Raw genomic sequence first — 922746 nt, 5'->3', positions numbered from 1 at the left:
TCAGTTGCTCGCGCTGGCCGCCTACTCGACGCTCGCGCGCTTCGTCGATATGCGCATGCTGATGGTATTCGGACTCGCGCTGTTTGGCATCGGCTGCTATCTGTACGTGCCGTTGACGAACCAATGGGGCTGGCAGCAGTTGCTGATTCCGCAAGCGTTGCGCGGAATTGGCCAGCAATTCTGTATTCCGCCGATCGTGACGATGGCGTTGGGTGCGTTGCCGCCGTCGCGGCTGCGCTCCGCGAGCGGGCTGTTCAATCTGATGCGCAATCTCGGCGGTGCGATCGGCATCGCGGTCAGCAGCACGATGTTGAACGACCGTCTGAACCTGCACTACGAACGGCTCGACGAACATCTGAATGCGGGCCGTCCGGTCGTCGAATCGATCTTGCAGAAGCAGGCCGAGTATCTGTCGGCCGTTGGTGGTGATGTCTTGAACGCCGCGAGTGCGGGGCTCGCCGAATTGCACGCGGCATTGATGCGCGAAGCGCTGGTGCTCGCATTCTCGGACGCCTTTTTGGCGGTTGCGCTGTGCTTCGTGGTCGGCTTGCTGAGCGTACTGTTTTCGCGCCCGTTCGGCAACACTGCGCCACCGCCCGATGCCCATTAGGAGACCAACATGAAACGAATCGTGATGAAGTTACTGGCGAGCGCGGCGTTCCTGACGCTCGCGGCCTGCGCGGTGCAACCCGCGACGCACGCAGATTTGCCGCATACGGTGCAGACGCTCGCGCCGGCCGCGTGGAGCGTCGACGCGCCGCAAGACAGCGTGAACACCGATGCCTGGTGGGCGCAATTCGGCGACCCAGTGATGCATCAACTGATCGAGTCGGTGTTGACCGGCAACCTCGACGTGCAGGCCGCGGCCGAACGCGTGAAGCAGGCGCAGGACCTGGTGACGCAGAATCGCGCGGCGCTGCTGCCGGAGCTGAATGCGAACGCGGGCGCGTCGACCGAGCGGCAGAACACGCCGCCGCCGCTCGGCTATGTGCGCCAGGCCGGCTTCGGCCTCGCCGCGAGCTGGACGCCGGACGTGTTCGGCGGCGAACGTCTCGCGGTGCTCGCGTCGCAGGCGCAGGTGTCGGGTAGCGTTGCGGCGCTGAACCAGTTGCGGCTCGCGCTCGCCGCGAACACGGCGGCTGCGTATATCGATCTACGCTGGGCGCAGGCGCAATTGCAGATCCTCGACGACAACGAGCAGATTCGCAGCCGCGCGCTGAAGCTCACGCAGGAGCGTCTGCATTACGGCCTGTCGACGCAGCTCGACGTCGCCCGCGCGCAGAATCAGTTGCAGGACTTGCAGGCGCAGATTCCGCGTATGCAATCGGCGGTGCAGCATCAACTGAGTCTGATCGCCGTGTATTCGGGGCGTACGCCGGAAAGCCTCGATACGCTGCTGCTTTCCAACGCGCGCGAGATTCCGGTGCCTGCGCAAAGCGCGCCGCAGGTGTTGCCGTCCGACGCGTTGCTGCATCGACCCGACGTGCGCACCGCCTATGCGCTCGTCGAACAGCGTGCGGCGGAAGTGGGGGTATCGAAGGCGCAGCGCTATCCGCAGTTCAAGATCAACCTGACGAATGGGCTGCTCGCATCGTCGTACCTTGGCTTGCCGACGCTGACCGACAATCTGTTCAGCGCTGCGTTGAATGCGACGAGCCCGATCTTCAACGCCGGGCGCATCACCGCGAACATCGACGCGAGCGAGAGCCGCATGCGCGAATCGCAGCTCGGCTTGCAACAGACGATGTTGCAGGCGCTGAAGGAAGTCGAGGACAATCGCAGCGATCTCGTCAGCGGCGTGGTGCAGGTGCAGCGCCTGGCCGGTGCGCTCGATGCGTCGAATCACGCGCTGCGTTTGTCGACCGAGCTGTATAAGGGCGGTGCGTCGAGCTTCCTCGATGTGCTCGACGCGCAGGAAGCGTATCTGCGCGACTCGGAGTCGCTCAACCAGGCCCGTCGCGAGCACGCGCTTTCGGCGATCGCGCTGTACCGGTCGCTGGGGGGCGGGTGGGAGCAGGGGGAAACGGTGGCGGCGCAGTGAAGACAGCGACATGAAAGCGTATAGGAGGGTTGAAGTCCGATCAAGCGTTTCGCAATCGTCACGAGTTGGTGCGTCGTGGGCGCCTGCTGGCAACGCTCCCCGGAACCGATCCTCCAATCTTTGCTACATTCCTGCACAAGCACCGAATACGCGGCACCATGAAGATGCGTCCGCCAGCGACGCGCATGATCGGCAAATCGAAATCTTTCAAGAGGCTCAAGATGCGAATTCTGGTAGTAGGAGCGGGCGCGGTAGGCGGTTATTTCGGCGGACGTCTGGCGGCGGCCGGGCGGGACGTGACCTTCCTCGTACGCGCCGGTCGCGCGGAAAAGCTACGGAGCGACGGCCTCGTCATCAACAGCCCGCGCGGCAATCTCCAGTTGCCCGACGTGAAGACGATACTGGCCGGTGTCGCCGCCGAGCCGTTCGACCTCGTGCTGCTGAGCTGCAAGGCCTACAGTCTCGACGACGCGATCGATTCGTTCACGCCGTTCGTCGGCGAAGACACGCTGATCCTACCGATGCTCAACGGCATGCGCCATATCGACGTGCTGACCGCGAGCTTCGGCAAGGAGCGCGTGCTCGGCGGTCAGTGCGTGATCGCCGCGACGCTCGATGCCGAGCAGCACATCGCGCATCTGAACGACATGCACGCGATCACGTTCGGCGAACTCGTGGGCGGCACCTCGGAGCGCACCGAGGCGATTGCCGATGCAATGTCCGGCGCGAACTTCGACGTCGCGGTCAGCGACAACATCCTGCTGCGCATGTGGGAAAAATGGGTGTTCCTCGCCACATTGGCCGCGAGTACGTGCTTGATGCGCGGTTCGGTCGGCGATATTCTGGCTGCGCCGGACGGCAAGCGCGTGATTGAGAATCTGCTCGGCGAATGCCGCGCGGCGGCCGAGCACAACGGCTTCACGATGGCCGCGGACTTCGACGTGCGCGCCACCCAGGTGCTGCTGACGCCGTCGCCTCTGACCGCGTCGATGCTGCGCGACGTCGAAAACCACTCGCACACCGAGGCGGATCATATCCTCGGCGACCTGATCTCGCGCGGCGGCGACGCGCAAAAGGGCGAACACGGCGTGTCGCTGCTGCGCATCGCCTATAGTCATCTGAAGACGTACGAAGCTCGCCAGACCCGCACTTCCTGACGGCTCGCCGCGGCCGACGCGAACGCGGATCGGGCCGATGGCGCGACGCACGCGAGCGCCGCCGCAACCTGACGATCGGAGGTCAAGCATGCCGGCTCCCACTGGATCGGTGCCCGCGCTCAGCGCCGCTTCCGCGACCGTGTTCTCGATCGGCATCGTGTTTCTCGGCTACTGGGGTATGTATGAGCCGACTGCCTGGCACAAGGCCGACGTCGTGGTCTTTGTGCTCGCGCTGGCCGGCTTCGCGTGCCTGGGCCTCGTGCCATGGATGGCGACGAGTCCCGTCGAGCCGGAGAACAGCGACTCACGCGTGCGTATCGCGCGGCATCTGTTTCTCTCGGGCGTGACCGCGATCTGGCTCGCGGTGGCGGTTTCCGTGATCTTCTGAAGCTCCGCGAAGACGCGCCGCCGCTTACTCCGGCATCTTCCTGAACGACACCGCAATGCGGTTCCAGCCGTTGATCGCAACGATCAGCAGCGTCAGGTCGCTGATTTCCTGATCGCTGAAATGCGGCTTCACCGCGTCCCATACCGTATCCGGCACGCGCGTTCGCGCGACCAGCGTCACCGCCTCCGTCGATTCGAGCGCCGCGCGTTCGCGCGTCGGGAGTCCGTGGCGGTAAGCTTACGTTCGCCACTGGTCGGTCGAATAACCATTTCGCCGTTATTTGAGGTAACCACCCGAATGGACATTCACATCGCGGTCGAAGGCAATCACGATCTGTCCGGACAGATTTATCGGCAGTTGCGCGCGGGCATTCTCGAAGGGCGCCTTGCCGGCGGCACGCGTCTACCGTCCACGCGCGATCTCGCGACGCAGCTCGGTGTGTCGCGCAAGACCACGCTCGACGTATTCGAGCGGCTGCTGTCAGAAGGTTATCTGAGCGCCCGCGCCGGTTCGGGCACCTTCGTCGCCGACGGACTCGAACGGTTGCCGGTTGAGCGTTCCGCCCACGCGCGCGCGGCGGCCCGCTCGCGCGAACGAGCCGCCGCGCAAGCGAAGGCCGCCGCGCGCGCGCAGCCGCTGTGGGAGCAGATGCCCGACAGTCTGCCGTTGCCGCGGCCGTCGGTGCCGTCGCCGCTCGACTTCATCGGCGGCGCGACCGACAAGACGCTGTTTTCCTTCGACGTCTGGCGCCGCTGCGTGAATCATGCGCTACGCGGCCAGGCGCGCAGCCCCGGCACCTATCGCGACGCCGCGGGGGAGCAGCAGCTGCGGCTCGCGATCTCGCGCTACCTCGCTTTCAACCGTGCGGTGTCGAGCAACTGGGAAGACGTGATCGTTACGCAGGGCGCGCAGCACGCGCTCGATCTGATGGCGCGCATCACGCTGCGGCCCGGTGAAATCGCGGCCATCGAAGACCCCGGCTACCCGCCCGCGCATGCATGCTTCAAGGTGACCGGCGCGCGCGTGGTGCCGGTACCGGTCGATCGCGAAGGCCTGATCGTCGGCAAGCTGCCGGACAAGGCACGGCTCGTCTACGTGACGCCTTCGCATCAGTTTCCGCTCGGTATGCCGATGAGCCTCGAGCGTCGCGTCGAACTGCTCGAATGGGCGCAAAAGCGCGGCGCGGTCATCATCGAGGACGACTACGACTGCGAGTACCGTTTCGAAGGCCGGCCGATGGAGCCGCTGAAGAGCCTCGATCGCGCCGGCCTCGTCGCCTACGTCGGCACGTTTTCGAAGACGATCTTCCCCGAGCTGCGCATCGGCTACCTGGTGCCGCCCGCGTCGTTGCACGGCCCGCTGCTGATGGCGCGGCAGATCGCCGATTGTCACGGCTGCACGCTGACGCAAGCGGCGCTCGCGTCGTTCATGCTCAATGGCGACTTCGCGCGCCATCTGCGGCGCATGCACAAGGCTTACGCGGCCCGCCGCGCGATGCTGCTCGAGCATCTGCAAGGCGGTCTCGCGCGCTGGTTCGAGCCGATCGTGCCGACCGCCGGCATCCATCTGGCGGCGCGGCTCAAGGGGCCGTTGGCGTCGCTCGGCGAAGAGGTGCTCGTTGCCGCCGCGCGTGAAGCGTCGATCGGCCTCTATGGACTCGCGCCATTTCACCATCGCGTGACACCGCAGCCTGGGTTGATCTTCGGCTATGGCAGCATCGCGGCCGAACATATCGACACGGCGCTGACGACGCTCGCCGGCATCCTGCAGCGCATCGCACGCTGAAACGGAGCTCGCCGCAAGCGAGGCGTAGGCATCGTCGAAACGTTGGGGGCGCGTTGCTTGACGCGTCAAACGAAGAAAATGCCCTGTTTCAAGGGGCGAAAACACCGGCTCGCCCCGACGCAACCGCCTCGAAACCACGGCCGAAACGAACTGTAACGAGCGTTACTCCTGCATGTTAAAGAGCTCGCCACGCACGTTTTAGCCGCTAAAACAGGTACTAAAACGTGTTGCACCGTCGGCGCCGCGCAAAAAACCTCATCGCAATACATAAAAGAGTCGCGCAAATCGCTTTAGCGCTTGTAGAATCCGGCGTTGAAGCGTGCACATACGGTGTGCGCTTCGAGCAATTCACTGACCACAACAGGTAGGAGAAACATGCCGACTTCCGCAAAAAAGGTGGCCAAGAAGGCTGCTGCCCCGGTACCGACCAAGAAGGTTGCTGCAAAGAAAGTTCCTGCGAAGAAAGCCGTCGCAGCCAAGAAGGTCGCCGTGAAGGCGTCTGGCGCACCGTCGCCGATCAAGGACACCTTCACGAAGGCCTCGTTGGCAGCTCACATCGCTGAACGCGCTGCAGTGGAACCGAAGACCGCCAAGGCCGTGCTGGCCGCGCTCGAAGACACGATCCTCGGCACGGTGCACAAGAAAGGTGCTGGCGAATTCACGCTGTCGGGTCTGCTGAAGATCGTCGTGCAGGCTGTGCCGGCGAAGAAGAAGCGCTTCGGCAAGGACCCGTTCACGGGTGAAGAGCGCTGGTTCCCGGCCAAGCCGGCCAGCGTGCGCATCAAGACACGCGCGCTGAAGAAGCTGAAGGACGCAGCGGCAGCCTGAACGCGTTGCTCGCACGACTCAGGCGTCGGCATAGCGCTGTTGTGTTTAACCATGCCTGACGTTTGAGTGCGTGAAAAAGCGCCTGCATGCAGGTGATCGAAGTCCCCGTGGATGAAGATTCACGGGGACTTTTTTTATGCGCTCGCTTCGTAGTGCGCGTCGAGTCCATTGGCGAAACGGCAAGCGCGGCTCTCATAGTGTGCTCCCTGATGGCGCACACGCACCTGACTGGCGCATCATGATCCACGACAGTACGATCAAGGCAATCCGACGCCCTGCGGATGCGCCGTTAGCGGGCACGTCAACGCGCTCTATCCCGACACATTCAATGGCATAACGCTTGCTTGATCGAAGGTCGAATACCGAATGCGCAGCGCATTCGCCTTCCATTTGACAACAAGACTGGGGCTGACATGCGATGCTATGACGAGATGCGCCATCACGCCGATGGCGTACGGCCGCATTACGTGCGCTTTGAGCGATGGTTGGACAGTCAGGGCGATGAAGCGATCGCACGCAAGCGCGCGGAAGCGGACCTGCTGTTCCGGCGCGTCGGCATCACGTTCGCAGTAAACGGCGACCTGTCAGGCACCGAGCGGCTGATTCCCTTCGATCTGATTCCGCGCATCATCCCGCGCGGCGAATGGCAGACGCTCGAAGCGGGTTTGCGACAGCGCGTGCAGGCTCTCAATCTGTTTATCCACGACGTCTATCACGATCGCAACATCGTGCGCGCGGGCATCGTGCCGGCCGACCAGGTCTATACCAACGCACAGTATCGTCCCGAGATGCAGGGCGTCGACGTGCCGCTCGGTGTTTACGCGCATATCGCGGGCGTCGACGTGGTGCGCGCCGGCGATGAAGGCGAATTCTACGTACTCGAAGACAATCTGCGTGTGCCGTCGGGCGTGTCGTACATGCTCGAAAACCGCAAGATGATGATGCGGCTCTTCCCCGAACTGTTCGTGCAGAACCGCATCGCGCCGGTCGCGCATTATCCCGACCTGCTGCTCGATACGCTGCGCTCGGTCGCGCCCGCGGGCGTCGACGATCCGGTCGTCGTCGTGCTGACGCCGGGCATGTACAACTCCGCGTATTTCGAGCATACGTTCCTCGCGCAGCAGATGGGCGTCGAGCTCGTCGAAGGCAAGGATCTGTTCGTCGACGACAACTACGTGTTCATGCGCACCACGCAAGGACCGAAGCGCGTCGACGTGATCTACCGGCGCGTCGACGACGATTTTCTCGATCCGCTTGCGTTTCGCCCCGACTCCGCGCTCGGCGTACCGGGTCTGCTCACCGCCTATCGCGCCGGCCGCGTCGCGCTCGCGAACGCGATGGGCACCGGCATCGCCGACGACAAATCGATCTACCCGTACGTGCCGGACATGATCGCGTTTTATCTTGGCGAAAAGCCGATTCTGAACAACGTACCGACCTATCAGTGCCGTAAGCCCGAGGATCTCGCCTATACGCTCGCGCATCTGCCGGAGCTGGTGGTCAAGGAAGTGCATGGCGCGGGCGGCTACGGGATGCTGGTCGGCCCCGCCTCGACAAAGGCCGAAGTCGAGGCCTTCCGCGAGCGGCTGATCGCGCGTCCGGCCGGTTATATCGCACAGCCCACGCTGGCGCTGTCCGCGTGTCCGACTTTCGTCGAATCGGGCATCGCGCCGCGCCATATCGACCTGCGGCCGTTCGTGCTGTCGGGCAAGACCACTACGATGGTGGCGGGCGGCCTCACGCGGGTCGCGTTGCAGGAGGGCTCGCTCGTCGTCAATTCATCGCAGGGTGGCGGGACGAAGGATACCTGGATGGTCGACTGACGCGGTTGCCGCCGCGCTTTTCGCCTCGCTCGCAACAGAGCAGAGCAGGGCGCGACACTCGCAACCTGATGCGCGCTGGCGCTCAACGGATAACCAGCGCGGACCTTTGTCGCTGACGAAGGCCTCGCGCGTTCAGATCACAGACATGGAACGTCGTCATGCTTAGCCGAACCGCCGATCACCTCTTCTGGATGGCCCGCTATATGGAGCGTGCGGAGAACACCGCCCGCATGCTCGACATCAACCTGAAGGCGCAACTGCTGCCGCAGACGGCCGAACAGGAGGCTCGCGCGCAGCGCTCGGTGCTGCGCATCTCCGAGCTCGAAAGCGCCTTCGCGCAGCGCTACGACGAACCGACGCGCGACCACATGCTCGACTTCATGGTCGCCGACGCAAGTAATCCGTCTAGCATCCATTCGTGCCTGCAGGCCGCGCGTGAAAACGCTCGCGCGGTGCGCGGCACGCTGACGACCGAGTGGTGGGAAACCATCAACGACACGTGGCTCGAATTCAACGAGCGGCTCGCGAGCGGGCAGGCCGCGAGCAATCCGGGCTCGTTGTTCGAGTGGGTCAAGTTCCGCTCGCATCTGTCGCGCGGCGTGACGATCGGCACCGCGCTGCAGGACGACGCGTTCTTCTTCACGCAGCTAGGCACGTATCTGGAGCGCGCCGACAACACCGCGCGGATTCTCGATGTGCGTTTCGCGAACGTCGAGCCGAATTCACGCGACGCGGCGCGTCAGCTCGAGGACTTCTATTACTGGACCTCGATCCTGAGTTCGGTGTCGGCGCTCGAGATCTACCGCAGGGTATATCGCGACGTCGTGACGCCCGCGCGCGTCGTCGAGCTGATGATCCTCAATCAGCAGATGCCGCGCTCGCTGCTCGCCTCGCTCGACGGCGTGTGCAGCAATCTCGCGATGCTGCGCACGTCGGGCTCGAACCAGTGCGAGCGCTTCGCCGGCAAGCTGCGCGCCGAGCTGTTGTATGCCGACATCCGGCAGATTTTCGAAAGCGGTCTGCATGCCTATCTGACGCAGTTCCTCGCTCGCGTGTTCGATCTGGGCAATCTGGTGGCGCGTACTTATCTGATGCTGCCAGTGGCCTGACGGAGTTTTCTCATGTACCTGACGATCCGCCACGACACCTCTTACCGCTACGAAGCGACGGTTCACTATTCGATCCAGCAGTTGCGCCTGACGCCCGCGAGCGGCGCCGGACAGACCGTGCGGCGCTGGAACATCGACGCGCCGGGCAAGCTCGACGCGACGCTCGACGCCTACGGCAACGTGCTGCACACGCTCGTCATGAACAAGCCGCACAACGAGATTCATCTGAGCGTGTCGGGCGAGGTGGACACGATGCCGCTCGTCGACGGCGTGCTGCGTGATCCGCCCGGCCCGATTCCGCTCGAGCATTTCACCTGCGCGACGCGTCTGACCGAAGCCGACGGCGCGATCCGCGAACTGGCGGAGTCGGTGGCGAATCTGGCGAGCCCGGCAAGCCTGCTCACGCTGTCCGAGCAGATCGTGCAGCGCGTTCAGTACCGGCCCGGCGTGACCGAGGTCACGAGCACGGCCGCCGAGGCGCTCGCGCTCGGCAACGGCGTGTGTCAGGACCATGCGCATCTGATGCTCGCGTGCTGCCGCGCGCGCGGCGTGCCGGCGCGCTACGTGAGCGGATATATCGAACCCGGCGACGTATCGCATGGCGCGAGTCACGCGTGGGTCGACGTATGGCTCGAAGACAAAGGGTGGATTTCGATCGACGTCACGCATGCCGGGTTTGCCAGCGAGATCTACTGCCGGCTCGCGGTCGCCCGTGACTATGAGGCCGCGGCACCGGTGCGCGGCCGACGCATCGGCGGACTCGAAGAGGAGCTTCACGTGGCGGTGGCGGTCAGCGCGCAGATGTCGCAGTAGCCGCATTGCAACGCCAACGCGCGCGACGTCATTTAACATTCCTGCCACGTGTTCGGAATCAGCTGCCAAAAGGCTGCAAAAAAGGGCCGTAAACACGGATTAAAGGCGCCTGTGCGCCGCATTACAATAGCCCCGTTCCTTTGCCTTCCGCGGATTCCTTATGACTTACTGCGTAGCGATGGCCGTCAACGACGGCCTCGTATTTTTGTCCGACACGCGTACCAATGCGGGCGTCGATCACATCAGTACCGCGCGCAAGATGTCGGTGTTCGAGCAACCCGGCGAACGCATGCTGGTGCTGCTCGGCGCCGGCAATCTGTCGATCACGCAAGCGGTGCTGCACGAGCTGTCCGAGCCCGCCGATGCCAGCGAGCCCACGCTGTGGAGCGTGCCGACCATGGCGGATGCCGCGCGCGTGGTTGGCAGCGCGGTGCGTCGCGTGCATGAGCGCGAGGCCGAGGCGCTGCAGAAGTTCGGTGTCGACTTCAATTGCAGCTTCATTCTCGGCGGCCAGATCGCGGGCAACCGGATGCGCCTTTTCATGATCTACGCGGCGGGCAATTTCATCGAGGCGTCGGCCGTGAATCCGTATTTCCAGATCGGCGAGGCGAAGTATGGCAAGCCGATCATCGATCGGGTGCTGACGCCGTCCACACCGCTCGACGAGGCCGCGAAGTCCGCGCTGATCTCGATGGACTCGACGCTGCGCTCGAACCTGTCAGTGGGCTTGCCGCTCGATCTGCTCGTGTACGAGAAGGATGCGCTGCGCGTCACGCGGTTCGTGTCGATCGATCGCGACAACGCGTACTTCGACATGCTTCACCGCACATGGGGCGAGCGTCTGCGCCAGGTGTTCGCCGAGATTCCCGATCCGGACTGGCAGCAGTCGCTGGATGCGCCGTCGCCGCAGTCGGAGCGGGCGCTGGTGCTATATCGCGCGCCGGTCGGCGCCGATGGCGTCGAGCATGAGCACGATGTGTCGCCCGCGCAGATTCTCGCGCAGGCCGACAAGGGCAAGGCGCAGCGGCGCTAGCTGCGTTGGGTTCGGCGCGCGCGTCAGGCTCGCTCGGGCCCGCACCAAAACCTCAGGACGAAAAAAAACCAGCCATCGGCATCGCCTCTGGCTGGTTTCTGGTCTCTGGCTACGCAGCGCGTCAGCTGCGTAGCCGGTCCGATTCGAAGTCCGATTAGAACTTGTGACGGATACCGAGGCTGACCATGACCTGGTTGTTGGTGCTCGACTGGTTGCCATACGAACCGATCGAAGCCGTAGCCGATACAAGGCCACCACCGGCGCCCGGCACACGCTGTTCGCCGCTTGCATGCTGCCATGCGCCGACCGCGTACAAGTCCGTGCGCTTCGAGAGCGAGTAATCCCCGCCCAGCGACACCTGGTTATACGTTGCGGACGCATCGCCGTGACCCTTCGTGTAGGCATAGCCAACACCCACCAGCGCTGCCGGCGTGAGCTGGTAGCCCAAATACGCGCGACCCACTTCGTACTTCTGCGTCGTCGCGAAGCCCGAGCTCGCGTCCGGCTTGTACTGTGCGTTGCTGTACGACAGGTTAGCCGTCCACGGGCCCGTCACGTACTGAACCGCTGCCGACGCGATGCCGATCGACTTCGCTGCAGCATAAGCCGCGTTGATGCCGGCGTTGGCCGGGAAGTTGGTGTCAAACGTGGCTCCCGGCGCTGCCGTACCAGCCCAGCCGTCATTAGCCGCACGCGTAACCGGCGAATTGGCATTGCTTGCGTGCAGGTAACCAGCAGCGATGCTGAACGGACCCGTTGCATACGTTGCCGCGCCCGACCACGTCTGGCCCGAACCCGTCGCGCCTGCGACGCCGCCCAGAGCGTACAGACCTTCGAACTGGAAGCCCGACCACACCGGCGACACGTACTTCATCGAGTTGATGACGCGGAAGCTGTTGTCGTTGTTGTCGACGTCACCCGGCGTAGCGAACGTGCTGCCGAAGTAGTTGTCGCCCGTCAGCGGCTGGATCATGTCGACCAGCGGGTCGTACTGACGACCGGCCGTAAACGTGCCCCAAGTGTCGCCCGTCAGACCGACGTACGCCTGACGACCGAACATCGAGCCACCTTGCTGCAGCTTGCCGGTGTTGATGTCAAAGCCGTTTTCCAACTGGAAAATCGCCTTCAGGCCGCCGCCGAGGTCTTCCGTGCCCTTCAGGCCGAAACGGTTGCCTTGCAGGTTGCCGCCAAACATTTGCACGAGGCTACCGCCGTGAGGGGTAGCGTTGTTCACGTACTGGATCGATTCATCGACCAGGCCATAGAGAGTCACGCTGCTTTGCGCGTGAGCCATGCCGGAAACGCCGAGAAGCGCCAGCGAGAGGGTAGACAGTGCGATTCGTTTCATCCATTTCTCCACGCAGATGATTGTTCGTTGTTGCGGAAAGCAGAATAGCTCAGTGGCTCGGTGGGGTAGAAACGAAAAAAAAGAGTGTCGCCAAAAACTGACAATCGATGCAAACCCTTGTATTTAAAGCTCTCAACGATTGTTTCCATTTGCGCAACATTTATTGGTCTGATGCGCATTATTGTTGATTTGTTGATAGTGGCTGGATGAATGATGCACTATGAGCGTCGATTTGCATGCTAAATGTAATCTAGTCGTCTACACGTCCACTCGTCTTTGTAGTGAAATCATAAAAGAGACGGCTGACGAGCGGACTAGACAGGCTGGACAGAAGGGGCGCGTTGTGTGTCCAAGCGCAATCGACTGGATTGACGGCGCAACACGTGCATCTATAAGGGTATGGACGGTAGCGTGGTGTGAAGCGCCCGCTTCAGCGCCGGTCGGCGCCACGGCGCGCCATGGCCGCGGCCGTGAGCCCCGCGGCGGCCGCGAGCAGCACCGAGGTCCACGGGTTGCGTCGCACGTAGCGGTCGGCGGCCGTCGCCTGGCGGCGCGCTTCGACGAGGGCGCACGCCGCGAAACGGGTGGCTTGCGCTTCGGCGTCGAGCACCTTGCGCGTAACGTCCACCGCGGTCTCATGCGCGGAGCGCCTTTGCGCCGCCGCGTTGATTCCCGCGGGCAGCAGCGGCGTAGCCGTTTGGCTGGCAACACCCACAGCAGCGGGAGCAGACGGCGCGACATTTGCCGCGACGGTCGATGCCGCCAGTACCGACGCGAGCTTCGCGCGGCTGCCCGGCGGCGACTCGCCCTGCATGCCCCAGCCGCCACGCGGATCGTGCAGCCGGCCGCGCGCCGCCGAGAACTCCGCGCCGAGCAGCAGCACCAGCGCCGAGAAGTACAGCCACATCAGCAGCACCGCGAGCGAGCCGGCCGCGCCGAACGCGCTGGCCATTCCCGCATGCGCGAGATAGAGCGCGAACAGCTTCTTGCCAGCCGTAAACAACACGGCCGCGACGATGCCGCCCACCACCGCATCGCGCCACAGCACCCGAGCGTCGGGCAGAAACTTGAGCAGTCCGGCGAACGCGAAGATCAGCACGAGCAGCCCGACGCCGAGCTGCAGCAGATTGCCGATTACGACATACGGCGAGTCGCCCCACAGCCAGTTGCCGATAAAGACGATCACCGTATCGAGCACCAGCGACACGATCAGCAGGAACGCGACGCCGAGCACGAGCCCGAACGAAATCAGTCGCACCCGCACCAGCGCGAGCCAGCTGGAAGTGCGCGGCCCGCTGTCCGGCCACACTATATTGAGCGCGCTGTTCAGCGACGAGAACGTCGCCGACGCGCCGATCGCCAGCAGCGAGAACGAGATGATCGTCGCGATGCCGCCTTTGGCACCCGCGTGATGCGCGTTCTCGACGATCGTCTGCACGCCGGCGGCGGCCTGGTCGCCGATCAGGCCGTTGATGTGGCCGAACAGCTCGCCGCGCGCGGCCGCCGGGCCGAAGAACCAGCCGGCCACCGCGATCACCATCACGAGCGTCGGCGCGAGCGAAAACGCCGCATAGAACGCGATGCTCGCCGCCATCTCAGGACAGCGGTTCTCCGCGAACTGCCGCAGTGCGCCCATCGCCCAATTGGCCTGATGACGCGCGGCCTGTTGGAGGTTCTCGCGAGAGAGCGTGTCGATGTCCATGATCGTGTCTGAATCGTAAGGGCGCCTTCAGGGTGTTTGCTTCATTGCATTTCGCAAACCTCGTGCCCGTCACTATACAAGTTATGCGGCGCGCTGCATGGCCTGCTTTCATGGCCTGTTTCGCGGCCTGTTTCGCGGCCTGTTTCGCGGCCGCCCGCGCGTACCGCTAGAATGCAGCGGGTTAATGTCACCTTTCCGCTCATCATGCATTCGCACGAACTCGTACAGCAACTGGACGTCATCGAGCGCGACCAGTGGAGCGCGCATCTGCCCGCGCACGTCATCGAACAATTGCCGGCGCGCGGGATCACGGTGTTCGCCGTCACCGACGACGCCTCCGACACCGCCGCATTCAGCGCTCGCTACGGCTTCGGTCTCGAAGACTGCGCGAACACGATCGTGATCCGCTACAGGAAAGAGGGTGGCGAGCACTATGCGGCGCTCGTGTCGCTCGGCTCGCGGCGGCTCGACATCAACGGCGCGGTGAAGGCCGCGCTCGGCGCACAGCGGCTGTCATTCGCGAAGCGCGAGGCGGCGGTCGAGCATAGCCAGATGGAGTTCGGCGGAATTACCGCGTTCGGTCTGCCGGCCGACTGGCGCATCCTCGTCGACGCCGCCGTGATGGAGCGTGCGCAGATCGTGATGGGCGCCGGCGTGCGCGCGGCCAAGCTGCTGATGTCGCCCGACGTGCTGCGGCAATGGCCGCGCTGCGAGGTGGTGGCGCTGACGCTGCCTGCGGACGGAAACCCGCAACCTTGAAGCCGCACTGAAGTTTTCTTCCGTCGCGCCGTTAATCCCGACTACGACATGAAACGTTTGCGGCGTCCGTTCGCGCGGACAGCCGCCGACCACGACAAGGGATACGGAAGATGGAACGGTTTCGCCTGAAAGTGCGGCTGTGGCTCGCGCTCGCGGTGATGTGCATGGGCATTCTGGCGATCGGCCTGTGGGGGGCGTTCAAGACACGAGACACGATGATCGCCGATCGCGAGGGCGAGCTGAAAAACGTGGTCAGCATCGCGTACAGCGTGCTCGATCGCTACAACGCGCTCGTCGCGGCCGGCACGATGCCCCTCGCCGACGCGCAGCGCGCCGCGATGGACGACCTGCGCGCAATGCGCTACGACGGTGCCGGCGGCTATCTCGTGCTCGAAGACAGCCAGGCGCACGTGCTGATGCATGCCACGCGCGCCGACCTCGTCGGCAAGGACATGACCAACGTCACCGATCCGGACGGCCGCCACGTGTTCAAGGAAGGTTCCGAGCAAACGCAGCGCGAAGGCGAGGCCTTCGTTCATCTGCAGTTCCCGAAGCCCGGCACCGACAAGCTTGCGCCGAAGATCAACTACATGCGGCTTTACAAGCCGTGGGACTGGACCATCGTCACCGGCGTCTTCACGGACGACATCGACGGCGTGTTCTACCGCACCCTCGTGCAATACGTGATCGCGGCGGTGGTGCTTTGCGCACTCGTGTCGCTGGTGATCGGCGTGATTTTGCGCAGCATTCTGCGTCAGCTTGGCGGCGAACCGGCGTACGCGCTGCAGATTGCATCGCGTATCGCGGACGGCGACCTCGACGTGGTCGTCGACGCGAAGGCCGGCGACAGTACGAGCCTGCTCGCCGCGATGAAACGGATGCAGCAGCGTCTCGCGCAGGCGATCGAACAGATTCGCGGCGGCGCGACGCTGATTTCGTCGGTATCGAACGAGATCGCCGCGGGCAATTCGGACCTGTCGCGCCGCACCGAGCAGCAGGCGGCCGCGCTCGGCGAGACCGCGTCGAGCATGGAGCAGATCACCGCGACCGTGCGTCAGAACGCCGACAACGCGAAGCAGGCGAGCCAGCTCGCGCACAACGCGTCGGAGACCGCGGCGCGAGGCGGCGCGGTGGTCGGTCAGGTGATTGACACGATGCGCGGGATTTCACAGTCGTCGCACCGGATCGGCGACATCATCGGCGTGATCGAAGGGATTGCGTTTCAAACCAATATTCTCGCGTTGAACGCGGCCGTTGAGGCGGCGCGCGCGGGCGAGGAAGGCCGCGGTTTCGCGGTGGTCGCGGGCGAAGTGCGCACGCTCGCACAACGCAGCGCGGCGGCCGCGAAGGAGATCAAGGCACTGATCGAGGAATCGGCCGCGCAGATCGCGGGCGGTTCGGAGCACGTCGGACGCGCGGGTGACACGATGCAGGAAGTCGTGCAGGCGGTACGTCGTGTCAACGACATCATGGGCGAGATCAGCGCGGCGTCGGCCGAGCAGACCTCGGGCATCGAGCAGGTCAACATCGCGGTCGCGAGCATGGATCGGACGACGCAACAGAATGCGGCGCTCGTCGAGGAAGCGAGCGCGGCGGCCGATGTGCTGAAGACGCAGACCGGGCAGTTGTCGGCGGCGATCGCGGTGTTCCGGTTGCCCGAGCAGCGCTAAGGCACCAGGCCGCGTTGTCGACGCGCGCGAGAATTCACCGCACGCGCGCTCGCAGCGCGGTGCGTGTCTCACGCCAAGCGGATCCCCGCGCGGCTCAACAATTGGCGGCTGCGCTCCGACAGATTCTTCATGCGCAATTCCTTGCCTGCCTTGCGATAGCGCTCGGCCAGACCCTGCAACGCGGCGAGCGCCGAATGATCGGCGAGCAGCAGGTGACTGCAATCGACGGTCACGCTCGCCGGGTCGCGCGCCGGATCGAACAGCTCGTGAAAGCGCGTCGTCGACGCGAAAAACAGCGTGCCGCGCGGCACATAGGTCTTATGGCCCGCTCGATCCTCGGCATGCGTGTGAATTTCGCGCGCGTGCTGCCACGCGAAGTTGAGCGCGGCGATCACGATGCCGCACATCACCGCGATCGCGAGATCGGCAAACACGGTGATGACCGTGACCGCGACGATCACGAGCGCGTCGTTGCGCGGCACCTTGCCGAGCACGCGCAGCGATCCCCACGCGAAGGTTCGCTGCGCGACCACGAACATCACGCCCACCAGCGCCGCGAGCGGAATTCGCTCGATCAGCGGCGACAGGAACAGGATGTACAGCAGGATCATCACGCCGCTGACGATTCCCGACAGCCGCGAGCGTCCCCCCGAATTCAGGTTGATCATGGTCTGGCCGATCATCGCGCAACCGTCACGACGGCCATCGAGCCCGCCGCGCCCGAAATCATGCCGGGACGTCCGCCAAATAGCGCGGTGACGGTGCAGATAAAGAATGCGCCGTACAGACCCAGCAACGGATTCAGATGGGCGACGAGCGCAAAGGCGATGCATTCGGGCACCAGCGCGAACGACGAGGTCAAGCCTGCGAGCACGTTGCTGCGAATGCCGGACAGCCAGGCGGGCCGACCGGAAGCGGGACTAGCGGTGTTCATGTTCTACGAGGTGGCGCGCGAGCGCAATGCTGAGGCTTGTATGGGCTGCGCTGAACTGGCGTGGCAACGCGCGGCTGCGCGAAGGATTGCGTCCGCTGGGCGCGGACGGTTGACGAAAGGCGTGAATTCTACCGTTGCGCGATGAACGGCGCAGGCGAAGCGGGCGGGAACGCTATGGCCCGAACGCGCGGCGCGGATCTGTCGTGCAATCGCGCGGCGCGCTCGCGCCACAAATCCGCAAGAGGGAAAGCTCCGTTCAGATACTCAGATAATCAGCCGCGACACCTTCGTGCCCTCGAGCGACACGCCGGCCATCAGGCCGCCGTTGGTCAGCACGAAAGCCTGCACCGGGCTCGTCGCGGTCGACGAATCGACCGCGCCGTTCGCGCCGACTTTCAGCACGGCGACGGTCGCATTCGCGCCGACTGCCCAGCCCTGGCTGTGCATGAATTCGTCGAGCGCTTCCTGCGTCATGAACAGAAACACGAGCGCCTTCGACTGCGCGCCGATCTGCAATCCGAACGAGCCCGCGACCGTGCTGTAGTAGCCGACCGTGCGGCCGCCGATACGCATCGCCCCTTCACCATACTGTCCGCCGACCCAGAAGCCGGCCGAGATCACCGATGGAAACACCAGTACGCCGCGCGCTTTCGCAACGAGCTCACGCGCACCGTCGACGTTTTCGTAGAGACGCGCGAGCGTCGAGTCGACGCCGGCGTTGATCGTGTCGCGCTTGCCGGCGTTGGCAGACAGCGATGCGTTCGAGGACGGCGAAGTCGTCGTGCAACCGGTGAGGCTCAGGCCTGCGACGGCCAATGCAGCGCTGCCGGTCATGATGAATTGTCGTCTGCGCATGACGGTTTTCCTTTGCGTTTCTCACGCGTGTTGTACGTTTTGGAGGAGTGCGGCGAGTCGCCTGCTTTGCTTTGTTCTCATTTGCACGCGGGAGGTTCCTTGCGCGGTCATCGCAGCCAGGCGGCGGCGTGCCGCGACGTTCGCATCGCGGACGTCCACCGCTCAAAAAGCAGGTAGCGTGCCCAAGGGCCGCGCCGCCTTGCGCGAGAGCGGCGCGGCCATTGCAGTTCGGGTTTTTGCGCCGCTTTCCGTCACGCGTCGTCGCTACGCCGTTGGGCGAATGTTCTGGTTATGGCGGAACAGGTTGCGCGGATCGTAGCGGTTCTTCACGGCGACGAGCCGCTCATAGTTGGGCCCATAGGCATCCGCGATACGGCCGCCTTCCTCCTGCGTCATGAAGTTGACGTACACGCTGCCTAGCGCAAAGGGGCGCGACGCGTCGAAAAAGTCGCGCGCCCATTTGACACAGCGCTCGTCGTCGCGCGCATCGTCCCAGCGGCCGTGCACGTTCATCGCGTATTGCGTGTCGCGACTTGGGTAAGCGGTCGCGTCGACCGCCACGCGCTGCGTTTGCGCGCCGATCAACCCGAAGAAAATTTCGCATTGCGCGGACGGCAGTGTGTCGATCGCGCGGATCAGCGCGTCGATCAGTCCATCGTCGATGGTGGCGAGGTTGTGCGACTTCCAGTAGTTGCGCGCGCCCGGCGTGAGCAGCGGATCGAAGGCCTGTTGCCACACTTCATAAGGCATCGGACCGAGATGTTCGCCGAGCGGCTTGCCGAAGCCGCGCACGGCTTCCACCGCGGCTGGGCCTTTTTCGACCGGCCCGTTGTAGCACATCGCGAGCACGAGCACGGGTTGGCCGTGCACGTCGGGCGGCAGGAACGGCAGCGGTGGCGCGAGCCGCGCAACGGCCCAGACGGCCAGCTCGTCGGGCATCGCGGGCGCGGCATCGCGGTATTTAATCAGCGCTTCCTTCGCGTCGGCGAGCGGCAACACGACGAGGCCGCCATACACGAGCGGGCCGACCTCATGCAGCGCGAACTCGAATAGCGTAACGACGCCGAAATTGCCGCCGCCGCCGCGAATCGCCCAGAACAGATCGTCGTGCGAAGTGGCGCTCAGGCGGCGCAATTCACCGTCCGCGGTGACGATGTCGGCCGCGACGAGGTTGTCGACCGTCATGCCGTAGCGGCGGCTCAACCAGCCGAAGCCGCCGCCGAGCGTCAGACCCGCGACGCCGGTCGTCGAGTTGATGCCGAGCGGCGTCGCGAGTCCGAATGCCTGCGCCTCGTGATCGAGATCGTGCAGCGTCGCGCCCGGTTCGACATAGGCGCGCCGCGCTTCCGGGTCGATGCGCACCGATTTCATCGTGGACAGATCGAGCACGAGGCCGTCGTCGCACACAGCGCTACCGCCGATGTTGTGGCCGCCGCCGCGAATTGCGAGCGGCAGGCCGTTGTCACGCGCGAAGGCGACGCCGCGGCGCACGTCGGCAACACCCGCGCAGCGCAGGATCATCGCGGGAGAACGGTCGATCATTGCGTTCCAGATGCTGCGCGCCGTGTCGAAGCCCGGCGTGTCGGGCAGCAGAAGCTGACCGCGAAGTCCGGATTTGAATTCGTCGACCGCGCTGCTGGAGATAGTAACCATGTTGTACCTCGTCGGAGAGGGGAAGGCGCTCGCAGAGCACTGCTCCGCAGACCAAACAAAAATGCGGGCGGTGAATGAAAGCGGATTGAGAGGTTCGGCTGCGTGCAGTAAACGGGGCGACGAGTCGAAGTCAAACAAAGGTTTACCCGCGTTCGTGGGCGATTCCGCGCGGTGGCTCGCGGGGACAGGCTTTGCGGCCAGGACAACGACGATACGCGGCGGTACCGCCGAAGATGGTGGGAATGCTCCGGGAAAAGCGTGCGCGCTGATGTGTTGGTTATCCGACGCGCTGGTGGTTGTGCCACGACACTTTGCATATGGGCGTGGCTCGTGATCGCGTGCGATCGAGGCAGACGTTCGACGACTGTGCGAGGTAGCGCACATCGCGACAGCGATTTTCGCGACGCACGCGCGTTGCCCGACGACGCGCAATGTTTCGCACGCGCGTTTCGGTGATTTTGATTGCGTTGTCTATTGGATTGCTCTCATTCGGTTTTCCTATTTTATTTTTATGTGCGAATGGCCACATGAATAAAACGAATGATGTGTAAATGGTCCGTATTTGTCAGATAAAACCAAAGGCTAATTTTCTTTTTTCTGATCAGATTGCATTGAGCGCGATAGTTTTTAACTTCCTGTCTGAGGAATGTGGAGTAGCGGATTTAGCGGGCGGATCGTCGTTTAACGCCGCCTGACGGGCCGTATCGGCAATATCGCATTGCGTGGTCTAGCGCACGGTCGAGCGATTGCGCTGCGAATAACTTCAACGTCCATCAAGCCTCGCTGTGCGGCTCTCACGATCTCGTGCGCGCACGGCCAGCCGATTCTCTCGAAGCACGTCAAATCGAACCGGGGATTTTCCGTGAGAGAAGTGTTTAGTGCGAACGCATTTTCAATTCGCATAAAGCGAATCTGCGCAAAGGCTTTGACTTTTCGTTTTTTTTGACGAGCGGAGATTCACTCGTTAATTGGACCGGTCTTTTTGGTGAAATAATTCGGAGAGTGAAATGAAAAAGCAAAACGGGGACGCGTGGATATTGGGATCGCGACGGGCGGCTTTGGCGGTCGCGGTCAGTCTTTATGCGGCGATGGCGGGTGCGCAGACGAATTCGGGGAGCACCGCTGCGCCGGCAACGAATCCCGGAGTGATGGTGCTCGCCGAGGCTAGCTTGCACGGCGGATGTCCGTCGGGCGGCGGGCCGGGCTGCACGTCGCAGGGTTTCGGGCAGGTCGGGGCGGGCGCCTTCGGCGTCGCGGCGGCGGGGCCCGGCCCGACATCGCCCACCGGCTCGCCGGCGGGCAACGGGACGTCCTCGACGGGTACGGGCGCGGGAAGCGGTGGCGGGAATAGCTCGGCTAATTCCGGCCCGGGCGGGGTGGGCTCGGGAAATACCGGCGGCAACAACGGCAATGGCGGTGCCGGCGACAACGGTAACGGCGGCGCGGGTAGCGGTGGTGGCGGGAATGGCTCGGGGAATGGCGGCACGGGCGGCGATGGTGGCGGTAACGGAGGCGGTGATAACGGCGGCGGTGATAACGGCGGGGACGGTGGTGGGGATGGTGGTCATGGTCATGGTCATGGTCATGGGCACGGTGGCGATGGTGACGGCGATGGCGGCCATGGACACGGCCACGGTGGTGATGGTGACGGCGATGGCGGCCATGGACATGGCCACGGTGGTGACGGTGACGGCGATGGCGGCCATGGACATGGCCACGGTGGTGACGGTGACGGCGATGGCGGCCATGGCCATGGCCACGGTGGTGACGGTGACGGCGATGGCGGTCACGGTCATGGTCACGCTGGCGATGGTGACGGCGATGGCGGTCATGGTCATGGGCACGCTGGCGACGGTGACGGCGATGGCGGCCATGGCCATGGGCACGGTGGCGATGGTGACGGCGATGGCGGTCATGGTCATGGGCACGGTGGCGACGGTGACGGCGATGGCGGCCATGGCCATGGGCACGGTGGCAACGGTGACGGCGATGGCGGTCACGGTCATGGGCACGGTGGCGACGGTGACGGCGATGGCGGTCACGGTCATGGGCACGGTGGCGACGGTGACGGCGATGGCGGTCACGGTCATGGTCACGCTGGCGATGGTGACGGCGATGGCGGCCATGGCCATGGGCACGGTGGCGACGGTGACGGCGATGGCGGCCATGGCCATGGGCACGGTGGCGACGGTGACGGCGATGGCGGTCACGGTCATGGGCACGGTGGAGATGGTGATGGCGGTCGTGGCCACGGTGACGGCGGCCGCGGCGATGGCGGCCACGGCGCCAGCGGTCACGGCGACGGCGGTCACGGCGACGGCGGTCACGGCGACGGCGGTCATGGCGACGGCGGCCACGGTGACGGCGGCCACGGCAGCAGCGGTGGCGAAGGCAAAGGCGGTTCCGGCAACGGTGGCCGTGGCGGTGAAGGCGGTGGCGGCCAGGGCAAAGGCGGTTCCGGCAACGGTGGCCATGGCGGTGAAGGCGGTGGCGGCCAGGGCAACGGCGGCTCCGGACACGGCGGCCATGGTGGTGAAGGCGGCGGCCAAGGTAACGGCGGTTCCGGCAACGGTGGCCATGGCGGTGAAGGCGGTGGCGGCCAGGGCAACGGTGGTTCCGGAAACGGCGGCCATGGCGGTGAAGGCGGTGGCGGCCAGGGCAACGGCGGCTCCGGACACGGCGGCCATGGTGGTGAAGGCGGCGGCCAGGGTAACGGCGGTTCCGGCAACGGTGGCCATGGCGGTGAAGGCGGTGGCGGCCAGGGCAACAGCAACTCCGGACACGGCGGCCATGGCGGTGAAGGTGGCGGCGGCCAGGGCAACGGCGGCTCCGGCAACGGAGGCCACGGCGGCCATGGCGGCAACGGTGGCGGCGAAGGCAACGGCGGCTCCGGCAACGGAGGCCACGGTGGCCGTGGCGGCAACGGCGGCAACGGCGGCAACGGCGGCAACGGCGGCGGTCAAGGCAGCGGCGGCCACGGTGGCGGCTACGGCGGCGGTGGCTCCGGCAATGGCGGCCACGGCGGCGGCAACCACTAACCAGTGGCAGGAGTCCTGCGAACCTTGCGGGGCTCCCAAGGGCGGAGGCCGGCGCCGCCCGGCCTCCACACCGACCGCGCTCGCGCGCCGCAGGGAGTTTGCAGCGAAAAAGCCAGCAAAAAACCCAGCCAGCGAACCGGCAAACCAACCGGCAAAAAAAACCAACCCAGGCAACAAAGTGGACGGCCCCCGTCGTCCACTCAACTCCTCAACTCGATCACTCTCTGCTGTACCACCAGAAAAACCCTCTCCCCCAGAACGCGCCCCGTCTCACGCGCGCCTCCGGTAAAACTACCGAACGCCGGCAGCACCCCCCGATCGATCCCAAAGCGAAAGCACGGCACGCGCACTGAATCGGTCCGCGTCGCGATCCGATAGATCGGATGCACGTGCCGTGCGAGCACATACGCGTGATCGACCCCATGCGGGTGATGGCACAGCGCCCACGCCCCGATATGCCACGGCTCGCGCACGGACTCGACATCCAACGTAAGCGGCAACGCACCGGCATGCCGATCGTGATTGCCCTCGACAAGCACCACGCGCCTCGACGCATGTCGCGCGCGCCACGCATGCAACGCATCGAGCGTGAGCGTCGACAGCGACTCGCGCGCATGCAGCAGATCGCCGAGAAACACCAGCGTCGCCGGCTCGAACTCGGTGATCAGACGATCGATCCGCAGCAGATTCTCCGCGGTCGAACCAGTCGGCACTCGAATGCCGCGCGCGCGAAACACCGCATCCTTGCCGAAATGCTCATCGGCGATAAAAAGCGCGCGCAGCGCCGGATCGAAACACGCGCGCAAGCTCGACAGCACGAGAGGTCGTCCGCCAACGTCGATCGCGAGCGAGGTCGGCTTCATCGTTGCGCCGCCCGTTCGAGCTCGGCCAGCACTCGCTCGACGCGATCGGCGAGCTTCTCGGTGCTGACTTTTTCGCGCAGGCGTCCGACGATCAACGGAAACGCGAACGGGGTCGGCTTCTTGGGCAGCGTGAGCACGACGCGGTTCGCGTTCATTCGTTCGAGCGCAATACGAATGCGCCGCACGTCGAGTTCCTGCAGCAGTACTTCGGTATCGGCCTGGCCCAGCAGCAGATTGCCGCGATCGTGCTGACGAAAGATCTCGTAGAAAAGCCCGCTCGATGCCTGCAATTGCCGCGCGCTTTTCTGCTGTCCCGGATGCGCCTGAAACACGAGTCCCGACACTCGCGCAATCTCGCGAAAACGTCGCAAGGAGAGTTCGGACGAATTGAGGCTCGCAAGAATGTCGTGATCGAGTTCGTCAGGTGAAAGCAGGCCATTCTCTAATTGCGCGGGCCAATCGAAAGCCTGCGCGCACAGCAATTCGAAACCGTAGTCGTTCATCGAAATCGAAAACGTGCCGGGCTTGTCGCGCGCGACTCGCCACGCGAGCAGAGCGCCAAGTCCGATATGCGCGGTGCGCCCCGCGAACGGATAGCAGAAGAAGTGATGACCCTCGCGCGATTTGAGCAGCTCGACGACGAGTACCCCCGGCTCGGGCAACGCCGACCACTTCTGCTGCAATTCAAGCAGCGGCCGCACCGCGCGCAATTCCGGTTCGTCGTAGATGCCGTCGGCGGCGCGCGCGAGCATCGTCAATGTGGCGTCGGCGAGCTCGGACGATAGCGGCATGCGGCTGCCGGCCCATTGCGGCATTGCGCCACGCGATGAGCTCGCGCGCCGCACCCACGCCGTCATGTCCTGAACGCGGATCAGTTCGAGCGCGCGGCCGCCGAACGTGAACACATCGCCGGGCCTGAGCCGCGAAATGAACGATTCCTCGATTGCACCAATGCGCCCGCCCGATAGATACGCAACGTTCAACGTGCCATTCGCGACGATCGTGCCGATGTTGTTGCGATGCCGGCGCGCGAGATCGTTGCGCCGGACGCGGTACAGACCGTCGCTATCGCGCGCGACGCGATGGTAGTCGGGATATGCGCGCAGCGTCGCGCCGCCGCCTTCGACGAAACCCAGCGTCCAGTCGAACTCCTGCTGGGTCAGATCACGATATGCATAGGTATGCAGAAGTTCATCGTACAGCTCGAGCGCGTCGAAGCCACCGCCGATCGCAACGGTGACGAGGTGCTGCACCAGCACGTCGAACGGCTTTTGCGGCGTATCGCGGCTTTCGATCTGCTGCTTGTCGACGGCTTCACGCGCGGCCGCCGCTTCGATCGATTCGAGCGCATGCGTCGGCCCGATCGTCACGCGAGACGGCAAACCGGGCGCATGTCCCGAGCGGCCCGCGCGCTGCATCAAGCGCGCGACGCCTTTTGGCGAGCCGATCTGGAACACGCGTTCCACCGGCAGAAAATCGACGCCGAGGTCGAGACTAGACGTACACACGACAACCTTTAGCAAGCTGTTCTTCAACCCACGTTCGACCCACTCGCGTACCTGCTGATCGAGCGAGCCGTGATGCAGCGCGATCACTCCGGCCCACTCGGGGCGCGCCTCGAGCAGCGCCTGGTACCACACCTCGCATTGCGAGCGCGTGTTCGTGAAGACGAGCGACGTGTGTGCTTCGTCGATCGCGCGCGCGACCGCATCGACCTGCCGCATGCCCATATGACCGCCCCACGGAAAGCGCTCGATCGTGTCGGGAATGATCGTGTCGACGATCAGTGCTTTCGGCAGCGCGCCGTGCACGCTGACGCGCGGCGTCGCGACCGGCGCGAGCAATACCTCGGTCGCGAACGACAGATTGCCGAGCGTCGCCGACAGCCCCCACACCTGCAAGCCGGGCCGCCAATGCGTGAGACGCGCGAGCGCGAGTTGGGTCTGCGTGCCGCGTTTGTTGCCGAGCAATTCATGCCATTCGTCGACGATCACGAGCCGAACCTGAGCCAGTACTTCGCGCGCATCGGCGCGCGTCAGGATCAACGTCAGACTCTCGGGCGTCGTGACGAGCGCGGACGGCATGCGCCGGTTCTGCCGCGCGCGTTCGGCGGCCGACGTATCGCCAGTGCGCAGACCGACGCTCCAGGGTACGGCGAGTTCGGTCGCGGAGCTTTGCAACGCGCGCGCGGTGTCGGCCGCGAGCGCGCGCATCGGCGTGATCCACAGTACCGTCAGCGGTTCGGGATGCTTGCGCGGCGTCGACGCTGCACTGGCGAACGCGGCGAGCGCGCCGAACCACACGGCCCAGGTCTTGCCGGCCCCGGTGCTTGCGTGCAACACGCCGCTCGTGCCGGCGGCGATGTTGCGCCACATTTCGCGCTGAAACTCGAACGGTTGCCAACGACGCGCGGCGAACCATGCGTCGAGCTTGTCGGCGAACGGGCGGCGCGCGTCGTCAGGTGAATACGAGGGGAACGGTAGCGGTTCGAACGCGGGTTCGCGCGCATCGAGCCGCGCCTGTTGCGCGCGGCTGCGTGGAATCCGGCGCGGCCTTGGCGCGCGAACGCGCTCGTCGGAGGGGGCTGGCGCTGCGGAGGGATCGCAAGCGGGGTCGTCGGAATGGGCCGGCTCGGTCATCGAAAGCGCTCTCAACAAGTGTGGCGGATTCGCTTGCCGGCGACTCGCGCCGGACGTTCAAGTGGACCGCGGGGTCGCGCGACGGTTCAGCGAGGTCCCTGATGGGCGCGCAACGACCCGCGGCATCGGGCAATATGTGGGAGCCTCGGCCGACACCCGATCCGTTACAATCAAACGGACTACCCCACTGGAGATTCGCTTTGAAATCACTCGTTGCTTTGCTGGCCGCAGCCGTTCTGTCCTCGACCGCGATGGCTGCCGCGCCGACCACGGAGAAGCTGCCGTCCGGCGTCATCGTCGAACATCTGACGCAAGGCACGGGCCCGCAACCGTCCGCGACCGACGTGGTAAAGGTCAACTATCGCGGCACGCTGCCCAACGGCACCGAATTCGATAGCTCGGCCAAGCATGGCGGGCCGGCCACGTTCCCGCTCAATCGCGTGATTCCGTGCTGGACGCAAGGCGTGCAGAAGATGAAAGTCGGCGGCAAGGCGCGACTCACGTGCCCGGCGGCGACCGCATACGGCGATCGCGGCGTCGGCCCGATTCCGCCGAATACCGATCTGACCTTCGAAGTCGAACTGGTCGACATCGTCAAATAGAGCACGCGAGCGGCGCTAAAGATGCACTGATACCCGAGCCTCGCTGCGCCAATCGCAGCGAGGCTTTTTTATGGGCGCCGAATGGCCCGCCAGGGGATTCACCATGAAACGTGACAACAGTAGCGTGCAGGTGGCCAGCATTGGTTTTACCGGCAAGAGCGCCCAGAAGTTCTTCGGTTTGTTGAAGGACGCCCATGTGCGCACGGTGCTCGACGTTCGCCTCAACAACACGTCGCAACTCGCGGGCTTTGCGAAAAAGCAGGATCTGCCTTACTTTCTCGACCAGTTGTGCAATGCGGCGTACGTGGAAATACCGGAGCTGGCTCCCGAACCGGACCTGCTCAAACGCTACCAGGGCAAGCAATTGAGCTGGGAGAACTTTCGGGAGGAATATTTCGACCTCATCGCGCGCCGCCGCGTGGAAAGTAATCTGGATATCGCGCTATTCGAATCGGGTTGCCTGCTTTGCAGTGAACATTTACCACATCATTGCCACCGGATGTTTGCGCTCGAGTATCTGAACCAGCACTGGAATGGTCGTCTTTCCGTTACACATTTGACCTGACCGCCGATCGGGCCAGGTTACGTTTTTCCGCCTCATTGGCCGGCGGCTTTCCGTCCCGGCAGGTTACATCTCGCCGGCCGCGCCCGCGTTTCCTTCAGTAGCCCGAATGGTTGCGTGGTGCGAAACGTGGAAAAGCGCGTCCAGTACGCATGTTTTTTCAATGCGTGTGCCGCTCGCTCGTCTACTATCTACTCACGCGCAGCTCCCTGTATTCGTCTCGCCCTATCGCCGGCCACGAACCGGCCGTGATTATGCGCGCCAGGAGCGCTTGCCATGAACATCGACTTTCATTACGGCGTGGTCTACATTGCCGCGCGCGTCGGCGGCATGACGGCCGGTGATGCGCAAACCATCGCGCATGCCTGCCAATATGTCGACGACGCAACGACGAGCGGAATACTGCGGTTCAAAGGCGGCGAGACATTCGAGCGATTCGCGACCGCGCACAAGTTATTCGATTACGTCAATACCGAGAACGACCAGAACCGGCTCGTGTGGACGCCGTTCCATTTTCTGCCGGCTGGCGAGGGTGAGAGTCTCGAGGAAAAGGCGGTTTGCCGGCCCGACAGTGAAGTTGCGCGCGAAGTCGTGCGGCGCGCGATCCGGCAGCGCGATTCGGAGACCGCGTTGCACCGGCTCGGCGTGACGCTTCATACCTATGTCGATACGTGGGCGCACCAGGGATTCGCGGGCATCGAAAGCCCGTGGAATCGCGTGCATCTTCTCGAGGCACAGGATTGCACGCGCAAAGGCTGGCTCGCGAGCCTCGAACTAGCGGTCGCGCATCTGATCGAGCATGTCGAGGAGGACGTTCTGACGATCGCGTTGCCGGTCGGCCACGGCGCCGCGTTGCATTATCCCGACCAGCCATGGGCGCGCTGGCATTACATCGACGGCCGCAATCACTTCATCTCACGACATAATTTGCCGGATTTCGTGCAGGCGGCGGACATGAGTTGTCGTGTCGTGCGAGCTTATCTGGCCGGACGCGAAGATTTCGAGAACCAGCCAGGCATGCCGGACGACGTTAAAGACGCACTGACCCGGCTGCTCGATACGAACCGCGAACCCAACGACAACCAGCGTCTGAGAACCGTTTGCGAATGGGTGAATGCAGGCCGTATTCCAGGTTTGAAAGAATCCGTGCCCGGCTATATCGCCAAAGGACAAGGTTCGTGGAAGTACCAGGCCACCGGTTTGTTGTGCGATGACGACACCGGGGACAGACCGGAGTGGACGACCGCCTTCGAGAAGAGCGACTACCGGCTCTTTCACGACGCGGTCAAACAGCACCGTTTCGTGACCACTCAGGAGATCTTGCCCGCGCGCGGATTACGCATTGCCTAAGTGATCGGAGCAGGGCGCGTCGCCGCGAACGGAGATTCGAAGATCATTGCCGCGTCGCTCGTGCGAACGTTTGCGGTGGCGCCCGTATTCTCCAGTCACTGCATTCGGGCTTGCTGATGCGGTGCAGCCTGAGTCGCCGCCTGCTGTTCTTCGGCGTGCTTTTTGGTCATATGCCGTCCGACGATACAGCCGCCGACCGCGCCGACCACCGCGTGATGTCCCGCGTAGTGCCCGGCGACGCCGCCCACTACCGCTCCTTTCAGGCAACCGGCCGCGTTCGCGGTGCCGGCCATTGCCAACGAGACTGCAATTGCCCCGAGGGCGGTCCGAATAAAACCAGCTTTCATTGCAAGTACCATCGTGTTTGAGTGGATCGGAATTAGGGTGGCCCGGCGTCCATTTCAATAGCCGCCGCGAGCATGGCGGCTGACAAAGGACTCTCTATTGGCCATACGTCCGCCGCTGGGCACGGATACGAAGTGTAAATGGACTTGGCCGGTACAGGAGCAACAGGTGCTGCAAGATCGGTAACGGCACGTTACCGGAGCCGGGGCGGTGTCTTTGCACGCGTCGTCAGTGGCGATTCGCGCATGCTTGAATCCGTTCGCTATAGCGGGCCACGAAAAAAGACCGTTTTCAGATAAAAAGTGGACTACTCTCCTTTGAATATCCAAAGGCCTGGCTATAGTAGAAGCGACTAATGCCAGAAAGCACGGCGGCGCCCCTTTCTGTCGCCGGTGCGGATGACGGGGAAACACAAATGACGCCATCGAATGCAGCGATCTATCAGACCAGGACTTGCACGCCGGAGTCGTTGCGCACCCTCGCGAGCTTTCTCGAATTGGCGCTCGACGAGGGAAAAAGCGTGGTCGTGATGCGGATCGGCAAGCAGGCGCGCAGCGTTTATGTCGGAAATCCATCCGGGGCATTGGAGGATTTAACGGATTCCGGCGTCGTCGACGCTTTCCAGGCAGATGAAATGCTGGTATTGACCCGCCTGGGCCTGAACCGGATAACGGCGGACGGTCAACACTACCGCTTCATACGGAGTGTGAGGTACATTGCCGATCGCCAGGTCGTCGTTTTTACACCGATCTGAGTGGTGGTGGAACCGAAATGAAAAAGAAGAATCAGGAGGCAAGGAAAAGGAAGAAAGCTTCGATGACCCGGTAGAAAACCTGAAAGCTTCGTTATTTGAACGCCACATCGGTGCTCGTATCGATGTATTGAAGCTCGGGATAGGTCAATACACTGCCTTTCTTCCGTCATTCATGGCATAGTTCGACGATTACCACATAAGGAGCAATCAAATGCCTTCGTTAGAGCAAATCCAAGCAAAGCTTAAGAAGCTCCAGGAGCAAGCTGACGTTCTCATTGCCAGAAAAGCACAAGCCGCGGTCGACCAGATTCGCGAATTGATGCTCAAGCACGGTCTCACGACTGCCGATATCGAAGCACAGGCGAAGGCACGACGTGCCGCGCGAGGTCTGGATGGCAATCCGGCGGGTCGCGGAAGACCTGCGGGCACGAGCAAAGCCGCCAGGTCGGCAACCCCGGCGAAGTATCGCGACCACAAAACCGGCGCGACCTGGACGGGGCACGGCCGCGCGCCTGGCTGGATCGCCGGCGTGAAGGACCGCACGGCGTTCCTGATCGACGCTGCGAGCGCAAGCAAGCCCGCGGCTGCTCCCGCCGCGAAGCGCGGCAAAGGGCAGCCGAAAGGCGCCCAGCCGCCGAAGTACCTGAATCGGAAAACCGGCGCGACCTGGAGCGGCCGCGGTCCGGCGCCGGCATGGCTCGCGGCCGTCAAGGACCGCAGCAAATTCCTGATCGATGGCGCGAGCATGGCTGCCGCTCCGAAAGCGGCGAAAACGGCGGCAAAGAGCAGCCAGGCGAAAGCGACCGCGAGTGCAGTAGGCAAGAAGACCGCGGCGAAAAAAGCAACGCGCAAGACGGCCGTGAAAAAGACCGCAGCCAGAAAGGCAATTCCGGCAAGCCGGAAAGCCGCGGTGAAGAAGACCGCCGGCCGCAAAAGCGTTGTGAAGGCGGCAAGAAAAGCACCGGCGCGCAAGGCTGCTGCAAAGAGTACGGCCGCACCCGTCGCGGCGGCTCCCCAAACGCCAGAGACGCAAGCAAGCGCGTAATAGCCGTGGAGTCGTGAAGTAGATGGTTAGCACTTTCGATGCACCCCGGCAGGAAGATCAGGTCTTCCTGCTGGACTCCGCTCCTCATCCGGCAGCCGATGCCGCCGAACCATTCATCGTCGCCAGCGAGCGCCGCGTGATCCTCACTTATCCGCTCGCGGAGTCGGACTTTGAACGGTTCGGGCCATTCGATCCCGACGACGATCCTTTTTGCGCGGTGCTGTTCGCCGACGCCATCTTTCACCGTCTCGGGCCGCCGGGCGATGACGATCTCGCCATTCATCCGCTCGCGGCCCAAGGTCTCGTCGGCTGCGCGGTGCATGAAGTCGTCAATTCGTCGTTGTGCGCCGAGATTGCCGCCGTGGCGACAGACTCCGTCGCCATTGCTCCCGAGGCACCGGCGCGGCGGCATTTCGTCATTACGTTTCAGGCATCGACGTTCGAATGCGTGGCGTCGGACTTTACGGTCATCGGCGTATTCGGCGCGGGCGAAATCGCAAGCCGCGAGGCGTTTGCATTGGTCAGATAAAGCGTTGGAACCAGAAAGCAAGGCGCGGTCCTGAGCCGGGCACGCGCCGTGCATGACGGGCTGATAGTGAAAGCCAGGCACGAGTGCGGCATTCCCCGTCGGATGCGGAACTCGTATGCCGTGACCCGCCGCCTGCCATCGAGGCCACGCATGCTGACCATTTCTATTACCGCGTTCGTCACGCTCGTGATCGTTCTCCTGATCGCCAATCTGTCGAGCGGCGAGAAGAAAATAGAACACAGAATCGAGCGGCTTTATAAGAGCGAAGATCCGCAATTCCTTCGTTCGATGGGTTTATTGCTCGGTCCACCCGTGGTGCCGGGTAATCGCTTCGAGATGCTGCTCAACGGCGACCAGATCTTTCCGTCGATGCTCGAGGGCATTCGGTCGGCGCGCGAAACCATCACATTTGAAACGTTCATTTACTGGTCTGGCGAGATCGGCGGACAGATTGCGCGTGCGCTTGCCGATAAGGCGCGCGAAGGTGTCGCCGTGCATGTACTGCTCGACTGGGTCGGTTCGTCGAAAATGGATCGGCATTCTCTGCAACTGCTGCGGGAGGCCGGCGCCGAAGTGGTCAAGTATCACAAGCCGCATTGGACCGGACTCGGTCGCATGAACGACCGTACGCACCGCAAACTATTGGTGATCGACGGCCGGATCGGTTTTACCGGCGGGGTCGGGATAGCGCCGGAGTGGACTGGCAATGCGCAGGACGAAAAGCATTGGCGCGATACGCATTTTCGCGTGACGGGTCCAGTGGTCGGCCATATGCAGGCCGTGTTCATGGACAACTGGATCAAGGCGACCAGCAGCGTATTGCACGGTACCGAGTATTTTCCGCACATCGATGCCGAGCCGAAAGGAGCGGGCCAGGGTCTCGCGCATATGTTCAGCAGTTCGCCGTCGGGCGGCAGTGACGACATGCAGTTGATGTATCTGATGGCCATCACCGCCGCCACGCGCAGTTTGCAGCTTGCGAGCGCGTACTTCGTGCCCGACAAGCTCACCATCAACGCGATCGTCGAAGCCGCGAAACGCGGCGTGAAAGTACAGATCGTCACGCCGGGCAAGCGCATCGACACGCACACGGTGCGCGAAGCGTCGCGTGCATGTTGGGGCGATCTACTGAAAGCGGGCGTCGAGATCTACGAGTACCAACCGACCATGTTCCATTGCAAGTTGCTGGTAGTCGACGAGTATATGGTGTCGGTCGGCTCGACGAACTTCGATAGCCGCTCGTTCAAGCTGAACGACGAAGCGAACCTGAACATCTACGACCGCGATTTCGCCACGCAGCAGACCGCCGCATTCGACGACGACATCGCGAAGTCGAAGCGCGTCACGCTCGAAGCATGGACGCGGCGTTCGTTCACCGAGAAGCTCGTCGAAAAATTCGTGCGGCTACTGGACACGCAGCTTTGAATGCCGGTGCGAACGAGACGAAGCGCCGACGGATCAGTCAACGGCGCTGCTCAGATACACTTCGACGTCGGGGCGCGCTGCTCGCTTGCCGTTGCGGCGCTCAACGGCAGCCACATTGACGAGGCGCGCCTTTGCGTGTTGATACGCATTGGCAAAGCCGCGCAGTTGTTGCGTGACCGGACGATCGTCGAGCCGGCGTCGTGTGAGCGCTTGCGCGATGCTGCGTTCGATCAGCGCCAACTGGCTGTCGATATAGTCGATGCACAGCTCGCGGCAGCGCGAGGATACCGCCGCGACGCAAAGCAGTGCGGGCACGAGCGAGATCGTCAGAAAACCGCCCGCGGGTATGCGTGCGAGCGCGGCGGGTGAATCGAACAGGTCGGCGCGCAATGCGTCGAACACGGCTTGCGTCCAGATCGCGCGCTCCTGTTCAAGCGCGCGACGCCGTCGCGCGAGCGCATCTTCAGCATGCGGATCGGCAAGGCGGCCCTCGTCGACCAGCAACGCCGCATCGTCGCGTTTGCCTTCCTGGATGCATGCGCTGCCGACATAGACGGCGCTGTCGCCGCGTTCCGCCAATACCAGGTGTTGCAGACTGTCCGGCAGGAGCGGGTCGAGCGGTACCACTTCGCACGTCAGCGGCTTGCCTTGCAGATGAATCGCGCAGCGCCCGTCGTCCGCCAGCGCAGGGCAGCGCGCGAGCGACGGATAGTCGAAGCCCTGCGCGACGATGCTGAAGGTGTCGCCCGCGCGATACAGCAGCGTATCGGCCAGCGCCTCGAACCTCGCGCAATCGGCTTCGTCGAGCACGGCTTCATGTCGGCCGACACGTAGCCGTTCGCCGGGCCGCCTGCGCGCCACGCGTCCAATTGCGATGCAGCCGATAAACCGGTTGGGATGGCGAAACAACTCCGCCAGCGACATCGACGGGGGACTGTTGCAGCATCGACCGCACGCGGAGCAGGAAAACGAAAACGTGTTCACCACGGCCGACGTACCGAGTCCTGATAACGCGTGAGGATGAAGTGCGCGACGTCGTTCGAATGATAGGCGGCGACCAGTTGCGCGACCCATGCGTTGTGGCGATCGCTGTCGCGCACGGTCAGCACGTTCGCATACGGCGAGCGCGCGTCTTCGAGACTGAGACCGTCGCGAGCGGAACGAAGACCTGAGCGCGCCGCTGCGTCGCTGTCGATCACCGCGAACGCGACGCTGTTCAACGTGTCGTACAGACGCACACGCGGTACCCGGCGAATCTTCAGATGGAGGCGGTTGCTCGTGATGTCGGCGAGCGTCGCGTGCAGGCCCGCGTTATCGCGGAACGTCAGCAGCGTTTCGTTTTGCAGAAGGATCAGCGCGCGTGCCGTGCCGGCGGGGTCGTCGGGAATCGCGATCGTCGCGCCGCGCTGCAATTGCACGAGGTTCGTCAGCTTGCGCGAGTACAGCGCGACCGGAAACGTGACGGTCGTGGCCACACCCGTCAGTGCGTAGCCATGCAGTTTGCGCTGTGCGTCGAGTGCGGATTCGTCTTCGAAGCTCGCGACGTCGATCTGTTTCGCGACGAGCGCTGCGTCGATCCGCGACGGCTGATCGAACACCACGACGTCGAGCGCGAGACCCTCGGTCGCGGCGACCCGGCGCACTTCGTTCATGATCTCGGCTTGCGGGCCCGAACTCACGCCGACTCTGATCGTCTGCGAGGCAGCGTGCGAGGGTGCAGGCAGTAAAGCAGGCAACACCGAGAGCGCAAGCGCGGCAATCGCATATCGCTTCATGACGCATTCCTCGACACCGTGCGAAAGCCGATATGCGAAGCCGGCAAATCGGCTTCCTGCTGCTCGCGCGACGCCGCGCGATATCTGACGCAGTAGTCGCGCGAGCACAGGAACGAGCCGCCTTTGATGACCATCGGCGTATCGTGGCGGCGGCTGATTGGCGCCACGGCGGCAGTATCGCCGTTCGTATGCGACTGGTGCGGACCGCTGTACACGTCCTTGGTCCACTCCCACGCATTGCCGATCATGTCGTAAAGCCTGAAGTCGTTCGCCGCATAGCAGCCGACCGGTGAAAGGCCGACATGGCCGTCCTCGCCGGTGTCGAGCACCGGAAACACGCCTTGCCAGTAGTTCGCGCTCGGCTTACCGTGCGCGTCGCGCGGCGCGGTGTCGAGGTCCGCGCCTTCATGGCCGGCTTTGCCCGCGTATTCCCATTCGGCTTCGGTCGGCAGATCGCGGCCGAGCCAGTGTGCGTACGCGAGCGCATCGGCCTGCGTGACCATCGTCACCGGTTGATTCATCCTGCCGTCGAGCATGCTGCCGGGGCCGGCCGGATGATTCCACGCGGCGCCTTTGACCCAACTCCACCACGCGAGATCGCGCGCGTTCATTTCTTCGCGCGTTGGCGTGTGAAACACGACCGCGCCGCCCTGACGCTCCGCATCGCTCACGTAGCCGGTCGCCCGCACGAACGCGGCGAACTGCGCGTTCGTGACGTCGGTCTGGTCGATCCAGAAACCGGCAACGTGCGTCTTGCCGTCGCCGGGGCGCTCGTCTTCGTAGCCGAGCTTGCTGCCGAACACGAAGTCGCCACCATGCAGATGCACCATGCCGGCTTGCGGGTCGTCGCGCCAGCGCGCGGGCAGGCCCGAGTAACGCTCGCATTGCTGTTCGGAGCCGAGCGCGGCGAGTGGACGCGAGCGGTTCAGGCTGTCGAATCCGCCGGACGGGCCACCGCCGAATACCGCCGCGCTCGCCGCACTGATGGAAGGCGCGGCAAACGCGGCGGCGAATGCGACCGCCGCGATCGCGGCGTATGCGCCATACAGCGCCACGTCGCCTTTGAGCTTGAATGAAAACGCCATCGTGTGCTCAGTAGTAGCCGCGCGGACGCAACGGCTCGACGCCGCCGACGCTGGTCATGTAGTCGTTCCACTGCTGCACGAGACTATCGATGATCGACTCGTTCTGCGCCGACACGTCCTGCGTTTCGCCGCGATCGGCGCTCATGTCGTACAACTGCCAGTGACCGTCGACGGGGCCGAGCGGCGGTTCGGTCCACAGGGCTTTCCAGCGGCCGTCGGCGCTGCGCAGATAACCGCGGCCATAGGCTTCGTCGCCGAACGACGCGCTATGCACCGGCGCCGTGCTCTGATCTTCGAGCTGCGGCAGCAGCGATTGTCCGGTGATCGGATACACATAGCGGTTGTTGTAGACCACCTTGCCCTTGTTCTGATCGACGCCGGTCAGCGTGTTGATCAGCGCGGGCGCGGGCGTGGTCGGCGGCGCGATGTGCGCGACCGCGAGGAACGTCGCGGTGTTGTCCGTCACGTGCGTGAATTCACGCAGCGTCGGCATCTGCGAAGTCTGGCCCGGCAGATGCACGATCAACGGTGTGGACACGCCGCCTTCGCCCGAATAACCCTTGGTCAAGCGGAACGGCGTCGCGCTGACTTCGGCCCAGCGCAAACCGTATTGCAGACGTTGCGCGTTCTGCTTGCCGCTGTCGGTGCCGAGTTGCGAGTAGGTCGGATCGGCCGCGTTCGCCGTGTCGGTAGCGGTCGGGTCCGCGCCGGAATCGATCGGCCAGCCCTCGGCGCCGTTATCCGACTGGAACATGATGAACGTGTTGTCGTATTCGCCGATGTCCTTCAGATGCTGGATCAGCAGGCCAATGTTGTGATCGAGGTTCTCGACCATGCCCGCGTAGATTTCCATGTATCGAGCCTGCGCTTTCTTCTCGGCCGGCGACAGGCTGTCCCACTTCTTGTTCACATAGCCGGGGCCGTAATCGGTGTAGCCCTGCGCGGCGCTGTGCACGGCGCTCACGTATTTCGCGCTCGCGGTGCCATTGTTCGCCGTGGCTGGGCTCGCGGCCAGCGTCTCCGGCGCGCCGCCGAACGGCACGAAGTCTTGCGGAATGATGCCGAGCGCTTTCTGCCGGGCGATACGCGCATCGCGGATCGCGTCATAACCGGCATCGTATTTGCCGACGTAGTTGTGAAGATAAGGATCGGGCACCTGCAGCGGCCAGTGCGGTGACGTATAGGCCGCGTACGCGAAGAACGGCTTGCCGTCGCCCTTGTTCGAATCGATGTAGGAGATCAGGCGCTGCGTGTAGAAGTCGGTCGAATAGAACACCGCCGGGCTGCCGCCCACGCCGCCCGGTTGTCCCGGCTGGCCGGGCTGCACGTACTTGCCGTCTTCGGTGTAGTTCTTCGAGTCGGCCAGTTCGTGCGCGAAGTGATTGGTCGCGGCGCCGCCGAGCAGCGCGTAGCTGTGCTCGAAGCCCCATTGGTCCGGCGTCTGTCCGCTGCCCGTCGCGCTGCCGACGATGCCCGAGCCGATGTGCCACTTGCCGGCCATGTACGTGTGATAGCCGCCGTCTTTCAGCAACTGCGCAACCGATAGCGCGCGATCGTTCAGATAGCCTTCGTATCCCGGCAGTCCTTTGCGCTCGTCGGTCGGCACGCCCATCGTGCCTTCGCCGACCAGATGGTGATCGGTGCCCGAGATCAGCATCGAACGCGTGATCGCACAGACGGTGCCCGTGTGGTGATTCGTCAGGATGCGGCCGCTTTGCACCAGCGCATCGAGATTGGGCGTGTTGATTTCGCCCCCGAACGCATGGATGTCGGAGTAGCCGAGGTCGTCGGCCATGATGTAGAGGATGTTCGGCCGCTTCTGCGCGACGACCGGCGTGGACGCGGGCGCGGCGCTCGACGCGGCGGACGCGCTCGGCAGGTTGTCTTCGCCGCACGAGGCGAGCGTGACGAGGCTCGCGACGGCGGCGCCGATCACGCCGAGACGCAAAGTAGGGCGAAAGTTGTTACGGCGAAATCGAAGTGTTGTCATTGTTATTGCGGACCGTCAGGTAGGGCCGCTGATGTTAGCAATGACGTCATAAAGGCCAAACGAACGATTTCTGCGTTGCTATCGATGTTTGTCGATATAGCAGGCAGTAGACGGCAGAGGCAAAGACATCGCCATCTACCGCGCTAATTGCCCGGATCGAGCACGGGCTTGTCCGGGTCCGCCTGGGTGCGGTAAGGCAACTGCGCGGCGTGAGGATCGGTGATCGTGTTGTCGATCACGCGCTCGACGTCCGCCGTTTTGGCGAGTTCGGTGAGGAAAATCTTCTTGTCGAAGCCCGGCGCGACGCAGCCTTCGACGTAGATAAAGCGGCGTTGCAGCGTGAGCCATAGCGTCGATTGCTCGCGCCAGTGCGTCGCGACGTTCAGATTCGCGAGACGCCGTTGCACGCTCTCGGCGATTTCCGCGTCGTACAGATACGCGTTCGGCAAACGGCAACGGCCTTCGATCCAGCAGCTATTGCCGCGTTCGATTCTGTAATGGCTATCGTCGAGCCATTCCTTTTCGGTTTCGAATGGGCCAAGCGGAGTTGGACAATCGGCGATCGCTTTGGATATATGCAGGAATGGATCGTGGCCGCGATTGACGCGCGCCGGTTCGCCATAAACGCGAGCCGTGGCCACGCAAATCATCAGACCGGCAAGACTCAGTTCGAACACGCGCTTCATGTCGTGGTCGCTCCAGGTGTGGACCGCTCATTATTGCGCGCCCGCGAACTTCAACGCTTGTTGCGCCGGTTCTCGACCGCGAACTTGATCAACTCGGCCTGTCCTTCGATATCGAGCTTGCGCTTCAGATTCAGCCGATGCGTCTCCACGGTTCGCACCGACAGATCGTTGCGCTGCGCGATCTGCTTGCTCGACAGTCCCTCGGCAAGCGCATCGAGAATGTCGCGCTCGCGCGGCGTCAAGCGTTCGACCGGCGATTGCGTCGCCGACGCCTGGATCAGTCGAGCACCGATCTCCGCGCTGAAGAACGTCTTGCCGTCGAGTACCGCGCCGATCGCCTGAATGATTTCGAGCGCCGGCGAATCCTTCAGAACGTAGCCGCTCGCGCCCGCGCGCACCGCCTGCGTCACGTATTCGAGGTTGTCGTGCATCGACAGCATCAGCACACGAATCGCCGGAAAGCCCTCGTGAAAGAGGCCCGCCAACGCAATGCCGTTCATGCCGCTTTTCATGCCGACATCCATCAGCGCCAGATGCGGCGCCTTTCGTTCGGCCAGCGCGAGCGCTTGCTGCGCGTCGCCCGCTTCGCCGACCACTTCGAAGTGACGCACTGCTTCGAGCCGTGCGCGCAGACCGTCGCGCACGAGCGGATGATCGTCGACGAGCAGCAGACGCGCGATGGCAGGAGAGGTCGTGTCGTTCATGATGAGAGTTCCTGCAGGGACGGCACCGTTGCATGCGTCGTGGGCAGCGGCACGCGCGCGGCGACGACGGTGTGCCCCGGCTGCGAGTTCAGCGACAGCGTGCCGCCGAGCGCTTCGAGCCGTTCGCGCATGTTGCGCAGGCCGACACCTTCACGTCCGCCGACGAATGCTTCGGTCACGTCGAAGCCGCGGCCGTTGTCGGAGATCGTCAGCGCGACCGCATCGCGCGAAACCTCGAGCGCAAGCGCCGCGCTCGACGCCTGCGCATGTCGCACGATGTTCGTCAGCCCTTCCTGGGCGATGCGAAACAGCACGGTGTTGACCGTGTCGGGCAACGTGGCGGCATGCGTATGCGCGATCTGCGTGAAGCCAATCGCGATGCCGGACTCGTCGCCGAGTTCGCGCGTCAGTTGTTCGAGGGCGGCCGCGACGCCGAGATCGTCGAGCATCGACGGACGCAGCGCATGAGAAATGCGCCGGACTTCGCGCAGCGTATCGCCGAGCCGCGTGAGTCCGGTCGACAGGGCGGCCTCGGCGGCGGGCACGCGTGCGTCGCCGCGTTCGAGCCGCGCGAGCGCCGATTCGAGCAGCAGCTTCACGGACACCATCATCTGGCTGATGCCGTCGTGCAATTCGCGCGACAGGCGCGCTCGCTCGTTTTCCTGCGACTCGACGACCTGCTGTGCGAGCCGCTTCAGCTTCGCGTCGGCGCTGCGATATTCAGTCACGTTCAGCACGAGTGCGCACAGCGCAATGACCGCGAGGCCGGCCACCGCGATCGCGTCGATCCACTTCATCGTGCGATCGATATTGGCCGCGGCCTCCGCGTCGATGTGCGCGAGCGCCGTGTCGACGTCGTCGAGATAGATGCCGGTGCCGAGCATCCAGCCCCAGCGTTCGAGCGGCACCACGTAGCCGAGTTTCGACTCCTCCTTGCCGGTCGACGGCCGATGCCACAGATAGCGCACATAGCCGCCGCCGCGCGCGGCCGCGGCGAGTAGCTGCTGGATCGTCGGCGTGCCCTGGCTATCGCGCAACGACCACAGATCCCGACCCACCAGGTCCGGCTCGCGCGGATGCATCAGCGTGCGGCCGTGCAGGTCGTACACGAAGAAGTAGCCGTCCTCGCCGAAATTCATCTTTTCGAGCACCGCGAGCGCACGCGTGCGCAGCAGCGCGTCGTCGCGTGCGTTGTCGCCGCCGGCTTCGTAGAGCGGCGCGATCGCGGTGGTCGCGAGTTCGACATAGTGCTTTAGCTCGATCTCCTTACTCGCCATGTACGCGGCCTGGGTGGCCGCGTGCTGCCGCTCGGCGAGTGCGGTCGCTTCGCGGCGCACGCCCGTCTCGATGCTGGCGATCGCCAGCAGAAAGGGCACGATCGCGAGCAGCACTATCTTTGCTTTGAGTTTCATCGTTGAAAAAAGCCAGTCAACGGGCTACGTAATATTACGTAGACGGCTTACGTAGTTGCGCGCTTGAAAGCAAGCGCGCGAAGGCGAATACTACATGCCCGTCGCATACCGCGCCGCGCGAGGCCTGGCGCTCGAGTGTGCGACGTTCCCCGATGTTCCGCCTGATCTCAGGCAACCGGGCATTTGCGCGTCGGGCCACGAGCCATCGCGCGCGCTGTCGATAATACTCAGGAGACGTTCGTGGAGACCTCCCCCTCGGCCGGCCGTTCATGGCTCTGGCTCATTTTGCTGATCCCTTATATCGCGCTGCTGTGGCTGCCGTTCTATAACGATACGCATCCGCCGCTCGCGGGCTTTCCGTTCTTCTACTGGTATCAGTTTCTGTGGGTGCCGTTGACCTCGCTGCTGATTTACATCGTGTATCGAGGTCTCAAATGAGCGATCTGAATCCTGTGAACCCGGTTGCGATGACGGTCTTCATCGCGTTCTTCGTGCTCGTCACGGTGATGGGCTTTTTCGCGGCGCGCTGGAAACGCGGCGATCTGACGCAACTGCACGAGTGGGGTCTCGGCGGACGGCAGTTCGGCACGGTCATTTCGTGGTTCCTCGTCGGCGGCGATTTCTATACCGCCTATACGGTGATCGCGGTGCCCGCGCTCGTTTATTCGGTGGGCGCGTATGGCTTCTTCGCGCTGCCGTACACGATCATCGTTTATCCGTTCGTGTTCGCAGTGATGCCGAAGCTGTGGAAGGTTGCGCACGCCAAGAACCACATCACCGCGGCCGACTACGTGCACGGCGAGTACGGCGGCAAGTGGTTCCCGGCGGCCATCGCGCTGACCGGCATCGTCGCGACGATGCCGTATATCGCGCTGCAGCTGGTGGGCATGCAGGTCGTGATCAAGGGGCTCGGCGTCAGCGGCGAATTGCCGTTGATCGTCGCGTTCGTGGTCCTCGCGCTCTATACGTATGCAAGCGGCCTGCGCGCGCCGGCGATGATCGCGTTCGTCAAGGACATCATGATCTATATCGTCGTGATCGCGGCGGTATGGCTGATTCCGGTGAAGCTCGGCGGCTATGGGCACGTGTTCGAACTGGCCGATGCGCACTTCCAGGCGAAGGGTGGCGCGACCGGTATCCTGCTGAAGCCGAATCAGTACACGGCGTTCGCATCGCTCGCGCTCGGCTCGGCGCTCGCCGCGTTCATGTATCCGCATACGATGACGGCGGTGCTGTCGTCGGCGTCGGCAAAGACGGTGCGCAAGAACGCGATCTTCCTGCCGGCCTACACGGTGCTGCTCGGCCTGATCGCGCTGCTCGGCTATATGGCGATCGCCGCTGGCGTGAACGTGAAGTCGGCAAGCGACGTGGTGCCGACCCTGTTCGGCATGCTGTTCCCGTCGTGGTTCGTCGGTTTCGCGGCCGCCGCGATTGCGATCAGCGCGCTGGTGCCGGCCGCGATCATGTCGATCGGCGCGGCGAATCTGTTCACGCGTAATCTGTGGCGCCCGCTGGTGTCGCCGAACATCTCGCCCAAGGCGGAGGCAGCCAATGCGAAGATCGTTTCGCTGGTCGTCAAGTTTGGGGCGCTGCTGTTCATCGTGTTCCTGCCGACGCAGTATGCGATCGATCTGCAATTGCTCGGCGGCGTGTGGATTCTGCAAATTTTCCCGGCCATCGTGTTCACGCTGTACACGCGCCGTCTGAACACGCCGGGTCTGTTCGTCGGCTGGCTCGTCGGTATCGTGCTCGGCACGGGCCTCGCGATTTCGCAAGGGCTCAAGCCGGTGTATGGCCTGCATTTCGGCCACGAGAACTATCCGCTGTATATCGGCCTGATCGCGCTCGTCGCGAATATCGTCGTGAGCTTCGCGGTGTCGGCAGTGTCGCCGCGACGGGCTGCCGTGACGGCCTGATCGACGGTTGTCCGGCTCGATGAAGAACGCCGCGGGGCTGTCGGCCCGCGGCGTTTTTTATTGCTTCGACGGCTGGTGGCTTGGTCGGAGGCGTGCCGTGAGGGTGGCTTTAGCGTGAGATGACGATAATTGCGTGATGAAGGCGGAGATTTCGAGCAGGCCTCAGACCATCCGGCTAAAACCGCTCGACTCGAAACGGCCGCGGATCGACCAGCGTCTGCTCGCCGGTCATCATCTCGGCGATCAGCCGCCCCGTCACCGGTCCGAGCGTCAGACCATGATGCGCATGGCCGAACGCGAACCACAGTCCCTGATGTTTCGTCGCGGGCCCGATGATCGGCATCATGTCCGGCGTGCACGGGCGGCGTCCCATCCACGGTTCGGCATCCAGACGTTCGCCGAGCGGAAACAGCGTGCGCGCGATCGGCTCGACCGTGTCGAGTTGCACCGGCGTCTTGGCTGCTTCTGGGCGCGCGATTTCGGCGCCCGTGGTCAAACGGATGCCGCGCGCCATCGGCGCGAGCACATAGCCGTGTTCGACGTCGAGAATCGGATGGTTGAGCCGCGCGCTCCGACGCGGCGCGTAGTGCATGTGATAGCCGCGCTTGACCGCGAGCGGCAGCCGATACCCGAGCCGCGTGCTCGCGCGATCCGACCACGGTCCGAGCGCGATCACCGCCGACTCGGCCGTGATCGCCCCGTCCCGCGTCTCGACCTGCCAGCCTTCACGCAGCGTATCGGCATCGCCGATGAAGAACCGTCCGCCGAGCGCTTCGAAGTACCGCGCGTATGCGGTGACGAGCGCGTTCGGATCGCTGACCGAATCGGATTGCGGATAGCGCAGCCCGCCTTGCAGACGCTTGTCGAGATCGGGTTCGAGCTGTTGCAGGCGCGGCGCGTCGAGCGTTTCGAACTCGACGCCGTACTCGCGATGCCACTGTTCGGCGAGGGTGGTTTCGGCGTCGCGCGCGGCGGCATGGCGAAACACCTTGATCCAGCCGATCGGCCGCAGCAGCGCGCTGGCGCCGGCGTCCGCGGCAAGCGCGCGATGTTCGCTGACACAATGCTCGATCAGCGTCGCGTACGACTTCGCGATTTCCGCGTGCCTCGCCGGATGTGAGTTGCGCCAGTAGCGCCACAGGAACGGCGCAACCTGTAGCATCGCGTCGGCGTGATAGCGCACGTCGGGCGACTGGTTGCGCGCGTAGCGCAGCAGGGTGCCGAGCCCGCGCGGAAACGCGTACGGATAGACGCCTTCGCGCTGGATCAGCCCGGCGTTGCCGAACGAGGTCTCGTTGCCTGGCTGCTTACGGTCGATCAGCGCAACCGCGCGGCCGCGTTTCTGCAGATGCACGGCGACGCACACCCCGACGATGCCGGCGCCGAGCACCACGGTATCGAATTTCATGCTCCCTGTCCGCCTTGCGTGTGTTCTGTGTGTTGTCGACGCTCCGCCGTGTTCCAGTGCGCAGCGAGGCGCCAGCTTTTATCTTATACAGGGATAGGTCCACTTCGCTATTGGCAAAAAAACCGCGCTCGGGAAAACGCCCGAATGCCAGGTTCGATCGGGCAAAACCGTGTCTTTCGACGCACGATCGAGCGGGTGACTTCGGACTCGCTGGCGTCAGCGTGTAAACTGCTGACTTTTTTGCGGCCGGTGGTATGTTGCAAGCCCCTCAGCGCAGCGCCTTCACTGGGCCTGCGCTCGTTCGCTTACTGGCCCGTCTCGCCGAGGCCGACGTCGCCGAATCGCGACAATCGCTGGCGGATCGGCTGAGCCAGTGGCTCGGCTGGACCGACGCGATCGCGTTGTCGTCGGCGCTGGATGGCAAGCCGCCGTCCGTCGCTGGCGGCGCGCGCGCGTTCGGCCGTGCGGAAGAGGAAGAGTGCACGCGCGTGCGCCGCTCGCTGGTGAGCGCAATCGCCAGCGATAGCGTGCTCGCCGGCTCACGGCGGCGTGGCCCGTCGCCGTCGTCCGCCCGGATGTCGGCGCCGCGCGTGGCGGTCGACACGCAGGCCGACTACGCGGTGTTCCGACAGCGCTATCTCGCGCTTCAGCAGTCGATGGAAACGGCGATCGGCACGTTGCGCGGCCGGCTGCGCGCGCTGCTGGCGACGCAGGCGCCGTCGCTCGCGCGGCTCGCGGTCGTCGATGCGGTGATGGAGCGTGCGCTCGGCGAGCGCGAGCGGAGTTTGCTCGGCGCGGTGCCCGGGTTGCTCGGCGGGCACTTCGAGCGCTTGCGCGAGGGTGAGAAGCGGAGGTTGGCGGAGGCGGAAGCAGCGGCCGAAGTTGCCGCCGATGCCGATCCCACGCGGCAGCAGTCGGCCGAAGTCGAAGCCGGCGCTGCAGCCACGCGACTCGCCAGGTCGACCGATGGCGGCAACGCTGCCGTGCCGCTCGCGTCCGAGGCGTGGCTCGACGTCTTCCGCAAGGACATGCAGAGCGTTTTGCTGGCCGAGCTGGAGGTTCGTTTTCAACCGGTCGAAGGGCTGCTCGCGGCTCTTCGCGCCTGCTAACTGGGACCCCATGTCCAGATATCGTATCGATCTCGTTGTATTTCTCGCGGGGCTCTCCGCGGCGTGCTGGATCGCCGTCGGTTATGCCGCTTCCAATCCGCTCGCGTTCGCCGTCACGCTGCTGATCGGCGTCTTCTACGTGCTAGGCGCGCTCGAATTGCGCCGCTATGGTCAGGCGACCGCCACGCTGACGGGCACGCTCGCCGCGTTGTCCGGACCACCGCCGAGCCTCGCCGCGTTTCTCGAAGCTGTCCATCCGAGTCTGCGCAATAGCGTGCGGCTGCGCGTCGAAGGCGAGCGCGTCGCGTTGCCGGGACCCGCGCTGACGCCGTATCTGGTCGGTCTGCTGGTGCTGCTCGGCATGCTCGGCACGCTGCTCGGCATGGTGATGACGCTGCGCGGCACCGGCCTTGCGCTGGAGAGCGCGAGCGACCTGCAGGCGATCCGCGCATCGCTGGCCGCGCCGGTCAAGGGGCTGGGCTTCGCGTTCGGCACGTCGATCGCGGGTGTCGCGACGTCCGCGATGCTCGGGCTGCTGTCCGCGCTGTCCCGCCGCGAGCGGCTCGAAGCGGCGCAACAGCTCGACGTGAAGATCGCGACGACTTTGCGCGTCTACTCGCAGAGCCATCAGCGCGAAGAAAGCTTCCGGCTGCTGCAACGCCAGGCCGAAGCGACGCCGCTACTGGTCGAACGTCTGCAGACGATGATGAGCGCGCTCGAACAGCAGAGCGCGGCGTCGAACGAGCGGCAGATCGCGAGCCTCGACGCGTTTTACGGCCGCACCGAAGCCGCCTATCTGCGTCTCGCCGGTGTGATCGAGCAGTCGCTGAAGGACAGCGTGGCCGGCAGCGCGCAGGCCGCCGGCAAGGCCCTGCAGCCGGTCGTCGAAGCGACGATGGCCGGCCTCTCGCGCGAAACCGCCGCGTTGCACGACGCGGTGACCCAGGCCGTGCAGCGCCAGCTCGACGGCATGTCGAGCGGCTTCGCGGCGACCAGTGCGAGCGTCGCCGAGATTTTCAACAGCGCGCTCGCCGGACATCGGCAGGCGAGCGACGAGTTGGCCGCGCAACAGCGCGCTTCGGTCGAACGCGTTGCCGAAGCGTTCGAACAGCGCTCGCTCGCGCTGCTCGACGGCGTGTCCGCGCGGCTCGAAGCGACGGCGAGCGGCATGTCGCAGGCCTGGGGCGACGCGTTGGCTCAGCAGCAAAGCGCGGGCGACAAACTCGCCGCCAACAACGAACAGGCGTTGGCGCGCGCCGCCGCGACGTTCGAGCAGCATGCCGCGGCGTTGCTGAGCGCGGTCGGTAGCTCGCATGCGAACTTGCAGACCGAACTGAGCGCGCGCGACGAGCAGCGTTTGGGGGCGTGGGCCGAGGCGCTCGACGCGATGGGTGCGAAGCTCAGCGAACAATGGCAGCAGAGGGGTGCGCAAGCCGCCAGCCATCAGCAGCAGATCTGCGACGCGCTTGCGCAAACGGCACGCGAAATCTCCATGCAGACGCAAACGCATGCCAGCGCGACGATCGCGGAAATCGATCGACTGGTTCAAGCCGCGGCTGAAGCACCGAAGGCGGCGACAAACCTGCAAGCCGAACTCGCCGCGCGCGACGAACAGCGCTTCGCCGCATGGACCGAATCGCTCGCCGCGATGACCGCAAAGCTCGACGAACAATGGCAGCAAACGGGTTCGCAAACCGCGACCCGTCAGCAGCAAATCTGCGACGCACTCGAGCAAACCGCGCGCGATATCTCCGCGCAGACGCAAACGCATGCCAGCGCGACGATCGCCGAAATCGAGCGCCTCGTGCAAGCGGCGTCGGAAGCGCCGAAGGTCGCTGCCGAAGTCGTCGCGGAGCTGCGCCAGAAGCTCTCCGACAGCATGGTCCGCGACACCGCGATGCTCGAAGAGCGCAGTAGTCTGCTCGCCACGCTGGAGACGCTGCTCGACGCAGTCAACCATGCGTCGACCGAGCAACGCACGGCCGTCGATGCCTTGGTCTCGACGTCGGCGGGTCTGCTCGAACGCGTCGGCAATCGCTTCACCGAACACCTCGAGCACGAGACCGGCAAGCTCGGCACGGTCGCCGCGCAGGTCACCGGCAGCGCGGTCGAAGTCGCGAGCCTCGGCGAAGCATTCGGCGCGGCCGTGCACACGTTCGGCGAAGCGAACGACAAGCTCGTCGCACATCTCGAACGCATCGAAGCAGCGCTCGGCAAATCGCTCGCGCGCAGCGACGAACAGCTCGCCTACTACGTCGCGCAGGCGCGTGACGTGGTCGACCTCAGCGTGATGTCGCAGAAGCAGATCGTCGAAGACCTGCAGTTGCTGGCCGCGCAGCGCGCGACCGCCGGAGCCGACGCGGTATGAGCGAGGACATCGACGGCGGCGTGGAAACCTCCGCGCCGATCTGGGCCGCGTTCGGCGATCTGATGTCGGTGCTGGTCGGCGCGTTCGTGCTGATTCTGGTCAGCGTGATCGGCGTGCAGCTCGAACTGTCGAGCAAGCTCGAGCAGGAGGTCAAGCAGCGCCAGGCCGAAACGCAGCGCCGCAAGACGCTCGAACAGGCACTCGCGGGACCGCTCGCGGCGGGCCGCGTGACGCTCGTCAATGGGCGCATCGGCATTAGCGGCAACGTGCTGTTCGCGCTGAACTCCGCCCAACTGCAGCCTGAGGGTCGCGCGCTGCTGACGAGTCTCGCCGGGCCGCTGTCCGCGTATCTGCACGCGAGCGATCAGATCCTGATGGTGAGCGGCTTCACCGACGATCAACGCCTGCGCGAAGGCAATCGACGCTTTGCGGATAACTGGGAGCTGTCGGCGCAGCGCGCGTTGACGGTCACGCGCACGCTGATCGACGAGGGCGTGCCGGCGTCGTCGGTGTTTGCGGCGGCGTTCGGCTCGGAGCAGCCGGTCAGTTCGAATGCCGACGAACCCGGCCGCGCGAAAAACCGCCGCGTTGAAATCGCGCCGGTGCCGCGGCCGTCGAGTGCGGCGGCAGCGGAGAAGTCCGGTGCTTGACGACGCGATCCACGCGACTCGCGCGAGGCTCGATGCATGGCGCGCGAGCGGCGCGGCTCGGCTCGATCCGGTGCGTTTTCATCTGCTCGACGCGCTTACGCGGCGCGCGGCACAGCACAGCGGCGAGCCGCGACGAGTGCTCGAGCAACGATTGGCAGGACTGCTGGCAGAATATACGGCCGAGGTCGAGCGTGCCGTTGCGGCCGAGAGCGCGTCGCAAGCCACGTCCGGTGAAGCCAACGCGGCCAACGACGCCACGCTCGCGGCGCTGATCGAACGCCTCGCCCGCCACCACGCGCGCGCCGATGCTCCGCACGCCGCCGCCTATCCCGATCTGCCCGCAGTCGACTACTTCCGCGAAGTCTGGTCCAAAGTCCGCACCGAAAAGCAGTTGCGCCAGTCGCTCGCGCAGGTGCCAGGCAACGCGGGACCGCTCAATTCGAGCAGCCTCGTACATCGCGCGCTGTCGTTGATGCGCGAGCTGTCGCCGGAATATCTGAAGCAATTTCTGTCGTATGTCGATACGCTGTCGTGGCTCGAGCAGATGAACGGCGGCGCACCGCTCGAGAAGGAAGCGCCGCGCGCCGCGACGACCGGCAAGGGCGCTCGCAAGAAGGCGCGCTGATGCGCTAACGGCGGTTGGAATTTGCGTGCGCCAAGCCGCCGAAGCGTTCAGTCGAAGTCGAACACATCGAAAATCGCGCGCTTCTTTTGATACCCGCGATGTTCGTCGCGACGCTCCTCGTAACGCTGCCGCTCGCTTTCCTGGGCACGCTCGCCGCGCCGCGAGCCGTCGCCGTCATCCTGCGCAATCAGCTTGTCCAGTTCGCCGCGATCGAGCCATACGCCTCGGCAGTCCGGACAGTAATCGATCTCGATCGAGCGGCGCTCGGTCATCAGCAGATCGGTCGTTTTGCAGACTGGGCATTTCATCACGGCATCACTCCTCGCTGCTTGCCAGACGTTTCGTTTTCGCGCGCCGCGCGAGCGTGTTCATCGCCTCGACGAACGCGGAAAACGCCATTGCCGCATAGATATACGCCTTCGGAACGTGCGAGCCGAAACCATCGGCGATCAGTGTCATGCCGATCACGAGCAGGAAGCTCAGCGCCAGCATCACGATGGTCGGATTGCGATCGATGAAGCGCGCGAGCGGCTGCGCCGCGAACAGCATCACCATGATCGACACGATCACCGCGACGAACATGATCGGCAGGTGCTCGGTCATGCCGACCGCGGTGATGATGCTGTCGACGGAAAACACGAGGTCGAGCAGGATGATCTGGCCGATCGCGGCCGCCACGGTCAACTGTACGGTCGAGCTGGTTTTCGCGGCGACTTCGTCATCGGGGATCATGTGCTGACGGATTTCGGTGGTCGCCTTCCACACGAGGAACAGGCCGCCGCCGACGAGGATCAGGTCGCGCCACGAAAAGCCATGATCGAACAGCGTGAACGCGACCGCGGTCAGCTTCGTGATCCACGCGATGGTGCCGAGCAGAAGCAGCCGCATCACCAGCGCGAGCAGCAGCCCGATGCGCTGCGTGCGCGCGCGTTGCGCTTCCGGCAAGCGGTTGCTGAGGATCGAAATGAAGATCAGGTTATCGATGCCGAGCACGATCTCCATCACGATCAACGTGACGAGCGCGGCCCACGCGGCGGGATCGGCAACGAGTGCGAACAGGGAGTCCATGAGGTGGCGGAATCGAGTGCGCCGCGAGCGGCGGAACAGCCATCATGGGCCTATTCGCGGTTCGAATGAACCAGTGATAACCTGAACGACGTTTCGGATTTTTCGAAGTATCGGATTAGCATGCTCAACTATCGTCACCTGTACTACTTCTGGCTCGTCGTGAAGGAGGGCGGCTTTGCGCGAGCGGCCGGGCGGCTCGACATGGCCGTGCAGACGATCAGCGCGCAGGTGCGCGAGCTCGAGAAAGCGCTTGGGCGCCAGCTGTTGAAGCCGGCCGGGCGCGGCGTCGCGATGACCGAGGCCGGCGAGCAGGCGTTCGATCGCGCGGAGCAGATCTTCCAGCTGGGCGAGGCGTTGCTCGACGAGATGCGCGAAGCGAGCGGCGCGGACTCGGTGCGGCTCGCGGTCGGGCTGTCGGATGGGATTTCGAAGCTCGCCGCGCATGCGTTGCTCGCGCCGGTGCTCGCCACGCCGTCGCTAAGGCTGCTGTGTCACGAGGGGGAGCCCGCGCAGCTGTTGTCGGAGCTTGCGCTGCATCGGCTCGATCTGGTGCTCGCCTGTCAGCCGGCGCCGCACGGCGCGGATCTGCGCGTGCTGAGCCAGCGCGTCGCGGGCTCGCCGGTCGACTGGTACGGGCCCGCGCAGGTCGTGCGCAAGTCGGCGCGCGACGGCTTTCCGCTCTGTCTCGCTGACCTGCCCGTGCTGCTGCCGACCCGTCACGGCGCGCTGCGCGCGCGGCTCGACCGATGGTTCGAGTCTCAGGGAATCAGGCCGCGCGTCGTCGGCGAATTCGAGGACAGCGCGTTGATGGCGGTATTCGCGGCGCGCGGGCTCGGCGTGTTTCCGCTCGCCGAGCTCGGCGCCGAAGAGCTCACGTTATCGAGGGGCTTGCGCTGGCTCGGCCGCGCGGACGGCGTGATCGAGGAGATTCACGCAATCCGCTCGCGACGCGGCCAGCATCATGCGCTCGCGTCGCAGGTGATCGCGGCGGCGCAGTCGTGAGGGCATCGCACTGTCGCGGCGCGCAGCATCAGAACGCGTGACGCATGCCCACCGTGACCGCGACCCGCGCATTCGTCGACGACGGCGGCAGCGTGTTGAGAATCGCGTGCGACAACACCGAATCGGCCGGCGGGCCCTGCGCGTACGAAAGGCCGAAGCCGTACGAGCGGTTGTTCGCGAAGTTGCCGGCCTTGTTGCCGAACGAGTTCATCGTCTCAAACGTGAGACCGTGGTAAAGCGAAACCGGGGCAAATACGCGCCCTTCTGTGGGAATTTGCGCACATCGCGTAGAGGCCGTGAGCGTCGTCAAGGGCGACGAGCCGCCCTGGCCGTTTCATCGACACATGGCATAGTGACTGAACCCATCATCACCGGAGGCCGGCATGCGTATCCAGACATCCTTTCTTTTCGACCTCGACGGCACGCTCGTCGACAGCGTCTATCAGCACGTGCTGGCGTGGAAAGAGGCGCTCGACAGCGAAGGTATCCCGCTGTCCGTCTGGCGTATCCATCGCAAGATCGGCATGAGCGGTGGGCTGTTCACGGACCAGTTGCTGCGTGAGACACACGGCGAGATCAGCGTCGAACGCGCCGAACGGCTGCGGCACGCGCATGCGGCCGCCTATCAGCGGATGCGCGCCCAGGTCTGTCCGCTGCCGGGCGCGCGCGAACTGCTCGACGCGCTGACACAGGCCGGCACGCCGTGGGCCGTCGCGACGAGCGGGCGGATGGAAACCGCCGCGCTGAATCTGGCGGCGCTCGGCGTCGATCCGGCAAAGGCGGTCGTCGTCACGCGCGACGACGTCAAATACGCGAAGCCCGATCCCGACCTGTTCCTCGCCGCGGCCGAGCGGCTCGGCGTGTCGATCGAGCACACGGTCGTGGTCGGCGACAGCATCTGGGACATGCTTGCAGCCCGCCGCTGCCGCTCGCTCGGTGTCGGCCTGCTGTCGGGTGGCTATGGCGCCGAGGAACTGGAGCGCGCGGGGGCGTTGCGCGTCTACGACGATCCGGCCGATCTGCTCGCGCACCTCGACGAGGTGGCGTCGCGGCCGTGAGCCCCGCGTCGCTCAGGGTTTGATGATCGGCGGCTCCGCGGCGGGCTGCGTCGGTCCCACCTTCGACGATTCGCGGACGAGCCGATCGGTCATCGCCGACGCAACCGGATTCGTGCCGCGGCCGCTACCCGCGCCAGCCCCCGGGGGATTGGCAGACTGCAACGGCACGGTGACGCCGGACGGCATCGGCAGCGACGGGTCGGGTTTCGCCGATTCCTTGACCAGTTGGTCCGTCAGCATCGCGGCGACCGGGTTGGCGCCATTCGGGTGCGCGTCGTCGCGCCGGCGCGCGTGGGTCTCGTCGATGCGCGGCCCGTACTGCGGCCTCGGTTGACCTTTTTGCTGTGCGTACGACTCCGACTTCGAGGGGGTGTGCGCGCCCGCGGCCGGATTGGCCGTGGGCGGCGCCGCGTTATCGATGCGGCCGCTCGCGGTCTGACTCGACTGGGGCGTGACGCTCGGCACGGGCGCGGCCGCTGTGGCGGGCAGGGACGGGGCGGGGACGGGCGCCGCAGCAGGTGCCTGAGCGGCTCCCGGAGTCGGAGTGGCCGACTCCATCTGCGGCAGCGCCGATTGCGGCGCGGGCGGGCTCACGGGTTGCGCAGGCCTCACGCTGGCGCCAGCGGCACGCGTCGCATCGGTCTGCGGTTCCGATTCCACCGCGCCGGTGACGCTGCGGGTCACCGCGCCGGTCACGGCCGGCGCCTGATCGTCCCTGGGGTACAGCAGATAACCGGCGACACCCGCATCGACCACGAGCAGCCCGACTATCATCATCTTGCCGGTATTCGTCATATCTAATCAACAACCATTAAGCAACTGCGATTGACTGATGATAAACGACCATTTCGACATCGACGCTTCTTGTCGGCATATTGCGGCGCGTCACGATGATTGATGTCCGAACGGACCTGGCACGAACGGCGCGCGCTTGCCGCTAAAGTCATTCGCCCGCACGACGGAAGCGGACATTTTTTCCGCGTGCCGCGATTTTCTTTTTCGACCAATTAGTCCCCCCGCAATTGCGCGGCCGGCGCCTGCAGGAATGCGATTTAAGTTGTGCCGCCAATGCGCGGAGCCTGTACTATACGAACCGTTGCAGACGACCGGCAGCCACGGTTCGATTATCCGGCGTGTGAAAGCGACTTGCAGCGACTGGCTCGCAGCGCACATGCCGGCAGGCCCGCGCCGGGCTGCGCCACCCGAGACGCGCGAACCGCGTCGATAGCGGCGCGAACAGCGACGGCAGGCGGTCACCGGTAGTAGCGACAAGAACCCATTGATCATGCGGACCCGCGGGCGAGGCATCGCCCGGCATTCCTTGGGCAGTCGCCTGGCGAAATGTCAGATCGACCGACCGGTCGGTCGGGGACCTTCGCGGCGGCGTGGGAAACACGTGAAGATATGAACAACTTTATTCGACCTCCCGTTTTTTATCCGTCCACAGTGGTTTTCGTCGACGACAACGACAGCTACCTCGACGCGCTCCGCCGTTTCTTTCCCGGGCACCTACACGAACCTGTTTTTCACGCGTCCGCAAGCGGCCCTCAACTATATCCGCCAGCACGCACGCGAGAATTCGCTCGAATTCGCGGCAGCGTCGGCGTGTCTGAGCGAACCGGGCGTCGAGCGCTTCGTCGAGACCTCGGCGGAGCGCGACATCGTCGCGCAGCCGTCGCGCTTCGAGGAAGTGGCGGCGGTCGTCGTCGACTACGACATGCCGGGCATCGGCGGCGTCGAGTTTCTGTCGTCGATCTCGCACCTGCGTTGCGCGAAGGTATTGCTTACCGGCGTCGCCGATGAAACCGTCGCGGTGAAGGCCTTCAACGCCGGCATCGTCGACCTGTACCTGCGCAAGACCGACGCGGATTCGGCCAATCGCCTCACGCATTTCCTGAAGGACGCCAAAAGCCGCCATTGCGCGGAGTCGGGCTGGCTCGCGCTCGGCGAAAACGGCATGACCTACTGCGATCCGCGCACGCGCAAGGTGATCGACGAAGTGGTGGCCGCTCAGGGCATCGTCGAGTATTACTGGCGGCCCGAGCAGAACGTGATCCTGATGTTCGACGCCGCAGGCAACCCGAGCGTGTTCGTCGCGTGGGCCGAGAACGACTGGATCTCCCAGGGCGAGATCGTCGCCGACGAGGGTGGCCCGTCCGACCTGCTGCGCCAGCTCGCCACGCGCGAGGTGATGCCGCTGTTCTGGCCGGACCTCGCGTATCGTTGCGGCATGAAGTTCCGGTCGCTGACGCCCCAAAGCATTCCTGGCTGGGACGACGCGTTCTTCGGCTGGACCCGCATAGAGCCGGCCGACGTCGGCCTCGATCTCGTCACGTTCGCGCAGTGGCGCAGCGACCGCAATCGCTGAGCCGCGATAACGCGTCGGGCGCGGCGGTGCATATCGCCGCGCTAATGGCGTGCGTTTTCGCGGAGAAATTCGCATACAGCCCTGTGCATGGCCTGCACGCCGGGGCTTGTTTCAAGCGCGCGCCAGCATCCATGCACGAGCCCCGTGCCGACCAGCAGCCGGGCATCTCCACCAGCTTCGCGAATCCGCTCGACGAACACGCGCGCGTCGTCGCGTAGGGGGTCGTGCTCGGCGCCGATGGCCAGCGTCGGCGGCAATTCGTCGAAGCGGGTTGCGGCGAGCGGGATCGTCCACGCGGGGCCGGGCGTTGGGTCGGCTTCCTCTCCTTTTCCCCAGTAAGCGTCGCGAAACTTATGCACGTCCGCGAGCGTCAGCATCGGCGCATCGGACTCGGTGTCGCGCGCGGGCAATTGCGGCTCGGTGCCGAGCATCGGATAGACGAGCGCGATGCCGCTCACCCCGCTCGCACCTTCGTCACGCAGGCGTAGCGCGACGCTTGCCGCGAGCGTGCCGCCGGCGCTATCGCCCGCGAGTTGCAATGCGGCGCGCTCTGGGAGGTCGAACGGCAGGCGGTGGTTCAACGCGGCACGCGTGATCTCGAGGCAGTCGTCGTGCGCGGCCGGCACGCGATGCTCAGGCGCGAGCCGGTAGTCGACCGCGATCACGTCGAGGCCGGTGTCGGCGGCGAGGCGCGCCGTCACCATCTGATGACTGTTCAGCGAGCCGAGCACGAAGCCGCCGCCATGAAAATACAGCACCGTGCCGCGGATCGTGCCGTGTTCGCTTGCCGTCGCTGGATGCCGGTAGAGCCGTAGCGGGATCGCATGGCCCGCGTCGGTGTGAAAGCTTGCGTCCCGTGTGGTGAGGTCGCTGGGCAGTGGCGGCGTCAACGTCGCGGCGTAGCGGTCATACAGCTCGCGCTGCTCGCGCGGCGTCATCGCCGCGTGATGCGACGGATAGAGCGCGCTCGCTCGTTCGATAAAGGCGGCGATTTCCGGCTCGAGCATGGTCACTCCGTTTGAGTAGTGTTTCCCGCTTGCGCTGCGCACGGCAAAGCGATCACACGTCCCGCGAAACGCGCCGGCGGCAATGCCGCATGGGCTTGCGCGAGTTCGTGTACGCGCGCTTTGACGTCCGGATCGAAAGCAACGCCGCGCGGTCCGCTGGTATCGACGTGCAGCAGCATCTGCTCGCCCGCGGCGACGGGGCCGGTGCGTTGGCTTTGCGTCGTGTCCAGCGCAAACATTTCGACGTACACGTGAATACGTTTCGCGTCGTAGCCGAGCACGCGCATGTCGACACGCACCTGCGTGCCTTGTTTGATTTCATGCAGATAGTTGAGATGCGCCTCGAGCGTGTAGATCGATCGATGCCGCTCTTTGCGCACCGCATCGGGCAGGCCGATCAGATCGATCAGCCCGTCGACCGCGAGACTGAAGATCAGCAGGTAGAACGCGTCGCGCATGTGGCCGTTGTAATCGACCCATTCGGCGCGCACGCTGTCGCGGTAAGAGGGCAGGGCAACGGGATGCGACATGAGCGTCTGCCTCCTCGATCGAATGCGATGGCTGCGGCGCGTCGTTGGGCGTTATCAGTGTAGTGCATCGCGTTGAGGCTGCGCCGGAACGTGGTGGCCTCGAATTGTGGCCGCTATAGCAACAGTGAATTCATGGTTCAGGGCTTACTACGTGGCTCGACCGGCTTCTAAACTGGCATAACCGCTGCGGATGGCCGATGGTCGCACCACGCTCCGCGGCAATCGCATGAAGCCATCTCGGGAGGTTGGAAATCATGAAGTCCATCAGGTCACTGATCGAAGCAGGGGCTATCGCCGCTCTCGTTGCCGCGCCGCTCGCGGCGTTTGCCCAGTCGAATCCGGCCGATCAGCCGCTCTCGCGCGCCCAGGTCCGCGCCGAACTGATTCAACTCGAAAAGGCCGGTTACGATCCGTCCAATGCGAACGTGATCGACTATCCGGCCAATATCCAGGCGGCCGAAGCAAAGGTCGCGGCGCAAAACCAGGCTGCGCAGAATAGCGGCTACGGTGCGCCGTCGAATGGCTCGTCGCAGCGCAGTGGCCGCACCGATTTCGCGCCGACTTCGTATTCCGTGCCGGTGGTGAATTACACGCGTTGATTGCAGCGTGTACAACTAACGTCACTTCCGAAGTGCAGCAACGCGACGCCGTCGAGTCTGACGAGCGGCGCGGTCGACAGCACGGGCTGAGGCTTCAGTTCACCGTTCGTCGTGAGCCCGACGGGCGCGGACACCGACCAGCAGCGCATCCTCGGTGCGGGCGCGACCTACGATTTCGGCTTCGTGAACCTGCTCGTCAGCGCCGAAAGGCGAGCGAGACGATGCCGCACGACACGAGCGCGATGCCGGGCGCGGCGAGCGGCTTCAGCACCTCGCCCGCGAACACGAGTGCGCCGACGGACACGAGCATCGGCGAAAGACCGCGCGCAATCGGATAGACCTGACCGAAATCGCCGCTTCTGTACGCGCGGATCAGCGCGAGCAGATAGCCCCATTCGAGCACTGCCGACGCAACGATATACGGCCACGCGGCCAGCGCCGGCAGCGGCAGCAACAACAAGGCCGGAATGGCGGAGTGGATGATCGAAGCGAAGGGACTTTGTGCGGTGGAAAGCGGCGGTATGAGGCGCCGAAGAAGTGTTGGCATCGCCCGGTGATCGAGATCACCCCCCTGCAGCACCGAGTGCAGGTGACGCGGAAAAAACGGGAGGAGCGGCAGTGCGCTTCGCCCGTGCTGTCCGTTTTGAATCCGGCCGCTCAGTGCCGCGCGCGACGCGCGCCATCCTCAGATCACCCGTTCACGCAGCCACGCCGAGCCGAGATCGATCACTGTCACGACGACGATCACCATGATCATCACCGCGGCCGTCTGCGCGTAGTTGAACGAGCGGATCGCTTCGTACAGCACGACGCCGATGCCGCCCGCGCCGACCATGCCGACCACCATCGCCGAGCGCACGTTCGACTCGAAGCGATACAGCGCGTACGAGATCCACAGCGGCAGCACTTGCGGCAGCACCGCATAGACGATTTCGTCGAGGCGCGTCGCGCCGGTTGCACGCACGCCTTCGGCCGGGCGCGGATCGATCGCCTCGACCGCTTCTGCGAACAGTTTGGCGAGCACGCCCGTCGTATGCACCCACAGCGCGAGCACGCCGGCGAACGGCCCGAGGCCGACCGCGACGATGAACAGCATCGCGAAGACCATTTCGTTGATCGCGCGGCATGCGTCCATCAGGCGGCGCATCGGCTGCACGACCCACTGCGGCGCGAGATTGTGCGCTGACATCAGGCCGAAAGGCACCGCGCAGACGAGGGAGAGCGCGGTACCCCAGATTGCGACCGCCAGCGTCACGTACATCTCGTGCACGTAACTGCGCCACTCGGTGAAGTCGGGCGGGAAGAAGTCCGCGGCGAACTGGCCCATGTTGGCCGAGTCGCCGAGCAGATCGAGCGGCCGCATGTCGGCGCCGTGCCACGCGCCGCCGAGTACCGCGAGCACCGCGATCCAGCCGAGCAACGACCACCAGTTGCGCTTGCCGGCACGATCTTTCGCTTGCGCCGCCCGCGCGGCGGCCGCTTCGCTCGCGCGCGCGGGCGACGTGGTCAGATCGGCGGAGTTCATTGCTTCGACTGTGCGTTGCTGAGCGCGCTCAGCTTCGCGTCGAGAGCGGCCAATTGCGTCTTGCGGTCGCTATCGGACAGATGTGCATCGTTCTCGATCTTCTGCTTCTGCTGGAACAGCACGATCTCGCGAATCGGCAGCAGTTGCCGATCCGACGATGCCTCGAAGCCGCTGTACTCGGTGATGCCGGCCATCACCGCTTTTTCGTGCAAATCGGTTTTCGCGTAGTTCAGGAAGAACTTGCGCAGCTTGTCCTTCGTCGCTTCCGGCAGATCCTTGCGCCACACGAGCGGGTCCGAAGGAATCAGCGGCGAGGTCCACAGCACGCGCACCTGCGCAAACTTGTCCGGATGCTCGCGCTTCAGCGTTTCCATCATCATGCTGTTGTTGGTCGCGATGTCGATCTTGTTGTTGACGACGGCCAGCAGATTCGCTTCGTGGCTCGACGGCAGCACGCTCTTGAACGACGTGTTGACCGGCGCGTTGTGCTTCGCGAACAGGTAGTAGCCAGGCACCAGCGTGCCCGACGTCGAGTTCGGATCGCCGAACCCGAGCGTCACGCTCTTCGTGTCCTTGAACACGTCGTCGAGCGTCTTGAAGCGGCTGTTCACGTTGGTGATCAGCAGCGAGTAGTAGCCGCTGTCGCCGTTCGCGTGCTGCGCTTTCGCGAATACTTCGCCACCCGAACGATCGACGGCTTCGATCGCCGACGCGTTGCCGAAATAGCCGACCTGCACCTTGTTGAAGCGCATGCCTTCGATGATGCCCGCGTAATCGGTCGCGAAGAATGCCTTCACGTTCAGGCCGGTCTGTTTCTTCATGTCATCGATCAGCGGTTCCCAGCGTTGCTTGAGCACCGCCGACGAATCGGTCGAGATGATCCCGAGGTTGATGTCCTCGGCGTGGGCCGCGGCGATGCAGGCGAAAGCGGCAGCGCCGGCCGCGAGCGTGATCAGGGAGCGCAGGAATTTCATCGGTTGAGATCCGGTTGAGTGGACGGAGAGAATCAAAAGCGCGCGACAGCGTGCGCGGTTCAGTTCGACGGCGCGGCGTTCAACGCGAACGCGTAGCGCGCGGCGGCGGTGTCGGGGGTGTCAGGCTCGTCGTGAGTTTCGTCTGCGTCGTGCGTCGCGTCGTCGAGCAGTTCGCGCGCATCGCCGCCGTAGAGTTTCTTTAGCAGCGCCGGTGTCAGCGCACTGGAAGGGCCGTCGTAGACCACCTTGCCGCGACGCAGCGCGACCGTGCGCGCGCAGTACTGCATCGCGATGTCGACCTGATGCAGCGACACCAGCACCGTGATCCGGTGCTCGACGTTCAGCGCTTGCAGCATGTCCATCACGCGGCGTGACGACTCGGGATCGAGCGAGGCAATCGGCTCGTCGGCGAGCACGATTTGCGCACGTTGCACGAGCGCCCGTGCGAGCGCGGCACGTTGCTGTTGACCGCCCGACAGGTTCGCGGCCCGTTCGCGCGCATATTCGCCGATCCCGACCTCGTGCAGCGCGGCCCGCGACAGCGCGCGTTCCGCGCGCGGGAAGCGGCCGGAGAGGCGCCGCCACCACGGCAGGCGCGCGAGCGCGCCGATCAGCACGTTGGTTTCGACCGACAGCCGGTTCACCAGATTGAACTGCTGGAACACGAAGCCGATGTCGCGGCGAATGCTGCGCACCTCGCGCACGATGTGGCCGTTCTGCTGGATCGGCCGGCCGAGAATCTCGATTCGCGACGGCTGCGCGTCCGACGCGGTAAAGCCCGCGATATGCCGCAGCAACGTCGATTTTCCCGAGCCGGACGCGCCGATCAGCGCGACCATTTCACCGGGCGCGACGCGCAGATCGATTTCGTCGAGCGCTTTGCGGCCGTTACCGAACGTCTTGCTCAAACGCTCGATTCGAATGGCTTCACGGATCGCTTCCATCTGTATTCCCTCTTGCATCCGGCCACTGCCGGCAGGTGTGGGCTCATTCTAGGAAGCGACTGTGACGGTTGAGTGAAGGCATCGCAACGTCTAGACGACTACATCTTTGTGCGTCGCGTTTTCCGCTGTGTCATGTGTCGTCGGGATGGCAAAACGAAGTCAGAGCGAAGTCAATGATTCGAACGGAAAGTGACATACGGATGACACGATTCGCCTGCACACGTGCGCGCTCGCGCGTGCTGACACACAGCCAGGCTATAGTGCGGGTTTTCCGGCCGTCCTTAATAATCCCGACACTCCGGTCATGCCGTCATGCCGACTCCTTTGAGCTTTCTTCCGGACAGTTTTGCCGAATATGAAGATCTCAAGTCGATACTCGACCAGGGCAGGGCGAGCTTCGAAATCCGCGCGGTCTGCGAGACCGAGGTACGCGGCCGGCGCTTTTCCATCTACACCGCGAGCATCGGTTCATCCGATCCGCTCGCGCCAGCCATTGGCTTTTTCGGGGGGATTCACGGGCTCGAGCGAATCGGCTCGCAACTCGTCCTCGACTATATGCGCGCGCTGCTCTCTCGGCTCGAATGGGACGAATTGCTGGTGCGGCAATTGCAGTCCATCCGGCTGATCTTTTTACCGATCGCGAATCCCGGCGGCATGTGGGCAGCGACGCGCGCGAATCCGCACGGCGTCGACCTGATGCGCAACGCACCGCAAGACGCCGACGCGCGCGTGCCACTGCTGGCGGGCGGCCAGCGCGTCGGCGCGTGGTTGCCCTGGTATCGCGGCCGCGCGGGCGAGCCGATGGAGGTCGAGGCGGCCGCGCTGCTGCATGTAGTCGAGACGCAGCTCGCCGCGCGGCCGCTGAGCATCGCGCTCGATTGCCATTCCGGCTACGGCTGGAGCGACAGCATCTGGTTTCCGTACGCCCGAACCCGCCGGCAAATGCCGCATCTGCCCGAAATGTACGTGTTGAAGAGCATGTTCGAACACGCGCATCCGCATCACGGCTACACGTTCGAGCCGCAAAGCCATCAGTATCTGGTGCACGGCGATCTGTGGGACTACGCGTATGACCGCACGCCGGCGCCGAACGTCTTTCTGCCGATGACGCTCGAACTCGGCTCGTGGCTGTGGATCAAGAAAAACCCGCGGCAGTTGTTTTCGCGGCAGGGCATGTTCAATCCGGTCATGGAGCATCGCACCGCGCGCGTGCTGCGGCGCCATGCGAACCTGTTCGACTTCCTCGCGCGCGCGGCGTTTTCGGCGCAGCGCTGGCTTCCGCAAGGCAACCGTCGCGAGCAGTTGCTGCAAAGCGCGCTCGATCATTGGTACAGGCCGAATCGCGTATGAGCACATGGATTCTGCTGCGCGGACTGACGCGGGAAACGCGGCATTGGGGGCGCTTGCCAGCGGCGTTGCGCGAAACCCTAGGTCAAATTTCGGGCGATCGCTTGCGCGATGCAACCCCAGCCGCTACGAGCACGACCGGCTTGCGTTTGCTGCTGCTCGATCTGCCTGGCAACGGTGAATACGTGCGGGGGCGCGCGCCCGCGAGCGTCGCGGACATGGTCGCATTCGTGCGGCAGGCAGCGCTCGAAACGGGTGTGCCGGGCCCCTACAACGTGCTCGCGATGTCGCTCGGCGGCATGGTCGCGACCCACTGGGCACAGCGTCATCCCGGCGAGATCGAACGGCTCGTGCTGATCAATACGAGCATGCGGCCATTCAGCCGCATGCACGAGCGGCTGCGGCCGTCGGCGTGGCTTGGTCTGCTCGGCGTCGCGGCGCATTGGAGCGATGCCGCCGATGCCGAGAGCGGCATCCATCGACTCACGTGCAATAACCTCCACACCTTGGGCGCGGATCTCACTGCCTGGACCGCGATTCGCCGCAGCGCGCCGGTGAGCCGCGCGAATGCGCTGCGGCAATTGTGGGCGGCCGCGTGCTTTAGCGCGGCGCCCGCCACGCCGGAGTGTGCACTGCTGATTCTGTCGTCGGAAGCCGATGGGCTCGTCAACCCGGTCTGTTCGGCGAAGCTCGCGGCGGCGTGGGGCGCGCCGCATCGCAAGCATCCGTGGGCCGGCCACGATCTACCTCATGACGATCCCGCGTGGACGGCCGCGCAGATTCGCGCGTGGCTCACCCAGCGCGCCGAGAATAGCGATACGGCCGCGCCGGCACCGGCGCCCGCAAAGCCCGCGCGTTGAGCCGCGCACGGCGTTGCCGCGCCGCAGCGATGCGAGCAGAGCCTCGCGATTCTTCGACGACCGGTCAGCGGGTATTACCTGACTGCGCGAAACGGCCGTATCGCGTACGGCAGGCGCATAATTCCAAGTCAGACGTTGCCTGCGAATCACGCGATACTCACCATTGCCGCCAGCCAGGGGAGTCGATCATGCAAGCAAAGAACGAAGAAGCCGTCACACACCTGCTGAACGATGTTGTCGAATTTGCGCGGGGGCGGTTGCCGGAGCCGACCTTCAATATCGTCGAGCCCTTCCTGCGGCATTACTACGATTTCGTCGACGCGGGCGATCTTCAAAGCCGCTCGATCGCCGATCTGTACGGCGCGGCGCTGGCCCACTGGCAGACCGCGCAGCGCTTCGTGCCGGGCGAGCAGCGGCTGCGCGTGTATAACCCGATCCTCGAACAGCATGGCTGGCATTCCGATCACACGGTGATCGAAATCGTCAACGACGACATGCCGTTCCTCGTCGATTCGGTCTCGATGTCGGTCAACCGGCATCGGCTCGCGCTGCATTCGGTCGTCCATCCGGTATTTCGGGTCTGGCGCGCGCCGGACGGCAGCATCGCGCGCGTGAGCCAAGGTGCCGAAGAAGCCGGCGATACGCGCTCGCATCTGACCTCGTGCATCCATTTCGAGGTCGATCGTTGTGGCGATGCCGCAAAACTCGACGCGATGCGCGACGACATCGCGCGCGTGCTCGGCGACGTGCGCGCGGCGGTCGAGGATTGGCCGAAGATCATCGAACGCGCGAAGCAGACCATTCAAGATATGAAGGTGCGCGAAACCGGTCCCGAGGGCGTCGAAGCGCGCGCGTTCGTCGAATGGATGGTCGCCGATCATTTCACGTTCCTCGGCCACCGTGATTACGAACTGGTGCAGCACGACGGCGGCTACGGTTTGCGGGCGGTCGCGGGCTCCGGTCTCGGCATTCTGCGCGATGCGCAGCAGCCGGGCGGCGCGGCGGAAGTCACGCCGTTGCCGCCGGCGGCCACGGAGATCATCTCCGGGTCGTTGCCGATCTTTCTGACTAAGGCCAATTCGCGCGCCACGGTGCACCGGCCCGGCTATCTCGACTATGTCGGCATCAAGCTGAGCGGCGCCGATGGCAAGGTGACGGGCGAGCGGCGCTTCATCGGCCTGTATACGTCGACCGCTTATTTCGTGTCGGCCGCGGAGATTCCGATCGTGAGGCGCAAATGCGCAAATATCGTCAGACGCGCCGCATTCCTGCCGAAAGGTCATCTGGCGAAATCGCTGGTGACGGTGCTCGAGACCTATCCGCGCGACGAATTGTTCCAGGCCGACGAGGACCAGCTGTACGACACCGCCCTCGGCGTGCTGCGTTTGCAGGAGCATCAGCGCACGCGGCTTTTCGTGCGGCGCGATCGCTTCGATCGCTTCGTATCGTGCCTCGTGTTCGTGTCGCGCGACAAGTACAACACCGATCTGCGGCAGCGTATCGCGAACCTGCTCGCCGACGCATTCAATGGTGAGAACGTCGAATTCACGCCGCTGCTGTCGGAGTCGACGCTCGCGCGAATTCATTTCGTCGTCCATGCCAAAGCGGGCGGCATGCCGAGCGTCGACACGCGCGAGCTCGAAGCGCGCCTCGTGCAGGTCGCGCGACGCTGGCAGGACGATCTGGCCGACGCATTGCTCGACGCGTACGGAGAAGAACAGGGCAACCGCTTGCTGCAGCACTACGCCGATTCGTTCCCGGCCGGCTATCGCGACGACTATCCGGCGCGCACGGCCGTGCGCGATATCGAACTGATCGAGCGCGTGCAGGGCAGCGAGCGGCTCGCGATGAACCTATACAGGCCGATCGAATCGGGACCGCGCGCGTTCCGTTTCAAGGTGTATCGCGCGGGGCTGCCGATCGCACTGTCGCGCAGCTTGCCGATGCTCGAACATCTGGGGGTGCGCGTCGACGAAGAGCGGCCTTATCTGATCGAGGCGCCCGGTGCGATGCCCGCTTGGATCCACGACTTCGGCCTCGAACTCGCGGACGATACCGAGTTTGACATCGAGCGGGTCAAGGATCTGTTCGAACAGGCATTCGAGCAGGTGTGGACCGGCACGATCGAAAGCGACGACTTCAACCGCCTCGTGCTGCGCGCGCAGCTCAATGCACGCGAGGTGACGATTCTGCGCGCTTACGCGAAGTACTTGCGACAGGTCGGTTCGACGTTCAGCGACGCGTATATCGAACGCGCGGTGACCGGCAATCCGGCGATTGCGCGCATGCTCGTCGACCTGTTCATCGCGCGCTTCGATCCGGCGCTCGGCGCGGTACGCGAGGCCCGCATCAACGCTTGTCTGGAGACGATCGACAGCGCGCTCGACCAGGTGCCTAATCTCGACGAAGACCGCATCCTGCGGCAGTTCCTCGGCGTGATCAAGGCGACCAAGCGCACCAACTACTACCGCCATGACGCTCTGGGCCAACCGAAGCCGTATCTGTCGTTCAAGTTCGATCCCGCCCAGGTGCCCGGCTTGCCCGAGCCGAAACCGATGTTCGAGATCTGGGTCTATTCGCCGCGCATCGAGGGCGTCCATCTGCGAGGCGGGCGCGTCGCGCGCGGCGGCCTGCGCTGGTCTGATCGGCGCGAGGATTTCCGCACGGAAGTGCTCGGCCTGATGAAGGCGCAGATGGTGAAGAACGTGGTGATCGTGCCGGTCGGCTCGAAGGGCGGCTTCGTCGTCAAGAATCCGCCGCCGCAGAGCGAGCGCGATGCGTGGATGCGCGAAGGCGTCGCGTGCTATCAGACCTTCCTGCGCGGCCTGCTCGACGTGACCGACAATCTGGCGAGCACCGACGTCGTGCCACCGCCTGACGTGGTGCGCCACGATCCCGACGACCCGTACCTGGTCGTCGCCGCCGACAAGGGCACGGCCACGTTTTCCGACTACGCTAATGCGATCTCGCAGGAATACGGTTTCTGGCTCGACGACGCGTTCGCGTCGGGCGGCTCGGTCGGCTATGACCACAAGAAGATGGGCATCACCGCGCGCGGCGCGTGGGAGTCGGTCAAGCGGCACTTTCGCGAAATCGGCGTCGACACGCAGAGCGAGGACTTCACGGTGGTCGGTGTCGGCGACATGTCGGGCGACGTGTTCGGCAACGGCATGCTGCTGTCGCCGCATATCAAGCTGCTCGCCGCGTTCGATCACCGCCATATCTTTCTTGATCCGAATCCCGATCCCGCGGCGAGCATGGCGGAGCGCGCGCGGCTCTTCATGCTCGACCGTTCGAGCTGGGCCGATTACGATCCGTCGGTGATCTCGGCCGGTGGCGGCGTGTTCCCGCGCAGCGCGAAGACGATTCCGCTGTCGACGGCGGTGCAGGCGGCGCTCGGGATCAGCGCGGCGGCGCTCTCGCCGGCCGAGCTGATGCGCGTGATTCTGCAGGCGCCGGTCGATCTGCTTTACAACGGTGGCATCGGCACCTATGCGAAGGCGAGCCGCGAGACCAATCAGCAGGCGGGCGATCGCGCGAACGACGCGATCCGCGTGAACGGCGCGGATCTGCGCTGCAAGGTCGTGGCCGAGGGCGGCAATCTCGGCTTGACGCAACTCGGGCGCATCGAGTTCGCGCAGCGCGGCGGCCGCATCAATACCGATGCGATCGATAATTCGGCCGGTGTCGATTGCTCGGATCACGAGGTCAACATCAAGATTCTGCTGGGCCTCGTCGTCGCCGACGGCGAGATGACGGAGAAGCAGCGCAATGCGTTGCTTGCCGAAATGACCGATGAAGTCGGCCTGCTCGTGCTGACGGACAACTACTATCAGACCCAGGCTTTGTCGATCGCGGGCCGTTTTGGCGTGGAGCTGCTCGATGCCGAAGCGCGCCTGATGCGCTATCTGGAGAAGGCGGGGCGGCTCAATCGCGTGATCGAGTTTCTGCCCACCGACGAGGACATCGCTGAGCGCGCGGCCGCGAAGCAGGGACTGACGACACCCGAGCGCGCGGTGCTGCTCGCGTACAGCAAGATGTGGCTCTATGACGCGCTGCTCGAATCGTCGATGCCGGAAGACCCGCTCGTCAGCGATATGTTGATCGAGTACTTTCCGAAACCTCTGCGGCAGCGTTTCCGCGAACCGATGCAGCGCCATCCGCTGCGCCGTGAAATCCTCGCGACGCATCTGACCAATGCGCTCGTGAATCGCGTCGGCTGCGAGTTCGTGCATCGGCTGATGGAGGAGACCGATGCACAGCCCGGCGACATCGTGCGCGCGTGCATCATGGCGCGCGACGTGTTCGATCTCGATCAGATCTGGCGCAGCATCGACGCGCTCGACAACCGCGTTCCCGACGACGTGCAGGCACGCATGTTCGCGGAGGTCGCGCGGCTCGTCGAACGTTCGGCGCTGTGGTTCCTGCGGCATCTGCAAACGGGCGCGGCCGGCGACGACGTGACCGGCCTGCTCGCGCGCTGTCGCGACGCCGCGCAGCGTCTCGCGCCACAATGGCCGGCGCTGTTGCCTGGCGCGGACCTCGAAGCGTTGTCGGAGCGGCAACGGGTGTTCGTCGATGCGGGTGTCGATAGCGATCTCGCGGTGCGTATCGCGAGCGGCGAGGTGTCGGCCGCTCTGCTCGATATCGCCGAAGTCGCGTCGACGTGCGGGCGCAATCTCGAACAGGTCGCGGGCGTCTACTTCGCGCTCGGCACGCTGCTGAATTACAGCTGGATCAGCGAGCGCGCCGCCTCGTTGCCGGCGCCGACGCATTGGGACATGCTCGCGCGCGCATCGGCGCTCGCCGAACTCGCGCGGCTCAAGCGCGCGCTGACCACGAGCGCATTGGCCGGCGCGACCGATGCGTCGACGCCCGATTCGCTGGTGCAAGCGTGGCGCGACAATCGCGCGGCACAGCTCGAGCGTTATACGCGTCTGCTGACCGATCTGCGCGCGACGGGCGGCGCGAGTCTTTCGGTGCTGCTGGTTGTCGTACGGGAGATGGCGGCGCTCGAGAGGGCGTGAGCCGCACGAACGGTGCAAAGGACGCCTGGGGAGCTGGCGGCACGACGGCACATCAGGTCCGATTCCTGCGAGCGGGTGTGTCGTTGTCATCCATAATATCGAGTACTTGCCGATCACTTCGCTCGTGCAATACCCAAAAATACCCAGCCCACTCACCGACCCCTGCCAGCAGATGAAAGAAGAATCGCCGAAAGCCATTTTCTACGCACTTGCCGCCAACCTCGGCATCGCCGTCTGCAAGTTCGCCGCGGCGGCGTTCACCGGCTCCGGATCGATGTTCGCCGAAGCGATTCACTCCACCGCCGACTGCGGCAATCAACTGCTGCTGCTATTCGGACTGCGCGCAGCGCGCAAGCCGGTGAGCCCTTTGCATCCGATGGGCAGCGGCCGCGAAATCAACTTCTATTCGCTGCTGGTTGCGTTGCTGCTGTTTTTTGTCGGCGGTGCGTTTTCGGTGTATGAGGGCGTACATCGACTGATTGCGCGCGAGCCGTTGCAATATGCGTTCGTCGCGTTGGCGGTGCTCGGTGTGTCGGTGGTGCTCGAATCGCTATCGTTGTGGGGCGCGGTCAAGGAGATTCGCAAGACGCATCCGGATAAAAATCTGTGGCACTGGTTTCGCGAGACGCGCGAATCGGATCTGCTGGTCGTGGCCGGCGAAGATATCGCCGCGCTATTCGGTCTTGCGATCGCCTTCGTCGCGGTGCTATCGACGATGGTGACCGGCAGCCCCGTGTATGACGCGCTCGGCTCGGTGGGGGTCGGTCTTCTGCTGATGACGATCGCGTGGCTCGTCGCGCGTGAAGTGAAGTCGATGCTCGTCGGCGAATCGGCGAGCCCGGAAGTGCGCAGCGCCATCGACGCGCATCTGCGCGCGCGTCCCGAGATTCGCGGCATCATCAACATGATCACGCTGCAGTGGGGGCGTCACGTGGTGGTGGCGGTGCAGGCGGAAATGATCGACTATGCGAGCGGCCGCGCGATGGTCGATGCGATCAACGTCATCGAGGCCGACCTGCAGGCCACGTTTCCTCAGGTGCGCTGGGTGTTCTTCGAACCGGATGTGCCGCGCAATTAAAGAAGACTTCTCCAATCGGGCATGAATCGGGTCCATGAAGCCCGCGGACGAGAGGAGGCGAGCGCAGGCGAAGCGACCTGCGCTGCGATCGCGGGTCATTCCGCCCGTCCCGACTGGATGCCAGTACGCTTCACAGCGTTTATTCGAACCCCGCCACCGCATGCGGCACATACAGTTCTTCGAGCCGGTGAACTTCTTCGTCACTGAGCTTCAACGAGAGCGCCGCAACCGCATCGTCGAGATGATGCAGTTTGGTAGCACCGACAATCGGCGCGGTAATCGGCTTCTTCTGCAGCACCCACGCTAGCGCAACCTGCGCGCGAGGCACGCCGCGCTCTTTCGCGATCTCGCTGACCCGCTCGACGATACGCCGATCCGCTTCCTGCGTGTGCGCGTACAGCGTGCGGCCGAATTCATCGGTTTCGGAGCGCGCGCTTTCGGTGTCCCAGTCGCGCGTCAAGCGTCCGCGGGCAAGCGGACTCCACGGAATCACGCCGATGCCTTCGCTTTCGCACAGCGGCAGCATTTCGCGCTCTTCCTCGCGGTACAGCAGATTCACGTAGTTCTGCATCGTCACGAAGCGCGTCCAGCCATTGCGCTCAGCCACCTGCAGCGCCTTGGCAAACTGCCATGCGTACATCGACGACGCGCCGAGATAGCGCGCCTTGCCGGCTTTCACGACATCGTGCAGCGCTTCCATCGTTTCTTCGATCGGCGTGCCGTAGTCCCAGCGATGGATCTGATACAGGTCGACATAGTCGGTACCGAGCCGCCGCAGGCTGTTATCGATCTGCGCCATGATCGCCTTGCGCGACAGCCCCGCGCCGTTCGGGCCCGGATGCATGCGGCTATTGACCTTGGTGGCGAGCACGATCTCATCGCGCTTCGCAAAGTCCTTCAGCGCACGGCCGACGATTTCCTCGCTGGTGCCGTCCGAATAGACGTTGGCCGTGTCGAAGAAGTTGATGCCGTGATCGAGCGCCTGCTTGATGAAGGGCCGCGCGGCTTCGTCGTCGAGCGACCAGGGGTGCGTGCCGCGCGAGGGTACGCCATAACTCATACAGCCGAGACAGAGACGCGATACATCGAGGCCGGTGCGGCCGAGTTTCACATAATCCATCGTGTTGCTCCTATAGTGAAGCGCACAAACCCGCTGCGAGGGAAGGACGTTCGATTATAGGGAAACGACGGCAAGCGCGTCGTCACGGGCCGCACCGCTTTCGATCGCTTCAATGCAAACGCGCCCGCAAAGCCACTTCGCGGGCGCATGACGGCGAGTGCCGTGAACGACAGCCAACGCTCAATGCTGTACCGGGCGATACGGTGTCCACACGGGCGTGTCGGTATTCCAGTTGTCGAGTTCCGATGGTGTCATGATGTGCTCCTTGATGAAGAGGCGCGCAGTTTTGCACCGCAAGCGCGCCGGGTTCTGAATCAACTTCTTCTAACTCGTTACTGGCCCTTCGCAACGCGCGTCACTTCGCCGTTCGTTCCTTCCTGCAACGCGATGCGCGCGGCTTGCGTCTGGCCGATCAGGCCTTTGTCCGGATACGAGGTGCGATTCAGTGAGGGCAGCGAGCCGTCGCGATACGCGGCGACCAGTTCGGTCTTGACCTCGGCGCGTGTCTTCGTGCTCGCGGTCGGCGCCGGTTGCGTGTCATACGTTCCCGCGCGGCCGATACCGCCGCCGCCTTGCGCAAATGCCGGAACGCTGACGAGCAGCGACAGAGCGAGGCCTGCCAACAGATTGCGTTTCATGATTCACTCCTGTCGATTCATTGGCAGCGCGATGGCGCTGCGACAGGGTGAAATGTAGACGTCGACGCGGTGTGGATAAATCGCGGTTTTGCGAAATGAATTGTCGCGATTCAGGAACAATCGCGAGCGAGCCTTCATCGGGGCCGTGCGATTGCACGGTTGCCGCGGCATTGGCGCCGCGGCTGGAATTCACTGTTTCACTTCCCGTACTTCATGCGACCCATTCGGTCATCACCGGCGTGTCGAGTGCCGGCGCGGACTCGCGCTGCTCGAACGTGCGCTTCGTGCAGGTGGCGTCGAGAGTGCCGCGTCCGCTCAGCAATGGGCAACGATCGAACAGCTCCGCGATCCAGTCTACGAAAACGCGGACTTTCGGCGACAGATGACGACTGTGCGGATAGACTGCCGAAATCGGCATCGGCAAGGGTTTCAAGTCCGGCAGTACTTCGACGAGCTGACCCGAGCCCAGATGCGGCAGCACCATGAAGCGCGCCGGCTGAATCAGGCCGAAGCCTTCGAGTCCGCAGGTCACGTAGGCATCCGCGTCGTTGACCGACACGATGCTTTTCATCTTCACTTCCACTTCGTTGCCGTTCACCAGGAACGCCCAGTCGAGCGTGCGTCCCGTGCGGCTCGAGAAGTAGTTGACGGCTTTGTGATTGTCGAGATCTTCGAGAGAAGCGGGCACGCCCGCGCGCTTGATGTAGTCGGGCGACGCGCAGGTCACGCCCTCGAACAGACCGATGCGGCGCGCGACCAGCGACGAATCCTGCAACGCGCCGACACGCACCACGCAATCCACACCTTCTTGCAGCAGATCGACGGGCCGGTCGGTCAGGCCCAGTTGCAGATCGATGTCCGGATAGCGCGTGTGGAATTCGCACAGCGACGGAATGACGAGCAGACGGCCAATCGAGCCCGGCATGTCGATGCGTAGCTTGCCGTGCGGCTTCTTATTGCCGCTCTGGAAACTCGCCTCGGTCTCTTCGACGTCCGCGAGGATGCGCACGCAGCGCTCGTAGTACGCGGCGCCATCGGGCGTCAGCGACAGACGGCGGGTGGTCCGGTGCATCAGCCGCGTGCCGAGAAACGCTTCGAGGTTCTGAATAATCGTAGTAACCGATGCGCGCGGCAGGTCGAGCGTTTCCGCTGCGCGGGTAAAGCTGTTGGTGTCGACGACGCGCGTGAACACTTGCATGGCCTGAAGCCGGTCCATTGCAAACCTCCAGAAGGGGCAGGTGCACAGGCGGGAATGGAGTCCGCGAAAACAATCACAACGGGATTGTTCAAAGGCACCGAATTGTGTTGCCGGATTATAGGCATTTATTTACGAGTCTGCCGAACCCACAATTCGCACCATTGAAGTTCTATGCGCATTTGCGCGGCTCGACATGGATGCATTCAAATCGCCGTACCCGCCTTTTTCCACCGGCGTTTCCGCCGAAGACACTGGCGCTGAGGCCAACGACCCGACACTTGAAGTCACCGACGTGGGAATCGATGGGTACGCTCAACCCATTACATTGCGCCTGTATCGGCTGACGAAAAAAACCGTATTGCCGGTACTGCTTTATTTTCACGGCGGCGGTTTTACGAAGGGTTCGATCGAGTGCGCGGACTTCGCCGCGCGGTATTTCGCAGAACACTTACCGGCGCTCGTGGTGTCGGTCGGCTATTCGCTCGCGCCGCGGTTTCCGTTTCCGGCCGCGCCGGAAGACGCGCATCGCGCGGCGCTGTGGGTGCAGACGCGGGCGCGGGCGTTTGGTGGCAATAGCAGAAAGATCGGCGTGGCGGGCCATGACTCGGGCGGCCAACTCGCCAATTGTCTCGCGTTCATCGCGCGCGATCGTGGCGACGTGCCGATCAGCGCGCAGGCGCTGTTCGGCCCGATGCTGGATCCGAGCCTGACGCGGCTCGGCGACGAGCAGCGGCTCGGTTCGGATATCACCGCGCGCGAGTGCGCCGCGTGTTATCGCGCGTATCTGCCGCAAGCGTCTCAGCGCATGCATCCGTATGCAGCGCCGCTCGAATCGTCGCGGCTCGCCGGCTTGCCGGCCACGCTGATCGCGACCGCGCAGAACGACGTGCTGCACGTCGAGGCCGAGAAGTATGCAAGCAATCTGATCGACGCGGGCGTGCAGACCCAGGTGGTGCGCTTTCCGAGCGTGTCGCACGCGGCGCTCGCCGATCATCCGCCCGCTTTGCAGGAAGCGGTGCGCTTTTTCCAGTGGCGCTTCGACGCGCGCGCTCATCGATAAACAGAAATTCAATCAACGATACCGGGAGCTACACATGACTATCCTTCCTCTTTCCCGCCGCCGCGTGGCGTTAGCCGCCGTGGTCGTCGTCGTTCTTGCCGGGCTTGGCACCTTCGGCGCAATTCGTGTCGATGCGAGCTCGCCGGCCGCACCCACCATCGTGCCGGAAGTGGACGTGGCGACCGTCGTGCAGAAGACGATCACCGACTGGCAGTCCTATTCGGGACGTCTCGAAGCCGTGCAGAAAGTGGACGTGCGTTCGCAGGTGCCGGGCACGATCGTGTCAGTCAACTTCAAGGACGGCGCGCTCGTGAAGCAGGGCGACACGCTGTTCGTGATCGATCCGCGTCCGTACGCGGCCGAAGTCGATCGCGCGGAAGCACAGCTCGCGGCCGCGCAGGCACGCACCGGCTACACGCAAAGCGACTGGGAACGGGCGCAACGGCTGATCGTCGACAACGCGATCGCCAAACGCGACTACGACGAGAAGCAGAACGCCGCGCGTGAGGCGAGCGCGAACCTGAAGGCCGCGCAAGCCGCGCTGGAAACCGCGCGCATCAATCTCGGCTACACGAAGATCGTCGCGCCGGTGTCGGGCCGCGTGTCGCGCGCGGAGATCACGGTCGGCAACGTGGTGTCGGCGGGCGCCAGTTCGGTGCCGCTGACGACGCTCGTGTCGGTGTCGCCGATCTACGCGTCGTTCGACGCGGACGAGCAGACCTACCTGCAATACCTGAGCCGCGCGAAGGACGGCGGCAAGGTGCCGGTCGAACTCGGTCTCGCCGATGAATCCGGCTACTCGCGCAGCGGCACGATCGAGTCGGTCGACAACCGGCTCGACACGTCGTCGGGCACGATCCGCGTGCGCGCGAAGTTCGACAACGCGGACGGCGCGCTGATTCCGGGCCTCTACGCGCGCGTCAAGGTGGGGGGCAGCGCACCGCATCCGGCGCTATTGATCGACGATGCCGCGGTCGGCACCGACCAGGACAAGAAGTTCGTGCTGGTCGTCGATCAGGGCAACCACGTCGTTTATCGCGGGATCACGACGGGTTCGATGCAAGGCAATCTGCGCGTCGTCAACGACGGCCTGAAGCCGGGCGATCGGATCGTCGTCAACGGCGTTCAGCGCGTGCGTCCAGGCGACATGGTGCGCGCGCACATGGTGCCGATGATGACCGACGACGACCCGAACAGCGCAGCGCTCGCGCAGTCGCGTGCCAAGGCCGAGGCCGGCGCGAAAGGCAATTCGTGAGCCGCATGCTCCAACGCGCATGCTCCAACGTTAAGAGCTTCCAATGAACATATCCAAATTCTTCATCGATCGCCCGATCTTCGCAGGCGTGCTATCGGTATTGATCCTGCTCGGGGGCATCATCTCGCTGTTCAAGCTGCCCATTTCCGAGTATCCGGAAGTGGTGCCGCCTTCGGTGGTGGTGCACGCGCAGTATCCGGGCGCGAATCCGAAGGTGATCGCCGAAGCGGTCGCCGCGCCGCTCGAAGAGCAGATCAATGGTGTCGAGAACATGTTGTACATGCAGTCGCAGGCGAATAGCGACGGCAATCTGACGCTGACCGTCACGTTCAAGCTCGGCACCAATCCCGACCTCGCGACGCAGCTCGTGCAGAACCGCGTCAATCAGGCGCTGCCGCGTCTGCCGGATGACGTGCAGCGGCTCGGCGTGACGACGATCAAGAGTTCGCCGACGCTGACGATGGTCGTGCACCTGATCTCGCCGAACGATCGCTACGACATGACGTATCTGCGCAATTACGCGCTGCTCAACGTGAAGGATCGGCTCGCGCGGATTCAGGGCGTCGGCGAAGTGCAGCTGTGGGGCTCGGGCGATTACGCAATGCGTATCTGGCTCGATCCGCAAAAAGTCGCGCAACGCGGTCTCACGGCGACCGAAGTCGTCAACGCGATCCGCGAGCAGAACATCCAGGTCGCGGCCGGTGTGATCGGTGCGTCGCCGTCGGTGCCGGGCACGCAATTGCAGTTGTCGGTGAATGCGCGCGGCCGTTTGAAGACCGAGCGCGAATTCGGCGACATCATCGTGAAGACCGCGCCCGACGGCGGCGTGACCTATCTGCGCGATATCGCCCGGATCGAGCTCGCGGCGTCGGAATATGGTCTGCGGTCGCTGCTCGACAATAAGCCCGCGGTTGCGCTTGCGATCAATCAGGCGCCGGGTGCGAACTCGCTCGCGATTTCAGAGCAGGTGCGCGCGGCGATGAAGGAACTCGCCGAAGACATGCCGGCCGGCGTCGAATACCGGATCGTCTACGACCCGACGCAGTTCGTGCGTTCGAGTATCGAGGCGGTGATCCATACGCTGCTCGAAGCGATCGCGTTGGTCGTGATCGTCGTGATTGTGTTCCTGCAGACGTGGCGCGCGTCGATCATTCCGTTGATCGCGGTGCCGGTGTCGATCGTCGGTACGTTCTCGCTGCTGCTTGCGTTCGGCTTTTCGATCAACGCGTTGTCGTTGTTCGGCATGGTGCTCGCGATCGGCATTGTCGTCGACGATGCGATCGTCGTGGTGGAGAACGTCGAGCGCAACATCGAAAGCGGGCTCAGTGCGCGCGATGCGACCTATAAGGCGATGCGCGAAGTGAGCGGGCCGATCATCGCGATCGCGCTGACGCTCGTCGCCGTGTTCGTGCCGCTCGCGTTCATGACGGGTCTCACGGGCCAGTTCTACAAGCAGTTCGCGATGACCATCGCGATCTCGACGGTGATCTCGGCGTTCAATTCGCTGACGCTGTCGCCGGCGTTGTCCGCGCTACTGCTGCGCAGCCACGGCGAGAAGGAAGACTGGCTGACGCGTGTGATGAACCGTGTGCTCGGCGGCTTCTTCAAGCGTTTCAACAAGGTTTTTCATCGTGGTTCCGAAGCGTACGGCCGTGGTGTCACCGGCGTGCTGCGTCGCAAGGGCGCGATGCTCGCGGTGTACGCAATCCTCATCGGTGCAACCGTATTGGTGGCGCGGGTCGTGCCGGGCGGCTTCGTGCCCGCGCAGGACAAGGAGTATTTGATCGCGTTCGCGCAGTTGCCGAATGGTGCGTCACTCGACCGCACGGAGAAGGTGATCCGCGATATGAGCGCGATCGCGCTGAAGCAGCCGGGCGTCGAAAGCGCGGTGGCCTTCCCTGGTTTGTCGGTGAATGGCTTCACGAATAGTTCGAGCGCGGGCATCGTGTTCGTCACGCTGAAGCCGTTCAAGGAGCGCGGCGACAAGAAGCTCTCGGCAGGCGCGATTGCCGGTGCGCTGAACCAGCAGTACGGCGCGATCAAGGACTCGTTCGTCGCGGTGTTCCCGCCGCCGCCGGTGCTCGGGCTCGGCACACTCGGCGGCTTCAAGATGCAGCTCGAAGATCACGGCGCGCTCGGTTACGCGGAACTCAACAAGGCTGCCGAAGCATTCGTGAAGCGCGCGGCGCAAACGCCCGAACTTGGGCCGACCTTCTCCAGCTATCAGATCAACGTGCCGCAGCTGAACGTCGATCTCGATCGCGTGAAGGCGAAGCAGCTCGGCGTGCCGGTCACGGACGTGTTCGACACGATGCAGATCTATCTGGGCTCGCTGTACGTGAACGACTTCAACCGCTTCGGTCGCGTGTATCAGGTGCGCGTGCAGGCGGATGCGCCTTTCCGTCAACGCGCCGACGACATCCTGCAACTGAAGACGCGCAACGCGGCGGGCGAGATGGTGCCGTTGTCGTCGCTCGTCACGGTGACGCCGACCTACGGACCGGAGATGGTGGTGCGCTACAACGGCTACACGGCGGCCGACATCAACGGCGGCCCGGCACCCGGCTTTTCGTCGGGACAGGCGCAGGCCGCGGCCGAACGCGTGGCCGCCGAGGTGCTGCCGCGCGGCGTGAAGCTCGAGTGGACCGACCTCACGTATCAGCAGATCCTCGCCGGCAATGCGGGCATGTGGGTGTTCCCGATCAGCGTGCTGCTCGTGTTCCTCGTGCTCGCCGCGCTGTACGAAAGCCTGACGCTGCCGCTCGCGGTGATCCTGATCGTGCCGATGAGCGTGCTTTCCGCGCTGACCGGCGTGTGGCTCACCGGTGGCGACAACAACATCTTCACGCAGATCGGTTTGATGGTACTGGTGGGCTTGTCCGCGAAGAACGCGATCCTGATCGTCGAGTTTGCGCGTGAGCTCGAACACGACGGACGCAGCCCGCTCCAGGCCGCGATCGAAGCGAGCCGTCTGCGTCTGCGGCCGATTCTGATGACGTCGATCGCCTTCATCATGGGCGTGGTGCCGCTGGTGTTGTCGAGCGGCGCGGGCTCGGAGATGCGTCACGCGATGGGCATCGCCGTGTTCTTCGGCATGCTCGGCGTCACGCTGTTCGGCCTGATGCTGACGCCTGTGTTCTATGTGGTGCTGCGTTCGCTCGCGGGCGGGACGATTCACGTCGCGCAGAAAGATTCGCCGCGCTATGGCGAGCCCGTTACGGACGCCTGAGGAGAAAACAACAATGAAACGCTTTGAATCTCGCTTTGTATCTTTGCGCGGATGGGGCCGCGCGGCCGCGAGCGGTTTGCTGATTGCCCTGCTGGCCTCTTGTTCGGTCGAGCCGACGTACAAGCGTCCCGACGTCGATACGCCGGCGGCGTTCAAGGAAGCGCCCGCGATGGCGACGTCGGCTGCGGCGGCGTCGGGCGTGGCGGCTGGTTCGGCCGCGTCGGCGCAAAACACCGGCACATGGAAGCCGGCCCAGCCCGCCGACGACGCCCTGCGTGGCGAATGGTGGAAGGTGTTCGGCGACCCGCAGCTCAACGCGCTCGAAGAGCGGGCCGCCGCCGCGAACCAGGACCTGAAGGCCGCAGCCGCGCGCGTGCAGCAGGCACGCGCGGTCACGCAGGCGGCGAAGTCCGACTGGTTCCCGAAGCTCGACGCGGGCTTCGGCCCGACCCGGGAGCGCGCGTCGGCGGCCTCGCAATTCCTGCCGGACAGCGCGGGCGGCACGACGGGCACGATCTGGCGCGCGCAGGTCGGCGCGTCGTATGAAGCGGATCTGTTCGGGCGGGTCAGCTCGAACGTGAACGCGTCGCGCTCGGACGAGCAGCAGAGCGAAGCGCTGTTTCGCTCGGTGCAGCTGTCGTTGCAGGCCGATGTCGCGCAGAACTACTTCCAGTTGCGCGAGCTCGACACCGACCAGGATCTGTATCGCCGCACCGTCGCGTTGCGCGAGGACACGCTGAAGCTGGTCGAGCGGCGCTTCAAGGAAGGCGATATCAGCGAGCTGGATCTGTCGCGCTCGCGGAACGAGCTCGCGAGCGCGCGTGCCGATGCGGTCGGCGTCGCGCGGCAACGGGCGGCCTCGGAGCATAGCCTCGCGATTCTGCTCGGCAAGCCGCCCGCGGATTTCTCGTTCGCGGAAGAACCGCTCGCGCCGGTGGCGGTGCGCGTGCCGCCGGGTTTGCCGTCGGCGCTGCTCGAACGCAGGCCGGACATCGCGGCAGCCGAACGCGCGATGCAGGCAGCGAATGCGCGCGTCGGGCTCGCGAAGTCGGCGTTCTTCCCGAAGCTCGACATCACGGGCGCGTTCGGCTTTGAATCGGCGACGCTCGGCGATCTGTTCATGTGGTCGAGCCGCGCGTTCATCCTCGGTCCGCTCGCGGGTACCGCGCTGACGGTGCCGATCTTCGACGGCGGCCGCCGCAAGGCCAATCTCGCGCAGGCCCGTTCGAAGTACGACGAGGACGTCGCGCAATATCGCCAGCAGGTGCTCGTGGCGTTCCGTGAAGTCGAGGACAATCTTGCCGATCTGCGCTTGCTCGACGACCAGATGCGCGAGCAGAACGACGCGGTCGATGCGTCGCAGCGCGCCGCGCATCTGTCGCGCACGCAGTACACGGAGGGCGCGGTCAGCTATCTCGACGTGATCGATGGCGAGCGGCAGGTGCTGCAGTCGCAATTGCAGGCGAGCCATCTGGCGGGCACGCAGGCGGTCGCGACCGTGAATCTGATTCGCGCGCTCGGTGGCGGTTGGGGCGATGTGACGGCGGGGGATACGGCGGTGGGGGCGGCGCCGGTGCCGGTTGGTGCTTCCGGCGGCGCGGCGGCTTCGCTGGCTGCGGCTTCCGGCTCTGCGGCCGGAGCCGCATCGGTTTTAGCGCAGCAGCAGGTGGCGAAGCGCTGAATTCCTAACCCTGTTGGCAAGCGCTTCATCGACCTCATCAACGACGCCGGGTCGCGCGCAAGCGCCCCCGGCGGTTTTCATGCAAATCGCTTTTCGCGCTTTCCTTGTGCAAATCGCTTCGTAGACCACGTGGGAGCGGCTCCGTATCGTCGTTCGATCCAGCCAACGACGACCTTAGGGCAAGCCAGTGACTTTCGCGCATGACGGCGTCGAGCAGATTCGCGAGCAGCGACACACGGATTCCGCGCTCGATCTCACCCCACTGCTCGCCGCATTGCGCGCGAAGCCTGCGCACGCTGATCTCGCAACAGGTGCTGACCAATCTGTTCGTCGGGATTGCGCAGGGCGCGCGCGCCGCCAGCGCGTTCGACGACGCGTGGCAGCGACGTGCATCGCTCGATGCCGGGAACCGTGCGCGGGTCGCGTTTGCGACCTCGGAAGCGAAGATCGTCGCATACCGGGCGGCGCTCGACATCGGCGAAAAACTGTTCGACGCCTGCGGCGCCCGTGCGTCTCATGCGCCACTCGCGCTCGATCGTTTCTGGCGCAACGCGCGAGTGCATACGCTGCACGATCCGCTCGACTACCGCGTGCATGACGTCGGCCGCTAGGCGCTCAGCGGGACATTGCCGGAGGGTTCTCTGTACACTTGAGGCGGCTCGCGACGCCCGCCCGAGGCGTCGTGTCGATTCCTCTCGAGAGATTTCCGGCTTGCTGTTCAAACTACCAACAACCGCCACAGCGCCGTTCTGTCCGTCCGAGGTACAGGGCTCGGTCGCCGTCTCCGCAGGCGCACCGTTCTGGAAGAAGATTCTGCAATTCGCGGGGCCCGGCCTGCTCGTATCGATCGGCTATATGGACCCGGGCAACTGGGCCACCGCGATCGAAGCCGGTTCGCGCTTCGGCTACAGTCTGCTGTTCGTCGTGCTGCTGTCGAGCCTCGCGGCGATGGCACTGCAATGTCTGAGCATGCGCCTCGGTATCGCGACCGGGCGCGATCTCGCGCAACTGTCGAGCGCTCGCTATTCGCCGGGCGTCGCGCGTGCGCAGTGGCTGCTCGCGGAGCTGTCGATCATCGCCTGCGATCTCGCCGAAGTGCTCGGCGGCGCGCTCGCGTTCCATCTGCTGTTCAACTGCTCGCTGACCACCGGCGTGTTGCTGACCGCGTTCGACACGCTGATCGTGCTCGGCCTGAAGGGCAAGAATTTTCGCGACCTCGAAGCGATCATGCTCGCGCTGATCGCGACGATCGGCGTCGGCTACATCATCGAGCTTGCGCTCGTGAGGCCGCATTGGCCGTCGGTCGCGCAGGGGCTGATTCCGTCGTGGCAGGCGTTGAGTTCGCGCGAGCCGATGTATCTCGCGATCGGCATTCTCGGCGCGACGGTGATGCCGCATAACCTGTATCTGCACTCGTCGATCGTGCAGACCCGCGCGGTGAAGCGCGATCCGGCCAGCATCCGCTCGGCGATCGGCATGTCACGGATCGACACGATCGCATCGCTCGTGATCGCGGCGCTGATCAACATGGCGATCCTGATTCTCGCGGCCGCCGCGTTTCACGCGACGGGCCACGACCAGGTCACGCAGATCGAGGACGCCTACCGGCTGCTAGCGCCGTTCGTCGGCACCGGCTTCGCCGCCTTCCTGTTCGCGATCACGCTGCTCGCGTCGGGACAAAGCTCGACGTTCACCGGCACGGTGGCGGGGCAGGTCATCATGGAAGGCTTCCTGAAAATGAAGATTCCGTGCTGGCAGCGGCGCTTCATCACGCGAGCGCTCGCGCTGATCCCGGCGCTGATCGGTGTGCGGATGCTCGGCAATGGCGCGGTTGGCCAACTGCTCGTCGCGAGTCAGGTCGTGCTGAGCCTGCAACTGCCGTTCGCGCTGTATCCACTGATCCGCATGACGAGCGACCGATCGCTGATGGGCGAATTCGCCAACACGCTGCCGACGCGCCTGCTCGTGTGGACGCTGTTTGTTGCGATCAGTGCGGCGAATCTGTGGCTCGTTGCCCAGACGGTGGGGCTGGCCGGTTGATCTGAACGACCGGTATTCGGCACGCCGGTTTGCCCGGCGCGAAGGCGAAAAAAATCCGCGCAGTTCAAATCACTGCGCGGAATCATGTGAGCTTCGGTTTGAATCGGGTCGAGCGCGTCTCGCGACGGCGAATCGATCGGTCAAGCGGCCTGCGCGACCTGCGCCGCATCGAGCGCTTCCCGGCGCGCGGCTGCTGCCTTCTTCGTCTTGCCGGCACGCGACGGCGGCTGGCAGGCGCCGCACACGACGTTGTGCTGCAGGTCGTGCTTGTGCGCGACGAACTTGCCGGTACAGCGGCAGCATCTGGTCAACTGCAGGATGTCGGCGTCGAAGAAACGCACGAGCGTCCACGCGCGCGTCAGATCGAGCACCGGCTCGGTTTCGCTGTGCTGACAGTGTTCGAGATACAGCCGATAGCCCTTGGTCAGCGCATCCAGATGCGAGCAGCGCGCTTCGTTCTTGAGGAACAGGTACGTGTTGTAGAACAGCGACGCGTGAATGTTCGCGAGCCACGTCATGTACCAGTCCGCCGAGAACGGCAGCATGCCCTTGGGCGGCGATACGCCCTTGACCTCGCGATACAGGCGGATCATACGGTCGCGCGACAGCGTCAGCTCGCTCTCGAGCACCTGCATGCGGGCGCCGAGCTCGATCAGCGCGATCGCGCGAAATACTTCCTGTGCATCTTCGGTCAGGCTTCGCTTGAGCATTGCAGTCACCTCGATCAGGCAAATTGCTCGGCGGGCTGGCCTGCAAGCAGGATCGCCGTGTGAGTCGGTGCAACTGCGGTGTGCTTCGTCGTTTGCGTCAACGCCGACAGCATCGCGTGGTCGTTGAAGCGGAAGAAGCACAAAAGCTGGTCGGAAGCGGCCAGCTTGACGATTTGCGCGAGCGACAGCCCGGCAAGCAAGTCAGCCAGTTCCGACGACAGTCCCAGCCGGAACATTCCGACCGGTTTGTCCTCGCGCAACATGCGTTGCGCGAGCATGATGTAAGACAAGTTGATCTCGCGGATTGAATCCAGCGTCTCGCTGCTACGGTCCATTTTGTCTGTTTCCGAAGCCCCGAATTACTATGTCGGCTTTGCGCCGTTATGTCTTTTCTGCCTCGCCGGCAACGTGGCCTCCGGCTACATGTTGCTACTTGCTACAGACAGCGAACATTTGATACAAGACGTTACATTTCGTAACAGCTCGGGACGAATTGTATGAAGGCTAAAACCAGAAATCAATCCCTTCTCAAAAAAATATCTCAAAAACTACATCATTTTTCGGTAAGTTTTTCACGCCATTGTAATGAATGATGCCAAGTGAATTTATAGCCTTTCGACACTGGCCTCTATTCCATGAAAACCCTTGCTGGATGGGCATCCTACGCGATCGGCCGAGACGTGCGTCCGCACCGCGCGGCAATCGGTAAATTTGTTTTGGATTAGAAAGGAACAGAAAGCGATGGAATGGACGGTAATAAATACTCGTGATGGGTGGCGTGTGAGGGGCGGATGGAGCCTGTAACCGGATGAAGCGTCCCCCGTTACAAACTACGCAAACGAGTGCCGGATCTGTAACGGCTCGATGAGGATGGGCAGCCGGTCTGGCGCACGCGTTCGACCCCGAGACCGAACAGGGGGCGCAGACGCGTACCGATCACGTTGCGGACGGAGGCTGCGAGAAGCCAGTGCCGTGCAGGCTGCCTGACACGATGTCGGTGCAATAGGACGACATTACAACGTTGACGACGCGCAGGAAATGGCCGCAAGGAGGCGTTGTCAACGATTCCCGGGGGCGCTGCGAGGAATCGCGCCATCAGATCCTCGTCATGGAACACCCCGTCAACGTTCAAGGCGCCGACTTCGCACCCATATTTGCGAAAGCCGAGCGATTCATACAGCCTGCGCGCCGCGTCGTTGCGGCTACCCACGGTTAGCTGCACCTGTCGCAAACCGTCGACGCGCGCCGCGCGTCAGCAACTCGCCGAGCAGCGCGCGCCCGACCCCACGACCAGCCGCTTCCTGTGCGACATACATGCCGACCACGTTCGCCTTGTGCCGCTCCTTGTGGGCTTTATTACGCAGCAGACCGACGACGCCGATCAGCGGAGCGTCGGCCGACGCATAGGCGCCAAGCAGAAACGTGCCTTCCGTCTCCGAGCCCTGCAGTGTCGCGTCATGCTGCCCGGCGCCTTTCGCCAGCGCTTCGTCGTGGCTTTGTCCGAACGAAGCGGGGTGCGCCTTCAGCCCGCGCAGACGAAGCTGGAAATAGGCGTCCCGGTCGGCGGGTCCGAGTTGGCGGATCAACAGGGTGTCGACGTTGACGGACATCTCACTTATTCGTGGTGAGTGGAGTGGAGGTACGCGAGCGGCTAGCCGCGCTGGTGTTCGGCAAATTCGCGCAGCGCCGACGCGGTTTGCCGATCCGCCGGAAAGAACGCCTCGATGGCGAGTTCCGACAGCGTAACGTCCACGGGCGTGCCGAACACCGTGGTGGTGCTGAAAAACGACAGCACGCCAAGCGGCGTACGCAGCCTCAATGGCACGGCGATCTGGTTGAGGACTGCATCGTCCAGCGTCGAGGCGTCTGCATCCGGCGGCGCGGGGTAGCCGGCCAGTTCGTCGCGCAGTGCGCTCAGCGTGCCGTCGCCGCTGACGTCGATCTGCCGTTGCAGGCGGGCCAGCACATGCTCGCGCCACGCATGCCAGTTGACGATCGACGCCGCAATGCCTTGCGGATGCAGACTCAGGCGCAATGCGTTGACCGGTGGCTTCAACAGTTCGGGACTCGCGCCGCTCAACAACGGCGCAATCGCATTGTTGGTTGCGACGATGGTCCAGTGCCGGTCGATCGCGAGGGCCGGGTAGGGCTCATGTCCTTTGAGCACCAGTTCGACGGCTTCGCGCGCGGCGGCGAGCTGCGGGTCGGAGAGGGGACGTTCGCGAAACAGCGGCGCGTAACCGGCCGCGACGAGCAGAGCATTGCGCGCGCGCAACGGCACGTCGAGGCGCTCGGCGAGATGCATGACCATTTCCCGGCTCGGTAGCGCGCGCCCCGATTCGACAAAGCTCAGATGGCGGGTCGAAATGTCAGCCTCCGTGGCGAGCAGCAACTGACTCATGCGCCGCCGCTGCCGCCATTCGCGGAGAAGTTCGCCGACCGCCCGAGTGCCGATAGGCGCGGATGATGGAGCCGCTTGTGCAATAGAGAGTGTGTTCATGCCACCGATCATAGTCAAAGCGTGCAAGCAATCGATTACCTGAGAGGTAATGCCCCGCCAATTTCAGTCAACGAGACGCGTGCCCGGCTCAGGCGGGAGCCAGGCGCAACGGCACGGCGGTGAATTTGACGCCGATCGCACTCGCCAGTTTGAGGACCGTGTCCATGCGTGGCTTGGAGCCGGGTGCGAGTGTCTTGTAGAGGCTTTCGCGGCCCAGGCCCGCTGCCGCGGCGATCTTCGTGATGCCGCGTGCCTTGGCGATATCCGCGATGGCGGCGAGCAGCAGATCGGAGTCGCCTTCGTCGAGGGCGGCGTTCAGATAGGCCGCGACCATTTCGTCGTTGTCGAGGTATTTCGATGCATCGAAGCGCGCCGTTTTGATCTTGCTCATGACCGTTCCTTTCTGATGGTTGTCCACATTGCTCCGGCATGCCTGATATCCGCCAGCTGCGTGGGCTTGTTACCCCCGCAGAGCAGCAGATACATCATGCGTTCCTCGCGCGCGTAGTAGACCCGGTAACCCGGCCCGCAATCGATGCGCATCTCGAACACGCCGTTTTCCAGCAACTTCGCGTCGCCGAAAAGCCCGCGTTCCGCGCGGCGGATCCGCACGAGAATTTGCGCCTTCGCCTTGAGGTCGGTGAGGCCGTGAAGCCAACGGTCGAACTCTTCGGTGCAGTTGATCGTGTACACGCGCGGTGTTTCGATCTGCGGACGATTGTATCTCCGGGGATACGGTCGTGCAAGCGAGAAAAGCGTCTCGATGAAGCGGTCCAAGCGGTCCTCCTGTTCATTGCATTGCCCGCCTCGCGATGTCGTCGGCGGGCTTCTATAAGTCACTTGAGGTTAGCGCTGCGAAGGTTTTTTGACGACTCGGCTGAATGGCCTTTTTGGCGAGAAAAACAGTGAAAAGCGCTGCGTGACAGCGAAGGCTGCTTCCGCTTGATTACCTCTCACGTAATCGACGCAATGCATGCGAGCAGTCAATCTTCATTCCGAGCCCGCCGCATGCGATGCGCATGCCGCGCGAAGTGCTCAGTCCTGTCAATCGAGGAGTTTGAGATGAATGCGCATACCGATTTGATCGACCGTTATTTCGATACCTGGAACGAGACCGATGGCGCGCGGCGTCGCGAGTTGATCGCGGCAACGTGGAGCGCCGATGCCGACTATCGCGACCCGCTGCTGGCGGGCGCGGGCCACGATGGCATCGACGCCATGATCCGCGCGGTGCATGAGCGTTTTCCGCATCACACGTTTCGCCGTACGACCGACGTCGACGGCTTCGCGAATCGCCTGCGCTTCTCGTGGGCACTGACGACCCCCGCGGGCGAGGCGATCGTGAAGGGCTCGGACTTCGGCGTGGTGGACGCGCATGGGCGTCTGCAAGCGGTCACTGGTTTTCTCGACGAAACCCCCGGCGCCGCCTGAGGCGTTTTTCACGGAGACGATCATGCACGAGCCCGCCGCTGCCAAGCCCGCACAAGTCCATCTCGCGTTGCTGCGCGCCGCGGCCGCGCTCGATGCGTTATCGAGCGCGATCGCCGGTTTCGCGCTGCTCGGCGGCGCGCGGGCGTTCATGTTCATCGCACTGCTCGGTTGGCGCGAGCCGGTGCTCGGCGGCGCGGGGCTCGTGCTGCTCGCTTTGGTCGGATGGCTGCGCTGGCAATGCGGTGCGAGCGCAGCGCCGCGAGACGTCCGGCGCGCTTGCTACAATCGATCGTCGTGCGGATGAAGCGTGACACGCGTCATCTTGCGCAAAGCTCACGACCTTACCCCCGCAGCATGTTCCCAATCGAACGACCTGGAGACCCCGTGCTGAAAAATCTGGACCCGCTACTGAACGCCGATATCCTGCACGCGCTGCGCTCGATGGGCCACGGCGACGAGCTCGTGATCTGCGACGCCAACTTCCCGGCCGACGCCGTCGCGCGCGATACCGTGCTCGGCAAGCCGCTGCGTCTCGACGGCGTCAGTTCGCCGCGCGCGATCCGCGCGGTGTTGTCGGTGCTGCCGCTCGACACCTTTATCGAGCATCCCGCGTCGCGCATGGAAGTGGTTGGCGAGCCCCAAACGATTCCCGCGGTGCAGCGCGAAGCGCAAGCCGAGGTCAACGCGGGCGAGGGGCGCGAGGTGCGCTTCGTGTCGATCGAGCGATTCGCGTTTTACGAGCGTGCGCGCCAGGCATACTGTGTGATCGCGACGGGCGAGGAGCGCGGCTATGGCTGCTTCGTATTCACGAAGGGCGTATTGCTCGCGCCGGACGCGCCACGCGCATAGTCGCTACCCCCTTTCTCGATTCATCACGACAAACCCATGAGCTTCCAGCTAGCCAGTCTCGATCATCTCGTTCTGAACGTCGCCGACGTCGAAGTGAGCGCGGCATGGTACGCGCGGATGCTCGGCATGCGACGCACCGAGTTCGCGTCGCGCACCGGCACGCGCGTGGCGATGAACTACGGCAATCAGAAGATCAACCTGCGTCCCGCGTCGGCCGATACCGTCGCCTGGTTCACGTCGCGCGAGGTGGTGCCGGGCACGGCGGACCTGTGCTTCGTGACCACCGCAAGCCCGGACGACGTCAAGGCGCACTGGCTCGCGCAAGGCGTCGCTATCGAGGCGGGGCCGGTGGAGCGCGACGGCGCGCGCGGCAAGATGACCTCGGTGTATTGCCGCGACCCGGACGGCAACCTGATCGAGGTCGCCACGTATCCGTCAGCGTGAGCGGGCTTGGAAATCGCGGCCATTGCTCATATGCTCAGGAGCGAGGCGGGGAACTGAGCCCTTGCATTCGGGTCTGCTGCTTATTCATTACAGGAGTCCCCCCATGTCGCGTCCCGTCGATTTCGGCATCATTTTCATCGCCCGTCTTGCGCTTTCCGTGCTGTTCCTGTGGAGCGGGGTGATGAAACTGCTGGGCTATGCGGGCTTCGTCGGCTACCTGCATTCGAAAGGCGTGCCGTTCGTGCAGATCGCCGCGCCGATCGCAACCGCGGTCGAGGTGCTCGGCGGCCTGCTGCTCGTGGTCGGCTTCAAGGTACGGCCGCTCGCGCTGGTCATGGCGGTGTATACGGTCGCGACGGCGGTGCTCGGCCACGACTTCTGGAATATCACCGACCCGGCGTTGCAGCACGACATGGTGATTCATTTCTGGAAGAACATCGGAATCGCGGGAGGTTTCCTGCTGCTGTTCGTCACCGGCGCGGGGCGTCTGAGCATCGACAATGCGCGCGCGCCGCGCGGCGGACTCGGCGGCCTGTAAAGCGGGCTGTAAAGCGTGAGCGCGCGCAGTCGGCGCGGCCCGCATCCTGCTACACAGCAGGATTTCCAATCCGCGCCAATCATGGGAGCAGATGATGATTCAGAACTTCGAGCAAATGATCGGCGGCAAGCTCACGCAACTGTGCGCGAGTCTCGGCGAAGGGCCCACGCCGCATCGTGTGATCATCAGCCTCGCCGAGTCGGCGAAGACGCTGGTGGTTCTGGATGCGTCCGGATTCATCGGCACGCTGAAGGCGGAGATCGAGGACCCGGAAAAGCTGGTCGCGGATGCGATCGCCAAGGCGCGCAACGAAGGCTTGATCGAGCGCGCAATCGATACCGGCACGATTCAGGAGGCGTCGCTGTAGGCGCCTGCATTACACACCGCTTACTTACTCGCGGCGCTCGCGCCGCGCGCAGACGATGCCGCCGCGTGCGGCTCCGGATGCACGAAACACGCGAGCACGAGACCCAGCACCAGCAGTCCCACCGAAATAGCCGTCGCCGCTTGCATCCCCGGCACGATCTGCGTCGCGGCCGCACCGCCCGCGAGCGCGCCGAAGGCCGCCACACCCACCGCGCCGCCGGCCTGGCGCGCCGTGTTCAATACCGCCGACGCCGTGCCCGCGCGTCGCGCTTCGGTCGATGCGAGCACCGCCGTGGTCATCGCCGGCACCGCGAGTCCCATGCCCGACGGAATCAGCAAAAACGGCAGCAGCAGGCCAATCAGCGGCGTCTCGGCGTCGACGAGATGCAGCAGGCCATAGCCGAGACCAGCCGTGATGGCGCCGAGGATCATCGGCACGCGCACTCCCAGGCGGCCGATCACCCAGCCGCTCGCGACGTTCGAGATCAGGAAGCCGCCCGTCAGCGGCAGGAACGCGAGGCCCGCCTGCAACGGCGTGTAGCCGCGCACGCGCTGCAGGTAAAGGCTCAGCACGAACACCATGCCGTAATACGTCAGATTCACGCAGATGCCGAACAGCACCGCTGCGCTGAACGTGCGCGTGCCGAACAGCGACAGCGGCAGCATCGGGCGCGCGACGCGCGCTTCGACGAACACGAACGCACCCGCCGCCAGCAGCGCCAGCACGAAGCCGCCGGCGACCAGCGGATGCGCGAGCCCGAGCGGCCGCCATTCGATCACCGCGGCGACGAACGCGGTTAGCGCGACGATCGCGAGACACTGGCCGCCGAGATCGATGCCGCGTGGCGTCGCGCCGGTGTTGCCGCGAGCGGCGGCCGGCACGGCGCGTTGCGAGGTTTGCGGACGCGGAATCCACAGCAGTGTCGCGAGCAGGCCGGCCGCGCAGATCGGTAGATTGACGAGAAAGATGCTGCGCCAGCCGAAGGCGGCGATCAGCAGACCGCCAGCCACCGGGCCGGCCGCGATCGAAATCGCGCCGGAGGCGGTCCACAGGCCGACCGCGCGTGCCCGCAGCTTCGGTTCGTGGCCGAACGACTGATTGAGCAGCGCGAGCGAATTCGGCAGCATCGCGGCCGCGCCGATACCTTGCACCGCGCGCGCGGCGATCAGCATCGGGGCGTCGAGCGCGAGCCCGCAGGCCAGCGACGCGAACGCGAACAGCACGATTCCGCACGCATACATGCGCCGCGCGCCAAAGCGGTCGCCGAGCGCGCCGGCCGACAGCATCAGCACCGCAAACGCGAGCGTGTATGCATCGACGACCCATTGCAGGCCCGCGACGTTCGCGTGCAGGTCCGCGCCGATTCGTGGCAACGCGATGTTGACGATGGTCACGTCGAGTTGCGTGACCACGAAGCCGACGCTGACGGTCGCGAGAACGCGACCGAGGGCGGGCGAAAAGGAGGGTGTGGATGAGTTCATGACTGCATCGTAAGCCCGATGCAGCGCGCCACGTTTCGGCGTGGCGTGAAGTATGGATGTCGCCTGAACGAGCGACGGCGCGTCGAAAACCGCGCCGTCGCGGAGTGTTCCGTCGACGCGCTAGATGCGGATCGACGAAGCGAGATCCGCCGGGTCAACGGCCCCGCGGCGCATCCTTGATGAACAGCGTGGTCAGCGCGCCCAGCACGCAGATCGCCGCGACGTACAGCGGCGCGGCCAGCGGGTTCGACTTCATCATCAGCGATACGGCGATCGGCGTCAGACCGCCGAACACCGCATACGCGACGTTGTACGAGAACGAGATGCCCGAGAAGCGCACCACTGGCGGGAATCCGCGGACCATCACGAGCGGAATCGCGCCGATCACGCCGACGAAAAGTCCGGCCAGTGCATACAGCGGCACGAGCAGGGAGGTATCGACGGCCAACTGGCGAAACATCACGTAGTACGTGATCGCAAGCGCAACGCCGCCGACGAAAATCGTGCGACCCGCGCCAATGCGTCCGGCGATCGAACCCGCCACCACGCAGCCGATCGTCAGGCACAGCGTCGCGACACAGTTCGCGAGCAGCGCAGTGGCCGGCTCGATATGGAATTGCTTTTGCAGCAGCGTCGGCGTCATCAGGATCACGACGACGATCGCCGCCGACAGCATCCAGGTGAGCAGCATCGACACGATCACCGCGCGGCCGTGATCGCGCAGTACGGCCTTCAGCGGCACTTCCGCGGCGATCGCCTTGCGTTGCTTCAGTTCGGCGAACACCGGCGTCTCGTGCAGCCAGCGGCGCAGATAGACCGAGAACATGCCGAACACGCCGCCGATGAGGAACGGAACACGCCACGCATATTCGGAAATATCGGCCGCCGTGAAATGGCGATTGACCGCCGACGCAATCAGCGAGCCGAGCAGAATGCCCGCCGTGAGGCCGGCCGTCAGCGTGCCGCACGCATAGCCGACGTGCCGCCCGGGCACATGCTCTGCGACGAACACCCATGCGCCCGGGACTTCGCCGCCGACCGCCGCGCCCTGCATCACGCGGAACAGCAACAGCAGCACCGGCGCGAGCACGCCGATGCTCGCGTAGGTGGGCATCAGGCCCATCAGCAGCGTCGGCACCGACATCAGCAGCACGCTCAGCGTGAACATACGCTTGCGGCCGAACAGGTCGCCGAAGTGCGCCATGATGATGCCGCCGAGCGGCCGCGCCAGATAACCAGCCGCGAAAATGCCGAAGGTCTGCACCTGACGCAGCCAGTCCGGCATCGCCGCCGGGAAGAACAGCTGGCCGATCGCCGGCGCGAAGAAAACGAAGATGATGAAGTCGTAGAACTCGAGCGCTCCGCCGAGCGCGGCGAGACCGAGTGTCTTGTAATCGCTGTGCCCAAGCGGGCGGGGGGTGACAGCCTGCGCTCCACCCAGATTTGTCGCTTGCATTGCCATGTCTTTTGATGAATTGTGAGCCACGCGGCGGGTGACGCGTGGACATACGGCGGTCGTCGGGCGAGAAGTGTGGCAGGCGCTGGGTAGAGCACGGGACACGGGCGCGCCGTCCGGATAGGGCGGGCGCGCTGACGACGGAGGCCGGCGCGGATTTTACAGGATGAAAGCGGAAGTCCTGCGGAAGCGCCCAGTTGGGCGAAGAAAGCGGCGGAAAATCGGAATGCTCCGAAGGGAGGGACCGGGGTGCGGCTCGGAGAATGGACTGCATGTCCTTGTCGAGAGCCCATCCCATGCGCGTTGCAGTTCTTCAGCGTGACCCGGTCATGCGTCAGTCCATTGAATCAAGTCTGGTAAGAGCCGGCCATTTCTGCGCGGCCTATGACGACGGCGTTGCGTTGTCGAGGTCGCTCGTGCGCTCCACGATGGATCTGCTGGTGCTCGACTGGCAGGATATGCGGCCCGCCGGCGCGGAGCTGTTGCGCTCGGTGCGCCGCGTGGCAGGCGAGCACGTGCCGATCATGTTCGTGTCGAACGACGGCTCGGAGGAAAGCATGGTGCGCGCGCTCGCCGGCGGTGCCGACGATTACCTCGCGTTGCCGCTGCGAGACGCCGAGTTTCGCGCGCGAGTCGCGGCGCTTCTGCGGCGCGCGTATCCGGAGCGTTTCAGCGCCGCGACCTGTTTCGAGATCGGCCCCTATTGCTTCGACACGATCCGCCGGGCGGTCACGCTGCGCGGCGAGCCGGTGCCGCTGTCGCCCACCCAGTACCGGATCGCGGCGCTGTTCTTTTCCAACGTCGATCGCGTGATGTCGCGCGACCATATCTTCGCGACGGTGTGGGGCCGCGAACTGCGCGAGTTCACGCGGACCATCGACAGTCACGTGTCACGGCTGCGTCTGCTGCTCGCGATCGAGCCGCACAATGGTTTCCGGCTGCAGCCGGTATACAGAAGCGGCTACCGGTTGCTGCGGCTTCACGACCCTGTGCTCAGGGAGTGAAGATTGGCAGTCGGCGCGCACGGCATGAGGTCGCCACGGCCAGGTATATGCTGAAATCCGCGTTGCAGCCGGTCACGCTCGCCAGCGGTGTTCATTCTCCTTACCTGTCCGTATCGGTTAGCCGGGTTACCGTGTTTGCACTGACGGTCGTCGACGCCGATACCGAATAGCGGGACGTTTCGCGCGCCGCGCGTGCGGCGGCTCGCGCATCGCGCCGCTATGCCGAAATCGTCTCAATCCGCGCGTACGCGCACCAAGACCCGCCAGCCCGCGATTCCTACCATGGGCGACATGAAAACCCTCAACATCATCGACTCGCACACCGGCGGTGAGCCCACCCGCCTCGTGGTGTCGGGTGGCCCGGATCTGGGCGGCGGCACGCTCGCGCAACGGCTCGAGGTTTTCCGCACCCGCTTCGACGACTGGCGGGCCGGCATCGTCACCGAACCGCGGGGCTCGGACGTGGTGGTCGGCGCATTGCTCTGCGAGCCCGACGATCCGACTTGCGCGGCCGGCGTGATCTTCTTCAACAACGTCGGCTATCTCGGCATGTGTGGGCACGGCACCATCGGGCTCGTCGTGTCGCTCGCGCACATGGGGCGGATCGGGCCGGGACGACACCGCATCGAAACGCCGGTCGGCATGGTCGAGGCGACGCTGAACGAAGACGGCGGCGTCGCGGTGCGCAACGTGCCCGCGTATCGCCACCACAAGGCGGTGCAGGTCGACGTGCCAGGCTATGGCGCGCTGACCGGCGACATCGGCTGGGGCGGCAACTGGTTTTTCCTCGTCGCCGAGCATGGGCACGCGCTCGAAGCCGCGAACATCGCGAGCCTGACGGCTTTCAGCTCGGCGATTCGCGACGCGCTGATCGCGCAGAACATCACCGGCGCGAGCGGCGCGCTGATCGACCATATCGAGCTGTTCGGACCGGGTTCGCGCGAGGGCCTCGACAGCCGCAGCTTCGTGCTGTGTCCCGGCAATGCGTACGACCGCTCGCCGTGTGGCACCGGCACGAGCGCGAAGGTCGCGTGTCTCGCGGCCGACGGCAAGCTCGCCGAAGGCGCGGTGTGGCGCCAGGAGAGCATCATCGGCAGCGTGTTCGAGGCGAGCTATCGCGCGGCGGGCGACGGCGTCCACGTGATTCCGACCATCACCGGTCACGCGCACATCATGGCCGAAGGGCGTCTGTGTTTCGACGAGCGCGATCCGTTCGCGTGGGGTATCCGGACCGCATGAGCCCGGACGCGCTGATCATCGGAGCGGGTATCGTCGGTGCCGCGTGCGCGGCGGAACTGGCCGCGCTCGGCATGCGCGTCGACGTACTCGATGCGCAGCGCATCGGCGGCGGCGCGACGGCGGCCGGCATGGGCCATATCGTCGTGATGAACGACTCGCCTGCCGAATTCGCGCTGAGCCGCTATTCGCGCGAGCTATGGCTCGAGCTCGCCCCGCAGCTGCGCGCGCGCGACGCGTTCGCGCGCTGCGGCACGCTGTGGGTCGCAGCCGACGACGACGAACGGCGAGCCGCCCGCGCAATGCAGGCGGCGTTTGGGAGCCATGGCGTCGCCGCGCAATTGCTGGACTCGGCCGAACTGCGCGCCTGCGAACCGGCGCTCGCACCATCGATGGCGGGTGGCTTGCGCATCGAGCACGACAGCATCGTCTATGCGCCGACCGCCGCCGAATGGCTGCTCACGCAGTCGCCGCATGCGGCGAATATCAGCGTGCGACTTGGAGCGCCGGTCGCGTCGCTCGGTGCAGGTGGCGTGACCCTGACGTGCGGCGAGTGCACCAGCGCGGCGCACGTGGTCGTCGCGAACGGCCTCGGGGCGGCGCAATTGTTGCCGTGGCTGCCGTTGCAGCCGAAGAAAGGCCATCTGCTGATCACCGACCGCTACCCGGGGCTGATCCGTCATCAACTGCTCGAACTTGGCTATATCAAGAGCGCGCATCACGCGACCGGCACGTCGGTCGCGTTCAACGTACAGCCGCGTCCGACCGGGCAACTGCTGATCGGCTCGTCGCGCCAGTTCGAAACAACCGATCCCGCCGTCGAGATGCCGGTGCTCGCCCAGATGCTGCAACGCGCCGCGCAGTATCTGCCGCGGTTGCCGGCGCTCAGCGGCATCCGCGCGTGGACGGGGTTTCGCGCGGCGTCGCCGGACGGCCTGCCGCTGATCGGACCGGCCGGCGAGTTCGCGCCCGACGTCGGCTCTGGCTCCGCATCCCGCCTATGGCTCGCGGTCGGCCACGAAGGGCTTGGCGTAACGACCTCGCTCGCGACCGCGAAACTACTCGCGGCGCAGATCGCGGGCCATGCCGCGCCGATTCCGTGCGAACCTTATCTACCGGTGCGTTTTGCAGAGCAGGTGGCCCATGACCGACACTGACACGGCCCGCATTCGTTTGACCGTCGACGGCCGCAGCATCGAAGTGAAACCCGGCACGACCATAGCCGCGGCGCTCGCGATCGCGGGTGTGCGCGGCTCGCGGCTGTCGGTCAAGGGCGAGCCGCGCGAAGCCTTGTGCGGGATGGGCGTGTGCCAGGAGTGCCGCGTGACGATCGACGGTCACGCGCACGCGCTTGCGTGCCAGACGCTATGCCGCGACGGCCAGCGCGTGCAGACACGAAACGGGACAGAACACGCATGACGCAGCACTTCGACATCGTGGTGATCGGCGGTGGTCCGGCCGGGCTCAATGCCGCGCGGGCGGCGGCGCAGGCGGGCGCGACGGTCGCGCAGATCGATGACAATCCGCGCGCCGGCGGCCAGGTCTGGCGCCAGGGGCCCGCCTATCCGCCGCAAGCAGCGTTGCATGCGTTGCTCGCGGCGTTGCAATCGCAGCAAAACTTCACCTACTGGCCATCGACGCGCGTGATCGCGCCGCTCGGCGCGCAAGGCTTGCTGCTCGAATCCGCCGAACACGGCGGCGTGTCGATCACCTATGACAGACTGATTCTTGCGACCGGCGCGCGCGAGCGTCTTCTGCCGTTTCCCGGCTGGACCTTGCCCGGCGTGACCGGCGCGGGCGCATTACAGGCGCTGATCAAAGGCGGCATGCCGGTGCGCGACGAACGGATCGTGATCGCCGGCAGCGGCCCGCTGCTGATGGCCGCGCTCGCCACTGCGCGAGAAGCCGGCGCGCGCGTGATCGCGGTGGTCGAGCAGGCATCGGCGGCCGAGGTCGCGCGTTTCGGCGTGTGGCTGCTGCGCGAGCCCGCGAAGCTGCGTCAGGCGATCAGCCTCACGCGCGGCTTTGCGGGACTGCGCTACTGGACCGGCAGCATCGTGAGCGAAGCCCGTGGCGCGCAGCGCGTGCAACAGGTGACGATCCGGCGCGGCGAACGCGAGGTGACGCTCGATTGCGACCGCGTCGCGTGCGGCTTCGGACTGTTGCCGAACGTCACGCTTGCCCAGGCGCTCGGCTGCGCGATCAACGACGCAGGCGAAATCGTCATCGACGACGGACAGCGCACCTCGCTCGAACGCGTTTATGCGGCGGGCGAGTGCACGGGCGTCGGCGGCGCTGAGCTCGCTGGCGCGGAAGGCGAGATCGCCGGTCTCGTGGCGAGCGGCGCGGCGAGCACGCAACGCGCCGCGCTGGCGGCGCTCGTCGCGCAACGCGCTCGCTGGCGGGGCTTTGGCGCGCGCGTCGCGGCGTCGTTCGCATTGGGCGAGGCCGCGCGCACGCCGCCCGCCGACGCGACGCTGTTGTGCCGTTGCGAGGACGTGAGCGTCGGCGAGGTGCGCCGCTGCGCCGACTGGCGTGACGCGAAACTGCAGACGCGCTGCGGTATGGGCCCTTGCCAGGGGCGCATCTGCGGCGCGGCCGCGTGCCTGTACTTCGGCTGGCCGGCCGCCGCGGCGCGTCCGCCGTTCAGTCCGGCGCAAATCGGCACGCTGATGAGCGCCGCCGAACCGCTGACTGCGGCGCCATGACGGCTCCGCGCTTACCCTCGGTAGATATTGGCGGGCGACGCGCGGCTCTATAATCGACCGCAATCAACCGCACGAGCAGGCTGGCCGGCCGCACCGGCGCAGCGATCCGCGAACGCAACCTAACGCAATCAACCAGGCACGCACCCACGGAACCGCACGATGAACACGCTGGCGCATCCGCTCGAAACCGACGATACGACGCTTTCCGGCATGCTGTCGCATTTCAGGTTGCTCGAGCCGGTATTCGATGCAATGCCGGACGTCGTGTTCTTCGTCAAGGACGCCGACGCGCGGTATGCGCTCGTCAACCGCACGCTCGCTTCGCGTTGCGGCTTCAAGGAAAAGGCTGCGCTGCTCGGCAAGACCGCGGAAGACGTGTTTCCGCGCCGCTTCGGGCGCATCTATACCGCGCAGGACAAGGCGATCGTCGGCGTCGGCAATCAGATGCTCGATCAGCTCGAACTGCATCTGTATCCGGGCCGTCAACCGGGCTGGTGCCTGACCTGCAAACAGCCGCTGCGCGATGCGACCGGCAAGGTGGTCGGCCTCGCCGGCATCTCCCGCGATCTGAAAGCCGACGAAAGCAGCCATCCGGCCTACAGCCGGCTTGCCGCGGTCGTGCAGTCGATCCAGGAGAATTACGTGCAGCCGCTGAACCTGAAGCAACTTGCGGCGATGGCGGACATGTCGGTCGCGCAACTGGAGCGGTACTTTCACAAGGTGTTTCATCTGACGCCGCGCCAGGTGCTCCTGAAAACGCGACTCGATGCGGCGACCGCGCTGCTGGTGTCGCACGACAAGGTTACCGACGTCGCCGCGCGTTGCGGCTACACCGATCACAGCGCGTTCACACGGCAATTCAAGGCGACCGTCGGCGTCACACCGACCGAATACCGGATGTTGCTGCACGGTACGCTGCGCGGCTGAACGGCGTCGCACGTGTCATGGCGGGTCGCGCGCATCGCTACTACGTGTACGTCGTCGCGCTCGACGACAAGGTGTGGAACGAGGCGCGCTTTCGTCGCGCGAATCCCGGTTACCGTTTCGACAAGCCGTGCGTGTACGTCGGCATGACGGGGCTCGACCCGGACTTGCGCTTCGATCGGCACAAGGCGGGCATTCAGGCGAATCGCTATGTGCGCGACTACGGCCTGCGTCTGATGCCTGAACTGTACGACGTGTTCAACCCGATGCCTTACCGCGGCGCGCAGGATATGGAAGTGGAATTGGCGATCGGGCTGCGCGAGGCGGGGTATGGGGTGTGGCAGGCTTGAAAGGCTTGATGCGGCCGAATTCCATTGTGACGATCGTGCTCAATGTGCTCGCCGCCATGCGATGACGCTTGCCGGCACTACCAATGCGATGGCGACGATATATCCCGAAACGATCAGCACAAAGTTGCCCCAGGCCTCGACATCGTAGGCGTCGGGCTCCCAATTGGGATATAGGCAACGCAGTAGCCATCGAACGGAACCGGCGAACCATAACGGTATCTGGAACGATAGTTGTTGCGTGCCCCATGCGAGTGCAGTGCCCAATGCGACCCATATCCCAAGTGCACTGATGCACCATCGAAGCAATCGGGCGTATCTCATCGCACTTCCACTCGCCCGTAAGCTCGCATGTTAGTTCCTGGTATTGGCAGCGTTGGCGAAGTCCGACGGATATAGCGCTGCAGCCGCTCAAAGCCAGCCAGATCTTTTACGGTAATGCAACCTTGGCTTAGATGCCTCGACCCTTCGGGATGAAGGCGGAATTGACCCCGCCGGATGCCTTGAATCATCGTCACGTCGCCGCCGTGAGGATTCCACAGCGTGAACCATTTGTGCCGATCACTACTTCCGAAGTGTTCACCGATAAAGTCCCTAGTCCCCCGATGCGTCCGCCGGATTGGCGGTCAATCAGGTAGTACGTGCCGGGAGGTATCGGGCCGACATCCACATCCGCGACATTGTCGGGATTGTCCCTGCCGGCTCTCTGACCCGAATAGGCCTCGACCGCGCCAAAGCCTGAACAGACGAATCGTGAAGTCTCTTTCCGATTGAGTTCGAAGGTACAGCTTACAGTCATTGGTTTTTGCTCCAGAATTCCCTGAGGTGGCGGAGCAATGACTATTGCGTGTACGTCGGTGCCAGACAATCGGAGCGTTCTTAAAGATGCCTCGCATGTCTACGAAACTGATGCGGAAGCGCGGCGGTCTGATCTATCGCCAAAAACGTAGGCCGCGCTCAATGGCTGTGCCTGAATAGAAAAAAGCCGCGTCAACGCAAAGCGTTGACGCGGCATCGGATGACCGGGTCGCGAGCCGATCTGCTTACTTCACCCCAAGCCCTCGCAACACCGCATTACCCTCGGACGTCAGACGGATATGCGGCGTGCCCGCATCGTTCGAAACGGTCTCGACGAGACCTGCTTCGTAAAGCTGCGGAATTTCGGGTTTTGCGGATGCATCGATCGGCGCGTGCAGCAGCAGCAGCAGCGTCGCGAGCTCGTGATGGCTCAACAGACGGCGCAGGATAGTAGGCCGTTTGGCCGGTGTTTCGTTGGTGTTCGGTTCGGGCTGGTTCATGGAGCGCACCTGGTACGGGGACATGTCCGGGGATCTTGCGGACGAAGTCTTAAACGATTCTTAAGACTCCATTGTCCTGTAACACCGTGACATGAACGTTGCAATGGATCAGATTCCGGCGCCTGCAACTTCGCCTTTATGCGCCACAAAGCCTTATGGCGCGCAGGTTTTGCTTGCCGATTCGATCCACAGGTTGCTTACATGACGCTTGCCCGCATAGAAACGGTAAGTTGTCGCGCCGTTGTCGCTGCGTACCTTGACGATGTTCGAGTCGCCGAAGTCGAGCATCTGACCCTGCGGGATCCCGGTCGACTTGAACGCGGCGTTGTGGTGGTTGGCTATCTGCGTCAGACAGGCGACCACGTCGTCGACGGAACGCTGTGTCGTCGTGTCCGTGATGGGTTCGCCGGAATCGGGGTCTTTCTGGAAATACGCGCAAGCGCTGAGCAGTAGCGAAAGGGACAGGACTGCAGCGAACTTCTTCATATCTCTCCTGGCGTTGATTCGGCGATTCGGCTGAGCAGGCGCCATTATATCGAGACGGCGAGCCTGTCCCGATCGGGGACACAGGTCGCGTGCCTGAAAAGACGAAATCCGTATCGACGCGGCGACTTCCAATGGCGAAGCCGCCGTCGTGCCTCCGGTGTCCGCCCGTTACTTGCGCCGCTGCGCCTGCGCCGCGAGCCGCACCGCCGCATTGGCCGCGCCGTAGCCGTCATAGCCGCCGCGCCGCTCGACGATCTCGAGGAAGAAGCGCTGGTCGAGTTGCTCCGTATAAGCGTGGAAAAACTCGCCGCCGCGTTCGTCGCGGTCGTACAGGATATTGTTGGCGCGCATCGCTTCGAGCAGCGTGTCGGACAGCGCGTAGCGGGCCGCGAGGTCGTCGTAGTAATTGCGCGGAATGCGCAGGATCGGCACGCCGTCGGCGACGAACTCGGGGATAGCGCTGAAGATGTCGCCGGTACTGAACGCGACGTGGTTCAGTCCGGAGCCGTGATACGTGTGCAGCGCCTCGGCCACCGCCGTATGGCGATCCACCGATGCATTCAGCGCGATCCGCACCGAGCCGTCGGGGCTGCGCAGCGCGCGGCTGCGCACGAGGCCGTACGGATCGGGAACGAGCACCCCCGGCTCGGCCAGGAAGCCAAACGCGGTGCGCAGAAACAGCACCCACGTATCGAGCGCACTCGCCGGCACCGACAGACACACGTGATCGATGCGCTCGAGCGGTCCCACCTCGGTCGGGCCGTTGACGTCGGTCAGCACGAAATCGGCCTCGAACAGCGTGGGCTGATCGGGCGTTTCGTCGACGAAATAGTTGAGACTGCCATCCGGCGCCTGCACGGCCGGCAGCACGCGCTCGTTCGGCCCGATCTGGCCGGAGAACGGCGCGTAGCCAAAGCCGGCCGCGCGCTCGAATGCGTGGCTCGCGTCATCGACACGAAACGCCGATGCGCACAGCGACAAACCATGCTGCTGAAAAAACGCGTTCGCGAACGAATCGGGCTCGGCGTTCAGCACGATCGAGGCCGCGCCGTGCTGATACAGCGTTACGTCCTTCGAGCGATGCTGGCCGGCCTGGCGAAAGCGCAGCTTGCCGAGCCAGTCGGCTAGCTGCGTGCGCGTGGTGTGATCGACCGCGAATTCGAGGAACTGATAGCCGACGTGCGCGGGCGCGGCGGGCGAGCGGTACAGGCCGCCTGTCGTTTTGCGCGGCTGCTGTTGCTCTTCGAGCAACGCGCGAGTTTGCTCTTCGAGGAACAACAACGAGCGATGGCCATCGGCGGCCGTGATCGTGGTGGGGGCGGCGCGAAAGCCGTCGTTGAAGATTTCCAGCGAAAGCGGGCCCTTGTAGCCAGCTTTGACGACCTGTGCGGTGAAGTTCGCGAGATCGAAGTCGCCCTGGCCGGGGAAGCAGCGGTAGTGGCGGCTCCATTCGAGCACGTCCATCGCAAGCTTCGGCGCGTCCGCGATCTGCACGAACGCGATGCGCTCGCCAGGAATGTCGGCGATCGCGTCGGGCGTGTCGTTCAGCGACAGCGTATGAAAGCTGTCGAGCACGAGCCCGAGATTCGGATGATTCACGGCGTCGACAAGCTTCCACGCGTGGCGATAGGTCTTTACGTGCCTGCCCCAGGCGAGCGCTTCGTAACCGGCGACCACGCCAGCCGCTTCGGCCGTGCGGGCGAGCGCGCCCAACTGGTCGATCATCAGCGAGTCGTCGCAGATCGTGTCCGGCGACACGTTGCTGCACACGAGGATGCGGTCCGTGCCTAGCTCGTGCATTACGTCGAACTTGCGCTTCGCGCGGTCGAGATTACGCTCGAGCCGTTCGGGACTGACGCCGTCGAAATCGCGAAACGGCTGGAACAGCATGATCTTCAGGCCGAGGTCGTCGGCGATGCGGCGCACGTCGGCGGGCGAGCCGTCGAAATACAGCAGGTCGTTCTCGAAGATTTCGACACCTTCGAAACCCGCCGCGCGGATCGCGCTCAGCTTCTCGACGAGGGTGCCGCTAATCGACACGGTGGCAATCGAACGTTGCATGAACGGCTCCTGCAAAAACGGACAAACGAGGGGGAAACTCAGAGAAAAACCGCGGCGGCGCGCCTGGCGGCGCGGCCTGCCGGGCTTGCTGCAATGCGCAAAAATGAGCTAGTTCGTTACGCACTGAAGCAAGACGCAGGCCAGAATACCCCACACTATCCGGGAGTTTCGATAGTCTATACAAACTAACTAGATGGTACAAATTCGTAGAAACCCCGAATGACGACGACGGCCGATGCGCGCACACTTCGCCATGCGTCGAAGAACCGCCGCGGGTGCCGCGGTTCGAGTCGCGCCTTATTTTGCGGGAGTCGTTGTCATGAGCTTTGCCTCCGTACTGGTCCTGAACGGACCGAACCTCAATCTGCTCGGCACGCGTGAGCCGGCCATCTATGGCGCGGAAACGCTCGACGACGTCGCGAAGCTGTGCCGCGACGCGGGCGAGCGCCTCGAGCTCGCGATCGACTTCTGCCAGTCGAACGCCGAGCATCAGCTGATCGACTGGCTGCACGCGGCGCGCACCAAGGTCGACGGCATCGTGATCAATCCGGCCGCTTACACACATACGTCGGTCGCGATCGCCGACGCATTGAGCGCGATCGAAAAGCCCGTCATCGAGGTGCATATCTCGAACGTGCATCGGCGCGAAGCGTTCCGGCATCACTCGTACGTGTCGGCGGTGGCGGACGCGATCATCGTCGGCTGCGGCACGCAGGGCTATGTGCTCGCGCTGGAACGGATGGCGACGATTCTTAAGAATAGGGCGGCGAAATGAACACTCAAGCGAACACTAGGGGAAATTCCCGGACCGACGCGCAGATCGCCGCGTTGGCCAATGCGCAGGCGAGCTTGCGGGCCACTCCCCACTCCTTTCTGGTCGGCCTGATCGGCTCGGGCATCAGCGGTTCGCTCACGCCCGCGATGCACGAGGAAGAGGGCAGCAAGCTCGGACTGCACTATGTCTATCGACGCATCGATCTCGATGCGCAGAAGCTCGACACCGCCGCGCTGCCGGAGCTGCTGACGGCGGCCGAACGGATGGGTTACAACGGCCTGAACATCACGTATCCGTGCAAGCAGGCGGTGATTCCGCTGCTCGACGAACTGTCCGACGACGCCCGCGCGCTCGGCGCGGTCAACACCGTGCTGTTCAAGGACGGCAAGCGCATCGGTCACAACACCGACTGGTCCGGCTTTGCGCGTGCGTTCCAGCGCGGCCTGCCGGACGTGTCGCTGGAACGCGTCGTGCAGCTTGGCGCCGGCGGCGCCGGCGCGGCGGTCGCGCACGCGGCGCTGAACATGGGCGCGCAGTCGCTGACGCTGTTCGACGTCGATGCCGCCCGCGCGCAGTCGCTCGCCGAGGAGTTGCTGGCGCGTTTCCCGAAAGCCAAGGTCAGCGCGGGCACGTCGCTCGAAGATTCGCTCTGCGCCGCGCAAGGCCTGATTCACGCTACGCCGACCGGTATGGCTAAAATGCCGGGCCTGCCGCTGCCGGCCGAATTGCTGCACCGCGACCTGTGGGTCGCCGACATCGTCTATTTCCCAATTCGCACCGCGCTGCTGCAGGCGGCCGAGGCGCTTGGCTGCCGCACGCTGAGTGGCGGCGGCATGGCGGTCTACCAGGCGGTCGACGCCATGCGTATTTTCACGGGCCTCGAGCCGGACGCCGAGCGCGTCTACACCCACTTTCAATCGTTGTTGCAACGCTAACCGGCCGCGTAGAGACCGGCACCCAAGCTGATCGAGGAGACAAGCACGACATGACGCAATCGTTCCAATCCAGCTCCGCGGGCTCGCCCGCGCAGAACAAGGCGGCGAGCCCCGCGCGCCGTTCGAAAGCCCGTTACAAGATCCTCGCGCTGCTCGCGGTCGGCACGATGATCAACTATCTCGACCGCACCGTGCTCGGCATCGCGGCACCGCAGCTGACGAAGGAACTCGGCATCAACGCCGCGCTGATGGGCCTGCTGTTCTCCGTGTTTTCGTGGAGCTACGTGGCCTCGCAGATTCCGGGCGGCCTGTTTCTCGACCGCTTCGGCAGCAAGCTCACATACTTCCTGTCGATGACGTTCTGGTCGCTCTGCACGCTCGCGCAAGGGCTCGTGGGGGGCATCGGCGGCCTGTTCGCCTTCCGTCTCGGCCTTGGCGTTTCGGAGGCGCCATGCTTTCCGACCAATAGCCGCGTGGTCGCCACGTGGTTTCCGCAAAGCGAGCGCGCGATGGCGACCGGCACCTACACGGTCGGCGAATATATCGGCCTCGCGTTTTTCAGTCCGTTCCTGTTCATGCTGATGGGCGCATTCGGCTGGCGCTCGCTGTTCCTCGTGGTCGGCGGCGTCGGTATCGCGTTTGGCGTGGTGTGGTGGCTGCTGTATCGCGAGCCGCGCGATCATCCGTCGGCGAATCAGGAAGAGCTCGACTATATCGAGGCGGGCGGCGGTCTCACGCAACGCAACAAGGATGTCGCGGGTGCGGCCGCGGGTACACCCGATGCGGCGGCATCGAAGAAGAGCGGCTTCCAATGGGGCACGATTGGCCAGCTGCTCAAGCATCGCCAGTTGACCGGCATCTGCCTCGGCCAGTTCGCGGGCAATTCGACGCTGGTGTTCTTCCTCACGTGGTTCCCGACGTATCTCGCCACCGAACGTCATATGGCCTGGCTGAAGATCGGCTTCTTCGCGATCATGCCGTTCATCGCGGCTTCGATCGGCGTGATGTTCGGCGGCGTGTTCTCCGACTGGCTGCTGCGCCGTGGCAAATCGCCGAACGTCGCGCGCAAGCTGCCGATCATCGCGGGTCTGCTGCTCGCGTCGACGATCATTCTCGCCAACTATGTCGAGAGCAACGTCGTGGTGATCGCGATTCTGTCGGTGGCGTTCTTCGCGCAGGGCATGGCCGCGCTCGGCTGGACGCTGGTGTCGGATATCGCGCCCGAGGGTCTGCTCGGCGTGACCGGCGGCATCTTCAACTTCGCCGCGAACCTGGCGGGGATCGTGACGCCGCTCGTGGTGGGCCTGATCGTCGCGGCGACCGGTTCGTTCGTGGGCGCGCTGGTGTTTATCGGTGTCATCGCGTTGATCGGCGCGCTGTCGTATATCTTCGTCGTCGGCGATATCAAGCGGATCGTGCTGGTGGATTGAGTCTTCCCCGGAGAGCCGTCGCGGTGCGGCGGCAACCACGTCGACTGCCGTCACCGGTTTGCCGGGGCAGTAAGCCGCTGAACGCGCTGCGTTTCTCGAAGCGATAAAAAACGGGATGTGGCTTTCACCACATCCCGTTTCCATTTCAGCCGGTCGCCGCGCAACCGGCGTCAATCGTCCTTCTTCACGAACCGCAAGATCGCATCGACGATCATCGCCCGATGCCGCGCCCGCAGCCGCGGATGCGACGGATCGCGCCCAAACGCGGTGCCGAACGTATGCCGGTTGCCCACGCGATGGAAACACAGCGAGCTGATCATCAGATGCAGATCGATCGGATCGATGTCGCTGCGGAACTGGCCCGCCGCGATGCCGCGCGCGAGCAGATCCTCGATCGTGTGAATCACGGTGACGTTGCGTCCTTTGAACGTCTTGACCTGCTCGACGTACTTCGCGCCGTGAATGTTTTCGATCGTCACGAGGCGCACGAAATCGCGCTGGCGGTCGTGGTAGTCGAACGTGAATTCGACCAGCGCGCGCATGCCTTCGACCGGATCGAGTTCGCTGATGTGCAGGTCCTGTTCGAGCGCGCGAATGTCTCCATACACCTTTTCCAGCACCGCCTGGTACAACCCTTCCTTGCTGCCGAAGTAGTAGTACAGCATGCGCTTGGTGGTGTTCGTGCGTTCCGCGATCGCGTCGACGCGGGCACCCGTCAGCCCCATCGCGGAGAACTCCTGGGTCGCGACGTCGAGGATGTTGCGCTTAGTCTGCTCGGGATCGTATTTGCGTGGGGCGTCCACACGCCGGGCGTCGGTACGTCGGACGTCGACACGCCTGGCGCCGGTACGTCGCGCGTCGGCGTGCGGCGTGCCAGACACGATGCCGTTGGTATCAGGCTCGGCGGCCTTGCTTCCCTTTTTCATTGTGGTTTCGAGCGGCAGTGACGGCGCATTCTAGCATGGCGAAATGGGCCTCTGGCGTGGGTCCCGGGCATCGAAGAAGGCATCTCGAAGGAGCTTGCGTGGCGCTTACGCGACCGGGCGCGTGGGCCGGCGGCGCGCGGCGAGTGCGTCGCGTGTTTGCATCGCGGTGTACGTGAGCTGCGCGGCCGCGAGACCGAGCGCGCCGTACGTGCGCGTGAGGCCGAAGGTCGCGAACGCATCGGGCACCGGCCGTTCACCGGAGATAGCCGCGGCCAGCAGTTCGCCAGACACCGTGGTCGGCGCCATGCCGTGTCCGCCGAAACCGACCGCGTACCAGACTCCGTCCGTGCTTTGGCCGATCTGCGGCATCTTGTGTCGCGCGTAGCTCATCAGGCCGCCCCATGCGTGCTCGATGCGCACGTCGCGCAGCTGCGGATAGACCTTCAGCAGGTCCTGTCGCAACAGACGCGCGATCGCCTCGGGCTCGCGGTCGCGCACGGAGATGCGGCCGCCCCACAGGATGCGCGTGTCGGGCAACGGGCGGTAGTAGTCGAACGCGAAGCGGGTGTCATAGATCGCGGCGCGTGTGGCGATTGCGTCGTGCAAGCGTTCGCCGAGCGGCTCCGTTGCCATCACGTAGGTGGCGATAGGCAGCACCGCGCGCTCGACGCGCGCGTACACGTTGCGTGCATAGCCGCCGCCCGCCATCACGACGTGACGCGCGTCGAGCGCACCTTGCGGCGTCTCGACGACGAAGCCCGCGCCGTCGCGCCGCAAGCTGACGACCGGCGAGTGCTCGTGTATCGTCACGCCCGCTTGCGCGGCCGCCGCGGCGACGCCGACAACGTACTTGAGCGGATGAAAATGGAACGCGTTGCGCTCGAACAGGCCGCCGTGATAGCGGCTCGTTTTCAGTTGCGCCGCGAGTTGGTTGGCAGCGATCGGTTCCCAGTCGACACCGAACGAATCGCGCATCAGACGCCGTTGCGCTTCGAGACGCGCAGGTTCGTCGAACCAGTTCGCGAGGATCACGCCGGCATCGGTCGCGTCGCAATCGATCCGATAGCGCGCAATTCGCTTGCGCATCAGCTCGACCGCGTCGGTGGTCAGCGCATAGAGTTCGCGCGCGCGAGTCGGCCCGAGCGTCTTCAGCAGGTCGGCGCAATCGAGGCTGTAGCCGCCGAACACGAAGCCGCCGTTGCGTCCCGATGCGCCGAAGCCGACCTGCTGCGCTTCGAGCACGACGACGTCTTCGACGCCGCGTTCGGCGAGTCCCAGCGCGGTGGAGAGTCCCGCAAGTCCGCCGCCGACGATGCAGACGTGCGCGCTGCGTCGGCCGTTGAGCGGCGCGCAGGCGGAGGAGCGGGTGACGGTGGCTTCGTAGAAACTTTGCATGGGGCGCGAGCTTGTGAACAGGCCCTAGGTTAGCGGCAATCGCGTGTGCCCGTCCAGCCCGCGTGAGCCCGCACCTCGACAGGCGCCCCGCCGCGCTTCGTTCTGCGTTATCGACCCCAGCGCAACACCAGCGGATCGAGCCGGCGTGCGATCTTCAACAGTCCTTCGCGCGTCGCCGGATGCATCTGCGGCAGCGGGTGACGCACCGCGTCCGAACCGATCACGCCGCCTTCTTTCATCAGCGCCTTGCACGATGCGAGGCCGCCCTGGCGATTCTCGTAGTTGATCAGCGGCAGCCACTGCTGATAGTGCGCGGCGGCGGCCTCGGTATCACCGGCCGCATAGGCATCGACGATCAGGCGGATGCCATCGGCATAACCGCCGCCCGTCATCGAGCCGGTCGCGCCCGCATCGAGGTCGGCCATCAGCGTGATCGCTTCCTCGCCGTCCCACGGACCGACGATCGCGTCGCCGCCCAGTTCGATCAGCTCGCGCAGCTTGTTCGCGGCCTGCGGCGTTTCGATCTTGAAGTACGACACGTTGTCGATCTCGCGCGCCATGCGAGCGAGGAACGGCGCGGACAACGGCGTGCCGCTGACCGGCGCGTCCTGGATCATGATCGGAATCTGGATGGCATCGGACACCGTACGATAGAACTCGTAGATGCCGCGCTCGCCGATGCGGATCGTCGCGCCGTGATACGGCGGCATGACCATCACCATCGCGGCGCCCGCGGCCTGCGCTGCGCGGCTGCGCTCCGCGCACTGGTACGAGCTGAAGTGCGTGGTCGTCACGATCACCGGCACGCGGCCCGCGACGTGTTCGAGCGCGAGATGCATCAGTGTGTTGCGCTCGTCGTCGGACAGCGCGAACTGCTCGGAGAAGTTCGCGAGAATGCACAGGCCGTTCGAGCCGGCGTCGATCATGAAATCGAGGCAGCGCTTCTGACCTTCGAGGTCGAGACGCCCGGCGTCGTCGAAGATCGTCGGCACGACGGGGAAGACGCCGCGCAGGGCGGGAGAGTGTGACGCTTGGCTCATGGCGATGTGGTCCGTACGGGGATGGAAGGATTGCGCTCGAACCCGCGAACGGGCGGCGCAACTGGATGAATGTCTCCTTCGGCGACTATACGGCGCTGGGCCTCGCGGGTATATTGAATTGTTTCCATATCGTGATCGCTTTTGCGACTCACCCGACCGATGAAAGACACGCTCAACGTCCTGCTGTCGAAGCTGCGCATGAAGCAGCTGCATCTGCTGATCGCGCTCGACGATCACAAATCGCTGCACAAAGCCGCCGGCGTGATGTCGATGACGCAATCGGCGGCGAGCAAGGCGCTGCAGGAGCTCGAATCGATGCTCGACGCGCCGCTTTTCGAGCGCTCGAAAAGCGGCATGATCCCGAACCAGCTCGGTCATTGCGTGATCCGATATGCGCGAGTCGTGACGTCGGACCTCACCGCGCTCTGCCAGGACGTCGCCGAAATTCGTTCGGGGCGTGGCGGGCGGCTCGCGCTCGGCGCGATCATGGGCGCGATTCCCGACTGCGTGGTGCCCGCGCTGAATCAATTGCATGCGGCGCAACCGGGTCTGTCGATCGAAGTGGTCGAGGACACCAGCGCACGAATGCTCGCGCAGCTCGACGACGGGCGGCTCGATCTGGTGGTCGGCCGAGCGGCGGTCGCGGCCGATCCGTCGAAGTATCAGTATCGTCCGCTCGGCGACGAGCCGTTGGCGGTGGTGGTTGGTTATCAGCATGCGCCGTTGCCGCGCCGCGAGATGATGTTGCGCGATCTCGCCGGGCATCGCTGGGTCATGTATCCGTCACACATGCCGCTGCATGCGCTGCTCGAACGCGAGATGGATCTCGCCGGCCTCGACATGCCCGACAATCCGATTTCGACGGCTTCCACGTTCGTGACGGTTGCACTGCTGCAAAGCAGCGCCGAACTCGTTTCGCTGCTGCCGAGCGCAATTGCTGGGCCGTTCGTGCGGCACAAGATGCTGCGCGTCCTGCCGGTCAGGCTCAAATCGCCATCGCAGACGTTCGGCATCGTCACGCGCAAGGGCGGCGTGCTGTCGCCGCCGGCGGAACGGTTTATCGCGCTGTTGCGTGCACAGACGAAAGCGCGAATTTAGGCGCGGCGCAATCAAATTGCTCAGCCGTCTGCCCGGTTGCCGGTAAGAATGCCAGCAAAAAAACGACTTTCTTTCGGCAAGGCCCGCCAGAAACGGCAAAACCGCCCGAAAAGGCGGTTTGTTATTCGTGTGAAAAGAGCTTCAATATCTCATGCCGGTTCGCGTTTTGTCATCCGGCGCCAGCAGGTGTTGTAGCCGCGACACTGTCGCATCAATCCGAACCGATGAGGGTTTCTCGTTCCGAGCTACACTGGTTTGAATGAACTGAGCCAGGCTCGACACCCTGGCCATCGCTCGGGGAGAGCAGCCATGAATCGGCCACCGCTTCGGTTTCCGCTTCGCGTGACCAGCACCGTGCCCGTGCGGGGTTGGCGTTGGCTCAAATGGGGGCTTGCCGCGTTTTTGCTGCTCGCGGTGGCGCTGATTGCGCGGCTCGTGCAGATCGAGATCGAGACCTCGCGACTGCAGGCGCGGTACCTTTCCGAGCTGACCCGCGACGTCGCTTTTTCGGTCGACGACGGTCCCAGTCATTCCCTCCGCTTTCCGCAAGCCGACAAGGGCCCGTACGACGCGCGCCTCGGCTACGCGCTGTTGCCGGCTATCCAGCAGCGACTGTTGCAACATGGCTTCGAAATCAGCTCGCAGGCGCGCGATTCAGAACGCATGCTTTCGCTAGCCGATGATGGCCTGTTCCTGCCTTACGACGAAAAAGACACGGCCGGCCTGCAATTGTTCGACGGCACCGGCGTGCCGCTATACAGCGCTCAGTTTCCCGGTCGCGTGTACGACAGCTTCGGCGCGATTCCGCTGCTCGTGGTGAACTCGCTGCTGTTCATCGAAGACCGCTATCTGCTCGATCCGGATCAGCCGAACCGCAATCCGGCGATCGACTGGGGGCGCTTCAGCCGCGCGCTCGTCGACCAGGGCGCGCGCATGTTCAATCGTCATCAGCAGACGCCCGGCGGCAGCACGCTCGCGACGCAGATCGAGAAATTCCGTCACTCGGCGGGGGGCCGCACCGCGACGCCGCCAGAAAAGCTGCGGCAAATCGCGTCGGCGTCGGTGCGCGCTTATCTGAACGGACCGCAAACGCTGCCCGCGCGCGAACAGATCGTGGTCCATTATCTGAACTCGGTGCCGCTTGCCGCGCAGCCCGGCGTCGGCGAAATCAATGGTATCGGCGATGGGCTCGCCGCCTGGTATGGGCGCGATTTCCGCGAGACCAACCGGCTGCTGAAGTCGCCGTCGACCGATGCAAATCTGCCCGACCAGGGTCTGGCGTTTCGCGAAGTGCTGTCGCTGATGATCGCGCAGCGCGCGCCGTCGTTTTTCCTGCAGCGCGGCTATCCCGAGCTCGAACGGCTGACCGACAGCTATCTGCGGCTGCTCGCGAGTGGCGGCGTGATCACTGCGCAGTTGCGCGACGCGGCGCTGGCGGCGCAAGTCGAACTGCATCGCGCGCCGCGCAGCACACCGGATCTCGGTTCGTTCGTGTCGCGCAAGGCCGTCACGTCGATGCGCTCGCATCTGCTCGCCGCGCTCGGCGTGCGTAGTTTCTATGAACTGGACCGCCTCGACGTGCAGGCGACAGGCACGCTGAACAATGACGTGCAACAAGCCGTTGCCGAGCGCCTCGCCGCCGCCGCGACGAAAGACGGCGCGAAGGCCGCGGGTCTCGTCGGCTACGAAATGTTGCGCGGGTCCGACGATCCGTCGCAGATCGCCTACAGCTTCACGCTGTTCGAGCGGCAAGGCGACGCGAACCTCGTGCGCGTGCAGACCGATAGCGTGAACCAGCCGTTCGACATCAATTCAGGCGCGCGCCTGAACCTCGGCTCGACCGCGAAACTGCGCACCGTCATCACGTATCTGCAGATCGTCACCGATTTGCACACACGGTACGCATCGCTGAGCAATGTCGAGCTGAAGGCGATCACGCCCGATCCGAACGATCGGCTGACGCGCTGGGCGATCGACTATCTGCTGCACACGCGCGACCATTCGCTGCAGCCTATGCTCGACGCCGCCGTCGAGCGTAAATACTCGGCGAGCCCGGGCGAAACGTTCTTTACGGGCGGCGGCGCGCAGACCTTCGCGAACTTCGAGTCCGACGACAACAGCCGCATCCTGACCGTGCATCGCGCGTTCCAGCATTCGGTGAACCTCGTGTTCGTGCGACTGATGCGCGATATCGTGCACTATGAAATGGTGCAGACCACCGGGCCGTCGTCGCAATGGCTCGGCGATCCGGCGACCCGCAAGATGTACCTGACACGTTTCGCCGATCAGGAAAGCCGCGTGTACATGAAGCGTTTCTACACGAAGTACCACGGCAAGACGCCTGATCAGCAGATCACGCTATTGCTGCTCGGGGTGCGCAAGTCGCCCCCGAAAGTGGCGACCGCGTTGCGCAGCGTCGCGCCGGATCAATCGAACGCGTGGTTCAACAGGATGATGTACGCGGCGCTGAAGAACACGCCGGCGGCTTCGATGCTCGACGATGAAGATCTCGCGAATCTGTACGACAAGTACGGCATCAACCGCTTCAACCTGAACGACCGCGGCTATATTTCGAGTGTGCATCCGCTCGAACTATGGACGCTGAACTACCTGCGCTCGCATCCGGATGCGACGCTTGCGCAGATCGAAGCCGCGAGCCAGGACGTGCGCCTGTCGACTTACTCGTGGCTCTTCAAGACGCGCTATCACGTGACCCAGGATCACCGCATCAAGCGCATGGTCGAGCTGCGCGCCTTCGACGCGATCGGCAAATCCTGGCAGGCGCTCGGCTATCCGTTCGCGTCGCTGACGCCGTCGTATGCGGCGGCGATCGGCGCGTCGGGCGATCGTCCGGCGGCGCTCGCGCAACTGATCGGCGTGATCGCGAACGGCGGCAACAAGGTGCCGACCGAAACGCTGACGCAAATCGACTTCGCGAAAGATACGCCGTACGAAACGCATTTCAGGCGCGCGGTGGTCGCGCCGCAGCAGCAGGTGTCGCCGGAGATTGCCGGGGAGGTGCGGATGCTGTTGCGCGACGTCGTGACGGGTGGCACCGCGAGGCGACTCGCGCAAGGCATGACGTTCCCGAACGGCGAAACGCTCGAAGTCTATGGCAAGACCGGCACCGGCGATCAGCGCTTGAACGTGTACGCGAAGGGCGCGCGGTTGATCGAGTCGCGCAAGGTGAATCGCAGCGCGACCTTCGTGTTCGCGCTCGGCGACCGCTTCTACGGCACGTTGACCGCGTGGGTGCACGAGCCGTATGCCGCGCGTTACGACTTCACGAGTGCGCTGGCGGTGCAGTTGCTGAAGTCGATGGCACCGGCGTTGCAGCCGTTGCTCGATAAGCCGGTTCAGAAAACCGTGACGGCGGCGCCGGCGGGATCGACGCCTGCTGCGACGAAAGTTGCCGCGCAGTGAATCGCTCACCGCTCGTCATAACCCGTCTCCGACGCCGCCGGCTTCAGGAACAGCTCATGCACCGGCGCGAAATGCGCATATAGCGGCAGAATCGCTCCGCCCATCGCGCGGGCATCGGCGCCGATCGCGCCTTCGAGCAATTGCGGCCGCACCATCCCTTCCCATTCGAAACGATCGAGCACGCGCTCGGTCCGGCGAATGATCTCGCGCAGCAGTAGCCGGTCGAATTCGCCGTCGATCACGACGGCTTCGAGATCGAGCAACGCGGCAGCATTGGTTAGCGCGTTCGCGATCGCCGGGCACGCGCTGTCGAGCCATCGCTCGGTATGCCGCCACAACTCGGGCGACAACGCGCGATGATCATGCGCCGCGGCCGCCGGCGCGCCCGCATCGCTGAACAGTCGTTCGAGCACGAAGCCCGATGCCGCGTGCAGCAACTGCCGCGCGGGTTTGCGTGCGCCGCCTTCGTGCAGCGGGATCGAACCGACCGCGCCCGCGTTGTCGTGCGGACCGCCATGCAGACGTCCGTCGATCACGAGACCCCCGCCGATGAACGTGCCGACGAACAGATACAGGAAGTTGTGAATGCCGCGGCCCTGGCCCATCACGAGTTCGGCCGCGCACGCGGCCGTGGTGTCTTTGGCGAACTCGACGGGCAGGCCGGTTATCGTCGCGATGCGCGCGCGCAGATCGATTTCGTTCCAGGCGTCGAGCGCGTCGGGCGGCGCGCCGAGAAAGTCGCGCCAGCCGCCGAGCCACAACGGCGCCGCGACACCGACGCCGACCACCTTGCCCGCCTTCACGCCGAGCGTCTGGTTCACGCGCGCGAGTTTGTTTTCGAGCGCGGGGAACAGCGCGCGCGGATCGGGATACGCATACTCGAATACGTCGCGGCATACGATGCGCCCGGCGAAGTCCATCGCGAGCACGTCGAGACTGCGGCGTCCGACCTTGATACCGATCGTGTACGCGCCGTCCGCGCACAACGCGATCGGCACCGACGGCTGGCCGATCTTGCCGCGCACGCGCGCGTGCTTTTCGAGCAGGCCGTCGGCGATCAACCGGTCGACGATCATCGACACCGTCTGCATCGAAAGACGCGTGAGGCGGCCGACCTCGGCCTTCGGCAGTGGTCCATGCAAGCGGATCGTTTGCAGCACGATGCGCTCGTTGAATTGCCGCATGCCGACCTGATTCGAACCGACCGTGCGTTTGACCGGCGAACGCCTGCTGGTGCTGGGGGTGTCCATTGTCGTGTACCGGCCTCGTGGCTCAGCGGATTGAGTGGCGCGTCATGCGATCGCCTTCACGTCGGCTGTCTTCGCGCCGGTCATGATCGCGACCGCTTCCGACATGTGCACATCCTTCGTATTGACGAGCGCCGCGCGCCGGCCGAGCCGCTGGATATGGATGCGGTCCGCGATCTCGAACACGTGCGGCATGTTGTGGCTGATCAGAATTACCGGCAGGCCACGCTCGCGCACGCGCCGGATCAGTTCGAGCACCATGTTGCCTTCCTTCACGCCGAGCGCGGCGGTGGGCTCGTCCAGAATCACCACGTGGCGCGCGAATGCCGCGCTGCGCGCAACGGCGACGCCCTGGCGCTGGCCGCCGGACAGCGTTTCGACCGCCTGGCGCATCGAGCGGATGCCGATTTGCAGATCCTTCATGGCCGCGGTCGCTTCCTCGAGCATGCGGCGCTTGTCGATCATCTTGAACAACGAGCCGCGCCAGCCGGGCTTCAGCAATTCGCGGGCGAGAAACAGGTTTTCGGCGATGCTCATCGCCGGCGCGACGGCGAGTTCCTGGTACACGGTCTCGATACCTTGTGCGCGCGCATCGAGCGGACTGCGGAACTTGACCGGTTTGCCGTCGAGCAGAATCTCGCCTTCGTCGGGCACCGTCGCGCCAGAGAGTGCCTTGATCAGCGACGATTTGCCCGCGCCGTTGTCGCCGATCACCGCGAGGATCTCGCCGGGCAGCACTTCGAAATCGCAACCGTCGAGCGCGGTCACGTTGCCGTAACGTTTGACGAGCCCGCGTGCCTGCAGAACCGGCATCGCAGCGGACGTGGAAGAGGAGGTGGAGGTCAACATGACAAGGCTCCTGTGCGGGATCAACGGCCGCGGTGCGAGAGTTTATCGGCGGCGACCGCGAGAATCACGAGGATGCCGGTGATCAATACCTGGTACACCGAGGAAACACCGATCAGCGTCAGGCCGTTACGGAATACGCCGACAATCAGCGCTCCAAGCAAGGTGCCGACGATCGAGCCGCGTCCACCGAACAGACTCGTGCCGCCGAGCACGACCGCGGTGATGCTGTCGAGGTTCTCGGTTTGCCCGGCCTGCGGATCGCCGACACCGGTGCGCGCTACCGACAGCAGCGCGGCGATGCCGTAGATCGCGCCGGCAAGCGTGTAGACGGACAGCAGAATCCGCTGTGACGACAGGCCCATCAGTCGCGCGGCCTCGGCGTTGTTGCCGAGCGCGTACAGATGCCGGCCGGGCACCGTGTCGCGCAGCACGAACCACGTGGCCAGATACATCAGCAGCGTCAGCACGGTGCCGTACGTGACTTCCGCCGGTCCGAGCCTGAACGTGCTGCCGAGGAACATGATCGCATCGGGCAGGTTCGACACGCTTTCCGCGTTCGAGTAGATCTGCGTGAGCGCAAATGCGATGTTCAGCGTACCCAGCGTGACGATGAACGCCGGCAACTTGATGCGCGTGATCAACAGACCGTTCAGTAAGCCGAACAAGGTGCTGGCGCCGATGCCGCACAGAATCGCGAGGATCGGCGGCACGCCGAGCACGACCGCGAACTTCGTCATGATGATCGAGCCGAAGGCCATTACCATGCCGCAGGACAGATCGATGCCACCGGTCAGCACGATCAGTGTCTGGCCGATCGCGATGACCGCGACGACCATCGTCTGTTGCAGGATCAGCGACAGGTTCTGGAACGATAGAAAGCGGGTGCTCTGCGAGATAAAGAATGCGCAGGCCAGCACCAGCGCGATCAGCGGTCCGATTTCGGACAGCGACGGCAGGTGCTCGGTGAAAGACGGGCGCGGCCGGCCGGCGGGCGCGGAAGGGGTCGACATGATGGCAGTCCTCGGTACATGAGCGTGACATGAAGGTCACGCTGCAAATCAATTGGCGGCCCGGTGCGACGCGCAACGGGCCGCTGTGCAATGCGCGTTACTTGTTGCCCCAGCAGTTGTCGAGGCCGAACTTCGTGTCTTTGCTGTCGATGCCGGACATCGGCTTGTCGGTGATCAGCGTGACGCCGGTGTCCTGATAACCGGACACCTTCTTGCCGGTTTTCGCGTAGTCGACGCCGGCGGTGACGCCGAGCGCGGCCATCTTCAGCGGATACTGCTGCGAGGTCGCCGCGATCGCGCCGGCCTTCACGTTGCGCACGCCTTCGCAACCGCCGTCGATCGACACGATCATCACGCCCTTGTCCTTGCCCGCCGCCTTCAGCGCGCGATACGCGCCGGCCGCGGCCGGTTCGTTGATCGTGTAGACCACGTTGATGTCGGGCGCTTTCTGCAGGCAGTTTTCCATCGCCGTCTGGCCTTTCGCCTGATCGCCGCGGGTGTCCTGGCTGCAAACGATCGACGCATCGCCTTCCTTGACGCCGAAGCCTTCGAGGAAGCCGTTGTGACGCAGCACGCCGACCGACACGCCCGGCGCGAGATCGAGCGTGGCGATCTTCGCGGGCTTGCCGTTCAGCGCGGCCTTCGCATATTTGCCGATCAGCACGCCGGCCTTGAAGTTGTCGGTGGCGAACAGGGCGTCGGTTGCGTCCTGCGGATCGGTCGGCGTATCGAGGGCGACGACCATCACACCGGCCGCGCGCGCCTTCTTGATGCTCGGCACGATCGCCTTGGTGTCGCTCGGCGTGATCAGGATTGCTTTCGCGCCCGCCGTCATCATGTTTTCGATCGCGGTGACCTGACTCGCGTTGTCGCCGTCGAACTTGCCGGCGGCCGTGATCAGTTTCGCGCCGTCTTTCGACGCGGCCGCGTCCGCGCCCTGGCGCATCTTGACGAAGAACGGGTTCGTATCGGTCTTCGTGATCAGGCCGATGACGGGCTGGTCGGCGGCCTGACTCGCGCTTGCGCACCACAGCGCCGCTGCCGCGGCGCACATCGACGCGATTGTCCTGGCGACAGGACGCCTGTGGAAATTCAGATTCATGAGACGCTCCTCCGGTTATTGGCAACGACGTATGGGACTGCAGATAGATCGAAACTGCGAAGCTGCGGGCTTGACGTTTGGCGATGACGCTTCGATGCAATGTGGTCCGAAGGAAATCGCCTAAATCACTTTGGTTGATTTAGTACAGCAGGCGCGCGACTGCTCGTCAAGGAAATGTGAACGCGGAAAATCGCCGCGCCGCGAACCGCGTGCAGGCTGAGAGCATTGTGTGGTAACGCTTTGGCGCTATGCTGCAGTGCGAAGCGGCGCTTCTCGGCTTGGGGAAAGTCCTGGCCCGTTTGAAAGCGGGTTGAAATGTCAACGATGGTTTTTCAACGCAATTCGCGGTGCGTAGCGCGCTTTTTCAGTGGGCGCTAAATGTTTGCGAGAGGTTGCGGCGGAACAGCGCTTGCTCGCGTCGACAGAATGCGAACCTTTCGGAGAGACCCATGCCTTCGCACTGGTGGCAGCGACGACTCGGCTCCCGCGCATCGCTGATCGCCGCCGCCCTCGTGATCGGCGTTCTGTACGCGGGCAGCACGATGGTCACGCCGCTTTATCCGCTCTATCAACGCCGGTTCGGCTTGTCCGATCTGACGATCACGCTCGTGTACGCGACCTACGTGATCGGCAATCTCGGCGCTTTGTTTCTATTCGGTCGCGTGTCCGACCAGGCCGGGCGCCGATCGGTCAGTCTGCTCGTGCTCGCAGCCGCGATCGCGAGCACGATGTGTTTTCTGTTCGCCACGCATGCGACGTGGCTTTTCGTCGCCCGGGCGGCGAGCGGCCTTGCAATCGGCGTCGGTGCCGCGACGGCGACCGCGTGGATCGCGGAATTGCACGCCGGCGCCGACAAGGCGCCCGCCAGCCGTCTCGCCGCGGCGGTCAATCTGGCTGGGCTCGGAGTGGGACCGCTGCTGACTGGTCTGCTCGCGGAATTCGCGCCCTGGCCATTGCGCACGGTGTTCGTCGTTTATCTGTTGACGCTTCTGGTCACCGCGGCGTTGGCGGCGCTCGCATGCGAAACGGTCCAGGCGCGCGTCCGGACGTTTGCACAGGTGTCGTTCGCGCCACGCATCGGCGTGCCCGCGCAATTGCGCGTGGCATTCGTCGTGCCTGCCGTCACCGCATTCGCGACCTTCGCGCTGCTCGGCTTTTTCGCGGCGCTGTTGCCCAATCTGATCGCGAACAGCATGCATCTGCACAGCCCCGCGCTGAGCGGGGCGCTCGTCGCCGAACTGTTCGCCGCGAGCACGATCACCGTGATGGTCACGTCGAAACTCGCCGCCCGCACCGCGATGCTCGCCGGACTGTGGCTGTTGCCGCCGAGTCTCGCGTTGCTGCTGTGGGCGCAGGTTGCCGCGTCGATCGTAGTGCTGAGTGCGGCGACGGCGCTGTGCGGCATCGCAGCCGCGCTCGGGTTTCGCGGCAGTTTGCAGGAGATCAACCGGATCGCGCCCGCGGACCAACGCGCCGAATTGCTATCGGCGTATCTGCTCTGCTGTTACACCGGCAACTCGTTGCCGGCGGTCGGCATAGCGCTGCTGTCGACCCGGGTCGGACATTTGTGGGCGAACGTCGCATTCGCGACGGTTTCCGCGGTATTGGCCTGCATTGCGTTGGCGGTCGGTGCGCGCCGGCCTCGTCACGCGAGTTGACGCGCGGCAAGCTGGCCGAGCCTGGTCCAACTGCTACGAACTGCAACGTTGCGGCGCGGCTGTAACCGCCACATCAACGCGAACGCGGTGCGGCCGTCGATGCGCGCACGACCAGTTTCGGCTCGGACGAAATCCGCATCGGCACGGGCGCCGGTATCTCCCGCTCGACGCGTCCCGGCTGTCCGTACGAAGTCTCGATCAGTTCGCGCAGCAGTTCCACTGCAAGTCCGGCGACCTCGACCGTCGGCACCGCCACCGTCGTCAGTGCGGGGCGCGATTCGCGCGCGAGCTGGATGTCGGTGATGCCGATCACGGACAGATCGTCCGGCACGCGCAGGCCGAGATCCGCGGCCGCGTGCATCGCGCCGAGCGCAGGCAAATCGTTGGTCGCGAAGATCGCGCTTAGTTGCGGATCGGCTTCAAGCAGCGCGCGGGCCGCCAGGTAGCCGCCGTGGATCGTATCGACCGCGTGCCGCACGCGATTTCTCGTCACACCGGCCGCGCACAACGCGTCGACGAAACCTTCGAAGCGCGCCGCGTGAATGCCCGACGCCTTGCTGCCGACGATCGCACCAAAGCGCCGATGCCCGAGCTCGAGCAGATGCTCGCCGGCCAGTCGGCCGGCCAGCCGGAAATCGACCGCGACGCACGGCAGCCCGGGCGGCTCGGTGGGCCGCTCCCACATGCACAGCACGACCGGCGTGCCGCGCGCTTCGGTCTTGTGCAGATCGGCGAAATCGAGGTTCGCGTTGGTCACGAGCACGCCTTCGGACAAGGTGCCGGCGATCTGGTCGAGATACGCGCGGCCGCTTAGCGGATCGTCGTTGGTATTGCAGATGATCACGAAGTGGCCGCTCGTACGCGCAGCGCGTTCGACCGCAAGCGCGAACTCCGGATAGAACGGATTCGCGATGCTCGACACCATCAGCGCGAGCGTCGGCGCACGGCCCTCGGCGAGCGCGCGCGCGGCGAGATGCGGGCGATAGCCGAGCGCCGCGACTGCCTCGAGCACACGTTGCCGGGTCGTTTCACCAACGCGGCCGCGATTGCGCAGCACGTTGGACACCGTCGCTGGTGTGACGCCGGCATGACGCGCGACTTCGCTGAGCGTGGGCATGATATGGTCAGTATTTGGGATGGCTGTCCGACATTTGCGTCGCGGCGCGAGGCGCGGCAACATCTGTCATCGAACCAACGTACAAAACGATATCGGAGACAGACCAACGATCGCCTTGCGATCGATTTTTCGGTCATGCTGATTAAGCGCTTAATCTCCGACTTCGCACCGATTAAATCACGGAGTCGATGCAATGGCGAGCATTTCGTTACGAGGAGTGCAGAAGGCGTATGGCGACGGTGCGCCGGTGATTCGCAACGTCGATCTGAACATCGGCGAAAACGAGTTCTGCGTGTTTCTCGGCCCGTCGGGTTGCGGCAAGTCAACGCTGTTGCGCATGATCGCCGGGCTCGAGGATTTGACCGACGGCGACCTGTCGATCGGCGGGAAGATCGTCAACGACGTGCCGGCCGCGCAGCGTGGCGTAGCGATGGTGTTCCAGAGCTATGCGCTGTTTCCGCACATGAGCGTGTTCGAGAACATGGCGTTCGGCCTGAAACTCGCGAAGACCCCGAAGGATGAAATCGAGCGCAAGGTGCGTGAAGCCGCGCGCATCCTGCAACTCGAGGCACTGCTCGAGCGCAAGCCGAAGGCGCTGTCGGGGGGGCAGCGGCAGCGCGTCGCGATCGGCCGCGCGATCGTTCGCGAGCCCGGCGTGTTTCTGTTCGACGAACCGCTGTCCAATCTCGATGCAACCTTGCGCGGACAAACGCGCGTCGAAATCGCGCGTCTGCATAAGCAGTTTGCGAAGGCGAGCGTGGTCTACGTGACGCACGATCAGATCGAAGCGATGACGCTCGCCGACAAGATCGTGCTGCTGCATTCGGGCAAGGACACCGAGCGTTACGGCAGCATCGCGCAAATCGGCGCGCCGCTCGAGCTGTATCACCGTCCGAAAAGCCGCTTCGTGGCCGGCTTTATCGGCTCGCCGCGAATGAATTTCCTGCCGGGCAAGGTGGCGTCACTCGATGCGCAGGGCGTGCTCGTCACGCTCGATCACACCGGCGAGAACGTGCGTGTGCCGGTCAGCAGCGCCGGACTGCAGCCAGCGCAGCCGGTCACACTCGGCGTGCGTCCCGAGCATCTCGAGTTCGTCGATGCATCGGCCACGACGAATGCGGGCGTGTCGCAAGACGGCGCGCTCGCGCGCACCGTATCGCTCGTCGAGCAGCTTGGCGAACACAGCTACGTGCACCTCGATCAACCCGGCGGCGCCGTTCTGATCGCCAAGGCGCCCGGCAACACGCGCCTCGCTCCAGGCGATCGCGCGAGCCTGCGGGTGCCGCACACGGCCTGTCATCTGTTTACCGAGGACGGTTTCGCGGCCGCGTCGCTCGAATCCGTCGAACACTACGCTTGAAAAACATTGGGGACATAGGGATGCGTCTTGGAGTCTGTTATTACCCGGAGCACTGGCCCGAGTCGATGTGGGACGACGACGCGCGCCGGATGAAAGCGCTCGGCATCGAGCAGGTGCGGATTGCGGAATTCGCCTGGAGCCGGATCGAGCCGACTCCCGGCGAATACGACTGGGGCTGGCTCGATCGCGCCGTCGACGTGCTCGGCGCGGCTGGCCTGAAGGTCGTCATGTGTACGCCGACCGCGACGCCGCCGAAGTGGCTGATCGATCGTCATCCCGAGATCCTGCCGGTCGGCACCGATGGACGTCCGCGCGCGTTCGGCTCGCGGCGTCATTACGACTTCTCGTCGCCCGCGTATTTCGAGGCTTCGCGTCGTATTTGCACGGCGGTGGCGGAGCGTTACGGCAAGCATCCGGCGGTCGCTTTCTGGCAGACCGATAACGAATTTGGCTGTCATTACACGGTGGTCAGCTATTCGCCGGCCGCGGTCGCGCGCTTTCGCGAGTGGCTGAAGGCGCGTTATCATACGATCCAGGCGTTGAACGAGACGTGGGGCACGGTGTTCTGGAGCATGGAGTACCGCGGCTTCGAAGAAATCGACGCGCCGGTCGGCAGCGTGACCGAGGCGCATCCTTCGCATCGTCTCGACTACCGGCGCTTCGCATCCGACGAAGTGGCGCGCTACAACCGCATGCAGGTCGAGATCATTCGCGCGCATTCGCCGGGGCGGCCGGTCGCGCACAACTTCATGCAGCTCTTCACCGAGTTCGATCACTACAAGGTCGCGGCCGATCTCGACGTCGCAACGTGGGACAGCTATCCGCTCGGCGCGCTAGAAGAGCAGTGGTTCGCGCCGGACATCAAGGCGCGCTGGTTGCGCACTGGTCATCCGGACTTCGCATCGTTCAATCACGACGTGTATCGCGGCATGTCGAAGCTGCCGTTCTGGGTGATGGAGCAGCAGCCGGGACCGGTGAACTGGGCGCAGTGGAATCCGGCGCCGCTGCCGGGCATGGTGCGGCTGTGGAGCTGGGAAGCGTTCGCCCACGGCGCGGGCTGCGTGTCGTATTTCCGCTGGCGTCAGGCGCCGTTCGCGCAGGAGCAGATGCATGCGGGCCTCAATACGCCCGACAACCGGCTCGACGTCGGCGGCAATGAAGCATCGCGGGTGGCGTCCGAAATTCACGCGGTGCTCGCCGCGAGTGCCGACGCGAATGCGTCGATCCGCTCGAAAGTCGCGCTCGTCTACGACTATGAAGCGAAGTGGTTGTTCGAGATTCATCCGCAGGGCGCGGACTTTCACTATCCGCGGTTCGCATTCGAGTACTACTCGGCTTTGCGCGCGCTTGGACTCGACGTCGATGTCGTGCCGGCCGATGCATCGTTCGATGGTTATAGCCTCGTCGTCGTACCGCCGCTGCCGGTCGTGCCCGACGATTTCGCCGAACGTCTCGCGCGCTCGGGCGCGCAGGTCGTGCTCGGTCCACGCACCGGATCGAAGACGCGCGAGCTGCGGATTCCGGCGAATCTGCCGCCTGGAGCATTGACGTCGGTGCTGCAGCTGCGCGTGTGGCGCGTGGAATCGATGCGGCCGAACGTGACCGAAGCGGTGGTGCTCGAACAGCAGGGCGGTGCCGCCGAGGGCTTCGCGCGACACTGGCGCGATTTCATCGACAGCGATGCATCGTCTTCATTCGACGTGCGCGCGCGTTTCGCGGACGGTCATCCCGCGTACGTGCGAAGCGGCGGGTTCCACTACCTCGCGAGCCTGTTCGACGACGCCTTGACCGTGCGCCTGTTCGCGCTGATCGCGCAGGAAGCGGGCCTCGAAACGCAGGCACTCGGCGAAAACGTGCGCATCAGCCGTCGCGGCGGACTGACGTATGTGTTCAACTATGGCGATCGCACCCACACGCTCGACGACATTTCCGACGACGCATTCGTGATCGGCTCCCGGGAGGTGGCGCCGCAAGGGGTAGCGGTCTACCGCTCGCAATAGAAGTCTGGCCTTGGCAATTCCACGCGGTCATTCGATATAGAAGCGACAACGACGTAAAAACCATGGAATGAAGGAGACAGTCAGGATGAAACTGAAACCACGCAAGATTCTGTTGGCGCTCGCGCTGGCCGCGGTTGCCGCGGGGACCTCGGTCGTCGGCACCGCGCAGGCGGGCACGCTCGCGCTGAACATCGCGTACAAGGGCGCGGGCCAGCGCGCGGTTTGGCAGCAGGTGGTCGACGAGTTCAAGAAGGCGCATCCCGGTGTCGACGTGAAGGTATCGTTCATCGATGAGGAAGCCTACAAGGTTCAGTTGCCGGGTTGGCTTTCAACTGTCGCGCCAGATATCGTCAACTGGCACGACGGCGAGCGTATGGCGTATTACGCGCAGCGTGGCCTGTTCGAGGATCTGACCGGCGACTGGCAGAAGAACGGCTGGAACGACATGTATGCGTCGACGAAGGAAGCATCGTCGTACAAGGGCAAGCAGTATGCCGCGCCGACCGTGTACTACTCGTGGGGGATGTTCTATCGCAAGGACCTGTTCGAGAAGGCCGGCATCAAGGGCGAGCCGAAAACGTGGAACGAGTTTCTCGACGCCGCGAAAAAGCTGAAGGCCGCCGGCATTGCGCCGATCGCGGTGGCGGGCCGCGATGCCTGGACGCTGGCCGGCTGGTTCGATTATCTCGATCTGCGCCTGAACGGCAATGCGTTTCACCAGAAGCTGATGGCCGGCGAAATTCCGTACACCGATCCGCGCGTGAAGAAGGTCTATACGACGTGGAAGCAACTGATCGACGACGGCTACTTCATCAACAATTCACTGTCCTACGATCTCGATGCGGTGCAGCCGTTCCTGTTCCAGGGCAAGGCTGCCATGATGCTGATGGGGACGTTCATTGCGGCGGGTTTCCCGGACAACGTGAAGCCGCAAATGGGGTACTTCCAGTTCCCGATCATCGACTCCAAGGTGCCGACCGCCGAGGACGGGCCGGTCGAATCGCTGCATATTCCGTCAAAAGCGAAGAACAAGTCCGATGCGCACACGTTCCTTGCGTTCGTCGAGACGCCAGAGATCGGTGCGCAACTCGCAAAGGGACTCGGCTCGTTGTCGGCGAACAGCAAATCGCCGGAACCTGAAGATCCGATTTCGAAGATCGGCTTCCAGATCCTGTCGAACACGAAGGGCGGCATTGCGCAGTTCTACGATCGCGACATGACGAAGGAAATGGCCGACGAAGGGATGAAGGGGATGCAGCAGTTCGTCTCCGATCCGTCGAAACTGGACGACATCCTCGCGCAGCTCGAGCAGACGCGTCAGCGTATCTACAAGAAGTGAGCGGCGGCGGCCGCAAGGCCGCTGTCCGATGCATCGGATTGGATCGGGAGGTTGATCGTGTCGCATTCCGTCAGCCGTCATAGCGTCGACGGTCCTGTTGAACCCGGCGGCCCGGGCTTGCCGGCGTCGAGCGGTGCGCTGAGCGGCGCGTCCGTCGCGTCGCGCCGGCGCGGCCCCACGCCGACCGCACGGCGGCAGCGGCGCGCCGCGTTCCTGTTTCTCGCGCCGGCCTGCTTCATGGTGGCCGTGTACGTGGTGTGGCCGATCCTCTCGACGATCCGTCTGAGCTTCTTCAACTGGGATGGGATGACCGAGCCGACCTTCATTGGCCTCGCGAACTATATCGAGCTGGTCCATACGCCCACGTTCTATACGGCGCTCAAGAACAACCTGATCTGGCTCGTGCTGTTTTTGCTCGCACCGCCGATGGGCCTCGCCGTCGCGCTGTATCTGAATCAGGCGGTGGCGGGCATCCGTATCGTCAAGTCGCTGTTTTTCGCGCCATTCGTGTTGTCGGGCGTCGTGGTCGGGCTGATCTTTTCATGGTTCTACGATCCGACCTTCGGCCTGCTCGCGATGATGCTCGGCCACGGCGTGCCGGTACTCGGCGATCCGCGCTATGCGACGTTCGGCATCGTGTTCGCGGCGCTGTGGCCGCAAACCGCGTACTGCATGATTCTTTATCTGACCGGCTTGACCACGTTGAACGCCGAGCAGATCGAAGCTGCGCGAATGGAAGGCGCGCAGGGCTGGTCGATGCTCTGGCATGTAATCCTGCCGCAGTTGCGGCCTACGACGTTTATGGCGATCGTCGTGACGATCATCGGCGCGCTGCGCAGCTTCGATCTGATTTCGGTAATGACGGGCGGCGGTCCGTTCGAAAGCTCGACGGTGCTCGCCTATTTCATGTACGACCAGGCGATCAAGTACTACCGAATCGGCTATTCGGCGGCGATCGCGGTGGTGCTATTCGGCATCATGCTCGTGTACATCGTCTATCACTTGCGGCGAATGCTGCGCGCCGAGCAATGAGGAGCCGCTGATGTTTCCGATTCCGATCGACAAATGGAAGCCGGCCACGCGCCGCGCATACAAACTGACGTTGCCGATTGCACTCGTGATCTGGCTGTTGCCGATGATCGCGGTGCTGGTCACGTCCGTGCGTTCGACCGAAGAACTGAGCGAGGGCAACTACTGGGGATGGCCGAAGCACTTCGCGATGTTCGATAACTATCGCGAGGCATTGACGACGTCGCCGATGCTGCATTACTTCTGGAATAGCGTGCTGATTACGGTTCCTTCCGTAGTGGGCTCGATCGCACTCGCGGCGATGGCGGGCTTTGCTCTGGCGATCTATCGCTTTCGCGGCAATTCGACGTTGTTCGCGACGTTCGTCGCGGGCAACTTCGTGCCGATTCAGGTGTTGATGATTCCGGTGCGGGATCTGTCGTTGCAACTCGGGCTGTTCAATACCGTGAGCGCGCTGATTCTGTTTCATGTGTCGTTCCAGACCGGCTTTTGCGCGCTGTTTCTGCGCAACTTCATCAAGCAGCTGCCATTCGAGCTGGTCGAGGCGGCGCGCATCGAAGGGGCGAACGAGTGGACCGTGTTCTTCAGGATCGTGCTGCCGCTGATTCGTCCCGCGCTCGCGGCGTTGGCGATCCTCGTGTTCACGTTCGTGTGGAACGACTATTTCTGGGCCTTGTGTCTGACGCAAGGCGATGACGCCGCGCCGATCACGGTCGGCGTGGCTGCGCTGAAAGGGCAGTGGACGACCGCGTGGAATCTGGTTTCGGCGGGATCGATTCTGGCGGCGCTGCCGTCGGTCATGATGTTCTTTGCGATGCAGAAGCATTTCGTCGCGGGCCTGACGTTTGGCGCGACGAAGGGGTGATGCTGTTCACGCGTGGCGCTGCCGCGTAGAGAAGGGTTGCCCGCGGAAGCGGGCTTTTTTTCGGCGTGGCGAACTGCTGCTCGCACGCTGACTTCTCGATCAACGCTTTTCAGCTGACGCCGGGTTGACCCGCTGCATAACGGTATTCAGCGCCGCGCGCGCACTATCGAGAGGCCGCTTGCCTTCGCCGACTTCGCTCGCGAGGTTCAACTTCTGCTACCGGTATGGCTGCTACCCGTATCAACCATCGAACGAGGCCTTCCTCCCTGAAAACAGGAAGGAAGGCGCTTGCCGCTATCAGGCCGGATCGGCGTACTTCAGCGTCCACGTCAGCGTGCGGCTGGCGCCGCCAGTCAACGCGAACGGGTTGGTCGTACAGGCGAAGTTGGAGTGCAACTGTCCAATCGGCGTGGTCGACAGCGGGTTCGTCGCACCGTTCACCGTATCGAACTGCGACAGCGCGCAACTATCGAAACCCATGGCGGCGTAGTTCGTGGCGGGGCTATTCGTGTAGCTGACCGAGTAGCCGTCGCTATTCGCCGTCGTGTTCTGGAAGTCCGCGAACGACGTGTAGTCCGTTTCCACCGCGAGATTGCCCGTCAACGTGCCCGAGCTCAGCGTATCGGTGCGGGTGATCGAGCCCTTGGCGAACGTCATCACGGTGTGCACCTGCAGATCGAGATCCGTCGTGTACAACGCGTTCTTGGCCGCTTGCCTGAACTTCGCGGTGTCGAACGTGACGACCACCTGACCATTGGTTTCCTGCAAGTTCAGATTTTTGTAGTACGTGACCGGGATATAGGTTTTGCCGTTGTACGTAACCTGCGGAATCATCAGCGCATAGCCGAGGTCAGTCGTGCCATACGCGAGATTGTCCGAGAACGGCGCCGGATAGTACGGCGTGTACGAGTTGTAGTCGGGCGCCTGGCTCAGGTTCAGGTTGATCACGCGCTTGCCGTCGCGCACCGTGATCAGCGCGGCGCTATACGGATGCGCGGTATCGCTCGGCTGGTTGTACCAGGTCAGCTTGTAGTGCGGGAACGCGTCGAGGTAAGACTGCATGTCGGTGTCGGACAGCGGCGCCTTGCCGTTGAAGCCGAGCTTGTCCCACCACGCGTTCACGTACATGTACTGATGCAGCAGGCTGAAGTTTTCGCCCATCACGCGCGGCTTGCCGCGATACGAGTCGGTGCCGCGGCCCTTGACCCACATGTTGACGGACGGCGTCGGCAGCGTCGGGTCGTACCAGAAGTTGCTGAAGCGCAGAGCCGACTTGTAGATGTACGTATAGGCGACCTTCGTTTCCTGATCGGTCAGGACGCCGGCATTGGCCGCCGCGGTCAGCACTTCCATGAATGCCGAGTCGCCGTATGGGCCGATCGAGCGGCCATAGTTGAAGCCTTGGCCATGGGTATTGAGCTGCGGAAGAATCAGGTCGACCGATTTGCGCAGATACGACTTCAGTTCCGGCGTCAGGTTCGCCTGATTGCCCATTTCCAGCGTGCGCTCGGTCACTTCGCCGATCAGCAGCGTGCTGTATCGGTCGTAGCGCGCCTGGTCGTAATAGGTCGTGTGGGTGTTCGCCGCTTCGTCGGAGAAGCCGCCCGTCGAATCGTTGCGGATGTGCTTCGTCAGCGTGTACAGCAGCGCGTCGCGCGCGTTCATCGTGGCCACGGTCGCGTCGGTGGACGACGAGAACGTCGGATTGCTCCAGCCGAGCTTCTGCCTCAGCCCCGCGATGCCATACGACACCGCGTAGTAGTTCTGCGCGGTATTGAGCGACGCGACGTCGATCGGCGTGCCGGCGGCGGGGCAGGTGTCGGTCTTGCCGCTCGCATCCGCGCCGAACATGTCGCAGAAGGTCAGGCGTGCCTGCAGCGTCTTCAGCATCGCGTCGCTGAACACTTCGTTGAGCATGCCGTGCGACTGCAAATTGTTGAGCGCGACGAGATAGTAGTACTCGCCCCAGGACGTATTCGCGTACGTGTAATTGGAGCCGGTCATCTGCGTCATCATCGCGGTCGTGATCTTCTGGTACGTCGCCAGATAATCGGCGTAGGCCGGATCGCCTTTCGTTTTCATGTCGATCAGGATCCACGACAAACCAAGCGCGAGCTTGCCGGGCAGGAATTTGTCGCCGGTGTTCGTATCGAGCACGTGGACCGGGCTGCCGTCGCCGAGATCCATCACCACCTGGGTGAAATCGGACGATTTTCTGATCAGATCGAACAGCGCTCGCATTTGCCCCATCATCGTGATCGGAACGCCCGCGCCGGTCGGCAAGCTGGTATCGGCCGCGCCGTAGACGATTCCGTGCAGCGAAATCGCGCCGTTTTTCGACGGATCGGGCGTGGGAGCCGGCGAGCTCGTGGACGGATTGCCGGCGGAAGAGGATGAAGCGTCATTCACACCGCCGCCGCAGGCGGTGAATAAAAGCGCGGTGGCAGCGCTGAGGGTAAAGGCAAGCGTGGTTTTCTTCGGGGAAAGCATTTCGTCTCCAGATTTTAATTGATTGAATGTCTGATTAATTTTTTCAATATTGGATGATTATTTTTTGTGGCTCCTTTTCAAGAATTGGTGATTTCAAATAATCTGGCGGTCCGCCAGAAATAACGCCTCATGATTAAAACATCAGTCATCATATAACATAGATTGATGAGCACAGAGGCGCCTTACGCCGAGGAATGAATCATCCTCGTTGCTAGTCTTGCGATGGGCCATTTTCCTTATGCTGCCTGGCTGTCTTCCCAATCAAACGTCGCTGTGTTGCAGCATGGCGATTCCGGGCGCCGCTGGATTGCGTTACATAAATATTCTGTAAGTCATAGGAGATCATATGTCAAGGCTGTTTGCAAGAGGTCTAAAACGCGACCAGACTGTGATCTCGTTACTTGGGGCGGGGAATGGTTCGATTTTTCTCTGATTGATCTGCCTTTCCAGGTTTCGATTTTGAGGCTGATTTTATGTGTGATCCACATTGATTATCGATTTGGTTAATTTTGTCAAAGTTGGTTAGGTTGACGAAGCATTCCTCGTCGTGGAGCCGACGCATTGCTTTCGCCTCCATGCCGACTTCCTTCGAAAGTGATTACACGGTGGCCGAATTCGTGCGCGTTGTGCGTTTCAAGTTAAACGTTTTCTTTGATCTGTCGAGACCAGAATCCATGCGAAAAATTGCTAGGAATACCAGGTATCAGATGCGCGTTCCGATCCGTCGTGGCCACCAATTCGCCCGCTCGCCGCCCATCGGATAAGATACGGCCCGCCATGCATTTTTTAGAACGGAAGGAGTGGTTTCAATGATCGAACCGAGCAACGTTTTCAAGGAAAATCTCGCCAGAATGCCGGCGATCGACGGCATCGCACGCATCGATCTGGTCAACGGTAGCGGTACCGTGGTCGCTAGCATCGAGAACAAACCTGGCAAGCAGGGCTCGCTCGCGGTGTACAACTACCTGCGCGGCGCGTTCGGCACGCTCGACGCGAAGGCGGCCGAACACGGCCTCGCGCTGTTTGCCGAGCATACGGCCGACGCGCGCAACCGTCCGGGCGCGCATCCGAACGTCGATCACCTGCTGGCGTTAGGATTGCCGCTGGCGGCGAGGCATTGCGCATCGATGTTGTTCCGGCAGCTTGAGGCCGCTCAGAGTCTTTTCCGCGCCGGCAAGGTAGACGTTTTCCTGCCGCTGCCGCGAATCCCAACGCCCCGGCGACGGGATTTGCGGCCCACCTGCGCTAATTGCTCCGTAAAAGCCCACGTTTTTTTCCCCGAAGCCCCCGGATTGGCTTCAGATTCGGCTTCTGTTCGGTGAATTGAAACGCGGGGCGGCGGCGCACACTGGGTTCGTCCCGTCGCGAATATCGCGCTTTTCCGTCAGGAGCCCCGGATGTCTTCCCGTCACAACAACCCCCCCCGGTTCGACGCCGACCTGCCGGAACTCACCACCTCGGAACGGGATCAGCCGACGCCGGGGCCGGACGAGCCCGCGATGCGCGAATTGCAACGCGGTTCCGAAGCCATCGTGCGTCTCGCCACGCAGGCACACGCGGCCGTCGCCCGAAGTGACGAAGCCGGCGCGCAAGCCGCGCGCCAATCGCTCGAAACGCAGCTGACGTTCACGACCGCCCTGATCGATGAGCTGCTGTTCGGTGCGCCCGAGCGGTCCACGCTGCATTGACAGCCGACGCGGCAGCATCACCGTACTATCCCGAAGTACCGGAAACTGACATGAGTGCTTTGACCGTCATTCTTTGCATCTGGGCCATGGTCGCGTTTTGCGCGGTCCTGTTCATCCGCGGCGCGAGTCCGCGCGTCGAACGTGAGGCGGAGCAGCCGCGTGCTCGTCCGTCGCGCTATTCGATCGCAGAGTAACGCGCACGACCAACGACGCGGAACCAACGGGGTAACATGAGGAGCGCCGGCGCCACTGCCGGCCGGCACCGACGATGTTCCCCACGGAGGTTCCCGTATGGACACACATTCGATTCTCGGCATGCTGCATGCCGAAGAGGCTTTGCTGGTCTCCATCGTGCGGTCGCTGCCCGACGATATCAAGCGCAGGATCGCCAACGACTTTCACGAGCAGGCGCAACTCGCCGAAAGCTCGCATCTGAATCCCACCACGAACCGCGAAACGAGCGACGCGTTCAAGGCCCATGTCCGACGGCTGTCGAACATGCTTGCTTCGTTGTCGTAACCCGGTCGACGTCCGCGCGGCCGAGTCGAATATTTCGGCTTGTTGTCTCGTCGGCGCAGCGCGATTGCGCCGTCATGCCCGTCGTGCCTCAGCGGCCAAAGTTCGAGCGCGCGCCCTCGCCGCATTGCAGGCTCATTTGGGGGCAGCTTAAGGCTGACTTAAGAAAGCAACCATAGGCTGCCCCGAGCCTCATGCAGCGTCTTACGCAGTGCCTGGAGACGCTGATTCAACGAAACCACCTCGCCATGCGTGCCTTTCGCGCATGCGATGGTCGACAGTCGTTCCTGACCATGCCTCTATCTGTAGCTCGTCTTCTGTCGGGGCGCGCCAGCAAAATCATTGTCGTATGCGCAATGAGCTCGGCGTGCGCCGCCTATCTCGTCACTCATGAACGCGCCGCGCGCAACGCCGACCCCGACGTCTCGCTCCTGAGCAAGGACTCGACGCAGGCCGTTGCCCGCGTGCCGATACCGGCGTCGGCACCCGCACCGGTCGTGCCCGCTGCGCAAGCTCCCGCGTACACCGTGAGGGAAGCGCCGGTCGAGCGTACATTCGCGGCCGCCGCGCAGAGCATCGGCGTCGATGCGGGCACCACAGCCATTCTGTCGCGCGCGTTTCACGACGAGCTCGATCTGTCGCGAGATCTGCAACCTGGCGACCGCGTGAGCGCCGTATTCGACACCGGTAGCGACAACAGCAAAGACGCATCGCGCGAACCGCTCGCGGTGCGCATCATGCGAGGCTCGACCGCGCATGACGTGTTCCTTCAGAAAAATCTTCACGGCCAACCGGTCTACTACTCGAAAGACGGCGTCAGCCTAGGACCTGCGTTCGAGCGCTATCCACTCGACTTCACGCGCGTTTCGTCAGCTTTCTCGTTGCGCCGCTTCGATCCGGTGCTGCATCGTTGGCAAAGTCATGACGGTGTCGACCTTGCCGCGCCGGCCGGCACGCCCGTGCGTGCCACCGCGCGCGGCGTAATCCGCTTTATCGGCCGTCAGACCGGTTATGGCAACGTGATCGTCATTCAGAACCCCGCACCGTTTTCTACGACGTTCGCGCATCTGTCGCACTTCGCGAAAGGACTGCGCTCCGGCAGCCGCGTCATGCGCGATCAGGTGATCGGCTATGTCGGCAAGACCGGTTGGGCAACCGGACCGCATCTGCATTTCGAGGTCCACGTGAACGATGTGCCGCAGGATCCGCTCAAGGTCGACCTGCCGCAGAAGAGGTCGCTTGCCGCCGATGAATTACGGCAGTTCGAGTCGCGTGTCGCGCAATTGACCGCGCTGCTGTAAGCCGCTTGCCGTCTCAACTTTGCGACACGCCGGTCCGCATGATTCAGGCGCGCTTTCATCGCATGACGTGTCGGCATGTTGACTGGTAAGGGTCGCAAACCTTGGTCCGTCAATGCGCGTTCGGGTATTCCCGCGCGCGTCGAACGACGTGTACGAGCCAGCACGGAGGCGTCGGGGCATCCCCGCGGCGTCTCATTTCCGATGCATCGCGTGCGATCAGGCCCGCTTCGAAGTGCCCCGGCAGGCATTTCTCCATACGTAGCAAGCCTTCATTCCAGCATGGCATAGCCATTGCAATGACGAATGCACAAGAACTACACATGTTGCAGCCGGGATTTCACGCAGTGAACAAATGCCGACGGCAGCAAAAGTCTTCGCGATTCGCGCTCGGGGAGCCTGGCGCAACTTGCGAGATGCGGCGGGGCCAATACCAAACGGATGTCGACAAACAACGACGACGCGAGCGGACGATACGGCTGCATCTAACGTCCGCTCGCGATCGTGACGGCGTGAAGCGATGACCCCGCCATTTTTTTTCCGTGCTTGCGGGTGAAGCCGAATTCGCGGCGGGCCCCCGCTAAAGGACGCTTGCGTGCGGGCCGGCGGGCTGCGAAGATCATGCTAACGACCGCCGCATCAGGGAATTCCATGTTAGCGTCGAGCCCGTTTCCCGCATTGCTGCACCACGCGAGCCTGTGGCTGCAAGCCTATGCGCTCGTGCTGGTCATGATGGGCGTCGGTGCGTTGCTCGAGCGTCGCTGGCCAGCCGCATTGCTGCAATCGCGCGCGGGGCAGCGTCTGAACATGGCGTATGCGGGCCTGTATCTGGCGTTGGCGGAAGCTACGAAGCCGCTGACGGCGGCCGCGAGCGTCGCGATCGTCAATGCACTCGGCGGCGGGATGGTGGTGCTGGTGTCGCGCGGGTGGGGCGCGCTCGCTTCGTTCGTGATCGTGCTGCTGACGATCGATTTCCTCGAATACGCGTTTCATCGCTTGCAGCACACATGGCCCATCCTGTGGAAGCTGCATTCGCTGCACCATAGCGCGGTGGATTTCAACGTGACGATCACGTTGCGGCATCATTGGATAGAAGTGCTGCTCAAGGGCTGCCTGCTTTATCCGCTCGTCGGCGTACTGTTCAAGGTCGAGCCGTGGATCGTCGGTGCGACCTCGATCGTGTTCATGTTCGGCAACTATTTCGCGCATCTGAATCTGCGCGTGGACCTTGGCCGCTACGTCACGTGGGTCAACAATCCGCAGTATCACCGGCTTCATCACTCGATTCGCGCCGAGCATTTCAATCACAACTTCACGCAGCTATTGCCGATGTGGGATCACGTGTTCGGCACGCGTTGGGTGCCCGCGAAACACGAGTGGCCCGCCACCGGTCTCGACGTTGGTACGCAGCCGAGCTCGCTGCTCGGCGCGTTCAGCTGGCCATTGGGTCAGCATGCGGCACGCGATGCGTTACCCGTTCGCAAGCCGCTTGCCGTGCTCGACAAGAAAGCGAAATAACGCTGGCTACGCGGGTTGCGCGGCGCGCACCGCCTTGCCGCCCAGCAGCGACACGATCAGCGTGGCCATCACGAGCACGCCCAGCGCCGCGCGCAGGCCGAGCACGCCGGCACCGAAACCAATCAGCGGCGGCCCGACCAGAAAGCCCGCATAGCCGAACGTGGCCGCCATCGACACGCCGATCGCCGGCGTCGCGCTCGAGCGACCCGCCGCGCTGAAAATCACCGGAACGATATTCGCGAGACCGATGCCGACCATCGCGAAGCCGACGCACGCGGTCAGCACCGTCGGCAAGCTCAGCACGAGCGCGAGTCCGGCGAGCGCGATCAGACCGCCGAGCGCGACGACCTTGCTCGAACCGAAGCGCCGCACCGATGCATCGCCGGCGATCCGGCAGGCCGCCATCGAAAACGCGAACGCGGAGTAGCCGATCGCGGCGACGCTCGCTTCCTGGTTCAACGTGGAGCGCAGGTACACCGCGCTCCAGTCGGCCACCGCGCCTTCGACGAGCATGCACATGAACGCGAGCAGCGCCAGTTTCATCACGCTGCTGTCGGGCCATGCGAAGCCGCTTGACGCGGCGGCCGCGCGCGGACCGATATCGCGCAACGCAAACGACGCGGCGAAAATGATCAGGGCCGCGATGAACAGATCGGGCGCGAACAGCCCGCCCACGACGCCGACGCCGCTTTTCTGCAACATCGCGCCGCTCGCCGCGCCAAGCAGGCCGCCCGCGCTCCACGCGGCATGAAACGACGACATGATCGGCGCGCGCCAGCGTGTTTCGATCGCGCTCGCATGTCCGTTCATCGACACGTCGAGCGCGCCGTTCGACGCGCCAAGCGCAAACAGCACCACACACAACGTCAGCATGCCCGGCGCGAGCGCGGGCAACGGCAGCGCGATCGCGAATGCCGCGCCGAGCAGCGCGGTCGCGCGGCCGCTGCCGAGGCGCGGCGCGAGCTGTCCCGCGAGCGGCATCGCAACGATGGCGCCGAGCGCGAAGCAGAACAGCGCGATGCCGAGCGAGGTGTCGCTGAGCGCCAGGCTTTCCTTGATGCGCGGCACCTCGACCGCCCATGCACCGATGCCGAAACCGTTGGCGAGAAAGACGGCGAGCGTCGCGATGCGTTCCCTGACGAGTGAGTTCATGGGCGTGCCGCCATCACGTTATCGCAGACGGCCTGGAGGCTCGCGACACGCGCGTCCGGCACGTCCGCTTCGACGAACAGATAATCGACGGCCGAAACAGGCGCTACCGCGAACGGCGCCGCTGTCATGAGCTTTTCCGAGGTCAGTGCGATGGCGATCTGGCTACTCGCTTTGACCATCGCGCGTTTCAGTTCGGCGTCCTCTGCGTCGAATACGGCGACGCCTTCGTCGGGGTCGAAGGCGCAGGCGCCGAGAAAACAGAGGTCCGCGCGGATCTGCTGGATCTGCAGCAGCGCGGTCGCGCCGAGCGAGCCCGCCGCGCCGCCGGCGATGCGGCCGCCGATCAGGATCACGTCGATACCCGGGCGGTTCAGCAGTCGCGCGCAGGCCTCGGGCGAATTCGTGACGACGGTCAGGCCGGCGTTGTCGGGCAGCGCCGACGCGATCGCGACGTTCGTCGTGCCCGCGTCGAGCAGCACGATCTGCTTCGGACGAACGATCGATACGGCCGCCGCGGCAAGGCGTGCCTTGCGATCGACGGCCTCATGCATGCGCAGCGCCGCGGGTTTGTCGGCGGGCGACATCAGTAGCGCACCGCCGTACACGCGCTTGCAGTGCCCCTGATCCGCGAGATCGCGCAGATGACGGCGCACGGTGTGCTCGGAGATCTGTAGCTCGGCGGCCAGTTCGGTCGCGAGCACGCGACCATGCGTGCGCAATCGCTCCAGAATCAGTGCTTCGCGCTGCTCGGGCAGTAGCCCGTTGATTGCATCTTCCCGGGTGCGCTGCATGGGTCTCGCCTCCGTTTCGGTGTGAATCGATCATAAGCGAGCAAAATATATCGTAAATGCTCGTGAGGCACAAGCGGTGCGCCCCGGCTCATCTTGATCTCACGCCACGCCGTGCGGTTCGGGTCTTGAGTCACGGCCGAAAACCAGCCGGTCGAGCAGCCACACCGCGACGAGCGTTGCGCCCATCAGCGGGAAAACGACGCCAAGAAGCGCTAGGCCGGTTTTCCAGCCACGCATCGGCGGCGCGGCGCGCTCGCGCGACGGCGCGCCGAGCGAGCGTTGCGGCCGACGTTTCCACCACATCACGAAGCCGGTCACAGCGAGCGCGCCAAGGCCGAGCGAAACGGCCGCGCACAGTATCTGATTCGCGACGCCGAAGTAGCGACCCATATGCAGCGAGGTGCCGTACGACACGGCCTTCGCGATCGCGCCGTAATCGCCGTAGCGAATGTCCTTCAGGATCGCGCCGCTGTATTGGTCGACGTACAGCGTGCGTTCGTCTTTGGGATTCGCGGGGAACCAGGAAAGCGTGTAGACGCCGGCTGCGGAGTTCGGCAGCACGATGCTGTAGCCGTCCGCGATACCGAGCGACGCGGCGAGCGCGACGATATGGCCGAGCGACAGAGGCTGCGCCGCGTCGGTGACCGCGGAAGAGGGCACGCTCGCGTTGCCCGCGGCCCACGGCGTCAGCGGCAACGGCAGGTCGTCCATGACCATGCCGGGCATCGAGTCCATGTCGGCGTGCGTGGCATGCGCGACCGTGGCGTTCGCGTGGTCCGGGTGGTCCGAGTGCGTTCCCGGCACGATGGAGCGCAACGGCAGACCGCCCCACGCGCCCGGCGGAGCGCCAAGCTTCGTCGCGGTCGCGAACGCCTTGAACTGCTTGCCCCACGAGCCGGTCCACGGCAGCCCCGTCAACACGAACGCAAGTGCGCCAAGCGCGAGCCAGATGCCGATCACCGCGTGAAGACTTTTCCATAGCGGACGTCCTTTCAGCGCCAGGCGCGGCAGCAGCACAGCGCGCGTGGTCGTTTTGCCGCGCGGCCACCATAGTGCGACGCCGGTGCCGATCATCACGAGCGTCCAGCATGCGGCCAGTTCCATCAGCAGTTCGCCGGGCTTGCCGAGCAGCAGCTTGCGATGAAGCATGCGATCCACCTGCATCAAGCGATGCTCGACGCTCAGCGTGCCCAGCACATCGCCGCTATACGGATTCAGATAGACGCTCTGCTGCGTGCCGTCCGCGAGACGAAATACGAATTCCGCGCTGCGTTGCGGATCGCGCGTGATCACGGCGGTCGTCGCGATCGAGCCGGGCGGCATCGCCGCGCGCGCTTTCGCGAGCAGCGCGTTGTCGGCCAGCCTCGGGACGGCTTGCGGTGCGACGACCAGTTGCTGTCGATAAAGCAGCGGCTCGATCTGCGGCTGAAAGCAATACAGCGTGCCGGTGATGGCGAGCACGAGTAGAAAAGGCATCACGAAGAGGCCCGCATAAAAATGCCAGCGCCACAGTGTTTTATAGCCTGGATGTGCGGGGCCGCTCGTTGCGGCAGCGGTTTGAGTCGTGGACATGAAATCCTCGTCGGGCAAATGGGGCGATGGTTCGTGTGCGACAAGCGGTTTGCCGCGTCTTGCGTCAGGCTTAGATATGCAGCTTCGCTTCGACATAAAACGTGCGGCCCGGATACGGGTGGTAGACGAAGTAGCGCGCGTCGAACAGGTTGTCGACGCCGATGCCGAGTTCGCTGAGCTTCGTCGGCTTGAACGTGAACTTCGCGTCGGCGACCGTGTAGGTGCTGGCGCCGCCGAACACGTTGGGGTTCGTGTCGGTATTCGTCAGCGTGTTGTACTGACGACCCGAGTAACGCGCGGCGAGCGTCAGCGCCGCGCGCGCGTCGAAGTGATACGTCGCGGCAAGATTCGCGCGCCACAGCGGAATGCGGTAGAAGTACTTGCCGACCGAGGCCGGATTCCGTGCGTTCTCGAGGATCTTCGACTGCGTGTACGCGACGCTCGCGAGCAGATCGAGCCCGCGCACGAACACGTCCTCGCCCGAATAGCTTGCTTCGACGCCGCGCGAGCGAACCTTGCCGATGTTCTGGAAGTTCGTCACGTTCGGAATCACGGTGGTGTCGGTCTGACTGAAGATCGTGTTCTTCACGTCGTCCTGAAACAGCGAGAAGCGGAACACGCCATTCCAATGCGCCCATTCGGCGCTCAGCTCTTTCGACAGATCGTCTTCGGGCTGCAAATATGGATTGTTGTTGACGATCGCGGAGCCATTGATTTGCCCCTGGAACAGTTCGCTCGCGGTCGGAAAGCGATACGCGCGAGCGATCGACGCGCGCAAAGTCAGCTCGTCGCTGACATCGAACGATAACGACGCCTTCGGCGAAAGGTGGCGCTGGCTGGCATCGCTGTACGCGATCGTCGTGCCGGGCAGCGACTGTGCGCCATCGTAGGCTTGCCAGTCTTCATAGCGCGCGCCATAGACGAGCTTCCAGCGCGGCAGAAAGCGCCACGCGTCCTGCGCATAAAGAGCTTGCGTCTGCGTCTTGCCGGTGAACGCGTTGGCGAACGAGGTCGCGTCGCCGTCGCGCCAGTCCTGCGTGTTGTAGGTCTGGTTGTCGACGAAGTAGTTGTCGTAGTGGTAGCCGACGCTCAGTGCGTGATTGGCCAGTCCTGGCTGGTTCGTCGCGGGCGTATAGGTGCCGCGCAGGTCCAGCGTCTTCCAGCCGGTGCCGTCGTTGAACAGCACGGTGCCGGGGCCATTGCCCGGGCCGCCGGCATTCGCGGTGCGTGCGACGCCATTGCCGATGTCGTAATACGAGGCGATCGCCTCGCCGTTCCAGCCGGTCGCGTTGCGCGTTTTCAGCGACACGCCGTAGAGCCAGTTCTCGCTGTGCCCGACACCCGGCGCGAACGCGGCCACCGGAATCGTGTAGTGGTAACCGTTGATCGATACGTTGCCGCTGTACACAGGGTTGCCGGCCGCGTCGCGCAGGAACGTCGATGTTTCGCTGTTGTACGTCTGGTGCCAGTAGCCGAGCGTGAAGCCGCCCTGCAGCGTCGGCGTGAAGTCGTACTGCATCTTCAGCTTGAACTGGTCCTGCACCGTGTGCTCGATGCCTTCGCCGTTCACACCGAGCACGGCCGTCGGCGCATTGGTCTGGTTGTTGTAGAAATAGGCGCCGGTGACGGGCGTGTCGCCGGCCTTGGCGGGCGTGGTCGATTGCGCGAGCGTTGCGAATTGCAGCGGCTGACTCGTGTTCTCGAGATGATTGACGCCGAGCAGGTACGAGAACTTGCCGATCCGATCGCCGATCGACGCGCTCGCTTCACTGCCGTTGAAGCTCTGGTTCACGCCGAACAGGCTGAAGTGCTGCGTGAATGCCTTCACGTCGGCGTTGGCCTCGAACTGCTTTGGCATGCGCGTGCTGATCAGCACGGTCGCGCCGAGCGAATTGCCCGGATACAGCGCGGAAAACGGCCCGTAGATTACGTCGACCTGCTGGATTTCGTCGGGATACACCATCGACCAGCGCGGCGGAAACGAATAGCTATTGCCAAGCAGGTTGCTCAGCAGCAAACCGTCCGCATAGACGAGGCCGCGCGCGCTCTGCGTATTGCTGGTGCCGCGCACCGCGATGATCGAATTCAGATCGCCGGTAAAGCGCTTGCGTACCGCCAGGTTCGGCATGTACTTGAGCACGTCCTCGGTGTTGACGACGTTCCAGTTCGCGAACTGATCGCGCGTCACGGTTTCGACGGAGGCGGGCAGGTTTGGGTCGACGGCGCGCGGTGCGGCGCTCGTGCTTGCGCTCGCATTGACGCTGACGGCAGGCAGCGTCGCGTCGGTGATTGCGTCGGCGGCCTGCGCGGGTGTTGCGACGAAAGCCGGCACGAAAGCCGGCACGAAGGCAGGCATGAGCGCGGGCCAAAGAACGGAACGACGAACCGCGCGATGAGCGGAAAAGACAGCGTCACGACGGACGCAAAAAGACAGCCTTCGCAGCGCGAAGTTGAACATGAGCGTTTCCTCGATGCATTGAACAGGCGATCGCAGGCCTCGTCGATGTGAGCGACGAATGCGCGATCAGAACCGGTAGCGATCAGGAAACGGCAGGTGGGGCGCGCGGACGTCCCGACGGGAAGGCGCCAAGCGGGGTGAAGCGGGTGGACAGCGTGGGCGGCGCGGTGCCGGACAGCGGCAGCGCGGCCGGCGGCTCGACGGCGGCGAGCGTCGGCATCGCGACGTGATGTTCGAGCAGATGACAGTAGCCGCAGGCGCCGAATGCATCGTCGTGGCTCAGATGCACGGGCGCGGGGCTGGTTTGAGCGACGACGCTCGCATCGCTCACGTTGCTTGCACCAGCCGGATGAAGCGCCGAACATAGCGCGGCAATCGGCTCGTGGGCGCGGCCCGATTCGAGCAACTGACTCATGAGCGGCGCGAACACGACGAGCCACATGGCGACGAGGCCAAGCCATGCGGTCAGGTGGTTGCGCGAGTGTCGAGTCATGATCGTCGAAGAAAAGACGGGCGCGATTCTAGCATCACCGCGCGATCCTTTCATTCGCAATGACGGGCATAACGGCGGATTAGACGGTGAAAAAGCGCTTATTTCGGGGCGCTGAGGCCGAGGCGAATCACTTATGCTGTGAAATCGCGCGAGGTGCGCGTATCGAATCAACAGCGCAACGGCGGCGCACCCGCTGCACGGCCCCGCCGCTGAACCATCGCCACGACACATGACACTCACGCAGACGCCTGCTTCTTCGATCGCCGACATCAACCAGCGAGCCGTGGCGCTATGTTCGGCCGGGCAGTTCGCCGACGCGTTGCCCCTCGTCGCGCCGCTGCTCGAAGATTCCGCCTTGCCGAACGATCAGCGGGCCGATGCGTTCAATATCGCCGGTGCGTGTTCGTTCGCGCTGGGTCAGTGGGCGGACGCGGAGAATCGTTGGCGCCAGTGCCTGTATCTGAAGCCCGATTACGCGGACGTCTACGCGAGTCTCGGCTCGCTATTCCGATCGCTCGGCCGCCTGTCGGCCGCGAAGTCGACGTATCGGCAACTGGTGTCGCTGCGCCCGCTCGACGCGAACGCGCATTATCAACTCGGCAACGTGCTTTACGGGCTCGGCTACCGCGCCGAAGCGGAGGCGGCATATCGGCAGGCGGTGACGCTTCAGCCCGACCACGCCGAAGCGCATTACAACCACGGCATCGTGCTGCGCGACCTGCGACGCCCGCAGGAAGCAGAAGTGGCTTATCGTCATGCGCTGCGCGGCTTGCGTGCCCATGCCGAATTGCACAACAACCTCGGCAGCGTGCTGATGGAGCTTGGGCGTCTCGCGGAAGCGGACGCCGCGTATCGCGAAGCGCTGACGCTGAAGCCGCAATATCCGGAGGCGCTCAATAATTTCGCCGGTGTGCTGAAGGCGACGCGGCGTCTCGCGGAAGCGGAGCTGGCTTGCCGGCTCGCGATCGCTATCCGGCCCGACTACGCGGAAGCACATCTCAATCTTGGCGCGGTGCTCGTCGACCTCGATCGGGTCAGCGAGGCCGAGGCGGCGTACCGCGAAGCGCTCGCGCATCGGGCGGACTACGCGGAGGCGCATTACAACCTCGGCGTGGCGCTGTTCAGGCAGGAACGTTATGAGGAAGCCGAGCAGGCTTACCGAGACGCGATTCGCTGCCAGCCAGGGCTTGCTCATGCGCACAACAATCTGGGTTGCGTGCTGCGCGTGCTCGAGCGTTTTTCGGAAGCGCTCGACGCGTTCCGGCAAGCGCTCGCGGTGTCGGCACAACTCGCCGAGGCGCACTCGAACATTGCCAACGCGCTGACGCAACTCGGGCGCTTTGCCGAGGCTGAAGGCGCGTATCGACAGGCGATTGCATTGAAACCCGACTATGGCGAGGCGCGTTTCAGCCTCGCCGTGTTGCTGCTCGGCTTCGGCCGCTTCGACGAGGGCTGGCCCCTCTATGAATGCCGCTATGAGCAGCCCCATTTCATTCATCGAAAGTCGCGGGCGATGCTCAGTTGTCCGCAATGGCTCGGCGAGCCGCTCGGGGGCAGGTCCGTGCTGCTGTGGCAGGAAGACGGCCTCGGCGACATGCTGCAATTCAGCCGCTACGTTCCGCTGCTGAAAGCGCTGGGGGCCGCGCATATCGCATTTGCATGTGCGCCGGCGTTGCATCGGCTGATCGGCGAGGTGGATGGCGTCGATGCGGTGCTCGACCACCATGGAGCGCTCGCGCGCGTTGCGACCTACGATTGCTGGACCAGTCTGCTGAGCGTGCCGTTGTATCTGCGCACGACGCTGGATACGATTCCGCGTCCCGCGCGACTGAGCGCGGATCCCGCGCTCATCGAACAATGGCGCCCCGCGCTCGACGCACTGCCGCCCGGCCACCGGGTCGGTCTGGTCTGGAAGGGCAACGCGAAGCATCATAACGACGCGAATCGCTCGATGCCGTCGCTCGCCACGCTCGCGCCGCTGTGGAGCGTGCCAGGCCTGAGCTTCGTGAGCTTGCAGAAGGGGCAGGGCGAGGACGAAGCGCGCAATGCGCCGGTCACGCGGCCGCTGCTCGATCTCGGCGCGCGCGTGACGGACTTCGCGGACAGCGCGGCGATCGTCGCGCAACTCGATCTGGTGATCTGCGTCGACACATCGATCGCGCATCTGGCGGCGTCGCTCGGCAAGCCGTGCTGGGTCATGCTGCCCGAAAGAGACGTCGATTGGCGCTGGATGCACGAGCGCGACGATTCGCCGTGGTATCCGCACACGCTGCGTCTGTTCCGGCGCGCGCCGGGCGAGGAGTGGGCGAGCTCGGTCGAGCGCGTGCGTCGAGCGATTCGGCGGCGCGCTATGACGCCTCTGTGAGCTGCATGTGATACAGGCCCCACGGCGACAATTCGAAGCGGTCCTTCAGTGGCTTGGCCGCGAGTTCGGGAATCTGATCGGCGTCGTAGATCGTCCATAACGGCCCCACGCCGCCGAGCGCCAGCGGCTTGCCGTCCATTTGTGTCGCGACGATGAAGTGAAACTCGCGCACCTTGTCGAGCGTCGTCAACACCGCGTAGCCATCGACCGCGTGCATGACGATTTGCGTGCTGCCCGCGTCGGGCGCGCCGACGTTTGCGAGCACGTCGGTGAGCAGCGGGCCGCTAAACGTATGCATGTGCGCATCGTATTCGATCGTCGGATGGATCGTCACGGTCTTCATGCGGGCGAGCCACGGCAGATCGACGCCGTACGCTTGCGAAAACTTCACCTGATGCTTCGCCAGCAGTTGATCGAGAGCCGGATTGAGCGCGCCGCGATTGCTGTGCCTGATCGCGCCGGAGATCGTCAGGACGACTGGAGACGGCCCGCATTCGGCGTGCTCACGCTTCGCGCCGAATGCGGGCGCGACCGCCGCGCCCAGTGCCGCGGCGCTGGTCAGGAACTGGCGTTTGTTCATTGCGTTTTCTCCGGGTGTCGTCGAGGAGCCGCGTGGTGAGGTGCGCGCTCTCCTATTGTCGGAGAATTGTCGCCGCAGGTGATACAGCGATGCTTCATTAACGCGTCATTCGCTATGCTATTTCCGCATGCGGTTCGTGCCGGAGCTGGCACGGTTCCTTGCGCGGCGGTCCAATGCGGTGCGCGTCTTCGCAGGTTTATGACGAAGTCCTTTTCCCATACCAATGGACGCACGAAGCAGGCGCAACACAAGAAGCCTCGCGTACATCGGGGAAATCACACTCGACATCAACTCTGTGTCTCCCCTAATCAATGGAAGCGCTCAGTTCGCGCCGATACTGACGGTGCGCGTCACATCGACGACCGACAGCCGGATCGCGTCGATCAATGCGCGCGCCGCCGGTGACGGCGTGCCCGCCGCGCGCATCGTCAGGCCGATCTCGCGTCGCGTGTTGTGCAGCGGCACATCGAGCACGACCAGTTGCCCGGACTGAATCTCGTGATGCAGCTGCTGCGCCGACAAGGCCGCCGCCATGTCGGTACCGAGCAGCAGGCCGCGAATCACCGCGAGGTCGGCGGTCTCGACGGTCGGCAGAGGAGGCTTCACCTTCATCCGCTTGAATTGCGTTTCGAACAGCGCACGCGCCGGCGCGTTGCTGCGCGGCAGAATCCACTGCGCGTCGCGCAGACCCATGATGGTCAGATCGTGCGCGTGAGTCAGCGGATGACCGCGGCGCACCAGCACCACCATGTCTTCCGACATCAGCCGCTCGTTTTTCAGGCCGCTCGTCGCGTCGTTGTCGCGCAGCGCGCCGAGAATGAAATCGATGTCGCCCGCGCGCAGACCGGCCACGAGCGTCTCGTATGCGCTTTCGTCGGTGACCACGCGCACGCCCGGATTCTCCGAGGTCATTCGCGCGATCGCCTTCGGCAGGATCAGCGTGCGCCCGAGCGGCAACGCGCCGACTGTCACCGAGCCCTGAATCTTGCCGTGCAATGCGGCGATATCGTCGGGGACGTGGCGCAGTTCGTTCAGCGCGCGACGTACGTGAAGCAGGAACGTCTCGCCCTCGGCCGTCAGCAGAATGCCGCGCGGGCTGCGGTGAAACAGACTCAGTCCCGAGCCGCTTTCGAGTACCCGGATCGCGGTACTCACCGCGGGCTGGCTGATGCCGAAGGTTTTTGCCGCGCTCGGCATATGCCGATGCCGCGCGAGCGCCGCGAATAGTTGCAACCGCCGCGTGTTGAGCAGGTACGCGGGCAATGCGCCTTCCGCGACGGGCCGGCGGCGCGTCTGTCGCGTGGTGCACCATCGGGCGAGTTCTTCGAGTTCAGCGAAGATCCGCTCGCAGCGATGCAGCACCGCGCGGCCGACCGGAGTGGGCAGCATGCCCGAAGGACCGCGATCGAACAGCGGTTCGCCGAGCGCCGACTCGAGCTCCTGCACGGAGCGCGTGACCGCCGACTGCGCGCGAAACAACGCGGCCGCCGCGCGCGTCGCGCTGCCCATATCGGCGACGAGCCGGAATGCGCGCAGTTGCGCGAGATTGAGCAGGTCCTTGCTGCTGACCGACAGCGGCGCTTTGGCGGTCGCCTGGCTGGTTGCGGCGGAAAGCGTGTCGTTGCTCATGCCGCGCCCGCGATCAGATGCAACGACGGCAGCGACAGATTCAGACTTTCCTTCGAGATATGCGTGTGCTCCTTCATCAAGGCATCGACGCGCGCGCCTTCGCCTTTTTTCAGCGCGTCGACGATCGCGTGATGCTGGCGATGCGCGTACATCAACATCATGAATTGACGCTCGCGCGCGGATTCGTCGAACGCGATCGTGAACGGCGACACGAACGGCACCTTGTCGTTCAGACTGAGCGCGGCCGTGACCGCCTGGTTCTGCGCCGCTTCTACGATCAGCGCGTGAAAGCGGCCGTTCATCTGCGCGTAGCGCACGTCGTCGCCTGGCTGCAGATGCTTTTGCTCGAAGATCGCGTCGCCTTCACGCAGGCAGTCGTCGAGCGCGGCGGCGAGCGCGGGGCTCACGCCGTTTTCGGCGACCGAGCGCGCGGCGAGTCCCTCGAGCACGCCGCGCACGTCGATCGCGTCGAGCACGTCGCGCACGCTGAAGCGGCGCACGACGTAACCGCGCGAGCCCGAACGATCGAGCAGGCCTTCCGACGACAGCACGCTCAACGCATAACGCAGCGGCGTGCGCGACACGCCGAGCCATTGCGCAAGCTGCGCTTCGACGAGCCGCTGCCCGGGCGACAGTTCGCCCGACAGAATCTTCTCGCGTAAGGTCTGCACAATCGCTTGCTGGGTGGTCTCGTTCATCGTTTCGTCGCTCGTCGGAAGCAGCGCAGTATAGCCACGCGTGCAGCACCGCTCCAAGCCCTGGAAGTGTGCGTTGCGAGTTGTTTTCCGGGCAATCTGTTTTATTTATCGCGTGACGAGATGCCAAGGCGTCGGGGAAGGCTTGCCTCACGGGCTTGGGATACCGAGGGAGCCCTGCGCGGCGTGGGTCGGGGTGCGCTTCATCCGCGCTCCGGGCGCGCAAATACCGGCTTTTAATCATCAACCCGGCGCTGTCTGAGGTATACCCGTACTTCCCCTGTCGCGGCACAATTTCTATCTTTGTATCCCAAGACGGTCGTGGTGACTAGCGCGGTAAACCTGGCGACCTATCCGATTGGCAGCAGCACGAAGTGACGGAAGAGAACGAATATGGCAAGAATCATTGGTGGTATCGGCACGTCCCATGTACCCACGATCGGGTTGGCGTACGACAAGGGCAAGCAGAACGAACCGGCATGGGCGCCGATGTTCAAGGGTTATGAACCGGTGGCGCAGTGGCTGGCCGAGCAGAAGCCCGACGTGATGGTGATGTTCTACAACGACCACGCGAACAGCTTCTTCTTCGACTGCTATCCCACGTTCGCGCTCGGCGTGTCGCCCAACCACGAATTCGCCGATGAAGGCGCCGGCAAGCGTCCGCTGCCCGACATCGCCGGGCATCCGGATCTCGCGATCCATATCGTCGAGCAACTGGTCGCCGACGAATTCGATCTGACCGTCTTCCAGGACCGCCCGCTCGATCACGGCGTCAGTTCGCCGCTGTCGCTGATGCTGGCGCATCAGGGCGGCTGGCCGCTGTCGCTGGTGCCGCTCGAAGTCAACGTGCTGCAGTATCCGCTGCCCACCGCGAATCGCTGCTACCGGCTCGGCCAGGCGCTGCGTCGCGCGATCGAATCGTTCGAGCAGGATCTGAAGGTCGTGGTGGTCGGCACGGGCGGGCTGTCGCACCAGGTGCATGGCGAACGCAGCGGCTTCAACAACACCGAATGGGACATGGAATTCCTCGACCTGATCGTCAGCGATCCGGAGCGTCTTGCCGCGATGAAGCACGTCGATTACGTGCGCCTCGGCGGCGCGGAAAGCGTCGAGACGATCATGTGGCTCGCGATGCGCGGCGCGCTGGGCCAGAAGGTCCGCGAGCTGCATCGCAACTACTACCTGGCGACCAGCACCGCGATGGCCGTGACGATCTACGAAGAAGAGGTGGCGTAATGAATCCGCAACTGGTTGGCGTCGAAGAACTGACCGGCACGTATCCGTTCGATATCCGCCAGAGCATGAAGGCGATGCGCCTGAACCGCTTTTTCTGGCAGATGCGCGAAGCGTCGGCGCGCGCGCTGTGGCTCGAAAACCGCACCGCCTCATACGATGCGGCCGGCCTGACGCCGGAAGAACGCACGCTGGTCGACAACACCGACTGGATCGGTCTGATCCGTTATGGAGTGTCTTTCTTCGTGCTCGAGAAGTTCGCGCGTGTGGTGAAGATCACCAATCTCGGCGTGTACGCGAGCATGCGCGGCGAAACGCTCGAAGCGTTTCTGAAAACTCGTCAGGTACCCGACGCCGTTTAAAGGCCGTAGTCCAAACCATCCGACTTACTTCGACCGTGATTATCGGCGGGTTCACGTCGCATATCTTCTTTACTGTGCCGTTGGCGTTGACCGTCAAGCGGTTGATGGAGAATCAGCGGTATTGACGAGGTTGTTCGGAAAAGAAAGCCGGGTTCGGTTGAGCCCGGTTTTTTTCATCTGGATGCTGCGTTGCAGCGATCGCGACTGCCACTTCGCTCTTGCTTAAGTTGCGAGCCGCAACTATATTGATTGCGCAACGCAACTGATATGTGAGCCCCATCGTGGACCTGATCGACGCCCCCGCCAAGCCCCGCGACACGACGATTCTCGAACTCCGCGAGTTTTCCCGCCGGCTGGTCCGCGAACTTGGTTTCATGCGCACGACCATCGCCGACAGCGATCTGGCGCCATCGGCCGTGCATGCGGTGATCGAGATCGGCATGTCGCCGGGCATCAGCGCGAAAGATCTGGCGACCATCCTGCGGCTCGACAAATCGAATACGAGCCGGCAGATCGCAAAGCTTGAAGCGAGCGGACTGGTCGAGCGCACGGTCTCTTTAGACGATGCCCGTTCCTCCGAGCTGTACCTGACGGCCGAAGGTCAGAAGTTGCGCAAAAAGATCGACCGGTTCGCGACCGATCGCGTGTCCGGCGCGCTGCGGCGCATGGTTCCCGCCGACCAGCAGGCGCTGGTCCGTTCTCTCGCGCTGTACGCGGACGCCCTCGCGCAAGGCGACGTCAGCAAGCTTGCCGCGACGGAAGCGGGGTCCGCGGGAATCGTGGAAGGCTACCAAGCCGGCTGCATCGGCGATATCGCGAGTCTGCACGGGCGCTATTACGCGCAACACTGGGGTTTCGGCGCCTTCTTCGAAAAGAAGGTCGCGACGGGGCTGGCGGAGTTCGCGGGCGCATTGCCGGCCGAAGGTAAAGGGCTTTGGCTATACGTCGAAAACGGCCGCACGCTCGCGTCTGTCGCGATCGACGGGGATAACGACACGGCTGTCGCTCATTTGCGTTGGTTCATCGTCGACGATTCCTTGCGCGGCTCCGGGATTGGACGGCAATTGCTGTCGCATGCCATGCGCTTCGTCGACGAGCGGTTCGACGAAACCTATCTATGGACGTTCAAGGGGCTCGACGCGGCGCGTCATCTGTACGAGTCATTCGGCTTTCGGCTAAGTGAAGAATCGGAAGGCACGCAATGGGGAACACGCGTGGTCGAGCAGCGTTTCAACCGGCTTTCCGCAAGGAAAGGCGATAACGGTACTGCGTGATCGGCGCAGCAGCGAACTCGACGCCGTCGGTCAGTGCGCGAGGACCGACGCCGCGATCCGGTCGGCCAATTCGCCGAGAACGCGGCTCAACGCGGCCGCCTGCGCGAGCGCATCGTGTCCATTGATCGCGGAGTCGAGCGTCACCTGCTGCCGCAGCGGCGCCTGATCCGAGTGCCCGGCCAGCAGCGTCCACTCCGCTTGCAGCGTCAGCGTGCCGCTCGGGTCGGCCGTGGCATTCAGCACGGTGACGACCAGCGTGCGCGTGCCGGGCGGCGCGGGTGCATCCGGAACGACGAACGATCCGGCGGGCAGCCGCATGAGCAAGTCCTGGGCAAGCGTTTTGCGCATCATCTGAGCGAGCGGTGCGCCCCACCGGTCGCTATCGTCGATCGTCAGCCGGTTCTGCGAAGCCAGCGTGACGACTTCGAGCCGATCGAGCACCGCGGGAATATGCACGGCGGTCAGTTGAATCGGTGGGATCGGCGCCGTGGCGGGCGGCGCGTCGGCGGGCATCGGGTTCAACGTCACATAGCGTGTCGGTATGCTGTGTCCGCATCCGGCGAGCGTCATCGCCGCGACGGTTACGACAAACGCCGCCGTCCTGACGCTCGTCGCGAGCGATGTCGCGACGGCGCGTCCGACGGGGAACGTGGACCTCGTCATCATTGAGCCTCCTGCTGCCTGCCATGGATCAGCGCCTCCGGATGGCGGTCGAGATAGTCGGCCAGTGCCCGAATCGAGCGTGCGGTGTCGGTCAGCTCCTGCATGGCGGCAGGCAGGTCGTTCTGGCTCGACGCGTCGCCGCCTAGCGTACGGTTCGCCGCGGCAACGGTGCGATCGGCCGCGTTCGCCGTCTCGCGCAATTGCGCGACGAGCGGACCGATCTGTGGCGAGACCTGCTGCAACGTGTGATCGATCTGCGCGACCGAGTGGTCGATGTGCGTCAGGCTGTCCTTGATCTGAGGCGAGGAACTGAGCGCGTTGATATGCGCGGCGATACTGCGGACCTGTTCGCCGGTTTGCCGGATCGGAAGATCGTCGATTTTCTGGATCACCTCGTTGGCCTTGGCCATCGTCGTGTCGAGATTCGCGGCGGCGACACTCGGAATGACGGGCATGCCGTCCTCGCTGGCGAGCGTCGCCACCGGCGCGCCTTGCACGAAGTCGAGGTTGATCTTGGCCGCGCCGACGACCGGCGGGTCTTGCGACAACCGCGCGCGCAACCCGGTGGCCACGAGGCGGGTGAGCATGCCGTCGACGAGCGGGCGCCAGTCCCCGTCGGCCGGTGGCGGCGCGCCGACGATGCCAAGCTGCGACGGGTTCAGCGCGATCTGCACCGGGGTGCTCAGCGCGCCCGTGCGTGCGTCGTAGTTCAGGCGCACGCTGGTGACGGTGCCCACGTCGAAACCGCGCAATTGCACATCGGCACCACTCTTCAGGTCGCCGACCGCACCGTCGAAGCGCACCAGATAGGTGACGACCGGGCCGTGCCCCGGCGCGAGCGCGGGGCGGCGATCGACTCCGTCGAAACGCGATGCCGGTTCGCCGGGCCCGGGCTCCATCACGATCTCGGGGCCGGACAGCACTCCCTTGAACGACGCTGGATCGTTGAGATCCACGTGTGCGCCGCGCAGGAAAAACCTGGTCTCGCTGCGCAGATACTTTTTTTCGGCGCGATCTATCTTGAGCTCGGCTTGCACGTGTTGGCCATCGGGCGCGAGCGTGATCTCCGAGACGGCGCCGACCTTCACGCCGCGCAGCGTGACGATCGTGTCGTCGGGCTTCATGCCGTACGCGTTGTCGAAGGTCACCGTGACCGTCTCGCCCTGATGCATCAACGCGCGAACGCCGAGCCATCCGGCCATCGCGAAGGCTGCGATCGGCACCGCCCAGATCCAGCCGGGCCACGCGCTGCGCCGCACCTGGGCCTGCGAACGACGGGGACGCGTGCCGCTCATCGCTTGCTCCGCGGGTGGACGTCCCACATCAGGCGCGGGTCGAATGCGCGCGAAGCGGCCATCGTCAGCAACACGACCAGCGCGAACGCGGTGGCGCCGATGGCGGGTCTGGCCGTGGCGATGCCGTCGAACTGGATCAGCGGCACGAACGCGGCGATCGTGAACACGTCGACGTACGACCATCGGCCGAGTTCGTCGATCAGGCGGTACAGATGCGCCTTGACCCGCAGATGCCGGCGCGAACGGCGCCGAACGGAGACGACGAACCATGCCATGCCGAGAATTTTCGCCACCGGAATGACGATGCTCGTACAGATGATCAGAATGCCGATCGGCCACAGGCCAGCGTGAAACAGCTGGTACACGCCGTCGATGATCCGGTGCGACTGGGGCCGCCCGAGTTGCATCGAAGTGGTCATCGGAAAGAAGTTGGCCGGAATCGTCAGAACGAGCGCGGCGAGCGACAGCGCAGCCGCGCGCACGACGGCGTCGGTTTTGCGGGCGCGCAACGTCAGTGCGCAGCGAGGGCAGGGGCGCCCCTCCTGCGACATCGGCACGACCAGATCGCAAACCGTGCAGGACAGCGGCGCTTCATGTTCCGGCAACTCGTTTTCCGCGGCGATCGCGCGCCACACGGTTCTCCGGTCGAGCGACGCGCGCGTGAGCATCGACAGCAGCGCCGCGGCGATGAAGCAGTAGCCGCCGGGGGCGATCGTGCCGGTCAGATTCTGCGTCACGCGCGCGTAACCGACGAAGCAGCCGACCAGATAGACATCGGGCATGGTCCAGATATCGAGCGAGGTGGTCCAGCGAAACAGCGCACCGATTCCTCTGGTACGCCGGCCGAGCCGCAGCGCGACGAGGACGATCACGAGGCCGCCAAAGCGGATGAATGGCAGCACGATACCGAAGGTGCCGAGCAGTACCGCGAGAATGAACCAGCCATCGTTCCACATCTCCACGATTCCCGACGACAGCAGTGATGAGCGCTCGACGCCGAGCATATGGACATACATCAGGGGCGCGAGGTTGGCCGGAAACAGCAATACGAAGGTCGCGCTCGCGCAGGCGAGCGCCGCGGTCTGGCTTCGGCCGCTACGCCGCTCGAGCGGAAAGTGACAGGCGCGGCAACGCACGTAGGTATGTGCGGTGAGCGGCGGGATGTCTTCGAGCGCGCCGCATTCGGGGCAGCCGATCGTCATGCGACGTTCTCCATCGGCTGTCCGTTTTCAGGCGGGCAGTGCGTTGCGAATGAGGTTTCGCCGATCATCACTCGACCCCTGGCGCCGTTTGGCGCGTGCATGTACGGCAGACGCGCTGGCGCGCCAGCTCTTGTCCTCCACCAGCATGGCGCGTTCCCGGCCGGCCTCGGCGCGCCGGGCCGCACGGACGAACGGCGGCCGCGGTGTGGCGTCAGTCGGGTGAGCGGTTCCGATCCGCTTCGCTTTGCGAGCCGGGCGGCGTGCCCGGTTTGGTGTCCGGCGCCGCTGACGGAGCGGCGTCGGCAATGATCAGCAACCTCGAAGACAGCGCGTCGGGATGGCCCGGCTTGAACCAGTTCATCTCGGGAATGCGTGAATCGGTCAGGTAGATCGTGCCGTCCGGCCCTTCCGCGAACGTATCCGGCCATCGCAGGCCGGGCTCGTGCAGCAACGTCGTCAATGTCGCGCCGTCCCATACCTTCACCGCATGTTCTTCGACCGCGGTAATCAGCAGGCGTCCCGTCCGGTCGATGTGCAGGCCGTCGGCGGGGCGATGCTCGAGCACTTTCTCGACTCGGTTGCCGACTTCATCGGTCGCGAGCGTGGTATCGCGAAGCGCTTCGGTGGGTACGCGGTAAAGCGTTTTGCCCTTCACCGCCTGCCAGTACAGATACAGTCCATCGCGAGTGAGCGCGATGCCGTCGGCCGCAAATTCGACGCCGCGTCCATCGGGACGCCGCAATGGTGCGCCGCCTGCATGGACCGTGACGCCCGGATCCGTTTGCGTCGACGGATGCCCGTCGAGCACGCGGCACGCTTGACCGGTGCCGAGATCGACCACCACGATCGCGCCGCGTGTTCCAGAGTCCGTGATGTAGGCGAAACGGCCGTCGGGACTGATGCGCACGTCGTTCAGATAGCTGCCCTGAGGCGCGATTTCGAGCGTGAACGCAATGCAGCCGGCGACGCTATCCGTCGCAAGATCGATGCGGACCAGTTTAGGGGCACCCGGCACGACGAACGCCTGGGCCGGCGCGCCGGGGTCGAGTACCCACAGGTTGTTTTGCGAATCGCACAGCATCGCCTGCACGCAGACCCAGCGATCCTGCGGGTTCAACTCGTCACGCCTGGCATTGCGCCAGCCGTTCCATCGATCGTCGGGATAAGGACGGACGTCGCCATCGGGCGTGAGTACGCCGACGGAGATCGGCGCGTCTTCTGTCCAGCGCGGGAAGTTGACGAAGATGCGTCCATCCGCGGCGACGGCGACGCCGGTCACCTGGTGTCCGAACGACGCAATCTCGCGCAGATGCGGCAGCGAGCCGTCGTCACCGGCGCTCGATGCAGGCGCGGCGGTCAGTGGAACCCGATCCGCGGCGGTTGGCGTGGCGGTGTCTTTCATGGGCTGTCTCCGGGACAGGATGGAAATGTCCGTCTTCAGTAAAGCGAATGCCGCGTGCAAAGATAAAGTGAATCGTAATCCGCGAATCTTTCGGAAGGTATTCAACGTGAATTGCGGACCGTCCTTTATGCGAATTGTTTGACTTTCGCGCGAGCGGAGAACGGTAGTGCGCGCAATAGGGAAAGCCGAGTTGTCGCGTGGCGCTTGATACGACATGGCGCGCTAAAAGGCCGCGTTGCTACTACGTCATTCAGGGCGAAAAGAATCGCTCCGCGGCGGCGTGCGGAGCCGCCGTACCAAACGGTCCATTTCGGCAACTCTGACTCTCAGGGTTTCTCCTGACTCGCCTTTGGACCCGCCGTGTCACTCGTGCGCTACACCGCTCATTTGCAAAGAAAAAATAATGCCGACGTCAAAGGAATGTGTTAAAAAATAACAATTGCACGCGCAGACAAATAGCCACACCTGCAAGTAAAAATTTCGGCTTTCAACACTCTTAATCGGCCGCGAGGTGGATCATGAGAACAAGGACGCTTTGGGGGCTCGGGGTGACGACGGTCGCTTCGGTGCTAACGCTGCAGTGTTATCCAGCGTGGGCCGACGGGCCCGAAGCGGCGTATGCGTCCGACGACGAGGTGCCGGCCGGCTCGCTCAGTCCGAACGAGTACAAGGTCAATGCGGACGGCATGAAAGAAGATCCGAATGCGAAGATGTCGGACGTGGCCCGCGCGTATCGCAATGGCTATATCAACCGCGGCAAGCAGGATCAGGCCGATTACCAGGCAATGATCGACTCGCACAATCACGGTCAGCGGCAACCCGCCAGGACCGACGTCGCGCGGGTCGACGTGCCGCCGCTGCCGCCGGGCGTTCCCGAAGACGATAACTCGAAGTACACGAGTATTCCGCCGCAGCCTCAGAAGCCGCGGCCGGTCCAATACGCGCAGCGTCAGGTGCCGCAACCGCCGCCGCAACAGCAATATCAGCAGGTGTACCAGCAGCCGCAATACGCGCCGCCGCCAATGCAATACCAGCAGGCGCCGGCCTACGCGCAGATGCAGCCGGTCTACGACAACCAGCCGGTATACGTGCGGCAGGACTATCCTCAGCCGCCCGTGCAGTACGTGCCGGTTTATCCGCAGGCGCAATACGATGAAATGCCGCAGGTCGTGGAAACGGTGGTTCAACCGGCCGCGCCTGTCGCTTATCAGGTTTATCGTCCGCCGGTCTATTGGGCGCAGCCGCGCGTGTATGCGTATCGCGCGCCGGTCTACAGCTATCGTATGTGGCGTTGAGGTATTGCGCGAGTCCTGGCGGCGTTGCGCAACAATGGAGCGCCGCGGCGAATACTCGCACGCATCGATTGATTGGTTGATAGAAAGTACTCAGCCCGGCGCATTCGTGTCGGGCTGAGTACTTTCTTTTATTCGTTTCGCGCTAGTGACCGCTGGCACCTCTCGTGCGCACATTCAAATGGTTATTCACCTGTCTGACTCCGCGCACCGATCTCGCGACACTGCTCGCGCGTTGCACCTGAGCGCGCTGCGGTACCCAACCGGTCAGCGTCACGATACCGCGGCGCGCCTGCACGTGAATCGACGTTGAATGCAGGTTCGGTGCGCGTGCGAGCGCGCGCCGCACGTCGCGCGCGAGCTCGCTATCGGGTCTGTTGCGAGCCGGCGATGCCGCGATGGATTGGCTTTGCGCGGAAGCATCGTTCGGCATGCCACCACTGGTTTGCGCATTCGCACAGGTCGCAGTGCCGATCGCAATCGCTGCCGCGGCAATGGCGCCAATAAGGGTGCTCGCGCTGTCTTTTCTCACAAGTCCTCCTGTACCACCTGATTGTCGCTCGCCGCGCGGCAGATCGACGTTGCGACTATTGCGGTTGCCCGTTGCCCAATAGCGCGTCCGTCGTGAGGACCGTGCAGTACTCGTGATCGAGATTGGCCAGTGACATCGCATGAATGTCGTCGGCGCTGCGCGGCGTTCCGTGCCAGTCGGTCCGTGCAAAAGTGAAACAGCCGTCGGCCACGAGATACGTATCGAAACCGAGGTTGCCGGCCATCCGCACCGTGGCCTCGACCGAGTTGTTGGTGATGACACCCGCCACGACCAGCGTCGTGTGGCCGGCGGCGCGCAGGCGGTCCTCGAGTCCCGTGCCGATGAACGCGTTATTCGTGCGTTTCGCAATCACCGGTTCGTCGGGCAACGGCACGTTCGACGCCTTGAATTCGTGTCCCGCCTGACCCGGCCGATAGTGCGACCCAGGCTCCGTCGAGTCGTGCCGCACATGCCACACCGGCCAGCCTCGGCTACGCCAATGCGCGAGCAAGCGGGTCACCTGCGTCTCGGCTGCGGGATTGTTGCGCTCGCCCCAGCTCGGATGATCGATCGCGCGTTGCAGATCGATCAACAACAATACGGCGCCGGCGGAAGGAGCGGGAGAGCGCATGGGTCGAATGAGTCTGTGTGGGTGTCGATATGATTCTGGCAGACTTTACCGTATTGCCGCCATCAATAGGCATGTATGATGGCGGGCTCGCGCCCGGCAGGGCGCCCTGCGCGGGCGGCTTGCGCGGATCGCGCGCCGTCTGCCGCGCCCACCGGGCCGCAACGCATCCCTTCAAGATGATCCAGAGGAAGACCGCCATGACGGCTGCAACGCAATTCGACCAGGTTTCTGTTGTCAAACGAGCCAACGTGTACTTCGACGGCAAGTGCGTGTCGCACACCGTGCTGTTCACCGACGGCACGCGCAAGACGCTCGGCGTGATCCTGCCCGGCACGCGGAACTTCGGCACCGACGCGCCGGAGCTGATGGAAGTGCAGGCGGGCAAATGCCGCATCCGTCTCGACGGCAGCGATGAGTGGAAGACCTATGGCGCGGGCGAATCGTTCTCGGTGCCTGGCAAGAGCCGCTTCGATATCGATGTGGTTGAAACGCTGGACTACGTTTGCAGCTATCTGTAAGCGGCTTTAAGGCGCGTGCAGTGGGATAAGAAAGACCTGCTGCAAGCAGCCGGGACGGCTTGGACAATGGACCCAGGCTATCTTGGCTCAGATGTGTTGAAGAGACAACACGCAAGCATTCGCGAGTGCATGCGTGAGCCAGGTGCTCAGAATGGGCCGTCCATTACGCTTCGCTTCGACGATGAACACCGCCGCCAGCACCACCGCGCCCAACAGAATCGTCGCGACCGCACGATCGACATAGCCGTGCATCAGCGTGAACAGCGCGATCGACGCCGCCGCGGCAACCCGCCACGACGAACGAAAGACGCCGTTGATGAGCCGAATGGGCAACCATTGCCCGACGATCGTCTCCAGGAACGGCATCAGAATGGTGATAAAGAACAGCTGAACCGGAATCGGTTTATCGGCGAGCGGGTTTTTATGCGGCGCCGGCGGGCCCCACAGCGCGTATTGAGCAAATATCAGCGCGACCTGCCCGAAAAACATGATTGCCGCGCCGCCGATTATCAGCCCCCATCGGGGCACCTCGTTCCAGCTTCTTTTCGTTAAAACCGTCAGCGCGTGCAAGATGGGCTCCGTTAGCAATTGGCCGGATCTTACGCTGTCTCTTTCGCCATGATCTCCTCGATCACCTGCACGAATTGCTCGACCGGCTGGCCGCCGGTCACCAGATAGCGGCGGTTGAAAATGATCGACGGCACCGATTGAATGCCCATTTCCTGATTGTTCTTTTCCGCTTCGCGCACTTCATCGGCATACGCGCCGCTCGTCAGCACGTCGCGCGCTTCGTCGGCGTCGAGTCCTACCGACCGGGCCGCTTCGACCAGCACGTCATGATTGCCCGGATTCTTGCCGTCGGCATGATACGCGCGCAATAGCGCGAGCTTCAGCGGTAACTGGTGGCCCTTCAGGCCGGCCCAATGCAGCAGGCGGTGCGCGTCGAACGTGTTGTAGGTGCGGGTGCGCGGTCCGAAATCGAAGCCGACGCTCGCGCCGCGTTCGCGGATCATCGCCTGCGTTTCGGCAATCTGCGCGGCCGTGCGGCCGTATTTCTTGCCGAGATACTCGACGATGTCTTCGCCGTCCGGTCCCATCTGCGGATTCAGTTCGAATGGATGCACGACGATGCGCGCGTCGATTTTGTCCTGAAGCCGCGCGAGCGCGAACTGCAGCGACGACAGGCCGATCGCGCACCACGGGCAGGCGATGTCGGAAACAAAATCGATGGTGAGCTGCTGTTTCATGGTTGTCCTGGCGGAATGAAGTGCGATGCGGCGGCGGCAAATGCGGCCGCAACGATACCGACAGCGTAGCGTGAATCGTGCGTCCGTGCAGTGCGGCTGAATTTGACCGCAAGACCCGGAGTGTTTTCCCGCCACCACACTCGTACACTAAGCTCATCGAGCTACCTACTTTGATGGCGCGGGCGACGAGCCCGCGCCGCCCACTCATCGACGATGAACGCAATCGCTCCCACCCAAACGATCGACCAACGCGCCGACGCACTCGACTGGCCGCGGATCGAGCACGATCTCGATCAGTACGGCTGCGCCGCCGTGCCGCAACTGTTGACGCCGCGCGAATGCGACGCGCTGAGCGCGCTCTATACACGCGACGCGCTTTATCGCAGCCGCGTCGTCATGGCGCGCCACGGCTTCGGTCGCGGCGAATACAAGTACTTTGCGTATCCGCTGCCGTCGCTCGTCGGCGGCTTGCGCGGTGCCCTTTATCCGCACCTCGTGCCGGTCGCGAACCGCTGGAACATGGCGATGGGCATCGACGTGCGCTATCCGCCGAAACATGCGGATTTCATTCGACGCTGCCATGACGCCGGCCAGGTGCGTCCGACGCCGCTGATCCTGCAATACGGCGAGGGCGATTTCAACTGCCTGCATCAGGATCTGTACGGCGAACACGTGTTCCCGCTGCAGGTTGCGGTACTGCTGTCGGAGCCGGGGCGCGACTTCACAGGCGGCGAGTTCGTGATGACCGAGCAGCGTCCGCGCATGCAGTCGCGTGCCGAAGTCGTGCCGCTCGCGAAGGGCGACGCGGTCGTGTTCACCGTGAACAGCCGGCCCGTGCAGGGTACGCGCGGGCCGTATCGCGTGAATCTGCGGCACGGCGTGAGCCGCCTGCGCTCGGGACATCGGCATACGGTCGGCATCATCTTTCATGATGCGCTGTGAGGACCGCCGTCGGCGCAATGGCGCAACACCGCGTGCCGTGAGACGATAACGACCACGATTCCAGCGATCTGCCGCCATTGTCGTAAGATCCGTCGCCTCGTCCCATGGAAAACCTGCTCAAGAAACTCGATCTGACTTCGCTGCGTCTGTTCGTCGCCGTTTGCCAGGAGCGCAATATCGCGCGCGCGGCGGAGCGCGAGTTCATCGCGTCGTCGGCGGTGAGCCGGCGCATCGCCGAGATCGAGGCGCTGATCGGCCTGCCGGTGATTCAGCGGCAGTCGCGCGGCATTACCGTGACGCCGGTCGGCGAGACCGTGCTGCGCTACGCGCTCGCGATCATCGGCAATATCGAGCGGATGAGCGCGGAGTTGTCGCGCTTTTCGACAGGCGTCAAAGGGCGCGTGAAGGTGGTCGCGAATCTGTCGTCGATCGTGCAGTTTCTGCCTGAAGACGTGGCCGCGTTCGGCCGCGCGTTCCCGGATGTATCGATCGAACTCGAAGAAGAAAACAGCGCGGACGTGCTGCGTATCGTCGACGAACACGGCGCGGACTTCGGCATCTGTAATCCGGTTGCTGGCAGCGAGGCGTTCGAGCAGGTGCCGTACCGGCAGGACCGGCTCGCGGTGCTCGTGCCGGGTGGGCATCGGCTCGCCAGCGCGGCGCGGGTGAACTTCGACGATCTGTTGCACGACAGCTTCGTCGGCTTGCGCAGCGAAAGCGCGCTCACGCGTTTGCTCACGCAGCAGGCGGCAAGCGCGGGGCGGCAGCTCGACGTGCGGATGCGCGTGAGCAGTCTCGATGCGCTGTGCCGGATGGTGCATGCGGGGCTCGGTATCGCGATCGTGCCCGAGCCGGTCGGCCTGCTCTACGTGAACACGCTCGACGTGCGGCTGCTGCCGCTTGCCGATGCCTGGGCGGAGCGTCATCTGATCATCATCTTCAAGGCGCGCGAGCAGTTGAGCGCGAGCGCGGCCGCGCTGGTGTCGTTCCTCGGCAACCCGCCTTAGACGATTCCACCACCCGCACTCCGCGCCGCGGCTCCGCCATCGAGCATTCGCGAAACGAGACGGCAGCGTTGCCGCACCGGCACTTCGGCATCCGCCTTGCGCGCCGTATAGTGAGCGCAAGGAGAATGCAGTGATGAGCGATACGATTCGTTTGGACGGCCGCGTGCTGTACCTGTCGCAAGACCCGGCCGTGATCGAGGCGCAACTGGCCGGCGAAAACTTCACTCGCGACACGGCGGGGCCGTTGCGCGACAACGTGTCGACGGACGAGATCACGCCCGTCACCGTAATGCTCACCTACGACGAGCGCCTCGGCCAGTACCCGTACGTCGGCTTCAAGGCCGGCGAGCGTCTGCCGATCGGCCGCAATGCGGTGAAGGACGGCGGCTTTCGCGTGACGGTGGCCGGCAAGCGCTACGGCAAGGGCTCGTCGCGCGAATCGAGCCCGCTCGCGGAGTTGTCCGCAGGTATTCGCCTGATCGTTGCCGAGAGCTTCGAGCGTATCTATCAGCAGAACTGCGACAACATCGGCATTCTGACCACGACCGATTTTTCCGTGCTCGATCGCCTGCTTGCAGGCGTTGCGGTGCCGATCGACGAATTCCTGAAAGGCCGCGACTCGCTCACGCAGCAGATCATCCGCAGCGGCGGGCTGCTCGCGTATAGCCGGTTCGCGGAGTGGCCAGCGCCGGGCGGCCGCGCGAGCGATGCCCCGAACGAGGCGCCGGGCGCCGAGCCGAAAACGCTGGTCGAGAAGATCATCGACCGTCATCTGCATCCGGGCACCGCGAGCGCGCAGCGCGGCGACGGCGTGTTCATCGCCGCCGACTGGCGCTTCAGCCACGACTATTTCACCGGCATGTGCGCGCATCTGATGCATCGGGCGTTCGGCAAGCCCGCGCCGCTGCATGCGCCGGATCACATCATCGCGTTCCAGGATCATCTGGTGCTCGCGCCGCAGAGCATCCCTCACGTGCGCGACGGTCTGTTGCCGGGCGTCGCGAATCTGATGGAAGGCCACACGTCGTTTTCGCGCGGCTACCCGGTGCGCTCGCACGGCGCGCTCGATGGTGTGCCCGGCTCCGAGGGCATCTGTCATGCGTTGATGGCCGAGCAATACGCGCTGCCGGGCCAGGTAGCATGCGGTACCGATTCGCACACGCCGCATTCGGGCGCGCTCGGCTGCCTCGCATTTGGCGCGGGCGCGACCGAAATCGCCAATAGCTGGGTCACGGGCTACGTGCGCTGCAAAGTGCCGGAGACGCTGCGCATCGAGATCGACGGCCAGTTGCGCGACGGCGTGAGCGCGAAGGACGTCGTGCTGCATCTGCTGCGGATGGAGGCGATTCGCTCGGGCGGCGCGATCGGCCTCGTGTTCGAATACGGCGGCGCGGCGGTGCGCGCGATGTCGATCGACGAACGTGCGACGCTGACCAACATGGTCGCAGAACTCGGCGGCTTTACCGGCATCGTCGAACCGGACGAGCGCACGGTCGCGTTCCTGAAGGAGCGGCGCGGCGTCGATTTCGTGCTGGAAGGCTGGATGAAAAGCGACGCGGACGCGACCTATCGCGACACGATCCATATCGATGCGAACGCGATCGAACCGATGCTCGCGCGTCCGGGCGACCCCGGCAATGGCGTGCCGGCGCCGCGGCTCGAACAGGACGTCGCGATCGATATCGCGTACGGCGGCTCGTGCACCGCGGGCAAGCGCGAGGACTTCGATTTCTATCACGAGGTGCTGCGCTGGGGCGTCGAGCACGGCCTACGGGTGCCCGAGCGCACGCGTTTGTATCTGCAATTCGGCACGATGGCGGTGCGCGCGTATTGCGAGGAGCAGGGCTATCTGTCGGTGTTCGAGCGCGCGGGCGTGACGCTCGTGATGCCTGGCTGCGGCTCGTGCGCAAACTGCGGACCGGGGCAATCGGCCAACCCGAACGACGTGACGATCAGCGCGATCAACCGCAATTTCCCCGGCCGTTCGGGACCAGGCGACGTCTGGCTCGCGAGCCCGTACACGGTCGCGGCGAGCGCGCTGGCCGGGAAAATCACCACGTTCGAACAATTGCAACGCGGGCACGGCTAGAATGCTGGCCGGACTCCGGTCGACCCATCGTGGCGCGTGCGACGCGCGACAAGACGCAAGGCCGGCATCGAACCGGCCGCGGTAAGCGATCAGCCCTGCCGTAAAAGCAGTCGCAACAGAAGGAGACAGACAACATGGCATTCCCCGATCCCGCGGGGTCCGTCGCGCGCAGCGGCGGTACCGTGGCGCATTCCACTGACGCGACCGGCAGCGCCGCCCGCAGCACGCCCGCGCAGGTGGCGGGCCACGCATCGCTCGACGCCGGCAGCATTTCGGCGCGCCTCGACCGCTTGCCCGCCACGCGCTCCGTCTGGAAGCTGGTGGTGCTGCTGAGCCTCGGCTTCTTCTTCGAACTCTACGACCTGCTGTACTCCGGCTATATCGCGCCGGGCCTCGTGAAAAGCGGCATGTTGACCGCGACCACGCATGGCCTGTTCGGCTCGACCGGCGTCGCGAGTTTCATCGCCGCGCTGTTTGGCGGCCTGTTTATCGGCACGATCGCGTGCGGTTTCCTCGCGGATCGCTTCGGGCGGCGCGCGGTGTTCACCTGGTCGCTGCTGTGGTACACCGCGGCGAACGTCGTGATGGCGTTTCAGGAGACCGCGACGGGCCTTAATTTCTGGCGCTTCGTCGCCGGTGTCGGCATCGGCGTCGAACTGGTGACGATCGGCACGTACATCTCCGAGCTGGTGCCGAAACAGATCCGCGGCCGCGCGTTCGCGTGCGAGCAGGCGGTCGGCTTCACGGCCGTGCCGGTGGTCGCGTTTCTATCGTTTCTGCTGGTGCCGCGCACGCTGTTCGGTCTGGACGGCTGGCGCTGGGTCGTGCTGATCGGCGCGCATGGCGCGCTATTCGTCTGGTGGATTCGCCGCGCGTTGCCGGAAAGCCCGCGTTGGCTCGCGCAGCAAGGACGTCTCGCCGAAGCCGACCGCGTGATGAACGCGCTCGAGGCGAAGGTACGTCACGAATATGGCCGCGAGTTGCCGCCGCCGGCGCCGCCGGTGACGATCCCACCGCGCGGCAGCTTCCGCGACATGTGGGTACCGCCGTACCGCAGCCGCACGCTGATGATGACGATCTTCAACGTCTTCCAGACGGTCGGCTTCTATGGCTTCGCGAACTGGGTGCCGACGCTGCTGATCAAGCAGGGCATCACGATCACGACGAGCCTGATGTATTCGAGCGTGATCGCATTGGCCGCGCCGCTCGGTCCGATCATCGGGCTGTTTATCGGCGATCGCTTCGAGCGCAAGACGGTGATCGTCGTGATGGCCGGCGTCAATATCGTGTGCGGGTTGTGGTTCAGTCAGGTATCGGGTGCGGTGCTTCTCGTGAGCCTCGGAGTGTGCCTGACGCTGGCCGGCAACACCATTTCGTACAGTTATCACGCGTACCAGGCCGAACTGTTTCCGACCAGCATCCGGGCGCGCGCGGTCGGCTTCGTCTACTCGTGGAGCCGCTTTTCCGCGATTTTCACGGCCTTTCTGATCGCGGCCGTGTTGCGCTACTTCGGCACGACCGGCGTGTTCGTGTTCATCGCGGGCGCGATGCTGATCGTGATGCTGGCGATTGGCTTGATGGGGCCGAAGACGAAAGGGCTCGAACTCGAGAAGATATCCGCATAGCGAAGGCCGGCTGTCGAGCCGGCCCGCCACCATGTGCCGCATTGGCTATGCCATCAATGGAATGCACGGTCAGAGCGCCGGCCTTCCTGCAAAGCGGGGTCCAGGACTGCTTCAGGTGCCCACAGGACGGATCGACAGCGCGTTCCTGACCGAAGTTACGCCAGGTACCCCTTTCGCCACCTCGGTTGCCCGGTCGCTTTGTGCCTGAAGCGGTACGCTGCCCTGCAGCGTGACAGCACCATCGCGGGCGCGAACTGTGATATTGGCCGTTGAGATGTTCCTGTCTTTCACCAGCGCATTTCGAACCTGACGCTGTAGCGCCCGGTTCGCTGCTTTCATTGACTTGTAATGCGATCGGGCTTCGGGCGTCGTGGTCGGGGCAGACGCAGGGGCGTTAGCGTTGCTCGCCTGCGCATAGGCGTGAATCGAACCCGAAATCAGAAGGGCGGTACCGACCAGTTTGACGGCGTGGATTGCTTTCATGCATCTTCTCCTGTCGTTGCAGATCGTTGGGGCTACAGATTCACGGATATCACACACACGCCCCCACAATATTTCTGAGGCCGATCAAATGGCACTATAGGACAATAAAGGGTTAGGTCAAGCAACAATGCAAATCCGGCCAATTGCGCGGACAACCGAAGAAATTAGAATACTTCAAATTATGATGGCTCTCTAATTCTGTTGATAGGGTTGCAAATCAAAACTAAGGATTAGTTTTTTTCCGCCTTTAATCACGGATTACCGGTGCCTGATTGACATTTTTAGCCATCCCCGATGTAGCGGCACAGTTACATTGCGCCGTCGATTTACGCCGGCCTGGAGAGCGCGGAGCATGCGATACGCGACCCCCGGCAACTCGCTCTGCCGCACCTTTGCTGTGCATAACACGCACTCCGATGAAGAGGCCGGGCCGCCGTCCATGGTGAAGTAGGCAATTCGTCCATGCTCGCAGCCGCGCGCTCGCCGCCCCGATCAGAACAACTGCTTCTGCCCCGACATCAGCGTCGTGAAATCGTCGCGTAGCAACGGCAGAATCGCGTCGGCAACCGGCTGCAATTGCCGCGTCAGATAGTGCTCGTAGTCGATCGCCGAGCGCAGCGTTTCGAGCGGCTCGGGGCCGGCCACCGTCATCACGTAGCTGATCCAGCCGCCATTCTGATATTGCAGCGGACGTCCCTGCTGGCGATTGAACTCATCGGCGACGCGTGCCGCGCGCACATGCGGTGGCACGTTGCGCTCGTAAGCGTCGATCGGTCTGCGCAACTGCTTGCGATAGACGAGCTGATCGTCGAGCCGGCCGGCGAGCGTATCGCGGACATAGTCGCGCACGTAATCCTGATACGGCTGCTGCTTGAAGATGCGCCGATACAGCTCCTGCTGAAACTGCTGCGCAAGCGGCGTCCAATCGGTGCGCACGGTTTCGAGCCCTTTGTAGACCACGTCCTCGCGACCGTCCGGCAATACCGTAAGTCCTGCGTAGCGTTTCTTGCTGCCTTCCTCGGCACCGCGCACCGTCGGCATGAAAAAGCGCCGATAGTGCCGCTCGAATTGCAGTTCCAACGCACTGTCGATACCGAAGCGCGCCTGCAGCTTCTGCCGCCACGCCGCGTTGATATGTTCGACGAGCGCGCGGCCGATGCGCGCGGCGTCTTCCTCGTCATGCGCGTGCCTGAGCCAGACGAAGGTCGAATCGGTGTCGCCGTAAATCACTTCGTAGCCTTGCGCCTCGATCAGCTCGCGTGTCGTGTGCATGATCTCGTGGCCGCGCATCGTGATCGACGACGCAAGCCGCGGATCGAAGAAGCGGCAGCCGGTCGAGCCTAGCACGCCATAGAACGCGTTCATGATGATCTTCAGCGCCTGCGACAGCGGCTTGTTGTGCTCGCGCTTGGCCGCTTCGCGTGCCTGCCACACCTGCGCGACGATCGACGGTAAGCAGTGACGCGTGCGTGAAAAGCGCGCGCCGAGAAAGCCTGGTACCGAGCTCGCGTCGTCGGGATGCAGCATGCCTTCGACCAGACCGAGCGGGTCGATCAGAAACGTGCGGATGATCGACGGATACAGGCTCTTGTAGTCGAGCACGAGCACCGAGTCGTAGAGCCCGGGCCGCGAATCCATCACGAAGCCGCCGGGGCTCGCGGCGCCGGCCACGTCGCCGAGATTCGGCGCGACATAGCCCTGCCGATGCATGCGCGGCATGTACAGATGCGTGAACGCCGCGACCGAGCCGCCGCTGCGATCGGCGGGCAGGCCGGTCACGGTCGCGCGTTCGAGCAGGAACGGCAGCAACTCGGTCTTCGCGAAGATACGCGTGACGAGTTCGCAGTCCTTCAGGTTGTAACGCGCGAGCGCGGGCTTGTCTTCGTCGAAGCGGCGCTGGATTTCGTCCATCCGCTGATACCGATTGTCGATCGCCTTGCCTTCGCCCAGCACCGAGCGCGACACGTATTCGAGGCTGAACGACGGGAAGCTCCACGTCGCCGAACGCAATGCCTCGATGCCGTCGATGACCCAACGACCCGCCACGCCCGCGAAAAAGTGATTGCGCGTGACGCCGTGTTCGCGCCACTCCATCACCGCACCGCCTCGTCCGATGCGCAGCGGCACGCGATACTGCTCGGCATGTTGTTGCAGTACCTTCAGATCGAACTGCACGAGGTTCCAGCCGATGATCGCATCGGGATCGTGCCGCTCCATCCACTCGATCAGCTTTTCGAGCAGCTGTGCGCGGGTTTCGCAGTATTCGAGCTTGAAGTCGATGGCGTCGATGGCGTTGCCGTCGTTGCCATTCGGCGGCCCAAGCATATACACCTGCCGCTCGCCGCAGCCTTCGAGCGCGATCGAATATAGCTCGGCATGCGCGCTCGTTTCGATGTCGAGCGACACGAGCTTCAACGGCGGACGATATTCGTTGGACGGTTTGAGTTCGCTGTCGAGCCAGGGGCCATCGAGCCCCGGACCATTCTGCTGCGGCACGCCGCTGAACCACACCGGCGCGGTGATGAAGCGCTCCATCATGTAGCGCTCGGGCGGCTGGATATCGGCTTCGTAGACATCGACACCGCCTTCTCTGAGGCGCTTCTCGAAGCCCTTCAATTGCCGGTATTGCGCACAGTAAAGCCCGCTGACCGGCCGATGCTGGAAGTCGCGCAATTCGAGCGAACGCAGATCGAGCGGCGCGTCGCGGCGCAGGATCGTTTCGGCGCGTTCGCGATGTTCGGCCGGAATGAAGGCGACGGACGGCTGAGGGCGCAGACGGATGTGGCGCGGCCCGCTGTCCGTGGCCAGCCAGAACTCGATTTCCGTGCCGGCGGGCGTGTCCCGCCAATGTCGGGTCAAAATGAAACCCTGCTCGAACTCAGTCAAACTTCCACCTTTAAAGCGGCGCAATCGCCTTGCGCGATTTTACCGCCGCAAGCAGGGACTGTTGAACGGGCAATGAAAAGGGCGCTTCGTACTGAAGCGCCCCAACCAGCACGGCTTCATCTCTTCAAAGCCGGTTCAGTTCGTTCCCGGTTCGCTCAAGCTTCGAGCGCCAGCGTCGCGAACGTGGCGAGCCAGTGCTCGCCCATGTAGTGCCCGGCCACATGCGGCAGCGCGCTGTGCAGATGACGCTCGGCCGCATCGAACAGCACGGTGCGACGCACGTCGCCGGCGGGCAGCGCACGCGCGAGCGCACGCTGGCACCACGCGCGGCTCAAATTGAGGCCGTCCAGATGCGCGATCTTGCCGTCGCTGCGATCGGTCACGGTGACGGGCTCGAACAGCGTCGCCGGTTTTTTCGCGCCGAGGTCCGGCAGGAAGCGTCCGAACCAGTCGGCGAACTGCGCCGACGGCAACACACGCCGCATCAACTCCGCTTCCATCAGCGACGGCGACAGGAACTCGTCGCCGGCCGGCTCCCACGCCTGACACGCTACGTCGTCCAGATACCAGCGCTCCGCGGTGCGGACGATCAGCGCCTCGAGCGATTCGCGCGAGGTTTGCCGCGCGAAATCGAGCGTCAGCGCGAGCGCGAACGCCATGTTGAAGTGAGTGCCGACGCGCAGCGGATAGGTTGCTTTCGGCAGGAACTCCTCGAAGCGCTCGACGAACGCCTCGGTGAGCGGCGCGAACGTCTTCGCACAGCGCGCGGCTTCCGAGATTTTCATCGACTGCAACTGCGCGCCGAGCGCGAGCAGCCACGCCCAGCCATACGGCCGCTCGAAGCCGCGGTTGTGCGGCAGGTCCAGATACGCTAGTTCGCCGGCGACGTTCGCCGCGGTGAAATGCTCGTCGACCACGGCGATGATGCGCGCGGCCTCGGGCAGATCTGGGAAGCGTTCGAGCAGATGCAGGATCAGCCAGTAACCGTGCACGCACGAATGCCAGTCGTAGCTGCCGTAGAAGATCGGATGCAAGGCGCGCGGACCCTGCACGTCCTGCGGTCCTTCGAGCGAGTGCGTGAGCTTGTTCGGGTATTCGCGCGTGAGATGGGCGAGCGCGACATTGGCGAATCTGGACGCGAATTCGCGGGTGAGCTGGGTGTTCATCGGCGGCTCCTCAGAAGCGGAATATGAACGCGTACAACAGTATGGTGTTGACGATCAGCAATAGTAAAGCGGTCGGCCATTGCGCCTGGATCACGCCGTTCTGGTCCTTCAGTTCGAGCAGCGCGGCGGGGACGATGTTGAAGTTCGCCGCCATCGGCGTCATCAGCGTGCCGCAGAAACCGGACAGCATGCCGATCGCGCCGAGAATCGCGGGGTTGCCGTTGAACTGATGCACGATCAGCGGCAGGCCGATGCCGGCCGTCATCACCGGAAACGCGGCGAACGCGTTGCCCATGATCATCGTGAAGATGGCCATGGCGAACGTGTAGGCCGCGACGACCGCGAACAGCGCGCCGAGCACGAGCGAAATCAGCGTGACGTTCTTCGTTTCGACGAAGGGCGCGTACTTGAGCGTCAGCGTACCGACCAACGTGATGAGAGCACGCGGCCGGTGGCGGCCGCATGCAAGCGCGAGATCAGATGCCGCGCCTGTTGCTTCGACCGTTGCGTTCGAGCAGCGCGATGACCGGCAGCGTGAGCCAGATCAGGCCCATATAGCGGTTATCCGCGAATGCCTTGCCGAACGCGCTGACGATCTCCCCCGTCTGCAAGCCGCCGGCTATCCCGGTCGCGACGCCCGCGATCGTCACCACCAGCAGCGCGTTGAAGCGCAATGCGAAGCCGAGCACCACGATCGGCACGCCAATCAAAACCCCCATCCGGCTCTCCTTGCTTCGTTTCCTCGACGCATGGCGACGGAATCTAACACGAGACTTTATTGATAAATAGTCGATAAAATCTACTTATCGGGTAAACGCCGAGAAAGTGGCAGCGTGTGCGGGAAACGATCGACCCGCGGTCATGCCCTCCGCCGTCAACTGCCGCAACTGCTCCAGCAGCTTGACCGCCGGGCTCGGCAGAATCCCCTGGCGCCGCCGGAACGCGGTCAACGTGCGCCGCCCGACTACGCCTGGGACGCCGAGCGTATCGAACACGCCGGCCTTGCTTTCGGTCACGTACATCGTCGACGCCATCCAGCTCAGAAAGACCGAACGCGCGACCAGGCTCTTCAGCGCCGTGACCGAGCGCGTTTCGACGACGACGTTCGGCAGTCCCAGCCCGCGCCCGGCAAACACGCTCTGCATGTGCTCGAACGGGCCGGTGCCGCGTGGCGGAATCGCCCAGCGTTCGCCCAGCGTGTCGGCGAGCGTGAGGTCAGGCTTGCGCCGCAGCGGATGATCGAGCGCGGCGACCACGTAGCTCGCGTCTTCCCAGCGGCAATCGGCGATCGCGGTGATCTCGTCGGTATCGGGCACGGCCATTCGTCAATGCGGTGCAATCGACGATGTACGCGCTGTGCGCATACGTCTATCCGACCAGCGTGCGGGCGACGGGCACCGCGTCGGCACTCGCGTTCGGCCGCGTCGGCGCGATTCTGAGCGCATTCGCCGGTGCCGCGGTGATCACGGCCGGTGGCGCATCGGGCTATCTGCTGATGCTCGGTATCGCAATGGTCATCGTACTGATCGCGCTGGCGGTGGTGCAGCGGCATATTCCGCGTCGAGGCGCCGCGAGCGCGCGCTGATCGACGCGACGTCTCTCGCGGTGCGTTCGTATCGCGAGGGACTTTTGCGCGCGATCTGATTTTCCCCTTTGCAAGAACCTGTTTCTCGCGCATCGCGGCGGTTTCCACTTGCCCAATGCACGAGCGACGCTATCAACCTTGCTGAATATAAACCGGCAACGCCACTGCATTCGCCGCCGGATCGCCGGCCGCATTGGTCGGCAAATACTGTGTCTGAAACGCGGTAAACATCGCGGCAAACCCATCGGCGCGCTGCACGATCACCGCGCCGTCCTGGAACGCGCCGTTTTCGTTGTAATGCGGGCCGCGCGGATTGCCCTGATTCATGTGAGTCTCGTGAAGACCGTCCTTCTTCGGCAGAAACAGAAAGCCGAACCCGTAGACCACGATGCCCGCGGTGGTCGGTGTCCAGAAATCGCGGTTGTGCAACTGGCCGCTGCCGTTGTCGTAGGGCAGACTTTGCGACGGCTTGCTTTCGTCGATGGTGAGGATTTCGTCGATGATGTCGTTGACGTCGGCGCGGTTGCCGTTTCGATCCTCGTAGGGGACCGGCCGCATGCGGTGAATGTCGAGCAGGCTGCTGTCCTGGAAGTAATCGAGCCGTGGAAAGCCGCTCGTGTAGAGGCCGAGGTTCAGGGGCTGCAGTTTCGCGGTGAGTGGATCGGCGAAGTTCAGATCGGCATAGAAGTACACGTCGTCGTTACCGCTTGCGCCCGGTTGCGTCGACGCCGAATTGACGACGATGTTGAATGGCGTGTTGTCGTTGCCAGTCACCGTGATCACATAGTGCGGACTGCCTATATACGAATCTTTGAAAGGCGCCGCGCGCAGTAGTTTTCCCTTGAACATGCAGTATTCGTTCATGACTGAATGACCTTCTCGAAGTTGACGAATGGAAAGCGACGTATCCAAGCATACGGTGCTACACGTCGATAAACAACCGCGCCCGCTGTCATACGCTTGCAATGTTTTTATCGCACCGCTATTGCGGTGTGCGAGCAATGATCATTACGCGTGGCGCTACGGGTTGGAGACGCGCAAGGACAAGGCGTGGCATTTCCTCGCGTCGGATGACGGCTGACGGCCAGGCGGCCGTCGAACAGATCAGCGAGCCGTATCGAACCCGGCCGCCCACCGAGCCCATTCGACCAGCGCTTCGGTCACATCGTCGGGCCGCTCCATCGTGCACATGTGACCGCTTCGTTCTATCACGCGAAGCTCCGAGCCACGAATCTGCGCGTGCATTTCCTCGTGACGCGCCAACGGACTCCATTTGTCATCGCGGCCGCAGACGATCATCGTCGGGCACGCGATGTCGCGAAGCAGGGCCGTTGCATCGGGACGATCGAGCAGCGCGCGGATCTGCGCCGCGAATTTGTCGGGCGTGCTTCGCTCGATCATGTCGAGTACCGCCTCGTAGACGGCGCAATCGTGGCGGTCGGCGTTGACCATGCCGGGCGCCCACTCGTTGCCCATGGCCCGCATGCCTTTCGTGCGCGCGAGCTCGAGCAGGCGGAGTCGCTGCGCGCGTTCGTTTTCGCCGGCCTCGCCAGCGGCGCGCGGGGTATAGCCGGTGTCGAGCAACGCGAGCCCGGCGACCCGTTCCGGTGCGCGCCGGAACACTTCGAGCGCGACCCGTCCTCCCATCGAATGACCCGCGACCAGCAGACGGTCTCCCGAAACCGACTCGAGCACGCGTTCGGCCATCGCGCCGAGCGAGTCGCGCATGCCGTAGTCGGGCACGAAGCAGGCGCCGATCGCGCCAAGCGCGCCGCGCTGATCGGCCCACACTGCGTCGTCGCAAAGCAGTCCAGGGAGCAAAGCGATCTGGTGGGTCATGGGTGGGTCCTGTGATGCGTTAGACGGATAAAGGACGGCACTCGATACGAGGCCATCGTCGAATGGTAACGGCGCACGCGGAAAACTCTGAACGAAACGCGCACACCGACCTGCGAGTCCTTTCCGGAACACTGCGCAAATGTCATGCCGCCGACGTCGATAACCGGCCATTCATAGCCATGGTTCGGCCGTTTCGGACACTTGTCAGTAATCAATCGCCCTATCGTGGACGCAATGCGTTCAGGCAGTCCGACGACAGCCAACTGTAATGCGAGCGACTCTCCATGTTCATGCAGGAACCCTAAGGTCTTACCGTTGTAACCAACGGTAAGGAGACGGCAAATGGCGACATTCCACCTGTCACAACGATGCAATAAGCTGTACCTACGACTTTCGATGTCAGCAGTTGCGGGAGCGGCCGCGCTCGCATTCGCTACGATGCCCACAGGGGTGTCTGCGGCAAGGGACGATCATGCGGCCCAGACCCTAACGCCAATCAAGCATGTGATCATCGTTGTCGGCGAAAACCGAACGTTCGACCACGTGTTCGGCACCTACCAACCCCCGCAAGGCCAATCAGTGTGGAATCTGCTGTCGCGGGGCATCGTCAATGCGGATGGTTCGCCGGGCCCGAACTTCAACAAGGCGCAGCAATACGAAGCGCAATTGGTTGGACCGGCAAAATTTGCGTTAGCCCCGCCGAACAAAACCCCGTACATGCCGCTGCCGGCCCCCAATACGGGCGGTGCGCCGACGGCGGCTAGCGACGCAAGTCCGCCACCTTTCGCGACTCACGATGCGGCCGTGCAGGCCGAAGGCACGGCACTCGAGGTGTCCGACATCGATCAGTTGCTGAGCGGCGCGACCGGACTGCCGAAGGATGTAAAGGATTCGCGGGTGGCCAACTACAACGCGTTGCCGAGCGGTCCATATCTGTTGCAGCCGCCACTCTACGATGCGTACATGGGCGGTCCGGTGCACCGCTTCTATCAGGCGTGGCAGCAAGCGGATTGTGCCGTCGCACATGCGAGCCGCGAGAATCCGAGCGGGTGCCTCGGCGATCTGTTCGCCTGGGTGGAAACCACCATCGGCGCGGGCAGCAACGGCAAGCCGCAACCGACACCCTTTACCGATCAGACCACCGGCGAAGGCTCGAATGCGCTTGGCTTCTACAACGTGAACAACGGCGACATGCCGTACTTCACGAAACTGGCCCAGCAATACGCGATGAGCGATAACTATCACCAACCGGTGATGGGCGGAACCGGGGCGAACAGCATCATGATCGGTGCGGCTGATGCGTACTACTACACCGACGGCAGCGGCAATGCGGCAACGCCGCCGTCGGATCAGATCGAGAACGCTGATCCGTTGGCCGGCACCAACAACTGGTACACCCAGGACGGTTACTCGGGGGGCAGCTATAGCAACTGTTCGGACCCGGGCCAGCCCGGCGTCGGCGCGATCCGCCAATACCTTGAATCGCTGCCCTACGATCCCAAGCCGAACTGCGCGCCGAAGCACTATTACCTGCTCAACAATTACAACCCGGGATATAACGGCGACGGCACGGTGCTCGACAGAACGAAGTCGCCGTTCACGATCCCCCCGTCACCCGTGCGCACCGTCGGGGACACGCTGCTTGATCGCAAGATCCCGTGGAAGTACTACGGGGAGGGCTGGAACAGCTTCATCAAGGATCCGTCGACAAGCGTCTACTGCAACATCTGCAATCCGTTCCTGTACGAGACGTCGATCATGACGAAAAAGCACGTCCGGGCCACACATCTTGCGGACTTGCCAGACCTGTACGCGGATATCCAGGCGGGCAATCTGCCAGCTGTGTCGTTCGTGAAGCCTGGCGGACTGCTCGATGGGCATCCGACATCGTCGAAGTTTGGGCTTTACGAGGCATTCGTGAGAAAACTGGTCGACGCGGTGAAGAGCGATCCGAAGCTATGGGCCACTACTGCGATCCTCATCACCACCGACGAGGGCGGCGGCTACTACGATTCCGGCTATGTGCAGCCCATCGACTACTTTGGTGACGGCTCGCGTATCCCGATGATCGCAGTGTCGAAGTATTCCGCTGGCGGGCGCATTTCGCACGGCTATGCGGATCACGCGTCGTTGGTCAAGTTCATCGAACGCAACTGGGGGCTGCCACCGATTACCGGACGTAGTCGTGACAACTTGCCGAACCCGGTCCAGCACAGCGATAACCCATACGTGCCGGTCAATGCGCCCGCGATCGGCGACCTGTTCGATCTTTTCGACTTCGACCGGGACTCCGACACGCACGGGCATCATGACGGGTCGCACCCGGACCATGATGCAGACAACGGCGGTAAGGGCTGGTGGCCTTTCTGACCATAACCTGGAACGCTCGCGCGACCGGTACAACGTAAAGTAGGACCGCCGCGCGTTCCGGCGGCGGTCACGGGGGGGCAGATGATTGGTGCGATCCTGCGGCCGACCGGCGATTTGAAGGCTGTGCGGGCACTCGAGGGCTGAGGGAAACTGAATCGCAACCACGCAGTGCTATCGGATGCCCATCTGCCGGGCGGTCGCATCGATCGCCGCTTCTGCCTTCGAGACGATTTCGTCGATTTCCGGCCGGCTGACCACGAGCGGCGGCGACAGCAACATCCGGTCGCCGCTCGCGCGCATGATCAGATTGCCGTTGAAGCAGAAGTCGCGGCACATCGTACCGACATCGCCGCCATTCGCGAAGCGCTTGCGCTCGAGCGGCTTCTCGGCGAGTTGCACGCCCGCCACGAGGCCCGCGCCGCTGATCTCGCCAACGATAGGATGACCGGCGAACGTCTCACGCAGTTTGTTCTGAAAGTACGGACCCGTATCCACTTTGACGCGCTCCACGATCCTCTCGTCGCGCAGCAGTTTCAGATTCGCAAGCGCGACGGCCGCCGCGACCGGATGCCCGGAGTAGGTGAGGCCATGATTGAAGTCACCGTTGTCGATCAGTGCGCGGGCGACGCGATCATGTAGACCGACGGCCCCCATCGGCACGTAACCGCTCGTCAGTCCCTTCGCGAGCGTGATCAGGTCCGGCTCGAAGCCGAAGTGCTGATGCGCGAACCATTCGCCGGTTCGGCCGAAGCCGCCGATCACTTCGTCCGCGACGAGCAGCACGTCGTACTTGCGGCAAATGCGCTCGATTTCGGGCCAATACGTCTCAGCCGGAAAAATCACGCCGCCCGCTCCCTGGAAAGGCTCACCGATAAATGCGGCGACATTGTCCGCACCGAGTTCGAGAATCTTCGCTTCGAGCTGCCGCGCGCGAGCCAGTGCGAATTCTTCCGCCGTCTGATCGCTTGCCGCTTCGCCGAAGAAATAGGGCTGATCGATATGTACGATGTTCTCGACCTTCGATGGCATCTGCTCATGCATATAAGCCATGCCGCCGAGCGTGCCACCCGCGATCGTCGACCCGTGATAAGCGTTTTCGCGCGCGATGACGAACTTCCTCGCGGGCTGTCGTTGTGTCGCCCAGTATTGATGGACGATGCGCAGCACGGTGTCGTTGCCTTCCGAGCCGCTGTTGCAGTAGAAGAAGTGATTGAATGGGGCGGGCGTCAGTTCGGCGAGCAGGGCAGACAGTTCAATCACGGGCGGATGCGTCGTCTTGAAGAACGTGTTGTAGTACGGCAGTTCCCGCATCTGCCGGAATGCGGCGTCGGCCAGTTCCTGGCGGCCGTAGCCGACGTTCACGCACCACAGTCCCGCCATGCCGTCGATGATCTTATTGCCCTCCGAGTCCCACAGGTACACGCCTTGCGCCTTGACGATCACGCGAGAACCCGCGCGATTGAGCGAGCCCATATCCGAGAACGGATGGATGTGATGCGCGGCATCGAGCGCGCGGTATTCGGCGGTGCTGCGCGATGTGGCTTGCGAGGTCGGCGCGTCTTTCGTGCCGCCATGCTGCGACGTTTCCTTTTCCGCATACATCACGTCTTCAGTCTTATAGCTCATACTGCCTCCGTCTTTTCAAGGTTCTCATTGAACGATTGGCCCACAGCACTCAAACGTGCAGCAGCAAGTGCCGGCGTTCCCACGAACTGATCACGCGGAAAAACGCTTCGTATTCGGTCTCTTTCAACGCGAGATACGCTCGGACGAACTGCTCGCCGAGTACTTCGGCAATCGGCTCGCACGCGCTCATCAACGTCAAGCCTTCTTCGAGATTGCGCGGTAATTGATAGGGCAGGGCATAGCCGTCGCTCGCCAGCGGTTCGGTTGCGGCGAGCCGCTGCGTGATGCCGAGATAGCCCGCCGCCAAGGTCGCGGCAATCGCCAGATACGGATTGCAATCGACACCCGGAATCCGGTTCTCGATGCGGCGCGCGACCGGCGCGGAATGCGGAACCCGGAAGCCGACCGTGCGATTGTCATAACCCCACGCGACATTGATCGGCGCGGCCATGAAACGCGACAGACGCCGGTACGAATTGATGTACGGCGCGAAGATCGGCATCAGCGCCGGCGTGTATTTCTGCAAGCCGGCGATATAGCCGGTGAACAGCGAGGTCGGCTCGCCGTCGGCGGCGGTGAACAGGTTGCGGCCGGTTTCCATATCGACGAGGCTTTGATGCATGTGCATCGCCGAGCCGGGTTCACCTTCCATCGGCTTCGCCATGAAAGTCGCGTACATCTTGTGACGCAACGCCGCTTCGCGCACGGTGCGCTTGAATAGAAACACACTGTCCGCGAGCTTGAGCGGATCGCCGTGCATGAAGTTGATTTCCATCTGCGCGGCGCCGACTTCGTGTATCAGCGTATCGACTTCGAGTTCCTGCACGTCGCAGTACTCGTAGATGTCTTCGAACAACGGGTCGAATTCGTTGACCGCTTCGATCGAATACGCCTGGCGTCCGGTTTCCGCGCGACCCGTACGTCCGACCGGCGGTTGCAACGGCAGATCGGGATCGCGGTTCATGTCGACCAGATAGAACTCGAGCTCCGGCGCGATCACCGGTTTCCAGCCGCGTGCCTTATATAGATCGAGCACGCGCCGCAGTACGCAGCGCGGCGAGATTTCGACCGGCGTGCCGTCGAAATGCACGCAATCGTGAATCACCTGCGCGGTCGGGTCGACTGCCCACGGAATCATCCGGATCGTGCTCGCGTCGGGTACGCACACCATGTCGGGATCGGTGACGCCGGTCAGCGAATCGCTTTGCGGATAGTCGCCGGTGACGGTCTGGATCATCACCGCCTGCGGCAGACGCATCGATTCGCCCGATCCGAACTTGCTGCGCGGAATGATCTTGCCGCGCGCGATGCCGGCCATGTCCGGAATAATTGCTTCGATTTCGGTGACATGATGCTTTTTCAGAAATTCGTCGATGTCATGCATGATTGTTCTCTCTGTTTTGGTCCGCGACCTGGGTCATGTGTGCAGGGTTTCGTGTATGCATGCGCTGGCGACACGCGTCGCCGAAGGCGCGAAATATCGCGGTCGATAACGAGTCGGCAGCATGTTTCCATTCCGCATGCCATTGCACGCCGAGCGCAAATGCGCGAGCGAGTCGTCCTTGTTCCCGCGATGGTCGTTCAGTCCGCCGACCACGTGCGACGGATGAGCGCGGAGCATCGTTCTATCGGCGGTGATTCCTGCTATTGGTTGGTTTCGCATAACGAATAGGCGTGTCGATCCCACGCCGCACACCACGTGAACGGCGTTAAATAGCGCGCGCGGCGAGGTGGGAAAACGCCAAGGCGAGTCGACGCCAAAGCGAATCCGCGCAATTACGCGCAGCGCTTACCAGATTAGAAGCGGTTCGATTGAATCCGTCGCGATGCGCGGTGATCAGTCAGTGCCGCGCGGACGCAAGCAGCCAGTTCGCGAAAACGCGTGCAAACGGAAGAATCGAGCAGCGAAAAGAGATGAAAGAGGAGAGGCGCTACGGCAGCAGCGAAGCGACTTCGTCTGTGCGCACCGCGATGAACGCGCGCGCGGAGAGGACGTTGCGGCGTCGAACGGAACGACGCGACAGGACTGTGATGACGGACAGAAAGCGGCGAAACGCAAGGCTGCCGTTGCTGCCGTCGGCGCTGGCGCCGTCAGCGCAAGTACAACGCGCCTGACTGCGATTCCAATTCACCAAAGGGCCTCGGACTCTCACAATGACACTCGACTGGCGTAGTTGAGGGTATTGAACGGCCTGTTTCGACTCCACAGCGGATATTGAAGAAACAGGACACGGGTTGATCGAGAAGAAACGGTACTAGACGGTAGTAGCTTAATTCGCCGCGCCGCCCACGCGATCTCCCAATAGCTAGGATATACGAGCTAAAAATGCCGTCAATTTATTTTTAGATTTTGGCAAAGCGGCATCGAGCGTGATGCCGCGTGTTTCGTCCACTATTCATTCACTCCGCGAGACGTGCGCGCACCGTGTATTCGCCTTCGTTGCCCTTGTCTTCGAGCATGTGTGCCACCGCCATATTGAAGTCGGTCGGCAGTGGCTCGACCGGATAGCCGCGCTTTTCCCACGCATCGAGACCGCCCTTCAGCGCGCGCACGTGATGAATGTTCTTCCGATGCAATTGCCTGACGATGCGCTTCGCGGTCGCTTCGTTGGGACACACGCAATAGACGACGATCGGCCGCTTCAGGTATTCCGGATGAATCGGATCGGGCGACTCGAGATCGAGCGGCCGCGCGCCGGCAATGCGGTGCGATTCCTTTTCGCGGACGGTGCCCGGGCGCGCGTCGAGAATCAGCGGCGGTTCGTTCGACTTCATCATCGCGTCGAGCTGATCGGGCGAAATGCGCGTATGCGCGAGCCAGCGACGAAACTGCAAGCGGCGCAGCCAGCGATACACCAGAACCGCCGCGAAGATCACCGCGAACGTATCGAAGATCGTGCCGCCGTTGTGTCGCACGAGCAGCATCATTTGCACGATCTGGTCGTGCAGGGCGCCGCCGCCGATCACCCAGACGCTGGCCCACAGCGTGGCACCGACCATGTCCCACCACAGAAACACGCCGACGCCGATAGCGGTCGTCCCAAGCAGCGGCGCGGAAATCAGGCCGAGACCGGGCAGGAACTTCGCGACGGTTAGAATCGGTGCGCCATAGCGCTCATAGGTATTGCGCGCGACGCGTACCGTGGTGTCCAGCGACAAAGAGAAGCGCACGAGGTAATTGAGCAGACGGCGGCCGTACGCGCGTCCGGTGAAAAACCACAGCGAGTCGGCGATCAGCGTCGCACCGACCGCCGCGCAGATCATGTTGACGTACGAGGCTTCTCCCACCGCGGCCATCGTTCCAGCGAGAATCAGCATCGGCGCGGCCGGAATCGGCATGCCGAGCTGCGTGACGAGCACGCTCATGAAGACGGCCCACACGCCGGCAGACGGTGGAATAGCGACCGGGAAATGCCACACAACCGCGCTCCTGATAAGCCAATAAAAGAAAGAAGAATCGTCCGCGCCGAGGCCGATACATGCCACAAACGACGCAAACGGCCGTGCGGGGGCACGCGCGCGCGTCGACGCGAAAGACGGATTTAAGCACAGGAGGCGAGTCGGCGTTGTGAAAGAACGCCGACGAAATCGCGCGCGACCGACGAATGGGCGCGGCGCACGCCGCGGCGCGGCCTGCATGCGCCGCGCGGCAAGTGGATCAAACCGGTTTGAGAAGCATGATTTGCCTCGCTTCAGGCGAGGCGGTCCGGGAAGAGGCCCGTTGCCTCACGCATCCTCGGACGGATCATAGGGCACCACCCGCTCATGCTCGTCCGCGTGATTGCGCGCGACGATCGCGCGCGCCGCGGCGTTCGCGTCGAGATTGAACGGCTGATGCGGCACGCCCGGCGGAATGAACAGGAAGTCGCCCGGCTCGGTGATGACCGACTCGCGCAAGCCCGGGCCGTAGCGCGTCTCGATCTTGCCTTCGAGCATATAGATCGCCGTCTCGTAGTCGGCGTGAAAGTGCGGCTCCGCATGGCCGCCAGGCGGGACCACGACCATGTACATCGACAGCCCGGTGCTGCCCGCGGTGCTCGCCGAAATGCCGACGAAATAGGGCAGCCGCTGCATCGTCGCCATTTCCCGTTCGGGCCGCACCTTGACCACCGGGGCCCGCGCGTCGTGCGTAACGTTTGACATGGTCGCTCCTTTCGTCGCCGCCGTGCCGGGCGGCTTCACGCATGCCGAACTGAAAGTCTAGACGATACGGGCGGCAATGTCGGACGTGATCGAGCGGACCTGGTGAAGCGCGGGCGACCGCGAAATCGCGTTGCTACAATGGTCGGCATACCCCGACAGAGATCACGGAGACAGCGCATGGCCACGCTTCAGCCCATCAGCCGCTACCCGGTCCCCGAACCGAGCGAGTGGCCCGAAGACATCAGTGCCCGCATTCTCGAAGTGCAGGAGAAAGCGGGTTTCGTGCCGAACGTGTTTCTGACGCTCGCGCATCGGCCCGACGAATTCCGCGCGTTCTTCGCTTATCACGATGCGTTGATGCTGAAAGAGGGCGGTCTAACGAAAGGCGAGCGGGAGATGATCGTGGTCGCGACGAGCGCGGTCAACGATTGTCTTTACTGCGTGATCGCCCACGGCGCGATTCTGCGCATCTACGAAAAAGCGCCGCTGCTCGCCGATCAGGTCGCGGTCAATCACCGCAAGGCCGACATCACGGACCGCCAGAAGGCGATGCTCGATTTCGCGCTGAAGGTGTGCCGCGCGTCGGGCACGGTCGACGAAGAAGACTTCCAGACACTGCGCGGCCACGGCTTCACCGATGAAGACATCTGGGACATCGCGGCAATCACCGCGTTTTTCGGGCTGTCGAACCGGATGGCCAACGTGATCTCGATGCGTCCGAACGACGAGTTCTATCTGATGGGGCGTGTGCCGAAAGCCACGGCGGATGCACCGAAAAAGTAGCCTCGACTGGAATCGCTTCAGCATCTCTATTGGCAATTCGCATCACGCCTGCGCGGGGCGAGATGAACGCCGCGCGGGCGTCATCACCACGGTGTCGTCGATCGGGAAATGCAGCAGTGCCGCGATCAATCCCGCCGCGACCGTCGCTACCCATAGCAGTGAATACGAGCCCGTCAGATCGAACACGAGGCCACCGAGCCACGCGCCGAGAAACGAGCCGATCTGATGGCTCAGAAAGCACACGCCGAACAGGCTGCCGAGGTGACGCGTGCCGAACACCTTGGCGACTAGCCCGCTCGTCAGCGGTACGGTGCCGAGCCACGTGAGGCCCATCACCGCCGCGAAAATCACCACGGACACCGCGCTTTTCGGCAGCGCGAAGAATGCGGCGATCGTCGCGCTGCGAATCAGATAAAGCCAGCCGAGCACATGATGTTGGCGGAACCGGCCGCCGAGCCAACCACATGCCCAACTGCCCGCCATGTTGAACAGGCCGATCAGCGCAAGCGCGGTGGCGCCCAGCCCGATCGGCATATGACACAGCGTCAGATACTCGGGCAGATGCGTCGCGATGAACGCGAGCTGAAAGCCGCAGGTGAAGAAGCCGAGCGTCAGCAAGCGGTAGCCGCGATGGCGCATCGCTTGTGACAGAACCTCGCGCAGCGGCGCCGCGGGCGCGTCCTCGAACCGCGCCTGAGCCGTTGCGTGGATCGGCGCACGCCGGTCGAGCACGATGCCGAGCGGCGCGATCAGCAGCATGGCGAAAGCGAGCACGAATAGCGATGTCGCGATGCCCGAATGCAGCCGGATGCCTTGTACGAGCGGCACCATCAGCACCTGTCCGGCGGAGCCGCCGGCGCTGACGAGCCCCATTGCGACGCTGCGCTTCTCCGGCGACGCAACGCGGCTGACCGCTGGCAACACCACGCCGAAGGTCGTGCAGCTCACGCCGATGCCGACCAGCAATCCCATGCCGGTCACCAGCAGCGCACCGCTCGAGGCGACCGCCGACAGCGCGAGGCCGGCCGCGAACGTCGAAGCGCCGAACGCGACCACCGGCGCCGAGCCATAGCGATCCGCGGCCGCGCCCGCGAACGGCTGCGCGAAGCCCCAAACGAGATTGTGCAGCGCGATCGCGAAAGCGATCAGCGTGACCGGCAGACCGCGGTCGAACGAGAACGGGCCGATGAACAGGCCGAAGGTCTGGCGGATGCCCATCGCGGCGCTCAGGATCAGCGCACCGGCGACGATCACGAGCGTCGTGGTGACGGTCGTCGCCGGAGCGAGGGCGGGGGCGGGTTGCTTGCTATGGGTCGTCGACATGGCGGCTCCTCCTTGGCCACCATCGTCGCAGCCCGCCGCGCAGCCGGCAAAGGAAAAGATTTCGACGTCAGGTGAGCGTGGCTCACCTATGCGTTGCTATGTCGTCGTCCGCCGCCGCGTCCGCATGCGCGTCGAAGGCCGCCGCCTCGTCGACGAGCCAACGTTTGAAATCGGCGAGCTCGGGCCGCCGGATCGCGCTGTCCGAATTCTCCGCGCTGACCAGCCAGTAGGCGGTGGTCGATGCGACGGTGGCCGCGCAAGCCTCGACCAGCGCGCCGCTCGACAGATCGCCGTCGACCAGCGGCTTGCGGCCGAGCGCGACGCCGAGGCCCATGCTGGCCGCCTCGAAGGCGAGCTGGATCGTGTCGACGTGCAAGCCGCCGCGTGTATCGATGCCGCCGGTGCCGGTCGCGTCGAGCCACGCCTGCCAGTCTTCACTCGCGGCGTTCACGTGAATCAGCGTCGCGCGTCGCAGGCTCGGGACACCGTGCTCGTCGCGCAGCGTTTCCAGATAAGCAGGGCTGCACACGGGCACGAAGCGCTCGCCGAACAGGCGCGTCCATGCCGTGCCGGCGACCGGCGCGCGACTCATGCGGATCGCAAAGTCGAAGCCGTCGACCGGAAAGCCGACCTGGCGACGCGACGTGTCCACGCTCACGACGACATGCGGCCAGCGCGCCCGAAAACCGGCGAGGCGCGGCAGCAGCCAGCGCGACGCGAAGGTCGGCGCGCAGCTGAGCGCGATAGGCCGATCCGCGCGATGATTGGGCAGACGTTGCGTGCCGATCGCGATCAGCGAAAACGCCTCGGAGACGTACGACAGATAATCCGCGCCAATCGCCGTTAGCGAGATGCCGCGCGGCTCGCGCACGAACAGTTCGACGCCGAGCGCTCCCTCGAGTCCGACGATGCCGTGACTGATCGCGCTCGGCGTGACGTTCAGCTCGGCGGCGGCGAGCTTGAAACTTTGATGCCTGCCGGCCGCTTCGAAAAAGCGAAGCGCGGGCAGGGGTGGCAGACGAAGCGGCATGTGCGTTCCCCAAGGCGAGCTTGCTGTTTGGCGCAAGCATACCTTGCGGCGACGCCTGGCGAGTGGGTGGTCAAACCGCCGGCAAAATCGCCGCAAAAAGCCGCCGCTGCAAAATCATGGCGAGGCCTGTCGATTTTCCGCGGGCTCGTTCGTCGTCCCTACAGGAAGGGCGGCAAAGCGACGATGCCCGCTCGTCTTCCGTCCGTTTTTCTGACGATTTCTCACAAGGAGATGACTGATGAACGACGCAAACACTTCGATGCATACGCTGAAACCGGCCCGCGAACTGGCCGACTTGCCCTCGCGCTTTCCGGGCGAGAGCCCCGAATATCGACGCGCGCGCAACGCGTTGCTCGCCGAGGAGATCGAGCTGCGCCGCCAGATCGAGCGTGTCGCCGCGCAGCGTCGCGCGCTGCCGGCGGGAGGCGTCGTGCCGGAGGATTACCGCTTCGACGGCGAAGCGGGCCCGGTCCCGCTATCGCAGATGTTCGGCGCGCACGACACGCTCGTGACCTACAACTGGATGTTCGGACCGCAACGCGCGCGGCCGTGCCCGATGTGCACGTCGCTACTGAGCGCGTGGGACGGCGAAATGCCCGATATCCTGCAGCGCGTCGCGTTCGCGGTGATCGGCCGCTCGCCGATCGACAGGCTCGTCGCGTTCAAGCAGGAGCGCGGCTGGCGGCATCTGCGGCTGTATTCGTCGGGCGGCAACACGTTCAATCGCGATTACGCGGCCGAAGATCCCGCCGGCGACGACCTTCCCGCGCTGAACGTATTCACGCGCACGGGCGGCGTCGTGCGGCACTTCTGGGCCGAGGAGATGGGGCCGTCGACGTCGGACCCCGGACAGGATCCGCGCGGCGCGCCCGATCTGATGCCGTTGTGGACGATCCTCGACATGACGCCGGGCGGCCGTGGCACCGACTGGTATCCGAAGCTGGCGTATTGAGCGGCGCTGCCATGGAGCGATCGAGCGCTACGAATGCGTCTCCGCCGCGTGGCTCTGCGCGAGCGCGGTCCACAGAAACGTGCCGACCGCGCTCGCCCGCATCGGCAGGCTGAACAGATAACCCTGCACCGCGCGCGCGCCGAGCGCCTTCACGACCTGGGCCTGCAACGGTGTTTCGAGTCCTTCGACCACGCATTCGAGCCCGAGGTTGCGGCATAGGTCGATCACGGATTTGATGATCTTCTTCGAGGCGCTATTGGTATCGACGTCGCTCACGAAGCTGCGGTCGATCTTGATCGCGTCGAATGGCAGCCGATGCACGTAGCTGAGGCTCGAATAGCCGGTGCCGAAATCGTCGAGCGACAGCCGGCAGCCGGCCTGCTTCAGCATCGTCATCGCGCTGTGCGCCTGCTCGAAATCGCGCGTCAATGCGGTTTCGGTCATTTCGAACGTCACCCGATGCGGCGACACGCCGCTTGCCGCGACGATGTCGATCAGGCGGCGCGCGCGCGCCGACGTCGAGATATCGATCGCGGACAGGTTGAACGACAGATACAGATCGGCGGGCCAGTGCGCGACCTCGGCGAGCGCCTGGCGCAGCAGCACGTCGGTGATGCCGAGGATCAGCTCGGTCCGCTCTGCAATCCGAATGAATTCCTCCGGCCTGACCATGCCGAGCCGCGCGTTGTGCCATCGACCGAGCGCTTCGAGGCCGATCGGCCGGCGCGTGAGCAGATCGTAGATCGGCTGGAACTCGAGGAACAGTTCCGCTTCGAGGTCCGCATGGCGCAGCTCCTGCGTGACGAGGCTTAGACGCCGCATCTGCGTTTCGTGTTCGGTCGAGAAAATTACCGGCATGCCGCGGCGGTTTTCCTTGCCGACATAGAGCGCGGCGTCGGCGCGTTCGAACACCTGCGCGACTGTCGAGCCCGCGTCGGGAAACGCGGCCCAGCCGATCGTGCCCGACAGCTCCGCGACATTGTCGGCGACTTGATAAGGCTGGCTGAGCGCATCGCAGATACGCTGCCCCAACTCGACCAGCGCTTCGTTCGACACCTTGTGGCGTACGAGCACGCCGAATTCATCGCCGCCCAGACGCGCGAACATCAGGCCCGTTTCGCCGATCAACACGAGCCGCGTGCCGACTTCCTGCAGCACGAGGTCGCCGCTCGCGTGACCGTAAATGTCGTTGACCTGCTTGAAGCCGTCCAGATCGATGAGGCCGACGTTGAAGCCGCCACCGGTTTCGAGCGCCTGCTCCGATATCGCGCTCAGCGCCGCGAAGAAACTGCGCCGGTTCGGCAGGCCGGTCAGACTGTCGATGCTGGCGAGCCGGTAGTTGTCGTCGCTGAGCCGTTGGGTGTTGTGCTGGCTTGCCTGCAGTTCGCGTTGCGCGTGCACCGCGTCTGCAAACGTGCGCCAGTAAAGCTGGATGACCACCGCGAGCGCGACGCCGACCAGCGCCATGTCGACGGCCATCGCGAAGAACACCGGCGAGCCGCTCGACACGAGGAAGCCGGAGAAACTCAGGATGACGATGCAAAGCAGCAGAAGCGCGGGCTTGCGCAGATGGATCAGGCAGAACATGCTGCCGACCAGCGTCGTCGCCATATAGAACGCGACCTGCGCCTGCTGGTAGGCGGTGCCGTACGGAAACAGCAGCACCGACCAGCCGCTGAACGCGACACCGAACACGCCGACGATCCATGTCACGCTGCGCAATTCGCGGGCCGCCTGAGCGTCCGTCATCTTATGGTTGCGTTTGCGCCACCAGCGCACGCAGCGAAACACACACAGCGCGCCGAGCGTGCCGGGCACATACATCGACAGCCAGGCCGGCGAGCTGTCCAGATGCGTCGCCGCCACCGCCGCCGTGTTGACGAGCAGGATGAAGTAGAGAAGCGGTACCTGGCGGCGGAACGCGTGCAACTGCGCACGCATCAGCTCCCGGTCGCCCTCGGCGACCGACAGTACCTTCTTCAATCTCGCAAGCCAGGCCATCGCCATCCCTTTAACGTTTGCGCGCTAAACGCAGCTGTTTATATCGGCGCGAGGCTGATTAACTTGAGCGCTCCAGGGGATAACGGAGCATCGCAGTCAAGGGCCTGTGAGCCCGGCTGCGCGCTTACGGATAGTCGGGCGGTAAGTACTACCTGGCGGCGCGTGTTGGCGGCGCTGGAACCAGACGTTTGTGCCGGATGCCGATCGCGAGACTCGAGCAGCAAAAGGCGGCCTTCGTGCATGCTCAAAGCGTGGGGCACGACAGGACCCGCTGCGGCCGCATGGCGGTGCCGGGCTGGCCGGCCGGCGCGGGCGTGCCACGCGGCGCGGCCGAGACGAGCCGGACCGCGTCGGCGCCAGCATTCGCGAGCACGTATTTTTCCGGGCTGTCATCCGGCTGCCAGTACGCGCGAAACACGTCGCCGTCGCTGAACACGAGCAGCTTGCCGTGCACGGTTTTTCCGCCGCCGACGAAGTCGACCGGTTCGCCGTCGCGTAGCGGAAAGCTCTGCGCGGTGCTGGAGTTCGTCGCACCGACGAGGGTCGCGCACGCGTTGTCGTCGGCCGCGGCCGCCGCCGACGACAACGCGGCGAGCAGCGCGAATGTTGCAAAGTGGCGAATTCTCACTTCTTTATGTCTTGCCGATCGTTAACTTGTGACATGTGTCGCAAATGGCGCGCCCGCGCATCGCGAAAGGGGCTATCGTCATCGGGAAGCCGGCGCGGGATCGCGTAACGCGACCTAAAGTACTGAAATTGCAACGGATTGTGATGCGCGGCGAACGGTCATAAGGCGGCGCACGCGCATAAGCTCGCGATTCTTATGGCAGTTTGGGGCGCAAAAACGTCAAACCGGCGCCTCCGCCTTGATACAAGCCTTACACCAAGGGTTTGCGCGAAGGTGCGCCTATGCGTTAGTGTGTCGGTCCCGGCGCCTCAGAGGGCGCCGGTTCCATGATTACCATACGGGAAGTGCTATGAACAAACAGGAACTGATTGATGCAGTCGCCGCAGCGACGGGCGAAAGCAAAGCGGCAACCGGCCAGACCATCGACGCGATCGTCGAGGCAGTGACCAAGGCCGTGGTGAGCGGCGATACGGTGCAACTGGTCGGTTTCGGTTCGTTCTCGACCGGCGCGCGCGCGGCACGTGTGGGGCGCAATCCGTCGACGGGCGAAGAGATCCAGATCGCCGCGGCCAAGACGGTGAAGTTCACCGCAGGCAAGGCGTTCAAGGAAGCCGTCAACGCGTCGTAAGCAACGCGCTTCACGCCGGAGCATTCGCGATGCGCGCCGCAGCCCCGCTGTGAGGCGCGCGTGAGTGATGCGTCGGGCGTGAGGATCACGCGCTGCCCAACCCGGCCAGGCGATTCGCCGGCAACTGGTGCGGCGCGTGTGTCTGGCTCCTTGAGCCAGGCGTTCGTGGGCTCGACCGGCTTCGATCGAGTCTAAAGCGGACCCGGCGCGGCCATCGCGATCGGGCGGTCCGTGCGTTGCCCTGTCAGCCCGCGCGACGCTTGCGGGTTGCCTCGGCGAGCGTGGCGAGCACCGGTTCGGTCTGCGCCCAGCTCACGCAGGCATCCGTGATCGACACGCCGTAACGCAACGGCACACCGGCCTTCAGATCCTGACGGCCTTCTTCCAGATGACTTTCGAGCATCACACCGATGATGCGGCGCTCGCGCTCCGACAGTTGCCGCGCGATATCGTCCGCGACCTCGATCTGCCGCAAGTGCGATTTGTTCGAGTTCGCATGCGAGCAGTCGATCATCACCTGCTCGCGCAGACCCGCTGAACTCAACGCTTCACAGGTCGCCTGCACCGACGCGCTGTCATAGTTCGGCCCTTTCTTGCCGCCGCGCAGGATCACGTGCGCGTCGTCGTTGCCGCGCGTTTCGAAGATCGCGGCCATGCCCATTTTCGTCATGCCCATGAACGCGTGGCTCGCGCCAGCCGCGACGATCGCGTCGGCGGCGATCTGCACGCCGCCGTCGGTGCCGTTCTTGAAGCCGATCGGGCAGCTCAGTCCCGACGCGAGCTGACGATGACTCTGGCTCTCGGTCGTGCGCGCGCCGATCGCACCCCACGCGATCAGATCGGCGATGTATTGCGGGCTCAACAGGTCGAGAAACTCGGTCGCGGTGGGCAGGCCCAGAGCGTTGATATCGAGCAGCAATTGCCGGGCGAGACGCAGGCCTTCGTTGATGCGGAAGCTGCCGTCCAGACGCGGATCGTTGATGTAGCCTTTCCAGCCCACCGTCGTGCGCGGTTTCTCGAAGTACACGCGCATCACGATCAGCAGATCGTCCCGGTAGTGATCGGCGGCGGCCTTCAGCTTGCGCGCGTATTCGATCGCCTGGTCGTGGTCGTGAATCGAACAGGGGCCGACGATCAGCACGAGCCGGTCGTCGCGGCTGTGCAGAATGTCGGCGATTTCGACGCGAGTCTTCTCGACCAGCGACTGCACCGCGGGCGGCACCGGCAGTTCGTCCTGCAGCAGCGCGGGGGAAATCAGCGGACGGACCGCTCCGATGCGCACGTCGTCGATGCGCGTGGTGTCCTGGGTGGCGTCGGCCGAGCCGACTTCCTGATCGTGCAGGGGATTGTCGAGGGCGCTCAAGATGTTCTCCGCAATCGGTTGATGAGGCGGGCGGCCTTGCCGCCTGATTATGCGAGCGCCGCCGCGATGAGGGCGTGCGGGCGCCGCGTGGGTTTGACGTGGGCCGTGCGGGTTGGGTTACTGCGTGCCTCGGGCGAGGTTTTGACGCAAGGTCTTGCGTCGGGCTTGACGCGAAGCCGACGCGACCGCGCACGGATGCGCTGGCGCGATTATGACACCCGCGCCGGCCTCATGGCGGGCGGACCGGCGGGCAGGCGGCGCAGCGGATTCAGAGCTTCCTGAGCAACGCCATCGCGGCGGCCGGATTGCGCTCCTTGAAGCCGCTGATCACATATAGATAGACGTCGCGCGTGGCGGCTTTCGCGGGCGGCTCCGCGCAGGTCTCGAGATCGTCGGGCGTGATGCCCGCGGCGAGCTGGCGCGCGCGTTCGGCCCATGCGTCGAGCGCTTTCGTCGAATAGCCTTTGGCTTGCTTTTCGCTCGTGCCCATGATGCGCGCGTAGACGAACGGCGCGGTGATGTCGGCGATCTGCGGATACTCGCTGTCGGCCGCGAGCACGACCGCGACCTTGTACTTGCGCGCCAGCGCGATGAATTCCGGTGTCCTGAACGACTCGTGACGAACCTCGACCGCGTGCCGCAGCTTCTGTCCTTCGATGCTCGCGGGCAGCAGCTTCAGAAAGGCCTCGAAATCGTCAGCGTCGAATTTTTTGGTCGGCGCGAACTGCCAGTTGATGGGCCCGAGCTTCTGCCTGAGCAGCAGCACGCCGCTTGCGAAGAATCGCTCGATCGTGTCGCCGGCTTCGGCCAGCACCTTGCGGTTGGTCGCGTAACGCGGCGCTTTCAGCGAGAACACGAAATCGTCGGGCGTTTCCTGATACCACTTCTCGTAGCTGGCCGGTTTCTGCAAACCATAGAACGTGCCGTTGATTTCGGGGGAATCTCGTAAGGCTTGCCAGATAAGGCTGGTATCGCAGAGCTAGCAGTGCGGCTACCCACTTGGCTACCCAGCTGCGTTCCAGCGCCGATTCCAGTCTCAACAGCCATACCGTACGTCGCTGCAGACTGCACCGGAGGCCGACAAAGATTGAGGGGAGAGGATTGAAATCGCTGGGATGGAGGTAGCGTCATCGGCCTTATGGAAAGCTTCGCATAAGGCCGACCATCAGCCAGCCAATGTGGTCGAGTGAACGACCGTTGTGCCTGGAAGCGGCCGCCAGAGCAGCGCTGGGTTGAACGATGGCAACGGGTCGGCTCATGCCTTTTGCATAGCTCGCACGCCCGAGACGATCGTCGCGCTCGTTCGTCGGGCGCTGGTCGGCCATGACCGGTCAGTCAAGTGTGTCTTGTGAATCGTCGACAATCGTGGCACACGCGCAAGGCAGGCGGAACCTGGAATCCGGAATCTCGGCAATCGCGGTTACTTCGATCATCAGATCAGGGTGATACAGCCGTTGAATTTGGACAGTCGTGGTAACGGGATACGGCGCGGCAAAAAACTCGGTTCGAATATCGCCGGTCCCCATGAACGCTTCGATGTCAGTTGCGTAGTGAACCAGCGAAATGATGTCCGACATGCAACCACCCATTGACCCAAGCAGGTCACGGATGTTTTCAAGCGCTTTACGCACTTGCGCCCGAATATCGCCGCGCCCAACGACATGTCCATGGACGTCAAGCGAAACCTGCCCTTTCAAATGGACGATCCGACCGTCGCCTTGAACAACAACCATCGAAAACGCTCCGAAGGGCGGCCATACGCCCGGAGGATTGAATGCAGCAATCATCGCGCACCTCACCATAGTCGTATCGCCGGATTATCGTTCCTCCTGGCCGGCAACGAACGATCTTAGTCCACCTTGAACGCTAAAAGCTGAAGTCCCTGTGCAGTTCGCATCAGGCGGGGTACGGCCAGCTTCGGTAATTCGAACGAGGTTTAGAATTAGCGTTGTTTGGGTTTCCACACCGACTCTGCGTAGTCACTGAAAGGCCTGCGATGACGAAAGAAATACAACGGATCAACATCGATGCTGGTTTTCCTGGGACCCGGCGTCAGATTACCGTGCATCGATATGGGACTCGCGGCGCTCGACCAAAGATCTATATTCAGGCTGGCTTACATGCCGAGGAGATTCCGGGCATGCTGACGATTGCACATTTAGCGAGGCGTCTTGACGATGCTGATTCGCGCGGAGAAATCCTTGGGGAAGTCGTGCTCGTTCCGTTCGTTAACCCCATCGGCGCGGCCACGTGGATTAATGGCGTACTTGTCGGCAGGAATGATCTTGGCGGAGAAGGCAACTTCAATCGGCACTGGCCTTCAGTCGGAAAGAGCGTCGCAGCGGAAGCACGGCACAGGCTTGGTGACGACGAAGCCGAAAACCTACAATTACTTCGTCGTATCCTTGAACGGCATGCGGACGACCTGCCCGATGAGAGCGAAGTTCAGAAGATAAAAAAAACGGCGTTCCAACTTGCCTTTGATGCTGATGTTGTCATCGACGTGCATTGCGATCGTGATGCAATCATTCACGCGTACACGTATAAATCGACTTGGCCGCATGTCGCTGATCTATGCGCGCAGACTGCATGCGAAGCGGTTTTTCTCGAAGATGGGTTAGAAAACGCAGGTACTTCGACCGACCTCTTCACGGGCACGTGGGAGATTGTTCGGAAAGAGCTGGGGCACCTATTTCCCATTCCGATTGGCTGCCATTCAGTGACATTGGAACTGCGCGGACAAGCTGATGTCTGCGACGAGTTCGCGTCTGCTGACGCGGACGCACTACTTAAATTCCTGCAACGTCGAGAAGTTGTCGCTGGTGATCCCGGACCGCTTCCCAAGCCACTATGCAAGCCCACAAGCCTGGACGCGACCGACCTCCTTATCGCGCCGCGTGGTGGGATTGTCACCTATAAGGTGCCGCTTGGCGCAAGAGTCTCGCGGGGTGAGGTGATCGCGGAAATCGTTGATCCGAGCGCAGACGACCCGCTCGGATCTGCCATCGCAGTTCGCACCAGAACGGACGGGATCGTAGCGACTCGGACGTTGATTCGATTCGTCCCGCGCGGAGAGGTCATTGGCAAAGTGGTGGGGGCAGTCCGGCTTAGGTCGGGACCATTGCTTGAACGTTAGGCTGCGCCGTGCTCCATGGCTATCGACCAAAGCCGCCTGAATGGCCGCTTCCGAGAAAAATCCTTGGCCGTTGTGGGTCGGGTTTCGACGGTCATATTACGAGCCTCAACGCATAAAAGGGAATTAGCACGTTCGGACAGGAACTGACGCCGGTGGGCGTCGCACATAATCGATCGCGCTGCCCGAAACCGCGTGTCGGCCGTTTGCATTCGACGTCTTGCCCGTCCATACTTTGTGAATGTCGCATTCTCGAGGCGGATGCAGATGAATCACGACCCCGTACATGACTCCTCGCGCCATCACGCACCTCACCACCCTCAGGCGCATGAAGGACATGAAGGCAGCGCACTGCCCGACATGGATCTGCGCGTGCGTGCGCTCGAATCGCTACTGATCGAGAAGGGCTATGTCGATCCGCAAGCGCTCGACGTGCTGATCGAAACCTACGAAACGAAAGTGGGTCCGCGCAACGGCGCTCGCGTCATCGCAAAGGCGTGGAGCGATCCGGACTTTCGACACTGGCTGCTCGACGATGCGACAGCCGCCATCGCGTCGCTTGGCTTCACGGGGCGCCAGGGCGAGCACATGGTCGCGCTGGAGAACACGCCGGGCGTACACAACATGGTCGTCTGCACGCTGTGCTCGTGCTACCCGTGGCCCGTGCTCGGCTTGCCACCCGTCTGGTACAAGTCGGCGCCGTACCGCTCGCGCGCGGTGATCGACCCGCGTGGCGTGCTGGAGGATTTTGGCGTAGCGTTGCCGGACGACATCGAGGTCCGCGTGTGGGATTCGACGGCCGAGGTACGCTATCTGGTGCTGCCAATGCGTCCGCTTGGCACCGACGCGCTGAACGGAGACGAACTCGCCGATCTTGTCACGCGCGACTCGATGATCGGCACAGGCTTACCGCTCCCTGCGCGCCAGGCGAAAGTGCGCAGCGGAGGCTCATCGTGAATGGCGCGCAGGATCTGGGCGGGATGCAGTCGTTCGGGCCGGTCGTGCCCGAGGCCGACGAACCCTACTTCCACGCCGACTGGGAGCGCCATGTGCTCGCGCTAACGATTGCGATGGGCGCGACGGGCACATGGAATGTCGACATGTCGCGCGCCGCGCGCGAGAGCCTGCCGCCGGCGCAGTATCTGTCGAGCAGCTATTACCAGATCTGGTTTGCCGGCTTGTGCAAGCTTCTGATCAACTCGCGCCTCGCCACGCCCGACGAGATCGACAGCGGCGTATCACAGCACCCCGCCGCGCCGGTGCCGCGCGTGCTGGCTCGCGATCAGGTCAACCCCACGCTGTTTAGCGGGAGCCCTGTGACGCGCACGCCGCCGCATCCGGCGCGTTTTGCCGTCGGCGACGAGGTACGTACGCGGCTGCTCAACCCGCAAACGCACACGCGCTTGCCGCGTTACTGCCGTGGTAAGCGCGGCCGGATCGTCGCAGTGCACGGCGCGCATGTGTTCCCTGATTCGAACGCGGTGGGACGCGGCGACGATCCGCAGTGGCTGTACACGGTGCGCTTCGATGCCGTCGAATTGTGGGGCCGCGATACGACGGCCGCTTCCGTGTGCGCCGATTGCTGGGAGCCGTATCTGGATGCGAGCGGAACGACATGAGCGTACCCTCATCGAGGAAGACTTTCATGACTGCGCCTCGCGTGTTGCTCGATGCACTGCCCGGCTTGCCGCGCGACGATGCCGGCCCGGTCTTCGCCGCGCCGTGGCAGGCGGCGGCCTTCGCGATGACGCTCTTGCTTCATGAGCGCGGCGTGTTCACCTGGGCCGAATGGGCGGCCCAACTCGCCGATGCTATCCGCGACGCGCAAGCGCAAGGCGATCCGGACCGCGGCGACACGTACTATGTTCACTGGCTGACCGCGCTCGAACGGATCGCGACCGCGAAGGGCTGCGTGACGCGCGATGGACTGGTGAAGCGGAAAAACGCATGGGACGTAGCGGCGCGCCGCACGCCCCACGGGCGGCCGATCGAACTCGACTGAGCGGCAGACGGCGTCCTGCGGCAATCGAAGTCGGCCCGCGTTGCCGTTACTGAACCTTCCCGTCGTGACGGGCTCGTTGTCAGGCGGGAGCCTTCGAGACGCAGCCACTCATCGTCGTGATGAGCCCGGCGAGGACTCTCGCCCGGACGACTGGCCGGTCGATATCGCTGATCGAATCGCCGTTTCAGTTGGCGAAGCTGCCGCAGCGGTCGCGTCAAGTCGAAGTGCGGCTAGGGGTCGACGGCTGCCCGATGCGGCCCGCCGGTGGTCGACCACGCTGCCCGTGCAACGGTCGGGCCGGGCTCGGCCAACAACGGCCGGTTGTGAAGGGCCGCTTCGGAGTAGCCTACACGGAACCCTAGAAGCCTCATCGGACACGAGCATGCGCCACTACAACGGACGTTGGGACGAAGATCGAGGTGACGAATTTGCCTAGTAGGGAGCTTCCGACTGGTACTTCGAGGTCGAGCCGAAGAAGACCGTAGTGCGGCAGATGGAGGTGTACCGCGGCAGTCGTTCTGCAGTACGAGCAACAGCATCTTGAGGTGATTCGGAGTTGTCACAGACAAGCCGTGCGATGCCGCGGGTTTCCAGTTGCCGAGATTGCGCGCAACGATTTCGAGAGAGCGTGGTCAACTCATGCTGCCGCGAATCGCCACCCGAGAGGGACCGCGCTTGGGGCCAACTGGCTTACGGGCTTCGACTTCCAAATCAAGGTGACCCCTCCTATCCGAAACGGGAAACGATTGATCGGGTTTGAGGGGCGCGCGAAGCGGCAACTATCAAAGCCTACTGCCCCGCAACACCCCTTAACGCCGGCGTCAACTTTCTGGCGCCGCGTTTCCACGCCGCGGTTGGAGCACCAAGTCGGCCGCTTCCTCAGCATCTTTGAGGAGCGTCTTGCGCGGCGTGCCTATCCGCGCACGCATGGTCAGGCCACGAGCAAAATCTGTGACTTGGATCGCGCGCACGGCTACCGGAAAGGCAGGCGGGATGTCTCCCGCACAGATCCCGTCCCGGAAACGGCGCTCCACCAGCGCCGCGCCGCCCGCGACCGTGCTCTGCAGAAACCGCTGAACCTCGGCGTCGTTCACAAGCGGGGCGACGCACACCAGAAGGCAGCCCCGGGCGGACCCTTTCTCGGTCGCACTTTCGACGGCGTACCTTAGAAAGCCCTCGATCGAGTCGCGAAGACTCTGTGGCGAGAGGAGTGCCTTCGCGGCTGATGCGCCCTTCCGTTCTGCGTACGCCCTAAGGACGCGCAAGAATATCGCCCGCTTGTCCCCAAAGACGGCATACAGGCTCGGCCGTCCCACACCCATCCCGGCGACGAGATCGTCAATCGTCACTCCGTCGTAGCCTTTCGACCAGAACACCTGAGTCGCCTTTTCCAGCGCCCCCGTCTCGTCGAAGCTGCGCGGTCGACCCCGCGGCCTAGCAGTATTTTGAATCATTTGGTTCAAAACTCATTGACAATGGCTATCGCATCAATATATAACCGAACAGTTCGAAATTAGCAAGCCGGCCCTGGCTTTGCGGGGCCTCACGACTCGACCTTCACCTTTCACCGCGGAGCCGCCCATGGAACATTCGATCGCTCTCGTCACCGGCGCCACTTCCGGGCTCGGGCATGCGGCAGCCCGCATTCTTGCAGGAGAAGGCTGGCGCGAGATCATCGTCACCGGGCGCAGCCTGGTTCGGGCCCAGCAAACGGCCGCTCAGCTCGCCGCTGAGACCAGAATACAGGTCTTCACGCCGCTGGAGCTGGAGCTGGACACGCCGTCCAGCGTTCAGTCCATCCTCGCCGAGCTCGTCAAGCGAGGTCGGCCGATTGATTTCCTACTGCTCAATGCCGGGATGGTCCCAGGTAATAAGCGCGTGCTCACTGCGACGGGCGTCGAGGCGGCTCAGGCCCCGCTGATCGGCCATCATCAACTGACTGTCGGGTTGCTCCGCGCCAACCTGCTGAGCCCCAACGCGCGGATCGTTATCGCCGGGGCGGAACCTGCCCGAGGGGGCGTACCCCTGTTCAGCTACACCGACGTGCCAGCCTTCGCGGCCAAACACCACCAGGGTGACCGAACCGCCGCTGTTGAAGCCCTGCTGCGCAACGGGCCGAACGTGAAGTACGTGCCCAACCGGGCGTATGCCGACGCGAAGCTCATCATCGCTTGGTGGGTCGCGGCGCTGGCTCGCCGGCTACCCTCCGGCATGGCCGTATACGCCGTCTCGCCCGGTAGCGCGCCCGACACCCAGGCGGTGCGAAACGCTAGCCCGGTCCTAAAGTGGCTGATGATTCCACTGGTGAAGCTCATCCCCGGCATGTCTCAGACGCCGGAGACCGCGGCCCGTCGGTACCTCCAGGCGTCGGAGTTCGGAACCGACGTCTCAGGGCAATTCTTCGCCTCGGCGCCCGGGAAGCTCACAGGCCCAATTGAGGCGCAGCTCCACCCACACCTCCACGATCGCGCCAGCCAGGAAGCCGCATGGCAGACCGTCGTCAAGATCTCCGGCGTCGACTTGTCTAACCCAGCATCCTTGAGCGCGGTGTCCTGAAGAAGCGCTGGTCGCGGCGAAATGGTCGCGGTGACCAGAATCAGCAGGCGATTGCGGAGCTACATGGTCATCCACAGGGTCCTACTGAATTTTGAAATAATTAGTTCAAAAGTCCTTGGCCGCGATGATCATGCCTATTTTTGTACAAAACAGTTCTAAATCAGCAAAGCGACCCAGACGTCGCAAGGAGAAAACGCATGGAACGGTACGAAGGTAAAAAGGTTGTAATCATCGGCGGCACGAGCGGCATGGGGCTCGCGACGGTGAAGATGCTCCTCGATGGGAGTGCGCGCGTTCTGGTGACGGGTCGCTCGCAGGCGGGTCTGGATTCGGCGCAGCAAGAGCTTGGGAAGGGCGCCATCGTGGTTTCGAGCGACGCGCGCTCATTGACGGAAATCAACGCCCTCGCCTCTCGGGTGAAGGCCGAGTTCGACACCTTCGACCTGCTCTTCGTCATCGCTGGATTCGCCCTCCGAGCGCCTCTCGAGAGCATGACCGAGGCTATCTACGACGAGATGTTCAACCTGAACGCCAAGGGCCCCTTTTTCGCGGTCCAGAAGCTCGCACCGCTGATCAATCGGGGAGGCTCAGTCGTCCTCACGACCTCGGTCGCCAACGTCAAGGGAATGCCCGGCGTCGCCGCATATGGAGCGGCCAAGGCTGCGCTGCGGTCATTCGCCCGGGTGCTCGCCGCTGAGCTTCTACCTCGGGAGATTCGCGTCAACGCGGTGTCGCCCGGTCCCATCGACACGCCGATCCTCGACAAGTCCTTCCCCGATAAAGACGCGGCCGCCCAGATTAGGGAGCAGATGAACGGCATCATTCCAATGAAGCGCTTCGGGACGTCGGAGGAAATCGCCAAGGCCGTCCTCTTCCTCGGGTTCGACGCGACCTTCACGAACGGCGCCGAACTGCCGGTTGACGGGGGGGCGTCGCAGCTTTGAACGCGGTACAGACCGCACGCGTTACCAGACGGGGGCTTCACGATGAATAGGTTGGCAGCCATCCGCTGCTCGACCGGATGAGCGTCCGCTTCCGGGCGCTCGGTGCGGCCAGGCCGATGGCAGCTTCGGGTCGGTAGTACGCATTCGCTGATAGTGAACACGACATTCGCGGTTGTGCAGATTCGAACGGCAGGAAGGCAACCTGAAGCTGCCCGATGAAGGGCGAGACCTGAACGTCGGCAATCGCCGACGACTTGTCGTCATGCCGAAAGCATTGACACCTTGGAAGCAGCCGCTAACCTCTCGTGAGTACCACAGGGTGTTGAGGGTTGCGAGGCGCCTGATAGATTGATATCCCTTTGTCCGGTCTAAGTTTCAGGCGCTTAGCGGTTGTTGTTTGAACGGCTGTGCGCCAGCTCGCCGACCAAGTATCAGAGGAATGCCTATAATGTCAGCCTTTGTTTTGGGCTGGAGCTTACTCCCAGTCCGACTAGCCACTCATTGATAGTGGCGCCGATGACCTCAGGATGATCCTCCTGCAAGTAGTGCATTCCAGCGCCAAGCTCAACTACTCTGCAGTCCTTAAGTTTCTTAGAAAAACTATCGGCGACGGTCGGCGAGACCAGAGAGCCTGGATTTGCAGTGAAAAGCAGCTTCGGATAAGACGACTGTGCTAGAGCACGATGTGCGTTCTCCAAGGTTAAGTACACATCCGCCGGTTCTCCAGCGATCGGCAGTTCATTCGGGAAACGCCAGGTTGGTCGACGCGACTCGGGAGTTGGAAATGGTGCTCTGTAAACCGACATTTCCTCATCCGTCAGTTTTCGTACGGTTGCAGCGGGAAGAACCTGCTCTACGAATGCATTTCCTTCAAGAATCATTTTTTCACCCACGCCAACCATCCTGAACTTCTGAAAGGTTTCGCGTGCATCCGCGTGAAAATCCTCCCAGGTAGGCATTGGCCAGGTGAACTCCATAAAAGCAAGCCCACGGATAAACTCCGACCTTCGGGCAGCCAGGTGAAATGCCAGTGCGGTTCCCCAGTCCTGCGCTATGACAAATGTTGACGAGATTCCAGCGTTATCGAGGAACGCATCCAGGTATCGAACATGATCGGCAAACCGATACGCAATGTCCGGTTTTCCCGATTGACCAAACCCGATGAGATCCGGCGCGATGCAGTGCGCCACGGGTGAGACCAGGGGAATGATGTTCCGCCATATGTACGACGACGTTGGGTTTCCGTGCAGAAAAAGCGCGACCGGTGCTTCGGGATTTCCCGCTTCCCGATAGGCCATGGTGGAACCCAGCACATTCACTCGCGGCAATACAACGTCAGAAAGGACGATCATTTCTGCTCCTTGAATATGGTTTGGAAAACGATGTTCTTGAAGCGATCGAGGGCGGCAGGGCCGCGTTCCACCTTCATGCGAAGAATTGCGCCTTCCCAGGAAGCCAGGAGAAATTCGGCGAGATCCACCGGATCGAACGTTGAATCGATTTCGCCGGCGGCTTGAGCCTCGGCGATGCACGAGGCAAATGGAGCACGCCATTCTTGGAATATCGCCTCGAGCCTTTCGCGCAAGAGCTCGCTTTGAGAGGCGGTCTCAAGACTGAAATCGCCGATCAGGCAACCGCGATTCCATTTGTCGTCTGCCAGCACGCGGCTGATGATGTCCAGATACCGCTTCAGTCGCTGCCGGGGAGTAAGTGACTTGTCGTTCAAAGCCTCTTTGACTAATCCCTTGGTGTGAGCAAAATAGCGGTCCAGCACTTCCTCCGCAAAAGCCTCCTTGGAGCGGAAGTGATTGGTGAAGGAGCCGTGCGGAGCACCTGCCGCTGCGCAGATATCGCGCACACTCGCCCCTTCGTATCCCGACCGAAGCATCACCTGGAGGCCGGCAGCGAGAATGTCTTCGCGAAATGATGGTTTGCTCATAATAGGAATACAGTCGTACGTATTCCCATACAATACAGTCGTGCGTATTCATGTGTCAAGTTCTAATTTAACCGCCCGGAGCCTGCCCATCGCATGTACCGTCGCCTGGATGGAGCCGCATTAATTTGACCGGCAGCTACGGGTGGCACGGCTAGGGGGGCTTCCGGCCGTAGCAGACGATAGATCGGCACGCCAAAGCCTTAGCAGTGGCAAGGATTCGTACAAATTGGCCGGATAAGCCGCACCTTCATCTCCAAGACGATTGGCTTATCGACGCCCGTTTGTCAGCCGTGGAACGGGCATTGCGAAATCCTGAGCTTCGTCTCAACCAGAGAGTCAGCCAGGGCTGAGGAGTGGCTTCCATTACGGGATCAAACGGCGGCTCGGCAACTCTTGAGCAGACATTCGCCAATGAATTGCGGAGGACCGTAGATGGCCGACTCCAGTCCACGATGCTCATTGCCCACGCTGCGCAGCAGGAAGATGGGTGGTGTTCTTCCAAGTAGACGAGCGCAACCTCTTGTGGCACCGGGGCTGACTCGATGGCCCCGGGCTCGCCGCACGTCACATCATTCCGCTGTTGCTGCCAGTACTGCCAGTGCCGGAAGAAGGTGCGGACGTCGCTGTAAGCGGATGGGCGAGACCCGCCGCGGACAGCAGCGAGACGGCGGCCTGATCGGGCATGCCATTGGCGTCGAGAGCCCCTGCTGCCGCTAGCGCGCTCAGGTCGCTGTCGACACCTATTTGGTCAACTGTAAAGGATGTTGTTAGAAACGCCGGTGCCGTCAGCGTGACCGCATAGCGCTGCTGTAGATTCGTGACGACTGCCGATTGCGCAGCCTGCACGTCGGCCTGGTTTGCCAGCACCTCCTGGAACTGTGAGTTGGTCGGGAAGCCCGCTATCAGACCGCTCTCGCTCGTGCCGAGTTGCGAAGCGATGTCGACAAACATCAGTTCGGTCTCTGGCGTCGTATTGAAGGTGCCGCCGGCCAATGCCACCGAATGCAGGCCAATGCCACCAGAGGTCACGGTGAGGATGCAGGGAGGCGTGGCATTGAACGTAATCGCGTAGTGTCCACCGCCGTCGGACAGGGTGGAGCCCGAGCCCTGCACACAACTGAAGCTGACCGTCGCGCTGGCGACCGCACTACCGGTGGCGGCCGTGCCGGATATAGCGACGGTTGGCGTCACGTTTCCGCCACCGCAACTGTCGAGGCCGATACAGGCGTTTCCGCCGCAAGCGGCGAGCGTTGCGAGGGAAGCCACGCAAATTGCAGCCAGCGCCGGACGAACGAAACACGCGTAGTGAGTGTTCATGGTTGCCTGCCGTTGATAGATCGGGATGGGGCAATCGGTTTCACGGAACGGACCAATGCTACGTACAATTTTAGCGCCCCATGCCTGGAGACCGTTCTACACGTCAATCACATTCGCCGGTGTTATCAACTGCTGAACGGTGGCTCGTCGGCTCGCCGACAGGCGAAGGTCGACCCAGCCGCCGGTCAACCAAGCGCTGCGTTAAGGCCGCTTTCGAAAGCGGCCATTGCAGCATTGTGGCTACCAACGGCTGACTTGGGTCGTGTACGGCAGTTCAGTTGCCCGGATTCTGCCACCTCCTTCCATTCGATAACCGCTGTGGTAGAAGGAGACTTCGCGAGAAGTCGATAATCGCCCGTCCGCTCATCCTCTGATCCTTTGCGAGGATCGACCCGTCTGATGTCCGGCGGCAGGAGCGGCGGCATAAGCCGCGCCATTGCCGCCGCGCGAGCCGGTAACAGGCAAATGGCGCAGAATAGAATTGCGCGCATCTTCGCGCACGCGAGAGGACGTGGCGCCCGACTTTGGACGTCAGAGCCTCCATGTTAGTGAGACAACCTTGCTGTAGTGAGACCATGAAGAGAGGAAAGACCAAACTCACCCGCCACGATGCTGAGCGCCTTTTCGAAGGCCTGCCCAGCGGGAACGTGAAAGTAAGCGGCCGGCCCGAGAACCCATTCGAAGCCGGGGCGTTCGACGTAGTCGAGCGCGTCGACAACGAAACCAAACTCTGGAAGGACAACCTCATTACTCTTCCGATGGCGATCGAGCTGCCTACTGGCTACGAGTCGGTGGCTCACGTACGCGAGGCGATGGCGAAAGCATGGCACGCGAAGTGGATAAGGGAAGGTAAAAACGAGGTTGTCACTGAGTTTCCTGAAGGTTGGACAGCCGTTCGCCCGGAAAGCGGACCCATAGAGTTGCGAGATCCCTCCGGCGTGGTCCGCGCCTTATACGGGTGGGCCGAGGACGCTGAGCTCAGGATTCTGCCGCGGTATCTGGTTGAGTCACAGACGAACAGTTCAAGCGGACTGGGCAGCCTGGTTGTCCGTGATCGCGTGAACGGTCAGGTTCTTGAAAGATCGTCAATATGGTCTGCCCAAACCGGTACCAACCATCCCGACTGGGCCAGACTGTCGGCGTGGCTCAACTTACACTATCCACAATATCGCGATCCGCTTCGGTACTGGGAAGATAGAGATGGCCGCGCAAATTCGGACAGTCGGATAAGTGGAACGCTCGGGGCCTGAGCCGGCGATAATGCCGACAAAGGAACCAGGAAGATGACGAAGAGAACCCGACGGACGCACTCAGCCGCGTTCAAAGCGAAAGTGGCGATGGCGGCGGTCAAGGGTGAGCGGACGCTAGCCGAACTGGCGCAGCAGTTCGATGTGCACCCGAACCAGATCACCGAATGGAAGCGGCAGTTGCAGGAACGTGCCGCCGACGTGTATGGCGCAGGCGGCACGGCGTCGAGCGAGCCGCAAGTCGATTTGAAGGAGCTACATGCGAAGATCGGCCAGCTCACGCTGGAGAACGATTTTTTAAGCGGCGCGCTCAACAAGGCGGGATTGCTGAGCGCAAAGCGATGATCGATCGTACACACGCATTGCCGGTCTCGCAGCAGGCGCGACTCGTTGGTATCGCAAGATCGAGCGTGTATTACCGGGCGCAACCGGTGAGCGAGGCAGACCTGTTGCTGATGCGCCGGATCGATGAACTGCACATGGAGTTTCCGTTTGCCGGAGCGCGGATGCTGGCGCGACTGCTGCGTCGCGAGGCACACGAGATTGGCCGCAGGCGCGTGCGCACGCTGATGAAGCGCATGGGTATCGAGGCGCTGTACTGCAAGCCGAACACGAGCCGACGCAATGCTCAGCACAAGATCTGGCCGTATCTGCTGCGGGGCATGACGATCAATCGGGCAAACCAGGTCTGGGCACTGGATACCAGTTATATCCCGATGGCGCGCGGCTTCGTGTATCTGACCGCCGTGGTGGACTGGGCCAGCAGGAAGGTACTGGCCCACCGCGTAGCGATCACGATGGAGGCGATGCACGCTGTCGAGGCGTTGGAAGAAGCGTTCGCAAAGTACGGGCAACCTGAGATCGTCAATACCGACCAGGGCAGCCAGTTCACCGCGACAGTGTTCACCGGGGCCGTGCTCGGCAGGGGCATCCGCCTGTCCATGGATGGCAAAGGCGCCTGGCGCGACAACGTGTTCGTCGAACGCGTGTGGCGCAGCGTGAAATATGAAGAGGTGTATCTGAAAGCCTATGAATCGGTCGGCCACGCCCGGCGCTCAATCGGCGACTACATCAATCTGTACAACCAGAGACGACCTCATTCGAGTCTGGAAGACCGCACGCCGGATGAGGCATACTTCGCGACGCTGCCTGCGATCAAATTGGCAGCATGACTGCCCCGGACGTTCCACTTAAAAATCTCAGAAGACTGTCCGAACGAGTGAGGCCATCTCTGATTCCGAGGAAAATCTCCAACACTGAGCTACTTTTTGGGGACTCTGTTCCCGCGTCTGCTGCACCCAGCGTGACGGGGGCGAAAGGAGGGCTCACGGCTTGATTGAGCTTCCGAGCTCGGCCACATTGTCGTGACTCGGCGTTGGCTTCGCGCGTATGCCATCGGCACCATGCCGAACTGGACACTAACGAAATCCGGCAATTGATTGTCAATCTGCTCCGAAAGGGCGCGATCCTGGACGTTAACCACAGATGCGCACGCGGTTCGGCTTACACCCGCTGCCTCATCCAGCATGCAATGCTCATGCGGTCGCGCGTGGCGGGCAGCACCTCGTGTTCAAACTCCGCCGAGAGAAACAAGAGCAGCGTTCCGGCGCGCGGAAAGACGTCGTGATAAGACTGATCGGCAAGGTATAGCCGCAGTGCGCCGCCCTCGGCGTCCTGCCACGCTTCGTTGAGGTAGAACACAGCGGAAATCACGCGGCTGTCGCTGTTACGCAGGCAGTCGAGGTGGCGTGCGTATCCGGCACCTGGCGGATATACCGCGTAGTGTGATTCGCTATCGACCAGACCGAGAAACAGGTCGCGGTTGAGCGCGTTCCGTAGCGCGTCGATGCGATCGGCGAACGCCTGCTGCCGCGTGCTCAGCGCGTCGGGTTGGAACCAGTGCGTGCTATCGCCGCGCAAAAGTGTGGCAGCGCGATTGGCCCCCACACGGGCTGGTGTCAGCAGCTGCGCGTCGTGCATGGCCATGCATTCGGTCGATAAGGCCTGCGTCTGGCTCTGTGACAAAAAGTTCGACACGACACACCAGCCGTCGACGGCGAGCGCGCGTGTCGCGATGTCGAATTCGCTGGATCGGGAATTCGACGCGACATCGATTGCCTCGTCCGGCGCGGCGTCGCCGATCAGGCAATCAACCAGCAATTCGATTTCCGCTTCAATCAGGGGATGTTCCAGAAATGCATCCGTTTTATTTGTTCTTCCGCTGGCGGCTCGATCGAGTACTCGCTCGGGTCTGCTGGTCAAAACCATCAAGCGTTGTCGGGGGCGCGTCGAACGCGGGCATTGACACACGCCGGACCCAAGAGGAAGAGCCGGGTCGAGGTGGTCGATCTGTTGGGACAACCGCGCAGTCTACACGAGTGGGACGAACTGACCGTTGATACTCGAGCGAACGCTTTGGCCGATGCTCATAGCGTGACAACGGCCATTGGAGCAACGTCGGAATCGTGTCGCGTGCTGCCGGTCGTAGTCATGCAAGGCCAAAGCGAATATGCCAATCGCATGAGGCGGCACCCGGCCAGTATCGGCCATTCGCCATCGGTGTCGCGATCGTTGACAATCTGTGAATCCAACGCGGCAGCAACAAAATTGCAACGGGTTACCGGGCGGATATAGGCTTAAGGAGGTGGTTGCTGAACGCACCCATTGCCAATGTTTTCGGTGTCAGTTTGACAGGTCGTATATTCGATCGGCCAACTTGAGACCGCTCGATAATCTCTTGTGTCCCGCGTCGTGCAACTTGCATATTGAAGGGCGGCCGGTTGATCCGGCATTGGAACAGACGCCAATCTTCGTTGCACCGACTCGTATGCTTTGACGGGATAGTAGGCCGAACTGCCCGTCAGTTTGCCGCTCTATGCGCAACTCGCAGCATTGTAGTTCGGCGAGCAGGCCCGACGGGGCTGCCACGGTGGCCAAGGTGGTGCGGTGCCCGATCATGTCGACTCTGTGTGACGACGTAAATCACGCGGGCCTGCATGAGAGAGGGATCGGCGAATCATCATCTGCTCGAAAGCGTCCACGATGCGTTGTACGTGACCGTTCTTGTGTTTCAGCGGACCGTCGTCGCGTTCGTAATGCACCAGCATCGTTGCATTGGCTTCGAAGACGAACACGCGGCCGTCCGGCAAGATCGTGAAGTCGATGCCGGCGTAATCGAGCGCGAGCCGTTGGCCGATGTTCGCGATGGCACGTAAAGCGCGGTCGCCGATCGCGCCACGCGGATCGGCGAGAAACCGGCGCTCTTCATCGAGCTTCCACGCCTGCGCCTCCATATCCGCCGAGAAGTAGTGGACCATCCAGTGTGGCGAGATCGCGAGATGATACGCGAACGGCTCGCCGTCGATAAAGATCATCCGGTACTTACGATAAAACCCATCCGCGTCGCGTGTATTGTGGAACGCGCTCAGGTAATGCGCGCCGTCCATTACGCGTAAATGAGCGTTAAGTGTGTCGGGGTCGTCGCAGCGCACTAGGCCATCGCCGCCATGCGAGGCGACCGGCCGCAACAACAGTGGAAACGTCAGCCCGTTATCGGCGACGCGGCGCGCGAGCGGTTCTTCGGCGCCAGTCGGTGCGATGCCGAGCACGCAATGCGCGCTTACCACGTCGGTCAGGCCACGCAGCAATTCGGGCAGCCAATGCCGCCGCGTGCGCGCCACTACGGCCGAGCGGTTGAGCACGGGCCGCGATGAGCGCGACTCGAACCGAGCGAGGCGCTTGGCAATCAGCTCCGCGATGTCCGGATCGCCGAGCGCGTTGAACACGATGTCGAATGGCGGAAGATTAGCGTCTTCTTCGTCGAGGGCGTGATCGATTGCGTATTTAATGCGGCAATTGACCGTACCGGGCAGCAACGCTGCGAACGGCACGTTGCCGGTGCCGCTGCCGCTACAAAGAATCAACACGCGGCGCGTCTCGCCGCCCGTCTGTTCGATGAACACGCGCTGAGACTTGTACGCGCGCTCGCGGCATGCCGCGGCCTCGTGTTCGTCGTCCTGTTCGGCGTGGATCGCCGCCAGGTTCAACCAAGCGACGGCGGTATCGGGATTGATATCGAGCACGAGACGATACCAATGCGCAGCGGCCTCGTAGTCGCCTTTCATGAAATAGCCGGTGGCGACGTCACACAGATTGCGCGTTTGTGCGACGGACGGTTGCGCGGCGAAAGCGTCGAGCATTCGAGCGGCGATCAGATTTGCGAGCGCGGCGAGTTCGTCGCCCGCCGTGCGACAGACGTCGGCCTGCCTACGGTAGAACTCTGGATTGAGCTCGCCCGGCGCGCGGGGTTCTTCGATGGACATGGGATCTCCGTCAGCTCAACACGGGCGCGGCCGGTGTCTGGATGTGCGCGGCGAGGGCGCGTTGCCGGCGCTGCACGGCCAGCACATCGGCGATGGCGTAGCCGGTCGCGAGGATCAGAATCATCTGCAACGCGAGGCCGGGGATGTTGAACGTGCCGCCGTGCAAGGCAGTGGGCATCGTCGGCAGCGATGCACACGGCGCGAAGAATGTGGCCAGAAGGTAGACCACCAGCGTCAAGCCGATTGAAAGCACGGACGGGTTAGGCATGACCTGTTCGAACACATAAACCAGCCATGCTACGAACCTACGGCTCGGCACGGCGTTCGCCGTGATGGCCGACGAATTGCTGTTTCTGTTTTCCATGGCGTGTCTCCTGCAATTGCATGTCGTTATGCAGCTTACGCTGGTGTGGACCATCGGCGCTGCATCGCGGGCACGCCACCGATCCCGAGCATTACAGGTAGGTTGCGTAACCACCACAACGCCGCGCGCGACGCAGCCAACAGAACGTTGGAAATTTTAATAGTCGAAGCGCTCATGCGCACCTAAACAATCAATGCAGATCGTTCCTCATGCTTCGGGGATGCTACTGGAGTCTCTACCTGGAATGGCTGCTTTTGGGCGAGCTGAAGGGCGGTTTGGGGTCGGCTACGGCCGCGGGTCGGGCAGCAGGCGGCAAGAACCCGTCATTCAGCATGAGGAAATACTCTAGGGCGTCCAGTTCAGGTCGGCGGATAACTGCCGTTCAGGAATGACCGGAAAACTTGCTATAGAGGCTGGCAGGCCAGACGGTCATGAGAGAATTCTTGCTCTTGCACTTGTCCTCATCGCCTCATGAAGATTCTCGAATACACAGGCCTCGACACCTCACGCGTCAAGGCCAGCTACGACAAGGTGTCCGCGGCCATCGCCCGCCACGACTTCCGGGCTGCCCAAGTCAAGAAGCTCGCCAATCTGAGTCACGGCAAGTTCTACCGGGCGAAGCTGGATGACGCCGACCGGCTGTTGTTCTCGCTGGTGCGCCACGGGGATGAAGTCTGCGCACTGATGCTGGAAGTGATCGCCAATCACGCCTACGATAAGTCACGTTTCCTGCGCGGCGCGGCGATTGACGAGAGCAAAATTCCAGACATCAGCGCTGATGACGCCATCAGGGAGGCGCAAGCTCTACGCTACCTTCATCCCGAGCGTACCGGCATTCACCTGCTCGACAAACCGATCTCGTTTGATGACACGCAGGAGACCATTTACCGACAGCCACCTCCCTTGGTTGTCGTCGGCAGCGCTGGCAGCGGCAAGACCGCACTGACGCTTGAAAAGCTCAAGCATGCCGAAGGTGAGGTCCTCTACGTCACTCACTCCGCCTTCCTGGCGCAGAGCGCCCGCGACCTTTATTACGCCAACGGTTTCGAGCATGGCGGTCAGGATGCCGTATTTCTGTCCTACCGGGAGTTTGTCGAGTCGATCCGCGTTCCGGCAGGACGCGAGGCTAGCTGGCGCGACTTTGCGGGCTGGTACTCGCGTATACGGCAGAACTTCAAGGATGTCGATGCCCACCAGGCTTTCGAGGAGATTCGCGGCGTGATTGCCGCCGGGTCGGGCGGTGTCCTGTCGCGCGACGAGTATCAAGCACTGGGGGTGCGTCAATCGATCTTTCCCGTAGAACGGCGCGACCAACTCTACAATCTGTTTGAGAAGTATCGCGCCTGGCTGGCCGAAGCAAAGCTTTACGACCTGAATCTGGTCGCCCAGGACTGGCAAGCGCTGGCTGCGCCGCGCTACGACTTCGTGGTTATTGACGAGGTGCAGGACATCACCACCGTGCAACTCGCGCTCGTGCTGAAAACCATGAAGAGGCCTGGCCATTTCATGCTCTGCGGGGATTCCAACCAGATTGTCCATCCCAATTTTTTTTCCTGGAGCCAAGTCAAGAGCCTGTTCTGGAAGGACCCGAAACTGGCCGAGCGGCAGGAATTACGCGTGCTAATGGCCAACTTTCGCAACGGCCTGGAGGCCACTCGCGTCGCCAATCAGTTGCTCAAGATCAAGCAGCGGCGCTTCGGCTCCATCGACCGGGAGAGCAACTTCCTGGTCCAGGCCGTCGGCGGCGAGACCGGCCAAGTGACGCTGATACCCGACAAGGACGCCACCAAGCGCGAACTGGACCAGAAGATTCGCCAATCCGCCCAGTTCGCCGTCCTGGTAATGCGCGATGAGGACAAGGCCGACGCCCGCAAACACTTTGCCACGCCGCTGTTGTTCTCGATCCACGAAGCCAAGGGTCTCGAATACGAGAACATCGTGCTCTACCGTTTCATCTCGGATCACCGGGGCGAGTTCAACGACATTGTCGAGGGCATCGCCAAGACCGATCTGGCGGTCGAGACACTGGATTACAAACGCGCTAAAGACAAGAGTGACAAGTCGCTCGAAGTCTATAAATTCTTCGTCAATGCCCTGTATGTAGCGCTGACGCGCGCCATCAAGAACATCTACATGATCGAGTCGGACACAGGGCATGATCTGTTCGGGTTGCTGGATCTGATCGTCGGCCAGACCAGGATCGAGGCCAGGCAATCCACGCTCGAAGACTGGCAGAAGGAAGCACGCAAACTTGAACTGCAGGGCAAGCAGGAGCAGGCGGAGGCCATCCGCCGCACCATCTTGAAGCAGGTCCCGGTGCCGTGGCCGGTGTTCGATGAGGCCAAAGTCAGGGAACTGCTGATCAAGGTCTTCCGCGAGCAGTCTCCGGGCAACAAGGGCAAGCAGCAACTTTTTGACTATGCCACCTGCTTCGATGAACCGCAGCTCGCCGAGTGGCTGGCAGTCGAGGCGAAATTCGAGCAGGCACGAACCTTTGATCAGCAGCGCGCGGTGTTCGCCCGCAAGAGCTACGTCCCTTTCTTCGCCAACCGCTTCAAGGACATCCTCAGGCAGTGTGACCAGCATGGCGTCGATCATCGTCTGCCAATGAACCAGACGCCGCTGATGGCCGCAGCTGCTGCAGGAAATGTGGCGCTGGTGGAAGCCCTGCTGGAGCGCGGTGCCGACCGCGATGCCGTCGATCACTATGGTCACAATGCCCTGCACTGGGCTTTGCGTCAGGCATTTGGCGATGCAACGTTCGCTGCTGGCCCGCTGGCGGCAATCTATGAATGCCTGGCTCCGCCCTGCATTGATGTCAGAGCGGGTGATCGCCTGGTCCGCATCGACCGGCATCTGTCTGAATACTTTCTGTTTCAGACCTTGTGGGTATTGTTCAAAGCCCGATTCAGCAAGATACGAGGCAATGCAGACAGCGCGTTCCAGACCCAAATCATCCTCGATGCCTGGCAACACTTACCCGCTAACATCGCGCGGCCGGAGCGCAACAAGCGCCAGCATCTTTCTGGCGTGCTGGCGAGGAACGAAATCGACAGAGACTATGCCTACAATAGATCCCTGTTTCTGCGCGTATCCACCGGGCGCTACCAGTTCAATCCCAAACTCGCTGTGCGTCGCCGCCAGGGCGAAGAAGAAAACTGGGTCCCGATCTACACGGCACTCAACCTCCCGTTGATTAGCGAGTTTGCCTACAACGACGGCTGGATCAGCACCTGGGACAATATCGACAAGCTTGTGGTCCTTGCCGGACTACCTGAACGAACCACACCCATCGCGGCTGAACGCTTCGCCGAGCGGCAAGCGGCCAAAATAAGGGAGCTGGACGAACGCAGAGCCAATCAACTTGCTGCCAAAGCACGCATTCGTGCAGCCGCCGAAGCCACCCAGAACACAGCGCCACGATGGGGAACAAAGGAAGCTAAACGGCTTGAAATCGAACGTGTGAAACAAGAAATCGAAAGACGAAAGAAGGGTTGACTTGCCGATATTTCTTTTGGGCGGCTTTCGGCTATCTCCGGCCGTTCGACCGCGCTCTGGGCCGGACATTCGAACGTCGGCTCGACCCAAGCAGCGGACCTTCGGCCGCCAATTGCGCTCGCCGCATCATGCGCGTTTGCGGCCTTTCGCGAGCGCAGCCAGTTGTCGTAAAAGTCCTTAATCCTGCTGTTGGCGACTCCAGCGCAACCATCGCCCGGGATTTTTCGGCGATCACTGCTTCACGTGCGTAAGCTCGTACGGTCGGCGCGGGCAGATCAAAGAGCACTGGCAAGGAGCCTCCTCTGCACCCGTATATCAGTCGCGATCGGCATGCGCCCCCAGCCAGCGCGGCAGTGAGTCGTCTATTTTAAATAGCTCACTATTTGACGGAGCAGCCTACGCTGCCCTTGCGCACAACTACACGGATCATTTCTACAACCGCTCCTTTGTTCTAAATTCTTGTTGCCCAGATCGTTTTGAAAGAGTCACGTCAAATCCGGCGCGACAAGTGCATCCTCAACAGCGGAAGGAGTTGGAAATGGCTTACAACGTCGATAACTGGGGCGTCATTGAAAACGGCGCCACGATCGGAGTCGGATTTCTGATCAATGGCGGGCAAAATTTTGGTTCGCAGTGGGCGGAAGGCGAGCCACAAGACGCCGGCAATACGCTTACAACGACTAACGCTCGAATCGGTTTTGGAGATGACGGCTTGTTTTCCTACGCATTCGATTTGCACTGCGACGGCCGCGGCTGCCGTTTCGGCCTTCACGGGGGCGGGCAAACCTGAGTGTACCCATACTCGCTCTTCCAACATTCACTTCTGAGCACGAGCGTTCAAGCCGTTGCCCAGATCACTATGAAAGGCAGGGAATATCATGACGCACAAGATGACGGTCGTCACAGACACAGCGGGTAAATTTCTTGGCGCGGTACGTTCCGGCACGGTCCAAGACGGGGAAAACACGCTCCATGTCCATGCATTGCCGCACCCAAACCACAAGCACCACGAGGTCGAAGTCGATGAAGAGATGATGCGCAAACCTTTTGAGGAGGTACGCCAGATCCTGCTTAGCAAGATCTGATAGTTTGTCGAAGAAGGCCGTTCGTCCAGAGCGTGGCGTGTTAGCGCGAAGGCGAAGGGTTATGGATTCGATCGGTTCTGCCGGGGCCAGGGCTCCCGTTCTGGCCTTTACGGAGGCATGCAACATGCCGCTCACGACGGCATCTCGCACGCACGGCATCTTGCCTTCCGGTCGACGCACGATCCAGCCGCAAAGCAGGAGGGCGGCAAGCGCGACCAGATACGCGGCGCCGACCTGGCTGGTTTGCAGTGCGTGCAGCACGGTCGGCAAGTAACGTCGTGTCGCAGGGACGCCGAATAGAGCACGGGAGCGTGGATGACCGAAGCCCCATTAAGCTGCCATTGAGATAACGTAGGTTTGTACGGCGGTATTGGGTCGGGATATGCCCTTCATACAGCCAGCCGCCGGCAAGGGATCGCGCGGAGTACGGTCCAATTGCCGACGTTCGGTGAAGGCACCAAGATTTTGCATCGCTTCCCAGGTTTACTGTGGCGGCACAGTGACTACACTTGGTAAGGCTCGCGGATATCAGGTGCGTGGCCTTCTCAATTCGTTGCGCACACTCCACGCCGTCCGAAAGAGCAGTTCGAGGAGGCTGCACACATGGTTTGTGCGGCGTGCTCGTGTCGTTGGTCCATGAAATAGGAGGAGACAATCATGCAAACCGTAATAAGGACATATTCCGGAAAGGGTGCAAAGGAGTTATTCGATCTACTGGAGAAAAGAGCGGCTGACGTCGAAGAACTGCTGCGTTCGGTCAAAGGCTTCGTCGGCTACACCCTCGCACGCAGCGGCGATGGTGGATTCTCGGTTACTGTCTGCCAGGACAAGGCCGGCATCGATGAAAGCGTGCAAAAGGCGAAGGACTGGATCGCGAAGAACGCTGGAAACACTGGCGCGGCCGCGCCGGAAATATCGGAGGGATCAGTCCTCATTCACCTGAAGTAACTTCGCCTCGCGACTGGCAGCGCGTGAGTTCAGCGGGCGGATTGCGAAGTACGCAAGCGGCCTCACCGGCTGCTTCTCGCGCACACTTCTTGCCGAGTTCATCCAGACCGGACCTTATACATTATCCGGAAGAGCCCACTGAGCGGATTGAGAATTCGGCGATCTCATGAGGTGCTGCGGATGGCTTGTGTTGACTTCGGCAGCGTTCTCCGCGAACAAGCAGCACCACGCCGCTGCCGGTTCAACGTACGGCAATCCGTTTTCCTTTTTGTCGAGCGGCGAGTCGCGGACAAGCCGCGCACGTGACTCACGTCGAACGTTGAACGGCTGGTCCGGAGAGGATTGACTGGCCGGAGTGGGTCCGATAACGGTCCCATAGCGACCAACGGTAACGATCGCGGTGTACCGATCAACAATTTCCCAAGACTCAGGGTAGCGCAACGCGAGGGCTATTCTGGACATCCTCCGGGGTAGCGCGATTTCGCCATGACGGCGTGCAAAGGCAGCGACCGGGCATGAAGCGCCATTCACCCGTCGCGTCGCTCGGACGGTCAGACGTCGGCTCCGCCCGCTAAACGGCAGTTCGATTGGCGAAGACGAATGTTGCTTCATCGGCCAACCCTGCCGTTCGCGCCCTTCCAGTAGGGGCAATGCACAGTGTCCGCTTCCGTGTATAGCGACCATATTCTGGTTTCCCGAAGACTCGTGTGCGCTAGGCCACCGACGCTAAGACGGGGAACTTGTGGATCCTATCTAACACGTTCAAGATTGTTGGCAGAGGATTCTCACGCTCCGATTCGGAACTCAGACGATTGACCGGTTCGACGTGAAGGTCAGGGAGAACCCCTATGAAAACACCGAGTCGTATCCGCACTTTTGGTCGCCGCACGCTGCTCAAGGGAGCCGCGGCCGCCGCCGCCGTGCAGTTCGTCCCTCCCTTCCTCATCAAAGCCCGCGGCGAGACCCCCCTGCGAATTGGTATGGTCGATCCCTTGACGGGCGTTTATGCTGCGGTCGCACAGAATGAAGTGACGGGCGCCAGGCTTGCCGTTGAGCAGATCAATGCCAAAGGCGGCATCCTTGGGCGACCCATCGAGCTTCTGGTGGAGGATTCGGCGAACGACGTCGGCACCGGTGTCCAAAAGGCACGCAAGCTGATTGACCGTGATCAGGTCACCTTTCTGATCGGCGACGTGAATTCCGGCATTGCCCAAGCGATCGCGCAGGTCAGCAATGAGAAGAAGGTGCTGCACATCGTGTCGGGAGGCCACACCGACACGATCACCGGCAGCGATTGCAAGTGGAACGTTTTCCGCGTCTGCAACACGACCAGCATGGAGGCCAACGCTGTCGCGGACCTCCTCTTCACCAAGTACGGAAAAAAGTGGCATTTCATTACACCGGACTACGCGTTCGGCCACACTTTGCAGAAGGCCGCGGTAGCGGATTTGCAGAAGCTCGGCGGCACGATGACCGGCAACGAGCTCACGCCGCTCGGAACGACCGATTTCTCCGCGTATCTGATCAAGGCGCGTGCTGCCAATCCAGACGTTCTGCTGGTGCTGCCGCAGGGCTCCGACATGGTCAACTGCCTGAAGCAGATTGCGCAGTTCGGCATCGGAAAGCAGATTCACATTGCCGGCCTGCAGCAGGAGCTCGAATCGCTCGAGGCGATGCCGCCGGAAGCGCGCGTCGGCTTCTGGATGTTCGAGTGGTACTGGAAGCAGCCGGGTGTCCCAGGCGTAGACAAGTTCGTTGCCGACATCCGCAAGATGAACGGGGGCAAGGTTCCCACCGCGCGTCACTGGTTCGGCTATACGTCGGTGCATACGCTCGCGGCCGTTGCCAACAAGGAAAAGACCCTCGATGCGAAAAAACTCGCCGAAGCGCTCGGCGGATTCGAGCTGGCGAACGACATCAAGCTGCAGCCGAACAAGTGTTACTACCGCAAGGGCGACCATCAGCTCATGACCTCGTCGTTCGTGGGTGAAGCACTGTCTCAGCCGGCTGGTGATCCTGAAGACCTGTTCCGTGTCGAGCGCGTGGTCGCCGGCGACAAGACCGCGCCACCCGAGGACGCGACGGGTTGCAAGCTGCAGTGGCCCGCCTGATACCGAAAACGGTGCGGGCGCGCTATTGCTGGCGTCGTTCCAATGACCATGACGATGACGCGCGTGCATGGAAAAACAGCGGCCCAGGCCGCCCGACGTAGTTTGTACACGGTGTGCGTCAGGATGTGAGCGGCCGATGACTCAACTACTCTTCTTCAACGTCACAAACGGGCTGATCATCGGCGCGTTTTACGTGCTGATGGCGCTTGGGTTATCGCTAATTCTGAATTTGAGCAACGTGATCAACTTTGCCCACGGAGGCTTCCTCGTCGTTGGCGGCTACATTGCATATACGATCACGCCGTACGTCGGCTTCTGGGGCGCGCTGCTGATCGCGCCGCTCTTCGCAGCCATCATCGGTCTGGTCCTTGAACGTACACTCATCCGGCGAGTCTATGGGCGCGATCCGCTTTACAGCCTGCTTCTGACGTTTGGACTGGCCTTCGTCTTCGAGGACGGCACCCGTTTCATCTGGGGCGCACAGGGCAAGCCGGTGACAATTCCAGCCGCGCTGGCTCAGCCCTTGAGCAATGAGTTCTTCTTCATCACGGGCTACCGCCTTTTCATGGTCGGCACCGTGAGTGTCACAGTCGCGGGACTCTTCATGCTCTTGCGGTACAGCCGGCTCGGCATCCGTATCCGCGCAGGCACCCTCGATCTCGAAACCGTCGCGGCGCTCGGCATCAACGTCGGCAGGCTGCGCTCGCTCAATTTCGCTGTCGGCATCTATCTCGCCGGTCTAAGCGGCGTGCTCGCCGCGGGTCAACTAGGGCTGGAGCCGACCATGGGAACGGGACTGCTGATGCCGAGTTTCATCGCTATCATCGTCGGCGGCGTCGGCAGCCTAACCGGCACGCTGCTTGGCGGTCTGCTGATCGGCATCGCTTCGGGCGCTACGGCGGTATTCCTTCCTGCAGCAAGTGAGGCGGTCATGTACGTGCTGATGGCCGTGGTATTGCTGATACGCCCGCGTGGCCTGCTCGGCGAAGAAGGCATGCTGACATGAGCGAACAGGCGCGACCTCGCCGCTTGCTAGCGGTGGCGGCGATCTGGACCGCGCTACTGCTCGCGCCGTATTGGATGACACCGCTCGGCGGCTATACCGCGCTCGGCACGCGCGTTCTCGTGCTCGGATTGGCCGCCATGTCGGTCAACTTCCTGCTCGGCTTCACGGGTGTGCTGTCGTTCGGTCACGCGGCGTATTTCGGGCTCGGCGCTTATGGCGCCGGCTTAGCTTTGAAATTCCTGGCGCCGAGCACGCCTCTCGCGCTGCTGTGCGGCACGCTGCTGGGCGGGATTGCGGGCACCCTGCTTGGCGCGCTCATCGCACGACGGCGCGGCGTCTATTTCGCGATGGTCACCATCGCCTTCGGGCAGGTCTTTTACTACATCGCCTTCCAATGGAGTTCCTTGACTGGCGGCGACGACGGGTTGCGCGGGTTTTCGCGCCAGCCGCTCAATCTCGGCATCGCCAGGGTCGACATCCTCTCGAACTCCAACGCGTTCTACTACTTCGTGCTGTTCTGTCTCGCGCTGGCGGTCGGCTTGATGGGCTTCATCCTGCGCTCCCCGTTCGGCCGCACGATGATCGCGATCCGCGAAAATGAGCGGCGCGCCCGCTTTCTCGGTATTCCCGTCGACCGCCATATCTGGATCGCCTTCACGCTGTCCTGCTTCTTCATGGGGTTCGCCGGTGCCCTCTACGCGCTGCTGAACAACTTCGCCGACCCGCGCGGGCTGCACTACAGCCAGTCCGGCGATTTCGTGATGATGGCGGTCATGGGCGGCATGCGCAGCGTATGGGGACCGCTGCTTGGCGCCGCGGTATTCGTCGTGCTGCAGGATTACCTGTCAAGCGTCACCGTCAATTGGATGTCGTTCGTCGGCATGCTGTTCGTCGGGATCGTGCTGTTCTTCCCACGCGGCTTGCTCGGCTTCGTTCGGCGCAAGGGCGAATCATGAGCGTTCTCGAGGTCAGAAGCGTCAGCAAGCGCTTCGGTAGTCTGGTCGCGGTGCGCGACGTATCGCTTGCCGTGGAGAGGGGCGAGTTGCGCGCCATTATCGGACCGAACGGCGCTGGCAAGACAACCTTTTTCAATCTCATCAGTGGCTTTTTCCCACCGACCCTTGGAACGATCGTATTCGACGGACGCGACATCACGGCGCTCCCAGCACATGGCCGAGTCGCTGCCGGCATCGCCCGCACGTTCCAGATAACAGAGATTTTTCCCGAACTCACCGTGTTCGAGAACGTGCGCGTCAGCACGGAAGTGACAGAGGGCTTTCGCCTACGGCCGTGGATCAGCCGGAACGAAAGGGCGAGGGTCCGCGCTAAAGTCGAAGAGACGCTCGAGCTAACAGGTCTTCGTGCCAAATCCGACCGTCTGGTCGGAGAGCTCTCGCATGGCGACCAGCGAGTCGCCGAGATCGCGATGGCGCTGGCACTGCGGCCGCGTCTGCTGTTGCTCGACGAGCCCACCGCCGGCATGGGCGACCAGGAGACCGGCGAGATTACGCAGCTCGTGCGCCGCCTGCATCGCAACAACAACTTCACCATCGTGCTGATCGAACACGACATGCGCATGGTCTTCGGTCTCGCCGATCGAGTCACGGTCCTCGATCAAGGCAGCCTCCTCGCCGAGGGCACACCCCAGGAGATCGCCTCCAACGAGGCCGTACAGGCCGCTTACCTGGGTAATACCGCATGAGTGCAGCGCTTACCGCACAAGGCCTCCATACCTACTACGGCAAAAGCCATGTCCTGCATGGTGTGAGCCTGGAGGTTGCGGAAGGTCGGATCACCGCATTGCTCGGCCGCAATGGAGCCGGCAAGACTACGACTTTGCGGACTCTCATGGGCTTGACACCGGCGCGTCAAGGGCGCGTGACGATCTTCGGCATGGATACCACGCGTTGGCCGACATTCCAGATCGCGGCGAGCGGCGTAGGCTATGTCCCTGAGGGGCGGAGAATCTTTGCCAATCTCAGTGTCGAGGAAAATCTGAAAGTGCCCTTTGAACGAGGCGGCCCTTGGACAATCGCGCGGATTTACGAACTGTTTCCGCGCCTGGCAGAGCGCAAGTTCAGCCGAGGGCGCCAGCTCTCCGGCGGCGAGCAGGAGATGCTGTCAATCGGTCGCGCGCTACTGCTCAATCCCCGGCTGCTCATTCTCGATGAGCCGTCGCAGGGCCTTGCCCCGCTGATGGTTCGGGACGTGTTTCGCGTTGTGTCGCAGATGCGCAACGAGGGGATTCCAGTCCTGCTTGTCGAGCAGAATGCGCGCATGAGTCTTGAGATTTCTGATTACGCTTATGTCCTGGACGATGGGGGCATCGTCTATTCAGGAAATTCACGCGAGCTCGCTACCGATGAAAGCCGTGTCCGAGCCCTAACCGGTGCGAGCGCGGAGCAATGAGCGCCTGCATAGCCGGCTTGCCGGTCTCCGCTGCACAGAGTCCGTGTCTGCTTCTTGGCAGACGCGACGCCTGCGGCCCGCGCGTGCGAAAGTGAGAGTCTACCGTCAGCGAGGATCTTCTAGCGGTGCTTCTTAGAGCGCGATGGACGGTCGCTTCGCCTATAGCAGCGAGTGACCGGCAAAGGTCGTGTCGCCCGATCGCGTCGCTCGAAACCGGTCATTGTGGAATCACCTCGGTTGTGAAGGAATGACCGGCGATTTTAGCCGACAAAGGACCGGCGTCCGAACGTGAACGAATGGCGGTTAGACTTTGATTGTGTTGAAAAAGTCGCCGCGTGGTTTTCTCAGTTCTCCTGCGCGAAAATCGACCTCTCAGATCGGCCTACAAACCGCTCGCGCGTGCCGGCCAAGGGTAAGAAGACCCCTGAAAACCTCGCGACAGAGACGGTCAACGACTTTTTCAACAGTATCCTTTGAGAACGGTCATAGGCATCGCGGAGACCCGAATGACGGCAACGGGTCGACGGACGCCCATGGCGCTCTGTTGATCTTAGTTTAAGAGCTGGTTGCGATGACGTAGGAAATGCGCTCGGTAGCTGTGTCGTTGCGATAACTTTTCTGACTCAACACACTCCTTATTCGACTAGACTCCATATCACGAAAGCGCGCCTCACTTTCTGCTCCGCTTGCGCGCCGGTAACGGACAGGCTTTCCGGACGCGTTGAAGGCCGCGGCGAGACCGAGTGGCTCGCGACGATCAACTGACCGATGCTGATCGCCCTTCTCGGATCGGCGGCGTTCCTGTCCGTCAGATGGCCAGGACCCTTGATGCGCCACTACGTCGCGCTGTGATATTTCCACATCGGCGCCGCAGCCATCTACGTCGTCAAGTTTCTGGCGGAGCCGCTGCTGGGAGGCAAGCCCGGATGAGCGTCACGCGTCCTCGCGGTACGTATTGCCTGAAGGCAGCCGCCCGCTGCGCGCCGCTGGTCGTTGCCGCTGGCTTCGCCGCGGCAACCCCATTACCAACGCCGCCGTGCGGGACACCGCCGGTGCCGGCCTACGCGTCGCTGGGCATGCAACCCGCGATGGCGATCGTGCGCGCCGAGGAGCTCGATACGGGCGTGTGGCGGCCGTCCTCGTGCACCGGATGGCCTGCCGCGTCCCGCTCACGGGTTGTCGTTGCGGTCGCGGGGCTGGTCCGCGTCGCCGACGGTCCCGAGACGCTGTTGGGACGTGCCGGGGCGGTCTCCGCCCTGCGCACCGTGCGCTACTGGTCCACGACCGACAAGAGGTGGCGTCCCTTGTTCCTGGATGCCGCAGCGCTGTCCGCCGAGGGCGGGGAGCGGCGCGGTGATTTCCGCCCGTCGGAACTGCAAGCCGGTCGAACCTTTTACTACTGGGTGGACGACAGCCGCTCCGGACCCTTGGTGTACCGGGTGCGGGTGCTGGAGCATACCCCGCACCGGGTGGCGCTGGCCGAGGAAAATGTGTCGCCGGTCCGAGCGTTGGGACTGACGCTGTTTCAGCCGGCTGCGCTGCAGACGGTGGTGTTCGCACAGCGCCAGACGAACGACGTATGGGGCCTGTACATTCTTGTGCGTATCGACAGGCAAGCCAGCAGTTTCATTGCGAGCGGGCACGAGGCTTCTACGGCGAACCGGGCGCTGGCACTGTACCGGCACTTGGCCGGCGTCCCGACCGACGCCGATCCACCGGCCGTGCGATGACTTGGGTCGTAAGGGCGTGATCTGACGCGGACAATGCCTTCGTCGATACCTCAATCTCCTGCCGCGCTTCGCGCGCGGACGCTTGCGGGCGTGTTGTACGGCCTCGCGTTTCGCAGTGTTGTTCGTCTTAATCGAAAACCGTCAGTGGGAATTCAATAATTCGATTTATGGGAACTGAGTTCCCCACGTCCGACTATGAGCCGGTTCGCGCCAAAGGGGGCGTATCGGCCGCTGTTCTGTTCGTGTGACAACACCCGGCCAGGAACTGTCATTCGCCGCTGCTGTTGACAAGACATTTAGACGTCGGTTCTGCAGCCGCCAGCGGCCATTGGCCACCGCAACACAACTGATCTTCTTGGTCCGCCTTCTTCGGGTTCGGTATGTCTACAGCCTTGGTTTGGACCTTCCCTTGTTTCCCTTGTGGTTACCGCGTTCTGAACAAGCGAGGTGGCACAAAAGTCCGATAAGAAGGCGCGAAGCGCTGAGATGTAGGCATGCACGCGCGAGGCCAACTGCTATTCTTCAGACGTCGCGACTCGCGCGTCTCCGGTCGGCTCTGCGGGTCGTTGGCCCCCTTTCCGCATGCATGCGGAAAGGGGGCTGTATGTCACGTCCAGAACAACCTCGGTCCGCGCGATGCGCACCCCATCGTCAACAGTCAAACCGACGCATCTGGCTCGCCATTGGCATTTCGCTGACTGGGCTGTCCCTGACACCCGTGGCGTTCGCGGCGGGCAGCCTTCCGCAGGGCGGCCGTTACGTCGCCGGCACGGGCACGATAGCGGGCGCGGGCAACAGCCTCGTGATCACCCAACCCGGTTCGACCCGCGGTGTGATCGACTGGAACAGCTTTTCGGTCGGCGGGAGCAACAGCGTTAGGTTCGACAATGGCACCGGCGCAACCTTGAACAGGGTCACCGGCGGCTCGCCCTCTGCCATCCTCGGCAGGCTCGGCGCAACCGGCAGCGTCTATATGATCAATCCGCAGGGCATCGTCGTCGGGCCATCGGGCGTGATTACCACCGGCGGACGTTTCGTCGCGTCGACGCTGGACATCTGCAACGACGCGTTCATACAGGGCAGCGGCTCGCTCACGCTGTCAGGCAACTCGAACGCAGCCGTGATCAATCTCGGCAAGATCAGTTCGGGCGGCGGCGATGTATTCCTGATTGCGCGACACGACGTCATCAACGCAGGCACCGTCGCAGCGCCCCACGGCCAGTTCCGCCGTGCCGTTGGGGGAGCAGGTACTGCTGCAGGACTCGGCCGGCAGCAGGCAGGTGTTTGTGCAGACAGGCAGTCAGGGCACGGTCGTCAACAAGGGGCGGATAACCGCCGCGCAGATCAGTCTGCAGGCTGCTGACGGCAACGTGTATGCGCTCGCAGGCAGCGGCACGCGCATCCGCGCGACGGGCACGGCGAGCCGCGACGGCCATGTGTGGCTGGTCGCCGACAGCGGCCGTGTCGAACAGTACGGCACGATCACCGCAAACAACGCGGACGGCAGCGGCGGAACCGTCGATACGCAAGCGGCACAACTCACTTTCGGCAGGCACGCAGCGGTTTACGCGGGGCAGTGGAATCTGTCGACGCCCGACTTCACGATCGACGACTCCGCCGCGCATACGTTGCAGCGCAGCCTGAACGCGGGCACCTCGGTGGACGTCGAGACGACGGGCGCCAACGGCGCGACGGGCGACCTGGGCGTCGCGTCGAGCCTGCGCTGGCACGGTCCCGCTTCGCTCACGCTTGCCGCATACCGCGATGTCTCCGTCGCGAACGGCACGACGATCGCGAACAGCGGTGCGGGCAATCTGACCTTGCGTGCCGACGCCTCCGGAATCGACAACAGCGGCAGTGTCGTCAACGGCGGCACGGTCGACTGGTCGAAGAGCACGGGCATCGTCAGCGCGCTCTACGATATGAACGGCAGTTTCAGCCCCGGCACGCTCGTCAGCAATGCGACCTGGCAAGCGCCGCTCTACAGCGGACTCGTCACGCAGATAACCGGCTATCAACTCGTCAATTCGGTCACGGACCTTCAGAACATCGGAAACAATCTTGCCGGCAATTACGCGATAGGCAAAGACCTCGACGCTGGCAATTCCGCGTTCCAGACGCTTGGTTTCGCTGCCGGCACGTCGTTCACGGGGCAGTTCGACGGTATGTGGCATACGATCTCCAACCTCTTGCCGCGCTTCGATGCGGTGTTTGGCGATATCGGTCCAAGCGGCGTCGTGCGCGACCTGAACGTCAACGCGAACGTCGGCCAGGTGTTTTTTTTCCTTGCTAACGGGACCGCGATACTGGCCATTCAGAATCACGGCGCCATTGCCAACGTGTTTACGTCCGGGGTCATTGCCTCAGAGAACCTTGGCAACGACTACGCCGGACTTGTCGCGACCAACTTCGGGTTGATCGCGCGCTCGGGCAGCAGCGCTACCGTCACGGCGGATAGTGCTGTCGGCGGGCTGGTTATCAGTAACGAAGGCACGATCACCGAGTCATATGCCACCGGCCCGGTCTCCGGATTTAGCTCGCACAGTTCAGCCGGAGGACTCGTTGGATCATTCGTTGGGAACACCGGCACGATCACACAGTCGTTTGCGTCCGGAAGGGTGTCCGCATTATCGGGGATAGCTGGCGGTATCTGCGCCACGTGCGGTGCTCTTGGGAGCGACGTTTACTGGAACGTCCAGACGACGGGACAACCGGCGAGCGGCGGCAATCTGCCGGCGGCGAACGGGCTCACTACCGCCCAGATGAGCGACCCGACAAGTTTTGCTGGGTGGAACTTCGGTCCCAACGGCGTGTGGGTGATGCTGCCCGGTGCCACCCACCCCGTTCTCGCCTGGCAGGTCGCCCCGCACTGAACCCAGGGTTCGTCTTGCGGAGCATCAATAGCACAGCCTCAGTCGCATAGTCGGATTGCGGGCACCACGGTCATTGGATGAGTCGGAAATGCGGGCAGTGGAAATTGCGTTCTCTCCGGAACTGGCCGGTTGACCCATCGTCTTCGACCGATTGATTGCTGCTCTAATTGAGGAGTTGTCAGGGGAAGTGGGCACGGACGAGATTGTGATAGCTTCACGGATCTCGCTCGACGGCGAAGTCATCCGAGATGACGCCTGTGTGCCTTGGCGTGATACGCACCGAGAACGCTTTTGTGTACGCGTATCGCATCGCCGATTACCGGTCGCCGGCAGCAACGCGCGGACGTCTCAAAGACTTCGAAAACGGTCGTTCATGGCGACCGTGCCCGAGGGACCGTTGAGGGTCGGCTACGGAAGTTCGACGCGGCGGTGCGGCCGACAATCACCGGAGGCCGCTCGATTTCCGGGATCGGCCAACTTCGGCCTGTGGCCCGTGCTTTCAGGCGGACATTCAAACGTCGCCTCCACGCAGGTAACGGACCTTCGCGCGGCGACCGTGTCCGTCGCGTCATCTGGAGGTTTGTTCGACGCCTGCCTTGCAGACGTGAAAGCGCGTCGCAAGAATCGCAACAAGTCGAAGATCCTGGCTCGAATTGACTATGTTTGCGCTGTCGTCAAGCGTCTGTGGAGATGCACGAACGTGCCCTATCGCGGTCTGGCGAAGAATCCAAACCGCGCGTTCGTGGCGCAGGCCTTGGCGGGCATCCATTTCTCGCGCGCGCAATTGATAACTCGCGCGCGCCGGTAACGGGTGAAAGATGGCTAAAGGCTCTCGCGCAAGGCCCGCTCGGACCAAAATCCAATGGGTGAAGCGCGGCTTCATGAATTCGCCGCATTCAAAGCGTTGACACACCGCAAATTCATCGGCTCGTTCAGCGTTGCCCTAATGTTCGCCAACGGGTTCACGAACGTCGCCTGACGAAGGTAGCAAAGCCCAATTACCTTCAGCGGCGCTCAACGCAATGCGCGCTGGTCAATTGACGCGAAAAACCTGCAGGCCGGCTTCGGCGGCTTGAGGCCCCTTCGTATGCACGACATATAACCGGTGCAGCGAAGGGATGTAAGCAGAGGTCTTGCCACCTAGGGTGTCGATATGCTGTTCGATCCGATAGTGGTCAGGGTCCGTTTGCTGCACAACGTCCAATCCGCCTGCGCCCGTGACATAGAGCCGATGATGATTTGCGTCGAAGTGCATGTCGTCGGATACGTCAACGATATTAAGCGACTGGACAACAGATCCGGAATCGGAGTCGAGCACGTAAAGCTTCCCCGGCGTCCTCGAACCAATGAACAGGCGCTTGTGCTCGCTGTCGAATGCCATCGCAGAGTTACGGCTCGGGCCGGGAACGGTCCAGACGCCAACTAACTTGCGTGCTTTGAGATCGATCACGCCGACTTGGTTTTTGTCTCGAAGATTTACAAAGAGGCGGCCCGAGGCATGATCAATGACCATCCCCTTCAACTGAGCGCCGGGCACGTGGATTTCTCCGAGAACCGCGCCATCCGAAAGCGAGAGCAGAGTGATATAGGCGTCGTCTTGATGGGACTGCACGCCTCCGTTTCCCACATAAAATATTCCGTTCTTCCAGTCAGCGACCCCGGAGTCGGGTTGGGGTTCAAGGGAGATCGTCTTCTCCACCTGGAAATTCGACATATCGACGATCTTAACATTTGCATCGCCAGCATCCGCGATGAACATAGTTTTGCCGTCGTTCGTCAGGAGGATTTTGTGCGGCGACTTTGCCACGGCTCGTTTGCTTGACAGATGCTCGCCGTCTGGCAGGCTGAACACCTCGATTGACCCGTACTGCTCTGCCGAAACGTACAACCGACGATGGGGCAAGTCGACAGCGAAATGATCAAAGTCTCCGCCCGTGACAGCCGGTAACGGTATCGTTTTTAACCAAGTCAACGGCGCCGGGCTCGCCGTCGCCATCAATGGAAAAATGATCAGGCAAGCCGAAAACAGACGGAGGAGAGTCGGGAGTACGTTCATGACGTTTTGATCATCCGAGCGACGAGCGCCTTGTTTGAGGAATCCGCATTATGAGCCACGCAGGTTAACGGGCGGCGACGCGATGATTACAGATCTGTCATTGCGATCGCGACAGGTGCTTGAGTTCGAACGTCCCGAGGGCTGTCATTCGCGAGATGCTGATTCTGTGACAGCCCTAACGGCGGCTTCGGCCGAGCAACCTCCGACCTGCACTAATGCGCGAACGGCCGTTGTACCTTGATACTGTTGAAAAAGTCGCTGACCGTCTCTGTCGCGAGGTTTTTAGGGGTCTTCTTACCCTTAGCCGGCACGCGCGAGCGGTTTGTAGGCCGATCTGAGAGGTCGATTTTCGCGCAGGAGAACTGAGAAAACCACGCGGCGACTTTTTCAACAGTATCCCTTGGAAGCCGCCGTCAAGGACACGCTGGGTCGAAGGGCCGAAGTGGGTCGGCTACGGAAGTTCGACGCGGCGGTGCGGCCGACGGTCACCGGAGGCCGCTCGATTTCCGGAATCGGCCCAGGTCCGGTCAGTCGGACTTCATGCGCGAATGACGGGTACTTAGACCGAACCGGCCGGTCGTGTGCACCGCTGCAGCGCGGCTTAAAGATCCTGGCCAGTAATCTCGATGCGCTCTCCACTCGATGGAGGTATTTTGCGTTCCGCAACGCCCACTAACTTTTGCTTTCCCAACTGAAACGCGAGCAGCAACTGCTTCTGGCTGTCGTCTGCCGCTCCGAGGTATTCGCAAACAACCTCCGGTCTGAGTTCGAAGGCGCAGTATCCCCACCCGAAGCCGTACGCGGAGAACCACAGCGCTGACCGGCTGTCGACGATTGGGGTTGTCAGTTTGATGTGTGGCGAATCCATGGCGTTCGCCCTCCAGACTGGTGGTTGCCGAACTGGATTGTCCCACAACGCGTCCTCGTGGCCGACCGCTAGGCGACCGCCGCACTGATGACAGGCGGCTTCGGCTGGTTGTCGAAGGTCTGCCCGGCGGGGTGGCATCTTCGGCTGCATACAGGTCTCACCTAAAGTGGGGCTTTGAATGGCGCATCAGGGTCGGCTACGGAAGTTCGACGCGGAGGTGCGGCCGACGATCACCGGAGGCCGCTCGATTTCCGGGATCGGGCAACTACGGTCGTTGGTCCGAGCTTCCAAACGGACATTCGAAGGTCTTCTCCGCCCCTGCCAACAGACGTTCGGATTCAAGACACCATCATTGCGTTTCCGGCCGAAGCAGGAACTCGCCCCCCGCATCCGCAGCCCGTGTCGAGCACCCGCTTTCACCGCGCGGGTGCTTCAGTAACAGCGTGTTTGACCCTCCCGAACTACGTCGCGATGGTCGTCCCTGATCTAGCAAACGACAGTTCAGATTGTCGCATCGCAAGCGTGGCCAAAAAGCGTTCGATAGACCATTCGACGGTTGCAGCCAAACGTATCTCTTGCCGATGATTTCTGCTGGTTACGCTTCGCAGGCAATCCGAACATGACATCAATGTAATGTGAGCGTCAGCGTGCATCAACCTTCGTTGTACAGAATGAAGCTTACTCACTCCCGTTTCCGACGAGATGGTGAGATCGGGGGCTTCAATCATCGCGCGTGAAGCTCCTCATACCCTAAATTCAGGAGGTGATTCACTATGAAGGCTCTTATCTATGCAGCGCTGGTTGCCGGCGTACTTGTCGCTCCCGCGGTCTCTTTTGCACAGGACGCTACCGCGCCGTTGTCACGTGCCGAAGTGCGCGCTGATCTAGTTCGGCTAGAACACGCCGGGTACCGGCCGGCCGCCAACGATGTGCACTACCCGGCAGATATCCAGGCGGCTGAGGCGCGGCTTCAAGCGCAGAACGTCACGATGTCGGGGAGCACAGGCGAAGGCGGAGTGTCGGATGGCTCCTCGCAGGCGGGTGCGCCAACGGCGACCGAAGGTACTCACTCGATCTACTTCGGTCACTGATGCTCGGATGTCCTGCGAGCAGCCCTCGCCAACCGCTGAGATGCGACGTTGATCCGCTGCTAGGCGGTCCGAACCATTGTTCGTGATCGCCAGGATCAGACATGGATGACCGGCTGCAGTCCAAGAGCCTGAAATCCCGTTTGACCGATCACTTGCCATCCCACATGTCTAACGAGCGGCCGCTACACCATTGGCAACTGACGTTGAGTTCGCGCCGGATCGAAGGGCTGCTCCGGGTCGAAAGTGTGAGTTTGCCGAAACTGAAAGCTGTCGTCCGCTGCACTACGCCACCGTCGTCGGCAAACCGCCGCATTGCTGACGCCGAACCCGGACCGGCCCAATGTCGGCAATGGCCGAGAAGCAGGCAGCGGTAGTTGCGCGCACAACGACTGAAGTTCGGACAGGGCGGACGCTCGTCGACCAGGATGGGTACGACGGGACACTGGTTTAGTCCGGCCATTCACCGAAGGCAACGGTGGAAGTTCGCTACCCACCTGGATGAATACATAACTCCGAACCGAAAGCGCTGTTTGGATTTACTCGAAGCAGCCATTGGAGGAAAAATTGGCTGCTGGACCGAAGTTGCTAATGCTGTGACGCGCCAGCTTGAGAGCGAACCCTTTGCGGGCTTCGCTCTTTTTCGTTGCGTGCACCTCGGGTTCTGCTCGCAATACGATCAACGCGTACGCATATCACTCAACCTTAGCCTGTCACAGGCGCTCGATGATGGCTTTTGCCGCGTCCGGGTTGCGTTCCTTGAAGCCGCTGATCACGTAGAGGTAAACATCGCGCGCGCTTTTTGCGGCTGCCTTGGCCTCGACGGGTTCGATATCTTCGGGAATGGTGCCTGCGGCAAGCTGGCGTGCGCGCTCGGCCCACGCATCGAGCGCCTTCTTCGAATAACCTTGGGCCTGCTTTTCGGACGTCCCCATGATGCGCGCATACACAAAGGGTGCGGTGAGACTGGCGATCTGAGGATAATGGCTATCGCCTGCGAGTACGATCGCCACGCCATATTTGCGCGCCAGCGCGACAAAGACTTCGTTGCGGAAACTCTCGTGTCGAACTTCGACGGCATGCCTTAGCGTGAGTCCGTCGAGCTTCCTGGGCAGCAACGCCAGAAACGCTTCGAAGTCGTCTGCGTCGAATTGCTTGGTTGTGGCGAACTGCCAGTTGATCGGACCGAGTTTTTGTTTCAGATGCACGAGGCCACTGCCGAAGAAGCGTTCGATACTGTCGCCGGCCTCGGCCAGCACACGCCGGTTGGTCGCGTAGCGCGGCGCCTTGAGTGCAAATACAAAATCGTCAGGCGTCTCGTCGCGCCACTTCATATAGCTCTCGGGTTTCTGCAAGCCATAGAAGGTCCCATTAATTTCGATGGTCGTCAGCTGGCGGCTCGCGTATTCGAGCTCGCGTTTTTGCGTCAGATCCGGCGGATAAAACACCCCGCGCCATGGGCCATAGGTCCAGCCTCCAACGCCAACCCGGATTCGCGGTTTCGTGCGTGTCGCCATATGCGGTTTTCCTCGTAGCTCCGGGTTGCCTCGGGGCGCTCAGGTGTCGATTCCAACTTAATAGCTGTACCGTGCGTCCATGCAGGCATGACCTGTGGGTCGTTATTACAACTGTCTCGCCAATGGTAGCGGACAACACCCACGCCTGTCTGCTAGTAGCAGCCTGCCCGATCATGCGTCGCTGGTAATGACGGGGGTGGGGAACATTGCGGAAAACGACCGCGAGCGTGAGGCCTGCCCGGAGCCGGGCGGGGAGGCAAAAGCCTGCAGGCATCGGTGCGGGAGCTGGAATGGCGCGATCGCGCAGTAAACGCGAGGAGAACTCTCGCGAGCGTCGTGAGTTCAATCCAGCCAAAGACACTAGATACTATGGAAGGGCCGCGGAAGTAAGCCTCCTGGAGTAAAACGAGGATTCCAACACCCGTTTTCCGAGAGGAGTACGCAAATGAATGCGCCTCGCACGGCCCTTCATGGGCAGGATACAACCATCACCGGATCGCTGTATGTCGCCTTCGAACTGGGTGACAGGAGCTGGAAGCTCTCGCTGGGCGATGGGGTGCGCTCGCCAAGCCGCTGCACAGTGGCCGCTGGCGATACGGCTGCAGTCTTCACGGCGATTTCAAAGGCCAAAGTGCGCTGTCATCTGGCCACCGATGCCCCGGTGCGCAGCTGTTATGAAGCCGGGCGTGACGGCTTCTGGCTGCACCGCTGCCTGGAAGCACATCAGATCACGAACCTCGTGGTGGATTCAGCCAGTATCGAAGTGAACCGGCGCAGACGTCGCGCCAAGACCGACCGTCTCGACAGCGACAAGCTGCTGTCGATGCTGATGCGCTACTACGGTGGTGAGCTCCGGGTTTGGGCGGTCGCACGTATCCCCACCCCCGAACAGGAAGATGCGCGGCGGGTACACCGTGAACTCGATCGCCTGCGGCAAGAGCGCACTTCCCATAGCAACCGCATCCGCTCGCTGCTGGTACTCCACAACCTGCGGCCCGAGCGAATCAGCGGCTGCGCGTGGGTGCACTGGTGGGCGCAGCACACCACACAGCTGTTGCCAGCCCTGCGCGCCGAGATCGAACGCGAATTCGAACGGCTGTTGCTCACTGCCAGGCAGATCAGGGCGCTCGAGGTACCGCAACAGCGCGAGGTGCGCAGCGGTGCGCAACCCGCGATCGCGCGGCTCGCGCGCCTTGCGGGTATCGGCACCGGCAGCGCCTGGGTCCTGATCAGGGAACTGTTCGGCTGGCGGCAGTTTCACAACCGCCGTGAAGTGACCGGCTGCCTGGGCCTGGCCCCGACGCCCTATGCCAGCGGTACGAGTGAAGTTGAGCAGGGCATCAGCAAGATCGGCAACAAGCGAGCCCGATGGCTGATGGTGGAACTGGCGTGGAGCTGGTTGCGCTTCCAGCGCAGCAGCGAGCTAAGCGACTGGTTCAACGAGCGCTTTGCAGGCGGCGGCAAGCGTATGCGACGCATCGGCATTGTGGCACTTGCCAGACGTCTGGCGGTCGCGCTATGGCGCTATCTGGAATTCGGCGAGATTCCCCTCGGGGCAACCCTCAAGCCCCCCGCGAAGAAGGCGACAGCGACCTGAGTACCAACGTCGAGCGGCAACAGCATTTGAAGGTTCGGCGCGCCCGGACAGTAAGAGGGTTACCTTCGCAGGTAACCGTAGTTCTAGATGGGGCGCGTCCATAATGGGGTGGTTCCAGCGCCTTGCGCATGCGGTATGTGGTGCCCGGTCTCGTGCCGGCACGGATAGAAGTTGGTCCGGTCAAGTGTCCGGACTTCAGACACCCCGACCTCACTACTGTTCTCGCTTGATATGGAGGATTGCAAAACATCTGATCGAGTAGGTTATCCACCACTGGCCGGCGTCGTGGTCGTAACAGGCGACCCGCCGGCCGGCCGTGGATAACCTGTCGCGCTCTCGAATGGGAGATAACTGACGGAAAAACGGATCGCGAAAGGGCTTGACTTCCATTGCCCCATAGAAATCTTACTGTGTCACAAAATATTTTGATGAAGAGCAGAACGGACATCGTCGGAGGCGTTGCGCGATGTAAGCCGCGAGACGCCAGCGCAAGCTGGCAATCGAATCAGCCACGTGCCGTTGGGCGCGCTGGGGAGCCTCGCGGCACGTAGTCGTCGGGTAGGGTAAAGAAGCTGCCGACGGCGAAGTTTTTTTTACCAGCGCCCTGAATCAGGCGCTGCGTAACCAGAAAGCCGTAGGCCGCGATGCAGAGCGACGCATGATGGTGGAACCCGCGCCAACTGCGCTCTTCGAAGTGGCCCAGGCCGAACTCCTGCTTCAGATCCTGGTAGTCGCGCTCGATGCGCCAACGCATCTTCGCGACATTCACCAGGCGTTGCAGGGACGTCACATTCGGAAGTGTTGAGAGCCAATATTTAGCCGGTTTAGGATCGCCCTGAGGCCATTCAATCAGCAGCCATTCCTCATCGCGCTGTGTGGAGCGCCAGTAATCACGGTGCGAGGCACGTACGCGTACGGCAGCAAACCGCGAACTCAAGGCGGCACGGGTTCCTTCGCGCCAATGATCACCTGGTAGCACTCGGCATCTAGACCGAGCGCGAGCGCTTTGACTGATACCGGCTCGTGCCCGGGCGCGCGGCGCAACAGTTTGCGTGGCCGCCCAGGCTGTCCTGTGGGCGGCTCGACACTCAGGGGTGCCGTGCCGGGAGCCCAGACGCGGGCGCTGGACTGAATACCCACTGCGTAAGCCAGTCCCAATTACGGCCAGATCTTGTGCCGCGCATTGCGTCGGCTCGTGTTCGGCTCGCAGTACAGCGCCTCGATACCCATGCGCTTCATCAGCGTGCGCGCGCGCCTGCGGCCAATCTCGTGTCCCTCGCGACGCAGCAGTCGCGCCAGCATCCGCGCTCCGGCAAACGGAAACTCCATGTGCAGTTCGTCGATCCGGCGCATCAGCAACTGGTCTGCGTTGCTCACCGGTTGCGCCCGGTAATACACGCTCGATCTTGCGATACCAACGAGTCGCGCCTGCTGCGAGACCGGCAATGCGTGTGTACGATCGATCATCGCTTTGCGCTCAGCAATCCCGCCTTGTTGAGCGCGCCGCTTAAAAAATCGTTCTCGAGCGTGAGCTGGCCGATCTTCGCATGTAGCTCCTTCAAATCGACTTGCGGCTCGCTCGACGCCGTGCCGCCTGCGCCAAACACGTCGGCGGCACGTTCCTGCAACTGCCGCTTCCATTCGGTGATCTGGTTCGGGTGCACATCGAACTGCTGCGCCAGTTCGGCTAGCGTCCGCTCGCCCTTGACCGCCGCCATCGCCACTTTCGCTTTGAACGCGGCTGAGTGCGTCCGTCGGGTTCTCTTCGTCATCTTCCTGGTTCCTTTGTCGGCATTATCGCCGGCTCAGGCCCCGAGCATTCCACTTATCCGACTGTCCGAATTTGCGCGCCCACCTCTAAGCACGTTGGAATGCACACCTGGAAAATAACGTATGCATCATTGCTTCTCATCCGATGCCGACCAATGGTTTATCGGCGCACGACAACAGCGCGACGTCGCCTGGCGCCGGTCGCGTGGTGCGATAATGGCGACCGTTGGATTGTCAGACGGAAAGAAGAGCTGCGCGAACGCCAACGACGCCGCAGTCGCACGGATGAAGAAGTCGTAATGCTCCAATGCCGGGCCAAGCCAGCCGCTGGGTGCGGCGATCTTCCACTGGCGCTGGTCGTGGGGCTTAACCAGGGTGTTCCGATTCATGCCTGTCTTATTATGAGAGTTGTCAAGGGAGCAGTTGACCGGTCGCTTCAGGCGATCGAGTTACTCGCACGTGAGGCGCGCTGGATGCGCATCTCCGATATCGCCGCCGAACTCGGGCTGGAGAAAGGCCCTGCCCATCGGGTGCTCGCGCAACTGTGCGAGCAGGGGTGGGCGGAGCAGGATGAACAGACGTCCCAGTACCGTCTGACCTTGAAGCTGTCCTTGCTCGGTCAGCGGTACCTGCATGGGCTCGGTCTGCCGGGTCTGGTGCAGCCGATCCTTGACGAAGTCGCCGCGCAGTGCCGCGAACTGGTCCGGCTGACGGTCGTCAACGAAGGAACCCTCGCGTGGCTGGCAGCGTCCCAGGGCGCGGCGCCGGGCCTCATGTATTCGCCGTCCATGCACAGCCCCATCGTCTTGCATGCCACATCGGTTGGCAAGGTGTGGCTGGCTGGAATGCCGAACGACCAGGCGATCGAATACGCCCTGCGTGGCGGACTTGGAAAAGCGTCCGCCGCCGGCGCATGGACGCCGAAGGCAATCACCAGCGTCGAGCAGTTGATTCCGGAGTTGGAGCGGACCAGGCAGCGTGGCTATGGCCTTGTCGTTGAAGAGGCCGAGCCGGGTGTCGTCGCACTGGCGGTGCCGGTGCGTTCGCTGCCTGACGGTGCGGTGGTGGGCACGATGAGCATTGCCGGGCCGGTCACACGGGTCAGCCGGAGCGTTACGAGTCCTTTTACGCGCTATTGCAGCAAGCGTCTGCCAAGCTGGGTGCCGTATGGCCGCGCCAGAGCGTCGGTGCGCATGTGGTTGAAGCGGCATGAACACACCGGGAGCACATCAGGCTATCGAGCGAATCGCCGCGTTGGATGAGCAGGCAGCACGCCTTCTCGTCGCGGCGCGCGGGCAAGGCACGCTCGCGGAGCGCCTTCCCGTCGAACTGAGACCCGTGAATCCGGACGAGGGTTTCGCGATCCAGCAACAGGTCGGCGATCAGCTCGGCCAGCAGGCTGGCGCGTGGAAATGTGCGCTGCCGCCGGCGGGCAAAATCATCGCCGCACCCATCTATGACGCCGTCATCCATCGAGGCGCCCAATGCCGCATTCGCGCGGTGCGTGGGCAGTCTTCTGTAAGAGCAGAGCCTGAACTCGCCTGTTTGCTGGATCGCGATCTGCCGCCACGGCGCGAAGCATACAGCGAAGCGGAGGTGCTCGAGGCTCTCGGGAATGTTCACCTCGCGCTCGAACTGCTGGGCAGTCGCTATGTGCATCCGGAGGCACTGACGTTTCCTGAATTGCTGGCAGACGGTCTGTTCAATGCCGGTCTTGTCATTGGGCCACGCGTTGAGTTGCGCGACGGCGCGACGGCGGCCGATCTCCCTGTCGAATTCACCGTCAGTGTGACTTGCGCCGGACACAAGGCGGTCAGTTTTGCTGGCCGCCACCCTGATCGCAGCGTGCTCGCGCCGATCGTGTGGCTCGCCAACTTTCTCCGCGTCCGCGGCCTTGGATTGCATGCCGGCCAGGCTGTGATCACGGGCTCCTACGCGGGCGTGCTCGAGTTGCCGATCGGCTGTGAGTTGCATATCGGCTTTGGTGATCTCGGCACATTGCCCATACTTTTTTCGTCTTGATAGGAGTATTCAAATGCGTCTCGTCCGTTTCGGCCAGCCTGGTCAGGAGCATCCCGGTGTCATCGATTCGAGCGGCGCGATCCGCGATCTGACCGGCGTCGTCGACGACATCGACGGAACGACCGTTTCGCCTGCGGCCCTTGCAAGGCTGGGCGAACTCGATCTGAATCGCCTGCCCGTCGTGGCAGCGGGCACGCGCCTTGGCGCGTGTATCGGCAATGTCCGTAACCTCGTGTGCATTGGTCTGAATTACACCGATCATGCCGCTGAAACCGATACGCCGATCCCGCGGGAACCTGTCGTGTTCAACAAGCATACGGGTTCGATCAGCGGCCCGAACGATCCGGTCATCTTGCCGGCAGACGCGCAAAAGCTGGATTGGGAGGTCGAACTGGGCGTGGTGATCGGCAAACCCGCCTGGCAGATCGATGAAGCCACCGCGCTTGATCATGTGGCGGGTTACTGCCTTGCCAATGACGTTTCCGAACGCACGTATCAGCTCGAACGCGAAGGTCAGTGGACCAAGGGCAAAAGCGGCTTCTCTTTTGCCCCGCTCGGCCCGTGGCTCCTCACGCGTGATGAAGTGCCCGACCCGCAGGTGCTCGACCTGTGGCTCGACGTCAACGGCACACGTCGTCAGACGGGCAACACACGCACGATGATCTTCAACGTCGCGCATATCGTGGCGTATCTCAGCCGCTTCATGCCGCTGATGGCTGGCGACGTCATCATTACCGGGACGCCTCCCGGTGTCGGCCTCGGTCAGAAGCCGCCCGTCTTTCTGAAAGCGGGCGACACCATGACCCTCGGCGGCAGCGGACTCGGCGAGCAGAGCCAGAAGGTCGTGCCGTACGCGGATCCGTTTGGCGTGGCATGGGGCCGCGGCGAATATCCGTTGGCACGATAGAACGATTCAATCTGTAAAAGGAGGAGATATGAGCCTTGCTGGAACGGGCGTCGTCGCGATCTGGCATGGCCTGCTGCCGGAAGCGAAGGATGAATTCTACGAGTGGCACAACCGCGAGCACATGCCGGAACGCGCCGGGATTCCGGGGTTCAGGCGCGGCCGGCGCTACATTGCGCTGGATGCGGGCCCCGAGTACTTCAATCTGTATGAAGCCGACACCGTGGAGGTGCTCGGCGCGCAGGACTACCTGCTTCGGCTCAATTCACCGACGCCATGGACGAAGCAGGTCGTCGCCTCGTTTCGCAGCGTGGCCCGCTCGATCTGCCATGTGGCGTATTCCGACGGTGTGGGGCAGGGCGCCAGTCTCGTGACGGTGCGCTTCGATGTGCCTTCGGCGGCGCGGGCCGATGTCGTGAAGGGATTGCGTCAGCAGGTCTTGCCGCCGCTCGCCGACCGGCCGGGCATCACGGGTGTGCACCTTTGTCTGGCCGACGAGGCCGTCAGCAAGGTAGAAACTGCCGAGAAGAAGGCGCGTTCGGAAGGCACCGAGGTGCCGACATGGATCGTGATGATCGAAGGATGCCGCGCCGACTATGTCCGCACAGCAGTGGACGCTTTCCTTGCCGGGCTCGCTGCTTTGCCCGGGGCCGCTGCAGTTGCGCCGGACGCCACGCTCTATCAACTGGAGTACACGCGCTGCAAGACGCCGTGGAGCGCTGGCTGAAACGTCGTTTGAACACGGCTGCACGGCACGTCACGCGACGTCGCGCAGCCGGCCCCGAAAATGTCGTCACGTTGAGAAACGAAGGAGTAGTTCCATGTCGTCCCCTGTTGCGGGCACGTCCGTCGCATCGACCGCGCTCAGGCCGGTTCGCGTCATTCGGCTCAATCCCGCTGACGATGTCGTCATCGCCCTCGATCAGCTTATGTCCGGCGCGGTGCTGGATGGGGAAGCGGTGACGGTCTCGGGATTGATCCCGCCCGGTCACAAAGTGGCGACACGCGACATCGACGAGGGTGAAGCGGTGCACCGCTATGGCCAGATCATCGGCTTCGCGAGTCAGCCGATCAGTGCGGGGCAGCACGTTCACACACATAATCTTGCGATGGGAGAATTTGCCCGTGACTACGCATTTAGTCAGAGCGTGCGTGCCAGCGTCCCTTCAACTGAGCCCGCGACATTCCAGGGCATTGTGCGCGAAGACGGCCGTGTGGCTACGCGCAATTACATCGGCATCCTCACCTCGGTGAATTGCTCGGCCACGGTCGCGCGAGCCATTTCCGACTATTTCCGCCGTGACATTCGTCCGCACGCGCTGGCCGCGTTTCCGAATGTCGACGGCGTCGTCGCACTCACCCATGGTTCCGGTTGCGCCATCGACTCGGAAGGCGACGGTCTCGCGATCCTGCAGCGCACGCTTGGCGGCTATGCATGCCATCCCAACTTCGCGAGCGTGCTGGTCATCGGCCTGGGCTGCGAAACGAATCAGATTTCGCGGCTGCTCGAAACCCAGGGGCTCAAAGAACACGACCGCTTGCGAACCTTAACGATTCAGGACACCGGTGGCACGACCCTGACAATTGCAAAGGGTATCGAACTGGTTCGGCAGATGTTGCCCTACGCTAATGACGTTAAGCGGGAAACGGTTTCGGCAAGTCATCTCACCATCGGCCTTCAATGTGGTGGGTCGGACGGATATTCGGGCGTCACGGCCAATCCCGTGCTGGGTGCAGCCGTCGATTTGCTGGTGCGGCAGGGCGGTACTGCGATTCTTTCGGAGACGCCGGAGATTTATGGTGCCGAGCACCTGTTGACCCGCCGCGCGGTAACGCCCGAAGTGGGACAGAAACTGGTCGATCGCATCCGGTGGTGGGAAGCGTACGCGCAGCGGCAAGGGGCGCAGATCAACAACAATCCGTCGGCGGGCAATAAGGTCGGCGGCTTGACGACCGTTCTCGAGAAATCGTTGGGCGGCATTGCAAAGGCAGGTTCGACGAATCTCGTCGAGGTGTACGAATACGCCCAGCCGGTTAAGGCGCGCGGCCTGGTGTTCATGGACACGCCTGGCTACGACCCGGTGTCGGCTACCGGCCAGGTTGCCGGCGGTGCGAACCTGATCTGCTTCACGACGGGACGCGGTTCGGCTTACGGCTGCGCTCCCTCGCCGTCGGTAAAGCTCGCGACAAACAGCGCACTCTGGCAACGTCAGTCCGACGACATGGACCTGAACTGCGGAGAAGTGCTGGAAGGGAGCGTAACGATCGAGCAACTTGGCGCAGTGCTGTTCCAACTGCTGCTCGACGTGGCCTCCGGGAAACGTTCCCGTAGCGAGCAGCACGGTTACGGACAAAACGAATTCGTCCCTTGGCAAATCAGCGCAATCATGTGAGCCGCCGGTGTCCGGCATAAGTAGAGCGCATGCACCGCACTGATGTTCAGCAATAACCCAGGTTGGAGAAAGATAGATGCCATTGAATGACCGATCCGCGCTGCCTGACGATCTGGAGCAGGCCGTGCTCGTGGGGGCGCATGGTGCCCGGCTATCGGCGACCCGCGTCCTGTCGCTGTTATTGGTGGCGAACTGGTGGATGTGTCGTCGGTCGCGCTGACGACCAGCACGTTGCTTGAGCAACCAGAAATCGGCCTTCGGCTGAAGGAGGGCGCTGCGAACCCGCCGAGGCTAGCGGCACTGGACCCCGTTCTTGCCAATTCCGCCTTCGATCGACGCGATCCGTCCACCCCTGGCTTATCGCACCATGTGACCTTCAGGCGGTCAAGGCGAGCGGTGTGACGTTCGTCGAAAGCCTGCTGGAGCGGGTGATCGAGGAGCGCTCGGGAGGCGACGCGAGCCAAGCCGACGAAGTGCGCGCGCGTGTCATGTCCGTGCTGGGCGATCGGCTCGCAAGCGTTCGCCCGGGGTCTGCGGAAGCCGAGGCGGTGCGCCACGTTGTTTGCACCCACCGCGGATCGCGGCGTGCCGGGGCAAGGATTCACGCATCAGATCGGCGATACGGTGACGATATCGAGCCCGCGATTCGGAGCGCTCGTCAACACGGTCAACTATTCGCATCGCATTGCGCCCTGGGAGTTTGGGGTCGGCGCACTGCTCGCGAGCATTCTTCGTCGGAATACCGGGAAGGCGGGGGCGTAGTCGCTTCATTGCCCATGGGTCCGCAGATATTCATTGGGTATCAGCGGACACGGTTCCGATTAAACGTGCAGTCTTATTTGAGAATTTAGTTATGCGAATCGAAGGAAAGATGTTGATAGGCCACGAGACTGTTCTCCGCACGAACGGTTCGATCCGTGCGATCCACGCGGCAACCGAGGAGGTGATCGAACCGCCGTTCGGGGGCGCGGCCGATGCCGACCTCGAATGCGCCTGCGCCCTGGCCTGGTCGGCATTCGACACCTACCGGGAGAGTTCGCTCCCGGCTAGAGCGGACTTTCTTGAGGCGATTGCGCAGAACATCCTTGATTTGGGGGATGGCCTGATCGAGCGCTGTGTCGCAGAAAGCGGTCTGCCGCGTGCGCGGGTCGAGAGCGAGCGCGGTCGCACAGTTGGTCAGCTAACGGGTAATGCCGGTGCAGGAAAGGGGCCTCAGTTCAAGACAAGCGCAACACGTAGTGAGGGACCTGGAGATTGGGCAACCTTCTATGAGCAGGATGTTGTCAAGGCCTTTCACGAACTGACTGGCGAATCATCGGTCGAGCCTCCTTCTGCGCCTTTGTGTGAAAGCGCGTAGCTGGGTCAAGGGCAGGCGAAGCCTGGCGCAGCGGACCCTTGACGCTGCGAAGGGGCGGCGATATGCTGGCGTATGTTGGCGAGCGCGAGTTATAGCGCTCGCCAACATAAAGCGCATTTTGCGCCTGCATATTTCAGCGGAGTTCCACTGCGGTCAGCAGTTGCTGCGATCCGGTCTAGGTCGCTGGTCTGAAGCCGGTCATCGCGCGCGTAAGACTCCAGCGTCTCACAACCTTCTCTCCGCTGGCACCCGGCCAGCCTCATCCTGTATGCGTGTTACGCTGGAATTTTTCCAGGAGCATGCCGCATCTATAAAATCGGCTACGTCGGTAACCAAGGTTGCCCACGGGCATGTTCACTTCAAACGGCCAATGCGCCGGGCTTCGGAACCGTGCATGATGGTGGTATTGCGATACCTTGCTGACTCAGGCTGATTTCAGCTGTGCGCCTTGGGGTATCACGCCATCCATCAGATAGCGCACAGCGCAACTGCGAGGCGCCGCGCCACCGCGACGATTGCAATGCGCCTCGCCCGGCAAATCGGTCCGTGACCTGCGTGCGCTGGTTGAACCACTGCGTCAGCGCACTGCTAGGCTGGTAGGGCAGCCAGGACAACGCCATCTTGATCAGCAGGGCGCGCACCCGTCGGTTGGCTTGCTTTGCTTGCTGATTCCCTGGACCAGCTGGCTCTCGCCGCTGTCGTAAGTTGCGGCACCAGCCCTACGCACGCGCCCGCCTGGCGCTGGTTGTGGAACTCCCGCCAGAACAGTTCGAGTGCGAGACGCGCTGAACGGCATGCTGGGTGTCGACCTGACGCAGATTCACGGGCTCGGGCCTTACGTGGCACTCAAGCTCATTGCCGAATGCGGCAACGAATGTCCCGCGGGCCGAGCGCGAAGCACTTCACGTCATGGCTATGCCTGGCGCCTGGCAACAAGATCTCAGGCGGCAAGATCCTGTCCTCGAAGACACGACTTGCGGCGTACAAGGTTCCGCGAATCGTCACGTTTGTTGACGACCTGCCAAAAACGGCATCCGGAAAGATCTTGCGACGTGCACTGCGCCAATAGCATGTGCGTGGCGTTCATAGAAGAGGCCTGTTTCCTTGATCGAGTGCGTTGCGTCGCATCGCACCCGACAGGACGGTGGCATAAGGACAAGGAAGGAGAAGTGGATGGCGAGTGGTGCGAAGTCGCTGCGCTTGATGGGCCAATGCGTACAGTCGGCCACAACCTGACGTTCAGGGAGTGGGAGTACCAGCCGTTTGAACGGGCCGCCCCCGAGTACCAGCCGTTCAGCACAACCATATGGACGTCTGCAGTTGGCCGAGATGGTGTGTGAAAACGCATTGATCGCCTAAACCGAATCAACGTACTGAGACCAGGTGACTCATGAAGCGATTCGTTGAAGGCGATGACCGCAAGCAGGTCGCACTGCTACCCGAATGCGTAGATGACTACATCGGGCAGGACAATCCTGTCAGGGTCATAGAGGCCTTCGTCGACGAATTGGACCCTGTGGACCTTGGTTTCAGCGGCACCACGCCGGCGATCACGGGCCGCCCGTCGTATCACCCAGGCGTGATGCTCAAGATCTACATATACGGGTATCTGAACCGGATACCGTCCAGCCGGCGTCTAGAGCGCGAATGCCAGCGCAAGGTCGAGCTGATGTGGCTGACAGGACGTCTGGCGCCAGACTTCAAGACGATCGTCGACTTTCGCCGCGACAACGGCCCCGCCATTCGCAACGTATGCCGTCGTTTCGTCGAACTATATCGCGGACTTAAGCTGCTATCCGGCGACATGGTGGCAATCGACGGCAGCAAGTTCAAGGCTGTGAACAGCCGTGACAGGAACTACACCGCAGGCAAGATCGACAAGCGTCATGAGCAGATCGAGGAAAGCGTGCAGCGATATCTCGACATGATTGAAACCGCAGACCGGACCGGTACGACAGGTTTTGATGTGAAGACCGTGCACCTGTACGAGAAGATCGCGCTGTTGCGCCAGCGGATGCGCCACTACGTGCAAGACCGTTTGGAGGGCAAGGTTCGCGACGCTGATGGTCGTGAGATTTCTGGGCCTCGGCAAGCGCCGTTCAAAGGAAGAAACAAACCGCATCGCGGTGATCGCAAATGGGTCAATGGCTGGTCGCCCGAACAGATTTCCAAACGGCTGTAGATCGACTTCCCGGATGACGAATCCATGCGTATATCTCACGAAGCCATTTACCAAGCGCTCTATATCCAGGGCCGCGGTGCTCTCAGGCGCGAGCTGCTCAGCTGTCTGCGCACGGGGCGGGCGTTGCGCGTACCGAGGGCCAGGGCACAAGCCAAGGCCTGGGCGTACGTTAGCGAGAATGTGATGATCTCTAGCCGGCCTGCAGAAGCGCAGGATCGTGCTGTGCCAGGCATTGGGAGGGTGACCTGATCATCGGCCTGAACCGATCTGCTATTGGGACGCTGGTGGAGGGATCAAGCCGTTTCACCATGCTCGTGCGCCTGCCTCGGAAGAAAGGCTATGGGTTGACTCCGCGGACGAAGAACGGCCCGGCGCTGGCTGGCTACGGAACTGTCACGATGGCCAATGCGCTCAAGAAGACCGTGACTGACATGCCTGCCCAGTTGTGGCAGTCATTGACTTGGGATCGTGGCAAGGAACTATCCGATCACGCCCGCTTCACCGTCGAGTCCGGGGTAAAGGTATTCTTCGCCGACCCGCACAGTCCATGGCAGCGTGGCACGAACGAGAACACGAACGGCCTTCTGCGACAATACTTTCCAAAGGGCACATACCTATCCCGTTGGAGCGCTCGAGAGATCCATGCCGTTGCCAATGCACTGAATACCAGGCCCCGGAAAACGCTTAATTGGAAGACTCCTGCCGAAGCCCTGGACGAATACCTAAAATCTGTTCAACAATCTCGCGTTGCGACGACCGGTTGAATCCGCCCCTTGAACATGCCTGATTCCCTTCCTTTCCGTCGAGTTTATACACGACCTCTTGGAAGGCGAAATTTCGGGGGAAGCTCAGGTTTCAACGCTGGCACTGCAGCGATGCAGGCATAACGAGCACCGAATAGCAGTACACAAGTTAAGGAAGGTCTGCAAAACCCGCATTTGAAGCGTTGCCTTTCACATTGAGCGCAGCCTCGGCGTTCAGATCTGTGTTGATGCGTAGATTGCAGGATTTTTCCGTGCGCCGGAGCGTTCCAGCCAGACATATGGCCGTCATTGGCCCGCTGTTTCAAGCTTTGCGCAAAGCTCTACGCGCCATCCATAAATTGCCCAAAGCAAACAGCGTAGTGATCTGGGCAGTGTTCTTCATCAAACCGCGATAGCGGGTCTTCATGTAACCGAACTGCCGCTTGAGGATACGAAACGGGTGTTCGACCTTGGCCCGAATACCCGCTTTCAGGCGTTCGATCTGATCGTAGATCGCGTCCAATGAATCACTCAGATCCAGTTTCCTGCGCTTTGCCGGTCGCATTGCAACATGCCATGGACCAGGCCCGAGTCGGCGTCCACGCCGATATGCATTTTCATCCCGAAGTACCAGTTGCCACCTTTCTGCGTGGATTGCATTTCCGGATCGCGCGTTTTGGAGTCGTTCTTTGTCGAACTGGGTGCGGCAATCAGGGTGGCGTCGACTGCCGACCCGGCCTTAAGCATCAGGCCTTGCGCCGTCAGGATTTCATTGACCAGCGCCAGCATTTGCATCGCCAGCCCGTGCGTTTCCAGCAGATGGCGGAACCAGAGAATTGTGCTTTCATCCGGCAAGCGGACCATCTCGCCGTCGAGACCCGCGAACTGGCGATAAAGCGGCACGTCATAGAGTGCCTCTTCCATAGCAGGGTCTGACAGACCGAACCATTGCTGCATGAAATGAATCTGTAGCATCGTTGCAATCGGGAACGGTGGCCGACCGGTCTTGCCTGTGGGATAGTGCGGCTCGATCAGCGCAATCAGCTTCAGCCAGGGCACGGACGCGTCGCATCTCATCGAGAAATTCCCGCTTGCGCGTGCGCTTCGTTGACAGATCCAGACCAAGACCAAGCTGCGTCATCACGTTGCTCCTCATCTAATTCGCTCTGTTTCCAGGATAGCTCAGCAGCAACGCAAAGCCAGGGCTTTTGCAGACTTTCCTTAACCAACTGGTTTTGCGACCGCTGACAGCTGATGACGTGAACGGCACAGTGGCCCAACGAAGAACCCGAAATGAATTGGCTCGTATATGAAGCCGCCGTCGTTCTGAGGTTCGTTGGGCGCGACTCTCATCGTGGCGCGGGGAGTGATCCCCTTCAAGACGCCGAATAGATTCAATCAAGCCAATCACAACATTAAAAGTCAGTGTTGCAAAAACGGGGAGGACCATAGATTCTTGTTCGACTTCACGAACTGCCGCACGAACTGGGCAGCGATGAGCCGCACGTCGCGGCCAACCCGCGCCAGGACGCGGGCCCAGTGATGCGCGCTGCAACAGGCCTCGATGACAACACGGCTCGCAGGCCGGTTGGCGAAGAACGGCACGAGCTGGGCGCGTTTGAGTACCTTGCCGTGAATCGCGCAAGACTCAGGCTCGACATAGTGAATCTGGAAAACGTGCTTGGCCAGATCTATGGCAATGGTCGTGGGTTCCATCAGGTTCTCCTTGACGGCAGGACTGCCGAACCTCCAATGTCTCACGCTCGGGGCGAGAGCCTGCTGCATCGGACGGCCCTGAAGGCAAGAGGCGACCATTCCGTCTAAAAAGCCGCAACCCTGACATTTCAATCTGGCCTCAACATTGAATGTTCTTCATGCCATATCCTATGGTCGTGTTCTGTGTAGGCTCAGTTGGACATCCAGTTCAGTGCGTCGGGGACGAATACGACGCGCACGACCACGACGACGACGCGGAGGCTGCGCTGACGACCCTCTGGAATTCAGGCGTTGGCCCCTTGGGCGCCTGAAACCGGCGATAGCCTATCCTGCCGTTACTGGTTTTTATGTCTTTAAGATCGCCGTTCGCGAATCCGGTGAGTGGGCCTGACCATGGTCGAGCGGATAGATGGACTACCGCTGCAAAACGCCGTGTCTGGACGCGCAGGAAAAACGCGTGGCCCGCGCTGGAAGATGAAACATGCGCAGTGAAATGAACAGGACGTCGCATGGACATCTCCGGCCGTTCGCGCGAGTAAGCTGATCCACTTGGAACACGAAAGCTAAACGCCGAGCGCAGCATGCAAAACCATTCCGGTCATGCTTCGCGCAAAAAGACAGCCGCTCCGATGCACGAGGGTGTCAATGCTCGCGCAGGTTAAACGAGTCTGCTCCCGTGTGGCAGCGCAGGAAAACCTTGTCTGCCGTGCAGGTTTCAGCAGGTCCTGCGATCACCTGACATAGTCTCGTGAGCCACGAATTTCAAAGACAGTCAGTCGCCAACGAACGGTGATTGATCGTACGCGATCCATTGACGACACCCCTCAGAGTAAGGGCGCGGTTCTCATGAGATGTGTTACAGGGCTCAGTCAGCGGAGATCGATGGGCATCTTCCAGGGCAAGAGCGCGTCGTAGTCGTCGACGGTCTGTGCCAGCGGGAGACGCTGTAATAGCCAGGTGAGATAGCGATACGGATCAATGCTGTTCGCCTTGCAGGTTTCGACCAGTGAGTAGAGATTGGCGCTCGCGTTTGCGCCATCGACGGTGTCAGCAAACAACCAGCCGCGGCGTCCCAGGCAGAACGGGCGAATGGAATTTTCGCAAGGGTTGTTCGATATGGGCCAGTTGCCGTCTTCAACGTAACGGATCAGCTTCGGCCACTGCCCGTGCAGATAGGTCAGCGCCTTGCCGAGCAGACTGTTGGGCACGACGCCAGGCGAGTGCTCAAGCATCAGCTTTTCGATAACATCGAGTACGCACGCGCTGTATCGTCGTCGCAATCGCTGTCGTCGCCCAGCCGTCCACGTCTGGCTTCGCGCTTCGGCCGCGAACAGTTTTCCGATCAGGCTGATGAAGCGTGTCGCGAGCAGATCGGGCGGGCGCGCTGCTTTGGGGACATTGTCTTCCGCCTTCACAAAGTACCGTCTTGCGTGCGTCCAGCATCCGAGGTGCACGAGCTGGTACTGTTCAGCGATGCCGTTGTAGGGTTCGTATCCATCGGTCATCAGGGCGGCACCTTTACGGACACCGGCAAACAGCCTGTCAGCCAGCCTGGCGCCACGACCTGGCGTATAGGTGAAGCAACGGATGGGGATGCCCGAACCGGTCATCTGCGCCCACAGATAGCTTTTCGTTTGCGGCTTTCGCCCTTGCTCCTTCAGGACCTGGAACGTCGTCTCGTCGCCGTAGATCAGTTCGGCATCGAGCAGCGCATCGCGCATCAGGTTGATGACGGGTTGCGTCGCAAGACCGACGCGGACCATGCTCGCGGCAATCGTGTTCGACGAGATGTCGCCGCCGAAGCGACGCAGCAGACCGGCCTGGCGATAGAGCGGCATGCCGAACTGGTACTTGCCGGTGGCGATCCACGCGAGCGCCGATTCACTCAGCAGCCCACGCGGGATGATACGGGGCGGTGCCGGCGTAACCTTGATGCCGAGATCGCAACATGGGCAGGCGTACTTGATACGCTGATGCTGGGTGACTCGCAACTGCTCGGGAATGACATTGAGCTGCTCACTGATCTCGACGCCGATCTCGACGAGCGCGTGTCCGTCGTGATCGCAGAAGCGCTCTGCCTCAGGGAGTTCGTGTCGCACGACATCACGCGGCAGATTGGGATCGAGAGGCTTGCGGTGGCCGCGCTTCTTGCGCTTGTGGGCCGCGACCTCGGTTCCGGGGGTATCTTCCTGCGCGGGAGTGGCGTTCGCGCCGAGCGCTTCGGCTTCGTTGAACAGGCCGAACTGGTCCGAGGCGCGCGCTTCGCTTTTCGCGCCAAACAGTTCGCGACGGTAAGCGCGCAGTCGTTCCTCGGCGAGATCGCGCTCAGCTGTCACGAGGCGCAGTGCGCTGCGAACCTCCTCATGATCGCGCTGAAGCGAACCATAGGCCTCTCGCATCGCGAGCAGTGCCTTGAGTTCGTCGGCGTCGATGATCACGTTGATCGGCATACCGCTTAGACCGGCACGCCGGTGACGTGTTCAGCTCACGCGTGCATAATTTCGACTGGGATGTCGCTGGACTGCGGCAATGTCGATGCCCTCGATAAGCCAGTGCAACTGCTCGACGCTCAGTGTCGCGACCCGGTTCGCGCTGTCAGGCCACACGAAGCGATCGTTTGCCTCGAGTCTCTTGAGCATGAGCCAGAAACCGTTGCCCTGCCAGCCCAGGATCTTGATGCGATCGCATCTCCGGTTGGTAAACACATAGAGCGAGGAATCCATCGGGTTCAAATGCATGGCCTGCTCCACGAGAATCGACAGGCTGTTCATGCCATACCGGAAGTCGACGGGTTCCCGATGCAGGTAGACCTTCAGGCCTTCGTCGAACCGGAACACGGCATCCTCCCCAGCATCTGGACCACGGTGGTCAGTTCGTCGATGCTCGCCTCGCCGAGATCAAACTCGACGCCGTTGGACAGTCGCACATGCAGTGCGAGCGTCAGCGATGGCGATGGCGATGGTGACGGCGGTGCGGTTGGCAGTGCTGGTGGTGCTGCAACGACAGGCACGAATGCCGTGGGCGAGGCGACAGGTGGGGAGCGTTTGCGCGAACCCGGGATGTCAATGGGCGCGCCATCAATCACCGCGAGCGCGCCCTCCAGTACGATTTCCTCCGGGGCATGCGGACGTTCCTGTTCGCCGGTAGCATCATCCTGCGATGCCGGCGAGATGCCTTTCTCGCGCTCCAGAAGGTACTTCGTGATCCACTTGCGTAGCAGGTTGGCGTTGATCCCGTGCTCCTGCGCCAGGCGGGCAACCGACACGCCAGAACGCAGCGCTTCCTCAACGAGCGCACGCTTGCCTTTATCGTCGTAACGACGGCGACCGTCGCTGCTGCGTCGAACTACTCTTAACTCTGGATCTTTGTCAGCCATAGGTGTCCACCTCCGGATAGGTGGACACCTATGCTCCTCGCTCCTGTCCCCAGCGGCTAGACGCCGAAAATGGATCGCTTACGATTGATCGTTAGATCGGAGGCGCGACGTCGCTGCACATCTTCGCGTGCAATTGAAGGCACTGCCGCTCGCGACGGAGCAAAAAAATTTCTGATTCCGGGCAATTCCGGTCCGCTCCTGGACGTTCCGATACCTCGAATTGGGTCTGTTTTCAGGGATTGACGACCGTTAATCTCCTCCGCAAGATGGCATGAAGGCAGTGTGTTGAGGCGGGTCATGCCGCTCGTGAAGAGCTTTACTCAAGCCCAATGGGACGCTGCGGCGCGCCGTCTCGACGCGCTGCCGGAAAAGCCTGCGCACGAGCATCGCGTCAATGTGTGCGATGCGGTGAAGTCGATGCAACCTCAAATCAGTGGCGCGAAAAGGAAAGGGTACACGCTCGAAGAGATCGTCCAGCAGCTGGCGCAGGAGGGCGTGGACATCAGTACCAGCACGTTGAGGTACGCGATTCAACGCGCGACGAAGGAAAGCAAGTCCGAGCCCGTGGGAAAGAAAATCACGACGACGACTCCGACGGTAGCATCGCCTCGCGCCAAGAAGCCCAATCAGACAAGGTCGTGGAGCGCGGACAGCGCAGAGAAGGAATCCAGGCAGGATGGGGGAAAGACAGTGACCACGCCGGGGTCAATGGTGATTCGGGATGCGTTCTCGTTCGAGATCACGCCCGATATCGAAAACCTGTAGAGGGCTCATATGGCAACGACTTATCCCATTTATCTGGTCGGTGGCAGCAAGGGCGGTGTTGGCAAGAGCTTTGTTTCACTCGCGCTGGCCGATTACCTGCAGCGGCACGACTTTCCTGTCGCCCTGGTTGAAACCGATACTTCCAATCCAGACGTGATGAAATCCGTCCAGGACGAGATGCATTGCATCGCCTATAGCCTGGACGAGGCAGACGGCTGGATCGGTCTTGTCAACTTCTGCGACGAACGCCGGGACGCCGCCGTCATCGTGAACACGGCGGCTCGCAGTCAGACGGGTGTCGCACGCTTCGGTGCGACACTCGCCAGTACGCTCGGCGAATTGCGGCGTCAGCTCGTCGTGCTGTGGGTGATCAACCGGCAGCGCGACAGCCTCGAGCTGCTGCACGCATTCAGTAAGACATTTCCCAATGCGGTGACGCACGTGGTGCGAAATGGCTATTTCGGCACGCCCGACAAGTTCGCGCTGTATCAGTTATCGCAGCTTCGCAAGACCATTGAGGCGAGAGGGCACTCACTCGATTTTCCAGATCTTGCGGATCGTGTGGCCGACGAACTTCGGAGTCGGCGGATGTCCATCCGCAAGGCGTCGGAAATGATGCACATAGGGGAGCGAGCGGAACTATTGCGTTGGCGGGCGTTGTGCGATGTCATGTTCGCGAAGGCGATCGGCGCCGACGGGACCGCCCATGAGCAGTAGACGATCGCAGCCGGTTGATCCGCTCATGCGCCTGTTTCATGAAATATCCGGCGATGTCCCGGACGAGGCTAGTCTGGCCCGTATGCGTCGAGTATCGAGCGTACTGAATCTGCAAGAGAACGACGCGCTATGGTCGATCATCGCGGTGCTCGAATACTATGCGCGCCTGTATGAGGGGATGCCGGAACGTATTCGGTGGGCGAGCGAGGGCAGTCTCGAAGCCGCGCGCCGAGAAGTCGGCGGCGCGACCGATGCTCTGATGCAACAACACCAGGATGCGCTTGAGCGGTGCAAGTCGACGATCCAACTCGCGGAAAAGCTGATACGGGAACATGAGGCGCGGTATCGGGCTGCGCTGGCGAATCTCAATGAGGCGGCGCTGACGGTTTTGACCGTGCGTATAGCAAATCGGGTCGCGCGCTCGGCAGGTAATCGGCTGATTGGCGCAGCTGCAATTTCGGGGCGCGAGCAGCGTGAGCGGCTGGATGATGCGATTGGCGCGTTCGGACAGGCAACTGATGCAACGGTGGTGCGGGTGGATGCGATGGCGACAGGGATGGAAAGGCGTTTTGCACGCTCGATGCGCCGTCTATTGCTGATGGGCGGAGCCGTGCTCTGCCTGATGTTACTGGTCGTGGACGGTTTAGTGGAAGGGGGGGCGGGTGGTCATACGGCGGGCGCGAATTGTCGCGCGGTGCAGTTGCGGCAGGCACACGGCGGCCCCTAGAGGGTGCTGCCGCCTGCTGTGCCGCGTCATCAGTACGAGGCGAAGCTTACGCGTCGCGAAGGGCAGCCTTGCGCCGTATTCACTATGGCGGCAGTCGGGAAGGGCCACGCCGGCTGTGCGCTGATTCCGCGTCGTCGTCGTTGCTGTCCCGCGAGTTTCCTGTGTCGCTTCCGGTAACGGAGTCGTCCTCATCCACGTCGTCGCGGACGGCCCACGAGGGTATGGTCGAAATCTCGCGAACGGTGAGGACTTCCGGGACCCGTGCGACTTTCGCGGGCCGCAGTTCGGCGGTGGCAGCGGCGTCGACCTGCTTCAGCAACGGGGGAGAATGGGCGGCGCGAGTGCGCCGCCCCACGGTCGGTTACACCTTCATCTGGCGCATGGCGTCCGCGAGCATCCAGAGGGCACGGTTCAGCTTCACGTTCTGATCGATGCCGGTGATGGGACGCGTGGACATGGCGCGCCCGCTGCGAGAGCGCCCGTGCAGGCCGCCTTTGGTGAGGTTTTCCTGAATGCGGTTGAAGACCGTCCACAGATCATCGCGGCGATCCTCGTAACGGCGCGGCGCGAGCAATTGGCTTTCGGTGATGGGGGCGGGTGCTTCGGCGTCGCTCGGGTCGTAGCGCAGCGCGAGCGCGGAGCGGGAGAACGCGTGCTGTTCGTCGCGGTCGAGCGTCACGGCGCGCATGCCTTCCTTCTGCTCGCGGATCAGGTCGAAGCCGTCGAGCACGTCGAACGCGCCATTGATCACGTTCTGAACGACGTTGCCTTTGTGCGGCACACGGATATCGGCGATGTTCTCGCCAGCCACCATGCCGTTTTGGCACACAAACCGGAACGTGCCTGCGAGCATCTGGTAACTGCTCGTGCCGTCGTGCGAGTTCAGCAGCACGATTTCGTCGGCTTCCTCGCCGGTGATCTGGTCGGCATGGCGCAGCCGGAGCATATGCTTGGTGAATTCGCGCTTGCCCTCATCGCGCACGCGGGTCTGGCAGATCATGAACGGCTGAAAGCCTTCGTTGCGTAGGCCGCGCAGCACGTCGATGGTGGGAATGTACGTGTAGCGTTCCGAACGGCTTTCGTGCTTGCCGTCCGCGAAGATGGTCGGGGCAACACGGCGAATCTGATCATCTGAAAGGGGCGAGTCAGCGCGCAGCATCGGGGAGCCGTAACGGAAAGAGGAAGCGAGTTGCATGGCAGTCTCCACAGTCAAGGTTGAGGACCTGAACCGGGCGAGGGGATGTGACTTGCCGTTGCGGCTGGACACCTCCCGGTGGAACTCGGGGTTGGCGTTGCTGCCGCCAGGGTCCCGGGTTCCCGCCCGTGCGACTGGAGGAGCCGATAGCGGGCAGGCGTCAAGGAAAAAGGCGAGGGAGGGGTGCGGGCGACACGGTCCCTCGCCCCTTGATGCCTGCCCGCTATCGGCTACGGTCGCGGGTCAAGGGCGGGAACCTGGGAGCCGGGTGCATGCCATGCCACGAGTTGACCGGGTGAGGGTGCCGCGCGGCAGGCGCGGCAGCGTGGCCGTGCCGGCCACGCCTGGCTAGGAGGGGACGGGGTTGTCTGCTGCGCCCCGGATGGACGCCTGGAACGGGTGAGGCGCGGCACTCTGCTCAACGCTCAGCGCGAAAACCCGGCCTCGCCGCATAAACGAATTTTGACTCCCGTTACGATCGGTACGGATCGCAGCGGTGTCAACGGCGGGTCACCCATGTCCAGCGGTCATTCGCTGACACCGGGCTGGCCGCAGCTCTTCGGCCAATGCAGACGCTCAGCTACCGACATTCATCGGGCGGCTGCATAGTGCTAACCGGCCGTTCGCCCGAGCCGGCTCCGGAGCGGCAACGCTCACATAGGCGAACGCGTACTCACGACCCGCTCCGGCCGCCGAAGATCGTGCCACCTTAATGGCAGCTTCCCGGGGCGGATTCAACCGGTTCGATGCAATAGTTCGATGGAACCGTTCAGCCGGCGTTTCGTAATCCAGTGTCTTCCTTGGACGCTCGTTCAGCCTTCGAGCCACGGCATTGAGTTTGGCCTGTGAGTAGACCGACAGGTCGATGCCTTTCGGGAAGTACTGTCTCAACAGGCCATTGGTGTTTTCATTCGAGCCCCGTTGCCAGGGGTGTTTCGGATCGCAGAAGTACACGGCAATGTCGGTGGCAATGGTGAACTGCTTGTGGTTCGCCATCTCTGATCCCCGATCCCAGGTAAGCGATTTATACAGTTCCTTCGGCAGCTTTCCGGCATGTCTGATGAGCGCATTGACTACTGTTTCGCTGTCCTTGCTGGCGATCTTCACCAGCATCACATAGCGCGTCTGACGCTCTACAAGCGTTGCAATCTGGCTACCGCCACTGCCACACAGGAGATCGCCTTCCCAGTGTCCCGGCACCGCACGGTCTTCCACGGTGGCGGGGCGTTCACGGATTGATACCGCCTCACGGATCCTGCCGTGATCGTCCGTTTTCTGGGTGTGATGGCGCGAGCGACGCATGGCCCGGGTGCGCCGTAGATGCTCCAGCAGTTCTTTCTTCAGTGCACCCCGTGCCTGAATGAAAAGACTGCGGTAGATGGTCTCGTGTGACACGTGGTAGTCCTCGTTGCCCCGCCAGGCTCGCTTGAGCCATCCAGCAATCTGCTGGGGCGACCACTGCAACTGGAGCTTGTCGGCCACGATATGGGCCAGCGTCCGGTGCTCGACCAGTTTGCAGACTTTCGGGCGCAGCGACCGATCCCATGCCAGCTGGTCGGCGTGGCTGGCCCGATAGCCGCCCTGCCCACTGTTGCGCTTGATCTCGCGACAGATCGTGGACGGTGATCGCGACAGTCGCCGGGCGACTGACTGAATCGAATCACCCGCGACGAGGCCTCGCGAAATCTCCTCGCGTTCGGCAAGCGTCAGCGCCAGCCTGGATCGCTGGCGGGGTGCAGGCTGGATTCCTCCAGTTTGCGCCAGAATTCCCTGTACTGACGAGTGATTGCGCTCAAATAGCTGGGCGATGTGCTGCAACGACTCGCCTTGACGCCAGCGTTCCCACATCAATGCCTTCTGGCTTTCGCTGTAATAGATCCGGCGCCTCTGTTTCATTTGCAACACTCCCGCCGCTCATGCGACGTTCATTGTGTTGCATCGACCGGTTGAATCCGCCGGATGCAGCGGACGTCCGCGCGCATGTAGTCGCCGGCAAGTTTTCGGATTGTGATCGTTAAGCATCACGTCCCACAAACACTGTCGAGTTACCGCGTTTGCGAACGCTACGTTTAAACGTCCGGCGCCGTAGAGTAGCTGTTCCGGTCAGACTGCGCGGGCCGCGCCGGCTTCGCCTCTCTTACGAGCTCGACTAACAGCAGCAAGAACCACGTATTGGCTCGAAGACAGGTTGTCGAACGGAAGGGCTCGCTTCGAGCGTTTCGGCAACGATGAACTGGAAAGAGTGAGCGCTCGCGTTCGCCGATTCGCCGAGAAAGAAGCAGGCCGCCGTCGGCGACGTCAACTTCGTCACGTTGTGCAGCGAGAATCCGCAGTCGGTCGGGCGGGCGCCCGTCTCGCATATGCCGTACCGCCTCAACGCAATGCCGCGCTCGAAGACCGCTCGAGCAGCCTGAATGCGTGCACACCACCGCCCGTACCATCGTTCGTGTACCCAGAACCAACGAACACCATGTCGCCAACCGGCGTGGCTCCGGAATCGACCGATCCAGGAGGCTTCATCGGGAAGCTCATCAGCAATGCGCCAGTTCGCGAGTCGTAGGCGTTCAACGCGGGGGGCTGCAAGAGTCCAACGGTGCCATTGAAGACGACGCCGTCAGCAAGTGCGGTTGGCGCGAAGCTCGGGTCCATGGACTGCTGCCAAAGAACACCGCCTCCACCTAGGTCAAGGGCGTGCATGGTCGGTTCCTGGATGAACGTATCGCGAGAATTCTGTCGATCGCAAAGCCCGGTCTGCATCTGCGTGTACACATTACCGTCACCAATACCCGTTGCGCTGAAGATTCGAGATTCGTCAATAGCTGCACCGCCATAGAAGCCCCCCGCGTTTCCGCCGAAGACGACGTTCCTCGCCCACACAAGCTTGCCACCGGGGTTACGCGTAAGACGCTCAAGCAGGTAATACGTCCCGTCCTTTTGGCCTACGCCCACGTACTCGCCTTGGTCGGTCTGAATAAGATTAGGCGAGGCGCCGAAGTCGAAGTCGCAGAATTTAGGATCGCTCACGCGAGGTCGAAATGCCCAAACGAGTTGCCCCGTACGGCTATCCAGGGCGATGACGGCCTCATGATATGGCGCGGTCGCAGCATTGTTGCAGTCGCCGGTTCCGAAGAAGACGAGGTGGCGATCAACGTCGATCGCCGCAGACGACCAAACGCTGCCACAGCCACGATTTCGCCCACGCGCGACATGTCCCTTCACCAATAGCGGCTGCCCGTTAGCGCCCAATATCGGGTCGACCTCAAAGCGCCACCGCATTGCGCCGGTCTCGCTATCGAATGCCGCGAAACCCCCGCGGTAGTGATTGGCGCCGGGCGTCCAGCCAACGAAGACCATGCCTTCGAAGACGGCAGGAGATGAGTAGATTTGCGACGGATCCTTGGCATCGGAGGCGCAAGCCGGCTCGTCCGGGTTACCACAAACGACACGCTTCCAGCGCAACGACCCGTCCTTCGCATTCAAACTATAGAGAGTCTTGCCAGCAGCAAAATAGACTTTGCCCGCGATCACGGCCGCGGACGAAGTGATCAGTCCACCTTGACTAAAAAAACGCGGGGGCGGTTGCTGCCCGGACGCGAGACATTGTGGCGGGACGGGTATCAGTGTGTTCTGGCAGTCCACCTGGAACTTCCAGCGCATCGCTCCGGAGTGCGCATCGAGCGCATAGAAGAAGCCGTCCCACGAGCCGATGTAGATCACGCCATCGACGACGGTAGGCGATGCAGTGATGGCGTCCCCAGTAGGGAAGGTCCATACCTCTCGAAGGTTTGCAACGTTCCTGGGATTGATACGGGAGCCCGGATTGCTGAAGGTGCGCTCCAGATTCCGGCCGTACATCGGCCAGTCGTCTTTACCTTCGCGTTCGCCATACGTAGTGGCCGGCACAATCAGAGCGAGAAGAACGGCAACTATCCAGATCCGCATGATTGTTCTCCCGATACAGTGAGGCTGAACGGCAATCGAATCGCTTCATGATTGTCCACGCTGATCGCACTGCCCATGAAGGTCACCCGCCCAATCGTGTAACCCAAGAAGTCGAATTCCCCTTCCGGCACCGTACAGATTTGTGTCTCTCCATCCTGGCACCTCTACGGGCACTTCGGCCTCGTTCGTCTACAGGGGCCTTGGTAGTGACCATGGGCACAAGTTCGTGGCTTCGTGTCGCGCTACTCGGTGCAGTTCTCATTTTGAACGCGGGATTTTCTCATGCCCAGAGCGTGTCGGCGCAATGCCCTGGACTCCCGCAGCCCCGATCGAGCGCGCCAGCTTACCAACAGAAATTGTAGGTCACGGCTGCGGTGCTGAAGGGAGATAGCTTCCGTTCAACCCTACATCTTGGCTGCCCAAGACGATCGCGACTGGTGCACCGCCCGGCCGTCTGTGGCGGAGATAGGTTCACCTTTCGTCAGTACTCGCCGCTCGGATTTTAAGTGTCAGCGCGCTTGGACGGTGACGTCGTCAGAACCGTTTTCGTCGCGCCTCGTCATCAGCGCAAAGGCGTCGGCACGCGGCTAATGCATATCCTCGAGGATTACGCCCGGGATTCCGGCATCAGATCTATGAAGGTCCCCTCCTCCGTCACCGCAAAGAGCTTCTATGCGCGGTTGGGCTTCCAGGCACTGGGCGAGCAGTTCCATAGTGATGAACGAACCATCATCAGGGAGCGAATTTTACCCACGAGTGATCGTTCGGGTGAGTGATGGAAGTAGCAATCGAGCACGGTGGTGCCAACGGCCTCTGTGGCCGAGAAGGCGACGCCTCCAAGCAACTTACGAATGGCCGGTGTGTCAGTGGAAGGGACGCTCAAACTCCCGCATGGGCCTCGGGCGAACGACCGCAGACGGCCGCCTGCTGCCCGACGCGCGGCCGTAGCCGACCCGCTTCTGACATTCAACGGGACGCCGCCCCGACGGCAGCTTTGAAAACTGGATTGGTCATTCGGTCGATCACGCCGGCGGTACCTCCCGCCAATGTGACAGTGCTATGAAAACTTCCACTATTGAATTTCCATCTGCCTTTGGGGCAGCAGCGGCCCATCTCCAATTGGCGGAACACCGTCAATGTCGGTTGCCGTGAGTACGCTGCTCGGCCCGGACTGTTTGACCAAGGCTGAACGCTTGCGGGAATTGGCAAACCGCTCACTAACGAACCGCACGGTGCGGGTAGTGCCAAAGGCGTTGACCACTGAATTGTGGTCAATCCAGCCCATCAAAACGCGACTTGGTCCAGCTCACTCTTTTCCCTGCACGAAATCGGGCGACGCATCCAATCCGCCTCCACCATGGCGGGCCGTTCGAAGCCATCAATGTGCCCAATCGCACACTAACGCCCGGTTTCGTCTTCGAGCTTTGCGCCCGGAGCACTACTTTTAACGCACGTCGATTGACTGACAAAACCGGTGCGGAACACGCAGGCCTGAACGGCCCGCTGATTCCACTGCGTCCGGACCGCATCCAGCCGCTACGACGGAAAACCATCCGGTCACGTGATGGCAGCCGTTGCACGTGGTGCAAATGGAGCTAAGTCATGAAGGGAATCCGTGCCGCATTCCTTGCCGCAGTCCTGATCGCCACGGTTGCATCGGAGTGTCATGGACAGTACACCACCGACTGGGTGGCGAACACTTTTGGAACCAACGCCATGCGCGTGGGTAACGTCGCGCGTTCCATGTGGGTAGCGCCCGAGGGCGTCATCTATACGGCTTCCATGTGGGACGAAAACGAAGGTGGTATCGCGATCTACCAGAACCGTCAAAGCGTGGGGTCCATAGGGGCTCACGGTGAGTTCCAGGGTGGCGCTCTTACTGGGAATAGCACCTACATTTTCGCAGCGCTACAGTTCAATAAGGCCTACGGCAGTGGGGTCGTCGGCCGCTACAACCGCGCAACCCATGCCCGTGCCCTGATGATCGCGGTCAGCGCGGACACGACCGAACGGCGGGCGGACGTGATCACCGGGCTCGCGACGTGGGGTCAATTTCTTTATGCGAGTGACTTCCCCGGAAACCGGGTCCGGATCTATACCACCGCGGGGACCTGGGTGCGAGACCTCGCCGTCACGGGTCCTGGTGCACTCGCTATCGATAGGCATGGCAACTTGTGGATTGCACAGGAGGCTGCTGGTACGTTGCTCCACCTAAACCCCACGGGTACGGTGCTGGGCACCGTCGATCTTGGCACTGCTGCGCGTCCGTCAGCGCTCTACTTCGACCCCACGAACCAGCACCTCATGATCGGTGACGAAGGGCCGGACATGAACGTCAAGTCCTACGACGTGTCGGCTGCGCCCGTCCTGACAGGAACGTTCGGAGTCACGGGAGGATATCTTGACACTACGACGGGAACGAAGGGCCAGGTGGGACCGAAACGGTTCACGCGCGTAACGGGCCTCGGTAGGGACGCCGCTGGCAACCTCTATGTACTGAATAACCCGTGGGGCGGGACCTGGGATCTCGGCCGGAATGGTGGCACGGACCTACACGTCTACGACTATGCAGGTAATTTCCGCTACGCGCTGCAGTCACTCAACTTCGAGGGGATCGCTGCGCCCGACCCGCTGACTGACGGCACGTACTTCTTCGGCGGAACCAACATCTACACTGGCACCGCTGGGGGAACCTTCGTAGCGAATACCGTCGACCCTCTTACCTACCCGTCCGATCCACGTATCAACATGAGCGATCCGGGCCGCGGTGAGCACTTCAGTCAACTCGCTGCGGTCGGTGCAAACCGGATCCTTGTCGCAGCCGGTCAGAATCCGGACTTCTTCTACTTCTTCCACTTCAACGCTGCGAATGGCTACATCGCCATACCGGACGCCACGATTCCGGGTCCTGCGTTCAATACGACAGCAAGGATCAGGAATGGGTTCTGCCTTGACAGCAAGGGCGACGTCTGGGCCGGTTTGGACAAGACGAACGCCATCTGGCACTACCGGCTGACCGGCTTTGATGCCGACGCCCAGCCAACATGGGGAGTAGGAACTCCAACTCCCATTCCGAGTACTATTGCACCACTGACGCGAATCATCTACCTGCCGGAAAGCGACACCATGATTCTCGCGCAAGGCATTGTTGGAAGTACGGACTGGACGGCGATCGGAACGAGGGTCGAGGTGTATCACGGCTGGCTCGCAGGCAACACCTCCGCTCCTAATCCGGTGATCAACATCAACAGCGCCAATCCCAAGTCGATCACGGCAGTGGGCAACTACCTCTTCGTTGGATACGTGCACACCGTACCCAACATCGACGCCTTCAATCTCAACTCAGGTAGCCTGGACACCACGTTGATCAACAGCAGCCCCGATACCGTGTACGTCGGCAATGACGTGGATTCGATGTACGGGCTTCGATCGTATCGTCGGTTGACCGGGGAGTACGTGATTACGAAGGATAACTACAACGGCTCCAGCATCATTGTTTATCGTTGGACTCCCTGATCGCCCGGGCTCGCCGCGCCTCCGCTGCCGGCGTCGGACTGGCTGTCGCGTTGTCTGATTCTTCCAGACATGGTCAGGTGACGGATAATTCCGAGCGGTAAAGGCCTTGTCGGCGGAAGGAGAGAAGCGTTGGTGCCGGCGAACCGTTCCGAAAACGATCAGCCCGGGTTGGTCTGTCGATGCAGATCGCGTTGCCTGTGATGCGACGCTGTTACTGACGCAGCGAATGTCCGGTGTCTGGTTGCGGAGCTGACGTTCGAGTGTCTGTCTGTGGACGAAGTCGAACGGCCGTTGATGGCCGGCAGTACGCGTTCATCCACCTCTCTGGAAAGCTGCCGTTGACGACTCCAACGTCAGCTCTGTAGAAGGTTCACGCAACTGGTGCTCTCGGCCAACTGCGGCCATTCGCCGACGCTCTCGGATGGACATTCGAACGTCGGCTACGCCCAGGTAGCGGCCGTTGAGATGCAGATCCGATACGCCACACCCTCGGCCAATGCCGACGTTGGAGGTTCGATCGTGCTCGGGCAACCGCGAGAGCTGCCGCCCAGGAAGCAAAGCGTGTATCGGCGCTATGACATTCCGCTTTCAGTTCCCTGGACACGTCTGAATCTTGGCCGGAAAGTACGACTCAACTTCCTAATATTGTCGTGTGATTCGCGAGGCATTCCGCTAGTGAATTACCGAGCCATGTCCGCGTTTCGGCGGCATTCATGCGCCGGCCGTCCCTTCTGCACGCCATCGGAGTCCAAATAAAACACATTTCAGGCGGGGCGGCGTCCACGGACCTCTTAATCGTCAAACAGGAGATGAAAAATGACCCGCAACTTCTGGAAACAGGCGGTGCTTGCAAGCGCCGCATTGCTGACCGTAAGTGGTACGGCGCATGCAGAAGATAGGTGTTCCAACGCGACGCTCAAAGGCCTCTATGGCTTTTCGCTTCGCGGCGAATTCATCGGCTTCTTCGAAGCAGACGGCACTCCACACCGAATCCCCAATCCCTCCCTCGTTGACGCAGTGTTTATCCAGAAGTTTGATGGCACTGGCGGCTTCACCCGGTCTGACTACGTGACTAGTGACGGGTCTAAACGGCCCGGATTGACAGACCCGACGACCGGATTTGATACGGGCGAAACTGGCACATATACCGTCTTCCCGAACTGCACGGGCGTGATGCATATTACGTTTCCTGCTCCCATCGCTTCCACCATCATTGACGTTAGATTCGTGCTGACCGAAGGGGGCCACCGACTTCACGGTGTTGTAAGCCATCAGGAAATTGCCGGCCCTTTCACTGCGTCGAATGGAATAACAACCTGCGGCCCGACGCCGGCGTGCAACATGCGGGCTCAGGAAAGCGTGGTTGGCGAGAAGTTCGACGTGGAAGGACGAGGTCGCTGAAGAGGCGTTGGCGACTACTGGATCACTCTGTTTTGAGAGCTAGAGCGAACTGTGGCGATAGCACGCTTGTAGGCCTCGAGGACGCGAAGCAAGGCTGGTAGAGACGACTTTGGGTCGGGGGGCATCTGTTCGATTCGCTCGAAAGCGGTCATTGCAGCATCGCCACTATCGCGGCGCGGTGAATGGCGGGTATGCCGACATGCCGTCGAACGGACGAGGAGAGTGGATGGCCGTAGTACCCGCTACAAGCGGCCTTTGACTGCGCGCGGGCCTAACCGTCAGTTGTGGGTCGACTGCTGCCCGCCCCGACGGGCCCGTTAGGTAAAAGCCATCGGCGGCGAACCAGGCCGCCGTCGGAAAAAGCTGCCGAAACATCCGGCATCTTGGCCAAATAGCTCGAGGTTATCTCCGGTTGCGGCTGAATTCGTCTGCTATACCTGAGCGACATGTGTAGCGGTGCGCAAGTTGCTTTTGCAGCCCGTAAATGTTGACACGACCCAAAAGCCGCCGCGCCGACCCGGCACACGAAGGCTTCCCCGATGACTCTCACTTCCCGCTACACCGAAATCCCCGATCTCGCCGACGATGCCCCCTCCCTGCGCGAGATTCGCCACCACATCCACCAGCATCCCGAACTCGCCTTCGAGGAACTGCGAACGGCCGCGCTCGTCGCGGAGAAGCTTGCCGAATGGGGCTGGCAGGTGACGCGCGACGTCGGCGAGACGGGCGTCGTCGGCACGCTGGAGGTCGGCGAGGGCACGCGCAGCATTGGCCTGCGCGCGGACATGGACGCGCTGCCGATCGTCGAGCAGACCGGCAAGCCCTACGCCAGTGCGACCTACGGCAAGATGCACGCATGCGGCCACGACGGTCACACGACGATGCTCCTCGGTGCCGCGCGCCATCTCGCGCGCATGCAGCGTTTCAGCGGCACGGTGCATCTGTACTTCCAGCCGGCGGAGGAGCGCAGCGTCCCGAGCGGCGCGCAGAAGATGATCGCTGACGGCCTCTTCACGCGCTTTCCGTGCGACGCCGTGTTCGGCGCGCACAACCATCCGGGCATGCCGCCGGGTACGTTCCTGTTCCGCAAGGGTGCGTTCACGGCCGCGGGCGACAAAGTGACGATTACGATCAAAGGCGTCGGCGGGCACGCGGCGCGGCCGCATCTGACGGTCGATCCGGTCGTGGTGGCGTCGAGCGTCGTGATGGCGCTGCAGACCATCGTCGCGCGCAACGTCGATCCGTCGCAGCCGGCGGTCGTCACAGTCGGCTCACTGCATGCTGGCACGGCGAACAACGTCATCTCGAATTCGGCGAAGCTGGAACTGAGTGTGCGCTCGTTCAGCGAGGAAGTGCGCGCGCTGCTCAAGCGCCGCATCGCCGAGTTGGTGCAGGCGCAGGCCGCGAGCTACGGCGCGACGGCGGTGGTGGCGTACGAGGAGGGCCATCCTGTCGTCGTGAACACTGACGCGGAGACGGAATTCGCCGCGCAGGTGGCGCGCGAACTCGTCGGGGAAGAAAACGTCGTCGCGAACGCGGACATCCTGATGGGCAGCGAAGACTTCGCGTTCATGCTACACGAGCGCCCGGGCTCGTTTCTGTGCATCGGCAACGGCGCAGGCGAGGACGGCTGCATGGTCCACAACCCGCACTACGACTTCAACGATGCCAACCTTCCGGTCGGCGCGGCGTACTGGGCGCGCCTCGTCGAAAGGTTTCTCGCGCAATAACTTTTATCAAATTTTCTGCGCATGACGCTCGTCACGTATGGCCGAAGCGGCGGTCAGGCCGGCAGCGAGAAGTTTTCGATCGCTTCGCGCAGCACGTCGACCTGAACCTTCAGCGAGTGGGCGGCCACCGCCGCTTCCTCGACGAGCGCGGCGTTCGGCTGCGTGACCGGGTCCATCTCGACCACCGCGCGGTTCACCCGCACCGGACGTGCAGATCTCCCGCATTCGCCTCTCGGACAAGACATCACGCCTTCGTTCACGGCTCGCAACAAGTACAAGCTTAGACGTCGCAGGGGCGGTAGCGGCTTTGTCAGGTTGATGGGAAGGCGGCGGTAGAACGAAGTGATGAAGAAGACAAAATCTCGTCCGTGAGTGACCATACCAAGCGACTGCTCGCCGTTGAGACAGGCCACTCGACCGCGCGTCTCGGGCGCAAAATGGGAGCTTGGAAAGCAACGGCTACAACGGTACGGCAACCGGTCAATGCAGTACCGCAGCAGACTTGTCCGTTCAATGGTTCGAACCGGAGGCGAAAGATGATCCCGAGCCGCAAAGCTGCCGCGCTGGTGTTACTCGCTGCATTGTCGCTGCGCATGTATGACGTACACGCGCAACACACTGACCAGCAAATCGCCGCCATCCTCATGGTTGCGAATCGAGCCGAAATCGAGGCGGGCAACCTCGCGCTAAGCCGAAGCCAGAGTAGAAGCATCCAGAATTTCGCTGGAAAAATGATCGCAGAACACAGGGACTTGTATCAATCAGCCGTCGAATTGACGCAGAGGCTGATGCTCTACCCCGAAAATAGTAGGATGAGCGAGGCGTTTCGGACCGAAGGGGATGACAACCTCGCCAGGTTGAAAGCGGTCGATGAGTACGCGTTCGACGGAGACTACCTCTATCAAGAGATCACATATCACCAGCAATTGGTTCATGCGGTGGACAACACGCTGATTCCCTCCGCGAAGAACGCGCAACTGAAGGCGCTGCTCGTCAGAGCGCGCGTGATTTTCATCTTGCATCTCGACTATGCGATTCGACTGCAATCGGCACGGGTCTGGTAATCCCCAGGGGATTCGGGTGAGCCAGCCTCGCTTGCGAGTGCACCTTCGCTGATGCCGACAATGCCGGCTTCGAGCTGATGTGCGACGCGCTCGATACTGCGCACGTCCCGATGCATTTCAGGCGGCGTCCGCCGATTAAGTAGCGCCCATATGCACACTTTTTGCGCAACCGACACCAACGAATTTCACTGCGGAGCAAGTCATGCCGGCCCGGGCGAAGGCATTCGTCGACTTTGCGACGGAATACATGGCAACGGTGCTCAACGCTCACAGCACGCAGTGACGAAGCGTCCCCTGGCTGCGGCGACGTGCAGATTCCGTCGGTGAGCGACCAAGGCGGCCGGTGCGCGCCCACGGGCGAATGGCCGTTGTAGCTAAGGAAGCGCCGCTAGAATCCTCGCGACTAACCGGCCTATATTGGGTCGCGTGCTGCCGATCGACGCTTTGCGAAGTTCAGGGCTCGCGTGCGAATTTCATGAGGCAGTGATCGGCCACGGCCAGTCGAGCGTGGTGACCGAAAAAGCGGCCACTCGGCGGTACTTCTGCCCACAATTACGATCCGCGTCCGACGATTTCGCACGAGGACGTGATGAAGAAGGCCGAAACACACGCATCGAGGCGATGCGCAAGGGCAAGCGTGCGAAGGCTTGAATGGAAGGTGCAGGCAGAAAATGACCTGTTTGATATCCTTGATTACATCGGTCAGGACAATCCCGATGCGGCGCTCGAACTGGTGCGGAAGATCCGCGCGAAGGCTGACGGCCTCCGCACGCGGCCCAGGCTGGACCGCGCCGGCCGGATGCACGGCACGCGCGAGATGATCGTGCATCGCAACTCGGGGTGCCCTCAAGAAACGGATTTTTTCGTACGCGTGCGACGTGAAGTCGCGCCAGTTATCGTCTCGGCCCGCAAGGGATAGTGAGACTCGTTGTTCCCTCAGCGATAGCCTACCGGGGCGAGCGTGGCTGGTAACGGCCGGGTTCGGAGCCCTCGGGACAATGAAGTCCTTCGCATGAGAAGAGCGTGCCGCGAGGTGCGCTCAATTGCTGCCAGCATCGGGCGGCAGGGACGCTAGGCTGGACAGGATGGTCAACGTAAGTGAACCGCCGCAACTTTCGTTAAATTTGACAAGCCCAAGATGCTGGCAGGCTTGGACCAAAAGGTATGTGACGGGTTGCTCGATACGTGCTGCGAGCAACAGGGACAGACAGTCACCGGAAGAAAGGCGGGACCTAAGCTGTTCGTGTAACTGGCGTGGAACACGGTAAGCCCGAATCTTCGCCCTCGTGGCAGGCGAACCGCAAGGAACGCTGACGGGGATGCGGGTAGAGGATGGTCGAGAAAGCGAATGCCGCCCTGTAATGGGGTGGATAGGGGTTGAGCTGCTAAGCGACATCACCCCACGCGAAAGCGCGCAGACTTCGACCGGGTCGTTCTTGACGAGATAGTTTGGTGAACCTTTACAGGAGGGAAATGCAAATGACGGCGTATGCAGCACGCGCTGGCGCGCCCTCCGGCGACGCGGGGCACTGGCATGCGATCGATTGGGCCGCGTGCTACCGGGAAGTCAGAAGGCTGCAAGCACGCATCGTCAAGGCGACGAAGGACGGCCGCTGGAACAAGGTGAAAGCCTTGCAATGGCTGCTGACCCACTCGTTCAGCGGCAAGGCACTTGCCGTCAAGCGGGTGACGGAAAACCGAGGCAGGAAAACGCCGGGAGTCGACAAGGTTACATGGTCTACCCCGGACGCCAAGTATCACGCCATCGAGACGCTGCATCGGCGTAGCTATCGGCCGTTGCCGTTGCGCAGAATTCTTATTCCAAAAAGCAATGGCAGGAAAAGAGCGCTCGGCATTCCATGTATGCGCGACAGAGCGATGCAAGCGCTTCATCTGCTTGCTCTGGAGCCTGTATCGGAAACGAATGCTGACCCAAATTCTTATGGGTTTCGTCCGGAAAGGTCCACAGCGGACGCGATCGAGCAGTGCTTCATTGCGCTGGCGACGAAGCGCGCTGCACAGTGGGTTCTAGAAGGCGACATTCAGGCCTGTTTCGATAAAATTTCTCACGACTGGATCATCGCTCACGTCCCAAGCGACAAAGTGATGCTCTCGAAGTGGTTGAAGGCAGGATACCTCGAAGATCGACAGTGGTTTCCAACCGAGGCGGGTACGCCACAAGGCGGTATCATCTCGCCCGCGATCGCGAATTGGACTTTGGATGGTTTGCAACGCCAACTGGCAATGACCTTTGGGCAGCCGCGCTGGATCGGTGGCAAACAGATCAGTTCAAAGATCAATTTCGTTCGATATGCAGACGACTTCATCGTTACTGGCCCCTCGAAAGAGGTTCTGGAAAACGAGGTTCGCCAAGAGATCGATCGTTTCTTGCGAGAGCGAGGGTTGCTTCTCTCGCCGGAAAAGACACGAATCACGCATATCTCGGAAGGGTTCGATTTCCTTGGGCAGAACGTTCGAAAATACAATGGCAAGCTGCTGATCAAGCCATCAAAGAAGAATGTTCAGGCGTTTCTGACGAAAATCCGCTCGATCATTAGAGAAAACCGGACGGCCAAACAACAGAATCTGATTGGCCTGCTGAACCCGGTGATCAAAGGGTGGGCGGACTATCATCGACACGCTGTTTCCAAGAGAGTCTTCGCACGCGTTGATTCAGAGATCTGGCGGGCGTTGTGGCAATGGTGTTGTCGCAGGCATCCCAACAAGGGGCGCCACTGGATCAAGCATCGGTACTTTCGATGCGTTGGGACACGGAACTGGACCTTTGCTGCTGAAACGGGAGCACGTTGGCCGGATGGCAAGCCGATCGTGACAACGCTTCGCTACGCGGTAGAGGTTCCAATCCGGCGGCACACGAAGATCAAAGCGGAGGCGAACCCCTTCGACCCGGCCTGGGAAGGCTACTTCGAAGAACGTCAGGGTTTCAAGATGCTGCACTCGCTCAGCGGCCGAAAGAAGCTGACTCGGCTTTGGCTCGCTCAACAGGGTATCTGTTGTGTTTGCGACCAACGCATCACCAAGGGCACGGGGTGGCACGTTCATCACATTGTCCGACGTGTTGACGGTGGGGGGTAACGCGTCACGAAATCTGATCATGGTTCACCCGAACTGCCACGCGCAAATTCACAGCTTCGAACTATCCGTGACGAAGCCGGCTCCATGTCAGGGGCTTTGAACGGCGTGAGCGGAGTGCGGCGAAAGTCGCACGCTCCGTTCTTGGGGGGCGGCGGCGCAGCGATGCGTTGCTGCTACCCGCCTAAGCGCCTACGCCAGGCGTTTCGAATGTGTTTGCGCGACCCGCACCCGCCACTCGCGAGCACTCATCAACGGTCCGGTTTCAGATATGTATGAGACGGCTGTCGGAGTAGTGACAGTCCCATGATTGTTTATACGGCAGCCGTCCCTATGGCCCGAGTACTAATTGAGCGGGAGGACCATCTATCTTGGGGTCGTCTCAGAAACGGAAAACAAAAGCACGCTAAGCCATTACCTGCCGTCCTCGGCGATAACGGCGACGGCTTGGCTCAGTAGCAGCTAAGTCTGCTTGCGTAGCTTCTCCATCGTGCAAATCCCTGCACTCCTCTGGAGAAGCATCATGTACCGCTACACCAAACTTTCCCTGCTGGCCATCGCCATTGCCACGACTGGCGCTGTCGCCTACGCCGCCAAAGGCGGCATGGAGATCGACGCCCTGGCGATCAGCAAAGCAAAGATTCCGCTCACCCAGGCTGTGACCGTTGCCGAACAGCACGCCAATGGCAAGGCGTCACGCGCCGAGTACGAGAACTCGAAACAAGGCTGGGTCTACGATGTGGAAGTCGTCAGCGGCGCCAAGGTCTTCGACGTTCGGGTCGATCCTGACAAGGGCACGGTCATCTCCTCTGCCGAGGACAAGGGGATCACGATGACGACCACGACAAGCAAGACTGACACCGCCAGTGTGGCCGGATCACGCGTGACGCGGCGGTCCGGCCCGGAGACCTCATGGAACATCTCAATCAAACACTCTTTCTATGGCTCAACGCGCCTGAACACCCGAATGCCCTCGTGTTGACGCTGACCACTTTCCTTGCGGAATGGCTTATCTGGATCATTCCTGCCCTGATCGGTATCGGCTGGTTGCGCGGCAACGAGGGGACTCGGAAAACGATGCTCATTGCCACGGCCTCGGGTCTGATGGGGTTGCTCATCAACCAACTCATCGGCTCGGCCTGGTCGCATCCCCGGCCTTTCATGATCGGGCTGGGTCATACGCTCATTCCGCACGTCGCTGATTCATCATTCCCGAGCGACCACCTGACGCTGTGGTGGTCGGTTGCCCTTAGCTTCTTGCTTCAGCAAAAGCTGCGGCGCGCAGGCGTCGCATTGGCCTTGTTGGGCGCACCCATCGCCTGGGCGCGCATATACCTGGGAGTTCACTTCCCGCTCGACATGCTCGGAGCCATCGCTGTCGCTGCGCTCAGTGCCTGGCTGACGTTGCGCGCCGCAGACTGGTACCTCGGGCCGAGCTACCAGCTTGCCTCTGGCATCCATCGCAGGCTTTTCGGCAGGCTGATCACGCTGGGATGGGTGCGCGACTGAACCTATGGCTCGGCTAAGTCAGCCTGGTCAGACTGATTACAAGACCTCACATCGGCAGGAGAACACCATGAACAAAATGCCCACGGCCAGCTTCACAGGCTGGCTCAACAAAGTCCCGGAAGTCGCGCTGTCGTTCTGGATCATCAAAATCATGTCCACCACGGTGGGCGAGACGGGAGCCGATTTCCTGGCGGTCAACGCAGGCTTGGGCCAAGGCGTGACACGCACGGTCATGGCCGCCTTGCTGGCGGCAGCCCTATTTATGCAGTTGCGCACCAGCCGCTACACCCCCTGGATTTACTGGCTGACGGTGGTGTTGGTCAGCGTGGTAGGCACCCAGATCACCGACTTGCTGACCGATGGCCTGGGCGTCAGCCTGTACATCAGCACCTCGGCGTTCGCCGTGGCGCTCGCCGCGATCTTCTTCGTCTGGTATCGAGTCGAGCGCACCTTGTCCATCCATGACATCGTGACGCGCAGTCGAGAGCTGTTCTATTGGGCTGCCATCCTCTGCACCTTCGCGCTGGGCACCGCTGCTGGCGACTTGGCGACCGAGGCATTGGGCCTAGGCTTTACGTGGGGCGCGGTGGCGTTCGGTGCGCTGATCGGCATTACCTACGCCGCCTGGCGCATGGGTGGCAATGCGGTACTGACCTTCTGGATCGGCTACATCTTGACTCGTCCGTTTGGGGCCGCGCTCGGCGATCTGCTGACGCAAGCCAAGACCTACGGTGGCCTTGGCATGGGTGCCATGTGGACCAGTGCCTTGTTCCTTTCGGTGATCGTCATGCTCGTGGCCGTCGCACAGATCGGCATGAACGGAAGCCGCTCTGCGCGAGCCGCCGAGTAACCCTCTTTCTACTCTCAAGGAGAAATCATGCCCACGCAGCACTCAATCGCTCGTCCTGTGGCCGCCGTGTTGGCAGCCGTGCTCCTGGCCCTGGCGGCCGGTTGTTCCAAGCCAGCCGATCAGAGCAGCGCGAGCACAGCACTTACCACACCGGCCCAGACTGCCTCGGCACCGCAGGGCAAAACCACCTCCAGACTGGGCGACCTGTCGGCGTTCCGCAGCATCGCCACGGATGTGGCCACCATTGTGGACAAGGGCGATCTGCCCGCAGCCAGGATCCGCATCAAGGACTTGGAAGTCTCGTGGGATTCGGCCGAGGCAGGTTTAAAACCACGGGCAGCCGAAGACTGGCATGTGCTCGACAAGGCCATCGACAAGGCGTTGGCCGCCCTGCGTGCCGACTTGCCGAACCAGGCGGATTGCAAGGCAGCCATGGCGCACCTGCTGAAAGCCTTCGACGCGCTGCAAGGCAAGGCCTGATTAGCGAGTGGTCCGTGTCTGTGAGTAGCGTCAGTTCGCCCAAGGCGGAAGCCTTCTACTGGCTGACGATCATGTTCTCCCAGACCTTGGGTACGGCGTTGGGTGACTGGACGGCTGACACGGCGGGCTTGGGTTACACAGGCGCGGCCATCGTGTTCGGCGGGCTGCTCGCCCTGGTCGTGGCAGCCTACTACTGGACCGGCGTGTCCCGCACTCTGCTGTTCTGGGCGGCGTTCATCCTGACCCGCCCGCTGGGTGCCGTGGTCGGTGATTTTCTGGACAAGCCGCTGAGCGCGGGCGGTCTGGCCTTAAGCCGCTACTCGGCATCGGCCGCGCTGCTCGCTTTCATGCTGACGGCTATCCTGCTGTTCAGGCAGCAGGCGGCCAGGACGGCACATTGAACAACGATTGAGAGGAGGGCGGATGCGGGTATTGCTGGTCGAAGACGATCCCATGATCGGTGAAGCCATTCAGGGCGCATTGAAGGATGTGTCATATGCGGCTGACTGGGTGAAGGACGGGCAGACGGCGCTCACGACACTGGGGTGCCAGCACTACGACCTGGTGCTGCTCGACCTGGGCCTGCCCGGCAAGGATGGGCTAGAGGTGCTGGCCAGCATCCGTGGCAAGGACAACCCGATTCCCCTGCTCATCATCACGGCGCGCGATGGCCTGGATGACCGCCTGCGCGGCCTGGACGGTGGGGCCGACGATTATGTGCTCAAGCCCTTTCAGATGGCGGAGCTGCTGGCCCGGATGCGCGCCGTCCTGCGGCGCAAAGGCGGCACCGCAGTGCCCGTTCTCAGCAACGGCGTGGTATCGCTCGATCCGGCCACGAAGGAAGCCAGCGTCAACGGTGGCCCCTCGGCGCAACTGTCCAACCGTGAGTTCTCGCTGCTGCAAGCCTTGCTAGTTCGGCCTGGGGCCATTCTCTCGCGCAGCGAGCTGGAGGATCGCATCTACGGCTGGGGGGAAGAGGTCGAAAGCAATGCCGTCGAGTTTCTGATCCATGCGCTGCGGCGCAAGCTCGGCAGCGAGATCATCAAGAACGTAAGGGGAGTCGGATGGATGGTCTCAAAAGGCGCTTGAACGAATCGGTTCGGATCAAGCTGTCGTTCACCCTGTCGCTGGCCATCCTCGTGGTGGCGATCGTGGCCGGCGTCTTCTCGTTCCTGTCGGCTTTTGACGAGGCCCACGAGCTACAGGATGATGCCCTGCGCCAGGTGGCGCAGCTCATGGATCGGCAGCGCCTCTCACCGGCCTCTCCAACCACAGATGCCCGTCTCAAGGATGGCGATGAAGAATCGCGCGTGATCGTCCAGCGCTTGGGCGAGGCCAGTTCCTTTCCGGCAGGCGTGGATGCGGGAGGAACACTACCGCTACCGGCCACACTGGCCGATGGGCTGCATACGCTGGAGGTTGGCGGCGAGACATTCCGCGTGCTCGTCAAGACAACGACTGCTGGCGAGCGCATTGCCGTGGCGCAGGAATCCGGCTTCCGCAATGAAATCGCCCGCGATGGGGCGCTTCGCACTGTGATGCCTTTCCTGATTCTCGTTCCGGTTCTGCTGCTGATCGTCGCCGACCTGGTGCGCAAGATGTTCCGCCCCATCGCCGCGCTCTCCAAGGAAATTGACCAGCGCGCCGAGCAGGAACTGCACCCCGTCGAAGACCGTCACCTTCCGGTCGAGGTGCGGCCGTTCGCCGTGGCGATCAATCGCCTGCTCGCCCGTGTCGGCCAGTCCATGGAGTCACAGCGCCGCTTTGTGGCGGATGCCGCGCACGAGCTGCGCTCGCCACTGACCGCCCTTTCGCTGCAAGCAGAACGACTGGCGGAAGCGGAAATGTCCGGCCTGGCGCGCGAACGATTGACGGTGTTGCGCCAAGGGATCGAGCGCGGCCGGAGCCTCCTGGATCAACTCCTGACCTTGGCCAAGGCGCAGTCGGCCGCCGACTCGCCGAAGTCGCCTGTATCCGTCCAGGGCATCTACCGCCGTGTGCTGGAAGACCTCATGCCGCTGGCCGAGGCCAAGCACATCGACATCGGTGTCGAAGGCATGCAAGACGCCGAAGTTTGGGTGAGCGAGCTGGACATGATCGCCGTGGTCAAGAACCTGGTTGATAACGCCATCCGCTACACGGCAGAGGGAGGGCGTGTCGATCTTTCGGTGGGTGTGTCGGACGGCAAGGCCGAGTTGCGCATCCAGGACAACGGACCAGGCATCCCGTTGACCGAACGGGAGCGGGTTTTTGACCCCTTCTACCGCACGCTGGGCAGCGAGCAGATCGGTTCTGGCCTGGGGCTGTCCATCGTCCAAACGATTGCCAATCGTATTGGTGCGGAAATTCGCCTCGACTTCTCTGACCTGGAGAAGCTAACCGGTCTGGACGTCACCGTCCTCTTTCCGACTGCCGCCACAGTCCATGCAGTTCAGAAGGAGTCAGATTAGGCTATACCTCAACTGGACGTCAGGCCAACCCTCGAAACACGTCAGACTAGAGTTGGTTTCGTACGCCCGGGGAAATCGGGGCGCTGCTGGGAACGGGCGCAGACACGATGGGAGACCGCGGCGGGCAGGAACCATATGGACCTGATCCGCCAACTTCCCTGAAAAACGATGCGTTTTAACTTCCCTTTGCTGCCCGCCGAATCCGGAATCCCCGATTCCCGGTGGTCCGATGCCGGCATGACAACCTTTCGCGCGAGTGAGCCGGGCTACCGGTCGAGCCCGGATGCGGTCCGGGTGCCGCTTCAGAAGATCGAGCCGCCGTTTCGCAATCCCGAAGTGATGCGCGACTGGCGCGGATTCGACCGGACGCGAATGGTCGATGTTCTGAGCGGGCTGGCAACCGGCGCCAAGATGCCGCCGGTTCCCTTCGTCGCCTTGCCATCGGCCGACTATCCCGCCGCACCCTTCGCCTATCGCGTGTGCGACGGCTTTCACCGGTTCTACGCGTCAGTGGCGGCAGCGTTCGCGATGGTGCGGCGCCGCGCGCTTGCAGCGGGCATCGGCACGGTGATCGGCAACCACACGTTCCGCGCGACCGGCATCACCGCCTATCTGAAAAACGGCGGTACGCTGGAAAACGCCGCGGCGATGGCCAACCATGCGTCGACGCACCACGCAACTCTACGACCGCCGCCGTGACGACATCAGTCTGGACGAGGTGGAGCGGATTCGCGTGTAATTACTTCGCATTACAGAGTAAATAGACTGTCTCTAACCGGCCAACTCCCGACGCTCACTTAGGCAATATCAGTGACCGCTATAGGGTAGATACTGTTGAAAAAGTCGCTGACCGTCTCTGTCGCGAGGTTTTCAGGGGTCTTCTTACCCTTGGCCGGCACGCGCGAGCGGTTTGTAGGCCGATCTGAGAGGTCGATTTTCGCGCAGGAAAACTGAGAAAGCGACGGGGCGACTTTTTCAACACCATCGGGTAGGCTACGGACATTCGTTACGCCGGGGGGCGGAATGTGCGATATCTTGCGATCCTCGCAGCATGCCCGAACGCCGTTATGCCCGTGTGCCTATGAACCTTGGGTAGCCGGAAGTTGCGGCGAAGTCTCTAGATTTTTCGCGCAGAAGCCAGCACGGCGGGCATCGGTACCCGAACCTCTCCGTCAACTCGATATTCCGCCGCGCTTTCGGACACTGCCTCTTCAATTAACGCCAACGCTTCCGGCGTTTGCGCCTTCAGGATTGCGGCCACGCGCACTCCACCGCGCATTAGGGCGTGAAATGGGGTTTCCGGCGCGCGAATACGCCAGATTTGGGCGACGTCCTCGACCTTCGGCTCAACGAAGCAGGCTTCGAGCAGTACGCGCTCGCATTCACGCCAGTCGCTGAAGCGAAAGAACGGGGGCGCCTGCGGAAGATCAACGTTTAGGTTGCCGTGTGCTGCTATCGCTTTAAGGACCATGTCGATTCCGGCGCACTTTTCCGGGCTGGCCCAGACGGTGAAAGCGATTCTTCCGCCCGGACGCAGTACGCGATATGCCTCCGAAAGCGCCTGTTCGGGATGGGGGAAATGGTGCCATCCGAAATTGCTGCCTACCGTGTCGAAGCTCTGGTCGGCGAACGGCAGCGCTTCAGCATTTCCGAAACGAAATGCGAGCGCGGGATAGAGTCTTCTTGCCTGCTCGACCATCGCGGCTGCGAAGTCGACGCCGACAACGTTCGCCCCTCGTGCCGCTGCCGCCGCAGCGAGATAACCGGGACCTGTCGCGACATCAAGCAGGTGCATGCCGGGCTGGAGATTGAGCGCATCAAGGAGTGCTTTAATCGATTGATCTGTTAAGGTCGCGTAATACGCGTGATATGGTTGGGCAAGCTTTTCCCAGCCTTGTCTTTCGAAAGCGCTGAATGCATCCTCTTCCATGTTAGTGTCTCCAAAGGTTGCCTGCCCAAAGTTCCCAACGGGTTTATCTCTGCGCCGCTAGAGTCCCCTGCGAAGGCATCAAACACCGGGTGTCGTATAGCGCCAGAAGCAGTGGAATCCTCGATAAAACGACGCGATCGCACATGCACAGTGCAGGGGGGGGCGCTGGTAGGACGTCGTCTATAGCACTTCGACGCCGGGCCTCAGCTTTTCATAGTGAAGCTGGTGCAAGTCAGCAATGTTGGGTCCCGAAGCGGCGACAACGAGAATCGCATCGGCCAGTGAAGCAAAGTCGGCCCGGAATTGCACCGTACTCTTGAGCATGAGAATGCGATATTCCGCCGGATCGGCACCGACATGCCGGAACATCGCCCGGTCGCCTGCCTGCTGCTTACGGGTGGACACCACGATCTCGACGGCGTCGGGGCCCCCGCATCGCACTCGGGCCATCGGCCCGAGGCTCATTCGACAGCCGCGATAAAACGGACCTGTACCGAGGAAGGAGCCGCTGCCCAACGCAAGGACTTCAAACGGTGCCTGCAAAGGCGGAGCACCTGTCGTGCTGTCCGCTGCCCCCAAGGGCGCATCAAGAACCGCGCCGACGCCAGCTTCCGTGGCCAACCGTACAAATTCAGCGTCGGTCAGCACACCAGCACAAACCCGTCTGGCGCCCCTTCGTACTAACTCACGCAAGATTTCAGTTGTATCGCCGTTGCCACCTCCGCCCGGATTGTCTTGCGAATCGGCAAGTATCACGGCGCCTGCAGCGGGGCGGCTAGCGTACTGCATTGCCAATTCGACTGCCTCTGCCGGCGTGTACAGGCGTCCGCAAAAACCGCTGCGCTTCTCTAGAACGGCTTCGTTCAACCGGTTGACGACGGCTTCGACCACCCTTTGATCGGATCCGTAAGCAAGGACACTCGGGCCGCTGTCATAGGTATCCGCGAGCGGAAGACCCGGCAAAAAATCGGCGGAGACCAGATCAACCGACTCCATGGTCGCACCGAGAGTGGACAGACTGCACATCGGTTCGGTCAAGGTGCTTTGCCATGGAACAGGGATCAGGAAAGGGAGTTGCCGATAGCCTTTGTACAGGTCAAGACCCGCAAGCAGTGGGGCCATCAGCTTCAGCGCCCGATGTCCCGTTTGCGCCATGTCGACGTGAGGGAAGGTGCGATAGGAAACGAGGCCGCTCGCAAGTTCGACCATAGCCGGCGAGACGTTCGCATGGAGATCCAACGCTGCGACAATCGGCAGTTTTGCCCCGACCAGCTCACGCAAGCGTCGGAGTAACTCGCCCTCTCCGTCGTCCACGTGCTCGGCCACCATAGAACCGTGAAGATCGAGGAAGAGACCATCAAGCGGCCCTGCATCGTGGATCAGGCGGCAAAGCATGAAGCAAATGGCTTCAAATGCGTCCTCGGTTACCATGCCGGACGGATTCGCCGACGCCCACAATAGCGGAACCAGTTCGTGAGACGATCGCGCCGCGGCGATAAATCCTTCGACGGCAAGGTTGGCGTTAGCTACCGCATCGAACATTTCGCGCCCGACGAGCAAACCCGGCCACGCATCAGCCTGAACAAACGTTCTGAACGTGGCCCGCGTGGAGGCAAATGTATTCGTCTCATGCAAGAAGCCAGCGATTGCTATCCTTGCCATGCGATTACCTTTCGGTGGGTAGGCGTCCGCCGTTGGTTAACTCAGCTGCCGCGCAGTCAGATATAAACGCTTCCTTGAATGCGGAGAAAAGGCCTCTGGAGGCGCCGGACATGTGTTCAGTAAAGTCGCCTTCCGCTGGTCAATCAAGCTAATTTGCGACGCATGAAGTAAGTGGCACACGTAGTGCTCACGATGTTAGGTGGAGCGAATCTATGTCCTGTAAAGGGCGGAGGTGTGAGGAGGTTGGGAGGTTGGAGCGGCGGGACATACCTCTTCGCTCTCCAGTGTCGTTGAATTCTCGTAGCGCCCGATCGGAAGACCCATACGCGACCGACTGTAGCAGCTGTCCGAGCGACCACTATTTCCTCATATCATCTGCCCAGAGGCAAGAGCGCTGACCCGTGAGATATACCTGCCATGAGTTAGTCGGCGCAGCGCCGACGCCCAAGGGGTCCACGTAGTACAGGATCGTGTTTGCGGTCGTGTACTGGCGGCCGAGCGCGAGTTCGCCGTATCGATCGTGGCCGAGCTTCACGTACGCCTGGCGGCCGAAGAGCTGTCCCTGCTGGTCAAGCTTGCCGCTTTTCGCCAGGAAGCCGTTTTCGAGCCTGAATCCCGCTTTCCAGCCACCCCCGAGATCCTCGTTGCCCAAAAGGCCAAACCGGCTGCCTGCCAGAAAGCCCTCATTGCCCTGCTGGAGCGACCAGGTGGAATCACCGGCCGGATTAGTGTGCGTCTGATAGCTCACCGCCTCATCAATTACCCCATACAGCGTCACAGCGGAATGCGCGTGCACACTGGCGCCCATGGTCAGCGAGATGGCGGTGCATTGCTTCATCATTTGTAGTGTTCTCCCTGATTACCTGTCTTTTGAACATCCTTACTTCTTGAAGTCCGGCCAGCCATCGGCAACAACCGGTCCCTTGATCCGCGCGAGGGGGAAGGACTCGTTTGATGCGATGTTGACGGTCGTCGTCGAGTCGACGAAGTGAAGTGCGCCACGCTCTCCGAGCACAGTGCCGGTCACCCCATCAGAGAGCAACGCAGATCCTTCGGGAAGTGCCAAAACCTGCTCGGGCACATTGATCTCGAGGAATTCAGCGAGACGCTCTTCCCGGCTCTCGCCGTTGTGTCCCACCGGCTTGCCGCTGATGAAGTGCGGATTGATCTGGAAAGGCACAAGTCCGAGCGCGCGCAGCGTAGGTGGCTGGACGATGGGCATGTCATTCGCGGTACGGATAGTCGGGCAAGCTACGTTGCTTCCCGCGCTCCATCCGATATACGGCGTGCCCGATTTCACCTTTTCCCTGATGACGTCGACGATGTCGGCGTCGTACATACGTTTAAGCAGCGCAAACGTATTTCCACCACCGACGGCAATCGCGTCGGCCTGCTCCACAGCCTTGCGTGGATCCGGACTGCGGTGGATCGCTTCGAGTTCGTAGCCGAGCTTTTCGAAAACAGGCTTGACGATCCCTTCGTAGGTATCGAAGCTGAACGTCACGCCCGCGTAGGGAACGAAGACGATCTTGCGTTTCTCGCGGCGCAGGACCGCGTGAATCTGTTCGGGAGCGTGTTCAAGGTAGCCAAGGTTGTCCTTGCGCGAGCTACTCATCAGCAAAATGCGTTGTGTCATGATTGCCTCGTCGGCTATAGCCGGTCAGTGCGTGATGGCTGCGCGAATCAGCGCGGCCGTTTCTGGTTGCTTGCGCATCCTTGGTCATTGGCGCAGTGCAATCATTCCGAGAAAGCAAAGTCCGGTCTTCGTCCATCATGGGACGCTCGCGGCGGCGTTCTGAGAGGCGGCTCAGGGTCGTGAAGAGCCCGCCGTGTCGCCCGTGAACAGACATCGGTCGGCGCGTGCGCCGTTGGCCAGATCTCGCTCCCTCAACGACGACCTTGCATTGTTTGGCCGGCTCCCTCCGCTGCGCGCTTGATGAAGGCCAAGCTGGGGGGCGCAAAGGGCGCGCCCGCGGCCAGCAGCTCTGGCAGGTCCGCATGCGTGGGCCTATGATGGCCCCATCCGCTACCGTGAGTGACTGCGCCCCATGAGCCGTTTCCTGATCGTCGTTGGCATACTGTGCATTCTTGCCGGCCTCGGATGGCACTGGCTCGCGCGCATCCCGTTCGGCCGACTGCCTGGCGACGTTCATATCGTCCACGACGGATTCAACTTCCACTTCCCGATCATCACGTGCATCGTGATTTCGGTCGTGGTATCCGCACTGTTGTGGTTCTTGCGGCGTTGAGAGCGGTGCGCGTCGGCGCACACAATGACGCCAATTGTGTAGGCGCGAAGCGGTCGGAAAGTGGATCGCGCGCTCAGTTGTTCGGAAATCTGCGACGCCAGCGCCGACGGCAAATTCCGGATCACCGATTCGGATTTTTTCGCTCCAGCAACTGGCTGAGACCTTTCCGCTTTCCTGGACGCACTATGTCCACCTGATGCGGCGTACGCGTTCGCCTTAAGAGCGTCGCTTTTACGAAGCCGAGGCGTTGCGTGGCGGTTGGAGCGTGGGTTAGCTGGACTGGCAGACTGGCAGATTGGCAGATTGGCAGATTGGCAGCCAAGGTTCCACACTCGCACGCTGATGTCCCAAAACAAGCGCGCGATGCTGGAGAGAGGTAGCATCGCGCAGCACGGCGATGCAGTCACGCCCGAAGAAGCGATCAAGGATCCGTACGTCCTCGAACTCCTCGAACGCCTCGACCTGAAAGACGAATATTCGGAGACGCGGCTCGAGGAAGCACTGATCCACCGGCTTGAGGACTTCCTGCTCGAGCTCGGTAGTATGGGCCGCCAGCGACGCCTGCGAATCGGTGACAGCTGGTTTCGCGTCGACCTGTTGTTTTTTTACCGGCGCTTGGGATGCCTCGTCATCATCGATCTCAAGCTCTGGTCTCATGGTCAGCGACCGCAGGAGGAATACATGGAGGACAAGGGACAATTCCAAATCCAGATCACCGTCGTGCCCGAATTGGCCGATTCGTTGCGGGCGCGTGGGCTGCAAGAGGGGTGCGATTTGCTCGATGCCGTCTTGCGTCAGCGCAACGCCTCGTTGAAGTGCCAGTTCGACGTATTCGCCGATTACGTCGAGGAGGCGGAGCATGCGGGTCGGGACCAGTATCCGCTGTATCAATGGACGAAGGATACGATCGGCAACCCCCAAGAAAAAGGCGAAGTACCTGAAGTCGCTTACGGTGTACGTGGGCGGCGAACAGGTCTACGACGAGGAAACAGCCGACTGGCTGCATGCAAAACTGTCGGCAGTCTCGCCCCTGCCCGCGAGCAAGTCACGAAGGTCTCGCGTCACGCAGGATCGCGGTTCAATAGTGTGGGAATTGACGTTGGGTGCGGTGCGCTCGTAAGGCCTTTCCCGGTGTGCCAGATCGACCGGGTGCCTCTGGTTGATCTACTAAGCAGGTGCGAACATGGCCGCTGTCCTTCTGACTGGCGCAAGCGGTTTTCTAGGTGGGCATTTGTTGCGTGAACTGCTTGCTGCGGGTCACGAGGTGCGGGCGCTTTCCCGTCGAATTGATTCCGACGCGATCATCGCCGAGCAAGGCGGTGTGCCAATTCGCGCCGAGTTAGCGGATCCCGCATCCCTGAATGTCGTGCTGGCCGGTTGCGAGGCGGTGTTTCATGCAGCGGCGGATACCAGCATGTGGAAGACGAGGGCAGCGACGCAGACGGCCACCAATGTGCAGGGGACCGAAAACCTGCTGAGAGCGGCCGAGGCGGCCGGTGTGCAGGCCTTTGTGCACACGTCTTCGGTCTCGGCGTACTCGCACCTCGCGCGCGAAACGCTCAATGAATCAGTGCCGCAGCGAGGGGCCGAGAGCTGGATCAATTACGAGCGCACCAAGTTCCTCGGCGAACAGGCCGTGCGGCGCTCCAGCGTGCCGTGGATTGTCTTTAACCCCTCCCACATCCTGGGTCCGGGCGACCGTCACAACTGGGCCCGTCTCATCTTGATGGTGGACCGCGAGGAGCTACCGGGCATACCACCGGGCAGTGGTTCTTTTGCCGATGTACGAGAGATCGCCAGGGCTCAGCTGTGTGCTTGGCAACGGCGGCGGTTTGGCGAAAGTTATTTGGTCGGTGGCGAGCATGCAAGCTACGTCGACCTCGTGCACCGCGTGGGCGCTGCATTGTGCAAGCGCACACCTGGCGATGCCACGCCGGCGTGGGCATTGATGGCATTCGCTCACCTCGCCGAAGCATCGTCGTGGCTCACTCGAAAGGAGCCTGACGTGACGCCCGAAAGTGCGACGCTGGTCTGCGGAACACTCCGCGTCGATTCGACGAAGGCCATGCGTGAGCTGAACTATGTTGAAACGCCGTTGGACAGCCTGCTTGCAGATACAGTTGCCTGGATGAGGAAAGAAGGCTTGGTCGGGCGCTGATTGCAATCGTCTCGTGGGGCAGCGATCGGCCCAGACTGTGTCAAAACGCGTGGCCACTGGGAATTGACGAAACCTGTTCCGGCGCATGTCGCGGCTTGTCGTTTGCGGCAATCTGAACGCAAACCACAACCGAACATATCGCAAAGGCTCAACAACCCCGTACGGGCATCACGCCCGCATCGCCTTCATAACCGCTTCTGAACCGAGTAGCTTGATCACTCGCTTCATGTTGTACGCCAGCACGTGCAAGCTCATCTCCGTACTCACCCGCTCGATGGTCCGTGTCAGGAAATGAGTGGCGCCCATCCATGCCTTGATCGTGCCGAACGGGTGCTCGACAGTCTGTCGCCGGATGCGCATCATCTCAGGCGCATGATCAAGTCGCGCCTGCATCTCATCGAGAACAGCCTCGTGCTCCCAGCGTGTCACGCGACGTTGAGGACCCGGCGTGCAATCCCCCTTTAGTGAGCATTGCTGGCAATTTGAACTCCAGTATTTACTGATCTTCAGACCGCGCTCAACAGTTGAGAATCGCCAGATGAGCCGCTGGCCCGCCGGGCACCGATATTCGTCCGTCTGTGCGTTGTAAATGAAGTCATCCTTGCCGAAGCGGCCATTAGCCGTTGCGCTCGATGTCACCGGTTTGGGAACGAGCACGCTTATTCCAGCCTCATGACATGCGAGTATCTCCTCGCTCTTGTAGTAGCCGCGATCCGCAACTGCGGTGAGCTTGTCGACGGCCATCTCATCACGCGCCAGCTTCGCCATCGACGTCAACTGATCACGATCAATGCCATCATTCGTAACGACGTGCGCGACGATCAGATGGTGCTTCGTGTCAACCGCCGTCTGGACGTTGTAGCCGACGACTCCCGTTCCTCGTGTCTTCATCGAACGGGCATCGGGATCCGTGAGCGACACCTGTCGGTCCGGTGCTTCGTTCAGCTTAACCTCGATTTCCTTGAGGCTTCGCATCTGTTCCTTCAAGGCCGCGATCTTGTCTTGCAGTCGCTCTGTTCTGGCCTTCGCGATTGCAGGCTCCTGACGATCGGCTGTGTCCATCGCCTCGAGATAGCGAGCGATACTTGACTCGATGTCGCGCATGCGTCGTTCGAGCTTGGCGCTTGTGAAGTTGCGATCACGATGGTTCACCGCCTTGAACTTGCTGCCGTCGATCGCAACGAACGCTTCAGCGAAAAGGTCCAGACGCTGGCATAGCATGACGAACTGACGACAGACGCTGCGGATTGCTTTGCCGTTGTCTTTACGGAACCGAGCAATGGTCTTGAAGTCCGGCGCCAAGCGGCCCGTGAGCCACATCAGTTCGACGTTGCGCTGAGCCTCGCGTTCAAGGCGACGGCTGGATTGAATACGGTTCAGGTAACCGTAGATGTAGATCTTGAGCATCACCTCCGGATGATACGAAGGCCGCCCTGTCAGCGCTGGCTCAACACCTTCAAACCCAAGCTTCTGAAGATCAAGCTCATCTACAAAAACATCGACTACACGCACGGGATTGGTGTCCGTCACGTAGTCGTCAAGTGCTTCAGGGAGGAGAAAGCTTTGTGTACGACTGTCGCCTTGAACGAACCGCTTCATCTCGCCCATCCTCCGCTATCGGATGAGCCATTTTAACCTGTCAAAATGGCGTTTTGACACAGTCTGGGCCAGAAGCTGTCATTGCGGCGTTCCTCGACAGGGACATTCCGACGTCGGCTCGATCAACGACAAGGGACGCTCGCGGGACGGCTTGTGGCAATCTTCGCCTCATCGTCGAGCAAGCTGGCTCACTCAACGGCTCTCTGACTGTCGGCATCGCCGAGCGACACGGTGATGGCGTATCCTTTACCAAATGCGGCGATGACAATAACACCGACATCGTGCGTAACCGGTGGGGGCGGGGCATCTTCGCGTCGCTACGCCGCCGCCAGACCTATCGCGCTTCGCCCTTCAAGGACAAGCGGGGCGTCGAACCCGGCGGAAAGGTTTGCGACAAACAGAATGAGCTACGCTGCAGGCTTTTTGCAGGCTACGACCATGGAGCGCTCATGGGTGTGTGCCCCAGAGAACCCCCCGAACCTCCAGAGAATCCGCCGCTGACCATTGACGCGTTTTCATCGCTTCGGTCGAGGACATCATAGCCGGACGACTTGCAGAGATCGCCGGCCGACTGAAAGCATTTATCCCAGCCCCGCGCGAGCCCACTGCAGTTAAGGGTGTAGGCCTTCCGGCCGTCAGAGGAATAACTCTCGTGCACGGTAGCGCACCCCGACATTGCGGCTACAACCGTTAGGAATATAAACGTACGTTTCATAGATGCGTCGTTCTTTGAATTCGTAGAGCAATTTCGTTGGGCTAGGGAGGATAATACGCAGTGATTTTTTTCAAGTCTTTTTCAGCTTCCCAGATCCGCACGTTGTCTAATTCATGGAAAAGAGGCGTCTTTTTCGCCCAATTCACTTGATGGCGTTCCGTCGCCGTAGTCGGGGCGCCTTGCGACCGACCTAATGCGCTAATGAACACCCAAGAGACGCCTCATGTGTAGTCAGCACGAAAGCAAGCTGCCTGCCGTAAGGCTAAGATCGGCCATGAAGCGCAATTGGTCCGCACCATAGCTGGGACATTCGAGAGTCGGCTCCGCTCAGCAAACGGCCATTCACCGCGCGACGACTTCGAACGGCTGCTACCGTGGCCCTCGCTGAATGCTTAAAACTCGACCCCAAACTGCCATTCAGCAAGCCTGGGGGATGCGATTGCGCGCTCCGGCGCCTCTTCAGATGCCGCAGCTCCGGTTTCGGCTTCGCGGCGCCAGGCGCGGTTCTCGGTGCGCAAACGGGAGGCGATCAGAGATCACGGCTCGTGATCTGTTCGCTAACTAGGGCAGACCGGCCAAAATCTTGTCGCCTTCCGACTCGGCGATTTCGACGACGTCCCTGCAACTAGCATCCATAAACGGGCACAGTGAGAAGCCGAATAAACCATGGGAGAAAGCAATGGCAAGCGTGCCACTCAATATTGACGATTCGGGCTGCAGCCTTGAAATCAGCGTCGACGAGACACCGGCGAGCTCATGTCGTGCCCGGGGTGCCCGGGCCGGTGGCAAACAAAATGAAGCAGCATTATTTTGCAGTGAGTTTCTCTCTGTCGACATCGATCAGATCGTCAGCGATCTAAATGAAAAAGGATATTACGCCTTCCCCTCGGCGATATCGCAAGACACGCTGAAAACCATCGAGCGCGACGCGACGCAATCGAGAATTGGGCTGAATGAAAACTCCATCAGCGGCGTCTACTCCGAGAAACAGTACTACCTGACCAATCTTCTCGCAGTTTCGAAGACCTTCTACAACTTTGCCACCTCGTCGTTCGTGTTCAAAATCTGCGAGCGATATCTGGGCAATGAATTCCGGTTGAAAGCGCTGCGTTACTATGAAACATATGGTGGACATCATATGCAGTGGCACACCGACAACAAGACGGACAAGGCATTCGCTCATATTCCGGGAATCATCTTTATTTTTATGTGTCGGACGTCGAGGATGGCGAATTTCAATATATCGAAGGCTCTCACCTTTGGTCGGGCGAAAAGGCATATAGCAACTATACCGACGAGTTCATCGAAGCGAACTACGAGTCCGCGATCAGAAGCTTCAAGATGCCAAGTGGCTCCTTGCTGATCTACAACACATACGGCATACACAGAGCGAGACCCGTGAACAACAAGACTTTCGTCAGGAAAAGCGTCTTCTTCCAGGTAGACAGCGAAATCGAAAGGTCCGAGCCGATTATCGTCAACACTGAATTCATGACCCGGTTGAATGACCAGATCTCGATGTTTTTGGGCTTTGGGAAAGCGTCCGACTATGAGGTCTTTCCAAAAACCACGCTGAACTCCTTGACCCTCGACAAGAAGATGATCCGCGTGATGACGAGGTATGTTTTGTATCGCCTCTCCCGCGGGGCTTTTTCCAGACTCCCGCAGTCTGTCCGACCCGCTGTCAGGCGGCTCATCAAAAGGTAATCGGTTGCGAGGCGGTTTGCGTGCTCTCTTTTATACTGCCTTAGGGAGTCCTTCTTGACCAAGCTTGTTGTCCATTGCCACGGATGACACGGGCGTTCAGGCGCGCGTCCTGATGTAGCCTGAGCACCGAGCCTTCGAAAAGGGCGTCGAAAAGAGCGTCGAAACAGCCGTCGGCGCTGCCAGCGCCGGAGGGCGCGATAGATGCGTGCGCAGTGGGTCTCCAAGCGTCTGCAGTGGTCCTTCGCGATGTGCAGTTCATTCCACTGGCAACGGGAGACGGCACCTTCAGGATGTAGTTGAACATCGCGTGCGCACTGAGGGTACGCGGTGGACCGCGTACGGCACGGGCCGACTACGCGCCTATTGTTTCGATTCGTCGGCGGCCGTTGCACCTCAAGAGCCGCCGATGGCCGCGGTGCGACCCCAACGGCGGTTGAGGGTCGAGAGTGTGAGTTCGCTGATGCGGAAAGCTGCCGTAGGGTTGCTCGATGACGTCACCGTCAGCGGTCCGCCACATTGCCGACGTAGAACACCAGCCGTGCCAATGTCTGCAATGGCCGAGTTCGGGGCATTCGGCGTCGTGCGGCGTATGCCTGTTGTATCTCGGAAGCCGTCATTGCGGCAGCGTTGATTTCGGTGGGAGGAGAGGAGCGCTAGCCCCTGATAGATTGGTATTCCTCTGTTTCGTCCAAGTGTCAGGTGCTTAACGGTTGTTGGAGCGGCAGTGAGCGTGCTTTTGCTTACGGGAAGCGCTGTTCGATCTTTGAATGATCGGCGAGGTTCGGCCGACCGCTTTGAAAAGAGTATGACTTGACGGTATCTCTCTGCGGGACATTTTGAGACGACCCACCTTGACGTTTTTGTAAATCTGGCGGCGTTGATCTGCCAGTGCGGCCCGATGAAGGCTGTCAAGTGCTGGGAGGAAATTTCGGTATCGCTGGCGGTATCGGCGCTAAATAGCCGGGCGAGAAAGCCGTCTCGACAAGGGTTCAACCGTCTGATTGACGATCGAGTGGGGCATGCCAAGAATGTGAGCATCAGATGACCGATGCTTGCGTTCCTTTGCTTTTCCAGACCCAGCAAGCATTTCACGCTCGCGCCGAAGTGATCGGCACGACGTTCGTTATGCCTCGCTCGCAACGCACTAGATAGTCGGACCACAACTGCAGCGCGACGCGCAGTTCCGGAACGTCTACGCGCACGTCGTAGATTCCTTCGATGCCCCGGCGTTTATGGTTCAATGCCAGTTCGCTAATCTCGTTTGACACTCCGAGGTTGCGCATGTGACCTTTCGCGGTGCTGCGGGTGTCGTGTGGCGTGAAGTAGCGCGTGTTGAACACGTGATCGTCTTGAAGCCCCGACAAGACGTCCCACAGGGTGGTCACGCCCATATGACTCCCCTCGCGCGTGTACATCCCTGGCAGCAGGTATTCCGAGTCCCCTGACATCTCCATCAACTCTTGAACCCATTCGGTCAGGGCCGGACTGAGAGGGATCAGCATTCCGTGGCGCGTCTTGACGTTTTCCGGTACGACCCACCACGTCCCTTTGTCGAGGTCAAAGTCGTCCTTTTTCGACTTAACCAACTCGGCGGTCCGGACGCACGTCCCGAGCAGGCAGCGAAACATCAAACCGTACCTTCGACCCGCTGCATGGTCTATCTTAGACAGGATGTTGTGCAGTTCCTCAGCTGTTAGCATCACGCGTTTTCTCGGAGGAGGCTTGGCTCCCTTGATGGCCTCTAGCGAAATGCCAGCACAGGGGTTCGCGTTGATGAGGCGTCTGCCGACCGCGTGATGAAAGAGGCGCGACACCGAGCACAGGATCTGTTCTGCCATCGACCAACTGCTGACACGTTCGATCATGAGCACGATATCCGCAGCAGTCACGACGGACACGGACAGGGGGCCAAGGGTGGGGCGGATCCTCTTCTTGAAGTGTCGCTTGCGAGCGCCGGCGCTCCCCTCGGCCAGCGAGGGCATGATCTTTTCTTGATAGTCGTCGATCAGCAGATTGACGGTCCAGTCCGCGGCAGCTCGCGCCTTCTTGATGCGCTTCTCGCGCGCCGGGTCGCCGCCGCCATCGATCTTGACCCGGTGCTGCCGGGCGAGCTTGCGTGCCGCGGCGAGGGACATGTCCGGGTAGTTGCCAAGCGTCAACTCGCGCCGGGTGTTGCCGCCGAGGCGGTAGCGAAGAATCCAACTCGCGGTCCCGGTCTTTGACAGCGTAAACGTGAGGCCGTCACCGTCCGATTTGGCAACCGGCTCACCTCTGCATATCCAGCCGCGGAGTTGGATATCGTCCAGAACGTGAAGCTGTTTGGGCATGTCGTAGCTCCTCTGGTGGACTTGCCCATTATAGCTACCCACACGTGTTCCAAGCCACCCAACTAGCTACCCGTTTCAAAGTGGACGTTATCGGCCAAAAATGAATGCTATAGGAAGGTAGCTAATTGAATATATTAGAAAATAATGACTGACCGGACGGTGGCGGATGCTGCCGGAAAACAATCCATATTAGTGCCGTTGATTTCGATCGACGTCAGCTGCCGGCTCGCATATTCGAGTTCGCGGCTTTGCGTCAGGTCTTCCGGATAAAACGGCCCGCGCCACGGCGCATAGGTCCAGCCGCCGATGCTGATGCGAATGCGTGCGGCGGACGTGGAACTGGACGACGTTTCGGTTGATTTTTTCGTTGGCGCTTTCCTTGCGGCTTTCGGTTTGTCGCCGCGTTCTTCGCCAGACTTCTCGCTTCGCTTGTTGCTTTCCTTCGCGCTTGTCGCTGCGAGCACTTGGGCTCTCCTTCGGGCTGCGGCGGGAAAGCTCGTAGATTAGCCGCTTTTCTCGCGGCGCGCGGCGCTGGCTTCGTCGAAACGACGGCTCGCTGCGGCCACTTCCACGCGAAAGCGCTGCAACGCGCCGAGCGCGAGGTCGGGCGGCGTCAGCGCGACCCACAGCACGTCGATCAGCTGATCGGCGGTGGCGTCGATATCGATCTGCCGGTTCGTCAGCGTCGCGTCCCACAGCACATGCTCCATCGGGCCGAACACCATCGAGCGCAACAGGCGCAGCGGCATGTCGGAGCGAATCTCGCCGCTTTGCTGGCCTTGCGCGAGCACGCGCATCAACGGCGCGGTGTAGCGGCGCTGCAGTTCGGTCAGCGCTTCGCTCAGTTCGTGATGCCGCGCGCGGCCTTCGGACAGCACGAGCGCGCACAGATCGGTGCCATTCACGAGCATCAGCCGCAGATGCATGCGCACGATGAACGCGAACTGCTGACGCACGTTGCCGTCGCGCGGCAGGCCCGCTTCGATCGCGTCGATGATCTCGTCGTACCAATCGCCGATGACACGAGCGCACAACTCGCGCTTGCCGCGAAAGTAGCTGAACACCGTCGCCTCGGAAACGCCCAGGCGCTGCGCGATTTCCGCGGTCGTCGCGCGTTCGTAGCCCTTTTCGGAGAACACGTCGCGCCCCGCCTGAAGAATCTCCTTCACGCGCTGCTGCGACTTGCGCCCGGCCGGCTGGCGACGCGAGACAGGTAATCCGGCCTTCTCGGCAACCGTCATATGAGTAAAATTCAGATTTTTGATGCGGATTGGGGCTCGAGCTGGCGTTTGAACGCTGCGTCTGTGCCCGATGAACGCGATCGTAGCACCGAATCGGCCGGCTGATGGGCGTTTGTAAATTTCTGAGTAACACTCAAAAATACCTATTGACGCTTACGTCAATCTGGCGTGAAATGCGCGTTGACATGCTTTCGCGTGCCGCTTCGCGTTCCACCAGCGGCCGCCCACGAACTCAGGAGACACCGCAATGCCCAATCTGCCCGGTTTGCAGTTCCCGCTCGGCGAAGAGATCGAAATGCTGCGCGACAGCATCGCGTCGTTCGCCGCCAAAGAAATCGCGCCGCGCGCCGGGGAAATCGATCGCACCGATCAGTTCCCGATGGACCTGTGGCGCAAGTTCGGCGACCTCGGCGTGCTCGGCATGACGGTTTCCGAAGAGTACGGCGGCGCGAACATGGGCTATACCGCGCACATGGTCGCGATGGAGGAAATTTCGCGTGCGTCGGCATCGGTTGGCCTGTCGTACGGCGCGCATTCGAACCTGTGCGTGAACCAGATTCATCGCAACGGCACCGACGCGCAGAAGCGCAGGTATCTGCCGAAGCTCGTGTCGGGCGAGCACGTCGGCGCGCTCGCGATGAGCGAGCCGAACGCGGGCTCGGACGTGGTCAGCATGAAGCTGCGCGCCCAGAAGAAGGGCGATCGTTACGTGCTGAACGGCACCAAGATGTGGATCACCAACGGCCCCGACTGCGACACCCTGGTCGTCTATGCAAAGACCGATCCCGAAGCGAATTCGCGCGGCATTACCGCGTTCATCGTCGAGAAGGGCATGAAGGGTTTCTCGGTCGCGCAGAAGCTCGACAAGCTCGGCATGCGCGGCTCACACACCGGCGAGCTGGTGTTCCAGGACGTCGAAGTGCCGGAGGAAAACATCCTTGGGGCATTGAACGGCGGCGTCAAAGTGCTGATGAGCGGTCTCGACTACGAACGCGCGGTGCTCGCGGGCGGCCCGACCGGCATCATGGTCGCGGTGATGGACGCGGTCGTGCCGTATATCCACGACCGCAAGCAGTTCGGCCAGTCGATAGGCGAATTCCAGCTGATCCAGGGCAAAGTCGCCGATCTGTACACGACACTGCAGGCATGCCGCGCGTATCTGTACGCGGTGGGCCGCCAACTCGACACGCTCGGCAACGACCATGTGCGCCAGGTCCGCAAGGACTGCGCGGGCGTGATTCTGTACACGGCCGAAAAGGCGACCTGGATGGCTGGCGAGGCGATCCAGATTCTCGGCGGCAATGGCTATATCAACGAGTATCCGGTCGGTCGTCTGTGGCGCGATGCGAAGCTCTATGAAATTGGCGCGGGCACGAGCGAGATTCGTCGCATGCTGATCGGCCGGGAGCTGTTTGCCGAAACGCTGTGATGCAAGCGCGCGTGAACCCCCTCAATACGCCGCACTTTGGAGAAGCGACGTCATGCCGATCATCGAATCGAAACTGAACCCACGCTCGGACGACTTTCGCGCGAACGCGGCGGCGCTCGAAGCGCTCGTCGCCGATCTGCGCGCGAAGATCGAGCAACTCGCGCAGGGCGGCGGCCAGGCCGCGCGCGACAAGCATACGAGCCGCGGCAAGCTGCTGCCGCGCGAGCGGATCGCGCAACTGCTCGATCCGGGCACGCCGTTTCTCGAACTGTCGCAACTCGCCGCGTACGGTATGTACAACGACGACGCGCCGGGCGCCGGCGTGATCACCGGCATCGGCCGCATCGCGGGACAGGAGTGCGTGATCGTCTGCAACGACGCGACCGTGAAGGGCGGCACCTACTATCCGGTCACCGTGAAGAAGCACGTGCGCGCGCAGGAAATCGCCAGCGAAAACCGCTTGCCGTGCGTGTACCTCGTCGACTCGGGTGGCGCGAATCTGCCGAATCAGGACGACGTATTTCCCGATCGCGATCACTTCGGCCGCATCTTCTACAACCAGGCGAATCTGTCGGCCGCGGGTATTCCGCAGATCGCGGTCGTGATGGGCTCGTGCACCGCGGGCGGCGCGTATGTGCCGGCGATGAGCGACGAGTCGATCATCGTCAAGAACCAGGGGACGATTTTTCTCGGCGGCCCACCGCTCGTCAAAGCCGCGACCGGCGAAGTGGTCAGCGCCGAAGATCTCGGCGGCGGCGACGTGCATACGCGTCTGTCGGGCGTCGTCGATCATCTTGCGCAGAACGACGCGCATGCGCTCGGGATCGCGCGCAGCATCGTCGGCCATCTGAACCGCGTGAAGCCGGCGCCGCTCGTATTGCAGGAGCCGAAGCCGCCGCGCTACGACACCCAGAGCATCTACGGCGTGATTCCGCTCGACACGCGCAAGCCGTTCGATATCCGCGAGGTGATCGCGCGTATCGTCGACGATTCCGCGTTCGACGAATTCAAGGCGCGCTACGGCACCACGCTCGTCACCGGTTTCGCGCATATCTGGGGGCACCCGGTCGGCATCGTCGCGAACAACGGCATTCTGTTTTCCGAGTCGGCGCTGAAGGGCACCCACTTCATCGAGCTGTGCTGCCAGCGCAAGATTCCGCTCGTGTTCCTGCAGAACATCACGGGCTTCATGGTCGGCCGCAAGTACGAAAACGAAGGCATTGCGAGGAACGGCGCGAAGATGGTCACCGCGGTCGCGACCGCGAAGGTGCCGAAGTTCACGGTGATCATCGGCGGCTCGTTCGGCGCGGGCAACTATGGCATGTGCGGCCGTGCGTATTCGCCGCGCTTCCTGTGGATGTGGCCGAACGCGCGCATCTCGGTGATGGGCGGCGAGCAGGCCGCGTCGGTGCTCGCCACCGTCAAGCGCGACGGCATCGAAGCGAAGGGCGGCAACTGGAGCGCAGAGGAAGAAGAGGCGTTCAAGCAGCCAATCCGCGAGCAATACGAGCATCAGGGCCATCCGTACTACGCGAGCGCGCGGTTGTGGGACGACGGCGTGATCGACCCCGCGCAAACTCGCGACGTGCTTGGGCTGGGTTTGTCGGCGGCGATGAACGCGCCGATCGAAGACACGCGTTTCGGCGTGTTCAGAATGTGATGGCCCGCGTCACCGCGATGCGACGACGCAAGGCAAAGGAGTGCTACGCATGCAATACGAAACGCTGACGGTCGAGATTGCCGGCCAGACCGCGACGGTCGCGCTCAATCGTCCGGACGTGCGCAACGCGTTCAACGAAACGATGGTCGCCGAGCTGACTGCCGCATTCACCGCGCTCGACACGCGCGACGACGTGCGAGCGGTCGTGCTCGCCGCGAACGGCAAGGCGTTCTGCGCGGGCGCCGACCTGAACTGGATGAAGAAAATGGCCGGCTACTCGGACGACGAGAACCGCGCCGATGCGATGCGGCTCGCCGTCATGCTGTCGGTGGTGTATCGCTGCAACAAGCCGGTGATCGCGCGCGTGAGCGGCGACGCATACGCGGGCGGCATGGGCCTGATTGCCGCGTGCGATATCGTCGTCGCGGTCGAAAGCGCACACTTCTGCCTGTCCGAGGCGCGGCTCGGGCTGATTCCCGCGACGATCGCGCCATACGTGATTCGTGCGCTCGGCGAGCAGGCGTCGCGGCGCTACTTCCTCACCGCCGAGGTGTTCGACTGCGCGACCGCGTTGCGGCTGGGATTCGTCAGCGAAGCGGTGAGCGCCGAGCAGCTCGGTGCAACGGTCGCGCAGCTCGCGCAGACGCTGTGCGCGAACGGCCCGCAAGCGGTGCGCGCCTGCAAGCGGCTCGTGCAGGACATCGCGGGCCGCGAGTTGAGCGACGCGCTGATCGAGGACACCGCCGTGCGGATTGCGAAAACGCGGGCCGGCGCAGAGGGCCGCGAAGGCGTGGCGTCGTTCCTCGAAAAGCGCACGCCGGGCTGGCGCAAGTGACATGCTCCGCTAACAACCATCGCCCCGTACCGCCCATTTCATCGAGACACTCATGTTCAACAAGATCCTGATCGCAAACCGGGGTGAAATTGCGTGCCGCGTCGCGGCGACCTGCAAGCGGCTCGGCATCGCGAGCGTGGCCGTCTATTCGGACGCCGACGCCAACGCGAAACATGTCGCCGCCTGCGACGAAGCGGTGCATATCGGCGGTTCGACGGCGGCGCAAAGCTATCTGCGCATCGAGCGGATCATCGAAGCCGCGCGCGCGACCGGCGCGCAGGCCGTGCATCCGGGCTACGGCTTTCTTTCGGAAAACGAAGACTTCGCGCATGCGTGCCAGGCGGCCGGCATCGTCTTTATCGGACCGCCGGTCGAAGCGATTGCCGCGATGGGCTCGAAGGCCGCCGCGAAAGCGCTGATGCACGCGGCCGCGGTGCCGCTCGTGCCCGGCTATCACGGCGACGACCAGGAGCCGCAGCTGTTGCAGCGCGAAGCGGACGCGATCGGCTATCCGGTGCTGCTGAAGGCGAGCGCGGGCGGCGGCGGCAAGGGCATGCGCGTGGTCGAGCGCAGCGCGGACTTCGCGGCCGCGCTGCTGTCGTGCAAGCGCGAGGCGGCGAGCAGCTTCGGCAACGATCGCGTGCTGATCGAGAAGTATCTGACCCGGCCGCGTCACGTCGAGGTCCAGGTGTTCGCCGATCGGCACGGCGGCGCCGTTTATCTGTTCGACCGCGACTGTTCGGTGCAGCGGCGTCATCAGAAAGTGCTCGAGGAAGCGCCCGCGCCGGGGCTCCCGGCCGAGGTCAAGCGCGCGATGGGCGAAGCGGCCGTGGCCGCCGCGCGCGCGGTCAACTACGTTGGCGCGGGTACGGTCGAGTTCATCATGACGCCGACCGGCGAGTTCTATTTCATGGAGATGAACACGCGGCTGCAGGTCGAGCATCCCGTCACCGAGATGGTGACGGGGCAGGACCTCGTCGAATGGCAATTGCGCGTTGCCGCGGGCGAGAGTTTGCCGCTCACCCAGCAGCAGTTGAAGCTCGACGGCCACGCGATCGAGGCGCGCATCTACGCAGAGCATCCGGCGCGCGGCTTCCTGCCGTCCACCGGTACGCTCAAGCATCTGCGCATGCCCGAAGGCGTCGAGTTCGCGATCGACGCGGCCGGGCTCGGCGAGCCGGGCCGCAAGGCGCCGGTGCGTATCGACAGCGGCGTGCGCGAGGGTGACACGATCACGCCGTTCTACGATCCGATGATCGCCAAGCTGATCGTGCACGGCGCGACGCGCGAGGAGGCATTGGCGCGCCTCGCGCGTGCGCTGCATGCCTGCGAGGTGGTCGGGCCGCACACGAACGTCGAGTTTCTGCGGCGCATCGTCGCGAGCGAGCCGTTCGCGAGCGGCGAGCTCGACACCGGTTTGATCGAGCGTCATCACGACGTGCTGTTCGCGCCGGCACAGAAGCCGTTCAAGGAAGCACTCGCGCTCGCGTGCGCCGCGTTGTTGACGCGCGAGGGCGGCACCGCGCACGGCGCGTCGCCGTGGGACGCGTTGTCGCACTGGCGGCTCAATAGCGGCTACACGCAAACGCTCGGCTGGCGCGTGATCGACGACGGCGCCAACGACGACAGCCCCGACGCGTTCAGGGTCGTTTTCGCGCGCAACGGGGACACGCAAGCGCTCGTGCAAACACTCGAACACGACGGCTTGCGCGAGGACTTCACATGGTCGGTCGGCGCGGGCGCCCATGAATTCCGCGCGACGATCGGCGATGCGCGCGTGACGGGGCGTGTATTCGTCGACGGCGACAGGTTCCACGTGTTCTGCCATGGCGAGACGCTCGCATTCGAATGGCAGAACCTGCTCGCGCATGCCGCGGATGCCGAGCACGGCGAAGGCCGTCTGACCGCGCCGATGCCGGGCAAAGTGATCGCGGTGCTGGTCGAACCAGGCGCGGTGGTCGAGAAGGGCGCGCCGCTGATCGTAATGGAAGCGATGAAGATGGAGCATACGATCGGCGCCCCGGCGGCGGGCACGGTCGCCGAGGTTCTGTATGCGGTCGGTGATCAGGTCGCCGACGGCGCGCAACTGCTGGTGCTGGAGGTGCAGCAGGCGGGTGAATAAGCGCGTCGAGTGGCAGATGAGCGAGTAGGTGAATCAAGCGAGCCGCGCGTAGCCCGCGGCGCGCGCTTCGCTTTCCAGCTCGCCGATGCGCGCGTAGTCGGTCAGCGGCAACGTCGAAAAACCCCTTAAACGCAGGCGTTTTGCGCGCTCGGGGCGGACGCTCAGCGCCTCGTTCAACGCGTCGCGCAACGCGGCGATCGTGGCCGGCGGCACATTGGCCGCGGCGATCAGCGGCAAGCCCGGCGAGGCGGCGGTCATGCCGATCGCGCGCACGCGCCCCGCGAGTTCCGGCAGCACGTCGCAAACGAAGGCGAAGGTCACGCAGTCGATCGCGGTGACGTCCGCGCGATTGTCCGCGACCGCGCGCAGCGAGCCGACATGCGAGCCCGTGCGCAGCACCGCGCCGAAGAACATGCCGGCGCGCGCGAGCGGCGCGACCGCGTGACGAAATGCGTTCATGCCGCTGTTCGAATCGTCCTGGTTGTAGGCGGCGCGTGCGCCGCGGCACGAGGCGAGTGAGTCGAAGCGCGCGTCGGCTCGCGTGACCAGTACGCTCGAGTAATGCGCGCCGTCGCAGCCGGGCGCATCGAAACAGGGTGTCGCGACCAATTGCACCTGCGCGTGCAGCCCCTGCATCAGCGGATAACCGCAGGTCTGGGAAATCAGCAGATTCGGGCGCCGCCAGAAGCCGTGCAGTTCCTCGTCCGGTTCGACGATGCGGCACGCGGGCTTGACCCGGCGCAGCACGTCGTCGAGCCACTCGCGCCATTCGAGGTCGAGCGCGGGTGTCACGTTGTACATCGGCAGGGCGGCGATCCAGCTCATGAAGGCGTCTCTCGCGCCTAATGTCTGACCAATTTGAATTCGTCGAGACCGAGCCGCACCGGCTCGCTCGGCGTGAACTGCCATCTCTGTGCGGCTACGGAGAGGATCTCGTCCTGCGCATCCTCGAACGCGACCAACAGGTCCTGCTTGCGGCGGCTCACGGCGCCACAGAACTCGACCAGCGCGTCGGCGCTAACTTCAAAAATCTGCGCACGATCGTCGCAGCACACGCGGAACGCGACCGTCTCGCATTCCGTCACACAGGGCCGGAACCCTTCATCGACATAGACCGACATGGCGAACTCCTTCGGACGCCTGAATCGACAGGATGACAAACCGCGCCTGCCAGGTATGTGGGAGAACCGGCATTGACGGCCAAATGCCCGGCGCCGCAGCAGGCGCGACGGTCCGGAAACTGGCGGAAAGTAAGCCAGAAACTGGCGGCGGACTCGTTCAAGTCCGAGCCAGGGCCGCGGCGTGAACCGTGGCCGGAGGGAGACGGCGGCGGTTCGACTCGCCATCGGCCTCGCCTGCTGGTGGGCCGCCTCGGGTCAGAATCGCGGCGGGCACTGCTCAGGAAACGCTTAAATCGGACGCTCCAATCCAGTGTCGAAATCGACGCGAGAGCCGCTCGCTCCGGTCTCGGACTGTGTTTGGATTTTCTCACCAACCTCGCGGTGCAGATCGGCGTAGGTATCCACTTTACGATTAGCGCGCGTTTTGTGCAGGCGATGCGTCCGGCGAGGCTGGCCGGGTTGCGTGAGCGCCCGGAATATTGAGCCGACGGATCAGCGGGCCCAATGTCGTCGCCTGAATCAGCAGGCTGAATACCACGACGAGATACGTGACGCCGATGAACATTTCGCGTCCGTGAAACTCCGGCAGCGACAGCGCGAGCGCAATCGAGATGCCGCCGCGCAGTCCGCCCCACGTCAGCACGACAGCCGAATGCGGACTGAGCCGCCGGAAGTTCTGCAGCGCGAGCAGCGGAATCGCGACGCTGACGCCGCGCGCGAACAGCACGACAGGAATCGCCGCGAGCCCGAGCCAAACGATCTCGACGCGCAGCGACAGTGCAATGATTTCGAGTCCGATCAGCCCGAACAGCACGAGATTGAGCAACTCGTCGAGCAGGTCCCAGAAGTTGAACAGATGCTCGCGCGTCTTCTCCGACATCGACGTCGACGCGCCGTGATTGCCGATCACGAGCCCCATGATTACGACCGCGAGAGGCGCTGACACGTGCAGCGCTTCGGCGAGACTATAGCCGCCGGTCGCGAGTGCGAGTGTGATCAGGATTTCGACTGGATAGCTGTCGATACCTCGCAGCAGCAGCGACCCGCCGAAGCCGAGCGCCGCGCCGAGCACGAGCGCTCCGGCGACTTCGCGCAGCAGATCGAATGCGATCGCGCCCGCGGAAAACTCGTTCGCGCCGGTCGCGAGTCCGACTAGCGTGACGAATGCGACGACGGCCGTGCCGTCGTTGAACAGCGATTCGCCGGTAATCTTGGTTTCGAGGCTTTCGGGCGCCGCCGCGCGCTTGAGCACGCTGAGTACCGCGATCGGATCGGTCGGCGAGATCAGCGCGCCGAACACGAGACACCAGGGCAGGCTCACCGGCTGGCCGAGCCATTGCGCCGCGTAGTAAAAGCCGAAGCCGACCACCGCGATCGAAATCAATACCCCGATCGTCGCGAGCATCAGCACCGCGCGCCGCTGCGTGCGCATCTTCGACAGATCGACGTGCAGCGCGCCGGCGAACAGCAGCAGACTTAGCAGGCCGTGAAACACGATGTCGGCAAAATCGATCTGCACGACGATCTTGCGCGCGGCGATCGCCATCGCCGGATAGTAGAACCCGAGCGCAGAAATGCCGACGCAGACGACGAGCCCGACCGCGGTGATGCCGAGCGTGTCGGGCAACCTGATGAATCGATAATTGAGGACGCCGAACAGCGCGACGATGGCGAACAGCGCACCGGCAATCTGGAAGATGCTCATCGTGCACGCTCCCCCGCTTGGCGGCGGCGCAAACGCGTGATCACGGTGGCACCGAGGTAACACGCGCGACAAGGCATAAAACAGGCAGGCAGAGAATGCCGACACAATTGCGATATTGAACCAGCGAGATGTTTCACCAGCAATTCCTTGTTCAGGCTCATTCAATCCGATAAGCGATCTGCGGTCTGTAATGACACGATCTTTGCCGCTGGCGATCGAGCGACGTACCGGGACGGACGCTTTATTCAAACGCAGCGGACGATGCGCTCAGACGCAGCGTGCTGTTTATTGGACCGCGAGCGGATGAAGGCGAACCGGGCGGAGCCAGGCTCGCCAGACGGGCGCCACGATGGGCAATGGCAGTGTTCGGACTACAGAAGCGCCGGACGAGTTCCGGTCTTTATTTTGGGATATAGCTTTTTATTTCGAGATGGTTCGCGGGGCTTGATTCGTCAAGGTTATTCGATCGAATCTGAATAAACGGTATGAATTTGTAATCCGAATTTGCCGGTCCGATGACTTCACATTGCATGGAGCCCTGTGATTCATTGTTCCAAAATCTGTAAAGCATATATTAAGCATGATTGACGCCGGAATTGGCAGGTCGAGAGCAGGGAAAGCCCTAACCGGGAATCGCCCAGGATATGACAATTTTTGACAAACTCGAATCGAGAATGATGCAGCATCGATACATGGCGAAATGCTGTTGTGTAGCAATGGGTGAAGACGGGGAAGAGCATGGAGCAAACCTATCGTTATCGGGGATTCGACATCGTGGTCAACGCGTTGCGCGCGACCGATATGTCCACCCGTGTCGGCAGTGCCACGGCGCGGCGCGCGTACGTGGCGAGCGTCACGTTGAAGACGCGGCTGATCGGCGGCGAGTGGTCGACCGCTTTCCGGGTAGCTTCGGTGCCCGGTCGTTCGTCGACCGATCTGCGGGAAGTGCTGGCGGCTGGATTCGCGGCCGCGACTCGGGTCGTCGACGACGTGGTGAGTGTGATGGGCGACGGGTTCGCGCGCAAGGCGGCCTGAGTTCCACACGGGGCGCTCGCTCGGCGCCGTGGTGCCACGCGGCAGGCGTGAGCGCGCACAGGGGTGCCCAAGCGGTCCCGGCATTTCAAAGCACTCGCGATCATTGACCGTCGACTACGGTTGTCGGTCGTGGCGAGCGTCGAAATAACCACGCGTATCCCTGCGGTGCGTGTGGGTCCCAGGCAGGGCGTGCTCGTCTCCTCAGCGTCCTGTTGTTTTAATCCCGCTCCCCTGTGCGGGATTTTGCTTAATCGTTATAGTCGAACGAGCATCTCGAAAATGTGATTCGGGGTTCACTTTTTATTTTTTATGCGCAAGCGACACAATGAAAAGTGCATGTTTAGCTCGCGATTTATGCCGGCTGTGTGAAATGCGGGTGAAAAAGCAAGCGGAACAAATAATGCTTATTCGAAACTCCTTTCTGTTTGCCGTTATTGTCTCCGTCGTGGGGACGACTCAGACCGATAGTCCCGATCCTCACGAACGGCCCGCGCGCATGAATGCGGCGGACGGCACACTGGCCACGTGATCGCTTGCTAACGGGGCAGCAAGGAAAAAAGCCTCGAACATGAGGCGTGATCGAGGCTGCCGAAGGACAGACTCAATGCCTGTCTGGGAAGGTCGATCGGACCCGTGATCGACCTTGCCCACTATAGCGAGTTACCCGCCGAGCAACTGTGAACAAATGTCGCAGTCGCATCGACCGGCGAATTCCCGAATAGATCTGAATCGTAGCGTCGGATTCGACTAGCATGCGGATAACGCTGATTACCCACGCCCCTGCATCCGGCGTCGTATATGCAGCCGCCCCGGCGGCTCGAAATACGTGCCGAAGCGCACGAGCCCGGCCTTCTTCAAATGACATGTCATTTCGAAGCTGACCAGCACGCCGGGGTCGTCGTCCTCGAGGATGTCGATGTCGATCGCGCGAATACGAGGTTCATATTTCAGCAGCGTCGCTTCCATCTGCTGCTTCAGCGCGTGCGCCGACGACGGCAATGCCTTGTAGATGTTCGTCATGTCCGGCAGACCGTAATCGGGCAGGTGCTTCAATGCGCCCGCGCGCGTGTTCAGAATGCGCTGCACGTTCTGCTGCACGCTCATGCATTCGAGCGTGCGGTCGTCGTATGCGTCGAGCGGCTCGCCGCCGATCTGGCCGAGCAGCATATCGTAGAGAGACGGTCCCGCCGGCATCGAGTGGCGCTCCGTTAGCCGTTCGCCGCATGTTCAGCCACGGCTTCTTCGCGATCGATGAAATCGATCGTCAGACTACCTTCGGGTGAACCGGTCAGCAGGATCCTGGCGGGCGCGATTCCATATGCCATGCGCGCGAGCAGTTCGCGCGACACCGTCGGCAGAATGCGCTGATTGACAAACGCATCGACGTTGCGCGCGCCCGATTCGCGCGCGAGACACAACGCGGCCATCGCATCGATCAGCGCTTCGTCGCAGCTCAGTTCGACGCCGTGCTGGCGGCGCAGACGCTGCGCGACGTTACCGAGCTTCAGGCGCACGATCGAGGCCAGCGCGCTCGCATCGAGAGGGCGGTACACGAGCGTCTGGAAGCGCGCGAGCAGCGCCGGTTGAAAGTGGCCGACGAGCTGCGGATGAATCGCGACGAGCAGTTCGTCGTGCGAGATCTCGGGGCTTTCCGCGGTCGTGTCATCGATTTGCGCGCTGCCGAGATTGGACGTCATCAGGATCACGCAATTGCGAAAGTCGATCTCGCGCCCCTCGCCGTCGCGCATCATGCCGCGATCGAACACCTGATAGAACATGTCGAGCACGTCCCGGTGCGCTTTTTCGACTTCGTCGAGCAGCACGACGCTGTACGGACGCTGCCGCACCGCCTCGGTCAGAATGCCGCCGCGTCCATAACCGATGTAGCCGGGCGGCGAGCCCTTCAGTTGCGAGACTGTGTGCGATTCCTGGTACTCGGACATATTGATCGTCGTGAGCGCGGCTTCACCGCCGAACAGCAGGTCGGCGAGCGCGAGCGCAGTTTCGGTCTTGCCGACGCCCGATGGTCCAGCAAGCAGAAACACGCCGAGCGGCGCGTGTTCATTCTTGAGCCCCGCCTTGGCGGTCCGCAGGCTTTCGGACAGGGCGGCGAGCGCGTCGTGCTGCGCGACGACGCGTGTCGCGAGCTGCGTTTCCAGCGTCAGCAGGTTTTGCAGTTCGTCTTCGACGAGGCTGCCAACCGGCACGCCGGTCCACTCGGCGACGACGCGTGCGATCGCCTGGGCGTCGACGTCGGCGAAGATCAACGGGGCCTTGCCTTGTGCTGTCGTTAGTGCTCGACGTGCTTGCGCGAAAGCGCTGGCATCGCGCGAGACGGCATCGCTGTCGCGTTGGCGGTGCAACGCTTGGACGAGTTCGAGCTCCTGTTCGTAACGTGTTTGCAGCGCCGCGAGTTCGGCCTTCGCGCTCGCGAGCGCGGCGTCCAGTGCGCCGCGGCGTGCTTCGCTATCGTCGATGCCGATGCGTTCGTCGTCTGCGAGCGCCGCGTGTTCGAGCTCCAGCGCGGCGACCGCGGCCCGCACGCGTTGCAACTCGGCCGGCGGTGCTTCGAGGCCCATGCGTACGCGCGCGGCGGCCGTGTCGATCAGATCGACGGCCTTGTCCGGCAGTTGCCGCGCCGGGATGTAGCGACGCGACAGCTTGACCGCGGCGACCAGCGCTACCTCGCGAATGTGTACATGGTGGTATCGGGCGTAGCGGCTTTTCAGGCCGCGTAGCATCAAGCAGGCTGCGTCGTCGTCGGGTTCTTCGACCTTGATCATCTGGAAGCGGCGTTCGAGTGCCGCGTCGCGCTCGAAGAATTCCTTGTATTCGGACCACGTGGTCGCCGCGATCGTGCGCAATTCGCCGCGCGCGAGCGCAGGCTTCAGCAGGTTCGCGGCGTCGGCGCCGCCCGCCGCGTTGCCGGCGCCGATCAGCGTGTGCGCTTCGTCGATGAACAGCAGGATCGGCACGGGCGAAGCCTGCACCTCGTCGATCACGGTCTTCAGGCGTTGCTCGAATTCGCCTTTCACGCCGACGCCCGCTTGCAGCAGGCCGAGATCGAGCGTGAGGATGCGCACGTCGCGGATTACGTTCGGCACGCTGCCTTCGGTGACGCGCAACGCGAGCCCTTCGACGAGCGCGGTCTTGCCGACACCTGGTTCGCCGACGAGGATCGGATTGTTCTTGCGACGGCGCGCGAGCACGTCGACCATCTGCTGGATCTCGCGCTCGCGCCCGAACACAGGATCGATGTCGCCGCGGCGCGCCTTGTCGGTCAGGTCGATCGCAAAGCGGGCGAGGGCGTCGGCGCTGGCAGGTGTGGTCTCTTTTGCGCGAGAAACGCCGTTCGCGGCCGCGGCGCTTGCCGCAGGTTGAGGCTGTTCAGATCGTTGTTCCTCGTCTTCGCTTTCGATTTCACTTTCGCACGACCGATGCGCCATTCGCGGCAGCAACCGTTCGATCTGCGCACTGCTGACGGCAAGCAGTGGCCACGCATTCTGGGCGCGCAGCATATGCGGCGCATCGACGATCGCCTGCAGCAAATTCCCCGAGCGGATTCGCGCCTCGTCGCTCTCCGAAGACGCGTGAAGCCATGCATCCCTAAGCAGTGCCGCCAGCTGCGGCGACAGGGCGGGCTTGCCGCGCAGATTGCGCGGCAGACGGTCGATTGCACCGAGCAGCGCATCCCACAGCGCGTCGATATCGATCGTGCAACGCCGCAGGATAGCGGGGATGTCGCCGTCGCCGGCTTCGATCAGCTTCAGCAACCAGTGCTCGACCGTGATCTCGTCAGCCAGCCGCGTCTGGCAAAGACTCGCGGCCGCTTCGAGCGCCTGCGCGCAGTGCGGGTTGAGTCGGCGCAGCAGATGAGTGGTGTCCCAAAGGGCGCTTCTTCGGTCGTCGCGCAAGGTCATGTCGGCAGTCCGGTCACGGAGGTAGGCGGCAAGTGCGCTGTGCACTCGCCGATGAAAAAGGACCAGCCCGCCACGCGGACCGGTAAAGACGCGTCGACGCGCGTCCCGAGACCGCCGGCACGCCGGTCTCGCGTAACACGCGGAAATCAGGAACGCTCGTTCCAGGTGTCCTTGTGGATGATGTTGCCGTCCTTGTACGACCACGTGATCGTCTCGTAGCGAAGCTCGACGTCTTCGAGGTGGTTGTGCTTCTCGTAGTCGGGGTTCTTGATGTCGAACATTTTCGGCTTGACCGCGACGATCTTCACGTTGTCCAGCTTCGTGTTGAAGTACTCCTTTTCCTTGCCGGCGTCGTCGATCTTGTACCACTTGATCTCGACCGACTTCAGCGTCTGACCGCTCGTGACAGCCTTGTACAGATACGGCGTCGACGCATCGGTTTCCTTCGTCAGCGTGATCGGTTTGTGTACGCGCGTGCCGGTCAGCTTGCCGGTGTTGCCGTCGGTCGGGATATGCACGCCGTGATCGAACGCGACGAGCTCGACGCTGCCTTCGCGGCCTTGCACCGTCACCGAACCCTTGATATCGGCGCCGCCGTCGTCCTTGAGCCACATGTAGGCTGGAATTGCCATACTTTCTACTCCTTGATTTTTCTACTGCTGCGACAACCGCCCGGAGCAGCCCCCGAGCGTCTGGATCCCGAAGCGCGATGCTTCGGGGGCGAAACACTGCGATTTTTTCGCCTATTGGTTTGAAGGAGCGTCCGGCACGAGCGTGATTTCGACGCGCCGGTTCTTCGCGCGCCCGTCGTCGGTAGCGTTGCTCGCGATCGGCCGCGTCTCGCCATAGCCCTGAATCGCAAACTGCGTCGCCGCGAGGCCCGACACGTCAATCAGCCAGTCGCGCACGGCTTGCGCGCGAGCCGTGGACAACTTCAGATTGCTCTGCGGATTGCCGACGTTATCGGTGTGCCCGGCGACCAGAATCCGCTTGTCTGGATTCGTCTTGATCATTTCGAGTGCACCGACCATCGCGCGCGTCGAGCCGGGCTTCAGCTGAGCGCGGCCGCTGTCGAATAGCGACATGCTGTCGAGCGTGACGACCGAGGGCGGCGGAGCAGGCGGCACGTACGACGCGATCGCGGTGTCCAGCGCCGGCAGCAGTTGCGCACCGCGATACATGCCGAGCGACAGTCGCAGCGGCACTCCGATGCGCGCGTAACGGTCGAGCTGATCGCGATCGGCGACGAGCGCTTGCAGCGCGTCGCGCTTGGCGTTGTCGTGCTCGGCCGGAATCATCGAATAGCGGCCGAGGTCGGTGCCGATGCGATCGAGCAGCGCTTCGTTGTTTCTCGCGGCGGACCACGACGCGACGGCGGCCGCGCAAGCGAGCAGCGCGAGCGCATGCGCGCAGGCAGTGCGGCGCGGCGACATCCAGTAGCGCCGCGGTGTTGCTTCGATCAGCGGTTGGGGTAGCGGCCACGGCAGCGGTGATGCGCCGACGGCGGCGCGGCTCACACAGGTTTGCATCTGCACGTCGCGTTCCCACGAATCGGCCGAACCGGTTGCTGAACCGCTTGCCGGACCGCAATCGATCCAACCCGCGCCGAACAACGCCCACGGCGCGGCGGGCTGCTGCGGGTCGGTCAACGTGCCGATCACGACCCGCTGCGTCCAGCCGACGAGCGACGCGAGCGCCGCCGCGCGCGCGGCACCCGTAGTAGGCGCGGTAGCTGTGGTACTGCCCGCGTCACCAGGCACGCGCTGAGGCTCGGCTTCGGCCGCGCGGACCACGAGTTCGAAACGCTCGGCATCGACGATTCGCGTCGCCGACGACACCCCGTACCACGCAGGCACCGACAGACCAGGCGGGCACGTCGTCATCCGCTGATAGACCGCGACATAGCCCGTTAGCCGCGTGCCGAGCGTGCGAGCGGCATCGGCGACGCAATCGCGCACGACGCGCAGCTTCTGCGTGAGCATGTCGGCCCCGACATGCAGCGCGGGCGCCACCGACAGGACGACGCCATCGGGCGTACGTCCGTCGCGCCACTGTCTGAGCGCGACCGCGAGTCGCGGCAACTCCTGCGGATGATCGACTCGCAACCAGATCGCGCCGTCGCCGACATGCGCGAAGCGCTCCTCGTCGTTGCGATCGAAGAGCGCCGGCAGACCGTCGCCGGTGACGAGCACGAGCGGCATGCGGGTGCGCAGCCTCGGCGTAATCCCGGCGGTCGAGGCGCCGAGCGCGGCCAAGATCTGCGCGCTCTGTTCGCCCGCGCGGGACAGCCAGAGCGTGCGCCATCCGACGAGTACGCCCACGAGCATGCCGACGACCGCCGTCAGCGCCCATGCGATGGCGCGTCCGCCCGGCAGCACGAACCAGATCGCCGCGAGCGCCAGCACGGCCGCGAACACGAGCATCGTGCGCAACGGGTAACCGAGTCCTTCGTACGCGCGGTCGGGCGTGCGCGTCGGCGTTGCGGACAGCATACGCAGATCGGACTTCACGGCTGCGTGAGCTTCGCGTGCACGAGTCGGGCTAGCTGGGTATCGAGCGCGGTCGACCAGACCAGCCAGACGATGGCGGCGACCACGCATGCGAGCCCTGCAATCGCCCACGGCGAGAGCCGGTAGAACCAGTCCGACAAGCGGCGGCCGGGGCGATCGGCGATGAAGGTGCGTGTGGGCGCTGGGCGAAGTTTTTCCAGCTGCGCATGCAGCGCTGTCGTCAACGCCGTGCGTTTCGCTTCGCCATCGCGCGCGAAACGGCCGATGAAGCCGAGGCTCAGAATCGCCGCGTAGCATTCGAGCAGCTCGATCTGCGGCGACGCTTCACGCATGCGCGCTTCGAGCCGTTCGAACACGCGCTCGCCCGCGTCGTGCAGGTTGAACAACTCGACTTGCAGCGGTTTCAGTTCCCACCCCGCGCGGCTTTCGGGCGGCAGATAGCGCAGCGCGACTTCGTCGAGCAGCCCGCATTGCGCGAGTAGCGCTTCGCGCCGTACGTCGTCGGGATAGCCGCGCCGCTCGAGTGCATTCGAGAAGTTGGCAATCAGCGAAGCGCAACGATTGCGGAAGTCGATTGCGTGACCCGCGTGGCCGCCGGGCGTAAGCGTCGTGACGAGCAGCGCGGTGTCGCGCAGCAGGTCGCGAATGCCTTCGCGCGTCGCACCCGGCGCGCTGTCGAGCAGCGCCGCTTCGTTGGGGCTTCGGGGCAGGGCGTTCATGAGCGCAGTACCGCGTAAAGTTCGAGCGATGCGTCGGGCACCGACGCCGGCAGATAGATCTGGCAGGCGCGCGCGGCGAGCATCTTCGCATGCGCGGCGTTCGCTGGATCGAGCGCGAAGTACTGGTTGTCGAGGCGCACCGGAATCGCGGCCGGCACGCGCGCTACCGCCTTGAGCGGGATGCCGAGCAGCGCCGAATTGATGATGTGCTCGACGTCGTCGGGCGCGCCGATCTTGCACAGGCGCGGGAACTGCTCTGCGAGCTCGAACGCCGGCATCGGCGCGTTGACCGACAGATACCAGTCGGCCGCGCTTTCGACGATGCGCTCGTCGAGGAACTGACCCGCCCACGTGGTCGCGCTCTTGCGCGTGAGGCCGATCGACACGACGCGCGACGGAATGATCGCGTCGAGCAGTTCGCGGATCGTGGCCTCGAGCTTCGCAAATACCTCGTCGGCGCGCGCGTGGTCGTAGGCGGGAATGTCGGTGAGTTGCACGCGCGTCGAGAACGTGATCAACGCGCTGACCAGTTGCGCGAGCGTCGTGTAGAGCTGCTCCGGCGAGCGGCGCGGATGGGCCGCGTAGAGCCGCAACTGCGGCCACGCCGCGTGAATGCAGTGCAAAAGCCAGAACAGCTGCACGTCGGCGACGCCATATTCGGCGACCTGTTCGAGCCGTTCGCTACGACGCGCGCCGAGCGCAACGCTCTTCGCCTGCAGGATATCGGCGAGGCGATTGATGCGCTCGACATGCAGTGGGTGGCTGCCGAGCGTCAGGCACGGCGGCACGAAACGGTGATCGACCTGGAACTGGCCGCTCGTGCTGCGCGTGAGCCGCGCGATGGCGCAGACCGTGTCGTCGGCATGCGATTCGAAATCGAACAGCAGACGCAGCGCGTGACGCTCGGACGCGATCTCGGTTTCGCTGCCGCCGTTCAGATCCACGACCTTGACGAATTCGCGATACGTGCGGCGTGGACGCGCAAGCGACGTTTCATCGAACCGGCAGTTGTCGCCGTTCGCATCGGGCAAGGCGAGCGCCGCGAACACGACGACGCTGTGCAGATCGGCGGGCACGCCTTGCGCCAGATCGCGCGCGGCGGGCAGAGCGTCGGTCAGCGTCGTGTCGACCGGCGTGCCGTCTGAAAAGCGCAGCTTGAGCCGTGCGAGCTTCAGACGGGCCGTTGCCAACGCCTCTTCGTCGATCTCGACGCCGAGCGTGCCCCACGGTTGCGCGAGCGCGGACGTGGCGAGCTGTTGCAGCGCGAAGCCGGCCCATCGTTCTTGCTGCTGAAAGTGCTGCTGCGTGAGGATGAGGCCCTCATGCCAGAGCGGTTTGTCGATCCGCATAGGTATTTTGGTCTGATGCTTGTTGCTGATTTAATCTGGATTGTCCGAGATTTCGGATTCTATATGTCGTATTCGCTGTTCGTATAGCCATATTTCGGCTGGCTTTTAAAATATGACAAAAATTAACTAATTCAAATTCGAGATGCAGGCTGGATTTATATTGGGAAGGCGAAATTTAATTTGAGATTGTGTCAAATAAATGCGTGATGAATTAACGAGCCATGACAAATGGTAAATCGTGTTGATTCCTCGTTTGCGGTTCTGCGGCGTGGTTGGCGGTGCGTGATCAACCTGTATGCGCCCTGTGGTCGGCGCAGCGACAAGAATCTGCAAAGACAGCGTTTAGTAACTATTGTTCACATTGTTGGATATTGAGCCGCAAACAATAAGCTTTTGACGTCACACGGAAAATCCCGTTTTAACACGCCTGCATTTAAATAAAGTGCACGAACCTGGGCCATGCAATGAGGTATCGTCGTCGCAATTCATTTTGCGAGTCGCGCATATCTCTTTAAGCACGCTCGCGGGCATGCGCGAATGGAGCCACCGCATCGCCGTGGGCGAGATCTGCGGGTTGTGTCGAATCTGATTACATGAGGAGTTTGAATGGACAGCTTTCAGCGCGAAATTCCGAAGAGCCGCGTCTCGATCACATTGGACCTTCACACGGGCGGCGCCCAGAAGAAGGTCGAGCTGCCTCTCAAGCTGCTGGTCGCCGGCGATTTCAGTGCGGGCCGCGAGCAGGCGGCACTGGCGGAGCGCAAGAAGGTCAACATCGACAAAAACAATTTCGACGCGGTGCTCGCCGACTACGCGCCCGACCTGAAGATCGCGGCCGAGAACACGCTCGCCGACGACGGTTCGGAGCTACCGGTCAAGCTCGCGTTTCGCTCGATGAAAGACTTCGAGCCCGAGCAGGTGGCGCGTCAGATTCCCGAGTTGCAGGCGCTATTGGCGATGCGCAATCTGCTGCGCGATCTGAAGTCCAATCTGCTCGACAACAGTACGTTCCGTCGCGAGTTCGAAAAGGTCCTGAAGGACCGGCGCCTTTCGGACAAACTGCGCGGCGAACTCGCGCAGATCGCGACGGCTGCGACCCAGCCGGAAGGCCATGCCTGAGCGGGAACGGGCGAAGCAAGCCGTCACCGCCTTGCGCAACCACATTGCTGCAAAAACGCAGACAGGAAGACAAATGGAACAGAACGAATCCCGTCAGGGCGCGACCGAGACCGTTGTGCTCGATGCCGCGCAGGACATGTCCTTCGCCGGCGACAGCGTCTATGCGTCGCTGTGCGACAAGATCAACCTGAAGCCCGTATCCGAGGCGCGCCCGCTCGAGGCCTTCCGCGATAACGACATGCTGTCCGAGGCGTCGGCCGACGAGCGCATCGCGCGTGGTATCGGCGCGTTTCTCGAGCTGGTCGCGCAATCGAGCCAGCCGGTCGAGCGTCTCGACAAGTCGCTGCTCGATTTTCATATCGGCCAGCTCGATCGACAGATCAGCCGCCAGCTCGACGCCGTGCTGCATACGCCCGAGTTTCAGGCGCTCGAGGGCCGCTGGCGTGGCCTGAAGATGGTGGTGTCGCGCACGGATTTTCGCAAGAACGCGCGCATCGAAGTGCTGGACGTGTCGAAGGATGCGCTGCAACGCGACTTCGAAGACACGCCGGAGCTGATCCAGAGCGGCCTGTATCGCCTCACGTATATCGAGGAGTACGACACGCCGGGCGGCCAGCCGATCAGCGCGTTGATCAGCGACTTCGAGTTCGCCAATTCGCCGCAGGACGTGGCACTGCTGCGCAACATCTCGAAGGTCGCGGCGGCTGCGCATATGCCGTTCATCGGCTCGGTCGGCGCGGCATTCTTCGGCAAGAAGTCGATGGAGGAAGTCGCGGCGATCCAGGATATCGGCAACTACTTCGATCGCGCCGAGTACATCAAGTGGAAGAGCTTCCGCGATACGGACGACGCGCGTTACGTCGGTCTGACGATGCCGCGCGTGATCGGCCGCCTGCCGTATGGCAAGGACACGACGCCGGTGCGCGCGTTCAATTACGAGGAAGCGGTGAAGGGCCCGGACCATGACCGGTACCTGTGGGTCAACGCGTCGTTCGCGTTCGCGGCCAACATGACGCGCAGCTTCGTGAACAACGGCTGGTGCGTGCAGATCCGCGGACCGCAGGCGGGTGGCAAGGTGGAAGACCTGCCGGTGCACCTGTACGACCTTGGCACCGGCGTGCAACCGAAGATCCCGACCGAAGTGCTGATTCCGGAAACGCGCGAATTCGAGTTCGCGAATCTCGGCTTCATTCCGCTGTCGTTCTACAAGAACCACGACTTCGCGTGCTTCTTCTCGGCGAATTCTGCACAGAAGCCGGCACTGTACGAGACCAAGGAAGCGACGGCCAATAGCCGTATCAACGCGCGGCTGCCGTACATCTTCCTGCTGTCGCGTATCGCGCACTACCTGAAGCTGATTCAGCGCGAAAACATTGGGACGACCAAGGATCGACGTCTGCTGGAGATCGAGCTCAACAACTGGATCAAGGGTCTCGTGACCGAGATGAAAGATCCGGGCGACGAGTTGCAGGCATCGCACCCGCTGCGTGAAGCGAAGGTGACCGTCGAAGACATCGAGGACAATCCGGGCTTCTTCCGCATCAAGCTTTTCATCATTCCGCACTTCCAGGTCGAGGGGATGGACATCGGGCTGTCGCTGGTGTCGCAAATGCCGAAGGCGAAGAGCTGATCAGGCGTTTTCTGATTGAGTCTTCGCACGAGCGGCCGAGGCAACGTTAGCAGTTGCCTCGGCAGCGCTGTGATATTGGCGTAGTGGAGAGGAATTCAATGTTGATGGCATTGCCGTTGCAGGCTTATGAATTGAAGCTGGCGCCGCACCCGGCGCCGTTCTCGATCCTGAAGTTCACGGGCGTCGATCGCATCAGTGAGCTGTATGGCTATGAGATCGAATTCACAAGCCCGGTAGCGGGAATTCCGATGGATCAGGTGCTCGGGCGCCCGGGGCGGTTCACGATCGAGCCGGGCGATCCGGATATCGACTATCTGCGCAAGATGTTTGGCGAGAACGCCGAGAAGTTCAGCACGAGACCGCCCGCGCATACGATTCACGGCATCGTGACGAAGTTCGACGAGTTCGAGACATCGGCCGATCAAACGCGCTACAGGGTCATGCTGGAGCCGGAACTCGCCGATTTCGATCGCGGCGTGACGAGCCGGCTGTTTCAGAAGCAATCGGTCGAGGAGATCATTACCGATACGTTGCGGCACTACGGATATCGTAGCGGAGTCGACTTCGTGTTCCAGTTGCGTGGGCAGTACAAGCGGCATGAGTACATCACGCAGTATCACGAGACGTCATTCAGGTTTATCCAGAGGCTCTGCGCGCAGGAGGGAATGTGGTTCCGGTGGGAGCAGAAGAAGGATCGCGCGATGATCGTGTTCGGCGACGATCTCGATGCGTACGCGCGTAAGCAGCGTAGGGTGCCGTACCGGCGTAATGCAGGAATGGAGGGTGCCGGATCGGAGGCGATCACGGCGCTCGAGAAAAGGACGCTGCGCGTTCCCGAGTCCGTGCGCCTGCACGACTATAACCATCGCCAGGCGGGAATTTCGTTGCTCGTGGAGGAGAACACCGCGCGCGACAACAGCACCACGAACGCGGTCGATTACCGCTGGGGCGAGCATTACGAAGCGCCCGACGAAGGTCTGCGTATTGCCCGGTTGCGGCATGAGGCGCATCTGGCCAGTCAGATTGCGTTTGTCGGCACGGGCAATCCGTTCTGGCTCGAGGCGGGCGAGGTCATGTCGATCGATCCGAATCCGGCCGATGCGAAGCACGGGATTTTCGTGACTTCAGTGAAGTCGCAGGGCGCGCGGGATCAGGCGTATCAGGTGACGTTCGAGGGGATACCGTCGGATCGTGTGTGGCGGACTTCGATGGAGTCGGTTCGGCGCCCTACCATCGATGGAATCTTGCCCGCGCGGGTCACGTCGCCGGGGAATTATAAGTACGCATATCTGACCGAGCAGGGCTGGTATGTGATCGTGCTGCCGTTCGATCTCGATAAGTGGAGTCCGGGCGGGACGAGCCGGCCGGTGCGGTTTGCGAAGCCGTATAGCGGGGATGATTATGGTCATCACTTTCCGCTGATCGACGGGGCGGAAGTGGCGATCGTGTTCACGGCCGGGGACCCGGATCGGCCTGTGATCATCGGGGCGATGCATGACAGCTTGCACCCGGATCTCGTTAATAACCTTAACAACACGCGCAATATCGTTCGCACCGCCGCTCGGAATGAGATGCGGATGGAGGATAAGGAAGGGGGTGAGCATGTCCATATCGCCACGCCGTTTCAGAGCAGTGAGCTCAATCTGGGGCATATGGTTGATGGGGAGAGGAAGGAGCGGGGGCGGGGGGCCGAGCTAAGGACGGATGGGTATCTGTCAGCCCGGGCGGCCAAAGGATTGTTGCTTAGTGCCGAGGCGCAGCCTGGTGCTGTGGGCGAGCAACTCGCGATGCCTAACGCCGACACAACACTTCAGCAAGCCGAGGAAATCCTGCGCTCGCTCAACGGTTCTGCGAGTGCCGCGCAGGCGTTGCTGGCCGAAGTCGATCAGCAACGTGTGCTCGTCGAGCAAAAGCTCGCGAAACTCCGGAATCCGGTGATCGTGGCGAGCGCACCTGAAGGCATTGGTGTCGCTAGTGGCGCGCACATGCAGTTGGCCGCGGGTAAGCAGATGTTCGTTACTGCTGGCGAAGGAATCGACATCGGCGTGCTCAAGCGGATCACGGCAGCGGCCGGCGAGGCAATTTCACTGTTTGCCGCGAAACTCGGAATCCGGATTTTCGCAGCCAAGGGCAAGGTGCAGGTTCAGGCCCAAGGGGACGCTCTGGAATTGATGGCGCTTACCAACGTCGCGGTTAGTTCGTCGACAGGCGAAGTAGTCATTACTGGGTCGAAAGGGATCACGCTGGGCGATGGAGCAGGTGCGTACGTAAAAATCGCAAACGGCAAGATCGTGATTGCGAGCTCAAGTGAGATACAGGTCAAGGGTGGGCTGGATGTCGATGGTCCGGCGAAGAGCAATTTTACGTTTCCAGGCTGGCCGGGTGCTCCCCTTAAAGATGTCAAGGGGAACGCGAACTTCGGCTTTTCAGAATAAGCATAGTCATGGCAACTACAACTCCTCCGTCAAATCCACCCATCACGCCCGTGAAGCTGCTTCAGTTTGCGTTTCCGTTCCGCAGGAAGGGCACCGGTGGGGCGCCGGCAGATTTCATTGACGAGCATGAATTCCACAAACTGTTGGGGCAGGAGCCATCGGGCGCCTATTCGGTCAGCGGCAAAGGCATGTGGCACGGCGGAATACACGTGACCGAGGCGGGCGCCGGCGCGTCACTGGATCTGAAAGGCGGAGTGCGCTGTATTGCGGACGGCGAAGTGGTGGCGTGGCGCCTCGATAGTACATACCCGGTAAGCGAGATTCCCGCGCAGAATGGCCAGCCTGCAATCAGTGCGCCATACAGCACAGGTTTTGCGCTGGTGCGTCATTCAATGGAGTTTCCCAAAGACAGGAAACTGACTTTTTACAGCCTGTACGCACACCTGCAGGACTTCTCGGACTACGAGAATGACACGCATCTGGCGAGGCCGAAGTACTGGGCGACGCGATTCGAGGTGACCGCCTGTGCGCAGGACCGTCCTGCAGGCGGGTCGGGTGGCCAGCCGGCGCCCGCCGGGCAGCAGGGACTGCGGGTCCGGGTATCCAGGCCGCATGGCGCGGTACTCTGCATCCTCCCTCAGGGGGCTCAGGTCAGCGTTGGAAGACGCGAGGACGGCTGGGGGCAGATCAGGGATGCGAGCGGCGTGTCGCCCTATCCGGGAATCGCAGGCGGTGTCGCGCATCCCGCGACAGACGGATGGATCTTTCTTGGGAAAGAGCATGGTGGTCCAGTCGTCAGGGAAGTAATGCCTGACTCCTCGCTGGACCGGGTGATCGTGTTGTCGACGCCCTCCGAAGTCGTCCCGATCAGGGCGGGTGAACTGATTGGCCATCTTGGGCGCTACGACTCGTTGTCCCGGCAGACTTCCGGAAACCGGATGGTGCACATCGAGGTCTTCTGCGACGACAGCATCAAGTCGTTCATCGACGAGGGGCGCACCTGGATCAGGCAGAACGGTGCAAAGGTCAACGCATGGAAGCGGTTGGCCCTTCCCGGTGAGCCGACGATCCAGCGGATCGACAGTGGGACCACGTTGTACACGAGACACAATGAGGAAGGGGCGGAAGCCGGACAGACCGGTGTAATCGAGGTCTTTCCGCTCGCGGCGCTTGCCAGGGGAAGCACAGATCGTCAGTACATCGAGACAGAGACAGGCGGCGATGGCGACAAGTGGCGTTGGTGGAAGATCGACAGCGCGGATGTTCGCCACCAGCCGATCGATGGCTGGGTACGGGAAGAGAATTTTGCGGGCGGGAGGGTGACGCGGGAGTTCGCGCAGAAGTGGGTGGACTTCCAGACGCTGGACGACGAGCACGATCCGACGCACACGATGTTTGCAACGACGAAGGGGTTTGTCGACTATGCGACGGGCGCGGACGTGCCGGATGCGGGTTCGCTGGGCAAGCTCAGTGCGCTCATGTCATCGATTTACCAGGCGCTGAATCTGGGCGGTGACCCTGCACAGGCAGCCGACGGATTACGCAATGCGGCGAACGACCCGTGGACGGCACTGCGGATGTCGAGGCTGATCATCCAGCACGAGAGCGAGTGGGCGAATCCGGACAAGTGGAAGCAGCTGATCGCGGCGATCGAGCAGCGCACGGGGCCGAAGGCTGAGCACGTCGAGGAGCAGAAACGGATCGGGAAGCTGGTCTGGTGGGATGCTGTCAAGGCCGGGCTTGCGGACTTTCCCGGGTCGAATGTGTTTCATATTCATCCGGTTGGGTTGGTGGGGAATTTCTATCGTGGAGGTTTTCAATTTACCTTGGCAATGCTGTTACGGCTTTTTCCGAGCGCAAGCAGGGAAGCTCTCCAGGAAGTCGCCGACGAACTTAATGCTCATCTTGAGGCTTACAAGCTCGATACGCCATTTAGAAGGACCCATTTTTTTGCCCAGGTGATGCAGGAAACCGGTTCTTCTCTCACTCGCGAAGAGGGGTTTGTCTGGAAAGCTAGCGCGTTGATAGGAAATTTCTCCTACTTTCGTCATCGTCCCGCTGAAGCGAACGCGCATGGCTACCGTCAGTTAAAGCCAATCAAGGCAGACGGGACAACTATGAGTCAAGCCGATTTTGAAGCCATCGCTAACGGCGCCTATGGAGGTCGTGCCGAATTGGGAAATGGCGAACACGATAGCGGGGATGGTTGGCGATACAGAGGACGCGGACTCAAACAGCTTACGGGACGGGCAAACTACCGGTCATTCACCCGATGGCATGCCGCCCTGCAAAAAGAATGGCCGCAGGAAGTTATAGACTTCGAAGCAAATCCAGATCTTCTCGTACAGCCGAAATATGCGGCGCGATCGGCAGCATATTTCTGGGTTGACCGCAACCTTGCGGTTGAGGCTGATAAAGGGTCCGGCGCCGCACAGGTCAATGCCATCACCGCAATTATTAACCTTCATACTGATAGCTACGCGTCGCGCGTTAATAATTTCAATGCGATCTACACAAGAGGGACTTTCAATTGAAGGCGAACTGCTATCTGAATTTTCTTGCAAAAGAGATTTTTGTTTATGGGGTAACCTTGTTTAGCGCGAATGCGGGGGCTGGCGAGGTTACGCTTTGTTATCCTCATGAGGAAGTATATTTCAGCTGCCCAACAAATGGTAAAATAATGTCAGTGTGCGCTGCAGGGAACATATCACCTGATAATGGATATGTTCAATACCGGTTTGGAAAAATCGGGCATGTCGAAATTGAATTTCCGGAGAAGCCATATCCTCCGGAAAAGTGGTTTTCAATAAGTGATATCCAGAGTGGAAATTTGAGTTTCACGCACCTGAAATTTAGCTCGGGACGGTACCACTATGTTCTGTATCAAGGATTTCCGAGCGGAATCTATGTTAAAAAGGACGGGAAAATAATATCCAATCATATCTGCGATGTTGGAGTGTACCAACCGATCAGTCCTCGCGCATTCAGAGGAATCAAAACAGCCGAACCGATTGATGGAATAGATAATTAATGAGGAGGTACGTTCCGGCAACCTCTGTGTGAGTGTTCATTCTGAGTCTGGGTCCAATTTTCTGCTCCGTTGCATCCAGCGCAATCGAGCAGATGAGCTATCGCATTTCATTTCTTGATGATGGAGTGAGCATAGAGTTCGGTGCAGAACCATCGCCACGATGGAGACGGAGTACGGGCATATCTGAAAGGTATTACAGATTCAGGAGTGTTTTGGTCGATCTGTACAATGAAGCGGACCGAGTCCCCGGAAAATCAAGGGCGTATTTGTGAGAGAAAAAACCGAAGAGGATTTTTATCATAGCGTCGTGGCTGCTGACAGTCCATCCATCGGAACTCAAAGGACGCCTCAGCCTATGTGTGTAATCTCTAAAAGGTTGCTCTTAGCTCTATTGGCAACTTGGGCGTCTATGGGGTTCGGCCAAAATACCACTGAAACCGAGATTCTGGCAGGTGATTGTAGCGATGCAAACGAATGCGTAGTTTTTCTGAACAATCAGGGCCCAGCACAGGACAAGCTGTGTGAGTCATCTGATTTTTAGGCTACCTGGATTCAAGGAACCGAAAAATACTTGATTCAGTGCAGAAGCGGAGACTCCGCTGAAGACAACATCGTGTGGCTCGTCAATTCCAAGACGGCGTTTTTTGCCAGGTTGAATTACGGGCGGTTCATAAAAAGAAGCACGCTTGAAAAAAACCAAATATGGAAATTCCTGATAAATTCCGTTCGCGCAACTTATGCAATCCGACAGACATGTCAAAACTTAGGGCCAGTGACTTCATCCTTCTCGACAAAATGCCCACCGATGAAGGCGACAACCCGTATTGCTACGCTCCCACCTATTTGACGCTTAAAGGCGAAAAACTTATTGTCGATACTGGTGGCAGCCCGGCAAAGCCCCGGGATTCTGATCATGCTGTACACAGGGTTTCGACTCGCGACCAGCGCCGTTTGAATCACGTGCTGGATGTGCTGCGTCAATGGCGTCCGCAATCATAGAGGAAGAGGAGCGACGATAGCCAATGAGTAGATACGTTTCAGCAATATTTGTGCGAATGTTCGTTCTGAGATTGGGACTAACCTTTTTCTGGTCCGGTTTATCTAACGCAGCCGGACAGGTGAGTTACCGAATTCCGTTTTTTAGTGATGGAACACGCATCGAGTTTAGTTCGAAGCAGAGCGAGGATGGAGACGGAGTCAGGGCATATTTAACAGGTATCAGAGAAGCAGGTAGTATTTTTGTTGATCTGTATGAAGCAGAGGGTGGAGTCACCCCGGAAATCAAGAGCGTATTTGTGACTGGCAAAAATCCGAACAAGCTTTTTATCATAGTGGCATGGGCTGCCGATAATCCATCCATCGGAGCCGGCGGAAGTGTTTATCAGGTGTTTGTCTACGACGAACGGATCGAACAAGGCGAGCTATTGCCGAAGTTGAAACAGGATACAGGACTGACAAACCGCTTTGGCGTTGGCTTCGACGGTACGCGCGATAGACAACCCTTAACATACATAAGAACGCATCAGCGGTAGAACGTCAGCTAGTTGAATGGGATTACAAATGATCTCATTGCACCGACCTCGGACTTACGGCCATTGGGAATTCCCATCCGGTGTCGGCGCTGGGGCACACGTGAAATCTGATATCCGAGACGAGTCTGGCGGAAATTTCATGCTCCTAATCTCGGTTGACGTCCTGTTTATGGAAGCGAAAGGAAATATGAATTTTGGGTTTTCAGAATAAGCATGGTCATGGCAACTACGACTCCTCCGTCAAATCCGCCCATCACGCCCGTGAAGCTGCTTCAGTTTGCGTTTCCGTTCCGCAGGAAGGGCACCGGTGGGGCGCCGGCAGATTTCATTGACGAGCATGAATTCCACAAACTGTTGGGGCAGGAGCCATCGGGCGCCTATTCGGTCAGCGGCAAAGGCATGTGGCACGGCGGAATACACGTGACCGAGGCGGGCGCCGGCGCGTCACTGGATCTGAAAGGCGGAGTGCGCTGTATTGCGGACGGCGAAGTGGTGGCGTGGCGCCTCGATCGTACATACCCGGTAAGCGAGATTCCCGCGCAGAATGGCCAGCCTGCAATCAGTGCGCCGTACAGCACAGGTTTTGCGCTGGTGCGTCATTCAATGGAGTTTCCCAAAGACAGGAAACTGACTTTTTACAGCCTGTACGCGCACCTGCAGGACTTCGCGGACTACGAGAATGACACGCATCTGGCGAGGCCGAAGTACTGGGCGACGCGATTCGAGGTGACCACCTGTGCGCAGGACCGTCCTGCAGCCGGGTCGGGTGGCCAGCCGGCGCCCGCCGGGCAGCAGGGACTGCGGGTCCGGGTATCCAGGCCGCATGGCGCGGTACTCTGCATCCTCCCTCAGGGGGCTCAGGTCAGCGTTGGGAAACGCGAGGACGGCTGGGGGCAGGTCAGGGATGCGAGCGGCGTGTCGCCCTATCCGGGAACCGCAGGCGGTGTCGCGCACCGCGCGACAGACGGATGGATCTTTCTTGGCGCAGAGCACGATGGTCCAGTTGTCAGGGAAGTAATGCCTGACTCCTCGCTGGACCGGGTGATCGTGTTGTCGACGCCCTCCGAAGTCGTCCCGATCAGGGCGGGTGAACTGATTGGCCATCTTGGGCGCTACGACTCGTTGTCCCGGCAGACTTCCGGAAACCGGATGGTGCACATCGAGGTCTTCTGCGACGACAGCATCAAGTCGTTCATCGACGAGGGGCGCACCTGGATCAGGCAGAACGGTGCAAAGGTCAACGCATGGAAGCAGTTGGCCCTTCCCGGTGAGCCGACGATCCAGCGGATCGACAGTGGGACCACGTTGTACACGAGACACAATGAGGAAGGGGCGGAAGCCGGACAGACCGGTGTAATCGAGGTCTTTCCGCTTGCGGCGCTTGCCAGGGGAAGCACAGATCGTCAGTACATCGAGACAGAGACAGGCGGCGATGGCGACAGGTGGCGTTGGTGGAAGATTGACAGCGCGGATGTTCGCCACCAGCCGATCGATGGCTGGGTACGGGAAGAGAATTTTGCGGGCGGGAGGGTGACGCGGGAGTTCGCGCAGAAGTGGGTGGACTTCCAGACGCTGGACGACGAGCACGATCCGACGCACACGATGTTCGCAACGACGAACGGGTTTGTCGACTATGCGATGGGCGCGGACGTGCCGGATGCGGGTTCGCTGGGCAAGCTCAGTGCGCTCATGTCATCGATTTACCAGGCGCTGAATCTGGGCGGTGACCCTGCACAGGCAGCCGACGGATTACGCAATGCGGCGAACGACCCGTGGACGGCACTGCGGATGTCGAGGCTGATCATCCAGCACGAGAGCGAGTGGGCGAATCCGGACAAGTGGAAGCAGTTGATTGCGGCGATCGAGCAGCGCACGGGGCCGAAGCCTGAGCACGTCGAGGAGCAGAAACGGATCGGGAAGCTGGTCTGGTGGGATGCTGTCAAGGCCGGGCTTGCGGACTTTCCTGCATCGAATGTGTTTCATATTCATCCGGTTGGGTTGGTGGGGAATTTTCTCCGTGCGCAGACTCCTTGTGAGTGTGGATGTTGTCTGCAAAACGTCTTTAAGGTGACCCGTTACGGCCACGCACCGCACACGCACTATGGGCCAGTGTTCTGGGGTGAAGTCCGCTTAGAGAAATCGAAAGTGTTAGCGGAAATGCGGGCGAACGGCACGGTATCGGAAAGTGAATACCGGATTATTGTTGCGATGTCAGAAAATGAAGGGAAAATCGATGCCGTCCAATCTTACGACAGCGAAATCGTAACTGCGGGAGCGATGCAGAAAACCGTCAACTCTCAAGGAAGGGGCGAGCTAGCAATGCAGGTTGCGGAATTCAAAGTAACAAACGAAGCTGACTATCACGACTTGTTTGAGACGTGTGGTTGGACCGTCGAAGGGACAGGTGAGTCAGCAACAATGTTCTATATGCATGCTGAATTAACACAAGGGAAGAAACTCACCGGTTCGCCTTTAAAGGAGATAATCCGGCAGGGATGCTCAGTTGATAATTTTGGAAAAACAGTAAAAAACATACCTCTGGCTGTCATTGCACATGCGATCACTTTCAAATCCTTTGAAACTAAGCAGTTGATGGATTTCATTGACAGATTAAGAGAGATCGTTTTGCCGAAAATACCAAGAGGTTACCAATACACAATAGCGGATTATTTCCAATCCGATCTTGGCCGAGCAGCCGCGTTGGACCAGAGTGTCAACCGACCGGGGTATGTCGGTAGAGATTTGGGAAGATCTCTCGATGTTATTCGGGCGAGGCATCCTGGACTCTCTCGAAATCCAAGGGAATGGGGGGTGGATCGATCGCGGTACGAACGAGAAATTGCCGATCATTATGGAAATAATCGTGAAATGTCCAATGATAATAATGGTTCAAGTTCGAATAATCGGCGATATAGCAATTTATTGAGCAAACTCGGGTGATTGGAGCTGACATGCGCATTTACACTAAAGTGGCATTGCTCATAGGATTTTCGATGACCATTCTTTTTTCTGCAAAATCTGACGCCGATGAATCAAAAATAAATTTCCAGAGGGGCTCGTCGCTGGTCTTTTCCTTGCCGCTGAGCAAATCGGAAGAAAAGATTTTTGGCTCCGGCTGGAAAGAGGCGATCTTTTCGGATTTATATGGAAAGCAGGTAGCACTCTTTCATATGGGGAATTTTGCTTCTGCAGGCGGATTGATTTTTGACAAGGACTATTCTCCAGCAATCTCTCCTTCAGGAAAATACGCTGTTTTGAGTGTTTTGAGAACTGGAATTGTAGATCCAGGGCCCAGCGGGAACGCCGAAGTATCCAGCAGGCAATATTGTCCGGTATTGGATACAACGTCGGGATGCATTGTCAGCATGCAGACAGGAGAACTATGTGGAGGGGATTGGGCGGGCAATACTGATGAGTGGACGGTGACTGGCAATAAGTACGACTCCACCTCGGCGATGCTTAAATATGAATTTAATCATGTGAATGACTTGTGGCACCAATACATGCAATCCGTAGCAATAATCCCCTCTAGCAAGATCAAGGATTTCGTCGAAGATAATTTGGGAATCGCGAATATGATGACGTGCGAGCCTCCATCCGTCGAAAACCGAGATGCATATTTATTGATGGCTGGTCAGTTAAGAAAAGAAGGAGACTTTGCTGATGCGAATTTTGTCGAAAAAAGGCTGAGTTCTGATAGTGGGAAAAAATCCACTTATGTAGCGATTTCAGTTGATACGTCCCGACTTTATGAAAATCCCGATCCAGCAAGCAAGACAAAAATGTATCTGATCAAAGGTGATCTTGTCCGGGTGATTGGCGGTCGGTGGGCAGATTGGGTTCAAATTGAATACAAACAGTCGAACGGAAAATTGTTGACCAAATGGATCGCTTGTTTTGATATCGCACTTTGCAAAAAATAAACATGTTCTTTGAGTGCGTGCGGCATATCGTGAAAAATATTCAGATCGAATTTGGATTGGCAATTATTTATTTTTACTCGGCGGCTGCATATGCGGAAGGTATGTGCAATGATAATGAAATGATTGTGTTCAACTGCCAATCGAATCGATCGACTGCGTCTCTATGTAAAGAGATGGGTGGTGACGCGCTAACCTATCGCCACGGAAAAATGAATAGAATTGATCTTGAAGTGTCAGCCGTGGGCTTGCGGAAGAAAGAAAAGTTTTACTTTAGTAGTATTCCTTACTCGGGTGGTGGTGAGGCGCACATAAGATTTTTCAATGGTGGCTATACGTATTTTTTGTATGACAAGACAGTGCGAGTGGACGAGGGTCCGGAATTTTCTTCTGGAATAGTCGTATACCGTCATGGCAGGAAAATAAGTCAAGAAACTTGTAATAATGATGCGTCGATTCAACACGCTGCATATAGTGAAATTAAGAAAGAGGAATATATGGATATTGGATCGAAATAATCTCGGGCTCGTGTTTTGTCAACGCGAACACTTCGGAAATGGGATCTAAATTATCCATAATGATGATCGAATCTGATTAGGAAGATGAATCGAATGAAAAAACTAGCATACGAAGGTGACAGCACGAGCCACGGGGGCAAGATCCTAACCGGCTCGAATCGGATCAAGGTCAACGGGCGCCGCGCGGCACGGGTCGGAGACCTCGTATCCTGTCCGATTCACGGCGACAACGCAATCGTGGAAGGAAGTAGCAGTTTCAAGGATGCCGGCACGCCACTTTCACGTGATGGAGACAAGACCCAGTGCGGGAGTGTCCTCATTGCCCTATCTGATGGCGCGACGGTTAGATAAACGAATGCCGATCGACTTCGCTCGTGTTCCGCCGCGGGTAGCGGTGCCTCCGCCTCCGCAACTATCAAAACTGGTTTGGACTGCGCTTCTAGGCGTCCTACTGTGTTTTGGTGCACCACTAACGATTTTTCTATGGCCGCGAGGCGGACCAACCAATCCGATCTGGTTTTGGTTCTGCGCCATCGGTTATCCGATCCTGGCGTGGGCGTTTTTGCTGTGCTGCCGTCTCGGATATCTATATGCGCGACGCAGCGAAGCGATAGCGATGAATCGGGTTAGCGACCGTGAGACCGGAAAATGTCACGCCCATGCCAGCGTGCCGCTCGCGTTGATAGGTCATGCGTGGCGTTTTTCTGCCAATCGCCACGAGAACGATGTACAAGGCATCGTCGATGGCAGCCTGAAGCTGCAGCCTCGGGCGAGCAGGGCCACGTCGAATACCGATGTTGATGCACGCTGGATAGAAATCCCGAATCGGCACTTCAATGCTGGAAACGAACTCACGGAATATCGTCGCCAACGCGTGGTCTGCAACTGGCTTCTGGCCCAGTTGATTGACGATCTGACGCCGCAACTCGCAGCTCTTCCTGCGCGGATGACGCTTTACGTTGAAGCAGTTTCGCATTGCGCCCTTGAGAGCATCGAAGTGTCGGCGAGACTGAAGAATCTAGTCGCCGGGAAGGTCCCGTCGGCGCAAGTGTTCTTGAAGCCTCCAGCCGGATCCTCCTCGTTGTTTAGTACGGACGCATGGTTCGACAGCATGAGGCCAGAGGTGGCTCATCTGCTGGTCGCAGTCCAATTGCGCAACGCCGTCAGCGAACGTCTAGAGGATGGTGTTGCAGAGGCGGGCGTCGCGTTACTGCTGGGGCACCAAAATCCTGCCCAGACGAAGGCGAAAGTTCCTGCTGTGCTCGTGCATCGTCCCGCACGCGGTCTGGCCAATGCGGTAGGCGAAACGGTGGAAAACGCCACGCGTTGGGGAAAAGTAGAGCGGACGAACATTGGGGCGGTCTGGCGTCACGGAGTTTCGTCGGAAATGGAGGCCGCAATCAGGTCGTCGCCCGAATTCGATCGACAAAGTTCCAGGGTCGACCTGAGAACCACCGTTGGGAATTGCGGAGAGGCGGGCGGCTGGCTCGCCACCGCACTCGCGGCTGAATTCGCCGCGCGAACCGGGAAACCACAACTCGTCCTTACGCAAGAAAACCGCGACGTGATCGCGCTCGTGTGCAGAAAACAAGCATGAATGAACACAAGTCTGAACCGGTAGCTCTTTTCATTGGCATCGGAATTTTCATCCTTTTCGTCGCGCTGGGTCTGGCCGTCTGGATAGAAGGGCGGGCGCGCGGATGGACGTATGAGACACGAATAATTATTGAATTGTGCCTTCTCTCGGGCATGCTCATTGCGCTAATGCTAGTAAAGCATTTTGAAGCCGTTCTGCTGTGGATCGCCTCGATGCGCGCGACGCGGTGGTTAGCTCTCTACGATTCGAAAAAAAAGCAAGCGCAAGGTGCCAGCGAAGGCGTACTAGTAACGAATGTTGCGGCCCCGCAGAAGCATGTTGCACTGCGTAATGCGCTCCGCGACCTCCACGGCCGCCGCTGGCGCTACCTCGACCGCTGGGTCCTGATAGCAGGCGACCTCCCTCTAGTAAAACGCCTCGCCCCAACCCTCGCCGAAACCGGCTACGCCATCACCGGCAGCACCGTCCTGCTCTACGCGACACAAACCAGCACGACCCTCGACACGACCTGGCTCACCCAAATCCGCCGCCTGCGCCGCCGCCGCCCGATCGACGCGATCGTCGCGGTAACGCGCAACCGCAGTTCAGGCAACGCGCCATTCGACGCCGCCGCATTAACCCAACGCCTCGCCCGCCACGCCCGCGCGCTGCACTGGTCCGCGCCTGCCTATCTGCTGAATGTGACCGATTTCAGCACGGAACCAAAAGGCGAGGACGAAGCCATCGGCTTCACATGGTCGAACGCGCGCGTGCACGCCAACCACATCGACGACTCGCTGCAAAACCTCACCCGCAATCTCGCCGATGCCGGCGTGCTGCGTATAGCCGAGGACTCGAACGATCGCTATCCCGCGGAGCTGTCGCAACACATCGAAAGGCTGTCCAGCGCATTGTCGGGAGTGGTCGCGCAGACGGCGCATTCGCGCTACTGGCGTCAGGCCGTCCACGGCCTGCTGTTCGCACCGCTGTTCAAGGAGCGCGAACTCGCTCCGCCCGCAGCCACGAGCAAAGATACCAACACGGACAACGCGGACGAAAACGCGCGAGACGATCACTTCACCCCCCAACACCGAACGATCCCCCAAGGGGACTTCCTTCGGGGCGTCTGGCAAACCATCGCCGACCACAGCCGCAAGCTCCACGGCCGCCGCGTCGGCTTCTCGCTATCCACCGCCGCCGCATGGACGAGCACCGCGGCCATCGCGCTATGGATCACCGGCACGATCTTCTCCGGCTTCACGAACCGCGCAACGATCCACACCGCCGGCGACACCCTAACGAAACTCGCGGGCATCCAGGACCCAACCAGATCGATGCAAACGCTCGACGCCCTAGACAAGCAGATCGACACACTCGAATCGCACCAGCGCGAGGGCGCCCCGCGTCTCACACGCTTCGGTCTGAACCGCGACGCGGCACTGCTCGACGCGCTATGGCCAAGGTATGAAAACGCCGCCGGCGGCGTCCTCGTCGGCCCGATCCGCGAGAAGCTCGAAGCCCGTCTGCATCAACTCGCGTCACTGACCGACGCCGAAATAGCAAGCGGCGGCAGCGGCCAGGTACAAGCCGCGTACGACACGCTGAAGACCTATCTGATGCTCGCCAAGCCCGAGCGCGCGGTCGCCGCCTTCCTCGCCCCGCAGCTCGCCGCGACGTCCGCGCCCCCGCGTCCCGCCAACTCGCCGCTACCGGCCGGCACATGGGACGACCTGCGCCAGCACACAATCGACTTCTTCGCGCATCACCTCGGCCAGCACGTATCGACAAGCGGTTCATCGCTCGCGATCGTCCCCGACAGCGGACTGATTTCAGCAACGCGTCAAACGATCATCGGTGTGCGCGGCATTCAGAACTCGACCGATGCGGTCTATCAGCAGATCCTCGGCGACGCCAAAGCCAAGTACCCGCCGATATCGCTCGCGACGCTGCTCGGCGACACGTCGAGCCGCGGCCTCTTCAACTCGACAGCGACGGTCCCCGGCGTCTTCACACGCGCCGCATGGGATGAGCGCATCGCGAAAGCGATCGACGACGCGAGCGAGCAGAGCAACGTCGCGGGCGACTGGGTGCTGTCGGACGTGAAGAGCAAAACCGAGCCGCCGTCGTCGCTAAAGTCCGCGCTGCGTCAACGCTATTTCGACGACTACGCGCGCGCGTGGGCGCTGTTCCTGAATAGCCTGCGCTGGCAATCGGCCCCGACGCTGTCCGCGACCGCCGATCAACTGACGCTGCTCGGTGACCCGCAGCGCTCGCCGCTTCTGATGCTGATGAACGCGGTCGTCTATCAAGCGGGCACGGGCGCCAGCACGCAATCGCTGTCCGACACGCTGATCAGCAAGGCGCAGCAACTGGTCGGCGCCGACGAGAAAGATCCGTCGAAGCAAACCCAGCCGCAGCTTGGGCCGCTCGCGGTCGCGTTCGGGCCGATTCTGCGTTTGACCGGCAGCGATGTCGCGTCCAGCGCCGCGCCGGCGAACGCGAAGGCCGTGGCGCGACTTACGTCGACTGGCGACCTGAGTCTCGCGCGCTATCTCGAACGCGTGAGCGCGATGCGTCTAAGAATCCAGCAGATGGTGTCGAGTGCGGACACCGATGCGATGTCGCGTGTCGCCGCGCAAGCGGTGCTGCAAGGCAAGACCTCGGACATCGCCGACAGCCGCGACTACGCGAGCCGCGTTGCCGCGAGTCTGGGCGAGCAGTGGGCCGGGTTCGGCGAGCTGTTGCGGGCGCCGCTCGATCAAACCTGGCAGGTGCTCGTGCAGCCGGCCGCGGCGAGCCTCAACGAGATCTGGTGCACGGCGATCGTCGCGGACTGGAACGGCGCGTTCGGCGGCCGCTATCCGTTCGCGGATTCCGACAACGACGCGTCGTTGCCCGAGATGGCGCGCTTCATGCGGCCCGACAACGGCGTAATCGCGCAGTTCGTGATCACGCAGCTGGCGGGTGTGGTCGAGCGGCAGGGCGATCGCTGGGTCGCCGCGCAGGGCGCAACCCACGGCGCGTTGACGCTCGATCCCGCGTTCCTCGACGGACTAAACAGAATGACGCGCGCATCGACGGTGTTGTTCCCATCGGGCGACGCGCACGTGCGCTACGAGTTGCGCGCGGTGCCGACGCCTGGCGTCACCGACATGCGCTTCGTGCTGTCGGGCCGCGAACTGCATTACTTCAATCAGAAGGAGGAGTGGACGCCTTTCCTGTGGCCCGGCGACTCGCTCGAAAACCTGTCGCATATCGAATGGCAGACCGAGCACGGCGGCCTGCGTTCTGCGCTCGACGCCCAGGGCCGCTTCGGCCTGATCCGGCTGCTCGAACGCGCGCAGGTGTCGCAGCAGGACGGCGCGCGTTACCTGTTGTCGTGGCAGCCCGATCAGAGCGAGGGCATTGCGCTGCGCGTGCAGCTGCGCGGTGAGGCGGGCTCAGGGCCGCTCGAAGTGCTCGCGCTGCGTCATTTCAAGCTGCCCGCGCGCATCTTCGTGACTGGTGCGGCAAAAGGCACACCGAAGCTATCCGGGGCCAATCCGCCGCCGTTGCCGCCGGCGGCGCTTGCCGCGGCGAAACGTGCCGCAGTATCGCTGCCCAAAGGTTCGCTGCCGGAGGTCGAATAAATGCTGTCGAGTTTGTTGAAGACGCTGTTCCCGTCGCGTGATGACGCACAACGCGTGCGCGCGCGTGTCGATGCGTGGAGCGCATGGCTGCAACCGCTGCCGGGCGAACAGGGCTGCGGTCGCGACCCGGGCTATGAAGACCTGTTCTTCGAGTTGCGCGAGGAAACGCAGAAGCTCTCCGGTATCGACGATGGTCTGATCGTCCGCTCGTGCGAGCAGTTGCTGAAGGAGACTGGCAAGGATCTGCGTCTGGCCGGTTACTACGCGTTCGCACGTCTGCGCATGGACGGCCCCGTCGGCTTCGCGGATGGTCTCGAACTCGCGGCATCGCTTGTCGAGCGTTTCGGCGAGAACGTACTGCCTGCACGCGCCGAAGCGAAGAAGGGCGCGCTCGACATGCTCGCCACCGCGCGCATCATCGAGCTGCTCGATAGTCGCGGCGAGTTCGCGCCGGCGGATCTCGAACGCGCGATCGCCGCGCTCGATCTGCTCGTCACGGCCACGGCCGCGTGGGCCGACGCGGCGCGGCCGAATCTCAGCGCGCTCGTCGCGCGCTTCGAGCGCAACGACGCGTCGGTGCCCGGTAGTGAGTCCGATACGGCAACGTCATCCGCGTCGGCCGGCGCAGCCTTTAGCAGTAGTCCAAACGTATCGATCGCATCGACGCGTGATCTGCTCGATCAGACCCGCTCGATGGCGCTGTGGCTTCGCGATCAGGAGAGCGGCTATCTACCGTCGGTGCGGCTGGTGCGCACCGTTCGCTGGGACACGCTGCACGAAGTGCCGCCCGCCGATGCGGCGTCGCGCACGCGTCTGATGCCACCGCGTGGCGAGCTGCGTCAGCAGATGAAGCGGCTCGTGCTGCAAAAGCAGTGGCATGAGCTGCTCGAACGCGTGGAGGGTACGTTCATGGAGGGTGTCAATCATCTGTGGTTCGATCTGCAGTATTTCCAGCACGTCGCGCTCGATCACGTCGGCGCGCCCTATGGCGGATGGCGCGAACAGTTGCGCGCGGATTTCGCGCTGTTTCTCGAACGCTTGCCCGGCGTCGAACGTCTCGCGTTCAACGACGGCACGCCGTTCGCCGATGACGCGACGCTCGAATGGATCGCGCGTCACGCGGTCGTGCGCAATCTCGACGCGGGCGAAAGCATCGCGCTGCTGCCGGTATCGGCCGGCAACGACGACGATGCGACCGGTGACTGGCCCGAGATCGAAGCGCAGGCGCGCGACCTCGCGGGGCAGCACGGTATCGAGGCCGCCTTCGCATGGCTCGAAACGTTGCCGGGTCTGCGCACCGATCGTCATCGCTACCTGCAACGTCTGGTGATGGCGCGCCTCGCCGATCACGCAGGTCGCGCGGACACGGCGCTCGCGCTACTCGCCGAACTTGACGCGAGCGCGCGCTCGCTCCCGCTCACCCGCTGGGAGCCCGCGCTCGTCTTCGAGGTCAAGCAGCAACTGCTGCGCGCACTGAAGGCGCTGAGCAGTCGTAAGGATGCCGATAAATCCGCGCTGGCACGCCGCATCGGCGAACTGCAAGCGGAGCTGACCGTACTGGACCCGGCGCGGGCGCTGACCCTCTGATAAACATACCTAAGCATGGAACACGACGACCCCATCCTGCGCTACTACGAAGCCGAAATGCGCTACCTGCGCGAGGCCGGCAAGGAATTCGCGAAGGCGCATCCCGACCGCGCGCGCATGCTGAATCTCGATCGCGTTGGCGATCGCGATCCCTACGTCGAGCGGCTTCACGAAGGTTTCGCGTTTCTGACCGGACGTCTTCAGCAAAAGCTCGACGACGAATTGCCGGAGCTGACCGAAGGCCTCGTGAGCCTGTTGTGGCCGCACTATCTGCGGATGATTCCGTCGCTGTCGATCGTCGAACTGTTGCCGCTCGCGGAGAAACTGCAGCGAACCGAGGTCGTGCCGGCCGGCGTGCCGGTGCGCTCGGCGCCGATCGCAGTGCCGAACGCGGCGGGTGTCGAGAGCACGCCGCCGAAGACCATGCAATGTCTGTACCGGACCACGCAGCCGGTCACGCTGCAGCCGCTGTCGATCACGCACGCGGGCCCGGCCGTGCGCCACGATGGCCGCTCGATCATCCGGCTCGGCTTCGAGCTCGATCAGTCCGCGCGCCGCAAGGAAACCGATCTGTCGCGGCTGCGGGTGTATCTGAGTGCCGATCTGCCGACCGCGTTCGCGATGCATGTCGCGCTCACGCGCGAGGTCGATGCAATCCACTGGCGCATTCCGGAAGTGCGCGACGGTGAAGCGCTACCGCTCGCCAACGTGGCGATCGAGCCCGCTGGCTTCTCGGCCGACGAGAGGTTGTGGCCGAAGGCCGACGCGGCGTTTTCCGGGTATCAGTTGCTGCTCGAATACTTCACGTTTCGCGAGAAATTCCTGTTCGTCGATCTGTGTGGACTCGACGTGACGAAGCTACCGGAGAAGTCGACGCGCTTCGATCTGGAGATCTTGCTGAAGCACGCGTATCCGTCCGATCAGCGTTTCAACGCGGAAAACCTGCGGCTTTTCTGCACGCCGGTGATCAACCTGTTCGAACTCGATGCCGAGCCGATCGAGATCGACCATCACGAAACGGAATACCGCGTGTTGCCGGCCGGCCATCAGGGCGAGCACGTCGAGACCTATTCGGTCGATGCAATCGACGCGTTCGATCACGACACCGCCGAGCGCTACGAGTACGTCCCGTTCGCGACGTTCCGGCATCGCGGCGGCATGCTGCGCCACGAGGCGCCGGAACGCTACTTCCATGCGCGCGTGCGGCCCGGTGTCGCGGGTCTGCATCAGACGTGGGTCGTGCTCGGCGGTCACGCGTGGGACACGATGGACACGCTGCCCGAGGAAAGCCTGTCGCTGCGCGTAACCGGCACGAACGGCATGCTGCCGCGCAAGGGCCTGCGCGAAGCCAGCATCGCCGAGCTGGCGGCCAGCACGCCGAACGTCGCGGGCGTGAACAATCTCGTCGCGCCGACCCTGCCGCTCTATCCGCCGACCGGCGACCGTTTCCAGTGGCGAGTGCTGTCGCACCTCGCGCCGAACTTCCTGTCGATGATGAACGCGGAAGTGCTGCGCGGCGCGCTCGCGCTCTACGACTGGACCAGCGACGGACTGAACCGCCGGCGCCTCGCGGGCATTCTGTGGGTGTCGCAGGAATTGCTCGAGGAGGTGTCGGGCGGCTCGGTCGAGCGTGGCGTGCACATCGAGGTGACACTCGATTCGCATGCGTTCGCGGGCGACGGCGACGTGATGTTGTTCGGCGAGTTGTTGCAACGCTTTTTCGCGCTGTACGCGGAGATCAATCTGTTTACGAAGCTGTCGATCGTCAGCCTACCGTCGCAGACCCGCACGGTCTGGCCGCGCAGCAAGGCGCAGCGGGCTCCGCTATGAGCGCGTACGCTAACGCTTGCGAAGCGCGCAACGATCCGCCCAATCTCGACCCGCTCGTCGCATCGCTCCTCGCGCGCGCGCCGCGGATGAACTTCATGCAGTTGTGCCGACTGCTCGAATTGCGGATGCCGCGGCAGCCGGGCTTCGGCACGCTCGATACACCGGCGCATGAACCAGTGCGCTTCCGGCCACGCGCGCGCACAGGCTTTCCGGTGGGCGAGATCGCCGCAGTCGAATTCGATGCTGATCCGGATTCCCTGGTCAATGCCGCGGCGCCGACCGTGCGCACGACGTTCATGGGTCTTTACGGCGTCGACGCGGCGATGCCGTCGCACATGATCGACGAGATCGTGATGCGCGAGGAAGGGCACGAAGCGGTCGAGGCCTTTCTCGATCAGTTCAATCATCGTTTCGTCACGCTGCTGTATCGGGCGTGGAAGAAGTACCGCTATCCGGAAAGCTTTCGCGCCGGCGGCAGCGATGCGCATTCGCGCAATCTGTTGTGCCTCGCCGGCTTTGGCTGGGGCGACAAGCCGCAACGCGCCGGCTTGTCCGATTCGCGGATGCTCGCGCTGCTCGGTCTGCTGATCCAGCGAACGCGCACACCTGAAGGGCTCGCGGGCGTGATCGCGCTCGCGGTGCCCGGCGCGGACGTGCGCGTCGATGAGTTCTTTCCCGCGCTCGCGCGCGCGGGCGAGCCGCAGCCGCTGACGTCGTCGGCCGCTCGTGCCGGTGCGGTGAACGAGGACGCGCCTCGCGGCCTCGGCGGCGGCTATGTGCTCGGCAAGCGGCTTGCGTATCGCAGTCGCGCGGTACGCGTGACGTTGCGGCCGGCCCATGCCACGCAGGCGCACGATCTGTTGCCGGGTGCGTGGCTGCATCGCGAGTTGATGGCGTTCGTGCAGTTGTATGTCGGGCTGAAGGCCGACGTGCATCTGCGGATGGCCATGTCGTCGCGCCTCGCGCCGCTGCCGTCGATCAACTCGCGTGGCCGGGTCGCTGACGGATCGGCCGGAGCCGCGCCGCGCCTCGGCTGGACGACCGTGCTGCCTGCCGTGAACGAACGCCTGATCGACGTCGCACTCGGGGTCTATCGGGCGCTTCCGAAGCCCGCCGCCAATCCGTACCTGACTCATGCCGCGTCATGAACGACGCGCCGAAAGGACCATTGATGAACCTTCGTTTTACCGTTTCCACCCTTGCGTCCGTCGCGCTGCTGTCGGCATGCGGCGCCTGGCAATCCGTATCGGACGCGTCGTCGAGCGCTTATCACGCGGTGTTTTTCAAGCAGATCAAGGTGCTCGACATCGATCTGTCCGCGCGCGAAGCGCTGAACCCCGACGATGCTGGTCGTGCGACATCGGTCGCGGTGCGCGTGTATCAGCTGAAGGACCGCAAGATGTTCGATGGGGCGTCGTACGAGGATCTGCTGAAGAACGACCGCACGGTGCTCGCGCAGGACTTGCAGGCGAGCATGGCATTGGTGCTGAATCCCGGTGCGTCGGCAAGCCTGTCGCAACCGATGCGGGCCGACACGAACTATGTGGCGGTCGTCGCGTTCTATCGCAATCCGGGTAGCGGGGATGGTTGGAAGTATGTGATCGAGAAGAAGAAGTTCGATGCGGACAAGCCGTTGAAGATCTCGTTGATGGATCAGTTTCTAGTGCCGGCGGGCAGTGCGGCCCACGATTAAGTGGGCCGCCGGCTCAATCCGTGCGACCGAGATAGCCCGGTAGCCCCAATGCAGAGTCGCTCCTGGCCAGCTTCAAGGCTTCCTTGAGCAAAGCTGTGAACTTCTCGTCGCTATCGGGCCGCGGCAACGTCGCGCGAAAGAAGTCGGCCCAGCGAAATTCTTCCAGCGGGACACTGGTTTTTTCATAGCCGCCGGCATCGCGGACCGCTGCCGCGAGGCTTCGGTATTCATCGTCCTTCATTTCCCACACGTGCTCCGCCAATTCGGCAAACGGCCGGCGCACGCCTTGCGCGTCATACGGAAAGGTCCATCGTTGGTTTTCCATGCTGAGCCAGAACGACGCCCACGTGTACGACGAAAGATCCCGCACCAGCACGACCGGAACCGAGCGCACGCCCACCTGCCACAGCGCCGCCGCCACATGGTGATGATCGATCGCGAACGGTATGCCGTTGGGTCCGCAGACGACCGGTATCGGCTTTTCGGCGATGGCCATCTCCAGGTCATGGCTGCTCAGAGACTGGTATTGGCGGGCTTTTTCGCGGACCTCCCGCGCGCCGTGGGTCATTTGTGTGGGATGGAGCTCTTCGATTTGCCGCGTGTCCATGTCGGTCTCCTTGTCTGGATGCGTTGACGCGGCTCCCGCAAATTTCATGCCCCCGGGCGAGGCGTCGCCCACTTTCCGCCAGACGTCTACGGCGCATCGTCCACGCACAGCACCGGATCGCTGACCAGACAATCCGCATCAGACGCGGCAGGTCCGCCGCCGCGCGTTTTCAACGACGTCTGCTGCGCGGCGATGCGCAATCCCTTGGGTAGCAACACCCACATGCGCAGCCGCTCTTTGGTGTGGCTCGCCTGGGTCTGCGCGGTTTGACCGAAGCCGTAGAAGTAGTCGGCTCTGACTGCGCCCTGAATCGCACCGCCCGAATCCTGCGCGAGCATCAGGCGATTGATCCCTCCGGGTGCCTGAGGGTCGTCACGCGTGGACACGAATACCGGCGCGCCGAGCGGCGTGGTGCGCGGATCGACGGCCACCGAGCGGCCCGCCGACAGCGGCACGCCCAACGCGCCCAGCGGACCGTTCGGTGAATCGGGGATCACACGAAAGAACACATAGCTCGGATCTGAAACCGCATACACGGGATGAGGTTTCGGCGGGTTCGACGCATGGGCATCGGTTCCGGCGCCAGTTGCATTACCGGCACCGTGTCCGCCAGCGGAGCCCGTGACCGCCGGCGTGACCGCGCCGGTGGTCGTTGGCGTGGTCGTCGCCAGGGTGAAACCGCGCAGCAACGGCGACGTGGGTTCGTCGTCGTCACCGTCGGCGGGCGCCGCGTTGCTTCCGTTGCTCGTAGCGGGCGCGCCGTCGTCGCTGATGTCGACCTCGATCTCCATGCCGCGCACGACGAGCTTGCGCGCGCCAGCCGTCGCGTTGCCGCTGTGCGCGAGCGGCGGCAGGAACGGCCGGCCGTTCTGTTCCGCATAGGCGAAGCGGCGAATCGAGCCGTCGCTCATGCGGACCTTGCCCGCGCCTTGCAGCTGCATCGAGTACAACATCACGGGGTCGTCGACATAGGCGAGGATCGGCGCCTTCAGTGCGCCGCGCTCGATCTCGGCGCGGGTGTAGTACGGCACGATGCGCCCGCCATCGAGCCGCAGTCGAATCTTCTTGTCGCGGATATCCGGCACGCTATCGCGCAGGTCCAGCGCGTAGACGCCTTTGAGGTCGCCACTCGTCGTATCGCTGAGCGGGATCACGTTACGTCCATCGATGCGAGCCGCGCTCACGTCACCTCGCGCGCGGTCCGGCAGGCGCCGCGCGTCGAGGTAGAGCATGTCGGCCGGCGTGCCATAGACCGGATAAAGGTAGGCGCCGCCGTACTGCTGGCTGCCATTGAGCAGCGGCTCGTAGTAGCCGGTCATCGTACCGTCGAGCGAGCGGTCGGGATTGCGGATCTGGTACGCGTTGAAATACGTTTCGAAGAATCGCCGGATCGCCGCGACGTCGCCTACGTCCACCGCTCGCGCGGCATTGCACGGTTCTGACCAGCCGCTGCGCGCGCCGAGCACGGTGCAACTGCGGCGAAACGCTTCCCATGACGCGGTGACGTCGTCCGTGTCCCACCCGGGCAGGTCGGCGAAAGCGATCGGCTCGTAGTAAGCGTGGCGCGTGGCGAAGCCGCCGCTCGACGCAGCCTTGGGACGCGAGTTATTGGAGCCGGTGGACGCGCCCGAGACCGTCGCGTGTGTCGTTACGGGAGCCGGCATCGGCCCAGGCATCGTCGGCGGTGCGAGTGGCGATGCTTGCGCCATCGGCGTCACCTGCTCGACCGGCGACGTCGCGGTATGGCTCGCGTCCCCCAGAATGACGCTGGTCGCGGGCGTGTTGCTCGCGCAAGCCGCGAGCGTGGCTGTCAGCGCAAGCAGGAGAAGCTCAGCCCGTTGCATGCGGCCTCCTTGCGGACCATCGCGAACGTCGCGCGCGCTAGCCTGGCGGCTTGACGGCATCGATGGTGAACGTGGCGGCGCCGAACGCGCCGGCGCAATCCGCCGTACCTGCCGGGCAACGCGGCTTGCCCGCGAACGGCGAGTAGCGCGGGCCGCGACGCGCGGCCGCTTGCTGCTGGGCATCAGCGGGGAATGACTGGAATGGCGCCGCGGACTTCAATCCACCGTCGGAAAAATCGCGCGGCGTCGTCGATACCAGCGTCAGAAAGTGGTTGGGACCGGGCGGGTTGCCCGCCAGCATCGGCCAGCTGGCGCGCGGCAACGACAGCGTCTGACCGGCGGCGATCCGGTTGTTGCGATCGAGTCCGTTCGGAAACAGCATCAGGTACTGACCGTCCGGATCGACCATGAACACATACACGTAGCCCGCGCGGTTGCTGTCGAGTTTGAACTGCAGATAATCCTTGCCGATCGTGGCGGACGTGCTGCGCGGTGTGGCGGTGATCTGAATCGATGGATCAGCCAGCGTCACGATTCGCTCGAGTTCGCTCGCGGGAGTGAAGGGCGCGAGGTTGTCGGCCTGTGCGGGTGGTGTGGCGGGCGCGGCAACCGTGGCGGGCGAGGCAGGAGCAACCGGGGCAACCGGGGCAACAGCAGCAACGGCTGCCGGGCTTTGAGCGGCATTGCCAGGCGTCGGCGCAGCCGTGTCGGCCGGCCTCGGCGAAGCCGTGTCGCGCGCATCCGTGCTTGCCGTGACAGCCGGGCTCGCGGCCGGTGGCGAACGCATGGCAAACCACGTACCGACCGCCACGAGCGCCACGACGCAAACGGCAGCTGCTGCGATCAAGCCCGTGCGTTTCTTTTGACTACCGCCTGGCGCAGGAACGGCCGCTGCGCCTGGCTCATTGCGCTTCGCCTCGACTGTCGCGGCCGTCGTTGTTCGCGGCGCACTGGTACCCGCTGTCTCGACGGAAGCGCGAGTCGTGGGTTCGATCGCCGCATCGGCGTCATCACGCGTATCGATGGCAATGCCCAGTTCGTCCGCCAGCGCCTGAACGCTTTGCGGGCGCTGGTCGGGGCGGACCGCGAGCGCATGGTCGATCGCGCGCAGGAACCGCTCGCTATAGCGGCCGGCCGCTGCCGTGGCGAGCGGCACATACGTGTCGCTCATCAGTCTGCCGACCGACGGCGGCGGTGTCTTGCCCTGAATCGCGAAATAGATGACCGCGGCGAGTGCGTACACATCGGTCCACGGCCCCTGTTTCAAGGCCGCCACTTCGGCATATTGCTCGACGGGCGCATAGCCGGGCTTCAGGATCACCGTCAAGGCCTGGGTCATGTCGCCGATCACGCGCCGCGCCGCGCCGAAGTCCAGCAGCACGGGGCGGCCGCTGCCCTTGAGCAGCATGATGTTGTCCGGCGCGATGTCGCGGTGATAGCACTGCGCCGCATGCAATACCGCCAGCGCTTCGAGCAGCGGCGCGAGCAGGGCGCGCAGCCATGCTTCATCGGGTGGGGCACTCATGCGGCGCAGGCCGTCGCGCAGCGTCACGCCCTCGTAGTACGGCATCACCATGTACGCGGTGCCGTTGGCCTCCCAGAACCGGTACACCTTGACGAGCGAATGATGATCGAAGCGGGCGAGCAGCCGAGCCTCGTTGATGAAGCTTTTCAGGCCGGCGCGAAAGGTGTCTTCATGACGTTCCGAGCGGACCGACACTTCGGCCGCGCCGACGCGCGAGGCCAGCGCAGCGGGAATGTATTCCTTCAGCGCGACGTGACGTCCTAGCTGGGTGTCGTAGGCGAGATAGACGATACCGAAGCCGCCTTCGCCAATCAGATCGACGATCTCGAACTCGCCGAGCCGTGTGCCGGCGGCCAGCGCATGTTGCGCGTTCGAACCGTGCGCGGCGGGGCGGGTGACGACTGTGCGATCGGCGTCCGCCGCTTCGGCGGGGTGCTGCTGGCCGTCCGGTCCGGACGCCCGTTGCACGATCACGGTTTTGTCGTCGGGGCTGCTCATCGGCTGTGGCTCCCTGGAGGGTACGACGGCAGAGCCCGGCACACGCGAGCGCCACCCTCACGCGCAGGCGCGTCCGTCTTTAAGACGAACGAGCGGGTCATTTTTTGAAATCACGCGGGCGCGCGGGCCTGAGCGGTGGTCCGCGTGCGGCCGCCGGTTTCAAAATCGGCCGGCCGGATTCGTCTATACGGTGTTAGTCAACCGCTGCGTGCAGCTTGCGGGTTGTACGCGCATTCCATCCCAGCCGCTTCCTTTTGCCTTCTTGCAGGAAGTTAAAGTGAACGAGCGCCAAGGCTTATCGAGCGGGATGGCACACCGCGTCGTGCGACGCGACTCGCGGCGCGCGGTCGTCGCATGGGCACACCGGATCGACGCCGCGTGGATTACGGGCGCGCTCGTCATGGGCTCGATGCTGCTGGGCGCGGCGGGCAATACGCTGGCCGCTGGCACGTCCGCCGCCGCGGCGCGGCCCGCGAGCGCCGTGGCCCTCGCGCCCGAGTCGTTCGGCTTTCGTCAGGCCGATGAACGCGAACGCGACGCCGAAACGATCAACACGTTGACGTCCGAGGGACGTCTGCTGCTGTCGCGAGACCGCGTCAAACTCCCTGCCTACGACTATTGCAGTATGTCCGTCGCGGCCGCCGAGCGCGGCGACTTCCGCGACAGCGTCGATGCCGCGGCGCGCGCCCTGGTGGTGGCGGGGCAGACCAACAATGCGGATCTGGCGGCCCTGTCCAAACGCGATCTCGCGATCGCCTACAGCTATGCCGGCGACCTCGACAACGCCGAACGCTACGCCCGCGATGCGCTCGCTTCGACGCCGAAGGCGCCCGAGCAGGTCTTTGCTCCGGCCAACAAGGTGCTCGGCGATGTCGCGTTGCGCCGGGGCAAGCCGCAGCAGGCGCTGGCCGCCTACGAAGACGCGCTGACGACCGCCTCGCCGCGTTACAAACCGCTGGTGCTGATGTCGATCATCAACGCGCAGCTCGCCGAGGGCGATACGCCTGGCGCGCGCCAAACCTTCGATGCGCTCGGCGCACCGGCCACTGCGGAACTCGCGCCCGCCTACCGGCGCATCGAAGGCAATCTGCTGCTGGCCGAAGGCAAGCCCGAGGATGCGAAACACGCGTTCGAAGCGCTGTTGAGCCAAAGCGGCAATTCCAGCGATGCCAACTACGACCGCCTGTGGGCCCACGAAGGAATCGGCCGCGCCGACCTCGCGCTCGGCGACAAGCCGCATGCGCGCGAAGCCTACCTGCTGGCCGTCGACGACTCCGAGAAAATCCGCACGCGGTTTCGCAGCGACGAGTTCAAGACGGCGCTGTTCGGCGACACGCAAACGGTATTCGAAGAGGCCATCGCGCTGACGGTCGAAGCCGGCGACTACGAGAGCGCCTGGAGTCTGTCCGAACGCAGCCGGGCGCGTGCGCTGCTCGACGTCGTGCGCAACCGCGTCGACGCCGGCGTCGACGACCGTCAATTGAACGGGCAGGTGCCGAGTCTTGCCGCGACGCGCGGCGCGCTCCGGCCCAACGAGGCGATCGTCGAATTTCACAGCCTGCCCAACGAGTTGATCGTCTGGGTGGTGCGCAACGATGGCCTGACCGGCCACACCTTGCCGATCGCGCGCGCGGACATGGATGCCGCAGTGACCGACCTGCGCAATGCGATCGTGCGCCGGCGACCGGCCGCGCTGACCTATGGCGACAAGCTCGATGCGTTGCTGATCGCGCCGCTCGGCTTTGCGCGCGAACGAGCGGCTCATCATCGTGCCGCACGGCGCGCTGCACTATCTGCCGTTTCAGGCGCTGCACGATGCCGACGGCTTTCTGATCGAACGCCATGCGATCGCACTCGAACCATCGGCGAGCGTCGCGGTACAACTCGCGCAACGCCAGCAGAAGATCGCGAGCGATCTGGTCGCGTTCGGCAATCCGACCATCACACCTGCCTATGCGCTGCCAGGGGCCGAGGCGGAAGTGCAGGGCATCGCGCCGCTGTTCGCGCGCAACGAGGTGTTTCTGCATAGCGACGCCACGCGCCTGAGCTTTCGCGACAACGCGCCCGCCGGACGCGTGTTGCACGTGGCGACGCACGCCCAGGCCGACACGATCGATCCGTTGCACTCGAGCATCCTGCTCGCGCCCGCGACGCAGCCGGCCGACGGCCCGGACTCGCTGCTGGCGAAAGACATCTACAACCTGAAGCTCAACAACGTCTCGCTCGTCACGCTGTCGGCCTGCGAGACGGGGCTTGGCCGGATCGCGCGCGGCGACGAAATTCTCGGCTTCACGCGGGCGTTCTTCTATGCCGGCGCCACCAGCCTGATCGTGTCGATGTGGCCGGTCGCGGACGAATCGAGCGCGCTGACGATGCGCACTTTCTACGCGCAACTCGCGCAGGGCCATGACGCGATCGACGCGATGCGCACCGCGCAACTGGCGGTTCTGCACACGCCGCGCTTCGCGCATCCGTTCTTCTGGGCGCCATTCGATCTGATGGGTGGCTGGCGTTTGACCATCGCGCGTCAGCAGCAGGGATGAACCCAACAGACCCTAGACCGATGAACAGACTCCGACTGATCGCCGCGACGGTGTTTTGCAGTAGTGCGCTCGCGTGGGGCCAGACGCTGCCGAACGCGGGCAGCATCCTGAACCAGACGGCGCCGCGCGAGACCCGGCCGGCGCCGCCGGGCGGCACTCAGGCGTTACCCGCCGTGCCGCCGCCGGCGGCGCCCGTGACGGCGCCCGGCCCGACCTTCCTGCTGAACAGCATCACGTTGAAGGGCAACGACACGATCGCCAGCGACGCGCTGCTTGCGCCCGTTCATGACAAGCTCGGCAAGCAAACCAGTTTCGCCGGGCTCGAAGAGATTGCCGCGCGCATCACGCAGATTTATCGCGATCACGGCTATCTGCTCGCCCAGGTGGTGATCCCGCCGCAGGACGTCACGTCCGGCAACGTCGAAATGAGCGTGCTCGAAGGGCGCGTCGGCCATGTGCGGCTCGACATCGCGGCCGGCACGCCGATCCGCGAAGACCTGTTGCGCGCGCGGGTCGCGCAGATTCCGTTGGGCAAGCCGCTGCAGCAGCACGAACTCGAACGGACCATGCTGCTGCTGTCCGATCTGCCGGGTATTCAGGTCTCCTCGGCAATCGAAGCGGGCGAGGAGCCGGGCACGGTCGATCTGACCGTCAACGTCGCGCCGGCCAAACGCTGGACCTTTGCGCTCGATGTCGACAACTTCGGGGCGGAGTCCAGCGGTACCTGGCGGCTCGGCGCGCTCGCGCGTCTGAACTCGCCGTTCATGATCGGCGACAACCTGGACCTGCGGCTGCTCGGCACCGAACGCGGCGACACCCTTTACGGGCGCGTCGGCTACGAAGCGCCGATCAATGCGCAAGGTACGCGTGTCGGGGTCGCGGTGTCGCGGCTCAACTATGCGCTCGGTCAGGAATTCGCGTCGCTCGACGCGCAGGGCGAGGCGACCGTGGTGGACTTCACGCTCACGCATCCGCTCGTGCGCACACGCAATCAGAGCCTGTTGGGGCGTGTCAATCTGGAGTATCGCGACCTGATCGACAACGTCGGCATCGTCGATCAACACAATCCCAGATCGCTGGTGGAGGGCAGTATCGGCCTGAGCTATGAAAGCCGCGACGCGCTGTTCGGCGGCGGCTTCAATAGCGCGGATGTCGAGCTGTTGATCGGCAGTCTGCATTTCCGCAACGCGCAAGCCGAGGCGCTCGATGCCTCGCCGCTCGGGCGCGACACGCAAGGCACCGAAGTGCGCGCCACTTTCTTCGCCAACCGCCTGAACGCGATCACGGAGCGGCTCAGCGTATTCGCCGGCGTGTCCGGCCAGTGGGCCGGAACCACGCTCGACAGTTCGTCGCGCTTCCTGCTCGGCGGCCCGCACGCGGTGCGCGCTTATTCGCCGTCCGAGGCACTGGTCGACGAGGGGTTCGTCGCCACCTTCGAAGGGCGCTTCGCGATCGATGCGCGGGCGACCGTGTTCACGTTCTTCGACTTCGGTACCGGTTGGTACAACGCCACGCCGCGTCCGGGCCAAGGGTCGAACGTGATCACGCGCAGTGGCGCAGGTCTCGGCGCATTCTGGGCCGCGCCGGGCGGCTTTTCGCTACAGGGCACGGTCGCATGGCGCACGACCCGGCCCGATACGACCGGCAACGACAGGCTGCCGCGCTTTTATGTGCAACTGACCAAGACGTTCTAGCTGGCAGCCAAGCGCAACGAAACGAGACGAAACGAAACGCAACGACAAGCAGCAGCAATCTGTGCCGAGGTGTGCGATGAACAAGCGATGCAATGTGCGACCGGGGCATGTGAGCACGATCGCCGGCGCGGTCGCCGCGTTGTTCGCGGCGTCGTATATGCCGCTCGTGCTCGCGAATCCGACCGGCGCCCAGGTGGTGGCCGGCACGGTCAGCATCAACTCGCCGGGCGCGGGACAGATGCACATCACGCAGGGCTCGTCCAATGCGATCGTCAACTGGAACGCGTTTTCGATCGGTAGCGGCGAAGCGGTCAGGATCTCACAGCCGTCGGCTTCCGCCGCGCTGCTCAACCGCGTGACGGGCAACGACCCCAGCTTGATCGCCGGACGCCTGCAGGCCAACGGCAAGGTGTTTCTCGTCAATCCGGCGGGGGTGATCTTTGCGCCGGGATCGTCGGTGAACGTGGGGTCCATGATCGCCTCGACACTCAATATCTCCAATGCCGATTTCCTTGCCGGCAACTTCCATTTCGTCGGCTCGTCCGCGGCGGCGCTCAGCAATGCGGGGTCGCTGACGGCGGCCGCGGGCGGCACCATCGCGTTGCTCGGCGGCACGGTCAGCAATAGCGGCACGGTCAGCGCAAAACTGGGCAGCGTCGCGCTGGGCGCGGGCAACGACATCACCGTCGACTTTGCCGGCGACGGTTTGACCACCCTGAAGATCAACCAGGGCGCGGCGCACGCGCTGATCGGCAATACCGGCACGCTGGCCGCCGACGGCGGCACCGTGGTGATGAGCGCACAGACGGCCGACGCGCTGGCGGGCACCGTCATCAACCAGCAAGGCATCGTGCGCGCGCAGAGCCTGAGCGAACACGACGGCCGCATTCTGCTCGACGGCGGCACGAACGGCGTGACACAGGTGGGCGGGACGCTCGACGCCAGTGGCGGCGCGGGGCAAACCGGCGGCAGGATCGACGTGACCGGCTACGACGTGGCGCTGCTGGCCGGAGCGTACGTCGATGCGAGCGGCGCCGCGGGCGGCGGAACCGTGCACTTCGGCGGCGGCCCGGCGGGTGCGGACCCCTCCGTTCGCAATGCCAATGCGATCTGGATGTCGCCGACCGCCAGCCTCCATGCGGATGCGCTCGTCGACGGCAATGGCGGCAACCTCGTGGCTTACAGCGAAACGGCCAGCCGCATTTACGGCACGTTGACCGCGAAGGGCGGGCCGCAGGGCGGTAACGGCGGCTTGATCGAAACGTCCGGCCACACGCTCGACACGACCGGCATGAGCGTCGACGCATCGGCGGCGAAGGGTCAGGGCGGCAGGTGGCTGCTCGATCCGTTCGAGGTCGACATCGTGACGCAGGTGCCGGATGTCACCGCGGCGCCGGTCCCGACGCAGACCGCAACCGATTCCAACACCATGACGTTCGGGCCGATCACGGGCAGCACGTTCATCCTGAACACGGCGCTTACCGGTCCGCTGAGCCTCGGCACGTCGGTGACAGTACTGACAGGGACCGATCCCAACTTCGGCGCGGGCGACATCGTCGTCGACGCGCCGCTCAACCTCACGACCGGCACGCTTCCCGCCACGCTGAAGCTGAGCGCGACGGGATCGGTGCTGGTCAACAACACCATCACGTCGAGCGCGGGGCCGCTCAGCCTCGTATTCGATGCGAACGTGGGCGGCACGAGTCCGCTCAGTCTGGTCTCGTTCCGGGGCGTCACGGTGAAGACCAACGGCGGCAGCGTGACGTTGGGAAGCGGTGGCGCGAGCCCGGTCCTGATCCAGAACTCGAACATCGACACCGCGGGCGGCGATCTGACGGTCACCGGTACGTTCCCGATCAATGGCGTGGCGATTGGCTATCTGATCACGTCGTCGTCGGGCATTTTCATCGACTCGTCGACCATTTCCACGGAGGGCGGCGTGTTCTCGCTGTCGGGTGTCGCGCTGGGCCCGAACGCCAATGGTGTGGCGATCAACGGCACCAGCTCGCTCTCGACGACGAGCGGCGCGCTTCGCATCACCGGCACGGCTACCGCCGGCGGCGGAGGCAACGACGGCGTGATCGCGCAAGGTGACAATACGATTCGAACCGGCAGCGGCGCGCTCACCATCAGCGGCGCCGGCAGTTCGAATATCGAGGATCAGGGCATCGGCGTCCTTCTATCCGGCACTTCAGCCAGCACGACGAGCGGGGCACTGAGCGTGAACGGCAGTTCTTCTGGCAGCAGCGCGATGGGCGTGTTCCTGACCGGCGGCGCCACGGTGGGCAAGGGTCCCGCGCTGCAGCCCGGGCTCAGCAGTTCGGGCGGCGCGATCACGGTCAACGGTAGCGTGGCGCAAAGCGCGCAAGGGGGCTTCGGCGTCGAGATTCAGAACACCACGATCTCCAACACGACCGGCTCGATCGGCGTGACGGGAAATGTCACTGGTACAGCCGCCGGCGGCACCTTCGCGGACGGCGTCTATTTCTATGGCACCACGTTGAGCACCGGCAGCGGCGACATTTCCGCCGCCGGCAGCGTGTCGTCGAACATGAACGTCAGCATCGGCCTCGACATGCATGGGTCGTCGGTCCAGTCGACGAGCGGCAACCTCAAGTTCACCGGACAAAGCGTGGGAGCCGCGGTCAACGGCGACTCGGTGATCGGGCTGATGTTCGAGAACACGCTATGCGTGGACTGCATCCAGACAGCCCCCGTATCGGTGACGACCGGCACGGGCACGGTGAGCCTGTTCGGCAGCGGCACCGGTCCGTTCGTGCAGGGTGTGCTGATCACCGACGGCACGACGATCACGTCGACCAACGGCGGGGCGATCGATATCCGCGGCGCGGTGAGCGGCCCGGCCGGCAGCAGTCCGAACCTGCAGAACGACTATGGCGTGCTGATCGCCAATGGCGCGATCAGCGCGACCGGGACGCGTACCACCACGATCGGCATTGCCGGTTCGACCACGACGTCCGATCCGGGCGTCGCGATCGGCCTTGCGGTGCCCGAGATCGAGCAGAGCGAGTTTGGGCTGATCAATCCGACCTCCATCGTCACCGGCGGCGGCGTGACGAGCGCGGTCGCCAATGCCACCGCCGACAACGTGACGATCTCGACGACGAATCCCGCTTCGATCGTGTTGCGCGCATTCAACGACGGCACGGCGAGCAGCCTCGCCATCACGCAGGCGACGCTGTCGTCGCCGGGCGGCGTGCTGTCGATCATGCCGGCGTCGGTGGACCCGTCGAGCTTCACGATCACCGCTCAGAACGCGACGCCGATCACGCTGCTCGGCACGGGCGGCGGTCTCAGCATCGACGCCCCGACTTTCTCGACCTTCGCGTCGATTCCCAGCATCGTGCTCGGGTCCAGCACGCAAACCGGGCGCATCACAGTGAACGGGCAGTGCGTATCGGGCGGCTCGACTTGCGTGCCGCCACGTCCGGGCTTCGCGAACAATCTCACGCTGTCCAACCCGGGCGCGGGCAGTCAAGGGATCGCGCTGACCTACGGCATCTCGACTCCGGGCCACACCTTGATGCTGCTGTCGGCCGGTCCCGTCACGGACCCTGGCGGCATCCAGGCCGCCGGGCTGATTCTCGCCGGCCCCGGTACCTTCACGCTGACCGATCCGCAAAACGACGTCGACGTGCTGGCGATGGCCAACGCGGGGAGCGTCGACTTCTCGAACTCGCATGGCTTCGTGATCGGCCCGCTGACGAGCCAGACGTTCGACTCCGCCGCGAGCCAGTTGAGCCCGATGAGCGTGACGAACTCTACGCTCACCGGCAGCCTCGTCGCGACCGCTACGACCGGCAATATCGGGCTGGGCGCGAGCACGCCGTCCGCGACGGCTCCGAATACGAATCTGAGCGCGGTCGGCTCGATCGATCTGGTGATGGAGAACGGCGTGTTCGTCGATGCGAACTCCGGCACACCTGGCGCCGGCAACGCATGGCGAGTCTGGGCCAGCACCTGGAACGGCGAGACACGCGGCAGCGTGCAGCCGAACACCGCGCAGCCCAATTTCTACGGCTGCCTGTTTGGCTCTGGCTGTAGTTGGGGCGGCACGGTGCCCACCACCGGCAATCATTTCGTCTATGTCGCACGGCCGACGGTCACGGTCAGCGCGGACGGCGCGACGCGCTACGTTGGGGCGCCGAACCCGGCGTTCACCTACGCGACGAGCGGCCTGATCAACGGCGATACCGCCGCGGGCACGTTGAGCGGCTCGGAGACGACCACGGCCACTCTGACTTCACCGGCGGCCGGCTATCCGATCGACCCCAATTTCACGTCCAGCGTGGGCTATATCGTCAACGAAGTGCCGGGCACGCTGACCGTGATTCCGTTTCAGAGCACGATCTCGAACCCGCAGGGCCCGATCCCCAATCCGGTCGCGCAAAGCGGTCTGCAGACGTTTTTCAGCAGCCAGGAGCAGACGTTCGTCTACGAAAACAATCTGCAGGGCACCAACATCTGCATCGGCTCGAACCAGCCGCTCTTCAGCACGACGCCGCCTGGCGAGAAACAGGACATCCTCGCGGTCGAATGGAAGCGGGTGCGTTCGCAGCCGAACCTGAACAGCTGCATGCTGACGAACGCCCAGCACGGCTGCGGTGACTTCTAGCGGGAGCCGGGCGAAGCGGGCGGGACGGGTGGCGCGGCGCCTTCGGGCGAATGCAGCGCGCGCAGTTGCGCGATGGCGGCCTCGGCGCTCGCGACGAACCGTTGCGAGAGCCGCCATGCTTCGACGACCTCCTGATGGACGGGCTGCTCCATCCCGAGGTGAATCCGGAAGAATCGTTCAGCGTGGATGGCCGGGTGGTAATGCTGGCGCACCCGCTTCGCGTCGATCAGCCGCCGGTTGCCGAACAGCCTGCTCAATGCCCACGAAAACGCGCCGTCTTCTCCGCCGACGCGACGAAAGAACGCGTCGAGCGGAAACCCGCCCAGCGCGCGATACACCGCCCGCCGGATCACGAGACTGCTCGGCACGGTGTTGCTGAGGATTGCGGCATATTTATCGAAATCGGGATGCTCGACGATCGCGCGCGGAAAGCCCGCATAGTCGACATCGAGCCGCACCGATGCCTCGCCCGGACAACGCTGCAGATAGCCACTCGCCGCGGCCAGCGCGCCGGGCAGATATTCGTCGTCGGCGTCGATGAATCCGAGCAGATCCTCGGTCGCGTGCATCGCGGCCCAGTTGCGCGCGGCGGCGACGCCGCCGTTCACGTGCATGCGCAGTACTTCCACGCGCGCGTCGAGGCGGCCGTAATGTTGCGCGACTTCGATCGAAGCATCGGTCGAGCCATCGTCGACGACGATGATTTGCGCCGCCTCCGGCTGGATCAGGCAGCTTTCCAGTGCGCGGCCAAGCGTTGCCGCCATCTGCAGACAGGGAATGATGATCGAGATCGGCATGATGCGAGCCCCGTTCCGATGCTGATCCGCTGCGTTACGCCTGTGCCGGGCCGGGCATCAATTGCGGCGCCTGGGCGTCGTCGCCGACCCACACCGCGAACGCCGTGAAGTTGTCGTGATTCGTGCTGGCGCTCGCGCGCACCTGTTGCGCGAGCGCGTCGAGCCAGGCGCCGGGTGTCGCCGCATGGGCCAGCGCGTCGGCGATGCCGGCGTCGTCGGCGTACTCCCACAGGCCGTCCGTGCAGATCAGGAAAGCGTCGCCGTCATGCAGCGGGAAAGTACCGTCGACGCCCGCAATGGATAGTGCGTCGCGCGTGCCCAGCGCCGCATACAGCACGTTGCGGCGCGGATGATGACGCATCTGTTCCTCGGCGAGCAGCCGCGCGTCGACCATCTGCTGAACCATGCTGTGGTCGCGCGTGCGCGCACAGATCTCGCCGTCGCGGAAACAGTAGAGGCGGGTGTCGCCGCAATGGGCCCACGCGGCCGTCGCGCATTCGCGGTCGATGGCGAGCACCACGGCCGTCGAGCGCATGTCTTTTTCATTGCCTTTGCCGCGCAACTGTTCTTCGACGATGTTCTCATTGGCATGCGTGAGCGCGCTGATCAGCCGGTCGCCCGTCGGCGGCAATTCGGCAACGGTCAGGTAGCGCAAATCCGCCAGCACCGAAGCGACGACGAGGCGCGAGGCGGTGTCGCCGCCGCCGTGTCCGCCGGCGCCGTCGGCGACGACGCAATAGTAGAGCCGTTCGCTCGACCAGTCGCCGAACGAATCTTCGTTGCGCGGGCGGTCGCCCCGGTCGGTCAGGCTTGCGGTGGCAAGTTGCACCGTTGACCTCTCATATGCTCGTGGTCTGTCGAGCTCATTCCTGCGCGTGCGACTGCGCGGACAGAATGCCCAGAACCAGCAGGATGACGATGCGATTGCCCGGCGAGATGTCGATGCCGAGGCTGTGCTCGATCCATTGGCCGATTTGCGTGCGGGCGAAGTCGGCGGGTATCGAGCCTTTTTTCAGCGTGACGCCAAGCTTGCGCGCCCGGTAGTGATACGACGCGATGCCGTAACGCGCGGCCACCTGCGACAGACCGCCTTTCTCGTTCGACAGCCAGCCGAGACTGCCGGCGAGCAGCATGCGGTCGGCGTCGTCGAGCGAAGCGATGAAATGCGACGCGGATTCGCGTACCTCGGCTTCGTGCAGACCGTATTGCAACAGGACCGAGCCGATCGGATCGGGATGAAAAGCCGTTTGCCGGTCGATTTCGAGCATCACGTCGCCTTCGTCGAGCGACACGTTGCGCTGGTGGCTCGCGCTGCGCAGACAATCGATCAGATAGCGGCGGAAATAGGCGCACACGGCATGGCTGGTCGAAGGCGCGCTGTGCAGCGGGAAAGTGGGCAATGCCGTCGGCGCGGTATCGAGGCGGAACACCTTGAGATAGAGGAACTGCGAGATCAGTTCTTCCTTGTCCTCGCCCAGCGCCTGCAATTCCGACGGATGGTAGCCGGTCAGCGCGCGGCGCACGATCGTATAGATCGACGCCATTTCGTCGTGGCTGAGGCAGGTGCGGCGTTGCCACAGGTCGGGCAGTGCGCTTTCTCCAGCGTGGTCGGCAATTGCAGCGCTTTGGATATCTGCCACTTTTCACCCCGAGGTGGTGAGCCCCGCTTCTTAAGGGCGGAGCCCGGCTGCTGACACTACCCATTTCGCCGCGTTTGTGGTGCGCCGGTTTTCTGTCCCCAATGAATCCGGCACTCGCTTTGCCGCCATATCGGGCAGATGCGCGTGCCAAACGCTGCAATACCGGCAATTCCGCCGTGCAACCGGCGCGTGATTGGAAAACAGACTTAGTCTATTGGCACGTTTTATTTATTACAAGGTAAAACTTAATATGTTATTCACCGCTTTGGCGACAGGTTCTATCGCTATCAGGACTAACCCTAAACGCAACGTAAGCGCTTACCGGCAGTCCGGGAAGGTCAAATTTTTTAAAAAATCCGAGCACCTGATTCGTTTACCCAAATGTCGGCCGATCCCGCCAATCGACCGTCCTGAAAGGGCGCGCTGGTGAGGTCGTAAGACGACCGTCCGGGCTTGTGATTGTAATGGTGCCAGAACGAAAGGGTTAAAACGTCTTAAGTGTTTATGGAGTTGAATGGTATTACATATACTGTTTCGCTTAATTAAACAAAATCCGTTTCGTTTCTATTGCTATCCGGCTTTGATTTTCCGGGCTGCGTGCTATTCTCATATCGGATTGCCGCCGAGAAAGGACAACGCTCGCTAAAAACATCGCAATAGCTGGCGAAGGCAATCTAATCAGAGTTAACACGTATTTCCGGGAACGCTGATTCCCGGCGGGCAAGGGCAACCCGTACCGGTCACTTACGGTGCGTCGAGACTACTCATCCGAGACCGATACCAGACATGGCCACGCTTCTCGCGGGCGAAATGCTTGCCGACCTATCAGCTGCCAGTCCATGCGGGGACGACCTCGAGTACGACCCTGACTTCCTTGCGCTCGAGCAGGTCGTCCACGGCAAGCCGGAGGTGCAGTTCGGCGAGACCATGGTCGCCGCCACGCCGCCTGACTGGAAAGTGGCCGAAGCGCTATCGCTCGATCTGCTCGCAAAAGGCCGCGACTTGCGCGTCGCGGTACACCTGGCGCGCGCGCTACTCAATCGCCGACGTTTCGCCGGCTTCGCCGAGGGCCTCGCGCTCGTCGAAGGCCTGCTCGAACAGCGCTGGGACCATGTCTATCCACAGCTCGATCCCGACGACGACAACGATCCGACCGCCCGCGTCAACGCGCTCGCCGCCCTCGTCGAACCGTCCGGCATGCTGGTGGACGTGCGCGACGCACCGCTCGCGTCGTCGCGCGCGCACGGGGGAGTCAGCTTGCGCGACATCGAATATGCGACCGGCGAAGTGCCGCCGCCCAAGGGCGTCGAGGCGGCGTCGCTGAGCTCGATCGACGCGGTGATCGCCGACGCCCAACAAGACGCCGCCGAAGCGCACACGGCCTTGCTCGCGGCCACGCATAGCGCGATGCGCATCGAGACGGTATTGACCGAGCGTGTCGGCGCGGCGCGTTCCATCGATCTGTCGCCGCTATCGAGGCTGTTGCGGCGTGCAGCCGACTTTCTCGGCGAGCGTCTCGATGTCCCGGACGGAGCGCCGCAAGCATCGCCGAACGGCGACGTGACCCTGGGCGAAAGCGTCGGCGCGGCGCCGGCACCCGTGCCGCTGTCCGGCGACATCACGGACCGTCAGGACGTGATCCGCATGATCGACAAGATCTGCGCGTACTACGAGCGTCACGAGCCCTCCAGCCCGTTGCCGCTGCTGCTGCTGCGCGCGCGCCGGCTGGTCGACAAGAACTTCATGGAAATTCTGCAGGACCTCGCGCCAGAAGGCGTGCGCCAGGCCAGGCAGGCCGGCGGTATCGAAAACGAGTAAGCAGTCAGGCGGGGATGGGCTTTTTCGCTTCTAGCAACGCCAGTCATGCGCCACGCTGCTCGCGGCCGTGCGGCGTCAACCAGGGGAATGGTCGTGGCCAAGGAAAGCAGCCAGAAATTCATCGCGCGCAATCGAGCGCCGCGAGTTCAGATCGAATATGACGTCGAAGTCTACGGGTCGGAGAAAAAGGTCAATCTGCCCTTCGTCATGGGCGTGCTGGCCGATCTCTCCGGTCAGCCGGCGGACCCGCTCGCGCCGGTGGCGGATCGAAAGTTTCTCGAGATCGACGTCGACAACTTCGACGAGCGTCTGAAGTCGATGAAACCGCGCGTCGCCGTGCAGGTGCCGAACGTGCTGACCGGTCAGGGCAACCTCGCGGTCGACATGACCTTCGAGAGCATGGACGACTTTTCGCCCGCGGCGGTCGCGCGCAAGGTGGACGCGTTGTCGAAGCTGCTGGAGGCGCGCGGCCAGTTGCAAAACCTGCTGACCTATATGGACGGCAAGACCGGCGCCGAGGAGCTGATCGCGAAACTGCTCAACGATCCTGCGTTGCTGCAGTCGTTGGCGTCCGCACCGAAGCCGCAGCAATGAGCGTGATCTACAGGGGAGTCTGACCATGGCTGAACCTAGCACCCAAGGGCAAGCGCAACCCGGCGAGGCGTCGCTTGAAACGAGCGATTTCGCGAATCTGCTGCAAAAGGAATTCAAGCCGAAGAGCGAGAAGGCGAAGGAAGCCGTCGAGACGGCGGTGCGCACGCTCGCCGAACAGGCGCTGCGCGATACGAACGTGATTTCGGGCGATGTGCTCGCGACGATCGAATCGCTGATCGCGCAGATCGACGAGAAGCTGACCGCCCAGATCAATCAGATCATCCACTCGGAGGAGTTCCAGAAAGTCGAGAGCGCGTGGCGCGGCTTGCACTACCTGGTCAACAACACCGAGACGGACGAGACGTTGAAGATCCGCGTGATGAACATATCGAAGGGCGATCTGTACAAGACGCTCAAGAAGTACAAGGGCACCGCGTGGGATCAAAGCCCGATCTTCAAGAAGCTCTACGAAGAGGAATACGGCCAGTTCGGCGGCGAGCCGTATGGCGCGCTGGTGGCCGATTATTACTTCGACAACGGCGGGCCCGACGTCGATCTGCTGACGCAGATATCCAGGATCTCGGCCGCCGCGCATGCGCCGTTCATCGCCGGCGCCGATCCCGCGGTGATGCTGATGGATTCATGGCAGGAGCTGGCCAATCCGCGCGACCTGACGAAAATCTTTCAGACGCCTGAGCATGCGGCGTGGCGCTCGCTGCGCGAATCCGAGGATGCGCGCTACGTCGGTCTCGCGATGCCGCGTTTTCTCGCGCGCGCGCCGTATGGCGCCAAGACCAATCCGGTCGAGGAATTCGATTTCGAGGAAGACACGGCCGGCGCGGACAGCGGCAAATACGCATGGGCCAATGCCGCCTATGCGATGGCGAGCAATATCAACCGCTCGTTCAAGATGTACGGCTGGTGTTCGCGGATTCGCGGCATCGAGTCGGGGGGCGCCGTCGAGAACCTGCCGGTGCACGCGTTCCCCACCGACGACGGCGGCATCGACATGAAGTGCCCGACCGAAATCGCCATTAGCGATCGCCGCGAAGCCGAACTCGCGAAGAACGGCTTCATGCCGCTCGTACACAAGAAGAACTCCGATTTCGCCGCCTTCATCGGTGCGCAGTCGCTGCACAAGCCCGCCGAGTTCGAAGACCCCGATGCCACCGCGAACGCGAACCTGGCCGCGCGTCTGCCCTACCTGTTCGCCTGCAGCCGCTTCGCTCACTACCTGAAGTGCATCGTGCGCGACAAGATCGGCAGTTTCAAGGAGAGGGACGACATGCAGCGCTGGCTGCAGAACTGGATCCTTCAGTACGTCGACGGCGATCCGGCGCACTCGACGGAAGAGTCCAAGGCACGACGCCCGCTCGCGGCCGCCGAGGTGGTCGTCGAGGAAGTCGAAGGCAATCCCGGTTATTACACGTCGAAGTTTTTCCTGCGTCCGCACTACCAGTTGGAAGGCCTGACCGTATCGCTACGGTTGGTTTCGAAGCTTCCGTCCGCCAAGGCGGCATGACGGAAATCCCCATTCAGTGACGAATTGCTTTGAGCGGAGAAGAAGATGGCCATCGACATGTTCATGAAGCTGGGCGATATCAAGGGCGAGTCTCAGGACAAGACCCACAAGGAAGAAATCGAAGTGCTCGCGTGGAGCTGGGGCATGAGCCAGAGCGGCACGATGCACATGGGCACGGGCGGCGGCGCCGGCAAGGTGTCGGTGCAGGACCTGTCATTTACCAAATACAGCGACAAGGCGAGTCCGCCGATCATGGCAGCCTGCACCAAAGGCACGCACATCGACACGGTGCTGCTGACGGTGCGCAAGGCAGGTGGCGACAATCCGCTCGAGTACTACAAGATCACGTTGAACGGCGTGCTGATCAGCTCGTATTCGACCGGCGGCTCGGGCGGCGAAGAACGCTTCACCGAGAACGTCACGCTCAACTTCGAAAAATTCCATGTCGAGTACCAGCCGCAAAACGCGAAGGGCGAGAAGGAAGGCGGGGTGGTCGAAGTGAAATGGAACATCCCCGCCAACGCGACTACCTGATCGGCTGACCGCAAAGGGCGACTGCACTGCGGCGGTCCTGCCGTCGCAGTGCGGCGGCGGGTGGGACGACTCGAGCCAGACCGGAGCGAACCGGCATGAACGCAGAAGAATGCTTGCGCGAAGGCGATCTGGACGGATGTCTGCGCGAATTGCAAAAACAGGTTCGCAAGGATCCGTCGAAAGCCGCCTATCGCGTGTTTCTCTTCCAGTTGCTCGCGGTGACGGGCGCCTGGGATCGCGCATTGACGCAACTGAACGTCGTCGGCGAACTCGACGCGGCCGCGTTGCCGATGGTGCAAACCTATCGTGAAGCGTTGCAATGTGAGGCGCTGCGCGAAGCGGTGTTCAAAGGCGAGCGCGCGCCGCTGATCTTCGGCGAGTCGACCGGCTGGCTTGCGTTGCTCCTCGAGGCATTGCGGCTCGACACCGCGGGCGATAGCGGCGCGGCGGCCGCCGCGCGCGCGCGGGCGCTCGACGAGGCGCCCGCCACCGCCGGCGCATTGAATGGCGAACCGTTCATGTGGCTCGCCGACGCCGACAACCGGCTCGGCCCGACACTCGAAGCCGTGCTGAACGGCCGCTATTACTGGATTCCTTTTTCGCGCATCAAACGGATCGAAATCGAGCCGCCGTCCGACCTGCGCGACCGCGTCTGGATGCCGGCCGTTTTCACGTGGGCCAACGACGGCCAGGCCGCCGGTCTGATTCCCGCCCGCTATCCTGGCACGCTCGCCGAGCCGAATCGAGCGTTGTGGCTCGCGCGCCTGACCGAATGGATCGGTGACGATCCCTTGCTCGCGCGGCCGGTGGGACAGCGTATGTTCGCCTCCGATGCGAACGACTACGCACTCTTCGACGTGCGCACCATCGAACTGACGAGCGGCGACGCGCCTCCCGAACAGGACGGCGCGGCCGCTCCGGATCATGGCTGAACTGACCGCGCGTGATCGCCTGCAACCGTCGCTGCTCGACCGGCTGACCGATCTCGAACCGGAGGCGAAGCAGGAAGCGCGCGAGCGGCGCGTTCTGTCGATGCGCGCGCTGCGCGAAAGTGTGCAGCGCGACCTCGGATGGCTGCTGAACGCGAATGGCCTCGCGTCGGTGCAGGATCTGAGCGGCTATCCGTATGTCGCGACATCCGTGATCAATTTCGGCCTGCCGGACATTGCCGGCAAGACCGCCTCAGGCATCGATCCGTCGCGGCTCGAGCGGCTCGTGCGCGATGCGATCTGGGCGTTCGAGCCGCGCATTCTGCGCGACACCGTGCGGGTCAGTTCGATGCAACTCGAAGAGACGACCGGGCGCCACAACACCGTGTCGTTTCTGGTGCAGGGCGATCTGTGGGCGCAGCCGTATCCGGAGCGGCTCTACTTCAGGACCGAACTCGACCTGGAAGTCGGCGAAATCCGCGTGATCGACCAGGGCGGGCCGCGCTGAAGCCATGAATCCAGACCTGATCAAATACTACAGCCAGGAACTGCAGCATCTTCGGGAGATGGGCGGCGAGTTCGCGCGCGAATTTCCGAAGGTCGCCGGGCGCCTCGGACTGGAAAACCTCGAATGCGCGGACCCCTACGTGGAGCGTCTGCTCGAGGGCTTCAGTTTCCTCGCGGCGCGTGTGCAACTGAAGATCGACGACGAGTTTCCGCGCTTCACCCAGCATCTCGCGGAGCTGGTGTACCCGCATTACCTCGCGCCCACGCCGTCGATGGCTGTGGTGCAGATCCAGCCGGACCTGACCAGCTCCAATCTCGCGGACGGCGTGCGGGTTCCACGCGGCAGTACGTTGCGCAGCGTGCTCGACAAGAACGGCTCGACGCGCTGCGAATACCGCAGCGCGCACGAACTGACGCTTTGGCCGCTCGAAATCACGGAAGCGCGGTTTTTTACGCACGCGGGCTCGCTCGGTGGCATCGACAGCGCGCTGCCGGCGAGCATGGCGGCGGGCGCCGCTATCAAGGCCGGCCTCAGGCTGCGCCTACGCGCCACCGCTGGTCTGAGAATCAACCAGCTGAAACTCGACCGGCTGACGCTGTATCTGCGCGGCACGGACGGGATGGCCACGCGTATCCACGAGCGTCTGCTCGGTTCGGTGAGCGGCGTCGTCGTGATGCCGGCCAAACGTCCGGCGTCCTGGCATGCGCAGTTGCCGGCGAGCGCGCTGCGGCCGCTCGGGTTTGCCGACGATGAAGCATTGCTGCCGGTCAGCCGGCAGTCGTTCCCGGGCTACCGGCTGTTGCAGGAGTATTTCGCGTTTCCGCAGCGCTTCATGTTTCTCGCCATCGACGGTTTGCACGCGGCGTTGCGGCGTTGCGCGGACACCGAAATCGAAGTCATCGTGTTGCTCAAACGCGGTGATCCGCTGCTCGAACAATCGCTCGATGCCAATAATTTCGCGCTGCATTGCACGCCCGCGATCAATCTCTTTCCGCGGCGTACCGATCGCATCGCGCTATCGGACGAACAGTTCGAATATCACGTGGTGGCCGATCGCACCCGGCCGATGGACTTCGAGATCTATCAGATCGAGAGTGCGACCGGCTATAGCGCGGGCGCCGGCGGCGAGCAGCGCTTCGAGCCGTTCTATCACGCGCGCGATCTCGGCGCGACCTATCGCGCCGGCGCGTACTACCAGGTGCGCCGCGAAAAACGTCTGCCGTCGGCGCGTCAGCATGAGCGCGGCCCGCGCACGAGCTACCTCGGCAGCGAGATGTTCATCGCGCTGGTGGACGCGAGCAATGCGCCGTTTCGCGCTGACCTGCGGCAACTCGGCTTGCAGGTGCTGTGCACGAATCGCGACCTGCCACTGACGATGCCGGTCGGCGTCGGCCCCGCCGATTTCACGCTCGATGTCGAAGCGCCGGTGCAGAGCGTGCGCTGCGTGAGCGGCCCGAGCCGGCCGCTGCCGTCGTATGCGCACGGGGCCGTGGCGTGGCGGCTGTTGAGTCACCTGTCGTTGAACTACTCGTCGCTGCTCGATAACGATGCACAGGAGGGCGCCCGCGCGCTGCGCGATCTGCTGAGTCTCTACTGTCCCGCCGACGAGATCGCGAGTCAGCGGCTGATCGAAGGCGTGCGCTCGATCGATTCGCGCTCGGTGACGCGACGCTTGCCAGGCGCGGGACCGATCGTATTCGGCCGCGGTCTCGAAGTGACGCTGACGCTCGACGAAGCCGCGTTCGAAGGCGCCGGCGCGTTTCTGCTCGGTGCCGTGCTCGCGCAATATTTCGCGCAATACGTATCGATCAACTCGTTCACCGAGACCGTCGTGAAGACGCTGTCGCGCGGCGAGATCATGCGCTGGCCAGCGAGGGTCGGACAATGCCGGACGCTCTGACACTGTTGCGCCGGCTCGAAGACGATGCGCGCCGCTTCGACTTCTTCCAGGTCGTGCGGCTGCTGGAGAACGCGTATGCGGACAAGCCGCGCGTCGGCGAGTCGATGCAGCCGCGCGACGATGCGATCCGTTTCGTGCAGGAGCCCGAACTGGTTTTCCATCCGACGACGCTCGGTGACTTCACCCCCGCCGGCGAGCATCACGCCGCGCGCCTCGCGGTCAAGTTCTTCGGCCTGCTCGGGCCGCACGGTCCGTTGCCCACCCATCTGACCGAGTACGCTCGCGACCGCGCCCGCAACGCGAACGATCCGACCTTCGCGCGCTTTCTCGATGTCTTTCACCACCGGATGGTGTCGCTGTTCTATCGCGCGTGGGCCAATGCGCAACCGGCCGTGAGTCTCGACCGTCCGGGGCGCGATCGCTTTTCCTTTTATGTCGGCAGCGTGTTCGGGCTGGGCGAGCCGACGCTGCGCGAGCGCGACGCGGTGCCCGATTTCGCCAAACTGCACTTCGCCGGATTGCTGGGCGGGCCGACCCGTCCGGCCGCCGGTTTGAAACTCGTGCTGGCGCGTTTTTTCAACCTGCCGGTCGACATCGAACAGTGGGTCGGCCATTGGATGACGCTGCCCGCGAATTCGTTGTTGCGCCTGGGCGCACCGGACGGTTCGGCCGCGCTCGGCGTGTCGACGCTGCTCGGCGCGCGCGTCTGGGATTGCCAGCATAAATTCCGCATCGTCATCGGACCGTTGAGCCGCGCTGATTACGAGCGCTTCCTGCCGGGCGGCGAGAGTCTGAAGCGCCTCATCGACTGGGTGCGCAATTACGCGCGCGACGGGCTCGATTGGGATCTCCGGCTGGTGCTGAAACAGGAGGACGTGCCACGCCTGAAGCTCGGGCGCCACACGCGGCTCGGTTACACCACCTGGACGCTCGGCCATCCGGCGCGCGGCGATCAGTGTCAGCTGGTGTTGCGGCCGACCGGTCCGGACGGCCGTTCACGGATTGCCGTGGCGGCCCGCGAGGCGTCCGCGGGGGCGCCGCCATCGACATCATCGAGGGAATAGAAAAATGGCCGAGATCAAACGGGCAGCGTTGTTCGGCAAGCTGAACAAGCTCGGATTCCGCGCAATCGAGAGCGCGAACGTGTTTTGCAAGTTGCGCGGCAATCCTTATATCGAACTGTCGCACTGGTTCCACCAGATCCTGCAACTGCAGGACTCCGACCTGCACCGCATCATCAAACACTACGGGCTCGAGCCTTCCGCGTTGGCGCGCGATCTGACCGAAGCGCTCGACCGTCTGCCGCGCGGTTCGGCTTCGGTGACCGACATCTCGTCGCAAGTCGAGGAGGCGGTCGAACGTGGCTGGGTGTTCGGCTCGCTGATGTTCGGCGAGTCGCAGGTGCGCACCGGCCATCTGGTGGTCGGCCTCTTGAAGACGCCGTCGCTGCGCAACGGGCTCTACGGCATCTCGCGTCAGTTCGAGCGCATCAAGCTCGATTCGCTCGTTGACGAATTTCACAGCCTGCTGCGCGAGTCGCCGGAAGCGGCGATGAGCGCGAGCGATGGTTTTCAGGCGGGCGGCGCGCAGCGCGAAGGCGGCGACGCGGACACCACGGGCGGCCCGGTGCCGGCCGCCGCGCTGGGCAAGCAGGAAGCGCTGCGGCGCTTCACCACCGATCTGACCGAACAGGCGCGCAACGGCAAGCTCGACCCGATCGTCGGGCGCGACGAGGAAATTCGCCAGGTGATCGACATCCTGATGCGCCGCCGCCAGAACAATCCGATCCTGACGGGCGAAGCGGGCGTCGGCAAAACCGCGGTGGTCGAAGGCTTCGCGCAGCGCATCGCGGCGGGCGACGTGCCGCCGTCGCTGCACGACGTGCAGTTGCGCACGCTCGACGTCGGTCTGTTGCAGGCGGGCGCGAGCATGAAGGGCGAGTTCGAGAACCGCTTGCGGCAGGTGATCGAGGAAGTGCAGGCGTCGGAAAAGCCGATCATCCTGTTCATCGACGAAGCGCACACGCTGGTCGGCGCGGGTGGGGCGGCCGGCACCGGCGACGCGGCGAATCTGCTGAAGCCGGCGCTCGCGCGCGGCACGCTGCGCACGGTGGCCGCGACCACGTGGGCCGAATACAAGAAGCACATCGAGAAGGACCCCGCACTGACGCGGCGCTTCCAGGTCGTGCAGGTCAGCGAGCCGGACGAGACCCGCGCGATCCTGATGATGCGCGGCGTCACCTCGACGATGGAGCAGCACCACAAGGTGCAGGTGCTCGACGAAGCGCTCGAAGCCGCGGTACGTCTTTCGCATCGCTACATTCCGGCGCGGCAGTTGCCGGACAAGGCGGTCAGCCTGCTCGACACCGCCTGTGCGCGCGTGGCGGTCAGCCAGCATGCGACGCCCGCATCGGTCGACGATTCGCGCAAGCGCATCGTCGCGCTCGAAACCGAGCTGGCGATCATCGGCCGAGAAAGCGCGGTGGGCGTCGACACGCGGGAGCGTGAAGCCGCCGCGGCGGAAAAGCTCGCCGCCGAACAGGCGCGTCTCGCCACGCTCGACACCCGCTGGCAGGCGGAGAAAGAACTGGTGACGCGGATTCTCGCGCTGCGCGCGCAACTGCGCGGCGAGACTGGCAAGGTGGAAGGCGCGGCGCAAGCCAGCCGCACGAACGAAGCGAACGAAGCGAACGAAGCTGCGAACGGAACGGTAAACGAAACAGCGGCCACCGGCGCGACTGACAACCCCGCCAGCGACACCGCGACGCGCGAAGCGCGGCTCGCCGAACTGCGCGAGTTGCAGGCGCAGCTCGCGCAGCATCAAGGCGAAGATCCTCTGATCCTGCCGACCGTCGACCAGCAGGCGGTCGCCTCCGTCGTGCAGGACTGGACCGGCATACCGGTGGGCCGGATGGTCCGCAACGAAATCGAAAACGTCCTGAAGCTCGCGGAGAACCTGAACCGGCGCATCATCGGCCAGGCTCATGCGACGGAGATGATCGCGCGGCGCATTCAGACTTCGCGCGCGGGTCTCGACAATCCGAACAAGCCGATCGGCGTGTTCATGCTCGCCGGCACCTCCGGAGTCGGCAAGACCGAGACCGCGCTGGCGCTCGCCGAGGTGCTGTATGGCGGCGAGCAGAACGTCATCACGATCAACATGAGCGAGTATCAGGAAGCGCATACGGTGTCGTCGCTGAAGGGCGCGCCGCCCGGCTACGTCGGCTACGGCGAAGGCGGCGTGCTGACCGAGGCGGTGCGCCGCCGTCCATACAGCGTGGTGCTGCTCGACGAGGTCGAGAAGGCGCATCCCGACGTCCACGAGCTGTTCTTCCAGGTGTTCGACAAGGGCTGGATGGAAGACGGCGAGGGCCGCGTGATCGACTTCAAGAACACGCTGATCCTGTTGACCACCAATGTCGGCACGGATCTGATCACGAGCCTGTGCAAGGACCCGGAGCTGATGCCGGAGCCGGAGGGTATTGCGAAAGCGCTGCGCGAGCCGTTGCTGAAGGTGTTTCCGCCGGCCTTGCTGGGGCGCGTCGTGGTCATTCCGTACTTTCCGCTGTCCGACGAGATGCTCGGCGCGATCATCCGGCTGCAGCTCGGCCGGATCGAGAAACGCATCCGCGTGTCGCACAAGATTCCGTTCAGCTACGACGACGACGTCGTGAAGCTGATCGGCAGTCGCTGCACCGAACTCGAAAGCGGCGGACGCATGATCGACGCGATCCTGACCAACACGCTGTTGCCGCGTATCAGCACCGAGTTTCTGACGCGCATGATGAACGGCCGCCCGGTCACGAAAGTGCAGATCGGCGCGCGCGACGGTGAATTTCTCTATACGTTCGATTGATCGAAAGGGGAGGATGCCTTCTTATGCCGCAACAAGTCAGCATGGCCGCGACGCTGCAATGTTCGTTCGGCGCGGCGCCTTCGACGCTCGTGGTCTTGCCCGTCAACCGGGTGATGGGCGAAGGGCCGCCCGCGGCCAACATCATGGATCACATTCCGCTCGTCAATATCATGCCGTTCGGCGTGTGCAGCTCGCCCGCCAATCCGACCGTCGCCGCCGCGACGGCGGCGGCGTTGGGCGTGCTGACGCCGATGCCGTGCATTCCGGCCACCATGACGCCGTGGACGCCGGGCGCGCCGACCGTGCTGCTCGGCAACCAGCCGTCGCTCGACAACGTGTCGACCTGCATGTGCAACTGGGGTGGCGTGGTCACGATCGTCAATCCGGCGACAGTCAAGACCATGATTCCGTGACATGACCACGCAAAACCCGAACCGACACGTCACCGTCAGTTGCGCGCCTGCCGGCGAGGATCTGCTGTTTCTGCATCTGAGCGGCACCGAGGAGTTGGGACGCCTGAGCGAATGGCGGCTCGATCTGCTTGGCAAGCGCAACGATGTGCAGGCCGGCGATCTGCTCGGGCATGACATCTCGATTGCACTGTCGTTGCCAGAGGACGGCGAGCGGCAATTCAACGGGATCGTCACGGCGTTCCGGATCGTCGCACCGGGCGACAACACCCGCAACCGCATGGCGCGCTATGAAGCGGTGGTGCGTCCGCGGCTGTGGCTGCTCACGCGCGCGGCGCACAGCCGCTTTTTCCATGAAAAGAGCGTGCTCGATATCGTGACCGGCGTGCTGCAGGACTACAACATCGACGTCAGCAATAAATGCCAGGCGACCTATCCGCCGCTGCAGCACTGCGCGCAATACCGGGAGACCGATTTCGCCTTCGTGAGCCGCCTGATGGAGCACGAGGGCATGTACTACTACTTCGAGCACAAAGGGGGCAAGCACACGCTGGTGTTGACCGATTCGAGCGACGTTCACGGACCGATCGAACACTATGCGTCGATTTCGTACGATGCGTGGTACGAGCCTTCGAACGAGAAGGAATGCGTGTATGCGTGGAGTTCGGGCGCGGAATTGCAGACCGGCAAGTACGAAGTCAACGACTACGATTTCGAAAAGCCCACGTTGAGCAATCAGCAAGGCCTGCTGTCGCGCGCGACGCGGCCGAAAGTGTACGATCCGCCGGTGTACGCGATGCAGGAACATCTGAGCGGCCACGCGCAGTCCAGCGATGGCGACCGCTATGCGAAGGTCGGTATCGAGATCCGTCAGGCGCGCAACGACAGCATTTCGGGCCGATCGAGCGCGCGCGGCATCTGGCCGGGCGGTCAGTTCAAGCTCGAGAATCACGCCTGCGATACGCAGAACCACGAGTATCTGGTGGTCAGCGCCGCGTACGAGATCAATTCGGATGTCTATGTGTCGACGGTGCGCCACGATCCTTCGCTGCCGCTCTTCGACTGCGCGTTCACCGCGTTGCGCAAGGAAAACCACTTCCGCTCTGAGCGGCTGACGCCGCAGCCGGTCGTGGCGGGCCCGCAGACCGCCATGGTGGTCGGCCCGGACGGCGAAGAAATCCTCACCGATAAATATGGCCGCATCAAGCTGCAGTTTCATTGGGAGCAGTTCGCTCCGCCGGCCGATGCCGACGCGCGCATGAAGCGGTGCTGGGTGCGCGTGTCGCAGAGTTGGGCCGGCAAACGCTGGGGCACGTTCTTCTTGCCGCGGATCGGTCAGGAGGTGGTCGTCGAGTTCGTCGAGGGCGATCCGAACCGGCCGCTCGTGACCGGTTGCGTCTACAACGCGAACACGATGCCGCCGTACGAACTGCCGGCCAATCAGATGTTCTCGACGCTGAAGAGCAATTCGACCAAGGGCGGCAGCGGTTTCAACGAAATGCGTTTCGACGACGACAAGGGCAGCGAGCAACTGTTCTTCCACGCCGAAAAGGACCACGAGACCTGGGTCAAGAACGACATGCTGAGTAACGTCGGCAACGACCGGCATCTGAAAGTGACCGGCAACGAGTTCGTGGCGATCACCGGCGCGCGCCACGACGCCGTGACGGGCGACCAGAACGCCCAGGTCGATGGCAACGCGTCGCTGAAGGTCGGGCAGAAGTTGCAGGAAAAGGTCGGCATGGACTATGCGATCGACGCCGGCATGAATATCCACATCAAGGCCGGAATGAACATCGTGATCGAAGCGGGTGCGAGCATTACGCTAAAGGCGGGCGGCGCCTTCGTGGTGGTCGGGCCGGTCAGCGTGGCGGTGTCGGGCACACCGATCCTGCTCAATTCGGGCGGCTCGGCGGGCTCCGGCAGCGGCTCGTCACCGACCGCGCCGAGCGCGCCCAAAGACGCCGACGACGGAACCAAAAAAATCAAATCGTGAGTGATGCACCTGACCGCTCGTGGGGAGCCAAGTGAACTATCCGATTCTTTCGCTGCGGGTTGCGCGATTCAACGACGAGACGCTGGCCGAGCCGATCGCGATCGCGTTCGGCCCCGCCGGAGGCACGATTGGCCGGGCCAACGACTGCACGCTGGTGCTGCCCGATCAACAACGCGCGATCTCGCGCGTTCACGCGCGCGTCGAGTTTCGCGGCGGCGACTATCTGCTGTGCGATCTGGGCAGCAATCCGAGCGTGCTGAATCAGCGCGCGTTGGGCGGCACGCGCGAGGCGCGGCTCGCGGACGGCGACCGTCTGCTGATCGGTCCGTATCTGCTCGAGGTGTCGATCGGCGAGCAGGCGGCCGGCGTGCGCGGTCTGACGGGCGGGCGTGATCCGCTGAGTGCCGCGCAGGTGCTCAGTGGACCGTTGCCGGCCGATTCGCAAGGCGACGCGTTGCAGATGGGCGCGCTCGATCCACTCGGGCAGCCGGGCTTCGGCGAACCGCAGCGGGTCTCGTCGGGTCCGGGCTTTGCGGGCTCGGAGAGCGATCATGTGTCGCCGGAGTTGCAGGCGTTCTCGGCGCCGCAAGCGTCCCGGCCCGATCCCGGCCGGCCTGCCACACCCACGGGGGGTATTCCGGCGGACTACGATCCGCTCGCGGAGGCGTTGGCGCAATGGGAAACGCCCGGGCAGCCGGGCAGCGGCTCGCCGGCCGCGCCGCATCCTTCGCACGAGTTGCCGGGGTGGCCCACTGCGCCCGCGCCGGCGGCCGCGCCTTTGGGCGGCCCGACCGGCTTGCCGCCGGGATTGCTCGATCCCGGCGCGGCAGGGTCGGCGGCGACACCGTTCGATGATCTGTTCGGGATACCGACGACGCCGTCGACGCAGTTTGCGCCATCGACCCCTTTGGCTCCCGTGGTGCCGGTGGTCGTGCCGGTGGTCGCGCCGCAAGCCGCCACCGCGCGGGTGGCTGTACCTGGCGCGGCGCCGGGGCCGTCGTCCGCTGCGCAGCCCGCTTTGGAGCCTGTGGCGCAGCAGCTTCAGCAGCTGGCTCCGTCCGCGGACCCGATCACGCCAGCGCCTGCCGCGCCAGCGCCGAGCGTCCAGCCGGCCCCGGTTCGGCACGCGGCCGCCGCCACTTCCGCGAGCCAGAACGCGGCCACCCTGCAGGCGCTGCTCGAAGGCCTTGGCCTCGATCCGTCGCGCGCGCCGAACCTGCCCGAAGCGGAGTTCGCGCGTCTGATCGGCACGATGCTGCGCGACGCGCTGCGCGGCACGATGGGCGTGCTGCGGGCGCGCTCGATGACCAAACGCGAAGCCCGTCTCGACACGACGATGATCGTCGCGCGCGACAACAATCCACTCAAGTTTTTCCCGGACGTCGACAGCGCGCTGGCGCAGATGCTGACTGGCCGCTCGGCCGGTTATCTGCCGCCCGACGAGGCGCTCAGGCGCGCCTTCGACGATATCGAGGCGCACGAACTCGCGGTGCTCGCCGGCATGCGCGCGGCGCTCGCGCACGTGCTCGGACGCTTCGATCCCGCTTCGATCGAAGCGCAGCTGAAAGACTCCGGCGCGCTCGAAAAAGTGCTGTCCAACCGCAAGGCGAAACTGTGGGATCTGTTCGTCGCATTGCAGGGCGCCGTCGCGCGCGAAGCCGACGACGACTTCCAGAAGCTCTTCGGTCAGGCGTTCAATGACGCCTACGAAGCGCAGATCGACGAACTGAGCGCGGCGCGCGCGCGTCAGCCGAAGCATCCCGCCGATCCCACCTAGAAACGTTTGAACGAGACAACATGTCCTGGAACAGCAAAGTCATCTGGTCGGAGGGTATGTTTCTGCAGCCCCAGCATTTGCAGCAGCACGACCGCTATCTGCAGCGGCAACTGGAGACGCGCGCGGCCGGCCTGCGTCCGTACAGTTGGGGCTTTACCGCGCTGGAGATCGACGAGTCGCTGCTCAAGCTCGGCAAGCTCGCGCTGCTGTCGTGCTCCGGCGTGATGCCGGATGGCACACCGTTCGATCTGCCCGCCGACGATGACTTGCCCGAGCCGCTCGAGATTCCCGAAGGCACCCGCAACATGCTGGTCCAACTGGCATTGCCGGTGCGCAGGCCGGGTGTCGCCGAAACCGGCAACGACGCCAGCGAGGAGAACTTCGCGCGACACCGTGTCGCCGAATTCGACGTCAGCGACAGCAACGATCCGAATGCCGGCGCGGCGTTGCTGCAGATCGGCAAACTGCGCGTGCGTCTCGCGCTCGCTCCCGAAGTGGCGAATGCCTACACCGCGCTCGGCGTCGCGCGCGTGCTCGAGCGTCTGCCCGACAATCGCGTCGTGCTCGAAAACGACTACAGCCCGCCGTGTCTCGACTATCGGGTGGCGCGCCGCCTCGCGGCGTTCGTCGACGACCTCGTGGGCCTTCTGCATCAACGCGGTGAAGCGCTGGCCGGACGCCTTGCACAGCCCGGCGTGACGGGTGTCGCGGAAGTGGCCGATTTCCTGTTGCTGCAGTTGATCAATCGCCACGAGCCGCTGGCCGCGCATCTCTCGACGATGACCGGTCTGCATCCCGAGGCGCTGTACCAGGTGGCGGTGCAGTTGGCCGGCGAGCTGGCGACCTTCAGCCAGGCGTCGAAGCGGCCGCCGGCGTATCCGGTGTATCGCCATGAGTGGTTGCGCGAAACCTTCGCACCGGTGATCGACGACATTCGCGCGTCGCTGAGCATGGTGATGGACCCGCACGCCGTGGCGATCCCGCTCGAAGAGCGCAAGTTCGGCTTGCGCGTGGCGATCGTGCCGGACAAGACGCTGTTTGCCGGCGCCACCTTCGTGCTCGCGGTGCGCGCGCAAATGCCGGCCGAGCACATCCTGACCGGCTTCGCGCCACAGGTGAAGATCGGCCCGATCGAACGCATTCGCGATCTCGTCAATCTGCAATTGCCGGGCGTCGGCCTGCGCGCGTTGCCCGTGGCGCCCCGGCAACTGCCGTTCCATGCGGGCTTTACCTACTTCGAACTCGATCGCGGCAACGAACTGTGGAAACAGTTCGCGAATTCCGCGGGCATGGCGTTGCACGTCGCCGGCGACTTTCCCGGACTGACGATGGAGTTCTGGGCAATTCGCCGCTGATGCATTGATTGAGGAAGTTCATCGTGAGTCCAGACGAACCGCGTGGCCCCGCCGACGATCCCGGCGCGACGATTCTGATTCCGACACCGGGCGGCGCGCGGGCGGCGTTCATGGCGGCCGCGGCAACGCCCGCGCCGATGCTGCCCGCCGGCGGCGGTCTGAATCCGCTGTTGCGCGCGGCCAACCCGCTGATCGAACTGGCGCTGCCGTTGCGGCAGTTGCCGACCCATCCGAATGTGGAAGACCTGCGCAACCAGCTGATGCAAATGGTGCGCAACTTCGAGACGCAAGGCCGCGCCAACGGCATCGACGACGAGAAGCTCGGCGCCTCGCGCTATTGCCTGTGCACGTTCCTCGACGAAGCGATCGCCAGCACGCCATGGGGGGCGGGCTTGTGGGGCAGCCGCAGCTTGCTGGTGACATTCCACAACGAGGCCTCGGGTGGCGAGCGCTTTTTCCTGATCCTGCAGCGTCTCGCGCAGAACCCCGCGGGCAATATCGACGTGCTCGAATTGATCTACGTGATTCTTGGCCTCGGTTTCGAAGGACGTTACCGTCTGATCGACGGTGGCCGCACGCAGCTCGACACGATCCGCGAACGCCTCGAACAGATGATTCGCGGCCAGCGCGGCGCGGCCGAACGCGATCTGTCGCTGCACTGGCTGCCGGTCAAGGTCGAACGCAAGCCGTTGCTGCAACTCGTGCCGTTGTGGGTGGCGGCGGCAATCGCCTGCCTCGTGCTGGTGATCGTCAATCTGGTGTTGAGCTTCAGGCTCAACGACATGTCCGACCGCGTGTTCGAAGCGCTGCACGCGATCCGGGTCGCGCCGGCTCCGGTGCTCGCGTCGAAGCTGGCGGCGGCGCCAAAACCTGCGCCGAAGCTATCGCAGTTCCTCGCGCCTGAAATTGCCCAAGGCCTCGTGCGTGTCTCGGAGTTGCCCGACCGGACCGTCGTCACGATCAATGGCGACGGCCTGTTCGGCTCGGGCAGCGCCGATCTCGCCGCGGGTTTCGTCCCGCTCATCCAGCGTATCGGCGACGCGTTGAAGGAAGTGCCGGGCAACGTGGTGGTCGCGGGTCACACGGACAGCCAGCGAGTCTTGTCCGCGCGCTTCCCGTCGAACTGGCATCTGTCGCAGGCGCGCGCCGAAGCGGTGCGCGACATGCTCGCGTCGCGGGCCGGCCACCCCGCCCGCTTCAGCGCCGAAGGGCGCGGCGACGCCGAGCCGATCGCACCGAACGACACCGCCGCGAATCGCGCGCGCAACCGCCGCGTCGATATCACGGTGCTGGCGCCGGGAGCGGCGTCGTGAAGGCCTTCGGGATGGGTCCGTCGCGGGTGGCACAGGGGAGCCGGGTATGAAAATCTTTGGCTGGCTCAGACGAGCCATCGTGCTGTCGTTGCTCGGCGTGCTCGCGCTGTCGCTGATCGTGTGGGTCGAGGGGCCGCTCGTCGCGTACGCGGGTCATGAGCCGCTCGAAAGCAACAGCAGCCGCTGGGCCGTGATCATAGTGTTGCTGCTGGTGTGGGCGGTGTACTGGAGCGTGCGCTGGATCGCGGTGCGTCTCGCCAACATCCAGTTCACTCGCGTGGTGGCAGAGGGACCGGCCGAGCCCGCACCCGGCAAGAAAGAATCCGAGGCCGACATCGCGGCGTTGAAGCAGCGTTTCGAAGCCGCCATGGCGACCTTGCGCAAGGCGCGGGTCAAGGGGCGCTTCGGTAGTCAGTACGTGTACCAGTTGCCGTGGTACATGTTCGTCGGCGCGCCCGGCACGGGCAAAACCACCGCGCTGTTGAACTCCGGGCTCAAGTTTCCGCTCGCCGAGCGTCTCGGCAAGCAGTCGATCGGCGGCGTGGGCGGCACGCGCAATTGCGACTGGTGGTTCACCGACGATGCGGTGCTGCTCGATACCGCGGGCCGCTTCACCACCCAGGATAGTTTCGCCGAAGCCGACCAGGCCGCGTGGGCCGGCTTCCTGCAACTGCTGCGCAAGTATCGGCCACGCCGACCGCTGAATGGCGTCATCGTGGCCTTGTCGACGCGCGACCTGCTGCAACTGTCCGACCCGCAACGCGCGCAGCAGGCGCAAGCCGTGCGCGAGCGTCTCAGGGAACTGTACGGCAAGCTCGGCATGCGTTTTCCGGTCTACGTGATCGTGACCAAATGCGATCTGCTCGCGGGTTTCGCGGAATTCTTCGACGACCTCCGCCGCGACGAGCGCGAACAGGTCTGGGGCATGACGTTCCCGTTCACCGAGCGAGGCTCACCAGACGACGCACTGGCCGCATTTCCCGCCGAATTCGACGCACTGGAAAAGCAGTTGCAAGCCCGCGTGCTGAACCGTATGCAGCGCGAGACCGATGTGCGCCGGCGTGCGCTCGTCTATGGATTTCCGCAGCAGTTCGCGGGTCTGCAAGCCGTACTGAAAAGCTTTCTCGACGAAACCTTCAGTACCTCGCGCTTCGAGGAGTCCGCGTTGCTGCGCGGCGTGTATTTCACGAGCGGCACCCAGGAAGGCCGGCCGATCGATCGCGTGATGAGCGCGGTCGCCTCGGCGCTCGGCTTCCAGCAACAGGTCGTGTTGCCCGATCCGGCGAGCGGGCGCGCTTACTTCATCACGCGGCTGCTGCGCGGCGTGATCTTCGAGGAAGCCGGACTCGCGGGCGTGAACCAGAAGCTGGAGCGGCGCCGCGCCTGGTTTCAGCGCGCCGCGCTGGCGGCGATCGGCATCGTCACGGTGCTGGCGCTGGTTCTGTTCTTCGTCAGCTATCAACGCAATCGCGCTTACGTCGCCGATGTTCGACAGCACGTTGCCGAGTTGCAGAAGCTCGCGCAGACCACCCAGCCGGGCGACAACCCGCTCGCGCTGCTGCCGCTGCTCAATGCCGCGCGCGACCTTCCCGGCGGTTACGCGGACCGCGACAGGAGCGTGCCGTGGCTGTCGCGCCTCGGCCTTTATCAGGGCGACAAGCTCGGCCTCGAAGCGCAGACCAGTTATCGGCGGCTGTTGCGTCAGACCCTGTTGCCTCTGGTCGTGAGCCGCATGGAAGAAGAATTGCGCCGCGGTGACGCGAACAATCCCGACTTCCAGTATGAGGTCTTGCGCGCATATCTGATGCTGGGCGATTCGCTGCACTTCGACGCCGACTCGGTGCGCTTGTGGGCCGATGTCGATTGGCGCCGCGGGCCGTTGCGCGATGCCAGCGACGATCAGCGCAACGATCTCGACGGCCATCTCGCCGCGCTGTTCCAGCCGGCGCGCTTCGATGCGTCGCTGCCGCTCGACAAGGATCTGATCGCGCAGGCGCGCGCGACGCTCGCCAAAATGCCGCTGACGCAGCGTCTGTTCAACCGCGTCAAACGCGATCTCGAACAGAGCAGACTGCCGGAGTTCAGCGTCGCCAACGCGGCGGGGCGCAATGCCGCGCTGGTGCTCGTGCGCAAGAGCGGCGCGCCGTTGACGCGCGGTGTTACAGGCGCGTACACGCGGGCCGGCTATCAGAAGTTCGGCCAGTTGCGCGACGCGGCGGTAATCGATATCGCGAAGGACGATTGGGTGCTCGGCCGTCAGGAATCGGTATTGACGCCGAACGGTATCGAGGATCTGAAGGCGGGCATCACCCGGCTTTACTACGACGAGTACATCCGCCAGTGGGACGCGTTGCTCAACGATATCGACGTGGTGCCGTTCGACGGCGTGCAGCAGGGGGCACGCGTGGCGAATGTGCTCGCGGCGCCCGACTCGCCGCTGCGCTCGCTGATGCTGGCCGCGGCGCAGGAAACCACGCTGGGCGGCACCAAAACAGGCGGTTCGCTGACGGAGCAGGGCGTTGCCGCTTTGACCAACAAGCTCGATGCGGCCAAAAAACGCCTCGAGAGCGCGCTCGGCAACCAGCCGGAAGACGCGGCACCGCCCGCGCCGGCCGAACTCAATCCGGTCGACGCGCATTTCCAGGCGCTGCATGAACTGGCCGGCAAACCCGGCGCACCGGGCCCGGCTCCGCTGGACGCGCAACTCGCCGCGCTGAAGGACGCCGCGACCTATCTGGAGGCCGCGGACTCGGCGCGCCGTCAGGGCTTGCCGCCGCCACCCGGCGATGCGTTGAACAAGCTCAAGCTGGTGGCCCAGGGGTCGTCGCCGCCGCTCGCGACGGTGGCCACCAGCGTCGCGAGCGGGGCGGGGTCGCTGATGGTGGGCGGCGAGCGGGCGCGCCTGAACGCGTTGTGGCAGGCGAACGTGGCGCAGCTGTGCCGGCAGGCGCTCGACGGTCGCTATCCTCTCGTGCGCGGCTCGACGCGCGACGTCGCGCCCGACGATTTCGGCAGGCTGCTGAGCCCAGGCGGCCTGATCGACGATTTCTTCCAGAAGAATCTGGCAACGATGGTCGACATGTCGGGACCGCAGTGGAAATGGCGCAGCGGCGTCGATACGCTCGGCATCCCGGTCGACGTGCTCGGCCAGTTCCAGCGCGCCGCGCAGATCCGCGACGCGTTCTTCCGGGCCGGCGGCCGAGACGTGTCGGTGCGCTTCACGGTGAAGCCGCTCACCATCGATCCATCGATTACCCAGTTCACGCTCGACATCGATGGGCAGCAAATGGTCGTCAAACCCGACACGCCGCAATCGATGGTGTTCCAGTGGCCGAGCGGCAAGGGCACCGGCCAGGCGCACGTCGAGTTCACGCCGGCGGGCAGCACACCGGCGGCGCGCGCCGACGGACCGTGGGCACTGCTGCATCTGATGGACGATGCGCGTCTGCAACCCACCGCGCAACCCGACCGCTTTCGCCTGAGCTTCGACTCGGATGGCCGGCGCGCGGAGTTCGAACTGGCAGCCAGCAGCATCGTGAATCCGTTTCGCCGTGCCATGCTCGAGCAGTTCCGCTGTCCGGATCGTCTATGAGCGGCGAGCTTGCGCAGGAGCCGACATCCGGGCCCGGCTTCTTCGGCAAGGTGCGCACGCATGGCGACTTCGTGGGACGGCGCTTGCCAGTCGAGTTCGTCACGCGTTGGGATGAGCGCTTGCAGGAAGGCATGTTGCTCTCGCGGCAGCGCTTTGGCGCGCAGTGGCTGGAACTGTATCTGAATGCCCCGGTGTGGTGTTTCGCGCTGGGCGCGGGTCTGTATGGCCCGAGCGCGTGGGCGGGCGTTCTGACGCCGGGCGTGGACCGTGTGGGGCGCTATTTTCCGTTCACGATCGCAGAGGCGATCGACGGCGCCGAACTCGCACGGCGACTGGCCGATGCGCAAGGATGGTATGACCGCTTGGTGGCGCTCGCATTGTCGACACTGACGCAGGAATTCGCCCTCGATGCTTTCGACGCGGCGTTGCGAGCCGAGAGCCTGTTCAAAGGGGATCGCGCATCGATGCCGTGGCGGCTCGCCATTCCTGATGCAGCCGACGGCGGATTCGCCGCCTTGCTCGAACAGACCGTCGCAATGGGACACGCGGTCTGGTGGAGCGACGGATCACCCGCCGTGCCGGCTTCGGCGAGAGTTTCCGCGGGCACGACGACCGGCTTGCAGTTCGCGAGTCTGCTCGACGTCGGCACGCAAGAGTGGGATTCGGTGATCGACGTGATTTCGAACCCGGGCGCACAGCAACGGCATCACTGACGTCGCCGCCGCGGGTAAGGGTAAGCGTTTCAAATTGACTTCCCATCATTCGTCTTTAAAGGATGAGGCTGTCATACGCCGGTTCCCGCCGGTGTTCGCCGACGGTCCGTAAAGGGGCGCTGGCGGCCTCACCGCAACTCCATTCTGCGGAGATCGCCGTATGTCACGCCTGACCCATCCGTCTTCCGCACGACGCATTCCAGGCGGCGTTCTGTCCGCGACGCTGTGCTTGCTCGCATTGCTGTGCACAGCCTCGCGCGCAGCCGAACCGGTCCTGAACGAGCAGGACATCAACGAGCAGTCGGTGACGCGCGCGCTCGAGCCCGACCAGTCGAGCGAGTCGGGCGAGAACGTCGTGACGCGCGGCTTCGTGCTGTCGAACAAGCCGCCGTCCGCCGCGCCGCGCCCCTCGCCCGCTAGAAAACCCGCCGCGCAAATCCTGATCACGTTCGCCACCAATTCGGCCATGCTCACCGACAGCGCGAAGGCCGCGCTCGACAAGGTCGCCGGTGCATTGCAGTCGGAGAAACTCGCGGCGTACCGGTTTCGCGTCGAAGGGCATGCCGATCCTCGCGGGTCGCCCGATGCCAACATGAAGCTCTCCGAAGACCGTGCGGCCGCGGTGGTCGAATATCTGACGCGGAAAGACGGTATCTCGGCGGAGCGGCTATCGTCGCTCGGCAAAGGTTCTTCCGATCCGTTGAACAAGCGCAATCCGACGGCGCCCGAGAACCGTCGGGTGACGATCGTCACGGTCACGGATTAGGCGCTTTCGAGGTTGCCACCGATGACACGTTATCGCGTGTATTGCGACGTGGCGACAGGTGTGGCGCTGCTGTTCGCGTGCGTCACCACGATCGCGGTCGCCGCGGGTCCGCAGGACTCGAACAACGCCGCCGACAGACCCGCGGCCGTCGACGACGACACCGGAGCGGTGCGCTTGCCGCTTGCCCGGCTCGCCGCCGCGTTGGCTCCCGACGCGCGCCTGCAACTGTTCTCCGTGACGGACCAACCCGGCCTCCATGTGATGCAGGCGGCCAGCCTCGAGCAACAGGGCGCGATGTTCACGCGCGTGGTGGCATTGCTCGAACGCCGCGATATGCCGCGCGACCGCGTGGTGTCGGCGGCGGCCATCGCGGCTCACGCGCGGCGCTTTGGCACCGACCCCGCCGGGCTGACGGCGGGCAACAACTTCAGCGCGGAGGAGTTGGCGCATTTTTTCGAACTCGCGCGCGAGCAGGACGTGATGCTGAACCAGGGCGAGCGCACGTTGCAGACGATTCTCGTGCGATGGCGTTTGATTCGCGAGGAGCAGGGGATCTGGAAAGCGACGAACGCACACGATTTTCTGATCACCATTCCCGGGTTGGGTCGCGCGCCAGGCGGCGAGACGATCGACGCCACGGTCAGGGCCGCGATCCTCAGTCACGAATTAGGCCATTGGCGGTACTTCTCGGACGGTGCCTACGCACACGCGTGCCGCGCTTTCTGGTGGCAGGTACTGAGCTTCGAGGAACGCGCGGAGTTGACCCGGCAACTGGAGAATCTCGGCTACGACCCGAGCGACCGGATCGTGATCGATGAGATGCAGGCCTATTTGCTGCATACGCCTGCGCGCTATATGCCGATCAGCGACACGCCGGGACCTGGCGGCGTCGATGTCGGCAAGGTGCGGCGGCGCTTGCAGGAGGCGGTCGCGAGAGCGGGCGGATAGCAAGGACGAAGCGAGCCGCGCGAACCGCGCGACACACGCTGTCGAGGTGACACATGACGGATTACGCAGAACTCAACCGCATTTTGCCGCGCCTGTCGCACGCACATGCGACCGCTGCGTTTAGCGACGAGGTGGCCCCGCTGCTGATCGCCCTGTGGGCTGATGATTATGTTCCGCGCGTGGCATCGTGCGAATTGCTCGAAACTTCCGTGGGCCAGTTTTCATATCTGTTCGATATGACGACCGAGCGCCTCATTGCAGCGTGGGGAATCAGTCAGGGAAAGAGTACGGTGCCGCGCAAGGAAATCGCGACGCGGATGCGCGGACATCCGCTCGCCAACGGCGGGACCTATCACCGGGGGCACGCCATTCCGCACACGCTCGGCGGTTCGACCGATATCAACCTCGTGCCGCAGCTGGGCAAGATCAATTCGGGGCCGTTCCAGGCGTTGGAACGACTGGCGGTCAGCCATGCGGGAGCGCTTTACTTCACCTACTGGCTGTACGGGCCGGGCAATAGTCAGGTGCCCGTTGGCGTGGAGCAGGGGCTTCTGATGCCGGGGGCGACTGCGTGCACGTTCAAGCTGGCGACGTTTGGGAATTGAGGCAAGCGCGGCGGTCCGCAAAAAACAACGCGATGCGCGTCTTTTTGAAAGCCGCGCGCCGCGATTGGGGAAATACGCCGTGTGTCGGCCTTCGTCGGTGAACCCCTCGACGAATCGGACCGTCTACGATAAACAGTACCGCAGACACCGACGTAACGGACCCCGATGATGCCATCCGCTCGCCGTTTCCTCGTCATGCTGGCGTCAGCCTTCCTGCGCGCACGCGCGGGCGGCGCGCTGGCGCTGTTTGCGTCGGCGGTGCCGCTCGTCCACGCGGACGTCGTCGTCTCGTTCGCCGAGAGTCCCGTGTCGGTGATTCGCGGCGCCTCGCTGTATCGGACGGGCGAGGGCGCCAGGCTGCGCGACGACGACATCATCGAAACCGACGCCGGCAAATCCGCGCAGCTCGAAGACGGTGCGGGGACGCTGATCGCGCTCGGGCCGCAAACGCAAATACTGCTCAAAACGCTGTCGGCGTCGCAAAACGCCGCGGTGGGACCGCTGCGAATCACGATGCTGAGCGGCTGGCTCAAGGTCGGCTGCAACGTGAGCGGAGGTGCGCAACCGCCGCTGTCGATCGAACTTCACGGCCTCGACATCAAACCTTCAGGCCATGGTCCGTGGTCGGTCGTCGCGATGACCACCGGCGAGCGCGCCGCAATCTTCGCGGAGTCCGGGGACGACGCGATCGTCGTCGTTCGCGCCCCTGGCCAGGCGCCCAGGCAAATCCTGCACGCGGGCCAGTACCTCGAGCGACTTGCCGACGGGCCCCTGCGCGCGCAAGCCCGGCCATCCGCGGAGTTCATCGGCACGATGCCGCCAGGCTTTCGGGACGCGCTGGTCGGGATGGCGGGACGGCTCGCGAGCAGGCACGAACTTGCCGCTCCACTTCGCGCCGTCGACTACGCCGACGTCTCCGACTGGCTCACGAGCAGCGTCAGCGAGCGTGCCACCTTCGTCAAACGCTTTGTGCCGCGCCTGAAGACAGCGGCCTTCCGCGCGCAGGTCGACGCCCATCTGGACGTTTTGCCGGAATGGCGGCCGATATTGCATCCGCCGCCGCCACGCCCGGCGAGCGAGCCAACCGAAAGGCCCGCGCAAGCGCCGCCGGCGGTGCGTCCCGAAGCGAGCGAGCCACACAAAAGGCCCGCGCAAGCGCCGCCGGCGGTGCGTCCCGAATCCGGCCCCAGCTGGCTATACCGGCACTAACCTACGCCGGACGACGCCGACGCGCATTGACGTACCATGCACCACCGGGCGTTGACGCCCTTGCACACCATTCGCGTGGAGCAGCCATGAACCTGTCGTTGACTCTGAAGTTCAATCTCGCCTTCCTCGTCGTGTTCGCCGCGGGATTCGCCGCGACGGGTTTCGTGGCCGACCGGGTGTTGCAGGAAAACGCGGTGCAGACGACCGTGCGCGACGCGAGCCTGATGATCGAAGCCGCTACCGCAGCGCAGAACTACACGTCCGAACAGGTGACGCCGCTGCTTGCCACGCAGATCAAATACGCGTTCGTCCCGCAGTCGATTCCCGCGTATTCCGCCGTCGAGAGCCTGCTCGCGATCCAGAAGAAGTTTCCGGGCTTCTCGTACAAGAGCGCGATGCTCGATCCGACCAACCCGCGCGACCGCGCCACGGACTGGGAGACCGATGTGATCCGGCGCCTGCATGACCACCCCGAATTGCCCGAACTGATTGGCGAACGCGCGACGCCGTCGGGCCCCAGCCTGTACATCGCGCGGCCCACCCGCATCGACTCGGCCGCGTGCCTCGAATGCCACAGCACGCCCAGCGCGGCGCCGCGCACGATGATCGACAAATACGGGCCGGCGAACGGCTTCAACTGGCCCCTGCATGAAACGATCGGCGCGCAGGTCGTGTCCGTGCCGATGTCGCTGCCGCTGGGACAGGCGCACAGCGTCTGGCGCACGTTCATGCTGTCGTTCGCCGCGGTGTTCGGATGCGTGCTGATCGCGCTGAACCTGATGGTGCATTTCCTCGTGACGAAGCGGCTCAAGGCATTGTCGCGCGCGGCCGACGAAGTCAGCCTCGGCAAGCTCGACACCGCATCGTTTTCGACGCGCGGCGGCGACGAAATCGCCTCGCTCGCGGTCTCGTTCAACCGCATGAAAACGAGTCTCGTCGAAGCGCTGCGGATGCTGGGGGCGTAAGCTGGCGTGATCGGCCAGGCGCCCCTCGACCGGAACCCGAATGAGCAACGAAGCAACGCCTACTCGCATTGGCAAGTACCGCATCGACCGCGTGCTGGGGACGGGCGCCATGGGCCTCGTCTATCTCGCGTTCGACCCGCACCTGGAAAGACCGGTGGCGCTGAAAACCGTGCGTCGCGAACTGCTCGCCGGCGAGGACACGAGTGGCGACATGCTGCTGCGTTTTCGCAACGAGGCACGCGCGGCCGGTCGGCTCGCGCATCCGAACATCGTCACGGTCCACGATTTCGGCGAAGACGGCGATACGGCTTATATCGTGATGGAGTACGTCGCCGGGCATGGCCTCGATACATTGCTGGTGCCGGGCCACGCGTTGCCGCTGTCGGACGCTTTCCACTGGCTCGCGCAACTGCTCGCCGCGCTCGCGTATGCGCATGAGGCCGGCGTCGTGCACCGCGATATCAAGCCCGCGAATCTGCTCGTCACGGCGGCAGGGCTTCTGAAGGTCGCCGATTTTGGCGTCGCGCGCATCGGCTCATCCGCCACCTCGTCCGGGTGGATGATCGGCACGCCGAGCTACATGTCGCCCGAGCAGTTCGAGGGCGAATCGGTCGATGCCCGCGCGGACCTGTTCTCGGCCGGCGTCGTGCTGTACCGGATGCTGACCGGCCGCCAGCCGTTCGTCGGCTCGCCGGCCACGATCAGGCAGAAGATCCTCAAAGATGCGCCGGCCCGGCCATCGGAAATCGTCTCCGCGTTGCCGCCGGCGCTCGACGCGATGGTCGCGAAAGCACTCGCGAGACGGCCGGACGACCGCTTCGGTTCGGCCGCGGAATGGCTCGCGAGCTTGAGGTTGTTGGCCGTCTCACCGGCGGCGGCCGACGATGACCGGACCATCGTGACGCCGTCCGCGTATTGGTCCGCGTCCGCTTCCTTGCCAGCGCATGCGACGGGCGTCGACCCCGCACCTGTGCCGGCGCCTTCGGCGCCGCCGAGTTGGCCGCCTGAGATGCTCGCGCGCATCGAACGCCAACTCGCGACCCAGATGGGCCCGCTCGCGAGCCTTCTGGTGCGACGCGCGGCCACCCAGACGAACGACCTGCCGACGCTCGGCGCGCAGCTAGCGGCGGCGTTGCCGGACACGGCGCGGCTCGAATTCGAGCAGGCCTTCGCGCGGCTGACGGCTGGCTTGCCCGATATGTCGATGATGACCTCGTCATCGCCGGGCTCACGCGTCGCGACGGCTGCCGCAAAGGTATCGGCTGTATCGCCCGCGAGCGCCGCGGGCACGTCACCAGACAGTGCGATCGATCAGGCCAGTATCGATGCCGTCGCCGTTAAACTGGCCGTCTATCTGGGCCCGATCGCGAAGATGATCGCCAGTCGCGAGGCGCGGCATGCCGCGAATTTCGACGAGTTCGTCCAGCGGGTCGAGGACTGCATCACCGACCCCGCGCAACGCCGTCGATTCCGGCAAGATGTCGATTCATCCAGTTAGCGCCTCGACCGGCCAACCTCTCCATGACCGGCTTCACTGCACGCAGGTAAACGAGTTCGCGCTGTTCACGTCGCCCGCGCCGTTATAGCTGGGCCACGCCGGATACTGGCATAGCGGCCGCGTGCGTCCCGGCACACCCTCCGTATCGGTGACCACCTGATGCGCCGGCGGTGTGCCGTGCTCGACCCAGTTCTCCAGCGTCGTCAGCGAGTCCCACGACGCATTGAACTCGGTGCCGACCGCGTGCTGCAGCCCCGGAATCTCATAGAAGCGCGCGAACGAGCCGACCGCGCCAAAGCCCATCGTCACCAGCATGCGCTGATAGTAGATCTCGGTTGCCCGCGTGCTGACGGTCTGATCGACGGTGCCGTGCGCCATCAGCAACTTGCCGCCGTGCCGCATGAAGGGCGTCAGGTTCGCATCACCGCATATCCGCACTTGCATTCGATTTGGTAGAAGTCTTTCATCGGCCTGTCGATGTGGTTCCGGTCGGCCAAAATCAACCAATCAATCATAGTCGCTAACTCACGCAACACGCGCCGAATCGTCATCGCGGGCACGCGAGAGCGTCGTACTCGCTCGACACTGCGAAGCCACGTAAATCGAATCGGGAATAACCACCGCATCCCCGCGGTCTTGCAGGTAAGACTTGACGGCAAATGGGTGATCAAATGAACATCGTCGATATGGTCCGCGCATCGGAACAGGTCGTCATCGAAGCCGCGTTTGCCCGACACGTGGCGCACGACACCGGCGGGACGTTCGCATGACGTTGCGGATACAAGCCGCGTTGCGCCGGATGCAACTCGGCTCCGGCGTGGTGTTGCTGGTCTATCTCTTTCTCCATCTGCTCAATCACGCACTCGGAATCTGGTCGCTCGAACTTGCCGGACGTGGTCTCGTTCTAGCGCTACGGCTCTGGCGCAGTGCGCCTGGAACGATCGCGTTGTATGGGGCGGCCGCGCTGCATTTCGCGCTGGCGATGCGAACCATCTATGCGCGCCGTCACTGGGCCTTGCCTGCGGTGGAGTGGGTGCGTCTGTGGGCAGGAATCAGCCTGCCGCTGCTGCTGATCCGTCATGCGGTGACGACCCGGCTCGCGTCCGCGCTGTATGGTTTCGAACCGGACTACGAGCGCGTCGTGATCCAGTTGCTAACGACAGGTACGCAAGGTTTGCAGCTTGCGCTGCTCGCGCCCGGATGGATACACGGATGCCTCGGACTATGGTTTCGCTTGCGTCACATGCCATGGGCGCTTCGCATGAAGCCTGTGCTGTTCACTTCGGTCATCGTGCTGCCATTGCTGTCCGCGGTGGGCTTTGTGCGGATGATGCGAACCGTCGAAGCGAAGCGGGCGATCCTCGCGGCTCCCGATCCAAAACTGATCGCGCATCAGCTTACGCTGAATGCCTGGCGTCACGATCTCGTGGCCTTATATCTGGCTCTGATCGTCGGCGCGTTCGTCGCGGGGCAATTGCGCAACGGGATCGAGCGGCGAAGATTGCGTGGGAGTTCTATTTAGGTGTTTGGAAGTATCCGGATTATCACAGTGCTCTTTGACGCGAAGCCCGGGAATATCCAACAAGAAATCTCCGTCTACCGGATGTGCATCGCGTAACGCTCACAATCTGACAAGACGGTTCGAAGTGAATGCAGATGCGCGAATACATCCCCATGTCAAAAGGAGTACATCATGAAATCCGGATCGTTGAATCAATACGCGGTTTCCCTGCTACTGAGCCTCGTGATCGTTGGTGTGATGTCGATGGCGAGCTCTGCAATCGTGGATGCACAAACTGTGTCGGAGCCCGAGCCTCATCAAGTCACGCGCGCGGAGGTCATGCACGAACTCGAAGAACTTGAAGCGGCGGGATACAACCCGTCGATGGGCGATGATGGTTCGTATCCTGCCGATCTACAGGCCGCGGAAGCGAAGGTGGCCGCGATGCATCGAACGGAAAGAGCCGCGGCGATGAACGCGGGACAGAGCGGGCAAACGCTGCGCACGCATTGAGGGAAAGGCTGGAACGTTGATCCACCTGCGGTGGCGCACTGCGCCATTGCAATAGGCAATGTTCATATTGCGTTCATTGCATTGCCAGCATGACGTCGGAATCGTATCTTCGTCTCCATATCACGGAGACACCTATGAAGATCGCATTCCTGGGGGCCGGCCTGAAGACGCAGAGCGACTATCGCTTCCTGCCCGGCATGTCGCTCGGCTGGACGTGGGATTTCCTGCTGCCGATCAAGGTCGACGATGTGCTTCACGTCAGGTTCCGCGTGGGCAATATGCGCGCGAGCAACAGCCGTCCGGATTGGGGCATCGTCGTGCTGCCGTCCGAGCTGATCAATCAGGACGGCCAGGTCGTCCAGCGCGGCGAACGTCGCCTGATGGTGCCGCGCCGTCCGGGAGCGAACTGATGCAAGCCCGTCCCCTCGAAGGTATTCGCGTCGTCGACTACAGCCACTTTCTCGCCGGTCCCTATGTGGGCCGCTGCCTCGCGGCGCTCGGCGCCGAAGTGATCAGTGTCTTCAGCAGCTCGGATTGCTGGGTGACGTCCTCGGAAGCACAAAGCAGCGCGCTCACCGCACCGTCGTCGCCCGTCACTGGCGTGAGCGTGGAGTTCCACCACCTGGTACGCCCCGACTGGCTCGCATTCTGGACCGGCGAGGACCGCACGGCGGCCGAGAAGGATTTGGCGGGCGCCGTTTCCGGCAAGAGCCCCGCGCCGGACAGTTGCTCCGGTGACTCCGCTTCCATCAACATCGCGCCATGCTCCGACGCCCGCAGCATTTTTCCGTCGGTAGCGAGCACCTTCAGGCAGTCGCGATTCGCGTGCAGAAGCCCGCTCGCCAGTGCGGTGGCGGCGCTTTGCCGCGCGTAATCCACGCCGAGTTTGCGACGAACGATCGCGAGACCGGCTGCGCCCGACACCATCGACAATGCGACACGTAGGGTAATCGCCGCTTCACCGGCCGCTTGATGCACAAGAGCACCGATGCCAACGCCGGCAACGACGGCAATGCAGAGACTCGACAACGGTATGGTCCTGCGTTGACCGTACCGCGACAGGAAACAGGAAAGAAACTGCTGGTTGCGGGCTGACCAGCCATTGGCATGTGCGTCGCTATCGACCCGGGACTCAATCGGATTGGTTTCTTTAGGGCACGAAGCCGCTTTGAGTCTCACGCTGTTCTCCGACTACCGGGTTGAGCGGCGGCTCGAACGCTGCGAGCCGCCTCACTTTTATTATTACGGTAGGAAGTCACAAATCTTTAATGCGGGGAAACGCGCGGGAACCGCGGTTCGCATGAGTTCGGGGGCGGATTGCGCGCCCATCAGCCTTGGTGGGGCTTGACCTGCGCGAACTGACGAATGCGCTCCGCAAGAGCGGGTATTCCCGAGTCGCGAGCCATGTAGTGAGCGACCTGCCGGGTGGCCAGATCGATGGTCACCTGATCGTCGGGGGTCTTCGTGTTGGGTCCGTCAACCGCGGGATGGTATTCGATACGCAGTTGCCTCGCGTTGGCGACGAGCCGCAAATAGCCGAAGTTGCGGTCGTCGTAGCTTTCAAGGACCACGGCATCCGTGTCTTTCGACGCAGCCTGGATCAGCTGCGGCGCGCGAAGGGGCGGCTGTCCGTTGGTGGTGAGTCGCTGCACGGCGTGACCGCCGTTCCCGCAAACGATGTAAGGGATGTGGGTGCCATCGGAACGGGTTCGCGTAAAGCGCTGATAGTTGTGCGCGTGTCCCGCGAGGTCGGCATGCGGCCAGATACCGACCTCATTGCAAACAGTATCGATCTGCTGTTGCATTTCGACGCTCCAGCCATGACGGCCGCGCGCCACATAGGGCGGATGGTGATGCGCGAAAAGCAGGGCGCCTCGATAGTTCTCTTTCTTCACCCGCAATAACGCCGCTTTCAGGAACTTCAGCTGGCTGTTGCCGATTTGGCGGTCCGCGATCACGCCTGGGTCCTCGAGCGTATTGCTGTACAACGCAATGATGCGCACGAACGGCGCCTCGAACGTGAAGAAAACGCCTGGCTGAATTTGCGCCGTCCGTGAAAGGTTGCCCGCATCGGGAGAGACCTGGAAGCAGTCGGAGCAGAAGTTCCTCAAAAACGCCTGCAGACTCTTCTCATGCTGCAACGGCGAAACCATTCCGTCGTGATTGCCGGCAGCGGCGAGAATCGGCGCATGATAGTTGCGGTACGGCTCATAGAACTGATCGTAGTAGTACTGCGCTTCGCCAAAGCTGTAGACGATGTCGCCCAGCAGGAAGTTGAATTGCGGCACTTCGGCGGGATCGGCTTCGTCGAAGTCGCTGACCATCTTGTCCGAAACTTCATTCTGGGTGGCCGGACCTTTCGTACTGCCGCAATCGCCGGTGGCGTGAAAGACGATCTGTCCGTTCGCGCTGATCGTATCGAGGAGCTTCTGGTTGTTGTCCACCACCTCCGCAAACGTCAGCCGGGGCTCGGTGCCGCCGCGCGGTGGCGGAAACGGCAGCGCCTTCAGCTTGTGCTCGCGGTTCAGTTCGTCGATGACCTTGTAGGCTGCGGCATCGGATGCGTGCCTGACCACGAAAGTTTGCGGGTCCGGCGTGGGTTGTGGCTGCGAGAAAACGGGCGCGGCGAGAATCCTGTCGCTGCGGTTGCCGCGTGCGGCTGACGATTCATCTGAACGCTTTTTCGGCATTTGCAATCCTCCTTGATGGGCGAACGGGAGCGGCCACGCTGTTGTCGGCAAACCGTCAGCATGTGACGGCGCCGTCGCTGGCCGGATGCACGGTTCAGACGAACCTGAAACGGGGAAGTTCAGATTCGCTTGCCGTTGCGCAACCCGTGCGGCCCGAATTGCGGGGCACCGCTGTTCCGTGCGAAAGCCGGGTTCGCGGTGGCACGCGTCTGTTATGACGGTACGAACACGCCCACAGCCGCCAGCGCCATCGCGAGCGTTGCGAGCCATCCTCCCCAGGCCAGCACGCCCTTGACGGCGAACTGTCCCATGACCCGCCGGCTTCGCGCCATCAGCATCATGATGACCATGATCGGCACCGCGGTAACGCCATTGATCACCGCGCTCCAGTACAGCGCGCGGATCGGGTCGAAATGCATGAAGGTGATGGCCACACCGCCCAGGATGGCCAGTGTGATCACCGCATAGAATTCACGCGCGAGTGTCAGATGCAACGCGAGACTGCTGCGCCAGCGAAAGCTGCCCGCGGCGGCGTAGGCGGCCGAACCGGCGAGGACCGGCAGCGCGAGCAGGCCGGTTCCGATGATGCCGAGCGCAAACAGGACGTAAGCGAAGCGCCCGGCAAACGGCTCGAGCGCGCGCGCGGCATCGGCCGAGGTTTTCACGTCGATGTGATGCAGATGCAGCGTGGCCGCCGCCGTCAACATGATGAAGAATGCGACGAAGTTGGACACCCCCATGCCAACCCACGTATCGAAACGGATCCTTCGCAACTGCGCGGGCGCCTGGTGCGGTACGCGGCGCAACGGCGCCTGTTCCGGTGCCGAGCGCATTTCTTCGACTTCCTGCGACGCCTGCCAGAAGAACAGGTACGGACTGATCGTCGTGCCCAGCACCGCGACGACCATGGTCAGATAGTCCGACGTCAGCGAGATGCGCGGCAACACAATGGCGCGCGCGACTTCACCCCAGGGGATCGGAACGATGAATGCGACCGCGACGTACGCGAGAAGCGAGAGGGCGGTCCACTTCAGAATGCGCGCATAACTGTCGTAGGGGACAAAAATCTGCAGAACGACGCAGAGCGTCCCGAGGCCGACGACATAAAGGTGCTGCGGACCTGGCAGCAGCAATCCGGCCGCGGCGCCCATCGCCGACAGATCGGCGGCGATGTTGATCACGTTTGCCACGACGAGCAGGGCGACCGCGCCGTACAGCAGCCATGCCGGATAATGCGCGCGTATGTTGGACGCGAGGCCCTTGCCGGTTACCCGGCCAATCTGCGCACTCACCAGTTGTATTGCGGTCATCAATGGATACGTGATCAGGATCACCCAAAGAAGGTTGAATCCGAACTGCGCACCGGCCTGCGAATAGGTGCCAATTCCTGACGGATCGTCGTCCGCGGCGCCCGTGATCAGGCCAGGGCCCAGGCGTCTGATCCAGGATCGCTCCACGGAATCGCGTACGGCGGATTCCGGCTCTATCAATTTTTCGTCGTTCATATATATGTCACCTCGCGGCAACATTTAGCAAGTCGCGGGCCCGGGCATTCGTGCCGACGTTGCGCGGCTTCGGGAGGCGGGCATTGGGAATCGGCTGCACATCATGGACGCGCTCGACGGGCGCACCGGCGAAGATGCGCAAGGCGCCTCCGCTGAAAGTGCGCGGAAATGCGGGTTTTTAAACGGGAGTAACGAACGTTGGGCCGTCCCAGCGGACACCGTCACGCATGGTGCGCAAGAGGCTTCGTCCGCAACTGGATCTCGTCGATCGCGTAAGGCAAGTCTTCGAGCACGATTGGCTTGGCGCGGCTCAGTCCAGTCGCGGCTTGAACGCATACTGCCCAATCTCGCCGCCGCGCGCGACCACCGCCGTGCTCTCGGGAATTTCCTCCCAAAAGCCCGGCAAGTCCGCGAGCGGCTCGGACAACACGAGGAACGCATTCTCGCCGGCCGTCTTGATGCGCTCGTCGTCGGGATACAACTCGCGCAGATGACGGAACGACGTGCTGTGAAACAGCGAGCGCGACTGTCCTTCGCTCGAATAGCGGGCCGCGATGATCTGCTCGCCGTCGGTCGCGCACACGGTCATGTTCAGCGGTTCATCCACGCCATGCCGGCGGCCGGTGGCTTCGACGAATCCGACCATCCGTTCGAGCGCGGTGACGGGCGCGAACTCCAGCCCGAAGGTCAGCGCGAGAAAAAACAGCACCTCGGAATCGGTCGAGCCTTCGATGGACGGGAACAGATCGGGGTCGATCTTCACCATCAGGTCGCGGCGCACCGCCGGATAGTTGCGCACCAGGCCGTTGTGCGCGAACAGCCAGCGGCCGTGGCGGAACGGATGACAGTTGGTTTCCTGCGACGGCGTGTCGGTCGCCGCGCGCACGTGCGCGACGAACAGCGGCGAGTGGATTGCCCGCGCGGCCTCGCGTAGATTGCGGTCGCTCCACGCGGGCTGGATGCAGCGGTAGCGAAACGGAATGTCAGTGGGATGTCCATACCAGCCGATCCCGAATCCGTCGCCATTGGTGGTGGTGGCGCCGAGCCGGGAATGCATGCTCTGATCGATCAGCGAATGCCGGGCGTTGAACAGCACGGTTTCGAGCTGAACGGGATTGCCGGTATAAGCGAGCCAGCGGCACATGATTGCTCTCCTGTCGGTTGCGCGTAACAACCCTACACCACCCGCGGGCGGCGATTGTAGGACCAAAGTCCGATTGAGGCAGACACCGTACCTGTCACTATGCCAGATGGCGTTTAGGTGCTTCCGTGCCGGGCATCGCTTTGAGCTTGCACCGGCCTGATCTGATAGAGGCAGGACGCGCATGAGCCACTTTCTGGACAGGTTACGTTACTTCAAGGCCCCCCGTCCCCAGTTCTCGGATGGTCATGGTGCTGTCACAGATGAAGACCGGCAATGGGAGGAAGCTTACCGCCAGCGCTGGCAGCACGACAAGATAGTTCGCTCCATGGGCATCGTCACCGGGATCGTCGGGCTTGCAGGGGGCTTGGCGGATTCCTGCGGCCGATCATCTTCGGCATCCTGCTGGATTTTTTCAGGGTGCGTTCCACCTGTTTTATGTTCCTGTACGGGATCGTCTGGGTTTCGCTGATCCTGATCTGCCTGTCGGAAGTGCGGCGCACACCGGTCGTGGGTTCCGTCGCTTAGCCGTGTTCGTGTTTACTCCGCGCGAGTGGTCGACTGCGCCGTTGCCGCTCGACGGACCGCCCCGCAAAAGACGAGGCGGCAAACGTGCAGCACTGAGATTCGCGCAGGCTGCAGGCTCTGCCAGCCAGCCTGCTTTTTTGCTGATGGAGGTGCCGATGAAACGCCGTGAACTGTTGGTTGCGCTGGCCGCAGGCGCGCTCGCCGAGGGTTCTACCGGCCTGGCGCAGGCAAGCCAGGCGAAATTCACCGGTCAGATCGATCTGCCCAAGCCCAACCTCAAAGGCACGATGTCCCTCGAAGAAGCCATCGAGAAGCGCAGGTCCGTGCGCAGATTCGCGCCAAAGCCGCTGCCGGTCGAGGCCATTGGCCAACTGCTGTGGGCCGGGCAGGGCATCACCAGCTCGGACGGCAAGCGCGCGGCTCCGGCGGCCGGCGCTTTGTACGCGCTCGAACTTTACGTGGTGACCCCCACGGAGGTGATGCACTATCTGCCTGATGGCCACCGGGCCGAGACGCGGGCGACCCACGACCTGCGCCCCGAGCTGAGAGCACTGGCGGTCAACCAGGCGTCCGTCGAGGCGGCCCCGGCCTTGCTCGTGGTGGCCGCCGACCCCAGTCGGCTGACCGCGAGGTATGGCGGGAGAGCGAATCTGTACGCCGATCTCGAGGTCGGGCACGCGACCCAGAACATGCTGCTCCAGGTCGTCTCGCTTGGGCTCGTCGCGGTGACCGTGGGCGCCGTCGACGGAGCTCCGGCGGCGCGCAGGCTCGGCCTGCCTCACGCCCAGACCGTCGTCTATCTGATCCCGGTAGGTTTTCCGGTCTAAGTCATTGCGTGAGGCAGTATGAGTTCGATCGACGTCGGCCTCCATGAGGCGATCCAGCGATATCTGGGGCAAGACGAGAAATACGAGCAGCGGGCGCGACTGGCCGAGGGTCCCGTTTTCCTTTCGGAAGCGTTCGATCTGGGGCCACCGCCGCCAGCCGGACAAAATAATCGGCGTAGGCGATGTGCTATTCGAGCTCCGCAAATTGCTGACCCGCGAACGAAAGGTGCTCGATACTTTCAAACAGGACCCGGACCTCACGTTCGATAAGCTGACGGCAATAGAAGACACCTACAAGGCACCGCCCGCTCCCTGACACGCGGGCTCGAGGACTGGGTCCTTCCCGGCGCGACGGCCTGCGCGGACATCAATGCACCGGCCAGCAGTGCGGCAAACACGAACTTCGAAGGAGCGGGTATCGTGTGTGCCATGTCAACTCCGCGTGGTGCCTATGAAGCCGATTCTCGTGCGCTCGACCCTGGTGGAATATTCGCAGCGTCGTGCTGTCCGTTTCGCGATGACGGTGATCGCGACGATCATGGCCGGATGCGTTTCCTCCTCACAGCTGACCGGTCATGTCACGCCTTCGCAAGCTTCCGATGCGAAGGCGCTCGACCTGGCGGTCGCCAATCCACAACGCAGTCAGACCGCCCGGGCGCGCGACGTCTATCGTCACCCGGCGCAGACGTTGCGCTTCTTCGATCTGAGTCCGACGCAAACCGTGCTGGAGATCGCGCCGGGCGGCGGGTGGTACACGGACATTCTGGCGCCCTATCTGCACGACGCGGGTCACCTGTACGAAGCGCAATATCTGAGCACGTCCGCGGACCTGGCCTCGGAAGACCGGTCAATCGATGCAGAGTATTTGCGTAAGCTCGCGGGCACCCCCGCAATCTACGGGAACGTCGTGGTCGGCACATTGCACGCGGGCCAGTTTTTCGGCTTCGATGCACACGAGCGGTTCGATCGCGTGCTTACTTTTCGCAACATTCACAACTGGATCAAGGATGGGCAGCTCGATGCCAATCTGCGTGCGTTCCATGACGCGCTGAAGCACGGGGGCGAACTTGGCGTGGAAGAACATCGCGCCCGGCCCGGCTCGACGGTACAGCAGATGATCGAAACCGGATATGTGACTGAAGCTTTCGTGATTGACCGGGCACAGGCGGCCGGCTTCGTGCTCGCGCAACGCAGCGAAATCAACGCGAACGCGCGAGATACGAAAGATTATCCGCAAGGCGTATGGTCGCTGCCGCCGGGCTACGCGGGCGGTGACGTCGACCGCTCGCGCTACGCCGCAATCGGTGAATCGGATCGCATGACGCTGAGATTCGTCAAGCCTTAGCGTGTTCTACGGGCGCCAGCCGCGAGCGGTAATCGGCCGACGCGTTGGGCTGCGCTCAGTTTGTTGCACGACCCGCAGTAGCGTATCGACACAGTCCAGCGCGTCTGACAGTCGCCCGAGCACGATCAGCGAGCGGGCCGCATCGAGACGACCGTGAAACATCGCGTCGCGCGGTCCGGCCCGTTCCACCATGTCGATGAGCTGCCTGATCTCGGCCTTGACCCGCGCGCAGTCGTCGGGCCAATAGCGGTCAATCCAGTTGCGTAGTGCGCGGATCAGCACCACGCAATCGTCGTACTCGCACTGCACGCTATCCATTGTCAACCTCATCGGTATCCCGCTCGGTGCCGCAAGCGGGATGCCGAATCTTCCCAGCCCAGTCTCATTGCCTCTTCGACATGCCAGTTCGACTTTTGCAGATTGCACGACTCCGAAGCTCGATCGTCCATCTGCGGCGCCCATTGGAGGAAAACCACCCCCTCTCGCCTGCATCTGTGAACGAAGCAAGCGGCGCGCCACGTGTCGCCGGCGCTGCACATCATTGCTAGAGCGGGGCGCGGCCATGTTCTCGCAGTGCGGGCTCGAAGAATATCCATCGTGCGGCTGGAAAACGCGCACGGTCCTCCCCGGAGGGAGGGCGGTGTCCATTCCATCTCGACCCTGAAGGGACCGTCCGCTCTCTCGATAGCGGACGGTCGCCGCCCACACAACGGCTCGGCTCGTTGATCCCGCGTACGAACCTACGATGTCGCATCGATGTGGCGTTCAACCCAAATAGTGTTCATGCGCTGGTTGCCTCACCCTGTCCATCGGCGGCCATATCCGCAGCAGCCTGAATTCGCTTTCCCATCTCGAATGCACGAATTTCGTAGCCAAGCTCCTGGTACAAATCGACCGCCTTTTCGTTGAACGCCCAAACGGCCAGCCTGACGTCGGTGGCACCGTGTTTCCGCACCCACTCTTCTGCGAGTTTCATCAGTGTGCTGCCGATTCCGCGTCCCCACAGTCGTTCGGAAACAGCGATCGAGCCGATGCGGCCAACGACCATCGGCTGCAATAACGAGCTTATCGGCTGCATCACCTGAACGGTGACAAAGCCGACCGCCTTGCTGCCAAGCTCGGCAAGAAACGTAGCCCGATCTTCTTCCTGAAGGCTGGAGAGCCAGTGCAGTTTGTCCCGATCCATCTCGGTTGTGGCATCCGCATAGATATCGGGGCGTGCCAAGTGGTGGATCGCGTTCAAGATTTGACCCAACTCGCAAATTTTCAAAATGTCGTCGATGGTTGCGCGGCGATAGCTTATCGAGTCGGTCATCTTCAGCTCTTGATGGTGGGGAAATAAAAAAAGGCGCCTTAAGCGCCTTGGTCGTTTGCACATGGAATGGACCGTGAGGTCGAATTCCTTGCTATGGACGTAACGACCCACGGCGCAACGGATAGCGACCGTGATGATGGTGGTGAGCCTTGCTCGGGACGTTACGAAGTTCCATGCTGTCAATATTGGCACAAAAACAATTTCTGCGTGAGCACATTATTTTTTTGAGTGGCGGCTGTGTCTAACCGGGCATATCGGCCAGCAACGCCCATCGCTCGTGGTCGCGCCATTCGCCATTTATGCGGAGATAGCGAGGAGAAAAACCTTCCTGTTTAAAACCCAACCGCCGCACAAGTGCGATCGACGCGATATTCCCCGCTTGAATATTTGCCTCCACCCGATGCAATCCAAGTTCGCTGAAAGCATAGATCACAGCTGCCCGTACCGCCTCCGTCATCAACCCCGCCCGGGCGAAGTTCGACATTCCGTAATACCCGAGATAGGCGCTGCGAAAAGCGCCCATTACTATTTCGTTAATGTTCACCACGCCGATAATTTGATTCGATGCCACTTCACGCGCAATGAGGCCGACGTTCGACCCGGTGAGACCACCCGAAAACCAGTTATCGAAGCCCGTTTGATCGGTAAAGGCTACGCTGAACAAGCCGCGAATTTGGCAGCTTGTCAGCAATTGAACGTCGTCAAGTCATGAAGCCGAGCTTGCGCAATTGCTTTTCGGCCCTCGCGGGGCCTTGTAGGCGGGCGCGTTGCCCGCCTTTCGCCCACTATGGGCGTACCGATGCCGTCAGTTGCCTGCGCGACAGATAGACGTTGGCCAGCGCGAGCGCGACGAACGCCCGGTTGGCGTTCTTTGCCAACCCGCATAGCGCACCTTCGTAAATCCCCACAGTCGTTTTACGACCGCGAAGACATGTTCGACTCGCGCCCGGATCTTCGACTTGTTGCGGTTCTTGCCCCGTTGCACTTCGTCGACTTCGCCGCCCGCACGGCGGGTGCGCTGATTGGTGAAGTCGCGCGCCCTGGGGGCCTTGCTGTGGATCAGCGCTTTCTGGCTCGCATAGGCGCTATCGCCGTAGACGCGCCGCTCGTTCCCGTGCAGCAATTGCGGTAGCGGGTGCTTGTCATGCACGTTGGCCGGCGTGAGCACTGCGCTGTGCGCCAAGCCGCTTTGGCTGTCCACACCGATGTGCAGCTTGGCGCCGAAATACCATTGGCGACCCTTGCGGGTCTGATGCATCTCGGGGTCGCGCGCCTTCTGCTCATTCTTCGTCGAGCTCGGCGCGCCGATGATCGTCGCGTCCACGATGGTGCCGCTTTTGAGCTTCATGCCGCTGGCCTGCAGCACCCGGCCGACTTCGGCAAACAATTGCTCGCCCAGTTTGTGCGTCTCCAGCAGGCGCCGGAATTTGAGCAGCGTCGTCGCGTCCGGTACGGCTTCACAACCCAGGTCAATTCCGGCAAAGCGACGCAGGCTGGCGCTGTCGTAGAGTGCCTCTTCGCAAGCGAAGTCGGCCAGATTGAACCAGTGTTGCACGAAGTGGATCCGCAGCATGCGCTCCAGACCAATTGGCGGGCGGCCATTGCCGCGCTTCGGATAATGTGGCTCGATCACCGCGCACAGCTGCGCCCATGGCACGATCGCATTCATCGTGTCGAGAAACTCGTCGCGCCGCGTGCGTTTGCGGTGCGTCTCGAAACCCGCTCCTTGATCGGCTGCCATCGCCAGCGTCTGCTGCTTCATCCTGTTTCGCCTTCCTCGTTCAATCCGGGTTATAACGCTTGAGGTGCCGGATCGGTGGACTTAATCAGCGTTGCCTAAAGGATGTGACCCAAGGCAGGTGATAGTCCTGACTTGCCAAGTTTGCGGCGATCAAATCGGCGGCGTCGGCACGGATCACTCGGCTTAGCTGAATGCCACTCATGATGCTCCATCGTATAGGCGTGTGCAGGGCTTGAATTGTCGCCGATCCAACAGAGATGGATCAATCTCGGGAGTTGGCCGAACAGGGTCCGACAGGTTTCTCAGTCGTCTAGCTCAATGCGATAACGAAGAGTTTCCGCGAATCCGTAGGCGGCGGTCTTTTTGAACCGGTCAATCAGGACACCACTGCATGCTGCGATCACCCGCTGTGAGGCTATATTTTCAGGATCAACCGTTAGTTCCACGTAGGGCAAGCCTTGCAGCCTCGCTTCGCCAAGCATCAAATTGAGCGCCTGCCTAGCGTAGCCGTTGCCTCGCTTCCACGGCACGACTGAGAAGCCGATATGTCCGAGCACATACGGCGGCAATTCGGCGGATCCAGCCTGCCAACGAAATCCGATCGCACCGCTAATATCGCCGTCCCAAATCCATCGGATGATGCTTGGCAGACGGGCAGCGGTCGAGCCATCGGGCAAAGGAATCGGGCCGCCTGATGCGGTCGGATCATCCAGCCCGTCGACGAATGCCTCCGCGTTCAACTCGATAGCATTCAACTGTTCGCGCGCAGCGACCTCCTTACGAACATTGTCAGGTGACCATCCCGCTTCAAGGGCCGAAACGTAGCTTGCCAGCAACGCAGTTGTAGGCCTCAAGAGTTCGATCTCAGTTGTCATTTTCTTCGCGTCAGGAGGAGTGATTGTCAACAGTTTAAGCGGCGCCGGCGAGTGTCTCAAATTGGCCGAACCCGGTCCGACGCCGAGACAGTCGAGGTAGCCGCCGTCGACGTTCTGTGTCCGGCAGAAGTCGACCCTGTATAAACATTCGCCTTCCGAGGCGAGCCGTCCGCTCACGGACAGGCAGCAGAAATGCCGGATTGCAAATAAAAAGTAACTTCTGAGTCTACTAACTCGAAGGAATCGCATAACTGGTTGAATTTGCAATGAAATAGTCCGCCTGATACGCCAGGCGGCATGCTTTGTTGCGCGCAGCAAAATTACGTCTTCGACTTTACGCGTTGCTCGTCCTATTGTGCATGCGGAGGCTTCGTCCACTCGTGGCGTGGTCTCGCAACCTTGCAACCAAAAATGGTCCCCGTTCCTGACCGAACATGCGGACCTATTCCGGAGACAACAATGAAAAGACAGCTTGGGTTCGCGTTAGCGCTTGGCGCGTCCGTTCTGCTCACCGCGTGCGGGGGAGGCTCGGAAGTCACCTCCACTTCTCCGACCATCAAGACTGCCATCTCGGTACCCAATTCAGCCACCCCGCCGTTCAGTTTCGACATCAGCTACGCCGATAGTGGCAAGTACTACCTTGCCGACCGCAACAACGCGGCGGTCGACGTGGTCGACACGAAGAGCAACACGCTCATCGCGCAGATCAAGGGCAGTGGCCCCACCGCCTTCACCGGCTTTAATGCGAACACCGATGTGGCCGGCCCTGATGGACTCGTCGGCATCCCCGGCACAAACATCCTCTATGCCGGCGATGTCAACTCGATCAAGGTCATAGACGTCGCCCAGCAGAAAGTCGTCAGCACCATCGCAGTCCCACCACTCAACACGGCCCCGCACCGCGTCGACGAAGGCTGCTACGACCCGGACGACAACCTGGTGATGTTTTCGAGTCCGGGGGAGACGCCCCCGATTGCGACTTTCATTTCGACGAAGACAAACTCGATCGTCGCGACGTATAGGTTCACGACGTCGTCCGGCCTCGAGGCATGCGTGTACGACTCGAAGTCGAAGAGCTTCATCGTCAACAACGACGGCACGCCCACCAATCCGGCAGGTGAGGTGAACGTGATTGCCGCGAATACGGTGGTCGCAGGCGCACCGGCGGTGAGCAAAGTATTCCCGCTTGGCGCATGCGGGCCAACAGGACTCGAACTCGGTCCGAACAACGACATGCTGGTGGGCTGCGATCCGGCCGCCGGGAAGCCGCTTATCACGTTGATCCTCGATCGGACGACGGGCGCCACGCTTGCGAGCATTCCATTCGGCGGAGTCGATCAGGTCGCGTACGACGCAGTGTCGAATCGCTATTTTCTCCCGGCTCGTCATGAGACCGCGACCGGCATCGCGGCCGCCTCCGGCTTCACGCCGATACTCGGCACAGTCGACGCGTCGACGCGCACACTCATCGACAAGCTGGCGGTCGGCAACGGTGTACATTCGGTCGCGGTGGATGGCGCCTCGGGTCAGGTGTACGTGCCCTTCCAGCCAGGGGTCGCGGCTTTCCCGAATGGCGGGATTCATGTCATCACTACGCATTGAGGACGTATGAACCGCTGCCGGCGTGGAGGTTGCTGCACGATCCTCGCCGGTAGCGCTCCTTGAAGCTTGGGGGCTTCAAGGAACGCGTTCGCGCTGCGCAAGAATGCATTGGGTTGTCTGCTCCTCGCCGACTGTGAAGGTCGAGACCGACCGCCGACCCATAAAGCGGCCCGTCAACGCGTCGAACGGCAACATCATTCGCCGACATCGTCTTGCTGCCACGAGCGGCTGTTATGGCCGATGACACGACGCCTGTAATCGGCGGGCGAAGATCCCCTGTCTGGATGAAGCTGATGCATGAGCGTCCGTCTGGGCGTGCAGGCGAACTGCTGGAGATGGCCCAGACTGTGTCAAAACGCACGTCGCTTCGGCGCACCGCAAAAAACGGCTTGTCAAAACGACCTATACCGGCCTCGCGGCACCTCGGGAGGGATAAAGCGACCCACTAAAACCTAGTGAATTTGAGTTTTGACGCACCCTCGGCCGCATGCTGACGGACGCATCGGGCGCATGTCGACCCGAAGGGGACTTTCCGGTTTCCCGAAAGCGGCCCTTCACAGCAAGGAAGCAGGGACGGTTGCCATTGCGGGACGTGTGCATAGACGCTACATCACTCATTTTGCCGATCCGAAATATCCTCCAGCGAACACTGCGCGACAGGCATCGCCCAACCGGTGGTCCCTCAGGCGCACAATCATTCTCGTAAGCCTTCCCGAACAGAACCTTCACACCATGTCGGCGCGATCGACCGACTGAGCGATAGAGTACAAGCCAGCAGGACCGCAACTGCTGTAAAAAGAGTCAATAAAACTTGTACGCCCCAGTATTCGGAGATTACCCCAGCGAGCGCCGAACCTAGGGGATACAAAGCAAAGGCTATTAATCGGCATAAACTGTTGACCCTTCCCTGAAGCTGCTCGGGCACGGACCTAACACGGTAAGCGAATTGCATAACGGCGTAGAGAGAATAGAACGCTTCGACTAGCCCATAAACTAAGCCAAGCTTCGGCAAATTTGTCGCTATGAACAACGCACCAAAGGCGATCGCATGGAGCCAGGCGGCCAGCACCACTCCTCGGCCAAAACCATGCAAACGCAACCAACGCATGCCGCAAATGGATCCGAGAACACTTCCGATACCTCCGCATGCGACCATCGTCCCAATCGACGTATCGCTGACGCCCAAACGTTGTCCCAGAGTGATTGCCAAAAGCGGCATTGCGGCGTTGATTAAATTCAAGCCCCCCAAGATGCATGCAAGCAAAAGAACTAGGCGGGCACCTGAAAGCCATCGAATTCCCTCCGCAATTTCCTCGGTCAAGGAACGGCGCGCATCCACACGCGAAACATTTAGTTTGGTCTTAAGTACTTTGAGGAGGATGAAGGAACAAAGGTAGCAGAAAGCGCCGGCGAAAAGCGCCCCGCTAATCCCAACAATTTGATAGACCAACGTCGCGGCCGCCGGCCCGAGAATCATCGCGGTACCGAAGCCAGCCTCGTTTGTGCTAGATGCCTGAGACAGCAGTTCGCGGGGCACTACGCTCGACAGGACTGCCGCTTCAGCGATATTGAAAAATACAAACAGGATGCCGTCTACTATGCAGACGAAGTAAATGTGCCACTGATTGACGACGCCGTAATATGCCATTAGGCCAAGGGCGAAAAAGCAGAGGTACCGCCCGGTCTGACACGCCATCATGATGTGTCTGCGGTTCCATCGATCGACTAGCGCCCCTAATGGCAGGCTCAAAAATAAGTAAGGCGCGGACCTCAAGACGCCCACCACCCCTGCGGCAGCCATCGATCCGGTGAATTTTAGGATCAACAGCGGAAAGACCACGTTCATACCCGCACCAACCAAGGTGGACGCCGATTGCGCCGAAAGCAAAAACACGTAATCGCGAATGCTCCAAAGCTTCATCGAGGACATCCTTGCCGACGGCTGGATTGAATATAGGGATGTATCAGATTCCTGGCGTACCGGTGAATGTCGCCTTCTGGCCGGTCCTCGGCTTATGCGGGCGGCATAAGGCATCCCTAGGCGGCGGTATGCTTCTTCCGGAAGCTGCTACGTGCGGACTACCAGCGTACTTCCCGTCGATCAAACCTACAGCTCGTTGTTCGCGAGTTACCTAGAGAGGGCGCAACCGTTGGCCGCAACGCGGCGAACCGCTGGTCGCACGATCAACTCGTGTACCGCAGCGAAGAATTCAAACCCTTTGTCATTTTCACGCGTCACTCGAAAGCCAAGTTTGCGATGGAAGGCGACAGATAATCGGTTGGTCTTGTAGACGTGACTCCTCAGATCGACAATCCCTCGGTCGATCGCCAGCGTGGCCACCTTCGCGAGCAGTTCGGCTATGACGGCATAGGTTCGGTACAAGGGATGTATAGCAAATGCGCCAACGAACCAGCACGCTCCCGACTCCGGGCGAAGCATCGCGTAAGCAACGAGTTTGCCGCCCCGCCGCACTGAGCACACTTCATTCACCTCCAACGACTTCCCCAACTGCACCCGGTGCTCGTCCAGGTCGAAGGTATCACCAGCCTGCTCGGTGTGTTCACGTAATGTAAGAGCGTCAAGCGCGAGAAGTTCGTCAACAGACGGCAACATGTCAGGAGATTAGGGCAAGAGAAAGAGATTGCGGAAGCGGACTTCGAATCAAAATTGTCGCCAATCCTCGACGGCTTACCGACCGACCGCTCCTTGCCGGCCCCTGAAAGTCAGGGGCGACAACAGGTTCGCTCGACGGTAATTGGGACCGACGCTTCCGGCGCGGCGGATAGCAAACGTTTCCACGTAGCGGCTAGAATTGGGCATGCTCTCACAGATACCCCGAAGCGGAAGCCCAAACGGAGGAGTCATCTGTTCGGCACGCAACTGCTCGCCGCGGTTACAGCTTTTGCCTTGCTGATGTGCGAAGTCCCGTTCGAAGCGCGCGGCTCGCAAGATGAGCACGTGTCCACGGTTATGGTGGGAGAGACGGTAATCGAAGGCAGTGGCGGCGCAATATCGACCGCTCGATTTATGTCCTGCCCCGTTCCCGCAGATTTGGGACTGGGGGTAACCTGCGACTGCACATCGATCTTGGCAGGGGTGAACAGCAGGAGCGCCCCAAGGAAGACAGTCAACGCGGCCGCGACAAGCACGGCGATCTGCGACAGAAACAACCACAAAGCCTTATTCTGATTTGCCGCGTGGACGGTTCGGTTCGCCTCTACCCACTCATCAGCCCATTTGCTATAGACCCTGTTGCGCTCCTGACGAAAGCTATCTGGGTCTGCCGCCAGGATCACTGGCGAGCACTCCGACAGGCATTGCTCGGCTGTCGGCGGAAGCTCCGTGGCTCGCGCAAACATCGCCCCGACCGCGAGCACAACACAAGTCAGTAGCACGATCATGAGGAGAAAAACCAACCACACAACGATACTATTCGTGCTGCCATCGACGTGCGAGGCTAATGCGAATACAGCCGCCAGAAAGACACCCGCGACTGCAGTAGTAGCCTGTGCTTTCCGGTCTATGGTTTCGTAGGTGGTGGACAGGCTCTTGTACTCTGTCTCAGCGGTCGAAATAAAGGATGTCGTAACCTCATGCTGCAGGTCGAAAAGGTTATCGGTCATTGTTTCCCCCTCGTCGTTGTTTTTGCGTGCAGCATTGTGGCCGCGTCGAAGCTCAGTCGCAACTTTGTCTGACAATGATTCGTGTCACTTGAGCGACAGCCCTCACTCCTCCAAAGGGTGCGGCGCGGCCGGATCTGGCCTCATAACGGAGGATTGCGCTTGAGCGCGTCCCCCCGGGAGCAGATTGCTACGTCTCGCCTGAGCAAGCGGCCTCATATGTCCGGTTCACGATTTGTAGCGATATTCTAAGGCGAATGCAATCGCGCAGGCAGCAGCCAGCACCGAAAGCCTAGATGAGGGTCGTGTCAGTCGTGGATACCCACGTGCTTGCAGGCTTATTGTTGACGATCTCGGTCCCCGAGTCGACCGGCTGCTTGTGGCCGGCTGTACTCATTGACAGAAGACGCCCGGAAGCGCTCCAAAGCGGCCCGCTATGCTTGAACGTCAAGAATGATCGACAATATTTGCTTTCATATCAGCTTGACCGGCCAGTCGACCGACGCTCGTAATGCCGCACCAGCTTACTGATCTCGGGATCGGGTGATCATTCCGTTGATCCGGGTGAAGAAAACGGCCAAGGTGAATGCCGCAGCAGCCAGTGCAGCCGTGCATTGAACAAGTGGCCGCGCCTCTGCGCTGTCGAACTCAATCCTCACCGGCGTCATGAGAACCCAAGCTATCGCTCTTCCCGATCAATTTTCTCGCGATGGCCTCCGCGCGCGTCATGTCATCGTCAGGCGCTGGTGCCGCGTTCGCACCTGGCTGCGCGGTGGCGCTGGTGCTTAACGCTCCGTCGCGTTGATGCGTATCGACCGACACTGTCATCGAGAGGCCGACTCGCAACGGATGCGCGGCGAGCTCCTCGGGGTACAGCGAAATGATGACGGGCACGCGCTGAACGACCTTGATCCAGTTGCCGGCCGCGTTCTGCGGTGGCAACATGGAAAAGGCGCTGCCCGTTCCCGGTGACAGTCCGCCAACCCGGCCGTGAAACACCACGCTCGATCCGTAGAGGTCGGCGACCGCGGAAACCGGCTGGCCGATACGCAGGTTGCGGACTTGTCCTTCCTTGAAGTTGGCCTCGATCCACAACTGCTTGACGGGCACGACCGTCATCAGCTGTGTACCGGCCGCAACCGGCTGGCCGATTTGCACCGAACGCAGGGCAACGGCGCCTTCGACCGGCGCAACGAGTGTCGTTCGCGCGTTTCGGACATACGCAAGCTCCACTTGTTGTACGGCTTGCATCACGGCCGGATCGTCTTCGATTCGGCCCGAGCCGCTCGCGGCGAGTCCGCTGGCAAGCTGACTGCGGGCCGATGCAAGATTGGCCCGCGCAACTTTCACCGCTTCCTGGGCCCGTGCATACTCTTCCGCGGAGACCACTTCCACCGTTGCGCCCGAGCGCGCTTTCAGGCTCTGTTCGGCGAGCGCGAGCTCGGCGGCGCGCGAGTCGACGGCAGCCCGGTACATGGCGTTGGAAAATCTGGCGCTGCGCGCCTGCCTCACCGCGCGGATCAACTGTGCCTCGGCCTCTTGCAGCGCAATGCGCGCCTCGGTGTCGTCGAGCCGGACAAGTGGTTGACCAGCCTTGACGTACTGCGTATTGCCGACCAGCACTTCGCGCGCCGTGCCTGCAATCCGCGCGGCGATTGGCACCACGTTGCCGCTGACATACGCATTGTCCGTTTCCTCGACGTAACGCCCAGAAACAAACCAGTGCACGCCCGCCGCAACCGCCGCCATCGACACGACGCCGAACAGCAGCGCGAGCCGCCGGTTCCGGCGGCTGACCTTCGTTGTGTCGCGCTCCGTCATCGGCACGCGTTCGCCAAGCAGATTTTCTGTACTCATGAGGCCTGGCTGGAGGAGGGAAGGGAAGAAAAGCGGCTATCGCGGCGGATATCGCTGATGTTTTCGCGCGACTCCTGATTCGCGTGGCTGGCCGGCGAAGCGGCCGAGGGGCTGCTTGCGGTCGCGTCGAACCCACCGCCGAGCGCCCGGATCAACGCGATATGAGCGTCGCGTCGTTGCCCGTTGAGTTCGAGAAGACGCAACTGATCATCGAGCCGCATGTCACGGAGCGTCAGCACGTCCGCCTGCTGGACGAGGCCACGGCGTTGCCGTTCGGTGGCTACTGTGAGCATCCTGTCGCGCGCCGCGACTATCTGTGCCTGTGCGTCGATGAGTGCGGTGACGTTGCGCAGTGTCGCGATGGAACGGGCGACCTCGGCCAGCGCGCCGTCAAGCGTCTTGTTGTACAGCGCGATCATTTCGTCGGCTTGCGCGTAGTCGCCATGCAGTTGCGAGCGCAGACGCGCGCGGTCGAAGACCGGCAACGAAACGGCAGGGCCCAACGCGAAGAAGAGCGACGCGCTCGAAAACAGCGAGCCGAGGCTGAGCGACGCCAAGCCGCCCGCCGCGGAAAGATTGATGTTCGGATAGAACGCCGCGCGCGTTGCCGCGATTTTTGCGGTCGCGGCCTGCACGCGCAACTTTGCGGCGACGACGTCCGGGCGCCGGCCGAGCAGGTCGAATGGCAGATTCGCGGGCACGGACATAGCAGCGGCGTCGGCGTTGGCAAGCGTCGGGCGCCGCAATGCGAGGCCGCGTTCCGGTCCCTCTCCAGTCAGGACGCCGATCTGCAATTGCGTTTGCGTGATCGCGTCGTCGGTCGTCTGCAATTGCATGCGCAGCGCGGCCTGATCGATACGTGCCTGCTGTGCGGCGTAGGTGCTGTCGATTCCCCTTGCCTCGCGCGTGCGCCGGATCTCATCGAGTTGGTCCGCTTGTTGCCGCTTCGCCGCAATCAGATCCCGCTTTGCGTATTCGTCGGCAAGACGGCCGTATAGCGTGACCATTGACGTGGTGATGATCAGGCGGGCCTGCTGTTCTTCGACATGCGCAGCGTCGCGTGCAGACACGAGCTCCTGGGTCACGGCGCGGTTCCTGCCCCACAGGTCCAGGTCGTAGTTCGCACCGGCGATAACGCTCGCGGGCGAGACCCACGGATCGCTGAAGAGATTGATGGGAACCGTGGTGCCCGCCACATTCACGTCCGCCGCGCCGTTGATGGCGGGCATGCGCGCTTTGTAGGCCGCGGCCGCGACGCCGCCCGTGAGTCCCGTGCCCGAAGCGAACTGGTCGAGTTGCGATTGCGCCTCGGCCAGACGCGCGCCGACGGCCTGGATGTCCGGATTGCCGGCGCACGCCTCGGCGATCAATGCATCGAGCTGCTTGTCGTGAAACGACTCGAACCATTGCGCTTGCGGCCATGCGCCGTTTGCGGTCTGCGCATCCTGCGCGGTCCGCGCGAGCGCCTCGGGGCCCGGCGAATGCATCGCAAGCGGATGGTAAGAGCTGTTGTCCGCGCAACCCGCGATTGCGCACAGCGCGCATAGCGAAGCGGTGGACACGAACGCCGTCCATAGGCGCTTTCGTGCGAAGCCAATGGGGCAAGAATCGGTCGTCATCGGTCAGCCGTGTCCGAGGCGCGCCGCAAGCCGCGGGCGCGCCGTTTCGAGCGGACCGAGCCGGCCGAGAAGGCCGTCGACGATCCCGCAACCGATACTGGATAGTTTCGCCAGCTTGCCGGACTCGAACAGCAGCACCTGGAAGACTTGCAGCAGCGTGATGAAATTGGGCACGAGCGCGACCGGCAGGGACGGGACATATTGAACGCACAGGTGCATGCCGTTACGCGCCATGTAATAGCGTCGAAAAGCCGGGTGATTCATCGACGTGATACGCACCGGGCCGAGACGATGTTGTCGTTTGTGGCCGATGCGATGTAACAGCGTGAGCCGCGGCTCGACATAGAACTGGACGCCGTGCAGCAGTGCGCGCAACGAATATTCGGTGTCGACGTGATCGATGAACAGCGCTTCCGCGAACGCACCGAGGCGCTCGTACGCGAGGCGCGAGACCACGCAACCGGAGGACAGCAAAAAGGAGCACGGCTGCAAGGATGCGTCCGCTTCGAACACCAGCGTGCGGATCGAAAAGCCGTTGCTAACCATCTGCGGCAGGAAGTGCCTGACATTCTCGTCGTAAATACGCGGTCCGATCGCGAAAGCTCGTGGGCCGAGCGCTTTGCATGACTCGAGCATCAACCGGAAGTAATCGGTGCTCACCTGCGAATCCTGATCCAATAGCGCGACGGCGCCGAGGCCGCGTTCGAACATCCGCGCAAGGCCCCGGTTATAAGCACCGGCAATGCCGCCACGATTCGCGTTGCAGAGATACTCCGCGCCGTGCGCGTTCAGCGCATCGGCCAACGCGCCAGAGGCCGCCGGCGAATTATCGACGACCAGCAACGGCGTGCCGTGCGCGCAGAGTTCCAGCAGATGAGTCAGGTGCTCGGAAGTTGGGCGGTACAACACCACCAGCGCACCGAGCAGCGGCACTGCGTAACCGGCGCTGGCCGCAGCGCCGGGAGAGGAGATCGTCTGGCTCATGATCGTCACCCTGTCAGGAGTATTAATGTCCGGCGCGCTGGGCCGATACGCCGCGCCAGGGTTTGGTGGCCCACATCAGCGCCGCGAGCGCGAGGCACACGAGGCTCGCCATGTAAAACAGGTCGTTGGTCGCCATCATGTACGCCTGCTGCTGAACGACATCGCGGATGGCCGCCAATCGGTTGGCGCCGAATCCGAGCGTTTGCAGCGACCGCGTGAAAAGGCCGGTGCCCTCGGATGCCTGCGTGACAGATTGCGCGAGTGTGCCGTAGTGATGTGCCGCGCGGTTGTCCCACCAGGTCACGCTGAGGGCGGTGCCGAGCGCGGCGGACAGCGTGCGCAGGAAGTTCGACAGGCCCGATGCGGCAGCGAGCTTCTCGTTGGGAATGCGCGACAGAATCGCTGCGCTCAGCGGAATGAAAAAGCAAGGCAGGCCGATACCTTGAATAAACGTTGGCGTGACGATTTGCCAGAAAGACATCGTCAGCGTGAAGTGCGCGTCCCATGCCAGCACCGCGAAAAACACGAGAAAGCCGAACGATGTCACGACGCGGGCATCGAACCGGTCCAGAAAAATCCCTATCAGCATGGAAAAGACGAGGGCGAGGATGCCGAGCGGCGCAACGGTCAGTCCGGCCTGAAACGCGGAGTAGCCCATCACGGTTTGCAGCCACAGCGGAAAGATGACGCCGATCACCGAAAAGCTCACCATCCCGAGACAAATGATCGCGACGCCGAAAGAGAAAGTGCGGTCGCGAAACAGGTCGAGGTCGATGACGGGAAAAGGTTCAGCCGACTCCCAGATCAACAGGCAAACCAGCGCGAGCGCGGCGATCAACGACAGCGCAACGATCAGCGGCGAGTCGAACCAGCCGTGGTCGCGCCCGAGGTCGAGCACCGCCTGTAGTGCGCCCACGCCGACGACGAGCAGCACGATACCCATCGTGTCGATCGGCGGCTGCTGGATATCCGGACGCTCGCGCGGCAACAGCGCGGCGCAGGCCGCGAAGGCGAACAGGCCGATCGGCAGATTGATGAAGAAGATCCACGGCCAGGAGAATTGATCGATGATCCAGCCACCGAGCACCGGACCGAAGATCGGCGCGAGCAGCACCGTCATTGCCCAGAGTGCAAGCGCGAGCACTCGCTTTTGCGGCGGAAACGAGCGCAACAGGATGGCCTGCGACAGCGGCACCATCGGACCTGAAAAGAGTCCCTGCATGGCGCGGCATAGAACGAGCAGTTCCAGGTTGCCGGCGATGCCGCATAGCAGCGACGTCAGCGTGAACAGCAGCACGGACCAGACGAAAAGACGCGCTTCACCGATCCTCTGCGACAGCCATCCCGTCAGCGGAATCGCGATAGCCGCCGCGACCGAATAGGAGCTGATGACCCACGTCGCCTGGGAATTCGACACGGCGAGGCTGCCGGCGATGGACGGCACGGCGACGTTCGTGACCGTCGAGTCGAGCACCTCGATGAAGGTGGCGAGCGAGAGCGCGAAGGTCAGCAACGCGAGCCACGCGCCGCGCAGTGGCGGCGCGGCGCGGCCGCCGACGTCCTGTATGACCATGCCTCTTGAAGTACTCATGTGGACGGTATTTCCCGAAGCCGTTCAGGCGACCGAACGGATGCTGAGGTCGCCGCGCTGATCTGCGCAGCGTTCGATATATCGCGCGGCCGCCTCGCACGCGTCGGGCGCTGCGTCGATGAGCCGTTTGGCGATCGTGCAACGGGCCGTCACGAGTTTGTCCGTGGTGACGCGCGCGAGTGCCGAGGCCTGAGCCTTGCCGCTTGCAGGACTGTCGATGCGAAGGCCGCAGCCGCTTTTCGCCACGCGCTGCGCATTGTCGAACTGGTCGTGCGCGAACGGGGTGACGATCTGTGGAATGCCAGCCGCGAATGCGAGCGCCGCTGTGCCGATGCCGCCGTGATGGACCATGGCTGCGCAGTGCGGCAAGAGCATTCGCAAGGGTACGAAGTCGCGCACCAGCACGTCGCGGCGCGCGAGCGCCCGCGCTGCGGCGGTGCCGGCGAGCACGATCGCGCGGGCACCCGTGCGGCGCACGGCTTCGTCGACGGCGCTCAAATAGGTCCGCTCGTCGATCCGCGAGGAGCCTGGCGTGAAGACGACCGGAGGTTCGCCCGAGGCGACGAAGGCGCGCAGTTCGTCGTCGAAGGCGTCGGGCGCTACATCGTTGAAGAGGGGAAAGCCCGCCATGAAATGATTGCGCGGCCAGTCGGGTTGAGCCGGGGCAAACCAGTCCGGGAACAGGCACAGCACGCCGTCGGGCGAGTGCAGCCACTCACCTAGTATGCGGCTCGCGGGCGCAAGCCCAAGGGTTTCCCGGACGTCGTTCAGAGCAGGTCCGCACGCCTTGTCGAGCACGCCTTTTTCGATCATTTCCATGCACTTTGCCCTGACGGGCAGTGGCAGCCACATCGGCACGGTCAGACGCTTGTGCGTGGGAGGAGCGCTCGCGGAAAGCAGCGTCGAAGGCGACACCTGGACCGAAACGTAGGGCGTGCCATGAACCTCTTGCATCAGACGCGCGGCGAACGCCCACAACGAGCCGACCAGTATGGTGTCGGGGGTCGCGATCGCGGCGAGCGCATCGAAGTGAGGGCGGATAGTCGGTGCGATGACGGCCCATAGCGTGCGAAACGAGGTCCGCGGATTCCACAGCGCCGGGCTTGCAATCGCCCGCGCATACTCGTCCCACGTACCGATCGGCACAAACGTGAAGCCGTGTTGTGCCGCGAGCGCGGCGAATTGCGGATGCGTGCAGAACACGATCCGATGTCCGCGTTCTGCCAGGGTTCGCGCAATGCCGATGAACGGATGAACGTCGCCTGCCGAGCCGATTGCAGTAATGACGATTTGTGCCATGGTTTGCTTGCGGCTCCTCAATAGAGCCACGGCACGAGCGCCCGTACCTCCTCGCGATAGGTACGGTATGGTGCACCGAAATACTCGGAGAGCCACTGTTCCTCGACGCGCACCTTGTACGCGAGCGAAGCGAAGATCAGTATGAAGCCGATCACGCCGCGCCATTGTTCGTTGACGAGCGCGGCGCCCGCAATCGCCAGCAGGCAACCTGAGTAGATCGGATGACGCACGAGCGCGTAAGGGCCGCTGCGTACGAGTTCGTGGTCGGCTTTCAGCGTGACCGACACGCTCCAGTTAGGGCCGAGATGGCGACGGCCCCACACTGAGAAAGCGAGACCGGCGACAACGATCGTGAGGCCGATCCATTGCTGTAAATCGAAATGAGCGCCCGCCGGACTCGAGATGGCGGCGCCGTCCGGCAACACAACCAGCGCACAGCCGATGATCAGCGGGATCGACTGAAGCGTGCGTGAAAGTCGATCCTCGCGTTTTAGGGTTTTCTTCACACCGGACGATGCTTTCATCCAGTAGGCGACCCAGACGGCCCATGGGCCGAGAACGGCAAGCGTGTGATAGATCGTCATTTTCCGCTCCCGAATTCGATGTTCAGTCCCGAGTGAGCAAACGTTTGCGCTTCTGCCGCGGGCGACAGCGCGTCGAGCCGTGAACGATCGAACTCCTGGTTGACGCCGAAGAAGCCGAGAATTTCTTCGCGCATCGTGGCGGCCTGCGCCCGTCCTTCGAGTTCAAGAAAATGCCCGGTGTTCGGTGCGGTCGCGAACTGCGCGTGACGGACATAGCGCGCCATGGTGCGAATGTCGTGCGCAGTGGTGTATTCATCGAGCTCGCCGTTGATGAACTTCACCCTGCAGCGGATGTTCGCCAATTGATCCAGATACGTTTCGGGCCTTAACGCCAGTATCTGCTCGACGTGAAAGGCGACCTGGCTTTGCTCTTCCTCCGGCAGGCTCGTCAGATAGCGGTAATTCAGGAGTTTCAGTATGCGCGGCAGATGTTTTCCCACGGTGTCGTTCAGCAGTTGCGCGGCTTGCAGATTCTCGCCCGTACTGAGCAGATGCCTCGCTTGCGTCACATAGGCGACCATCGCATCGTTGAGAAACGGTGAGAAGGAGCCGATTACCGCCCGCTCGATGGAAGCAGGCTGCCGCGCCAGCGCGAGCAATGATGCGAGTCCTCCCCATGACACGGAATACAGGAAGCGGGGCTCGAAGTGTTGAATCAGGTTCAGCAGGATTTCGACTTCGTCCTCTTTCGTCAGGAGGGAACCGGCCCGATTGTGCTGCTTTGATTGCCCCGCATAAGGCAGGTCGAAGCAAATGACGTTATATCGCTCGCCGAGATACTTGATTGTCTGTCCGAACGACGCCGTTGTCGCTAAAGCGCCATTCACCAGTATTACGGTTTTACGACCGACTTCAAAAATATGCGATTCGACTTGTACTTTGAGCGAGTTAGGTAAACGAAAGATAAGTTTCTCGACGGACATAGGGCCTCCTGCATTTAGAAATGCATGACGAATTGACGTTTAAATGTCGGCGACAATGCGACATACACGACAGGACACAGCCAGCTAAGCTGCTGAAATCAATCGTATTTCATGGTGGCTCGACGCAATGTCCGGCGAATCGATATTGTCTTAACAAATGTGAAAAATCAAGCGCGTTTTTTAATTTTTTATACAAGAAAATTGTGTAAAAAATACTGCTTCATGCTTAATGAATTATCATTCTTCTGGAGATCGCCGACAAGCGCCATTAGCATGGAAATTCACGGCATCAGAAAAGCAAAGTCGGCCGCAGCGCACGCATCGACGCCATTCACGAGGCGCGAATGTCTGGAAACCAACCCGTAGGCTTCTCATCAGCGCAAATGCCGGGATGACGGAAAACGCCGAAGATCACCTGACGCCCGGTTCGATTCAACGAATAACGGTTGCACTTCGATAGCGGCCGTCAAGCCGGTGCCGGACCAAGAGCCAGCGACCGGATGCGCGATCGGAGCCAATGAGAACAGACTCGAAGAAGATCTTCGATGAACAAAGCTGTATCTGGCCGAGTTAGGCCACGGGCTAGCCAGGCTGCGCGGTAATGGGCGTTCGCAAGGCGCGCGGCGCGGGAGAGGACTCTAGAAATCGTCGCGATGCGTTGTGGGTCCAACGTCAGGCATTAGATATCGGATCTGCCGACCATCAGGCTACGAATTTGCGAGCGCGGCGCCCTCGCCAAGACCTGAACCGGCCCGGTCCGGACTGGTAGCCCTATCGTAGGGCACCGGTGCCGCTGCAGAGCCGGGCCGGTGGCCGGACTGGAGGCTTTGCGGGCTGCTTCTGTTCCTTCCTGAATACTCTCAGGATTCGGTCTGCAACAACGGGAGCGGATTATTTTCCCCTGTCGCCGATTTTCGATTGCTACGGTATCGCTACGGCTTTCGCGCCGGCACGCTGCCGGGGGCGCCGCGATCGTCTGGCTGTGGCTGGGACCCTCTACGGTCTGCCCCACGGTCCTGACGCGCACTGTCGCCGCCCGAAGCGTTGCTCTTCTTCGGCGCGGCTTCTGACGCCATACGATTTAAGGTTTGCAACTGCAGCAGCTTTAAAAGCCTGTCGTTTGGCTCCGCCTTGCCCGTACCCGCCACGCAGCATGCGCATATCAAGCCAAACATCAGCGTCGATCTGGTGATGATGGTCATCAGCGTCTCCCTCCGCGCGGGGAATCATCTGGTGCGTTTCGCGTACGCTATCGGATCCCCAGCGCATGTTTGCGGGTGGCTTCGACAGCGCCCGCAGAACGATGCGAATCCACGAGGCTTCCAGGCCCGTTTCGACGGACAGGATCTTTCGGAACGCAACAATTTATGATATCGCGACAGCCTGACGCTCGCTGTCCGCGGTCCAGGCTCGAATCCCGGACAATCCCAGCGGGTATTGTCAAACTTGGACTGTGCCGGACGCCGTCGAGGGAAAGCATCGAAGGTTTGACCATTGTCCCCGCGGACGTGACGGACTTCACGGCGCTCAAGTCTGCTCTCGACGCAATCGCCTCATGCGATGCACTCGTGCACGCAGTTGGGTTCACGCGCACGGCGCCGCTCGGCGAACTGACCGAAGATGAGGGCGCCGCGATGTGGCGGATTCATGTCGATGCCGCCGCGTTTCTCGCCAATGCGTTGATGCCCAAAATGCCCGCCGGTGGCCGCATCGTGCTGATCGGCAGCCGGACCGCGAACGGCGCCGTCACGCGCAGTCAATACGCGGCCACCAAAGCGGCGCTGGTGGGCATGGCACGCTCCTGGGCCGCGGAACTCGCGCCGCGCGGAATTACGGCAAACGTGGTGGCGCCCGGGGCGACGGATACGCCGTTGCTCACCGACCCGATGCGCGCAGGAACGCCGCCGAAGATGCCACCAATTGGCCGCTTCGTTCAACCGTCGGAAGTGGCCGCATTGACCGGCGGATTCAACCGGTCGATGCAACACAATGAACGTCGCATGAGCGGCGTGGTTGCGCCGCGCCAGCGCGCCAAACCTGGCGACGCGGACTAGAACGCGTTCCCCCTGTCGGTGCTGAATGTCTAAAGTCGACCTGGAAGTGCAACTTTACGAACTTCAACAATTGAAGCGGCATGCGCCGCCCAGGGCGGCCGCGGCGATCCGCTTATGGCATCGACGATCACCTGCTTTTAACTGGCAATTCAACCGGCTGAATTCGCAACTCAACCCAGTCGCACGCGGGTAACTTTACCGTCCGCATCGTTGGGTGTGACCTTCTTGATGTCACTTCCGACCCAACGCTCTTCAGAAGATTTCAGATGCGATCGCATCGCCGCTTCTGCAGCAATAGGGTCTCCTGCTTGCAGTGCATGCAGGACTTTTTCGTGCTCCTCAACCGCAGCCATCCATGTGGCCGTATTTTCGACGAGTTCGCTAATCCTCGCCCCGATCGGATCGCGTCTCGCGTCAAACAGATCGGCCACATACCGGCTCAACACCGTATTGCCGGCCGTTTCCGCGATGATCAGGTGGAATTGCCGGTCCGGTTCCAGAGGAGATTTGCCGGCAGAGGCGAGGCGATGCATCGCATCCACGCTGCGCCGCAACCGGTCCAGAGAGCCGGCCGTAAGCCGCGTGCTGGCAAGCACGACGAGGTTGCCTTCGATTACGGCCCGGGCCTGCATGATTTCCGTCGGACTTTCGCCTAATACAGCCAGTGACCCTTCACTTTCGTTTGCGGTTTCGAGCACATAGACGCCCGAACCCATGCGGGTCTCGACGCTGCCGCCGATTTCCAGTGCGATCAACGCCTCGCGCAGAGACGGGCGCGAAACACCCAGTTGCTGCGACAACTCGCGCTCCGGCGGCAGTCTCGACCCCGGAGGGAAATCCCCTCCGTGGATGAGGCCGCGAATCTGGTCGGCGACCAATTGGTAAAGCCGCTTTGGCTCGGTCTGTTTCATTTTGCTGCCGCAAGGATAAATGGCCCGGGTCGTCTGTCGACCAGCGATCAAAGTCTACCACGCAAGCCTGACAAGGTTTTCGGCGCATTTCGCAGGAACAGTTCGGGTTTGCCCTTGGTAAGGCCAGAAGAAGTATATTGCAAATTGGCTTGACCAAAATAGCCGTTTATTCTTTAATCTGCATCAGATTGGCCTGACCGATGGCAGCGCCTCTACACAAAAGAAGGAGACACGTGTGACAGATCTGAGCACTGACCTGGCCCCGCGCGTGGTGGACGCCTTCGCGTCAAAGGAACCCCCGGAGCTATTGAAACTGAGCGGACTGGGCAAGCGGTTTCCCGGTGTCGTTGCACTGGAGGATGTGCACTTCCAATTGCGCCGCGGCGAAGTGCACGCAATTTGTGGCGAAAACGGCGCTGGCAAGTCAACCCTGATGAAAATCGTCAGCGGGCAATACCAGCCGGATGCCGGCACGATCGTTTTTCGCGGCATGGAAAGGCGGTTCGGGTCCTCACTCGAGGCACAGGAAGCAGGCATTGCGATCATTCACCAGGAACTGAATCTGGTGCCGCACCTGTCGATTGCGGAAAACATCTACCTGGCACGCGAGCCCAAACGCGGGCCGTTCATCGATCGCGCACGACTGAATGGGAACGCCCAGCGCGCGCTCGCCCGCATTGGATTGTCGTTGCCGCCCACGAGGCTGGTGGGGACGCTGTCGATCGCCCAGCAACAGATGGTCGAAATCGCCAAGGCGCTCTCGCTCGACGCCCAGGTGCTGATCATGGACGAACCCACTTCGTCGCTCACGGAATCCGAAACCATGCACCTGTTCCGGATCATCAAGGAGTTGCGCGAGAACGGGGTCGGCATTGTCTACATCTCTCATCGTCTCGACGAAATGAAGCAGATTGTCGACCGCGTGACGGTGCTGCGCGACGGGCACCACATTTCAACCGACGATTTCGCGGCGACCAGCATGGATGAGATCGTTGCGCGGATGGTCGGCCGGGCGCTGAACGATGCGTACCCGCCGCGCCGCTCGGTCCCGACGCAGGACGTGCTGCTGCGCGTCGACAATCTGTCGCGCGCACCGGCATTTGGGCCGGTTTCGTTCGAACTGAGGCGAGGCGAGATTCTCGGCTTCGCCGGTTTGATGGGCGCAGGCCGGACCGAAGTGGCACGGGCGATTTTCGGCGCTGACCAACCGGACGGCGGCGAGATTCATATCGGGAGCGAGCGCGTCTCGATCCGCTCGCCTATCGATGCGATTCGCCACGGTATCGCGTATCTGTCGGAAGACCGCAAGAGCGATGGTCTCGCGCTGAAGATGCCGGTCGCGACCAACATCACGCTGGCCAATATCGAGGCGGTGTCGGGGCGCGCCGGCTTCATCCGCTTCGCGGAAGAAGCGGCGATCGCGCGGCGTTACGTCGAAACGCTCGGCATCCGCACGCCGACGGTCCATCAACTCACGCGCAACCTGTCCGGCGGCAATCAGCAGAAGGTTGTCATCGGCAAATGGCTGTTTCGCGAATCGAAGATTCTGTTTTTCGACGAGCCCACGCGCGGCATCGATGTCGGCGCGAAATACGCGATCTACAAGCTGATGGACCAGCTCGCCGCGCAGGGCATCGGCGTTGTGCTGATCAGTTCGGAATTGCCTGAAATTCTCGGCATGTCCGATCGCGTCGCGGTATTCCACGAAGGCCGGATCGCCACGATCCTGGAGACGCGCCACACCAATCAGGAAGAAATCATGCACTTCGCATCGGGACGAAATCATGCTTGAAATAACATCCGAACAGACCACTACTGTCGACACCAGCGCGAAGCTCCGGCGTCGCGACCTGATTCAGAAATTTGCCGCGCTCGGCAGTCTGATCATGCTGGTGGCCGTCTTTTCATTGACCAGTTCCGCTTTCTTCTCGGTCGACAATGGCATGACAGTGGCCTTGCAGGTGACGTCGATTGCCTATCTCGGCGTGGCGGCAACCTGCGTGATCATTACGGGCGGAATCGACCTGTCCGTGGGTTCCGTACTCGCGCTGTCTGGTGTGGTCGCCGCGTTGCTCGTCAAGGCTGGCGTGCCGATTCCTCTCGGCATGCTCGGCGGCGTCGTGGTGGGCGGCCTGTGCGGATTCGTTAATGGCCTGTGCGTCACGCGTATGGGTCTGCCGCCTTTTATCGCCACGCTCGGCATGATGCTGGTCGCGCGTGGTCTCGCGCTTCAGATCACTGGCGCGCGCCCGGTTTCGGGACTCGGCGACGCGTTCGGCGAACTCGGAAATGGCGCGTTGTTCCGCATCTCGCATATCGGGGCAGACGGGTTCCCCGATACGGTATTTCCGGGGATCCCGTATCCCGTGATCATCATGGTCGTGCTGGCGGTCGCCGTGTCGATCATGCTGACGCGCACCTCGCTTGGCCGCCACATCTACGCAGTCGGATCGAATGCCGAAGCTGCGCGGCTCTCCGGCGTCAATGTCCGCCGCGTCACCTTGTTTACCTATGTGCTGTCTGGCGTGCTCGCCGGTCTGACGGGTTGTGTGCTGATGTCGCGCCTCGTCACGGCGCAACCAAACGAAGGCGTCATGTACGAGCTCGATGCGATCGCCAGCGCCGTGATTGGCGGGACGTCCCTGATGGGCGGTGTAGGCACGATCTCCGGTACGGCCATCGGTGCGTTTGTCATCGGCGTGCTGCGCAACGGCCTGAACATGAACGGCGTATCGAGTTTCATCCAGCAAATCATCATCGGACTGGTCATTCTCGGCACGGTCTGGATCGACCAGGTCAGAAACCGTCGATGAAGCACATCGAATGAAGCCATTCGAGAAGTCCAACAAAGCAGTGCAATCACCAACCCAAGGAGTGAGACATGAGGAAGACGTATCTGGCATTGGCCGCCGCACTTTTGACCGCAGTGACGGCGCACGCGAATGCGGCGGGCGGAGAGATCGCCGTGATCGTCAAGACGGCCAACTCGAATTTTTGGCAGAACGTGCAAAAGGGTGCAACGGAGGGCATGAAAGGGCTGAACGGCTACACGATGACGTTTCAGGGACCGGCGACCGAGTCAGCCGTGGCGGACGAGGTCAATATGGTCGAGAACGCGGTGAACCGGCATGTCGCGGCGATCGTGCTCGCGCCGTCCGATCCCGACGCGCTGGTCCCGGCAATGAAGAAGGCCTGGGAGGCAAAAATTCCGGTCGTCCTGATCGATTCGCTCGTGTCCGATTCCGGCAAGCAGTATTACCAGTCGTTTCTCTCGACCGATAACGTCAAGGCCGGTGAGTTGTGCGCGAAAGCGATGATCGACCGTGTCGGACAGACGGGGAAAGTCGCTGTGATGTCGTACGTCGCCGGCGCCGGTTCCGAGATTGGCCGCGTGGGCGGGTTCCGGCAGTATCTCGCGCAGCACTCGAAGCTGCAGATTGTCGGACCGTTCTACTCGCAGTCGCAGATGGCGACCGCGCTCAATCAGACGACCGACGTGCTGTCGGCCAATCCGGATCTGAAGGGCATCTTCGGTGCAAATGAACCGACTGCTGTGGGAATGGGGCGCGCGTTGGCGCAGTCCGGGAAAGCCGGCAAGGTCGTCGCGATCGGCTTTGACGGCAACCAGGACCTCCAGGGCTTCGTCAAGGACGGAACCATCCAGGCCATCGCTGTCCAGGGCTCGTATCAGATGGGCTACAAGGGTGTCAAAACGGCGGTGGATGTCATCGAACACAAGCCGGTTACGAAGCAACTGGATACCGGTGTCGTGATGGTCGAGAAGGACAACATCGATCAGCCCGCCGCGAAGAATGTCTTGTATTGAAGCGCGATGCGGACGACGCCAGACGGCGTTGTCCGCCCTTGAGCCCAGCGCTACTCAAGACGCGCTGTGAAGCGTTGAACATCCAGCAATGAATCCCTGGGAACGGTATTCCTGATGAAAGCAAGTGATCTGCGTGAGGTGTCGCGTGCCGGGGTGCAACTGAGCGCACTGGGTATGGGCTGTTCGCAACTTGGCGGCTTGTATCGCACGATGCCGCCGGAACAGGCGCGCGCGCTGATGGACGAAGCATGGTCGCTCGGTCTGCGCTATTTCGACACTGCGCCGTTCTACGGGTACACGCTTTCGGAACGCCGCGTGGGCAACGCGTTGTCAGCGCGGCCACGCGACGAGTTCGTGCTGAGTACGAAAGTCGGCAGGCTTCTTCGGCCGGATCCGACTGTTCAATGCGGCGACGACGGCTGGGCTGAGCCGCTTCCTTTCCGGCCGCACTACGACTACAGCTTCGACGGCGTCATGCGGTCTTTCGAAGACAGCCAGCAGCGTCTCGGTATTGCGCAGATCGATCTGCTGTATGTGCATGACATCGGTCGAATGACACATGGGGATGCAAACGTCGAATTCTGGAAACAGCTTACAGAAGGGGGCGGTTTCCGCGCGCTCGACACGCTGCGCAACGCGGGGGTGGTCAAAGCCATCGGCCTCGGCGTGAACGAGTGGCAGGTCGCGCATGAAGCCATGCAGGAATTACAGCTCGATGTGACGTTACTGGCGGGCCGCTATACCCTCCTCGAGCAGGATTGTCTCGCGCCGTTTCTCGACCATTGCGTACGGTATGGGAATTCGATCGTGGTCGGCGGTGTGTTCAATTCTGGCGTGCTGGCAGGTAACGGCAAGTTCAATTACGGGGACGCCCCCGCCGGTGTCGTGTCGCGCGTCAACCAACTGGCTGAGGTTTGCCGCGAATTCGAGGTTCCGCTACCCGCTGCGGCACTGCAGTTTCCGCTTGCGCATCCTGCGGTTGTGTCGTGCGTGGTGGGCGCGCGCAGTGTCGAACAACTCCAGCAGAACGTCGCGTGGTTTGAGCAGGCGCTGCCAGCCGGATTGTGGCAGGAGCTGAAGTCGGACGGTCTGATTGCGGACACCGCACCTGTGCCCGAGGTGGTCGAGTGAGCCTGCGTATCGACGCACATCACCATTTCTGGCACCTCACGGCGCGTGTGGGGCATTGGCCGCCTGCCAGCCTCGAAGCGATCTATCGAGACTTTGGGCCGGCCGATTTTGAACCGCTGCTTGAGCAATGCGGCATCGACGCAAGCGTGCTGGTCCAGTCCTTACCGGACAGCAAAGACACCGGATTCCTGCTCGAACTGGCGGAGCGTTACTGTTTTATTCGCGCAGTGGTGGGATGGGTCGACCTGAAATCACCGGAGGCGCCGCAACAGATCGATGCTTTGGCCCGCCACCCGAAGCTGAAAGCGCTGCGGCCGATGCTGCAGGATCTTGCCGACGACAACTGGATCGACGACCCCGCATTGCGACCGGCGATCACAGCGATGCTCGCGAATGACCTTGCATTTGATGCACTGGTCGTCCCGCGTCAACTCCCCGGTGTGGTCGCGTTCGCGAGGCGTTACCCCGGCCTTCGGATTGTTATAGATCATGCGGCCAAGCCACTGATCGCTGTCCGGCAACTGGAGCCGTGGCGAACCGACATGGCAGATCTGGCCAAACTCCAAAATGTACATTGCAAGCTGTCCGGCTTATGGACGGAAGCGCCGCCGGATACCGACATTGCCGCTTTCGAGCCCCCTACGTAGAAACGCTATTCCGACTGTTCGGCACGCATCGTCTTCTATGGGGAAGTGACTGGCCTGTCCAGCGGCTCGCGACACATTTCGGCGACTACGCCGGTTGGCTTGCCGCCTGTGAAGATTACTGTGACCGGTATGCGGGCGATGAGGACAAAGACGCTGTATTCGGCGGCAACGCTCATCGCTTCTACCGGCTCGAAGAATAGGGAGGGTGTAATGCAACGAATGGGAATGGTCATCGGTATCGATCCGCAGCACATCGACGAATACAAACGCTTGCATGCGCAGGTGTGGCCGACGGTGCTCGATCGCCTGAAACGCTCGAATGTCACCCGCTACTCGATTTTCCTGCGGGAGCCCGAGAACCTGTTGTTTGGTTACTGGGAATACGTCGGAACTGACTATGAAAGCGATATGGCCGAGATTGCGAGCGACCCGGAAACACAACGTTGGTGGAGCCTGTGCAGCCCGTGCCAGAAACCGTTGGTGAGTCGTGCGCCGTCGGAACACTGGGCACAGATGGAAGAGGTCTTTTACCTCGAATAGCGTTGTCTCGACACGGCACTCGTTTGACCTCGCCATGAAGAAACAAATTAACCGGGCTCGCATCGAAACCGCACTATGGCTTCGCGGGTTCTGTAGCTGAAAAAGGAAACCTCATGCTCACTATTATTTGTGAAACTCCCGGCGTACTACGCGTTGAGACGCGCTCACGGCCACCTCGCGATCGCAGCGAAGTGTTGCTACGCGTGCGACGCGTCGGCGTATGCGGCACCGACCTGCACATCTTTACCGGCAATCAGCCATTTCTCGCCTACCCACGCGTGATGGGACACGAACTGTCAGGGACGGTCGAAGAAGCCGACACGGATTCCGGCCTGGACGCCGGCGACCCGGTCTACGTGATGCCCTACCTGTCATGCGGTCAGTGCATTGCCTGCAGGAACGGAAAAACGAACTGCTGCGTGAACATTCAGGTATTGGGCGTGCATCGTGATGGCGCATTGACGGAGTATCTAAGTTTGCCGCGTCAGTTCGTTCACAAGGCTGAAGGAATCACGCTCGATCAGGCGGCAATGATCGAGTTTCTCGCCATTGGCGCGCACGCGGTTCGTCGCGCGGACGTTCAGGCGGGACAGCGCGTGCTGGTGGTCGGTGCAGGTCCGATCGGTATGGCCGCAATGATCTTTTCACGTCTGCGCGGGGCCACGGTGACGGCGCTCGATACACGGCTCGATCGTCTCAAATTCTGCGATGAGAAAATTGAAGTGGCGGCTACTGTGCAAATCGGTGATACCGACGTCGACGAGTTGGCGAAACTCACCGGCGGCGAATTCTTCGATGTGGTCTTCGATGCGACGGGTAATCCGGCTGCCATGGAGCGTGGCTTTGAGTTTATTGCGCACGGCGGGAAATACGTGTTGATTTCCGTGGTGAGAGACAAGATCACTTTCTCCGATCCGGAGTTCCACAAGCGCGAAGCCACCTTGATCGGAAGCCGCAATGCGACTGCGGAAGATTTCGAAACTGTGCTCAGGGCCATGCGTGCCGGTCAGGTGCCCGATGCGGCACTCAACACGCACCGGATGAAGCTTGCCGATGTTCCTGCCGAATTTTCGAAACTGCTCGAACCATCCGCAGGTGTAGTGAAAGCCATCATCGAATGCTGACTCTGACGCATATCGGATATTTGCCATGAGCCAGCCAATTCTCCAGTTCGGCACTAGCCGCTTTCTTCAGGCGCATGTCGACCTGTTTGTTTCGGAAGCCATGACGCGGGGTGCCGCGCTCGGTGGCATTACAGTCGTGCAGACCACCAGCAGCCAGTCCAGTCAGAAGCGTATTGCAGCGCTGGCAGAGGGCGGGCGATATCCGGTACGGGTTCGAGGTATGCGTCACGGAGTGCTGGTGGACGAGATGCTGAGTGGCAACGCGGTGCGCGCAGCATGGCACGCCGAGTCTCATTGGGCACAAGTGCGAGACGCCGTGGCAGAGCACGTCGAAGTGATTGTTTCCAATACGGGAGACAGGGGATTCCGGCTTGATGACCGAGATACCGCGACGCTCGTGAATCATCCGGAGCGCGTGCCACAGAGCTTTCCGGCAAAGCTGCTGGTGTTGCTTCATGCCCGTTGGGAACGAAACCCTGATGCGCCGCTCTCCCTTTTTCCATGCGAACTCGTGGTCAATAACGGCGATACGTTGCGCGAACTTGTTGTGACTCTCGCGGTAAAGTGGCGGCTGCCGGAGCCGTTCACTACCTACCTGCGAACGCATTGCATATGGGCCAATTCGCTCGTCGATCGCATCGTTTCGCAGGCGATTGAACCGGTGGGCGCCGTTGCCGAACCGTATGCGCTCTGGGCGATTGAGCAGCAGCCGGGGCTGGTTCTACCCTGCACTCATGAAAACATCGTTTTGACTGACGATCTGCAGCACTTCGAGCGCCTGAAGTTGTTCCTGCTCAATCTCGGTCACAGCTATCTGGCGGAGCGGTGGCTAGAGGACCGCAGACCGGTTGACGAGACCGTATGTCAGGCAATGAACGACCCGATACTACGCGCCAGCCTGGAAACTGTCTGGGCGGAAGATGTGCTCCCGACATTTGTGGTCCTCGGTCAGCGCGAGCAGGCTCTCGCCTATCTCGTCGAGTTACGCGACCGCCTACTCAATCCGTTTCTTGAGCACCGGATAGCGGACATCGCGCAGAATCACACAGAAAAATTGCAGCGGCGTTTTCTGCCGCTCGTGCAACTTGCCGACAAACTCGGCGTGAAGCCTGGACCGCTGCGAATACGAGCGATGCTGGAGCGCGTCGCATCGATTTAGCTAAGTCCCGAATACCTGCCATTGCGAAGCTTGGAAATGCCTTATGTGGCAGTCGTACGCACCAGCGCAATCCATTGCGTTCAATGCCGCCCGCGCTCTATGCGCGAGCGTTTGGCTCGCTGTCCGGCATCAGGTTCTATAGCCTGCAGGTCGACGGCGAGAAAGAGCTTGCGACGATGGCGTCCGACGGACTGGATGTTGTCGACTGCACGAAAGAGCTGAAGTCGTTCGACGAGTCGGCGGCGCTCGTCGGCAATCTCGATCTGGTCATTACCGTATGCACGTCGGTTGCTCATCTGTCGGGCGCGCTCGGTGTGCCGACACGGCTGCCGCTCGACGTCGACGCGCATTGGGTGTGGATGCTCGGGCGCGACGACAGTCCGTGGTATCCATCGATGCGGATTTACCGGCAGCGACAGTACGGCGACTGGTTGCCAGTGCTCGAACAGATCCGGGGCGATTTCATGACAATGACCTCAAGGGCAACACCACGGCGCGCTTTTTAAAACCGATTCCCAGCGCAAATTCGGAAATAATCGGACGCCCAATAAAAAGCAAACGTTTGACTGACCATATTTAACATTTTAAACGCTTAACTTTGCTCTGAAATAGCCGATATATAGATTGGAATTATTTGGGGCCACGCATTAAGTTCCGCTGTACAATAGCGCCGCTCATCCTGAACGCAAGGGTGTCTCATGAGTTACACGCTCGTACCGCAGCGGCGGGGCCCTCGGTTGCCTTGGCTGAAAAATAAGACCTGGGCGCGGCTCTCCTGAAGAGGTCTCTAAAGGGCGAGTGTATCAACGGCGCCTTCCTCACGATTTGGGAATTATTATGGCGGACGCAATGATGTAACGGAAATAATGGTTATCCTTATTCCTAAGTAAAAATTACAGCAGATTGCCCGACCAGTACGCGGTGCAGTCTGCAACAAACAATATGGCCAGTTCGACGGGGATGGCGTATGAGCGGTGCATCAGACATTTCGAATCTCTTCCAGATGTTGGGCGTGAGCCCGTCGCATTATCAAGAAATAGAAAGAATAGAGCAGGTGCAAGGTTCGCGTGGGCGTTGGTCCATGCAGACCACGTCGTCGCCAGGGGACACGACCCGGGACGACTCGGCTCGCGAGGCTGGAGCCGTTCCTCCCACCGATGTGACTGAAGTGGCCCCCGCCGCGCCGCCGCAGCTGATTGCGCCAGCCGTCCCCGCTGCCGTGTCCGGATCTCTTCCGGTATTGCAAGCCGCCCCCGAACAGCCGGTCCTTCAGTTCAATCCCGAACCTGTCACCGCTCCTCAACAACCGGACTCTCTAAGCGCCGTGTTTGCGCGCCTGCGGGAACGGAGTGAGCCTCAAGAAGGTGGTCCGCAACGCCAGACGTCATGAACTTCGTCACAGTCTGTTCCGTCAATGACGGCCTGGTTAAAACCACGGTGGCCGCGAACCTGCGCGTCGTGCCGAACCGGCGCACGCGCTAGAAGACCTTTCCATGGCACAGATCAAACGTAGGCTGAGCAAGACGGAGCAGCGGCGGCAAACGCGCAACACGGACCAGAGTGACGATGCCGGAAGTTGGGACGACAAACTTCTGGAAGCGGGGACATCGCTATGGGCGTCGAACTGGCTGCGGCTGGCAGTGACGCTATTGGCCGCGCTGTTGTTCACTTCTGCCATGACGGTCAATCTGGCCGTGTCAAAGCAATGGACGTTTGGCATCCTTTGCATGGTCGTCGCGGTTCTGCTGAACCGCGTTCGCGGCAGGATCATCACGGTGTCCATGGTGGCATTGTCGGTGTTTATGTCCTTGCGCTACCTGTACTGGCGCCTGACGCAGACGCTGTCCTTTACCACCTCGCTCGACATGACCTTTGGCTGCCTTCTGCTGCTGGCCGAAGGGTACGCGGTGCTCATGCTGTTGTGCAGCTACTTTCAGACGCTCTGGCCTCTGCATCGCCGGCCTGCGCGATTGCCGGCCGATAGCTCGGCATGGCCGACGGTGGATGTGTACATTCCCACGTTCAATGAGCCGCTGCAGGTCGTGCGGCAGTCGGTGCTGGCCGCCACGCTGCTCGACTGGCCGGCCGACAAGCTGCGCGTGTATGTGCTGGACGACGGCCGTCGTGACGAATTCCGGCAATTCTGCGAGCAGGCTGGCGTGGATTATCTGACCCGGCCGGACAACGCACATGCCAAAGCAGGCAATCTCAACGCGGCACTCTCCAGGACGAGCGGCGAGTACATCGCAGTGTTCGACTGCGATCACGTCACCACGCGCTCGTTCCTGCAGGTCTGCATGGGTTGGTTCCTGAAAGATCCGAAGATGGCCATGATGCAGACGCCGCACGTCTTCTACTCGCCCGATCCGTTCGAGCGCAACCTCGAAACCTTCCGCAAGGTGCCCAACGAGGGTGACCTGTTTTACGGCGTGCTGCAAAACGGCAACGACTTGTGGAATGCCGCTTTTTTCTGCGGTTCCTGCGCGGTGCTGCGGCGTTCGGCGCTGGAGGATGTAGGCGGGGTGGCGACGGAAAGTGTCACGGAAGATGCGCTCACCGCGCTCAAGATGAGCACGAGGGGCTACAACACGGCCTATCTCGCCATCCCTCAGGCAGCGGGTCTCGCCACCGAGAGTCTGGGGCGTCACGTCGGTCAGCGCATACGCTGGGCACGAGGCATGGCGGAAATATTCCGTCGCTTCAACCCGCTGTTGATCGCAGGGCTAACACTGCCTCAGCGTCTGTGTTACCTGAGCGCGATGATGCACTTTTTCTTCGGCTTGCCGCGCATCGTGTTTCTGATCACACCGATGGCGTATCTGTTCTTTGGCGCGCACGTCTTTCATGCTTCCGCGCTGATGGTGCTGGCCTATGTCGTGCCGCATCTCGTCATTTCGAGCGTCGGCGCCTCGCGCATTCAAGGGCGTTTCCGACATTCGTTCTGGAGCGAAGTCTACGAAACGGTACTGGCCTGGTACGTGATTCTGCCCGCGTTGCAAGCCGTACTCTTTCCAGGCAGCAAAGGCTTCAACGTGACGTCCAAAGGCGGGGTGATCCGTCAGTCCTTCCTGGACTGGGCGATGGCCCGGCCCTACATCGTTCTGCTGCTCATCAATCTGACCGGATTCATGGTGGGTGTCGCAGGTCTGATCCGCAGTCCGGGCTGGCCCGAAGCGACGAGCATTCTGTTCAACCTGATATGGGTAACCTACAACATCATGAACCTCAGCGCGGCCGCGGGCGTAGCGAGCGAATCGAGACAGTTGCGTCTCGCTCCGCGGGTCCAGATCGAACTGCCGGCCGCCGTGATTCACGCCGACGGAACTCGCATCGACTGTCAGACCAGCGACTATTCGCACGGTGGTCTGGGGCTGGTGCTGCCTGAGGGCGCACCGTTGCCGGAGCACGGCGATCGCATCACGGTAGCGGTGTTGCGCGACGACTACGAGGACGTATTCCCGGCCGAAGTGCAGGTGTGCCGCGGACGCACCATCGGCGTGAGTTTTCCGACCCTGACGATCGCTCAGGAGCGCGCCTGGATAGGGGCGACGTTTTCGCGCGCCGACAGCTGGATCGCCTCATGGGGCAGCTATCGTCCCGACAGGCCGCTGCGAAGCCTGTTTGAGGTGCTCGGCGTCGGCATGCGCGGCTTCGGGGAATTGTTCCGGCATCTGTTCCTGGGTGGGCGTGAGCACCTTGGCCGTTCGTCCGCGGACCCGGCAAGCGACTTGGGAACAAAGCAATCGTGAGTGTCGGCTACCTGTCGCTTTTGCGCTCCTTGACGAGCGCGCGCCGGTTGAGCGCGGTGTTGTGTTCGGTCCTGTTGCTCGGAGCGGGCGACGTGCTGGCCGCGACGGTGCCCGCTGCGTCGGCAGCGTCGTTCGCATCGCAGGCGTCTACGCCGGCGATGCCCGCGTCGGCTGTCCCGGTCGATGCCGTGCGGCAAAGCCCGCACCCGGAACTCAGCGCGGCGGCGCCGGCCGACGCGTATACCTACCGGATACCGCTGCTGCGGCAAAACGCGGAGCAGGGATTGACCTTGCTCGGCGAGGATGCCTATGCGGGCATGGAGTTCGGTTTGCGCCGCGACGAGCGCGTGGTCGGCGCGCGGCTCGTGCTGGACTACAGTTACTCGTCCACATTGCTGCCTACGCTCTCGCATCTCATGGTGTTGCTCAACAGCGTTGTGGGGGCGACCGTAGCGTTGCCCGAACCGGCGCCGCGGACGCCGGCGCATATCAGTGTGGATCTGCCGGTGTCGCTGCTGTCCGGCTTCAACCAGCTCACCCTCGAGTTGATCGCGCATAGCAAGGCGAGCGATCAGGGCAACAATCCGCTGAGTTCCGACCTGTGGCTGAGGCCCGGGCCGGACAGTGCGCTGGAACTGACCGTGGTTCCGGCGACCCTGTCCAGTGACCTGTCGCAACTGCCCGCGCCGTTCCTCGACGTGCGCGATGTGCGCAGGGTGGACCTGCCCGTCGTGCTGCCGCAAGCGCCTCGCGCGCAGCGCCTCGAATCGGCCGGTATCGTGACCTCGTGGCTGGGTGCGCAGGCGGGCTATCGCGGTGCACACTTCTCCGCGAGCCTGGGTGCGATACCCGCGCATGGACATGCGGTGGTGCTCGCGCTGCCGGGCGAGGTGCCGGGCTTGACCCTGCCTGCGGTGGAAGGGCCGATGCTGGCCATCGTGCCCAACCCCAATGACGCTAACGGCAAGCTGCTGCTGGTCATGGGCCGCAACGACGCGCAGATCCGCGAGGCCGCGACCGCGCTGGTGCTTGGCGCGAAGACGCTGTCGGGCTCTCGGGTCAAGATCGACGCCCCGGTTTCCGTTGTGCCGCGCAAGCCTTATGACGCACCCAACTGGCTGCCGGGTGACCGCCCGGTGCAGTTGGGCGAGATGCTATCGGCGGAGCGCTTGACGGTGCAGGGCTTTCGCCCTGGGGCGATCAATGTGGACCTGCGTCTGCCGCCGGGTCTGTTCGGTTTTGACAACAGCGGCGCGGTGCTGAACCTGCACTACCGTTATACGGCCCGTCCGGAGTCAACGCGCTCGGAGCTCGGTGTGCTGGCCGGCAACACGCCCCTGCAGACCTTGCCGCTGACAGGCGACGCGTCGGACGGTTATGCGGTGATGCGCGTTCCGACCTATCTGCTGCCGTCGTTGACGACGCTGCAATTCGACTATCGCTACGAGTCCGTGGCGCCGAAAGACCGCGTCGAGGATGTGCCCGGCGGCCCGCTCCTGAGCGCCATCGATCCGACTTCGACGATCGACATTTCCCAACTGCCGCGTTACGCAGCCATGCCGGATCTGCGCGCCTTCGCAGACGCAGGCTTTCCGTTCACGCGGATGGCCGATCTGTCCGAAACGGCGGTGATCCTGCCCGCACAGCCGGTCGCTGGCGACTATTCCGCTTACCTGACGCTGATGGGCAGCATGGGTCAAACCACGGGTTATCCGGTGCTGGGCGTGACGGTGGGCGATCCAGCGCAGGTTGACGTGCTGCGTCGCAAGGACCTGCTCGTGCTGGCGTCGGGCGATAACCAGCCCTTGCTCAAAGCATGGCGTGATGATCTGCCGCGCGGCTTCTTCGCTCCGGTTGCTTCATCGGACCGCTGGATCGCCGCGTGGTGGGAAAAGCTGACGGGTGGGCATGCGCAGGCTGAACGCGAGGCCGCCATCGCCGCACTGTATAGCAGCGACGACCATGACGGCATGTTGGCGGGACTCGAGTCGCCGCTGGCTCGCGGCCGCAGCGCGGTGGTCGTATCGGGCAATACGCCGGACGGTCTCGACGCTGTCGTGGACGTGCTGCAAGCCAACCGCTACCTCATCAGCAAGCGTCCGGACGACAAGATCAGCGGCAGCCTCGTGGTCGTGCATGACGGCACGCTCACCACGCTGAGCAACGATCAAAGCTATTTCAGCGGATCCTTGCCGCCTGGGCTCGCGCTCGAATGGTTCTTCGCGAGCCACATCCTGCTGCTGCTCGTGGCGACGCTCGCCAGCGTCGGGCTCATAGGTTTGCTCGGCGGCGTGTTTCTGCACCGGCGTGCCCTGAATCGATTAGACCTGGATATTCCCCAGACATCGCAACGTGAAGAAGGACGAAGAGGTTCTCATGTTTAGAAGACGGCCTGACATCTCGCGGGCACGCCTTGCGCGTTGCATGACTGCGCAACCCGTATGGCCGGCACTGTTGCTCGGTTGTGTGTTTGTCACATCGACGGTAACCCAGGCCGCGCAACCAGCGGCGGCTGCCGCCGCTGCGCGGCAGGACGCGTCGGCTTCGGCCGGCGGCGCGGCCAACCCGTCCGCGCGGCCGGCAACGGGAGATAGCAACGCGGCGCCGCTGCAGTCCGCGCCGGACGCCGGAGCCGCTACCGCGGCTTCTTCGACGGTGACCTATTCGCTGCAGCAACTCGGCGCGCAATACGCGCTCAACCTGCGCGGCGTCGACGGCAGCAATACGCTGCCGGTCGGCGTGCGCGACGATCGGGTCGTCACAGGTGCGCGACTGAACCTGCGCTATGCCTATTCGCCGGCGCTGCTGCCCGATCTGTCGCACATCAATGTGCTGGTCAACGATCAGGTGGCGGCATCGATCGACGTGCCCAAAAACACGTCCGGCACCAACCTGCAGCGCACTATCACGCTGCCGCCGTATCTGTTCACCGCGAACAGCAAGCTGCGTCTGCAACTGATCGGCCACTACACCAACCAGTGCGAAGACCCGCTGCATTCGAGCCTGTGGGCCAACATCAGCAACGACAGTACGCTGAGCATCGACACCCAGCCGCTGGCGCAGGCCGGCGATCTGGCTCGCCTGCCGCGACCCTTCTTCGACGAGCACGATATTCGCCGGTTGAACCTGCCGTTCGTGTTCGCCGGCAATCCTGATACGGCAGCGCTGGAAGCGGCCGGCGCCGTGTCGTCGTGGTTCGGCGCATTGGCGAACTATCGCGGCGCGCAATTCCCGGTATCGATCTCTACCGTGCCTGCCAGGGGCAACGCGGTCGTCATCGTCGACAGCGCGGCGCAAGCGAGCCTGGCGGACTCGCCGCTGCAAGGTCCGACTCTCGCCGTCGTGACCAACCCCAACGATCCCAACGGCAAGCTGTTGCTGGTGATGGGCCGTGACGGCAAGGAACTCAAGCAGGCCGCCGACGCGCTGGTCACGGGCAGCCAGACGCTGTCGGGTTCGAGCGCGCTCATCACGCGGTTCGCCGACCTCGCGCCGCGCAAGCCGTACGACGCGCCGCGCTGGCTGCGCACCGACCGTCCGATGTCGTTGGGCGAACTCGTCGACGCCAAACAATTGCAGGTGTCGGGCTACAGCCCCGATCTGATCCGCATCAATATGCGCGTGCCGCCCGACCTGTTCGGCTGGCACGCGCCCAACGTGCCGATCGACCTGCATTACCGCTATACGCCGCAGCCTTATATGGTCAATTCGTCGCTGCTGTTCAGCGTCAGTGACCAGTTCATGAAGTCGATTCCGCTGCTCTCGCTCGAACGGCTCGAGGGCGGCAGCAAGCTGCGGGGTGAAGTTTTGCCCGACAGCAGCCTGCCGCGCCAGGCGAAACTGGAAGTGCCGCTGGAGGCGCTGTTGCAGCCGAATACCCGGTTGCAGTTCCGCTACATGTACGACTACATCAAGCAGGGCGAGTGCCGGGACATCATCATCGACAACGTGCGCGGCGCGGTCGATCCCGAATCGACGATCGATCTGTCGCAGTATCCGCACTACATCGCCATGCCGAACCTGGCCTCGTTCGCCCAGGCGGGCTTCCCGTTCACGCGCATGGCCGACCTGTCCGGAACGGACGTCGTATTGAGCCCCAACGCGGGCCCACCGGAATACAGCACGTATCTGGCGGTGATGGGCCGCATGGGCGATTCGACCGGCTATCCGGCGCGCGGCGTCACCGTGCTGCGCGGTCAGCGCATCGACGCGATGCCGTCCGACAAGGATCTGCTCGTGATCGTCTCGGGTGCGGATCAAGCCTGGCTCAAGGACTGGGCGCAGACCATGCCCGCGGCGTATGACCACAGCGCGCAGTTCGCCGTATCGGATCTGCCGGGTCGCGTGCTGGGCTGGTTCCATGCCAACCCGCGCCTCGACGCCGAACCCCGCCGCCTGTCGCTGGCCTGGTCGGGGCCGGGCGTGAGCGCCGTGCTCGCAGGCTTCGAATCGCCGAAGCAACCGGGCCGCAGCGTGGTCATGCTGGCCAGCAATCAGCCCGACGGCCTGAAGGATGCGGTCTCCGCGTTGCTGGATGCGCCGAACTCCGGCGAGCAGCCCATCCAGGGAAGCCTCGTGTCCATCCGCGGCACGCAAGTCGATTCGCTCGTGAGCGAGCATACCTACTACGTCGGGCATCTCGGCATCTGGCGCGGCCTCGACTGGTGGCTGGCTTCATTCGGCCTGTCGCTCGCGTGGGTGCTGAAGGCGCTGGGGATCATCGCGCTCGTGCTGATCGGGGTTGGTCTGTTTTCGTTCTTGCGGCGCCGCCAGGCCCGGCGCGACGCTGAAGCCCGTGAGCGGCTGCGGGCATCGCGGCAGCAACAATCATAATCAAGGAAAGTCATGTTAGTCAGACGCAGCCGCAACCGGGCCTGGATTCTCGGACTGATGGTCGCATCGGTCGGCCACCCGGGCTGGGCGCAGGATGCTACGTCCAACATGCTGCTGGAACAGGGCCGCTACTGGCAAACGCATGACAAGCCCGATCTGGCCGCGCAGTCCTGGTCGAAACTGCTGCTGAGCGACCCGAAGCAGCCCGAGGCGCTGTATGGGATGGGCACGATCGCCGTCGGCAAGCAGCAGTTCGCGGCGGCGAACGGGTATCTGGCCAGACTTCGTGCGGCCGCGCCGGGCAGCCGCTTCGTGCCGCTGCTCGAGCAGAGCTTGCGCCTCGCGGTCGAACCGGGTAAGTCCACGTTCGCCAAGGCGCGCCAGATGGCGCAAGACGCCGTCAACCAGAAGGATCAGGCCGCGTTGTTGGCGGCCATCACCGAATATAACAAGGCCTTGGGCGGTAAAGCGCCGCAGGGCAGTGTGGCGCGAGAGTATTACAGCTATCTGGGCTATACGGATGGCGGTGTGGATCAGGCCATCCAGGGCCTCGAGCGCCTGAATGCCGAGACGCCGAACGATCCGAACCTCATGTTGCCGCTGGCCCAACATATGGTGCGCGACGAACAGGATCGCGCGGCGGGTGTCGCCCTTCTGGAAAAGCTTGCCGCTCGTCCGGACATCGGCGGCGAAGCGACGGAAGTCTGGCGCTCCGTGCTGACCTGGGTCACGCCCACGCCGAAAAACAGATCGTGGTTTGAAGACTATCTGAAGCTGCATCCGGACGACGACGAAATACGCCATCAGATGCTGGCGCCGCATCCGCTCGCACCGGCCGGTCCGGTCGTGGATGCACGACTGACACGCGGTTTCGCCGCGTTCAAGTCAGGCGACATCACCACGGCCGAGCAGTCCTTTTCCGCTGTGCTGCGTGACAAACCCGACAGCACGGATGCGCTGGGGGGACTGGGCCTCGTGCGCATGCAGCAAGGCGACCTGGCGCAGGCGCAGACGCTGCTGTCGCGGGCGGTGTCGCGTCCGGGCGCGGGCGCGAACTGGGCCAAGGCCCTCAATTCCGCGCGCTACTGGCTGCTGGTGAATCAGGCCGAGGGCGCGCAAACCGTGGGCGACTTCGCCGCCGCGCGACGCGAACTCGATCAGGCGCTGCGGTTGGATCCAGCCGAGCCGGGCGGGCGCAATGCGTCGGCCCGGTTGTATGCGGCGCAGGGCGATCTGACGCGTGCTGAAAAGGGCTACCGCGACGTGCTGGCGACAAGCCCCGATAACCGCGAGGCGGTCAGCGGCCTCATCGATATCCTGGCGCAGACGGGACGCGCCGATGAGGCCCAGAAGTTGATCGACGGCATGTCACCCGAGCAGAAGGCCGGCATCGGCGGGCTCGATCGGCTGCGCGCCGCCGTCGCCGCCGGTCGGGCCGATGCCGCCGCGCAGCGTGGCGATCTGAGCGCGGCCCGGCACATTCTGGAAGACGCCCAGCGCAGCGCGCCCGACAACCCGTGGATTCGTCTGGAGCTGGCGCGCTACGATCTCAAACAGGGTCATGCCGACGAAGCGAAGCAACTCGTCGACGGCCTGCTCGTCACGAACCCGGACAATCCCGAAGCGCTCTATGCGAGCGCGCTGCTGGCCATGCAGATGGGCGACTGGACGCGCGCGCAGGACACGATGACGCGCATCTCCACCGCCTCGCGCACGCCGAACATGGTTGCGACGGCGCAGCAGATCGATTTTCAGGTGGTCGTGGCGCAAGCCTCGCAAACGGCGCTCGAAGGCAATCTGGAGGATGCGCGGAGTATGCTGGCGCGGCTCGAACCCGCGGCGGGTCAAGACCCGGCCAAGGTGGGCGCGTTGGCGCAGGCGTATGTCGACGCGGGCAACACGCCGCGCGCCATGAGCCTGATGCACGGGCTGATGCCTAACGGTCTGAAGGGCAGCGGCCCGGATGTGCAACTGGCTTATCTGGGCCTGTTGCTCAAGACCGGCCAGAATGTCCAGGCCGGGCTCGCGATGCGCGAGATGCACGGCCAGACGCTGACCGCGGACCAGCGCCGGCAACTGGACGAACTGAACTACCTCTACACCGTGCGACTGGCTGACCAGCAACGTCAGCAAGGTGACCTCGCGCAGGCCTACGACACGCTGGCGCCGATCCTCGCGAAGCGCCCCAACGACAGCCTCGCCACGGCCGCGCTCGCGCGCATGTACGCCGCCGATGACAAGTATGACCAGGCCCTGTCGCTTTACCAGAAGGCGCTCGTCAACGACCCCAACAATCCGGGTTTGCAACTGGGCGTCGCGATGGCGGCAGTGCAGGCCGGCAAGAACAACGTTGCCGATGCGGCATTGAAAGAGGCCGTTGCGAAGGCGCCCAACGATCCCGACGTGCTGGCCGGCGCCGCGCGCATTTACGTCATGCAGGGCAAGACCCGCGAAGCGCAGTCGCTGCTGGAATCCGCCATTGCCGCCAAGGAAAAACGGCTCGGCGTGCAGGCGCAAGACGTCCACGTGGCGGGCAATCCCTTCGTCCACCACGACGACGATCACCGTCGTCAGGTCCGCCACAGTCGCGTTCCCGCTGCCGAAACGTTCGCCCCGCAACCCGCGGCGCCGGATAGCGTGCTGGCGAACCAGAAGGCTGGTTTCGGGCCCGCTGCTGCTCCGGCTGCTACCGCGGCGAGCGCGACTGCCTCGACCGTGACATCCACGGCTGCGCGCGAGCGCTCGTCCTCTGGTCCATCCGCTCTGCCAACCGTGGCGGGCACGCCGGTTGGCGGCCTGGCGCCGCAAGACACGGTCGCAGTGAGCGAGCCTCAGGACGGATCGCCGTCGCTCGAGGAAATGCGTAATGAACTCAGCGACCTCCGTGCGCAGCGTTCACCGGAAGTCAGGGGTGGGCTGTTCGTCTCGTCGAACAACGCAGCACCCGGTACGGGTCAGTTGACGAGCGTGCAGCAAGCTCTGGAAGGGGTGCTGCCGGTCGACAACGGCAAGCTTTCCATTCGCGTGACGCCGGTTGAACTCGAGGGCGGCACGTTGGGTACCGACGTCTTCAGCGCCAGTCAGTTCGGCGGCGGCCCGGCCGCCACCGGGGCGCAGCAGGCCGGCAAGGTCGCCGCACCGGGCAAACAGACCGCCTACGGCGTCGGTCTGGGTCTCGGCTACGAGACTGGGAACTGGATGGCCGACATCGGCACCACGCCTTTGGGTTTCAAGTACACCAATGTCGTTGGCGGCGTGATGTTCAGGAACTCCATCGATGCCGGGCAGGGCAGTTGGTTCAACGTGGGCGTATCGCGCCGCGCCGTGACGGACAGCATCACGTCTTTTGCTGGCTCGACCGATTCGCGATCCGGCTTGAGCTGGGGTGGTGTGACCGCCACCGGCGTGCATGGCGCGATCGGCCTCGACAATCAGGACTACGGCGTCTACGGCTACGGTTCCGTGAAATACCTGGACGGTCATAACGTCCAGTCCAACGTCGGTGCCGAGGTCGGCGCCGGGACGTACTGGTACCTGCTGCGCACGGAAAACAGCATGCTGAGCGCGGGCGTGAACCTGAGCGGCATGATCTACGACCACAACGAAAACAACTTCACCTACGGCAACGGCGGCTACTTCAGCCCGCAGCGGTTCTATGCGTTCAACCTGCCGCTCACATGGGCGCAGCGTTCGGAGCGCTGGACCTACAAGCTGCAAGGGGCCGTCGGTGTGCAGTACTACCACCAGGCCGGCTCGCCGTATTTCCCGACCGACAGCGGGTTGCAGGCCGCAGCCGTGTCGGCGGCTTCGACGATTGTCCTCGCCGACGGCGCGATCCATCCCGACCAGTCCTCCACCGGCTTCGGCTACAACCTGCTGGCCACGGCCGAATACCGCTTCACCAATCATCTGACTGGCGGAGCCTCGGTGGGCGCCAACAACTCGTCCAGCTACCGGCAGTGGTCGGCGGGCCTGTATCTGCGCTATACCCTTGCGCCACAGACGAAGGCGCTGGATATGCCGGTCATCCCTTACCAGTCGCATTACAGCGATCAGTAGCCCGCCATACTGATCGATCGGACATTGATTATTTTTCAGGAGTCGAAGAGTCATGCTTGCTTCCGTACTTGCTGGTCTCAGCATTCTCATAGTCGGCGATAGCCATCTGAGCGAACCCGGTTATCTCATCGATACGTTGCAGGATCAGTTGATCGCCGCTGGCGCGCAGGTGCATACCTACAGCGTCTGCGGCAGTATTCCTGGCGATTGGGTGAAGTCCGTGCCCGGCACATGCGGTGGCGCCGAGCGTAACGGCAAGGCGCCCCTGGTCATCGACCACAACGCGAAGACCCAACCCGTCGATCAATTGATCGCCGCGAACAAGGCCAGGCTCGTCATCATCGTCCAGGGCGACACGATCGGCGGATACGGTAAGGACGATTTCCCGAAGGCCTGGGCCTGGCAGCAGGTCACGGCGCTGACGCAAGACCTGGCCGCCAACAAGACGGCTTGCGTCTGGGTAGGGCCGGTCTGGGGCACGGAGGGCGGCAAGTATCAGAAGAGCTTCGCCCGTGTGAAGCAGCTGTCGTCTTTCCTCGCCGCCAATGTCGCGCCGTGTCAGTACATCGACTCGCTCACGTTTTCCAGGCCGGGCGAATGGGCGACGGTCGATGGTCAGCATTTGACGACGACCGGCTACAAGTACTGGGGCACGGACATCATGAAGGCACTGGTCAAGCTGCCTGTCGTTCCGCAGAAATGACGCGCCGGGCTTCGAGCTGCGCCTGCTCAGGTTTCCCGTTTGAGAAAAGAATGAAAAATTTCCTCTCCTCCCTGTTGTTGTCCGGCTTCGCTCTGTCCGGTCTCGGTTTGTCCGTGCAGCCGGCCATGGCCGCAGAAATTCCGCTATACCCGACCGGTCCCGCGGAGGACTCGTCGTTCGTGCGTTTTGTCGATGGCGGTTCGGGTCCGGTCGACGTGAGCGCGGCGGGGTCGAAAGCGCGTCTGACGCTCGACGCCGCGAACCCGGCCACTCACTTCCTTCCGATCGCCGCAGGCAAACCGGTGGCCGGCACACTGAGAGCCGGTAGCGCGCACCAGGACGTATCGGCGACGGTGCAGCCTGGCGAGTTCGTCAGCATCGTTGCGCTCGATGGCGCGGATAAAGCGGGTGGCCTGCATACGGTGACGGTCCGCGAAAAACCCGACGACTTCAATGCGCTCAAAGCTTCGGTGGCTTTCTACAACCTCGACGCTGGCTGCGCGACACCCACGCTGAAAGTGCCGGGTCGCGACATCGTGCTGCTCGACGGCGTGGCTGTGGGGCAAGCCAGGCGGCGCCAGGTCAACCCGATCGCCCTCTCGGTGCAGTTGGTCTGCGGCGGCCAGCCTGTGGGGCAGCCACTCAGCCTGGGTACGCTCGCGGCCGGGCAGCGTTATACGGTGTTGCTCGTGCCGGGCGGGGCGCATTCGCGCATCTTCATTGCGAACGACGCGGTGAGCCACTGATCGCATTTGCGCCTCCTCCTTGAAAGCGACGCCGCTCATCGCCGATTTCCGGCTGTTCCCCGTTTTTCATCTGGTTACGACGGGCAGAGCGGGGTTCGGTGTGTTTCGCGATGGCGCGTCGGTCCAGATATCTTTTTCGATTGAGAACGATGCATGGTTTTCGCGTCCCTCGAATTTCTGACGCTGTTTCTGCCGGCCTTTCTGGCGATCTACGTCGCGTTGCCCGCGCGTTGGCGCAATGGCGTGCTGCTGTTTTGCAGCTGGCTTTTCTATGGCTGGTGGAGCCCGGTCTTTCTGCTGCTGTTCATCGCGCTGACCTTCTGGGGCTGGTTCGGCGGCATGGTCATAGACAGGGCGCCGAGCCAGCGTGCACGCGGTGGCTGGCTGGCCGTGTTCATCGTCGTCAACGTCCTGATATTGGGCTGGTACAAGTACGCCAACATCGTGGTCGATAGTCTCGACAGTGTGCTGGGGGCAGGCCATGCAGGGTCCATCCCCTGGCGACACGTCGTGCTGCCCATCGGGCTTTCGTTCATCGTGCTGCAATCCATCTCCTATCTGATCGACGTGCAGCGCGGCACGGTGGCGGCTGATCGCAGCATGATCCGTTACGGCGCCTATCAAGGGATGTTCGTGCATCTGATCGCGGGGCCGATCATTCGCTATGCGTGGGTGAGGCGCGAGCTGGTGTCGCGCGAGGTCGACTGGGACGGTTTTGCAGCCGGCGCAAGGCGGCTCATGGTGGGCATGAGCATGAAGGTGCTGGTGGCCGACACACTCTCGCCGATAGTCGACGCGATCTTCTCGTTGCACGCGCCCACGCTGGCCGACGCCTGGCTGGGCTGCGGTTTCTACACGCTGCAGTTGTTCTTCGATTTCGCGGGCTACAGCGCCATGGCCATCGGGTTGGGGCAGATGCTGGGCTTTCGCTTTCCCGAGAACTTCAACCATCCGTACCTTGCCAGCAGCATTCAGGATTTCTGGCGCCGTTGGCACCTGTCGTTGTCGAGCTGGATACGCGATTACCTGTACATCCCGCTAGGCGGCAACCGCCACGGTGAGTGGCAAGCCTGCCGCAATCTGTTGCTGACCATGGCGATCGCCGGCCTGTGGCACGGCGGCGATAGCTGGAACTTCCTGCTGTGGGGCCTCGTTCATGGCATCGCCCTGATGGTCGCGCGCCTCTGGCGCCGGTTCGATATGCTGAGCATGCCGTCCTGGTTATCGCACGTGCTGACGCTGGTTTTCGTCATGCTCGCGTGGACACTGTTTCGCGCGGCGGGTTTCGATGCCGCGCTCGCCATGTATCGCGGCCAGTTCGGTTTGAATGGCATCGGCCTGAGCGACGCGACGCTCGTGCTGCTGCGGCCCGTGCACGCTCTGGCTGCCGGGTTGGGCATCGTGTGCGTGCTGCTGCCGCTCTGGCAACAGCGTTGGGATCGCCTTCCCGACACGGCGCTGCGGCAGCTAAGGCAGGCGGGGTGGCCGCTAGCCGGTTTTCTGTTGTCGTTCGGTCTGATCGTCGCGCGCGGCGCGGTGCCTTTCCTCTACTTCCAGTTCTGACGCCATGGAAGATCCCAAGCCGCTACCTCAATTACCCGCCTCGCGCGCCAGCAAGATCGCTGCCGTCATCCTGATGGTCTTCCTGTTCGCGGGCCTGCTTTCCAATCTCAGGTTCGCGTCGACGACCGAATCGGTGTTGCCTCATGCCGTGACCCGGGCCGGCATTCTGGACGGTGCGGTATCGAAAGAACTCGCCAGTCGCATGGCCGATACGCCGATCGCCGCCGACGCGGCGCGCGCGCAGCGTGCGCTGGGCTGGCTGACGCTGCACGATCTGGGGCCGCGCGTGCGGCAGGGCTGCCCGGGCTGGTTGTTCCTGCGCGACGAACTCAGCGTGTATGCCGATAGCGACAGTCATCTCGCCACGCGCGCGGACACGGTGGCCGCCGTGCGGCGCGACCTGGCGAGGCACGGTATCGCGTTGCTGGTCGTCGTGGTGCCCGACAAGTCGCGTATCGAGCCGCAACATCTGTGCAGCCTGTATCGTCCGGTTTCGTTGGGTGCGCGTCTCGCTGACTGGACCTCGCGTCTGACCGCTGACGGCGTGCAGGTGCTGGATCTAAGTCCGGCGCTGCGTGGCGCGCCGGGCGGCGCTTTTTTTCGGACTGACACGCACTGGACCGAGGACGGCGCGGGTGCCGCGGCGCAGGCCGTGGCGCAGCGCATCCGTGCGATGGGGGTGCCGCTGGGTTCGAGTAAGCCCGACTATCGCGTCACAGACAAGCCTCCCGGCCGGCGGCCCGGCGATCTTGTGCGTCTGGCCGGCCTGGATGATTTGCCGCCGTCCTGGCAGCCGAGGCCTGAGATTGCGGCCAGCCGTGACTACATTCCTCAGGCTCAGGCGGCCGCGTCAGCCGACGATCTGTTCGGCGATGCCGATCTGCCTGGCATCGCCGTGATCGGCACTTCTTATTCGACGACGTCCGATTTCGTGCCTCAGCTCGCTTTGGCACTCGGAACAGGCGTGGGTAATTTCGCACGCGAGGGCGGCAAGTTCGGCGGCTCGGCGCGCGCCTATTTCGCGAGTCCGGCTTATGCTCAGACACCGCCCAGGCTCGTCGTTTGGGAATTGGACGAACGGGATCTGCAGTCGCCGCTCGAAGCGGAAGATACGGTCGTCGTGCCGAAATCCAGCGCCATAGACTCACGGACTCCGCATGTCGAAGCCAGCACACTTTAACTGCCATAGCTTGATGGCGATGATGCTAGGGGCGGGCGCGCTGCTATACGCCGATCTGCCCATGGCTGCGCCGCTGCCGGTGATCATTACGGTGGATGCCGCGGCCAACCGGCATCCAATCAGCCCGCTCATCTATGGCTTGAACTTCGGGACGGCGGAAATCCTGCGGGATCTGCGCGTGCCGATCAACCGCTCGGGCGGCAACACCGCTTCGGCTTACAACTGGCGGGTCGACGCTCACAACACAGGCCAGGACTGGTTTTTCGAAAGCCTGCCGACCGATCCAAAAGACATCTACCAATATAACGACCGTTTCGCGGCGCTTACCCGTGACGGACACGCTTCACCGATGCTGACCATCCCGATGATCGGCAGGGTAGCGCGACTCGATAAGGACGGTAAGCCGCTCGTCAGTTTTTCGGTCAACAGGTACGGCAAGCAGCAGAGTGTCGACGCTCACGGTTTGTCTGACGCGGGCAACGGCATCGCACCCGACGGCACCCCTATCAGGAACGACCCGGACGATGCTTCGTTGCTGGACGACCCGCAGAGCCAGCAGGAGCGCGTCAGGCAACTCATGCGTGGATCCGGTAGTGCCGGCTCGGACGGTGTGCATTACTACCTGATGGACAATGAGCCGAGTCTGTGGCAACTCAACCATCGCGACATGCATCCCATCGGCGCCCATGCCAGCGAGGTAGCGAACAAGGTGATCGCCTATTCGCACGCCGTGAAGGCGGCAGACCCGGGCGCGCGGGTCGTGGCACCGGAAGAGTGGGGTTGGACCGGGTATCGCTTTAGCGGCTTCGATCAGCAGTACTTCGCCGCGCACGGCCAGGGCAATCCGCCGGACAGGGAAAACGAAACGCGAGGCATGGATTACGTCCCATGGCTGCTCACGCAATGGAAGCAGGCCGGACGCCCTGTCGACGTTTTCAGCCTGCACTTTTACCCGCAGGGCGGAGAATTCAAGGAAAACCAGAATGCGGCCACGGCTGAAACGCCTGCCATTGAACTCGCCCGTAACCGCTCCACGCGCGACCTGTGGGATACGAGCTACAAGGATCCGACCTGGATCAATAGCGTGGTGGCCCTGATTCCGTTGATGCGGCGGTGGGTCGACAGCTATTACTACGCTGGTACGCCGATCGCGCTGACGGAATACAGTTGGGGCGGCGATACGACCATGAACGGCGCCACGGCCCAGGCCGACGTGCTGGGCATCTTTGGCCGGGAAGGGTTGGACATTGCCACGCGCTGGGGCACATTGAATCGGGACATGCCGGTCTACAAGGCGATCAAGCTCTATCGCAACTACGATGGCCAGGGCTCGGGCTTTGGCACCACCAGCATCGCCGACACGCAGCCCGACCCGGATCGGGTCTCGTCTTTTGCCGCCGTGCGTGATCACGACCGCGTCATGACCATCGTGGTGATCAACAAGCAGCTTGATCAACCGGCTGACGCCACAATTGCGATCAACAACTTTGATGTGACTCAAGGCAAAGCCCAGACCTGGCAACTCATGGACAATGCCTTATCCCGTCTGCACGACACCGACTATGCGAGCGGCCAATTGCACCTTACTCTGCCGCCGAAAACCGTAACCTTGCTGGTTTTGCACGGCGCGGGCCGGCAATGACTCCGTTACTCGCATGCTGGTGCGGGCCAATTCCGGCCCGGTGCTGTATGACTTTGGGCATCATCCGCCGAAAACGCTGGCCCGGCCAGCAATCGACCGATCAACGTATTGCGGAAAACCAGCAATGAACGCATCGCGGTCCCCGCGCGCTGCCACTCCGATGCGCTGACGAAATAGCTTTCCGGGTCGCTGCCGGGCTCGGTCAGATGCGCATCGTCGTGATGCCGCAGATGCGACTCGCGATACACGTGATAGGGGAACCACACGGCGAGCGGCGCGAAACCGAGCAGCGCGTTGACGAATCGCGAGCGCGTCGGATGACCGTGCAGCAACTCGTGCTGCAACGACATGTACCCTGCGCCGAATACGGCCAGCAGCGCGGCCGTCAGCGGCAGACCCAGCGGACGCGCGTGCGTGGCGGCACTGACCCAGCCACCGTAGATCGCGACGATCAGCATCCATGTCGGCCATTGCGTGCGCCAGGTCCGGCATGCGGCCAGACGGACGATATCGTTGCGCTGGGTGTCGTCGAGATAGATCGCCATCGTTGAATCGGTCCGAATGCATGTTCGAACCCGCGGTGTTGACTCGCAGGTTCAGACCGATCGTACGGGGCAACGCTGTGCGCCCGAACCATTTTATTGAGCAATGCATCTGCGCAATCGTGGAAAAGCGGGCGCGAATTCTGCGTGTTCGGCAAACGCTCAATGATCGTCCGCGACGCGGCACGCGTGATCGAGCAGCCCTTCGGCCGTGCCGCTGCCGCCTTCGATGTCGATGCCGCTGTTGACGATCAGCCAGCCATCCCGAGCCGCGGACGGTCCCGCGCCGGTAATCAGGATGGTTTGGGTGGCCATCGTCGCCGGATCAGGATTGTCGCGGGCGACGATCCGGAACGGGTTGTCGGCGCCGCTCAGCGAGTTCACCCGCATGATCCTGTAGCGCTCGCCATCGAGTGTCTCCCAACGCCACTCGCCGGGCGTGTCGTGAGCGTGATTGGCGAGCGCGGCGCTGGCTTCACGCCGCATGCAGTCGATGTGGATATGCAGCTGGTTTTGCGAGCGACGAGATTCGGAGTTGATTTCGAGGCCGAGCTGATCGTCGGGCAACTCACGTTTGACCGCTTGCTGCACGTAATGACGCGAATCCCACGCGTCACGCCAGTAGTCCTTCGCATCGGGCGCGAGGATCAGCGGACTTTCGATGCCGGTGATGCGATCGGTCGGCATCAGCAGAAACTGCGAGCGGCCGAGAATGTCCTTCAGGACGACGTAGCGTTTGTCGAGATCGACGACCGTGCATTGACCCGGTGTGCCCGTGGCCTGCTGCGACGGCACGCAGCGGATGTCGACGATCTTCCACAGCACGTTGGAATCGACCGTTGTGAGGCGCGCGCAGGCGCTGGCGGCGAAAGCGACCGCGAGCACGGCGCTCAAGTGAACGACGCGGCGTATGAGGCCGTGAGATGAGAGGGCGGTGGCGGGGGTCGTCATCGTCGCTTAGGGGGAGGTTCGGGCGGGCAAAGCGTCGGAATGCGGGCTGCAACGCGCAGGCATTAAAGCACAAACCTGATGGCGCGCACGTGAAACACGGGCTTCAAAGCACCGGCGCGGGCAACGTTCCCAGTACCTGTTCGAACGCGACACCGATGGCCAGCAGGCGCCTGTCGGAGCCGAGCGGTCCATCGAGTTCGAGGCCGACCGGCAGCCCGCTCGCGCTGATACCCGCCGGCAGCGACAGCCCCGGAATGCCGGATGTGCTGGCCGGGTCGGTATTACGCAGGAACGCTTCCATCGTATCGATCGGTGGACCGCCGTCGATCGTGACCGTCGACGAGCCGTTCAGATCGTCGATCGGTACCGCGACGAGCCGCGTCGTCGGAAACAGCAACGCGTCGAGACCGGCATTCGCGAACGTCGCGGCGACGTAGTTCCGCAGCCGCGGTCGCCAGTAGTTGAGCGCCGCCGAGTAGTGCGAGCCGAGCACGTCGGCGAGCACGTCGTCGTAGATCGCGCGAACATCCGGGCTCGCGATGCGCACGGCCAGTGCGGCGACGGTTTGCACCGGCGCCCGATTCGCGACCAACCACGCGAGCACGTCGTCGCGCGCTTCGTGAATGGCGAGCGGACCGCCGACCATCCCGTTCAGATACTCCAACTCATCCATCGCGACCGGCACGAACGTGACGCCCGCCGCTTCGAGCTTTTGCAGTGCGGCGCGCGCGACGTCCTCGACCTGTCGCTCGAGAGCATCCCACAGCGGCGCGGGCAAGCCGATGCGCAAGCCATCGAGCGCAATCGCAGGCAACGCGCCGTCGCCGGTGATCACGCCGTCGAGCAGCGCCAGGTCGGCGACGCTGCGTGCCATCGGCCCGACGGTGTCGCGCGTATGGCTGATTGGCACCACCGCGTTGGGGTCGTGATAGCGCCGCTCGGCACCGCCATTGCCGACCGATGGACGCAAGCCCGCGGTGCCGGTCAGCGCGGCCGGGATGCGGGTCGAGCCGCCGGTGTCGGTGCCGAGTCCGGCGGGCGCGATGCGCGCGGCGATCGCGACCGCGGTGCCGCCCGACGAGCCGCCCGGTATCAGCGACGGATCGTACGGATTGCGCACCGGCCCCGCGTGCGCGGACAGGTTGGTACTCGTGATGCCGAACGCGAGTTCGTGCATGTTGGCCTTGCCGAGCACGATCGCGCCCGCGTCGACGAGGCGTTGCACCGATGGGGCGTTGGTGTTCGGCACGAAGCCCGCGAGCGCGGGCGTGCCGGCCGTCGTCGGTAGACCTGCGGTGTTGATGTTGTCCTTGACGACGATCGGCAAACCGGCGAGCGGCAGACGTGCCCGTTGAGCCGGCGGCAATGCGTCGATGCGCTGCGCCGCCGCGAGCGCGCCGTGGAAGTCGAGCGTGGTGAGCGCATTCAGGTGCGTGAGCGCGGCGGCGCGCGCGAGCAGGGTGGCGACGTAGTCGGCGGCTTTGAGGCGGCCCGATTGCAGCGCCTCGACCGCTTGTGTCGCGCTGAGCGCGAGCTGTGCGTCGACGGTCCATGTCATGACCGGCGTCTCCGTATCGATGGGTGCGTCGCGGGCGGCGCGAGTTTCGACTGCATCCGTCGAAGTAGCGGACAGGTCACGCGGGCAGACAGCGAACGCAAGGGTTCACCTATTCTGGCACATCCGCCTGAAACCCGATGTCGGGCGATGCGCAACGCGTGTCGCGCTCGCTGTCATCGATATCGATGCGCTCCGGGATCGCCCTATTGGTGATTATCGATCCACATACGCCCCCAGTCCGACGCGTAGGCGAGCGCATGCTCTTCGTCGAAGAAGTAGTCGAGCGCGTCGAACGAATAAGCCTTGCGCGTATTCTCGTCGCGCTGCTCGATCGTCAGATTGGCGGCGAATAATCCGTTGGGGAGCAGTTGCGTTGCCGCTTCGACCTCGTAGCCCTTGTAGCGGATGTGTGAATTCATGATCTTGACTTGTCTGTGTGCCCGCGAATGCCGTGCTGAATGCCAATGCGTGCGGCGCGGCCCTGTCGTTGCCATAGGTGAGTGAAGCGGCGGGCAGGTCAAGCGTAGGGCGCGCTGCGCAGCGGGTGAACCAATCTTTCGTCGAAAGCAAATCAGCGCGGGGCCGGAGTGGTAATCAGAAGCCCGGATTGGATCGAAGTCGCTGTGTCCGGTGACTCTATTCGCGTGGAGGCACGGTGTCTGTTATGTGGCGCACGGTCGCTCGGCGCAAAGCGTGGCGCCGCGCGCGATTGCGGCGGCGTCACGGTGCCCGGGGAGTATTTCAGACCGCGTGCAGGACGCGCGCGGGACGACCGTCAGCGGCGATGGAGGCGGCGGGGCTCGGTGCGGAGGCCAGGCTCGCAGTCGCATGGCTCGACGCGGCGGGCGTGCCGTGCGCACGCTGTGCATTGAACGCGAGCGCGAACTGCGCGGCCTGCTGGCCGACGGTCGCGAGTTGCTCGATCACCTTCGGATCGGAGCAGCTGTTTGCGCTATCGAAGCGCGTCTCCAGCGTGTTGATGCCGGCACCGAAAGGCGTCGGCCAGCCACGCAGTGCATGCACGATCGAGCGAAGCGACGTCAGCACGGAGCCCGCCGCCTGCCAGCCGTAGGCGGTGACGATGCAGCCCACCGCGCGGCCATCCAGATACGGGCGCTCGTCGGCGCGCAATTCCTCGAGCGTGTCGAGTGCGTTTTTCACGAGCCCGGACACGCCGCCGTGATAGCCGGGTGTCGCGATGATCACCGCGTCCGCGCGACGCACCGCCTCGATCAGATCGAGTTGTTCGTCGGTGCGGGCCGGCTGTTCCGGCGCGTAGTGTGGCAGGCTGTGCAGAAAGGTGCCGCCGAACAGGCGGGTATGGGCGCCCGCGGCTTCGGCGCCGCGCAACGCGAAGGCGAGCGCGCGCTCGGTCGACGAGGCCGCGCGCGTCGTACCGCCAATACCGACGACGAGCGGCGGGCGGAAATGATCGGATCTGCTCAACGAAATGCTCCTTCGATTGCGGTTCACGGTGCGGCTGATGCGGAACTCATGCAGCGCTAGCAACGCACGTGCATGGCCGCGAACGGACCGGCCGGAGCGAACCGGACTTTGAAGCGTCATCTTAATGAGCGGCCGCCGCGCGCCTAAGCGACTTTTTGTTCTAACGATATAACCATGCATGAGCAGGTCGCCGAGCCGCTTCGCAATGCACGTGAGCGCGCGGCCGATAAGCATATGGCGAACCGTTGGTTGGGCGCGTGCGGGTCTGACGATAAGATGGGCTCGTCTCCTCCATGACATCTCCTTAGACATGGGACTCGGTCTCGCCACGCAAGTGGTGGGGCCTTTTTTTCGTGTGCCGTTGGAGGGCGATCTGCCGCCGTGCCATCGCGGCAATGCCGGCATGCGCGTGCTTGCGTGGAGGCCGGGTCACGATGACGCCGCTTTTAGCATGCTACGATGCCCGCAGTGATTTTTCGCGAGATCGAGTCCAGCATGGCAACCCTGTATGACACGCTCGGCGTGCCCACGCACGCCACCGACGACGAAATCAAGCGCGCCTACCGGAAAGCCGCGATGAAGTGGCATCCGGACCGCAACCACGGTGCCGAGGACGTGGCGCGCGCGGCGTTCCAGGAAATCAAGGACGCGTACGCGATCCTGTCCGATGCCGAGCAGCGCAACGTCTACGACGCGGTCTACACCGAGCAGATGCGCGAGTGGGAGGCGCAGCACACGCGTCGGCAACGCGCGCAGGCGAAGCGCGAGGCAGCGGCGCGCGCGGCCGACGAAGCCGCGTATGCCGAGATGGTGTCGATCGCGATCCGCTTCGCCGACCAGGGCCACAATCGCGACGTGCTGTTCGGCGTACTGCTCGGGCGGCAATGCGAACCGCAGCGCGCCGCGCAGATCTCCGACAGCGTCGCGGCGTTGCAGGCCGCGCGCCGCGACGAGGCGGACGCCGCGCAAAACGCCCAGCGCGCGGGAAAGACCGCGAAGAGCGCGCAAGCGGCGCAAGCCAAGGCGTCCGAGCCCGAACTGGCGGACCCCGCGCAAGACACCGGCACGGCCTCGCAAACCGCCCCTCACCACACGCAGCCTTCCAGACGCGAGAACCATGCGAAGCGCGACGAAACCGTCAGCGACATGCATCCGGCCGGCGCGCTCGGCAACCTGTGGTTTCAGTTCCTCAACAGCGCTGAAGTTCTGACCCGCCGCCGACGGCGACCGGGCCAAGCCCATCGTGCCGGACCGGCGGGCCGGCGGCAGCGTCGGTTGATCTGGCAAATATTGACAGGGTGCGAAACAGTGGGCCGGACACTGGTACACTGCCCATCGTTCGCAAAGTTGTGCTCTGTGCCCGTGAGTCGAGATACCTGGTGCGAATCCCGAGGCGCAAATAATAAATACGCCGTAGTGTCACGGGGGCGCAAGACTGGAGCGGCACAATTCCGCCCAGAGGCCAATAAAAAAAACATCGGTACGGGGTAAGCGTGTCCAGAATATATAAGGTGTTGTTTCTCTGCCGCGATAATTCGATCCGCAGCATCATTGCAGAAGCTTTACTGCGCGAACTGGCGGGGCACCGGTTCGAGGCGTTCAGCGCGGGCCCTGAACCGGCCGCGCGCCTTCATCCACTCGCGGTCGCGCAATTGCGGCCCGGCATTTCCGGGCGCGCGGTGCTGAGCCCTAAAAGCTGGCTCGAATTCACCGGCGAATGGGCGCCGCGCATGGACATCGTGATCGCGCTCGACGAATTCGTCGGCGGACTGCACGCGCCGGTATTTCCCGGCGCACCGGCGTTCGTCTATTGGACCATTACCGATCCGCTCGCGGGCGGCCACGGGTCCGCTGACGAGCAGGCCCGTCTTTTCGACAAGACCTTCTGGCAGATCGTCCGGCAGGTCAGCGCGCTTATCGAACTGCCGCAATATGCGCAGCCTGCCTCGAATCACGCGAATCTCGTCGATGCGGCGAATGCCGTCAATGCGGGGAATACGGTGAATGCCGCGAATGCCGTAAATGTGGCAAGCGGTGGCGCAAAACCGGTGCGTGGCACGGCGGTTCGTCTCGAAGCCGCAGCCATTGTGCCCGCGCCTTCGAGCGCGGCGGCCTGCACCTAGCGGTTATTCGGGCGCGCGAGCCGCGTGCCGGCGAACGGGTCATTCGACCAGTCCACCTGTTTTGTCGGTTGGGGCGCGGGCGCCGGTTTTGCGGCCAATTCGAAATGCTCAATGCTCTGGCCGGCACTAATAGCCTGCTTCAACCATTGCGGCATTTCGCCATTGCCGTCCCAGCTGTCTCCGGTCGCATTGCGATAGCGCTCAGCCTTTTTGGCCAATGACTCGGTCGCTAGCGCTGCGGCAAGGTCTTCTGGTCTGATACCAAACTCTTCCATACGATGGCGGAGATACGCAATCATGCTATCTCGCTTCCTTTCGTCCATAGGATATTCGTCCTTCTAAAACGTGCAGCGTGCTGTCGAAGACAGATTGCGGGGAAAAAGCTGCGAAGCGTCGAGCCCGACTGAATGGGGCCGCCCCGCGGTGGGGTTGTCGATTGATGGAAATGCCATGTGCCGGGTTAAAAAACGTTGCTCCCTGAATTGCAATACGGCCTCGGACAAAGACGGCCGCTGGAACAACCGACCCTCGAACCGAGGGTCTCGATCAGCAAATATTTCAGCATGTCGCAACGTGACGAACGAGGCCGGTAAGCCTGACGTTCGCTATGAAAAACTCTGTGTCTCGATGCAATGATTGCGAATGGATGGAGTCATTCCACGCTGTCTTTCACCGGACTTTCGTCGATGTGCGGGTTCGCTTTTTGTGCGTTGTAGCAACATGATAGCGCAATGCGCGAGCAAAGCACGCTTAGTTCATGTTGAATTTGTCGGTGAATGCGGTTTCTCGAACGGTGTGGACGATTGGCGACACCGCTGGAAGCTCCTGGATTGAATTCCGGGGTGCGCGAACTATAAAAGAAGGACGACAAGCTGCGAATGCAGACTTACAGCCGCCTTGTGCGCGCCGATTCCGCCGACGCTCGGGAACGCGTCGAGTATCGGTTGCAAGCGCGGTAATTCTTTATCTGTTTAGTTCGGTGACCCGTCGCAGCAGTAGCGCATTGGCATCGACCCGTTCCTCGGCCCGATTGGGCAGGTTGGCTGTTCGCGGATCAATTCTTGTGGAGGACGAACACTGCTGCGCCGGATTCGAGGAGTCCGGAAATGAGAGTACGTATATTGATGATTGCCGCGACCGCCGTTCTGTTTCTCGCGCCGAGAACGGCCATCGCGGAGGAGTTGAGCGGCCAGGCGGACCACACTGTGTCGGGTCGCGCGATGATGGAGCACGATGCGAACGAATCGGCGCAGGCGACGACCGACATGTCGTTCGGTCAGAACTGGGACCCGCGTGAGCAGGGCATACGCAACGCGTCGTATGGTGGTGTTCCGGCGGGCGAGTCGCAAGCGGGAGGCCGGCGCAGCCAGTCATGCTCGTTTAGCACGGAGTGCAAGACTTATTTCGGTCAATGACCAGAGTTCGCGAGCGGCAGCGGGGCGCCAGGAACGACCCCGGATCGCGAGGCGACGAACAGGTGCCGCGCGCTGCCGCCGCCTTTCACGCGCTTGATCGCAAGCGCATGCCATTTCACGCGAATGCCAATTCCCGCTGGGCCTCGGCGCAGCGCTCGCCGAGGCGAGCGACGATATCGTCGACGCCGCGCGCCGCGTCGTTTTCCGCCGCTTCGTAGTAACCGCGGAACTCCTCGAGCAGATCGCGCCATGACCCATGCCAGCGCGTTTCTCTTAGACAGGCGCCAGACGAATCGGCAATACGCAACACGCCGTTGTCCGGATAGAACGTCAGCGTGACGAGGAGGCCGTCGATGACGCAGGCGGCGGTGCAGGGGCGAGTCGTGACCATGTGTGGTGTCCTTTCGATAAACCAATGTGTGTGCGTTAGACGGTGACGCGAGCTTTAGCAAACGCTGTGCCTGTGATGTCCACATGACTGTGGCCATCGGCTCAGGCGTCCTAATTCGTTGCCTTGACGGCAAAATTCGCTCGATCAAAAGCCGTGTTCGCAGTATTCCAATGATTGACGACAATTTTTTGTATTCGTCGCGCAGCGATGCGTAATCGCTTCAGTATCATCCATTAAGGGTTTGTGCGGAGTCGTTCGGCGATTGCCAATCTGCCGCGCGCCACCGCTTTTCAACGCATCTCGAACGCGCCGATTCGACTGTTGTCAGGCAACCGGGCAGAGTCAGAGCGAGGACGGCGTCGCCGGGCATCTGAGCTCAGCGAATTGCAGCGATCATATTTTTATCGCAAATGAATCGCCCACCGTCAAAAAGATTTGACGCGGCAAACCGATTAATCGGGAATGGCGATGCGCCACTTTTCTTGCCATTCCTTTGCGCGTTTGCTAGCATCTCCGAAACCGTTTTAAATAGTCATAACGTTCGGCAATTTCCGGACCCGCTCACGTTGGGTCGCCCGGTAGTCCATCTCGTTGCGAGGAATATGTTATGGCTAGCTCTCTACCCCTCCGCTGACGCTCGCGGGAAAGCATGCGCAAAGCCGCGCGGCTCCTTGCGCAAGCTCATCCGACACGACTCCGCATACCGATTGCATCGCATGGAGAAGCACGCGCTTTTCGCGATCAGCTCTCCAGGACAAATCGACGCATTAGAAAGGAACCGCCATTGGTTTCAAAAAGCGTAACCCCGTCCGATAAAAGCGATTAATAGTCCGTTTTTCTGTTTATTCGAAGCGACTGCACTTGCCGTTGCTAAGCGTAGTACGCGATCTGCGACAAACCATTTGCCGTAACATCGACGCAATCAAAAGGAGCATTTCATGGCTTGTAATTCAACGGACTCCGGGCTCATGCGGGTGAAGGCGATCGCGGTTGCGTTGGTGGTTTGCGTGTCCGCGGCGGGTCCGGCGCTGGCACAGGACAACGCGGCCGCGTCCGCGCCGGAACAGCGGGCAATTGGCGCCGCGGCGCTGCTGCACGTTCAGGCGCGCGTCGTCGCGATCGATCCCGCGACGAACAGCGTGACGCTGCGCGGCCCGCAAGGCGGCGAGGAAACTTTCGACGTGAATCCGCAAGCCGCCGACGTCAGCAAGCTGCATGTCGGCGACGTCGTGACGATTGCGTACAAGAAGGCGGTGCTGGTCGGCGTCGACAAACTCGCGCCGAACGGAATCCGCCAGCGCATCGATACCGAAGTCACGCAGCCCGCGGCCAACGGTGTCGTTGCATCGGCGCGGCGCGTCGAGGTCGTCGCGACGGTGCGCAAGATCGATCGCAAGAAGCGCACGATCACGCTGCGCGGGCCGTCGCGCACGGAAACGCTCGACGTGGCGCCGGACATTGCGCTCGAGAAACTGAAGGTCGGCGATTCGGTGCGCGCGGTGTTCGTCTCGGCCATCGCGGCGTCGGTGTCGCGCAATGGCGCGGACGTCAAATAACGGCGATCGAGAAGGCTTAAATAAACTACGCTGAAGCGTATCGAGGTGCACGGCGTAGAACCGCAACCGGCGGTTCGATGTCGCGCGCCGGCCATTGCGGCTCAGGTTTCACGATGGTCATCGCGTCGCGCGCGAAGGAGCGGGGAATGGAACAGAGCGAAACGGAAACCACTGCCGAATCGGAGCGCAAACGGCTGGTCCGCAGCAAGATACACGTGGGCCTCGCGGCGCTCGGCACGTTATCGTCGGTGTTCGGGATCGGCATAGCGATCATCGGCGGGATCAACTACGACCAGACCAAGGTGCTGGTCGGCGTCGGCATCATCGTCGTGTCGACCATTCTGTATGTCTCGATGCTTTTCGTCGCTGCCGATGATTAGCCGCTTCGCTTCCCTTTAGCGCTCGCTCCCGCTGCCGATCCACTTTTGCTATCGCCCCCGCGAATAGTCGAATTGTTGGCGCATCGCGCCGCCCGTATATTGGCTGCAGCGATATACGACAACTCGATGGCACGCCGCACGGCGGCCTACAGGAGCGCAGCAATGAATCGAATCGATCTGGAGGGGCGCACGGTCGTCATCACCGGCGGCGCGCGTGGCATCGGCTACGCGGTCGCGCAGCGGGCGTTGCGCTCGGGCGCGTCGGTCGCGTTGTGGGACGTCGATAGCGAACGGCTCGCGCGCAGCCAGCGCGAGCTGAGCGAACTCGGCAAGGTGAGCGCCATCACGGTCGAGCTGACCGACGACGCCGCGGTCCAGCAGGCCACCGCGCAAACGGTCGCCAGGCACGGCTCGATCGACGTGCTGATCAACTGCGCGGGCATCACCGGCGGCAACGGCACGACCTGGGAGCTTGCGCCCGACATGTGGCGCCGCGTGATCGACGTGAATCTGATCGGCCCGTACCTGACCTGCCGCGCGGTCGTGCCGCAGATGCTGAAGCAGGGCTACGGCCGCATCGTCAATATCGCGTCGGTGGCGGGCAAGGAGGGCAATCCGAATGCTTCGCACTACAGCGCATCGAAAGCGGGGTTGATCGGGCTCACCAAGTCGCTCGGCAAGGAACTCGCGACCAAAAACATCCTCGTCAATGCGGTCACGCCGGCCGCGGCCAAGACCGAAATCTTCGATTCGATGTCGCAGCAGCACATCGACTACATGCTGTCGAAGATTCCGATGAACCGTTTCCTGCTGCCGGAAGAAGCGGCGTCGCTGATCCTGTGGCTGTCCTCCGAAGACTGCGCGTTCAGCACCGGCTCGGTATTCGACCTGTCGGGCGGCCGCGCCACCTATTGAGCGCGCTGCTCGCGCATTGCTCACGTCCCGCAGCGTATTGCACACGCGTCGAACGCGCGGTGTCGAGCCGCTTCGACGCCTCTTCCACGGAGCCCTTTCATGGCCATGCCTACCATCCGGCACGTGCGTGCCTTCATCGTTCGCGGCGGCGGCGCGGACTATCACGACCAGACCGGCGGACACTGGATCGACGATCACATCGCGACGCCGATGGCGCGTTATCCCGAGTACCGCCAGAGCCGTCAGTCGTTCGGCATCAATGTGCTCGGCACGCTGGTCGTCGAGATCGAAGCGAGCGACGGCACCGTGGGCTTCGCGGTGACGACCGGCGGCGAGATCGGCGCGTTCATCGTCGAAAAGCATCTCGCGCGTTTTCTCGAAGGGCAACTGGTGACCGACATCGAGAAGATGTGGGACCAGATGTACTTCGCGACGCTGTACTACGGGCGCAAGGGCGTCGTGCTGAACACGATTTCCGGTGTCGATCTCGCGCTGTGGGATCTGCTCGCGAAGGTTCGCAAGGAGCCCGTGTATCAGCTATTGGGCGGCCCGGTGCGCGACGAGCTGGTGTTCTATGCGACCGGCGCGCGGCCCGATCTCGCGAAGGAGATGGGCTTCATCGGCGGCAAGCTGCCGTTGCAGCATGGTCCCGCGGAAGGCGAAGACGGACTCAGGCAAAACCTCGACAAGCTCGCCGACATGCGGTCGCGCGTCGGCGACGACTTCTGGCTGATGTACGACTGCTGGATGAGCCTCGACGTGCACTACGCGACGCGGCTCGCGCAAGGCGCGCACGAATACGGCCTCAAATGGGTCGAGGAATGTCTTCCTCCCGACGATTACTGGGGTTACGCCGAACTGCGCCGCAACGTGCCACGCGGCATGATGGTGTCGACCGGCGAGCACGAGGCGACGCGCTGGGGCTTCCGGATGCTGCTGGAGATGCAGTGCTGCGATCTGATCCAGCCCGACGTCGGCTGGTGCGGCGGCATCACCGAGCTGATCAAGATTTCCGCGCTCGCCGATGCGCACAACGTGATGGTGGTGCCGCATGGGTCGTCGGTGTACAGCTATCACTTCGTCGTCACGCGCCATAACTCGCCGTTCTCCGAGTTTCTGATGATGGCGCCGAAAGCCGACGAAGTCGTGCCGATGTTCAACCCGCTGCTGCTCGACGAGCCGGTGCCGGTGAACGGGCGCATGAAGGTGCCGGACACGCCGGGCTTTGGCGTGCGGCTCAATCCGGAATGCGCGCTGGTGCGGCCTTATCAGCATTGAACGTGTCGAACGTTTTGAACCTGTGCCGAACGGCGAACCGCCGCAAAGGAGATTAGGGTGCTGCTCAAGGACAAAGTCGTGATCGTCACCGGCGGCTCGCGCGGCATCGGACGCGCGATCGCGGTGGCCTGCGCGCGCGAAGGCGCGGACCTGGCGATCAACTACTGGGGCGACAACGACGCATCGTATGGCCGGCGCTCGGCGGTCGAGGAAGTCGTCGGCGAAATCGAGGCGTTGGGGCGGCGCGTGATCGCGGTGGAAGGCAACGTCGCGGCGCGCGACACCGGCCAGGAGCTGGTGCGACGGACGGTCGACGCGTTCGGCAAGCTCGACGTGCTCGCGAGCAATGCCGGCATCTGCCCGTTTCACGCGTTTCTCGACATGCCGGCGGACGTGCTCGAATCGACGGTCGCGGTCAACCTGAACGGCGCGTTCTTCGTGACACAGGCTGCCGCGCAGCAGATGAAAAAGCAGGGCACCGGCGGCGCGATCGTCGCGACGAGTTCGATCAGCGCGTTGGTGGGCGGCGGCATGCAAACGCATTACACGCCGACCAAGGCCGGCGTGCATTCGCTGATGCAGTCGTGCGCGATCGCGTTGGGGCCGTTCGGCATCCGCTGCAATTCTGTCATGCCGGGCACGATCGCGACCGATCTGAACGCCGAAGATCTCGCCGACGAAGCGAAGAAGGCCTACTTCGAAAAGCGCATTCCGCTTGGCCGCCTCGGGCGTCCCGACGACGTCGCCGATTGCGTCGTGTTTCTCGCGTCGGATCGCGCGCGCTATGTGACGGGCGCCGCGCTGCTCGTCGACGGCGGCCTGTTCGTGAACCTGCAATAAGCGACGCGCGATGCGGGCGTCAATTGACCGTGACGGGCGTAGTCGGCGTGCCGGGTGCGGCGGCCGGATTGTCGCGCGCGAGGTCGCGCGAGAAGCCGCGCAGCAGTTCGATGAAGCGCAGCGCCGGCTCGGCGAGCTGCTCTTCCTTGCGCGTGAGAATGCCGAAACCCGCGAGACTCTTGCCGATTTCGAGTGGCAGCGCGACCAGCAGCCCGCCGCGCACATGATCGCGCACGACCGACTCCGGCAGCATCGCGACCGCATCGTAATTCTCGAGCAATTGCAGCGTCGCGAAGATCGACGCGCATTCGGTCAGATTGACTGGCGTGGCGAGCCCGGCACGCGCGAGTTCTTCCTCGAACAGCACGCGCGCCGGACTCGTGACGGGTTGCGCAACCCACGGCCACGCGACCAGTTCGCGCAACGTGATGCGCGTGCGCCGCGCGAGCGGATGCACGGCGCGAACGACGAGCAGCAGCGTTTCGCGCGCGAGCGGCTCGAAGCTGAAGTCGTTGTGCTGCAGAGGGTTGGTCAGGCGCCCCAGCGCGAGATCGACCTCGCGCCGATGCAGCAATTGCACGACCTGATCGCTTGTTTCACCGAGGATGCGCACGCTGAGCAGCGGGCTTTCGGTCTTCAGCGCGGCGACCGACATCGCCAGCAGATCGGGCGCGGCGCCCATGATCGCGCCGACGGTCAACTGGCCGTGACCGCCGCGGCGTTTGACATCGAGGTCTTCGGCGAAGCGTGTGAGCTCGGCGAGCGCACGGCGCGCGTAAGCGAGCGTGACGACGCCGAGCGGCGTCGGCGTCATGCCGCGCGCGTTGCGCTCGAACAGCAGGAAGCCGAACGCTTCCTCGATGTCGCCGAGCATGCGGCTCGCGCTCGGTTGCGCGACGTTGACGGCCTCGGCGGCCTGATGCAGGTTGCGGGTGTCGTCGAGTGCGACGAGCAGGGCGAGATGCTTGAACTTGAGACGATTGACGAGTGCGACGGCGGCTGAATGTTGGCTCATGGTGCCAGTAGGAGTGCCCGTGCGATTCGGTTTGTGGATCGACCAATCCCAACAACGGATTGAGAGGCTATCGATGCAGGAATTATAGTCGTTCGAAGAAGTCGACAGGAGACAGGCCGCAATGGAGACAATCGCTTTCCGGATGGTGCTGAACCCCGGCATGCGCGAAGAATACGAACGGCGTCATACGCAGATCTGGCCCGAGCTCGTTGACGCGCTGCACAACGCCGGCGTGCGCGACTACCGGATTTTCTTCGACCCCGACACGCATCATCTTTTCGCGGTGCTCTCGCGCACCAGCGATCACACGATGAACCAGTTGCCGCAACTGGACGTGATGCGCAAATGGTGGGATTACATGGCCGACATCATGCAGACCGCGCCCGATCACACGCCGCTGTCGCAGACGCTCGAACCGGTCTTTCATCTCAGTCATTGAGTCGAGCTGAACGCAGCTGAACCCCGCAACGACGCACGAACCTCGAAAACGCTTTTCACGGACGAAGGTGCCGCATGCAGGTTGTCGATTCGCATATCCATCTGTGGGATCTGAAGACGCATCGCTATCCGTGGCTGGAGAAGCCGGGCGTGTCGTTCGTCGGCGATGCGCGCGATCTGAAGCACGACTATCTGCTCGACGATCTGCTCGGTGAAGCGGGCGACATCGACGTGCTGAAGCTCGTGCACGTCGAAGCGAATCACGATCCGGCCGATCCCGTCGAGGAAACGCGCTGGTTGCAGTCGATCGCGGATCGCGACGCCTCGCGCGACATGCCGAACGCGATCGTCGCCGCCGTGGACCTGTCCGCGCAAAATGCGCTCGCGTTGCTCGAAGCGCATGCGACGTTCGCGAATACGCGCGGCATCCGGCAGATTCTCAACGTGCACGACAACAAACTGTTCAATTACGTCGGCCGGCATTACATGCGCGAGCCGCGGTGGCGCGAGCATTTCGCGTTGCTGCGCCGTTACGACCTGTCGTTCGATCTGCAACTGTATCCGTCGCAAATGGAAGAGGCGGCCGCCTTGGCGCGTGCGCATGCGGACACGCTTCTGGTCGTCAATCATGCTGGCATGTTCGTCGATCGTAATAGCGTGGCCGGTTACCGCGCGTGGCGCGAAGGCATGCGCCTGCTCGCGGCGTGTCCGAACGTCGCGGTGAAGATCAGCGGGCTCGCGATGTTCGATCATCACTGGACCGTCGAAAGCCTGCGGCCTTATGTGCTCGAAACGATCGATACGTTCGGCGTCGAACGTGCGATGTTCGCGTCGAATTTTCCGGTCGACCGGCTGTTTGGTTCGTATGCGGATTTGTGGCGCGCCTATGCGGCGATCGTTGGCGATGCGAGCGAGGCTGAGAAGGACGCGCTGTTTCGTCGCAACGCGGAACGGTTCTACCGGATTTGACACGCCGCGCGTCGAAGAGAAGACAGCCGCAAAAAAGGAGACACGCAGTGCAGCCATCCCCTTCCACGGTGCCGCGACTCGAATTGCGGCACGCGAGCAAATCCTTCGGCCGGGTGCGCGCGCTGTCCGACGGCGAGCTCGTGCTGTGGCCCGGCGAGGTGCATGCGCTGCTCGGCGAGAACGGCGCGGGCAAATCGACGCTCGTGAAAATTCTCGCCGGGGTGCATGAGCCCGACGCCGGCGAGCTTCTGGTGAACGGCGAGCCACGTCGCTTCGCGACGCCGGCCGAAGCGCGCGACGCCGGGCTCGCGGTCATCTATCAGGAGCCGACGTTGTTCTTCGAGCTGTCGATCGCGGAGAACATCTTCATGGGCCGGCAGCCGGTCGACCGCTTCGGCCGCATCCAGTACGACGCGATGCATCGCGAGGTGGACGGACTGCTCGCGTCGCTCGGCGTCGAGTTGCGCGCGGATCAACTGGTGCGTGGTCTGTCGATCGCGGATCAGCAGGTGATCGAAATCGCGAAGGCGTTGTCGCTAAACGCGAGCGTGCTGATCATGGATGAACCGACGGCCGCGTTGTCGCTGCCCGAAGTCGAGCGGCTATTCGCGATCGTGCGTAAGCTGCGCGAACGCGACGTCGCGATTCTGTTCATCACGCACCGGCTCGACGAAGTATTCGTGCTGACACAGCGCGTGACGATCATGCGTGACGGCGCGAAAGTCTTCGACGCACTAACCGCCGATCTGACCACCGACGCAATCGTCGCAAAGATGGTCGGCCGCGATCTGGAAACGTTCTATCCGAAGGCCGATTGCACACCGGGCGACGTGCGTCTGTCGGTGCGCGGCCTGACGCGCATCGGCGTGTTCAAGGATGTCTCGTTCGACGTGCGCGCCGGCGAGATCGTCGCGCTCGCGGGCCTCGTCGGCGCGGGACGCAGCGAGGTCGCGCGGGCGATCTTCGGTATCGAGCCGCTCGATTCGGGCGAAGTGTGGCTGACCGGCAAGCGGCTCGACACCGGCAAGCCCGCGGCCGCGGTGCGCGCCGGGCTCGCGCTCGTGCCGGAGGATCGCCGCCAGCAAGGGCTCGCGCTCGAACTGAGCATCGCGCGCAATGCGTCGATGACGGTGCTCGGACGGCTCGTTCGGCATGGGCTCATTTCGACGCGTAGCGAAACGCAGCTCGCCAGCAAATGGGGCACGCGTCTGCGCCTGAAGGCGGGCGACCCGGGGGCGCCGGTCGGTACGCTGTCGGGCGGCAACCAGCAGAAGGTCGTGCTCGGCAAGTGGCTCGCGACCGGCCCGAAAGTGCTGATCATCGACGAACCGACGCGCGGCATCGACGTTGGCGCGAAAGCCGAGGTGTATGGCGCGCTTCGCCGAACTCGTGCGCGATGGCATGGCCGTGCTGATGATTTCGAGCGAGCTGCCCGAGGTGCTCGGTATGGCCGATCGTGTGCTCGTGATGCACGAAGGCCGCATCAGCGCGGAGCTCGCGCGCGCCGACGCGAACGAGGAGCGCATCATGGGCGCCGCGCTCGGTCAGGGACTTTCGCCATTGGGCCGTGCAGCATGATGCGCCATTCCACCCATCCCGCGCCGGTGCGGCAGTCGCTGCCGAAGCGTTCCGCCGCTTCATCGGGCGGCCTCGTCGCGAGCGTCGCGAAGAGCCGCGAAACCACGTTGTTCGTCGTGCTGATCTTGCTGATCGCGGGGACCGGGCTCGCGAAGCCGCAGTTCCTGAATCTGCAGAATTTGCGCGACGTGCTGCTGAACGTGTCGATCATCGGTCTGCTGACGGCTGGGATGACCGTCGTGATCCTGATGCGGCATATCGATCTGTCGGTCGGCTCGACGGTGGGTATCAGCGCGTACGCGGTGGGCAGCCTGTACGTTGCGTTCCCGCATATGCCGGTGCTCGTCGCGCTGGCCGCGGGGCTCGCGATCGGGCTCGTCGCGGGTGGCATCAACGCGCTGCTCGTCGCGGTGGGGCGCGTGCCTTCGCTCGTGGCGACGCTGTCGACACTGTACATCTTTCGCGGCGCCGATTACGCATGGGTGCACGGCGGCCAGATCAACGCGACCAGTCTGCCCGACGCGTACTCGCGGCTCGCGACCGGCACGCTGTTCGGCATCCCGACGCTCGCGCTGATCGCGATCGTCGTACTCGCCGGCCTGTCGGTGTATCTGAAGCAGTTTCGCGGCGGTCGCGAGCACTATGCGATCGGCTCGAATCCGGAAGCCGCGCGGCTCGCGGGCGTCAACGTCGAGCGTCGCGTGATGTCGGGCTTTTTGTTGTCCGGGGCGATTGCGGGCTTTGCGGGCGCGTTGTGGCTCGCGCGCTTCGGCACCGTCGATGCCAGCACCGCGAAGGGCATCGAATTGCAGGTCGTCGCGGCGGCGGTGGTCGGCAGTGTCGCGATTACGGGCGGCGTCGGCACGATCCTCGGCGCGACGCTCGGTGCGCTCGTGCTCGGCGTGATCAGCATCGCGCTCGTCGTGCTGCACGTGTCGCCATTCTGGGAGCAGGCGATCCAGGGCGCGCTGATCGTCGCCGCGATCGCCGCCGATACGCTGCTGGCCCGCTCCGTCGCCAAACGCATGATGAGGAAACGCGATCATGGCTAAACCCGATTCCGCGCTGCTCACGCGCAAGCGCGAAACGCCGCTGCAATGGGAAGTGTTGCTGGTGATCGTGCTGATCGTGTCGCTGGTGTTGGGCCGCTGGCTGTCGCCGGTGTTTCTGACCGGCGCGAACCTGAGCAACGTATTCGCCGATCTGACCGAGATCGCGTTGATGGCGCTGCCGATGACGCTGATCATCGTCGCCGCCGAAATCGATCTGTCGGTCGCGTCGGTGCTGGGCGCGTCGAGCGCGCTGATGGGCGTGCTGTGGCACATGGGGCTGCCGATGCCGGTCGTGATCGTTGTGGTGCTGATCGCCGGCGCGCTGGCGGGCCTGCTGAACGGCCTCGTGATCGTCAAGCTGAACCTGCCGTCGCTCGCGGTCACGATCGGTACGCTCGCGCTGTTTCGCGGTCTCGCGTATGTGCTGCTCGGCGATCAGGCGGTCGCGGATTTTCCGGCCGCGTTTACGGCGTTCGGCATGAACACGCTTGGCCCCACGTTCATTCCGTTGCCGTTCGTGATCGTGATCGTCGCCGCCGTGCTGTTCACGGTTCTGCTGCAAGCCACCGCGTTCGGCCGCAGTCTCTATGCGATCGGCGCGAATCCGACCGCCGCCGCGTTCTCCGGCATCGAGGTCGCGAAGATCCGCTTGCGCCTGTTCGTGCTGTCGGGTCTCGTCAGCGCGCTCGCGGGCATCGTCTATACGCTGCGCTTCACGAGCGCGCGCGGCGATAACGGCGAGGGCTTCGAGCTGTCGGTGATCGCCGCGGTGCTGTTCGGTGGCGTCAGCATTTTCGGCGGACGCGGCTCGATGGTCGGCGTGCTGCTGTCGCTGCTGATCATCGGCGTGCTCAAGAACGCGCTGACACTCGACGACGTATCGAGCGAAACGCTGACCATCGTGACCGGCGTGCTGCTGCTCGCGTCGGTGCTGATTCCGAACCTCGTCGCGCGCCGGCGGGCGGCACGTGACCGGCGTTTCATCGCGAAGTCCGCAGCCACGTCTTCTTCATCCGCAACCTAGCTTCCCCTCTCTGTCCAACAACAACGCAGGAGACACTTCATGTTCAAACCTCTACGTCACACCGGCATGGCCGCGCTCTGCGCCGCGTTGCTCGCGATCAGCTGCGGCGGCGCGTTCGCCGCGGAACTGAAAAGCGGGTTGAAGATCGCGTTCGTGCCGAAGCAGATCAACAACCCGTACGAAGTGATCGCCGACGACGGCGGCCTCGCCGCGATCAAGGAGTTCGGCGGCGTGGGCAAGGCCGTCGGGCCGTCGGATGCGGGCGCGTCGTCGCAGGTGTCGTACATCAACACGCTGATCACGCAGCACCAGGATGCGATCGTCATTGCCGCCAACGATGCGAACGCGGTCGTGCCGTATCTGAAGAAGGCGATGGGTCAGGGCATCAAGGTCGTCACGTTCGACTCCGATACCGCGCCCGAGGGCCGCCAGCTGTTCGTCAATCAGGCGAACGCCGAAGGCATCGGCCGCGGCCAGGTGCAACTGGTCGCGAAGCTGATGGGCGGCGAGGGCGAGTTCGCGATTCTGTCGGCGACGCCGAACGCGACGAACCAGAACACCTGGATCAAGTGGATGCAGGAGGAACTGAAGAAACCGGAGTACTCGAAGATCAAGCTCGTCAAGATCGCGTACGGCAACGACGACGATCAGAAGTCCTTCGTCGAAACGCAGGGCTTGCTGCAGGCGTATCCGAACCTGAAGGCGATCGTCGCGCCGACGACGGTCGGCATCGCGGCGGCGGCGCGCTATATCTCGTCGTCGTCGAGCAAGGGCAAGGTGGCGGTGACGGGCCTCGGCACGCCGAACCAGATGCGCGCGTTCGTGAAGAACGGCACCGTGACCGCGTTCCAGTTGTGGGACCCAAGCGAACTCGGCTATCTGGCCGCGTACGCGGCGGCGTCGCTCGCGTCGGGCAAGATCACGGGTAAGGAGGGCGAAACGTTCGACGCCGGCAAGCTCGGCAAGCGCACGATTGGCGCGCAAGGCGAAATCATTCTCGGGCCGCCGACCACGTTCGATGCGAGCAACATCGACAAGTACAACTTCTGAGTTTCGGCAACGCCGACTGTCCACCTGATCGCCGTTGACGGGTCGTGGGCAGTCAGCGCAGCGGATCTCGGGGCTTTCGCGTGCGGTTCCGCTCAGCGGCGGATCGCAAAACGCCGCGCATAAGCGGCGGATGGTGAGCCGCTTCCCCACACCGCGCCATCGATCAGTTCCCTTGTGACGTCCTCGCCGGGCACCGGCACGTTCACGCGCGCGGCGGCCTCGCGATACAACTGCGTCTGGTTGATGCGCGCGGCGACCGCGTCGTAGTCGTTGTGCGCATCGATGATCCCCCAGCGCTCGAACTGCGTGAGGAACCACGCGCCTTCGAATGGATGCGGATAGTTGACCGCGCCGTCGTCGAAGAAACGCATCGGCAGGCGGCGCGGGTTCGCCGTGTCGAGCTGGTCGCCGAGCCGCGCCGCGATCAGCGTCTCGTCGATACCGATGTAATCGGGCCGCGCGAGCCAGCGGGCGATGTCGTCGCGATGCCCGGCGCCGTCGAGCCAGCGGCACGCTTCGAGCACGGTCTGCACGAGCGCGCGCGTCGTGCGCGGATGCGCATCGACGAAATCGCGTCGGCAGGCGAGCACTTTCTCGGGATGCTCGGGCCACACCTCGCTCGAATAAGCGATCGTTTTGCCGACGCCGTGCGCCTCGGCCATTTCATTCCACGGCTCGCCGACGCACAGACCGTCGAGCCGGTCTTCGGCAAGCGCGGCGACCATTTGCGGCGGCGGAATCGCGACACTGTCGATGTCGCGCAACGGATCGACACCTTGCGCCGCGAGCCAGTAGTACAGCCACATCGCATGCGTGCCGGTCGGGAAGGTGTGCGCGAACACCGGCTTGCGGCCGAGCGTCGCGAGCGCCTCGCGCAATGTCCCATGCTTCGCGAGCGCATCGGCGAGCCGATTCGACAGCGTGATCGCCTGGCCGTTGCGGTTCAGCACCATCAGCACGGCCATGTCGGTGCGCGGGCCGCCGAGGCCGAGCTGCACGCCATACACGAGCCCGTAAAGCGCGTGTGCGGCGTCGAGATCGCCGGCTAGCAGCTTGTCGCGCACGGCGGCCCACGACGGCTGGCGGCACAATTCGAGCGTGAGCCCGTGCGCATGGCCGAACTCGAGCAGCTTCGCCGCGATCAGCGGCGCCGCGTCGGACAACGCGACGAAACCGAGCCGCAGATGGGTCTTTTCAGGCGGCTCGGCAAAGGCCGCCGCGGTGACGGAAGTGGCTGGATTCATGAGCGCATCATTTGAGCGAGCCGGCCGACGCGACGACCTCGCGCGCCACCTCGGCGAGTTTGACGCCCTGGTTCATCGCGCGTTTGCGCAGACTCGCGTAGGCGGCCGGTTCGGTGAGTTTCTGCTGATCCATGAGCAGGCGTTTCGCGCGATCGATCAGCTTGCGCTCGGCCAGTTCGTTTTCGGCCTGCGCGAGCCGCTCGCGCAATTGTGACTCCTGCGCGAAACGCGCGAGCGCGACTTCGAGAATCGGCGCGAGCCGCTCGGTCGCGAGGCCTTCGACCAGATACGCGGTGACGCCCGCGTTGACCGCTTGGCGGATCAGTTGCTGGTTCGCGTCGTGGCTGAACATCAGCACGGGGCGCGGCGCGGTCGCGTGCATCACGGCGAGCTGTTCGAGCGTATCGCGCGACGGCGACTCCGTATCGATGATGATGACGTCGGGCCGCTCGTCCTGAACCGCGCGATGCAGCGCTTGCGGCGTCGCGGTGCCGGAGAGCATTTCGCAGCCGAGACAGGCGAGCGCATCGCGCAGATCGCCGATGGGTTTGTCGGTGTCGGTGACAAGAAGAACACGCAGCATGGAGTCGGGGGAAGGGACATCTGACTATCAGTAAAGCAATGGATATGCCAGTCTTCGCGCGACGGGCTTGGCGAGGTGCGTGAGAGAGTGCGCGCGCGAATGGCGCGGGCCGATTGGGTTTTTTGCGGGCGATGGCTGCGAATCGTCCGCGAAAGAGACGGTGCGGCCATGCCGGTCGCGCTGCACCGGCGCGGGGCATGCAGGACAGCGGACGCCCGATGCACCGAAGCGACGCATCGCGTTCGTCGCGGCCGCAGCCTTGGAGCCTTAAAGCCAGCGCGAATAACTGCGCGGTGAAAACAGCAAGGTCACCGCCATCATCGCGGCGATGCAGCCGGCATGATCCACGCAGCGACGAATCGGCCGCTCCAGCCGCGCACGATGCCGGCCACGAGCGGCGCAACCGCCGCGACGATAAAGCCGATGCTCTGCGTGAACGCGACCAGCTGGCCGGCCACGCGATGATCGGTCGAATGATCCATCGCGGTCACGAGCGTCAGCGAAAACACGCCGCCGAGCCCCGCGCCCGCGATACCGACCCACAGCAGCGGCGCGGCGTCGGGCAGTGCGATCAGGCCGAGCACGCCAGCCAGCTGCGCGGACAGCCCAAGCAGCGCTTGCGCGCGCACGTGCGCGGCGAGGAAAAGGCGTTGCGCGCGGGCGCCATCGATGAATCCGTGCGACTGGCCGGCCAGTTTCACGGACTGCTGACTGAGCTGGCGGGCGGCACCGAGTTGCTTGGACTGGTCGGGCAACTCGTCGCGAAGACCGAGCTGTAGAAGGCGCTGTTCGATCCGTCGAAGGGTTCGAGCTGTTCCGCCGATGAGCACGCGCGGATCATCGACGCACTCGATGCCGGCGACCTGCAGGCCGCGTTGACGGCGATGCGCGAGCATCTGTCGGAGCTGGAGGAGCGGGTGGTCGAGCAGGTGCGCAAAAGCGCGGGCGGGGAGGATTTGGAGGCGGTGTTTGGAGTTTAGCGAGACGCGCTGCGACGTGCGTGGTCGCCGAAGCGGCGTGCCGCCAGATTCCAATCAAGACGCCGCGCGTGTTGCGGCGTACGACGTTCGCGCATGCGCTGGAGAGCATCCCGAATGTCAGGGAAGACGTCTATTTCACGCGCTTGGGCGGCGAGACTGACGTAGCGCGTTCAAGCAGAACGCGGAGTCGGAATGTATGGCGCGAGTCTGTCGGGCCTCGCGCTTTCGCATGGGTTCGGGCGGGCTGCCCGCATCGCCTGCACAACATCACAGGTACGCAGGGCGGCGCCGTGACCCCCTGCTTACCTCCGCCGCGCCGCTTGCCGTGGCGCTCCGCCGCCACTCGAACGCTCGTCCTTGTGGCGGAAATTGATCCGCCCCTTGGTCAGGTCGTAGACCGACAATTCGAGCGTCACGCGATCGCCCGCGAGAATACGGATATGGTTCTTGCGCATGCGCCCGGACGCATAGGCGCCGACCACGACGCCGTTGTCGAGCGTCACGCGGTAGCGGCTATCCGGAAGCACTTCGTCGACGATACCGTCAAGTTCAATCAGTTCTTCTTTCGCCATGCATAACTCCTGGTCGATGGGATAAAGGGGAATTCGGCCGCGGGCATTGCGAGCGGCGCGACTGTGGATTCGTTTGAAAAGCAGCGGCGCCCGAAAGCACGCTGCGCGACATGAGTGACGCGCCGATGACGCCGCTCAAAGATCGGTGACCGATTGACCGCTCACATGGCCGTCGATCAGCCGTTCCGCATGCGCCATGCACGCGATGCGCGCCTTGCCCATGCCGTCGAACGGAAACAGGTACTGCAGGCGAAATACCCGGCCGTCGGCCGCCGCATTGGCGCCGACGCGGCAGATGCGCACCGAAGCGTCGTAACCGGCGCCCGGATTGCGGGTCGCTTGCGCGCCCGCGGGGCGGCGCGGATAAACGAGCGGGTGAATTTCGTAACCCTTGTAGGTCCTGACTGCTGGATTCATGAGAAACATGTCCTGTATTGCGTGGTCCACGCGCCGCGTGCGGGGCGCTGCTTCCGGCAACGCTCCTTTGACGCGTCACGGCGCGGACCGGCGGCGGAGCACCGACGGGCGCGCCGCGATAAAAATGGTTGGCACAGGCCTGCTAGACCCGGCGGGCTCAATGACAATGGCCCGAGCGGTCGCGCGAAAACGCGGATTCGACCGAAAAAACGCTGAGGCGGCGCGTTAATTCGGGCGCCGGACGCATGATGCTGAACCGCTCGGTGTACTTCTCGCGACGGCGAATGCGGGCGGCGCATTGCCGGAGTGACGGGATCGCAGATAAAGGGCGGTCGAACAGTCGGGGGTGGTGCGGAGATGCCGGGTTGAGACTGCCTGGTGCTGCCAGTGCTATATGGGTGCGAGGTACAACAATTGCAACATGATGCCTGAAATAGGGCTGATTGGATAGTGCCAACTTCCGCGCACGACCGGAACGCCCGACTGGCGGGGCTTCGCGGGCGGTTGGCGAAGTCGTGTCGGATGCGGGACCGGTGACGGACGCGCGAATTGCGAGTGGCGCGCGCGAGGCTCGCTATCCGAACGCGCGCGTCAGCGCGACGTCTCGGCGACGCGCTTCTGCAATTCGCGCGCGGCCACCAGCGGCAGGCGCGCATCGTCCCAGCCGGCCAGCCATTCGACTTCCTTCGCTGTGAAGACCTGACCATAGTTGCGCAGCGCGTACTGCAGCGAATCGATGATGTGGTTGCGAATGATCTCCGGCGTGCGCTTGTCGTCGAGCACGGCGCGAAGCGCTTCGAGTGTGGCCATCGGTTGGCTCCGTTCGGTTGGGTGTCGGCGGATCAGTGTTTATCGCACGAAAAAAATGCGCCCGCGAGGTAGACAAAATTGCCGTCCGGCGTCGAGTCGCGGCGCCAGCGCGAGGCCGCTACAATGGCGACTTCCTGAATTGCGGACCGCGCGGGCGCGCCGGCGTCCACTGCGGGCATCTGGCTTCGTCGTCATCCGCTTTCGCGCGCCGCCTCCTTCAAACTCGCGTTTTTTCCATGCGCAACCCGAACGTGTCTCCTGTCAAAGACCTGCTGCTGAAGCGCTACGCGCCGATCGCCGACGGCATCGCCGCGCTGCTCTATCCGTGCGCCGAGGTGGTGATTCACGATTTGAGCGATCAGACCATCGCGTATCTGGTGAACAATCTGTCGCGGCTCGAGGTGGGCGCGCCGTCGGTGCTCGACGACGCGCACTTCGCGGCGCGCGGCCAGACCATCGGCCCCTACGAGAAGCTGAACTGGGACGGCCGCCGCATGCGCTGCGTGAGCAACATCCTGTTCGACGACGACGGCAAGCCCGCCGGCATCCTGTGCGTGAACTTCAACATCGCGGTGTTCGAGGATGTGCGCTCGACACTCGATCTGTTCATCAAGGGCGGCGCGATGACGGACGCGCCCGCCGACGATCTGTTCCGCGACGACTGGCAGGACCGCATCAACACGTATCTGCACACGTGGCTGCGTGACCGGCAGATCGGCATCAATGCGCTGACGCGCGAGCACAAGCGTGAAATCGTCGAGGCGCTGCACGCGCAGGGCGCGTTTCGCGGCCGCAGCTCGGCGAATTACGTGGCCGCGGTGCTGACGATGGGCCGCGCGACCGTCTACAAGATCCTGAAGCAGTTGAAAGAGGGCGGCTGAGTTCAGGCGCGCCGTGCTTGAAAATGCATCGATGACGCCCAAAATAAGGACACACGCCATGCGCTACCGACACTACAAAGGCGCCATTTACGAACTGGTCTGCGAGGCCACGCTCGAATCGGATCCGACGGTCACGATGATCGTCTACAAGGCGGCCAATGGTACGATCTGGACCCGTCCAGCGACGGTGTTTTTCGAGCTGGTAGAGCAGGAAGGCGTCAAGGTGCCGCGTTTTGCGCCGCTCGATGAGTTCAACAACGAGGCAGATGCGTTCCCCGCGGACTCACCCATGCTGCCGTAATCACAGGAACAGGAAAACCGAATGCGTCTTTTGCTTGCCATCATTCTGCCGTGGCTGCAGTTTTTCACGATCGGCCGCCCGTTTGCGGGCATCATCTGCCTGATTCTGCAAATGACGCTGATCGGCTGGGTGCCGGCGGCCATCTGGTCGGTGTATTCGCTGAGCCAGTACAACACGGACAAGAAAATCGCCCGCGCGATGGGCAACGGGCGGTAAGACACAGCGCGTGAAAGCGTCGGCGAGCGGGGCGCCAGGCCCGCACGCTCCCGCTCACCGTGCCGGTATCGCGACCGCATCCGGCACTTCGATCACCACGTCGGTTTCCGCGACCGCCACGCACGGCAGGATATAACCGTCCGCCTTTTCCTCGCGGCTCACGCCGGGCCATTCAATCGAGTAGCGCACACGCCCAGACGTCATCCGGCACAAGCATGTTCGGCACGTGCCGTTGCGGCACGAACGCGGCAAACGCAGATTGGCGAAAGCGGCGGCTTCGAGAATCGTCAGCGAATCGGGCGCTTCGAAGCTCTGGCCGAGCGGTTCGACGCGAACCACAGGCGGGCGGGTAGGAGCGGACATCGTGCAGGTCAATGAGTAGGTGCGCGACACTTTACACGGGATCGGACACCGCTTTATGCCGCGCCGCAACATCGGCGCGTGAGTCGCGCCTTCAAGAAAAATCGGGGAAATCTTGCACCTGGCCCGAACTCGTCTAAAGTGAATCAATTCACCTCCGCGTGGCGCGAACTGACGATGCCGCGTCGAGGCGACGGCCCGCGTCGGCTGCATGGGACAAGGAGGAACGAGCGGCGGACGCGATAGCAAGCAATCAGCGCGTGCATTACCCGAGCGCATCGTGCGCGCACTCTTCCAGGTGACTCCCATGCAGATCCAATTCCCGAACGAAGCCCCTGAATATTCAGGTCGCGAACTTACTTTGGCGTTTCCGGCAATGGTCGATGGGCAGAGGGTGGAGTGCATGATCACCGCGGAAGCGCTCGAAGATCACTTCGGCGCCGCGTCCCCCCGGCTGGAGGACATGATCGTCGCGTTCGACGCGCACCGGCCGCGCATCGAGGCCGCCACGCGCCGGCTGTTGTCGGAAACGCGCGCGCAGTGTCTCGTGCTCAGAAGCGGTTACGTGCGGTTTTACGAGGCGAACTGGCGTAACTGACCGATCTGAAATTATCGGCTGGCTACCGGTACCGAAGCTTCGGCAAGCGCGACTGCTGCCGAAGCGCGAAGTTCGGATTCACCCGTGCCGCTGCCGCTGGCTGGCCTGCGCGCAAGCCGCGACCGCGTGCAATGCATCGGCGGCACGCAGCTAACTCCATTAATTTCAAATGATCCGCCGCAGCGCCCGATCCTTGAACACCACATGGTGCGCGATCGCCGCGAGCGCGTGCAGTCCGATCACCCAATAGAACACGTTGCCGAGCCACTCGTGCGCGTCCTTCAACAGCGGCCGCGCGATCGAATCCGCACGCACCAGCGTGAAGCTGATGTCCGTCCATGCGAGCGACACCGGCCGCCCGCCCGCATTGACCATCAGCATGCCGAGCAGCGGTTGCGCGAAGATGAACACATAGAGCGCGAGGTGCGCGGAGCGCCCGAGAAAAGCGAGCAGCCGATTGCTTTCGAGCTCCTCCGGCGCGCCGGCCCACAGTCTCCACAGCAGCCGCAATACGGCCAGCCCGAGCACCAGCGTGCCGGCCCAAAAATGCACGCCGGTCCAGAACGCGCGGCTGTCGGAGCCGCGCGGGCCGCGGATTTCGATGGCCAGATAGGCCAGCGCGACCAGCAGAAAAATCATCCAGTGAAAGAAAATCGCGGGTTTCGTGTAGCGGTCCGTCGTGCGGTTATATGAGGACATCGAGGCTCCTGGGGTGGCGACCCGAGCCGCTGCGACCCGGTCGATCGTCATTCGAAACATCGGATGATAAACGGTCCCCGAACCCGACGACACATTCGACCCCCCGGCCGCGCGACCTCCTCATTCGCTGCCGAGATAGAAATACCGGAACAGGAAAATCGCCGCGATGATCCACACGACCAGCTTCACCTGGCGCGCCTGGCCCGTCAGCAGCTTGAGTCCCGCGTACGAAATGAAGCCGAACGCGACGCCGTTCGCGATCGAGTAGGTGAACGGCATCAGCAGCGCGGTCAGCGCGGCCGGCACGACCTCGGTCGCGTCGTCCCACGGCAGGTCGACCAGTTCGCGCAGCATCAGGCACGACACGTACAGCAGCGCGGGCGCGGTCGCATACGGCGGCACCACTTCGGCGAGCGGCGCGAAAAACAGCGCCGCGACGAACAGCACGGCGACCGTGATCGCGGTCATGCCGGTACGGCCGCCGGCCTGCACGCCCGACGCGCTTTCGATATACGCCGTCGTCGACGAAGTACCGAGTATCGAGCCGGCGAGAATCGCGGTGCTGTCCGCGAGCAGCGCGCGGTTCAGCCGATGCATCTTGCCTTCCACCAGCAGCCCCGCGCGGTTCGCGACGCCCATCAGCGTACCGGTCGCATCGAACAGCTCGACGAGGAAGAACACCAGCACCACGTTCAGCACGCCGCTCGACAGTGCGCTGCGGATATCGAGCTGGAACAGCGTCGGCGCGATCGACGGCGGCGCGGACACGATGCCGTGAAACTGATTGCCGCCAAAGAAAAAGCTCAGGATCGTCACGCCGACGATACCGATCAGGATCGCCCCGCGCACGCGCATATGATCCAGCGTGACGATGCCGAAGAAGCCGATCGCCGCGAGCACGACGTGCGGGTCATGCAGATTGCCGAGCGTGACGAGCGTGGCCGGATTGCCGACCACCACGCCGGCCGACTTCAGCGAAATGATCGCGAGAAAGAGACCGATGCCGCCGGTGATCGCGATGCGGATCGAATGCGGGATGCCCTTGACGATCACCTCGCGCACGCGGAACAGCGTGACGATCAGGAACAGGCACCCGGAGATGAACACCGCGCCGAGCGCGGCCTGCCACGTGTAGCCCATGCCCTTGACGACCGTGTATGCGAAGTACGCGTTCAGGCCCATGCCGGGCGCGAGCGCGATCGGGTAGTTCGCGTACAGACCCATGATCAGCGACGCGAGCGCGGCCACGAGGCAGGTCGCGACGAACACCGCGCTCTTCGGCATGCCGGCGTCGCCGAGAATCGCCGGGTTCACGAAGATGATGTAGGCCATCGTCAGGAAAGTGGTCACGCCGGCTAGCACTTCGGTGCGCAGGTTGGTGTCGACGGCGTCGAAGCCGAAGTAGCGTTTGATCGAGTCCATGTGGCGGGTTTTCCCTCTTTCGTCGTTCAGACAGTGTTTTTGTCATCGAGGCGGTGACAGCGCGGCGCGGCAAGGCGGGCCGCGCGGCGGCGTTACGGCGGAATTGTAATCACGAATGGCAGCGCCCCGGCGCCTGCGGCGGCGCCAGCAGGCCGCCCGGGCCCGTCAGGCGGGCGGTTTGCCGTGCGACTGTGGCGCCTGCGCATCACCGCGAGGCGCCTGACGCGCGAGCCAGCGATCGAGTTCGCCAGCAAACGCCTTGCCATCGCGCGCGCTGAAGGCGGCCGGCCCACCCGTGTCGACGCCGCTCGAGCGCAACTGGTCGAGCATCGAGCGCATGCGCAGCCGTTCTTCGATCGTGCCGGGCGTGTACCAGTTGCCGCGCGGATCGAGCGCGTGGGCATCTTTTGTCAGCACGGCGGCGGCGAGCGGGATGTCGGCGGTGATCACGAGGTCGCCCGCGACGACGCGCTCGACGATCAACTGATCGGCGGCGTCGAAGCCGGCCGGCACCTGGATCGCGCGAATCAGCGGCGACGGCGGCACGCGCAGGAACGAATTGGCGACCAGCGTCAGCGGCATGCCGGTCCGGCGCGCCGCGCGATAAAGCATGTCCTTGACGACGGCCGGGCAGGCGTCGGCATCGACCCAGATTGGCATGGTGCGGGTTCCGGCTGTGTGCGGCTGGTTTGCTGGGTGGGTGATGGAGGGACCGGATGATACCTTGCCGCGACGCAAGCCGTGCCATGCCGCCCGCGGCGGGCGGCATTCAGGCTGCGACCATGCAAGCCGCGACCGCTTTACTGCACGGCCGTCGGGGCGTTGCCTTGCTGCTGCTCGCGGTGTTGCGCGACGATGCGGCCCGCGCGCTGCGCGTTCTCCGGATAGTTGATCCAGTCGAACGGGTCGTAGCCGGCGGCGAGCCATTCCGCGAGGTCAGCGCGGACCTGGGCGCGCGTTTTCGGCGCCGACGGGTCGGCGGGCTGCGTCACCGCTTGCGCGTAGACGGTGCTGATACCCACGGCGGCCAACAGCGCGCCGAGTCCAATGCGGGAAGACAGTCTCATGGCGGGCTCCTGCGGAGCGGAAAAACAGCCGGACCTGGTGGTTTTTCGGTGCGCCGGGTAAGGCGGTACAAGCAACGCACCATTTCTGCCGGCAAATCGAACCCGCCGCGAGCCTCGTTCGCCACGTCAGCGCAAGCAACGCGCAAGCGGGCGGGTATGCCGAAACGTCGACGCTAATCCGCGCCGAATGGATGTCCTGACAAATATCGTCCTATCATGCCTATGGCTTGTTGAAGCGTTCCAGCACCGCACTCACGAGGTCGATCGGCAGCGGAAACACGATCGTCGAGTTCTTGTCGGCGGCGATCGTCACCAGCGTCTGCAGATAGCGCAACTGCATCGCCTGCGGTTGCCGCGCGAGCGTCTGGGCCGCCTCCAGCAACTGCTTCGATGCCTGCAACTCGCCTTCCGCGTGAATCACCTTCGCGCGCCGTTCGCGCTCGGCTTCGGCCTGACGCGCAATCGCGCGGATCATCGTTTCATTGATATCGACGTGCTTGATCTCGACGATCGATACCTTGATGCCCCACGCGTCGGTTTGCGAGTCGAGCACTTTCTGGATGTCGGTGTTCAGCTGCTCGCGCTCCGACAGCAGCTGGTCGAGGTCGTGCTTGCCGAGCACCGCGCGCAGCGTCGTCTGCGCCAGCTGGCTGGTCGCCTCGAAGTAACGCGCAACCTGGATCACCGCCTTCTCCGGATCGACGACGCGGAAATACACGACCGCGTTGACCTTGACCGACACGTTGTCGCGCGTGATCACGTCTTGCGTCGGCACGTCGAACACGACGGTGCGCAAATCCATGCGCACCACCTGCTGCACGATCGGAATGATCAATACGAGCCCGGGCCCCTTGACCTTCCAGAAGCGGCCGAGCATGAACACGACGCCGCGTTCGTACTCGCGAAAAATCCGCACCGACGACGCAATCAGCGCGATCACGAGCAGGATCAGGATGCTGCCGAAGCCGAATGTGAAGCCGATCATGAACGTTCTCCTTGTAAGGCGTCGACCGACGTTACGGGCACCACGGTCAGTGTGAGGCCGTTGCGCGCCGTCACGCGCACGCTCTGACCCGGCGCGGCCGGCGTGGTGCTCGAGACGCGCCAGCGCTCGCCGTGCACGCGCGCCCAGCCGGCCAGCGGGCCGCCCGCCGCGTGTTCGGGTTCGGGCAGCAAGCCGCCGTCCAGCACCACGCCGACGCAGCCGATCAGCGCCTCCGAGCCCGTCACGACCGGCCGCCGCCGCGCGCGCAGCGCGAGCTGTGACACGCCGAGCACGAACGCGACGCTGAACACGACGACCGCGGCGATCAGCGGCAGCGGGATGCCGTAGCCGGGCACGTCGGTATCCATCAGCATCATTGCGCCGACCACGAACGCGACCACGCCGCCGAAACCGAGCGAGCCGAAGGTCGGCAGGAACGCTTCGCCGATCAGGAAGGCGATGCCGAGAAAGATCAGCCCGAGGCCGACGTAGCTGATGGGCAGCATCTGCATCGCGAACAGGCCGAGCAGCAGGCTGATCGCGCCGACTACGCCGGGCAGCACGAAGCCCGGATTGGCGAATTCGAAGAACAGGCCATACATGCCGAGCATCAGCAGAATCAGCGCGACGCTCGGATCGGTGATCACGGCGAGAAAGCGGCTGCGCCAGTCGGGTTCGAGCGTGATCAGCGGCGCATGCGCGGTGTGCAGCGTGACGCTGCCCGCGCTCGTGACGTACGTGCGGCCGTCCAGCTGGCGCAGCAGGTCCGGCACGTCGCGCGCGACGATATCGACGACGTGCTGCGCGAGCGCTTCCTCATCGGACAGGCTCACCGCTTCGCGGACCGCGCGCTCGGCCCAGTCGGCGTTGCGGCCGCGCATCTGCGCGAGGCCGCGGATGTAGGCGGCGGCATCGTGGACCTGCTTGCGCAGTTCGGTCGATTGGGTGTCGAGCGGCAGTGCGCTGGCGGCTTCGGATGATGCGCCGGCTGACGCAGGCGCAGGCGCGGACGCGCCGCCAGGCAGCGTGCGCATGTCCGGCAGTCCCGGCGTACCTGGGGTGGCTGGCGTTACCGGCGGGCCGCCGGCGGGCGGCTCGTTGCCGCCGATGCCCATCTGGATCGGCGTCGCGGCGCCGAGGTTGGTGCCCGGCGCCATCGCCGCGATGTGGCTCGCGTAGACGATGTAGGTGCCGGCGCTGGCCGCGCGCGCGCCGCTCGGCGCGATGAAGGTCGCGACCGGCACCGGCGAGGCGAGGATTGCCTTGATGATCTGCCGCATCGACGTATCGAGGCCGCCGGGCGTATCGAGTTGCAGGACCGCGAGCTGTGCGCGCTCGCTGGCAGCGCGCTGCAAACCACGCACGATGAAATCGGCGGTGGCCGGTCCGATCGCGCCATTCACCGGAATCACGACGACGCTGTTGGCGGTCGCGGCGGCGACGTTCGCCGCGCTCGCCGCATTGGCCGGATTGGCCGCTTGCAGCGGCGCCAGCGCTTCGCGCGTCGCGAAGCCGAACGCGCATAGCACGCCGAGCACGGCGATGCCGCGCATCAAACGGCCCACGATGCCGCCGCGGATAAGCGGCCTGCGCGGACCGGACTGCCGGAGCGGGAGACGCGGAGTCGTGTTCATCGCTGACGGCCGTCGCGCCAGCCGGTGCGAACCGGCGGCGCGGGCCCATACCCTCGATCAAGGCTGGCCTGTTGCCGCTTAAAGCTTAGTCCGATTCGGCGCGTCGCGTGAGATCGAGCCCCGCGGCCCGGGCCGGCCGATAGTCGGTCGGGCGCATGCCGGTCCATTTGCGGAACGCGCGATGAAACGCGCTCGGCTCCGCGAAGCCGACGGCGTTGGCGATATCGGCGATGGTGCGCTGCGTGCGCTGCAGTTCGGCGATCGCGATGTCGCGCCGCAGCGCGTCCTTGATCGACTGATACGTGTGGCCCTCCTGCTTCAGGTGCCGCCGCATCGTCGCCTCGGCGACGTGCAGGCGCGCGGCCATCTGATCGGCCGCGGGCCAGCCCGACATCGGCAGCGCGCGCAGCGTCTTGCGCACGCGCGCGGCGAGCGAACCCGGATTGCGGTACTTGACGATGAAGCTGCCCGGCGCATCGCGCAGAAACGGCCGCGCCGAGCGCGAAGTCTGGATCACCGGCAGTTCCAGAAACGCAGGGTCGAGATCGACGGACGACTCGGGCTCGTCGAAATACATGTCTTCGCAGAACATCAGCCGGTATTCGTGCGCGGCCGGCGGCGCGGCGCAGCGAAAGCGCGCTTCGAGCAACGGAATGCGCCGGCCGACGAGCCAGCACACGAGCCCGTACACGACGATGAAATACGTCGCGTAAGCGAACATCGCCGGCTTGCGCGTGCCCGCGCGCTCGACGAACTTCAGGCGCACGCGCTGCGCGTCGGTGTCGATCGTCGCGCCGAGATCGTCGAGCACGAGCCGCATGAAGCCGACCGCGCGCGCAAGCGCCTGCGCGCCGTTGCGCGCGCCCAGCGCCATCTGCGTCATCGCGATGAAGCTGCCGCTTTTCATCGGATGCGAGTCCTGGCCGAAGAATTCGTCGTCGAGCGCGCGTGCGATGCCGGCCCACAGCGCGCCGTATTGCGCCGACGATACGCGGCTTTTCGGCGACGCGAGCATCGCCGCGGCAATGCCGGCCGCTTCGGCGAGCGCTCGCGCGTCGAGGCCGCGCGCCGTCGCGAGCGCGAGCGTTTCCTCGACGAGACTGACGGAGATCGTGCCTTTGTCGCTTTTCATCTGGATTCGGTTTTTCTGGCAAAAGCGCTCAGCATGGGCTGGGTCGCGGTTCATGAAGCCCCTGAAATGGCGAGGCTCCATGCACGTGCATGGTAGCAGTATGGCAAAAGCGCTCAGCAAGAATGAGCGGAGCGAGCATCGAACGGCGCGGGCCGCTTGCCTACACTTGCCGCATCACCGCGATCGCCAGCACGGTCGTCAGCACCAACGAGGACGCAGTCATGGACAGCTTCTACACCGACGAACAACGGATGATCCGCGACGCCGCGCGCGACTTCGCGACCGAATGTCTCGCGCCGCACGCGGCGCAATGGGATCGCGACGCGCAACTGCCGGCCGAGGTCGTCGCGCAACTGGGCGAACTCGGCTTTCTGGGCATGATGGTGCCGGCCGAGTGGGGCGGCTCCTACACCGATTACGTCGCCTATGCGCTCGCGCTGGAAGAGATCGCGGCCGGTTGCGCCGCCTGCGCGACGCTGATGAGCGTGCACAACTCGGTCGGCTGCGCGCCGATCCTGAACTTCGGCAGCGCCGCGCAGAAGGACCGCTATCTGCGCGAGCTCGCCATCGGCCGGACGATCGGCGCGTTCTGCCTGACCGAGCCGCAGGCGGGCTCCGAGGCGAACAATCTGCGCACCCGCGCGGAGCGGCGCGACGGGCAGTGGATTCTGAACGGCAGCAAGCAGTTCGTGACCAACGGCGCGCGCGCCGGTCTCGCGATCGTGTTCGCGGTCACCGATCCCGAGCGCGGTAAGCGCGGCCTGTCCGCCTTCATCGTGCCGACCTCGACGCCGGGTTTCGACGTCGGCCGGCCGGAGCACAAGCTCGGCATTCGCGCGTCCGACACCTGTCCGATCTCGCTCGATCAGTGCGCGGTGCCCGAGGCCAATCTGCTCGGTGAGCCGGGCGAGGGTCTGCGCATCGCGCTGTCGAATCTCGAAGGCGGACGCATCGGCATCGCCGCGCAGGCAGTCGGCATTGCGCGCGCCGCGTTCGACGCCGCGCGCCGCTACGCGAACGAGCGCGAACAGTTCGGCAAGCCGCTGAAAGACCACCAGACGATCGCGAACATGCTTGCCGACATGGCGACGCGCCTGAATGCCGCGCGCCTGCTCGTGCATCACGCGGCACGGCTGCGCTCGGCGGGGCGGCCGTGTCTGTCGGAGGCGTCGCAGGCGAAGCTTTTTGCGTCGGAGCTTGCGGAGGAGATCTGTTCGAACGCGATCCAGATTCATGGCGGCTACGGCTATCTGGAGGACTATGCGGTCGAGCGCCACTATCGGGATGCACGGATCACGCAGATTTACGAAGGGACGAGCGAAGTGCAGCGGATGGTGATCGCGCGCCATGTTTGAGGGCGGCGTTTGAGCGCACAATAGCCTGGCCGTGGATGCTCGCCTGAATCACCGCGGCGAAAATAACCGAGCGCGCCCCGCGCCACTTGCAACTACGTTGCATCGGACCAGAGTAAGCGCTAAAGCGCTAACTCTGGTCGACAGGAGACGACGATGACAGCAGCGAAAGCCTTTCTCGAAGCGCGCGATCTGCTAGTGCGCCATCGCACCGACTACGAGCGCGCGTACCGCGAATTCGCGTGGCCCGCGCTCGGCGAGTTCAACTGGGCGCTCGACTACTTCGACGCGATCGCGCATGACAACGACAACCCCGCGCTGTGGATCGTCGACGATCCTTCCAGCGACGGCCTGCGTCTGTCGTACGCGCAGATGTCGGAGCGCTCGTCGCGGATGGCGAACTTTCTGCGCGGCGCGGGCGTCGGCCGCGGCGACCGTGTGCTGCTGATGCTGCCGAACCGCGTCGAGCTATGGGACGTAATGCTCGCCGCGATGAAGCTCGGCGCGATCGTGCTGCCCGCCACTACGCAACTATCCGCCGACGACGTGCGCGACCGCGTGCAGATCGGCGGCGCGAAGTTCGTCGTGGTCGACAGCGCGGAGCTGGGCAAATTCGATGCGCTCGACGTGCCGCTCACCCGCTTGTCGGTCGGCGCGCCGCGCGACGGCTGGATCGATGTTGCCGCCGCGTACGAGGCTTCGCCGCATTTCACGCCGGACGGCGTCACCCACGCCAGCGATCCGCTGTTGCTGTACTTCACGTCCGGCACCACCTCGAAGCCGAAGCTGGTCGAGCATACGCACCAGAGCTATCCGGTCGGGCATCTGTCGACGATGTACTGGATCGGCCTGCAACCCGGCGACATCCATTGGAACATCAGCTCGCCGGGCTGGGCCAAGCACGCGTGGAGCTGCTTCTTCGCGCCGTGGAACGCGCAGGCCTGCGTGTTCGTGTTCAACGTCCCGCGCTTCGTGCCGAAAGACACACTCGCCGCGCTCGTGCGCTTCAACGTCACCACGCTGTGCGCGCCGCCGACCGTCTGGCGCATGCTCGTGCAGGAGCCGCTCGGCGACTATCCGGTGAAGCTGCGCGAAATCGTCGGCGCCGGCGAGCCGCTGAATCCGGAGGTCATCGAGCGCGTCAAGCACGCGTGGGGCATTACGATTCGCGATGGCTACGGCCAGACCGAAACGACCTGCCAGATCGGCAATTCGCCGGGCCAGCCGGTCGTGGCCGGCTCGATGGGGCGTCCGCTGCCGGGCTACCGGGTCGAACTGCTCGACGCCGACGACCAACCGGTCGGCGAAGGCGAAATCGCGCTGCCGCTCGCCGAACGGCCGCTCGGCCTGATGACGGGTTATGCGAACAACGCCAACGCGACCGCGCAGTCGATGCGAAACGGCCTCTATCGCACGTCGGATGTTGCGCTGCGTCGCGACGACGGCTACTACGTGTACGTCGGCCGCTCGGACGACGTGTTCAAGTCGTCCGACTATCGCCTGAGTCCGTTCGAACTCGAAAGCGTGCTGATCGAACACGAGGCGATCGGCGAGGCTGCCGTCGTGCCGAGCGCGGACGCGTTGCGTCTGTCGGTGCCGAAGGCGTTCGTCACCGTGCGTCACGGCTACGAAGCCGGTCCCGAACTCGCGCGCGCGGTGTTCGCGTTCTCGCGCGAAAAACTCGCGCCGTACAAGCGGATTCGCCGTCTGCAATTCAGCGAACTGCCCAAGACGATCTCCGGCAAGATCCGCCGCGTCGAATTGCGGCGCCGCGAAATGGAGCGCGCAGCCGAGCCCGCGCGTCTGCCGGACGAGTATTGGGAAGAGGATTTTCCCGACTTGCGGTGACTGTCTTTATTCCTCGCCATTGCTGGTTTGCCGCCCCGGTTTGAATCGCACGCGTTGAATTAGCTTCGGATTCGACGCGTCGGGGCACTGTTTTCTAAATCACAGGAGTTTCAGGATGAGCACCCTTGCTTCGAACGAGACCGGCCGCGACGTTGCCGGCGCCGTGGCCACCGTCAAACTGCTGATCAACGGCGAGTTCGTCGAGTCGAAGACGACCGAGTGGCGCGACATCGTGAACCCGGCCACGCAGGCGGTCCTCGCCCGCGTGCCGTTCGCGACCGTCGCGGAAGTCGACGCAGCGGTGCGCAGCGCGCACGCCGCTTTCAAAACGTGGAAGGACACGCCGATCGGCGCGCGCATGCGCATCATGCTGAAGTACCAGGCGCTGATTCGCGAGCATATGCCGCGCATCGCGAAGACGCTGTCGGCCGAGCAAGGCAAGACGATTCCCGATGCCGAGGGCGACCTCTTCCGCGGTCTGGAAGTCGTCGAGCACGCGTGTTCGATCGGCACGTTGCAGCAGGGGGAGTTCGCCGAGAACGTCGCGGGTGGTGTGGACACCTACACGCTGCGCCAGCCGCTCGGCGTATGCGTCGGCATCACGCCGTTCAATTTCCCCGCGATGATCCCGCTGTGGATGTTCCCGATGGCGCTCGTGTGCGGCAATACCTTCGTGCTGAAACCATCCGAGCAGGACCCGCTGTCGACGATGCAGCTCGTCGAGCTTGCGCTCGAAGCCGGCGTGCCGAAGGGAGTGCTGAACGTCGTGCACGGCGGCAAGGAGGTCGTCGATGCGCTGTGCACGCATGAACTGGTGAAGGCGATTTCGTTCGTCGGCTCGACGGCGGTCGGCACGCACGTGTATCGCCTCGGCAGCGAACACGGCAAGCGAGTGCAGTCGATGATGGGCGCGAAGAACCATGCGGTCGTGTTGCCCGACGCGAATCGCGAACAGACCCTCAACGCGCTCGCCGGCGCCGCGTTCGGCGCCGCTGGGCAACGCTGCATGGCGAGTTCGGTGGCGGTGCTGGTCGGTGCCGCGCGCGAGTGGCTGCCCGAACTCGTCGCGAAGGCGAAGACGCTGAAGATCAACGCGGGTCACGAGCCGGGCACCGATGTCGGGCCGGTCGTGTCGCGCGCCGCGAAGCAGCGCATTCTCGGTCTGATCGACGCTGGCGTGAAAGAGGGCGCGACGCTCGTGCTCGACGGCCGCGATGTGAACGTGCACGGCTACGAGCAGGGCAACTTCATCGGCCCGACGGTGTTCACCGACGTGACGGCCGAGATGGAAATCTACCGCACCGAAATCTTCGGGCCGGTGCTCGTGGTGCTGAACGTCGCGACGCTCGACGATGCGATCGCGCTCGTCAACGCCAACCCGTTCGGCAACGGCGTCGGCCTCTTCACGCAAAGCGGCGCGGCGGCGCGCAAGTTCCAGAGCGAGATCGATATCGGCCAGGTCGGCATCAACATTCCTATCCCGGTGCCGGTGCCGTTTTTCAGCTTCACCGGTTCGCGCGGCTCGAAGCTTGGCGATCTCGGTCCCTACGGCAAGCAGGTCGTGCAGTTCTACACGCAGACCAAGACGGTCACCGCGCGCTGGTTCGACGACGACACCGTCAACGATGGCGTCAACACGACGATCCGCCTGCGTTGAAGGCACACACGGAGACGACATCATGAAGATCGGCTTTATCGGACTCGGCAATATGGGCGCGCCGATGGCGCTGAACCTGCTGAAGGCGGGCCACGCGCTCAACGTGTTCGACCTCAGCGCGGAAGCTGTGCGCACGCTCGTCGACGCGGGCGCGCAGCCGGCCCGCTCACCGCAAGCCGCCGCGAGCGACGTCGAATGCATGATCACGATGCTGCCCGCCGCGGCTCACGTGCGCAGCGTGCTCGTCGCGGACGATGGCATCCTCGCCGGCATCGCGCCGGGCGTGCCGATCATCGATTCGAGCACGATCGATCCCGCCAGCGTGAAAGCGTTTGCCGAACTCGCCGCGGCTCATGGCAACAGCTTCGTCGATGCACCGGTCTCGGGCGGCACGGGCGGCGCGGCGGCGGGCACGCTGACCTTCATGGTCGGCGGCAGTGCGAGCGCGTACGAGCAGGTCAAGCCAGTGCTGTCGGCGATGGGAAAAAACATCGTGCATTGCGGCGACACCGGCACGGGCCAGGTCGCGAAGATCTGCAACAACCTCGTGCTCGGCATCTCGATGGCGGGCGTCGCCGAGGCGATGTCGCTCGGCGAGGCGCTCGGTATCGACACGCAGGTGCTCGGTAGCATCATCAATACGTCGACCGGGCGCTGCTGGAGTTCGGACACGTATAACCCGATGCCGGGCGTGATCGAGACCGCGCCGTCGTCGCGCGGCTATACCGGCGGCTTCGGCACCGACCTGATGCTGAAAGACCTCGGCCTCGCCACCGATGCCGCGCGTGGCGTGCGTCAACCGGTCTATCTCGGCGCGCTCGCGCAGCAGCTTTATCAAACGATGAGTGCGAACGGCGCGGGGCGCCTGGACTTTTCGGCGGTGATCAAGCTGTATCGCTCGCGTGAGCGCGGCGGTACCGACCAGGGAGGCACGCAATGATCGACCTCGATTACGCACATGACGGCGCCGTTGCTTTGATCACGTTGAAACGGCCGCCCGCGAACGCTTTCACGCCCGACGGTCTGCTGCAATTGCAACGCACCGTCGAGCAGTTGAACGCCGATGCGCGCGTGCGCGCGTTCGTGATCACCGGCGACGGTCCGAAGTTTTTCAGCGCGGGCGCCGATCTGAACACGTTCGCCGACGGCAATCGCGAAGTCGCGCGCACCGCGGCCGCGCGTTTCGGCGCGGCCTTCGAGTCGCTGCAGAACGCGCGGCCCGTCGTCATCGCGGCGCTCAACGGCTTTGCGATGGGCGGCGGTCTCGAATGCGCGCTCGCCTGCGATATCCGCATCGCCGAGCAGCATGCGGTGCTGGCGCTCCCCGAGACGGCGGTCGGTCTGCTGCCATGCGGCTGCGGCACGCAGACGCTGCCGTGGCTCGTCGGCGAAGGCTGGGCCAAGCGGATGATTCTGACCGGCGAGCGCGTTGATGCGGCGACCGCGCTCAGCATCGGTCTCGTCGAAGAAGTGGTGGAGCGCGGCGCCGCGCGTGAAGCCGCATTGAACATGGCGCAGCGCGTCACCGGTTTGAGCCCGGAGGCGGTCAGCTTCAGCAAGGAGCTGATCCATCAGGCGCGGCATGGCGTGCCGCGCGCCGCCGCGCTCGCGCTAGAACGCGAGCGCTTCGTCGATCTGTTCGATGGCGCCGATCAGCGCGAGGGCGTCAACGCGTTCCTCGAAAAACGCGTGCCGCGCTGGCAGACGAGCCGTGCATCGCGGGAGACGCAGCGATGAGCGCTTTGCACGGCTTTGCGGTCGAAATGCGCGACACGACGAACACGCAAGCCGAACCCGACGTGCTGTTTCGCGTCGTCAACCGCGTGGCGATCATCACGCTGAACCGGCCTGCCGCGCTCAACGCGCTGTCGCACGCGATGATGCGCGAACTCGCGGTGCTGGTCGAGCATTGCCGCACCGATGCCGGGATCGTCGCGCTGGTGCTGAAGGGCGCTGGCGACAAGGGCTTTTGCGCGGGCGGCGACGTGCGCGAGGTACATCGGCTCGCGACGCAGGGCGACCCACGCTGGCTCGCGTTCTTCGTCGACGAGTACCGGCTCGATTACGCGTTGCATACGTTTCCTAAGCCGGTGGTCGCGCTGCTCGACGGCATCGCGATGGGCGGCGGCATGGGCCTCGGCCAGGCGGCGCGGCTGCGCATCGTGACCGAACGCAGCCGCATCGCGATGCCGGAGACGCGCATCGGCTTCGTGCCCGACGTCGGCGCGAGCCGCTTTCTGAGCGTGATGCCGGCCGAGCTTGCGCTGTATGTCGGGCTGACCGGCCCGACGCTAGCGGGCGCCGATGCGATGCGCCTGCAACTGGCCGACCTGTGCGTGCCGGCCGACTGGCTCGCGAGCTTCGAGGAACGTTTGCAGCGCATGTCGCACGACGGCGAGCGCATCGACGCGCTGCGCGCCGTGTTCGAGCCGCCGTGCAATATCGTGCCGCACGCGCCGCTCGGCGCGCTGACGCAACTGATCCTGCGCCACTTCGACCGGCGTTCGGGCGTCGAGCGCATCGTCGCGACACTGCGCCAGGATCTCGAACGCGAACCGCCGCGCGAGGTGCGGCAATGGCTGCAAGCGACCTACGACGCACTGACCGCCCATTCGCCGACGATGCTGCACGTGACGCGCGAAGCGCTGCTGCGCGGCCGGCAGATGACGCTTGCCGATTGCTTCCGGATGGAGCTCGGCATCGTGAAGCGCTCGATCGAGGAAGGCGATTTCCGCGAGGGCGTGCGCGCGCAACTGATCGACAAGGACCGTCGGCCGCGCTGGTCACCGGCGACGCTCGCCGATGTGCAACCCGAGCGCGTGCGGCATTTCCTGAGTTCGCCGTGGCACGGCGACGCGCATCCGCTGGCGGCGCTGGGCGTGGAGCATGGCGACTGACTTGCGCGGCGTATCGCATGCCGCGCGGGGCGCGCGGCCCGGCGCACCCGCGCCCGCCCTTAGGTCTGCTTGGCATGTCCCGCCCATCAGCCGCCGGTGCCAATTGTGGTCTGGCGTACACAGACTACGTGCGCCAATTGACATCTTTCCGGGCGCAATCTTAGATAGATAGTTCAGCTCCGTCCCGACCGGCAAAGCCTGCTCGCAGCCCTCATCACGGCGCTCGTCCGACCTACGGTGCGTTTGTACGTCACCGCTTCCCGCATTCCCGTGCTCTTGATCGATCAGGAGGCAATGCGTATGGAAAAGCCGTCAGATGAGAATCGCCGCTCCAAACCCTTCGGCGACAAACCCGCTTCCCACGTCGAGCAGGGCCCTCATGCAAAAAAGCTCGTCCTCACCGCGCTAGGCGGCATTGCGGTTCTGGTGGGCAGCGGTATCTACTGGGTGGTGACCTTTTCGCATCGCGTGCCGGATGCGGATTGCTTTCCTCCCGGCATCGAGTGCGTTAAAAAGATCGCCGCGGTGATGAAGGAAGTCAGCGACGCGGATCGCGCAACCAGCATGGGCGAGAGCTGGCTGCTTGCGTTGCTGGTCACGGCCTTCACGTTCCTCGTGTTTTATGTCCACATTTGCCGTGGAGAAGAAGAACGGGCGCGGACCATCGCGGAACGCGAGTTCGAGGAGAAGAAGCGTATCGCGGAAGAGGAAGGTGAGGCCGCTCCCGACGTCGACTCACGCTCGAAGGGTGTAGTCGGCATCCTGCGAACCTGGTTCGCGTCGCGCTGGTGCATTCCGGTGTTCTGCTACGTCCCGGCGGTATTGCTGTTCGGCGGAGAGATATGGGAGGGCTATACCGATGCGGTCGTACTCGCTTTGGCGCTCGCCGCCATTTACGTGGCCGCCGAACACTATTCCGCGCTCGAGCAGCAACGCAAGCTCGTCGACGAGCAGGAAGAGGTGCTCGAGACCATCCGCAAGGAGCTCAGCGACAAGGTGGCCAGCATCGATAACGCGATGGGAACCCGCTATGGTCTTCGCGTGATTTACGACGCCTATCGCGACCCGAACCACGACCAGTCCCGCGCAGAGGAGAGGAAGCGCTTGCAGCCGGGCGCGGCGCACCAGGTTCACGGCGGCGCGGCTAACGTTCAGGAGTCGGAAAAAGGCATTTTTTCGATCTATCGTTTCTTCGATATCGACAAGCAATGGTGGGCGCGCGAGTCCTGGGACGGCTATCGCAGCAGCCCCGCGGCGACGCTCTATCGGACCTTGAAGGAAGGCGCGCGCACGAAGATGACGCTGGTGACGCCCCTCGAATATCCCGAGTTCGACGACGGCTCGATGCAGGACAAGGCACTCTTCTTCGGCAAGTTCATTGGACTCGTATGGCATTACGTCGTGCTGTGGCACGTACGGCGCGCGCTCGAGGCCGACTCGAAAGACGTCGTGTGCGAACACAAGATTCGCATTGCGCAGACTTCGCTGTGGCTGCATGTGGTCGACCGGACCGTCTATCAGATTCTCGGCGACGATCGCGGCAAGGACGTCAAGGTGCGCAACCTGACGCACGACATGGATGAGATCTCGGTATCGCTCGCCCGCTGGGCCAAGCGTGAAATTCAAACGCTGGCGGCGCGTGGCCCGACCGTCGAGGAGTACATCTGCACCTGCCTGACCGATGCCCATCAGGCCATACCCGCGGACGGTGCGGCCACCTTCGGACAGAACGAAGATCACGTACTCGAAAGACTCGGATTCAAGGAATGGGCGAACGAAGGAGACGCGCCATCGGGAATTCGCAAGCGAGTGTTGGCCGCGCGCTGCAAGGGATTGATCCGGGATGCCGTGGCGATCATCGCCACGTCCGAGCCGAGGCAGACGGCGACCATCGACGGCCAATACGATCCGTCGATCGAAGAGATAGCAGCGGAGGTCGAGTGATGACTACTTCCATCGATGCGATGCTGGCCGACCTGGAGATCATCAGCGACCTGGTGATGTCCCTCGTGGTGCCGACGAAAAACACGGACCGGTCGAATTTCACGACGCCGATCTCGCTGATGGTCAGACACCATCTGGTCGGCGGGCAGTCGCCGCTTGCCGGTCGCGACGTGCGCGGTCTCGTCGACCGGCTCAAGCACTGCGCCGGCGCGCTGTGCAAGGTCGGATCGGGCAAGAAGCTGCTCGCCGATTCACAGTTGATGCGGGGCATTCCTGCGGCGCCATTTCAGGCGAATCAGTTCTACGTCGAGTTGCTCACGGCGGTATCGCTCGGTCTTTACTTTCTCGGCGTGCCGATTGGCGAGCCGTGGGACCTGGTGCAGACCTGGGCCGACGAGGAGGGGGGCGGGCTACCGAACGGCATCTGCGTGGCGAAGGCGATCGGCGATATCGTGCGCTCGTCGCGCAAGTGGCATCCGACGCTGCCGGTGGAAGCCGACGCGAACGAGCGCGCCAAACGCAGGGCGTCGACGGATCTGATCGTTCATTCGTTCCTGCCGATGATCCTGTTTCGCGATCTGATCCTGTGGGGCGGCGGACAGCCGGAACCGGAGAATTCCGGGTTGCCGGAACATCCGTCGATCCGCACTCAGACGGCGACCGGACCCACCGAAGGCGACGAGTCGGATGAACGGTCTTTGCTCGTGCCGTCGATCCATGCGTTGGGCCGCTGTTACGAAGTGTTGCAACTGCAACTTTACCTGAGGGCGGGTTATCCGATTTACTATGCCGTGCCAGAGGCCATTCTGAAGACCGAAATTTTGCGGTCCTGCGCGGCGGGAAAATCCACCGAGGAATGCTGGGAAGAAATGTGCACGTTCCTGCGTGACAAGATCTTCCGCGGCAAGCTGCCCGACGCCGGCAATCTGCAGAAGCAGTGCGTCTACGTGATCGACCGGACCAAGCCTCCCGCGTGCTTCATCAATCATGATGCGGGGCTGCTGACCTTCGAAGGCATCGATCTCGACGTGGGCAGCCGCGAACTGCCGCTACCGGCGAGTTACATGCTCGACGAACGCAGGGAGCGCTACCGCAAGAGAGTGCTTTCGTTCAAGCCGGCCGATGACGAAGCCGCGCTGCGAAACCTCTTGAATGGCGCAAAGAACAAGGAACTTTTCAAGCATATCTTTCATGGCGCGAAAGATGATCATCCTGATCCGGCTCACGGCAAGGATGCCGCCAACGACGCCGCGAAGGACACCGTCACGGTGAGGTGACGATGCGCGGCGCACTGGGTATCGGGAACGCCGCATGCTAGGAATTTTCAGGTTGCTCCGACGCGGCTCGCCTTTGGCGAAGCGATCCGCGCCATAACGAGGCGCGTCGCGCCGTACGTTGGCTGTTTCGTTGCAACACCAGCAGGCAACTCCACAGTCAAACCTAGCAGGAAGGCACCATGGACAGGAATCGTGTAGAAGGTACGGCGAAGGAGCTCAAGGGCTCGGTCAAGGAAGCGATTGGCAAGGTCACCGGCAATCGCGCGAAACAGGCCGAAGGAGCGGCCGAAAAAATAGCCGGCAGGATACAGGCGAGAATCGGCGAAGAAACCGAAGAGGTACGAGAGCGTGTGAAGAGTTAGCGAGCCGAAACTTCACGTACCCGCAGCTTCATTTATCCTGCCCCCCGGTTTCGGGCGCATCAAGTCAGGCACGCAAGCCGTGCAATGACGCACCGCGAGCGTAGCGCCTCGCACGACGCCGGTGCTCGCCGCGTCGCGCCCTCGCGGCGCGGCGTTCGACACACGCAACGTGTAAATTTCTGTTACGGTCCAGAGTCAGCCGGCGCACTCGTCGCGCCGGCGCCGTATCGCCCATTCGAGGACGCTTCATGCTGGGATTTGACGTCGGCGCGGCCAGGAAAGTCTGGACCGCGTCTCTGCTCGCGCTGCTATTTTTCCTCATCTATATCGCGTCGACGACGGTGCTCGTCGTCGTGTTCGCGGTGTTTTTCAGCTATCTGATCTACCCGATGGTGGTGCTGGTCGAACGCGTGAGGCCGCGCCGCATGCCGCGCGTCGTGTCGATCGCGGTCGTGTTCGTCGTCGTGGTCGCGCTGCTCGCGGTGGTTGGCTCACTGTTCGGCGTGGAATTGCAGGATCAGGCGACGCGCCTCTTCACGCAACTGCCCGCGCTGCTGCGCACCGATGTGCCGAACCGTTTTCCGCTTCCGCATTTTCTCGAACCGCTGCGCGAGCGGATCGTCGATTTCGTGCGCAGCCAGATCGAGACCGGTTCCGACAAGGCCGTGCCGTTGGCGCGCAGCCTTGGGCTCGGCGTCGTCCACGCGGCGAGCAACCTGATCTACCTGGTGCTGATTCCGATCCTGAGCTTCCTGCTGATCAAGGACGGCGAACGGATGCGCGACGCGTTTCTGGCGTTGCTGAACAGCCGGCATCGCGTGCTGTGGAACGAGATCGTCGACGATCTGAACGTGCTGCTGTCGAAGTACGTGCGCGCGCTGCTGTTTCTGTCGCTCGCCACGCTATTTAGCTACGGCGTCGTGTTCTCGCTGCTCGGCGTGCCGTACGCGTTTCTGCTCGCGGTCAGCGCCGGGCTGCTCGAATTCGTGCCGTTCGCGGGGCCGCTTGCCGCGGTCGCGATCACGCTCGTGGTCGCCGTGTTCAGCGGCTATCCGCACCTGTTGTGGCTCGTGATTTTTATCGGGCTGTACCGGCTGTTCCAGGACTACGTGCTCAATCCGTATCTGATGAGCGAAGGCGTCGAGGTCAGTCCGTTTCTGGTGATCGTCGGACTGCTCGCGGGCGATCAGCTTGGCGGCGTCGCTGGGATTTTTCTCGCGGTGCCCGTCATCGCGACGCTAAAAATCGTGATCGGCCGGGCGCGCGTGTTTTACTCGGCGTCGCACGGGCAGGGCGAGGCCGCGCGGCGCGCGCTGACGGGCAGCGCCGACGATGAGGCGTAACGCGCGGCGCGCAGTTGGCGCAGCGACACTGCGCGCTGCCTGGCATCGCTAACCTTCTTCAGCGATGTGAGCTTCGATGCCGGCGCGAGGCATCGTCGCGCCAGCGGCGCTGGCCGCCGCCACTTCGCGCGGCACGCCCTTCACGCGCGAGACCCACAGCACCGCCGCGCATGCGACCGCCACCGCCGCCCAGCCGACGGTTCCATACCCGGCGATGCGGCCATCAGCCGACGTGCTCAGCATCAAGCCGCCGAGCCACGCGCCAGTGCCGGTGCCGAGCGCCTGCAGCGCGCTGTTCGCGCTCAGGAACGCACCGCGTCGCGCGGCCTCGGGGACCGTGGTCAGCAGTGCCTGCATCGGCACCATGCGGCCGTTCATCAACACGAGGAAGCACGGGAAGAACAGCACGAGCGCGTAGAACGGCAGGTTCGGCAGATGCGTGATGAACAGCACCGGCACGAACGACAGCAGCGCCGCGCAGCGGAACACGCGCTGCGTGCCGAAGCGGTCGGCGAATCTGCCGACGAGGCGCGACGTGAAGAAGGTCGCCGCGCCGCCGGCCATGTACAGCCACGACAGCTGTCGCGGCGCGACGCCGTGATTGGCGACCAGCATCGGCGCAATGAACGGGATCACCAGCATGTGCGCGATCATCATCATGAACGTCAGCGCGAACGCGTTCAGATGGCTTCGGTTGCTCAGCAGGCGCCACAGCTCGGGCAGTACTTCCGCGAGCGGCGGCTGCCGGCGGCTCAGATGCGCGGCCAGCGACGGCACCTGTTGCGAGGCCGCGAACCACACCAGCAGCGACAACGCGACCAGCAGGAAGAACGGCGCCGCCCAGCCGAACTGCGCGCCGAGCATCACGCCGGCCGGCACGCCGGCGATCGCCGCGAGCGAGAACGCGGTCATGATCGTGCCGGTCGCGGCGCCGCGCCGTTGCAGCGGGATCACGTCGCCGACGATCGCCATGATCACGGAGCCGAGCACGCCGCCCGTGATGCCCGCGAACGCGCGCGCGGCGAGCAGCAGCGCGAAGCTCGACGCGAGCGCGCACGCGAGGTTCGACAGCGCGAACAGCGCGTAAATGGTGAGCAGCAGACGGCGCCGGTCGAATCGGTCGATATAGGTCGCCGCGAACAGGCCCGACAGCCCCGAGCACCACGAATACGCGGATACGGCCGTCGCGAACGCGGCCGGCGCGATCTGGAACGCGCTCATGATCTGCGGGCCGAGCGGCATCATCACCATGAAGTCCATGATGATCGTGAACTGCGTGAGCGCGAGCAGCCACAACAAACGACGCTCGTGCCGTGCAGTGATTGAGTACATCGGTTGATTTCCTTTAGTTGTTGTTCGAAGTACGCCGCTAATGCCGCGCGCCACGCGAGCAGAAGCTCAGTCGTCGATCGTTTCGTGGACCGCGACCGCGCCCTGTTTCCAGTAGCTGGCCGCGCGAATCCGCGTTTTGTCGACGCCGCGCTCGCCGGATAGATGCTGACGCACCGCGCGGATCGTCGCCGCTTCGCCTGCGGCCCACACGTAGCCTTCGCCGTTCTCCGGCAGCCAGGTCTCGCGCACCGCGTGCAACAGCGCTTTGCCGCGCGTGCCGTTTTGCGTGTTGGCCTCGTTGCGATAGCACCAGACGAGATGCACCTCGGCCTGCGTCGTGAACTCGATGCGCGCCGACGGATCGGCGACCTCGATCACCGCGGCGACGCGCGTGGCGGCAGGCAACTCTTCGAGACGGCGCGCGATCGCGGGGAGCGCGGTGTCGTCGCCGATCAGCAGATGCCAGTCGAAGCCGGTCGGAATCACCAGCGAACCGCGCGGGCCGCCGACGCCCAGATACTGGCCCACCTGCGCCTGCGCGGCCCACGTCGCCGCGGGGCCCGCGTCGTGCATCGCGAACTCGATGTCGAGCTCGCGGGCGTCGCGATCGAAACGGCGCGGCGTGAAATCGCGCGCGGTCGGCCGCTTGCCTTCCGGGAACACCGGGCCGTCGGGGCCGGCTTGCGGCAGCGTAGGTTTGTCGGCGCCGGGGTCGGGGAAGAAGACCTTGATGTGGTCGTCGAACGAGGCTGAGATGAAGTCGTCCAGATCGGCGCCGGTGAAGGTCACGCGAATCAGGTGCGGCGTCAGCGCGCGCACCTGCTTGACCTGCAGCAGACGAAACTTCAACGGATGCCGTACGCGATGCACGGCGAGATCAGGGCGAGTGGGTTGCTCTTGCATGTGGGCGATGGTCCGGTTCGGTTCGGGAGGACGCGCGGGTCGCCTCGTGGACGGGCGCGTGTTGTCAGGCGGTCGGCTCGCTGTCGTTGCCGGGCTTTGCGATGTCGCCACGGTTGCCGCCTTCGATTTCTTTGGCCGCGCGCATCAGGATCGCTGCGATGCGGCGCTGTTCGTCCGCCGGCGCGTTGTCGCGGCGCAGCAGCGCGTTCTTCAGCGTGCGGCGCGCTTCATTCAGCTCGGGCACCCAGCCGCCTTCGCTGACGTCGGCCGGCTCCTCGCCGGCAAATGCGCGGCGGACCGAATCCATCTTGCGTGCGATATGCGAGAGTCGCGCGAGCATCAGATCGACGCGCTCGCGGTTCGCGGCCAGATATTCGCGGCCCGCATCCGCCAGCTCATAGCGCTTGCGGTTGCCTTCGAGCTGCACGGTGACGTAGCCGAGTTCTTCGAGATAGGTCAGCGCTGGATAGACCATGCCGGGGCTCGGGCAGTAGAAACCGTTCGAGCGCGTTTCGAGCGCCTTGATCAACTCGTAGCCGTGACTCGGCTGCGCTTCGATCAGCGATAGCAGCAGCAGTTGCAGATCGTCGGAGCTGAATTTGCGGCCACGCGGGAAACCATCGCCGTCGCCGCCGGGGCCGCCGCCGAAACCACCGTATCCGCTCGGACCACCGAAACCACCGCCGAACCGCGAGCCACGGCCGCCGAAGCGCCACTCGTGATGGCGGCCAAAGGCGTGACGCAAAACGTGCAGCCCGTAGTGGTGACGGGCGCCGGAGGAAGCACATGCTTCGGAGGCGCCTAGGTCGGCGAGTTCGCTCGCCTGTGGCGGCGGAAGGCCGAAACCGGCATGAAAACGGTCGCGCGCGCCGCGCGGAGCGGAAAAATGATGAGGATGACGCATCTGGGACGCTCCTATGAGTGTCGTAAGATGCATCTTAAGATATATATCTTAAGATTGTCTGTCAAACTCTTTTTGCGATCTTATCGGCGCACAACAAAGTCTGCGGCATACGAAAACCCCGCTTTCAGAGACAACAAAGTCTGCAGCAGGTCCAAAAGGCGCATTGCAATGCAGCATTTTCTGCCGGGGTTAGCAGGGTTTGAACGCCTGAAAGTAGGGCGGAAGCAATGGCTATTTATCGGTCGCTTAAATAGGGATGGATTGAAGTGATCCCGTGCCTCGGATCAAGCAGACGTCTTCGACTCATGACTTTCGGACTCTTGCTCATGCGGAGATTGCCGCCCTTGCCGAAGACGCGCAACGTCCACTGGTCGGCCTCGTCGACATTGATCCGCGGCCGCGCCAGATCCTCATTCCACACCAGATCCGCCACGGAATGCATGCTGGCGCTCGGAGATGGTATGGCTGACTACATGAGGGTGCGCATTCGTCCCGCCGGAGGCGGCGCTCCACGAATGTTTCGATGCGCTTTCATGCCGGTGGCCTTCTTACGGCGGGAAGGAGGTGCGGGCCAGGCTCGTGACTAGCCCATCGCCGGAATCGGGCGACATTCGCGGGCAGTTTCGAGTGGCGCAATGTCGGCCATTGCTGACATTGGGCCGGGCTGAGTTCTGCGTCAGCAATGCGGCGGATTGCTGACGGTGGCGGCATCGAGCAGCTAGACGGCAGCTTCCTGCATCAGCGAACTCACACTCCCGACCATCGACGGGCAGCTAAGGGAGCGGTCCGGTCCTCCAAGTCGGCGTCTCCGGGACAGGAGTTCGGGCGCGGAGCGGTCATTCACAGAACTACCGCTAAGAGCGCCGCAAATGACCGCTTGCGAAAAGCTTTAATGCCCGTAGCCGACCGGCTGGGGGAGCGCGCAATGAGCATTCACGCGGCTTTCATATAAGCCGGCACCCGATTGCCGAAACGATGCATATGACATATACCGAGCCGCTGCTTTCACGAGTCTCTCTCAAAGTGGAGGTGAAGTCGGCTATGCGCCTTCAAAATGTGCCGTCGATACCTTCTTTAACTGTTACAAGCGGCGTTCCTCAAACGCGCCTGGGAATAGGTAATAGGTAGGTGTGACTCACGCTCGTCGAGGTCCTCGCTCCTTCACGCGATCTCGGAATCATCTCTCAGTTATATGATCGGATCGAAAACTGGCGGCGAGAAATTAGGAGCGCTTTTAATATGGTCTACGAATCGGTCGACGATTGGAGTCTCGCAGCTGTTCCAGATCAGACTCGTTTCGATCGAAACCGGCATGTCGTCTACCTGCCGGTACGCCACGCCGGGGCGGGCAAAACGCGCAAAGACGTGGGGCACCCATGCAATGCCCATCCCCGCTGCCACGAGGCTCACGATAGTCTGCATCTCGATGGCCTCCTGCGCGATACGAGGGGTGATTCCCTTCTGGTGGTAGTACGACAGCAGTGCATCGAAGAGCGACGGCATGATTTGGCGGGGAAAGATGACAACCGGGTCCGACGCGATGTCTGCGAACGACACCGGGTCGCGGTTCGCAAGCCGGTGATTGACCGGAAGCGCAACGAGAAACGGCTCGACCAGCAAAGTTAGCGCTGAAAGTCCGACCGGCGCAGCGCCTAGAGCGTGCAGGATAAAACCGGCATCCACCTGGTCTGCGCCAAGCGCCTCAATCTGCACATCGAGCGTTGCCTCGCGAAGCTCAAGCAGAACGTCCGGGTTCGCGTGCCGGAAACCACTGACCCAGCCGGGCATCCTTCCATAGGACACCGTCGAGGCGAAGGCAAGGCGTAGACGGCCGGTCTGTCCTTCCGCAGCCGCCTTGACGATCCTCGGCAGTTCGTCTGAGGCGCGAATCAGGTGCCGTGCATAGGCAAGCAGTGCTTCGCCGCCCGGCGTCAACGTCACCCTTTTCCTGGTGCGATCGAACAACGCCACCTCAAGAGATGCCTCGAGGCTGTGCATTGCCTGCGTAAGTGGCGGTTGCGTCATGTGGAGCCGCTCGGCTGCACGTCGAAAATGCAACTCCTCCGCAACGGCGATGAACTGGCGTAACTGGCGTATGTCGGTCATTGATATATCCCACGTATCAAATATGTGTGTGCAATATATTGGACCCACCAATTTTGATTCTCAATACTTTTCTCGACGGGCGGGATTCCAGTGCGCACTGATGTGCTGCCTCCCCGTGCCGTCTTTGCTGCAATTGATTTCAATTCGCTGTCCGTTCGTGCCCTAAGCCGTTGCCACGACTTTTGCCAACCTTTCAGGATCTGAAGATGACCAAGCTTTCAAAGGCCATAGTTGCCCGACGCCGAGCCCTCGCCGCCATGTTGCTTCCCCTGGTTGCATGGGCAACCATCGGCACTGCGCACGCAGCGTCCCTCGAGGAAATCAAAAAGCGCGGCTACATTGTCGTGGCCACCGAAGACGACTACCGGCCCTTTGAATTCGTCAAGGACGGCAAGCCTACGGGCTTTGACAATGAAATGGTCGACGCGCTGCAGAAGTACGCGCCCTTCGAGATCCGTCATGAAATTTTGCCCTTCACCGGCATCCTCGCTGGCGTGGCGACGGGTAAATATGACATCGCGATCACAGGGGCAACGATGACTAAGGACCGGATGCAATCGCTCGACTTTGCAAGTCCGATTGCGGACGCCACCGACTACTACGTCAAGCGGAAGAACGACGACTCGATCAAGTCGCTCAAGGACCTGAGCGGCAAAACCGTGGGCGTTCAGGCCGGCAGCGCCCAACTCGCTCACCTGTCCCAACTGCAGGAACAGATCGAGAAGAGCGGCGGGAAGATGGGCAAGATCGTGCAGTACACCTCGTATCCCGAGGCATACCAGGACCTGGCACTGGGCCGCACTGACTACGTCGTGAACACGATCATCAACCTCACCACGCTCGTCAATCAGAAGCCCGGCGTCTTCGCGCTCGGACAACCTGTAGCCGCTCCGTCGATGGCAGCTTGGTCCGTGCAAAAGGGCAATGCGGACCTGCTCGCGTACGTTAATCAGTTCATCGCCAGGGAAAAGGCAAACGGCACGGTGGCGACCCTGCAGAAGAAATGGTTCGGCCAGTCATTCAACCTGCCGGTGACCTTCACCCCTGAGTACTGAGCGCGAATGAGTTACTCCGACGTACTGTCGATTTTTAGCGGGGCGTTGACCACGCTCCTGCTGTCGATTGCCGGCATTGTCCTGGGCCTGCCTATCGGACTCGCGATGGCCTTGCTGCGCTGGGGGCGTGTACCTGCCGTTGCGCGCTTCGTCGCCGTATACGTGAGTTTGCTGCGGGCATCGCCGTTAGTCACACTCCTGCTGCTGCTGTTCTATGGATTGCCCGATATGGGCATTGAAATCGGTCCGATCGCCGCCGGAGTGCTTGCGCTCACGATGAATACCTCGGCTTTCTATTGCGAGATCTGGCGCTCGGCACTCTTCGCCTTTCCGCGGGAACAACTGGAGGCCGCGCGGGCAGTCGGTATGCGGCGGAGCATGTGTCTTCGTCGTATTGTGCTTCCACAGATCGCACGCACGAGCCTGCCCGCGCTGGTCAACGAGATGTCGCAATTGATCAAGGTCACGCCGGTACTTGCCATTGTTGGTGTGGTCGATATCACACGGGCTGCGGTTCGCGTCGGCGCGGACACCTATGAACCATTGCCGCCGTTCTGCGTCGCCCTTGCGATTTACATACCGATCATCTTCGCGCTCGTCAGCGTTCAGCGCTGGATCGAGCGCAGACAGGCTCGCCTGGAGGCTTCGGCATGATCCACGATTTCGGCATTGTCTGGTTGCACCGCAATCTGCTTCTGTCGGGGCTTGCGAACACCGTCGTTTTGTCGGTCTTGGCCGCATTAAGTGCGCTCGTAATCGGCGCGCTGATTTCAACGGTTCTCGTTCGCCGGACGCGCGCCGCTGGCCATATTGTCCGTGTCCTGATAGACGTCGCGCGCTGCACGCCTTTCCTTCTTTTTGCTTACATTATCTACTACGGCCTGCCATCGCTCGGGTTGCGTTTCGACAACTGGGGCGCAGGGGTACTGGCATTGATTGCCTACCACTCCGCCTATATGGCCGAAATCTTCGGGTCGGCCTGGCGCTCCCTGCCGCGCGACCCAATCGAAGCAGGCCATGCGTTCGGATATAGCGGCCTGCGCCTCTTTCACCGCATCGTGCTGCCGCCGCTCGCCCTGAACGCAGCGCCGGTGATAGGCAATCAGATCATTCAGATCGTCAAGGACAGCGCGTTTCTGACGATCATTGCGCTACCAGAACTCACACACGCGGCGAGCGCCATTCAGTCGCAGTATTTCGTCCCGTTTGCGGCCTTTATCACCGCCATGTTGCTGTATTGGGCACTTTGTCTCGTCGTCGAAGCCTGTGTATCGGCGCTGGGTCGGATGGCGGAGGCGCGCCGGTGAACATGATGCACTTCCCTACGAAAATGGATTCCCACGCCGTTCTGAATATTATTGGACTCTCGAAGAGCTTTGGATCTTTGCAGGTGCTCGACAACGTCAGCTTTAGCGTTGCTGCGGGAGAGACGGTCTGCCTGTTAGGACCATCCGGTTCAGGAAAATCGACGCTGCTGCGCTGCGTTAACTGGCTCGAGCGTCCAGACCAGGGGCGCATTCTGCTGAACGGAGAACAGGTCGGCGTCTCACGCGCCGGCGTCGTCATGAGCGACCGAGATCTCGCGAGGATGCGCATGCGCATCGGCATGGTGTTTCAGCATTTCGCGCTCTGGCCTCATCTGACTGTTTTGCAAAACGTGATGGAAGCGCCGGTGCACGTGCAGCGCCGCCCTAAAGACGTGGTGCGCGAGGAAGCAGAAGCACTCTTGCGCCGGGTTGGAATGCATGAGAAGAGAGACTCGTTCCCGGCGCGTCTTTCGGGCGGTCAAAAGCAACGGATTGGAATCGCAAGAGCGCTGGCAATGAGACCGGAACTGCTGCTCTTCGATGAACCGACCAGTGCGCTCGATCCCGAACTCGTTGGCGAAGTGCTCGCCGTTATGCGGGATCTCGCAAGCGAGGGTATGACCATGATCGTCGTCACACACGAAATGGCTTTTGCAAGGGATGCCGCAAGCCGCGTTGCCTTCATGGATCGAGGCACGATTGTCGAAAGCGCGGCGCCTGACGTTTTCTTCACCGCTCCGACCACGGAGCGCGCGCGCCAATTTTTGCAGCGCTATTCCACTGCATCGGACCGCTCGTTGGCAAGCAGTTGACCACGAGCACAGCTAAACCACCACGCTAGGACCCCGGGCGATGACATCTACAGAGCTGCTGGCATGAGTACCCATTCGAACACCCCAATGGCCGAACGCGACGCGCATCGCGCACGCTACGAAGCACTTCGTGCCGAAGGGCAAGGCGCGTCGGCGCAAGCACTGCCGCCCCTTACCGCGCGCGATCAGCCAGTGAACGACGATGCCGTCCTGCACCGCGAACACCTCCCGGGCGGCTGGTACTGGACCACCCGTCTGGCGCGTGGCGAAGCGCTGCGCATCGTGAACACGGCGGGGACCTCTGCCGTTTCGATGGTTGCGTGGTGCGAAGCCGATCCCTCGGAGCGCCTGAATACCGCGGACACGATGAAAGTGCAGTGGAGCACCGGGCTGCGCAAGGGCCGCGTGATTTATACGGAAATGGGACGGGTAGCGTTCTCCATTGTGGAAGACACCTCCGGCGCCCACGACCCGCTCGTCGGGCCAACCACGAGAGAATCGATGGAGAAAGCGCTCGGACCCTCAGCGGCGAGGAATTCCCGCGATAACTTCTTCGCCGCCTCTGCAAAGCTTGGCTTGACGCGTCGCGATGTTCCGGCCTGCATCAACTTTTTCGCACCGGTGGGGATCGCAGCCGACGGCCGGTTCGTCTGGCACCCCGAGCGCCGGACACCGGGAGATTTTGTCGACGTTCGCGCGGAAATGGACCTCCTCGTCGTGTTGTCCAACGCGGGCCATCCGCTTGATCCGGCTGTGAAAACACTCCCTGCGCCTGTTGACGTGATCCATTTTGTCGCACCTCAAGTGGACCCCGACGATTCCTGTCGCCATGCCTGCAGCGAAGTCGAGCGCGCATTCGAACAAACTGAGCGGCACATCCGCCGCGGGAGCAAGTCATGATGGAAACGTCCGCTATTACGGACCTCGTGCTCGACGTGGTCATACCCGCCCGCTCGCCGTGGTCCCACGTGTTGCGTCGCGGACAGAAGCTGCGCCTCATCGACATTGAAGGACAGCAGGCAGTCGATGCCCTGTTTTACAGCGCCGCGGACACTGCGCAGCGCTATAGCGCACAGGACACGGTGCGCGAACAGGGATCGGCTTACATAGGACTGGGCACGCGGCTCGTATCCAACCAGGGTGCCGTGATGGCGCGCGTTGTCGAAGACAGTTCGGGCCGGCATGACACGCTGGCGGGTTGTTGTTCATGCGAGAGCAATGTGGTCCGGTTTGGCGAGGCAACCCGCTACCAGCACGCATGCAGGGAGAATTTTGTGCTGGAACTCGGCCGGTATGGGATGGGCAAGCGGGACATCGCACCCAACGTGAACTTCTTCATGAACGTGCCGATCGACGACGCCGGCAATTTCGCCGTGCTCGACGGTATATCGCCACCGGGAAGCTACATTGATCTCGTCGCCGAGATGGATCTGCTTTGTGTGTTCTCCAATTGCCCACAGATCAACAACCCTAGCAATGACTTCAACCCGACGCCCGTACGCGTGCTGATATGGGACGCCGCGCCGCAGCCCGCATAGGCGGGTGACAAAATCTCCCTGCCCTGCGAACGAGTTCGGGCAGTCAGGCCGGGGCGGCTGGTCCGTGCCTCATTTTTAACTCGAATGACGACATTCGTAACCTTTCAATGATCTATTTGTACTGCTTGGCAGAAAGCAACCGGGGACAAACCGCGGCTTTTCTCGCCGTGTCTCACCGACTATCGCAGGGAAGCGTCCGGGAACTCGAAGCATGAACTCTTCGAAACTCAATCAACTGGACGCATGGCAAGCCGCACGTCTCATGGCGAAACGCGAACTTCGCGCGGTCGATCTGCTGCATGCGTGCCTTGACCGGATTGCGGAACGCGACGACCAGGTGCACGCCTTTGCGCATCTCGATCGCGCTCATGCGTTAGCGCAGGCGCACGCCCTCGATAAGGGCCCCGTGCGCGGGCTGCTGCATGGGCTGCCGATCGGCGTGAAGGACCTGTTCGACACCATCGATTTCCCCACCAGCTACGGCTCGCCCGTCTACGGTGCGCACCGCCCGAAGGCTGACGCGGCCTCCGTCGCTCTGTGCCGCGAGGCTGGCGCTTTGGTGTTGGGAAAGACCGTAACGACTGAATTCGCCTATTTTTATCCCGGGGCCACCCGTAACCCACATGATCTGGCGCGCACACCCGGTGGATCTTCGAGCGGCTCGGCAGCGGCGGTTGCTGACAGCATGCTGCCGCTGGCGCTGGGTACGCAGACGGCCGGCTCGGTCATCCGGCCCGCCGCGTATTGCGGCGTAGTCGGCTATAAGCCGAGTTCGGGGCGCGTTCCGCGGGCTGGAATCAAGAGCCTGTCGGAGACGCTCGATACGCCGGGAGGATTTGGACGCAGCGTACGTGACGTGGCGCTGCTGGGCGCTGTGCTCACCGGCGACGCGCGGCTCGATACCAGTCCGGACGAATCAGCAGCGCCACGCATCGGCCTGTGTCGGACGCCTGAGTGGGCATATGCCGAAGCGGACACGCAACGTGCGTGGGACACAGCGACTGCCGCACTAACCCATGTTGCGCCAGCGCTCGCAGACGTCGCGCTACCGGACGATCTGCCGGATCTGGTTGCGTTGCAAAAGGAAGTCATGGCATTCGAAATGCGCCGTGCGCTAAGCGTTGAACGGCTGCATCACCGGGATCAGCTTAGCCTTCAATTGCAGGCTCAACTGGACAGTGGCAGCGTGATTTCCGGTGGCGCACACGCGGCCAACCTCGTGCGTACCGAAGGCGCAAGACATCGCATTGATGCCCTGTTCGACCGGTTTGACGTGCTGCTCGCGCCCAGTGCAGCGGGCGAAGCGCCAGTTGGCATCGATGCGACCGGCGATCCGCTGTTTTGCCGCGCCTGGACCTTGCTAGGACTGCCCTGCGTGCACTTGCCGTTCACGCGTGGCAGCAACGGGCTCCCGGTCGGACTGCAACTGGTCGGCCGCTGGGGCGAGGACCATCGCTTGCTCTCGAGCGCGCAGTGGATTTACGACAGACTGACGAAATGAGCCCGGCTCGTAACGCGATTGCCTGCTCTCGCGGACGCGCGCCGTCAACCAGGAAGGTTATGGCGCGAATTACTCAATAAACGGAACACGACAGATGCACGTCCACCTGGAAAATACGACCTCCAAGCCCCGCCCGTTCTGGCTGACGCCTGAACTCGTCGACGCCGCGCGCTCGAGCGATGCCGCGCTGCCGGGCGACGTGCGGTTCACCGTCGGTAGCGATCTGCAAGACATCGCCGGCAGTTTATCGACTGCGACCGCGCTCGTTACATCGGCGGGCGTCATTTGCGATCCACGGTTTCCGCGCCGTGAGCTGGCCGTGGCTGCGCCCCATCTTCAGTTCATTCACCTGATCGATGCCGGCGTGGAGGACGTCATGCCGTTGAACTGGTTGCCGTCGAACGTCCAGCTAATCAACAACAGCGGGGTCCACGCAGAGAAGGCGCGCGAATTCGCGATCATGTCGTTGCTCGCACTCAACGCGCGCCTCCCAGAAATCGTGGGGCACCAGCGGCGGGCGCAATGGGAGCAGGTTTTCACACCGCTCATTCGAGGAAAATCGCTCCTGGTAATCGGGCTTGGTGATATGGGGCAGGCAGCAGTGGCGGCTGGCCGCACGCTCGGCATGAAAGTCCTTGGCGTACGGCGTTCCGGCATGAGTGTCCCCGGCGTCGAGCGAGTTTATTTGCCGAGCCAGCTACAGGATGCGGTCGAATTAGCCGACTTCATCGTGATCGCTACGCCCTTGACTTCCGGTACGCGGAACCTCGTTGACCGTTCGGTATTGGAAGCTGCGAAGCCGGCGGCAGCATTGTTGAATATCGGGCGAGCGGAGGTTCTGGATCACGGCGCGCTCGTCGACTTGCTAAAGAATGGCCGGCTAAGCGGCGCGATATTGGACGTGCTGCCGCAAGAGCCGTTGCCCTCATCGTCGGAGCTTTGGTCATGCCCGAATCTGATGATCAATCCGCATGTAGGTGCGGACGACCCAACCACTTACATGACGGAAACGATGCGATTGCTTTTCGCCAATTTGCGGCAACATCTTACCGGTCGGCCACTTCAAAACGTGGTGGATCGGATGAATGAGTACTAGGAGGCTGACTCGCTGTGAGGATTGCGCAGCAGGTCATTCGCGATATGGTGTGCCGCATGGTCTACCCGGAGAAAGACGCGTTCTTAGCCTCGTCGCCGACGCTACGCACGTGGTCACTCCGACACTGCGGTCGGTCGCATCGGGCCGAAAGTAACATTCACAACGAGCGAAAGCGGACATACGCGTTTGGGCCGCGTCACACCTGCGCGGACGTCCGCTTCGGCCGATGACGCGAGGAGCGCAATTGGCGAGCGAAGGTCCGCTTTCTGGGCGGATCCGACATTTGAACGTCCGTGTGAAAGTTTGGGCCAACGTCGCTTCATGGCCGACTGTACGCATTCGACCCACTTCACCGTAAGCAGCCGGTGAAAACAGGTCGTCCTCCCCAGCGACCGCTTTATGCATCATCGTTCAGCGCGTGCAATCGGCCAACTGCGGCCCTCCGGCCGCTGATCCGCGCAGACATTCGAGCGTCCGCTCTGCTCCATCAACCGGCTTATGGTCGAAGCCAGCGAATTATCCTTTTCCGCTGATCGACATCATTCGTACATCTTGAGCATCTCCGCCAGAGCTCCTACGATTATCCTGTTCGACAGACGCGGGTCATTCACGGCGCGAGCGAGCGCTATTGAACCCACGCAGGTGCTGAAGATCATCACCGCTTTAGCATGGGCGTCTTCTGTATCCGGCAAAGTCTGTTCGAGCAAAGCGATGATCTCACTGACACGTTCAGTGAATGCCTCGCGGGTTGCTTCGGGCGCGCGCGGTACGTCGTTGACTAACGCTGAAATTGGGCAACCTCTGCCGAGGTTGTTCCGATGGCTTTCCGACACATATGTGCTTATTGCGCGCTCAGGCGCCGTCTTGAGCGCGGCCTGAATATGCTCGATGTCCTGCAACGCCATTATGAAAGCTTCCGTCACGAGCGCATCGCGTGACTCGAAATGCTTGTAGAAGCCGCCGACGGTTAAGCCAGCTTCTTTCATGATGTCGCCGACACTGATTCCCTCAATGCCGCGCTCGCGCCACCGTTGCACACGGCAGGCGATCTTTCACGCTTTGTTCAAGCGATAATCTTTATCGCGACAGAACCGCAATTTTTCAGTCGGCTCAACAGGCTGTCAAAGACCGGGAATGCGGGACCTCAGGGCCCGCCCCTGGCGCTCGCTGACATCGATCACTGTCCGATTACGGTCGTTCATGACGAACTGGAACGAACTGCGGGCGGTCGGGCGAATCTCAAGAACCTTGTGCAGATTCACCAGCACGCCGCGATGGGCGCGAAAGAAACCGCTCTCGGATAGTGTCGCTTCCAGTTCTCCAATCGCATAGTTGACCCAGTAGTGCCCGGCTTCCGTCTGAACGCGCAGAATGCCCGCATCCATCCAGAAGTAGCAGATATCCGACGGTTCCAGCAACAGCAGGTGCCCGGCCTTGCGGGCAACGATGTGCCGGGCCGCACGCGGCATCTGGTTCAACGCGCCACGCACCTTGTCGTCATGCTCGGCGCGGCGCTCGCGATAGCTTTGAATTCCGCACGCACGCTCGACCATCGCATCGAGAACCTCCGCCTCTACCGGCTTGAGCAGATAGGCCAGCGCCTGGGCCTGGAAAGCGCGCAGCGCATGTTCATCGTAGCCGGTGACGAAGATCACTAACGGAAGAGGCGTAGCCGGCTCTATGGCGCGCAGCACTTCGAATCCGTCGAGCCCGGGCATCTGCACGTCGAGGAAAATCAGGTCGGGCCGCAAGCGCTCGATGAGTTCTGTCGCTTCAAGCCCGTCGCGCGCCTCGCCGATGATGTGGACTTCCGGCCGGCTCTCCAGCAGCCTGCGCAAACGCAGCCGCGAGGCCTGCTCGTCGTCGATCAGCAGTGTGCGCAACTCGACGCTCATACCTGCTCCGCCTGCAGCGGTATTGTCACTGTCGCACGGCTGCCTCGCCGTGGTTCGCTATTGAACGTAAAACGTGCGTGGCTACCATAGGCTGCTTTCAGCCGATCACGCACGTTGCGCATCCCGACCCCTTCGTTCGACGCGTCGTTCGCACTGGCAATACGTGTTCCGCCTCCGTTGTCCGCGACGCTCAGTATGAGCTCGGCTCCTACCCGTTCCGCGCTGACCACCAGTTGGCACTCGCCGAGCTTCGGTGCAAAGCCGTGCTTGATCGCATTCTCCACAAGCGGCTGCAGGATGAGCGAAGGAATCGGACAGTCGGCTGTCTGGTCGGCGATGTGGAAGTCCACTCGCAGGCGCTGTCCGAAGCGGATTTGCTCGATCTCCAGATAGGCCTTCAGGAACGCAGTCTCCTCGTGCAGCGGGACGAATGATTGCGCGCTTTGGTGCAGAACGTGACGAAAAATACTGGCCAGACGCAGCGTCATCGTTTCAGCGATCTCGGGCGCCTGATGCACCATGGCGGCGATGGTATTGAGCGAATTGAACAGGAAATGCGGATTGATCTGTGCGCGCAGCGTCCGTAGTTCAGCCTCGACCACCTGGTGCAACAGACTCGCCTCGCGCTGCGCTGTCTCGATGCGCTCTCGTTCGCGTTCGAGCGCTTCGAGCCGTCGCCCGACCACATATCCCGCCTGCCGGAGAATGTCCAGTTCCCCGCTCAGCAGTGCTCGGCGGCGCATGCCATGGCGCGCCGATAGCTCGAAGAGCTCGACATCGCCCACGGGGACCGCGACAAGATCATTTGATGGGACCGCTTCTGCCGTGCGTCGCGACACGCGCACTTCGATGTTCAGCATGTCGTGCAGAAAGTGCTCGGCGCAGTGAAAAACGGCCGCTTGTGTCTCCTGCTGGGCGAGGCGCTCGCGCAATTCGGCGAGTGCCGCCTGCGGATCGTCACGACCGAAGACGCGCTGGTCGACAAGGCGGTCACCTGCGCTTGCGATCCAGCCTGTTAGCAGCAGCGCAGCGGTCGCCGCCGCGCAGAAGAGGGCGGCGCCCGCCGCGTCGGACGCAGTGCGCAGCGCGAAGCCTCCGCCCGACGACCACATGGCGATCCATGCGAGCGACACGCCCAGCGTGCACGCGAGTACGACGCGCAAGCCAAGTTTGGCGAAACAGTCGGCAGCCCGGAATTGGCCGAGATAGAGCAGCCCACCGAGCATGGTCAGGACGATGCTCTGCTTCGCCAATATATCGAGCGGCGGATCCCAACGCGTGGACAAGACGCTCAACATTCGCATCCAGTGCGCGGCCATGCTCAGCGACGGACCCAACAGGATCAGCGCGAGCCCGACCCGCTCTGCAGCCGACGAAATGTGCGGACGAAGCAGGACGAGTGCGCAGAACAGGACAGCCAGCGCGCTATATCCGGTCATCCAGTGCAGTGCATCGAGCCATTGGGGAAACGCGCGTGGCGCAACTGCGAGACCGATCATCTGGAGTACGGCCAGGGCGAATGTGCAGCGTAGGAGCCAGTCTCCTGCTTTCCTGCGCGACGTGGTCGCGGGGCTGGTGTTCCAGAACAGCAACAGGCAGATCGGCCACGCGGCAGGGGCACAGAAAGACAGGCTGTTGACCCACAGTACGGCCGTCGATTGCGAAGGAACACCTGCAGCGAGCAGGCTGAATCGAGTCAGCCCGCCCATGCTCCATACGGCTCCGCACGCGGCGTTGAGCGCACGTGCATGACGGCCTTCGCCAGGAGACCGCCACGCGAGCGCTGCCAGCAAAACCGCCAGCATCAAGCTGAGTCCGTAGCCGATGAGCTGTCCCAATAGCGTCGCCGGATTGAGCTGTGCGTCCATGAGTGTCCAGATTCGAGGCTGCCTCGCGTGCTGCCGCTCAAGTTTGCGCCAAACCGTTACGGTTTGCATGCTCGTCGGGCTCAGCGCCGGATTTTGGCGTCGAACGCGTAAACGTGGGTTGCGAACGAAGCGGCCGGCTGTTTCGCACGCGGCCGTTTTGCACTGCGCGTTCGCCGCCGCAATTGCACCGTTCGCACGCCAATTCCCGCGTTCGCGCCGGTCAGTCTGGGATCTGCGCCACTGAGCTCCTACGGTGTCTCCAGAAGGTCTCGCATCACGCGGCCATCACTCACCGGAGGAACGACATGCAAAGAAGGGACCTGCTCAAGCTGGGCGTCTTAAGCACGCTCGACGCTTTCACCGGCGCGCGTGGCCTCGCTCAGACCGTTGCATCGGCGCCACCGCTTCCCTGGTTTGCACTGGCGAACTCGATGGACCAGGAGTTGAACTACGCCGCACGAGTCGAGGGGCAGATGCCACACAACCTGCGAGGCACGCTGTTTCGCGACGGACCAGGTCTGTTCGAGCGAGCGGGTTGGCGCAAGCAACACATCCTGGACGGCGACGGGATGATCCGCTGCTACCGGATCGCTTCAGACGGGGTGACGTTTCAGAATCGTTTTGTCCGCACCACCAAATATCTCGACGAATCGAAGGCCGGACAATACCTCTACTCGACGTGGGCCTCCCAGCTTCCGGGCGGACCGGCTCGTAACGCGCGTCCCGACTTTCACGGCGGCCAGGCAGGCATATCGGTACGGTGGCGTAACAACCAGCTCTATGCGTTCGACGAGTCATTTCAACCCTACCAACTCGAGCCGCAATCGCTGTTGACGCGCGGCGTAACGCTGCTGGGGCTGCCGAGCGGACTGACTGTTTATTCGGCACATCCCAAGGAAGATCCTGTGAGTGGTGCATGGATCCATTTCGGTACGCAGTACGGGCCGACGCTGCAGATACACCTGACGGAATTTGACCGGGAGGGCAAGCTGAACTGGCACCGGGTACTGCAAGCGCCGCGCTACGTGTACGTGCATGACTTCTTCGTGACTGAGCGCTACATCGTGCTGCACCTGCATCCGGCTTTCATGGACGTGGCAAGCTGGCAGGCAGGTCAAACCAGTCTATTGGGATGCATTCAGTGGCGACTCGAAGCAGGCGGCCTGCTGCTCGTCGTGCACCGGGGCGGCAGCGAAAACCCCATACAGATCGAGACCGAAGCGGTATGGATGTGGCATGGCGTCAACGCTTACGAGCGGGGCGGCGAAATCGTTGCAGACTGCGTCGCGTACGACAATCCCAGTACTTTTGTGGGTCCGGAGGCGAGCTGGCGCGCGGTCATGAACGACCAGCAGGGAGTGGTAGGCGCGCCGGGCGCCATACGACGCTTCGTCATTGCGCCAGACCAGCGGCGGGCGCGTATGGAAACGCTGGACACTGGGAGCCACGAGTTTCCCACGATCAATCCCGCGCACGCGTTGCGACAGAACCGGTACGGCTATTTCGGTTTGGGCACCGACGATACCGGCTTCTGGAATGCAATCGTCCGCATGGATATGCTGGGTGGCAGGCGCCAACAGTTCACGTTCCAGCCGGGGCAGTATTGCGCGGAACCCATTTTTGCCGCAGGGCCGGACAAGGCCGACTCGCTGCAGGATGAGGGCTGGCTGCTCGTCGAGGTTCTCGATAGCCGGCTTCAGCAGAACTGCCTGGCAGTGTTTCGCGCAAACCGCATCGAAGACGGCCCCATTGCAAAAGTGTGGCTCACGCACACCCTCCCATTGAGCTTTCATGGCTGCTGGGTGCAGGCAGAATGAGTGACGACGGCGGCTGCCCCAATAGAGCGACGCGGCGCGGTGTGTCTTGACGTTAGTTCGTTCTCTGCATCTTCGATCAGTTCGGGTACCTGGCGCTCGAGATGCCCAATTCCCTTGGGAATAACGATCCCGAATTCGGCCAGCAGTCCGCGAATCTGATTGGCCTGCGCGGTTCGCGCCCGCACAAAACCCTCGCGTACGCGATGCAGCGACAACACCGATTGCTGCTCGATGCTCTTGACCGGCACAAAGCGCATGTTCGGGCGCGCGACTGCCTCGCAGATTGCTTCGGCATCCGCCGCGTCATTCTTGTTCGTCTTGACGTACGGTTTGACAAACTGCGGTGCAATCAGTCGGACCGTATGGCCCATGGCCTGCAGCTTGCGGGCCCAATAGTGCGCGCTGGCGCACGCTTCCATCCCGATCACGCAAGCGGGGAGGTTGGCGAAGAACTCCGCAACGTGATTCCGCTTGAGCACTTTCTTCAGCACCGTTCGGCCATGCTCATTTACACCATGAACGGCAAAAACGTTCTTCGCCAGATCGATGCCAACTGTCGTAATCTTCATGATGGACGCTCCCCTCGGTCAGGTGGTTGCTTCGACACTTCCACTAATGGGATGGTCCACCCCACCTCGCTGGACAGGTTAGGCTGGCAGTGTTCATACCGAACTGGAGGCCATCATGGACGACGTAACGCTCGTTGGTATCGATCTCGGCAAACACAGCTTTCACCTGCATCGGCAGGACGCGAAAGGCAAGGCTGTGTTTCGTAAAAAGATGAGCCGCAAACAACTGATCGAATTCTTCGCGACGTTCCACGCCTGTACCGTCGTCATGGAGGCCTGCGCCGGTTCGCATCATATGGCGCGCAAGCTGGCCGAATTCGGGCACACGGTGCGCCTTATCTCGCCGCAGTTCGTCAGGCCATTCGTCAAGTCGAACAAGAACGATTTCGTCGATGCCGAGGCGATCTGCGAAGCACCTTCGCGCCCGGCCATGGGCGGTTTCAAGAGTGAAGCGCAACAGCGGGTTTAATGTTTAGAGCCTTGAGGTTGACTTGCTGAAGCAAGGGTCGCGGCGAAGACCTCGAACGGCGAATGGAAGGCATGAGTTGCACGAGGTCGGCTGTTCAGACTGTCGGCGATAGCGTCAAGTTCGTCCTGACTGTAGACCGAAAGGGCCGTGCCTTTGGGCAGATACTGGCGCAGCAGCCCGTTGGTGTTTTCGCAAGTGCCGCGTTGCCAGGGACTGTGCGGGTCGCAGAAGTACACCTTCACGCCGGTTGCGGCGGTGAGTTCTTGATGCCGCGACATTTCTTTGCCCTGGTCGTAGGTGAAGCTCTGCCGTAATGGCGCGACAATCGAATTGAGTTTGGCGGAGAAGCCGGCCAGCGCTGAAGCGGTGGTGGCATCTTCCATCCTGGCAAGCAGCACCAGACGGCTGGTCCGTTCGACCAGCACGCCTACCGAGGACTGGTTGCCGGCACCCTTGATGAAGTCGCCTTCCCAGTGCCCAGGCAGCAGTCGGTCTTCGATTTCGGGCGGCCGCACATGAATACTGACCATGTCGGGAATCTGTCCGCGCCGGTCTGTGCCCCGTGTACGCGGCATGCGCGTGCTGTGGCCATGGCGCAAGCACGCAATGAGCTGACGGCGCAGTTCGCCGCGCGGCTGGGCGTAGATAGCCGTGTAGATGGTTTCGTGCGAAACCTGCTGGGTCGGGTCGGTCGGATACATACGCTTCAGTGTGCCCGATATCTGCTGAGGTGACCATTTCCACTCGAGCAGAGTGAGAACGATGCGCCAGCAGACGCTTTGCAGGCAAAGCTTTGGGGGGCGGCGACCCGCGCTGCGGCGTGCGGCACTGAGCGCTTCAGCCGACACGGACGCGTAGCCAGCAGGCAAGCTGTTTCGCGCCAGTTCACGGCTAACGGTGGCTGGCGAGCGACCGAGTATCCGGGCCATGGCCCGGATACTCGAACCCTGCAGATGCAGACTTGCAATGATCAGGCGCTCTTCAGGCTGAAGTTGTTGATACTGAGTTCTTTCGTGCATCGCAACACCTTATACGAAACAGGTGTTGCACTTCCAATTTGAGGCCGCCCTCGCAAAAGAAGACAGGGATTCACGAGTACCAGGAACCACATCAGGTATCAGGCGAAAGAGGGTGATCAGCCCGGCTGGGATCTCTACACCGAGATTCTTGAGCCGGAGGACGTCGTGTATCTCGAGCTCGACGGTGTAGCCGCTGAAGTCACGATGCTCGGCAACATGGAGCGCGGCCCGGGCACGGTGCTGTTGCGCCTGCCGGTCGACACTGCGAAGCAGCTTGGTCTCGTGCCGCCGGACTGGGAAAATTCGGACTGGGGAAAAGGATAGGTCATGCGCGAATACCGGGACAGGACGGTGCAGGAGGTCGCGGCCTGCACATGCGACCGCTGCGGCCGGCGCATGACGCCCGTTGACGATCAGTGGGAGTGGTACGAAAAGATATCGCTCGATTGGCGTGGCGGCTTTGGCTCGATTTTCGGCGACGGCGCCCATGTGAGCCTTGACCTTTGCCAGCAGTGTGTCCGCGATACGCTGGGGCGTTGGCTTCGCGTCGATCCGCCGTCCGCACCGGATGGCTCAATGCAAGCCCTGAAGGGCATCGTGCCCCGACCCAATGCGCCGGTATCTGTCGACAGGATGAATCCCTGGGAATTTCACGAGCGCGACTAGAGGGCTTACCGCCCCATGCGGCTCCGCGCGTCGCTCAGACTGCCGATCATGGATTGCCGTTTCTCACGGGGCATCCCGAACTCACCGTCGCGATACTCAGGCCGCTCGTTACCTTCGGTTGAACAGGTTAGCCTTATCGCTGAACGAGTCTTGTCGACCGCATCGTCGCCGGTGCGACGTTGGGAGTTCAAGCGCAGGTAACAAGATGGACCGGTCGTTCATGACGGCGCCTCAGAGACAGCAGCTCGGCCACAGCTGTCGTTCGTGTGTCGACGCGGACGTGCCTGCTTACCGCTGCTCACCGGTCGTTCATCGAGGAGCGGCGGCGAACAGCCGCTACCGAGTTCAACGAACGCGTACTTTCGACTCGGTATAGATAGTCCGTTCCGCTTTCATTGATACTGGTGGGACTGGCAGCTCGCTGCCAGTCAATGCGGAACATGCACCCGTGGACTACGAATAAGTCGACCCAAACGCCTGGACGATTGCCGCTTTAGCTTCGAGTCCACGGGTGCGCTTGCGTCCGATAACGAATACTCAGGGTTCGCCGTCGCACCGGCTCACTATATTGCCTTCGCTGAACGCAAGCATGCATGTCCCTACCGGGTAATCTATCACTTGCGGAGGTTCGCATGGCGCCGCTATCGAATCAGCATTTCAAGGCTTTTGTCGGCATCGACTGGGCCGATACCAAACATGACATCTGCCTGCAGCAGGCTGGCGACGACAGGCGCGAGTTCGACTGCATTCCTCACCAGGTTACACGCATCGATGAATGGGCAAAGGTATTACATCGGCGCTTTGGTGGCCCCATCGCGATCGCGCTTGAGCTGGCCAGAGGGCCGATCGTCTCTGTGTTGCAGAAACATGCGTTCTTCACACTGTTCCCGGTCAATCCCGCAATGCTTGCGAAGTACCGTGAGGCGTTCAAACCGAGCCGGGCCAAGGACGATCCCACCGATGCCGAGCTGGCACTCGACCTGCTGCTGCGCCATCCTGAGCGGTTCAGCCCGCTCAGGCCGCAGAGCGCCGGCATGCGTTCCTTGCTGAGCCTGATCGAACAGCGTCGTGAACTGGTCGGCGACAAGACCCGGTTCACCAACCGGCTAACCAACGCACTCAAGCAGTATTACCCTCAACCCCTGGAATGGTTCGACGATATCGACACGGTACTGTTCTGTGATTTCCTGACCCGCTGGCCAACTCTGCCAGCAGTCAGGCGCGCGAGCAGAAAGACCCTTGAAACGTTCTTCCATGCGCACAACTGTCGGCGGGCCAAACTGATTGAGGGACGTCTGGAATCGATCCGTTGTGCTGCATCGCTCACTGATGATCCCGGGATCGTTGCGCCTCACCGCTTGCTCGCATTGATGTTGGTTTCGCAACTGCGCACAGCGCTCGCTGCGATCGACGTGTTCGACAAGGAGATCGCGGCAGTCGCACGCACGCTGCCCGACTTCGACCTGTTTGACAGCTTGCCCGGCGCAGGTCCGCATCTGACACCGCGCCTGCTGGCTGCATTCGGTGAGCAACGTGACCGCTTCAGCGGCGCTGATGAACTGCAGAAGTACTCCGGCATCGCGCCGGTCACCGAGCGCAGCGGCAAGAAGTGCTGGGTGCACTGGCGCTGGCAATGCCCGACCTTCCTGCGCCAGACCTTCGTCGAATGGGCCGGCCAGACCATCAACAAATCGTTCTGGGCCGGCGCCTATTACCGGCAACAGCGGGCGAAGGGCAGCTCGTATCAGGCCGCCGTGAGGGCGTTGGCGTTCAAGTGGATACGGATCCTCTACCGCTGCTGGCAGACCGGCACACGATACGACGAGAGCGTCTACCTCAACGCCCTCAGGAAGCGTGGCTCGTCACTCCTCAGGAACCTCGAACTTCCGGGGTAACCCGTTCCGGTCGACGATTACGCAGCTGGTTCCGGGGCCGTGGGTTGCCTTCATTTGACGTGATGTCGCGAGTTGTCCACGGCCGGCCGGCGGGTCGCCTGTTATGACCATGACGCTGGCCGGCGGTGGGCAACTCGCCAGGTGGCGTGCGACGTTTCTTGGACATACGCCGTTTCATGAATGAGCGACACCCGAGACTACAGGGTCAAGGATGTGGGCTGCACATGCCCCCGGAAAAACCTTGACGGACCGCCTCAGGGCGTGAAGCGGCCGCTCGGACCATCACCACGAGGGTCGGCTCTCAGATCAATGCGAGACGTTCGCTTACCAGGATTCGAACCACCGCCTTTCGGCCCTCATGAAACTCTTGCACAATCGGACCTTGCAGACAGTGACGCCGCTTCAATGAGACCCTCTCCCGACTATGCGCTTTCGACCGGCGAACGCTTGCTTTCGCACCGCCATATTGTCGCCTTGGTGCTATATACCCCACCTTAGCGCCGGCGTGTGCACCGCGCTGTCCCAATGCTTCGTCATCTCTTCGTCGAGCATGCAAAGTGTGATCGAAGCGCCTGCCATCTCGAGCGAAGTGGTCAGCGCGCCCACCTGCACGCGCGCAATTTTCAGATCGCGCTTTTGAAGCCAAGCGCGCGTAGAGTTGAAGAGAAGATAAAGCTCGCCAAGCGGCGTGCCGCCAAGACCGTTCACAAGCACCAGCAAGCCAGCCCCCGCAGGTGGCTTGAGATCGTCGACGATAGCCGTTAGCAACTCCCCCGCAATCGTATCGGCCGACGCAAATTTCGCGCGCCGCCTGCCCGGTTCGCCATGAATGCCGACGCCGACTTCGATCTCATCGTCGCCGATCTTGAACGTCAGCGTGCCAGCTGCCGGCACCGTGCAACTGGAGAATGCGACACCCATCGAAGCCGTGTGCTTGTTGATCCGGTCGCCAAACATCTTGCATTCATCGAGGTTCGCACCGCTTTCAGCCAGGCTGCCCACCAGCTTCTCGACGATCACCGCGCCCGCAACCCCGCGCCGTCCGGTCGTATAGCTGGAGTTCTCTACCGCGACGTCATCGTTGATGAGGACCATTGCATTCGGCACCTCGGACATCTCCGACGCCATTTCGAAGTTCATCAGATCGCCCGAGTAGTTCTTCACGATGAAGAGCACGCCCGCACCGGTATCGACGGCCCTGGCGGCGGCCATCATCTGGTCCGGCGTCGGCGACGTGAAGATCTGGCCCGGGCAAGCGGCGTCGAGCATGCCATTGCCGACAAACCCTGAATGGAGCGGTTCGTGCCCCGAGCCGCCGCCCGATATCAGAGCGACCTTGCCAGGCTTCAGGTCCTTGCGCCTCACGAACACCGGTTCGCTATTGAGTACGACCAGGTCGGCATGGGCTGCGGCGAATCCTGCCAGACTCTCGGCCAGAAAATCGTCCACATGATTGATGAATTTTTTCACGGTCTCCTGCTCCTTTATCCGTTGGGTTGCGCGAGCCGCGCGCATACCGAAGCAATCATGATCTGGCTGGAGCGCGCGCCGGGATCGATATGTCCGCGCGAACGCTCGCCGAGAAACGACGCCCGTCCCTTGGTCGCCAACATGTCGCGGGTCGCAAGCATATTTTGCTCGGCGACTTGCGGCAGCGTGTCGAGCACCACGCCCGCCGAGGCGCTTTCTGCGGCAAGTTCCTCGAAGCGCTTCGCAACCGGAATCAGCACGTCCATCATAGTCTTGCTGCCGACGCCGGTCTTGCCGCGTTGCCCGACGGCCTCGACGCCCGCCGCGAAGATGTGGGCGAAGCCGGCCACATCCATTGCATTGCTCACGGACGCTTTCGCCATGCCGTTCAGCAACGAGAAGAATAAAGGCCCGGACGATCCGCCCACCGTCGACAGCACCTTGGAAGCCGCGACATCGAGCGCGGGGCCAAATGCTTCGGCCTCGATCTCCGCGCGCACCGCAAGCAGGGCTTCCATGCCGCGCAGCAGATTGAAGATGTGATCGCCATCGCCGATCTGCTGGTCGAGTGACGCGATCTCGTCGGTATGCTCCTTCAACGCCGCATAGGCAGCGTCGATGCACGCCATGACCGTTTTGCCGTTCATGTCGGGATCCTCCTGCCATCGGCACGGAAATATAAAAGGCTGCGCGCCGGCAGCAACACGCCGACCGATTGCCCCGGCGAAAAATTGCGCTCCGCAACGGTCGTTGCCACGACGGCGGTTCCCGCGCGATCGAGAATCAGCAGATGGCGCAGCGGCGAATATTCGAGCACCGTCAGATCAAGTGCGTCCTGTACGCCACGCGCATCGCCCATATCAGGGTCATGCAGCACGATATCCTCGGGGCGGATCGCGACAGTCGCCGTTCCCGCCGGCATGTGAGCCGAATTGAACAGCATGGGGGGCAGCAGGTTGATCGGCGGAGAGCCGAGCCGCTGCGCGGCGCTCAGCGACACCGGATTGCCATACACCTCGCGCGGCGTGCCGAGCTGCACGAGACGCCCATGGTCAAGAATGCCGATGCGATCCGCGAGCGTGGTCGCTTCGACCTGATCGTGCGTGACGTAGATGATCGTCGCGCCGATCGTGCGATGCAGGCGCTTAAGTTCGATGCGCAGCTCTTCACGCAGCTTCGCATCGAGCGACGACAGCGGCTCGTCCATCAGAAACACCTTGGGTTGCCGCACGAGCGCGCGCCCTATCGCCACGCGCTGCATTTCGCCGCCGGACAGATGCGTCGCCATGTTGTCGAGCTTTGATTCCATGTGCAGCATCTCCGCGACCGCGTGAACCCGCGCACGCACGTCCGCCTCGCTGCTGCGCCTTCTTGGCGAGCGCAACGGAAACGCCAGGTTGCCGAACACGGTCAGATGCGGATACAGCGAATATTGCTGGAAAATAAACGCGACGTCGCGATCGGACGGATGCACGCCGGTCGCAATTGCACCGTCGATCAGCACGTCGCCCGCATCCGGCCGCTCCAGCCCGGCGATCAGACGCAGCGTCGTGGTCTTGCCTGCGCCGCTTGGCCCGAGCAGCACCACGAACTCGCCGTCCATCACATCGATCGAAATATCGTCGACCGCGACGATATCGCCAAATCGTTTCGACACATTGCGCAGCTGGATTTCAGCCATGGGCTTCTCCGTGTGCAGGAATCGCGTGAGCGGCGCCCAGCAGCAGCCGGCCGCTCTGCGCGTCGTACAGCAGCGTGCGTTCCTTGCGAAACGACAAGCCGACCGGTGATCCGGCCGGCAGGCCATCGTCTTTTCCCACTCGCACCCTCACCACGCCCAGCGCGGTCTCGACCACCAGCACCTGATGCGAACCGAGATATTCATCGGCAATGACCTTGCCGCGCAGCGGGCCGTGCTGATCGATCGCCACATGCTCGGGACGAATGCCCAGCAGCACGCGTTCAGCGGGGGCTTCGCAGCGCGGCACCGGGACCTGTGCGCCGTGCAGGCGGACTTCTTCGTGGCCCGCGTCCACACCGCCATCGACTGGCAGGAAATTCATCGGCGGACTGCCGATGAAGTTGCCGACGAACACCGTCGCCGGAAAGTGATAGATCTCTTGCGGCGGACCGGTTTGCAGCAACTCACCCTTGTTCATCACGACGATGTCGTCGGCCATCGCCATCGCTTCGCTCTGATCGTGCGTAACATAGACGGTCGTGGCGGCAAGCGCGTTATGCAGCTTACGCAACTCGAGACACATCAGCTCGCGGAAATCCGCATCGAGCGTGCCGAGTGGTTCATCCATCAGAAACGCCTTCGGCTGCCGCACGATCGCGCGGCCCAGCGCCACGCGCTGCCGATCGCCGCCAGACAGCCCACCGGTCTTGCGATCGAGAATGTTCTCGATACGCAGCATGTGCGCGGCCGCATCCACTCGTGCCGCGATCTCCTTGCGCGACACATGCTCGTTCTTCAGCGGAAAGGCGATGTTATTGCGCACCGTCATATGGGGATATAGCGCGAACATCTGGAAGACGAACGCGATATCGCGTTGACGTGCGCGCAATGCCGTCACGTCCTCACCGTCTATCAAAATCTGGCCGGAGGTCGGCAACTCGAGGCCGGCAATCATCCGCAGCGTGGTGGTCTTGCCGCAACCCGATGGACCGAGCAACACGACAAAGCGCCCGGCGCCAATCGTCAGACTGGTGTCGCGCACCGCGACGAAGTCGTCGAAGCGCTTGTGAAGGTTGGCAAGAACGATCGTGGACATGGTGTCAGTCCGGGAAATGGCTGGTCACGACGAACGCGAGCGCGCCTACCAGGATGACCGGAAACGACCATGTGAACAACGTCAGCGAAAACGGCTGCACTAGCATCGCCATGCCGAGACCAATCAGTGCAGTCGACACCGCTTCGCTGTGGCCACGGCGCAGATAATGTCCTTGCGGCAAAACGGAGTCTTGCTTCATTTGCGCACCGCTCCGAAGGTGATGCCGCGCAACAAATGTTTGCGTAGCACCACAGTGAAGATAAGGATAGGCAGCACGAAAAGCGTCGTCGCCGCCGCGACGGCCGGCCAATCCTGCCCGCCTTCGCCGATGATGAACGGAATGAACGGCGGCATGGTCTGCGCATCGCCGCTTGTAAGCAGTGACGCGAATGCGTACTCGTTCCACGCGAAGATCAGGCAGAAAATCGCAGTGGCGGCGATGCCGGTGATCGCCTGCGGCAGCACCACTTTGACGAAAGCCTGCAGGCGGGTGTACCCGTCGACGAGCGCCGCCTCCTCGTATTCGCGCGGAATCTCGTCCATGAACCCCTTCAGCAGCCATACCGCCAGCGACACATTCACCGCCGTATACAGCACGATCATGCCGACATAGCTGTCGCTCAAGCCCAGTGCCCGATACATCAGGTAGATCGGAATGGCGACCGCGATCGGCGGCATCATGCGCGTCGACAGGATGAAGAACAGCAGGTCGTCGGCGAGCGGCACCTTGAAACGCGAGAACGCATAAGCCGCCAGCGTGCCGAGAAATACTGCGAGAAAGGTCGAACCGAAACCGATCACGAGCGAATTCACGAACCGCGGCAAGACCTTCGAGGGCCCGGCGATCACCATGTTGCGCTTGCGCACATCGCGCTCATACCAGGTCTGCGCGGGCGGCAGACTGGCGATGAACTCGGGCGTCTGCCGCGAACGGATCGTGAACAGGTTCACATAGCCTTCCATCGACGGCTGAAACAGCACGACAGGCGGATAGGCAATCGCGTCTTCCTGCGTTTTGAAACTCGTCAGGAAGATCCATACCATCGGCAAAGTTGCAAGCAGCGAGTAAGTGATGACAATCGCCGCAGCGAAGCGCTTGCCGCGTGGCGACGACGCCACCACTGAATGTTGGGTCGTAATCGGTCTCATCGCTGTTTCACCCGGTTGAGTGCCTTGACGTAGATGTTCGCCGCACCGAACACCGCCACGAACAGGATGATGGCCAGCGCCGAAGAGTAGCCCGTCTGCCATTTCTCGAAAGCGGCACGCTTCAATGTGATTGACACGGTTTCAGTCACCGAACCCGGGCCGCCCGAAGTCAGCAGGTTCACCATGTCGAACATCTTGAAGTTCTCGATGCCGCGAAACAGCACGGCGAGCATCAGGAACGGCAAGGTCATTGGCAATGTGATCGACCAGAACTGCCGCCACGGTGTGGCGCGATCCACCTCAGCCGCTTCGTAGATGTAGTCGGGAATCGACCGCAGGCCCGCGAGGCAGATGAGCATCACATAGGGGGTCCACATCCACGTATCGACCATCACGATGGTCCACGGCGCGAGCGACACGTCGCCGATCATCTGGAATGAACCGGGCGCAATGCCGGTGAAGAAGCCGACGATATCGTTGAAGAGGCCCGTTTGCGGTTGCAGCAGAAAGGTCCAGAAGTTGCCCACGACTGCCGGTGACAGCATCATCGGCAGCAGGATCAGCGTGGTCCAGAAGCTATGACCGCGAAACTGTCGGTTGATCAGCAACGCGAGGCCGAAACCCAGTAGAACCTCGAGCCCGACCGACCAGAACACGAAACGCGCCGTCACCTGCATCGCGTACCAGATGTCTTCGTCGGTGAGAATGTCGACGTAGTTGTCGATACCGACAAAGCGCGCCGGTACACTCGGCATATTCGACTTGAAGTTCGTGAACGACAGACGTAACGCCCAGATCAACGGAAAAATGTTGATCGCGAGCAGCAGCAGGATTGTTGGAAGGATGAACAGCCACGCAATGGCTCTGTCCGATAACCCGGCCAGACGTGTGCGCGCACGCGCCGACGCCCGCGACTCCAGCCGCGCCGACGAAAAAGGCTTGTTTGCCAACATGCGTGGCTCCTTTAATCGGACCGGCGGCATCCGTGCAGGGGCCTCCGGTCCAGTCCTCGATACACGCTAATTCTTGCCTTCGGCCTTGAAGACCTTGTTCCAGTCTTTGACCAGCAGATCCAGCGCCTCCTTGGCCGTGCCCTTATCGGCCACCACATAATCATGCACGCGCTTTTGCATGTCGAGCAGCAGTTCTGCATAGGCGGGTTCAGCCCAGAAGTCTTTCACGATCGACATCGACTTCAGGAATGCCGGCGCAAAAGGTGCGCTCGTCGGAAAGTCGGGCGCATCCACCACCGACTTCGCCGCCGAATAGCCGCCCAGCTGCCACCATTTCTTCTGAACATCCGGCTGCGCGAACCATTTGATGTACTCGAGTGCGTCGTCCTTATGATCCGAATAAGAAACGACGGAAATGCCCTGTCCGCCAAGCTGCGTGTACTGCTTCGATTCACGCGGATTGACGAAGAAACCAATCTTGTCGCCGCCGACGTTCGGGTCTTTGTAGAGTCCTGGGAAGAATGCAAACCAGTTCATCTGCATCGCCACCTGGCCAGACTTGAAGGCGTCCAATCCTTCCTGCATGTACGCGTTGGTCATGCCGGGCGCCGTGCAGCACTTGTAAAGCGCCTTGTAATACTCCAGCCCCTTGACCGCGCCCGGCGAGTTGACGAAGCCATCCAGGTGATAGGGTTTCTTGGGGTCGTCATATTCGAAGCCGAAGTTGTAAAGCGCATTGGTCACCCCCATCGTGATGCCTTCAGAACCGCGCTCTGTAAAGATATAGGCACCGTATACGGTCTTGCCATCGATCTTGCGGCCCTGAAAGAACTCCGCAGTTTGCTTGAGTTCGTCCAACGTGGTTGGCGGTTCGAGTTCGCGTTTATATTTCTGCTTGAACTCGGCGCGTAACTCAGGACGCGCGAACCAGTCCTTGCGATATGTCCAGCCGACCGCATCCGCCATGGCGGGCAACGCCCAGTAGTTAGGCGTATTCTTTGGCCACTCCGCATAACCCACGACGGTCGCCGGCACGAAGTCGTTCATCGATATCTTGTTCTTTGCGAAGAAATCGTTGAGCTTGACGTAGTGCCCGTTGACCGCTGCGCCACCAATCCACTGGCTGTCGCCGATGATCAGGTCACATAGTTTGCCGTGCGAATTAAGTTCGTTGATAAAGCGATCGGCGTAACTTGTCCAGGGCACGAACTCGAACTTCATCTTGATGCCGGTTTTGCTCGTGAAATCCTTCGACAGTTCGACGAGAGCATTAGCCGGGTCCCATGCCGCCCAACATAACGTCAACTGCTTGCCCTGTGCTTGCGCGCCCGTTGCCATGCCGAGTCCCAACGATATGGTGGCCGCCCCTATTACCCTTGCTGACGTAAGACGTAACATTTGTCTTCTCCTTGTCTTTTTCGGGTCTCCAACCTGCTATGGAACAGCGCCCATGCGCCGGGTGCTGTGTTTCGGCTCCAGCGGACTCAGACTGCAATCCACGTGCCGCGAGCTTCAGGCATGCGCATTCTCACGAAGGTAAATCCTGGTTTCCGGCGTTGGGATGGCGAGCGCGCCACGCACGTCGTTAAGAAAATTGATGGCAACGAGGCCCGCCCAGTGAACGATGCCGCGCACATCCTGATCGAGGATCACGTCGATCGCACGCTCGGACAACTGCGCGCGAGTCTCCGCGGTGCATTCATGGCCGATCAGTACGAGGCGAGCTTTGTCGCCGGATTCCTGCAATGCCGTCGCGATGCCGGAGATGCCGCCACCGGTCGCATAAACGCCGACCAGATCCGGGTGACGCGCAAGGAGGCCTTGCACGGCGAGGCCTGCGCCGTCGTCGTCTTCGGCGAAGTCCGGTTCGGCAATCCAGCGCAGGTTGCGAAAGTCCTCTTCCAGCACCTGCGAAAAGCCGGTGCGGCGTTCCAGTTGATCGTGCAGGCGCGACGAGCCCGATAGAACCGCCACCGTACCGAGTCGTGCGCCGAGAAAACGGCCCATCAAAACTCCCGCGGTGCGTCCGGCAATCCGGTTATCGACCCCGACATACGCAGCGCGGCGACTTGCAGGCAAATCGGAGAACACTGTGACAACGGGCACGCCCGCATCGCTCGTATCTTCAATGAGGCGTTCGACCGCGGGGTAGTCGAGCGGCACAAGAACAAGTGCGTCGTAGTCGATCGCCTGCTCGGCGAAAGCAATAGTGTCGCGATGTGTGGAGAAATCGCAGCGGTAGAACGACGGAATGATGCGGTGCTCGCGAAAGAAGCTCGCGGATAGTGCGATATCGCGCTCGACGTGGTCGAGGAAGCGCGAATTGACCTGAGGTAGAACGAAGGCCACGCGATACGTGTTGATCTTGGCAGGGCGACCGCGACTGGCGCGGTTGTCGCGCAGGGCCGCCAGCGCGAGATGGACGCGCTCTGCCGTTTCCGGACGCACAGCCAGGTCGTCGCGCAGCACACGATCGACCGTGGCCACGCTAACGCCCGCACGACGCGCAATCATCATACGTGTAGCCGGCATGTGTCTCCTCCGGTGCCGAGCCAGAAGCTGTTTTATTCAATCAAGGTAGTTTTTTCCGCGGGAAATGCAAGTTTTTTTGCGACGTTAAACGCATCATTTTTGACAGCATGAATGAATCGCGTTTGAGCGTGCGCGCCTGAATGCATGAATTGCCTAAATCAGAGGATGGTGCGTTGCACGAAGAAAGATGTACTGGGACAACCGCCTTGCATCGAATACGGGGAACACTGTGCGGGACGCGATTGGTGCCTTATTTGGAGTTGTGGCCATTTCGTGCGCCGTGCACGTGAGCTTCGTAGCGGGCAAGTCGGTGACCGCGATCAAAGCGATGTCGCGTGATCGCTCGCATTCGGCGCAGCGCGTGGATCGCTAAAGACGTGCCGCGATGCGGATATCGATGGAGGGTCGTCGTCACCATTGACGCGTAGCCGAGAATCCGCACCCATCAGTCGCTGGTTGTCAGGCACCGGCACGGTCCAACAGATAGCCAAACTCATCCATGTATTTGCTGGGCCGACGGGCCGCTGATCCCTCGTGAACGGACGTGCGTGAACCGAGTGAGAACGGCCGTAAGTGGCGTGCGCCGTGTAAAGGCGGCGTTTTCCCAGTGGGTGTAAGCCCCACCCGGCAACCGCTCCAGCCGGAAGCAACCGGAGCAGCTATGGAGGTAACGAAATGGCTGAAGCCTTCGGTGTAGCGTGTCACAAATTACGGTGACAGCGCGAGTGTGCAGGCCGTAACACGTGTGAACGCCGAGCAAGCCTCGAAAAGGTCGATGCGCAGGCCGACCCGACTGCCATTACGGGGAAGGCTGATACGGCTGGGTGAATGAGCAGGCAGGACATCCAGTCGCTGCGCCGGGGTAGTGGCGACAGCATGCACACAAGGGAAGCGCACGCAACACGGGAAGCCCCCTGGCGTGGTCAGGGATGACCAACCGGACGCCCGTGAGGGACAGGCCGGGCGCCTTGGGGTGACGGAGAGGCCCGTAGTACCGCTGAAGCCGGGTAATGCCGGTGGAGGAAAGGGGCCTCAGTTCAAGACAAACGCAACACGTAGTGAGGGACCTGGAGATTGGGAAACCTATCAACTCCGATCAGTGTTCAGAAGCTGCAGATGGCGTTACACGCGAAAGCGAAGGCAGAAGCCGGGTACCGCTTCTATGCTCTGTACGACAAGATCTATCGTGAGGATGTGCTGGCGCATGCGTACGCCCAGTGCCGCTCGAACAGGGGCGCCCCGGGTGTCGATCGGCAAGACTTCACGGAGGTCGAAGCGTATGGGGTGCAGAAATGGCTTGGCGAACTGGCGCTTGCGCTCAGGCAGGAGACTTACCGGCCGGACCCTATCAGACGAGTGTTTATCCCGAAGGCCAATGGCAAGCTGAGGCCACTGGGCATCTCGACCTTGCGAGATCGGGTGTGCATGACAGCAGCGATGCTGGTGCTCGAACCGATCTTCGAAGCTGACCTCCCACCAGAGCAGTACGCTTACCGCCCGGGGCGAAATGCCCAGCAAGCGGTGATCGAGGTGGAAGAGCGGCTGCATAGAGGGCAAACGGACGTCGTAGACGCCGACCTCGCGGACTACTTCGGAAGTATGTACGCGATCCATTGACGACACCCCTCAGAGTAAGGGCGCGGTTCTCATGAGATGTGTTACAGGGCTCAGTCAGCGGAGATCGATGGGCATCTTCCAGGGCAAGAGCGCGTCGTAGTCGTCGACGGTCTGTGCCAGCGGGAGACGCTGTAATAGCCAGGTGAGATAGCGATACGGATCAATGCTGTTCGCCTTGCAGGTTTCGACCAGTGAGTAGAGATTGGCGCTCGCGTTTGCGCCATCGACGGTGTCAGCAAACAACCAGCCGCGGCGTCCCAGGCAGAACGGGCGAATGGAATTTTCGCAAGGGTTGTTCGATATGGGCCAGTTGCCGTCTTCAACGTAACGGATCAGCTTCGGCCCCACTGCCCGTGCAGATAGGTCAGCGCCTTGCCGAGCAGACTGTTGGGCACGACGCCAGGCGAGTGCTCAAGCATCAGCTTTTCGATAACATCGAGTACGCACGCGCTGTATCGTCGTCGCAATCGCTGTCGTCGCCCAGCCGTCCACGTCTGGCTTCGCGCTTCGGCCGCGAACAGTTTTCCGATCAGGCTGATGAAGCGTGTCGCGAGCAGATCGGGCGGGCGCGCTGCTTTGGGGACATTGTCTTCCGCCTTCACAAAGTACCGTCTTGCGTGCGTCCAGCATCCGAGGTGCACGAGCTGGTACTGTTCAGCGATGCCGTTGTAGGGTTCGTATCCATCGGTCATCAGGGCGGCACCTTTACGGACACCGGCAAACAGCCTGTCAGCCAGCCTGGCGCCACGACCTGGCGTATAGGTGAAGCAACGGATGGGGATGCCCGAACCGGTCATCTGCGCCCACAGATAGCTTTTCGTTTGCGGCTTTCGCCCTTGCTCCTTCAGGACCTGGAACGTCGTCTCGTCGCCGTAGATCAGTTCGGCATCGAGCAGCGCATCGCGCATCAGGTTGATGACGGGTTGCGTCGCAAGACCGACGCGGACCATGCTCGCGGCAATCGTGTTCGACGAGATGTCGCCGCCGAAGCGACGCAGCAGACCGGCCTGGCGATAGAGCGGCATGCCGAACTGGTACTTGCCGGTGGCGATCCACGCGAGCGCCGATTCACTCAGCAGCCCACGCGGGATGATACGGGGCGGTGCCGGCGTAACCTTGATGCCGAGATCGCAACATGGGCAGGCGTACTTGATACGCTGATGCTGGGTGACTCGCAACTGCTCGGGAATGACATTGAGCTGCTCACTGATCTCGACGCCGATCTCGACGAGCGCGTGTCCGTCGTGATCGCAGAAGCGCTCTGCCTCAGGGAGTTCGTGTCGCACGACATCACGCGGCAGATTGGGATCGAGAGGCTTGCGGTGGCCGCGCTTCTTGCGCTTGTGGGCCGCGACCTCGGTTCCGGGGGTATCTTCCTGCGCGGGAGTGGCGTTCGCGCCGAGCGCTTCGGCTTCGTTGAACAGGCCGAACTGGTCCGAGGCGCGCGCTTCGCTTTTCGCGCCAAACAGTTCGCGACGGTAAGCGCGCAGTCGTTCCTCGGCGAGATCGCGCTCAGCTGTCACGAGGCGCAGTGCGCTGCGAACCTCCTCATGATCGCGCTGAAGCGAACCATAGGCCTCTCGCATCGCGAGCAGTGCCTTGAGTTCGTCGGCGTCGATGATCACGTTGATCGGCATACCGCTTAGACCGGCACGCCGGTGACGTGTTCAGCTCACGCGTGCATAATTTCGACTGGGATGTCGCTGGACTGCGGCAATGTCGATGCCCTCGATAAGCCAGTGCAACTGCTCGACGCTCAGTGTCGCGACCCGGTTCGCGCTGTCAGGCCACACGAAGCGATCGTTTGCCTCGAGTCTCTTGAGCATGAGCCAGAAACCGTTGCCCTGCCAGCCCAGGATCTTGATGCGATCGCATCTCCGGTTGGTAAACACATAGAGCGAGGAATCCATCGGGTTCAAATGCATGGCCTGCTCCACGAGAATCGACAGGCTGTTCATGCCATACCGGAAGTCGACGGGTTCCCGATGCAGGTAGACCTTCAGGCCTTCGTCGAACCGGAACACGGCATCCTCCCCAGCATCTGGACCACGGTGGTCAGTTCGTCGATGCTCGCCTCGCCGAGATCAAACTCGACGCCGTTGGACAGTCGCACATGCAGTGCGAGCGTCAGCGATGGCGATGGCGATGGTGACGGCGGTGCGGTTGGCAGTGCTGGTGGTGCTGCAACGACAGGCACGAATGCCGTGGGCGAGGCGACAGGTGGGGAGCGTTTGCGCGAACCCGGGATGTCAATGGGCGCGCCATCAATCACCGCGAGCGCGCCCTCCAGTACGATTTCCTCCGGGGCATGCGGACGTTCCTGTTCGCCGGTAGCATCATCCTGCGATGCCGGCGAGATGCCTTTCTCGCGCTCCAGAAGGTACTTCGTGATCCACTTGCGTAGCAGGTTGGCGTTGATCCCGTGCTCCTGCGCCAGGCGGGCAACCGACACGCCAGAACGCAGCGCTTCCTCAACGAGCGCACGCTTGCCTTTATCGTCGTAACGACGGCGACCGTCGCTGCTGCGTCGAACTACTCTTAACTCTGGATCTTTGTCAGCCATAGGTGTCCACCTCCGGATAGGTGGACACCTATGCTCCTCGCTCCTGTCCCCAGCGGCTAGACGCCGAAAATGGATCGCTTACGGAAGTATTCCCCACGCCGATTTGATGTTGTCGCTCGCGCGACGCATCGTGGATCGGCGCGTGCTGCATCTGATCAGGATGTGGTTGGAGTGCTCCGTTGAAGAAACCGATCACCGAGGCCGGAAGACACGTACGACCGAGGCCAAGGACAGCAGGCGCGGCATTCCGCAAGGCTCACCCATCTCACCACTGCTGGCGAATATCTACATGCGCCGGTTTGTGTTGGCATGGAAGAAGCTCGGGGCTTGAGCGAAGTCTTGGCAGTCGAATCGTGACCTACGCGGACGATCTGGTGATCCTGTGCAAGCGAGGCAAAGCTGAAGAAGCGTTGTCTCGACTGCGCGAGATCATGAGCAAGCTGAAGCTGACGGTCAACGAGGAGAAGACACAACTTTGTGCGGTTCCGGAAGGGGAATTCGATTTCCTGGGTTACACGTTTGGGCGGATGTACTCAGCGACGACTGGTCAGGCCCGCATGGGCATGCGTCCGTCGAAGAAGAGTATCCGGCGCATGGTTGAGAAGGTTCATGCGCTGACCGCCGCTTCTATGACGTGGCTGGACACCACGGAGCTGGTTGGCAAGTTGAATCGCATGCTACGCGGCTGGGCGAACTACTTTAAGGTAGGGACGTTCAGACGCGCGTACCGGGCGCTCGACAGCTATACCGCTGCGCGGTTGCGCCGGTGGTTACGGAACAAGCATAAGGTCAGGCGTCGCCGGGGCGGGAGCTATCCACTCCAGCACCTCTACGGGCACTTCGGTCTCGTACGCCTGACGGGCCCTTGGCTGTAACTTGCCGTGTACGAAGGCGTGATGTCTTGTCCGAGAGCCGTGATGCGGGAAATCTGCATGTCCGGTTCGATGAGCGGGGTGTGAAAACGGAGCAACGGTGAGGTTATTCGGGCACCGCCAGACGAAAGAGGCGGCAACAGACAAACCCAGCCTAACGCCACCGCGTCACATCTCGACTCTACCGAACCCGGTCCGATAGCTGAATTGAGAATCGCTTGCCGGCCCGCAGCGGATGATCGTCGCAAGTCGACCCACTGCCGCCGTTGGAACCTGCGCCACCTCAACGGCAGCTTACTGGATACCAGCGGTCATAGATGCCTATGTGCTGGCCCGGCAAGTGCTGTCGCCGTTACTCCTATTGCGCGCGTCGCGAACGTCGGCGGGTCACGGCCCCCGTGACCGTCCCGCAGAGATGGGGCGCGCCCATAACCGGGGTTTGCCAGCGCGCCTTGCGCGCATGCTGCATGAGGTGCAGGGTGTTGGCGCCCTGCACGGATAGAAGTTCGTTCGGGCACTGGCTCGAACGCTCGTCACACCCCGACCTCGGACCACCATGGCACAGCCATGTCACGTCAAGGCTTCACGCACTCAACAACCTACAGGCGCCACCATGAGATCCAAGCCCTTCATGTGATCAAAACGGCTTGACAAACAAGTCCCCATAGAAGCCGACGTTCGAACGGTCCAACGTCATCGCCGACTCGTAGCCGGCGAGACAGACTGCGAGCGGCTGCGATCCCGCGCGAAAGGCAGGGAAAGCCGCAGCCGTTTTATTGCGGTCAATTATTTCTTTTTTGATGAACTTGTGCTGGTGATGAACGTGTTGCACTGCTTGTGAATCGAATTGATTTCAGCCTTTGTGTGCGGATTCAGCAAAACAGCCTTTAAATCGGATTCCGTTCTTCCGCCGTTAAACAAGTCGATTTGGTAACCCGCCTCTACTGCATCGCCAACATCAACATCACCCCCGTCCGCTTTCGTAAAGACTATGGTCTTCATCACTCCGTCGGTCTGGTTCGTCTTGCTCGGGCACAGCGCTTGAGAAAACTGCCCGCCATTCAGCTCCGCTAACATGGTGTACCGAGTACGCCCATTTGGCGCGAGCGTATCGCGGTCGCAACCACAAAAAGTCCCCGCCGAATCAAAAAAAGCATATTCGAGCGTCAGAGTTAATGGCGTGGGATTGAGGAAAACGAACTCGGTATTATCAGTCACTACTGGCGGTACTTTAGACTCCGTAAACGTATCAGCCAGCTTCCAATGCCCAACCAGGTAAGGGCCGGAGTCTGCAGCTGTTGCCGATCCTCCGGACACGAAAGTCACCAACAGTCCAACCAGGAGTAACAGCCTGCGCATTTTCGCCTCCGTGCCTCCAAGGACCACGACTAGACTCTCCGTCGATACGGCGCACGAGAGCGCCAGAGTTTATTGAAACGATTGCTGATCATTTTAATAAGTCGCGCCAATTTGCCCCGACGCCGGTTACGCCCCGGAATCCGCCCAAAAACCGCTCGGCTTTCGCGAGAATTCGCTTGGAATCTGTTGTCGGTATCGTAGGCGGCCACGAGACGCATTTCAAGTTAGGCACCCCGAGTGTCTCAAAAGAACGCAAGAGTTTGTCCCGAGGCCGACGACTCGCCAGATAGGTTCGCAGCGTGAGAGTCCGCTGTCAGGGAGGAAAGCCGACGCTCGAATGTCCGCCTGAAAGCGCTAGCCAACGGCCGCAGTTGGCCGGACCCGGACGGTCGACCTGTGTTGCTGCGGTTGCGCCGCAGCATCGCCGCCAACTTCCGTAGCCGACCCACTGCTGCCGGCCGGGTCGAGGGTGCTTGAACGGCAGTTCGCAATTGCAGCGGCCATTCGTCGGGTCGCGTCGGACGACGAGTGATCGGTAAAGGCGACTTCTCACGCTGACTGCAGGCTGAGTTTGTCTGTTGCAGCCTCTTCCTCCAGAAGGTGCATGAACGGGACAAACTAGAGTAAGGGCTCAATCGCGTCTACAGGCCGACCTTGATCGTGCGGAATGGAGTGCCTTTCGCAGACGGGGCAGGATCCTCGATAAGGAGCAGGAACGAGATCAGCCGGCGGATCGTCGGAACAGTTGGCGCAGCGACAGCGCGTGCAGCAGGATCGAGCTTGGCACAACGAATGCCGGGGTCAACACATCCGGATAAGCGGCGGCACCGATGCTTGGCACATTCGGAACGATTAGCCGGAACGGACCCGGCGAAGTGATCAGCCCCATAGTGACTGCAATGGCGAAATCCGCGAGGCCGAAGATGTTCCAGATGATTGCCGCTTTCCGACCCTCGGCCGTGCCGGTCGCGACGGCGATTGCCGCCGGTACTGCGAACACGCCGGTCAGCACATCGCCGATTCCCGCCGGCAAAGCGAACACACTGGGCATCTCCCCACGCAGCGAGGCAGCGAGCGCCCAACTGCCGAATACGCGATAGAGCTGAATGGCAACGAGCCAGGTTACCGGCATCGCATCGAGCACCTGACCCGTCCGCCTCGACAACAGCAACAGTGGCGCACCGATCAGCACCGGTAGAAAGATCGCCAACGGCAGCAACGGCACCGGTGACGGCGACGTGCCGGTGCGGAAGACGCCATTGATGGCCGCGCTCCAGGCGACAGCGAACCAAAGTGTGTATGGAATCGTGACCGCAAGCCAGGTCGTGCGGCGTTGGCCCGGCGTCAGGTCGGTGCTTTCGAGGCCGAGCCATAAACCGACCGCGATAACTGCATGGACCGTCAGCTGGTGTGCGGTGGTTGGAACGCCGCTAGCCGGGATTATCGGCAGCCAGTAGATCAAGCCAGTCCACAGGACCGTCAGCGGTGCGATCCAAAACAGGCCGCGCCAAGCGGGACGCGGCGGGACGGTACCAACAGGAACAGGGGCGGTGATCATGAGCGGTTCTCCATGTGATTCCGGGTCTTCGTGGAGGCGGCCTCGAATACCGCAGTGAGAATGCCGAGTCGGCCTTCCATGAGATTGCGTCCCAAGTTGGTGAAAAGTTGCGCGAAGTCTGGCCCCAGCACCACGCTGAGATTTGGCGAGGGCGGCGGCCCTGACGCACGCCGTTGGATGATCCAGGCCTTTGCGGCCTCGGTGTCGTCTTGCCATGCCAGCGTGCGGAAACCTGCTTTCTCGATTGCTTCGTGTGTTGCATCGGCCGTCAGGAGAAAGCTTGTGGCCGGGGTTCGCGCCCACGGAACCGGATAGTGCAGTTTGCTGCCGTTTGCGACGACGTCGAACGTCGCAAATTTGCCGCCCGGCTTCAGGACACGCCGGATCTCTCGGTAAAGCCGCGCGCGATCGGCGATGTTCATCGCCACATGCTGCAGCAACACGACATCAAAACGGCTGTCTTCGAAGGGAAGTTCCAGCGCGCTGGCGGTACGAAACGACACCTGTTCGCTCTGCCCAGTGCGCTGGGTGAGATAGCGCGCGGCATCCACGAACGGTTCACTGAGGTCAATACCCGTAACCCGGCAGCCACGGGTTGAAGCCAGAACACGGGCCGGCCCGCCGATGCCCGAACCGACGTCCAGCACCGACGTGACGGCAGTGATCCCGGCCAATTGGGCAAGCTCGGCGGTGGCAGCGAGCCCACGGGTGTGAAACTGGTCGAGGGCGTCCAGTTGCTGCGGTGTGAGCAGCTGATCCTCCCGTCCAAGGACTGCGAGTGCGGCTTTCAGCCGCTCGGTCAGGCCGGTCGCGCGATAGTGATCGCGCACGCCATCAAGCACATCGTTCATTGCGAGGTTCCTCCACGGTCTCCAGCGGATTGTTCCGGGCTCGCGCGTCGGAATCTGCGCGACGCCTCATCCGCAGGCGTAGGTGTACCATGGCTTCTCGCGAGCGACTATTCATCACAATGTTGACGGGCTATGAAGCAGAACTTCACAGTCAGGCAGGGCGTGCTCGATGGCGTAGAGGCGTTCCTCAGCGTTGCCCGGCATCGCAGTTTTCGCCGGGCAGCCGCCGAACTCGGCGTGACGCCGTCGGCCGTCAGCCAGGCTGAGCGCGTACTTGAAGCGCCCATTGGCGTAGCGCTGTTCATACGCACCACGCGCAGTGTGGGTCTGACAGAAGCGGGCGAACGGTTTCGTTCGCGTGCAAAGCCTGCCTTCGAAGAGCTTGTCGCCGCCAGTGAGGTTGCGCGCGGACTCGGCCAGCGGCCCGCCGGACTGTTGCGTCTTTCAGTGCCGCGCGCGGCGGTGCCGATTCTACGGGAACCCCTGATTGCATCGTTCTGCAAGGCTTATCCCGAGGTCGAAGTGGAGATCGACGCAAGCGAGAAGCTGATCGATCTCGCAGCGGAAGGATTCGACGCCGGCATGCGGCTAGGTCAGTTCGTCGCCGCCGACATGGTCGCGATACCGCTGACACCTCCGTATCGTTTCGTCATCGTCGGCAGTCCTGCCTACTTCTCAGACCGCAGCCGTCCCGAACGCATCGACGATCTGCGCGAACATGCATGTTTGCGATGGCGGCGCTCCAACGGTGCGCTCGCGCCGTGGTCATTCAACGACAACGGCCGCGCGATCGAGTTCGCCGTGTCGGGCCCGCTCATCGCCCATGATTTTCCCACCATGCTGGGTGCGGCAATCGAAGGTGTAGGCCTTGCCCAGCTACCTGAACCGATGGCCGCCGAACGGCTGAGAGCGGGAAAACTGGTGCAAGTGCTGGAGCCGTTCGCGCCGGTGATACCGGGTGTGTTTCTCTACTATCCAAGCCGTCGGCAGATCATGCCGAAGCTGCGTGCGTTCATCGATCACGTAAAGAACTACTCCGCGGGCCGTGGCAAAGCGCGGGCGCATCATGACTCTGGAAATGCAGGTACTGAAGCCCGACATGAGCGGCTTGCTCGTCGCGACAACCACCTCGGGCGCCGAAGAGATCGCCAGGCTCGCGCCATGGGCGACGGTGGTCAAGGCCATCCCGCCTTTTGCGGAGCTGATGCATTCGCCCGGCATGCCGATAGGCGGCAACCGCGCGGGCGTGTTCGTGTGCGGCGATGACAGCGATGCGCGGGCCGTGGTCGCAACACTGGTCGGCGACATCGACGCCGAGCCGGTCGATGCGGGACCGCTCGCCCTTGCGCGCTACGCGGAACCGGCGGCCATGCTGCTGGTGCAACTGGCTTACGCACACGGGTTTGGCACCAGGATCGGGCTGTCGTTACTCCACGAGAAAGCGGCGAGCGTGCCTCATGACACGCGTGCCTGAGTATTGACGTAGGGCTCGCTATGACCAACCGAGGAGGATGAGATGAACGTAGGCGTATTGGGATCAGGTGATGTCGGCCGGGCACTGGGCACCGGCTTCGTCAAGCATGGCCACGACACGATGCTGGGCACCCGAGATCCGCACAAGAAGGAGATACAGGACTGGGTCCGCAATACAACCGGAGCCAGGGCCGGGACGTTCGACGAAGCCGCTCGGTTTGGCGAGATCGTCGTGCTAGCCGTGCTCGGCCGCATCGCTGAGAGCGTGATCGAGCTTGCGGGGCCGGAGAATCTCGCCGGCAAGACCGTCATCGATGCGACCAACCCGCTCGCCGACGAGTCGCCGGTCAACGGGGTCCTGAAATATACGACGGGACCGAACGAGTCGCTCGGCGAGAGGATTCAGGCGAAGGTTCACCTCGCCCACGTGGTCAAGGCTTTCAACAGCGTCGGCAACGCGCTCATGGTGAATCCCCATTTTTCTCAAGGCACGCCGACCATGTTTTTGTGCGGCAACAGCGACGATGCGAAGGCCCGGGTTGGCGCAATCGCCCGGCAGTTCGGATGGGAACCCTACGACTGCGGAAGCATCGTATCGGCACGCGCGATCGAGCCGCTATGCATGCTGTGGTGCCTGCCGGGATTCCTCAGGAACGACTGGCAGCATGCGTTCAAGATGCTGACGAACTAAGGAGAAGCGATGGAGCCGCTTCAAGTACCGCTGAAGGGTAATCCCGGTCTGACGCTGGAAGAGATGAAGCGATTCGTGGCCGATCACTTCGAAGACTTCGTCAACCGGAAGAAACCGGAAGTCGCATCGGCGAACTTCAGCGCGGATTTCCTCGACCACGACGAACCGTCGGGTCCTCAGGTCGGCCCCGAAGCCGCGATGGCCATGATGAAGGCGGCTTATCAAAAGTGGCCGGACTTGCACGTCACGATCGAAGACATGATTTCCGAAGGTGACAAGGTGATGGTCAGAAACACGTGGCGCGCCACCGACGTTATCTCCGGGAAAAAGATCGAGTTTCACGGCTTTGTCCTGTGGCGGTTTGCGAACCGGAAAATTGTCGAACGATGGGCCACGTTGACGACACCGTGTGAGGCTTGATTCGAGAACGGAGGACCACGAGCATGAGCGCCCGTTACATCCGCATCGGTGACCAGGGTGTCGGGGCGAGTTCGATCCGGGCGCGGACTGCATACAGGGTCAGCCCGCGCGTAGACGGCAGGCGTCTCCGCTCTACTCAGAACCATAACGTTGAGGAGGCTGTTTTCTGAACACGTGATCGACCGGAATCCGTTGGAAGTGCCCCCTCAGCGTTTCCGGAAGCGGCGGCCCCGTCACGGTGCCGGTCGGCCTCGGCCTCCAATCCGCGGCCGCGGGCCGACAAACTGTAGGTCCGCGCCGCTGCGAACGGCAGATGGTCGGTGGTGAACGGACACTCACGAACCGGGCGCGAACGGCCGGTTGTGGCCGAAGTGGTCGCTTGGAATCGTTACAATGGTCCAGATTCACCCCACCTTAACAGCATCGAGTGCGAGACATGCTGACTTCCTTTTTCTGGAGTGGCGACATCATCCGCAGTCGACGCGTGAGTGACATCGTGCTATCAGGCTCGGTTGACGTGCCCGTGCCCCCTGCGCGCCTGCTCGCAGATTGGGAAAGAGAGACATCGTCGCGCCTGGTCCTGGAGCCCGGGGACGTCGAGGCAATGCCTTTGGCGCGAGCGCAGGCGCGCTGGCCGGACTACACGCGCTGTGTGCAGGCAGTGTCCGATTGGACGTGCGCGCTTGGACTGCCTAAGGTGCTCGCCTCCAGTGACGTAGCCCTCATGGCCTGCCGCGGCGCGAAGTACCACCATGACGGTGCGCAATATGGCGGTGCGGCCTTTTGCAATCTCTTCCTGAGCGAGGACAGGGGTCTGGACTTGCATTTTCCCTCTACGGGCCATCGCATTCCCCTAACCCGGGGAACGGCTGTGATATTCGATACTGGTCAGCCTCATGGCGTCATTCAACGCAGCAGCAGCGGTTTTAACGTGGCCGACTTCGCGCCGGACCAGGATTGCATCCAAATATTTCTGACCTGGGAGCTTCCCATCGAAGATGCCCATGTTGGGTACGCCCTCAAGGTTGCCTTCGACATCGCGCCTTCAACCTCGTTGCAACTGGACGCAGAGGAAGTCTGGCTGAACGGCGCACGGGCCATTGTGTGCCCAGATTCTGGTCGTTGGTGCCAGGTTGACTAATCGTCTGCGTGACACCGCGGTGTTGCCATGACAGGCTCAAGTTCAGCGCGATAGTCGCGTGCAGCGTGCGCCGTTTGCGCTAGGGTCAACGATTTCAGGCTTCGCTATCAGACCCGTCACGCAGCGGCACAAAGCCGCAAAGTCAGGCTCCATCTTAAAAGCTTGGCACAATGACCGCTGTTGGCAGCCTGGCGCCTATGCTTGATCGGCGGCGCACGACCCAGATGGAATGGACACCGCCCTCCCTTCGGGGACGTGGGCATGATTGAGGGCCTCGGCACACGCTACCGTTCCTGACTTGGTGGTGAGGCAATTTTGCGCCCGTACAAGTCTTCGCCAATCAATCTGTTCGCTTCTCTCAGCAGATTTTCAAGAGCGTCATACTCGGGACCGACGTCCATCTTCCGTGCCGCAAGGTCCATGCAATTTGACCTTGGCTGCGTGGTCAAATCGCGTAGCGCAGCAATCACTTCGTCGTCACACGCAGACTCTTCCAACGCCTTGCGGCCGATCAAATATGCCTCGCGATACGCCGCAGCACGAACCATCTCTCATACGCGCTGTGAGTTTAAGCTCATGGGTAATCTGTCCTCTGTCGGTTCAAGTCAGCAATTTTCAGCAATTTCGACGGCGACGTCGACCGACCGCACATGGCCGACTCTTGCCGAACTGCCATCCGGCAGAGCGCGACCCACAGCAGTCGACCGGATTTCTCCAAAGTAGCCGTTCGAACCGGGACCAACGATCTGGATCGGTCCCGATCCGCGGGTCCTGCTGTGACTGCTAGCGAGTCCGAGCGTTGCATATCATCGCCGCAAGGTGTTGCTGTTAACCGTTTCTGCTAATAGTTCACCGTTTGTGGAGAGAACGGGTGTCCCGTGCGAGGTAAGGCCAGGAGGCCAGATTGACAATTCTGTCACCCCTGGCGTTGCAGTTAGGAATGAGCGACAGGATGTCCATTGATTTTGGTAGCGTTCGGCGTGTCCTCGAATTTGGCTAGTGCGGCTGTCGAGGCGCCTCCACCACTGTTCGCATTGATGGCGGTGAGAGTGTTATCGTGCTGCGCTTTGTCAGTCGTTCCGGGCAGTGAGTTCGTGCTCCGGGGGCAAAGCGACGCTAGCGGAAAAAACGGACAGCGTCAGCGCTTCAATGGACACCGCTAGCAACATTCGCGATCTGCAACAGCAACTGCACTTGGTGACGGATAATAGCGGCTACATCATTTTGAGCACAATTTTTGGAATTTCCCCATGGAAATTAAAGTCAATTTTCTCGATAAGCTGCGTCTTGAAGCCAAGTTCGATGACTTCACGGTAGTGGCCGACCAGCCTATCCGTTATAAGGGCGATGGCTCGGCGCCTGGTCCGTTCGATTATTTTCTGGCCTCATCGGCTTTGTGTGCAGCTTACTTTGTGAAGTTGTACTGCGTAAATCGCAATATTCCTACCGAAAATATTCGCCTGTCGCAGAATAATATCGTTGATCCGGAAAACCGGTACCAACAGATTTTCAAGATTCAGGTTGAGTTGCCGTCGGATATCCCGGAAGTGGACCGCCGAGGTATTTTGCGCTTCATCGACCGTTGTACGGTGAAAAAAGTGGTGCAAGCCGGGCCCGAGTTTGTGATTGAAGAGGTAGAAAACCTGGATGCCGATGCTCAGTCGTTGCTGACGTTGAAGTCGGCTTCTGATGCCAGCACCTACATTGCGGGCAAGGATTTGCCGTTGGAGCAAACCATCGCCAATATGTCGGGCGTTCTGGCGGGCTTGGGCATGAAGATAGAGATCGCTTCGTGGCGCAATATCGTTCCAAATGTGTGGTCGCTTCATATTCGCGATGCGCACTCGCCGATGTGTTTTACCAATGGCAAGGGAGCGACCAAAGAAAGCGCGTTGGCGTCAGCGTTGGGAGAGTTTATCGAGCGACTGAATTGCAACCATTTCTATGGCGGTGCATTTTGGGGCGAAGACATCGCCAATGCGGAGTTTGTGCATTACCCGAATGAGCGCTGGTTCAAGCCTGGCCCTAAGGATTTGCTGCCGGCTGAAATTCTGGATGAGTACTGCCTCGAAATTTATAATCCCGATGGCGAGTTGTATGGCTCGCGTCTATACGACACCAACTCCGGCAATGTGGAGCGCGGCATCTGTTCGCTGCCGTTTGTGCGGCAGTCGGACGGCGAAGTGGTGTATTTTCCGTCCAACCTGATCGAGAACCTGTTCGTCAGCAATGGCATGAGTGCCGGTAATACGCTGGCCGAAGCACAGGTGCAATGTCTGTCCGAAATTTTCGAACGGGCGGTAAAGCGCGAAATTCTGGAAGGCGAAATCGCTTTGCCTGATGTGCCGCACGAAGTGCTGGCGAAATACCCTGGCATTCTGGCCGGAATTCATGGATTGGAAGAGCAGGGCTTTCCGGTGCTGGTAAAGGATGCGTCGCTGGGTGGGACCTACCCGGTGATGTGCGTCACCTTGATGAACCCGCGCACAGGCGGTGTCTTTGCCTCGTTCGGCGCGCACCCAAGCTTCGAGGTGGCGCTGGAACGGAGTCTGACGGAATTACTGCAGGGGCGTAGTTTTGAAGGCCTGAACGATTTACCTCAGCCCACCTTTGTCAGTAACGCCGTGACTGAACCAAACAATTTTGTCGAGCACTTCATTGATTCCAGCGGTGTGGTGTCGTGGCGCTTTTTCAGCGCCAAAGCGAATTACGAGTTTGTTGAGTGGGATTTTTCGGGCCAGGGTGAAAACTCCAATGCCGAGGAAGCAGCAACCTTGTTCGGCATTCTCGAAGACATGGGCAAGGAGGTGTACACGGCGGTGTATGACCAACTGGGTGCCGTAGCCTGTCGGATTTTGGTGCCCGATTATTCGGAAGTTTACCCGGTAGAGGATTTGATCTGGGATAACACAAACAAGGCGCTATTGTTCCGCGCGGATATTTTGAACTTGCATCGACTGGACAATGCCTCCCTGGCAGCACTGCTTGAGCGGTTGGAGAACAGTGAGCTGGACGAGCACTCCGATATTGCCACTTTGATCGGCATCGAATTTGACGAGAATACGGACTGGGGGCAGCTAACAGTTCTCGAGTTGAAACTGTTGATTCATCTCGCCTTGAAGCAATTTGAGGAAGGGCAGGAGCTGGTCGGAGCTTTTCTGCAGTACAACGACAACACGGTCGAGCGCGGATTGTTTTACCAGGCCTTGAATGTGGTCCTGGAGGTGATGCTCGATGACGACCTTGAACTGGACGACTACGTGGTCAACTTCCGTCGAATGTTTGGCAACGCCCGCATGGACGCGGTACTTGGGACAGTGGACGGCAGCGTGCGCTTCTTTGGGCTAACGCCAACGAGTATGAAGCTGGAGGGTCTCGACAGGCACCACCGCCTGATCGACAGCTACAAAAAATTGCATAAGGCGCGGGCCAATGCGGCGGCTACTGCGAAGTAGGGTTGTGAGTCATGGCTGGACGCGATGATACCGCTCATCCTCCGCTCAAAAAACACCCGTTCGATACCTGCGCGACCATCTGTGCCGGCGTGCATCAATGTTGATGCCGCCGACGTTGATGGCCAGATACAAAGGCAGATCGAGGGCCTTCGGTAGTCCGCCGTTTTCAACGGCGCTCAGAAGTAGAGCTTTCCGCTTCGGGCAACGATGTAATGTCGCTATTTCGGGCGGGCAGTATGACCGACCATAGTCCGCTATCTCACCCGCCCCGCTGATGAGATGTTGGGCGCCGCCCCCCTTGTCACGACCGGAGCGGATATGTTTGTAGTCGCTATTTCTGCCGTTCAGGTTCACACGTTCTAAATCTTGCGCCGAGTCCACTGATGTTCGGTGGATCGGAACCTGTGCATGTTGGATCGTTTCGTAGAACCCATACGACGATTCGCGCGAACGCGTCGCCGATGTTCGCCGTGCCGAGGCGTGTACGTGCCCTCCCAAGGTGTCCCTGACGGGTGGTCACCTGATATGCAGAGCGCCGGCCGGGTTGATCGGCGGATCGTCCACGATCCGTGGCGCGGCATCGACTGGCTGCTTGTGGCCGATATCTTGCATTGGAGCGCGCTTGTCCGCACGAATGCTGAAGACGTTGGCGAACGTCCGCGCGTCGCCCGCCATGCAACGCCCGCCGCCCGCCTGGAGGTAACTCAGGCGATGACCTTCTGCTCCGCGGCAGCCTGCTCGCGCATGCGACGGGCTTCGTCGCGCAGGAACTGCTGGTAGTCGTCCAGATCGCCGTCGAAGGGCTCGACGCCACCCTTGGTGACGAGCCAGAACTCGTCACATACCGCGCGCAGCAGGGACCGGTCGTGACTGACCAGCAACACTGTGCCTTCGAATTCGTTGAGTGCCATGCCTAGCGCTTCGCGTGTGGCCAGGTCGAGGTGGTTGGTAGGCTCGTCGAGCAGCAACAGGTTGGGGCGCTGCCACACGATCATGCACAACACGAGCCGCGCCTTTTCGCCGCCGCTCATCGTGCCGACCGCCTGATGAACCATGTCACCACTGAAGTTGAAGGTGCCGAGGAAGGTGCGAAGCGATTGTTCGGTGCCACTCTGGCCAGGGGCACGCAGGTGCGCCGGCGTGTCCCTGGCAAGGCGGATCATGTGTTCCAACGGTGTGTCGAGAGGACGCAGCACGTCCAGCTCCTGCTGTGCAAAGTAGCCGATGTTCAGGCCTTTGCCTTCGCTGATTTCGCCGGCAATCGGCGCCAGTGCGTGCGCCACCGTCTTCACCAGCGTGGACTTGCCTTGGCCGTTGGCACCGAGAATGCCGATCCGCTGCCCGGCCAGCACCGAACGGTTGATGCCCCGCACGATGACCGTGGGCGGCGTGCCCGGCAGTGCGCCGGCCGGCGCGGGGTAGCCGAAGCTCGTGTCCAGCATCGACAACAGTGGGTTCGGGACGTTGAGGGGCTCCTTGAACTCGAAGGTGAACTCCGCGTCGGCAAGAACGGGTGCGATCTTCTCCATGCGTTCGAGCGCCTTGACCCGGCTCTGCGCCTGTTTCGCCTTCGAGGCCTTCGCCTTGAAACGGTCGATGAACTTCTGGAGGTGGGCGATCTTGTCCGCCTGTCTGGCCATCGCGGCCTGCTGCAACAGCAGTTGCTCGGCGCGCATCTCTTCGAACTTGCTGTAGTTGCCGCCATAACGCACGAGCTTGGCGTTGTCGACGTGCACCGTCACCTGCGTCACCGCGTCGAGGAATTCGCGATCGTGGCTGATCACTACCAGGGTTCCTTGATAGCGCTTGAGCCACGCTTCCAGCCAGACCAGCGCGTCGAGGTCGAGGTGATTGGTCGGTTCGTCGAGCAACAGCAGGTCCGACGGGCACATGAGCGCGCGCGCCAGCTGCAGTCGCATGCGCCAGCCGCCGGAGAAACTGTTGACCGGCTGGCCAAGCTGTGCAGCACTGAAGCCAAGGCCCTGGATCAGCGCCTGGGCACGTGCGGGGGCATCGTGTGCCCCGGCGTCGTGCAGGGCCATGTAGGCGTGCGCCATGCGCATGCCATCGTCGCTGGCCTCAGCGGCGGCTACTTCGGCCTGCGCGGCCAGCAGTATGGTGTCACCCTCGATGACGAAGTCGGTCGCACTCTGCTCGGTCTCCGGCATCTCCTGCGCGACCTGGCCCATCTTCCATGCAGCGGGAATCGAGAACTCGCCGCCGTCTTCGTGCAGCGTGCCGTTGAGAAGGCCGAAGAAGGATGACTTGCCGGCGCCATTGCGGCCGACAAGGCCAATCCTTTCGCCGGGGGTGAAGGTGACGGACGCGCTATCGAGTACGACATTGACGCCGCGGCGCAGCGTGACATTACGGACGGAAATCATAAGGAGCTACTTCGGAGAGGATAGGCATGATAGCCGACCGGACGTACAAGGCGGTCTCTTTTCTGGCCGAACGAGTGAAGAGCCGCTTGCGCTTTGCGGCACCCACCGGCAACAAAGCGAGGTAGGCCATGGTGCACCGGGCGTTCCAGCTACGGAGCCAGCGAACTTAAGCGATGAGCATCATCAGCTTGCAGGAGCATTTCTCGCTGGCCAGAAGCGCGCCTGGCGCGCCCCGGACTGCGGAGTACTCCATGCGCCCTCAGCTTTTCAGCATCCGTATTACCCAGCTTCTCGACATACGGCACCTGTCCGATTTAAGTTTGTTACTGACGCCTACAATGGCGGCGTCCGCCCGAGCCGCCGGCAGATTAAATTTCTGTTGACGGATGTTTTGAGGCTATCCGATAGTCACTGCCGAAAAGACCCGTCAATTCCAGGCTCATGCGTGAAAGACACAACCCAATCTCCCTCATCGCGCGCTGACCATGTTTATTTCAGCGTGCGCGACGATATCTTCGAGATGCGCCTGCTGCCCGGCGATCGTATGACCGAAGGCAGTATCGCGGATCGCTTCGGCGTTTCCCGCACACCGGCGCGCGAGGCGCTGCAGCGCCTCCAAAGCGACGGGTTGATGCGCGGCTATGTGCGCGGCGGCTGGGAAGTCGTGCCGATCGATTTCAAGCGCTTCGAAGATCTATACGAAATGCGCAAGCTGATCGAGACGTTTTCGGTCAGCCGGTTCTTTGGGGTCGACGGCGCCCTATCCGCGACCGCCTTGCAGATGCTCGACCGGCTCGACCGCATCTGGAACGTTCCTCACGCACAGCGCGTTCGCGATGGCCGCGAGATGGTGGCACTCGACGAAGCCTTTCACGAGGCGTTGGTCGTCGCCGCCGGCAACGCCGAGTTGAGCGCGGCCATGCAGCGCGTGACCGACCGCATCCGCGTGGTGCGGCGGCTCGATCTCGTCTATGGCGACTGCATCGATGACACTTACGACGAACACATTGCAATTCTCGCGGCCGTCCGCAATCTTGCGGCGGACAGTGAAGTCGAGTTGCTGGGACGGCACATAGAAGGGAGCCGGGCGGAGGTGCGCACGCTGACGACCGAGCGCCTGCAACGCGCCCGCACCGCATTGGAGCCTCACAGCGCTCCGTATGCACCACCAAGGTTGCGCGGCACCATCTAGCAACATGCGTTGGAGCGGCTCGAGCTTTTAAGCACCTTCTGCAGCCAGCCTCTGCGGGAATTCTGGCTGATGGCGCGGTTTTTGCATAGGCATCGGTATGTATACAAGCAACTCCCTATTGCTCCCATGGCATCCAAATTCCTGAATCCGGGCCGCGGAACCCGTGGCATGGCGGTTGCGCCTCACGCGCTCGCCGCGCAGAGCGCCCTTGCGATCCTGCGTGAAGGCGGCAACGCCGTCGAAGCGATGATTTCCGCCGCCGCGACCATCGCGGTCGTCTATCCGCACATGAACAGCATAGGCGGGGACGGCTTCTGGCTGATCTCCCGTCCCGGCGCCGAGCCGGTCGGCATCGAAGCATGTGGCGCGGCGGCGCTGGCCGCAACAATCGACGAATACCGCGCGCGCGGATTATCGGCGATTCCCGTGCGCGGCCCGCTTGCAGCCAATACCGTGGCCGGCACGGTGTCGGGCTGGCAGCGCGCGCAGCGCTGGTCGGCTGAAACGCTCGGGGGCAGGCTGCCGGTCAAACGCCTGCTGGAAGACGCGATCCATTACGCGAAGCACGGCGTGCCGGTCACGTGCAGCCAGGCGCAGTGTGTGGAGAGCCGCCTTGCCGAATTGCGCCCGATCGCGGGTTTCACCGAAACCTTTCTACACGGCGGTTCCGCGCCCGTTACCGGCGAGCGCTTCGTCGCACCGCGTCTTGCCGCTACGCTCGAACGTCTGGCCGACGCAGGCTTCGACGACTTCTATCGGGGCGACCTCGCACGCAGCATTGCCAGCGATCTGCAGTCGGCGGGCTCCCTGCTGAGCCTTGCGGATCTCGAACGGCACGAGGCGCGCCTGCGAACGCCGCTCGCGCTCAAGCACTCGCTGGGCACGATCTATAACATGCCCCCGCCGACCCAGGGGCTGGTGTCGCTGCTGATTCTGGGCATCCTCGATCGGGTGCTGACGAAGGACATGGACCCGCTTGGTCCCGAGTTCGTGCATGCGTGCGTCGAAGCGACCAAGCTGGCGTTCGCCGTGCGCGACGCCGAGATTACCGACCCGGATTACATGCGCGTCGATCCGCGTGAGTTGCTGCAGCCGGCCGCGCTTGACGCGATGGCCGCGCAAGTCTCGATCACGGAGGCCGCGCCGTGGGGCGCCGGTCGCGGGCCGGGCGATACGGTGTGGCTTGGCGTGACAGACAGCAACGGTGTCGCGGTGAGCTTCATCCAGAGCATCTATCACGAGTTCGGCAGCGGCATCGTGCTGGCGGGGTCGGGCATCAACTGGCAGAACCGCGGCTGCAGTTTTTCGCTCGACGAGCGCGCACGCAATCCGCTGATGCCGCTGCGCCGGCCTTTTCATACGCTGAACCCGGCGCTCGCACGTTTTGCCGACGGCCGTACGATGGTCTACGGCAACATGGGCGGCGACGGCCAGCCGCAATCGCAGAGCGCGGTTTTCTCACGCATCGCGAAATTCGGCTGGAATCCGCAAGCCGCGATCGATGCGCCGCGTTGGCTGCTGGGCCGGACCTGGGGCCAGTCGACCGACACGCTCAAGCTCGAAGCGCGCTTCGCGCCCGGCACAGTGGCCCGGCTCGAAGCGCTCGGCCACCAGGTCGAGACGATGCAGGCCTACGACGAGGCAATGGGACACGCCGGCGCAATCGTTCGGTATCCAGATGGATTGATTGAAGCGGGCTACGATCCGCGCAGTGACGGGGCAGCCGCGGGCTGGTAGACGCACACGCGCGCTTTTTTTCAATCAGATTGCAGGTCCGGCCTTTGAGGCCCGGAGGACGCTGCACGTCTGCCGGGCGCCGGCAGGCATTTGCTCAGTAAATGGAGTTACGATGACCACACCCACACGCTTGCAATCCATAGCGTCGGCGGACCTCCGCAGCACGTCGACCACCGTGACAGACAACCGTTGGCTTCAGCTGGGGCTGGGTCTCGTCTGCATGATGGCGATCTCAAGTCCGCAATATGTATGGACGCTGATGACCAAACCGCTCGCCGCGAAACTCGGCGTAGCGCTACCTGAACTGCAAGTCACGTTCTCGCTGCTGATCATATTGCAGACGTTTTTCTCGGCGTTTCAGGGCAAGCTGATCGACCGCTTCGGACCGCGCATGCCGATCTCGATCGGCACCGCGATGGCGGGCCTGAGCTGGATTCTGGCCTCGCAGGTGCATAGCGCGCCGATGCTCTATCTGACCTACGGTGTGATCGGCGGGCTGGGCACGGGCATTGTGTATGTCGGCGTGGTGGGGCTGATGGTGCGCTGGTTCCCGACCAGGCGCGGCTTCGCGGCGGGCGCGGTGGCTGCCGGCTATGGCATGGGCGCGATCGTCACGACGTTCCCGATCGCCACGTCGCTGCAGACACGCGGCATCGAAGCCACGCTGTGGATGTTCGGCATTGCGTTCGCAGTGGTCGGTCTGCTGGCTTCGCAGGGTTTGCGCGTGCCGCCTTCGCACGACGACGATGCCGCCGGTTCCGCGGGTTCCATTTCCGCGCCGACGGTCGCGAGTTTTCGCCCGTCGCAGACACTGAAGACGCCGCTCTTCTGGCTGATGTTCGCGATGATGACCATGATGTCCACGTCGGGTCTGATGGTCACCTCGCAGATGGCCACCTTCGCCGCCGACTTCGGCGTGACCAAGGTGCTCGTGTTCGGCATGGCTGCGCTACCGCTGGCGTTGACAATCGACCGCTTCACGAACGGACTCACGCGGCCGCTGTTCGGCTGGGTGTCGGACAAGGTGGGGCGCGAGAACACAATGTTCTTCGCGTTCGCGCTCGAAGGCGTAGCAATGGCGCTGTGGCTGCTCACGCGCGATAACGCCGTGCTATTCGTGCTGCTGTCGGGCGTGGTGTTCTTCGGCTGGGGCGAAATCTTCTCATTGTTCCCGGCGACGCTGACGGACACCTTCGGCACGCGTCACGCCACCGAGAACTACGGCTGGCTCTACATCTCGCAAGGGATCGGTTCGATCTTCGGCGGTCCGCTCGCGGCATTGCTGCATCAGCACGCGGGCAGTTGGGAGCCGGTGTTCTCCACCGCGATCACGCTCGACATCGCCACCGCACTGCTGGCCATTGCCGTGCTTAAGCCGATGCGCCGCCGCTTTCTCGCCGCACAGCGGGGCGTTTGACTCCGCCCGCCGTCTGCCGCAATGCACACCGAACCGTCGTCGAGGAACAAACATGCCCGTTCAGCTTGCCTTACGCAATATCCGCAAATCGTTTTCGAACAAACTCGGCTCGGTCGACGTCCTCGGCGGTCTGACCTTCGATATTCACGAACGCGATTTCGTCAGCATCATCGGGCCTTCGGGCTGCGGGAAAACGACCGTGTTCAACGTGATCGCCGGCCTGCTCGAGGCGGATAGCGGCGATATCGTCTATCGCGGGCAAAGCGTCGACGGCTTACGCGGCAAGGTCGGCTACATGATGCAGCGCGACCTGCTGCTGCCGTGGCGTACCGTGCTGCAAAACGTGCTGATCGGACCGGAACTGTCGAATATGCCGGCCGCTCAGGCGCACGACATGGCGATGGAATACCTCAACACGTATGGCCTCGCGGGCTTCGAACATGCCTATCCCCGCATGCTGTCGGGCGGCATGCGTCAGCGCGTCGCGCTCATCCGCACGCTGATCAACGATCCCGACATCATCTTGCTGGACGAGCCGTTCTCGGCGCTCGACTACCAGACGCGCCTGTACCTGGAAGGCGTGTTGATGGAAGCTGTCGAAACGTTCCATAAGACAGTGGTGCTCGTCACACACGACATCGACGAAGCGGTCGCGTTGTCCAGGCGCGTGGTCGTGCTCGGCGGCCGGCCTTCGCAGGTGAAGAAGATCTATGACATCGACATCGCCGCGCGCTCACCGATCGGTGCGCGCAGCGACCCCAACTTCGCGGGTTACTTTCATGCATTGTGCGGCGAGCTCGATATTCAGACGGAGGTAAAGGCAGCATGACGCAGTCCGTTTCCATCGATAAATCGGCACCGGCACGGCGTGCACCGAAGGCTCGCGTGCGGTACGCACTTGACAGCGGCTGGGGCCGCTCGCTGCTGCAACTGGCGGCCGTGATTGCGTTCTTCGCCATCTGGGAAGGGGCGGCGCGCTTGGGCTGGGTATCGAATTTCCTCGTCGGCTCGCCGTCGAAAATCCTCGCGGCGCTCGTGCGCGACATGCAATCGCATCAGCTTTTTATCGACACCGGCTATACGCTTTTCGAAGCCATTCTCGGTTTCGTGTTCGGCACGGCGGTCGGATCGGTGTGCGGGCTCGCGCTGTGGTATTCGCCGTTCGTCGCGCGGCTGATCGAGCCATTCATCGTCGCGATCAACAGTGTGCCGAAGATCGCTTTCGCACCGATCGTGATTTTGTGGTTCGGCACCGGGTTGATCTCGAAGGTCGCGCTGGCCATTTCGCTGACCGCGATCGTCGCGCTGATCGCCGCGTATGAAGCGGCCAAAGACGCCGATCCCGATTTGCAGGCGCTGCTTGTCACGCTCGGCGCGAACAAAAACGATGTCTTCATGAAAGTGGTGGTGCCGTTCACCCTCCCTTATGTGATCTCCACCTTTCGCATCAACGTCGGCTTCGGTCTGGTTGGCGCGGTGGTGGGCGAATTCATCTCGTCAGAGAAGGGCCTCGGGCACATGATCTTCACAGCGTCGAGCCTGTATGACCTCAACACCGTGTGGGCGGGCCTGTTCGTACTGATGGCGATCGGCTTCGTTCTGTACTTTTTGATCGACCTGCTCGAGCGCAAGCTGCTGCCGTGGCGGCAGGCGTCGAATACCACCACGCTCAAGGTTTAACCCATTTCCGGCAGTCCAACCACTTCATCTCAGGACAGACGATGGCACTAACCGCAAGAAAAGCGCTGACCGCGCTGAGCATCGCTTTAACAGTGAGCGTTGCAGCTGTTTCGACGCCGGCGCTTGCCGCAGGCAAGAAAGTGACTATTTCGCAGGCGTTCCAGTCGATGCTGTATTTGCCGCTCTATGTAGCGATCGACGGTGGCTTCTTCGAGAAGCAGGGACTCGACGTTAGCAAGCAGACGGCGGGTAGCCCGAGCGCGGCGCTCTCCGCCGTGCTGTCGGGCAGCGCCGATTTCTCGCTGCACGGGCCGGAGTGGACGGCCGTGGCCGCCGAGAAGGGCGCGGATGTCGACGTGATCGCCAACGTCGTGAACGGTGCGGCGGTGTGGATCGCGGTTGCGCCGGACGTGAAGTTCAGCGGCATCAAGGATGTGAAGGATCAGGTTGTCGTGTCGGGACAGATGCCGACTACGAGCACGTCGCTGTTCTTCAAGCTGTTGAAGGAGAACGGCATGTCCCAGAGTGACATCAAGCTGATTCAGGTGCCGCTCGGCTCGGAGATCGGACCGCTGGTCGCCGGTCAGTCGAAGATCGCGGTGATGTATGAGCCGGGTCTCGATCAGGCCGTCGCGAAGGGCATGAAAGTCGTGCTCGGCTTTCCGAAGCTCTATGGCGAATACGCGTTCTCGTCGATCTCCGCCAAACGCAGCGTCGATCCTGATGCGGCCGCGAAGTTCGTGAAGGGGCTGCAAAACGCGCTGGTTTTCATGCACGGCCATCCTGCGGAAACCGCGGCGATCGCTCGCAAGGAATTCCCGACGCTCGATCCCGTGGTGGTCGATGCAGCCGTCAAGCGCATGCTGGACGAAGGCGTGTATCCGAAGAACGTCGGCATCACGCCGAAAGCGCTGACCGTCGCGATGGACACGCAGATCGCGCTCGGCAACCTGAAGCAGCAACCCAGCTACGATAGGTTCATCGTTCAGAGTTACATTCAGCCGGCGCTTGCCGCGAAATGACACCGTTTGCCGACGCTTCCATGACTATGTTCCTTGCTTCTTCCACCGTCGCCCCGATTCCCACTATCGCCCGGATTCGCGCCGAGGTCGCCTCGGGCAATGCAGACGTCGCGCAGTACGTCGTGCGCGCCTACGATGCCGCGTGCGAATCGCAGGCGTCATTGCATGCGTTCTGCTATTTGCCGGAGATCGCGCCGGTCAATGCCGTCGATGCGACGGCGCCGTTGGCGGGCGTGCCTGTCGCGGTGAAGGACGTTCTGGATACCGCCGACATGCCGACCGAATTCAACTCATCCGCCTACAAGGGCCGACGCCCTGAGCACGATGCGTGGGTGGTGGCGCGTCTGCGTGCGGCGGGCGCGTCGATTATCGGCAAGACCGTGACCACCGAATTCGCCTGGCGTCAGCCGGGCGCGACCGTCAACCCGTGGAATGGCGGGTTCACACCGGGTGGTTCGTCGAGTGGCTCCGCGGCGGCGGTGGCGGCGGGCATCGTGCCGCTCGCACTCGGCACGCAGACCCAGGGCTCGGTGATCCGGCCTGCGGCGTACTGCGGCATCGTCGGGTTCAAGCCGACTTATGGCGCGATCGCGCGCACGGGCGTGTTGCCGCTGGCGTGGTCGCTCGATCACGTCGGCATGTTCGCGACGCGCGTCGCCGATCTAGCTTACACACTCGCGCTCGTCACTGGGGCCGATGCAGCCGATCCGCACGTCTCGCACGTTCCGCACACTGCCGCGACGACGCGCGGCACTGGGACGCGGCGCATCGGCGTGCTGTCGAAACAGGTCGGCGGCGAAGTCGAGCCGGCGCAGCAGGCCGCGCTGGACAGGCTCGCGGCCCAGCTCGCGCGAGACGGTGCCGAGATAGTCTCAGTCGATCTGCCTGTCGAGATCTTCGAAACGCCCGCGCATGCGTTGAAACTGATGTCCGTGGAAGCGGCCATCACGCACGGCGAACTTGTCGATCGCACGCCCGAGCTCGTGAGCCAAGCAATGCGCGGTCTCGTCGACGAGGGACGCAAGCTGCCCGTCACCGCCTACGCCAGGATCAAGGCGGCGCAGATGCCGATGGCGCATCGCTTTCACGACTGGCTGACGCGCACGATGGCGCTCGATGCGCTGCTGGTCGCGCCGGCCACGGGCGAGCCGCCGCGCGGACTCGACTATACGGGCGACGCATCGTTCTGCGCACCGTGGACGTTCCTCGGTGTACCGGCCGTGACCGTTCCGGTGGGATTCGGGCCGGCGGGCTTGCCGCTTGGCGCACAACTGGTGGGCGCCGCTCACGGCGACCTGGATTTGCTGATGTTGGCGGAGTGGGTGGAAGCGCGCACTGGCTGGCAAGCGACGGTGGCTCAGCAGCACGGCTGAGCGCAGAGGCAAGGCCGGGGGCAATCGAAAACCGCATAACGCCGAGGGGCGGTGATGTTCGTAAATTCCGCTAGCCGTGTTCACAGCAGCTATCCGGCGGCGAAGGCCAATATCCCTGAACTGGCGAACGTCAGGCATGTGTTCGTCAAGGCGAGCGCTCGTATCAACAACCGCGCAAAGCAGTCATCAGCCGACGCGCGAGCGCGAGCGCCGAATGCGTGGCTTCCGAGCCCCAGGGAAATTGATTAGGCATCCGGATCGAAGCAACGCATTCATATCGCGTCGACGTCGACCGAGCTTTCGTCGTGCGCGAGCAACTGGCTGTCCGGCAGGTGCAAGGGCACGAGGCTGTCCGAGTTGTTCGCTTCGACGAGGCGGATCATTTGCAGCATGAACACGTCACGCTCGAGAGGTGACAGATGCTCGATGGTGCGATCGTGCGCGCGCTGCACGGCCTGTCCCATCTTCTTGACGAGACGCTTGCCAGCAGGCGTGAGTTTGACAAGGCGCAGACGCTTGTCGTGCTCGGCCTGCGTGCGACTCACGAGACCGCGCGCGTTCAGGCGGGGAATCACTTCAGCGACGCTCGATCGCTCCAGCCCCACTTCCGTCGCCAGTGTGTTCTGATCCATCTCGCCGAGCGAATCGAGCGCGGTGAGCAGGCTGAACTGCACCGGCGTGATGTTGAACTCGCTGGTTTCCTGCGCGAACAGGAATGTGTGGATCTGATGCATACGGCGAATCAGAAAGCCGGGCCGCGAAAACAGCGGCGAGCGCGCCTGCCGTTCGGCGAGTTCGGCGCGGATGCTTTGAATGTCGATGGGTTCGGTGACGGCGGTTCGCATGTGAACGACCTTGAAGGTGGAAGGGACGAGCCTGCGCCGGTCGATGGTGGCGGCGCTGATCTGATTGAGCCGTTGGCGCGGCTGCTTCGATAGCGTCAGTGGGCCATGCCGGGTCATCGAATCGATCAGCGTGGGGATGAGCGCGTTCAGTCGTTTGCCGCAGATCCGGTCGGCAGCCTCCCACAGCGTGATCAGCGCAGCCCGCCCCTCGTCGTCGTAGCGTCGCTGCGGACCGGACTTCGCCTTTGGAGGCTGAGCCTCCCGGCACAGCACGCGGATGGCGTGCTTGCGGTGATAACCGGTCACCTCAACAAACTCGTCGAGTATCTCGCGCTTTTCGTTCCGGTGCCGCTCACCGACTGCCTCAGTCAATTCCCGTCGTGTTGTCATGCTGAGCCGCCTCGTCATAAGTCGTCCCCGCCAGCATTCTGACGGGTAACAAATTACATGAGGCAACAGGCGCCGCTTGGTAATAGAAAACCTGAGTCAATGCGCCGGCCAACATAATTGTCGCCGTCCAGCCGAGGTTCAGCCGGGGGATCGCACGGCTTGTGCTGATGGCAGGCACATCAAAAGCCGAATGTACAGACTCATCGGAAACGTTCAAAATGCGCACCGAGCTTGCTCAGTATATGTACGGCTATATCAGATCAAAGCTCTTCAGAGTGGTTCGTTGTTTTTTTGAAAGGAGAGCATTCCGGCGCCTCTTCGTGCTGCATCAGTCGCAGCAAAGGGCTGATGGCCTGGTTTAGCAGAGGCTGGCGGTGGCGCAGCCAAATCTGCATCGGCTCCGGCTGACAGCCAATGCGCGCTTTAGGTGCGAGCGCCGTTCTGCCGAAAGAGACGCGTCGGCAACGGAAATCAATTGCCTGCGTCAGTGACGCATGCAGGAGGCGCAGATAAAGCGGCACACCATTGGCGGCTGTTTCGCGGTCGAAACCGATGTGCCACACGACCGCCGTCTCCGCATCCTTGAGCGTGACAACGAAGCCATAAATTCGGCTACCCTTAACTGCGACGTGGAAAGCGATACATGCGCCGGCAGCTACCGCTAACGCTGGCCAGTATTCCTGATCCAGCATAAACGGGCGCAAGCTGGCATTGGCGTGGGTCTGCAGGTAAAGATCTTGTAAATGTCCGGCAACCGGGGCGACCTCCTCAAGGCGTTCGATCCGGAATCCAGCCGCATCGAACGGTTTGTAGATCTGGGACTTGACGGCATTGCGGTACTTGGAAGCAAGACTGGCAAGATAGTCATCGTGGGTATGGACGCCTTCGGGTAGCGTCAGCACCATGTTGGGCTCGGTTTCGACGGCAGAATAACTGAGTTTTCCGAGGCAGGCACTGGGTACCTTGTCGGCCTCCAGAATGTCCTTAACCAAAATCACGTTGGTCTGACCATCCAGCTTTTCGCATCGGCGGGTACGATAGAGTGCCTCCGCCACGGCGGGCCACAGTTCCGCAGGAGGGCTGCCCGGCGCGAAACAAACGCCGTGCTGCCCGTAACTGAGCAGGTTGCCGCAGACAAGAATACGCTCTTTGAGCGGCACTTTGAGTTTGCGCTTGCCTTGCTCACCAAAGTGTTCGAGGCTCACCTCGACGATTTGCATGCAGACTGTGGCTCGCGGTCCGTCGTCATCCGAGATCAAGGCGTAGCGCGGCTCGAGATTGGCCGGACCTGCCACTTCAAGCATTTGCAGGTATTCAGGCGAAAAATAAAAGCTTTGCCCCGCAGTTACCGTGCGCCAATCCTCCACGTTAAGCTGTCGCAGGCGATGAGCAATGGCGATTTGAAAGCCACTGGCGCGACGCAGTTTCTTGCGTAGTTGCAGGCGAGTGTTCAGTTGCTTTGGAAGTAGTTTCATCGCGAACGTGTTTGGGACCGTCGACAAACTCAAGTGGATGCCACATCATGCTTCGCTGCAATGTTATCTAAGGGAACCCTCCACATCGGGCACTCGAAGAATCTTACGACTGGCCGTTCCACTTTGATACCTGCCGTTTGAACGGCGACGACTTGACCGTCGGCAACGGGTCGAAAAGAGCGACTCTCGAAGACCGAGACTCCGCCGATGCGAACCTCGCGCGATCCTATTCGCGGCGCGCCTCGCTGACCAACCTCCGCGGTAGCCGGGAGGGGAACGATGCTTGCTGCTCCTGCGGCGGATCAACCGAAGGAGCGTGATAAGGCCGAAGGGCACAAACCGGGCGAGAAGGTTCAGACGTGTGGCATCTACAAGGTGGTGAGAGAAGGCGACGCCGGCTCCGGCTCCGAAGTGACATGCGTCGAAGGCGAGCATTTTCCACCCGCAGCGGCAACGATGCGCACTACGAGTTGGTTCACGGCGCGGCGCAGGGAAGGAGACGTACGATGAGAAATCGGCCTGGAACACAGTCAATACTTCCCGCTCTGGTGATTTTGCTCGCCGGCTGTGTCGCTGGTGGCATGCCGTATACCGGGCCGCACCTCACTCCGACAGAGTGCCGCGACCTGGCGGCGCTCAAGACAAACGCGCCCCCTACGATGGCGCAGCACCAAAGCGAACTCGCTGCCTTGAGGAAAGCGGGCTACGACCCGTCACCGTGGTTTGATGATCCGTATTACCCGGATGATCTACAAGCGGCACAGCGCCTGGTCGACTATTGGTTCCAAACGGAGTGCCAGCACCTTCAACCCGGCTGAGATAGAGAGATCGAGGACTGACCCGGCAGTCACCGAGCGGCGGCGGATTCAACGGTCGATCAAGTGCGGTAATGGCCGTTCGAGTGTCGGCTCCAGTCGGCTTTCCGCCGTCTGGTTCGAATCCCCGGGGCTTTCCTGGCAGGAAAGTATGCGTCGGCGATCTGATTCAACACGTTGCCTTCTCGACATGGTTGCTCGACCGATTTGTCAGGATGGCGCTCGCGACAACGTGAAAGAGATGATCGGCCCGTGGCGCGAATGAGGGTTGGTCGACGAGCCAGCCGAGCGCCGACATCAGGGCGAACAGGTCGACCCCATCCATATCGGCGCGCGCCGTTCCCTCCGCCTGAGCACGGAGCAGTAGTCGCGCGCCCGCTGAGTGCACCGCCGCGCATGAAGCGTGGAGCGCGGAGTCCGGGTCCGCGTGGGCGCTCGCCATCAGGGCGACAACGCCGCTATAGCTATGAACGAATGCCACCCCTTCGCGAAACCAGGACACGAGCGCTTCGTCAGGTGGATTCGACGTTTCGAGTTCGCTTGCCTTCTGCGTCAGTGCGTCCAGATTCGTACGCAGCAACGCTTCGAACAAGGCTTCTCGCGTCGGGAAATGGCGAAACAGTGTGGCCAACCCGACGTCGGCCCGGCGGGCGATATCTCGCATGGACGCATCGGCGCCATGCTCGGTGACGACGTCGCGCGCGACTGCAAGTAGGTGGCTGTAATTTTTTCTGGCGTCGGCTCGCACGGGTTTCCTTGACAAACGGATCGGTGATCCGCATATAATGAATTCGTATCTGGATCAGTGATCCACAAGATACAGCACATTTGTGCAAATGGGAACCGGGACGCTGTCCGACACCACGAAAGGAGATGTCATGGGAAAGCTTGAGGGTAAGGTTGCAGTCATCACGGGGGGATCGAGCGGCATGGCGCTGGCGAGCGCCAAGCGGTTCGTCGAAGAAGGCGCCTATGTTTTCATCACGGGCCGGAGGCAGGAGGTGCTCGACGAGGCCGTTAAGCAGATTGGCCGGAACGTGACCGGTGTGCGCGGCGACGCGGCCAATCTCGACGACCTCGACCGCCTGTTCGATACAGTCAAGCGTGAAAAGGGCAAGATCGACATCCTGTTCGCGAGCGCTGGCATGGGCGAAGCCGTCCCACTGGGCGAGATTACCGAGCAGCACTTCGATGCGACCTTCGGCCTGAATACGCGCGGTACGCTGTTTGCGGTTCAGAAGGCGTTGCCGCTGTTCAACGATGGCGGATCGATCTTCATGACCGGGTCAGTTGCTTCGGTGAAGGGTTTTCCTGGTTACGGCGTGTATGCGGCGAGCAAGGCGGCATTGCGCTCATTCGCACGCACTTGGCTCAACGAACTGAAGGGCAGGAATATCCGGGTGAACGTGCTGAGCCCGGGGCCGATCGCCACACCGATGCAGGACCAAGTTCTCGACGAGGAGGCGAAGCGGATGTTCGAATCCCTGATCCCGCGGGGAAAGATGGGTCGTCCTGAGGAAATTGCGACGGTCGCGCTGTTTCTTGCTTCAGACGATTCGAGCTTCGTGAATGGGGTGGAGTTGTCTGTCGACGGCGGCTTCTCGGCCATCTGAAATCGCGTCGAAAAACGTATAAGGAGGCCTGCCAATTTTGACGAAGATGGTACGAGTTGTGTCAATAAATATGAAATCCTGATCAATAAACGGGATTGGTTTCGGTGATTGTCCAGCGGGTATTGTCACGTCTGCTCGCGCTGCGCTGTAAACGGCGGTGAAGGCGCTCGGCTCCGCGTGTCTGCTGCGGCCCGCGTGGCGCATCGCGCGCAGCGGGCCGCCTGACGCGGGCAACGGTCCCGCGCGCCCGGTTACCAACTAACACGAGTCCGTGGTTGATCAAAACGTCCCCTGAATGGAGAGTTTGCATGAGCTATTCGATTATTGGCTTTGGCGCGGTAGGCCAGGCGCTCGCCCGAGCGTTTGCAAGAAAGAACATCGATGTGACCGTCGCCAGCCGGCGCCCACCCGAGACGTTGATGCAGCAGGCGCGAGCGATTGGCCCTACCGTCGTCCCCAGGACGCTGCAGGATGCAATCGCGTCCGACACGATCTTCCTGGCGGTTCCTTTCTGGGAGCACCGCGAGGTCGCGAAGCAGAGCAAGAGTTGGAAGGGCAAGACGGTCATCGACGCGACAAATGCTTACGGCGTTCCCGTCGAAGAGCTACAAGGTCTGCCGTCCTCCGCAGTTGTCGCTAAGGCGTTTCCCGGGTCCAGGTTCGTAAAGGGTTTTAATCATCTGCCCGCCGCTGTTCTGGCCGCTGATCCGAGTGTAAATGGCGGCAGCCGCGTCGTGTTTCTGTCGAGCGATGACGAAAGTGCGGTGGCACCGGTCGCGGCTCTGGCTGAACAACTCGGTTTCGCGCCGATTGCGCTAGGACCGCTCAAGGATGGCGGTTCGCTCGTCCAGGCCAGGGGGAATACCTGGGCTCAACTGATCTTCAAGGATCTCGTCAAGTTCAAATAGCGGCGTGTCAAGGCAAAGTCACAGCGGCCACGCGCATCGCTAAACGCGTGCTGGTGATCTGACCGAGATTCGGTTGGGGTTTCTGAGCGAGTACATAATGGCCGTTAGGTATCCCTTTGATTTTCGCGCAGGTTTCCGGTTAGGCGGCACCAAGCTTGGTTAAGCTTTGGCGTGTGCCGCCAATATAATCATTAATAATCAGCCGGTTGCTGTTGACCTTGCTAGCCAGTGTCGCCTGAGTAGACTGGAGTGACTCTGTTGCTGCCTACATCGAGGCGCGATGCCGGAAAGTGGCGCCGCGGCGACAGGCCGGCATGGGGCTGCATCCAGTCACGTCCGCCCAGCATTTCCGAGCGAATCCAGCTACCGAACTCGAGCCTTCGGTAGGCGCGCCGGTGCATCCCTTGAGGCGGTATTTCCGGGTTCAATTCGAACGGAAGATAACGAACATCTAATTCGGGAAGATCGTCAAGGGCCTTGCCGGCCTCCAGATTTCGATGTCCGATCCAGCACCATGGACAAATGAAGTCGTAGGCGATCGTGATTTTTGCGCGTTCCATGGCATGCCCCGTGGGCAGTTTGCGATGCTCACCAAGCAAAACAACACGAGCTCCCAGCTGAATATACTCAGCGCGCGAGCTCGTGTTGCGCGTGGCGCAATGGCCCATTCGATGGGAAAGCGCTTCCCCTATGGTTGCTGGTCTCTTCAGAACTATTCAGCTTCGCAACAAGTACTTTTGGGCATGATGTCGCTAACATCCGGAGTCGAACTCAACGCGGCCGGCAGGCGAGGCGAATATGATCGACGCAGGTAATACGAACGCAAGCTCACTCGACTCTGAACTTCCGTTTTCGTCCCTTGAATATCGGCAGCATCAAATGTTTCCGCGCCTTTCCAATGCGGAGATACGCAGTGCGAGCCGCTATGGCCGCCCGAAGTCGTTCAAGGCCGGCGATTCGATCTTCAGGACGGGGCGCATTGCAGAAGGGCTATTCATCTTGCTGCGCGGGAGTGTGCGGATCTATTCGTGCGACCCGCAAGGGCGTACCACGGTCGTGACAGACCATCATGACGGCCATTTCATGGCCGAAATGGCGCAACTCACCGGCAAGCCGTCGCTGGTGGACGCGATTGCCATGACTGACTGCGATACGCTCGTCCTGAACTCAGAGGAGTTGCGGGCGCTGATCATCGCGGACGCCCAGTTGGGCGAGCACATCATGCGCGCGTTGATCCTGAGGCGTCTGGGGCTCATCGAGCAGGGGCTCGGTCCCATTATCGTCGGCAAGGGTGACGACGCGAGGGTAGTCCGCCTGCAAGGCTTTTTGCGGCGCAATGCCTATCCGGCTGCGGTGATCGATGCACACAAGGATTCGGACGCCGTGCAGCTGCTCGCCGGCCTCACTTCAAAGGCCGACGATTTCCCGCTTGTTTTTTGCCCGGACGGGTCGGTCCTGAGGGCGCCCGACGAAGTGGAGCTCGCCACCCGGCTCGGCTTGGTGCCGACGTTCAGTGCGTCGCAGTGCTACGACATCGCTATCATCGGCGCGGGTCCGGCGGGCCTGGCGGCGGCCGTTTACGCGGCGTCGGAGGGGCTTTCGGTCGTGGTTTTCGATCGGCGCGCGCCAGGTGGTCAGGCCGGTGCGAGCGCACGTATCGAGAACTACCTTGGCTTTCCGACCGGCATATCGGGGCAAGCTCTTGCAGCACGCGCGTTTCAGCAGGCATTGAAATTTGGTGCTCACGTGGCCATTCCCACTGCGGTCGATCGGGTCGAGGGCGCGGCGGGCAACTTCGTGCTCGCGCTTTCCGATCGACAGTGCGTGCGTGCGCGGACAGTCGTGGTCGCGAGCGGAGCGGTGTATCGAAAGCCTTCCGTGACGGGCTTTGAGCGCTTCGAGGGCAGAGGGATCTACTATTGGGCGTCGCCCATCGAGGCGCGTCTCGTCAGCGGGAAAGACGTTGTGCTGATCGGTGGCGGTAACTCGGCTGGGCAGGCTGTCGTCTTTCTCGCCAACTTCGCGAAAAGCATACGCGTTTTGATACGTGGCCATGGTCTCGAAGCCACCATGTCCCGTTACCTGATAGACCGGCTCAGCGCTCTGCCAAACGTGTCGATCCGCGCAAGATGCACGCTTGAATCACTGGAAGCGAGCGACGGTGGTCTTGAGCGAATTCGCGTCTTTCATCACGAACAAGGCAGTGAGCTCATTGAGATACAGCATCTTTTCCTGTTCATCGGCGCCGATCCAAAAACAGACTGGTTGACATCGATGGGCGTTCAACTGGATGAGCGCGGCTTTGTCGAAACGGGGCCGCCCGATGCGAACGCAGGCACTAAGCGCTTCCCACTCGAGACGAATGTGCCGGGGCTTTTCGCGATCGGCGACGTCCGATCAGGGGCGCCGAAGCGGGTGGCCGCAGCGGTAGGAGACGGCGCAGCGGTAGTCAGCCAGATTCATGCGTGGCTCGGTCGAGACGAAGCGCGCGTCAAGGCTTCTTGAGGCGCGCAATGAGCGGCATGACGCGCCAAACGCAATCGCTCCCCAAGTCAATGCTCAATGTGCGCCACGCTCGGGTTGAGGCGTCCACTCATGCTCTTCGCCAGGCACTTTGCCGAAGGTCCGCGCAGCCCAGGCTTGCCGCGCAGCCACAATTTTCTCGCGCGAACCAGACACGAAATTCCACTCGATGAAGCGTTCGCCCGGCAGGTGCGCGCCGCCGAGGAGCATCACGCGCGCGCCATGCGCGCTGGCGAGTTCGACCGTTGCACGCGGCTCCAGCACGGCCATCGTTGTCGGAGACAACGGCGTCCCGTCGATGGTCAGATCTCCGTCGACGAGATAGACGCCGCGCTCCTCGTGCTCGGCATCGAGTGCAAGGCGACCGGCAGCCGCGAACCCGGCATAGACGTAGAGCGTAGGTGAAAAGACTTCGACCGGCGAGGTCTTCCCGAAAGCCGTGCCTGCGATCACATGTACGGTTGCCCCGTCGCGCGTGAACTTCGGCAGCGTATCGGCCGGATGATGAATGAACGCGGGCGCGGCGTCTTCGTGTTCGACAGGCAGCGCGACCCAGGTCTGAATGCCGTGGATCGCCTGTTCAACTGGCCGATCCTCCAGCGGCGTGCGTTCTGAATGGACGATGCCGCGACCGGCCGTCATCCAGTTCACGTCGCCGGGTACGATTTTCTGCCGATAGCCGAGGCTGTCGTGATGCATGAACGAGCCTTCGAACAGGTACGTGACGGTCGCGAGGCCGATATGCGGATGCGGCAGCACATCCACGCCGCTGCCAGCGGGCAGCACGGCTGGCCCCATATGGTCGAAGAAAATGAATGGTCCGACGAGGCGCGCGGCACGGGCGGGAAGCACGCGCCGCACGATCAGGTTGCCGATGTCGCTTTCGCGCGGCGTGAGCAGAGCCTTGATCGTAGTGGGCATGATGAATACCTTTCGCTGAGGGCCGACGTGGAGGCAAGCCGTCACGGTTCGAGCAGCCGCGACAGCCGCAGCTCCTCGAAATCAAGTTCGGATTCGATGCGATGCAGGACCGCGTCGTCCACCTTGCCGTCGCGATGCAGGCCGAGCAATGCCTCACGCGACACGCCAACGAGTCCGAGTTCGACACGCAGGAAGTGCGCACGGTGTTCGATTCGGTCCGCACCCAACTGGTATGCGCTTTCGTTCGCGGTGACGCGAATCCGGTATTCGGCTAGCAGCCGCTCGAACGTCGCGCGTTCGATGCCGGACGAGCGCTCGTCGATTTCCTCGAGCGCAGCGAGCGAGGCGCCGAACGCATGGGCGCGGGCCTCATGCTCGGACATGGTGTGACGGGCTGTCGGGCGCAGTTTCAGCAGCCGGATGAGCGGCGCGAGGCTGCCGCCCTGCACGACAAGCGTCGCGATGATCAGCAGAAATGTGCTGAAGACGATCAGGTCGCGGCCGGGGAAATTGTCTGGCAGCGCGATTGCGGCCGCCAGACTGACGACGCCGCGCATACCCGCCCAGCCGAGCACAACCGCTTCCTTGAAGCTCCACGGCTCGCGGCCCGAGCGTTTCGCGCGTATCTGGTCGGGCAGCCAGATCGCAGCGAACACCCACGCGAGGCGCGCAACGATGGCTGCCGCAGTTGCCGGCAACGCGACACGCAGCCCGGCCGTCAACACGGCCGATTCGTGATTCACCCGTGAGAGGAGTGCATGCAGTGTGAGGCCGATCAGGATGAAGACCAGCGCCTCGAGCACGAACACGACCGCTTCCCAGGTCGCCTTGGCTTTTATGCGCATATCGGCGTCGAATACCCGATGCTGGCGGATGCCGAGCACGAGACCGCAGGTCACGACGGACAGCACGCCCGATCCGCCGACGGCCTCCGCGATACCGTAGCTGGCCCACGCCATAACGAAGGTCACGACGATGCCGAGCATCGGATCGCCCAGACGCGGCAGCACCCAACACATGACCTGGCCGCACACGATGCCGACCGCGATGCCGATCAGGGTAAGCGTAAAGAACAGCACCGATCCGCTCGTGACCGTGATCGTCGCGGCTAGCGCTGCCGACACCGCCATCTGATAGAGCAGCAGGCCCGACGCGTCGTTCACGAGGCTTTCGCCTTCCAGCACGGCCACGAGCCTGGCGGGTAGCGGGTGGCGCTGAAGGATCGCTTTGGCGGCGACCGCGTCGGGCGGCGAGACGATCGCACCGAGCGTGAAGCACGCCGCCCATGGCAGGTTCGGGTTGAAGGCATGCACGGCGACAGCCACGGCGACGGTGGTGAATGTCACGGCCCCGAGCACGAGCGAAACGATCGTGCCGATGTCGCGTTGGAATTCCTTCCACGCCGTATAGAACGAACTCGACATCAGCAGCGGCGGCAGCACGGCCGCGAGCAGCAGGTTCGGGTCCACGTCGGGTACGCGCCTGCCGGCGACTGCGATCACACAGCCGCCGAGCAGCAGAACGACGGCAGGCGGGATCGCGATGCGCTCCGCGAGCCACGTCAGGGCGCCCGCTCCGCAGATCAACAGCAGGAGGTAATGAAAAAACTCGACGTTGTTCATCCGCTAGAAGCCCGGGGATTGCACGTCGATCAGACCGTAGACGACCCCGGCGAGAGTACCGGCAAGCAGCGAAGGGATGTACGGATTCATGATGCGAGTCTTGGTTGGTGAACGTGGCGTGACAGGAACTACGCGAAAGGCTCGCGGAAAAAGTATAGGTTCGTCTGGATCAGGCAGAGTCTGATTAAGAATATTTAATCTCTGGCGCATGCGAGATATCCGCTCGATCGAGCTTTGGGGGCGTGCGTGAGCGCGACAACGGCGCCGAATCGTGGCTAAAGCTTTTTGCGCCTCGCTGGGCGCAAAGGCATTGCGGCTTCATTTCAGGACTTTTCAGTTTGCGCCAAGGACTTCGGCCGCTTGCGTCATTAGAGTGCCTGCCGGCATGTGGCGCCATTCAGCAGGTTCTCGCTCCTCGCCGCATCGCTATCCATCTCAACACGCAAGGTCGTCGCCACGCCCGCGCGCGGCGATGCAACGACGGAGAACTAGCATGAACACCCAGCAAATCGATTCGACCAGGCCTTCGGCGTCGCGCCGCAGGCTGCTTTCGGCAAGTGCGGGCATGGCCGGCGCCGTGGCAGCCATGTCGAGCCTGTCCGCGAACGCAGCCGCGTCCGTGACGGGCGGTTCGGCGCATACGCACGGCACCTCGCATCATCACGGCGGCAACTACGTGAGCGCGAAGGACGGCACGCAGATCTTCTTCAAGGACTGGGGCACGGGCATGCCGGTCGTCTTCTCGCACGGCTGGCCGCTCTCGGCTGACGCGTGGGACGCGCAGATGCTCTTCCTGGTGAATCAGGGCTACCGGGTGATCGCGCACGACCGCCGCGGCCATGGCCGTTCGGGCCAGCCGTCCGAGGGCAACGACATGAACACCTACGCCGACGATCTCGCGGCTGTGCTGGACGCGCTCGACGTGAAGGGCGCGATGCTCGTGGGCCATTCCACGGGCGGCGGCGAGGTGGCGCATTACATCGGCCGCCATGGCGAAAAGCGCGTGGCGAAGGCCGTGCTGATCGGCGCGGTGCCGCCGCAGATGGTCAAGTCTGCGAACAATCCGAACGGTCTGCCGATGTCGGTGTTCGACAACATCCGCGCGGGCGTGGCGGCGAACCGCTCGCAGTTCTATCTGGATCTGGCCACGCCGTTCTACGGCTTCAACCGCCCCGACGCGAAAGTCTCGCAGGGCCTCGTGCAGGACTTCTGGCGCCAGGGCATGGCCGGTTCGATCAAAGGCCAATATGAGTGCATCAAGCAATTCTCTGAAGTCGACTACACCGACGACCTCAAGAAGATCAGCGTGCCCACGCTGATCCTGCACGGCGACGACGACCAGATCGTGCCGATCGACGATTCGGCGAAGCTCTCGGCGAAAATCGTCAAGAACGCGACGCTCAAGGTGTACAAGGGCGCGCCGCACGGCATGTGCAGCACGCACGTCGATCAGGTCAATGCGGACCTGCTCGCGTTCCTCAAGTCCTGAGGCGCTACGACGAGATATGCGTGACGCGCCTGCGAGGCAACGCGCGTCTGAGCTCGCCCCGCTGCGGTTCATACGCGGACTGCAGCGCTCAACCCACGCTAACCGAGAGTCAGGAGGGCGCCGATGAGCGCACCAGAACAACGCCTCTGCGCGAACTGGAATTCCGGGCACACGGTGGGCGGCACGCCGATGTACGCGCAGCGCACGGCTGGGCATGGCGCAGCAACGTGCCCGCCTCGGACCTGAACGGTTTCTGGGGCGCTCTCGGCTCTAGCTGCTTTGCGTCTTGAACGAACGCGAAACAGGCCTTTTGCTCATAGTGCCCGGTTTTGAGTGGCTTCGAAAAGGGAATGAAATGGGTTTGAAACTGCAAGGCTCGCACCCGCATAGCCTCGAGATCGCGCGTCTCGCTGCCGCCGTCCGTGCGAACGCTGACGATGCGCGTGTCTGGCGCTGGTACGCCGACCTCATGGAAGACGGACGCGTGAGTTGCACGCCTACGCGCAAGGGGTGGCTGATCACGGTAGACGGTCGCTGCACCGTGGAAGACGAGTCGTTTGATTGCGCCGTGCGTCGAGCGGAGCAGACATGGAGTGACATCGCGCAGTCCCAGGTCAAGCTGCTCCGCCGCAGCAAGACCGCTGTGAAGACAACCGCCTCGAATTTACCGCGGCTTCGGTGAAGCGGCGGGGCAGGGTGCATGCCGCGTGCACAACGGGAGTCTGGAGCGGTCGTGGGGCATGTGGGCACCGAATGGCAGCCGGTCTCGGCGGCGAAGGACGTGTTCGAGGGCCGCGACCGCAACACCGGCAAGGTCAAGTGGGCCGGCACGCGCGTCGACCTGATCTTCGGTGCGCATTCGATGATGCGCGCGCTGAGCGAGGTCTATGCGAGCGCGGACGGCGAGCAGAAGTTGGTGCGCGACTTCGTGGTCGCGTGGGTCAAGGTGATGAACCTCGACCGTTTCGAGCTCGCATGAAAGAGGCTTGGGTCACGCGACGAACGACCTCTTTCGTCAGCGCGTGACTCCAGGCGTTGTGCGATGTAATCGAAGGTCTTCTCAGCGTATCGGTACGGCTCGCCAGGCAAACGTGCACCGATGCGTAAAGGATTGCAGCGCTGAACTTTTAGCGGCGATGTCATTGAGCCGCGGGCGGCGCTCGTTCGCTGCTTCAGACACCGTGTCGTCACGTTACTGAAGCGTCGCGATGGCCAACGTCGGGCACGCCTTCGTCGAGGCTGACGCCCGAGAGATGCCGATCAGAATGAGGATGACTGCTGGTCTCTTGCGGCCGCGTCGGAGCCTTGAGCGCCCGGCAGCGAGCCGAACATGTGCTGGCTGCATTTCGCCTCGCGCCATGCGGCACCCAACTTGTAACCGGAGAGCACCCTGCGTGCGAGGGGAAGTATCTGCTCGCCGGCCAGCATGCCGAGCAGGCCCATCAGCGCAATGGTGGGCGGGGCCGGCGATTGCACGCCGATCGCACCGTAGACGACCCCGGCAAGGATGCCGGCCAACAAGGAAAGGATATACGGTTTCATAGTGCGAGTCTCATTGACGACCTGTCCCATTACAGGATCTACCCAGCGAATTCGTGGAAAGACTACCGGCTACTCTGGATTAAGAAAATACCAATTAAGAGCTTTTAAGATTAATTCTTTGGGCAATAAAATTTAATCCCTTTTTAGTTGTTGCTGCTCTGTCCTTGCGTGTCAAATAACCGGAGCTGGATGTCGAATTGCCCAGCGCCAATGCACATTGGACGCCTGCCGGTCATGCTGGTCATGCCGGCATGGCGGCTTCCTCCTCTCTCCGGTTCAAAGGACATACCCGTCATGAACAATTCGAAGCTCGAAGTTCTCACTCCTCAGAACAGCCAACTGATCATCATCGATCACCAACCGCAAATGGCGTTCGGCGTTCAGTCGATCGACCGCCAGGTGCTGAAGAACAACGTCGTCGGTCTGGCCAAGGCGGCCAAGGTGTTCAACGTTCCGACCACGATCACCACGGTCGAGTCGCAAAGCTTCTCGGGTTACACGTATCCGGAACTGCTCGACGTGTTCCCCGAGCACAAGGTGCTCGAACGCACGTCGATGAATTCGTGGGACGACCAGAAGGTACGCGACGCGCTCGCCGCGAATGGCCGCAAGAAGGTGGTCGTAGCGGGTCTGTGGACCGAGGTCTGCAACACGACGTTCGCGCTCTGCGCCATGCTCGAAGGTGACTACGAGATCTACATGGTGGCCGACGCATCGGGGGGCACGTCGAAAGACGCGCACGACTTCGCGATGCAGCGCATGGTCCAGGCGGGGGCCGTGCCCGTCACGTGGCAGCAGGTCCTGCTCGAATGGCAGCGTGACTGGGCTCACCGCGCGACCTACGACGCCGTGATGGCGATCGCGAAGGAACATTCGGGCGCGTACGGCATGGGCGTCGACTACGCGTACACGATGGTCCATAAGGCAGCGCAGCGCACGGCTACGCCGCACGAGGTGCTGCCGGCTGTACCGGCACGCTAATCGCCTCCGCGATCGCCGAAAGCGGGGCGATGCGCTCCGCGTGAAGTCGGCGGCAGCGCACGCGGTCTGCCGATCGCTGCGCTGCAGTGCATTCCACGCGAGGTACTCGGGTTGAACCGCGAGGTCTCGCTTCAGCATTCCAATCTCACAGAGAGACTGATCGTATGGAATCTTATCTGGTGTCCCTCGGTGCAGGGATGCTGATAGGCGTGATCTACAGCGTGATCAAGGTCCGCTCGCCCGCGCCTCCGCTCGTTGCCCTCATCGGCCTGCTTGGCATGTTGATCGGCGCACAGGCCGTTCCATCCCTGAGGCAGTTGTTGGGCTTTTAATCGAACTGATAGAAACGAGGAAACGCAAATGAGCGCAACCGCTACCCATCCCGATCTCATTTTGCACAATGGACGGTTCACCACGCTGGATCGTTCGAACCCGATCGCCAGTGCCGTGGCGATTGCCGATGGCCGCTTCGTCGCGGTCGGCAGCGATACCGACGTCATGCCGCTCGCGGGCCGCGCGACCAAAGTTATCGATCTCGGTGGCCGGCCGGTGCTGCCAGGCCTGATCGACAATCACCTGCATTTGATCCGCGGCGGTCTGAACTACAACATGGAGCTGCGCTGGGACGGCGTACGCTCGCTCGCCGTTGCCATGGAGATGCTCAAGCAGCAGGTTGCGATCACGCCCGCGCCGCAATGGGTGCGCGTGGTCGGCGGCTTCACCGAGCACCAATTCGAAGAGAAGCGGCTGCCGACGCTCGATGAGCTGAACGCCGTCGCGCCGGATACGCCGGTCTTCATCCTGCACTTGTACGACCGGGCGCTGCTCAATGCCGCCGCGTTGCGCGTGGTGGGCTATACGAAGGATACGCCGGAGCCGCCGGGCGGCACGATCATGCGCGACAGCGCGGGCAACCCCACCGGGCTGCTGCTGGCGAACCCCAATGCGTCGATCCTCTACGCCACACTCGCGAAAGGCCCGAAGCTGCCGCTGGAGTATCAATACAATTCGACGCGTCATTTCATGCGCGAACTCAACCGCCTTGGCGTGACCGGCGCGATCGATGCCGGCGGCGGCTCGCAAAACTACCCGGACGATTACGAAGTCATCCGCAAGCTCCATGATGCGGGCGAGATGACGGTGCGCATCGCGTACAACCTCTTCACGCAAAAGCCGAAGGCCGAAAAGGAAGACTTCGTGAACTGGACCGGCTCGGTCAAGTATCACGATGGTTCGGACTACTTCCGCCACAACGGTGCGGGTGAAATGCTGGTGTTTTCGGCGGCCGACTTCGAGGACTTCCGCGTGGCGCGCCCCGAACTGCCGCCCGGAATGGAAGGCGAACTCGAAGGCGTGGTGCGGGTACTCGCACAGAACCGCTGGCCGTGGCGCCTGCATGCGACCTATGACGAAACCATCAGCCGGGCGCTCGATGTGTTCGAGAAGGTCAACAAGGATATTCCGCTCGACGGAATCAACTGGTTCTTCGACCACGCGGAAACCGTTTCCGAGCGATCGATGGATCGAATTGCGGCGCTGGGTGGCGGCATCGCGGTTCAGCATCGCATGGCCTATCAGGGCGAGTATTTCGTCGAGCGCTATGGCGCGCAAGCGGCACAAGCCACGCCGCCCGTCGCGAGAATGCTCGAGAAGGGCATCAAGGTCTCGGCCGGCACCGATGCGACGCGCGTCGCGTCGTACAACCCGTGGGTGTCGCTCGCATGGCTCGTGAGCGGCAAGACAGTTGGCGGTCTGCGGATGTATCCGCAACGTAACCTGCTCGATCGCGATACCGCGCTGCGCATGTGGACGGAGTACGTCACCTGGTTCTCGAACGAAGAGGGCAAGAAAGGGCGCATGGTGCCCGGGCAGCTTGCCGACCTCATGGTTCCGGACCGCGACTTCTTCTCGTGCGCGGAGGACGACATTGCCGGCACCACCGCATTGCTCACGGTGGTCGGCGGAAAGATCGTCTGGGGCGCGGGCCCATTCTCGCAACACGATCAGCCAATCCCGCCTGCAATGCCGGACTGGTCGCCGGTGCGCCAATACGGCGGCTATGGCGGCTGGGGCGCTACGCAGCGCGAGGGCGCGCCGCTCGGACGCGCCGCTGCCGCGGCGATGTGCGCCTGCGCGAGCGCCTGCGGTGTGCACGGCCATGCGCACGCGAGCGCGTGGGCCAGCGCATTGCCGACTTCGGATGCAAAGGGCTTCTGGGGCGCATTCGGCTGCTCTTGCTGGGCGATCTGACATGACGATATGGAACGGCAGCAGCAACCCCGCATGGGTTCGTGCGCTGCTATCGCCGCCGTGGGTTGGGCCGCTCGTGCGCCTTGCGCTCGTGTCCGCCTACCTCATCGGCGGTGTCACCAAAGCGCTGAACTTCGAAGGCGCGATTGCGGAGCAGGCGCATTTCGGCCTGCACCCGGCCGCCCTCTGGGCAGCGCTCGCGGTGGCGGTCGAGATCGTCGGCTCGCTGTGCGTGGTATTGCGCCGCTTCGCGTGGATCGGCGCAGGCGGCCTCGGCATGCTGACCGTCGTCGCGATGCTGGTTGCCAACGACTTCTGGAACCATGCCGGTGTCGAGCGCTTCACGGCGCTCAACAGTTTTTTCGAGCATCTGGGACTGATCGCGGCGCTCGTGCTCGCGATACTGCTCGGCGATTCGCAGCGTCCGGCCGGCGAGAGCCGCGCCTGACCGATTGATCAGTACGATGAAATATCAAGGAAATTCCGCTATGAAAGCAATTCGCACTGCCTTAGTTACCCTGATGATCGCGGGTGGTCTCGTCGCCGCGCCCGTTTCTTTCGCGACACCGCCCGTAGCGCCGGTCGAATCGCCGTCGGTCGCAGTCGGTCCGCAGTACGACACGACGCACGTATACGTGGCACCAGAGGACTTCGACCGCTTCACCGACAGCTTCGCGGCGACGTTCGGCGGCAGCAAGTCGAAGCAGGGCGTGTTCCAGGTCACGCCGACATCGAGTCAGACGATGTCGCAACTCGTATTTACCCCGGCAGGCACGATCTCCGTGTTCGGCTTCAAGACGCCCATGCCGTATCCCTTCGGCGCGGAGCGCACGGGCTACCTCGTGACGGACATGGACGCGGCGGTGAAGTCGGCGCGTGCACTCGGTGCCGATGTGATCGTCGATACGTTCCCCGACCCGATCGGCCGCGATGCGATCATCACGTGGCCGGGTGGTACCAACATGCAACTCTACTGGCACACCGAGGCCCCGCACTACGACAAGCTGCAGACCATTCCCGAGAATCGGGTCTACGTGTCGCCGCAAAGCGTGCACAAGCTGGTTCACGATTTCGTCAAATTCTCGCACGGCAAGGTGGTGTCCGATGACCTGAAGGCGCCGGGTGTCGAGATCGGCAGACCTGACGACACCTATCGCCGCATTCGAATCGAATCGCCGTTCGGCAAGATGACCGTGCTCGTGACGGACGGTCATCTGCCTTACCCGTTCGGGCGCGAAGTGACCGGCTACGAGGTATCGAATCTGGCCGATACGCTTCAAAAGGCGAAGGCCGCTGGCGTCAATGTGCTGGTGCCGCCGTTCACCTCGGCCGGGCGTGATGCCGCGGTCGTGCAGTTCCCGGGCGGCTATATCGCCGAAATTCACGCAGGCGCGGCGCAATGAAGTCCGAGGACACGATCCTTGCCGCGATCGCCGGCTTTGTCGACACCCTGAGCTTCGTTGCACTGTTCGGTCTGTTCACCGCACACGTGACGGGCAACTTCGTGTTGATTGGCGCCGGCATCGCCGGCTCGGGGCAGGGCGTTCTGCTCAAGCTGATCGTGTTCCCCGCGTTTATCGGCGGGGTCGTTCTCAGCAGCCTGCTCGTGCGTTGGCTCCCGCAGGGGCATGCGCGTCAGGGCGCACGCCTGCTCTATGCGGTGCAGGCTGTGCTGATCGTCGGCTTTTGCCTCGCCGGCGTCTGGGCGACGCCGGTCAGCCGGCCCGACAGCTTGCCTGTCATCGTGGCCGGCGTCGTGGGTGCGTTCGCGATGGGTGTGCAGAATGCGCATCCGCGCCTGATCCAGCGTCCTGGCGTGCCGAATACCGTAATGACGGGCAACGTCACGCAAGCCGTTCTGGACGTGATCGACATGCTGTCGCCGGGCACGGTCGACAGCGTGCGCGCCGCGGCGCGCACGCGCTTCGGGTCGATGATGCCGGCCATTGTCGCGTTTGCGGTTAGCGCGGTGGCCGGGGCACTGGGGGTGGTCTACATGGGCTTCTGGGCGCTGCTTGCGCCGGCGTGCGCCCTCGTCGGGCTCGCGGTGACCACGGGAGAGCATGAGCGCGCGATCGCACCGGGGCACTCATGAATCCAGGCGGCGCAGGGAATCATCCCGCTCAGGCCCGGCGCGTGAGCGGGACGGGCAAACACAAACACAAGCCGACAAAGGCAAGGAAATCCATGGTATCGAGCACGACGCGCGGGCGTCGATTCGAGAAAGCCGCGCGCTTGACGGCCATCGCCGGGCTGTTGCTGATGGGCGCCGACGCAGCGTTCGCGGATACGGCTGCGCAACCGGTTGCAGGTGCGAGCCTCGCGGCTGACTCGGCCGGCGCGACCACTGGCACGGTGGTGAATGACGCCACAACGACCGACGCGTGTAACGTCAAACGTCCTGCCGTGATGTTCAACCGCTGGCAGGAGGACTGGTCGGTGCTTGCGAGCCCCTGCGTTCCGCGCAAGCCACTCGACAGCCTCAAGTACATTCCGCTCGGCGGCGACCCCGCCTCATATCTGTCGCTTGGCGCGAACCTGCGTGAGCGTATCGAAACCAATGACGCCCCGCTGTTCGGTATCGGCTCTGCGCAGTCGGATACTTATCTGATTCAGCGCATCGAAGTACATGCCGATGCACATCTCGCCGAGCACTGGCAGTTTTTCGTGCAACTCGTGGATGCGCGGGCGTTTGGCAAGAATGTGGTCACGCCGGTGGACAAGAATCCGCTCGATCTCGAGCAGGGATTCGTGGCCTACACCGGAGCGGTCGGCGGCGGTACGTTCAAGTTTCGCGTTGGCCGCCAGGAAATGGCATTCGACTTGCAGCGTTTCATTGCCGTACGCGATGGCCCGAACGTACGACAGGCGTTCGATGCCATCTGGGCAGACTACGAATACCAGAAGTGGCGCTTTATCGCCTACGCGACGCAGCCCGTGCAGTACCGTAACGCGACGGTGTTCGACGACGTGTCGAACCGCAATCTCACTTTCAGCGGCGTGCGTTTCGAGCGCCAATCCGTCGGGCCGGGTGATATGTCCGGCTACTGGTCGCGCTATAACAACACCAACGCGCGATACCTCGACGCTCAAGGTTCTGAGCACCGCGACGTCTGGGACCTGCATTATTTCGGCACGCGCGGCCGCGTCGATTGGGATGCCGAGGCGATGCTGCAGACGGGAACGGTCGGTAATAGTACGGTTCTCGCGTGGGCAGTCGGCTCGATCGCGGGTTACAAGCTCGACCTGCCGTGGACGCCGCGCGTCGCGCTGCAGATCGACGCTGCCTCTGGCGACCGGCACCCACATGATGGGCGGCTCGAGACCTTCAATCCGCTATTTCCGAACGGCTATTACTTCACGCTCGCAGGCTATACGGGCTACGCGAACCTGATCCACATCAAACCATCCATCACGCTCAAGCCTTCGGCCAGTCTCACGCTGCTTGGCGCGCTGGGCTTCCAGTGGCGCGAGACGACCGGCGACGCCGTGTACCAGCAGCCGAATCAGCCAGTGCCGGGCACGGCGGGCAAGGGCAGCCGGTGGACCGGCATGTATGTGCAGTTGCGCGCGGACTGGACGATTGCGGCAAATCTGGTAGGTTCGGTCGAAGCCGTGCACTTCCAGGTGGGAAACTCGATTCGTGAGGCGGGCGGCCGCAATGCCGACTACGCCGGCGTCGAACTCAAGTACGGGTGGTAGGACTCGTCGGCGATCAGGCTCGTGGCGATCCCGGCGGCGTGAGGAGCGTTGCCGGGATCGCGCCATTTGTCAACCTCGTTCAGGCTCTGATTACGGCTGGCCCGATGGACGAAGGGGCTCGTTGTTCAGGTGCTCAAGGCTAACAGGTTGCCGAGAAAGTCAACATCGCCTTCGAGAGATTTTTGAGCTGCCCGCTTAGGGGCGTGCTCGTCGAAGGCGCATTGGAACTTCTCTGAGACGTACGTCCGGGTGCATTCGAAAAGGCTATACATCGCCTCTGGCCCGTCGAAACAGACGTTGACAAGTGACTTCGAGACAAGCTCATCCATGCTTTCAATCAAGCCGCCTGTCGTCACTGCCATGTTGTTGACGACTCCACGCAGCGAATCAAAGCTGAACGGTCTGTCCAGCCGGTAAAGTTGAACGAGCAGGGACTGGGCCGGGGCGCTCAACAGGTCGAAGCTGACATCAAAGGCTGCCTGTAGACAGCGATGCCGCGCCGTCGCAGTGCGGTATCCCCCGGACAGGAACGACAGTCCATCGTTCAGCAGCCGTTGCACGCCTTCTACGCCCAATAATTCCGCTCGTCCGGCGGCCAACTCGATTGCAAGTGGAATACCGTCCAGGCGCTGACAAATCTTTGCGATGTTCTCTATCTCAGCGATGCGAGGGACAAACCTCGGGTGCATCTGCTGCGCATGGTGGACGAACAACTGGACAGCCGGGCTGTTCAGCATCTCGTCGCAGCGGTCCGTGAGTTTGGGAACATCAAGCGGATCCACTCTGAAAACCGTCTCGCTTCGAATCCTCAGCGGCTCCCGACTCGTGACCAGGAACTGGATATTCAGGCTCGCTGCCAACAATGCTTCTACGATTTGTGCAACAGCTGAGATGACATGCTCCGCGCCATCGAGTATCAACAACCACGGCGCATTCGATAGCGCTGCTCTTAAACACTCGGAAGAGACGATTTCCTCCGGCATTTCGACGCCGCAACCGCACGCGATGGCACTCAGCACCTCGTCAATCGTGGCTAGGGACGCAAGATCGACAAAGGCCACCGTCGCCGGGCATGACGGCACTATCCGATAGGCGACTTCAAGTGCAAGGCTCGATTTTCCGACACCACCTGTGCCCGTCAGCGTAAGCACCTGGGACTCCACCATTGCCTCGGCTGCCTTGGCGACGACTACGTCTCTCCCGACGAAATTTCCGACGCGGCGCGGGAGCGGCCGCGGACTGGCGGCGGTACGGAATTTCGGGGGTACGTCCTGAGACGGGGCCAACCGGTAGCCACGGCGCGCGACCGTCATGATGAGGTCCCGGTCATCACCCAGCGCCTTGCGCAGCGCAGAGATGTTGACGTCGATATTGCAGTCTTCGACGATGGTGCCGGGCCAGACCGTCTGCATCAGCTCGGATCTCGACACCACTCGACCCTTTGCCGAGGCGAGCGTCACCAGCAGGTCGAAGGCGCGCGAGCCCAGCCGCACATCCTGGCCATCACGCCGCAAGCGTCGCGCGTCCATATCGAGTTCGATTCGGCCGATTTTCATAAGGTCGCCTCCAGCAAGGGAAATAGACACGCGTGTCTTCGCCATCGGTGAGTGGTGAAGCCAGGTCGGTTACCGCCGGAGTGCGCGCTTTATAACGCTGCTGGCGTGTCTGAACGCAGCGTCTGTCGGACTGGTTTCAGCCAGGCCATCGAAAACCATAAAGTCATGAATTGTGCCGATATAACGGGCGGCATTGACTCTGACGCCGGCGCGCATGAGCTTGCGGGCATATTCTTCGGCGTCATCTCGCGTAATGTCGTTCTCTGCTGTGATGACGAGTGCGGCAGGCAGGTCTTCGAGTTCGTCGGGTTTCGACTGTATCGGCATCGCCGCCGCGAGTGACCGCGATTTCTCGGGAAACTGCGACTCGATAAAACGCTCCAGCGCTCTCGCCGTCATACCGGGCCCCGTCGCGAACTGACGATATGACTGCGTGGTGGAATCTGCCGACAGGATGGGGCAGAACAGCACTTGCAGGCGCAGACTCGGGCCATGCCGGTCTCTCGCCCATCGCGCCATGACTGCAGCGATGTTTCCGCCTGCACCATCGCCGGCCACCGCAATCGCGCCAGCATCGACCTGCAGCGCTTCGGCATTTGCAGCGACGTATTGCAGTGCGGCGTATGCCTCTTCGTTTTGTGTCGGAAACAGGGCGTGAGGTGCAGGCGAACAAGAGACGAAGACAACCGCCACCTCTGCTTCAGCCGAAAGGCGTGACACGAGCCTGCGGTGGGTTGCGAAGCTCGCCATGTGCCAGCCGCCGCCCGGATAGTAGAGCACGGCGGGCAGTAAGCCCGGCGTGCCGGCCGGTCGCACGATGTGCACGTCGACGGAGCCAGTCGGTCCAGTCTTGAAGGTCAGCGCTTCGGTCGTGACGGCATAGTCGTCCGCGGAACTGTTGTCACTGTCTGCGCGGCAGGGGAACGACGGCTGTTCGGCGAGCAGCGAATCCGGATGCATGCCGGCTTCGGAGACCAGATCGAGAAATTGCTGCGTCTCGGGGTCCAGTACTGGGTGGGACGACCATGGCGTCGCGAGACGCGGTGACGCGGAATCGACGGTACTTGCAGGCGGAACGTGGTCCATGAAAGCCGACATATGAGAGTTCAGCGGTTTGGGGGGACTCCCACTCGCGCCACACACAGTGTCAACTGCGCCTGCTGAGCCTGAAACGATGTCGAGTCCCGGTAACCGCTATTCTCCAGGCGATGCGCCGGGACCGTGCAGTTAAAGTTTGCTAAGAAGCGTTAGGCGCAGGTGCAAACCCGGCAGCGCGTCCGCGTCAGGCGCCACCTCCGCGAGTCTCACCCGTGCAAGGTGCGGCCCATTACACGCTCGAGCGCGCATGCTCATGAAGCACCTCGCTCACCCAGGACGGCTCTGCAACGCGATCCGCCAGAATCAGCGCATCCATGGAGACTTTGCACCCGGCGCTTGCAAACGCTTCCAGTTGGGGAACGGTTGCTCTGGAAAGGGCGATAGGCCTGCCGCCAAGAATGTTTTCGAATCCTTCCCCGTAGATGTCCCAATGCGCCAATCCCCGCCGGCTCGTGCACTCGCGAAGCTTGCGGGTGAGCTGCCGGGCGAAGTCATGCTCGCCTGCCCAGATCATGACGGGTATTGAGCCGAGTGCGAGGCCGTAGACGATCGACAGGTCGTGCTCGATCGAAGCGACGAGCTCGGCGCAGTCCCTTGCCAGCTTCACAGCGCGCTCAGTCTCGCCTTGCAGCCAAAGAATTCGCATGTACACCGCCATGCTTGCGATGCGGCCATCCATTTGTGCATCATTTGCCTTTGCAAGATTTTCCCGCGTGGGGCCAGCTTCGAGGGCGATGACCTGTTCAATCAGCGTTCGCGCATTCGCCTGGTCGCCGAGGTAGTGGTGTGCATAGGCGAGATTGCGGCCCGACATCTGATTGAGCGTGGAGTCTCCGAAACGATTCGCGAATGCCTGCATCGCCTCGGCCAGTGCAAGACCTTCCACGTATCGACCTGTGACAAGCCGATGCGCAAATACGCCCCACAGAATGCGAAATTCCAACGCCTCGTCACCCAATCGTCGGCTCAGGGCGTAGGCACGTTCAAAAGCACGTGCCATTTCGATGGTTGGCCCACGCGTGTGCCAGAGCGAGTGTCCGTAAGCCAACAGCAGTTCGACGTGTCGCGTGCTACCGGCCTGCTCCGAGCTCTCAACCGCCGCAATGGCGTGTTCGGCCATGCTAAGGAACTCGTGCGGTCGCGAGAGATGGAGCCAAAGTGGTGCCGTGGCGATAACGAGGTCGATTTCGAGCTCGGGATCCCCCTCCTGATGCGAGGCCCACTCGAACGCCGCGCGGATATCGTCAATTCGCTTGCTGAGCTGGGCGAGCCATTGGGGTTGCGCCTTGCCCTCCCAGGCGGCGCCCAGGTCCGCGAAGGTCTCGCAGCAATGTATCGTATGCAGGCGCCGGGCCTCGTTCGCTTCGCCGGCTTCCAGCAATCGAAGGTGTGCGTATTGGCGGGTCGTATCGAGGAGCCGATACGGGTTGTCGGCATCACTGATATCACGTGCGACAAGCGACTTGGCGACAAGGCCGCTGATTGCGTCAAATACCGCCAGTTCATCGATCTGCCCACAGCCTGCCACGGCAACGGCTTCACGCATGCCGAACGAAGAGCGCATCACCGACAGCCGGCGCAGGACGTGCTGCTCATGCGAGTCCAGCAGCTCGTAGCTCCAGTCAAGCGTCGCTTTCAACGTTTGATGCCGCGGCAATGCGGTTCGGCGCCCTTGTGTGAGTAGCGCAAAGCGGTCGTCCAGGCGCGCGGCGATCGCACGCACGTCCATGTGCGCGACGCGCGCCGCGGCAAATTCAATCGCCAAAGGAATTCCGTCCAGGCGCCGGCAAATGTCGGCCACGGCGCCGATGTTCGAAACCGTGAACTGAAAGGCGTCATCGGCAGCCTTCGCCCGGTCGTGAAACAACGAGATGGCCGGATAACTTCCGGCCTCCTCGATGCCCATCCGCGCACCCACTTCCGGAAACGGCAGGGCCGAAAGCCGATGCACCGACTCGCCATCCGCGCGCAACGGCTCCCGACTTGTTACCAGCAGGTACACGCCAGATGCGCCTTGCAGCAATTGTTCCGCGACCTGCGCAACCGCCTCGACGACATGCTCGCAATTGTCCAGGACCAAAAGTATTGGCGTGTCGCCCAGTGAGGCAATCACGTCCGGGACTGGATTGCCGCTGAATACGGCGACGCCGAGCGTCGACGCCACGGTACTGGCGACGCTCGGCTTGTCGGAAACGGGGGCGAAGTTGACGAATAGTGCCCGGATACCGGTACGCTCGGAAAAGCGATGCGCTATAGCCACGGCGACCGTGGTCTTGCCGATGCCGCCCGGACCGGCGATGGTCAATAGCCTGCGTTCGGGAAGCTGGTCGGTCAGGCCGTCAATGACATCCTCCCGGCCGATGACCCGGCTGAGGGTCACGGGCAACGCTCGCGCACCTTCATCGGGGGTACGGGCCGGCGCAGTCGGCGTGTCGGCGGTGAATTGCGTAGCCCTCGTGGAATTGACCGGCACCGCGAGCCGATAGCCGCGTCCATTGTCGTTCACGATGTAGCGGCTGTCCGGTTTGCCATCGCTCAGCGCCTTCCGAAGCGTGGAAACGTGCACACGAAGCGCGCCATCGTCGACCACGCTTTCTTTCCAGACCTGGTCGCGCAGTTGACGCGTTGAGACCAGTTCACCACCGTGCTCGGCTAGCACGATAAGAATGTCGAGCGCACGACTTCCAATGCGGACTTCGTCGCCATTTCTGGTGAGGACACGCTGCGGGAAATCGATGCGGAACGGGCCGAATGTCAGGCTATACCGGGCAACCATCAAACCACCATGCAGGTCAATAGTACGGCCACAACTAAATATCCGCTGAATTCTATCACCGCAAAGTCTGATTTCCTGTCTGTGCGGAAGGATGAGTCTTCGCCACGTCGATGACGAAAGCATCCAGTGTCCTTCGCCGTAACGAAGACGGAGGCTCAAATCAATTGTTAAGAGGCCAGTTGCCAAAAATCCCGCAGAGTTTCAGAGTGCGCGGCCGTGTGGGGCGCTTGCCGCAAGGTTTGGGTGAAATCCTCGTCGGTGCTTTGGCCGCTGGCGTACAGGGCGTATCGTTCCACGATTGCGTCCAGTTCACCGGCCTCGGCAAGCTTTTCTCTTCCGTACGTGCGGGCCAGCGCCAACACGTGATACGTGACCGCGGTGCCTTCGAAGCGAATCTCGACCATCGATTTGTCGACGAGCTCGCAGACGCAATCCATCACCGCCGAGTCATTGAGAGCGTCATCGCGGGCGATCAGGCACGCGGCCTCAGCGTTGAACGGATAGCCGAACACGCAAAGGCGCCGAAATACCGCCCGCTCCCGGTCGCTGAGCATCTCGAAACTCCAGTCCAACGAGGCTCGCAAGCTTTTCTGTCTTTCCTGCGCGGTTCTGAAGCCGCCGCCCAGGTAGAGCAACGGTTCCTCGAGCCCAACTCGGAGATGCTCCAGTCCGAGAATCGAGGCGCGCCCCGCCGCCAATTCAATGGCCAGTGGGACACCGTCCAGGCGTCGACATATGTCGTCGATCAGCCGTAGGCGATCACAGTTCATATCCATGTTCTGCCCGTTGGAGAACAGACGTCGCTGGAACAGCCGAAAGGATGGGGAGCGAAGCGTTGCCCCAGGGGCATCCTCGACGCCAGGCAGTGCAAGCGGGCCGACGCGGTAAACAACTTCACAGGGCACGCGAAGCCGCAATCTGCTGGTAACGAGGAAGCGCAGCTCGGACGTATAACGGCAAGCGAATTCCAGGAACTGAGCCACGTATTCGACGACATGCTCGGCATTGTCGACGATGAGCAAGCCCTTCGTGCCCGCGAGCATCAGTGCAACGCGCTCGAGGTCGGATTCCCCGCTGTCGACCGGGATACCATAGCTGGCGGCCAACGCCTGAGCCACGCCGCGACAGGTGTTGTGGGCGGCAAGCTCGACGAAGTGAATCTCGGGGTCGCATTGCGCCGAAACGCTGCGGGCAATTTCCCGGGCAATCGATGTTTTGCCGATTCCCCCTGCGCCCACAAGCGTTAGAACGCGCGTGGATGGCAGCAGCGACCTGATTTCCGCGATAGCGCTTTCCCGCCCGATCAGTCGCTCTTCCCTCGGCGCCACGTCCGATTTGACGCGAATGGGGCGGTCCTGCGCAACCTCGTCAAAGCTGGGTGCGTCGATTCGGGAGGCTATCAGTTGGTAGCCACGTCGTGGCACCGTTACAATGAACTGGCCATCGCGGCCAAGTGCCTTGCGGATCCAGGAGAGGTGCACATGGAGGTTGTTTTCCTCGACAACCGTATCCGGCCAGACCAGATCCATGAGTTCATTTTTCGTGACGACGCGGCCGGCTGCCAGAGCAAGCACAGCGAGGATGTCGAATGCGCGAGACCCCAGTTCCAGTACCTCACCGCGACGGCGCAACAATCGCACGCTGAGGTCGATCTCGCATTCACCAATTCGGATAACCCGCTCACCGGAAGTGCATGTCGAGGGGCGTAGTATTGCTTGAGTCATGGCGCTTTCGTCCGTGGGCAACCCGGAGGTTTCGGCGGGCAGCTGAGTTATTCATTAGTTGTCATGCCGCGTACGGTCGGTGTCGCAAGGATATTAGCTGAGTCGTATTTTCCGCCTTGTTAACGCCGCATTAATAATTGTTAATGTTTTTACAAGTGGGGACGTGGCAGTTTTCAGCCGAGCGGGTGTGAGAGGTCAGCATTGACAAAATATGGACGAAACGTTAACGAAATTTAATGAGCGCATGGAAGCTTGTGTTTTCGGGCGGAGCGGATAATCCAGGGTTGGCTGCCGATCAGAAGAGAGCGGCATCACTGCCGAGATGCGTTAACTGCCCGGCTCGGCATCCCCAATTCAAAAGTCAAACTGATGAAAATCTTGTTAGTAGAAGACAACGTGCAGGTGGCCGGCTTCCTGAAAAAGGGTTTGACGGAAGCGGGTCATGTCGTTGATTCCGCGGATAACGGCCGCGACGGGATGTTTCTGGCCATGGGGGGCAGCGCTTACGATGCAATCATCCTCGACCGCATGCTGCCGGGCGGGCTTGACGGACTTAGCATCGTCGCGGCAATGAGGGCAACCGGGAGCAAGGTCCCGGTGCTTATCCTGAGCGCCCTCGATGCTGTCGACGAGCGGATTCGGGGTCTCAAGGCAGGCGGTGACGACTATGTGGTCAAGCCGTTCGCGTTCGGAGAAGTGCTCGCGCGACTGGAGGTGCTCATGCGCCGGTCACCGAATGAAGCGGTCGAATCGACGCTCAGGTGCGCGGACCTGTGCATCGACCTTTTTTCACGCAAGGTGTCACGTGCCGGGAAAGTCATTGTCCTCAAGCCGCGCGAATTCAAATTGCTCGAATATCTGGTGCGGCACGCCGAGCAGGTCGTCACCCGGACGATGCTCCTCGAGAACATCTGGGACTACCACTTCGACCCGCAGACCAACGTGGTGGATGTGCATGTCAGCAAGCTTCGGCAAAAGATCGATGCCGGGTTTGAAGTGTCACTTCTAAGAACTGTTCGAAACGCTGGGTACATGCTTTCGGCGAATGGATAACAGCCGGTGTCGGAGTGGAGAGGGAACGGCGGAGACTCATGGATATCGAAGAATCGGCGGGGCAAATGTTATGGGACGATGGTCTGTTCGTCCTGTTGCGAATCGACGCTGGCGACGGCCGGACGTCACGGTTGTCACTGAGGCCAACGGCTAGTCAGCCCTCCGGTCAAACGCTGGCCTTGCTCGAGAACGCCTTTTCGCTTCGTGCCCACCTGGATGGACCCCGCTTCACGCAGCCTCTTGAGTTCGTCCGCGATAGTTCTTCCATTACGCTGCAGCTCGAGGACCCGGGCGGCATCGTGTTGCCTGCACTCGATACGTCTCTGTTGTCATTCGGCCAGATCGTGACGATAGCCGCGAACGCCACGGCTGCCCTTGAGATGTTGCACAGGAGGGACGTCATACACAAGGATGTCCGGCCGGCGCATCTTCTTGTCAACCCAGCCAACTGGGTAGTGGCTCTGACGGGCTTCGGTCTGTCGACGCGCGTCGATTCTGCTGGAAAAGAGTCGACTCACTCGGTCATCCTCGCGGACGCACTTCCGTATCTGGCTCCCGAGCGCACTGGGCTCGTCAACCGGCCGGTCGACGCTCGCGCCGATCTATACTCGCTGGGCGTCCTCATCTACTGGATGCTGACGGCAAAGTATCCGTACTCTGCTAACTCCCCTGGGGAATGGCTTTACTGTCATACGGCGAGGAAGCCAACTCCTCTGCGCGAGCGCGTTCCTGACGTTCCTGAATCGCTTGAAGCCATCGTCGAGCGATTGCTCGCAAAAGCGGCGGAAGACCGCTACCAGACCGCGCGCGGAGTCGAATACGACTTGCGTCTGTGCGCGGAGCAACTGCGGACAGGAGACTGCCTCACGCCATTCGCCCTCGGAACGGCAGACTCTGACGACCGGCTGCTGATACCAGACCGACTGTATGGGCGGGAAGCGGAATTGAGCGCACTGACTCAAGCTTTCGACCGCGTGGCTCATGACGGTACGACCGAATTCGTGCTGGTGTCCGGTTACTCAGGGATCGGGAAGTCATCGCTGGTTGGAGAATTCCACCAAACGCTGAGCCGCGGGCGATTTGCGTCGGGCAAGTTCGATCAGTACAAGCGAGATATCCCCTACGCGACGATTGCACAGTGCATGGAGACAGTCGTCGAACAGATTATCAGGGAGGACAAGCGCGAACTGGTGAAGTGGCGCAAGCGCATCCAGTACGCGATGGGACCGCATGGCCGCCTGCTCACCGACCTCATCCCCGCGCTGGAAGAAATCGTCGGGCCACAACCGGCAGTCGCCGAATTGCCGCCTCTGGACGCTCAAAAGCGCTTCGTCACTGCTTTGATTCGCTTCATTGGAGCGTTCGCGACACCCGCCACAGCCGCTTGTACTGTTTCTGGACGATCTCCAATGGCTGGACGCAGGAACCATTTCGATACTGGAGGCGCTCGGCCGGGGCTCCGCTATTGCCCACTTTCTGCTCATTGGAGCCTTCCGTGACAACGAGATCGGCCCCAGTCACCCTCTCGCTCGCGTGATCAGCGACATTCGAGAAGGCTCGGTGCCAGTTCATGACGTGTTGCTGGCCCCCTTGGGGGTTGGCGATGTGGAGCGACTCGTTTGCGATACCACTCGCGGTGATTCAGCAGAGGCCAGAAGGCTGGCGCGACTGATGTTCGAGAAGACGGGCGGAAACCCGTTTTTTGCGGTTCAGTTCCTGCGCGTCCTCGCCGAGGAAGGTCATCTGACGTTAAACCGTGCCTCGCGGGAATGGGTGTGGAATGTCGAGCAGATTGCGCAGGGAGCTTTCCCCGATAGCGTAGTTGACTTGCTGGTGAACAAGATCGAGCGGCTGTCTGACCGCGCGCGACGGCTGCTCGTTGATTTCGCTTGCCTTGGCGCCACGACGGCTACGTCGGTATTGGCGCAGGTGAGCGGGCAGTCAAGCGGAGAAGTTGACTCGGCGCTCGGCGAGGCAATCGGGCAAGGCCTGGTTTACCGCCGTTCGGAGGGCTACGCTTTCGTCCACGACCGGATTCAAGAGGCTGCATACGCGTTACTTGGGGAGGCAGAGCGCGCGCCATCGCATCTTCGCATCGGAATGCGGCTGGATACGGGAGACGCCGACCCGAATCACGAGCGGAACATTTTCGAGGTCGTCAACCAGTACAACCGGGCACTCCACGCAATCAGCGACTCCCGGGTCCGCACGCGCGTAGCCCTCCTGAACCTCCGCGCTGGCCGTCGCGCGAGAGCAGCGGCTGCCTACGGTACCGCGCTGAACTATCTCACGGTAGCGAGTCGGATTTTCGGCGAGGATGCGTGGGAGACCCATTACTGCGAGAAGTTTTCCATCGAGCTTTTGCTTGCAGAATGCACGTTCCTCGCCGGCAGTCCAATACAGGCAGACGACCGCCTGCGTCGTCTCGAACGATATGCCGGGAGCGTACGCGACAAGGCCGCAGTGGCTTTCCTTCGGATAACGCTGCATACCGCCCTGGACAAGATGCACGCCGCGGTAGAAATTTGCCTGAGCTATCTCCGCGAGGTCGACGTCAATTGGGTACCCCATCCGGACAGGGAAGAGGTCGATAGAGAGTACGCAAAGGTGGTCGCTCATGTTCAACGCGGCTCGATTGCAGAATTGCGTGACAATCGATTGCTCGATGACGAAGCGCTTGAGGCGACGCTGAACGTATTCACAGCCGTTTTGCCGCCCGCATTCTTCACTGACGAAAACCTGGTGTGTCTTGTGCTGACGCGCATGGCGAATCTCAGCATAGCGCACGGCAACACCGATGCATCTGCGTTGGGTTTCGCCTATTTAGGAATGGCTGTCGGTCCATTCTTCGGCGATTACGAGAGCGCCCATGAGTTTGGCAAGCTCGGGATGGCGCTCGTCGATGAGAAGGGGCTTGACCGGTTTCGCGCCCGTGTCTACCTGTGTTTCTCGTATCACGTCATGCCGTGGACAGAGCCGATACGAACAGCGATTCCGCTCTTGCGACGAGCATTCGAAGTGGCAACACAATGCGGCGACCTGACATACATCGGGTTCAGCAGTTGTTGTCTGGTCACCACTCTGCTCGCCACCTCTGCGCCACTAGCCGAAGTTGAAGATCAGGCAGTCGAACGGCTGCATGTCGTCCGGTCCGCCGGATTCGGGTTGATTGCCGACATCATTAATTCGCAGCTCTCATTGATTCGTGAATTGCGCGGCGGCGCGCCATGGTTTGGTTCACCCGATTCGGAATATCCGAACGCGAAGGCTCTGGAACAGCACCTCGAAGGCAATCGAGCACTCGACATTGCTGCATGCTGGTACTGGATTCGCAAACAGGAGGCGTGCTACATGGCGGGCGACATCGCTGGTGCGATGGAGGCAGCGAACAAGGCAGCCCCCTTGTTGTGGACGACATGGGGGCACCAGGAACTCGCCGTTTACCACTTCTTTTCTGCGCTGACATGGCTCCGGGAGTGGGATGCCCACTCATCGCAAGCCGACGTTCTCGCTGACGCGAGGCTTGCCGAGCACGTGAACAAGCTCCGCGCTTGGGCATTGAGCGGTCCGACGAACTTCGCCGCGCGTGCAGCGCTGGTCGAAGCTGAAGTCGCACGCGTGCGCGGCGACGCTTGTGAAGCCATGCGGCTATACGAGCGAGCCATCGAAAATGCAAAAACGCACCGATTGCTGCATGTCGAGGCGCTAGCCAGCGAGATAGCCGGACGGTTCTATGCCAACCGCGGCTTCGCGACCATCGCCGCGGTGTACTTGCGTAATGCCCGATCGGCCTACTTGAACTGGGGGGCAACGGCGAAAGTCAGAATGCTGGAGGCGGCATATCCTGACCTCGGGGCTAACGAGCCGGGAGGTCCGTTGTCAGGTGCCGTGGAAAGTCAGCTGGAGATGGAGACGGTCGTCAAGGCGTCACAGGCGATATCGAGCGAAAGGGTACTCGACAGCCTGATGAATACACTCATGACCATCGTGCTCGAGCACGCGGGCGCGCGACGCGCGCTGCTCATCCTTCCGCACGAAGAGCAGCTTTACATTGAAGCCGAGGCCAACGAGGGAGGTAACGTCCGCGTAGAGCGGCGAACTGCCTCGCCGCGGAACTTGCCGCTCTCCCTGCTTCACCATTGTCTTCGCACCCACGAAACGCTTCTTGTCGATGATGCGACGACGGAAAACCCGTTTGCTTCTGACGAGTATTTCAGTGGCAAAGGCTCACGCTCGATGCTCTGTTTGCCCCTCATCAAGCAGACGAGACTGGTCGGCGCGCTGTACCTCGAGAACGAGCTCGCGCCCGGCGCGTTCACGCCGCCGCGCATGGCGGTGCTCAAGTTGCTGGCGTCCCAGGCGGCGATTTCTATCGAGAACGCCAGCCTGGAGAAGATCGAAGCACTTCTCGAAGAAAAGGACGCTCTGCTGAAGGAACTGCACCATCGGGTGAAAAACAATCTGCAGCTGATTAGTAGCCTTCTCAACCTTCAGGCAGCTCGTGTGCAAGATAAGGTCGTGGCGGAGCTGTTTCAGGAGAGCCGGAACCGCGTTCGCTCGATGGCGATGGTCCATGAAAATTTGTATCGTGCGGGCAACTTCGCGCGAATCGACATGGCGCCTCATATCAGGAATCTGTGCGCGCACCTGGCGCGCGTTTACGAACTGAGTCAATCGAACGTCATCCTGGACGTTGTCGTCGACGACGTTCAGCTCGACATGAATCGCGCGATCGGATGCGGCATGATCGTCAACGAGCTAGTTTCGAATGCACTCAAGCATGCGTTTCCGGACGGTCGAAGCGGGCGGCTGCGCGTTGAGCTGGCCGCGGAAGAAGACCATCGGTGCCGCTTGAGGGTCGGCGACGACGGTATCGGCTTGCCGCCAGAGTTTTCACTTGAGCATGCCGAATCCCTGGGACTGCAGCTCGTATTCGACCTTTCCCGGCAACTCCACGGGTCAATCGAGGTTAGTCGCGAGAGAGGGACGGCATTTGACATTAATTTCAGACTCCAGCAAACGGGCGGCCACTAACATGTCTTCTGCGCGAATACTGATTGTCGAAGACGACCGGGTGGTCGCTCGTGACATTGCCCAACAAATGACTCGCTGCGGGCACGTCGTCATAGGTTGCGTGACGACCGGCGAGGATGCGATAACGGTTGCTGCGAAGGAAAAGCCAAGCCTTGTCCTCATGGATGTGCGCCTCGAGGGAAAGCTGGACGGCATTGATGCGGCTCGTCAGTTGCGCGAGTCGCTCCGTTTGCCCATTGTGTTCCTGACGGCTTATGCCGACGAGGAAACGGTCCGGCGCGCCACAGTGACCGAACCATTCGGTTACGTCCTGAAGCCTTTCGACGACCTGCAACTGCGTACGGTTGTCGAGATGGCCCTCTATAAGCACGATGCGGAGCGTCGGCTGCGCGAGAGCGAGCAGCGTTATGCGGTTACGCTGGACTGCATCGGCGATGGCGTCATTGCCACTGACTGTAAGGGACACATTACGCTCATCAATCCCGTCGCCGAGGCGTTGACAGAATGGTCGCGGGAAGACGCTGTCGGGCAACCGCTCGAAAAAGTTCTCCGGCTAATCGACGAGGACACGAATGCGCCACTGAAATTCAGCGTGTCAGCAGCCCTGGGCGAGGGTGGCTTCGTTTCTTTTCCCCCGAAGACGATGCTCGTCGGTAGAGCAGGGCGCATGGTGTCCGTTGAAAATCGGGGAACGCCGATTGTGAACGACTCGGGCAACGTCATCGGCATGGTGCTCGTGGTGCGTGACGCTACAGCGTCACGTCAGGCAGCCGAGGCGGAAATTCTGCGCGAAACCAACGATCGGCTGGACGACGCGATGCGCGGCTCGAAGGTCGGGGTGTGGGCCATTGATCTCTCGGGCGAAGAGGGGCGGGACCTGTCGCTGAGGTGCTGGAACATCCAGGCATGGCTAGGTTACACGGAGGCTGACGCCGCTCCCGGCATCGCGCGCGTGATGGAGGTCATCCACCCGGAGGACAGGCAACGCGTTTGCGACGCGTTTTGGCGGTGCAGCCAGGAGCCAGGCGGGCTGTTTGGCATTGAACACCGCGTGCTCCACCGCGACGGGTCCTGGCGATGGGTCTTGACGCGTGGCGCGGGTCCTCGGTTTTCCTGCGGGCCGGCTACGCGCGTCTCTGGAACCATGGTCGATATTACGGACTTGAAGCGTGCAGAACTCGCACTGCGAACCAGCGAAGAGCGCTTCCGTGGAACCTTTGAAAACGCAGCAGTGGGTATTGTTCATTGTGACCAGAGCGGCCGGTTCCTCCGCGTCAACCGGCGCTATTGCGATATCGTTGGCTACAGTCGTGAAGAATTGCTCTCGATGACGTTCATGGACGTCACAGCGGTTGGCAGTGTTCCAGAGAGCATCAATCAATTCAAGAAACTGCTCAAAAACGACTTCTCGCATTACACGGACGAAAAAGTCAACATACGGCGCGACGGATCGCGCGTGTGGGTCAGTGCGACCGTGTCGTTACAGCGTGATTCCAGCCAGCAGGTTCAGCATACCATTGCGATTATCCAGGACATCTCGGCGCGCAAAGCGCTCGAGGAGACGGTGCGCGTTGCCCGGGACGAGGCTGAGTTGGCGAACAAGGCGAAGGACCAGTTCCTGGCTAACATCAGCCACGAACTCCGGACCCCGTTGAACTGCATTCTCGGATATACGCAGGTTCTGCGGCGCGATGACAACCTGAGCGTTCGTCAAAAGTCGCATGTTTCGCTGATCGAGCAAAGCGGCTCGCATCTCGTCACGTTGATTAATGATTTGCTGGACTTCGCGCGCGTTGGCGCCGGTCGGATTGACCTGGAGCTGAACGATGTTCTGCTCGCGCCGTTCCTCGAAATGCTTGGGGAGATGGTTGGCGTGCGGGCTCGTGAGAAGGGGCTCGCGCAGATTTGTGCGGTTGCGCCAAACCTGCCGGCAGTGATTCGCGTTGACGAGAAGCGATTGCGGCAGGTACTGCTCAATCTGCTCTCCAATGCCGTGAAGTTCACGGACATCGGAGAGGTGGCATTCTCGGTGAAGTTGGTCCGAGGTGGCATTTTGAGGTTTGAAGTGAAAGATACCGGGATTGGCATTAAGCATGACCAACTCGAGCGAGTCTTCCAGCCATTTGAACAGGCAGGTGACATCGAGCGCAGGAGCGCCGGGCTGGGGTTGGGGCTTTCCATCAGCCAACATTTGGCGCGGCTTATGGGCAGCGATATTCACGCCGAGAGTGAATACGGGCGAGGAAGTCGATTCTGGTTCGACCTCGCGGTTGAGTGTCCCGCTCACGAGCCGCTGGTGCGTGACGACGCCGGCGATCGGCAAGCTCCACGCGACGAATGCCTGATGTTTGCCGGACGTGACGGTGTGCGCCCGGCAACTGAACATGTGGCCGAGCGTCCGCGCCGGATTGGCGCAACGCCATCCGACGCCGAAGCGGTCTCGTCGTTCGTCCTGCCGCCGCGTGCGAGCATGGAGGTGTTGCACGATCTCGCGCGCAGAGGTTCGATGCGGGAGGTCATGCGACACGTTGAGTCGCTTCGGGCGAGCGACACCCGCTATACGGCATTCGCTACCAGAGTGGGCAACCTTGCGGAAAGCTTTGAGTCGCGAGAACTGCTCGTGCTCATCGAGAAACACCTGAACGGAAGTTAGTGCACATGTCGGATGAGTTCGAGAAAAATCCGCCTGTAGTCCTGGTGGTTGATGATACGGCACCGAATCTGGGCCTGGTCGTAGACTTTCTTGAGGGGAGCGGTTTGCACGTCTCGATTGCCCGGGACGGTGAAGAGGCGCTGAGTCGCGCGGCCCTCGTACGTCCGGACCTGATACTGCTCGACGTGATGATGCCGGGTCTGGATGGGTTCGAGGTTTGCCGCCGTTTGAAAGCGACCCCGGAAACGTGGGACATCCCCGTCATCTTCATGACCTCACTGTCGCACACCGAGGACAAGACCGTGGGGTTCCAGGTCGGGGCCGTTGACTACGTCACCAAGCCCTTGCAGATGGAAGAACTCCTCGCGCGAGTGAGAACCCACGTGAAGTTCCGGCGGCTACAGAAGGTCCTGCAAGAGAGCAATGCACGCTTGCACGACGAGGTGGAGAGGCGGCAGGCCGCCCAGGAGGCGCTGGTCGAGATGATCAGTAGCGTGCGCAACACATCGAATGCAATCGCTCACGATTTGCGAACGCCTCTGACTGAACTCCGGACGCGGATGGAGGTGATGATTCTCGATTTGAAGAAGAGGGTCGACGCCGACACGCTTGAGCGCCTGGAGGGTTCGCTCACCGATATCGACCGGGTGATCAGCATTTTCAATGCCCTTCTTCGTCTGGCGGAGATCGATGCAGGGGTGCGAAGGTCAGGCTTCGTTGCGAGCAATGTTGCAGATATCGTTTCCGAAGCGGTGGAGTTTTACCAACCGCTAGGCGACCTTCGAGGGATTGCCCTGTCGCAGACTTGCCCCGCCGAACTGGAAGCGGTTGTGGACCCGCTACTGATTGCGCAAGCGGTCGGAAACGTGATTGATAACGGACTGAAGTTCGCATGTTCGCGCGTGCATGTGACAGTGAGCGAGCGCGAAGGGCTCATCGAGATTGAAGTAGCGGACGATGGCCCGGGCGTTCCTGCTGCCGAGAAGGCGAAGGTAACGGAGCGCTTCTACCGGGGCGATGCGAGCCGGGGAACGCCGGGCGTCGGGCTCGGCCTCGCGCTCGTGAAAGGTGTCGCAACGCTGCATAGAGGCACGCTGACACTGGCGGACAACCATCCCGGACTCGTTGTGAAGTTGACGGTGTCCTGCCGATCCGACTATCGCCTCGAGGGGCAGCACTGAGAGAGGTTAGTGGCCCCGGCCCACGATCACGAATGAGTCGCGTACGTTGAAGCACGAATTCCTGAATGCGCGGCCGAATGCGGCGGCCGCGTGGCTCTCGCCAGGCGCACCGTAAAAGACGCCGCCAATGATCGCAACGCCCAGTGCCGAGCCGATCTGAAACGTAGCAATCACAATCCCTGAGGCGAGTCCGGCATGCTTTGTCGGGACTCCGCCAATGACCGCCTCGATGCGCCGCTGCGGCTTGCATCGCTGTCGACATCGTGCGACCTGCGCAGTCTCGCGACCCGCAAGCTCGACGCAGCGGGGATCGCCTGGATCGACGTGTTCATAGGCGGTGGCATGGCGGCCGTCACCGCCGGTGTCTCGGCCGGGCTTGCGGTCGGTGCGTTCGCGCATCGGGTCGCGCCGGTCGGTGCCGTCGAAGTCGGCGCGCTGCTGGGGCTCCCGGCGCTTCTTCCTTCGGAAATCGTGCTGCATTCGAGCCTCTCGGATACGAGGTCGCGTGGAGCGCTGCGCACGATTGCCGCTGCGTTTCGCGAACATCGAGCGGCGATTCGATACTTGGCGTTGACAACACTCCATCAGACAAGCGCATCACCTGGGCCCGCCAAGGAGGTTTGATGACATCGAGTCATTAAACAAATGACACCCACGCTCTCGCGAAATCACCACACCACACCGAGAATGCTTCCCAACACGGCATCCGCCGTAATCGAGGAGAACAGCATGTTTGCAATTACCGGTGTGACAGGACAGGTGGGCGGCGCGGCGGCACGCGCGTTACTCGACGCGGGGCACGCGGTGCGCGCCGTGCTGCGCGACGCAAGCAAGGCGGCACCGTGGCGCGAGCGCGGCGCGGAGGTGGCGATCGCGTCGTTCGAGGACGCCGACTCGCTCAGCGCCGCATTTCGCGACACGGCCGGCGTATTCGTGATGATTGCGCCGAATTTCGCGCCGCAGCCCGGTTATCCGAACGCGCATGCGGCGGCCGCGATGCTGAAGGAGGCGTTGTCGAAGGCGCGGCCGGGGCGGGTGGCGGCGTTGTCGTCGGTGGGCGGGCAGCGCGATGCGGGGCTCGGCCTCATCACGCAGGTGCATATTCTCGAACAGGCGCTCGCCGATTTGCCGCTTCCGACCGCGATCCTGCGGCCGGCCTGGTTCATGGAAAACTCGTTGTGGGATATCGCACCGGCCCGCAACGCCGGCGTGATGCCGAGCTTTCTGCAGCCGCTCGATCGGGCGTATCCGATGGTCGCGACCGCGGATATCGGCCGCGTGGTCGCGCAGGCGCTCACGCAGTCGTGGCAAGGGCGGCGCGTGATCGAGATCGAGGCGTCAGGGCGCTATTCGCAGCATGAGATTGCCGCGCTGCTCGGCGAGGCGCTCGGGCGGACCGTCGAAGCGCAGACGGTGCCGCGCGAGCAGTGGGAGGCGCTGTTTCAGGCGCAAGGCACGGAGTGGCCCGCGCCCCGTATCGAGATGCTCGACGGCTTCAACTCGGGGTGGATCGATTTCGAGGAGGGGCTGAACGAGCGGGTGATTGGCATGACGTCGTATCGGACGGTGCTGGAGGAGTTGGTGAAGCGGGCGGGGTAACCAGGCCTTAGGCGGGGTGCGCGTTCACGGTGGCCGGACCCTGTTAGCCCGCCTCGGAGCCGCGCCCCGCGCGCGTGCTAATCTTGCTCCCTTCGCGGACGTCCCGCGTCAGAGCAGACACCATGACGGAAGCCTTCGATCCGGACGGCATCGGGCAAGCGGTCTTCGTGGTCGGCGAACGCCATGCGACGCTGGACGAGCCGTGGCGCGCGTATCGGCGTGCGCGTCTGATTTACGTTAGCGAAGGCGTGCTGACCGTGCGCACGGCATCCGGCCGTTGGGTCGTGCCGCCCGCCCGCGCGCTGTGGATCGCCGCGAATACGCTGCATTGCCTGCACGCGACGCGGCCGGTGCAGTCGTATTCGCTCTACGTCGCAACCGATGCCGCAATGGACGCCACCGACGCCGCCGCCGACGACTCCGCCGACGACTCCGCCGACGCCGCCGCCGACGACGCCGCGCCGCTGCCCGCGCAGACCGGCGCGCTGATCCCCGACACACTGGTGCAGGCGCTGCTCGCCGCCGCGGCCGATCTGCCGCACGATCACGCGCCCGATGAACCCGCCCGCCGTCTGCTGCAGGTGCTGCTGGATCGCGTCGCCGGCTTGCCCGCCGCGCCGCTTGGCTTGAACTGGCCGGCCGATCCGCGCGCGCGGCGCATCGCCGAGGCGCTCAGCGCGAATCCCGCGCAATCGCTGGTGCTGGAGGAACTCGCCGCGGCCGCGGGCGTGACCGCGCGCACGGCCGCGCGTTTGTTCGCGAAGGAAACGGGGCAGACCTTCGGTCAATGGCGCCAGCAGTTGCGTCTGCTGGCTGCGCTCGAACATCTGGGTGCCGGTGAGAGCGTCACGCAGGTGGCGCTCGAAGTCGGCTATAACGACGTGTCGTCGTTTATCGCGGTGTTTCGCGATGCGTTCGGCGATACGCCGGCGCGCTATTTCCGTTGACGCCGCTTCGTGGCCATCGCGCGAGCGTCGCCGTCGCACGAAAACGAATCTGCCTCAATGAGCGCCGGCCGCATCCGGTCCACCGCCGCCCTTGGCCGGCCGCGTGATCCAGATCAGCGGAATGATCAGCACGAAGATGATCGCCGACACAAAGAAGACGTCGTTCAGGCCCATCATCGCGGCCTGCGTGTTCACGGTGAAATCGAACAGCGCATTCGCCGATTGTGGATTCAGATGCAGCACCGACTGCGTGTTGTCGATCTGCTGTGCGAACAACGGGTTGTCGACCGACGCCTGCTCGGTGAGCCGCACATGATGCAGTATCGTGCGGTTGTTCCACGCGGTACCCGCGATCGACGTGCCGACCGCGCCGCAGAACACCCGCACGAAATTCGACAGCCCCGCCGCCGCCGGAATCCGGCTCTGCGGCTGGCCGGACAGGATGATCGCCGTTAGCGGCACGAAGAACAGCGCCATCGGAATGCCTTGCAGCAGCGTCGGCAGCACGAGGTGCCACGTGTCGATCTCGATCACGTACTTCGAGCGCATGTAGAACACGATCGCGAAGCCGACGAACGCGACCGTCGAGATCACGCGCGCGTCCGAGTGCGGCAGCACGCGGCCGAGTATCGGCGCAAGAATGATCGCGAAGATGCCGAGCGGTGCGGTGACGAGGCCGGCATCGATCGAACGGTAGTTCAGGTACTCCTGCATCCATTGCGGCAGCAGCACGAGATTGCCGAAAAATACCCCGTAGGCGATCGAAATCGCGATCGTGCCGCCGAGAAAATTGCGCTGCTGAAAGAGCCGCAGATCGACGATCGGGTGCTCCTCGGTCAGCTCCCATACGAGGAAAAACGCAAAGCTGATCAGCGCGACGATGCCGAGAATCGCGATCACCGGCGACGAGAACCAGTCGAGATCCTTGCCCTTGTCGAGCATGATCTGCAGCGACGCGACCCACGTGATCAGCAGGCCGAGGCCGACCACGTCGATCGGCGGCTTGCGCGTCGGCGATTCGCGGGTGCGGTAGATCATCCACGTGACGCCGGCCGCGAACAGGCCGACCGGGATGTTGATGTAGAAGATCCACGACCAGCTGTAACTGTCGGTGATCCAGCCGCCTAGCGCAGGGCCCGCGATCGGGCCGACGGTGGCGGTCATCGCCCACAGCGCGAGCGCGGTCGACGACTTCTCCTTCGGATACGAGCCGAGCAGAATCGCCTGCGACAACGGAATCAGCGGCCCGGCCACCGCGCCCTGGAATACCCGCGCCAGCAGCAGGATCGGCAGCGTCGGCGCGACGCCGCATAGCCATGACGCGAGCGTGAAGGACAGGATCGCGCCGACAAACAGCTTCACCTGGCCGATGCGCTGCGTGAGCCAGCCGGTCAGCGGAATCGCCACCGCGTTGGAGGCCGCGAACACGGTGATCACCCACGTGCCTTCGTCGACCGAGACGCCGAGGTTGCCGGAAATGGTCGGAATCGCGACGTTCGCGATCGACGTGTCGAGCACGTTCATGAACGTGGCGAGCGCGACGGCGATCGTCGCGAGAACCAGCCGGCCGCCTTCGAGAGGCGCGGGCGGCGACGGTGGCGCGGGTGGCGCGGGTGGCTGAGGCGGCGGCGACGCGGAATCAGGCGCGGCGTTGGGCTGGCTCAAAAGGCGTTCTCCGGAGGTTTTGCGGCGGACGGCGCGAACGGCGTGAGGACGGACGGCGAGGGCGCGCGATTCGCAATGCATGGTCGGCGCAGGATGCCGTGGACCGTGCACCGCGCCGGCGGGTCCGTCGATGCGCAAAAGCATACCCGCAATCGCCGGCCGGCGCCGGCCACGGCAGCAGCCGATGCGGCGCCCGACGGCGCGAACGCGGCACGCGGCGTATGCTCGCGGCAGAGGTTGCGTCAGCAAAGGCCGAAACGTACACCCAATCCCACGGAAAAAAGGACCCCACCATGAGCTGGCAACAATTCGAACACGGCTGGCGGCGCGCGCCGCAAAACGCGCCCGCGACGAGCCTCGTCGTGCTGATGCACGGCGTCGGCAGCAACGCGCGCGATCTGATGCCGCTCGCCGACATCTGGAGCGAGGACCTGCCCGGCACGGCGTTCGTGTCGCTCGACGGCACCGATCCGTTCGACGGCGGCTTCGGCGGCCGCCAGTGGTTCAGCCTGCGCGACGTCGGCGCGGCGGACCGCGAGGCGCGCGTCGCCGCCGCCTATCCGGCGCTGCGCCGCGTGCTCGACGCCGAGCTCGCGCATTGGCAGCTGTCTTTCGATCGGCTTGCGCTGGTCGGCTTCTCGCAAGGTTCGATCATGGCGCTGCATCACGTCGCGTCGAGCGTTGAGGGCGCGGCGGGCGTCGTCGCGTATTCGGGGCGGCTCGCCTCGCCGATCGTATCGTCGAACCGCGCGACGCCGCTCACGCTCGTCCACGGCGAGAACGACGAGGTGATCCCGGTGCGCGAACTCGAATCCGCGGCCGACGCTTTCAACTCCGCCGGCTATGCGGTCGACGCCTACGTGCTACCCGGCGTCGGCCACACGATCACCGCCGACGGCGTCGCGCTCGGCCGTGATGCGCTGGAACGCGCACTGGGCGAGCTGTCGCGCGATTGACACAAACCCACTAGAAAGCGGCCCTAAAGATTCTGACGGGCTTGCCGTCATACGGGCAATAGCTTGAAAATCACCCCCGCCGCGCGGGAAGCGCAACGCCCAGCGGGCGTGTCGCGCGGCTTCGGGGTACCGGGGGCGCATTTCCAGACCGCCTTGGAAGGCGCATAACGACACATCAGAGCCTGCACATGGCCAGACCGACGCCGCATTACCCGCTCTTTGAGCGACTGTTCCGCCACTCCGTGGCGGTGGATCTCGGCACGGCCAACACCCTTATCTATACCGACGACGGCGGCATCGTGCTGAACCAGCCGTCCGTCGTGTGCTTCGAGACGCAGCCCGCGAGCGGGTCGAAGCGGATCGCCGCGATCGGCGCCGAGGCGCGCCAGCTGCTCGGCCGCGTGCCGCGCAATCTCGAAGCGGTGCGGCCGATGCGCCACGGCGTCATCGCCAATTTCTCCGCCGCCGAACACATGATCAAGCAATTCGTCGACATGGCGCGGCCGCGCTCGCTCTTCAGCCGGCGCGCGGCATTCACGCTGTGCGTGCCGGCCTCCGCGACCCACGTCGAGCGTCGCGCGATCCGCGAAGCGGCCGAGGCGGCTGGCGCGTGGAAGGTCAGCCTGATCGGCGAATCGCTCGCGTCGGCGCTCGGCGCGGGCCTGCCGGTGGGCGACCCGACCGGCTCGATGGTGGTCGACATCGGCGGCGGCACCACCGAGGTTGGCGTGATCGCACTGGGCGGCACCGCGTATAGCGGCTCGGTGCGCGTCGGCGGCGACAATTTCGACGCGGCGATCATCGGCTACGTGCGCAATCTGTATGGCGTGCTGCTCGGCGAGCAGACCGCCGAGCACGTCAAGAGAGCCATCGGCTCGGCCGTGCACGACGTGCCGCTCGAGCAGATGAACGCAACCGGCCGCAGCGTCGACGATGGGCTACCGCGCACGGTGCAGTTGAGCAACCGCGATATTTCGGAGGCGATCGAAGGGCCGCTGAGTCAGGTGATCGGCGCGGTGAAGCGCGGGCTCGAATTGGCTCCCGCCGAACTCGTGACGGACATCGCGCACAAGGGCATCGTGCTGACCGGTGGCGGCGCGCTGCTGCGCAATCTGGGGCGGCGTTTGAGCCGGGAAATCGGCCTCGACGTGCACGTCGCCGACGAACCGCTGACCTGCGCGGTGCGTGGCGCGGGCGCGGCGGCCGCGGCGGGGTGGGTGGACGAAGCCGGGGGCGCGTGAGCGGTGTTCCCAGAGATCGGCTACAAGGCGCTCGACGCAGTTACACGCGCCGACTGCGCCGACATGTTGCGGCCAATCTGGCTTGAGAAGGCTCGAAATAACGAGCCTCACGCGAAAGCAGATGCACGCTGTACCGCCTTTCCACACGCGTCACGGTGTGTATTTCGGCGCCTACAAATGTTGACATTTCGTTGATCGCAGCGAAACCCTAAAATCATCCATCGCCCATTCCATACCCCTGTGGTCGCCTGCTAGCTTGGCAGTCCCAACAGCTACAGAGGAACTAGGAATGTCGTATCGACAGCATTCAGACGGCGTGCGCGTGGTACTCAGTGCGCCGCAACTGGCGGCGGTACTCTCCTGCCAGTCGATCAGCCCCACCGAGATGCTTTCCAACCGGCTATGGGGCGGTTTGCAGATTGTCGGCGGAGTGCTGGAAATGGTCGGGGCAGCGGCTCTATGTGTGCTGCCGGAACCGACGATGGCAAGCAAGGCTGGGTGCGTGGTGTTTGGCGTACATGGTTCTGATACCGCGGCGGCGGGTCTGCGACAGGTCTGGACTGCGCAGGATACCAGTACGCTCATCCAGCAAGGCACAACGAAGCTGGCGGAGAAGGTGAAAGCCAGCCCCGACATGGCGAACAACATCGGCCTGTCACTGGATATGATCGTGCCGTTCAGCTTTGCTGGCTCGATCAAGGCTGCACGCGCGGCCAGCATTACGATGGGCCGGATCAATCTGCAAATGCACGAGGCGAAGGCGCTCAATCCGGGGCTCGGTGGGCACACAATAGAAAAACATATAGGGAAGACTGTCGAGCAGTTGCGGGAGAGGCTGCGCTTGGAACCCAAAAGAGACGTAGTATCGTCGTTTAGGGATTTACCGACGGCGGAATGGGCGATCTCCAAGGTTATGGAATCCAACACAGCGAAAATCAGGAATTGGGCTCAATCAAATCCGAGACAGGTTTTAATTTTATTTGATAATGTGGGAAAAACTGCAGGGTACGGAGTTCTCCGAGAAACCGGGCAATTAAAGGATATGAGTACGGTTCAGGTTGTCTTGAAATATGAAGAATACAATGGCATGCCGTATTACATTTTGACGTCCTATCTACTGAAATGATGAACGAAGAATCATATCCCCAGTTCTATGTCCTGTTCGGAGGATATCTCAACCAGGACAGCGATCTTTGGGGTGATACTTTGGAGGAGGTTGTATCGTGCTACAAACGCGATAGTTCATCAGAAGAAATTGCAGAGGCGCTAGGTGAAATAGACAAATTCAAAAAAGAGGCAGGCGAAAGTCTCGACAAGAAGTTCTATGAAACCTATGGATTCAATTTCAATCCGATTCTTTGGGGCTACACCACCGCCTCATTTCTTGAGGAATTGAAGCGGCTCTTGAGGGACTAGTCCCCGTATCGCGACGCGTGGTTGGTCTGATGCCCTCCGGCGCATGCATGCGCGGCGATGTTCGCGCAATTTGTTCTTTTCGTGGGTGCTCGATAAGCGCTTGGTCGGGGCGCCTGGCAGTTGCCTGCCCGACGCGTCGCTGACGCTTATGTGACAATACGCACCGCGTCCCATTTTCCGGGACGCCGATATGCTCATCCAATGCTTGTAGCCGGCTCCGCGCGCATTCGCGCGCCGATGCCGCGCTGCCCGTAGCTCACCCGTGAATCAATCCGTTTCCGCTTCGTCGCTATCGTCATCGCCATCCTTCATCGGACTACGCAGCGGCTTGCGCATGCCTTACGTCGAGACCGGCGACGGCGACTTGCTGCTGTTCGTGCACGGTTCGTTGTGCGACTACCGCTACTGGCAGCCGCAACTGGCCGGTCTGTCGAAGCGCTATCGCTGCGTCGCGGTCAGTCTCACGCATTACTGGCCAGTGACCGATAGCGCGGCGGACCTGCCGTTCAGTTGGAGCAGCCACGCCGATGAAGTGGCGGAGTTCATCGCGCGTTTCGGCGCGGGGCCCGCGCATGTGGTCGGGCATTCGCGCGGCGGCTGCGTCGCCTATCATTTCGCGCGACGCCATCCCGAACACGTGCGCACGCTGACGCTCGCCGATCCGGGCGGCCCGCTGCAGATCGTCGGACGTCCACCCGCGAGCGTGCCGGAGACGGTCAACGCATTGCGTGCGAAAGCGGCTCGGTTGATCGAAAGCGGCGAGGTCGAAGCAGGCTTGCAACTGTTCGTCGATTCGGTGAGCCGCCCCGGCTTCTGGGCGATGAGCACCCTGGGTTTTCGCCGCATGGCGACGGACAACGCGCACACGCTCGCGCGGCAATTCCGCGATCCGCTGCCTGCCTACGTGCCCGAGGACGCGGCCGATCTGCGCTGCCCGGTCCTGCTGATCGACGGCGAGAAGAGTCCCGACATGTTCCACCGCACGGTGACGGCGTTGCAGGGATGGTTGCCCGATGCGCGCCGCGAAACGGTACGCGGTGCGTCGCATGGCATGAACCTCGCGCATCCGTCCGCGTTCAATCGTTACGTGGATGATTTCATTCAGGCGATGAGCGCGCGCTGAGCAAGTGAAGCGAAGATCAAGGGCGATCGGCCGGCGCGCGCCGCCGCCGATCGCCCGTTTACTGCATCAGGCCTTGCGATGCGCGTCCTTGTCGAGCGCGCGTTCGGCCGCCTCGCCGACGAGCCCGTGATAGTACAGATGTACGCCGATCGCGAGCGAGTCGTTGCGGATTTCGTGGAACACCTTCCACCCCTTCACCGGGTCCTTGAACAGCAGATAATGCGCTTCCTGCGCGATCAGATCGGCGACTTCATGCAGGCCGTGTCCATGCAGCACGTCGACGAGCGTGTCGAGACTGCGATGCGTGCGCGCGTCGGTGCGCGGATAGAGCATGTGCAGCACCGCGACGTCCTGCGTCTTCAGCGCCGCCGACAACGCGACGACGATATCCTGATGATTCAGCGCGGTGACCGTGTGGTCTTCGGTATGGACGTGATCCGGAAACAGCGTTTCGAGAGAGACATTCATTTGTATTCGTCCTGCTTTTCTGTGTGATCAAAAAAACCCGCTTCGAATCGCGGGCCGCAAGCATCAATGCACGGATTGAGTATCGCAGATGGATCCACCCCGACGCAGTGTGCTGGCAGCAAAACATTGTTGCGGCTGGTGTTCCGGCTTTCGCGCAACTTTCATTGGCTTCGCGATGCACACGCCGCGTGCCGACAACGAATGTTGCGCACAGGGAGACGGACTGTTGCGAGCAATCGACGCAATCAACGACACGCCGACCCGTAGAATGCGCAGCGGAGCCTGAGCATGCCCGTACTTCTCCGGGAGCGCCGATGTCGCGCCTCGCCGTACGACTGCGATGCATGCCGGCGCGAGTGCGGTATCAAGCAAAAGGAAGACGTAGATGAACTCGAAGTCACACGCAACGCTGAGCTTTTCCGACAGCGACCAGACCATCGATCTGCCGATCTATCAGGGCTCGCTGGGCCCCGACGTCATCGACATCCGCAAGCTGTACGGCCAGACCGGCAAATTCACGTACGACCCGGGCTTCATGTCGACGGCGGCGTGCAACTCCGAAATCACGTATATCGACGGCGACAAGGGCGAGTTGCTGTACCGCGGCTACCCGATCGACAACCTCGCGCAGAACGCCGACTTCCTCGAAACCTGCTACCTGCTGCTGAAGGGCGAACTGCCGAACGCCCAGCAGAAAGCCGAGTTCGAGAACACCGTCACGCAGCACACGATGGTGCACGAGCAGATGCACTTTTTTTTCCGCGGCTTCCGTCGCGACGCGCACCCGATGGCGATTCTGGTCGCCGCGGTCGGCGCGCTGTCGGCGTTCTATCACGACTCGCTCGACATCACGAACCAGCAGCATCGCGACGTATCGGCGGTCCGCATGATCGCGAAGCTGCCGACGCTGGTCGCGATGGCGTACAAGTACAGCGTCGGTCAACCGTTCGTGTATCCGAAGAACGACCTGTCGTACAGCGCGAACTTCATGCGCATGATGTTCTCGAATCCGGCCGAGGAGTACGTGGTCAACGACGTGCTGGTGCGCGCGCTCGACCGCATTCTGATCCTGCACGCGGACCACGAGCAGAACGCGTCGACGTCGACCGTGCGGCTCGCCGGTTCGTCGGGCGCGAATCCGTTCGCGTGTGTCGCGGCCGGTATCGCGTGTCTGTGGGGCCCGGCGCACGGTGGCGCGAACGAAGCCGCGCTGAACATGCTGGAAGAGATCGGCTCGGTCGACAACATTCCCGACTTCATCGCGAAGGTGAAGGACAAGAATTCGGGCGTGAAGCTGATGGGCTTCGGCCACCGCGTGTACAAGAACTACGATCCGCGCGCGAAGCTGATGCGCGAAACCTGCCACGAAGTGCTCGAAGAGCTGGGCCTGCACGACGACCCGCTGTTCAAGCTCGCGATGGCGCTGGAAAAGATCGCGCTCGAAGACGAATATTTCGTGTCGCGCCAGCTGTACCCGAACGTCGACTTCTATTCGGGCATCGTGCAGCGTGCGCTGGGCATTCCGACGTCGATGTTCACCTGCATCTTCGCGATGGCACGCACGGTCGGCTGGATCGCGCAGTGGAACGAAATGATCGCCGATCCCGAGCAGAAGATCGGCCGTCCGCGTCAGCTGTTCATCGGCGAGACGCTGCGCGAGGCGAAGCCGGTCGCGAAGCGGTAACAGGCCGGATAGACGCCCGACAACGCGTTCAACGACGCTCGCCAACCCACGGCTCACGAGGCCGTGGGTTTTTTTTACGTTCCGCGCATCCTGCCGCCTGCACGTCCCGTGCCACCGAAAACGCCGTCAAAAACGGCGCAAAAAGCCGAAACTCCGAGGCGATAAGCTCGTCTCACGCGGAAAGAGCCTCTACAATCGGATGGGGCCGGCCAACCGGGGTCCGGCCAACCGGGGGTCCGGCCAACCGGGGCACGGGTGACGGGGCCAGCGGGCAATCCGGCGGCAGATCCGAGGCGAGACCCGAAGTGCAACCAAACGCAGCAGCGAATCCATAGGAGCGACCTTGATACAGCAGCCAGAAGCCCTCGGCGGGCTGACCCACTCGGGCGGCGTCGATCATCGCGAGCCCGAGCAGGACGGCGTTTTCATCCCGACGGAAAACCTTAACGTCGCGAGCGCTACGCAGCACGTGCTCAAGTCGGGCGACACCTTCATCGTCAACGATCCGCTCGGCGATATCACCGGCCACGACGATGGCCTGTTCGTCAACGATACGCGCGTGATGTCGCAACTGCGCCTGACTTTCGGCGGCCGCGCGCCGTCGCTGCTGTCGGGCAGCGTCAGCAGCGACAACACCAGTTTCACCGCGCATCTGACCAACCGCCCGCTGCCGCCGCTCGGCGGCGACAGCACCCCCGAAGGCGTGATCCACGTCGAGCGTGTGCGCGTGCTGTCGGGCACCGTGCTCAACGAGGCGATCGAGCTCACGAACTACGGCACGAGCGATGCGACCGTGCCGCTGTCGATTTCGTTTTCCAGCGATTTCCGCGACATGTTCGAAGTGCGCGGCCTGAAGCGCGACAAACAGGGTCGCGTGCAGCCCGCGCGCATCGAGAATCAGGAGGTGCTGCTCGGCTACATCGGTCTCGACGACGTGGCGCGCAACGTGCGGATCGCGTTCTCGCCGCAGCCGGACAAGCTGTTCGCCGACCGCGCCGACTACACCGTCAAGCTGCCCGCGCAGGCATGCGTGTCGATCTATCTGTCGATAGCGGTGCAGGTCGTGCCGATGACCGGCAAGCCCGGCGCCGACGTGTCGCAGCCGATGCATGCGTTGAGCGAAGCGCATCTCTCGCAGATCGATGCGGAGCGCCCGCGCGTCGGCCGCACGGCGGTACGCGCGGCAATGGTGGATGCGCACCTGGTGATGCGCGAGCGACGCAACGCGAGCGCGCGCGTGCGTTCGAGCAATCCGCTGTTCAACGCGTGGATCGACCGCTCGTTCGCCGACCTCGGCCTGCTGACGACGGATCTCGCGACCGGCCCGTACCCGTACGCGGGCATCCCATGGTTTTCGACCCCGTTCGGCCGCGACGCGGTGATCACGTCGCTGCAGACGCTGTGGCTGCAACCGCATCTCGCAGCCGGCGTGCTGCGCTTTCTCGCCGAGCATCAGGCGCGCGAGAACTCGCCGTTTCGCGACGCCGCGCCGGGCAAGATCATGCACGAGATGCGCAAGGGCGAAATGGCCGCGGCCGGCGAAGTGCCGTTTGCGCTGTACTACGGCGGTGTCGACACCACGCCGCTGTTCATCGTGCTGACCGGCGCCTACGCGGCCCGCACCGGCGACGTCGGGTTGATCGACGAACTATGGCCTGCGCTCGAACGCGCGGCGCAATGGGTCGCGGGCGTTTGCGACAAAAACCGGCACGGGCTGCTCGATTACCAGCGCGAATCGGATGGCGGCCTCGCGAACCAGGGCTGGAAAGACAGTCACGATTCGGTGTTCCATGCGGACGGGCGCTTCCCTGACGGCCCGATCGCGCTCGTCGAAGTGCAGGCCTATGCGAGCGCCGCGTTCGACACGATGGCTCACTACGCGAAGCTGCGCGGCCTGCGCGACGCGGCCGCGCAATACGCGGAGCGCGCGAAGAAGATCCGCCGCTGCGTCGAGGAAAAGTACTGGATGGACGAGGTCGGCTTTTACGGCATCGCGCTCGACGGTCATGGCGAGTTGTGTCGCGTGATGGCATCGAACGCGGGGCATCTGCTGGCGTTCGGCCTGCCCACGCGCGAGCGCGGCGAGGCGGTGGTGCGGGCGCTCGACTCGACGCTGTTCCACACTGGCTGGGGCGTGCGCACACTGGCCGCGAGCCAGGCGCGCTTCAATCCGATGGCATATCACAACGGCTCGGTCTGGCCGCACGACAACGCGCTGTGCGCGCGAGGGCTGTCACGCTATGGCGGCAAGGCGTCGGCCGTGAAGCTGCTGCAGGCGCTGTTCCAGGCCGCGGTCAATTTCGACATGCGCTTGCCCGAGCTGTTTTGCGGCTTCCCGCGACGCCGCGGCGAGCCGCCCACGGCATATCCGGTCGCGTGTTTGCCGCAGGCATGGGCGGCGGGCTCGCCGTTCATGATGCTCGAGGCGTGTCTGGGCATCACGATCGACGCCGAGCGCCGCGAAGTGCTGATCGAACAGCCGATGCTGCCCGAAGGTATCGACTGGCTCGAGGTCAGCGATCTGCGGGTCGGGGATGCGTCGGTGTCGATCACGTTCCGCCGGATCGGCGAGAAGGTGGTGGCGTCGGCGGAGCAGGGCGATGTGAGGGTGGTGGCGCTGCTTTGACGCCGACCACGGTAGCGGGCATCGATGTTGGCGGCGACCGGAAGGGAAACCATCTGGTCGTCCTGCGCGGCACCGAGATCGTGAGCCATCTCGGCAACGCGACCCCCGAACAGATGCTCGAACGGTGTCGCGCACTCGGGGTGGCGGCGGTCGGCATCGATGCGCCGTGTCGTTGGCGAACAGGCGCCGCGGGACGACTGGCCGAGAAGGCGCTCGCGCGGCAGCGGATCTTTTCGTTTGCGACACCGGCTCGCGAAACGGCGATCGCCAGCAAGAGCGGCTTCTATGGATGGATGTTCAACGGCGAGCGCGTCTACGACGCATTCGTCGCGCACTTTCCGCTTTTCAGCGGCAGCGAAAAAATCAATGGCCGCGTGTGCTTCGAGACATTCCCCCACGCGATCACGTGCGCTTTCCTCGGGACGGACGTCGCATCCGCAAAGCAAAAGGGTCCGCAGCGCCGGGCACTCCTCGAACGGGAAGGTATCGCAACAGCGTCGCTGACTTCGATCGACGACGTCGACGCGGCGCTATGCGCGTTGGCGGCACGTTATCTGCTGGAAGGCAGAGTCGATACATACGGTGACGAGCCAGGCGGATTCATCGTGGTGCCTGGATTTTGACACTCACATTCTGGGAGGACGGGTGCACCTGGCACGACGATTCGGAGTATTGCTGCTATCCATGGCGGCGTTGGGTTCGACCGCGGCATCGGCGAACGACATTCAGTGTGCAACCACGCAGCAACCCGCTGAGCGCGTCATTTGCGATCACGCGATCCTGAACAACGAGTACGACGACATCTTCGCGCAGCAACAGGCTCTTCTGAGCAGCGGGAAACTCTCGTCCGCGCAACTGGCGAAGTGGCGGCAGGCGCGAAACGCCTGTATCGATGTGCACTGCGTGGATGGCGTGTTCGCGCAGTGGAAGGCGATGGCCCGGTCCGTCGACGTCGCTCCTCAGGCGGCCGCGCCTGAGCCGGCCGCGCCTGTCGTGACGGCCTCGGAAACGGCGATGGCACCCGTCGGTCCCAATCCCGAAGCGCCTCCAGTCGGATCCGCGTCTGATGCATCTCAGGTGTCCCAGGCCTCGCCGACATCGGAGGCTTCTCTGGTGCGTCAAGGGAGTGCCGCCGGTGTGGCGCTTCCGCAGCCCGTAGCGGCGGAGGCTTCCGCGCCCGTGGCTGCCTCTGCGGCGCCCAGCCAGAGCGAATCTCGTGGCATGACCGGCATGAGCGACATCAGTGGCGGCCTGATCGTGGTTCTGCTCGTCGCGCTCGGAGCCGGTGTGTTCTTCGCGCTTCGGAACCGAAGCGGAGCGACCGCAAAGAAGACGCAAGGTAAGAACGGGCGATGAGGTGATGCCAACGCGCTGGCCTCGCGCACGAAACCGGGCTTTAACCTACTGGTCGGGCCGCGCGAATCGCCAATCAAACAACGCGGAATGCCTGTCACAGCGTTCCGCGCTAAAAGCGACTGCAAGGAACCGATTATCGGACGAGGAAACCGTAAGTCAGCGGGTCACGCTCGTCCACGATCCAGGTTGCGAAACCGCAAACGTATGCGTTGCCCTGGACCTCGGGGACCACGGCCTTGAAGTCGCCGACGGTCGTCTCACTGAGTACACGCCCCTTGAAGACCGTGCCGATGATGGACTCATTGACGAGCGTCTCGTTGCTCGCCAGTTCGCCGCGCAGATAGAGTTGCGCGACGCGTCCGCCCGTCCCTGAGCCGGTGGGCGAACGGTCCACTTCACGGTCGGCGAAGACGCAACAGTTGGCTTGCGTCGAGCCTTCGTGCCGTGGTGCGTTGGCAATGATGGTCCCGTAGATGTGATTGATTTCCGGGATATCGGGATGCTCAACCGGGTACGCGTCGTTTGCAGCTTTTTTGACCTCGGCGCCGAACTTGATCAGTTCCTCGACAGAAGACTCCCGGACTGCGAGATCGTGCGGCGCACCGTCCGTATAGAAGTAGAAGGCACCACCGAAGGCGATGTCACCCTTTACCGTGCCAAACGACGGCGTCTCGACCGTGACATCCCGTTTCCAGATGAACGACGGAACGTTGACGAAGCGTACGTTGCCGGCGTGTTCACCATCCCATTGCACGAACGCCTCGATGAAGCCACATGGAGCGTCGATGCCGATTCGCGTCTCGGGAATCTGGCGCTGAACCCAGCCCAACTCGACCGCCGCGGTAGACAGCGCGATAACGCCGTGTCCGCAGTGGTCGCTATAACCCTCGTTGTGGACGAAGATGATTCCGAAGTCTGCCGTGGGACTAACGGGTTCGGTCAGGTATCCACCGTACATGTCAGCATGACCACGCGGTTCGAACATCAGCGCGGTACGAATTTCGTCGGCGTTCTCCTTCAGCCACGCTCGACGCTTTACGATGGTGTCACCGGGAAGACGAGGAAGCCCGTTCGTCACGATACGGAACGCTTCGCCGCCGGTATGGACCTCGACTGTCGAAATAGTGCGAGTGATTTTCATGTGTGCGTTGGGGGGTTATTCGATTGAATGTCACTGCCCGTAGGGCACCGGAAGGCCGTTTCTGATCACATAGACGGTCGTGGGTGCGCCCTTCAGATCGCCGTTTTCATCGAAAGAGTAGGTGCCTGCCACGCCCTTATAGTTGGTCTTTGCCAACTGGGCGGTGAGCTTTGCCTTGTCGGTCGTGGTTCCCGCTTTGACCATCGCATCGGCCAGCAGTTTTACGCCGTCGTAGTAGCTGACCGCATAAACCTGCGTGTCGGTGTTGAACGCGGCCTTGTATTTCTGCAGAAACTCACGGCCGGCTGGGGTCTTGTCGAGCGCGATGCCGCCCTGGGCGCAATACACGATAGAGGCCGCGTCACCGGCAACCCTGCCCATGTCGGCCGAGCAAATGCCATCACCGCCAAGCAGCTTGGCTCGCAGTCCGCGTGCACGCATCTGCCTGGCCATCGGCGCGCCTTGAGCAGCGTATCCGCCGAAGAAGACGACATCCGGGTTTTTGGCCTTGATGCTGGTGAGAATGCCGAGGAAGTCAGTCGCCGACGAGTTCGTGAACTGTTGGTCCACGATTTGAATTCCATTTGCCTTTGCCTCCTTGACAAACTGCTCGGCCACACCTTGCCCATATGCCGTGCGGTCGTCGATCACCGCGGCGGTCTTGGCCTTCAATGTTTTGGCCGCAAACTGACCCATCGTTCCGCCTAGCTGCTCGTCACTCGCGCCGATACGGAAGATGTTCTTGAAGCCTTGCTTCGTCAGCGCCGGATTGGAGGCAACCGGCAGCATCGGTACCCCGCCGGTGTTATAGACGCGCGATGCCGGAATAGCCACACCTGAGTTGTACGGGCCGAGGACAGCAATCACGCCGCTGTCGACGAGTTTCTGCGCGACCTGAACGCCAACCTTCGGATCTGCCTGGTCGTCCTCGGAGTCGAGTTTAAAAGTGACCTTCTGGCCAGCGACCGTGACACCGCTCCTGTTGAGTTCATCAATTGCAAGGCGGGCGCCGTTCTCGTTGTCCTTTCCGTTCGGCGCCTGGGGGCCCGTAAGCGGAGCCGAGTGACCGAGGGTGACCACCGATTGAGCATTGGCGGATGCGGTGATGCCAGCGGCTGTTAAGACAGCCATTGTTAGAACGAGGGGGCGCATATAGTCTCCAGGTATTGGACCCGTGTTTGACGAGATTAGCTCCGCTTCGGCATGGGTTCAACCTTTGAGCACGCCATCCGACAGGAGGAGTCGTGAAACTGACCGATTTCGATACACTGACTTTTGACTGCTACGGCACCTTGATCGACTGGGAGAGTGGCATCCTTGAAGGCCTGACGCCTCTGCTGGAGCGAGCCAGGACGCCGCTCAGGCGTGACGAGGTTCTCGAAGCACACGCTCGCCACGAGTCGTCGCAGCAGAACTTCACCCCTGCGAAGCGCTATCAGGAACTGCTTCCCATCGTATATAAGCGCATGGCTGAAGAGTGGGGCCTGCCCTATACACACGAAGAATGCGTGGCGTACGGCCAGTCGATCAGAAACTGGCCGGCATTCGCCGATTCCGCGGTCGCGCTGCAATATCTGAAGAAGCACTACAAGCTGGTCATCCTGTCGAACATCGACAACGAAAGTTTCGCCTTCAGCAACGCCAGGCTGCAGGTTGAGTTCGACGCCATCATCACAGCGGAGGACGTCGGATCCTACAAGCCGTCGCCGCGCAACTTCGAGTACATGCTTCAGAAGCTCGATCAGCGCGGCATCAAGAAGGAAAAAATCCTTCACACGGCAGAAAGCCTCTTCCATGACCACAAGCCCGCAAACGAGTTCGGCCTGGCGTCGTGCTGGATTTACCGCCGTCATTCGCAGCCGGGCTTTGGCGCGACGATGAACCCGGGCTCGCAGCCTGACATCGAGTTCCGCTTCGACAGCATGGCGGACTTCGTCGACGCGCATCGGGAAGCGCTGGTGAACTGAGCATCTTCGCGCCGTTGAAACGCGCCTGCCCGGTGGTAACATTTGTTGTCATCTCTCACCTCGGCGCCGACCCACCTCACCATGCCAGACAGCTTCGATCAACTCGTCGCCCTGATTCGGGCGCGCTTTCCCGAACTGAGCCCGCAGTTCCAGATGGGAGCGGGCTTCCTGCTCGATCATCCCGACGAGGTCGCGGTGTCGTCGATGCGCAAGGTGGCCGAGCGCGCGCAGGTGCAGCCCGCGTCGCTGGTGCGGCTGTCGCAGCAACTGGGGTTTCCCGGCTGGAACGAATTGCGCGATCTGTTCGTCGCGCGCGTGCGCACGCGGCCCGAGCCGTTGACGAGCCGGGCGCGCTCGATGGTCAAATCGAAAGATGCGCTCGCGAACGATCTTCTCGTCGCGCAGCAGCACAATCTCGAAACGACCGCCGCGCATAACGGCCGCGTGATCGTCGAGGCCGCGCGCGTGTTGCGGCGTGCATCGCACGTGCACGTGGCGGGCTTCCGCTCGTGTTACGCGGTGGCGTTCGGTCTCGTCTATGGCTACCGGCTGTTTCGTCCGTCGGTGTCGCTGCTCAACGGCGAGGCCGGCACGCTCGAAATGCAACTGCGCACGATCGAGCGCGACAGCGCGACCATCGTCATCAGCTTCGCACCGTATTCGGTCGAAGCCGCGCGCGTCGCCGAGGCCGCGCTCGAAAAAGGCAGCAAACTGATCGCCATCACCGACAGCGCCGTGTCGCCGATCGCGTTGAACGCCGACAAGGTACTGATCTTCTCGCACGAAAGCCCGTCGTTCTTTCCGTCGCTGGTGGCCGCCACCGCGATCGCCGAAGCGCTGGTCGCGCATTTGCTCGCGCTCGAAGGCGCGGATGCGCTCGAGCAGCTTGCGCTCGCCGAACAATCGTTGCATGCGAAGGGCGCGTACGTGCCTTGAGCGATTGCGTGAGGGACGCCGCGCTCCATTCGATGCCGTTCAAGGCATTTGACAACAAATGTTGTATGGGAAATACGTACCGATTGTTGAATATGGTGCGACCCGTGGCGTCAATGCAGGAATTCAGTGTTTTTCAGGTCAGCGGTGAGCCGTACGACATCGGCTACCGGCTCGGCGAAATCGCCCGGCCGGTGTTCGCCGGTTACATGGCGCAAAGCGCCGCATGGCAGGCGGTGCGGCGCTGGCGCGGCGTACCGTTCGTGCAGACGCTGCGCGACGCGGCGCGTGCGCACTATCCGGCGTTGCTTGTCGAACTCGACGGCCTGGCGGCCGGCCTCGGCTGGGCCGCCGAAGACGTATTCCTGTGGAACTGCCGCGGCGAGCTGATTCACGACGCGCCGGACGGCTGCACGACGCTCGCGGCTATCGGGCGCAACGCGGGCAACTCGCGCAACCCGCGCTACATCGCGCACAACGAGGACGGTGACCCGTTTCTGCTCGAACACTGCGCGATGGTAGAAGTCCAGCCGAACGGCCGCCCCGGCTTCGTCAGCTTCTACTATCCCGGCTCGCTGCCGGGTCATACGTTCGCGGCCAATCGCGCCGGGGTCACGCAGGCCATCAATAATCTGCGCATCCGTACGCCGGCGGCCGGCGTGCCGCGCATGATCATCGCGCGCGCGGTGCTCGACGCCGGCTCGCTCGATCAGGCGTTGCAGATTCTGCACGGCATGCCGTCGGCGAGCGGCTTTCATCACACGCTCGGCTGCGCGGGCGACGCGCGTCTGTTCAGCGTCGAAGCAAGCGCGCGGCGCTGCTCGGTGGAGGCGGTGCGGACACTGTCGGGCCACGCGAATCACATGATTCATCCGGGCTGTGAAGCCGAAGCGCAGATCGTCACCGAGTCGTCGCGCGACCGGCAGTCGCGCGTGAACGCATTGCTGCCCGCGCTCGCCGCGGCCGGCCCGCTGCAACCGGCGGCCCTGCTCGACGTACTGCACGATCGCGCGCCGTCGGGCTTGCCGATCTATCGCGACGATCCTCACGATCCCGACGACGAAAACACCCTCGCCACCGCGCTGTTCGAAATCGGCAACGCTGGTGTGTCGATGAAAGCGTATCGCCAGAAGCAATGCGCGTTCGACACTTTCGTCGCATGCGCGACGCCCGAACCGGCCCGCGTTTCAGCGCCCGCCGCCCTCACCAGGAACTGAACATCATGTCCACCGTTTTTCATCGCTCTCCGAAGCAATCCTTGCCGGTGGCCGTCGCGGGCGACGGCATCGAAATCATCGACTCCACGGGCAAGCGTTATATCGACGCGTCGGGCGGCGCAGCCGTGTCGTGCCTCGGTCACAGCAACCAGCGCGTGATCGACGCGATCAAGCGGCAAGCCCAACGGTTGCCGTACGCGCACACGTCGTTCTTCACGACGGAGCCGGCCGAGCAACTGGCCGACCGGCTCGTCGCGAGCGCGCCGGCCGGACTCGAGCACGTGTACTTCGTGTCGGGTGGCTCGGAGGCGATCGAGGCGGCGCTCAAGCTCGCGCGTCAGTATTTCGTCGAGAAAGGCGAGACGCAGCGGCGCCATTTCATCGCGCGTCGGCAGAGCTATCACGGCAACACCCTCGGCGCACTCGCGATCGGCGGCAATGCATGGCGCCGCGAGCCGTTCCTGCCGATCCTGATCGAAGCGCATCACGTGAGCCCGTGCTACGCATATCGCGAGCAGCGCGCGGACGAAACCGAAGAAGCGTTCGCTCAGCGTCTCGCCGATGAACTCGAGCAGAAGATTCTCGCGCTCGGTGCGGACACGGTCGCGGCGTTCGTCGCGGAAACGGTGGTCGGCGCCACGGCGGGCGCGGTGCCGCCGGTGCGCGAATACTTCCGCAAGATCCGCGCGGTGTGCGACCGCTACGGCGTGCTGCTGATTCTCGACGAGATCATGTCGGGCATGGGCCGCACCGGCTATCTGTACGCGTGCGACGAAGACGGGGTGGCGCCCGATATGCTGACCATCGCCAAGGGCCTTGGCGCGGGTTACCAGCCGATCGGCGCGACGCTGGTCAGCGATCGCATCTATCAGACCATCGTCGGCGGCTCCGGCTTCTTCCAGCATGGCCATACCTATATCGGCCATGCGACCGCGTGCGCGGCCGCGCTCGAAGTGCAGCGCGTGATCGCGGAAGACGATCTGCTGGCAAACGTGCAGGCGCGTGGCGAGCAGTTGCGCGGCCGGCTGCGCGAGCACTATGCGCAACATGCGCATATCGGCGACGTGCGCGGGCGCGGCTTGTTCGTCGGCGTCGAACTCGTCAAGGATCGCGTTACCAAAGCGCCGTTCGACGCCAAACTGAAACTGCACGCGACGATCAAACGCGAAGCGTTCGCGCGCGGCCTGATGGTGTATCCGATGGGCGGGACCGTCGACGGCAGGAGCGGCGACCACGTGCTGCTCGCGCCGCCGTTCATCTGCACGGAGCGCGACATCGACGAGATCGTCGGCCGCCTCAGCGATGCGATCGGCGCGTCGCTCGCCGCCCGCTGAGATTCGACCCACCGACTTTTGCGAGAACGACGATGACCGAGCGCTTGCCTCACTTCGAGATGTCCACCGCCACGCCCGAACAGAAGGCGGTGCTCGACGAAATCCTGTCCGGCCCGCGCGGCAACCTGAATGGGCCGTTCCTCGGCTGGATTCACAGCCCCGATCTCGCGCAGCACGCGCAACGCCTCGGCGCGTTTTGCCGCTACCAGACCGGGCTGCCGCTGCGGCTGTCGGAACTCGCGATTCTGGTGACCGCTTCGCGCTGGCAGGCCCAGGCGGAGTGGTACATCCACTATCCGATCGCGCTGCAGGCGGGCGTCGGCGAAGCGGACGCCGAGGCGATCCGCCAGGGGCGCCGCCCCGAGTTCGCCGATGCCGACGACGCGCTGATCTACGACTTCGCAAGCGAACTGTACGAGACGAAGCGCGTGACGGCCGCGACGTATGCGCAGGCGGTCGGGCGTTTCGGGCATGAGGTCGTGATCAACCTGGTCGGCCTGCTCGGCTACTACGCGCTGGTCGCGATGACGCTGAACGTGTTCGACATGCGCGCAGTGGGGCAGCAAAGCCTGCCGTTTCCCGAATAGCGCTTTTGCCAACGAGCGGCTGCGCAGCAGCGCCGCGCGCGCCAACGAAAAGCCCCGGTTGCCGAACTTCGCAACCGGGGCTTTTTACTGCGCGCTGCATTAACGACATGCGCGCTCAGTTATCACGATCAGTTACCACGCTCAGTTACCGCGATACGTCGAAAAGAGACGTTGCTGCACCGTCGCCGGCGCGCCCGCGTCCGACGAACTGGCTTTCGCGCCGCCGACGTCTTGCGAACCTTGCGCCGAAGCGGTGACGATCGTCGAGTCCTGGGGCACGGCTTTCGGATAGGTGACGTCGTTCTGGTTCAGGAGGCCCGCTTTTTGCGCGGCTACGAGTTCGGCGCGCACCTGAGCGCGCGTGACCGGACCGTTTGCCTGCTGGGCGAACGACAGTGCCGGAACGATAAGAGCGGATGCGACGACGACTGCGGAAAGAAGCGATTTCATGACGACCTCCAATTGATTGTGTGGTGGATCGGTGTGAACCGCGTTCCCCGATCCGTTGAACGCAGTCTATTTCTTACGAGGTCAGCAAAAAAGCCGCTTTCTGTCGAAATATTATTGCCAGTTTTGAGATAGTGAAAAAGGCGCTTTTCCGCGCCGGGACGCGGAAGCGCCTATGATGAAAATCCGGTCCACGCCCGCGCCTGCAAGCCGCGCGGCACCTGCGACCGATGCCCAGGCGCGGACACATCCGGGCGGACCGCTGCGGCGGGCATCGTCTTTGGTCGAGCAGCGTGCGCGGCAAGGCACAAACAGGAGAGAGCAATGAAGCGCAAGGCATCGGCAGTCTGGCAAGGCGACCTGCAGAACGGCAAGGGCTCGATTTCCACTGACAGCGGCGTCCTGAAGGACACCCAGTACTCGTTCGCGACGCGCTTCGCGGACGGCATCGGCACGAATCCGGAAGAGCTGATCGCGGCTGCGCATGCGGGATGTTTCTCGATGGCGTTGTCGGCGGAGCTGGGCAAGGCCAACATCACGCCGGAGCGCATCGGCACCACGGCCACCGTCACGCTCGACAAGGATGGCGGCGGCTTCGCGATCACCGCAGTGCATCTCGACGTGACCGTGAAGATTCCGGGCGGAGACAAGGCCGCGTTCGACAAAGCCACCGCGGACGCGAAGGCCGGGTGCCCAGTGTCGAAGGTGCTGAATGCGACGATTACGATGGATGCGAAGCTCGAGACCTGAGCCTCTGCTGTCACTGTGAGCGCGCAACGAAGCCGGCGACGGGCCATGTCCGCCGCCGGTTTTTTGGTGCCGGTTGTCGAATGAACGGATGACCCCGACGCGAGTAGGCCTACGGAATGCCATCCTTGATTTATTGAATATCCAGTCATAATATCAGCAGACCGACGCAACCAGGCAACAAGGTCATCGCAATTGAGTCATTCAAAGCAAGCCGCGAAAAAATCTGGCGAAACATGTCAGCGCGGCCGTCCGCGCGAGTTCGATACGGCCACCGTGCTGGCGAACGCGAGCCAGGTGTTCTGGGATCACGGCTACCACGCGACGTCGATCGACGATCTGTGCAAGGCCACCGGTCTGCTGCGCGGCAGCCTGTACGGCGTGTTCGGCGACAAGCACGGCATCATGCTCGCCGCGCTGGATCATTACTCGGAAGGCGCGGTCGCGCGGCTTGCGCAGCGACTGAGCGCGACGGCCGAGCCGGAGCAGGCGCTGCGCGACGCGCTGCTGCACTACGCGAGGGTGTCCTGCGCATTGAGCGGCCGGCGCAGCTGTTTCATTACGAATACGACGCTCGAAATGCAGCCCGATGACGAAGTGCTGCGCGCGCGTGTCGCCGCGATTCAGCGCCGCATGGCGACTTTGCTCGCTGCGGCGGTGATCCGCGGTCAGGCGAGCGGCGCATTCGATTCGACGCTCGACGAAAAAGCCGTCGGCGATTTCCTGTTATGCGTGATGCAGGGCTTGCGGGTCATGGGGCGGGTCGCGCGTCAGCAAGATGCGCTGATCGGTATCGTCGATGTGGCGATGCGTGCGTTGGTGTAACGCCTCGTCCGCGAGCACTGGCGCTAAAATTTTTTAACCAATTTTTGAACGATCGGTCGTGAAAAGCGACGCAATCAAGTCCGCTCCGGCGGCATTCGGTGGATCCGTCAGCTGCGCGGCGAGCGCAGCCGTGACTGGTCCCGGCCCGGCGATGGCCGGCATGGCTGTCGCCGCCAAAGCGTCGGCGCCCGGCTTTCAGCGCCAGGCGCTCGCGCTCGCCGTGCTGTTCGTCGGCGCCTTTCTCGCGCCGCTCGATTACTTCATCGTCAATCTGGCGCTGCCGTCGATTCACACGGGCCTCAACGCGAGCGACGCGCAACTGCAACTCGTGGTATCGGCTTATGCGTCCGCTTACGCGGTGCTGCTGATCACGGGGGGCCGCCTTGGCGATCTGTTCGGCCGCCGTCGCATGTTCATGACGGGCATGGCGGCTTTCGTGATCGCGTCGGCCTTGTGCGGCTTCGCGACGAGCGGCCACATGCTCGTGATCTCGCGCATCGTGCAAGGCATCGCGGCCGCGGTGATGGCGCCGCAAGTGCTAGCGACGATTCGTGCGGTCGTGCCGTTGCATCAGCAGACGCGCGTGATGAGTCTGTATGGCTTCGTGTTCGGCTTGTCGTCGATCGTCGGGCAACTCGGCGGCGGCGCGCTGATCACGTATCACCCGTTCGGGCTCGACTGGCGCGTGATCTTCCTGATCAACATCCCGATCGGCCTCGCGGCGTTCATCGGCACATGGAAGTTCGTGCCGGGGAACCAGCCGGCCACGCATACTGGCGTCGATCTGAAGGGCGTCGCGCTGCTGTCGACGGTGCTGCTGCTTGTCATCTATCCGATGACGCATGGCCGTGAAGCCGGCTGGCCCGCGTGGACCTTCGCCATGTTCGCACTCGCGGTGCCGGTGTTCGCGCTGTTCGTCGCGACCGAGCGGCGCGTCGAGCGCGCTGGCGGCCATCCGCTCGTCGACCTGCAACTGTTCCGCAATCGCGCGTTCGCGCTCGGTCTCGTGCTCGCGTTCCTGTTCTATTGTAATAGCGCGTTCTTCCTGACCTACGGCATCTTTCTGCAAACCGGCCTCCACTGGACGCCGCTCGCGTCGGGCATCGCGATCATGCCGTTCGCGCTCGGCTTCGTGATCGGGCCGTTGACGTCGCCGGCCGTGGTCAAGCGCATCGGCGCCCATGTGCTGACGCTCGGTTTCTCGATGATGACGCTGGGCTTCACGGTGACCGGCTGGTCCGCGACCCAATCCGCGACGCCCGATCTGCTGTTCTACTGCGCGCTAGTGTGCGCGGGCGTCGGACATGGTCTGCTGTTGCCGTCGATCATGCGCATCGTGCTGCAGGAGGTGGTGCCCGAGAAGGCCGGGCTTGCATCGGGTGTGGTCTCGTCGACGTTGCAGATCGGCTCCGCGTTCGGCACCGCGGCGATCAGCGGCGCGTTCTTCGGGGCGCTCGGCGGCAGTTCGGCACCCGCCTCTTATGCGCACGCGTTCCAGCTGAGCCTCGCTATCAATGCCGTGCTGATGTTCGTGTGTATCGGCCTTAGCGTGCTGCTGGTGCATCATCAGAAAGGCGTGCGGCGCTCAGTCGCCCCGGCAGTTTGAAATTAATCCGGTGGTAATCGTTTTCATTTGTTAGCTCGCTGAAAAAATCGTTCAATTTTGAACGGAGCGGTATAACGAACTGCATGGTATTTACCGGCGATCTACTCGTTCACAGGTAATTCTGATTTAGATCAAACTGGCTCATCCGATTAACGGATCGACGGCATCGCGTCAGCTTTTTTAATCAGACGAAACCGGTCTCGCATTTTCTACCGGCCTGCATACGGCCTTCAGTAAGTGTTGCATTTGTGCGGTAGCGCACATAGGGTTAGCCGCAAGGTGTCGCGATGATTGTTTTCGGTAATGCCGGGAACTTTAGCCAGCGAGCATGAACTGCGAGTTCAATGAAAACGGTATCAATAAAAAAGCGCTTGCCGCGTTTAAATTCGATTGTTAATCTGTCTTAACTTTAGAGTGTACGTTCAACAGGTCGGAGTCGATAAAGCCGGGCTCAACTTAATAAACGCTCAAGATAGGGGGACCCAATATGCTGACCGCTACCATTGACGCATTCCAGACAACATCCGCCGCCGCCTTCAATGTGGGCGACGTCGTCAAGTTAAAAGAAGGGGGCCCGCGCATGACCGTGACGTACGCAGGTCCGGTCGCGCTGAATCCCGGCGACTGGGTGATCTGCGAGTGGTTCGACGAACACGGCGAACTGCGCCACGAAAGCTTTGCGGCGCAAGCCGTGCGGGCGGAACCGCGCTCCATTCCGGCGGGCTCGGTACAGTGGAGTCGCATCGGGCGCGCGGCCTGAGTGACGCCCCTGACTGACGCCCCTGAGTGACGCCCGTGCACGTCAATCAATCGGTTTCCTGTTGTTCGTTTGCTGCTCGTATTGCTCGAGCCGCCCGAATCGTTTCAGCGCTCGGGCCGGTCGCGCGCGGCCTCGCGTCGCCGCACGCGCATCGTCAGCGCCGATGAAAACGCGCGCAAGGTCGACACCTTGCGCGTCTCCACGACGTCCCGCGCGAGGTTCTCCGCCGGATTCGGCTGTAGCGCCCAATACAGCGCGAGCACCCAGCCGAGCACGGTCCAGCCGAGGCAGGCATTGAAGAGCGCGAGCGTCAGCACGTCGCGGCGCTTGCGCCGGTCCGCGATGATCGCCGGCAGAAAATACAGCGCCAGCGCGAACGCCGCGCCGATGGCCTGAACGGCCACGTTGCCACCCATACAAGCTCCTGATGCGCGATGCATGTAGCGATTGTCGCGCGAATGGCGGCCGCGCGCCTCGCGCCTGCGCGTTCCAGTCTCCACCCCAATCACCGCAAGGGGTTCAGCCCGACACGCATCGGGACTATCATGATCGTTTCGACCGAACAGTACTTCACGGACCCGATCATGATCACCGACGACACGACCCAGCAGGCTCAACTCAACCCGGACACGCTACGAGAATTCGTCGAGCGCAAGTGGAACGACGAGATCGTGCCCGCGCTGACGGACTACATCGCGGTGCCGGCCAAGAGTCCGGCGTTCGATCCCGACTGGGCGAAACACGGTTATCTGGAGCGCGTGATCACCGACGCGGCACGATGGGCCGAGCAGCAACCGGTGCGAGGCCTGAAGCTCGAGGTGATCCGCCTGCCGGGCCGCACGCCGGTGATCTTCTTCGAGACGGCCGCGACGCGCTCGGGCAGCGACGAAACCATCGTGCTCTATGGCCACCTCGACAAGCAGCCCGAGTTCGATGGCTGGCGCAACGACCTCGGTCCGTGGACGCCGAAGTTCGAAGACGGCAAGCTCTACGGCCGCGGCGGCGCGGACGACGGCTACGCGATCTATGCGAGCCTGACGGCGCTCGCCGCGCTCGATGCGCAGGGTGTCGAGCGTCCGCGCTGCGTCGGGCTGATCGAAACCTGCGAGGAGTCGGGCAGCTACGATCTGCTGCCCTACGTCGACGCGCTGCGCGAGCGGCTCGGCAACGTCGGGCTGGTCGTGTGTCTCGATTCGGGCGCGGGCAATTACGACCAGCTGTGGCTGACCACGTCGCTGCGCGGACTCGTCGGCGGCGATCTCGAAGTGCAGGTGCTCGACGAAGGGATTCACTCCGGCGTCTACGGCGGCATCGTGCCGTCGAGCTTCCGCATCATGCGGCAACTGTTCGACCGTCTCGAAGACTCCGCCAACGGCACGCTGCTGCCGAAGGGCTTCCACTGCACGGTGCCGGCCGATCGTCTGCGCGAAGCGGAGGCCGCCGCAAAGATTCTCGGCGATGACGTGTGGAAGAAGATGCCGTGGGCGTGTGGCCAGGACGGCCGTCAGGTGCTGCCCACCACGACCGATCCGCGCGAGGCGCTGCTCAATTCGACGTGGCGTCCGTCGCTGTCGGTGACGGGCGCGGCTGGCTTGCCCGCGCTCGCCGACGCCGGCAACGTGCTGCGTCCGCGCACGGCGTTCAAGCTGTCGCTGCGGCTGCCGCCGAGCATCGAAGCAGAGAAGGCGGTCGCCGAACTGAAGGCGCTGCTCGAATTCGATCCGCCGTACAACGCGAAGGTCACGTTCAAGCCGGATGCGGGCGCGGCGAGCGGCTGGAACGCACCGGAGGTCGCGCCGTGGCTCGCCACCGCGCTCAACGATGCGTCGCGTCAGCACTTCGGCGCCGACGCGGCCTACATGGGTCTCGGCGGCACGATCCCGTTGATGAACGTGCTGAAGGCGGGCTTCCCGAAGTCGCAGTTCATGGTGTGCGGCGTGCTCGGGCCGAAGTCGAACGCACATGGGCCGAACGAGTTCCTGCACGTGCCGTACGGCAAGAAGCTGACGGCCGCGGTTGCCAAAGTGATTGCCGTGGCGCCGTGAGTTCTGGTTTCGTTTGAGTGGGGCTCGAGCGTGACCCGGGCCCGCTGTTTATTGATGCTGCTTTGATGCAGCTGTTTTTCCCGCCCGTTTCATTCCTTCCGTTCGAACCTCACCGACACGCTGAATGACCGACTCCCAGACTGCCCAAACCACCACGCCCCGGATTCCGGTCGATCAACTGCATGCCTACGTCAGGGCGATCTGGGAGCGAGCGGGCAGTACGCCGCGCGAAGCGGAACTGGTGGCCGATCATCTGGTGGCCGCGAATCTGACCGGGCACGACTCGCACGGCGTCGGCATGATCCCGCGCTATGTCGAATCGCTCGCCGACCAGCAACTGCAACTGAATCGACACGCCGACGTCGTGAAGGACGCGGGCGCGGTACTGACCGTCGAAGGCGGCAAGGGCTTCGGTCAGGTGATCGCGTTCGAGGCGATGGAGCGGGGCATCGAGCGCGCGCGGCGGCTCGGCGTCTGCGCGGTGGGCTTGCGCGGCGCGCATCATATCGGCCGCATCGGGCATTGGGCCGAGCAGTGCGCGCGCGCCGGGCTGGTGTCGTTTCACTTCGTCAACGTGGCGGGCGATCCGCTCGTCGCGCCATTCGGCGGCGCGGACCGGCGCATCGGCACGAATCCGTTCTGCGCCGCTTATCCGCGGCCCGGCAAACCACCGCTGGTGCTCGACTTCGCGACCAGCACGATCGCGTTCGGCAAGACGCGCGTCGCTTATAACCAGGGCAGGCACACAGCCCCGGGCGCGCTGATCGATCACGAAGGCATGCCGACGCTCGAACCGAAAGTCATGCACGAAGCGCCGTTCGGCGCGCTGACGCCGTTCGGCGGCTACAAGGGTTTCGGGCTCGCGGCGATCTGCGAGATTTTCGGCGGTGCGCTGTCGGGCGGCTTCACGACTCATGCGGACACGCTCGCTACCACGCACGCGATCATCAACTGCATGCTATCGGTGATCATCGATCCCACCGCATTCGACGCGCCCGATGCGCAAGCCGAAGCCGATGCGTTCCTCGCGTGGGTGAAGGCGTCGCCGCTCGCGGCGGGCGCGGAGCGCATCTACGAACCCGGCGAGCCCGAGCGCGTGACGCGCGCGCAGCGCGAGGCCGCCGGCATTCCGATCGACGCGGCTACGTGGACGCAAATCCACTCCGCGGCGCGCGCCGTCGGAATGGATGAAGACGAAGTGGGTGGTTGGTCCGCGCGCCTCGGCTGAAGCGCGCGACAGCAGGCCTCAGGCGATCAGCCTGAGCTTGCGCCTGTCGAGCAGCCAGCGCTCGAACTCGGTGGCGGGCATCGGCCTCGCGTACAGGAAGCCCTGCACGTAATCGACGCCGAGCCCCTTCATGAAGGCTTCTTCCGCCTCGGTTTCGATCCCTTCGGCGACCACCTGGAAATCGAGCTCCTGCGCGACGGCGACCATCGAACGCACCAGCGCCTGTGCCTTCATATCCGCGTGGATCGAGCGCGTGAAGCTGCGGTCGAGCTTGATCACGTCGAGCGGAATACGGCCGAGTTGCGACAGCGACGAGTAGCCGGTGCCGAAGTCGTCGAGATGCACCTGCGCGCCGAGTTGGCGGAACTGCTTGATCAGCTCGATCGCGGCCGCTTCGTTTTCGATCAGGCAGCTTTCGGTCAGTTCGACGTCGACGAGGCATGGATCGAGACTCGCGTGCTGCAATGCCTCGGCGAAATGGCGGACCACGGCTGTATCCGTGAGCTGTCGCGCCGACACGTTGATCGCGACGCGCAGGTCATAGCCGGCCGCTTTCCAGCGGGCCGCCTGTTTCGCCGCGGTTTCCATCACCCAGCGGCCGAGCACGCCGATCAGTCCGGATTCCTCGGCATAACGGATGAATTCCGCCGGCATGATCTGGCCGCGCTCCGGCGAATTCCAGCGCACCAGCGCTTCGGCGCCTTGCACGGCGCCCGTCGCGAGGTTCAGCTTCGGCTGATAGTGCAGCGCCAACTGGCCTTCCTCGAGTCCGCGGCGCAGATTCGTGTCGAGCCACATGAACTCCGCGACGCGGCGATTCATGTCCGGCGAGAACACGCGATGCGTGCGCTTGCCTTCGTCCTTCGCGACGTACATCGCCGTGTCGGCCGAACGGATCAGCGATTCGAGGGTTTCGCCATGCTCGGGCGAACGCGCGATGCCGATCGAGCAGCCGGTATAGACCTCGACGAGCCCGACAGCGAACGGCATGCGCATACGATCGAGAATGCGCAGCGCGGTGTTTTCCAGGTCATGCGCGGAGCCCTTCGCCGCGAGCACGATGAATTCGTCGCCGCCCAGACGCGCGAGCGAGTCGCCCGGATTCAGGCAGTTGCGGATCGCGTCCGACACGTCGCAGATCAGCCGGTCGCCGAACACGTGGCCGTAGTGATCGTTGACCTTCTTGAAGTTGTCGAGATCGAGAAACAGGACGCCGACGGTTTCGCCCGGCACGGACAGTTCGATCGCGATCTGGATGCGCTCCTGGATTGCGTTGCGATTGGCGAGGCCAGTGAGCGGGTCGGTGGTGGCCTGCTCGATCAGGCGGTCCTGCGCGAGCCGTTGCTCGGTGATGTCGGTGCCCGAGCAGATCAGGAACTGCTCTTCGATGCCGCTGCCGCTGCGCACGAATTTGTTGCGGAACAGGAACAGCCGTTCGCCGTGCACCGTTTTGATGCGCCGTTCGATCTCGTACGGTTCGCCACGATTGAAAAAATTCGCGCTGACCTCGTTCGAGACCCCGCCGTCGTCAGACGACATGAACAACGTCCAGACGCTGCGGCCGATGATGTCCTCTTCCCTGAGTCCGGTCAGCTCCTCGGCGAGCCGGTTGAAGCGCTGTATCCGGCCGTTCCGGTCGACGATCACGACGACCGAATTGACCTCCGAGACGACCTGTTCAGCGAACGACAGACCGTGCAGCAGCGCGCGCGCGACGGATTCGGTGTCGCCATCGGCCGACGCTGTGCCGCCCCAGCGATGACAATCGAGTTTCTTGCCGACCAGATGCAGCCGCAGCGGCGCGGCGTCCAACTGAACGTCGACGACGACGTGGGAGGTCACGCCGCTCAGCGCGCGGACCTGGGAAGCTTGAGAAGAGGTGAGGGAAATGGCGACGCCGACAGCCGCGTGGCCGTGCGCAGGCACGAGTTCCAGCGTGTCGCTGGCCGCCGCCAGGTGCCAGCAAGGGCTGCTCGTGCCGAACCGCGCGTGAAGCACCTGGTCGTGTAGCTCGTCGCTCATGAAATCCCCGGAGTGTGCCGGCGGTCCCTATCAAGACGGGCGGCGGCAGACAGTCTTCCTCATACTAAAGTGAAACTGCCTCATTGTATCTAAGCGTGACAATTCGAGCGAAGAATCGTTAACGTTTTGCTAACCATGGGTATGGGCCGGCGCGGCCGCGCGCGGCGCGATTAATACCCGCCAGAACGACGCCACGATGACGTCGCTAGAGGCGGCGCGCCAGCAGCGCGCGGGCGCGTTCGCGTTCGGGCGGGTTGGCGTCGAGCGCCGCGTCGAACCGGAACTTGCCGGCCACCAGCGTGGCCGCCATCACGCCGTCGCGATACAGCACGCGGTTTCCGGTCACGGCCGGCACCTTGTCGCCGACCAGCAGCGTGCCGACGAGATTCAGCGGATCAGTCCCAGCAACGCAGATAAGAGCACCGTCGTTCGGCCGCCGGCGCACCTCGCGCAGCAGCGGAATCGCCTCGGGCAGCGCGAACTGCTCACCCGCGAGTCCGTTGACGAACCGCCCGCCGCGGATCACGCCGCGCGCCTCGAGCCTCTGCAGAACGCGCAGCAGATCGCGCCACGGCGGAAGCCATTCGGCCTCGCGTTCGAGCACGCGCCAGAACACGACACCGTAGCGGCGCAGCAACGTCATTGCGACGTGTTCGAGCGCCTCGGGCGGCAACTGGCGCCGCCGTTCGGGTGGATTTTCCGGCGCCACGGCGGACGGACGGCTTACGAGCGCCCAACGCCCCGCGTCGTCCATGCCGCCGATCAACGCGCTCGCTCGCGCGCGCCGGCTGCTGGAAAACGCGTTGCGCTTGGCGACCGGCTTCAGCAGCGCGCGCAAGCCCGCGAAGCTGTCGGAGTTCGCGAGACCGGCCGCGACCAGCTCGCCGAGCGCGTTTTCGAGCTCCATGCGCAGCACGCGCACCTCGGCGAGCAGTTCGTCGAAGAACATCGCGCCGTGTTGCGCGAGGGTGTCGTGCACGCTTTGCGCGAGCGCCGACAACTCGACGTGGCGCGCCGGATCGAGCAGCGCGCGCCACGCACGCAGCTGGACCCGCGGCAGCAGCACGATCGGCGTGCCGCGGACCGGACCGGCGGCGCCGCGCGCCCGCTCGGTCAGGCGGGTCCAGACGATCTTGCCGGCGCGGCATAGCTCATCGAGCGAACTGCTGGTGTAGGCACGCACGCGCGCGGGCAGGATGTCTTCCTCCCACGCGCCCGCCGCGGCCTGGAAGCCTTCGAGCTGGTCGAGCGCGGCGGCGAGCGCGTCGCGGCCTTCGGCGCGCGACGTCGGCGTCAGATGCTGAGTCGTCGGCGTCAGATGCTGCCATTCGAACAGGAAGCGCATGAAGTCGTGCCGCTCGACCGGCTCGATCTCACGCCGCAGCCGCCTCACCGTGTAGCGGTGGATGCGTGCGAGCAGGTGTCGTTCACACCATTCCTCGTCGCTCGTGTGCGGCGTGAAGCAGCCGCGCAACAGATAGCCTTCGGCTTCGAGCCGGATCAGCGCCTGTTCGATCCGGTCGGCCGGCAAACCGAGCGGGCGCGCGATCGCCTCGACTGTCAGCGGGCCGAAGCCGGTCAGCCGCGCGCGCAACACGTCGACGAGCGCGTCGTCGGCGCTCCAGCTCTCGGTGTAGCCCTTCGGGGCGCTCAGCGGCGGCATGTAGCGATTGCGCGCGATGCCGGGGTAGAGCGCTTCGAAACAGGTGAGGCGTTCGGCGGGCAGCCACAGTGCGCTGTCGCTGGCGTTGTCGTTGCCCGTGCTCGCGTTGGCTTGCGCGGCCAGCGGCAAGCGCGTCGCCCGGCCGGCTTTCGCCAACGCTGCAAGCAGCGTCGGCCAACCCTCGTGCGCGAGCGCCTCGGCCCCGGTGATGCACGCGAGGCCCGTCAGCGCTTCGTGCATTTCGTCGGCGTTGCGCGCCTGCGGCCATGCCTCGTCGCGCACGCTGTCGATCGCGGCGGCGTCGAGCGCGCCAAGATCGTCGGCGCTTGCAGGGTCCGTCCAGCGGCGGTTCAGCACCGCCTGGGTGCGGCGCTCCTCGATCGGCGCGTCGTCGAGATACGCGTAGGGCTTCGCGGTGAGGATTTCGGCGGCGAGCGGTGACGGCGCCGGCAGATCACGCGCGACGAGCCGCAACTCGCCGCGCTCGAGGCGGCGCAGCAGCGCGAGCCAGCGTTCGCTGTCCATCGCGTCGTGCAGACAGTCGTCGATGGTTTGGTCGACCAAGGGGTGGCGCGGCACCTCGCGTTCGCCGACGACGTTCTCCAGACACGCGGCCTGCTCGGGAAACACGCTCGCGAGCAGATCCTCGCTGCGCATGCGCTGCAGTTGCGGCGCGGTCTTGCGGCCGCCCGTGTAGCGCGGCAGGCCGAGCGCGGTCGTCGCGTTCCAGCGCCAGCGCACACCGAACAATGGCGCATCGAGCAGCGCCTGGATCAGCAGATGTTCAGCGCTGTTCGAGTGCAGATAGCGCCAGACCTCGTCGAGCACGAACGAGTGGCTGCCGGTCAGCGACAGCACGATCGCATCTTCGGTGGCGGCGGCCTGCAACTCGAAGTCGAAGCTGCGGCAGAAGCGCTTGCGCAGCGCGAGCCCCCACGCGCGGTTCACGCGGCTGCCGAACGGCGAGTGGATCACGAGCTGGGTGCCGCCCGATTCGTCGAAGAAGCGCTCCATCACCAGCGTGCTCTGCGTCGGCAGTACGCCGAGCGCGGCGCGGGCACGCGCCAGGTATTCGACGATCTGGCGCGCGGCGGGCTCGTCGAGCGCGAGCTCGTCGGCGAGCCAGGCGATGGCGTGGTCGAGGCGCGCGGCGGTAGGTTCGGCTTCGCTCGCGGGCAACGTGGCTGCGGCGGTTGCGGACGCCGTTGTGGTCTGCGTCGCGCTCTGCGCCACGGCAGCTTTCGCTTTGCGTCCTCTCTTTGCCGCGGATTTAGCGGGCATTGCGGCTGCTTCGAATTGCGCCGCGGCGATTGGCACCGACGCAACCGCGTGTGACGCCGGCTCGCCCTCCGTCAGCAAACGCTCGACCTGCTCCCGCAATCTCGTGACCGCGAAAGATAGCTCGTCGCTGCGCCCCGGCGCCTCGCCGAGCCAGAACGGAATGTTCGGCGGTTGCCCTTGTGCGTCCTCGACCCGCACCCGGCCACTCTCGATTCGCAGAATCCGATACGACGCGTTGCCGAGCTGGAACACATCGCCGGCGAGACTTTCGACCGCGAAGTCCTCGTTGACGGTGCCGATATTGATCGCCTGCGGTTCGAGCACGACCGCGTAATCGGCGTTTTCGGGGATCGTGCCGCCCGACGTTACGGCGACCAGCTTGCCGCCGCGCCGGCCGCGCAGCGTGCCGCTTACCGCATCGCGATGCACGTACGCGGCGCGCGGGCCGTGGCGGCTCGTGTAGCCCTCGGCGAGCATGCGCAGCACCGCGTCGTATTGCTCGCGCGACAGATCCGCGTACGGCGCTGCGCGCCGCAGCATGTCGAACAGCGCATCCTCGCTCCACTCGGCGCTCGACACTTCCGCGACGATCTGCTGCGCGAGCACGTCGAGCGGCGCGCGCGGGATGCGCAGCGCATCGAGTTCGCCACGCCGCACGCAATCGAGCAGCGCCGCGCATTCGAGCAGGTCGTCGCGCGAGGCGGGAAAGAGCCGCCCCTTCGGCATGCCGCCGACATGGTGGCCCGAGCGGCCGACGCGTTGCAGGAACGGCGCGATCGCGCGTGGCGAACCCATCTGGCAGACGAGGTCGACGTCGCCGATATCGATGCCGAGTTCGAGCGAAGCGGTCGCGATCAGCACGCGCAGTTCGCCGCGTTTCAGGCGCTGTTCGGCGTCGAAACGATGTTCTTTCGCGAGACTGCCGTGATGCGCGGCGACCGCGTCCTTGCCGAGCCGCTCGGTCAGATGACGCGCGGCGCGCTCGGCCATCCGGCGCGTGTTGACGAAGATCAGCGTCGTGCGGTGCTGCGCGACCAGCTCGGCGAGCCGGTCGTAGACGCGCTCCCACACTTCGTTGGCCATCACCGCTTCGAGCGGCACCGGCGGGATCTCGAGCGCGAGGTCGCGCGCGCGGACGTGGCCGACGTCGATCACCGCGCACTCGGCCGGTACGTCGCTCTCGAGGCTCGCGCCGCCGACCAGAAACCGCGCGACCGCGCTGACCGGCTTTTGCGTCGCCGACAGCCCGATGCGCGGCAGGCGCCGGGCACAGAGGGCGTCGAGCCGTTCGAGGCTCAGCGCGAGATGACTGCCGCGCTTGCTGCCGGCGAGCGCATGAATCTCATCGACGATCACCGTGCGCACCGTCGCCAGCATGCGGCGGCCAGAATCCGAGCCGAGCAGCACGTACAGCGACTCGGGCGTCGTCACGAGAATGTGCGGCGCGCGCTTTTTCAACGCGTTGCGTTCCTGCTGCGTGGTATCGCCGGTGCGCACCGCGGTGCGAATGTCGAGCGGCGGCAGGCCGAGCCTGTCGAGTTCGGCGGCGATGCCTTGCAGCGGCAGTTGCAGATTCAGGCGGATGTCGTTCGAAAGCGCCTTCAGCGGCGACACGTAGACGACCAGCGTTTCGTCGGGCAGCGTGCCGCCGTTCGCGAGGCCTTGCAAGACCAGGTCGTTCAGCGCGGACAGGAATGCGGTCAGCGTCTTGCCGGAGCCCGTCGGCGCGGCGACCAGCGTCGAGCGGCCGCTACGGATCTGCGGCCACGCGGCGGCTTGTGCGTCGGTCGGGGCGGCGAAGGTTTGCTGGAACCAGTTGGCGACGGCTGGGTGAAAACCGTCGAGTGCCTGCTGGGCTGGCGGTAAGGCTGGCGCGGCGGGGCGCGCCGCGCTCGCGGTGGAGCGGGCCTTGCGGGAGCGGGGCGCCGCGTCGAGTGCGGCGGAAGTCTTTGCCGAAGTCATGCTTGTGCAGATGAGGGCGGCGCGGGCGATATCCAGTCGGCACCGGGCAATGTCGACCGTTTTGGGGTTGTGGGTCATTCCACGCTGACGGCGCAGTAGCCGTCAGTCTCGCAGGTTTTCGCCGCTCGTGCGCGGCGCATCGGGCTTCGCGCCGCTGCTGGAATTCGTAGTTTTTTGCGGCGTGTATGCCACTCCTACCAACCTCCGCCAATTGCAGTACGCTTGACGACTCTTCCTGCAGCCACGATGGAGCGTCGACGATGCGATATAACCAGTTGGGCCGTACCGGTGTGTTTGTTTCAGAGTTGTGTTTGGGCACGATGACCTTCGGCGGTGGCGAAGGCATCTGGCGGCAGATCGGCGATCTGCAGCAGAACGACGCGGAGCGGCTGGTTGGCCGGGCGCTCGACGCGGGCATCAATTTCATCGACACCGCCGACGTTTACGCGGGCGGCCTGTCCGAACAGATCACCGGCCAGGCGCTGAAGAATCTGCAAGTACCGCGCGACAAGGTCGTGATCGCGACCAAGGTGTTCGGCCAGACCGGCGAGTTCGCAAACGCGCGCGGCGCGTCGCGCTATCACATCCTCGACGGCATCAAGGCGAGCCTGAGGCGTCTGCAACTCGATCACGTCGACCTGTATCAGATCCACGGTTTCGATCCGGCCACGCCGATCGAGGAAACCGTGCGTGCGCTCGATACGCTCGTGCAGCACGGCCACGTGCGCTACGTCGGCGTGTCGAACTGGGCCGCGTGGCAGATCGCGAAGGCGCTCGGCATCGCCGAGCGGCTCGGCACCGCGCGCTTCGAAACGCTGCAGGCGTATTACACGCTCGCGGGCCGCGATCTCGAACGCGAACTCGTACCGATGCTGCAAAGCGAAGGCCTCGGCCTGATGGTGTGGAGTCCGCTCGCGGGCGGTTTGCTGAGCGGCAAATACGGACGCGAGCAGCAGGCCGAGGCGGGCAGCCGTCGCACGAACTTCGATTTTCCGCCTGTCGATCGCGAGCGCGCGTATGACTGCATCGACGTGATGCGCGAAATCGCTGCAGCGAAAAACGTCTCGGTCGCGCAGATCGCGCTGGCGTGGCTGCTGCATCAGCGTGTCGTCAGCACGGTGATCGTCGGCGCGAAGAAAATCGAGCAGCTCGACGACAACATCGCGGCGACCAACGTCGCGCTATCCGCCGATGAGCTCGCGAAGCTGGCCGAAGTCAGCGCGCTGCCGGCGGAGTACCCCGGCTGGATGCTGGAGCGGCAGGGCGAGCAACGCCGGCAGCAGCTGGCCGAGGTTCGGCACGTCGTGCAGCGATAACGCGACGGCGTACTCGCGTTCGCCTTGGAAGCCCGAATCTTCATCGATGGGCCGCGCGAGTTTCATGCTCGCGCGCGTGGGCCTGAGGCGGTCGACTGGAAAAACCGCCAACTCGTGAAGACGATCCACCGCTCTCAGGTTCTCCGCGGCCATTTCGTTTCGGCACTCGCTCAGGTCTCGACGTCCGCGAGACTGAAAGTCTCCGTCTTGTCGTTGTACGAGAAGATTTCCGCGTAACGACCCCAGTCGATCACCGCATCGAGTGTCTCCTGTGCCGCGCTGTCGGACAGCAGGTCCTCGAGTTCCTGCTCGAAGCGCACGCGCGGCGCGCGATGTCCGGGCCGTTCGTTGAGCACCTTTCTGATTCGCGCGGCGAGCGGCACGCGCTGCAACAGATGATCGGCGAACATGATCTTGCGCTCCTGCGTGCTGCCCTCGGCGAATCGATGCGCGGGTGGCGTCAGGAACACGTCACCCTCGCTGACTTCGGCAAAGCCGAGGTACTGCAGCATCTCCGCGATCGGGAACAGTTCGTCGACTTCCAGCTGCAGTGTGCGCGCGATGTCGGGCATGTCGGCGCGGCCGTGGTAGGGCGCTGCAGCGAGCGTTTCGAGCAGACCGGCCATCAGGTTGGTCGACACGTTCGGCAACCAGCTGCCGGGTTCGAGTTCGCGTTTGGACGCGGTGTCGCTGGGGCGCGCGGTCATCTTCGCGTAGATTTCGTCGACGAGCGCGCGAAAATCCGGGTCGAGCCGGTTGCGCGGATGCGCGAACGGCACTACGGTCTCGGCCACCACGCGCCCGGGGTTCGACGACAGCACGAGAATGCGATCGCACATGAACACGGCTTCCTCGATGTTGTGCGTGACGATCAGCACCGACTTGATCGGCATGCGGTCCTGGTTCCACAGGTCGAGCAGATCGGTGCGCAGCGTTTCGGCGGTCAGCACGTCGAGCGCGGAGAACGGCTCGTCCATCAGCAGGATGGTCGGATCGACGACGAGCGCGCGCGCGAAGCCGACGCGCTGCCTCATGCCGCCCGACAGTTCGCGCGGATACGCGTTTTCGAAACCGTCGAGGCCGATCAGATCGATCGCGGCGAGCGCGCGCGTGCGCCGTTCCTCGACGCCGACGCCGAGCGCCTCCAGCCCCGCTTCGACGTTCTGCAGCACCGTCAGCCACGGAAACAGCGCGAAGGTCTGGAACACCATCGCGACACCCTCGGCGGGACCGTCGAGCGGCTTGCCCAGGTAGGTCGCATTGCCGCTCGTCGGCCGGATCAGACCGGCGATGATGCGCAGCAGCGTCGACTTGCCCGAGCCCGAGCGGCCGAGCAGTCCGACGATTTCGCCCTCGTGCAGCGTCAGATTGACGTCGTCGAGCACCAGCAGCTCGCTCTGGTTTTTATGGAAGCCGCGGCTCACGTGCTCGATGTTCAGCACTTGCGCGCCCACGCGCGGCGACGACTGGAGCAGGTCGGCGGGAATGGCTTGAATGACGTTTTGCATGGGTTCACTCCTAGTCGAGTCGCAGCCTGATTTCGGCAAAGGCATACAGGGGGCGCCACAGCGCGCGGTTGAATAGCGTGACGAATAGCGACATCACGGCGACGCCAAGGATGATCTTCGGAAAGTCGCCCGCGGCGGTCGTCTCGGCGATATAGGCGCCGAGGCCGTGCGCGACCACATTGGTATCGCCCCACTGGACGAACTCGGACACGATGCTCGCGTTCCACGCGCCGCCCGATGCGGTGATCGCGCCGGTTACGTAGTAAGGGAATACGCCCGGCAGCATCAGCTGGCGCCACCATTGCCAGCCCCGGATGCGGAAATTGATGGCCGCCTCGCGGTAGTCGTTCGGATAGGCGGTCGCGCCCGCGATCACGTTGAACAGGATGTACCACTGCGTGCCGAGCACGATCAGTGGCGACAGCCAGATATCCGGATTCAGATGAAAGCGCACGATCACGATCACGAACACCGGGAACAGCAGGTTCGCGGGGAACGCGGCGAGAAACTGCGCGAGCGGCTGGACCTTCTCGGCGAGGGCCGGACGCAGGCCGATCAACACCCCAATCGGTACCCAGATCACCGAGGAGATCGCGATCAGCACGGCGACACGCAGTAGTGTGATGAGCCCGAGCACGAACACGTGACCGACCTCGTCGAGCGTGACGCCGGCACGCACATAGGCGACGACGCGATAGATCGCATAGACCGTCAGCACGAATACGAGCACGCCGCACACGATGTCCCCCACGCGCGTCGATTTCTCGCCGCGCGGTCCGATGGCCCGTCGCGCGCTCGCGAAAGGCACACGGAACGGAATGCGTGCGGTGGTCGCGAGCATCACGCCCGCCGGCGTCAGCAACTGATGAATCAGACGTGTGCGCCGCATCATGTCGAGCAGCCAGGACTGCGGCGCATTGCCCGAAGTCGTGGTCTCCATGCGGAACTTGTCGGCCCACGCGACGAGCGGACGGAACAGCAACTGGTCATAGGCGAGAATCACGACCGTCATCGCGAGGATGACCCAGCCGACCGCGTGCAGGTTCTTGTCGCTGATCGCCTGCGCCAGGTAGGCGCCGATGCCCGGCAGCGTAACCGTATGATTGCCGACCGTGATCGCTTCGGAAGCCACGACGAAGAACCAGCCGCCCGACATCGACATCATCATGTTCCAGATCAGGCCGGGCATCGAGAACGGCACTTCGAGTTTCCAGAAGCGCTGCCATGAAGTCAGATGAAAGCCGCGCGAGACTTCGTCGAGATCGCGCGGCACCGTGCGCAGCGACTGATAGAAGCTGAACGTCATGTTCCACGCCTGGCTCGTGAAGATCGCGAAGATCGCGGCGAGTTCGGCGCCGAGCACGCGGCCCGGGAACATCGCGAGGAAGAACGTCACCGTGAACGAGATGTAGCCGAGCACCGGCACCGACTGCAGGATGTCGAGGATCGGCACCAGCACGAGACCGGCGCGGCGGCTCTTGGCGGCCAGCGTCCCGTAGACCAGCGTGAAGATCAGCGACGCGACCATCGCCGCGAGCATGCGCAGCGTGGTGCGCATCGCGTACTCGGGCAGGTTGGCCGGATCGAGCGAGATCGCCTGCGTGTTGAGCGTCGACATCGGCGCGAGCGTCTCGTGAAAGCCGATCGACGCCATCGCGATCAGGCAGATGATCAGCGGGAACGCAACGAAGTCCCATCCGTTTGGACGCAGCCGTCGTGCGGATGCATTGGCGGTGCGGTTCAGGTTGAAACCGAACTCCATCAGTAACCTCCGGGGCGGTGGGTATTCGCGCACAGCGAAGTCGTGTCGCCGTACAGGGCGGCGACACATGCATCGATTCGCGAGGGATTGTTGAGTTGGAACATGACGAATCGCAAGTTGATGAAAGGGCTCATTCAGCAAGCAACGGCCACGACGAGGCAACGCCACAGTCTTTCGATAATGGCGTTGATTCGTGACGTAAACCTGGCAGGACTTAAGAGAGCAGCGACCCGATTCGGCGCCACAGCGTGACAAGCCGATTCGATTGGACCGGATCGAGCGACAGAAGCGACTCGTAGTGAGCGCGCGACTCGTTGCGATAAGGCAGATGCGGCAAAAGCAGAGCGAAATACATGACGTTTCTCCGCGCGTCGTATGTGACGCGGCAAGCGGAAAGCGGAAAGCGGGCGGACGGTCCAACGTCGCACGCTTGGCGCGGCGTCAGGTTGCTAGCTGCTTTCCTTCTCTAAGGCTGAAGGGAAGGGGCATAAACAACAACTGTCACTGTCGGGCATGGGGCTCCTCGTCGGGTTGAACTGCGCTCAGGCGCGCAGCGTGGTTTTACCGGCCTCGCCAGAACCCGCGACAAGGCGCGGGGTAGCGGCGAGCGTCGGCCGCAAACCCGAAGGCTTGCGAGGGCGTGCCAGTGCGGACGAGCGAAGGCCGCGTCCACATGGCGCTCACGATCGAGGTGCACGAAGAAGATTTGCTACGGCGCGCACCGTTCTGCCTGCTGGCGGAACGGCGGCGTGGGGAAAGGGGCGCGGACGTTCTGCCGGTCAGGCAGTGAAACTGTTCGAAGATCGACTACTGCAGGTGTCCAAGGCATCAGCCCCATTTGAGAAGACGGGCGAATTCTAGACGCGGTAAAAACCCGGAGTCAACCAGATTCTGTAAGCAGAGCCAACATTTATCGACGAAGGCTTGCGCAACGAGCTCGAGAATCATTGCGTGCGGCTCCGAGAACCCGACGTTGTCTTTATGCGTTTTTTACTTGCGCTTTTGCGGGCGATGTCAATACAATCCGCCCCAACGTATCGAAGGAGTCATCCATGGACGCATGTTCAGGCAGTGGAAGTCCGATGCCGGCCAGCGCCGGCAACACAACCGCGAGATAGTCGCCGCAGGTTCACTCCTTCGCCGCTAACTCGCCCCATTCGGGTTAGCGCGCTTCAATTCTGACCGGCCTTTGCTGCCGGTTTTCCGTAGCACGCTTCCTCTTTTCTGACGGTCGTCTGCAACCTCTGCTTGCAGAGGCCGTTGCGCTTTCGCATTGCGCTCGCCTTCGGGCCGAGCGGCGCGGAGGGATGATGCTTGTCTATCTGCTTCATATATTGCAGCAACGCCTGTTACGGGCGGAATCCGTAAGCGCGTTGCGCCGTTGTGCGCCGGAATGCGTCACGGTAACGTCGCTGGCTCGCGCAAGCTTGCATGCCGGCAATGAATTGAACACACGTTTGCCACCTGCGTGTGCGAATAACAACGGAGCAATCCGCCTATAACTTCAACCCCCGATACGTGATGGAAAATATCGACAAGCGCAGACCGCTGAGCTCCGGCGGTGCCATCGCCGTGAGCGCGGTTCTTTCTCTCGGCCTCGTTCCTTGCGCGTTCGCGCAGACACCGGGCGAAGCCGCGCCGACGCAAGCGGCGCCATCGACTGCACCGGCCGCACCGGCTCCCGGCGCCACGGACCATGCGGCGCCCGCCGATCAGAGCGTCGCCGCGCCCACGGGATTGTGGGAGCGCTCGAACCTGCTCGGCGACATGGGCGGTTTGCGTCCGTGGCTCGGCAACTACGGTGTGACTTTCAATCTGCAGGAGACCGGCGAGTACATGGGCAACCTCTCGGGCGGGACGAATCGCGGCGGTGCTTATCAAGGCTTGACCGAGTTCGGACTCGTCGTCGATACGCAAAAGGCGTTTGGATTGCCGGGCGGCACTTTCAACGTGTCCGGTCTGCAGATTCACGGTACGAGCCTGACCGCCAGAAATCTGCAAACGCTGCAAACCGCGAGCGGCATCGAAGCCGATGCCGCGACCCGTCTGTGGGAACTGTGGTATCAGCAGTCGCTCGGCAACGTCGACGTGAAGTTCGGTCAGCAGAGTCTCGATCAGGAGTTCATGGTCAGCCAGTACGCGGCCACCTTCATGAACGCGACGTTCGGTTGGCCAGTGCTGCCGTCCGTCGATCTGCCGGCGGGCGGCCCGGCCTATCCGCTGTCGTCGCTCGGCGTGAGGGCGCGGGCGTCGTTCGCGAACGGAGTAACCGTGTTGGGCGGCGTATTCGACGGCAATCCGGCGCCAGGCGTCGGCGATCCGCAAAAGCTCGACGCGAGCGGCACGAACTTCAATCTCGGCAACGGCGTGCTCGTGATCGGCGAACTGCAGTATGCGATCAACCAGCCGTCGGCGAATGCGTCCGACCCGAAGCCGGCCGGCCTGCCGGGCACCTACAAGCTCGGCTTCTGGTACAACAGCAACCACTTCGCGGATCAGGGTTTCGATACGAGCGGCGTGTCGCTAGCGAATCCGGCGAGCAACGGCGTGCCGACGAGTCATCGCGGCAACTACAGCTTCTACGCGGTCGCCGATCAGATGGTGTGGCGCGCGGGCTCCGACAGTCCGCGGTCGCTCGGTGTGTTCGCGCGCATCATGGGTGCACCGGGCGATCGCAATCTGGTCGATCTCGGCGTGAACGCGGGCGTGACGCTCAAGGCGCCGTTCAAGGGGCGCGACAACGACGTGGTCGGGCTCGCGCTCGGTTATGCGAAGATCGGCTCGCACGCGCAGGATCTCGCGAGCGCACAGGCGCTGTACACGCCGGGCTATCCGTCGCGCAGCGCGGAGACGATGCTCGAAGCCACCTATCAGTATCAGGTCGCGCCGTGGTGGATGCTGCAAGCGGACTTCCAGTACTTCTGGCGGCCGGGGGGCGGAATTCCGGACCCGGACGATTCGTCCCAGCGCATCAAGAACGAAGCGGTTCTCGGTTTGCGCACGACGATTCAGTTCTGAGGAACGGTCATCAGGCTGATACGCGTTTGATCGATCGCTTCACCAAGGGCCGCGCGCCGCATCGCCGGACATGACCGGTCGACGCGGCACATAAGGACGGACGATGACTTAGCGATCGCTGCGTCTGATCATCAGTCTCGCTTACCCCTGCGTATGCGCGGCGACCGCGTCCAGCGTGCGCGCCGAGTACACCAGCGTCGCGCCCGCGTTGATCGCCATCGCGACGCCGAGCGCTTCGGCGATTTCCTCGCGGGTCGCGCCGTGCTTCAGAGCCTCGGCCGTATGGACCGTGATACAGCCGTCACAGCGCAGGCTGACCGCTACCGCGAGCGCAATCAGCTCGCGCGTTTTCGCGCCGAGGAGATCGGTCTTCTGACCGGCGCTCGACATTGCCTCATACGCCTTCACGCTTTCGGGCGCGAGCTTCGACATTTCGCCGATACGGCCGAACAGTTCCTTGCGGTAATCGATCCAGTTCAACATGGCAGTGCTCCTTGGTCCGTTGCGCGCCGGCGGTTGCCGGCGTCGTGGGACAAAGTATTGCGCCGCGCCGCGATATCCTGAATACTCATTCGACTCAACTTTTAGCGCGCTCGTCTCATGGACACGCTCAGTCGCCTGATCGACCTTGCCCGGCCGCAAGCGAGTCTCGATCTTCGCTGCCTGCTATCAGGCGCATTCGACCTCGATCACGCGCCGCTGGAGGCGGGCGTCGCGCCGTTTCATCTGGTGCTCGACGGCAGCTGTGTGATCGAGACCGCCGCCGGCGTGCCGCTCGAATTGCAGGCCGGCGATTTCATGCTGTTTCCGCGTGGCGCCGCGCATCGCGTGCGCGACGTAAAGCGCTCGGCGGGTGGCCTGCCGTTGACGCTCGGGCATGACGGCATGCTGCCGGTGCGGCGCAACGATGACCACGAAACCACTGCCACGGCCGCGCACGCGCCCAACGACACCGCGGTTCATGACGGCGTCGATCTGCTGTGCGGCCGCTTCGTCTATGCGCCCGGTTCATCGGCGTTGCTGCTCAATGTGCTGCCCGATCCGCTGCACGTATCGCTCGGGGATGCGCAAACGCTCGATGCGTTGCAGGCGGTGATCGCTCTGATGCGCGGCGAAGCGGAGCGGCGTCAGCCTGGCGCGCTCGCGATCGTGACGGCCTTGAGCCACGCGCTGTTCGCGATGGCACTGCGCGTGCACGGCGAGCGCAATGCGAACGGCACCGGGATGCTCGCGTTGCTGACGGACGCACGCCTCGGCGCATCGGTGCAGGCCATGCTCGACGCGCCTGAACGCGCATGGACGATCTCTGAACTCGGCGAGCGCGCGGCGATGTCGCGCGCGACATACGCGCGCCACTTCAACGAGCGCGCGGGCGTGACCGTGATGGATTTTCTGACGCAGATCCGCATGGCGATCGCCAGCGATCTGCTGTTGCGCACACAACGCAGCGCGGCGGACATCGGCGAGGCGGTCGGCTATCAATCGGAGGCGGCGTTCGGCAAGGCATTCGCGCAAAGCGTCGGTGTGACGCCGGGACGTTACCGGCGCCGCACACCAACGGACGGTGCCCTGGATGAGTGACTAAAGACTCAACGCGTGGGCGATTCTATCTGGGCGGATCGCCCTTGCTGAACGCGCGCCTTTCGAGCGACGCCATCAGTCGGGCGACCACGAGCGCGCAGACCGTGCCGAGCGTCACTTCGGCAAGCCGCAGAAAGGCCTTGTCCCACGCCGGGCCGATGCCTGGCGCCAGCAGCATGATCGTCGCGGTGATGCCGCCGAGGCGCGCTGCGCTGCCGACGTTGACGACCCAGCAGATCAGGATCGCGACCGCCACGGTCGCCGCGTACGCGGCAAAATGGCCGCCGCCCGCGAGCGTGCCGATCAGCCCGCAAATACCGCCGACCATCGCACCGATGAACTGGTCGCGCGACAGCTTGCGGGTGTCGATATAACTGTGCTGGCTTACCGCGATCGCGGTGATCGCGGCCCAGAACGCCTGCTCGGTGTGCAGCGCGCGACCGATGCCGAACGCGAGACTCGCGCCCGCCACGGCCTGTACGGCCATGAAGCCGCCCTCGATCAAGCGGTCGCCGAGCGGCAGCGTCTTCAGGAAAGCGAACAGCGCATCGGCGGCGTGCGTGCGTGAGGAAGGGCTTGAATCGTCGGACGGAGTCATCGGATGAAGGCGGCTCGGCTGGGCAGGGGGTGCCGTATTCTAGCGGCTCCGCTTTACGCTTCCACTGCTAGCTAGATCGTGCCGAACAGCGCGCGCGGCCGGTCGCGCAGCGTGTGCGCGAGAATCTGCAGGCCACGCGTCAACTGCTCGCGCGACTCGGCGCAAGCGAGGTTGATGCGCACGCCGTGCTCGACCGTCGAGCGATCGACCGCGAACGCGGATGCGGGCATCGTGTTGACCCCGCGTGCGAGCGCGTTTGCCGCGAAGTCGTCCGAGCGCCACGGCGGCGGCACGCGCAACCACACGAACATGCATGCGGGGTCGCTCTTCAGATGCTCGGCGGGCAATAGTTCGCGCGCGATCTCCTGGCGCGCGCGCAACTCGGCGCGCTGCGCGTCGAGGATCGTCCGCGCGGTGCCGTCCTCGATCCAGCGTGTCGCGATCAGCGTCGACAGCGGCGCAGGCATCCATGCGGTCGTTCGCACCGCTTCCGCGGCCAGCGCCGCGCCATGCGGCGGCGTGCGCAGATAGCCGATGCGTAGACCCGGCGCGAGGATCTTCGACGTCGACGCGATGTGGAAGGTCAGCTCCGGGCACAGGCTCGCGATCGTCGGCAGGCGCGCTTGCAGCAGCGGACCGTACACGTCGTCCTCGATGATCACGATGTGATGCCGACGCGCGATGTCGGCGAGCGCCGCGCGACGCGCGAGGCTCATCGTCACGACGGTCGGGTTCTGCAGATTCGGCACCGTGAAGATCGCCTTCACGCGCCGATGCCGGCAGACGTCTTCGAGACGGTCGGGCAGCAGCCCTTCGTCGTCGCTCGGAATGCCGACGAGTTCGAACTGAAACACCGGCGCAAGGGCTTTCAGCCCATAGTAGGTCAGCTGATCCGACAGGATCACGCCTTCATGCCCCATCAAGCTGCTCAACACCGCATACAGGCCATGCTGTGCGCCGCTCGTGACGACCACGCTGTCGGCGCCGGGAGTGAAGCCGGGCGCGGCGAGCCATTGCGCGCCCGCGGCCCGCGCCCATTCGGGGCCTTGCGGCGGCTGATATTCCTGGGTCTCCGGATAGCGGGGATCGTGCGCAATTTGCGCCATCGTCCGCGCGAGTTGTGTGAGGAATTCACCGGTGGCAGGCCGGTTCACGGTCAGATCGAGCACGGCGTTCCGGTTGGGGTTGCCGTTTGCCGACGTGCTGTCGCTGCGGGCATGTACGGCAGGCATGGCGCCGCCGATGACGATCGAGCCGCGCCGCTTGCTCGCGACGATCAGCCCACGCGTCTGTAACTCCTTGTACGCGCGCGACACGGTCGAGACATTCAGGCCCAGCTCCAACGCAAGCTCGCGCTGCGGCGGCAGGCGGCTGCCCGGCGGGTAGAGGCCACTGCGGACTTTTTCCTCGAGGCTGCGCGACACTTCGAGATAAGTCGGCTGACGCCCCTTTGTCTGGAGAACGTCTTCACCGTTTGTGTGGTCAATTGCGCTTTTCATCCAGCTTGAATCTCCATACAAAAACTCGTTCGACCGTACCGGACAAGCCAATACTAAACCCGTTTGTCATCGGCTCGCCAAGCGAAAGTTACGTTGCCCTGCACGATGCTCGCCCGTTTCGCTCGGGGAAAGTACCTAAGTCCACACAAAGCCAAATTAATTGCACACAAAAAAACTTTGTGTGAGTATTAAAGCATGATTTGTATGGCGCTGTGTCGAAAGGCGACGCGCAACTGTAGTACAGGAGGGACGGTTGTGACAGAACAGCAGAGCACGCTCTGCCGGTCGGTGTGTCCGGTGCGGGTTCGGGTCGAGCGGCCAGTTTGGCCGGCCGGCGAACGCGATGAGCGAAGTCGCCGTGCTGGGCGCGGGCTTCGTCGGCCTGTCGTGCGCCTACTGGCTGATGCGCGACGGTCACCACGTCACGTTGTTCGACGCGCTCGGTCCGGGCGAGGCCACGTCATACGGCAATGCGGGCACGTTCGCCAACTACGGATGCATTCCGGTGAACAACCCGGCGGTGTTCCGCAATCTGCCGCGTTTCCTGTTTTCGCCGACGAGTCCGCTGCGGATTCGCTGGCGCTATCTGCCCCAACTCGCGCCGTGGCTTGCGCGCTTTCTGTACGCGTCGATGCCGCGCCGCTACGAGCACAGCGCGCAGGCGCTGGCGAGCCTGCTGTCGCGCGCGTTCGACGGCTATCGCGAGATGCTCGAGAGCGACGACCTGTCGCGCTTCGTGCGGCCCCGCGAATGCCTGTACCTGTATTCGAATGCGGCATCGTTCGAGGCCGCCCAGCCGTCGCTCGCATTGCGCCGGTCGCTCGGCGTGAGCTTCGAAAACTTCGACCGCGCCGGCATCGCCGCACTCGAACCGAATCTCGCGCCGATCTTTGCGCACGGCACGTTGTTCAACGGCAGCTGGTTCCTCAGCGATCCGCGCGGCTTCTTGCAGGCGCTGCATGCGGCGCTGCTCGCTCGCGGTCTCACGCATGAGCGCAGCGCGGTTCGTACGCTCGTGCCGGGCGCCACCAGCGTGCGCATCGTCGACGACGCGGGTCGCGCCCACGCCGCCGCGCAGATGGTCGTCTGTGCCGGGGCGTTTTCGGGCCGCTTCGCGCGTCAATGCGGCGACCGCGTACCGCTCGATACCGAACGCGGCTATCACGTGCGTTTTCCCGGCACGTCGTCGCTGATTTCGCGGCCGTGCGGCTGGGCCGAGCGCGGCTTCTACATGGTGCCGATGGACGGCGGCATCCGCGCGGCGGGCACCGTCGAGCTCGGCGGCTATGGACCACAGCGCAATGCCGCGCTGCTCGATCTGATCACGCGCTCCGCGCAGCACGCGCTGCCGCAATTGCCGCAACCGGATAGCGACTGGCTCGGTTTCCGTCCGAGTCTGCCCGACGGCTTGCCGGTCGTCGGGCCGTCGAGCGGGTCGCCACGCGTCGTCTACGCATTCGGTCATCAGCATCTGGGCGTCACGCTGGGCGGTGTCACGGGCAGCGTCGTCGCCGATCTGGTGGCGGGGCGCGTGCCGCCGGTCGATCTCACGCCATATAGCCCGCGTCGTTTTTAACCACCGTAACTGCTGCACGGAAAAGGACGGACATCATGAAACGCAGAAATCTGGTTGTCGCACTCGCCCTTGGGATGTTGTGTGCGCATGCGCCGTCGTACGGCGCCGAGCCGCAAATCGTCAAGATCGGCTTCGTCGGACCGCTGACCGGACCCGTCGCGCGGGTCGGCAAGGATCTGCAGAACGGCGCGCAGCTCGCGGTGGACGAAGCGAACGCGAAGCATCCCATGATCGGCGGCAAACCCGTCAAATACGTGCTCGACGTGCAGGACGATCAGGCCGATCCACGCATCGCGATCCAGGTCGCGCAGAAGCTCGTCGACGACGGCGTGGTCGGCGTGATCGGCCATTACAACTCGGGCTGCAGCATTCCGGCCTCGGCCGTCTATCACACGGCGAACGTCGCGATGATTACGCCGGGCTCGACGAACCCGGCGCTCACCGCGCAGGGTTTCGCGAACGTGTTTCGCACGATGGGGCACGACGGCGTGGGCGGTGTGATCGCGGGCGAGTTCGCGGTGCAGCAGTTGAAGGCGAAGCGCATCGGCATCATCGACGACCGCACCGCGTTCGGCCAGGGCCTCGCCGATGCGTTCGAGAAGGGCGCGAAGCAGGCGAACGGCAATATCGTCGATCGCGAGTTCACCAACGACAAGGCGGTCGATCTGCGCGCGATCCTGACTTCATTGAAGCAGAAAAACGTCGACCTGATTTTCTTCGGCGGGCTCGACGAACAGGGAGCGATGCTGGTCAAGCAGATGCGCTCGCTCGGCATGCCCGCGCAACTGTTTGGCGCGGGCGCGCTGAAGAGCAACGCGTTCCTGCAGATTGCGGGCAACGCGGGCGAAGGTACACGCGATCTCGAGCCCGGTCCGGCGCTCGACAAGCTGCCGTCCGCGCAGGAGTTCGGCAAGCGCTACAAGGCGCGCTTCAATCAGGATGTCGAGCTTTATGCGCCGTTCGCATACGACGCCGCGCTGGCGATGATTCAGGCGATCCAGGACACGGACTCGCTCGATCGCGCCAGGATCGTCGCGGCTTTTCCAAAAGTGAACGTGACTGGCGTGACGGGGAAAATCGCGTTCGATCCGCATGGGGATCTGATCAAGCCGCCTTATACGCTGTTCGAGGTACAGCAGGGGCAGTGGAAGAGTCAGCGGACCGTGGGCGGCAGTGGGGTGTGAGCGTTGTTCAGACTGGGCCGGCTGTCAGCAGCCCGCGTTCACCGGCGAGGCGATCCGCTTCTCGACATCCGACGATTCGATCGCGGCGATCAAGGACGGCCGCGTGCAACCGGGCAAGGTCGTCGTAATGCGCGGCGCGGGCGTGTGCCCGACCGATGCCGTCAATTTTAGGCAATTGACTTCGTTGTCGACTTCGACCTCAACTGACATCAGCAAGCACAAACCGACGTAACGTCCACCACAGCAATTTCGCGTCGTTGTCCACCGGCCTCGCCACGGCGTCGAGCAGTGTGACGGCACTGTCGACAGGCATCGCCAACGGCACCGTCGGCCTCGTGCAGCAGGTCGGCGGCGCGCCGGGCAATGGCACGATAACGGTCGGCGCGAACACGGGCGGCAACGTCGTCGACTTCATGGGCACCGCGGGCGCGAGCCAACTGACCGGCGTCGCCGCGGGCACCGCGCCGACCGATGCGGTCAACGTGAGCCAGTTGCAGGCGGTGGCCGCGATCGCCAACGACGCGGTGCTGTACGACAACGCGTCCCATGCAAGCGTGACGCTCGGCGGTGTCGGCGGCAGCGTCGCGCTGGGGTCGGGCGCGCAGGCGAGCGGCGCGGGTTCGTCGGCGGTCGGCGCGAATGCGGTTGTGGCCGCGCCCAACTCGGTCGCGCTCGGTGCGGGCTCCGTCGCCAGCGACGCGAACTCGGTGTCGATCGGCTCGCTCGGTCACGAACGGACGATCTCGAACGTCGCGCCGGACGTCAGTCCGACCGACGCAGTCAACATGCAGCAGTTGGACTCGGTTCAGCAGGGGGTGAACGCGGTGGCGCGCCAGGCCTATTCAGGCATCGCCGGCGCGACCGCGTTGACGATGATCCCGGACGTCGACCCCGGCAAGACCCTCTCGGTTGGAATCGGCTCGGGCAACTACAAGGGCTACACGGCCGTTGCAATCGGCTTTTCCGCGCGCGTGACCGCCAACCTGAAGGTCAAGGGCGGCGTCGGTACGAGCGCGACGGGGAAACCGGCTGTATGTCCGCGACGATCCCGATCCATTACCGCAGCCGACGCGCGGCCGGATGCTCGCGCGCCAGATCGAATCACTGATAAGGGGGGGTGATCGTGCAATATGACCCCCCCTTCGAAAACACCATCCCCCCCTCGCAAAGGCTCAGGATTACCCACAAGTAATGTGATGGTGCTATTCGTTTTGCCTGAATATTCGGTACATCATCGTGATTTCGTGCAGGACAAGAAATCCACGCCAGATGACGGTAGGACCAGGTGGACGATCATGCTTTCGAGCGAGATATCCGCCGAGTCTGGCGATCCACAAGATGACCTGCGCGAGTGACGGCGGTTTATCAGGTATTTCGGTACTGCCATGCGTACGACAGTAGAGGGCTCGCCACTCGATTGGCTGCAGCAATACTTCGCATGGCAGGTTGCCATCAAGCCTGGCAAGCAACATGGAGTACAGGATCCTCCAGCTTACGACGGCGAACAATGCGGTGGCGCGGACGAATCGATCGAGATTGCCAAATTGGCGGGCTTCAATGCGACAGCCACTTTTAAGCACACGATGCCACGATTCAATCGTCCATCGGCGCGCATACCATGCAAGACGCTCGAGGGCCTCTGCGTGTGTTTGCGTAGGCACCGAAGTCAGTAGAAGCCATTCCAATGGCTCTGCTCCTTCGTCTAAGTTCGTTTCCTGTGCATGAATTGCAAACACTTCAATTTCGGGAAGCTTCTCGCGACGACGATTTTGCGGCGGACGAAGGCGTACGGGCATGCAGCGCACAACCAGCCGTGCGGTGCGTGCCTGGCGGTTTTCGCGTGCAGGCACCTGCAGTTGCGCCTCTCCAAGCACTGGCGAGGCCAGCACGGTTTCCCACAAATATCGATCGGGGTGAGCAACGCGTCGGTTCCACGACGCGCGCACCAACCAGTCGACACCGGCAGGCCGCTGCGCCAGGAACACGTCATAGACATCGCCTTCACGGTCGCTCACGCCGATGACATGCGTGCACGGACAGTGCGTCTTGAGTACGCCCAGTTGCTCGATGCCTTCGAGCCATTTCGCGCTCTCTTTCTGTTGTACGGTTCGTTGCCCACGCAGATGTTTCTTGCCCAACTCCTCGTGCCTGCGTATCCAGGTCTTCATCCCGATCACCCCGAGTGGCAGCCCCTCTGGCGTGAGCGCAAGCAGACTGTGTATCAGGAAACCACGCACATGTGGATCGGAGCCATATCCCAGACCTTCGGTTGCCCGCAGATGAGACAAATTGAACTCGGTGGTGTCCTGAACAGCAAGGACGACTGGCACCTGTTGCATACGACACAGCGTTTGACCGATGTGCCCACCCAGCACGCCATCGACATCCACGTGCGGGTTGTCGAAAAAACGATATGCCGCCTTCAGCTCCGAACCATTGAACGACTGCGGAAAAGAGCAATGTGGGCCCAACGAAAGCTTGCGTGCCAGCGTCACGAGCCGTCTGGTCAGGCGAGCGTCGCCGAGCTCGGCGGCGCCAAACTCTTCATTTGCCCAATCATCAAGGTCAGATGTGTCCGACAATGCCCGACATCACAGATCACGAACCGGATCAAAGTTAACATCGGTCGTCACCGTTTACAAGCCATCGCCCTTCAATCGCACAGTCGCGAGCGACTTATGGGTAATCCTGAGCTCGCAAAGGGGGGGATTTGAAAAGCGACTGGCTCTATCTTTCTTCTCGAAATTCACAAGGCGTACGGGGCCGGCGCCGCTGGCCGCTCACGCCGACCTGGTGCCGTATGCGATTTTTTATGTTGGCTTTTTCGTCCTGTTTGAACTGGTTGCTCGTGTGAGTGAAATTCCAGATGCAAATGTCTTTCGCCGCATTTGTCGAGCGGGCCGGTCTTCAAGTCGCCAGGGCGAAAGAAAAAGGTGATAGATGAATATCCTGTTGGTGGAAGACGATCCCGCGCAAGCTGATTCGGTCGAAAGGGAAATCGGGCAATCCGGGCATCGAATAAACAAGGTCGAGCGGGGCAAGGACGCAATCAGTTTTCTTCAGGCCAACGAGGTCGATCTCGTGGTGCTCGACTGGGAATTGCCGGGCATGAGCGGCTTCGAGGTGCTGTACTGGATACGCCGTCACCTGGGCCGCGAACCCGCGGTGCTGTTCGTGACCAGCCGGCTTCTGGAAGTCGACATCGTGCAGGCGCTGGACGCCGGCGCGGATGACTACGTCGTCAAGCCGTTCCGGACCAAAGAGGTGGGGGCACGGGTAGGCGCGCTGTTGCGTCGCACACGACGCAGCATAAAGGTGGAAAGTGCAATCGCGGTTGGGCCGTATGTATTCGACGTCACGCAGCGCAGTGTTTTTCTGCACGGCGAATCGATCTTGTTGACGGAAAAGGAATTCGACGTGGCGGCCTATTTTTTCGCGAACGTCGGACGGGTCGTTTCCAAGCGGCTTCTGGCGAAGCTTGCGTGGGGCCGCGAGCTGGATAGTACGTCGCGCACGATCGACACGCATATCTACCGGCTGCGACGCAAGCTGGCCCTGCATCCGGACAACGGCGTGCGTTTGACGACCGTCTATACGCACGGCTACCGGCTCGACGAGGTCGATGCTGGCAGCGCGGAAGCGCAAGCGCCGGCGAGCGCCGAGCCGGAAGACGCTGTCGCGGAGAAGGACAGGTCCGAGCAGGACGCGCAAGGCGATCTCCGCTAGCGATCCGACACGAGGCCATGAGCGACCTGAAGCGGATTGCGCTGGTCGCGCCTCGTTGCGCGGCTCCTCATTGAGTCGTCATACGGTTCGGCGTATCTTGAAAGCAAATTCACAACGACCCTCCATGCCTCTCACGGATAGCCGGTGAGAGGACACCTCATGAATACAACCGCTGATAGTTTCGAGCGTGAATGGATCGTGTCGCTGATCCAAACCAAGATGATGCCGCCGCGTCTTCCCGCGGGTTGCGTGCAACGGCCGGTATTGCTCCGGCGACTCGATGAACGACGTCCGCGTCACATTACGCTCGTGACCGCGCCCGCGGGGTTCGGCAAAACGACCTTGCTTGCCGCGTGGAGCGAAGCGCAAACGAGAAAGAAGCGTCCCGTTGCGTGGCTCAGTCTCGATGGAGAAGACGACGATCCGCAGCAACTCGGGGCCTATCTGGTGGCGGCGCTTTGTCGCGCGTCGAAGGAGATCGCGTGGCAGGCACAGCAACTTCTCGATAACGATGCACACACGCCGGTCAGAACGGTCATTTCAGTGCTGCTCAATGGCATCGCCGCATACGGCCGCAGTGTTTTCCTGGTGCTCGACGACGTCGACCGTCTAAGCGCGAAATCCGTTCTCGCGATCGTGTCGCGCCTGCTGCGCTACGCGCCCGACAACCTCCACGTGCTGCTCGGTGCGCGCGGCGAACCGGCGCTGTCGCTGAGCGGGCTGCGCTCGCCCGACAAACTTTCGCGTGTGAATGTCGACGATCTGCGCTTTTCGCTCGACGATGCTCAGGCGTTTTTCGACCACACCGGTAACGCGCTGCTCAACCGCAACAGCGTCGAGTTGTTGAACAGCGCGACCGAAGGCTGGGTGGCCGGTTTGCAACTGGCTTCGCTCGGACTGAACCGGATCGATGACGTGGCCGCACTCGCCAGTCATCTCGCCGGTTCCCGCTTCGGCATCGATCGCTACCTGAACGATACGGTGTTTGCGCATTTGCCGCCGCCCATGCTGACGTTTTTGCTTTACACGTCGATTCTCGAGCGGCTTACGGCGACGCTGTGCGACGATGTCATGGGCGGTGAGGGCGAAAGCGGAGAAAAGCTGGACTGGCTCGAGCGGCATAACGTGTTCATCCGGCCGCTCGATGAGACGCAGAACTGGTATCGCTATCACGCATTGCTGAGCGATGCGCTTCGCCGCCGTCTCATGCGTCAGACGCCACGACAGGTTCCGTTGCTGCATCGCCGGGCCAGCCTGTGGTTCGCGCGGGCTCGCCTGTGGCCCGAAGCCGTGCGACATGCGCTGGCTGCGGGCGACATCGGGCAGGCGGCGCAGTGGGCCGAAAACTGTGCGATGGAGATGCTCCAACGCGGCGACCCGTTCATGCTGCCGGGCTGGATTCGCAAACTGCCGCCGGACGTGATCGCGGGTCGACTGCGCTTGCGTCTGGCGAAAGCCTGGGCTCTCGCGATGTCGCTTGAGACCGCGCGGGCGTCGAAGGAGATCGGCGAGATTGCCGACGAGTTCGAACGAACGGCCCGTGATGATCGGTCGGTAGCCGACGAGGTCGCATGGGCGGAGATCAACGCGATCCGCGCGGTGATCGCTTGCGTGAACGACGACAGCGAACATGCGCTGGAACTCGGGCGTGCCGTTGAGGCATCGACGGCGCCTGCGGAACCGTGGGTACGCCATTACGGGCAAAGCGCGGAGATTTTCGGCTTGATGTATAGAGGGCAGTTCGCCTACATCTCCCGCGTATGGAGAGCGCGGGTCGATCAGGTGGGACTCAGCCGGAAGCCGAACAGCGCGGATATGTTGCGCGACGCGGTGTACGGCATCGCCGCGCTGATACACGGCGAACTTGCCGATGCGAGGCGGGTGATGGAGGTCGCGATGCGGTACTCCGAAGATCAGCTAGGGGAGTGGTCGGCGGCCGCGGCCGCGGTAGCCGGTTGCCTTGCGTCGATTTACTACGAGTGCAACGAGCTGTCCAAGGCGCGGAAGTTGATCGACGCTCGCATGACCATCGCGCTGGAGACCTCGCCGCTCGCCGCGTTGATGCGCTATATGCTTACCGCGTCGCGCCTGCTGTGGCGGGATGGCAAAAAAGGGCCGGCGCTCGCCGTTCTCGAGGACGGTCGACAGCTCGCGATAACCCGTCGATGGTTGCGTCTGAAGCTCGCGTGCGATGCGGAAACCGTCAGACAGCTACTTGCCGACGGTAGGGTGGTCGAGGCGCGACAGGTCACCGACGAACTGAGCGCGAGTGTACCGATGATGTGCGAAGGGCGACGAGGCTCGGCGATGGAAACGTGGGCAAGCTACTGTGTGCTGCAAGCCCGCGTTCTGCTCGCTGAAAATGCCGCCGGCGACGCCGTTGGTTTTCTCTCGCGCTCACTCGACAATCTGGTTGCACTGGGCTGGCGCTATGCCGAGGCCGTCGTTTCGCTGCTGCTTTCTCTCGCGCATGAGCAGAACGGCTCTTCGGAACAGGCGTTCGCCGCGCTGGGAAACGCGCTGCGGATCGGCGGCGCGATGGGGATGATCAATAGCTTCGTGGACGAGGGGCCGCCGATGCGTGCGTTACTGGAACGCTTTCGCCGCACGCCATCGGAAATCGCGACCGGGCACGCTACGTATATCGGCACGGTGCTGTCGGCTTTCGACGAGGCGGATAACGCGCCATCTTCTTCGTCGAGCTATGCCGACACGAAGATAACGCCGGGCACACTGAGCGCGCGAGAACTCGAAATACTGGGCTACGTCGCTCGCGGGCTGTCCAACAAGGAAATCGGACGATCATTGAATCTGGCACCCGAGACGGTCAAATGGCACATGAAGAACGTGTTCGAAAAACTGAACGTCAATTCGCGGTACGAAGCCGTGCAGACTGCCTTCGGCATTCAGCCTGGAGCCGACTGAAGCGCCGTGCCGCGTGATGGCGCCGCCATCCGGTCACCTCACTGCGGCTCGCGTCCAAACGCTTCGCGCAGCTTGCGCTTGGCCCGCTGCAATGTATCGCGCCGCTCCTTCGGCAGGTTTCGGCCCGCTCGATTGATGTAGAAATTGAGCATCGACATCGCCGATTGAAACGGCGTGCCCTTGCGTCGACGGCTCGCCGTCGACGAGTGCTTCAACGATTGCGCGATGGACTCCGCGCTGCCGGTTTTGAAAATATCCTTCTGGATGTCCATCGCGTCGCTCGTTTCCATTACGTGATGCGACCATCTCTTCGCGCCGGATGCGCCGTTCGACTTCGCGGTTTTGGCGAGATGCGCGGCATGCGCCTGCGCGTGGCGCTGACGCGGTGGCCGTCCCGACTTGCCACGAGACACAGGGCGTTTCGATTTGCTGCTGGTCTTTCGGGTCGCCATTGTGTTGTCTCCTGAAGCGGAATGTCGGATTCGCCCCGCGTCGAAAATGGTCGATCTGGCGATCAGAGCTTCACGCCCCCGGCCTCGGGCGCATCCGACGAACCCGCGGGAATGTCATCGACGCCGAGATCGCCGCGCCTCGTATAGACGTCGCCGCCCCAGTACGGTTCGCTGCCGTAGTACTGATGCACGGTGGTGGCCCACGTCTGATCCGCCATCGATGGCCAGTGATCCTTATCAAATCCCGGTGCGTTCTTCACGCGCTCGGCCACCATGTTCAGCACGAAGCATTTTTCCTGCGTATCGAGTGTCAGCGCACTCCACGGAATCGCGAGCAGCTTGTCGCCGATGCCGAGAAAGCCGCCGCTCGACAGCACCGCATACGCGACGCGGCCCGAACGAACGTCGAGCATGATGTCCTTGATCTTGCCGATGTGTTCGCCGTCGCTGCTGATAACCTTGTTGCCGTCGAGCGTAGCCGCGGCCATTACATCCGGACCTGGGCCTTCCGCGGTCGCGGCGCCTTTACCGACGATGTTCGCACCTTGTGTCTGGGTCTGCATCACCATGATGGGCTCCTTTTGAAGGGGTGAATGTACCGAGGCATTTAGCAACGGCCGTTCCATCTAGCCATGCGGCGCCGTTACGCCGTGGCGCGCGGCGCATCCGCGCGATGAGGCAGCGCGCGCGTAAAGTATGCGAGCGCGTTTGCAATTATTTCGTCCGTGCCGACGCAAGCGCTAATCAGCAAAGCGCGATGCGCGCATGCGACGACTGCATCGCGCGGCATAGGCCTTGCTCGCCTTTCAGTGATGGCAGCAGGGAACCGAAGGATCGCACCCGTCCTTTTTACTTCAGGGAGAACCCAGATGATCAAGTATCCGAAGGCATGGTTGTTCGCGGCATGTGTGGTCGCCGCGGGCGCCGTCGCGTCGGGCGCCGCGTTCGCGCAGGCGGGCGGCGGTAACGGCAATAGCGGCGCCGGCGGCGGCAACGCGCATGGCGCGGCGACCGCAGCACCGACGGCGGGCAACGAGCCCGCGTCGAATGTCACGGGCAGCACCATGGGATCGACTTCGTCGATGAAACATCATCACAAGAAGTCGAAGGCAAACAAGCCGATGACCGATACGACGAACACGCCCGGCGCCAATGCCAGCAGCGATACGAAGGGACAGTAATGCTGGATCGATGCGGGCGCGGCCATGCACCTGTGCGTTCATCGTAACGCGCCGGCGCTATCGCGCTCCCCATCGAGGGAGAAAATCGTGACGAAGAAAATTCATTATCAGGCGAACGTCTGCGGCGGGGACTTCGCGCATGTTCGCGAGTGCTTCAGAAACTGGAAAGCCGAGACGCTCGTGTATCGTCGGCAACAGCCGATGTTCGAAGGCAAGCAGGAAGTGCGGCCGTTGACGGAGCGTGTGTTCGACAACGGTGAAGTCGCGCATAGCACGCTCGCGCGCGTATGTTCGCCAAACGATGCCTATGCGCTGGCGGCGGAGATACGCGACGGCGAACGCGACGTTTGGCTCGTGATGGCGGCGTTCGAGGAAGATGATTGAGCCGGGGTCGATTCAGCGCTGAGCCCGTCACTGGGCCGGCGGTTTCGGTTTGGATGCCATTTCCCGCGCAGCGCGCCGCGTACGCACGCGTGCCGTGGCTCGCAAATGTGCCGCGGCGCTTTTCTCTTTCGCGGCGGTGGCTTTCTTGCGCACGACGCGCGACTTTTTTAGCAGACTCGTCAACGAACCGTTGATACTGTCGTCGACCGACGACTCCCGCGTCTTGCGTCCTTTGGCACCGGATGCGCGCGCGAGTTTCGCCGCACGCTTTTCCGCCTGCGCGAGCAGCACCGCAAAGGCCACTTCATCTACCTTGAGTCCGCGGCGCGATTGGTCTGGCGCGAGGCTCTGCAACTCGTCGGCCTCGAACGCGCCGATGATCGCTGGGTGGATATAGCAGCGCCGGCAGACCGCGGGCGTATTGCGTAGCAGCGTCGCCACTTCTTTCACGATCGCGACGATATGACGACGCGCTTCGGCCGCGCTGCTGCACATCAAGCGGCGCAATGCCGCCAGCGCGTACACGCTGCCGGCCCACGTGCGGTAGTCCTTGGCGGTGAAGTCCGCGCCGCTGATACGGCGCAGGTAGTCGTTGATATCCGTCGAGCCGACGCTGTGGCGCGTGCCGTCTTCGTCGAGATACTGAAACAGGTCGTGACCGGGCAGTTCCGCGCAACGTCGCACGATGCGCTTGATGTTCGGATTGTCCACTGTCACGTCGTGCTCGATGCCGCTCTTGCCGCGAAACTGGAAGCGCAATTGACCGGCCCTGATCTTCACGTGCTTCTTGCGCAGCGTCGTCAATCCGTACGACTGGTTATCGCGCGCGTATTCTGCGCTGCCGATGCGGATCAGCGTCGTGTCGAGCAACTGCACGATGGCCGCGACGACCTTGTCGAGCGGCATGCCGGGCAGCTTCAGATCACGCGCCACGCGCGCGCGGATTTTGGGCAATGCGCGGCCGAACTCGGCCATCCGTTCGTACTTGTCGGCGTCGCGCGTTTCGCGCCAGTGGGGGTGATAGCGGTACTGCTTGCGGCCGCGCGCGTCGCGGCCGGTCGCCTGCAGATGACCGCGCGGATCGGGACAGATCCACACGTTTTCGTACGCGGGTGGAATCGCGAGCGAATTGATGCGTTTAATCTCGTCCTCATCGACGATGCGCTTGCCGTTGACGTCGAAATAGATGAAGCCGTTCCGGTCGCGCTTGCGTGTGTAGCCGGGCCTCGTGTCGTCGGCGTGGCGCAGTCCCGGCGGCATCGGTTGGGGTGCGGTGTTGCCGTTCGCGGTGGTCGGGCTGCGTGATGTGGAATGAGTCGCGGTAGCCATTGTTGCAGGTAGAAGTTTCAAGCCCGGTTCGAACCGGTTCGCCGAGTAGATGCGATGTGTGCCGTGTGATCGGCGGGGAGCAAGGGCGATGCCACTGGTAGGTGACAAGCGCACTGAGGCGGAACGGTCCTTGCGGAAAAGTCGACGTGACCAACCGGAAAGGAGCTTTCATGAGCAGCACACTCAACCCCGATGAAGAGCCGCAACAGACCGTCAAGCAAACGTCCGGCACGACGGGCGCGCTGGGCCCCAGCGACTCGTCCGATAGCGGCAGCGACGTGGCGGGCGCGAAGCGTCACGATTTCGACGTCGATACGGAGCTCGACAATCACGCGCTCGAAACCGGCGACGCCGAACTCGGCAGCGATACCGATCGCTCAGGTACGGGCGAGCGCGCGTCGGCCGATGGCGATTCGACGTTGGAGATGGACCGCGATATCGACACCGACCACGTCGTCGATCCGCAAGTGCCGCCGGGCGCGGAGCGCTCCGACGAAGACGAAACCGACGTCTGACCACGACGCTTTTGCACACGCGGCTGCTCGAGCTGAACGGCGCAACCGCAGCGTCGGTGCACCGCCAACGCAATGTCGCCTGCTGAACACTACCTCACGAAGGCACGTTTTTTGCTCAACCACGCTTAGCGAAGGCGCAGACCTATGCACATGCATCACGGGCAAGTGCATGACCGCGGCGCCGCACGAAGGAGAGCACGCATGACTGATGCACTGAATGGGTACAAGGTAGCGGTACTCGCCGTAGATGGTTTCGAGCAGGCAGAACTCGTGGAGCCGAGACGCGCGCTCACCGAGGCGGGCGCGACGGTCCATGTGATCTCGGCGAAGCCGGGCAAGATCCAGGGCTTCAAACACGTCGACAAGGGCGATTCCGTCGACGTCGATACGACCTTCGACAAGGCCAGTCCCGACGACTATGACGCGCTGGTGTTGCCGGGCGGCGTCGTGAACGGCGACGCGCTGCGACTGCTGCCGCAGGCGCAGGCGTTCGTCAAAGCGGTCGACAACGCGAAGAAGCCGATCGCGGTGATCTGTCACGGCACGTGGCTGCCGGTATCGGCGGGGATCATCAAGGGGCGCACGGTGACGAGCTGGCCTAGCCTGCAGGACGATATTCGCAACGCGGGCGGCACGTGGGTCGATCAGGAAGTGGTCGAGGACGGCAATCTCATTTCGAGCCGCAAACCCGACGACCTTCCCGCGTTCAACAAGACGCTGATCGGGCAACTGACGAGGCGCAAGGCGGCTTGATGGCAGGCGGCGCGTTGGCTTCGGAGCCTGCGCATCGGTGATTCGACAGGGAGAAAATGCATGAAATTCCGGTATTCCCTACAAGTGTTGACTGCCGCGCTGGCCGTGTTGGGCGTGAACGCGGCATCGATCGACACGGCCTGCGCGCAGGCGAGCGATGCGCCCGCGAGCGCAGCGCCGACCGGCGGCACGACGCTGTCACCCGCGGATCAGCAGTTCGTGCTCGAAGCGTCGAAGTCGGACGCCACCGAAATCGCCGCTGGCAAGATTGCGCTGAAGAACTCCAACGATCCGCATGTCAGGACGTTCGCTCAACAGATGATCGCCGACCACACGAAGCTGTCGCACGCAATGGCCGGGCTGGTCGCGAAGAAGGGCTTCAAGCCGACGCCGTCCGCGGATTCCGCGCTGGTCGGCAAACTGCAGACGTTGAAGGGCACCGAGTTCGATCAGGCCTATGTCGAGCAGGTCGGCGTGGAAGCGCATCAGCGCGCGGTCGACCTGTTCCAGCAGCAAAGCGCGAGCGGCACCGACTCGCAACTGAAGGCCGCGGCCGCGCAAGCGCTGCCAACCATCAAGCATCACCTCGAGATGGCGCAGCAACTGGCCGGCAAATTGAAGGGCTCGTCATGAACGCGATCCTGCCACGGCCTGCTTATGAGGACTCTCTGATGCAGATCACTTTCCCCGATGACGAAGCGGCCTTCGACGGCGCCAATCTGACCGTGCGCTTTCTTGCGCGCGTCGATGGCGAGCCAGTGGTTTGCGCGATCACTGCCGAGGCTCTGGAAGATCATTTCGGCGCGGAGTCCGCGCTTGAAGCGGCGCTGATGGCCGCTTTCGACAGAGGCCGTCAGCGCATCCGCTCGGTCTGCGCGGAAGCGCTCGACCAGAACAACGGAGAAAGCGTAGTGTTGCATAGCGGACTGTTCAGAGTGGAAGGCATGGAACCGGATCGCGGCGCCGCGGCGTAGCGCCGCTGCGTGTCGCATTGACTGGGCGCGCAGCTTCCGACTCGCGCCACCGGCGACAGGATGGTCCGCGAACGGCAATTAACGATAAGGAGGCCGTATGTCACTCATCGTCGCGGCACGCTTCACGACCTTTCCCGCTGCGGAAAGCGCGGCGCAAAAACTGTTCGATGCGAGTTTCGTGGAAGAGGACGTCACGCTGTTTTTCGTCAATCCGCGCGGCCAGCATGCGCGTTTCCCGATCGGCGGCGACACCGATACCGACCCCGGCGCGCGAGAAGCGCTTAAAGGCGCGGGCATGGGCGTGACGATCGGCGCGGTGATTGGCGCGGTGATTGGCGTGGCGATCTTCGCGATGTTTTCCGCGCCGCTGCTGGTGTCGCTGATCGCGGCCGGCGTCGGCGCGTATGTCGGCTCGCTGGTCGGCGCGATGTCGCGCACCAAGGAGCGCGGCAAATCGGACCATCGCGTGCCGTATCACGAGGAGGCGCGCGATTCGGGCGTGCTCGTCGCCGTGCACGTGTCGCCCGACAATCAGCTGGACGCCGCGCGCGTGCTGCGTGAAGCGGGCGGCGTGTCGATCGAGAAGGCGACCGGCCGCTGGCAGCAGGGACGCTGGGCCGATTTCGATGCGCTGAAGACGCCCGAGCCGATCAAGGAATTCGCGGAGAAGCGCGCGTGATATGAGCGACGCGGCATACCAACAAAAACGGCCCGATGACGATCATCGGGCCGTTTTTTTCCGTTTTCCGTTTTCCGTTTACCGCGCTGTTTCGACGTCGCGCTACACCCGCGGTTGCCGCGCGTCGCGCGGCGGCTGCGATCGTTCGAGCTGCCTTTCGCTATGCATCGGCTCGCACGAGGCCGGCGTGACGCCGTCTTGCGCGCCGCCGCATGTCGACCTCGTTGCACGCGGATGGGCGGCTGTTGCGTCACGCGATGCGGTGCCGGGCACGCGTGATGCGAGCTATTAAATGCAGCCCGCCGCGCGTCGAACCGATTCATCGCGAGGCACATAAAAAGCCCCGCGCGGCGGATTCCGCGGTGAACGAAACTCTTGGAGGTATTGAATGGCTACCAACGTTGTTTCCGTATTGAATGATCTGGTCGAAACGTCGAAGGATGGCGAAAAGGGCTTTATGAAGGCAGCCGAGGATGCGCACGACGACCAGCTGAAGATCCTGTTCCGCTCGAGTGCCGAGGACTGCTCGCGCGGTGCGCGTGAGTTGCAGGATGCCGTTCAGACCCTGGGCGGCAAGCCCGAGACCGGCGGCAGCATGAGCGGTGCGCTGCATCGCGGCTGGGTCGACGTGAAATCGGCGGTAGCGAATCGCAGCGACCATGCGATTCTTGCCGAGTGCGAAAAAGGCGAGGACGTCGCGAAGAAACGCTATCACGACGCGCTGGAAAAGGATTTGCCGGCGGACGTGCGGGCAATCGTCGAGCGGCAATACCAGGGCGTGCTGCAAACGCATGACCGCGTGCGCGATCTGCGCGACCAGTATGCGGCGATGAAGCGTTGATCGACGCGTCAGTGCAATAAGGAAGAGCCGGCTCTGCCAGCCGGCTCTGTTACGTTCTGTTCAGTCGAATCGGTGCGACCCGATCGCGCGGATATCAGTCAGCCGCGACCTTCAGATGGTTCTTCACGCTGGCCACGCCCTTCACGCTTTGCACGACATCTTCGGCGGCGGACTTGTCGTCGGCCGAAGGCACCGAACCCGTGAGCCACACGACGCCCTTGCGGGTCTTCACGTGGATATGCGTCGATTTGACGTTCTTGGCGGCAAGCAGATCAGCCTTGACCTTGGTCGTGATGGTGCCATCGTCGATATGCTGGCCGACGCTTTCCGACGCCGCGGGCGGGGCCGAAGCGCTGGTCTGGGCGTTCGCGTTCAGCGCGAACGCGACGACGGCGATGCTGCCTGCGGTCTTCAGAAGCTGGATCGTCTTCATGGTTCTCTCCATCAGGTGGTAATGAAAATGGCGGTCTTGTTGGCCGGTGGCCGATCGCGGCCGAAGCCGCTGATGAGACACGTGGGGTCGTCGCCGCTACGGTACCGTCAGGGGCCCGTTTCTCGACAGCGGACGCTGTGCTCGCATCCGCGCTCGATCGAGGCGTTTGCGAAGGGCGGCGTCCATCCACACACCGTTGCCCCGCAACCATCGTGCCTGCCGGCTGCGAGCCAATCCATGCTGCTCGCGAAAGCCGCACGCACCGGGGAGTTTCGACTGACGAATACGGTTGCAGTGCGGCCATGCGCGAGGCCGCCGGAGAGGTGAAGAAAGGGACCGGAAATTGCCTGCCGTTTGTAAAAACCGGCGCGCCCGGTCAGGGCAATTCATCCTCCTGAATAAACAAAGCGCAATCAAAACAGCGTCTTGCGCGATCTGGTACGGACGTTGCGTTGGTCAGTGAACTCGGCTCATTGAGTCTGAGGCTACTAACGAACGGGATCACTCCAATGCCTTCAATCGAACTACGTACAAGGCAGTCTCTCGCACTGACGCCTCGTCTTCAGCAGTCGGTGCGGCTCTTGCAATTGTCGGCTCTCGAGTTCCAGCAGGAATTGCGCACGGCGCTCGATACCAATCCGTTCCTCGAATACGACTCATCCGAAGCGGAGGACGTCGCGCTCGCCGGCACGACGCCAGGCGAAGGTGAAGACGCCAGCGCGCCGCCCGCCGTCGATACGCTTGCCGCCGCCGAGCCGGACGGACTGCCGGCGGAAAGCGCCGGTAGCGATACGCTCGAAAGCGCGGGCCAGGACGACATGCCCGCCGATTTTTCCGGCGACTACGGTTCGCGCAACTCGACGCGCCAGAACGGCGACGCGGACGGCAGCGACCCGGCCGATTGGGCTCGCTCGCAACCCACGCTGCGCGAGCAGTTGCATGACGCGTTGCGCCTGTACCGGCTAGACGACCGCGATCGCGCGGTGGCCCGTTTCATCATCGAGGCGCTCGACGACGACGGCTATCTGCGGCAGTCGCTGGCCGACCTGGCCGATAGCGTCGATCTGGAACCCACGCTGACCGAGGAAGAACTGCTGGTGGCGTTGCGCCTCGTGCAGGCGCTCGATCGTCCGGGGCTCGGCGCGCGTTCGCTATCGGAATGCCTCGCGCTGCAGATCAATGCGCTACCCGCCAATACGCCGGGACGTGACGTCGCGCGGCAGATCGCCGAGCATCATCTGGAAAGGCTCGCGCGCCGCGAGCAGGCCGAGTTGCAAAAACAGATCGGCTGCAGCGCGGAGGACTTGCGTGTGGCTTGCGCGTTGGTGCGCAAGCTCGATCCGAAGCCCGGCAATTGCTACGGCCGCACCGAGGATAACTATGTCGTGCCCGACGTGATCGTGCGTCAGGTGCGCAACAAGTGGGCCGTGTCGATCAATCCGGCGGTGCAGCCGCGGGCGCGAATCCATCGCATGTATGCGCAGCTGTTCGCGCAGTCGGCCGGCGCGAGCCGTTCGCCGCTCGCGCAGCAGCTGCAGGAGGCGCGCTGGCTGATCCGCAACGCGCAACAGCGCTTCGATACGATCCAGCGGGTTGCCGAATGCATCGTCGCGCATCAGAAGGCGTTCTTCCTGTACGGCGAGATCGCGCTGAAGCCGATGGTGCTGCGTGACGTGGCTGACGAGCTGGGCCTGCACGAATCCACGATCTCGCGCGCGACGGGCAACAAATATATGGCGACGCCGCGCGGCATCTTCGAGTTCAAGCATTTCTTCCCGCGCGAGCTCGGCACCGAAAGCGGCGGAACCTGCTCGGCCGCCGCGGTGCGCGCGCTGCTCAAGGAGATGATCGCCGCGGAAAACGCGCGCGATCCACTGTCGGACGTGACGCTCGCGAAGATGCTCGCGGATCAGGGCGTGCTGGTCGCGCGACGCACGGTGGCGAAATACCGGCATCTGATGAAGGTGCCGCCGGCTGAACTGCGCCGGCAGCTTTGACGCGCCGAAGTTCTAACGGGGGTTTGAAATAAAACCTGGCGGGGGTTTGAAGCAAAGCAGTCATTCAAACAGCAGTACATTGCGCACAGGGTCATGCGAGGTTATCCGCTCGCATGACCCTTTTTCGTATCTGGACGTTTCGCCGGCGTGCCTTTACATTGGCGGGTCAATTGGAAAGCGATCGGCGGAACGGACCGCACAACAACGGGTGAGCGCAATGAAGTATTCGAATCTGGTCGAGCGACTGCAAGGGCGGCGCACGTCGGCGTGGGAAATTCATCGGGTCGCGCAGCAGGCGGCTGCCAGGGGAGAAGACGTGATCGTGCTGAGCGTCGGCGATCCCGAATTCTCGACGCCCGCGCCGATCGTCGAGCGCGCCATCGATGCGTTGCGGGCCGGCGATACGCACTATACGGCGATGGCCGGTCGCGAGCCGCTGCGCGCCGCGATCGCCGCCGAGCACGCGCGCACGACGGGCTGCGACGTGAGCGCCACCAACGTGGTGCTGACCGCCGGCGCGCAAAACGGCGTGTTCGCGGTGTCGCTGTGCCTGCTCGAAGCGGGCGACGAAGTGATCGTTCCCGAGCCGATGTATCTGACCTACGAGGCCTGCGTGCGCGCGGCGGGTGCGACGCTCGTCGCGGTGCCGGTCGATTCGGCACGCGCGTTTCACGTCGACTGCGACGCGCTCGAAGCGGCGATCACGCCGCGCACGAAGGCGATTTTCTTCGCGACGCCGTGCAACCCGACCGGCGTGGTGATGCAGCGCGCCGATCTCGAACGCATCGCGCGGCTCGCGTGCAAGCACGACCTGTGGGTGCTGTCCGACGAGGTGTATGCGGAACTCACGTTCGAACGCGATCACGTGAGCATTGCGTCGCTGTCCGGCATGGCGGAGCGCACGGTCACGCTCGGCAGCCTGTCGAAGTCGCATGCGATGGCGGGGTGGCGTGTCGGCTGGACAATCGGGCCCGCGACGCTGATCGAGCACATGGCGCGGCTCGCGCTCGCCATGCTGTACGGCCTGCCGGGTTTCATCCAGCAGGCCGCGTTGACGGCTTTGGAGAACAGGGCGGAGATCGTCGCCGATATTCGCGAGATCTACCGGCGGCGGCGCGACGTCGTGTTCGAGCGCTTGCATCGTGTGCCGGGCTTGCGGTGCCTGTTGCCCGAAGCGGGCATGTTCATGATGGTCGACGTCAGCGGGACCGGGCTCGATACGACCGAGTTCACATGGCAGCTGTTTCGCGCACAAGGCGTGGCCGTGCTCGACGCGAGTGCGTTCGGGGAGACGGCGAACGGCTTCGTGAGGTTGGGGCTGGTGGTGGGCGAGGCTCGATTGATCGAGGCGTGCGAGAGGATCGCGCGGTTCGTGGAAGGGGGGCGGGGCTGAGAGGGCGGTGGGTTGCAGATTGCGACGATCCGGTCGGTTTGCATCATGGCCAGCCGAAGGTGGCTGGGCAGTGCGTTCGGCGCGGCTTACTTTTTCCTGCGCACGAATTTCAAGCCGAAGCGCACCAGCCGAGGCATCGTTTCGGGGCGCAACAACCGTGGGTCATACCCCGCGAATCGACGTTCGTTTTCCTGAAGACACAGTTGCATCAATTCGGGCACGCTGATATCGATATCCGTTACCGACTGCGCGCCGTTTACCGTGAAGTTGTTATCGTGCTCGTGGACGTTGCCCTCAGCATCCATCGCACGTGCGAGCCCAATGCGCTCCCACACCAGAAACGCCCACACACCCGCCACCTTGAGCTCGAAGCGGATGCGCTGCCACCATGGAAGCTGCGCGCGATGCCACGCGACCCAGTTCGCGAACAGCAGAATATGGCGGCACTCTTCCTGCATCACCGGCTCGAATGTCTCGGTCAGTGCCGGCGGGAACAGGCCCGAGCGCCGCGCCACCTCGAACAGGCCGAACGCGAAGAAGCTGTCGATACATTCGCTATAGCCGGTCACGAGGTAAGCCCGTTCCGTGTCTTTCGGATAGACGTACGACGGCTCGGTCGCGAGCGCGATGCCATACGCATGCACCATGCGCGACAGCACTTCCTTATGGCGGTTCTCTTCCCACGCGTTCAGCGCAAGTGCGTCGCGCAGGTCCGGGGTGTCGAGCGTGGCCGCGTAGGCGGCCATGCGCAGGCGCGCCCTGCCTTCGGTTTGCACGGCGATGTCCCAGATCGGCAAATCGACGATGCGCTTGAGCGTCGCGGCTTCGAGGTGCGGCCACGCGAGCACGGCCGGCCGATACGGATTGAAGGTCTCGCGAAACATGCGGCACATTTCCTGCCGGTGCACGTCGGAGCCGGGCGGCAGCGGGCCGCTGACGGTGCTAGTCCAGTGCCGCATCGCGTGGTCGGCGGCGTCGAGGGTCGAGGGGTCGGGCTGCTCGTGCGGCAGTTGCGGCGCGCGAAAGCCGGGGATCAGCGCGGCAGCGTCGAATGCATCCAGTACCAGTTGGTCCATTGGGTATTCTCGACAAGGCGACGAAGGCGCTGTCGATTCTGCCATGACTGCGCAGGTCTGCGCCACGTCGAGCAAAAAGCGCTTTGTAATGTTCGGCGTGCTGTGACGCCGACGGTTGACGCCGCGCAAACTTGCGTCAAGAATCGAGCGCCGGGTGTGCTCCCGAACCCGGCTAGCCCGATTCCAGCGCGTTTCGACTCGTCGCGGAAAACTTCATGATCCATCGCTTCTCTTCTTCATTGCGCCGCTTGCTGACAGCCGGATTACCGGCCGCCGCGCTGACGGTGACGCTTTCTGTCGCTGGTGTGGTGCAGTTCGGCGAACGGTGCATGGCAGCCGAACAGGCCGATGCGTCGAGCACCTCGGAAAGCACGGCAACGGGGGAAAGCACGGACGCCGCCGCATTCGCGCCGATCGCACCACGCCAGGGGCCGGAGGCGAACGCGTCGCCGGTCGGCGAATCGAGCGAGCCGCACGCGATGACGGCTCGCCCGAACGGCGAGCCGCGCAAGCGGACGGCGGCGCGTGGCGACACGCAGGCTGCATCGAATGCACCGGACTCGGCCGACGCGACGGCAACGCCTCGCAACGACAGGGCTTCGACGCCCGCGATTCCCGTGCCGCCCGAAACCACCAGCGTCACCACGCATTCGCTTCGTCTGAACGGTCGCAAGCTGGACTACACGGCGAACGCGGGCAATCTGTTGCTGCACGACAAGACCGGCGCGCCCAACGCGAGCGTGTTCTATGTCGCGTACACGGTGCCGAGCAGGACGCCTGCGACGCGTCCGATCACCTTTCTGTTCAACGGCGGCCCAGGCGCCGGCAGCGTATTCCTGATGATGGGCTCCGTCGGCCCAAAACGCGTGCGCACCGCGAGCCCCGCGAGCACGCCGCCCGCGCCGTACACGCTCGACGACAACCCCGACAGCCTGCTCGACACCAGCGACCTCGTGTTCATCGACGCGGTCGGCGCGGGCCTGTCGAGACCGGTCGGGCATGGCTCGGGCAAGGACTTCTGGGGCGTCGATCAGGACGTCCGTGCGTTTGCGCAATTCATCGACCGTTATCTGACGGTGAATCAGCGCTGGAATTCGCCGAAGTACCTGCTCGGCGAATCGTATGGCACCGCGCGCGCCGCGATGCTCGCTTATCAGTTGGGGCAGAACAATATTGCGCTGAACGGCGTGATCCTGCTGTCGTCGGTGCTCAATTCCGCGGCGTTTGCGCCTGGCAACGATTTCAAGAGCGAGAGTTATCTGCCGAGTTTCGCGGCGATCGCGTGGTATCACGACAAGGTCATGCCGAAGCCCGCGAGCCTGCCGGCCTTTCTCGACGAAGCACGCGCGTTCGCCCGCGGACCCTATGCGCAGGCGCTCGAACAGGGCGATGCGCTGCCCGACGATCAGCGCGACGCGATCGCCGCGCGCATCGCGTACTTCACCGGATTGGACGTGGGTTTCGTGAAGCGTAACCGTCTGCGTCTTTATCCGTCGCGTTTTCGAAACGAGTTGCTGCGCAACGAGTCGCGCAGCGTGGGTCGCTACGATGCGCGTTTCGAAGGCCTGAACTACGACGATGCATCGGAGGATCCGGACTTCGATGCGTCGGTGAGCAGCGTGTCGAATGCGTTCAATGCGGCGCTTCATCAGCATCTGTCGGACGACCTGCACTACACGCCAACCGACCGTTACCTGGTGTTCAGCGACGACGCGTTGAAGCAATGGGACTGGAAACATCGCGAATGGTGGGGCGAACGGCTGGAGCTGCCCTACGCGGGCGGCGACCTGGCGGAAGCGATGCGGCAGAATCCGCAGTTGCGGGTGTTATCGCTGAACGGCTACTTCGATCTCGCCACGCCGTTCTATGCGACCGAATATGCGCTCGCGCATCTCGGCCTCGATCGGTCGCGGCGCGAGAACGTGCGCATCGCCTACTATCCGACCGGCCATATGGTGTATCTCGACGATGCCGCGCTGCACGCGATGAAGCGTGACCTGGTGAGCTTTTATACGGAGCAGCCGCGTTGAGACCGGCGAATCGTCGCATGGTGTCGAACGGTATAATTCTCCGCACCATGGAGTAGCCGCGCGCTCTGTCAACCGGCTTCATCGTTCGCCGCATATGCCATTCACCCCGATTCCGTCCTTCGCACGCAAGCGCATTTCCGACGTGGTGTCCGACCAGATCAAGCAACTGATCTCGGAGGGCACGCTGATGCCCGGCGACCGTCTGCCGGCCGAGCGCGATCTCGCGGCGCAGCTCGGCGTGTCGCGACCATCGCTGCGCGAAGCGCTGATCCGGCTGGAGGCGGTCGGTTACATCGAAACGTCGGGGCGCGGCGGTTTCACGGTGGTCGACGTGACCGCGCCCATCATCTCGAAGCCGCTTGCCGAACTGTTGCTGCAGAATCCGCGCACCAGTGCCGACATTCTGGAGTTGCGCCAGGGGCTCGAAGCGATTTCGACGGTCTATGCCGCACAGCGCGCAACCGCCACCGATCTGAAGAAAATCCGCGCGGCGTTCGAGGCGTTGAAGGCCGCGTCGCTGTCGCGCGATCGCGCGAATCTCGCCGAACTCGATGCCGCGTTTCATCTCGCGATCGCCGACTCCACGCACAATGTCGCGCTGGCGCATGTGATGCACGGCATTCATACGCTGATTCGCGAGGGCATGCGCCAGTATCATCGGTTGATCGATTACGACGATGCGATGGAAAAGCAGTTGATGAGCCAGCACCAGGCGATTTACGACGCGGTCGTCGCACGCGATGCGCCCAAGGCACGCAAGGCCGCCGAGCGGCATCTGGCGTTCGTGCGAGAGATTTACAAGGACGATGCGACGAAGCCGTTGGCCGCGGTGATTTCCTGATTCCCTGATTTCAAGGCCCGCGCCGTCCGAATTGACACCGCCAACGGACTTTTTTATAGTCTTGGTCAGACCAACATGACCAAGACGGCCAGACAGGCCACACCGGTCAACAGACATCGTTCCCGCCGCTTTTCCTGAAGAGCCTATGAAAGTCGCGCTGTTTATCCCGTGCTTTATCGACGCGTTCTATCCCGAGGTCGGTATCGCGACGCTCGAACTGCTCGAACGTTTCGGCATCGAGGTCGACTATCCGCAGCAGCAGACCTGCTGCGGCCAGCCGATGGCCAATAGCGGCGCGCATGCGGACGCCGCCGCCACGGAGCGACTATTCGCGCGCAACTTCGCGGGTTACGACTACATCGTCGGGCCGTCCGCGAGTTGCATTCACCACGTGCGCGAACATCTGACCGCGCTCGAGCAGACCGACGAAGTGAAGAAAGTACGCGCAGGCGCTTACGAATTGGTCGAGTTTCTGCACGACGTGATCGGCGCGCGCGAATTTCCGTGGGCCGAGTTTCCGCATCGCGTCGGTCTACACACCAGTTGCAGCGCGCTGCGTCATCTGAAGCAGGCGTCGGCGTCGGAAATCGCCGGCACGCCGTTTTCGAAGCCGCGCGCGTTGCTCGAAGGCGTGAAGGGCATCGAGTTCGTCAAGCCGGCGAGGCCCGACGAATGTTGCGGTTTTGGCGGCACGTTCTCGGTCACCGAAGAGGCGGTGTCGGTGCGCATGGGGCAGGACAAGGTGCGCGACCATCTGAATGCGGGCGCCGAGTACATCGTTTCGGGCGACATGTCGTGCCTGATGCACCAGCAGGGTTGCGCGGAACGCATGAAAGCCGACACGCGCTTCATTCATATCGCGCAGGTTCTCAATGGAGCACGCGCATGAGCGGCGACCATCACCGCATCGATCACGCCAAAGCCGCGGGTTCTTTCATCAGCAAGACCGAGCATGTCGCGTTTCACGACAAGCGTCTGTGGGACCTGCGCGAGAAGCGCGACGCGCAGGCGCACGGCATTGCCGAATGGGAAACGTTGCGCTCGCTGGCGTCGGGCATCAAGGAACACACGCTGTCGCATCTGGCCGACTACCTGGAGCAGTTCGCGGCGGCGGCCGAGGCCAATGGCGTGGTCGTGCATTGGGCAGCGAGCGCGGAAGAGCACAACGCGATCGTCCACAAGCTGATGTCCGGGCGCGGCATGACGACGCTCGTGAAGAGCAAGTCGATGCTGACCGACGAATGCCGGATGCGCGAGTATCTCGAACCGCGCGGCATTACCGTGATGGAAACGGACCTCGGCGAGCGCATCCAGCAGCTCGATCACCAGGACCCGAGTCATATGGTCGTGCCAGCCGTGCACAAGCTGCGCGCGGACGTGGCCGAGCTGTTCGGCCGGACCATCGGCACCGATCCGAGCAATAGTGATATCCACTATCTGGCCGAAAGCCAGCGCATGAATACGCGGCCGTATTTCGTGCGCGAGAAAACGGCTGGCATGACCGGCTGCAATTTCGCGGTGGCGGAAACGGGCACGGTCGTCGTCTGCACGAACGAAGGCAATGCCGATCTTTCGGCGAACGTGCCGCCGCTGCATATCGCATCGATCGGAATCGAGAAGCTGATACCGAAGGTGTCGGATCTCGGCGTGTTCGTGCGCATGCTGTCGCGCAGCGCATTGGGTTCGCCGATCACGCAGTACACGTCGCATTTTCGTGCGCCGCGGCCAGGCACCGAGATGCATTTCATCCTCGTCGATCATGGCCGCTCCGAACGGCTCGCGATGGAGGACTTCTGGTACTCGCTCAAATGCATACGCTGCGGCGCGTGCATGAATACGTGTCCGGTCTATCGACGCAGCGGCGGCCTGTCGTATGGCGGCACCTATTCGGGGCCGATCGGCGCGATCATCAATCCGACGTTCGATCTGAAACGCTATAGCGCGTTGCCGTTCGCATCGACACTCAATGGCAGTTGCACGAATGTGTGTCCGGTGAAGATCAACATTCACGAGCAGATCTATAAGTGGCGCGCGGTGATCGCCGAGCAGCACGAAGTGCCGTTCGTGAAGCAGGAGGTCCTGAAGATGGCGGGGCGTCTGCTATCGAGTCCGACCTTGTATCGCGCGACGGTGTCGTCGATGGGCAGCGCGTTGCGGCGGCTGCCGAATTTCGTGCTGTACAACCCTCTGAATATCTGGGGCCGGCAGCGCGAATTGCCCGAGGCGCCGAAGATGACTTTTCATGCATGGTACAAAAAGAATCGCGGAGGCGGCGATGACAACGCGTGAGGCTTTTCTCGCCAAGGTGCGCGCCGCGCAACCGGCCGCGCGGCCGCGTCCCGACGTGCCGCTGTTCGATGCGGTTGGCGGCGATCTGCGGGCGCGCTTCACGGCGGCGTTGCAAACGATGGGCGGCACTTGCGTCGAAGCGGCCAGCGCGAGCGACGTCAGCGATCTGATTCGCGAGCGTTTTGGCGCGACGGCATCGATCGCATCGGCGTGCGCCGAAGTGCCGGGCACGCGCGTGATCGGCGCGGATACGGACCCCGCATCGCTGCAGGACGTCGACGTCGGTTTGGTCCGTGCGCGCTTTGGCGTCGCCGAAACCGGCTCGGTGTGGTTTAGCGAGCGCGAATATGTGGTCAATGCATTGGGCTACATCGTCCAGCATCTGGTCGTGCTGCTCGATCCGGCGCAATTGCTCGATGGACTGCAAGACGTCTATCGTCGCGACGATTTCCGCAGGGCGCGCTACGCGGCGCTCGTTACGGGCCCTTCGGCCACCGCCGATATCGAGGGCGTACTGATTCGCGGCGCGCAGGGCGTGCGCTCGCTGACGGTCGTGTGGCTCGCGGGCTGATGCGCGGCGGTCGCAGCGCCGGACTTTGCTATCATCACTGTATAAACATACAGGTCCCGCACAAAGTCCGTGGCAACCGATGCTCGCTCAGAGATCCGCTCTGAAGCCCCTTACTACCTGCTGAATTTCGAGCGCGCGCTTGCGTGGCTCGCCGCGCGTTACGACGATCTGCTCGACGACGAAGAGCACGCTTTTCTGGAAACTTTCGCGACGTTGCCGCAGGCATCGCGTGCGCTGCTGGTGCGCATGCTGATGCGCAAAGGCATGCTGTTCCGCGCGAGCCGCCTGGCTTACGACGAAATCGGCTGTCCGTTGCAGGCGGCGATGCCGATGACGGTGCATCGCTGGATCGACACCGAGCCGGCCCTGTCTCTCGACGACCTGTTTGTGCTCAGCACGCGTGCGCAATTGCTGGACATCTTCGCTGACGCGATCGCGCGGATTCCCGGCGCAAAGGCTTTGCGCAAACCGGATCTGCTCGAAACGCTGCGCGAGTTTTACGAAACCGCAAGCGGCGACGCGCAAGCATGCACATCCCGTCCGCTCGCCGCCTGGCACGACGCTTCTACGGACCGCGTGCTGCACGTCGCGATCGCGCCGTTGTGCGATCGCTTGCGCCTGATGTTCTTCGGCAATCTGCATCAGGACTGGTCGGAGTTCGTGCTCGCCGATCTTGGCGTGTTCCAGTACGAGAAGGTCGCGTTCGGGCCATTGTCGCGCGCGTTCCAGCAACGCGCGGACATCGACGTTTATCTCGCGCTGCACGCGTGCCGCGAAGCGCTCGAATGGCTACCGGTCGGCACCGACACCCCCAACCTTCACGAACTGATCGCGACCGTCCGCTCGATCGGCACCGCGAATCCGTGGCTCGAAACGCGTCGCGCGAAACTACTGTTCCGGATCGGCCAGGATTGCGAGCGGCGCGGGCAGTGGGACACCGCGCTCGCGGTGTACGACGCGTGCGCCTGGCCCGGCGCGCGTCTTCGACGCATGCGCGTGCTCGAGCGCAGCGAGCGTTACGGCGAAGCGCTTGCGCTGGCCTCGCAGGCCGATGCCGCGCCTGAGAGCGAAGAAGAGGCGCAGCGCGTCGCCCGGATGTTGCCGCGCTTGCGGCGCAAGTGCGGCGAGCCGGTGCCGCGCGCACCGGCGGCGAGGCCGGTGGAGCGCGGCACGCTGGTGCTGCCGCAGCCTGATACGCTGGTGGCCGTCGAGTACCTGGTGCGCGATCATTTGAGCAGCGACGCCGCGCCGGTGCACTACGTCGAGAACGCGCTGATCAATTCGCTGTTCGGCCTGCTGTGCTGGGAGCCGGTGTTCACGGCGTTGCCCGGCGCGTTTTTTCATCCGTTCCAACGCGGACCGGCCGATCTGCACGCGCCGGACTTTCACGCGCGTCGCGCCACACAATTCGCCGCGTGCTTCGCGCAGCTCGATAGCGGCGTCTATCGCGACACGATTCTGCGGCATCTGCACGACAAGGCCGGCATGCAGTCGCCGTTCGTGTTCTGGGGACTGCTGACGCCCGACCTCATCGCACTCGCGCTCGACTGTCTGCCCGCCGCGCATCTGAAGCTGTGCTTCGAGCGCTTGCTGCGCGACATTCGCGGCAATCGTTCGGGCTTGCCCGACCTGATCCGGTTCTGGCCGGCCGAGCGTCGCTATGAACTGATCGAGGTGAAAGGCCCCGGCGATCGTCTGCAGGACAACCAGATCCGCTGGCTCGCGTACTGCGCGCAGCACGGCATGCCGGTGCGCGTCGTCGACGTGCGCTGGGCCGGGCAAGAGGCGCAGAGCGAAGCGGACGCCGCGACGCAAGCCGAAGCGGAGCGCGTCGTATGAGCTACGTGGTGGCCGTCCGCGCGATGTGCGAATTCACCGCTCGGCGCGGCGATCTCGATCTGCGCTTCACGCCCGCGCCGACTTCGCTCGAAGGCATCGCGGGTCATCAGATGGTCGCCGGCCGTCGCGCGAGCGGCTACGAAACCGAACTCACGCTGACGGGCACGCATCGCAGTCTGACCGTGCGTGGCCGCGCGGACGGCTACGACGGAATCGCGAACCGGCTCGAAGAAGTGAAGACGTATCGCGGCGATCTCGCGCGTATGCCCGCGAATCATCGCGTGCTGCATTGGGCGCAGGCACTCGTGTATGGGCATCTGCTGTGCCGGGCGCGCGGGCTCGGCGAGCTGACGATCGCGCTCGTGTACTTCGATATCGGCAGTCAGAAGGAAACCGTGCTGACGCAGCAGCACAGCGCGCGCGAACTCGAAATCTTCTTCGTCGACCAGTGTGAACGATTTCTCGATTGGGCCGTGCAGGAAGACGCGCATCGCGTCGCGCGCAACGCGGCGCTCGTCGCGTTGCAGTTTCCGTATGGGCGGTTTCGGCGCGGGCAGCGCGAGCTCGCGGTGGCCGTGTATCGCGCGGCACGCGACGGCAAGCCGTTGATGGCGCAGGCGCCGACCGGTATCGGTAAGACACTGGCGACGATTTTTCCGTTGCTGAAAGCCTGCGGCGAAGACCGGCTCGATCGCGTGTTCTTTCTGACCGCGAAGACGCCAGGCCGCGCGCTCGCGTTCGATGCGATCGACTCGCTGCACCAGAGTGCGCCGTTGCCGCTCAGAACGCTCGAACTCGTCGCGCGCGACAAAGCCTGCGAGCATCCGGACAAAGCCTGCAACGGCGAGTCCTGTCCGCTCGCGCGCGGCTTTTACGACCGTCTCGATGCGGCGCGCGTCGCCGCGTTGACGACGCCACGGCTCGATCGCGCGGCGGTGCGCGAGGCTGCGCTCACGCACAATATCTGTCCGTACTATCTGTCGCAGGAACTCGCGCGCTGGGCCGATGTGATCGTCGGCGATTACAACTACTACTATGACGGGAGCGCGATGCTGCATGCGCTCACGCAGATCAACCAGTGGCGCGTCGGCGTGCTGGTCGACGAAGCGCACAACCTGCTCGAACGCGCGCGGCGCATGTATACCGCGTCGCTAGATCAAAGCGCGTTCCGGCTCGCGCGCAAGAGCGCGCCGGTGGCGCTGAAGAAGCCGCTCGAACGCTTGCAGCGCGAGTGGAATGCGGTGAAGCGCACGCAGACGTCCAGCTATAAGGTGTATGCGGAGGTGCCCGGCAAATTGCTGTCCGCCGCGCAGAATCTGATCGGCGCGGTAACGGATCAGCTCGCCGACGCGCCGTTGTCGATCGACGAACATGCGCTGCGCGCTTTCTTCGACGCGATGCACTTCGTCGCGCTCGCCGAGCAGTTCGGCGAGCACTCGATGTTCGACATGACATTGAGCTCCGACCGCTACGCGCCGCGCGACAAAACCAGTGCGACGCTCTGCGTGCGCAACGTGATCCCCGCGCCGTTCCTCGCGCCACGCTATGCGGCCGCGCGTACCACGGTGATGTTCTCCGGTACGCTGAATCCGCAGCATTTCTATCGCGACACACTTGGGCTAGCCGAGGACACGCAATGGCTCGACGTCGAGGGACCGTTTCGCGCGGAGCAGTTGCAGGTGCACGTGGCCGCTCATGTGTCGACGCGCTGGCGCGACCGCGAACGCTCGCTCGCGCCGATCGTGGAGCTGATCGCGAAGCAGTACGACTCCCAGCCCGGCAATTATCTCGGGTTCCTGAGCAGTTTCGACTATCTGCAACGCGTGGTCACGCTGCTGCGCGAGCGGCATCCCGGCTTGCCGGTGTGGGCCCAGGAACCCGGCATGGACGAAGCCGCGCGCGATGCGTTTCTCGCGCGCTTCAGGACGATGAATCAGGGCATCGGCTTCGCGGTGCTCGGCGGCGCGTTTTCGGAGGGTGTCGATCTGACCGGGCAGCAACTGATCGGCGCGTTCGTCGCGACGCTCGGTCTGCCGCAGATCAACGACGTCAACGAGCAGATGCGCCGCGCGCTCGATGCGCGCTTCGGCAATGGCTACGACTACATGTACCTGTATCCGGGTTTGCAGAAAGTCGTGCAGGCGGCGGGGCGCGTGATCCGCACCGAAGAGGACCGCGGCGTCTTGCATCTGATCGACGACCGCTTTCGCAGGCCGGAAGTGCGGCGCCTGTTGCCGCGCTGGTGGCAGGTTCGCTAGCGCCGCGCTAGCGAACCTTTACGCGCGCGACGCGCGACGCGTCACGCGTGCGGCGAGGTCGAGCCCGGATTGCCGGGCGTACCAGGGCCGCCGGCCGGGCTCGGATCAACCGGGATCTGGTCGTCGAGCGGCGCGTCGCCCTTGTGCGGAGCGTGACCGTCCCCCGCTGCGTCGCCGTCCGGCCGGTCGCTATGGCGTTCGCGCGGCAGGGCCGTATCGAACCTGGCCTTGCTCGCCGGGTCCCACGTGAGCAGATGACGCTGCGGATTCGCGATCTCGATGCCGAGTTCGCTGAAGCGCTCGAGGATGCGTCGGTTGAATTCGCGTTGCACGCCCCAGCGCGACGTATCGCGGCATTGCATCTGGCCGGCCAGCGTGATCGCCGAACCGTCGACCGCATCGACGCCCCAGAACGAGAAGTCCGCCAGGATGCCGTCCTTGAAGTTGTCGTCCGTGCGCAGCGATGCGCCGATTTCCTTCAGCGTGTCGATCGCGCGCTCGACGTCCTGGCCGAACACGATATTCACGCGCACCGCCGCGTTGCCGATGCCGCGATTCGTGTTGTTCACGGTCGACACCGAACTGAACGGCACCGTAAACAGCGAGCCGTCGCCGCCGCGCAGCCGCACGGTGCGAATCGACAGATATTCGACGGTGCCCGACACGCCCGCGAGCGTGACCCAGTCGCCGACCTGCATCGCGTTTTCCATCAGCAGAAAGATGCCGGTGATGAAGTCCTGCACGAGCTTCTGCGAGCCGAAGCCGAGCGCGACGCCGAAGATGCTCGCGCCCGCGAGCAGCGGGCCGATGTTCACGCCGAGTTGGCTCAGGCCGGTCAGCACGACGACGAGCGCGATCACGCAGAACAGCGCGGTGCGCAGCATCGGCATCAAGGTGCGCAGACGCGCGGCGCGCACCAGATCGCCGTTGCTCGTCCAGTTGTCGAGGCGACGTTCGGCCGACACGTTGACGACCTCCCACACCACTAGCGCGATGATCGCGGCGACGGCGATCGTCGCGAGCGCCGATGCGAGCCGGTGGCCGATCGTGCCGCTGCGGAACAGATCGATGACGTCGACGCCCCACGCCTGCAACAGCACCAGCGCGGTGACGCTGCCGATGATCCAGCCGATCACGCGCCGCAGCGCCGGATAGTATCGGTAGGCGTGCTCATGCACGAGCGAGCGTGACGCATCGTCCTGCACATGGAAGATGCGCGCGAGCGCGCCGAAGATCACGATCGACGCGAGCCGCGCGCCGATCAGTATCGCGAGCGTCTTGCCGCCGATATTCACGAGCGCGTGATAGCCGTTCTGTACGTCGAAGGCCCAGACGAACCACAGGCCCATCACGATGACCACGGTCACCACGGCCCACGCGTCCGCGAACGCGTTGCCGAACATCTCTAACGACTCGTGAGCGGCGAAGCGATTGCGGATCCGGTTGGCGACCGGTTTCGCGCAGCGCAGCACGAGGATCGAGATCATCACGTGACCGGCGAGTGAGACCACTTTCAGCAGCGCGAGATGCGCGGCGTCGTTCATGCCAAGCGCCTGCGCGACTTCGGCTAGCGCGACGCCGGCGCCGACCACGCTGACGATTCGCACGATCCAGCCGAGCACGAACGCGGCCCACGCATCGCCCATGCGTAGCAGCCGCAGACGCGGTGCGCTCGGCTGCAGGAAGAACGCGCCGACGATCACGACGCAGCGGCACACCACATAGACGTCGATCAGCGAATCGAGCGCGCGATCCTGCGGCGTGCCGTTGCCGGTGAAGATCGACATCAGCGCGCTCGCCGCGCCGACGAACACCGCGATCGGCACGAGCCGCACCAGCGTGATCAGCAACGCGCGCGGCAGACGTTGCAGCAGCGTCCAGTGGTGCGTCGCGTTGCGCTTGCCTTCGGTTTCGATGGCGCGGCCTTTGGCGGATGGCGTCGCGTACGGCGCGGCCGGGCCAGTCGCAACGGCTTGCGCCTCCGCTTCGAGCACTGACGGCACCGATGACATCGGGGGCGGCGGCGGCGTGCTGGTCGGCGGATGACCTGCCGGCGCGGCGCCGGCGGCGTGCGCGGGCGGCGGTGAGTTGTCGTTGTCATCCTGCAGCGCGGCTTCGCGGCGCGCGGCGATCGCCCGATAGACGCGCCGCAGCAGCAGCCGCGCCAGCCATTCGAGCACCAGAGCGGGGATCAGCGCGGCCAGCAGCGACCACAGCACCTTGAACAGCACCGCGCGCGCGTGCGGATTGGCGAACTGCCAGTTCCACCATGCGCGCACCGACGCGACGTCGAGCAGCGCGGCGATCGAGCCGCGCAGCGAGGTCGCGAGATAGCCGGCGTAATGCGCGCCCTCGCGCGCGAGTTGCGAGGCGAGGCCATTGGATTTGAACGCGTCCGGCACGAGCGCGGCTGCGCCGCTTGCGGCGGCGGGCGCCGACGCCGCCGCCGACGCCGCCGCCGGCGCGGATGCGGGCGGCGCGCTCAACGCGCCGGCCGCGGCGATCGCTTGCAGCGTATCGGCGACTTGCGCGCGGCGTTTGGGGTCGTTCAGGACAGCGAGCGCGTCGCGGGCCTGCTGAGGTGTCAGCGTGACGGCGGCGGAAGCGGGTGTCGCGGGCGTGGGATGGGCAAGCTCAGGCGCGGCGGCGAAGACGGGCGCCGCGCTTGCGAGCAGAAAAATGAAAAAATAGACACGCAGAAATTTTTGCATAGGGTGTAAAGCGGGATGAAGCCAGTGCGGACGATTGTGCCGGAACATGGGCTGTTTCAGCGGGGTGACCCGGGACCGACACGGGGCGGAGCGCTGAAGTTCCTGCGGCGGAGGCCCGCCGGACGGGCGAAAGGGCCGCGAGAGCGGCGCCCGTCGGGCGGGGCGTTGACCCGACAGGATAGCCGATGATGGCCGGCAGGCCTGTCGAAGGCAGCAGAAAGCCTGCCCGGAAAGCCCCCTGGGCGGGGCGGCGCAGGGGTAGGAGGCCGCTTGCCGCGTGGCAATGCTGGCGGCAGCGCGAGGATGTTCTCGACGACCACGCTACGTGCGGGCAGAACGCGGAAAGTCGGGAATGCTCAATCGCCGTGACCGTGCGCTGCTAAGCGTTCACTACAAAAAACGCTTAAATCCGCGCTTATGCCACTGAAGAGGTCTGGCGCTCTGCTTCGTCATCGGCATGGGGGCCACTGCTCGCGCCGCGTCCGGCCGGCTCCTGATGCAACCGGTTCGCGTGCATCAGCCGGTACAGCGTCGCGCGCGAAATGCCGAGTTCGGCCGCCGCATCGGACAGCTTGTAGCCGTGCCGCAGCAGCGCATTCTCGATCGCATCCTTTTCGGCCTTGCTGCGGATTTCCGCCAGCGTGACCGCCGGGCCATTGTCAGCTTCGGGTAGGCCGAGGTCGCTCGCGGTGATGAAGCGGCCCTCGCTCATCACGACCGCGCGGCGCACGCAGTTGATCAGCTCGCGCACGTTGCCGGGCCACGGATAGTTCGACATCGCGACGATCGCGTCGCTCGACAGGCCGCGCAGCTTGCGCGCGCCGTCCTGCTTGTACATGCTGAGCGCGTAATTGGCGAGTAGCTTGATGTCGCCGCCGCGCTCGCGCAATGGCGGCTCGACGAGGCGCAGCACGCACAGCCGGTGATAGAGGTCGGAACGGAAACGCCCGTCTTCGACGGCGCGCTCCAGATCGACGTGGGTGGCCGAGATCACGCGCACGTCGACGCTGATCGGACCGTTGCCGCCAAGCCGCTCGATCGTGCCTTCCTGCAGGAAGCGCAGCAGCACCGCCTGGCATTCGTGCGGCATGTCGCCGATTTCGTCGAGAAACAGCGTGCCTTCATGCGCGCTCTCGATCCGCCCGAGCTTGCGTTGCAGCGCGCCGGTAAAAGCGCCGCGCTCGTGGCCGAACAGTTCGGCCTGCAACAGGCTCGGCGGAATCGCCGCGCAATTGATCGCGACGAACGTGCGGCCCGCTCGTGGCGAGCGGTCGTGAATAGCACGAGCGGTCAGCTCCTTGCCGGTGCCCGATTCGCCCGCGATGAACACCGGCGCATCGGTCACGCCGCATTTGTCGATGCGCCGGTAGAGCTGCTGCATCGGCTCGCATTGCCCGACCATGCCGTGGCGGCCGAGCGACGGCTCCGGCACGACGCGCGGCTGACGCAGGCTCGACAGCCCATGCGCGTGGCCGAGCGCAAACATGAGCCGCTCGTTGAGCCACGGCTGCGTGACGAAGTCGAAGCAGTAATCGAGGATGAAACGGCTGACCAGTTCGTTGTCGGCCTGGCCCGGCACGATCTGCGCGACCCAGTTGGTTTCGACGCGGCGCATGCACAGCGCGAGCGCGGACAGCTGCTGTGACGTGCAATCTTCGGGCAACTGAACGAGACCGACCTTGATGTTGCCGCGTTCGATCATGCGTTCCGCCACGGCCGTGCTTTTTGCGTGCACGGCTTGCCATCCCGACGCGACCAGAAACTCGACGAGTTTCTGGTCGGGCGCGTTCGCCACGTACAGGACCGTGCGTTCCATATCGGCCGGCGTGCAAGTCGTAGTCATGGTTCCCCCCGTTCGATCCTCAGGACTGCCGTGCGACGTTGTGAGATTCAGGCGGCCAGTTGCTGCACTCCGGCTGCGACGCATTCACGACAGCAGCAATCACGAACAAGGGACACGCTGCAAGCGCGGCGCGAACCGGAACGCGCTGCGTGGCGGACCGATTCATGCAATGGCGGCGACCTTGTCGTTCATTGCTGAAACTGCCCGGCGATTTTTTCCCCGAACCGTGAAAACCACTTGAACCGTGGCTTGCCTCGTAGACCTGATACAAGCGCTCTGATTGGCGCATGGCCTAACGATAAGCGAAAGCGCCTAAAAGCGCCAGATAAAGAAACATGGATGAAGAATGCGTGTTGGATTTTCGGAATAACACGGATCACTAATGAATAAGCGGTCAAGGCTGGTTATGCGCGGAATCGCACATTGCGTAGCAATTGCCCTGGTATTAAGGCGTGACTAAAACGGACGGGGCGCGGGCAGTCATGTTTCACACTTGCGACAGATTGGACAGCGCGAGTCGAATGCGCTTTGCCGCGCCGGGTGAGGTGCTTTGCCAACCGGAAGGAGCGGCGAAGCCGCGTGTGGCCGGCCCCGCGGCCAGTCAGCAGGCTGGCGGGACGGAGCGGGAGGCGCGCTTTGCGGCCAGCGCGCGGCGATTTGGCGTGTCAGAAACGAATCAATGCGCGCCACGCCAAAAATCGGGCAGGCTCGCACTGCGTCAAAAGCAAATCGATTTCTCGCCAGAGTGAAGCTTTGGCGGGCGCCTTACAAATTCGAATGCGTGTTGGCATAACCATTGCAATAAGGTCTGCACAGAAAAATGTTTTGCCACCAGGTCGACGGTACGGGGAAAACCGGATTAAAAGAAGACCGGCGGTAAAAAAGTCACTCGCAGACATGGTCGGGGAAGCCATCAGGTGTTTGCGGGAGCGCGGCGGGGCCTTCTTGAATACGTTAGAAAACGGGTGAGTGGCGGACCGGTTTGGCGGCCATTCAAAACCGGACGAAAAAAGGCAACGACTTCGCCGTTTTTCCTTTTCGACTTTTTGTCCTTACGACGCGAAAAGGGTGGCGATAACGACAGGCAACGCGCTGGCAACGTTCGCGAGCGACGCGCCGCAAAGGGAAGGGGCAGCGCCGGATCAGGACCGGCCGGCGCGATGAAGCGGGGAGAGACGCTAGTCTCCACAGAGAGACAAATGTACAGGGGCCGTGTCCGTGGATTGGCACGGGCACGGCGACCTGGCCCAACGGCCGGGGCGCTGAGACCAGACGGCGTGACCTGGCGCAAATCTGCTCGACATCGGGGGCTGACATGAAACCACAACTGATTCGCAGGCCGGCCGCTTCGGGAGGAACCAGAAGCACCTACCGGCGGTATGTCGCGGCATCGCGCGCGCGCTTTTTCGCGCAGGCGGCGGGCTCGTCGGTCGATCTGCTGACGCTCGTCGTCGCTAAGGCGCTCGAGCGCCGAGCGCAAGCCGAGATCCGCCGCGACCTGCTGCGCGACGCGCTGTACGCCATGCGAGTGCGCGCTGAACGCAGCGCGGCGCATCGGCGCGACGACGATGAAACCGACGTCTGACGCTTGCCGCTCGTCGGCTCGCAGCGACCGAGCAGGAATTCGATAGCACCGTTTGCCGGCTCATGGTTTTCACGGAGGAGCGTCGCGGTAAGGAACTCGCGCCGAAGCCTGCGTCGTCAATCGTGAACAGACGACTGGAATAAAAGCCCGCGCATGACGCGCCAAGCGCCGCAGAGCTGCCATGATCGACATCTTCCTGATTGCCGCGAGCATCGAAAACGCGCAGCGAATCGTCGTGCGGCTCGAAGAGAGCGGCGTGCGTTACCGGCTGCACACCGCGTTCGGTCCGGCCCGGCAACTGCCGATGCACGCGCGCGTGGTCCGCGGCGCCGACCTGCTGATCGTCGACGACGCCAATCTGAGCGTCCGCGGACTTGACGGCATCGAGGAAACGCTCGCCTGCGCGCCGACGCTCCATTGCATGCTGGTGACGCCGGCGCCGTCCACCGCGCTGATCGGCGCGGCGCTGCGCGTCGGCGTGCGGCAGGTGCTGTCGTGGCCGCTCGATCGTCAGGCCGTCGTCGATGCGCTTGCGCAGATCGAAGCGCGGCGCCGCGAGCCCGAGCGCCGCCACGCGCGCGTGGTCACCCTGGCGTCGAGCAAGGGCGGTAGCGGCACCACGCTGATCGCGGTCAACCTCGCGTGCGCGCTCGCCGCGCGGCGTGAGCGGCGCGTGCTGCTGATCGACCTGAGCCAGCAATTCGCCGACGCGAGCCTGCTGATGGCGAATCGCCCCCCGCCCATGACGCTCGTCGATCTGTGCTCGCGCAACGAGCAACTCGACCCGGCGCTGTTCGACGCGTGCGCGATGCATGTGTGCCCAAACCTGGATCTGCTCGCCGGCGCCGGCGATCCGTTGAAGGCCGCCGAACTGCTGCCCGGTCAGCTGGACCGGATTCTGACGCTGGTGCGCGAGCGCTACGACGCGGTGCTGATCGACGTCGGCCCGAGCCTGAATCCGTCGACGATCCGCGCGCTCGCGCATAGCGACGCGATCTGCATGGTGGTGCGGCAGAACCCGCTGTACCTGCATGGCGCGCGCCGCATGCTCGATATCTTTCGCGAACTGGGGCATCCGTCCAGCAAGGTGCGGATCGTCGTCAACCAGTACGACAAGGACGCGCAGATCAATCTGCCGATGCTCGAACGCACGCTCGGCGCGAAGGTCGCGCATCAACTGCCGCGCGACGATCAGCACGTCAACGATGCGCTCAGCCGCGGCGTGCCGCTCGTCGCGTGCGCGCGCGACAGCGGGCTCGCGCAAGGTATCGTGCTGCTCGCGAACATGCTGTGGCCCGCGGGTGCGGAGCGCCGCAGGAGCATGCTCGGCAGGTTGCTCGCGACGTGGCCGAATTTGCCGCCGCAATTGAAGCCGGGGGTCTAGGACGACGTCTACTCGCTGCTCGAGCCCGGTCTTCTGCTGGTGAACCTCGAGATCCGGAACATGATCGTCTGCGGCTGCAGTTGGCGCTGCGGGCCCGACTCATCCTGCGCGAAGAGAAGCTACAGTTCGACGGCGAGCGCTATCGCGCATACCGTAGTAAGGTGAGATACAGGGTCATCCCCAGCATATTCTGTAGGCGTAGAGCCGCAGCCTCAGAGTTTCGAAAGCGTCGGGCAGGCTCGCGCCGCCCGGTCACTCCAGCGAGAAAATCACGTGAGCGCAGCACCGTCCATGCAAAACGCGCAGAGTTTCAGCGACCTCGCGTCGATCCTGTCCAATCCGATTCTGAATACGGATTCGTACAAGGCATCGCACTATCTGCAATATCCGCCCGACGCGACGGCGATGTTCTCGTACATCGAATCGCGCGGCGGACGTTACGGCCGCACGCTGTTCTTCGGCTTGCAGATGCTGCTGAAGGAGTACCTGTGCCGGCCGGTTACCGGCGCGATGATCGACCAGGCGCGGACCTTCTTCAGCGCGCACGGCGAGCCGTTCAACGAGGCGGGCTGGCGCTACGTCGTGCAGCGATACGGAGGCTATCTGCCGGTGCGGATTCGCGCGGCGCCCGAAGGCTCGGTCGTGCCCACGCACAACGTGCTCGTCACCGTCGAATGCGACGATCCGCAGGTGTTCTGGCTCACGTCGTATCTGGAGACGATGCTGATGCGCGTGTGGTATCCGATCACGGTCGCGACGCAAAGCTGGCATCTGCGCCAGACGATCCGCGCGTATCTGCTGAAAAGCAGCGACGATCTCTCGCAGCTACCGTTCAAGCTGCATGATTTCGGCGCGCGCGGCGTGTCGAGCGCGGAGTCGGCGGCGATCGGCGGCGCGGCACATCTCGTCAGCTTCATGGGCTCGGATACGGTGCTCGGCGTGGTTGCGGCGAATCACTACTACCGCGACCGCATGGCCGCGTTCTCGGTGCCGGCGGCCGAGCACAGCACGATCACGTCGTGGGGCCGCGAGCGCGAAGTCGACGCATATCGCAACATGATCGCCCGCTTCGGCAAGCCGGGCGCGATCGTTTCGGTGGTGTCCGACTCTTACGACCTGTTCGCCGCGCTGAACGCATGGGGCGGCGAGCTGAAGCAGGCCGTGCTCGATTCCGGCGGCATGCTCGTGATTCGCCCGGACTCCGGCGATCCGTGCACGATCGTCCTGCACACGCTGCGCTCGCTGGAGGCTTCGTTCGGGTCGCAGATCAACAGCAAGGGGCGGCGCGTGCTCGACCATGTGCGCGTGATTCAAGGTGACGGCGTGAACCCGGATTCGATCGTCGCGATCCTCGCCGCGATGGACGAGGCCGGCTTCGCCACCGACAACATTGTGTTCGGCATGGGCGGTGCGCTGTTGCAGCAGATCAACCGCGATACGCAGCGCTTCGCGATGAAGTGCTCGGCGATCCGGCTAGGCGACACGTGGCACGATGTGTCGAAGGATCCAGTCACGGATCACGGCAAGCGCTCGATGAAAGGCCGGCTCACCTTGCTGCGCCATCGCCGCACCGGCGAGTACCGGACGGTCACGTTGCCGATCGCGTGGGACGGGAGCACGGTGGAGGGCGAGTGGGACGAAGCGCTCGAGACGGTGTTCGAAGCGGGCCGCTTGCTGGTCGATACGTCGCTGGCCGAGATTCGAGGCCGCGCATATGCGGACGAAGGTTGATCCTGAACGACGCGCCGTCGCACGGCTTCGCGAGCTGGGCCACTGGCGCGCGGCTCACGGCCTGCGCGTTGCTGGGCGGCGCGTTCGTGCAGTTGCAGCGGCGCCGCGCGCATCCGATGGTCGATCTCGCGCTGTTCCGCCAGCCGCGCTTCGTCGCGGCGGTGTTCGCGATGTTCGGCTATGCCGCGTGCGCGCAAGTCATGATGACGTTCCTGCCGCTGTATCTGCAGAACACGTTCGGGCTGTCGGCGGTGGCCGCGGGCATCGGCATGCTGCCGTTTGCGCTCGCGATGGTCGTGGGGCCGTATGTCGGCGCGGCGCTCGGCAGATGGATTTCGCCGATGCTACTGCTGAGCGCGGGCCTGCTGCTGATCGCGCTCGGCAATCTGCTGACCGCGCTCGCGGCCGGCGGCGCGCGCTACGCTTGGGTCGCGGGCGGCATGATCGTGACCGGGCTCGGCGCGGGCGTACTGAACGGCGACACCCAGTAGGCGATCATGGCGTGCGTGCCGCCGGAGCGGACCGGGATGGCCTCGGGTATCAACACGACCACGCGTTTTACGGCGATCGTCACGTCGGTCGGCGTGCTCGGCGCGGTGCTGGCCGCGCACGCGCGCGCGGCGTTCGACGCGGCCACGCCGCCTGACGCCGGCCGTGCGCGCCGCGCTCGACGCTGGTTTTATGTCGCGCGTGATGGCGGGCGACGCCGCGCAGGCCACCGCGTCGCTGGCGCCTGCGCTACGGGCGGCGTTCACGACGGCCGCGCAGGCGAGCTTCGTCGCGGGTTTTGCGGCGGCGTTGGGGGTAGCGGCGCTCGTCGCTGCGCCGGTGGCGGCGGTGGTGTGGAAGCTCGCCGGGCGGGCGGAGGTGGTGCGCTTCAAGGGAGCGGTATCGGAAGGGCAAAAGCCGTCGTCGGCTCGCGCCGGCCCCCCTTTCACGCCGTTTTCCGATATCGTGTGCGCCATCCCCGCCGCCTACCGCGCGCGGGCTGTTTTTCCGGAGCGCGGCGCGACGCTGCGCGTCCTTGACGCGCTCCCGCAATACACCATACGACATCAATGAGCCATCCCAACACCGAGCTGATCGAACGTTTCTACACCGCCTTCCAGCAACGCGACGCCGAGACCATGGTCGCCTGTTATGCCGACGACGTCGTCTTCAGCGACCCCGCTTTCGGCGAGCTGGTCGGCGACGAAGCGCGCGACATGTGGCGCATGCTCGTCAAGCATGCGCAAGACTTCACGCTGACCTTCAGCGACATCGAGGCGGACGACCATACCGGCAGCGCGCAGTGGGTGGCGCGCTACCGTTTCGTCCAGACGGGGCGCGACGTCGTGAACCGGATCGAGGCGCGTTTCGTGTTCCGCGATGGGCTCATCGTCGAGCATCGCGATCGCTTCGATCTGTGGCTGTGGATGCGCCAGGCGATGGGCGTGCGCGGCACGCTGTTCGGCTGGTCGCCGTTCGTGCAGCGGATGCTCAGGCAGCAGGCGCGCCGAGGGCTGCTGCATTATCGCGGGCAGTTGAAGCGCGACTAGGCGCGTGCGGGCGGCGCGCGCATCGCGTCTGCGATGATCGAAGCACCAGCGTGCCCGCACTCCTGCTGGGCCGCCGCACAGGAAGCGCTATGCGAGTCGTCGATGCAGCCTGGCAAGAATGGCTGAGCAGCAATGTCGCGCGCGGCTGCACGCCGGTTTTGCCGGCGGCGACGCCCGCGTCGCGGTCCACCATGCGTTCGATCGGCGCGCGACCGACCCCGCGGCGCAAGCCATAGTCGCCGATCCAGCCACCCAGCCTTATCGATACGACGCCGCGCCGGTCGCCCGTGGCAACCTGATCCGTGCCACGACCGCGATGTACGCGTGCTGCTGCGCTGTGAGCGTCCGCTGCTGGTCGTGTTCGCCGACGTGCTGTCGGTCGCGGAATGCGCCGAGCTGATCGGACGCTCGCGGTATCAGTTGAAACGCTCGACGACGGTCAATCCGCTCACCGGCCACGAAGACGTGATCCGCGACCGCACCAGCGAAGGCGTTTGGTATCGGCGCGGTGAGGATGCGTTGATCGCGCGGATCGAACGGCGCATCGAGAGTCTGACGAACTGGCCGCTCGAAAATGGCGAAGGCCTGCAGGCGCTCCATTACGACAGGAGCGGCGAATACAGCCCTCACTTCGACTTCTTCACACCCGATCAGCCGGGAAGCGCGGTGCACACCGCGCAGGTCGGCCAACGCGTCGCGACGCTGATCATGTATCTGAACGACGTTGCCGACGGCGGCGAGACGGTGTTTTCGTCAGCGAGCCTGTCGGTCGCGGCGCGCGCGGGCGGCGCGGTGTATTTCCGCTACTTGAACGGCCAGCGCCAGCTCGATCCGTCGACCCTGCACGGCGGCGCGCCGGTGCTTGCCGGCGATAAGTGGATCATGACGAAGTGGATGCGCGAGCGCGCGTACGGCTGAGGCTGGGTCTGGCAAATTTGATTCCGCTCCGCTTCAACCCGGTCCGCAAAGCCAACGAGGTTGATGTTCACCCCAGGCAAGATAGGCGGTAAATGGACCTTCTGCATGGCGCTTCTCGTAAGGGGCAAGCGCCGCGACGCGGGCCTTGGGCGTGGATTCAGGAGGGAATAGATCATGAATCGTCCGCGCGTTCAGCGGCACATCGGGAAGGACAATCGTTCTAACGATAGCGAGATCGTGCTGTGCCATACGCGTATCCGCGTGCAGACGAGGGCACGCCCACAGTAGAAGGGGTTTAAGGAGGGAAAGCGGACCGGTCGCAAGAATCAGAATGCACGGCGCTTCAGACGGGTTCCTTCGGAAATGCAGGATTCCCCTTCAGAACGGAGCTGTCGTCGAGAACGCACGGTGAGACCATCCCGAGTCATGCGGCAAGGGCAGGGCTGGCATCGCCAGCGCCACGCGTCAGTCTCGACGATCTCGATGCACCTGCACGGAAACGACACGCGACGAGCCCGGCAGTCCCCGGAGACTGTCGGCAAAGGAAAAACTTCGCGGCGCACTGCCTGAGCGCCAAGATCCACGGGGTTGCCATTTGGCTTGGCGTACTTTGACGCCCCTTTCGTAGCGTGCCCGCTAGATCGAGGGCGTCGTCTGAATGCGATTGATCCCAATCGAAGATCTTTGCCATTCCCGCCATAGGGCGATTGAACGAAGCATTAAAGATTGTTATTTAAAGATTGACCGGAAGGCATTTAAACAAAGTGGTGCACGCGATTACTCTGGATTTTGCCCCGGAGATGGAGACGCGCCGCTGTGTTGCCAGAGGCATTCTCGCGCGCTTGCAACATGAGTCCGATCTGTGGCCGGGGCTGCGCTCGATCGTAATGATGGTCGAATCGACTCGCGACATCCGCGACACGGTCACAACGGCGCCGCGCTATTACGTCAGCAGCTTGCCGCCCGATCCATACCCGTATTGTCCGCGGTGTTCGTTCCCACCTGGGTATAGAGAATGACATGCACTGGCGTCTCGATATGGCGTTCGGTGAAATTCAATGCCGGGTCCGTGTGGATAGGGCCGCTCAGAACCTCGCCATCCTAAGGCGCATCGCCCTGAACCGGTGAGTGCATCTACCAACGACGTCTATCGCTCTCAGATTCTCGGCTGGCACAGTTCATAACGATTTAACAATTTGTGCGATTGCCCTCCGCTTTTCCTTCGAATTGTCCCGATGTCCAAGCCTACCAACGAAATTTTCGGACACGTCCTAGAGTGAAATTAAGTTGAAAGAATCAGAATTCGTTTGCTGCTTGAGATGCAGCGACATTTATCAACTTTCCAAAACGAGTTATACCTTGAAAAAACATCTTCTTGCCCTCGCCATTGCGGCTGTTCCTGCCTTCGCGTTTGCTGCCAGCGGCAACACCATTAACTTCCAGGGCGAAGTGACGGATCAGACGTGCGCAGTTTCGATCAACGGCAATGCTGCTAGCCCGACCGTGCTGCTGCCTACTGTCGCATCGTCAGAGTTGGCTGGCGCGGGCTCCACCGCCAAGCAGACCAGCTTCACGATTGGCGTGACGGGATGTATGGCTCCGACGACGGTTGCTCAGGCGATCGATACGGTGTTCATGGGCAACCAGGTCACCACGAGCGGCAATCTGGGCAACACCGGCAGCGCGACTAACGTTGCCCTGCAACTGCTCGATCCGGCAGCACCCGCTGCGCCGTTCAACCTGAGCGGCGTCAACGGTTATGCAGCACCGGGTCTGAATCTGGAAGTTGGCGCATCGGCCGCGTCGCACGACTTCGCTGTTCAGTACATCTCCGAACAAGGCGGCGCAACGCCGGGTTCGGTGCTGGGCAGCGTGCAGTACGCAGTTAGCTACCAGTAATCACCCCCTTGCCTTCGGGCTTGCCTATCTGAGCAAGCCCGAAGGATTTTATATCAGTACATCTAATCAACAGCTTGGGGAAACGGAGAAATCATGGGCTGGGTTCGTGAAAATGCTTACAAGGTAATGCTGGCCGCCACGTGTGCTGCCCAGATTGGCAGCGCCTGCGCCAGTGTCATCATGCCCAGTACCCGTGTCATCTTCGATGGAAACGCCAGAGAGCAGAGTCTGCAGTTTTCCAATCAGGACGATGGACCAAGCGTGATGCAGGTGTGGGTTGACTCGGGGAATGCCCAGTCTACCCCCGACACGGCCGACGCGCCGTTTCTGGTTACCCCACCCATATTCCGCATCGAGCCCAAGGCGGGGCAGACAGTACGCCTGGTGTTTACCGGCAAGGATCTGCCGCAAGACCGCGAGTCGGTCTTTTACTTCAATACCCTGCAGATCCCATCGAAAAACGCGGCCTATGCCGACCAGAACCAGATGCTGGTGATGTTGCGCAACCGGCTCAAGCTTTTCTATCGTCCGGCGGGGATTGAAGGCAGCGCGCAAAAAGCGCAGCAGCAACTCACATTCCGTATTGGCAAACAAGGCAAGAGTGAGCGCGTCACCGCTAACAACCCGTCCAGCTACTACATTTCGCTTCTTGACGGCAGTGTGACCTGCGGCACGCATACCGCAACCTTCGCGGCTGACATGCTCGCGCCTCATTCCGAGGCGGGATGGAGCATTAAGGGTGAATGTCCGCTTGAAGGGGCAACTCCCAGTCTGAAAATCAAATACGTCGACGACTACGGTGCGGTTCACGAATCGGAACATCCGGTAGTCGTAGAACAAGGGATCAAGTGAGATGTTGCGTCAGCCTCGAAAAACAGTGCATTCCGTCAACAGTCGGGTTGCTTCCACCGGCGTAAGGTCAAACAGACCTTCCCAGGTTTCGATAATCGTAGCGACCCTCGGTTTTGCGATTCCCGCATGCCAGGCTCTGGCCGCGCCCATTCCGACAGCCGTCGAGGCTTCCGCTAGTGCAGCACCCACCTATACGTTCGACAGCGAGCTGCTGATGGGTTCATCACTCGGTGTCGCAGATATCGAACGCTTTAATAAAGTCAGCAGCGTAGACCCCGGAAATTATCGGGTCGACATCTACGTGAATGACGTCTTTATTTCCCGTCAGCCGGTTGAGTTCCGCAGCACAGATGGCGGCGAGGTTTATCCGTGTCTGAGCGACGATTTTCTGACCTCGACCGGGATGCTGGTAGAGAGCGCCACCTCCAGCGAAGTGTCCGGTGCGTCTTCCGCGTCAACGGACAGTGTCCCGGATGAGGCTATGCCAGCGGTGCACACGCCACCCGCAGAAGCCTTGCCTGCGCTGTGCGGTCCGCTTGCGCAGCGCGTGCCGGGCGCATCCACGGCCTTCGACCAGTCGCGCCTGCGTCTTAACATCAGCGTTCCGCACGCGCAGATGAAGCATGTGCCGCGCGGTTCAGTCGACCTGGCCAGCCTCGAGGCAGGCCAGACCATGGCCTATCTCAACTACGACACGAACTACTACACGTCGTCGGCCTTTGGCTACAAGACAAACTCGCTCTATGCGGGTATCAACGCCGGTTTGAACATCGGGCTATGGCGTTTTCACCAGCAGTCCGCCTACACGTTTAACAACAGCCCTGCGGGTAGCGCCGGACAGTGGAACAATATTCGCACATACGCCGAGCGACCGTTGCCGGCCTGGAACAGCCACCTCACCGTCGGGCAAAACTTCACGGGTGGCAACCTGCTCAGTTCTGTGGGTTACACCGGGTTTCATATCGAGACCGATGACCGCATGCTGCCGGACTCGATGCGCGGTTACGCGCCGGTCGTGAACGGTGTCGCCAACACCAACGCACGGGTCGAGGTAAGTCAGAACGGCAACGTCATTTACCAGACCACAGTCGCGCCGGGTCCGTTTTCGATCAACGACCTGAACCCTACGAGCTATCAGGGTGACCTGACCGTGCGGGTGTTCGAAGCGAACGGGCAGGTCTCCACGTTCACGGTGCCGTTTTCCGCAGTGCCGAACTCGCTGCGACCTGGCGCGTCACACTACAGCTTCACGCTGGGTCAGGTGCGCCAGGTGGAAGGCTCGAACGCAAAGTTCGCCGACATTACGTATGAGCGCGGTCTGACCAATATGATCACCGCCAACGGTGGCGCACGTCTTTCCACGGATTACCAGTCCGTGCTGGCTGGTGTGGTATTTGGAACGTCATTTGGTGCGTTCGGCCTGAACGCTGCGTGGTCCAATGCACTCGATGCGCAGGGTAACCGCGTGAACGGGTGGCGGAGTTCCATCAACTACAGCCATACCCTCCAGCAGACCATGACTACGTTCTCGCTGGCCGGCTACCGCTATTCGACCAAAGGTTATCGGGACTTTCTGGACGCGCTGAGCGCACGGGTGGCCTATCAGAATGGCGAGACCTGGTCTTCAGGCACGTATCAGCAGCGCGATCAGTTTACGGTTAACGTCAACCAGAGCCTCAACCAGTACGGCTCCCTTTCTCTGTCAGCTGCGATAAGTAGCTACTATGGCTCGAGGCCGCGCGATACGCAGCTCCAGCTCAGCTATAACAATCACTACAGGTCGATCAACTATAACCTGTCGTTCATTCGCCAGCAGACCGGCATGCTCTACGGTACTGGCTTGCCGAACCTGGTGTCCGGCAGTGCCCAGTCGGGATCGAGCGGCCAGTCGTCCAATACGTTCATGGCGACGGTTTCGATCCCGCTCGGCTCCGGCCCGCGCTCCGCAAGTCTCTCCGGCAGCGTTGCAACCGGCACCGGCCAGGGCACCTCGTTCCAGACGTCGGTAAGCGGTATCGCCGATACCGCGCAGACACTCAGCTATGGCCTGACGGCATCGGCCGAGACGCAAAACGGCGCGAAGAGCGTCAGCGGCAACGTGCAGAAGAACCTGTCGATGGTCACGATGGGCGCGAACTATTCGCAGGGTAATGGCTTCTGGCAGGCTGGTGCCAACGCACGCGGCGCAGCAGTCGCGCATCGTGGTGGAGTCACGTTCGGCCCGTACCTGAGCGATACGTTCGGCCTTGTTGAAGCCAAGGGTGCAGAGGGTGCCACTGTGCGCAACGGGTCGGGTGCGCGCGTGGACAGTTTCGGGTACGCGATCGTTCCGTCGCTGACACCGTACCGCTACAACGATGTGGCGCTTGACACCAAGGGGATCAACCAGAACGCTGAATTGACAGGTAACCAGATCCGGGTTGCACCGTATGCCGGATCTGCCGTGCTGCTCAAATTCTCCACACTGACCGGTCACGCATTGTTGATCGGAGCGAACCGACCGGAAGGCGAGCCGCTGCCTCTGGGCGCGGATGTACTGGACAGCACCGGCGCTGCCATCGGTATGGTGGGTCAGGGTGGACAGGTCTACGCTCGGGTGCCGGAGGATCGCGGCACGCTGACCGTGAAGTGGGGAGAGCGTCGCGAAGATCAATGCGCTATTGCGTACGACACCACCGGGCAGGATTCCGCACCCATCGTTCGGATGAGCGCAAGGTGCACCCCCCTTGAATCGGCTGAAATTCAGGCCGCAGCCAGGTAATGTTGTGCGCCGGCAAGGCTGGCGCACCCGTCGGTTCGGGCCCACGGCGGAATCGACGACTATCAGGAGTTCTTATTCATGAATCGCTTTTTAAACTTCGCCTGGCGTTCGCCCCGGGTGAGTCGAAACGGCCTGCTGGCGACGCTGGTCGTCGTGTCCAGCATCGCCGTGCCCACCCACGCCTGGGCCCAGTCAACCGCGAAGGGGTGCTTCAAGATTACGGGTCTTAATGCCACCACAAATAATCAGCGCTACACGGACCCGGGTACCGTTGCCAGTAGCTGGACGGGGTCAACCGATGGGGGGGGGAAAGGCGCCTATCCAATGACCATTCAGATCAACACCCCTCCCTTTGTGCCAGACGGCACGCTGCTCGCAAGCGGCGTGGCGCCCATGGTCAACCTCGGTGATAAAGGCGTTGGGGGCTACAGTCCGGAGCAGGTTCTGTTCCGCTGCTCCCCTGATTCGGCCGGCACCATGTTTGAATACTATGCGACGAACGGCGATAACACATATGCTGGCTATACCAATGTCAGTGCCCAGTCAGGTATCCCGGAAACGTATGAAACCTATTACACGGGGGTCGTGTCCCGAGTAACGAACATGACAACAGGTGAATACGTGTCGCGGTACTGGAAGGCTACGCCCCTTACTAACCTCGATGTCGACAGTCAGGGCTGGTTTCTCGTCAAGGCAAAGAACTTCAGTCAGTACAAAATGGAGTTTTTCCAGTGCAGCACCTGCCCGGTTTATGACAATACTCGCACTGGGGCTTGGGCGTGGTCCCAGCCCGTCGCCTATTCTGCATTTGTTGGCGGCGCCAGTGGCACTATCATCAAGGGTAACCTGTCGGTTGGCGCCGACTCCCTCAATCACTACGACGGCTGGTATGGCAATTGGCCCGGTTCGATCAACCCCTATGGCAATGTAACGGTCAGACGATCCGCCACCTGTGCAGTGACCAATGCAACACCGGTGGTGAATTTCCCGTCGATTGCGATTGGCGAACTGAATCAGGGTGGTTCTAGGCAGTTGCCCATCACAATCCAGATGCAGTGCCAGACCACGAAACCTGCGAACCTGGCGGCTTTCGCGAGCGGAACGGCGGCCAACCAGACCGCGCTGGGCATTCTTGCTCCACCGGCCAATGCACAGAGCGCTACCAGCATGGGCCTGACGACCACGGGAAGTGGCGTGAGCTATCTGCTCTCCGATGGCTACGGAACCGATCCCGGTGCTGCAACCGGCGTGGGTGTGGCATTGTCGAGGCCGGGAGGTGCTGCCTTGAATTTCCTCACCAACGAGTACGTCACCGCCGGCGGTACCAAAGATGGCTGGGATCCTGTTTTGAATGATGCATCTGCAAATGGCCCGGCATCTGGCGGCATGACCTCCTATACGCGCACGATCAATGCAACCTTCAAGGCCTTTGCGCCACGAGCGACGCCCGTGACGACAGGGAAGTTTAACGCGACGGCTCAGGTTATCGTGCGGGTGCAGTAATCGGTTCTACCGTCACAAATGGTCATTATTAGGGCGCCGGTAGCAGCGCTCTAATGAAGTTTGCGGCCGCAGCCGAATAGTAAAGTCGTTAGATCAGCATCAATCTTTGTGAGCCCCTATGAAGATCCACGTGTCAGCGTCCCGCGCGCAGGATGCCGAAAGACCGTCGATTCGCACAACGTTTGCGGACCGGCGCGGTGCCCCGACTGCGCGTGGACAGGTACGCATTCCTCGTGCAGGCTGGACACGTCTGGCCGTGCGCGGGTCCCCCCGGTTGGTGCGCTTCGCGCTTGCGTGGGGCGCACTGCCCCTGGCTATATGGAGCGCTCAGGCTGCTGCGGGTGTGACACCCGAAGTGTCGCGGGTGGTGTTCGCGGCGGGTGCCACCGAACAGTCCCTTCAGGTGTTCAATGTCAACAAGTACCCGGTACTCGTTCAGGCATGGGTGGATGACGGCGACATCAATTCGGTGCCGCAGGAGTCGAAGGCCCCGATCATCGTGCTGCCGCCTGTTTTTCGCATGGGTCCAGGCGATCAAACGAGTCTGCGCCTCATCAATTCGGGGGCACCGCTGCCCGCAGATCGCGAGTCCCTGTTCTGGCTCAATCTGTACGAGATTCCGGCAACACCCAAAGACCGGCTACCCGACGCTCAGACGGTGACTGTTACGATGCGCACCCAGGTCAAGGTGTTCGTGCGACCAGAAAAGCTCCCATATTCCGTGAGCGAGCTCCCCCGACATCTTGTGTTCTCGCTTGTCCAGGCATCGGACAAACTTGCGCTGAAGGTTGACAACCCGACACCCTATTACGCAACGATGGGTGCCGTCGAGGTCAAGCTGGCGAATTCGTCGCAACAAGCCCAAGCCGATATGATCGCCCCGTTTTCCAGCGCCTCTTTCGATCTCGGCACGCTACGTGCCAACCCGGGTGAAAATGCAAAAGTGCTATTTTCCCTGATCGACGATGATGGCAATCCAGCAACCGATGAACGAAATGTGGCGGTTGGGCCATGACAATTGCATGGATTGCCGGCAGAGAAGAAGGCTAAGGGCGGCGGCCGTGCAAGCCAATCGTGGCACACCCGCGATAGTGGCATTTGGATGTGTGTTCATGCGTCCGTCTTGTAAACACCCGGTCGATGCAGCTCCATATACCGCTCGGGGTTCTCGAGCGACGTGAACCCATGCGGCGCATAGACGTGATGCGCGTCGGTCGTGACCAGCACGACTCTACGCAGACTGACGAGCGAAGGGCTCGCAAAGATATGTTTCATCAACGCCGACGCATAGCCCTGGCAGCGATACGCGGGCAGCACGAACACGTCGCATAGGTAGGCGAAGGTCGCCTCGTCGGTGACGAGGCGCGCGAACGCCATCTGCTTGCCGTCGACAAACCCGCCGAAGCACAGCGACCCGGCGACGGCGCGCTCGAAGGTCGCGCGTGGCATGCCTCGCGCCCACGGCGTTTCCTGCGACAGGAATGTGTAGACGAGGTCGAGGTCGAGATCGTCGATGCGGCTGGAAATCGTCAGTTCGCCTGCTTGCACGGCACGTCTCCTTTTGATCGCGCAGCGCTTGCGCGTCCCCTAGCTCTTCGTCGGAGTTTCGCCGCCGCGCGAACCCCCACCGATACTCTGCCCAGCATTGCGGGCGAGCCCCATATATCCAAGCACGGACAGCAGCGTCAGCACGCCCGCGAACAGGAACGCGAGGCGGAAATCGTCGAGCGTGAACACGTGGCCGGTCGTCTCGCCGTTGAACAGCGCCGCGACGCGCAGCGACACCGCGCCGAATGCGATGCCGAGACCGATCGTCATCTGCGCGGCCGCGCTCCACAGCGTACTCGCCGCGCTCATCTGCAGCTGCGGGATGTCGGCATAGGCGAGCGTCGCGAGCGTCGAGAACTGCATCGAGCGCGCGACGCCGTACACGAACACGACGATCAGCACGAACACGACCGGCACGTCCGGCGTCAGCAGTCCGCACGCGATGATGAAAATGCCGGCCACCGCCACATCGACGATCGACACCATCCGGAAGCCATAGCGCTGCAGGATGCGCGTGGTCAGCGCCTTCATGCCGAGATTGCCGAGCGCGCTCGCGAGCAGCAGCAGCCCCGAGCGGAACGCCGACAGCCCGAAAGCGACCTGGAACAGCAGCGGCATCAGATAGGGCACCGCGCCAATGCCAATGCGCGTGAACGAGCCGGTGATGACCGTCACGGAAAACGTCGGCACCTTCAGCGTCGACACGTCGACGAGCGGATACGGATGACGCTTCGCATGCTGGAACGCGAGCGCGCCGACCAGCAGACCGCCCGCCACGATCGAGACCGCGAGCCACGGATTGGTGGCCGGCTGGCTCGCGAGTTCCGCGCCGTAAAGAATCGCGGTCAGCGCGACGCCGCTGAGCAGCAGGCCGACGACGTCGAGCGGCTTGCGTTCAGTGCCGCGCAGGTTCGGCACGATGGCGAGCGCGACCGCAATCGCCGCGAGGCCGAACGGCACGTTCAGCAGGAAGATCCAGCGCCACGACGCGTAGGTCGTGATGAAGCCGCCGATCGGCGGGCCGACCACCGGCGCCGCGATGGCCGGCCATGTGATCGTCGAGATCGCCTGCATCATGCGAGCTTTCTCGGTGCTGCGGACCACGATGAGACGGCCGACCGGCACCATCATCGCGCCGCCGATGCCTTGCAGCAGCCGCGCGGCTGTGAACTCGGGCACGTTCTGCGACAGTCCGCACAGCACCGACGCGACCGTGAATACGCCGATCGCGCTGACGAACACGGTGCGCGCGCCGCAGCGGTCGGCGACCCAGCCGCTCGCCGGGATGAAGATCGCGAGCGCTAGCATGTAGGCGGTCATGCCGAGACTCAGGCTGTTCGGGCCGACGCCGAACGAACGCGCCATCTGCGGCAGCGCGGTGGCGATCACCGTGGTGTCGAGGTACTCCATGAAAAAGGTAGCCGCGACGATGTACGGCAGCCAGCCGACGTGCGCGGTGCGGGTGCCGCTGCAGCTCATCGGGCGAGCTCCCGTGCTGCGCGCGTGCGCGCTGAAAGACAATTGACGAGCCCGCGCGGGGCGCGTGAAGAGTTTGACTTCATGGTGCTTGCGACTACCTTTCGTTTGCGCTTTTGTGATTCTGCCGGCAGCCGGGAGAGCGGGCCGGTGGGAGGAGGCCGGGGCCGCGAACTGTCGCGGCGGGCTGGCGGGAACATCAGCTTGACTGATTGTCAGTCCCGCTTGTCATCCCTGATTGCCAGCCCTGAATCCTAACGCAATAAAGGGTTCCATATCGCGCCCGCATGCAGCGCGTCGCACCGCCGCGCCGCCGCCCGAGCGTCAGTCCTTCCCCGCGTACTCCTTGTCCAGCCGGTCATACAGCGGCTTGTTGACGAGCCGCTGGCGCTCGCTGAACGGCGCGACGATCGTCGCGTCCTCGTCGAGGCGGCCGTGGCTTTGCAGCGTGCCGAGCGCGCGCTGCATGCCGAGCACCGCGCCCTGCAGCGCCGCATTCGCGTACAACACGATGCCGTAGCCGAGCTTCGCGAGCGCGTCGCGTGACTGCACCGGCGTCTTGCCGCCGATCACGATGTTGATCAGCTGCGGCACATTGAACAGCCCCGGCAGACGCTCGATGTCGGTGAGCGATTCGGTCGCCTCGATGAACAGGATGTCGGCGCCCGCCTCGATGAAGCGATGACCGCGCTCGATCGCGTCCTCGATGCCGTGGACCGCGGCCGCGTCGGTACGCGCCATGATCTGCAGGTTCGCGTCTTCGCGCGCGTCGACAGCCGCGCGGATCTTGCCGACCATCTCGCTCGCCGCGACAACTTCCTTGCCCGAGAAGTGGCCGCATTTTTTCGGCATCACCTGATCTTCGAACTGGATCACGTCGGCGCCGCTGCGCTCCAGCACGCGCACGGTCTGGCGCACGTTCAGCGCGTTGCCGAAGCCGGTGTCGGCATCGACGATCAGCGGCAGCGCGACCGCGTCGCGGATGCGCGCGGTGTGCTCGGCGACTTCGGCAAGGCCGATGAAGCCGAGGTCGGGTAGACCGAGCGACATGTTGGTGACGCCCGCGCCGGTGATGTAGACCGCCTCGAAGCCGGCGTCCTCGATCACGCGCGCGCTCATGGCGTTGAACGCGCCGGGCACGAGCAGGCCCTGACGCTGATTGACTTTGGCGCGGAACGCGGCGCGGCGGGTGGCGGAAGTGGTGGTCATGATGCAGGTCTCCAGAAGGGAAAATCGGTAATGGAACGCGGCCGACATTCTGCAGGAAGCGTGCCATTGAACGGCAGTTCGCCGGTCGTGCCGCTGGAACAAGGGTTTGCGCGATATGAACTTCTGCCTGGACGTTCATGGCACAATGGGTGGAACGTTTCATGAAACGTTTCGAGGAACGTTTCAATCAAGGAGAGCCGCGTGTCCACGTTCACCCCGTTTGTCGCGAATCTGAGCCCCGCCGTCGATGCCGGGCGGCCCGGTGTCGCACTCGTCAGTATTAGCCGACTGCAGTCGCTTTGCGAGACGGTGACGCCGCGCTACGCGGGCCGGGCGAAGTTCTTCACGGTGCGGGAGGGCTACGGCGCGGCCGTCGCCGCGTTGCAGGCTTACGTGGACGCAGGTTCGGTCGACGTCGTACTGTCCGCCGGCTCGAACGGCGCGTACCTGCGCGAGAACCTCAGCGTGCCGGTGGTAATGGTCAAGGTGAATGGCTTCGACGTGTTGAGCGCGATCACGCGCGCGACCTCCACATGGCCGCAGGCACGCATCGGTCTCGTGCTGCACGAAGCAATCGCGCAGGAGCTGGCCGACCTGAGCCCGCTCTTGAACGTCGATCTGCGGCAGCGCGCATATCGGTCGATCGACGAAGTGCGGCTCGCAGTCGATGAACTCGCCGCGCAGGGCTGCCGCGTGGTGGTCGGCGCTGGCATGGCCTGCGATCTGGCGCAGCAGGCCGGCATGGAAAGCGTGTTCCTGTATTCGCTTGCCGCGGTCGAGGAAGCGTTCGAGCGCTCGGTCGAACTGGCGCGGGTGAGCCGCCAGAAGGAATCGAAGCGGGTGCGCCTGAACACGATCGTCGCGCATCTGCGCGACGGCGTCGCCGCGTTCGACGAAGCCGCCCAGCTCGAAGCCGTCAACCCGGCAATGCTCGAACTGCTCGGTCTAGGCGCGTCGCAGGCGGTCCCAAACGACGACGAGGACACCCCCGCACGAGTGGCGCGCGCGCTCGCACCGCTGCTGCGCGAGACGCGCGCCGCCGACCAGCCGGTCGACGAACGCATCGAACAGATCGGCGGCCGCGCGCTGATCGTCGGTTGTGTACCGATCGTCGAGCAGGGCGCGCGCGCCGGTTTCGTCGTGACGGCGCAGGACGCGCTCGTTGCGCAGCGGATCGACCGCTCGCTGCGCACGAGCCAGCGGCCGAGGCATCTGGTCGCGCGGCACCGGCTCGACGATCTGATCGGCGCTTCGGCGGCGCTCGAGCGCGTGCGCCGGCTCGCGCGCGCCGGCGCCGCGCACGACGCGACCGTGCTCCTGAGCGGCGAAAGCGGCACCGGCAAGGAACTGGTCGCACAGGGCATCCACAACGCGAGCCGGCGGCGCGGCAATCCGTTCGTCGCGTTCAACTGCGCGGCGCTGCCCGAGGGGCTGATCGAAAGCGAACTGTTCGGGCACGAGGAAGGTGCGTTCACGGGCGCGCGGCGCGGCGGCAAGCCAGGGTTGTTTGAAATCGCGCACACCGGCACTATTTTTCTTGATGAGATCGGCGAAATGCCGGCCGCGCTGCAAAGCCGGCTATTGCGCGTGCTGCAAGAGCGTGAGGTGATGAAGCTCGGCGCGGGCCGCGCGACGCCGGTCGACGTAAGGGTAATCGCTGCGACGCACCGCGATCTGCACGCGCTCGTCGAGGAGGGCGCGTTTCGCGCGGACCTGTATTTCAGATTAAATCTGCTTCAGATAAAATTGCCGCCGCTGCGCGAACGCCGTGCCGATATCGCGCCGCTGGCGCGGCACCTGTTGGAGCGCAGCGCGCTGCAGTACGGCTTGTCGGCGGCGGGGCCCGAGCGGGTGCTTGTGTTTCTCGCCCCGCTTTTTGCGGATTACGCGTGGCCCGGTAACGTCCGTGAACTGGAAAATCTCCTGGCCCGCGCGGCGATTTATATCGGTGACCCGACCAACGAGATGTCCGGGAACCTGACTGCCGACGCATTGCCAGACTGGCAGGCCGTGTTTCCCGAGTTCTTCCGGATGAGGGCAGTTGAGGTCGAGCAGATCACACAGGCGCCTCAGGGCTCTGTGCCCGGGAGTGCGGCGCCCCGCGCCACCCCCAGCCGTGAGGACGCGCTGCGCGCCCTCGAACAATCCGGCGGCAATCGCGCCGCCGCGAGCCGCGCGCTCGGCATCGGCCGAACCACGCTGTGGCGGCTTCTAAAGGGCTGAAACGCCCGGCAAATCGTCCGATAGTCTCGACCGACGAAATGAATAGGGTCAGACTATCGAACCCATTAACACAATCCACTTTACCTATTAAGCACAGTCTGACATACTGACTCCACTTTCCAACCCCCTCAACGAGAGGATTCAGCAAATGCCGATCATCAACAGTCAAGTCAAACCGTTCAAAGCACAGGCTTTTCACAACGGCGATTTCCAGACCGTCACTGAAGAAAGCCTGAAGGGCAAGTGGTCGGTTTTCGTGTTCTACCCGGCCGACTTCACGTTCGTGTGCCCGACCGAACTCGGTGACCTGGCCGATCGTTATGAAGATTTCAAGAAGCTGGGCGTGGAAATCTACAGCGTGTCGACCGATACTCACTTCACGCACAAGGCCTGGCACGACACGTCGGATACGATCCGCAAGATCAAGTACCCGATGCTGGCTGACCCGACGCTCGCTATCTCGCGCAACTTCGACGTGCTGATCGAAGAAGAAGGCCTCGCGCTGCGTGGCACATTCGTGATCAACCCGGAAGGCGAGATCAAGCTGTGCGAAATCCACGACAACGGCATCGGCCGTGACGCTGGCGAACTGCTGCGCAAGGTTCAGGCTGCTCAGTACATCGCAAAGCACCCGGGCGAAGTGTGCCCCGCCAAGTGGACGCCGGGCGCGGAAACGCTGACCCCGTCGCTCGACCTGATCGGCAAGATCTAAGGTCCGCGCAGCTCACGCTGCACCCGCAGTCTGCATCTGCCGGGATCTTCCCGGCGCTTCACCGCGCGAATCGCCTGATACGGCGCTTCGCGCGTCCCCGGGTCCAACACGTCCTATCCGGATGCGTGCGGCGCCGGGACACCCACACCCCTCGTCACGGAATCGCAACGCCATGCTTGACGCCAACCTCAAGACTCAACTGAAGTCGTACCTCGAAAAAGTTAGCAGGCCTATCGAGCTCGTCGCGTCGATCGACGACAGCGCGAAGTCCCAGGAGCTGCTGGCCCTGCTGAACGACATCGCGACCTTGTCGGAGCGCGTCACGTTGATCGAGCGTCGCGGCGACGACGAACGCAAGCCGTCGTTCTCGATTGGTGAAGCGGGCAAGGAAACCGGCATCCGTTTCGCCGGCATTCCGATGGGGCATGAATTCACGTCGCTCGTCCTCGCACTGCTGCAGGTCGGCGGCCACCCGGTCAAACTCGACGATGCGGTGATCGAACAGATCCGCAGCCTCGACGGCGACTATCAATTCGAAACGTATTTCTCGCTGTCGTGCCAGAACTGCCCGGAAGTCGTGCAGGCGCTGAACGTGATGGCGTTGATCAATCCGCGCATCCGTCACGTCGCGATCGACGGCGCGCTGTTCCAGAACGAAGTCGACGCGCGCCAGATCATGGCGGTACCGACGATGTTCCTGAACGGCGAAACCTTCGGCCAGGGCCGTAGCGGCGTGAAGGAAATCCTCGCGAAGCTCGACACCAACGCCGGTGCGCGCGCCGCGAAGCAACTGGAGAATAAGCCGGTGTTCGACACCCTGATCGTCGGCGGCGGCCCGGCGGGCGCGGCGGCGGCGATCTACTCGGCGCGCAAGGGCATTGCGACCGGTGTCGTGGCCGAGCGCTTCGGTGGCCAGGTGCTCGATACGCTGGCGATCGAGAACTTCGTCTCCGTGACCGAAACCGAAGGACCGAAGTTCGCGACCGCGCTCGAACAGCACGTGAAGGCCTATGACGTCGACATCATGGACGTGCAGCGCGCCGAAGCGCTGATTCCGGGGCGCATCAACGAAGTTCGTCTGGCCAACGGCGCGGTGCTGAAGGCGAAGACGATCATCCTGGCGACCGGTGCGCGCTGGCGCGAAATCAACGTGCCGGGCGAGCGCGAGTATCGCAATCATGGCGTCGCGTACTGCCCGCACTGCGATGGCCCCTTGTTCAAGGGCAAGCGCGTCGCGGTGATCGGCGGCGGCAACTCGGGCGTCGAAGCGGCGATCGACCTCGCGGGTCTCGTGCGCGAAGTGACGCTGCTCGAATTCGGTGCGACGCTGCGTGCCGACGAAGTGCTGCAACGCAAGCTGCGCAGCCTGCCGAACGTGACGGTCGTCACGCAGGCGCAGACCACGGAAATCACCGGCGACGGCAATAAGGTCAACGGTCTGGTCTACAAGAACCTCGCTTCGGGCGAAGTGAAGACGGTCGAACTCGAAGGCGTGTTCGTGCAGATCGGTCTCGTGCCGAACACCGAATGGCTGAAGGGCACGGTCGAGTTGTCGAAGCATGGCGAGATCGTCGTCGATGCGCGCGGCGCGACGTCGGTGCCAGGCGTGTTCGCCGCCGGCGACGTGACCACGGTGCCGTTCAAGCAGATCGTGATCGCGGTGGGCGAGGGCGCGAAGGCATCGCTGTCCGCATTCGATCACCTGATCCGCAACAGCGAAGAAGTCGCGGCGGTCAGCGAAGCGGAAGCGGAAGCCGAAGCAGCGGTTTGATCCGGTAGATCAGAGAGGCAAACGGCGGCCCGCGGGCCGCCGTTTCAGTTTGCGCATGCAACAAGGCCCGCATTCGTGCGGGCCTTTTTCGTGTGCGCCCAGCATGGGCGCACTCCTGGAGGTGCAAGTCCTCCCATAAGCTGACCACAGCGAATGAAGTGAAGCGCAACTGCGTAAGGGTGACCGAGCGTGGGGAGGAAGCGTGGAGCAAAGCCGTGAGCCGATGGACAAGAACCGGATATGAGGCGGCACCGATCAGGGCGAGCGGGCACGAATCTGCGAAGCTCTTGTGGTCAAGGATTGGTGCCGTAAATCCGGCGGTTGTGCGGTGAAGGAGTGCGTTCTTACCTGGGGAGATCTCGCCTCATGCCTGAAAGGGCAACGGTGTCGAACCGGAGCGAGAAGTCAGCCGAGGTCGTAGTAGTCACAGGACAGGTCGGCAAGGCTGAAGCTGGTGACGAAGGACCGAACGGGAAGGAGTGTTCAGGGATATGCCGATGCGGCAGGCAATGCGTCAGATGCCCGTGCAAACGGGGCGAGCGGGAGCAGCGCGTGGTGAAGCTGCGCATGTACCTGTGAGCGACGAAGCCGGCTGCCCGCGGCATGAACCCGGGAGCACAGGGTCAGCGTTGCTGGAAGCGGCGTTGACGAGAGAGAACCTGAAGCGGGCGTTCAAACGGGTGCGGGCCAACAAAGGAGCCGCTGGGGTGGATGGTCTGGGCGTTGACCAGACTGCGCGCCATCTGGTGACGGCGTGGCCAGCGATTCGTGAACAACTGCTGAAGGGGACGTACCGGCCCAGCCCGGTACGGCGGGTGACGATTCCGAAGCCGGACGGAGGCGAGCGCGAGCCTGGTATCCCGACGGTAACGGACCGGTTGATCCAGCAGGCTCTGCTGCAGGTGCTGCAGCCGGTTCTGGATCCCACCTTCAGCGAGCATAGCTACGGCTTCCGGCCCGGACGGCGTGCACACGATGCGGTGCTTGCCGCGCAGTCGTACGTGCAGTCAGGCCGGCGAATCGTGGTGGACGTTGACCTGGAGAAGTTCTTCGACCGGGTCAACCACGACATCCTGATCGACCGCCTACAGAAACGCATTGGAGACGCTGGTGTAATCCGGCTGATCAGGGCGTATCTGAACAGCGGCATCATGGATGATGGAGTGGTTCAGCAGCGAGCCCAGGGCACGCCGCAAGGCGGGCCGCTATCGCCGCTGCTGGCCAACGTGTTGCTGGATGAGGTGGACAAGGAACTGGAGCGGCGGGGCCACTGCTTTGCGCGCTACGCCGACGATGCGAACGTGTATGTTCGTAGCCGCCGCGCGGGCGAACGGGTAATGGTGCTGCTGCGACGTCTGTATGGGCGATTGCGCCTGAAGGTCAACGAGACCAAAAGTGCGGTCGCGAGTGTGTTCGGTCGCAAGTTCCTGGGTTACAGCTTATGGGTGGCTCCAGGCGGTGTGGTCAAGCGCAAGGTGGCGGCCAAACCGCTGCTGGCGTTCAGGCACCGCATTCGTGAACTGACCCGCCGATCTGGCGGGCGCAGCATGAAGGACGTGGTGGCACGGTTGCGGACTTATGTGCAGGGCTGGAGGGCATACTTCCGGTTGGCGCAAACCCCCAGAGTCTGGCCTGAGCTGGATGAGTGGCTGCGCCACCGACTACGCGCCATCCAGCTTAAGCATTGGCGCCGTGGCTCAACCATCTACCGGGAACTGCGCGCGCTGGGCGCGTCATGCTCTGTGGCACAACAGGTGGCGGCGAACAGTCGCCGCTGGTGGTGCAACAGCGGCAAGCTCCTCAACAGCGTGCTGACCATCACTTACTTCGATCAGCTGGGTGTGCCCCGACTCTCCTAACCTCAACTTCCCGAACCGCCCGGTGCGGACCCGCATGCCGGGTGGTGTGGCAGGGGCGCAGCCTCAGGCTGCCCCCTATGCCGATTAAAGCACGGGAATCGGTATCACCGCCGGTCGAACGAATACTTGCCGGCGCCGGTCACGCACAACAGCAGCAACCCGCCGATGATGCCGATGTTCTTGTAGAAATGAATCATATTGTCGTACTGCATCGCGCCCGTCATGTTCCAGTAGTGATGGCCGATGATTGCGGTGCCGAGCGTATACACCGCAAGCAGCAGCGCCAGCGGTCGCGTGAAAAATCCCACTAACAGCGCGACGCCCACCACAAGCTCCATCATCACCGCGATAACAGCCGACAACGCCGGCACGGGCGCGCCGGTCGACGTCATATAAGCGACGGTGCCGGCAAAGCCGGTCAGCTTCGACCAGCCGAACATCACGAACAGCACCATCAGCAGGATTCGAGCGACGAGAACGACGACGTCTTTCTGGTTTTCAAACAGTGTGTAGCGCATGATTTTTCCCGATAGGGTAGAGGGATGAAGCTCGCTGGAAATCGTCGTCCAGCGAGCCGCGTTCAGGTTTGAGTCAATAGCGGCGCAAGCGGAGCGCTCATGCCCACAACGCCGAGGTTTCGATATTACGCAGGTCGAACACGAGCACTTCCGCATCGCGGCCCTGCGTGAACGTCAGCGCTTCTTCACCCCGCACCCGCGCGCCGTCACCCTCGCCAAGCTCGACGCCATTCACCGTGACGCTGCCGCGCGCCACCTGAACATATGCATAGCGGTCCTTCGCGAGTTCGAGCCGCGCGGTTTCCTCGCCGTTGAACAGACCGGCATACACGCGCGCATCCTGTTGCAACTGCAGCGAACCGTTCGCACCGTCCGGCGACAGCACGAGCCGCAGCACACCGCGCTTGTCGGCCGCGCCGAAGTGCTGTTGCTGGTAGCGCGGCTTCGTGCCTTGCTGGGCCGGCGCGATCCAGATCTGCAGGAAGTGCACCGGCTCGCTCTTCGAATGGTTGTATTCGCTGTGCGCCACACCGGTGCCCGCACTCATCAACTGGATGTCGCCCGGCACGATCACCGAGCCCGTGCCCATCGTGTCCTTGTGTTCGAGCGCGCCTTCGAGCACGTACGAAAAGATCTCCATGTCGCGGTGCGGATGCTTGCCGAAGCCCTGCGCCGGCGCTACACGGTCGTCGTTGATCACGAGCAGGTCGGAAAAGCCGTTCTGCTTCGGATCGTGATAGTGCGCGAACGAAAACGTATGACGCGAACTGAGCCAGCCGTGTTCCGCGCGGCCACGTTGGTTGGCGTGTCTGATTTCGAGCATGCTGTTTTCTCCTTCAGTTTTGTCGTTTGATCCGGGCCAGATGTTTGGCTGCGATCCATGAACGACAGTGTAGGTCAATCCAGATGTTTATAATCATGATAAAACCGGAAACACTGTCGCAAAGGAGTGGACAATACGATGCAACTCGATGACATGCGCATCTTCGTCGCGACCGTCGACGCTCACAATTTCACCGCCGCGGCGAACCGGCTGTCGCTGTCGAAACAGTTCGTGAGCCGCCGTGTGATGGCGCTCGAGGAAGCGCTCGGTGTGCAACTGCTGATCCGCAACACGCGCAAGCTGGCGGTGACCGATCTGGGTCAGGAGTTCTACGAGCGCGCGAAGCGCATCCTCGGCGAGGTCGAGGACGCCGAGCAGGCGATGTCGCTGCGCCGCGCCGGGCCGCGCGGGCTGCTACGCGCGAGCGCGCCGATGTCGTTCGGCATGATGCATCTGTCGCCGCTCGTCGCGGCGTTTCTGCGCGAGCATCGCGACGTGCGCTTCGACATGGAACTGAGCGACCGCGCCGTCGATGTGGTCGGGGAAGGCTTCGACATGGCGATCCGTATCGGCACGCTGGCGGATTCGTCGCTGATCGCGCAAAAGCTGATCGATGTGAAGATGGTCGCGTGCTGCAGCCCCGGTTATCTGCGCCGGCGTGGCAGCCCGGCCGTGCCTGGCGATCTCGCGAACCACGAATGTCTGCTGTACGGCCACGGCGGCGTGGTGAGCTGGGACTTCAGCGTCGAGGGCGTGGTGAAGAGCGTCGAGGTGCGCGGGCCGTTACGCGCCAATAACGGCGATCTGATTCGCGATGCGGCCGTTGCGGGACTTGGAATCGTTCGGCTGCCGGATTTCATCGTCGCCGATGCGCTCGCAAGCGGACAACTCGTGCCCGTGCTCGAAGCGTTCCTGCCGTCGGCGACGGGCGTCTATGCCGTGTATCCGCAGCATCGGCAAAGCTCGGTCACGATCCGGGCATTCGTCGAGTTTCTGCGCAGGCATCTGAGGAAGAAGCTCGCGACCGAACCGCGGACGCCCGTCGGCTAAATCCCCTAGACCGCATCAACCGTTGCGGAAGATAAAGCTGTACGCGCTCAACGCCGGCACGCCGCCCAGGTGCGCATAAAGTACGCGCGAGCCGGCCGGAAATTCGCCGTTACGCACCTTGTCGATCATGCCGTGCATCGACTTACCTTCGTACACCGGATCGGTCAGCATGCCTTCGAGCCGCGCGCACAGACGGATCGCCTCGAGCGTGCCGTCGTTCGGCAGACCGTATTCCGGGCCGCCGTAGCGCTCGTCGAGCACGATGTCCTTCGCGGTGATGTCGCGGCCCAGCTCGACGCTCTCGGCGGTCCGCTTCGCGATGCGCGTGATCTGCTCGCGTGTCTGCGCCGGTTTCGCCGATGCGTCGATGCCGATCACCCGATCGGCAAAGCCGTCGGCGGCGAAACCGACGACCATGCCAGCCTGCGTGCTACCCGTCACCGAGCACACGACGATGTAGTCGAACTTGAAGCCTAGTTCGGCTTCCTGCTGACGCACCTCTTCGGCAAAGCCGACGAAGCCGAGGCCGCCGAGCGGATGGTCCGAGCAGCCGGCCGGAATCGCGTACGGCTTGCCGCCGGCTGCGCGCACGCTGTCGAGCGCGTCTTCCCAGCTCTTGCGAAAGCCGATGTCGAAGCCGTCCGGCACGAGCCGCACGTCGGCGCCCATCATGCGCGACATCTGGATGTTGCCGACGCGGTCGTACACCGCATCCGAGTAGTTGACCCAGTTCTCCTGCACGAGCACGCACTTCAGGCCGAGATGCGCGGCAACCGCCGCGACCTGGCGCGTCTGGTTGGACTGGATGCCGCCGATCGACACGAGCGTGTCGCAGCCCTGCGCGAGCGCGTCGGGGATCAGATATTCGAGCTTGCGGGTCTTGTTGCCGCCGAACGCGAGGCCGCTATTGCAGTCCTCGCGCTTGGCATACAGCTCGACCTTGCCGCCGAGATGCTCGCTCAGACGCTTGAGCGGTTGAATTGGCGTCGGTCCGAAGGTGAGCGGGTAGCGGGGGAATTGTTGCAGGTTCATCGCGGCTCCGTGGTGGGGTGATTTCCATGAGCTCATGTTAGGAAAAACCGCTAGAAATGAGCTTGCGAAAAAAGTCGCTCAGACGTATTTTTCGAAATCAAAGAACATCCGATTTCTAACAAAACTTCGAACATATGGTCATGAGCGCAACGAAAGTTCGTGCTGGAGCGACACCTTCGGGCATCGGCGCGATTCGCCACCCGCTCGATCGCATCGATCGCGCGATCCTGCGGCAGTTGCAAACCGACGCGTCGATTTCGAACGTGGCGCTCGCCGCGAAAGTGAAGCTGAGCGCGCCGGCGTGTTTGCGGCGCGTCGAACGCTTGAAGGAATCGGGGCTGATTCGCGGCGTGGTCGCGCTGCTCGATCCAAAGGCGGCCGGCGCGGGCATGCTCGTGATCATCGGCGTGGTACTGGATCGCTCGACGCCCGAGTCGTTCGCCGAGTTCGAGAAGGCCGCGCAGAAAGTGGCCGGCTGCATGGAGTGCCACGTGGTGACCGGCGAGTTCGACTATTTCATGGTGATCCGCACGCGCGACAGCGACAGCTTCAATCGACTGCACGCCGAGCAGTTGCTGTATCTGCCGGGCGTACGGCAGATCCGCTCATTCATGGTGCTGAAGGAAATCCTGTCGACCACGAAATTTCCGCTGTGAGCCGCGCGGCCGCGCCGCCGGCCGCGAAAGCGCGCATGCTGTCATAAACGCCGCGCCCGCGCGACCAAGCTTCGGCGCACCCGCATGCGGCCGTGGCAGCACCGTGCCAAAGCGGGCGGGCGCCGGCACTTTTCCGGAGCGACCATCATGACTCGCAACAGACCGCAATTCCTTACATCGTTCGGCGGCATCTCGAAACGCTCACGCGCGGCCGTGCTGTCGCTGCTGCTAGGCGCGGCCGCGCTCGCGTTGCCGCTCGCGCAGCGCGTCGCGTTCGCGGCGGAGAGCGCCGTCGTGATCGCGCCGCCCGCGCTCGACGAACCGATCCCGGCCAGCACCGCGCACGAGGAAACCGCGGTGTTCGCGGGTGGCTGCTTCTGGGGCGTCCAGGGGGTGTTCCAGCATGTGCGCGGTGTCACGCGGGCGGTGTCCGGCTACTCGGGCGGCTCACGCGACACCGCGCAGTACGAGACCGTCAGCGGCGGCGAGACGGGGCACGCCGAATCGGTGCAGGTCACGTTCGATCCTGGCAAGGTCACCTACGGCCAGTTGCTGCAGGTGTATTTCTCGGTGGTTCAGGACCCGACCGAGCTGAATCGTCAGGGGCCCGACAGCGGCACGCAATACCGCTCCGCGATCTTTCCGCTGAACGACGCGCAACGGCACGTCGCGCAAGGCTACATTGCGCAGCTCGACAAGTCGCACGTGTTCCCCGCGCCGATCGTCACGAAGACGGAGCCCTACAAGGGCTTCTATCCGGCCGAGTCGTATCACCAGAACTATCTGACCTTGCATCCCGATTCGGCCTACATCGTGTTCAATGACATGCCGAAAATCGCCAACCTGAAACGCCTGTTCCCCAACCTGTATCGCGACAAGCCGGTGCTCGTCGAAGCAGGCCAATAACCCCCTCTGAACGGCGGCGCCAGCGGCGCCGCCGCAGCGCCGGACCGTCTTCGGGTTACGCCTTGGGTCGCGCTCGTCATCAATCTTCCACAGAGTTGGCGCATATCTTGCGGAGCAATGTTCCGTTGGCCATTGTCCACGTCACCGCGGCGTGCAAGGACTGTGTGCAGTGGCCACACGAGCGCGGGGGGCATGCGGGCTCGCCGCGCCTCGTGCGCATCGCGCTGCCCGCTTCATCGATTGGAAAAATTACACGCCGTAAGTAACAGCGCGGCGGTCGTCCGCGTTTTTGGGTCCGCGCTGGACCCCGGGCGAAAACCTAACCTCATCGCGACGAGCGAAATTGGAGGCTTCCGGTGGTCAACAGCCGTAGAAAGAAGCGGGGCGCCATGCCTCGCCATAAACAAACCGGCATCGCGGCGAGCTCGCTCGTCGCCGCGACCTTGGGCGCGATGGCCTGCGTGCCGGGTGTGGTCTTCGCGCAGACGCCGTCGCCGCTCGGCGAATGGCAATATTCGGTGGGCATTCCGCTGCAGAAGATGTGGCAGCCGAACATTCCCGACTGGCAACTGCGCTTCGGCGTGGCCACATCGTTCCAGCCGCGCTTCGAAGGATCGGACCGCTATCACCTGGTGACCGGCCCGAGCATCGACGTGCGCTACAAGGATCTGTTCTTTCTGTCGAGCGGCGAAGGCTTCGGCGTGAATTTCGCGCAGGGCGAGAACTGGCGCATGAGTCTCGCCGCGGTCTACGACCTCGGGCGACGCGGCCAGGACGATCCGCAGGAACTCAACGGGCTCGGCAACATCAACCCGGCGCCCGGTCTGAAGCTTTCGGGCGAGTACGTCGTGTCGAAGGATTTTCCGCTCGTCCTGCGCGCCGATATACGCCGCTATTTCGGCGGATCGAACGGCTGGATCGGCGATCTCGGCGCCTATATGCCGATGCCCGGCAGCACCAGGCAGTTCTTCTGGTTCGCCGGCCCGAACGTCGTGCTCGCGGACTCCAAGTACATGAACAGCTGGTTCGGCGTCAATCAGGAGCAGGCCGCGCACTCGCAGTATCCGCAGTACCACGCGAGCGCGGGCTTCAAGTCGGTGGGTTTCGGCGTCAGCGCGATCTGGCTGTTCAGCAAGCACTGGTTCGCGACCGCCGACGGCGCGTTCGAGCAGCTCGTCGGCAGCGCGGGCAACAGTCCGATTACCCGCAGCCGCGCGACCGGCGTCGCCGACGTGTCGATCAACTACCGGTTCTGACGCAACGCCGCCGCGCAGCCACTGCGCCGTGACTTGGTGGGTATAGCCCTTGCTGACTCTGTGATCGCGCGCCGCGACGCCTGCGTCGCCGCGCGCCCGAACACAAGGAGTCGATCCCCATGGCAGGTAAAGCGAATACCCAGAAGGCCGCGGCCCAGGCAAACGGGGCAGCGCAGTCGAACGACGCGAAATCGAACGATCTCGAACGCAATCGCGTGAAGCCGCAAGGCGAGGCCCTGAGGACCAATCAGGGCGTCAAGATCGCCGACAACCAGAACACGTTGCGTGCGGGACCGCGCGGTCCATCGCTGCTCGAAGATTTCATCATGCGTGAAAAGATCACGCACTTCGACCACGAGCGCATTCCCGAACGGATCGTGCACGCGCGTGGCTCGGCCGCGCATGGTGTCTTCAAGGTCTACGAATCGATGCGCGAGTACACCAAGGCCGCGTTTTTGCAGGACCCGGCCGCCGAAACGCCGGTCTATGTGCGTTTCTCGACCGTGCAAGGTCCGCGCGGCTCTGCCGACACCGTGCGCGACGTGCGCGGCTTCGCGACGAAGTTCTACACGCAGGAAGGCAATTTCGATCTGGTCGGCAACAACATGCCGGTGTTCTTCATCCAGGACGCGATCAAGTTTCCTGACTTCGTGCACGCGGTGAAACCGGAAGCACCGAACGAAATGCCGACCGGCGGGTCCGCGCACGACACGTTCTGGGACTTCGTCTCGCTCGTGCCCGAATCGGCGCACATGGTGCTGTGGACGATGTCGGACCGCGCGATTCCGCGCAGCTTACGGACGATGGAAGGTTTCGGCGTTCACACGTTCCGCTTCGTCAATGCGCAGGGCAAAGCTCGTTTCGTCAAGTTCCACTGGCGTCCCGTGCTCGGCTCGTATTCGCTGCTGTGGGACGAAGCGCAGAAGCTCGCGGGCAAGGACCCGGACTTTCACCGGCGCGACCTATGGGAAGCGATCGAGCGCGGCGATTATCCGGAGTACGAACTGGGGGTGCAGATCGTCGAGGAAGCCGACGAGCACAAGTTCGATTTCGACCTGCTCGATCCGACCAAGCTGATTCCGGAAGAGCTGGTGGCGGTGAAAATCATCGGCAAGATGACGCTCAATCGCAATCCGGACAACTTCTTCGCCGAGACCGAACAGGCCGCGTTCCATCCGGGGCATATCGTGCCGGGCATCGATTTCACCAACGATCCGTTGCTGCAGGGGCGTTTGTTCTCGTACACGGACACTCAGATCAGCCGCCTCGGTGGCCCGAACTTTCACGAGATTCCGATCAACCGGCCGGTCTGCCCATCCGTCAACAATCAACGCGATGCGATGCATCGGCAGGCGATCCATGTCGGCCAGGCGTCGTACGAGCCGAACTCGCTGAACGACGGCTGGCCGAAGGAAACCGATCCGGCCGCTGAAGATGGCGGCTTCGACAGCTATCAGGAACGCGCCGAGGGCACGAAGATTCGCGTGCGCAGCGACTCGTTCGCCGATCATTTCTCGCAGGCCGCGTTGTTCTACAACAGCATGTCGCAGCCGGAAAAAGACCATATCGCGGCGGCCTATCAGTTCGAGCTCGGCAAGGTGACGAAGCCCGAGATTCGCGCGCGCCAGGTCAACGAGATTCTCGCGAACTTCGACGCCGATCTCGCCGCGAAGGTCGCTGAAGGACTCGGCTTGCCGGCGCCGAAAAAGGGCACGGCGAAACTCGTCGGGCCGAAGACGTCGCCGGCGTTGAGTCTGCTCAATCGCGTGAAGCCCGGCATCAAGACCCGCAAGATCGCGCTGCTCGCCGCACCCGGCTCCGATGGCGCGGCGATCAAACAGTTGCAGCAGGCGCTCACGGGTGAAGGCGCAACGCCGATGCTGATCTCGCCGACGCTCGCCGAGATAGATGGCCTCGCGCCCGACGCGACGATCGCCGGGCTGCCATCGGTGATGTTCGACGCGGTGATCGTCGTCGGCGGCGAGAAGGGGGCGAAGGCACTGTCGCAATCGGGCGATGCGCGGCACTTCGTGCTCGAAGCGTTCAAGCATCTGAAGGCGATCGCGGCGCTCGGCGCGGGGCGCGACGTGCTCGCGGCCGCGCAGTTGCCCGCGCAGCCGGACGGCGTGGCGACCGGCGAGGACTCGCAGTCCGCCGATGTGTTGAAGGCGTTCATCAAGGCCGCCGGACAGCATCGCGTGTGGTCGCGCGCGGCGCAGGCGGAATCGGTGCCGGCCTGAGCGGGCCGAGCCGGTTGCGCTGATGCGCTGCCGCGTTAGCCTCTGAACGGTGCTGAGCATAGCTGAAACGCGGCGCGTCGATGCGCGTCGATGCAGGAGCCTGGCCGGTGTTAGCCGGCCAGGTTGTTTTTGCATTCCGCGTCGCGCGCGTGCGGGTCGTCCTTGTATGATGACAGCGGTCGCATTGCGGCACTCAACACCGTGCGCAGACCCGAAAAACATTCCGCATCGACCCGATTCGCCATGCCACTTACAGAACAAATGACCGCATCGCAGGCCGTCGATCAACTCCGTTTCCGCCGCATCCTTCGCCGCAATATCGCGCTGCCTTTGGGCGCCGGCCTCGTCACGATGGCGCTGTTCGTCGGCTTGATCGCGTATCTCGTGTCGACGATGAACTGGGTCGAGCACTCCGGGCGCGTGATCGGCGACGCCAACGAAATGCTGCGGCTCGCGGTGGATCGCGAATCGTCGATGCGCGGCTTTCTGATCACCGGTAACGAGAGTTTCCTCCCGCCGTATGAAAACGGCGGCCCGAAATTCAAGTCACAGCTCGAAGCGTTGAAAAAGCAGGTCGCCGACAACCCGCCGCAAATCGAGCGGCTCAAGCAGATCGAGGCCTTGCAGGAGCGTTGGAGCCGCTTCGCCGAACAGATCATCGACGCGCGCCGCCGCAACCAGGACTATGAGAGCGCGATCGCAGCGGGGCGCGGCAGGCTCGAATTCGACGAAATGCGCCGCGAATTCGGCGCTTTTCTCGACGTCGAATTGCGCTTGCGCCAGCGGCGCGCCGAAGCGACGCGCAACGTGACGGCGATACTGGTCGGCGTGTTCCTGGTGTTCAGCCTCGTCGTCAGCGGCCTGCTCGCATGGCGGGGTCGTCGCGAACTGCTGGACCTGTCCGAGACCTATGACGACGTGCTGCGCCGTCAGGCCGAACAGACCGCGCTGCTCGAGCAGCAGGTCTGGTTGCGCTCGGGCCAGCGGCTGCTCGCGGACAAGATCGTCGGGCAGACGAGCGCGCCGCTCGTCGGCCGCGCGATGCTCGAGTTTCTCGCCCAATATCTCGATGCGGTCGTCGCCGCGTTGTACGTGCGCGACAGGCAGAGCGGCACGCTGCGCCGCATCGCCGCGTACGGCTATAGCCGTGACAGCGAGCAGACGGCCACTCTGAGTTTCGAGGAGGGTGAAACGCTGGTCGGCCAGGCCGCGCGCTCGCGCCGCACGCTGGTATTGCGCGACGTGCCGGCCGATTACGTGCGGGTCGTGTCGGCGACGGGCAGCGGTGCGCCGCGCAATCTGCTGATCCTGCCGATCGACAACGACGGCCAGGTCAACGGCGTCGTCGAAATGGGCTTCCTGCGCGAGGTGACGCCGCGCGACGAAGAGTTCATGGAGCTGATCCGCCACAGCATGGGCAATTTTCTCGAGGCGGCGCTGTATCGCGAACGCCTGCAGGATGCGCTCGCCGAGACGCAGCAGCTGAACGAGGAGTTGCAGGTCCAGCAGGAGGAGTTGCGGGTCTCCAACGAAGGGCTCGAGGAACGCGGCCGCGCGCTGTTGGAATCGCAACGGCGCCTCGAAGCGCAGCAGGCCGAGCTCGAACAGACCAACGTGCGGCTCGAGGAATATGCGCAGCGGCTGGAGCGGCAAAAATCGGATCTGCTGCGCGTGCAGAACGATCTGGCGGCCAATGCGGAGCGCCTCGAACAGTCGAGCCGCTACAAGTCCGAGTTCCTCGCGAACATGTCGCACGAATTGCGCACGCCGCTGAACAGCTCGCTGATTCTCGCGAAGCTGCTGCAGCAGAATCGCAGTGGCAATCTGACCGATGAGCAGGTGCGCTACGCGGAGACGATCCACGCGTCGAACAGCGATCTGCTCGTGCTGATCAACGACATTCTCGACCTGTCGAAGGTCGAGGCGGGTCAATTGACGGTCGAGCACGAAACGGTGTCGATCGAGGCGACGCTGCAATCGCTCGAAGAAATGGTTCGTCCGATCGCGGCGACCAAGCACTTGCGTCTCGCCTTCGACAAGTTGCCGGGCACGCCCGATACGTTCGTCACCGATGGCCTGCGGCTCACGCAGATTCTGCGCAACCTGCTGTCGAACGCGGTGAAGTTCACCGAGCGCGGCGAGGTCACGCTCGAGGTCGCCAGGGTCGAGGACAACGTGCTGCGCTTCGATGTGCGCGATTCGGGCATCGGTATTCCGGCCGATAAGCTCGACATGATCTTCGAGGCGTTCCAGCAGGCCGATGGCTCGACGAGCCGTCAATATGGGGGCAGCGGCCTCGGGCTGTCGATTTCGCGCGAGTTCTCGCGGCTGCTGGGCGGGCGCATCACGGTGGCGAGCGAAGTCGGCAAGGGCAGCGTGTTTTCGCTGTGGCTGCCGCTCGATGCGCGCGTGAGCGCGGACAGCGCGATGACGAGCGTCGCCACGCTGAACGCGCTGAACGCGCTGAACGCGGGCATGGGCGCGCAGGCGACGGCGGAAGCGCCGTTGTTGCGCACGCCGCTCGACACCGCACCCGCCGCGGTGATCCCGCCACCGAATGGTCTGGCAAGCCGGGCGCCGCCCACCGCGTCGCGCGAAGCCTTGCTGCCCGGCGCCGCCCAGCCCGCCGCCGCGTCGATAGCCGACGATCGCGACAATCGCACCCGCGCGGGCCGTCTGATCGTCGCGGTCGAAGACGATCCGCCGTTCGCCGCGATTCTGCGCGATCTCGTGCACGAACTCGACTTCGACTTCGTGCACGCGAGCGATGCCGCGAGCGGCCTCGCGCTGGTGCGCGACATGCGGCCGGCCGCGGTGCTGCTCGACGTCGGTCTGCCGGACCGCTCGGGCCTCACGGTGCTCGAATGGCTGAAGAACGATCCGCTGACTCGCCACATTCCGATCCATATCGTGTCGGCCACCGATCACGCCGACAAGGCGCTGCACCTCGGCGCGATCGGCTACACGCTGAAGCCGACCGCGCGCTCGACGATGGAGGCCGCGATCCGCCGCCTCGAAGCGCGGCTGCAACAGCGCCTGAAGCGCGTGCTGGTGATCGAGGACGACGCGCCGATGCGCGAAAGCATCCGCGCGCTGCTGCAAAGCGAGAACACCGGGATCGTCGTGGTCGCGACGCTCGCCGAAGCGTTCGAGCAACTGTCGGCGCTGACGTTCGACTGCGTCGTCACCGATCTCGCGCTGCCGGACGGCACCGGCTACGATCTGCTCGAACGCCTCGCCGCGAACAGCGCGCATGCATCGCTGCCAGTGATCGTCTACACGGGCCGCATGTTGCCCGACGAAGAGGAGCACCGGCTGCGCCGCTACTCGAAGTCGATCATCATCAAGGGCGCGAAATCGCCGGAGCGTCTGCTCGATGAAGTCACGCTGTTTCTGCATAGCGTCGAGTCGTCGCTCGCGCCGGAGCAGCAGCGCATGCTGCGCACCGTGCGGCAACGCGACAATGCGTTCGAGGGCCGCACGATCCTGCTCGCCGAAGACGACGTGCGCAACATCTTCGCGCTGTCGCACGTGCTGGAGCCACTCGGCGCGAAACTGCTGATCGCGCGCAACGGCCGCGAGGCGCTCGACCAACTGGAGAACGGGCCGGAAGTACATCTGGTGCTGATGGAAATCATGATGCCCGAGATGGACGGCCTGACCGCGATGGGCGAGATTCGCCGCAATCCGCGCTTCGCGCATCTGCCGATCATCGCGCTGACCGCGAAGGCGATGGCGAACGATCGCACGCGCTGCCTCGAAGCGGGTGCCGACGACTACGTGTCGAAACCGATCGACGTCGACAAGCTCGTCGCGCTGTGCCGCGTGTGGCTGCGGCAGCGCTGACGGCGCGAGCGTTGGCACGGAAGCGAGAAACGCGATGAAACCGTCCGCATCTGAGGTACCGCACCGCATCAGCGATTTCGACATCGAGCTGCGGCTGCTGCTCGAGGCGATCTATCTGAAGTATCAGCACGACTTTCGCCACTACGCGATGTCGTCGCTGCGCCGCCGCCTCACGCAGGCGCTCGATGAATTCAACGTGGAGACGCTGTCGCAATTGCAGGACCGCATCATGCGCGACGGCTACGAGTTTTCGCGGCTGTTCCGCTACCTGACCCTGCAGGTCAGCGACATGTTTCGCGATCCGTCGTATTTCCTCGCGCTGCGCGAGCACGTGCTGCCGCGTTTGCGCACCTACCCGTCGATCAAGGTGTGGGTCGCCGGATGCAGCACCGGCGAGGAGCTGTGGTCGCTGAAGATCCTGTTCGACGAGGAGGGTCTCACCGAGCGCACGCTGTTCTACGCGACCGACATCAACCCCGACGCGCTCGCGCGCGCGGAGGCGGGCATCTACGCGCTCGAACGCATCCAGGGTTTCACGCAGAACTATCTGGCGGCGGGCGGCACGCGTTCGCTGTCGGATTACTATCATGCAGCGTATGGCAGCGCGCGCTTTGCCGGCTCGCTGAAAGAGCGCGTGGTGTTCGCCGATCACAGCCTGTCCACCGACGAGGTGTTCCTCGAAGCGCATCTGGTGTCGTGCCGCAACGTGCTGATCTATTTCGATCGCGGCTTGCAGGATCGCGCGTTGGGGCTGTTCGAGAACGCACTGGTGCGGCGCGGCTTTCTCGGCCTGGGCAGCAAGGAAACCCTGCGGTTTTCACATCACTACCCGGCGTTCGACGAGTTTCGCGCGGCCGAACGCATTTATCAGAAGCGTTAGCGAGGTCGCGATGCCACGCTCGACCAGTGAACCCCCGCCCACCCAGGCCGCCGACGCCAGCAGCGCCGCGCGGGCGCACGCGCGGCGCGGCTATCAGCTGGTCGTGATCGGCGGGTCGGCGGGCGGCATCGAGGTGCTCAACGTGCTGCTCGCCGCGCTGCCCGCGCGCTTCGCGGCAGCCGTGATGATCGTCGCGCATCTGCCGCCCGATTCGCCGAGCTATCTGGTGCCGGCGATCGCGCATCGCTGCGCGCTGCCGGTGCTCGAACCCGATGCGGGGGAGCTGATCCTGCCGGGCCGCGTGTACGTCGCGCCGCCCGGTTATCACATGCTCGTCGAAGTGGACCGCACGGTCGCGCTGTCGACCGCTGAGGCGGTGCGCTTCTCGCGGCCGTCGATCGACGTGCTGTTCGAATCGGCCGCCGCGGTGTACGGCGAGCGGCTGCTTGCGATCCTGCTGTCCGGCGCCAACGACGACGGCGCGCACGGGCTCGAACGCGTGCGCGCGCTCGGCGGCGCCGCGTGGGTGCAGGACCCCGGCAGCGCCGGTGCACCGGAGATGCCGCGCGCCGCGATCGAGCGCGGCGCGGCCGACGCGATCTACAATCCCGCAGCCCTGGCGAAGCGCCTTGCCGCGCTGCCGCCTTCCCTCTGATCCGGTGCCATGACGAACTCACCTGTGAACATCCTGATCGTCGACGACATCGTCCACAACATCACCGCGCTGGAAGCGTTGCTCGCGCGGCCCGAGGTCGCGGTGCTGGTCGCCGACTGCGGCACCGCCGCGCTCGATCTGCTGCTCAAGCACGAAGTCGCGCTGGCGATTCTCGACGTCAATATGCCCGGCATGAACGGCTTCGAGCTGGCGGCGCTGATGCGCGGCAGCCCGCGCACGTCGCAGGTGCCGATCATCTTCCTGACCGCGACCGCGCAGGACGCGTCGCGCACGTTCCGTGGCTATGAGGCGGGCGCGGTCGACTTCCTGTACAAGCCGTTCGATCCGCGCATCCTGCAGTCGAAGGTCGACGTATTCGTGCAGCTGGAGCAGCAGAAGCGCCAGCTCGCCGCGCAACTGGTGACGACGCGCCAGATGCTCGAAGCGAACGAGATGCTGATGGCGGTGCTCAGTCACGATCTGCGCACGCCGCTCGGCGCGGTGCTGGCGTCGGCGGAATACCTGATGCGCACGGCCGCCGACGAGCAGGCCGCAACCGTCGCCGCGCGCGTGAAGAACAGCTCCCTGCGCATGGCGCGGATGGTCGATCAGCTGCTGAACCTCGCGCGCCTGCAAGGCGGACGTCTGCCGTTGCAGCCGCGCTCGATCGAACTCGCGACGCTGTGCCGCTCGGTCATCGACGAATTCGCATCGCGGGAGAGCGGCAAGCAGATCCTGTTCACCTGCACCGGCAATACGGCCGGCGCGTGGGATACCGATCTCGTGTGGCAGGCGGTGTCGAATCTCGTCAGCAACGCGCTGCATCATGGGGCGCCGGAGGGCGATATCGGCGTGGAGGTCGATGGCGACGCCGAGGATTGCGTGCGCCTGAAGGTGTCCAATCGCGGCACGATTCCGGCGGAGGTGTTTCCGCATCTGTTCAAGGCGTTCGTGTCGAACGGCAACGGCGCGCGCTCGCGCGAAGGGCTCGGGCTCGGTCTGCATATCGTGCAGCAGATCGCGCGCATGCATGGCGGCGACGTCAGCGTCGTATCCACGGACGAGTCCGGCACGACCTTTACGATCGAATTGCCGAGGACGGTGGCGTTGCAGCGGGGGTCGTTTACCCGGCGATAAAGCATCGCCGGGCCAGCGATCACACCGGTAGGCCAGCGCCGCGTGCCCGCTGTGCTACGCTTGCCGCAACCCAATTCACGCAGCGCAAGCACGAATCCCCATCATGCGTTCCTGGCGCCTCGCATCACCGCAGCGCAGCGGTCAGATCAGCACCGCGCTCGCCACCGATCTCGTCATGGCGATCTCCCACCCGGATGCCGACGCGCTCGCCGCGAGCATTCTGCTGACGGTTGGCGAATCGTTGTCGCTGCCCGTCTCGCAGTGCACGATCTTCGCGTATGAGTTCGACGCGCGACCCCATACGGTGTCGGCGGCCGACCATCGCGGCGGGCATTTTCTGCGCGACGTCGCCGAACGCTACGCCGCGCATTTCTATGCGCTCGACGGCAATCGCGCGATCATCGGTCAATCGAACCACAGCCGGCGCACCGCTTCGCGCGATGCGCTGGTGCTGCATCAGCAGCGCGGCGACGAAATCGAAAACGAAGCGTACCGCGCGGCCTGCTACGCGCAGCCGAACGTATCGGACCGGCTGTCGTTGCTCGTGCAGCCGGCGGATAGCGTGTGGCTGTCGATCAACCTGTATCGCGACCGCGCGTACGGCGTGTTCGCGCCGGGCGAACTGGAGCGGATCGAAAGCGTCGCGCCGCTGTTCGCGCATGCGGCGAAGGGCCAATACGCGCTGAACGGGCAACATCAGCAGGGCACCGGTGCGGCGATGCTCGCGCGCGTGCGGCGCGCATGCCCGACGCTGACGCCGCGCGAGCTCGACGTGTTGCGTGGCACGCTCGATGGCGCGAGCGCGGCCGAGATCGCCGGGCAGATGGGCGTGAAGCCAGCGAGCGTCGTCACGTACCAGAAGCGCGCATACGCGCGGCTCGGGATTTCAAATCAGCGGCAACTGTTCGCGTTGTGTATGCAGCCCTAGCTGCACATCTGTCGAAACTCGCGCCGAAGCGCGCCTCGCATCGCGCTTCGAGTCCGCTTCAACTCCGCTTACCCCGCGCCTCGGCCTGCGTCTCCCGATCCCAGCGTTTCAACCACGGCATCACGAAATCCGCGAAGCCGTCGGCCGATGGCGACAGCGCACGCTCGGTCGACCGATACACGCACACCTCGCGAATCGTTTCAGGATCGACGATGCGCTTCATCACGAGCCCGAAGGTCCGCGCGAGCGGTGCGACATAGGCTGGCGCGAGCGTGACCGCCAGCCCTCGCGCGGCGAGGCCGAACGCGGTGGTCACGTTGTCGACGACATCGACGGGAATGATGCGCGCCTCGACCGGCAGATTGGCGAGCATCTGGTCGACCGCGCGCTCGTGGTCGCGGCCGGTCGCGACGATCGGCACGTCGCGCAGATGCTGCCACTGCACGCGGCGGCGCGCGGCGAGCGGATGCGCGGCCGAGCACCACATGACCCACGGACTCGCGAACGCGGGCTCGGAGCGCACGCGCGGCCCGCTTTGCCGGTCCGGGCCGATCGCGAGATCGATGTCGCCGCTCTCGACGCGCTCCACCAGTTGCTCGACCACGGTATCGCAGACGCGCACGACCACCTTCGGCTTGTCGCGCGCGTATTCGGCGATCGCCGCGGGCAGCGCCGTCGACGCGATGACGAGCGGCGCGCCGACCCGCACGATGCCGGCCGCGCGGTTGCGGATATCGTCGGCGGATTGGGCGGCTGCGCGCACGTGGCGCAGCACCGATTCGGCCGACGCCAGAAAGTCCTGCCCCGCGCTGGACAGCGCGACGCGCCGCGTGGTGCGATCGAACAGCCGGAAGCCGAGCTCCGTTTCGAGTTCGGCAAGCAACTGGCTGACCGCCGACGAGGTCAGTCCGAGCCGCTGCGCCGCCGCGCCGATGCTGTGCATATCGACGATGGCGAGGAACGCTTCGAATTGACGGATCGTGACGCGGGTAAGAGGCATACGATCGATTCTAAAGAAAAACTTACGAATCGTGAAAAATCGATTGATTGTGTGCGGCACGCCGACGACCGACACTCGTGCGGGTCGACTTGGCCCGGCAAACCCGCTTAGACTCAAGGTTTGCCCTGTCGTCCCGCGGCGCGCGGACGACCGCTACAACAGGCCTGCAAAGGCCGTCTTCAAGGACCCGTCATGTTCGACCATATTCCCGCCTATCCGGGCGACCCGATTCTGAGCCTGAACGAAGACTTTCAGCTGGACCCCCGGCCGAACAAGGTCAACCTCAGCATCGGCATCTATTTCGACGACGCCGGCAAGCTGCCGGTGATCGACGCGGTGCGCCGCGCCGAAACCGCGCTGCTCGACGCGATCGGCCCGCGCTCGTATCTGCCGATGGCGGGTCTGCCGCTCTATCGCGACACCGCGCAGGCGCTCGTGTTCGGCGCCAACAGCGCGGCGCGCGCCGAAGGCCGGATCGCGACGCTGCAAACGCTCGGCGGCTCGGGCGCGCTGAAGGTCGGCGCCGATTTCCTGAAGCGCTATTTCCCCGGCTCGCAGATGTGGATCAGCGATCCGAGCTGGGAAAACCATCGCGTGGTGTTCGAAGGCGCGGGCCTCACGGTCAACACCTATCCGTACTACGACGCGCAAACGGGCGGCCTGCGCTTTGCCGAAATGCTCGCCGCGATCGACGCGCTGCCGGAAAAGAGCATCGTGCTATTGCACGCGTGCTGCCATAACCCGACGGGCGTCGATCTGAGCCCGTCGCAATGGGCGGAACTGGTGCCGGTTTTGCAGCGCCGCAAGCTGATCGCATTCGTCGACATGGCCTACCAGGGTTTCGGCGCGGGCCTCGAAGAAGACGCCGCGCCGGTGCGCCTGCTCGCCGACGCGAACGTGCCGCTGATCGTCGCGAACTCGTTCTCGAAGAATTTCTCGCTTTACGGCGAGCGCGTCGGCGCGTTGAGCGTGGTCTGCAAGAGCGCCGACGAAGCGGCGCGCGTGGCGGGCCAACTGATGTCGGCGGTGCGCGCGAACTACAGTAATCCGCCGACGCACGGCGCGCGCCTCGTCGCCAACGTGCTCGCCGATGCGACGCTGCGCGCGTCGTGGGAAGCCGAGCTCGGCGCGATGCGCGAGCGCATTCTGGCGATGCGCAAGGTGATCCACGCGGGGCTCGACGGACGCGTCGATGAAGTGATGCGCGCGCGCTATGTCGCGCAGCGCGGCATGTTCACGTATACGGGCCTGTCCGAAAGCCAGGTCGAGCATCTGCGCAACGAATACGCGGTGTATGTGCTGCGCTCGGGCCGCATGTGCGTCGCCGGGCTGAACGCGCGCAACGCGGACTATGTCGCCTCGTCGATCGCGGCGGTGGTGTCGGGCGCCTGAAGCGCTCCGGCGCTCGGGCCGCTGTTGCGGCACGCGTGAATATGATGGGCGGCGCGCACGGGCGCGCCGTCACAACGACAATCCTGGAGACACCGACTATGGCCACGACCCTCGAAGCGCAACCGGCGAGCCCGCCCAGATCGGCCAAGATGCATCCGGACGAATGGCAGGCGCGCGTGCAACTTGCCGCGAGCTACCGGATTTTCGATCTGCTCGGTTGGACCGAGATGATCTACAACCACATCACGCTGCGCGTGCCCGAAAGCGTCAGCGGCCCGGAGCGCCAGTTCCTGATCAATCCGTTCGGGCTGCACTACAGCGAAGTGACCGCGAGCAATCTGGTGAAGATCGACGCGCAGGGGCGCGTGCTCGACGGCTCGCCGTATCCGGTGAATCCGGCTGGCTTCGTGGTGCATGCGGCGATTCACGAGGGCTTGCCCGACGCGCACTGTGTGATGCATACGCATACGACAGCGGGCGTCGCGGTCGCCTGCCTCGAAGAGGGCCTGCAGCAGACCAACTTCTATAGCGCGCAGTTGCACGACCGGATCGCGTATCACGACTTTGAAGGCATCACGATTCATTCGGAAGAGGGGCCGCGGCTGCTCGCGCATATCGGCGACAGACAGGCGGTAATCCTGCGCAACCACGGTCTGCTATCGTGGGGCCGGACGTTGCCGCAGACCTTCGCGATTCTGTGGACGCTGAATCGCGCGTGCGAAGTCCAGGTGGCGACGTTTTCGATGGGCCGCGCTCGGCCGGTGCCGGAGGAGGTCGCGATTCGCTGCTCGCGCGACGCGCTGCAGTTCGATCCGCGCCACGGCGCCGGGCAGGACGTGTTCGATGCGCTGGTGCGGCGGGTCGACCGGATCGATGCGAGTTTCCGGCAATGATTGAAGCCACGCGTAAAAGAGCGCGACAATCAACGCTGCAATAATCACAGCAACAGGCAAGGATTCAGGCGATGAAAGTAGCGATCTACGGCGCCGGCTCGATCGGCGGCTGGATGGGAGTGAAGCTCGCGCAGGCGGGCCATCGGGTCAGCGTGGTCGCGCGCGGCGCGACGCTCGACGCGGTGCGCCAGCATGGTCTGCGGCTGATCGAAGGCGGCGTGATCTACGCCGAGCAGGTGAAGGCGAGCGACAAGCCGGCCGATCTCGGCGTGCAGGAACTCGTCGTGATCGCGGTGAAGGGCCCGGCGATGGCGACCGTGGCCGCGCATATCAAACCGCTGCTCGGCCCCGAGACGATCGTGCTAACGGCGATGAACGGCGTGCCTTGGTGGTTCTGCGACGGCCTGGGCGGCGAACTCGCCGGCCAGCGCCTGAAGACGATCGATCCCGACGGCGCGATCACCGCCGCGATCCCGGCCGCGCAGACGGTCGGCTGCGTCGTGCATGCCAGTTGCCTGATCGACGCGCCCGGCGTGATCCGGCATCACCAGGGCAACGGACTGATCGTCGGCGAGGCGTCGGGCAAGCCGAGCGAGCGTGTCGGGCTGCTCGCCGCGCTGTTGCAGGCGGCGGGCTTCCATGCAACGGCTTCGGCGCAGATCCAGCGCGACGTGTGGTTCAAGCTATGGGGCAACATGACGATGAACCCGGTCAGCGCGATCACCGGCGCAACGACCGACCGGATCCTCGGCGACGAACTCGTACGCGGTTTCGTCACACACATCATGCTGGAGGCGAAGGAAATCGGCGCGCGCTTCGGCATCCCGATCGACCAGGCGCCCGACGACCGTCACGCGGTCACGCTGAAACTCGGCGCGATGAAGACGTCGATGTTGCAGGACGTGCAGGCCGGCAAGGCGGTCGAACTCGATGCGCTGGTCGGCGCGGTGCGCGAACTCGGGCAACTGACGCGGGTGCCGACGCCCTATACGGATGCGTTGCTCGGACTCGCGCGGCTGCATGCGAGTACGTTGGGCTTGTATCCGAGGCAGTGAGGCCGGTCTGCCGGCGCCCGTTTTGTTGCGATGGCTGTAATTCCCTCGCACTGCTGCGGCATTGCCGTTACCGCCTCTAGCGAACCGCCTCCAGGGAGGCGGCTTGTTTGCCCGCGCTAGGCCGTGGCGGCAACCGGCAGCTTCGCCGCTTCGATCAACGACAACGCGCGCCGCGAGTCGTCGAGTTCGGTCAGGCACAAGAGCGCGAGACGCGCGAGATACAGCGACGCCTGCGCCTCGCCTTCGTGGGTCAGCGTGTTGCACAGCGTCGTATAGACGAGGTCGAGATCGGAATCGGTCATGATGTCGAAGGTCCTTGCGCGTTAATTCTGCTGTGTCAGCGTGGCATCGAGCGCGCGCAGAACGGCCGCCACGCTGCCGTTGCGCCAGCGCGCGAGCACGTGGCCGTCGGGGCGGATCAGATAGACGGTGCCGGGTTGTGCGTCGAGCATGTCGTGCAGGCGGCCGGTTGGGTCGATCGCTCGAGGGCTGTTTGCCGATTGCGCTTCGGCCGTGACGATATCGATCACGTTGAACGGAACGCCTTGGTTGGCTAGCGTGCTTTGCAGTTGCCGCCACGCGTCACCATCGTTCGCGAGGTCTGCGTCGAAGCGCAGCGCCGTGAAGCACGGTCCGAGCAGATCGGTTAGATGGATGCCGAGCCGTGCGCCATCTTGCGATTGTTTGAGCAGCCTGCCCTCGGGCAGCACGGTACCCGGCGCGGGGCCGCGATCGAACGCATCGGCTCCGTCGCCTGCGAAGTTCAGCGGCGATTGCCGATACGCGATTGCATGCGTCTGGCGCGGATTGATCAGCGGCCGCACCGCCGCATGCCGCTCGGCGAGCCCGAGCACGGCCGTGCGCAGCAAGTCGAACGCGAAGGTCGGCGGCGCCATGAACTCGGTACTTTTCATGCCGTAGCTCAGGTTCTCGCGCGCCGCGTACACACGTTCGTCGCTATAGCTATCGAGCAGCGCTGGCGACGCGCTCCCATTGATCACGCAACCGAGCTTCCAGCCGAGATTGTCGGCGTCGTCGATGCCGGAGTTCGCGCCGCGCACGCCGAAGATCGGCACCAGATGCGCGGCGTCGCCCGCGAATAGCACGCTGCCATGCCGATAGCGTTCGAGCGTCAGCGCATTGGCCTTGTAGATCGTGATCCAGATCGGCGACCAGGCGCCGGCTTCGCCCATCGAGTCGAGCAAGTTTTGCACGCGCGGTATCACGTTCTCGGGCAGCACGGCGGCGTCGGGGTCTTCGTCGTCGCGTAACTGATAGTCGATGCGCCACACGTTGTCAGGCTGCTTGTGCACGAGCACCGTCGAGCCCGGATTCGACGGCGGATCGAAGTACGCGAGCCGTTCGGTCGCGCGCGTGCTGTCGAGTTCGATATCGACGATCACGTAGCGGCCTTCGTAGGTCGTGCCTGTGAGCTTCAGCCCGAGCAGGTCGCGGATCGTGCTGCGTCCGCCGTCGCAGGCGACGACCCACGCAGCGTCCATCTGCCAGCTTTTGCCTTGCGGATCGGCAGGATCGGCGCTGCGCAAGGTCAAGGTCGCGCCGCCCTGCGGCCGTTGCTCGAGGCCCGTCACACGCGTTTGCCAGCACACGTCGATCAGATCGACGTGCCGTTCGATCTCGTCGAGCAGCAACTGCTCGATCTGATACTGCGCGATATTGATCATCGGCGGCAGCGACTGCTCGTCGTCCTGATGCATCGCGAAGCGGAACACCTCGGTGTCGCGATAGAAACTGCGCCCGCCGGTCCACGCCAGCCCCTTTTGCAGAAAACCGTCGACGACGCCGAGCCGCTTGAAGATTTCGAGGCTGCGTCGCGAGATGCAGATCGCGCGGCTGCCGGTGCACACGGTGTCGTCCGCCTCGATCAGCACCGAGCGCACGCCCTGGCGCGCGAGTGCAAGCGCGAGCGTCATGCCGACCGGACCGCCGCCGACGATCGCGACGGCGCGCGCTTGTGGATCGCGTCCGTCGATGAGCGGCGGCACCACGGCCGGATAGCGGCGCGGGGCGAACGGATAGGGCTTGAACGGGCGGGTCATGCGTGTCTCCAGTTTGCTTGCGTTATCGGTGCAGTATGCGACAGCGTTCGCGCGCGGCTGTCCTCATTTTGGGTACAGCGCCGCGCGCGAGCGTGAGGAATGGTGGAGACCTGGACCTTCGCCGCTCGTTAGCCGTCCAGACAGGCGCGCAAGCTCCGTGCGAGGTGGCCCGCTTCACCTGCATTGGCGATGTTGGCGAAGCCCATCACAACGCCACGCGGCGTGCTACGCGTGCGACCATTCGCGTACCAGACCGAGAGCGGCAGAACGGCGAGCCCCGCTTCGCGGGCGCGCGCCGCAACCGCGACGTCGTCGACCGGGCCATCAGGGCCCTCGACGAACTGTGCCGCGAACTGGATTCCCCCTGGCGGCAGTTCGACGATCAGCCGTTCGCCGAACGCCTGCTCCAACGCGCGCACGATCAGCACGCGCCGCTCGGCGTATAACGCACGCATGCGCTTCAGATGTCGCGCAAAATGCCCCCGCTCGATGAAGTCGGCCAAAGCGGCCTGCAACAGGGTTGGCGATCCGGCGTTCATGCTGCGCGCCACCCGCCCGACGCGCTCGACGGCCCGCTCCGGCACCACCGCATACGCGAGCCGCAAGCCGGGAAACATCACCTTGCTGAATGTGCCGCAGTAGATCACGTGATCGCGACGATCGAGGCTCTTCAATGCCGGCAATGGCCGGCCCAGATAGCGGAACTCGCTGTCGTAATCGTCTTCGACGATCCAGCTGGACGCTTGCTCTGCCCAGCCCAGCAACGCCATGCGTCGGGGGAGCGATAACGTGTGCCCGAGCGGGCTCTGGTGCGACGGCGTGACCAGCGCGAAGCGCGCCTGCGCATCCAGCCGTGTGCCGTGTTCGACGTCGATCCCATCTTCGTCCACCGGCACTGCGACGAGCTGCACGCCGGTTTCGGCGAGAAAACCGCGCGCGAGCAGATAGCCCGGATCTTCGTACCACACGCTGTCGTTCGGGCGGGCGAGACTGCGCAACACGAGCTCGAGCGTCGCACGGTAGCCGCCCGTCACGAACACCTGGTCCGGCAGGCAGGTCACCCCGCGCGACAGCCCAAGATACGTGGCGATGTGTTCGCGAAGCGGCCGGTAGCCGACAGGATCCGGGTACGCGAGCATCGCGTGCTCGCCGCTGCGCGCGCGATGCGAAACGAGGCGATTCCAAACCTTGAGCGGAAACGCGTCAAGCGCGGGCAGCCCGGGTTGCAACGGCCGGGGCTCGCCGCTCATGGCGGCGGCAATGGCAAGCTGGCGCGGCGCCGGTCGAGCGCCGTGCGATTCGCCTGGCGTCTGAGCTGCGGTAGCCGCTTTAACGCTCTGCGTGCCGTTCGAACTCTTTGTGCTTTGCGTACGCGAGCCCGTCACTGAAGCTGGCAGCGAGGGCGACACGAACGTGCCAGCCGCACCGCGCATCTGGAGGTAGCCTTCGTCGACGAGGACCGTATACGCCAGTTCAACCGTGCCGCGCGCCGTGTTCAGTTGCGTAGCGAGGCTGCGCAGCGCGGGCACGCGATCGCCTGGACGCAGATGCCCTGCCGCGATCGCGGTTCTGAAGCGCGCGCAGATCTGCAGGTAGATCGGCAACTGGAGCTGCCGATCGATATCGACGGTGAATTCGGTAGGCGATACGGTCATCACGGTCTTGCCGGCAAGCAGACCGGAATCAGGATGTCCTGGTCCGATCGACAATTCATGGCACTTTTCGATAGTTCATGATGTTCTCACAATAGCCTCACACGATGCGACGGCGGCGAGTTCTTTCCCGCGATGCAACGGCCGCGAGCCGCCTGCCCGTGTCAACTGACTCTCATCTGGAGAATGTGCCATGAAGATCGTCGTAATCGGTGGTTCCGGCCTGATCGGCTCGCGCCTCGTCACGCTGCTCGGCGAGGCGGGTCATGAGGCACTTGCTGCTTCGCCGCGTACCGGTGTGAACGCCGTGACGGGGGAAGGTCTGAGCAGCGCGCTAGCCGGCGCGGACGTCGTAGTGGATGTGGCGAACGCCCCTTCCTGGGAGCCTCAGGCGGTGCTCGACTTTTTCCGCACCTCGACGCGCAACCTCGGCAAAGCCGAAGTGGCTGCAGGGGTACGCCATCACGTCGCGCTTTCCATCGTCGGCTGCGACCGCACGCCGGAAAATGCGTATTTCGTTGCCAAGGTCGCGCAGGAAGAGGCGATTGAAGCGGCGGGCGTGCCCTATACGATCGTGCGCGCGACCCAGTTCATGGAATTCATCGGCGCGATTGCTGATTCCGGCACAGTGGGCGGGACGGTGCGCGTTGGGGACGGACTGTTCCAGCCGATAGCCGCGGACGACGTCGCAGCGATCCTCGCGCAGGTCGCTCTCGCCACGCCACTGAACGGCACAGTCGATATCGCGGGCCCGGACCGTGAACCGTTTGCCGCCATCATCAGACGTTATTTGAAGTCTGTCGGCGACCCGCGCCCTGTTGTGACGGATCAGGGTGCGCGCTATTACGGCGGCCGCGTCGAGGAACAGTCGCTCGTACCGCTCGGCGACGCGCGGATCGGCCGCGTGAGCCTGGGCCAGTGGCTGGCGCAAACTGACAAGGGGTGATTTCAGGTCGATGCGAAACCAGAATCAGCATGTTTGCGTTTTGCCTGGCGGTTTCAAGAGTGAAGCGCAACAGCGGGTTTAATGTTTAGAGCCTTTAGGGAAAGCGCACCTGATGACATTCTCACTGCTCCCAATTGGCCCACTGAAGCCGTTGAGTAAGCTTTTGAATTCGCCTTCCCCCCAGCAATGAAGTGCAATTTACCTGGCGCAATTTCGCACTAAACGGGAACCACGATCATGTTCAAACCTGTAACGAAGACGACAGTCTTCTCCGCGGTAACTGCGGGCATTTCAGCATGCAGCATTGTGCCCACGTCATCCTCGTCGGCGCCGAAGGTCGAAGTCGGCGAGGTGCAGGTCAATCCTGACATCAAGCTGCGTCATATGGTCTATCGGCCCGCGCATCCAAAGGGTACGGTACTGTTCCTGCACGGCTTCCCGGAGACGATGTACGCGTGGAAGCCCATTGCCGAGTCCCTGTCCAGCGACTACGAGGTGCATGCGTTTGACTGGCCGGGCTACGGACAGTCCTCGCGTCCAGGCGCCGATCGCTTTTCCTACGCGCCGAAGGATTATGCGCATGTGCTGGAAGACTATATCCGCACTTCTGGCATCGACAGTTCGAAGCTGTTGATTTATGCGACCGATATCGGGGCCTTGCCTGCGCTGCTGGCAGCATTGGAGCAGCCGAATATCGCCAGGCAAATCATTGTTGGCGATTTTGCCCCGTTCAACCGCCCGCAGTACATGTACGAAAGCCTGCAGGGCCTGAAGTCAAAGCCATCGTCTGACGCCGTGCATGCCGCGATGAACCAGAACCGCGACGAAATCCTGGCAAACACGTTCTTCCGCGGCATGTCGGCGAAGGAGCGCTACGCGTTGTCCGAGGAGTTCAAGGACGATATGGCGAAAGGGTGGGGCGGTGATGTCACGTCGGCCGACGCCTTCTTCCACTACTACTCGTACTTCACCCGCGACCAGGACTACTTCGAAGCCAACATGGCAAAGCTGAAGATCCCCGTGAAGGTGGTGTGGGGCGAGCAGGATTTCTATATCAAGAAGGAAATGGGCGTTGAGTACGCGAACCGTAACGGTGTGAAGCTTTCGATTTTTCCTGAACTCGGCCATTTTCCGCATCTGCAAGCGCCTGAACAGACGGTGAGCGAAGTTCGGGCCGCGTTTAGCGCGGGCAATCCTGTGAGTGACTAGAGCGAGTGCGCCGTCGATGCAGAGGTGGTTTCCGATGGTTCGACTATGGTTGCCGTCGACGATGATGCCATTCAGGTATCATCGAAAACATGGATATTGGCGGCTTTGATCTCAATCTACTGAAGGCGTTCGACGCGCTTTATGCTGAGCGTCATGTAACGCGCGCGGGACTGCGCATTGGTCTCAGTCAATCGGCGATGAGCGGAGCGCTCACCCGCTTGCGGGAACTGTTCGACGATGAACTGTTCATTCGCGCGCCGTCGGGCATGCAGCCGACTCCACGTGCGTGCGATCTTGCCGTTTCGATATCCGATGCGTTACGACTGATACGGGGGACGTTGCGGCCCGACGAATTCGATCCGGCGACAGCCGATCAGGTGTTCACGATTGCAATGAACGACTATTCCGCTTTCGTTCTGCTGCCGCTGCTGCTGGCACGCCTGAGCATCGAGGCGCCTCACGTTGACGTGCGTGTGCGCGGTACGTTCGGCCGGGATGAAGCGGTGGAACTGCTCGACAGTGGCGAGGCGAGTCTCGCGATCGGCTTCCCCGTCGAAGTGTCGGCGCGCATCCTCACGCGCCCCTTGCTACAGGAAGATTTTTCGTGCATAGCTCGTCCAGGGCACCCCGCGTTTGCGGACGGTGCCAGCGTTGAGGACTTCGCGGCTGCGTCGCATCTGCTGGTATCTCCCGAAGGCGATCGAGCGAGTCTGGTTGATCGCGAACTCGCGAAGCTGGGGCTCGAAAGGCGCGTGGCACTGAGCCTGCCGCAATTCCTGGTTGCCCCCTTCGTCATCGCCGAGACCGATCTTGTCGCGACGGTGGCTTCTCGTGTGGCCCGACGCTTCGCGACGAGCGGGCTCGGCATCGCCGTACATCAGCCGCCGATCGGACTGCCCCACTGGACGCTCGCGATGCTGTGGCATCGACGCGCCGACACTCACGCACCCACCCGTTGGATGCAGAACGTCATAGCCGAGGTTGCCGCCTCGGCATGACGTTATCGCTGCGAGCGATATCGACACATCAGAACTTGCGATTTCCGTCGAAAATACTTGTCCGCTATTCTCTGCCTCAACGGAATTTGAAAGAGGTTACGGAAATGCGAGTGCTGATCACGGGAGCAACAGGGTTGATCGGCGGGGCTGTAGCCCGTCGATTGAGAGCGGGTGGGCATGACGTCGCAGGGTTGGCCCGTTCGGACACCAGTGCGGGGAAACTCGTTGGCGAGGGCTTCGACGTCATACGAGGCGACCTCGCCGACTCGGCGAGCATCGCCTCCGCAGCCCGTACAGTGGATGCCGTCATTCATGCTGCCTCGCCGGGCGACCGGAATACCGCAACTTATGACATGGCCGCGACCCGCTCGATCATCGAAGCCCTGCGCGGCACCGACAAGCGGTTCGTCTACACGAGCGGCTGTCTGATTTATGGGCCGACCGGCGACACACCTGCAACCGAAGACAGCCCGCTGCACCCGCTCGAGCTCGTGCGCTGGCGCGAGCAGCTTGAGGGCCAGGTCCTCGCGGCTGCGACCGAAGGTATTCACCCGAGCGTGATTCGGCCAGCCTGGGTTTACGGTAACTGGGGTGGAACCGCAATGATGATGTACGGTGGCGCCAAGGAGCACGGTGTCGCGCGCTACGTCGGTGACGGACGAAACCGCTGGTCTACCGTGCATGCCGAGGACCTCGCCGATCTCTACGCTCTCTCGCTGGAACGGGCTCCAGTGAGCTCAGTCTTCAACGGCGTCCACGGCACGCCAACACCACTTATCGAGATTGCTCGCGCGGCGAGTAACGCCGCCGGAGCCGAGGGCCGAGTAGCGTCATGGCCGCTCGACGATGCACGCCAGTCGCTCTGGACATTCGCCGACGCGATCGCCTGCGATCAGGTCGTATCCGGGGAAAAGGCGAAGCGCGAGTTAGGCTGGCGTCCGTCGCAACGCTCTATCGTCGACGAGTTGCACTCTTACGCATCGGTTGCACTCTGAACGCATTGCGCCTCTTGAGGCGCCTGCCCAGTTGCGGCGGAGTTCACTTAACCATGGGTTCGCAGGCAAGAACTAAAGAGTCTCGAAGACTTCTACGTTTTCGTCAGCGTGGGCGAACCTGACCCAAGCACCGAGCTTGCGCGCTCGGTCAATATTTGAGAGTTGCTCCATGCTGCATACGCTTTCGATCTGGTTTCTCGTCGTCGCATTTTTCGGTGCCGGGCTACGGCGGTCTGGACCGTCTTGCGTCATCGTGAGCTTTCCCATCTTGCTCCGCTCGGAGTCTTCTTCGTTCTGATCACGCTGGCGGGATTCACGCTACAGGGTCGTGACGCTCGCCACTGCCGAGAACGGAAATAGCACCCGGCGGTTTCGTTATCACCGCCGAGGCAGATATTCGCGGAGCGGTCGCGACAACTCCCGCCGCAGGTGACTTGCACATCATGATGGCTGCCTTTACATCCGGTATCCGGGTTTCTTGTACAGCGTTCGAGAGCGTGCCTCGATGTCTGGACGATAAACTTCTTCTTTCCATCGCTCAGACGGAATCTCCTCAAATCCGACCGAGACCGACTCTTCTCCATAACCCAGAATATCCATCACATCGCGGGTGATTGCCTCTGCCAGACGTCGCTTCTGTTCCTCCGTCTTTCCCGGCCAGGCTTTAACGATGACATGCGGCATGGCATCTTTCTCCAATGATTGAAAGGCCGGGCGGGCGAGAAATACACGGCCGGTCGTCCCAGCGCTCAATATGCCTGGGTAGTGGGACGGAAAAGCACTTCGTTGATGTCGACGTCATCGGGCTGGCTAATGGCGAAGGCCACCACGCGCGCAAAAGAGCTGGCTGGGATCGCCTTCTCGCACGTCCTGGCCATGCCCGCGGCGACGTCCTGATCAGTAATCGTGTCGATCAGTTCGGTCGCGACTGCGCCCGGCGAAACGATGGTCGTGCGGATGTTCCAGGGTTTGACCTCCTGGCGGAGTCCTTCCGAGATTGCTCGCACTGCCCACTTCGTGCCGGCGTACACCGCGCCTCCGGGACCGACCTTGTGGCCAGCGACGGACGAGACATTGATGATCTGGCCGGCTTTCTGCGACTGCATGTGTGGCAGCGCGGCCGCGATGCCGTACAAAACGCCCTTGATATTGACGTCGATCATCCGGTCCCACTCGTCGATCTTGAGCTTGTCGAGCATCGAACTCGGCATGAGGCCGGCGTTGTTCAGCATCACATCGACGCGGCCGTGCAGTTCCACGGCACGATCAACCAGCGCCTTGACCTGGTTGCGGTCGGTGACGTCGGTCTGCACGATCGCCTTGGCATTGAGTCCCAATTCGCTTGCAAGCGCCTCTAGCCGATCAAGGCGACGCGCGCCGAGGACAACTTTGGCACCCTGTCTGGCAAGGTGGCGCGCGGTTTCCGCGCCCAGACCGCTGCTGGCGCCCGTGATGACGACGACCTTGCCGTTGATGTTTTCGCTCATGACTTCCCTCACTGATGTTTGTTCGAGCTTCCACCTCGGTTGGAAAAATGCGGCTTCCCAACCGGTGGACGATCCGGCATCGACGTTTATGCCGCTCGCTTCGCGAATACATCCTTGAACACGGGCATCGCCGAAAAGACGTTCGGCCAGCCTGCGTAAAAGGCGAGCTGCGTCAGCATTTCGGACGCCTCGTCCTTCGTCAGACCGTTGTCCATGGCACGGCCGAGGTGATACGGAATCTGCGCGACCTGACCGCTGGCAACCAGGGCGCTCACCGTGACCAGGCTCCGGTCGCGTGGAGCGAGTCCTGGACGCAGCCAGAGGTCGCGGAACAGCACATCGGTCGTGTACTGAACAACGCCGGGAGCGACCGACCCGAAGCTTTGCTCGACCGCCTGCGCACGCAGTTGCTCTGCGACTTCGTTCAGTGGTAGCGGCTCGACATCGGCCCGAGGGACCTGATCGATACCGATGCCACGTTCATCGAAGATACACTTCGCGACGACAGCCGCTGCGGTCGCATTTCCCCAGCCGGAATAGAAGGCGAGGTGCGTGATCATTTCCGAAATCTCGGCGGGCTTCACACCGCTATCCAGCGCCAACCGGAGATAGAACGGCATCTCGATGGTCTGGTTGCGGGCGATGAGCACCGACAGCGTCACGATGCTCCGGTCTCGCGGTGACAGTTGCGGCCTCTTCCAGAGGCCGCCGAGCACGGTCTGGTTCGTATAACGCGCGAATGCCGGAGAAACGGGAGTGAGATCAACTTGTGACAATGGATCTTGCATGTTTCCAGTCCTTTCCATTGAGGTACAGGCAGCGAAGATAAGCGCCACGCCTGTCGCCGTAACGACGCGCGCCAGCAGCCGCATTCTGGATTCGCGGCGCACAAAAGTGTACGCCTGCGGCCTCATGAACCGCATTACACCTGCTCGCCGCTGCCGAGGTACTGCTCGTCCGTGACCTTCTCCAGCCATTCGACGTTCTTGCCGTCGAGCGCTTCCTGAATGGCGATATGTGTCATCGCGGTCGTCGAAGTTGCGCCATGCCAATGCGTGTGGCCAGGCGGGCACCAGATCACGTCACCAGCCCGGATTTCGACGCGCGGCTCGCCTTCGCACTGGGTCCAGCCACAGCCGGCCGTAACGATCAAAGTCTGGCCGAGCGGGTGGGTATGCCAGTTAGTCCGCGCTCCCGGCTCAAAAGTGACGCTCGCGCACGAAACGCGTGCCGGCGGAGGCGGAGCGTTCAGCGGGTCGAGCCGCACCGTGCCCGTAAACCATTCTTCAGGGCCTTTCTTCGAGGGCTGGGAGCCCGCACGTTTCAATTCCATGACTGTTCCTCGTCGGTATCGTCGGGGCGATATGCCACTGCTGTTAATCTAACTCCTGGCAATTGATGCGACTAGATCGCAATATCGGGATGCCCTTATGCTGTGGAGCATTAATTGAAAGAGGATTTCAACGATCTGGTCGGCTTCATGAACGTCGCGCGTGAGCGCAACTTCACGCGGGCGGCCGCGCAACTGGGAGTCTCGCAGTCGGCCTTGAGCCGGACGGTTGCCGGCCTTGAAAAGCGGATGGGCCTTCAGTTACTGATGCGCACTACCCGGAGTGTCTCGTTGACGGAGGCAGGCGAACGGCTACTGGCGGCGATCGCACCGCGTTTTCAGGAAATCGAAGCGGAGGTCGATTCTTTGCGCGCGATGACGAGCCGACCAGGCGGAACTGTCCGGATCACGACCACCGACTACGCGGCAAACTCGTACGTTTGGCCGCGTCTGCAACCGTTGCTGCGCCAGTATCCGGATCTGAAGATTGAATTGCTCAATGACTACGGGTTAGCCGACATCGTCGCGGATCGGTACGACATCGGCGTGCGGCTAGGCGACCAGGTGGCCAAAGACATGATCGCGGTGCGAATCGCGCCTGACATGACGATGGCAATCGCGGGCTCTCCAGGCTACCTGCAATCGACCGCACCGGCGAAGACGCCGCAGGATCTAACGCTGCACAACTGCATCAATCTCCGATTGCCAACGCGAGATTCACTGCTCCCGTGGGAGCTACGGAAGGGGCGGCGAGAACTGCAGGTGCGGGTCGAAGGGCAGCTCACCTTCAATAGTGTCTACCAGATGATGGACGCAGCGCTTGGCGGGTTTGGGCTCGCGTACGTGCCCAAAGACCTGGCTGAGGTGCATGTCCGGGCCGGGCGCCTGAATTGGGTGCTGGAAGACTGGTTTCCCACGTTCGTCGGACATCACGTCTATTACCCTGGCCGCCGCAAATCATCCCGGGCAGTCGAGCTTGTAGTGGACGCATTGAAGAGCGGTTATCAGCGTCGAGCGCAGTGACCGGCAAATGGCGATCACGACGCAGATTTTCACCACTCCGGTCACGGCGTCAGCCTACCCAGCCTCAGCCGGCGCTGGCCGTCTGCGACGGCTGCCGCATCGGCTGCCCAGCCGTCGCCGCGTGACATGCCTCGATCATCGCGCGGAACGTCGGCGACGCATGCAGCTCCCCGCCCGCATCGAGTTCGACGCTGCCGTCCGGCGCGTCGCCGACGCCGACGCCGACCACCAGCGTCGCGCGTGGCCGCCATTCGCGCGTGCGCCGCAACATGTTCCGCAGGTACGGCGGCGACTCGGGCGCGTCGAGCGACACGATGCAGATGATCGACGTGTCCTTGAAGCTCGGCTCGTCGGCGCGTGCGCTGCGATAGCCCGAGTGCGTCGCCATCAGCGGCGCGAAGCCCTGTCGGTTCAGCAGTTGCACAGCGATCGCGGTCGTCACTTCGTCGAACGCGCCGCGGCCGGGCACGCACAACACCGCTGCTTTGCCCGCTCCGTCCGGCTGTTGCGAGCGCCTGAGCAGATCGCTGCGGTGTCGCTCCGTGGCACCCGCGCCCGGCGACGCCAGGTCCGGCGCCCCGGCAAGCAGCGCGTTACCCGCGTCCGCCGGTTCGGCAGGCGACAGCGAATCGCGCAGCCCTTCGGCGATGTCGAGGTTCTCGACGATGTCGACGAGCGCGTCGTTGATCCGCTGCAACTGGTCGGGCATCAGCACGCCGCGCTGCGCGTCGTTGCGCGCGAGCCGCAGGCCTTCGAGTGCGACCTTGTCGTAGTAGTCGATCAGCGACATCTCGCGCAGCAGCCGTTCGGCCTGCACGATCGCCTCGTGCGGATCGTCGGCGAGCAGGCGCTGATAGAAGTTCTGCGCGGACGTCAGCGCGGGCTGATCGCCGAGCAGCACGGTCAGGAAGTTGAGCCGGTCCGCGTAGCGCCCGAGCGTGACGACGCACAGCGTGAGCGGCGTCGACAGCACGAGGCCGATCGGCCCCCACAGCCAGCTCCAGAAAATCGCCGCGACCACCACCGCGAGCGGCGACAGGCCCGAGCGATGACCGTACAGGAGCGGCTCGGCGATCTGCCCGGCGACCACGTCGACGACGATGAACAGGATCAGCGTGAGGACCGCCATCGTCCATTGCGGCTGGATCGCGGCTGCGAGAAAGAATGCGAGGATCGCCGCGATCCAGATGCCGATGTACGGCACGAAGCGCAGCAGCGCAGCGATCACGCCGAACAGCAGCGCCCCTGGTACGCCGATGATCGCGAGCCCGACCGCGATGATGCCGCCCGCGCTCAGATTCACGCCGAGCTGCGCGACGAAATAGCGTGACAGGCGCCCGGCGGCGTCGTTGATCGCGGTTGTCGTGCGGTGCAGGTCGCGCGAACCGAACAGGCTGATCAGACGGTCGCGCAAATCCTCGCGCTGCAACAGGATGAAGATGGTCACGACGAGCACGATGAAGGTCGTCTCGATCGGCGCGATGGCCGGCGTCAGCGCGCGCTGCGCGAGTTGCACCGGTGTCGGCGCGGGCTCGTGCACCTCGACCTGTTGCGGCACCTGCGGCGCGTTGCGCGCGGCGCGGCCGGTCGGGCGCGGCGGCGCGGGGCGCGATGGCGCCACGCGCTGCAGCGCGCTGGCAGCGCTGCTCATCAGGGCGTCGGCGCGGCCCACGGTCTTTTCCTGCACGGTTTCGATCTTCTGCTCGATCGCTTCCTGGTACTGCGGCAGCGCGTCCGCGAGCTGCACGAGCTGCGCGCCGATCAGCGCGCCGACCGCGAGCAGCGAGGCGAGAGCGAACAGCACCGCGATGAAGATCGACGGCAACTGGCCCATGTGCAGACGCCGCAGCATCTGCACGAGCGGCGCGAGCAGGAAGCTCAGCAGCACCGACAACGTGATCGGAATCAGTATCTCCCGCCCGAAGTACAGCCCGCACACGACCACCACGCCGGTGATCAGCGACACGAGGCCATGCAGGCCCGGCGTGCCCGGCGGGTAAACGCGGTTGGGCCGCCCTTGCGGCGGCGGTAGCGATATTTTCATGTAAGCAGAATTCCGGTTGGGACGCGTTGACGACCGAGCGGAGCACTGGTCGTCAGCAAGACAGATGCCCGAATTGTAGGCGGTTTGGTGGGAGGGGCTCACGCGTGGCTGCGCGTTGAGTCGCTCAATGCGCTCGAGTCGTCAGCCGACATGCACCCGCAGCATCTCCAGCCACAGCGAACTCACATACAGCAACAAGCCGATAAATCCGCCGACGATCGTCCCATTGATGCGGATGTACTGCAGATCCTTGCCAATATTCATCTCGACCTGGTGCGACATCTCGTGCGCGGGCCAGTTCTTCACCGTATCGCTGATATGGCGCGTGAGGAACCGCGCGAAATCCGGCGCCATCGCGCGCGCCGCTTCCTCGAGGTGATCGTTCAGCGATTGCCGCAGCGCTGGATCGCGCGCGAGTTCGCGGCCGACCCACGCGCCCATCGCGGCGACACGCGCATGCAGTGCCGAATCGGCGCTTTGCAGATCGCGCTTGAGCCACGCGCGCAGCTCGCCCCACATGTCCTTCACGTAGCTGCCGAAAGCCTCGCCTTCGACCAGATAGCGCTTCAGTGCTTCGCCTTGCTGCAGGAACACGGGATCGGTCTTCAGCCGCACGATCAGCTTCTGCACCGCCTGATCGAACTTGTCGCGCAGCTCGTGCGTGGGGTTCTGCGCGATCTGTTCGAGCATACGGTTCGCGGCGCTCGCGATCGCCTCCGCCCCCTTGTCGCCGAGCCATACCGACGGCAGAAACTTCTCCATCGTCGGATACTCGCTTTTCACCCAATCGACGATGCGCGCGGCAATGAATTCGCGCGCTGGCGCCTCGCGCAGCACCGCGATCACTTGATCGATCGCGGTGTCGAGCAGTTCCTGATGGCGGCCGTCGCGCGTCAGCGTGTCGAGAATCGCGCCGAGCGATTGCGACAGATCGACTTTCGCGAGCACGTCGCGCAACCCGTCCCTGATGAAGTTCTGAATGCGCGCGTCGTCGGCGACGTCGAGGATGCCGCCGGTGAGCCGCACCACGTAGTCGCCGAGGCGCGCGGAGTTGGCCGATTCGCTGAGCCAGGCGGTGATGGTCTGCGCCGGATCATGCCGGCGGATCAGACCGACCAGCGACGGCACGTCGAGAAACTTGTCCTGCACGAAGTGCGCGAGGTTGTCGGCGATCTTGTGCTTGTTGCGCGGGATGATCGCGGTGTGCGCGGACACGAACGGAATCGGCACACGGCGAAACAGCGCCGCGACCGCGAACCAGTCGGCGAGCGCGCCGACCATCGCGGCCTCGGCGACGGCCTTGATGCCGTCGACCCACAGGCCGCGCGGCAGGAATGCGGCGACGACGAAAACGCAGGCGGCCGCGAGCAGCAGCAGTAAAGGCGTGCGCTTGGCCTTCTTCAGTTCTGTGGTCTTGTCCATCGGGCGCGGTTGATCGTGTCGGGCGGGGGCTGGAAAGTCGGCGGGCTCGGCCGGTTCGGTTGCAATGATGCGGTACGGCCCGCGCCCGCGTCCAGCCTGGATACGCGCGCGCAATACGCGCCGGCGCTTCGGCAAGGTAACATTCGCGATTGGGCTCCTCGGCGAAACCAGCGCAAGAGGACGCAACGCAATCGCAATGGAGGCACAGTGATCAGGTTTCTGCACACCGCGGACTGGCAGATCGGCACGCAATTCGGTCAGTTCGAACCGGACGAGGCCGCGCATCTCGCCCAGGCGCGCTTCGACACGGTGCGCCGCATCGCCGAAGAAGCGGCCGCGCGCAACGTCGACGCGGTGCTCGTCGCGGGCGACGTGTTCGATCTGCAGACGGTGTCGGACACCGTGATCCGACGTTTGTTCGCCGCGCTGCAAGCGTTTTCCGGAGCGTGGATCATGCTGCCGGGCAATCACGACGCGGCGCTCGTCGAAAGCGTGTGGACCCGCGCGCAGCGGCTCGATTGCGTGCCGCCGAACGTGCGCCTCGTGCTCGAAGCCGGCGTCGTGCTGCTCGACGCGTGCCGTTGCGCGCTGCTGTGCGCGCCGCTCACGCAGCGCATCACCTACGACGACACCACCGCGTTCTTCGATTCCACCGATGCTCCGCCCGGCTATCACCGCGTGGGGCTCGCGCATGGCAGCGTCGGCGGCATTCTGCAAGACGGCATCGATTCGTCGAATCCGATCGCGCCGACGCGCGCCGCCAGTGCGCGGCTCGATTATCTGGCGCTCGGCGACTGGCACGGCCATCTGCGCGTCGACGAACGCACGTGGTACGCGGGCACGCACGAGCAGGACCGTTTCCGCGCGAACGAGCCGGGCTTCGTGCTCGACGTTACCGTCAGCGATCCCGGCGCGGTGCCGCAGGTCGACGCGGTGCGGGTCGGGCAATACCGGTGGCATCGCTGGGACGAGACGATTTCGGTGCCGACCGATGTGGATGCATTGAAAACCCGCCTCGCCGAACTCGGCGCGAATGACGTGCTGCGCATCGAGGTCGGCGGCACCGCGGCGCTCGCCGATGCCGAGGCGCTGCATGTCGCGGTCGAACAGGCGCGCGCGCGCGTGCGCGCGTTGCGTGCCGATCTGGGCAGTCTGCACGTGCTGCCGACCGCCGACGATCTCGCCGAACTCGGCGCGCAAAGCGGCTATCTCGCGAAGGTGGTCGCGCGGCTGCGCGGCCTGCAGGAAGACGCGCAGGCCGATCCGCAAGAGGCGCGGCGCGCGGCCGAGGCGTTGCTGCTGCTGGCGCGTTTTCAGCGCGAACAGCGGCAACGCGATTCCCAGGCCGCACCACCCGCGCAGACGCGCGAGCGGCAGCAACCTGAAGCGCCGCGTGAAGGAGCCCCCGCATGAAGCTGCAACGTATCGCGATTCAGGAATTCAGGCAGTTCGGCGGGCAGATCGTGATCGACGATCTGCAGCCCGGTCTCAATCTGTTCATCGGCCCGAACGAGGCCGGCAAAAGCACGATTGCCGAGGCGGTGCGCACGGTGTTCCTCGAACGCTACAAGGCGTCGCATCTGAAAGACCTGTTGCCGTGGGGGCTCGCGAGCGGGCAGCCGTCGGTCGAGGTCAGCTTCGAACTCGATGGTGTGGCGTGCAGTCTGTCGAAGCAGTTCGTGTCGCGTCAGCGTTGCGAGCTGAGGATCGGCCAGGCCGTGTATGGCGAGGACGAAGCCGAAGACAAGCTCGCCGCGCTGCTCGGCTTCTCGCGCGCGGCGCGCGGTCCGATGAAAGCCGAGAACGCCGGCGTGCCGGGTCTGTTGTGGGTGCAGCAAGGCGGCACGCAGGAGATGCGCGATTCGACCGGGCACGCGGCGCAGTATCTGCGCGACGCGCTCACGCAACTGTCGGGCGGCCGCGAAACGGGCGGCGAGGACGCGCTGATCGCGGCCGTGCAGCGCGAGCTGCGGCAACTGCTGACCGCACGCACGCAGAAGTCGACCGGGCCGCTCGCCGAGGCGGAGCAGAAGCTCGCCTCGCTGATCGCGAGCCGCGACGAGCTGCAACAGCAGCGCCAGCAGTTCGACGACAACATCGCGCGCCTCGCCGCCCAACAGCAGGCATTCGACGACGCCGAGCGCAGGCGTCCGTGGGAGCTTCACGAGCAGAAGGCCGCGCTCGCGCAGCAACGTGCCGCGGCGGTCGAACAACTCGAACGCGGTCTCGAAGGGCTCGCGCAGTCGCTGAAGATTGGCGAGGCCGAACTCGCGTTGTCGGTGCAGCAGGAGCAGGGCGCGCTCGAACTGGAAGCGGCCATCGCGCGCGAACGCGAGCAGCTCGACGCGGCGCGCGCCGAGGTCGCGGCCGCGCAAACCGCGCATGCGCAGGCGCAAAGCCGTGTGGCGCAATTCGAGCAGGCATCGGCCGAGGCGAACCGCGCGCTCGAACTCGCGAACGCGGCCGTCACCGCCGCCGATCTGCGCAGCCAGGTCGATTTCTATCGGGCGGAGGGCCAGCGGCTCGAAGCGTCGATCGGCGAGGCGGACAAGGCGAACGCGGCGGTGTTGCAGGCCGCGCGCGACGCGGCGGCGCTCGAACTCGACGACGCGCAGTTCAAGCGCCTCGTCGCGCTCGACGGCGAATTGACCGTGCTGCGCGCGCGGACCGAAGCGGCGATGACGCGCATCGAGTACAGCTTGAATGGCGAATTGAGCGTCGGCGATCAGACGATCAGCGGCACGGGCGTTCTGCATGTCGACGATGAAAAACGCATCGGCCTCGGGAAGCTCGGCGAATTGCGCGTGATTCCGGGCGTGTCCGATCTGTCCGCGCGGTTGTCGGAGCTGGCGTCGCTCGAGGCGAAGCACGCGCAGTTGCTGCGGTCGCTCGGCGTCGCGTCGGTGGGCGATGCGCAGGCGCGTCACGAGCAATGGAAAACGCTGGTCGCGCAGCAGAAGAGCCAGGCGAGGATTCTCGAGGTGCACGCGCCGCAAGGCATCGATGCGTTGCGCGCGGCGCTGGCATCGACGGCGGCGCGCTTGCAGGCGTCGAGCGAGCGCCTTGCCAGTCTGCCCGATGTGTCGGCGGCGGCACCGCTCGACGACGCGCGCCGCAACGCCGACATCGCGCGCGACGCGTTGGAGACCGCGCGCAAGGTGCTCGCGCAGGCGGCGGGCGCGCAATCCAGCGGCGTTGCGAAGGCCGATTCGCTCACGGCGCAGTTGCAGCGTAAAGAAGCGCAGCTGCACGACGAAGCGTTTCGGCGCAACCGCGCGCAGTGGCAGGCGCATATCGTCGAGCAACGCATCAAGGTCGATGCGCTGAAGAACCAGCGCGGCGAGCGCGAGCGCGAACTCGATGCGGCGCGTCTGGACGACCCCGTGGCGGAGGCGAAGCGCTATCGCGCATCGGCGGACCTCGCGCGCAACGAGCAGCACGAGCGTCAACTGCGGATCGCGGAGCTGCGTAGCCAGCTCGAAACGATGGGCGCATCGGGCCTCGGCGAACGGCTTGCCGCGCTCGAAGCCCAGGTTGAGCAGGCCACCCGTCGCAAGGACGAACTGCGCCTGCGCGCGAGCGCGCTGAGTCTGCTCGACGAAGTGCTGGTCGACGAACGCGACGCCGCGCTCGCCCAACTGCGTGCGCCGTTGACCGAGCGGGTCGGTCACTACCTGAAGCGGCTTTTTCCGCAGTCGAGCCTCGCGCTCGGCGACGATCTGATTCCGGCGATGCTCGATCGCGACGGCCGCGCGGAACTGCTCGATGCGCTCAGCTTCGGCACGCGCGAACAGCTCGGCATCCTGACGCGGCTCGCGTACGCGGATCTCTTGCAGGCCTCAGGCCGGCCGACTCTGCTGATGCTCGACGACGCCGCGGTACACACCGATGCCGCGCGCCGCGACGCGCTCAAACGCGCGTTGATCGACGCGGCGACGCGGCATCAGATTCTGGTGTTCACGTGCCATCCGGAGTTGTGGGACGACCTGGGCGTGAGGCAGCGGGCGGTGCAGGATCTGAAGGTGGCGTGAGCGGGGCGGGCCGGTACCACCCGGTACGGTCCGCTTACTCGTACCACCGCGGCGTGTACACCCACTGCGCGCCGTGATGGCCGCAAGCGAATCTTCTCGTCAGCGACGACCCGACGATCACCATCGTGCGCATATCCACATCGGCCGAGCGAAGCTCGCCGAGCGTCAGCGTGCGCAGCGTGCCGCCGGGCCGGCCGATATCGCGACCCAGCACCACCTGGGTCGATGGCACGCGATACTGCCGCACGATGTCGAGTGCCTTGTCGAGTTGCCACGGACGCGCGCGCGAAATCGGGTTGTAGAACGCCATCACGAGATCGGCTTGCGCCGCATGGCGCAGGCGGGTTTCGATGATCGTCCACGGCTTCAGGTTGTCCGACAGCGACAGCATGCAGAAGTCGTGGCCGAGCGGCGCGCCGGCCTGCGCGGCGGTCGCGAGCGCGGCCGACACGCCCGGCACGATCGATAGTTCGACGGCCGCCCATGCGTCGTTCCGGGAAGCTTCGAGCGCTTCGAGCACGGCGGCCGCCATCGCGAACACGCCGGGGTCGCCCGACGACACCATCACCACTGAGCGGCCTTCGCTCGCGAGCTCGAACGCGTGCCGCGCGCGCTGCATTTCCTCGCGATTGTCGGTGCCGTGCACGCGCTGACCGGCGCGCAGCGGGCCGGCCATTTTCACGTAGGTGTCGTAACCGAGGATGTCGGTCGCTTCGTTCAACGCGGTGCGCGCGGCCGGGACCATCAGCTCGGCCCGGCCGGGGCCGAGGCCGATCACGGTCAGACGGCCGCGGGCACGGCCGAGCGTCGCGGGGTCGATGGCGAGCGGGGAGAGGGCGAGCGCGACGTCGGGGTGTGCGTCGTCGTGCAGCGTTTCGTGGGGGACGCGTAGCGCGGTATGCAGCAACCTTGCGGCACTCGATTCGCCCTGTTCGGCGCTGGCATCGGCGAAGCGCAGCGGCACCTCGAGAAGCCTTGCCGCTTGCGCGAGCGCCGGGTCGGCCATGCTCGTCGATGGCGCGAGCAAGGCCGCAAGCGAAAGCATCGCGAGACCCTGCGCGTTCAGTGCCGCGCGCACGCGTGCGACGATCGCGTCGGCGGCATCGGCATCGTCGCTGGCGACAGCCGCCACCACACTGCGCGGATGAATCACGAGTTCGTCTTCACGCCCATCCCACGCGCGCGGCGTCACGCGAATCGCGAGACGCGCCGACGCCGAGCGCGGCAGTTGCGCGTCGTCGAGCCACGGCGCGTCGCCTTCGATGCGCGTGCTTTCGCCCGCGAGCAGATCCGACACGAAGCGCTTGCCGAGGCCCAGGTCGGCGAGCGCATAGCCATCGGGCGGATTGAGCACGCAGGTGCCGAAGCGCAGCTCGCCGCTCGTCGTGATCGCGGGCCGCACGGCCAACGCCGCGGCGATGTCGCGCGCCATCACGTTGACGCCCGCGAGGCCGCCGAGCAGCGGCACGACCGCGCTGCCGTCCTCGGCGACCGCGAGGACCGGCGGCTCGGCGCCTTTGTTCGACAGCAGCGGCGCGAGGCAGCGAATCACGATGCCGGCCGCGCACAGCGTGACGATCGGCGTGCCGCGCGCATACAGCTCGCGCAGATGCGCGCCGAGTTCGCTGTACGAGACGTCAGCGTCGACGCGCCCCTGCAGCGCATGGACCTGGCAGTCCGTGGCAACGCCGGCCGCGGCATGCGGGCCACGCTCGACATACGACGCCTGAATCCGCCGCGCGGTCGCAAGCGCGCCCGTGCCGAGAATCACGATGGCGGGCGCGTTCATCCTTGCCATTTTTGCCCCGGCACGACCAGCAGTGAGAAATACGGCGACGCCATCGGATCGACTTCGGCGAGCGGCACGATGCGCTGATTTCGCATCGTCGCGCGTTCGACGTACAGCGCGCGCTGCGCGAGTCCGAGTTCGTCGAGCACGCGCCGTACCTTGTCGAAATTGCGGCCGAGTTTCATGATGACCGCCGCGTCGGCGTCGGTCAGGCGGCGGCGCAATTCATCTTCGGGCAGCACGCCCGACAGCACCGACAAGCTCTGGTTGCGATACACGAGCGGCGCGCCGAGCACCGCCGCGCCGCCGAGCATCGAGCACACGCCGGGCACCACCTCACTGTCGTAGCGCGCCGCGAGCCGGTCGTGCAGATACATGTACGAGCCATAGAAGAACGGATCGCCTTCGCAGACCACCGCGACGTCGCGGCCCGCGTCGAGATGGCCCGCGACGATTTCGGCGGCGGTGTCATAGAAGTCCGCGATGATCGCTTCGTACGACAGCGGCGGTTCGAGTGCTTCGGTGGTGACCGGATAGACGAGCGGCAGATGCTGCTGCGCGTCGTGCAGATACGCCTCGATGATGCCAAAAGCGTTGCCCTTCTTGCCCTTCGCGACGAAATACGCGACCACCGGCGCCGCTTTGAGCAGCCGCAGCGCCTTCAACGTCAGCAATTCCGGGTCACCGGGACCGACGCCGATGCCGTACAGCCGTCCGCGACTCGTTAGCTGGCTCGCCATTTATTCGACCTCCGTCGCAAGCGCGTTGACCGCGGCGGCGGCCATCGCGCTGCCGCCGCGCCGTCCGTGCACGACCACATAGGGGACGCCGCGGCTGTTTTGCGCGAGTGCCGCTTTCGATTCCGCCGCGCCGACGAAGCCGACAGGAAAGCCGAGAATCAGCGCCGGCTTCTGCGCGCCGGCATCGAGCATGTCGAGCAGATGAAACAGCGCGGTCGGTGCATTGCCGATCACGACGACGCTGCCCGCCAGATGCGGGCGCCACAATTCGAGCGCGGCGGCCGAGCGCGTGTTGCCGATTTCGCGCGCGAGCGCGGGCACGTCCGGGTGCGTGAGGGTGCAGATCACTTCGTTGTTCGCGGCCAGCCGCGCGCGCGTGATGCCTTGCGCGACCATGCCCGCATCGCACAGGATCGGCGCGCCTTGCGCGAGCGCGCGGCGGCCCGCGCTGCCGGCGCCGTCGGAGAACGCGAGGTCGTCGATCACGTCGACCATGCCGCACGCGTGGATCACGCGCACCGCGAGCTTTTCGAGGTCGGCGGGGATGCGCGCGAGGTCGGCCTCCGCGCGGATCGTCGCGAACGATTGGCGATAGATCTCCTGACCGTCGCGAATGTAATCAAGCATGTGGAGTACTCCGGGCGAGGCGCGCGAGCAGCGCGGCGGCCTCGTCGATCGTCAGTTGGGGCGCAACGCATTGGCCGAAGCCGGGGCGGCCGTCGCGTCGATAAAGGTCGTAGAGGCCGGGCGCGGCGGCGAGCAGCGTGTAGGGCGCGCGATGGGCGGCCGCGCAGGAGCGCGGACAGCCCGTCAGATGCACGTCGACGCCGGCGGGTAAGCGCTCGGCGAGTTGCAGCGCGTCGGTCTTGGTGTCGGCGAGGCCCTTCGCGCAGCCGGCCGAACCGGCGCAGGCGATCACGTGCGTGATGGCCTGCGCGGGATCGCACGCGAGACCGAGTGCGATCAGCTTCGCGAGCACGGCGGGCACCGCCGTCGTCGCGATGTCGGGCAGCAGCACGCTTTGCCATGGCGTCGCGTGCAACCTGCCGTTGCCGTGTTTTTGCGCGAGCGCAGCCATGGCGCGCAGCGTGGCCGCGTCGATCCGGCCGAGCGGTGGATGGCCGCCGACATGCGACGTGCCGTCGCCGCGCTGCGCGTGCGCGCCCAGCCGCAGCGATGGGTCGGCGGCGATGTGTCGTTGCCAGTGGCTCAGCGATGCGTCGCGCGCGAGCGGGAAATCGACGTAGCGCTGCGCGTGCCGCAGCAGCGCGTCGGCGCAATGCGTGGCGAGCAGGTCGCGCATGCGGGTCGCGTCGGCTGCGGCGAGGTCGAGGAACGTGTGCAGCAACGCGCGCAGGAGCGCGGGCACGCGCGACGGCGGCACCGCCGCGAGCGCGCCCGTGCCGTTGGAATCGCGATGGTCGCGCGGGTTCGAGTTCTCGCCTGCCGGAGCCGGGCACCCCGCGAGGCCGAACACGAAGCGCACGCCTTCTCCGTCAGCCGACGCCGCGAGCCACACGTCATGCGGATGATCGACCCGCGCAAGCTGTTCGCCGCCGTCGAGCAGCAGCGCGAATTTCGGCGACAACGCTACGAAGCGCGCATCGCCTTGCAGCAGCGTCAGCAGTTCTCCGCACAGCGGCGTCGTGTCGATCAGCGCGTGCGGATCGCGGCCGGCGGCCGGGCTGATCATCACATTGCGGACGTCGTCGGCGGAACTGAGCGCGCTGGGTCCGGAGGTGTGCGGGTAGTTTGCAGCGGTGGCTTGCGAAGCGGAATCCGAAGGCGAAGCAACTGCGTAGGCGGAAAAGAACGCGCCGGCCGGTCCAAGCCCCGCGCCGATCAGCGCCGCGCTCAACGCCGCTTCGTGTCCGTCACGAACGCCGCGCAGTTGCAGATTCGCGCGATTGGTCAGCTCGGCGACGCCGTTCGCGTGCCGCGTGCTGGCATCGGCGATCGCGCGTGCCTGCGCCGCGCTCAGCACGCCGCCGGGCAGTTTGATGCGGCAGATGCCGCCGTCGCGCGCGGGGACGATGCGCAGCAACCCCGGACATGCCGAGAGCCGCGGTGTCGTGACCGCGTGGGACGAAACGGTGGGAGGCGAAGCTCGATTCAAAGGGGCACCGGGTTTAGCGTCGCGCGACGGCATGGCTGCGGCCTCGCTGCATGCTGCCCGACGAGGGCCGGCGTGAACTGTGCGGCCGAAAAGCGCTTCGCGCCGACCGTGGGCAATGAAAGCGGCCATTATATCTTTACGCTGTAGCCGCAGCGCCTGTTTGCCGGCCATCGCGCGATGCCGGTGATCGCGGCAGCATGGCGCTCCGCCGCGAACCCGCGGGCCGCATGGCGGCGGTATCATGCGGACTTTCGCAACCCGCGCTCCGAGCCTGCGCAAAGCCGCATGCGTGAGCCGGTGCAATCGCTAAAGAATCGACGCAACTGATGAGGATGGATGCATGCCGGCATGGCTGACCGTAGTGGGCATTGGCGACGACGGCTTCGCCGGTTTGGGGCGGCCCGCGCGGCGTGCGTTGCTGGGCGCGTCGGTCGTGTACGGCGGCGAGCGCCATCTGGCGATGCTGCCCGCGCGGCTCGCCGCGCGCCGTGCCGCGTGGCCGCGTCCGTTCGATCTCGCGCCGTTGCTCGCCGAGCGTCCGCACGCGGTGTGCGTGCTCGCGAGCGGCGATCCGATGCTGTTCGGCGTCGGCGCGACGCTCGCGCGGCAGTTGCCGGCCGGCGAGTTGCGCGTGCTGCCGGCGCCGTCGTCGTTGTCGCTCGCGGCCGCGCGGCTCGGCTGGCCGTTGCAGGATGTCGCGACCGTCTCGCTGGTCGGCCGACCGCTTGCCGCGCTGAATGCGCATCTGCGTGACGGCGCGCGCCTGTTCGTGCTGAGCGCGGACGGGCGCACGCCCGCGGAACTGGCGGCCTCGCTCGATGCGCGCGGTTTCGGCGCGACTGCCATGACCGTGCTCGAACATCTGGGTGGTGCACGCGAACGGCGTGTCGATGGCCGCGCGGATCAATGGCCAGCCGGCGAGATGGCCGCGCTCAATCTGATCGCGCTCGAGTGCCGCGCGTCGGCGCATGCGCCGCGTCTGCCGCTGACCTGCGGTTTGCCCGACGACGCCTTTATCCACGACGGCCAGTTGACCAAGCGCGACGTGCGCGTCATCACCCTCGCGCGCCTCGCGCCCGCGCCCGGCGAGTTGCTGTGGGACGTCGGCGCGGGCAGCGGTTCGATCGGAATCGAATGGATGCGCGCGCATCCCACGTGTCGCGCGATCGCGATCGAAGCGAACGAAGCGCGGCAGCGCTTCATCGAACAGAATCGCGATGCTTTGGGCGTGCCCGGACTGCAACTCGTGGCCGGCCGCGCGCCTGACGCGTTGCGGGGACTGCCGGGGCCGCACGCGGTGTTCATCGGCGGTGGGGTGACGGAGCCTGACGTGCTCGACACCTGTTGGACACAACTGCGCGACGGCGGCCGGCTCGTCGCGAACGCGGTGACGCTGCAAGGCGAGGCGATGCTCGCCGCATGGCGCGAGCGGCATGGCGGTACGCTGACGCGCATCGGGCTCGCTCACGCGCAACCGCTCGGCGGCTTCGATACGTGGCGCCAGGCGTTGCCGATCACACTGCTCGACGTGACCAAACCCGCCAAACCATCGGCCGATTCGTGATGCGCGACGAGACTCCCGAACAGCCGGCGCCGCTGCGCAGCGGCTATACGACCGGCAGTTGCGCGACCGCGACGTCGCTCGCGGCCGCTCGTCTACTGCTGGCGGGCGAGGTCAGCGAGGTCGCGGAGATCGTGTTGCCGAAGGGCCAGCATGTGCCGATGCGGCTCACGTTCTGCCGCCTTGCCGCGACGGACGGCGAGCGGATCGCCGAAGCCGGCACGATCAAGGATGCCGGCGACGATCCCGACGTGACCCACGGCGCGCTCGTGTTCGCGCGCGTACGCCTCGTGCCCGAGCCCGGTGTGATCTTTCGCGCGGGGCCGGGCGTCGGCACGGTCACGCGCGCGGGGCTCACGCTGCCGGTCGGCGAACCGGCGATCAATCCGGTCCCGCGCCAGATGATCACGCAGCACCTCGTCGAACTCGCCGCGCGCCACGCGTATCGCGGCGGCTTCGAAGTGACGATCAGCGTCGAAGGCGGCGAAGCGCTCGCGCTGAAAACGATGAACCCGCGACTCGGGATTGTCGGTGGGCTGTCGATACTCGGCACCACCGGCATCGTGCGGCCGTTTTCGTGCTCGGCGTACATCGCGTCGATCCATCAGGGCATCGACGTCGCGCGCGCGAACGGCTATACGCACGTGGCCGCCTGCACCGGCAATGCGAGCGAGGACGCGATGCGCGCGCACTACGGCCTGCCCGATATCGCGCTGATCGAAATGGGCGATTTTGTCGGCGCGGTGCTCAAGCATGTGAAGCGCGCGCCGGTCGAGCGACTGAGCATTTGCGGCGGCTTCGGCAAGCTCAGCAAGCTTGCGGCCGGCCATCTCGATCTGCATAGTCGCAACTCCAGCATCGATCTCGAACAACTCGCCGGCTGGGCTGCCGCGCATGGCGCCGACGCCGCGCTGCAAGCGGCGATGCGCGCGGCCAACACGAGCCAGCAGGCGCTCGCGCTCGCTCTCGCGCGGCAGGTGCCGCTCGGCGATATCGTCTGTCAGCACGCTTTGGCCGTTGCTCGCGATATCGTGCCGCCGCAGGTCAGCGTCGAAATCTTCGCGATCGACCGGCAGGGCAACATCGTCGGAGTCGCGCGATGACGCGCATCCTGCTGCTCGGCGGCACCGGCGACGCGCTGAAGATCGCGCGCCAACTCGGTCCCGCGCATGTGTACAGTCTCGCGGGACTCGGCAAGGTCCCCGACGACTTGAAGTGCGCGGTGCGCGTCGGCGGTTTCGGCGGCAGCGCGGGTCTGGCGCGTTACCTCGCGAGCGAAGCGATCGGCCTCGTGATCGACGCGACGCATCCGTACGCGGCGCGGATCAGCGCGAATGCCGTAGACGCGTGCCGCGCGGCGAAGGTGCCGTGCTGGGCGCTGCGGCGTCCAGCGTGGCAGCCGCAAGCCGGCGACGACTGGCGCATGGTCGATGACTGGAACGAACTGATCGACACGCTCGCGCCGTTCAGGCGGCCGCTTTTCACGCTCGGTCGCGAACCGCTCGCGCATCTCGATGAGATTCCGCCGCATCAATTCTGGACCGTGCGCGTGCTCGATTCGCATCCGGACACGGCGCGCTCGCGCGTCCTCGCGGCGCGCGGACCGTTCACGCTCGACGGCGAACGCGCGCTGTTCGCGCTGCAGGCGTTCGACGTCGTCGTCAGCAAGAACAGCGGCGGCGGCGCGACCGAGGCGAAGCTCGAGGTCGCGCGCGAACGTGGCTTGCCGGTGATCATGCTGCGACGGCCGGTGTTGCCCGAGGTCGATCGCGAGTTCGCCAGCGTTGCCGATCTTCTCGATGCGTTGCCCGTGCAGGCGAATGCGGATTCGGGTAAGCGAGCAAATAATTGGAGTACTGAATGACAGTGTTTTTTATCGGCGCGGGTCCGGGCGATCCGGAACTGATCACGGTCAAAGGGCAGCGTCTCGTGCGCAGTTGTCCGGTGATCCTGTATGCGGGGTCGCTGGTGCCGGCCGCGGTGCTCGAAGGTCATAGCGCGGAACAGGTGATCAACACCGCGGAGCTCGATCTCGACCAGATCGTCGGGCTACTCGCGGCGGCGCACGCGAAGGGCCAGCATGTCGCGCGCGTGCATTCGGGCGATCCGTCGCTGTACGGTGCGATCGGCGAGCAGATCCGCCGTTTGCGCGAGCTGGCCATTCCTTACGAAATCGTGCCCGGCGTGACCGCGACGGCCGCATGCGCGGCGGCGCTCGGCTGCGAGTTGACGCTGCCCGGCGTGTCGCAGACGCTGATCCTCACGCGCTACGCGAGCAAAACGTCGATGCCCGAAGGCGAGCAGTTGGGCGATGTCGCGCGGCATCGCGCGACGCTGGCGATTCACCTCGGCGTGCGGCATCTCGCGCGCATCGTCGATGAGTTGCGGCCGCATTACGGCGGCGCGTGTCCGATCGCGGTGATCTATCGCGCGAGTTGGCCCGACGAGGAAAAGGTCACTGGCACGCTCGACGATATCGTCGCGAAGGTGCAGGGCAGCGCGATCGAGCGCACCGCGCTGATTCTGGTCGGCCAGGTGCTGGCCGCCGAAGGGTTCGCCGATTCGACGCTGTATGCGAAGGGCAGTTGACGGCGCCGTGAAAGCCTTTCTGGCGTCAGGAAGCCGCGTGAGTTGTCGATCATAATGTGACGCAGCGCGCGAGCCTGGCCGCCCGTCTGCTGGCAAAACGCGAAGCGCGAAAACGCGAAAATCCGCAAGTTCTGCACCGCCTCGCGGCGCGCAGACCGCTATCGTGGCGCCATGATGAAGCCCAGCACCGAACGTGATTACCGTCGACGGATCGCTCGCGTGGTCGAGGCCATTCTGGTCGACCCCGGCGCGCGACACACGCTCGACAGCCTCGCGGCCGTCGCGCATATGTCGCCGTATCGCTTCCACCGGATTTATCGCGCGTTGATGGGCGAGAGCGTTGGCGACACCGTCAAGCGTCTGCGGCTCGCCGAGGCGGCCCAGCGATTGACCGACGCCGCGCAGGTCACCGCGGTCGCGCACGACGCCGGCTACGACAGTCCCCAAGCATTCGCGCGCGCGTTTCGCGATTTCACCGGTGTGTCGCCGAGCGAATTCAGGACCCGGCAGCGGCATCTGGTGGCGAATCCGGCGGTTTCGACAGCTTCGGCGCGGACGCTGCGAACGGCGCAAGCGCGCATCGCGCAGCGAGGCGACGGCGATGGCGCCCGCATTCACGATGGCGTCGACGGTAACCGTGACGAAAGCACCGAAAGGCAAAGCCCGCCCGCGCTGCCGTCCGTCGAAGTCACCGAGCTCGCGCCGCTCGACGTGCTATGCCTTCGCCATGACGGCCCGGTCGCGACGATCGGCCAGACCTTCCACACGCTGATGACGACGCTGCGCTGCGACGAGAACCCGCTGTTGCAACAGCGCGTCGGCATTTGCGCGCGCGATCCGTCGATGGCTGGCGGGTTTTGCTATCACGCGGCAATTGTCGCGGGCTCGCAGGCGGCGTTGAGCGGTGCGATGGAGCGGCTCGACGAAGCCGCGCAACGCCCGCGTGTTGCCGGGCGCCCGCCGGGCATCGAGCCGCTGCGGCTCGAAGGCGGGCTGTATGCGGTGCACCGCCTCGTCGGCCCTTATGCGCTGATCTCGCCCACTTTCAGGGCGCTGTACAGCGGCTACCGGCGCGATCAGCGGCCGGGGTTGGAACTGTATCGAAGCACGCCCGATCGCGGCGCGCTAGATCCCTGCGTCACCGATCTGATGATTCCCATTTGCGAGGGCTAACCATGTTGCGTCGAGGCTGGGCCGCGCTGTCGAGCGCGGTGGTGGTGTCGTTGAGCGTGGCGTTGTCAGGGGTGCTGTCTGGCGCGATGTGGGCTTCGTTGCCGGCGAACGCCATCGCGCAAACCGCCTCCGCCGGCTGGCATGTCGGCGAAACGAGCCGCGTATTTCACCCCGCCGTGGCCCGCAACTGGCGCGGCGCGCAAACGCAGGCGCTGATCACGCGCATCTGGTACCCGGCCGATGCGGCGCAACCCGAGACGCCTCACGATATCGGCGCGCCGGGCCATCCGATGTTCGTCGGCCACGCGGCCGCCGACGATGCGCCGCTGTCCGTCGCGCAGCCCAAATACCCGTTGCTGCTGCTATCGCACGGCACCGGCGGCAGCGCGGACAGTCTCGACTGGCTCGCGGCGTCGCTGGCCGCGCAGGGCTATATCGTCGCGGGCGTCAATCATCCGGGTAACAACGCGCTGGAGCCGCGCACGCGCGAGGGCTTCATCCTCTGGTGGGAGCGCGCGACCGATTTGAGCGAAGTGCTCGACGGGGTGCTCGCGGACCCGCGTTTCGGTCCGCGCGTCGACACGACGCGGATCGGCGCGCTGGGCTTTTCGCTCGGCGGCTATACGGTGCTCGAAGTCGCGGGCGCACGGACCGATCGCGCGGCGCTGGAGCGCTTCTGCACGTCGCCCGAAGCCGATGCGATCTGCTCGCCGCCCGAAGCCGCCAATCTCGCGCACGCGCCTGGCACGCCGGCGCTGACGGTCGAGGGGCTATCGGCGGAAACGAACGCATCGCGCGCGCGCTCGGGCGACTCGTATCGCGATCCGCGCGTCAAAGCCGCGTTCGCGATCGCGCCCGCGCTCGGCGAGGCATTCAACAGTTCGTCGTTCAAGGAAGTGACGATTCCGGTCGCGCTGCTGGCGGGCGAGGCGGACACGACCGCGCCGGTCAACACCAACATTCACCGCATCGCGGGCCTCATGCCGCAAGCGACGGTGACGATGGTGCCGGGCGCCTCGCACTATACATTCATGGATGTGTGCGAGCCCGAGGCGATGGAGCGTCTGGCGCCGATCTGCAAGGACGGGCCGGGTGTCGATCGCGCCGCGATTCATGCGCGAACCGCGGCCCAGGTGCGTGATTTCTTCGCGGCGACGCTGCCGGCGGGCGGCTCATAGCGCTCGCGAACGCAAGTGGTTCGCGACGCCGCGCGACTCAGTCCTCGAGCGGCGACAAGGCCTTGAGTGGTGCCGGCTTGTCGTCGCCGAATCGGATCGTTGGCACCAGCGCGAGCAGCACGACCAAGAATAGCGCGATCACGAACATCGACACGAAGGTCAGATGCAGCGAATGGTGCAGCACGAGCCGGACCAGATCGCTGTCGCCGAGATCGGCGGCGCGGTTCTGCAGCAGCGCCTTCAGCTGATCCGACGTGACCGTCGCGACGCCCTGCGAATGACTGAGCCCGAAGTTCAGCACCGCGCCGAACAGCGTCGCGCCGAGCGTGCTGCCGAGATTGCGCGAAAACAGGTTCGACGCGGTCGCACTGCCGCGTTCGTCCATCCTGACGATCTCCTGGATCAGCACGAGCGAACTGACGCTCGACGTCCCCATGCCAAAGCCCATGATCAGCGACGCGAACCCGGCGACGAGCGGTGACGCGCCCGGCGACAGCAACAGCAGTAGCACCGCGCCGAGCGGCACGAACGCGCTGCCGCAGATCAGGATGCGCCGCAAACCGAGCCGGTGAAACGACTTCGCCGCGAACGTCGCGCCGGTGGGCCAGCCGACCATCATCATCGTCAGCGCGAGGCCGGCCACCACGGGCGAACGATGCAGCACGCCCTGCACGTACATCGGCAGGAACGTGGTCGCGCCCATCAGGATCATGCCGGCCAGTACCGTCGCGCTGTTGCATGCGGCGATCGGGCGGCGGCTCCATAGCGCGAACGAGATCATCGGTTCGGCCGCGCGACACTCCTGCAGCACGAACAGCAGAACGCACAGCACGAAGACGCCGCCTGCGAACGAGGCTGGCGCCAACGCGTCGTCGCCGGCGTAGGTCAGCGCCATCATCAGCGCTGCGATCGCGGCCATGAACAGCGCGGCGCCGGCGAAATCGATGGACGGCCGCGCGCGCCGTTCCGATTCGCGCAGGAACGCGATGAAGCCCGCCGCCGACGCGAGCCCGATCGGCACGTTCATCCAGAAGATCCACGCCCACGACAGGTTGTGAATGATGAAGCCGCCGACCATCGGACCCACGACCGCCGAAATCGCCCACACGCTCGCGAGATAACCCTGCACTTTGCCGCGTTCGCGCGCCGGGTACAGATCGGCGACGACGGTCAACGTGACCGGCTGGATCGCGCCCGCGCCGATCCCCTGGATCAGGCGGAACACGATCATCGCCGGCATCGACCACGCGAAGCCGGCGAGCACCGAGCCGACGAGAAAGATCGCGATGCCCGCGAGAATCACGGGCTTGCGCCCATAGAGGTCGGCGAGCTTGCCGAACACCACGGTCATCGCGGTCTGCGTGAGCAGGAACGACGAGAACACCCAACTGTATAAATGCAGGTCGCCGAGTTGCGAGACGATCTGCGGCATCGCGGTCGACACGATGGTCGCTTCGATCGCGACCATCGCCATCGAGGCCATCACGGCGGCGATCACGAGCGGGCGCGAAGATTGAGTATTGCGGGACATGAAGGGCGTAGTATCGATATGTTGAATGCGTCGACGGCCCGGAGGAGGCCTTGCTGCGACGCATCGGCGCGGCCGCGCGTGGCGGCCGGTCAGGAGTATGCACCTTGCGGAGAATGCGTGCTCGCGCCCGGGCAGCCGGCGAGCCGGCCGGATTGGGCACGACCGTTGCGTATTCGGATTTCCCTTTGACACACGGAGGACAATCATGAGGATCGAATTCACCGGACGCCGGGAAGTGGTGGCTGCTGCGCGCGTCGCCTACGAGGCCAATGTGGACGGGAAGGACGTATGGTGCAGCGTGTCGCTCGATGCGCTCAATGACCATTTCGGCAATGGCAGCCTCGGCAACGGCGCCCCGTCTGCTCACGATCTGGTGGGAGCGTTCGAGGCGAACCGCGCCCGCATTGAAAATGCTACGCGGCGGGTGCTCGAACGCAACGGGGGACGGTCCGTGGAGCTCGAGACGCGCGACTTCGATTGAGCGACCCGCTTGCTTGTATCGGGTCAGGCCATTCGTGCCGGTGGAAAGGACTCTTCCATCGCGGCGACTAGATCCGCGACGCCGGCGCGGCTAGAGTATCGATGCACACACCGCTTAACGCGTGTGAGCGAGAGAGTTGGACCCGGCTGCCGGCAGCCGGGTCTTTTTTATGGCGCGTGCAAGCACGCCATTATTTCGCAGGCAATTCGCCGCAGGAGCGTCCGACGATTAGCACGGTGATTCGCGCGACGATTGAAAGGCTGCGGTATAGTCGCGGCAACTTTAAATCCGTCTCTTCCGATTCTCTGGAGAATATCGTGCAGGAAATCATCGAAGGTCTGATCCGCTTTCAACGCGAGGTCTTTCCACAGCAAAGCGCGCTCTTCAAGCGGTTGTCGACGGCGCAGAATCCCAGCACGCTCTTCGTGACCTGTTCGGACAGCCGCGTGGTGCCGGAACTGCTGACGCAGACCGAACCGGGGTCGCTCTTCGTGATCCGCAACGCGGGCAACATCGTGCCGTCGTACGGCCCGGAGCCGGGCGGCGTATCGGCAACCGTCGAATATGCGATTGCCGTGCTCGGCGTGACCGACATCGTGATCTGCGGCCATTCGAACTGCGGCGCGATGACGGCGATCTCGAGCTGCACGAATCTGGAGCACATGCCGGCGGTCGCGAGCTGGCTGCGTCACGCGGATGCGGCGAAAGCGATCAACGCGTCGCGCCACTACGGCTCGGATGCGGAGCGGCTCGAGGCGCTGGTCAAGGACAACGTGATCGCGCAGCTCAGCAACATCCGCACGCATCCGTCGGTGGCGGTCGGACTCGTGAACAAGACGCTGCGGCTGCATGGCTGGATCTTCAATATCGAAAGCGCCGAAATGCTTGCGCTCGATGGCAAGACCGGTAAATTCCTGCCGCTTGCGGATAATCCGGAAATTTATGCGAGTTGAAGTGGCATTAAAACGGGTTTTTAGTTTGAGGGATTAACACCTTGGCTTGCTAAAAGCCTTGCGAACGCGGCGCAACGGATTGTTCCGGTGCGCCGCGTTGTTTTTTCGGGTTGGCCGGCGCGGCGACGCGGCTTCGATCCCACCGCGCCGCCCGGCACAACCACCTCTATCAGCTCGACGTCACCAGCGAATCCGACGGCACTGTTCGGTCTGTTCCCGGCCGTCGCGATGTGCCTGCGCGGCAAGCCGCTCGCCACGCGCTTGCGGCAACTGGACGTGCGCGGGCAGACCCTGCGCGCGCTGACGCTGCTCGGCGCATCGGGCCTGTTCTTTGCGAGGCTGCCGTATATGCCGCTCAGCGAGGCGGTCGCGATCGTCTATTCGGAGACCTTGCTCGTGATCGTGCTGGCGCCGCTGCTGTTGCACGAAACGCTCAAGCCGCGCGACGCGCTGGCCGCGGCGGTCGGTTTCGCCGGCATGCTGCTCGTGGTGCGCCCTGACGGCTCGCATGCGAGCTGGCTCGGGCCTGCGCTGCTGATCGCGAGTGCGTTGTGCGGCGCGCTGTCGATCATCCAGATCAAGCGCATCAAAGCCAGCGACGATTCGGGCACGACCGTGCTGTACTTCACGCTGGTCGGCACGGCCGTCATGGGCGCGTCGCTGGTCTTCGCGTGGCGCACACCGTCGTTCGATGCGCTCGCGATCATGGCGCTGCTCGGCGCGCTTGCGACGGCGGGCCAGTTGCTGATGACGATGGCGTTCCGCGATGCCGATGCCGGCGCGCTCGCGCCGTACAACTACACGAGCATCGTGTGGGCCGCGCTGTTCGGCTACCTGGTGTGGGGCGAGACGATCGGCGGAATATCGATGCTCGGTATCGCGTTGATCGTCGGCAGTTCGATCGCCGTCGCGATGCGCCGCAAGCCCGAGGAAGGGCCGCTCGTTTGAGCTGCGCTTGCGTCGCTGAAAACAGGGTCGAAGGCGGCGCGGGAAGAATCGCTTGGGACTCCGATCAAGGCGCGCGTTTGAACGGAAGAATACCCGTCGATTTCGGACACATCCCCGACCAGATCCGCCGATTCGTCGGTTGTTAGGTCTAAAAAGGAAAACACTGTCATTCGTATCGCCCACACTTTGACTAATGGGTCGGTCGATCGGTTGGAATGGGGAGCGTGCCTTGTATAGCGAACCGAGAATGATCGTGTTGATGGGCCTCGTCTTCGGCGCGGTGACGATTGGGGCCTATGTGTCGCAGCTGGACAACGACTGGTCGTCCGGTCGGGACGTGAGTCTCGTCGCCGACGGCGAACGGGGTGTCAGCGCGACGGGGGCGGCGGCGGGGCAGAGCGAAGGCCGGCCCGGCGCGGCGACGGTCGCGCCGGCAACGCGCCGCCATGCGCTGCGCGACGACGTGGCCGCCTTGCGGGCTCCGCCGGCCGCGTCGATTGGAGCGCAGGCGGGCGACGCTCTGGCCATCGCGGCGCTACAGTTCGCGCGGGAGTCGAACAAGGCGCAGCAACAGCAGCAGCCGCACCCGCAGCCGCAGCCGCAGCCGCAGCCGCAGCCGACGAGTTTGCCGCCGCAGCCTGCGGTGACGTCGAACCGGACCCCGGCGCCACCCACGGCAAAGATCGGGCACGCCCACCATAGCCGCGTTGCGTCGGGTACCACGACGAAACCTCGCTCAGCGCAAAGTGTTGCGACGACATCGGGTAGTCATGCGCGGGGCGGCAGCCACCGGAAAAGTTCTACTGCTGAGCGGTCTGGGAAGAAAGCGGCCAGCGTCGTGCCAGAGGCGCGGCCGTTGCCGCAATATGCAACGCAAGGCGTCGAGTCGCCATGGTCGATGCCGCGCGCGGGGCTGACCAGCCAGTCCGCAACTCAAGCGGTCGTCAGCAACGGCCCCAAAACCCGCGCCGAAGTAGAGGCCGAACTCGTGCGCGCGCGTGAGAACGGTACGATGCCCGCGTTCGGCAGACCCGAGCCATCGGGACCTGGGGCACACTGAAGCGGGCCTCGCGCCGCGTCCCCGGCAACCGTTAGATCAACGACGCGGCGAGCCGCGCGAAGGTGGCTTCGTCGGTGCGATCGAACGCAAGCGGCGTGACCGATACGCGCCCCGCCGCGACGGTTGCCGTTTCGCTGTCGGCATCGTTCTCGCGCGGGCCACGATCGAAGCGCAACCAGTGATACGCGATGCCGCGCGGGTCGACTTCCGGCAGCACCTCGATGTCCCTGACGAGCCCGACGCCCTGGCGCGTCGGCGTCAGCGGACCTGCGTCGGCGGCATCGACGTCGGGGAAGTTGATGTTCAGGCAGGTCGGCGCCGCATGCTCGATCGCGAGCAACTGACGGATCACGCCGGGTGCGAGCGTGCGCGCGGTGTCCCAGCGCACGCGCTCGCGATCGCTGAACGCCTGGCTCAGCGCGAACGACGGCAGCCCGAGCAGCAGACCCGTCATCGCCGCGCCGACCGTGCCCGAGAACATCGTTTCGATGCCGAGGTTGCCGCCGCGATTGACGCCGGACAGCACCAGCGACGGCGGCGCCTCGCGCATCAGATGACGCACGCCCATCACGACGCAATCGCCGGGCGTGCCGGTCACGCCGAAACGGCGTTCGCCCTGGCGGCTCACGCGCAGCGGCGAATGCAGGCTGATGGAATGCGACGTACCGCTCTGGTCGTGCTCGGGCGCGACCACCCAGACTTCGTGCGCGAGCTCGGCGGCCACGGCTTCGAGCACGGCGAGGCCGGGCGCGTCGATACCGTCGTCGTTCGTCAGCAGCACTCGCGGCAGCTTGGATTCGTAAGCGGACATCGCGTCAATCTCCTGTGGCTCGGTGAATGATTCGTAGGGAAGGGACGCCCATTATCGAGCTTTCGTCGGACGCGCGTACGATGACGGTGAGCCGCCAATGACCCAGGACGACCCCCATGCAGATCGACCCGTTTGAGATTGCGATCGCCGATCAGGACATCGACGATTTGCGCCGCCGCATCTACGCCACCCGCTGGGCGCCCACGACGCCCGCGCCCGCCTGGCAGCAGGGCACCGACCCGGCCTGGCTGCGCGAACTCGCGACCTATTGGGCCGGGCAATTCGACTGGCGCGCGGCCGAACGCAGATTGAACCAGCTGCCGCAATTTCTCGCCGACGTGAACGGCCAGACCGTGCACTTCGCGCTTCGGCGCGCCGCCAGTGTCGCGCCCGGCTTTCAGGCTTATCCGCTGGTGATCACGCACGGCTGGCCCGGTTCCTTCTTCGAGTTTTACGCGCTGCTCGATCAGTTGTGCGATCCGGTCGCGTTCGGCGCCGATCCCGCCGACGCCTTCGACGTCGTCGCGCCGTCGCTGCCGGGCTTCGCGTTTTCGCCTGAGCCCGCGCAGGCCGGCATGTCCGCGTTCCAGGTCGCGGACCTGTGGGTGTTACTGATGCGCGGGCTCGGCTACGAGCGCTTCGGCGCGCAGGGCGGCGATCTTGGCGCGGGCGTGTCGATCGCGTTGGCCGCGCATCATCCGCGGGTGGTCGACGGCATCCATCTGAACTTCCTGCCGAGTTCCTATGAGCCCGCGATCGGCGCGGCGCAGCGGGAGCTGACGCCGGGCGAGCAGGACTATCTGCGCGAGAAGAACGACTGGGCCGCACTCGAAGGCGGTTACGCGCATCAGCACGGCACCAAACCCCTGACGGTCGCCGCGTCGCTGAACGATTCGCCGGTGGGACTCGCCGCATGGATCGGCGAGAAGTTTCGGGCGTGGAGCGATTGCGGCGGCGAGGTGGAAAGCGTGTTCTCGAAAGACGATCTGCTGACCAATATCTCGCTGTACTGGTTCACGCAGTGCATCGGCCCGGCGATGCAGATGTATTGGGAAAACCGCCTGCAGCCGATGCGTTTCTCCGACGGCGAGCGCATTGACACACCAGTCGGCTTCGCGCTGTTTCCGAAGGAGATCAATCATCCGCCGCGAAGCTGGCTCGAACGAACCTTCAACGTCGCGCAGTGGAGCGAAATGCCAGCCGGCGGGCACTTCGCGGCGATGGAAAAGCCCGCGTTGCTCGCGGCCGAGATTCGAAAGTTTTTCAGGCCGTTGCGGCAGAAAGCGCGCTAGGCAGCGTCGATCACTAACGGCGAAGGCGGCTCATGCCGCCTATTTTATTCATTCGGCGCCAGCAGGAATATGCAATAGAAATGAAATGCCCGAAATGATCACCGTCAAGGTTTGTCAAAACCGGCTTATCCCGATCTAAAGCTGTTGACCGTGGTCATTTCGGCGGCGTTCGGCGCGGCGAAGCCCGCCTCGCAAACCTATCTGCGCTGCGTCGAACGCCTCGGCGCGGCCGTAACGGACACGCTATTCATCGACGACAGCCAGGCCAGCGTGGACGGCGCGCTCGCGGCCGGTTTCTAGGGCTTCCGGTTCGTCGACGCGGCGAGCTTGTCGATCGAACTCGCGCGGCGCGGTGTGTTATAGCAGTTGCGATGACGGTCGAACTTTCATGCACGAGGGCACCATACACGCTATGGCACATTCGTCGAACCACGATCACCGCCGCCGCTTTCTGCGCACGGCGCTCGGGCTGCCGGCAGCGCTTGCGCTGTCGCGCGTCACGTCCGCGCAAACTGAGGCGCACGCGCAATCCGGCACCACCTTACCCCGCATGAGCCGCCGCGCGATCCCGTCCACCGGCGAAGCGCTGCCGGTGATCGGCTGCGGCACGTGGCGCACCTTCGACGTCGGCGACGATGCCGCCGCGCGCGCCCAACTCGCCGAGGTGCTGCGCATCCTGTTCGAAGCGGGCGGCTCGGTGATCGATTCTTCGCCGATGTACGGTTCGTCGGAAGCGGTCGCGGGCGCGCTGCTCACGCAGCTCGACGCGCATTGCAAGGCGTTCGTCGCCACCAAGGTCTGGACCGAGGGACGCGAGGCCGGCATCGCGCAGATGGAGGAATCGCTGCGGCGTTTTCAGCAGCCACATGTCGATCTGATGCAGATCCACAATCTGCTCGACTGGCGCACGCAGCTCGCGACCTTGCGCGACTGGAAAGCGCGCGGCCGGATTCGCTATCTCGGCATCACGCATTTCACGTCGAGCGCGTTCGACGAAGTCGCGGCGGTGATGCGCAGCGAGAAGCCCGACTTCGTCCAGATCAACTACGCCGCTGACGATCGCGCGGCCGAGCAGCGCATCCTGCCGCTCGCGGCCGATCTCGGCATCGGCGTCCTGATCAATCAACCGTTCGGCGGCGGCGGTTTGCTCGCGCGCGTGATGAAAATGCCGTTGCCCGCATGGGCCGGCGAAATCGGCTGCACGAGCTGGGCGCAGATTCTGTTGAAATTCGTGCTCGCGCAGCCGGCGGTGACGGTCGTGATTCCGGGCACCGGGCGGCCGCAATACATGGCGGACAACGTGCGCGCGGGATCGGGACCGCTGCCCGACGACGCGATGCGCGCGCGGATCATCGCGGCGGTCGGCGGCTGACGCGATGCGCAATCCAGTGCGCAATCCGCCATGGCGACTACTTGCCGCTTTCTATTCGCATACAGGTGCCGCCTCCCACGAACGCCGCTCGACACGGGAATAAAACCCGCCACACGCCAGTCATGCCTCACGAACCGGGTTCGGTTCGGCGAATCCCTATCGTGAGGTCATCATGTCGTCACATCATTCATTCGATCCGGCGCGTCGCGGCGCGCTGAAGTGTCTTGCGTTCGGCGGCCTCGGCACCGTGTTCATGCTGTCGGGCGGCGTGCTGACGCCGGTCGAACTCGCGCTCGCGGCCGACTCGAACACCGCGGCGCCAGCGGCTGGTACGCCGCTTTTCCTGCAGATCAGCGACACGCATATCGGCTTCAACAAGGAGGCGAATCCCGACGTCGCGGGCACGCTGAAACAGACGATCGATTACATCAACGCGATGCCGGCGCGTCCGCCGCTCGCGATTCACACCGGCGACATCACGCATCTGTCGAAGCCCGCGGAATTCGATCTGGCCGCGCAGCTGATGTCGGGACTGAAGATCACCGAGCTGCACACGGTCCCCGGCGAGCATGACGTCACCGACGGCCCCGGCACGGAGTACTTCAGCCGCTTCGGCAAGGCTTCGGATAACCGCGGCTATTACAGCTTCGATCACCAGGGCGTGCATTTCGTCGGGCTCGTCAACGTGATGCATTTCAAGCCGAACGGCCTCGGCGGTCTCGGCGACGAGCAGCTCGAATGGCTCGAAAACGATCTGAAAGGCCGCTCGTCGAGCACCCCGGTCGTGGTGTTCGCGCACATGCCTATGTGGACCATCTACGAGCCGTGGGGCTGGGGCACGGGCGACGCGGGACAGGCGATGAGCTATCTGAAGCGCTTCGGTTCCGTGACGGTGTTGAACGGCCACATTCATCAGATCGTGACGAAGGTCGAGGGCAACGTGACGTTCCATACCGCGCGCTCGACCGCCTATCCGCAGCCGACCGCCGGCCAGGGCGATGGCCCTGGGCCGCTGAAGGTCGCGAGCGACCAGCTGCCGAAGATGCTCGGCGTGACGAGCGTCAGCATCGCGCGTCATCCGCTGAAGGCGACGCTCGACGACACGACGCTCGCCTGACGACACGCGCTACTTTTACGCTCGAGGAGATCAATGATGCTAACCAATATGATGGGCCGCGCGCTCGCGATTCTGCTAGGCAGTGTCGCGATTCTGGCGGTGTCGGCGGGGCTCGGTTTTGCGCAAACGACGATGCCGACGCAGGTGCAGAAACAGACCGTCGCGTCGACGCCTAACGCGATCGTCATCAAGAACTTCATGTTCTCGCCGATGGAACTGACCATCAAGGCGGGCACGACGGTCACATGGAAGAATCTCGACGGCGAGCCGCACTCCGTGGTCAACGACGCGGGCCTGTTCCGCTCGGCCGCGCTCGATCAGGACGACACCTATCAGTTCAAATTCGATAAACCGGGCGTGTACAAGATCTTTTGCGGCATCCATCCGAACATGAAGGCGACCATTACCGTGCAATGATCCAATTGCCGCCAAGCCCTTGCTCAGCAAGGGCAGTTCGGATTTTGCTCCGAACTCAACCCTGGATCGCGAGCACCGTTATTCCGTAGGCGGCTTGGCCTGCCCCCAGTCGACGGGGTGGTGCAGCGAAATCTGCAGACGATCGCGCAATTCGGGATGGACAGACGCCTGGTTGAGAACAGCCATGCCTCCGATTTGACGCAAGGTTTCGTCCGTGATCGGCGCGCGGCAATCGTCCGAACCCAGAGGCACAGTCATTGCCATTCCGCGCGCTATCTGCCGATCTATTGCCCCCTCGACTTCCTCGCGCGACACGGTACATACCTGGATTTCACAGGCATCCTCGTTATAAAAAATCACGGTGGCACGCTGGCGCTTTGTCATCTCAGAAACCTCTGCAGCTCTGGTAATTTTGAAATGCCGTCTGTTTGCACATGGCATAAGCACGGGGGTCTTGGGTCATCGCTCGTACGAAGTTGCATTGCTCCAAATCAAATTCGTACTCGGCAAAACAATTTGCCTCATGCACTTCACTGACGCCACGCGCGGCCAGTTCCTGTACATCGCCGAACTGCGGATCTTCAGTGTACTCAAACGGCCGCTCATTGCCGAGTGGCGTTGATACTGGCGTAGCGATGGTTCCGTCCGGCAGCACGTCGCCGGGGCGGGCATACCAGATCGCCAGGCCATCTTCGGCTGGCAGCCGTGGCAATTTGGGGCGCTCGAACGAGCGCGCGGCACGCACTACGGGCAGTGCGCTTCGCACGAGCTGTGACGGCGTGATGGTTGGGTAGTACGGCCGGATCTGCTGTTGGATGGGTGCGTTCCCTCCGCGCGAGGTGCGGAGCGTGGGCGCGACCGCAATCACATCGCCGCGCTCGACGGCGGTCTGTAGCGTGCGGGCGATCTGCTCCGGAGCAGCGCCGCTCGCATATGCGCGGCCCGGCGAATTGCGGATGAACTCGGCGAGCTGCGCTAGCTGGCGCGTGTTGTGTGTAAGCTCCCATGAACCTGCCGAGATAATGAGACGGCGCCCGGTACCCACCTCGTCGCTAAAGACGTTGCCGCGATATTCCTGCCGAGTATGGAGCGTGCAGCTCCGGTGGTTTCCGACTTTGAAATCGATCGCCATCTGTCTTTCATGTACATGTCAGATCAGCCAGCGAACCTATCATGGCGCCGAATTGCGTACCGCAAAAAGAATGAGTCCCTGAGGCCGCCGTGAATGCGATAGCAAGGCTTGGCCGGTACGGGAAGGCACCGCACGACGAATTCCTGCACCCTGGAATATCGTGGAAAACTGTCAACACAGGTAGTGCGCGACTGGAAGTTGTCCATCGTGCATCGTGTTGCGGTCCTGGTAGTTCCGTGCGGAACGTCGCTTACGCGGTATGCAGCTCGCTCAACCGGCACAGCAGAATCCCATAGCCGGTCAGATGCCCGAGGTACACGCTCGTAAACACGTCCGACGCGGGCAGGTCCTCGGTCAGCTGACGCAGGTCCTCCATATGCAGCGGCGGCGCGTCGAGCGGCGGACGCTCGACGCGCAGGTCCGCCGCCTCGGCCAGTTGCCGGTGCGCGTTGACGAGCCGCGCGAGCCGCGCGAGAAACATTTCGCGCCACGCGGCGTCGAGCGCGGCGAACTGATCGTGAAACGTGTCCATCGTTTCAAGAAAATTGACCAGCGAATCGAAGGTCTCCTGATAGCTCGCGAACACCGGCAGCCGTGCCGCGTTGCGCTTCAGATGTGGCGACACCCACGCCTGCTCGAGGTCGGTCTTCAGCAGCAGGTGCGCCTGCTTCAGGTTCGTGCTCAGCGTGCGCAGCCTCGAGGCCGCCGGCTTGATCTGCGCTTTGTCGAGCTGGCCCGCGGCCAGTTGCGCGACGACATCGGTGGCCTGTTCATTGCCGTCGTTGACGAGCGTGTTCGCCCAGTAGCCGTGATCGGGCGGAAACGCGATCTGCTGGATGACGAAGCCGAGCAACATGCCGAGTACCACGCCAATCAGGCGCTGTTCGAGCAGCGGAAGATGTTCGCCGGTGTAGAGCACGAGCGTGATCGGCACCGTGATGCTGGTCATCTGGAACAGCGACGGCCGCAGCGCGACGATGCTGAAGATCACGACCGGCAGCAGCGCCGCGCCCATCCACAGGTGCGGCGCGGTCAGCCAGATCAGCAGCGTGCCGAGCGGCATCGCCACCACGTTCGAAAACACCCGCTTGTAGAAGTAGCTTCGAGCCGCCGAAATCGAGCTACCGAGCGCCAGCGTCAGCATCGTCGAACCCGCGAGCGGCACGGCCGCGTCGGGAAAGCCGAGCAGGTATGGGATGCCGAAACCGATCCACAGGCCGAGCGTCAGCTTCGTGTACTTGGCGGTTTCCGACAGAGAAAAGCGCGCAAGCGCGCGGCTCAACGGCGTGAGTGGTTGGTGCTGATACCTGTTCGACATGATTTTTATGCTGACCGATGACGTTGGGCCGGGCACCGTTGGGCCGGGCACGGCGCGGCGTTCGCGCCCATGCGCGCACGTGACCCTACCATCCGGCGCGGACGGCTTCGGGAATTCGCACGGTAGCAGTTCGCGGAATGCTGCTCGAGGCGCGCGGCGCGCGCAGTCCAACGCGGTTTCAAGCGGCGGTTTCGGCGTCGCGCGCGCGTTCGCCGCCAGGCCCGGTTGTTGCATGCGAAACGGCGACCGCGTTGGCGCGTTTCGCAGAATCCGCGTCGCATCGGGCGTAGCGGCCTACGGCAGGCGCACGGCTGGCTGTCGGGCTCTTTGCCGGGTTGGAGTTTTTACCGGCTTTGCACGCTTTTTTGCCAACTCACCGGGCATCTGGCGGCACCACCAAAGCGAGGCGGAAACGCAACGCTGCTGTGTTGTCGGCCGTTCGCGACAGGATTACATTCATTGAGCATTGCGTGCAGCGGCAGCCCGCGAGCTCGGTTTACGCGCCGGCTCGTCAGCGCGCCAGCTTGTCAGCAGAAAGTGGCATACCCGGAGCGTATTGCGATGGCTACCGATCCCGACGATATCGACTTGCGTCATTCCACAACGGACGGCCGGTCCTCCTTCGAACCCGACGGCCCGGACGAATCGGGCGTGCCGCCCCCGCGCTTCGGCCGCCTTGCCCTGTGCCTCGCGGCGGCCGGCGCGCTGACCTTCGGTGTGATGGGCACCGTCGCCTACGGCGTCTGGTTCAACCAGGATCAGCAGACGTACGCGGATGCCATTGCGGGCGCGCGCCAGGCGCTCGGCTCATCGGCATCGGCCCGGGTGCCGACGGTGGCCGTCGCGCACGCGCCGGAGGAGGCCGCCGCGCCCTTCGCCATGCCCTCAGCCAGGCCGCCCGCCACGCCAGAGGTCGCGCTCGAAGCGGCCGGCGCGAACGGCGGCTTCGAGGACACCAACCCGGCCGTGTGGTCCGGGCAGATCCACCCGAGTACGCCTGACCCGAATCTCACCGCCACGCTGGCCGATACGCCGGTCGATACCTCGGCGGATATGTCGGCGGATATGTCGGCGGATATGTCGGCCAACCCACCCACAGCGCCCATCGTTCCCACGCCACCGCCGGGCTACACGCGGCACGTCGCCAATGCCGCCAATTCCACCGCGAAGCCCGCGGCCGGTCACGACGCGAAAGAAACGCGGCTCGCACAGCAGGAGCGGCGCGCGTCGTCGCAGCACAAGGGCGGTCTGTTTGCGCGGATCGGACAGTTCTTTCGACGCGTGAGCTATCGTCAACATGACAACGGCCGACAGCAACAAGATACCTACTCCCATCCCTGAGCACGCGGTCGTCGGACCAGCGGGGCGAGCAGGGCTGCGCGGCGCCGCACGCGCGCGCGTGCCGGTGTGGCGCTTCCGACCGGGGCCTGCGAGCGTCGGCGTGGCCGCGCTGTTGTGTCTGCTGTTCGGCCTGCTGTATGTGGCGATGCAGATCCGCACGGTGTTTTCCGATCAGTTGAAGCAGGAGTACGCGGGCCTCGTGCTCGAAGCCGCCGGGCGCGTCGACAGCGCGCGCGAGCAGTTGGCCGCGTGGCAGCGTATGGCCGACACCCCGGCGAGTCACGACGCGTCGTTCGTGCCGGCCTATGACGCGGCGCGCGCCGAACTCGCGGGGCGTTTCGCGTCGCTTGCGGCGCTCGTCAACGCGAGTCCGTCGCCGGCGCCGCCCATTCCGGCGATGTCCACGGCGCAGCCAACGCCCGAAGCCGTCGCGGCGGCGCTCGGCAGCGTGTCGGCCTACTGGCGCGCGCAACGCGACGCGTCGAGCGCCGACGTGCGGCTGCGCGTCGCGCACGTCGCGCGCACGTTGATCGCGCTCGCCGCGCTGCTGTTCTGCATGCTGATCACGGCGCTCGGCATGTACGCGAAGCGCACCCGGCAGCTCGCGGGGCAGTCGCACGAGTTCGAGCTGGCGTCGCTGCACGATTCGCTGACCGGCCTGTCGAACCGCCGCAAGCTGCTGGCCGCGCTCGACGCCGCCGCAAGGACCGCGCGGATCGCGGTCCACGAGCAGCGCCTCGCGGTGCTGTATATCGACCTCGATGGCTTCAAGCAGGTCAACGATTCGTTCGGGCATCGCACCGGCGACGAATTCCTCGCCGCGGTATCCGCCCGGTTTCGCGCCTCGGTGCGCAAAGGCGATCTGGTCGCGCGCATCGGCGGCGACGAGTTCGCGGTGCTGGTGCGCACCTTTGCGGGCGATGACGAACTCGCCGAAATCGCGCGCCGGCTGATGGCCTGCGTGGTCGACACCGACGAACAGATGGGAATCGGCGGCGTGCGCGCGAGCGTGGGCATCGCGAGTTATCCCGACGACGTCGACGATCACCGCCGTCTGGTCGCCGCCGCCGATGCCGCGATGTATCAGGTCAAGCGCGACGGCAAGAACGGCTTCGCGTTCGCGGCGCAGACGGGCAGGGAAGCGACGTTGTGAACCGCCTGAACGTCACTGGCCTTCGTTGCGCCACTCCGTCAGCTTTTCGCGCTCGTTGAGTTCGATGAACGCCGGCCCGTGCGCGCAGCCTGCGGATATAGCTCGCGAGATGCGGCCAGCCCACCGTCGCCGGGTGGGGCATGTTGCGGGTCCAGCGCATCAGCACGAGCGCGAGCAGATCGGCGGTGCTGAGCTTGCCGCCCGCGAGGTATGCGTGGCCGTCGGCGAAATGCCTGTCGAGCCGCGCACACGCTTCTTCGATGCGGCGTTGCGCGAGCGCGCGCACCGCCTCGGCGCCCGCGGGGTCGCCGTCGCTGCCGGCGTAGAACCAGTCGCGCATCGCGGGCAGCAGCGTATTCGCGAGGTAGATCATCCATTCCAGCCATTCCGCGCGTCCGGCCGAGCCGGGCGCGGGCGCGAGGTCGGCCTCGGCGTGGCGCTCGGCGAGCAGCATTAGCAGCGCGGCCGATTCATGCCGCGGCACGCCATCGACGACCAGCGTGGGCACGCGCCCGGCCGGATTCAGACGCAGATACTCGGGATCGCGCTGCTGGCCCGCGTCGATATCGACGCGGCGCGCTTCGAACGGCACGCCCATTTCGAGCAGCATCCAGTGCACGGGCATGCTGGCCGCGCCGGGCGAGTAGTAGAGAACGTAGGACATTCGGGGTTCCGTGGATCGTTGAGAGCGCGATCGAGCAGTGAACAGAAAGAATAAGGGGCTGTCGCCGAAACGAACAGCCCCTTCAGATGCGTCAGGCGCCAGCGTACGCATGTGCGGGCGCTCGAAACAGCAAGCCTCGAATCACGCCCGCGGCCAGCTCTTTCAATGCGCCGACGCGTGCTTCTCCTGCTCGGCTGCGCTCGGCTGCGTCACCGCGCTGACGATCACGAACACGATCACGTTCACCGCGAGCGCAAGGAAGCCGATGTTGACGTCCTTCAGCGCATCGGGCAGGAACGGCATCAGTTGACCGACGCTCCAGTGCAGCGTCGTGGTCAGCGCGACCACCGCGACACCCGCGACGATGCCGCAGAACGCGCCTTGCCTCGTCGCGCGGTTGTGCGGGAACAGGCTGCAGAGCACGGCCGGGAACAGTTGCGTGACGAAGCTGTAGCCCATCAGCAGCAGCGCGACGATGGTTTCGCCGCCGTTCAGCGTGAAGGCGACCGCGACCAGCGCCACGACCGGTACGAGGAAGCGCGCGATCACCGCGACCGACGCATCCGACGCGTTACGGTTCACCATGCCGCGATACACGTCGTTGGCGAGCAGCGTCGACGCCGAGGTCAGGATCATCGAGCCCGGCACCAGCGCGGTCAGGATACCGGCCGCGCCGATCACGCCGACGAACCACGGATCGAACGTCTGCAGCGACAGGCGGAACAACGACAGGTCGATGTCGGCGCCCTTCAGGCCCGGCACGCGCAGCGTCGCCGCGAAGCCGACGAAGAACACGAACAGCAGGATCAGCTGATAGAGCGGCAGAATCGCGGCATTGCGGCGGAAGATTCGCTCGTCCCTCGCCGTGAAGATCGAACCGAACGTGTGCGGCCACATGAAGAAGCCGAGCGCGGTCAGCAGCACCGTCGACTGGAACCACACGACGCTCGAACCGCGCGCCGGGAAGGTCAGGAAGCCGGGACGGGCGGCGTCGATCGTGCGGAACATCTCGCCGAAGCCGCCGTAGTAATGCAGCGGCAGATAGATGCCGAGGAACAGCACGATCGCGAGAATCAGCAGATCCTTGGCCACCGAGTTCCAGGCGGAGCCGCGCACGCCCGACACGATCACGTAAGAGGTCACGACGATCGCGCCGATCCAGATCGCCGCCGTCGACGAGATCGCACCGTACGACGCGGTCGCGACGATGATGCCGAGGCCCTTCAATTGCAGCACCAGGTACGGGATCAGCGCGGCCACCCCGACCAGGGCGACCAGCGTGCCGAGCGCCGGGCTCTCGTATTTGCGCGTCAAGAAGTGCGGCTGCGAGACCAGGTGGTGCGTCTTCGCGTAGCGCCAGATCGGCGGCAGCATCCAGTACGACAGGATGTACGCGAGCGTGCCGTACGCGAGGATGTAGTAGACCGGCGCCCCCTTGCCGTACGCGAAGCCGCTGCCGCCGAGGAACGTGAAGGTCGTATAGATTTCGCCGGCCATCAGCAGGAACACGAACGCGGTGCCGAAGCTGCGGCCGCCCACGCTCCACTGCTCGAGGCTCATGTCGTGGCCGCGCCTTGCGCGCACGCCGAGGAACAGCGCGAATAGCGTAACGGCGGCGATGATGACGAGTGCGCTCATGGGCGAACCTCCTCGCCATCGGCGACGACGTGTCGGTTGGACGGATCGAGGTTGTAGATGATCGCCATGATGATCGCGCTCAACACCACCCACATGACGATCCAGGCCAGCACGAACGGCATGCCGAGCACGATCGGCTCGACGCGATTGACAAACGAAACGCCGACCAGGATGCCGACGAACGGCAACGCGGCAAGTACACGAAGCAGCATGTGGACAACTCCTCGAACCAGTAGGGATGTGTCGTTGATATTCCGGCTTCGCTGATGACTGTATGCCGGATACTTCGGTCCCGTAAAGCAGGTCAAAATAAATGTCAGAGTTTCGACCGTTGCAATTGCATCTTTCCAGCCCGGATTGCTGCAGTGCAAAGCGGGGTGCGCCGTGGCGCGCAAGGTGTCGCGCGGCTTTTCTGCAGGCCGACTGGCGCGCCGCGATATGATCTGCGAGCATTGAAGCATTTTCCGGACCGCGCGATTCCGCCCGGGTTCATGACCGGCAGCGCGCCCAGGCGCGAACTCGCGCGAGCACACGCAGACAAGCAGACACACGGACACGCACATGGTCGAAAGTCTGATCTCGGACATCATGTTTGGCTTTATCGGCTTAATCAGCATCATCAATCCGTTCAGCGGCGCGTTTGTGTTTCTGGACCGGACCGCGTCGTTGACCCTCGACGAGCGCACCCTACTCGCCCGCAAGATCGCGATCAACGCCGCCGTTGTGCTGCTGGTGGCATTCTTCATCGGCACGCCGATCCTGCATTTCTTTGGTATCTCGATGGAGGCGCTGCGCATCGGCGGCGGGCTCGCGCTTGCCGTGGGCGGCTGGCAAATGCTCAATGCGCCGGACACGCCGGCGGTCGAGCAGACGGAAGTCAAGCGCGTCGACGCCGAAACCGCGAAATCGCGCGCGTTCTTTCCTCTGACCGTGCCGCTGACCACTGGGCCCGGCTCGATCGCGACCGCGATCGCGCTGTCGGCGAATCGCACGCACAAGCTGTCGGCGTTCGTGATGTCGGGTATCGCGTCGGTCGCCATCACGTTCGCGGTGGCCATCTGCGTGTATCTGATCTACAGCCGCGCAACGATCCTCGCGCGCTATCTCGGCGTCGAGGGCACCAAGGTCGCGTTGCGGGTGTCGGCGTTCCTGCTGCTATGCATCGGCGTGCAGATCATTCTGACCGGCGTGTCCGAATTCCTGATTCCGATCGCGACGATGCGCCCGCCGGCGGGCTAGCGCCGCATGCCGGCGCCATGCATGCTGTGGCGGCGGCGCCGCAGGTGGATCGCCTTCGGGTGGTTCGTGCGGAACGTCGACCGGATCGTCCGGGATCGGATCGGGGTCGATCTTCGGCGGCGGCGTGTTCGGCGCGATGTCGGGGTCGACTTCGGGCGGCATCGGCGCATGCGGATGCAGCGGCAGCGGCAGCGACTGCAACGAAATTTGCGCGTGGGTTGGCGCGTTCAGGTCGAATGTGCCGATTGCACTGGGCGCTTGCCGGCTCATATCAGGTAAATCCATCAGTCCTCTCCTAGTCTTCGTTCAGACGCGCAATGCTCGTGCCGCATGTCGACGGATGTCGTTCGCGTGGAACGTCAATTGCTGGAACCCGGCACGCGCGCCGCATCGCGATGACCGCGCGCGCCCGGCTCACATTGGACATCGCCCACGCAAAGCACAGGACGAGGAGCGCATATGGCGCGACACAAGGCCGACGTTGCCGACGACGACTTCGAGATTTTCGCCAGCTATCACGGAACAGGCGACGGCCGATACATAGGTGGACTGAAGGTTGTGAGGAAAGCGGACAGGCGGATTCTGTTCCCGTTCGAGGGCGCACCGCAGATCGGCCCCTATGCGACCGCCGACGAAGCACGCCGCGCCGCGATTGCGTACGGCCGCAAGCTCGTCGCGGCCGATCGTGCCGCGCCCGAAGGCTGAGCGGGCGCAGCCGGTTTGGCAGTGCTTCCGTGAGAGGCGCAGAGCCATCAAGGCAGACCGCCGAGCGACGGCGAAATCGTGCTGCCGCGCGCGGGATCGTCCGGATGTTCGTCGGGCACGGTGGGGCGCGCCGACAGCGGCGGACGATCGCGATAGCAGGTGTCGACCGAACCGTCGACGAGGCAGTTCTGGAACGCATCGGCGTCGCTCTTTTGCGCGAACGTGTACAGCGTGCGCTCGACCTGCACCTCGGTTTCGGATACGCGAATTGTCGTAATGCTCATGAGGTTCTCCTTCGGGGGCGCCTTTTTTACAAAGCGAACGTGCCGTGCTACCGCCTTCGAGATCGCAATGGCCGTGCCTGTTGCGCTGCGCGCGGACTTCTCCGGCAGGGCTCGAATGTTGCTGCATGAACCAGATGCCCGTTCGAGATGGCGCGTGATGACGCGAATCGACGGCAGAACAAACGAGGAGGGCGCGATGCAAGATCCCCAATCGACCGACACCCCGCAGCAGAGCGCGACGCCAGGCGGCGAGCAGTCCGCGAGGCCAGATAACCGCGCCGCGCCCACGATGTCCGACGAAGTCAAAGCCCGCAACAAGCCGAGCGGCACGCACTACGTCGAGCCGAGTCCGCTCGGCATCGAACCGGTCGTGCAGACCGGCGTGGACAAAGCGACCAATCCGCCACGGTCGAGCGAGCGGCCGCGCCACGGCGCCGAAGTGCCGCTCGGCACCGGCGAGCACGCCGAGCCGCCGGGCGGCGGCGGGCGCGAATCGCATCACAAGCAGCCGGGCGAGCAATGACGCTGCGCGTTGCGTGCCAGCCCGCGCCTCGAATCCGTCAACATCCAACCGGAGAAAGCGCATGCAACCGGACCATCCAACCGAATCGATGAACCCGGGCGACGAAGCGCCGCCCAACACACCGGGCGCTGGCGAAGACCTGTGCACCGCCTGCCACGGAACGGGCAAGGTCGAGGGCGCTCGCTGCGCGGTGTGCGGCGGCACGGGCAAGGTGCTGCAGGGCATCGGCGGAGGCTAGCCGGCTGCTCGTCCGCAGGTTAGCGGCAACCGCATCACAAGCCAGGAGCAACCATGTTCAACGAGTCCAGGCACGGCTTCGACGCCGCGCAGACCGAATACGAAGCGTTCATGCTGGAGCCGCACGACTGGGTGCCGAACAACAGCAAGCTGCCGGTCGTGCTGTACCGGCGCGCGCTGTCGCCCGGCAGCGGCAATCTGCCCGCCGCGTTCGAAATCCTCTTCGAGCGCAATGCATGGCCCGCGCAGTGGCGCAACAGCATCTTCGACTTCCATCACTTTCACGCGACCGCGCACGAGGTGCTCGGCGTGACAGACGCGAGCGCCCAGGTGATCGTCGGCGGGCCGGGCGGACGCGTGGTGACGGTGCACGCGGGCGACGTGCTGCTGCTGCCGGCCGGCACCGGCCATTGTCTGCAATCGTTCGAGCGGCATTTTCAGGTGGTGGCGGGCTATCCGTTCGGGCAGCAATGGGACATTCGCCGCGAAGCGCTGACGCCGCAGGAACTCACCGAGATGCTGGCGTTGCCGTTTCCGCCGCTCGATCCGATCGACGGCAAGCATGGTCCCGTCATCGAGTTTTGGCTGCAGTCGGCCTGAACTTCGTCGTTCGCGAAGCAACCGACCTGCGGCGGCGTGGCGTGCAGAGTTGCGCGGTTAGGCGCATCATCGGTGGGCTTCGCCGCGATTTTCCCGCGCGCTTTCGGCGGTGACGCTGGCACGTGGGTGGTTCCACGTGCGGCTTCGCGTCCTTATCGACATGCCCGGACGCGCGCGATTCCATGTCGACACGATGCGCCGATCCGTCCGCGCGCTCCGCGGCGCGCGTCGGCCGTCTTCCGAATTGCCGAACAAGGAGCGTCCCATGCAAAACGATTCCGCCCTCGATCAGTTGTGCATCAACACGATCCGCACGCTGTCGATGGACGCCGTGCAGAAAGCCAATTCCGGCCACCCCGGCACGCCGATGGCGCTCGCGCCGGTCGCGTATCACCTGTGGCAACACCATCTGCGTTACGACCCTGACCAGCCGCTGTGGCCGGATCGCGACCGCTTCGTGCTGTCGGCCGGGCATGCGTCGATGCTGCTGTATTCGCTGCTGCATCTGGCCAACGTGAAAGCCGTCGACGAACACGGCAAGCCGACCGGCGCACCGGCCGTATCGCTCGACGACATCGAGCATTTCCGCCAGATCGACAGCAATACGCCGGGCCACCCCGAGTACCGGATGACGACCGGCGTCGAGACCACCACGGGACCGCTTGGGCAAGGGCTCGGCAATAGCGTCGGCATGGCGATGGCCGCGCGCTGGTACGAGAGCCACTTCAATCGTGCGGACGCGCCGCTGTTCGATTACCGCGTATACGCGATTTGCGGCGACGGCGACATGATGGAAGGTATCTCGCACGAAGCGGCCTCGCTCGCGGGGCATCTGAAGCTGTCGAACCTGATCTGGATTTACGACAGCAACCGCGTGACGATCGAAGGCCATACGGACCTCGCGTATAGCGACGATGTGGCAAGCCGCTTTCACGGCTACAACTGGCACACGCTGCACGTCGGCGATGCGAACGACACCGCCGCGCTGGAAAAGGCGCTGGTCGAAGCAAAGAGCGTGACCGACCGGCCGACGCTGATCGTGGTTCACAGCGTCATCGGTTGGGGGGCGCCGAACAAGCAGGACACCGCGTCCGCGCATGGCGAAGCGCTCGGCGTCGAGGAAGTCGCGCTGGCCAAGAAGTTCTACGGCTGGCCCGAGGACAAGTTCTTCTACGTGCCCGAGGGCGTGCACGAGCGCTTCGCGCAGGGCATCGGCGCGCGCGGCAAGGCGGCGCGCGAACAATGGCAGGCGAAGTTCGACAGCTACAAAAAGCAGTATGCGGAGCTCGCGCGCGAATTCGCGCAGATCGAGGCGCACGAATTGCCGCAGGGCTGGGACAGCGACATCCCGAGCTTCAACGCGGACCCGAAGGGCATCGCGACACGCGAATCGTCGGGCAAGGTGCTCAATGCGATTGCCGCGCGTGTGCCGTGGATGATCGGCGGCGCGGCGGACCTGTCGCCGTCGACGAAAACCAACTTGAAGTTCGAAGGCGCCGGCAGCTTCCAGGCGGATAACTATGCCGGCCGCAATCTGCATTTCGGCATTCGCGAGCATGCGATGGGCGCGGTGGTCAACGGTCTTGCGCTATCGAATCTGCGCGCGTACGGCTCGACGTTCCTGATCTTCAGCGACTACATGAAGCCGCCGATCCGCCTGTCCGCGATCATGGAAGTGCCGGCCATCTTTGTGTTCACGCACGATTCGATCGGCCTCGGCGAAGACGGTCCGACGCATCAGCCGATCGAGCAGCTCGCGTCGCTGCGCGGCGTGCCCGGCCTCACGGTGCTGCGTCCCGGCGACGCGAACGAAGCGGCCGAGGCCTGGCGCGTTGCGCTGACGCAGCCGCATCGGCCGGCGTGCATCGTCTTGTCGCGCCAGCCGCTGCCGACGCTCGACCGGAGCCGCTATGCGCCCGCGAGCGGCGTCAGGCGCGGTGCGTATGTGCTCGCCGACGCCCCCGCTGGCAAGAAGCCAGAGGTGATCCTGATGGCGACCGGCAGCGAGCTATCGATCTGCGCCGACGTGTACGAGAAGCTGAAGAGCGAGGGCATCGCGGCGCGCGTCGTGTCGATGCCGTCGTGGGACATCTTCGAGCGCGAGGACAGCGCGTATCAGGAGTCGGTGCTGCCCGCGGACGTCGAGGCGCGCGTCGCGGTCGAGCAGGCTGCGTCGCTCGGCTGGGATCGGTATACAGGACGGCTCGGTGCGCAGGTCGTCATGCATACGTTCGGCGCGTCGGCGCCGATCGCGGATCTGAAGAAGAAATTCGGTTTCACGCCGGAAGCCGTGTATCAGGCGGCGAAGCAGCAGATCGAGCGGGTGAAGAAGGGGAAGGGCACTTGAGCGTGCGGCGCTCGACGACGTCGTGAACGCTTGATGCGAAAAGCGGTGGGCCGGCGGGATCTATCCGTTTCGATCAGGCGTGCGGCCACGGTTTGCGGCCGCTTGCCGGCCTACTCGGTCGCGAGGCGGATGCCTCGCCGCGCCATGAAAGGAGACTTCAAATGGCCGAGATCAATAAGGAAGACGTTGTTGCGGTGCTGAACCGGATTCTCGAATCCGAGTTGGCCGGCGTCGTCCGATATACGCACTATTCGTTCCTTGTTTTCGGATTCGGACGCATCCCGATCAGGTCGTGGTTGCGCGCGCAGGCCGATGAATCGTTGTTGCACGCACAGCAGGCCGGCGAATGGATCACGACTCTGGGTGCCTATCCGTCGCTTGCGATCGGTCCTCTGCTCGACTCGCACACCTTCGATATCTCTTCGATCCTCCGCGAGTCGTTGCAAGCCGAAAATCTTGCGTTGCATTTGTATCGCGACCTGCTGGCGCTCGTCGAGGACCGCTCGGTTGCACTCGAGGAGTTCGCCCGTCAGATGATCCACGTCGAGGAGATGCACGCGGGCGAAGTCGACAAGATGCTGCGCCGCCCTGGGGAAATGAAGACGTCGGAGGACAGCTAGTGCTGATGCCGATGATGGATATCGGGGAAATGCGCGTGCGAATGTGTAATCGGCAGATGCACGTGGGGGTGCGCGTGCGGCTCCTCACCGGCATAAGGAAAATCATGCGCGTGCTGATGGTGCTCGTCATGGCGATGCCGGTGCGTGTGTTGAAGAAACTCATGACTGTGCTCATGCTCGTGCCGCTCGCGCACATGTAGCCAGATACCCAGCGCCATCAGGGCGGCGGCAATCCAGAAAGACAGATTGGGTAGCGCGGGCCATATGATCAGCGAAAGCATGACACCGAAAAGCGGCGCAACGGAAAAGTACGCGCCTGTACGCGCCGTACCGAGATGGCGAAGTGCAACAACGAACAGCACGAGGCTGATGCCGTAACCGCCAAGCCCGGTCAGCATCGCTGCCGCCATGGTTCCTGCTGACGGAAGCGAAGCGCCCGCCGCGATCGCAATGCCGAGATTCACGGGACCGGCCACCATCCCTTTGAGACACGCGATCACCATCGCGTCGTTCGCCGAGACCTTGCGCGTCAGGTTGTTGTCGATTGCCCAGCACAGACACGCGCCGACGATCAGTAACGCACCCACCGGCACGCCTGACTGTCCCGGATGCCACGACAGAAGCACGCCACCCGCAACGATCGCCACCATGCCGAGAAAAACCTGAATGTCGACATTTTCCTGGAAGACCACCCAGGCAATCACTGCGGTCAACACACCCCTCAAGGTTGAGCAATAACGAACTCGTTGCCGCTGGTGTGGTGGACAGGCCCAGCATCAGCAAGGCGGGGCCGGCGACGCCACCCATCGCTATCGCCCCGATCAGCCAAGGCAACTCGCCTTTGGTGATACGGTGGTCCGCGGCGGACTGAAGCCCGCGCGATCGAAAGGCACGCCACGCGATGCCGACGCCAAGCCCCAGGCCGCTACCGAGATAAAACAGTCCCGCGAGCATGAAGGGGCTGACTGAGCCGAGCAGCGCCTTGGCCAACGGTGTCGCGGCGCCGAACAGCGCCGCGGCGATTAAGGCGATGAATATCGCCCCGTATCCTGATCTCACAACTCCAACCTCTTGTCCGCAGCAGAAGGGACAGTTTACAGACCGTCGCTGGGGTGACGGACGAAATTCGCCGAGCGCAGCAAAAAGTTAACTTGTAGACGGATTGTCCACAAACGATCATTTCGGCGCGCCGGCTCCGATGGTCGACAATCCGGGGAGCCCCGCCCCGACGCCGGACATGTCAACGGCCTCCCCAGAGATGGCGCCGACTGACGCGGCGCGGTCAACTGGGCGCACGCGGCGGCTTCGCGGTCGCGCCTACCGGCCGAGTTGCCAGCGCAGAAGCGGATGGGACAGGCCGGGCAGCATCATCCACACGCCCGTCGGACTGAAGTCCCACGATCCGTCAAAGCTCGACGGCGTGCTCATTTGCGCGGTCGCAAAGCCGTTCGATGCGGGCAGCTGGGCGCCGGTTCCGGCGCTTGCGGTTTGACTCGTCGCTTGTGCGTCCCAGTAGACAATTCGCCGGAATCGTCACCACCGGCGCCTCGCCGCTGGTATCCGCTTCCGCGAGCGCCATCAGATTCTGCACGACCGAAAGGGCTATTTCCGGGAAGCGCTTCAACAGCGTACTTAAGCAGGCATCGACGCTCACCGAAACATCAGGCGTGGGCGCCATACTCTTTTTGTCCATCTTCCGGACGCTCCGATAGATTACGGCGTCCCGAGCTGGATCGAGTTCGATAGCAATGTCGCGTTAACGGTTTGCTCTACCCAGCTTGCACGCGATGTCATCCCGAGTGCGATCACACCGGCGAGGATGGCGATTCTGTAAGTGACATACATGGCTGCCTCCTTTGCATCGAGATATCGTGCGTGCCTGACGTCGAGCGATTGCCGCGCATAATTCTTCGGGCATGCAAATGCCCCTGCCTCAGAACCTGTCTTTCGAACGGTTCACCATATCCGCGCGCGCTTGATGCAACAAGATCCGAAGGCTGTCAGCGGACAGGCGATGTGACCCACGCGAACAATCGATGTGAGTACCGCGCGCTGACCAGCAACAGCATCGCCGCGACGCCGAAATTCCAGACCAGGATCATGACCGTCGCGTCGAGCGGATGAAACATCGACAGTGCCACAGCCGTGAGCGCGGCAACGGCCAGGCTGCCCGTCATCACCACGGGAGCTGGCGCGAGCCGCGCCACGTGACGCAGCATGATCAGCAGGGCGAGCGAGAGCGGAATGCCCGTGAGGCCGAGCGTCGCAAAACAGCGCGCGGTTTCCCCCAGCGACATGCCGTCCGGGCCGATCTCCACCCAGTTTGTCAAGCATCCGTAGCCGATCGTCGAAACCCATGCCACCAGCGCGGGCAGCGGTAACAGTAGCCAGCGCAGCGACCTTCCCGGCACGCTGGCAACGAACGACGCGACGGCAGCGAGAATGCCCGTCAACGCGGCTGCCGCCACGCCCGTCACGAACACCGGCTGATGGAGCTTCGCGGCGAGGTCAGGCCGCATGCCGTGCGCCACGCCGACCAGAGTGAGCACGAGTGCTGCGAACAGGAGCCAGCCGACCGCCCGCACGGCGGGCGGGCGCAGCGGGCGCACCGGGTTCGCATCGGCAACCAGCGACTCGATCAGATCGGAGGTCGGACTCATTTGCGGACTCATTTGCGGTCTCCCTGCGTCAGGAGCTTGTGCAGGCCTTTCAGCCCGCGATGCACAGCGACCTTCAACGCGGCAACAGTCATTCCACTCGCCACAGCCGCCTCTTTCAAAGACATTTCCTCGAGTTTGAGCATACGTATCGCGTCGCGCTGCCCGGGCGGCAAACGCTCGATCGTCTCGCGCAGCATGCGCGCATCGGTGGCCTCTTCCATCAGATTCGCTGTGGGGTCGGCCAAGGTTTCATGTTCATCGTCGAGCGGCACCTCGCGGGCGTCAAGACTCCCAGCGTGGCGCAACGTATCGACGATGCGGCGCATGGCGACGGTCAGCAGCCAGGGGCCGAACGGTCGCGCGGGGTCATAGGTATGGCGCACGCGATGCACGGTGGCGAGGACGTCCTGCACGACGTCCTCGACTGCGTCGGGACGGACCCCATGACGGTCCGCGAGGTTGCGCAGATACGGTGTCATGCTCTGCAGCAGCCGGCGGTAGGCGTCGCGATCGCCTTGCTGCGCGCGCGCCATCAAAACGGACCAGTCGGGCGTGCCGTCGGGCCGCGTTGCGTCATCCAGCGTGGCGCTGCGCGGTTCCCCGCCAGCCGGTGTGGACCGCTCGGGCAGCATGCGCGCGACGCTGCGGTGTCGATAGTCGGACATCGTTGCAGTCAGTGGAAGAGGCGATCTGCGCAAAAAAATAATTGGTGCGCGACGTAACCTTTGGCCGCGCCGGACCGAATCTGCTTAAGAGATCGCAGCTTCGCGATCCCAACCCTCGGAGAAGATACTATGAGCAAGTCCGCTTTGACCATTTCGTCGCTGTCCGCCGCGGTCGGCATGGCGCTTGCAATGCAGGCGTTGCCCGCGCAGGCGCAGGGTATGGGCAACCCGCCGCAGGTCGTGAAGGACAACATGGCCAGAATGGCACAGAACCACCTCGAAAAGTGCTATGGCATCAACGCAGTAGCGAAGAACGACTGTGCAGAAGGGGCGCACTCGTGCGCCGGCCAGGCCACTCAGGGGCGCGACCCGAAGTCATTCGTGCTGTTGCCCGCGGGCGATTGCAGCAAGATCGCGGGCGGCCAGACGAAGGCAGGCTGAGGGGCGCTGCGGCCATGAGCGCAACCGTCGCCCGCACGCGCGCGCCGGCCAGCCCGATTCCTTCGAGGGCCGGCGTGGGACTGCGTTTCCGCCATCATCGTGCCGTGCTCGACGAACGACCGGCCGCGGCGTGGTTCGAGGTGCACACTGAAAACTACATGGGCGGCGGCCCCGCTACGCGCTATCTGGATGCGATCCGCCGCGACTATCCGGTCTCCCTGCACGGTGTAGGCCTCTCGCTAGGCAGCGCCGATGGGCTCGACGCCGCACATCTTGCACGCGTGAGCGAGGTCGTCGCGCGTGTACAACCCGGCCTCGTCTCCGAGCACCTTGCGTGGAGCGTGACGGGCGGTACGTATCTCGCCGACCTGCTGCCGTTGCCGATGACCGAAGAATCGCTCGACGTCGTGTGCCGGAACGTCGATCGGATGCAGACGGCACTCGGAAGGCGCATTCTCGTGGAGAACCCGTCCACTTATCTTCGCTTCGCGCATTCGACAATACCGGAGTGGGAGTTCCTCGCGCATCTCGCACAACGCACGGGATGCGGGCTCCTGTGCGACGTCAACAACATCTACGTCAGCGCGTGCAATCACGGATGGTATCCGCACACGTATCTCGACGCGCTGACGCCGGCGGCCATCGGCGAAATCCATCTTGCCGGCCACAGCGTGAGGCAACTAGAGGGCGGCCAGGTCTTGCGAATCGACGATCACGGCTCACGCGTCGCGGCGCAGGTGTGGGCGCTCTATGCGGCTGCGCTGCAACGCTTCGGGCCGGTGCCGACACTGATCGAATGGGACACCGACGTGCCGCCGCTCGACGTTCTCATGGAGGAAGCCGCAATGGCGGAATCAGCACTGGAGGCGGTTCGCCATGAACATGCACACGCCATCGCTGGCTGATCTTCAACAGGCCATGCGCCGCAGCCTGCTCGAAGGCGCCAATGAAAGCGCCGCCGCCACCGTGCTGGCCGATGGTGTCGATCCCCAAGCACGCCTGAACATTTATCGGAACACAGCGGAAGGTGTGCTGGTCAATGCGCTGCGGCTTGCCTTTCCCGCCGTGCAGCGACTGGTCGGCGGGGACTTCTTTGAGGGCGCAGTGCGCCTGTTCATGCATGCTTCGCCGCCACACAGCGCATGGCTCGACGACTACGGCGCACAGTTTCCGACCTTCCTCGCGCGGATGCCACAACTCTCATCGGTACGATATGTGGTCGACGTCGCGCGGTTCGAATGGCAGGTGAATGGCGTGCTGCACGCACCCGACATCGCGCCGCTCGATCCGGTACATCTCGCACGGCTCGACGAGGGCGCGCTCGGCTTGCTGCGGTTATCGCCTCATCCGGCGACGCGGTTGCTGCGCTGCGACGCTCCCGCCGACGCGATCTGGCGCGCCGTGCTCCAGCAGGACGACGCGGCGCTGCGCGCAATCGACCTCGCGGATAAGCCTGTGCATCTGCTCGTGCAACGTGTCCATGAAGACGTCGATACCCTGCGCTTGAGCGCTGGAGAGTGGCGCATCAGCAAGGCGCTTTTTGCGGGCAAGGCGCTCGGCGCGGCGCTGGCACGCGCGCCGGAAGCGGATGGTCTTGCACTCATTGGCGCCTACCTTGCACGCGGATGCTTCGCCCAGACGTCGCAGATTGCCAGCCGTATTCGGATCGACCAGGGATCATCGACATGACTCGCCTCTCCAACCCTGCAAACGGCCGTAGCGTATTTCAGTGCGCAGTTCAGTTGCTGGACAACGTGCCTTACTGGCTGCTGGCCATTCCGCTGCGCCTCGCGGTTGCAACGATTTTCTGGAATTCGGCCATGACCAAGCTCGCGAACTGGGATGCGGCGCTCGAACTGTTTCGCGACGAATACAGGCTGCCGTTGTTGCCGCCGGATGTGGCAGCACACATTACCGTATCGATAGAACTGAGCATGCCGGTGTTGCTGGTACTCGGCCTGGGCGTCAGGCCCGCCGCATTGGTCCTGCTCGGGATGACCTCCGTGATAGAGCTGTTTGTGTACCCGCAGGCGTGGCCGACGCATATTCAGTGGGCAGCCATGCTGCTGGTCCTGTTGTGCCGGGGCGCCGGAGCCTTGTCGCTCGACCATCTGGTACGTCAGCGACGGTGGAGCGTTGCTTCGTCGGACGGCGTCCGGCGTCAGCGCGGTGATGGTTGATTTCGACAGGAGGACCGTCACCGTGAGCAATGTCGTTCTCGCATCTGTGCTGACCTGCCCGCAATGCGGGACCGCTACGCCGGAAATCATGCCCACGGATGCATGCCAGTTCTACTACGAGTGTCCGGCCTGTCATGCGCTGCTGCGTCCGAAGCCGGGCGACTGCTGCGTGTTCTGTTCGTTCGGCGCGGTACCGTGTCCGCCTGTTCAGTACAGGCGCGCGTGCTGCGAACCTCAGACAAGGTAACGCTACGACGAAAGCATCGATCTGAACGCACTGAGGAAGCGGGGCTCGCCCCTTCCTGGAAGCCTCGCGCTTCCCCCTCGAAACGCTTGACGGACTGACTCAGGGTGTGAAGCGGCCTTACGCGCTAGTGCAAGGACAACGACCGTTTCCAAGGTACATCGGTCGTTCAACACCGCCTGGACGAAATGATAGGGGCATACGTCGACGCACTTCGCACATGTTCGGAGCATCGAACTGTCGGCACGCCGCAGACATTTCGCCGCGAGGCTGTCGGTGCGCCACCACCACTCGCGGATCGCCTTCATGCCCGCGGCTGCCGCGGAAACCGATTCGATCGCGCAAAGCCGCGTGCCGCCCGGGGCGCGGCACACGGCGCGAACATGGCACACCCTGTGCGCTAGAGACCGCGGGTCCGCAACACTCTGCAGTTCAGGGATCTGCGGCCTCGCTCGATATGCTAAGCTGTCAGGCAGTGCTCCGCACAAACGTAGCGCACGATCGATTGCTTTTCTCGGATGTGTAAAGAGGAGAAGCGACCATGAAAATCCTATGGGTCGATGACCACGAAATTCTTTGCGTTGCTCTTTCCGAATATGTCCAAACACACGCGTCGGAGCTGAGCGCAGCCCCAATCGACATCACGCCCGTCTTTACGCTTGCCAGCGCGCTTGAAGAAGTCAACAAGACACCTCCCCCGGACCTGGTATTCCTGGATCTTAATCTGGATGGTGAGAATCGTGGCGCCGCGACACTTGAGCATTTTCAGGCTGGAAATCCATCCAATGTTCCCGTGGTCATCTGCACAGGACTTGCTCCTGGAAACGATCATGAAGTTGAAATTTTGCGAATGTGCATGCGTGACTACGCCGCTCGAGGAATCCTGTTGAAAGGAGGCGCGCACAAAAAAATGTTCATTGGACTGAGCAGGATCTTAGGAGGTGAACTCTGGATTCCGGAAGAAGTCTTGCTCCGCTTTGCCTGCTCGACACAAGCGCCCTCAGCTAGCCGGAATCAGCATCATCTTGGGCTTTCTCCGCGAGAGTGGGATTTGGCGCGTTGCATTGCACGTGGCCTCTCAGGTAAACAGATCGCAAGAGAGCTTGGCGTCTCCGAGGGACATGTCAGACAGGTTTCTTGTGTTATTTACGACAAACTTCAAGTCAGAAACCGCGTTGAAGCTGCACTTCGAGTCAATGCCGAGCTTACCCTTGGAAGGGGGGCAGCAGATACGCGACTGTCGTGAAGATCTCTGCTACACCGCTCTTCATTGTTTCCCTGCCATCACTTTTAACCGCCTTCGGCCGACGTTTTTGGCTTGTGTTTTGCAAGTGTGGTCAATAAGGTTCGTTCAGAAACCGGTTTCGACAAAAGCTTGATGCCACTGACGGCTACTTTTTTGAGCACAGCTGACGAGGTGTCTCCCGACCACAGGATCGCAGGGATCGAGGCGTCGGTAGCAGCGCGGACCGCCGTAATCGCCGCAATGCCGTCCTCGTTTTCCAGCCGGTAGTCGGAGAGGATGAAGTGCGGACCGCTTGCCAAAGCCTCAATGCGCAACTGCTCGATGACGTCGGATGATGATTCCCCCGCCACGACGTAGCAGCCGTGCTCGATCAGGCGCATCGATATTTCGATTCTTAAGTCGCTGTTGTCCTCGATGATCGCCACGACCATATTGGTCAGGTCCGGGTCGCCGTCTTCAACCGTTTGAACCTCGCGCAACTCCGGCGGTATGAGTCCGATGAACGGGACCGTAACCGAAAAACGCGATCCACGTCCGGGTGTCGAGTCCACGTCCAGTTTGTGACGAAGAAGGTTCGCGAGACCCTGGACAATGGACAGACCCAGGCCGAACCCTTTTTCCCGATTCCTCTCGGGATTATCGACCTGTACATAGCTTTTGAAGATATCCGCCTGTCTATCTTCAGAGATACCGATCCCATTGTCCCAGACGCTTATCTTTATGCGGCTGCCTCGCCTCTGGCAACTCACCAGAACATGTCCCTTCTTGCCTCCCTGCTCGGAAGGCGTGTAACGGAGCCCATTGAGCACCATATTCCGGACGATCCTGTCCAACGCATGTCGATCCGTACGGACCAGATAGGGGCGACTATGGAGTCTTAACTTCAGCCCCTTCGTCTCGGCCAGCGGCTGCATATCCACGACTATGCCGCGTAAAAGGGAAGGCAGCGCCACCTCCTGAATTTCTACATTCCAGGTGCCGGACTCGAGGCGGCAGATATCCAGTGCCCCGTTGATCATCCATTCCATCGCATCCACTTGCCTTTGCGCAATCGAGACGTCTTCGACCAGATTGGTCGATTTAATGCTGCGCTCGATGAAATTTAACTTCAGGCCGAGCGTGGTGAGCGGTTGGCGCAAGTCATGGCTTATCGCAGCGATAAGCAGGTTCTTCTCCGCCTTTGCCGCTTCAGCCCGCTCTCGCGCCTCATCGAGAATAATCTCTTTAACATATGCGCGTTTCTGACTGTAAAAAATAAACCACGCGAGAAAACAATAGCCAATCAGTTGAGCCGTATAGAAACCCAGCATTGCTGGCCGGTAAATAAATAGAGGTGGTCCCAAGCTAAATCCGAACGGGATAGCGCCGAGCACGAATGAACCTAAATTCGCACGAAGACTCGGTGCGAGCAGCAGCAAGGTAAATGTATGGCTGATTAGCGTGTACTCAAGGAAGCCAGAGCTGGCCAATTTGACGTAGGGAGCATGGCCCGAGAAATCGGGTGGGGTTAGCCCAAAGCTACCTGCCGCCCACCAGAACGATGTCAGTGTGACGACTGCAGCCCATGTCCAGTGCATCTGCTCGACCGCGTCGACGCTGGCGTGCTTCGGGAGCGCCATGGTCTTTTTCAGCAAGTATGCTGCCATGGGAGTGGCTATCCCCCACAGTCCCAGGATCCAGACGACACGGAACCAACGGTAGCTATCCGACGTTTTGATCCACGATCCATATAAGCATAGCAGCGAGGCTCCGACCGACACCAGCACGGTCCAACATACCGCTCGACGGGACAGAGATTTCAATAACTCACGTTTGACATAGAGATTCTGCTCGGTACTGAGTGCCGCAACCGGTCCCAGAAAAGGATTCACAAGTTCAGCGAATACGCGGCGCTCGATTGTGTGATCCGTTTCACCCATGCACAATGATGTTCTGGCCCCGGGCTTCTCGCCCGCGTCAGAATCACGTCGTGTTTGAATACGGGACGCCATAGCAGGCCTCCGAGAATCAAGTGCAGCTACGCTCCGTTGTGCCAGCTTTGTGTTCCCTCGCCATCTCTTTCACCCGCCTTCGGTCAATGTTTTTGGCTTATGTTCTGCAAGTATGGTCAATAAGGTCTGTTCAGAATCCGGTCCCGACAAAAGCTTGATGCCACTGACGGCTACTTTTTTGAGCACAGCTGACGAGGTGTCTCCCGACCACAGGATCGCAGGGATCGAGGCGTCGGTAGCAGCGCGGACCGCCGTAATCGCCGCAATGCCGTCCTCGTTTTCCAGCCGGTAGCCGGAGAGGATGAAGTGCGGACCGCTTGCCAAAGCCTCGATGCGCAACTGCTCGATGACGTCGGATGATGATTCCCCCGCCACGACGTAGCAGCCATGCTCGATCAGGCGCATCGATATTTCGATTCTTAAGTCGCTGTTGTCCTCGATGATCGCCACGACCATATTGGTCAGGTCCGGGTCGCCGTCTTCAACCGTTTGAACCTCGCGCAACTCCGGCGGTATGAGTCCGATGAACGGGACCGTAACCGAAAAACGCGATCCCCGTCCGGGTGTCGAGTCCACGTCCAGTTTGTGACGAAGAAGGTTCGCGAGACCCTGGACAATGGACAGACCCAGGCCGAACCCTTTTTCCCGATTCCTCTCGGGATTATCGACCTGTACATAGCTTTTGAAGATATCCGCCTGTCTATCTTCAGAGATACCGATCCCGTTGTCCCAGACGCTTATCTTTATGCCGCTGCCTCGCCTCTGGCAACTCACCAGAACATGTCCCTTCTTGCCTCCCTGCTCGGAAGGCGTGTAACGGAGCCCATTGAGCACCATATTCCGGACGATCCTGTCCAACGCATGTCGATCCGAACGGACCAGATAGGGGCGACTATGGAGTCTTAACTTCAGCCCCTTCGTCTCAGCCAGCGGCTGCATATCCACGACTATGCCGCGTAAAAGGGAAGGCAGCGCCACCTCCCGAACTTCTACATTCCAGGTGCCGGACTCGAGGCGGCAGATATCCAGTGCCCCGTTGATCATTCCTTCCATCGCATCCACTTGCCTTTGCGCAATCGAGACGTCTTCAGCCAGATTGGTCGATTTAATGCTCCGCTCGATGAAATCTAACTTCAGGCCGAGCGTGGTGAGCGGTTGACGCAGGTCATGGCTTATCGCAGCGATAAATTGGTTCTTCTCCGCCGTTGCCGCTACAGCCTGAGATCGCGCCTCCTCGAGAACAACCTCTTTCACACATGTGCGTTGCTGATCGTTGCAAATGAACCATGCGACGACACAATAGCCAATTATTTGAGCCGTATACCAGTCAAACATTCCTGGCCGGGCAACAAAGAACAGTGGTGCCATGTTAAATCCGAATGGGATAGTGCCAATCACGAGTGCGCCTAAAGCCGCCCGAAAACTGGGTGCGAGCAGCAGCAACGTAAATGCCTGGCTGATCATCGTCAGTTCCAGAAAGCCATACCGGCCGAATCTAAAGTAATAACCATGGAGGACCACGAATTTGGGTGGGATTAGCCCAAAGCTGGCCGCCGCCCACCAGAACGATGTCAGCATGACCAATGCAGCCCATGCCCAGTGCATCTGCTCGACCGCGTTGACGCTGGCGTGCTTCGGGAGCCTCATGGTCATTTTCAGCAAGTATGCTGCCAACGGAGCGGCTATCCCCCACAGTCCCAGGATCCAGACGACACGGAACAAGGGATAAATATCCGATGTTTTGATCCACGATCCAAACACGAACCAGAACGGGCTTCCGACCAACAGTAGCGCGATCCAATATACCGATCGGCGGGACAGCGATTGCAATAACTCGCGTTTGACGAGGAGATTCTGCTCAGTACTGAGTGCTGCAACCGGTCCCACAAAAAGATTCATAAATTCAGCGAATCTGCGGCGCTCGATTGTGTGAGCCGTTTCACCCGCGCAGACTGATGTTCTGGCCCCGGGCTTTTCGCCCGCGTCGGAATCACGTGGTGTTCGAGTACAGGACGCCATAACAGGCCTCCGGGAATCAGGTGCAGCTACACGCCATTGTGCTAGCGGTCCGCCAGCAAGTCGATGGACAAGTGTTCTGTTTTTTGCCGAACAAAAGTTCGTGATCCACGCAGGTGGTCCCTGCCTGAGATTTGTGCCCGCTGTGCCGAGCGTTGGGTGGAAGGCCGTCAAAGCTGCTGAACGAGGGTAAGTATGAGGCTGATCTCTCGCGCTGCGCAGTATCAGTAACTCGCGGTTGTCCTGATCAAGCACGGCTCGCCAATTGCGATATTGGGTGCTCGCTCCGTGTGTGCCGCGTCGAACTGCATCCGTAACCAGGCGTGCGCCGTACTCTCAAGAAATCACTCTAACGAATAATCGTAATGCGACACCGAACATTTATTCTCCCGAAAAGGAACATTTAATGCCGAACATCAAATTATCGACGTAACTACAACTGACACGATTACACGGCGCAATAATGCAACATAATTCGATACAAGGAGGGCGTCAATCACCGCACAATGGCCCGCGTTCTTCTCTTGTCGAATGCCAGTTACGAGTACGGCTCTATAACCGGCCGATGCGGAAAACGCAGTGCGTACATGCGCGACGTTTTCCACCTCACTTTGAGGGAGATTGACATGATCCGCAATACGCCCCCGAGTTAAGCCAGCTGAGTCGCGGACGACTCCACACCCCATATCAACCACAACTTCCAGTTTGTCTGCAGAACTGGCTGCAGTGTGCCATTAGGTTTCCCGATTGTTAAGTTAGCCATGAATCAAGGAGCTCCATGATGAAAACCCTTGCATACCTTGTCCTCGCCAGCTGTGCGCTTGGCAGCCCAGTCGTCAGCTTCGCTCAGAGCACCACGCCCGTCACCCGTGCGCAGGTGAGTGCGGAACTGATCCGTCTCGAGCAGGCCGGCTATCACATGGGCGACGGCGACCAAACGAAGTATCCCGAGCAAATTCAGGCTGCTGAAGCGAAGATCGCTGCACAGGACAGCCAGCAGCCGGGCAACAGTGACGTTGGCGGCACGACGACCAACGGCACCGCAGCTTCCGGCAGTGTCCAGCATGTGTCAAAGCCCTCGCCATCGTCGTGCGTCGGACCCGCAAGTTACTGCAACCTTTTCTTCGGTAATTGACCGCAGATGGCTCGCCCGACACCGCCCCGACGATCCGGGTCACGTGCCTGGATCGTCTGGGGGCGTCCTCACCGGTGGCGTCCGAATCTTCGGACCCTGCGCAACGAATTCCAGGTGAAATGATGAACCCGCGGTCGATACGCATCGCCGGCCACATGGTGTTGACCTCGTTGACACTTTACGTCGCCGATGTATTGCTGCGCACTAACAATAGCGTTGCAGGCGCGATGTTGCTGATCCTCGGGACGTTGGTCATACATCTCCTTCGCCCCTTAATCCATTCGAGCATCGAGCCGCCTTCGATGAGCTTTCGCGTCTGGCTCAACAAATCCTCGCTGCGCAAGCTGATCGCGACACTGGCTGCGGCTCGACAGCCTGACCACGAGCGAGCGCGAAGACCACTAACATGATCACGGCCGCCCAGGTAGGTGGATGTCGATCGACATGATCGCGCGCGTAAGTCCGTCGTTTCGGGCCGAGCGGACGTTCGACCGTCAGAGTGACGGTCTGGTTGAACGTCTCTGGCTGGCCGTACTGAGTCCGACAGCGTCCGGCTCAGTACGGCCCCGAGCCGTCGTTCGGTGTGTCACGAATAAAGGGCTGCTACGGATTGCCAACGGCCGCGGGATACGGTTCCCGACAGATTCTCAGCCTCGGCGGTCATCAGCCGTCCGTCGAAACGGTGGTAGCCTCCCATGCATCGATTTCCACGTTCAATGCCGACAACTTGTCTCGAACGAGCCCGAGTGCGTCGCTACCGAGCAAAAGACGCGTGGGCGGATGATCCCCTGCAATGGCGGCCAGCATTGCGCGCGCCGCTTTCCTGGGATCTCCCAATTGCTTGCCGCTTTTTTCCTCGCGGGCCTGGCGGATGGGATTGAAAATATCGTCGTAATCCGAAATCGAGCGGGGGGTCCGCGTCATCGAGCGACCTGCCCAGTCAGTGCGAAATGAGCCCGGCGCCACGGCCGTCACGGCAATACCGAAGGGCTTGACCTCTTTGCCAAGCGCCTCGGAGATGCCCTCCAACGCAAACTTGCTCCCGCAGTAATATGCGATTCCCGGCATCGTGATGTAGCCGCCCATCGATGTGATATTCAGAATGTGGCCGCGGCGGCGCTCACGCATGAACGGCAGGACGGCCTTCATCATGGCGACCGCACCAAATACATTCACATCGAACTGTCGGCGCATATCCGAGAGCGGCGATTCCTCCATGATGCCCTCGTGGCCGTAGCCGGCATTGTTGACCAGCACATCGATTGGTCCGACGCCAGCCTCGATTTCCGCCACGACGCGGTCGATCGCGTCGAAGTCGGTCACGTCGAGCACACGTCCCCAAGCGGCATTCGCGGATGCGGACTCGAATTCACGCTTTGCCTGGGCACTTCTCACCGTACCGACGACCTTGTGACCCACCGCCAGCGCTTCCTGTGCGAGCGCGCGGCCAAAGCCGCTGCTGACGCCGGTGATGAGCAGAGTTTTGCTGGTTGCCATTGAAGCTTCTCCCGAATGTCAATTGGAGAGTGCATACTAATCTGACCAGAGAGGCAAATTAAGCCGAATTCCGCTGATTTTCTTGCATAAAACTATGAACACGATACGCGCTTTGGCCCAGCATCCAGCTCTATCCTCTCGAAGCCAGAAACGCATGATTGTCCTGCTACGCGCGTTGGCGCCCGACGAGGGCTACAACCTGACGGCACTGCCGAGCGTCCGCATCTTGCGGTCGAACCGGGCGCTATCGCGCACGCCCGTTCTGTACGACCCCGGTATCGTGATCGTCTGCCAGGGCCGCAAGCGAGGATATTTCGGCGACCAGCTCTACCTGTACGACGAGCGTCACTACCTGGCCGTGTCCATGCCCGTGCCGTTCAGCATGGAGACCGACGCAACCGAGGAGCGCCCACTGCTCGCGCTGTATCTGCACCTCGATTTCGCATTGGCCGCCGAACTTGCGGAGCGGATCGACCGCGAAGGCGTGGGGGAGTGCGCACCAGCACCTCAAAGCATGATGTCCACGCCGATGGATGACGCAATGCAAGCGTCCGTGCTGCGCTTCCTCGAGGCGATGCATCGGCCACTCGAATCTGCTGTGTTGGGCGCCGGGCTGCTGCGTGAACTGTATTTCCGGGTGCTCACCGGAGCCCAGGGAGGCTCGTTGCGCGAGGCTTTGGCGATGCGAGGACAGTTCGGCCAGATAGGCCGCTCACTCCGCCTGATTCATGCAAGCTATGCGCAGCCCCTCGACGTAAGGCAACTGGCCGACGAAGCGGGTATGAGCATTCCGAGTTTCCACAGCCACTTCAAGGCAATTACGCAGGTGTCGCCGATGCAATATGTGAAGTCGACGCGCCTTCATCAGGCTCGCCTGTTAATGGTGCGCAATGAGCTAACCGCGGAGGCGGCGGGACACGCTGTGGGTTATGCGAGCCCGTCCCAGTTCAGCAGGGAATTCAGGCGTCTGTTTGGCTTGACGCCTGCCGCAGAGGCTAAGCGTATGCGCGAGAGCTTCGCGATCCCGGCAGTATTCGCTGATACAACTTATGTCTCGTCGCACTGAATTTGCCGCGGTTCGGTTCGATCGTAGATCAGTGATCGGACATCCACGATGTGTCTGCTAGACGGTGAGAAGCATGCGCCCACAACGTCGTCATGGAGGACGGTTACCGTTGACGAGGGAGGCTTTCAGCGCAGGTTGAAACCCGCCGCGAGTAACCGTCTTCGCTGGCCACGGGTAGCCAGACCGCCGGCCCCGCGTCGTAATCGAGGCAGCGCTGGATCACAACCGGCACCGGTGAGCGCGAACGTTCGATATCGCACCGATTGTCCGAAAGTTAGGGGGGATACTGGGACGGTGGCCGTTTTCAAGCGGCGGTGCAAATCACCGAGCCAATGGATCAAGTGACTGCATGAAGGACTCAATCAACAACACACCGCTGGTCGCTCGGCTGCGCGACGTAGAAACCAAATGGAAACGATCCCATGCCCAAGATCTTTTTCGAGCGGCCTGGTAAAGGCCCCGTGTTGACCGCTTCTCTTGACGACGAATACACAATCGCGGTCACGCGCCCAGATGGCTGTGCGTGTGTGAATGACGAAGCACGAACTCGTCGGGCCATGTGCCTGCGTGAGGGTTCGCGAAAACGTCGCAAGACTAAAGTTCTTGCGCAGCAACGACTCGAAACCCGCGGGCAGATGCGACTGGTGGAATGACTATCGCTCCCATGCGCCGGAGTCTTCTTGAATCGAAGCCTGCGCGATAAACGCAACTCAGCTATGTCTGACTGCGCGAGAGCAGCTGCGGCCGGAGTTGTCGAGGCGCTGCGGCCGGGTCAAGCCACTTTCTCTTCTACCGCGATGCAGTAACGTCGATCTCATTGAGCATGAGGCATCTGAAACAATAAACCGGGTAACACTGGTCGACAACCCAATGAGGCGGCGTCTGGATGGCTTTCCAATCTCCTGTCGCCGAGACGAGACTCTTTTGAAGGCAGATCTGGCAGAGATGAGCGTACCAGCGGACACAGGATCCATCCCGCTTTGCCGAGGTTCGGCAAAGCCATCCCCACGCTTGTTTCCGATAGCATGCCTGCGCTCACCTGACACGGCGCCACGACACGCCCCAACCAACTGCCAATCGCGATCCAACGTCGCGCGAGACTTGATGGTTTTTGGTTTTGACGACGGCAGGTTTCAGATCGCGACACAACCCCGTGCCCGCTCCCGCTGCTGAAACTTTATAACTAAAAAATTTGGAGAAATTGCAGAATGGACCGTTTCGATACAGCAATCCAAACTTTCCTGACGCACATTGCTTTGAGTTGCGCCATGTTGAACCACGCGACAAGAATCATCGCGGACCTATACACATTCAAAGGTTTGGTGCTCATGCCCGTATTGTGGTGGATATGGTTCAAACCCAGCCAGCGTGGAGAATGGGAGCGTGAAATGGTCGTCGCGACGATCGCGAGCGGCCTTCTTGCGCTCGCAATATTCAGGCTCGTTGCGCATTATTTGCCATTCCGTATGCGGCCTCTCTTTAATCCTGAACTGCACTTGAGTTTTCCATCGGGTGGTCTGGAAGCGGCCGTGCTGCCAGCCTGGAGCTCCTTTCCGAGTGACCACGCAATGCTATGGATTTCGGTTGCAACGGGGATCTTTCTGGTTTGGCGCGGCGTCGGCGTGCTCGCACTTTTATACACCGCGATCTTCATTTGTCTGCCGCGCGTTTATCTCGGCTGGCACTATCCGACCGACATACTTGCGGGGGCGACGATTGGAGCGACCATCACCTGGATCATGACTCGGGACCCCGTTAGAACGCGTTTTTCAGTGCCGATTCTGGGGTGGATGCACAGATTTCCCGGGCCCTTTTATACCCTGTTGTTTGCCTTGTGTTTTGAACTGGTAACCCAGTTCAACGAGTTACTGGTCCTGGGGCGGTCGGTATTACAAGGCCAATGATCACGCGGGGAAAGCGCGCGCGCCAGGCTGAGATCGACCAAGCGTATCTGATCGATACCGCCAGTCCATTGTCATTTGATGGGGCGCAGCAAGTGCTTGATAGTCGGCAAATCGCACAGGCTCGTCATGGCGTGACGGTTTTGCCCGACGTGTCGACCTCGATCCTCCAGTCGCCCTTGCTCGAGCCAGTCATCACCGAGCAGTTCCGCCGGATGCTGGGTGCGGCTCCGCCCGTTCGCAGCCGTCGTGTCGGACACTGCGACGGCCTGGCAGGAGCTTCACGGGCTTCTGCATCCCGGCGAGCGTTGACCGGGCCGATCACCTTGAGCTCCACGGCCACGATGAACAACGAATAAGAAGAACATCATGCGTAACATCCTTACCATGCGTACTCAGCGCCGCGCAAAATCGATGAAGAAGCAAAAGGGCGCGGTGGCAATCATGGTCGCGCTGCTGCTGCTTATGCTCCTGAGCTTCGCGGCGCTCGCGATTGACATTGGCAACCTGATGCTCGCCCGCACTCAGGCACAGACTGCCGCCGACGCTGCTGCGCTTGCAGGGGCACAGTGCCTATATGCCCAAGCCAACAACCCTGGCTGCAACAACGCGAACGCCGCCAATCCGGATTGGAACGACTCGCAGACCGAGGCTGTTTGAAGTTGACCCGCGAAAACGGACACCTATGCTTTTGATCAGGAGGTGTCGAAAATGGGCAGGCATCGTACCCCATACCCTGTGGAATTCCGGGCTCACATGGTCGAGCTGGTTAAGGCCGGAAGAACGCCTGAGGATCTGGCGCGCGAGTTCGAGCCGACCGAACAGACGATCAACAACTGGGTCGCGCAGGCCGATCGCGATGCGGGTGTGCGTCACGACGGGCTGACCACGGCCGAGCGGCAGGAACTCACACGGTTGCGTCGCGAGAACCGGCAACTGAAGATGGAAAGGGACATTCTCTCGCAGGCCGCGGCCTGGTTCGCGAGGGAGACGGGAGCCGTTCCGCCGAAGGGCGGTACGGATTCATGAGAGCGAACCGGGCCAGGTGGCCCATTGCCACGATGGCACGGCTGCTCAGGGTCTCCGCGAGCGGCTACTACGCATGGCTGGTGCGTGAGCCATCGAAACGCTCGTGTAGCGATGCGCAACTGCTCGAGCGCATCCGCACGCTGCATGCGAATTCACGCGGCACATATGGGGCGCCACGTATCCATGCGCAGCTCGCGTGGGAAGGCGTGCATGTGGGATGCAAGCGGGTCGCACGTCTGATGCACCTGGCCGGCCTGCATGGTGCGAGCCGGCGGCGCTGGCCACACACCACGCGGCAACGCGCGGGGGCTCGGCGCGCTCCGGATCTGGTGCGTCGGCACTTCTGCGCGGAGGCGACAAACATGCTGTGGGTGGCGGACGCCACCTACATCCCGACTGGCGAGGGGTTTCTGTATCTGGCCGTAGTCCTCGACGTGTTCAGTCGCCGAATTGTAGGCTGGGCGATGTCAAGCCATCTGTACACCGAACTGATGCTGCGCGCACTCGATATGGCGTTGCTGCAGCGACGCCACGAGGGCGTAATTCTACATTCGGACCAGGGATGCCAATACACCTCTATTGCATTCGGACGGCGCTGCCGCGAAGCCGGTGTGCAACCGTCGATGGGGACGGCCGGCGACGCGTACGACAACGCGATGTGCGAATCGTTCTTCGGCACGCTTGAAGCGGAGCTACTCTCGCGAGAACTCTTTGCGACTCGTGAACAGGCCCGGCAACGCATCTTCTGGTTCCTGGAGGGCTGGTACAACGTACGCCGCTTACACAGCGGCATTGGCTATCGTTCGCCGCTTGAATTCGAAAACCTCAACGTTAAAAGGCAAACCGTATCGCCTTGCGGGTTGTCCACCGGCGGGCAGCGTCATGGTCGTGAGAGGCGACCCGCCGCCCGCCCGTGGACAACCCGCGACTCAACACTCAACGGAGGTTAGATCGCATCAAATCGCAGGCTGCAAATCCGTCCGTCGAACCGGGTCAACCTCAGTTTCGTTCGGACCGAATAACAACGTCCAAGGGGCCGCCGTGCAACTGCATCCGTCGGATGTCACTACCGGCTATGCGAATGTCACCGATGCTGCGGCTGGTGTATCCCAGGCAACCGTGCCGGTAGCAAGCGGAAACGTCGTGCCTGCGGTCCAGGTGACGGTCCACAAGGACGGGACCGACTCTAACGGGGTCGTTCCGGTGTATCTGGCACAAGTGCTGAACATCGCATCGCTGAAAACGAGTGCGACAGCGACTGCGGTCGTGGCTAGTCCGGGAACCGCTGAAGTTGGGGCACTGTTCCCGATCGTGATGTCGCGATGCCTCTACGACACCTACTGGAATTCGGCGACCAATTCACCCGATCTTGCTACCAGTACAACCGACCCCCAAGCGGCGAACAACGGCACGCCAATTCCGCAAACGATCGGGCAACCGTACATCTTTGCGATCAGAGCGTCGTACCAGGCCGCCAATTGCAACGCAGGGCAGTGGACTTCCCTCTCATCGGCGAACAGCCAGCTTGGTTCCAGCAACATAGTCGGGTTGATGATGAGCGGAAACGCGAGTCCGATGTCTATCGGCGAACCGATCTATCTTGAAACGGGCCTAAATAGCAATGCGTTCCACAGTGTTGCAACGTGTAGTCAGACCCCGGCGGGTTCGGCGGGGAGTTGTGCCTGGGTGACAGTAGCTGTAGTGAGTAACGTCACGGGGGGACAAGGGAGTACTCCGCCGATAGTCGCATTCGGGTGCCTGCACATCCTGAACGAGACGGGCAACGGCTCCAACGCAGTCATCACCGTTCAGATGGGCAACGATCCCAACTACTGCAAAAACAACCAAACGGACGGCATCGGGCCCAACTATGGGACGATCATGATGCCCCGGTTGGTTCAGTAGCTTTGCAATCGAGACGTCGTGGCAATCAGGGCCGACACGTTGGGGCGAACTCGGCCTTCTGGCGCGTTATGACCGGCCAGTCACACCAACTTTTTTCTACCGTCGCGACCTGTGTTGCCCGTCGCGGCTATTCGGTCACGCTACGCCCGACGAAATTGAACCGCCTGATCGCTTTGCGCTCATTTGCGCCCGGTTGCCAGCCTTGATTGCTCTCATTGGTCTCCTGGCGACTTTGTGGTTGGGGTCGCCAGCGAGTTGTTAACCCCGTAAGCGGGGGGGCGGGACGTCGAGCTACTGTTCGCGCTGTTCGGCTGGCCCGAGGTCGGCGACCCGGCGCCGCTGTCCGTGCTGGTGGCACCAGGCGTGCCGTAGCCACTCGTCGCAGCGGCCGGCGACTGTGTGGTCGGAGTCGCCAGCGTGTTGTTGCTTTGTGCATATACGCCGCCCGACAGCGTGAGTGCGGCGACGGCCGCGATCAATGTGCTGGTTGCCTTGTTCATGACACGCTTCTCCTTGGTTGGACTGCGATTTCGACGCAAACGATGCTTTCGTACTGTTTCCGTCGTGCTCGCCCAATGCCAAGTTTAGGAAAGCGGTGGCTGATAGTTATGCGCATTATTCACAATTGTGAATATCGATTTTCGGCGCTAACCGGGTAACCTGACGCGCGCTGGTCCCCAATCTGAGGCTATCAGTCACCGCGCGCAAGACGGCCACTGCGGCCGCCATTATTTCTGTTCCCGCATCCACGGCGTAAACGTGATTCCGACCAGCAATCCTTCCGGCCCGATGAAACGACTGACCGTCTGGCCCCACGGCTCATTCCGGTTCCTGACCAGCATCCGATACCCTTGCGATTCAAGTTCTGCCGTCGCCGCCTGGACGTCATCGACATCAAACTCGATCCAGGCTTGCGGGATGGGTACGTCGCGAGGCCACGAATCCGTGCCGAAGCACGACTGGGAGGCGTGGGAGAGCGGCCACAAGGCGAAAGAGTTTGCGCCGTTCAGACCCTCCGTATGGAGATAGCCGCCGTTCTCTTCCTTGAAGGGGATACCGAAGGCCCGACCGTAGAGATCGCGGCTTGCCTGGGCTTCAATCACAATCGGGCCAAAACCTGCGATGAACAAGGCCGTGGCTTTTGGGATCTTTTCCATGGCTTCTCCTTTGCCGCGAAAGAGCGGCGCGATGAAGAACGAACATGTTCGCCACGCCCATCGAACTGCTCTGGCGGCGAGTTTTCCGGTACCGCGGGGCATGGCATGGTTGAGTGTAGGCTTGTTTCGGGTGGCCGGCAGGCATCCCTGCCCGTCAGCGAATGGCGATCGGGCCCGATTGGCTTTTCATTCACTCCTCAATTCGCCGGAATCGTCACCACCGGCGCCTTGCTGCTGGTATCCGCTTCCGCGAGCGCCATCAGATTCTGCACGACCGTAAACGCGTATTTCGAATCGAAGTCATTGCGCTCGACCCAATACACCGAAGGCCCATACGCGATCGACACATACGCGTCGTCCGGCGCGGCCTTGCCCGAGTGCACGATGATCGTCGGCCGCGTCTCGCCGCCGATCAGCCCGACGGTCGGCTTCGTCGAACCATCGCTGATGCGCCCCCGCGGCACCTGCACCTGGGCGCCGAGATCGCTGAGGATGCCGAGCACCGAGCGCGTAACCATCGGAATACGCTCACCCTTCTGAGACGTCGACGAAGGCCCATACACGACCTCATAGCTACGCGTCTTCGCCGACAGATGCAGCAGGCTGCGCACGCGCGCGACATCGGCGGCGGTGCTCGGCGACTCGCCGCTCGCGGTCGCGCCGATCGACAGAAACACGGCCAATGCGGGGCTTCGGCCGCCTTTGAGATCGGCCTTCGCATCGAGCTGACGCGTCTCGATGTTCAACTCGCCAGCCATTTGCAGACGACGCAAGGCCTGCAGCAATTCGAAGAAGCCCGGGGCGCCCGCGCTGTTGTCGCCGCCGAGCGCATCGCCGTTGCGCAGCCCGCCGATCGATTGGGCGGTAATGCGCAACAGCAGATCGATCGGCACGCCGCCCTCGGCGAGCGGCAACACGAGTGCCGGCGCGAGCGGCCGGATATACGCGGACGCGAACGCTTCGCCGGTGGTCGGCGTGAACGTGAAGGTCGGCCGGTTCGCGTACGACACGCTGCCGGTCGCCTGCGCGTAGTTCGGCATGCTGCCCGAGCCGGCGTTGACGGTCGCGCCGCCGGTGGTGTCGAACGTGTAGGCGGCGATGATGCTGCTGACGGTCAGGAACGCGGGCGCATCGCCGTAGCGCAGACCGATCACGGCGGCGAGGATCGCGCGCTTCTTCGCGTCGCCGAGCGCGCGCGCATAGTCGACCTGGTCGGCCTTCAGACGCGAGGGGCCGATATGCACGCAGGCGGACGTGAGGCAGGCCGCGCACAACGCGGCGGCCACCGAAGCGGTTCTGAGCATGGGCAGGTGCGAGCGGAAGCAATCCGCTGAACAATGGAGTTTGCGCTCGGCGGTAGCAGAACCCATTCCCGCGCAAGCGGCGGCCCGCCCCCGGGGCCGCTTCGTTGTCGGTTCGATGCATCGCGCGGCGCCGTGGCGCGTACATCGACGCGCAACGGCGTTGGCACGCTTTACCGTCGCTTTGCAAGAATTGCAGAAATTCGCGCGGGTCCGATGCCCGGCCATCAAGCCTTGGCGTTGATGCCGTCTTGCGCGTTGTTCTCGCCGCCTCGTTCAAGCGTGCTGCGATATGCGCGCGACTGCATCCCGGCAAGCCGGCTCAGCGTACGCGACAGATCATGCGCGCCTTCGAGACCGATCAACGCGGTCTCGATCGGCTGATCGGAGGCGATGAAGAGCGCACGCTTGCGGTCGTAGAAGATGTCGATCAGCCAGACGAGTCGCTGCAGCATATGCGGCTGCCTCAGCGCTTCCGTATGCAGACGATCGACGATCAAGCCTTGCCATTGCCCGGCGAGATCGAGGTAGTCGAGGTGCGAGCGGCTTGCGACGCACAACTGCTCGAAGTCCGCCCACAGCAGCGCGCGGCCGGCTGCCCGCGCTTCGAGCGGCCGGCCCGCCGCGCTCAGCCTGATCGGGTCGATCGCAGCGTCGCGTTCATGGCTCGTGAAGATATCGCGCAACGCGGCCTCGCTCGATGCGTCGAGCGGCGCGAAAAAGCACGGCACCTCGGCCGCTTCGCCGCCGAAGCGGTAATCGCGCACGCCGTCGAAATGGATCACCGTGAAGCCGCGTTTGATCTGCGCGATGGTTGGCAGAAAGCGCTCGTGAAACTCGGGGTCGGGCAACAGATCGTCCGGTGCGTAGTTCGACGTCAGCACGATACGCGTGCCCGGGTTGATCGCGGTGTCGAGAAAGCGGCCCATCAGGAACGCGTCGGCGATATCTTGCACATGGAATTCGTCGAAGCACAGCAGCTCGATACCGTCGAGCCATTGCCGCGACACGTCGCCGAGCCGGTCGTCGCCACGCGGCGCGTGCACGAGCCGGCGGTTCATCTCGCGCAGGAACTCGTGGAAATGCAGGCGCCATTTGCGGCATGGCGCAAGCTCGAACAGCGTATCGACGACGAGGCTCTTGCCGCGGCCCGGCAGTCCGTGACAGTAGACGCCTTGCGGCCCGAACGCGGCGGTGGACCATGCCTGCCGCGCGCGCTGCTGCGCGCCGACCAACCCGACGAGCGCGCCGATGGCCTCGCGCTGCCGTGCATCGGCAGAGATGCCGCGCGCGGTCAGTGCGCGCGCGATGCGGGTTTCGTCAAGCATGGGCAAGAGCGTCCATGCCTGATGACGCGAATAATGCGACTTGCGCGAATGACGCAGTGTGGGCCGCCGCGAAAACGACGAGGACGTGTGTGAGCATGAGATAACGGCCGACGTGATGGCCTGCGGCGAAGCTGACCCAATGAGCGCGTGCACGGAGCGCGCGCCATTTTATCAGCCACGTTCTGCGTCGAACGTTGGCGCGCACAGGCGTCGTCGAGCCGCTACCGCGTCATTTGTCGTGATGCCCCGGCAGCACGGCACCGAGCACCTGCTTCGCCGTTTCGACCACCACGTTGGCCTGATCGGGGTCGCCTTTCATCAACGTCTCGACGAACGCTTTGGCCTGCGCGAGCGTGACATGCGGCGGCAGCGGCGGCACGTTCGGATCGGCCTTCACCTCGATCACGACCGGACGATTCGACGCGAGCGCGTCGTCCCAGGCGGTGGCCATCTCATCGGGATTGTCGACATAGATGCCCTTCAGACCGATCAGCTCCGCGAAGCGGTGATACGGCACGGACGGAATGTTCTGCGAGGCCTCGAACTTCGGATCGCCTTCCATCACGCGCTGCTCCCATGTGACCTGATTCAGGTCGCCATTGTTGAGCACCATGCAGATCCAGCGCGGATCGCTCCAGCCTTGCCAGTACTTCGCGACCGTGATCAGCTCGGCCATATTGTTCATCTGCATCGCGCCGTCACCGACGAGCGCGATCACGGGCCGCTCGGGGTACGCGAACTTCGCGGCGATCGCATAGGGCACGGCCGCGCCCATCGACGCGAGCCCGCCCGACAGCGAGCACATCATGCCGCGCTGCACTTGCAGATCGCGTGCGTACCAGTTCGCGACCGAGCCCGAATCGCTGGTGACGATCGCGTTCGAGGGAATGCGCTTCGACAGCTCCCAGACCGAGAGCTGCGGATTCAGGCCATCTTTCGCGGGTTCGTGCGCGCGTTTTTCGAGCGTCTTCCACCAGTTGGACACCCAGCCTTCGATGCGCTCGCGCCACAGCCGATCCTTCTTTTCCTCGAGTAGCGGCAGCAGCGCGCGCAGCGTCTCGGCGCTATCGCCGACGAGGTTAACTTCCATCGGATAACGCAGGCTCAGCATGTCGGCCTTGATGTCGATCTGCACGCCGCGCGCGTCGCCTTCCTTCGGCAGAAATTCCGAGTAGGGGAAGCCCGAGCCGATCATCAGCAACGTATCGCAATGGGTCATCATGTCGTAGCTCGGCTTCGTGCCGAGCAGGCCGATCGAACCGGTTACCCACGGCAGATCGTCGGGTAGCGCGGCCTTGCCGAGCAGCGCCTTGGCGACGCCGGCGCCGAGCTTCTCGGCGATCGCGATCACTTCGTCGGTCGCGTGCAGCGCGCCCGCGCCGACCAGGATAGCGACCTTGCGGCCCGCGTTCAGCACGTCGGCGGCCTGGCGCAACTGCTCGTCGCTCGGCACGATGCGCGGGCGCGCGTAACCGATGCCCGAATGCAGCGTGCCATGCGTGCGCCCCGGCGGCTCGTAGGACATGTCCTGCAGATCGTTCGGCAGTATCAGCGCCGTGACCGCGCGCTCGGCGAGCGCGATGCGCACCGCGCGATCGACCAGATGACGGACCTGCGCGGGCATCGTCGCAAAACCGACGAACGAGCCGGCCACGTCCTTGAACATCGCGGGCAGATCGAGCTCCTGCTGATAGTGTCCGCCGATCGCCGCGCGTGCCTGCTGACCAGCGATCGCGAGCACCGGCATGTGATCCATGCGCGCGTCGTACAGCCCCGTCAGCAGATGCGATGCGCCCGGCCCCGAGGTGGCGATGCACACGCCCAACTCGCCGGTGAACTTCGCATGCGCGGCGGCCATGAAAGCGGCCATTTCTTCGTGTCGAACCTGAATGAATTCGATCGGGCCAGGCTGATCCGTGCTTTTGTGGCGTTTCTTCGCTTCGCTCTGCGCGCGGTTCAACGCGCCGAACACGCCGTTGATGCCATCGCCTGGATAGCCGTAGATACGCCGCACGCCCCATGCATGCAGCCGCCCGATGATGAAATCGCCGACGGTTTCAGCCATGATCCTCGCTCCCTCGATGGCCAGTCGATGCCGCCGCGCGAAATGGGCGGCTATGGTCGGTATCGAGCGAGCAAGGGTTGTTCCTTGCGACTGGCTTGCTTAGCCGGTCTTGATCCTCGGTTGCGGCGCGTCGAGCGGCTCGTGGCCGAAGCGCTCGTATTGCGATATCACCTGCGCGCCGAACAGCAGCAGTGTCGCGAGCCATTCGAAGCTGAGCAGGATCACGATCGCCATCGTCAGCGAACCGTAGACGACGCTGACCTGCGACAGCGTGGCGAAATACCAGACCAGCACGTGCCGCGTGATCTCCCACAACGCGCCGGCCACCACGCCGCCGATCAGCGCGTGTTTGAGCGACGGCCGTCCCACCGGCATCACCAGATACACCGAGGTCAGCACGAAGATTTCGCCGGCGAGCCCGAACAGATACAGCATCACTCGCGAGAAGCCCTGCAACGACACGTGCAGGCCGAACAGTCTGAGTCCTTCTGCGCCGATCGTGTCGAGCGCGCTCGACACGAACGTGACGAGCAGCAGCCCCACGCCGAGAAACAGGATGTAGCAGTATGGCAGCAGCGCCGAGATCAGGAAGTGGCGCCGCTTCACGACGACCCGATGCACGAAGATCAGCGACATCGCGTTTTCGAGCACGGTGAACGCGAGCGAGCTGAAGAAGATCATCGTCAGCAGCAGCACCCAGCCGATTACCGCGCGATGCAGCAGGAAGTTCGACAGCTCACGCACGAGCGCGGCCGATTGTCCGGGCACGAGCCAGCGCAGCAGATGCGCAAGCGCGTCGAGCACTAGCTGCTGCGGCACCACGCGCGACAACACGATGACGATCAGGATCAGCAGCGGCACGATGGACAGCAACGCGTAGTACGCGACCGCGCCCGCGAGCAGCAGCCCCTGGTTCGCGCGAAACGCTTTCAGCGTTTGCAGCAGGAAGCGCCAGGGATGTCTGGCGATATACAGCGCTTGCTGGTCGAGCAGGATCGGCATGAGGCCTCGCGTTGCGCGCCGGGCACTGCCGGATGGCAGCCGCTCTCGACACGCCTGTGTGCTTTATATACCGTAAGCAGAAACGGGGCCATCAATGGCGGGGCATATAGTTTGCTTGGCCGCGTTCGGGAGATCGCGTTCCCTTGCCGAGGACAGCCGATGGATCAGTCGCCGCGTCAGACCGACACCGCGCCGCAAGCCAACGATCTGGTGATCGCGCGGCCGGAGGGACTGTATTGCCCGCCGGGCGATTTTTACATCGATCCGTGGCGGCCGGTCGAACGCGCGGTGATCACACATGCGCATTCCGACCACGCGCGTTTCGGTCATCAGCGCTACCTGGCCACGCGCGCGGGCGCGAGCGTGCTGCTATCGCGGCTGCCGGGCATCGCGCTGCACACGCTCGACTACGGCGAGCCGCTGACGATTGGCGCGGCGCGCGTGTCGCTGCATCCGGCCGGGCACGTGCTCGGCTCGGCGCAGGTGCGCATCGAGCACGCGGGCCACGTGTGGGTGGCGTCGGGCGACTACAAGCTCGAAGCCGATCCGACCTGCGCCGCGTTCGAACCGGTGCGCTGCGATACGTTCATCACCGAATCGACGTTCGGTCTGCCGATCTATCGCTGGGATACGCCGCAAAGCGTGTTCGATTCGATCGATTCATGGTGGCGTCACAACGCCTCCGAAGGGCGCGCATCGGTGCTGTTCTGCTATTCATTCGGCAAGGCGCAACGCGTGCTCGCGAGTGTCGATGCGGCGATCGGGCCGATCTTCTGCCACGGCGCGCTCGAGCCGCTCAATCGCGCGTATCGCGACGCGGGCGTGCGTCTGCCGGCGGTCGGTCTGGTCGGCGAGATTGCCGCGAAAGACAAGGGCGTATTCAAACAGGCGCTGATCGTCGCGCCGCCGTCCGCGCAGAACAGCGCGTGGCTCAAGCGCTTCGGCGACTACAGCGATGCGTTCGCGTCGGGCTGGATGCGCCTGCGCGGCGCGCGTCGCCGGCGCGGCGTCGATCGTGGCTTCGTGCTGTCGGATCACGCGGACTGGCCGGGTTTGCAAACGGCGATACGCGAGAGCGGCGCCTCCCGCGTGATCGTCACGCATGGCTCGATCGAACCGATGGTGCGCTGGCTCAACGAGCAGGGCCTGCACGCCAGCGCGTTCGAAACGCAATACGGCGACGATACCGTCGAAGCCGACGCGGCCGGCGCCGACCAGGCGCCGGCGGCGAGCGAATCATGACGGGCACCGTATGAAACGCTTCGCGGCTCTCTACACCGCGCTCGATGCGACCACGTCGACGCACGACAAGCTCGCGGCGCTGACCAGTTATTTCTCGGTGGCCGACCCCGAAGACGCGGCATGGGCGTCGTATTTCCTCGCGGGCGGCAAGCCGCGTCAACTCGTGCCGACGCGTTTGCTGACCGAAATCGCGCGCGAGCGCGCCGGCTTGCCCGAGTGGCTGTTCGAGGAGTCGTATCACGCGGTGGGCGATCTGGCCGAGACCATCGCGCATATCCTGCCGCCCGCGTCGCGCAACTCCGAGCTGGGTCTCACGCAATGGATCGAGCAACGCATGCTGCCGTTGCGCGGCCTGCCGCCCGACGAGTTGCGCAGGCGTCTGCTCAGCTACTGGGACGAACTCGACTGGGGTGGTCGTTTCCTGCTGACCAAGCTGATCGGTGGCGGCTTTCGTGTCGGCGTCGCGCGGCAACTGGTGGTGCGTGCGCTCGCCGAAGTGGCCGGCGTCGATCACAAGCGGATCGCGCAACGAATGGTCGGCTGGACCGATTCGCAACAGAAGCCCGATGCGGCGCGCTATCTGCGTCTGATCGCGCCGCAGACCGACGACGATACGCAAGCGCGCGCGCCTGAACACGATAGCGACCTCGGCCTGCCGTATCCGTTCTTTCTCGCGCATCCCTTGCAGACCGATCCGGCGACGCTCGGCGATCCCGCGCACTGGCTGATCGAGTGGAAGTGGGACGGCATACGCGCGCAACTCGTCAAACGCGGCGGCCGCGTGTGGTTGTGGTCGCGCGGCGAGGATTTGATTACCGATCGTTTTCCCGAAGTCGCGGCATTGGGCGAGTCATTACCCGATGGCTACGTGATCGATGGCGAGATTCTCGCGTGGGAGCCCGGCGCGGCAGCGCCATTGCCGTTCGCGCGGCTGCAACCGCGCATCGCGCGCAAGACGCTGACACGCAAGATACTCGCGGATTCGCCCGCCGCGCTGCTCGCATACGATCTGCTCGAAGCAAACGGACAGGACCAGCGCATGAAACCGCTCGCTGAACGGCGCGCACGCCTCGATGCGCTGGCCAGCTCCGTCGATGGCACGCTCGCGCGTGGTTTGCTGCGCATATCGCCGCTCGTCTTTGCAGCGGACTGGACCGCGCTCGCGGCGTTGCGCGACGAGAGCCGCGCGCGCGGCGTCGAAGGTTTGATGCTCAAGGAGCGCGAGTCGATGTACGGCGTCGGTCGTACCAAGGCGTCGGGCACGTGGTGGAAATGGAAGATCGAGCCTTATGCGGTGGACGCTGTACTTGTTTACGCGCAGCGCGGTCATGGCCGTCGCGCGAGTCTTTACACGGACTACACGTTCGCGGTGTGGGACGAGGCCGACGGCGTGCGCACGTTGGTGCCGTTCGCGAAGGCCTATTCAGGGCTCACAGATGAAGAGATGCGTCGGGTCGATGCGATCGTGCGCAAGACCACCGTCGATAAATTCGGCCCCGTGCGCAGCGTGACGCCAACGCTCGTGTTCGAGATCGGCTTCGAAGGGATACAAGCGAGCTCGCGTCACAAGTCCGGCGTGGCCGTGCGTTTTCCACGCATGCTGCGCTGGCGTACGGACAAACATATCGACGACGCCGATACGCTTGCGATGCTGAAAGGCTTCATCGATAACCGTGCGGGATAACCCGCAGAGCACAAACCCCTAACATGTCGGGCATTTTTTTATCGGCATCGTCGCTTATTCTTTGTTAAGACCGCGTCATCGATTCGCGCCATAAGTGCGCAAGCGGCATGCATTGCGTGGCCCCCCAATCCGTTGAAATTACCGATAATCTGCGACGCCCCGGAACGAGGCGGATAGCACAAAGACAGAGCGTCAATCGATGTTGCGCAGCGCGCACATCGCAGGCGCCGTCATTCAAACGTCGTGATGAATGGGCACGCTGAATCCCGCATTCCAGCTGATTGAAACGCTGGAATGCGCGACGAGGCGTGCTGGCCGCGGCATCGTCCGATGCGAACCGGGAATAACAAAAAGCCGCTCGTAGTCCGGCAAAAGCAATGGGATCGAATCTTGCACGTGTGGCGCGGATGCCCTTCAGGGCCAATGTAAAAGGGCGAGAAACAATGACTGTGTTCAACGACAACGTGGACAGCAGCGACGACGTGCTCGTATGGCGACCGATCCGCTATGCGATGGCCGCGCATCGTCGTGTGCTGGTAGTCGACGATTACCGGGAAGCGGCCGATGCGCTGCAAATGCTACTGATGGCCGACGGCTTCGAATGCCGCGCGCTCGACGATCCGTTTGCCGTGTGCGAGACCGCGCGCGAATGGCAGCCGTTCGCGGTGGTGCTCGACATCAAGATGCCGGGACTCGACGGGCTCGAACTCGCGCGGCGGCTGCGCGCGCATCCACAGACTTCACATATGCTGCTGGTCGCGTGTACCGCGTTTGCGTCGCGCGACGATCGCGCGCTCGCGAAGGCCGCGGGCTTCGACGCGCATTGCGCCAAACCGTTGACGCCCGAGCGTCTGCTGCGCGTGCTCGAATCGGCGGCGGCGTTGCACGCGGCGGAGCCATCATCTGAATCACGCTGTTAGCGAAAACTTCCTGACAGTTCTGTCATTTCTGCACGGTCGTCGGCAGGAAATCGCACTGGTCGCTCCGCGAATCCGTTTGTCATCAATCTGCCATCTGTCCGCCACCGTTCTGTCCAATGCAGTTTCTTAAGCCATGTGTGCGCCTGCGCCGCCCGGCGCGCAGGAGTTTCCGCTCGCTATTGCATGCAGGCCCACTCGTTGCTGAAAGACCGATGATGCGGCGCGTTCGTGCGCGCCGCCCATGGTCATTCGCATTGAGGGAGATCCGACATGAGCGACACGCAACGTCCGGCACCGCCGTTTCCTGAACAGCAGCAGGACCAGAGGCCCGGCCGCACGGCCGACATGAACCCGCAACCGGATCACGGCGAGAAAACCTATGAAGGATCGGGGCGTCTCGCAGGCAAGGCGGCGATCGTGACCGGCGGCGACAGCGGCATCGGCCGCGCGGTCGCGATCGCGTTCGCGCGCGAAGGTGCGGATGTGCTGATCGCCTATCTCGACGAAGACGACGACGCGCGCGAGACCGCGCGCTGGGTCGAGGACGCGGGTCGCAAGGCGGTGCTGGTCGGCGGCGATATCCGCGATCGCACGCATTGCGATGCGATCGTCGACAAGGCGATCGAGGCATTCGGCCGGCTCGACGTGGTGGTCAACAACGCCGCGTATCAGATGAGCTATCCGTCGCTCGATGCGATCAGCGACGAAGAATGGGACAAGACCTTCGATACCAACATCGGCGCGATGTTCAGGATCACGCGCGCGGCGGTGCGCCATATGAAGCCGGGCGGCGCGATCGTCAATACGTCGTCGATCAATGCCGATCATCCGAATCCTGGCCTGATCGCGTATGCGACCACCAAGGGCGCGATCCAGAACTTCACCGGTGGCCTCGCGCAATTGCTCGCGGAAAAGGGCATTCGCGCGAACTGCGTGGCGCCGGGACCGATCTGGACGCCGTTGATTCCATCGACGATGCCGGCCGACAAGGTCGAGCAGTTCGGCAAGCAGGTGCCGATGAAGCGCCCCGGCCAACCGGCCGAACTGGCCGCCGCGTACGTGATGCTCGCGTCGGATGAAGCGAGCTACATCTCGGGCGCGACGATTGCGGTAACGGGCGGCGCGCCGATTATTTAGGTTGCCGAACTGATGGCGGCATGGCCGCCTGCGCTCACGTACGAGGTTCGCGCAGTGGGTTTTCATAACGTCATAAGGGAGAGTGCCTTGAAGATCGATGTATCCGTCAAACTGGCTGCCGCGCTCGTTTCAGGCTGCCTCGCGCTAGGCTTTGCGCAGGCGGGCTTCGCGCAGACCGGTACCAATCCGTCCATGCAAAACAGCAAGTCTGCCGCGCAACCCGGCGCAAGCCAGGAAGAGTCGCGCACGCCGGATACGACCAGCGCGAACAACGCGAACGGCAATGTCGGCGAATCGGGGGGCGCCACCAATGGCGTCGCCGGTGGCGGCAATGGGAAATCCACCAACAGGCGCTTCAAAGGCGCGACGCCGCCGCACGCGGGTAGTGGGGCGGGGCAATAAGCGATCCGTCGAGCGCGTCGGCCTGCTCGCGACGCGCCGGACGCCGCGGCGGCATCGCGCTCGCGCGCTGTCGCCGCTTTGCATGGGTTTGAGTTGCGTTGAGTTCCGTCGCGTGTCGCATTGCTTGCGCGATGCCTTGTGAGGAGGAAATCTGATGGCTACCCCCGATGCTGAAACCGCCCGGGCCGACGCGCCCGCGTCGCATGCATTGACGTTCGAGATCAACGGCGAGACGCGGCGCTTCGACGTCGAAGCGTGGACCTCGCTGCTCGATCTGCTGCGCGAGCATGCGCACCTGAGCGGCACCAAGAAGGGCTGCGATCACGGTCAATGCGGCGCTTGTACGGCGATCGTCAATGGCCAGCGGATCAATACCTGCCTCGCGCTCGCGGTCGTGTACGACGGCGCATCGATCACGACGATCGAAGGTCTCGCGAACGGCGACACGTTGCATCCGCTGCAGCAGGCGTTCATCGATCACGACGCGTTCCAGTGCGGCTACTGTACGCCCGGACAAATCTGCTCGGCGCACGCGATGCTCGAAGAAGGACATGCGCGCTGCGCGGACGATGTGCGCGAGCAGATGAGCGGCAATCTGTGTCGCTGCGGCGCGTATCCGAACATCGTCGCGGCGATTCTCGACACTGCGCATTTCGGTGACGATGACGCAAGGCAAGACAGTGCGGTCGCGAATAAATCTGGAGCGCGGCCATGAACCGCTTCTCGTACACGCGCGCCGATGCGGTGCAGGATGCGCTCGAACGGCATCGTTCGGACAGGGGCGCCGCGTTCCTCGCGGGCGGCACGAATCTCGTCGACCTGCTGCGCGAAGACGTGGCGCGCCCGGCTTTGCTCGTCGACATCAACCGTTTGCCGCTCAGGCAGATCGAAGCGTCGGCGCAAGGCGGCCTGAAGATCGGCGCGCTCGTAACCAATAGCGCGCTCGCGTATGACGATACCGTCGCGACACGCTACCCGCTGCTCGCGAAAGCGATCCTGGCGGGCGCGTCGCCGCAGATTCGCAACGTCGCGACGGTCGGCGGCAATCTGCTGCAACGCACGCGCTGCTACTACTTCTACGACGTGGGCACGCCGTGCAACAAGCGCGAACCCGGCAGCGGCTGTCCGGCGCTGCACGGCGTGAACCGCATTCACGCGATCCTCGGTGCGAGCGAGCACTGCATCGCCGTGCATCCGTCCGATATGTGCGTCGCGTTGGCGGCGCTCGGCGCCACCGTGCATCTGATCGGCAACGACGGCGCACGCACGCTGCCGTTCGCGGATTTTCACCGGCTGCCCGGCGATACGCCGCATATCGACACCAACCTGCGCGACGACGAACTCGTGACCGCGATCGAACTGCCGCCGCAAGGTTTTGCCGCGCATCACGCGTACGTGAAGGTGCGCGACCGCGCATCGTATGCGTTCGCGCTGGTGTCGGCCGCGGTCGGTGTCGAACTCGATGACGAGTCGCGGATCGTCGACGCGCGTTGCGCGCTCGGCGGGGTCGCGCACAAGCCGTGGCGCGATCCCGCCGCCGAAGCCGCACTGCGCGGCGCGACGCTGAACGCGCGAACGTTGCGCGATTTCGCGGCTACGCTGCTGCGCGGTGCGCGCCCTCAGCGCGACAACGCGTTCAAGATCGAACTCGCGGCGCGCGTGATCGTGCGCGCCTTCGGCGAGGCCACACAACGTTCGTTCGAGGAGGCCGCGCGATGAACCGTGCCGAAACCTTGCCGTCGACTGGCAGCCCGAAGCCTGCCACCGGCGTGCCGCATTCGCGTGTGGACGGGCCCGTCAAAGTGACCGGCGCCGCGCAATATGCCGCCGAGTTCTGCGTCGAAGGGCTCGTGTATGGCGTCGTCGTGTCGGGCACGATCGCGACAGGCAAGATCGTGTCGATCGATACCTCGGCCGCCGAGGCGCTGTCCGGCGTGCTGCTCGTGCTCACGCATCGCAAGCGCCCGGCGCTGCCGTCGGACGTCGACGCGTTCAAGGACATGGTCGCGCCCGGCGGCACGCCATTGAGGCCGCTGTGGGACGAGCGCGTGTGGTACAGCGGGCAGCCGGTCGCGCTGGTGGTCGCGCAATCGCTGGAACTGGCGCGCTACGCGGCGTCGCTGGTGCAGGTGCGTTACGAGGCCGGCTCGCACCAGACCGATATCGAAGCAGAGTTGACGAGCGCCGTGCCGCCGTCGGCCGAGAAGGGCGGCTTCGATCCGCCTCCGCCCGAGCGTGGCGACCCACGCAAGGCGTTGGCCGCTGCAAAGGCGCGCGTGGACGCGTTCTACACGACACCACCGGAGTATCACAATCCGATGGAAATGCACGGATGCACCGTGGTGCCCGATGCGCAAGGACGCTTGACCGTCTATGAAAAGACTCAGGGCGTCGTCAATACGAAGGGCTATCTGACGCGTGTGTTCGGTTTGAAAGACGACGAAGTGCACGTGGTGTCGCCGTTCGTCGGCGGCGCGTTCGGCTCCGGCTTAAGGCCGCAATATCATCTGGCGCTCGCGGTGATGGCCGCGCGCGAACTGAAGAAACCCGTGCGCGTCACGCTGACCAGGCAGCAGATGTTCACCTTCGCGCATCGTCCGCAAACGGTGCAGCGCGTCGCGCTCGGCGCGTCGGCGGATGGCCGCCTGCAGGCGGTGATCCACGAGGCGGTGTCGGAAACCTCGCGCTACGAGGACTACTGCGACGTGGTGGTCAACTGGGCGGGGCAGCTGTATCGATGCGACAACGTGTCGATGGGCTACAGGGTCGCGAAGCTCGACGTGCCGACACCGGCCGACATGCGCGCGCCCGGCGCGACACAAGGACTCTTTGCTCTCGAAGTCGCGATGGACGAACTCGCCGAGGCATTGCGGATGGACCCGCTCGAATTGAGGCTCGTCAACTATGCGGAGCGCGACGCGAACAGGAATCTGCCGTTTTCGAGCAAGGCGCTGCGCGACTGCTATCGCGAAGGCGCGGCCCGCTTCGGCTGGGCGGGGCGGCCGCTCGAGGCGCGCGCACGCCGCGACGGCAACGAGTTGATCGGCTGGGGCATGGCGACCGGTGCGTGGGACGCGATGCAGAACGAAGCGGCCGCACGCGCGGTGTTGACGCCCGATGGCCGCGTCAGCGTGTCGAGCTCGACCGCCGATATCGGCACCGGAACCTACACCGCGATGACGCAGATCGCCGCCGACGCGCTCGGCGTGCCGCTCGGCGACGTCAGCTTCGAACTCGGCGACACCCGGCTGCCGAGGGCGCCGATCGAGGGCGGATCGTGGACGGTGTCGTCGGTGGGCAGCGCAGTCGATGCCGCGTGTACGCGCCTGCACAATCGTCTGGTTGAACTGGCGCGCGAACATGGTGGGGCACGGTTCGCGTCGGCGACTCGCGAACACGTGCGGCGCGAGCGCAACCGGCTCGTGTGCGGGCCACACGCGGACGACTCGATCGCGATTGCGACGCTGTTGCAGCGCGCCGGGCTGGACGAACTCGAAGAGCAGGCCAGCGTGAAGCCGCACGAAAAGCAGCAGGCGTATTCGATGGGCACGCATTCGGCGGTGTTCGCCGAAGCGCGCGTCGACGACGCGCTCGGCACCGTGCGGGTGACGCGTGTGGTTAGCGCGGTCGCGGCAGGACGCATCGTCAATCCGAAGACGGCGGGCAATCAGGTCGCGGGCGGCATCGTGTGGGGCATCAGCATGGCGCTGCACGAGCACGGCCAGTTCGATCACGCGCTAGGACGCCAGATGAATCACAACCTCGCCGAATATCATATGCCGGTGAATGCCGACATTCACGAGATCGACGTGCTGTTCGTCGACGAGCGCGATGACATCGTCAATCCGCTCGGCGTCAAAGGTGTCGGCGAAATCGGCGTGGTGGGCGTGGCCGCGGCAGTGTGCAACGCGATCTGGCATGCGACCGGCAAACGTATCCGCGATTTGCCCATTACGCCCGACAAGCTGCTCGGCTGACTACGCCCCTGAACGCATGTGCATGGATGGCCCATTGCCGCGTCGATCGATTCGACGCGGCAACGCCGCGCTCAATCCGCGTACTTGAACTCCGGCAACGCCTCGAGCGATTTCTTCGTCGCCTCGGGCAGCACGACGCGCCGGTTGTCGATCTGCAGATCGTTGAACGGCACGGCGACCAGATGCTTGCCCATGCCGAGAAAGCCGCCGACCGACAGGATCGCATACGTGGTGCGCTCGGTGCCCGGCGAGACGATCAGATCATCGAGCGTGCCGATGTTGTCCTTGTTGCGGTTGTACACGTCCGCGCCCGACAGCTTCGACGCGCGATAGCCGCTCGCGAGCTGCACGACGTCCGTGCGTTTTTCGGTGATCGCCTGCGGCGCGCCTTGCGCGAATGCGCTGCCGCACGTGCCCAACGCGGAAATCAGCGTAATGGCGGCGAGAAGCGATGCGGAAGCGGCCAGCGGTGTGATCTGCGTCTTGCGCATCATCTGTGTTCTCCCGATTTGGTGTCGTGGCGTTTCGACGGCGCGCAATGCGTGCGCCTTGCCGCTATGCTGCAAATCTCATGCCGCGACTTTGAGCTGAGGAAAGCGAGGCGGATCAGGCCCATAAGTTGCTACACCCACCGGCCCGCTGCTTGCGCGCGGTGCAATGTCCGGCGCGGGCCTCGAATGCCTACACTGGAACAATGAGCAGCAAAGAACCCGTGGAAAGGCAGTTGAAAAAAACACATGCATGGACCCTGAGATACCAACCTCCTCGCAGCCACTGAGAACACCTATGTCATCCCCAGCCAGCTACTCGACGCGCATCGCCGAAGGCACGCCTTTTCCGCTCGGCGCGACATGGAACGGCAGTGGCGTCAACTTCGCGTTGTTCTCCGCGCACGCAACCAAAGTCGAACTGTGTCTGTTCGATGAAACTGGCCAACACGAACTCGAACGGATCGAGCTGCCCGAATACACCGACGAGGTATGGCATGTGTTCGTACCGAATCTGAAACCGGGTGCCGTCTATGGATATCGCGTGCATGGTCCCTACGAGCCCGAAAACGGGCATCGCTTCAATCCGAACAAGCTGCTGCTCGATCCATATGCGAAGGCGCACATCGGCGAGCTTAAATGGGCGCCGGAAATCTTCGGCTATACGCTCGGCTCGGAAGAGCTCGACCTGTCATTCGATGAACGCGATAGCGCGCCTTTCGTGCCGAAGTGCAAGGTGGTCGACGCGAATTTTTCGTGGAGCCATCCGGAGCGCAACGCGCTGCCGTGGGAGCGCGTGATTCTCTACGAGACGCACGTGCGCGGCTACACGAAACTTCATCCGCGAGTGCCCGAGCGTCTGCGCGGCACGTTCGCGGGTCTGGCGCAGCAGCCGGTGCTCGACCATATCCGCAGCCTTGGCGTGACCTCGGTCGAGCTGATGCCGATCCAGACTTTCGTCAACGACAGCCATCTGCTCGACAAGGGTCTCACGAACTACTGGGGTTACAACACGATCGGCTTTTTCGCGGCCGATCCGCGCTTTTTCGCGTCATCGACCGAGTCGGTCGGCGAATTCAAGGAGATGGTCGACCGCTTTCACCAGGCCGATCTCGAAGTGATACTCGACGTCGTGTACAACCACACGGCTGAAGGCAACGAACGTGGCCCGACGGTTTCGTTCAAGGGCATCGACAACGCGTCGTACTACCGGCTGATGCCCGACGAGCCGCGCTACTACATCAACGACACCGGCACCGGCAATACGCTGAACCTGTCGCATCCGCGCGTGCTGCAGATGGTGACCGACAGCCTGCGCTACTGGGTCACCGAAATGAAAGTGGACGGCTTCCGCTTCGATCTCGCGACGATCCTCGGCCGCGAAGATCACGGTTTCGACGAGGGCGGCGGCTTTCTCGACAGCTGCCGCCAGGACCCGGTCCTCTCCAGCATCCGGCTGATCGCCGAGCCGTGGGATTGCGGCCCCGGCGGCTATCAGGTGGGCGGTTTTCCGCCGGGCTGGGCCGAATGGAACGATCGCTTCCGCGACACCGCGCGCGCGTACTGGAAGGGTGACGAGGGCACCGCCGCCGATCTCGCGACGCGCGTCACCGCGTCGGGCGACAAGTTCAATCATCGCGGCCGGCGGCCGTGGGCGAGCGTGAACTTCATTGCCGCGCACGACGGCTTCACGCTGAACGATCTGGTCTCGTACAACGACAAGCACAACGAGGCAAACGGCGAGGACAACCGCGACGGCCATTCGGACAACAAGTCGTGGAACATGGGCGTCGAAGGACCGACCGACGACGCCGACATCCGCCAGCAACGCGAGCGCCAGAAGCGCAATCTGCTCGCGACGCTGCTGCTGTCGCAGGGCACGCCGATGATTCTCGCCGGCGACGAATTCGGCCGCACGCAGCAGGGCAACAACAACGCGTATTGCCAGGACAACGAGATCAGCTGGGTCGATTGGGATGCGATCGACGACGACGGCCGCGCGCTGACCGAGTTCGTGCGCAATCTGACCACATTGCGCCACCGTTTGCCAGTGCTGCGGCGCGGCCGTTTTCTGACTGGCGAATACAACGAGACGCTCGACGTGACCGACACGCGCTGGCTATCGCCGGACGGCACCGACATCACTGACGAGCAGTGGGCCGATCCGGCGATGCGCTGCTTCGGCCTCGTGATCGACGGCCGTGCGCAGGCGAGCGGCATTCGCCGCCTCGCGTCCGACGCGACCTTGCTGCTGGTGCTGAACGCCTATCACGACGTGGTCAACTTCACGCTGCCCGACGTTCCCGAGGGCGAGCGCTGGACCTGCCTCGTCGACACCAACATGCCGGTGCGCGCCGAGCTGCCGCAATTCAGCGCGGGCGATGCCTACCAGGTGACCGGCCGCTCGCTGCTGCTGTTGGCGCTCGAAGCGCCGAGCCGCGCGACGCAGCGCGTGTTCGACCGCCTCGAAGAGCAGTTGACTTCCGACGAAGGCGACTCCGCGCCAGGCTAGTCCAGGCTGGCGAGCGACGCCAGCCCGTTGCAAAAGCGGGCCGCACCACAGGTACAAGGTTTGCTCCTTCTGTGGTTGACGATACGCACGCGTCTCCTATCTTCGCCACGGCAGGCGCGCGCACGCAAACGGCCAGGCTGGGGTGAACAAATGGAACATGAACCGAGCGTCGACGAGCAGATCCGCACGCGCGCCTACTATCTTTGGGAGCAGGCGGCCGAGCCGAAGGGCACGCCCGAGCAATACTGGGAGCAGGCCCGCAGTGAGATCGAGAAGGAGGCACCACCGGTCGAGAGCGGGCCGGTGTCGGGCGATACGATGAAATAGACATTGCTCAACGGTGTTGAGCAATAAGACTCCGAGCCGGCGAACCGCGTGCGGCTCAGGGACCGTTTTCCCATGCCCGATTTTCGCTCCGCAAGATGAACGACACACCCGAGCCGCGCGGCACGAGCCCCGCCGCGCGCATTCAGGCGGCCTCCACCGCACTCGGTATCGAGGGCCTCGTCACGTTCGGCGTCGGCGTGATCGCGGTCGCATGCCTGTACGTCGCGAGCGCGGTGATGATTCCGATCACGCTCGCGATCCTGTTGAGCTTTCTCGTCGCACCGCTCGCCGATGCGCTGTCCCGGCTCAAACTCGGCCATGTCGCGTCGGTGTGCGCGGCGGTCCTGATCTCGGTGTCGGTCATCGCGCTGCTGTGCGCGGTAATCGCCACACAGCTGACCGATCTCGCGGCCGGCATGCCGCGCTATCAGGCGACCATCCAGCACAAGATCGACACCGTGCACAGTCTGACGATCGGCAAGCTGAACCGTTTCGCGAGCGAGGCAGGGCAGGCATTGCAGCGCGCGATGATCGAGCCGCCGCAGCCGCGAGCGTCGAACGGCGCGGCGGCCGCGGCGAGTCCGCAGGCGTCGACGGCGGTGCCGGTGGAAGTGCGCGAGCCGGTGCCCACGCCGTTCGAGCTCGCGCGACGCGTGCTGTCGCCGGCCATCAGTCCGTTGGAAACCGCGTTCATCGTTTTCGTCGTCACGATCGTGATCCTGCTGCAACGCGATGACCTGCGCGATCGCGCGATCCGGCTGTTCGGCTCGCGCGACCTGCACCGCACGACCACGGTGATGGACGAGACCGCGCGGCGCTTGAGCCGCTACTTCGTGTCGCAACTCGGCGTGAACACCGGCGTCGGTGTCGCGATCGGGGCGGGGCTGTTTCTGATCGGCGTGCCGAGCCCGATCCTGTGGGGCATTCTCGCGGCGCTGCTGCGGCTCGTGCCCTACGTCGGCATCTGGATCGCGGCGATACTGCCCACCGCGCTCGCTGCGGCGGTCAGTCCCGGCTGGGCGATGGCGATCTGGTCGCTGGTGCTGTTCGTGGTCGCGGAACTGGCGGTGGGGCAGGTAGTCGAGCCGCTGCTGTATGGGCGCAGCACCGGCCTGTCGCCGTTTTCGGTGGTGGTCGCGGCGATCTTCTGGAGCTGGATCTGGGGGCCGATCGGGCTGATCCTGTCGACACCGTTGACGCTGTGTCTGCTGGTGCTCGGGCGGCACGTGCGGCGTCTCGAGTTTCTCGACGTGCTGCTCGGCGATCAGCCCGCGCTGACGCCAGTCGAAAACTTCTATCAACGCGCGCTCGCCGGCGATCCGGATGACGCGATCGAGCAGGCCGAAGTGCTATTGCGCGACTGCTCGCTGTCTGCCTATTACGACGAAGTCGCGATCCAGGGCTTGAGGCTCGCGGCCAATGACCTCACGCGCGGCAGCGTGACGAGCGCGCAACTCGCGCGCATCGAGTCGACGACCAACGACCTGGTCGACGGCCTCGACGGCTACGAGGATCGCGAGCCGGCGCCGCTCGCGATGCAGGCGAACCCGGGCGCGGTCGGGCCGCGGGCTCCCTCCGACGAAACGCCGGCCGCGCGGGCGATGCCACGATCGCTCGACGCCGCGAACAGTGGCATCGGCACCAGTACGGTCACGCCCGAACAGATCGACGGCCAGCATCATCAGGGGCCGATGGGCCAACCGTCCGCCGCCGCGCCCGTGTTCGCCTGGCATGCGCCGACGAGCCGGGTGTTGTGCCTGCCGGGCCGTGGCCCGTTCGATGCGCTGGCGACGGTCATCCTGCTGCAGTTGCTCGGCAAGCACGGCTTCGCGGCGCGCTCGCTGCCGCACGAGGCGGTGTCGCGCGCGTCGATCGACAGCCTCGTGGCGGACGACGTGGGCATCGTCTGCCTTCTGTATCTGCAGATCGACGGCATTCCGTCGCATCTGCGCAATCTGATCCGGCGCATCCGCACGCGCTTGCCGAAGGTGGCGATCGTGGTCGGCCTTTGGACACCCGAGGATACGCAGCAGTGGAGCGCGGAACAGCAGGAATCGCTGGAAGCGGAGTGCTCCGTGACATCGTTGCAGCAGATGCTGGCCGCGTGCCGTCGCATCGATGCGACGCGAACGGTGATTGCGGAGCCGCAGTTCGAGGATGGCCGTTAGGTGGTTTTCCTGAACAATCGTTGCTGATGCGTCCCGGCATCGCGGCTTTTATCCGTCTATTGACCGGCGGGCTTGTCGTGCCCGCCCTTTGACTTGTCCTGCTCCGGCTCGATCTTCGTGGTGCCGCCCGTCGAAGGCGGGTCGCTAGCCGGGAAGCTATCTTCGACCTGCCTGTCGATCTGCTGCTCGCTCTTTTCCGAGTGCGGATGCTTTTCCTTGTTTGTCGTCATGGTGGCTCCTTGCTCCAGGTTGAACGTCAAGACATCGGATCGCGCGGGTCCACGTGCGCATCGTCACGACGCCGCCGCTTCCGCCGCGCCGATGATCGCGAGCGCGTCGGCCCGCGACAGCCCGCCGCGCATCGCGTCGGAAAGCCGCGCGGTCAGCGCTTCGCGCTCGCAGGCGAACACCGCGTCGACGTGGCCGTCACGCACGTACAGCGCGATGAACTGGTGACGATCGAAGTCGCCATCGACGACGATCTCATCCCACTCGCTCGCGTGACCGAGGTATTCGAAGGTCTTGCCGTAGTGATAGGTCCAGAAGAACGGCACGTCGACATAGCGATTGCGCAAACCGCACATGTTCTGCGCGGCGATGCGCGCATGCTGCTGCGCGACGCGCCAATGCTCGATACGCACCGGCTCCTGGTTCTCATGCAGCGTGAACACGGCGATATCGCCGGCCGCATACAGACCGCACGCGGCGTTCATGCCGGCATTGACGACCACGCCGCCGTCCTTCTGCAACGGCAGTCCTTCGACAAACCCCGTAGCCGGCGCAACCCCCGTGCCCAGAAGCACGACATCGGCCGCGATGGCCTCGCCGCCGGCAAGCATCACCGTATGCACATTGCCTTCCTCGCCCTCGAGCGAGGCGACCTTGGCGTCGAGATAAAACTTCACGCCATTGCTTTCGTGCAGCGCGCGAAACATCCGGCCCGCGCGCTCGCCGAACTGCTTCGCGAACGGCACCTTGTCGCGCGAAATCACGGTGACGGGCACGCCGTGCTTGCGCAACGCGGACGCGACTTCGAGGCCGATGAAGCTGCTGCCGAGAATCGCGACGCGGGTTTGCGATGCATCGTCGCCGAGCGCGTCGATCAACGCGGCGGCATCGTCGAGGTGTCGAAGCACATGCACGCCGCCGAGTTCGCAGCCGGGCATGTCGGGCACTTTCGGCACGCTGCCGGTCGCGAGCAGCGCGGTGTCGTATTTCAGCGGCTCGATGCTCTGCTCGCTACCACCCGCGCCGGCTTCGAAATGGATCGTGTGCGCAGGCACGTCGAGCCGCGCGACCTTCGCGACGATGCGCTCGATGCCGTGCGTGTGCAGCCAGTCGGGCGGCAGCAGCGGCGGCACGTCGGCGGGCGTCATTTCAAACGAGGGGACGAATTTGCTCAGCGAGGTGCGGTCATAGGGCGCGTGCGCTTCGTCGCCGATCAGCGTGATGCGGCCCTCGAAGCCGAACTCGCGTAACGCGGCACAGGCAGCGGCGCCGGCCGCGCCCGCGCCGATTACCACGTAGTGCTTGTCTTGCGCGGTGGCATCGGGCGGGGCTGTGTGCGCCGCCGGTGCCACCGCTGCGATTTTTTCCGCCGACACGAGCACGTCGTCGCCATCGAGCGTGACCGGGTAGCGATCGAGCGGCAGCAGCGCGGGCGGCTCGAGCACGTTGCCGGTCGCGACGTCGAACGTACCCTTGTGCCATGGGCAGATGATGCGGCCGTGGCACAGCGCGCCCTCTTCGAGCGGGCCCCCGGCATGCGGGCAATCAGGCGAGTACGCCCGCGCGGTGTCGCCATCGCGCACCAGCAGAATCGGCGTGCCGTCCACGATCACGCGCACCGCGCGGTCCGCTGGCAATTCCGAGAGCCGCGCGACGCGGCGGGCAGTCGTGGACATGGTGAGGCCTCGCGCAAGAAAGAGCTCGCGCAGCGCACGCAAACGCGTCGCGAGCGGTGACGGAAGTACGCTTGCCATCAAGCAGCGATAAGGCAGCAATCGTCGTGCCCGGACGCGTCGGCGGAGTGATGCCGTGAAGCCGCTTGGGAAGATAGGCCAAGTTGCGGTAAATTTCGAGACAGGGGAATTAGCGCGCGAACAGCGGCGTGCGAATTCCCAGGCAATGCCTTCCCTGACCGTATGCAACTTTGATGGAGCAGGTGACCGTGCAGCGTGCAGAACGTGTCGCAGTGGATGTGCCGATGCCGTCACGCAACTTCGCGGCGACGCGGCGGATGCTGCTGATCTTGCTGGCCGTGTCGATCGTGTTTCCGTTGGCCTGCCTCGTGGGCTATGGCTACTTCGACTACCAGCGCCGCATCTCCGATGCGAACGATGCGCTCGACCGCCTCGCGCGCGTGGCGCAGGAGCAGGCCGTCAAGGTGCTGGATTTGAACCGGCAGATGGCCTCGCGCGTGATCGAGCTGCTCGGCAATTCCGACGACGCGCAGATCCGCGCGCGCGAGCGCGAATTGCACGAGCGTCTGCAGAGCATCGGCGGCGACTTTCCGCAGGTGGCGTCGATCTCGCTGCTCGGTGTGAACGGCCAGTTACTTGCGTCGAGCCTCGCGTATCCGGCGCCGGCGATGACGATCGGCTTGCGCGACGACTTTCTCGCCGCGAAGTCGATGCGTCCGCAGCCGTATTTCTCGCTGCCCATGTTCGGCGCGCTGTCGAAGATCGACGTGTTCACGACCGCGATCGGCCGCACGGGTACGGACGGTCAGTTTCTCGGCGCGGTCACGGTGGCGCTGCGCAACGAATATTTTTCGCGCTTCTATCGCGAGCTGACCAACGGCGATCCGTCGCTCGCGCTCGCGCTGTACCGGCAGGACGGCAATCTGCTGGTGCGCTATCCGCCATGGCCGGCCGGCGCGCGGCCGTCGATGCACAGCGCGTTCATGTCCGCGTTGCGCGACAAAGAGCTGTTCGGGCACGTGCGTCTGAATTCGACCGTCGACGGTGTCGAGCGGCTGCTCGCGTTTCGCCGCGTCGGCGACTATCCGTTGTATGTGATGAGCGCGTATTCGACGTCGTCGATCGTGGCGGCGTGGCGCGCGCACTTTATGTTCATCGCGGCGCTGACGGCGGTGCCCTGCATCGCGATCTGGTGGCTCGTGCTGTATTCGCTGCGTCAGCTCGAGGCGGAGCGGCGCGCGTGGGAGCGGTGGCAGGGCGAGGTCGCGATGCGTCTATCGGCCGAGGCGTCGAGCCGGCAACTGCAGCGCATGGGCGCGCTCGGCAATCTGGTCGCGAATGTCGCGCACGATTTCAACAACCTGCTGATGGTGGTGTCGGCGAACACCGAGCTCGCGCGCCTCAAACATTACAACGATCTCGAGAAGGAAGTGCATGCGGTCGAGCGTGCCACGGCCACGGCCGAAGCGCTGACGCGGCGTCTGTTGAGCGTCGCGCGCAAGCAGCCGCTGAAGCAGGAGCCCGTCGAGCTTGCGCGCTGGCTGCCGGCCGCCGTGCCGCTGATCAACGCGGCGCTCGGCGACACGATCGAACTGGCGTTGCGGATGCCGGAGAACCTGTGGCAGGTGCTCGTCGATCCGACCGATCTCGAGTTCGCGATCGTGAACATCGCGATGAACGCGCGCGATGCGATGCCGCGCGGCGGGCGCTTCGTGATCCGCTGCCAGAACAATCGGCTGGTCAACAGCGATACGCTGCTGCCGGACGGCGAGTACGTGCTGATCGCCTGTTCCGACGACGGCGAAGGGATGCCCGAATCGGTCGCGCGTCGTGCGTTCGAGCCGCTGTTCACGACCAAGCTGCGCGGCTCGGGCACCGGCCTCGGGCTCGCCCAGGTGCTGTCGATGTCCGAGCAGGCCGGTGGCACCGCGAAGATCGACAGCGTGCTGGGCAGCGGCACGACGGTGCGGATGTTTCTGCCGCGCTATCGTGAGCGCGCCGCGCTGGCCGGCGCCGATGCGCGCCAGCCGCTGCCGACCGCGGCCGGGGCCGTGCTGCTCGTCGAGGACAACGAGGACGTCGCGGCCGGCGTGACCGCGGTGCTCGAAACCTTCGGCTGCGAGGTGCACCACGAGCCGACCGCCGACCAGGCGTTCGACGTGCTGAGCGCCGGCGAGCGCTTCGAGCTCGTGCTGTCGGACATCCAGATGCCGGGCAAGCTGAACGGTATCGACCTGGCGGAGAAGATCCGCAGCGCGTGGCCGTCGCAAAAGATCGCGCTGATGACCGGTTACGCCGACGAGCTCGACCGCGCGCGTCGGCTCGGCATCGCGATACTCGCGAAGCCGTTCAATATCGACGAACTGCATGCGCTGGTGGCTTGCGGCACCTGAAGCCGCGGCACCGTTCGTCTATCGCGTCCATGGGCTTTTGCTGGCGTGCTGTGCTGCGGCACAGCCCTTGCTGAAAAGAGCGCGAGGTTTGCGCACGCGGTCACCGCGCGCCCACTTCCTTTCGACACTCTCGACACCCAGGAGAATCGCCATGAAGATCAGACACGCAGTGCTCGTTTCCACCTTGCTCGCGGCTTCGTCGCTCGCAATGGCGCAAGGCGCCGGCGGTGGCGCAGGCGGCGGCGGGGGGCCGGCCGGCAACGACCCGAACAGCAACGCCGCGACCTCGACACGCGAGGGCGGCGATGCGGGGCCGACCGGGGCGACCACGCCTTCGACTCACCATCACATGAAGAAGCATTCGAAGTCGAAGAAGCCCATGACCGACTCGACGAATACGCCGGGCGCCGACGCGAGCAGCGATACGAAGGGGCAGTAAGCGCAGCGTATCAAGGCAGAAGGGCGGCTGGAGTCGCGCGTCGAGCATCGTCTGGCGCGTCGGCTCCGGCCGTTTTTCTGTGCGCCGCAGTCCCCGCCAGAGCCCGGCACTGTCGGCAACGGGGGGGAGGGTTTTATGAGATGGTGCCATGTTGCACAATCGGGCCTCGTTAATTGACTGTGAGGCACGATGACTTCACTTTTTCCCGCTCCTCACCTCGACGTCCGTGAAAGACGGCACGGACATTTCTTCTGGCAGAGCGTTCGCAAATCGATCTACCTTCACATTGAGTCGCCCCGCATGTTTGACGCGGACCGCTGGTTTCATTTTGCCCTGCCCGCCGGCGCACCCCGCGCGGGAAACGACGACCTGGCGCAAGGGATGGAGGAAGCGCGCGCAGCGTGGCTGCAACACGCCCCCTCGATGCTGCTGTCCCTCCAGTCGTACGAGCTGCGCGACGTGCTTGGCCGAAGTGACAACCGATTCGATATGCGCCGGATGGACGACCATGAGGTTGCAAAGGCCCTTTACAACGAAGTGCAGAACGGTGGCCTGCTCTTTGTGCCGGAGCGGCAGGATATGCGCAAGTGCGTGCAGGCGATACAGGAGCAGCGAGACAAGGATTCCAGGCAAGCGCTCACGCGCGCGCAACAGCCAGCCGACGCGGACATGGCAAAGCTTCTTCCTAGCAACAGCGCGCGCGTGCCGCAGAATCTCGCCAATGTAAAGCCGTTCGAGTACACACCGGACGCGGCAAGTGGCGACGTTGAGGTACTGGCGGGCTCCGAGGGAATGCCGGGTAATAATCAGGCGCAAAACAGGCAGACTCGTGATGTAGCAACTGCCTTGGGCCTCAACAAAAATCAGGCGCAGCAGCTTCATCGCGAAATTGGCGGTCAACGGCTCGGCTATCACGAAATAATGGAACGCGCCAAAGATATGTTCAACTTGTGGTAACGCGGCCAACAAACAGTGGAATTACCGAATGATTAACACAAGAGACGAGATTGAGCGCCGCCTGTCAGCTGTTGAAGGACTGCCGATAAGTGCGGTACATCATGCAGCAGGCACACTGACGATGCAGTTTGGCTCCCTAAGACCGGTAGCCAATTTCAAAGGTGCGATCAGGCACGTTGGGGAGTGGTCGTTACACGTCCAATGCAACTGGAAAATAGAACAGGCTGGCAGTGCGATTGCAACGCAAGATGATCTTTTCGGTCCCGATGAAAAGGCACACCGTTCGGCTCAGCGCATTGACGATTTGCTGGTCAAACAGGGCCCTGCCATTGTGACAGCCGTATCGGGAAGCGAAGAAGGCGGTGCAGACATTTTACTGTCCGGTGGCTTGCGGCTTGTCATCAGCCCGAACAGTGCACCTGACGAAGAAGACTGGCGCTTTTTTGACCCAACCTCCGATGCGAAGCACTTTATCATCGAGGGCGGCAAGGTTGATCCCTGGTCTTTATCGTGACGAACGTCCGCAGGAAAAGGCAAATCTCGGCGTTGGATTACCTGCAAAGCCCGTAACAATCGCTGACGGGTCAATTCGTACTGTCGGCTGTGATATGTGCAGGATGGATGTTATGCGCGGACGGGATCCAGAAGCCTTTTTCCACAGCTCCCGGGTTGCCTGCGCCCGCGCCCGGGTTCCATCCCTGGGTTCAATCCTTTTCCATCGCCGCGTCGTACTTGCCGAGCGCGGCCGCGCCGTTCAGACGCGCGCGCTTGAGCAACGCCTGCTGCGCTTCCTTCACGTTGGCCGGCTGTCCGCGCCACGCATTCAACGGCGGCTCCTGCAACGCGCGCCCGTACGAAAAGCTCAGATTCCACGGTAGCGCGCCGAGCCGGTTCATCGCACTGAGATTGGCGGTGGCCTCCTCGGGCGACTGTCCGCCCGACAGGAACACGAGACCGGGAACCGAAGAGGGGACCGTACGCATCAGCACGCGCACGGTCGCCGCCGCGATATGCGCCGTGCTCGACTGCTGCTGATGCTCGGAGCCGGCCAGCACCATGCTCGGCTTCAGCACGATATGTTCGAGCACCACGCGATGCCGATGCAGCGCATGAAACACCTCGTGCAACACGGCCTCGGTGACTTCCGCGCAACGCTCGATCGTGTGCTCGCCGTCCATCAGCACCTCGGGTTCGACGATCGGCACGATGCCGGCTTCCTGGCTGATCGCCGCGTAGCGCGCGAGCGAATCGGCGTTCGCCTCGATCGCGAGCCGGCTCGGCAGGCTCGCGGTGATGTTGTAGACCGCGCGCCACTTCGCGAAGCGGGCGCCGTGCCGCTTGTAATCGACGAACCGTTTGGCGAGACCGTCGAGGCCTTCGGTGATCTCGTCGCCGGGAGCGAGCGCAAGCGGCACCTTGCCGAGGTCGACCTTGATGCCGGGCACGATGCCGTTTGCCGCGGCCACCTGCGGGAACGGCGTGCCGTCGTCGGCTTTCTGGCCGAGCGTTTCTTCGTAGAGGATCACGCCGCTCACGAACTCGCCGAGGCCGGGCGTCGTCAGGAGCAGGTTGCGATACGCGCGACGGTTTTCCTCGGTCGATTCGAGGCCGATCGTCTTGAAGCGTTTGGCGATGGTCGGGCCGCTTTCGTCGGCGGCGAGAAGACCCTTGCCCGGTTGAACCATCGCCTTGACGGTGGCTTGCAGCTCGCTACGGGTGTCCATGAGGTGTGCTCCCTTGGGTAGGTTCCGTTCGATGCGGTGTGCGGAGAAGTGCCGGTGACAGTTTCCTTTGCGTGACGAGTGGGTGCGAAAGCGGACTTTCATTCGCCGAGCAGATGCAACACGATATCGCGCGGCTGCGGGTGACGCCGATGTTCGAACAGATACAGCCCCTGCCATGTGCCGAGCACCATCCTTCCATGCTCGACGGGCACGGACAACTGCACCTGGGTGAGCGCCGTGCGCAGATGCGCGGGCATGTCGTCGGGGCCTTCGGTGTCGTGCTCGTAGCGCGTGTCGTCCTCGGGCGCGAGGGTCTCGAAGTAGCGCTGCAGATCTCGCCGCACGGACGGATCGGCATTCTCCTGAATCAGCAGCGACGCCGACGTGTGCCGGCAAAACAGCGTTAGCAGACCTGTACGGATGTCCGTATCGTCGACGAAGCGGCGCGCGTCGTCGGTAAATTCGACGAGGCCGCGGCCGCGGGCCTGGACACTCAGATGATGGATGACCTGGCGCATGACGGAGCTCGAATCTCAGAGCGACGCGAACGCGTCGTCGATATCCTCGGCGCTGTGTGGCCGCACCACGCGCGCAACCTCGGCGCCGTCGCGCATCAGCACGAGCGTCGGCCACAGTTTGACCTTGAACGAGCGGCCGAGCGGGCGGCCCGGGCCGTCCTCGATCTTCAGATGCCGCAGGCCCGCGTGCGGCGCGAGCGCCTGCCGGATCGATGCCTGCGCGCCCTGGCAATAGCCGCACCAGTCGGTGCCGAATTCGACGACGGTGACGCCGGGCAGCGAGTCCAGCTCGGCACGGGTCGGTCCTTTCGGGGAATAAGCTGTCGGCGAGGTCATGCGTGCTCCGCTGCTGATCGTGATCTGCCAAGCGTAGCAGCTATGTCGCGGATCGTCAGCGCAGCGGCCGTATGCTGCCGATGCGCGCGGTGTCGCCGCGGTATGTTAAAAAGCGGTGCGCGCGTGCTCGACCGATCGACGCGCCGCGTCATCGCACAGAACCTCGCAAAACATGAACACACGAATCTATCTGCAACATCCGCAACACAAAGACGCTATCGCGGTCGCGACCGGCTTCAGCTGGGGCGCGTGCCTGCTCGGCTTCATCTGGGCACTGTCGAAGAGAATGTGGTTCGCCGCGTTCGTGATGCTGGGCATCAACGTGATCCTGCTTGGCATCGGTCTGTGGGGCGAGACGGCCGATCTGATCGGCTTCGTGCTGTCGATCGTGTTCGCGTTCGCATGCGGCGCGTATGGCAACCGGTGGCACCGCTGGACGCTCGAACAGCGCGGCTACGTCGTGGTGTGATGCGTTCGCGCTGGAGCGGGGATTGCTGCGCGCAGGAATGTGATCGAAGCTGAGTTCAATCCGTCATGGAGGCGTTTTATGCTCATTGCATCGGCAATCGCTGGTCTTTTCGCTGATCGGCTTTCGACGCTCGGCGCGCGGTCGGTCGCGCTGGCTGCATCGTTGGTCATGTTGGCCATCGCGCCGCTCGCGCACTGCGCCGACGCGGCGCCCCCCGCCACGATTGCGGCCACCCCAGCCACGGCAGCCTCCGCCCCCGCCGACGACACCTTCCTGCTGACGATCTTCCTGCGCCACGACGAATCGAAGCCGCTGCCGAAAATCAACGATCAACTGCGCGAGCAGGGCTTCTTCAAGACCTTCCCGCCGCCAGGCATCGAAGTCGTGTCGTGGTACGTGATGATGGGCATCGGGCAGGTCGTGACGCTGCGCGTGCCCGCGAGCCGGTTGCGTGAAGTGAACCGCGCGATCGAATCGACCGCGTGGGGCGGCTATCACACCGAGTTCTATCCGACCTACGACTACAAAGCGCAGGCGCAGCAAATGCGCGCAACTGAGGGCAAGTAGCGGTGAGCGTGCCAGCAGCTTGGCGCTAACGGCACGCATCGGCGCGGCGCGGCGCAAGTAACCGGATGAATCCGCAGGCTTCTCACGGATTTGGGACAGCTCTTAGCGGGTTTACGCGAGCCGCGCTCCGGGTCGATAATGCCCCGGTCGTTCCGGCCCCCTGCCTGCGACGCCTAACGTGCCTTCGAGCGCTTCGCTGCGTATCGAGGCCCGCTCCACCTGACCCACCGTCCCCGTGTTGAAAACTGCGCGTTTTTTCGACCTGCTTCGCATTCCTGGCTTCAAGCCGCTCGCCGCCGCCACCCTGATGCTCGGTGTGGCGATGTCCTTCACCGCACCGTATCTGTCTTTGTTCGGCATCGAACGCGCCGGCATGACGCCGTTCCGGCTCGGCGTATTCATGACACTGATCGCCGCGAGCGGCGTGCTCGCGAGCACGGTGGCGGGGCGCTGGAGCGACCGGAGCGGGCGGCATCGACCGTTATTGCTGGCGGCGCTCATCGCTGCCGCGCTCGGCTACCTGTGTCTGTGCGTGGTGCGCGATTACCGGCTGCTGCTCGTGGTCGGCATCGTGTTCATCGGCGCGGGCGGTTCGGCGATTTCGATGGTGTTCTCGTTCAGCCGCGCGGCGCTGCCGGTGCCCGACCCTGCCGAGCGCGTGTTCGCGAGCGCGACGCTGCGTACGATCCTCTCGGCCGCATGGGTGTTCGGGCCGGCGGTCGGCGCTTTGGTGCTCGCCGCGACGAGCTTCACCGGACTCTTCCTGTTCGCGGCCGCCAGCTTCGCGACCTGCGGCTTCATCGTCTGGCGCATGCAGGAGCCGCAGAGCCATCTCGGCGATCACACGGTCGAGGACACCGCGTCGGAGCCGTCCGCGTCGATCACGGTGCCGCCGCTGAGGCAGCCCGGCGAGGACGCGCACGAAACACTGCCGGTCGCGTCGGCGAACGACATCCTGCGCTCGGTGACCGCGCTGACCTTGCTCGGCCTCGCCGCGAACGCGACGATGATCGTATTGCCGCTGTACATCGTGCACGGGCTCAACGGCACGCATCTCGACGTGTCGGTGATGCTCGGTCTCGGCGCGCTGACCGAGATCCCGATGATGCTCGCGCTCGGCGCGAAGTCGTCGTCGCTGCACAAGCCGAACTGGCTTGCCGCGTGCGCGGCCGTGCATGCGGTGTACTTCGTCGCGATGTCGCTGGCGGGCAACGTCAGCGTGCTGATCCCGATGCAGATGCTGAACGCGTTCGTGGTCGCCGTGACGTCGTGCCTCGGCATGACCTACGTGCAGGACCTGATGCCGCATTCGCCCGGGCGCGCGACCGCGCTGTTCTTCAATGCGGCGCGAGTCGGCTCGATCCTGTCGGGCGTGCTGTCGGGGCTGCTCGTGCAGGCGTTCAGCTATCGCGGCACGTTCCTGTTCTGCGGACTGCTGGGGCTGTGCGCGCTGGTGCTGTTCGCGGTGCCCGGCTATCGCTATCCGCTGATGTGGCGCGCGGTCAAGCGCTTCGCGGCCGAGCAATACGCGAAGCTGGCCGCCCGCCGCGGCACGCGCGTGCCCGAGCGTAGCGAATGACACGTGGGCCCGCCGCGTTCGCTTTCGTGCGGATGCGGCGCGCCTCCTGTTGCGTGGAACTTTGAGCCGCGCTGCGCCTCTGCAAAAAAGTGCGGCTTGCTTCGGTACATTCGGCGTAGCTCGCGACACAGCGCCTATGCTTAAGGGCAGCCACGCCGCCGCAACACGACGACCGCAAAATCGGGCGGCGCAACGCAGCATCTTTCGGAGCGAGCCATGCAGCTAGGCATGATTGGATTGGGACGAATGGGCGCCGACATGGTGCGGCGCCTGACCAGGGGAGCTCAGCAGTGCATCGTCTACGACGTGCAGCCGGCGGCGGTCGACAGGCTGAAGCAGGAAGGCGTGACCGGCGCGAGCTCGCTCGAAGACCTCGTCGCGAAGCTCGACAAGCCGCGCGCCGTGTGGCTGATGGTGCCCGCCGCCGTGGTCGACGCGACGCTCGACAAGCTCGTGCCGCTGCTCGAGCCGGGCGATGTCGTGATCGACGGCGGCAACTCCTACTACCACGACGACATCCGCCGCGGCCAGCAACTCGGCGCGCGCCAGCTTCACTACGTGGACGTCGGCACGAGCGGCGGCGTCGCGGGGCGCGAGCGCGGCTACTGCCTGATGATCGGCGGCGAGGCTGAGGTCGTCAAACGGCTCGAACCGATCTTCTCGACGTTGGCGCCCGGCGTGGGCACGCAGAGCGCGACACCGGGCCGCGCGGCGGGCGCGAGCACCGCTGGGCAGGGCTTTCTGCATTGCGGCCCGCAAGGCGCGGGGCATTTCGTCAAGATGGTTCATAACGGCATCGAGTATGGGCTGATGGCCGCCTACGCCGAGGGTCTGAACGTGCTGCGCCACGCCGACGCCGGCCGGCACGCGCGCGAGGCCGATGCGGAGACGTCGCCGCTGCGCCGTCCCGAGCTGTATCAGTACGATCTGAATCTCGCGGATATCGCCGAGGTCTGGCGGCGCGGCAGCGTGATCGGCTCGTGGCTGCTCGACCTGATCGCCGGCTCGCTTGCCACCGACACCGAACTGAAAGGATATGCGGGCCGCGTATCGGATTCGGGCGAGGGGCGCTGGACCGTCGCGGCGGCCATCGACGAAGGTGTGCCGACACCGGTGCTCAGCGCGGCGCTGTTCGCGCGCTTCAGTTCACGCGGAGAAGCCGATTTCGCGAATCGCGTGCTGTCGGCGATGCGGCACGATTTCGGCGGCCACGCGGAAAAACCTGTCGCGCCGGACGGCGGGCTGAAGTAGCCGAGGCCATCCACGCGTCCGCTATCACGCCGATCCGCCGAACCGTCCCGCCGAACTTGCCACAAGGAACCCCGATGCCAGTCACCTCCATCACGCCGCACGACGTCGTGTTTCTGTTCGATTGCGACAACACGCTGCTCGACAACGATCACGTGCTGCAGGATCTGCGCGCGCACATGATGGGCCAGTTCGGCGAAGAGAACAGTGCGCGCTATTGGGAAATCTTCGAAAACCTGCGCACCGAACTCGGTTACGCCGACTACCTCGGCGCGCTGCAGCGTTACCGGACCGAGCATCCACGCGACACGCGCCTGCTGTTGATGTCGTCGTTCCTGATCGAGTATCCGTTTGCGAACCGGCTCTATCCGGGTGCGCTCGACGCGCTGCGGCATCTCGGCAAGCACGGGCCGACGGTGATCCTGTCGGATGGCGACGTCGTGTTCCAGCCGCGCAAGATTTCGCGCTCGGGCCTGTGGGACGAAGTCGACGGGCGCGTGCTGATCTACATCCACAAGGAGTTGATGCTCGACCAGGTGATGGAATGCTATCCGGCGCGCCATTACGTGATGGTCGACGACAAGCTGCGAATTCTGAGCGCGATGAAGAAGGCCTGGGGCGCGGAGCTGACCACCGTGTTTCCGCGCCAGGGACACTATGCGTTCGATGCGAAGGAGATCGCGAACAATCCGCCCGCGGACGTGACGGTCGGGCGGATCGGCGAGTTGGCGGAGATCGACGTGGAAACGCTGTTGCGTAGCGCGAAGGGCAACTAGGCGGCGCCGCGCGCGGTGTGCGGGCGCCGTTTCATGGGTGAAATCGCGGGCTCACGCGCCCAGCGCTTTCAGGCGCGCCTGGGTATCGGCCGCGCCCATCCGTGCGGCGGCATCGGCCGCGCTGACGCCGTTCGCGTCGCGCGCATGCGGGTCCGCGCCGTGCGCAAGCAGCAGATCGACGATCGCGGTGCGGTTGAACATCGCCGCGATCATCAGCGCGGTACGGCCATCGGGCGATACGCCTTCGACGTCGGCGCCATGCGCGAGCAAGGTTTCGATCACCTTGTCGAAGCCCTTGAACGCGGCGCCCGCGATTGGCGTCTGGCCCGCGTCGTTGCGCAGGTTCGCATCGGCGCCCCGGTCGAGCAGCGTGCGCACCGCGTCGACGTGGCCGTGGTAGCTCGCGAGCATTAGCAGGCTGTCGCCGCGCTCGTTGCGCAAATTCGGCGGCACGCCTTTTTCGATGACGGCCGCGAGCATCGTCGCGTCGCCGCGCCGCGCGAGGTCGAAGACTTCGCGCGCGAGCGCCTGCAATTCGGGATCGGGTTGCGATGCGTGCGGGTTGTCGGTGTGGTCGGTCAAGGCACTCTCCTTTCGACGAATGAGCGGCGTGTTGCCAATGCCGCGCCCGGTCTTTCAGCGAGCATACACATTCCGTGGCGCCCGCGTTCGCGTGCTGGCAGCCGCGCCGCTGTGCTAGACGTGGCCGAACAGCTTGACCAGCAGCCCGAATATGCCGATCGGTATGGCGACCGCCAGGCATGTGAACACGAGCGTAAGGACCAGGACCACGAGCACTTTGAGCGCACTGGGAGATGTCGACATGGCGGCCATTGACCTGAGACGGAAAATCACGAAAAGAAAGCAGACAGCGCAGGGAGTTGCAGCGCGAATGCCACATTCAGCGCGACATACTGGGAGGGGTAGAAAGCATCCGCCCCCGTATGAGCAGCTTAGTACATTCGACTCGCACCGCCCGGCTTCGTTTCGAGTGCGCCGCATCATCCGCCAACCAGCCTGACAGTTCTTTTCGAGGAGTGACGCCATGGCCGAAGCAACCTCGCATCCCACCCCACCGCAAGTTCTGGACCCCGATACGCTGCGCAACCTCGATCGCTACTGGCGCGCATGCAATTACCTGTCGGTCGGCATGATCTATCTGCGCGACAACCCGTTGCTGCGCAAACCGCTGAAGGCCGAGCACATCAAGAACCGGCTGCTCGGCCACTGGGGCTCCGACGCCGGCCAGAGCTTCGTGCTCGTGCATCTGAACCGGCTGATCCGCAAACACGATCTCGACGTGATCTTTCTGTCCGGCCCCGGTCACGGCGCCCCCGCGAGCCTCGCGCACTGCTACCTGGAAGGCCACTACTCGGAAATTTATCCGGACCGCAGCGAGGACGAAGCCGGTATGCGGCGCTTTTTCCGGCAATTCTCGTTCCCGGGCGGCATCGGCTCGCATTGCACGCCCGAAACGCCGGGCTCGATTCACGAAGGGGGCGAACTCGGCTACAGCCTGTCGCACGGCTACGGCGCCGCGTTCGACAACCCCGAGCTGATCGTCACCGTGATGATCGGCGACGGCGAAGCGGAAACCGGCCCGCTCGCCACGTCTTGGCATTCGAACAAATTCCTGAACCCGATCCGCGACGGCGCGGTGCTGCCGGTGCTGCATCTGAACGGCTACAAGATCGCCAACCCGACGCTGCTCGCGCGCATTCCGCGTGAGGAACTCGAAGCATTGATGGTCGGCTACGGGCACAAGCCGTATTTCGTCGAAGGCGACGATCCCGACACGATGCATCAGCAGATGGCCGCGACGCTCGAACAATGCATCGGCGAAATTCGCGCGATCCAGCAGCATGCGCGGCAGAACAACGACACGACGCGGCCGCGCTGGCCGATGATCGTGCTGCGCTCGCCGAAGGGCTGGACCGGGCCGAAGGAAGTCGACGGTCACAAGGTGGAAGGCTCGTGGCGCTCGCATCAGGTGCCGGTGGCCGATGCGGTGAGCAATCGCAAGAGTCTGCAGATCGTCGAGGATTGGCTGCGCAGCTACGGCCCCGAAACGCTGTTCGATGCGAACGGCCGGCTCGTCGAAGAACTGCGCGCGCTCGCGCCCGAGGGCGCGCGCCGCATCAGCGCGAATCCGCACGCGAACGGCGGGCTGTTGTGCAAGATGCTCGACATGCCGCCGTTCCGCGACTACGCGGTGGCCGTAAAGAAGCCGGCGGCGGCGTACACGTCGCCGACCGCGGTGCTCGGCACGTTCCTGCGCGACGTGATGCGCAACAACATGTCGAACTTCCGGCTGTTCGGTCCCGACGAAACTTCGAGCAACAAGCTGCACGCGGTCTATGAAGCGTCGGGCAAGACCTGGCTCGCCGCGCTCGAACCGGGCGACGCCGACGGCGGCGAACTGTCGCCCGATGGCCGCGTGATGGAAATGCTCAGCGAGCACACGCTCGAAGGCTGGTTGGAAGGCTATGCGCTGACCGGCCGTCACGGACTCTTCGCGACCTACGAAGCATTCGTGCACGTGATCGACTCGATGTTCAACCAGCACGCGAAGTGGCTCGAAAAAGCCAAGCGCGAGCTCGGCTGGCGGCAGCCGGTGCCGTCGCTCAATCTGCTGATCACGTCGATCGTGTGGCGCCAGGATCACAACGGTTTCACGCACCAGGACCCCGGTTTTCTCGACGTGGTCACGAACAAGAGCCCGGACGTCGTGCGCATCTATCTGCCGCCCGACGCGAACTGTCTGCTGAGCGTCGCCGATCACTGCCTGCGCTCGCGCGACTACGTGAACGTGATCGTGTCCGACAAGCAGCCGCACCTGGACTATCTCGACATGGACGCGGCCGTCACGCATTGCACCAAGGGCATCGGCATCTGGGACTGGGCGTCGACCGATCAGGGCGTCGAGCCCGACGTCGTGATCGCGTGCGCGGGCGACATCGCGACGATGGAAGCGCTCGCCGCCGTGCAGATCCTGAAGGAGCGCTGCCCGACGCTGAAGATCCGCTTCGTCAACGTGGTCGATCTGTTCCGCCTGATGCCCGAGCATGCGCATCCGCATGGACTGTCCGACCGCGATTTCGATTCACTGTTTACGACCAGCAAGCCGGTGATCTTCAACTTCCACTCGTATGCGGCGCTCGTGCACAAGCTCACGTACAACCGTCAGAATCACGGAAACATGCACGTGCATGGCTATAACGAGAAGGGCAACATCAATACCCCGCTCGAACTCGCGATCATCAACGGCGTCGACCGCTTCACGCTGGCGATCGATGCGATCGATCGCGTGCCGTCGCTGCGCGGCGTCGGTGATCATACGAAGGAGTGGCTGCGCGGGCAGATCATCGAGCATCTCGCGTATGCGCACGAGGAAGGGATCGACAAGGAGGAAATCCGCAACTGGACGTGGAAAGGCTGAGCGAGGAGGCGCCATGCACGACCACGATCAGGAACGGACGATCCTCGTGCTGAACAGCGGGTCGTCATCGCTGAAGTTCGGGCTGTTCGCCCACTCGGCCAACGACGAAACACTGCTGCTCGAAGGCGCGGCCGAGGGCATCGGCCGCGACGACGGCCGCCTGCGGATCAGAGCGGCCGATGGTCGCGTGCTTTTGCAGCAGGAGCACTTGCTCCAATCGCAGACCGAGGCGTTGCAGGCGCTCTCGCAGGTGCTCGTGCAACAGCATCATGCGCGGCCCTCGGCGGTGGGGCATCGCGTCGTGCATGGCGGTCCGCATCTGCGCACGCACCAGCTCATCACCGACGCCGTGCGCCGTCAGTTGCGCGACGCGCTGCACTTCGCGCCGCTGCATATCCCGCCGGCACTCGCGCTCATCGATGAAGCCACGCAGATCTTCGGCGACGCGCCGCACTATGCGTGCTTCGACACCGCGTTTCACGCGACGCTGCCGCCGCGTGCGGCGCAGCTCGCGTTACCGGGCCGTTACGCGGACGCAGGTGTGATCCGCTATGGCTTTCATGGACTGTCGTACGAATCGCTGGTCATGCAGCTCGGCGCGGCGTTGCCGTCGCGAGCGGTGTTCGCGCATCTCGGCAATGGGGCGAGCCTGTGCGCGCTACTCGACGGCCGCTCGGTCGATACGTCGATGGGCCTGACGCCGACCGGCGGCATCCCGATGGGCACGCGCTGCGGTGACCTCGATCCGGGCGTGCTGCTGTATCTGCTGCGCGCGGAACGGCTCGACGCCGATGCGCTGGAAGCGCTGCTCAATCGCCGCAGCGGGCTGGCCGGTTACGCGGACGGCGAAAGCGACATGCAAGTGCTCGAAAAACGCGCGGCGGCCGGCGACGCGCGGGCGTCGCTCGCGCTCGATGCCTTTGCGACCGCGGTGCGCAAGACGATCGGCGGGTACGCGGCACTGCTTGGCGGCATCGAACTGCTCGTGTTTACCGGCGGGATCGGCGAGCACAGCGCCGAGGTTCGGCGGCGCGTATGCGATGGGCTTGCGTTTCTTGGGCTCGTCGAAAACGATCCGGCGGGCAAGGTGAGGGTGTTGCACACCGAGGAGGAAAGGCAGATCGCGCGGCATTGCCGGCAACTGCTGCAAGCGGGCGGAAGTTGACCCGCCTGACTGAGGTCAGCCCTTGCGGACGACGGTCCGGTCCGCGACTGAGGTGACGCCGAACAGACGCGTGACGTCTTCGAGCATCGCGGCGCGCTGTGCTTCGCGCTGAAGCTCGCCCGACAGCGTGATGCGCCCCCGCGCGACCTTCACGCGCACGGCGCGCGGCGGCACGGCCGAATCCCACGCGAGACGGCGCGCCGCTTCGGCGGCGATCTGCGCGTCGGTCAGGCGGGCAGATTCGCTCGCTCTCGAGCTTGTGGACCGCATGGCGTCTCCGCGAAACAGAATGTCGATCAACTCACACTAGCAGATGTGGCGGGTTTTGCCGGCGTGCGCGCTTCGCCGCTGCCGACGCTGCCGCCGCTGGATCGCGGGTATGCTCACGATTCGTTCCGACCCAGGCAAGGCCCGATTCATGTCCGACTTTCCCATCGACAACCCGTTTCTCGAATCGCTCGGCGTGCGTCTGACCCAATGGCGCGACGGCTATGCCGAGCTGTTGATGCCGATCGACGCGAGCAAGCTCAATCGTCAGGGTGTGCTGCAAGGCGGCGCGATCGCGACGCTGCTCGATGCGGCCGCGGGCTACGCGGGCCTCTATGCGCCACCGGGACAGCCGGCGCGGCATGGCTTCACGCTGTCGCTGACCACGAACTATCTGGACAAGGGGCTCGGCGCGACGGTCACCGCGAAGGGCTTTCTCGAACGCGCGGGCCGCTCGATTTTCTTTTCGCGCTCGGAAGCGTGGGTGGACGGCAAGCTGCTGATCGCGAGCGCGCAGGGCACGTTCAAGTATTCGAAGACGGCCTGACGCGCGGCAACGCCGGCAGCGCGGATTCGCTCGCCGCGCCGGGCTCGCCACGTTTATCATAGTGCCCACCTGACAGAACGCGCCGTCCAGCCGCGAACGGCGCGCGCATCTTCCACGAGACCTCGCAATCCCATGAATTCTCCTCCCGACGCTCCTTCCCGACCCTCGCTGCGCGCGCTGACCGCGCTCGAAGGACGTGTTCTCGGCGTGCTCGTCGAAAAACAGCACACGGTACCCGACAGTTATCCGTTGTCGCTGAACGCGCTGACGCTCGGCTGCAATCAGAAGACCGGCCGCGCGCCGGTGATGAGCGCGACCGAGGCCGAGGTGCTGACCGCCGTCGACGGCCTGAAACGCCTGAGCCTCGTGTTCGAGGGCAGCAGCAGCCGCGTGCCGCGCTTCGAGCACAACATGAACCGCGTGCTCGGGCTGCCGGGACAGTCGATCGCGCTGCTGACCACGCTGCTGCTGCGCGGCGCGCAAACGGCCGCCGAATTGCGCCTGAATAGCGCGCGCCTGCATGGCTTCGCCGATATTTCGTCGGTCGAGGCGTTCCTCGACGAGCTGGCCGCGAACGATCCGCCTCGCGTCGTCCGGCTGCCGCGCATGGCGGGCGAGCGTGAGATTCGCTGGATGCATCTGTTGTGCGGCGAGGTCAGCATCACCGAAGCCGCGCAGTCCGCGCTCGCCGAGGACGACAGCGTGCCGCTGTCGGCATTCGAGGCGCTGAAGGCCGAGCAGAAGCGTCTCGCCGATGAAGTCAGCCGTCTGCAGGCCGTCGTGCGGCGCATGGCGACCGAGCTGGGTATTAGCGCGGACGATCTGTGATCTGAAACGGAAACGAAGGCGAAGGCGAAAGCGAAGGCGAAAACGCGCCCGGCCGCCTGTTTCACGCATCACGCCGACGCGGCCCGTCCGCCAGCAACGTGCGCTGCGTGCGATAGAAGATCCGCGGCGGCACGTTCGGCGAGTCTTCGGCGAGACGGTCGAGTTCGGTACGGATCCCGGTGAGGTAGTGCGCTTCGCGCGCATCGGCGTCGCCGGCAAACACCGCTTCGAGCCGCCGACGCACCGCGCCATAGCGCGCACCGGCCGCGCGATGCTTCTCGGCACGCTCCGCATAGCGCAGGAACGTCTGCAACGCGGCCGACATCGCCGCCGCCACGCTGACGAGCCCAACGACTATCCGCATCTCGATCGACACCGGCGGCGCGCTCAACGACGCGAACACCGCCGTGCCGACGAACGCGGTCAGCGCGGTCACGAGCCAGCCCATGCGGCGCTCGCGCGCCGACAGCAGATCCGCCATGTCGTAATGGCTCATCTGCGATTCGCGCGCGCGGCGAATCCATTTCAACAGCAGCTCGGTTTCGTCGACGGGCGGCTCGTAGGCGGGCAGGGTCGTCATCGCTCAGCGTTCGGCACGCGCATCAATCGTAGGAAAACGAGCTGCCGAACTTCTCGATCCGTTCCAGCGCCATGCCCGAGCCGCGTACGACGCAGGTCAGCGGCGCCTCTGCAACGAACACCGGCAGGCCGGTTTCCTCGGCGAGCAGACGGTCGAGATCGCGCAGCAGCGCGCCGCCACCGGCGAGCGTGATGCCGCGCTCGGCGATGTCCGCGCCGAGTTCCGGTGGCGTCTGTTCCAGTGCGATCTTCACCGACGACACGATCTGATTCAGCGGATCGGTCAGCGCTTCGAGGATTTCGTTGCTCGACACCGTGAAGCTGCGCGGAATGCCCTCGGACATGTTGCGGCCTTTGACTTCCATCTCCATGACCTCGGAGCCCGGAAACGCGGAGCCGATTTCCTTCTTGATCGCCTCGGCGGTCTGCTCGCCGATCAGCATGCCGTAGTTGCGGCGGATGTAGTTGACGATGGCGTCGTCGAACTTGTCGCCGCCGACGCGCACCGAGCCTTTGTACACAATGCCGCCGAGCGAGATCACGCCCACCTCGGTGGTGCCGCCGCCGATATCGACGACCATCGAACCGGTTGCATCCGACACCGGCAGGCCGGCGCCCGTCGCCGCGGCCATCGGTTCCTCGATCAGATAGACCTGAGAGGCGCCCGCGCTATGCGCGGCCTCCTTGATCGCGCGGCGCTCGACCTGGGTCGAACCACACGGCACGCAGATGATGATGCGCGGCGATGGCGCAAACAGCCGCGACTCGTGCGCCATCTGGATGAAGCGCTTGATCATTTGCTGGGTGATGTTGAAATCGGCGATCACGCCGTCTTTCATCGGGCGGATCGCCTCGATGTTGCCCGGTACCTTGCCGAGCATCTGCTTCGCTTCGCGGCCCACGGCGAGGATGATCTTCTTGCCGTTCGGCCCGCCTTCCTGGCGGATCGACACGACCGACGGCTCGTCGAGAACGATGCCCTTACCGCGCATGTAGATCAGCGTGTTCGACGTACCGAGGTCGATTGCCAGGTCGTTGGAAAAGTAGCCGCGCAGAAAGCCGAACATGCGTATTCCTGTCTTTGCGAAGGCGTGCGCGTGAGCGCCGCCGGGAGCTTGTCGGGGTCTGCCGCTTGCACGCGGCGGGCGGCCAGAGCGGCCGCGCGACAGCAAGAATAGCAGTTTATCGACGGGCGCGGCCGCACTATCGTCCGCTATCTGCCGCTCGGCGGCCCCAGCCGCGCCGCGATCGTGCGGCATGCCGCAAGCAACGGCTCGATGTAAGTGGCTTGCACATCGTCGCGACGGCGGAAGGTCGGCATGCTGATGCTCACGCAGCCGGCCGCGCGGCCGTCCGGGCCGCGAATTGCGGCGCCGTAGCAGCAGATCGATACTTCGTTCTCCTCGCGGTCTTCCGCGTAGCCGCGCTGCTCGGTCGCGTCGAGCTCGCGGCGCACGGCGTCGAGGTCGGTCAGCGTGTGCTCGGTGAAACGCTCCAGCGGCGCGTTCTTCAGCAGCGCCTCGCGCTCGGCCACGCTGAGTGTCGCCAGATACGCCTTGCCGACCGAACTCGACGTCAGCGACACGCGCGTGCCGATGCGCGATGCCATGCGCACCGCGTGCGGGCTTTCGAGCTTTTCGATGTAGACCATCTCGCCCTGGCTGGGCACCGCGAGGTGGATCGTCTCCGATGTGAAGTCGCGCAACGCCATCAACGCATCGACGGCCGCGAGCCGCAGATCCGAGCGCTCCCAGCTATGGCTCGCAAGGTTGATCAGGCGCGGTCCGAGGCCGAAGGTGTTGCCGCTGCCGCTCGCGACGATCATCCCTTCAGCCTGCAAAGCCGCTACGATGCGATGGACGGTCGGGCGTGGATAGCCGCTCGCCGCGCTCAGCTTCGCGACGTTGGGCGGCGTTGGCGCATCGGCGATCAGTTGCAGCACCGCGATGAACTTCGAGAACGCGGCGGTGCCGGCGACGGCCTTGGAGTCGGCTTTGTTGTCGGCGTGCCCGACAGCATCATGGCCGGTGGCGCCAGCGTGGGAACGGGGTTTGGAAGCGGAACTCGACATCACACAGAGGCAGGGCAGAGCAGGGGTACGCAATTATGCCTTTATCGATGGCGTCGAACGACGGCGGCGCCGCTTCACGCGCCGACTCGATCACGCGACGAGATATCCGCCGTCGACCGGCACGATTGCGCCCGTCATGAACGACGCCGCCGGCGAGCACAGGAACACCGCGACCTGCGCGACTTCTTCCGGCGTGCCCCAGCGATGCAGCGGCGTTCGTTCCAGAATCGCCAGCGAGCGGCCATCGTCGTCCTGCAACGCCTGTGTGAGCGGCGTTGCGATCCAGCCCGGCGCAACCGCATTGACGCGAATGCCGTCCGTCGGCGGCATAGGCGATCGCGAGCGACTTCGTTAGCTGCGCCACCGCGCCCTTGCTCGCGCTATAAGCGGGCACGAGACCGCCGCCGAAAAAACTCAGCATCGACGCCGTATTGACGATGCAGCCCGCCGACGCCTTCAACGAGTCGCGCGCGGCGGCGCACACGCGCATCGTGCCGTTGAGATTGATATCCATCACGCGTTCGAACACGTCTAGCCGATGTTCTTCGACGCGGCTGATCACGCCGGCGCAGTTGACCACGATGTCGAGACGATCGAACGCGTTCACCGCGGCCGTTACGGCGTTGCCCGAGCGGACATCCAGCGTGACGCGCGCAATCTCGCGATTGAGCGTATCGGGCGTGCCTTCGGGCAGCGGCAAACCAGCCGCCACCGTGTGCGCGCCAAGCTGCGCGAGCGTGTTGGCGATCGCCGCGCCGATACCGGACAAGCCGCCGGTCACGAGCGCGGTCTTGCCTTCGAGAAGCTGGTTCTGGAATGTCATGGGAGAAGCCGCCTCAGGTGGGTTGGGTCTCGATCGAGCTCGCGAGCGGCGCGGGCGCCACTTCCTGGACGACGAACAGATAGACGAGCGCCGCCGCGAACGCGACGGCCGCGCTGATCAGCAGCGCGTTGACGAACGAATGCGTCCGATCGACGACGATGCCGGTGATCACCGGCGCGAACGAGCCGCCCAGATAACCACCGAAGTTCTGCATGCTGCCGAGCGACGCCACCAGATGTCGCGGCGCGGCGACGCTGACGAGCGCCCATGCGCTGCCGCTCGACAGGTTCACGAACAGCATCGCGAGCGACACGTAGACGATCGCGAGCGTCGTGCTCGGTGTGTAGGCGGCCGGCACCGTGAATGCGGCCGCGCCGACGAGACCGACGCACAGCGGCCACTTGCGGCTGCGGATCGGCGCCATGCCGCGCTTCAACAGATAGTCGGCGATCACGCCGCTGCTCGCCATGCCGATCGTGCCGAACACATACGGAATCGCGACGAGCCAGCCGGTATGCGCGATGCTCAGATGACGCTCACGCTCCAGATAGCCGGGCAGCCACGTCAGATAGAGCCACACCATGTAGATCACGCCCATGAAGCCGAAGATCATGCCCCACGTGTTGCGCAGCTTGAACAGCGCGCCCCATTCGGACCAGCTGAGGCCCTGCGGATTCTCCTGGCCGGTCGCACCTTCGTTCAGATGCGCGGTTTCTTCTTCGGTCAGCGCGATTTCGCTGCGATTGCGATAGACGAGGTACCACGCGAGCGCGACGACAATGCCGGCCACGCCCATGATGACGAACATCGTTCGCCATCCGAAGGAAAGCATCAGCACCGTGAGCAGCGGCGGTGCGATCATCGGCGCAATGGTGGATGACGAGATGAAGGTGCCGATCGGCGTGCCGCGCTCGCGTACCGCGAACCATTCGCTGACGACTTTCGCGCCGGCCGGAAACAGCGGCGCCTCGGCGATGCCGAGCACGACGCGCGCCGTGAGGAAGTGATTGAGCGTCTGGATGAAGCCGCCCGCGACCTGGGCGATCGACCACACGAGCATGCCGAGGCCGAGCATCACGCGCGATCCGAAACGGTCGAGCAGCGCGCCAACCGGCAACTGCGCGAACGCATACGACAACGAGAACGCGGACAGCAGCAGCCCCATCTGCGAAGCGGACAGATGCAATTCCTCGCTGACCAGATGATTCGCGATCGACAGCGTGCTGCGATCGAGATAATTGACGATGCCCGCCACCGTCAGGAAGACGACGGCGACCACCTGGATACGTTTCAGACGCTGCGACTTCTGAAGCATGTTTGTCTCCTGCGCAATGGGTTCTGCTGCGTGGGAATGGTGTTTGCGTGCCTGTCGGTATTGCGGTGTCCTGGCTGTTGGTTCTGTTGGGGGCTTGCGCGGCCTTTTACCGGACGAACTGGTCGACGTAGTCTTCGCCGAGGCCCACCGCCGCGTAGTGCTTGCGGCACATGTCGATCTTCGTGAATACGTCTTCGTAACCGGTGTAGTTCCCGTACGGATCGCAATAGAACATCACGCCGTTGACCTGGAAGTACGTGATCATTTCCTCGACGTCCTCGGGCACATACAACGTATGCGTTTCTCCCGGCGGCTCGTACACGTAGCTGCCTTCGGTCGCGACCCAGTCATGCTCGAGATAACGCCAGCGGCCCTTGAGCACCATGCCGTGCACAGCCTGCGGATGACGATGCCGACTCAACACGCCCGAGCGGCGTACGCGCAGCAGATTCATCCAGTATCCCTGCGACGCATTCAGGCACAGTGGGCGGAACGACACGTTTTCTGCCTGCGGGACCCACACGCGTTCGTCGGTCGGAATCGCGAAGGGCACGACGATTTCCTTTTGCGCTTCCTTCGGGAACGGTAGCTGGTACGGCGTCAGGTCGGATTGATCGGCCTCTGGCATGGGAAATTCCTCACGAAGTGTGCAGAAAAAAGCAATGTCCATATTGTGGATAAAGAGTCCACAATATGGTTATTATCGGAACCGCTTTGGGCGGGGTCAATCCTGGGGAAATTACTGGTCAGGCACGATAAAGCGACGCCGCACTCGTTCTCGAATCGCGCGAAAGATGCACGTGTTGCTATCTCATAAAAGCCGCACGACACGCAAAAAGCGCCTAAAACAAGGCCTGCGCGCGCATTCTGATCGAACACCATCTTTAAGTCTGCTTTAAGTGGAGGCCACTACATTACGCATCCACCACGTAACCCTCCGCAACACTCCCTGACTATGACCACCAAAAACTATTGGCGCGGTAGCGCCGCGATCTGCGCCGTCCTCGCAATCGGCGGCGCGTATGCGCTGAGCCATCGCAATGCCGATGCGTCGGTGAACGACGCGCAGGGCTCGACGTCGTCGCTGCACGCGGCGGCGGATATCGTCGGCTCGCGCTCGTCGGCACCGGACTTCTCCAGCATCGTGACGCGCTATGGCCCGGCGGTCGTGCATATCGGCGTGAAAGAAGCCGCGTCGGTCGACGAGAACGGTCAACGCAAGAGCGGCGGCGAAGCGCTCGGCTCGGGCTTCATCATCAGCCAGGACGGGTACATCCTGACCAACAATCACGTTGTCGACGGCGCGACCAGCGTGACCGTGAAGCTCACCGACGGCCGCGAATTTCACGCGCGCGTGATCGGCAAGGACAAGGCCACCGACGTCGCCGTCGTCAAGATCGACGCGACCAATCTGCCGACCGTGAAGATCGGCAACCCGGACAGCAGCAAGGTCGGCGAATGGGTCGTGGCGATCGGCTCGCCGTACGGCTTCGACAGCACGGTGACCTCGGGCATCATCAGCGCGAAATCGCGCTCGTTCTCCGACGATAGCCCGATCCCGTTCATCCAGACCGACGTGCCGGTCAACCCGGGCAACTCGGGCGGTCCGCTGTTCAACCTGAACGGCGAAGTGATCGGCATCAACTCGATGATCTACTCGCGCACCGGCGGCTTCCAGGGACTGTCGTTCGCCATCCCGATCGACGCTGCGATGCACGTGAAGGACCAGCTCGTGAGTACCGGTCACGTAAGCCGCGGCCGCATCGGCGTGGGCGTGCAGCCGCTCAGCGCCGACAAGGCCAAGGCGCTCGGCCTCGACTCGACGGGCGGCGCACTGGTCGGCTCGGTCGATCCGAATGGTCCCGCGCACGCAGCCGGTCTGCGCCAGGGCGACGTGATCGTCGGCGTGAACGGCAAGCATATTGGTAACACTACCGAATTGATCGGTCAGGTCGCGCAACTGTCGCCGGGCAGCAAAGCGACGATCAGCGTGTGGCGCAACGGCGGCGAAAGCAGGCTGGCGGTGACGGTGGGCGCGCAGCAAGCGTCGGACATGGCGTCGGCCGCGCCACGCGAAGAGCAGCAGGAGCAACCGCAGCAGCAAAACCGTCCGCGTCTCGGCGTCGCCGTGCGTGCGCTGACCCAGGACGAACAGCAGCAAGCGCAGCTGCCGGGCGGCGTGGTGGTGCAGCAGGCCACCGGTCCGGCCGCCGAAGCCGGCATTCAGGCGGGCGACATCATCGTTGCCGTCGACGGCAAGGTGATTCACGGCGTCGAGCAACTGCGCCGCATGATCGCTCAGGCGGACGAAAGCGTGTCTGTCACCGTGGTGCGCGATGGTGAACAAGCATCGGTCGACGTAACGCTTGGCTGATGAGTAGAACCCGCCGGTGCAATGCCGGCGGCGGGCACGATGCGCTGCTGTGGCGCGCGTGCCTCAGTTGGACGGGTGGACCCCCTTAGCGTGAGACGTGCTTTGCGTGACGTTCCGCGGCTCGTCGGGCCCGCCCCCCAATGCGACGTAAAGCGACACCCCGTTCTGCAAAGCCGTCGCCCGAAGCTGGATCAGCTGCTGCTCGGCGGCAAACTGATTGCGTCGCGCATCCACCACCTCGAGATAGATCGAGATCCCGTTTTCGTAGCGCAGCTCCGCCGTTTCGGCGAGTTGCCGCTGCGCCTGCACCGCCTGTTCCTGCGCCGCGATCTGTTCCTTGTAGCGTTGTCGCGCGACCAATGCGTCGGACACTTCACGAAACGCGTTCTGCACCGTGCGCTGATAATCGGCGACCAGTTCGTCGCGTCGCGCGCGCGCCTGCGATAGTTGCGCCTGGCGCTGTCCCGCATCGAAGATCGGCATGCCGACCAGCGCTCCGAACGACCACGCCTGCTTGGCCGGCACGAACAGATCGCCGAGTTCGGGCGACACATATCCGAAGCTACCCGTCAGCGCGATGCGTGGAAAAAAGTCCGCGCGAGCGGCGCCGATGTCGGCATTGGCTGCGCGCAGCTGCTGCTCGGCCTGCTGGATGTCCGGCCGGTCGATCAGCAGTGCGGAGGGCAGGCCGGCATCGAGCTCGCGGAACTGCGCGGCGTCGGCGATAGGCGGCGCCGGCGGTAGCGACCCGCTGAGCGGCCCGCCGATCAGTACCTCGAGCAGATGGCGCTGCTGCGCGGTGGTCCGTTGCAGCTCGGCCAGCTGAGTCTGCGCCTGCGTAACCAGAATGGCGGCCTGGTCGTAATCGACCATCGACGTGACGCCCGCGTCGAGCCGCATCTTCGCGACTTCCAGCGCGTAGCGCCGACTGTCGAGCGTCTGTTGTGCAAGCTCGATGCCTTCCTCGCCCGAGCGGATCGCGTAGTAGTTCGACGCGACATTGCCGATCAGCGACAAACGGAACGCGTGCTGCGCGTCGACGGTGGCCAGATATCGACGCCGCGCGGCTTCGCTGGTGTTGCGCACGCGCCCCCAGAAGTCGAGTTCGAACGACGTCACTGCGGCCTGCACGTTGTACTGGTTGAACTGGACCGAGATGTCCGTGTTGTCGAACTCGGGATCGATCGAACCGAGCGGCGCCTTGGTGCGGGTCGCACCCGCGTTCGCATTGACCTGCGGCAAACGCGCGGCGTTCTGGATGCGATAAAACGCGCGCGCCTGCTCGATGCGCGCGATCGACGCGGCGAGATCGCGGTTGTGCTCGAGCGCCGCCTCGATCAGCAGCTTCAGTTGCGGATCGGCGAAGAAGGTCTGCCAGTCGACTTCGCTTGCCAGATGCGCGGTGGCCGGATTGGCGGTCTCCGTCGTGTCGAAACGATCGGCGATCGGCAATTGGGGCTGCTGATAGTTCGGCGCAAAGTTGCAGGCGGCGAGCGAGCAGCAGAAGAGGGGCAGCACCAGGCGCACATGAAGGCATTTAGGCATCGCGCTGCCCTCCACCCGAATCGGGCGGCATGGCCGTCGGCAGATCGTCATCGTCGAGATCGATGCTGCGTTTCTTGCGGCTCAGCCAGCGTCGCGCGGCGACATAGAACAGCGGCGTAAAGAAGATGCCGAACAACGTCGCGGTCAGCATGCTGCCCATCACGCCGGTGCCGACCGCGCGGCGGCTCGCCGCGCCCGCGCCGGTCGCGAGCACGAGCGGCAGCATGCCCAACACGAACGTGACGCTCGTCATCAGAATCGGGCGCAGACGCTGCTGTGCGCCGCTTTTGGCGGCGGCTAGCGCGTCCCTTCCTTCGGATTCCTCCTTGATCGCAAATTCGACGATGAGGATGGCGTTCTTCGCGGCAAGGCCGATGATCGTCACGAGGCCGATGTTGAAATACACGTCCGCGGACAGTCCACGCAGCATCGTCAACAGTACCGCGCCGATCACGCCGAACGGGATGATCAGCAACACCGCGACCGGAATCGCCCAGCTCTCGTACAGCGCCGCGAGCAACAGGAACACGACCACGAGCGACAGCCCGAGCAGCATGCCGATCTGGCCGCTCGCCTGTTTTTCCTCGAGCGCGGTGCCGGTCCATTCGTAACTCAGGTTGCCGGTCAACACGTGCGACGCGATGCGCTCCATCTCGGCGATCGCCGCGCCGCTCGAGCGGCCGGGCGCGGCCTGACCCGACAGCGTCGCGGACGGAAAGCCGTTATAGCGTTCGATCTGCTGCGGTCCGGAAATCCAGCGCACACGCGTGAACGCCGAGAACGGCACCATCTCGCCGCGGTTATTGCGCAAGCGCAGCGAAGTCACGTCCTCGGCACGCATGCGTTGCTCGGCGTCCGCCTGCAACAGCACGCGCAGCACGTTGCCCTCGAACACGAAGTCGTTCACGTAGTTCGCACCGAACGTCAGCGCAAGCGCCTGGTTCACCTGACCGATTTGCAGGCCTAATGCGCGCGCCTTCACGCGGTCGATCTCGACATACAGTTGCGGCGCTTCCGGCATGCCCTCGGCGCGCACGCCCGCGAGAAGGGGGCTTTGCGACGCCTCGATCATCATCCGCCGCGCGGCCTGTTGCAGCGCTTCGCCGCCGACGCCGCTGCGATCCTGGATCTTCATCGTGAAGCCGGTCGCGTTGCCGAGCGACGGAATCGGCGGTGGGTCGAGCGCAAAAATGATCGCCTCGGGAATCTGCCGAAACGCCGCATTCGCGCGACGCACCAGCGCGCTCGCCGAATTGGCCTCGCCCGAGCGCTCGTCCCACGGCTTCAGATCGACGAACGACAGTGCCGCCGATTGCCCCTGGCCAAAGAAGCTGAAGCCCGTCACGGACGCGACGTTGCGCACTTGCGGCTGGGTTCGCAGAAACGCCTCGACCTGGTCGATCGCGCGCTGCGTGCGCTGGTCGGTCGAACCCGGCGGGCCGGTATACGTAATGAAGATATGCCCCTGGTCCTCGGTCGGCAGAAAGCCGGTCGGCAGCCGCGTGAAGAAAAACACGGTGATCGCGCAGGCCGCGACGAACACCAGCAGCCAGCGCAGCGGCGAGCGCAGCATCGCATCGACGCCGCCGATATAGCGCGTGGTGCCCGCATCGAGCCCGCGATTGAAGCCGTCGAACACGCGATGCAGCATTCGTGACGCCGGGTTCTTCGGCCGCTCCCTGGCGGCCGCCTCGCTACGCAACATCGCCGCGCACAACGCCGCGCCGAGTGTCAGCGCCAACATCGTCGACAGCAGGATCGACACCGCGAGCGTGACCGAAAACTGCCGGTAGATGCCGCCCGTCGAGCCCGGAAAAAACGCCATCGGAATGAACACCGCGACGAGCACCAGCGTACTCGCGATCGCCGCGCCCGATATCTGCCCGATCGCCTTCACCGTTGCGCGCGGCGCGCCGAGCCCTTCCTCGCGCATGATGCGCGCGACGTTTTCGACGACGACGATCGCGTCGTCGTTGAGGATACCGATCGCGACCACCATGCCGAACAGCGACAGAATGTTGATCGACAGCCCGAACAGATAGAGCCCCGCGCACGTGCCGATCAACGCGATCGGCACCACGATCGTCGGGATCACGGTCGCGCGCCAGTCCTGCAGGAACAGGAACACCACGACCGTCACGAGCAACAGCGCCTCGACCATCGTGCGGATCACGCCCTGCACCGAGGTCGTGATGAACGGCGTGGTGTCGAACGGCACGGTCCACGCGACGCCGCGCGGGAAGATCGGCTGCAATTCGGCCATGCGCTGGCGCACCGCGTTGGCGACTGCGAGCGCGTTCGCCCCGCTCGCGAGCTGGATCGCGATCCCGGCCGACGCCTTGCCGTTGACGGTCAGGCGGTTGCCGTAGCTGTCGTTGCCGAGCTCGACGCGCGCGACGTCGCCCACCCGCACGGTCGAGCCATCCGGATTCGCGTGCACGATGATTTCGCGGAACTGCTCGGGCGTCGTGAAGCGGCTTTGCGTGACGATCTGCGCGGTGAACTCGGAGCCCGGCGCGATCGGCTGATCGCCGAGGCTGCCGCCCGCGGTCTGGCTGTTCTGCTCCTGGATCGCCTGCAACACCTCGCTGGCCGACAGCCCAAAGCCCGCGAGCTTGCGCGGATCGAGCCAGATCCGCATCGCGTACGACGAGCCGAACAGCTGCACGTCGCCGACGCCGTCGATACGGCGCAGCTCGTTGACGATGTTGTTCGACGCGAAGTTGCCCATCGCGACGGCGTCGGTGGTGCCGTCGGTCGCCTGCAGCGCAAGCAGCATCAGAAAGCCCGACGACGCCTTCGTCACGCTCAAGCCGATCTGACGGACTTCGAGCGGCAGGCGCGGTTCGACGCGGCTCAGACGGTCCTGCACCTGAGTGCGCGCGATGTCGAGATTGGTGCCGGGCTTTAGCACCACGGTGATCTGCATCGTGCCGTTCGAGCGGCTCACCGACGACATGTACAGGAAATTCTCGATGCCGTTCATCTCGTCTTCGACGATCGACGTGACGGTACGCTCGAGCGTGCTCGCGTCCGCGCCGCTGAAGACCGCGCTGATGGTGAGCGACGGCGGAGCGACGTCGGGGTACTGCTCGACCGGCAGCAGCGCGAGCGCGATCGCGCCGAACAGCACGATGAAGAGGGCGATGACCCACGCGAAGACCGGCCGGGCGACGAAGAATCGATTCATCGGCGAGCCCGTCAGTGCGCGGTCGAAGCGGGAGCGGGGGACGCGGCCGAATGCGCCGCTGGCGACGCATCGGGGGCGGGCCGCGCGTCGACCCGCTGGCCCGGCTGCACTTTCTGCCAGCCATCGACGATCAGGCGCTCGCCGGGCTTCAGACCGTCGCGCACGGTCCAGCGTCCTTCGCCCTGCTCGCCGAGATAGATATTGCGGCGGACCACGGTGCCGTCGTCGGCGACCAACGCAACGCTTGCAATGCCGTTGTCGAGCTGCACCGCGCGCTCGGGAATACGGATGCCCTGCACATTGCCCGCCGCGATGATGCGCCCGCGCACGAACTGCCCCGGCAACAGCGTGCGGGCCGGATTCGCGAACTGCGCGCGCACCGTCTGCGTACCGGTCGACGGATCGACGACGAGATCGGCGAAGTCCAGAAAACCGCGCTCGTTGTAGACCTGGCCGTTGGCAAGGATCAGTTGCACCTCGACGTGCTTCATGCTGGTCGGCTTGCGCGCGCCCGACTGGATCTGCTGCTCGACGTCGAGCATCGCGGTATTCGACTGCGTGAACACTGCGTTGATCGGCGTCAGTTGATTGACCTGCGTGAGCAGCGTGGCGGCGCCCGCGCTGACGAGCGCGCCTTCGGTGACGAGCGCGCGGCCCGCGCGCCCGGCGATCGGCGTGCGCACGATGCAGCGATCGAGCCGCAATTGTGCAAGCGAGACCGCAGCTTGCGCATCGGAGACATTGGCCTGCGCCTGCTGCATCGTCGCAAGCGCGGCGTCGTATTCCTGCGCGCTGACTGCATGACGGCCGACGAGCGGCTTGAACCGGTCCACCACCGACGCCGCGTTGTCGCGCACGGCGGTCGCGCGCGTGAGCGCTGCCTGCGCCTGCTGCAACTGCGCGCGATAGTCGCTCGCGTCGATCTGGAAGAGTGGGGCGTTGGCCGGCAGGTCCGTGCCTTCCTGATAGAGCGTGCGCTGGACGATGCCGTCGACGCGCGCGCGAATTTCGGCGGTGCGCACGGCCTCGATGCGGCCAGGCAACTCGACGACATCGGCGACAGGGGTGGTGGAAACCGTTTCGACCAGCACGGGAACCGGCGGCATCGACGCGGCGGTGGGAGTCTGCGGCCGGTCGTTGCAGGCGGCAAGCAGGAGCGGCAAACCGGTGATCAGAAGCGATACGGCACGACTACGCAGGCGGAGTGCGGAGCAAAGCAAGAGAAACTCCTTTGATCAAGGCAGTCTTTTTTGCGCGTGAGATCGGTGACGGTTTTAACGGTTTGCGGTCGAATTAACTATTCAGAACGTGTGTGGGTGCGTTAATGCGGGGAAAAGATTTCTGTTGATCCTACCGTGTCTGGGTGGCTTGTCAATTTGTTCTTGGTGGTCGCGAGTGGCATGGACTCGCAAGGACCAGGCGGCGGACGCGGTGGTCACGACCGGGGGATTCCCGCTCGCAGACGAGATCTTGAATGGTATTTGTCAATTACATGTCACTTGCCATCCAGCAATTGCCGCAATTCAAAGGCATGCAATTGTCATCGAAATCGATGCGCCTGAAAAAAATATTCCGAGTCGCCACACACTCACGTACGTTTGCGCTCCGGATGCCGCAACACCGAATGGTTGCGGCCGTATGACAGATAAATCGTCATGCCGATCACGAGCCACACGACGAGCCGCAGCCACGTGACGAGCGGCAAGCCGACCATCAGCAGCAGGCAGAACAGGATGCCGAGCACTGGCACGACCGGCACGCCGGGCGCCCGGAATGGGCGCGTCGCCTCGGCGTCGCTGCGCCGCAGATAGATCACCGCGCCGCACACGAGGACGAACGCGAACAGGGTGCCGATGCTGACCATCTCGCCGAGCACGCCGATCGGTGTCAGCGCCGCCACGATCGCGACGACGGTGCCGATCAGGATCTGACTCAGATAGGGTGTATGCAGACGCAGATGGACCCTCGAGAAAAAGTGCGGCAACAAACCGTCTTGCGACATCGTGAAGAAGATGCGGCTTTGTCCATAGAGCAGCACGAGTATCACGGTGGTCAGCCCCGTCAACGCGCCGATTTTGATCAGGATCGAGAACCACGTGAGCCCGATCGCGTCGACGCCCTTGGCGATCGGATCAGGAACGTTCAGCTCGGGGTACGGAACGAGGCCGGTCAGCACGCCGGCGACGAGGATGTACAGCACCGTACAGATGATCAGCGAGCCGAGAATGCCGATCGGCATGTCGCGCTGCGGCTGTCGCGCTTCCTGCGCGGCGGTCGACACCGCATCGAAGCCGATGAACGCGAAGAACACCACGGCCGAGCCGCGCAGAATACCGCTCATGCCGAAACTGCCGAACTGGCCGGTATTGGCAGGAATGAACGGATGCCAGTGTTCCGGCTTGATGAAAAACAGGCCGATGGCGATAAACGCCACCACCACGATCAGCTTGATCGCGACCATCACGTTGTTGAGCCGCGCCGACTCCTTGGTTCCCAACACGAGCAACGTGGTCAGGATCGCGATGATCAACACCGCCGGCAGGTTGATGACGCCGGTGACTGTCGAGCCATCGGCCAGTTTGACGATGGTGCCGGGGGCGGCGGCGAGGGTAGGTGGAATGTCGATGCCGACGTTGCGCAACAGGCTCACGATATAGCCGGACCAACCGACCGCGACGGTCGCGGCGCCCATCGCGTACTCGAGGATCAGGTCCCAGCCGATGATCCACGCGAAGATCTCGCCGAGCGTCGCATACGTATAGGTGTAGCTGCTCCCGCACACGGGCAGCATCGCCGCAAGCTCCGAATAGCACAGGCCGACGAACGCGCACGCGATGCCGCCCAGCACGAACGACAGCATGATGGCCGGCCCCGCGAACTGCGCGGCGGCGGTCCCCGTCAGCACGAAGATGCCTGCGCCGATGATCGCGCCGATGCCCATCGCGGTGATACTCGTCGCGCCCAGCGTTTTCGACAGGTGACGGCCTTCTTCGGCGTCCGCGCTGGCGACGATATCAGCAACGGTTTTGCGTGCCATGTAACCGGTATCGGCCATGATGAGTCGTCCCTTTTCAGTGTTGATCAGGCACGAACCGGTTAGGCTGCCATCGGCTCGTGGAGCACGACAAAAACATCCGTCGCCGTGGACGGCAACGGCCACGGCAAGTGCGGATAAAGCGTCTAACGGCAAATTCAGTCTATGCCGGATTAAAAGCAAAGTGAAATCCGCTTGCTTTGTCGGGGCGATAGGGCAGTGCGATGGCTGGCGCGCGCAGCGCCGGGCGTGCCGCGGGCGCCGTGATGCATTTGTGCATTGCGATCGCAAGCAAGGCCTCTCGTTCGATTCAGGATGACTTACGATGTGCGATTGCGGAATCGGCAAGCCAACGTGGACGATTTCAGGCTTGCGGGGCAGACCTCAGCCGATCCGTCCGCGCCGCAGCACGCTGCTCAGACCGAGCGAGTGGCCTGGGTCGTAGTAGTGAATGAGGAGTGTGCGCCGCTGTCCGTTCTGTACGTCGAGGTTCGCATGCTGAAGTGCGAAGCCGTTGAATTCGTAGACGCTGCCCGGCTTGACCGGAATGCGCTTGCAGTTGCCGACACGCAGATCATGCAAGGTATGCCAGCTGCGCCAGCTGAGCGGCAGGCTTTGCAGGAAGCCATGGCGCATCTTGCAGATCACGTTGGTCAGCGTCGTTACGGACAGGCGCGGCTTGCGGTACATCACGAGGTCGCCGTTGTGAACTCCGTCGGGTGCGAGCTGAAGCGGAATCAGCAGCGTCAGCAGGTGCGAGTCGTAGTGGCGGCAGTGGCTCTCGGCCAACGAAGTCTTGCTCGCACAGCGCAGTACGTGGAACGGTTCAGTCGGTAAGTTTGTCCGACCGAACTTCGCGGCCATCGCGCGCGCATTCGCGCAGATCGACTGTTCGAGTTCGCGAAATGCCTGACCGCGACGCAGCATCTCTGCAATCTCTGCGCCGGACTGCGAGCGCGGTGCCGTCGTGCCAAACAGGTGGTCGATGAACTCGTTGATTTCGACGATCGACTCCTGCGGAATCACGTTATCAAAAGAGTTCAACGCGACGCTTTTGTCGATTCGAATCCGCTTAGTCTCTGTATGTCCACGCACGTCTGTCAGGGTGTCCATAGCCCAAATTTCCATTTGCTTTTTGTTCTACGACCGTATTGAAAAATATTCCCTCCGAGGCGGGCACAATGTGCGCCAGCGTACATAAAGCCCTCAGGCGATTGAGCTCGATCATTAAATCTAAAGCGATTTCTCTGACAGCTTTTGTAAATCTCGTTGGACCGATTTGGAAAATGCTGCGACTGCGACGATGCACGCTGGATTTCGGCGCAATGCCCAGGTACGACATTTCTATAAAGCTACTACAACCAGCTTGGGTGATAATTTATCTTATGTCAAATTGCGAATTCTTCGGAAAAGGCTTCCAGTACGCATCGCACGTGCCACCGTCGATGCGCGTGCCGCGTGTCGGCCCTACGCCACAAGCGATGCACACCGATGCCCGGTGACGATCGCGAATCGTCCGAACCGCGACTCTTTCGCCTACCACAACTGACGCCGGGCGCAGCCCGATTCAGTGACCAACAAAACTGGCGCGGCAATTCAATTTCAATTTTTATGGCGGGCCCAATCAGAGCCCTCACGAATTAAGACGCGGCCGTGCGTACAGATTAATTTATGCACGCCACATGCCGAAATTAGACAACTGTTAAATACTGCTTTGCGCACCACGAGAATAAGCTTGGTAGCGAAAGCCAATGCCACTATCGCAGCTCGCGCGGATTTTTTATCATCTGCTATTGCCTTGTGGCTTAGAGACGTTTCGCATTTTTCTCAACCGGCGGGCGTGTCGTCGTTGAGCGGCTGTGAATGGGCTACGTGCATTTCGACGTGGCGTACGGGCGCAACGTGTTCGCCGCCCTCCCACTTGCCGCGATCTGAGATGCATGTTCGAACACGCGCAGACGCTCGGCATCCGCAATCAGTCGCTTCTTCGGCATCGAGCGTCCCGCCGATCCGAAGCCCATCACCTTTTCGTACTCACGCGGCCTGCCGTGCCTGAAGCGATTAAAGAAGTCATCGCCCGGCAGGCCGTTGTCGAGGCTCATCAGGCAGCCGTAGTCGAGCGACGCGCAATCGCTCAGTGAGCGCGCCGCGTCCTCCAATGCGCGATAGCGGCTTTGCAACGGTTCGTCGCGACCGAAAAGCGCGTGCAGTTCCTGATAAGTCACGAGTCTTTTGCGTTTCGCGGCACGCAGTAGCATCGCGGCAATATCGCGGGTCCGATCCATGTTCATGTCGTTCTCCTTACCGCCTGCTTGCAAGCGCCCAATGGCAACCGATGAATGCGCTGTCAGCTTTTATCGCGGTTATGCGTATCGAGTGGGAAACTGCCCGGCATAAAATATTTCCGGTATTGAACGACGCAGCTAAAATTAAGCGGGTGGTTACTGGATTCGGGCTTCACAACGCCACTCTGCGCGAATGCCCCGTTTAGCTATAATCCGCCGGAAAAACGCCGCGAAGGGTTTTCAAGCTTCAGCAGTTTTTTCGCAGCTGTCCGGCGAATCGCCACTCTGCATCGAAAAATGCATTCCAATTAGATTCGCAAAACAGGAATCCGCGCACTCAAACGGTTCAGTCTTCCGACCTGCCGCCCCGCACTTAAAAGCGCCCGACGTCAAGCCGGATGCGGCCTGGCGGTGTCCGGGCTGCCAGAGCGAGCCGAGCCGGATTGACGGCTTTGAATCACGTCAATCAGGTTAGCAAACGTTAAATTCAATCGCAAGAGGGATATTTAAGATTTTAGAAAGAAAACATCATGTAACCGCCTTACGTGAGGATTGCGTGATTTTCTATCAGAGGAAAGGCGCGATTGATTTTTTATTCTTTTGGACACAACGGGCGAGTTTTCGATTATCTGTAGGTGACGCGCCCTTCTCACTGTCTACCCCAGTAACCGATTGCAGTCCGGTCAGCGACCCAACGGCGGAGTTCTCCGATGCATCGACCAAATGACGATTTGCCGACCGTCGCGCGGCGTCTCACGGCGGGCAAGAAACTGCTCGACGGCGTCGCTGCGGCCGAGGTCGCGAGACAGATGGGCATGGCAAAGACCACCGTCGAGCGATATCGCAAGCTATTGGAGCAAGGCGGGCTCGAGGCGCTGAGAAACATGAGCGTCGGCGGCCGCCATTCCGCACTCGCGGTGGCGGATCTGGACTGGTTGGCCCAGGCGCTGAGGGCCTCGCCGCGGGACTACGGCTTCGACGCCGACGGCTGGAGCAATGCGCGCATGCGCGAGCTGATAAGCCGTCAGTTTGGCATTTCGTACTCGCGAGTCTATGTATGGCAACTGGCCACCAGACTCGGCGTGTCTTATCGGCTCGGCCGGAATGCGCAGTAAAACGGCGGCCGTACCCAGCTAAAGCACGCGCGTGCGCATCGGCTCAGGCGATTTCTCGAACCTTTGGCAGAAACTGCGGCGCCAGTTCGACCTCCGACCATTGGAACGGCAACGCGCCGCGACTGCGCCGCACTTCGCTCACATGAAACCGCACGAGCCGCTGCGCGCCCGCAAATGCCGCGAGTTCGTCGCCGTCCCAGATGATCTCTGCTCGCACCGCCAGATAAAGCAGATCGCCGGTTGCGAAGTCGATAAACAGCAGACCCGCGCGCGGATCGTGCACGAGGTTGCCGATCGTGTTGAAAAAGCGGTTGCCGCTGTAGTCGGGCGTGGTCAGCGTAGTTGGGTCGTCCACGCGCACGAAGCCCGGCGCACCGCCGCGATGGGAAACGTCGATCCCCTTTCCCGGTCCCGCTTCCTCGCTCAGATTCGCGCTGGCGATAAAGAACGTGTCCGCGCTCGCGAGCAACTCGCGGTCGGCACTGCTCAGAAGCGTGGCGATCTCGGGCTGCGCGCGCGTCGCGGCCACGTCCCGCTCGATGAAAGACGGCGCGCGGCTCTGGATATACTTCGGGCAATTGCCGAAGCTCTGCGTGACTTCGATCTGCAACGTGTCGCCTGCCACGGACCGGACGACGCCATTTGCCCGATTGCGCCGCCGCGTACGCGGCTCGATGCCCAGCGCACCAAGCTGCGCGCCTTCCCGCCAACCCGCGGCGAGCGGATCGCCAGCCAATGCGCCACCTTCGATGCGCAATGTCCGCGCATCCGGTGACGAGACGAAACCCGGCGCACCCGCACGCAGCGTCGCCCACGGCTGAGCGCTCGCATCGACGCCGCCAATCACGACGAACGGCTGCGCGGCAAAGAACTCGCGATGCTGCGCAGGCATGAATCGGCGAATGCCCCGACGTCCCATCGACTCGGCCACCTCACGCACACCCGCGCGCTGCTGCGCATCCTGCTCGCCGGCATGAAACGGCGACGCGTCGCTTCCCCAGTTATTCAACGGGACGAACTCGGACATGATCGGACTCCTTTGCAAGATCTGACGCAGCCGTCAACGCGTATCACGCCGCCAGCAAGCCCGCCTTCGTCGAAGGCATCGCGATGAAACGCGGCAGTGCCTCGACGCGCTGCAGCCACGCGCGAATGTTCGGATACGGCTGCAACGACACGCCGCCCTCGGGCGCGTGAGCGATATACGTGTGCGCGGCAATGTCGGCGATCGTGACGTGTGCGCCAGCCACGAACGGCTTACCGGCAAGCTCCTCGTCGATCACGTCGAACAGCTTGACGGCGATCTGCTTCGCACGTTCGTGGTCGAGCGGCGCGCCGAACACGGTCACGAGCCGCGCGGCGCACGGCCCGTAGGCGATCTGGCCAGCCGCGAGCGACAGCCAGCGCTGCACCGCCGCGGCGCCGCGCGGATCGTCCGGCAGCCACGATGCGTCGCCATAGCGCTTCGCCAGATAGACCAGAATCGCGTTCGAATCGAACAGCATGAGCTCGCCGTCCTGAATCGTCGGCACCTGACCGAATGGGTTCAGCGCGAGGTACTCGGGCTTGCGGTTGTCGCCCGCCTTCATGTTCAGCTCGACGACCTCGAACGGCAGATCGAGCAGCGTCAGAAACAGCTTCACGCGATGACCGTGGCCTGAAAGCAGCGTCGTATACAGCTTGATAGGCTCGGCGGGTCTGGCAGCGGGCATGGATGGCTCCGGATACGTTGAATGACACGCCCAGCATAAGGCGTAGGCACTGTCGCGCGGAAGCCCGATAATCCGGGAAACACAGTCAAGCGAGAATGGACAATCGATCATGGCCGATGTGCGCAACGTGAACCTGAACCGCCTCGCGATCTTCGTCGCCGTCATCGACGCGGGCTCGCTGAGCGCCGCCGCGACGCGGCTCGGGCTCGCGAAGACGATGGTCAGCACGCACATGCAGAGGCTCGAGGCGGAGGTCGGCGCGAGCCTGTTGGTGCGCACCACCCGGCGGCTCGGCGTCACCGAGGCGGGCCGCACGTTCTACGAGGCGAGCGTAAAGATTCTGCGCGCCACCGAGGACGCGCTGAACGCGCTCGGCGGGGAAACCTCACCGGTGCGCGGCACGCTGCGCGTCAGTGCGCCGAACGACTACGGCACGCTCGTCGTCGCGCCCGCGCTGGTCGAATTGCGCCGCACGCATGCGCAGCTCGACGTCGAGCTGCTGAGCAGCGACCGCTACGTCGATCTGATCGCCGATGGCATCGATGTAGCGATCCGGCTTGGTCGCCTCGCGGATTCCAACTATCGCGCGGTGAAGCTCGGCAGTTTCGTCAAATGGCTCGTCGCGAGTCCGGAGTTCGTGCGGACGTGGGGCGCGCCGGGCACGCCGGCCGCACTGGAGACGCTGCCCTATTGCGCGTTGTCGGTGCTGCCGCATCCGCTGACGCTCGACTTGCGGCACGTCGATGGCAAGATCGCGAGCGTGCGCTGCGCGTCCGCGTTGCGCGTCAACACGGCCGATGCCTGCCGCGCGGCGACGCTCGCGGGCGGCGGCATCGGCCTGTTGACGGATTTTTCGATCGCGGACGACGTCGCGGCGGGACGGCTGATCCGGCTGCTGCCCGAATGGGCGAGCGCACCGGCGAGCATTCAGGCCGTATTCCCGCCGACGAGTCACCCGCCGGCGAAGGTGCGCGCGTTGATCGATACGCTGAAGCGAAGGCTCGCGGCGGAACCTGCGGATTAGCACGGCAGATCCTTCTGGCGCTCCCATTCCAGCGCAACGGCGGTTAGCTTCTATCCGCGTTATCGCCCGATTTGCTCTACTGCGACGATGCGCGCCGCACCCCGCGGCCTCGCCTGATCGTCAATGTGGAGAGCTTATGTCCGCCATTTCCCGTGCTGCTCAAGGGGTTCTCACCGTCGCGTGTCCGAGCGCGGCGGGCCAGGTTGCCGCCGTCGCTGGCTTTCTCGAACGGCATCGTTGCTATGTCGACGAACTCACCGTATTCGACGACGAACTGAGCGAGCGCTTTTTCGTGCGCTGCGTGTTTCACCACGTCGATCGCGACGATGCGCTGCAGATCGCCACGCTGAAGCAGGAATTCGCGCCGATCGCCGAACGCTTCCGGATGACGTGGGCGATCCACGATCTGTCGAGCCGGCCGAAAGTCCTGATCATGGTTTCCAGGCTCGAACACTGTCTCGCCGACCTGCTGTTTCGCTGGCGCATGGGCGAACTGAAGATGGACATCGTCGGCATCGGCTCCAATCATCGCGATCTCGAACCGCTCGCGCGAGCGCACGGCCTGCCGTTCCATCATCTGCCGATTACAGCCGACACGAAGCCACAACAGGAAGCCGGCCTGCTCGAGCTGTTCGATACGTCCGGCGCGGAACTGCTGATTCTCGCGCGCTACATGCAGATCCTGTCCGCCGAAACGAGCCGGGCGATCGCCGGGCGCGCGATCAATATCCACCATTCGTTCCTACCCGGTTTCAAGGGAGCGAGACCGTATCATCAGGCCCATGCGCGCGGCGTCAAGGTAATCGGCGCCACCGCGCATTTCGTCACCGACGATCTCGACGAAGGTCCGATCATCGAGCAGGGAGTCGAACCGGTCGATCACTCGTACAGCCCCGAACGGCTGCTGACGACCGGACGCGACGTCGAATGCATTACGCTCGCGCGCGCGGTCAAGGCGTTCGTCGAGCGGCGTGTGTTCATCAACGGCGAGCGCACCGTCGTGCTGCGGTAAACAGAAAAACGCCGCTGAAAAGCGGCGTTTTCGTGTGCTGCGCCGACGCCTGGCCGAGTTACTTCACCCAGCTATCCACCCGGTCCGAATGCGCGCTGACCCACGCGTCGGCCGCTGCAGCCGGCTTTTCGCCATTCTGCGTGGCCAGCATCACCGTGTCGATCTCGCCCGGCTTCCATTGGAACTTCTTCAGGAATGCGACCACTGTCGGCGCTTTTTTCTCGAGCTCGGGATTCACCACGCTATCCACGTGCTCGGCTTCACCGAATACCTTCTTCGGATCGTCGAGGAACTTCAGCTTGTACTTGGCGAACATCCAGTGCGGCTTCCATCCGGTCACGATGATCGGCTTGCTGGCCGCCTCCGAGCGCGCCAGTTCGGCGGTCATCGCGCTTCCGGAACTCGGCATCAGCTGATAGTCGAGCCCATAGGCCTTGATCGCCTCGCTGGTTTTCTGCATCACACCCGCGCCGGCGTCGATGCCGACGATGCGCGCGCCGAACTCGGCCTTCTTCGCCTGCAGATCGCCGACGCTCTTCACGTCCACGTTGTCCGGCACGATCAGACCGATCTTCGCGTCGTTGAAGTTCGGCCCGAGGTCGACCACCTTGTCCTTGAAGCTGTTCCAGTAGGCGCCGTGCGTGACCGGCAGCCACGCGGACAGCGTCGCGTCGAGATCGCCGCGCGCCACGCCCTGCCACATCACGCCGGCCGCCACCGGCACCAGTTGCACCTGATAACCGAGGCGTTTTTCGATCACCTCGGCGGCCACGTTCGAGGTCGCCACGCTATCGTCCCAGCCCTCCACGTAACCGATCTTGATGGTCGGTTTCGAATCGGCCGACACGCCCGCACTGACCGCCGCCAGCATCACCCCCAACGCGCTTGCCACCACTATCTTTCCGATCAGTCTCATCGACGTTCTCCCGTTGATCCATTTGCCCATTGACGCGTTTGCCATCGAACCGCACATCGCGTATTTAGAATCGCCAACCAGAATTGCCGGGTAGCGTTGTTTTTCGACATGCAGTTGTCCGCATGCGACATCCACGCAAATCCGCCCAGTGTTTGCCGTGTTGTTGTGGTGTGATCAGTCGTATTACTTGTCGACGACGAGATCGGTCAGCGGCTTGCTACAGCACAGCAGCACCATGCCTTGATCGATCTCGCGCTGACGGATACCGCCCGCGTGCTTCATCGCCACTTCGCCGGACACGAGCTTCACCTTGCAGGTGCCGCACATGCCTTGCGTGCACGACGCCGGTAGCCGCACGCCCGCCTGCTTCGCCGCATCGAGCACATGCTGGGCGCCGCCGCACTCGATCTCGCGATGACTGCGCGTAAAGCTCACCTTGAAACGCGTGGCGGTTTCGGCCGGCGCGGACGCATCGTTCGGCGCGTCCGCGACATGCGCTTCGGCCAATTGCGCGGCCACTTCGCTGACGGTCTCGAACGAGAAGCTTTCCTCGTGATAGTGCTGGCGATCGAAGCCGCCTTCATCGAGCAGATTGCGCACCGCCTGCATATACGGCGCGGGGCCGCACGTGAAAATCTCGCGCTCCAGAAAATCTGGCGCAATCAGTTTCAGCAGCGGCAGCGTCAGAAAGCCGGTGATGCCGGGCCAATTGGTGCGCGTGCCCACGCGTTCGCAGACGAACGCGGTGCGGAAACGCGCCTGATTGGCGGCGATCAGATCGAGCTCGCGCGCGAAGACGATGTCGTCCGGCGTACGCGCGCTGTGCACGAAGACGATATCGCTGTCCTCGCCGAGTTCATGATGCGCGCGGCTCATCGACATCAGCGGCGTGATGCCCGAGCCCGCAGACAAAAACAGCAACTTGCGCGCCGGGTGCCGCGCGCAGGTGAATTCGCCGGCTGGCCCCAGCACGCGTACCTGCATACCCGCATGCAGATGGTCGTGCAGCCAGTTGGACACCTGGCCGCCCGGCACGCGCTTGACGGTGATCGAAATCGTATGCGGCCGTGTGGGCGCAGACGAGATCGTATAGCAGCGATTGACGCGCTCGCCGTCGATCTCCAACTCCAGCGTGATGAATTGCCCCGGCTCGAACACGAACGCCCGACCGGATGGCGCGCGGAAGAAGAAACTCTTCACGTCGTGCGTTTCGCTGCGGACCTGGCAGCACTCCAGCGTGTCGTCGGCGTCGCTGTTCCAGCGCGCCGGCAGCGCGTCCCAGAAGCGCGGCAGCGTGACGCGGCTCGGCGCGTCAGCTGGATTCTGTGAAGTCTGCTCGATGTCCGGTTGAAACATGGCCTGATCGCGCATCATGGTTGTCCCCCCGCTCCTCATTGCGGTCTTGCGCTCAGCGCACGAACGACACGACTTTCTCGTCGTGCACCGCCCGTGGGTTCGCGTCGTAATCCGCGAGACGGCCGATATACCACTCGCAGAACTTTTCGACGAGTCCTTCGGTGAACGGCGAATAAGGACCCGGCTCATACGCGCTGCTCGTCGCGCCGCGCTGCGAATATTCGACGAGCGCGCGATCCTGGTCGTTGGTCGCGCGCCACACGGCGGTCAGATTGTCGACGTCGTAATCGATGCCTTCGCGCGCGTCCTTGTGCACGAGCCATTTAGTGCGCACCAGCGTCTTGCCGGCCGACAGCGGAATCGCCGAGAAACTGACGATGTGGTCGCTCATGAAGTGATGCCACGAATTCGGCTGGGTCCAGAACGACAGGCCGCCGAGATCCGCATGCCTGAAACCGCCGAGCAGCTTCTTCGAGGCGACCTTCGCGTCGAGCGTCTGCGATTCGCCGTCGCGATCGAGCGGCAGACGTTGGGTACGAAACCCGGTGACCAGGTCGGCGAGCCGCTCGATTTCCGCCGAGGGCAACTGCATCGCCTCCCACTGCGCGGTGCGGCGCGCGACCGTCGTCTCGAACGCGGCCATGCCCTCCTCGTTCGCCGGCGTGCGCTGATAACCGAAACCGTATTCGTACAGCGAGATGGTCAGCTCCGGATGGTTCGCGACGCAGTGATAGCACTCGCGATTGTTTTCCATCGTCAGCTTCCAGTTGCCCTCCTCGATGATGTCGATCGACGCGGCGATCTTGCAGCCGGCCAGATCGTGCGGCAACAGATACGGTTCCATCGCGGCGCGCATCACGGCGAAATCGGCGGGCGGCTGCTCGGCGAGGCAGATGAAAATCAGTCCGGCGAGATTTTCGACATGCACCGCTTTCAGACTATGTTTGCAGCGCTCGAACTGCTCGCCCATGTGCTCGGCGAACATCAGGTCGCCATTGAGGCTATACGTCCAGCTGTGATACGGACAGACGATATTGCCGAGCGAGCCCTTGCCGGTATTGCACAGACGCGCGCCGCGGTGGCGGCATACGTTATGAAACGCGCGCACCCGCATGTCGTCGTCGCGCACGATCAGGATCGAATCGTCGCCCATCTCGACCGTCACATAGTCGCCCGGCTCGGGCACGTCGGGCTCGACCGCGACCTGAATCCAGTGCTGGCGGAAAATCGCGTCGATGTCGAGCGCGAAGATGTGCTCGCTGGTATAGAACGGCGCTTCCAGCGTGTAATTCTGCTTGCGGCGTTCGATCATTGCGCGAACGTCTGCGGAAACTTTCATTGTGTGCTCCGTTGCGTGTCACGTCTGGCGCCGCGCCAGGCCCTCCTGGTCGCATGCTGGCCCGAGCCGGAATTCAGTAATCCACCAGTTGATGCTCGCGCAAGTACGCGAGTATCACTTGTGCTTTTTCGACGGAACTCCCTTCAATTACGACGCTGCCGCCGCGGCTCTCGGTCGTCGTCGCCGACAGCATGCGCGCGTGGCCTGAGCGCTTTTCGGCGGCGGCGAGGCGCACCGGTTTCGCTGTGGCGGGGCCGATCGTCCATACGGACTGTTCGGGAGTGGTGCCGTGCCGCGCGTCGGCGCGCTCGATCGTGCCTTCGCGCATCCGTGCATACGCGTACGACGTCGCGACGTTCGCGAGCGGATGCACGGCAACCAATGCCGGCAGCCGCACTTCGACGCGCCGTCGTAGGCCCTTCGGCATGAACTGCCGGACCTGCGCTCGACCGTCGCGCAGCGCCAGATCGACGGCGGCGCCGACGAGCGGCACCGCCAGCGCATGCGCGACGCGATACGGCAGCATGCCGCTATCGAAACCGCCTTCGGCGCGCGTGCCGGTCAGCACCAGCTCGTAGCCACGCAAACGCCCGGCGAGTTGCGGCGCAGGATCGGCGTCGGGCGGCATCTCGAGCACTTCGACCGAACGCGCGCCGAGCGCCAGATACTCTGTTCAACGCGGCGTTCGACGGATCGCCCGCGTGCAGCACGTCGAGCGTCGCGCCATGGGTTCTGACGAGCGACAGCGCCAGCGTCAACGCCGCCGCATCGTTGCGGCTGTAGCGCGCGACGCCGCTGACCGGGTGACGTCCGACTGAAACCAGCACGGCGATCTTCATGCGAGCACTCCTTCGGCAAGCTTGCCCGGCCGCAGCACCGCGGCCGAGGTGGCGCGGGCACCGCGCGCCGCGGCCGCCGCCTCGTTGAGCGCCGCGATGGTTTCCTGCGCGTCGGCGATCACGGTCAGATTCGCGCGCTTCGCGATCGGCGCGCTCGCGTCGAGATTCACCGCGATCACATGGCGGCAATCCTTGATGCCTTGCAGATGCTGCACCGCCCCCGAGATGCCGAACGCGATATACACACTCGCCTCGACGGTCTTGCCGGTCGCGCCGATCTGCTTGTCGCGCGTGAACTTGCCGTCGTCGACGGCGACCCGGCTGGCACCGATCGCCGCGCCGAGGGTCGTCGCGAGTCGCTCGAACGCGGGCACGTCGCTGACGCCGTTGCCCGCCGACACGATGAAGTCCGCCTCTTCCAGCGCGACCTGCGCCGCGTCGATTTCGTCGATGCCGAGATCGCATATCGAGCGTTGCGCGACCGTGCTGTCCGCTTCGCGGTCGAAGCGCCACGCGACCCGCTCGCCCGCGCCAACGAACGGCAGCTTCGGATCGACCGCATTCGGCTCGAGCAGCACGACCTCGGGCAGCGCGCGGCTGGCGAGCGCCGTATCCGCGCGAATATAGGTGCACACGTGCCCGGCAGCGATCTCGACGACGTGCGTCGCGACGCTTGCATCGGCCACCGCCGCATAGCGGCGGCCGAGGTCGCCGTCGCCGGTCGCGTTGTCGGGCAGCAAGACATGGGCTGGCGCATAGGCCGCGACGCAGGCCGCCAGCGCATTCAGTTCATCGTCCGGCGCGTACGTGCGGCGATCGAACATCGGCAATTCGATCAGCTTGTCGGCGCCGAGCGCGGCGGCATCGCCGGTGAATTCGCCGAACACCAGCAGCACGACTTCGCTGTGCGTGTCCGCGATCAGCGCGGCGGCCGCGAGCGTCTGGCGCGCATGTTCATCGAGCGCGCCGCGGTCCGCGTGCGCCGCGACCAGCAGCACATGGCGCGGCGCGGCCGTCGTGCGGCGCGGCTTCGGCTGTTCGCGATGCGCGGCGTGACGCGCATCAGCCAGCGACGCACTGCCGCCCGCGTCCGCGATGCCGACGACGCCGAGCGTGATGCGCCTGAGTCCCAGTGCCGTCACCGTGAACGGCCGGCGCGGATCGATTCGTTTGAGCGTATTCATCATCGCGTTACTCCAGCGCCGCGGCGACCAGTTCGGCCACGTCCAGCACTTCCGGTCGCGGCCCCACCACCCCTTCGAGCATCGCGGTGCAATTCGGACAGCCGACCGCGACGATCTCCGCGCCGCTCGCGCGCGCGTCGTCGATACGGATGTCGGGAATTCGCCGTTTGCCCGGGATATCGGTCAACGGTGCGCCGCCACCGCCACCGCAGCAGCGTCCGCGCAGGCCGTGACGCTCCATCTCGACCACCTTGATGCCGATGCTCTTCAGCACCCGGCGCGGCGCTTCCGTCTCGCCGTTGTAGCGACCCAGATAGCATGGGTCGTGATACGTGATGTTGCGCTCCGCGACGGCGGCGGCCGCGCGCGGCGACAGCTTGCCGCTCGCGATCAGTTCGTCGATCAGCGCCGTGTGATGCTGCACCTGATAGAACCCGCCGAGCGCGCGATATTCGTTGCGCAGGCTATGCAGCACGTGCGGATCGGCGGTAACGATGCGCGCGAACGAGTACTGCGCGAGCGTCCCGATCAGCGTACGGGCCAGTTGCTGGAACGTCGCTTCGTCGCCGAGCCGCCGTGCGGTGTCGCCGGTATCGGTCTCGACACCGCCCAGCACCGCGTAATCGACGCCCGCGCGGTTCAGCACCTTGACGAGCGCGCGCAGCGTGCGCTGATAGCGCATGTCGAACGCGCCTTCACCGGCGATCAGCAGCACGTCCACGTGACGGCCCGGCTGCGCGACCTGCACCTGCAGATCGACGGCCCAGTCGTAGCGCGCGCCGATGTCGTAGCCGTTGAGGCTGCCGGTTTCGCGCAGATTCGCGAGCGTCACCGGCCCCTTGCCCGGCACGCTGCCTTCGACGAGCGTCTGATTGCGGCGCATGTCCACGATCGCGTCCACGTGCTCGATCAGCATCGGGCACTCCTGCACGCAGGCGCGGCAGGTCGTGCAGGACCACAGCGTGTGCGCTTCGATCAGCGTCGAGATCAGCGGCTTGCCGGGCGCGCCCGCGTGCTTGCCGACAGGGATGCCGGGCGTCGGGCTGCCTGCGTACTGCGCGTCGGTGCCGCCGACCATGCCGGTTACCAGATCCTGAATCAGCTTCTTCGGATTGAGCGGCTGACCGGCCGCGAACGCGGGGCACGCCGCTTCGCATTTGCCGCATTGCACGCAGGCGTCGAAGCTGAGCAACTGGTTCCAGCGGAATTCGACCGGCTTGCCGACGCCGTATTCCTTCGCGTCGAGCAGCGGGGTTTTAAGCGCGGTGGGCGGCACGGCATCGCGAGCGTGACGCGCTGCGGTGGAATCGGCAAAGCGCTCCTGGCGCGGATGAAACGCGAGATGCAGCAGTCCGGCCAACGCATGTTTCATCGGGCCGCCACGCGCCGCGCCGAACGTCATCGTGAACGCGCCCGCCGCGATCAACAGCGCGACGATCACCGCGAGCGCGCCGGACATCATCGTCGCCGGAAGCGCAATGAACAGCGCGAGACCGAGCGCGAACGCGCCCAGTAGCAACGGCAACTGATCCCACGGCCCGCGCGAGAGTCGCGCCGGCACCGTCTTCGCGCCATGCCGGCGGCGCCACACGAACACCGTGCCGATCAGCATCGCCAGCGCGGCGAGAAAGATCAGTTTGTCCAGCCACGGCGAGTAGATCGCGAGACCGTAGTTGACGAACACGAGCGCCATCGCGAGGATCGCTCCGCCCGCCGTGGCAACGTGCGTGCGGGCGATATACGGATCGCGCGCGACCACATGATGCAGGTCGACGAAGTAACGCTTCGGGATCGCGAGCAGATTGGCCCAGCCATAGGCGCCCGCGACGGTCGCGCGGCCCTCGCGCCAGTAGGCGGCGCGGCGCGCCAGCGCGAACGCGAGACCGGCCATCGACACCCACAGCAGGGCGGTGATGACAAACACGGGGCTCATCGTCAGAAATCCTTGCAAAGGCGCAGCGCGTCGTAGATCGCGCCGTGAATGTTGTGCATCGAGATGCAGTCGCCGACCCGGAACAGCAGGAAGCGGCCGTCGCCGAGCTGCTCGTCGAGACACGGCTGCGGTTCGGACGCGAACAGTTTGTGCACGTCGACCTGGCCGCGATTGACCGATTCAGGCTTCAGCTTCCAGTAAAGCCGGTCGTTCGGCGTACTGCCGTTTTCGATCACCACCTGATCGACCGCGCGCTCCTCCTGCTCCTCGGTGTACTCGTTGCGGATCACGGCGATCTTCTTGCCGTCCTCCTCGTACACCCTGTCGAGCCAGTAATTGGGCGTATGGATCACGCCTTGCGCGTACAGACGGCGATAGAAGATCGGGAACGTGGTGCCGCCGACGTCGTCGGCGACCTTCACGTCGGGCGTGACGATCTCCACGTTGGCGCCGCGGCTCGCGATGAAATCGGCGACGCCCGCGCCCGCATGCGTGCTGACGCCGTCGTACACGAGCACGTTCCTGCCCGGCTCGACCTTGCCGGCCAGCACGTCCCACGAACTGACCGCGAGCCCCGCGTCGACGCCCCACGCCGCGACCTGCGACGTGAACGCCGAACCGCCGGTGGCGAGCACGACGATGTCGGGCTTCTCGGCCATGATGGTCCGCTCGCCGGCGGCGACACCGAGGCGGCGGTCCACGCCGAGGCGCTTCGTCTCCATGTCGAACCAGCGCACGATGCCCGCCATCTGCTCGCGCTGCGGCGCTTTCGCCGCCAGCATGATCTGGCCGCCCACGTGATCGTTCTGTTCGAACAGCACCACGTCGTGACCGCGCGACTTGGCGACGCGCGCCGCTTCGAGCCCCGCCGGCCCCGCGCCGACCACCACGACCTTGCGCTTCGGCCCGCGCGACCTGGCGATCACGTGCGGCATCGTCGCTTCGCGCGAGGTCGCCGCGTTCTGCACGCACAGCACATCGAGCCCGTTGTACTGACGGTCGATGCAGTAGTTCGCGCCGACGCACTGCCTGATTTCGTCCTCGCGGCCATCGCGGATCTTGATGACCATATGCGGATCGGCGATCTGTGCGCGCGTCATGCCGACCAGATCGACCATGCCGCTCGCGAGCAGCCGCTCGGCCTGGCCCGCGTCGCGAATGCTTTGCGCGTGCATCACCGGCACCTTGACGACCTGCTTGATGCCGGCCGCGAGATGCACGAACGGCTCGGGCGGCAGCGCCATCGGCGGCATGCAGTTGGCGAGCGTATTGTGCGTGTCCGCGCCGGAACCGATCACGCCGAGATAGTCGATCAGACCGGTCTCGCTCATCGCCTGGGCAATCTCTTTCAGCTGCTCGTGATCGAGCCCATCTTCGTGGAATTCGTCACCACACATGCGCAGGCCGACGCAGAAGTCGGCGCCCACCGTCGCGCGCACCGCCTGCAACACTTCGACGCCGAAACGCATGCGGTTTTCGAGCGAGCCGCCCCATTCGTCGGTACGGAAGTTGGTGCGCGGGCTCCAGAACTGATCGATCAGATGCTGGTGCGCCGCCGAGATCTCGATGCCGTCCATGCCCGCATCCTTCACGCGCTTCGCGGCCGCCGCGAAGTCGCCGATGATGCGGCGGATCTCTTCGACCTCGATGATCTTCGCGTTGCCGCGATGCACCGGCTCGCGTACTCCCGACGGCGACATCAGATGCGGCCAGTGCTCGCCGTGAAACGCCGAGCGGCGTCCCATGTGGGTGGCCTGAATCATGATTTTCGCGCCATGCGCGTGCATCGCTTCGGCGAGCCGCGCGAGCGGATCGACGATCCGGTCGGTGGCGAGATTCACCGACTTCCACCAGCCTTGCGGGCTGTCGATCGACACCGGGCTCGAACCGCCGCACACGGCGAGTCCGACTCCGCCCTTCGCCTTTTCCTCGTAGTACCGGATATAACGGTCGCCGGGCAGGCCACCCGGCTCCGCATAGACCTCCGCGTGCGCGGTACTGACGATGCGATTGCGCAGCGTCAGCTTGTTCAACGTGAGCGGCTTGAAAAGGTTCGGGTAACGCATCGCGATCGACCTCGGAATGCCCGGATTAGATTGACGCGAGCGGCGAGACTTCGAACACGCAGTGCTCGTGTCCCTCCGCCGCGCAGCGTGCTTCTTTCGACTGCGACGGCGGGCCCTTGCGCGCGCCGTCGGGCGCGGTATCGTTGACCCAGTCCATCGCGCCCGCGAACCAGCCGGCGAACATGTAGCAAAGCTTGCCGGTCTTGCCCGGTTGCGCAAGCACGAACGACGAGTGCCGCAATTCGATCCGCGCATGCGAGCTGGCCGGATCGGCTTCGATGATCCTGAAGATGCCCCAGCCGCGCTGCGACAGACGGTTCAGGTAATGCTCGAATACCGCCATGCCGGCAAGACCATGTTGCTTCGCTTCCTTCTCGCACCAGAAATAGGCGGACTTGTGACCGGCCTTGTAGAGAATCCCGGCGTACGTATCGCGGCCGAGCGCTTCCTCGACGGCGACGTGGTTGTTCGTGAAGAAGTGGCGCGGCACGTACAGCATCGGCAGCGCGTCGGTGGTCCAGACGCCGGTGTCCGGATCGACGTAGATAGGCAGTTGCGGTTGCATGGGAAGGCTCCGTTTTTATCCGCTATAAAAGAAGGGGTAAAGCTCACACCGTCCAGACTTCTCCGAACACCCGTACCCAGTTTTCGCCCATGATCTTGCGGATGCGCGTCTCGCTCCAGCCGGCGCGTTCCATCGCGGCGGTCAGGTTCGGAAACTCGCCGATCGTGCGAATGCCTTCGGGATTCACGACCTTGCCGAAGTTCGTCAACTGGCGATAACGGCCCTTGTCGTGCGTGATCCAGTCGAAAAACTCGGTGCTGTAGCCCTGCGTGAAATCCGTGCCGATCCCCACCTGGTCCTCGCCGATCAGGTTCACCACGTACTCGATCGCCTCGATATAGTCCTCGACGGTCGCCTCCGGTCCGCGCTTCAGGAACGGCGCGAACATCGTCACGCCGACGAAGCCGCCCGCATCCGCGATCTCCTTGAGCTGCTCGTCGGTCTTGTTGCGCGGATGCTCCTTGAGCCCGGACGGGCAGCAATGCGAATAGCAGACCGGCTTCTTCGACGCCGCGATCGCCTCCGACGACGTCTTGCCGCCCACATGCGACAGATCGACCATGATGCCGACGCGGTTCATCTCCTGAATCACTTCGCGCCCGTAGCCGGACAGACCGCCGTCGCGTTCGTAGCAGCCGGTGCCGACCAGGTTCTGCGTGTTGTAGCAAAGCTGCACCACGTTGACGCCGAGATCCTTGAACGCTTCGATATAGCCGAGGTTGTCCTCGAACGCATGCGCGTTCTGGAAGCCGAAGATGATGCCGGTCCTGTTCTCTTTCTTGGCGCGGAAGATGTCGTCGGTGGTGCGCACCAGCGTGAGGATCTCGCTGTATTGGCGGATTTGCTGCTTCATTTCGGCGATGTTGTCGACGGTCTTCTGAAAACTCTCCCAGACCGACACCGTGCAGTTCACCGCGGTCACGCCGCCCTTGCGCATGTCCTCGAACACCGAGCGCTCGAACTTCGAAATGTTCAGCCCGTCGATGATGATGCTGTTCTCGTGCAGTTGACTCATCGTTTGCTCCACGCGTACTCAGTAAATGGGAAAGCGCTCGCACAGAGCGAAAATCTCGCGGCGCACGCGTTGTTCGGTTGCGGCATCGCCTTCGGGCGACACGCGCAGCGCATCGAGCACCTCGACGATCAGACGCCCGACCTCGCGAAACTCGCTGACGCCGAAGCCGCGTGTCGTCGCCGCCGGTGTGCCGAGGCGGATGCCGGAGGTGATGGTCGGCTTCTCCGTATCGAACGGAATGCCGTTCTTGTTGCAGGTGATGCCCGCGCGCTCCAGCGCCTGTTCGACCTGATTGCCCTTGAGCCCCTTCGGCCGCAGATCGACCAGCAGCAGATGGTTGTCGGTGCCGCCCGTCACCAGATCGACGCCGCCCGATTTGAGCACCTCGCCCAATGCCCGCGCGTTCGCGAGCACGCTGTCGATATAGGTTTTGAAGCCCGGCTGCAGCGCCTCGCCGAATGCGACCGCCTTGCCGGCGATCACGTGCATCAGCGGGCCGCCCTGCAAGCCGGGGAACACGGCAGAGTTGATCTTCTTTGCGATCTCCTCGTCGTTGGTCAGCACGAATCCGCCGCGCGGACCGCGCAAGGTCTTGTGGGTGGTCGACGTGACCACGTGCGCATGCGGGACCGGAGTGTCATGGCGGCCGGCCGCGATCACGCCGGCGATATGCGCCATGTCCACCATCAGCTTCGCACCGGCGCCATCGGCGATCGCGCGCAGCCGCGCGAAGTCGAGCGCGCGCGGATAGGCGGAGAAGCCGGCGATCAGCAGCGTCGGCTTGTGCTGTTGTGCCAGTTCCTCGATCTGCTCGTAGTCGATCAGCATCGTGTCGTGCCGCACGCCGTACTGCACCGCGTTGAACCACTTGCCCGACAATGCGGGTTTCGCGCCGTGCGTCAGATGCCCGCCCGCGTCGAGCGACATGCCGAGCACCGTATCGCCCGGCCTGGTGAGCGCGAGCATCACCGCGCCGTTCGCCTGCGCGCCGGAATGCGGCTGCACGTTGGCGAACTTCGCGTCGAACAGTTGCTTGATACGATCGAGCGCGAGCGTCTCGATCGCGTCGACGTATTCGCAACCGCCGTAGTAACGCTTGCCCGGATACCCTTCCGCGTACTTGTTGGTCAGCACCGAGCCCTGCGCGTCGAGCACCGCGCGCGACACGATGTTTTCCGACGCGATCAACTCGACTTGCGACTGCTGACGCTCGAGCTCTTTCAGAATGGCGCCGCGCACGGCCGGGTCGCGCGCCGCTAGCGAGTCTTCGAAGAAGGGATTCGGGTTCGACATGGAAGGTCCGTGAGAACGTTGACCGGGAGGCTGCTGCGGGTTGCCGGCGGGATCGCGCTACCGCTTTGCCTTGGGTCTATTCTTGACGGTCATCCGGCGCGTCTATTTACGAATTCAGACGCGTTCTTTGCCTTTTCCGCCATGCGCAACCTTTTTCGACAAGTCGGCACGATCCGCGCGCTCAGCGCTGCACTACGACGCAGTATTCCTGCGCCGATCGGGTGCGCTGCAAGGGCGTCGCCGCGCTGTTCCGGTGCCGCGCGGATGCTTTCATCAGTCGATTGCTTAGCTATTCCAGGCTTTGTGCGCAGTATCCAAGGGTTTAGCCTGATGGCACGTTAGTTGCCCTGATACCCAGAATTCAGATAGTCGCCCTCCCCACGGCGACGCGACATTTACATCAGGAATCACCGTTCCCATGTCCACCGATCGCACGGCATCGTTGTCGCATTTCGCATTCATGCCGGTACCCAACTTCACGATGATCGCCTTCTCGAACGCGATCGAAGTGCTACGCATGGCGAACTATCTGACGGGCCAGACGCTTTACCGCTGGTCGATCGTGAGTCCCGCCGGCGGGCCGGTCATGGCGAGCAACGGCCTATCCGTCGATACGGGTCCGGTCGAATGCGTCGGGCAACCCGATATCGTGTTCGTGGTCGGCGGCATCGACGTGCAGCGCTCCACCACCGCCGAGCATCTGTCCGCGCTGCGCCGTTTCGCGCGCATGGGCTGCGTGCTGGGCAGTCTTTGCACGGGCACCTATGCGCTCGCGCGCGCCGGCCTGCTGGCCGGTTATGCGTGCGCGATCCATTGGGAAAACATGTCGGCGCTGAAGGAAGAGTTTCCCGATACGCGCTTTCTGAAAGAACTGTTCGTGATCGATCGTGATCGCGTGACCTGCACCGGCGGCGTCGCGCCGCTCGACATGATGCTGAACCTGATCGCGCCGCGCGTGGGTACTGCGCGCGTCACGCAGATCGCCGAGCAGTTCATCGTCGAACACGTGCGCGACACCAGCGCGCAGCAGAAGATGCCGCTCGTCGCGCGGCTCGGCTCGGCCAACAAGTCGCTGTTCGAAGTGATCTCGCTGATGGAGAACAACATCGAGGAGCCGCTGTCGCGCGAAGAACTGGCGCGGCTCGCCGGCATGTCGCAAAGGCAGTTGCAACGGCTGTTCCGCGAACATCTGGGGATGACGCCGACGCACTACTATCTGACACTGCGCCTGCGGCGCGCGCGCGAACTGCTGTTGCAGACCGACATGTCGATCATGCACATCACGATGGCCTGCGGCTTCCAGTCGGCCTGCCACTTCTCGAAGAGCTATCGCGATGCGTTCGGCACCGCGCCGACGCGCGAGCGTCGCAAGCAGGTGCCTTCGCTATCCGGTGCGCCAGTGATGGCGGCTTGATCATTGAACAGAAGCGCCGCGTGCCCGGCAGGCCACGCGGCGCTTTAGCGGCCAACCAAACTCAAGCCGCCTTCAACAACCCGTGCGGGTCGATCACAAACTTCTTCGGCGCGCCGCCGTCGAATTGCCGGTAGCCCTCGGGCGCATCGTCGAGCGACACCACCGTCACGTTGACGATATCGGCGATCGGCAAACGATCCCAAAGTATCGCCTGCATCAGATCGCGGTTGTACTTCATCACCGGCGTCTGCCCGGTATGAAACGAATGCGACTTGGCCCAGCCGAGCCCGAAACGCAAGCTGAGGCTGCCCCGACGCGCGGCGGCATCGGTCGAGCCCGGATCGTCGGTCACGTAGAGTCCGGGGAATGCCGATCGCGCCAGCCGCCCGAGTGATTTCCATCAGCGAATTGAGCACCGAGGCCGGGGCTTCCTCGTGTGAGCCGCTGCTGCCATGACCGTGCGCTTCGAAGCCGACGCAGTCCACCGCGCAATCCACTTCGGGCTTGCCGAGAATCTGCTCGATCTGTTCGCCGAGCGTCGCGTCCTTCGACAGATTGATGGTCTGGAAGCCCATCTTGCGCGCATGCGCGAGGCGTGCCTCGTTCATGTCGCCGACGATCGTGCAGGCCGCCCCCAGCAGGCGCGCGGACGCGGCCGCCGCCATGCCGACCGGTCCGGCGCCCGCGATGTAGACGGTCGCGCCAGGCTTCACGCCGGCCATCACCGCGCCGTGATAGCCGGTCGGCAGAATGTCGGACAGGCACGTCAGGTCGCGGATCTTCGCCAGTGCCTGCGCGTGGTCCGGAAATTTCAGCAGATTGAAGTCCGCGTACGGCACCAGCACGTATTCGGCCTGCCCGCCGATCCAGCCGCCCATGTCGACATAACCATACGCGCCGCCCGCGCGCGACGGATTAACGTTCAGACACACTCCCGTATGCTGCGCCTTGCAAGTCGGGCAGCGTCCGCAGGCGACGTTGAACGGCACCGACACGGCGTCGCTCGCGTTGCGGCCTACAACTTTTTCTTTACCCCCGCGCAACATATCCTCGTTTGCCAGCGGTTCGCAAAAGCCCGATAGTGCTGCCTCAGCCGAATCGCCGATCCACCGATTCACACTCCCCCGACCGAGGCCCCGTTTGCCATGAAGACCCGAGCGCTCAAACTGATAACAACCGCCACGTTCGCGCTGTTCACGCTCTGCGCGATCTCACCCGTCGGCCACGCGGCCGAGCCCACCGCCGCGCAACTCCAACCGACCATCGATGCCGCGATCAGGCCGCTGATGGCGAAGTACCATATCGCCGGCATGGCGATCGGCGTGATCGACAACGGCAAGCCCTACGTCTACAACTATGGCGTCGCATCGACGCAAACCGGCAAGCCGGTCACACGCGATACGCTGTTCGAACTCGGCTCGGTCAGCAAGACCTTCACGGCGACGCTCGCGTCGTATGCGCAGCTCGACGGCAAGCTGTCGTTGTCGGACGGCACGGAACGCTATCTGCCGACGCTGCGCGGCCGCCCGTTCGGCAAAGTCAGCCTGCTGAACCTCGGCACGCACACGCCTGGCGGTCTGCCGCTCCAGGTGCCGGACGACATCCATAACGACGCGCAATTGCTGCGGTACTTCCACGACTGGGAGCCCGCTCATGCGCCCGGCACGTTCCGCACCTACTCGAATCCCGGCATCGGCACGCTGGGCCTGATCACCGCGAAGACCATGGGGCAGGATTTCACCGTGCTGATGCAGCAACGCGTGTTTCCGGCGCTCGGCATGAAGAACAGCTACATCGACGTCCCCGCGGCGAAAATGCCGGACTATGCGCAGGGCTATGCGAAAGACGGCGCGCCGGTCCGTCTGACGGGCGGCGTGATTTCCGCCGAAGCCTACGGGGTGAAGTCGACCGCCGCGGATATGCTGCGTTACGTGCAGGCCAACATGAACCTGATTCCGCTCGACAGTCAGTGGCAGCGCGCGATCACGGACACGCATACCGGCTACTTCCAGTCCGGCGTGCTGACCCAGGATCTGATGTGGGAGCAGTACCCGTATCCGGTCGAGTTGCGCACCTTGCAGGCGGGCAACTCGCTCGAGATGGCCCTGAACGGCACGCCGTCGACCGCAATCAAACCGCCGCTGCAGCCGCAGCAGAACGTCTGGATCAACAAGACCGGATCGACGAACGGCTTCGGCGCGTATGTCGCGTTCGTGCCGCAAAAACGCATCGGTATCGTGATGCTCGCCAATCGCAATTTCCCGAACGAAGCGCGCGTGAGCGCCGCGCATCAGATCCTCACGGCGCTGGATGGCGGCAAGCCCTGATACGGCGTGGACTTACGGGCGCAGCCGCGCACGCGCTGCGCCGGCGATCCGCGCGAGCGCATCCGCGCTCAGACGGGCCGCGATTTTCTCGACGTACGCATGATGCCGCGCTTCGAGCGACGCACCGAGCTCCCGCGCGAGCAGATAGCGGATCAGCGCAATGCGCCGATGACGCAGCGCGATACTTTGATCGAGCAGCGCGAGCGCGGCGCCGGCATCGCGCTCATCGCACGCGCGTGCCGTGAGAAGCGAGGTGGCCGCGCGTGCCGACGTCATGGCGAAATCAGCAAAGCGAACCGCGCGTCGCTCAGCACATCAACGGCTCGGCGGCGTCGAGCATGATCCTGACGAAATAATCCGCGAAACTGCGACGCACGACGATGTCGAAACTGTCGGCGCCCGTGGGCAGCAACGTGATCGACGCCTTGAAATAGTGGCTCTGCGCGCACTGCCCCAGGCCGAAAAGTTTGGGATGCAGATCGAGCGGACAGCCGCGCGCGAGCACGTCGCGCGTCCGCGTGCCGGTGATTTCAAGCACCGTATAGCCGCTGCCCACATCGACCGCCGATGCGAACACGCCCTCGAACGCCGCGCCGAGCTTCGCCTGCAACGGCGCCGTGCGCGTTGCATCGTGCGCGGTCTCCGAACGCACGAGCCATTCGTCCGGGCCGAGCCAGACCATGTCGTAGCCGTTGCCGCGCGCGACGGTGTTCGGCTTCTCCGGCGGCTTGCAGCCGATCACCTGTTCCACCGCGCGAATGAACGCCGTGTCGCGCGTATCGCCGCGCACGTTCACGAGTTCGAGAAATGGCCGCTCGCCGAGCCGGAACGCGGCGGTCGCGTTGGCCTGATGCCGTTTCAGCAGCCCATCCACACCGATCAGCGGCGACTCCTGCCACGCGCCGTTTTGCCGCCCGAGCGTGCGGTCCACGATGGACACCGTTCCGCCAGTTTCATTCCACATGTTGACGTGCTCCTTCGCTGTCGTAGAACACCGGACTCGCGATCTTCGCCGCGATCTGTTTGCCGCTCGCGAGCGGAATCGTGACGGTCGTGCCGATCTTGTCGAGACCGCCTTTGACGACCGCCATCGCGATCGAGCGTTGCAGAATCGGGCTGTAATAGCTCGACGTGACGTGCCCGAGCATCGGCGCGGTGTCGCCCTGGAACGGACCGGCGACGATCTGCGAGCCCTCGGGTATCACGAACGACGCATCCTCCGCGAGCAGCCCGACCAGCTGCTTACGTCCCGCCTTCGCGGTGTCCGAGCGGGCGAGCGAGCGCTTGCCGAGAAAGTCCTTCGACTTCGCGACGAGCCCACCCATGCCGAGGTCGTGCGGCGTCATCGAGCCGTCCGTATCCTGGCCGACGATGATGTAGCCCTTCTCCGCGCGCAGCACGTGCATCGTCTCGGTGCCATACGGTGTGATGTTGAACTCCGCGCCCGCGGCCATCAACGCTTCCCACACCGCGCGTCCGACGTTGGCCGGCACGTTCACCTCATACGCGAGTTCGCCCGAGAAGCTGATGCGCATCACGCGCGCCGCCGCGCCCGCGACGGTGCCCTCACGATACGTCATGAACGGAAACGCCGCGTTCGCGAAGTCGATGTCGTCGCAGACCCTTTGCAGCACCTTGCGGCTCATCGGACCGACTACCGCAAAAGTTGCCCAGTGATCGGTGACCGACGCGAGCCGCACGCGCAGGTCGGGCCATTCGGTTTGCAGCCAGCGTTCGAGCCACGTGAGCACACGCGCCGCGCCGCCGGTGGTGGTCGTCATCATGTAGTGCTGCTCGGCGAGGCGCACGGTCACGCCGTCGTCGAAGATCATGCCGTTTTCGTCGAGCATCAGGCCGTAGCGGCACTTGCCGACTTCGAGCCTGGTCCACGGATTCGTGTACACCCAGTTCAACAGTTTCGCGGAATCGGGGCCCTGAATATCGATCTTGCCTAGCGTCGACGCATCGAGAATGCCGACGCTCGTGCGCACCGCGTGCGCTTCGCGCGCAACCGCCGCGTGCAGATCCTCGCCCGCTTTCGGGTAATACCACGGACGCTTCCAGTTGCCGACGTCCTCGAACGCCGCGCCGTGTTCCACGTGCCATTCGTGCACCGCCGTCTTGCGCACCGGATCGAGCAATTCGCCCAATTCCCGGCCGGCGAAAGTGCCGAACGTGACTGGCGTGTAGTTGGGCCGGAACGTCGTCGTGCCGGTCTCGGGAATGGTCTTACCGAGCGCCTGGGCGAGAATCGCCATGCCGTTGATGTTGCCGAGCTTGCCCTGGTCGGTGCCGAAGCCCATCGCGGTGTAGCGCTTCACGTGTTCGACGGATTCGAAGCCTTCGCGCGCCGCGAGGAAGATATCGGCCGCCGCGACGTCGTTCTGGAAATCGACGAACTGCTTGGGCCCGCGCGTGGCCAACTCGCGTCCGCCGACGAGCCACAGCGGTTCCAGCTTCGTTTCGCTCAGTTCGGCGACCTGCACCGGCTTTGGCCGCGCGACGATGTGCCCGGCCGCGCGCGCCGCTTCGACGCCGGCGTCGACCGCGAAGCGGATGCCCTGGCCGAGCGTGAAGTCGCCCGCGCAGGCGCCGACGCTGGTCTCAGGCTGGACCGCCTTGCCCGGCACGAAGCAGGCCTTGTCGTCATGCCAATGGGCCTTGCCGCCCGACTGCGCGAACAGATGCAGCACTGGGCTCCAGCCACCCGACATCGCGAGCAGGTCGCACGGCAGTTGGCCCTGCTGAGCGGTGATTTGCCCTTTCGCATACGAGGCGAGCGACACCGACGCGACGCGCAGCTTGCCATGCGCCGCCGTGACGACCGCGCCGTTCAGCACCTTGATGCCATGGCGGCGCGCGAGCGCCGGCAGCGTGCCCTTCGATTCGCCCGCGCGCGGATCGATGACGCTCACCTGCGCGCCGGCCGCTTTCAGGTCGAGCGCGCATTGATAGCCGTCGTCGTTGTTCGTGAACACGATCGCATTGCGACCCGGCAGTACCGCATACCGATGCAGATAGCTAGACACTGCCGACGCGAGCATCACGCCAGGCAGATCGTTGTTGCCGAACACGATCGGCCGTTCATGCGCACCGGTCGCGAGAATCACGCGTTTCGCGCGGATCTTCCACAGCAGTTCGCGCGTGCCCTTGCGCTGCGACACGGGCAGATGATCGGTCAGGCGCTGCGTGACCGTGACGAGATTGTGGTCCTGATAGCCGAACGCGGTGCTGCGGCTCAGGATCTTCACATCGGGCAACTGCCGCAATTCGTCCTCGATTTTCCGCACCCACTGCAGCGCGGGCTTGCCGTCGATCTCCGCGCCGCAGGACAGCAGCGAGCCGCCCAGCTCGGGCTGATCGTCGACGAGCGTCACCCGCGCGCCGGACAAGGCCGCCGCGTGCGCGGCCGCGAGCCCGGTCGGGCCGCCGCCGACCACCAGCACGTCGCAATGCGCGAAACACTTGTCGTAGCGGTCCGCGTCGCGCTGTCGCGGCGCGGTGCCGAGGCCGGCCGCGTCGCGAATCGCTTCCTCGTACTTCGGCCAGAGTTTGCGCGGCCACATGAAGGTCTTGTAGTAGAAGCCCGCCGGAATGAAGCGCGCGATCTTCTGGTTGATCGCCATGCGGTCCTTCTCGATGCTCGGTTTCGCGTTCACGCTGCTCGCGACGAGCCCCTGGTACAACTCGACCTCGGTGGCGCGCGCGTTCGGCACCGTGTAGGCGCCGGTCTCCAGTTGCACGACCGCGTTCGGCTCCTCGACACCCGCGGTCACGATGCCGCGCGGCCGATGATATTTCCAGCTGCGCGCGACGAAATGCATGCCGTTCGCGAGCAATGCGGACGCGAGCGTATCGCCTTGATAACCCTGATACTCGACGCCGTTGAACGTGAAGCTCAGCGCGATCGCGCGATTGATGCGCCCGCCGGTCGGGAGTCGGTCTTTCTGGCTCATGATGCTTTGCCCTCCTGTGCCTTTACCTGTGCGTTTGCTGCCTGTGTATCGGTACTGTCCAGCGCCAGCAACGGACGCTCGAACGTCTGATAGCCCTGGAACGCATAGCTGACGGTGTCGCGCTGCGCCTTGAACCAGCGGCGGCAGCCCTGCGTGTGAAACCATTGCTCGCGATGCACGCCGCGCGGATTCTTGCGCATGAAAAGGTAGTCGCCCCATTCCTTGTCGGTGAGCTTGTCCGTGTCGAGCGGGCGGGCGATGTCCGCCTCGCCGCCGCACGTGAATTCGGTTTCGGCGCGGGGACCGCACCAGGGGCATTCGATCAGCAGCATCTGTGTCTCCTTGTCGACTAGTGGGCCACGGCGGCAGCGCCATGCTCATCGATCAGATGACCGGTATAGAACCGGTCCAGCGAAAACGGCGCGTTCAACGGATGGGGTTCGTCCTTCGCGATCGTGTGCGCATAGACCCATCCCGAGCCGGGCGTCGCCTTGAAGCCGCCCGTCCCCCAGCCGCAGTTGAAATACAGTCCCTTCACATCGGTCTTGCTGATGATCGGGCACGCGTCCGGCGACACGTCGACGATGCCGCCCCACTGCCGGTTCATCCGCACGCGGGAAAACACCGGGAACATTTCGACGATCGCCTCGAGCGTGCCCTCGATGACCTGGAAGCTGCCGCGCTGCCCAAACCCGGTGTACTGATCGACGCCCGCGCCGATCACGAGATCGCCCTTGTCGGACTGGCTGATATACGCGTGGACCGCATTCGACATCACGACCGTGTTGACGACCGGCTTGATCGGCTCCGACACCAGCGCCTGCAACGGATGGCTTTCGAGCGGCAGCCGCACGCCGGCCATGTCGGCGAGCGTCGACGTGTTACCGGCCGCGACCACCGCGACCTTCTTCGCCTTGATGAAACCCTTCGTCGTGTCGACGCCCGTCACCTGGCTGCCGTCGCGGCGAATGCCGACGACCTGGCAGTTCTGCACGATATCGACGCCGGCCTGATCGGCGCCGCGCGCGAAGCCCCACGCCACCGCATCGTGCCGGGCCACGCCGCCGCGCCGCTGGATCGATGCGCCGAGCACCGGATAGCGGCTGTTCAGATTGATGGTCGGCTCGAGTTCCTTGATCTGCGCGGGCGTGAGAAATTCGGCGTCGACGCCGTTCAGGCGGTTCGCGTTGACGCGGCGTTCGGTGTCGCGCACGTCCTGCAGCGTATGCGCGAGATTCATCACGCCGCGCTGGCTGAACATCACGTTGTAGTTCAGATCCTGCGCGAGCCCTTCCCACAGCTTCATCGCCTTCTCGTAGAGCGCGGCGGATTCGTCCCACAGGTAGTTCGACCGCACGATCGTCGTATTGCGCGCGGTGTTGCCGCCGCCGATCCAGCCCTTCTCGAGCACCGCGACATTGCGCACGCCATGCTCCTTCGCGAGGTAGTACGCGGTCGCGAGACCGTGCCCGCCGCCGCCCACGATCACGACATCGTATTCACGTTTAGGCTCGGGGCTGCGCCATTGCCGCTCCCAGTTCTCGTGATACGACATCCCGTTGCGTAGCAGGCTGAATATCTGAATAGCGGCTCATCGTCGGTCCTTTGCGGTTTTGCAGATGCGGTGTAGCGGTTCAACACTCGATGACGTTCACGGCCAGTCCGCCGCGCGACGTCTCCTTGTATTTCGTCTTCATGTCGGCGCCGGTTTCGCGCATGGTGCGGATCACACTGTCGAGCGACACCACGTGCTTGCCGTCGCCCTTCATCGCGAGGCGGGCCGCGTTGATTGCCTTGATCGCGCCCATCGCGTTGCGCTCGATGCACGGAATCTGCACCAACCCGCCGACCGGATCGCAGGTCATGCCGAGGTTGTGTTCCATGCCGATTTCGGCGGCGTTCTCGACCTGGGTGGGCGTGCCGCCCATCACGGCCGCGAGCGCGGCGGCGGCCATCGAGCAGGCCACGCCCACTTCGCCCTGGCAGCCCACCTCGGCGCCGGAGATCGACGCCGTTTCCTTGTAGATGATGCCGATCGCCGCGGCGGTCAGCAGGAAGTCGACGATGCCGGCGTCGTTCGCCGCATGCATGAATTTCACGTAGTAGTGCAGCACTGCCGGGATCACGCCGGCCGCGCCATTGGTCGGCGCGGTGACGACCCGGCCGCCCGCGGCGTTCTCCTCGTTGACGGCCATCGCGTACAGGTTGACCCAGTCGAGCATCGACAGCGGGTCGCGCAGCGATTCCTCCGAGCGTGCGCGCAAGCGCTCGCACAGCTCGGCCGCGCGGCGCTTCACGTGCATCGGGCCGGGCAACTCGCCGCGGACCTTGCAACCGCGCTCGACACACGCGGCCATCGTGCGCCAGATCGCCAGCAGGCCCTCGCGCACTTCGGGCTCGGGCCGGGTCGCGCATTCGTTGCGCAACGTCACTTCAGCGATGGACAGGCCGCTTTCGCGGCACACGCGCATCAGATCGTCGCCGGTGCGAAACGGATACGGCACCTCCGCGTTGGCGCGCCGGCCGTTCACGCGGTCGCCGTCGCGATTGACGACGAAGCCGCCGCCGATCGAGAAGTACTCTTTTTCGACGAGCAGTTGACCGTTCTCGTCGAAGGCCTGGAAGCGCATGCCGTTCGGATGCACGACGCCCGAGCCCGGCGCGCCCGGCATCAGCTTGCGGAAGAAGCCGACATGTTCGCGCTCGTCGAACGCGACCGCATGCTTGCCGAGCAGCACGAGCTGGCGGGTCTCGCGGATCGCGCGCAGCCGCGGCTCGATCAGCTCAGGATCGAGCCGGTCGGGCAGATTGCCTTCGAGTCCGAGCAGCACCGCCTTGTCGGTGCCGTGGCCCTTGCCGGTCGCGCCGAGCGAGCCGAACAGCTCGGCTCTGACGCGCCGCACGAAGCCGAGCAGATTCGCGTCCTCGATGTGCGATGCAAAGCGGCATGCGGCGATCATCGGCCCGACCGTGTGCGAGCTGGATGGACCGATGCCGATCTTGAACAGATCGAAGACGCTGACGTTCATGGCGTGCCTTGTGCGTTGTGTCTTGCGTGTTGCGATGGCCGGAAGCGCTTCGACTCGACTCATGCGCCCGGATGGAATGTGCGTCCATTGCACCGCACGCCGGGCCGGATCGATAGAATAAAAACGGCATCGCAATGGGATGGCGTCGTCAAGTGAGCCGCCACCCGGGTCTCCCGGCGCATTTGCGATGACTTGGGACGCATTTGCGACAGGCGGCCCGATTGCGGCGCGCAATGCTGAAGGTCTGTGGTGCTATCCTCGGCTTCACCGTTTCGGTCAACGTTCGTTCCTCTTTCGCCGTTCTTTTCACCGACCCGCCGCGCGTATGAATTCCGCTGAAACGCTTGCCCCTCCCTCACTCGACACAGCCACGAAGCAGCGCATCCGCTTCGGCATCATCCTGCTGCCGAACTTCACGCTGACCGCATTCTCGGGTTTCGTCGACCTGCTGCGTCTGTCCGCCGACGAAGGCGACTTCAGCAAGCCGGTGCGCTGTTCGTGGAGCGTGATCGGGGAAACCCTGGCTCCGGTGCGGGCGAGTTGCGGCATCCAGATCACGCCGTGGGAAACCTTCGAGACCGCCGAGAAGTTCGACTACGTGGTGGTGGTCGGCGGACTGCTGCACTCGGGGCCGGCCGCGAGCGAGGCGACGCTCGCGTTCATCCGCCGCGCCGCCGCCCGCGACGCGACGCTGGTCGGCATGTGCACCGGCGTGTTCTCGCTGATGCGCGCGGGCGTGCTCGACGGCCATCGGATCTGCGTGAGCTGGTTTCACTACTGGGATTTCATCGAGCGCTTTCCGTCGGTCGACGAACAGATGCTGGTCGCCGACCGGCTGTTCGTGATCGACCGTCGGCGCATCACGTGTTCCGGCGGCCGCGCGTCGATCGACGTCGCCGCCGCGATCCTGCTGCGTCATTTCGAAACGGCGACGGTGCAGAAGGCGCTGCGCATCCTGCTCGTCGACGACCTGCAGAAAGGCAACGCGCCGCAGCCTCATCCCCCCGGTCTCGCGCCGGCCTCGCATCCAAAGGTCAAGCGCGCGATCCTGCTAATGGAGCAGCACGTGGGCCGGGCGCTGCCGCTCGACGAACTGGCGGGCAAGCTCGATCTGTCGCCGCGTCAGCTCGAGCGGCTGTTCAAGGCGCAGACCGGCAAGGCGCCGCAAGCCTACGCGAAGCAGGTGCGCCTGCGCACCGCCGCGTGGCTGTTGACGAGCTCAGACAAAACCGTCGCCGATATCGCGTCGAGCTGCGGCTTTTCGGACGCCTCGCACCTGGGACGGGAATTTCGCAAACAGTTCGGCGTGCCGCCGATGATGTATCGCGAGCAGCGCGGCACGGCGGAGCAAGCCGACGACGGCTCGTGCTACGACGAAACGTTTCCGGGCCGCGCGCAGGCGATCTGAATCCGCGCGGCATGCGAGGCCGCGGCACCCGCTACTCCGGCATGCGCCGCTCGACGCTCGGCGCATGTCCGAATTGCGCGCGATAGGCCTTGCTGAAATGACACGGAGAATGAAAACCGCACACCGTGGTCACGCGCGCGATCGACGCGTCGGTATTGCGCAGCAGATCGCGCGCTCGGCGCAGCCGCAAGCTCAGGTAGTAATGCGTCGGCGACACGTTCAGGAATAGCTTGAACATCCGTTGCAAATGACGCTGCGACAGGTTGACGAGCCGGGCGAGTTCGTCGAGCGATAGCGGCTCCTCGATGTTCGCTTCCATCAGCCGCACCACTTCGATCAGTTCGGTGCGCGACAGGCCGACCCGCGCGTCGACCGGAATGTGCTGGTAATCGGTCGAGCCGCGAATCCGCTCGACGATGAATTGCTCGGACACCTGCGCGGCCACCGCGGCCCCCAGCCGCATGCCCACCAGATGCAGCATCAGATCGAGCGGCGCGGTTCCGCCGGTACAGGTCAGCCGGTCGCGGTCGATCACGAACAGTTCGTCGTCGAAATGCACGTGCGGATAGCGCTGGTGCAACGGCGACATGTCCTCCCAATGCACGGTCGCGCGATAGCCGTCGAGCAGCCCGGCCGCGAGCAGCGCATACGGACCCGTGCAGATGCCGCCGAGCGGCACGCGGTGCGCGGCCGCCTCGCGCAGCAGCGCGATCACCGCGTCGTTCACATACTCGCGCACGTGCCAGCCCGCGCACACGAACAGCAGGTCCGGCATGCCGGCCTCGGCGAGCGTGGTGGTCGGTTTCACCGTGATGCCGTTGCTCGCGCGCGCCGGCTCGCCGTCCGGCGTGATCACCGACCACCGGTAGTGCTGCGCGCGGCCCACGTAATTCGCCATGCGCAGCACCTCGACCGCGCTCGTGAACGCGATCATCGAGAAATTCGGCAGCGTCAGGAAGCCGACGTGCGCGACGGCGTACAGCCGCGCATCGGCTTCGGCGGAGGCGACTGCGTCGCGCTTCATGGACGTCTCGAATCAGGCCATCAACCGTGTTGCGCCGCCGGCTCGCGGCGCACTTTCATCGCATTGCGCAAACCGGCGAACAGGGGGGCGCGTACCTTGCCCGGCGCCCGGCCGAAGCTCTCGGTGATGCGGTCCAGAATGATCGCCAGCATCACGACCGACATCCCGCTTTCGAAGCCGAGTCCGATATCAAGCCGCTGGATGCTCGCAAGCACGTCGTTACCGAGGCCGCCCGCACCGACCATCGACGCGATGATCACCATCGACAGCGCCATCATGATGGTCTGGTTCACGCCGGTCATGATCGACGGCAGCGCGTTCGGAAACTGCACCTTGTACAGCAGTTGCCACGGCGTGCAGCCGAACGCCTGTCCCGCTTCGACGATTTCGCGATTCACGTGCTTGATGCCGAGCGCGGTCAGACGCACCGCGGGCGGCATCGCGAAGATCACCGTCGACAGGATGCCCGGCACGCGGCCGAGACCGAACAGCATCGCGGCCGGAATCAGGTAGACGAACGCGGGCATCGTCTGCATCAGATCGAGCACCGGCCGCACGATCATTTCGACGGCGCGGCTCCTCGCCATCCAGATGCCGAGCGGCACGCCGAGCACGAGACTGATCACCGTCGATGACAGCGTGAGGCCGAGCGTGATCACCATCTGATCCCAGAAGCCGGTGCCGTAGATCAGCAGCAGCGCCGCCAGCGTGAACAGCGCGAAGCGCCAGCCGACGCGCCACAAGCCGATGCCGACGAAAAACGCCATCAGCGCCCACATCGGCACGGCCTGCAAACCGTGCTCGACCGCCGCGGCGAAAGTCTCGATGACCTTGCCGATCGTGTCGAACGTCTTCGCGTCGTGATCGAGCAGGTAGTGAACGCCGTGATCGACCCAGGCGCCAACTGGAATGACTTCAGACATGGGAACCTCGATGGCGCGTGAGAACGTTCAGCACGTTCGTCTTGTTGACCGAACCGCAGTAGGAGCCGTCCGCTTCGACGACCGGCAGCGGCGCGCGGCTCGCCACCACGCGCGCGACCACGTCGTCGAGCGGCGTGCTGCGGCGGATGCATTCGATCTGGTTGAGCTTCGGCGACGCGCTGCCCGTCGCATCGCGGCACACGAAGCCGCGAATCCGGCGCTCGCTATCGAGCACGAACGCGTAGTCGGCGCTGCCGTTGAGCGTCGCGGCGACGCTCGACGCGTCGATCTGCGGCGCGTGCATCAGCGGCACGTCGTCGGTCTGCATCAGATCGCCGGCCGTCAGATAGCGGCTCGTGTCGATGCCTTCGAAGAACGCTCGCACGTAGTCGTCGGCCGGGTTCTTGATGATTTCCCGCGGCGTGCCGATCTGCACCACGCGCCCGCCCTCCATGATCGCGATGCGCGTGCCGATGCGCATCGCCTCCTCGAGATCGTGCGACACGAACAGGATCGTGCGCTGCTGCTCGCGTTGCAGATCGAGCAGCACGTTCTGCATCTCCTTGCGCTTGAGCGGATCGAGCGCGGAGAACGCCTCGTCCATGATCATCAGCGACGGGTTGACCGCGAGCGCGCGCGCGAGCCCGACGCGCTGCTGCATGCCGCCCGACAACTCAGCCGGCAGTTTCTGCGCGAACGGTGCAAGGCCGACCTGTTCGAGCACCGTCAGCGCCCGCGCCTCGCGCTCCTTACGGCCGACGCCCGCGACTTCGAGGCCGAACGCCGCGTTGGCCAGCACGTTGCGCTGCGGCATCAGCGCGAACGACTGGAACACCATGCTCATGTCCTTGCGGCGCAGCGCGGTCAGCTCGGCGCGCGGCACGCCCGCGACATCGCGCCCGTCGATCAGCACCTTGCCGGCGCTGGGCTCGACGAGCCGATTGATCAGGCGAATCAGCGTCGACTTGCCCGAGCCGGACAGGCCCATCAGCACGAAGATCTCGCCCTCGCGAACCTCGAACGACGCGTTGTGGACGCCGACGATCTGACCGGTGCGGGCAAACACCTCTTCTTTCGTGGCGCCGCTGGCCAGCATCGCGAGCGCCTGTTTCGGGTTGCTGCCGAACACCTTGCACAGCCCTTCGACCACGACCTTGGGGGAATTCATCGAGTGCTCTCCTCGCTTGCGGACGTCCGTCCGCGCTGTGCCTACATAGTTGCCAGAAAAAAGTGCGGCTAACCGACTAATTCCGACAACCACATGAGGAAATGCGACACCCGGCCATGCCGTGGACGCTCGGCGCGGCGAGCAAACCCTTGTGGGAGAAAGGATTGACGCGGGTTCGCCCGCGCGCGGAGCGTGTCGCAACAGAGCAAGCGGCGCTCCCGGACGGCGGCGAGCGCGAGGCGCCTGAGAGGCGCCCGGTTCAGGAAATCGACACGCCCAGCAAGCGCCCGACGCCGAACGTGAACCCTGCCGCGATGAGCCCGATGACGATCTGGCGCAGCGCCGAAAACCCCGCGCCGCGTCCGTTGAACAACGACGTGAACACGCCGATCGACGCGAGCGCCAGCATGCTCAGCACGACACACTGAACGATTGCGCTGACGCCGCGCGTCCACAGGAACGGCATCACCGGGAAAATCGCACCGAGCGAGAACAGGCAGAACGACACGCCCGCCGCCGACCACGGATTGCCGCCCAGTTCCGACGGATCGAGACCGAGCTCCTCGCGCGTGAGGGTGTCGAGCGCCTTGTCCTTGTCGCGCATCATCTGCGAGGCCACGCGTTTCGCCTCGCTCGCGTCGAGCCCTTTCGCGCGGTAGATCAGCGCGAGTTCGTGCTCCTCCGCTTCGGGCTGTTCTTCGATCTCCTCGGCTTCCTTGGCGATCTGCGTGCTCGCGAGTTCGCGCGCATTGGTAACCGACAGCCATTCGCCGAGCGCCATCGAACAGGCACCGGCGATCAGCCCGGCGAGGCCGGTCAACAGGATCGCCTTGTTGCCGGTGCCCGCGCCGGCGACACCCATGATCAGGCAGAAGTTGGACACGAGGCCATCGTTCGCGCCGAGAACCGCCGCGCGCAGATCGTTGCCCGACGCGACGCCCTTGTGCCACGACTCGGCCGCGGCAATGCGCGCGCCGGACGACAGGTTGGCATTGCCGGTGCTCGCGAGCGTCTGCACGACGGCCGCGTGATGATGTTCGTCGGCCGACATGTGGCCCGCGTCGCGTTGGCCTTGATATTTGTTGCGGTCCGCGTATTCGGCTGCGGCGAGCGTCGGCAGCACGAAGTCCGCGCCGCACACGCGCACGAGCCCCTTCATCAGACGCGTTTTGACCGCGTGTCCACGGCCCTTCGGTTCGATGCCATTGGCTCTGAGCTTGTCGGCCCACACTTGCGCGTGGCTGTGTTCGGATTGCGCGAGATCCTGATAGACCTGCTTGCGGGTCTCGTCCTTCTCGACCTGCGCGAGCGTCTCATAGAGGGCGGCGCTGTGCAGTTCGTCGGAGAGATTCGCCTTGTAGCGTTTCACTTCATGTTTCGTTGCCATGATCGCGCCTCGCAACTGCCCGGCGCCTCATCAACGATGAATGCCACGCCGGGCGTCCGGTGTCCGTTACTGGCTGGCAGGCGCACCAACGCCGGCCTTCTTCTGGGCTGCCTGCAGCTTGTCCGGATAGTTCGGATCGTTCTGCGCCGGCTGGTAGCCCGCGTCTTCGAGTTTCTTCAACTCGGCGTTCTTTTTCGCGCGAGCCTGTTTGCGCTCTGCCTTGCGCTCGGCCTTGGTCGGCTTTGGGGTGGTCGTCGTCGCGCCTTCCTGGGCTGCGGCATCCGTCGAGCCCTGCGCGACCGCGAGCGGAATCGTACCGGCCATCAGTGCGACGGCCGAAACGCCCAGCATGATTCGTTTAATGGCGAAGCTCTTCATCACTGATATCCCCTGAAAAAATTGGCAATAACGTACGAGTTGCGTCTGCGAATCGTGAACCCCACGCCGGGTCGCGCAGCCTCCACGCGAACCCGTCAACGGGAGCTTACAGCCAAATGGCGGGAGGTGGGTCGGGAGCGTGAACGGCTGCGGGCGGCCTCGCTTTCAGAATTCTCCGGGTTTTGCCGAGATTGACTCATGAACAATAGTGGCGCGGATCGATTTCATCATCTACTCGGACCGTCGCTTCGTTCCACTCTTTCCGCCGATCGTGCTCTATCTATGAAACGCATCTCTACGCGTGTCGCATTGTTCGCGGGTCTCATCGCCGTGCTTTATCCCGGCCTGTTCGACCGTACTCCGCAAGGAAGCGAATGTCGCCATTCGGCACCTGCCCACGGCCTGTACACGGCAGAGCTTTGCCTGTTGCGATGGATTCCGGGCCGTAGTGGAAGCCCTGAATATGTCGGCCGGCTATTCGATGCCAGGAGTGGAAAGCTGCTTGCACAGCGCACTTTCAGCACGCCAGTCCCCGGTCTCTTCTGGTCAACGGGCCTGCGATACTCGCTCAATCCGTACTCGCCGCCCGGTTATCTCGGTCCGTCCGTCGAATTTTCCCGCGGAGATGGCGGTAAAGGAGATTCGAGTATTTCGTTACCTCCGTCGTTCTGGGACAAACTGGTCGCCGCTCGTCCGCGCTTGTAGTCAACTGCCTCGTATGCACGAGCCCGCACCTCGCGCGACAGCATCCAGGCCACGAGCATTTCCCTCCGTGATTGAGTCTCTTTGGCAAGGCCTCCCAGCCAGGAGTATCGTTTAACCGCGCCGGAAGCGCCAACACCACCACTCCTCTACAAGACAGGCGCTTCCCAGAGTCCAGACCTGCTCGACAAAGCGCGGCGTTTCTAACATGCAGCGAAGCGACATCATCTTATCGAGGAGGTGAAACCGTGAAAACAGTCAATCTTTTGAAGGTGCTCGGTATGGCATTGTGCGTGGCAACCGCAGCCAGCGCCTATGCCCAGGCAAGCGACGCGCAGGCGCCCGCCGCCACGGCAGCCGCGCCGGCCACGACCGCCCAGTCGACGCGTGCGGCGGATCGCAAGCTCGGCCGCGACGTGCGGCGCGCGCTCGGTAAAGCGCCGGGCTTCAATGTATCGAACGTGTTCGTGCGGGCGCGCGGCGGCGCGGTGACGTTGACCGGCTCGGTGCCTCAGGGCGACATGATCCAGCAGGCCGGCGATGTTGCGAAAGGCGTGCCGGGCGTGACCTCGGTGACCAACAGACTCTCCCTGAACCTGCCATCCCGCGGGAGTGGCGGGAGCTGAGTACAAGCTGGACGAAACTCAGCGCCGCACCAACCCCACCACATATCTGCACACCTCGGTGCCCGCATTGAAGAACTCGCATTCGACCGGCGCACCGAGTTGCAAACAATCCCCCGCTTCGAGCCGGTGCGTCAGCGCGCCCTCGCGAAACGTCAGCACCCCTTGCGTGACCCAGATCTGCTGATGCTGAAACACGAACGCATCCGACGGATAAGGCACCCTCACCCCAGTCGGCAATTCGATTTCGAGCAGTTCCAGCACGCCGCCGGTCGGCGGTGAAATACGCCGCCGCGTATAGCCGGTTTCGGGGTCCTCCCACAGCGACTGGTCCGCATGACGCACGAGCCGCTCGCCGGTCTGCTCGGCGAGTGCGAGCAACGTGGACAGCGTCAGCCCGAACGCGCCCGACAGCCGCCCGAGCACCGTCGCGGTCGGACTCGCCTCGCCACGCTCGATCTTGCTGATCATCGCCTTCGATACACCCGAGCGCTCGGCCAGCTCGGCGAGCGACCAGTTGCGCGCCTCGCGCTCGGTCTTCACGCGCGCGGAGATCGCCTGGGTCAGATCGATGGCGGAAGTTTCGGACATGGCGGGTTGTCGGTGCAGAGGTGAGTACCGCGAAATTATATCGATGCGATGCGGCAGCAGGCGTGCAAACGGCGTTCAACGCGCCCTCATCCACGTCAGCGAATCATGTCTTGCATAGTGATTTTTCGTCCACTATATTAAACGCAACACCATCGCCCGAACCCGCTCGTCAGCAGGAACACACCATGCCGAAGGAAATCGTTCTCAACGCGTTCGACATGAACTGCGTAGGCCACATCCAGCAAGGGCTGTGGACCCATCCGCGCGATCAGTCCACGCGCTACACGGATCTGCAGTACTGGACCGACTACGCGCGCAAGCTCGAAGCGGGCCTGTTCGACGGCATCTTTTTCGCGGACGTGGTCGGCGTGTACGACGTCTACGGCGGCAGCCCGGACGCGGCAATCGGCGGCGCCGTGCAGGTGCCGGTCAACGATCCGACACTGCTGATTCCCGCGATGGCCGCGCTCACGCGGCATCTGTCGTTCGGCGTCACGTCGAATCTGTCGGTCGAGCAGCCGTTTCTGTTCGCACGCCGCATGTCGACGCTCGATCATCTGACGCGCGGCCGGGTCGGCTGGAACATCGTGACCGGCTATCTGGACAGCGCATCGCGCGCGATCGGCCTGAGCGGCCAGATGGCGCACGACGACCGCTACGATCTCGCCGACGAGTACATGGAGCTCGTGTACAAGCTGTGGGAATGCAGCTGGGAAGACGGCGCGGTGCTGCGCGACAAGGCGCGCGGCGTCTATGCGGACGCGTCGAAAGTCCACGTGATCCATCACAAAGGCAAGCAGTACCGCGTCGATGCGATGCATCTCGCGGAGCCGTCGCCGCAGCGCACGCCGGTGCTGTATCAGGCCGGTTCGTCCGCGCGCGGCAAACAGTTCGCGGCGGCACACGCTGAGTGCGTGTTCGTCAACGGCCAGGCAAAGCCGGCGGTCAAGACGATCGTCGACGACATCCGCGCGCACGCGGTCGCCGGCGGCCGCCGCGCCGACGACATCAAGGTACTGCTCGGCCAGACCGTGATCACGGGCCGCACCGATCAGGAAGCGCGGGAGAAATTCGAGGAGTACCGCCGCTATGTGAGCTCGGAGGCGGCGCTGGTGCATGCGGCCGCATCGCTTGGCATCGACTTCGCGCGCTACGACCTCGACGAGCCGATCGAAACGGGCAAGAGCCAGGCGATCGTGTCGAACGTCGAAGCGATGACGCGCGCGGCCGGTCCGCAATGGACGAAGCGCAAGCTGCTCGAACAGATGGTGCTCGGCAGCCGCCAGCAGCCGCTCGTCGGTTCGGCCGACAAAATCGCCGACGATCTGATCGCGTGGACCGGGGAAACCGGCGTCGATGGCTTCAATCTGTCGCGCACCGTCGTGCCCGAGTGCTTCGACGATTTCATCGAACTGGTCGTGCCGCTGCTGCAGGAACGTGGCGCGTACAAGCGCGCGTATCGTGACGGCACGCTGCGCGAAAAGCTGTTCGGCCATGCGCGGCTGCCTGAGAGCCACACGGCGGCGCGCTTCCGTTCGCCGGCTTGCGCGGCGGCGCCGGACGACGAGGCTCGCGGCTAACTCGACCACCGTTGTTTTGGCGAACCCGACTTCCAGCAGAGGCCCCCATGCTTGACAAGAGCACGTTCCGCGACGCGATGGCCGGGCTTGGCGCGGCCGTCAACATCATCACCAGCGACGGCGAAGCCGGCCTTGCGGGCTGCACCGCGTCGGCGGTCTGCGGCGTCACCGACGAGCCGCCCACCCTGCTCGTTTGCATCAACCGCAGCAGCCGCAACAACGCGGCGTTTCGGAGCAACGGCAAGCTCTGCGTGAACGTGCTGAGCGACCGAGCAGCAGGCGCTTGCCGCGCACTTCGCCACGAGCGCGCTCGCGATCGAAGAGCGCTTCGCCGCCGCGCAATGGGACGACCTCGCAACCGGCGCACCGGTGTTGCAGGACGCGCTCGCGTCGCTCGACTGCGAGATCGAGTCGGTGACCGAAGTCGGCACGCACACGGTGTTCTTCTGCGCGGTGAAAGCCGCGCGCACGCAGGGCGCGGGCGATGCGCTGATCTACTACGGCCGCCGCTATCATCGCGTCGGCGAGCGCTCGGTTCACGCGACGCCCGCCGCTTCACCTGCCCCGCCCCAGCCTCGCCAACGCCCCGGCCGCGATCGTCCGGCCGAATAGCGCGGCCGCGGTGCGCTCCGGATCGAGCGCAATACTTTCGCTCGCTGCACCGACGATCAACGCGTCGAGCAAAGCAGTCAGCGTCGGCTCACGCGACTCGCCATGCCGATGCGACGCGAACCCCCGTCCGCCGCGATCGCACGTCGCTCGCCCACGGAATCCTCGATCGCCCATTACGCCTCCGTGCCATCGTCATTGCACGCCGTTGTGCGACCAACGCGTCACGCCCGCACGACGCCCGTCATCGGTCTGCCCGCCATGGTCCGGCCAAACAGCGCTGCCGCCGTCCGTTCGGGATCGAGCCCGAGACTTTCACTCGCGGTGCCGGCGATCAACGCATCGAGCGAGGCGGTCGGCTTCAGGTCGCGCGACTGATACAGCTGATGCGGCGCGAGGCCCGGCCAATCCGCAATCACGCGTCCGCCCTGCACCGACCCGCCGAGCACCATCGCGACCGAGCCGGTGCCGTGATCGGTGCCGCCCGTGCCGTTCGCGGCGGCGGTCCTGCCGAACTCCGTCGCGACCAGCACCGTGGTCTTGCTCCACGATGAACCCATGCCGTCGCGCAATGCCGCGAGCATCGTGTCGAGTGCCTTCAGTTGATTCGCGAGCCGGGCGTTCTGCGCGCTGTGCGTGTCCCACCCGCCGGTCTCGATCATCGCGATGCGCGGACCGTCGTCGCGCGCCAGAAAACTGGCCGCGAGCTTGCCGAGGCTCGCCGGGTCCTGGCGCGCGCCAGCGTCGCCCGCAAGGCCGCGCGCCGCCATCGCCGATTCCCACAGCGGACGCAACTGCGCGTCCTGCTCGTACAGTTGCGACACGCGCGCGAGCAGATCATCGGGCGCCTGCGGCAAGGCCGACGGTGCATACGAGGTCACCGTCGCGGGCCCGCGCAGCGCCATCGGCACGGTCGGCGCGAACGCGATCGCGTTTTCGCGGGTGGCGGGCAGTTGCGCGGCGAGCCGGTTGAGCCAGCCGTCCTTCGTCTGATACGGCGACGTGCCGCCGGTTTCCAGCACGTTCTGTCCGTCGAAATGCGAGCGGTCGCGATACGGCGAGGCGACCGCGTGCACGAACAACGCCTCGCGCTGCGCGTACAGCGTCGCGATCTGCGCGAGCGCCGGATGCAGCGCGAACGTGCCGTCCAGATGCGGCGCGTTCGACGCATCGATCGCGAGCGGCCCGCGCAGCGTCGCATACGCGGGGTCCGCGTACGGCACGACGATGTTCAGCCCGTCGGCCGCGCCACGCTGGATCACGAACACGAAGCGGCGGTCGGTCGCGACATGCGCGAACGCAATCCGCGGCGACACGAGCAGTGCGCCGGCACCGGCGGCGGCGACGCTCAGAAACTTGCGACGTGACAGCATGGCGTTCATCTCCGTTGAAAATCGGGCGATACGAGCAGCAGCGCGATCGCCGTCGATGCGCTTTCCGCGCGCGACACCGCCGTGGCCGTCGGCTCGCTGAGCGAGCCAGCCAGCAAGGTCTGGCCGAGCGAGCGCGCATCGAGCCGGTCACCCACGCGCGCGGCGAAACGTTGCGCGACTTCGACGCGGCGCACGAGCGCATCGGGCGCGGCCCAGCTCGCGGCGATATCGTCGTAGCCGGCGGGTGAACCGGGCCGCCACACCGGCTGGCCAAGCTGCGTGAGGATCGGCGCGCTCTGCAGATTGCCGGGCTCGTGCCAGCCGAGTCCGCGCATCGACGAGATGGTCCACTCCCACGGCGTCTTGAACTTCACCGCGGCCAGCGACCACGCTTGCGGCGTATCGATCAACGCGCGATAGACGGTCGGCAGATCGCCGTCGCTGCGCGTGAACGCATCGGCCAGACGTTCGCTGACGCCAGGTGGCGGATTGTCGGCGACGAAATGGCGCGCGAGCTTCGTGCCGATATGCTGCGCGGTGGCCGGTGCGTGCGCGAGGTCGTGCAGGATCGCGAGCGCCTGCTGTTCGCCGGCTTCGTCGTAGCGGCGTCCCATGATCGTGCGCGAGCCGGGCTCGTGCAGCGCGGGACGAAACACGAAGCTGCCGGGTTCGCCGTTCTGTTCCAGCGCGCGCCGGTTTGCATTGGCGCCGCCGTTCCCCGGATTGCCGACGAGACTCCAGCCGGTCAGCGCACGCGCGAACTCGGTCACGTCGTCCTGGCTATAGCCGCTGCGCACGCCGAGCGTATGCAGCTCCATGATCTCGCGCGCGAGGTTCTCGTTGAGTCCGCGTTTGTCGTCCGGATTTCGCTGCGCGGCGCGCAGCGCGGCCATGCTGTCGGGACCGACCGAGCGGTTCTGGTCGAGGAACAGCTGCATGGCCGGATGACGCTCGACGGCCACCAGCATGTCCTCGAAACGGCCGAGCACGTGCGGGCGAATCGCCTCCGCTTCGAACGACCCGGCGAGCGCCGCGACGCCGGGCTTTTCGGTCGACACCGCGAAGTGATTCGCCCAGAAATGCACGAGGCGTTCGATGAACGGCGTCTGCGTGGTCAGCGCGCTTGCGACGCGCGCATTGACCGACGAGCGGTACATGTCGAGTATCTCGACGCGCAGTGCTTTTCTTTCGGCTTGCCTGGCGGCTTGCGCGTCGGTCTGGCTGGGTGCTGCGGTGTTGCTGGCGCTGTAGTTTGCGCTGTTGTTTGCGCCGTGGTTCGCATTCTGGCTCGGGTTGGTCTCCTCACCCGCCTTCTGTTTCGATTGCTGCTCCATCTGCATGCGCTGCTGCACGAGCTGCGTCGACAATGCGATCGAATCGGGCTGGCTCGCCCACGCGTCGGGCCGCGGCTGATATTGCTCGAACTGCGCGAGCAGCCAGCCCTTCGGATCGGCGGGCGGCGTGTCGTCGGCGCGCGCGCCGAGGCCGAAGCGGTTCAGTGCGATCGCCGCGGCATTCAGGTTCGGTGAGTTGGCCATACGATCCTCGTCGGCAGGTAGGGCACCTGCATGTCCGTTAAACGGCCGACACGCTGAAATCCGTCGCCATCGCGCGCATTTTTTATTCGCTCGATGCGGCATTCGCCGCCGGTTTTTTCGCGTTCGGCGCCGGCTGCGCTTCGCGCCATTGCCCACGCAACTTCAAACTCTCGGCGAATTCGACGCGCTCCTCGGGCGTCAGCGTCGCCGCGAAATCGGCGACGCTCGCTTCGACCATCGCGCGCAGGCTGACGTCGGCCGCGCGCGTGCGCGCGAGCGCCGCATCGAGTGCGGCGCGATCGAACTGCGGCGCGGCCAGCAGACGCAGCACCTCACGACGCCCTTCGCGAGCGTCGCGCGCATACTGGCGCCCGTCGCGCCGCGCGCTCTTCAGGCCGTCGATAAACGCCTGCCGCTGCTGCGCCGACAGCGGCTCGGCGGCGAACCGCAGCGCGCGCTGGTCCTGCGCCGCCGGCGGATTCGCACCGTGCGCGGCGAACCATTGATACGCGCCGCCGGCGATCGCGCCGAGCAGGAACACGTTGAGCACCGCCGAGCCCAGCAGGGCAAATTTCCACGAGCGCCCGTTCATTCGCCGCTCCAATCGGCGGAGCTGCCGCCGAAGCTCGAAGTCAGATACGAGGATTCATGCACGACCGGCGCGTTCTCGGTCAGCACGAAGAACGACACCGCGAACGCCCCCGCCACGCCGCCGAGCAGCCCGACACCTGCCACCGCCGCGCCCGACCACCACAAACGCCAGCGCGCGGCTGGGCGTCGCGACGGCGCGCGGTCGATGATGCGACGCTGCAGTTCGAGGCTCGGCGGCTCGAGCTCGTCGGCGGCGAGCCACGCGTCGAGGCTGGCCGCTTCGCTCAACGCCGCATCGGCTTCGTCGCGATGTGCACGCGCCCACGCCTGCGCGGCTTCGCGTTCGCGCTCCGGCCAGCGGCGCGCGTCGGCGCCGTAAGCTGCAACGATCTGATGGAATCTTTCGGGCGTCATGACTTGTCCTTGCTAAGGCCGCTGCCGGCCAGTTGGGCGCGCAAACCGCGGCGCGCGCGGCTCAACAGACTCTCCAGCGCATCGACGCTGACGCCCATCAAGGCGGCAGCGTCGAGGTTCGACATCTCCTGGTAGTAGGTCAGCACGAGTGCCTCGCGCTGTCGCGCCGGCAGCGCGGCGAGCGCGGCGCGCACGCGCGCCTGGTCGGCACGTGCTTCGAGCCGCGCTTCGGGCGGCGCGGCGGGATCGGCCGAATCGGGCAGTTCGTCGCTCGGGTCTTCGCGCTGGCCGCGCAGACGGTCATAGCAAAGATTGAGCGCGACCCGATGCATCCACGTGTCGAACTTCGCTTCGCCTTCACGCCAGCGGGCCGCCTGTTTCCAGATTCGCACGAATACCTCCTGCGCGACGTCCTCCGCTTCCATGCGATCGCCGAGCATGCGCGTGGCGAGCGCAAGTAGCCGCGGCAGCTTGCGCGCGACCAGCGAGCGGACCGCGCCGGGCTCCGCGCGGCCCACCCGCGCGATCAGCTCGGCGTCCGGATCGGGTGGTGCGTCGCTCAAGGTGTGCGGCTCGGTCGCGACATCACGCGCGCGCTTTCGCGTGAGGACCGCATCACGGGATCAACGTCGTTCACTTGCCGCCGCTCCTTCAGCTGTCGTGTCGTTATGTTGTCGTGCCGCTACGCCGCTATCCGGCCAGGTATCACGTACGCGGTCAATATACGACGACCGCCGGCCGGTAATAGGCCGGGCGTGCCGGATAGACCACACAGCCGGCGAGCGAGCCGGCCAGCAGAATCATCACGAGTGTTTTCATCGCAAGCCTCGTTCAAGCCCAATGACCTTCGATCCAGCGCCAGTGCGGCCCACGTTGCGCCCAATGCCCGGGCACCCAGTGATAGCCGACGCGCACCGGCTGCCAGTGGCCCGGCACCCACACATAGCGGCCGTGCTCCCAGCGCCAGCGGCCCTGATCCCACACATAGCCGTCCCGTGGCGCGGGCACAACTTCGACGCGCGGCGGCGGCGGTGCCATCGGCGCGATCATCACTTGTGCGGAGGCGGGCGCGGCCGTCAGCGTGGCCGCGCAGCACAGCGCGGCGATCAGCGTGGAACCGAGCAGACGAGTGATGCGGTTGCTGTTCATGTCGATTTCTCCCTTCAAAGCTGGAACAAGTCGGCGCCCAGGACGGCCCCGTTTCTACTTGAACGCGGCAGCGGAAGAAATCCGTCGCGCTATTGGCAAAAAAGCACGAATACAGTCGGGCTCACGAAAGGCAATAGTCGGCGTATTGCCCGAAAATTTTCACTTTTTGATGGTCCAATGCACGGGCTGCAACCAATGGCGTCGGCCGTTACGCTTCTAACAACAATTTCCAGCACCGTTCATACCTATCGATGGAAGGGCTGGACCGCGAATGTGGAGCCACCAAAGAATGTTTCGTAAAGCCCTTTTGCCCATTCCGTTTGCCGCCGCACTGTTCGTGCTGAGCGCATGCGGAAGCAGCAGCGTCAGCTCTCCTTCGACTGCATCCGCGCCGGCCTCCACACCGGCTGCTACCGTATCCGCCCAGGACGCGTTGGCCACGGCAACGCCGATCAAGCACCTCGTCGTGATCTTCGGTGAGAATCGTTCTTTCGATCACTACTTCGGCACCTATCCGAACGCGCAGAACCCGGTCGGTGAACCGGCGTTCACGGCGGCGAACACGCCGGCCCAGATCAACAATCTGAATCAGAATTCGCTTCTGACGAGCAACCCGAACTTCCTGAACACGGCGAACAACGCGGCCTCCGCAGGCAGCGGCATCAATCCGTTCCGCCTCGACCGCAGCCAGGCCAACACCAACGGCCAGTCGCACGACTACATGAAGGAACAGCTCGCCTACGACAACGGCGCGGCGGACCTGTTCCCCAAGTACACGGGTAACAACAGCGCCGGCAGCGGTTCGACGTTCGGCACGCCGGGTCTCGTGATGGGCTATTTCGACGGCAACACGGTCACCGCGCTATGGAATTACGCGCAGAACTTCGCGATGAGCGACAACATGTACACCGACACGTACGGTCCGTCGACACCGGGCGCGCTCGAGGTGGTTTCCGGCCAGACCAACGGCGTTATTCCTGCGAACGGTGCCGCTCAAGGCGACAACGTGATTGGCGACGGCGCGGGCAGCTTCACGATGAACGGCGATTCCGACCCGACCGGGGACGTGTGCAACACCTCGACGTCGAGTGGACAGGCCACGCTGAGCTCGAATAACAAAAACATCGGTGACCTCCTCAACGCGAAAGGCATTACGTGGGGCGGCTTCATGGGCGGCTTCGACCTGAGCGCCACCAACTCTAACGGCACCACGGCGTGCAAGCGCAGTAGCTACTCGTCGGTCCTCGGCGCAACGAAGACGGACTACATACCTCACCACAACTGGTTCCAGTACTACGCTACGACGGCCAACCTGGCGCACACGCGCCCGACGTCGACCGCGCTGATTGGACAGACCGACCCGCTCGATTCGACGGCTACGCCAGTGCACCATCAATACGACGTCAACGACTTCTTCACGGCCGTCTCGGCGGGCAACTTCCCGTCGGTCAGCTACCTGAAGGCACCGGCCGTCGGCGATGCGCACCCGGGCAACTCGGATCCGATCGACGAGCAGGCGTTCGTCACGAAGGTCGTCAACTTCCTGCAACAACAGCCGGACTGGAAGAACACCGCCGTCATCATCACGTACGACGATTCGGATGGCTGGTACGACCACGCTTATGCGACGCCGACGACTTCGTCGTTTGACGCCACCGCCGACCAGCTGAACGGCGCGGGCACCTGCAACGCAACGGGCGCGAAGCAAGGCGTCGGCGTGACAGGCGCGGCTGTCAACGGCCGTTGCGGCCCGGGAACGCGTGTTCCGCTTCTGGTGATCTCGCCGTACGCACGTAGCAACTACGTTGACCACACGGCGATCACTCAGGCTTCGGTTGTCAGGTTCATCGAAGACAACTGGCTCGGCGGTACCCGCATCGGCAACGGATCGCACGATGCGACGACGGGGAACATCACGTCGCTGTTCGACTTCACCAACGGTGGCAAAACGCCGGCGTTGTACCTCGACACGAACCTTGGCACCAAGCTGTCGGCTCCTCCTGCGACGAACTAAGGAGCCACCCGTTTATCCGTCCGTTCTGCCGCACAGAGAAGTACGCGGTGTGACGTTCAGGGAACGGAGCTGTTGATGCCCGTCAATCAGTGATGACGTCGAGCCAGCCGGTACGGTGGCTCGACGTGCTTGTTTGCAGTTCAGCTTGACTATCGCTATCGCCATGAATCGTCGTTCGAACGCCACCTTGTCTTCGCAACTACCCACCGGAAGCGGCCCGTCCCTTCGCGCTGCGAGCAGCACGTGGCGTCGCCTGATCCTCCGGATAGTGCTGGGCATCGCGCTCCTGGGCACCGCTCTGGTTGGCTACGCGCTGATCTATCCCGAGCGTATGCCCGCGGCGATCGGCGATACGGTCGAGAATCTGACGGGCCTCAACGCCCATCCGGTCAAGCTCCTGCGTCCCCCCGTCGCGCCCCTTAGCGCGGTCGCGGTACTCGGCAGGGACCTGTTCAATGATCCGTCGCTTTCGGCGTCGGGCAAACAGTCGTGCGCGTCGTGCCACAGCGCCGCGCACGCCTTCTCGCCTCCCAACGACCTGACGGTACAACCAGGCGGCCTTCACATGACGGAAGCGGGCTATCGGCCGGTGCCATCGCTCGCGTACCTGTATCGCCAGGCGCCGTTCAGCATCGGTCCCGATCAGGGCGATACCGACGCCGCACCGGTCAGCCTCGATACGCAGGCATCGGCCGCGCTAGGCGTGCAGCGCGCCCAGAAAACCGCGGGCGTTGCGCCTGCCGCGCCGGCTATGGTGCCGCAAGGGGGACTCTTCTGGGACGGCCGGGCAAGCACGCTGCAGGACCAGGCGCTTGGGCCGCTGACCAATCCGGTCGAGATGGCGAACCCCGATCTGGCTTCGGTTGCCGACAAGCTAAGGCACTCGAAGCACATCGATACGCTGAGACAACTTTTCGGTCCGCACGTCGTCAACGATCCTGATCTGCTCGTGTCGGAAGCCATGTTCGCGATCGGTCGGTATGAATTCGAAGACCCGGCGTTCCATCCATTCTCGAGCAAATACGACGCCTGGCTCGAAGGACGTGCACGCCTCACGCAAGCCGAACTACGTGGCTTGCGTCTGTTCAACGACAAGGACAAGGCCAATTGCGCGGGTTGCCACCTGAGCCAGCCGACGTCGGACGGCCTTCCACCTCTTTTTACCGACACGCAGTATGAAGCGCTCGGCGTGCCGCGCAATCGCGAACTTGCGCAGAACAGGAATCCGAAGTTCTACGACATGGGCATTTGTGGGCCATTCCGGACCGACATGGCCAGGGAGACGCAGTATTGCGGCATGTTCCTGACGCCGACACTGCGCAATGCCGCCGAACGCAAGACGTTCTTCCACAATGGCGTGTATCACGACCTCAAGCAGGTGTTGGACTTTTACAACCTGCGCAATACGTCGCCGGACAGAATCTATCCGCGCGATGCGTCGGGCAAGGTGCAGAAGTACGACGATCTGCCGCCGCAATACCATGCGAACGTGGATGTCGCCGATGCGCCGTTCGACCGCAAGTTCGGCGACCAGCCCGCGATGACCGATCAAGACATCCAGGACATCATCGCGTTCATGAAGACGCTGAGCGACGGGTACAAGGACTGAGCAGCCGCGCTGGACGCCGCCGCTGCAGATTCCAGGCTGCGGCACGCGGCCCGGTGCGGTATCCTTGCCGGTCCGCGACCTTATCCCTACCCTCCCCGATGGCCGATTTTCCTTTCGACGCCGTGCTCTTCGACTGCGACGGCGTGCTCGTCGATTCCGAACCCATCACGAACCGCGTGCTCACCGAGATGCTCGGCGAGCTCGGCTGGCATTTGAGCGTCGAAGAGACGATGCGCATTTTCGTCGGCAAGATGGTCAGGGACGAAGCCGCGTTGATCGAGGCGCGCACCGGCTTCGCGATCACGGCCGAGTGGCTGGCGCAGTTCCGCGCGCGTCGCAACGTGGCGCTCGACAATGAGTTGCGCGCGATCGACGGCGCGCCTTTCGCGGTCCGCGCGCTGCAGCAGAGGTTGAATGGACGCATCGCGGTGGCGTCGGGCGCGGATCGCATCAAGATCGAATTGCAGCTCGTGAAGGCCGGCCTCCTCGACTGCTTCGATGGACGCATCTTCAGCGGCCACGACACGCCGCGCAGCAAGCCGTTTCCCGACGTCTACCTCGCCGCGGCCGCGGCACTCGGCGTCGAGCCGACACGCTGTGCGGTCATCGAGGATACGGTGACGGGCGCGACCGCGGGCGTCGCGGCCGGCGCGACGGTATTCGGCTATTGCCCGACGCACCTCGGCCATAGCAGCGCGACCGCGTTGCATGGCGTGGGCGCGGTGCACGTGTTCAGGGAGATGGCTGAGCTACCGGCGTTGCTCGCGGGATGGGCCACGCGCTGATCGACCGACGTGTTGGCGGTTGAACGACACCGGCTTGCCGCAAGTTGGCCAACGCCGATCAGTTTTCGACTGCGCAGATACGGTCGATCAGCGCTCGAGCCAGCACAGACGTTGAATCCCGCCGCATGGCATGGCGCGTGCAACTGGAACGCCCGAGCGCAAAGCATTTGCGCGCTCTATGCCCATCCAACGTTGCCGGAGATTCATCATGTCCAACTTGACCCTTGCCGACCTGTCGCGCTGCGACGACCTCGACCACGCGGCTGCACAGTCCGTGCGCGGCGGCCACTCGTGTTTCCCGCACGAATACCCGCCTTCGTGTTACGGCGAAAAGCCGCCGGCTCGCGGCCCGTCGTACTACAACCCGCCCTCCTACAACCCCTGCCAGCCCGTGCATTACGGCTGCGGGCCGGTCTACACCCCGGTCTGCCATCCGGAGCCGGGCAAAATCGTGCCGCTGTAAGCACGAGGCCCAGCGCCGTTGCGTACGACGGCGCAATCGCGCATGTGTTGCGGGCCGGGTTGGCGCGATCGGGCCGCATCGCGCGCTTCATGCTCTTATTCGAAGGCCCCTTCGCGTGCGGTAAGTCGGGTTCCGGATGCGCTCACGCAAATGAAAAAAGCCACCAGTCCTTCGACCGGTGGCCTTTGAAACACGTCGCCGAGGCTAAACGTCGACGGCGTTAAACCTTCGCCACACGCCCGTACGTATCCTCGAACCGTACGATGTCATCCTCGCCGAGATACGCGCCCGACTGCACCTCGATCAACTCGAGCGGAATCTTGCCGGGGTTCAGCAGCCGGTGCGTGACACCGAGCGGAATGTAGGTCGACTGATTTTCGGTCAGCATGATTTCCTTGTCGCCGTTCGTCACGAGCGCGGTGCCCTTCACGACGATCCAGTGCTCCGCGCGATGATGATGCATCTGCAGACTCAGCTGCGCGCCCGGATTGACGACGATGCGTTTGACCTGGAAGCGCTCGCCGCTATCGATGCCTTCATACGACCCCCACGGCCGCACCACGCGACGATGCGTGACCGACTCGTGACGCCCCATCGCATTGAGCTGCGCGACGATCTTCTTCACGTCCTGCGCCTGATCCCGATGCGCGACCAGCACCGCGTCCGCGGTCTCGACGATTACGACGTTCTCGAGCCCGATCGCCGCCACGAGCCGATGCTCGGCGCGGATGTACGAGTTGCTGACCGCCTCGGTCAGCACGTCGCCGATCAGCGCGTTGTTCTGCGCATCTCGCTCGGCGATGTCGGCGAGCGCGGTCCACGAACCGATGTCGTTCCAGCCAAGATCGGCGACCGCCACGACGGCCGCGCGCTGGGTCTTCTCCATCACCGCGTGGTCGACGGAAATGTTCGGGCAGGCGGCGAACGCCTCGGCATCGAGACGCACGAAATCGTAGTCCTGCTGCGCGTTCTGCAGCGACAGCTCGGCCTGACGCGCGATCTCCGGCTCGTAGCGGCGCAGTTCGTCCATATAGGTCGACGCCTTCAGCATGAACATGCCGCTATTCCAGTAGTAGCGGCCCTCGTCGATGAAGCGCCGAGCGGTCGCGGCATCGGGCTTCTCGACGAACGAGTCGACCGCGAACGTCTGCGTGCCGTCGATCAGCGCCGCGCCCGCGTGGATGTAACCGTAGCCGGTATGCGGCTCGGTCGGCGCGATGCCGAACGTGACCAGACGCCCGTCCTTCGCGATCTGCGCCGCCGCTTCGACTGCCCTGACGAAGGCGGCCTCGCCCGCGATCACATGATCGGACGGCAGCACGAGCAGCAACGCGTCGGGGGTGTCGCGCAATGCGAGCAGCGCGGCCACGGCGATGGCCGGCGCCGTGTTGCGGCTTGCCGGTTCCAGCACGATGCTTGCCGACCCGACGTCGACCTGGCGCAGTTGCTCGGCGACGAGAAAACGCTGCTCGTTGTTCGTGACGACGATCGGCGCGGTCACACTATCGATGCCACGCAGCCGCAACGCGGTTTGCTGGACCAGCGTGTGTTCGCCTGTCAGTGCCAGATACTGCTTCGGATAGCCGCCGCGCGACATCGGCCACAGTCTCGTGCCGCTGCCGCCGCAAAGAACTACGGGATGAATGTGCATTTCTTCAGGTCCTCGTTTGTGTTTTATCAATCGACTGTATCGCGCGTTTGCCGCGCGTGCGTCGTATGTTTCGGCCGTCTTTTTGCGTCCGCCCCCGTTTATGCCTTCCCAACCCACTCCATCCGCACCGATTCGAGCTCGCGCGGCAGGCGCGCGGAAACCAGCGCCCGGCGAGGCAATTCGACGAACCCAAGACGCCGGTACAGCGCGTATGCGCGCTTGTTGCTGACCAGCACGTCGAGTACGAGTTGCCGCCGATCGTGTTCGCCGCGCGCCGCGCGAGTCCGCACACTCATCAGCTCTGCCGTGCGCATCGCATCCGCGAAGAGCGTGCTGAAAACACCCGTGCCGCGCAGGTGCTCATGCGTCGCGCAGTGAGCAATCAGCGTCTGCGACGATTTCGGCGCAGGCAATTCGCTTTCGAGCACGAGGCCGCGCAATAGCATGCGAACCGTGCGGCGCACGCCGAAGAACAGCAGCAGCATCAGCGCGACATGCGGATCGTCGAACCATGTGCTGCGTCCGTCATGGAGCGCTAGCACTGCGACCGGCTGGTCGCCTTCAGTCACGGCCACACGGTGGCGTCGATACGAAAAGCGCCCGAGCTTCGATGCAAACGCAAACGCGAGAAACTCGGTGCACGCATCGGCTGGCTCGCCGAGAAAGAAACCGAATTCGCGCACGCCCGATGCGAAGATCAGCGGCGCGCACCCTTCGGCATCGCCGGCGCGCGCGGCACGACAGCGCAGCGCGGGCGGTTCGTGTTCGCAATCTGGCGAGTCCGCGCGCGCGGGATCTACGGCATACATGACAGGCTGCCCCGTGTTTGCGGTGTGGTTAGCGAGCGATGCGCCTGAGCGCGACGATCGTGCGGCTGATCTGTTCGGGTTCATGCGTCGAGCAGATGAAAAAGCGCAGGCGCGCCGCCTTTTCCTCGACGGCCGGGTAGAAGATCGGCTGCACGTTGATGCCTTCGGCGAACATCGCGTTCGCCCATTGCGCGGCCTTCAGCGTGCTGCCGGAAATGATCGGCACGACTGCATACCCCGCGCTCTTGCCGGTATCGAGACCGGCGGCACGCGCCTCGTCGATGAACTGCCGCCCGCGTGCGCGCAAGCGCGCGACCCGCTCGGGTTCGGCGATCAGACGCTCGAGCGCCGCGAGCGACGCCGCCGCCAGCGCAGGCGCGAGCCCCACGCTGTACAGGAAGCCCGGCGCGAGATGCCGCAGGATATCGATCAACGCCTGGGTGCCGGCGATAAACCCGCCGCAACCGGCCAGCGTTTTGCTGAGCGTGCCCATCCAGATATCGACGTCGCCGCTCGCGACGCCGCAATGCTCGCGCACGCCCTCGCCGCGCTCACCGAGCACCCCGAGCGAATGTGCCTCGTCGACCATCAGGAACGCCGCATGACGGCGCTTGATGTCGACGAATTGCGCGAGATCGGGAATGTCGCCGTCCATGCTGTACAGGCCTTCGATCGCGATCAGCACGCGCCGGTAGTCGTGCCGCACGCGCGCGAGCAGTGCGTCGAGCGCCTGCCAGTCGTTGTGCGGAAAGCTCAGCCGTTTGGCGCCGCTCAATTGCGCGCCCTGCACGATGCTGTTATGCGCGAGCGAGTCGTGCACGATCAGGTCGCCAGGACCGAACAGCGAGCCGATCACGGTCACATTGGTCGCGTGGCCGCTGACGAACACGACGCAATCGTCGACCTCGTAGAACGACGCGAGCGCCGTTTCGAGTTCGCGCTGCACGGGCCGCTCGCCCGCCACCATGCGGCTCGCGGACGCCGACGTGCCATAGCGGTCGATCGCCTCTTTCGACCGCGCACATACGTACGGATCGCCGGCCAGACCAAGATAGTTGTAGTTCGCGTAGTTCAGATACTCGGCGCCGCCGATGCGCGTCGTCGCGCCGGCTACGCCTTCATGCACGCGAAAAAACGGTGACTGCACCTGCAGCTTGTCACCCATCTGTCGCAAGATCTCGACCTGCTGATAACCCGGCATGCTTTCGAAGCTGCATAGCTCGGCGCGCGCGGCGTCCTGCGCCGCGCGCGTGCCGTTCGACGCGAGCGGCGCGCCTGGCTCGCGCGCCTCGTCGGACACGCGCTCCAGCTGCCTCATCAACGCCTTCGCGGCGAGTTGCTGGCGAAGGTGATCACCCAGTCCCATAGTGTTTCGCTAATCCTGTACGTTCAGCTCGCGAATTCCGCCCATTCCCACGCGTCGCGATCCGCGAGCAGCGCGGCGACGAGCCGGTAGTTCATTTCGTGACTCGGCCGCAACGCGCTCACGCGGCCCAGCAATGGCGCGCCGGCCATCGCCATGTCGCCGACCAGATCGAGCACGCGGTGCCGCACGAACTCGTCGGGCACGCGCATGCCGCCGAGCACCCGATTGCCGACGATCGCCGCCGTGCACGACAGGCGCGCGCCGCGCAGAATAGGCGTGCCGCGCACGTAGCCCGCCGCGATCGCCGGGATCGCCCACTTGACGCGTCCATACGAGCGCGACGGCGCGATCTCGCTGGCAAAGCTCGCCGGCGTCAGCGCGCCGTCCCAGCGCAATTCGCCGAAGCCCTTCAGATCGTTGCGCACACTCAATTCATAGGCGGCTGCCGGTTCGATCGACATGCTGCGTTCGTCGTGCGTGCCAGCGCCGTCGGCAATCTTCACGGGCCGCAGCACGCGAATGAAGCGCTTAGCATGCGGTAGCTCGAGGCGTCCGCACGCGCGAATCTCGTCGAGCCAAGGTTGCGCGCTGCCGTCGAGAATCGGCACTTCCTCGGCGTCGAGTTCGACCGTCGCGCGATCGATTTCACACGCAAGCAGCGACGCGAGCAGATGCTCGACCGTGCGCACGCGCACACCATCGGCCGATTCGAGCATCGTGCACAGCGGCTGCCCGCGCCGCAACGCGGGACTCACCGCGAATTCGGCCAGCACGCGACCCTGCTGCATGCGCCTGAACACGATGCCGCGCGGGCTGTTCGCCGTGCCCGGCAGGATCCGCACGTTCACGCGTCGGCCCGTGTGCAAGCCGTGACCGCTCACCGTCAGCACGCGTGCGAGCGTCCCCTCCCGATGACTCCAGCCCGCGGGCGCGCGCATTAGACGGGCTCCGTCGCGCACGACTGAGCGGACAGCGCATCCGCCACATCGGCCAGCGCGTTGGCACCCACATCGAGCGCATGTTGCGCGGCAACTGCCGCGACCTGCGCCGCCATCTGCGCGGCGGCGCCGTTCGGCTCGGCAGCCTCATCCTGCGTCTGGATCGACTCGACGATCCGTTGCGCGAGCGAATGCACGGTCGCGCCCTCGGCCATCGTCATGATCGACAGCTTGACCTCGAAGCGCTCTTCGACGGCCATGCCGAGTTCCATGCCCATCAGCGAATCCATGCCCATGTCGAGAATCGAGCGGCCGGTTTCGATCTTCTCCGGCGACATGTGCAGAATGCGCGCGATCTGCGCCTGCAGCGTCTCCTCGACCAATCGCCGCGCATCGTCGAACGCCATCGCCGCGATCTGCTCGCGCATCTGCACGCTGCCCTGAGGCGCCGGTTCGTGACTGCCGCGCGTCTGCAGCTCGGTATAGCGATGCGCACGCGCCGCCGGCATGCCGAGCGCAAGGGCGTGCCAATCGAGCCGCACCACCGCCTCGCCCGCCTGCATCGCGACGAGTGCGCGTTCGAGCGCGGCCATCGCTTCGGCCGAGCTGATCGACATACCGCCGATCCGCGCCTGCAGCGCTTCACGTGTTTCCGCGTTGCGCGCGAGGAAGCCGACGTCGTCGAGCGGGCCCCATGCCATGCAGGTGCCCGGCAAACCGGCCGCGCGCCGCTGCGCGATCAGCGCTTCGAGGAAGCTGTTCGCCGCGACGTAGCTCGACTGCCCCGGATTGCCGAGGAAGGTCGTCGCCGACGAATAGACCACGAAGAAATCGAGCGGCAGCTCACGCGTCGCGCGATGCAGGTTCCACGCGCCCGCCACCTTCGGCGCGAGCACGGCGGCAAAGCGCTCGTCGTCGAGATTGCGCACGAGACCGTCGTCGATCACCATCGCCGAATGCAGCACGCCCTTCAACGGTGTGCCGCGTTGTGCGAGGTCGGCAAGCAACGCATCGAGCGCGGCCGCGTCGGTTACGTCGCAGGCGACCGTGCGTACTTGCGCGCCGCTGCTTGCGCGCCAGCGCGCGATTTCTTCGGCCAGTTCGGGCGCGAGCGTGCCCGAGCGGCTCGCGAGCACGAGATGACGCGCGCCGCGCGACATCATCCAGCGAGCGGTCGCAAAGCCGAGCCCGCCCGTGCCGCCGACGACCAGATACGCGGCCGCGGGGTCGAGTTGCAGCGTGGCATCAACCTGCGCCGATCTCGCCGGGCTCGGCGTGCCCGCCGGATACGTGACGAGAATCTTGCCGATCTGCCGCGCCTGCTGCATATGGCGGAACGCTTCCTCGACGCGCTCGGCCGGGAACGCGCGATACGGCAGCGGATGCAGCACACCGTCCGCGAACAGCCGCATCACGTCTTCGAACAGACGCGCGGTCAGCCCCGGCAACGCGCTCATCAACTGGTCCGCATCGATGCCGAAATAGCTGATGTTGTTACGGAACGGCCGCAAACCGATGCGGCTGTTTTCATAGAAATCGCGCTTGCCGAGTTCGAGGAAACGACCGAACGGACGCAGCGTGTCGATGCTGCGCACCATCGCTTCGCCGGCCAGCGAATTGAGCACGATGTCGATGCCGGCGCCTTGCGTGCGCTCGCGGATTTGATCGGCGAATGCGAGGCTGCGCGAATCGAACACATGATCGGCGCCGAGCAGACGCACGAACTCGCGCTTCTCACGGCTACCCGCGGTCGCGAACACTTCCGCGCCGAGATGCCGCGCGAGCTGGATCGCCGCAATCCCGACGCCGCCCGCCGCGCCGTGCACGAGCACCCGTTCGCCACGGCGCAGACGCGCGAGCTCGCACAGCGCGTAGTACGCGGTGAAGAACGTCGTCGGCACGGTCGCCGCTTCCTCGAACGTCAGACGCGCGGGCTTGTGCGCAATCGCTTCCGCTTTCGTGCGCACTCGGCTCGCGAACGACGCCGGCGCGAAGCCGAGCACCGCATCGCCCGCCGCGAAACGCTGCACGTCGCGGCCGACGCGTACGACGCGCCCGGACAGCTCCATGCCGACCGTCGCGCCCGCGAAGCCGTTTTCGACGGCCTCGTCGGACAGCAGGCCCATCGCGTACATCACGTCGCGGAAATTGAGGCCCGTCGCGGCCGGTTCGATCTCGACCTCATCCGCAGCGAGCTCGCTCTGCGGCAGCGGGAACCATTCGAGGTTGCGCAACGAACCCGGCGACGCGAAACCGAGCACCGCCGCTTCATTGCGCGCACGCAGCGGCTCGGCCACGGTGTCGCGCAGCGCCGCGTTCGGGGTGGGCAGCATACGCGTCACGTAGCGGCCACGCGGCGTCAGCAGCACTTCTTCCTCGCCGTCGGACGCAAGCAGTTCGCGCGCGAGCAACGCGCCCGCGTCCGCTTGCGTCGCGCACACATCGATCAGACGGCACGATAGTTCGGGATGCTCGTTGGCCAGCACGCGCACGAGCCCCCACAGCGCGCCCTGCTCGGGACGCAGAGACGCGGCATCCACGAACGGCGTCGCGACCGGCGCGCCGCCGCGCGTGACGATCCACAGTTGCGGGCGCATTTCGTTCGACGCCGCCGCGAGGTCGCGCACGAGCTGTGCGAGCGCGAGCGTGGTCTGCCGCTGCGCGTGCATCACTTCGGCGCCGTCCGCGTCGGCGGACAACGGCTGATCGGGCGCAACGAATACCACGTGATGCGCGATGTGCTGCCCACCCCCGGCCGGCGCGGCCAGTTTGCTCATATCGTGATGCAATGCCTGGAGCGTCGTGCTCGACGTCGTGTGGCCGGCGGCTTGCAGCGCTGTGCTCAGCGTGTCGTCGATCGCGTCGGACGTCGCGTACAGCAACGACCAATGCGCAGGCGACGTGCTCGCCTGAGTCGTGCCCGCCGCATCGTTCCCAGCCACTTCAAGCGGCGCCCGCGCTACCAGCAGCGTCGGCGCGCCTTCGAGATCGATTCCCTGCTCCGTATGGCGCGCGACCTGTTCGAAGCCAGCCTGTTCGAGCAGTTGCGTCAGCGCCTGCGGCGACAGCCACGCCGCGCGGCGCGCGTTGGCATGCGCGGCGTCCGCGTCGAGATCGAACACCAGATCCGCGAAACGGCTGTTGCGCGGTTCCGCGATCACGACTAGCGCGCCCGGCGCGAGCCAGCCGCGCAACGCGGCGAGCAGCGCGCGCGGCTCGCTTTGCCCGGCGAGCACGTGACTCGCGACCACGACGTCGTAGCGCTCGCCCGCGTCGACGCCAACGAGGCGCGGCGCATCGCCGAATTCGACAGTCGCGATATGGAGCGACGGATGCTCAGTCGTGTCGAAGCCGCTCAACTGCTCGCGCGTTCCCGCGATCGTGTAATCGCAACGCGAGACCGGCACGTGGATCGCGAGCGGTTGCAGCACGTCGGTGAGCGGCGAATCGAGTTCGAGCACGCGCAGACGGCGCGGCTCACTCCAGCTTTCGACCGCGCGATGCAGACACGCACCGCTCAGCGCATTGGCGTGCGTCCACGTCGGCGACGCTTCGAAGAAATGCTCGACGAGGCTGCTGCGCGACGGCGGCAGAATCTGCGCGCCACTCACTTCGCCGCGCAGCACGGCAGGCAACGCCGCGCCGCAATGCGCGAGCAGCGTCAGTTCCGCCACATGCGCGGGCGATTGCGCGAGCAGTTCGCGCCACAGCTCGTCGATGGCGGGCAGGTTCGCGCAGGCGTCGTCGTCGCGCACGAGGCGGGTGCCCTCGCGACGCGCGAGACCATCTTCGACGACGATCTGCACGAGCCGCGCAAGCAACGCCGGATGCGCGCAATCGGGCAGCGCAGGCTGCGCGAACACGTCGAGCGCATCGAGCGCCTGCAACGCGTACGCGCCGGCAAGCACGTCGAGCAGCGGCAGCATCTCGGTCAGATGCGTGTGCCGGCGCGCTTCGTCTTCCTGCACGGCGAGCGCGCTCGCCGCATCGGCCAGCAACGCGGCGGCCGTGGGCAACGCGTGCGCGTTGACATCGGCGGCGAGCGGCTTCGCTTCGACGATATACGTATAGCGTCCAGGTGCCTGCTGGCGCCGGCTCAGCAGATCGACGCGACGGAACCGGCAGGCGCTCAGACGCGCGACGACCGCGCCCCGCGCGTCGGCGAATTCGAACGATGCGACGACCGAATGCGGGCTGCGCCGCTCGATGCGAGCGAGCACATAGCGGATCGCGTCGCCGCGCAGATAGTCGATGCGGCCAAGTTGCACCGGCACGTAAGCCGCATGCTCGATCTCGCCATGCCGCGGCGAAGCGAGCAGCGCAAACAGCGGATGAAAACCGCTGTCCATCAGCGCGGGATGCAATGCGTAGGCGTTCGCGGCGTCGGCGGACTGCGCGAGCGCCGCGGGCATGTCCACTTCGGCAAGCGCCATGCCGGCGTTTGCGTCGACGTGGACCGCTCGCACCCAACGGAACGCGGGTCCGTAGTTCAGGCCGATCGCGGCGGTGTTCGCGTACAGCGTGTCGCCCGACATCGCAGGCTGCGCGAGCAGGCTCGTCAGATCGAAAAGCGGCAAGTTGGCCGCCGCGTCGCCGAGCGCGCAACCGCTCGCGAGCAAACGGCCGGTCACGTTCAGCGACCACGCTTCGTCCGACATGCGATCGCGCGTTTCGATCGTGAAGTTCGCGGTCCGCACGTCGACGGTGAAGCGGAACAGCTTCGAATGCTGCGGCTGGAATACGACAGGCAAACGGATTTCGACGTTCTCGACCGCGCAGCTCGCGGTGCCGAAATGAACGCGCGCGGCGGCCAGTGCCATCTCGACGTAGCCGGCGCCCGGAAACGCCGCGCCACCATCGACGACGTGGTCGGCCAGCATCGGCAGCCCCGCCGGGTCGAGCTGGTTTTCCCACGCGAGCGCATGCTCGTGGAGACGATAGCCGAGCAGCGGATGCTCGCGGCGGCGGTACACGAGGTTGTAGGCCTCGGCGGTCGGGCCGAGCCAATGGCGTTCGTGCTGCCACGGATACGACGGCAGCGCGACACGCTGGCTCAACAACGCACGCGGCGCGAAACGATCGACGTCGACGCTCGCGCCGTTTGCGATCATCGCGTGGAGCGCGTGATGCAGCGTCTCCGCGTTGTCGTGATTACGCTTGAGCGTCGGCAGCGAGCGGCCCGCGATGCGCGCGTCGTCGAGCGTTTGCGTCACGTAGGTGCGCAGAATCGAATGCGGGCCGATTTCGAGGAACAGACGCACGCCGTTCTGCGCGATGCGCGCGATCGCGTCGCCAAAGCGCACCGGCTCGCGGATATTGCGCCACCAGTAGCGCGCGTCGAGTTCGGTGCCCGCCAGCTCGTCGCCCGTCACCGTCGATACGAAGCCGCGCGTCGTCTCACCCGGCGCGAGGTCTGCGAGACCCACGAGGACGTCCAGCTCGATCGGGTCCATCTGACAGCTGTGGAATGCGTAGTCGAGGTCGAGCATCTGGAAGAAACGACCGCTCGCCTTGACGGCCGCTTCGAGCGTTTGCAGCGCGTCGAGCGGACCGGCGAGCGTGACCGCCTGCGCACTGTTGACGCCAGCAACTTCCACCGTCGCGTCGAGATCGTGTTGCGCGATCGACGCGCGGATCGCCGCTTCGCCGAGACCGGCGGCCGCCATGCGGCCGGTGCCGCGCGTTTTCGCCTGCGCGCGGCTGCGGATCTTGATGACGCGCACGGCCTGCGCGAGCGTCAATGCCCCCGATGCCCACGCCGCCGCGACTTCGCCGACGCTGTGGCCGACGCACACGTCATATGTGACGCCACGCGCCTCGAGCACGCGCACCACACCGACCTGGATCGCGAACAGCAGCGGCTGCGAATGCTCGGTGGCCGCGAGAGTCTCGGCACTCACGCCTTCGCGCAACATGTCGAGCAGCGAGGCGCTGCCGTCGGCGCGCCACAATGCGTCGATCTCTTCGAGCGCGGCGCTGAACACCGGCTCCTGTTGGAGCAACTGCTTGCCCATGCCGGCCCACTGCGAGCCGTTGCCGGAGAACACCAGCGCGAGACGGGCGTCGTCGGCTGGTGCTTCGCCTTTCACTAGCGCCATGTCCGCGTGCTCTTGCACCGACGTGGCCAGCTCGACGAGTGCCGCGCGCGCTTCGGCGGGCGTCGACGGTGCGACGATCGCGCGATGCTTGAGCCATTGCCGGCGATGCGCGGCATTCGCAGCCAACAGATTCCACGACGCGCCTTGATCGAGCGATGCCAGATAGCGCGCCGCGAGGTTCGGCAATGCGGCCGCGGCGCGCGTCGATAGCACGAGCGGCGTGAGCGGCGTGGTTGCGTCGCCGCTTTCGGGGCGCGGCGCTTTGGTGACGCTAGAAACCGGCGCCTCGCGCAGCACGACGTGCGCATTCGTGCCGCCGAAACCGAACGAGTTGACGCCGACTACGAGCGGCGCGTCGGCGCCATCGGGCGATTCAAGCGGCGTCAGACGATCGACGACACGCAGCCGGCCGCCGACGAAATCGATCGCCGGATTCGGCGTTTCGAAATGCAGCGTCTTCGGCACCGCGCGGTGCTTCAGGCACAGGATCGCCTTGATCAGTCCGGCCATGCCCGACGCCGTTTCGAGGTGACCGACGTTGGTCTTCACCGAACCGATCAGCAGCGGCCGATCGACGGGGCGCCCCGCCGACGCGACGCTCATCAACGCGCGCGCCTCGATCGGATCGCCGACGGCGGTCCCGGTCCCATGCGCTTCGACATAAGCGAGCGAGCGCGGATCGACGCCCGCGCGTTGATAAACCGTGCGCAGCAGCGCGGCCTGAGTTGCCGCGCCCGGCACGCTGATGCCGCCCTGCGAGTAGCCGTCCGAGTTCACGCCCGAACCGGCGATGACCGCGTGAATCGTGTCGCCGTCGGCGAGCGCGCGCTCCAGCGTCTTCAGCATCACGAGCGCGCCGCCTTCCGAGCGGACGTAGCCGTCGCCGGTCGCGTCGAACGCACGGCAGCGGCCGCGCGGCGACAGCATCGACGCCTTCGAGAATGTCACGAAGCCGAACGGATGCAGCAGCAGATTGACGCCGCCCGCGAGCGCCACTTCGGCGTCGCCTGCCTGCAGCGCCTGACACGCCTGGTGCAACGCGACCAGCGACGACGAGCACGCGGTATCGACCGATACGCTCGGCCCACGCAGGTCGAACAGATACGACAGACGGTTCGACGCGATGCTGAGCGTGTTGCCGGTCGCCGAATACGGGTCGACCGCGTTCAGGTCGTCGACGAAACGATTGCCGTAGTCCGGGCTCGCGACACCGACATAGACCGCGCAGTTGCTGCCTTCCATGTCGCGCGGGCGTACGCCCGCGTCCTCGAAGGTTTCCCACGCGAGTTCGAGCAACAGACGCTGCTGCGGGTCCATCTGCTGCGCTTCGCGCGGCGAGATGCCGAAGAACGACGCGTCGAAACCGGCGACGTCGTCGAGCACGCCCGCGGAGAACGTATAGCTCTTGCCCGCTTCGCGCTTCGACGGATGCTGGTAAAACTCCGTGCCGAAACGGTCGGCCGGCACTTGCGTGACTGCGTCTATTTCATCGCGCAGCAACGCCCAGAAATCTTCGGGGCTCTCGACATGGCCGGGAAAGCGGCAGGCCATCCCCACAATCGCAATCTGTTTCGTCATTGTTCTTCTGTTCGGTGCAGCGTGCGCGTCGGCGTCTCACGCGATACGGCCGGCGCGAGCGCTTCTACGAGGGCGACGCCAAGTTGCGCGGCGTAAAGATCTGTTCGGGTAGCAGGCGCATCACCATAGTTGCGCCAGATACAGTAGTTGCTGTGTGCGGGTTCGTTATCGAACTGCGCGTATATGTGCGACAGCGCCGGCACGTGATCGCCATAAAAACACAGCACCGTGTCGCGGCGCCGCGCGCGCAGCGCGGCGAGCAGGCGGCCGAGCATCGCATCGGCGTTTGACAGATGCCGCAGATAAGCGGTCAGGTCGCGCCATTGCTCGTCGTCGCCGAGCGAATGGAAAGCGGCGGCCTCGCCGGGTCGAACAGTTTCCAGATGCAGCGGGCCGTGGTTTTCCATCGTCATCGAGAAGATGAACGCGGGTTTCTCGCGCGGTTCGTCGAGCGCTTCGATGATCGCGTCCGCGACCGCCATATCGGCGACGTACGGGCCAGCGCGCGGCGCGTCGGCGAATGTCTTGATGTCGATGAAGCGGTCGATCTGCAGATGTTTGAAGGCCCGCTCGCGACCGAAGAAGTCGGCGTAATACGGGTGAATCGCGAGGGTCTGATAACCGCCTTGCTTGAACCACGACGCGAGCGACGCGCACGCGCGCCGCACGAACGCATATGGATAGAAACGCGCGTAGCCGAGCTGCGTCTGGTCGATGCCGGTCAGGACCGCGAACTCGGTGCGCATCGTATTCGCGCCCCACGCGGGCACCGTCAGCTCGCCATGCTGGATCGACTCGCGGCGTGCGAGATCGAAGTTGCGCAGGATCGACGGATCGATCGAGATGGATAGACGCCGCGCGTCGAAGAAGGACTCGCTCTGGATCAGGATCACGTCGGGCATCGTCTGCGGTTTGCCGCTCGCAAACGGACCGGCGGCGAGCGCGGCGCGCAATTGACGCACGGTCGCCGGATGCGTGCCGTTCAGCAGATACGCGATGAAAACCGCGAAGAAACCGTGGCGTTGCTGATCGTCGACGGCGCGCAGTGTCAGTGGCAGGTGCACGGCGCAAGCGTAGGCGGCTGCGAGCGATGCGCACGCGGCGAGCAAAAGCGCGGTGATGGGCCGATGCGCCACGGGCGTGTCCGCGACAAACGCCGCGACGACCACGACGATGCCAAGCACGATCGCGATGACGGTGCCCACGCTCAGGAACGGCAGATAAAGACGCGGATGCGCGAATAGCTGGCTGAAGAGACTCAGGTCGGTAAACACGAATGGCTCGCGCAGCGACGCGTATTTCGCGTTGCTGACGGCTGCCAATAGTGCGACCAGTGCGATCGCGACGAAGGCGGAAAAGCGCACGCGCCCGGTGATCAGCAACACGCATACGCAGAGGAACACAATCGCCGCGACGTGCAACGCGAACGCCAACGGCGAGCGACGCAGCGACGCGCGCGGCTGCGCGAGTGCTTCCGGCAGAAACGCAAGGCCGGCAGCGGCCGCGAAACTGAGCGCGAGCGTCGCGTTCACTCAGTGCTCCTCGCGCGGAAGATACGACAGGCCACCGAGAATTGCGTCGGCGAGGACGGCGGGCAGCAACGGCAAGAGCCGCATGCCGAACGCGAGCAGGCTCGGGAACGCGATTTCGGCGCGGCCTGCTTTGAGCTTGCGCTGGATGTGTTCCGCCGCTTTGTCCGCGGACCAGAGGAACGGCTTGTCACCGGGGAACACGTCGCTCATTGCGGTCTTCACGAAGCCCGGCAAGATGATCGACATGCGAATGCCATCTCGTGACAGAAGAAAACGGACCGAATCACCGTAAGCCTTTATCGCTGCTTTGCTCGCACAATAGGCCGGCGAAATCGCCATGCCGCGCAGCGCGGCGAGCGAGCTGATCAGCGCTACGTGGCCGCGTTTGCGCGCACGCATGCGGGCGATGACCGGCAGCACCGCGTGCATTGCGCCGTAGAAGTTGGTGTCGACGATCGCAGCCGTGCGCGCCAGGTCTTCCCAGTCGCTTGTGGATGCGAGCGTGCTGGCGGCGCCGGCGTTAGCGACAAGCAGATCGATTGGATGTGCGTCGTCGAATTCTTGCAACCAGGCTTGCATGGCCTGCGCGTCGCGCACGTCGATCAGGGCGGTCTGCACGCTTGCGCCTTTTGCGCGGCAGGCTTGCGCCGACGCTTCGAGGCGATCGGCGTCGCGGCCGATGAGACCGAGCACGACGTGCGGCGCAGCATAAGCCATCGCGAGCGCGCGACCGAGACCGGCGCTCGCGCCGGTGATCACGACGTGGCGTGGCGCGGCTTTACGCATGCGCGGCCGCCTCCAGACGTTGCACCGCTCCCGCTACGGCCATCTCGATGCCTGTCCGCGTGTAGAAGTCGCCGTTGATCTGCGTGTGATGGATCACGTAGTCGAGAAACGCGTAATAGAGATTCATGTCAGGCCCGGCGGCCTGAGTCCAAAAGTCGTTAAGATCGCCTTGCCAGGTCATCCCCTGCATATCGTAGATCGCGTCACCAAGCGCGATGAGTGGGCGCCGATGATGCAAGGCGGACAGCCCCACTGTGCTGTTCACGACCACCACACCGCGAGCATGCTCGAGCAGGGTCGGCAAGTGGCCGTCTTCGAGAAAGATAAGCCGGCCTGCAATATCCAGCGCTTCAGCCAGACCCTGCGCGAAGCGGCGATACTCAACGATCCCTGTATCTAGTGGATGGTTCTTGATCACAAGCGCGGCAATGCCCGGCGCATGCTGCGCAAAAGAACGCGTGACCCGCTCGATCGCCTCGCGCACGCCACAAAAAGGCGAATGAGCGACGATCTGCGAGTCCGAGTTCAGCTGAAGAGGAAAAAGATAGTACGGGCGCCTTGATTTGAGCAGCTGCGTGGTAGCTCGCGAAGCTTCATCACGATGCCGCTTCTGGCGCGCAAAACGCTTTGCGAGTGCTGCATATTCCTTCGCCCCGTTGTAAGGGCGGTGACTCCGGTAGCCGGGAAAGCGGGACGCAAAAAGTGCGTTGCCCATGCGGTACCGAATGTCGTGCCAGGCGCGTTCATACAGGTTATATCCCGTGGCCAGCCCCGGCGAAGGCACAGGCGCTCGATGTTCCAGATACCATGCCGGATCACGCGGCAGCAACGATCGCCCGTTGACGCCATGTCTTTCGAGCGTGAGCCAGTGAGGGCGGACATAGCCCTCTTCAAAAACATGCACCTCGACGCCGAATTGTCTCGCGATGGAATGCACCGGCTGGTGAATAGCGCGGCAATCCCCGAACATCAGAACATCGGTGAAGCCACCAGATTTAAGCGTTTCCGAATACCAGCCTGCGAGATCCGAAAGCAGCCCGTCGTAATTCTGCAAGTCCGCCTTGCCAGCATAAAGCAGGTCCCCGCCGCAGAAATTAATTCGGCGCACTGAATGGCCACTGCCGATCAAGCCCGAGGAAAGTCGCGCGAAGAAATGCGAGGCCGTGCCTTGCAACGCCAAGAATGATCGGGGCATCGAGGGAAAGTGAGAGAGTCGCCTTGTTTTGCTGCGATAGCCAATAAGGCGAACGGCAGGTCTTACCGTATATTAGTAACGAATTGTGAGATGATACGGCATCGGCGACAATAACGCAGGTCCTTTCTTAAATTGACGTTGCGAAATCCACACGCACTTTCAAATTCTTATATAGAAAATCGAGTGCCCCGCTACAATCCGGCACGTCTCAAAAGCCCGTACGTCGAGGTTCGTGCCTAAAGTGCTGTTGTACCGGTCGGGAGTACCGTTATAGCCCTCGCACTGCATGTTTTTTCGTAAAAAAACAAGTCCCAAATGCCACAATTTGCAAATCGGGGAGTGGTGTTTTTTGCTCACTCATTGCGGGGAAATCCATCCTCACGCCGATCTTTTAGCGGCGCCCACCTCAAGATTGGCAGCCCAACATCCAGCAGCAGTTGCGCGCCAGCTCGGACCGACCCTCGAATGCAGTTGGTGGCTCTCCGATTACTCGAAAAACCGATGTCTCGACGCGCGAGCAGCAATCCACGACCGTCCGCGTCTTCGCAGTGAGGCGCACGCCAATGGCGAACGCCTGCCACGTTGAATAGCCCTTACGAATCAAGCATATGAAACGAATCATCATGGACCTGGATGACACCATTTGCTCGACGAGCAATGGAAATTATGCAGAGTCGACACCAAACGGCGAGGTCGTTGAGAAGTTGCGCCAGTACCGCCAGATGGGGTTTCAAATCGCCATCTCGACGAGCCGAAACATGCGGACTTATGAGGGCAACGCCGGGAAAATCAACGCGAACACCCTGCCGATAATCATTGAGTGGCTCGCGCGGCATGACGTCCCGTACGACGAGATCTACACAGCGAAACCTTGGTGCGGCACCGAAGGCTTCTATGTGGACGACAAAGCCATTCGTCCAGACGAATTCTCTAAGCTCAGTTACGAAGAAATCAAAAAGCTGGTAGGAATCGAAGATGCTGATCATTAACTCGGGCGCCTACGTCACCCCGGAATTCCAGGCCGAATTTGGAAAAATTCCGCCTTGCATGCTCCCTATCGGGAACAAGAAGTTGATCGAGCATCAGGTGCAGCGGCTGCGAGCAGCGCTTCCGGGTAGAGACATTTTTCTCACACTTCCCAGCACATTTACGCCTGCGATCAACGAAAAGGCGCTTTTGAATGGGCTTGGAGTTCAATGCATTCCGGTGCCGCCGCATTTCCGCCTTACCGATTCCATTCTCTACACGCTCAACATTCGGGAAACCGAAGATGACTGCGTCGTCTTATTACACGGCGACACGCTGATCGACGAGTTGCCGCAGGATCTCGATATTATTGGAATCGCGGAGACCGACGACGACTATCGGTGGGAACTGGAGCTCATGCCTGACAATAGCCAAATGGTCTGGTGCGGCTATTTCTCGTTCTCCAACGTGCGTACGTTGATTCGCGCACTCACCCTGTCGGAAGGCGATTTCCCCAGCGCGGTTCGCCAATACTCAGAAGTCCGCGACCTGCAACGACGCGTCATCCCGACATGGCACGATCTCGGGCACGTCAATACCTACTTCAAGTCCCGCGCAAGCATCACGACGCAGCGTTCATTCAATTCCCTCGATATTCAATCCGGCGTTCTGACCAAGCGCGGCGAACCGAGCATCAAGATTGAAGCGGAAGCGCAATGGTTCAAGAATCTTCCGACCGCCATGCGCCGCTTCACGCCACAGTTGATCGACTCCGGTTCCGGAGCGGACGGGAAGCCGTACTATTCCCTCGAATATTTGCCCATGAGCCCTCTGAACGAACTGTTCGTTCACGGCCACAATCCGCCTTTCTTCTGGGGGCGCATTCTGAAGTTGATTCAAGACTATCTGCAGGAATCTCGCAACAACCTGCCGCCCGAAACTGACATCGAGAAAATCTCGGAAGACGCGATTTCGCTGTACAAGGATAAAACGATCGCCCGCCTTCTGGCATTTTCGGAAGCCAACGATTTCGACCTCAAGAAGAAATTGCGATTCGATGGCCGGACGCTACCATCCACCATGGCAATCGCGGAGCGATGCATTGATCTCGCGACGAAGTCGGTCTGCACGCCGGCCATCGCGCATGGAGACCTGTGCTTCAGCAATGTCCTGTTTGATTCGCGTGGCGGCCATATCAAAGTGATTGACCCGCGCGGTCTGAACCAGAACCAGGAATTGACGATCGTTGGCGACCAGAAGTACGACCTCGCGAAACTTTGCCACTCCTTCATCGGCTTGTACGACTTCATCATCTCCGGTCGCTACAATCTCACCGAAGACAGCAACGGTTTCCACCTCAGCTTCGACCTCGATGACCGACTGAAGTCCATTCAGCAACTCTTCGAAAAGACGGAACTGATTCCGGGAGTCACGTTCTCGGACATCATTCCGCTAACAGTTCTGCTGTTTCTCTCGATGCTTCCGCTGCACGCGGACCATCCGCAGAGACAGAAGGCGTTGTTTGCGAATGCACTGCGTCTCTACAGCAAATATCTGTAAGATTTGGAGCCTTAATCTTGATCATTATTCCGATGGTCGGTTTGAGCAGCCGCTTCTTCAAAGCAGGCTTCACGAAACCGAAATTCCAGCTTGAACTTTCAGGCGAGACTGTTTTTTCACGAGCGGTCCGCAGCTTCGAGCACTACTTCGACAGCGAGCGCTTTCTGTTCATCGCGCGCCCGGATTACGACGCGCCGTCATTTGTCGCCGCCGAACTCGAGAGACTTGGCATCGCCAATGCGTCTGTAACGACCATTGCACACGACACCCAGGGGCAGGCAGAAACGGTGTCGCTTGGCCTCAAGGACGCGCCGGGCAGCGAACCGCTGCTTATTTTCAATATCGATACCTTCAGGTACGACTACCGAAAGCCCGATTTCATTGATACGTGTGACGGATATCTGGAGGTCTTTTCCGGCGAGGGCGATCATTGGTCTTTCGTTGAACCCGGCACCGGGAACAGCGTGCTGCGCACCACCGAAAAAGAACGCATCTCGTCCCTGTGCAGCGACGGCCTCTATTATTTCAGGACGCGCGATCTTTTCGAGACAGCCTTAAGCGAAGCGCGAGCAAAAAATGAAACCACCAAGGGGGAGTTTTATATTGCGCCGCTTTATAACACGTTGATCAAGTCCGGAGCTTCGATCAAATACGAAGAAATAGCGCTTTCCGAAATCGATTTCTGCGGAACCCCCGGCGAGTTCCAAGCACTGCAGCAGAAATTCCAGAAATAATTGACTTGAAATACCACCAGTCCTCATGATTTCTCCGTCCGACATTACCATCGTCTTGCAAGGCAGTATTCCGACCGTCAGAGATGCAAATGGAGAGTCATTCCGGGACTTGCTGACCAGGACGCGGAGCACCTTGCCAGGCGCCAAGGTCATTCTCTCGACCTGGCGTAACACCAAGGTGTCGCGTACCCTGCCGATCGACGAAATCGTACGTTCCAGCGATCCCGGCCCCCTGCCGCCGATAAAGTTCGACAACGTCGGGGCCAACAATATCAATCGTCAGATTGTCACGACGCTGGCTGGCCTGGAGAAAGTGCAGACCAAGTACGCCATCAAATTACGGACCGATGCGTGCCTAGAGCACGATGGCTTTCTCAAGCATTTCGAAAAGTACTCGGCTGCATTCCCGACGGACAACGCGCGGATCCTGACAAATTGTTTTTTTACGATTGACCCGCTCGTACTCGAGCATATGCCGTTTCACACCAGTGACTGGTTTATGTTTTCCACAACGGAACGGCTGATCCAGTATTGGTCTCGTCCGCACATCAGTCTCGAGGATGCCGCATACTATGAGATGCATCCGCATGCGAAGCATTCATCCTATCTGGACAAACAATTTCGCACCAAGCTGGCTGTTGAACAGTACCTCTGCACGGAGTTCGCAACGAAATTGGGATATGTGACGCCCGAATATCACAACGACACCAGAAGGGAGGTCATTTCTGCCTTTCATGACTTTATGGCACAGCAGTTCATGGTGTTGGATCCTTGGCAGAGCGGCCTGAAATTCGCGAAATATCGCTCGGTTCACAAGTCCACCATGCAATCCATGAATTGCATGATGTTTGTCGATTGGTATAAATTATGCGCCGACAGAATCCGCGGCAATATCGATCCCGAATTATATGCAGCGGCGGAGAAGCGCGTCCGTCAGAAGCAACGGGTAACAATTGGCAGTATTCTACTCAGCCCGATTGCGCCGATCATCTATTCACATAAATTCACTCCTATCGGCGTCAGGTTGCTGAAAATTGCGATGGCCACGCGCAAAATACACGCGGGTTGATCGTCTACGCATACTCCATACCCCCCGAAAAAATGGGCGACTGCCCCTGTTAATTAGTCGGCCCCGAAGAACTCGAAGTGCCTTGCGCAACAAGGCTTTGAAGCGGAAAGTGGTTGATGCATTTGCAGGAACCTGGCAGATTATGGGTGGTTTCCTGCAAATTCTGTTGAGGTGGCGCTGTCGGATGAATAATCCCTTTCGTCGAAGTAAAAATCCCCAGTTGGTTGAAGGATGACGGCGCATGCAGTGCATACAGCTCGTTCCTGTCCTTCTGATTCTGCAATAGGATTCGCTTCGTTCGGCCAATCAGGTCTTCCAACGTGGTTCGGCTTTGCTGCGTAACGCCTTCCAGTTGCCGCTCGACGTCGCGCATCACGCGGCCTACGCGCAAACGCAACGTCCGCAACGTTTTTTCATCCGCTTGTATTGCTTCGCATGCGCGCAACGGCCAATCTGGTTCGCAAGCCTCGGTGCTTCACGGTTGTAGTTCTGCCGCAGCTTCAGGCCGTGCCGCGCGGGCGCCTTCACCAGATGTTCCCGGCCGGAAACCGTTCGGATGGGCGATTGCCTTCTCCATGACCGTCGTATCAACAATCACGCGTTTCAGGCTCGCGCTCTTGATGACGTTGGCCCGTTTGGCCGCCTCGATCGTCTCGACCAACGTTCTTCAACGCCGGCTTCGCCCAGCCGCTTACGCCAGCGCGTCAGGCTCCACGGATCGATCGGCGGCCTGGTCTGCAAGTACGTCTCGCCGGTGGACACCTGCCAGTACAGGTTCTCGAGCCATTGCCAGACCACGTCTTCATCCGCCAGGTCAAATGCATGCTGCCAGTACAGGAAGCCTGCAATCAAATGCGGTGAACTCACCGGGCGCCCGCGGTGCGAGACGAAACTCGCGCTCATCGCCGTGCCAAGTCGATCCCAGTCGATCAGATCGGTAAGGCGAACCAACGGATGCTTCAAGTTGATCTGCTCGCGCAGGGGTTGGCGGAAGAAATCTCCCTCTGTCACCGGCGTCTTCGGACCCATCCATACCTCGTCGGAATTTGCAGGATTCACGCACCAATATGCCAGGCCCCTGCAAATCCCACAACACCATTTGGACTTCGGCGCCTTACTGCATAAGTTCTCGCGGATTGTTCAGGGCCGACTAATTGGCTGGGATTCAAAGAGGTTCATGTCGCTGCCAAGACATTGCAGAAGTTACGTGCCGCCCGTCACGCTGGAAATTGTGCATAAGCCGTTGCTTTTATGGATCAGACACAAAACTTACCAAGACCATATCTTAAAGATCGGCCATCGCATCTACCTCACTAACAAAATTAAAAAATATCAAAAAATATAATACGTCCAAATATATACGACAATATAATTAAATTTTTAACATAATTCGCAGATAGCATCAATTCTCTCAGATAAAATATCGCTGACATCACCGTGAATTTTATTGTCTGACCTCTTGGTAAAAGACTCACCCTCAAGAGCCACCCTCCGGACAAGTTCTGACCAAAAACAAATCTCTGCCTCCGCGTGCTCACCGCCAAAAATATAATTCAATATGGGAACACACGCCCCCCCATTCACTACAAACAAGCTATCGAAATCAACATGAATATCAGAGCATTTAGACCAAAGATCTATTGAATCCGACTGAACCCTATATTCTCTAAATAAAAAATCAATTTCCACATCAAACATTCCATTCGATATTAGATCACATATCTCAGAATTCTTGTATCCAGATATTATTTTATTATAAATCCTCCCTTTCATATCGCTCGCTATATAATTCTTATATGACAAAAAATCGCGATTCAGGGTGATTATCGTGAACTCCTCAGTTATGTTTTCCGCGGCCCAATCCGAATATATAAGATGCGAGTGACTGAATTGCCCCGGCAAAAACATCTTGTATGCAGCAAAAAGCGGAATGCCTGTCGGAAACTGATGTATCAGTTTTTGCGACTCATCGAGTCTGTAGCAGTATGTGTCCATATGATCCAGGAAAACACATACCTGCTGCAAACCAATAGCTTTTAATATATTTGACACGATATGCGTCCCGCTTCTCGGCTTACTTATAACCAAGATTGGCTTTTCAGAAAGCGTCCCAGACCTGTGATCAAAAACAACTTTTTTACTTTTATTTTCCATAAAAAGAAATGAAGTTGTGACATTTGTGGCCAAATCACTAACCTGGAGTATTTCTCTAAGGGACGCTTGGTCGTGAAAAATCAACCTTGTAAAGCCGTGATCATAATCATATATTGATCTGTAATTCTTTGATTTATCGACAAGAATACATGCCGGATGGAATCTACGCTTATCACTCATACCTTACACAACCCAACAAGAAGATTCCACAAATTTCCCCTGACACCGACGCCGCGATACTATATTTATTGCGAAAAATTATCAAACAAAATAATTTCGCCAATCGGATCTAAACAACAATTTTTCACTAGTTACCGACATTAAGGCATCAGCTTCGTCCAGTCGGCCGCGCAAAAGTCCGATGTGCTCATTGGCGTGGCTCGCAAATTCCGAGAAAACCTCTCAGATCAACGTCGATTCTGAGAGTTCGCGGAATCACGATTTCTTTCCAATGCCTTAGCGAACTGTATCGACAACATAAAGCGCGGTACCGCGCTAACCGAATTGTTCAAGGCCGACTAATTGGGAAAATTCGCCGATTTTTTAAATCGTCAATTTCGTCGGAGATCTAGTCATTGACTGTCGCTTTCCCTCCGCACGGAACACATAAAATGCATAGGCGCAACGCATTTGCGCTACTCCTATGCCGGGACATCAATTCCAATACGCTGCGCTTACCATATCCGAGTCGATTTCGATCGACTTCGGGCAGAACACCCCTTCCCTATCAGCCCATTCCACCAAGACGAATCTTCCAGTATTGTCTTTGTAAAAGAAGACATATCTGTTCTCACAATTACTTGGCACTAGCTCACCAGTCTCGCCAGACAACATTACCTGCTGACTCGTCGGAAAGACGATCGGACTGGGACTTCTATCGCCCACGGCAACCATGGTAAAACTGGCATTCGGGTTACCTTCTCGCCAACTCAGCAGGGACACGTTAAAACTCTGGTTCGAAACCTCGGATCTGGTTCGCAAGAATATGTCCGAGAGCTCCCTCCCGTTGCCACAAAGAAATTCAAAGCACTTCAATTTATCGTGCAGGAAGTTCTTTGCGGATTTGTACTTCAGAAACCTATCCGCGCCGCACCTCCATCTCCCGTCTGCCGCCTGATCGGAAAATTTCTTGGCCACACTCTCCCAACCGAAATGATCTTCACCATCCATGTCAGCATAATGAATATCCATCGGGATTATCTCGACATCACTGGAAATTAGATTTCTTAGCAGCCCGATTGCTTCACCCAAATATCCGGCCGCCCCTCGACGCAAGACGTCCGCGTACGAATGCATGTACACCTGCATCGCCTTCCACCCACCTAGGGCGATGTGCCGGTTCAGTCCTTCAGCATGGTATTGCAGAGGAACGTATATCGCATCATCATTGACATCTCCCACCAGCGTAATTCCGCGAAGAACCTCATAAAGCGAAGACTCAAGGTATAGATTAGGAATGAGTCTCAAAACGAAGTCGTAGTTCTCCCCGGAGCGCTCCACCAATTCGAAACATCTTTGCATACTATGCAAATTGCCCAATCCGTCAACCACTTCGTCCAGCTGAAGATAATGGCTTTCCCCGCGAACATTCGAGGCGATGGCATTCAATATCTCTTTCGGTTTCTCTTCGAAATTAAACGCCTTCGGCTTTAACGCATTCAGAATCATTGCCTCGTCAGAATTACGCCAGCCATGGACAAATATATCGCAATCGCAGCCAGTGAGGAAGCCCACTAGACTCTTTATCCACCCCAATGGTCCGATGAACCTCGATTTCGAGGCGCGAGCAAAATCCCCGCTAATGCATATGGCGATTTTTTTTTTCAACCAACCCAGATGAGCCGACGAAGTAAATGCCACAACACCAGGTAGATTTTCATACCCAGCAACTTGCTCTCCGTTGATATAAAGTGGCTCGATTCGAAAAAATGGAATATCGTATTCCTCAAAAAATTTCGAAATCAATCCGACATCTTCAGCCCGAAGAGTATATGTAAGATGGTCGGCGCCCAAAAATGACAACAACGGTGCCCCGAGATCATAGCGATCTGATATCTCAGCAGGCACGAGTCGTTTCCACTCAGCCTCAAAATCCAAGAAACGATATTCTTCCGAATATTTGTTTTCCAGAAAAAGGTAATATAAGATATTCTCAAATATCGGATTATTCAGCGAAGGATTGGTCAAAAAATCCTTCAATCTGGGCGACAACAAAGACATCAGTTCCACGACTTTGCTGGACTCATAGAACCAGGTATTAAGTTCCATATATCCGCGATCGCCTGCGGAAACTCCTAAAAGGTTCCCACACTGCTGCGTGACGAGGTCGACCAACCCCCCCGCCCAGCCGCCGCCCCGGCGACAGGTTTTAGAGTAGAAAACATATTTTTTCTCTGCATACTTCTTTACGATGTCTTCGATATGGAACTTTTTAAAAAATAATGTTTCGCTATCGAGAACGACTGACCACTCCGACTTGGCACTCAGCAATCCACCGACCTTCTTTATCGCCTGAAACGTAAATTTCCCGGCAGAATGTAAAAATTGTGAAGATGATTCAGCCACGTCGAACTGACGCAGCACATCCTCCGTCGTCACAACAGAAATCTCGACACCGCGTCCCTCGAGGACATCGCGAAATAAATCAATATTCGTCTGTTCAAGAACGACAACAATCCTTAGTTTTGCTACATCAATGCAGTAGCGCTCGATCGAAGCGATCAGATCGCGAAACTGCCTGTAGTGCGCTTCATATGATGGGACGACTACGGTGTACGAACCCTTATCAAACTCGCTCTTCATGATTTTCAGCCGCAGTAAGAGTTAATCAAGCCGCCATCTTTTTGACGCACGCCTTGATTGACAAATTCTTATAGATGCTTTTCAAAAAAATTGTCACCGGATTTTTTGCGTCGACGAAAAACCAGTTGGCGCGCTCCCTCATCTTCCTGGAAATCCGCCGCCCGAGGAAAAGACCATACAGAGAAAGAATGCTCTTGAAATACAAGGGTAACTCGTGAAACCCTAGCCCATTGATCAACAGAAAATCTCCGCCTCCGCCAATAACGAAAGAGCCATGCTTCGTTCCTTCGGCAGTAGTCGCCGGGCGGTTTTCCAACGGGGCCGCCGCTTCATTTGACTGAAGCGAAGTGCCGCGATAAGCCTGATCAAATCCCGGAGCAATCGTGAAAGAAGTTTCTCTTATTTCCCCCATTTCGCTTTTTCTTCTCAACAAGGTAGAACTGGATTTATCGTGAATTACGATGTGCTCCACGGCCATCTCATGCACACCACGGACAATCTCGACGATAAGTTCTAGGTCACATCCAACTTCATCCGCAACAGAAAATGGCAACAAGATCGACTGCTGCCTCAATTCCGCGTGCGACAAATATCTCTCAGCAAGACACGTCTTTCCGTGCTCCAAGGTCACCCTTGCAACGACCTGTGGATTGACTCCCTCGATTGTTGTAATCAGAAATTCAGCAACGTACTGCCCGCGAGGCAGATTTATATACGGCCCATGAACCAAGACTCCACTCGTATCACGGTTAAATGCAGGCAAAACCACTGCGCCATTCAGTTTTACGCCGGTTTTCGTGGAGAGTTTGTAGGCATCGAATTTCTTTGGGAATGCATATTCCTCATACCCGAAAGAACCCCACGGTCGATACAAGATATCGCTAGATTTTACTGCCCCGTTTGAAACCAAAGACTTCCACGCCGTCCGGTTGATGAAAAACCAGTAAACTCGAGCCTGGTCCCGGCCCGCGACAGCATATTTTTCAAATACGAAACCAGCTTGTTCCTGGTCACACACCGAGAAGTTATCCTTGAGTATTTCGATACTCAGCTCTCGACTCGACGTATCGTTGTGATACTCAAGCCGCATTTCCGGAAAGTCTTTCGAAAATGCATTAAAAATCAAATGCTGTTCGATGGCGACGCGTCCGTAGTGATTTCGCTCGATATCGCGAGATCCAGCAACATGCGTATTGTATTTATAATAATGAATATCTTTTACCGGATAGCTTGGAACATCCCAGATTTTGCGGACATCCACCAGCAATCCGAAATGGAGCCAGTCGTTATAATGAAACGGATAACGCTCCACTCCATACGGATTCATTGTAAACGTACTTGCTATCAGAACCCGTTCCTTAAGAACGGCGGCTTTTCCACGAGGATATAAATTCGCCTCCTCATATTGCGCAACAAAGTCATCGGTCGCGAAAAGGATATCATTCCGGATTCGCAACACATATTTTCCCGTCGCCAGTGACAGCCCTTTTTTGGCCGCCGCCAGCTGCAAATTCGCGTTAAATGTGTTGGTTCGACCAATGACGTTGGCAGGCAGAGGGAGCGCGGCATCCGCAAAGGCGATTCTATCGCAAGTCGCCTCGAGCATTTCGAGTGCCGAACCTACGTCCCATTTTTTTCGCCCAGCCGCATTCAGCCTGACAGGGTCGCTGCCGCGCAGAAAAATATCACTACTGGTGACAACACAGATAATTTCTGAAAGCGGAAATAGGCTGCGCCAGTGCGTACATATATTCGCGACCTCGACTACATTTGACTCTGAAACCCCTCCCTGCACTACAATGCTTAGCATCCCCTCAGCGCACATTTTCTTTTGCAACTCACCGGCACCGGCAGCCGCAGTCACCTGACCCGTCGTATCCAACTTATTCTCCAAATTCATATTAGACATTCGCATCAGTAACGATCACAGTCAGATGGGAAATTCACCGATGCGTGGATGACTGCCGCACAAAAATCTGCCATCACGTCAAAGCGACTCATAAATGCAAATCGCTTCATCAACCGTTTCGCAAACCTTAAGCGCGCCGTCATGCAGGATCGCAGCCTTGTCGCAGTGATTCCTAATCAAATCCGTCTGGTGAGCCACGATGATCATCGCGCGATCACCGCGCTTTTCAAATAATTCCACGTTGCACTTCTGGTGGAACCGATGATCACCAACCGACATTCCTTCATCGATAAGAAAGCAGTCAAACTCGATGGACATTGAAATAGCAAACGCCAACCGCGAAGCCATCCCCGAAGAATATGACTTCACAGGCTCATCCAGATACTCCCCCAGTTCAGCAAAATCCTCTACCAGTGCCAGCGCCCTTCTATAATCCACGTTGTACACGCGAGAAACCAGCCGGACATTGTCTTTTCCAGTCAGGCTACCCTGAAATGTTCCGCCGAATGCCAGCGGCCAGGAAACCGACATATTCTTGATCACATCGCCAGAGTGCGGATGATCTGAGCCACTAATAATACGGATCAACGTGGACTTCCCGGCACCGTTCCGCCCGAGGATGCCCCACTTTTCTCCAGCCTCAACCTTTAGATTGACGCCTTTCAGGATCTCGCGCTCCGACCGTCCGTGATGAATAGGGTAGCGCTTAAAAACATTACGCAATTCGATCATTATCCACTCTCAATTCAATTGTACGCGCCGAATCGCAAAATGCGAAATCGAAAGCGAAAAAAGAGTAAAGAACGAAAGCACTGCCACGGTATAATCCAGATGATATAAAGTCTCCATTCTCGAACCGTAATACCCGTGATGGAAATATTCAACGGCATCGATCAATGGAAAATAAGTCAACATCTCTCCGATATGATGCGGTAACAAATACGTCGGGAGAAAAACCCCAGTAAACGGAAGCATCAAATACAGGATCAAATGCGAGATCCGCTCAACCGTATCACTCAACTCCGACAACGCCGCCATCAAGACCACAAAATTGAATGAGAACCACACTACCAAGAAGAATCCCAGGATCATGGTCAACAAATCCGCCGGAGCCTGGCAGATACCTATCACGACGAGAACCGTGTAGAGCACAAAAAAGGAGGCTGTTGCACCCGCGAATTCCAGAATAATTCTGGAGTAAATGATATCCATCGGGCGAATCGGCTTGTAATGCAGAAGCGAACGATTATATTCAATCGCTTTCAGTACCCGACCAGTACTGTTTCTCCAAAAGAGAATGGTCGGGTAGCTTACCGCCAGATACTCCGCGACGTTATATTTCGCCATTCTTTCTGTCTGCGAAAAAATAACCATCACGCCCACTACGAACATCGCGGGCTCGGCCATCATCCACAGCACGCCCAGCCCTTCCCGGCCAAAGCGTGTGATCATTTCCCGCATAACCAGCGCCCATAGAACCCGGCGCTGAATACCCAGTTGTTTCCAGAAAGTCGGCTGTTGTTGCTCAACGGTCATAGTGCTCTCTCACTCCACCAATCACGATCGTCAACACGCCCCAGAGAATCAAACCCAACAGGAAGGTCGCCAGAATATTCCGGCCCCGGCGAGGCGCCATGGCGCGATCGGGCAGGCTCGGATCCGAAATGCGCTCGAGATAAAGCTGCTTGCGTTCGGCCTCGACTCGAGCCTGCTCCAGCGAAGTAATCGCGCTGGCAAGAATCTTGTCCGCGAATTCCTTCTCCAGCGTCAGTTGCTGGAACGTTGCGGCCTTACTGGCCAGAGAATGTCCCGGCTCACCAGCAATGTTCCGGTTGATCTTATCGATTTCCTGCTGCAGGACAGTCGCACGCTCCTGCAGGCTAGGCAGCCCCGGATTCGCAGGAGACAGTCGCTGCATCTCCGCAATCTGCACACGCGTGGCAATCAGATCGTCCTGAAGCTTGCCGACTTGCTGCAGTGGAACGGACGACTGGCGTTCGGGGTCGATCACACCTGCGGAATTACGATAGCTCGCCAGTGCCAGGGTGGCGACACGATCATGTTCCTTTGCAACCTCCACATCACGCTGCGCGGCGTTCATCAGATCCTGCCGCGCACGCTCGTTCATCTGATTCACGATCTGCTCGCTCAGGTCGAGCAATTGCTTATTCATACGCCAAGCGAGATCGGCGTCAAATGCATCCGTGCTCAGCGTAACGATGGAGGAACTGCTATCAATCTCGGCCGTTACAATTTTCTTGCCGTAATAACGATAAAAATCCTCCATGCTGTTTTCTCCGCCGAACGGCGAAAACCGGTTCACGAGGTCGATCGAATCCTTGCCGAAGGCGTCCTTGATATGCAGGCGATCGTCCAGCACCTTCAACGCATCACGGGACTCGATATAGTCCTTAACCGTATAGGAATCGTTATTCGATTGGGAAAACCCGCTCACCCCCTTGAGCAAGCCGCCGAGCGCCGAGGTATTGTTGTTTTCCGGGCTACGAATCAAAAAACTGCTGACCGACGTATATTGATCGCTCGCAACAAGCCCGAAATAAATGATCGAGATGGCGGTAGGAAGTACGACTGTCAGCAGGAACAATCGGTTGATACGCTGAAAAAATTTCATAACCATTCGCAAAATTCTTTTTTCAAGGTCCCGGCTCTTTTATTTAAACGTTTGAACGCCGTAGACCACCGGATAAACCAAGGAGAACACTAGGTTCAGCACCTTCTGAGCATCGGCAACCGGTGCATCCGAGATGTATAAAACGTCCTTGTTCTCCATCACGAAACTCTGGGCGACAAAAAACGCATCGGGGTTTTTAAGGTCGATCCGATAAACGACCGGAACCTTGCCTTCTGCTGTGGTACGCACCGGCTGACTCGGCCAGCTCAGCGCGTTCGCGTCCTCGAAACGAAAGACATAAACACCCTTGGCATCCGAGCGGTTATCATCCAGACCGCCGGCGCGCGCCAAGGCCTGGGCAAGATTGATCCCTTGCGCCTCAAAATTGACTTCCGAGTTCTTGCCCGCTGCGCCAAGCGCCGTAAAGCTGTACGGCTGGAACAGCGCTGTCACAACATCACCCGCCTTAAGCGGCACGTTCTGGCGCGGATTGCGAATCACGGTCTGCAAGGGTTCCGAGGCAACCGTATTACCACGAGTCACCTGGATCATGATCTTGTCCACGGGCTGTTTTACGCCGCCGGCGGATGCAAGCGCGTCCAGCACGCGCTCCCCGCGTGCGCTGAGCGGCATGCGGGTGCTATTGGACACGTCACCCACGACGGTCACATAAGACGTTTCATTATTGATCAGGCGCACCAGCACCTGAGGATCATGCGCCAGCGGTTTCAGACGCACTGCGATATCTGCCTGCAATTGGGTGGGGGTACGGCTGGCAGCCCTCACTTCGCCGAGAAACGGCACGGAGATATCGCCATCCCCGTTCACTACCTGTTCAGGTAGCGTGGTTACACGCGCTCCGCTCGGCACTCCGGACACAGATATTTCGGCTGCACCGCCACTAAACAACGTAGCAGGAGGCGCTTCCCAGATAGAGACGACCACTCTATCGCCCACACCTAGCTGCTGCTGAAAAACATAATTGCCTCCGAGAACGGCCGCGAAGTCATCTTTGCCCCGTTGCGAAAAAAGCCTACGGGCAACCTGGTCGGTCACATCGACAATTTGGATCCCGTTCTCGTTATTCCGCGCACCAGCCTCATCGACCTGTGCGCGGGATGGCCCCGCCGACGGAACCCACGCACAAGCCCCCAAACCCAACATGCTGCCTACGGCAACTGCCAACCACGTACTACGATAGAAGCTCAACATATTATTGTGATCCGTTCTTTCAAAAAGCCGTTTCCATTGCTTCGCGATGAGGAATCAGCCCATTTCATTGTTGATGCCGTTTACCACAGATAGCACCGATTTCCGCATCCTGTTGTACGAGCAAGTCCTGCCCACAATACTAAAAATTACGTCAAATATTTCCGGGTGGTCCTGAGCAGCGTCCGCCTCGCGTTGCTTGCAATTCGGTGGAGCACGGCGGCCTCATGCAGATACCATGCACGCTACGTGGTCGCTGCACCCGATGGGCCTAAAGTCTGTTGACAAATTCAAATTAGCCATATGAACGCGGCAGCGAGGGCGATGAATGCCGAGTAACGCTCGGATAGTTTGTCGGATCGCATGGCGATTCGACGAAATTGCTTGATGCGTGCAAAGGAACGTTCCACCAGATTACGGGAGCAGTACAGATGTTTGTCCAGATCACGCTGTTCCAGTCGACTGGCGCGACTCGGAATGACGATCTGCACCTAGAGCGTATGCGGATGTGGTATCAGCGCGTCCGCATCGTATGTTTTGTCGACCTCGAGGATGGCAGGCATCACGTCTCCCGGCAATGCCATGGCTTCGGGTTAGTCGCCAGCTTGACCGCCCGTGAGGCGGAATTTTGCAAGCATGCCCAAGCCATCAACCAGCGCGTGAATCTTCGTGCTGAGCCCGTCGCGAGAGCGACCCAGTGCATGATCTCCCCTTTTTTGGGTGTGCCGGCAGCATCAGTTAAAACAATACGAGTAGACAGACGCGACATTTGTTGAAACAGCCGGCAAAGTTAGCAAGCAAAACTTTCGGCGCGAATTGTCTCATGCACTCGGGTAGAATGGCACGCTGTGATTGAAAATCAACACTAGCAATTTCAAAAAGTTCCGCGCGCTAACTCACATATCACCCAACAATCTCGTGTCACCCCTCTTTCTGGACATTTCGCGCTTGCTCACGCGCCTTTACGACGGGCTTTTGCCAACGGGCGTGGATCGGGTAGGCCTCGCGTATATTCAAAAGTACGGCGCGAGAGCGCACGCCGTTCTCAGCGAACGGGGCTTTTCCACGGTTTTAACTGAACGAGACTCGCAGCAAACGTTTGCATGGCTTCTCTCATCCACATGCAATCGAAATGCAATCCGTGCACTTGTCGCCCGTGCGTGCCTTAATCGGCTGCGAGAAACAAAACTTCGCGGAATTCTGTTGCACACTAGCCACAATGGGATGGAATTTGGACGTTATTACAGGGCAATGACAAGGCGCCAGATTCGCCCCGTCTTCATGCTCCACGATTTAATCCCTCTAACCCACGCCGAGTACTGCCGCCCTGGCGTCGACGCAACACATCGGTACCGCGTTCACACCGCACTAAGGCATGCCAGTGGCTTGATCGCAAACTCCCAAGCCACACTAGACTCGCTCGCCACCGAAGCGCAAAGCGCTAATCTTTGGCTGCCCCCCACCGTTGTCGCGCGCCTCGCCTCGGGCGTCGCCGCGCGCAAGCTCGCGCCGCGCCCGCTTCTCACCCCTTACTTCGTCATGCTTGGCACCATCGAGCCGCGCAAAAACCACTGGTTTATGCTTCACGTCTGGCGCCGCCTCGTTGAACAACTCGGCGCAGAAGCACCAAAGCTCGTGGTAATCGGCCGCCGCGGTTGGGAATGCGAAAATGTGATCGATATGCTGGAGCGTAGCGAACCGCTAAAAGGCGTCGTAATAGAAGAAGCCCACTGCTCCGACGAAAAGCTGCACGCGTATCTACAACACTGCCAGGCGCTGCTCTTTCCGTCGTTCGTTGAAGGCTACGGCATGCCACTCGCCGAAGCACTCGCGCTGAAAGTACCGGTACTCGCGAGCGATCTCGCCGTCTTCCACGAGATCGCCGACGACATTCCCGACTATCTGGATCCACTCGACGGCCCCGGCTGGCTCGCGCGCATTCAGGCCTACGCACAAGCGAATAGCCCCGAGCGCGACGCGCAGCTAAGCCGCATCGAACGATTCCGAGAGCCCACGTGGGCCGAGCATTTCGAACGCGTCGACGCCCTTCTGGAAACGCTGCGCTAAATGGAGCAACGCGTCATCGCCAACGAACAGGCATCTGGGAACCTCGCAATCGATCTGCGCAGTCTGACGCGCGGCTTTCGTCTCTGGAGCGGACTCCGTCAACGGAACGTCGAGCATGTATGGATCGATCGTTGGTATGGGCGTATTGCATTGTGGGTCGCATGTCTACTCCGCAAGCAAATCAACGCCGCGTGGCCCGGGCCGGTCTGGTCGCGTGGACCGTCCGGCACGCCTCTGTTGTCATGGTTTTCGATGCCGCTTGCCGATGCCAGCCCGGAGACATTCGCCACCGCGCTGAACGAAGCACTCGCGAGCGCAACAGAACGGAATCGCAGTTCCCAAACCGCCTTCCAATCGCAACGGTTGATGCAACGGTTCGCGCGCAGTCACGCATCGGCAATACGTGACTCGCAATCCTGCTGCCCCGTCGCGCTACTCGAACCACGAAGCAAGGAACGCGTACTGCTGATCGACGAACGCATACGCTCAAAAGGATCGAGCGCAACCGCGGCGCGCTATTCGCCCAAAACTTTTGCGCGAATGCTGCAATCCGCGATGAGCGCTCATCCACACGCCGAATTCTGGATTGCTCAGTCGAACGATCCAGGACGAGGCCGCTGGGTGTCCACATCATCGGAACCGATGCTGCCCGTCGGCACAAGACGCCTCGCCGACCACGAATCCCTGTGCGCCGCTCTGCCTCACGTCGATCACGTCTACACGCTCGGCGCGTCGGAAGGCATGCATGCGCTGTTGGCCGGCGCACGTGTTCACGTATTCGGCGCACCGTATTACGCGGGCTGGGGCCTGACGCACGACGATCAGCCCTTGCCAAACCGCACCGCGCGCCCCACGCTCGCCACCTTGTTCAACGTGGTGTTCGTCCGCTCGACGCGCTATCTGAATCCGTCCACGCATGCTGCCGGCACGCTCGACGATCTGCTCGACAGCATCGAGCTGCAGCATGCAGTCCAGCAACGCTTCGCCGATCTGCACGCCGTAGCGGCACTACGTTTTCAATGGTGGAAGCGCCCGTTCGCGACGCCATACATCACCGCGGGCAATTCGGCATTACGGTGGACCGCCGAACCGCAATCGGTGCAAGCCCACGAGTGCGCGGTCCTGTGGGGCGCGCGCAGCGCAGACGGCCTCGCGCCGGAAATTCGTCGCGTCCGAATCGAAGACGGCTTCTTCCACTCGACAGGTCTCGGTTCCGACAGGATCGCGCCGCGCAGTCAGGTGATCGATCGCCGCGGACTGTACTTCGACGCCAGCCAGCCGAGCGATCTCAGCGTGCTGCTCAACGAAACGGTGTTCAGCGAAGCAGAGTTGGCGCGCGCCGCGGCACTTCGCAACAAGGTCGTGCAACTCGGCGTCACCAAGTACAACCTCGGCCGCCGGCGCCCTGCATGGACCGCAACGTCGGGCAAGCAAATCGTGCTGGTCCCCGGCCAGGTCGCGGACGATGCATCGATCCGCCTCGGCACGCGCGCAATCGGCACCGCCGATGCGCTGCTGCGCGAAGTCCGCCGCCTGCGTCCCGACGCATTCGTCGTCTACAAACCGCATCCCGACGTGCTATCAGGCAATCGCAATGGTCTGATCGACGCGCAGCAACTCGCCGACGTCGTCGATACCGAAGCGGACCTGCTGTCGCTCGTCGATGCGGCTGATGAAGTTCACACGCTCTCGTCGCTTGCGGGCTTCGACGCGCTGTTGCGCGGCAAAGCGGTGTTCACCTACGGGCTGCCGTTCTACGCGGGCTGGGGACTCACCCACGACGCGCTCGCGCCGCTGCCGTGGCGTCATCGCACATTGACGCTCGACATGCTGTGCGCGGGCGTGCTGCTGCGCTATCCACTGTACTTCGATTGGAAAACCCGTCTCTTCACGACCCCGGAAGCCGTGGTCGAACAACTCGCACCACAAGCCGCACGGCCGCTCGAAAAAGTACGCGGCAACCGGATGCGGCCGCTTCTCAAAGCTTTTCGCTGGAGCCGCAATGCAATTCGCCACGCCATATGGCGCCTTCAGCAAAAGCGCGCGCCACGAGCATAGTAAAAAAACAACCGTCCAGACAAAACAAAAGCCCCGCAAGATCGAAATCTTGCGGGGCTTTTTTCCGAGGCTGACGCTAAAGCGTTATCCGCCTAGCGCGACATCATATTCATGCTGACGTTATGCAACACCCACAACGTCCCGCCAACGACGATAACAGCGGTCAGCACGGTGAACGCAAACGCCGTCACGTTCCAGCGCTGCGACGACGACGTGTTCATGTGCAGGAAGAACACCAGATGCACGAGGATCTGCACGAACGCGAGACCCGCGATCGCGAGCAACGCGCTCTGGCCCGTCAACGTGCCGGTCATCACGAGCGCGAATGCCGCGACGGTCAGAATGACGGAGAGCACGAAGCCCGCCGTATAGCTGCCGAAGCTGCCGTGACCGCCTTCCGAGTGTGCGCCATGGGCGCTATGACTATGGTCCATTTAGATCACGCTCGCAAGATAGACAAAGGTGAAAACGCCGATCCACACGACGTCGAGGAAGTGCCAGAAAAGGCTCAGGCACGTCAGACGGATCATGTCGCGTTCGGTCAGGTCGCGATGACGCATCACCTGCAGCGCCAGCACCACCATCCAGATCAGGCCGAACGTCACGTGCAGACCGTGCGTGCCGACCAGCGTGAAGAACGACGACAGGAACGCGCTGCGGCTCGGACCCGCGCCTTCGGCGATCAGGTGCGAGAACTCGCGCATTTCCAGCACGAGGAACGCGAGGCCCAGCAGGAACGTCACGCCGAGCCAGCCGAGCAGCACGCCCTTGCGGTTCTTGTGCGCGCCGAGCATCGCGAAGCCGTACGTGATACTTGAGAGCAGCAGCATCGTCGTTTCAAGTGCGACGCCCGGAATCTCGAACAGGTCCTTGCCGCTCGGACCGCCCGCGAACTGGTGGCTCATCACCGCGAACACCGCGAACAGCGCCGCGAAGAGGATGCAGTCGGTCATCAGGTACAGCCAGAAACCGAACACCGAGTGCGACGGCACATGGTCCGGCGCGAGTTGCGGCTCAACCGCAATTGTCTTCTGTAACATCAGTCCACCTCCAGCGCGACCTGCTTGCCGGCGCTTGCGCCGACACCGGCCACGGCACCAGCACCGCCGTTGCGATTCTCTTCAATCAGCGCGACAGTGTCGGCAGGAATGTAATAGCCGTCGTTGTCCATGAAGCTGTAGATGATCACGGTGGCGATCGCGCCGACCGCGCCAACGATCGCAAGCCACCAGATGTGCCACACACCGGCAAAACCGAGCACCAGCGAGAACAGACCCACCAACAGACCCGCGGACGTATTCGACGGCATGTGAATGTCGCGATACGCCGGCACTTTCACACCGCCCTTGCGCGACTTCATTTCGGTGAACGCGTCGAGCGAGCGGACGTCCGGGATGTGCGCGAAGTTATAAGCCGGCGGCGGCGAACTCGTCGCCCATTCCAGCGTATGACCGTCCCACGGATCGCCCGTGAGGTCGCGGTTTTCCTTCAGGTTGCGATCGCGGATGCTGACGACCAGTTGCAGCAGTTGGCAAGCGATACCGATCGCGATCAGCACCGCGCCGAACGCGGCGGCGATCAGCCACGGATGCCAGGTCGGGTTGTCGTAGTGGTTCAGACGACGCGTCATGCCCATGAAGCCGAGCACGTACAGCGGCGTGAACGCAACCCAGAAGCCGATCTGCCAGAACCAGAACGCGGCCTTGCCGAGCTTCTCGTTCAGCTTGAAGCCGAACGCCTTCGGGAACCAGTAGTTGAAGCCGGCCAGATAGCCGAACAGCACGCCACCGATAATTACGTTATGGAAGTGAGCGATCAGGAACAGGCTGTTGTGCAGCATGAAGTCCGCGCCCGGAATCGCCAGCATCACACCGGTCATACCGCCGATCGTGAAAGTGATGATGAAGCCGATCGTCCACAGAACCGGCGTCGTGAATTGCAGACGGCCCTTGTAGATCGTAAACAGCCAGTTGAACACTTTGACGCCGGTCGGAATCGAAATCACCATCGTCGCGATGCCGAAGAACGCGTTCACGTCCGCGCCCGAACCCATCGTGAAGAAGTGGTGCAGCCACACGAGGAACGACAGCACCATGATCGCGCAGGTCGCCCATACCATCGTCTTGTAGCCGAACAGCGGCTTTTTAGCGAAGGTCGCGACGACTTCCGAGAAGATACCGAACGCCGGCAGGATCAGGATGTACACCTCGGGGTGACCCCATGCCCAGATCAGGTTCAGGTACAGCATCGCGTTGCCGCCGGCATCGTTCGTGAAGAAGTGCATGCCGAGGTAGCGGTCGAGACCGAGCAGCGCGAGCGTGACGGTCAGGATCGGGAACGACGCCATGATCAGCACGTTCGCGCACAACGAGGTCCACGTGAACACCGGCACCTTCATCCACGACATGCCCGGAGCGCGCATCTTCACGATCGTCACGAAGAAGTTCACACCGGTCAGCAACGTGCCGATACCAGAGATCTGCAGGCTCCACAGGTAATAGTCGACGCCTACACCAGGGCTGAACTGCAATTCCGACAACGGCGGATAAGCGAGCCAGCCCGTCTGTGCGAATTCACCGATCACCAGCGAGATGTTGATCAGGATCGCGCTGACTGCCGTCATCCAGAAGCTCAGCGAGTTGATGAACGGGAACGCGACGTCGCGCGCGCCGATCTGCAGCGGCACGACGATGTTCATCAAACCGATCATGAACGCCATCGCCATGAAGAAGATCATGATGACGCCGTGCGCGGTGAAGACCTGGTCGTAGTGATGCGGTGGCAAAAAGCCCGGGCTCAGGTACGACAGCGCCAGCTGCATACGCATCATGATCGCGTCGGCGAAGCCGCGCAGCAGCATGATGAACGCAACGAAGATGTACATGACACCGATCTTCTTATGGTCGACGGACGTCAGCCATTCGGTCCACAGGTAGCGCCATTTGCCGAAATACGTGATCCCGGCGAGCACCGCCAGCGCGGCGAGTACCATCCCGCCGCCCGCCGTAACGATGATGGGCTCGTGATACGGAATCGCATCGAGAGTTAGTTTTCCGAACATGAGTTACCCCTTAGGCGCACAGTTGGCGTCTTTCATGTTGTCGATGACGTTGCCGTTGTTGTAGCGGGCAATGATGTTGTTGAAGAGCTTCGGATCGACCGTCGAGAAGTACCGCACCGGGTCCTTTTCGCTCGGCTCGGACACCGCGTGATAGCGGTCCATGTCGAGGCGGTCCGACGAAGCGCGGACCTTCGCAACCCAGGCATTGAAGTCTTCAGGCGACGTCGCGAGCGTGCGGAACTTCATGTCCGAGAAGCCCTTGCCGCTGAAGTTTGCCGAGGTGCCCGCGTAGTCGCCGGCGTGATCGGCGATCAGGTGCAGGCGCGTCTGCATGCCCGCCATCGCGTAGATCTGGCCGCCCAGCTGCGGGATGAAGAACGAGTTCATCACCGTGTCCGACGTGATCCGGAAGTTCACCGGCGTGCCGACCGGGATCGCGAGCTGGTTCACCGACGCGATGCCGAGGTCCGGATAAATGAACAGCCACTTCCAGTCGAGCGCGACGACTTCGACGTTGATCGGTTTGACCTGCGACTCGAGCGGACGATACGGATCGAGCTCATGCGTGCTCTTCCACGTCAACACGGCGAGAAACAAAATGATCAGCGCCGGAATGGTCCAGACGGCAACTTCGATCGCGGTGGAATGCGTCCAACCTGGACGGTATTCGGCGTTGCTGTTCGATGCGCGGTAACGCCACGCGAAAAACAGTGTCATCAGAATGACCGGCACCACGACGATCAGCATGGCCCACACCGAAGTCGCGATCAGATCACGCTCCGCGAGTCCCACACTCCCCTTCGGATTCAGAATATCGAGGTTGCTGCAACCCGAAAGCAGCAATATGAGGCTGGCGGAAATGAAACTTGCCGGCCTTCTCAGCGTCCGTCCTTTCATATCCACTGCCTCGTTTTTTTGACTTCAACGAACGTCATTCGACGGCTCTCCATTAATAAGCGCTCGCATAATAGGGGGGCATCGGATGCTAATAAACACTCCATTTAGCAACGATCTATTGCGTCGCGACGCAGTGCGACACGTTGCCGCATTTCCCCGCACACCCTATTCACCAGCGTCGTTTGCGACGCTTCGAAACGAAGCATCGAAAAGCTGACGCATCGCAAAAGTCCCCTGAAATACGCGCTAAAAATCGCTGGACGCGCAGCGGTTTTTCGACGTACTGCAACACGCATGCATTCACAAAGGGATTGATAACGACGCGCAAAAGCGCAAGAGCGTCGCCGCATCCTGACGCGCGAATGCGACAACGACTCTTGCGCTCTGTTCTGTTAACCCGGCGTGTGCATGGCGACGGGAGCCGGTCCGGGCGCCGCTGCCTGCAGATGCTCGCCGCCCTCCGTCGGCACGGAATCCGAAGGCAGCGCCGAGCGTTCCGATTGCGCGAGCAGCGTGCCGACCGACGGATCGATCGCATCGGTGAAAGGCTTCGGGTCGAGACCGATCGCGAGCACCAGCAGCGCCAACGCACCGAGCAGCGCGAACTCGCGCTTGCCGAGGTCCTTCAGCTTCGCGACGCGCGCGTTGGCGATCGCACCGAAGATCACGCGCTTGTACATCCACAGTGTGTAGGCCGCGCTCAGGATCAGGGTGGTCGCGGCGATCGCACCGATCCAGAAGTTGAAGCGGATCGCGCCCATCAGCACCATGAATTCGCCGACGAAACCCGACGTGCCCGGCAGACCGATGTTGGCCATCGAGAACAGCATCACGAAAGCGGCAAAGCGCGGCATCGTGTTGGCGACGCCGCCGTATTCGGCGATCGACGCGGATTTCGTGCGGTCGTAGAGCATGCCGGTGCACAACAGCATCGCGCCGGACACCACGCCGTACGAGATCATCTGCACGATTGCGCCGGACTGGCCGAAGCGGTTGAAGACGAACAGACCGAGCGTGACGAGGCCCATATGCGCGACCGTCGAATACGCGAGCAGGCGGCGCATGTCGGTCTGCACGAGTGCGAGCAGGCTCGAATAGATCACCGCGACGAGCGACAGCGTGATCATCATCGGCGCGAAGAAATGGCTCGCTTGCGGCGCGATCGGCAGCGCAAAACGCAGCAGACCGTAGCCGCCGATCTTCAGCATGCCGATCATCACCGCGGCGCCCGTCGGGCCGTCGAGGTGCACGTCGGGCAGCCACGTGTGCAGCGGCCACATCGGCACCTTCACGCCGAACGCGGCAAGAAAGCCGAGGAAGATCAGCGCCTGCGGCACCATGTCGAGGTGCGCTTCGCGCCACACGGCGAGGTCGAAGCTGTGCGTCTGGCTATACAGGTAGAGCAGCGACATCAGCATCATCAGCGAGCCGAGGAACGACACGAAGAAGAACTTCACCGCCGCGTACGTGCGGTTCTTGTGACCGTAGATGCCGATCAGCAGATACAGCGGGATCAGCGTCGCCTCGAACGCAATGAAGAACATCATGCCGTCGAGGGACGTGAACACACCCTGCATGAAGCCCGACAGCATCAGGAACGCGCCGAAGTACTGGGCGGTGCGCTGCGTGATCGACTCCCAAGATGCGATCACGATGATGATCGTCGTCAGCGCGGTCAGCGCGACGAGCCACAGCGAAATCCCGTCGATTCCCACATGCCATGCGATATCGAACGTCGGCGACCAGCGGACGTTCTCGACGAACTGCATCGAGGTCACGTCGTTACGGAAACTCGCCACGAGCGGGATCACCGGCAAGAAACCCGCCACCGCGCCGATCAGCGCGAGCCAGCGCGTGCGATTACGCGCCGCGTCCGACCCGGCGCGCAGAACCACGAACCCGGCGACGATGGGGATCCAGATGAGAAGACTTAGGAGAGGCAATGGCATGTGCTCTGTCAAAACTTGAAGTACAAAACGCCCCGTCAACGCCCCTGAAACGAACAGGCATTGAAATGGAAATGTAAGTCGGAGTTCGCTGAAATTGACGCGTGGAGGGGTTTCCCGCTACACGTTTACCCGCTGCCGACTGACCAAGGTGGGAGATTACCAAGATAAGAATAATTTTGCATCGCAACAGCCGCGAAATCCGCGCCACAATACATTGTTGCGACGTGGGCGCTTGCAAAAGGCATCGAAATGTGCGCTTGCACATTGTTACAAAGGCGTCGTTAGGCCTCGGCAGTTTGGCAGCAAAAGCTGGCAATTACCCGGAGGTTGGCCGCTGTTAGACATTCGCTGTTTATGGGGCTGGTTCGACTGGAACGGATCGTGCTGTCCAGTGCTTTTTGACGGTCGGGGACGAGCGGCAACCAACAAAAATTTGCCTCGTCGGCGATAAAAAAATTTTTGTACGGGCGGTCTAAACCGACCGGCGAGGAGGTCGCTAGCGGTGCCGCGCGCCTCGATCAAGGTGCGCGGA

At 63.1% G+C, this 922746-nt stretch carries 769 protein-coding genes and 59 pseudogenes (1 of these 828 cut by a window edge); 462 read left to right on the top strand and 366 right to left on the bottom strand.

The features are described 5' to 3' along the window. The 4 genes from OKW28_RS05705 to OKW28_RS05690 form a co-directional block, all read left to right on the top strand. On the top strand, positions 1-610 hold the end of the coding sequence (locus tag OKW28_RS05705; RefSeq protein WP_429444144.1) for a DHA2 family efflux MFS transporter permease subunit. The gene continues 962 nt to the left of window position 1, outside the view; only the last 610 of its 1572 coding nucleotides appear in the window; its start codon lies off the left edge, out of view; its stop codon occupies positions 608-610. Between the two features lie 9 nt (positions 611-619). Continuing rightward, positions 620-2041 (top strand): efflux transporter outer membrane subunit, encoded by a 1422-nt coding sequence (locus OKW28_RS05700; RefSeq protein ID WP_429444143.1) that lies wholly within the window; start codon positions 620-622, stop codon positions 2039-2041. 221 nt (positions 2042-2262) lie between these two features. Further along, on the top strand, positions 2263-3198 hold the full coding sequence (panE, locus tag OKW28_RS05695) for a 2-dehydropantoate 2-reductase (RefSeq protein ID WP_429444142.1): 936 nt from the start codon (positions 2263-2265) through the stop codon (positions 3196-3198). 88 nt (positions 3199-3286) lie between these two features. After that, a complete protein-coding gene (locus tag OKW28_RS05690; RefSeq protein ID WP_429444141.1) occupies positions 3287-3586 on the top strand; it encodes a hypothetical protein in 300 nt (99 codons plus the stop codon). A gap of 24 nt (positions 3587-3610) precedes the next feature. On the opposite strand, the pseudogene OKW28_RS05685 reads toward OKW28_RS05690, so the two are convergent. Beyond that, positions 3611-3799 (bottom strand): annotated as a pseudogene (locus tag OKW28_RS05685) (carboxymuconolactone decarboxylase family protein); the annotation flags it as partial. An 84-nt stretch (positions 3800-3883) separates the two neighbouring features. On the opposite strand from OKW28_RS05685, the gene OKW28_RS05680 reads away from it, so the two are divergent. From OKW28_RS05680 to OKW28_RS05655, 6 genes are all read left to right on the top strand, one after another. Further along, entirely contained in the window at positions 3884-5371 is a 1488-nt protein-coding gene (locus OKW28_RS05680) for a PLP-dependent aminotransferase family protein (protein WP_429444140.1), read from the top strand. 375 nt (positions 5372-5746) lie between these two features. Then, positions 5747-6199, top strand: a complete 453-nt coding sequence (locus OKW28_RS05675; protein ID WP_090807144.1) for an HU family DNA-binding protein — start codon at positions 5747-5749, stop codon at positions 6197-6199. Between the two features lie 413 nt (positions 6200-6612). Then, positions 6613-8022, top strand: a complete 1410-nt coding sequence (locus OKW28_RS05670; protein ID WP_429444139.1) for a circularly permuted type 2 ATP-grasp protein — start codon at positions 6613-6615, stop codon at positions 8020-8022. 158 nt (positions 8023-8180) lie between these two features. Then, positions 8181-9131 carry an alpha-E domain-containing protein gene (locus OKW28_RS05665; protein WP_429291600.1) on the top strand — a complete coding sequence of 317 codons (951 nt, stop codon included), beginning with the start codon at positions 8181-8183 and terminating at the stop codon, positions 9129-9131. Positions 9132-9143: 12 nt separating this feature from the next. Beyond that, entirely contained in the window at positions 9144-9944 is an 801-nt protein-coding gene (locus OKW28_RS05660; protein WP_429444138.1) for a transglutaminase family protein, read from the top strand. Between the two features lie 160 nt (positions 9945-10104). Beyond that, positions 10105-10977: a peptidase gene (locus OKW28_RS05655; RefSeq protein ID WP_429444137.1), complete on the top strand. Its 873-nt coding sequence runs from the start codon at positions 10105-10107 to the stop codon at positions 10975-10977. Between the two features lie 154 nt (positions 10978-11131). Here OKW28_RS05655 and OKW28_RS05650 read toward each other — a convergent pair whose 3' ends face one another. Together OKW28_RS05650 and OKW28_RS05645 are read right to left on the bottom strand one after the other, a co-directional pair. Next, entirely contained in the window at positions 11132-12325 is a 1194-nt protein-coding gene (locus OKW28_RS05650; RefSeq protein WP_429444136.1) for a porin, read from the bottom strand. 430 nt (positions 12326-12755) lie between these two features. Then, on the bottom strand, positions 12756-14027 hold the full coding sequence (locus OKW28_RS05645; protein WP_429444135.1) for a YhjD/YihY/BrkB family envelope integrity protein: 1272 nt from the start codon (positions 14025-14027) through the stop codon (positions 12756-12758). Positions 14028-14231: 204 nt separating this feature from the next. On the opposite strand from OKW28_RS05645, the gene OKW28_RS05640 reads away from it, so the two are divergent. Next, on the top strand, positions 14232-14786 hold the full coding sequence (locus OKW28_RS05640; protein ID WP_429444134.1) for a YbaK/EbsC family protein: 555 nt from the start codon (positions 14232-14234) through the stop codon (positions 14784-14786). A 110-nt stretch (positions 14787-14896) separates the two neighbouring features. Further along, entirely contained in the window at positions 14897-16456 is a 1560-nt protein-coding gene (locus tag OKW28_RS05635; RefSeq protein WP_429444133.1) for a methyl-accepting chemotaxis protein, read from the top strand. 68 nt (positions 16457-16524) lie between these two features. On the opposite strand, the pseudogene OKW28_RS05630 reads toward OKW28_RS05635, so the two are convergent. The 6 genes and pseudogenes from OKW28_RS05630 to OKW28_RS05605 form a co-directional block, all read right to left on the bottom strand. Further along, positions 16525-17390: pseudogene (locus OKW28_RS05630) on the bottom strand (SulP family inorganic anion transporter). A 264-nt stretch (positions 17391-17654) separates the two neighbouring features. After that, on the bottom strand, positions 17655-18245 hold the full coding sequence (locus tag OKW28_RS05625) for a BPSL1445 family SYLF domain-containing lipoprotein (protein ID WP_429444132.1): 591 nt from the start codon (positions 18243-18245) through the stop codon (positions 17655-17657). Positions 18246-18509: 264 nt separating this feature from the next. Next, a complete protein-coding gene (locus tag OKW28_RS05620; RefSeq protein WP_429444131.1) occupies positions 18510-19898 on the bottom strand; it encodes an FAD-binding oxidoreductase in 1389 nt (462 codons plus the stop codon). An 875-nt stretch (positions 19899-20773) separates the two neighbouring features. Then, positions 20774-22918 carry a hypothetical protein gene (locus OKW28_RS05615; protein ID WP_429444130.1) on the bottom strand — a complete coding sequence of 715 codons (2145 nt, stop codon included), beginning with the start codon at positions 22916-22918 and terminating at the stop codon, positions 20774-20776. 218 nt (positions 22919-23136) lie between these two features. Beyond that, a complete protein-coding gene (pdeM, locus tag OKW28_RS05610; protein WP_429444129.1) occupies positions 23137-23799 on the bottom strand; it encodes a ligase-associated DNA damage response endonuclease PdeM in 663 nt (220 codons plus the stop codon). Further along, on the bottom strand, positions 23796-26438 hold the full coding sequence (locus tag OKW28_RS05605) for a ligase-associated DNA damage response DEXH box helicase (protein WP_429444128.1): 2643 nt from the start codon (positions 26436-26438) through the stop codon (positions 23796-23798). The genes pdeM and OKW28_RS05605 overlap by 4 nt, the downstream gene beginning before the upstream one ends. A gap of 251 nt (positions 26439-26689) precedes the next feature. Between OKW28_RS05605 and OKW28_RS05600 the strand changes: the two genes are divergently transcribed. From OKW28_RS05600 to OKW28_RS05590, 3 genes are all read left to right on the top strand, one after another. Then, on the top strand, positions 26690-27040 hold the full coding sequence (locus OKW28_RS05600; protein WP_373685682.1) for an FKBP-type peptidyl-prolyl cis-trans isomerase: 351 nt from the start codon (positions 26690-26692) through the stop codon (positions 27038-27040). Between the two features lie 103 nt (positions 27041-27143). Then, entirely contained in the window at positions 27144-27605 is a 462-nt protein-coding gene (locus OKW28_RS05595) for a DUF488 family protein (protein WP_429444127.1), read from the top strand. A 273-nt stretch (positions 27606-27878) separates the two neighbouring features. After that, on the top strand, positions 27879-28952 hold the full coding sequence (locus tag OKW28_RS05590) for a DUF6765 family protein (RefSeq protein WP_429444126.1): 1074 nt from the start codon (positions 27879-27881) through the stop codon (positions 28950-28952). A 95-nt stretch (positions 28953-29047) separates the two neighbouring features. Here the strand turns inward: OKW28_RS05590 and OKW28_RS05585 are convergent, their stop codons facing one another. Beyond that, on the bottom strand, positions 29048-29299 hold the full coding sequence (locus tag OKW28_RS05585) for a hypothetical protein (RefSeq protein ID WP_429444125.1): 252 nt from the start codon (positions 29297-29299) through the stop codon (positions 29048-29050). A gap of 413 nt (positions 29300-29712) precedes the next feature. On the opposite strand from OKW28_RS05585, the gene OKW28_RS05580 reads away from it, so the two are divergent. The 4 genes from OKW28_RS05580 to cls all read left to right on the top strand — a co-directional run bounded on the left by OKW28_RS05580 (position 29713) and on the right by cls (position 33050). After that, entirely contained in the window at positions 29713-30051 is a 339-nt protein-coding gene (locus tag OKW28_RS05580; protein ID WP_090807114.1) for a hypothetical protein, read from the top strand. A 211-nt stretch (positions 30052-30262) separates the two neighbouring features. Further along, positions 30263-31096, top strand: a complete 834-nt coding sequence (locus tag OKW28_RS05575; protein ID WP_429444124.1) for an H-NS family nucleoid-associated regulatory protein — start codon at positions 30263-30265, stop codon at positions 31094-31096. A 22-nt stretch (positions 31097-31118) separates the two neighbouring features. Next, positions 31119-31625, top strand: a complete 507-nt coding sequence (locus tag OKW28_RS05570) for a hypothetical protein (protein ID WP_429444123.1) — start codon at positions 31119-31121, stop codon at positions 31623-31625. 150 nt (positions 31626-31775) lie between these two features. Further along, positions 31776-33050 (top strand): cardiolipin synthase, encoded by a 1275-nt coding sequence (gene cls, locus OKW28_RS05565; protein WP_429444122.1) that lies wholly within the window; start codon positions 31776-31778, stop codon positions 33048-33050. A 33-nt stretch (positions 33051-33083) separates the two neighbouring features. On the opposite strand, the gene OKW28_RS05560 is transcribed toward cls, so the two are convergent. From OKW28_RS05560 to OKW28_RS05530, 7 genes are all read right to left on the bottom strand, one after another. Continuing rightward, entirely contained in the window at positions 33084-34037 is a 954-nt protein-coding gene (locus OKW28_RS05560; protein WP_429444121.1) for a hypothetical protein, read from the bottom strand. Continuing rightward, a complete protein-coding gene (locus OKW28_RS05555) occupies positions 34031-34825 on the bottom strand; it encodes a MetQ/NlpA family lipoprotein (RefSeq protein WP_429444120.1) in 795 nt (264 codons plus the stop codon). The genes OKW28_RS05560 and OKW28_RS05555 overlap by 7 nt, the downstream gene beginning before the upstream one ends. After that, complete coding sequence (locus OKW28_RS05550) at positions 34822-35910, bottom strand: formylglycine-generating enzyme family protein (RefSeq protein WP_429444119.1); 1089 nt, start codon at positions 35908-35910, stop codon at positions 34822-34824. Before OKW28_RS05550 ends, OKW28_RS05555 begins: the two co-directional genes overlap by 4 nt. 7 nt (positions 35911-35917) lie before the next feature. Next, positions 35918-37900, bottom strand: a complete 1983-nt coding sequence (locus OKW28_RS05545) for an arylsulfatase (RefSeq protein WP_429444118.1) — start codon at positions 37898-37900, stop codon at positions 35918-35920. A 143-nt stretch (positions 37901-38043) separates the two neighbouring features. Beyond that, positions 38044-38586, bottom strand: a complete 543-nt coding sequence (locus tag OKW28_RS05540; protein ID WP_429444117.1) for a hypothetical protein — start codon at positions 38584-38586, stop codon at positions 38044-38046. Between the two features lie 50 nt (positions 38587-38636). Continuing rightward, complete coding sequence (locus OKW28_RS05535) at positions 38637-39290, bottom strand: response regulator (RefSeq protein WP_429444116.1); 654 nt, start codon at positions 39288-39290, stop codon at positions 38637-38639. Next, complete coding sequence (locus tag OKW28_RS05530) at positions 39287-40702, bottom strand: cache domain-containing protein (protein WP_429444115.1); 1416 nt, start codon at positions 40700-40702, stop codon at positions 39287-39289. The genes OKW28_RS05535 and OKW28_RS05530 overlap by 4 nt, the downstream gene beginning before the upstream one ends. Positions 40703-40942: 240 nt before the next feature. On the opposite strand from OKW28_RS05530, the gene OKW28_RS05525 reads away from it, so the two are divergent. Beyond that, the gene (locus tag OKW28_RS05525; protein ID WP_090807102.1) at positions 40943-41140 is read left to right on the top strand and encodes a DUF3311 domain-containing protein; all 198 of its coding nucleotides are present in this window, start codon (positions 40943-40945) and stop codon (positions 41138-41140) included. Next, positions 41137-42618, top strand: coding sequence for a monocarboxylate uptake permease MctP (mctP, locus tag OKW28_RS05520; RefSeq protein ID WP_429444114.1), 1482 nt, complete (start codon positions 41137-41139; stop codon positions 42616-42618). The genes OKW28_RS05525 and mctP overlap by 4 nt, the downstream gene beginning before the upstream one ends. A 175-nt stretch (positions 42619-42793) precedes the next feature. Here the strand turns inward: mctP and OKW28_RS05515 are convergent, their stop codons facing one another. Next, positions 42794-44026, bottom strand: coding sequence for an NAD(P)/FAD-dependent oxidoreductase (locus tag OKW28_RS05515; RefSeq protein WP_429444113.1), 1233 nt, complete (start codon positions 44024-44026; stop codon positions 42794-42796). A gap of 254 nt (positions 44027-44280) precedes the next feature. Between OKW28_RS05515 and OKW28_RS05510 the strand changes: the two genes are divergently transcribed. From OKW28_RS05510 to OKW28_RS05495, 4 genes are read left to right on the top strand one after another with little or no spacing between them, the layout of a single operon-like run. Continuing rightward, a complete protein-coding gene (locus OKW28_RS05510; protein WP_429444112.1) occupies positions 44281-45135 on the top strand; it encodes a DUF3348 domain-containing protein in 855 nt (284 codons plus the stop codon). 10 nt (positions 45136-45145) lie between these two features. Next, positions 45146-47503, top strand: a complete 2358-nt coding sequence (locus OKW28_RS05505; protein ID WP_429444111.1) for a DUF802 domain-containing protein — start codon at positions 45146-45148, stop codon at positions 47501-47503. Continuing rightward, the gene (locus OKW28_RS05500; RefSeq protein WP_429444110.1) at positions 47500-48153 is read left to right on the top strand and encodes an OmpA family protein; all 654 of its coding nucleotides are present in this window, start codon (positions 47500-47502) and stop codon (positions 48151-48153) included. Before OKW28_RS05505 ends, OKW28_RS05500 begins: the two co-directional genes overlap by 4 nt. Then, entirely contained in the window at positions 48146-48778 is a 633-nt protein-coding gene (locus OKW28_RS05495; protein WP_429444109.1) for a DUF2894 domain-containing protein, read from the top strand. Before OKW28_RS05500 ends, OKW28_RS05495 begins: the two co-directional genes overlap by 8 nt. Before the next feature lie 47 nt (positions 48779-48825). Here OKW28_RS05495 and OKW28_RS05490 read toward each other — a convergent pair whose 3' ends face one another. Beyond that, positions 48826-49086, bottom strand: a complete 261-nt coding sequence (locus OKW28_RS05490) for a zf-TFIIB domain-containing protein (protein ID WP_429446860.1) — start codon at positions 49084-49086, stop codon at positions 48826-48828. 7 nt (positions 49087-49093) lie between these two features. Then, complete coding sequence (locus tag OKW28_RS05485; RefSeq protein WP_429444108.1) at positions 49094-49846, bottom strand: TerC family protein; 753 nt, start codon at positions 49844-49846, stop codon at positions 49094-49096. 120 nt (positions 49847-49966) lie between these two features. Between OKW28_RS05485 and OKW28_RS05480 the strand changes: the two genes are divergently transcribed. Next, positions 49967-50848, top strand: a complete 882-nt coding sequence (locus OKW28_RS05480) for a LysR family transcriptional regulator (RefSeq protein ID WP_429444107.1) — start codon at positions 49967-49969, stop codon at positions 50846-50848. Between the two features lie 28 nt (positions 50849-50876). Here the strand turns inward: OKW28_RS05480 and OKW28_RS05475 are convergent. Then, positions 50877-51083: pseudogene (locus tag OKW28_RS05475) on the bottom strand (hypothetical protein); the annotation flags it as partial. Between the two features lie 148 nt (positions 51084-51231). On the opposite strand from OKW28_RS05475, the gene OKW28_RS05470 reads away from it, so the two are divergent. Next, a complete protein-coding gene (locus OKW28_RS05470) occupies positions 51232-51906 on the top strand; it encodes an HAD family hydrolase (RefSeq protein ID WP_429444106.1) in 675 nt (224 codons plus the stop codon). A gap of 12 nt (positions 51907-51918) precedes the next feature. Here OKW28_RS05470 and OKW28_RS05465 read toward each other — a convergent pair whose 3' ends face one another. Beyond that, entirely contained in the window at positions 51919-52701 is a 783-nt protein-coding gene (locus tag OKW28_RS05465; RefSeq protein WP_429444105.1) for a hypothetical protein, read from the bottom strand. Between the two features lie 609 nt (positions 52702-53310). Here OKW28_RS05465 and OKW28_RS05460 point away from each other — a divergent pair. Then, a pseudogene (locus OKW28_RS05460) lies at positions 53311-54274 on the top strand (response regulator). Positions 54275-54315: 41 nt separating this feature from the next. Here OKW28_RS05460 and OKW28_RS05455 read toward each other — a convergent pair. Both OKW28_RS05455 and OKW28_RS05450 read right to left on the bottom strand, forming a co-directional pair. Continuing rightward, entirely contained in the window at positions 54316-55281 is a 966-nt protein-coding gene (locus OKW28_RS05455; protein ID WP_429444104.1) for an alpha/beta hydrolase, read from the bottom strand. Between the two features lie 2 nt (positions 55282-55283). Further along, entirely contained in the window at positions 55284-55811 is a 528-nt protein-coding gene (locus OKW28_RS05450; RefSeq protein ID WP_429444103.1) for a thioesterase family protein, read from the bottom strand. Between the two features lie 254 nt (positions 55812-56065). Here OKW28_RS05450 and OKW28_RS05445 point away from each other — a divergent pair, with 254 nt between their 5' ends. Next, positions 56066-56410 (top strand): DUF4148 domain-containing protein, encoded by a 345-nt coding sequence (locus OKW28_RS05445; protein WP_429444102.1) that lies wholly within the window; start codon positions 56066-56068, stop codon positions 56408-56410. A 199-nt stretch (positions 56411-56609) separates the two neighbouring features. On the opposite strand, the pseudogene OKW28_RS05440 reads toward OKW28_RS05445, so the two are convergent. The 4 genes and pseudogenes from OKW28_RS05440 to phnC all read right to left on the bottom strand — a co-directional run. Next, positions 56610-56870, bottom strand: a pseudogene (locus tag OKW28_RS05440) (EamA family transporter); the annotation flags it as partial. Positions 56871-57095: 225 nt separating this feature from the next. Further along, entirely contained in the window at positions 57096-57935 is an 840-nt protein-coding gene (phnE, locus tag OKW28_RS05435) for a phosphonate ABC transporter, permease protein PhnE (RefSeq protein WP_429444101.1), read from the bottom strand. Continuing rightward, positions 57932-58909 carry a phosphonate ABC transporter substrate-binding protein gene (gene phnD, locus OKW28_RS05430; RefSeq protein ID WP_429444100.1) on the bottom strand — a complete coding sequence of 326 codons (978 nt, stop codon included), beginning with the start codon at positions 58907-58909 and terminating at the stop codon, positions 57932-57934. Before phnD ends, phnE begins: the two co-directional genes overlap by 4 nt. Positions 58910-58968: 59 nt before the next feature. After that, complete coding sequence (phnC, locus tag OKW28_RS05425) at positions 58969-59853, bottom strand: phosphonate ABC transporter ATP-binding protein (RefSeq protein WP_429444099.1); 885 nt, start codon at positions 59851-59853, stop codon at positions 58969-58971. Positions 59854-60165: 312 nt separating this feature from the next. Here phnC and OKW28_RS05420 point away from each other — a divergent pair, with 312 nt between their 5' ends. The 4 genes from OKW28_RS05420 to OKW28_RS05405 all read left to right on the top strand — a co-directional run bounded on the left by OKW28_RS05420 (position 60166) and on the right by OKW28_RS05405 (position 68165). Beyond that, positions 60166-61203: a M14 family zinc carboxypeptidase gene (locus OKW28_RS05420; protein WP_429444098.1), complete on the top strand. Its 1038-nt coding sequence runs from the start codon at positions 60166-60168 to the stop codon at positions 61201-61203. Beyond that, positions 61200-62060 carry an alpha/beta fold hydrolase gene (locus OKW28_RS05415; RefSeq protein ID WP_429444097.1) on the top strand — a complete coding sequence of 287 codons (861 nt, stop codon included), beginning with the start codon at positions 61200-61202 and terminating at the stop codon, positions 62058-62060. The genes OKW28_RS05420 and OKW28_RS05415 overlap by 4 nt, the downstream gene beginning before the upstream one ends. Positions 62061-62248: 188 nt before the next feature. Then, positions 62249-67087, top strand: a complete 4839-nt coding sequence (locus OKW28_RS05410; protein WP_429444096.1) for an NAD-glutamate dehydrogenase — start codon at positions 62249-62251, stop codon at positions 67085-67087. A gap of 172 nt (positions 67088-67259) precedes the next feature. Then, on the top strand, positions 67260-68165 hold the full coding sequence (locus tag OKW28_RS05405) for a cation diffusion facilitator family transporter (RefSeq protein WP_429444095.1): 906 nt from the start codon (positions 67260-67262) through the stop codon (positions 68163-68165). Positions 68166-68304: 139 nt separating this feature from the next. Here the strand turns inward: OKW28_RS05405 and OKW28_RS05400 are convergent, their stop codons facing one another. The 3 genes from OKW28_RS05400 to OKW28_RS05390 all read right to left on the bottom strand — a co-directional run bounded on the left by OKW28_RS05400 (position 68305) and on the right by OKW28_RS05390 (position 71139). After that, complete coding sequence (locus OKW28_RS05400) at positions 68305-69285, bottom strand: aldo/keto reductase (RefSeq protein WP_429444094.1); 981 nt, start codon at positions 69283-69285, stop codon at positions 68305-68307. 332 nt (positions 69286-69617) lie between these two features. Next, entirely contained in the window at positions 69618-69923 is a 306-nt protein-coding gene (locus tag OKW28_RS05395) for a DUF4148 domain-containing protein (RefSeq protein WP_429444093.1), read from the bottom strand. Between the two features lie 211 nt (positions 69924-70134). Then, positions 70135-71139 carry a LysR family transcriptional regulator gene (locus tag OKW28_RS05390; RefSeq protein WP_018423444.1) on the bottom strand — a complete coding sequence of 335 codons (1005 nt, stop codon included), beginning with the start codon at positions 71137-71139 and terminating at the stop codon, positions 70135-70137. A gap of 175 nt (positions 71140-71314) precedes the next feature. On the opposite strand from OKW28_RS05390, the gene OKW28_RS05385 reads away from it, so the two are divergent. The 6 genes and pseudogenes from OKW28_RS05385 to OKW28_RS05360 all read left to right on the top strand — a co-directional run bounded on the left by OKW28_RS05385 (position 71315) and on the right by OKW28_RS05360 (position 80386). Then, positions 71315-72181 (top strand): alpha/beta hydrolase, encoded by an 867-nt coding sequence (locus OKW28_RS05385; RefSeq protein ID WP_429444092.1) that lies wholly within the window; start codon positions 71315-71317, stop codon positions 72179-72181. 34 nt (positions 72182-72215) lie between these two features. Beyond that, positions 72216-73436, top strand: coding sequence for an efflux RND transporter periplasmic adaptor subunit (locus OKW28_RS05380; protein ID WP_429444091.1), 1221 nt, complete (start codon positions 72216-72218; stop codon positions 73434-73436). Positions 73437-73479: 43 nt separating this feature from the next. Beyond that, complete coding sequence (locus OKW28_RS05375) at positions 73480-76665, top strand: efflux RND transporter permease subunit (RefSeq protein ID WP_429444090.1); 3186 nt, start codon at positions 73480-73482, stop codon at positions 76663-76665. A 13-nt stretch (positions 76666-76678) separates the two neighbouring features. Next, a complete protein-coding gene (locus OKW28_RS05370; RefSeq protein WP_429444089.1) occupies positions 76679-78346 on the top strand; it encodes an efflux transporter outer membrane subunit in 1668 nt (555 codons plus the stop codon). A 266-nt stretch (positions 78347-78612) separates the two neighbouring features. Continuing rightward, a pseudogene (locus OKW28_RS05365) lies at positions 78613-78957 on the top strand (acyl-CoA dehydrogenase family protein); the annotation flags it as partial. A gap of 100 nt (positions 78958-79057) precedes the next feature. Beyond that, positions 79058-80386, top strand: coding sequence for an Nramp family divalent metal transporter (locus OKW28_RS05360; protein ID WP_429444088.1), 1329 nt, complete (start codon positions 79058-79060; stop codon positions 80384-80386). 140 nt (positions 80387-80526) lie between these two features. Here OKW28_RS05360 and flhC read toward each other — a convergent pair whose 3' ends face one another. From flhC to OKW28_RS05330, 6 genes and pseudogenes are all read right to left on the bottom strand, one after another. Beyond that, on the bottom strand, positions 80527-81096 hold the full coding sequence (gene flhC / locus OKW28_RS05355) for a flagellar transcriptional regulator FlhC (RefSeq protein ID WP_018423439.1): 570 nt from the start codon (positions 81094-81096) through the stop codon (positions 80527-80529). A 14-nt stretch (positions 81097-81110) separates the two neighbouring features. Next, positions 81111-81431 (bottom strand): flagellar transcriptional regulator FlhD, encoded by a 321-nt coding sequence (flhD, locus tag OKW28_RS05350; protein WP_184007179.1) that lies wholly within the window; start codon positions 81429-81431, stop codon positions 81111-81113. Positions 81432-82177: 746 nt separating this feature from the next. Continuing rightward, positions 82178-82706: pseudogene (locus OKW28_RS05345) on the bottom strand (GNAT family N-acetyltransferase); the annotation flags it as partial. 41 nt (positions 82707-82747) lie between these two features. Beyond that, positions 82748-83596 carry a helix-turn-helix domain-containing protein gene (locus tag OKW28_RS05340; RefSeq protein ID WP_429444087.1) on the bottom strand — a complete coding sequence of 283 codons (849 nt, stop codon included), beginning with the start codon at positions 83594-83596 and terminating at the stop codon, positions 82748-82750. Between the two features lie 88 nt (positions 83597-83684). Next, entirely contained in the window at positions 83685-83987 is a 303-nt protein-coding gene (locus OKW28_RS05335) for an addiction module antidote protein (RefSeq protein ID WP_090807042.1), read from the bottom strand. Beyond that, the gene (locus OKW28_RS05330; RefSeq protein WP_429444086.1) at positions 83984-84373 is read right to left on the bottom strand and encodes a type II toxin-antitoxin system RelE/ParE family toxin; all 390 of its coding nucleotides are present in this window, start codon (positions 84371-84373) and stop codon (positions 83984-83986) included. The genes OKW28_RS05335 and OKW28_RS05330 overlap by 4 nt, the downstream gene beginning before the upstream one ends. A 285-nt stretch (positions 84374-84658) precedes the next feature. Here OKW28_RS05330 and OKW28_RS05325 point away from each other — a divergent pair, with 285 nt between their 5' ends. The 6 genes from OKW28_RS05325 (at position 84659) to OKW28_RS05300 (ending at position 87225) form a co-directional block, all read left to right on the top strand. Further along, positions 84659-85027 carry a nuclear transport factor 2 family protein gene (locus tag OKW28_RS05325; RefSeq protein ID WP_176379337.1) on the top strand — a complete coding sequence of 123 codons (369 nt, stop codon included), beginning with the start codon at positions 84659-84661 and terminating at the stop codon, positions 85025-85027. A 22-nt stretch (positions 85028-85049) separates the two neighbouring features. Then, the gene (locus OKW28_RS05320; protein ID WP_429444085.1) at positions 85050-85331 is read left to right on the top strand and encodes a hypothetical protein; all 282 of its coding nucleotides are present in this window, start codon (positions 85050-85052) and stop codon (positions 85329-85331) included. An 80-nt stretch (positions 85332-85411) separates the two neighbouring features. After that, a complete protein-coding gene (locus tag OKW28_RS05315; RefSeq protein WP_429444084.1) occupies positions 85412-85876 on the top strand; it encodes an RbsD/FucU family protein in 465 nt (154 codons plus the stop codon). Between the two features lie 36 nt (positions 85877-85912). After that, the gene (locus OKW28_RS05310) at positions 85913-86320 is read left to right on the top strand and encodes a VOC family protein (protein WP_018423431.1); all 408 of its coding nucleotides are present in this window, start codon (positions 85913-85915) and stop codon (positions 86318-86320) included. A gap of 103 nt (positions 86321-86423) precedes the next feature. After that, positions 86424-86858, top strand: a complete 435-nt coding sequence (locus tag OKW28_RS05305) for a DoxX family protein (protein ID WP_018423430.1) — start codon at positions 86424-86426, stop codon at positions 86856-86858. A gap of 94 nt (positions 86859-86952) precedes the next feature. After that, a complete protein-coding gene (locus OKW28_RS05300) occupies positions 86953-87225 on the top strand; it encodes a hypothetical protein (protein ID WP_429446858.1) in 273 nt (90 codons plus the stop codon). A 20-nt stretch (positions 87226-87245) separates the two neighbouring features. Here OKW28_RS05300 and OKW28_RS05295 read toward each other — a convergent pair whose 3' ends face one another. Beyond that, a complete protein-coding gene (locus tag OKW28_RS05295) occupies positions 87246-88706 on the bottom strand; it encodes an MFS transporter (RefSeq protein WP_429444083.1) in 1461 nt (486 codons plus the stop codon). A 154-nt stretch (positions 88707-88860) separates the two neighbouring features. Beyond that, entirely contained in the window at positions 88861-90162 is a 1302-nt protein-coding gene (locus OKW28_RS05290; RefSeq protein ID WP_429444082.1) for an MFS transporter, read from the bottom strand. Between the two features lie 296 nt (positions 90163-90458). On the opposite strand from OKW28_RS05290, the gene OKW28_RS05285 reads away from it, so the two are divergent. The 8 genes from OKW28_RS05285 (at position 90459) to OKW28_RS05250 (ending at position 96384) form a co-directional block, all read left to right on the top strand. Beyond that, the gene (locus tag OKW28_RS05285; protein WP_429444081.1) at positions 90459-91166 is read left to right on the top strand and encodes a response regulator transcription factor; all 708 of its coding nucleotides are present in this window, start codon (positions 90459-90461) and stop codon (positions 91164-91166) included. Between the two features lie 47 nt (positions 91167-91213). Then, positions 91214-91336, top strand: a complete 123-nt coding sequence (locus OKW28_RS05280; RefSeq protein WP_429444080.1) for a hypothetical protein — start codon at positions 91214-91216, stop codon at positions 91334-91336. A 112-nt stretch (positions 91337-91448) separates the two neighbouring features. Continuing rightward, entirely contained in the window at positions 91449-92405 is a 957-nt protein-coding gene (locus OKW28_RS05275; protein WP_429444079.1) for a 4-hydroxyproline epimerase, read from the top strand. Then, a complete protein-coding gene (locus OKW28_RS05270) occupies positions 92402-93559 on the top strand; it encodes an NAD(P)/FAD-dependent oxidoreductase (RefSeq protein ID WP_429444078.1) in 1158 nt (385 codons plus the stop codon). Before OKW28_RS05275 ends, OKW28_RS05270 begins: the two co-directional genes overlap by 4 nt. Then, on the top strand, positions 93546-93821 hold the full coding sequence (locus OKW28_RS05265) for a 2Fe-2S iron-sulfur cluster-binding protein (RefSeq protein WP_429444077.1): 276 nt from the start codon (positions 93546-93548) through the stop codon (positions 93819-93821). Before OKW28_RS05270 ends, OKW28_RS05265 begins: the two co-directional genes overlap by 14 nt. Then, the gene (locus OKW28_RS05260) at positions 93818-95110 is read left to right on the top strand and encodes an NAD(P)/FAD-dependent oxidoreductase (RefSeq protein WP_429444076.1); all 1293 of its coding nucleotides are present in this window, start codon (positions 93818-93820) and stop codon (positions 95108-95110) included. Before OKW28_RS05265 ends, OKW28_RS05260 begins: the two co-directional genes overlap by 4 nt. 159 nt (positions 95111-95269) lie before the next feature. Next, positions 95270-96037, top strand: a complete 768-nt coding sequence (locus OKW28_RS05255; RefSeq protein WP_429444075.1) for a helix-turn-helix domain-containing protein — start codon at positions 95270-95272, stop codon at positions 96035-96037. 17 nt (positions 96038-96054) lie between these two features. After that, positions 96055-96384 carry a hypothetical protein gene (locus OKW28_RS05250; protein ID WP_429444074.1) on the top strand — a complete coding sequence of 110 codons (330 nt, stop codon included), beginning with the start codon at positions 96055-96057 and terminating at the stop codon, positions 96382-96384. A 317-nt stretch (positions 96385-96701) separates the two neighbouring features. Here OKW28_RS05250 and OKW28_RS05245 read toward each other — a convergent pair whose 3' ends face one another. The 5 genes from OKW28_RS05245 to OKW28_RS05225 form a co-directional block, all read right to left on the bottom strand. Continuing rightward, positions 96702-96893 carry a tlde1 domain-containing protein gene (locus tag OKW28_RS05245; protein ID WP_429446856.1) on the bottom strand — a complete coding sequence of 64 codons (192 nt, stop codon included), beginning with the start codon at positions 96891-96893 and terminating at the stop codon, positions 96702-96704. A gap of 2 nt (positions 96894-96895) precedes the next feature. Further along, positions 96896-97249: a tlde1 domain-containing protein gene (locus tag OKW28_RS05240; protein WP_429444073.1), complete on the bottom strand. Its 354-nt coding sequence runs from the start codon at positions 97247-97249 to the stop codon at positions 96896-96898. A gap of 175 nt (positions 97250-97424) precedes the next feature. Next, on the bottom strand, positions 97425-97679 hold the full coding sequence (locus OKW28_RS05235) for a hypothetical protein (protein ID WP_429444072.1): 255 nt from the start codon (positions 97677-97679) through the stop codon (positions 97425-97427). A 153-nt stretch (positions 97680-97832) separates the two neighbouring features. Next, positions 97833-98165 carry a hypothetical protein gene (locus OKW28_RS05230; RefSeq protein WP_429444071.1) on the bottom strand — a complete coding sequence of 111 codons (333 nt, stop codon included), beginning with the start codon at positions 98163-98165 and terminating at the stop codon, positions 97833-97835. Positions 98166-98333: 168 nt separating this feature from the next. Continuing rightward, positions 98334-100226 (bottom strand): bifunctional sugar phosphate isomerase/epimerase/4-hydroxyphenylpyruvate dioxygenase family protein, encoded by a 1893-nt coding sequence (locus OKW28_RS05225; RefSeq protein WP_429444070.1) that lies wholly within the window; start codon positions 100224-100226, stop codon positions 98334-98336. Between the two features lie 319 nt (positions 100227-100545). Here OKW28_RS05225 and aroQ point away from each other — a divergent pair, with 319 nt between their 5' ends. Genes aroQ through OKW28_RS05210 form a run of 3 tightly spaced genes read left to right on the top strand, consistent with a single transcriptional unit; the run spans position 100546 to position 103366 of the window. After that, positions 100546-101001: a type II 3-dehydroquinate dehydratase gene (gene aroQ / locus OKW28_RS05220; RefSeq protein WP_429444069.1), complete on the top strand. Its 456-nt coding sequence runs from the start codon at positions 100546-100548 to the stop codon at positions 100999-101001. After that, positions 100998-101936 carry a shikimate dehydrogenase gene (locus tag OKW28_RS05215; RefSeq protein WP_429444068.1) on the top strand — a complete coding sequence of 313 codons (939 nt, stop codon included), beginning with the start codon at positions 100998-101000 and terminating at the stop codon, positions 101934-101936. The genes aroQ and OKW28_RS05215 overlap by 4 nt, the downstream gene beginning before the upstream one ends. 50 nt (positions 101937-101986) lie before the next feature. After that, on the top strand, positions 101987-103366 hold the full coding sequence (locus OKW28_RS05210) for an MFS transporter (RefSeq protein ID WP_429444067.1): 1380 nt from the start codon (positions 101987-101989) through the stop codon (positions 103364-103366). A 170-nt stretch (positions 103367-103536) separates the two neighbouring features. On the opposite strand, the gene OKW28_RS05205 is transcribed toward OKW28_RS05210, so the two are convergent. The 3 genes from OKW28_RS05205 to OKW28_RS05195 all read right to left on the bottom strand — a co-directional run bounded on the left by OKW28_RS05205 (position 103537) and on the right by OKW28_RS05195 (position 106727). After that, a complete protein-coding gene (locus tag OKW28_RS05205) occupies positions 103537-104292 on the bottom strand; it encodes a TetR/AcrR family transcriptional regulator (RefSeq protein ID WP_429444066.1) in 756 nt (251 codons plus the stop codon). 105 nt (positions 104293-104397) lie between these two features. Beyond that, positions 104398-105687, bottom strand: coding sequence for an NAD(P)/FAD-dependent oxidoreductase (locus tag OKW28_RS05200; protein WP_429444065.1), 1290 nt, complete (start codon positions 105685-105687; stop codon positions 104398-104400). A 107-nt stretch (positions 105688-105794) separates the two neighbouring features. Next, on the bottom strand, positions 105795-106727 hold the full coding sequence (locus OKW28_RS05195) for a dihydrodipicolinate synthase family protein (protein WP_184025420.1): 933 nt from the start codon (positions 106725-106727) through the stop codon (positions 105795-105797). Positions 106728-106886: 159 nt separating this feature from the next. On the opposite strand from OKW28_RS05195, the gene OKW28_RS05190 reads away from it, so the two are divergent. Both OKW28_RS05190 and OKW28_RS05185 read left to right on the top strand, forming a co-directional pair. Beyond that, positions 106887-107825: a LysR family transcriptional regulator gene (locus OKW28_RS05190; RefSeq protein WP_429444064.1), complete on the top strand. Its 939-nt coding sequence runs from the start codon at positions 106887-106889 to the stop codon at positions 107823-107825. Positions 107826-108134: 309 nt separating this feature from the next. Continuing rightward, on the top strand, positions 108135-111248 hold the full coding sequence (locus tag OKW28_RS05185) for a transglycosylase domain-containing protein (RefSeq protein WP_429444063.1): 3114 nt from the start codon (positions 108135-108137) through the stop codon (positions 111246-111248). 5 nt (positions 111249-111253) lie between these two features. Here OKW28_RS05185 and OKW28_RS05180 read toward each other — a convergent pair whose 3' ends face one another. The 4 genes from OKW28_RS05180 to OKW28_RS05165 all read right to left on the bottom strand — a co-directional run bounded on the left by OKW28_RS05180 (position 111254) and on the right by OKW28_RS05165 (position 115456). Continuing rightward, positions 111254-112498, bottom strand: a complete 1245-nt coding sequence (locus OKW28_RS05180) for an ROK family transcriptional regulator (protein WP_429444062.1) — start codon at positions 112496-112498, stop codon at positions 111254-111256. Positions 112499-112540: 42 nt separating this feature from the next. Then, complete coding sequence (locus OKW28_RS05175) at positions 112541-113344, bottom strand: ATP-binding cassette domain-containing protein (RefSeq protein ID WP_429444061.1); 804 nt, start codon at positions 113342-113344, stop codon at positions 112541-112543. A gap of 20 nt (positions 113345-113364) precedes the next feature. Continuing rightward, a complete protein-coding gene (locus OKW28_RS05170; protein ID WP_429444060.1) occupies positions 113365-114354 on the bottom strand; it encodes an ABC transporter permease in 990 nt (329 codons plus the stop codon). A 97-nt stretch (positions 114355-114451) separates the two neighbouring features. Further along, complete coding sequence (locus OKW28_RS05165; RefSeq protein WP_429444059.1) at positions 114452-115456, bottom strand: sugar ABC transporter substrate-binding protein; 1005 nt, start codon at positions 115454-115456, stop codon at positions 114452-114454. Between the two features lie 449 nt (positions 115457-115905). Between OKW28_RS05165 and OKW28_RS05160 the strand changes: the two genes are divergently transcribed. Next, on the top strand, positions 115906-117114 hold the full coding sequence (locus tag OKW28_RS05160) for an MFS transporter (protein ID WP_429444058.1): 1209 nt from the start codon (positions 115906-115908) through the stop codon (positions 117112-117114). A gap of 73 nt (positions 117115-117187) precedes the next feature. Here OKW28_RS05160 and OKW28_RS05155 read toward each other — a convergent pair whose 3' ends face one another. Beyond that, on the bottom strand, positions 117188-118231 hold the full coding sequence (locus tag OKW28_RS05155) for a LacI family DNA-binding transcriptional regulator (RefSeq protein WP_429444057.1): 1044 nt from the start codon (positions 118229-118231) through the stop codon (positions 117188-117190). A 193-nt stretch (positions 118232-118424) separates the two neighbouring features. On the opposite strand from OKW28_RS05155, the gene OKW28_RS05150 reads away from it, so the two are divergent. The 5 genes from OKW28_RS05150 (at position 118425) to OKW28_RS05130 (ending at position 124824) form a co-directional block, all read left to right on the top strand. Further along, positions 118425-119591, top strand: coding sequence for an ABC transporter ATP-binding protein (locus tag OKW28_RS05150; RefSeq protein WP_429444056.1), 1167 nt, complete (start codon positions 118425-118427; stop codon positions 119589-119591). A gap of 20 nt (positions 119592-119611) precedes the next feature. Then, complete coding sequence (locus OKW28_RS05145; RefSeq protein ID WP_429446854.1) at positions 119612-121591, top strand: beta-galactosidase; 1980 nt, start codon at positions 119612-119614, stop codon at positions 121589-121591. 85 nt (positions 121592-121676) lie between these two features. Then, positions 121677-122930 (top strand): ABC transporter substrate-binding protein, encoded by a 1254-nt coding sequence (locus OKW28_RS05140; protein ID WP_429444055.1) that lies wholly within the window; start codon positions 121677-121679, stop codon positions 122928-122930. A 57-nt stretch (positions 122931-122987) separates the two neighbouring features. Further along, positions 122988-123962, top strand: a complete 975-nt coding sequence (locus OKW28_RS05135) for a carbohydrate ABC transporter permease (RefSeq protein WP_429444054.1) — start codon at positions 122988-122990, stop codon at positions 123960-123962. A gap of 10 nt (positions 123963-123972) precedes the next feature. Beyond that, entirely contained in the window at positions 123973-124824 is an 852-nt protein-coding gene (locus OKW28_RS05130) for a carbohydrate ABC transporter permease (RefSeq protein WP_018423397.1), read from the top strand. A 297-nt stretch (positions 124825-125121) separates the two neighbouring features. On the opposite strand, the gene OKW28_RS05125 is transcribed toward OKW28_RS05130, so the two are convergent. Continuing rightward, positions 125122-127314 (bottom strand): hypothetical protein, encoded by a 2193-nt coding sequence (locus tag OKW28_RS05125; protein ID WP_429444053.1) that lies wholly within the window; start codon positions 127312-127314, stop codon positions 125122-125124. A gap of 809 nt (positions 127315-128123) precedes the next feature. Here OKW28_RS05125 and OKW28_RS05120 point away from each other — a divergent pair. From OKW28_RS05120 to OKW28_RS05095, 6 genes and pseudogenes are all read left to right on the top strand, one after another. Then, positions 128124-128461: pseudogene (locus tag OKW28_RS05120) on the top strand (DUF2322 family protein). A 250-nt stretch (positions 128462-128711) separates the two neighbouring features. Then, positions 128712-129002, top strand: a complete 291-nt coding sequence (locus tag OKW28_RS05115; RefSeq protein WP_429444052.1) for a hypothetical protein — start codon at positions 128712-128714, stop codon at positions 129000-129002. Positions 129003-129052: 50 nt separating this feature from the next. After that, on the top strand, positions 129053-129196 hold the full coding sequence (locus OKW28_RS05110; RefSeq protein ID WP_167368704.1) for a hypothetical protein: 144 nt from the start codon (positions 129053-129055) through the stop codon (positions 129194-129196). 97 nt (positions 129197-129293) lie between these two features. Beyond that, positions 129294-129521, top strand: coding sequence for a hypothetical protein (locus tag OKW28_RS05105; RefSeq protein ID WP_013092139.1), 228 nt, complete (start codon positions 129294-129296; stop codon positions 129519-129521). Positions 129522-129874: 353 nt separating this feature from the next. Continuing rightward, on the top strand, positions 129875-130819 hold the full coding sequence (locus OKW28_RS05100) for a peptidoglycan DD-metalloendopeptidase family protein (protein ID WP_429444051.1): 945 nt from the start codon (positions 129875-129877) through the stop codon (positions 130817-130819). Positions 130820-131437: 618 nt separating this feature from the next. After that, positions 131438-132157: pseudogene (locus OKW28_RS05095) on the top strand (sterol desaturase family protein); the annotation flags it as partial. A gap of 183 nt (positions 132158-132340) precedes the next feature. Here the strand turns inward: OKW28_RS05095 and OKW28_RS05090 are convergent. From OKW28_RS05090 to OKW28_RS05070, 5 genes are all read right to left on the bottom strand, one after another. After that, a complete protein-coding gene (locus OKW28_RS05090) occupies positions 132341-133486 on the bottom strand; it encodes an MFS transporter (protein WP_429444050.1) in 1146 nt (381 codons plus the stop codon). Next, positions 133483-134277, bottom strand: a complete 795-nt coding sequence (locus OKW28_RS05085) for a DeoR/GlpR family DNA-binding transcription regulator (RefSeq protein WP_429444049.1) — start codon at positions 134275-134277, stop codon at positions 133483-133485. The genes OKW28_RS05090 and OKW28_RS05085 overlap by 4 nt, the downstream gene beginning before the upstream one ends. 99 nt (positions 134278-134376) lie before the next feature. Next, positions 134377-135849, bottom strand: coding sequence for a PepSY-associated TM helix domain-containing protein (locus OKW28_RS05080; RefSeq protein WP_429444048.1), 1473 nt, complete (start codon positions 135847-135849; stop codon positions 134377-134379). Between the two features lie 70 nt (positions 135850-135919). Then, a complete protein-coding gene (locus OKW28_RS05075) occupies positions 135920-138307 on the bottom strand; it encodes a TonB-dependent receptor (RefSeq protein ID WP_429444047.1) in 2388 nt (795 codons plus the stop codon). Positions 138308-138389: 82 nt separating this feature from the next. Then, positions 138390-138800, bottom strand: coding sequence for a DUF2946 domain-containing protein (locus tag OKW28_RS05070; protein ID WP_429444046.1), 411 nt, complete (start codon positions 138798-138800; stop codon positions 138390-138392). A 229-nt stretch (positions 138801-139029) separates the two neighbouring features. On the opposite strand from OKW28_RS05070, the gene OKW28_RS05065 reads away from it, so the two are divergent. Continuing rightward, positions 139030-141165 carry a tetratricopeptide repeat protein gene (locus tag OKW28_RS05065; RefSeq protein ID WP_429444045.1) on the top strand — a complete coding sequence of 712 codons (2136 nt, stop codon included), beginning with the start codon at positions 139030-139032 and terminating at the stop codon, positions 141163-141165. Here the strand turns inward: OKW28_RS05065 and OKW28_RS05060 are convergent. The 3 genes from OKW28_RS05060 to OKW28_RS05050 form a co-directional block, all read right to left on the bottom strand. Next, positions 141149-141745 (bottom strand): molybdopterin-dependent oxidoreductase, encoded by a 597-nt coding sequence (locus tag OKW28_RS05060; RefSeq protein WP_429444044.1) that lies wholly within the window; start codon positions 141743-141745, stop codon positions 141149-141151. The genes OKW28_RS05065 and OKW28_RS05060 overlap by 17 nt on opposite strands. Positions 141746-142066: 321 nt before the next feature. Then, positions 142067-143374, bottom strand: coding sequence for a LysR family transcriptional regulator (locus tag OKW28_RS05055; RefSeq protein WP_429444043.1), 1308 nt, complete (start codon positions 143372-143374; stop codon positions 142067-142069). After that, a complete protein-coding gene (locus OKW28_RS05050) occupies positions 143371-144072 on the bottom strand; it encodes a GntR family transcriptional regulator (protein ID WP_429291528.1) in 702 nt (233 codons plus the stop codon). Before OKW28_RS05050 ends, OKW28_RS05055 begins: the two co-directional genes overlap by 4 nt. A gap of 390 nt (positions 144073-144462) precedes the next feature. Between OKW28_RS05050 and OKW28_RS05045 the strand changes: the two genes are divergently transcribed. The 3 genes from OKW28_RS05045 (at position 144463) to OKW28_RS05035 (ending at position 146938) form a co-directional block, all read left to right on the top strand. Continuing rightward, on the top strand, positions 144463-145305 hold the full coding sequence (locus OKW28_RS05045) for a gallate dioxygenase (RefSeq protein WP_429444042.1): 843 nt from the start codon (positions 144463-144465) through the stop codon (positions 145303-145305). Next, on the top strand, positions 145305-145664 hold the full coding sequence (locus tag OKW28_RS05040) for a protocatechuate 3,4-dioxygenase (protein WP_090806862.1): 360 nt from the start codon (positions 145305-145307) through the stop codon (positions 145662-145664). The genes OKW28_RS05045 and OKW28_RS05040 overlap by 1 nt, the downstream gene beginning before the upstream one ends. A 281-nt stretch (positions 145665-145945) precedes the next feature. After that, complete coding sequence (locus OKW28_RS05035; RefSeq protein ID WP_429446852.1) at positions 145946-146938, top strand: bifunctional helix-turn-helix transcriptional regulator/GNAT family N-acetyltransferase; 993 nt, start codon at positions 145946-145948, stop codon at positions 146936-146938. Between the two features lie 30 nt (positions 146939-146968). Here OKW28_RS05035 and OKW28_RS05030 read toward each other — a convergent pair whose 3' ends face one another. The 4 genes from OKW28_RS05030 to OKW28_RS05015 form a co-directional block, all read right to left on the bottom strand. Further along, positions 146969-147604 carry a PqiC family protein gene (locus tag OKW28_RS05030; RefSeq protein WP_429444041.1) on the bottom strand — a complete coding sequence of 212 codons (636 nt, stop codon included), beginning with the start codon at positions 147602-147604 and terminating at the stop codon, positions 146969-146971. Further along, entirely contained in the window at positions 147601-148896 is a 1296-nt protein-coding gene (locus OKW28_RS05025; RefSeq protein WP_429444040.1) for an MlaD family protein, read from the bottom strand. The genes OKW28_RS05030 and OKW28_RS05025 overlap by 4 nt, the downstream gene beginning before the upstream one ends. Next, positions 148893-150098, bottom strand: a complete 1206-nt coding sequence (locus OKW28_RS05020) for a paraquat-inducible protein A (RefSeq protein ID WP_429444039.1) — start codon at positions 150096-150098, stop codon at positions 148893-148895. The genes OKW28_RS05025 and OKW28_RS05020 overlap by 4 nt, the downstream gene beginning before the upstream one ends. Before the next feature lie 211 nt (positions 150099-150309). Next, positions 150310-151500, bottom strand: coding sequence for an L-dopachrome tautomerase-related protein (locus OKW28_RS05015; RefSeq protein ID WP_429444038.1), 1191 nt, complete (start codon positions 151498-151500; stop codon positions 150310-150312). A 518-nt stretch (positions 151501-152018) separates the two neighbouring features. Between OKW28_RS05015 and OKW28_RS05010 the strand changes: the two genes are divergently transcribed. Continuing rightward, positions 152019-152795 (top strand): hypothetical protein, encoded by a 777-nt coding sequence (locus OKW28_RS05010; RefSeq protein WP_187617359.1) that lies wholly within the window; start codon positions 152019-152021, stop codon positions 152793-152795. Positions 152796-152937: 142 nt separating this feature from the next. On the opposite strand, the gene OKW28_RS05005 is transcribed toward OKW28_RS05010, so the two are convergent. After that, the gene (locus tag OKW28_RS05005; RefSeq protein ID WP_429444037.1) at positions 152938-153324 is read right to left on the bottom strand and encodes a BON domain-containing protein; all 387 of its coding nucleotides are present in this window, start codon (positions 153322-153324) and stop codon (positions 152938-152940) included. 55 nt (positions 153325-153379) lie between these two features. Continuing rightward, positions 153380-153919 carry a cysteine hydrolase family protein gene (locus tag OKW28_RS05000; RefSeq protein ID WP_429444036.1) on the bottom strand — a complete coding sequence of 180 codons (540 nt, stop codon included), beginning with the start codon at positions 153917-153919 and terminating at the stop codon, positions 153380-153382. Positions 153920-154152: 233 nt separating this feature from the next. Here OKW28_RS05000 and OKW28_RS04995 point away from each other — a divergent pair, with 233 nt between their 5' ends. After that, a complete protein-coding gene (locus OKW28_RS04995) occupies positions 154153-154473 on the top strand; it encodes a pyrimidine/purine nucleoside phosphorylase (protein ID WP_429444035.1) in 321 nt (106 codons plus the stop codon). An 87-nt stretch (positions 154474-154560) separates the two neighbouring features. On the opposite strand, the gene OKW28_RS04990 is transcribed toward OKW28_RS04995, so the two are convergent. Together OKW28_RS04990 and OKW28_RS04985 are read right to left on the bottom strand one after the other, a co-directional pair. Next, a complete protein-coding gene (locus OKW28_RS04990; RefSeq protein WP_429444034.1) occupies positions 154561-154962 on the bottom strand; it encodes a CPBP family glutamic-type intramembrane protease in 402 nt (133 codons plus the stop codon). Between the two features lie 110 nt (positions 154963-155072). Next, positions 155073-155720 carry a DsbA family oxidoreductase gene (locus OKW28_RS04985; protein ID WP_429444033.1) on the bottom strand — a complete coding sequence of 216 codons (648 nt, stop codon included), beginning with the start codon at positions 155718-155720 and terminating at the stop codon, positions 155073-155075. Between the two features lie 213 nt (positions 155721-155933). On the opposite strand from OKW28_RS04985, the gene OKW28_RS04980 reads away from it, so the two are divergent. The 4 genes from OKW28_RS04980 (at position 155934) to OKW28_RS04965 (ending at position 161383) form a co-directional block, all read left to right on the top strand. Next, positions 155934-156662: a 2OG-Fe(II) oxygenase gene (locus OKW28_RS04980; protein WP_184025551.1), complete on the top strand. Its 729-nt coding sequence runs from the start codon at positions 155934-155936 to the stop codon at positions 156660-156662. Positions 156663-156766: 104 nt separating this feature from the next. Beyond that, positions 156767-157669: a LysR family transcriptional regulator gene (locus OKW28_RS04975; protein ID WP_429444032.1), complete on the top strand. Its 903-nt coding sequence runs from the start codon at positions 156767-156769 to the stop codon at positions 157667-157669. A gap of 133 nt (positions 157670-157802) precedes the next feature. Then, complete coding sequence (locus tag OKW28_RS04970; protein ID WP_429444031.1) at positions 157803-159758, top strand: aconitase family protein; 1956 nt, start codon at positions 157803-157805, stop codon at positions 159756-159758. Between the two features lie 134 nt (positions 159759-159892). Continuing rightward, positions 159893-161383 carry an MFS transporter gene (locus tag OKW28_RS04965; protein ID WP_429444030.1) on the top strand — a complete coding sequence of 497 codons (1491 nt, stop codon included), beginning with the start codon at positions 159893-159895 and terminating at the stop codon, positions 161381-161383. 111 nt (positions 161384-161494) lie between these two features. On the opposite strand, the gene OKW28_RS04960 is transcribed toward OKW28_RS04965, so the two are convergent. The 6 genes and pseudogenes from OKW28_RS04960 to OKW28_RS04935 all read right to left on the bottom strand — a co-directional run. Beyond that, complete coding sequence (locus OKW28_RS04960) at positions 161495-161866, bottom strand: BON domain-containing protein (protein ID WP_429444029.1); 372 nt, start codon at positions 161864-161866, stop codon at positions 161495-161497. A gap of 492 nt (positions 161867-162358) precedes the next feature. After that, positions 162359-164752 carry a DNA polymerase II gene (locus OKW28_RS04955; protein WP_429444028.1) on the bottom strand — a complete coding sequence of 798 codons (2394 nt, stop codon included), beginning with the start codon at positions 164750-164752 and terminating at the stop codon, positions 162359-162361. Positions 164753-164907: 155 nt separating this feature from the next. Continuing rightward, positions 164908-165918, bottom strand: a complete 1011-nt coding sequence (locus OKW28_RS04950) for a DUF2891 domain-containing protein (RefSeq protein WP_429444027.1) — start codon at positions 165916-165918, stop codon at positions 164908-164910. Between the two features lie 10 nt (positions 165919-165928). Beyond that, positions 165929-166354 (bottom strand): annotated as a pseudogene (locus OKW28_RS04945) (5-oxoproline transporter, DUF979 family subunit); the annotation flags it as partial. Next, positions 166353-166637, bottom strand: a pseudogene (locus tag OKW28_RS04940) (5-oxoproline transporter, DUF969 family subunit); the annotation flags it as partial. The pseudogenes OKW28_RS04940 and OKW28_RS04945, both read right to left, overlap by 2 nt. A gap of 84 nt (positions 166638-166721) precedes the next feature. Then, positions 166722-167240: pseudogene (locus OKW28_RS04935) on the bottom strand (LysR substrate-binding domain-containing protein); the annotation flags it as partial. Here OKW28_RS04935 and OKW28_RS04930 point away from each other — a divergent pair. Continuing rightward, positions 167240-167503 (top strand): annotated as a pseudogene (locus OKW28_RS04930) (MFS transporter); the annotation flags it as partial. The pseudogenes OKW28_RS04935 and OKW28_RS04930 overlap by 1 nt on opposite strands. Positions 167504-167635: 132 nt before the next feature. On the opposite strand, the gene OKW28_RS04925 reads toward OKW28_RS04930, so the two are convergent. Beyond that, complete coding sequence (locus OKW28_RS04925) at positions 167636-168367, bottom strand: DUF2278 family protein (RefSeq protein ID WP_429444026.1); 732 nt, start codon at positions 168365-168367, stop codon at positions 167636-167638. A gap of 240 nt (positions 168368-168607) precedes the next feature. Beyond that, the gene (locus tag OKW28_RS04920) at positions 168608-169342 is read right to left on the bottom strand and encodes an alpha/beta fold hydrolase (RefSeq protein ID WP_429444025.1); all 735 of its coding nucleotides are present in this window, start codon (positions 169340-169342) and stop codon (positions 168608-168610) included. A 396-nt stretch (positions 169343-169738) separates the two neighbouring features. On the opposite strand from OKW28_RS04920, the gene OKW28_RS04915 reads away from it, so the two are divergent. Further along, positions 169739-171712, top strand: coding sequence for an alkaline phosphatase family protein (locus OKW28_RS04915; RefSeq protein ID WP_429444024.1), 1974 nt, complete (start codon positions 169739-169741; stop codon positions 171710-171712). Between the two features lie 171 nt (positions 171713-171883). Here the strand turns inward: OKW28_RS04915 and OKW28_RS04910 are convergent, their stop codons facing one another. From OKW28_RS04910 to OKW28_RS04885, 6 genes and pseudogenes are all read right to left on the bottom strand, one after another. Beyond that, on the bottom strand, positions 171884-173338 hold the full coding sequence (locus OKW28_RS04910; RefSeq protein WP_429444023.1) for an aspartate aminotransferase family protein: 1455 nt from the start codon (positions 173336-173338) through the stop codon (positions 171884-171886). A gap of 49 nt (positions 173339-173387) precedes the next feature. Further along, a complete protein-coding gene (locus OKW28_RS04905) occupies positions 173388-174722 on the bottom strand; it encodes a glutamine synthetase family protein (protein ID WP_429444022.1) in 1335 nt (444 codons plus the stop codon). Further along, a pseudogene (locus OKW28_RS04900) lies at positions 174715-174891 on the bottom strand (gamma-glutamyl-gamma-aminobutyrate hydrolase family protein); the annotation flags it as partial. The gene OKW28_RS04905 and the pseudogene OKW28_RS04900, both read right to left, overlap by 8 nt. A 378-nt stretch (positions 174892-175269) precedes the next feature. After that, positions 175270-175491 (bottom strand): hypothetical protein, encoded by a 222-nt coding sequence (locus OKW28_RS04895; RefSeq protein ID WP_026226309.1) that lies wholly within the window; start codon positions 175489-175491, stop codon positions 175270-175272. A gap of 247 nt (positions 175492-175738) precedes the next feature. After that, positions 175739-176758, bottom strand: coding sequence for a VTT domain-containing protein (locus OKW28_RS04890; RefSeq protein WP_429444021.1), 1020 nt, complete (start codon positions 176756-176758; stop codon positions 175739-175741). Positions 176759-177064: 306 nt separating this feature from the next. Beyond that, a complete protein-coding gene (locus tag OKW28_RS04885) occupies positions 177065-177481 on the bottom strand; it encodes a cupin domain-containing protein (RefSeq protein WP_429444020.1) in 417 nt (138 codons plus the stop codon). Positions 177482-177658: 177 nt separating this feature from the next. Between OKW28_RS04885 and OKW28_RS04880 the strand changes: the two genes are divergently transcribed. Continuing rightward, positions 177659-178264 (top strand): peroxidase-related enzyme, encoded by a 606-nt coding sequence (locus OKW28_RS04880; RefSeq protein ID WP_429444019.1) that lies wholly within the window; start codon positions 177659-177661, stop codon positions 178262-178264. Positions 178265-178306: 42 nt separating this feature from the next. On the opposite strand, the gene OKW28_RS04875 is transcribed toward OKW28_RS04880, so the two are convergent. Then, complete coding sequence (locus tag OKW28_RS04875; protein ID WP_429444018.1) at positions 178307-179587, bottom strand: MFS transporter; 1281 nt, start codon at positions 179585-179587, stop codon at positions 178307-178309. 82 nt (positions 179588-179669) lie between these two features. Further along, a complete protein-coding gene (locus OKW28_RS04870; RefSeq protein ID WP_429444017.1) occupies positions 179670-180617 on the bottom strand; it encodes a LysR substrate-binding domain-containing protein in 948 nt (315 codons plus the stop codon). A gap of 238 nt (positions 180618-180855) precedes the next feature. Here OKW28_RS04870 and OKW28_RS04865 point away from each other — a divergent pair, with 238 nt between their 5' ends. After that, on the top strand, positions 180856-181569 hold the full coding sequence (locus OKW28_RS04865) for a DUF899 family protein (RefSeq protein WP_429444016.1): 714 nt from the start codon (positions 180856-180858) through the stop codon (positions 181567-181569). 27 nt (positions 181570-181596) lie between these two features. On the opposite strand, the gene OKW28_RS04860 is transcribed toward OKW28_RS04865, so the two are convergent. Both OKW28_RS04860 and OKW28_RS04855 read right to left on the bottom strand, forming a co-directional pair. Further along, the gene (locus OKW28_RS04860) at positions 181597-183570 is read right to left on the bottom strand and encodes a putative bifunctional diguanylate cyclase/phosphodiesterase (protein WP_429444015.1); all 1974 of its coding nucleotides are present in this window, start codon (positions 183568-183570) and stop codon (positions 181597-181599) included. Positions 183571-183814: 244 nt separating this feature from the next. Next, positions 183815-184198 (bottom strand): hypothetical protein, encoded by a 384-nt coding sequence (locus OKW28_RS04855; RefSeq protein ID WP_429444014.1) that lies wholly within the window; start codon positions 184196-184198, stop codon positions 183815-183817. Positions 184199-184547: 349 nt separating this feature from the next. On the opposite strand from OKW28_RS04855, the gene OKW28_RS04850 reads away from it, so the two are divergent. Further along, a complete protein-coding gene (locus tag OKW28_RS04850) occupies positions 184548-184826 on the top strand; it encodes an HU family DNA-binding protein (RefSeq protein ID WP_013092091.1) in 279 nt (92 codons plus the stop codon). Positions 184827-185070: 244 nt separating this feature from the next. Here the strand turns inward: OKW28_RS04850 and OKW28_RS04845 are convergent, their stop codons facing one another. The 3 genes and pseudogenes from OKW28_RS04845 to OKW28_RS04835 form a co-directional block, all read right to left on the bottom strand. Next, a complete protein-coding gene (locus OKW28_RS04845) occupies positions 185071-186189 on the bottom strand; it encodes a 3-deoxy-7-phosphoheptulonate synthase (protein WP_429444013.1) in 1119 nt (372 codons plus the stop codon). A gap of 268 nt (positions 186190-186457) precedes the next feature. Further along, positions 186458-187129, bottom strand: a pseudogene (locus OKW28_RS04840) (DUF72 domain-containing protein); the annotation flags it as partial. Between the two features lie 391 nt (positions 187130-187520). Continuing rightward, on the bottom strand, positions 187521-187976 hold the full coding sequence (locus tag OKW28_RS04835) for a RidA family protein (protein WP_429444012.1): 456 nt from the start codon (positions 187974-187976) through the stop codon (positions 187521-187523). 209 nt (positions 187977-188185) lie between these two features. On the opposite strand from OKW28_RS04835, the gene OKW28_RS04830 reads away from it, so the two are divergent. From OKW28_RS04830 to OKW28_RS04815, 4 genes are all read left to right on the top strand, one after another. Next, complete coding sequence (locus tag OKW28_RS04830; protein WP_429444011.1) at positions 188186-189325, top strand: succinylglutamate desuccinylase/aspartoacylase family protein; 1140 nt, start codon at positions 188186-188188, stop codon at positions 189323-189325. Between the two features lie 264 nt (positions 189326-189589). After that, entirely contained in the window at positions 189590-190279 is a 690-nt protein-coding gene (nthA, locus tag OKW28_RS04825; protein WP_429444010.1) for a nitrile hydratase subunit alpha, read from the top strand. Continuing rightward, positions 190276-190941, top strand: a complete 666-nt coding sequence (nthB, locus tag OKW28_RS04820; RefSeq protein ID WP_429444009.1) for a nitrile hydratase subunit beta — start codon at positions 190276-190278, stop codon at positions 190939-190941. The genes nthA and nthB overlap by 4 nt, the downstream gene beginning before the upstream one ends. Positions 190942-190967: 26 nt before the next feature. Continuing rightward, positions 190968-191324: a nitrile hydratase accessory protein gene (locus OKW28_RS04815; RefSeq protein WP_429444008.1), complete on the top strand. Its 357-nt coding sequence runs from the start codon at positions 190968-190970 to the stop codon at positions 191322-191324. A gap of 821 nt (positions 191325-192145) precedes the next feature. Here OKW28_RS04815 and OKW28_RS04810 read toward each other — a convergent pair. Next, positions 192146-192778, bottom strand: a complete 633-nt coding sequence (locus OKW28_RS04810; RefSeq protein ID WP_429444007.1) for a TetR/AcrR family transcriptional regulator — start codon at positions 192776-192778, stop codon at positions 192146-192148. Between the two features lie 127 nt (positions 192779-192905). Between OKW28_RS04810 and OKW28_RS04805 the strand changes: the two genes are divergently transcribed. Together OKW28_RS04805 and OKW28_RS04800 are read left to right on the top strand one after the other, a co-directional pair. After that, positions 192906-193880 carry an SDR family NAD(P)-dependent oxidoreductase gene (locus OKW28_RS04805; RefSeq protein WP_429444006.1) on the top strand — a complete coding sequence of 325 codons (975 nt, stop codon included), beginning with the start codon at positions 192906-192908 and terminating at the stop codon, positions 193878-193880. Positions 193881-194077: 197 nt separating this feature from the next. Then, positions 194078-194824: an SDR family oxidoreductase gene (locus OKW28_RS04800; RefSeq protein ID WP_429444005.1), complete on the top strand. Its 747-nt coding sequence runs from the start codon at positions 194078-194080 to the stop codon at positions 194822-194824. A 443-nt stretch (positions 194825-195267) separates the two neighbouring features. On the opposite strand, the gene OKW28_RS04795 is transcribed toward OKW28_RS04800, so the two are convergent. From OKW28_RS04795 to OKW28_RS04785, 3 genes are all read right to left on the bottom strand, one after another. After that, positions 195268-196176 carry a haloalkane dehalogenase gene (locus tag OKW28_RS04795; RefSeq protein ID WP_429444004.1) on the bottom strand — a complete coding sequence of 303 codons (909 nt, stop codon included), beginning with the start codon at positions 196174-196176 and terminating at the stop codon, positions 195268-195270. Further along, entirely contained in the window at positions 196173-196763 is a 591-nt protein-coding gene (locus OKW28_RS04790) for a TetR/AcrR family transcriptional regulator (protein ID WP_184040704.1), read from the bottom strand. The genes OKW28_RS04795 and OKW28_RS04790 overlap by 4 nt, the downstream gene beginning before the upstream one ends. Positions 196764-197327: 564 nt before the next feature. After that, complete coding sequence (locus OKW28_RS04785) at positions 197328-198080, bottom strand: hypothetical protein (RefSeq protein WP_429444003.1); 753 nt, start codon at positions 198078-198080, stop codon at positions 197328-197330. A gap of 575 nt (positions 198081-198655) precedes the next feature. Here OKW28_RS04785 and OKW28_RS04780 point away from each other — a divergent pair. Next, on the top strand, positions 198656-199330 hold the full coding sequence (locus OKW28_RS04780) for a hypothetical protein (RefSeq protein ID WP_429444002.1): 675 nt from the start codon (positions 198656-198658) through the stop codon (positions 199328-199330). A 33-nt stretch (positions 199331-199363) separates the two neighbouring features. After that, positions 199364-200499, top strand: a protein-coding gene (locus OKW28_RS04775; protein ID WP_429444001.1) for an IS3 family transposase whose coding sequence is annotated in 2 segments (ribosomal slippage) — positions 199364-199628 and positions 199628-200499 — 1137 coding nt in all. Because the reading frame shifts where the segments join, the coding sequence is not laid out codon by codon here. Positions 200500-200830: 331 nt separating this feature from the next. Here the strand turns inward: OKW28_RS04775 and OKW28_RS04770 are convergent. From OKW28_RS04770 to OKW28_RS04760, 3 genes are all read right to left on the bottom strand, one after another. Then, positions 200831-201688 (bottom strand): 2OG-Fe(II) oxygenase, encoded by an 858-nt coding sequence (locus OKW28_RS04770; protein WP_429444000.1) that lies wholly within the window; start codon positions 201686-201688, stop codon positions 200831-200833. Between the two features lie 593 nt (positions 201689-202281). After that, positions 202282-203649: a hypothetical protein gene (locus OKW28_RS04765; RefSeq protein ID WP_429443999.1), complete on the bottom strand. Its 1368-nt coding sequence runs from the start codon at positions 203647-203649 to the stop codon at positions 202282-202284. 10 nt (positions 203650-203659) lie between these two features. After that, positions 203660-204013, bottom strand: coding sequence for a TIGR00366 family protein (locus OKW28_RS04760; RefSeq protein WP_429443998.1), 354 nt, complete (start codon positions 204011-204013; stop codon positions 203660-203662). 471 nt (positions 204014-204484) lie between these two features. On the opposite strand from OKW28_RS04760, the gene OKW28_RS04755 reads away from it, so the two are divergent. Next, complete coding sequence (locus OKW28_RS04755) at positions 204485-207511, top strand: ankyrin repeat domain-containing protein (protein ID WP_429443997.1); 3027 nt, start codon at positions 204485-204487, stop codon at positions 207509-207511. A 538-nt stretch (positions 207512-208049) separates the two neighbouring features. Then, positions 208050-208301, top strand: coding sequence for a hypothetical protein (locus OKW28_RS04750; RefSeq protein ID WP_429443996.1), 252 nt, complete (start codon positions 208050-208052; stop codon positions 208299-208301). 67 nt (positions 208302-208368) lie between these two features. On the opposite strand, the gene OKW28_RS04745 is transcribed toward OKW28_RS04750, so the two are convergent. Beyond that, positions 208369-208866, bottom strand: coding sequence for a hypothetical protein (locus tag OKW28_RS04745; protein ID WP_429443995.1), 498 nt, complete (start codon positions 208864-208866; stop codon positions 208369-208371). A gap of 387 nt (positions 208867-209253) precedes the next feature. Between OKW28_RS04745 and OKW28_RS04740 the strand changes: the two genes are divergently transcribed. The 11 genes and pseudogenes from OKW28_RS04740 to OKW28_RS04690 form a co-directional block, all read left to right on the top strand. Further along, a complete protein-coding gene (locus tag OKW28_RS04740; RefSeq protein ID WP_429443994.1) occupies positions 209254-209544 on the top strand; it encodes a hypothetical protein in 291 nt (96 codons plus the stop codon). A gap of 848 nt (positions 209545-210392) precedes the next feature. Further along, positions 210393-211655 (top strand): ABC transporter substrate-binding protein, encoded by a 1263-nt coding sequence (locus OKW28_RS04735; protein ID WP_429443993.1) that lies wholly within the window; start codon positions 210393-210395, stop codon positions 211653-211655. 136 nt (positions 211656-211791) lie between these two features. Continuing rightward, entirely contained in the window at positions 211792-212661 is an 870-nt protein-coding gene (locus tag OKW28_RS04730; protein WP_429443992.1) for a branched-chain amino acid ABC transporter permease, read from the top strand. Then, a complete protein-coding gene (locus OKW28_RS04725; RefSeq protein WP_429443991.1) occupies positions 212658-213617 on the top strand; it encodes a branched-chain amino acid ABC transporter permease in 960 nt (319 codons plus the stop codon). Before OKW28_RS04730 ends, OKW28_RS04725 begins: the two co-directional genes overlap by 4 nt. Next, complete coding sequence (locus OKW28_RS04720; RefSeq protein ID WP_429443990.1) at positions 213614-214363, top strand: ABC transporter ATP-binding protein; 750 nt, start codon at positions 213614-213616, stop codon at positions 214361-214363. The genes OKW28_RS04725 and OKW28_RS04720 overlap by 4 nt, the downstream gene beginning before the upstream one ends. Further along, a complete protein-coding gene (locus tag OKW28_RS04715) occupies positions 214360-215070 on the top strand; it encodes an ABC transporter ATP-binding protein (protein ID WP_429443989.1) in 711 nt (236 codons plus the stop codon). The genes OKW28_RS04720 and OKW28_RS04715 overlap by 4 nt, the downstream gene beginning before the upstream one ends. 288 nt (positions 215071-215358) lie before the next feature. Further along, on the top strand, positions 215359-215547 hold the full coding sequence (locus OKW28_RS04710) for a hypothetical protein (RefSeq protein WP_429443988.1): 189 nt from the start codon (positions 215359-215361) through the stop codon (positions 215545-215547). Between the two features lie 449 nt (positions 215548-215996). Further along, entirely contained in the window at positions 215997-216800 is an 804-nt protein-coding gene (locus tag OKW28_RS04705) for a DUF6675 family protein (RefSeq protein WP_429443987.1), read from the top strand. 718 nt (positions 216801-217518) lie between these two features. Next, positions 217519-218163, top strand: coding sequence for a filamentous hemagglutinin N-terminal domain-containing protein (locus OKW28_RS04700; protein ID WP_429443986.1), 645 nt, complete (start codon positions 217519-217521; stop codon positions 218161-218163). Next, the gene (locus tag OKW28_RS04695; RefSeq protein WP_429443985.1) at positions 218087-219673 is read left to right on the top strand and encodes a filamentous hemagglutinin; all 1587 of its coding nucleotides are present in this window, start codon (positions 218087-218089) and stop codon (positions 219671-219673) included. Before OKW28_RS04700 ends, OKW28_RS04695 begins: the two co-directional genes overlap by 77 nt. Positions 219674-220274: 601 nt before the next feature. Further along, positions 220275-220481, top strand: a pseudogene (locus tag OKW28_RS04690) (IS5/IS1182 family transposase); the annotation flags it as partial. Positions 220482-220706: 225 nt separating this feature from the next. On the opposite strand, the gene OKW28_RS04685 reads toward OKW28_RS04690, so the two are convergent. Both OKW28_RS04685 and OKW28_RS04680 read right to left on the bottom strand, forming a co-directional pair. Continuing rightward, positions 220707-221729, bottom strand: coding sequence for a YncE family protein (locus tag OKW28_RS04685; protein ID WP_429443984.1), 1023 nt, complete (start codon positions 221727-221729; stop codon positions 220707-220709). Between the two features lie 601 nt (positions 221730-222330). Then, positions 222331-222597, bottom strand: coding sequence for a hypothetical protein (locus tag OKW28_RS04680; RefSeq protein ID WP_429443983.1), 267 nt, complete (start codon positions 222595-222597; stop codon positions 222331-222333). A 773-nt stretch (positions 222598-223370) separates the two neighbouring features. On the opposite strand from OKW28_RS04680, the gene OKW28_RS04675 reads away from it, so the two are divergent. Then, positions 223371-223688 carry a DUF4148 domain-containing protein gene (locus OKW28_RS04675; protein ID WP_429443982.1) on the top strand — a complete coding sequence of 106 codons (318 nt, stop codon included), beginning with the start codon at positions 223371-223373 and terminating at the stop codon, positions 223686-223688. Positions 223689-224398: 710 nt separating this feature from the next. Here OKW28_RS04675 and OKW28_RS04670 read toward each other — a convergent pair. Then, positions 224399-225202 carry a DUF72 domain-containing protein gene (locus tag OKW28_RS04670; protein ID WP_429443981.1) on the bottom strand — a complete coding sequence of 268 codons (804 nt, stop codon included), beginning with the start codon at positions 225200-225202 and terminating at the stop codon, positions 224399-224401. 445 nt (positions 225203-225647) lie between these two features. Here OKW28_RS04670 and OKW28_RS04665 point away from each other — a divergent pair, with 445 nt between their 5' ends. Next, positions 225648-226799, top strand: coding sequence for an IS110 family transposase (locus tag OKW28_RS04665; protein ID WP_429443980.1), 1152 nt, complete (start codon positions 225648-225650; stop codon positions 226797-226799). A gap of 505 nt (positions 226800-227304) precedes the next feature. Here OKW28_RS04665 and OKW28_RS04660 read toward each other — a convergent pair. The 3 genes and pseudogenes from OKW28_RS04660 to OKW28_RS04650 form a co-directional block, all read right to left on the bottom strand. Beyond that, positions 227305-227957 (bottom strand): annotated as a pseudogene (locus tag OKW28_RS04660) (IS701 family transposase); the annotation flags it as partial. A gap of 3 nt (positions 227958-227960) precedes the next feature. Next, positions 227961-228571, bottom strand: a pseudogene (locus tag OKW28_RS04655) (IS3 family transposase); the annotation flags it as partial. 126 nt (positions 228572-228697) lie between these two features. Next, positions 228698-228958 carry a hypothetical protein gene (locus tag OKW28_RS04650; RefSeq protein WP_429443979.1) on the bottom strand — a complete coding sequence of 87 codons (261 nt, stop codon included), beginning with the start codon at positions 228956-228958 and terminating at the stop codon, positions 228698-228700. Between the two features lie 84 nt (positions 228959-229042). On the opposite strand from OKW28_RS04650, the gene OKW28_RS04645 reads away from it, so the two are divergent. The 7 genes and pseudogenes from OKW28_RS04645 to OKW28_RS04615 all read left to right on the top strand — a co-directional run. Continuing rightward, positions 229043-229831 carry an IclR family transcriptional regulator gene (locus OKW28_RS04645; RefSeq protein ID WP_429443978.1) on the top strand — a complete coding sequence of 263 codons (789 nt, stop codon included), beginning with the start codon at positions 229043-229045 and terminating at the stop codon, positions 229829-229831. Further along, entirely contained in the window at positions 229779-230591 is an 813-nt protein-coding gene (locus OKW28_RS04640) for a 2-keto-4-pentenoate hydratase (RefSeq protein ID WP_429443977.1), read from the top strand. Before OKW28_RS04645 ends, OKW28_RS04640 begins: the two co-directional genes overlap by 53 nt. Before the next feature lie 13 nt (positions 230592-230604). Continuing rightward, entirely contained in the window at positions 230605-231498 is an 894-nt protein-coding gene (locus tag OKW28_RS04635) for a fumarylacetoacetate hydrolase family protein (RefSeq protein ID WP_429443976.1), read from the top strand. A 28-nt stretch (positions 231499-231526) separates the two neighbouring features. After that, on the top strand, positions 231527-232222 hold the full coding sequence (locus tag OKW28_RS04630) for a hypothetical protein (RefSeq protein WP_429443975.1): 696 nt from the start codon (positions 231527-231529) through the stop codon (positions 232220-232222). Between the two features lie 94 nt (positions 232223-232316). Continuing rightward, entirely contained in the window at positions 232317-233888 is a 1572-nt protein-coding gene (locus OKW28_RS04625) for a UxaA family hydrolase (protein ID WP_429443974.1), read from the top strand. 558 nt (positions 233889-234446) lie between these two features. Next, complete coding sequence (locus tag OKW28_RS04620; RefSeq protein ID WP_429443973.1) at positions 234447-234650, top strand: hypothetical protein; 204 nt, start codon at positions 234447-234449, stop codon at positions 234648-234650. 91 nt (positions 234651-234741) lie between these two features. Beyond that, a pseudogene (locus tag OKW28_RS04615) lies at positions 234742-235071 on the top strand (aldehyde dehydrogenase (NADP(+))); the annotation flags it as partial. Positions 235072-235669: 598 nt separating this feature from the next. On the opposite strand, the pseudogene OKW28_RS04610 reads toward OKW28_RS04615, so the two are convergent. Further along, a pseudogene (locus OKW28_RS04610) lies at positions 235670-236034 on the bottom strand (transposase); the annotation flags it as partial. Between the two features lie 73 nt (positions 236035-236107). Here OKW28_RS04610 and OKW28_RS04605 point away from each other — a divergent pair. Both OKW28_RS04605 and OKW28_RS04600 read left to right on the top strand, forming a co-directional pair. Further along, entirely contained in the window at positions 236108-236314 is a 207-nt protein-coding gene (locus tag OKW28_RS04605; RefSeq protein ID WP_429443972.1) for an AMP-binding enzyme, read from the top strand. Positions 236315-236635: 321 nt separating this feature from the next. Beyond that, positions 236636-238191, top strand: a pseudogene (locus OKW28_RS04600) (IS30 family transposase). Between the two features lie 301 nt (positions 238192-238492). Here OKW28_RS04600 and OKW28_RS04595 read toward each other — a convergent pair. The 5 genes and pseudogenes from OKW28_RS04595 to OKW28_RS04575 form a co-directional block, all read right to left on the bottom strand. Next, a pseudogene (locus OKW28_RS04595) lies at positions 238493-239311 on the bottom strand (IS5 family transposase). A gap of 311 nt (positions 239312-239622) precedes the next feature. Continuing rightward, positions 239623-239886, bottom strand: a pseudogene (locus tag OKW28_RS04590) (IS110 family transposase); the annotation flags it as partial. A gap of 869 nt (positions 239887-240755) precedes the next feature. Then, entirely contained in the window at positions 240756-242336 is a 1581-nt protein-coding gene (gene tnpC / locus OKW28_RS04585; RefSeq protein ID WP_116117423.1) for an IS66 family transposase, read from the bottom strand. Positions 242337-242366: 30 nt separating this feature from the next. Continuing rightward, positions 242367-242723 (bottom strand): IS66 family insertion sequence element accessory protein TnpB, encoded by a 357-nt coding sequence (tnpB, locus tag OKW28_RS04580; protein WP_090812713.1) that lies wholly within the window; start codon positions 242721-242723, stop codon positions 242367-242369. Continuing rightward, positions 242699-243262 (bottom strand): transposase, encoded by a 564-nt coding sequence (locus OKW28_RS04575; protein WP_429442848.1) that lies wholly within the window; start codon positions 243260-243262, stop codon positions 242699-242701. The genes tnpB (OKW28_RS04580) and OKW28_RS04575 overlap by 25 nt, the downstream gene beginning before the upstream one ends. 297 nt (positions 243263-243559) lie before the next feature. Between OKW28_RS04575 and OKW28_RS04570 the strand changes: the two genes are divergently transcribed. The 3 genes from OKW28_RS04570 to OKW28_RS04560 are packed head-to-tail and all read left to right on the top strand — an operon-like array spanning position 243560 to position 245471. Further along, positions 243560-244027, top strand: a complete 468-nt coding sequence (locus OKW28_RS04570; RefSeq protein WP_429443971.1) for a hypothetical protein — start codon at positions 243560-243562, stop codon at positions 244025-244027. 9 nt (positions 244028-244036) lie between these two features. Beyond that, the gene (locus OKW28_RS04565) at positions 244037-244744 is read left to right on the top strand and encodes a P-loop NTPase (RefSeq protein ID WP_429443970.1); all 708 of its coding nucleotides are present in this window, start codon (positions 244037-244039) and stop codon (positions 244742-244744) included. Beyond that, on the top strand, positions 244734-245471 hold the full coding sequence (locus tag OKW28_RS04560) for a hypothetical protein (RefSeq protein ID WP_429443969.1): 738 nt from the start codon (positions 244734-244736) through the stop codon (positions 245469-245471). The genes OKW28_RS04565 and OKW28_RS04560 overlap by 11 nt, the downstream gene beginning before the upstream one ends. 361 nt (positions 245472-245832) lie before the next feature. Here OKW28_RS04560 and OKW28_RS04555 read toward each other — a convergent pair whose 3' ends face one another. The 3 genes and pseudogenes from OKW28_RS04555 to OKW28_RS04545 all read right to left on the bottom strand — a co-directional run bounded on the left by OKW28_RS04555 (position 245833) and on the right by OKW28_RS04545 (position 250608). Then, positions 245833-246666 (bottom strand): DUF932 domain-containing protein, encoded by an 834-nt coding sequence (locus tag OKW28_RS04555; protein WP_429446850.1) that lies wholly within the window; start codon positions 246664-246666, stop codon positions 245833-245835. A 744-nt stretch (positions 246667-247410) separates the two neighbouring features. Continuing rightward, a pseudogene (locus tag OKW28_RS04550) lies at positions 247411-248562 on the bottom strand (IS30 family transposase); the annotation flags it as partial. Positions 248563-249039: 477 nt separating this feature from the next. Further along, positions 249040-250608, bottom strand: coding sequence for a PQQ-binding-like beta-propeller repeat protein (locus tag OKW28_RS04545; protein WP_429443968.1), 1569 nt, complete (start codon positions 250606-250608; stop codon positions 249040-249042). Between the two features lie 506 nt (positions 250609-251114). Here OKW28_RS04545 and OKW28_RS04540 point away from each other — a divergent pair. The 4 genes from OKW28_RS04540 (at position 251115) to OKW28_RS04525 (ending at position 257255) form a co-directional block, all read left to right on the top strand. After that, the gene (locus OKW28_RS04540) at positions 251115-251384 is read left to right on the top strand and encodes a GNAT family N-acetyltransferase (RefSeq protein ID WP_429443967.1); all 270 of its coding nucleotides are present in this window, start codon (positions 251115-251117) and stop codon (positions 251382-251384) included. A gap of 826 nt (positions 251385-252210) precedes the next feature. Continuing rightward, positions 252211-254124, top strand: coding sequence for an SMP-30/gluconolaconase/LRE-like region family protein (locus OKW28_RS04535; protein ID WP_429443966.1), 1914 nt, complete (start codon positions 252211-252213; stop codon positions 254122-254124). Positions 254125-254940: 816 nt separating this feature from the next. After that, entirely contained in the window at positions 254941-255525 is a 585-nt protein-coding gene (locus OKW28_RS04530) for a hypothetical protein (protein ID WP_429443965.1), read from the top strand. Between the two features lie 539 nt (positions 255526-256064). Continuing rightward, positions 256065-257255 (top strand): M20 aminoacylase family protein, encoded by a 1191-nt coding sequence (locus OKW28_RS04525; protein ID WP_429443964.1) that lies wholly within the window; start codon positions 256065-256067, stop codon positions 257253-257255. Positions 257256-257308: 53 nt separating this feature from the next. On the opposite strand, the pseudogene OKW28_RS04520 reads toward OKW28_RS04525, so the two are convergent. After that, positions 257309-257524, bottom strand: a pseudogene (locus OKW28_RS04520) (hypothetical protein); the annotation flags it as partial. Between the two features lie 267 nt (positions 257525-257791). Between OKW28_RS04520 and OKW28_RS04515 the strand changes: the two are divergent. The 11 genes and pseudogenes from OKW28_RS04515 to OKW28_RS04465 all read left to right on the top strand — a co-directional run. After that, positions 257792-258319, top strand: coding sequence for a DUF4142 domain-containing protein (locus OKW28_RS04515; RefSeq protein WP_429443963.1), 528 nt, complete (start codon positions 257792-257794; stop codon positions 258317-258319). Positions 258320-258956: 637 nt separating this feature from the next. Continuing rightward, positions 258957-259238 carry a type II toxin-antitoxin system RelE/ParE family toxin gene (locus OKW28_RS04510; RefSeq protein ID WP_429446848.1) on the top strand — a complete coding sequence of 94 codons (282 nt, stop codon included), beginning with the start codon at positions 258957-258959 and terminating at the stop codon, positions 259236-259238. A gap of 554 nt (positions 259239-259792) precedes the next feature. Next, a complete protein-coding gene (gene ltrA / locus OKW28_RS04505; protein ID WP_429443962.1) occupies positions 259793-261415 on the top strand; it encodes a group II intron reverse transcriptase/maturase in 1623 nt (540 codons plus the stop codon). A gap of 520 nt (positions 261416-261935) precedes the next feature. Further along, positions 261936-262394, top strand: a complete 459-nt coding sequence (locus tag OKW28_RS04500; RefSeq protein ID WP_429443961.1) for a PepSY domain-containing protein — start codon at positions 261936-261938, stop codon at positions 262392-262394. After that, positions 262325-262921 (top strand): undecaprenyl-diphosphatase, encoded by a 597-nt coding sequence (locus OKW28_RS04495; protein ID WP_429443960.1) that lies wholly within the window; start codon positions 262325-262327, stop codon positions 262919-262921. Before OKW28_RS04500 ends, OKW28_RS04495 begins: the two co-directional genes overlap by 70 nt. A gap of 67 nt (positions 262922-262988) precedes the next feature. Further along, positions 262989-263771: a COG4705 family protein gene (locus OKW28_RS04490; RefSeq protein WP_429443959.1), complete on the top strand. Its 783-nt coding sequence runs from the start codon at positions 262989-262991 to the stop codon at positions 263769-263771. Positions 263772-263798: 27 nt separating this feature from the next. Then, positions 263799-264251: a hypothetical protein gene (locus OKW28_RS04485; RefSeq protein WP_429443958.1), complete on the top strand. Its 453-nt coding sequence runs from the start codon at positions 263799-263801 to the stop codon at positions 264249-264251. A gap of 11 nt (positions 264252-264262) precedes the next feature. Next, a pseudogene (locus OKW28_RS04480) lies at positions 264263-264652 on the top strand (hypothetical protein); the annotation flags it as partial. Between the two features lie 22 nt (positions 264653-264674). Continuing rightward, positions 264675-265340: a response regulator transcription factor gene (locus tag OKW28_RS04475; protein ID WP_429443957.1), complete on the top strand. Its 666-nt coding sequence runs from the start codon at positions 264675-264677 to the stop codon at positions 265338-265340. After that, the gene (locus OKW28_RS04470; RefSeq protein ID WP_429443956.1) at positions 265316-266701 is read left to right on the top strand and encodes a sensor histidine kinase; all 1386 of its coding nucleotides are present in this window, start codon (positions 265316-265318) and stop codon (positions 266699-266701) included. The genes OKW28_RS04475 and OKW28_RS04470 overlap by 25 nt, the downstream gene beginning before the upstream one ends. A gap of 513 nt (positions 266702-267214) precedes the next feature. Beyond that, positions 267215-267440 (top strand): annotated as a pseudogene (locus tag OKW28_RS04465) (tyrosine-type recombinase/integrase); the annotation flags it as partial. Positions 267441-267818: 378 nt separating this feature from the next. On the opposite strand, the gene OKW28_RS04460 reads toward OKW28_RS04465, so the two are convergent. The 4 genes from OKW28_RS04460 to pepE form a co-directional block, all read right to left on the bottom strand. Further along, the gene (locus OKW28_RS04460) at positions 267819-268631 is read right to left on the bottom strand and encodes a class I SAM-dependent methyltransferase (RefSeq protein WP_429443955.1); all 813 of its coding nucleotides are present in this window, start codon (positions 268629-268631) and stop codon (positions 267819-267821) included. A 180-nt stretch (positions 268632-268811) separates the two neighbouring features. Beyond that, complete coding sequence (locus OKW28_RS04455) at positions 268812-270293, bottom strand: M81 family metallopeptidase (RefSeq protein WP_429443954.1); 1482 nt, start codon at positions 270291-270293, stop codon at positions 268812-268814. A gap of 358 nt (positions 270294-270651) precedes the next feature. Further along, entirely contained in the window at positions 270652-271134 is a 483-nt protein-coding gene (locus OKW28_RS04450) for a porin (protein WP_429443953.1), read from the bottom strand. 39 nt (positions 271135-271173) lie between these two features. Then, positions 271174-271929 (bottom strand): dipeptidase PepE, encoded by a 756-nt coding sequence (gene pepE / locus OKW28_RS04445; RefSeq protein WP_429443952.1) that lies wholly within the window; start codon positions 271927-271929, stop codon positions 271174-271176. A gap of 412 nt (positions 271930-272341) precedes the next feature. Here pepE and OKW28_RS04440 point away from each other — a divergent pair, with 412 nt between their 5' ends. The 3 genes and pseudogenes from OKW28_RS04440 to OKW28_RS04430 all read left to right on the top strand — a co-directional run bounded on the left by OKW28_RS04440 (position 272342) and on the right by OKW28_RS04430 (position 274700). Next, on the top strand, positions 272342-272542 hold the full coding sequence (locus tag OKW28_RS04440; protein ID WP_429443951.1) for a DUF2905 domain-containing protein: 201 nt from the start codon (positions 272342-272344) through the stop codon (positions 272540-272542). Positions 272543-272630: 88 nt separating this feature from the next. After that, positions 272631-273196 (top strand): annotated as a pseudogene (locus OKW28_RS04435) (PDDEXK nuclease domain-containing protein); the annotation flags it as partial. A 580-nt stretch (positions 273197-273776) separates the two neighbouring features. After that, the gene (locus OKW28_RS04430) at positions 273777-274700 is read left to right on the top strand and encodes an NAD-dependent epimerase/dehydratase family protein (RefSeq protein WP_429443950.1); all 924 of its coding nucleotides are present in this window, start codon (positions 273777-273779) and stop codon (positions 274698-274700) included. Between the two features lie 168 nt (positions 274701-274868). On the opposite strand, the gene OKW28_RS04425 is transcribed toward OKW28_RS04430, so the two are convergent. Further along, the gene (locus tag OKW28_RS04425; protein WP_429443949.1) at positions 274869-276299 is read right to left on the bottom strand and encodes an IS1182 family transposase; all 1431 of its coding nucleotides are present in this window, start codon (positions 276297-276299) and stop codon (positions 274869-274871) included. A 1394-nt stretch (positions 276300-277693) separates the two neighbouring features. On the opposite strand from OKW28_RS04425, the gene OKW28_RS04420 reads away from it, so the two are divergent. Next, positions 277694-278377: a hypothetical protein gene (locus OKW28_RS04420; RefSeq protein WP_429443948.1), complete on the top strand. Its 684-nt coding sequence runs from the start codon at positions 277694-277696 to the stop codon at positions 278375-278377. 35 nt (positions 278378-278412) lie between these two features. Continuing rightward, positions 278413-278721 (top strand): hypothetical protein, encoded by a 309-nt coding sequence (locus OKW28_RS04415; RefSeq protein ID WP_429443947.1) that lies wholly within the window; start codon positions 278413-278415, stop codon positions 278719-278721. Between the two features lie 1088 nt (positions 278722-279809). Here the strand turns inward: OKW28_RS04415 and OKW28_RS04410 are convergent. The 3 genes and pseudogenes from OKW28_RS04410 to OKW28_RS04400 all read right to left on the bottom strand — a co-directional run bounded on the left by OKW28_RS04410 (position 279810) and on the right by OKW28_RS04400 (position 282289). Continuing rightward, a complete protein-coding gene (locus OKW28_RS04410) occupies positions 279810-281048 on the bottom strand; it encodes a tyrosine-type recombinase/integrase (RefSeq protein ID WP_429443946.1) in 1239 nt (412 codons plus the stop codon). A 191-nt stretch (positions 281049-281239) separates the two neighbouring features. After that, positions 281240-281512: pseudogene (locus OKW28_RS04405) on the bottom strand (DUF72 domain-containing protein); the annotation flags it as partial. Between the two features lie 39 nt (positions 281513-281551). After that, positions 281552-282289, bottom strand: coding sequence for a TetR/AcrR family transcriptional regulator (locus tag OKW28_RS04400; protein ID WP_187616325.1), 738 nt, complete (start codon positions 282287-282289; stop codon positions 281552-281554). Positions 282290-282536: 247 nt separating this feature from the next. Here OKW28_RS04400 and OKW28_RS04395 point away from each other — a divergent pair, with 247 nt between their 5' ends. The 4 genes from OKW28_RS04395 to OKW28_RS04380 are packed head-to-tail and all read left to right on the top strand — an operon-like array spanning position 282537 to position 288335. Next, entirely contained in the window at positions 282537-283718 is a 1182-nt protein-coding gene (locus tag OKW28_RS04395) for an isovaleryl-CoA dehydrogenase (protein WP_429443945.1), read from the top strand. A 52-nt stretch (positions 283719-283770) separates the two neighbouring features. Next, positions 283771-285378 carry a carboxyl transferase domain-containing protein gene (locus OKW28_RS04390; protein ID WP_429443944.1) on the top strand — a complete coding sequence of 536 codons (1608 nt, stop codon included), beginning with the start codon at positions 283771-283773 and terminating at the stop codon, positions 285376-285378. A 49-nt stretch (positions 285379-285427) separates the two neighbouring features. Beyond that, entirely contained in the window at positions 285428-286213 is a 786-nt protein-coding gene (locus OKW28_RS04385; RefSeq protein WP_429443943.1) for an enoyl-CoA hydratase/isomerase family protein, read from the top strand. Between the two features lie 52 nt (positions 286214-286265). Then, positions 286266-288335, top strand: coding sequence for an acetyl/propionyl/methylcrotonyl-CoA carboxylase subunit alpha (locus OKW28_RS04380; protein WP_429443942.1), 2070 nt, complete (start codon positions 286266-286268; stop codon positions 288333-288335). Positions 288336-288368: 33 nt separating this feature from the next. On the opposite strand, the gene OKW28_RS04375 is transcribed toward OKW28_RS04380, so the two are convergent. The 3 genes from OKW28_RS04375 to OKW28_RS04365 all read right to left on the bottom strand — a co-directional run bounded on the left by OKW28_RS04375 (position 288369) and on the right by OKW28_RS04365 (position 291161). Beyond that, positions 288369-289160: a phosphate/phosphite/phosphonate ABC transporter substrate-binding protein gene (locus OKW28_RS04375; protein WP_184064717.1), complete on the bottom strand. Its 792-nt coding sequence runs from the start codon at positions 289158-289160 to the stop codon at positions 288369-288371. 17 nt (positions 289161-289177) lie between these two features. Then, entirely contained in the window at positions 289178-289456 is a 279-nt protein-coding gene (locus OKW28_RS04370) for a DUF1488 family protein (protein ID WP_429443941.1), read from the bottom strand. A 412-nt stretch (positions 289457-289868) separates the two neighbouring features. Then, complete coding sequence (locus OKW28_RS04365) at positions 289869-291161, bottom strand: cation:proton antiporter (RefSeq protein ID WP_429443940.1); 1293 nt, start codon at positions 291159-291161, stop codon at positions 289869-289871. Between the two features lie 738 nt (positions 291162-291899). Between OKW28_RS04365 and OKW28_RS04360 the strand changes: the two genes are divergently transcribed. Beyond that, entirely contained in the window at positions 291900-292196 is a 297-nt protein-coding gene (locus tag OKW28_RS04360; protein WP_184032152.1) for a hypothetical protein, read from the top strand. A 768-nt stretch (positions 292197-292964) separates the two neighbouring features. Here the strand turns inward: OKW28_RS04360 and tssE (OKW28_RS04355) are convergent. The 6 genes from tssE (OKW28_RS04355) to tssK (OKW28_RS04330) form a co-directional block, all read right to left on the bottom strand. Then, positions 292965-293390 carry a type VI secretion system baseplate subunit TssE gene (tssE, locus tag OKW28_RS04355; protein ID WP_429443939.1) on the bottom strand — a complete coding sequence of 142 codons (426 nt, stop codon included), beginning with the start codon at positions 293388-293390 and terminating at the stop codon, positions 292965-292967. A gap of 14 nt (positions 293391-293404) precedes the next feature. Then, the gene (gene tssH, locus OKW28_RS04350; protein WP_429443938.1) at positions 293405-296116 is read right to left on the bottom strand and encodes a type VI secretion system ATPase TssH; all 2712 of its coding nucleotides are present in this window, start codon (positions 296114-296116) and stop codon (positions 293405-293407) included. Between the two features lie 146 nt (positions 296117-296262). Next, positions 296263-296748 (bottom strand): Hcp family type VI secretion system effector, encoded by a 486-nt coding sequence (locus tag OKW28_RS04345; RefSeq protein WP_429443937.1) that lies wholly within the window; start codon positions 296746-296748, stop codon positions 296263-296265. A gap of 111 nt (positions 296749-296859) precedes the next feature. Next, on the bottom strand, positions 296860-298608 hold the full coding sequence (locus OKW28_RS04340) for an OmpA family protein (RefSeq protein WP_429443936.1): 1749 nt from the start codon (positions 298606-298608) through the stop codon (positions 296860-296862). A 14-nt stretch (positions 298609-298622) separates the two neighbouring features. Then, a complete protein-coding gene (locus OKW28_RS04335; protein WP_429443935.1) occupies positions 298623-299345 on the bottom strand; it encodes a DotU family type IV/VI secretion system protein in 723 nt (240 codons plus the stop codon). Next, a complete protein-coding gene (tssK, locus tag OKW28_RS04330) occupies positions 299342-300694 on the bottom strand; it encodes a type VI secretion system baseplate subunit TssK (RefSeq protein ID WP_429443934.1) in 1353 nt (450 codons plus the stop codon). The genes OKW28_RS04335 and tssK (OKW28_RS04330) overlap by 4 nt, the downstream gene beginning before the upstream one ends. Before the next feature lie 606 nt (positions 300695-301300). On the opposite strand from tssK (OKW28_RS04330), the gene tssB (OKW28_RS04325) reads away from it, so the two are divergent. The 17 genes from tssB (OKW28_RS04325) (at position 301301) to tssJ (ending at position 325194) form a co-directional block, all read left to right on the top strand. After that, a complete protein-coding gene (tssB, locus tag OKW28_RS04325) occupies positions 301301-301813 on the top strand; it encodes a type VI secretion system contractile sheath small subunit (protein WP_184010923.1) in 513 nt (170 codons plus the stop codon). 73 nt (positions 301814-301886) lie between these two features. Next, positions 301887-303443 (top strand): type VI secretion system contractile sheath large subunit, encoded by a 1557-nt coding sequence (tssC, locus tag OKW28_RS04320; protein ID WP_429443933.1) that lies wholly within the window; start codon positions 301887-301889, stop codon positions 303441-303443. 98 nt (positions 303444-303541) lie between these two features. Next, on the top strand, positions 303542-305878 hold the full coding sequence (locus tag OKW28_RS04315) for a type VI secretion system Vgr family protein (RefSeq protein ID WP_429443932.1): 2337 nt from the start codon (positions 303542-303544) through the stop codon (positions 305876-305878). Positions 305879-305928: 50 nt separating this feature from the next. After that, on the top strand, positions 305929-308412 hold the full coding sequence (locus OKW28_RS04310) for a glycoside hydrolase family 19 protein (protein ID WP_429443931.1): 2484 nt from the start codon (positions 305929-305931) through the stop codon (positions 308410-308412). Then, entirely contained in the window at positions 308409-308909 is a 501-nt protein-coding gene (locus tag OKW28_RS04305; protein WP_429443930.1) for a hypothetical protein, read from the top strand. Before OKW28_RS04310 ends, OKW28_RS04305 begins: the two co-directional genes overlap by 4 nt. 702 nt (positions 308910-309611) lie before the next feature. Next, positions 309612-309908: a hypothetical protein gene (locus tag OKW28_RS04300; RefSeq protein ID WP_429443929.1), complete on the top strand. Its 297-nt coding sequence runs from the start codon at positions 309612-309614 to the stop codon at positions 309906-309908. A 119-nt stretch (positions 309909-310027) separates the two neighbouring features. Further along, positions 310028-310441 carry a hypothetical protein gene (locus tag OKW28_RS04295; RefSeq protein WP_429443928.1) on the top strand — a complete coding sequence of 138 codons (414 nt, stop codon included), beginning with the start codon at positions 310028-310030 and terminating at the stop codon, positions 310439-310441. 219 nt (positions 310442-310660) lie between these two features. After that, positions 310661-313381 (top strand): glycoside hydrolase family 19 protein, encoded by a 2721-nt coding sequence (locus OKW28_RS04290; RefSeq protein WP_429443927.1) that lies wholly within the window; start codon positions 310661-310663, stop codon positions 313379-313381. Between the two features lie 11 nt (positions 313382-313392). Next, positions 313393-314364, top strand: coding sequence for a hypothetical protein (locus OKW28_RS04285; RefSeq protein ID WP_429443926.1), 972 nt, complete (start codon positions 313393-313395; stop codon positions 314362-314364). Between the two features lie 29 nt (positions 314365-314393). After that, positions 314394-314879, top strand: a complete 486-nt coding sequence (locus OKW28_RS04280; protein ID WP_429443925.1) for a hypothetical protein — start codon at positions 314394-314396, stop codon at positions 314877-314879. 84 nt (positions 314880-314963) lie between these two features. Continuing rightward, positions 314964-315230, top strand: a complete 267-nt coding sequence (locus OKW28_RS04275; protein ID WP_429443924.1) for a PAAR domain-containing protein — start codon at positions 314964-314966, stop codon at positions 315228-315230. Next, positions 315199-316476: a hypothetical protein gene (locus tag OKW28_RS04270; protein WP_429443923.1), complete on the top strand. Its 1278-nt coding sequence runs from the start codon at positions 315199-315201 to the stop codon at positions 316474-316476. Before OKW28_RS04275 ends, OKW28_RS04270 begins: the two co-directional genes overlap by 32 nt. Next, positions 316473-320084: an ImcF-related family protein gene (locus tag OKW28_RS04265; protein WP_429443922.1), complete on the top strand. Its 3612-nt coding sequence runs from the start codon at positions 316473-316475 to the stop codon at positions 320082-320084. Before OKW28_RS04270 ends, OKW28_RS04265 begins: the two co-directional genes overlap by 4 nt. Then, entirely contained in the window at positions 320085-321671 is a 1587-nt protein-coding gene (tssA, locus tag OKW28_RS04260) for a type VI secretion system protein TssA (RefSeq protein ID WP_429443921.1), read from the top strand. It begins immediately after the preceding gene. 15 nt (positions 321672-321686) lie between these two features. Further along, on the top strand, positions 321687-323501 hold the full coding sequence (gene tssF / locus OKW28_RS04255; RefSeq protein ID WP_429443920.1) for a type VI secretion system baseplate subunit TssF: 1815 nt from the start codon (positions 321687-321689) through the stop codon (positions 323499-323501). Next, on the top strand, positions 323498-324649 hold the full coding sequence (gene tssG / locus OKW28_RS04250) for a type VI secretion system baseplate subunit TssG (RefSeq protein WP_429443919.1): 1152 nt from the start codon (positions 323498-323500) through the stop codon (positions 324647-324649). The genes tssF (OKW28_RS04255) and tssG (OKW28_RS04250) overlap by 4 nt, the downstream gene beginning before the upstream one ends. 23 nt (positions 324650-324672) lie before the next feature. Beyond that, the gene (gene tssJ / locus OKW28_RS04245; protein WP_429443918.1) at positions 324673-325194 is read left to right on the top strand and encodes a type VI secretion system lipoprotein TssJ; all 522 of its coding nucleotides are present in this window, start codon (positions 324673-324675) and stop codon (positions 325192-325194) included. 13 nt (positions 325195-325207) lie between these two features. On the opposite strand, the gene OKW28_RS04240 is transcribed toward tssJ, so the two are convergent. From OKW28_RS04240 to OKW28_RS04230, 3 genes are all read right to left on the bottom strand, one after another. After that, positions 325208-325801 (bottom strand): ParB-like protein, encoded by a 594-nt coding sequence (locus OKW28_RS04240; protein WP_429443917.1) that lies wholly within the window; start codon positions 325799-325801, stop codon positions 325208-325210. A gap of 86 nt (positions 325802-325887) precedes the next feature. Beyond that, the gene (gene mltA, locus OKW28_RS04235) at positions 325888-327645 is read right to left on the bottom strand and encodes a murein transglycosylase A (RefSeq protein ID WP_429443916.1); all 1758 of its coding nucleotides are present in this window, start codon (positions 327643-327645) and stop codon (positions 325888-325890) included. Positions 327646-327682: 37 nt separating this feature from the next. Next, complete coding sequence (locus OKW28_RS04230; RefSeq protein WP_429443915.1) at positions 327683-329668, bottom strand: protein kinase domain-containing protein; 1986 nt, start codon at positions 329666-329668, stop codon at positions 327683-327685. A gap of 1769 nt (positions 329669-331437) precedes the next feature. Here OKW28_RS04230 and OKW28_RS04225 point away from each other — a divergent pair. From OKW28_RS04225 to OKW28_RS04215, 3 genes are all read left to right on the top strand, one after another. Beyond that, positions 331438-332211 carry a CHAT domain-containing protein gene (locus tag OKW28_RS04225; RefSeq protein WP_429443914.1) on the top strand — a complete coding sequence of 258 codons (774 nt, stop codon included), beginning with the start codon at positions 331438-331440 and terminating at the stop codon, positions 332209-332211. A gap of 20 nt (positions 332212-332231) precedes the next feature. After that, complete coding sequence (locus OKW28_RS04220; RefSeq protein WP_429443913.1) at positions 332232-333905, top strand: ShlB/FhaC/HecB family hemolysin secretion/activation protein; 1674 nt, start codon at positions 332232-332234, stop codon at positions 333903-333905. A gap of 76 nt (positions 333906-333981) precedes the next feature. After that, a complete protein-coding gene (locus OKW28_RS04215) occupies positions 333982-338541 on the top strand; it encodes a beta strand repeat-containing protein (protein ID WP_429443912.1) in 4560 nt (1519 codons plus the stop codon). Here OKW28_RS04215 and OKW28_RS04210 read toward each other — a convergent pair. From OKW28_RS04210 to OKW28_RS04200, 3 genes are read right to left on the bottom strand one after another with little or no spacing between them, the layout of a single operon-like run. Next, on the bottom strand, positions 338538-339338 hold the full coding sequence (locus tag OKW28_RS04210; RefSeq protein WP_429443911.1) for a glycosyltransferase family 2 protein: 801 nt from the start codon (positions 339336-339338) through the stop codon (positions 338538-338540). The genes OKW28_RS04215 and OKW28_RS04210 overlap by 4 nt on opposite strands. A 34-nt stretch (positions 339339-339372) precedes the next feature. Then, positions 339373-340167, bottom strand: a complete 795-nt coding sequence (locus tag OKW28_RS04205) for a PP2C family protein-serine/threonine phosphatase (protein ID WP_429443910.1) — start codon at positions 340165-340167, stop codon at positions 339373-339375. 34 nt (positions 340168-340201) lie between these two features. After that, the gene (locus tag OKW28_RS04200) at positions 340202-340978 is read right to left on the bottom strand and encodes a hypothetical protein (protein ID WP_184062845.1); all 777 of its coding nucleotides are present in this window, start codon (positions 340976-340978) and stop codon (positions 340202-340204) included. A 786-nt stretch (positions 340979-341764) separates the two neighbouring features. Here OKW28_RS04200 and tssA (OKW28_RS04195) point away from each other — a divergent pair. From tssA (OKW28_RS04195) to OKW28_RS04090, 22 genes are all read left to right on the top strand, one after another. Continuing rightward, positions 341765-342796 carry a type VI secretion system protein TssA gene (gene tssA, locus OKW28_RS04195; RefSeq protein ID WP_429443909.1) on the top strand — a complete coding sequence of 344 codons (1032 nt, stop codon included), beginning with the start codon at positions 341765-341767 and terminating at the stop codon, positions 342794-342796. Between the two features lie 87 nt (positions 342797-342883). Continuing rightward, the gene (tssB, locus tag OKW28_RS04190) at positions 342884-343390 is read left to right on the top strand and encodes a type VI secretion system contractile sheath small subunit (RefSeq protein ID WP_018422997.1); all 507 of its coding nucleotides are present in this window, start codon (positions 342884-342886) and stop codon (positions 343388-343390) included. Between the two features lie 25 nt (positions 343391-343415). Beyond that, positions 343416-344912 (top strand): type VI secretion system contractile sheath large subunit, encoded by a 1497-nt coding sequence (gene tssC, locus OKW28_RS04185; RefSeq protein ID WP_429443908.1) that lies wholly within the window; start codon positions 343416-343418, stop codon positions 344910-344912. A gap of 45 nt (positions 344913-344957) precedes the next feature. Then, on the top strand, positions 344958-345446 hold the full coding sequence (locus OKW28_RS04180; protein WP_429443907.1) for an Hcp family type VI secretion system effector: 489 nt from the start codon (positions 344958-344960) through the stop codon (positions 345444-345446). A gap of 95 nt (positions 345447-345541) precedes the next feature. Continuing rightward, on the top strand, positions 345542-346378 hold the full coding sequence (locus OKW28_RS04175) for a type VI secretion system accessory protein TagJ (protein WP_429443906.1): 837 nt from the start codon (positions 345542-345544) through the stop codon (positions 346376-346378). Next, positions 346371-346883 carry a type VI secretion system baseplate subunit TssE gene (tssE, locus tag OKW28_RS04170; RefSeq protein ID WP_429353332.1) on the top strand — a complete coding sequence of 171 codons (513 nt, stop codon included), beginning with the start codon at positions 346371-346373 and terminating at the stop codon, positions 346881-346883. The genes OKW28_RS04175 and tssE (OKW28_RS04170) overlap by 8 nt, the downstream gene beginning before the upstream one ends. Before the next feature lie 4 nt (positions 346884-346887). Next, positions 346888-348783 carry a type VI secretion system baseplate subunit TssF gene (gene tssF / locus OKW28_RS04165; RefSeq protein WP_429443905.1) on the top strand — a complete coding sequence of 632 codons (1896 nt, stop codon included), beginning with the start codon at positions 346888-346890 and terminating at the stop codon, positions 348781-348783. Further along, on the top strand, positions 348768-349847 hold the full coding sequence (gene tssG, locus OKW28_RS04160) for a type VI secretion system baseplate subunit TssG (RefSeq protein WP_429443904.1): 1080 nt from the start codon (positions 348768-348770) through the stop codon (positions 349845-349847). The genes tssF (OKW28_RS04165) and tssG (OKW28_RS04160) overlap by 16 nt, the downstream gene beginning before the upstream one ends. A gap of 4 nt (positions 349848-349851) precedes the next feature. Then, positions 349852-352638, top strand: a complete 2787-nt coding sequence (gene tssH, locus OKW28_RS04155) for a type VI secretion system ATPase TssH (RefSeq protein WP_429443903.1) — start codon at positions 349852-349854, stop codon at positions 352636-352638. Positions 352639-352661: 23 nt separating this feature from the next. Beyond that, positions 352662-353051 (top strand): DUF4280 domain-containing protein, encoded by a 390-nt coding sequence (locus tag OKW28_RS04150; protein ID WP_429443902.1) that lies wholly within the window; start codon positions 352662-352664, stop codon positions 353049-353051. A 1-nt stretch (position 353052) separates the two neighbouring features. Next, a complete protein-coding gene (locus OKW28_RS04145) occupies positions 353053-355044 on the top strand; it encodes a type VI secretion system Vgr family protein (protein ID WP_429443901.1) in 1992 nt (663 codons plus the stop codon). Between the two features lie 31 nt (positions 355045-355075). Then, positions 355076-356821: a type VI secretion system-associated FHA domain protein TagH gene (gene tagH, locus OKW28_RS04140; protein ID WP_429443900.1), complete on the top strand. Its 1746-nt coding sequence runs from the start codon at positions 355076-355078 to the stop codon at positions 356819-356821. 20 nt (positions 356822-356841) lie between these two features. Then, a complete protein-coding gene (gene tssK / locus OKW28_RS04135) occupies positions 356842-358176 on the top strand; it encodes a type VI secretion system baseplate subunit TssK (protein ID WP_429443899.1) in 1335 nt (444 codons plus the stop codon). A gap of 23 nt (positions 358177-358199) precedes the next feature. Beyond that, positions 358200-359489 (top strand): type VI secretion system protein TssL, long form, encoded by a 1290-nt coding sequence (gene tssL / locus OKW28_RS04130; protein WP_429443898.1) that lies wholly within the window; start codon positions 358200-358202, stop codon positions 359487-359489. A 46-nt stretch (positions 359490-359535) separates the two neighbouring features. Next, positions 359536-363081 (top strand): type VI secretion system membrane subunit TssM, encoded by a 3546-nt coding sequence (gene tssM, locus OKW28_RS04125; protein WP_429443897.1) that lies wholly within the window; start codon positions 359536-359538, stop codon positions 363079-363081. Continuing rightward, positions 363078-363794 carry a type VI secretion system-associated protein TagF gene (tagF, locus tag OKW28_RS04120; protein WP_429443896.1) on the top strand — a complete coding sequence of 239 codons (717 nt, stop codon included), beginning with the start codon at positions 363078-363080 and terminating at the stop codon, positions 363792-363794. The genes tssM and tagF overlap by 4 nt, the downstream gene beginning before the upstream one ends. Positions 363795-363954: 160 nt before the next feature. Beyond that, on the top strand, positions 363955-364560 hold the full coding sequence (locus OKW28_RS04115; protein WP_429443895.1) for an OmpA family protein: 606 nt from the start codon (positions 363955-363957) through the stop codon (positions 364558-364560). A 21-nt stretch (positions 364561-364581) separates the two neighbouring features. Next, entirely contained in the window at positions 364582-365508 is a 927-nt protein-coding gene (locus tag OKW28_RS04110) for a hypothetical protein (protein ID WP_429443894.1), read from the top strand. A 53-nt stretch (positions 365509-365561) separates the two neighbouring features. Continuing rightward, positions 365562-366113, top strand: coding sequence for a hypothetical protein (locus tag OKW28_RS04105; RefSeq protein ID WP_429443893.1), 552 nt, complete (start codon positions 365562-365564; stop codon positions 366111-366113). A gap of 165 nt (positions 366114-366278) precedes the next feature. Then, positions 366279-367322, top strand: a complete 1044-nt coding sequence (locus tag OKW28_RS04100) for a hypothetical protein (protein WP_429443892.1) — start codon at positions 366279-366281, stop codon at positions 367320-367322. An 86-nt stretch (positions 367323-367408) separates the two neighbouring features. Next, on the top strand, positions 367409-368287 hold the full coding sequence (locus tag OKW28_RS04095) for a c-type heme family protein (RefSeq protein WP_129959255.1): 879 nt from the start codon (positions 367409-367411) through the stop codon (positions 368285-368287). Positions 368288-368327: 40 nt separating this feature from the next. Next, the gene (locus OKW28_RS04090) at positions 368328-369785 is read left to right on the top strand and encodes a serine/threonine-protein kinase (RefSeq protein ID WP_429443891.1); all 1458 of its coding nucleotides are present in this window, start codon (positions 368328-368330) and stop codon (positions 369783-369785) included. 33 nt (positions 369786-369818) lie between these two features. Here OKW28_RS04090 and OKW28_RS04085 read toward each other — a convergent pair whose 3' ends face one another. Next, positions 369819-370229, bottom strand: a complete 411-nt coding sequence (locus OKW28_RS04085; protein WP_429443890.1) for a tannase/feruloyl esterase family alpha/beta hydrolase — start codon at positions 370227-370229, stop codon at positions 369819-369821. 322 nt (positions 370230-370551) lie between these two features. On the opposite strand from OKW28_RS04085, the gene OKW28_RS04080 reads away from it, so the two are divergent. The 4 genes and pseudogenes from OKW28_RS04080 to OKW28_RS04065 all read left to right on the top strand — a co-directional run. Beyond that, positions 370552-371307, top strand: coding sequence for a hypothetical protein (locus OKW28_RS04080; protein WP_429443889.1), 756 nt, complete (start codon positions 370552-370554; stop codon positions 371305-371307). Positions 371308-371478: 171 nt separating this feature from the next. Next, on the top strand, positions 371479-371799 hold the full coding sequence (locus tag OKW28_RS04075) for a DUF4148 domain-containing protein (RefSeq protein WP_429443888.1): 321 nt from the start codon (positions 371479-371481) through the stop codon (positions 371797-371799). Positions 371800-371957: 158 nt separating this feature from the next. Then, positions 371958-372209 (top strand): annotated as a pseudogene (locus tag OKW28_RS04070) (MaoC family dehydratase); the annotation flags it as partial. Beyond that, positions 372209-372319: pseudogene (locus OKW28_RS04065) on the top strand (CoA transferase); the annotation flags it as partial. The pseudogenes OKW28_RS04070 and OKW28_RS04065, both read left to right, overlap by 1 nt. On the opposite strand, the gene OKW28_RS04060 reads toward OKW28_RS04065, so the two are convergent. The 4 genes from OKW28_RS04060 to OKW28_RS04045 all read right to left on the bottom strand — a co-directional run bounded on the left by OKW28_RS04060 (position 372271) and on the right by OKW28_RS04045 (position 377138). Further along, positions 372271-372726 (bottom strand): PAS domain-containing protein, encoded by a 456-nt coding sequence (locus OKW28_RS04060; RefSeq protein ID WP_429446846.1) that lies wholly within the window; start codon positions 372724-372726, stop codon positions 372271-372273. The pseudogene OKW28_RS04065 and the gene OKW28_RS04060 sit on opposite strands and share 49 nt — an antisense overlap. Before the next feature lie 401 nt (positions 372727-373127). Beyond that, positions 373128-374489, bottom strand: coding sequence for a metallophosphoesterase family protein (locus OKW28_RS04055; protein ID WP_429443887.1), 1362 nt, complete (start codon positions 374487-374489; stop codon positions 373128-373130). A gap of 212 nt (positions 374490-374701) precedes the next feature. Next, positions 374702-375994 (bottom strand): NRAMP family divalent metal transporter, encoded by a 1293-nt coding sequence (locus tag OKW28_RS04050; protein ID WP_429443886.1) that lies wholly within the window; start codon positions 375992-375994, stop codon positions 374702-374704. Positions 375995-376304: 310 nt separating this feature from the next. Continuing rightward, positions 376305-377138: a class II glutamine amidotransferase gene (locus OKW28_RS04045; RefSeq protein WP_429443885.1), complete on the bottom strand. Its 834-nt coding sequence runs from the start codon at positions 377136-377138 to the stop codon at positions 376305-376307. Positions 377139-377319: 181 nt separating this feature from the next. Between OKW28_RS04045 and OKW28_RS04040 the strand changes: the two are divergent. From OKW28_RS04040 to OKW28_RS04025, 4 genes and pseudogenes are all read left to right on the top strand, one after another. Then, positions 377320-377463: pseudogene (locus tag OKW28_RS04040) on the top strand (nitrate reductase); the annotation flags it as partial. Continuing rightward, positions 377464-377663, top strand: a pseudogene (locus tag OKW28_RS04035) (MFS transporter); the annotation flags it as partial. Positions 377664-377818: 155 nt separating this feature from the next. Beyond that, positions 377819-378490, top strand: a complete 672-nt coding sequence (locus tag OKW28_RS04030; RefSeq protein ID WP_429443884.1) for a SagB/ThcOx family dehydrogenase — start codon at positions 377819-377821, stop codon at positions 378488-378490. 451 nt (positions 378491-378941) lie between these two features. After that, entirely contained in the window at positions 378942-379835 is an 894-nt protein-coding gene (locus tag OKW28_RS04025; RefSeq protein ID WP_429443883.1) for a class I SAM-dependent methyltransferase, read from the top strand. Positions 379836-379841: 6 nt separating this feature from the next. Here OKW28_RS04025 and OKW28_RS04020 read toward each other — a convergent pair whose 3' ends face one another. From OKW28_RS04020 to OKW28_RS04000, 5 genes are all read right to left on the bottom strand, one after another. Further along, positions 379842-380153 carry a hypothetical protein gene (locus tag OKW28_RS04020; RefSeq protein ID WP_429443882.1) on the bottom strand — a complete coding sequence of 104 codons (312 nt, stop codon included), beginning with the start codon at positions 380151-380153 and terminating at the stop codon, positions 379842-379844. Positions 380154-380616: 463 nt separating this feature from the next. Further along, positions 380617-381150: a GNAT family N-acetyltransferase gene (locus OKW28_RS04015; RefSeq protein ID WP_429443881.1), complete on the bottom strand. Its 534-nt coding sequence runs from the start codon at positions 381148-381150 to the stop codon at positions 380617-380619. A gap of 241 nt (positions 381151-381391) precedes the next feature. After that, on the bottom strand, positions 381392-381841 hold the full coding sequence (locus tag OKW28_RS04010; protein ID WP_429443880.1) for a GNAT family N-acetyltransferase: 450 nt from the start codon (positions 381839-381841) through the stop codon (positions 381392-381394). A gap of 94 nt (positions 381842-381935) precedes the next feature. Next, positions 381936-382912, bottom strand: a protein-coding gene (locus OKW28_RS04005) for an IS5 family transposase (protein ID WP_429443879.1) whose coding sequence is annotated in 2 segments (ribosomal slippage) — positions 381936-382033 and positions 382033-382912 — 978 coding nt in all. Because the reading frame shifts where the segments join, the coding sequence is not laid out codon by codon here. A gap of 281 nt (positions 382913-383193) precedes the next feature. Next, the gene (locus OKW28_RS04000; RefSeq protein WP_429443878.1) at positions 383194-383943 is read right to left on the bottom strand and encodes a GNAT family N-acetyltransferase; all 750 of its coding nucleotides are present in this window, start codon (positions 383941-383943) and stop codon (positions 383194-383196) included. 282 nt (positions 383944-384225) lie between these two features. On the opposite strand from OKW28_RS04000, the gene OKW28_RS03995 reads away from it, so the two are divergent. After that, positions 384226-385368, top strand: a complete 1143-nt coding sequence (locus OKW28_RS03995; protein WP_429443877.1) for a hypothetical protein — start codon at positions 384226-384228, stop codon at positions 385366-385368. 694 nt (positions 385369-386062) lie between these two features. Here OKW28_RS03995 and OKW28_RS03990 read toward each other — a convergent pair. The 11 genes from OKW28_RS03990 to OKW28_RS03940 form a co-directional block, all read right to left on the bottom strand. Next, a complete protein-coding gene (locus tag OKW28_RS03990) occupies positions 386063-387289 on the bottom strand; it encodes an MFS transporter (RefSeq protein ID WP_429443876.1) in 1227 nt (408 codons plus the stop codon). A 207-nt stretch (positions 387290-387496) separates the two neighbouring features. Next, entirely contained in the window at positions 387497-387982 is a 486-nt protein-coding gene (locus OKW28_RS03985) for a GNAT family N-acetyltransferase (RefSeq protein ID WP_429443875.1), read from the bottom strand. 248 nt (positions 387983-388230) lie between these two features. Continuing rightward, positions 388231-388992: a hypothetical protein gene (locus tag OKW28_RS03980; RefSeq protein ID WP_429443874.1), complete on the bottom strand. Its 762-nt coding sequence runs from the start codon at positions 388990-388992 to the stop codon at positions 388231-388233. 645 nt (positions 388993-389637) lie between these two features. Beyond that, positions 389638-390846 carry an HlyD family efflux transporter periplasmic adaptor subunit gene (locus OKW28_RS03975; RefSeq protein ID WP_429443873.1) on the bottom strand — a complete coding sequence of 403 codons (1209 nt, stop codon included), beginning with the start codon at positions 390844-390846 and terminating at the stop codon, positions 389638-389640. Next, positions 390843-392408 (bottom strand): efflux transporter outer membrane subunit, encoded by a 1566-nt coding sequence (locus OKW28_RS03970; RefSeq protein WP_429443872.1) that lies wholly within the window; start codon positions 392406-392408, stop codon positions 390843-390845. Before OKW28_RS03970 ends, OKW28_RS03975 begins: the two co-directional genes overlap by 4 nt. A 60-nt stretch (positions 392409-392468) precedes the next feature. Beyond that, entirely contained in the window at positions 392469-393449 is a 981-nt protein-coding gene (locus OKW28_RS03965; RefSeq protein ID WP_429443871.1) for a glycosyltransferase family 2 protein, read from the bottom strand. A 22-nt stretch (positions 393450-393471) separates the two neighbouring features. Beyond that, positions 393472-395040: a DHA2 family efflux MFS transporter permease subunit gene (locus tag OKW28_RS03960; RefSeq protein WP_429443870.1), complete on the bottom strand. Its 1569-nt coding sequence runs from the start codon at positions 395038-395040 to the stop codon at positions 393472-393474. A gap of 24 nt (positions 395041-395064) precedes the next feature. After that, positions 395065-396339: a glycosyltransferase gene (locus OKW28_RS03955; RefSeq protein ID WP_429443869.1), complete on the bottom strand. Its 1275-nt coding sequence runs from the start codon at positions 396337-396339 to the stop codon at positions 395065-395067. A 17-nt stretch (positions 396340-396356) separates the two neighbouring features. After that, positions 396357-396923, bottom strand: a complete 567-nt coding sequence (locus OKW28_RS03950) for a methyltransferase family protein (RefSeq protein ID WP_429443868.1) — start codon at positions 396921-396923, stop codon at positions 396357-396359. After that, positions 396920-397846 (bottom strand): alpha/beta fold hydrolase, encoded by a 927-nt coding sequence (locus OKW28_RS03945; RefSeq protein WP_429443867.1) that lies wholly within the window; start codon positions 397844-397846, stop codon positions 396920-396922. The genes OKW28_RS03950 and OKW28_RS03945 overlap by 4 nt, the downstream gene beginning before the upstream one ends. 932 nt (positions 397847-398778) lie before the next feature. Further along, complete coding sequence (locus OKW28_RS03940) at positions 398779-399048, bottom strand: hypothetical protein (protein ID WP_429443866.1); 270 nt, start codon at positions 399046-399048, stop codon at positions 398779-398781. A 165-nt stretch (positions 399049-399213) separates the two neighbouring features. Between OKW28_RS03940 and OKW28_RS03935 the strand changes: the two genes are divergently transcribed. Continuing rightward, positions 399214-399900 (top strand): SDR family NAD(P)-dependent oxidoreductase, encoded by a 687-nt coding sequence (locus OKW28_RS03935; RefSeq protein WP_429446844.1) that lies wholly within the window; start codon positions 399214-399216, stop codon positions 399898-399900. A gap of 170 nt (positions 399901-400070) precedes the next feature. Here the strand turns inward: OKW28_RS03935 and OKW28_RS03930 are convergent, their stop codons facing one another. Beyond that, positions 400071-400811: a FadR/GntR family transcriptional regulator gene (locus OKW28_RS03930; protein ID WP_429443865.1), complete on the bottom strand. Its 741-nt coding sequence runs from the start codon at positions 400809-400811 to the stop codon at positions 400071-400073. Positions 400812-401055: 244 nt separating this feature from the next. On the opposite strand from OKW28_RS03930, the gene OKW28_RS03925 reads away from it, so the two are divergent. The 19 genes and pseudogenes from OKW28_RS03925 (at position 401056) to OKW28_RS03835 (ending at position 427713) form a co-directional block, all read left to right on the top strand. Further along, positions 401056-402603, top strand: coding sequence for a sugar ABC transporter ATP-binding protein (locus OKW28_RS03925; protein WP_429446842.1), 1548 nt, complete (start codon positions 401056-401058; stop codon positions 402601-402603). Continuing rightward, a complete protein-coding gene (locus tag OKW28_RS03920) occupies positions 402596-403624 on the top strand; it encodes an ABC transporter permease (protein ID WP_184031637.1) in 1029 nt (342 codons plus the stop codon). The genes OKW28_RS03925 and OKW28_RS03920 overlap by 8 nt, the downstream gene beginning before the upstream one ends. Positions 403625-403692: 68 nt before the next feature. Next, the gene (locus tag OKW28_RS03915) at positions 403693-404637 is read left to right on the top strand and encodes an ABC transporter substrate-binding protein (RefSeq protein ID WP_429443864.1); all 945 of its coding nucleotides are present in this window, start codon (positions 403693-403695) and stop codon (positions 404635-404637) included. A gap of 114 nt (positions 404638-404751) precedes the next feature. Continuing rightward, positions 404752-405768 carry an aldo/keto reductase gene (locus tag OKW28_RS03910; protein WP_429443863.1) on the top strand — a complete coding sequence of 339 codons (1017 nt, stop codon included), beginning with the start codon at positions 404752-404754 and terminating at the stop codon, positions 405766-405768. After that, a pseudogene (locus OKW28_RS03905) lies at positions 405765-406615 on the top strand (amidohydrolase family protein). Before OKW28_RS03910 ends, OKW28_RS03905 begins: the two are co-directional and overlap by 4 nt. Further along, a complete protein-coding gene (locus OKW28_RS03900; protein ID WP_429443862.1) occupies positions 406524-406955 on the top strand; it encodes an L-rhamnose mutarotase in 432 nt (143 codons plus the stop codon). Before OKW28_RS03905 ends, OKW28_RS03900 begins: the two are co-directional and overlap by 92 nt. 113 nt (positions 406956-407068) lie before the next feature. Continuing rightward, positions 407069-408079 (top strand): zinc-binding alcohol dehydrogenase family protein, encoded by a 1011-nt coding sequence (locus OKW28_RS03895; RefSeq protein ID WP_429443861.1) that lies wholly within the window; start codon positions 407069-407071, stop codon positions 408077-408079. A 25-nt stretch (positions 408080-408104) separates the two neighbouring features. Next, entirely contained in the window at positions 408105-409238 is a 1134-nt protein-coding gene (locus tag OKW28_RS03890) for a mannitol dehydrogenase family protein (protein ID WP_429443860.1), read from the top strand. Positions 409239-409321: 83 nt separating this feature from the next. Further along, complete coding sequence (locus tag OKW28_RS03885) at positions 409322-409744, top strand: hypothetical protein (RefSeq protein WP_429443859.1); 423 nt, start codon at positions 409322-409324, stop codon at positions 409742-409744. A 461-nt stretch (positions 409745-410205) separates the two neighbouring features. Beyond that, a complete protein-coding gene (bcsR, locus tag OKW28_RS03880; RefSeq protein WP_429443858.1) occupies positions 410206-410628 on the top strand; it encodes a BcsR/BcsP family cellulose biosynthesis protein in 423 nt (140 codons plus the stop codon). A gap of 103 nt (positions 410629-410731) precedes the next feature. After that, complete coding sequence (bcsA, locus tag OKW28_RS03875; RefSeq protein WP_429443857.1) at positions 410732-412987, top strand: UDP-forming cellulose synthase catalytic subunit; 2256 nt, start codon at positions 410732-410734, stop codon at positions 412985-412987. Beyond that, positions 412984-415371 (top strand): cellulose biosynthesis cyclic di-GMP-binding regulatory protein BcsB, encoded by a 2388-nt coding sequence (bcsB, locus tag OKW28_RS03870; protein ID WP_429443856.1) that lies wholly within the window; start codon positions 412984-412986, stop codon positions 415369-415371. Before bcsA ends, bcsB (OKW28_RS03870) begins: the two co-directional genes overlap by 4 nt. A gap of 40 nt (positions 415372-415411) precedes the next feature. Further along, on the top strand, positions 415412-417820 hold the full coding sequence (bcsB, locus tag OKW28_RS03865; protein ID WP_429443855.1) for a cellulose biosynthesis cyclic di-GMP-binding regulatory protein BcsB: 2409 nt from the start codon (positions 415412-415414) through the stop codon (positions 417818-417820). A gap of 57 nt (positions 417821-417877) precedes the next feature. Next, positions 417878-421879 (top strand): cellulose synthase subunit BcsC-related outer membrane protein, encoded by a 4002-nt coding sequence (locus OKW28_RS03860; RefSeq protein ID WP_429443854.1) that lies wholly within the window; start codon positions 417878-417880, stop codon positions 421877-421879. Between the two features lie 52 nt (positions 421880-421931). Beyond that, positions 421932-422582 (top strand): SGNH/GDSL hydrolase family protein, encoded by a 651-nt coding sequence (locus tag OKW28_RS03855; protein ID WP_429443853.1) that lies wholly within the window; start codon positions 421932-421934, stop codon positions 422580-422582. Positions 422583-422632: 50 nt separating this feature from the next. Continuing rightward, the gene (locus OKW28_RS03850) at positions 422633-423328 is read left to right on the top strand and encodes a cell division protein FtsQ (protein ID WP_429443852.1); all 696 of its coding nucleotides are present in this window, start codon (positions 422633-422635) and stop codon (positions 423326-423328) included. Between the two features lie 153 nt (positions 423329-423481). Beyond that, positions 423482-424891, top strand: coding sequence for an MBOAT family O-acyltransferase (locus tag OKW28_RS03845; RefSeq protein ID WP_429443851.1), 1410 nt, complete (start codon positions 423482-423484; stop codon positions 424889-424891). Between the two features lie 4 nt (positions 424892-424895). Continuing rightward, positions 424896-426071, top strand: coding sequence for an alginate O-acetyltransferase AlgX-related protein (locus OKW28_RS03840; RefSeq protein WP_429443850.1), 1176 nt, complete (start codon positions 424896-424898; stop codon positions 426069-426071). Continuing rightward, positions 426049-427713, top strand: coding sequence for a glycoside hydrolase family 44 protein (locus tag OKW28_RS03835; RefSeq protein ID WP_429443849.1), 1665 nt, complete (start codon positions 426049-426051; stop codon positions 427711-427713). The genes OKW28_RS03840 and OKW28_RS03835 overlap by 23 nt, the downstream gene beginning before the upstream one ends. Positions 427714-427781: 68 nt before the next feature. Here the strand turns inward: OKW28_RS03835 and OKW28_RS03830 are convergent. The 5 genes and pseudogenes from OKW28_RS03830 to OKW28_RS03810 all read right to left on the bottom strand — a co-directional run. Beyond that, a pseudogene (locus tag OKW28_RS03830) lies at positions 427782-428258 on the bottom strand (fatty acid desaturase); the annotation flags it as partial. A 159-nt stretch (positions 428259-428417) separates the two neighbouring features. After that, the gene (locus OKW28_RS03825; RefSeq protein ID WP_429443848.1) at positions 428418-429206 is read right to left on the bottom strand and encodes a CDP-diacylglycerol diphosphatase; all 789 of its coding nucleotides are present in this window, start codon (positions 429204-429206) and stop codon (positions 428418-428420) included. 103 nt (positions 429207-429309) lie between these two features. After that, positions 429310-430764, bottom strand: coding sequence for an indoleacetamide hydrolase (gene iaaH / locus OKW28_RS03820; RefSeq protein WP_429443847.1), 1455 nt, complete (start codon positions 430762-430764; stop codon positions 429310-429312). A 203-nt stretch (positions 430765-430967) separates the two neighbouring features. Continuing rightward, positions 430968-431183: a hypothetical protein gene (locus OKW28_RS03815; protein ID WP_008917353.1), complete on the bottom strand. Its 216-nt coding sequence runs from the start codon at positions 431181-431183 to the stop codon at positions 430968-430970. A 322-nt stretch (positions 431184-431505) separates the two neighbouring features. Further along, positions 431506-432330 carry an NADPH-dependent FMN reductase gene (locus OKW28_RS03810; protein ID WP_429443846.1) on the bottom strand — a complete coding sequence of 275 codons (825 nt, stop codon included), beginning with the start codon at positions 432328-432330 and terminating at the stop codon, positions 431506-431508. A gap of 375 nt (positions 432331-432705) precedes the next feature. On the opposite strand from OKW28_RS03810, the pseudogene OKW28_RS03805 reads away from it, so the two are divergent. Further along, positions 432706-433404 (top strand): annotated as a pseudogene (locus OKW28_RS03805) (J domain-containing protein); the annotation flags it as partial. Between the two features lie 299 nt (positions 433405-433703). Then, positions 433704-434333: an arsenate reductase ArsC gene (locus tag OKW28_RS03800; protein ID WP_429443845.1), complete on the top strand. Its 630-nt coding sequence runs from the start codon at positions 433704-433706 to the stop codon at positions 434331-434333. Here OKW28_RS03800 and OKW28_RS03795 read toward each other — a convergent pair. Then, positions 434330-434656, bottom strand: a complete 327-nt coding sequence (locus OKW28_RS03795; RefSeq protein ID WP_429443844.1) for an H-NS family nucleoid-associated regulatory protein — start codon at positions 434654-434656, stop codon at positions 434330-434332. The genes OKW28_RS03800 and OKW28_RS03795 overlap by 4 nt on opposite strands. Positions 434657-435439: 783 nt before the next feature. Here OKW28_RS03795 and OKW28_RS03790 point away from each other — a divergent pair. After that, positions 435440-435748: a hypothetical protein gene (locus OKW28_RS03790; RefSeq protein WP_429443843.1), complete on the top strand. Its 309-nt coding sequence runs from the start codon at positions 435440-435442 to the stop codon at positions 435746-435748. A gap of 115 nt (positions 435749-435863) precedes the next feature. Here the strand turns inward: OKW28_RS03790 and OKW28_RS03785 are convergent, their stop codons facing one another. Beyond that, positions 435864-436139 (bottom strand): hypothetical protein, encoded by a 276-nt coding sequence (locus tag OKW28_RS03785; protein WP_429443842.1) that lies wholly within the window; start codon positions 436137-436139, stop codon positions 435864-435866. Positions 436140-437077: 938 nt separating this feature from the next. On the opposite strand from OKW28_RS03785, the gene OKW28_RS03780 reads away from it, so the two are divergent. From OKW28_RS03780 to OKW28_RS03760, 5 genes are all read left to right on the top strand, one after another. Next, entirely contained in the window at positions 437078-437695 is a 618-nt protein-coding gene (locus tag OKW28_RS03780; protein WP_429443841.1) for a copper-binding protein, read from the top strand. A gap of 146 nt (positions 437696-437841) precedes the next feature. Next, positions 437842-438075, top strand: coding sequence for a hypothetical protein (locus OKW28_RS03775; protein WP_429443840.1), 234 nt, complete (start codon positions 437842-437844; stop codon positions 438073-438075). 162 nt (positions 438076-438237) lie between these two features. Next, on the top strand, positions 438238-438990 hold the full coding sequence (locus OKW28_RS03770) for an SDR family NAD(P)-dependent oxidoreductase (RefSeq protein WP_429443839.1): 753 nt from the start codon (positions 438238-438240) through the stop codon (positions 438988-438990). 99 nt (positions 438991-439089) lie between these two features. Next, a complete protein-coding gene (gene rhmD / locus OKW28_RS03765; protein WP_429443838.1) occupies positions 439090-440268 on the top strand; it encodes an L-rhamnonate dehydratase in 1179 nt (392 codons plus the stop codon). Positions 440269-440325: 57 nt separating this feature from the next. After that, positions 440326-441108 (top strand): SDR family NAD(P)-dependent oxidoreductase, encoded by a 783-nt coding sequence (locus tag OKW28_RS03760; protein WP_429443837.1) that lies wholly within the window; start codon positions 440326-440328, stop codon positions 441106-441108. Between the two features lie 19 nt (positions 441109-441127). Here the strand turns inward: OKW28_RS03760 and OKW28_RS03755 are convergent, their stop codons facing one another. Beyond that, positions 441128-442123, bottom strand: a complete 996-nt coding sequence (locus OKW28_RS03755) for a LysR family transcriptional regulator (protein WP_018425428.1) — start codon at positions 442121-442123, stop codon at positions 441128-441130. A 121-nt stretch (positions 442124-442244) separates the two neighbouring features. Between OKW28_RS03755 and rhaM the strand changes: the two genes are divergently transcribed. The 6 genes and pseudogenes from rhaM (at position 442245) to rhaS (ending at position 448234) form a co-directional block, all read left to right on the top strand. Continuing rightward, positions 442245-442562 (top strand): L-rhamnose mutarotase, encoded by a 318-nt coding sequence (gene rhaM / locus OKW28_RS03750; RefSeq protein WP_184066170.1) that lies wholly within the window; start codon positions 442245-442247, stop codon positions 442560-442562. A 74-nt stretch (positions 442563-442636) separates the two neighbouring features. After that, positions 442637-443530 (top strand): amidohydrolase family protein, encoded by an 894-nt coding sequence (locus OKW28_RS03745; RefSeq protein WP_429443836.1) that lies wholly within the window; start codon positions 442637-442639, stop codon positions 443528-443530. A 47-nt stretch (positions 443531-443577) separates the two neighbouring features. Beyond that, a pseudogene (locus OKW28_RS03740) lies at positions 443578-445108 on the top strand (sugar ABC transporter ATP-binding protein). Then, positions 445105-446160, top strand: coding sequence for an ABC transporter permease (locus OKW28_RS03735; RefSeq protein ID WP_429443835.1), 1056 nt, complete (start codon positions 445105-445107; stop codon positions 446158-446160). The pseudogene OKW28_RS03740 and the gene OKW28_RS03735 overlap by 4 nt, the downstream one beginning before the upstream one ends. Next, positions 446153-447184, top strand: coding sequence for an ABC transporter permease (locus OKW28_RS03730; protein ID WP_429443834.1), 1032 nt, complete (start codon positions 446153-446155; stop codon positions 447182-447184). Before OKW28_RS03735 ends, OKW28_RS03730 begins: the two co-directional genes overlap by 8 nt. A gap of 39 nt (positions 447185-447223) precedes the next feature. Then, positions 447224-448234, top strand: coding sequence for a rhamnose ABC transporter substrate-binding protein (gene rhaS, locus OKW28_RS03725; RefSeq protein WP_026226690.1), 1011 nt, complete (start codon positions 447224-447226; stop codon positions 448232-448234). A gap of 92 nt (positions 448235-448326) precedes the next feature. Here rhaS and OKW28_RS03720 read toward each other — a convergent pair whose 3' ends face one another. The 3 genes from OKW28_RS03720 to OKW28_RS03710 all read right to left on the bottom strand — a co-directional run bounded on the left by OKW28_RS03720 (position 448327) and on the right by OKW28_RS03710 (position 450957). Then, a complete protein-coding gene (locus OKW28_RS03720) occupies positions 448327-449478 on the bottom strand; it encodes a CmpA/NrtA family ABC transporter substrate-binding protein (RefSeq protein WP_429443833.1) in 1152 nt (383 codons plus the stop codon). A 7-nt stretch (positions 449479-449485) separates the two neighbouring features. Then, the gene (locus OKW28_RS03715) at positions 449486-450061 is read right to left on the bottom strand and encodes an ANTAR domain-containing response regulator (RefSeq protein ID WP_090806551.1); all 576 of its coding nucleotides are present in this window, start codon (positions 450059-450061) and stop codon (positions 449486-449488) included. A 317-nt stretch (positions 450062-450378) separates the two neighbouring features. Then, positions 450379-450957, bottom strand: coding sequence for a hypothetical protein (locus OKW28_RS03710; RefSeq protein WP_429443832.1), 579 nt, complete (start codon positions 450955-450957; stop codon positions 450379-450381). On the opposite strand from OKW28_RS03710, the gene OKW28_RS03705 reads away from it, so the two are divergent. Then, positions 450898-451041, top strand: coding sequence for a hypothetical protein (locus tag OKW28_RS03705; protein ID WP_429446841.1), 144 nt, complete (start codon positions 450898-450900; stop codon positions 451039-451041). The genes OKW28_RS03710 and OKW28_RS03705 overlap by 60 nt on opposite strands. A gap of 302 nt (positions 451042-451343) precedes the next feature. Here the strand turns inward: OKW28_RS03705 and infA are convergent, their stop codons facing one another. From infA to OKW28_RS03690, 3 genes are all read right to left on the bottom strand, one after another. Then, positions 451344-451613 carry a translation initiation factor IF-1 gene (infA, locus tag OKW28_RS03700; RefSeq protein WP_429291335.1) on the bottom strand — a complete coding sequence of 90 codons (270 nt, stop codon included), beginning with the start codon at positions 451611-451613 and terminating at the stop codon, positions 451344-451346. Positions 451614-451748: 135 nt separating this feature from the next. Further along, positions 451749-452030, bottom strand: coding sequence for a hypothetical protein (locus OKW28_RS03695; RefSeq protein ID WP_429443831.1), 282 nt, complete (start codon positions 452028-452030; stop codon positions 451749-451751). A gap of 591 nt (positions 452031-452621) precedes the next feature. After that, the gene (locus OKW28_RS03690; RefSeq protein WP_018425412.1) at positions 452622-452840 is read right to left on the bottom strand and encodes a hypothetical protein; all 219 of its coding nucleotides are present in this window, start codon (positions 452838-452840) and stop codon (positions 452622-452624) included. A gap of 236 nt (positions 452841-453076) precedes the next feature. Between OKW28_RS03690 and OKW28_RS03685 the strand changes: the two genes are divergently transcribed. From OKW28_RS03685 to OKW28_RS03675, 3 genes are read left to right on the top strand one after another with little or no spacing between them, the layout of a single operon-like run. Beyond that, positions 453077-453721 (top strand): helix-turn-helix transcriptional regulator, encoded by a 645-nt coding sequence (locus tag OKW28_RS03685; protein WP_429443830.1) that lies wholly within the window; start codon positions 453077-453079, stop codon positions 453719-453721. Positions 453722-453779: 58 nt separating this feature from the next. Next, a complete protein-coding gene (locus tag OKW28_RS03680; RefSeq protein WP_429443829.1) occupies positions 453780-454022 on the top strand; it encodes a DUF1653 domain-containing protein in 243 nt (80 codons plus the stop codon). A 21-nt stretch (positions 454023-454043) separates the two neighbouring features. Further along, positions 454044-454238 (top strand): YqaE/Pmp3 family membrane protein, encoded by a 195-nt coding sequence (locus tag OKW28_RS03675; RefSeq protein WP_429443828.1) that lies wholly within the window; start codon positions 454044-454046, stop codon positions 454236-454238. Between the two features lie 54 nt (positions 454239-454292). Here OKW28_RS03675 and OKW28_RS03670 read toward each other — a convergent pair whose 3' ends face one another. Further along, positions 454293-454601, bottom strand: coding sequence for a 2Fe-2S iron-sulfur cluster-binding protein (locus OKW28_RS03670; protein WP_184062727.1), 309 nt, complete (start codon positions 454599-454601; stop codon positions 454293-454295). 304 nt (positions 454602-454905) lie between these two features. Between OKW28_RS03670 and OKW28_RS03665 the strand changes: the two genes are divergently transcribed. Further along, on the top strand, positions 454906-455196 hold the full coding sequence (locus OKW28_RS03665; protein WP_026226687.1) for a DUF1488 domain-containing protein: 291 nt from the start codon (positions 454906-454908) through the stop codon (positions 455194-455196). Between the two features lie 165 nt (positions 455197-455361). Here the strand turns inward: OKW28_RS03665 and OKW28_RS03660 are convergent, their stop codons facing one another. The 7 genes from OKW28_RS03660 to OKW28_RS03630 form a co-directional block, all read right to left on the bottom strand. Beyond that, positions 455362-455895 (bottom strand): cytochrome b, encoded by a 534-nt coding sequence (locus tag OKW28_RS03660; RefSeq protein WP_429443827.1) that lies wholly within the window; start codon positions 455893-455895, stop codon positions 455362-455364. Positions 455896-456015: 120 nt separating this feature from the next. Beyond that, positions 456016-457317 (bottom strand): NCS2 family permease, encoded by a 1302-nt coding sequence (locus OKW28_RS03655; RefSeq protein WP_429443826.1) that lies wholly within the window; start codon positions 457315-457317, stop codon positions 456016-456018. Positions 457318-457482: 165 nt separating this feature from the next. After that, positions 457483-457977, bottom strand: a complete 495-nt coding sequence (locus OKW28_RS03650; protein ID WP_429443825.1) for a YaiI/YqxD family protein — start codon at positions 457975-457977, stop codon at positions 457483-457485. Positions 457978-458117: 140 nt separating this feature from the next. Continuing rightward, on the bottom strand, positions 458118-458384 hold the full coding sequence (locus OKW28_RS03645) for a DUF4148 domain-containing protein (RefSeq protein WP_429443824.1): 267 nt from the start codon (positions 458382-458384) through the stop codon (positions 458118-458120). 220 nt (positions 458385-458604) lie between these two features. Beyond that, positions 458605-459369: a slipin family protein gene (locus tag OKW28_RS03640; protein WP_429443823.1), complete on the bottom strand. Its 765-nt coding sequence runs from the start codon at positions 459367-459369 to the stop codon at positions 458605-458607. Continuing rightward, the gene (locus OKW28_RS03635; RefSeq protein WP_429443822.1) at positions 459366-461003 is read right to left on the bottom strand and encodes an NfeD family protein; all 1638 of its coding nucleotides are present in this window, start codon (positions 461001-461003) and stop codon (positions 459366-459368) included. The genes OKW28_RS03640 and OKW28_RS03635 overlap by 4 nt, the downstream gene beginning before the upstream one ends. A gap of 85 nt (positions 461004-461088) precedes the next feature. Continuing rightward, entirely contained in the window at positions 461089-462135 is a 1047-nt protein-coding gene (locus OKW28_RS03630) for an AraC family transcriptional regulator ligand-binding domain-containing protein (protein ID WP_429443821.1), read from the bottom strand. Between the two features lie 221 nt (positions 462136-462356). Here OKW28_RS03630 and OKW28_RS03625 point away from each other — a divergent pair, with 221 nt between their 5' ends. The 10 genes from OKW28_RS03625 to OKW28_RS03580 all read left to right on the top strand — a co-directional run bounded on the left by OKW28_RS03625 (position 462357) and on the right by OKW28_RS03580 (position 474815). Next, a complete protein-coding gene (locus OKW28_RS03625; protein WP_429446839.1) occupies positions 462357-463490 on the top strand; it encodes an acyl-CoA dehydrogenase family protein in 1134 nt (377 codons plus the stop codon). A gap of 153 nt (positions 463491-463643) precedes the next feature. After that, positions 463644-465335 carry an AMP-binding protein gene (locus OKW28_RS03620; RefSeq protein ID WP_429291327.1) on the top strand — a complete coding sequence of 564 codons (1692 nt, stop codon included), beginning with the start codon at positions 463644-463646 and terminating at the stop codon, positions 465333-465335. A gap of 115 nt (positions 465336-465450) precedes the next feature. After that, on the top strand, positions 465451-466992 hold the full coding sequence (locus OKW28_RS03615; RefSeq protein WP_429443820.1) for a CoA-acylating methylmalonate-semialdehyde dehydrogenase: 1542 nt from the start codon (positions 465451-465453) through the stop codon (positions 466990-466992). A 22-nt stretch (positions 466993-467014) separates the two neighbouring features. Further along, positions 467015-467932 (top strand): 3-hydroxyisobutyrate dehydrogenase, encoded by a 918-nt coding sequence (gene mmsB, locus OKW28_RS03610; RefSeq protein WP_429443819.1) that lies wholly within the window; start codon positions 467015-467017, stop codon positions 467930-467932. After that, complete coding sequence (locus OKW28_RS03605; RefSeq protein ID WP_429443818.1) at positions 467929-468729, top strand: enoyl-CoA hydratase; 801 nt, start codon at positions 467929-467931, stop codon at positions 468727-468729. Before mmsB ends, OKW28_RS03605 begins: the two co-directional genes overlap by 4 nt. Continuing rightward, positions 468726-469889, top strand: a complete 1164-nt coding sequence (locus OKW28_RS03600; protein WP_429443817.1) for an enoyl-CoA hydratase/isomerase family protein — start codon at positions 468726-468728, stop codon at positions 469887-469889. The genes OKW28_RS03605 and OKW28_RS03600 overlap by 4 nt, the downstream gene beginning before the upstream one ends. A 300-nt stretch (positions 469890-470189) precedes the next feature. Next, complete coding sequence (locus OKW28_RS03595; RefSeq protein ID WP_429443816.1) at positions 470190-471833, top strand: hypothetical protein; 1644 nt, start codon at positions 470190-470192, stop codon at positions 471831-471833. Next, positions 471833-473110: a hypothetical protein gene (locus OKW28_RS03590; RefSeq protein WP_429443815.1), complete on the top strand. Its 1278-nt coding sequence runs from the start codon at positions 471833-471835 to the stop codon at positions 473108-473110. Before OKW28_RS03595 ends, OKW28_RS03590 begins: the two co-directional genes overlap by 1 nt. 179 nt (positions 473111-473289) lie before the next feature. Next, positions 473290-473472 (top strand): CsbD family protein, encoded by a 183-nt coding sequence (locus OKW28_RS03585; RefSeq protein ID WP_018425391.1) that lies wholly within the window; start codon positions 473290-473292, stop codon positions 473470-473472. Between the two features lie 248 nt (positions 473473-473720). Continuing rightward, the gene (locus tag OKW28_RS03580) at positions 473721-474815 is read left to right on the top strand and encodes an AI-2E family transporter (protein WP_429443814.1); all 1095 of its coding nucleotides are present in this window, start codon (positions 473721-473723) and stop codon (positions 474813-474815) included. Positions 474816-474863: 48 nt separating this feature from the next. Here OKW28_RS03580 and OKW28_RS03575 read toward each other — a convergent pair whose 3' ends face one another. From OKW28_RS03575 to OKW28_RS03555, 5 genes are all read right to left on the bottom strand, one after another. Beyond that, complete coding sequence (locus OKW28_RS03575) at positions 474864-476147, bottom strand: MFS transporter (protein WP_429443813.1); 1284 nt, start codon at positions 476145-476147, stop codon at positions 474864-474866. Positions 476148-476213: 66 nt separating this feature from the next. Next, positions 476214-477050 carry a siderophore-interacting protein gene (locus OKW28_RS03570; RefSeq protein WP_429443812.1) on the bottom strand — a complete coding sequence of 279 codons (837 nt, stop codon included), beginning with the start codon at positions 477048-477050 and terminating at the stop codon, positions 476214-476216. Positions 477051-477114: 64 nt separating this feature from the next. Continuing rightward, entirely contained in the window at positions 477115-477954 is an 840-nt protein-coding gene (locus OKW28_RS03565; RefSeq protein ID WP_429443811.1) for a PadR family transcriptional regulator, read from the bottom strand. Between the two features lie 235 nt (positions 477955-478189). Then, complete coding sequence (locus tag OKW28_RS03560) at positions 478190-478396, bottom strand: hypothetical protein (protein ID WP_429443810.1); 207 nt, start codon at positions 478394-478396, stop codon at positions 478190-478192. 746 nt (positions 478397-479142) lie between these two features. Continuing rightward, complete coding sequence (locus OKW28_RS03555; RefSeq protein ID WP_429443809.1) at positions 479143-480060, bottom strand: LysR family transcriptional regulator; 918 nt, start codon at positions 480058-480060, stop codon at positions 479143-479145. A 206-nt stretch (positions 480061-480266) separates the two neighbouring features. On the opposite strand from OKW28_RS03555, the gene OKW28_RS03550 reads away from it, so the two are divergent. The 6 genes from OKW28_RS03550 to OKW28_RS03525 all read left to right on the top strand — a co-directional run bounded on the left by OKW28_RS03550 (position 480267) and on the right by OKW28_RS03525 (position 484772). Beyond that, positions 480267-481115 (top strand): transporter substrate-binding domain-containing protein, encoded by an 849-nt coding sequence (locus OKW28_RS03550; protein ID WP_429443808.1) that lies wholly within the window; start codon positions 480267-480269, stop codon positions 481113-481115. 6 nt (positions 481116-481121) lie between these two features. After that, on the top strand, positions 481122-481769 hold the full coding sequence (locus OKW28_RS03545) for an amino acid ABC transporter permease (RefSeq protein WP_429443807.1): 648 nt from the start codon (positions 481122-481124) through the stop codon (positions 481767-481769). Next, on the top strand, positions 481766-482422 hold the full coding sequence (locus OKW28_RS03540; protein ID WP_429443806.1) for an amino acid ABC transporter permease: 657 nt from the start codon (positions 481766-481768) through the stop codon (positions 482420-482422). Before OKW28_RS03545 ends, OKW28_RS03540 begins: the two co-directional genes overlap by 4 nt. Positions 482423-482424: 2 nt before the next feature. After that, positions 482425-483234: an amino acid ABC transporter ATP-binding protein gene (locus OKW28_RS03535; RefSeq protein ID WP_429446837.1), complete on the top strand. Its 810-nt coding sequence runs from the start codon at positions 482425-482427 to the stop codon at positions 483232-483234. A gap of 63 nt (positions 483235-483297) precedes the next feature. Continuing rightward, a complete protein-coding gene (locus OKW28_RS03530; RefSeq protein ID WP_429443805.1) occupies positions 483298-484134 on the top strand; it encodes an urea amidolyase associated protein UAAP1 in 837 nt (278 codons plus the stop codon). Further along, entirely contained in the window at positions 484134-484772 is a 639-nt protein-coding gene (locus OKW28_RS03525; RefSeq protein ID WP_429446835.1) for an urea amidolyase associated protein UAAP2, read from the top strand. Before OKW28_RS03530 ends, OKW28_RS03525 begins: the two co-directional genes overlap by 1 nt. 172 nt (positions 484773-484944) lie before the next feature. Here OKW28_RS03525 and OKW28_RS03520 read toward each other — a convergent pair whose 3' ends face one another. Further along, on the bottom strand, positions 484945-485142 hold the full coding sequence (locus OKW28_RS03520) for a hypothetical protein (RefSeq protein ID WP_429447000.1): 198 nt from the start codon (positions 485140-485142) through the stop codon (positions 484945-484947). Here OKW28_RS03520 and OKW28_RS03515 point away from each other — a divergent pair. After that, complete coding sequence (locus OKW28_RS03515) at positions 485110-486273, top strand: amidase (protein WP_429446833.1); 1164 nt, start codon at positions 485110-485112, stop codon at positions 486271-486273. The genes OKW28_RS03520 and OKW28_RS03515 overlap by 33 nt on opposite strands. A gap of 94 nt (positions 486274-486367) precedes the next feature. Continuing rightward, positions 486368-487369, top strand: coding sequence for a D-2-hydroxyacid dehydrogenase (locus OKW28_RS03510; RefSeq protein WP_429443804.1), 1002 nt, complete (start codon positions 486368-486370; stop codon positions 487367-487369). Positions 487370-487908: 539 nt separating this feature from the next. Here OKW28_RS03510 and OKW28_RS03505 read toward each other — a convergent pair. From OKW28_RS03505 to OKW28_RS03495, 3 genes are all read right to left on the bottom strand, one after another. Continuing rightward, positions 487909-488406 carry a TetR/AcrR family transcriptional regulator gene (locus OKW28_RS03505; RefSeq protein WP_429443803.1) on the bottom strand — a complete coding sequence of 166 codons (498 nt, stop codon included), beginning with the start codon at positions 488404-488406 and terminating at the stop codon, positions 487909-487911. 84 nt (positions 488407-488490) lie between these two features. Beyond that, on the bottom strand, positions 488491-489264 hold the full coding sequence (locus OKW28_RS03500) for a LytR/AlgR family response regulator transcription factor (protein ID WP_429443802.1): 774 nt from the start codon (positions 489262-489264) through the stop codon (positions 488491-488493). Then, positions 489261-491132 carry a sensor histidine kinase gene (locus OKW28_RS03495; RefSeq protein WP_429443801.1) on the bottom strand — a complete coding sequence of 624 codons (1872 nt, stop codon included), beginning with the start codon at positions 491130-491132 and terminating at the stop codon, positions 489261-489263. The genes OKW28_RS03500 and OKW28_RS03495 overlap by 4 nt, the downstream gene beginning before the upstream one ends. Before the next feature lie 305 nt (positions 491133-491437). Here OKW28_RS03495 and OKW28_RS03490 point away from each other — a divergent pair, with 305 nt between their 5' ends. Continuing rightward, entirely contained in the window at positions 491438-492949 is a 1512-nt protein-coding gene (locus OKW28_RS03490) for a carotenoid oxygenase family protein (protein WP_429443800.1), read from the top strand. A 50-nt stretch (positions 492950-492999) separates the two neighbouring features. Here OKW28_RS03490 and OKW28_RS03485 read toward each other — a convergent pair. Beyond that, a pseudogene (locus tag OKW28_RS03485) lies at positions 493000-493518 on the bottom strand (IS110 family transposase); the annotation flags it as partial. Positions 493519-493633: 115 nt separating this feature from the next. Here OKW28_RS03485 and OKW28_RS03480 point away from each other — a divergent pair. Beyond that, positions 493634-493978: pseudogene (locus OKW28_RS03480) on the top strand (IS110 family transposase); the annotation flags it as partial. A 5-nt stretch (positions 493979-493983) separates the two neighbouring features. Here OKW28_RS03480 and OKW28_RS03475 read toward each other — a convergent pair. Beyond that, positions 493984-495006 (bottom strand): IS30 family transposase, encoded by a 1023-nt coding sequence (locus OKW28_RS03475; protein WP_429443799.1) that lies wholly within the window; start codon positions 495004-495006, stop codon positions 493984-493986. A 165-nt stretch (positions 495007-495171) separates the two neighbouring features. Between OKW28_RS03475 and OKW28_RS03470 the strand changes: the two genes are divergently transcribed. The 3 genes from OKW28_RS03470 (at position 495172) to OKW28_RS03460 (ending at position 497567) form a co-directional block, all read left to right on the top strand. Beyond that, positions 495172-495330 (top strand): hypothetical protein, encoded by a 159-nt coding sequence (locus tag OKW28_RS03470; RefSeq protein ID WP_262421729.1) that lies wholly within the window; start codon positions 495172-495174, stop codon positions 495328-495330. Positions 495331-495333: 3 nt separating this feature from the next. Then, a complete protein-coding gene (locus OKW28_RS03465) occupies positions 495334-495672 on the top strand; it encodes a hypothetical protein (RefSeq protein WP_429443798.1) in 339 nt (112 codons plus the stop codon). 632 nt (positions 495673-496304) lie between these two features. After that, complete coding sequence (locus OKW28_RS03460; RefSeq protein ID WP_429443797.1) at positions 496305-497567, top strand: IS110 family transposase; 1263 nt, start codon at positions 496305-496307, stop codon at positions 497565-497567. Positions 497568-498047: 480 nt separating this feature from the next. Here the strand turns inward: OKW28_RS03460 and dhaK are convergent, their stop codons facing one another. The 9 genes from dhaK to OKW28_RS03415 form a co-directional block, all read right to left on the bottom strand. Continuing rightward, positions 498048-499037: a dihydroxyacetone kinase subunit DhaK gene (gene dhaK, locus OKW28_RS03455; RefSeq protein WP_429443796.1), complete on the bottom strand. Its 990-nt coding sequence runs from the start codon at positions 499035-499037 to the stop codon at positions 498048-498050. A gap of 14 nt (positions 499038-499051) precedes the next feature. Next, complete coding sequence (gene dhaL, locus OKW28_RS03450) at positions 499052-499684, bottom strand: dihydroxyacetone kinase subunit DhaL (protein WP_429443795.1); 633 nt, start codon at positions 499682-499684, stop codon at positions 499052-499054. Next, a complete protein-coding gene (locus OKW28_RS03445; RefSeq protein WP_429443794.1) occupies positions 499681-500718 on the bottom strand; it encodes an ABC transporter ATP-binding protein in 1038 nt (345 codons plus the stop codon). The genes dhaL and OKW28_RS03445 overlap by 4 nt, the downstream gene beginning before the upstream one ends. Next, the gene (locus OKW28_RS03440) at positions 500711-501814 is read right to left on the bottom strand and encodes an ABC transporter ATP-binding protein (protein WP_429443793.1); all 1104 of its coding nucleotides are present in this window, start codon (positions 501812-501814) and stop codon (positions 500711-500713) included. Before OKW28_RS03440 ends, OKW28_RS03445 begins: the two co-directional genes overlap by 8 nt. 4 nt (positions 501815-501818) lie before the next feature. Continuing rightward, the gene (locus OKW28_RS03435) at positions 501819-502013 is read right to left on the bottom strand and encodes a hypothetical protein (RefSeq protein ID WP_429443792.1); all 195 of its coding nucleotides are present in this window, start codon (positions 502011-502013) and stop codon (positions 501819-501821) included. Then, on the bottom strand, positions 502010-502963 hold the full coding sequence (locus tag OKW28_RS03430) for a carbohydrate ABC transporter permease (protein ID WP_429443791.1): 954 nt from the start codon (positions 502961-502963) through the stop codon (positions 502010-502012). Before OKW28_RS03430 ends, OKW28_RS03435 begins: the two co-directional genes overlap by 4 nt. Continuing rightward, the gene (locus OKW28_RS03425; RefSeq protein WP_429443790.1) at positions 502960-503916 is read right to left on the bottom strand and encodes a carbohydrate ABC transporter permease; all 957 of its coding nucleotides are present in this window, start codon (positions 503914-503916) and stop codon (positions 502960-502962) included. Before OKW28_RS03425 ends, OKW28_RS03430 begins: the two co-directional genes overlap by 4 nt. A gap of 66 nt (positions 503917-503982) precedes the next feature. Further along, on the bottom strand, positions 503983-505314 hold the full coding sequence (locus OKW28_RS03420) for an ABC transporter substrate-binding protein (protein ID WP_429443789.1): 1332 nt from the start codon (positions 505312-505314) through the stop codon (positions 503983-503985). 114 nt (positions 505315-505428) lie between these two features. Continuing rightward, a complete protein-coding gene (locus OKW28_RS03415) occupies positions 505429-506448 on the bottom strand; it encodes a LacI family DNA-binding transcriptional regulator (protein WP_429443788.1) in 1020 nt (339 codons plus the stop codon). 1074 nt (positions 506449-507522) lie between these two features. Between OKW28_RS03415 and OKW28_RS03410 the strand changes: the two genes are divergently transcribed. Beyond that, positions 507523-508065, top strand: coding sequence for a hypothetical protein (locus OKW28_RS03410; RefSeq protein WP_429443787.1), 543 nt, complete (start codon positions 507523-507525; stop codon positions 508063-508065). Positions 508066-508119: 54 nt separating this feature from the next. On the opposite strand, the pseudogene tnpC (OKW28_RS03405) reads toward OKW28_RS03410, so the two are convergent. From tnpC (OKW28_RS03405) to OKW28_RS03395, 3 genes and pseudogenes are all read right to left on the bottom strand, one after another. Beyond that, positions 508120-509702 (bottom strand): annotated as a pseudogene (tnpC, locus tag OKW28_RS03405) (IS66 family transposase). Between the two features lie 30 nt (positions 509703-509732). After that, on the bottom strand, positions 509733-510089 hold the full coding sequence (gene tnpB / locus OKW28_RS03400; RefSeq protein ID WP_090812713.1) for an IS66 family insertion sequence element accessory protein TnpB: 357 nt from the start codon (positions 510087-510089) through the stop codon (positions 509733-509735). Further along, a complete protein-coding gene (locus tag OKW28_RS03395) occupies positions 510065-510628 on the bottom strand; it encodes a transposase (RefSeq protein ID WP_429442848.1) in 564 nt (187 codons plus the stop codon). Before OKW28_RS03395 ends, tnpB (OKW28_RS03400) begins: the two co-directional genes overlap by 25 nt. 106 nt (positions 510629-510734) lie before the next feature. Here OKW28_RS03395 and OKW28_RS03390 point away from each other — a divergent pair, with 106 nt between their 5' ends. Next, positions 510735-510959, top strand: coding sequence for a hypothetical protein (locus tag OKW28_RS03390; RefSeq protein WP_429443786.1), 225 nt, complete (start codon positions 510735-510737; stop codon positions 510957-510959). Between the two features lie 22 nt (positions 510960-510981). Continuing rightward, positions 510982-511503: a group II intron maturase-specific domain-containing protein gene (locus tag OKW28_RS03385; RefSeq protein WP_429443785.1), complete on the top strand. Its 522-nt coding sequence runs from the start codon at positions 510982-510984 to the stop codon at positions 511501-511503. Between the two features lie 783 nt (positions 511504-512286). Here OKW28_RS03385 and OKW28_RS03380 read toward each other — a convergent pair. The 3 genes from OKW28_RS03380 to OKW28_RS03370 form a co-directional block, all read right to left on the bottom strand. Beyond that, the gene (locus OKW28_RS03380; RefSeq protein WP_429443784.1) at positions 512287-512859 is read right to left on the bottom strand and encodes a hypothetical protein; all 573 of its coding nucleotides are present in this window, start codon (positions 512857-512859) and stop codon (positions 512287-512289) included. 721 nt (positions 512860-513580) lie between these two features. After that, positions 513581-514417, bottom strand: a complete 837-nt coding sequence (locus OKW28_RS03375) for an MFS transporter (RefSeq protein WP_429443783.1) — start codon at positions 514415-514417, stop codon at positions 513581-513583. Further along, positions 514414-515268, bottom strand: a complete 855-nt coding sequence (locus OKW28_RS03370) for a class I SAM-dependent methyltransferase (RefSeq protein WP_429443782.1) — start codon at positions 515266-515268, stop codon at positions 514414-514416. The genes OKW28_RS03375 and OKW28_RS03370 overlap by 4 nt, the downstream gene beginning before the upstream one ends. Before the next feature lie 132 nt (positions 515269-515400). Here OKW28_RS03370 and OKW28_RS03365 point away from each other — a divergent pair. The 6 genes and pseudogenes from OKW28_RS03365 to OKW28_RS03340 all read left to right on the top strand — a co-directional run. Continuing rightward, positions 515401-516312, top strand: a pseudogene (locus OKW28_RS03365) (LysR family transcriptional regulator); the annotation flags it as partial. 175 nt (positions 516313-516487) lie between these two features. Further along, positions 516488-516742: a hypothetical protein gene (locus OKW28_RS03360; RefSeq protein ID WP_429443781.1), complete on the top strand. Its 255-nt coding sequence runs from the start codon at positions 516488-516490 to the stop codon at positions 516740-516742. Between the two features lie 42 nt (positions 516743-516784). Beyond that, positions 516785-517432 carry an NADPH-dependent F420 reductase gene (locus OKW28_RS03355; RefSeq protein ID WP_429443780.1) on the top strand — a complete coding sequence of 216 codons (648 nt, stop codon included), beginning with the start codon at positions 516785-516787 and terminating at the stop codon, positions 517430-517432. Positions 517433-517441: 9 nt separating this feature from the next. Continuing rightward, positions 517442-517852: an ester cyclase gene (locus OKW28_RS03350; RefSeq protein ID WP_429443779.1), complete on the top strand. Its 411-nt coding sequence runs from the start codon at positions 517442-517444 to the stop codon at positions 517850-517852. Positions 517853-518288: 436 nt separating this feature from the next. Beyond that, positions 518289-518993 (top strand): hypothetical protein, encoded by a 705-nt coding sequence (locus OKW28_RS03345; protein WP_429443778.1) that lies wholly within the window; start codon positions 518289-518291, stop codon positions 518991-518993. 1250 nt (positions 518994-520243) lie between these two features. After that, positions 520244-522448: an OsmC domain/YcaO domain-containing protein gene (locus OKW28_RS03340; RefSeq protein ID WP_429443777.1), complete on the top strand. Its 2205-nt coding sequence runs from the start codon at positions 520244-520246 to the stop codon at positions 522446-522448. A gap of 45 nt (positions 522449-522493) precedes the next feature. Here OKW28_RS03340 and OKW28_RS03335 read toward each other — a convergent pair whose 3' ends face one another. The 3 genes from OKW28_RS03335 to OKW28_RS03325 form a co-directional block, all read right to left on the bottom strand. Beyond that, positions 522494-522829, bottom strand: a complete 336-nt coding sequence (locus OKW28_RS03335; RefSeq protein ID WP_429443776.1) for a hypothetical protein — start codon at positions 522827-522829, stop codon at positions 522494-522496. Between the two features lie 135 nt (positions 522830-522964). Beyond that, the gene (locus tag OKW28_RS03330) at positions 522965-523123 is read right to left on the bottom strand and encodes a hypothetical protein (protein ID WP_429443775.1); all 159 of its coding nucleotides are present in this window, start codon (positions 523121-523123) and stop codon (positions 522965-522967) included. 29 nt (positions 523124-523152) lie between these two features. Further along, complete coding sequence (locus OKW28_RS03325) at positions 523153-524832, bottom strand: ABC-F family ATP-binding cassette domain-containing protein (protein ID WP_429443774.1); 1680 nt, start codon at positions 524830-524832, stop codon at positions 523153-523155. Between the two features lie 445 nt (positions 524833-525277). Here OKW28_RS03325 and OKW28_RS03320 point away from each other — a divergent pair, with 445 nt between their 5' ends. From OKW28_RS03320 to OKW28_RS03285, 8 genes and pseudogenes are all read left to right on the top strand, one after another. Then, positions 525278-526024, top strand: a complete 747-nt coding sequence (locus OKW28_RS03320) for a GntR family transcriptional regulator (protein ID WP_429446831.1) — start codon at positions 525278-525280, stop codon at positions 526022-526024. 168 nt (positions 526025-526192) lie between these two features. Then, positions 526193-527761, top strand: a complete 1569-nt coding sequence (locus OKW28_RS03315; protein ID WP_429443773.1) for a gamma-glutamyltransferase family protein — start codon at positions 526193-526195, stop codon at positions 527759-527761. A 112-nt stretch (positions 527762-527873) separates the two neighbouring features. After that, a complete protein-coding gene (gene oxlT / locus OKW28_RS03310) occupies positions 527874-529178 on the top strand; it encodes an oxalate/formate MFS antiporter (protein WP_429443772.1) in 1305 nt (434 codons plus the stop codon). Positions 529179-529230: 52 nt separating this feature from the next. Further along, positions 529231-530007: an ABC transporter ATP-binding protein gene (locus OKW28_RS03305; RefSeq protein WP_184044181.1), complete on the top strand. Its 777-nt coding sequence runs from the start codon at positions 529231-529233 to the stop codon at positions 530005-530007. After that, positions 530004-530858, top strand: a complete 855-nt coding sequence (locus OKW28_RS03300) for an ABC transporter permease (protein ID WP_429443771.1) — start codon at positions 530004-530006, stop codon at positions 530856-530858. The genes OKW28_RS03305 and OKW28_RS03300 overlap by 4 nt, the downstream gene beginning before the upstream one ends. 41 nt (positions 530859-530899) lie before the next feature. Then, a complete protein-coding gene (locus tag OKW28_RS03295; RefSeq protein ID WP_429443770.1) occupies positions 530900-531880 on the top strand; it encodes an ABC transporter substrate-binding protein in 981 nt (326 codons plus the stop codon). Positions 531881-531900: 20 nt separating this feature from the next. Then, positions 531901-533253: an amidase gene (locus OKW28_RS03290; protein ID WP_429443769.1), complete on the top strand. Its 1353-nt coding sequence runs from the start codon at positions 531901-531903 to the stop codon at positions 533251-533253. Between the two features lie 87 nt (positions 533254-533340). After that, positions 533341-533488, top strand: a pseudogene (locus OKW28_RS03285) (IS6 family transposase); the annotation flags it as partial. 37 nt (positions 533489-533525) lie between these two features. Here the strand turns inward: OKW28_RS03285 and OKW28_RS03280 are convergent. The 3 genes from OKW28_RS03280 to OKW28_RS03270 are packed head-to-tail and all read right to left on the bottom strand — an operon-like array spanning position 533526 to position 535963. Further along, entirely contained in the window at positions 533526-534488 is a 963-nt protein-coding gene (locus OKW28_RS03280; RefSeq protein WP_429443768.1) for a MarR family winged helix-turn-helix transcriptional regulator, read from the bottom strand. Then, positions 534463-534714, bottom strand: a complete 252-nt coding sequence (locus tag OKW28_RS03275) for a hypothetical protein (RefSeq protein WP_429443767.1) — start codon at positions 534712-534714, stop codon at positions 534463-534465. Before OKW28_RS03275 ends, OKW28_RS03280 begins: the two co-directional genes overlap by 26 nt. A 34-nt stretch (positions 534715-534748) precedes the next feature. Further along, positions 534749-535963 carry a GNAT family N-acetyltransferase gene (locus OKW28_RS03270; protein ID WP_429443766.1) on the bottom strand — a complete coding sequence of 405 codons (1215 nt, stop codon included), beginning with the start codon at positions 535961-535963 and terminating at the stop codon, positions 534749-534751. Between the two features lie 506 nt (positions 535964-536469). On the opposite strand from OKW28_RS03270, the gene OKW28_RS03265 reads away from it, so the two are divergent. Continuing rightward, entirely contained in the window at positions 536470-536781 is a 312-nt protein-coding gene (locus OKW28_RS03265) for a DUF4148 domain-containing protein (RefSeq protein WP_184047346.1), read from the top strand. Positions 536782-536947: 166 nt separating this feature from the next. Here OKW28_RS03265 and OKW28_RS03260 read toward each other — a convergent pair whose 3' ends face one another. Next, a complete protein-coding gene (locus OKW28_RS03260) occupies positions 536948-537526 on the bottom strand; it encodes a TetR/AcrR family transcriptional regulator (RefSeq protein WP_429443765.1) in 579 nt (192 codons plus the stop codon). A gap of 130 nt (positions 537527-537656) precedes the next feature. Here OKW28_RS03260 and OKW28_RS03255 point away from each other — a divergent pair, with 130 nt between their 5' ends. Both OKW28_RS03255 and OKW28_RS03250 read left to right on the top strand, forming a co-directional pair. Further along, the gene (locus OKW28_RS03255) at positions 537657-538391 is read left to right on the top strand and encodes an SDR family NAD(P)-dependent oxidoreductase (RefSeq protein WP_429443764.1); all 735 of its coding nucleotides are present in this window, start codon (positions 537657-537659) and stop codon (positions 538389-538391) included. A gap of 308 nt (positions 538392-538699) precedes the next feature. Beyond that, entirely contained in the window at positions 538700-539299 is a 600-nt protein-coding gene (locus OKW28_RS03250; RefSeq protein WP_429443763.1) for an NADPH-dependent F420 reductase, read from the top strand. A gap of 221 nt (positions 539300-539520) precedes the next feature. Here OKW28_RS03250 and OKW28_RS03245 read toward each other — a convergent pair whose 3' ends face one another. After that, the gene (locus OKW28_RS03245) at positions 539521-539859 is read right to left on the bottom strand and encodes a DsbA family protein (RefSeq protein ID WP_429443762.1); all 339 of its coding nucleotides are present in this window, start codon (positions 539857-539859) and stop codon (positions 539521-539523) included. Between the two features lie 238 nt (positions 539860-540097). On the opposite strand from OKW28_RS03245, the gene OKW28_RS03240 reads away from it, so the two are divergent. After that, positions 540098-541804: an FAD-dependent oxidoreductase gene (locus OKW28_RS03240; protein WP_429443761.1), complete on the top strand. Its 1707-nt coding sequence runs from the start codon at positions 540098-540100 to the stop codon at positions 541802-541804. Positions 541805-541858: 54 nt separating this feature from the next. On the opposite strand, the gene OKW28_RS03235 is transcribed toward OKW28_RS03240, so the two are convergent. Then, entirely contained in the window at positions 541859-542743 is an 885-nt protein-coding gene (locus OKW28_RS03235; protein WP_429443760.1) for a pirin family protein, read from the bottom strand. Between the two features lie 41 nt (positions 542744-542784). Further along, entirely contained in the window at positions 542785-544365 is a 1581-nt protein-coding gene (locus OKW28_RS03230) for a cation:proton antiporter (RefSeq protein ID WP_429443759.1), read from the bottom strand. 493 nt (positions 544366-544858) lie between these two features. Between OKW28_RS03230 and OKW28_RS03225 the strand changes: the two genes are divergently transcribed. The 4 genes and pseudogenes from OKW28_RS03225 to OKW28_RS03210 form a co-directional block, all read left to right on the top strand. Next, positions 544859-545854 (top strand): alpha/beta fold hydrolase, encoded by a 996-nt coding sequence (locus OKW28_RS03225; RefSeq protein WP_187616620.1) that lies wholly within the window; start codon positions 544859-544861, stop codon positions 545852-545854. Positions 545855-545977: 123 nt separating this feature from the next. Beyond that, positions 545978-546100, top strand: a complete 123-nt coding sequence (locus tag OKW28_RS03220; protein ID WP_429446999.1) for a hypothetical protein — start codon at positions 545978-545980, stop codon at positions 546098-546100. A gap of 40 nt (positions 546101-546140) precedes the next feature. Further along, positions 546141-546536, top strand: a complete 396-nt coding sequence (locus OKW28_RS03215) for a hypothetical protein (RefSeq protein ID WP_429443758.1) — start codon at positions 546141-546143, stop codon at positions 546534-546536. Positions 546537-546596: 60 nt separating this feature from the next. Beyond that, positions 546597-546833, top strand: a pseudogene (locus tag OKW28_RS03210) (catalase/peroxidase HPI); the annotation flags it as partial. A gap of 281 nt (positions 546834-547114) precedes the next feature. On the opposite strand, the gene OKW28_RS03205 reads toward OKW28_RS03210, so the two are convergent. Further along, complete coding sequence (locus OKW28_RS03205) at positions 547115-547396, bottom strand: XapX domain-containing protein (RefSeq protein ID WP_429443757.1); 282 nt, start codon at positions 547394-547396, stop codon at positions 547115-547117. A gap of 294 nt (positions 547397-547690) precedes the next feature. Here OKW28_RS03205 and OKW28_RS03200 point away from each other — a divergent pair, with 294 nt between their 5' ends. From OKW28_RS03200 to OKW28_RS03170, 7 genes are all read left to right on the top strand, one after another. Continuing rightward, positions 547691-548377, top strand: a complete 687-nt coding sequence (locus OKW28_RS03200) for a hydrolase (RefSeq protein ID WP_184031324.1) — start codon at positions 547691-547693, stop codon at positions 548375-548377. A gap of 164 nt (positions 548378-548541) precedes the next feature. Next, a complete protein-coding gene (locus tag OKW28_RS03195; protein ID WP_184062561.1) occupies positions 548542-548709 on the top strand; it encodes a DUF1427 family protein in 168 nt (55 codons plus the stop codon). Between the two features lie 28 nt (positions 548710-548737). Beyond that, entirely contained in the window at positions 548738-550627 is a 1890-nt protein-coding gene (locus OKW28_RS03190) for an amidohydrolase (RefSeq protein WP_429443756.1), read from the top strand. 1 nt (position 550628) lies between these two features. Then, positions 550629-551075: a DoxX family protein gene (locus OKW28_RS03185; RefSeq protein WP_429443755.1), complete on the top strand. Its 447-nt coding sequence runs from the start codon at positions 550629-550631 to the stop codon at positions 551073-551075. 40 nt (positions 551076-551115) lie between these two features. Further along, a complete protein-coding gene (locus OKW28_RS03180) occupies positions 551116-552030 on the top strand; it encodes a glyoxalase (RefSeq protein ID WP_429443754.1) in 915 nt (304 codons plus the stop codon). Beyond that, positions 552027-552722: a YoaK family protein gene (locus OKW28_RS03175; protein ID WP_429443753.1), complete on the top strand. Its 696-nt coding sequence runs from the start codon at positions 552027-552029 to the stop codon at positions 552720-552722. Before OKW28_RS03180 ends, OKW28_RS03175 begins: the two co-directional genes overlap by 4 nt. A 92-nt stretch (positions 552723-552814) precedes the next feature. Beyond that, positions 552815-554329, top strand: a complete 1515-nt coding sequence (locus OKW28_RS03170; protein WP_429443752.1) for an alginate export family protein — start codon at positions 552815-552817, stop codon at positions 554327-554329. Between the two features lie 125 nt (positions 554330-554454). Here OKW28_RS03170 and OKW28_RS03165 read toward each other — a convergent pair whose 3' ends face one another. From OKW28_RS03165 to OKW28_RS03150, 4 genes are all read right to left on the bottom strand, one after another. Further along, positions 554455-555885 carry an ATP-binding protein gene (locus OKW28_RS03165; RefSeq protein ID WP_429443751.1) on the bottom strand — a complete coding sequence of 477 codons (1431 nt, stop codon included), beginning with the start codon at positions 555883-555885 and terminating at the stop codon, positions 554455-554457. Positions 555886-555954: 69 nt separating this feature from the next. After that, positions 555955-556971, bottom strand: coding sequence for an alpha/beta hydrolase (locus OKW28_RS03160; protein ID WP_429443750.1), 1017 nt, complete (start codon positions 556969-556971; stop codon positions 555955-555957). Between the two features lie 241 nt (positions 556972-557212). Next, the gene (locus OKW28_RS03155) at positions 557213-559759 is read right to left on the bottom strand and encodes an ATP-binding protein (RefSeq protein WP_429443749.1); all 2547 of its coding nucleotides are present in this window, start codon (positions 559757-559759) and stop codon (positions 557213-557215) included. A gap of 167 nt (positions 559760-559926) precedes the next feature. Continuing rightward, complete coding sequence (locus OKW28_RS03150) at positions 559927-561483, bottom strand: ATP-binding protein (protein ID WP_429443748.1); 1557 nt, start codon at positions 561481-561483, stop codon at positions 559927-559929. 369 nt (positions 561484-561852) lie between these two features. Here OKW28_RS03150 and OKW28_RS03145 point away from each other — a divergent pair, with 369 nt between their 5' ends. The 5 genes from OKW28_RS03145 (at position 561853) to OKW28_RS03125 (ending at position 571404) form a co-directional block, all read left to right on the top strand. Beyond that, entirely contained in the window at positions 561853-562536 is a 684-nt protein-coding gene (locus tag OKW28_RS03145) for a winged helix-turn-helix domain-containing protein (RefSeq protein ID WP_429443747.1), read from the top strand. Positions 562537-562574: 38 nt separating this feature from the next. Next, a complete protein-coding gene (locus tag OKW28_RS03140; protein ID WP_429443746.1) occupies positions 562575-564035 on the top strand; it encodes a serine/threonine protein kinase in 1461 nt (486 codons plus the stop codon). A 172-nt stretch (positions 564036-564207) separates the two neighbouring features. Continuing rightward, positions 564208-567570: a histidine kinase dimerization/phosphoacceptor domain -containing protein gene (locus OKW28_RS03135; RefSeq protein ID WP_429443745.1), complete on the top strand. Its 3363-nt coding sequence runs from the start codon at positions 564208-564210 to the stop codon at positions 567568-567570. Position 567571: 1 nt separating this feature from the next. Then, a complete protein-coding gene (locus tag OKW28_RS03130) occupies positions 567572-570223 on the top strand; it encodes a PAS domain S-box protein (RefSeq protein WP_429443744.1) in 2652 nt (883 codons plus the stop codon). Between the two features lie 5 nt (positions 570224-570228). After that, positions 570229-571404, top strand: a complete 1176-nt coding sequence (locus OKW28_RS03125) for a hybrid sensor histidine kinase/response regulator (protein ID WP_429443743.1) — start codon at positions 570229-570231, stop codon at positions 571402-571404. A 6-nt stretch (positions 571405-571410) separates the two neighbouring features. Here OKW28_RS03125 and OKW28_RS03120 read toward each other — a convergent pair whose 3' ends face one another. Then, a complete protein-coding gene (locus OKW28_RS03120; RefSeq protein WP_429443742.1) occupies positions 571411-571884 on the bottom strand; it encodes a hypothetical protein in 474 nt (157 codons plus the stop codon). A 249-nt stretch (positions 571885-572133) separates the two neighbouring features. Between OKW28_RS03120 and OKW28_RS03115 the strand changes: the two genes are divergently transcribed. Further along, on the top strand, positions 572134-573003 hold the full coding sequence (locus OKW28_RS03115; RefSeq protein WP_429443741.1) for an NmrA family NAD(P)-binding protein: 870 nt from the start codon (positions 572134-572136) through the stop codon (positions 573001-573003). A gap of 122 nt (positions 573004-573125) precedes the next feature. Then, positions 573126-573950 (top strand): AraC family transcriptional regulator, encoded by an 825-nt coding sequence (locus OKW28_RS03110; protein WP_429443740.1) that lies wholly within the window; start codon positions 573126-573128, stop codon positions 573948-573950. 54 nt (positions 573951-574004) lie between these two features. Here the strand turns inward: OKW28_RS03110 and OKW28_RS03105 are convergent, their stop codons facing one another. Continuing rightward, the gene (locus OKW28_RS03105; RefSeq protein WP_429443739.1) at positions 574005-575615 is read right to left on the bottom strand and encodes a DHA2 family efflux MFS transporter permease subunit; all 1611 of its coding nucleotides are present in this window, start codon (positions 575613-575615) and stop codon (positions 574005-574007) included. Between the two features lie 293 nt (positions 575616-575908). Here OKW28_RS03105 and OKW28_RS03100 point away from each other — a divergent pair, with 293 nt between their 5' ends. From OKW28_RS03100 to OKW28_RS03080, 5 genes are all read left to right on the top strand, one after another. Next, on the top strand, positions 575909-576571 hold the full coding sequence (locus OKW28_RS03100; RefSeq protein WP_429443738.1) for an alpha/beta hydrolase: 663 nt from the start codon (positions 575909-575911) through the stop codon (positions 576569-576571). A gap of 188 nt (positions 576572-576759) precedes the next feature. Next, complete coding sequence (locus tag OKW28_RS03095) at positions 576760-577812, top strand: rod shape-determining protein (protein ID WP_429443737.1); 1053 nt, start codon at positions 576760-576762, stop codon at positions 577810-577812. Between the two features lie 289 nt (positions 577813-578101). Further along, a complete protein-coding gene (locus tag OKW28_RS03090) occupies positions 578102-578938 on the top strand; it encodes an RNase A-like domain-containing protein (RefSeq protein WP_429443736.1) in 837 nt (278 codons plus the stop codon). Beyond that, positions 578935-579228, top strand: a complete 294-nt coding sequence (locus tag OKW28_RS03085; protein ID WP_429443735.1) for a contact-dependent growth inhibition system immunity protein — start codon at positions 578935-578937, stop codon at positions 579226-579228. The genes OKW28_RS03090 and OKW28_RS03085 overlap by 4 nt, the downstream gene beginning before the upstream one ends. A 262-nt stretch (positions 579229-579490) precedes the next feature. Continuing rightward, entirely contained in the window at positions 579491-580351 is an 861-nt protein-coding gene (locus tag OKW28_RS03080; RefSeq protein ID WP_429443734.1) for an alpha/beta fold hydrolase, read from the top strand. Positions 580352-580417: 66 nt separating this feature from the next. Here OKW28_RS03080 and OKW28_RS03075 read toward each other — a convergent pair whose 3' ends face one another. Then, positions 580418-580819, bottom strand: a complete 402-nt coding sequence (locus OKW28_RS03075) for a hypothetical protein (protein ID WP_429443733.1) — start codon at positions 580817-580819, stop codon at positions 580418-580420. Between the two features lie 385 nt (positions 580820-581204). Between OKW28_RS03075 and gltA the strand changes: the two genes are divergently transcribed. The 4 genes from gltA (at position 581205) to OKW28_RS03055 (ending at position 586485) form a co-directional block, all read left to right on the top strand. Further along, a complete protein-coding gene (gene gltA, locus OKW28_RS03070) occupies positions 581205-582503 on the top strand; it encodes a citrate synthase (protein ID WP_429443732.1) in 1299 nt (432 codons plus the stop codon). A 346-nt stretch (positions 582504-582849) separates the two neighbouring features. After that, positions 582850-585129, top strand: a complete 2280-nt coding sequence (locus tag OKW28_RS03065; protein WP_429446829.1) for an amylo-alpha-1,6-glucosidase — start codon at positions 582850-582852, stop codon at positions 585127-585129. After that, positions 585126-585752 carry a DUF429 domain-containing protein gene (locus OKW28_RS03060; protein ID WP_429443731.1) on the top strand — a complete coding sequence of 209 codons (627 nt, stop codon included), beginning with the start codon at positions 585126-585128 and terminating at the stop codon, positions 585750-585752. The genes OKW28_RS03065 and OKW28_RS03060 overlap by 4 nt, the downstream gene beginning before the upstream one ends. A gap of 22 nt (positions 585753-585774) precedes the next feature. Further along, complete coding sequence (locus OKW28_RS03055) at positions 585775-586485, top strand: hypothetical protein (protein WP_429443730.1); 711 nt, start codon at positions 585775-585777, stop codon at positions 586483-586485. 133 nt (positions 586486-586618) lie between these two features. On the opposite strand, the gene lhpH is transcribed toward OKW28_RS03055, so the two are convergent. Both lhpH and OKW28_RS03045 read right to left on the bottom strand, forming a co-directional pair. Beyond that, a complete protein-coding gene (gene lhpH / locus OKW28_RS03050; protein ID WP_429443729.1) occupies positions 586619-587626 on the bottom strand; it encodes a trans-3-hydroxy-L-proline dehydratase in 1008 nt (335 codons plus the stop codon). Between the two features lie 30 nt (positions 587627-587656). Continuing rightward, on the bottom strand, positions 587657-588778 hold the full coding sequence (locus OKW28_RS03045) for a branched-chain amino acid ABC transporter substrate-binding protein (RefSeq protein ID WP_429443728.1): 1122 nt from the start codon (positions 588776-588778) through the stop codon (positions 587657-587659). A 92-nt stretch (positions 588779-588870) separates the two neighbouring features. Between OKW28_RS03045 and OKW28_RS03040 the strand changes: the two genes are divergently transcribed. From OKW28_RS03040 to OKW28_RS03020, 5 genes are all read left to right on the top strand, one after another. Then, on the top strand, positions 588871-589593 hold the full coding sequence (locus OKW28_RS03040; protein WP_429443727.1) for a haloacid dehalogenase type II: 723 nt from the start codon (positions 588871-588873) through the stop codon (positions 589591-589593). Positions 589594-589674: 81 nt separating this feature from the next. Further along, positions 589675-590529: a MurR/RpiR family transcriptional regulator gene (locus OKW28_RS03035; RefSeq protein WP_184039682.1), complete on the top strand. Its 855-nt coding sequence runs from the start codon at positions 589675-589677 to the stop codon at positions 590527-590529. A 113-nt stretch (positions 590530-590642) separates the two neighbouring features. After that, on the top strand, positions 590643-591743 hold the full coding sequence (locus tag OKW28_RS03030; protein ID WP_429446828.1) for a C45 family autoproteolytic acyltransferase/hydolase: 1101 nt from the start codon (positions 590643-590645) through the stop codon (positions 591741-591743). 5 nt (positions 591744-591748) lie between these two features. Next, positions 591749-593077, top strand: a complete 1329-nt coding sequence (locus tag OKW28_RS03025) for an aspartate aminotransferase family protein (protein WP_429443726.1) — start codon at positions 591749-591751, stop codon at positions 593075-593077. A 32-nt stretch (positions 593078-593109) separates the two neighbouring features. Further along, positions 593110-593664: a carboxymuconolactone decarboxylase family protein gene (locus tag OKW28_RS03020; RefSeq protein WP_429443725.1), complete on the top strand. Its 555-nt coding sequence runs from the start codon at positions 593110-593112 to the stop codon at positions 593662-593664. Positions 593665-593805: 141 nt separating this feature from the next. On the opposite strand, the gene OKW28_RS03015 is transcribed toward OKW28_RS03020, so the two are convergent. Further along, a complete protein-coding gene (locus tag OKW28_RS03015; RefSeq protein WP_429443724.1) occupies positions 593806-594114 on the bottom strand; it encodes a DUF4148 domain-containing protein in 309 nt (102 codons plus the stop codon). 321 nt (positions 594115-594435) lie between these two features. Here OKW28_RS03015 and OKW28_RS03010 point away from each other — a divergent pair, with 321 nt between their 5' ends. From OKW28_RS03010 to OKW28_RS02995, 4 genes are all read left to right on the top strand, one after another. Next, positions 594436-594861, top strand: coding sequence for an OsmC family protein (locus OKW28_RS03010; RefSeq protein WP_429443723.1), 426 nt, complete (start codon positions 594436-594438; stop codon positions 594859-594861). Positions 594862-595053: 192 nt separating this feature from the next. Next, positions 595054-595683: a TetR/AcrR family transcriptional regulator gene (locus tag OKW28_RS03005; RefSeq protein WP_429443722.1), complete on the top strand. Its 630-nt coding sequence runs from the start codon at positions 595054-595056 to the stop codon at positions 595681-595683. 58 nt (positions 595684-595741) lie between these two features. Beyond that, on the top strand, positions 595742-597289 hold the full coding sequence (locus OKW28_RS03000; protein ID WP_429443721.1) for an MFS transporter: 1548 nt from the start codon (positions 595742-595744) through the stop codon (positions 597287-597289). Positions 597290-597776: 487 nt separating this feature from the next. After that, a complete protein-coding gene (locus OKW28_RS02995) occupies positions 597777-598049 on the top strand; it encodes a YodC family protein (protein ID WP_090809708.1) in 273 nt (90 codons plus the stop codon). Positions 598050-598153: 104 nt separating this feature from the next. Here OKW28_RS02995 and OKW28_RS02990 read toward each other — a convergent pair whose 3' ends face one another. Beyond that, positions 598154-598465, bottom strand: coding sequence for a superinfection immunity protein (locus tag OKW28_RS02990; protein WP_429443720.1), 312 nt, complete (start codon positions 598463-598465; stop codon positions 598154-598156). Between the two features lie 168 nt (positions 598466-598633). On the opposite strand from OKW28_RS02990, the gene OKW28_RS02985 reads away from it, so the two are divergent. Further along, entirely contained in the window at positions 598634-600094 is a 1461-nt protein-coding gene (locus tag OKW28_RS02985; RefSeq protein ID WP_429446826.1) for a M20 family metallopeptidase, read from the top strand. A 124-nt stretch (positions 600095-600218) separates the two neighbouring features. Beyond that, a complete protein-coding gene (locus OKW28_RS02980; RefSeq protein ID WP_429443719.1) occupies positions 600219-601322 on the top strand; it encodes a malate/lactate/ureidoglycolate dehydrogenase in 1104 nt (367 codons plus the stop codon). 18 nt (positions 601323-601340) lie between these two features. Here the strand turns inward: OKW28_RS02980 and pdeR are convergent, their stop codons facing one another. Together pdeR and OKW28_RS02970 are read right to left on the bottom strand one after the other, a co-directional pair. Then, positions 601341-603344 (bottom strand): cyclic di-GMP phosphodiesterase, encoded by a 2004-nt coding sequence (gene pdeR, locus OKW28_RS02975; protein WP_429443718.1) that lies wholly within the window; start codon positions 603342-603344, stop codon positions 601341-601343. A gap of 205 nt (positions 603345-603549) precedes the next feature. Then, positions 603550-608250, bottom strand: a complete 4701-nt coding sequence (locus tag OKW28_RS02970; protein WP_429443717.1) for a DEAD/DEAH box helicase — start codon at positions 608248-608250, stop codon at positions 603550-603552. Between the two features lie 260 nt (positions 608251-608510). Here OKW28_RS02970 and OKW28_RS02965 point away from each other — a divergent pair, with 260 nt between their 5' ends. Beyond that, positions 608511-609566, top strand: coding sequence for an aldo/keto reductase (locus tag OKW28_RS02965; RefSeq protein ID WP_429443716.1), 1056 nt, complete (start codon positions 608511-608513; stop codon positions 609564-609566). Between the two features lie 170 nt (positions 609567-609736). Here the strand turns inward: OKW28_RS02965 and OKW28_RS02960 are convergent, their stop codons facing one another. The 3 genes from OKW28_RS02960 to OKW28_RS02950 all read right to left on the bottom strand — a co-directional run bounded on the left by OKW28_RS02960 (position 609737) and on the right by OKW28_RS02950 (position 613191). After that, on the bottom strand, positions 609737-611074 hold the full coding sequence (locus tag OKW28_RS02960) for an AAA-associated domain-containing protein (RefSeq protein ID WP_429443715.1): 1338 nt from the start codon (positions 611072-611074) through the stop codon (positions 609737-609739). A 10-nt stretch (positions 611075-611084) separates the two neighbouring features. After that, positions 611085-612836: an ABC transporter permease gene (locus tag OKW28_RS02955; protein WP_429443714.1), complete on the bottom strand. Its 1752-nt coding sequence runs from the start codon at positions 612834-612836 to the stop codon at positions 611085-611087. Between the two features lie 214 nt (positions 612837-613050). After that, positions 613051-613191, bottom strand: coding sequence for a hypothetical protein (locus OKW28_RS02950; protein WP_184009884.1), 141 nt, complete (start codon positions 613189-613191; stop codon positions 613051-613053). Between the two features lie 1166 nt (positions 613192-614357). Here OKW28_RS02950 and OKW28_RS02945 point away from each other — a divergent pair. After that, complete coding sequence (locus OKW28_RS02945; protein WP_429443713.1) at positions 614358-615854, top strand: carbohydrate porin; 1497 nt, start codon at positions 614358-614360, stop codon at positions 615852-615854. Positions 615855-615995: 141 nt separating this feature from the next. Here the strand turns inward: OKW28_RS02945 and OKW28_RS02940 are convergent, their stop codons facing one another. After that, the gene (locus OKW28_RS02940) at positions 615996-616337 is read right to left on the bottom strand and encodes a carboxymuconolactone decarboxylase family protein (protein WP_429443712.1); all 342 of its coding nucleotides are present in this window, start codon (positions 616335-616337) and stop codon (positions 615996-615998) included. A gap of 117 nt (positions 616338-616454) precedes the next feature. On the opposite strand from OKW28_RS02940, the gene OKW28_RS02935 reads away from it, so the two are divergent. Beyond that, positions 616455-617435, top strand: coding sequence for a cupin domain-containing protein (locus OKW28_RS02935; protein ID WP_429443711.1), 981 nt, complete (start codon positions 616455-616457; stop codon positions 617433-617435). A 25-nt stretch (positions 617436-617460) separates the two neighbouring features. Here OKW28_RS02935 and OKW28_RS02930 read toward each other — a convergent pair whose 3' ends face one another. Both OKW28_RS02930 and OKW28_RS02925 read right to left on the bottom strand, forming a co-directional pair. Further along, entirely contained in the window at positions 617461-618033 is a 573-nt protein-coding gene (locus OKW28_RS02930; RefSeq protein WP_429443710.1) for an FUSC family protein, read from the bottom strand. A 71-nt stretch (positions 618034-618104) separates the two neighbouring features. After that, positions 618105-619532 carry a PLP-dependent aminotransferase family protein gene (locus OKW28_RS02925; protein WP_429443709.1) on the bottom strand — a complete coding sequence of 476 codons (1428 nt, stop codon included), beginning with the start codon at positions 619530-619532 and terminating at the stop codon, positions 618105-618107. A gap of 343 nt (positions 619533-619875) precedes the next feature. Between OKW28_RS02925 and OKW28_RS02920 the strand changes: the two genes are divergently transcribed. Both OKW28_RS02920 and OKW28_RS02915 read left to right on the top strand, forming a co-directional pair. Next, positions 619876-621108: an NAD(P)/FAD-dependent oxidoreductase gene (locus OKW28_RS02920; RefSeq protein WP_429443708.1), complete on the top strand. Its 1233-nt coding sequence runs from the start codon at positions 619876-619878 to the stop codon at positions 621106-621108. Between the two features lie 35 nt (positions 621109-621143). Then, positions 621144-622292, top strand: coding sequence for a branched-chain amino acid ABC transporter substrate-binding protein (locus OKW28_RS02915; protein ID WP_429443707.1), 1149 nt, complete (start codon positions 621144-621146; stop codon positions 622290-622292). Between the two features lie 24 nt (positions 622293-622316). Here the strand turns inward: OKW28_RS02915 and OKW28_RS02910 are convergent, their stop codons facing one another. After that, positions 622317-622502 carry a hypothetical protein gene (locus tag OKW28_RS02910; protein ID WP_429443706.1) on the bottom strand — a complete coding sequence of 62 codons (186 nt, stop codon included), beginning with the start codon at positions 622500-622502 and terminating at the stop codon, positions 622317-622319. A gap of 203 nt (positions 622503-622705) precedes the next feature. Between OKW28_RS02910 and OKW28_RS02905 the strand changes: the two are divergent. Together OKW28_RS02905 and OKW28_RS02900 are read left to right on the top strand one after the other, a co-directional pair. Next, a pseudogene (locus OKW28_RS02905) lies at positions 622706-622801 on the top strand (hypothetical protein); the annotation flags it as partial. Positions 622802-622870: 69 nt separating this feature from the next. Continuing rightward, positions 622871-623311, top strand: a pseudogene (locus OKW28_RS02900) (YadA family autotransporter adhesin); the annotation flags it as partial. Positions 623312-623494: 183 nt separating this feature from the next. Here the strand turns inward: OKW28_RS02900 and OKW28_RS02895 are convergent. Then, positions 623495-624874 carry an IS4 family transposase gene (locus OKW28_RS02895; protein WP_429443705.1) on the bottom strand — a complete coding sequence of 460 codons (1380 nt, stop codon included), beginning with the start codon at positions 624872-624874 and terminating at the stop codon, positions 623495-623497. Positions 624875-625232: 358 nt separating this feature from the next. On the opposite strand from OKW28_RS02895, the gene OKW28_RS02890 reads away from it, so the two are divergent. Then, positions 625233-626018 carry a response regulator transcription factor gene (locus OKW28_RS02890; RefSeq protein WP_429443704.1) on the top strand — a complete coding sequence of 262 codons (786 nt, stop codon included), beginning with the start codon at positions 625233-625235 and terminating at the stop codon, positions 626016-626018. A 159-nt stretch (positions 626019-626177) separates the two neighbouring features. Further along, on the top strand, positions 626178-628943 hold the full coding sequence (locus OKW28_RS02885) for a LuxR C-terminal-related transcriptional regulator (protein ID WP_429443703.1): 2766 nt from the start codon (positions 626178-626180) through the stop codon (positions 628941-628943). 38 nt (positions 628944-628981) lie between these two features. Here OKW28_RS02885 and OKW28_RS02880 read toward each other — a convergent pair whose 3' ends face one another. Both OKW28_RS02880 and OKW28_RS02875 read right to left on the bottom strand, forming a co-directional pair. Continuing rightward, the gene (locus tag OKW28_RS02880; protein ID WP_429443702.1) at positions 628982-629395 is read right to left on the bottom strand and encodes a DUF3175 domain-containing protein; all 414 of its coding nucleotides are present in this window, start codon (positions 629393-629395) and stop codon (positions 628982-628984) included. Between the two features lie 62 nt (positions 629396-629457). Further along, complete coding sequence (locus OKW28_RS02875; protein ID WP_429443701.1) at positions 629458-629964, bottom strand: PRC-barrel domain-containing protein; 507 nt, start codon at positions 629962-629964, stop codon at positions 629458-629460. Between the two features lie 300 nt (positions 629965-630264). Between OKW28_RS02875 and OKW28_RS02870 the strand changes: the two genes are divergently transcribed. Further along, positions 630265-630576, top strand: coding sequence for a hypothetical protein (locus tag OKW28_RS02870; protein ID WP_429443700.1), 312 nt, complete (start codon positions 630265-630267; stop codon positions 630574-630576). Positions 630577-630663: 87 nt separating this feature from the next. Further along, a complete protein-coding gene (locus tag OKW28_RS02865) occupies positions 630664-630960 on the top strand; it encodes a hypothetical protein (RefSeq protein WP_429443699.1) in 297 nt (98 codons plus the stop codon). Between the two features lie 27 nt (positions 630961-630987). On the opposite strand, the gene OKW28_RS02860 is transcribed toward OKW28_RS02865, so the two are convergent. Further along, a complete protein-coding gene (locus OKW28_RS02860) occupies positions 630988-632289 on the bottom strand; it encodes a DNA topoisomerase IB (protein ID WP_429443698.1) in 1302 nt (433 codons plus the stop codon). A gap of 170 nt (positions 632290-632459) precedes the next feature. Here OKW28_RS02860 and OKW28_RS02855 point away from each other — a divergent pair, with 170 nt between their 5' ends. From OKW28_RS02855 to OKW28_RS02830, 6 genes are all read left to right on the top strand, one after another. Beyond that, positions 632460-632804, top strand: a complete 345-nt coding sequence (locus OKW28_RS02855; RefSeq protein WP_429443697.1) for a chemotaxis protein — start codon at positions 632460-632462, stop codon at positions 632802-632804. A 201-nt stretch (positions 632805-633005) separates the two neighbouring features. Further along, positions 633006-633557, top strand: coding sequence for a type 1 glutamine amidotransferase domain-containing protein (locus OKW28_RS02850; protein ID WP_429443696.1), 552 nt, complete (start codon positions 633006-633008; stop codon positions 633555-633557). A gap of 60 nt (positions 633558-633617) precedes the next feature. Continuing rightward, complete coding sequence (locus tag OKW28_RS02845; RefSeq protein ID WP_429443695.1) at positions 633618-634190, top strand: DUF4142 domain-containing protein; 573 nt, start codon at positions 633618-633620, stop codon at positions 634188-634190. Beyond that, complete coding sequence (locus tag OKW28_RS02840; protein WP_429443694.1) at positions 634187-634531, top strand: DUF1488 domain-containing protein; 345 nt, start codon at positions 634187-634189, stop codon at positions 634529-634531. Before OKW28_RS02845 ends, OKW28_RS02840 begins: the two co-directional genes overlap by 4 nt. A 97-nt stretch (positions 634532-634628) precedes the next feature. Continuing rightward, positions 634629-635210 carry a hypothetical protein gene (locus tag OKW28_RS02835; RefSeq protein WP_429443693.1) on the top strand — a complete coding sequence of 194 codons (582 nt, stop codon included), beginning with the start codon at positions 634629-634631 and terminating at the stop codon, positions 635208-635210. A 388-nt stretch (positions 635211-635598) separates the two neighbouring features. Then, positions 635599-636051 (top strand): PA2169 family four-helix-bundle protein, encoded by a 453-nt coding sequence (locus OKW28_RS02830; RefSeq protein WP_429443692.1) that lies wholly within the window; start codon positions 635599-635601, stop codon positions 636049-636051. A 94-nt stretch (positions 636052-636145) separates the two neighbouring features. Here OKW28_RS02830 and OKW28_RS02825 read toward each other — a convergent pair whose 3' ends face one another. Further along, complete coding sequence (locus tag OKW28_RS02825) at positions 636146-636484, bottom strand: BON domain-containing protein (RefSeq protein WP_429443691.1); 339 nt, start codon at positions 636482-636484, stop codon at positions 636146-636148. 509 nt (positions 636485-636993) lie between these two features. On the opposite strand from OKW28_RS02825, the gene OKW28_RS02820 reads away from it, so the two are divergent. Then, positions 636994-638481 carry an RNA polymerase factor sigma-54 gene (locus OKW28_RS02820; protein ID WP_429443690.1) on the top strand — a complete coding sequence of 496 codons (1488 nt, stop codon included), beginning with the start codon at positions 636994-636996 and terminating at the stop codon, positions 638479-638481. A 217-nt stretch (positions 638482-638698) separates the two neighbouring features. Further along, a complete protein-coding gene (locus tag OKW28_RS02815) occupies positions 638699-639874 on the top strand; it encodes a pyridoxal phosphate-dependent aminotransferase (protein WP_429443689.1) in 1176 nt (391 codons plus the stop codon). Between the two features lie 86 nt (positions 639875-639960). On the opposite strand, the gene OKW28_RS02810 is transcribed toward OKW28_RS02815, so the two are convergent. After that, complete coding sequence (locus tag OKW28_RS02810; protein ID WP_429443688.1) at positions 639961-640950, bottom strand: ferritin-like domain-containing protein; 990 nt, start codon at positions 640948-640950, stop codon at positions 639961-639963. Positions 640951-641165: 215 nt separating this feature from the next. On the opposite strand from OKW28_RS02810, the gene OKW28_RS02805 reads away from it, so the two are divergent. The 7 genes from OKW28_RS02805 (at position 641166) to OKW28_RS02775 (ending at position 650778) form a co-directional block, all read left to right on the top strand. Next, positions 641166-642980: a S10 family peptidase gene (locus tag OKW28_RS02805; protein ID WP_429443687.1), complete on the top strand. Its 1815-nt coding sequence runs from the start codon at positions 641166-641168 to the stop codon at positions 642978-642980. A 94-nt stretch (positions 642981-643074) separates the two neighbouring features. Further along, positions 643075-643821, top strand: coding sequence for a FadR/GntR family transcriptional regulator (locus tag OKW28_RS02800; RefSeq protein ID WP_429443686.1), 747 nt, complete (start codon positions 643075-643077; stop codon positions 643819-643821). Between the two features lie 145 nt (positions 643822-643966). Further along, positions 643967-644710, top strand: coding sequence for a (Fe-S)-binding protein (locus tag OKW28_RS02795; RefSeq protein WP_429443685.1), 744 nt, complete (start codon positions 643967-643969; stop codon positions 644708-644710). Further along, positions 644707-646110: a lactate utilization protein B gene (locus OKW28_RS02790; protein WP_429443684.1), complete on the top strand. Its 1404-nt coding sequence runs from the start codon at positions 644707-644709 to the stop codon at positions 646108-646110. Before OKW28_RS02795 ends, OKW28_RS02790 begins: the two co-directional genes overlap by 4 nt. After that, a complete protein-coding gene (locus OKW28_RS02785; RefSeq protein WP_429443683.1) occupies positions 646097-646681 on the top strand; it encodes a LutC/YkgG family protein in 585 nt (194 codons plus the stop codon). Before OKW28_RS02790 ends, OKW28_RS02785 begins: the two co-directional genes overlap by 14 nt. 69 nt (positions 646682-646750) lie before the next feature. Continuing rightward, positions 646751-648520 carry a VRR-NUC domain-containing protein gene (locus tag OKW28_RS02780; RefSeq protein WP_429443682.1) on the top strand — a complete coding sequence of 590 codons (1770 nt, stop codon included), beginning with the start codon at positions 646751-646753 and terminating at the stop codon, positions 648518-648520. Then, entirely contained in the window at positions 648517-650778 is a 2262-nt protein-coding gene (locus OKW28_RS02775; RefSeq protein WP_429443681.1) for an ATP-dependent DNA helicase, read from the top strand. Before OKW28_RS02780 ends, OKW28_RS02775 begins: the two co-directional genes overlap by 4 nt. A gap of 41 nt (positions 650779-650819) precedes the next feature. On the opposite strand, the gene OKW28_RS02770 is transcribed toward OKW28_RS02775, so the two are convergent. Both OKW28_RS02770 and OKW28_RS02765 read right to left on the bottom strand, forming a co-directional pair. Beyond that, positions 650820-653489 (bottom strand): mechanosensitive ion channel domain-containing protein, encoded by a 2670-nt coding sequence (locus OKW28_RS02770; RefSeq protein WP_429443680.1) that lies wholly within the window; start codon positions 653487-653489, stop codon positions 650820-650822. A gap of 415 nt (positions 653490-653904) precedes the next feature. Beyond that, positions 653905-655332 carry a sigma 54-interacting transcriptional regulator gene (locus OKW28_RS02765; protein ID WP_429443679.1) on the bottom strand — a complete coding sequence of 476 codons (1428 nt, stop codon included), beginning with the start codon at positions 655330-655332 and terminating at the stop codon, positions 653905-653907. 1315 nt (positions 655333-656647) lie between these two features. Here OKW28_RS02765 and OKW28_RS02760 point away from each other — a divergent pair. From OKW28_RS02760 to OKW28_RS02735, 6 genes and pseudogenes are all read left to right on the top strand, one after another. Then, on the top strand, positions 656648-656917 hold the full coding sequence (locus OKW28_RS02760; protein WP_429443678.1) for a hypothetical protein: 270 nt from the start codon (positions 656648-656650) through the stop codon (positions 656915-656917). 181 nt (positions 656918-657098) lie between these two features. Further along, complete coding sequence (locus tag OKW28_RS02755; protein WP_429443677.1) at positions 657099-658301, top strand: AAA family ATPase; 1203 nt, start codon at positions 657099-657101, stop codon at positions 658299-658301. 291 nt (positions 658302-658592) lie between these two features. Beyond that, complete coding sequence (locus OKW28_RS02750) at positions 658593-660032, top strand: nicotinate phosphoribosyltransferase (RefSeq protein ID WP_429443676.1); 1440 nt, start codon at positions 658593-658595, stop codon at positions 660030-660032. A 2-nt stretch (positions 660033-660034) separates the two neighbouring features. Beyond that, positions 660035-660932, top strand: a pseudogene (locus OKW28_RS02745) (MFS transporter); the annotation flags it as partial. A gap of 158 nt (positions 660933-661090) precedes the next feature. Next, positions 661091-661570, top strand: a complete 480-nt coding sequence (locus OKW28_RS02740; RefSeq protein WP_429443675.1) for a nuclear transport factor 2 family protein — start codon at positions 661091-661093, stop codon at positions 661568-661570. A gap of 89 nt (positions 661571-661659) precedes the next feature. Further along, positions 661660-662488: pseudogene (locus OKW28_RS02735) on the top strand (2OG-Fe(II) oxygenase). Between the two features lie 33 nt (positions 662489-662521). On the opposite strand, the gene OKW28_RS02730 reads toward OKW28_RS02735, so the two are convergent. After that, entirely contained in the window at positions 662522-662737 is a 216-nt protein-coding gene (locus tag OKW28_RS02730; RefSeq protein WP_429443674.1) for a hypothetical protein, read from the bottom strand. Positions 662738-663847: 1110 nt separating this feature from the next. On the opposite strand from OKW28_RS02730, the gene OKW28_RS02725 reads away from it, so the two are divergent. The 5 genes from OKW28_RS02725 to OKW28_RS02705 all read left to right on the top strand — a co-directional run bounded on the left by OKW28_RS02725 (position 663848) and on the right by OKW28_RS02705 (position 670518). Then, on the top strand, positions 663848-664387 hold the full coding sequence (locus OKW28_RS02725) for a fimbrial protein (protein ID WP_429446824.1): 540 nt from the start codon (positions 663848-663850) through the stop codon (positions 664385-664387). 93 nt (positions 664388-664480) lie between these two features. Further along, entirely contained in the window at positions 664481-665239 is a 759-nt protein-coding gene (locus tag OKW28_RS02720; protein ID WP_429443673.1) for a fimbrial biogenesis chaperone, read from the top strand. 1 nt (position 665240) lies between these two features. After that, positions 665241-668000 carry a fimbria/pilus outer membrane usher protein gene (locus tag OKW28_RS02715; protein ID WP_429443672.1) on the top strand — a complete coding sequence of 920 codons (2760 nt, stop codon included), beginning with the start codon at positions 665241-665243 and terminating at the stop codon, positions 667998-668000. A gap of 78 nt (positions 668001-668078) precedes the next feature. Continuing rightward, positions 668079-669503, top strand: coding sequence for a fimbrial protein (locus OKW28_RS02710; protein ID WP_429443671.1), 1425 nt, complete (start codon positions 668079-668081; stop codon positions 669501-669503). A 118-nt stretch (positions 669504-669621) separates the two neighbouring features. Then, positions 669622-670518: a fimbrial biogenesis chaperone gene (locus tag OKW28_RS02705; RefSeq protein WP_429443670.1), complete on the top strand. Its 897-nt coding sequence runs from the start codon at positions 669622-669624 to the stop codon at positions 670516-670518. Between the two features lie 95 nt (positions 670519-670613). Here OKW28_RS02705 and OKW28_RS02700 read toward each other — a convergent pair whose 3' ends face one another. The 3 genes from OKW28_RS02700 to OKW28_RS02690 all read right to left on the bottom strand — a co-directional run bounded on the left by OKW28_RS02700 (position 670614) and on the right by OKW28_RS02690 (position 673736). After that, the gene (locus OKW28_RS02700) at positions 670614-671051 is read right to left on the bottom strand and encodes a GNAT family N-acetyltransferase (protein WP_429443669.1); all 438 of its coding nucleotides are present in this window, start codon (positions 671049-671051) and stop codon (positions 670614-670616) included. A gap of 39 nt (positions 671052-671090) precedes the next feature. Then, positions 671091-672530 (bottom strand): MFS transporter, encoded by a 1440-nt coding sequence (locus OKW28_RS02695; protein WP_429443668.1) that lies wholly within the window; start codon positions 672528-672530, stop codon positions 671091-671093. Positions 672531-672851: 321 nt separating this feature from the next. Next, positions 672852-673736, bottom strand: coding sequence for an isocitrate lyase/PEP mutase family protein (locus tag OKW28_RS02690; protein ID WP_429443667.1), 885 nt, complete (start codon positions 673734-673736; stop codon positions 672852-672854). A gap of 201 nt (positions 673737-673937) precedes the next feature. Between OKW28_RS02690 and prpR the strand changes: the two genes are divergently transcribed. From prpR to ltrA (OKW28_RS02670), 4 genes are all read left to right on the top strand, one after another. Further along, the gene (gene prpR, locus OKW28_RS02685) at positions 673938-675959 is read left to right on the top strand and encodes a propionate catabolism operon regulatory protein PrpR (RefSeq protein WP_429443666.1); all 2022 of its coding nucleotides are present in this window, start codon (positions 673938-673940) and stop codon (positions 675957-675959) included. Between the two features lie 148 nt (positions 675960-676107). Next, positions 676108-676671 (top strand): alkyl hydroperoxide reductase subunit C, encoded by a 564-nt coding sequence (gene ahpC / locus OKW28_RS02680; protein WP_429443665.1) that lies wholly within the window; start codon positions 676108-676110, stop codon positions 676669-676671. Between the two features lie 172 nt (positions 676672-676843). Next, positions 676844-678442, top strand: coding sequence for an alkyl hydroperoxide reductase subunit F (ahpF, locus tag OKW28_RS02675; RefSeq protein WP_429443664.1), 1599 nt, complete (start codon positions 676844-676846; stop codon positions 678440-678442). Between the two features lie 491 nt (positions 678443-678933). After that, positions 678934-680301, top strand: coding sequence for a group II intron reverse transcriptase/maturase (gene ltrA, locus OKW28_RS02670; protein WP_429443663.1), 1368 nt, complete (start codon positions 678934-678936; stop codon positions 680299-680301). A 104-nt stretch (positions 680302-680405) separates the two neighbouring features. Here the strand turns inward: ltrA (OKW28_RS02670) and OKW28_RS02665 are convergent, their stop codons facing one another. Together OKW28_RS02665 and OKW28_RS02660 are read right to left on the bottom strand one after the other, a co-directional pair. After that, entirely contained in the window at positions 680406-680819 is a 414-nt protein-coding gene (locus OKW28_RS02665) for a DoxX family protein (protein ID WP_429443662.1), read from the bottom strand. A 97-nt stretch (positions 680820-680916) separates the two neighbouring features. After that, on the bottom strand, positions 680917-681642 hold the full coding sequence (locus OKW28_RS02660; RefSeq protein ID WP_184035495.1) for a pirin family protein: 726 nt from the start codon (positions 681640-681642) through the stop codon (positions 680917-680919). Positions 681643-681780: 138 nt separating this feature from the next. On the opposite strand from OKW28_RS02660, the gene OKW28_RS02655 reads away from it, so the two are divergent. Then, a complete protein-coding gene (locus tag OKW28_RS02655) occupies positions 681781-682692 on the top strand; it encodes a LysR family transcriptional regulator (RefSeq protein WP_429443661.1) in 912 nt (303 codons plus the stop codon). A gap of 15 nt (positions 682693-682707) precedes the next feature. Here OKW28_RS02655 and OKW28_RS02650 read toward each other — a convergent pair whose 3' ends face one another. Further along, complete coding sequence (locus OKW28_RS02650; protein WP_429443660.1) at positions 682708-683724, bottom strand: 1-aminocyclopropane-1-carboxylate deaminase; 1017 nt, start codon at positions 683722-683724, stop codon at positions 682708-682710. A 140-nt stretch (positions 683725-683864) separates the two neighbouring features. Here OKW28_RS02650 and OKW28_RS02645 point away from each other — a divergent pair, with 140 nt between their 5' ends. From OKW28_RS02645 to OKW28_RS02605, 9 genes are all read left to right on the top strand, one after another. Then, positions 683865-684380: an Lrp/AsnC family transcriptional regulator gene (locus tag OKW28_RS02645; RefSeq protein WP_429443659.1), complete on the top strand. Its 516-nt coding sequence runs from the start codon at positions 683865-683867 to the stop codon at positions 684378-684380. 147 nt (positions 684381-684527) lie between these two features. Next, positions 684528-685286, top strand: coding sequence for a peptide-methionine (S)-S-oxide reductase MsrA (gene msrA, locus OKW28_RS02640; RefSeq protein ID WP_429443658.1), 759 nt, complete (start codon positions 684528-684530; stop codon positions 685284-685286). 356 nt (positions 685287-685642) lie between these two features. Then, complete coding sequence (locus OKW28_RS02635) at positions 685643-686542, top strand: MipA/OmpV family protein (RefSeq protein ID WP_429443657.1); 900 nt, start codon at positions 685643-685645, stop codon at positions 686540-686542. Positions 686543-686661: 119 nt separating this feature from the next. Further along, the gene (gene katE, locus OKW28_RS02630) at positions 686662-688782 is read left to right on the top strand and encodes a catalase HPII (protein ID WP_429443656.1); all 2121 of its coding nucleotides are present in this window, start codon (positions 686662-686664) and stop codon (positions 688780-688782) included. A gap of 261 nt (positions 688783-689043) precedes the next feature. Further along, positions 689044-692628 carry a response regulator gene (locus OKW28_RS02625; RefSeq protein WP_429446822.1) on the top strand — a complete coding sequence of 1195 codons (3585 nt, stop codon included), beginning with the start codon at positions 689044-689046 and terminating at the stop codon, positions 692626-692628. Positions 692629-692662: 34 nt separating this feature from the next. Beyond that, on the top strand, positions 692663-693508 hold the full coding sequence (locus tag OKW28_RS02620; protein WP_429443655.1) for a CheR family methyltransferase: 846 nt from the start codon (positions 692663-692665) through the stop codon (positions 693506-693508). Positions 693509-693518: 10 nt separating this feature from the next. Further along, positions 693519-694163 (top strand): chemotaxis protein CheB, encoded by a 645-nt coding sequence (locus OKW28_RS02615; protein WP_429443654.1) that lies wholly within the window; start codon positions 693519-693521, stop codon positions 694161-694163. Positions 694164-694172: 9 nt separating this feature from the next. Next, entirely contained in the window at positions 694173-695300 is a 1128-nt protein-coding gene (locus tag OKW28_RS02610) for a hybrid sensor histidine kinase/response regulator (RefSeq protein WP_429443653.1), read from the top strand. 103 nt (positions 695301-695403) lie between these two features. Further along, the gene (locus tag OKW28_RS02605; protein WP_429443652.1) at positions 695404-696228 is read left to right on the top strand and encodes a helix-turn-helix transcriptional regulator; all 825 of its coding nucleotides are present in this window, start codon (positions 695404-695406) and stop codon (positions 696226-696228) included. A gap of 58 nt (positions 696229-696286) precedes the next feature. Here OKW28_RS02605 and OKW28_RS02600 read toward each other — a convergent pair whose 3' ends face one another. Next, positions 696287-697228 (bottom strand): LysR family transcriptional regulator, encoded by a 942-nt coding sequence (locus OKW28_RS02600; RefSeq protein ID WP_429443651.1) that lies wholly within the window; start codon positions 697226-697228, stop codon positions 696287-696289. Between the two features lie 192 nt (positions 697229-697420). On the opposite strand from OKW28_RS02600, the gene OKW28_RS02595 reads away from it, so the two are divergent. From OKW28_RS02595 to OKW28_RS02585, 3 genes are all read left to right on the top strand, one after another. After that, on the top strand, positions 697421-698620 hold the full coding sequence (locus OKW28_RS02595) for an aromatic amino acid transaminase (protein WP_429443650.1): 1200 nt from the start codon (positions 697421-697423) through the stop codon (positions 698618-698620). Positions 698621-698718: 98 nt separating this feature from the next. Then, positions 698719-699513 carry a class II aldolase/adducin family protein gene (locus tag OKW28_RS02590; protein ID WP_429443649.1) on the top strand — a complete coding sequence of 265 codons (795 nt, stop codon included), beginning with the start codon at positions 698719-698721 and terminating at the stop codon, positions 699511-699513. A gap of 71 nt (positions 699514-699584) precedes the next feature. Continuing rightward, positions 699585-700568 carry a 2-dehydropantoate 2-reductase gene (locus OKW28_RS02585; RefSeq protein WP_429443648.1) on the top strand — a complete coding sequence of 328 codons (984 nt, stop codon included), beginning with the start codon at positions 699585-699587 and terminating at the stop codon, positions 700566-700568. 116 nt (positions 700569-700684) lie between these two features. On the opposite strand, the gene OKW28_RS02580 is transcribed toward OKW28_RS02585, so the two are convergent. The 3 genes from OKW28_RS02580 to OKW28_RS02570 all read right to left on the bottom strand — a co-directional run bounded on the left by OKW28_RS02580 (position 700685) and on the right by OKW28_RS02570 (position 704283). Next, positions 700685-700870, bottom strand: coding sequence for a hypothetical protein (locus tag OKW28_RS02580; RefSeq protein ID WP_184009777.1), 186 nt, complete (start codon positions 700868-700870; stop codon positions 700685-700687). Positions 700871-700891: 21 nt separating this feature from the next. Beyond that, a complete protein-coding gene (locus OKW28_RS02575) occupies positions 700892-702628 on the bottom strand; it encodes an FAD-dependent oxidoreductase (RefSeq protein ID WP_429443647.1) in 1737 nt (578 codons plus the stop codon). A 128-nt stretch (positions 702629-702756) separates the two neighbouring features. Further along, a complete protein-coding gene (locus OKW28_RS02570) occupies positions 702757-704283 on the bottom strand; it encodes a PLP-dependent aminotransferase family protein (protein ID WP_429446820.1) in 1527 nt (508 codons plus the stop codon). A 190-nt stretch (positions 704284-704473) separates the two neighbouring features. On the opposite strand from OKW28_RS02570, the gene OKW28_RS02565 reads away from it, so the two are divergent. The 4 genes from OKW28_RS02565 (at position 704474) to OKW28_RS02550 (ending at position 708428) form a co-directional block, all read left to right on the top strand. Then, positions 704474-705226, top strand: a complete 753-nt coding sequence (locus OKW28_RS02565) for an SDR family oxidoreductase (protein ID WP_429443646.1) — start codon at positions 704474-704476, stop codon at positions 705224-705226. A 237-nt stretch (positions 705227-705463) separates the two neighbouring features. Continuing rightward, positions 705464-706435, top strand: a complete 972-nt coding sequence (locus OKW28_RS02560; protein ID WP_429443645.1) for an alpha/beta fold hydrolase — start codon at positions 705464-705466, stop codon at positions 706433-706435. 89 nt (positions 706436-706524) lie between these two features. Continuing rightward, a complete protein-coding gene (locus OKW28_RS02555; RefSeq protein ID WP_429443644.1) occupies positions 706525-707433 on the top strand; it encodes a LysR family transcriptional regulator in 909 nt (302 codons plus the stop codon). A 104-nt stretch (positions 707434-707537) separates the two neighbouring features. Next, positions 707538-708428, top strand: coding sequence for an NAD-dependent epimerase/dehydratase family protein (locus tag OKW28_RS02550; protein ID WP_429443643.1), 891 nt, complete (start codon positions 707538-707540; stop codon positions 708426-708428). Positions 708429-708884: 456 nt separating this feature from the next. On the opposite strand, the gene OKW28_RS02545 is transcribed toward OKW28_RS02550, so the two are convergent. The 4 genes from OKW28_RS02545 to OKW28_RS02530 form a co-directional block, all read right to left on the bottom strand. Beyond that, complete coding sequence (locus OKW28_RS02545; RefSeq protein WP_429443642.1) at positions 708885-709112, bottom strand: tautomerase family protein; 228 nt, start codon at positions 709110-709112, stop codon at positions 708885-708887. Positions 709113-709177: 65 nt separating this feature from the next. Continuing rightward, the gene (locus tag OKW28_RS02540; RefSeq protein ID WP_429443641.1) at positions 709178-709915 is read right to left on the bottom strand and encodes an SDR family oxidoreductase; all 738 of its coding nucleotides are present in this window, start codon (positions 709913-709915) and stop codon (positions 709178-709180) included. Between the two features lie 86 nt (positions 709916-710001). After that, positions 710002-710787, bottom strand: a complete 786-nt coding sequence (locus tag OKW28_RS02535; protein WP_429443640.1) for a carboxymuconolactone decarboxylase family protein — start codon at positions 710785-710787, stop codon at positions 710002-710004. 50 nt (positions 710788-710837) lie between these two features. Next, entirely contained in the window at positions 710838-711248 is a 411-nt protein-coding gene (locus tag OKW28_RS02530; RefSeq protein WP_184009769.1) for a (R)-mandelonitrile lyase, read from the bottom strand. A 114-nt stretch (positions 711249-711362) separates the two neighbouring features. Between OKW28_RS02530 and OKW28_RS02525 the strand changes: the two genes are divergently transcribed. Further along, the gene (locus tag OKW28_RS02525; protein ID WP_429443639.1) at positions 711363-712268 is read left to right on the top strand and encodes a LysR family transcriptional regulator; all 906 of its coding nucleotides are present in this window, start codon (positions 711363-711365) and stop codon (positions 712266-712268) included. Positions 712269-712332: 64 nt separating this feature from the next. Here the strand turns inward: OKW28_RS02525 and OKW28_RS02520 are convergent, their stop codons facing one another. Together OKW28_RS02520 and OKW28_RS02515 are read right to left on the bottom strand one after the other, a co-directional pair. Beyond that, positions 712333-714312 carry an AI-2E family transporter gene (locus OKW28_RS02520; RefSeq protein WP_429443638.1) on the bottom strand — a complete coding sequence of 660 codons (1980 nt, stop codon included), beginning with the start codon at positions 714310-714312 and terminating at the stop codon, positions 712333-712335. A gap of 141 nt (positions 714313-714453) precedes the next feature. Then, positions 714454-715734, bottom strand: coding sequence for a DUF445 domain-containing protein (locus OKW28_RS02515; RefSeq protein ID WP_429443637.1), 1281 nt, complete (start codon positions 715732-715734; stop codon positions 714454-714456). 207 nt (positions 715735-715941) lie between these two features. Between OKW28_RS02515 and OKW28_RS02510 the strand changes: the two genes are divergently transcribed. Both OKW28_RS02510 and OKW28_RS02505 read left to right on the top strand, forming a co-directional pair. Continuing rightward, positions 715942-717147: a metallophosphoesterase family protein gene (locus OKW28_RS02510; protein WP_429443636.1), complete on the top strand. Its 1206-nt coding sequence runs from the start codon at positions 715942-715944 to the stop codon at positions 717145-717147. Next, a complete protein-coding gene (locus OKW28_RS02505; RefSeq protein WP_429443635.1) occupies positions 717144-719765 on the top strand; it encodes an AAA family ATPase in 2622 nt (873 codons plus the stop codon). Before OKW28_RS02510 ends, OKW28_RS02505 begins: the two co-directional genes overlap by 4 nt. Before the next feature lie 34 nt (positions 719766-719799). Here the strand turns inward: OKW28_RS02505 and cobJ are convergent, their stop codons facing one another. The 4 genes from cobJ to cobG are packed head-to-tail and all read right to left on the bottom strand — an operon-like array spanning position 719800 to position 724443. After that, a complete protein-coding gene (gene cobJ, locus OKW28_RS02500) occupies positions 719800-721554 on the bottom strand; it encodes a precorrin-3B C(17)-methyltransferase (RefSeq protein WP_429446818.1) in 1755 nt (584 codons plus the stop codon). Next, positions 721551-722294, bottom strand: coding sequence for a precorrin-2 C(20)-methyltransferase (locus OKW28_RS02495; protein WP_429443634.1), 744 nt, complete (start codon positions 722292-722294; stop codon positions 721551-721553). Before OKW28_RS02495 ends, cobJ begins: the two co-directional genes overlap by 4 nt. Beyond that, complete coding sequence (locus tag OKW28_RS02490; protein WP_090809844.1) at positions 722295-722921, bottom strand: precorrin-8X methylmutase; 627 nt, start codon at positions 722919-722921, stop codon at positions 722295-722297. Next, entirely contained in the window at positions 722914-724443 is a 1530-nt protein-coding gene (cobG, locus tag OKW28_RS02485) for a precorrin-3B synthase (protein ID WP_429443633.1), read from the bottom strand. Before cobG ends, OKW28_RS02490 begins: the two co-directional genes overlap by 8 nt. A gap of 307 nt (positions 724444-724750) precedes the next feature. Here cobG and cbiE point away from each other — a divergent pair, with 307 nt between their 5' ends. The 6 genes from cbiE to OKW28_RS02455 all read left to right on the top strand — a co-directional run bounded on the left by cbiE (position 724751) and on the right by OKW28_RS02455 (position 730911). Continuing rightward, a complete protein-coding gene (cbiE, locus tag OKW28_RS02480) occupies positions 724751-725974 on the top strand; it encodes a precorrin-6y C5,15-methyltransferase (decarboxylating) subunit CbiE (RefSeq protein ID WP_429443632.1) in 1224 nt (407 codons plus the stop codon). Next, positions 725974-727074: a cobalt-precorrin-5B (C(1))-methyltransferase gene (locus OKW28_RS02475; protein ID WP_429443631.1), complete on the top strand. Its 1101-nt coding sequence runs from the start codon at positions 725974-725976 to the stop codon at positions 727072-727074. The genes cbiE and OKW28_RS02475 overlap by 1 nt, the downstream gene beginning before the upstream one ends. After that, a complete protein-coding gene (locus OKW28_RS02470; protein ID WP_429443630.1) occupies positions 727071-727835 on the top strand; it encodes a cobalt-precorrin-6A reductase in 765 nt (254 codons plus the stop codon). The genes OKW28_RS02475 and OKW28_RS02470 overlap by 4 nt, the downstream gene beginning before the upstream one ends. Next, positions 727832-728560 carry a precorrin-4 C(11)-methyltransferase gene (gene cobM, locus OKW28_RS02465; protein WP_429443629.1) on the top strand — a complete coding sequence of 243 codons (729 nt, stop codon included), beginning with the start codon at positions 727832-727834 and terminating at the stop codon, positions 728558-728560. Before OKW28_RS02470 ends, cobM begins: the two co-directional genes overlap by 4 nt. A gap of 171 nt (positions 728561-728731) precedes the next feature. Next, complete coding sequence (locus OKW28_RS02460; RefSeq protein WP_429443628.1) at positions 728732-729733, top strand: AraC family transcriptional regulator; 1002 nt, start codon at positions 728732-728734, stop codon at positions 729731-729733. A gap of 2 nt (positions 729734-729735) precedes the next feature. Next, positions 729736-730911 carry an alpha/beta hydrolase family protein gene (locus tag OKW28_RS02455; protein ID WP_429443627.1) on the top strand — a complete coding sequence of 392 codons (1176 nt, stop codon included), beginning with the start codon at positions 729736-729738 and terminating at the stop codon, positions 730909-730911. A 37-nt stretch (positions 730912-730948) separates the two neighbouring features. Here OKW28_RS02455 and OKW28_RS02450 read toward each other — a convergent pair whose 3' ends face one another. Beyond that, complete coding sequence (locus OKW28_RS02450; RefSeq protein ID WP_429443626.1) at positions 730949-732649, bottom strand: MDR family MFS transporter; 1701 nt, start codon at positions 732647-732649, stop codon at positions 730949-730951. Between OKW28_RS02450 and OKW28_RS02445 the strand changes: the two genes are divergently transcribed. From OKW28_RS02445 to OKW28_RS02430, 4 genes are all read left to right on the top strand, one after another. Then, on the top strand, positions 732648-732923 hold the full coding sequence (locus OKW28_RS02445) for a DUF1488 domain-containing protein (RefSeq protein ID WP_008923225.1): 276 nt from the start codon (positions 732648-732650) through the stop codon (positions 732921-732923). The genes OKW28_RS02450 and OKW28_RS02445 overlap by 2 nt on opposite strands. Before the next feature lie 317 nt (positions 732924-733240). Continuing rightward, positions 733241-733876, top strand: coding sequence for a carbonic anhydrase (locus OKW28_RS02440; RefSeq protein WP_184035393.1), 636 nt, complete (start codon positions 733241-733243; stop codon positions 733874-733876). Between the two features lie 87 nt (positions 733877-733963). Continuing rightward, the gene (locus OKW28_RS02435) at positions 733964-734824 is read left to right on the top strand and encodes a DMT family transporter (protein ID WP_429443625.1); all 861 of its coding nucleotides are present in this window, start codon (positions 733964-733966) and stop codon (positions 734822-734824) included. Positions 734825-735053: 229 nt separating this feature from the next. Beyond that, positions 735054-735884: a DUF4148 domain-containing protein gene (locus tag OKW28_RS02430; RefSeq protein WP_429443624.1), complete on the top strand. Its 831-nt coding sequence runs from the start codon at positions 735054-735056 to the stop codon at positions 735882-735884. A gap of 31 nt (positions 735885-735915) precedes the next feature. Here the strand turns inward: OKW28_RS02430 and surE are convergent, their stop codons facing one another. Further along, entirely contained in the window at positions 735916-736695 is a 780-nt protein-coding gene (surE, locus tag OKW28_RS02425) for a 5'/3'-nucleotidase SurE (RefSeq protein ID WP_090809866.1), read from the bottom strand. Between the two features lie 116 nt (positions 736696-736811). On the opposite strand from surE, the gene OKW28_RS02420 reads away from it, so the two are divergent. The 5 genes from OKW28_RS02420 (at position 736812) to OKW28_RS02400 (ending at position 740893) form a co-directional block, all read left to right on the top strand. Next, the gene (locus tag OKW28_RS02420) at positions 736812-737987 is read left to right on the top strand and encodes an epoxide hydrolase family protein (RefSeq protein ID WP_429443623.1); all 1176 of its coding nucleotides are present in this window, start codon (positions 736812-736814) and stop codon (positions 737985-737987) included. Between the two features lie 150 nt (positions 737988-738137). Beyond that, complete coding sequence (locus OKW28_RS02415) at positions 738138-738287, top strand: HAD-IA family hydrolase (RefSeq protein WP_429446816.1); 150 nt, start codon at positions 738138-738140, stop codon at positions 738285-738287. Positions 738288-738399: 112 nt separating this feature from the next. Beyond that, the gene (locus tag OKW28_RS02410; protein ID WP_429443622.1) at positions 738400-739359 is read left to right on the top strand and encodes an aldo/keto reductase; all 960 of its coding nucleotides are present in this window, start codon (positions 738400-738402) and stop codon (positions 739357-739359) included. A 172-nt stretch (positions 739360-739531) separates the two neighbouring features. Then, positions 739532-740476: a metallophosphoesterase family protein gene (locus tag OKW28_RS02405; RefSeq protein WP_429443621.1), complete on the top strand. Its 945-nt coding sequence runs from the start codon at positions 739532-739534 to the stop codon at positions 740474-740476. A gap of 36 nt (positions 740477-740512) precedes the next feature. Next, positions 740513-740893 (top strand): cupredoxin domain-containing protein, encoded by a 381-nt coding sequence (locus OKW28_RS02400; protein ID WP_429446814.1) that lies wholly within the window; start codon positions 740513-740515, stop codon positions 740891-740893. Positions 740894-740971: 78 nt separating this feature from the next. On the opposite strand, the gene OKW28_RS02395 is transcribed toward OKW28_RS02400, so the two are convergent. From OKW28_RS02395 to OKW28_RS02385, 3 genes are all read right to left on the bottom strand, one after another. After that, complete coding sequence (locus tag OKW28_RS02395; RefSeq protein WP_090809877.1) at positions 740972-741277, bottom strand: hypothetical protein; 306 nt, start codon at positions 741275-741277, stop codon at positions 740972-740974. Position 741278: 1 nt separating this feature from the next. Continuing rightward, on the bottom strand, positions 741279-742025 hold the full coding sequence (locus tag OKW28_RS02390; protein ID WP_429443620.1) for a hypothetical protein: 747 nt from the start codon (positions 742023-742025) through the stop codon (positions 741279-741281). A 250-nt stretch (positions 742026-742275) separates the two neighbouring features. Continuing rightward, positions 742276-743343, bottom strand: a complete 1068-nt coding sequence (locus OKW28_RS02385) for an FUSC family protein (RefSeq protein ID WP_429443619.1) — start codon at positions 743341-743343, stop codon at positions 742276-742278. A gap of 561 nt (positions 743344-743904) precedes the next feature. Here OKW28_RS02385 and OKW28_RS02380 point away from each other — a divergent pair. Both OKW28_RS02380 and OKW28_RS02375 read left to right on the top strand, forming a co-directional pair. Continuing rightward, entirely contained in the window at positions 743905-744684 is a 780-nt protein-coding gene (locus tag OKW28_RS02380; protein ID WP_429443618.1) for a hypothetical protein, read from the top strand. Then, a complete protein-coding gene (locus OKW28_RS02375; RefSeq protein ID WP_429443617.1) occupies positions 744641-745837 on the top strand; it encodes a diguanylate cyclase domain-containing protein in 1197 nt (398 codons plus the stop codon). The genes OKW28_RS02380 and OKW28_RS02375 overlap by 44 nt, the downstream gene beginning before the upstream one ends. A gap of 12 nt (positions 745838-745849) precedes the next feature. On the opposite strand, the pseudogene OKW28_RS02370 reads toward OKW28_RS02375, so the two are convergent. The 3 genes and pseudogenes from OKW28_RS02370 to OKW28_RS02360 form a co-directional block, all read right to left on the bottom strand. After that, positions 745850-746501: pseudogene (locus tag OKW28_RS02370) on the bottom strand (glutathione S-transferase family protein). Positions 746502-746663: 162 nt separating this feature from the next. Continuing rightward, on the bottom strand, positions 746664-748139 hold the full coding sequence (locus OKW28_RS02365) for a sodium:solute symporter family protein (protein ID WP_429443616.1): 1476 nt from the start codon (positions 748137-748139) through the stop codon (positions 746664-746666). Further along, positions 748136-748351 carry a DUF3311 domain-containing protein gene (locus tag OKW28_RS02360; protein WP_187628102.1) on the bottom strand — a complete coding sequence of 72 codons (216 nt, stop codon included), beginning with the start codon at positions 748349-748351 and terminating at the stop codon, positions 748136-748138. Before OKW28_RS02360 ends, OKW28_RS02365 begins: the two co-directional genes overlap by 4 nt. A gap of 349 nt (positions 748352-748700) precedes the next feature. On the opposite strand from OKW28_RS02360, the gene OKW28_RS02355 reads away from it, so the two are divergent. Further along, a complete protein-coding gene (locus OKW28_RS02355; protein ID WP_429443615.1) occupies positions 748701-749378 on the top strand; it encodes a MarC family protein in 678 nt (225 codons plus the stop codon). Here OKW28_RS02355 and OKW28_RS02350 read toward each other — a convergent pair. Beyond that, positions 749295-749663, bottom strand: a complete 369-nt coding sequence (locus tag OKW28_RS02350) for a hypothetical protein (RefSeq protein WP_429443614.1) — start codon at positions 749661-749663, stop codon at positions 749295-749297. The two genes, OKW28_RS02355 and OKW28_RS02350, sit on opposite strands and share 84 nt — an antisense overlap. 174 nt (positions 749664-749837) lie before the next feature. Between OKW28_RS02350 and OKW28_RS02345 the strand changes: the two genes are divergently transcribed. Beyond that, positions 749838-750083, top strand: coding sequence for a DUF6723 family protein (locus tag OKW28_RS02345; RefSeq protein ID WP_090809892.1), 246 nt, complete (start codon positions 749838-749840; stop codon positions 750081-750083). 47 nt (positions 750084-750130) lie between these two features. On the opposite strand, the gene OKW28_RS02340 is transcribed toward OKW28_RS02345, so the two are convergent. Beyond that, positions 750131-750367 carry a hypothetical protein gene (locus OKW28_RS02340; protein WP_429443613.1) on the bottom strand — a complete coding sequence of 79 codons (237 nt, stop codon included), beginning with the start codon at positions 750365-750367 and terminating at the stop codon, positions 750131-750133. Between the two features lie 196 nt (positions 750368-750563). On the opposite strand from OKW28_RS02340, the gene OKW28_RS02335 reads away from it, so the two are divergent. The 5 genes from OKW28_RS02335 to OKW28_RS02315 all read left to right on the top strand — a co-directional run bounded on the left by OKW28_RS02335 (position 750564) and on the right by OKW28_RS02315 (position 754694). Beyond that, positions 750564-750890, top strand: a complete 327-nt coding sequence (locus OKW28_RS02335) for a hypothetical protein (protein WP_429443612.1) — start codon at positions 750564-750566, stop codon at positions 750888-750890. 61 nt (positions 750891-750951) lie between these two features. After that, the gene (locus OKW28_RS02330; protein ID WP_429443611.1) at positions 750952-751128 is read left to right on the top strand and encodes a hypothetical protein; all 177 of its coding nucleotides are present in this window, start codon (positions 750952-750954) and stop codon (positions 751126-751128) included. 53 nt (positions 751129-751181) lie between these two features. Then, the gene (locus OKW28_RS02325) at positions 751182-751727 is read left to right on the top strand and encodes a cupin (protein ID WP_429443610.1); all 546 of its coding nucleotides are present in this window, start codon (positions 751182-751184) and stop codon (positions 751725-751727) included. A gap of 265 nt (positions 751728-751992) precedes the next feature. Then, positions 751993-754074 carry a transketolase gene (gene tkt / locus OKW28_RS02320; protein ID WP_429443609.1) on the top strand — a complete coding sequence of 694 codons (2082 nt, stop codon included), beginning with the start codon at positions 751993-751995 and terminating at the stop codon, positions 754072-754074. Positions 754075-754235: 161 nt separating this feature from the next. Continuing rightward, positions 754236-754694, top strand: coding sequence for a ferritin-like domain-containing protein (locus OKW28_RS02315; protein ID WP_429443608.1), 459 nt, complete (start codon positions 754236-754238; stop codon positions 754692-754694). Here the strand turns inward: OKW28_RS02315 and OKW28_RS02310 are convergent. The 5 genes and pseudogenes from OKW28_RS02310 to OKW28_RS02290 form a co-directional block, all read right to left on the bottom strand. Then, a pseudogene (locus tag OKW28_RS02310) lies at positions 754691-755753 on the bottom strand (DMT family transporter). The gene OKW28_RS02315 and the pseudogene OKW28_RS02310 sit on opposite strands and share 4 nt — an antisense overlap. Positions 755754-756099: 346 nt before the next feature. Beyond that, complete coding sequence (locus tag OKW28_RS02305) at positions 756100-756387, bottom strand: hypothetical protein (RefSeq protein WP_429446997.1); 288 nt, start codon at positions 756385-756387, stop codon at positions 756100-756102. Positions 756388-756407: 20 nt separating this feature from the next. Beyond that, the gene (locus OKW28_RS02300) at positions 756408-756539 is read right to left on the bottom strand and encodes a hypothetical protein (RefSeq protein WP_429443607.1); all 132 of its coding nucleotides are present in this window, start codon (positions 756537-756539) and stop codon (positions 756408-756410) included. Positions 756540-756694: 155 nt separating this feature from the next. Continuing rightward, the gene (locus OKW28_RS02295) at positions 756695-757354 is read right to left on the bottom strand and encodes an NrsF family protein (protein ID WP_429443606.1); all 660 of its coding nucleotides are present in this window, start codon (positions 757352-757354) and stop codon (positions 756695-756697) included. A gap of 8 nt (positions 757355-757362) precedes the next feature. Next, entirely contained in the window at positions 757363-757986 is a 624-nt protein-coding gene (locus OKW28_RS02290) for a sigma-70 family RNA polymerase sigma factor (RefSeq protein ID WP_429443605.1), read from the bottom strand. A 162-nt stretch (positions 757987-758148) separates the two neighbouring features. Here OKW28_RS02290 and bufA1 point away from each other — a divergent pair, with 162 nt between their 5' ends. The 6 genes from bufA1 to OKW28_RS02260 all read left to right on the top strand — a co-directional run bounded on the left by bufA1 (position 758149) and on the right by OKW28_RS02260 (position 762130). Then, positions 758149-758460, top strand: a complete 312-nt coding sequence (gene bufA1, locus OKW28_RS02285) for a BufA1 family periplasmic bufferin-type metallophore (protein ID WP_429443604.1) — start codon at positions 758149-758151, stop codon at positions 758458-758460. Positions 758461-758474: 14 nt separating this feature from the next. Continuing rightward, complete coding sequence (bufB, locus tag OKW28_RS02280) at positions 758475-759365, top strand: MNIO family bufferin maturase (RefSeq protein ID WP_429443603.1); 891 nt, start codon at positions 758475-758477, stop codon at positions 759363-759365. After that, positions 759337-760149: an HvfC/BufC family peptide modification chaperone gene (locus tag OKW28_RS02275; RefSeq protein ID WP_429443602.1), complete on the top strand. Its 813-nt coding sequence runs from the start codon at positions 759337-759339 to the stop codon at positions 760147-760149. Before bufB ends, OKW28_RS02275 begins: the two co-directional genes overlap by 29 nt. Further along, complete coding sequence (locus tag OKW28_RS02270) at positions 760146-760640, top strand: DoxX family protein (RefSeq protein WP_429443601.1); 495 nt, start codon at positions 760146-760148, stop codon at positions 760638-760640. The genes OKW28_RS02275 and OKW28_RS02270 overlap by 4 nt, the downstream gene beginning before the upstream one ends. Next, a complete protein-coding gene (locus OKW28_RS02265; protein WP_429443600.1) occupies positions 760633-760887 on the top strand; it encodes a GDCCVxC domain-containing (seleno)protein in 255 nt (84 codons plus the stop codon). The genes OKW28_RS02270 and OKW28_RS02265 overlap by 8 nt, the downstream gene beginning before the upstream one ends. A gap of 538 nt (positions 760888-761425) precedes the next feature. Next, a complete protein-coding gene (locus OKW28_RS02260; protein WP_187611407.1) occupies positions 761426-762130 on the top strand; it encodes a LuxR C-terminal-related transcriptional regulator in 705 nt (234 codons plus the stop codon). A 44-nt stretch (positions 762131-762174) separates the two neighbouring features. Here the strand turns inward: OKW28_RS02260 and OKW28_RS02255 are convergent, their stop codons facing one another. Together OKW28_RS02255 and OKW28_RS02250 are read right to left on the bottom strand one after the other, a co-directional pair. Continuing rightward, positions 762175-764121: an ATP-binding response regulator gene (locus OKW28_RS02255; RefSeq protein ID WP_429443599.1), complete on the bottom strand. Its 1947-nt coding sequence runs from the start codon at positions 764119-764121 to the stop codon at positions 762175-762177. Positions 764122-764190: 69 nt separating this feature from the next. Continuing rightward, positions 764191-766140 (bottom strand): ATP-binding response regulator, encoded by a 1950-nt coding sequence (locus tag OKW28_RS02250; RefSeq protein WP_429443598.1) that lies wholly within the window; start codon positions 766138-766140, stop codon positions 764191-764193. A gap of 775 nt (positions 766141-766915) precedes the next feature. Here OKW28_RS02250 and OKW28_RS02245 point away from each other — a divergent pair. Both OKW28_RS02245 and OKW28_RS02240 read left to right on the top strand, forming a co-directional pair. After that, positions 766916-767272 (top strand): DUF4148 domain-containing protein, encoded by a 357-nt coding sequence (locus OKW28_RS02245; RefSeq protein ID WP_429443597.1) that lies wholly within the window; start codon positions 766916-766918, stop codon positions 767270-767272. A 119-nt stretch (positions 767273-767391) separates the two neighbouring features. Next, complete coding sequence (locus OKW28_RS02240; protein WP_429443596.1) at positions 767392-767682, top strand: hypothetical protein; 291 nt, start codon at positions 767392-767394, stop codon at positions 767680-767682. Positions 767683-767935: 253 nt separating this feature from the next. Here the strand turns inward: OKW28_RS02240 and OKW28_RS02235 are convergent, their stop codons facing one another. Next, positions 767936-768769, bottom strand: a complete 834-nt coding sequence (locus OKW28_RS02235) for an oxidoreductase (protein WP_429443595.1) — start codon at positions 768767-768769, stop codon at positions 767936-767938. A 154-nt stretch (positions 768770-768923) separates the two neighbouring features. Here OKW28_RS02235 and OKW28_RS02230 point away from each other — a divergent pair, with 154 nt between their 5' ends. The 3 genes from OKW28_RS02230 (at position 768924) to OKW28_RS02220 (ending at position 771739) form a co-directional block, all read left to right on the top strand. Continuing rightward, the gene (locus OKW28_RS02230; protein WP_429446813.1) at positions 768924-769835 is read left to right on the top strand and encodes an AraC family transcriptional regulator; all 912 of its coding nucleotides are present in this window, start codon (positions 768924-768926) and stop codon (positions 769833-769835) included. A gap of 422 nt (positions 769836-770257) precedes the next feature. Continuing rightward, on the top strand, positions 770258-770488 hold the full coding sequence (locus OKW28_RS02225; protein WP_429443594.1) for a hypothetical protein: 231 nt from the start codon (positions 770258-770260) through the stop codon (positions 770486-770488). A 555-nt stretch (positions 770489-771043) separates the two neighbouring features. Next, positions 771044-771739 (top strand): phosphatase PAP2 family protein, encoded by a 696-nt coding sequence (locus tag OKW28_RS02220; protein WP_429443593.1) that lies wholly within the window; start codon positions 771044-771046, stop codon positions 771737-771739. Positions 771740-771863: 124 nt separating this feature from the next. On the opposite strand, the pseudogene OKW28_RS02215 reads toward OKW28_RS02220, so the two are convergent. After that, positions 771864-771975 (bottom strand): annotated as a pseudogene (locus OKW28_RS02215) (DUF3079 domain-containing protein); the annotation flags it as partial. A 130-nt stretch (positions 771976-772105) separates the two neighbouring features. On the opposite strand from OKW28_RS02215, the gene OKW28_RS02210 reads away from it, so the two are divergent. The 3 genes and pseudogenes from OKW28_RS02210 (at position 772106) to OKW28_RS02200 (ending at position 774670) form a co-directional block, all read left to right on the top strand. After that, positions 772106-772396: a pilus assembly protein TadG-related protein gene (locus tag OKW28_RS02210; protein ID WP_429443592.1), complete on the top strand. Its 291-nt coding sequence runs from the start codon at positions 772106-772108 to the stop codon at positions 772394-772396. A 51-nt stretch (positions 772397-772447) separates the two neighbouring features. Then, positions 772448-773586, top strand: a pseudogene (locus OKW28_RS02205) (IS3 family transposase); the annotation flags it as partial. A gap of 61 nt (positions 773587-773647) precedes the next feature. Continuing rightward, positions 773648-774670, top strand: a complete 1023-nt coding sequence (locus tag OKW28_RS02200) for a TadG family pilus assembly protein (RefSeq protein ID WP_429443591.1) — start codon at positions 773648-773650, stop codon at positions 774668-774670. Between the two features lie 212 nt (positions 774671-774882). Here OKW28_RS02200 and OKW28_RS02195 read toward each other — a convergent pair whose 3' ends face one another. The 6 genes from OKW28_RS02195 to OKW28_RS02170 all read right to left on the bottom strand — a co-directional run bounded on the left by OKW28_RS02195 (position 774883) and on the right by OKW28_RS02170 (position 781523). Continuing rightward, positions 774883-775170 carry a hypothetical protein gene (locus OKW28_RS02195; protein ID WP_429443589.1) on the bottom strand — a complete coding sequence of 96 codons (288 nt, stop codon included), beginning with the start codon at positions 775168-775170 and terminating at the stop codon, positions 774883-774885. Between the two features lie 228 nt (positions 775171-775398). Then, entirely contained in the window at positions 775399-775827 is a 429-nt protein-coding gene (locus OKW28_RS02190) for a VOC family protein (protein WP_184062295.1), read from the bottom strand. A 197-nt stretch (positions 775828-776024) separates the two neighbouring features. Beyond that, entirely contained in the window at positions 776025-777131 is a 1107-nt protein-coding gene (locus OKW28_RS02185; protein ID WP_429443587.1) for a hypothetical protein, read from the bottom strand. A gap of 224 nt (positions 777132-777355) precedes the next feature. Next, positions 777356-778456: a cell division protein ZapE gene (gene zapE, locus OKW28_RS02180; protein ID WP_429443585.1), complete on the bottom strand. Its 1101-nt coding sequence runs from the start codon at positions 778454-778456 to the stop codon at positions 777356-777358. Positions 778457-778685: 229 nt separating this feature from the next. Continuing rightward, positions 778686-780521, bottom strand: a complete 1836-nt coding sequence (locus OKW28_RS02175) for a thiamine pyrophosphate-requiring protein (RefSeq protein WP_429443583.1) — start codon at positions 780519-780521, stop codon at positions 778686-778688. Between the two features lie 99 nt (positions 780522-780620). After that, positions 780621-781523, bottom strand: coding sequence for a YihY/virulence factor BrkB family protein (locus tag OKW28_RS02170; protein ID WP_429443581.1), 903 nt, complete (start codon positions 781521-781523; stop codon positions 780621-780623). A gap of 159 nt (positions 781524-781682) precedes the next feature. Between OKW28_RS02170 and OKW28_RS02165 the strand changes: the two genes are divergently transcribed. The 8 genes from OKW28_RS02165 to OKW28_RS02130 all read left to right on the top strand — a co-directional run bounded on the left by OKW28_RS02165 (position 781683) and on the right by OKW28_RS02130 (position 790885). Continuing rightward, positions 781683-782765 carry a ligase-associated DNA damage response exonuclease gene (locus tag OKW28_RS02165; RefSeq protein ID WP_429443579.1) on the top strand — a complete coding sequence of 361 codons (1083 nt, stop codon included), beginning with the start codon at positions 781683-781685 and terminating at the stop codon, positions 782763-782765. A gap of 10 nt (positions 782766-782775) precedes the next feature. Further along, positions 782776-784449, top strand: coding sequence for an ATP-dependent DNA ligase (locus OKW28_RS02160; RefSeq protein ID WP_429443577.1), 1674 nt, complete (start codon positions 782776-782778; stop codon positions 784447-784449). A 443-nt stretch (positions 784450-784892) separates the two neighbouring features. Continuing rightward, complete coding sequence (locus tag OKW28_RS02155) at positions 784893-785369, top strand: response regulator (protein WP_018425151.1); 477 nt, start codon at positions 784893-784895, stop codon at positions 785367-785369. Between the two features lie 270 nt (positions 785370-785639). Then, the gene (locus OKW28_RS02150; RefSeq protein ID WP_184046976.1) at positions 785640-786506 is read left to right on the top strand and encodes a glucose 1-dehydrogenase; all 867 of its coding nucleotides are present in this window, start codon (positions 785640-785642) and stop codon (positions 786504-786506) included. 87 nt (positions 786507-786593) lie between these two features. Further along, the gene (locus tag OKW28_RS02145; RefSeq protein ID WP_429443574.1) at positions 786594-786908 is read left to right on the top strand and encodes a hypothetical protein; all 315 of its coding nucleotides are present in this window, start codon (positions 786594-786596) and stop codon (positions 786906-786908) included. A gap of 154 nt (positions 786909-787062) precedes the next feature. Further along, positions 787063-787623, top strand: coding sequence for a (2Fe-2S)-binding protein (locus OKW28_RS02140; protein ID WP_429443572.1), 561 nt, complete (start codon positions 787063-787065; stop codon positions 787621-787623). After that, the gene (locus OKW28_RS02135) at positions 787620-788627 is read left to right on the top strand and encodes an FAD binding domain-containing protein (RefSeq protein ID WP_429443569.1); all 1008 of its coding nucleotides are present in this window, start codon (positions 787620-787622) and stop codon (positions 788625-788627) included. Before OKW28_RS02140 ends, OKW28_RS02135 begins: the two co-directional genes overlap by 4 nt. After that, the gene (locus OKW28_RS02130) at positions 788624-790885 is read left to right on the top strand and encodes a xanthine dehydrogenase family protein molybdopterin-binding subunit (protein ID WP_429443566.1); all 2262 of its coding nucleotides are present in this window, start codon (positions 788624-788626) and stop codon (positions 790883-790885) included. The genes OKW28_RS02135 and OKW28_RS02130 overlap by 4 nt, the downstream gene beginning before the upstream one ends. A gap of 71 nt (positions 790886-790956) precedes the next feature. Here OKW28_RS02130 and OKW28_RS02125 read toward each other — a convergent pair whose 3' ends face one another. Continuing rightward, positions 790957-791379 (bottom strand): PRC-barrel domain-containing protein, encoded by a 423-nt coding sequence (locus tag OKW28_RS02125; protein WP_429443563.1) that lies wholly within the window; start codon positions 791377-791379, stop codon positions 790957-790959. A gap of 292 nt (positions 791380-791671) precedes the next feature. Between OKW28_RS02125 and glgX the strand changes: the two genes are divergently transcribed. From glgX to OKW28_RS02110, 3 genes are all read left to right on the top strand, one after another. Next, positions 791672-793885: a glycogen debranching protein GlgX gene (gene glgX, locus OKW28_RS02120; RefSeq protein WP_429443560.1), complete on the top strand. Its 2214-nt coding sequence runs from the start codon at positions 791672-791674 to the stop codon at positions 793883-793885. A 150-nt stretch (positions 793886-794035) separates the two neighbouring features. Further along, on the top strand, positions 794036-794212 hold the full coding sequence (locus OKW28_RS02115) for a DUF2934 domain-containing protein (RefSeq protein ID WP_429443557.1): 177 nt from the start codon (positions 794036-794038) through the stop codon (positions 794210-794212). 95 nt (positions 794213-794307) lie between these two features. Further along, a complete protein-coding gene (locus OKW28_RS02110; protein ID WP_429443554.1) occupies positions 794308-796380 on the top strand; it encodes an AI-2E family transporter in 2073 nt (690 codons plus the stop codon). Positions 796381-796436: 56 nt separating this feature from the next. Here OKW28_RS02110 and OKW28_RS02105 read toward each other — a convergent pair whose 3' ends face one another. Beyond that, positions 796437-796610 (bottom strand): hypothetical protein, encoded by a 174-nt coding sequence (locus OKW28_RS02105; protein ID WP_429348585.1) that lies wholly within the window; start codon positions 796608-796610, stop codon positions 796437-796439. A gap of 63 nt (positions 796611-796673) precedes the next feature. Next, the gene (locus tag OKW28_RS02100) at positions 796674-798284 is read right to left on the bottom strand and encodes an FAD-dependent oxidoreductase (protein ID WP_429443551.1); all 1611 of its coding nucleotides are present in this window, start codon (positions 798282-798284) and stop codon (positions 796674-796676) included. Between the two features lie 266 nt (positions 798285-798550). Between OKW28_RS02100 and OKW28_RS02095 the strand changes: the two genes are divergently transcribed. The 4 genes from OKW28_RS02095 to OKW28_RS02080 all read left to right on the top strand — a co-directional run bounded on the left by OKW28_RS02095 (position 798551) and on the right by OKW28_RS02080 (position 802605). Next, entirely contained in the window at positions 798551-800695 is a 2145-nt protein-coding gene (locus OKW28_RS02095) for a response regulator (protein WP_429443548.1), read from the top strand. Positions 800696-800846: 151 nt separating this feature from the next. Beyond that, complete coding sequence (locus OKW28_RS02090; RefSeq protein WP_429443546.1) at positions 800847-801134, top strand: hypothetical protein; 288 nt, start codon at positions 800847-800849, stop codon at positions 801132-801134. A gap of 189 nt (positions 801135-801323) precedes the next feature. Continuing rightward, positions 801324-802091 (top strand): hypothetical protein, encoded by a 768-nt coding sequence (locus OKW28_RS02085; protein WP_429443543.1) that lies wholly within the window; start codon positions 801324-801326, stop codon positions 802089-802091. A 28-nt stretch (positions 802092-802119) separates the two neighbouring features. Then, positions 802120-802605 (top strand): hypothetical protein, encoded by a 486-nt coding sequence (locus OKW28_RS02080; protein WP_429443540.1) that lies wholly within the window; start codon positions 802120-802122, stop codon positions 802603-802605. Positions 802606-802795: 190 nt separating this feature from the next. Here the strand turns inward: OKW28_RS02080 and OKW28_RS02075 are convergent, their stop codons facing one another. The 3 genes from OKW28_RS02075 to OKW28_RS02065 form a co-directional block, all read right to left on the bottom strand. Beyond that, positions 802796-803815: a class I fructose-bisphosphate aldolase gene (locus OKW28_RS02075; protein WP_429443538.1), complete on the bottom strand. Its 1020-nt coding sequence runs from the start codon at positions 803813-803815 to the stop codon at positions 802796-802798. Positions 803816-803913: 98 nt separating this feature from the next. Continuing rightward, positions 803914-804333 (bottom strand): secondary thiamine-phosphate synthase enzyme YjbQ, encoded by a 420-nt coding sequence (locus OKW28_RS02070; RefSeq protein ID WP_429443535.1) that lies wholly within the window; start codon positions 804331-804333, stop codon positions 803914-803916. A 15-nt stretch (positions 804334-804348) separates the two neighbouring features. Next, positions 804349-804669, bottom strand: coding sequence for a thioredoxin family protein (locus tag OKW28_RS02065; protein WP_429443532.1), 321 nt, complete (start codon positions 804667-804669; stop codon positions 804349-804351). Positions 804670-804841: 172 nt separating this feature from the next. Here OKW28_RS02065 and OKW28_RS02060 point away from each other — a divergent pair, with 172 nt between their 5' ends. The 5 genes from OKW28_RS02060 (at position 804842) to OKW28_RS02040 (ending at position 809308) form a co-directional block, all read left to right on the top strand. Continuing rightward, complete coding sequence (locus tag OKW28_RS02060) at positions 804842-805138, top strand: DUF2628 domain-containing protein (protein WP_187611384.1); 297 nt, start codon at positions 804842-804844, stop codon at positions 805136-805138. 78 nt (positions 805139-805216) lie between these two features. Then, positions 805217-805705 carry a hypothetical protein gene (locus OKW28_RS02055; protein WP_429443529.1) on the top strand — a complete coding sequence of 163 codons (489 nt, stop codon included), beginning with the start codon at positions 805217-805219 and terminating at the stop codon, positions 805703-805705. Positions 805706-805940: 235 nt separating this feature from the next. After that, entirely contained in the window at positions 805941-807284 is a 1344-nt protein-coding gene (locus OKW28_RS02050; RefSeq protein WP_184035158.1) for a sugar efflux transporter, read from the top strand. Between the two features lie 216 nt (positions 807285-807500). Next, complete coding sequence (gnd, locus tag OKW28_RS02045; protein ID WP_429443526.1) at positions 807501-808535, top strand: phosphogluconate dehydrogenase (NAD(+)-dependent, decarboxylating); 1035 nt, start codon at positions 807501-807503, stop codon at positions 808533-808535. 74 nt (positions 808536-808609) lie between these two features. Further along, entirely contained in the window at positions 808610-809308 is a 699-nt protein-coding gene (locus tag OKW28_RS02040) for an HAD family hydrolase (protein WP_429443524.1), read from the top strand. A 51-nt stretch (positions 809309-809359) separates the two neighbouring features. On the opposite strand, the gene OKW28_RS02035 is transcribed toward OKW28_RS02040, so the two are convergent. Beyond that, positions 809360-809890 carry an ankyrin repeat domain-containing protein gene (locus OKW28_RS02035; RefSeq protein ID WP_429443521.1) on the bottom strand — a complete coding sequence of 177 codons (531 nt, stop codon included), beginning with the start codon at positions 809888-809890 and terminating at the stop codon, positions 809360-809362. 114 nt (positions 809891-810004) lie between these two features. Next, a complete protein-coding gene (locus tag OKW28_RS02030) occupies positions 810005-810133 on the bottom strand; it encodes a hypothetical protein (protein ID WP_429443519.1) in 129 nt (42 codons plus the stop codon). A 220-nt stretch (positions 810134-810353) separates the two neighbouring features. On the opposite strand from OKW28_RS02030, the gene OKW28_RS02025 reads away from it, so the two are divergent. Further along, on the top strand, positions 810354-812747 hold the full coding sequence (locus OKW28_RS02025) for a phosphoketolase family protein (RefSeq protein ID WP_429353742.1): 2394 nt from the start codon (positions 810354-810356) through the stop codon (positions 812745-812747). 13 nt (positions 812748-812760) lie between these two features. Further along, complete coding sequence (locus tag OKW28_RS02020; RefSeq protein WP_429443516.1) at positions 812761-813912, top strand: acetate/propionate family kinase; 1152 nt, start codon at positions 812761-812763, stop codon at positions 813910-813912. Positions 813913-813927: 15 nt separating this feature from the next. Here the strand turns inward: OKW28_RS02020 and OKW28_RS02015 are convergent, their stop codons facing one another. Next, the gene (locus OKW28_RS02015) at positions 813928-814182 is read right to left on the bottom strand and encodes a BON domain-containing protein (protein WP_429290387.1); all 255 of its coding nucleotides are present in this window, start codon (positions 814180-814182) and stop codon (positions 813928-813930) included. Between the two features lie 148 nt (positions 814183-814330). Between OKW28_RS02015 and OKW28_RS02010 the strand changes: the two genes are divergently transcribed. Continuing rightward, the gene (locus tag OKW28_RS02010) at positions 814331-814726 is read left to right on the top strand and encodes a PaaI family thioesterase (RefSeq protein WP_026226643.1); all 396 of its coding nucleotides are present in this window, start codon (positions 814331-814333) and stop codon (positions 814724-814726) included. Between the two features lie 132 nt (positions 814727-814858). Then, positions 814859-815554 (top strand): YceH family protein, encoded by a 696-nt coding sequence (locus tag OKW28_RS02005; protein ID WP_429443513.1) that lies wholly within the window; start codon positions 814859-814861, stop codon positions 815552-815554. Positions 815555-815615: 61 nt separating this feature from the next. On the opposite strand, the gene OKW28_RS02000 is transcribed toward OKW28_RS02005, so the two are convergent. The 6 genes and pseudogenes from OKW28_RS02000 to OKW28_RS01975 form a co-directional block, all read right to left on the bottom strand. Further along, positions 815616-816134, bottom strand: a complete 519-nt coding sequence (locus tag OKW28_RS02000) for an SLATT domain-containing protein (RefSeq protein ID WP_429443511.1) — start codon at positions 816132-816134, stop codon at positions 815616-815618. A gap of 22 nt (positions 816135-816156) precedes the next feature. After that, positions 816157-817200 (bottom strand): rod shape-determining protein, encoded by a 1044-nt coding sequence (locus OKW28_RS01995; RefSeq protein ID WP_013091688.1) that lies wholly within the window; start codon positions 817198-817200, stop codon positions 816157-816159. A 146-nt stretch (positions 817201-817346) separates the two neighbouring features. Beyond that, positions 817347-818204, bottom strand: a complete 858-nt coding sequence (locus tag OKW28_RS01990; protein WP_429443509.1) for an IclR family transcriptional regulator — start codon at positions 818202-818204, stop codon at positions 817347-817349. Positions 818205-818294: 90 nt separating this feature from the next. Then, positions 818295-819027 (bottom strand): annotated as a pseudogene (locus OKW28_RS01985) (SDR family NAD(P)-dependent oxidoreductase). Positions 819028-819040: 13 nt separating this feature from the next. Continuing rightward, positions 819041-820342: an MFS transporter gene (locus OKW28_RS01980; RefSeq protein ID WP_429353748.1), complete on the bottom strand. Its 1302-nt coding sequence runs from the start codon at positions 820340-820342 to the stop codon at positions 819041-819043. A 106-nt stretch (positions 820343-820448) separates the two neighbouring features. Continuing rightward, positions 820449-820970, bottom strand: a complete 522-nt coding sequence (locus OKW28_RS01975; RefSeq protein ID WP_429443507.1) for a 2,4'-dihydroxyacetophenone dioxygenase family protein — start codon at positions 820968-820970, stop codon at positions 820449-820451. A gap of 327 nt (positions 820971-821297) precedes the next feature. Between OKW28_RS01975 and OKW28_RS01970 the strand changes: the two genes are divergently transcribed. After that, entirely contained in the window at positions 821298-822716 is a 1419-nt protein-coding gene (locus tag OKW28_RS01970) for a trypsin-like peptidase domain-containing protein (protein WP_429443505.1), read from the top strand. A gap of 63 nt (positions 822717-822779) precedes the next feature. Here the strand turns inward: OKW28_RS01970 and OKW28_RS01965 are convergent, their stop codons facing one another. The 6 genes from OKW28_RS01965 to OKW28_RS01940 form a co-directional block, all read right to left on the bottom strand. After that, positions 822780-824261, bottom strand: coding sequence for an efflux transporter outer membrane subunit (locus OKW28_RS01965; RefSeq protein ID WP_429443503.1), 1482 nt, complete (start codon positions 824259-824261; stop codon positions 822780-822782). Continuing rightward, positions 824254-827451 carry a multidrug efflux RND transporter permease subunit gene (locus OKW28_RS01960; RefSeq protein ID WP_429443501.1) on the bottom strand — a complete coding sequence of 1066 codons (3198 nt, stop codon included), beginning with the start codon at positions 827449-827451 and terminating at the stop codon, positions 824254-824256. Before OKW28_RS01960 ends, OKW28_RS01965 begins: the two co-directional genes overlap by 8 nt. A gap of 11 nt (positions 827452-827462) precedes the next feature. Beyond that, entirely contained in the window at positions 827463-828671 is a 1209-nt protein-coding gene (locus OKW28_RS01955) for an efflux RND transporter periplasmic adaptor subunit (protein WP_429443499.1), read from the bottom strand. Between the two features lie 368 nt (positions 828672-829039). Further along, positions 829040-830506, bottom strand: a complete 1467-nt coding sequence (locus OKW28_RS01950; protein WP_429443498.1) for an amino acid permease — start codon at positions 830504-830506, stop codon at positions 829040-829042. A 363-nt stretch (positions 830507-830869) separates the two neighbouring features. Continuing rightward, positions 830870-831598: a hypothetical protein gene (locus OKW28_RS01945; protein WP_429443496.1), complete on the bottom strand. Its 729-nt coding sequence runs from the start codon at positions 831596-831598 to the stop codon at positions 830870-830872. 755 nt (positions 831599-832353) lie between these two features. After that, positions 832354-832776: a hypothetical protein gene (locus OKW28_RS01940; RefSeq protein ID WP_429443494.1), complete on the bottom strand. Its 423-nt coding sequence runs from the start codon at positions 832774-832776 to the stop codon at positions 832354-832356. A gap of 704 nt (positions 832777-833480) precedes the next feature. Here OKW28_RS01940 and OKW28_RS01935 point away from each other — a divergent pair. Continuing rightward, entirely contained in the window at positions 833481-833885 is a 405-nt protein-coding gene (locus OKW28_RS01935; protein ID WP_090809994.1) for a helix-turn-helix domain-containing protein, read from the top strand. A gap of 70 nt (positions 833886-833955) precedes the next feature. Here OKW28_RS01935 and OKW28_RS01930 read toward each other — a convergent pair. Beyond that, positions 833956-834912, bottom strand: a pseudogene (locus OKW28_RS01930) (pyridoxamine 5'-phosphate oxidase family protein); the annotation flags it as partial. A gap of 43 nt (positions 834913-834955) precedes the next feature. Then, entirely contained in the window at positions 834956-835597 is a 642-nt protein-coding gene (locus tag OKW28_RS01925) for a glutathione S-transferase family protein (RefSeq protein ID WP_429443492.1), read from the bottom strand. 109 nt (positions 835598-835706) lie between these two features. Between OKW28_RS01925 and OKW28_RS01920 the strand changes: the two genes are divergently transcribed. Then, a complete protein-coding gene (locus tag OKW28_RS01920; protein ID WP_429443490.1) occupies positions 835707-836621 on the top strand; it encodes a LysR family transcriptional regulator in 915 nt (304 codons plus the stop codon). A 136-nt stretch (positions 836622-836757) separates the two neighbouring features. Next, positions 836758-837633, top strand: coding sequence for a formyltetrahydrofolate deformylase (purU, locus tag OKW28_RS01915; RefSeq protein ID WP_429443488.1), 876 nt, complete (start codon positions 836758-836760; stop codon positions 837631-837633). 58 nt (positions 837634-837691) lie between these two features. Here purU and OKW28_RS01910 read toward each other — a convergent pair whose 3' ends face one another. The 10 genes and pseudogenes from OKW28_RS01910 to OKW28_RS01865 form a co-directional block, all read right to left on the bottom strand. Then, entirely contained in the window at positions 837692-838549 is an 858-nt protein-coding gene (locus OKW28_RS01910) for a glycine betaine ABC transporter substrate-binding protein (RefSeq protein WP_429443486.1), read from the bottom strand. A 183-nt stretch (positions 838550-838732) separates the two neighbouring features. Beyond that, the gene (locus OKW28_RS01905; protein WP_429443484.1) at positions 838733-839923 is read right to left on the bottom strand and encodes an FAD-binding oxidoreductase; all 1191 of its coding nucleotides are present in this window, start codon (positions 839921-839923) and stop codon (positions 838733-838735) included. Between the two features lie 34 nt (positions 839924-839957). Further along, positions 839958-841244 carry an aromatic ring-hydroxylating oxygenase subunit alpha gene (locus OKW28_RS01900; protein WP_429443482.1) on the bottom strand — a complete coding sequence of 429 codons (1287 nt, stop codon included), beginning with the start codon at positions 841242-841244 and terminating at the stop codon, positions 839958-839960. Between the two features lie 73 nt (positions 841245-841317). After that, positions 841318-842083: pseudogene (locus OKW28_RS01895) on the bottom strand (electron transfer flavoprotein subunit beta/FixA family protein). Beyond that, positions 842080-843267, bottom strand: coding sequence for an electron transfer flavoprotein subunit alpha/FixB family protein (locus tag OKW28_RS01890; protein WP_429446811.1), 1188 nt, complete (start codon positions 843265-843267; stop codon positions 842080-842082). Before OKW28_RS01890 ends, OKW28_RS01895 begins: the two are co-directional and overlap by 4 nt. Positions 843268-843274: 7 nt before the next feature. Next, complete coding sequence (locus OKW28_RS01885; protein WP_429443480.1) at positions 843275-845200, bottom strand: (Fe-S)-binding protein; 1926 nt, start codon at positions 845198-845200, stop codon at positions 843275-843277. A 2-nt stretch (positions 845201-845202) separates the two neighbouring features. After that, the gene (locus OKW28_RS01880; protein WP_429443477.1) at positions 845203-847266 is read right to left on the bottom strand and encodes an FAD-dependent oxidoreductase; all 2064 of its coding nucleotides are present in this window, start codon (positions 847264-847266) and stop codon (positions 845203-845205) included. A 25-nt stretch (positions 847267-847291) separates the two neighbouring features. Further along, positions 847292-847831: a DUF5943 domain-containing protein gene (locus tag OKW28_RS01875; RefSeq protein WP_429443476.1), complete on the bottom strand. Its 540-nt coding sequence runs from the start codon at positions 847829-847831 to the stop codon at positions 847292-847294. A gap of 43 nt (positions 847832-847874) precedes the next feature. After that, positions 847875-848846, bottom strand: a complete 972-nt coding sequence (locus OKW28_RS01870; RefSeq protein WP_429443474.1) for a dipeptidase — start codon at positions 848844-848846, stop codon at positions 847875-847877. Between the two features lie 18 nt (positions 848847-848864). Beyond that, entirely contained in the window at positions 848865-850139 is a 1275-nt protein-coding gene (locus tag OKW28_RS01865) for a serine hydroxymethyltransferase (protein ID WP_429443472.1), read from the bottom strand. Positions 850140-850557: 418 nt separating this feature from the next. Between OKW28_RS01865 and OKW28_RS01860 the strand changes: the two genes are divergently transcribed. After that, positions 850558-851553, top strand: a complete 996-nt coding sequence (locus tag OKW28_RS01860; protein ID WP_184072988.1) for a GlxA family transcriptional regulator — start codon at positions 850558-850560, stop codon at positions 851551-851553. Positions 851554-851614: 61 nt separating this feature from the next. Here OKW28_RS01860 and OKW28_RS01855 read toward each other — a convergent pair. Then, positions 851615-852554 (bottom strand): annotated as a pseudogene (locus tag OKW28_RS01855) (zinc-binding dehydrogenase); the annotation flags it as partial. Between the two features lie 144 nt (positions 852555-852698). Between OKW28_RS01855 and ampC the strand changes: the two are divergent. Further along, complete coding sequence (gene ampC / locus OKW28_RS01850; RefSeq protein WP_429443471.1) at positions 852699-853880, top strand: class C beta-lactamase; 1182 nt, start codon at positions 852699-852701, stop codon at positions 853878-853880. A 12-nt stretch (positions 853881-853892) separates the two neighbouring features. On the opposite strand, the gene OKW28_RS01845 is transcribed toward ampC, so the two are convergent. From OKW28_RS01845 to OKW28_RS01820, 6 genes and pseudogenes are all read right to left on the bottom strand, one after another. After that, positions 853893-854156 carry a hypothetical protein gene (locus tag OKW28_RS01845; protein ID WP_429443469.1) on the bottom strand — a complete coding sequence of 88 codons (264 nt, stop codon included), beginning with the start codon at positions 854154-854156 and terminating at the stop codon, positions 853893-853895. 31 nt (positions 854157-854187) lie between these two features. After that, positions 854188-854844 carry a sarcosine oxidase subunit gamma gene (locus OKW28_RS01840; RefSeq protein WP_429443467.1) on the bottom strand — a complete coding sequence of 219 codons (657 nt, stop codon included), beginning with the start codon at positions 854842-854844 and terminating at the stop codon, positions 854188-854190. Next, positions 854834-857836 (bottom strand): sarcosine oxidase subunit alpha family protein, encoded by a 3003-nt coding sequence (locus OKW28_RS01835; RefSeq protein ID WP_429443465.1) that lies wholly within the window; start codon positions 857834-857836, stop codon positions 854834-854836. Before OKW28_RS01835 ends, OKW28_RS01840 begins: the two co-directional genes overlap by 11 nt. Next, positions 857833-858168: a sarcosine oxidase subunit delta gene (locus OKW28_RS01830; protein WP_429443462.1), complete on the bottom strand. Its 336-nt coding sequence runs from the start codon at positions 858166-858168 to the stop codon at positions 857833-857835. The genes OKW28_RS01835 and OKW28_RS01830 overlap by 4 nt, the downstream gene beginning before the upstream one ends. A 17-nt stretch (positions 858169-858185) precedes the next feature. Continuing rightward, a pseudogene (locus tag OKW28_RS01825) lies at positions 858186-859431 on the bottom strand (sarcosine oxidase subunit beta family protein). 39 nt (positions 859432-859470) lie between these two features. Beyond that, positions 859471-860865: an L-serine ammonia-lyase gene (locus OKW28_RS01820; protein WP_429443460.1), complete on the bottom strand. Its 1395-nt coding sequence runs from the start codon at positions 860863-860865 to the stop codon at positions 859471-859473. A gap of 325 nt (positions 860866-861190) precedes the next feature. Here OKW28_RS01820 and OKW28_RS01815 point away from each other — a divergent pair, with 325 nt between their 5' ends. Further along, complete coding sequence (locus tag OKW28_RS01815; protein WP_429443458.1) at positions 861191-862273, top strand: GlxA family transcriptional regulator; 1083 nt, start codon at positions 861191-861193, stop codon at positions 862271-862273. Positions 862274-862304: 31 nt separating this feature from the next. On the opposite strand, the gene OKW28_RS01810 is transcribed toward OKW28_RS01815, so the two are convergent. From OKW28_RS01810 to OKW28_RS01790, 5 genes are all read right to left on the bottom strand, one after another. Then, a complete protein-coding gene (locus tag OKW28_RS01810; RefSeq protein ID WP_429443455.1) occupies positions 862305-863297 on the bottom strand; it encodes a GlxA family transcriptional regulator in 993 nt (330 codons plus the stop codon). 20 nt (positions 863298-863317) lie between these two features. Further along, positions 863318-864220, bottom strand: coding sequence for a choline ABC transporter permease subunit (gene choW, locus OKW28_RS01805; RefSeq protein ID WP_429443452.1), 903 nt, complete (start codon positions 864218-864220; stop codon positions 863318-863320). Next, on the bottom strand, positions 864213-865388 hold the full coding sequence (locus tag OKW28_RS01800; protein ID WP_184038311.1) for a quaternary amine ABC transporter ATP-binding protein: 1176 nt from the start codon (positions 865386-865388) through the stop codon (positions 864213-864215). Before OKW28_RS01800 ends, choW begins: the two co-directional genes overlap by 8 nt. Positions 865389-865647: 259 nt before the next feature. Further along, positions 865648-866775 (bottom strand): VIT1/CCC1 transporter family protein, encoded by a 1128-nt coding sequence (locus OKW28_RS01795; protein WP_429443449.1) that lies wholly within the window; start codon positions 866773-866775, stop codon positions 865648-865650. 66 nt (positions 866776-866841) lie between these two features. Further along, positions 866842-867153 carry a DUF4148 domain-containing protein gene (locus tag OKW28_RS01790; protein ID WP_026226638.1) on the bottom strand — a complete coding sequence of 104 codons (312 nt, stop codon included), beginning with the start codon at positions 867151-867153 and terminating at the stop codon, positions 866842-866844. A 282-nt stretch (positions 867154-867435) separates the two neighbouring features. Between OKW28_RS01790 and OKW28_RS01785 the strand changes: the two genes are divergently transcribed. Then, the gene (locus OKW28_RS01785) at positions 867436-867858 is read left to right on the top strand and encodes a hypothetical protein (protein ID WP_429443446.1); all 423 of its coding nucleotides are present in this window, start codon (positions 867436-867438) and stop codon (positions 867856-867858) included. A 245-nt stretch (positions 867859-868103) separates the two neighbouring features. Next, positions 868104-868481 carry a BON domain-containing protein gene (locus tag OKW28_RS01780; protein ID WP_429443443.1) on the top strand — a complete coding sequence of 126 codons (378 nt, stop codon included), beginning with the start codon at positions 868104-868106 and terminating at the stop codon, positions 868479-868481. An 18-nt stretch (positions 868482-868499) separates the two neighbouring features. Here the strand turns inward: OKW28_RS01780 and OKW28_RS01775 are convergent, their stop codons facing one another. Beyond that, a complete protein-coding gene (locus tag OKW28_RS01775) occupies positions 868500-869069 on the bottom strand; it encodes a helix-turn-helix domain-containing protein (RefSeq protein ID WP_184046833.1) in 570 nt (189 codons plus the stop codon). 185 nt (positions 869070-869254) lie between these two features. On the opposite strand from OKW28_RS01775, the gene OKW28_RS01770 reads away from it, so the two are divergent. Then, complete coding sequence (locus OKW28_RS01770) at positions 869255-870649, top strand: LLM class flavin-dependent oxidoreductase (RefSeq protein ID WP_429443440.1); 1395 nt, start codon at positions 869255-869257, stop codon at positions 870647-870649. Between the two features lie 47 nt (positions 870650-870696). After that, positions 870697-871261, top strand: a pseudogene (locus OKW28_RS01765) (flavin reductase). A 221-nt stretch (positions 871262-871482) separates the two neighbouring features. Here the strand turns inward: OKW28_RS01765 and OKW28_RS01760 are convergent. The 6 genes and pseudogenes from OKW28_RS01760 to OKW28_RS01735 form a co-directional block, all read right to left on the bottom strand. After that, positions 871483-872631, bottom strand: coding sequence for a DUF1501 domain-containing protein (locus tag OKW28_RS01760; RefSeq protein ID WP_429443438.1), 1149 nt, complete (start codon positions 872629-872631; stop codon positions 871483-871485). Between the two features lie 5 nt (positions 872632-872636). Beyond that, positions 872637-874169, bottom strand: a complete 1533-nt coding sequence (locus OKW28_RS01755; protein WP_429443436.1) for a DUF1800 domain-containing protein — start codon at positions 874167-874169, stop codon at positions 872637-872639. 82 nt (positions 874170-874251) lie between these two features. After that, positions 874252-874761: a periplasmic heavy metal sensor gene (locus tag OKW28_RS01750; RefSeq protein ID WP_429443434.1), complete on the bottom strand. Its 510-nt coding sequence runs from the start codon at positions 874759-874761 to the stop codon at positions 874252-874254. Then, positions 874758-875174: a hypothetical protein gene (locus OKW28_RS01745; RefSeq protein ID WP_429443432.1), complete on the bottom strand. Its 417-nt coding sequence runs from the start codon at positions 875172-875174 to the stop codon at positions 874758-874760. The genes OKW28_RS01750 and OKW28_RS01745 overlap by 4 nt, the downstream gene beginning before the upstream one ends. Beyond that, positions 875171-875761: pseudogene (locus OKW28_RS01740) on the bottom strand (RNA polymerase sigma factor); the annotation flags it as partial. The gene OKW28_RS01745 and the pseudogene OKW28_RS01740, both read right to left, overlap by 4 nt. A 244-nt stretch (positions 875762-876005) precedes the next feature. Next, on the bottom strand, positions 876006-876323 hold the full coding sequence (locus OKW28_RS01735) for a YXWGXW repeat-containing protein (RefSeq protein WP_429443430.1): 318 nt from the start codon (positions 876321-876323) through the stop codon (positions 876006-876008). A gap of 289 nt (positions 876324-876612) precedes the next feature. Between OKW28_RS01735 and OKW28_RS01730 the strand changes: the two genes are divergently transcribed. From OKW28_RS01730 to OKW28_RS01715, 4 genes are all read left to right on the top strand, one after another. Continuing rightward, positions 876613-878337: a phospholipase C gene (locus OKW28_RS01730; protein WP_429443428.1), complete on the top strand. Its 1725-nt coding sequence runs from the start codon at positions 876613-876615 to the stop codon at positions 878335-878337. 163 nt (positions 878338-878500) lie between these two features. Beyond that, positions 878501-879946 (top strand): cytochrome-c peroxidase, encoded by a 1446-nt coding sequence (locus OKW28_RS01725; RefSeq protein WP_429443426.1) that lies wholly within the window; start codon positions 878501-878503, stop codon positions 879944-879946. A gap of 98 nt (positions 879947-880044) precedes the next feature. After that, the gene (locus tag OKW28_RS01720) at positions 880045-880731 is read left to right on the top strand and encodes an HAD family hydrolase (RefSeq protein ID WP_429443424.1); all 687 of its coding nucleotides are present in this window, start codon (positions 880045-880047) and stop codon (positions 880729-880731) included. A 208-nt stretch (positions 880732-880939) separates the two neighbouring features. Next, positions 880940-881194, top strand: a complete 255-nt coding sequence (locus OKW28_RS01715) for a hypothetical protein (RefSeq protein ID WP_429443421.1) — start codon at positions 880940-880942, stop codon at positions 881192-881194. A gap of 220 nt (positions 881195-881414) precedes the next feature. Here the strand turns inward: OKW28_RS01715 and OKW28_RS01710 are convergent, their stop codons facing one another. The 8 genes from OKW28_RS01710 to OKW28_RS01675 form a co-directional block, all read right to left on the bottom strand. Then, entirely contained in the window at positions 881415-882845 is a 1431-nt protein-coding gene (locus OKW28_RS01710) for a mannose-1-phosphate guanylyltransferase/mannose-6-phosphate isomerase (protein WP_429443419.1), read from the bottom strand. A 98-nt stretch (positions 882846-882943) separates the two neighbouring features. After that, positions 882944-883654: a GNAT family N-acetyltransferase gene (locus tag OKW28_RS01705; protein WP_429443417.1), complete on the bottom strand. Its 711-nt coding sequence runs from the start codon at positions 883652-883654 to the stop codon at positions 882944-882946. Between the two features lie 28 nt (positions 883655-883682). Next, positions 883683-885020, bottom strand: a complete 1338-nt coding sequence (locus OKW28_RS01700) for an aminotransferase class I/II-fold pyridoxal phosphate-dependent enzyme (protein ID WP_429443415.1) — start codon at positions 885018-885020, stop codon at positions 883683-883685. Positions 885021-885043: 23 nt separating this feature from the next. After that, positions 885044-885958, bottom strand: coding sequence for a UDP-3-O-acyl N-acetylglycosamine deacetylase (locus OKW28_RS01695; RefSeq protein WP_429443413.1), 915 nt, complete (start codon positions 885956-885958; stop codon positions 885044-885046). Next, positions 885958-893634, bottom strand: coding sequence for an SDR family NAD(P)-dependent oxidoreductase (locus tag OKW28_RS01690; RefSeq protein ID WP_429443411.1), 7677 nt, complete (start codon positions 893632-893634; stop codon positions 885958-885960). The genes OKW28_RS01695 and OKW28_RS01690 overlap by 1 nt, the downstream gene beginning before the upstream one ends. Then, entirely contained in the window at positions 893631-895166 is a 1536-nt protein-coding gene (locus tag OKW28_RS01685) for an LTA synthase family protein (protein WP_429443409.1), read from the bottom strand. Before OKW28_RS01685 ends, OKW28_RS01690 begins: the two co-directional genes overlap by 4 nt. Further along, on the bottom strand, positions 895167-895952 hold the full coding sequence (locus OKW28_RS01680) for an SDR family NAD(P)-dependent oxidoreductase (RefSeq protein WP_429443407.1): 786 nt from the start codon (positions 895950-895952) through the stop codon (positions 895167-895169). Beyond that, on the bottom strand, positions 895945-897147 hold the full coding sequence (locus tag OKW28_RS01675; RefSeq protein ID WP_429443405.1) for a capsule biosynthesis protein: 1203 nt from the start codon (positions 897145-897147) through the stop codon (positions 895945-895947). The genes OKW28_RS01680 and OKW28_RS01675 overlap by 8 nt, the downstream gene beginning before the upstream one ends. A 608-nt stretch (positions 897148-897755) precedes the next feature. On the opposite strand from OKW28_RS01675, the gene OKW28_RS01670 reads away from it, so the two are divergent. Genes OKW28_RS01670 through OKW28_RS01655 form a run of 4 tightly spaced genes read left to right on the top strand, consistent with a single transcriptional unit; the run spans position 897756 to position 901476 of the window. Further along, positions 897756-898136 (top strand): HAD-IIIC family phosphatase, encoded by a 381-nt coding sequence (locus tag OKW28_RS01670; RefSeq protein WP_429443402.1) that lies wholly within the window; start codon positions 897756-897758, stop codon positions 898134-898136. Next, entirely contained in the window at positions 898123-899673 is a 1551-nt protein-coding gene (locus OKW28_RS01665) for a hypothetical protein (RefSeq protein ID WP_429443400.1), read from the top strand. Before OKW28_RS01670 ends, OKW28_RS01665 begins: the two co-directional genes overlap by 14 nt. Before the next feature lie 17 nt (positions 899674-899690). Continuing rightward, positions 899691-900407: a glycosyltransferase family 2 protein gene (locus tag OKW28_RS01660; protein WP_429443397.1), complete on the top strand. Its 717-nt coding sequence runs from the start codon at positions 899691-899693 to the stop codon at positions 900405-900407. Between the two features lie 25 nt (positions 900408-900432). After that, on the top strand, positions 900433-901476 hold the full coding sequence (locus OKW28_RS01655; RefSeq protein WP_429443394.1) for a WavE lipopolysaccharide synthesis family protein: 1044 nt from the start codon (positions 900433-900435) through the stop codon (positions 901474-901476). Between the two features lie 235 nt (positions 901477-901711). Here OKW28_RS01655 and OKW28_RS01650 read toward each other — a convergent pair. The 9 genes and pseudogenes from OKW28_RS01650 to OKW28_RS01610 all read right to left on the bottom strand — a co-directional run. Further along, a pseudogene (locus tag OKW28_RS01650) lies at positions 901712-902505 on the bottom strand (transposase); the annotation flags it as partial. Between the two features lie 351 nt (positions 902506-902856). Continuing rightward, the gene (locus OKW28_RS01645; RefSeq protein ID WP_429443391.1) at positions 902857-903810 is read right to left on the bottom strand and encodes a hypothetical protein; all 954 of its coding nucleotides are present in this window, start codon (positions 903808-903810) and stop codon (positions 902857-902859) included. Between the two features lie 474 nt (positions 903811-904284). Then, complete coding sequence (locus OKW28_RS01640) at positions 904285-906432, bottom strand: hypothetical protein (RefSeq protein WP_429443388.1); 2148 nt, start codon at positions 906430-906432, stop codon at positions 904285-904287. A gap of 25 nt (positions 906433-906457) precedes the next feature. Then, positions 906458-908314: a WavE lipopolysaccharide synthesis family protein gene (locus OKW28_RS01635; protein ID WP_429443385.1), complete on the bottom strand. Its 1857-nt coding sequence runs from the start codon at positions 908312-908314 to the stop codon at positions 906458-906460. Between the two features lie 105 nt (positions 908315-908419). Beyond that, positions 908420-909073 carry an ABC transporter ATP-binding protein gene (locus OKW28_RS01630; RefSeq protein WP_429443382.1) on the bottom strand — a complete coding sequence of 218 codons (654 nt, stop codon included), beginning with the start codon at positions 909071-909073 and terminating at the stop codon, positions 908420-908422. Between the two features lie 9 nt (positions 909074-909082). Further along, the gene (locus OKW28_RS01625; RefSeq protein ID WP_429443380.1) at positions 909083-909877 is read right to left on the bottom strand and encodes an ABC transporter permease; all 795 of its coding nucleotides are present in this window, start codon (positions 909875-909877) and stop codon (positions 909083-909085) included. Further along, positions 909867-910973, bottom strand: a complete 1107-nt coding sequence (locus tag OKW28_RS01620; protein ID WP_429443377.1) for a hypothetical protein — start codon at positions 910971-910973, stop codon at positions 909867-909869. The genes OKW28_RS01625 and OKW28_RS01620 overlap by 11 nt, the downstream gene beginning before the upstream one ends. A gap of 39 nt (positions 910974-911012) precedes the next feature. Further along, positions 911013-912185: a polysaccharide biosynthesis/export family protein gene (locus OKW28_RS01615; protein ID WP_429443374.1), complete on the bottom strand. Its 1173-nt coding sequence runs from the start codon at positions 912183-912185 to the stop codon at positions 911013-911015. 287 nt (positions 912186-912472) lie between these two features. Beyond that, positions 912473-912592, bottom strand: a complete 120-nt coding sequence (locus tag OKW28_RS01610; RefSeq protein ID WP_429446809.1) for a hypothetical protein — start codon at positions 912590-912592, stop codon at positions 912473-912475. A 21-nt stretch (positions 912593-912613) separates the two neighbouring features. Between OKW28_RS01610 and OKW28_RS01605 the strand changes: the two genes are divergently transcribed. The 3 genes from OKW28_RS01605 (at position 912614) to OKW28_RS01595 (ending at position 916307) form a co-directional block, all read left to right on the top strand. Next, the gene (locus tag OKW28_RS01605; RefSeq protein WP_429446995.1) at positions 912614-912958 is read left to right on the top strand and encodes a hypothetical protein; all 345 of its coding nucleotides are present in this window, start codon (positions 912614-912616) and stop codon (positions 912956-912958) included. 142 nt (positions 912959-913100) lie between these two features. Then, positions 913101-914249, top strand: coding sequence for a glycosyltransferase family 4 protein (locus tag OKW28_RS01600; protein WP_429446807.1), 1149 nt, complete (start codon positions 913101-913103; stop codon positions 914247-914249). Then, positions 914250-916307, top strand: a complete 2058-nt coding sequence (locus tag OKW28_RS01595) for a capsular biosynthesis protein (RefSeq protein ID WP_429443371.1) — start codon at positions 914250-914252, stop codon at positions 916305-916307. It abuts the gene before it with no gap. Positions 916308-916399: 92 nt separating this feature from the next. Here OKW28_RS01595 and cyoD read toward each other — a convergent pair whose 3' ends face one another. The 5 genes from cyoD to OKW28_RS01570 form a co-directional block, all read right to left on the bottom strand. Beyond that, positions 916400-916741 carry a cytochrome o ubiquinol oxidase subunit IV gene (cyoD, locus tag OKW28_RS01590; protein WP_429443369.1) on the bottom strand — a complete coding sequence of 114 codons (342 nt, stop codon included), beginning with the start codon at positions 916739-916741 and terminating at the stop codon, positions 916400-916402. Further along, a complete protein-coding gene (gene cyoC, locus OKW28_RS01585; RefSeq protein WP_429291152.1) occupies positions 916742-917347 on the bottom strand; it encodes a cytochrome o ubiquinol oxidase subunit III in 606 nt (201 codons plus the stop codon). After that, positions 917347-919368: a cytochrome o ubiquinol oxidase subunit I gene (cyoB, locus tag OKW28_RS01580; RefSeq protein WP_429443367.1), complete on the bottom strand. Its 2022-nt coding sequence runs from the start codon at positions 919366-919368 to the stop codon at positions 917347-917349. The genes cyoC and cyoB overlap by 1 nt, the downstream gene beginning before the upstream one ends. A gap of 3 nt (positions 919369-919371) precedes the next feature. Continuing rightward, positions 919372-920265: a ubiquinol oxidase subunit II gene (gene cyoA / locus OKW28_RS01575; protein ID WP_429443365.1), complete on the bottom strand. Its 894-nt coding sequence runs from the start codon at positions 920263-920265 to the stop codon at positions 919372-919374. Between the two features lie 392 nt (positions 920266-920657). Further along, a complete protein-coding gene (locus tag OKW28_RS01570) occupies positions 920658-922214 on the bottom strand; it encodes an NADH-quinone oxidoreductase subunit M (RefSeq protein WP_429443363.1) in 1557 nt (518 codons plus the stop codon). Between the last annotated feature and the right edge of the window lie 532 nt (positions 922215-922746).

This window comes from Paraburkholderia sp. 40 (genome assembly GCF_050434105.1).
Taxonomy (GTDB): Bacteria; Pseudomonadota; Gammaproteobacteria; order Burkholderiales; family Burkholderiaceae; genus Paraburkholderia; species Paraburkholderia tuberum.
Note: the sequence above shows the minus strand (reverse complement) of the source record. Positions and strands in the feature narration are given on the sequence as shown.

Coding starts and splice junctions, on each gene's coding strand:
- OKW28_RS05040 (WP_090806862.1), top strand. CDS start 145,305: ATGAATCCGCAACTGGTTGGCGTCGAAGAACTGACCGGCACGTATCCG.
- OKW28_RS05590 (WP_429444126.1), top strand. CDS start 27,879: ATGAACATCGACTTTCATTACGGCGTGGTCTACATTGCCGCGCGCGTC.
- OKW28_RS05470 (WP_429444106.1), top strand. CDS start 51,232: ATGCGTATCCAGACATCCTTTCTTTTCGACCTCGACGGCACGCTCGTC.
- OKW28_RS03550 (WP_429443808.1), top strand. CDS start 480,267: ATGACCAAGCTTTCAAAGGCCATAGTTGCCCGACGCCGAGCCCTCGCC.
- OKW28_RS02595 (WP_429443650.1), top strand. CDS start 697,421: ATGTTCGACCATATTCCCGCCTATCCGGGCGACCCGATTCTGAGCCTG.
- OKW28_RS05170 (WP_429444060.1), bottom strand. CDS start 114,354: ATGTCGACCCCTTCCGCGCCCGCCGGCCGGCCGCGCCCGTCTTTCACC.
- OKW28_RS05445 (WP_429444102.1), top strand. CDS start 56,066: ATGAAGTCCATCAGGTCACTGATCGAAGCAGGGGCTATCGCCGCTCTC.
- OKW28_RS04730 (WP_429443992.1), top strand. CDS start 211,792: ATGACTCAACTACTCTTCTTCAACGTCACAAACGGGCTGATCATCGGC.
- OKW28_RS02990 (WP_429443720.1), bottom strand. CDS start 598,465: ATGGGTGGCAACGTGGCCGTTCAGGCCATCGGCGCGGCGTTCGCGCTG.
- OKW28_RS01860 (WP_184072988.1), top strand. CDS start 850,558: ATGTCCACCGATCGCACGGCATCGTTGTCGCATTTCGCATTCATGCCG.
- OKW28_RS03645 (WP_429443824.1), bottom strand. CDS start 458,384: ATGAGACTGTCTTCCCGCATTGGACTCGGCGCGCTGTTGGCCGCCGTG.
- OKW28_RS02490 (WP_090809844.1), bottom strand. CDS start 722,921: ATGCTTGATTACATTCGCGACGGTCAGGAGATCTATCGCCAATCGTTC.
- OKW28_RS02335 (WP_429443612.1), top strand. CDS start 750,564: ATGCAAGATCCCCAATCGACCGACACCCCGCAGCAGAGCGCGACGCCA.
- OKW28_RS03795 (WP_429443844.1), bottom strand. CDS start 434,656: ATGGACGAAAGGAAGCGAGATAGCATGATTGCGTATCTCCGCCATCGT.
- OKW28_RS02330 (WP_429443611.1), top strand. CDS start 750,952: ATGCAACCGGACCATCCAACCGAATCGATGAACCCGGGCGACGAAGCG.
- OKW28_RS02265 (WP_429443600.1), top strand. CDS start 760,633: ATGGTTGATTTCGACAGGAGGACCGTCACCGTGAGCAATGTCGTTCTC.
- OKW28_RS02240 (WP_429443596.1), top strand. CDS start 767,392: ATGATGAACCCGCGGTCGATACGCATCGCCGGCCACATGGTGTTGACC.
- OKW28_RS03545 (WP_429443807.1), top strand. CDS start 481,122: ATGAGTTACTCCGACGTACTGTCGATTTTTAGCGGGGCGTTGACCACG.
- OKW28_RS04115 (WP_429443895.1), top strand. CDS start 363,955: ATGTCACGCCTGACCCATCCGTCTTCCGCACGACGCATTCCAGGCGGC.
- OKW28_RS02555 (WP_429443644.1), top strand. CDS start 706,525: ATGGATATTGGCGGCTTTGATCTCAATCTACTGAAGGCGTTCGACGCG.
- OKW28_RS03955 (WP_429443869.1), bottom strand. CDS start 396,339: ATGGCACAAATCGTCATTACTGCAATCGGCTCGGCAGGCGACGTTCAT.
- OKW28_RS02290 (WP_429443605.1), bottom strand. CDS start 757,986: ATGCTGCCCGAGCGGTCCACACCGGCTGGCGGGGAACCGCGCAGCGCC.
- OKW28_RS04515 (WP_429443963.1), top strand. CDS start 257,792: ATGATCCCGAGCCGCAAAGCTGCCGCGCTGGTGTTACTCGCTGCATTG.
- OKW28_RS02950 (WP_184009884.1), bottom strand. CDS start 613,191: ATGTATTTCGCTCTGCTTTTGCCGCATCTGCCTTATCGCAACGAGTCG.
- aroQ (WP_429444069.1), top strand. CDS start 100,546: ATGAGCTTTGCCTCCGTACTGGTCCTGAACGGACCGAACCTCAATCTG.
- OKW28_RS02855 (WP_429443697.1), top strand. CDS start 632,460: ATGAGCAGCACACTCAACCCCGATGAAGAGCCGCAACAGACCGTCAAG.
- OKW28_RS03510 (WP_429443804.1), top strand. CDS start 486,368: ATGCACGTCCACCTGGAAAATACGACCTCCAAGCCCCGCCCGTTCTGG.
- OKW28_RS04045 (WP_429443885.1), bottom strand. CDS start 377,138: ATGTGCCGCTGGCTCGCTTATACCGGCAATCCCGTTCAGCTCGAAACC.
- OKW28_RS02695 (WP_429443668.1), bottom strand. CDS start 672,530: ATGAGCTGCAGCGGCACCCGCACCGCGCACGTCGGCTGGCTGCCGTAC.
- OKW28_RS02690 (WP_429443667.1), bottom strand. CDS start 673,736: ATGACCACCACTTCCGCCACCCGCCGCGCCGCGTTCCGCGCCAAAGTC.
- OKW28_RS02230 (WP_429446813.1), top strand. CDS start 768,924: ATGATTGTCCTGCTACGCGCGTTGGCGCCCGACGAGGGCTACAACCTG.
- OKW28_RS01790 (WP_026226638.1), bottom strand. CDS start 867,153: ATGAAGAGCTTCGCCATTAAACGAATCATGCTGGGCGTTTCGGCCGTC.
- OKW28_RS04905 (WP_429444022.1), bottom strand. CDS start 174,722: ATGCATGACATCGACGAATTTCTGAAAAAGCATCATGTCACCGAAATC.
- OKW28_RS03395 (WP_429442848.1), bottom strand. CDS start 510,628: ATGGCTGACAAAGATCCAGAGTTAAGAGTAGTTCGACGCAGCAGCGAC.
- OKW28_RS02195 (WP_429443589.1), bottom strand. CDS start 775,170: ATGAACAAGGCAACCAGCACATTGATCGCGGCCGTCGCCGCACTCACG.
- OKW28_RS03375 (WP_429443783.1), bottom strand. CDS start 514,417: ATGATCACCGCCCCTGTTCCTGTTGGTACCGTCCCGCCGCGTCCCGCT.
- OKW28_RS02040 (WP_429443524.1), top strand. CDS start 808,610: ATGCCAGTCACCTCCATCACGCCGCACGACGTCGTGTTTCTGTTCGAT.
- OKW28_RS02085 (WP_429443543.1), top strand. CDS start 801,324: ATGACTTCACTTTTTCCCGCTCCTCACCTCGACGTCCGTGAAAGACGG.
- bcsA (WP_429443857.1), top strand. CDS start 410,732: ATGGCACAGATCAAACGTAGGCTGAGCAAGACGGAGCAGCGGCGGCAA.
- OKW28_RS02530 (WP_184009769.1), bottom strand. CDS start 711,248: ATGGAATTGAAACGTGCGGGCTCCCAGCCCTCGAAGAAAGGCCCTGAA.
- OKW28_RS03605 (WP_429443818.1), top strand. CDS start 467,929: ATGATCGACCTCGATTACGCACATGACGGCGCCGTTGCTTTGATCACG.
- OKW28_RS05555 (WP_429444120.1), bottom strand. CDS start 34,825: ATGAAGCGATATGCGATTGCCGCGCTTGCGCTCTCGGTGTTGCCTGCT.
- ltrA (WP_429443962.1), top strand. CDS start 259,793: ATGCAAATGACGGCGTATGCAGCACGCGCTGGCGCGCCCTCCGGCGAC.
- OKW28_RS04410 (WP_429443946.1), bottom strand. CDS start 281,048: ATGCCCAAACAGCTTCACGTTCTGGACGATATCCAACTCCGCGGCTGG.
- cyoC (WP_429291152.1), bottom strand. CDS start 917,347: ATGTTACAGAAGACAATTGCGGTTGAGCCGCAACTCGCGCCGGACCAT.
- OKW28_RS01975 (WP_429443507.1), bottom strand. CDS start 820,970: ATGCCAGAGGCCGATCAATCCGACCTGACGCCGTACCAGCTACCGTTC.
- OKW28_RS01875 (WP_429443476.1), bottom strand. CDS start 847,831: ATGCAACCGCAACTGCCTATCTACGTCGATCCGGACACCGGCGTCTGG.
- OKW28_RS02060 (WP_187611384.1), top strand. CDS start 804,842: ATGAACACACGAATCTATCTGCAACATCCGCAACACAAAGACGCTATC.
- OKW28_RS05225 (WP_429444070.1), bottom strand. CDS start 100,226: ATGCAACGTTCGATTGCCACCGTGTCGATTAGCGGCACCCTCGTCGAG.
- OKW28_RS05110 (WP_167368704.1), top strand. CDS start 129,053: ATGAGTGCTTTGACCGTCATTCTTTGCATCTGGGCCATGGTCGCGTTT.
- OKW28_RS04575 (WP_429442848.1), bottom strand. CDS start 243,262: ATGGCTGACAAAGATCCAGAGTTAAGAGTAGTTCGACGCAGCAGCGAC.
- OKW28_RS02945 (WP_429443713.1), top strand. CDS start 614,358: ATGGAAAATATCGACAAGCGCAGACCGCTGAGCTCCGGCGGTGCCATC.
- OKW28_RS02460 (WP_429443628.1), top strand. CDS start 728,732: ATGATGAAGCCCAGCACCGAACGTGATTACCGTCGACGGATCGCTCGC.
- OKW28_RS02445 (WP_008923225.1), top strand. CDS start 732,648: ATGAGGATCGAATTCACCGGACGCCGGGAAGTGGTGGCTGCTGCGCGC.
- OKW28_RS05545 (WP_429444118.1), bottom strand. CDS start 37,900: ATGACAACACTTCGATTTCGCCGTAACAACTTTCGCCCTACTTTGCGT.
- OKW28_RS01795 (WP_429443449.1), bottom strand. CDS start 866,775: ATGGCAACGAAACATGAAGTGAAACGCTACAAGGCGAATCTCTCCGAC.
- OKW28_RS01720 (WP_429443424.1), top strand. CDS start 880,045: ATGGCCGATTTTCCTTTCGACGCCGTGCTCTTCGACTGCGACGGCGTG.
- OKW28_RS03840 (WP_429443850.1), top strand. CDS start 424,896: ATGGAAGATCCCAAGCCGCTACCTCAATTACCCGCCTCGCGCGCCAGC.
- OKW28_RS04665 (WP_429443980.1), top strand. CDS start 225,648: ATGAATGCGCCTCGCACGGCCCTTCATGGGCAGGATACAACCATCACC.
- OKW28_RS02080 (WP_429443540.1), top strand. CDS start 802,120: ATGATTAACACAAGAGACGAGATTGAGCGCCGCCTGTCAGCTGTTGAA.
- tssF (WP_429443920.1), top strand. CDS start 321,687: ATGGAACACGACGACCCCATCCTGCGCTACTACGAAGCCGAAATGCGC.
- OKW28_RS03340 (WP_429443777.1), top strand. CDS start 520,244: ATGGAAATTAAAGTCAATTTTCTCGATAAGCTGCGTCTTGAAGCCAAG.
- OKW28_RS03430 (WP_429443791.1), bottom strand. CDS start 502,963: ATGAGACCGATTACGACCCAACATTCAGTGGTGGCGTCGTCGCCACGC.
- OKW28_RS02870 (WP_429443700.1), top strand. CDS start 630,265: ATGATCAAGTATCCGAAGGCATGGTTGTTCGCGGCATGTGTGGTCGCC.
- OKW28_RS05265 (WP_429444077.1), top strand. CDS start 93,546: ATGACCGACACTGACACGGCCCGCATTCGTTTGACCGTCGACGGCCGC.
- OKW28_RS02455 (WP_429443627.1), top strand. CDS start 729,736: ATGTTGCGTCGAGGCTGGGCCGCGCTGTCGAGCGCGGTGGTGGTGTCG.
- OKW28_RS02450 (WP_429443626.1), bottom strand. CDS start 732,649: ATGATTGTCCTCCGTGTGTCAAAGGGAAATCCGAATACGCAACGGTCG.
- OKW28_RS03180 (WP_429443754.1), top strand. CDS start 551,116: ATGAAAGCAATTCGCACTGCCTTAGTTACCCTGATGATCGCGGGTGGT.
- OKW28_RS02475 (WP_429443631.1), top strand. CDS start 725,974: ATGCGCGACGAGACTCCCGAACAGCCGGCGCCGCTGCGCAGCGGCTAT.
- OKW28_RS04835 (WP_429444012.1), bottom strand. CDS start 187,976: ATGATTGCTGCATTCAATCCTCCGGGCGTATGGCCGCCCTTCGGAGCG.
- OKW28_RS03685 (WP_429443830.1), top strand. CDS start 453,077: ATGCGCAACCCGAACGTGTCTCCTGTCAAAGACCTGCTGCTGAAGCGC.
- OKW28_RS04145 (WP_429443901.1), top strand. CDS start 353,053: ATGACCACGCAAAACCCGAACCGACACGTCACCGTCAGTTGCGCGCCT.
- OKW28_RS01735 (WP_429443430.1), bottom strand. CDS start 876,323: ATGAACAGCAACCGCATCACTCGTCTGCTCGGTTCCACGCTGATCGCC.
- OKW28_RS05670 (WP_429444139.1), top strand. CDS start 6,613: ATGCGATGCTATGACGAGATGCGCCATCACGCCGATGGCGTACGGCCG.
- OKW28_RS05380 (WP_429444091.1), top strand. CDS start 72,216: ATGACTATCCTTCCTCTTTCCCGCCGCCGCGTGGCGTTAGCCGCCGTG.
- OKW28_RS03085 (WP_429443735.1), top strand. CDS start 578,935: ATGATGAACGAAGAATCATATCCCCAGTTCTATGTCCTGTTCGGAGGA.
- rhaM (WP_184066170.1), top strand. CDS start 442,245: ATGGAGACAATCGCTTTCCGGATGGTGCTGAACCCCGGCATGCGCGAA.
- OKW28_RS03020 (WP_429443725.1), top strand. CDS start 593,110: ATGACCGAGCGCTTGCCTCACTTCGAGATGTCCACCGCCACGCCCGAA.
- OKW28_RS04150 (WP_429443902.1), top strand. CDS start 352,662: ATGCCGCAACAAGTCAGCATGGCCGCGACGCTGCAATGTTCGTTCGGC.
- OKW28_RS03390 (WP_429443786.1), top strand. CDS start 510,735: ATGTTGTCGCTCGCGCGACGCATCGTGGATCGGCGCGTGCTGCATCTG.
- OKW28_RS04980 (WP_184025551.1), top strand. CDS start 155,934: ATGAACGCAATCGCTCCCACCCAAACGATCGACCAACGCGCCGACGCA.
- OKW28_RS01885 (WP_429443480.1), bottom strand. CDS start 845,200: ATGAGCCCCGTGTTTGTCATCACCGCCCTGCTGTGGGTGTCGATGGCC.
- OKW28_RS02410 (WP_429443622.1), top strand. CDS start 738,400: ATGGCACATTCGTCGAACCACGATCACCGCCGCCGCTTTCTGCGCACG.
- OKW28_RS02520 (WP_429443638.1), bottom strand. CDS start 714,312: ATGAAAATATCGCTACCGCCGCCGCAAGGGCGGCCCAACCGCGTTTAC.
- OKW28_RS05075 (WP_429444047.1), bottom strand. CDS start 138,307: ATGTTCAACTTCGCGCTGCGAAGGCTGTCTTTTTGCGTCCGTCGTGAC.
- OKW28_RS01725 (WP_429443426.1), top strand. CDS start 878,501: ATGAATCGTCGTTCGAACGCCACCTTGTCTTCGCAACTACCCACCGGA.
- OKW28_RS03315 (WP_429443773.1), top strand. CDS start 526,193: ATGGCGGTTGCGCCTCACGCGCTCGCCGCGCAGAGCGCCCTTGCGATC.
- OKW28_RS05065 (WP_429444045.1), top strand. CDS start 139,030: ATGACACTCACGCAGACGCCTGCTTCTTCGATCGCCGACATCAACCAG.
- OKW28_RS03225 (WP_187616620.1), top strand. CDS start 544,859: ATGAACACCCAGCAAATCGATTCGACCAGGCCTTCGGCGTCGCGCCGC.
- OKW28_RS01630 (WP_429443382.1), bottom strand. CDS start 909,073: ATGATCGAATTGCGTAATGTTTTTAAGCGCTACCCTATTCATCACGGA.
- OKW28_RS01840 (WP_429443467.1), bottom strand. CDS start 854,844: ATGTGGAATGAAACTGGCGGAACGGTGTCCATCGTGGACCGCACGCTC.
- OKW28_RS03780 (WP_429443841.1), top strand. CDS start 437,078: ATGGCTTGTAATTCAACGGACTCCGGGCTCATGCGGGTGAAGGCGATC.
- OKW28_RS05325 (WP_176379337.1), top strand. CDS start 84,659: ATGAATGCGCATACCGATTTGATCGACCGTTATTTCGATACCTGGAAC.
- OKW28_RS04530 (WP_429443965.1), top strand. CDS start 254,941: ATGACCCGCAACTTCTGGAAACAGGCGGTGCTTGCAAGCGCCGCATTG.
- OKW28_RS02125 (WP_429443563.1), bottom strand. CDS start 791,379: ATGATGCGCAAGACGCAGATCACACCGCTGGCCGCTTCCGCATCGCTT.
- OKW28_RS04640 (WP_429443977.1), top strand. CDS start 229,779: ATGAACACACCGGGAGCACATCAGGCTATCGAGCGAATCGCCGCGTTG.
- OKW28_RS03370 (WP_429443782.1), bottom strand. CDS start 515,268: ATGAACGATGTGCTTGATGGCGTGCGCGATCACTATCGCGCGACCGGC.
- surE (WP_090809866.1), bottom strand. CDS start 736,695: ATGTCCGCTTACGAATCCAAGCTGCCGCGAGTGCTGCTGACGAACGAC.
- OKW28_RS04995 (WP_429444035.1), top strand. CDS start 154,153: ATGACGGCTGCAACGCAATTCGACCAGGTTTCTGTTGTCAAACGAGCC.
- OKW28_RS04290 (WP_429443927.1), top strand. CDS start 310,661: ATGGCAACTACGACTCCTCCGTCAAATCCGCCCATCACGCCCGTGAAG.
- rhmD (WP_429443838.1), top strand. CDS start 439,090: ATGGCCATGCCTACCATCCGGCACGTGCGTGCCTTCATCGTTCGCGGC.
- OKW28_RS03575 (WP_429443813.1), bottom strand. CDS start 476,147: ATGTACTCAATCACTGCACGGCACGAGCGTCGTTTGTTGTGGCTGCTC.
- nthA (WP_429444010.1), top strand. CDS start 189,590: ATGAATCACGACCCCGTACATGACTCCTCGCGCCATCACGCACCTCAC.
- OKW28_RS03170 (WP_429443752.1), top strand. CDS start 552,815: ATGGTATCGAGCACGACGCGCGGGCGTCGATTCGAGAAAGCCGCGCGC.
- OKW28_RS05020 (WP_429444039.1), bottom strand. CDS start 150,098: ATGACGATCGGCTGCCCCGAATGCGGCGCGCTCGAAGACATCCCGCCG.
- OKW28_RS02405 (WP_429443621.1), top strand. CDS start 739,532: ATGTCGTCACATCATTCATTCGATCCGGCGCGTCGCGGCGCGCTGAAG.
- tssM (WP_429443897.1), top strand. CDS start 359,536: ATGAAAATCTTTGGCTGGCTCAGACGAGCCATCGTGCTGTCGTTGCTC.
- OKW28_RS03150 (WP_429443748.1), bottom strand. CDS start 561,483: ATGACTCAAGCAATACTACGCCCCTCGACATGCACTTCCGGTGAGCGG.
- tssH (WP_429443903.1), top strand. CDS start 349,852: ATGGCCGAGATCAAACGGGCAGCGTTGTTCGGCAAGCTGAACAAGCTC.
- OKW28_RS02185 (WP_429443587.1), bottom strand. CDS start 777,131: ATGCTCAGAACCGCTTCGGTGGCCGCCGCGTTGTGCGCGGCCTGCCTC.
- OKW28_RS03190 (WP_429443756.1), top strand. CDS start 548,738: ATGAGCGCAACCGCTACCCATCCCGATCTCATTTTGCACAATGGACGG.
- OKW28_RS04315 (WP_429443932.1), top strand. CDS start 303,542: ATGTTGATGGCATTGCCGTTGCAGGCTTATGAATTGAAGCTGGCGCCG.
- OKW28_RS02885 (WP_429443703.1), top strand. CDS start 626,178: ATGAATACAACCGCTGATAGTTTCGAGCGTGAATGGATCGTGTCGCTG.
- OKW28_RS02365 (WP_429443616.1), bottom strand. CDS start 748,139: ATGAGCGCACTCGTCATCATCGCCGCCGTTACGCTATTCGCGCTGTTC.
- OKW28_RS03495 (WP_429443801.1), bottom strand. CDS start 491,132: ATGGACGCACAGCTCAATCCGGCGACGCTATTGGGACAGCTCATCGGC.
- ampC (WP_429443471.1), top strand. CDS start 852,699: ATGAAGACCCGAGCGCTCAAACTGATAACAACCGCCACGTTCGCGCTG.
- OKW28_RS02915 (WP_429443707.1), top strand. CDS start 621,144: ATGAAACGCAGAAATCTGGTTGTCGCACTCGCCCTTGGGATGTTGTGT.
- OKW28_RS02980 (WP_429443719.1), top strand. CDS start 600,219: ATGACCGACTCCCAGACTGCCCAAACCACCACGCCCCGGATTCCGGTC.
- OKW28_RS01865 (WP_429443472.1), bottom strand. CDS start 850,139: ATGTCGAACCCGAATCCCTTCTTCGAAGACTCGCTAGCGGCGCGCGAC.
- OKW28_RS03195 (WP_184062561.1), top strand. CDS start 548,542: ATGGAATCTTATCTGGTGTCCCTCGGTGCAGGGATGCTGATAGGCGTG.
- OKW28_RS02325 (WP_429443610.1), top strand. CDS start 751,182: ATGTTCAACGAGTCCAGGCACGGCTTCGACGCCGCGCAGACCGAATAC.
- bcsR (WP_429443858.1), top strand. CDS start 410,206: ATGAGCGGTGCATCAGACATTTCGAATCTCTTCCAGATGTTGGGCGTG.
- cyoD (WP_429443369.1), bottom strand. CDS start 916,741: ATGGACCATAGTCATAGCGCCCATGGCGCACACTCGGAAGGCGGTCAC.
- OKW28_RS05465 (WP_429444105.1), bottom strand. CDS start 52,701: ATGACGAATACCGGCAAGATGATGATAGTCGGGCTGCTCGTGGTCGAT.
- OKW28_RS01965 (WP_429443503.1), bottom strand. CDS start 824,261: ATGCCTAAATGCCTTCATGTGCGCCTGGTGCTGCCCCTCTTCTGCTGC.
- OKW28_RS02560 (WP_429443645.1), top strand. CDS start 705,464: ATGTTCAAACCTGTAACGAAGACGACAGTCTTCTCCGCGGTAACTGCG.
- OKW28_RS02275 (WP_429443602.1), top strand. CDS start 759,337: ATGAACATGCACACGCCATCGCTGGCTGATCTTCAACAGGCCATGCGC.
- OKW28_RS03565 (WP_429443811.1), bottom strand. CDS start 477,954: ATGCGTCATCCTCATCATTTTTCCGCTCCGCGCGGCGCGCGCGACCGT.
- OKW28_RS05580 (WP_090807114.1), top strand. CDS start 29,713: ATGACGCCATCGAATGCAGCGATCTATCAGACCAGGACTTGCACGCCG.
- OKW28_RS03745 (WP_429443836.1), top strand. CDS start 442,637: ATGCAGGTTGTCGATTCGCATATCCATCTGTGGGATCTGAAGACGCAT.
- OKW28_RS05575 (WP_429444124.1), top strand. CDS start 30,263: ATGCCTTCGTTAGAGCAAATCCAAGCAAAGCTTAAGAAGCTCCAGGAG.
- OKW28_RS02955 (WP_429443714.1), bottom strand. CDS start 612,836: ATGGAGTTCGGTTTCAACCTGAACCGCACCGCCAATGCATCCGCACGA.
- OKW28_RS03570 (WP_429443812.1), bottom strand. CDS start 477,050: ATGCAAGAGCAACCCACTCGCCCTGATCTCGCCGTGCATCGCGTACGG.
- OKW28_RS05655 (WP_429444137.1), top strand. CDS start 10,105: ATGACTTACTGCGTAGCGATGGCCGTCAACGACGGCCTCGTATTTTTG.
- OKW28_RS03465 (WP_429443798.1), top strand. CDS start 495,334: ATGCGCGAATACCGGGACAGGACGGTGCAGGAGGTCGCGGCCTGCACA.
- OKW28_RS04425 (WP_429443949.1), bottom strand. CDS start 276,299: ATGAAGCGGTTCGTTCAAGGCGACAGTCGTACACAAAGCTTTCTCCTC.
- OKW28_RS02245 (WP_429443597.1), top strand. CDS start 766,916: ATGATGAAAACCCTTGCATACCTTGTCCTCGCCAGCTGTGCGCTTGGC.
- infA (WP_429291335.1), bottom strand. CDS start 451,613: ATGGCGAAAGAAGAACTGATTGAACTTGACGGTATCGTCGACGAAGTG.
- OKW28_RS05420 (WP_429444098.1), top strand. CDS start 60,166: ATGCCGACTCCTTTGAGCTTTCTTCCGGACAGTTTTGCCGAATATGAA.
- OKW28_RS01815 (WP_429443458.1), top strand. CDS start 861,191: ATGAATTCCGCTGAAACGCTTGCCCCTCCCTCACTCGACACAGCCACG.
- glgX (WP_429443560.1), top strand. CDS start 791,672: ATGTCATCCCCAGCCAGCTACTCGACGCGCATCGCCGAAGGCACGCCT.
- OKW28_RS03165 (WP_429443751.1), bottom strand. CDS start 555,885: ATGAAAATCGGCCGAATCGAACTCGATATGGACGCGCGACGCTTGCGG.
- OKW28_RS03980 (WP_429443874.1), bottom strand. CDS start 388,992: ATGACCGATAACCTTTTCGACCTGCAGCATGAGGTTACGACATCCTTT.
- OKW28_RS04340 (WP_429443936.1), bottom strand. CDS start 298,608: ATGCTGTCCGCAACGCCGACGCGCACGCCCGACCGCGCGTACGAAGGA.
- phnD (WP_429444100.1), bottom strand. CDS start 58,909: ATGAAATTCCTGCGCTCCCTGATCACGCTCGCGGCCGGCGCTGCCGCT.
- OKW28_RS05645 (WP_429444135.1), bottom strand. CDS start 14,027: ATGGACATCGACACGCTCTCTCGCGAGAACCTCCAACAGGCCGCGCGT.
- OKW28_RS05375 (WP_429444090.1), top strand. CDS start 73,480: ATGAACATATCCAAATTCTTCATCGATCGCCCGATCTTCGCAGGCGTG.
- OKW28_RS03985 (WP_429443875.1), bottom strand. CDS start 387,982: ATGTTGCCGTCTGTTGACGAACTTCTCGCGCTTGACGCTCTTACATTA.
- OKW28_RS05585 (WP_429444125.1), bottom strand. CDS start 29,299: ATGAAAGCTGGTTTTATTCGGACCGCCCTCGGGGCAATTGCAGTCTCG.
- OKW28_RS03525 (WP_429446835.1), top strand. CDS start 484,134: ATGGAAACGTCCGCTATTACGGACCTCGTGCTCGACGTGGTCATACCC.
- OKW28_RS02965 (WP_429443716.1), top strand. CDS start 608,511: ATGCGATATAACCAGTTGGGCCGTACCGGTGTGTTTGTTTCAGAGTTG.
- OKW28_RS02030 (WP_429443519.1), bottom strand. CDS start 810,133: ATGTCGACATCTCCCAGTGCGCTCAAAGTGCTCGTGGTCCTGGTCCTT.
- OKW28_RS04370 (WP_429443941.1), bottom strand. CDS start 289,456: ATGTCGGTCTATGTCGATGAAGGGTTCCGGCCCTGTGTGACGGAATGC.
- OKW28_RS02815 (WP_429443689.1), top strand. CDS start 638,699: ATGAAGTATTCGAATCTGGTCGAGCGACTGCAAGGGCGGCGCACGTCG.
- cobJ (WP_429446818.1), bottom strand. CDS start 721,554: ATGAACGCGCCCGCCATCGTGATTCTCGGCACGGGCGCGCTTGCGACC.
- OKW28_RS01880 (WP_429443477.1), bottom strand. CDS start 847,266: ATGCGTTACCCGAACCTTTTCAAGCCGCTCACGTTGAACAAGCTGACG.
- OKW28_RS05215 (WP_429444068.1), top strand. CDS start 100,998: ATGAACACTCAAGCGAACACTAGGGGAAATTCCCGGACCGACGCGCAG.
- OKW28_RS02295 (WP_429443606.1), bottom strand. CDS start 757,354: ATGAGTCCGACCTCCGATCTGATCGAGTCGCTGGTTGCCGATGCGAAC.
- OKW28_RS03775 (WP_429443840.1), top strand. CDS start 437,842: ATGGAACAGAGCGAAACGGAAACCACTGCCGAATCGGAGCGCAAACGG.
- OKW28_RS01905 (WP_429443484.1), bottom strand. CDS start 839,923: ATGATGCGCGATCAGGCCATGTTTCAACCGGACATCGAGCAGACTTCA.
- OKW28_RS04220 (WP_429443913.1), top strand. CDS start 332,232: ATGAACAGACTCCGACTGATCGCCGCGACGGTGTTTTGCAGTAGTGCG.
- OKW28_RS03850 (WP_429443852.1), top strand. CDS start 422,633: ATGAAAAATTTCCTCTCCTCCCTGTTGTTGTCCGGCTTCGCTCTGTCC.
- OKW28_RS01750 (WP_429443434.1), bottom strand. CDS start 874,761: ATGAACGGGCGCTCGTGGAAATTTGCCCTGCTGGGCTCGGCGGTGCTC.
- OKW28_RS01925 (WP_429443492.1), bottom strand. CDS start 835,597: ATGCCCGCTGCCAGACCCGCCGAGCCTATCAAGCTGTATACGACGCTG.
- OKW28_RS05310 (WP_018423431.1), top strand. CDS start 85,913: ATGAGCTTCCAGCTAGCCAGTCTCGATCATCTCGTTCTGAACGTCGCC.
- OKW28_RS02100 (WP_429443551.1), bottom strand. CDS start 798,284: ATGTCCACGACTGCCCGCCGCGTCGCGCGGCTCTCGGAATTGCCAGCG.
- OKW28_RS04750 (WP_429443996.1), top strand. CDS start 208,050: ATGGCTTACAACGTCGATAACTGGGGCGTCATTGAAAACGGCGCCACG.
- OKW28_RS03415 (WP_429443788.1), bottom strand. CDS start 506,448: ATGCCGGCTACACGTATGATGATTGCGCGTCGTGCGGGCGTTAGCGTG.
- gnd (WP_429443526.1), top strand. CDS start 807,501: ATGCAGCTAGGCATGATTGGATTGGGACGAATGGGCGCCGACATGGTG.
- OKW28_RS03630 (WP_429443821.1), bottom strand. CDS start 462,135: ATGAAAAGCGACAAAGGCACGATCTCCGTCAGTCTCGTCGAGGAAACG.
- OKW28_RS03460 (WP_429443797.1), top strand. CDS start 496,305: ATGGCGCCGCTATCGAATCAGCATTTCAAGGCTTTTGTCGGCATCGAC.
- OKW28_RS04555 (WP_429446850.1), bottom strand. CDS start 246,666: ATGCAACTCGCTTCCTCTTTCCGTTACGGCTCCCCGATGCTGCGCGCT.
- OKW28_RS03785 (WP_429443842.1), bottom strand. CDS start 436,139: ATGGTCACGACTCGCCCCTGCACCGCCGCCTGCGTCATCGACGGCCTC.
- OKW28_RS04880 (WP_429444019.1), top strand. CDS start 177,659: ATGGCCACGCTTCAGCCCATCAGCCGCTACCCGGTCCCCGAACCGAGC.
- OKW28_RS02570 (WP_429446820.1), bottom strand. CDS start 704,283: ATGACCGTATCGCCTACCGAATTCACCGTCGATATCGATCGGCAGCTC.
- OKW28_RS04175 (WP_429443906.1), top strand. CDS start 345,542: ATGAACGCAGAAGAATGCTTGCGCGAAGGCGATCTGGACGGATGTCTG.
- OKW28_RS04080 (WP_429443889.1), top strand. CDS start 370,552: ATGACGTTGCGGATACAAGCCGCGTTGCGCCGGATGCAACTCGGCTCC.
- OKW28_RS03205 (WP_429443757.1), bottom strand. CDS start 547,396: ATGAAACCGTATATCCTTTCCTTGTTGGCCGGCATCCTTGCCGGGGTC.
- OKW28_RS02850 (WP_429443696.1), top strand. CDS start 633,006: ATGACTGATGCACTGAATGGGTACAAGGTAGCGGTACTCGCCGTAGAT.
- tssC (WP_429443933.1), top strand. CDS start 301,887: ATGGAACAGAACGAATCCCGTCAGGGCGCGACCGAGACCGTTGTGCTC.
- OKW28_RS03265 (WP_184047346.1), top strand. CDS start 536,470: ATGAGAAATCGGCCTGGAACACAGTCAATACTTCCCGCTCTGGTGATT.
- OKW28_RS03120 (WP_429443742.1), bottom strand. CDS start 571,884: ATGCAGCACGATTTCCGAAGGAAGAAGCGCCGGGAGCCCCAGCAGCGC.
- OKW28_RS05190 (WP_429444064.1), top strand. CDS start 106,887: ATGAAAGACACGCTCAACGTCCTGCTGTCGAAGCTGCGCATGAAGCAG.
- OKW28_RS01670 (WP_429443402.1), top strand. CDS start 897,756: ATGAAACGAATCATCATGGACCTGGATGACACCATTTGCTCGACGAGC.
- OKW28_RS03965 (WP_429443871.1), bottom strand. CDS start 393,449: ATGAGCCAGACGATCTCCTCTCCCGGCGCTGCGGCCAGCGCCGGTTAC.
- OKW28_RS04050 (WP_429443886.1), bottom strand. CDS start 375,994: ATGAACGACGAAAAATTGATAGAGCCGGAATCCGCCGTACGCGATTCC.
- OKW28_RS01920 (WP_429443490.1), top strand. CDS start 835,707: ATGGCCGATGTGCGCAACGTGAACCTGAACCGCCTCGCGATCTTCGTC.
- OKW28_RS01700 (WP_429443415.1), bottom strand. CDS start 885,020: ATGGGACTGGGTGATCACCTTCGCCAGCAACTCGCCGCGAAGGCGTTG.
- OKW28_RS05270 (WP_429444078.1), top strand. CDS start 92,402: ATGAGCCCGGACGCGCTGATCATCGGAGCGGGTATCGTCGGTGCCGCG.
- OKW28_RS04015 (WP_429443881.1), bottom strand. CDS start 381,150: ATGACCGACTCGATAAGCTATCGCCGCGCAACCATCGACGACATTTTG.
- OKW28_RS02615 (WP_429443654.1), top strand. CDS start 693,519: ATGCCACGCTCGACCAGTGAACCCCCGCCCACCCAGGCCGCCGACGCC.
- OKW28_RS01950 (WP_429443498.1), bottom strand. CDS start 830,506: ATGGCCGATACCGGTTACATGGCACGCAAAACCGTTGCTGATATCGTC.
- OKW28_RS04375 (WP_184064717.1), bottom strand. CDS start 289,160: ATGAGCTGGATCGCCGCCCTGCCGATGTACAACGTGACACCCGCGCTC.
- OKW28_RS03695 (WP_429443831.1), bottom strand. CDS start 452,030: ATGAATCCAGCAGTCAGGACCTACAAGGGTTACGAAATTCACCCGCTC.
- OKW28_RS03960 (WP_429443870.1), bottom strand. CDS start 395,040: ATGAGTACTTCAAGAGGCATGGTCATACAGGACGTCGGCGGCCGCGCC.
- OKW28_RS04985 (WP_429444033.1), bottom strand. CDS start 155,720: ATGAAACAGCAGCTCACCATCGATTTTGTTTCCGACATCGCCTGCCCG.
- OKW28_RS01890 (WP_429446811.1), bottom strand. CDS start 843,267: ATGAATACGCTCAAACGAATCGATCCGCGCCGGCCGTTCACGGTGACG.
- OKW28_RS02170 (WP_429443581.1), bottom strand. CDS start 781,523: ATGCCGATCCTGCTCGACCAGCAAGCGCTGTATATCGCCAGACATCCC.
- OKW28_RS03475 (WP_429443799.1), bottom strand. CDS start 495,006: ATGCACGAAAGAACTCAGTATCAACAACTTCAGCCTGAAGAGCGCCTG.
- OKW28_RS03075 (WP_429443733.1), bottom strand. CDS start 580,819: ATGAATGTCTCTCTCGAAACGCTGTTTCCGGATCACGTCCATACCGAA.
- tnpC (WP_116117423.1), bottom strand. CDS start 242,336: ATGCCGATCAACGTGATCATCGACGCCGACGAACTCAAGGCACTGCTC.
- OKW28_RS05050 (WP_429291528.1), bottom strand. CDS start 144,072: ATGAACGAGACCACCCAGCAAGCGATTGTGCAGACCTTACGCGAGAAG.
- OKW28_RS02110 (WP_429443554.1), top strand. CDS start 794,308: ATGAACGACACACCCGAGCCGCGCGGCACGAGCCCCGCCGCGCGCATT.
- OKW28_RS05060 (WP_429444044.1), bottom strand. CDS start 141,745: ATGAACAAACGCCAGTTCCTGACCAGCGCCGCGGCACTGGGCGCGGCG.
- OKW28_RS03770 (WP_429443839.1), top strand. CDS start 438,238: ATGAATCGAATCGATCTGGAGGGGCGCACGGTCGTCATCACCGGCGGC.
- ahpC (WP_429443665.1), top strand. CDS start 676,108: ATGCCGATCATCAACAGTCAAGTCAAACCGTTCAAAGCACAGGCTTTT.
- rhaS (WP_026226690.1), top strand. CDS start 447,224: ATGTTCAAACCTCTACGTCACACCGGCATGGCCGCGCTCTGCGCCGCG.
- OKW28_RS03305 (WP_184044181.1), top strand. CDS start 529,231: ATGCCCGTTCAGCTTGCCTTACGCAATATCCGCAAATCGTTTTCGAAC.
- OKW28_RS02115 (WP_429443557.1), top strand. CDS start 794,036: ATGGAACATGAACCGAGCGTCGACGAGCAGATCCGCACGCGCGCCTAC.
- OKW28_RS04215 (WP_429443912.1), top strand. CDS start 333,982: ATGAACAAGCGATGCAATGTGCGACCGGGGCATGTGAGCACGATCGCC.
- OKW28_RS04850 (WP_013092091.1), top strand. CDS start 184,548: ATGAACAAACAGGAACTGATTGATGCAGTCGCCGCAGCGACGGGCGAA.
- OKW28_RS01945 (WP_429443496.1), bottom strand. CDS start 831,598: ATGGACACCCTGACAGACGTGCGTGGACATACAGAGACTAAGCGGATT.
- OKW28_RS04795 (WP_429444004.1), bottom strand. CDS start 196,176: ATGATCGTCCTTTCTGACGTTGTATTGCCGCGAGTGAATGTGCTGGGT.
- OKW28_RS04670 (WP_429443981.1), bottom strand. CDS start 225,202: ATGGCGACACGCACGAAACCGCGAATCCGGGTTGGCGTTGGAGGCTGG.
- OKW28_RS02000 (WP_429443511.1), bottom strand. CDS start 816,134: ATGACGACCCTGCCCGCCTACGAGCCGCCCGTCGACGAAACCGAGCTG.
- OKW28_RS04800 (WP_429444005.1), top strand. CDS start 194,078: ATGGAACGGTACGAAGGTAAAAAGGTTGTAATCATCGGCGGCACGAGC.
- tssC (WP_429443908.1), top strand. CDS start 343,416: ATGGCTGAACCTAGCACCCAAGGGCAAGCGCAACCCGGCGAGGCGTCG.
- OKW28_RS04790 (WP_184040704.1), bottom strand. CDS start 196,763: ATGAGCAAACCATCATTTCGCGAAGACATTCTCGCTGCCGGCCTCCAG.
- OKW28_RS02810 (WP_429443688.1), bottom strand. CDS start 640,950: ATGGACCAACTGGTACTGGATGCATTCGACGCTGCCGCGCTGATCCCC.
- OKW28_RS03720 (WP_429443833.1), bottom strand. CDS start 449,478: ATGAATCCAGCCACTTCCGTCACCGCGGCGGCCTTTGCCGAGCCGCCT.
- OKW28_RS05535 (WP_429444116.1), bottom strand. CDS start 39,290: ATGAACGACACGACCTCTCCTGCCATCGCGCGTCTGCTGCTCGTCGAC.
- pdeR (WP_429443718.1), bottom strand. CDS start 603,344: ATGAGCGACGAGCTACACGACCAGGTGCTTCACGCGCGGTTCGGCACG.
- OKW28_RS02140 (WP_429443572.1), top strand. CDS start 787,063: ATGGCTACCCCCGATGCTGAAACCGCCCGGGCCGACGCGCCCGCGTCG.
- OKW28_RS05080 (WP_429444048.1), bottom strand. CDS start 135,849: ATGTCCACGACTCAAACCGCTGCCGCAACGAGCGGCCCCGCACATCCA.
- mltA (WP_429443916.1), bottom strand. CDS start 327,645: ATGCAACGGGCTGAGCTTCTCCTGCTTGCGCTGACAGCCACGCTCGCG.
- OKW28_RS03940 (WP_429443866.1), bottom strand. CDS start 399,048: ATGACCATCATCACCAGATCGACGCTGATGTTTGGCTTGATATGCGCA.
- OKW28_RS04560 (WP_429443969.1), top strand. CDS start 244,734: ATGAGCAGTAGACGATCGCAGCCGGTTGATCCGCTCATGCGCCTGTTT.
- OKW28_RS03540 (WP_429443806.1), top strand. CDS start 481,766: ATGATCCACGATTTCGGCATTGTCTGGTTGCACCGCAATCTGCTTCTG.
- OKW28_RS03895 (WP_429443861.1), top strand. CDS start 407,069: ATGCTCACTATTATTTGTGAAACTCCCGGCGTACTACGCGTTGAGACG.
- OKW28_RS05510 (WP_429444112.1), top strand. CDS start 44,281: ATGTTGCAAGCCCCTCAGCGCAGCGCCTTCACTGGGCCTGCGCTCGTT.
- tssB (WP_018422997.1), top strand. CDS start 342,884: ATGGTCGTGGCCAAGGAAAGCAGCCAGAAATTCATCGCGCGCAATCGA.
- OKW28_RS03230 (WP_429443759.1), bottom strand. CDS start 544,365: ATGAACAACGTCGAGTTTTTTCATTACCTCCTGCTGTTGATCTGCGGA.
- OKW28_RS04360 (WP_184032152.1), top strand. CDS start 291,900: ATGGAGCAAACCTATCGTTATCGGGGATTCGACATCGTGGTCAACGCG.
- purU (WP_429443488.1), top strand. CDS start 836,758: ATGTCCGCCATTTCCCGTGCTGCTCAAGGGGTTCTCACCGTCGCGTGT.
- tkt (WP_429443609.1), top strand. CDS start 751,993: ATGCAAAACGATTCCGCCCTCGATCAGTTGTGCATCAACACGATCCGC.
- OKW28_RS01745 (WP_429443432.1), bottom strand. CDS start 875,174: ATGACGCCCGAAAGATTCCATCAGATCGTTGCAGCTTACGGCGCCGAC.
- OKW28_RS04910 (WP_429444023.1), bottom strand. CDS start 173,338: ATGAGCTATAAGACTGAAGACGTGATGTATGCGGAAAAGGAAACGTCG.
- bufB (WP_429443603.1), top strand. CDS start 758,475: ATGAGCGCAACCGTCGCCCGCACGCGCGCGCCGGCCAGCCCGATTCCT.
- OKW28_RS04625 (WP_429443974.1), top strand. CDS start 232,317: ATGTCGTCCCCTGTTGCGGGCACGTCCGTCGCATCGACCGCGCTCAGG.
- OKW28_RS01990 (WP_429443509.1), bottom strand. CDS start 818,204: ATGTCGAGTTCCGCTTCCAAACCCCGTTCCCACGCTGGCGCCACCGGC.
- OKW28_RS01940 (WP_429443494.1), bottom strand. CDS start 832,776: ATGAACATGGATCGGACCCGCGATATTGCCGCGATGCTACTGCGTGCC.
- OKW28_RS01675 (WP_429443405.1), bottom strand. CDS start 897,147: ATGCCCCGATCATTCTTGGCGTTGCAAGGCACGGCCTCGCATTTCTTC.
- OKW28_RS03935 (WP_429446844.1), top strand. CDS start 399,214: ATGATATCGCGACAGCCTGACGCTCGCTGTCCGCGGTCCAGGCTCGAA.
- OKW28_RS04450 (WP_429443953.1), bottom strand. CDS start 271,134: ATGATGAAGCAATGCACCGCCATCTCGCTGACCATGGGCGCCAGTGTG.
- OKW28_RS04055 (WP_429443887.1), bottom strand. CDS start 374,489: ATGCCGAAAAAGCGTTCAGATGAATCGTCAGCCGCACGCGGCAACCGC.
- OKW28_RS04960 (WP_429444029.1), bottom strand. CDS start 161,866: ATGAAAGCAATCCACGCCGTCAAACTGGTCGGTACCGCCCTTCTGATT.
- OKW28_RS05130 (WP_018423397.1), top strand. CDS start 123,973: ATGTTTCCGATTCCGATCGACAAATGGAAGCCGGCCACGCGCCGCGCA.
- OKW28_RS03115 (WP_429443741.1), top strand. CDS start 572,134: ATGTTTGCAATTACCGGTGTGACAGGACAGGTGGGCGGCGCGGCGGCA.
- OKW28_RS03235 (WP_429443760.1), bottom strand. CDS start 542,743: ATGCCCACTACGATCAAGGCTCTGCTCACGCCGCGCGAAAGCGACATC.
- msrA (WP_429443658.1), top strand. CDS start 684,528: ATGACTCGCAACAGACCGCAATTCCTTACATCGTTCGGCGGCATCTCG.
- OKW28_RS02190 (WP_184062295.1), bottom strand. CDS start 775,827: ATGGAAAAGATCCCAAAAGCCACGGCCTTGTTCATCGCAGGTTTTGGC.
- OKW28_RS02720 (WP_429443673.1), top strand. CDS start 664,481: ATGGGCTGGGTTCGTGAAAATGCTTACAAGGTAATGCTGGCCGCCACG.
- OKW28_RS01770 (WP_429443440.1), top strand. CDS start 869,255: ATGCCGAAGGAAATCGTTCTCAACGCGTTCGACATGAACTGCGTAGGC.
- OKW28_RS03615 (WP_429443820.1), top strand. CDS start 465,451: ATGAGCACCCTTGCTTCGAACGAGACCGGCCGCGACGTTGCCGGCGCC.
- OKW28_RS04925 (WP_429444026.1), bottom strand. CDS start 168,367: ATGAACGAATACTGCATGTTCAAGGGAAAACTACTGCGCGCGGCGCCT.
- OKW28_RS05700 (WP_429444143.1), top strand. CDS start 620: ATGAAACGAATCGTGATGAAGTTACTGGCGAGCGCGGCGTTCCTGACG.
- OKW28_RS03625 (WP_429446839.1), top strand. CDS start 462,357: ATGGACAGCTTCTACACCGACGAACAACGGATGATCCGCGACGCCGCG.
- OKW28_RS04720 (WP_429443990.1), top strand. CDS start 213,614: ATGAGCGTTCTCGAGGTCAGAAGCGTCAGCAAGCGCTTCGGTAGTCTG.
- OKW28_RS03220 (WP_429446999.1), top strand. CDS start 545,978: ATGAGCGCACCAGAACAACGCCTCTGCGCGAACTGGAATTCCGGGCAC.
- tagF (WP_429443896.1), top strand. CDS start 363,078: ATGAGCGGCGAGCTTGCGCAGGAGCCGACATCCGGGCCCGGCTTCTTC.
- OKW28_RS02655 (WP_429443661.1), top strand. CDS start 681,781: ATGCAACTCGATGACATGCGCATCTTCGTCGCGACCGTCGACGCTCAC.
- OKW28_RS03130 (WP_429443744.1), top strand. CDS start 567,572: ATGTCTTCTGCGCGAATACTGATTGTCGAAGACGACCGGGTGGTCGCT.
- OKW28_RS01810 (WP_429443455.1), bottom strand. CDS start 863,297: ATGAAGCGCGACGCAGTCGCCTCCGCCGAAGCCGATGCGCGGCTGTAC.
- OKW28_RS02160 (WP_429443577.1), top strand. CDS start 782,776: ATGAAACGCTTCGCGGCTCTCTACACCGCGCTCGATGCGACCACGTCG.
- OKW28_RS03670 (WP_184062727.1), bottom strand. CDS start 454,601: ATGTCCGCTCCTACCCGCCCGCCTGTGGTTCGCGTCGAACCGCTCGGC.
- tssA (WP_429443921.1), top strand. CDS start 320,085: ATGCTGTCGAGTTTGTTGAAGACGCTGTTCCCGTCGCGTGATGACGCA.
- cobG (WP_429443633.1), bottom strand. CDS start 724,443: ATGCCGTCGCGCGACGCTAAACCCGGTGCCCCTTTGAATCGAGCTTCG.
- OKW28_RS03240 (WP_429443761.1), top strand. CDS start 540,098: ATGATCGACGCAGGTAATACGAACGCAAGCTCACTCGACTCTGAACTT.
- OKW28_RS01820 (WP_429443460.1), bottom strand. CDS start 860,865: ATGAACGTCAGCGTCTTCGATCTGTTCAAGATCGGCATCGGTCCATCC.
- OKW28_RS02130 (WP_429443566.1), top strand. CDS start 788,624: ATGAACCGTGCCGAAACCTTGCCGTCGACTGGCAGCCCGAAGCCTGCC.
- OKW28_RS05415 (WP_429444097.1), top strand. CDS start 61,200: ATGAGCACATGGATTCTGCTGCGCGGACTGACGCGGGAAACGCGGCAT.
- OKW28_RS02935 (WP_429443711.1), top strand. CDS start 616,455: ATGGACACGCTCAGTCGCCTGATCGACCTTGCCCGGCCGCAAGCGAGT.
- OKW28_RS02270 (WP_429443601.1), top strand. CDS start 760,146: ATGACTCGCCTCTCCAACCCTGCAAACGGCCGTAGCGTATTTCAGTGC.
- OKW28_RS03090 (WP_429443736.1), top strand. CDS start 578,102: ATGTCGTATCGACAGCATTCAGACGGCGTGCGCGTGGTACTCAGTGCG.
- OKW28_RS02880 (WP_429443702.1), bottom strand. CDS start 629,395: ATGGCGACCCGAAAGACCAGCAGCAAATCGAAACGCCCTGTGTCTCGT.
- OKW28_RS02610 (WP_429443653.1), top strand. CDS start 694,173: ATGACGAACTCACCTGTGAACATCCTGATCGTCGACGACATCGTCCAC.
- OKW28_RS05485 (WP_429444108.1), bottom strand. CDS start 49,846: ATGGACTCCCTGTTCGCACTCGTTGCCGATCCCGCCGCGTGGGCCGCG.
- OKW28_RS03690 (WP_018425412.1), bottom strand. CDS start 452,840: ATGGCCACACTCGAAGCGCTTCGCGCCGTGCTCGACGACAAGCGCACG.
- OKW28_RS02860 (WP_429443698.1), bottom strand. CDS start 632,289: ATGGCTACCGCGACTCATTCCACATCACGCAGCCCGACCACCGCGAAC.
- OKW28_RS03360 (WP_429443781.1), top strand. CDS start 516,488: ATGCCGATAGGCGGCAACCGCGCGGGCGTGTTCGTGTGCGGCGATGAC.
- OKW28_RS02090 (WP_429443546.1), top strand. CDS start 800,847: ATGAAGATCAGACACGCAGTGCTCGTTTCCACCTTGCTCGCGGCTTCG.
- OKW28_RS01845 (WP_429443469.1), bottom strand. CDS start 854,156: ATGACGTCGGCACGCGCGGCCACCTCGCTTCTCACGGCACGCGCGTGC.
- OKW28_RS04635 (WP_429443976.1), top strand. CDS start 230,605: ATGCGTCTCGTCCGTTTCGGCCAGCCTGGTCAGGAGCATCCCGGTGTC.
- OKW28_RS03095 (WP_429443737.1), top strand. CDS start 576,760: ATGGCCAGACCGACGCCGCATTACCCGCTCTTTGAGCGACTGTTCCGC.
- OKW28_RS03675 (WP_429443828.1), top strand. CDS start 454,044: ATGCGTCTTTTGCTTGCCATCATTCTGCCGTGGCTGCAGTTTTTCACG.
- OKW28_RS05665 (WP_429291600.1), top strand. CDS start 8,181: ATGCTTAGCCGAACCGCCGATCACCTCTTCTGGATGGCCCGCTATATG.
- OKW28_RS03245 (WP_429443762.1), bottom strand. CDS start 539,859: ATGGAACGCGCAAAAATCACGATCGCCTACGACTTCATTTGTCCATGG.
- OKW28_RS02590 (WP_429443649.1), top strand. CDS start 698,719: ATGGCCACGACCCTCGAAGCGCAACCGGCGAGCCCGCCCAGATCGGCC.
- OKW28_RS02540 (WP_429443641.1), bottom strand. CDS start 709,915: ATGAGCGAAAACATCAACGGCAAGGTCGTCGTCATCACGGGCGCCAGC.
- OKW28_RS02020 (WP_429443516.1), top strand. CDS start 812,761: ATGCACGACCACGATCAGGAACGGACGATCCTCGTGCTGAACAGCGGG.
- OKW28_RS02940 (WP_429443712.1), bottom strand. CDS start 616,337: ATGTTGAACTGGATCGATTACCGCAAGGAACTGTTCGGCCGTATCGGC.
- OKW28_RS04605 (WP_429443972.1), top strand. CDS start 236,108: ATGCGGCAACGAATGTCCCGCGGGCCGAGCGCGAAGCACTTCACGTCA.
- OKW28_RS03350 (WP_429443779.1), top strand. CDS start 517,442: ATGGAGCCGCTTCAAGTACCGCTGAAGGGTAATCCCGGTCTGACGCTG.
- OKW28_RS03140 (WP_429443746.1), top strand. CDS start 562,575: ATGGATATCGAAGAATCGGCGGGGCAAATGTTATGGGACGATGGTCTG.
- OKW28_RS05200 (WP_429444065.1), bottom strand. CDS start 105,687: ATGCAAAGTTTCTACGAAGCCACCGTCACCCGCTCCTCCGCCTGCGCG.
- oxlT (WP_429443772.1), top strand. CDS start 527,874: ATGACCACACCCACACGCTTGCAATCCATAGCGTCGGCGGACCTCCGC.
- OKW28_RS04275 (WP_429443924.1), top strand. CDS start 314,964: ATGAATCGAATGAAAAAACTAGCATACGAAGGTGACAGCACGAGCCAC.
- OKW28_RS03175 (WP_429443753.1), top strand. CDS start 552,027: ATGAAGTCCGAGGACACGATCCTTGCCGCGATCGCCGGCTTTGTCGAC.
- OKW28_RS02010 (WP_026226643.1), top strand. CDS start 814,331: ATGTCCGACTTTCCCATCGACAACCCGTTTCTCGAATCGCTCGGCGTG.
- OKW28_RS01690 (WP_429443411.1), bottom strand. CDS start 893,634: ATGACGAAACAGATTGCGATTGTGGGGATGGCCTGCCGCTTTCCCGGC.
- OKW28_RS05390 (WP_018423444.1), bottom strand. CDS start 71,139: ATGGACCGGCTTCAGGCCATGCAAGTGTTCACGCGCGTCGTCGACACC.
- OKW28_RS01715 (WP_429443421.1), top strand. CDS start 880,940: ATGTCCAACTTGACCCTTGCCGACCTGTCGCGCTGCGACGACCTCGAC.
- OKW28_RS02380 (WP_429443618.1), top strand. CDS start 743,905: ATGGCTACCGATCCCGACGATATCGACTTGCGTCATTCCACAACGGAC.
- OKW28_RS03280 (WP_429443768.1), bottom strand. CDS start 534,488: ATGACAACACGACGGGAATTGACTGAGGCAGTCGGTGAGCGGCACCGG.
- OKW28_RS03825 (WP_429443848.1), bottom strand. CDS start 429,206: ATGACGACCCCCGCCACCGCCCTCTCATCTCACGGCCTCATACGCCGC.
- OKW28_RS03200 (WP_184031324.1), top strand. CDS start 547,691: ATGAACAATTCGAAGCTCGAAGTTCTCACTCCTCAGAACAGCCAACTG.
- tssH (WP_429443938.1), bottom strand. CDS start 296,116: ATGACCTTGCGCGACGACCGAAGAAGCGCCCTTTGGGACACCACTCAT.
- katE (WP_429443656.1), top strand. CDS start 686,662: ATGGCAGGTAAAGCGAATACCCAGAAGGCCGCGGCCCAGGCAAACGGG.
- OKW28_RS02730 (WP_429443674.1), bottom strand. CDS start 662,737: ATGGCACAGCACGATCTCGCTATCGTTAGAACGATTGTCCTTCCCGAT.
- OKW28_RS05395 (WP_429444093.1), bottom strand. CDS start 69,923: ATGAAACGCAATCTGTTGGCAGGCCTCGCTCTGTCGCTGCTCGTCAGC.
- OKW28_RS03990 (WP_429443876.1), bottom strand. CDS start 387,289: ATGAAGCTTTGGAGCATTCGCGATTACGTGTTTTTGCTTTCGGCGCAA.
- OKW28_RS05260 (WP_429444076.1), top strand. CDS start 93,818: ATGACGCAGCACTTCGACATCGTGGTGATCGGCGGTGGTCCGGCCGGG.
- OKW28_RS04735 (WP_429443993.1), top strand. CDS start 210,393: ATGAAAACACCGAGTCGTATCCGCACTTTTGGTCGCCGCACGCTGCTC.
- OKW28_RS05305 (WP_018423430.1), top strand. CDS start 86,424: ATGTCGCGTCCCGTCGATTTCGGCATCATTTTCATCGCCCGTCTTGCG.
- OKW28_RS02355 (WP_429443615.1), top strand. CDS start 748,701: ATGGTCGAAAGTCTGATCTCGGACATCATGTTTGGCTTTATCGGCTTA.
- OKW28_RS02960 (WP_429443715.1), bottom strand. CDS start 611,074: ATGCAAAACGTCATTCAAGCCATTCCCGCCGACCTGCTCCAGTCGTCG.
- OKW28_RS03135 (WP_429443745.1), top strand. CDS start 564,208: ATGTTCGAGAAGACGGGCGGAAACCCGTTTTTTGCGGTTCAGTTCCTG.
- OKW28_RS01615 (WP_429443374.1), bottom strand. CDS start 912,185: ATGTTGAGCTTCTATCGTAGTACGTGGTTGGCAGTTGCCGTAGGCAGC.
- OKW28_RS02070 (WP_429443535.1), bottom strand. CDS start 804,333: ATGCGCCAGGTCATCCATCATCTGAGTGTCCAGGCCCGCGGCCGCGGC.
- OKW28_RS05105 (WP_013092139.1), top strand. CDS start 129,294: ATGGACACACATTCGATTCTCGGCATGCTGCATGCCGAAGAGGCTTTG.
- OKW28_RS05125 (WP_429444053.1), bottom strand. CDS start 127,314: ATGCTTTCCCCGAAGAAAACCACGCTTGCCTTTACCCTCAGCGCTGCC.
- OKW28_RS05010 (WP_187617359.1), top strand. CDS start 152,019: ATGAGAACAAGGACGCTTTGGGGGCTCGGGGTGACGACGGTCGCTTCG.
- OKW28_RS03735 (WP_429443835.1), top strand. CDS start 445,105: ATGATGCGCCATTCCACCCATCCCGCGCCGGTGCGGCAGTCGCTGCCG.
- OKW28_RS02505 (WP_429443635.1), top strand. CDS start 717,144: ATGAAGCTGCAACGTATCGCGATTCAGGAATTCAGGCAGTTCGGCGGG.
- OKW28_RS02875 (WP_429443701.1), bottom strand. CDS start 629,964: ATGGTGATGCAGACCCAGACACAAGGTGCGAACATCGTCGGTAAAGGC.
- OKW28_RS04020 (WP_429443882.1), bottom strand. CDS start 380,153: ATGGATAGCGTGCAGTGCGAGTACGACGATTGCGTGGTGCTGATCCGC.
- OKW28_RS01775 (WP_184046833.1), bottom strand. CDS start 869,069: ATGTCCGAAACTTCCGCCATCGATCTGACCCAGGCGATCTCCGCGCGC.
- OKW28_RS05385 (WP_429444092.1), top strand. CDS start 71,315: ATGGATGCATTCAAATCGCCGTACCCGCCTTTTTCCACCGGCGTTTCC.
- OKW28_RS04345 (WP_429443937.1), bottom strand. CDS start 296,748: ATGGCAATTCCAGCCTACATGTGGCTCAAGGACGACGGCGGCGCCGAT.
- OKW28_RS04740 (WP_429443994.1), top strand. CDS start 209,254: ATGCAAACCGTAATAAGGACATATTCCGGAAAGGGTGCAAAGGAGTTA.
- OKW28_RS03295 (WP_429443770.1), top strand. CDS start 530,900: ATGGCACTAACCGCAAGAAAAGCGCTGACCGCGCTGAGCATCGCTTTA.
- OKW28_RS05320 (WP_429444085.1), top strand. CDS start 85,050: ATGCACGAGCCCGCCGCTGCCAAGCCCGCACAAGTCCATCTCGCGTTG.
- OKW28_RS03640 (WP_429443823.1), bottom strand. CDS start 459,369: ATGATCGGCTTCACATTCGGCTTCGGCAGCATCCTGATCCTGCTCGTG.
- OKW28_RS05455 (WP_429444104.1), bottom strand. CDS start 55,281: ATGCTCGAGCCGGAAATCGCCGCCTTTATCGAACGAGCGAGCGCGCTC.
- tssK (WP_429443934.1), bottom strand. CDS start 300,694: ATGCGGATCGACAAACCGCTCTGGCATGAGGGCCTCATCCTCACGCAG.
- OKW28_RS02785 (WP_429443683.1), top strand. CDS start 646,097: ATGACAACGCGTGAGGCTTTTCTCGCCAAGGTGCGCGCCGCGCAACCG.
- OKW28_RS01665 (WP_429443400.1), top strand. CDS start 898,123: ATGCTGATCATTAACTCGGGCGCCTACGTCACCCCGGAATTCCAGGCC.
- OKW28_RS02620 (WP_429443655.1), top strand. CDS start 692,663: ATGAAACCGTCCGCATCTGAGGTACCGCACCGCATCAGCGATTTCGAC.
- OKW28_RS03435 (WP_429443792.1), bottom strand. CDS start 502,013: ATGAAGCAAGACTCCGTTTTGCCGCAAGGACATTATCTGCGCCGTGGC.
- OKW28_RS02385 (WP_429443619.1), bottom strand. CDS start 743,343: ATGTCGAACAGGTATCAGCACCAACCACTCACGCCGTTGAGCCGCGCG.
- OKW28_RS04715 (WP_429443989.1), top strand. CDS start 214,360: ATGAGTGCAGCGCTTACCGCACAAGGCCTCCATACCTACTACGGCAAA.
- OKW28_RS04485 (WP_429443958.1), top strand. CDS start 263,799: ATGCCCACGCAGCACTCAATCGCTCGTCCTGTGGCCGCCGTGTTGGCA.
- OKW28_RS04180 (WP_429443907.1), top strand. CDS start 344,958: ATGGCCATCGACATGTTCATGAAGCTGGGCGATATCAAGGGCGAGTCT.
- OKW28_RS03755 (WP_018425428.1), bottom strand. CDS start 442,123: ATGAGCCAACATTCAGCCGCCGTCGCACTCGTCAATCGTCTCAAGTTC.
- OKW28_RS02760 (WP_429443678.1), top strand. CDS start 656,648: ATGAAACCACAACTGATTCGCAGGCCGGCCGCTTCGGGAGGAACCAGA.
- OKW28_RS05635 (WP_429444133.1), top strand. CDS start 14,897: ATGGAACGGTTTCGCCTGAAAGTGCGGCTGTGGCTCGCGCTCGCGGTG.
- flhC (WP_018423439.1), bottom strand. CDS start 81,096: ATGCTCAAGCGAAGCCTGACCGAAGATGCACAGGAAGTATTTCGCGCG.
- OKW28_RS03660 (WP_429443827.1), bottom strand. CDS start 455,895: ATGTCCTCATATAACCGCACGACGGACCGCTACACGAAACCCGCGATT.
- OKW28_RS05570 (WP_429444123.1), top strand. CDS start 31,119: ATGGTTAGCACTTTCGATGCACCCCGGCAGGAAGATCAGGTCTTCCTG.
- tssG (WP_429443919.1), top strand. CDS start 323,498: ATGAGCGCGTACGCTAACGCTTGCGAAGCGCGCAACGATCCGCCCAAT.
- OKW28_RS02395 (WP_090809877.1), bottom strand. CDS start 741,277: ATGACAAAGCGCCAGCGTGCCACCGTGATTTTTTATAACGAGGATGCC.
- OKW28_RS03555 (WP_429443809.1), bottom strand. CDS start 480,060: ATGACCGACATACGCCAGTTACGCCAGTTCATCGCCGTTGCGGAGGAG.
- OKW28_RS05640 (WP_429444134.1), top strand. CDS start 14,232: ATGCATTCGCACGAACTCGTACAGCAACTGGACGTCATCGAGCGCGAC.
- OKW28_RS05030 (WP_429444041.1), bottom strand. CDS start 147,604: ATGATGACGAGGTCCACGTTCCCCGTCGGACGCGCCGTCGCGACATCG.
- OKW28_RS01710 (WP_429443419.1), bottom strand. CDS start 882,845: ATGCACATTCATCCCGTAGTTCTTTGCGGCGGCAGCGGCACGAGACTG.
- OKW28_RS02755 (WP_429443677.1), top strand. CDS start 657,099: ATGATCGACATCTTCCTGATTGCCGCGAGCATCGAAAACGCGCAGCGA.
- OKW28_RS04285 (WP_429443926.1), top strand. CDS start 313,393: ATGCGCATTTACACTAAAGTGGCATTGCTCATAGGATTTTCGATGACC.
- OKW28_RS01570 (WP_429443363.1), bottom strand. CDS start 922,214: ATGCCATTGCCTCTCCTAAGTCTTCTCATCTGGATCCCCATCGTCGCC.
- dhaL (WP_429443795.1), bottom strand. CDS start 499,684: ATGAACGGCAAAACGGTCATGGCGTGCATCGACGCTGCCTATGCGGCG.
- OKW28_RS02210 (WP_429443592.1), top strand. CDS start 772,106: ATGCGTAACATCCTTACCATGCGTACTCAGCGCCGCGCAAAATCGATG.
- OKW28_RS02340 (WP_429443613.1), bottom strand. CDS start 750,367: ATGAGCATTACGACAATTCGCGTATCCGAAACCGAGGTGCAGGTCGAG.
- OKW28_RS03835 (WP_429443849.1), top strand. CDS start 426,049: ATGTCGAAGCCAGCACACTTTAACTGCCATAGCTTGATGGCGATGATG.
- OKW28_RS04970 (WP_429444031.1), top strand. CDS start 157,803: ATGAGCGATACGATTCGTTTGGACGGCCGCGTGCTGTACCTGTCGCAA.
- OKW28_RS02550 (WP_429443643.1), top strand. CDS start 707,538: ATGCGAGTGCTGATCACGGGAGCAACAGGGTTGATCGGCGGGGCTGTA.
- OKW28_RS05145 (WP_429446854.1), top strand. CDS start 119,612: ATGCGTCTTGGAGTCTGTTATTACCCGGAGCACTGGCCCGAGTCGATG.
- OKW28_RS03010 (WP_429443723.1), top strand. CDS start 594,436: ATGAAGCGCAAGGCATCGGCAGTCTGGCAAGGCGACCTGCAGAACGGC.
- OKW28_RS01605 (WP_429446995.1), top strand. CDS start 912,614: ATGTTTGTCCAGATCACGCTGTTCCAGTCGACTGGCGCGACTCGGAAT.
- OKW28_RS03655 (WP_429443826.1), bottom strand. CDS start 457,317: ATGGACTCGATCAAACGCTACTTCGGCTTCGACGCCGTCGACACCAAC.
- OKW28_RS05605 (WP_429444128.1), bottom strand. CDS start 26,438: ATGACCGAGCCGGCCCATTCCGACGACCCCGCTTGCGATCCCTCCGCA.
- OKW28_RS03290 (WP_429443769.1), top strand. CDS start 531,901: ATGACTATGTTCCTTGCTTCTTCCACCGTCGCCCCGATTCCCACTATC.
- OKW28_RS02750 (WP_429443676.1), top strand. CDS start 658,593: ATGCAAAACGCGCAGAGTTTCAGCGACCTCGCGTCGATCCTGTCCAAT.
- OKW28_RS05165 (WP_429444059.1), bottom strand. CDS start 115,456: ATGAATCTGAATTTCCACAGGCGTCCTGTCGCCAGGACAATCGCGTCG.
- OKW28_RS04650 (WP_429443979.1), bottom strand. CDS start 228,958: ATGAATCGGAACACCCTGGTTAAGCCCCACGACCAGCGCCAGTGGAAG.
- OKW28_RS02105 (WP_429348585.1), bottom strand. CDS start 796,610: ATGACGACAAACAAGGAAAAGCATCCGCACTCGGAAAAGAGCGAGCAG.
- OKW28_RS01760 (WP_429443438.1), bottom strand. CDS start 872,631: ATGCTGTCACGTCGCAAGTTTCTGAGCGTCGCCGCCGCCGGTGCCGGC.
- OKW28_RS03860 (WP_429443854.1), top strand. CDS start 417,878: ATGGTCGCATCGGTCGGCCACCCGGGCTGGGCGCAGGATGCTACGTCC.
- OKW28_RS03045 (WP_429443728.1), bottom strand. CDS start 588,778: ATGCGCCCCCTCGTTCTAACAATGGCTGTCTTAACAGCCGCTGGCATC.
- OKW28_RS01625 (WP_429443380.1), bottom strand. CDS start 909,877: ATGACCGTTGAGCAACAACAGCCGACTTTCTGGAAACAACTGGGTATT.
- mmsB (WP_429443819.1), top strand. CDS start 467,015: ATGAAGATCGGCTTTATCGGACTCGGCAATATGGGCGCGCCGATGGCG.
- OKW28_RS05550 (WP_429444119.1), bottom strand. CDS start 35,910: ATGGCGTTTTCATTCAAGCTCAAAGGCGACGTGGCGCTGTATGGCGCA.
- OKW28_RS05370 (WP_429444089.1), top strand. CDS start 76,679: ATGAAACGCTTTGAATCTCGCTTTGTATCTTTGCGCGGATGGGGCCGC.
- ltrA (WP_429443663.1), top strand. CDS start 678,934: ATGCCGATGCGGCAGGCAATGCGTCAGATGCCCGTGCAAACGGGGCGA.
- OKW28_RS04865 (WP_429444016.1), top strand. CDS start 180,856: ATGAACGACGCAAACACTTCGATGCATACGCTGAAACCGGCCCGCGAA.
- OKW28_RS02835 (WP_429443693.1), top strand. CDS start 634,629: ATGTCACTCATCGTCGCGGCACGCTTCACGACCTTTCCCGCTGCGGAA.
- OKW28_RS02345 (WP_090809892.1), top strand. CDS start 749,838: ATGGCGCGACACAAGGCCGACGTTGCCGACGACGACTTCGAGATTTTC.
- OKW28_RS02350 (WP_429443614.1), bottom strand. CDS start 749,663: ATGGATTTACCTGATATGAGCCGGCAAGCGCCCAGTGCAATCGGCACA.
- OKW28_RS04385 (WP_429443943.1), top strand. CDS start 285,428: ATGCAATACGAAACGCTGACGGTCGAGATTGCCGGCCAGACCGCGACG.
- OKW28_RS04965 (WP_429444030.1), top strand. CDS start 159,893: ATGGCATTCCCCGATCCCGCGGGGTCCGTCGCGCGCAGCGGCGGTACC.
- OKW28_RS02055 (WP_429443529.1), top strand. CDS start 805,217: ATGCTCATTGCATCGGCAATCGCTGGTCTTTTCGCTGATCGGCTTTCG.
- OKW28_RS02260 (WP_187611407.1), top strand. CDS start 761,426: ATGAAAATCCTATGGGTCGATGACCACGAAATTCTTTGCGTTGCTCTT.
- tssB (WP_184010923.1), top strand. CDS start 301,301: ATGGACAGCTTTCAGCGCGAAATTCCGAAGAGCCGCGTCTCGATCACA.
- OKW28_RS05625 (WP_429444132.1), bottom strand. CDS start 18,245: ATGCGCAGACGACAATTCATCATGACCGGCAGCGCTGCATTGGCCGTC.
- OKW28_RS02025 (WP_429353742.1), top strand. CDS start 810,354: ATGGCCGAAGCAACCTCGCATCCCACCCCACCGCAAGTTCTGGACCCC.
- OKW28_RS03300 (WP_429443771.1), top strand. CDS start 530,004: ATGACGCAGTCCGTTTCCATCGATAAATCGGCACCGGCACGGCGTGCA.
- OKW28_RS03580 (WP_429443814.1), top strand. CDS start 473,721: ATGCTGGGATTTGACGTCGGCGCGGCCAGGAAAGTCTGGACCGCGTCT.
- OKW28_RS02585 (WP_429443648.1), top strand. CDS start 699,585: ATGAAAGTAGCGATCTACGGCGCCGGCTCGATCGGCGGCTGGATGGGA.
- OKW28_RS02200 (WP_429443591.1), top strand. CDS start 773,648: ATGGTCGTGAGAGGCGACCCGCCGCCCGCCCGTGGACAACCCGCGACT.
- OKW28_RS05140 (WP_429444055.1), top strand. CDS start 121,677: ATGAAACTGAAACCACGCAAGATTCTGTTGGCGCTCGCGCTGGCCGCG.
- cbiE (WP_429443632.1), top strand. CDS start 724,751: ATGCCGGCATGGCTGACCGTAGTGGGCATTGGCGACGACGGCTTCGCC.
- OKW28_RS05340 (WP_429444087.1), bottom strand. CDS start 83,596: ATGAACACACTCTCTATTGCACAAGCGGCTCCATCATCCGCGCCTATC.
- OKW28_RS05245 (WP_429446856.1), bottom strand. CDS start 96,893: ATGATTCAAGGCATCCGGCGGGGTCAATTCCGCCTTCATCCCGAAGGG.
- OKW28_RS02800 (WP_429443686.1), top strand. CDS start 643,075: ATGCCATTCACCCCGATTCCGTCCTTCGCACGCAAGCGCATTTCCGAC.
- OKW28_RS01655 (WP_429443394.1), top strand. CDS start 900,433: ATGATTTCTCCGTCCGACATTACCATCGTCTTGCAAGGCAGTATTCCG.
- OKW28_RS01680 (WP_429443407.1), bottom strand. CDS start 895,952: ATGCGTAAAGCCGCGCCACGCCACGTCGTGATCACCGGCGCGAGCGCC.
- OKW28_RS05230 (WP_429444071.1), bottom strand. CDS start 98,165: ATGAAGAAGTTCGCTGCAGTCCTGTCCCTTTCGCTACTGCTCAGCGCT.
- OKW28_RS05405 (WP_429444095.1), top strand. CDS start 67,260: ATGAAAGAAGAATCGCCGAAAGCCATTTTCTACGCACTTGCCGCCAAC.
- OKW28_RS04100 (WP_429443892.1), top strand. CDS start 366,279: ATGATGCCATCCGCTCGCCGTTTCCTCGTCATGCTGGCGTCAGCCTTC.
- OKW28_RS04420 (WP_429443948.1), top strand. CDS start 277,694: ATGGCAAGCGTGCCACTCAATATTGACGATTCGGGCTGCAGCCTTGAA.
- OKW28_RS02235 (WP_429443595.1), bottom strand. CDS start 768,769: ATGGCAACCAGCAAAACTCTGCTCATCACCGGCGTCAGCAGCGGCTTT.
- OKW28_RS04395 (WP_429443945.1), top strand. CDS start 282,537: ATGCCCAATCTGCCCGGTTTGCAGTTCCCGCTCGGCGAAGAGATCGAA.
- OKW28_RS03425 (WP_429443790.1), bottom strand. CDS start 503,916: ATGTTGGCAAACAAGCCTTTTTCGTCGGCGCGGCTGGAGTCGCGGGCG.
- OKW28_RS02135 (WP_429443569.1), top strand. CDS start 787,620: ATGAACCGCTTCTCGTACACGCGCGCCGATGCGGTGCAGGATGCGCTC.
- OKW28_RS02775 (WP_429443681.1), top strand. CDS start 648,517: ATGAGCTACGTGGTGGCCGTCCGCGCGATGTGCGAATTCACCGCTCGG.
- OKW28_RS02305 (WP_429446997.1), bottom strand. CDS start 756,387: ATGGACAAAAAGAGTATGGCGCCCACGCCTGATGTTTCGGTGAGCGTC.
- OKW28_RS04390 (WP_429443944.1), top strand. CDS start 283,771: ATGCCGATCATCGAATCGAAACTGAACCCACGCTCGGACGACTTTCGC.
- OKW28_RS02995 (WP_090809708.1), top strand. CDS start 597,777: ATGCTGACCGCTACCATTGACGCATTCCAGACAACATCCGCCGCCGCC.
- OKW28_RS04860 (WP_429444015.1), bottom strand. CDS start 183,570: ATGGCCTGGCTTGCGAGATTGAAGAAGGTACTGTCGGTCGCCGAGGGC.
- OKW28_RS01785 (WP_429443446.1), top strand. CDS start 867,436: ATGAAACGCATCTCTACGCGTGTCGCATTGTTCGCGGGTCTCATCGCC.
- OKW28_RS04675 (WP_429443982.1), top strand. CDS start 223,371: ATGAAGGCTCTTATCTATGCAGCGCTGGTTGCCGGCGTACTTGTCGCT.
- OKW28_RS04380 (WP_429443942.1), top strand. CDS start 286,266: ATGTTCAACAAGATCCTGATCGCAAACCGGGGTGAAATTGCGTGCCGC.
- OKW28_RS03810 (WP_429443846.1), bottom strand. CDS start 432,330: ATGACGCTTCAAAGTCCGGTTCGCTCCGGCCGGTCCGTTCGCGGCCAT.
- OKW28_RS04025 (WP_429443883.1), top strand. CDS start 378,942: ATGAAGCCGATTCTCGTGCGCTCGACCCTGGTGGAATATTCGCAGCGT.
- OKW28_RS05335 (WP_090807042.1), bottom strand. CDS start 83,987: ATGAGCAAGATCAAAACGGCGCGCTTCGATGCATCGAAATACCTCGAC.
- OKW28_RS05690 (WP_429444141.1), top strand. CDS start 3,287: ATGCCGGCTCCCACTGGATCGGTGCCCGCGCTCAGCGCCGCTTCCGCG.
- OKW28_RS03715 (WP_090806551.1), bottom strand. CDS start 450,061: ATGCTGCGTGTTCTTCTTGTCACCGACACCGACAAACCCATCGGCGAT.
- OKW28_RS02840 (WP_429443694.1), top strand. CDS start 634,187: ATGAACGCGATCCTGCCACGGCCTGCTTATGAGGACTCTCTGATGCAG.
- OKW28_RS03600 (WP_429443817.1), top strand. CDS start 468,726: ATGAGCGCTTTGCACGGCTTTGCGGTCGAAATGCGCGACACGACGAAC.
- OKW28_RS04830 (WP_429444011.1), top strand. CDS start 188,186: ATGACGAAAGAAATACAACGGATCAACATCGATGCTGGTTTTCCTGGG.
- OKW28_RS04565 (WP_429443970.1), top strand. CDS start 244,037: ATGGCAACGACTTATCCCATTTATCTGGTCGGTGGCAGCAAGGGCGGT.
- OKW28_RS01705 (WP_429443417.1), bottom strand. CDS start 883,654: ATGTATGCCGTAGATCCCGCGCGCGCGGACTCGCCAGATTGCGAACAC.
- OKW28_RS01910 (WP_429443486.1), bottom strand. CDS start 838,549: ATGAGACTGATCGGAAAGATAGTGGTGGCAAGCGCGTTGGGGGTGATG.
- OKW28_RS04365 (WP_429443940.1), bottom strand. CDS start 291,161: ATGAGCATCTTCCAGATTGCCGGTGCGCTGTTCGCCATCGTCGCGCTG.
- OKW28_RS04490 (WP_429443959.1), top strand. CDS start 262,989: ATGAACAAAATGCCCACGGCCAGCTTCACAGGCTGGCTCAACAAAGTC.
- OKW28_RS05280 (WP_429444080.1), top strand. CDS start 91,214: ATGCTGAAATCCGCGTTGCAGCCGGTCACGCTCGCCAGCGGTGTTCAT.
- OKW28_RS02420 (WP_429443623.1), top strand. CDS start 736,812: ATGCAGATCGACCCGTTTGAGATTGCGATCGCCGATCAGGACATCGAC.
- OKW28_RS05185 (WP_429444063.1), top strand. CDS start 108,135: ATGAATCGGCCACCGCTTCGGTTTCCGCTTCGCGTGACCAGCACCGTG.
- OKW28_RS03910 (WP_429443863.1), top strand. CDS start 404,752: ATGAAAGCAAGTGATCTGCGTGAGGTGTCGCGTGCCGGGGTGCAACTG.
- OKW28_RS05195 (WP_184025420.1), bottom strand. CDS start 106,727: ATGAGCCAAGCGTCACACTCTCCCGCCCTGCGCGGCGTCTTCCCCGTC.
- ahpF (WP_429443664.1), top strand. CDS start 676,844: ATGCTTGACGCCAACCTCAAGACTCAACTGAAGTCGTACCTCGAAAAA.
- OKW28_RS04060 (WP_429446846.1), bottom strand. CDS start 372,726: ATGGTGTCGGGCGCAGCCGGTCTCGCGATCGTTCGTCGCAAACTCGGC.
- OKW28_RS04030 (WP_429443884.1), top strand. CDS start 377,819: ATGAAACGCCGTGAACTGTTGGTTGCGCTGGCCGCAGGCGCGCTCGCC.
- OKW28_RS05675 (WP_090807144.1), top strand. CDS start 5,747: ATGCCGACTTCCGCAAAAAAGGTGGCCAAGAAGGCTGCTGCCCCGGTA.
- OKW28_RS02165 (WP_429443579.1), top strand. CDS start 781,683: ATGGATCAGTCGCCGCGTCAGACCGACACCGCGCCGCAAGCCAACGAT.
- OKW28_RS04240 (WP_429443917.1), bottom strand. CDS start 325,801: ATGGACACGCGGCAAATCGAAGAGCTCCATCCCACACAAATGACCCAC.
- OKW28_RS04210 (WP_429443911.1), bottom strand. CDS start 339,338: ATGCCGATCTCGATCATCATTCCCTGTCTGCAGATGGCGGCAACGCTT.
- OKW28_RS05530 (WP_429444115.1), bottom strand. CDS start 40,702: ATGAAACTCAAAGCAAAGATAGTGCTGCTCGCGATCGTGCCCTTTCTG.
- OKW28_RS05275 (WP_429444079.1), top strand. CDS start 91,449: ATGGGCGACATGAAAACCCTCAACATCATCGACTCGCACACCGGCGGT.
- OKW28_RS02770 (WP_429443680.1), bottom strand. CDS start 653,489: ATGCAAAAATTTCTGCGTGTCTATTTTTTCATTTTTCTGCTCGCAAGC.
- OKW28_RS05155 (WP_429444057.1), bottom strand. CDS start 118,231: ATGCCCACGCTCAGCGAAGTCGCGCGTCATGCCGGCGTCACACCAGCG.
- OKW28_RS04460 (WP_429443955.1), bottom strand. CDS start 268,631: ATGGAAGAGGATGCATTCAGCGCTTTCGAAAGACAAGGCTGGGAAAAG.
- OKW28_RS02390 (WP_429443620.1), bottom strand. CDS start 742,025: ATGGCGATCGATTTCAAAGTCGGAAACCACCGGAGCTGCACGCTCCAT.
- OKW28_RS01695 (WP_429443413.1), bottom strand. CDS start 885,958: ATGCGCGCGCCCGCGGGCTGGAGTCATCGGGAGGGGACGCTCGCACGC.
- OKW28_RS04105 (WP_429443893.1), top strand. CDS start 365,562: ATGACGGATTACGCAGAACTCAACCGCATTTTGCCGCGCCTGTCGCAC.
- OKW28_RS01755 (WP_429443436.1), bottom strand. CDS start 874,169: ATGGCCAACTCACCGAACCTGAATGCCGCGGCGATCGCACTGAACCGC.
- OKW28_RS01620 (WP_429443377.1), bottom strand. CDS start 910,973: ATGAAATTTTTTCAGCGTATCAACCGATTGTTCCTGCTGACAGTCGTA.
- OKW28_RS02645 (WP_429443659.1), top strand. CDS start 683,865: ATGAGCGCAACGAAAGTTCGTGCTGGAGCGACACCTTCGGGCATCGGC.
- OKW28_RS05285 (WP_429444081.1), top strand. CDS start 90,459: ATGCGCGTTGCAGTTCTTCAGCGTGACCCGGTCATGCGTCAGTCCATT.
- OKW28_RS04915 (WP_429444024.1), top strand. CDS start 169,739: ATGTCAGCAGTTGCGGGAGCGGCCGCGCTCGCATTCGCTACGATGCCC.
- OKW28_RS02650 (WP_429443660.1), bottom strand. CDS start 683,724: ATGAACCTGCAACAATTCCCCCGCTACCCGCTCACCTTCGGACCGACG.
- OKW28_RS02300 (WP_429443607.1), bottom strand. CDS start 756,539: ATGTATGTCACTTACAGAATCGCCATCCTCGCCGGTGTGATCGCACTC.
- OKW28_RS03885 (WP_429443859.1), top strand. CDS start 409,322: ATGCCGCCCGCGCTCTATGCGCGAGCGTTTGGCTCGCTGTCCGGCATC.
- choW (WP_429443452.1), bottom strand. CDS start 864,220: ATGTCTGAAGTCATTCCAGTTGGCGCCTGGGTCGATCACGGCGTTCAC.
- OKW28_RS01800 (WP_184038311.1), bottom strand. CDS start 865,388: ATGAATTCCCCCAAGGTCGTGGTCGAAGGGCTGTGCAAGGTGTTCGGC.
- OKW28_RS03250 (WP_429443763.1), top strand. CDS start 538,700: ATGAGCTATTCGATTATTGGCTTTGGCGCGGTAGGCCAGGCGCTCGCC.
- OKW28_RS02580 (WP_184009777.1), bottom strand. CDS start 700,870: ATGACCGATTCCGATCTCGACCTCGTCTATACGACGCTGTGCAACACG.
- OKW28_RS02375 (WP_429443617.1), top strand. CDS start 744,641: ATGACAACGGCCGACAGCAACAAGATACCTACTCCCATCCCTGAGCAC.
- OKW28_RS02805 (WP_429443687.1), top strand. CDS start 641,166: ATGATCCATCGCTTCTCTTCTTCATTGCGCCGCTTGCTGACAGCCGGA.
- OKW28_RS02155 (WP_018425151.1), top strand. CDS start 784,893: ATGACTGTGTTCAACGACAACGTGGACAGCAGCGACGACGTGCTCGTA.
- OKW28_RS01900 (WP_429443482.1), bottom strand. CDS start 841,244: ATGAAAGTTTCCGCAGACGTTCGCGCAATGATCGAACGCCGCAAGCAG.
- OKW28_RS05090 (WP_429444050.1), bottom strand. CDS start 133,486: ATGAACTCACTCGTCAGGGAACGCATCGCGACGCTCGCCGTCTTTCTC.
- OKW28_RS03535 (WP_429446837.1), top strand. CDS start 482,425: ATGATGCACTTCCCTACGAAAATGGATTCCCACGCCGTTCTGAATATT.
- OKW28_RS03110 (WP_429443740.1), top strand. CDS start 573,126: ATGACGGAAGCCTTCGATCCGGACGGCATCGGGCAAGCGGTCTTCGTG.
- OKW28_RS03325 (WP_429443774.1), bottom strand. CDS start 524,832: ATGATTTCCGTCCGTAATGTCACGCTGCGCCGCGGCGTCAATGTCGTA.
- OKW28_RS04535 (WP_429443966.1), top strand. CDS start 252,211: ATGAAGGGAATCCGTGCCGCATTCCTTGCCGCAGTCCTGATCGCCACG.
- OKW28_RS02605 (WP_429443652.1), top strand. CDS start 695,404: ATGCGTTCCTGGCGCCTCGCATCACCGCAGCGCAGCGGTCAGATCAGC.
- OKW28_RS03160 (WP_429443750.1), bottom strand. CDS start 556,971: ATGGACCACGTTCCGCCTGCAAGTACCGTCGATTCCGCGTCACCGCGT.
- OKW28_RS01970 (WP_429443505.1), top strand. CDS start 821,298: ATGACCACCAAAAACTATTGGCGCGGTAGCGCCGCGATCTGCGCCGTC.
- pepE (WP_429443952.1), bottom strand. CDS start 271,929: ATGACACAACGCATTTTGCTGATGAGTAGCTCGCGCAAGGACAACCTT.
- OKW28_RS04755 (WP_429443997.1), top strand. CDS start 204,485: ATGAAGATTCTCGAATACACAGGCCTCGACACCTCACGCGTCAAGGCC.
- OKW28_RS03975 (WP_429443873.1), bottom strand. CDS start 390,846: ATGAGTACAGAAAATCTGCTTGGCGAACGCGTGCCGATGACGGAGCGC.
- OKW28_RS03730 (WP_429443834.1), top strand. CDS start 446,153: ATGGCTAAACCCGATTCCGCGCTGCTCACGCGCAAGCGCGAAACGCCG.
- OKW28_RS04785 (WP_429444003.1), bottom strand. CDS start 198,080: ATGAACACTCACTACGCGTGTTTCGTTCGTCCGGCGCTGGCTGCAATT.
- OKW28_RS04495 (WP_429443960.1), top strand. CDS start 262,325: ATGGAACATCTCAATCAAACACTCTTTCTATGGCTCAACGCGCCTGAA.
- OKW28_RS05650 (WP_429444136.1), bottom strand. CDS start 12,325: ATGAAACGAATCGCACTGTCTACCCTCTCGCTGGCGCTTCTCGGCGTT.
- OKW28_RS02175 (WP_429443583.1), bottom strand. CDS start 780,521: ATGGCTGAAACCGTCGGCGATTTCATCATCGGGCGGCTGCATGCATGG.
- OKW28_RS05540 (WP_429444117.1), bottom strand. CDS start 38,586: ATGAAGCGCGTGTTCGAACTGAGTCTTGCCGGTCTGATGATTTGCGTG.
- OKW28_RS03035 (WP_184039682.1), top strand. CDS start 589,675: ATGCCAGACAGCTTCGATCAACTCGTCGCCCTGATTCGGGCGCGCTTT.
- bufA1 (WP_429443604.1), top strand. CDS start 758,149: ATGAGCAAGTCCGCTTTGACCATTTCGTCGCTGTCCGCCGCGGTCGGC.
- OKW28_RS04705 (WP_429443987.1), top strand. CDS start 215,997: ATGAGCGTCACGCGTCCTCGCGGTACGTATTGCCTGAAGGCAGCCGCC.
- OKW28_RS05505 (WP_429444111.1), top strand. CDS start 45,146: ATGTCCAGATATCGTATCGATCTCGTTGTATTTCTCGCGGGGCTCTCC.
- iaaH (WP_429443847.1), bottom strand. CDS start 430,764: ATGACATGGACCGTCGACGCACAGCTCGCGCTCAGCGCGACACAAGCG.
- OKW28_RS02845 (WP_429443695.1), top strand. CDS start 633,618: ATGAAATTCCGGTATTCCCTACAAGTGTTGACTGCCGCGCTGGCCGTG.
- OKW28_RS04230 (WP_429443915.1), bottom strand. CDS start 329,668: ATGAGCAGCCCCGACGACAAAACCGTGATCGTGCAACGGGCGTCCGGA.
- OKW28_RS04440 (WP_429443951.1), top strand. CDS start 272,342: ATGAGCCGTTTCCTGATCGTCGTTGGCATACTGTGCATTCTTGCCGGC.
- OKW28_RS03650 (WP_429443825.1), bottom strand. CDS start 457,977: ATGCCAATCTGGGTCGATGCCGACGCCTGCCCGGCCGTCGTCAAGGAC.
- OKW28_RS02820 (WP_429443690.1), top strand. CDS start 636,994: ATGCCTTCAATCGAACTACGTACAAGGCAGTCTCTCGCACTGACGCCT.
- OKW28_RS04570 (WP_429443971.1), top strand. CDS start 243,560: ATGCCGCTCGTGAAGAGCTTTACTCAAGCCCAATGGGACGCTGCGGCG.
- OKW28_RS04525 (WP_429443964.1), top strand. CDS start 256,065: ATGACTCTCACTTCCCGCTACACCGAAATCCCCGATCTCGCCGACGAT.
- OKW28_RS02220 (WP_429443593.1), top strand. CDS start 771,044: ATGGACCGTTTCGATACAGCAATCCAAACTTTCCTGACGCACATTGCT.
- OKW28_RS02315 (WP_429443608.1), top strand. CDS start 754,236: ATGGCCGAGATCAATAAGGAAGACGTTGTTGCGGTGCTGAACCGGATT.
- OKW28_RS02910 (WP_429443706.1), bottom strand. CDS start 622,502: ATGTCAGTTGAGGTCGAAGTCGACAACGAAGTCAATTGCCTAAAATTG.
- OKW28_RS04470 (WP_429443956.1), top strand. CDS start 265,316: ATGGATGGTCTCAAAAGGCGCTTGAACGAATCGGTTCGGATCAAGCTG.
- zapE (WP_429443585.1), bottom strand. CDS start 778,456: ATGCTTGACGAAACCCGCATCGCGCGCGCACTGACCGCGCGCGGCATC.
- OKW28_RS04645 (WP_429443978.1), top strand. CDS start 229,043: ATGCGCATCTCCGATATCGCCGCCGAACTCGGGCTGGAGAAAGGCCCT.
- OKW28_RS04950 (WP_429444027.1), bottom strand. CDS start 165,918: ATGAACACCCAGCTCACCCGCGAATTCGCGTCCAGATTCGCCAATGTC.
- OKW28_RS03345 (WP_429443778.1), top strand. CDS start 518,289: ATGCTGACTTCCTTTTTCTGGAGTGGCGACATCATCCGCAGTCGACGC.
- OKW28_RS02710 (WP_429443671.1), top strand. CDS start 668,079: ATGAATCGCTTTTTAAACTTCGCCTGGCGTTCGCCCCGGGTGAGTCGA.
- phnE (WP_429444101.1), bottom strand. CDS start 57,935: ATGAACTCCGCCGATCTGACCACGTCGCCCGCGCGCGCGAGCGAAGCG.
- OKW28_RS04870 (WP_429444017.1), bottom strand. CDS start 180,617: ATGCCGCTTCGTCTGCCACCCCTGCCCGCGCTTCGCTTTTTCGAAGCG.
- OKW28_RS03100 (WP_429443738.1), top strand. CDS start 575,909: ATGAGCTGGCAACAATTCGAACACGGCTGGCGGCGCGCGCCGCAAAAC.
- OKW28_RS02575 (WP_429443647.1), bottom strand. CDS start 702,628: ATGACCCGCCCGTTCAAGCCCTATCCGTTCGCCCCGCGCCGCTATCCG.
- OKW28_RS01935 (WP_090809994.1), top strand. CDS start 833,481: ATGCATCGACCAAATGACGATTTGCCGACCGTCGCGCGGCGTCTCACG.
- OKW28_RS05100 (WP_429444051.1), top strand. CDS start 129,875: ATGAGCTCGGCGTGCGCCGCCTATCTCGTCACTCATGAACGCGCCGCG.
- phnC (WP_429444099.1), bottom strand. CDS start 59,853: ATGGAAGCGATCCGTGAAGCCATTCGAATCGAGCGTTTGAGCAAGACG.
- OKW28_RS05255 (WP_429444075.1), top strand. CDS start 95,270: ATGAACACGCTGGCGCATCCGCTCGAAACCGACGATACGACGCTTTCC.
- OKW28_RS05150 (WP_429444056.1), top strand. CDS start 118,425: ATGGCGAGCATTTCGTTACGAGGAGTGCAGAAGGCGTATGGCGACGGT.
- OKW28_RS05515 (WP_429444113.1), bottom strand. CDS start 44,026: ATGAAATTCGATACCGTGGTGCTCGGCGCCGGCATCGTCGGGGTGTGC.
- OKW28_RS02535 (WP_429443640.1), bottom strand. CDS start 710,787: ATGCGGCTGCTGGCGCGCGTCGTTACGGCGACAGGCGTGGCGCTTATC.
- OKW28_RS03635 (WP_429443822.1), bottom strand. CDS start 461,003: ATGAACACGACTCCGCGTCTCCCGCTCCGGCAGTCCGGTCCGCGCAGG.
- OKW28_RS01595 (WP_429443371.1), top strand. CDS start 914,250: ATGGAGCAACGCGTCATCGCCAACGAACAGGCATCTGGGAACCTCGCA.
- OKW28_RS03025 (WP_429443726.1), top strand. CDS start 591,749: ATGTCCACCGTTTTTCATCGCTCTCCGAAGCAATCCTTGCCGGTGGCC.
- OKW28_RS05175 (WP_429444061.1), bottom strand. CDS start 113,344: ATGTTGACCTCCACCTCCTCTTCCACGTCCGCTGCGATGCCGGTTCTG.
- OKW28_RS03995 (WP_429443877.1), top strand. CDS start 384,226: ATGAAAAGACAGCTTGGGTTCGCGTTAGCGCTTGGCGCGTCCGTTCTG.
- OKW28_RS05025 (WP_429444040.1), bottom strand. CDS start 148,896: ATGAGCGGCACGCGTCCCCGTCGTTCGCAGGCCCAGGTGCGGCGCAGC.
- mctP (WP_429444114.1), top strand. CDS start 41,137: ATGAGCGATCTGAATCCTGTGAACCCGGTTGCGATGACGGTCTTCATC.
- tssK (WP_429443899.1), top strand. CDS start 356,842: ATGTCCTGGAACAGCAAAGTCATCTGGTCGGAGGGTATGTTTCTGCAG.
- OKW28_RS05400 (WP_429444094.1), bottom strand. CDS start 69,285: ATGGATTATGTGAAACTCGGCCGCACCGGCCTCGATGTATCGCGTCTC.
- OKW28_RS03445 (WP_429443794.1), bottom strand. CDS start 500,718: ATGGCTGAAATCCAGCTGCGCAATGTGTCGAAACGATTTGGCGATATC.
- cyoA (WP_429443365.1), bottom strand. CDS start 920,265: ATGAAAGGACGGACGCTGAGAAGGCCGGCAAGTTTCATTTCCGCCAGC.
- OKW28_RS05450 (WP_429444103.1), bottom strand. CDS start 55,811: ATGTCGCATCCCGTTGCCCTGCCCTCTTACCGCGACAGCGTGCGCGCC.
- OKW28_RS03155 (WP_429443749.1), bottom strand. CDS start 559,759: ATGGTTGCCCGGTATAGCCTGACATTCGGCCCGTTCCGCATCGATTTC.
- OKW28_RS03790 (WP_429443843.1), top strand. CDS start 435,440: ATGAGAGTACGTATATTGATGATTGCCGCGACCGCCGTTCTGTTTCTC.
- OKW28_RS04680 (WP_429443983.1), bottom strand. CDS start 222,597: ATGGATTCGCCACACATCAAACTGACAACCCCAATCGTCGACAGCCGG.
- OKW28_RS01645 (WP_429443391.1), bottom strand. CDS start 903,810: ATGAGTGATAAGCGTAGATTCCATCCGGCATGTATTCTTGTCGATAAA.
- OKW28_RS02600 (WP_429443651.1), bottom strand. CDS start 697,228: ATGCCTCTTACCCGCGTCACGATCCGTCAATTCGAAGCGTTCCTCGCC.
- OKW28_RS03950 (WP_429443868.1), bottom strand. CDS start 396,923: ATGACGATCTATCACACGCTTGCCGTTCTCGGCCCATGGGCCGTCTGG.
- OKW28_RS03125 (WP_429443743.1), top strand. CDS start 570,229: ATGTCGGATGAGTTCGAGAAAAATCCGCCTGTAGTCCTGGTGGTTGAT.
- OKW28_RS04475 (WP_429443957.1), top strand. CDS start 264,675: ATGCGGGTATTGCTGGTCGAAGACGATCCCATGATCGGTGAAGCCATT.
- OKW28_RS03680 (WP_429443829.1), top strand. CDS start 453,780: ATGCGCTACCGACACTACAAAGGCGCCATTTACGAACTGGTCTGCGAG.
- OKW28_RS02075 (WP_429443538.1), bottom strand. CDS start 803,815: ATGGACACCCGTAGCGAGCTGCAAGCCACCGTCAAGGCGATGGTTCAA.
- OKW28_RS03855 (WP_429443853.1), top strand. CDS start 421,932: ATGCTTGCTTCCGTACTTGCTGGTCTCAGCATTCTCATAGTCGGCGAT.
- OKW28_RS03255 (WP_429443764.1), top strand. CDS start 537,657: ATGGGAAAGCTTGAGGGTAAGGTTGCAGTCATCACGGGGGGATCGAGC.
- OKW28_RS04875 (WP_429444018.1), bottom strand. CDS start 179,587: ATGTCGACGACCCATAGCAAGCAACCCGCCCCCGCCCTCGCTCCGGCG.
- OKW28_RS04760 (WP_429443998.1), bottom strand. CDS start 204,013: ATGGAAAACAGAAACAGCAATTCGTCGGCCATCACGGCGAACGCCGTG.
- OKW28_RS03330 (WP_429443775.1), bottom strand. CDS start 523,123: ATGGCGGGCGACGCGCGGACGTTCGCCAACGTCTTCAGCATTCGTGCG.
- OKW28_RS02830 (WP_429443692.1), top strand. CDS start 635,599: ATGGCTACCAACGTTGTTTCCGTATTGAATGATCTGGTCGAAACGTCG.
- OKW28_RS01835 (WP_429443465.1), bottom strand. CDS start 857,836: ATGAGCCAGAAAGACCGACTCCCGACCGGCGGGCGCATCAATCGCGCG.
- OKW28_RS03030 (WP_429446828.1), top strand. CDS start 590,643: ATGCAGGAATTCAGTGTTTTTCAGGTCAGCGGTGAGCCGTACGACATC.
- OKW28_RS03380 (WP_429443784.1), bottom strand. CDS start 512,859: ATGCGCAGGCTGTTACTCCTGGTTGGACTGTTGGTGACTTTCGTGTCC.
- OKW28_RS03490 (WP_429443800.1), top strand. CDS start 491,438: ATGCAAAGAAGGGACCTGCTCAAGCTGGGCGTCTTAAGCACGCTCGAC.
- OKW28_RS02665 (WP_429443662.1), bottom strand. CDS start 680,819: ATGCGCTACACACTGTTTGAAAACCAGAAAGACGTCGTCGTTCTCGTC.
- OKW28_RS03560 (WP_429443810.1), bottom strand. CDS start 478,396: ATGCATTCCGTGGCGGATCTGGTGTGGAATGAGGATCTGGCGCGGCCG.
- OKW28_RS02765 (WP_429443679.1), bottom strand. CDS start 655,332: ATGACTACGACTTGCACGCCGGCCGATATGGAACGCACGGTCCTGTAC.
- OKW28_RS04085 (WP_429443890.1), bottom strand. CDS start 370,229: ATGCAAGTGCGGATATGCGGTGATGCGAACCTGACGCCCTTCATGCGG.
- OKW28_RS05500 (WP_429444110.1), top strand. CDS start 47,500: ATGAGCGAGGACATCGACGGCGGCGTGGAAACCTCCGCGCCGATCTGG.
- OKW28_RS01640 (WP_429443388.1), bottom strand. CDS start 906,432: ATGAAGAGCGAGTTTGATAAGGGTTCGTACACCGTAGTCGTCCCATCA.
- OKW28_RS04920 (WP_429444025.1), bottom strand. CDS start 169,342: ATGACCCACCAGATCGCTTTGCTCCCTGGACTGCTTTGCGACGACGCA.
- OKW28_RS05295 (WP_429444083.1), bottom strand. CDS start 88,706: ATGAACTCATCCACACCCTCCTTTTCGCCCGCCCTCGGTCGCGTTCTC.
- OKW28_RS04300 (WP_429443929.1), top strand. CDS start 309,612: ATGGAAATTCCTGATAAATTCCGTTCGCGCAACTTATGCAATCCGACA.
- OKW28_RS04990 (WP_429444034.1), bottom strand. CDS start 154,962: ATGTTTTTCGGGCAGGTCGCGCTGATATTTGCTCAATACGCGCTGTGG.
- OKW28_RS02470 (WP_429443630.1), top strand. CDS start 727,071: ATGACGCGCATCCTGCTGCTCGGCGGCACCGGCGACGCGCTGAAGATC.
- OKW28_RS05595 (WP_429444127.1), top strand. CDS start 27,144: ATGAAACGTGACAACAGTAGCGTGCAGGTGGCCAGCATTGGTTTTACC.
- OKW28_RS02715 (WP_429443672.1), top strand. CDS start 665,241: ATGTTGCGTCAGCCTCGAAAAACAGTGCATTCCGTCAACAGTCGGGTT.
- panE (WP_429444142.1), top strand. CDS start 2,263: ATGCGAATTCTGGTAGTAGGAGCGGGCGCGGTAGGCGGTTATTTCGGC.
- OKW28_RS02985 (WP_429446826.1), top strand. CDS start 598,634: ATGATCACCGACGACACGACCCAGCAGGCTCAACTCAACCCGGACACG.
- OKW28_RS03710 (WP_429443832.1), bottom strand. CDS start 450,957: ATGCTCGCGCATCGCCGTCAACGCGGCCTGCAGGTCGCCGGCATCGAG.
- OKW28_RS01730 (WP_429443428.1), top strand. CDS start 876,613: ATGTTTCGTAAAGCCCTTTTGCCCATTCCGTTTGCCGCCGCACTGTTC.
- OKW28_RS03015 (WP_429443724.1), bottom strand. CDS start 594,114: ATGAAATCGCTTCTTTCCGCAGTCGTCGTCGCATCCGCTCTTATCGTT.
- OKW28_RS04765 (WP_429443999.1), bottom strand. CDS start 203,649: ATGTCCATCGAAGAACCCCGCGCGCCGGGCGAGCTCAATCCAGAGTTC.
- OKW28_RS03145 (WP_429443747.1), top strand. CDS start 561,853: ATGAAAATCTTGTTAGTAGAAGACAACGTGCAGGTGGCCGGCTTCCTG.
- OKW28_RS02890 (WP_429443704.1), top strand. CDS start 625,233: ATGAATATCCTGTTGGTGGAAGACGATCCCGCGCAAGCTGATTCGGTC.
- tssG (WP_429443904.1), top strand. CDS start 348,768: ATGCCGGACGCTCTGACACTGTTGCGCCGGCTCGAAGACGATGCGCGC.
- OKW28_RS02795 (WP_429443685.1), top strand. CDS start 643,967: ATGAAAGTCGCGCTGTTTATCCCGTGCTTTATCGACGCGTTCTATCCC.
- OKW28_RS02970 (WP_429443717.1), bottom strand. CDS start 608,250: ATGACTTCGGCAAAGACTTCCGCCGCACTCGACGCGGCGCCCCGCTCC.
- cls (WP_429444122.1), top strand. CDS start 31,776: ATGCTGACCATTTCTATTACCGCGTTCGTCACGCTCGTGATCGTTCTC.
- OKW28_RS02515 (WP_429443637.1), bottom strand. CDS start 715,734: ATGGACAAGACCACAGAACTGAAGAAGGCCAAGCGCACGCCTTTACTG.
- OKW28_RS05410 (WP_429444096.1), top strand. CDS start 62,249: ATGCAAGCAAAGAACGAAGAAGCCGTCACACACCTGCTGAACGATGTT.
- OKW28_RS05235 (WP_429444072.1), bottom strand. CDS start 97,679: ATGAACCAGCCCGAACCGAACACCAACGAAACACCGGCCAAACGGCCT.
- OKW28_RS05180 (WP_429444062.1), bottom strand. CDS start 112,498: ATGGACACCCCCAGCACCAGCAGGCGTTCGCCGGTCAAACGCACGGTC.
- gltA (WP_429443732.1), top strand. CDS start 581,205: ATGAACTCGAAGTCACACGCAACGCTGAGCTTTTCCGACAGCGACCAG.
- OKW28_RS05660 (WP_429444138.1), top strand. CDS start 9,144: ATGTACCTGACGATCCGCCACGACACCTCTTACCGCTACGAAGCGACG.
- OKW28_RS03945 (WP_429443867.1), bottom strand. CDS start 397,846: ATGTCCGTCGAGAAACTTATCTTTCGTTTACCTAACTCGCTCAAAGTA.
- OKW28_RS02150 (WP_184046976.1), top strand. CDS start 785,640: ATGAGCGACACGCAACGTCCGGCACCGCCGTTTCCTGAACAGCAGCAG.
- OKW28_RS03915 (WP_429443864.1), top strand. CDS start 403,693: ATGAGGAAGACGTATCTGGCATTGGCCGCCGCACTTTTGACCGCAGTG.
- OKW28_RS02660 (WP_184035495.1), bottom strand. CDS start 681,642: ATGCTCGAAATCAGACACGCCAACCAACGTGGCCGCGCGGAACACGGC.
- OKW28_RS03185 (WP_429443755.1), top strand. CDS start 550,629: ATGACGATATGGAACGGCAGCAGCAACCCCGCATGGGTTCGTGCGCTG.
- OKW28_RS04685 (WP_429443984.1), bottom strand. CDS start 221,729: ATGAACGTACTCCCGACTCTCCTCCGTCTGTTTTCGGCTTGCCTGATC.
- OKW28_RS02360 (WP_187628102.1), bottom strand. CDS start 748,351: ATGCTGCTTCGTGTACTTGCCGCGTTGCCGTTCGTCGGCATCCTGGTC.
- cobM (WP_429443629.1), top strand. CDS start 727,832: ATGACAGTGTTTTTTATCGGCGCGGGTCCGGGCGATCCGGAACTGATC.
- OKW28_RS05085 (WP_429444049.1), bottom strand. CDS start 134,277: ATGCAGCGCACCCGGGAAGATGCAATCAACGGGCTACTGCCCGAGCAG.
- OKW28_RS05250 (WP_429444074.1), top strand. CDS start 96,055: ATGGCGGGTCGCGCGCATCGCTACTACGTGTACGTCGTCGCGCTCGAC.
- OKW28_RS02920 (WP_429443708.1), top strand. CDS start 619,876: ATGAGCGAAGTCGCCGTGCTGGGCGCGGGCTTCGTCGGCCTGTCGTGC.
- OKW28_RS03930 (WP_429443865.1), bottom strand. CDS start 400,811: ATGAAACAGACCGAGCCAAAGCGGCTTTACCAATTGGTCGCCGACCAG.
- OKW28_RS03530 (WP_429443805.1), top strand. CDS start 483,298: ATGAGTACCCATTCGAACACCCCAATGGCCGAACGCGACGCGCATCGC.
- OKW28_RS02015 (WP_429290387.1), bottom strand. CDS start 814,182: ATGCGGTCCACAAGCTCGAGAGCGAGCGAATCTGCCCGCCTGACCGAC.
- OKW28_RS05160 (WP_429444058.1), top strand. CDS start 115,906: ATGCCTTCGCACTGGTGGCAGCGACGACTCGGCTCCCGCGCATCGCTG.
- OKW28_RS03270 (WP_429443766.1), bottom strand. CDS start 535,963: ATGAAACTACTTCCAAAGCAACTGAACACTCGCCTGCAACTACGCAAG.
- OKW28_RS04455 (WP_429443954.1), bottom strand. CDS start 270,293: ATGGCAAGGATAGCAATCGCTGGCTTCTTGCATGAGACGAATACATTT.
- OKW28_RS04805 (WP_429444006.1), top strand. CDS start 192,906: ATGGAACATTCGATCGCTCTCGTCACCGGCGCCACTTCCGGGCTCGGG.
- OKW28_RS04400 (WP_187616325.1), bottom strand. CDS start 282,289: ATGACGGTTGCCGAGAAGGCCGGATTACCTGTCTCGCGTCGCCAGCCG.
- OKW28_RS05680 (WP_429444140.1), top strand. CDS start 3,884: ATGGACATTCACATCGCGGTCGAAGGCAATCACGATCTGTCCGGACAG.
- tssE (WP_429353332.1), top strand. CDS start 346,371: ATGGCTGAACTGACCGCGCGTGATCGCCTGCAACCGTCGCTGCTCGAC.
- OKW28_RS02495 (WP_429443634.1), bottom strand. CDS start 722,294: ATGGCGAGCCAGCTAACGAGTCGCGGACGGCTGTACGGCATCGGCGTC.
- OKW28_RS03620 (WP_429291327.1), top strand. CDS start 463,644: ATGACAGCAGCGAAAGCCTTTCTCGAAGCGCGCGATCTGCTAGTGCGC.
- OKW28_RS03440 (WP_429443793.1), bottom strand. CDS start 501,814: ATGTCCACGATCGTTCTTGCCAACCTTCACAAGCGCTTCGACGACTTC.
- OKW28_RS05045 (WP_429444042.1), top strand. CDS start 144,463: ATGGCAAGAATCATTGGTGGTATCGGCACGTCCCATGTACCCACGATC.
- tssE (WP_429443939.1), bottom strand. CDS start 293,390: ATGCCGGCGGGACCGTCTCTCTACGATATGCTGCTCGGCCAGATCGGC.
- OKW28_RS04810 (WP_429444007.1), bottom strand. CDS start 192,778: ATGATTCAAAATACTGCTAGGCCGCGGGGTCGACCGCGCAGCTTCGAC.
- OKW28_RS04265 (WP_429443922.1), top strand. CDS start 316,473: ATGAATGAACACAAGTCTGAACCGGTAGCTCTTTTCATTGGCATCGGA.
- OKW28_RS01830 (WP_429443462.1), bottom strand. CDS start 858,168: ATGCTGCTGATCGAATGCCCCTGGTGCGGTCCCCGCGCCGAAACCGAA.
- OKW28_RS04075 (WP_429443888.1), top strand. CDS start 371,479: ATGAAATCCGGATCGTTGAATCAATACGCGGTTTCCCTGCTACTGAGC.
- OKW28_RS03420 (WP_429443789.1), bottom strand. CDS start 505,314: ATGTTACGTCTTACGTCAGCAAGGGTAATAGGGGCGGCCACCATATCG.
- OKW28_RS02255 (WP_429443599.1), bottom strand. CDS start 764,121: ATGGCGTCCCGTATTCAAACACGACGTGATTCTGACGCGGGCGAGAAG.
- OKW28_RS02250 (WP_429443598.1), bottom strand. CDS start 766,140: ATGGCGTCCTGTACTCGAACACCACGTGATTCCGACGCGGGCGAAAAG.
- OKW28_RS03595 (WP_429443816.1), top strand. CDS start 470,190: ATGGAAAAGCCGTCAGATGAGAATCGCCGCTCCAAACCCTTCGGCGAC.
- OKW28_RS02705 (WP_429443670.1), top strand. CDS start 669,622: ATGAAGATCCACGTGTCAGCGTCCCGCGCGCAGGATGCCGAAAGACCG.
- OKW28_RS03355 (WP_429443780.1), top strand. CDS start 516,785: ATGAACGTAGGCGTATTGGGATCAGGTGATGTCGGCCGGGCACTGGGC.
- OKW28_RS05290 (WP_429444082.1), bottom strand. CDS start 90,162: ATGCAAGCGACAAATCTGGGTGGAGCGCAGGCTGTCACCCCCCGCCCG.
- OKW28_RS02225 (WP_429443594.1), top strand. CDS start 770,258: ATGCCCAAGATCTTTTTCGAGCGGCCTGGTAAAGGCCCCGTGTTGACC.
- OKW28_RS01870 (WP_429443474.1), bottom strand. CDS start 848,846: ATGAGTCAACTGCACGAGAACAGCATCATCATCGACGGGCTGAACATT.
- OKW28_RS05490 (WP_429446860.1), bottom strand. CDS start 49,086: ATGAAATGCCCAGTCTGCAAAACGACCGATCTGCTGATGACCGAGCGC.
- OKW28_RS04975 (WP_429444032.1), top strand. CDS start 156,767: ATGGAAAACCTGCTCAAGAAACTCGATCTGACTTCGCTGCGTCTGTTC.
- flhD (WP_184007179.1), bottom strand. CDS start 81,431: ATGGACCGTAGCAGCGAGACGCTGGATTCAATCCGCGAGATCAACTTG.
- OKW28_RS02400 (WP_429446814.1), top strand. CDS start 740,513: ATGCTAACCAATATGATGGGCCGCGCGCTCGCGATTCTGCTAGGCAGT.
- OKW28_RS04725 (WP_429443991.1), top strand. CDS start 212,658: ATGAGCGAACAGGCGCGACCTCGCCGCTTGCTAGCGGTGGCGGCGATC.
- OKW28_RS04630 (WP_429443975.1), top strand. CDS start 231,527: ATGAGCCTTGCTGGAACGGGCGTCGTCGCGATCTGGCATGGCCTGCTG.
- OKW28_RS01995 (WP_013091688.1), bottom strand. CDS start 817,200: ATGTTCGGCTTTCTGCGCGGCTACTTTTCCAACGACCTGGCAATCGAC.
- OKW28_RS02005 (WP_429443513.1), top strand. CDS start 814,859: ATGAATTCTCCTCCCGACGCTCCTTCCCGACCCTCGCTGCGCGCGCTG.
- tssF (WP_429443905.1), top strand. CDS start 346,888: ATGAATCCAGACCTGATCAAATACTACAGCCAGGAACTGCAGCATCTT.
- OKW28_RS04500 (WP_429443961.1), top strand. CDS start 261,936: ATGTACCGCTACACCAAACTTTCCCTGCTGGCCATCGCCATTGCCACG.
- OKW28_RS02930 (WP_429443710.1), bottom strand. CDS start 618,033: ATGACTCCGTCCGACGATTCAAGCCCTTCCTCACGCACGCACGCCGCC.
- OKW28_RS04090 (WP_429443891.1), top strand. CDS start 368,328: ATGAGCAACGAAGCAACGCCTACTCGCATTGGCAAGTACCGCATCGAC.
- OKW28_RS05300 (WP_429446858.1), top strand. CDS start 86,953: ATGATTCAGAACTTCGAGCAAATGATCGGCGGCAAGCTCACGCAACTG.
- OKW28_RS02065 (WP_429443532.1), bottom strand. CDS start 804,669: ATGACCTCGCCGACAGCTTATTCCCCGAAAGGACCGACCCGTGCCGAG.
- OKW28_RS05015 (WP_429444038.1), bottom strand. CDS start 151,500: ATGAAAGACACCGCCACGCCAACCGCCGCGGATCGGGTTCCACTGACC.
- OKW28_RS03590 (WP_429443815.1), top strand. CDS start 471,833: ATGACTACTTCCATCGATGCGATGCTGGCCGACCTGGAGATCATCAGC.
- OKW28_RS05620 (WP_429444131.1), bottom strand. CDS start 19,898: ATGGTTACTATCTCCAGCAGCGCGGTCGACGAATTCAAATCCGGACTT.
- OKW28_RS04815 (WP_429444008.1), top strand. CDS start 190,968: ATGACTGCGCCTCGCGTGTTGCTCGATGCACTGCCCGGCTTGCCGCGC.
- OKW28_RS02925 (WP_429443709.1), bottom strand. CDS start 619,532: ATGAAAAGCGCAATTGACCACACAAACGGTGAAGACGTTCTCCAGACA.
- OKW28_RS03500 (WP_429443802.1), bottom strand. CDS start 489,264: ATGAGCGTCGAGTTGCGCACACTGCTGATCGACGACGAGCAGGCCTCG.
- OKW28_RS04545 (WP_429443968.1), bottom strand. CDS start 250,608: ATGCGGATCTGGATAGTTGCCGTTCTTCTCGCTCTGATTGTGCCGGCC.
- OKW28_RS01980 (WP_429353748.1), bottom strand. CDS start 820,342: ATGCTTCAGAAGTCGCAGCGTCTGAAACGTATCCAGGTGGTCGCCGTC.
- OKW28_RS01960 (WP_429443501.1), bottom strand. CDS start 827,451: ATGAATCGATTCTTCGTCGCCCGGCCGGTCTTCGCGTGGGTCATCGCC.
- OKW28_RS05070 (WP_429444046.1), bottom strand. CDS start 138,800: ATGACTCGACACTCGCGCAACCACCTGACCGCATGGCTTGGCCTCGTC.
- cyoB (WP_429443367.1), bottom strand. CDS start 919,368: ATGTTCGGAAAACTAACTCTCGATGCGATTCCGTATCACGAGCCCATC.
- OKW28_RS04335 (WP_429443935.1), bottom strand. CDS start 299,345: ATGAACGCCCTGCCCCGAAGCCCCAACGAAGCGGCGCTGCTCGACAGC.
- OKW28_RS05480 (WP_429444107.1), top strand. CDS start 49,967: ATGCTCAACTATCGTCACCTGTACTACTTCTGGCTCGTCGTGAAGGAG.
- OKW28_RS02740 (WP_429443675.1), top strand. CDS start 661,091: ATGAGCCATCCCAACACCGAGCTGATCGAACGTTTCTACACCGCCTTC.
- OKW28_RS05115 (WP_429444052.1), top strand. CDS start 128,712: ATGTCTTCCCGTCACAACAACCCCCCCCGGTTCGACGCCGACCTGCCG.
- OKW28_RS02825 (WP_429443691.1), bottom strand. CDS start 636,484: ATGAAGACGATCCAGCTTCTGAAGACCGCAGGCAGCATCGCCGTCGTC.
- OKW28_RS03890 (WP_429443860.1), top strand. CDS start 408,105: ATGAGCCAGCCAATTCTCCAGTTCGGCACTAGCCGCTTTCTTCAGGCG.
- OKW28_RS02790 (WP_429443684.1), top strand. CDS start 644,707: ATGAGCGGCGACCATCACCGCATCGATCACGCCAAAGCCGCGGGTTCT.
- OKW28_RS04110 (WP_429443894.1), top strand. CDS start 364,582: ATGACACGTTATCGCGTGTATTGCGACGTGGCGACAGGTGTGGCGCTG.
- OKW28_RS05600 (WP_373685682.1), top strand. CDS start 26,690: ATGGCTGCCGCGCCGACCACGGAGAAGCTGCCGTCCGGCGTCATCGTC.
- OKW28_RS03520 (WP_429447000.1), bottom strand. CDS start 485,142: ATGAGCGCGATCGAGATGCGCAAAGGCGTGCACCTGGTCGTCGCGTTC.
- tssJ (WP_429443918.1), top strand. CDS start 324,673: ATGAACCTTCGTTTTACCGTTTCCACCCTTGCGTCCGTCGCGCTGCTG.
- OKW28_RS05055 (WP_429444043.1), bottom strand. CDS start 143,374: ATGAGCAACGACACGCTTTCCGCCGCAACCAGCCAGGCGACCGCCAAA.
- pdeM (WP_429444129.1), bottom strand. CDS start 23,799: ATGAAGCCGACCTCGCTCGCGATCGACGTTGGCGGACGACCTCTCGTG.
- OKW28_RS02565 (WP_429443646.1), top strand. CDS start 704,474: ATGAAGATCGTCGTAATCGGTGGTTCCGGCCTGATCGGCTCGCGCCTC.
- OKW28_RS03665 (WP_026226687.1), top strand. CDS start 454,906: ATGCAGATCCAATTCCCGAACGAAGCCCCTGAATATTCAGGTCGCGAA.
- OKW28_RS03815 (WP_008917353.1), bottom strand. CDS start 431,183: ATGAATTCACACATCCGCTACAAGGGCTACGAGGTCGAAGCGGCAACG.
- OKW28_RS05210 (WP_429444067.1), top strand. CDS start 101,987: ATGACGCAATCGTTCCAATCCAGCTCCGCGGGCTCGCCCGCGCAGAAC.
- OKW28_RS04885 (WP_429444020.1), bottom strand. CDS start 177,481: ATGTCAAACGTTACGCACGACGCGCGGGCCCCGGTGGTCAAGGTGCGG.
- OKW28_RS02625 (WP_429446822.1), top strand. CDS start 689,044: ATGACCGCATCGCAGGCCGTCGATCAACTCCGTTTCCGCCGCATCCTT.
- OKW28_RS05205 (WP_429444066.1), bottom strand. CDS start 104,292: ATGAAAAAGGGAAGCAAGGCCGCCGAGCCTGATACCAACGGCATCGTG.
- tssA (WP_429443909.1), top strand. CDS start 341,765: ATGGCCACGCTTCTCGCGGGCGAAATGCTTGCCGACCTATCAGCTGCC.
- OKW28_RS04780 (WP_429444002.1), top strand. CDS start 198,656: ATGAAGAGAGGAAAGACCAAACTCACCCGCCACGATGCTGAGCGCCTT.
- OKW28_RS03845 (WP_429443851.1), top strand. CDS start 423,482: ATGGTTTTCGCGTCCCTCGAATTTCTGACGCTGTTTCTGCCGGCCTTT.
- OKW28_RS03920 (WP_184031637.1), top strand. CDS start 402,596: ATGCTTGAAATAACATCCGAACAGACCACTACTGTCGACACCAGCGCG.
- OKW28_RS03585 (WP_018425391.1), top strand. CDS start 473,290: ATGGACAGGAATCGTGTAGAAGGTACGGCGAAGGAGCTCAAGGGCTCG.
- lhpH (WP_429443729.1), bottom strand. CDS start 587,626: ATGAAAATCACTCGCACTATTTCGACAGTCGAGGTCCATACCGGCGGC.
- OKW28_RS04095 (WP_129959255.1), top strand. CDS start 367,409: ATGAACCTGTCGTTGACTCTGAAGTTCAATCTCGCCTTCCTCGTCGTG.
- OKW28_RS02545 (WP_429443642.1), bottom strand. CDS start 709,112: ATGCCGCATGTCATCGTTAAAGCCTGGCCGGGAAAGACGGAGGAACAG.
- bcsB (WP_429443855.1), top strand. CDS start 415,412: ATGACTGCGCAACCCGTATGGCCGGCACTGTTGCTCGGTTGTGTGTTT.